The sequence below is a fragment of the Hymenobacter polaris genome (assembly GCF_012927305.1).
Taxonomy (GTDB): domain Bacteria; phylum Bacteroidota; class Bacteroidia; order Cytophagales; family Hymenobacteraceae; genus Hymenobacter; species Hymenobacter polaris.
In genome coordinates this window covers 459,057-1,381,802 of the sequence record NZ_JABBGH010000002.1, presented here as the reverse complement: position 1 = coordinate 1,381,802, position 922,746 = coordinate 459,057, and the positions used below count along the sequence as shown (strand labels likewise).

Sequence of the window (922,746 nt, the reverse complement as noted above, 5' to 3'; positions counted from 1 at the left end):
CAGCGTGGTGGGCACTTCGGGCAGGCCCGGCACCAGGGCCAGCAGCCCGGCCAGCTCGGCCTGCAGCTGGTGCAGGGTAGCGGCCACGGCGTCGGCGCCGCCCAGAGGCCGAATGGCCCGCTCGGGAAACAGCACGGCCAGCACCTGCTCGGCCAGCTCGCAGAAGGCTACGCCCGGCAGCGGGGTGGCCACGGCCGCGTGCGCCCGGGCCAGTTGCTCGGCAAATTTTTCGGCGACGGCAGTAGACACGGCAGAATCATAAACTGGAAAAGCAGGCCGGGCGCGGGTAGGCCGCAGCCGGTCTCGTGTAACTGCCCGGCGGCGCGAAAGGTTTTTGCGGCCACAACCACCACCGCGCCTGGCCCGTTAGGTTCTAGGGCGGTGGGGTGGCACCCCACCATCGCCTAGCGTTTCCCTTTTCATTGTTTGGGCGGCGTGCCACGTCGCCTGTTCACGGTTCCATTTTACCCCATTCATGTCTACTTCCAACGTTAACGCCGCGAACGCTTTGCAGGGCGACCAGGGCGAGAAAAAATTGGCCGCCGGTCACCACGTATCGCTACGCCTCTGGGAAAACGAGGAGCCCAGCGAGCCCAAGCCCGCCACCAACCGCCCCTACGAAACCGTGGGCTACGTGCTCAAAGGCCGGGCCGAACTGCACCTAGAGGGTAAGGTGACGCCCTTAGCCCCCGGCGACTCTTACCTGGTGCCGCAGGGCGCCAGCCACACCTACAAAATCCTCGAAACCTTCTCGGCCATCGAGGCTACTTCGCCCGCGCAGTAGCGGTAAATGAGTAGATAGACTTGTTCCTGAATTAGTTTTCTTAGAAAGGAACGTCATGCTGAGCTTGCCGAAGCATGACGTTCCTTTTTTGATTTTCCTTGCTTAGGAACGAGTCAAACGATTAAAGTATTTATACGCAGCTTTTTATAAGTTACGCTTCAATACTTAACTCATTTACTCACCTACTCATGTACTGCTACCCCGGCACCGCGCGGGTCAAGAAGTCGATGGCCCGCCGCTCGGAGTAGTACTCGCCATCGGGGCGGCCTTCGGCAAAGCCCACGTGGCCGCCCGCCGCGGGCGTTTCCAGGTACAGAAACTCGCTGGCCGCGGCTGCCTCGTGCGGAAAGCAGGAGGGCGGCAGCAGCGGGTCGTTGAGGGCGTTTACCAGTAGCGTGGGGCGGTTGATGCCTCCTAGGTAGCGGCCCGAGGCGGCGTGCGCGTAGTAGGCATCGGCCGAGGCAAAGCCGTGCATGGGGGCGGTGTAGCGGTCGTCGAACTCCGGAAAACCGTGCAAATCGTCTAAGCCAGTCAGGTCGAAATGCCCCGACAGTTGGGCAGCTTTATCACGCATTTTCTGCCGCAACGAAGCCATGAAGCGGCGCAGATACACCCGGTTTTGCCAGCGGCTAATGTTCTCGGAACCCGCCTTCAGGTCGGTAGGCACCGAGAAAACGGCCGCGCGCTTCACCTGCGGCGGCACCCGCTCGGGCGCCTCCCCTAGGTATTTCAGCGTCACATTGCCACCCGCCGAAAAGCCCGTCAGGAAAATTTCCTCGTAGCCTTGCTCGATGGCCTGGTCGATGACCACCGCCAAGTCGGCCGTGTCGCCTAGGTGGTAGGCGCGGGGCAGGCGGTTGGGCTCGCCGCCGCAGCCCCGGTAGTTCCAGGCCAGCGCGTCGATACCAGCTTGGTTGAAAGCCCGCGCCATACCACGCACGTAGGGTCGGTTGCTACTGCCTTCCAGCCCGTGTGAAATGATACCAAGCTGACGGACCGGCGCCGGGCCCGCCAGCGCCCAATCGAGGCTAATGAAGTCACCGTCGGGCAATTCTAGCTGCTGGCGCTGGTAGCGCACCTCGGGCACCCGGCGCAGAGTACTGGGCAGAATAGTTTGCAGGTGGCCGTTGCGCAGGTAAACGGCCGGTCGATAGGCAGAAGGCGTAATGACAGGCATAGCTTAGCTAAGATAGTAGGCGCGCCTACAACCCAACGCCACGAGCCTATTCCTTTGCCGCCCTAGGCCCGACAAAAAAGGTGCGCTACTGGTTGTATATCTCCCGCGCGCTTGCTACCTTTGCACTCCCAAACGCGAAAACCCGGCCTAACGGCCGCTATTATAGAATCTCTTTCTTGCCATGGCAAACCATAAGTCGGCTATCAAGCGCATCCGCAGCAACGAAGCGAAGCGCGTACTAAACCGCTACCAGCATAAATCGACCCGCACGGCCATTAAAAAGCTGCGCGGCACCACCGATAAAACGGCCGCTCAAGACCTGTTCAAGAAAGTGTCGTCGATGCTTGACCGCTTGGCCAAGAAGAACATCATCCACAAAAACAAAGCTGCTAACAATAAGAGCAAGCTGGCAAAACTCGTTAACGCGCTCTAGCGCGAGACGAGTTCTAGCGGGGCCGAACTCTGCCGCCCCACCGTTCGGTCCCGCGCTTATCAAAAGCCCCGCCCCAACCGGCGGGGCTTTCTCGTTTAATCGCAGATTTAACTGATTTCGCAGATACGCTTGCTAACGCAAGCTGACTACGCGGACGAGGGTAAGCCGGCTGCGCTGGCTTGCATTAGCCTAGGGCACTATTGCTGCATTCGGCTAGCCATAAAAAAAGGCCACTGTGCAGTGGCCTTTTTTATTCTTGATTACAGCAAAGTTCAAGCTACGCGAAGTACGGTTTCTAAATTCTCGCGTAGTCAGCTTGCGTTAGCAAGCGTATCCGCGAAATCAGTTAAATCCGTTAAATCTGCGGTCCTAAGCGATGCTTACTTTCATCATGTTGGCCGCGCCGTGGTCGGTGATGGGCATGGAACCCGCGCTCACGAAGGCGTCGCCCGGCTTGAGGTGACCAGTACTCGTGAGCGTTTGGCTGATGTCAGCAATGGCTTCATCAGTATTCTCGAAGCGGTCGAAGTAAAAACAGCGCACGCCCCACACCAGGCTCAGAGCCGTGAGCAGCGGGCGGTTATCGGTGAAGATGAAGATGTCTGATTTCGGGCGGTATTTCGACAGTTGAAAGGCTGTGTAGCCCTGGTGCGTCATGCCTACTAGTGCCTTCGAGGCGGTGTTCTTCGCCAAGTGGCACGATGCCGACAGAATGCTATCCACTATGAACGTGGAGGAGCTTGGATCGATGGGCCACCACTTGTTGTAGATTTTGGCGCTCTGGCTTTCCACGCTGCGCACCGTAGCCACCATCGAGCGGATAACCTCGGCGGGATAAGCACCCACGGCCGTTTCGGCCGATAGCATCACCGCGTCGGCCCCGTCGATGACGGCGTTGGCTACGTCGCTGGTTTCGGCGCGGGTGGGGCGCGGGGCCGTTATCATGCTCTCCATCATCTGGGTAGCCACAATAACGGGCTTACCCACGCGGTTGCACTTCTCGATAATCATCTTCTGGGCCATCGGCACTTCTTCCGAGCGCACTTCCACCCCTAGGTCGCCGCGGGCCACCATCACGGCATCGGTGAGGGCAATAATCTCGTCGATATTTTTCAGGCCGTCGGGGGTTTCGATTTTGGCCACTACGCGCGCGCTTTTGCCCGCCTGCGCCATCTGGTCTTTGATAAACTGAATATCAGCCGCTTTGCGCGCAAAGCTCAGGGCCACCCAATCCACGCCGTGCTCCAAGCCAAACTTCAGGTCCTCTATATCTTTCTCGGTCATGCTCGGGGCCGACACCTCCGAATTGGGCAGGTTGATGCCCTTGCGGGGCTTCACGGTGCCGCCGTACACCACCTCGGCCTGCACCGTCCGGTCGTTATCGGTCGAGAGCACCTTCAGCTCTAGCTTGCCATCATCGAGCAGGATGCTGTCGCCGGGCTTTACATCTTTGGCCAGGCCTAGGTAAATGGTAGCCAAGCGCTTGGCAGTGGTTATTTCCTTGTCGCCGGCTACCATCTCAATCTTGTCACCGGCCTTAATCTCGACCTGTCCGCCTTCCACGTCGCCCAGGCGAATCTTGGGGCCTTGCAGGTCTTGCAGCAAGCCCACGTTGGTGCCTAGGTCCTGGTTGAGCTGGCGCACGAGGTTGATAACCGAGAGGTGCTCCTCGTAGGCACCGTGCGAGAAGTTGAGGCGAAACACGTCCACGCCCTCGCGGATGAGCATGCCTAATTTCTCGTAGGTATTGGATGCCGGCCCGACGGTGGCGACAATCTTCGTCTTGTTGAAGGCGGGGGAAGTTGGTTGCATAAACGGAAGCAAAGCGCCGGCTAGGGTGGCGCAGCCAAATTAAAAAAAGAGATTCTCTTTGTATTTCAAATCGTTGGGGTCCAGCTCGCTGGCATACTGCACGGCCCCTAGGGCCGTGAGGCGGTCGAGCAGCTCGGTGCCCGCCAGCTCGCCTTCGCCCCCTTCTACGTGCAGCAGGTAGTCGTATTCGCGAATATCGGGGGCTAGGAAGGGCTTGGCCAGGGCCGTGGGCAGCAGCGCCCGGTTGCGCAGCAGGCGCAAGGTAAGCACTTCGGTGGCGTGCAAGTAGTAGCTGAAGGCAAGCGGACCCTGCTGCACCAGGTGCAGCAAAAAATCGGGCTGGCGCCGCAGCCGTAGCCGCAGGCTGCCGTTGAGTAGCCAGGCCAGGGTATAGTCGCGGGTACTGGATACTAGCCCGTACAGCGCAAAGTTGCAGGCGTAATCAGACTCCAGCGTGAAGGTTTTCATGCGGCGGCAGCGGCGGCGGGTAGGCAAGGCGTGGGCGCAAATCTACGGCGGGCGGCGGCGCGGCAAGGGCCCGCGCCGAGGTGAGGCCCAAAATCTTATACGCCCGGTTGAAGGGAGTTTCGCGGCACAGTTGCGAAAAGTAACGTTACTTTGCAATCAAGTTTCCCCTAAACCACGACTGCAATGTCTGAAATCGCCGAAAAAGTAAAAGCCATTATTATCGACAAGCTGGGTGTTGAAGCCTCGGAAGTAACCCCGGAAGCCAGCTTCACCAACGACTTGGGTGCCGATTCGCTCGACACCGTCGAGCTGATTATGGAATTCGAAAAAGAATTCAACGTCAGCATTCCCGACGACCAGGCCGAAAACATCCAAACTGTTGGCCAGGCGATTAGCTACCTCGAAGAGCACGCTAAGTAGTTTTTTACTACGCTGGGCTGCTGGCCCGCATCCTTTTGCCTAGACCGGCCGGCCCGCCGCCGGCCGGTTTTGTAGTTTAAAGTTTCGGCAGCTTTCTGTCAGGCTCGCTTGGCCTAGGCCCCTGCCCTAGCTCACCCATCCCGGCCAACCGGGCCAGGAACAATAGGCCAACGCTCACTTACCCAGCCTGGTCGCTTTAGCAAGCTGCCTTCCTTATCCACTCTCATCGTCCTTTTTTAACGCCGCCCACTCGGCGTCTAGTGTATGTCGTCATTTCGCCGCGTTGTCGTAACCGGTATCGGAGCCATTACCCCGCTGGGTAATACCGCGCCTGCTTATTGGGAAGGCCTTAAAAATGGCGTGAGCGGGGCTGCGCCCATCACGCGCTTCGACGCCACCAAGTTTAAAACCCGCTTTGCGGCCGAGGTAAAAGGCTATAATCCCGACGATTTTTTCGACCGTAAGGAGCATCGTAAGATGGACCTCTTCACGCAGTTTGGCGTGGTGGCGGCCGACGAAGCCATTGCCGACGCGGGCCTGCTCGAAGGCGTCAACAAAGACCGCGTGGGCGTGATTTGGGGCTCGGGCATCGGCGGGCTGAAGTCGCTGCAGGAAGAATGCTTCCAGTTTGGCCGCGGCGACGGCACGCCGCGCTATTCGCCCTTCTTCATTCCGCGCATGATTGCCGACTCTTCGTCGGGCAATATTTCCATCAAGAACGGCTTCCGCGGGCCCAACTTCGTCACGACCTCGGCCTGCGCCTCGTCGTCCGACTCCATCATTACGGCCTTCAACACCATTCGCCTTGGCTTGGCCGACGTGGTGGTGACGGGCGGCTCCGAGGCAGCTATTACCGAGTCGGGCATCGGCGGCTTCAACGCGCTGAAAGCCATGAGCGAGCGCAACGACTCGCCCGAAACCGCCTCGCGGCCCTACGACAAAAACCGCGACGGCTTCGTGCTGGGCGAGGGCTCGGGCGCCATTGTGCTCGAAGCTTACGAGCACGCCAAGGCCCGCGGTGCCAAAATCTACGCCGAGCTAATCGGGGGTGGCATGTCGTCGGACGCCTACCACATTACGGCCCCTGACCCCAGCGGCTCGGGCGTGGTGCTGGTGATGGAGAATGCCCTACGCGACGCGGGCATCAAGCCCGAGGACGTGGATTACATCAACACCCACGGCACCAGCACGCCCCTAGGGGATGGCGCCGAGATAAAGGCCATCGAAACGGTGTTTGGGCCAGCCGCTGAGAAGCTGAACATCTCCTCGACCAAGAGCATGACCGGGCACCTACTGGGCGGCGCCGGCGGCATTGAGGCCGTGGCGGCCATCCTAGCCATTCAAAACGGGGTAGTGCCGCCTACCATCAACCTGGAAACGCCCGACCCGGAAATCAACCAGAACCTCAACTTCACGCCTAACACCGCTCAGCAGCGCGAGGTGAACATTGCCATCAGCAACACCTTTGGGTTTGGCGGGCATAACACGAGCGTGGTTTTTCGCCGGTTTGAGGAATAACTCGCAAGCATAGTAGCTGAAAGCCCGTCATGCTGAGCTGGCCGAAGCATCTCTACCGCGCCATTCGGGCTACTGGGTAGAGGTGCTTCGGCCAGCTCAGCATGGCGTGCTTTTGGATGACCTTTTATAAAAAGCTACAGGCTGACAGCTGGTAGCTAACCGTTTACAGAATGTCCATTCCCCTTTTTGGTACGTTTCGCCGGTTAGTGGGCGCCGACCGGCAGTTTCGGCAGGCGGTGGCGACGGTGATTGGGCACGACCCGGTGAACGCGCGGCTATATCGGCTAGCCTTTACGCACTCGTCGGTGGTGCGGGCCGAGCCGGGCGCGGGCCGCCACCAAAGCAACGAGCGGCTGGAGTTTCTGGGCGATGCTATTTTGGGGGCGGTGGTGGCCGAATACCTCTTTCGCAAGTTTCCCTACGAGCAGGAAGGCTTCCTAACCGAAACCCGCTCGCGCATCGTTAACCGCGAGAGCCTGAACGCCATTGCCCTGAAAATGGGCCTTGATAAGCTGGTGCAGCTCGATGCCACTCAAACCCGCGTGGCCCGCTCGCGCTCGGTGAACGGCAATGCCCTGGAGGCGCTGGTGGGCGCCGTATACCTCGACCTAGGCTACAAGGCCGCCCGCCGCTTCGTGCTGAAAGGCCTATTAAAGCCGTTTGTGGACGTGAATAACTTGGTGACCACCACCGCCAACTACAAGAGCAAGCTCATTGAATGGGCCCAGCGCCAGGGCAAAAACCTGCGCTACGAGCTGAGTGGTAGCCCTAGGCCCGGCGGCGTCATGGAGTTTACGGCCACGGTGATGCTTGACGATGAGGCTGTAGCTACCGGCATGGGCCTCAACAAGAAGCAGGCCGAGCAGCTGGCCGCCGAGCGGGCCCTGGCGACCCTAGGGGTGTGATTTTCGCTGGTCCTTGCGAACGCAGAGAAGCAAGCGCACCAAGAGGATTACCTACAAATTTATTCTACCCCTGTCGTTTTGGTGCGCTTGCTTCGCAGGCTCGCAAGGACCAACGAAAAACTTTTCTTTAGCCATGCGCATTGCCGGAGCCGCCCTCAACCAAACCCCGATTGACTGGAAAAACAACCTCGCCAACATCAGCGCGGCCATTGAGCAGGCGAAGGAGGCGGGCGTGGAGCTGCTGTGCCTGCCCGAGCTGTGCCTGACGGGCTACGGCTGCGAGGACCTGTTTCTGAGTGACTGGCTGCCGCTGGAAGCGTTGCGGCAGCTGCAGAAAATCCGGCCGCTTACGGAGGGGATTTGCGTGGCGGTGGGGCTGCCGGTGCGGCTGGCACACCGCACCTATAACACGGCCGCGGTGCTGCGCGATGGGCAGGTGCTGGGCTTCGCGGCCAAGCAGTTTCTGGCCAACGACGGGGTGCACTATGAGCCGCGCTTCTTCGTGCCCTGGCCGGCGGGCGAAACCACTACGGTAGAATTTGAGGGTGAGAATTGGCCGCTGGGCGACCTCACCTTTGAGCACCTAGGGGTGCGGTTTGGCTTCGAGATATGCGAAGACGCCTGGCGACCCGACGACGTGCGGCCCGCCTGCCGGCTGCGCGGCAAGGTGGACCTCATCGTGAATCCGAGCGCCAGCCACTTCGCCATGAGTAAGACTGACTTGCGCTACCAGCTGGTGCTCAAGGGCTCGCGCACGTTTGCCTGCACCTACCTCTACGCCAACTTGCTGGGCAACGAGGCCGGCCGCATCATCTACGACGGCGAGATACTAGTGGCCCGCAACGGCCACTTGCTGCGCCGCAACCAACTGCTGAGCTTCAAAGCGGTGGACCTGGAATGGGTGGACGTGGGCTTTGCGGAGCCGGTGCCGCTGGCTGACTTCATCGTGCCGCTGCCCGCGCCCGACGAGTATAAGGAGCTAAACCAAGCCATGAGCCTCGGGCTGTTTGACTACCTGCGCAAGGCCCGCAGCCGGGGCTTCGTGCTGAGCCTGAGCGGCGGGGCCGACTCGTGCTTCTGCGCCGTGGGCGTGGCCGAGCTGGTGCGCCTAGGGGTGGCTGAGTTGGGCGAGGCGGAATTTAAGCGCCGCCTAGGGGCCTTTGAGCCGGCTAAGACCGAGGTGGTGCAGACCGGCGCAGGCGGCGCGGCCAAACAGGAAGCTCAGCCTAACCCCGAAGGGCCGCAGCTTACGGCCAACCAGCAGCTTGTGCGCCAGCTGCTGACCTGCGCCTACCAGGGCACGGTTAATTCGTCGGACGACACCTTTACCTCGGCTAAGGAGCTGGCCGATAGCCTAGGGGCGCGCTTCCTGCACTGGACGATTGACGACGAGGTGAGCGGCTACGTGCACAAGATTGAGCAGGGCCTGGGGCGCGAGCTGACCTGGCAAACCGACGACCTGGCGCTGCAGAATATCCAGGCGCGGGTGCGGGCCCCTGCCATCTGGTTGCTGGCCAACGTGCAAAACTGCCTGCTCATTACCACCAGCAACCGCTCGGAGGCCAGCGTGGGCTACTGCACTATGGACGGCGATACGGCTGGCAGCATCTCCCCCATCGCGGGCGTCGACAAGGACTTTGTGAAGAAGTGGCTGCGCTGGGCCGAAACCGAGCTAGGCTACGCCGCCCTGCACCGCGTAAATAACCTGCAGCCTACTGCCGAGCTGCGCCCGCTGGCCGACAAGCAGACCGACGAGCGCGACCTAATGCCCTACGCCCTGCTCAACCGCATCGAGCGCCTGGCCTTTTATGACCGGCTGGCGCCCCAGGCCGTGCTGGCCCAGCTGGTGGCCGAAAGCCCTGAGCACGATGCCGAGCAGCTACGCGCCTACGTGCGCCGCTTCTACCAACTCTGGAGCCGCAACCAGTGGAAGCGCGAGCGCTATGCCCCCAGCTTCCACCTGGACGACTACAACGTGGACCCGCGCTCGTGGCTGCGCTTCCCCATCCTGAGCGGTGGCTTCGGGCAAGAGCTGGCGGGGCTGTAGCGGCTGTTAAGCATTGAGCTGTTAATGGTCAACTGAACAGCAGCCAGAAGAACGTCATGCTGAGCTTGCCGAAGCATCTCTACCGAACACTAATTGCGTGGTAGAGATGCTTCGGCAAGCTCAGCATGACGTTCTTCTGGCTATTGTTAGTGCTTGCCAGTAAGCAAGATTACTATATCCGCTAAATATATAATCTTTTTAGCTAATAATCAATAGTTTATCTTTTCACTGGAGAATGCAGCGCAAGTTTTCTGAGGAAATGGCACCTAAGGCTCCAGAACATTGACTACCGGCCGCAACCAGCGCGGTACTCGCCTTTTTCCTGACCTGTTGCCTTGCTTTTTATGGCTCCCAGCCTGCCGCTACGCGCTGCTTCTGACTTGCCCGCACCGCCCGGCACCAGCACCTGGGCGGCCGATGCGACGCTGGTTGCGCAGCTGCGGCAAGGCAGCGAGGCCGCTTTTCGCACCCTGGTGGCGCGTTTCCAAGACCAGGTATACAGCACCGCCTTTTCGCTGCTGCGCTCGCCCGAAGAGGCAGAAGACGTGGCCCAGGAGGTTTTCGTGGAGGTGTACCAAACCATCAATCGATTTCGGGGTGAGGCGGCCCTCAGCACCTGGCTCTACCGGTTGGCTACGTCGCGGGCTTTGCAGCACCGCCGCCGCCTGACCACCCGGAAGCGGTTCGCCTTTTTTACCAGCTGGCTGGGCTTCGCCGACCATTCGCTGCCCGAGCCGCCCGACCATACGCACCCGCTGGCCCTGCTGGAGGAGGCGCAGCAACTGGAGCTATTGCGCCAGCACATCAGCCGCTTACCCCCGCAGCAGCAGGTAGCCTTCGTTTTGCGCCACGAGCAGGAGCTGAGCTACGAGGAAATAGCGGCCGTGCTCAATACGACCACCGCGGCGGTAGAATCGCTGCTTTTTCGGGCCCGCCGCACCCTGCGCCACCACCTTCAGTTCTCCCCGCGCCATGTCTGATTCTGATTTCCACGCCACCTCCGACGAGGAATGGGCTGGGCTTATGCAGCAGCTTCGCCGGCAGCCTAGGGCCCAGCCGCAGCCCTTCTTTTACGCTCGCGTGCGCGCCCGGCTGGCAACCCAGCAAGCAGCGGCCATTGCCTGGCTGCCGGCCTGGGTGCGCCGCCCAGCCTACGCGGCGCTGCTGGGGGCCCTCGTGCTGGCCGTGAGCGGCGACAATGCCGCCCTGCGCCCTGCCGCGTCGGCCAGCCAATCCGACGGCTACCAAGCAGGCCAGCCAACCCAGTTGGCCCCGCGCTGAATATCGGCAGCGCCAACCCCGCCCGAAGTACCTTTGACTCCCGTTGTTTTTCTGTTACTCATGATGCACCTGCTCGGCTTTATTACCTGGAACGCTGACCCCATTATTGCCCACCTGGGGCCGCTGCTGCTGCGCTGGTACGGCGTGCTGTTTGCCCTAGGCTTCGTTATCGGTTCGTTTGTGCTCACCCACATCTACCGCAGCGAGGGCGTGCGGCCGTATTGGGTCGATGTGATTACCTTTTACATGGTAGTGGGCACGGTGCTGGGCGCGCGCCTAGGGCACGTGTTTTTCTACGACTGGGATAAGTACAAGGACCACCCGCTCGATATTTTCAAGATTTGGGAAGGCGGCCTGGCCTCGCACGGCGCTACTATCGGCATCTTGCTGGCGGTGTTTATCTTCAGCTACCGCAATAAGTTCGACTACCTGTGGGTGCTCGACCGCATTGTGATTGTGGTGGCCATTGGGGGGGCCTGCATCCGCATCGGCAACCTGATGAACTCGGAGATTGTGGGCAAGCCGACCGATGTGCCGTGGGCCTTCGTGTTTCCGCGCGATACTGAGCATTTGGAGCCCGTGCAGCGCCCGCTGCCGACCGGTGCCGTGCAGGTAGCCGCCGAGCGCGTGCAGTATGCCGATGGCACCCAAGGATACCGGTTGCTGCCCGAGGGCACGACCGTAGCGCCTGACTCGCCGATGGCCGTGCCACGCCACCCCACCCAGATTTACGAGTCGCTGTTCTGCGTATTCTTGCTGGTGCTGCTCTATGGCCTCTGGAACAGGTACAAGGACCACACGCCGCGCGGGCTGCTGTTTGGGCTATTCGTGGTGCTGCTCTTCAGCTTCCGCATCGCGGTCGAGTACCTGAAGGAAAACCAAGTGGCCAAGGAAGGCGGCCTCATCGCCGAATATCACCTCAATATCGGGCAGTTGCTCAGCATTCCCTTCATCCTGATTGGTATATGGGTACTGTTGCGCGCCGGCAAAGACCCGAATAACCGCTACGGTTACGCCCCGCACGAGATAGATGAGCCGGCTGAGGTGAAGCAGTAGCCAGCTGGGGCTAGCGGATGAGGAAAAGCCCGTTCTACAACCCTAGCTCATACACTGCGCCCTGTTCAGTAGTGATTAGCAAGGTGTTGGCGTTCTTAAAGGCGGCGCCTTCAGTTTGGCCCGCGCCTTCCAGGCTAATGTGGCGCGGCGTGGCTTTCAGGATGGCCTCCCAGGTGGCACCTTCCAGCACGTACAATTCTTGCCGGGCCAACAGCACCAGGCGGCGGCCATCGGGCGAGAGGGTAGCGTCGGTCACCTCGCCGGGCAGGGCAATTTTCTGCACGAGCCGGGCGGTGTAAGTGCCGGGCGTTTCGGGCACAGTATACACTTTGCAGGTGCTCTCGGCGCCGCGGTCTTTGGTGAACAAGTACACCTGGCCGCCGTGCCAGAGGCTGGCTTCGCAGTCGAAGTTGCGCTCCTTTTTGGCAGGCGGAAACTCAGTTTGGTCGGGGTACTTGAAGGCGATGCGGCCCACTTGGCTGGGGTTGTCGGGCCGAAAGCGCAAGATGGCCAGGTTGCGGCGGTCGTTATTATTATTGCCGCAGTCGCCCATGTAGTAGTTGCCGCTGGGGTCGCGGCTCAGGCTTTCCCAGTCGTGGTTGGGTGCCCCCAGGGTGAAGTTGTCCAGCTCGTGCCCGGTGCCGTCGATGCGAAACACAGTGGGCGTGGTGCCGTCGTCGCCGAAGGTGAAGTAGCTGCCAGCCTGGGGCGCCGCGCATAGCCCCGAGCTTTCGCGCACGTTGTCGGGCAGCGTGCCCACTCGGCGCAGCCCGCTGGGTAGCGCTTGGTCGGTGTCTTTATCGCCTTTCTTCTTTTTGTGGCCGCCCTTCTTACCCTTTTTGCCCCCGTGGTCCTGGGCCAGCGTTTGGGCGGTGTCGGGGGCGTCGGAGGTGGCGGCGGGCGAGCAGGCGGCCGAAAGCCCGGTAGTAAGCAGCAGCAGCAACGGTAGCTTCATAAGCTGCCTTGTACGCGGAAGCTACCCTAGGCAGTTAAACTTCGCCCTACAAAACCCGCCTATTTACGGCACCGGGTCGTGGCCGTGGCCGCCCCAGGGGTGGCAGCGACCGATGCGCCGCAGCGCCAGCTGGCCCCCGCGCCAGGCGCCGTACTTACCGATGGCCTCCAGGGCATAGGCCGAGCAGGTGGGCGTGTAGCGGCAGCTCGGCGGCGTGAGCGGCGAGATAAACAGCTGGTAGAAGCGCACGAGCAGCAGCAGCAGGCGGCGGAGCATAGGCAGAAAAGGCCGGGCGGCGCAGTAAAGTTCGGGGGCCCTAGGCAGTAGCGACGAGCGCTAAGTAAACCCAACAGCTGCTACCAGGAAAAGCACGGGCGCTAAGTTGAGTAAAGCAAATTATTACTCACAGAACAGCAGTATCTTTCGCCAGATATTGCGCTAGTGTGCCTATGCCTAATTATTTACAAATAGCAGTTTATTTATTTCTACTTGCACCGCTGGCCGCCCAGGCTCAGGGCGGCGGGCCAGCCACCCACGGCGCGCGGGCCCAGGCCCTGGGCGGGGCCGCCACCACGCTCGCCGGCGAGGTATGGGCGGCGGCTAATAATGCTGCCGGCCTGGGCACTCTCACGCAGCCTGCGGCCGGGGCCTACCTCGAAAATCGCTACCTTATTCCGAGCCTGAACCTGGTAGCGGCGGCCGTGGCCGTGCCCCTAGGGGTAGTAGCGCCTGAAACTGCCGGGCAACCGGCCCGCGCCAGCCGGGGCGTGCTGGCCGCCGAGGGGCAGCGCTTCGGCGGGGCCCTCTACAACGAGGTGCGCCTGGGGGCCGCCTACGGCTACCGGCTGGGCATCATCAACATTGGCGGGCGGCTGGAGATGCTGCAAGTGAGTCTGCAAGACCTGGGCAGCCGCCGGGCGCTGGTGGGCTCGCTGGGCGGGCAGGCCGAGCTGCTGCCGGGTCGCCTCACCTTCGGCGCCTACCTCTACAACCTCACCCAGGCCCGGCTAGCCACCTACCAGGACGAGCGCGTGCCCACGGTGCTGCGCGCCGGGCTGGCCTACCGCCCCAGCAAGCAAGTACTGCTGCTGGCCGAAGCCGAAAAGGATGTGGAGCGCGCCGCCGGCCTGCGCGCGGGCCTCGAATACCTGCCCGCGCCGGCCGTGGCGGTGCGCCTGGGCTACGCCACGCTGAGCGAGCAGGCCACGGCCGGCGTGGGCGTGGCGGCCGGCAATTTCCACTTCGACTACGCGGCGAGCTGGCACACGGTGCTGGGGCTGAGCCAGTTTCTGAGCGCCAACTGGCAGTGGCAGCGGCCGGCCTCGCCTCCTGCCGAATGAGCGGGCTTACCCTCTTGCTAACTGTCGGCACCCCTAGGGGCACCGGCAGGACTCGGCCTAGCCAACTACCTAATCATCCGGGCTTTGGCTGGCGCCTGGCCCTAGGGCTGCTTACGCTGCTTGGGCTGCTCGGCAGCCGGGTGGGGCAGGCGCAAACCTACCCGCGCCGGGCGCCCGAGTTCGACCGGCTGGCGCAGGAGCTATTTGCTGAAATCCAGACCGACCAGATTCCCTACGAGGACCTCTACGGCACGCTGCTCAACCTCTACCAGTCGCCGCTAAACCTGAACACGGCCACGCCCGAGGAGCTGCGCGCCCTGCCGCTGCTAGCCGAAAAGCAGGTGCAAGCCCTGCTGCGCTACCGCCAGGCCAACGGCCCGCTGCTGAGCGTGTATGAGCTGCAAGCGGTGCCCGAGTGGGACGTGCGCACCATTGCGCGGGTGGCGCCCTTCGTGGCGGTAGAAGCCCCTAGGGCCAACGCGGCGCGCGGACCCTTATGGCAACGCATTAAGAGCGAAGAGAATAACGCCTTGCTCCTGCGCTACCGGCGCGTGCTGCAGCAGCAAAAAGGGTACACGCCGGTCGACACCTTTCAGGGCCGGCCTACACTGCGTTACTTGGGCTCGGCTGATGCCTGGGCGCTGCGCTACCGGGTGGCGCACGCCCACGATTTCAGCCTGGGCTTCACAGCTGAGAAAGACGCGGGCGAGCCCATAACCTGGCAGCCGGGGCGCGGCCAGTACGGGCCCGATTTTATATCAGCCCACGCGGTATTCTACGACCAAGGCCGACTGAAAACCCTGGCGCTGGGCGACTACCAATTGCAGTTTGGGCAGGGGCTCTTGCTGTCGTCGGGCCTGGCGCTGGGCAAGGGGGCCGAAACCATTACCAACCTGCGCCGGGCCTCGCTGGGCGTGCGGCCCTACACGGCGCTGCTCGAAAACACGTTTTTTCGGGGCGCGGCGGCCACCTACCAGCTGGCGCCCGGCTGGGAAGCCACGGTCTTTACTTCGCGCAAGAACCTGGACGCCAGCGCCCGGCAGGCCACCGACTCGCTGGCGCAACTGGCCGAGTTTAGCAGCAGCCTGCTGCTAACGGGCCTACACCGCACGGCCAGCGAGCTAGCCAACCGCCAGCGCCTGAGCGAAACCGTGGGCGGCGGCCACCTCGGCTACACTAGCCCCGATGGCAACCTGGCCCTCGGAGCCACGGCCGTGGCCACGCACTACGGCAGCGCGTTCCAGAAGCGGCCCGAGCCCTACAACCGCTACGAGTTCAGCGGCCAGAATAACCTGGCGCTGGGCGTGCACTACAGCTACGGCTACCGCAATTTGCTGCTCTTTGGCGAAAGCGGGCGCAGCAGCGGGGGCGGCCTGGGCACCCTCAACGGCTTGGTAGCCAGCCTGGGCCCTCGGGTAGATGCGGCCGTGCTGCTGCGGCACTACGGCCCCGATTTTCACACCTTCTACGGCAACGCGCTGAGCGAGAACACGCGCACCATCAACGAAAGCGGGATGTACGTGGGGCTGAAAGTGCGGCCCCTTAGCCGCTGGGAGCTAAGCGCGTATCTCGACCAATTCAGCTTTCCGTGGCTACGCTACCGCGTCAGCGCCCCCAGCCAGGGCCGCGACCTGCTGGCCCGCGTGTCCTTCACCCCTACCAAAACCAGCCTGCTCTACGTGCTCTACCGGGCGCGCCTCAAGCCGCTCGACCTGGCCGCCAGCCAGAGCGGCCGCGCCCTGCCGCTGCCCGGCCAGCAGCTGCGCCACTCGCTGCTGCTCTACTGCGACGCGCAGCCCACGGCCACCGTAGGCTTGCGCACGCGCCTGCAAGCCAGCTTCTTGCGCGATGACGACAACCTGCCCTGGCAGCGCGGCTACGTGCTCAGCCAGGATGTGCAGGTGCAGCCCCGGCGCGGGCTGCTGCTAGCGGCCCGCTACGCCCTGTTTGATACCGACGACTACGACACGCGCCAGTACATTTTTGAGCAGGATGTGCTGTACGCGTTTTCCATTCCGGCGCTCTACGGACAGGGCACGCGGGCCTACGCCCTAGCCCAACTCACGCTCAACAAGCACTTTACGCTGTGGCTGCGCTACGCCGACACGCGCTACCGCCACCAAAGCACCGTGGGCTCGGGGCTAGAGCAAATCCAGGGCCCGGCCCGCTCCGAGGTAACGGCCCAAGTGCGGTACCGGCTGTGAGTTGTTGGCTGTCTATTGTCTCCTTAAAGAAAAGGCAGCTGTCATTGCGAGCGCAGCGCAGCAATCGCACCAGAACAATCCGCCTAAGGTGTCGTTCTGATGCGATTGCTTCGCTCGCGCTCGCAATGATAGATAATGTGACAACAGCTACGCCTCGTGCTTTACCAGCACCAGCTGGGTGTGGTCGGCCTGGTTGACTTTGCGGCGGAAATCCTGGTACTCAGGGTATTTGGCGGCGGGCAGGGGCGTGCTGCCGTTGGGGCGGCGCAGCTCTAGCTGGCGCACGTACTGCAGGGTGCCGTCGGGCAGGGTGGCGCAGGTGCTGCGGTAGGTGCCGTAGGCGGTGCTCAGCTCGGTGGGGGCGGGCAGGTTATCGATTTTGAAGCCGGTGGGCAAGTGCAGGCGCACGGTATCCTGGTAGAGGGCGGCGGGCGGCAGGGCTAGCGGCGTTTCGCGGGCGCCCACCTGGGCGGGCAGCGCGGCCAGGCGGCCCAGCAGGTTGGGCTCGAGCAGCAGGCGCTGGCCGGCCGGCGTGGCCAGGCCCGACAGCTCCAGCCCTAGGGTCTCATTCACGCTGGGCAGCGCGTCGGTGGCGGGGCCAGCGGCCAGGCGCAGGCTGGTGATGGTGAAGTGACTCAGCGGCAAGCGGTTGGATACGTAGCGCTTTTGCTGCTCGGGGTCGCCTTCGTGCAGCAGCTGGGCGTAGGTATCCTGGGCCAAGCCTACGCGCTTGGTGCGCACCGTAGCCTTGGCGCCGCCGTCGGCCGTCAGCCAGAGGTCGGTGCGGCGCTGCTGGCGGTTGGCCTGGGCGGCGTAGCGCGGAGTGGCCACCAGGCGGCCGCCTTCGGGCGTGAGCAGCAGGGCGTGGCGGTTGCCCGTGAAGGAGCCCATGTAGCCAAAGGCATCGGTCTGGCTGGTGCATTCCAGCCACACCGTGTCGGCGGGCGCCGTGCCGTGGGCCGCCAGGGGCATGCACAAAATAACGTGGTTGAACTGGCTGCTGGGAAACTCCTGGCGCACGTCGGCCTGGTCGCGGCCGGCTTTCACCAGGGCCACGTAGGCGGGCAGGCCAGCGGCTTTCAGCAGCGCGCAGGTGTAGTTGCTCAAGGCCTTGCAGTCGCCGTAGCCGCCGCTGGCCACGCTGCTGGCGGGGGCCGTTTGCCAGCCACCCAGGCCTAGCTGCACCGAAATGTAGCGGGTTGTGCTTTGCACGTATTCGTACACCTTGCGGGCGCGGTCGCGCGGATTAGGGGCCTCTACCAATAGCTGGGCCATCTTGGCGGCCACGGCGGGCGGCAGCTGGTCGCGGCCCTGGCCCAGCTGATACACCCACTGCCCTAGGCTCTGCCACGACGCCAACGACCCCTTGTAGCCCTGCACCTCAAAGGCCGCGGGCGCCAGACGCACGGCCGGCAGCAGCGTGCTGAGCGGGGGCGCCAGGGGTTCCTCGTCCACGGCCGGGTGGGCGGGCAGCTGCCAGCGGTAGGTAGTTTGCGCGCCGGCCACCACGGGCGCGCTGGCCGCGCCGGGCGGCAGCAGCTGCTCGTGGTAGCGCAGGGGCAGGCTGGTGGGGGTAGTCACTTGCAGCGTCGCGCCCTCCAGCGCCACGTTTTCGGCGTGCTGGGGCTGCCAGCTGGGGTAAAAGAGCGTGTTGTCCGATACTATCTCGTAGTCGAATTCCACGGTGTAGGGGCCGCTGGGTTGGCGCAGGTCGGCGTAGCGCACGCGCACATCGGTCATGAAGCTGCCGTCGGCGCTGCCCACGCCCTGGTCGTGCACCTCGGCGGCGCGCAGCTGGTGCAGCAGCAGGCCATTGGCGTCGTACACGGCCCCGCGCAGGTAGCCGATGCGGTTGAGGGCGCTGTACTCGATTACCAGCTGGCCGTAGCTGTCGCTGCCCGCGCCATCGAGCACCGTCACCACTTTGTGCACGGTATTCACCAGCTGGCTGGCCGATTTCACGGTCACCACCTCGTCGTAAGCGCGCACCACCGCGTGGGCGTTCTCGCGCAGGGCAGGCGCAATGGTGGCTACCGGGTACTTGGGGGCGGGCGCGGCCAGCACGGCCAGGATAGTAAGGAGCATACAGGTAGTTTTTACTTACGAAGTGAATAAAGGCGCATGCCGCGTCCCACGAGGCATGACATGCTTTTAGCCCATGTTAAGGACGCTACCCCGCCTTTTTCACTACCAGCGCCTCAGCCTGCTTGGCCAACATCTGGCGGTACAGCTCGCGCAGGGCGTGGTACTCTTCGGGGGTATACACGGGCTTATCGAGGGTGAGGCGGCTCATGAGCTGCACGGTGCCGGGCGCGGGGCTGCTGGCCGAGTACACGTAGCGCCCGCCCTGGCCCGGCAGCACCAGCACCGCCGGCTTGGGCAGCTCGGCCACGTAGCCGGGTGGCAGCGTTAGCGTCAGGCTGATGATTTCCTGCTGGGTCATGCCAAAATCGACCGGGAAGTTGCGCGTAGCCAGCTTGAAGGGGTTGCTACCCTCGCCAAAAACCGCCAACGGACTCACGAACAGCTCCTGGGCGGTGCCGGGGGTGGCGGCCGTCTGGTGCAGGGTGTAGCGCAGCCCTAGGGCCTTGTTCAGGTCGGCCACCCCCTCGAAGGTATAGGCCGGAATTTCGCAGCTGGGGTGCTGGCTGGCCAGCTCGGTTATAAATTTTTTCTCGCCCAGCTCGCTCAGCTTGCCGCGGGTTTCGAGGCCCGCGTAGCCGCCAAACTGGTTCTGCACCTGGCTGGTGAGGTTGCCCTGGGCGTCGAGGGCCATCTTCACATCCTGAAAATGCACGTAGCTGGCGCCGGGCGCCAAGTCTACCCAGCGGCCCTCGCCCTGCCGGGGCACCGTGTGCCCTAGGCGGCTAAGGCAGCGGCGCGGCAGCACGCCGGCCGGCAGCAGCGGCTCGGTAGCGTCGAGCAGCAGCTCCTTGCCATCGGGCAGCGCCACCAAAGCCACCACGTAGTTGAACTGGTCGAGCTGCGGATACTCTTGCACCACCCGGCCATGGGTGCGGGTGCTCAGTATCAGGGGTTCGGCGCTCAGGCCGGCTTGGCGCAGCGCGGCTAGCAGCAGCAGGTTCACATCGGCCGAGGTGCCGCGGTGCTGCTCCCAGGTGCGTTTGAGGGGCGTTTCGGTGAAGAGGCGGTTGGCCCCGTCGTACTTCACGTTTTTGAGCACCAGCTCGCGCACGGCCAGGGCCCGCTCGCCAAAGTCGGGGTAGCGCAGGGTGAGGGGCTCCACGCTGGCTTGCAAGAAGTTGTCGTGCTCCAGCACCTGCCCGAACGACTGGTGGCGGCGCAGCAGCTCGTTCATCTTTCCCCAGGTTTCGGTCAGGTCGCGGTATTCTTGCTGGGGCCACTGCTCGCCGGCCAGCTCGCAGTCGATGCGCGTCACGTAGTCGGCCGGGGTGGTGATGAAAGGCTCGCTCCGCACTGCCGGGGCGTCGCGCACCACCCAGCGGTGGTCTTCGGTATTCACGCTTATGCCGGAGCTGCCACTGTCGAAGGCTCCGCTCATGCCCGTGTGGTGGGCCAGTATCAGCTGCACCGAGCCGGCGCCCTCCTCGTTCACAGCCAGGGGCTGGTAGCCGTGAAATAGAAACTTGTAGCGGTAAAAGCGCGGCAAAGTGGTGCGGTACTCGCTCCAGCGCGTGGGAATATCCCGCTGAAACTCCCAGTCGGGGCAGTCACTCAAAAAGGATGACGTGACCGTGTAGGCGTACTCCACCACGGCGCCTTCTTGCACGGCCGGCAAAGTGAATTTCTGAATAGTCACCCGGTCGGTGCGCTTCTCCACGAAGATGTTGGCTGCTTCTAGCTTGGTGCGTACCAGCTTGCCATCGGCGCCGCGCACGTAGGTGAAGCCGCGCAGATTGCTCAGCTTCTCGGCGTCGCCCTCGCGGTGGTACAGCGGCACTTCCACGGTGGCGTAGTCGTAGCCGGCTTTCTTGAGAATCTTGAGCCGCACCAGCCGCTCGTGGATGACGCGCATCTCACCCGTGGGGCTACCGAAGCGCGTGGTGCCGTAGTCGCACAGCACCACGGCGGCCGCGCCACTGTCGGCCACAAAGTTCTTGGCCTCAAAATCGGCCGGGTCGGGCTGCCCAAACTTGATGGGCGCGGGCTGCTTCGACTGGGCCAGCGCCGGGCCGGCCAGCAGCCCTAGGGCCATGGGCAGGGCCCACCGCCGCCAAAGCGCAAGTAGGGTTGTGTTCACCGCAGGCCGCTTTATTGTTTCTTAATGACCATGGCCTCGGCCTGCTTGGCCAGGGCCAGGCGGTAAAACTCGCGCAGGTTGCCGTACTCCTCGGCCCCGTACACGGGCTTGGCCAGCGTGAGGCGGCTGATGAGCTGCACGGTGCCTGGCGTGGGGCTGCTGGCCGAAAACACGTAGCTACCGCCCTGCTCGGGCAGACTTACGTTGGCGCTCTTGGGCAGCTCGGCCACGTAGCCGGGCGGCAGCGTCAGGTTAATTAGCACCACGTCCTGGGTGGGCGCCCCTAAATCGACCGGAAACCTGCGCTGCGCGTTATCGAACGGGTTGCGGCTTTCGCAAAACGAAGCCAAGGGCTTGAGGTACAGCTCCTGCGCGGTACCGGGGGTGGTGGCCGCCTGACGCACCTCGTAGTGCAGGCTCAAGGGCTGGCTCACGTCTGCCACGGCCGCAAACTTATAGCTGGGCACTTCCCAGTTGGTGTGCTGGTTGGTTAGCTCGGTCACGTATTTTTTCTCACCCAGCTCGGTGAGCTTGCTGCGGGCGCTAACTCCCGAGTAGCCGCCGTGCTGCTCCTGCACCTGGCTGGTGATGTTGCCCTGGGCATCAACCGTCATGGTTACCTGCTGGTAGTGGCTATGGCGCTGGGCGGGCACCAGTTCCACCCAGCGGCCCTCGCCCTCGGCCGCGGGCACCACCAGGCGGCCCACCTGGTTGAGGCAGCGCTGGGGCAGCACGCCGGCGGGCAGCAGCGGCTCGGTGGCGTCCAGTAGCAGCTCTTTTTTATCGGGCAGCGGCACCAGGGCCACCACGTAGTTGTATTGCTCCAGCAGGGGCGAGCTGACGCTGACGCGGCCGTGGGTGCGGGTGCTCAGCAGCACCGGCTGGGCGGGCAGGTCGGCCTGGCGCAGGGCCGCAATGAGCAGCAGGTTCACGTCGGCGGCGGTGCCGCGGTGCTGCTCCCAGGTGTGCTTGGCCGAGCCGCTGCCTACCGCGCGGTTGCTGCCGTCATACTTCACGTTGCGCAGCACCAGCTCGCGCACGGCGGCGGCGCGGGCGGCGGGGTCGGCGTACTGGGCTACCAGCTGCTGCACCAGCTCCTTGAGGAAGCCGCCCCGGTTGAGTACCCCGCCAAAGTCGTCGCTTTCCAGCAGGCTGGAGTTAATCTTGGTCCAGTCGCCCAGCACGTTGCGGTAGGTACCCCCTAGGCGCTCGCCGGCCAGCTCAAAGTCGATGCGGGCCACGTAGTCGTCGGGGGTGGTCATGTAGGGCTCTTCGCGCAGGGCCGGCACGTCGCGCATGGCCCAGTGATAGTTCGTGACGCGGGCATTAATGGTCTGCGCCTCGGTGGAGGTGTGCGACGTGCCCCCACCCTGCCACGCCGACCCGCCCGTCGTCGTTTGCACCCGCTCGGAGGCCATATACTGGGTCATGCCGTCCTCCTTCTGCGAAATGGCCAGGGGCTCGTAGCCCTGCATCAGCATCTTGTAGTCGAAGTATTCCGGAATGCTGGCCCGGTACTCGCTCCAGCGTGTGGGGATGTCGCGCTGAAACGCCCAGGGCTGTAAGTGGAAGAAGAAGTCCGACGTCACCGAGTAGGTGTATTCCACCACGGCGCCCTCGCGCACGCCGGGCAGCGTAAACTTGCGCACCCGCGTGTTCTTGGTGCGCTCCTCGGTAAACATGTTGGCGCTTTCCAGCTTCACCTTCTCCAGCTTGCCCCCCACCATGTTGTAGGTGAAGCCCTTGAGGCTGGTAATCTTCTCCTCGTCGCCGTCGCGGTGGTACAGCGGTATTTCGACGGTGGCGTAGTCGTAGCCCGCCTTCTTCAGAATTTTGATGCGCGTGGTGCGCTCGGTATCCATCTTAAAGCTGAGCCCATCGACGCGGAAGCGGGTGGTGCCCACGTCGGAAAGTACCACGGCCGCCGCGGCGCTGTCGGCCACAAAGTTTCTGGCCTCAAAATCGGCCGGGGCAGGCTGCCCAAACTTGATGACCACTGGCTGCACCGGCGCCTGCTGGGCCGCCGCGGGCCGGGCAGCTGCCAGGGCCAGGCAGCCCGTGGTGGCCAGCCCGTAACTACGTAGCAGTTTGTTCATAGAACAGAAAAAAGTAGGTTTAAAGAAGTGCGAGTAAGCTGGTGCTTAGCAGCGGATAAAAGTATAGCAAACTCCGCTAATTCTCACCAATTATCCACCAACTTTACACCACTTCTTCAGGAGCCGCCACGGCCAGGGCTTCGGCGGCCAGGGCGTCGCTTTCGGGCCTAGGGCGCGGCGGCGCTTGCACCCCCAGCAGCAGGTAGCCGATGGCCGCCAGCACGCTGGCCAAACTCAGGGCGTGCACGTAGGGCAGGCGGCCGGGTTGGTTGTCAAAAATCCAGCCCGCCAGCAGGGCCCCCAGCCCAATGCCCACCTCCAGGGCAATGTACATGGTGGCAATGCCGCGCCCGCGCCGGGTGGGGTCGCTTAGGTCCACCGTCCAGGCGTAGAGCGTGGGCGAGTTGAGGCCGGTGCCCAGGCCGAAGATGACAGCTCCCACCAGAAACACCGGCACCGACGGCGACCACACCAGCACGGCCAGCCCCAGGGCCAGCACCGCCGCCGACCAGCGCAGCACCGGCACCCGCCCGTGGGTGTCCGACACCTTGCCCGCCGCCAGCCGCACGCCCAGCGACGAGGCCGTGTAGCAGATGTAGAACAGGCCCTTGGTGGGCCCGGCCAGCCCCAGCAGCTGGCTCTGGTCGGGAATGACGGTGAGCACCGCGCCGTAGGGAAACAAGCACAGCAGCGTGGTGAGGGCCGGCGCCGCCACCCGCGGCTCCAGTATCTCGTTGGCCTTCAGGCGCAATAGCGACAGGCTAAAGCGGCGGCGCTGCCCTAGGGGCAGGGTTTCGGTGAGGGTCCCTTGCACCAGCACCGACAGCAGCGCTAGGCCCGCCGAGCAGTAAAACATGGTATTCAGGGAGAAGTGTTCGGCCACCCACGAGCCCGCCGCCGGGCCGGCCGCCATGCCCAGGCTACCCGTGACGCCCAGCAAGCCCATGGCCTCGCCCCGCTTGTCGGCCGGCACAATATCGGCCACGAAGGCGGCCGTGCCGGTGGGCTTGAAGCCAGTGCTGAAGCCGTGCAGCAGCCGCAGCAGCAAGAAGCTGCCCACCCCCAGGGCCCACGGGTAGGCCAGCCCGCACAGCACGCACACCAGCGAGCCCAGCACCATCACCGGAATGCGCCCCACGGTGTCGGAGAGCTTGCCCGAAAACGGCCGCGAAATGGCCGCCGTCAGCGTGAAGAGCGCGATGATGAAGCCTTTGTACTCGCCGCCGCCCAGGCGCGTGAGGTGCGCCGGCAGCTCGGGCAGCAGCAGGTTGAAGGACGCAAAAAACAGAAACGACGACAGGCACATCAGCCAAAAGCCGCGCGAGTAGGAACCGAGCATAAGTACCGGCAAAGGTCGGGGATGGTAAGGGAGTAAATGAGTAGGTGAGCAAAAAAGCACGTCATGCTGAGCTTGCCGAAGCGTCTCTACCACGCCGCCTAGGGTATCGTTCGGTAGAGATGCTTCGGCAAGCTCAGCATGACGTGCTTTTTTGCTCACCTACTCACTTACCCATTTACTCCTTTACTCACCTACCCATCTACCCATTTACTTAACTCACCGCACTCTGCCAAAATGGCCCCTCCCCCACTCCGGCCCCAAATGTGCCCTAGGGCTAGCCTATGCCGCTAAGTGACTTATTCCAAAAGATTTCCGCCAAAAACCCCAGCCACGGCCACGGCCCCGATAAGCCCGTTGTGAGCGTGCGCGAGCGGGCCGCCGCCCTGCGCCACCTACCCGCCTTTCTAAAGCTCATCTGGGAAACCTCGCCCGCCCTGACGCTGGGCAACATTGCGCTGCGCCTGCTGCGGGCCGCCGTGCCGCTGGCACTGCTCTACGTGGGCCGGCTCATCATCGACGACGTGGTGGCGCTGACCAAGCTGCCGGCCGCCAGCCGGGCCCTAGGGCCGGTGTTCGGGTTGGTGGCGCTCGAGTTTGGCCTGGTGCTGCTCACCGATGCGTTGGGGCGCGCCGTGGCCCTGCTCGATTCGCTGCTCGGCGACTTGTTTGCCAACGCCTCGTCGGTGCGGCTGATGCGCCACGCGGCCGAGCTGGACCTCGACCAGTTTGAGGACAGCAACTTCTACGACAAGCTGGAGCGCGCGCGCCGCCAAACGCTGTCGCGCTCGGTGCTCATGAGCCAGGTGCTGGCCCAGGGCCAGGATGTGGTGACGCTGGTGCTGCTGGCCGGTGGGCTGGTGGCGTTTCAACCGTGGCTGCTGGGCTTGCTGCTGCTGGCCGTGGTGCCCGCCTTTCTGGGCGAAAGCCACTTCAACGAGCGCAGCTACTCGCTCTCGCACTCCTGGACGCCCGAGCGCCGCGAGCTGGACTACCTGCGCCAAACCGGCGCCAGCGACGACACGGCCAAGGAGGTGAAAATCTTTGGCTTGTCGGACTTCCTCATTGCCCGCTTCGAAACGCTTTCTGACCAGTTTTACCGCCAAAACAAGGCGCTGGCCCTGCGCCGCGCCAGCTGGGGCACGGTGTTCGCGGCCGTGGGGGCGGCAGGCTACTACGGCGCCTACCTCTACATCATTCAGCAGGCGGCGGTGGGCGTCATTTCCATCGGTCAGCTCACGTTTCTGGCCGGCTCGTTTGCCCGCCTGCGCGGCTTGCTCGAAGGCATCCTGAGCCGTTTCAGCCAGGTGGCCGACGGGGCGCTGTACTTGCAGGACTTCTTCGACTTCTTTCAGATTCAGCCCCTTATCGTGCGCCCCACCCTAGGGCAGGCGGTGCGGCCGTTTCCGAGACCCATCCGCCAGGGCTTCACCTTTGAGGATGTGGGTTTTAAGTATAAGAGCGCCGAAAAGTGGGCCCTGCGCCACCTCAGCTTCGAGCTGCACGCGGGCGAGAAGCTGGCCCTGGTGGGCGAAAACGGCGCTGGCAAAACCACGCTCGTCAAGCTGCTGGCCCGCCTCTACGACCCCACCGAGGGCCGCATCCTGCTCGATGGCCACGACCTGCGCGAGTACGACCCCGCCGAGCTGCGCCAGGAAATCGGCGTCATCTTCCAGGATTTTGTGCGCTTCCAGCTACCCGCTGGCCAAAACCTGGCCGTGGGCCGCATCGAAGAGCGCCAAAACCAGCCTCGCATCGAGCAGGCCGCCCACCAAAGCCTCGCCGACTCGGTGATTGCCAAGCTACCCCTGGGCTACGACCAGATGATTGGCCGGCGCTTCAACGGCGGCGTGGATCTAAGCGGCGGCGAGTGGCAAAAAATAGCCCTAGGCCGCGCCTACATGCGCGAAGCCCAGCTGCTCATCCTCGACGAGCCCACCGCCGCCCTCGACGCCCGCGCCGAGTACGAGGTGTTCGAGCGCTTCAAGGAGCTGACCCAAGGCAAAACCGCCGTGCTCATCTCGCACCGCTTCAGCACCGTGCGCATGGCCGACCGCATCCTAGTGGTCGAAAACGGCCGCGTGCAGGAAATCGGCTCGCACGAGGAGCTTTTGGCGAAGGACGGGCGCTATGCCGAGCTATTTGCGCTGCAGGCGGCGGGCTATCGGTAAGGGCCTAGGCCCGAGCTGAGTACCTTGACGAAAACTGAATCTATTTTGCGCGCAACAGCCCCCAATATTCCAGCGGTTCCTACGCGTTAAGTAAGAACCGCTGGAGTACCGGGGGCTGTTGCGCGCAAGATGGATGACTCAGTAGGGCAGCCGTTATAGTTTACACTATTTAATCACTCTTTTCGTGAAACTTACAGCAGCGGTAGTCGCTACCTAGGGCATGGCGACGGCCCAGTCGCCCCCTTCCCCTTCAATTTTAGCGCGCACGCCGTTGTCGGCCACGAAGTAGTAGAGCGGGCTGCCCTTATAGGTAGTTTGCAGGCGGGTGCCGCCGTTCGGGCCATCAGTGCGCGTGATGGTGCCAAAGTCACTTGCTTTCAGGCAAGAAGGCACCTTCAGGTTAGCCTGGTAAAAAATGGGCCACGCATCCGTGCAGCCGCCCGTGCAGTTAGTGGCCTGGGTAGTTGGGTGGGCGGCGTCCGCACTAAACGTGTAGAGCGTGCGGCCTTGCGGGTCAATCAGATACGGCTTAAAGCTGGTCTTACTGGTCACCTTGTTTTCGACCGCGCCCATTGCTACCATCACCGTATAGTCGGGGCGCACCACGTACCATACGTCGCCGATACCGTTGCCCTGGGTTTGGCCGGGTTGCTCGCGCACGTTCTGGCTGCCGGTGGGGGCGGCGTAGTAGTACAAGGGCCAGCCCTTATACAGCGTCTGGTTTTGCCCCCCCGCCGTTTTGCCAGTCGTAAAGTCGGCCGCGTTCAGCCCGGCGCCCACTGTAATAGCAGGCGCGTAAAACACGGGCCACTGGGCCGCGCAGGCCGCGGCCCCGCAGTTGTTGGACCCACTCACGTCGAGCGTGAAATAGTAGAGCGTGTTGCCCTGCCCATCGGTGAGGAAGGAACCCAGCTTGGCATCGTTGGCTAGCTGCACGGCGGGCGGAGCAGGGGTGGGCGCTACGGCATCCTCCTTCTTTTGGCAGCTGCTCAGTGTCAAAACCACCAACAGAAAACCAGCCAGGGTGCGGGCCGAGCAGCGGGCCAGCCAGTGAAAGCGAATAGTAAAAAGGGCCATACTAGGGGAATATAAGATTTTGTAAGCTAAGCCTTTAAAAAGAGGTGTTTACTGCAAGAGAAAGAATTTACAAAGAGTTAACAAAGGCTACCAGGGCATTGCGGTCGGCCTGCGAGAGCTGCGCCACGTAGCGGCGCGAGAAGTCGCCTTCTCCACCGTGCCACATCACGGCTTCCAGCACGTTGCGGGCGCGGCCATCGTGCAAGTAGTTGGTGTGGTTGCTGGTGACTGCGCTCAGGCCTAGGCCCCACAGGGGAGGGGTGCGCCACTCGCTACCAGTAGCCAAAAAGTCGGGCCGATTATCAGCCAAGCCGGGGCCCATATCGTGCAGCAGCAAGTCCGTATAGGGGTGAATAGTCTGGCCACCTAGGCCATAGGGAGCCATTGGGGAGGTGCGTAGCGCGGGCGTATGGCAAACGGCACACTTGGCGGAAATAAAGAGGGCCTGCCCGGCCTGCACCTGCGGGTCGCTGGTATTCCGCGTGGCGGGCACCCCCAGCGTACCCGTGTAAAAAGCCGTGGAGAATAGCGCGTCGGTATCGATGTCCGTCGGCGTGGTCGAAGCGGCGCTGTTTTTGAGCATCAGCGCAGCGGCCGTTATACTCGACAAGCCGCCCGAAGGCAATTTGACACCCGGCCCTTTCTTGTTGCGACCGCCGCCCGGCACGTTAGACTCGAGCGGAAAGAACGGGCTAGTAATGCCCAGGTCGCCGTTAAAGGCCGCGGCGGCTTGCTGCAGTAGGTTGGGCTGGTTGGCTTTCCAGCCGAAGCGGCCCAGCACCGTTTGCTGCGCGGCAGCATCCCACACGCGGTTAGGCCGGCCCGTAATGCCGTCATGGTCCCTGTCGTCCGGGTCGGCCAGGGCCACGATATCCTGCTCCGCTACGGCTTCGAGCAGGCCTAGGCCCGCTATTTGCGGCCCAATGCGAGGAGAAAGCATGGTGCCGGCCGGCAAGGCTACGGACGGCGTATAGGTGGGCGTGCGCAAGCTGTAGGCCTGGCCATCCACAAAGGCCTGGAGCTGCTCCACGTAGGTGGTGCTCACGGTGCCTTCCGGCCCAATGCCCACCGCCCCGTTCACGATGGCAAAGGGTTGAATCTGCCCCCCAATGCCCGGCACCGGGTTCGGGCCCCCATCGTCGGCTACCCCCGGCGCGCTCACGCGGAAGAGGAGCTGCGGTACCTGTGGGTCGAGCCCGAGCGGGCTGCGCCCCCCGGCCACGTGGCAGCCGCTGCACTTGTTGTGGTTCCAGAGCGGCACGAGCTGCTGGAGCGAAAAGACCTGCTCGAAGTTCCCCTGCCCCGTGTTGTGGTAGGTGACGTCGGGGCCCATCAACGCGGGGGAAGGCTGGTTGAAGGCCTGCTCGTCGGACCGGTTAACGGTGTTGCTGCCCCCCGCGGGGCCAGCAAAGTCGGTCGATGAAGTACCTGGGCCGGCTTTGGCGTCCTGGCTCACGCTCGTGCCTAGGGGCCCGGTGTCGTCCTGCGCTTTCTCACAGGCACTCAGCACCGTGGCACTGAGTAACGCCAAGCACGCCTGGCGCCAAGAATAGTAGAATGGCTTCAAAGTCGAGGTGTTTTGATATGAAAAAAATAAGATTGTGCTGCAAATTACGGCAGCAGATGTCAATCTTATTTTCTTTAAATACCACCCTTATTGGAAGCGATATAACTAGTTTTTAAACAATGCTATTGGATACATAATTTGTTAAGATATTTTTAATATTAAACTACTGATTTTCAAGATATAAATAATAAAAATAATGTGATTTAATTTGCCTTAATGCTGAGCTTAATATGATTAATTTCAAAAGAATTAAAAAAAATACACGCACAATTATATAATATTTTTTCAGCTATTTTAATCGAACAAATAAAATATAATTTTTTAAATAAATAATGCCACGTTCATTTAACGCGGTGCTTACGATTAAATAACTAAGTAACCAGGATACCCTTCTATTCTGAATGCACCAATGCCCGGCGTGGCCGACGCTAAATTTCCCTGCCACGCATCTCGGCCGCCTGCTACTTTGGCGCGGCAACCCCACAGTATAGTTCGCCAGTCCCCGGCACGTCATGGCCTTTGTAGCGTCGCCGTCCTGGCCGTTGCCATTGGCAGCGCGGGGTACAACCACCTGAACAGGGGCACCGCGTAGCCACGCCGGCACGACGGCGCAGGTAGTGAAGCAAGAGATGAGGGTGGCTAAACAAACGGGATAAACCCTACTCGTAGTTGGCGTAGGTTCCTGGCTAGTGCGCCTTATTACCTAGGCCTATTAGGCGGCCTCAAAGCGGCCTACAGCTGCTGATAGGAATGCAAGCAAGCTAGAAAGGCTTCGCGGTAGCTGTCGCCAATGGGCAGCAGCTGGCCGGCTACCTGCACCTTGCCCCGCTCCACGTGCTCGATGTAGCGCAAGGCCACCACGAATGACTTGTGAATGCGCACGAACTGGCCCGCGGGCAGTGCCTCCAGCACCCGCTGGAACGATTGCAGCGTCAGCAGCTTGTCAGAGCCGGTGTGCAGCAGCAAGTACTCCTTGCGGCCCTCAATGTAGCGCAAGTCGGCGAAGGCCACGCGCTGGAGCCGCGCGCCGTGCTTCACGAACATGGCCTCGGCGGCGGCGGGCGGTGCCGGGGTGGACGCCGGCAGGCGCGGCGCGGCGGGCAGCAGGGCCAGGCGAGCGGCCGCCAGCTGCCGCACTTTCAGGGCCGCTTGCAGGAAACGGTCGAAGGCGATGGGCTTGAGCAGGTAATCGGCCGCTTGCAGGGTGTAGCTCTGCACGGCATATTGGTCGAAGGCGGTGGTGAATACCAGCAGGGGCGCGGGCGCGGGCAACAGCTGCGCCAGCTGCACCCCGCTGAGGCGCGGCATGTGGATGTCGAGAAATACGACGTCCACGGGGTTATCCTGCAGGAAGGCCAGGCCGGCCAGCGCCTCGTGAAACTGGCCGCGCACCGTCAGAAACGGTATTTGGGCGCAGAAGTCGGCCAGCAAGTCGAGGGCCAGCGGCTCGTCGTCGAGCAGCACGCAGGTGAGCGGGGGCAAAGCGCCGGGGGCAGCCATAGGACGGGTGGAAATAACTGGCGCCTAGGCCTAGGCCCAGCTCAGCTGTAGCGTTACGGTATACTCGGTGGCACTGGCCTGCACGGCGAGGGTGTGGCGGCCGGGGTAGAGCAGGGCCAGCCGGCGGCGCAGATTGGCCAGCCCTAGGCCCCCGGCTGGTAGCGGGCCGGCTGGGGCGGCCGCCACGAAGTTGTGCACCACGAAGCGCAGGCCAGCGGCGGTGGCCTCCAACTCCAGGCACACGGCGGCGGGACGGGCGGCCAAGTCGCCATGCTTGAAAGCGTTTTCGGCCAGCGGCAGCAGCAGCAGCGGAGCCACGGGAGCAGCCAGAGCGGCCGGGGCCACCTGGGCGTGCAGCACGATAGCGGCAGCAGCCTCCGCCTGCGGCAGGCGCAGGCGCTGCAAGTCCAGGAAGCCTTGCAGGTGGCGCAGCTCCTGGGCGAGGGGCACGGTGTCGGCGGCGCTTTCGTAGAGCAGGTAGCGCATGCTTTCGGCCAGGCGCAGCACAGCTTCGGGGGCGCGGTCGGACTTACGGCTGGCCAGCGAGTAGATGTTGTTGAGGGTGTTGAACAAAAAGTGCGGGTTGAGCTGAGTTTTGAGCATGGTCAGCTCGGAGAGCAGCTGCTGGTGCGCGTGCGCCTGGCGCTGGCGCTGGCCGCGCAGGTAGTCGAGGGCCACGTACAGCCCGGTGCTGAGCAGCAGGATGCTGGCGTTGAGCAGCGCCAGCAGGCCCAACACTTCGGGCAGGTGGCCGCGCAGGTGCGTGGTGGCCCCCAGCAGCCAGTAGGCCAGCGTAGACACGGCTAGGCGCAGCCCGCTGCTGGCTGCCAGCACCAGCAGCGCGGTGGCCACGAACCGCCCCACCCGGCCGCTGCCCAGCGTGCGCGGCACGAGCCACCACCAGGTGCCATAAAACAGCGCCGCCGTGCAGCCGTCGAGGGCCACGTTGCGCACCACCCACACGTGGTTGAAGGCCAGCGGGTGCGCCGGGGCCACTGTCTGCCCGTAGTACATCAGCCCGTCGAAGCTCAGCACGACGGCCAGCAGCAGGGCGTGCACCCAGCCGGGGATGGGCATGGGCACCGGCCCGGCCGGCGTGGCCCGCGCCCGGCGTAGCCAGGCCTGCGCCGGCGCAAGGAAGGAAAAAGGCAGCGCCCAGGAAATAGTCACGCGGAGCAGAAGGGCAACGGCGGGCAGCAGCACCGGCCGTAGTTGCCGCGCAAGATAGCCGGCTGCTGGCCCTAGGCCCCCGCTATTCAACCAACGCCGCCGCTGGCTGCCCCAACCCACCGGCCGGCTCTACCAACCTGGCCGGCCCGTCCGCGCCAACCTGGCCCGGCCCGGCAGCGGGCGTTGAACCGGATTCTTTGGGCGTTGCGGACGGCCCGGCGGGGGTTGGTTGAATAGCTGGGCGGCCGGGACAGCGCCCGGTTAGGTTTGCCACGGATTCACAGTTACCTCTCCTTTCTGCCATGAACACGCCCTTTTGGTTTCGCCGGGCGGCCACCCGGCTGGCTGCGGCCACCCTGCTGCTGGGGGCCGCGCACGCCTCGCCCGCCCAAACGCCTCCGTCCGCCCCGCCCACCACCGCGCAGCTGGCGGCCTACGTGCGGCAGTTTGCGCAGGCCGGGCGCTTCAGCGGCACGGTGCTGGTAGCCGACCAGGACCGGGTGTTGCTGGCGCAGGGCTACGGCCTGGCCGACCAGGGCCGGCGCGAGGCCAACACCTCCGCCACGCGCTTCCGCATCGGCTCGCTCAGCAAGCAGTTTACCGCTGTGCTGGTGCTGCAGCTAGTGGAGCAGGGCCAGCTGAAGCTCGACGGCACGGTGGCCGACTACCTACCCGACTATCCGCTGCCCGCCGGCCGCCAGATTACCCTGCACCAGCTGCTCTCGCACACGGCCGGGCTGCCCGACTTCACGCGCCTGCCAGTTTTTGCCGAGCTGGCCCGGCAACCCCGCACGCCCGCCCAACTGGTAGCCTCGTTTGCCCAGGAGCCGCTGGAATTTGCCCCCGGCACCCAGTTTGCGTACAGCAACTCGGGCTACGTGCTGCTGGGGGCTATTCTGGAGCGCGTGACGGGCCAGCCGTATGGCCAGCTGCTGCGCGAGCGCATTGCCCGCCCCCTGCGCCTGACGGCCACCAGCTACGACCTGGCGCTGCCCACCGGCCCTGGCCGGGCCACCGGCTACGGCAGCGGGGCCGACAGCCTGACGGCCGCTTTTGCCCTCAACCCTACCCTAGCCTACGCCGCCGGGGGCATTACCAGCACCGCCCCCGACCTCTACCGCTGGAGCCAGGCGCTGGATGGCAATAAGGTGCTTTCGGCCGCCAGCCGGCAGCGGCTGTTCGCGCCCGTTCGCAACCACTACGCCTACGGCTGGCTGGCCCTCACCACAGCCCTAGGGCCCGACAGCCTACGCACGCAGGAGCACAACGGGGCCATCAACGGGTTCACCTCGCTGCTGGTGCGCGTGCCGCAGCGCCAGCAGTGCCTGGTGCTGCTCGACAACCACGCCGACCCAACCCTGCCGGAGCTGCGCCGGGGGCTGCTGCGCCTGCTGCATCAACTGCCCGCCAGCCCTCCCCTCGTTGCTGCTCGCCCCGCGGCCAGCGGGCCGGGTGCCCCCACGGCCACTCAATTAGCTGCCTACGTGGGCGTGTACGAGCTAGCCCCTACCTTCCGCATCATCGTGCGCGAGCGGGGCGGGCAGCTCTACGTGCAAGCCACTGGGCAGCAAGAGTTTGCCACCGACGCAACCACGGCGGCGCTGTTCACGCTACGGGGCGTGCCAGCCAAGGTGGAATTTGTAGCGGATGCGCAGGGCCGCGTGGGGCAGCTGGTGCTGCACCAAGGCGGGCGCGACACCCCCGCCCCGCGGGTGGAGTAAACAGTAGCAAATGCTTGCTGCTTGATTGATGGCATGGCGAGGGTCGGTGACCAGCTAGCGGGCGGTCCTCCCCCACTCCTTCACAGGTAGCGCGTGACGGCCTCGCTCAGGGGCGACACGGCGGGGCCGAAGTAGGCGCGCAGGCGGCCCTGCTCATCCACGAGGTACTTGGCGAAGTTCCACACCGGGGGCTGCTGGTTCCAGCCGTTTTGGGCGGGGTCGGTGAGCCACTGGTAGACGGGGTTTTGGCCGGGCTGCCTGACAACCACGCTCTTTTTGAGCAGCGGAAACGACACGCCGAAGTTGAGTTGGCAGAACTGCTGAATGGTCACGTCGTCGGCCTTTTCCTGACCGGCGAAGTCGTTGGCCGGGAAGCCCAGTACCACCAGCTGCTCGGGGTAGCGCTCGGCCAGCTGCTGCAGCTCGGCGTACTGGCTGGTGTAGCCGCAGCCCGAGGCCGTGTTCACCAGCAGCACCTGCTTGCCGCGTAGGCTGGCAAAGTCCAGGGGCTGACCGCCGCTGAGCTGCCCGCCCAGCTGGTAGAACGAGTGCGGCGGGGCGGCCGGGGCCGGGCTGGCAAGCACCTGCCCGTTGGGACCGGCTTTGGAGAGCTTCATTATCAGCGGGTACAGGAAGCGGGTGAATTTTTGGCGAAAAGAAGACATGGTTTAGAGAACTTACAAGGTGGTTGTCAGGCTGCGCTTGCCGAAGCAGCTCTGCCGCGCTGCCTAGGGTCGGTTAGGCCGTCAAGCAACGAAGCGGTAGAGTTGCTTCGGCAAGCGCAGCCTGACCGGCTTTGTTTTAAAGCAGGCGCGGCAATTTCGCTACCTGCCGGCGGAGACGGTGAGGAACTGGTGCATGCTCAGGCACGGCCAGAACTTGGCGCGAGTATTCACGAGCTGGCTGGCGGCCTGCTGGGTCGCTGGCAGTCATGAGGATGACGCCCACGGTGGCGGTCGAGGCTAGGGAGATTAGTGAGGCAAATCAGGAAGGGGGGGCAACTACTTTTCGACATCAGCCAGAGCTGCCAGCCCGGTAGCCGGCCGGCCTGGCTACTGCTGGGACCGAAAGCCTGCTACTTGGCCAGCCTGCGCCTACTCGCCCCCAATCAAGTGCGGGCCGGCGACCTGGCGTACTCGCCATTAGTGGGTGGGCGCTGGTGCTACCTGGCGCGGTGCCTGCTTGCGCCGAGTAGTTAGCTGATGCTAGGCCGCGCAAATGCTCTCGGAGCTGCTGCCCCACAGTGGCACGTTTACCAGCTCGCACGAGGACTGGCTAGGGGTAGCCAGCCACTTCGATAGGTATTTCCGATGCTGCTGCGCCCTAGGCTACAGCTCCCCCGTCAGCTTGAAGCTGATTTGCGGCATTATTTACCCCAACTCGCTAGTCGTTTTTAGTAAACGGCCCGGCTCACTAAGCCGGGCTAGCCCGGCAGCTTAAGATTCTGCTTGGCTGCGCTCAATCAGCTTAGTTGCATGTAGCGAGGCGCCCACTTGCCGGTTGGTTTTTGTTTCAATACCTTCCTCGCTGGCGCGCCGCCAACCTTTTCTGCTACCTCGGCCTTATTCTTGCCGATTCTTTCCAGCTCCAATGCCCGAAACCACTAGCTACGACACCCTGCCCGCCCCACTGGGCCCGGTGCTGCCGCCCGAAGCCGCCGCGCCGCCGGTGCTGCGAGTCGTCATTATCCGCCACGGCGAGAAGCCCGCCGAGGGCGATAACCTCTCCTGCGCTGGTCTCAACCGGGCGCTGGCCCTGCCCGCCGTGCTCGACCAGCTGCTGCCCGCCCCGCCCACTTACACCTACGTGCCCATCATCGGCACCAACGACGACAGTACCAGCCAGGCCCGGATGTTCCAGACCGTGACGCCCTATGCCGTGCGCCACAACCTGTGCGTGAACAGCGACTACGCGGTGGAAGACGCCAAAGGCCTAGCTCATGAGCTGCGCCGCCAGCGCGGCACCGCCCTGCTCGTGTGGGAGCACAACAATATTCCGCGCATTGCCAAACGGCTAGGCATCAAGCACCCACCCAAGTGGCCCGACGCCGACTTCGACAGCATCTGGCTTATTGAGTTTCACGGCGGCGGCGCCAAAGGCAAGGCCAAGCGCCCCACCCTCACCATCACTCAGGAGCGCATTCAGCCGGCCACCACCTATCCGGCTACTTGGTAGGCTACCGCGCGCCGATGGCGTAATCCGCCAGCGTAGGTACTACTCTTGCTTCCTCATGCGCCTCGGCCAGCCTACTAGCGTGCTAGGGTAGAGGCAGTAGCGCAGCTTGTTTTTGCCTCCTACTTAGCGGCTGGGTGGGGCAGGGCCCTGCTACCTTGCCAGCCCCAGTCTACCCGCTATGCAGCCAGCTCCTACGCTTCCTACCAAGCCTCACTACCCTATTCTCGATGGCTTACGCGGCGTGGCAGCCCTCATGGTAGTGGCCTTTCACCTGTTTGAGGCGCACGCCACCAGTCACCAAGACCAGCTTATCAACCACGGCTACCTGGCGGTTGACTTCTTCTTTCTGCTCTCGGGCTTCGTCATCGGCTACGCCTACGACGACCGCTGGAACCGCATGAGCGTGGGCAGTTTCTTCCGGCGCCGGCTGGTGCGCCTGCAGCCGATGGTGGTGTTTGGCACGGTGGTGGGCGCGCTGCTGTACTACTTCCAGGTGTCGGCCCTGTGGCCGGCCATTGGCCAAACGCCGGTTTGGAAAGTTTTGCTGCTAACGGTCCTAGGGTCGCTGATGCTACCCGCACCGCTCGCGCTGGATATTCGGGGCTGGCAGGAAACTTACCCGCTCAACGGCCCCGGCTGGTCGCTGATGTACGAGTACGTCGCCAATATTTTGTACGCCGTGCTCGTGCGCAAATTTTCGAAGCTGGCCCTAGGGGTGCTGGTGGCGTTGGCGGCCGCTGCCCTGCTGCACCTACTGCTCACGCGCCCCGAGGGCGACATTGTGGGCGGCTGGTCGCCCGAGCTAGGGCAGGTGCGCATTGGCCTCATTAGGGTTATGTATCCCTTTTTCGCCGGCCTGCTGCTATTCCGCACCGTGAAGCCCGGCCGGGTCAACCACGCCTTTGGGTGGAGCAGCCTGCTGGTAGTGGCCGTGCTGGCCATGCCGCGCCTAGGGGGTCTAGGGCGCCCGTGGGTAAATGGGCTCTACGAGTCGCTTAGCATCATCCTGGTTTTCCCGCTCATCGTTCTGCTCGGCGCCAGCGGCGAGCTGATAGCGCCTTACACTAGGAAGCTATGTAAGTTTCTGGGGGCTATTTCGTATCCCCTCTACATCACGCATTATCCCTTAATTTATAGCTACACGGCTTGGGTATACGACCACAAGGTGACGCTACGAGATGGGCTGCCGGTGGCGGCGCTCACCTTTTTTAGTGCCCTTGCGCTCGCCTACGCCGCCCTGAAATTGTACGACGAGCCAGTGCGGGCCTGGCTTCAAAAAAAGCTCGTGGCGGCGTCCGCGGTGCCGGGCAGCCCCCAACCGGGCGTGGCGGGGCCCTAGCCGCGGCCGGGCACGGGCAACTGCCCCTAGGGGGCTAATGCAGGCAAATCTTATTAAGCTGAACAATAGAGCACTTATGCAGGAAGCTGTGTAACTTAGGGGGGTTGATTGTAATTTCTACGTTACTACCTATGAAACCCACCCTTACGCTGCTTTTTTGTTTTTTTAGTTTGGCACTGCTATCGGGCTGCCTCACCTCCCGCGAGGCGCGGGTCGAATCCAACTACAGCTACCGGGGCCGCTTCCGGCACTACCGCACCTACGGCTTTTTGGGTGGCGAGGGCCTCATGGCCGACAGCACCCGCCTCTCGCAGTCGCTGCGCGATGCTATCAAGCAACGGCTGCGGCTGCAGGGCTACCGCCTGGCCCGCCGCAACCCCGACCTGATGGTGAGCGTGCGCGTATTCGAGGGCGACATGCACTTCCCCGGCTTTGTGCAGGAAGACCTGCACTCGTGGGTGAAATACAACGACGCGGAGGACGAGGAAACCCCCGAGGAGTCCCGCCACGGCTACCAGCCCCGGCGCATGCTGCTGCTCGACGGCACCCTCATGGTCACGCTCATCGATGCTCACACCGACAACGCCATCTGGAACGGCTACGCTTCGGGCGTGACCGTGCCCGAGGGCCCGCGGGGCGAGTACGTGCTGGTGCGCTCGGTGCGCTCCATCTTCGACCGCTACCGCATCTTCACCGAGAACTACCTGCAGGGCAACCAGCAGCCAGATGGGGCTATGAACGAAACTCCCGGCCCCCCAGCTGCCCCCGCCGACCAGCGTTAGAGAACGGTCCTTTTAGCCCTGGTTTTTTCACCCAACCGGGCGCCGGTGTACCTTTGCCCGTCCCGCCTGCTGGGGCTTCCCACTAACTAGCTGACTCCTATGCTACTCGTTGCTAACGCCGCGTACCAGCCCAGTGACTACCTACCCATTCTCATTCAGTTTGGGTTGGCCATAGCTTTCGTAGCCTTTGCCATGATTGTATCGCACCTTGTGGGCCCACGCCGCAAAAGCCGCGTAAAGGACGAGGCATTCGAGTGCGGTATCGAAAGCGTGGGCAATGCCCGCACGCCCATCTCGGTGAAGTACTTTCTCACGGCCATTCTGTTCGTGCTTTTCGACGTGGAGGTGATTTTTATGTACCCCTGGGCGGTCAACTTCCGGCAGTTGGGTTTGGCTGGTATCGTCGAGATGTTCATTTTCATGGGGCTGCTGCTGGCAGGCTTCGGCTACGTCATCAAAAAAGGCATTCTGCGCTGGAATGAGGCCCCTTCGGCGCAAACTTTCGCGGCGCCAGCGGCGTTGCAGAAGCAGCCCGTTGAGACTGCCCAGGCAGCCTAGGCCAGCTGTCAGCCATCCATTATCAGTTATCGCTTGCAGCCTGCTTTGGCCTGCTACCCAAGCCCCGACTGATAGGAGCTGACGACTGATAACCGTTAATTGATAATTGAAAATGGATACCCGCGTTCCTGAAATCAAAACCGTTGCCGCTCCCGATGGCGTGGAAGGCGCCGGCTTCTTTGCCACCTCGCTCGAGAAGGTAGTGGGCATTGCCCGCGCCAACTCGCTCTGGCCCCTGCCCTTTGCTACCTCGTGCTGCGGCATTGAGTTTATGGCCACCATGGGCGCGCACTACGACATCTCGCGCTTCGGCTCGGAGCGGCCCAGCTTCTCGCCTCGGCAGGCCGACCTGCTGATGGTAATGGGCACCATTGCCAAGAAAATGGCCCCCATCGTGAAGCAAGTGTACGAACAGATGGCCGAGCCCCGCTGGGTGCTGGCGATGGGCGCCTGCGCATCGTCGGGCGGCATCTTCGACAGCTACTCGGTGCTGCAAGGCATCGACCGCATCATTCCGGTGGATGTGTACATTCCGGGCTGCCCACCCCGCCCCGAGCAGGTGCTCGACGGCCTGATGCGCATTCAGGATTTGGCCAAGAACGAGAGCATCCGCCGTCGCAACTCGCCCGAATACCAGGAGTTGCTGGCATCCTATAATATTAAGTAACAAGCAAAAAAGGCGGTCATGCTTCGGCAAGCGTACGCCAGATGAAGCCTGACCGCCTTTTTTGATAAGAATAATGGCTGACCCCACCAAAGAAGAATCGCCCGTAGCCCAGGCCGAGGCTGCCACCCAGGACCCTACCGCGCAGCAAAATGCGCAGGTACTGGCCCTGCTGCACAAGCTGTTTGGTGAAGCCACCTTTACGGAGGTAGCCGAGCCCTACGGTTTGCTAACGGTAACGACCAAGCGCGAGCATATTCACAACATCATAGCTGGCTTGCAGCAAGACCAGGAGTTGATGTTTCACTTCCTGACCACGATGTGCGGGATTCACTACCCCGAGAACCTGAACCAGGAGCTTGGGATGATATACCACCTGCACAGCCTGGTGCATAATATCCGGCTGCGCATCAAGATTTTCTTTCCCATCGCCGACCCGGTGGTGCCTACCATCACCGACCTGTACGCTACCGCTAACTGGATGGAGCGCGAGGCCTATGATTTTTACGGCGTTATCTTCCCCGGCCACCCCAATTTGATTCGAATTCTGAACGTAGAGGATATGGACTACCATCCCATGCGTAAAGAATACCCCCTAGAAGACGGCACCCGCGAGGACAAAACGGACTTGTTCTTCGGACGGTAGTTTTCAGAGCTTAGAAGGGCAAGCTTAGAACGTAGAATAGGTTCTGGCTTTCCATTTTTTTCATATCAAAATCTAAGCTCTAAGTTCTAGGTTCTAAGCTCTGAAACCATGGCAGTGAATGACGCCCTAGCTGGCACCCACAAGATTATCGAAGAAGCCCGCGAGCAGCAGGGCGGGCAGTTGGTGCCCACCCTCAACGACTTCTCGCAGGAGCTAACGACCCTCAACCTAGGGCCCACGCACCCGGCCACGCACGGTATCTTCCAAAACATCCTGCAAATGGATGGCGAACGGATTATTTCGGGTGTGTCCACGATTGGCTACATCCACCGGGCATTTGAGAAGATTGCCGAGCGGCGGCCATTCTACCAAATTACACCGCTGACGGACCGCATGAACTACTGCTCCAGCCCCATTAACAACATGGGCTGGCACATGACGGTGGAGAAGCTCCTAGGGGTACAGGTGCCCAAAAGAGCCCAGTACATGCGCGTGATTATGATGGAGCTGGCCCGCATTGCTGACCACCTCATCTGCAATTCCATTCTGGGAGTGGATACGGGCGCTTTCACCGGCTTCCTCTACGTGTTCCAAGAACGCGAGAAGATTTACGAGATTTACGAGGAGGTGTGCGGCTCGCGCCTGACTACCAACATGGGCCGCGTGGGCGGTATGGAGCGCGACTTCTCGCCCGTGGCGCTGCAAAAACTGCGCAAGTGGCTCAAGGAGTTTCCGGCCGTGATGCGCGAGTTTGAGTCTATGTTCACGCGCAACCGCATTTTCATGGACCGCATCAGCAACGTGGGGCCCATCTCGGCCGAGCGGGCGCTCAACTACGGCTTCACTGGCCCCAACCTGCGGGCGGCGGGCGTGGACTACGACGTGCGGGTGATGAACCCCTACTCCTCGTATGAGGATTTCGAGTTTGATATTCCGGTGGGCACCAACGGCGATACCTACGACCGATTTATCGTGCGCAACGAGGAAATCTGGCAGAGCCTGCGCATCATCAACCAGGCGCTAGACAACCTGCCCGAGGGCCCTTTCCACGCCGATGCGCCGCACTATTACCTGCCCCCCAAGCAGGCCGTGTATAAGAACATGGAGGCGCTTATCTACCACTTCAAAATCATCATGGGTGAGATTGAAGCCCCAGTGGGCGAGGTCTACCACTCGGTAGAGGGCGGCAACGGCGAGTTGGGCTTTTATCTGGTTTCAGACGGTGGGCGCACGCCCTACCGTCTGCACTTCCGCCGGCCGTGCTTCATCTACTACCAGGCTTACCCCGAAATGGTAGTGGGCACCAGCCTCTCAGATGCGATTGTTATTTTGAGTTCGATGAACGTGATTGCCGGCGAGTTGGACGCCTAGCCCCCGCCGCTTAAGAAACCTATGGAGCCGACTACCGCTGCCAAGCCGCAATTTTCGCCCGCCGCCCAAGCTGAAATTAAGCGCCTGCTCACGCATTATCCCGACGACCGCCGTAAGTCGGCCTTGCTGCCGGTGCTACACATTGCCCAGGCCGAGTTTGGCGGCTGGGTAAGCCCCGAGGTGCAGGACCTGGTGGCCGAAGTGCTGGACCTCAAGCCTATTGAGGTATATGAGGTGAGCACATTCTACACTATGTTCAACCTCAAGCCGGTGGGCAAGCACGTGATTGAAATCTGCCGCACCGGCCCCTGCATGCTGCGCGGCTCTGACGAGCTGACGGCCCAGTTGGAGCGCCTAACGGGTGCCAAAGTAGGCGGTAACTCGCCCGATGGCAACTTCACCCTTAAGGAAGTAGAGTGCCTGGCGGCTTGCGGCTTTGCGCCGGTGGTGCAGGTGCGCGAGCAGTACTACGAGTCGCTCGACACGCCCGAGGCAGTGGATGCCATGCTACGCGAGTTGCGCGGCATGGTGCACCGCCCCATCCTGCCGTGGGAGGAGAACGGGCTGCCGACTTCCTTGCAAAACAATTAGATAGCGAATACTATGGGACGCAAGCTATTAACTGAACACGTCAACGTTGAAGGCATCGAAACCTTCAAGGTGTATCGCCAGCACGGGGGCTACCGCGCCGTGGAGAAGGCGCTGAAAATGATGCCCGAAGAAGTGGTAGAGGAAGTAAAGAAGTCGGGCCTGCGTGGGCGCGGCGGCGCGGGCTTCCCCACTGGCATGAAGTGGAGCTTCCTGGCCAAGCCCGAGGGTGTGCCGCGCTACCTGGTGTGCAACGCCGACGAAAGCGAGCCGGGCACCTTCAAGGACCGCTACCTGATGTCGAAGCTGCCGCACCTGCTCATTGAGGGCATGATTGCCGGCAGCTATGCCCTAGGGGCGCGCACGAGCTACATTTACATCCGCGGCGAGTTGCTGTACGTGCTGCGCATTCTGGAAAAGGCAATTGCCGAGGCGTACGCCAACGGTTTCTTGGGCGAGAATATTCAAGGCTCGGGCTACTCGCTGGACTTACACGTGCATCCGGGTGGCGGCGCCTACATCTGCGGCGAAGAAACGGCCCTGCTGGAATCATTGGAAGGCAAGCGCGGCAACCCGCGCAACAAGCCGCCGTTTCCGGCTGTGCAGGGCCTGTACGCCCGCCCCACGGTGGTTAATAATGTAGAAAGCATCGCGGCCGTGGTGCCCATCCTCAACCTAGGGGGGGATGAGTACGCCAAGATTGGCGTAGGCAAAAGCACGGGCACCAAGCTGTTCTCGGCTTGCGGCCACCTCAATAAACCCGGCATCTACGAGTTGGAGTTGGGCGTGCCGGTAGAGGAGTTTATTTACTCCGACGAATACTGCGGCGGCATCTGGAAAGGCCGGGAGCTAAAGGCGGTAGTAGCCGGGGGCTCATCGGTGCCGATTTTACCGAAGGAGCTAATCCTCAAGACTGCCGCGGGCGAAAACCGCCTGATGACCTACGAGTCGCTTAGCGATGGGGGCTTCGTGACGGGTACTATGCTGGGCTCAGGGGGCTTTATTGCGATGGATGAAACGACGTGCATCGTGAAGAACACCTGGAATTTCTCGCGCTTCTACCACCACGAAAGCTGCGGGCAGTGCTCGCCTTGCCGCGAAGGCACCGGCTGGCTCGAAAAAGTATTGCACCGCCTGGAGCACGGCCACGGCTCGATGCACGACATCGACCTGATTGTGAGCGTGGCCAAGCAGATTGAGGGCAATACTATTTGCCCCCTAGGGGAGGCAGCTGCCTGGCCGGTAGCCGCCGCCGTGCGCCACTTCCGCGACGAGTTTGAGTGGCACGTGACGCACCCCAAGGAGGCTACCGCGCCGGGCGCCGCTTACCGTGGCAATCTGGTGCTAGCGTAGTTTTGAATTTAGAACGTCCTGCTGAGCTTACCGAAGCATCTTGGCAGAACGACACCCGAACGGCACGGTAGAGATGCTTTGGCAAGCTCAGCAGGACGTTCTTAGTTATCTAACTAATGGCTAAAATAACTTTCGACGGAATTGAGGTAGAAGTGCCCGATGGCACTACCATCCTGAATGCAGCCCGGCAGATTGGGGGTAGCGTGGTGCCGCCCGCCATGTGCTACTACACGCCCCTGAAAGGCAGCGGCGGCAAATGCCGGGCCTGCCTGGTGAAGGTGGCCGCCGGCTCAGCCAAAGACCCGCGTCCCATGCCCAAGCTGGTGGCTTCGTGCATCACGCCGGTGCAGGATGGGATGGTGGTGGAAAACACCACCAACCAGCAGGTGCTCGACGTGCGCAAAGGCATTGTGGAGATGCTGCTCATCAATCACCCGCTTGACTGCCCGGTGTGCGACCAGGCCGGCGAGTGCGACTTGCAGAACTTCGCCTTCGAGCACGGCGTGAGCACCACGCGCTATGAAGAGGAGCGCCGCACGTTCGAGAAAATCGACATTGGCCCCTACATCCAGCTGCACATGACGCGCTGCATCCTGTGCTACCGCTGCGTGTACACGGCCAACCAAGTGACCGACAACCGCGTGCACGGCGTGCTGGGCCGCGGCGACGCCGCCGAGATTGGTACTTACATCGAAAATTCGCTCGATAACGACTTTATCGGCAACGTAATTGACGTCTGCCCGGTGGGCGCACTTACTGACAAAACCTGGCGCTTTAAGTCGCGCGTGTGGTTTACTAAGCCCGTCAATGCCCACCGCGACTGCTCGCACGAGAAGTGCAGCGGCAAGGTAACGCTCTGGTATAAAGGCAAGGACGTGCTGCGCGTAACGGCCCGCAAAGACGAGTACGGCGAGGTGAAGGAGTGGATTTGCAATGAGTGCCGCTTCGAGAGAAAGGAAACGGCCGACTGGATACTGGAAGGCCCGGCCCACATCGACCGCTCGTCGGTTATCTCGGCCAACCACTATGAGCTGCCCGTGCTCAACGCCCAGATTATTGCCGACCTACCCGAAAGCACCGTGCGCGAGCTAGAGCAGAACCCGCCGCTGAAGTTGGGCGGCTTTAATGGATAACTACTAGAACGTCACGCTTCGGCAAGCGCAGCATGACATACGATTATAATAAATGGCTCTCGAAACCCTAGGCTGGCAAGGCCTCGTTATCCTGGTAGTATTCGGCCTCTCGCTGCTGATTGCTACGTATTGTACTTACGCCGAGCGTGTTATCGCGGCTTTCTTGCAAGACCGTGTGGGGCCCGACCGCGCAGGGCCCTACGGCTTAGCGCAGCCCCTGGCCGATGCCGTGAAGATGTTCACTAAGGAAGAATTCTTCCCCGGCGGTGCCAACAAAGCCCTGTTTATTTTCGGCCCTTGCCTGGCCATGGTCACGGCGTTAATGTCGTCGGCCGTTATTCCATTCGGCAACTTCCTCAAGTTTGGCACTACGGTGGTAATGCTGCAAGGCATTGAAATTAACGTAGGCATGCTGTATGTATTTGGCGTAGTGGCACTAGGGGTATACGGCATCATGATTGGCGGCTGGGCTTCTAACAACAAATTTTCGCTGCTGGGCGCCATCCGGGCCGCTTCCCAAAATATCAGCTACGAGCTAGCAATGGGCCTGGCCCTCATTGCAGTGCTGATGATGTCGGGCACGCTCTCGCTGCGCGAAATCACGCTGCAGCAATCAGTACCCGGCGAATGGCACTTCTGGAATATCGTGAAGCAACCCCTCGGCTTCATCATTTTCCTGGTGTGCGCCTTCGCCGAAACCAACCGCACGCCCTTCGACCTGCCCGAGTGCGAAACTGAGCTGGTAGGCGGCTACCACACCGAGTATAGTTCGATGAAGCTCGGCCTGTACCTGTTCGCCGAATATATTAACGTCTTCGTGGCCTCGGCCGTGATGAGCGTCTTGTACTTCGGGGGGTTCAATTTTCCGTTTCAGTACGAGTTGAGCGAGTGGCTGCATACCTCGCGCGGCATGTCGGTTGATGCGGCGCAGAACATTATTTCCATTCTGGGCGCAGTAGGCTTCTTCTTGAAGATTTTTGCCTTCATTTTCTTTTTCATGTGGGTGCGTTGGACGCTGCCGCGCTTCCGCTACGACCAGCTGATGCGCCTGGGCTGGACCATCCTCATTCCGCTGGCCATCTTCAATATCCTGCTCACGGGCGGCCTTATCTTCACTGGGGTTATTCCCGAGGTGAAGCAGTGGTGGCTGGCCTCGGGCATGGCCGTGCGCTAATTTGATTATTTCTTATGCAATCGCTGAGCAAACGCGCTAAAGTACTAGAAAAGAAGCCGATGACGCTCGCTGAGCGCGCCTATCTGCCGGCTATTTTCCAGGGCTTGAGCATTACGATGCGGCACTTCTTCATGAAGAAGGCCACCATTCGCTACCCCGAAGAAACGCGCCCCTTCTCGCCGGTTTTCCGTGGCTTGCACGTGCTGAAGCGCGACGAACAGGGCCGCGAGCGTTGCACGGCCTGCGGGCTGTGCGCCGTGGCCTGCCCCGCCGAAGCCATTACGATGGTAGCCGGCGAGCGCAAGAAAGGCGAGCAGAACCTTTACCGCGAAGAGAAGTACGCCGTTAGCTACGAGATTAATATGCTGCGCTGCATATTCTGCGGTCTCTGTGAGGAGGCTTGCCCGAAGGCGGCTATTTACCTGCAAGCCGACAAAATGGCGCCGCCGCGCTACGAGCGCGACGAGTTCATCTACGGCAAAGACCGCTTGGTAGAGCCCGCCGACCCCGACAAACGCAGCAAGCGTGGTATCCAGCTCACGCCCGAGCAAGCCAGCTCGCTGAAAGTGCAGCTGCAAACGGCGTAACTACTCTGTAGCGCGGGCTTTTAGTCCGCTACTTTACTTATTCTCTCTCGCGGGCTAAAAGTCCGCGCTACAGCATGTCCCTCTTTCTCTTTCTTTGCTTTGTTGCACTGCTGAGCGCCCTAGGGGTGGTGCTGGCTAAAAACCCGGTACACAGCGTGTTATTCCTCATCCTGACGTTCTTCACTCTATCGGCCCACTACCTGCTGCTTAACGCGCAGTTCTTGGCCGCCGTGAACATCATCGTGTACGCTGGAGCCATTATGGTGCTCTTCCTGTTCGTGATTATGTTCTTGAACCTCAATGAGGACACCGAGCCGCACAAGCCGGCGCTGGCTCAGATTTCAGCCGCCATTGCCGGAGGCTTGCTGCTACTCGTGATGGTAGCAGCGCTGCACAACGTGCAGCCCGCTGGCTACAACGCCGACACTTTCGACTCGCAGGTAGGCATGGTCAACCGCCTAGGGCTAGTGCTGTTCAAAGAGTACTCGCTGCCCTTCGAGTTAGCTTCCATCCTACTGCTCACGGCGCTAGTGGGCTCGGTCATGTTAGGCAAGCGCGAAACGGGCGAGCGGAATTTCTAACCCGATTTCTACAGAAACGAAAGCGGCGCCTGATGCATCAGGCGCCGCTTTCGTTTTTACGAGTGGTAGCTACGCTTACTTCGCTACTACATCCGTCTTAATACTTAGCTCTGTGAGTTGCTTGCCCGAAATCGGTGAGGGCGAATCAATCATCACGTCGCGGCCCGAGTTGTTTTTGGGGAAGGCGATGAAGTCACGGATGCTATCGGCACCGCCGAAGAGCGAGCACAGGCGGTCAAAGCCGAAGGCGATGCCACCGTGGGGCGGTGCGCCGTACTCGAAGGCATCGAGCAGGAAGCCAAACTGGGCCTGGGCTTCTTCGGGCGAGAACCCTAGGAGCGCGAACATGCGGGCCTGCACCGCCCGGTCATGAATGCGAATGGAGCCGCCACCTACCTCTACGCCATTGATTACCAAGTCGTAGGCATTGGCGCGGGCCTGGCCGATGGTGGCGGGGTCGTCGAGCAGATGCACGTCCTCGGGTTTGGGCGAGGTGAAGGGATGGTGCATGGCGAAGTAGCGCCCCTCTTCTTCGATGTACTCTAGCAGCGGGAAGTTAACTACCCACAGCGGGGCGAAGGTTTCCTTGTCGCGCAGGCCTAGGCGCTGGCCCATCTCGAGGCGTAACTCGCTGAGCGCCTTGCGGGTTTTATCGGCTGGACCGGCCAGGATGAGCAGCAAGTCGCCGGGCTGGGCGTTGAAGGCAGCCTTCCATTTCTGCAGCTCCTCGGGCGAGTAAAACTTATCGACCGACGATTTTACGCTGCCATCGGGCTCTACGCGGGCATACACGAGGCCGGTAGCGCCGAGCTGCGGCTTTTTCACAAAATTGGTCAGCTCATCTAGTTGCTTGCGGGTGTAAGTGGCGCAGTTGAAGGCGTTGATGCCTACTACCAGCTCGGCGTTATCAAACACCGTAAAGCCTTGGCCTTTAACTACTTCGTTCAGCTCCACAAACTTCATCTCGAAGCGCACGTCAGGCTTGTCGTTGCCATACCAGCGCATGGCGTCGGCGTACTCCATGCGCGGCACGGTGGGGAAGTCTAGGCCCTTAATTTCCTTGAAGAGGTAGCGCACCAGGCCTTCGAAAGTGTTGAGGATATCCTCCTGCTCCACGAAGGCCATTTCGCAGTCAATCTGGGTGAACTCGGGCTGGCGGTCGGCGCGCAGGTCTTCGTCGCGGAAGCACTTCACAATCTGGAAGTAGCGGTCGAAGCCCGACACCATCAGCAACTGCTTGAACGTCTGGGGCGATTGGGGCAGGGCGTAAAACTCGCCGGGGTTCATGCGAGAGGGCACCACGAAATCGCGGGCACCTTCGGGCGTGCTCTTGATGAGCACCGGGGTTTCCACTTCAATAAAGTTTTGGCCGTCGAGGTAACGGCGCACGGCCTGGGCCATGCGGTGGCGCAGCAGTAGGTTGTTGCGCACGGGCGTGCGGCGCAGGTCGAGGTAGCGGTAGCGCATGCGCAGGTCGTCACCACCATCCGTCTCATCCTCAATGAGAAAGGGCGGCAGCTTGGCCGGATTCAGGACCTCCAGCTTCTCAACGCGCACCTCAATGTCGCCGGTGGGCAGGTGCGGGTTTTTGGAGTAGCGCTCGGCTACCCGGCCCGTTACACTGACCACGTATTCGCGGCCTAGCTCGCGGGCCTGCTCGCGCACCGCGTCGCTTTCTACGCCTTCTTCGAGGGCTAGCTGCGTGATGCCGTACCGGTCGCGCAAGTCAACCCACAGGATGCCACCTTTGTCGCGGGTGCGCTGCACCCAGCCCACAAGCGTAACAGTCTGACCTACATTTTCTTGGCGAAGCTCGCCGTTGGTGTGCGTCCTTAACATCGCAGATTTAACGGATTTAACGGATTTCGCGGATACGCCTGTCGGAGGCAGGCTGACTACGCGGATGATTTAGGAGTGAGCGCGGGGCGCAAAATTGGGCGAAGGTACTTCGTTTTTTGGGCTCCAGAAGTTTGGTATGGAGTATGTAAGGAGAGAAAATACGTCCGCGTCCATTCTCAACACCACTCGCGTAGTCAGCTTGGCTTTAGCCAAGCGTATCCACGCAATCCGTTAAATCCGTTAAATCTGCGATTATGAAAGTCCTTCCTACCCTGGCCCTAGGGGCTGCCCTGCTGGCGGCCGGCGCCGCCCAGGCCCAAACCAAAGTCAAGACTAAAACCAAGAGTGACAGCGGCGTAGACGTAAAAACCAAGAGCGAAGCGCCCGCCGTCACGCTCGACGGCCCCATCAAGCGCGTCGAAACGCTCTCGGGCATTGATATTTATCCCAAACCCAATTCTAACAGCGTGCTGCTGAGCTTCACCCAGCAGTTTACCAAGCCCGGCACGCTAGTGATGACTGACTACAAGGACAGGGTGGTGTATCAGCAGGCGCTCGACCCGGCCAACAACACCGGCGCGCCCGTGGACCTAGGGCACATCCAGGCCGGCACCTATCTCATTGAAGCCAAGATAGCTAACTATGTATACTGGAAGAAAGTCCGCATTCGCTACCCTTCGCCGCGGCGCTAGGCCCTAGGCCTTTACCTTGGTTCAGCCCGGCCCGGCTACCCAGCCGGGCCGTACTTTTACCTGCTCTATGAAACTCCTGCTTTCGTTTTGCCTGCTGCTGGCGCTCACCAGCTTTGCCCCGCCCAAACCCAAGCTCACCACCGTAAAGCTGGCGCCGGGCTTGGCCGTGGGCGTGCCCCAAGGCTTCGCGCCGCTGCCCGACGAAGGCATTGCCGTGAAGTTTCCGGCGGCGCGCAAGCCCCTGGCGGTGTTCAGTGACCCCAGCGGGCGCATCGACTACAGCATTTCGGCGCGGCCTACTACGTTTGGGCCCGACTACCCTATTCTGCTGGCCATGTACAAGGCCAGCGTGCAGCGGCTCTATACCAAAGTTGATTTTTTGACCCAGGAAACGCGCAAGGTGAACGGCCGCGAGTTTGCGGTGCTGGAGTTCGTCTCGACCCTGAGCGACAACCGCCGCACGGTGCAGCAGGCCGCCATCCGCAAGTACGAGTACATCCAGTACGCCGTGCAAGGGCAGCAGCTGTACATTTTCTCGTTCTCGGCCCCGGCCGAGGAGCAGGCCAAGTGGCGGCCGATAGCCCAGGCCGCGATGGGCGCCGTGGAGTTGAAGTAGTCAATACTTTGTTTAAAAGAACGTCATGCTGAGCCCCGCGAAGCATCTCTACCGCGTCGTTGTTCGGTAGAGATGCTTCGCGGGGCTCAGCATGACGTTCTTTGTATATTCCGCCAATGCCTTTGCCACCCATGCTCACCGACGAGTATTTTATGCGCCAGGCCCTAGGGGAGGCGCAGCAGGCGCTGGCGGCGGGCGAAATTCCGATTGGGGCCGTGGTGGTGCTGGCGGGCGAAATAATTGGGCGAGGCCGCAACCAAACCGAGCAATTGCGCGACGTGACGGCCCACGCCGAGATGCTAGCCCTTACAGCCGCCGCCAACCGCTTGGGCAATAAGTATCTCACCCACTGCACCCTGTACGTGACTGTGGAGCCCTGCGTGATGTGCGCCGGGGCCAGCGCCTGGGCCCAGGTGGGCCGGCTGGTATTCGGGGCCGACGAGCCCCGCACCGGCTACCGCCGCCACGCCCTGGGGCTGCTGCACCCGCGCACCCAGGCCCTAGGGGGCGTGTGCGCCGAAGAGTGCGCGGTGCTGATGCAGGCGTTCTTCGCGCAGAAGCGCGGGCTGGGATAGTGCGCATCGAGTGCCGGATGGCGCTATTGCCCAACCAACTGATGGCCAGCAGGTAGACGCCGGCAACTAAGCTGCGCCGTAACCTCAACTGCTGGTTAGGGGTTATAGCAGGGTCACATTGATTTTACCTTAACTCACCCGCACCATGGCTTTCGAACTGCCCAAGCTGCCCTATTCCTACGACGCCCTCGAACCCACGTTTGACGCGCAAACCCAGGAGATTCACCACACCAAGCACCACCAGGCCTACGTCACTAACCTGAACGCCGCCATCGCGGGCACCGAGTTTGAGAACCAGAGCCTGGAGGAAATTCTGCACAACATTGCCAAGGCTACGCCGGCCATTCGCAACAACGGCGGCGGCCACTGGAACCACTCGCTGTGGTGGACCATTCTGAGCCCCAACGGCGGCGGGCAGCCTACCGGTGCCGTGGCCGACGCCATCAACCAGTCGTTCGGCAGCTACGACAAGTTCAAGGAGGAGTTCACCAAGGCCGCCACCACGCGCTTCGGCTCGGGCTGGGCTTGGCTGTGCAAGGTGGCCGACGGCTCGCTGAAAATCTGCTCGACGCCCAACCAAGACAACCCGCTGATGCCCGATGCCAATACCTGCGGCGGCACCCCCATCCTGGGCCTCGACGTGTGGGAGCACGCCTATTACCTCAAGTACCAGAACAAGCGCCCCGACTACATCGCCGCCTTCTTCAACCTCATCAACTGGGACGAGGTGAACAAGCGCTTCGACGCTGCCAAGTAGCCTTAGGCACTTTTCCTAGGCCCACTCAGCCTGCCAAACGCCCGCCTGCCCTGCGCAGACGGGCGTTTTTGCGTGGGGCGCCAGCCGCCGGGGCGTAACGCAGGCGTCATATTTCTGGCGGGAGTTTTTGTATCTTTAGCAGCAAAAGCGTCCTTTTTTCTTTTAAGCCGAGCCCCATGAGTATCAAGTTGCGCCTGACTGTGCTGAGCTTCTTGCAGTTTTTTATTTGGGGCGCGTGGCTGATTACGATTGGCGCGTACTGGTTTCAAACCAAGCAGTGGTCGGGGGCGCAGTTCGGGGCCATTTTCTCGACCATGGGCATCGCGTCCATCTTCATGCCCTCGCTCATGGGCATTGTGGCCGATAAGTGGGTGAATGCCGAAAAGCTCTACGGCGCGCTGCACCTGCTAGGCAGCCTCACGCTGTGCGCCATCCCGTTCGTCACCGACCCCGGCGTGTTCTTCTGGGTTATCCTGCTAAACATGATTTTTTACATGCCCACGCTGGCGCTATCCATTGCCGTGTCGTACTCGGCCCTCAAAAGCCAGGGCCTCGACGTGGTGAAGGACTACCCGCCCATCCGGGTGTGGGGCACGGTAGGCTTCATCGCGGCCATGTGGACGGTCACCTTCCTGGGGTTCGAAAAGTCGGCCAACCAGTTTTACGTGGCCGCCGGCGCGGCGCTGCTGCTGGGCTTCTACGCGTTCACGCTGCCCAAGTGCCCGCCGCCCTCGTCGGGCTCATCGGGCCGCTCGCTGGTAGATGCCCTAGGGCTCAAGTCGTTCGCCCTGTTGCGCGACCGCAAGCTGGCCACCTTTTTCCTTTTTGCCCTGCTGCTCGGGGCCGCTTTGCAGCTCACCAACGCCTACGGCGACACCTTCCTGCACGACTTCGACAAGATTCCGGCTTACCGCGACACGCTTTCGGTGCAGCACCCGGCTTTTATCATGTCAATTTCGCAGATTTCGGAAACGCTCTTTATTCTGGCTATTCCGTTCTTTTTGCGGCGCTTCGGCATCAAGCAGGTAATGCTATTTAGCATGATTGCCTGGGTGTTGCGCTTTGGCCTGCTAGCCTACAGCAACCCCGCCGATGGCCTATGGATGATTATTCTCTCGTGCATCGTCTACGGCATGGCCTTCGATTTTTTCAATATCTCGGGTTCGCTATTCGTCGAAACCCAGACCCAGCCCAGCATCCGGGCCAGCGCCCAGGGCTTGTTTATGATGATGACTAACGGCTTTGGCGCCGTGCTAGGCAGCTCCATCAGCGGCCTCGTTATCCAGCACTACTTCACCGACGCCAGCGGCAACAAGGACTGGCACGGCATCTGGCTGGCCTTCGCCGGCTACGCCCTCACCATTGCCGTGCTGTTCGTGTTCCTCTTCAAGCACAAGCACGAGGCGCAGCCCCAAGAAGCCGCCTACTCCGAGCCAGCGCTAGCAGCCTAAGCTCGGCAGTATAAAAAGAGCACAAGAGTTCCATCCCTTCCGCCTGCTAGGGCACAAAAATACCCGCCTGATTGTCAGACGGGTATTTGCTTTTTAAGCGAAAATCTGCTTAGCCAGCCCGCATCGCGAGCGCGCTTGTGAAATCCGTTGCGTCAATTAAATCTACGATTTAAAGAAAAACGCACCCTCAATTTGGGCGTTCTCGTCCGAGTCGGAGCCGTGCACGGCGTTGGCCTCGATGCTCTTCGCAAATTTTTTGCGGATGGTGCCTTCCTCGGCGTTGGCCGGGTTGGTGGCGCCGATGAGGGTGCGGAAGTCTGCCACGGCGTTATCTTTTTCGAGGATGGCGGCCACGATGGGGCCGCTCGACATGTACTTTACTAAGTCGCCGTAAAAAGGGCGCTCTTTGTGCACGGCGTAAAATTCGCCGGCGCGCTCGGGCGTCAGGGTTACTTTCTGAAGCTCCACGATACGGAAGCCGCCGTGCTCAATCATGGCCAAAATGTCGCCAATGTGCTGGTCGGCCACGGCGTCGGGCTTAATCATCGTGAAGGTGCGGTTGGTTGCCATGCTTTTTTTCGAGGGTGTAAAAGGGGAAATGATGGGCTTGGGGGCGCAAAGGTAGGCTAAGCAGCGGGCTGGCAACTTCGATGAAGGCGAACCTTACCCCTCGGGTTGCGTGTTGAAACCCAATTCGTGCCGAACTTTGTCGGCCCGTTTTTATGCCGGCCGGGCGCCGGTCGTTGTTTAGTTCGCATTCGTAGGTCAGTCACGCTGTCGATGTTTCCTTCCGTCTCCGAGTTGCAGAGCCTACTGGCCGAGCCCAAACAGATATTTATCACCACCCACCACAAGCCCGACGCCGACGCGCTGGGCTCGTCGCTGGCCTGGGCCACCTACCTTAAAAAGAAGGGCCACTCCGTGACGGTCGTCACGCCCTCCGACTACCCGGCCTTCCTCAACTGGATGGCGGGCAACGACGAGGTGGTGGTGTATGAGCCGCGCCACAACGACCGCCAGGTGCGCGACCTGGTGCACCGGGCCGACCTGCTCTTCTGCCTCGATTTTAACTGCCTAGGGCGCATCAATGAGCTAGGCGAGTACGTGCGCACGGCGCCGGGCTACAAGGTGCTCATCGACCATCACCAGCGCCCCGAGCACTTCGCCGACCTGGCCTACTCCGATGTGCAGGCGGCGGCCACGGCCGAGCTGATTTTCGAGATTATTCGGGCCCTCGGCGACCAGGACCTCATTGACCGCGGCATGGGCGAGGCGCTCTACGCAGGCATCATGACCGACACGGGCTCGTTTCGGCACCCCAGCACCTCGCGCAACGTGCACCTCATCATCGCCGAGCTGCTCAACGTGGGCATCGACTTGGCCGCCGTGCACCGCCGCATCTACGATTCGCACTCCGAAATTCGGCTGCGCTTCCTAGGGTACATCTTGAAAGATAAGCTGGTGGTGCGCCGTGAATTCAACACCGCCTACATTGCCGTGACGCAGCAGGAGTTGCGCGACTACGAAAGCAAGACCGGCGACACCGAAGGCCTGGTCAACTACGCGCTCAGCATCGAGGGCATCGTGTTGGCGGCCGTGTTCATCGACCGCGGCTCGGCGGTGAAGATTTCCTTCCGCTCGGTGGGTGACTTTTCGGTGGCTGATTTCTCGCGCGCCCACTTCGACGGCGGCGGGCACCACAACGCCTCGGGTGGCGTCAGCTACCAGCCGCTCGATGCCACGGTGGAGCGCTTCGTGGGGCTGCTTCCGCAGTACCAGGCCCAGCTGGTGAGCACCCCGGTGCCCGAGCCGGTGCCGGTGGTAGTTGCGCCGCCGCTGGCCTAACTTTGAATTTCGAATGTAGAAGATGTGTAAATGTGAGAGATGTGAAAATTACCAGCTCATTTTCACATCTCTCACATTTACACATCCTCCGCATTTCCCACATTTCATTTTCAATCTGTTTTCATGCAGTTTACTTTCCGGCCCGGCGTGGCCCGGCAGCTGGCCCTGGCGGCTGGCGCGCTTAGCATTGCTTCCCTCGTTTCGTCGTGCAACAGTGGCGGCGACTTTGCCAAAACCAAGTCGGGCATTGAGTACAAGCTTTTCAAAAAGGATGGCAGCAAGTACACAGCCCGCACGGTAGCCAACGGCGAAGACCCTACTTTTAAGGACCGCCAGGGCAAGTTTTTGCTGGCCCACGTCACCTACCTGACCGGCAAGGACTCGGTGCTGCAAAGCTCGCGGCAGCAGCTGCAAAATCATCCCGTACCCCTGCCCCTGATGGCGGCCACCCGCAAAGGCGGCCAGGAGGAGGCTCTAGCCCTGGTGCAGCCCGGCGACAGCGCCGTGTTCCGCTTCCGCGCCGACTCGCTCTTCAAAGGCCGCCCGGTGCCGGCCGAGCTGAAGCGCGGCGGCAACTACCTGGTAATGCAGGTAGTGGGCGTGAAAGTAATTGACCAGGCCGAGGCCATGAGCATGCAGCAGGAGCTGCAGCAAATAGCCATGGCTGAGCAGCAGCGCCAGATGCGCGCCTACGCCGCCGACCAGGACAAGAAAGACGAGGTGACGCTGCAGGACTACATCAAGAAAAACAACCTGACGGCCGCCAAGAAAAGCGCTACCGGCAGCGGCGTTTACATCCTGACTACCCAGCCTGGCACCGGCCCCGATGCCAAGCCCGGCCAGCTCGTGACGGTAAAATACCGCGGCACGCTGCTCGACGGCAAGGAGTTTGACTCGAGCGCCAAGCACCCCGGCCAGCCTGACTTCTCGTTTGCCGTGGGCCGCGGCCAGGTTATTCCCGGCTGGGACGATGCCCTGACGCAGCTCAGCAAAGGCGCTAAGGCAACTATTCTGGTGCCTTCGTCGCTGGCGTATGGCAAGGCTGGCTCGCCGCCCGCCATTCCGGCCAACTCGCCGCTGCGCTTCGATATCGAGGTAGTGGACATTAAGGACGCCCCCAAGATGCCGGCGGGCGCCATGAACCCGGCTGCCCAGGCTCCCACCTCGGCCCCGGCGGGCCAGTAGCCAGCTGCCCTAGCCCCTTTTGTTGCCGCCACGCCGTTTTGGCGTGGCGGTTTTTTTTACCCGTAATTCTCGCGCCATGAAGCGTTTTTTGTTAGCTTTTCTTTCCTTGGTGGCCCTAGGGGGCACCGCCCAGGCCCAGGCGCCGGCCACTGGCTTCGAGCGCCTGCCCAGCGGCACCGAGTACCAGCTGTTTCGGCGGGCGCCGGGTGGTGGCTACCAGCGCCGCCCGCTGGTGGTGCCCACCGACTCGGCCTATAGCACCCGCCAGGGCAAGTTCTTAATGGCCCACGTGGCCTACCTCACCGGACGCGACTCGGTGCTGCAAAGCTCGCGGCAGCAGCTGAAGAACCAGCCGGTGCCCGTGCCGCTGCAGCCCGTGCAGCGCAAAGGTGGCCCTGAGGAAGCCATGTCGCTGCTGCTACCCGGCGACAGCGCCGTGTTCCGGTTCGGGGCCGACTCGCTGTTTAAGGGCCGCCCGGTGCCGGCCGAGCTGAAGCGCGGCGGCAACGCGTTGGTAATGCACGTTACGGCCGTAGGGCTGGTGACGCAGGCCCAGGCGATGGCCGCCATGCAGCAGATTCAGCAGCAGGCGCGGGCCGAGCAGGAGCGCCAGGCCAAGGCCCATGCCGCCACCCAGCTACCCAAGGACAACGCTGCCATCCAGGCCTATTTGCAGGAATATAAGCTGGCGTCCGTGGCCAAGAAGACGCCCGGCGGCACTTGGTACGTCATTACCAAGCACGGCACCGGCCCGCTGCCCACGGCCGGCGAAACGGTGCGCGTGAAGTACCGCGGCACGGTGCTGGCCACGGGCAAGGAATTCGACTCGAGCGACAAGCACGGCGGCACGCCGTTCGACTTCAAGCTGGGTGCCGGCCAGGTTATTCCGGGTTGGGACCAGGGCATTGCCGCGCTGCCCAAGGGCAGCAAAGCCACCCTGCTCATTCCTTCGTCGCTGGCCTACGGCGAGCGTGGCGCGGGCGCCGACATTCCAGCCGATGCGCCACTGCGCTTCGACGTAGAGCTGCTCAATACCACCAGGCCAGCGGCCAGCAGCCCCGCCAGCAAGGGCAAGCCGGCCGTTAAAAAGGCGAGTCCCGCGGCCAAGAAAAAGTAAGCCGCCCGGTATTTCGGCGCGTCCTCCTAGGGCTTATTCCTAACGCCAGGCTGCAGTAGCCTGGCGTTTTGCGTTTTTGATTACCATTGGTTGCTACCGGCTTTTCAGGTCGTCGTTGCTGGCCTTTTTGTGGGGGCGCGCTGGGTCTTCCTGGCCGAAGCGGTAGTTGAAGCTGAGGCGCAAGGAGCGCTGGTAGGTGCGGTACTCGGTGCGCTCGTCGAGGAACGCGGTGGCAAGGCTGCTGCGGTTGGGAAACGAGTCGGTAAAGGGATTGGCCAGGTTTAGCACCAGGTCGGCCTGGTCGCCGAACACCGTTTTTTTGACCCCTAGGGTGTAATACAGGCTGGCCGAGCCCTGGCCCTGCAGGGTGGGCGCGGGCAGGGCGGCCGCCAGCGACGCCTGCGCGGTGAGCTTGCGGGTGAAGTGGTACGAGGTATCCACGTTCATGCCGGCCGAGAAGCCGCGGCGCAGCAGTTCGCGGTCGGGGCTCAGAAATACCACGTACTGCGCGTTGGGGCCGCCGCTGACTTCCCAGCGCTGCGTGAACTTGGCCGTGCCGTAGAGGGTGAGCTGGTAATAGGTGGTGGCCGCCACGTTGGCAAAGGTTTGGGCCGTGACGCCCGGCGTGCTGGTGGGCAGGCGCACCGCCTCAATAGCGCGGCCGGTGTGGCGCACCGCGCCCGTTAGCAGCAGCGTGGCGGTGCGCATGCCGGTAGCGTAGCTGGCCTCGTACGCATCGGTTAGCTCAGCCGCTAGCGTGGGGTTGCCGTAGGTGATATTCTGCGGATTGGAGCGGTCAACAAATGGGTTGAGAAAGTCGATGGATGGGCGGGTAATGCGGCGGCTGTACGCCAGGCGCAGGCTGCTGGTATCGCTAAAAGCGTAGCGCAGGCTGGCACTGGGTAGCGGCGAATAGTAGCTGCGGGGCGGCAGGCTGCCCCCACCAGCCCCAAAGTCAGCCTCGTCGGCGGTGCGCTCCAGGCGGGCCCCTAGGGTGGCCGTTAGCTGCTTACCCGGCGCCGTAGCATAGCTGGCGTAGGCGGCTTGCACTTGCTGCTGGTAGCTGAAACTAGTGCCCCGGCCCGGCAGCGGCGCCAGCCCCAGGGCTTGGCCCGGCGCGCTACCCGCTACCTCGGCCACCGAGCCCGTGCGCCGAAAAATAGCTTTGGTGCCCACCTCCAGGGTGCTTTTGGCGCCTAGGGGCTGGGTGAAGTCTGTTTGGGCGGTAAGCTCGCGGCTGGGGGTACGGCCCTGGCTACGCTCGCGGTAGTCGGCCTGGGCGGGATTCAGCGGCGCGCGCGAATTGGTATACTGGTCGAAGCCATACCCTGCGGTGCCGGCCGTGGCGGCGTACTGGCCCAGCACGCTCCACTCGCGCCGGGCCCGGGCGAAGGTGCGGGTATAGGTGCCCGTAAGCTCGGTGCCGAGGCTGCCCACGTAGTCAGTAGTAGCGCGGGTAAAAAGCTGATTAACTGCCGCATTTGCCGACGACAGCTGACTAAGCAGGGCGCGCTGCCCCTGGGCCTGGTAGCCGCTCAGCACCGCCAGCAGGGAGAAGCTGTGGTGCGCGGCTAGGTCGTAGTCGAGCCCTAGGGAGGCGTTGTACCAGGTGCCGGTATTCTGGCGCCGGCCGCTTTGGGTAAGCGTATCGGCCGGGCCAGTACTCGTAAAATCCAGGCGGCGGCGCGTTAGGAAGTCGGGCTCGCGCCAGCCGCCGGCCCCCACCGCCAAGGTGCTACCCACCTTACCGCGCTTCCAGCCGAGGGCGGCCGTGGTTTCGCTGCTTTGGTTGCCGCCGCTGGCGCCAAGGCGCCCGTTCAGCGCCGGGCCCGTTGCTTTTTTGAGCACGATGTTGACCAGGCCCGCCGTGCCTTCACCGTCGTTCTTCGCCGAAGGGGTAGTTACTACTTCCACACGCAGGATTTGGTCGGCGGGCAGGCTTTTCAGGGCTTGAGCCAGGTTTTGCGTGAGCGCCGGCGCGGGCTTGTTGTTAATCAGCACCTTGAAATTGCCCGAGCCACGCAGGGTTACGCTGCCGAGGTTATCCACGGCCAGCAGCGGGGTGTGGCGCAGCACATCCTGGCCGGTGCCACCAGCGTTGCCTACGTCCTGGCTGGCGTGGTACACTAGGCGGTCGGGCTGCACTTCTACCAGCGGCCGGGTGCCCACCACCACGGCTTCGCCTAGCTGCTGGGGCGCGGGCACCAGCCATATGAGAGCTAGCGCCACCGGCTCCGCCACCACTACTTGCTGCTGGTGAGTGGCATAGCCTACCAGGCTTACTTGTAGGCGAAAGGTGCCCGGCGCCACTGCCAGCGTAAAGCGGCCCTGGGCATCGGTGCTGGCACTGGCGGCTGGTGGGCCCGCCAGCGCCCCCTTGGGCCACAAAACCACCGTGGCAAACGCTACTGGCTGCTGGCTCGCCGAGTCGCGCACGCTACCAGTTACGGAACTGCTTAGGCCTTGGGCAGCCGCAACTTCGCTAAATAGCGCCAGCAGCAGTAGGCTAAGCAGGCGAATAAGGCAACTCCGGCTGCAATTCATTGTGCATGCTAGTGGGGTGAGGCCCTACAGAAGCGCCCGGCCGCCTAGGGGTTGCACTGCCACGCTGCCCTAGGGCGGCGGTACAAGCGCCTTTGCGCGCCCTAGCCCCCCAGCACCTCGCTGAGCACTTCCAACGATTTTATTTCGCCGAAGCCTTCCAGGTGCAGCTGGTAATAGCGCAGCAGCACGGCCAGCAGCTCGCGGCGCACGTGGCCGCTGGGGATGGTGCTGGTGGCGGGGGCGTGCAGCAGCTGGTCGAAGTACTGGTCGAACTCGCGCAGGCGCAGCTGCTGCGGGCCGCTGCTGTAGCCGCAGGGCTACCGTAGTAGCCTTAGCATATTAACTAAAACTGCAGCCGACCAGACTGGCTTTAGCGGCGCACCTGCTGAGTGCAAAACTAGTATCGCTACTTTCACTTCCTGAAATAGCAAATAGCAACGGTTAGCAACCAATTGGTTACAAGTCGGTTGACACTTAAATTAGTCTTCGGAAGGCAACTATATGAGTAAAGAACAGCGTCTGCCTCACTACTAAAATAGAGGTGTACCTTCTTCTACATACTAAATATTCTTACTTCAAGAGTTTATTAGCAGGTGTAGGTTTTTAAAAAAGCCCGTCGGCGACAAATACTCTTCCCAAACATTTCTTAATCGCTTCTGCAAAGCTATAAAATCTTCATCTGAAATAGAACGATGAAAGTTTGCCACTACTTCATCAATCCTATCCACATCTTTTTCAGCTACCCAGACGCACAGTTCTCGCCAATTAATTACGCTATCATACGGTAAAACACTGTCAGTATCTACAAATACAGGTATTCTACCGCAACAGATAGTCTCAAAGAATCTGATAGAATTATTCCCTATACCTCGCACGCACAGTGTATAATCACTATTTAATATATTTTCTACAAAAATTCTTCTAAAATCAGCATTTGATTCTGTTACCTTACCAGAATTAAGCCCACTAGGTCCGAATGCAAAATTACTTTTTAATACAAAATTAGGAGCGATTTTAGAAGACCTTTGCAATCCAATTATTGCCCTTGCCCGGTATGAGTGAGATATCTTATCTGGATACTTTTGAATTAATCCAAGGTAATTTGTAATTAATTTTATTCCACTAATTATTTTTTCTTTTCCAAAAGATACATTTAAAGGCGGAGCATAACCACAAAAACCTATTACGGGAGTAATACCCCTAGAACGAGGTATTATATTACCTTCAGTATATTTTTTTAAAAAATCTTCAAAAAAATGAGGCCATGATTGTTCATTATTTGCCTGCGATGACTTATCAATAGCACTAGTAAATACAATAGAATTTTTAATAGTAATGGCTACATTTGCAACATCATGACCAGCAAATATTAATAATTTTTTGTTAGCCTTGCCAACTTTATCTAAAAAATCTTGAATACTTTCTTCAAAAGAGCGTCTATTAGCTGATAAGTCATAATATATCGGCAACAAACAGGCATCACACTCCTCGATAGAGGTTAATTCTATAAAATTTCTACCAAATTTGATATAATCATCAAACCTACCGGCTTCAACTATTCTAGATTCTTGCTTAGCTATATCGTCAGACATAAATGGTATAAGCATCTGCACATAGCGGCCAATTTTTAGCAGACTCAAATCCGTATATAACTTAAATTTATTTTTCATGTTAACCAAAAAATACTTAAATTTATTTTCAATATAGGCAAAGGTAATTACACACAAACTCACAAAACAAGTTCTTCACTAAATCTCTTCGATAAATCAACAATCAGATACTTACCTAACTAATAAATTTATCATATTCTTTGAATCATCAAAACTTTGCTAGTTTATACCAAAGCGCTTCAACAGCCAAGGATTAGGATATATTTTACGGCAGGCACTGTAGTAGCGACGGTTGCTTTATAGCTTTAATCAGGATTTAGTTAATGTTGAGTTTGGAAGCCTAATAAAGCTCGCATCCGACAAGGTGCCTTCTGTTACCAAACACCGGGCTTGTTCTTATTGCCAAAGCACACTGCGCCACTTAACAAGCCTGAACTAGCAGCGAATAAGATTATTTCAACCGTTTAGTAGTAAGTAACTAGAAAAGGATGGTTTGTGTGCTAAATCTCTATTACCCTTTGTGTAAAGGGAGGCAAACAATGACTGTGACTGCTACCCTACTTTAGCCTATCTGATGCAGGATGGCCAACTTATTTTCTTATCGAAGTACAATAGCTATATTTGGGCTAATAAAACATGCAACAGTACTTCAGTAGCAAATGCAGTATTAAATAATATTTGCTTTGCACTGCACAGCGAAATAGGCTTGACACTGACAGATATTAATATATTGCTGCATAAACCAAAAAATTTTATTTATCAAGTGCTTTAAAAAGTCTTAATAATTTTATCCGCAACTTAAAAAAGTTATTTTAATAACAAATAACCAACCAGAATCTTATGAAACAAATAAACTATACAGGTCAAGTATGGATATGCTTTTTTGGCATGAACCGCTCATTGTCAAAAACCCAAGCATCAATACAACAGAATATACTCGACCCCTTAATAAAACTAGGTTGGCGCTACCATACTTTAGCGGCATTCATGCATATCAATGGCAACTTTTCAAACCGACATTCCGGAGAGGAAAATGTGAGTATTGAAGTAAATGGTCATGAAAAATTAGGCATAAACTTATACAAGCATATAAAACAGGATTTGTTCGACTACAGCTTTGATTGGGATTCAGTCAATACGCATGGTGACGCATGGGGTGACGACTTTCAAAGCACCAAAAATCTTTGTAGGGCACTCCATAGCCTAGAAAAAGTAACAGAATTTTGGCACGGGCAAGCAGGACCAAATGATTTATTTATTTACCTACGTCCAGATATGATTTATCATGACCCCTTTCCCTTTGAAGAGTTTGCGCGGAAACTGCAGCAGCACGGAGAAAAACTGTTGATTACTCCTGATTGGGCGCTTTACAATGGGCTTAATGACCGCTTTGCCATAATGGGGCGAGCAGCAGCTGAAACTTACGGCTTTCGCCTGCAACTTATTTCTGACTATTTTAAGCAGCTAAAGTCTCCACTGCACGCTGAAAGACTACTCAAATTTGTTGCAGAAAAAAACCATCTTCGTTTTCAAGGAAACTTTACAGAAATTAGAGCTTCACGAGTAAGGGCTAATGGGGCGGTAGTACATGAAAGCTTCGCTCCCCAATCGAGCTTGTTAGCTAGAATACTGACTAGGATTAAGGGAAAAGAGAATGTGGAGAAGGCCAGAGCCGTAAAATTGCCTTACGGCGGGTTATAGCTGTGCTTGCTAGGGAATGTAGCCAGGATAGGTTTAGGCAACAGAAATACTTGCTGGCGGCAGTTCTACTACCTGTGGCCAAGCTGTAGCTACTGCCGAAGCAGGACGCTGCTGCATAGAGCCCGCCCCCAGCGATGCCTGTGCAGCAACTCGCGCAGCCAAACCTTGCTTGCTTTATGCTTAGCAGTGGGGTTACCACAGACGCCTGACACCTAGGGGCGAGCGGGGCACTTGGCAGGCCTAGCCAGCGAGCACCTCACTGAGCACGTCCAGCGACTTGATGTCGCCGAAGCCCTCCAGGTGCAGCTGGTAGTAGCGCAGCAGCACGGCCAGCAGCTCGCGGCGCACCTGGCCGCTGGGGATGGTGCTGGTGGCGGGGGCGTGCAGCAGCTGGTCGAAGTACTGGTCGAACTCGCGCAGGCGCAGCTGCTGCGGACCGCTGCTGTAGCCGCTGCCGCCCGCGGGGCCGGCCATCATCAGCTGGTCGGTGAGCTCGGCGCCGCTCGTGATACCGAAGCCCAGGTAGCCCGCCAAGTGCAGCAGAAACAGCAGCGCAAAGTTTTCCATGCCCACCTCCTGCTCGTCAAAAGCCAGGATGGAATCGTGCAGGAAGCGGAATAGCGGCAGGTTTTCTTCTTCTTCGCGCACGGCCTTGCTCAGCACTTCGCTCAAGAAAAGCGCCACGCTGCTCTTGCGCACATCGTAGGGCAAGGAGCGGAATGGCTCGGCGCAGCGAAACTCGGACAAACGGGTGAGGTCGGAGCCCTGGCGCGGCACGTAGGCCACCAGTTCCAGCAGGGTAAGGGGCTGGAACAGGGCGATGCGGCCCGGCGGCTTGGCCTTGCGCACGCCGTTTACGAGGTAGCTCTGCACGCCGCGCCGCTCGGTGTATACGCGGGCAATAATGCTGGTTTCGCGGTACTTGAGGTAGTTAAAAACGATGCCGTGGGTTTTGATGAGCATGAGGCCTAGGGGAAATAATAATTGAAAATGAAGTGAAAGAACGTCATGCCGAGCGCAGCGAAGCATTTCGCTCGCGCCGTTGGGATGACCCTAGGCGGCGCGGTAGATTGGCCCTACCCTACTTGCTCAGCACCGCTACTTTGCTCACGCACGTGTTCTGGCCCTGGGCGTCGGAGCTGAGCACCAGGTACACACCCGAGCGCACACGCTGACCCTGGGCATCGGTGAGGTTCCAAGTGACGGTGCCGCCGGCGGCGGTGGTGCTGTACACGAGGTGGCCGGCGATGTCGGTAATTTTTACTTGCGCGTTGTTTACCACGCCGCGGATGCCGACGGTGCCTGCGAATTCGGGCCGCACGGGGTTGGGGAACACCTGGGCGCAGCTGGGCTTGCCCTCGGTGAGGCTGGCCGAGCCCTGGTAGCTGACCACGCCCGCGTCGGTGGCTACGAATACTTCGCCGGTTTTGTCGTTCACGGCCAAGTCGTTAATCGTGTTGCTGGGCAGCGGGCTGTTGGCGGTAGTGAAGTGGAGCAGTGCCTCGCTGGCGGTGGCATTGAAGAGCCACAGGCCGTTGGGCGTGCCAAACCATTTGCGGTTGGCTCCGTCGATGGCTATGCAGGTTACGCTCTCGTTGTAGAGCGTCGGAAACAGCCCGTTGCCGCTCTGGGCCACTGGCTTGGTGAACGTAGGCTGGGCTACGGCGCCCACCAGGGGGCTAGGGTCGCCCACGTAGGCTACCCCCTCGGCGGTGCCCACCCAGATGGCGCCGGCGCGGTCGCGCGCCACGCAGTAAAGTGAGTTGCTGGGCAGCCCATTGGCGGTGCCAAAGTTGAACGCCTGGCGGCTGGTGGTGTCGTAGGCCATCAGCCCGGTGCCCTCCTTGCGCGACTGCGTGGCCCAGGGATTGCCGAAGGCATCCACTACCACGCGGTCGAGGTTTTGCAGGCCGAATGCATAGTTGGCTGACTGCCAGCGGCCAGTGCCCGGCTCGAAGCGCAGCAGTCCCGACACGTTGGCCCGCTGGTGGCGGTTGACTACCCACAGGTAGCGGCCGCTGGGGTCGGCGGCCACGTCGGTTACGCGCACGTAGTCCAGGTTGGTAGCGTCGGGGTCGAGGCTGCTGCGCAGGGGCGAGCCTGCGGGCGTGCCAGCGGTGTAGCGCTGAAACTGGCCGGGGCCCTTCCAAGCCAGCAGGCCGTTGCCGTAGCTAGCCAGGTAGAGCGTGCCATCGGCCAGGCGGGTGCCGCGCGACAGGTCGAGCAGATTAGGAAAATCGGTGGCCGAGTAGTTGGCGCTCGTGTAGTTGGTCCACTGCCCGCCGTGGTACTCGTAAAAGCCCTCGCGCCGGCCCTGCTGCAAGCCGCTGCTGCCCGAGTAGCCGCCCGGCAGCACATCAACCGTATTGCTGGCCGCGTCGGCCACCAAGCCAAAAGCCAGGGCCGTGGCCGGGCCGTTAGGCTGAATAACCTCGGGGTTGGCCGTAGCGCCGGGCCCAAAGCGCAGTAGCCCTAGGGTGTAGCTGGCCACGAATAGGGTACCGTCGGCTTCGCGCAGAGCATCCGTTACCACCGGGCCCGTGCTGGCCGTGGGCAGCACATCTACCAGCCGGCCGGTGGGGGCATCGAATCGGCGCAGCGGGTTGTTTTCGAAGGCAACCAGCAGCTGGCCGCCGCTGGTGCGCAGGCGCCGCGCCACGCTGCCGTAGCTGTTGGCCACGAAGCGCCAGCTGCGCGCCGCGCCCGTGCCGGCCAGGTAGCTTACCCCGTAGTAGCGGGCTGCCGCCACCAGATGCCCCTGGTACACGGCTAGGTATTCATACGCCTGGCTGGTATTTTGCGGGTTAGGCACTTCCTGCACCCAGCTTCTGTAGTCGAGCAAGTTAACCGCCGAGCTAAGGCGCCCCCGCAAAATACCAGCCGAGGTAGCCGCAAAAATAGTGTCGTGCAGCACGGCCGTGGCGTAGGCCGTCACGGCCGTGCCGCTCGGCCCGATGGCCCCGTAGGTGTCGCGCACCTCGCGCTTGGCCAGGTCGAGCACTACTATCCCTAGGCTGGTGCTGATGTAGGCCAAGCCATTGAAAATCTGTACCTGATTGATGCTCTTGGCGGTTGCCTGCTTGCGCAGCAGGTCCGTCACGTTGCGCACCGTGCCGCCGGCGCCCAGCAGGTCGATGTTGCCGCTGGCATACACGACAACCAGCTGGGCTGAGGCTGAATCGTAGGCCAGCGCCTGCACGCCCACGTCGCTCAGCCCGTCGCGGCGCGAAAGCATACGCGTGGCATCCAGCGCCTTATCGTAGTAGTAGAACGACGACTCGTCGGCCACGTACAGTCGGTCGCCAGCTTCGGCCAGCAGCCGCGGGTGGCGGGCCGGCAGGTGCAGCTGCCAATCGCCGTAGGCCGCGCCCTGGGCCTGGCTACCAAAGGCGTGGCCGAGCAGCAACCAAAAAACAACCCAGGCGGAAAGCTGTCGCATAAGCAAGCGGCAAAGTATAAGGCAAGAAAAGTGGCGCTAAGCTAACGCGGCCGCTGGCTGCTTAGTGCGCGGCTGCTCCGGGCCGGCGCGGCACCCTAGGGCCCACTTGCCGCTACCGGCCCGCAGCGCCCTGCCGGGCTGGGTCGCGCAGGGGCTGGGCGGCCTCGCCGGCCAAAAAGCAGGGGCGGCAGCGAGCCTCGTAGGCTTCGGTTTCGCCCAGCAGCACCTGGCTGGCGCTGGGCACGGTACGGTACGAGTAGGCGGCCAGTTCGCCGCAGCACACGCACACGGCGTGCACCTTGGTCACGAACTCGGCCGTGGCCAGCAGCGCCGGCATGGGGCCAAAAGGGCGGCCGCGAAAATCCATATCCAGGCCCGCCACGATTACGCGGGTGCCGCCGTCGGCCAACTGGCGGCACACGTCCACCAGCGACTCGTCGAAGAACTGGGCCTCGTCGATGCCCACCACGTCGGTGCCGCCGCCGGCCAGCAGCAGAATTTCGCTGGGCAGCTGCACGGGCGTGCTGCGAATGCTGGTATGGTTGTGGCTCACCACATCCTGGGCATGGTAGCGGGTATCGAGGGCAGGCTTAAAAATCTCGACCCGCTGGCGCGCAATGCGGGCACGGGTGAGGCGGCGAATCAGCTCTTCGGTTTTGCCCGAAAACATGGAGCCGCAAATGACTTCGAGCCAGCCGCGGTGGCGGGGCGGGTCGAGCGGGAAGCGGCGAGGCTCAGTAAATAACGACATGGCAAACGCAAAGCAGTAGTAGCGGGCCACCTTTACTACGCCCAGCAACGCAGCCCCCTGCTTACGAAAGTACAGCCTACCCTGCGCAACCCAGCGAAAGCCACACGGCCGGCAGCCTGGTACAGACTGCCGGCCGCGGCTTATCTACCCTTAGCACCCAGGGTATCAATCAATAAATTTGAGCTGCAAAGCCTCGCTCACCTGGTCAGCCGGAATAGCGAAGCCAATACCTTCAATGCCCTGGCCCACCAGTTTCGCATTCACGATGCCGAGCAGCTGGCCCGAGCGCGCCACGAGGGCGCCCCCGCTATTACCCCCGTTAATGCTTACATCAGTTTGGAGCAGCGTGCGACCGTCGAGCTTGCGCCGGCCGCTGATAATACCTTTCGCGATGCTTTGGCCCAGCTCCTTATCGGCGGGCGTGCCGATGGCAAACACATCGGAGCCTACCTCCACTACCCCACCCGTAGGCAGCTGAAACGCCGTCAGGCCGTCGGTATCCACTTTGAGGAGGGCTAGGTCCATGTCGGGGTTTAGGCGCACCACGCGGCCCTTGGCTTGCAAGCCGTCGGCGAGCAGCACATCTACCGTAGCGTCGTTGCCTACTACGTGGGCATTGGTAACGAGGTAGCCGTCGGGCGAGATGAAGCAACCGCTGCCGTGCCCGTCGCTGGTCACGATGGTGGCTACGCACCGCGCCGCGGCACCGATGCCGTTATCGCCGGTGGGCTTGAGGGGCGCGGCGCGGCGCACGCTGATGGGCGCCATTTTTTCACTGGCGGCCAAATTTGGCTTCACCGCTGAAGTGGAGCCTAGGCCGGTGCTTGCGCTAGCATTCGCCGCTTCTAAGCCAGTCGAAGCCAGCGCCGGGGCATTGGGATTGGCCAGCGCGGCCGTGGTGGTGGGCTGGTCGAGGAAGGTGTACAGAGCATTCTCGAAGGCGTCTTCGAAGGCTGCGCTACCACCTTTCTCAAACTTGACGCTCGAGCCGCTGGTTTTCTGCTCCACCACTGTTTGGCGGGTTTGGTTCACCAGCTTCCAAGTCACTTCCACCGTGCAGCTGGTTTCGAAGCGGGCCAGGGCTTCGTAGGGACTGTTGGCGTTGATATCGTACTTGATATTCCGCATCTCCGCCTGCAGCGTGTAGCGCGCCGCCGAGGCCGCCGAAAATACGCTGCGCCCCGCCGCCGGCACGTTGTAGCCCAGCTCCTTAAGGGTATTGCTGACGGTGTTTTGCAGGGTTTCAGAGTTTATATCGAGCGTCTTACCGAAGTAGAGGATTTCCTTGGTTTCTTTCATAACCAAGAAGTTACCCATTTTATCTCCCCCTTTTACGCGCACGTTCACCGGGCCGGCGGCCACCGACTGGCCGTTAGCAACCGGTTTAGGCAGCCGCGGCATGAGGGCGTGCACTTCCGTTTCGGTAAAGCGGCGATTAGCGCCGGTGCCCGCGTCCACCCCCAGCGCCCCCAGTGGCGCAAGCAGTCCCAGCACCAGGGGGCCTAGGCTCGGGCCACTGTTGCTGCTCCCAGCGGCCGCGCCCACTACCCCGCCCACCAGGCCTACCGGAATAAGCAAGTAGTTGAGGTAGGTAACGCCGTTTACGCGGTTGGCCTTCAACACTTCATTGTAGTCCTTGTAGCCCTCGTGCTTAATTCTGATTTCCGAGGTACCCTTACGCCGCAGGCTCACCTTGGCGCCCCCATCGGCTAGGGGTTTGGCTTCTACCGGCTGGTCGTTGACGTAAATAGTGCTGCCGGCCGGCTGCCCCACTATGCGGATAGTTTGCCGGGAACCCGAGATAAGCGTAGCGCAGCTTTGCAGGAGCACGGAACCAAGCAGCAAGCCACTGATAATAGGAGTAAAAGGTTTGGGCATAGAAAAAAAGAAAGTGAATAACTAATCAATTGAAAAATAGCAAGAACGAATAGAATCGAATTAAATACGGCTTGCCAAAACCTCGGCAATATATAGGCAAAATTCATCTATCCGCTATCAGTGCGCACTGATAGCGCCGAGCTTTTTTTAAAGCTCGCCACCCGTGTTTCAGCTACGGCTTGGCGCCGGCCACATCGCCCCCTAGGGGCAGCAGGCGCGCCTGGCAGGCGAGGCGCTCGTCGGGGCGCAGGCGGCCAGCAGCTTGGTAGCGCTGCTCGGGCTCGGTAAGGGGCGTGAGCGCCTCGGCGCCGGCCAGCACTTGCAGGCGGCAGGTGGTGCAGCGGCCCTTGGCCCCGCAGGCGTGCCACCAGTCGTGGCCGCCGGCCTGAATGGCAGCTAGCAGCGTGGCGCCGGGCCGCAGGGGCAGTGGCGGGCCGCCTAGGCCCTCAATGGTCAGCAGGGGCATTTTATGGCTAACTTGGCGGCGAAACCAGCCCCGTCTGGGGCAATTATGAATTGAAAATTATGGGTTATGAAGGTATTTTTTACTAAAGCCAGGCTGAAAAGGCACGCGTAGCTTGCCTCAGTTTCGCTGGTTTGCCATTCATAATTTTTAACGCATAATCTTCTTCCGCCATGCCCGACAAATATAGCCTTGCCAAGTGCGAGCAGTACGGCCACCGGCTGGCCGCCCGGCTATGCCAGCAGCACTTTGGCTCGCAGCCCGCCGCCACGCTCGATGGCCCGGCGCTGCTAAAATTTACGCCGCTGCGCCAGCTCAACCTGCTGGTGCTGCACCAGCTGCTGGGCCGCTGGCAGCACGAAGCCACCCAGCTGCGCAGCCCCTACTTCGATTTTGAGGCCGCGCCCGTGCGCGAGGCCCTAGGGCAGTTCATGAACGTGCTCTCGCGCCACATCAGCGTGGGGCAGCGGGCGCTGGAGCCGCTGCTGGCCCAGGCCATTGCCTACACTCTGCTGCTGGCCACCGACCCCGCGGCCGCCTTCGAGCGCCTGCTGCTGCCGCCCGCCCAGGCCGCCGTGCCCGACGCCGCCGTGCCCCTACCCTACCTGCGCGAACGCCTGCGCTACCTCGACCTGGGCAAGGGCTTCTTTGAGGGCTTTATGGATAGCCTGCCCACTGGCAACGCGCCGCTTAGCCGCGAGTTTCTGGTGCAGCGCCTCGACCTCTACCGCGCCAACCACTACAAGGAATTGCCCCCCCTCGCCCCCCTGGTAGCCGAGCTAAGCGCGCTGCTGCCCCTCACCGAGGCCGACCTCTGGGACGATGGCCCCGGCAAAACAGCTCCGGCCAAGCCAGCCGCGGCCCCTGCTGCGCCACCCGTTGCGGCCCCAATTTCCCTGGCAGCCCCCAAGCCCGCAGTGCCGGTTGCCGCACCGGCCCCGGCTGCCGCGCCTGCCCCCGCCCCCGCCGTGGCGGCCGCACCGGCGGTGCCAGTGGCCGAGCCAGCTACTAGCGCGCCCGCGCGGCCGCTCGTTACCCAGCCGACAGCCCCCGCCGCGCCGGTTGCCCAGGCACCAGCCGTTTCCACCCCATCGGCCGAGCCCAAGCCAGCGGCGCCTAAAGCAGCCGTACCCTCGTTTGCGCCAGCCGCCGCCAGCGGCGTGCCGCTCTACGAAAAGCTGAAGGCCACCCAGCCGGCCAGCGCCCACCTGGCCGACACGCTGCGCGGGGCCGGGGCAGCCAGCGCGGCGCCCAGCCTGGCCGAGCGCGGCGCGCCCAAAGTTGGCAGCCTGCGCGAAGCCATTTCCATCAATCAGCGCTATAGCTTTATCAATGAGCTATTTAACGGCGAGAACATGGAATACCACGCCGCCATCGAGCACCTCGACCAGCTACCCACCCTCGAGGCGGCCCTGGCCTACGTGCAGCACGAGCTGGCGCCGCGCCACGACTGGGCCCGCCGCGAAGAACACGTGGCCAAGCTACGCAAGCTCATTGAGCGCAAATTTGGCCAAGGCAGTTGAGTACCACCCCGCGCCCGCTCCTCCTGCCCAGGCTGTGGCGCTGGCTGCTGCCTGGGGCCCTAGGGCTGGCAGTGCTGCTCAACCTGGCCTACCCCACCTACCGGCACTACGATTTCTCGTACTCGCCCGATACGCGCAGCTACTTGCGCCTGGCCGCCGGCCGCTTCGATAGCGTGAGTGTGACGCGCCGCTACCGGCTGCTGGTGCCCTTGGCGGCGGGGGCGCTGGCCCGGCCCCTGGCTATGCTAGGCAGCCTGCCCGCTCAGCCGGGCGCCCCCGCCGGCGAAGGCGCGCGCCGCCTGGCTTTCTACCTGATTAACTGCGCGCTGCTAGCCGCGGCGGCGGCGGCCTGGTACCGGGCGGCGCGGCTATCGGGGGCCGGGGCGGGCCTGGCCGCGGTGGCCATGCTGGCCGCACTCAGCAGCCGCTGGGCAGGCTACGCGGCGGGCTTGCCCCTCACCGACAGCCTGTACTGGCTGGTGCTGGCGCTGGCCTACTACGCCGGGCGGCGCGGGCCGGGGGCGGGCTGGGCGGTGGCGGTGGCCCTGCTGCTAGGGCCGCTGGCCAAAGAGTCGTTTGTCTTTGTGCTACCCTGGCTGGCCTGGTACGGCCGCCCGGCGCTGCCCTGGCGCGGCCAAGCCTTGGCGCTGGCTGGGGGCCTAGGGGCTTTGCTGCTAGCCCATCGCTGGGTAGACGAGGCGGCGGGCGCGTTGCCCACGGCGGCCGTGGGCAACGCGCTGGCGCACTTCGATAATATTCGCTACTCGCTGGGCAAGCTGGCGACGGCCAAGGGCCTGGCCGAAGCCGCGAGTAGCTTTGGGCTGCTGTGGGGGCCGGTGCTGGCGGCGCTGGCTTGGCCGGGCGGGCGGCGCGCCCTGGCCCCGGTACTGCGAGCCGCCGAGGGCTGGTGGCTGCTTATCGTCTTCGTACACATGCTCTTATCGGCCGACCTGGGCCGCATGGGCTACCTGGCGGCCCCAGTAGTTGCGGGCGCGCTAGCCTTGGCGCTGGGGTGGCTGCGCCGCGGGCCAGCCGCAGCGGGCAGCGCCAGCTTCGAGAGGTAGTAGGGCCCTAGGAAGGTGGGCAGCACCATTACGCGCCGGGCCCCAAAGCCGCCCAGCAGCGTAGCCGGGTTGCCCAATGTGAGGCGGGCCCGGTCGAGGGGCTGCGGGCCACCCAGCGCATCGGTGTATACTACCGCACCACCAGCCAGCTGGCGGCGCAGCCACGCCCGGAAGCTAGCCGAATCTTGCCCCGCTAGCCCCAGCACCCGCGCCGGGGCCACTGGCTGCCCGGTGTAGTAATGCAGCTGGTTGCGCAAGGGGTTGGGGTCGAGCAAGATAAACCAAGCGGCCGGCTGCTGCTGCGCTGCCGTCCGCAAGGCCGGCCCGGCCGCAGTAAAGGTCAGCAGGCGGGCGGGCACCAGCCCCACGGCCACGTTCCAGAGCAACAAGGCTGCCCCCAGCGCCGCCACGCGCCGGGCCGGCCAGGCCCGCAAGCCGCCGCCGGCCAGCCCCAGCGCCGCCAGCGCTGGCAACAGCACCATAAACTCCGCGTTGCCCGCCGACAGCACCACAAAACCCACTTGCAGGGCGCCAATCAGCCCGTGCGTGCGGCGCAGGCGGCGCGCCGCCGCCGGCCCCGGCGCAAATACCGCCTGGCTTGCTGATAGCACAGGTTTAAGCAGCTGACGATTACTAGCTTCCTGCTTGCTGTCCAGCTTCGGCCTACTTCCCATAATGGCCCACACGGCAAGCGCCAGGCAGCCGGCGGCCACCACGCCCAGCAGCAGCGGCCAGCGGCGCAGCAGCGGCCACAGGTTGCCGTGTACCTGCCCTAGGGTGCGCACCAGGTTGATGGGGGTGAGCAGCCAGCCGCGGCTTCCTAGCCCCACCCGCGCCGCGCCCGTGAGGTAGTCGTGCAGGGCGAAGCGCCCCGCGCCCAAGGCCCCACCACCAGGCGGCGCGGCCAGCCAGTAAGCCCACGGCACCAGCAGCGCGGGCGCGGCATAGGCCAGGGCGGCACCCAAGGCCCGCCGGCCGCGCCACGGATGCAGCCCTAGCAGCAAGCCCAGCCACCACCACACCAGCATTTGGTGCAGCAGGCAGGCCAGCGCGGCCAGCAGGCCCGCCAGCAGCAGCCAGCGCAAGCGTAAATCAGGCTGATTACCAGCGGCCTTATCAATTACCATTGCGCTGACAGTAGGTGTTTCGCTTCGCGTTGCATCGCCCGTAAAAGACGTGCTGCCTAGGGCCTGCGCCCACGCCAAGCTAGCCCCCAGCGCGGCCAGCAATGGCTGGATGTAGGCCTCATTTTCGACGGCGAAGCGCAGCATGCCGAAGGTGCTGCCCACCGCCAGCAGCCAGGCGGGCACCGCGGCCGGCCGCACCCCAGCCCGGCGCAGCAGCGGCCCCAGCAGCAGCAGGCAGCCTCCGTAGGCCAGCGAATTGAGAGCCTGCAACCAAGGCAGGGCGGCATTGCCGGCCGGGCCCGGGCCGGTGGCGCCCAGCAGACGCAGCCACAGCCAGCCCACCCCGTTGTAAATTAGGTGGTGGGGCTGCCACAGCTCGTGGCCCCAGCGCGAGCAGGCAGCGTAGTACCAGGCGTCGCCGGTGGGGTTGTGGGTGGGCAGGGCCAGGCACAGCGCCGTGAGCACAGCTGCCACGGCCAGCTCGGGTCCGCGCCAGAAGGCGCGGCGCGGAAGCGAATAGCGAACGAAACCAGCCATGCGGGCCGCAAGCTACGCGGCGCGCCGGCACCCAGGCGCCGGCCCCCGACGGCGCCCTAGGCCCCGTGTTTACTTCGAAGCCCCGGCACTCACTACCCCGACCAGTTGCTACTACAGGCTACGCGGCGCCAGCAGAGGTTCACCACTGCGTTGGCATAAAGCAAGCGGGAGCGGGAAGCTTAGCGTCAGTAGTGGCCCTAGGCGCGGGCGCCTGGCGGAGGTAGCCCCTAACCAGCGTAACTACAGCAAATTCGCAGTTACTGTATAGTAGGGGCGGGGCTTGTCCCCGCCCGTCGGCCGGGCGGCTTGCCGGCAATCGTTCAACGACGGGCGGGGGCGAGCCCCGCCCCTACTCTATACTGACCCTGAAGATGGCCGTAATCGAATTGCCCTCGTAAATCCGCACCACCACGATATCGGCGGGCGCCGTTTGTGCCCGCGCCGGAGCAGCGGCCAGCGCCCACCAAGCGCCCAGGAAGCGTAATTTTTTCATGCCGCCCAAGATAAGGGCACGGCAGAGCTAGCGCAGTAAATCCTGCTTGCGGTGGGCGTCGAGGGCCAGCAGAGCAAACAAGAGGATGGTGAACGACCACAGCGACGAGCCGCCGTAGCTGAAGAAGGGCAGCGGAATGCCCACCACCGGCATTAGGCCCATCGTCATGCCTAGGTTCACGGTAAAGTGCACGAACAGCACACTGGCCACGCAGTAGCCGTAGGTGCGGCCAAACACCGATTTCTGGCGCTCGGCCACCAGCAAAATGCGCCAGAGCAAGGCCATGTAGAGCCCAATAACCAGCGTGCTGCCCGCCCAGCCCCACTCCTCGCCCACGGTGCAAAAGATGAAGTCGGTGCTTTGCTCAGGCACGAAATCGAACTTGGTTTGGGTGCCGTTGAGAAAGCCTTTGCCCAGCCAGCCGCCCGACCCTAGGGCAATCTTGCTCTGGGTCACGTTCCAGCCCTTGCCCAGCGGGTCTTTGCCGGGGTCGATGAGCATTTCGATGCGCTGGCGCTGGTGGGGCTGCAGCACGTGGTTGAAGAAGAAATTGACCCCGAACACCATGCCGATTACCGCTGCCCAGGTGCTCAGACTCAGGATGAGGTGGTGGCGCCAGAGCTTGGCATTCAGCAGGAAAGCTACGGCTAGCACCACTGTGAAGCCGCCCACCAGCCACAGCTTGGGCACTAGCAGCGCCAGCAGCAGAATGACGCCACCCGCCGCCAGTAGCAGCAGGATGAGCGGCGACATGCCCTCGCGGAAATACGCCAGCAGCAGGGCCGCGAATACCAGTGCCTGCCCCGTTTCATTGCTGGCCAGAATGAGGGCCACCGGCACCAGCGTGAGGCCGGCCAGCACGGCCTGGTCGCGCCAATTTTGTTGCCGCAGGTTGATGCTGGCCATGAAGCGTGAGGCCGCCAGCGCCGTCGTAAACTTGGCAAACTCGGCCGGCTGCAAGCGCACCGGCCCAAACTCCAGCCACGAGCGCGAGCCGGCGATAGGCCGGGCAATGACCAGCGTCACGAGCAGCAGCCCGAGCATGGCAAAGTACAAGATATACGCCAGCGTATCGTAGGCCTTGTAATCGACCACCAGCAGCACCACGATGAGCACGGCGGCCGTGCCCATCCACAGCAGCTGCTTGAACCAGTTGAAGGCCATAAGCTGCGAAAAGCCCAGGCTGGCCAGCGGATTAGCGGGCGCCTCGGGCGAGTAGCTGGCCGCGTACACCGCCACCCACCCTAGGCCCACCAGCAGCAGGTAAAGCAGCACCAAGGGCCAGTCGATGCTACGCGAAGAGCGGGAAGGAGTCACGATAAATAATTAACAATCAGCAATTATCAATGAGCAATGGATAGGCCGGCCAACTTACTTAGCTCATCCCGGGGCTTCCTATTACCAACTGCTCATTGATAAGTGCTCAGTACCCTAATGGTGGCCGCGCCGGGTCAGGTCGCCATACATAATCCAGTTTTCCCAGCGCTTGCGGGAAGGTGCCACGTGGCCGCGCAGGTAGTGCTCCATGATGAGGCCGGCGCAGGGCGCGGCGGCCGTGCCTCCAAAGCCCGAGTTCTCGATGAATACCGCCACGGCAATCTTGGGATTGTTGGCGGGAGCAAAGGCGGCGAAGGTGGAGTGGTCGGGGCCGTGGGCATTTTGCACGGTACCGGTTTTACCGGCCACCGAAATGCCGTACTGCGCCAGGCTGGCAAACTCGCCGGTGCCGCCGCGCCCATCCACCACGGCCTGCATGCCGGGGATAACGTACTTAAACAGGCTGGTATCGATGGCCGTGTAGTGGCGCTCGCGAAACTGGGCCAGCGGCTGGCCTACCGCCCCAATGCCACGCACGAAGTGCGGCGCGTAGTAGTAGCCGTGGTTGGCGATGGTGGCCAGCACGTTGGCCATTTGCAGGCCCGTGATGCCAATCTCCCCCTGCCCGATGCTGAGCGAATATACCGTTTTGTAGTTCCAGCGGTGGTAGCCCAGGCGCTTGTCGTAGTAGTCGGGCGAGGGGATGAGGCCGCGCTTTTCCTGGCTCATATCCACGCCCAGCTTCTCGCCCAGCCCAAAGCTCTTCACCATCTTTTGCCACTGCCCCAGGCCTAGGCGCGCATCCTCGAAGCCGTTGCGCGACTGCCCGCGCAGCACCGCCGCCCGCATCACCTGGTAGAAGTAGGGGTTGCAGCTTTGCTTGATGGCGATGTTTACGTTGCTGGGGTACTCGTGGCGGTGGGTGCAGTGGATGAGGCTCTGGTTGCACGGAAAACCGGTGCCCGGCGTCACGACGCCCAACTGCAAAGCCACCAGCTCGTTTACCAGCTTAAACACCGAGCCCGGCGGGTAGGTAGCCATCAGCGGGCGGTCGAAGAGCGGGCGGTCGGGATTGCGCAGCAAGTCCATGTAGCGGTTGCCGCTGCCCTGGCCCGTGAGCACCTGCGGCTCGTAGTGGGGGGCCGACACAAAGCACAGGATTTCGCCCGTCTTGGGGTCGAGGGCCACGATGGAGCCGCGGCGGCCGGCCAGCAGCTTCTCGCCGTAGGCCTGCAGGCTGGCGTCGATGCTCAGGTGCAAGTCCTGCCCCGCCACCGACAGCGTATCGTACTGCCCGCCGTGGAAAGGGCCTTTGTCCACGCCGCGCACGTTTACCAGGCGGTACTGCACGCCGCGCTGGCCCATGAGCGTCGATTCATAGTACGACTCCAGGCCCGAGATACCCACGTTGTCGCCCGGCTGGTAGTGGGCAAACTTACTGGATTCAAGCAGCTTGGGCGTTATCGAGCCTACGTACCCTAGGGCGTGGGCCAGGTTCTCGGTTTTGTAGGTGCGGGCCATGCGCGCCTGAATGCGGAAGCCAGGAAAGTCGCCCAGCATGTCGTCGATGGTGGCCAGCTCGCGCGTGCTCAGGTTTTGGATGAGCGGCGAGGGCCGATTGCGCGAGTAGATTTTGGCCGCCCGCAGCCCTAGGCGCAGGTCCTCGATGGGCATTTGGGTGAGCTGGCAAAAGCGCAGCGAGTCGAGGCGCTTCACCTCGCGGGGCACCACTACCAGGTCAAAGACGGGGGTGTTGGTGACGAGCAGCGAGTCGTGGCGGTCGTAAATCTGGCCGCGGTACGGAATCTGCACCTGCCGCTGCAGGGTGTTGCGGTCGGCAGCCACCTTGTACGAGTCGTCGAGCACCTGCAAGTAAAACAACCGCCCGGCGAATAGCACCCCCACCAACAAAAAAATCGCCAGCACCACGTAGCGCCGGCCCTCCAGGTATTGCATATAGCAAAGTTACGATTGGCCGAACGCCTGGCCCATCAGAATCATTCAAGGGCGGGGCGGCGCACCGGGCCAGTAGCTGCCTAGCCTAGGCGAATGGTAGCTAATGGCCGTTAAACGCCAAAAGCCCACCGGCGCGGGCCAGTGGGCTTGGTAGCGGTGGTGGCGCCAGCGGGCGGCTTAGTTGAGCGAAGCCGAGTGGGCTTTCATAATCTGGCGGGCCTGGGCCAGGTTAGTATCTTTCGAGTTCACGGCCAGGTAGATGAACTTATCGCCCGAAGGCGAGAGCTTCAGCAGGTGCAGCTGGTCGGTGAGGGTGAGCAGGATGTCTTGCAGCGTCTGGTTGAGCTTCAGCGCCTGCACGGCCTTAAGCTTCGATTTTACCACCTCCGTGTTGTAGGCGGCGGCGGTTTCGATGTCGAAGTCGGCGATGTTGGAGTGCGAGGCCAGCGGCATGCCGGTTTCGGTTTCTACTACGGCTACGGCTACCAGGGTGGGCAGCTCGGCTTTGATGCCGTCAATGGTTTGCTTTGGGGTTGTCATAATAAAAGGGTAGGGTAAAAGGGTGTGGTTGGAAAGTTGTAAACGGAAGGGCCTGCGGGCAGGCTAATAAACTGATTGTTAGACATCTGGCTGGGCAGTAGCGCGGCGCAGCACCTCTTTCACCATGCCCATGTTGGCATCGGCGAGGCGCACGGCCGCGAAGCAGTACCACCCCAGCTCGGGCAGCGGGCGCAGGTAATGCATGTGCTCGTCGAGCATCACCGTGAGGTCGGTGCAGGGGCCACCCGGCCAGGCGCCGGTAGCCACTGCCTGCTGCACGGTTTGCAGCAGCCGGGCATTGCGCACCGTTAGCTGGTGCGGGTTAAACTCGCTGCTTACCGTGTATGAAGCTAGCAACGCATTACCTTGTAAATCAAATACGTAGCCTAGCAGCAGCTCGGGCAGGCCTGCCAGCACGGTAGCGAGCATTTGCTCGGCCCGGCGGGCAGCGGTGGTGCTGGCGGCCGGCACTATCTGTTTAGGCTGAAGGCGGTTGAAGAAAGGAAATCTCATCGCGGAAAAAAGTCCGGTCAGTGCCGGAGTAACCAGTGTGGTGCCGCCCCAGCGGCGAGGAAGCTACTTCGGGCGGCACCTGCCCGGCTTTGCTACGCGGCTCGCTAGGCTGCGACCCGCAAAAACGCCCTCCATCGGCTGCGGGCAGGGGTAGCCTAGCTAGCCGCGAAACGCGGCCAAGTACTTAAAACAGCTGCCACCAACGCTTCTTGGGCAGGTCGGTGCGGGGATGCAGGGCTACATCGCCCAGGCTTTGGCCCTTCGTCAGCAGGTCGGCGTCTTGGTAGCCGCCGTAGCCGAACTGCAGCTGCACGTGCTGGCTGCGGGGCACGGCAAACGAGTAGCGCCCTTGCGCATCGGTGCTTACCCCGCGGTGCGTGCGCTTGTCGAGCACGGTGGCGCCTACCAGCGGCTGGCCCTTCTCATTGAGAATGCGGCCGCTGATAGTGGTGAGCGCCGCAACGGACTCGGGCGCCAGCAGCTCGCCCGCTTCGGCTACCGTGGTGGCAGTTACCGGCGTGCTGGTAAACGAGTCTTTGGACGAAGCTACCGGCCCGCTGGCCGCAAATACGGCTCCGCTGATGAGGGCCCCTACCAGCACGAGCGAGCCAGCGCGGTGGCGAAAGCGCCGCGGCTCGGTACGCAGCAGATTCAGCTGCTTGTCGAGCCAGCCCACGGGGCGCACACTGTGCCCGGTGGTTTGCAGGGTGTGGAAGCGGTAGTAGGCTTCGCTGCCCTTCGAGGGGTTGGCCTTGAGGTAAGCATCAACCAGCTCGGTGTTTTTAGCTGACAGGTCGCCTCGCAAGTAGGCGTCCCGGTAGCTCGGCAACAACTCGCCGGTGGCAGGATGGAAGGGGTTGGCAGTTAAAGCCATTTTATAGAAGGTGAAGGTGAAAGAGGGCTAGGGTTGGTTTCATAGGATAACTGGGAATGCATAAAGTAACTTTATAAGTAGCTCGTCTTTTAATACTACAAATTAAAAAGCCTGCTCAACCACTTTTTTTACTGCCTCGACCAACGTAATCAAAAACAATGTCAATGCCTGATTTAAGCATGCGGATGCCATCAAAGCCTAAATAAAGCCCTTTTTCATGCGTATGAAGATTACAGCATCAGTTTGCACTGCCTAGCATAACGCCTTTTAGCTGAACAGTAAATAAACTATTTTAACTTTCTTTAATACTATTTTATAAGCAGCCATCTGTCTAGCTTTTCTTCTTTTGGGACGCGCATTCGACCCCTAGGGCTTCAGCTTTGGCCAACTGCAGCACCGACCAGCAGCTGGGTACAGCGGCCGTACCTTTGCAGCTATGTCTGCCATGCCGCCTCTCGCTGTTCCTACTGCCAACACGGCTTATTCGGGCCTCATCTCGGTAGTGGCCCCGCTCTACAACGAGGCCGATACGGTAGCCCAACTGGTGGCCCGCGTGGCGGCCGTGATGCAGCAGCACCACTACCGCTACGAGCTAATACTGGTGAACGACGGCAGCCGCGACGAGAGCTGGCGCATTATGCAGGAGCTGGCTAGCCGCGAGCCCAGCCTGGTGGTCATCGACCTGGCCGGCAACTACGGCCAGACTATTGGGCTGCGGGCCGGCTTTGCCCAGGCCCAGGGCGAAGTCATTATTGCGATGGACGGCGACTTGCAGCACGACCCGGCCTACATCCCTCAGTTTATCAGCCTCATCAACGCGGGCTACGACATGGTGGGCGGCGCCAAGGCCAAGCGGCCCGAGGGCGCCGTGGCCACGGCGCTCGCCACCACGGCGCACGGCATCATCCGGCGCCTGTCGGGGGTGCAGTTGCGCTACTTCGGAGCCACTTACAAGGCCTACCGCAGCTACTTGCTGAAAAACGTGGAGATGCTCGGCGATGCCCACCGCTTCCTAGGGGCGCTGGTGGCGCGCAAGGGCCTGCGCTACTGCGAGTTCCCGATTGAAATTCACGAGCGGCAGTTTGGCCAGAGCAACTACAAGCTCAGCAAGCTCTTCTACGTCATTCTCGACCTGTTCATCCTGCGCTTCTTTATTGTGCACGGGCGCAAGCCGTTTCGGCTGTTTGGGTTGGCGGGGCTGCTGTGCCTGCTGGTGGGTGGCGTCATTGCGGGGCAGTTTCTGGTGCGCTCGCTGTTCTTCGGGCTCAATATCGAGGCGCACTACCCCCTGGAATTCATTTTCAGCTTATTCCTGCTGATGGCGGGCCTCTTCCTGCTCTGCTTCGGGGTGCTGGCCGAAATCGGCATGTACAACTACTACTCGCGTCCCTCGCGCAAGCCCTACATTATCAGGCAGCTGGCGGCGTCGGCAGCGGCCTATGAGCCAGTAGCGTAGCTTGGGGCCGGGCGGGGTACGCCCCTGCTTGCAGTTGAACGGTTATTTGCCGGCTGGCGCGGACGACGGGCGGGGGCCAGCCCCACCCCTACTTCTGCTTTTGCCCCCGCAATTAGTTGCTACTTCCTACCTGCTCCTTGAAGAAGCTCATCATCAACTGCGACGATTTCGGCTGGGACGCGCCCGCCACCCAGGCCATTCTGGAGCTGGGCGCGGCCGGGCGGGTGAGTAGCACCACCGTGATGGCCAACTTCGCCACCGCTGCCGACCTGCGAGCGCTGGCCGGGCTGGTTTCACCAGCTTTTTCGGTGGGCCTGCACCTCACCCTCAATGCCGGCCCGCCGCTGAGTGCCGCTTCGGCCGTGCCCTCGCTGGTTGATGCCGACGGGCAGTTTTATTCCTCTAGCCAGTTGTGGCAGCGCTACTTGCGCGGCCAGGTGCGCCGCCAGGAGCTAAAAACCGAAGTAGTCGCCCAGCTGCGCCGCCTAGTGGCCGCGGGCCTGGCCCCCACCCACGCCGATAGCCACCAGCACCTGCACCAGTATCCGCTGCTGGGGCCCGCGCTGCTGGGCATCTTGCGCGAGTTGGGCGTGGGCCGGGTGCGCCGCCTCACGGCCGCCGGCCGGCTCGATGGGCGCGGGCTGGTGCTGCGCGCCTTTGCCGCCAGCAGCCGCCAGGCCCTAGGGCCATTTGCTACGCCGGGCGCACTGGTCAGCACGTTCTCGACCGAGCCGGCCAGCGCGGCGGGCTTCCGGCGGGGCGTGGCGGCCGCGTTTCGGCAGGCCGAGGTAGTGGAATTTATGAGCCACCCTGGCCTGAGCGAGCGGCCCGGCTCGCCGCTGATGCGCGTGCCGGAGTACGAGTTTTGGCGCGGCGGTCAGGCCCTAGGGCTGCTGCGCGAGCTAGGCGGCGAATTGGTGAGCTACGCGGCGCTATAAGCGGCGGCCGCTTACTTCGCGGCATGAGGCATCTGCTTTTCTTAGGTGGTTGGCTGGCAGCCAGCGTAGCGCGGGCGCAGGCGCCTACTTTCGACGACCATTTGGTGCCACCGCGCAGCGCACTAGCCCTAGGCGACGACCAGCTCCGCTACCGCGGCACCATCCGGCACCTGCTGCTGCCAGACAAAGCCGCGCAGGCACTGGTGCAGGTAGTGGTGCTGCCTTCCTTCGCGCCCGAATACTCGCTGACCATCGAGCGCACCGGTCCCACCTATTTATTGACTTATCGCCTGGCCAAGCGTAGTATTTGGCAGGCTTCGGCTCCCGGCGCGCCAGCCAACCTTGGCGTCCTCCATGGGCAGGGTGCGACAGTGAAGCCGCCATCCCCACGCGCTGCTCGCCTCGACAGCGCTGCCATTGCGACGCGCCAGCTACTGCTTCCGCCACAGCTGGCCCAGGCCTTGGTTGATGTGTGCAGCGTCGCCCTGGCCCAAATGCGCTACCCCGTGCAAGAACCGCTACGCGTCGATGGCACCAGGCTGCTAATTAGTACCGTACAACCAAACATTGGCTACCGGAGCGGCGAAGCCTTTGACCCGGCCGCCGCTGATAGTCGTCTGGCGGCACTCATCCAGTTGGTAGCTGGCCTGCGGGAGCTAGCTATTAGCTCCGACCAACTTGATTTTCAGCAGGACATCCTGCTGACCGCAGCGCAGCGCCTGCTTATTCAACTGGCGGCGCGCTAAGATTTCCCTACTCGCACCCACGCGCCGGGCAGCTCTAGCCACCCGCCACCCCTAGGGCCGTTGCGCGAGCTGGGCGGCGAGCTATGAGTTATGCAGCGCCGCAGTTTGGTAGCGGCCTACCTTGTGCCATGCTTCCCCACTATTTCCGGCCCCGCGCGGCTCACCTTTGGCTGGCGGCCGGGCTACTTGGCGCCTGTCAAGCGCCGCCGCACGAGTGGCTGCCAGGTAAGACGTTCAAGACGCGGGGCCACCGGCTTACCTACCGGGTCGAGCATTTTGGCGTGGTGGCCACCCGGCCTTTTCTAGTCGATACCATAGCCATTACTACCTACGGCACCCTGTCTCATTTTCCTTTTTTTGAGGCAGGTGACGATAGCCTTAGTCATTGGTTCCGTCAATGGAAAACTAGCTACAGCTATGGGGCCAATGCTGAGCCCGTTGCTTTTCCAGGGGTCATAGAAAATGACAGCACGTTGTGGCTACATCCGCCGCGCGATGGCAGGTACCGCATCCTGGAGCTAAGCCCATTCCCTTACATTAAGCTGCCAGCTCGGCAAGGCCAGCGCTGGCCCTGGCACCTGGCCGTGGGTAGCCAGTGGGCCGACCCCAAGTGGGCTGTTTGGCGAGGCGAAATCCATGTTACCTACGCTTACCAGACCCTAGGCCAGCAACTACTTGCTACCCCGCTTGGCCCCCTCACCTGCTGGCTGGTGCGGGCCCAAGCTAGTTGCCCAGTGGGTACTTCCAGCCTCGACAGCTACTACCACCCGCAGCTCGGCTTCGTGCGCCTAGCCTACCGCACCCTCGACGGCCGCCGGCTGACGCTGAGCTTGGTAGATACGGCGCGGGTTTTCCTACCGGCTGCCTCGCCCGCCACTTACCTGCCCAAAACCTGGCAGCTACCGGGCCAGTAAGCTACTTTTGCTCCACCCGCACCCAGGCGCCCACCAGGCTCACCAGGGCCGTGATGACGTAGAATAGTACGCTTATGCTCACGGCCACCGGGGCGCTGAGGGCGAAGAGCTTGGCGCCGTACAAAAAAGTCAGCTCGCGGGCGCCCAGGCCCCCGATGGTGAGCGGCAACACCGCCGCGATGCTGGACGCCAGGAACACCAGCAGGTAGGGCAGCACCGGGCCGCCCGCCGCCCCTAGGGCCGCCAGCAGCGCCCAGGCGCACAGCACCTGCGCCCCCTGCACCCCCAGCGCCTGCCACGAAGTGCGCCCAAACGCCCCCCGAAACTCGCTAAAAACCCAGCACCCCAGCCCGTAGCTGAGCGCCACCCCCAGCGGCAGCAGCCCTAGGGGCACTGCCCGCCACCAGGGCGGCAGCGCCAGCCCAAGGCCTCCGGCGCCCGCCAGCTGCAGTTCGGCGGCGGGCACGGCGGCCAGTAGGGCCAGCAGCACCAGCAGCGCTACCATGCCGCTGAGCCTGTCCAGCAGCAGGGCGCGAAAGATGAGCGCGCGCCGCCCCGGAAACTGCCGGCCCAGCAAATACACCTTGTAGCCATCGCCCCCGATGCCGCCCGGCAAAAACAGGTTGTAAAACATGCCCAGCCAATACAGCCGCAGGTTGTAACCCTCGCTCAGCGAAATGCCAACTACTCCAAAAAACCGGTTGAGCCGCACCGACGACAGCAGCTTGGACGCCGTAAACAACCCCGCCGCTAGCGCCAGCCAGCCCGGCCGGGCGCCGCGCAGGGTGCGGGCCAGGGCCGGCAGGTCGAGGTGCCGGGCCACCAGCCACAGCGCCCCGGCCATAAACGCCAGCTTGAGCAGCAGCGCCGCGGGGCGCCGCCAGGGGGCAGCGGGCGCGGCGGGTGGCGGGTCGTTTGTATCGGTAGCAACCATAAGTGCAGTGCCCTAGGCTTCGGCAGGCAGGATGAGGCGGCGGCCCTGGGCGGCCGCTGATACTGCCTTCCCAGGCAAGAGCTTGGGGTTACGGAAACTCCACCAACTGGAAAACCAGGCCCCGGTCGATGGTGAACTCGTCGAGCAGGCGGCAATGCTGGCCCGCGAGCTGCCCGGCTTCGGCCAGGTAAAGGGTGCCGGGGTGCGGCGGCAGCCGGCCGGTAGCCAGCGTTTGGCCCCGCTCGCGGGCAATGTAGTAGGCCTCTACATTGTCGAGCTGGGCGCCGGGCCACAGCACCAGCGGGCGCCCCCTGGTTTCGCGGCCCACGCGCACGGCGGCGGTGCGATACGCCACTTCGGGCGACGTAGCCAGGCGGGCCGGAAACACGTAAATATCAAAGCTCAGCCGCAGCACCAGCAAAAAATAGCTCAGCAGCAGCAGCCGGTAGTCGGGCAAGCGGTAGAACAGGTACGCTAGCCCGGCCAGCCCCGCGCTCAGCAGCAGCCCCGGCAGCCAGTAGGTGGGCACGCCCCGCAGCTGGCTGGCCATGCTGGCGCCCGTGGCCCCTAGGGCAGGGGCCACTGCTTTAAGCGCGGGCACCAGCGGCGCTAGCGCCGTGCAGGCCAGTAGCAGCAGCAGCGCCGCATCGAGCCAGCGCGCGGGCCAGGCGCCGGCCAGTTGCGCGGGCCGGTACAGCGGAATAACTACCGTCAAGCCCAGCGGCACCAGCATAAAGAGATAACGCGGGATGGTAGCCGGCGAGAGCCAATACACGGGCAGCACCGCCAGAAACAGCAGCGCATTGTAGCGCAAAAACGGCGCTTGCCACACCACCTGCCGCGCCCGGCGCGTGAGCAGCAGCACCGCCAGCAGCGTCCAGGGCAGGAAGTGGCGCACGAAATCGAAGGGAAACAGCAGCACGTAGCGCACCGAGTCAGCCAGGGGCTGGGCGGCCACCGTGCGCTGGCTCGACTGGTCCCAAAGGGTAGCCAGGGCGGTTTCGAGGGAGTTTTGGCGGCTATAGAGCAGAAAATAGGTGCCCAGCACCCCTAGCAGCACCCCCACCCCCAGCACGTGCGCCCCGCTAAAGAGGCGCCGCACCTGCCGCGTAGCCAGGCAATACACCCCTAGGGCCAGCGCCTGAAACACCAGCGAGGGCAGCCCCTTCAGCAGGAAGCCCACTGCCGTGAGCGCATACGTGAGCACGAATAGCCGCACCCACTGCCCGCGCTGCCCCAGGTACCACACGGCCATAAACACCAGCCAGGTCAGGCCCGCGTGCCAGAGGTCGATGAGGCCCAAAAACGAATCGTAGAACAGCACGCGGCCCGTGGTGGCGAAGGCCAGGGCCACCGTGAATGCCAGCCGGCTGCCTAGTTGCGGCCGCAGCACCCGCCAAATGGCGCCTGCATACAGCAGCAGCGCGGCCACGGTGGGCAGGCGCACTATCCACTCGTCGGCGCGGCCCGTGAGGCGGTAAAGCGCCACCAGCAGCCAGTTGAAGAGCGGGGGCTTATTGTAGTAAGGAAAACCCTGGAGCGTAGGTGCGAAAAACCGCCCCGAGTAGTGCATTTCCAGCGATACCAGCGCCCGGATGGGCTCATCGACCAGCAGCGGCTGCCAGCCCAGGTGCAGCAGCAGCGCCGGCAGGGCCACGGCCAGCGTGAGCAGCAGCACTAGCCCCGGCCGCTGGCCCAGCCATTCAAAAACCCGCCGCGCCAACGTTTCTGCCACAAGTAGTGTTAAGTAGTACCCACCTCAGCCGCCCGGCCTGGGGGCTGGCAAAGGTACGCTAGCGGGCCGCGCCCCACTAGCTACGTAGCTGCCGCTGCCTGGCCTACCTGCGTAGTACGCGGCGCCACCCTATTTTTGACTTATGTCCGCTACCACCACCACTCCCGACCGCCTGGCCCAAACCCTACTGCGCCACGGCCTGCGCCAAACCCCCGTGCGCCGCGCCGTGCTGGCCGCCGTGTCGGGCAAAGGCTTCGCCTTGACCGGCGCCGAGATTGAGCAGGAAATTGGGGCCGACGTTGACCGTATCACCCTCTACCGCACCCTCAAAAGTTTCGAGCAGCAGGGTCTCATCCACCGCGTCATCGACGATACCGACGTGCTGCGCTACGCGGCTTGCTCCATCGAGTGCTCGGCCGCGGCTCATTTCGACAACCACGTGCACTTCAAATGCACCGACTGCGGCCACACCTACTGCCTCAGCCAGGTGGCCATTCCGGCCGTGCAGCTGCCCGGCGGCTTCCAGGCCCAGCGCCGCGACTTCCTGCTCTCGGGTACCTGTCACTTGTGCCAGGCCTAAAGCCCTAGGAGCCATCGCAAACAGAAAAGGCCGCTAGCAGTGCTAGCGGCCTTTTTGCCTAAAGGGAGTGGAGAATATCGGAGTCGAACCGATGACCTCTTGCATGCCATGCAAGCGCTCTAGCCAGCTGAGCTAATCCCCCTTTTGTTGGCTATTACCAAGCCGCCGTTTGCGTTTTGGTTCGGCAAAAGTACGGCGCCTTTTGGCTTCTACAAGCCCTAGGCCACATTTTGTTGCTAAGTTCCCCGAAATCAGGCGCAAAAAAATGGGCGGGGACTACTCCCCGCCCATTTTTAGCATTTTGCTAGCCTAGGCAGCTTAGTTGAAGCTGTAACGCAAGCCAATCTGCATGTAGTAGGTCGAGGCCGTGGTGATAGTATTCACGAACGACTGCTGAATGGGTGCCCCGCCGTAGGTGCTCAGGCGGAAGGTTGGCTTCACGGTACCGCCTTCTACCAGGCTGCTCACGTTGGTGGGTGCCAGGATGGCACCGTTGCTCACAACGGGCTGCTGGAAGATACCCCAGTTGCGGTTGAGCAGGTTGCCGAAGTTGAACACGTCAAACGTGAATTGCAGGGCGTTGCGCGTTTTACCCGAAACGAAGATGTCCTGGGCGGCGCGGAAGTCCACCTGATGGCGCCAGGGCAGGGTAGCGCCGTTGCGCTCGGCATACTCGCCACGGTGCTGGCTCAGGTAGGGGTCCTGGTCAATAAACTTCTGGAACAGCACGTTCTGCTGCGCCGCCGTAATCACGTTCGGGTTCGCGGTGGTGCCGTAGTTGAAGTCCGAGAAAGTGATGTCGTTAGCGTCCTTCGGAATGTAAATCAAGTCGTTGGTCTGGCCATCGCGGTTGAAATCGGCACTGTAGATGTACGAGTAGCGGCCCTGAATTGACCCTGAATAGAAGAACGAAATCGTGGTACCCAGGTGGCGCAGGTATTCCTTGCGGTAGGTGAGCGAGGCCACGATGCGGTCGGGAGCTACGTAGTTGGCGTAGCTCAGGGCCGGGTTGTTGGCGTTGTTCACCGTGTAAGTGCCCGACCAGGTGTTGAGCAGCTGGTCACCGCTACCATCAAACAGCACGCGGGCATCGGAGCGGGTATAGGCCAGCGAGGCCTGCAGGCCGCTGCTGAAAGACTTTTGCAGCTGAGCCGTAGCCGACCAGTAGTAGCCTTTGTAGCCGTTCGAAAGCACAATGGGATTGAAAGCACCGGCAGCTACTGGCGTACCGTTGGGGTTGTTTTTGGGCGTGAAATCGTTGCCATAAAGCGGGCTGGTGAATTTCGACCCAACCGCGTTGGGATAAAAGTCGCGGTTGTCGGAGAAGCCCGGCTGGCCGGCGCTGGCACCAGCGAGCGAACGCGGATTTACCAGGTTGTAGTTCTGGCCGTAGGCCACGATGAGGTCTTTGTTATAGGTGCCTTCCAGCGTACCTACGATGCCGCCTGGCAGCTTCGCGTCGAGGGCCAAAGCACTCTTCCACGCTTGCGGATTACGGAAATTGGGGTCGGTGGCGCTGGCGGTGCTGGGCACCAGGGTGCCAGCCGTTGGTACCACATCGGGGCGGTGGGCGGCGGGGTCGGGGCTGAAGGGCAGCACGCCCGTCTGCTGGTTGAAGCCCGGAATAGAGCCGAAAACCGAACCGGGGCTTACCGCATTAGTGCCGCTACCAACGGTAGAGTACTGCTGCGTTACCTGAATCATGCCGGCGTCGCCCGACTGGGCCACAATCCACACGGTGGGCACTTTGCCGGTGAAGATGCCCGAGCCGCCGCGCAGTTGCAACGTGCGGTCGCCTTTCACGTCCCAGTTGAAGCCAATACGCGGCGAGAGCAGCACGCGGTTCTGGGGTAGTATCCCCGTGTCGATACGGCGGCCATCAGTCAACGACTGCGCGGCTATCAGCGGGTTGGTTTTGATTTCCTGAACGTTCAGGTATGAATTCAACTCGGCACGCAGGCCGTAGGTAAGGCGGAATTTCTCGCTAATAGCGTATTCGTCCTGTACATAAGCTGAGTACTGGGCCGTTTTGAAGCGGGGGAACGCCTGCTGGAAGCCCGGCAGCAGTGAGTAAGTGATGGCAAAGTCAACGGGATTGGCGCCATTTTGAAAATCCGACCAGCTATTGTAGGTATAGTAGCTGGTAGCGAAACGCTGGAAACCGTTCTTGGTGCTTTGCAGGTCAAACTGCACGCCCCCGGTGAGGGTGTGCTTGCCAAAAGTGCCCGAGAGAAAGTCCACGGCCGAGTAGGTTTCTACCTGGCGCAGGTTGCCGAAGGTGAAAGGCTCATAGCCGAATGAGGTATAGGGGGTGCTGTACGAAGCAAAACCACCGATAGCAGTGCCACTAGTAGTGCGGGGCACCGAGCCATCAAGGATATCTACGAATGGGAAGATGGAGCTGTTTGAGCTGCGCGGGTCGTTCTGGTTGGTGTAGGTCAGGCGCAGCGTGTTGAAGAGGCGCGTGCCTAGGGTCGAGTTCAGCTCTAGGGCACCCGAGTAGAAGTTGTAGTCCTGGAAGTAGTTGGAATTAGCAAAGGGCAGCGCGAAGATGCTCGTGCGGGTTTGCGGATAGTTGGCCAGCGGGCTGCGCGAGGTGCTTACCTGAATGGGGTTGTGGCTGTTTACCTGGTTGTAGCGGATGCTCAGGTGGTTTTTGTTGTTGATGTTCCAGTCGATGCGACCTAGGTAGCGGCTGTTCGTATTCTGGAAGTTGTAGCTCTGGTAAGGGCCGGTGGCGTAGCCGTAGGTGCTTTGCAGGTAGCTGCTGTAGCTATCGAGCAGGGCCGCCGTGGGGCGGGCAACGTTGCTGGCCGACCCATAAGGATTGGCGGTGGTAGAGGCAATATTTTGCGGGCCCGGTATGTCTTCTGTTGAGCGTTCGTAGCTCAGGAAGAAGAATAGCTTATCCTTAACAATGGGGCCGCCCACGCGCGCGCCGTAGGTGCGCACCGTGGTAGGATTGATGGTAAACTGGTCAGCTGCTACGTTCTTACCGATATAGTTCTGATTGCGGTAGAAGGTGTAGAGCGAGCCCTGCACTTGGTTCGAACCCGAGCGCGTCACCGCATTCACCGCGCTACCCACGAAGCCCGATTGGCGCACGTCGAAGGGCGCAATGTTTACCGTTAGTTCCTCCAAGGCATCGAGCGAAATGGGCGAGCCGTTGGCTGGCAGGTTACCACCGATACCGAAGTTGTTGTTGAAGTCCGAGCCGTCTACCGTGATGTTATTCTGGCGGTAGTTACCCCCCCCTATCGCGCCCTGTGAGGTGGGCGAAGCCTGGGGCGTGAGGCGCAAGAAGTCGTTCAGACTGCGCTGAATGGTAGGCAGGCGCTGCAACTGCTCGGTGCTGATGTTGGTTACCGGGCCCGTGCGCTCGGCGTTGAGCACCGAGCGAGGGTTATTACCCACTACCACGGCCTCAGCTAGTTGGGTCGAAGCATCACCCAGCTTCACGTCGATGCGCTGGGTTTGGCCTACCGTCAGCACCACGTTGCTGCGGTTGAAATCCTGGTAGCCTACAAAGGTTACCTTCAAGGTGTAGGGCCCACCCACGCGCATGTTCTGGATGTAGTAGCGACCGTCGGCGTTGGTGGGTGCTACGTACTGCGTGCCAGTAGGTGTGTGCACAGCAATGACCGTGGCGCCTGGCAGCTCGCCCCCTTTTTGGTCGGTAACTGTGCCCGCAATCGACGACGTAGTGATGCCCTGTGCCCAGCCGCTGTGGGCTAGACCCACCGCCAGCACTAAGAGCAACAAGTGTCGTAAAACTTTCTGAATCATACAGAAAATGGTTAGTGGAAGATGTAGGCTTAATTAAAACCAGTACAAAATTAAGGTGATTTCACAGGTCATTGGGTTGCTAGCAAGTCTGGGCTGGGTACTACCCTGCCAGCTTATACCTGCGCCAGGCTAACCCCGAGGCTTTAAATAGGCAGCATAATAATGCATTAGTCAAGCTATTATCTTATGAATGGCAGCGCTGTAGCACGCCGACCAGATTACTTCAGAAAGGTTCAAATAATTGTACAATTCCAAATTTTTCACTTCTTCATCCAACCGGTGTTGGTTAGATGCTCCTAGGCCTCCGTCATCAAAAAAGGGCAGGAATTGCTTCCTGCCCTTTCGGTACGCCTAGCCCCCTAGGAGCGCTGGAGTGACTAATTGAACAAGTAGCGCAAGCCAATCTGGGCCTGCCAGCGCGAGTTCAGCGTCGTTACATCGTTGCGGAATGGAGTAGTAAGCGTTGTGGCGGGCGTCACGGTTGAGGTGCTGCCCGATACGGTGCGCGTGGGGTTGGCCACGTAGGTGAACTGGTAGGTGGGCTGCCCGGCGGCATTGTAGCCCTGGAAGGCCAGCGGCGAAGCGGTATACTGGAATTGATAGAGACCCCAGTTGCGGTTAATCAGGTTGCCGATGTTGAAGATATCGATGCTGAATTGCAGCGAGTTTTTGTTGCTGCCAATGTTAGTGAAAATGTCCTGCAACAAGCGGAAGTCTACGCGGTGCTGCCAGGGCAGCGTGGCGCCGTTGCGGGCCGCATACTCACCGCGGTGCTTACTCAGGTAAGGGTCGGCGCTGATGTAGTTATCCAGGTCAGTGGCCTGCTGGGCGGCCGTATACACGCGCTGGTCGCTGGTGCCCGAGAAATACGTGCGGTCGGTTAATACAATGTCGCTGGCGTTGCGCGGGATGTACATGAGGTCGTTGCCCGAAACCCCGTCACCATTCATATCACCGCTGTAAGTGTACGAGTAGCGGCCGGCCGGGGCGCCTTCGTAAAACAGCGAGAAGGTGGTGCCTAGGTGGTCCAAGTAATTAATCCGGTACGAGAGCGAGCCGATGACGCGGTGCTGAATGAGGTAAGCCGAGTAGCCAAGGTCTTCCGAGTTGGGGTCGCCCGATACGGGGCGGCCGGCCCAGCTAGACTGGGCAATCGAACCTCCGTCATTCACCGAGCGCGAGTCGGAGTAGGTGTAGGCGGCCATGGCGTACAGCCCGTTGCTGAAGGTTTTCTGCAGTTGCGCCGTGATGCTGTACGAATAGCCTTGGTTGGTATTGTTCAGCAGGATGGCGTCGGTGATGGTCGGGTTAGTCAGCGATACGGTGCTGGGCGCGTTAGCCACACCGTTTGCGTTCTGGCCGTGGATGCGGTTGTAGGGGCTGGTATTTACCGTGGGACTGGCCGCGCTCACGCGGGTGTAGAAAATGGGGCGGCGGTCGCCAGCCGAAGCATCTCCCGGAATAGCCGCTACGGCGTTGTTGGTTGAGTAAGGCAGGTTGATGTTCTGGAAGTACACCGCGTTCAAGTCCTTGGTATAAAGGCCTTCAAGGGTGAAGACCACCCCACCGCCTAGCTGCTTATCGAGGGCTAGGTTACTGCGCCACACCTGCGGGAACTTGAAGTCGCGGGCCGTCACGGCAATGTTATACGAGGTATTAGCCCCACCGGCGGTAAGAGCCGTGCGGTACTGGTCCACGTTGGGGCTAAAGGGGTAGCCCACCGACGTAGTACCTTGGAAGTCAACCGTGCCAAACTGCACGCCGTTGTTGCTGGCTTGGTTGGAAATCCACACGTAGGGCACGCGGCCAGTGAACACGCCCGTGCCGCCGCGCAGCTGGATTTTGCGGTCGTCGTTCACATCCCAGTTAAAACCTACGCGGGGCGAGAATAGCACCCGGCGCCGAGGTAGCTGGCTGGTATTGATGTGCGTGCCACCCCGGAAGTCGTTGAAGGCAGCCAGGGCCGTATTCTGCTGAATGTCAGAATAGATGATGGGTAAATCACCGCGCACGCCGTAGGTAACCTTAAAGTTGCTAGTGGGCGAGTACTCGTCCTGAATGTAGAGGCCAATCTGAGCGGCGTTGGTGGTGGCATAGGGAAACGAGCCATCAGCGAGGGCCGAATAGCGCAACTGGTAGCGCTGGGCCGAGCGCAGGCCATCGGCCGAGGTGCGGGGCGTTAGCTGGCCATTGGCGTAGTTGTAGCCATAGGGCGCGGCAGTGGTGGCCGCTGAGGCGTAAAAGTCTTGCAGCGAGTTATATACGAAAGCACCATAGTACTGCGGCGCGAAGCCGTTGGTATATTTATACAGCTCGTTGTAGGTGCCAATCGTGACGTTGTGCTTGCCTAGGAAGGCGGTGAAGTTGTCGCCTAATTGGTAGGTGTCGGTATTCAGGATATTGAAGGCCGAAAATGGCTCGTAGCCAAACGTAGTCAGCGTTTGGGCGGCCGTTACGCGCGAGCCCACGGCGCTTAGGCCGGTGGTCGTGTTGCCGATATCTACCAGTGGGAAAAGCGGAATGTCGCCCCCGCCCGCGCCCTGGCGAAAGTCACGGTTGGCTAAGTAGCCGGCCGTTAGGTTGTTTGAGAACTTGCCACCCCCTAGGGTGCTGTTCAACTCGGCAATGAACGAGTTGATGTTGTTATTAATACGGTAGTAGGAACTCAGGTAGGGCAGGCCAAACAACGTTTGCGAACGGCTGGCGCTGGAGTTGACGGCGCCTGAGTTGCTCGGCGGCAAATCGCGGTACGACTTCAGGTAGTTGTACTTGATGTTGAAGCGGTGGTTGCTGCTGATATTCCAATCGATTTTGGCCGTAATCTTATCGCTATTCTGGGCCAGCTGGTAGCCCTGGTAGGGGCCGGGATTGTAGCCGTAGTTAGAAGTCAGGAAGCTAGAGAGGGTATTCAAATCTGAAGCCGCCACCTGCGAGATTGACTGGCCGTCGGTGGGGTTAGCAGTCGTGGCGGCCATGTAGTTGCCCGTGGGCGGGTCGCTGCGCAGCTCACGCTCGGCGTTTAGAAAAAAGAATACCTTATCCTTGATGATAGGACCACCCACGCGGAAGCCAAAGTTCTTCAAATTGAAGTTAGCAATATTGTTATTCACATCAGCGATGTGGCTGCCCGTATATTTCTGGTCGCGGTAAAAGCCATAGATAGAGGCCGATACCTGGTTGGAGCCCGAGCGCGTTACGGCGTTTACACCAGCGCCGGTAAACGAGCCCTGGCGCACGTCGTAGGGGGCAATGCTTACCTGAATCTGGTCGATGGCATCGAGCGAAATGGGCTGGGCGTTGGCCTGGCCGCCGATGGTGCCCGACAAACCAAACGAGTTGTTGAACAGCGCGCCGTCGATGGTGATGTTGTTGTACAGGTTGTTGCGGCCACCAAAACCGCCGCCCGCGCTGGCTTGCGGCGTGAGGCGGGTGTAGTCGGCAAACGAGCGGTTGATGGTGGGCAGGCGTTCAATCTGAGCACGCTGAATAGTAGTGGCCGCACCCGTGCGGTCGGCGTTGATGACCGGGTTTTGGGTGCCGGTTACGGTTACTTCGGCCAGCTGCGACGAGCTTTCGCTCAGCTTCACATCGAGGCGGAAGTTTTCGGCCAGCGTCAGGTTAATACCGGTGCGGGTAAAATCAGTGTAGCCCACGAAGGTCACCTTTACGGTGTAAGGGCCGCCCACCCGCATGTTCTGGATGTTGAAGCGGCCGTCGGCGTTGGTGGGCGACACGTACTGCGTGTTGGTGGGCGTGTGCACGGCAATGACCGTGGCGCCCGGCAGCGCGCCGCCCTTGGCGTCGGTGATGGTGCCGCTCATGGCGGCAGTAGTAGCTCCCTGGCCCCAGCCCAATTGGCCCGAGCCAACTATCAGTAGCATTATAAGGAGGTGACGTAGTATTTTCTGAACCATAATCAGAGCTGAATTGCTGAAAAATGATGCGTTCAACAACCCCGCAAAATTACGGCTAAGGCACACACCCAATGTTACGCTTGTATTACCAAGTCAAGAAGTAGCATTTATTAAAGGTCGAGCTTTACTAATTCTTCATCTAGCAGACCCTAGACCCTCAAAACCGCGGCCGCACTGCCCGAATGAAGCGGCTGAGGTAATAGTCCAGCTCGAAGCTATTTTCGACCACCCCCAGCGACGAGGAGGCATGAATAAACTCCACCCCGTCGGCATCTACTACCGTCACCAGGCCCACGTGCGTAATGGTGCGGGCGCCCGGCGAGGGCCCGAAGAACAGCAAATCGCCGGGGCGCAGCTCGGTGGGCTTAATGGGGTCGCCCCACACCGCCTGCTCGTTGGAGGAGCGCGGAATGGTGATGCCCGCCTCGGCAAAGGACAGCTGCAACAGCCCCGAGCAGTCGAGCCCCCCGCGGGTGGTGCCGCCGTACACGTAAGGGGTGCCTTGGTAGGAACGCGCCGCTTCGATAACCGTGGCCAGCGCGCCGCTGGCGCTGGTGGGCCGGGTGATGCGCTGCTTCACCACCGTTTTGCCAGCCGTGGTGCCGGGGCTGCTCGCCTTGGTTTTGGACTTGACGACCACCGGGGCGCGGTGGGCCCCTAGGCGGCCGCTGCTGCGCGAGGGGTAGCGGTAGCCGGTGCGCTGGTTGAGCTGGCGCTGGCAGCTGGTGCCCAGCAGCAACAGTAGTAATAAGAGGGGCCAGGCGGCTCGCCGCAGCCAGGCCCCTAGGGTAGCGGGCCGGGCCGGGCCGGGGTAGTTTTGCGCTAGCATCATCAGGCTTACCTTCGTTGATTCGCGCCCCATTAACTGCAAATATAACCCGGCAGTATGTGGCGAGGCATTTGAGCAGTGGCGGTGGTTTAGAAAGGCAGCCTTGCGGCAGCTGCACGGCCGGGCTTGCGCAGGAAAACCGGCCGTTGGTTTTCTACTTCTCTTCCTTGGCAGCTACCTACTCCCGAAGGCTTTACCTTTTTCAATTAAGTAACTCAAAACCTATATCTTATGACTTTCACTCCCCTTACCGCCGAGCTGGTGGTGGCCTTTGAGGGCATTGTAGGCCCGGCCCACGTGCTGACGGCCGCCCGCACCGAAGCGCTGGTGTACGAAGCCTACGGGCGCGACCATACCGAAGACTTCCTGTTTCCGCCCGACGTGGTGCTGCGCCCCGGCACGGTGGAGGAAGTGAGCGCCATCATGCGCCTCTGCCACGAGCACCATATTCCCATAACGGCCCGCGGCGCCGGCACCGGCCTGAGCGGCGCGGCGCTGCCCGTGCACCAGGGCGTGCTGCTGAGCATGGAGCGCTTCAACAAGATTTTGAACATCGACGAGCAGAGCCTGCAAGCCACCGTGGAGCCGGGCGTGGTGACGGAGGCGTTCCAGAACGCGGTGCAGGAAGTGGGGCTGTTTTACCCGCCCGACCCGGCCAGCAAGGGCTCGTGCTTCCTGGGGGGCAACCTGAGCCAGAGCAGCGGCGGGCCCAAGGCCGTGAAGTACGGCACCACCCGCGACTACGTGCTGAACCTGGAGGTAGTGCTACCCACCGGCGACGTTATCTGGACCGGCGCCAATACCCTCAAGTACGCCACCGGCTACAACCTGACCCAACTCATGGTGGGCTCGGAAGGCACCCTGGGCATCATTACCAAGGCCGTATTCCGGCTCCTCCCCTACCCCCAGCACAATATCTTGATGCTGGTACCCTTCCGACAGGAGGCGCAGGCGGCGGCGGCAGTATCGGCGGTATTTCGGGCGGGCATCATCCCCTCGGGCATGGAGTTTATGGAGCGCGAGGCCATCGCCTGGTCGTCGGACTACCTCAAAATTCCCCTCACGCTGCCCGACGACATCACCGCCCACCTGCTCATTGAGCTGGACGGCCAGGACCTCGACCAGCTCTATAAGGAAGCCGAGAAGGTGTACGAAGTGCTGGAAACCTACGACGTGGGCGAAATCCTGCTGGCCGACACCGCCGCCCAAAAGGACGACCTGTGGCGTATTCGGCGCAACATTGGTAACTCGGTGCGCTACAACTCGGTGTATAAGGAGGAAGACACCGTGGTGCCCCGCGCCGAGCTGCCTACGCTGCTGAAGGGCGTGAAGGAAATCGGCGCCCGCTACGGCTTCAAGAGCGTGTGCTACGGCCACGCGGGCGACGGTAACCTGCACGTCAACATCATCCGCGGCGACCTGAGCGAGGAGCAGTGGACGACCGGCCTGCGCGCGCCCATATCGGAGATTTTTGCGCTCTGCGTGCGCCTAGGGGGTACCATTTCGGGCGAGCACGGCATTGGGCTGGTGCAGAAGCCCTACCTGCACATTGCCCTCAAAGAGGCTAATCTGAACCTGATGCGCGGCATCAAGCAGGTATTCGACCCGCACGGCATCCTAAACCCCGGCAAGATTTTCTAGGGTAGTATCTGCTTAAAACAGGCGGTCATGCTGAGCGCAGCCGAAGCATCTCTACCGCGTAAGTAATTCCTTTCGTTAGGAGTTAGTGACGCGGTAGAGATGCTTCGGCTGCGCTCAGCATGACCGCCTGTTTTAAGCAGATACTACCCTAGGGATTCACCGCCAGCACTTCCCAATACACCGATGCCAGCTCCTCGGCCGAAAAGCGCCGGAACTGCGGATGCACCGGCGGCCTAGGGGCTTGCAGCAGCGCCAGGCTGGGCGCATCGGTGACGGCACGCTCCCAGGCGATGGGCAGGCCGGCGGCGGCAAACAGCGCCCGGTACTGGGGCAGGCGCAGGCGGTTTTGGTACATGAAGCGGTTGCCGGCCAGCAGGCGCCACGCCAGCGGGCCGTGGCGCAGAAAGTGCACCGCCGTGCGCCTAGGGTCATCGTGGCCAAAATGGTCGCTCAAATCGACTAGGTGCACCAGGTAACCGCCGGGGCGCAGCACGCGGCGGGCCTCGGCCAGTAGGCCGGCTAGGGTGGCGGCCGGCACGTGCTCGAGCACGTTGGTGGAATAATGATAGTCGACGCTGGCAGCGGGCAGCTCGAGGCGAGTAGCATCGGCGGGGGCGGCGTAGCGGATGGGCACGGCCGCCCACAGTTCGGCCAGCGAGTGGCAGCCGGCCAGCACCTGCGCCTTGCGCGCCAGTTCGGCCCTAGGCACCCACGGGAAGAGCGCCGGTAGCTCGGCGGCGTGCGCGCCCACGTAGGTTAGCAGCCCCAGCACTAACTCTTCCTTTAAGTAGGAGTGCAAATCAACGGTGATTACTTCGGCGGCGCCAGCTAGCCACAGCCCGAGGGGCGTGCCCAGCACCCAGCCCGTGCCCACCTCCAGAAAGCAACGCTCCAGGGGTAGGTTTTGCTGGCGCAGGATGCCGGCAATTTTGGCCGCTTTCTCCAGGTGCCGCCAGTAATCGACCTGGCGCAGGGCCCCAAAGCGGCGTTGCAGCTGGTAGTAGAGCGGCTGCCCCAGCGGCCGGGGCAGCCACGCCACGGCGTTTTGCACGGCGGCTTTCAGTAGGTAATGCACGGCAGGTCAGTTGGCAATTATCAGTCAACAATTATCAGTTATCAGAAAACGAACGTCATGCTGAGTCTGCGAAGCATCTCTCCCGCGTAACTAACTCCAAACGTTGGGTTTACTTACGCGGGAGAGATGCTTCGCAGGCTCAGCATGACGTTCGTTTACCACTTTTCTACGCTGCGTTAACTCAATATCCTACGGCGGCGGCGAAGGTCGGGGCTTGGCGGTGCTTGGTGGCTTGCTCGTAGGCGTAGCCCAGGGCCAGCAGCTCGGCCTCGCGGTAGGGCGCGCCCACGAAGGACAGGCCGATGGGCAGGCCGTGCACGTAGCCCATGGGCAGCGTGAGGTGCGGATAGCCGGCCATGGCCGCCGCGCCCGAGTAGCCGGGGCCGGTGTTGTACTCGCCATTCACGAGGTCGATGCAGGCGGCCGGGCCGGTGGTAATGGCCACGATGGCCCCTAGGCCCCCATCGGTTTGCAAGGCCGCGTCCAGCGCCTGGCGGCTAGTGTCCAGTACCTTGCGCAGGGCGGCTTTATATTTCTCGCTGCCCAGGCCGTCGGTTTTTTCGGCTTGCTCCAGGGTTTCCTGCTGGAAGTAGGGCATAGCCTGGGCGGCGTGGGCCTTATTAAAGGCGATGACCTCGGCCAGGTTCTTGACGGGGGCGTTGGTGCCGGCCAGGTATTTATTCACGCTGTCCTTAAACTCGTAGAGCAGCACGTCGAACTCGGCCTCGCCGATGGGCTGGGTGGCGGTGCGCACGTCAACCTCCGTGATGGTGGCGCCCTGGGCTTTCAGCACCTCCACGGCGCGGCGTAGCAGTTCGCCGCCAGGCGTCTGGCTGGCCAGGTGGCTTTTCTCCACGCCCAGCTTCTGGCCCTTCAGGGCGTCGGGGCGCAGCAGGCGGGTGTAGTCCTGGGGCGTTTTGGGGGCGCCGGGGGCTAGGGTGGCGGCGTCGGCCGGGTCGGGCCCCACCATGCCGCCCAGCAGCAGGGCAGCGTCGCGCACGGTGCGGGCCATGGGGCCGGCCGTGTCCTGGGTAGCTGAGATGGGGATGATGCCCGTGCGGCTCACCAACCCCACCGTGGGCTTGAGGCCTACCAGGCCGTTGTTGGAGCTGGGCGACACGATGCTGCCGTTGGTTTCGGTGCCCACAGCGGCGGCGCAGAGGCTGGCCGAGGCCGCCGCGCCCGAGCCGGCGCTGCTGCCGCTGGGCGTGCGGCTCAGCACGTAGGGGTTGTGGGTTTGGCCGCCGCGGCTGCTCCAGCCGCTCACCGAGTGGCTCGAGCGGAAGTTGGCCCACTCGCTGAGGTTGGTTTTACCCAGGATGATGGCGCCGGCCGCCCGCAGGCGCTGCGTCACCCAGGCATCTTTGGCGGCGCGGTGGGGCACCAGGGCCAGGGCGCCGGCGGTGGTTTGCATCTTGTCGCCGGTGTCGATGTTGTCCTTCAGCAAGATAGGGATGCCGTGCAGTGGGCCGCGCACCTTGCCGGCCTTGCGCTCTTTGTCCAGCGCGTCGGCCAGGGCTAGGGCATCGGGATTGGTTTCGAGCACCGCGCGCAGGCCGGGGCCAGCGTGGTCGATGGCCGCAATCTGGGCCAGGTACTGCTGGCAGAGGGCGCGGCTGGTGGTGCGCCCGCTTTGCAGCCGGGCTTGCAGTTCGCTCAGCGGCACCTCGCTCAGGGCGAAGGGCACAGGCGGCGCGGGCACGGCGGCGCCCGTGGCGGGGCTGGTAGTTTCGGGCGCCACTGGGGTTGCCGCCGCGGCGAGTGGCAACAAGGTGGCAGCTAGCGCGGCCTGGCTGCCGTGCTGCAAAAAGGAGCGTCGTTGCATGGAAGTAGTGGTGAGGCGGTAGAAATGCGGGTTAGTGAACGGCAGGAATCGCAAGGACTCCAAAGAAAGCTGATGGGCCGCCAGTCGCACCTTATTTTTTCCTGAAGAATTTGCTAGCTGCCCCCGCGCGGCCCTAGGGTGCAAGCGCGCCGCTCAGCGCGGTTGCCCGCCAACCCCCATCAACGCCGGGGCGTATAGCCCCTAGGGTTTCACTCGGCCCTTTGCTCACCTTCACCCAGTTCCGCTCCGCCATGTCCGATAGCCCCGAATACCCCGGCACCAACTCCATTGCCGGCAACTACAGCAGCCCGTCGGTGGCCAATACCAAAATGGGTGCCGACGTGCAGAACACGCTGACTAATAGCAACACGCAGTCGCCCGATGCCCAGGCGCAGCCCGAGGGCGACGCGGCCACCACCAGCCAGGAGCTAACCACTGACCCCAGCGCCGCCGTGCCCGGCGGCGCGCAGCCCAACTACGCTGAGGGCACGCCGGTGGCTCCCGCGCCGCCGAGCGCCTCGGGCCAGCCCGACGTGTACGGCGGCAACTTTGGCAACGACGTGCAGCCTACCTTCAACGACCCCAACCGCGTGGCCAACCAGGAATCGACCCCGAACCGGGGGGCTTTTGGCGAGCAAGGGCACCTAGGGGCCACCCACGGCGGCTACGGCAACCAATACCGCGAGTTTGACACGGCGGCCGAGCGCCCCGCGGCTGAAGCTACCGAAGAAAAATACTACGGCGACGGCGCCAGCCGACCTGGCCCCCAGCACAATGCCTACCGCGACTACGACGGCCAGGACACCAGCCCTGCCGAGCAGGGCCACGCCGTGCGCGATACGCCCACGCCCACCCAGGGCGGCCCGCTCGACCCGAATCCTAACGCCACTTACCGCCAGCAGGATACACGTAACCTGGTGAGCGAGGGTGGCCCCGCCGCCGCTTTTCAGAACGATAACGGTGCGCCCACTGTGGGCCCTGCCTACGCCGACGATTATGGCCACACGGCGGGCGTGGGCCTGCCCGCCAACACCCCCAGCAATCACCTGCCCTTGGCCCCCGATGGACACGGGATAGGCAGTAACCCCGCTTCGGCCCGCGGGGGCTACGATGGCCAGCAGCAGGAAGCCAAAACCGCACCCCAGGGCACGCCCGCGCCCGTCGATGCGCCCAGCGCGCCGCAGGGCGAAGGTTACGGCTACGGGTTTGAGCGCAGCGAGCAAGCCAAAGCCGGCAACCCCGACACCGGCGACTCGCGCAACGGCTTTGGGCCCGGCGGCTCAAAGGAAGGCAATACCAGCGAAGGCTACGGCTCGAAAGGCGGCTCGTATGACGACCAGAACCCCGGCGCCCAAACGCCCGCCTACGACGACTTCACCAAGCAAGACAAGGCCCAGAACTACGGCCAGGAAGCCCGCCAGGACAACCGCCCCGCCGATGGCGACCAGCCCAACGACGGCGACTACGGCCCCGCCCCTCGCCGCAACGACGGCCGGGATAAGTAGCCTTTTAATGTAAAAAATATAGGGAGATGTGAAGAATGTGAAAATTTCGGAAGGCACTATTAGCACTTTCCGAAATTTTCACATTCTTCACATCTCTCTATATTTTTTACATTAACCATTATCTATGAATGCGCATGTCAATGTCGTACTTATAGCGCGGCGGGCCCCCTAGGGGCACGGCGAAGAACGGCAAGGCTTTATCGTACTGGTCGGTAACGTAGAAGGTGGCGTCGTTGAAAATTTTGGAGGTGCTAGTCAGGCGCAGGTCGAGCGAGAGGCCGTGCTCCTGGGGCGTGATGGGCAGCACGCTGCTGGCCCACTGGCCATCGCCGCTCACGGCCGCGTCGTGGCCGTTCTTGGCTACGCTGAATACGGTAAGCTTAGCCGTGTTGTCGAGGTCGAAGTTGCTTTGCTTGATGCTGACCACGTTTTCGTCGGCAAACGGGTAGAGGTGCACCGTAACTGGTCGGCCCGAGGGCGGCCCCGCCGGAATGCGGAAGCAGTATTTGTAGGTGAAGGCGTTGCCGCCCGGCACTGGCACGTCGCTGCTCGGGCTGCTGCTGAGGAAAAAGCGGTACAGGTTGCCGTCGTTGCCGCTCAGCCCACGCACTACTACCTTGTATACGTAGCCCTTAAACTGCTCTACCAACTCGCCTTCTAGGGGGTTTAGAGGGCCTAGGTTCCAGTATTTGCCGTTAGTGGCGGGGTCCACGCCAAAGGCCTGCTGCTTCAGCAAGCGGCCACTGGGCACGGTGCCGGGCGCGGGGCGCGGGTTGGTGGCGCCGGGGGCCGAGTGGGTGCCCGGCCCGCCATACAGGCTGAACTCGGTGCGGGTATTGAACTCGCCGATTTTGGCGTCGAGCGTGCCGCCGCAGTCGGGGTCGAACACGCGGATGTAGAACGGCTCGCGCCGGGTGGCGGGCACCAGAAAGAAGAACGTTTGCGAGTGGTCGTCGTCGCCCCAGGCGGTGGGCGCCTGCGGCCCGAAGGTGACCAGGCTCTCCAGCTTCTCGACGGGATTGGGCACGGCCTGCGCGGCGGCTGGGCCGGCTAGCGGCAGCAGCAGCCCGGTTAAGGCGAGCCAGCCTAGGGGCGTATAAAACAATTTTGCCATCTGGCTTGACTATACTAGGAGTTAGCCAGCTAAGCAATTGCCCGGCGCCGACATACCAACCTCTGCCGTAATATTACAACCCAAACCCCTCCGCGTTAGCTATTTTTACCCCGCATGAGTGCTTCCGCGCGCGATACTACCGAGTTTTTCGACCAACTTACCAATCAGGTACTGGCCCTGCGCGTACTAGCGTACCGCCACCTACGGCCCCTCACGTCCGAGCAGCTCAACCGCCGGCCGGGCTACGATAACTGGAGCGCTGCTCAGTGCCTAGAGCACCTCAACCTGGTAGGCGGCTACTTTTTGCCCACCCTAAAGGCCCGCTTGCGCCTGGCCCACACCAAGGGTTCAGCGGCCGGCCAGCGGGTGCGCAGCGGCTGGCTGGGGCGCTACGTCACGCGCAGCGCTAGCCAGCGCAATGGCTTAGGCGACAGCCTCTTGCGCTTGCCTAAGCAGTATGCTCCCACCGGCACCCGCCTCACCGGCACCGTGGTCGAGGCCTTCAATCGCCAGCTCGACGAGCTGCTACGCCTGCTGCTGCTGGCCCGCCAGGTCGATGCCGGGGCCGTGCGCGTGCCCAACCCCCTTTACCCCTGGCTGCGCCTGCGCCTCACCGACGTGCTGGAGGCCCTGGTAGCCCACGCCCAGCGCTACGTCAAGCAGGCCGAGCAGATAGTGCAAGCCACGGCCAATCGGTAGCTACTAGCCCTAGGGCCTACTCCTGGTAAATAACCTGTACCAGTGTTTGGCCCACCGCTTTCATCGTTTTGCGGTCGATGATGCTCATATTATCGGCCGTGGTGTGGTGGTAAGGCTTAAAATACTCTTCCCCAAAGGCTGGGTGGTCGTAGATGTCCACGGTCGGGATGCCCGCTTGGTTGATGTACACGTGGTCATCGGTGATGGCGCCGGTGTCTCGGAAGAGGAAATAGTCGGAATAACCAATCTTAGCTGCGGTATTCCAAATCTTATCTACCACGTTGCGGGCCTTTTCCAGCGATATGCCCTCGCGGGTGAAATGCCCATCCTTGGCCCCTACCATGTCGAGCAGCACGCCGTATTCCGCTTTGTAGTTGGGCGGCACCATGTTCTTGGCCCAGTACTGCGAGCCTAGGCACCAGCCGTCGCCGCTACCAGCCAGCAGGTTCTTTTGGCCATCGATGCGGTCGGCATCGAAGCCCCAGTCCTCGGCATCAACCAGGATAACGTCTACGCCCACGTTGGGCGCCATTTTTTCGGGCTGCTGGCTCAAGGTGCGTACTATTTCCATCGCCACGGCCACGGCGCTGGCTCCGTCGCTGGCCCCGTCCATGGGCAGCTTGCGCTTGGCTTTATCCTTTTCGCCATCGGCGAAAGGGCGGGTATCCCAGTGCGCGAACAAGGCTACGCGCCGCGCCGCCGTGGGTTGGTACTGGGCCACAATGTTGCGGGCACTGATGTTGGTGCCGTCAAACGTCATCGCCTTGAACGGCTGCTCGTACACCGTCAGGCCAAAGCTTTTTAGCTTCGCTACCAAGTAGTTGCCGCAAGCTACGTGCGCTTTGCTGTTGGGCACCCTAGGGCCGAATGCTACCTGCTTGGCCGTGTAGGCATAAGCCGAGTCGGCGTTGAAGGCCGGCGCCTTACGCAGCTTTTCCTCGGCGGGCGCGCTGGTCTGCTCGGCGGGTTTCTTGTCGGGGCAGGCGGTGAGGACGAACGCGCCGCCTAGGGCCAGCAGCGGCAGCAACTTGGGGAAACGCATAGAATTAATTTCTTTTCAATCTGCAAGAACGTCATGCTGAGCTTGCCGAAGCATCTCTATCGCGTAAGTAATCCTAACGTTTAAGGTTACTTGCGCAGCAGAGATGCTTCGGCAAGCTCAGCATGACGTTCTATTAAGTAACAGTTGCGGCCTACTCTTCGCTGTAGGCCCATTCCACGCCAGTTTTCGTGTCTTTTATGACGATACCCTGCTCCTTGAGCGCGGCCCGAATCTGGTCTACCTTGTCGTAAGCTTTGCCAGCCTTGGCCTCTTGGTAGAACCCTAGGGCTAAGGCCAGTAGCTCCTCGGCGCTGGCGCGGGGCTCGTCGCGCAAACCCAGGATGTCCGTTACCACAGTGCGGTAGGTGGTTAGGGCCTCGTGCAGCGCGGCGGGGCTGATGTCGGCCAGAGCGGTGGGGTTGGCGGCCAGCGTGTTGAGGCGCTTGAGCAAGTCGAATAAGGCGGCCAGGGCGCGGGGCGTGTTCAGGTCGTCGCTCAAAAACTCCAGCGGCTTGGCGGCCAGGTTGCGCAGCTGCTGGCTGGCCGAGGGCGGCCCCGGCTGGGTGGGCGCCGGCTCGGGCGTCAAATCCTGGCCGGCCAGCCCCTCCCCTAGCTTATCGAGCAGGCGCAGGCCGTTCATGAGCTTGCGGTAGCCTTTGCGGGCGGCTTGCAGGGCGTCGTCGCTTAGGTCGATGGGCGAGCGGTACTGGGCTTGCAAGAAGAAGAAGCGCAGTGTCATGGGCGAGTAGGCCTGCGAGAGCGCGGCACTACTGCCCTGAAAGAACTCGCTGAGGGTGATGAAGTTGCCCAGCGACTTGCTCATCTTCTGGCCGTTCACGGTCAGCATATTGTTGTGCAGCCAGAAGCGGGCGCCGGTGCTGGGCGTGGCGCTGGCTTCGTTCTGGGCAATCTCGCACTCGTGGTGCGGAAACATCAAGTCGAGCCCCCCGCCGTGAATATCGAAGCTGGCGCCCAAGTACTTGCGGCTCATGGCCGAGCATTCGAGGTGCCAGCCGGGAAAGCCTTCACCCCAGGGCGAGGGCCAGCGCATGATGTGCGCGGGGCTCGCCTTTTTCCACAGCGCAAAGTCTACGGGCGAGCGTTTTTCGTCCTGCCCGGCCAGGTCCCGAGGGCCGGCGCCGGCCAGCAGTTCCTCCACCACGCGGCCCGAGAGGCGGCCGTACTGCCCGCCCTCGGCGTTGTAGCGGTTCACGTCGAAGTAGATGCTGCCGGCCGATTCGTAGGCCAGGCCCTTGTTCAGGATTTCCTGGGTCAGCCCGATTTGCTCGGTGATGTGGCCGCTGGCCTGGGGCTCAATATCGGGCGGCAGGCACCCTAGGGCGGCCAGCGCCTGGTGGTAGCGCACGGTGTAGTGCTGGGCTACCTGCATGGGCTCCAGTTGCTTGGCGCGGGCCGCTTTTTCGAGCTTGTCCTCGCCGGTGTCGGCGTCGCTTTCGAGGTGGCCCACGTCGGTGATGTTGCGCACGTAGCGCACCTGGTAGCCTAGGTGGCGCAAGTAGCGCGTCAGCACGTCGAACACGATTGGGCCGCGGGCGTTGCCCAAGTGGGCATCGTTGTAGACGGTAGGCCCGCACAAGTAGAGCCCCACCAGCGGCGGGTGCAGCGGCTCGAAGGCCTCTTTCTGGCGGGTTAAGGTATTATAAAGCGTTAACGGCATGATGGATAAGGGGCAATTAACGACAAGGCGTCGTCAATTGCGGCGAAGTCGGCACTACGGAACGCCGAAGCGGGCGCAAAGTTCGGCAGGAAGTTGGGAGTTAGCAGGTGCCATCCCTAGGCCCCTAGCGCAGGCGGTAGGCCGCCTCCACGGGGTAGTGGTCGGAGTAGGGAATTTCGGCGTGGATGCGGCAGGCCAGCACCTGCCACTGCGGGCCGGCAAACTGCTGGTCGATGCGCAGCAGCGGGGGCAGGTGGCCGTGATAGGTGTTGCCCACCCCGAAGCCCACGGTAGCCCAGGCATTTTGCAGGGGGCCGGCCAGGCGCTGGTAGGCGTAGGAATACGGCAGGTCGTTGAGGTCGCCGGCCAGCAGCACCGGGTAGGGCGAGCGCTGAAGGTGGGCCAGCAGCGTATCGGCCTGCCAGGCGCGGCGGGCGGCCCCGCGCACGAAGCGCCGCAACAAACCCCGGCCCTTGCTTTCGAGGCCGGCCCTGGACGAGCCCGCGGCCACCAGGTCGTTCTCATCCAGGCTCATGCTTTGCAGGTGGGCGTTGAAGATGCGCACCGTATCGCGCGGGCCGGGCCCCACCACGTCCACCCACATGGCGTGGTTTTGGGTGAGGCGGCCGAAGGAAATCTCGCCCCGCCCCACGATGGGCAGCCGCGAGAAAATAGCCAGCCCAAACTCGGCGCCCATGCTATTGGTGAGGCTCTTCGACACGAATACCTCGCGGCCCGCCGCCGGCCCTAGGTGCTCGCCCACCCGAAAGAGGCTGCCATCGGCCGACTTGACACCCGCCGGCTCCTGGTAGTACTCTTGCAGGCACAGCACGTCGGCGGGGCTGGCGGCCAGCCAGGCGATGAACTTGCCGGGCGCGGCCGGGTCGGGCCGGCGCAGCTGCGCGTACACGTTGAAAATCCGCACGTTGGCCGATAGCAGGCGCAGCTCGCGCGCGGCCCTAGGGGCCTGGGCGGCCAGGGGCGTGTGGGCGTACTGCGTGAGGCGCGCCCGCAGGCCGGCCCAGTGCAGCGGCAGCCCTCGCTGCACTTGCGGCCAGGCCAGCGCCAGCGCCGCCAGCAGCAGCAGCGCAATGGGCCGCCGCCGCAGTGCCCAGTAAAGCGCCAGCCAGGCCGTGAGCAGCAGCAGCGGCGGCACGGCCAGCGCCAGCAGCGGCGCCAGAGCCAGCTGCCCGCCCGGCACCCGCTCGGCCCCCACGGCCAGCAGCAGCGCCAGCAGCACCAGCCAGGTAAAACGGTAAGAAAACAGGCGGCGCATAACTAAAAAACGGGGGCAGCTACGGCCGGCAGGGCAGCTTACGTGGGGGCAGCGAACCAGGCTGGCCGGCCTTTGGCCGCCGCAGGGGCCTGGGGCTGGCCGATGCGGCGGCAGCCTTGGCCAGCCGCCGCCGCAAAAATACGCCGCCGCCCGCCGGGTATTGTGGTGGCTCGGCGTAGCTTTACTTACCGGGATTTTTCACTCGCTATGAAACAATTTCTTTACTGCTTCTACCTCTTTCTTGCGCTGGCTGCCACGGGCCACGCGCAGCCCCACCTGGCCACCCCACCGCCCGACGACCAGTCGCTGGAATTTATCCAGAACCAGGGGCAGTGGCCGGCCGGCGTGCGCTACGGGGCGGCCGTGCCGGGCGGGCACTTGTACTTGGAAGGCAGCGCCTTGCGCTACGTGCTGATGCAGCCCCTGCCCCACCCCCACGACCACGACGCCCCCGCCGGGGCGCGCGGCAGCGGCGAGGCGCTGCGCGGCCACCAGCTCTGGGTGCGCTTTGAGGGGGCTAGGGCCAGCGCGCCGCTGCAACCCGCGCAGGCCACCAGCGGCACCCACAACTACCTGAGCGGCAACGACCCCGCCCACTGGGCCCCGGCCGCTGCCGGCTACCGACAAGTAAGCTACCAGCAGCCCTGGCCGGGCATCGACGTGCGGCTGTACGAAAACGCCACCCAGCACCTAGAGTACGACCTGGAGCTGGCCGCCGGGGCCGACCCTGGGCAAGTGCGCCTGCGCTACGAGGGCGCCACCAGCCTGAGTGTGAGCGCCGACGGCCAGCTGCACGTGGGCACCACCGTGGGCGACCTCACCGAGCTGCACCCGCAAGCCTACCAGCTCGACCTCGCCAGCGGCGCGCGCCAGCCCGTGGCCTGCGCCTACCGGCTGGACCCCGAAGAAAGTATCGTGTCGTTTGAGCTGGGCGCCTACGACCACGCCCGGCCGCTGGTCATCGACCCCACGGTGATTTTCTCGACCTACTCGGGGGCGCTGGGCAGCAACTGGGGCTTCACGGCCACCTACGACAACGCGGGCAACATGTACTCGGGCGGCATCGTGCTGAACGACGGCTTTGCGCTGCCCAGCTTCCCGACTAGCGGCGGCGCGTTCCAAACCACGTTCGGCGGCGTCATCGACATCGCGCTCATCAAGTACAACCCGGCCGTGAACGGGGCGGCCTCGCGGGTGTGGGCCACCTACCTGGGCGGCGACCGGGCCGACTTTCCGAGTAGCCTGGTAGTAAACGCTAATAATGAGTTGATTGTGCTGGGCAGCACAGCCTCGACCAACTACCCTACTACGCGCGGGGCGGTGCAGCGCGGCTTCAAGGGCGGCACGTCGGTGCAGCCCTTTGGCGACCCTGGCTACCCCTACGAGGTCACCAACGGCACCGACATCGTGGTGAGCCGCCTGGCCGCCAACGGCGGCAGCTTGCTGGCCTCGACCTACCTAGGCGGCAGCGCCAACGACGGCATAGCGGCCTACGTGGCTACATCCGCCACCCGGCAGCTGCCCCAGAACTACGGCGACGCCCTGCGCGGCGACGTGCTCACCGACGCCCAGGGCAACGTGTACCTGGCCTCGGTGTCGGCTTCGGCCGACTTCCCCACCACCGCCGGCAGCTTTGGCCCCAGCTACCGCGGCGGCACCTCCGACGCGGTGCTCTGCAAGCTCAACCCCGACTTTACCAGCCTGGGCTGGAGCGGCTTGCTGGGTGGCAGCGCCGCCGACGCGGCCTACTCGCTGCAGCTCGATGGCAGCGGCAACGTGTACGCGGCGGGCGGCACGCTTAGCGCCAGCCTGCCGGGCACCACGGGCGGCTATCAGCCCACCAGCAAGGGCGGCGTCGATGGCTTCGTGGCGCGCATCGCGGCCGATGGCAGCGCCGTGCAGCGGGCCACTTTCCTAGGTACCAGCGCCTACGACCAAGCCTTTTTTGTGCAGCTCGGGGCCGATGGCGGGGTGTACCTGCTGGGCCAGACCCTAGGCACCTGGCCCGTAACGGCGGGTACGTACCGCAACGCCGGCAGCCGGCAGTTCATCAGTAAGCTCAGCGCCGACCTGGCCACGCTGCAAGTGAGCACGGTGTTTGGCAGCGGCCGCAGCACGATTGATATTTCGCCCACCGCCTTTCTGGTAGACCAGTGCGACCGGGTGTATGCCTGCGGCTGGGGTGGGCAAACCAACCAGGTGGCTTATACCTACGCCGGGTACCAGTCGCAAAACGGCTACACCGATGGCATGCCTACCACGCCCAACGCCGTGCGCACCACGCCCGACACGCCCGGCCAAGGCTCCGACTTTTACCTGGTGCAGTTCTCGGCCGGCCTCAGCAGCCTGGCCTACGGCACCTACTACGGCAACGCCACGCCCTACTCGACCGGCGACCACGTGGACGGCGGCACCTCGCGCTTTGACCCTAGGGGGGTGGTTTACGCGGCGGTGTGCTCGTGCTTCAGCACCACCGGCTTCCCAGTGCCGCCGGGCGCCTACACTTACTCCACCGTCAACGGCTCGAAAAGCACCAACGGCCAGGCACTGTGCAACAACGCGGCCTTCAAAATCAACTTCGAGCCCACCGTGGCTACCGTAGGCAGCGACCGCACGGTGTGCGCCAACTCGGGGGCAGTAACACTAAGCGGCACGCCGGCCGGCGGCACCTGGAGCGGGCCGGGCGTGTCGGGCTCGGTGGCGGCGGGCTACGTTTTCACGCCTGCGGTGGCACTGGTGGGCGTGCAAACGCTTACTTACACGCTGACGGGCGTGACGACCGCCTGCACCGTCACGGCCCGGCAAGTAATCACGGTGGCGCCCGTGCAGACGGCCGCCCTAGCCCCTTTACCGCAGGATACTTACTGCCTGCAGGCGGGCGTGGCGCCGCCCACCGTGGCGCTGCAAGGCAGCCCGGCGGGGGGCGTGTTTAGCGGGCCGGGCGTGGTGGGCAATACGTTTTCGCCGGCTGCGGCCGGGGCGGGCATCTTCACCATCACTTACACCGTGGGGGCCAACACGCCCTGCCCCAGTTCGGCCACCCGGCAGGTGGCGGTGCTGGGTGCCACGGCCGGCGCCGACTTCGCCCTGTGCTCGAACAGCGGCCCGGTGGCGCTGCCCAGCGGCCGGCCCGCGGGCGGCACCTGGAGCGGGCCCGGCGTAGCGGGCTCGGCCCGCACCGGCTACACCTTCACCCCCAACCCGGCCCTGGGCAGCGTGCGCCAAACCCTTACCTACTCGGTGCCTACCGCCAATGGCACCTGCGAAGCCACCGCCCAGGTGCTGGTAACGGTATCGGCCCCGCCCCAAGCCGTCGTGCAGCCCCTAGGGGCCGTGTGCGCCACCAACGCCCCGGTAGCCCTCACGGGCGGCAGTCCGGCGGGCGGCACCTGGAGTGGGCCGGGCGTGTCGGGCTCGGTGGCGGCGGGCTACGTCTTCACGCCCGCCGCGGGCCTAGTGGGCACCCATACGCTGACCTACACGGTGCTGGCCAACTCGGTGTGCGCCAACCTGGCCAGCCAAGCCACTACCACCATCCAGGTGATGCCCGCCTTCGTGGCCGTGGCGCCCCCCGATACGGTGCTGTGCCCCGGCGCCACGCGCCCGTTCAGCTTGCGTGGCTTGCCGGCGGGTGGCACCTGGAGCGGGCCCGGCGTGTCGGCGGGCGGCGTATTTATCCCGCCCACAGCGGCGGGCACCTACGTGCTCACCTACCTGGTGGGCGCCGCCACTACCTGCCCCTCGCAAACCACGCGCCGCATCACGCTGCTGGCCGCGCCCACTCTAGCCCCTAGCCTGGTGCCGGGCACCTGCACGCCCACCAGCGTGGCCCCGCTGCTGCTGCACTACCGCCAGGACCCCGCCACCCTGCCCACCGACGCAGTAGTAACCTGGTACTTCGGCGACGATAGCACCGCCGTAACGGGCTTCGACGTGACGCACACCTACCGCGCGGCCGGCACCTTCCGCCCCCGCGTGTCGGTGCGCTACAACCAGAACCGCTGTTCGCAGCAGTTGGGCCTGCCGCCCATAGTGGTGCAGGGTATGCTCATTCCCAACGTGTTCACACCCAACGGCGACGGCCAGAACGACCGCTTTGCCCCGCGCCTGGGGGGCTGCGCGCCGCGCCTGCAAGTGTTTTCGCGCTGGGGCCAGCAGGTGTACGAAGACGCCGCCTATCAAAACACCTGGGACGGCGCGGGCCTGGCCCCCGGCATCTACTACTACCTCATCACCCCCGCCGACAACTCGCCCGCCATCAAAGGCTGGGTGGAGATGATGAGATAATGACTGGTGACTAATTACTTCCTGCCCAACCAGTTTTCGGGATTGAGGTTGGCCGAATTGCGCCAAACCTGGAACTGTACCTGGGCAGTACCGTCGGCGTCGGTGGCGGCGGTGCCTAGGGGCTCGCGGGCGCTGAGCTGCTGGCCCTCGTGCACGCTCACGCCGCGCAGCTTGGCATATACCGTGAAGTATTCGCCGTGCTGCACCATCACGATGGTGCCCATGCCCGGCACCTGGGCCACCGTCAGCACCCGGCCGGGCGCCACGGCCCGCACCGCCTCGCCCTGGTTGGTTTGAATGTCCACGCCGCGGTTGTCCACCGTCACGTGCTTGAGCACCGGGTGCGGGTGCCGCCCAAAGTGCTGGGCCACGAAGCCGTGCGCCACCGGCCAGGGCAGCCGCCCGCGGTTGTCGGCAAAGTTGGCCGATACGGCCGCCGTTTCGGGCGTGAGGGCCACGCGGCGGGCGCTGCGGTCGGCGCTGGTTTCTTCGGGGTTGTCGCTGTCAGGGTTGGCGCTGGGGTCGCCGCCCTCCTCGTCGGCCGAGGCCGGGGCTTCGCTGCGGCGGGCGCGGCGGGCGGCGGCCGTGGCGCGGGCTTCAGCGCGGCGGCGGGCCGCCGCGGCGGCCAGGCGGGCGGCGCGGGCGGCGCGGGCAATTTCCTCGCGCACGCGCTGGGCAATCAGCTCATCAAGGCGGGCCACGGCCTGCTGGCGCTCGGCCAGCTCCTGGCGCAGGCCCTGCTCCTGCTGGCTCAACTGCTGCACCACCTCATCCTGCTGGCTCTTGAGGCCTAGCAGATTTTTGCTTTCTACCAGCTGAGTTTTTAGCAGGCGCTGCTGGCGCTGACGCTGGCGCGTGAGGCCGTCGAGCTGCTGCCCTAGCTGCTGCTGCGCCATCACGATGCGCAGGGCTTGCTGCTGGCGCTGCTGGGTGTACTGGTGCACGTAGCGCAGGCGCTGCACGAACTGATTGAACGACTCGGCCGCAAACAAAAACATAAGCTGGTTGAAGCCGCTGCTGGTTTTGGAGGCCGTGTAGAGCAGCCGCCCGTACTCTTGCTTGAGGCGGGCCAGCTGCTCGGTGGTGCTTAGCACCTGCTGGGTGGTGTGGTGCACGTTGCGCTCGATGCCCGTGAGCTGGGTCGAGATGTGCTGAATCTGGCCCTGCTTCACCGTCAGCTTCTCCTTGATGACGTTGAGCTGCCCGAGGGTCGCTTGCTTTTTCTGGGTGGTTTGGGTGAGCACTTGCCCCGCCTCGGCAATGCGACTGAGGTTGGCTTGGCGCTCCCGCTCCAGCTGGGCCTTGCTTTTGGCAGCGGCGGGCCGCTCGCGGCGGCTGGTGCGGCCGCGGCGCGGCGCGGGTTCCTCCTCAGCTGAGCGGCCCTTTTTGGTGCGCCGGGCCCTAGGGGCCTGGGCGCTGCTTTTTGCTTTGGCCGGCGCATTGCTCTTGGTTTTGGCCGCCGGCTTGCCCTTGGTGGCCGGGCGGCGGTGCTGCGCGGCCACGGGCCCCGCCAGTAGCAGCAGCAGCAGCAGCGGGCCTAGGCTTCGGTAAAGAGCAGAAAGTAGTGGTGCGAAAGTCACGGGCAAACGCGGCCAGCCGGCCGCTCTACAAAGTAACGCACGACTAACCGGCTGGCGGCCCCACCGCTGCCGCGCCGCGCCCAGCAGGCAGCCAGCGGCTTCCACCAAAGCCAGCACCATCCTGCGCTTAGCAGCGGCCTGGCATCTCCTCTTAGCTAGCACAAAGCCGGCCAACCACCCCTAGGGCAGTCAGCCGGCTTTGTGCTGCAGCCATCAATGAGGCGCTACTACTTCTTGCCTACTCGCGTCTCCTTCTTGTAGCCGCTGGGGATGCTGAAGGGAAAATCGAGGCGGCCGGCGCCTACCTCTACCTTCTGGTAGTTGAGGGTGGCCGAGGTGGCTTCGGCGCCCGCGCCCTGCTGGCCCAGCACGTTGGTGGTGAAGGCGAAGGGCAGCGGCGAGCCGGTAGGCGCCTGAAAATCGGTGTAGCCCACGGTGAGGCTGCGCTGAGCGTTACTCTCGCTTACCTTCAGCTGCTGCAGGCGGCCGGTGCTCTGGCTCACCAGCTGCTCCAGTATCAGGGGCGCCTGGGGATAAGTTACGCTCTGGTTGTCACCCTCTTGCTTCACTATCGGCAGGGCGCCTTTAGGGGCGGGCTGGTAGTCGCCCAGCAAGATGGCCTGCATCTGCTGGTAGCTCACGGGCACGTTCAGCAGCTGGCTCAGGTAGGCGTAGTCGCCGGCGAAGTAAGTCTTTTGCAGGCGGTTCACCACCCGCACCGAGTCGGGCGTGAGCAGGGCGCGCACCCCCTCAATACCCAGCAGCGAGCCCGACAGCCAGATGGCCGAGTCGCGGTTGATGCGTAAGGCGAAGTTAGCCGATTGGTCTGTGTCTTTGCGCTTAAAGTGCACCTTGCCGCGCCCATTCAGGTACTTGAAGTTGGTATTGGCGGTCTTCACGCCGGCGGGCGTGGTAACGGGCTGGGCAACGGGCGTAGAGGTACCGGCCGAAACCGAGCCGGACTTGACATTGGCGGCGCGGTGGCAGCTGGCGAGGGCCAACCCAGCCAGCAGCAGGGCTGCTTTATTCATAAAGTGAAAAGGTGAAAGAGGTAACGTGCGAACTGAAAGTGCGCCAGAGCAAATTCTGGGACTCATACGGCAAATCCTGACTTAGCGCTGTTGCTGTTCTAGGGCCCCTTCCTAAGTTAGGGTGTGCGGTGGCTGCAATGGGCAACCTAATTTTTCGCGGCAGCGTTGCTCCCCCAGTCGGTGGCGGCGCACGTCGGCGGCGCGGACACTCTTGTTTTTCGCCGCCTGCCCCACCCCCCTAGTCTTGCTGGGCGGCGCGGGCAGCTTCCCGTCACCTGCCGCTTAGGCAAGCGGGTTGTTAAGCGAGGGCTACCAGCACTTCACACAGTTTTGGGTATTTCTACGTTGTGCTGCTGGCTAACATCCGTTTTTTTACGCAGGCTGCTAACTAAAGCTAAACCAGCGCGTTTAACCCATGAATTTCAATAAAAGTGGAAATTTGCTATTATTGCCTTGCGCCTATTCAGGGCAAAAGCAGTAATTTAGAGGCGCAATTAAGCTGACTGCGTAGTATTTACCAGCATATTCAACTTCTTCTAGCAATAATACTATCCTCAGGTATAACAACGATTTTTACACTTTCTACTTATGAAGCTTACCTCCACAGTTATCGGTTCGTGCGGGCTCGCGCTGCTAACCCTGGCTACGGGCCTAGGCGGCTGCAAATCATCGAAGGGCATGTTCACCTCCACGCCCACGGCCGTTATCAGCAAGCGCCTGCCCCCGCTGGAAATCACTGCCGACCCCGGCCCGCTGGCCATGAACGATGGTGCCCTGCCCGAAGACCCGCTCCGCATGTTCAAGGCCGAGCTGCAGCGCAACATTCTGGAGCCTACCGACTCGGTCACCTACGGCTACGCCCGCCTGGTAGTAACCAAAGTGCACACCAACCGCACTGGCCGCAGCCTACAAGCCGCCCAGGTACTTACCATGCTGGCGCCCAGCGTAGTAGGTGCCCCGCTGGAGTGGTATAAAACCGACTTGCAAGCCGAGGTGCAAATGATGAACGCCAGCGGCGAGCTGCTGGGCACCTACGTGGGCAAAGGCACTTCCAACGTAAAAGTGGCCATGTACCACGGCTACTCGCAAACCGACGCGCCGCGTCTGGCCGACGTTATTGCCCTGCGCGAGGCCCTAGCCCAGATTCGGCCCCAGCTCGATACCGCCTCGACGCGCCTGCGCACGCTGATGCTGGCCGGCGGGCAAGTAAGCAACGCCGCTTCGGCCGGCGACGGCCGCTAAGCTGCCCCGCCCGACCTTTGCCACCCGGCCCGGGCAGTGCGCCGCCGCACACTGCCCGGGCCGGGTGTTCGTTTAGGTATCCGTATGCTTCGTAAACTTCTGCTGGCCCTGTTGGGCTCCCCCCTGCTAGTGCTGCTGGCTGGCTGCTGCGGCAACACTCCCTGCGACTGCCAGGACTTGCTGGCCGACTCGCTATATTTCTCGTTCAGAACGCAAGGCGCCAATGCCTTCAGCAATACTGAAATAGCTACCGTATACCTGGCGCGCTACGATAGTACCAGAGCCGGCCTCAGCCTTGACTCGCTACCGCTGGTGCGCAGTCAGCGTGTGAATAACACGCTAAAAAGACGCCTGGCAGCTAGTCCTATCAGCGTTGATACGACAGGCCTGCTTATTCTGAGCAATAATGCCCCGTTTGCGGCGGCCACGGCGGGCGGTAACATCAGCCGCTACCGCTACCGCCTCTACGTGCCGCAGGACAGCGCCGGCACGTTCAAGAAGCACACCTTCACCACTTTCTCGCTCGACCGCATCCGGGTGATTGGGCGCTACCAGGCCGATGGCTGCTGCACTTGTTACGAGAACTCGCTGAAGCGGGTGCGCATCCTGGGTGGCAACTTCACCGACCCTAATATCATTACCAATACCACCGAAGCCGGCTCGGGCAGCAACCGGGTGCCGGTCGTTATTCAGCTTACCAAATAGGTGCGGCGCCTAGCCCCTGGCGGGGGCGCCTGCGTATAGCTACTCGCGCCGCCTTTTTTGCCATGCCCGCCCCTAGCCTGCTTTCTGCCCCCCCTAGCCCCGCCGACCAGCCGCTGGCCCTAGCCCCGGCGGCCGGCGCCGCGCCCACCGGCTTCCCCTTCGCGGCAGTATTAAGCCTGGAGCCGCTGATAGCCTACTGGGCTCAGCACGAACACGATGACAATCCCGGCGTGGCCCGCCTGGCCCGCACGGTAGCCCGTCAGGTGGCCGAGCATCCGGCCTGCCACGGCGACCTGCCCAGTGTGGCCGTGCTCGATGCCAACCCTGAGCTGGTAGATACCCTGATGCTGGCCATGTTTCCGCCCGCGGCCACGGCCACGGCCATCACGGGGGCTATCGTGCCGTTTCATCGCCAGGCGTTTTACTATACCCCGCGCTTCGCGGAGGTGCTGCTGGGGCGCGACCGCACCATTAAGCAGCCACTCAACGTGGACCTAGCCATGCTGGAGGAGCTGATGACCCGGCTGGCTTACCTGCTCATTCTCAGCCGCGAATATGGGGCCGAGCTGCCGCTGCCGGGGGCGCTCATCTTCACCGTGCCCGACTACCGCATTGGGCTCTACCGGCACTACGGCGTCAGCATCGACTCAACCTTTGTGCGGGTGCGGGTGGTGGGCGAGAAGCCCGCGCTTAGCGCCGAGCAGGTGCAACACTTGCTGCGCCACCGCCACCACCTGCCCACTTGGTACGAGCTGCTGCCGCCCGCCCATTTCATGCTCGAAGGCTTCAACCTGCTGCAGCTAGTGGACGTGACGACCCAGGAAATTCTGAGCGAGCTGAAATACGACCTGCTGGAACGCGACGTGCTGCAGGCCTCCGACCGCATTGAGCAGATTCAGGAAAAGCTGCGGGTGCTGTTTGCGCTGCCGGCCCTGCAGCTGGGCATTGCCGCCTACGACGAGCGCAAAAAGGCTTTTGTGGACTTCGGGCGCAAGGTGAACCACAGCTTTTTGACCAAGCAATTGCAAGGCCAGGGGCTGGAAAACGACTTCCGGCAGGTGTATAACCGCCTGCTGACTGAGCGCCGCCCGCTGGTGCTCGACGATGTGGCCACCGCCCCCGAGCTGCCCGACAGCCTGCGCCAGCAAATGCTGCGCCTAGGGGTGCGCTCGGCTATCTTGGCGGCCCTGCCCTACGGCTCCGACACGGTAGGCCTGCTGGAGTTGGGCTCGCCCGGCGTGGGCGACCTCGACGAGTTTGCCCTGGAGCTAGTCAACCAGTTTGTGCCGCTGTTTGCGGTGGCCGTGAAGCGCAACGCTGAGGACCAGGAAACGCGCGTACAGTCCGTCGTAAAAGAGTACTTTACCGCTATTCACCCCACCATGGAGTGGCGCTTCAACGACGCGGCCCGCCGCTTGCTGGCCCGCCGCGAGGAAGCCGGCGGCCGCGTGGTCGAGATGGAGGCCATCGTGTTTGAGGACGTGTACCCGCTGCACGGCTCCAGCGACATCCGGGGCAGCAGCACGGCCCGCAACGAAGCCGTGCAGGGCGACCTCATCGAGCACCTGACCCTAGCCGGCCGGGTGCTGAAAAAAGCTTCCGAATACCAGCAGCTCCCTATCCTAGACGAGCTAAAGTTTTACGTGAACAAGCACTTGCGCCGCTTGCGGCAAGGCATCTTAAGCGGCGATGAGGTCAGCATCTACGATTCGCTGCGGACTGAAGTGGAGCCGTTGTTTGAGTACCTGGCTCAGAACGTGCCCGAGCTGCGCCCCACCATCGCCGGCTACTGGCAGCACATCGACGAGCACCTGGGCATCCTGTATAAGCGGCGGCGCGACTTTGAGTTGAGCGTAACGCGCCTCAATGATACCATCAGCGACTACCTCGATGAGCAGGAAGCGGAAGCGCAGGCCATGTTTCCGCACTACTACCAGCGCCTCAAAACCGACGGGGTGGAATATAATATTTACGTGGGCGGCAGCTTGGTGCAAGACAAGCCCTTCGACCTGGTTTTCCTAAAAAACCTGCGCCTGTGGCAGCTGCTGGTGATGGTGGAGATAACGCGCCGCACCCACGCCCTGCAGGCCGAGTTACCGGTTCCCCTCGCCACCACGCAGCTCATCCTCATTCATTCGCAGCCCTTGAGCATCCGCTTCCGGCAGGACGAGCGGCAGTTCGACGTGGATGGCACGTATAACATTCGCTATGAGATAATTAAGAAGCGCATCGACAAGGCCACCGTGCTCGGTACCGGCGAGCGCCTCACCCAGCCCGGCTACCTGGCCCTGGTGTACGCCCAAACCCGCGAGGCCACTGAGTACCACGAGTACATTGACTACTTGCAGGACCGCGGCCTGCTGGAGCCCGGCATAGAAAGCCTGGAGTTGGAAGAGTTACAGGGCGTGAAAGGCCTGCTGGCCCTGCGCGTGAAAGTGCGCGTTTAAAGCGCTTATGGGTTATTTAGCAGCGGCTGGCCTTCGTCAATCAACTCTTTTTTCTCTTTCCAAAAAAGTTGCAGGCCCGTGCGCAGCAGCACTAGCCAGGCCAGGCCGGCGGCGAAGCCGGCCACCACGTCGGTGGGATAGTGCACGTGCAGGTAAATGCGCGTGAGGCCGATGAGCAGGGTGAAGGCCCCTAGGGCCACCGCCCAGGCGCGGGGCCGGCCGTGCTGCACCGCAATCCAGGCCAGGCAGCCGTAGAAGGCCACACTCATCATAGCGTGGCCGCTGGGAAAGCTCAGGCCATACTGGTGGATGAGGGCCGAGGTAGGCCGGTCGCGGTGGAACCAGGCTTTCAGTAGCTCGTTGAGGACGATGCCGCCGGCCATCGAGAGCATGAACTCGATGGCGTAGCGGCGTCGGCCCGCCCGAAACAGCAGCACCGGCACCAGCACGCTGGCCGGCACGAAAAAATACACCGAGCCGAAGCGCGTGAGCACGTTCTCGATGGGCCACGTAAGCCAGGGCTGCGCCGCCCGCAGCCGGTCCATCTGGGCGAAGCCCCAGTTATCGAACACCTGTGAGTGCTCGCGAAACACCACCCGCGCCAGGTAGAAAAACAGCGCGAACGCCGCCACGAACAGCCCCAGCGCCAGCAGCACCTGCGCCGTGAATAGCCCCGTGAAGGCAGCCCAGCGTGAGGAGGGCGGCTCGGGTTGGTGGGGCGCGACGGGAGCAGGCATAGGGGCAGCGGGAAGCAAAAAGTCGGTTTAACGAATTTTTGCTAAAATAGGCTGCCGCGCCTTGCCGCCCCCCTAGGGCCCCTAGGGGGGCGGCAGCGCTAGTAGATAATGCGCAGGCCGGCGCCCCAGCCGTAGTCGCTGTCGTAGCTGCCCGAGAGGGCCACGTACTTGCCCAGGATGTAGTAGGGGTTGACGGTGTACTCCCGGTCGGTATTCACGCGCAGGTCGCAGCGCAGGCGGCTGGTGAGGGGCAGGCCCTCGCGCTCGAGCTGCAGGCGCAGCTTGCCGCCGCTGTCGAAGCGCAAATCCGACCACACCATCATCGGCAGGAAGTAGCGCACGCCCACGCACACCACCTGGCGGTAGTCGTGCGAGTTGGTGCGGTGGCCGTTCTCGTCGCGCTTCCGCACGTCGGGGGCCAGGTAGCGGGTGTTATCGCGGAAGTCGGCGCCGGCATACACGGCCAAGAACTGCTTGGGCCCTAGGTAGCGCTGCAGGTGGGTTTCGGCTTCGTAGTCGCCGTGCCAGTCGAAGCGGGCTTCCTGGCGCAGCAGCCAGTACGAGTTGCGGATGCCGCCCTCCAGCCAGGTGCCCTGGCTTTGCACCGTGGCGTCGATATAGGGAAAGAGCTTGCGGTCCTGCCCGATGAAGCGCGCGAGCAGCCTGGGGTTGTCGGTGCGCACCGAGTCACCCGCGTAGTGCACGATGCGGGCCATGCCCGAGTTGAGGTGGTAGAGCAGGTGGCAGTGGAAGAACCAGTCGCGGTACTCGTTGGCGTCGAACTCGATGGTCACCAAGTCCATGGGCGCCACGCTGAGCGTGTTCTTGAGCGGGGCGTGGTCGCCCTGCCCGTTCACCACCCGGAAGTAGTGCCCGTGCAGGTGCATGGGGTGGCTCATCATGGTGGTGTTGTGCAGCACGAAGCGCACGGTTTCGCCCCGCTTGATGGTAATCTTATCGGCCCGCGAGAGGGGCGTGTCGTTGATGCTCCACACGTAGCGAAACATGTTGCCCGTCAGGTAGAGGTGGATGGTGCGCACGGGCCGGTCGGCGGGCAGGGCGCTGGATTGGGGGGCGCGCAGCATGGTGTAGTCGAGCAGGGTTTCGTGCGGGAAAGCGGCCTGCAGCTGCTTGGCGCCGGTGTTGAAGGTGCCTAGGGGGGCCATGGGCATGCCGCCCATGCCGCTCATTTTCCTGCCGTTGCCATCGGCCATGGGCATAGCCATACCGGCCATGTTGGTTTCGGCCATGCTGCCGGGCGGGGCTTTGTCCAGGCTGTCCAGGTTGGGCTTGGCGGTGGCCCTAGGGCGGGCGCTGTCGGCGGGCGCGGCGCCCCCCATTTTCATGCCGGGCATCGGCTGGGCGTCGGCGCCGTTTGCTTCGCCTTTCATGCCAGGCATCTGCTGGGAGCCTTTGGCCGAGCTCATGGTCATGCTGGGCATTTTCGCATCGGCCCGGCCGCCCATCTTCATACCGTCCATCTTCATGCCGGGGCCGGGCGGGGGCAGGGCGGTGCCGGCAGCGGCCACGGCGGGGGCGGGCACGCCGGCCGGAGCGCGGCCCATGTGCATGCCGGGCATCTTGCTCATCATGCCGTTCATATTACGCACCAGCTCGAAATAGTTGATGCGGGGCAGCGTGGGGGCCTCGTGCCGCTCGCCGCCGCTGCCCAGCCACAAGCTGCTGTACCCGGCCATGTCCCAGGAAGTGGCGCGCAGCTCGTACTGCCCTATGGCGGGCGGCGTCACTTCCACATCGAAAGTTTCGGCGGTGGCTACCAGCAGCTTATCCACCTCCACGGGCTCCACGTCCACGCCGTCGGTGGCCACCACGCGCAGTTTGCCGCCCCCAAACTGCACCCAGTAGTAGCTGGCCGCCGAGCCGTTGATGACGCGCAGGCGCAGCGGCTGGCCGGGCCGGGCCTGGGGCAGCGCCTGGCTAGGCTGACCATTCACGAGGCTGGCCTGGTAATACACGTCGGCCAGGTCCATCTGGGGCATGCGGCGCCACTCCTGGCCCAGCTTGGTGCCCAGGTAGCCGCTCAGCAAGGCCTTGCCGTAGCTCTGCACCGAGCCCCGCTCGATGGCGTACCAATCGGTTTCGCGCTTGAGCGAGCGCAGAATCTCTCAGGGCCGCTCGCGCGTCCAGTCCGAGAGCAGCACCACCTGGTCGGGGGTGGGCAGCGGCGTGGGCGGGTACACTACGATGGGCCCGTACTGCCCCAGCTGCTCGTTGAGGCGCGTGTGCGAGTGGTACCAGAGCGTGCCGTGCTGCTTAATGGCGAATCTGTAGGTGTGCACCGTGCCCGGCGCAATGGGCTCGGTAGTGAGGATGGGCACCCCGTCGTAGCGGTTGGGCAGCAGCATGCCGTGCCAGTGAAACGAGATGGTACGCCCGGTGTTGTTGCGCACATAGATGAGCGCCGTATCGCCCTCGGTGGAGGTGAGCGTGGGGGCCGGCACCTGCCCGTTGGTGGCCAGGGCGTGGTTGCGCGCCCCACCCCGCACCAGCACGGTGTCGCGCACGGCCAAGTCGTAGCGCACGAGGCGGGGCGTGCGGGTTCGCGCGGCTTCGGGGCTGCTGTAGAGGCCGGCGTAGGCGGCGGGCCGGGCATACACCGGCCCGCGCTGGCCGCGTACCAGCGTAGGCAGTACCAGCAGCAGTAGCAAGAGTATCCTTCGGGGCATAATGTTGTAGGGTTTAACTGAAATTTTGTTGGTTGAAACCAGCGCCAAATGGTCCGAGAGTTTGCGTTAGTACCCTAGGGGGCCGCGCACGAGCTAGCTGTCAGACCGGCGCGCCGAGTGGTGTTAAAGCGCTGCCCTTACCCAAGACAAGCTTGCTGCGCTCAGTATATTAGTTGCTAATTGACCGGCGTACGCGGCTGCACCGAATACCTTGATTTTCAGGCTATTTTCAGCTTTCAATACGCCCTCTGACTGCCAATGTTCAGCCAGGACCAACAGCTGGAACGCGGCAGCTTGCAGGTGAAATGCCACCGGCTAAAACGCAAAAAGAGCCGGCCCTAATAGGACCGGCTCTTTTCGTATAAACCTCGTGCGCTCGGAGAGACTCGAACTCTCACACCTTGCGGAACTGCCGCCTGAAGACAGCGCGTCTACCAATTTCGCCACAAGCGCGGGCTAGGCACTACGGCTACCCCGCACGGAGCGGGGGCGTTTTGCTGGCACAAAGGTACGCTATTTTTCTGACTCCGCGCAAGCTATAGCTAGCACTGGGGCCTAGGGTAGCTGGTTGGCGAGGGCCGGAAAATTGTTTTTCAGCTACTTGCGTCGCGCATTTTTTTTAAAATTTTGCACCCTGGGCTATCAATACTCCTCGCCGCTGGTTGCTACCACACCCATGCCTACTCCCCCCGCCCCCCGCCACCCGGCCGACTACGGCGCGCTGGCCCGCTACTACGACCTGCTGGCGGTGGTGGCTTTTGGGGGCAGCTTGCGGCGCACCCAGCGGGCGGCGCTGGCGGCCGGCTTGGCAGAGCTGGGGCCCGCGCCGCGCGTGCTGGTGCTGGGCGGCGGCCCTGGCTGGGTGCTGCGCCCCCTGTGGCGGCAATGCCCGCAGGCCCAAGTGCTGTACCTGGAAGTGGCGGCTCCCATGCTGGCGCGCACGGCGGCCCGCCTGCGGCGCACCCCGCCCCCGCCCGGCGCCAGCATCGAGCTGCGCCTGGGCAGCGAAAGGGCCCTAAGGCCCGGCGAGCAGTTCGACGCTCTCGTCACGTTTTTTGTGCTCGACTCCTTTCTGCCCGAAACCCTGCCAGCTGCCCTATTGCGCCTCGATGCGGCGCGGCGGCCGGGCGCCCCCTGGCTAGTGGCCGATTTTTGGCCGGCGCGCGGGGGCTGGCGGCGCGCGCTGCTGGCCCTGATGTACTGGTTTTTTGGGTGGGCGGTGGGGCTGGAGGCGCGCCGCATGCCCCCGTGGCCGGCCGGGCTGGCGGCCCTAGGCCTGCGGCCGACTTGGGAGCAGCGCTTCTTCGGGGGGGCGGTGGCGGCCCAGGTGTGGCGCCCGGCCTAGGGGCCGGCTCGCCGAATAGTGCCACAAACTAGATGCGCTATTGAGTTTTGTCAGTACTTTGCAGCCACTATGCTAGGCAAGCAAGCATTATTAGTATTATCCTGTTACAATTTATGAAAAAACGTTCTCTTTACACTATTGGGTGGGTGCTAGGTGGAATAATACTACTACCCGATTGGGTTAGCGCGCAGGTTAAGCCTGGGGCAGTTGTACGGCCGGCTACCCCGGTAGCGCGGCCGGCTGCTGCGGCAGCGCGGCCCGCTACCGCAGCGGCGCGGCCCACTGCAGCGGCAGTACGGCCAGCTACCCCGGCGGCGCGCCCTGCCGCTGCAGTGGGGCGGCCGGCTGCTACGGCTCCGGCGGCGCGCCCAGCGGCGGTAGTTGTAGCTACCCCAGCGGCCCCGGCAGCCCCGGTGGCCCGGCCGGCGGCCGTGGTAGCGCCAGTGGCGCGCCCGGCAGCGGCCGTGGGCCCGCCGGTGCGCTACACCATCTCCTTCCCCAACGCCATTCACCACGAGGCCCGCGTCGGCGCTACGTTTGAGGGGCTGGCACCGGGCCAGAAGCTGACGGTGCGCATGGCGCGCTCGTCGCCGGGGCGCTACGCGGTGCACGATTTTATCAAGAACACGTACTACGTAATCGCCACCGATGGTGCGGGCAAGCTGCTGGCTGTCAACCGCGTCGACCCGTACGCGTGGGAGGTAGTGCCGGGCGCCGACGGCACGGTGCAGTTCAACTACACCCTGTATGGCGACCGCACCGACGGCACCTACGCAGGCATCGACCAGCAGCACGCCCACCTCAACCTGCCGGCTACGCTTTGCTACGCCGACGGCCTGGAGAACCGGGCGGCCGAGGTGAAGCTGGACATGCCCGCCACTTGGAAAGCCGCCACCCAGCTGCGGGCCAGCGGCGCCGATAAAACCACCTTCACGGCGCCCAATTTGCAGTATCTGATGGACAGCCCCATTGTAGCGGGCACCCCGCAGCTGCTGCACACCTGGCAGGACGGGGGCCGCCACTTCGAGATGGCAACCTACTACCAGGGTCCGGCTTCGGAGGTAGATAACTTCGTGAAAAAGACCCAGAAAGTGGTGCGCGAGGCGGCCGGCGTGTACGGCGGCGAGCTGCCCCAGTTCGATTTTGGCCGCTATACCTTCCTGGCCGACTACCTGCCCGAGGCCAGCGGTGATGGCATGGAGCACCGCAACTCCACCTCGCTTACCTCCAACCTGCCGCTGAAGGAGGAGGGTGAGCTGCGCAACCTGGGCACCGTGTCGCACGAGTTTTTTCACTCCTACAACACCGAGCGCATTCGCTCGAAGGGCCTAGAACCCTTTAATTTCCAGCGCGCTAACATGAGCGATGCGCTCTGGTTTGGCGAGGGCTTCACGCAGTATTACGGCGAGCTGATTCTGCGCCGGGCGGGCTACTACAACGACGAGCAGTTCTTCGAGCGCGTCAGCTCGTGGGTGAATGCGCGCGCCAACGCGCCCGGCGCCCGCTACGCCTCGCCGGTGGAGATGAGCCGGCAAGCCACCTTCGTGGACGCGGCCGTGAGCATCGACCCCAGCAACCGCAGCAACACTTACCTCTCCTACTACATACAGGGGGCGGGCCTGGCCTTGTGCCTCGACTTGCAGCTGCGCCAGCGCTACCACACTTCGCTCGACAAGTACATGCAGGCCATGTGGCAGGAATTTGGCAAAAACCAGACGGCCGCCCTAGCCCCCACCAAGGCCTTCACGGTGGCCGACTTGCAGCGCGTGCTGGGCACCGTGGCCAAGGACACGGCCTTCGCGGGCAGCTTCTTCCGGCGCTACATCTACGGGCACGAGGAGCCGCGCTTCAAGGAGAACCTGGCCACCGTGGGTTTGGCCGTGACGCCGGTGAAGGCCCTGGCCGCCGCGCTACCCCGGCAGGTGGAGTTTGACGAGGAGGGCCGCTGCCTGCTCTCGCGCAACACCACCATCGGCTCGGGCCTCTACAAGGCTGGCATCGACCGTGGCGACCAGATAGTTACGCTCGACGGCGAGAAAATTGACAACATGACCACCCTCGAAACCATTATGCGCCGCCACACGCCCGCCGACCTCGTGCCGGTGCGCGTGCGCAACCGCGCCGGCCAGGAGCGTTTGGTGCAAGTGGTGCTGACGGAGGACACCAACGTGCAGGTGCAGCCCATGGAGGAAGTGGAGAAAATGACAGCCACCGCCGCCCAAAAAGAGCAGCGGGCCGCCTGGCTGGCCAGCGCCGCCAAGTAAGGCCCGGGCCCTAGGGCCTACCTCAACAAAAAGCCCCGATTGCGTGAGCAGTCGGGGTTTTTCTGTGCTTCCGGATAATTTTAGCGACGCTGGCCGAAGAAGCGCAGCAGGAACAAGAAGAGGTTAATAAAATCGAGGTACAGAGTGAGGGCCCCTAAGATAGATGCTTTCGCGCTGGCGTCCTCGCTGCCCATCGCTTTTTCCAGCGCAATGGCTTTGAGCTTCTGCGTGTCGTAGGCAGCGAGGGCCGTGAACAGGATAACGCCCACGAAGGATATTATCAAGTTAAGGATGTTATTGGTCCAGAACAGGTTGACCACCACGGCGATGACCAGCCCAATCAGGGCCATGCCCAGCAGCTTGCCCCAGCCCGAGAGGTCGGACCGGGTGAAGTAGCCAAAGGCGCTCATCACCCCAAACATGATGGCGGCGGTGAAAAAGGTGGAGGCAATGGAGCCCGCCGTATACACCAAGAATATAACGCTCAGGGTGAGGCCGTTGAGCACGGCATAACTTAGGAAAGACGCCTGCACGGCCCCGCGGCTCCAGCTATCGGCCCGGGCCGTGAGGAAACCTACCAGCGCCAACTCGGCGATGATGAGGGCGAAGAATAGAATGCGGTTGCCGAAAATGAGCTGGATAAGCTCGGGCGAGGAAGCCACCAGCAGCGAGACGCCGCCGGTGAGGGCCAGGCCAGCGGCCATCCAGCCGTAAACCTGGGCGAAGAACTGGGCCTGGATGCGGGCGGCATCCTCTTCCGTGAGCTGGTGAGCCAGGGAGCGGCCGGACGAAAATTGGGAATCACTCATGAATTCAGCGGAGGAAAAAAGGCGGATTGGACGGAATGAAGCGGCGTGCTAGCCCACATACGAACTTTGGCGGCCGACGGTAGTACTACAACAACTTTGTGGCCAATTAGTGGCCCGCCGCTCCACTTATAGTTTATGCCCGCTGCCCACTACCGCCGCAACGACGCGCTGCGCACCATTCGCCCCGGCTACCCCGGCAACAAGCTCATCGGCGCCGAATTTTGCAACGGCGAAACGCTCTACGAGCCCAGCTTCGGCACAGTGCTGCGCTGGCAGCTGACGGCCAATCCCCAGAAGGCAGAAAAAAAGCGCGACACCTGGACGCCCGCCGTGGTGCCCTGCGCCGAGGCCTTTTTCTCGACCCAGGACATGCTGGTGTGGCTGGGGCACGCCGGCTTTTTACTGCGCGTGCAGGGCGTAAGCCTGGTGTTCGACCCAGTGCTGTTCAGCTCCCTAGGGCTGCGCCACCGCCACCCCCTGCCCTGCCGCCCCCAAGATGTGCGCAATGTGGACTACCTGCTGCTTTCGCACGCGCACCGCGACCACCTCGACGAGCGCACCATCCGCACGCTGGCCGCGCAAAACCCGCGCTTGCAGGTGCTGGGCCCCCTAGGGGTGGGCGGGCTGCTGCACGGCTGGCTGCCCCAGTTGCCAGTGCAGGAGGCCGGCTGGTGGCAGCAGTTCGACTTGGGGCCGGCCGCACCCTTCGAGCTATACTACCTGCCCGCCAGCCACTGGAGCCGCCGCGGCTTGTTCGACTTGAACGAGATATTGTGGGGCAGCTTTCTCATCAAGACCGCCGACCGGCTCATCTACTTCGGCGGCGACAGCAGCTACGGCGACCACTTCGAGCAGATTGAGCAGGCGTTTGGGCCGCTCGACATTGTGCTGCTGCCCATCGGGGCCTACAAGCCGCCCTTCATGATGCACCAGAGCCACATGAACCCCCACGAGGCTGCCAAAGCCGCCAACGTGCTGCGCGCCGGCCACCTGGTGCCCATGCACTACGGCACCTTCGACCTGAGCGACGAGCCCGCCTCGGAGCCCCTGCGCCTGCTAACCGAGGTGGCGGCCGGTGGCCTGCTGCGCGGCGAGCTGCACGCCCCCGCCGTGGGCGAAGTGCTGGACTGGACGCAGTGGATGTAATTTTTGAGTTGCTAGCTGGTTGGCCGTTGGCTGCGTGATAAGCAGCCCTAGGGGTGACGCAACGGCGCAAGCCTGTAGCTTTGCCGACTTGTTACGCTGCTCTAAAAAGCCAGTAGCTAGCAGCTAAGAGCTAACAGCTTCAAAAAATGTCGCCGACCCTTATTCTGAGCCTGGTTGCGGGCTACTTCATCGTTCTCGTCATCATTGCCCTGCTCACCTCGCGCGGGGCCACCAGCGAAAGCTTCTTCGTAGCTAACCGCAACGCGCCCTGGTACATGGTGGCCTTCGCCATGATTGGCACCTCGCTCTCGGGCGTCACGTTTATTTCGGTGCCGGGCAACGTGTATGGCAAAAGCTGGAGCTACCTGGCCGTGGCCCTGGGCTTCGTGGCGGGCTACCTGGTTATCGGCACCGTGCTGCTGCCGCTCTACTACCGGCTGCGGCTGGTGAGCATCTACTCGTATCTGGAGCAGCGCTTCGGCTACTGGAGCTACAAAACGGGCGCGCTGTTTTTCCTAATTTCGCGCTCCCTAGGGTCGGCCCTGCGGCTCTACCTGGTGGCGGGTGTGCTGCAGCTGGCCGTGTTCGACTCGATGGGCGTGCCGTTCTGGGTCACGGTAGTTGTCAGCATCCTGTTCATTTACCTCTACACGTTTCGGGGCGGCCTCAAAACCATTCTTTGGACCGATACCTTCCAGACGCTGGCTATGCTGAGCTGCGTGGCCCTGAGCATCTACTTCATGGCCGATGCGCTCAACTATTCGTTTAAGCAACTCATTGGCACGGTGCGCGACAGCCCCATGTCGCAGGTGTACTTCTCGAATTTTCGGGATGATAAGTTTTTCTGGAAGCAGTTTGCCAGCGGCATGTTCATCACCATCGTGATGACGGGCCTCGACCAGGACCTGATGCAGAAAAACCTGAGTTGCCGCAGCCTCGGCGAAGCCCAGAAAAACCTATTCTGGTTTACGCCCGTCATCGTGAGCGTCAACGTCCTGTTTCTGACCCTAGGGGTGCTGCTCTATAAATACGCCGCCGCCAAGGGCCTCGACCTAACCCACATGCCGCAGCTGCTCAACGCCAAGGGCGGGCTCGATACCGACAAGGTTTTCCCCTACCTGGCCACCACGCAGTTTTCGCTGGCGGCGGGCATCATCTTCATTCTGGGTATCATCGCCGTCACCTACGCCTCGGCCGACTCGGCCCTCACGGCGCTCACCACTTCGTTCTGCGTCGATTTTCTGAACATCCAGCAGTATTCCGAAAAGCGCCAAACCCGGCTGCGGCAGCTCACGCACCTGGGCTGGTCAGTGGTGCTGATTGTGATTATCCTCATCTTCCGCGCCCTCAACGAGCAGAGCCTGATTGATGCCGTGTACAAGGCGGCGGGCTTCACCTACGGGCCGCTGCTGGGGCTGTTTGCGTTCGGCATCTTCACCACGCGGCGCCTGCGCGAGCGCCTGGTGCTGCCCACCTGCGCAGCCGGCGTGGGCCTCACGCTGCTCATCGTCACGCACTCCGTGGAGTGGCTCAACGGCTATAAGTTCGGCTTCGAGATTCTGCTCCTTAATGGGCTGCTCATCTTTCTCGGATTACTGCTAATCTCGCGCCCCACCACCCGAACCGAAGCCGCACCGATTTTGTCGTAAATTTGAATTGGCTTTCCGTTGGTTATCCTTATCCGTTTTTCTTTTATGCGCGCCGTTATTCTAGCTTTTGTCCTAACTACCCCCCTAGGGGTGCTGGCCCAAACCAAGCCCGCGCCAGCGGCCAAGGCGCCCATCACGCTGGCGCCCGGCGCCATGCAGCTGCAAGCCGGCGGCGGGGCCGCCAACCGCCCCGACCACGCCCCCGAGTACCCCGGCGGCGAGGAAGCCATGGGCGAGTACTTCAGCCAGCACGTGCAGGTGCCCGCCAAGGCCAAGCAGGCCCGCGTGACGGGCGACGTGGTGGTGCAGGCCACCGTCGATACCAGCGGCAAGCTCATCAACCCCCAGGTAGCCAAGGGCCTCACGCCCGAGTGCAACGCCGAAGCGCTGCGCGTGGTGCAGGCCATGCCGGCCTGGCAGCCCGCTACCCGGCGCGGGGTACCGGTGGCCATTCTGGTGCAGGTGCCCGTGCCGTTCGACAACGCCGGGGTCACCAAATTTGAAACCGACCGCAAGGTGCCCCGCTCGGCTAAAGACGCGCCGGGCCTGAATTAGCACCGGGGCGCCGCCTTGCGGTATTTCCGCCCGCTTTACGTCTTTATAGCAAGTGCGCTGGCCTGCTGGCTGGCATCTATCCCGATATTATGGCCCGTAGTGGACTCAATACCAGTGGCAGCGACCTTACCGCCGACCTGCCTAAGCCCAAGATAAATAAAGCGTCATTGCAGCGCAGCCTGCGCATTTTCCGCTTCGTGCTGCCCTACCGGGGCAAGTTTACGGTGGGCATGGGACTGCTGGTGCTCAGCAGCCTCAGCACCATCTCGTTTCCCTGGATTGCGGGCAAGCTCGTGAACGTGGCCACTGGCGAGCCGCTGCGCCTGCCCGGTGGCCTGGAGCTGGACATCAACCGGGTGGCCCTAGGGCTGTTTTTGGTGACAGTGCTGCAAGGCATTTTCTCGTTTGGGCGCATCTGGTTTTTCACGCAGGTGAGCGAGTTCACGGTGCGCGACATCCGGGAGGCGCTCTACGCCAAGTTTGTGCAGCTACCCATCCCCTACTTCGAGCAGAACCGGGTGGGCGCTATCACCTCGCGCATTACCAGCGACGTAGCCCAGATTCAGGACTCGTTTTCGCTGACGCTGGCCGAGCTGTTCCGGCAGGTATTTACGCTGGTGGGCGGCATCGCCTTCATCGTGGCCGTGTCGTGGAAGCTGTCGCTGTTCATGCTGCTCACGTTTCCGCCCATCGTGCTGGCGGCGGGCCTGTTTGGGCGCAAAATTCGCACCCTGGCCCGCACCGTGCAGCAGGAACTGGCCCACACCAACACCATCGTGGAGGAAACGCTGCAGTCCATCAACTCGGTGAAGGCCTTTACCAACGAGCAGTTTGAGGTGCGGCGCTACAACGCGTCGCTCAACAAGGTGGTGCGCGCGGCGCTGCAAAGCAATTTGTTCCGCGGCGGCTTCGTGTCGTTCGTCATTATCGGGCTATTTGGGGGTATCATTTTGGTGCTGTGGCGCGGGGCCACGCTGGTGCACCTGCCCAAGGGCACGCCCGGCCACCTAGAGGTCGGCGACCTCACCTCGTTCATCATCTACACGGCCTTCATCGGGGCCTCAGTGGCGGGCCTAGGCGAGCTGTATGGCAAGGTGCAAAGCACCCTAGGGGCGTCCGAGCGCATCCTGGAAATCCTGGATGAGACGCCAGAGCCTACCCACCAGCAGCCGGCCCTCGGGCTGGTGCCGGCCCAGGTGCTGGGCGACATTCGTTACGAGCACGTGGCCTTCCGCTACCCCACGCGGCCCGACGTGGCGGTGCTGCAAGACATTGACTTCCACATTGCGGCGGGCGAGAAAATTGCCCTGGTAGGCCCCAGCGGCGCGGGCAAAAGCACTATCGCCGGCCTGCTCATGCAGTTTTACCCGCTCAGCGGCGGCCGCATCCTGGTGGATGGGCACGACGTGGCCGACTATGACCTCACGGCTCTGCGCGCTCATATTGGCATCGTGCCCCAGGAAACCTTGCTTTTTGGCGGTACCATCCGCGAGAATATTGCCTACGGCAAGCCCGGCGCCAGCGACGCCGAAATCGTGGAGGCAGCCCGGCGCGCCAACGCCTGGCAGTTTATCCAGAACTTCCCCGAGGGGCTCGATACGCTAGTGGGTGACCGCGGCATCAAGCTCTCGGGCGGGCAGCGCCAGCGCGTGGCTATTGCCCGCGCCATCCTCAAAAACCCTGCTATCCTCATCCTCGACGAGGCCACGTCGTCGCTCGACAGCGAGAGCGAGAAGCTGGTGCAGGGTGCCCTCGACGAGCTGATGCAGCACCGCACCAGTCTTATCATCGCCCACCGCCTCAGCACTATCCGCAAGGTCGATAAAATCCTGGTTATCGACGGCGGCCGCATTGTAGAAGCCGGCTCGCACGAGGAGCTGAGTGAGCGCGAGGGCGGGCTGTACGCTAATTTGTTGCGGTTGCAGTTCGAGCTGGCGTAAATTGTACTTTGTTGCCACTTCTAGCGGCCCACAAAAACTCGATAGTTAGTGAGCGCCGCCAGGATTTTTTAGCTGTAGGCCGCCCCACAGCCAAGATTAGGCGCCAGTGGCCATAAGAGCCTGGCAGTACTAATGAGCCACCTTTTTAGGCCGTTGAAGCGCCGACGCTGCGAGATTTTAAAACAAGTTTTTTATTGCCGTGTTTTATGATGTTAATCTATTAATTTTTAGAATATAATCTTTAAAATAACGTCAAGTTTAAACACGTGCAACAGCAAGTTAGCTGGGGACATTGCCATGAGCCATAGTTGGTAGGAAACCAATTTATTATGTAAACTCTGACGCAATTAGTACCTACTAACTACCGCTATTTTGGTAAAGCTCGACACGCTCTCCATCGTTATTCCGGTTTACAACGAAGCCCGCACTATCCACCAGATTTTGGATTTATTGCGGGAACTGGAACTAGTCAATGGCATTAAGAAAGAGATAATTCTGGTCAACGATTGCTCGACCGACGCCTCGGCAGCTACTATCCGGGCTTACGCAGCTCAGCACCCCACTATGGGGCTGCGGCTACTAGAGCACGCCGTGAACCAGGGCAAGGGCGCGGCGCTGCACACAGGCATTCGCGAGGCCACCGGTGATTACGTGATTGTGCAGGACGCTGACCTAGAATACGACCCCGAAGAATATAACCTGCTGCTGAAGCCTGTGCTCAAGGGCTTTGCCAACGTGGTATTCGGTTCGCGCTTCATGGGCGGCAACCCGCACCGCATCTTATTTTTCTGGCACAGCATCGGTAACGCTATGCTCACGTTTCTGTCCAACATGTTTACCGACTTAAACCTGACAGACATGGAAACCTGCTACAAGCTGTTTCGGCGCGACATTATTCAAGGCCTTTCGCTGCAGGAAAAGCGCTTTGGCTTCGAGCCCGAAGTGACGGCCAAGGTAGCGCGGGTACCCGACCTCAAACTCTACGAGGTAGGCATCAGCTATTACGGGCGCACCTACGCCGAGGGCAAGAAAATTGGCTGGCGCGACGGCTTCCGCGCCATTTATTGCATCATTAAGTATGGCCTGCTGAAGGCTTAGGGTACTTTCTAGCCATGAAGGACCAAAAATTCCCTCTTACTACTACGCGTTGGTCGGGCTGGTGGTGGCTGGCGCTAGGCGCTTTACTGGTGGGCGCGGCGCTGCGCGTGTGGCAGTGGCAGCTGGGCACCACGTTATTTATGGACGAGCTGGCGGTGGTGCACAACCTAGTAACGCGCTCAGCTGGCCAGCTGGTGGGCCAGCCGCTAGCCGAGGCGCAGGTGGCACCGCCGCTGTTTCTGCTGGCCGAGAAAGCCTGTTTAACTTGGCTAGGCCGCTCCGAGCAAGCGCTACGCCTGCCGGCGCTGCTGGCATCGCTGGCGGCGCTGGCCTTATTTTGGCTGGTAGCGCAGCGTGTGTTGGCCCCCCCACTGGTGCCGCTGGCGCTGCTCACGCTGGCCGTTGGCTTCACCTTCGTGTACTATGGAACCCAGGTCAAACAGTACGCTAGCGACACGGCTATTGGCTTGCTGGTGCTGTGGCAGGCTCTGCGCCTGCGCGACGAGCCCGCGCCACCGTCGCGGTTTTGGGTGTTGGCGGGCCTAGGAGGACTAGTGCTGCCGTTCTACTCGCAGTCATCGCTGATGGTTTTTGCCGGCTGCGGCGCGGCGCTGTTACTGCTAGCTGCCCTAGATGCCGGGCGGCCGCGGCTGCCCGCTACGGCGGCCGTGGTGGGGGCATGGACCGTGGGCTGCGGGGCTAGCCTGGCCCTGGCTCAGGCAGCGCTACAGCCCGTTGACCGGGCGTTTATGCACTACTTCTGGCGTGAGGGGTTGTTGCCAGTAAATGCTCATTTTTTGAGCAAATTATGGGGCGACGTGGCCGAGCGCTGGGCCAACGGGTTGGGCTGGCTCCACCCCACTTCTATTTGGGTGGTGTTGGTGCTAGTGGGCGTGGTAGTGCTGTGGCAGCGGCAGCGCCCAGCGGCGCTGCTACTGCTGGCCCCCTGGGCCATGAGCATTGCCGCGGCGGCAGCGCAACAATTTCCGCTGCGGATGCGGCTAATGGATTTTTTAGTGCCTAGCCTCATTCTGTTCGTCTTTGTAGCTTTTCAGGCGGGTGTGCAGTGGGCCTGGCAGCGCAACCGAACTCTAGGCTGGGGGGCGCTGGGTATATGCACGCTACCCGTGCTTTACAGCACCACGCGCCACAACTTGCCGCCCTACGCCACGGAGGATGCCAAAACGCTCTACGCCAAGCTGGCGCAAGTGCGCCGCCCTACTGACGCCGTGTATGCCTACTATGGCGCGGGCCAATATTTGCGCTGGTATGGGCCGCAATACGGCCTAAGCCCGGGTAGCTACCTACTGGGGCACTGCTACCGCCGCCAGCCGGGCGCCGAGCGCCAGTATTTAAAGGAAGTAGATGCGCTACGTGGCCGGCGGATGTGGCTGCTGATGACGCACGCAGCCCCCGCCGACGACCGGGCACTCACAAGCTACCTCGATGCCATTGGGCGGCGCGGGCAGCGCTTGGCGGTTCGCTGGCGCTACCCCGACGAAGGGGTGGGCTACCCCGTAGTATACGCCCAACTTTATGATTTGACGGATGCCAAGCAAGCCGCCCGCTACTCGGCGGCTACTTTCCCGCTGGCTCCTGGCCCGGCCCAAACGGCCGACGACATTTGCTGGAGTTGCTACGGCCCGCAAACGATTACTGCTACCAACTAGGTAGCAGCAGGGTCAGCCCTAGGGCCGGCGGCGGGCCAGCTTCACGGCCTGGCGCAGCCCCCACAGGGCCGCTACCGTGCCCAGGCCCAGCAAGGCCCCGGCCGCACCCCAGCCAATATCCTTGAGGTCGAAGGAGCGGTCGGCGCGAAATAGTTGGCCCACTTCGGCCGTGCTCACCAGGGCCACCAGCCCCGCCCAGGCCAGGAGCCACTGCCGCCAGGGGCTGTTTTTGAAAGCCAGCCAGCCGCCCAGCAGCCAGCCCAGCGCCACGAAGGGCACAGCCGTGCGTAGGGTGTCGTTTTGTTGCTTATCGGCCCAACTGGCTACCCAAGCAGGTATAAACCAGTCAGTTGCCATCTTGGGGTGCGACTGCCAGCTGAGGTATAGCACCAGACCCGCGCCCAGCAGCAGCAACGAGTAAAAGAGCAGCTTATTAACCATAAGCTCCCCCTTACGCAAGTTTGGGGCCCTAGGCTGCTGCGGGCAGCTTACGCTTGCCCAGCGGGCTACCTCGCTTCTTCAAAAATATCAACCCATTCCACGGCCAGCCCCGGCAGGCAGGCCGCGGGCATGGGCCCCGGCTCGGAGTAGGCGCCGGTTAGCTCGTACTGGCCGTGGGCATCCAGCACATAGGCCGTCACCACCTGCTCACCGGGGTAGGCTATCCAATATTCGCGCACGCCATTTTCGGCGTACAGGTCAAATTTGGTGCGCGTGTCGAGCACCAGTGAGCTAGGCGATACAATCTCAATAATCCAATCAGGCGCCCCCAGGCAGCCGCGCCGGTCAATCTTGCTGAGGTCGCATACTACGCTGATATCGGGCTGCACCACGGTTTTAATCTGGGCGTCGCCATTGCCCGTGCTGCGCAGCAAGCGCACGTCGAAGGGCGCGGTATAGATGCGGCACACTTTTCCTTTCAAAAAACGGCCTATCTCCACTGTAAAGTTGGTGGCTATCTGCTGGTGCTCCGAAGTCGGGGCCGATACCTTGCGCAGCAGCTTGCCTTTGATAAGCTCCACGTACTCGGTGAAGCGCCAGCTCAGGTAGTCGGCGTAGGTATAGGTCTGATTAGGGTCAAGCTGCGAGATGTCGGTGATGGGCGCCATAATCTAAAGGTACAAAAGCAGCACGGCCACTAGTGGGGGCAGCGGCCACCACGTTAAGCTTGCAGCAGCCCTTCCGCCACTGCCCTATCGTTCCCCAGCCTAGGCACCTTGTTCTGCCCGCCAAGCTTGCCGATGCTCTTCATGTAGCGCTGGAAGGCCCCTAGGGGCAGCGCCGTAAGTTGCAGCGGCGCCAGGATGTGGCCTTGGCGCAGGTCGTCGTAGTAGGCGTTGCGCTGGCGCAGGGCGGCGTCGAGGGTGGCGGCGAAGGCGGGCGCGTCGCGGGGCGGCTGGGCAAACTCCACCAGCCACTGGTGGCGCGAGGGCTCCCTAGGGTCGGCGCTTACCAAGGGGGCCACCGTGAACTCCGTTACCTCAGCTTCGGGGTACTGGCGCCCGGCCTCGCGCAGGGCGGCCTCTACCTCCTCGCCAATCACGTGCTCGCCGAAGGCCGAGAGGAAGTGCGTGAGGCGGCCCGTCACCACCACCCGGTGCGGGTGCAAATCCACGAAGCGCACCGTGTCGCCGAGCGAGTAGGCCCAGAGGCCGGCGTTGGAGGTGAGCACCACGGCGTACTGGCGGCCCAGCTCGACCTCGCCAATGGTAAGGCGGGGCGGCCGGGGCTCGAAAAACCGCTCGGCGGGCACGAATTCGAAGAAAATGCCGCTAGCCAGCCGCAGCAGCAGGCCGGGGTTGCCGGGCTGGTCCTGGAAGGCCAGGAAGCCCTCGGACGCCGGAAACAGCTCGATGCTGGCCACCGGCCGGCCAATGCTTTCACGCAGGCGGCCCAGGTAGGGCGCCATGGCCACGCCGCCCGACACGAAGAGGTCGAACTCGGGAAACAGCTCACCCACCGGCCGCCCGGTGCGGGCCATCAGGCGGTCGAAATACATCTGCACCCAGGGCGGAATGCCGGAAATGAGCGACAAGGGCTGCCCCAGGGTTTCGCGCACGATGGCATCGAGCTTGGCTTCCCAGTCTTCTATACAATTAGTGGCGTAGCTGGGCAGCTGGTTGCCGCGCAGGTAGCTGGGCACGTGGTGGTTGACGATGCCCGAGAGCCGGCCCGTGGGGATGCCGCCCACGCGCTCCAGCTCGGGCGAGCCCGACAGAAAAATCAGCTTGCCATCGAGAAAGCGGGCCCGGCCGGTGGCGGCCACGTAGTGCAGCAGCGCGTCGCGGGCACCCCCGATGTGGTTGCCGATGCTGGCGCGGGTAATGGGAATGTACTTGGCGCCGCTGGTGGTGCCGCTGGTTTTGGCCAAATACAGCGGGCGGCCGGGCCACAGCACGTCGGGCTGCCCGGCCTTTACCTGCTCAAACCACGGCCGCAGGCCCTCGTAGTCGCGCACGGGCACGCGGGCCGCCAGGTCGGCGGGCGTGCGCACGCCGCCCAGGTCGTGGGCGCGGCCAAACGCCGTGCCCGCCGCCGCGCGCGCCAGCTGGCGCAGCAGCCGCGCCTGGGTGGCGGCAGGCTGGCGCTGCCACTGGCGGTAGCGGTGCACGGTGTAGGCCGCCAGCGGGCGGCTCAGCAGGGCTTTCAGTCCCATGAGGGGGCTAGGGTCGGTGAGGAAGCAAAAGTCTGACCGGGAGCGCACATGCGCAGTACTGCGCCGGTAGCGCCAGCAGCTTGTTTAATTTTTTGCGCCATTTTCTTCAACAAAATCTTAGGCTACTAGTTGGACGTATGGAAGCTGCTAACCCACCCACGGGCTAGCAGTCTTCCTTTTTCTCTCTCTTTTCTTATCTTCTTTATGATTAACCAGTTCGGCAAAGCTCAGTGGACGGGCGACGCGAAAGGCCACGGCAGCATCAGCACCAAAAGCGGCGTGGTAGAGGCCCCTTACTCGGTAGGCTCGCGCTTTGAGGGCCAGAAAGGCACCAACCCTGAGGAGCTGATTGGCGCCGCCCACGCCGGTTGCTACACCATGTTTCTGGCCATCGTGCTCTCGCAGCACGGCCACACCGTGGAGGACCTGCACACCACCTCGACCGTGACGCTCGACCCCAGCCAGCAGCCGCCCGTCATCACCAAGATTGCGGTGAGCGTGGAAGGCAAAGTAACGGGCGGCAACATCACGCCCGAAGACTTTCAGAAGCACGCCGAGTTTGCCAAGGCCAACTGCCCAGTATCGAAGGCCCTAGGGGCCATCGGCGAAATGACGCTGGAAGCCAAACTGGCGTAGTATCTAGGGTATTAAAAAGCACGTCATGCCGAGCTAGCGGATGCTAGCTCGGCATGACGTGCTTTTTAACTTCTACCTACTTTTGCCCCATGCCCACTGGTACTACCCGCATTCGCCTGCGCCCCGCCAACTCCTCGCGCCTCTCGTTTGGCGTGCAGGTGTCGCTGGCGCTCTTTGCCATCGCCTACGCCCTACTGATGCTGCTGGGCAACCCGCAGCAGCATAATTACGTGCCGCTGCACTACATCTTCTTGCTGGCCTGCGCGGGCTACCTGGGGTTTATTCTGGTGCACAATGCGCCGGTGTTCGGCACCCAAAGCTACCTCGAGTTTGCGCCCGGCTACCTGGTGCGCAAGGCAGGCTTATTTCGGGCCAAGCAGGTGTTTCCGGTCGAAAACATCGAGCTGCTGGAGTTGCTGCCGCGCCAGCTGCGCCTGCGCCTGAAGGACGGTGATTTTCACGTGCTGAATCTGCGCGAAATCCGGGGCACGCGGCGGCGGGCGCTTTTCAACCAGCAGCTGCGCCAGTTTGCCCAGCGCTATGGCGTGGCACTGCACGAGGAGCTGCCGGCTGCCAGAAAATAGCGGATTGGCCGCTAGCGCCTTTTTATTATTCTCGTTCTTAGCCGTTTTTCTCCTTCACGCGCTGGCGCACCCCTAGGCGTATCTTGCGGGCGCTACCTACCGCGCCTCAGGGCGTCTGCGCCATGCTTTCTTTCTGGAAAAAACTACGCTGGCTGCTGCCGCTGCTGGCCCTGGGACCCGGCCTGGCCCTGGCCCAAAATTGCCCCGACCCGCAGGCCACCAACTACAACCCCGGCGCCACCACCAACGACGGCTCGTGCCAGTACGCGGCCACGGCCACGCCCCTGCCCCCTAGGGCTCAGCTAAATATGGAGCTTAGTGAAAGCTCAGGCCTGCAACTGCTGGGCGGCCAGCTCTGGAGCCACAACGACAGCGGCAACGACCCGGTGCTGTTTCGCCTCGACACCACCAGCGGGCAAACCCTGCAGCGCGTGCGCCTGAGCAACGCCGCCAATACCGACTGGGAAGACCTGGCGGCCGACGCCAACTACCTGTACGTGGGCGACTTTGGCAACAACTTCGGCAATCGGCGCGACTTGCGCGTGCTGCGGGTGGCGCGCGCCGACCTGGGCGCCACCGCCACCACGGCCACCGCCGAAGCCATCAATTTCAGCTACCCCGACCAGACGGACTTTACCAGCCGCCTCAACCAGCACAACTTCGACTGCGAGGCCTTTTTCTTCGCCCACGACTCGCTGCACCTGTTCACCAAGGATTGGGTTGATTTCAAGACCCGCTACTACACCGTGCCGGCCGCGCCGGGCACCTACGTGGCCCACCTCAAGGCCACCTTCGATGTGAACGGGCTCATCACGGCAGCCGACATCAACCCGGCCGGCACCGTGGCCAGCCTGCTGGGCTACGACACGCGTAGCGGCGCGGCGTTTGTGTGGCTGCTTTCGGGATTCGGCGGCACGCGCTACCTGGGGGCCAACAAGCGGCGCATCGAGTTGCCGAGCGTAATAGCGGTGGGGCAGGTAGAAGGCCTGGCGTTTGGACCGCGCAACCGGGTGTTTATCAGCAACGAGCGGGTGAGCAACGCGCTACTGACGGTGCCGGCTCAGCTATATGCCCTAGGGGTGGGCCGCTGGCTGCCGGGCGCCACCGCCCTAGCCACCATCCCCGCCGCCAGCGCCGACGTGGGCATTGTAGCTACGCCCAACCCGGCCCGGCAGCGCCTGCACCTGGCGCGCGCCAACGGCGCAACAGGGGCGGCCACTATCCGCGTGCTCAGCCTGCAGGGCCAGGAGGTGCTTACCGAAACCCTGGCCGCCGGCACCCAGCAGCAGGACGTGGATTTGGCCGGCCTGGAGCCCGGCGTGTACGTGCTGCGCCTGGAGCTGGGCGGCCGCGCGCACACCCAGAAGCTGGTGGTGCCCTAGGGCCGGCGCGAGCCACTGCGGCGCGGTGCGCCCCCTAGGGGCCAAGCGGCGCGTTAAGCTAGCCCAACCAACTCGCGGGTTGGCCGTTCTACCAAAAACACTAGGCAAGACCGTTATTTTTGCCCGCACCACCCCCTAACTATTCCCAGTCAATGGCCCTCTCCCCCGCCGTTCAGCAGCGCATCGACACCTGGCTCACGCCCGCCTACGATGCTGATACTCAGGCCGAAATTAAGCAGCTCGTCGATTCGCACCAGGACGACGCCCTCAACGACGCCTTCTACCGCAGCCTGGAGTTTGGCACTGGCGGCCTGCGCGGGCTGATGGGCGCGGGCTCGAACCGTATGAACCGCTATACGCTGGGCATGGCCGCCCAGGGCCTGAGCAACTACCTCAAGCAGAGCTTCCCGAATGAGCCCATCAGCGCCGCCATTGCCCACGACTCGCGCAACAACTCGCGCAAGTTTGCCGAGCTGGTAGCGAATATCTTCTCGGCCAACGGCATCACGGCCTATCTGTTTGACGACCTGCGGCCCACGCCCGAGCTGTCGTTTGCCATTCGGCACCTGGGCTGCCAGAGCGGCTGCGTCATCACGGCCTCGCACAACCCCAAGGAGTACAATGGCTTTAAGGTGTACTGGAACGACGGTGCGCAGGTGGTGTCGCCCCACGACACGAACATCATCACGGAGGTCAACAAGATTACCGACGTGTCGGAAGTGAAGTTTGAGGGCAACCCCAACCTCATTCATATCATTGGCAAAGAGGTAGATGACGCTTACTTAGCTGAGGTCAAGAAGCTTAGCATTGACCCGGCCGCCGTGCGGGCCCAGCACGACCTGGGCATCGTGTACACGCCGCTGCACGGCTCGGGCGTGAAGCTAGTGCCGCCAGCGCTGGCCGAGTTCGGCTTCACCAATGTGAGCTTGGTGCAGGCCCAGGCCACGCCCGACGGCAACTTCCCCACCGTGCAGTCGCCCAACCCCGAGGAGAAATCGGCCATGCAGCTGGCCCTCGACCAGGCCAAGGCCCAAAACGCCGACCTGGTGCTGGCCACCGACCCCGACGCCGACCGCGTGGGGGTAGGCGTGAAAAACGACCAGGGCGAATGGGTACTGCTCAACGGCAACCAAACCGCCGCCCTGCTCACGCACTACATCCTGTCGGCCCGCGCCCGCACCGGCAAGCACCAGCCCCACGACTTCATAGTGTACACGATAGTGACCAGCGAGATTCTGGGCGACATCGCGCACCACTACGGCGTGACCTATTACCGCACGCTTACGGGCTTCAAGTACATCGCGGGCCTTATCCGCGAGCTGATGGGCCAGCAGCAGTACATCTGCGGCGGCGAGGAAAGCTACGGCTTCCTGATTGGCGACTTCGTGCGCGACAAGGACGCCGTATCGGCCTGCGCGCTGGTAGCCGAGATGGCCGCCGTGGCCAAGGCTCAGGGTCGCACGCTCTACGAGGAGATGCAGCGGATGTACACCCAGTTTGGCCTCTACGTAGAAGACCTTATCTCGCTGACTAAGAAGGGCCAGCGCGGCGCCGAGGAAATCCAGGAGATGATGAAAAACCTGCGCCAGAACCCGCCCAAATCGCTGGCCGGCTCGCCAGTGGTGGAAATCCGCGACTACCAGACCGGGAAGCTGCATAATCTGCAAACCGGCACCGAAACACCCACCGGCGTCGAAAGCTCTAACGTGCTGCAGTTTCTCACGGCGGCTGGCGACAAGGTGTCGGCCCGCCCCAGCGGTACCGAGCCCAAAATCAAGTTCTACTTCAGCGTGAAGGAGCCCCTAGCTTCCATCGCCGATTACGAGCCCACGCACAAAAAGGCCGAAGCCAAAATCAAGCAGATTATCGAAGAGATGCAGCTGCAGTAGATGGCTTTCCACCTCAAAATGGCCGGTTCAGCTACCCACTATGATGGGGTATTGAGCCGGCCGTTTTTGGCGGAGCATTGGTATCGAGGTTTCGTGGCGGCGGCCACAAGCTTGTTTATTTTAACATTGCTGGTTTATACCCTAACCGAGCTATCACTTGAAATGGCAGCGCTTGTAGTTGCGCCATTCAGTGTATTGCTGCTCGTAGCTACCACTACTCAGCATTATCGCTTCGAGTTGGATAGTAGCCGCAAACGCTTCCGCAGTTGCTTGTGGGTGGTTGGATTACGCTTTGGCAAGTGGAACCCACTGCCAATTATCACATCCGTTGTTATCCGGCACCGCCCACACAAGCACTCACTACCGCTGGAGGATAATGGCTCTGTGCGTGTCGGCCTTGTAGCAGTTGAGGACAACTGGCAAGTATTGCTGCGCGTCCCTGGCTCGCCTGTTGGTATTGTAGCGGCCTACGTTGGGCAGCCGCAAGCCGTTCGTAGCGCAGCCATGTTAGGTGCTATCCTACAGGTCGAAGTTGAGACTACCGCAGATGACAATTTGTAGGCAGTGTACCTAGCACCCATTAAGAAAGGCCAGTCGTTTGCAAAACGACTGGCCTTCTTGGCAAATGACAACTGTTATATGATTTACACGCGCACCATTTGCAGCTTCTTCACCTGCTGCGTGAGGTCGAGCACCATGCTGGCCAGCTGCTCTAGTGATACGCCGCCGATGGGGAAAGTGCTGCTGATGTAGCTCTTAGCCTCCCAGATTTCGAGCACATCCTCGGCCTTGATGTCGTAGGGCGAGTACGTGGGATTGTCGGAATGTAGCGCAAACAAGTGGTTCTGCTTGAGCTTGTTGAAGATGCGCTTGAACACGATGCCCTCCTTTTGGCTTACCACGATGCAGGGCGTGCCATCCTTGATGGTGTTCCATTCGTCCACGTAGCGGCCCACGATAGTGGTGCCGCTTACCAGGGGCAGCATCGAGTCGCCCGCAATCTCAAAGGCGCGGTAGGTGCCGTTGCCGGGCAGCATGGGCAGGCGGAAGCGCGGCAGCTCCTCGATGAACTCACGGTCGGCGTAGCCGTTGAGGTAGCCGGCGGCGGCTTTCAGGGGCACCAGCTCGATGTTCTCCTTCTGGTCGGGGCCCACGGTGAAGGCCAGCACGCGCATGGGTTTTTCTTCGGGCTCTACCAGCGGGCCAGCTTCGCGCAGGGCGGCGGCGGTTTTGGCGTTCTTGCGCTTGGTAAAGTCAGTAGTGGCCAGCGAGTCCAGCGGGATGTTGAAGAGGCGGGCCATGTTGACCAGCGTAGCCAGGCGCGGCTCGGCGCGGCCTTCTTCGTAAGCGCCCACCAGCGAGCGTTTAATACTTAGCTTATCAGCCAGTTGAGCTTGCGTCAGGCCCAGCTCGCGGCGCCAGAACTTGAGGTTGGTATTAATCATGGGGATAGGGAGGCTAGGGGGAGGAACCGGCCCAACGCGACGGGCTGACGACGCAACTATTTCGGCAACACAGGGCGCAAGTTACTAATTCCATTAGACTTGCCAACGCGGTTGGGGAAATTTTGTTGGGTCCGTAAAAAATTAGTTACCTAATCTAGCGCCTTTAGCCGAAAAGCAATGTCTACTGCCCCCTAGGGCCGCGCCGGCCAAATAGCGCATTGACTCCGCTACGGCCGCTGCCGGGCGGGCTCACTCGAACGGGCCAGCACCCGGCTACGTAAAGCCCCGGAAAGTTGCTTACTCTTTTCAACCTTACCCGTTATGGCTAAAACCGGAGCCGACCTGTTGGTCGAACGATTACTGGATTGGGGCGTCGATACCATCTTCAGCCTGCCCGGCGATGGGATAAATGGCATTTACGAAGCCCTGCGCACCCACAAGGAGAAAATCAGACTGGTGCTGGTGCGCCACGAAGAGTCGGCCGCCTTTATGGCTTGCGGCTACGCCAAATTTACGGGCAAGCTGGGCGTGTGCCTAGCTACGGGCGGGCCGGGCGGCATCCATTTGCTCAACGGCCTCTACGACGCCAAGTACGACGGGCAGCCGGTGCTGGCCATTACGGGCAGCGCGGCGCACGACCTGAGCGGCACCTACTGGCAGCAGGACGTGGACCTGGTGAAGCTCTACGAAGACGTGGCCGCCTGCAACGAGCGCGTGATGGGCCCTGACCACGTCGAAACTATTGTGGACCAGGCCATTCGCACGGCCCTAGGGCAGCGCACGGTAGCCCACCTCTCCTTCCCCAAGGACTTTCAGGACTGGACCACTAGCGACGACGAGATTTCCTCGCAAAACATTGAGGGCCACACCAAGCCCGTGACCGTGAGCTACGAGGTGGCCCCCACCCAGAGCCAGCTGCAAAAGGCGGCCGACGTGCTCAACGCCGGCAAGAAAGTGGCCATCCTGGCCGGCCGGGGCGCCCTAGGGGCCCGCGCCGAGCTGGAGCAGCTGGCCGAGAAACTGGGCGCGCCCGTGGCCAAGGCCCTGCTGGGCAAGAGCGTGCTGCCCGACGACTCGCCCTACACCACCGGCGGCCTGGGGCTGCTGGGCACCGCCCCTTCGCAAGACGCCATGGAAGGCTGCGACACGCTGCTCATCATCGGCTCGTACTTTCCCTACCTACAGTTTTACCCCAAGCCCGGCCAGGCTCGCACCGTGCAGATTGACCTCGATGCCACCCATATCGGCCTGCGCACGCCGGTGGAAGTGGGCCTGCTGGGCGACTGCAAAACCGTGCTGCAAGGCCTGCTGCCGCTGCTGGAGCACAAAACCGACCGCGACTTCTTAGAAGAAGCCCAAAGCAACATGAAGGCCTGGCGCGAGGTGCTGGCCGAGCGCGGCACCCAGCAGGCTGTACCCATGAAGCCGCAGGTAATTCCCCATATTCTGAGCCCGCTACTCAATTCCGACGCCATTGTGACCTGCGACTGCGGCAATAACACCACCTGGGCCGCCCGCTACATCCAAACCCAGGCAAACACGCTGTTCTCGACCTCGGGCTTGCTGGCCACGATGGCGGCCGGCCTGCCCTACGCCATCGCGGCCTCGGTGGCGCACCCCGGCCGGCAGGTGGTGGCCCTGGTCGGCGACGGCGGCTTCACGATGCTAATGGGCGAGCTGGCTACCGCCGTGCGCTACAAGCTGCCCATTAAAGTGTTCATCTTCAACAACCAGGCCCTAGGGCAGATTAAGTGGGAGCAGATTGTGATGGAAGGCAACCCCGAATTTGGGGTAGACCTCGAAAACATCGACTTTGCTAAGTACGCCGAGGCGTGCGGGGCAGCCGGCTTCACTATTCGCGAGCCCAACGAGGCAGCCGCCACCATCCGGCAGGCGCTGGCCCACGATGGCCCGGTGGTAGTAGACTGCTACGTGGACAAGAACGAGCCCGCCATGCCCGGCAAGGTGAGCACCGCCCAGGCCGTGGAGTTTGTGAAAGCCCTGGCCCGCGGCGAGCGCGACACCAGCGAAATTATCAAGAACGTAGTAAAAGACCAGTTCCGCGAGGCCATTGCCACCAAGGGTAAGAGCTTGCTAAACGTAATTCCGGGACTGTAACCCCTAGGGGTACCGTAGTTACCAAAGCAGCCGCTCCGTTTGGGGCGGCTGTTTTTGTGGGTGCGGGGCTAGTAGCCGGGAGTAGTTAAGCTAAACGCGGACGGCAAAATATTTTCTTACTGCCGTTGGCACTGCTGGCGAAATTGAAGCTGGGCAGTTAGTCGATTTTTTTAGTGGCTTGCTTGGCTTTATGAGCGCGAGCGACCCCTAAGGCCGCAGGGGCTCCCAACGCCTCTTTAAGTATTCTAGGCGCCACTACAACATGAACACTTAATGAACTCATTACAACACCCTTACCTCCTGCGCCAAATCCGCGTTTAAGTACCTGCACTGGCAATGCGCCGGGCTTTTTATGCGAAAAACGTATACGCTACCTTCTACCACTTGCCGGGCGGTTTGCGCAGGGCTGGGCGTGTTGCTGGCCACCGGTGCCGCCTATGCCCAAGGCGCGGCGCCCGGCGCCACGCCGGCCACCCGGCCCCAGCCCGCCGCCAGCGGCAGCCAGGCGGGCATCGGCGGGCCGCCCGTGGGCCAGCCGCAGATGCAGCAGTTGCAGCAGCGCCGCCAGCAAATGCAGCAAGATGCCAGCCAGCAGCAGCTGCAACAGCAGCCGGGTGGCGGCCAGCCCGGCCGGGTAAGCCAGCCCCAGCCGCTGGTGGGCCCCGGCAGCCAGCCGGGCCAAGCCGGCGAGACGGCGGGCGGCAGCGCCCCGGCCCCCGGCGGCCAGGGCACCGTAGGCGAGCCCAGCGGCAGCAGCACCCCGCAGGCGCCGGTGGGCGGCCGCGTGCAGTACGGCGGCAATGTGCCCACGCCCACCGGCGCGGCCCGCACCGTGGCTCAGGCCCCGGCCACTCTCAGCCTACCCGAAGCCATTAAGCTCGGCATCGACAACAACCTGACCACGCTGCTGGCCGCCGAGCGCGCCAACCAGGCGCGGGCCCTGCGCCAGCAGGTACGCTCGTTCATCCTGCCCAACCTCTCAGGCATGGCCTACCAGCAAAACCGCACCCTCAACCTGGCCGCCTTAGGCCTCACGTCGGGCAGCGACCAGAGCAGCATGGGTAACGGCGGTACTGGCGGCATGGGTGGCGGCACCGGGGGCGGGGGGGCCGCCACGCCCGGCATTCCGTCGTTTGTGGGGCCATTTAATACGTTTGATGCCCGTCTGTACTTCTCGCAGGCGCTGCTCGACATTGCCAGCCTGCGCCAGCTCAAGAGCAGCACCGCGGCCGTGCAGGTGGCCGAATTGGGCACGCTGCTGGCCCGCGAGCAGGTAGCCACCTTCGTGGCCCTGGCCTACCTCAACGCCCAGCGCGGCAGCCTCGACGTGCGCGCCGCCCGCGCCGACCTGGCCCTGGCCGAGGCCCTGCGCCGCCTGGCCCAGCAGCAGCGCGACGCGGGCGTGGCCAACGGCATCGACGTGGTGCGGGCCGCCACCCGCGCCAGCCAGCAGCGCCTGCGCGTGGTGCAGGCCGAAGCCGCCTTCGCCCAAGACCGGCTCGACTTGGAGCGCGCCATTGGCCTGCCCCAAGGCAGCGCTACCCAGCTGGTAGATACCCTAGGGCTGCGCCCCGAGTTGGTGCCCACCGTGGCCGAGGCCCTGCCCGCCGCCCAAAGCGCCCGCGTGGAAGCCCGCCTGGCCGAGCAAACCATCGCCCAACGCGCCCTCGACCGCCGCTCGCGGGCGGCGGCGCGCATTCCGGTTATTGCGGCGGCGGCCGACTACGGGGCTTCGGCCAGCACGCCCTGGCAAAACGAGCACGCCACCCGTACCTACGGCGTCACGCTGAGCGTGCCCGTTTTCGACGGGGGCTACATCCGGGGGCGCGAAAACCAGGCTCGCAGCCAGGAGCGCCAGGCCGAGCTGGAGCTGGGCAACACCCGCGGCCAGGTAGAGCAGGATGTGCGCAACGCCCTGCTGGCCTGGAACCTGGCCCTGGAGCAAGTGCGCTCGGCCGACGAGCAGCTGGACCTGGCCGGCCGCGAGCTGGCCCTGGCCACCCAACGCTTCCGGGCCGGCGTAGCCGACAACCTGGAGGTGCTGCAAGCTCAGGCCGGCCTGGCCAATGCCCGCGCCCTGCGCGTGCAGGCGCTGGCGCAGTACGGCGGCGCCCGCCTCAACTACGCGGCGGCCACGGGCGCCGCCCAGCAGTTCACGCTGTGAGTTCGCCGGCTAGTCGTTTTCAAGAAGCCCGAAGCAACCTGCTATGCCCACTACCTCCTCCCCCGCCGCCACGCACGACCCCGCCCGGCGGCGCGTAGCCGACCCCTCCGACGCGCCCGACCAGCGGCCGGGCGCGGGCCGGCGCACCGTGCCGCAGGCCAAAGACGACCCGGCCGACACCACCCATAAGCCCTTCTACCGCCAAGGCTGGTTTTTCATCGTGGCTGGGCTGGTCCTGCTGCTGGTGGCGTGGTGGGGCATCAGCAAGCTCATCTACTCCAACCACCACGAAACCACCGACGACGCCTTCGTGGAGGGCCACGCGGTGCGCGTCAGCCCTAGGGCGGCGGGGCAAGTGCTAAAGGTGTACGTGCGCGATAACCAGCAGGTGAAAGCCGGCCAGCTGCTGCTGGAGCTGGACCCACGCGACTACCGGGCCCGGCTGGCCCAGGCCCAAGCCGCGGTGGTGAGCGCCGAGGCCCAGCGCAATACCTCGCGCAAGGCCGCCGAGGCCCGGCGCAGCGTCATTGCCCAGCAGCAGGCCCAGCTGGCCGCCGCCGAAGCTACGCTGGCTCAAACCCAGGCCGAGGCCACCGCCACCGATGCCCAGGCCGCCAACGCCGTGCGCGACGAGCAGCGCTACGCCGAATTGTATAAAACCGATGCCGTATCGCGCCAGCGCTACGACCAGGCCGCCACCACCGCCCGCAGCGCCACCGCCCAGGCCGACGCCGCCCACCGCCGCACCCAAACGGCGCTGGCCCAGGCCCGGCAGGCCGCCGCCGTGGTCACCCAGGCCCAGAACGACTACCGCCAGGCCACCGAGCAAATCAGCGTAACGGAGGCGCAGATTGGCGAGGCCCAAGCTGCCGCCGACCAGGCGGCGTTGCAGCTTTCCTACACCAAGGTCTACGCCTCCGAGCCCGGCCGCATCACCAGCAAGGCCGTGGACGAAGGCCAAACAGTGGCCGTGGGCCAGCAATTGCTGCTCATCGCCTACGGCCAACTGTGGGTAACGGCCAACTTCAAGGAAACCCAGCTGACCAACATGCGCGTGGGCCAGCCGGCGCTGCTCGCCGTGGATGCCTACCCCGGCAAGCAGTTTCGGGGCCGGGTCGAGAGCTTCCAGCGGGGCACCGGCGCCCGCTTCAGCCTGCTGCCCGCCGAAAATGCCACCGGCAATTACGTGAAGGTGGTGCAGCGCATTCCGGTGAAGATTGTGTTCGATGGCCAGCCCGATTTATCGCTGCTCGCGCCCGGCATGTCGGTGGTGCCCGAAGTGGATATTACCGTGGCACCTACTCAACAGGACATCGAGCGGGCCCACCGCGAAGCCCTGCCCCAGGTAACCGACCGCCCCGCCCGCCGCACGGTGGGCCCGGTGAAGTAGCAAGCAGAATCCGGATAAAAAAACGTCATGCTGAGCGAAGTCGAAGCATCTCTGCCGCGTCGTCCGACTGTCGTTCAACGACGCGGTAGAGATGCTTCAACTTCGCTCAGCATGACCACCTGAAATAACACAGTAGCCTCCCCCACATGGATAACGCCCCCACCCCGCCCCCCGGCAATTGGCAAGCCGAACTCGACAACGTATTTGGCACGATTGAAAAAGAAGACCAGGCCTTTACCGATAACCTGGGCCGCCAGACGGACTTCTACAAAAACACCGCCCTGCCGGCCCTGCAAGCGGCGGCCCAGGCCCTAGGCAAGCATGGCAGAACCGCCGAGGCAGGGCAGGAGCCCGAGCGCGTGTACTTGATTGTCAACAAGCTAACTAGCGAGGTGGAGTTTCAGTACGCCGTGGTGGCCGAGGTGCGCATTGAAGCTGTGACGCCCTACATCCACTGCTGGTTTGAGGAAAACAAGCTGGCCGAGGCCATACAAAAGGAGCAGGGCCAGCCCGAAAAATCCGCAGGGGATGAAGACGACAAAGGCGACGAGGCAAAAGATGACGACGGCGAAGGCGACGACAAGAAGGACGATAAAGAGCCGGCGCGCACCAAAACCATCGAGGTGCTCAGCACCTGGCGCGAGGGCCGGGCGCTCGACAGCATCACGCAGGAAGAGATTCTGCACGACTTCGTGCGGCACTACCAGGAGGCCCTAGGCCTGGCCCGCACCCAGCTGCATGTGGCTCCGCCCGCGCCGCGCCAGCAGCCCTAGGGCCCTTGGCGGCCATTTCTCCCAAACGTCATTCCGAGCCTGTGAGGAATCTCGCTCGCGCCGTTGAACGACTGGTGGGCGGCGTGAGCGAGATTCCTCGCAGGCTCGGAATGACGTTTTTATTATCTAGTTATTTTACTATTAGCTATTTATGTCTGCAACCAAAGCCCGCGCCAATCAAAGGTCAGCGTCAGCGAAGCCTGCGGCCGCCGACAAGGGGGCCGGCAGCCTGAAATGGCTGATTGCCGTGACCGTGGCCCTCGGCACGTTTATGGACGTGCTCGACAATTCCAGCGTGTCGGTGGCCTTGCAGCACATCGGGGGCAGCCTGGGGGCCTCGCAGGATGATGTGACGTGGGTGATTACCTCGCTGCTGCTGGCCGAGGCCGTGATGCTGCCGCTAGCGGGCTTCCTTGCCACGGCCATCGGGCGCACGCGGCTGTTTGCGGGGGCGCTGGTGCTGTATGGCATCTCGTCGCTGCTGTGCGGGCTCTCGTCGTCGCTCACCATGCTGCTGGTTTTCAGGGTGTGCCAGGGGCTATGCGGGGGCGTCATTCCGACGATGGCGCAGGCCATTTTGAAGGACTCCTTTCCCGATTCGCAGCGGGGGCAGGCGTTTGCGCTGTTTGGGGTGGCTACCGTGGTGGCGCCCACCATCGGGCCGCTGCTCTGCGGCTGGCTGGTCGATACCTACAGCTGGCACTGGGTGTTCTTCGTGAACGTGCCGGTGGCCTTCTTCGCCGCCTTCATGACCACGGTGCTTGTACGCGACCCGCCCGAGCTGGTAAAGGCCAAGGCCGCCGCCTGGGCCAAGGGCCTGCGCGTGGACGTGCTGGGCCTGGGCTTATTAGCCCTAGGGCTCAGCTCGCTGCAATTCGTGCTAAGCCGGGGCGAGCGCAACGACTGGTTCGGCTCGGGGCTGATAACGGGGCTGGCCGTGGCCTCGGGCGTGCTGCTGGTGGCGGGCCTCATCTGGGAAACGCGGGCCAAAAACCCAATTCTGGATTTGAGCTTGTTTCGCAGCCGCACCTTTGCCTCAGCCATCCTCATCATGTTCGTGGTGGGAGTGCTGCTCTACGGCAGCAGCACGCAGCTGCCGCAGTTTCTGCAAACACTGCTGGGCTACCGGCCCGTCGATGCCGGGCTGGTCATCACCCCGGGCGGCCTGATGCTGATTGCGCTGCTCCCTATCGTGGGCTGGCTCACGGGCAAAGTGCAGGCCCGCTGGCTTATCATGCTCGGCATGGGCATCAGCTCGCTGGCGTTTTTCAACTACGCCCACACGCTGAGCACGCTGGTCGATTTCCGCTCCGTGGCCGAGGCGCGGCTGTTTCAGGCCCTAGGGCTGGGCTTCCTGTTCGTGCCCATCAACGTGGCAGCCTACGTGGGGCTGCCCAAGGCCAAAACCAACCAGGCCGCCACCTTCATCAACCTGGCCCAAACCGTGGGGGGCGGCTTCGGCATCGCGGCCATCGAAACCATCGTGGCCCGGCGCAGCCAGTTCCACCAAAGCCGCCTCATCGACGGCCTGGTGGGCACCAACGCCGACTACACCAGCAGCCTCCAGCAAATCGGCAGCACCGTCTTCAACGGCGCTGGCAGCGCGGTCGATGCCATGCAGCACGCGCAGGCCGTGGTGCTGCGCAGCGTGCAGCAGCAAGCCACCACCATTGCCTACGACGACGCTTTCTGGGTGCTAAGCATCGTGTGCCTGTGCGTCATGCCCCTGGTTTTCCTAATGAAGCCTAACAAGCCCGGCGCGCAGGAATCGGGGGCTGGCGCGGCGTAGGGACGGTGGAGTACTATCAGCGTTTGGCAGCTACGGCCTCAACGTCGGCCATTTCTAGCTGCGGGTACATGCGCAGCAAGTCGGCTGCCATGGCGCCTTCCGACATCTTACGCAGTAGCAATTCCACCGTCAGGCGCGTACTGCGCACGACGGGTTTACCGAGCATAACTTCGTGGCTGCCAGTGATGCGGCTAGAAATCATAAAAAAAGTTATGGGTTACAAGATAGTATGCTTCGGGTGCCGCAAGGCCTTTAGCCTAGGAATGGACTTTGAGCGACAACACTCAACTAATTGCCCTGAGTGTGGTTTGCCAGCTACTGAATTGTGGCACCGGTTTCGGCCTCCTCGCCGCAATGCGATTAAACAATGGGATGTAGTTCGATTCTTAAGCCAAAATGGGTTTGATTATAACCACGTTTCAGTCGACGGAGTAGGTTTTGTCGCAATGCCAACCACTATGTACGAAGCCAAAGAATTTGTTAAGCTCTACGGTTCTCGTTGGCTTCGCAAGTGATGATGCTTACCGTCCCTGCCGCTGCGCCTTCACCCCGGCCAGGCGCAGCTGGAAGTAGTCGTATTTCTCGCGCAGGTGGTCGAAGAGGTCGCGCAGGCCGGGGGCGCCGCCGAGCTGGGCGCGGGCGGCGGCGATTTCGGCCAGGTCCGAGTCGCTCAGAAAGTCCTGGAGGCGCAGGTCGAGGCCCTTGGCGTAGCCGCGCTCGAGGTGGCTCTTGATGGTGCTCACGGTCAGGCCCCGCTGCTCGGCAATCTGCTCGGGGCTTAGGCCCTGGCGGTGCAGCTGAAAGGTCGTTTCCTCGGTGCCGTTCACGTCGCGCTCGCTAGCGGGGGCTTTGGGTGCGGTGGCGCGCGGAGCGGGTGGCCCTAGGGGCTCGTCGTCGGTGAAGGGCGGCACGGCGGGCGTATCGTCCAGGGCGGGCACGGGCCTAGGGGGGCCGTGCTGGATAATGGCCTTGATGAAGGCCTCGCCGTAGGTTTCAAACTTCTTCATGCCCACGCCCGACACGGCCAGCATGGCCACCCGGCTGGTGGGCTGCTCGCGGGCCATCTCCTGCAAGGTGGCGTCCGAGAATACCACGTAGGGCGGCATGCCCTGCTCGTCGGCAATGGTTTTGCGCAGCTGGCGCAGGCGCTCAAACAAGCGGGCCTCGGGCGAGCCGGTGGCGGCGGCCGCTTCGGCCGCGGCTTTTTTGGTGGCGCGGGTTTGCTTCTCGGCCTTCTCGGTGGGCTGGAACTTCTTGAGCATCACCGGCAGCTGGCCCTTGAGCACCTGCTGGCCGCGCTCGGTAATTTTCAGCGAATAGCCTTCTTCGTAGGCGATGTAAAACAGGCCGTCGTTGAGCATCTGGTGCACGTAGCTGTACCAGTCGAGGTAGGGCAGGTCCTGGCCGGCGCCGTAGGTTTTTATCTGGTCGTAGCCGTGGCTGAGCACCGCCTGGTTGCGCATCCCGCGCAGGATGTCGATGAGCAGGTTGATGCTCACGCGCTGCTGGGTGCGCACGCTGGCACTCAGCGCCTTCTGGGCCAGCAGGATGCCGTCGAAGGTGGTGGGCGGGTTGCGGCAGATGTCGCAGTTGCCGCAGTCGTGGCCCAGGTCCTCGGAGAAGTAGTGCAGCAGGATGCGGCGGCGGCAGCTGGCGGCCTCGGCAAACTGCTGCATGCGCTCGAGCTTGGCTTGGTTGAGCTGGGCCTGGCGCGGGGGCACGTCCTTGGTTACCATCTCGCGCATCTGCATCACGTCGGCGAAGCTGTAGAAGAGCAGCGCCGTGGCGGGCGCCCCGTCGCGGCCGGCGCGGCCAATTTCCTGGTAGTAGCCCTCGATGTTTTTGGGCAGGTTGTAGTGAATCACCCAGCGCACGTTGCTCTTATCGATGCCCATGCCGAAGGCGATGGTGGCCACGATGACCTGCAAGTCGTCCTGCAAAAACTTCTCCTGCACGCTGCCGCGCTGGTTGGGCGTCATGCCGGCGTGATAGTGCCCGGCCTTGATACCCTTCTGCTGGAGCTTTTGGGCCACGGTTTCGCAAGTTTTGCGCGAGAGGCAGTAGATGATGCCCGCCTCGGTAGGCCGCCGGCCGATAAAGTCCAGGATGCCGTTGAGGCGGTCCTGACCCGGCCGCACCAGCAGGTTGATGTTGGGCCGGTCGAAGCTCGACAAAAAGACCCTAGGGTCGTGCAGGTTGAGCTGGGTGCGGATGTCGCGCTGCGTCAGCCGGTCGGCCGTGGCCGTGAGGGCGATGATGGGCGTGCTGGGGAAGTGCTGGCGCAGCGTGCCCAGCTGCGTGTACTCGGGCCGGAAGTCGTGGCCCCAGCTCGAAATGCAGTGCGCCTCGTCGATGGCGAAGAGACTTATATTGACCCGCTTCAGGAACTGCAAAAAGCCCTCGCCCACCAGCTTTTCGGGGCTCACGTAGAGCAGCTTGAGGTGGCCGCTGAGGGCGGCGCGGCCCACATCCTGGCTTTCGGTCTGCGTCACGCTGCTGTTGAGGTAGGCGGCCGGAATACCGTTGGCTTTCAAGGCCTCTACCTGGTCTTTCATCAGGGCAATAAGCGGCGACACCACCACGCACACGCCCTGGCTCACCACGGCCGGAATCTGAAAGCACACGCTCTTACCGCCGCCGGTAGGCATGAGCACGATGGTATCGTGCCCACCCAGGATGCTCTGGATAATGTCGCCCTGCATGGGGCGGAAGTTATCGTAGCCGTAAAAGCGCTTCAGCGCCTGGCGGGCAGTGGTGAGCGAATCGGCAGGGGCAGTGGCAACGGAGGACATAGGGTAAAGATACGGCGCGGCACCAAGCGACTATAACCCTAGGCCCGCCGCAAAAGTGCGAACCGAACCCAAGCCGTGCCTAAATACCTAGCCCCTAGGCCCCTGCCTAAATTACCAGTAAAAATAGCAATTTGTAATTGACTAATTTAATTAGTCTTACTACTCATCCAAGTATGCCGACTAACCTAAACAGGCGGTCATGCTGAGCTTGCTGAAGCATGACCGCCTGTTTAGGTTATTAGCTACCCTAGGGTTCGGCCAGCGCACCAGTTCCACCCAGCCCTTAATGACGGTGAGGTAGTCGGGCACGCGCACCAAGTAGTAGTAAATGCCCGCGGGCAGCGTGCCGCCGTCTCAGTCGTGGGCGTAGCGCTCGGCGGCGTACATGCGGTTGCCTCAGCGGCTGTACACCTCCAGGCGGGCCGTTGGCAGGCACGCCCCACAGGCGGAAGGTGTCGTTGTAGCCGTCGCAGTTAGGCGTTAATACGCTGGTCATCAGTATATTGCCTACCTGCACCACCGCGGTAGCCCCTAGGGAGCAGTCGGCGGCGTTGCGGCCGCTCAGGCGCACGGTATAGGTGCCGGGCTGTGCGTAGCGGTGGCGCGGCTCGGTGCTGACCGGGCTGCCGTCGTCAAAGTCCCGGCTATATTTTCTTCATCCCCGAAAGCCACTGATTCTCAAGCAGCTCTTGGCAGCATTTCAGGGGTGGTAACCGCCAGCCTTCGCTCCAGCTTGGGCCCCTAGGGCCGCGGCGCCCGCCGGGTGCCGCCGTACAACTCATATTTCAGCAGGCGGCAGTCGATGGGGCCGTTGAAGAGCGGCAGGCGCCGCGTGGCCTTGAGGCCAATGCGCTTGGCCGCCTCCAGGTTGCCGGTAAACACGTAGGCTTCGTAGCCCTGGAAGTTGGTTTTGAGCGTGTCGCCCAGCGTTTTATAGAGCGCGTCCATTTGCGCCTCCTCCCCTATCCGCTCGCCGTAGGGCGGGTTGGTGAGCAGCACGCCGGGCGGCTGGTTTTGGGGCGGGCGGGCGTCGCGCACGTCGCGCACGGCCAGCCGAATGCACTCGTCGAGGCCGGCGGCCGCCACGTTGGCCTTGGCCTGCTCGATAACCCTAGGGTCGAGGTCGGAGCCGGCTAGGTAGGCCTGGGGCTCGTCGAGGCGCTGAGCGGCGGCCTCCTGCTGCACCTGCTGCCACAGGGCGGCGTCGAAGTCGGGCCAGTTCTCGAAGCCAAACTTGCCCTGGTGAAACAGCCCCGGCGCCATGCGCTGGGCCAGCAGCCCGGCTTCGGTGAGGATGGTGGCCGAGCCACAAAAGGGGTCGATGAGCGGGCTCTGCTGGTCCCAGCCGCTCAGCAGCACCAGCCCGGCGGCCAGCACCTCGTTGAGGGGCGCCTCGTTGGTGCCCTGGCGGTAGCCGCGGCGGTGCAGCGAGTCGCCGGCCGCGTCCAGGCTCAGGATTACCTCGTTTTCCAGCATCCGCAGATGGATGCGGATGTCGGGGTTTTTGGTGTCGATGCTGGGGCGGCGGCCGGTGCGCTCGCGCAGCTGGTCCACGATGGCGTCTTTGGTGAGCTGGGCCACGTAGAGCGAGTGCTCGAAGCTCGACTTGTTGACCACGGCCGTGATGGCAAACGTCTGGTCGGGCTGCAGGTAGCGCAGCCAGTCAATGGCGTATACCTCGTCGTAGAGGGCGCGCTCGTCGGGGGCATCAAAATCGGCGAAGGGGCGCAGCAGGCGCATAGCGGTGCGGCTCCAGAGCACGGCTTCGTAAAGCAGCCGCTGGCTGCCCTGAAACTCGACGGCGCGGCTGCCTACGTAGTCAATCGTGGCGCCGAGCTGGCGCAGCTCGTCGGCCAGCACGTCTTCGAGGCCAAACTGGGTGGTGGCGGTTAGGTACATGCCAGCAAAGGTCGGGCCTAGGCGGTGGGCTAGCGGCGTAACTTGCAGTTACTGCCCACGGCGCCCCTAGGGTCCACTGTTTCCTAATGCCAGATAAAAACCTCTACCTCATTGCTGGCTGCAACGGCGCGGGCAAAACCACAGCCTCGTTCACTATTTTGCCTGACATGCTGGACTGCCGCGAGTTTGTGAACGCCGACGAAATAGCGCGCGGCTCTCGCCCTTCCAGCCCAAGAAAGTAGCTGTGGAAGCCGGCCGCATTATGCAACGTCGCCTCGATGAGCTACCGGCGCGGGGCGAAACTTTCGCGCTCGAAACCACGCTAGCCACCAGAATTTACCAACAAAAAATCATCGCCGCCTAGCAGCAGGGCTATACCACCACGCTGCTGTATTTTTGGCTGAGCAGTCCCGAGCTAGCGCAAGAACGCGTAAAGACGCGGGTGCTAGAAGGCGGCCATTTAATTGCGCCCGACATAATTAAACGACGCTATTGGCAGGGCTTACGCTTGCTTTTTAACAATTACCTACCACTGATTGATGAAGCTTGGCTCTATGACAATTCGAGCGGCACGCCAACGCTGATAGCGCGTAAGCTAGTTGGTGGCCTAAGCGTGACTAATCATTACTTATATCAACAGCTATTGAATCAATATGAGTCTAGAGAAACAGATTGAACGCCAAGAGCGAATCGAGGCCGGCCTAGCAGTTGCCTATGAGCGGATGCTGGAATTTAAGCGCTAAAAGAATAGCGTAGTCGTAGTGGCGCGGGACGGGAAGATTGTGCGATTAAAACCTTGAAAGATGAACGAGGAAATTAAAAACTGGAAATTAAAGCTTCGTTATGGCAAGCTCACAACCATTTATCAACATTTTACTTCCATAACGGAAGGAGTTGTAGCTAAAGAATCAGACTATGCAGTAGGCAATGCTTTTATGGCGTTGAAAATGTGGGTGAAGGACGATAGTGAGGCGATAGACCTAGTATCATCAGTAGCAAAGCAGGTAGGGTTTGTGATTAAGGATAAAGTAGAGCTTTTCAATACTGACCCAATACAACCGCCGCAACAGGAGCCTTATGGCTACGATTTAAAATTTACTTATTTCAAAGCGGATTGATACCTTCCCGCCAGCCTCCCAAAGGCTGGCCTTTTTGTTCCTTCCGCCCATATGGCTACCTCCCGCTTCTACGCTAGGCTAATGGCGCTCATGGCGCTGCTGCTGTTTCAATGGCGCACCGGCCCTCCTTAGACCCTCCCCTACCCCACCCCCACCGGCGCTGGTAGCAGCGACGAGCCGCGGATGAATAGCTTGGGCTCGAGCACCACCTGGCGCTGCACGAAGGGCGCTTCGGGCGCGGCGGCCAGCTCCAGAAACAGGCGCACGGCGGCCTGGCCCATTTCCTCGCAGCGCTGGTCGACGCTGGTGAGCTGGGGCTCGGTGATGGCTGTGAACGACTCGTTGCTGAAGCCTACCAGGGCTACGTCGTCGGGCACGCGCAGGCCCTGGGCCTTTAGCTCCTGTAGGGCCCCTAGGATGGCCGAATCGCCGGCGGCAAACACGGCGTCGGGGCGCCCGGCGGGGCGGGCCAGCAGCTGGCGCATGGCCTGGGCGCCGTCGTCCACCGTCATGTCGGAGTAGATGATGAGGTCGTCGTCGGGCGGAATGCCATAGGTGGCCAGCGCGTCGAGATAGCCCTGGCGGCGCTGGCTGTAGATATTGAGCCGCGGCGGGCCTGCCAAGTGGGCAATGCGGCGGCGGCCCTGGGCCAGCAGGTGGCTGGTGGCCTGGAAGCCGCCCGCCTGGTCGTTGAGCACCACCGCATCGACTTGCCCGGCGCCCGGAATACGGTCGAAGAACACCAGCGGAATGCCCCGGCTCCGCACCTTGTCGAAGTGCTGGTACTCCTGGGTGTTGCGCGCCAGCGACACCAGGATGCCCGCCACCTGGGCGTGCAGTAGGGTTTCGACGTTGCGGCGCTCGAGCTGCACCTCCTCGTGCGACTGGCACACGATGACGCTAAAGCCCGCCTTGCTGGCCGCGTGCTCGATGCCCTGAATAACGGCCGGGAAAAACTTACCCTCAATGTAAGGCACCACCACGCCCAGCAGGCGGCTTTGGCCGCGCCGCAGGGCCGAGGCCAGGTGGTTGGGCTGGTAGTTGAGCTTCTTGGCCAGCTTGAGCACCCGCTGCTTGGTGGCGGGCCCGATGCTGTGGTGGTCGCTCAGGGCCCGCGAAACAGTCGTCATGGACACCCCCAGCTCGCGGGCCAGGTCGGCCATCGACAGGGGCCTAGGGGAAGATGATGCTTGCTTTTTGCGAGAACCCATGGATGCGATGCCAGCCGTCGTAATATACGACCTTGCGAAACTACGCAACTGCGGGGCAAGTTGGCGGGCACGGGGGGCTTTGTGCAAGGTATAGGTAAGGGCTTCTGGGCAAATCCGCGCCGCTTTTTTCCGGCTGCTTTGCTCTAGGCCGCGCCGGACCGCAGGCCGCGCTCACAATGCCCCGCGAGTAGTCCAAAGCATAAACGATTGTGCTTAATGCACTCCAATTAGCCCACATGATTGAATTCTAATTCTGCGCTGCACTCATATTAAGTAAGCAGATAATCAGAAAAGGAAATACTGTGCGTTAATTTACACAATCGATTATGTACTTTCGCCCGTCTTCAGCTCCCACCCTATGATGAAGTGCTTACTACTAGTGGCCCTGCTGGGCCTGCACCTGGCGGCGGCCGCCCAGGGGGTGCCGGCCATTCCCATCCACGACCCGGTGCTAACTAGGCAAAATGGGACGTACTACCTCTTTGGCACCGGCAACGGCATCACGGTGTGGTCGTCGAAAGACCGGCAGCACTGGACGCCCGAGAAGCCCGTGTTTGCCGCGCCCCCCGCCTGGGCCGTGCAGGCCGTGCCGGGCTTTAAAGGGCACATTTGGGCGCCCGACATCTCGTTTGCCGATGGGCAGTATAGCCTGTTCTATTCCATCTCCACGTTTGGCAAAAACCGCTCGGCCATTGGCCTGGCCACCAATAAGACCCTCGACCCCCAGTCGCCCGATTTTAAGTGGGTAGACCACGGGCAGGTGCTGGCCTCGGTGCCCGGCCGCGACCTGTGGAACGCCATCGACCCCAACCTGGCGCGCGACGAACACGGCACGCCCTGGCTCGCGTTTGGCTCGTTCTGGAACGGCATTAAGCTCGTGCAGCTGCGCCCCGACCTCACGGGCCCGGCCGAGCTGCAGCAGTGGCGCACCGTGGCCCAGCGCCCGCGCGCCGCCACCCTGGCCGACTCGCTGCCCGGCGGCGGCGCCATCGAGGGGCCATTCATTTTTCGGCACGCCGGGTACTACTACCTGTTCGTGTCGTTTGACTACTGCTGCCGGGGTCCCCAGAGCACCTATAAGATGATGGTAGGCCGCGCCCGCACCATTACCGGGCCCTATCTCGATGCGGCTGGCACCCCCCTCACCCAGGGCGGCGGCACGCTGGTGCTGCAAGGCGACAGCAACTGGTTTGGCGTGGGCCACAACGCCGTGGCCACTTTCGACAATACTGACTACCTGATATTTCACGGCTACGACGCCCACGACCAGGGCCGCCCCAAGCTGCGCATCGAGCCCCTGGCCTGGAGCGCCGACGGCTGGCCTACGGTAGTGGCGGCCAAGTAGCGCCGGGGCTGCGCGGCGCCGGTCCGGGCCTACTACCCCCTTCTTTTTGTAACAACCTACTCGTATGCGTAGCTCATTCCGCCTTTTGCTTCAAACCAGTACCCTAGGGCTGGCCGGCCTGCTGCTGGCGGCGGGCCCGGCCCTAGCCCAAGCCGCGGCCCCTAGCCCCGCGGCCAGCGGCAACCCCTTTATCAAGACCAAGTACACGGCCGACCCGGCCGCGCTAGTGCAGGGCAACCTAGTGTACCTCTACACGGGCCACGACGAGGCGCCCGCCCCGCAAGAGCGGTACGTGATGCACGAGTGGCTCTGCTTCTCGTCGCCCGACATGGTAACCTGGACCGAGCACCCGGTGCCGCTCAAAGTCAGCGATTTTGCCTGGGCCAAGGACGATGCCTGGGCTTCGCAGGTAATTGCGCGCAACGGCAAGTTTTATTGGTACGCGGCGGTGGAGCACGGCACCGTGCCGGGCAAGGCCATTGGGGTGGCGGTGGCCGACAATCCGGCCGGGCCCTTCAAAGATGCGCGGGGCTCGGCGCTGGTTACCAACGACATGACCAAGGCCGCCAGCATCAGTTGGGACGATATTGACCCTACCGTCATCATCGACAAGGGCGGCCAGGCGTACTTGTTCTGGGGCAATACGGCCTGCTACTACGCTAAGCTCAAGCCCAACATGACCGAGCTGGATGGGCCCATCCAGACCGTGAGCGGGCTGCCGCGCTACACCGAGGCGCCCTGGGTGCACGAGCACAACGGCTGGTACTACCTGAGCTACGCCACCGAGTTTCCGGAGAAGATAGCCTACGCCATGAGCCGTAGCCTGGCGGGCCCGTGGCAGTACAAGGGCATCCTGAACGAGCTGGCCGGCAACTCCAACACCAACCACCAGGCTATCATCGACTTCAAAGGGAAGTCGTATTTCATTTACCACAACGGCGGCCTGGACGTGCACGGCGGCAGCTTCCGCCGCTCGGTGTGCGCCGACTACCTGCAGTATAATGCCGACGGCACCCTCCAGCGCGTGCGAATGACCACTGAGGGCGTGCGGGCGGCCAAGTAGCCCTAGGCCCTACTTACCAGCTCAGGCGCAGCAGCGATACGCCCTGGCTGGGAAGCGTAAGGGGCAGCGCTACCCGGCCGCCGGGGGTGCTGACCCAGGCCGGGGAGGTGAGCAGCGCGAGCTGTCCGGCTTGCTCCAACGCCTGGCGCTGAGCGGGCGTAACGGCCTGGGGCGAGCCTAGGGCCTGCCAGGCAGCGTAGGCGTTGCTGTGCGCCTGGTCGATGCGGTAGTGCTGCACCAGCACCTTTTCGGCCGCTAGGCCCCCTAGGGCCAGGGTGGTTTCGGCGGGCGGCGCGGGCAGGTCATCGCTGTGGTAGTGCCAGAGCAGCACGGTGGCAGAGTGGGCATCGGCCGTGGCCAGGGCGCCCACGTCGGGGCGTTGGCTCTGGGCCTGGGCCCGGATGTCAGCCACGGTGAGGGCGGCGGGGTTGGCCACGGCCACTCGCGCGCCGCGCATGAGGCCCAGCATCCGAAACACGTTGAGCACGGGTTTATCGACGCCGTTGGTGGCCAGGTCGCGGTAGCCCGCAAACCAGGGCTGGTTCTCGAACTCAAACGACCAGCTAACGGCCCCGGCCAGGTTGACCTGGTACTGCGCGGCCAGGTCGGCGAGGCGGGCGTAGACGGCGGCCGTGTAGCTGGCGTAAAGGGTGCCGTTGCGGTAGGCGTTTTCGGGGTTGGTTTGCACGCCGCAGGCGGCGCAGCCCTCGGGGTCGTTTTCGCCGATAATGATGGGCAGCTGCCGCAGCGTGGGAAAGGAGCTCACAATTTTGAAACCCTCCTCGATGTCGCCAAACTGCGCGCCCATGTTCATGCGCACGTGGCCTTCAACTAGCCTAGGGGCGCCTTTGGCGTGAAAGGAAATGTAGTCGAGGCGGGTGCCAGTTTTGCCCGTTACGTAGTTTTTGCCGCTGGCGCAGTGCGCCAAAAAGCCGCGCAGGTAGGTGGCGGCCTTGTCCCAGCCGGGGCCGGTGGTTTCGGGGCCGCCGAGCGTGGCGGTGGGCAGGGCGCGGTGCACGGCCGCCTCGGTGTAGTCGTAGAGCTGGTTGTATTCTTCGGGCGTGCCCTGCCAATAGCCAATGTTGGGCTCGTTCCACAGCTCCCAACGCCAGGTGGCTACCTCGGCCGCGCCGTAGCGGGCCACGCTGTGGCGTACCCACTGGTACACCAGCTCGCCCCACTTTTTATAGTCGGTGGGTGGGTAGGCCCAGCCGGTGTAAATGGTGTTGTAGTCGGCGCCGGGCTGCCAGTGGTGGCGGTAGGGCACGGGGCGCGTGGACAAGGCCTCGGGCATGAAGCCAAGCTGGGCAATGGGCTTCATCCCCCGGCTCACGTAGGCGTCAAAAATCCGGTCCACGATGGTCCAGTCGTACACCGGGCGGCCCTTTTTATCCTGGGTGTAGGCGTTGGTCGAGCCCCACTTCAGGGCGGGGGTGCCGTCGCCGGTGGTCAGCAGGTTGTGGGCCCGCACGTACACGGGCACCGGGCTGAGCGCGGCCAGTTCAGTTAATAGCCGCTGGCCATCAGGCAGGTAAGTGTAGTTGGGCTCGTCGTAGCCGAAGTAAGCCCACACCGGCGGCAAGGGCCCTAGGGGCTTGCGCACATCCACGGTAATAGTGGTGGGAGCCGGCTGGGCGCAGGCCACCGAGCCGCCCCCTATCCCCAGCCCCACGAGCAACCACAACGCTCTGCTTACACCTACTAGCATACTACGAACCGACAAAGTATTGGCAAGCAAACGCCCGTTGGCCGGGCGTCGCAGAAGAATTGTTGGCTACCTCGCCCGCGCGCGGCCCTAGGTGGCCAGGCGTTGCACCGGCAGCAGCGGGGAGCACCTATTTTTTGGGGGGCTTGGCGGCTTTGCCGGGCGCGTTGGCCTTGCGGGCCGCGTGGCGCGGGGCGGGCAAGGCGCCGGGAGTGGGGGTGGTCATGCCGGGGGCCTGGGGCGCGTCGGCCCGGTCGGCACCCACGTTTTTGGTGCCCGACGCGGCGGGAGTGGGCGGGGCAGTTTGGGCGGCTTGCCCGGCCCGCCAGCCCAAGCACAACAACGACAACAGGAGCAAACGCATGGTAATAAGAGTTTTAAGAATGAATGAGTGAGCCACCGCCCGCGCCGTAACGGCCGGTTTTGGCCAGGGCAGCGAGCTTCAGCGGGCGCTACTTCTGGGCCGTGGTGGCGGCGGTAGTCGGCTGGCTCAGCAGGTCGAGGTCGGTGAGCTTCTCGGGAAACCAGACGGTCATCTCACCCCGGCCCCGGTTGGCCCAGGCGTAGTACGGAATGGCCACCAGCGTGCGCGGCGCGGTGCTCACGCTGGTGCCGTCGGCCCCTAGGCTCACCACGGGCACGGTAGCCGTGAGGGTTTCTACGCCGTTTAGCAGGGCGGGCTGGTAGCTGGCGGTGAAGGTAGCCGTGGCCGGCACCAACAGGTTGCTGGTTTTGCCGTTGTTGTCGACCCATTCGGCGCAGTACACTACCGGGCCGCGCTGCAAAGCCACCTTGCCCAGGTCGTCCTTCACCAGCGGGTTGGCGTGCACGCGGCGCACCTCCATGGGCAGGCTCACCTCCACCACATCGTGCCGGCGCCACTTACGGCCCAGCACGGCGTATCCGTTCTGCACTTGGTACTCCACGGCCTTGCCGTTGACCTTGATAACCACCGGCGTCGCCGTAGGCTGCGCAAACGTGTAGAGGTTGGAGGGCACCGCCTCGCCCCGCGCCCAGCCGGGAATGCGCACCAGCAGGTCGAAGTCGGCCGCGGCGGCTTTGGGCGTCACCGTGAACTTGAGGTCACCCTGCCAGGGGTAGTTGTTTTGCTGGGTTAGCTGCACCGGCTGCTTGTTTACCATCAGGGTGGTGGTACCGCTCACAAACAGGTTGGCGTAGACGCTCTTACCGCGCTGGGCGTACACGTAGCCGGGCAGCGCGGGCATGAGGCGCGCCAGGTTGGTGGGGCAGCACGAGCACTCGAACCACCCGGCACGGGCCGGCTCGGTTTGCGGAAAACCCAGGCTGTTTTTTATTTGCATGGCGTTGCTGTAGAAGAACGACTTACCGTCCAGCCCCACCCCCGAAATCAGCCCGTTGTAGAGTACCTTCTCCAGCACGTCCACGTACTTGCTGTCGCCGTGCAGCTGAAACATGCGCTGCTGCCAATACACGTCGGCCACCGAGGCGCAGGTTTCGTTGTAGGCCGTGGTATTGGGTAGCTCGTAGTTAGCCCCGAAGCGCTCGCCGCCGGGCACCGCGCCCGTGCCCCCCGTTACGTACAGCTTCTTGGCCACCATATTGTGCCAGATGGTATCCACGGCGGCCAGCAGTTGCTTGTCGCCGGTGAGGGCGGCCACGTCGGCCATAGCCGAGTACAGGTATTCGGCGCGCACGGCGTGGCCTTCGGCCTCGGATTGGGCCGCTACCGGCTTGTCGTCCTGCCAGTACGAGCCGTTTTTCCAGCTATCGGGGCTCTTGGGGTCGTAGCCGGGGTAGTGGCCGCGGGCATCTAAGAAGAACTTGGCCGTGGTCAGGTACTTCGCCTGGCCCGTCACGCGGTAGAGCTTCACCAGGCCCATCTCCACTATCTCGTGGCCGGGGGCTACGCTGCGCTTGCCCGGCCCGAACACCGCGCACACGAGGTCAGCATTTTTGAGGGCGATGTTGAGCAACGTTTTCTTGCCCGTGGCCTGGTAGTGGGCCACGGCGGCCTCGTAGAGGTGGCCCGCGTTATACAGCTCGTGGCTCAGTTCGCGCTCCTTGCTCCAGCGCTCGGGACCCGCCCAAGGGTGCGGGTGGGCGGGGTCGATGGTACGGGCCGTGTAGAGGTAGCCGTCGGGCTCCTGGGCCGCGCCTACTTTCTTAATCAGCTCATCTACGTAGGCCGCGAGCTTAGCATCGGGGTACACGCTGAGCGAATACGACGCCCCCTCGATGGTTTTGTAGATGTCGGTGTCGTCGAAAGGGAAGGTGGTGGCAAACTTACCCTGCCGGGCCGCCGCCATCTCGAAGTTCTTCACCCGGTTGGTGCTCTCGCAGCGCGCAAACGACGCCGGGATGGTGACGTCGGTATTGGTTTTGAGGCGCGGCAGCCAAAAGCTATCCGTCAGCTTCACCTGCGTAAACGGCACGGCCTGGATGGGGTAATCCAATTGCTGGCCCAGGGCCGGCGCGGCCCAACCCAGGCCAAGCAGCAAAAGCAGAGAGTTTTTCATGGAAAAGTGGCTTTTAACAGATGAGAGCACAAGCAGTTGCTTGGCAACACGCTTACACAATCGATAATTCAGTTTTAACTAAGATAGGGCGTAAGGCCCTACGGAAGCCGGCGCCTGACCAGCCGGTAGAAGCCCGCGCCGTGCCGCCGGACGTACGGCGCAAATTCGTCACTAACGGCCCCTAGGGTCTGCCCGCTCCACAAATCCTGCACGGTGGCGCCGCCCGCCAGCCCCAGCTCGGCCAGGGCCACCGGCACCCGCACCGAATCGGCGGGGGCGGGCAGCAGGGGGCTTTGGGTGAACACTAGGGCCTGGAACGTGCCACCGGTATTTTGCCCCGCCGCCGCTTGGTCGAGCCCCACGGTGGCCCGAAAGCGCGGGTAGCCCGCGGGCACGTCGTACTCGATAAGGGAGTTGGCGTGGGTGCCGATGCCGGCGGCGTAGGTTTGGCCCGCCACCCGCAGCGGGCCGCCGCTCACGCTTTTGCCCACCGTGGCCTGGCCCCAGCCGGCGCTGGCCGTGCGCCAGGGCAAGGTGGTGAGGTCAAGCGTTTTACCTACGCCATCGGTGAGCACGGGGTTCAGCCAGTCGGCGTGGTCCCAGGCCGTGCCGTCGGCGCCGCCCCGCACCACCAGGTACAGCTTCTGGGCGCCCGCAATGTCCACGTCGAGCGGGGCCTGCCATACCTCGCGGCTGATGGGGGGCCCCGCCAAGGCCGCCGCGCTGGCGGGCGCCTGCTCCTGGTCCTGGGCATTGAAGAGGGCCAAGAACTTGTCGCCCGTGCGCGGGTCGTCGGCAACCCAGCCCACCAGGTCGCCGCGCCGGAATAGCTGGCGGTTGTGGGTACTGGCCTTGTGCACGGCCAGCACCCTAGGGTTGGTGAGGAGCGCTAAGGTGGCCGCGTCGGTACTGGGCAGGTCGCCGCCAAACATCAGTGGCGAGCGGAAGATGCTCCACAGCGTCATCAAGGTGCGCTGCTCGTCCGGCGTGAATCGGCTCTGGCGGTCGTCGCCGCGCTCGGCCCTTATGCCGAGGCGGCCCAGCGGCAGCATGTCGGCATCGGGCCAGGCGCCGGCCATGATGTAAGGTGCCCAGCGCGCGCACACCGCAAAGTGCTCCTTGAGCTGCTCCCACGAGTCCCAGAAGTCGCCCACCGTGCGCCACATGTTGGCGTGCTGTTGCGCGTGCCGGGCATCGGCCAGCGGCGTTTCGCCGGGCGACATGCTGAACACTATTTTGCGCCCCGTGCGGTCGATGGCCCGGCGAATAAGCTCGATTTCGCCCGCGTGGTAAGGCTCCGACAGGTCGTCAATCTTCACAAAATCAACGCCCCAGCTCGCGTACAGCTCAAACAGCGAATTATAGTAGGCCTGCGCGCCGGGGCGGGTGGGCACTACCGTGTACATGTCGTGCAGCCACTGGCACTGCCCGTCTTTGGTGTAAATGTCGGCCGCCGTTAGCCGGGTACCCTTGATGGGCAGCCGGCGCTGCACGGCCACCACCGGCACGCCGCGCATAAGGTGAATCCCAAATTTCAGCCCCTTGGCGTGCAGGTAGTCGGCGAGCGGCTTAAAGCCTTTGCCCCCCGCGGCCGACGGAAAGCGGTTGGGCGCGGGCACAAAGCGGCCGTACTGGTCAAGGTTCCAGTCGGGGTTTTTCTCGTTGTAGCCGTGGGCCGTGTCGTTGCCCACGTACCAGCGAATATCCACCACCACGTACTCCCAGCCGCTGGCTTTGAGGTGCCGAGCCATGTAGTCAGCATTGGCCCTGGTTTCGGCCTCCGTCACGGTAGGGCCGTAGCAGTCCCAGCTGTTCCAGCCCATGGGGGGGCTAGGCGCCCACTGGTGAAAGTCGGCTCTGGGGGCGGCGGGCTGGGCTTGGGCAGCCACGGCCCCTACCCAGGCCAACGCGCTGCCGCATAGCAAGTTGCGTAAGTAGCTCATTAACCAGAAAGAATACTGGGCGGCTAGCCTAGGCCCCACCGCGGGGCCCTAGGGTCTATTTCTTCTTGCCCCACACGGCCGTGCCGTTGTTGTCGAGGCCAGTGAAAATGAGGGTGGTTTTCTTGTTTTCCCAGTCGCGGCCCTGCTGCACGTATACCTGCGCGGTGGTGCCGCCGCTGAAGCGCAGCGTCAGCCACGGTGCGGCGTAGCTCCAGGTGCCCGTGGTGGCCCCGCCGAAGGTGCCGTCGGCGGCCAGTGTGAGGGCGGTGCTATACTGGAAATTGGGCGTAATCTGCTCGTTGCCGTAGCCGGGAATGACGAGGTAGTTAAGCGTAATTTGCTCCCAGGTACCCGCCAGGTCGGCCTGGGCCACGAGGCTGTTGTCCTCGCCCGCGTAGCGCTCGGGCGATACCACTGGCCAGCCCGAGGGCGTCCAAAAAATCTTGCGCACGTGCAGGTCCATGTAGTACGAGTCGATACCCGGCCGGCCCTGGTGGGCCATGAAGTACTGCCCGTTGCCGTCGGAAAACACGCCGCAGTGGCCCGTGCCCTGCCAGCCGCTGTGCCCGCCAAACTGGTAGGGGGCCAGTATCATGGGGCCGTGGTCCTCGGCCAGGTTAATGTCGCGGCCCTTAAAGTCCAGGAAGGGGCCCTCGGGCGAGTCGGCGCGGCCCACGCGCACGTTGTACTTGGTTTGCAGCCAGTCGTAGGAAATGAATAGGTAGTACTTCTTTTGGTCAGGGTTGTAGATAATCTCGGGGCCTTCAATGTTGCCGTTAATCTGCGTGCCCGTGAAGCCGCGCTGCGCGATGCGCGGGCCGCGGTCGCCGGGGGTGGCGTTCAGCCCGGTGGCGGCATCGAGCTGCACGGTGTGGATGCCGTCGAAGGCCGAGCCGTAGTACATGCGGTGCCGGCCCTGCTGGTCTACGAGTACCGTGGGGTCGATGCCGTTGGTGATGTCGGCCGCCGAGTTGTCAGTCGTTACCACAAGGCCCTTTTCCGTCCAGGGTCCGGTGGGCGAGCTAGCCGTGGCCAACCCAATCGTGCTCAGCTTAAATACGTTGGAAGCTAGCGAGTAGTAGAGGCGGTACTCACTGCCCACCTTGAGCACGTAGGGCGCCCACAGCAGCCGGTTGGGGGTGCCCCCGTGCTGCGTGATGTAGGCCGTGCCTAGGGGCGGCGCGCTCTTAAAGGCCCAGCCCAAGAATTCCCACTGCACCAGGTCTTTGGAGCGGCGCATCTGCAGGCCGGGCGTCAGCACGGCGTCCGAGATGCCGTAGCCTACGTCGGTGCTGTACATGTAGTAGTAGCCATCGTCAGCCTTCAGCACGGACGGGTCGTGCACGTTGTAGGGCCCCCACTGCGCATAGGAGGCCAGCGGCGCCACGCTGGCGTAGGTGTCGGTGATGCTATTAATGTCGAACGCGGCCGGCGCCGGGGTCGGCACTGGGGTGGGGGTCGGTGTGGGGGTGGGCGTAGCGGACGTATCCTCTTTTTTACAAGAAGCTACGCTCAAGAGCAACGCCGCCAGCAGGCTACTCCAGCGCAGGGCCGGCAGAATGGGCTTCTTCATAAAGAAAAGTGGGTGGGAAAACTGTCCGCTACCAGCCGGCAGCAGTAGCTAGCCGGTTACTTTTTAGCCGGCACGCGCAGCACCGTGAAGGAATTGGGGGCGAGGGTGTAGCTCACGGTAGCGCCCTTCACGGCAAAGGTTGACGCCTGCGGGGCGAGCTTTTTGGGCTCTTGCAGGCTGTTCTGAGTTTGCAGGTCGGCGCTGGCCATCACTTGGGCGCGGCCGGTTTTACCTAGGCCCTTGGCCCCGGCCAGGCTGATGGCTACGGGGCGCGGGCTGCTGGAGTAGTTTACCAGCTTCAGCACCACCTCGCCGGTGGGCTCGTCGGCTACGGCACTGGCAAAGAGGTTGTCGGCGCCGTTTTTGGCCCCGGCGGGCATCGTGACGGGCAGCACGCGGGTGCCCTTGTTGAGGGCGTAGAGCTTTTGCACGTAGTAGCTCGGCGAGCCGTACGAGTTCAGGTTATCAAACCATATCATGTCGGGCGTCCACTGCCAGGCGTCCACGTTGGCAAAGAGCGGGGCGTAGGAGGCCATGCCCACCACGTCGGCGTTGCGCTCCAGCCCGGTCATGAAGGCCGCTTCCGAAATGGCGCAGTCCCAGGTGTTCTTGTTGTCGGGGCTGCCAATGGCCACGCTCTGGGCGGCGTACTCGCCGGCAAAGATTTTGGGGCCGCCGCGCGCGTACTTGTCGTAGCGGCCCACGTTTTCGCGAAACCACTCGGGCTTGGCGTAGTAGTGCTCATCCACGTACTCGGCCTTCAGCTCGCCGAGGCGCTTGCTGGCCTTGTCAAACAGCTCGCCGTCGGGGCTAGGGCCGGCGCTGCTCACGATTTGCATCTGCGGATACTTGGCCTTCACGGCCTTGGCAAACGGCTCGTAGCGCTCCAGGTACTGCGGGCCCCACTGCTCGTTGCCCACCCCCAGGTACTTGAGGTTGAAGGGCGCCGGGTGGCCCATGGCCACGCGCTTGGCGCCCCAGGGGCTGCTGGCCGGGCCGTTGGCAAACTCCACGAGGTCGAGCGCGTCCTGAATAAAAATGTCCAGCGATGGGTCGCCGGTAGCCGGGGTCGCCCCGCTGGCGTTGGGGCCTTTGGCGGTGCTGGCGGTGCCCATCGGGGCTAGCTCACCCGAGTTGAACTGGCAGGCCATGCCTACGTTCAGGATGGGCAGCGGCTCGGCCCCGATATCCTCGGCCAGCTGGAAGTACTCGAAGAACCCTAGGCCAAACGACTGGTAGTAGTCGGGCGTCGAGCGGTGCCGGAACTCCATGTTCCAGCGATTGATGAGCGGCGAGCGGCTGGCCACGTCGCCAATGGTTTCCTTCCACTGGTAGCGCTCTGATAGGGTGCGGCCCTCTACGATGCAACCGCCCGGAAAGCGCAGAAAGCCGGGCTGCATATCCTTGAGCAGCTGCACCAAATCGGTGCGCAGGCCATTGGGGCGGTGGTTCCAGGTATCCTGCGGAAACAGCGAAATCACGTCCACGTCTACCGTGCCCTGGCCCGTGAGCACCAGCTTCAGGTGGGCCTTGTTTTGAGTAGCTGTGGGCTTTAGCACGGCCTTGTATTGCTGCCAGCCCTCGCCAAAACCCGTAACCGGCGCCTGGGCCAGCACTTCGCCCTTGGCGCCCACCAGCACCGCCGTGAGGCCGCTGATGCTGCCCGCGCCGCGCCGGGCGTAGAGCGAGAGGTTGTACGCCTCGCCCGCTTTCACGCCCATGCCCCGAAAGCCTTCGTTCTCAATGCCCGCCTCGCCGGTGGCCCCGCTGCGGGTAGTCAGGCGCAGGTAGTGAGCATTGCTCGCGCTGATGCCCTGCTCGTTGCGCACGGCGTAGGCGTCGAGGTTGAAACCACCCCCTAGGGCCTTCCAGCCAATAAGGCCGGGGTCAATCTCAAACGACTTATTTTTGACCAGCTCGGGGTACAGCCCCCCGTCGGCGGCGAAGTTGATGTCCTCAAAAAACAAGCCGTACATGTTCTTATTGACGGCCGCACCGGGCTTGTTTACCTGCACGGTGAGGCTGGCCGGGGCGGCCATCTGAGCGCGCGCGGCCAGGGGGCCAAGCAGCGCCAGGGCCAGTAGTTGGGAGGTAGGTTTCATGGGGAAGGAAGAAAGGCGGGTGGGATGCGGCAAATTGGGCGGCGTAAGCAAGGTGCCCCCTGGCCCCTCGCCGCGACGGCGAGGGTGGGGTTAATTTTAGGAATGACTGGTCTAGCGTCAACAGTAATTCTCCTTCACTAGCCGGAGGGGGCCTAGGGGGCGCTAGGCAGGGCAAGCCCTACCCCCGAAACGCTACCTCGTTGAAGCGCAGCTCGTTCTTAAACGTGCGCAGCTTGGTATCGGCATCAATAAGGACGAACTCGATGCCGGCCATCTCGGCGAAGTCCTCCAGGTATTCGGCAGTCAGGTTCTGGCTGTAGCCGGTGTGGTGCGCACCCCCGGCTAGTATCCAGGCGGCGGCGCCGGTGGCCAGGTCGGGCTTCACTTTCCAGAGCACGCGGGCCACGGGCAGGTTGGGCAGGTTCTGCTCGGCTGCCACAGCTTCTACCTCGTTCACAATCAGGCGAAAGCGGTTGCCCATATCTACGATGGTGGCGTTGAGGGCCGGGCCGGCCGCGCAGTTAAATACCAGGCGCACCGGGTCTTCCTTGCCCCCGATGCCGAGCGGAAAAATCTCGGCGCGCGGCTTACCCGCGCCGATGCTAGGGCAGATTTCGAGCATGTGCGACCCTAGGACCTGCTCGTTGCCGGGCGCAAAGTGGTAGGTATAGTCCTCCATGAAGGAGTTGCCGCCGGGCAGGCCGGCGCCCATCACTTTCATGGCGCGCACCAGGGCCGCCGTCTTCCAGTCGCCCTCGCCCCCAAAGCCGTAGCCGTCGGCCATCAGGCGCTGGGTGGCAATGCCGGGCAACTGCTTCAAGCCGTGCAGGTCCTCGAAGGTATCGGTAAAGCCGATGGCCTTTTTAGCAGTCAAAAACTGGCGCATTCCCAGTTCGATGCGGGCCGCGTCGCGCAGGCTTTCGCGCTGGGCGCCCCCGGCCTTGAGGCTAGCGGCCAGTTCGTACGCCTGCTCGTAGGTGGCTACCAGCTCGTCCACCTGCTGGTCATTCACCTGGTTCACTACGGCCACCAGGTCGCCCACGCCGTAGGTGTTCACCTCGTAGCCAAACTTAATTTCGGCCTCTACTTTGTCGCCTTCCGTCACGGCCACGTAGCGCATGTTGTCGCCAAAGCGCACAATGCGGCCGCCCTGCCAGTCGGCCCAGGCGCTGGCTACGCGGCTCCAGATGCTGAGGCGCTCGTGCACGTCCTGGCTCTGCCAGTGGCCCACTACTACCTTGCGGTTCAGGCGCATGCGGGTGCCGATGAACCCAAACTCGCGGTCGCCGTGCGCCGACTGGTTGGTGTTCATAAAGTCCATGTCAATGGCTTCCCACGGAATGTCGCGGTTGTACTGCGTATGCAGGTGGGCCAGCGGCTTTTGCAGGATTTTCAGGCCGTTAATCCACATCTTGGCCGGCGAGAAGGTGTGCATCCAGGCAATCAGCCCCACGCAGTTGGGGGTGGTGTTGGCTTCCTGCATCAGCTGGTATATCTCCTGCGGGCCCGTGAGCACCGGCTTGTACACGATGCGGATGGGCAGTTTAGTACCCAGTTCTTTGGCAATTTCCTGCGAGTGCTGGGCTACCTGCTCCAGGGTTTCGGGGCCGTAGAGATGCTGGCTGCCGGTAATAAACCAGGCTTCGTACTGCGAAATATCAATCATGGTAGTGGGTAGTGTCGCGGGCTGCGTGAGTCCGCGTAGGGGTAGGAAAAGGCTGGGGCGAAACGCGGGCTAGCAGGCCCACGCAGCAGCGCTACTGCCCGTAGTAAGAATTGGCGCCGTGCTTGCGCTCGTAGTGTTTTTTGATGAGGGCGTCCTTCAGGCGCGCCACGCCGGGCTTCAGCGTGCAGCTGAGGTAAGCCAGGCGGGCCACTTCCTCCAGCACGGCACTGTGGTACACCGCTTTCTCCACCGTTTTGCCCCAGGTGAAGGGCGCGTGGTTGCCCACGAGTATCATCTCCACTTCGGCCGGCGAGAGGCCGCGCTGCGCAAACTCGTTGATGATTTGCCAGCCCGTCTGGTGCTCATAGTCGCCGGCAATCAGTTCGTCGCTCATGGGCGGGGCGCAGGGCACGTCGGCCGTGAGGTGGTCGGCGTGGGTGGTGCCCAAAATGGGTATATCGAGCTGGGCCTGGGCCCAGGCGGTGGCGTAGGTGCTATGTGTGTGCACGATACCCCCAATCATTGGCCACTCTTTAAAGAGCAGCGCGTGCGTTTTGGTGTCGCTGCTGGGCCGCTTGCTGCCCTCGACAATAGTATTATCGAAGTCTACAATGACAATGTCTTCGGGCTGCAGCGTGGCGTAGGGCACGCCGCTGGGCTTGATGGCAAACACGCCCCGCGCACGGTCAACCACGCTGGCGTTGCCGAAGGTGAAGAGCACCAGCCCGAGGGCCGGCAGTTGCATATTCGCTTCGTAGCAGGCTTGCTTTAGCGCTTGGTACTGGCTCATGCGGTGGTTATGGCTTGGGTTTCAGTTTCGGCCACGGGCACGGCCGCGCCCACCGTGGCGCTTTCCACAAACTGCCCGAGGGCCTGGTACTGCGCGTAGCGGTCGGCATAGTCGGCCACGCGGGCGGGGTTAGGGGTGTAAGTTTCGGCAAAACCACTCCCGAGGGCCTGCTGCGCTGCCAATACGTCGGGGTAAATCCCCGCCGCCACGGCCGCGTACATGGCCGCCCCTAGGGCCGGCGCCTGCTCCGACACCGCGATTTTGATGGGCCGGTCGAGCACGTCGGCCAGGGTCTGCATCACGAAGGCTGACTTCTTGGCCACGCCCCCAATGCCGATAACCTGCTTGATGGGAATACCCTCGCTTTCGAAGCGCTCCACAATCTGCTTCGAGCCGTAGCAAATGGCCTCGACCAGCGCGCGAAAAACCTGCGGGGCCGAAGTCCCCATCGTCAGGCCCGTGAGGGCGCCTTTGAGGGCCTGGTTGGCGTCGGGGGTGCGGCGGCCGTTTACCCAGTCGAGGGCCAGCACCTGACTTTCGGCGGGGTCTACCTCGGCGGCAGCCTGCGTGAGCTGGCGCAGCAGGTTGTCGCTTACCTCCTGCTGAAACAGGGCCAGCTGCTCGGCGCTCAGCACCTGCGAATGCGCCAGCGTAGCGGCCTGCAACGGCCACTCCAGCATCTGGCGGAACCAGGCCAGCAAGTCGCCAAAGGCTGACTGGCCGGCCTCCAGCCCCAGCATGCCCGGAATGACGGAGCCATCAACCTGCCCGCAGATACCGGCCACCAGGTGGTCGCCCACCTCGGCCGTCGGGGCCACCACAATGTCGCAGGTACTGGTGCCCATTACCTTCACCATCGAGTAGGACTCGATTTCGCCCGCCACGGCGCCCGCGTGGGCATCGAACGAGCCCACGGCAATTACTGTGCTGGTAGTCAACCCTAAGCGGCGAGCCCACTCTTCCGATAAATGCCCAGCTACTTCATCGGCCGTGTACGTTTCCGTGAATAATCGATTGCGCAAACCGGCCAGCTTAGGGTCGAGGTGCGTGAGAAACTCCTCGGGGGGCAGGCCGCCCCAGCTGGCGTGCCACAGGGCCTTGTGGCCGGCGGCGCAGCGGCTGCGCTTAAACTCGGCCAGCGGCTGGCCGGTGAGCGTGAGCGTGAGCCAGTCGCAGTGCTCCATCCAGGAGTAAGCGGCCTGGGCCACGGCCTCATCTTCGCGCACGATGTGCATGATTTTGGCCCAAAACCACTCCGAGGAATAAATGCCGCCCTCGTACTTCGTAAAATCCTCGCCGCCCCAGGTGCGGGCTTTCTGGTTGATTTCAGCGGCCTCGGCCAGGGCCGTATGGTCTTTCCAGAGGATGAATAAGGCGTTGGGGTTATCGGCAAACTCGGGCAGCAGCCCTAGGGCCACCCCGTCGGCGTTGACGGGGCCGGGCGTCGAGCCGGTGGTATCAATGGCGAGGCCCACAATCTGCTCGGCAGGCACTTGCTGGGTTACTTCGCGCACGGTGGCCTCAAGGCCTTCGAGGTGGTCGAGGGGGTGCTGGCGAAAACGGTTCTGAGCGGGGTGGCAGTACTGGCCCTGTTTCCAGCGCGGGTAGTAGTGCACGGCCTGCGCCACTTCGGCGCCGGTGCGCGCATCCACAAGCAGTGCCCGCACCGAATCGGTGCCGTAGTCGAGGCCAATAACGTAGGCCGCAGAGGCGGGTGAGGTTGGCACGGTAAGTAAGTGAGTTAAAAGTTAAACGTGAAGAGTTAAAAGCCAAAAGGACGAGGTTTTTAACTCTTCGCTTTTAACTTTTAACGTTCTTCTACTGGCGCACCCCAAAGGTGTAGCTGGTGGTGGTGTGGTAGGTTTCGCCCGGCTTGAGGATGGTGCTCGGGAATTTGGCTTGGTTGGGCGAGTCGGGGAAGTGCTGGGTTTCGAGGCAGAAGCCGGCGTGCTTGCCGTATACCACGCCGTTCTTGCCAGTGAGCGAGCCATCGAGGAAGTTACCGGTGTAGAACTGCACACCCGGCTGGTCGGTGGTCACCTCCATCGTGCGGCCGGTGCTGGGCTCGTACACGGTAGCGGCGCTGTGCTGGCCAGTGGTGGTGTTTAGCGCCCAGTTGTGGTCGTAGCCGCCGGGCACCTGCGCGATGCGCGCGCCAATGGCGTGCGGCGTGCGGAAATCGAAGGGCGTGCCAACTACCGGCTTCAGCTCGCCGGTCGGAATCAACTGTGCATCCACCACGGTGTAGCGGTCAGCCGGAATGGTTACCTCGTGGGCCAGCACGTCCTTGCTTTGCCCCAGGGCCAGGTTGAAGTAGGCGTGGTTGGTGAGGTTAATCGGCGTGGCCTTATCGGTGGTGGCCGAGTAGTCGATTTTAAGGGCATTGTCACTGGTGAGGGTGTACACCACCGTCACGCTCAGGCTGCCGGGGTAGCCTTCCTCCCCGTCCTTGCTCAGGTAAGTCAGCGTTAGGGTCTGGCCGTCGGCTGAGGTACCCGGCTTGGCCGTCCACACCTTCTGGTCGAAACCCAGCTTGCCGCCGTGCAGCGAGTTGCCGTTGTTATTAATGCCTACTTGGTAGCTCTTGCCGTCGATGGTGAATTTACCCTTGGCAATGCGGTTGCCGTAGCGCCCAATGAGGGCCCCAAAGTAGGGATTCGACTTGCGGAAGGCCGGGCTGAGATAGCCGCTTACATTGTCGAAACCCAAGATAACGTCGCCCAGTTTGCCCGTTTTGTCGGGCACCAGCAGGCTAGTAAGCGTGCCGCCATAGGTGCTGATGGTGGCCTTGACGCCGTGCTGATTAGTGAGGGTGAAGAGCTGAATTTCGGTGCCTTCGGCAGTTTTGCCGAACGAAGCGGAGGTGGGCATGGCGGAGGTGCTGGCGCCAGTAGCGGCCGAATCGGCCGGAGCCGTGGGGGCGGTCGTTTCCTGGCTGGTAGAAGTGGTGGGGGCAGACGAGCAGGCGGCCAACAGAAGGGTGCCGCTCAGGCTGGCAGCAAGTACGCTAAGGCGTGAGGAACTGGGCATAAAAAGGAAACGAAAGATTAGAATGCACTCACTTTTGCGTAAATATGCCCCCCGCGGCGCACTCAGCCGCGCTAGTAGTTCCGCCGCTAGCTCCACCGTCGTGCTTGCCGGAGCAACCCACCCCGAAGGCCGCTGACTGCCGGAGCGGCGGCCTGCGGGGTGGCACTTAATACCCAGGGTTTTGCTTGATTGAGGGGTCTAGGTCGATGTCCGTCTGCGGAATGGGTAGCAGCTTCGACTTGCCCAGCACGAAGTTGGTGAAGTCAGCATCGCGAGCAATCAGGTAGTTCAGGCCGGCCTGGTTGTCGAGCAGGCCCCACCGCACAATATCGTACCAGCGCTGGTTTTCGCCGGCCAGCTCGCGGCCCCGCTCGTCGCGCATGTAGAGGCGCAGGGTGCTCTGGCTGCTAGCGTTGGCGGCCGATACGCCGGCCAGGCCTACGCGGGCCCGCACCTGGTTTACCAGCGTCACGGCCTGGGCTGTTTGGCCCAGTTCATTGAGGGCTTCGGCTTGCAGCAGCAGCAAGTCGGCGTAGCGAATCAGGCGGTAATTAATGCCCGAGGTAAAGTTTTCGGGCGTGGTGCGGGTGCGGTCATTCAGGTACTTGCGCCAGTACTGCTGGCTGGCGTCGTAGCCAAGCTGGGTAAAGGTCTTTCCGTAAAATAACCCGGGATTGAGCGAGCTGATAATAGAAATATCGCGGCGCGGGTCAATCAGGTGCTTTTTGGTACTGCCAGGGGCTAGGGCTACCGTCGAGTCGGTGAACGAGGCCGTGAGCGACTGGCGGGGCTGCACGTCGGCAAACGAGTACACGGGGGGACCGAAGAAGTTGGGGCGGTCGTAGCCCTCCGACGACGATGCGTTGTCCTGGCCCTGGCCCACGTCGAGCGGAGTGCTGGTGTATTGCACTTCAAAAATCGACTCGCTATTGTTCTCGTTGCTTTCCGTGAAGTTATCGAGGTAATTGGCTGTCAACGAAAACTTACCCGAGCTAATAATGCCCGCCATTAGGGTCGACGCCTCCTGGTACTTGTGCTGCTGCATGTACATCTTAGCCAGTAGGGCTTGGGCGGCGTACTTGGTAGCGCGGCCCAGGTCGGCGGCGGCGTAGGCAGTGGGCAGGTCCGGAATGGCAGCTTGCAGGTCGGCAATTACCTGCGCTTCCACCTCAGCCGGGGTCACCTGCTTCACGCGGGTAGTGACGGTGGGGTCTTCCGTAATCAGCGGCACGTTGCCGAAGAACGAGTCCAGGTCATAGTACATCAGCGCCCGGATGAAGCGGGCCTCCGCAATGTACTGCGCCTTCAGCGTCGCATCCATCGTGATGCTCGGAATGTGGTTCAGCGCCTGGTTGGTGCGGTAGATGGTGCGGTAGTAGTCGTTCCAGGCGTAGGCCGAAATAAAGAACAGGTTATTCGCCTGAATAAAGCGGGTGAATACGGCCAGCTCTACGTAGGGGCTTTGGCTGTACGACTCGTCGGAGCGAGCCGCCATAAACTGCCAGCAGTGGTCGTACACGCCGTACTGCTGAATGCCCGAGTACGAGGCAATAATGCCCTTATTGGCGTCGTCGGCCGTCATCCAGAACTGGGCTACCGACAGCGTATTGGGATTAGTTTGGTCGAGCAGGTCTTTCTTACAGCTGGTTGCCACAGCCAGCGTGCTCGCCAAAGCCAGGGTGAAGAGTTTGTGGGATTTCATATAAAGAGAAGTAATAAATTGATGGAGAACGCCTTAGAAGAATATCTTGCAAATCCTGCCGCCGCAGCTCGCACGCCGTGCTCATTCAATCGATGCGAGTTAGCTGCCGCGGCGGGTGCCGCCCGACGTTCTTCTAAGCCCTAGGCCCTAGAAAGTGGCTTGCACACCGCCCGTGAAGGTGCGCACGTTGGGGTAGGCGCTGTTATCTACGCCGCGGCCGAAGTAGCCAGTACCCGTGATTTCGGGGTCGTAGCCGGTGTACTTGGTGAAGGTCACGATGTTGCGCCCCGTCACGTACACGCGCAGGCTGCCAATGGCCGGGGCCCAGCCCAGCAGGTTCTTTCCGAAAGTGTAACCTAGCTGCACGTTTTTCAGGCGTAGGTAGGAGCCGTCTTCCAGCCAGCGCGTGGTTTGGTAGAGGGCGTTTTGCGACGCGGCCAGGGCCAAGTTAGGGTTAGCACTACCGCCCTGCAGCGCGCGCGGCACCGAGTTTGACGGGTTATCGGCCGTCCAGGGCAGCACGTTCGCCTCAAAGTTGGTGGGGCCGTTGTAGCTCTCCAGCGCCACCTTGGCGTTGTTAAAAATACGGTTACCGCTCACGCCCTGCGCGAAAATTGATAGGTCGAAGCCCTTGTAGCCGAGGTTCACGTTGAAGCCGTACTGCAGCGTAGGGAAAGCCGAGCCCACGTGCACCCGGTCCTTCACGTCAATTACCCCGTCGCCGTTGGTGTCGGCATACTTCACGTCGCCGGCCGAAGCGTAGGGCTGAATCACCTTGCCATCGGCCGACTTGTAATTGTTCACCTCATCCTGGCTTTGGAAGATGCCGGCCATTGGAATCAGGAAGAACTGCCCTAAGCTGGTACCCACGCTGGTGCTGGTCAGGCCCTGGGCATCTACCAGCGTCTGGCCCGCGTTGGGCAGCGCCAGCACCCGGTTGCGCAGCGTGGTAATGTTGCCGTTGATGCTGTAGGTGAAGCCGCTGGCTGTGCTATTCTGGTACCCTAGGGCCAGTTCTACGCCCCGGTTTTCAATATTGCCCGCGTTCTGGAACACCGTTCCGAAGTTGCCCGTGTAGATGGGTACCACTACTGGGGCCAGCGCCTTGCGCGTTTCCGAAATGTAGTAGTCGGCCGTCAGGGTCAGGTGGTTGCTGAACAGCGCCAGGTCGAGGCCCGCATCCTTGGTGCGGCGCTCTTCCCACTGCAAGCCGGGGCTAGCCAGCACTACCTGGGTGCGGCCGTTGGTGATGACCTGGCCGTTGCCCAGCACGTAGTTGGTGTTCTGGTTGATGTTGGGCGTGGGCAGGTAGGCGCCGTAGTAGTCGCCCGTCAGCTGGTCGTTGCCGATAACGCCGTAACTGGCGCGCAGCTTCAGGTTGCTGACGGCAGGCAGGGCATTTTTAAAGAAGTCCTCTTCGCTGATGCGGTAGCCCAGCGAAGCGGCGCCGAAGTTGCCAAAGCGGTTCTGCTCGATAAAGCGCGACGAGCCGTCGCGGCGGTAGCTACCGCTCAGCAGGTAGCGGTTTTTGTAGTCGTAGGTAGCCTGCGAGAAGTACGAACGGTTGGTAATGACCCCCTCGGTGCCCTGCACCACCCCCACTGTCTGGCCGGCGCTTAGCTGGAAGTAGTACTGCGGCGTGGCCGTGAAGCCCTGGGTTTGCGCCGTGGTGTTGTGGTAGTCGTAGTAGCGCTCCGAGTAGCCGCCCAGCACGTTCACGTGGTGGTCGCCAAAGCTCTTATTGAAATTCAGCGTGTTTTCGGCCATCAAAAACACGTCGTAGCCCTGATATTCACTTAGCGACGAGGTATTAATCTGCGTGTTCTGGCGCAGAATGCCCAGCTTCTGGGCATCGGCGTTGCTGTAGGTATGGCCATCCATGGCCAGGTTGAGGCGGTAAGTCAGGAAGTCGAAAATCGAGTAATCGAACGTCATGTTGCCCGCCACCCGGTTGTCTGACTGCGTGCGGCGCAGTAGCTGCTGCGCCCCCACGGGGTTGGTAGCGAAGGTGTTGTTAATGGTTGAGCCCGTGCCGTAGCCGCCGAGGTTGTTCGGGTCGTACACCGGCACGCTGGGCAGTATCGTTAGCACATCAATAAACGGCGCCCCGTTCAGCAGCGTCGTGTTGATGTGCGTGAGCTGGGCATTTTCCTGAAACTTAAAGCGCCCTTTGGTCATGCCCGAGTTTAGGCGCAAGCTGTAGCGCTTAAAGTCGGGGCCTTTCACAATCCCTTCCTGGTGGAAGTACTCGCCCGAAATCAGGTAGTTGCTGCTCACGCCTTCCCCAGTGGTGCCACCCGAAAAGTTGACGTTATAGTCCTCTACCTTACCGGTTTGGAAAAACTCCTTCTGCCAGTCGGTATCAATATTGGGGTTAAAGGCGCCGCCCGGCCCTTTCACCGCGCCCGCCAAGCTATTCTGGCCGGCGTTGAGCGGGTTGATGCCCGCGTTAGCGTAGGCCTGCACGGCGCGGTCGGCCCACTGGCTGGCGTTGGTCAGCTGGTAGCGCTTATACACATTGTCGATGCCCGCGTAGGCATTCACGCCGATAGTAGGCACGCCCGCTTTGCCCTTCTTGGTGGTAATCTGAATAACGCCGTTCGCCCCGCGCGCGCCGTAAATGGCCGTCGAGGAAGCGTCCTTCAACACCGTGAGCGTGGCAATGTCGTTGGGGTTTAGGTCGCGGATGTTGTCGGTCCACAACCCGTCGATGACGTAGAGCGGGGCACTGTTGCTATTACCCGCGCTGCCCGCTCCCCGAATGATTACCACCGGCGCATCGCCGGGGCCACCCGAGCCAGTTACTTGCAGACCAGCTACTTGCCCTTGCAGCGCCTGCGTAATAGTGGGCACGGGCTGCTTGGTGGCTTCCTTTAAATTAGGCACGCTTACGGCGCTGCTCACGTTCTGGCGGTCCTGGGCCAGGTAGCCCACCACTACCACGTCGGCCAGCGACTTGCTATCGGGCACCAGGGCCAGGCTCACGGTGCTGCGGCCGTTCACGGCTACTTCCTGGGTTGCGTAGCCCACGAAGGAAAATACCAGGGTAGCGCCATCGGGCACCTCCAGGGTGTAGTTACCGTCGGCATTGGTTTGGGTGCCGAGGCTACTGCCCTTCACTACCACGTTCACACCCGGCATCCCGTTGCCTTTCTCATCTACAATGCGCCCGGTTACGGGGCCAGCCAGCACCGCCAGCCGATGGGCCCTAGGGGTGGCTGCGGGGGCCAGGAGCGGCTGGAACGCCAAGCAGCTAAGTGCAGCGGGCAATACGAGCCGCCGCATTTTTGGTATTGACTTTCTCATAAAAGAAAGGGGTTGGGTGGGAAAATAGTAAAAGCAACAGGAGGGAAGCACAAACAATTCACAAACGATTGTGCAAATCAGTAACAAGCGCCCACGCCAGCTTCCTCCCGCAGAAGGAGCTAATAAGTTGCCCCGTGGCCGTTTATTCAGCTAACCTAAAGGCAATAGTACTGAACAAAAGACGAATGGCAAAGCTAGAGCCAGCTACTTTCCCAGCGCTCAGACTTACCAAATGCCTAGCACATCAACTTTAATCTTTTATAACCCATTTTAAATCAACATCATAAAAATTTAATTAACGATTGTGTTATTGAAAAATTAAGTGCCCTGTGCTCTGGTCAGCTAGTGTATTCCTAGTCAAGCTTTACCTGACTACTAACCCAAACTTATCACCTCGGCACCCGAATCATCCGCTTCACGCGCTGTACTTCAAGTGTTTGCTACTGCAGAAGCTTTTGGCTCGCTAACTGGCCTCTAAGCGGGACAGCTAGCGGCGCATAGTTAACCCAAGTTGCGAGGTAGTGCCAGGCAGTGCACTCCCCTCCTTAGCTAAGGAGGGGATGTTGACGCGCCGCGCCAACGGGGGTGGTTGTAGGCGTTGAACGAGTTGGTGGGCGGGTCGTTCACCGACGTCAACCACCCCCGCTTCGGCTTCGCCAAAGCATCGCCTCCTTGGCCAAAGAGGGGAATTGATGACTTGCTTATGCTCCGCAACTTGGGTTAATTAGGCCCTTTGCCCTAGCCCTTTCACGCAGTGCTAGGTCGCCTGCTTCGTTCAGCACCTAGGGCCCTCGGCCTGGGCATCGCTACCGCGCCAGCTTATGCGGCCAATGTGCGGCGGTATACTCAGCAAGCCTATTCACCCACGCGGCGCTACTTATTTCCTGCGTTAGGTTCCGTACGTCAGGCCTTAGCCAATGGCTGCTTAGCGCCTAGGCCCGCGGCAGTGGGCAGCTTCACTGAATAGCTTTTGTCCGCTTCTGTTCTTCCGGCTTGCGGGGCGGAGCCAGGGGGCGCCGCGCCGCGGCGGGGCGCTGGGTAGGCTGCGGGGCGTTGAGTAAGGTCAGTAGCACGCCGTTGGTCCAGCCGAAGCCGTCTTGCAGGGGGTATTCGCCGCCCCCGCCGGCGGCGCTGCCGGTGGCCGTCACGTTATATTTTTCCAGCAGCTTACCCGTTTGGGCAAAGCCGCGCAGGTTCACGCGCATCCAGCGGTGAGCAATGGTATCAGCCAGGGCGTGCTGGCCGTAGCGGCGCAGCCCCGTAATGGCCAGGTACTCGAGCGGGGCCCAGGCATTAGGCGCGTCCCACTGCTGGCCGCTGGCCACGGGCGTCGTCAGCAAGCCGCCGGGCTGCAAAAACTCGCGCCGCAGGTGCCCCGCCACTAGCACCGCCTGGGCGGGCGTGGCCACGCCGTAGGTAAGCGGGAAGACGGCCGCCAGGGTGCGGGCCGCCGTGGGCTGGCGCGCATCCAAGTCATAATCCGTGTAGAAGCCGGCCTTGTCGTCCCAGCAGTAGCGGCGGATGGCGGCGGCCCGCGCCCGCGCCAGTTGGCGGTAGCGCGGGGCCTCTGTAGAGTCGCCGGCCTGGTGGGCGGCGCGGCCTAGGGTTTGCTCCAGGGTCAGCAGCAGGCAGTTGAGGTCAACGGGCACCAGGCGGGTGGTGCGGATGGTGCCTAGGCCCTGGCCGGGCGCAAACCAGCGCGAGCTGAAGTCCCAACCCGAGGCGGCAGCGGCGCGCACGTTGCGGTAAAACTCGGCGGGCGGCTGGGCGGTGGTTTTGGCGGCTTCCACGTCCTCGCGGTACGACTCCTCGCGGGGCTGGTCGCTGTCGTCCCAGTAGCGGCTTAGCAGCTCGCCGCCGGGCATGCGCACCGCCAGGCGGGTGGCGGTGCCGGGCTGGGGCTGGGCGCCGTCGGCGGTCCAGTAGGCATACTCGCGCTGCAGTTGGGGCCGAAACTGGATATACGCCTGGCTGCTAGGGCCCTCGGCGTGGGCCAGCAGCTGCACCATCAGGGCGAAGAACGGGGGCTGCGAGCGGGTAAGGTAGTAGGTGCGCGTGCCGTTGGGAATGTGGCCGTAGCGGTCGATGAGCGAGGCGAAATCGGCCACCATGTCGCGCACCTGGGCCGTGCGCCCGGCCTGCTGCAAGCCCAGCATCGTGAAGTACGAGTCCCAGTAGTACATCTCGCGGAAGCGCCCGCCCGGCACCACGTAGGGCCTGGGCAGCGGCAGCAGCGACGAGTAGGGCACCGCCTGCGGCTGGGCCGGCCGTTGCAATACCGTCCACAGCGTGTCGAGGTGCGCCCGAATGCCAGCCGCCACGTTGCTATGGTAGAAATCGGTGGCGGCCACGGGCGGCAGAAAATACTGACCCACAAACGCTTTCAGGTCGAAGCCCGGCTGGGTGCGCTGCTTTTCGTAGGCGGCTACTATCTCGGCGGGCGTGGCACTGCCCGAGGGCCGGGCATCCACGAAGGTTTTACCGTCGGCATACACGCGGCCGAGCTGCACGGCTTCAAACAGGCCGGGGTAGAGCTGGCGCGGGGTAGGCAGCGAAGCCGCCGAGCCGGGGCTGGCCGGCGTTTGGGCCCGGGTGGCGGCCGATAAAAGCAGCGCCCCGGCCGTGAGCCAAAGGTGTTTCATGGGGGTGGAAATCAGGCGGGCAAGGTACGCCACGGGCGAATTTTCCCAATTTAGGGATGCACCTACCATATCCGCCGCAATTAGTACTTATCCAATAGCAAACAGCATTGTAGTTCGCAGCAGCTAAGCGAGGCAGCGTCGATTAGCCTCGCCGTTCTATCACGGCGCAAACGGGCGTTCTGAGCACGTTAGACCAGCAATTCGACCAGCAAAAATAATAGTTCACCTAAAATCCGGGTGGTATTGGGCGTTCGTACTTTACCTTAGCTGAACCATTGCTATCTTCTTATTTTTATGAAAAAATCTAGTTTCCTCAAGCTCTTTATTGTCTTCGTGGCGTTACTGGCCCTAGGGGTTGGCTGCCAGAAAATCGCCAACCTGCTCAGCTTCCAGGTCAACGACTCCACCAGCTTCACCATCCCAGCTTCGGCCACGGTGGCGGGGGCGGTGCTTAGCCTGCCGGGCTCCACGGTGAAATCGACGGCGCAGAGTACGTACCAGAACAATAACACGAGCGCCCAGTACGTGCAAAACGTGACCCTCGACCAGCTGACACTCACCACTACCAACCCCAGCACGCAGAACTTCGACTTTCTGCAAAGCATCAGCATTTACATTTCCAGCGATGCGAGCGGCTCGGACAAGGTGCTGCTCGCCTCGTTGAGCCCCGTGCCTAAAAGCCAAACCAGCATCACCCTGAACCCGGCCGGCAACCAGCTCGACAAGTACTTAAAAGCCAGCTCGTACACCCTCACCACGCAGGCCCAAATTGCCCAGCCTCTGCGCCAGGACACCGACATCCGCGCCGACTCGCGCTTCACCGCGCACGCCAACATCCCGTAGCGGTAAATGAGTAGGTGAGTAAGTGAGGCGGTCATGCTGAGCCTGCCGAAGCGTCTCTCTCGAACAGTACCCTAGGGGCGTGGTAGAGATGCTTCGGCAGGCTTAGCATGACCGCCTCGCTTACTCATTTATTCGTCTACTCATTCACTTACTTACCAATAAACTCCGGCGGCACGGCGGCGACCAGCCACACGCCGTTGCCGCTTTGGTAAAAAACACCGCCGGCTTGGTGCAGCCCCGCCGCATTGATGCGCAGCAGCACGGCCGGGCCGCGGCGGTTGCCCACGCGGCGGGCCGTTTCCTCGTCGGGCGATAGGTGCACGTGGTGGCGGCCCATGGGGCGTAGGCCCTCGCGCCCGATGGCGGGCAGCGCCGCCGCCACGGTGCCGTGGTAGAGCACGGCGGGCGGCGTGGCCGGCACCAGCTGCAAATCGACCGCCACGCTGTGGCCCTGTTGCGCCCGCAGGCGCTGGCCGGTTTCATCGAACGCGAAGCGCTGCTTATCGCTGCCGGCTACGATTTCCGCTAGCTCGGCGCGGGTGAGCGGGTGGCCGTGGGCGGCGCAGGCGGCCAGCAAATCGGCTACTGGCACCCAGCCGCCGGGCGCCAGCGTTAGGCCAAGGGCCTCAGGCTGGTGGCGCAGGTGCTGGCTCAGAAACTTGCTGTGGCGGGTGGCTTCGGCGGGCGTCATGGGGTTAAAAATAAGGGAGACGCGGCCAGCGCCTGGCTTGCGGCTACCGCTTAGGCGCCGCGGCTGGGCCTAGGGGGCCACGCGCAGTTTGCGCGGCTTGCCGACCTTTGCGGCATGCCTTTGCTCGAAGAACACGTTTCGCTGCGCCCCTACAACACCTTTGGCTTGGAGGCCGAGGCCCGCTACTTCGCCCGCTTTGCCTCGGCCGATGAACTGCGCCAACTGCTGGCCCTGCCCGAGGTGCAGGCCGGCCCGCTGCTGGTGCTGGGCGGCGGCTCCAACCTGCTGCTGACCGAGAATTTTGCGGGCGTGGTGCTCAAAAACGAGATGAAGGGCCTGGAAATAGTGGAGGAAGACGCCGCCACCTACGCGGCCCTGCTGCGCGCCGGGGCCGGCGAAAGCTGGCACGGCCTGGTGGAATATGCCCTAGGGCAGGACCTGCACGGCCTCGAAAACCTGTCGCTGATACCCGGCACAGTGGGCGCGGCCCCGCTGCAAAACATCGGCGCCTACGGCGTGGAGTTGCAAGATGCCTTTGAGCGGCTGGAAGCGCTGGAAATCAGCACCGGGCAGCTGCGCGTATTCTCGAAGGAGGAGTGCGGCTTTGGCTACCGCGAGAGCGTATTTAAGCGCGAGCTGCGGGGACGCTACATCGTCACGGCCGTGGTGCTGCGCCTGCACCGCGCCGCCGCCCGGCGCCCCCTCAATGTGAGCTACGGCGCCATCCGCGACACGCTTACCGACCTGGGGGTGGAGGCCGAGCCCACCCCGCACGACGTGAGCCGGGCCGTGGTGCACATTCGCCGCTCGAAGCTGCCCGACCCCGCCGACATTGGCAATGCCGGGTCGTTTTTTAAAAACCCCGAAATTTCGCAGAGCAAGTTCGACGAGCTGCAGCGCCGCTACCCTACCCTGCCCGGCTACCCGGTGCCGGGCGGCGTGAAGGTGCCCGCCGGCTGGCTTATCGAGCAGGCCGGCTTCAAAGGCTTGCGGCGCGGCGAGGGCCTAGGCACCCACGGCGTGCACGCGCGCCAGGCCCTGGTGCTGGTCAACCACGGCGGGGCCACCGGCGCCGAGCTGCGCGCTCTGGCCGATGATATTATCCGCAGCGTACGCGAGCAGTTTGGCATCGAGCTGCACCCTGAAGTGAATATCTTGTAAGTAGGTAAGCGCCTGGGTAGTTGACGGGTTAAAAAGGCGGTCATGCTGAGCTTGTCGAAGCATCTCTACCGCGCAACTAACTTCTAACATTGGGATTACTTACGCGGTAGAGATGCCTCGACTCTGCTCAGCATAACCGCCTGTTTGCCAACCACCATAAACCAGGAACTTACCTACTCAACCACCCAACCACTTGAACCCCACCCCACCCATTTTGCAGCGGCTGCGCCGCGAAACCCACGCCCAGCACGAGGCCGTAGAAGCCAACCGCTTCAACCAGGCGCTGGCGGCCGGCACTGTGGAGGCGGCCGACGCGGCCTGGTTTCTGAGCAAGCTCTTTGGCTTCGTGCTGCCCCTCGAAGAAGGCATCAACCGCCTAGGGCCGGCCCTCGATCCAGCCTGGGAGTTGTTTAGCCGCCGGCGCGCCTACCTCATCCCGCTCGATTTACAGGACTTGCTGGGCCGCTCGGCCCTGCCGCTGCCGCTGTGCCCGGTGCTGCCGCCGCTGGCCACGCCCACCCAGGCCCTAGGGGTGCTCTACGTGCTGGAGGGCTCGACGCTGGGCGGCCAGGTGATAGCCCGGCAGCTCGAAAAAGTGGGCCTGGGCGCGGCCCGCCGCTATTTTACGGCCTACGGCGCCCTCACCGGACCGCGCTGGCAAGCTACTTGCCGCCTGCTGGCCGCGGCCGCCACCCCCGAAAACGAGGACGAGCTGGTAGCTTCGGCCGTGCGCACGTTTCACGACCTAGCGGTGTGGCTGGGTGAATAGCGCGAACTTTGCCGCGCCCAGCGCCCTTTCATAGCCTATGTCCCCTAGCCCCGCCGCGGCGGCCGACCACGCGGCCGTTACCATTACCAACTGCGACACCGAGCCGATTCACCTTCCGGGAGCCATCCAGCCCTACGGCTTTTTGCTGTGCCTCGACCCGGCCACGCACCTCATCGTGCAGGCCAGCGAAAACACGGCCACCCACGTGGGCCTGCCGGCGGCTGAGCTGCTGGGCCAGCCCCTAGGGCGCCTGCTGGGGCGCAGCCGCACGGCCGAGGTAACGGCGCTGCTGCCCACCCTCACCGAAACGGCGCGGCTGCTGGGCACCCGCCTAGAAGGCATTGCCGGGGCGCCCTTCTACAAGCTGGTGCTGCACCGCTTCGACAGGCTGCTGTGGCTGGAGTTTGAGCCGGTGGCCGAAACCGATACCAGCGCCAGCGCCCTCGACCTGTCCCGCCTCAACGAGGCCCTAGGGCAGCTGCTGACGGCCGACAGCGTGCTGGCCCTGTGCGAGTTGGCGGCCAAGCAGGTGCGCGCCATCACCGACTTCGACCGGGTGGCCATCTACCGCTTTGCCCCCGACGACAGCGGCGAGGTGGTAGCCGAGGCTACCGCGCCCGGCCTGGCGCCCTGGTTGGGGCTGCGCTACCCGGCCTCCGATATTCCGCAGCAGGCGCGGGCGCTGTACCTGAAAAACTGGCTGCGCTTCATCCCCGACGCCCGCTACCAGCCGGCGCGACTGGTGCCTACCTGCCCGCCCGGCCACGCCCGCCCGCCCGACATGACGTATTCGGTGCTGCGCAGCGTGTCGCCCATCCACCTCGAGTACCTGCACAACCTGGGCTCGGCGGCCACCATGACTATCTCGCTCATTGAAGATGGGCGCCTGTGGGGCATGATTACCTGCCACCACCTCACCCCTAGGCTGGTGAGCTACGAGCTACGCGACCTGTGCCAGTTTATCGGTAAAACGTTTTCTTCCCTGCTGAAAACCAAGCAGCTGCAAGATGGCTACGCCTACCGCCTAGGGGTGCAGGCGCGCCAAAGCCAGCTGCTGGAGCAGGCCGCCGCCCAGCCCGATTTACTGGCCGCCCTCACCCAGGGCAGCCCCACTTTGGCGGGCGTGTTCGACTGCGGCGGGGCGGCCGTGTGCTTCGAACAGCAGGTGGCCTGCGCCCAGGTGGGCACCACCCCACCCGCGCCCGAGCTGCACCGGCTGCTGGGCTGGCTGCGGCAGCACGCCCGCGGCGAAGTGTTTCACACCCATTCGCTGGCCGCCCACGATGCCGCCCTGGGCCAAGCCTTGCGCGCCACCGCCGCCGGTGTGCTGGCCGTGCGCCTCGCGCCGGGCTCCGACGACTTTTTGCTGTGGGTGCGGCCCGAGCAGGTGCACACCGTGACGTGGGCCGGGCAGAACGACAAGCCCCAGCAGCTGGCCAACGGGCAGCTTTTTCTCTCGCCCCGCCAGTCGTTTGAGGCCTGGAAGCAAACCGTGGAGCTGATGGCCGCCCCCTGGCTCGAGGTGGAGGTAGAGGCCGCCGTGGCCATTCGCCAGTTTGTGGCCGACCAACAGCTGCGCACCTTGCGCGAGGTGCAGGCCCGCGCCGAAGCTCTGCTACACCTCAACGCCGAGTTGGAGCGCAGCAACGACGAGCTGGACGCCTTCGCCTACGTGGCCTCGCACGACTTGAAGGAGCCGTTGCGCGGCATCCATAACTACTCCATTTTCTTGCTGGAAGACTACGCCGAGCAGCTCGACGACGAGGCCGTGCAGCGCCTGCGCACGCTGGTGCGCCTGAGCCAGCGCATGGAAGGCCTCATTGAGGGCCTGCTGCAGCTGGCCCGCGCCGGCCGCCAGGAGTTGAGCCCCGAGCGCGTGGACATGAACGAGCTGCTGGCCGAGGTGCTGGATTTGCTGCACCCGCGCCTGCTCGAAACCAACACCGTGGTAACGGTCGCCCCGCACCTACCGCCCGTGCAGGGCGACCGGGTGCGGGTGATGGAGATTTTTAATAATCTCATTGCTAACGCCACCAAATACAACGACCGCCCCACCAAGCACGTAAAAGTGGGACTAGCCCCGGCTGGCACCGTACCAGCTGGTGTTGAGCTAGATTTAACCGGCTTTCACCTCTTTTTTGTGCAGGACGACGGCATCGGTATCGACGCCCGGCACCACGACAGTATATTTAAGCTCTTTAAACGCCTGCACGGGCAAGACAAGTACGGCGGCGGCACCGGCGCCGGCCTAGCCATTGCCCGCCGCATGGTGGAGCGGCAGGGCGGCAGCATCTGGGTCGAGTCGGCCCGCGGCGAGGGCGCTACTTTCTACTTCTCACTGCCCCAAGCAGATTAGTTTATCACTCATCACTATTTAGGTACTCGCTATGCAACCGCTCAGACCCGTATTAGTCGTGGAGGATAACGCCGAGGATTTTAATGCTCTCGGGCGGGCTTTTCGTAAGAACGCGCTGCAAAACCCGGTGTTACGCTGCGAAAACGGCGACCAAGCTCTGGAATACCTACAGGGCTATGGCCGGGCCGTGGGCTGGCCCGCGACGCTGCCCGCCATTGTGATGCTGGACTTGAACCTGCCTGGCCTCGATGGCCGCGAGGTGCTGGATGTGGTGAAGCGCGACCCGCGCCTGCATGCCATTCCAGTCATTATTTTTAGCTCGTCGGCCAATACCCGCGACGTGGAGGATTGCTACTACCTAGGGGCCAATAGCTACCTTACTAAGCCAATTGAGTACGCGGCGCTGGAAGAAAAAATTCGCCTCATCATCAGCTATTGGCTGGACGCCACCGAGCTGCCCCGCCTGAACTAAGTTGCCTTTGCCGGGGAGTGAAAAAGATTTTATTGGTTGACGATAACGAGCCGGACCGGGTACTGTATAGGCGCTACCTGGGCCGGCAGCTGGGGCACGAGAGATTGGCATTGTGCGAGGCTACCTCGGGCGAGGAAGCCCTGGCGCTGTACGCCGCCGAGCGCCCCGACTGCGTGGTGCTGGACAACAACTTACCCGATTTTGACGGCATTGAGTTGTTAGCCGACTTGCAGCAGCTGGCGCGCCCCAGCAGCCCCTGCGTGGTGATGATAACGGGGGGCGGCAACGAGCAGCTGGCCGTGCAGGCCCTAAACGCGGGCGCCCTCGATTACCTGGTGAAGGGCCAGTTCGACCAAGAGCTGCTGTGCAAGACGGTGCTTCATGCCCTGGAAAAGCACGAGTGGCAGCAGTACGAAAACCGCTACCACGCCGAGCTGGGCGGCATCAACCAGCAGCTGCGCGACTCGCTGCACGCCCTCGACGCCTCGCGCCGCGAGCTAGCCGAGCAGGCCCGGCAGCTGCAAGCCGCCAACCAGCAGCTGGCCCGCACCAACCTCGACCTCGACAATTTCGTGTATGCCGCCTCGCACGACCTCAAGCAGCCGGTGAACAACCTGCGGGGCTTATTTGAGGAGTTGCGCCAAGCCAGCGTCAGCACCGACCCCGATACGGCCCTGATGTGGCGCCTTGTGGACGAGTCGCTGCACACGCTGAACGCCACTATCACCGACCTGGGCACCGTAGTGCAAGAGCAGCGCCAGCCCGGCACCACCCGCCCCCCCGAGCGGGTGGTGCTGGCCGAGGTACTGGCCGAGGTGCTCACTACCCTGCGCCCGCAGGTGGTGGCCGCCGGCGCCACCATCGAGGTAGATTTTGCGAGCTTGCCCGCTGTATGCTACGTGCCGGGCAGCCTGCGCACCATTTTACTCAACCTAGTAGCCAATGCGCTGAAGTACAGCCAGCCGGGCCGGCCGCCGGGCGTGGTGCTGCGCAGCCGCCACACGCCCGGCGGCCCTCTGCTGCAGGTGCAGGATAATGGCCTGGGCATCGACCTGGTACGCCACGGCCAGCAGCTGTTTCAGCTGTTTCAGCGGCTGCACCCCGAGGCAGCGTCCGGCACTGGCGTGGGGCTGTTTCTGGTCAACCGGCTGGTGCAGGCCCAGGGCGGCCGCATTGAGGTAGCCAGCCAACCCGGCCAGGGCACTCTATTCAGCGTGTACCTGGGCGATAGCAGCGCTTTAGGAGTGGCGAGGGCCTAGGGCAACCCTGGGCAGCATAGCTAGGCGCCGGGGAGCACGGAAGACGCCTAAACATAAGTGCCCGGTTCGGCTTATACTACCCGCCGCTCCCTAGCTCCTTATGCACTCCGAACCCACCTACCTGGCTGCCCGCATGGTAGCCCCCGAGCTGGAAGCCCACTTTGCCGACTACCGGGCGGCCGCCCTGGGCCGCGGGGCGCAGCAGCTGCCCCCCACCCCATCGGCGGCCCTCATCGAGGCCGTTATTGATATTGCCTTCTGGGCTAGCCTGCGCCGCGAGGAAGGCCGGCCGCCGCGCATCTCGTTGACCCTGCTCGGCCCGGCCGACACTGCCCAGCCCCTGCTATTTGGGCACCCGCTACGCCTCACGCCCGACAACCTCACCAAGCTGGCGCCGGCCGTGGAGCACCCCGGCATCCACCTGGGCGTAAGCTACGAGCCGGCCGACGGCAGCCTCTACGTGTGGGGCACCGTGAGCGAGGTGCCGCCGGTGGGCTTCGTGCTGGAAGTAGTAGAGCCTGGCCTACTGGTTGTTAAGCACCGCCGGGCCGATGGCTTTGGCAAATTTGTGAACGTGGCCGTGCTGCGCGGCGACCTGGTAAAGCTGGTGGACGAGCACAACGCCGGCCTGGCCGAGATGCCCGAGCTGCGCGACTCGCTGCCGCCCGACCCCGACCCCACCGCCCCAGTAGTGGTGCTGGTAGAGCTGGGCCGCGTCATGCGCACCCACGGCCGGGGGGCGCTGGTGCTGCTGGTGCCCCCCGGCTCCGACGCCTGGCAGGCTTCGCTGGTGCAGCCGCTTAGCTATCCCATCGAGCCCGCCTACCAGGGCGTGGCCGAGCTGCTGGCCGCCCCCGTGGCCCACGGCCCCGACTGGTCGGCCGAGCTGCTGCGCCACATTGAGATTATTGGCGGCTTCACGGCCGTGGATGGGGCCACCGTGCTCACCCGCGGCCGCCTGGCGCTGCTGGCCTTTGGGGCCAAGGTGGCCCGCCGCGACGGCAGCACCCCGGTAGAGGAAATGGTGCTGACCGAGCCCGTGCTGGGCAGCACGCCCCAGCGCATGCACCCGGCCAAGCTGGGCGGCACCCGCCACCTGGCCGCCGCGCAGTTTGTGCACGACCAGCACGACGGCGTGGCCCTGGTAGCCTCACAGGACGGCAACTTCACGGTTTTTCGCTGGTCGAAGGCTCTAGGGGTGGTGCACGCTCACCGCATCGACGTGCTACTGGTGTAGGGAAACGGCCAAATGGGAAAAGGGAGAAATAGGAGAATGTAAAAATGACTTTAGCGTTTGTTTTCCCATTTAGCCATTAGACTTGTTCCCAAATTAAACTGCCCGAAACAGGCGGTCATGCTGAGCTTGCCGAAGCAGCTCTACCGCGTAAGTAATCCTAACGTCAGAAGTTAGTTACGCAGTGGAGATGCTTCGACAAGCTCAGCATGACCGCCTGTTTCGGGCAGTTTAATTTAGGTCTATTCCCTTATGCCGGCTGACGCAACAGCCACGACACGGCGGTGGCCTCATCGTCGAAGGAGCGGTAGCGCAGCCCCGAGGCGGGCTGGGCGCTGGTAATGGCAGCGGTGGCCAGCCGGCTCAGCACGTGGCTCGATACCAGGATGGCCCCGTGGCGGTAGCCGCTGGTGCGCGCCTCGCCCGGCAGCCACTCCTGGCCTATCCAGTGCTGCTCCTCGGGCGAGAAAGGCACCAGGTTCGTTTGGTCGCCCAGCAGGCGGCTCCAGCCGCGCTGGCGCAGGTGCTGGCTCACGGCCCGCATCAAGGATTGGGTGTCAGTTAGTTGCCGCGCGTTTGCGCTCCACACCAGGCGTAAAAAGCCGGCAGAGTCGGCCAGCACCTGGCCGGCGGCATTTTCAAATAGCAGGGCGGGCGCTTGCTTGGCGGGAACCTTCATCGCCCTAAAAATAGGCTCAGTACCCGGCAAAATGATGAAGCCAGCCGGGTAGCCCACCGGGCCGGCACCCGGCTACGGGCGGCCGACCAACCAACCGAGCCCGGCTGGTCGTCACGAGAAAGGGCCGTAGCTGAGCAGTACGTAGCCATACCAGCCGGCAGCCCCGGCCAGCGCCAGCCAGCGGGCGCGGCGCGGCGGCCAGTGCGGCAGCAGGCCTGCCAGCAGGCACAGCACCAGGGGCAGCAGCGTGTAGGCCAGGCGCTCGGGGTAGTAGCCCAGCAGCGCAAAAAAACCTCCGAAGCACGCGAAGGTGAACGCCAGCGCCCGCCCTGGCAGGGCCGGCAGCAGCGCCTGGGCCGGGCGGACGCGGCGGGTACGCCACCAGGTGGCAGCCAGCAGCCCTAGGCCCAGCAGCAGCCACCCGGCTATCAGCTGCAGGCTACCCAGGTACTCGGCCAGCCGGCGGCCCACCAGGGCCAGGTAGCCGGCCAGGGGCAGGTGGCAGGCCTCCAGCAGCCACACCAGCTGGTGGTAGCGCACGGCCTCGTGGTTGTAGTAAGTGGTGCCGTGCAGGCGCAGCAGCCCTATCCACAGCAGCGTAGGGGCGGCAAACAGGGCCAGGCTCAGCAGCAACTGGCCGGCCAGCCGGGCCGAAAACCGCGCCGCGCGGGCCCTAGGGTGCACAAGCGAAGCAGCCCCCAGCCCGAACGCCAGCGCCGGCCAAGCCAGCCCAAAGCTGCCGTAGAGCAGCGGCAGCACCCCCAGAGCCGCGCTTAGGGCCGCTGCATAAAGCCAGCCGGGGGCTGGCCGACGGGCCACCCACAAGGCCAGCGCCAGGCAAAACAGGGGCACCAGAAATGCCAGCATCTGCTGGTGGGCAGTCCAGAAAAACGCCTTGGTAATGGGGTTAGCTACCAGCACCCAGGCTAAGGGCCAAAACACCCAGCGGCGCGCCGGACAGCCCGCCAGGGCCGCTACCAGCCAGCGCAATAGCCCCAGGCTGGCCAGCAGGGCCAGGGCATTCAGCAGCACGTAGCCGCCGTAGAAGCCCCAGTAGCAGGTCGTTTCGGGCCACCAAGGGGGCAGCAAGCCCAGCTGGCTACCTAGCCGCAACCCCGTCGCCAGCGGGTAGCCCACGGCCGTACCCAGCAAAATATAAAGGGGGCGCGACTGCCGTACTTCGCCCGGCCGCAGCAGCTGGCTGGGGTACCGGGCCGCGTCGATATAGCCCTGGCTATCGTGGTTCAGCACGAAGCCTAGGCCGGGCGCCACCCGCACGTACTCGCCCCAATACTCCACATCGGGCGCGCCCTGCGGGGCCGGCGATAGCCAGAGCGAGAATGCCGTGCCCAGCAGCAGGGCCAGCAGTAGCAGCCAGGTTTTCATACTGCCGCGGGCTGGCACGGTGGCTGAGGCAACTGGCCGGCCGGCGCCCAGGTAGCGGCACCCCCCACTTGCACTTGCCGCGCCAGCTCCGCCGAACTATTCATGCTCTAAAAGTAGCGCCTTCGCCCAGCAACTTGGGGCCGCGGCTGCCCTAGGCCCGGCGGCCGGCAGCCCACTCGGCCTACCGCCACGCCGTAGTGCCCCACTGCTTGTTCGGCTCGGGGCCCATGCGCAGCACCAGCGAGCCGCCCCGCAGCAGCTCGGCAGCCGGGAAGTTGAACGACCCTAGGGCCCGACCGTTGAGGGTGGCGCTTTGCACGTACTGGTTGCGACGCGAGGCGCTGTGGGCTTCTATCGTAAATTTCTGGCCGCGGCCGTAGCGCCCGCCCAGGTCGATTTCGACCTTGGGGTAGAGCGGGCTGCCGATTTCGTAGGTGGGCGCGGCGCTGGTGCCGCCGTCGGTTTGGAACAGCCCTAGGGCCGCCATCACCAGCCAGGCGCTCATCTGGCCCTGGTCCTCGTCGCCAAGGTAGGCGTTGCCCACGCCGTAGCCGTAGTAGCGGTCCAGTATCGAGCGGCTCCACTTTTGCGTCAGCCAGGGCTGGCCGGCCCAGTTGAAGAGGAAGGCGAAGTGCATGGACTGCTGGTTGCCCTGCACCACGGGGTAGTTCCAGTACTGGTCGTTCATGCCGTTGTAGCGCCAGGGCTCGCTGGCCCGGAAGCCCCAATCGAGGCGGTCCACGAAGGTTTTTTGACCCACTTTGCGCACCAGCGCGGGCACATCCTGCGGCACGAAGAAGGTAAGCTGCCATGCGTTGCCCTCCACATATTCCTCGTTGGCGCCGCTGCGGAAGGGGTCGAAGTTTTTGGTCCAGCGCCCATCGCTGTTCTTGAGGTGGCAGAAGCCGGCGCTGTCGATGGCGTGCTGCCACCACGCGCCGCGGGCGTTGAAGGTGGCGTACTCGGCCGGGTGCCCTAGGGCCCGCGCCAGCTGCCCCACCGTCCAGTCGTCAAACGAGTACTCCATGGAGTTCGAGAAGCGGCCCTGGTCGGCGGGCACGTAGCCGTGCTGCTGGTAGGCCACCAGGTCGCGGTTGCCGGCGAAACCGCTGTAGACTTTCTGGGCCGGCGTGGTTTGCATCTTCACGGCGGCGGCCAGCACCTTGGGCGCGTCGAAGTCGCGGATGCCCATCTGGTAGGCCGACACCAGCAGCGGTATTTCGTGCTCGGCCACCATCACGGGCACGTAGTTCAGGCCGGCGGGGCCCTTGGCCAGCCAACCATAGGCGTCGTACATCGCTAATTCCGAGTTCACCCAGCGGCTGCTCCACTCGGGCAGCACCAGGTTCCAGACCTGGTTGAGGTTCCAGAAGGTGTTCCAGAACGCGTCGCATCCTAGGGCCACATCGCCCGGCCGGGGCAGGCGGTGCACGGCGCCATCGGTGCCGCGCCACTCGCCGCTGAGGTCGCTCCAGGTGTTGCGGCTGCACACCGAGCGGTAGAGCGCGTTGTAGAAGCGCATTTTTTCGAGCCGGTTGGTCGTCGTGATGCGCACGCGGCCCAGCAGCTCGTTCCAGGTGCGGCGCTGGTTTTGGCGCACGGCCTCGAAGTTCCAGCCGAAGGGCTTGGTCAGCTCGGTTTCTAGGTTTTGGCGGGCGCCGGCCAGGCTCACCAGCGAGAGGCCGGTGCGCACCTGCACCACCGGCTGCCGCTGCGCGTCGAACTCGGCAAACAGGCCCGCGTCCTGGGCATCCAGCGCCACCAGCGAGTCGGCGCCGTAGCGCGCGCGGCCGTTCAGCCAGGTGCCCAGGCGGCGCATGGGCTGGTCGAATTCCACCACTACGTGCAGGGTGTAGTCCTGGTCGGCGTCGTGGCTCCACACGCCGGGCGAAAACTGGTGCACCACGCCCTCTAGCCGGTAGGGGCTGATTTTCTTGAACTTGACGTTTTTGAGCTGGTAGTCGTACTCGGCCGGAATGTGCAAGTCGAGCAGCACGCGGGCGCTGTCGCGGCCCTTCGGGAACGTGAACCGCTCCAGCCCGCCGCGGGTGGTGGCCGTCAACTCGGCCCGGATGTCGTAGTCGGCCAGCTGCACCTTGTAGTAGCCGATGGGCGCGGCTTCGGTCTTTTTGTCGATGCGCGAGCGGTAGCCCGAGCCGGGTTGCAGCTCGTCGCCGATGCTGGTTTTGAGCGGCCCGTTGGTGGCGAACACCCCGAGGCCCGCCATGGTCCACTCGTGGAGGTGGCTGAACGTGCCCACGCTCTCGTAGCTAGGCTGGTAGCCGGCCTGCCAGCCGCTATTTTGGTTGTCGGGGCTCAGCTTCACCATGCTGAAGGGCATCCAGGGGCCGGGCGCTATCATCCAGCGCGAGTGCGCCGTTCCGAGGCGCGTATCTACGTAGTCGGCGGGCGTTTGCAGGGGCTGCGCGGCGCGGCGCACGGTGCCGGCTTGCACCACGCGGCCGTCCAGCAGCACCTGGTAGCGGCTGGTGCGGGCGGCGGCCACGGCCGGCATCGGCGCCTCAAACTCGTAGTCGCCCTGCTCCACGGCCTCGCTGAAAATGGGGCGACCGTCGAGTTGCACTTGCAGCGTGGGACGGCCGCTGAGGTGGTGCACGGCCACCAGCAGCGGCTGCCAGCGCCGGCCCTGGGCGGCCAGCTCGTAGGCCGTGGGCTGCACGCGTTGCACCAGCGCCGGGCCGGGCGGCGCTACGGCCGCGCCCCTAGGCCCCACCAGTCGCACCTGGTCAAAGAGCACCCAGGAGCCTTCCAGCACCGTGATAACCACCTTATTGCCGCCCCGCCGCAACACGCCCTTCGCCACCGGAATATCCAGCACGTAGGGCGTGGCACTGGTCAGGTTGCCGACGAGGCTGGCCGTGTCCACGGGTATTTCTTGCAGGCTGGGCCGGGGCTGCCGGCGCCGGTCGTGGCCGGGCGCGGTCAGCTGCACCTTCACGTCCTGGTCATTGATGCTGACTTTGAGCAGCGGCAGAAACTTCTTGGCGTAGTCGGCCAGCCGCACCTGCAGGTGGTAGCCGCTAGCCGCCGGCTCGGTGCCCAGCGCGAACCCTAGGGCCACCTGGTTGGTGCGCCAGCCGGCCGTGCCCCAGGTGCCGCCCCAGGTATCGGCCGGGCCGGGCAGCACGTAGGGAAAGTCGCGTTTCGGCTGCGAGAAGCCCACCACGTACAGCTTGTCCTCGTAGCCGAAATCATGCCCCACGAACTGCCGGAACCCCGCCGGCGCCAGGGCAAACTCGGCGCCCGAGCGGTCGGCCGCGCCTACCTGCCAGATAATTGTATTCGGCGGGGCCTGGGCCCGAAGCCCTAGGGTACTCATACCAAATGCCAGCAGCAGCAACAGCCTGGATATCATGCGCGGAGTGGGAAAAGGAGGGGCCGCAAGCTACTAGCAAAACTGCGAGCGGAGTGCCTAGGGCCGCCTGTCCAAAAGCGCATTTGAGTGCTGCTAAGAATCTTTCCAGAACGTCATGCTGAGCTTGCCGAAGCATCTCTACCACGCCCCTAGGGTATCGTTCGGTAGAGATGCTTCGACAAGCGGACGCCAGATGAGCATAACCATCTTTTTTCTCTCAGGACCCCTACTCCACCAGCTTCTGCTCCCGGATTTTGCGGTCGAGCAGCGGCGAGGTGCCGGGGCCGGCCTTGCGGGCGCGCTGCCAGGCAGCTACCGCGCCGCTGTGCTCGCCCAGCTGCCAGAGCACGTCGCCGTAGTGCTCCAAAATGCTCGGGTCCTTGGTGGTTTTGAGGGCGTGCTCCAGGTTTTCCTTGGCGCCGGCGTAGTTTTTCTGCTTGTACAGAATCCAGGCGTAGGTATCGAGGTAGGTGTCGTTGTCGGGAAACTTAGCCACTGTGCGGCCCGACATTTCTTTGGCCTTGTCCAGCTTCTCGCCGCGCAGGCTCAGGTAGTAGCTATAGTTATTCAGCACGCCGTAGTTGGTGGGGTCGGCGGCCAGGGCGGCGTCGTAGGCCGCGTCCGACTTGGCGTAATCCTTCAGCTCGTTGTACACATCACCGAGCTGCGCGTCGAACTGGCTTTGCTGGTCGGTGCTGCCGGCGGCCAGGCGGCGGCCGTGCTCGAGGGCCTGCACCGCCCGCTGCGGTTGGTGCTTCAGCGAGTAGCCCACGCCGTTGAAAAACCACAGCGGCGCCTGATTGGGAAACACTTCTAGGGCCTGGTCGGTGTGGCGCACCAGCGAGTCGGGCTGGTTCAGCTCGGCGTCGAGCACGGCCAGCTGCTGCCAGAGCTGGTACTTACTTTTGTCGTAGCGCAGGGCGTGCAGGTAGCTGTCGCGGGCCTCGCGCCGCTTGCCGGCCGTGGCCTGAATGTCGCCCGCCATGCTGTAGGCCTTCGCCTCTTGGGGGTGGCTGCGCACGGTAACGGCGGCCAGGTCGAGGGCCAGCGGCGTCACCTTGGGGTCGGGCAGCTGCTTGAGGTAGCCCACCAGAATGCGCATGGCCTGGTCCACATCCAGCGAGGGGTTTTCGAGGGCCAGGCGCAGGTGCTTCTCCATTTCGGGCTGCTGCTTCTGCTGGCGGTAGATGTCGGCCAGCACCAGGTGGGCCTGGGGCGACTGCGGGTCGAGGCGCAGGGCCTGCTCGGCGGCGCGCTGAGCGTCGGGCAGGCGATTGTTGGCGGCGTACATCTCGGCCTGGGCCAGCACGTAGCGCGGCTCGGTGGGGTTCGAGGCAATCAAGTTTTCGCCCTCTTTTAGGGCTAGGGGCAGGTTGTTTTGGCGCAGGTATATCTGCTGCTTCTTAAACGAAATCTCGTCGAGCGCCCCAAACTGCGCCTGGGCCTTGTCGAGGGTAGTCAGCGCCTCGGGCAGCTTATTTTGGGCAATGTAGAGGTCGGCCAGCTGAAACAAGTAGCTGCCCGAGTTGGGCACTTGCTGCACTAGGCTAGCGTAGGTGGCGGTAGCGGCGTCGTACTGCTTCTGGCTGGCTTGGGCCTGGGCCAGCAGCAGGTAGTAGTAAGGGTTTCTGGCGTCGAGGTGCACAGCGGCCTCGGCGTAGTTGGTAGCGTCGCGCAGGTTGCCGCTCAGCAGGTTAGCCTCGGCCAGCTTGTAGTTCACGGCCGCGTTGTCGGGCATCAGGGTATAGGCGCGCAGCAGGCGCTCCAAGGCCTTGGTGTAGTCTTCCAAGATGACGTACTTCACCCCGTCCACGTACAGCGCCTCGGCCAGCTCGCGCTCCTTGGGCGAGAGCACGGCGGCGGCTGTTTTCTTGGCGTCGTAGGCCACTTTCTGGGCTAGCTCGCGCCGCTCCTTACGGCTCAGTTTCACGGGCTTGCGCTGCCCGCTGACCGAATCGGGCCGCCCGGCCGTTTGGGCCCAGCCGGCCGTGGCCGACAAAAGTATCCAGACCCCAAATAGTACCTTACGCATAGCAGCTTGCCGACTAGGGGGCCGGCACATGAATATAAAGACGTATAACCAATAAAGTCGTCGACTTATTTTTAAGCACCTTTTTTTGGGGAGTTTGGTTCACTACTCGCCTGTATGCGCGGCATCAGCCCGCTTCAGCTATGGCGCGGCGCAAAGCTAAGGCCGCACTTCTACCCAGCCTTGGTAGGCCGTGTTAGTGGTGGCCTGGCGCAGGTGGTAGTAATAGAGGCCGGGCGCGGCCTGCTCGCCCCATTCGTGGCGGTAATCAGCCGCCTGGTACACCTGCTGGCCCCACCGGTTATACACCAGTAGCTGCCAGCCCGTGCCAACGAGCCCCGCCACGCGGAAACGGTCGTTGAGTCCGTCGCCATTGGGCGTGATAATGTTTGGCAGCAGCAGGCACGACTTAGTGGCGATGCGCCGGGTGGCCGTTTGGCTGGTGCAAGCGCTGGCTACGGTCAGGCTGTAGCTCCCGGCTTGCTGCACGGCCAGCGTAGCGCCCGCCGACCCGTCGGACCAGCGGTACGTGACGCCGCGCAGCGTAGGGGCTCGCAGCAGCAGCTGCGCCCCTTCGCAGAGGGTAGTATCGGCCCCGAGCGAGAAGGCCGGCAGCACCGGCGAGGCCAGCACCCGTAGCCGGGCCTGGGCGGTGCAGCCGCTTGGGTAGGTGGCAACTACCGTATAGAGTCCGGGCTGGCTGACGGCGATGGTGGGGGTAGTAGTCCCCGTGCTCCACTGGTAGGCGCTCGCTCCGGTGGTGGTAGCGGCCAGCGTCAGCGGCGTTCCGGCGGCGCACAGCACCGAGTCGCCCGCAATGGTGAGGCTGGCGGCGAAGGCCGTTACCTGGTGCTGGGCCGTGCGGGTTTGCCCATCGGCAAAGGTGACTACCACGCTATAGGTACCGGGCTGCGTGACGCGTAAGGTGGGCGTAGTGGCGCCGGTGCTCCACTGGTAGGTAGCCGCCGCCGGGATGGGCACGGCCGTCAGCACTACCGCGCCGCCTGGGCACAGCACCTGCTCGCCCTGGATGGCTAGCTGCGCGCCACTCGTAATTTTTACCACCCAGTAGTCCGCATTTCCACGTGAGGCCTCGCTTTTGTCAGCGCCCGCCCCCGAGTAGGAAGCGCCGGCCAGCAGGTAATTGCCGTCGGCTAGCTGCTGCAAGCTCACCAATTCCTCGCTGCCCGTGCCGCCAAAAGCACCATCCCACTGCTGCTTACCACTGGCGTCGAGCTTCACCACCCAGTAGTCGTAGCCTCCGCGGCGGGCCTGGGTTTTATCGCCCCCAATACCACCCCTGGTTTTGCCTCCCAGTAGGTAGCCGCCGTCGCTGGTTTGGCACAGGCCCCCTAGGGTATCGCCCACGGTCGTGCCCACCCGCTGGTCCCACTGGCGCTGGCCCTGGGCATCAAGCTTCACCACCCAGTAGTCGATGCCCCCGCGGTTGGGCTGGGTTTTATCGCCCCCCACCTCCGAGTCGGTGTGCCCGCCCAGAATGTAACCCCCGTCGCGCGTTTGGTGGGCCGTCACGAAGTAGTCCAGCCCCGGTCCCCCTACTACCTGGTCCCACTGCACCTGGCCCTGGGCGTCGAGCTTCACCACCCAGTAGTCGAGGTAGCCGCCTTTGCTGGGCTTAGTTTTGTCGCCCGATACGGGCGAGGCAGTGGAGAAACCCGCCAGGTAGCCGCCGTCGGCGGTTTGCTCGATGCTCCGCAGCTCGTCGGCGTTGGTGCCCCCTAGGGTGCGGTCCCACTCCTTGCGGCCATTGGCGTCGAGCTTCACCACCCAGCCATCGGCTCCGCTAAAGCCATAAGGGTTAGCGCTTTTATCGCCCGATATTTTCGAAAAGGAAGAGCCCCCTAAAATGTAGCCCCCATCGGCAGTTTGTTGCAGGGCGTATAGTAAGTCGTGGTCGTTGCCGCCTATGCGCCGGTCCCACTGCTTGTTTCCGTTGGCGTCGAGTTTAACAATCCAGTAATCGGCCCCGCCCTTGCTAGCTTCCGACACGCTGCCCGACCGGGACGAATACGCGAAGCCCCCTAGGATATAGCCGCCATCTTTCGTCTGCTGCAAGCTGCGCAGCACGTCGTAATCGTTGCCGCCGTAGGTTTTGTCCCACTGCTTCTTCCCGCTGGCATCGAGCTTAACAACCCAATAGTCATTATTGCCATTAATATCCTGGGTTTTATCGCCCGAAGCCCCGGAATAAGAATACCCGCCCACAACCGACCCGCCGTCGGTAGTGGCGGCAATGGCATAGGGAAAATCGGCATTGCTGCCGCCCAGCGTACGGTCCCAGACCTTGGTAGGTGCTTGGGCCCAAGCACTTAGCGCCAGCAAATAGCTTAGTAAATAGAAGTAAAATGCTCGCATACGCTGCGTTGAAAAGTAGTAAGCGCACTACTAGGCAAAGCTACTGCCCTAGGCCATTAAAAAAGCGGCGCAGCTCCGTCAAGAGCTGCGCCGCTTTTATTATCACAAACCTCTAGCTGCTAGGCAGCTCACACCTTGAGCACGTTAAAATCACCCAGGCTCAAATCCTGCGGGTGGCCGTTCACGATGGCGCTGTTGCCCACCATCGAGTTGGCGATGTTGGCGCTGTTCACCGTGGCCGCGCCCTGCACGATGGAGTTACTAATGCGCGAGTCGGTGATGCGCGCGCCGGCGCTGATGCTCACGTGCGGGCCCACCACCGAGTTGGTGATGGTGACACCCTCGCCCACGTACACGGGCTCGATAATGACTGAATGCTCCATGCGTAGCGACGCCGATACCAGTTCTTCGCCGCGCTCCTGCAGGTATTCCAGGTAGCGCTGGTTGGTGTATACGGTAGCGTCCTTATTGCCGCAGTCGAGCCACTCCGTCACCTGGCCGGGCACGAAGATGGTGCCCTTGTTCTTCATGTTTTCCAAGGCGTTGGTGAGCTGGTACTCGCCCTTGTCCTTAATGTCGTTGTCGAGCAGGTACTGCAGCTCCTCACGCAGGTAGGCGCCGTCCTGGAAGTAGTAGATGCCGATAATGGCCAGGTCCGAGACAAAGGTTTCGGGCTTTTCTACGAAGTCGGTAATCTGACCGGCGTCGTCGAGTTTCACCACGCCAAAGGGCCTAGGGTCGTCTACGCGCTGCACCCAGATGGTGCCGGGCACCGAGCTATCCAGCTTAAAATCAGCCTTGAACAGCGTATCGGCAAAGGCTACTACCAGCGGGCCGGTCAGCGAGTCCTTGGCGGCCAAAATGGCGTGGGCCGTCCCTAGGGGCTCGTCCTGGTAATAAATCGAGCCCTTGGCTCCTACCGATTCGGCAATGGCGACCAGGCTTTTCTCCACTGCCGACCCAAAGCGTCCGATGATGAAGGCCACCTCATCCACCGGCTCGCCGCACACGCGGGCAATATCCTCCACGAGGCGCTGCACAATGGGCTTGCCGGCAATCGGAATCAGGGGCTTGGGAACGGTGAGCGTGTGGGGGCGCATGCGCTTGCCCATGCCCGCCATGGGAACGATAATTTTCATAGGTGCTTGGTTGGGGGAAATTGGGGGGAAGATGCTAGCAATACTGCTGCCGGGGTATTTGGTTGCCGGGGTGCGCCTAGGGCCAACCGGGCGAGTTGGCGCTGAAAAAGATGGCACAAAGATGAAGGCCCTGGCCCATACTCCAATGTCTAGCCTTCGCCGTGCAGCAGCTCTACCAGGGTGGCCGGGTCGGCGTTGCCCCCGGTGAGCACCAGCACGGTGTGCTGGCTGGGCGGCAGGCTGGCGCGGTGGCGCAGCAGGGCCGCCAGCGGCAGGGCGGCGGTGGGCTCGATTACCAGACGGGCTTCGAGCAGCAGGCGGCGGGCGGCGGCGCGCAGCTCGGCCTCGCTCACGGTCACGATGTCGTCGGCGTATTGGCGCAGGTGGGCCAGGGTCAGCTCGCTCACCGACAGCGTGCGTACCCCATCGGCCAAGGTGCGGCCGGTGTCGGCAGCGGCCCATTCCACCACCTGCCCGCTGCGGTAGGAGGCCTGGGCGTCGGCGGCCAGCTCGGGCTCCACGCCAATGACTTTTACGCTGGGCTTCAGCAGCTTGAGGGCGGCGGCCATGCCGCCCAGCAGGCCACCGCCGCCCACCGGGGCCAGCACCAGCTCTACCGTAGGCAGGGCCTCCACTATCTCCAGCCCCACGGTGCCCTGCCCGGCTATCACGTAGGCATCGTCGAAGGGCGGCACCAGCACCGGGGGGGCGGGCGCGGCGGCCAGCAGGCGGGCGGCCACGGCCTCGCGCTTTTCGTGAGCGGGGTCGTAGAGCACCACTTCGGCCCCTAGGGCGCGGGTGGCGGCTATCTTCACCTGGGGCGCGGTGGTGGGCATCACGATGGTGGCGCGCAGCCCCAGCTGCCGGGCGGCATAGGCCACGCCCTGCGCGTGGTTGCCGCTGCTGTAGGCCAGCACGCCGCGCTCGCGCTCGGCGGGCAGCAGCGCCACCAGGCGGTTGCCGGCGCCCCTAATCTTAAATGAGCCAATGGGCTGCAGGCTTTCGGGCTTCAGGTACACGTGCTCATCCGGCAGCTCGGATAGCTCAAAGGGTAGCAGCGGGGTGGTGCGGGCCAGCCCGCGCAGCCGCTCGCGGGCCTGCTCGATGTCGGCCAGGGTCACTAGGTTCATGGGGCGAAAGTAGCGGCAAGCGCCTAACTCCCTAGGGCCGCCCGGCGGTCACAACCGCGCAGGCGGCTTCCGCGTTAGCCAGCGCACCGCTTACTTTGTCCCTATGAACTACTTCAATCAAGCCGAACTCGATATTCAAACCCTGTTTACGGCCACCAACGAGGGTTTCCGCGGCGACAGCAGCGTAGCCGGCTCGCATCTGCAAGCCTGGCTCGACGCCCTGCATGGCCAAAACAGCAACGCCCTGCGCCCCATTACCGAGGAGCTGCAAGTCCTCGGCGAAGCCATCAACCGCAACGACGCGGCCGGGATGGGCAAGGCTTTCATAAATTTAGGCAACCTCACCAGCCAGGCGGCCCTAGGGTTGCACAGCTTCGCCGGCCTCGGCGATAAGCTGCGCGAATTGAGTCAGAAACTAGCCTCGGCCGGCGGCAACATGATGACCATTGCCCAGCACCAAGGGCACAGCCACTAAATCTGAATCGCAGATTAAACGGATTTAACGGATTGCGGGGATACGCCCGCTGCGCGGGCTGACGACGCAGACGGCGCGCATCGCCACATTATTCGCGCTGCTACCCTAGGGTCAGCAAAGCAAGTAAAGGCATCACGCCGTCCGCGTCGTCAGCCCGCGCAGCGGGCGTATCCCCGCAATCCGTTAAATCCGTTTAATCTGCGGTCCCGGTACTGCCGTAGCCGCCGGCGCCACGGGCGGTTTCGGTGAGAGTTTCGGCTAGCTCCCACTCCACAGTTTCGTGGCGGGCCACCACCAGTTGGGCCACGCGCTCGCCGTCGCGCACCTCAAACGGCTCGTTGGAGAGGTTGACCAGCAGCACTTTAATCTCGCCTCGGTAGTCGGCGTCGATGGTGCCAGGGCTGTTGACGATGCCGATGCCGTGCTTGAGGGCCAGGCCGCTGCGGGGGCGCACCTGCGCCTCGTAGCCCGCGGGCAGCGCCAGGCTCAGGCCCGTTGGGATGAGTGCCCGCTCCAACGGCCCTAGGGTGACGGCGCCGGCTGGCAGGTTAGCGCGCAAATCGAGGCCGGCCGACTGCGCCGTTTGGTAAGCTGGTAGCGGGTGCCGCGAAGAATTTAAAACAGGGATAGTGAGCATATAGCTGTTTTGCTGAGACAAAAGCACGTCCTGCTGCGCTCGGCGCAGCTTTTCTCCCGCACAACTGCCCTAGGGGCGACATGGGAGAGAGACTGCGGCAAGCGCAGCAGGACGTGCTATCACGACTACAATTAACTGCTTTACAGCGCCGCCAGCTCGCCGCGCACAAAATCGACTAGCTGCTGTAGGTACTCGGTGCTGAAGTCGAAGCGAATGCCGGCTGCCTCGTACACCTCGCCAATGGGCACGGTGTAGCCTAGGGCCAGCGCCCGCTGGTAGCCGGCCAGCGCGGCGGCAGGGTCTTGCCGGAAGTTGCGCCACACGGCAATAGCCCCGAGTTGCGCCATGGCATACTCGATGTAGTAGAAAGGCACTTCGTAGAGGTGCAGCTGCTTCTGCCACAAGTAAGGCAAGTATTTTTCCAATCCTTCCCAGCTTACGCTGCGCTGGTTGAATTCCCGGAAAATTTCCGTCCAGCGGGCGTGGCGCTCGGCCTCGGTATGGGTGGGATTTTCGTACACCCAGTGCTGAAACTTGTCGATAGTAGCCACCCAGGGAAAGGTTTCGAGCACGCTTTCGAGGTGGATTTTCTTAGCGCGGCGCAGGTCGGCGGGATTTTCAAAAAACACGTCCCAGTGGTCCATGCTCATCAGCTCCATGCTCATGGAAGCCAGCTCGGCCACCTCGCTCGGCGGGTGCTTATCGGCCCCTAGGGGCAGGCGACGCGTCAGGAAGGAATGCACGGCGTGGCCGCCCTCGTGCAGCATGGTCACTACGTCGCGCAAGCTGCTGGTGGCGTTCATGAAGATGAACGGTACGCCCGTTTCGTCGAGCGGATAGTTGTAGCCCCCGGGAGCCTTGCCCTTGCGGCTTTCCAGGTCGAGGTGGCCCATCTGGCGCATGGTGCGCAGGCAGTCGCCCAGAAAGGGGTCGAGGCGCTGAAAGATGGTTATCGTTTTCTCCAGTAGCTCGGCGCCGGTGCTGAACGGGTGCAGCGGCGGCTGGCCGCTGGGGTCCACGTCCAGGTCCCAGGGGCGCAGGTTTTCCAACCCTAAGCGCTGCCGCCGCTGCTGGTCAAACTCGCTCGTGAGCCCCACCACCGTGGCCCCGATGGCTGAGTGGAAGTCGAAGCAGTCCTCGGCCGTATAGTCGAAGCGACCCAGGGCGGCAAACATGTAGTCGCGGAAGTTGGGGAAGCCCGCGTTCAGCGCCACCTGGTGGCGTAGCTGCACCAGCTCTGTATACAGCGCGTCGAGCGCCTGGCTGTCTTGCAGGCGGCGCTCCTGCACGGCCCGCCAGGCCTGCTCGCGCACGGCCCGGTCGAGGCTCTTCAGCAAGTCGGCGGCGCGGGGCAGGGTCAGCTCTTCGCCGCCGAGCGTCACGGTCATGCCGCCCACGGTGGCGGCATACTGCTGCTGCTTGGTAGAGATGTCGGTTTTGAGGGCAATATTCTCCTCGCGGTAGATTTCCGACGCCCGGCGTACCGAGCGCAGAAATACCCCGTAGCGGCCGGGGTCGAGGCCTGCCAGAAAAGGCGAGCGTAGCAGCTTCTCGTTGAGGGCGTGGTCGTAGGGCGCCATCAGGGGTTCTATCTCCTGCACAAAGAACTGAAACCCTTCGGCGTGAGTAGCGTCCTGGGTGTCGCACGTCATGCGGATGTAACGCCAGGCCAAGTCCTCACTTAGGGCCGCCTCCAGCTCCGAGCGGTCGAGCAGCCAGCGCTCCAGGGCGGAGGCATCGGGCACGGAGCGGTGCTGCAGCTCTTGGCAAAAAGGCTCCAGCGCCGCCCAGTCAGTTACCCGAAAATCCTCCGGGAGGTAATGGCGGGGCGCACGGGCGGTATCGGTAGCCAGTGAGGTAGGTGGGACGTCAAGCTCGGAAAAAACCATAGCTGTAGTTTACGACACAAGTATGAGGACAGTTAACAAGCCCGCCCGGCCAAAAGCTTGGCACAATTACCAAATTTCGGGCAATATGCTGTGAGTTAGCCTATTTCAATTACTACATCGGCTGTCAGCGGATGGGCTACGCAGGTAAGTACGTAGCCCTTGGCCAGCTCGGCGTCCGAAAGGCCTTCGCGCTCGTCGAGGTGCACCTTGCCGCTTAGGCACTTGCCGCGGCAGGCGGTGCACAGGCCCGCCTGGCACGAGTAGGGCAGGTCGATGTCGAGGTCGAGGGCCGCGTCGAGAATAGTTTTGCTCGGGGGCACCTCAAAAACGTAGTCGCTGCCCTCGTATTGCACCTTTACCGAGCGGGTTTTCACGGTGCCATCGTCGGGGCCGGCCAGGGCGTCGCCGTGCTGGTCGCCGGCTTCGGCCGCGTCGGCAGCCGCCACGAAGCTCTCGCGCCGAATGCGCGTGGCGGGCACATTCAGCAGCTCCAGAGCGGCCTGGGCTTCGGTCATCAGCCCCTCGGGCCCGCAGATGTAGTACTCGGCCTGCGGGGCCGGAAACTGGTGGCGGTGCTCCAGGATGCGCAGCAGCGTGGTGCGGTTGAGGCGGCCGGTGTGCTGGTGGGCGCCCACGGCCCCTAGGGGCTGGCTATACACGTACTCAACCTGCAGGCGGCCACTGCTGCTGGCCTCCAGGGCGGCGAGCTGCTGCTTGAAAATGACCGTGTTTTCGTTGCGGTTACCGTAAATGAGCAGCACATGGCTGCGCGGCTCCTGGGCCAGCACCGCCTTGAGCATGCTCATGAGCGGCGTAATGCCCGAGCCGGCCCCAATGAGCACCAGCGAGCGCGCCGCGCCGGGGCTGGGCTTCACCACGAAGTTGCCGAGCGGCGGCAGCACTTCGTACGTCTGCCCAACTTTCACGTTATCAAGCAAATAATTACTAACCAGGCCGCCTAGCACGCGCTTCACGGTGACGGACAGGCGCGGGGCCTCGGCGGGCGTGCTGCTGAGCGAGTAGGCGCGGCGCTCGGGCCGGGCGCCCGCCGGGCCGCAGGGCACCAGCAGCGTCAGGAACTGCCCCGGCTGGCTGACCACGGGCTGCCCGTCGGGCCGCTCGAGGTGAATGGTAACGGTATCGGGCGTTTCTTGGGTAAGCGCAACAACTTGCAGCGTCAGGTACGACGACATAACTTAAAACTAACTGGTAGAAAGCAGGATAGAAAACGGATGAGCTAGCCCCCGGCACCACTGCGGCGGCCCGGCCCTGGGGGCGGCTGGGCTCGCCACGGGCCCCAGGGCCGGGCCGCCATTCAGCGGCCGCGCAAAGGTACGGTAACACTGGCGGCAGCTTTAGGGCCTAGGGGCTTTTAACTCCCTGGCCCTAGCTTCGTTCCCTAATGCCCGAATTTTCTACCCTGCTGGCCCGGCATCGCCACCGGCTAGCCCCGCTGTTTCCTTTTCCGCTGCGCGGCCCCGGCGTGGCGCGGCTCGACTTCACGGCTGCCAACCCCCGCCTGGCGCAGCCCGAGCAGCTGCGCGACACGGCTGCTTTTACCCGCGTGGTGCAGGCTATGCTGGCCGAGCAGCAAGCTACCGTGGGGGTAGGCGGCTACCTCGAAAACCGCGTTATCTACCGCCGCAGCCCCCATTTTGACGCCGCCACCGAAGCCCGCTCCCTGCACCTGGGCCTTGATGTGTGGGTGCCCGCCGGCACGCCCGTGGCCGCGCCGCTGCCCGCCATCGTGCACAGCCTGGCCGATAACAACCATTTCGGCGACTACGGCCCCACCGTTATTCTGGAACACCCGCTGGACGGGGAAACTTTTTACACCCTCTACGGCCACCTTACCCGCACTGACTTAGCAGCACTGCGCCCCGGCCAAGGCATTTTAAAGGGCCAAGCATTCGCTCACGTGGGCCCCTACCCCGAAAACGGCGACTGGCCGCCCCACTTGCACTTCCAGGTGATAACCGACTTGCAGGGCCGCTGGGGGGACTTTCCGGGCGTGGCGCCCCCTAGCGAGCAGGCGTATTGGGCCGCGCTGTGCCCTAGCCCGTGGCTGCTGGTGAACTAGATAAGCCAAAGGTTCTTCGGCCGGGTGTCGGCTTATTTCTCGCGCTCGACGGTGTAGTTTATCAAGGCTTCCAGCGAGTCGCGGGCGGCTGAGGCGGGAAACTCGTGCAGGATGGCCAGCGCCTCGTCGCGGAAGCGGTACATGGCCCGGATGGCGTAGTCGAGGCCGCCCGACTGCTTCACAAATTCGATGACTTGCTGCACCCGGTCGCGGTGGCCAGCGTTGTTTTTTACGTTGAAGATGACGCGGCGCTTTTCCAGCCAGCTGGCTTGCTGCAAGGAGTAGATGAGCGGCAGCGTCATCTTTTTCTCCTTGATGTCGATGCCTACCGGCTTACCAATTTCGGCGGTGCCGTAGTCGAACAGGTCGTCTTTTATTTGAAAGGCCATGCCTACCTTTTCGCCAAACAGGCGCGCGCGCTCCACGGTGGCGCGGCTGGCCCCGCTGGCGGCGGCCCCCACGGCGGTGCAGGAGGCAATGAGCGAGGCGGTTTTTTGGCGAATGATGTCGAAGTACACGTCCTCGGTGATGTCGAGGCGGCGGGCCTTCTCAATTTGCAGCAGCTCGCCTTCGCTTAGCTCGCGCACGGCGCGGTTCACGATTTTAAGCAGGTCGAAGTCGTCGTTTTCCAGCGCCAGCTGCAGGCCGCGGCTCAGTAGGTAGTCGCCCACCAGCACGGCTATCTTGTTCTTCCAGAGCGCGTTGATGGAGAAGAAGCCCCGGCGGTAATTGCTCTCATCCACTACATCGTCGTGCACCAGCGTGGCCGTGTGCAGCAGCTCGATGAGGGCGGCGCCCCGAAACACGGCCTCGGGCAGTGGGGCGGCGGGGTCTTGGGCGGTGGCGCGGGCCGTGAGAAACACGAACATGGGCCGCACCTGCTTGCCCTTGCGCCGCACGATGTAGCCCATAATCTTATCGAGCAGCAGCACCTTGGTTTGCATCGACTGCCGAAATTTCTCCTCAAACTCGGCCATTTCGGTGGCAATGGGGGCCTGAATGCGGTCGAGGGAAGAAGCCATGCGGGCAGGAAAAGCAGCGCAATGATACGGCTGCCAGTTGGTACGGCGTTAAACGGGCCCCTAGGGGGCGCGGGCTACCTAGCCCGCTGGCTACCCGCCACGCCTTATTTTGCCAGTATGATTACCCACGTAGAATTTACGCTTACCGGCCCCGCCCACGGCCGGCCCTTCGCCGCCGATGCTACCTACCAGGCCACCGGCCAGCCCCAGCCGGTGGTAGTTTTCCTGCACGGCTTCAAGGGGTTCAAAGACTGGGGGCATTTCGGGCTGCTGGCCGATTTCTTTGCCGAGCAGGGCTTCGTCTTCGTCAAGCTCAACCTCTCGCACAATGGCGTGGTGGTGGGCGGCACCGGCGACCTGGAAGATTTGGAAGCGTTTGGGCACAACAATTTTTGCCTGGAGCTGGACGACCTGGGCCAACTGCTGGACGCCCTGCACACGCCGGGCGCCACGCCCCTGCCCCCCACCCTGCTCGACCTAAAGCGCCTCTACCTCATTGGCCACAGCCGCGGCGGCGGCATTGTGCTGCTTAAGGCCGGCGAAGACCCTAGGGTGCGGGCCGTGGCCACCTGGGCCGCCGTGGCCGACCTGCACCCGCGCTGGCCCGCCGAGATACTGGCCGATTGGCAGCGCGCCGGGGTGCTGCACGTGCCCAACGTGCGCACCGGCCAGCAACTACCGCTGTACTACCAGCTGGCCGAAAACTACTTCGCCCACCTGCCCCGCCTCGACCTGCCCAGCCGGCTGCCCCGCCTGCGCCAACCGCTACTGCTGGTGCACGGCGAGCCCGACGAAACAGTACCCTTAACAGCTGCGTATCAACTTAAAAATCAAAAGCCTGACGCCGAGCTACTCATTCTCAGCGATGCGCCGCATAATTTCGGGGGGGCGCATCCCTGGCTAGCGGCGCAGCTACCTGGCCCGGCCCGCGCCGCGGCCGAGCGCACGGCGGCTTTTTTTGCCGGCCTGGCCTGAGTAGTTCCCGCTATCGCATTGGTTGACAAGCGCGTAACGTCGCAGTTGCCAGGCTTTGTTGCCCACAGGCACCCTAGGGCCTGGGTGGGCGCCGACGAGTAGGTTCCCGGCACCTGTTGAGCAGCGCCAGTTAAGTTGATTACCTCCTCACTCTTTTCCGCTTTTTGGCTATGGCTTCGACACTTGCTTACTTGTTGCTGGGCAGCAACCTCGGCGACCGCGCCGCTCACTTAGCGGCGGGCCGCCAGCAGCTGCTGGCGACCGCCGGCGACCTGGTGGCCGAGTCGGCCATTTATGAAACGGCCGCCTGGGGCGTCGAAAACCAGCCCGCTTTTCTCAACCAAGTGCTAGCATTTGACACCTATCTGCCGGCCCAGGCACTGCTGGCCGTGTGCCTGGCCGCCGAGCAGCAGGAAGGCCGCCTGCGCCTGGAACGCTGGGGTGCCCGCTCGCTTGATGTGGACGTGCTGCTTTTTGGCACTACCATCATGCAGACGCCCTTTTTGACGGTGCCCCACCCGGCCCTGCCCAGCCGGCGCTTTGCCCTGCTGCCGCTGGCCGAAATAGCCCCCCAGCTGCGCCATCCCCAGCTGGGCCAAACCATTGCTACGCTGCTGCAAGAGTGCCCCGACACGCTGCCCGCCTGGCGCTGGCTGGGCGGCGTGGCCGAGCCGCTGGCACCCGCCGGCTCCTAACGGCCGCTACCTGCCGGCAGCAGCCCCACTTGCTGACCTTGACGCGGCTGCAGTGCAAAACCAACCCCTAGGGAATACCCAAGGGGTGGCTAAGCCGCGCGGCCTGGCCACCCCTTGGCTTGGCACATGGCAGCCTAGGCTACTGAGCCCGCCGTAGCGGTCGGCTCAATCTTCTTGACCAAGCCTTGCAGCACCTTGCCGGGACCGCACTCTAGGAAAGTAGTGGCGCCGTCGCGGAACATGGTCTGCACGCTCTGCGTCCAGCGCACGGGGGCGGTGAGCTGGGCCAGCAGGTTGGCCTTAATCTCGGCCGGGTCGCGGTGCGGCGCGGCATCCACGTTTTGGTATACCGGGCACTGGGCGGGCCGGAAAGTCGTTTTTTCGATGGCTTCGGCCAGCGCAGCTTGGGCCGACTGCATGAGGGGCGAGTGGAAGGCGCCGCCCACCGGCAAAGGCAGCGCGCGCTTGGCACCGGCCGCTTTCAGCACCTCGCAAGCCTTGGCCACGCCGGTGGCCGAGCCCGAAATCACCAATTGGCCGGGGCAGTTGTAGTTGGCGGCCACCACCACGTCGCCCGCGGCGGCTACTTGCTGGCAACCCTGCTCCACGGCCTCGTCCGAAAGGCCTAGGATGGCGGCCATGGTGCCGGGCTGCTCCTGGCAGGCAGCCTGCATGGCCTGGGCGCGCCGGGCCACCAGGGGCAGCGCCTCGGCAAACGTGAGCACCCCCGCCGCCACCAGCGCCGAAAACTCGCCCAGCGAGTGGCCGGCCACCATGCTGGGTTGCAAGCCGGGCAGCGCCACAAACTGCGCCACCGAGTGCACAAACACCGCTGGCTGGGTCACGTCGGTGCGGCGCAAATCGTCTTCGCTGCCCTCAAACATGATTTTGGTGAGGTCGAACCCTAGGATATCGTTGGCTTGCAGCAGCAAGGCGCGCGCGGCTTCGCTTTGCGCGTACAGCTCGCGGGCCATGCCCGGAAACTGCGAGCCCTGCCCCGGAAAAACCAGGGCCGTCGTGGTGGTAGCGGAAGGGTGGGAAGGAGTCAAAACAACAGCTTAGCGCGGCCCGCAACCGTTGCGGGCCGGGCAAAATAACGGCAAAAAAGCCACCCCGGAACCGGGGTGGCTTTTGCAGCTGGCGCGGGCCTAGGCCTTAGCGGATGAGTTCGACCCAGCCTTTGTAGACGCGCTGGGTGTTATTGGAGTCGGCAAACTGCACCTCGGCCAGGTAGTAGTAGATGCCGTCGGCCAGTGGTCCGCTACCCGTGCTCTCGCCGTTGGTGCCGTCGCCCTGCCACTCGATGTAGGGGTGCTGGTCGCTCTCGTACACTTTGCGGCCCCAGCGGTTGAAAATCTGCACGTGGGTGCGGCGCACGGGCGAGCTGGTCTTGGGCCGGAACGTGGCGTTGAGGGCGTCGCCGTTAGGGGTGAAGATATTGGGCAGGAGGAAGAAGACGCACTCGCTCTGGCACGCCACGTTGCTCAGGGCGCTGCGCTCGCCGGTGGCCGTGACGGCCTGCACCTGGTAGCAGTAGGTCTGCTGGGGCAAGAGGCGGTTGAGGTAGCGGAGCTGGGTGGTCGAGTCGAGCAGGGCAAACGGCCCGCCCGCGCTGGTAGCCCGGAACACGCGGTAGTAGGCGGCGTTGGCCTGGCAGCCGGCGGGGGTCGAGCCCACCGTCCAGCTCAGGCTGTTCTGGTAGCTTTGGTTGGGGGCCGGGTACTGGGGCAGGGCCGCCAGGCTGTCGCAGTTGATGACGCGCAAGCTCAGCACCGGCGTGCAGGGGGTGGGGCGCAAGGTGGCGCACACCTCCTGGCTCTTGTTGAGCAGATTAGTATAAATGCTAGCGCCCGCGCTATTGACCGGCGTGGCGTACTGGCCCACCGTCTGCACGTAGTAGCAGTAGGTCTGGTTGCGCTGCAGGCTGGGGTCGGCGTCCACGTAGCTGCCCGTGGCCGCGCCCGGCGTGACGGTGGCAATCGGGGCGTAGGCGCCCGTGGTGCCCGTGCGGCGGAAGATGCGCGCCGGCTGCTGGCTGTTGTCCCAAGGCACCTGGTAGGCGAAGTTGACGCTGATGGTGTTGGCGTTGCCGTTGGCCACCAGGCTCGTGCGCACGCTGCTGGCGACCACCGCCGGGTCGGCCAGCTCGCTGGCCGTACCGTTGACGGTGAGGGTGCGGTAAAACACGAGCTGGTAGCGGTACTGGTTGGCCTCCGTGTTCAGGCCCGAGTCCACGAAGGTGGTGTCGGCCAGGCTGTTGCGTACGTCGGCAATCTGCGTAAAGGGTCCCGCGCCGGTGGCCCGGCTCAGGCGGTAGCCATAGGGCGTCGGGAACGTAGTCGAGCCATCGTCGTTGCGCGGACGGGTCCACTTCACCGTAATCTGGCCCGTCGTATTGGGCAGCGTAACGTCCACGTTGGTAAGAAGGGCCGAGCGGCCCGAGAGCTGCAGGCAAGCTTGGTTCGACACGAGGCTGCTACCACCCGCCGGCAGGGGGAAAACGGCGTAGATGCGGTAGGAGTACTGCGTGCCCCGGGTCAGCCCGGCCCCGTTATTGTTGTCGGCGTAGGTGGTGGCCGTGGCGGGCACGGCCCCAATCTGGGTGTAGCCCGCCGAGGCGGGCAAGCCTACGTCGCAGGGCCCCGGGGTGTAGTCGTAGCAGCCCTCGCGCCGAAAGATGAGCAGCTGGCTGGCATTCGAGCAGACGTATGGGTCCCAGGACAGGACGCCGGTCGTGCCGCTGACCACCGCCTTAAGGTTCTGGGGCGGCGGGCCCACGACGGTGATGCGCACGGGCTTCTCGTCGATGAGAATGGGGTTGCCGGTGCCGGGGCTGTCCTGGGCCTTGAAGACGACCAGGTAGGGCTCCTTGGCCACGTTGCTGCAGTCGGTGCGCCAAGTGTAGGTGCCGGCCACGGAGGTGCCGGTGCGGGTTTGGGTAAAGGTGGCGGGCGGGATGGTGCCGCTGTAGGCAAAGAGCGTGACGGGCGTGGGCGTCGTGTCCGTGCTCTGCCCGTCAATGGCCGTGACGTTGAGCGTGGCCGTCTGCCCGGCCTGCACGCAGATGTCGGCCGGCACCGTGAGCTGCGGCGGCAGGTTCTGGGTGGCTAGCACTTGAATTTGCATGTCGCGGATAACCGTGCCAATCAGACGCTTAAAGCCGCCCGGCGAGCGCCGCCACTCTTCTACCGTCATGGCCACGTTGTAGTAGCCCACCTTGGCTGGGGCGTTCCACATAATCTGCCCCGTGTACACATCTTGCGTGTAAGTGGCGGGCGTAGTAGTGGGCCTCGGAATGCCTGGATACGTAACCTGCGTTGCGCCCGGCACCAGGTTGGGGTCGGCCGGGAAAACGAAGCCCGTGCACCGGGCGGGGACGGGCGAGTTGTTGGGCGGCGCCGGGATGCCACCGGGCACCTGCTGGCTATACAATACCTTGTACGACAAGGAGTCGCCATCGGCGTCGTAGGCGGCCGGGTTGTGCAAAAACACCTTGTATAGGCCCGCCTTGTCGATGGCCGGCGCCCGTAGCACCGGCGAGTGATTGCGCCCTAGGGTAGGGTCGATGGTAATAACGGAGTTGATGTAGAAGGTCTGCCCAATCGAACCCGTCATATTAACGACATCGCCCACCCGGTTTTCTCCCACAAAGCTGACGGTGTAGCTACCGGGCCCCGGGAAAGTATGGTCGAAATAATAGGTGTAGATGTTGGTGTCCGTACTTACCGGCACGTTGGAGGCGCGGGGGCTTTCCTGACGGGTACCGTCGCCAAAAAACAGAATGGAGGTCGCCTGCAACTGCGGATTGGCCGGGTTGCAGTACAGCGTGAGCTTAAAGAAAATGCGGTTGGGGTTGCCCGCTACCGTATCCACCTTCGACTGGATGTCGCCGGCTCGGATGTGGGTGGCGTGGGCCAGCTGAGGCTGCAGGCCCAGCAGTAGCAGCAAGCCCAGCAGCCAGCCGGCCAGCTTACTGCACTTTGCGGGGAATAAAGAATGTTGCATGGAGAACGGAAGAACAAGAGCAAGCAAGAAAACAGGGCCTAGGGCCAAAACTTATTTCGGCCGGGCAACCAACCTTTTTTTCGGGGCGGTGGTTGAACCCATACCCACCTTTAGCTAGCCGCTAACGGCTTTTCGCAGGGATTGATTCACGGCGTAAAGGCCGCAAACGCGGTAGTTATTTTTGAACTATTCCAAATAAGCCGCCCGACTTGGGCTGGCAACGGAGGCGGCCCTACCTTTGGGCGCGGTAAATAGACTCTTTTTCGGTTGTAAGTTATATGAATTGGTTTACAAAAACCTTCACTAGTAGCATCGGGCGCAAGATTATCATGTCCCTCACGGGCTTGTTTCTGTGCACCTTCCTGGTTGTGCACCTGATTGGCAACTTCCAGCTCTTTAAGAACGACGATGGGGTCGCTTTTAATGTGTACTCGCACTTTATGGGGCATAACCCCATCATCCGCACCATCGAATGGGGCCTAGTGCTGGGCTTTGGTTTTCACATCTACGAGGCGCTGATGCTGACCACCCGCAACAAGAGCGCCCGCTCGCACAAGTACGACCAGTTTCACGCCGAGCAAAACTCGGAATGGACCTCGCGCAACATGGGCATCCTAGGGTCCATCATCCTGATTTTTCTGCTGGTGCATTTGTACAATTTCTTTTGGCGCGCCCGCTTCGGTACCCTCGACCCGGACATCAACAAGAATGATGACCTGTATAAGCTGGTAGTATCGTCGTTTCACCAGTGGTGGTATGTGTTGCTCTACGTGGCGGCGCAGGCCAGCCTGGGCTACCACCTGTGGCACGGCTTCCGCTCGGGCTTCCAAACCCTAGGGCTCAACCACCGCAAATACATGCCGCTCATCAAGAACTTTGGCTACGCTTTCGCGGTCATAGTATCGGCGGGCTTCGCTTCGATGCCGCTCTACTTTTTCTTCTTTACCAATGAGAAGGGCGCGCTGCTGAGCGATATGCCAGCCGTGCTGCACCAGCTCACCTTGGCGTTCAACTAACTGCCCAGTCAACTATGGAACTGCTCTCGAAAGCGCCCGAAGGCCCCCTGGCCGAAAAATGGGACAAGCACAAGTTCAACGTGAAGCTGGTGAACCCGGCTAACAAGCGTAAGTACGACGTGATTGTGGTGGGTACCGGCCTGGCCGGAGCCGCCGCGGCCGCGTCGCTGGCCGAGCTGGGCTACAACGTGAAGGCCTTTACCTACCACGATTCGCCCCGCCGGGCGCACTCCATCGCGGCCCAGGGCGGCATCAACGCGGCCAAAAACTACCAGAACGACGGCGACTCGGTGTTCCGCCTGTTCTACGACACTATTAAAGGCGGCGACTACCGGGCCCGCGAGGCCAACGTGTACCGCCTGGCCCAGGTATCGGTCAATATCATCGACCAGTGCGTGGCGCAAGGCGTACCCTTCGCCCGCGAGTACGGCGGGCTGCTGGCCAACCGCTCGTTTGGCGGCGCCCAGGTGAGCCGCACGTTCTATGCCCGCGGCCAAACCGGGCAGCAGCTATTGCTAGGGGCTTACTCGGCACTCAGCCGCCAGGTAGCCTACGGCAAGGTGAAGCTGTATACCCGCTCGGAACTGCTCGACGTGGTAGTGGTGGACGGCCAGGCCCGCGGCATCGTCACGCGCAACTTGGTGACGGGCGAGGTGCAGACCCACGCGAGCCACGCCGTGGTGCTGGCTACCGGCGGCTACGGCAACGTGTTCTACCTGAGCACGAACGCCATGTACTGCAACGCCACGGCTGCTTGGCGGGCCCACAAAAAAGGCGCCTACTTTGCCAACCCCTGCTTCACGCAGATTCACCCCACCTGCATTCCGGTGAGCGGCGACTACCAGTCGAAGCTGACGCTGATGTCGGAGTCGCTCCGCAACGACGGGCGCGTGTGGGTTCCCAAAACCGTGGAGCTGGCCGAGCGCGTGCGCAAAGGCGAAGTGAAGCCGCAAGACATTGGCGAAGATGACCGCGACTATTTCCTGGAGCGCAAGTACCCCGCCTTCGGCAACCTGGTGCCGCGCGACGTAGCCTCGCGCAATGCCAAGCAGATGTGCGACGAAAAGCGCGGCGTGGGGGCTTCGGGCCTGGCGGTGTACCTCGATTTTGCCGACGTTATCAAGCGCACTAGCGCCGAAGCGGTGAGCCAGAAGTACGGCAACCTCTTCGAGATGTACGAGAAGATTACCGACGAGGACCCCTACAAGCAGCCCATGCGCATTTACCCGGCGGTGCACTACACCATGGGCGGCCTCTGGGTTGACTACAACCTGCAAACCACCGTGCCTGGCCTCTACGCCACCGGCGAGTGCAACTTCTCGGACCACGGCGCCAACCGCCTAGGGGCCTCGGCCCTGATGCAGGGACTGGCCGATGGCTACTTCGTAATTCCTTCTACCATTGGCGATTACCTGGCTGCCACGCCGCCCAAGCCCGTCACCACCGACCACCCGGCTTTTGCTGAAGCCAAGGCTGGCGTGCAGGCCCGCACTGAGCAGCTGCTGAGCATCAACGGCAACAAGACGCCCGATGAGTTCCACAAGGCCCTAGGGCACATTATGTGGGAGTACTGCGGTATGGCCCGCAACGCCGAAGGCCTGAAGTATGCCAAAGCCGAGATTCAGAAAATCAAGAAGGAGTTTTGGACCAACGTGAAGGTGGTGGGCAGCAACGACGAGATGAACCAGGCCCTCGAAAAAGCCAGCCGTGTGGCCGACTTCATCGAGCTAGGCGAGCTAATGGTGGACGACGCCCTGAACCGCAACGAAAGCTGCGGCGGCCACTTCCGCGAGGAGTATCAAACCCCCGAGGGCGAGGCCTTGCGCGACGACGAGCACTACGCCTACGTAGCAGCCTGGGAGTATATGGGCGAAAACCAGCCTGAGCGTCTCAACAAGGAAGAGCTAACGTTTGAGAACGTGAAGCTCACGCAGCGCAGTTATAAATAATATTTCTGTCAGGCTAAGCTTGCCGAAGCAGCTCTACCGCGTAAGCATTTCTAACGCATAGGGTTAGCTGTACGGCCGAGCTACTTCAGCAAGCTTAGCCTGATGTTCTTTTTTGCAAAATGGCCGGCTCGAATCCCAACGCTAAACCGATGAACCTGACGCTGCGTGTGTGGCGCCAGCCCAACCGCCAAACCGAGGGGCGGATTGTGGACTATAAAGTAAAAGACATCTCGCCCGAAATGTCTTTTCTGGAAATGCTGGATGTGCTTAATGAGGACCTGCTGCACCAAGGCCAGGACCCGGTAGCCTTCGACCATGACTGCCGCGAGGGCATTTGCGGCTCGTGCGACCTGTTCATCAACGGCCGCTCGCACGGCCCCGAAAAGGGCACGACCACTTGCCAGCTGCACATGCGCAAGTTTAAGGATGGTGACACGATTACCATTGAACCCTGGCGCGCCAACTCCTTCCCAGTAAACAAGGACCTCAGCGTCGACCGCTCGGCCTTCGACCGCATTATTCAGGCGGGCGGCTACGTGAGCGTGAACACCGGCGGCGCACCCGACGGCAACGAGATTCCGATTCCGAAGGATATTGCCGACCGGGCGTTTGAAGCTGCTACCTGCATCGGCTGCGGCGCCTGCGTGGCGGCTTGCAAAAACGCCTCGGCCATGCTCTTCGTGAGCGCCAAGGTGAGCCAGTTGGCCCTGCTGCCGCAGGGCCAGGTAGAGCGCGCTACCCGCGTCGAAAACATGGTGGCGCAGATGGATATCGAGGGCTTTGGCGCCTGCACCAACATCGGCTCGTGCGCGGCCGAGTGCCCGGTGGGCATCTCGCTGGAGAACATCGCCATCCTGAACCGCGAGTTCTTGACGGCGAAAGCCGCTTCGAATAACCTGGCCTAAAAGACCCTAGGGTGAGATAATTACTAAAAGGGCGCTCCGGTTTGACCGGAGCGCCCTTTTGTGCTTACTGAGCAATAACCAAGCGGGGAGGCTCGCGTAGGAATTGCCCGTAAACTTCTTGCTTCCATCCCATGAAAGTCTTAGTCATTGGCGCGGCGGGCGAATCGGGCCAGCAGATAGTTGAAAAAGCGCTGGCGGCTGGCCACGCGGTAACGGCCTTGGTGCACCACCCCGACGAGTACCACGCGCCCGCGGGGGTGCAGGTGAAAACCGGCGACGCGACCGATGCCACCGCTGTTGGCCAAGCCGTGGCTGGTCAAGACGCGGTAATTGACGCCATCGGGGGAAAAACGCCCTACTTGAGCACCCACCTTGAGCAAGCTGCCGCGAAGGTTATCGTGGCGGCCATGCAGCAGCACGGCGTGCGTCGGCTCATTGCTATTTCGGTGCTGGGCGTGGGCGATAGTAAGGAGCAGGCCACCTTCTTCTACGAGCACCTGCTGCTGCCCACCTTTTTGCGCGGCGCTGCCCCCGACAAAGCGGCCATGGAAGCCGAAGTGCAGCAAAGCAACCTGGACTTCGTACTGGTGCGCCCGCCCTACCTAAGCAATGACCCGGCCACCGGCCAGGCACACGTGGTGACGGGTGAAACCAAAGCTCACAGCATTACCCGCACCGACTTGGCTCAGTTTATTGTCGAGCAGCTCACGAGTGATACCTACCTAGGCCAGGCCGTGACGGTAACCAACACCTAGGGCCTCTGACTGAGCGAAACGCCACCAGGAGCGGGCGCACCAATGCTTACCAGCTAGCGGGCAGCGGCTTTTCGCTTCAGTTCCGCCTCATACACCCGCCGCCCCAGGTCGCGCAGAAAGGGGAAGCCGATAGTATCGTACTCGTACTTGTTGTCGTTGAGCACGCCGTCGGCATTCACGTAGAGCGTGGCGGCCAGCAGAAACTCCACGCCGTGCGCGGCATCTACCACGTAGGCGTCGTCGGTGAGGAAGCCGTAGGACTGGCCGATTTTATTGTACACGCGCACGCCCGGCGGCAGCCGCGCCAGGCCCCCGCCACCCAGCAGGTACTTGGCGTAGGTGCTGGGGTAGCGCAGCGAGTCGTAGCGGGGCGAGCGGCTTTGGGGCGGCAGCTGCCCTAGGGCCAGCAGTAGCTGCCGGCGGTCGGCCGAGTCGAGGGCGGGGCGGCGCCGGGCGGGTACGGTTTCGGGCAGCGCAATGGCTTACAGCAAACGCTGCAAGTCGCGCAGAGCGAATAGGTTACCCTTGCTTAGGTCGAGTGGCTGGTGGAGGAGCGAATCGTGGCGGCCCAGGTAGGCGCGGCCCACGCGCATGCTGGCGGGGCGGAAGCGGGCGGCGGGGTAGGCAGCGGGCCAGTAGGCGGCCGGCTGCGCGTAAACTAGCTGCCGGCCGGCCGTATCGGCAAAGAAACGCACTGGGTTAGTGTGGCGCGAGCCGGGCGGCTTGTCGCCGATGGCCAGGCGCTGCACCAGCCGGGCGTGGCGCAAACCCAGGCGGCGCAGGCCCGCATTTAGCTCCCTAGGGCCCACAAACTCGTAGAGGCGGTTGTAGGCGTCGTTGTCGCTCACCAGCAGCATCTTGCGCAGGTAGTGGCCTAGGCTGGTTCGGCCGCTGGCGGCGCTGGTATCGCGCCAGGCGCGCGTTTGGCCCGCAAAGGCCGAGTCGGTGCGCATGAACGAGCCGAGGCCTAGGGCCGGCACGGTAGCGCGCAAGCGGCCCAGCTTTTCGAGGGCCAGCACGGCGGCAGCCAGCTTAATGGTGCTGGCGGGGTAGAAGTACTGGCGCGGGCGCAGGTGGTAGCGCACGGGCCGGGCGGTGTGGGGCCGGCCCTGCGCGTCGCGCCGAATGCGCACCAGGCTGATTTGCAGGCGGCAGTAGTCGGGCCGGGCCAGTACGCGCGCCAGCCCGGTGGTGTCGGGCGCGGGGCCGAGCAGGCGGCGCAGCTGGGCGCGGGCGGGCCCGGCTAGCAGCAGCAGCCACAGCAGGACCAGGCCAGGTTTGCCGCGAATCATACGGCAAGTTAAAGCCTGCGCCCGCCTGCGCCAACCCCCATAAGTAGCTGGTGCGCGCCTAGCCGGCGCATAACTGGCGAAAATATTTTAGCTTTTTAGAATTAATCTAAACAGTTGATAACCTAGGCACTTGCCCACCCGACAAAGCCGAAATGGTTAACCTAGGGCAACTAGTGGTTTTGCAGCAGGCGGGTCGCGGTGCTTGTTTTGCATGTTTTTAGAATATGTCTAAATAGATGCCATGAATTCTATCCGCCACTTTTTTTCGCTGGCGCTGCTCGTGTGGGCCAGTGCAGCATTTGCACAATCAACGGGCGGCATCCGGGGCCGCGTCACCAACCGCAACGGCGGCGCCGTGGAGGCGGTAAGCGTGGGCTTGCAAGGCTTGCCCCAGGGCGACATTACCGACGACCAGGGCCGCTTTATGATTCGGCCGGTGGCGCCGGGCACCTACACGCTGGTAGTGTCGGCGGTGGGGCTCAAAACCGAGCAGCAGAGCGTGACGGTGACGGCTGGCCAAACGGCCACGGTGAATTTCTCGCTGGCCGAGAGCGCCGCCGAGCTGAAGGAAGTGGTGGTGAGCGGCAACCGCACCAATAAGTTCAGCCGCACCAACAGCGACGACGTGGCCAAGATGCCGCTCAAAAACGTGGAAAACCCGCAGGTGTACAACACCGTGACTAAGGAGCTACTGACTGAGCAGCTGGTGTTTACGGCCGACGACGCCACGCGCAACGTGCCCGGCCTGCAGCGCATGTGGGAGGCCACGGGCCGCGCCGGCGACGGCGGCAGCTACTACGCCATGCGCGGCTTCATCGTGCAAACGCAGCTGCGCAACGGGCTGGTGGGCAACGTCACGAACACCATCGACGCGGTTAACTTAGAGAAGCTGGAAGTTATCAAGGGTCCGTCGGGCACGCTCTACGGCAGCTCGCTCACCTCCTACGGCGGCCTGCTCAACCGCGTCACCAAGCGCGCCTACGACCACTTTGGCGGCGAGCTGAGCTACGCCGGCGGCAGCTACAATTTCAACCGCGTGGCGCTCGACCTGAACACGCCGCTCAACTCGGCCAAGACCATCCTGTTTCGGGTGAATGGAGCCTGGAACTACGAAAAGAGCTTCCAGACGGCCGGCTTTTCGCGCACCTACGCCGTGGCTCCGAGCCTTACCATTCGGCCCAGCGAGAAGCTGAGCATTACGCTCGACGGGGAGCTGCAAACCGGCACCGGCACCACCAAGCAAACGTTCTTCCCGCAGGGCACTGCCACTACCCTAGGGGCTTCGCGGGCCGACGAGCTGCCGCTGGACTACCGCCAGGCGTACACCGGCGACGGACTGTGGGCCAAGAGCCGCTCGGTCAACTTGTTTGGCCAGGTCAACTACCAGCTGTCGCCGGCCTGGCGCTCGTCTACCAACTACACGTATAGCAGCAGCTACTCCGACGGCGGGGGCGTGTACTTCTACCTGCGGGGCAACCGCCGCGGCCTGGCCAGCCAAGACTCGCTGGAGCGCCGCAGCCAGAACACCAGCGACAGCCGCGCCAACCTGACGGAAGTGCAGCAGCTATTTAACGGCGATTTCTTGCTGGGCAACCTGCGCAACCGCGTGGTGGTAGGCCTGGACTTCCTGCACCTGCGCAATAGCCAATTGTTTCTGGACTATGGTTTCGACGTGGTGCCCATCCGGGCCGGCTACAACTACAGTAATTTCACCGGGGCCGCGCTGGAAGCTGCCAACGCTGGCACTTCCGCCTATCCTTACCTGGTTGACAACGAGCGCAATACCTACAGCGCCTTTGTGTCGGACGTGCTCAATATTACCGACCGGCTGAATATACTGGCCGCCGTGCGCATCGACCGCTTTGCCAATAAGGGCGGCACTTATTTCGGCCCCGAAGCCAGCTACAACCAAACGGCTTACTCGCCCAAGTTCGGGGCCGTGTACCAGCTGGTGCCCGAGCAGCTGTCGGTGTTTGCCAACTACCAAAACAGCTTCCGCAACCCCGGCTTCTACACCACCGCCACTGCGGCCAACCCCACTCAGCCTATTTCCGTCAATGCCAAGCTGGAGCAGGCCAACCAGGTAGAGGCCGGGGTGAAGTTTGACCGCCTAGGGGGCCGCTTCACGGCCACGCTGAGCTTGTACAACATCTACGTGAAGAACCTGCTGCGCTACGACCCCACTATCGGCTCGTTCTACGCGCAGACGCAGAACGGCGAGCAACTGAGCCGCGGCGTGGAGGTTGATATTATTGCCAACCCCGCCAAAGGGCTCAACGTCGTGGGCGGCTTCTCCTACAACTATTCGGAGCTGGCCGTATCGACTGCCGACGAGCAGGGCCGCCGCCCCAACACGGCCAGCTCGCCGGTGCTGGCCAACCTGTGGGTGAGCTACCGCCTCAGCGAAGGGCCGCTGCGGGGCCTAGGGCTGGGCGCGGGCGGCAACTACGCCAGCGACAACCGCATTCAGAACACTACCAGCAGCGTGTTCATTCTACCCGCCTACACGGTACTCAACGCCAGCGCCTTCTACGACCAGCCGCGCTACCGCCTCTCGGTGAAGGCCGACAACCTCACCAATACGCACTACTGGATAGGCTATACCACCATCAACCCGCAGAAGCTGCGCAGCATCATCGGGCAGGTGGCGCTCAAGTTCTAAGCTACTAGCAGGCAGGCTGCTTGCGTAAGCACTAGACTTGCTCCCAAATTAAACTTCTCGAAACAGAACGTCATGCTGAGCTTGTCGAAGCATCTCTACCGCGGCAGTAGTTCTAACGCCAGGAATTACTTACGCGGGAGAGATGCTTCGACAAGCTCAGCATGACGTTCTTTTCAATTTTTCTTATTTGGGAACAGATATACTAACTAAGGCCGTCCTGCTGAGCCCCGCGAAGCATCTCTACCACGCTGTATCGTTCAGTAGAGTGCTTCGCGGGGCTCAGCAGGACGGCCTTAGTTAGTGCTTACTCGTTTTCCCTAGGTGTCACGGGCTGCACAAAGACGTGCTTGATGTCGGCCTGGGCTTGCTTGATGGCGGCACGCAGCTTCTCTACCAGTTGCGTTAGCTCGGCAGCGGGCAGCTCGGGGGCAAACTCGACGGGCAGCACCAGCAGGATTTCGTGGGGGCTGAGGTAGGTGCTGAGCGGGGCGGCCACGCGCACCACTCCCGGCTCGGCCTGGGCCAAGGCGGTTACCTGGCGCAGCAGTGCCGCGTCGGCGGGCTCGCCCAGCAGCAGGCTTTTGGTTTCGCGCAGCAGCAGGCCGGCCACCACCAGCAGAAGCAAGCCAATGCCCACCGAGGCCGCCCCGTCGAGCCAGGGCTGCTGAAAGAAGTGGCTGAAAAACACCCCTAGGAACGCCAACAGCAGCCCGAGCAGGTCGGAGGCATCCTCAAAAAGCACCACGAACGTGGAGGGGTCTTTGCTGGTGCGGAAGGCGCGCCAAAAGGGCTGGCGGCCGCGCTGGGCATTGAAGGTGCGGCGGCCCACCAGAAAGGAGTAGCCATCGAAGCAAAAAGCCAGCCCCAGCACCACGTAGTTCCAGGCGGGGCTTTGCAGGGGCTCGGGGTGGCGCAGGTGCTCGATGCCCTCGTAGAGCGAGAGCCCACCCCCTAGGGCAAAAATGAAGATGGCCACCACGAACGCCCAGAAATACAGCTCCTTGCCGTAGCCAAAGGGCCGGTTTTCGTCGGCCGGCTGGCGGCTGCGGCGCAAGCCCAGCAGCAGCAGCCACTCGTTGGCCGTGTCCACCAGCGAGTGAATGCCCTCGGAGAGCATGGCCGACGAGCCCGTAAACCACGCCGCCACGAACTTGATGGCCGCAATGCCCAGGTTGGCCACCAGCGCGGCCACGATGGCGGTTTTCGATTCGGGCGGCTGGGGAGCGGTAGCCAAGGCAGTTTAGAAGTTAAGGGAAGGCAGCCGGTAGTACGGCAGCGGGCGCGCAAAAGCTGCTTTGGGCGCGGGCTTGGTACCTTTGCGGGGCCTAAGGGCTATTAGCCCCGCGCCGGCGGTGTTGCCGGCCCTGGCCAGAGCCGCGCCCCGCGGCCTGCTTCTCCTCCCCCACCCGCACGTCCTGGGCTGCCGCTTTTCCCGCTATCGGGCTGGGTGGCGCCGGCCTGCTTTTTCCTTTTCTACCCCCGCATGGTTTCGCTTCGCACTTATTTCACTCAATACACCGTCAACAGCCGCAACGAGGTGCTGGCCGGCCTCACTACGGCGCTGGCGCTCGTGCCTGAGGTGGTGGCCTTCGCGCTGCTGGCCCACATCAGCCCGCTGGTGGGCATCGGCTCGGCGTTTGTTATCTGCTTGCTCACCAGCATCCTAGGGGGCCGGCCGGGCATGATATCGGGGGCGGCCGGCTCGGTGGCCGTGGTTATCGTGAGCTTGGTGGCGCAGCACGGCGCCGAGTACCTGTTCGTGGCCGTGGTGCTGATGGGGCTGATTCAGGTGCTGGTGGGGCTGCTGCGCCTGGGCAAGTTTATTCGGCTGGTGCCGCAGCCGGTGGTGTACGGCTTCGTCAACGGCTTGGCCATCATCATCTTTATGGCCCAGCTCGAGCAGTTTAAGGTGGCTGGCACCGGGCAGTGGCTGGCCGGCCCGGCCCTCGGGCTGATGCTGGGCCTGGTGGCCCTCACCGTGGCGCTGGTGTACCTCACGCCCCGCGTGACGAAGGCGGTGCCGGGCTCGCTGGTGGCCATTGTGGTGGTGTCGGCGCTGGTGCTGGGGGGCGGGCTGCACACCAAGTCGGTGGGCGACATTGCCTCCATTGCGGGCGGGCTGCCGCGGCCGCACTGGCCGCAGGTGCCCTACACCTGGGCCACGCTGGGGCTGGTGCTGCCCTACGCCGTCATTATGGCCCTGGTGGGCCTCACCGAAAGCCTGCTGACCCTGACGGTGGTAGATGAGCTGACCGACACCCGCGGCCGCGGCAACCAGGAGTGCGTGGCCCTAGGGCTGGCCAACGCGGCCTCGGGCCTGACCGGCGGCATGGGCGGCTGCGCCATGATTGGCCAAACAATGGTGAACCTGGAATCGCGCGGGCGGGGCCGGCTCTCGGGCGTGGTGGCGGCCGGGGCGCTGGCGCTGTTCGTGGTGGCCGGCTCGGGGCTGATTGAGCGGCTGCCGCTGGCGGCGCTGGTGGGCGTCATGCTCACGGTGGTGGTGGCCACCTTCGAATGGGCCAGCTTGCGCATCTGGCGCCGCATGCCGCTGGCCGACGTGCTGGTGATGGCCCTGGTGACGCTGGTCACGGCCGTGTCGCAAAACCTAGCCCTGGCCGTGCTGCTGGGCGTGGTGGTGTCGGCCCTGGTGTTTGCCTGGGAAAACGCCAAGCGCATCCGCGCCCGCAAATACGTGGACGCACAGGGCACCAAGCACTACGAGATTTACGGGCCGCTCTTCTTCGGCTCGGTGCAGGCCTTCGCCGAGAAGTTCGACCCGCAGCACGACCCCGCCGAGGTAGTCGTGGACTTCCGCGAAAGTCGAGTGGCTGATATGTCGGGCATCGAGGCGCTGAGTAAACTCACCGAGCGCTACCAGCACCTGGGCAAAACTCTGCATCTGCGCGCCCTCAGCGCCGATTGCCGCCGCCTGCTGCACCAGGCCGGCCCGCTCATCGAGGTCAACATCCTGACCGACCCCGAGTACGTGGTGGCGGAGGTGGAGTAGAGCCTGTCAAAACTAAAAACAGCCCGTCATGCTGAGCTTGCCGAAGCATCTCTACCGAACAGTGATGCGCGGTAGAGATGCTTCGGCAGGCTCAGCATGACGGGCTGTTTTATTAAACGCCACCTAGCCCTGGGCCTCTGCAGCGGGCTCAGCCAGCAGCAGCTTCAGCTCCTGGAAGCTGCTGCTTACCCACAGGGCCGGGGCGGCTGCGGTGGTTTCGGTGGCCTCATACTGGCCTAGGGTGGCGGACTGACCATCGGCATCGGCTACCTCAATGGTGGCGGGCAGGCCGTGCAGCACCACGCGGTAGGTGGCGTAGCTGGGCTGGTAGTTGCCCTCGGTCGTTTGGCTGATGGTGAGGCCGTTGGCATCGGCCGCCACGCGGAAGCGGCGCACGGTTTTGTGGCCCTGCTCGTAGGCGTAGCCCTCGCCGCCATCGTCGTAGAGCACGCTCTCGAACGGCTCGGCCTGGCCGGGGTGGTACACGTGCAGGGTCAGCTCCTCTACCGCATTCTCGCCCACGTACTGCATAACGGGCTGCATGGGCACCACCGCCCCGGCCTTGATGAAGAGCGGAATGCGGGTGAGGTCGGCAGCGGCCCACACTTCCTGGCCGCCGCTCTTCAGCTCGTCGGTCCAGTAGTAATACCACTGACCTTTCGGCAAGTACATCCAGCGGCCATCGACGCCGGCCTGGGTGATGGGGCACACCAGCAGGTTGTCGCCGAGCGAGAACTCGGCCATGCGCAGGTAGGTTTCGGGGTCGTTCTGGTCGAGGAAGGTAAGCGGGCGCAGCATGGGCGTGCCCTGGCTCACGTATTGCCAGAAGGCGGTGTACACGTAGGGCAGCAGCCGGTAGCGCAGCTCGATGAAGTGCCGCGCCAGGCTGGTAGTGGGCTCGCCGAAGCTCCAGGGCTCCTGGTCGCCGTGGTCGCCGCTGCTGTGGGTGCGGAAGAAGGGGTGGAAGGCCCCTAGGGCTATCCAGCGGCTATAGAGCTCGCCACTAGGTGTGTCGATGAAACCACCAATGTCGGAGCCAATGAAGCTGAAGCCGCTGATGCTCAGGCGCTGGCACTGAATGTTGGCCAGCCAGAGGTGGTCCCAGCTGGCGATGTTGTCGCCGGTCCAGCCCGAGGAATAGCGCTGGCCGCCCGCGTAGGTGCTGCGCGTGATGGTGAAGGGCCGGTTGGGGTAGCTGAAGCGCTTGACGCCGGCGTTGGTGGCGCGGGCCATCTGCATGCCGTAGATGTTGTGGGCCTTGCGGTGCGAGCCGGGCTGCCCGTCGTAGCCGAAGCGCACGTCGTCGGGGAAGGTACCCTTCTCGAACACGGCCGGCTCGTTCATATCGTTCCACACGCCGCGCACGCCCACGTCTTTTATCAGGCCCTCAAACAAGCCGGCCCACCACTCGCGCACTTCGGGCCGGGTGTAGTCGGGAAAGGTGCACAGGCCCGGCCACACCGAGCCGCGCATCAGCGGCCCATCGGCGCGGCGGCAGAAATAGTCGTTAGCCAAGCCCTCGCGGTACACCGGGTACTGGGGGTCGATTTTGATGCCGGGGTCGATGATAACCACCGTTTTGAAGCCGTCGGCGGCCAAGTCGGCCACCATCTGCTTGGGCTCGGGGAAGTGCTGCGGGTGCCAGGTAAAGCAGCGGTAGCCGTCCATGTAGTCGATGTCGAGGTACATGGCATCGCACGGAATCTGGCGCTCGCGCAGGCCCTGGGCCACGGCGTGCACGTTGCTCTGCGGGAAATAGCTCCACTTGCACTGCTGGTAGCCTAGGGTCCAGAGCGGGGGCAGCTCGGGCGGGCAGGTCAGCAGGGTGTACTCCTGGGTCACTTCGAGCAGCGTGGGGCCGTAGATGAAGTAGTAGTTCATCTCGCCGCCTTCGGCCCAGAAGCTGGTCACGTCGGCCCGCTCGGCCGCGAAATCGAAGAACGCTTTGAAGGTGTTATCGAAGAAAATGCCGTGCGCGATGCGCTGGTGCAGCACCTGGAAGAACGGGATATTCTTATACAGCGGGTCGGTGCCCTTCTCGTAGCCGTAGGTATCGGAGCCCCAGTTGAGGAAGCGCTGGCCGCGCAGGTTCATGTTGGCGGGCTTGTCGCCCAGGCCGTAATAGCACACGCCGCTGGGCACCTGCTGGCTCATCTTCACGATGTCGTTGCCGCTCTCGTAGTCGTACTGCCAGTGAAAGCCCTTCTCGTCGGCGCTCAGGATGTTGCCCGAGCGGTCGAGCACCCGCGTGCGCAGCGAGTCCTTCCACACGATGCAGATGACCCGCCCCGTTGTAATACGGTAGTGGTCAGACTTTTCCTTGAACTCCAGAAACGTGGGTACCGCCGGCCGCGTGGGGTGGTGGTCGCCGGCGCCGGGCACGGCGTAGCTGAAATCGGGCTCGGCGGCGGCACCCGGCGTCAGGTAGCGGAAGCGCAGAATCTTGTCGCTGAGCACGTGCAGCAGCAGGCGCGTGCCGTTTTCGGTGTAGAAGGTGAAGAGGTGGTCGTGGGTTTGCTCGGCGTGGCGCACCGCGCCGGGTAGCTGCTCCTGGCGCCCTTGGGCGGCCAGGTCGTTTAGCATGTAGTTATTCTCCTGAACAGTAGTATTGGCCATATAATAGTTAAAATAGAACGAAAGCGGGGCGAAGGTAGCAGTTGGCGCCAGGGAGCCGCCGGGGCGCAACTAGCAGCCTGCAAGATAAGTTTTGAGCGGTATTTAACCTGCGCCGCAAGCAGCGGCGCCGCAAACCTTTGGGGAAGCTAACCAACTGACGCTCGCACTTTTTAGGATTTCTGAAATAGTGTTCTCACGCTGGAATTTGCTTTTAGCCGCCCCCTAGGGCAACCTTTTGGAGCAAAGCCGCTATAATTATTTTTAGACTACGCAACTAATCTGCCGGCTGTGGTACCGTTATTCGCAGCCAAACCGCCTCCCGCCATGCCCGATTCTGCTGCTGCCCTCTCCGTGCTGGTATTAGCCTGGGATGAGGCCGCGCCAACCGTACGGGCCGTGGTGGAGGCCGCCCCAACCATAGGCTCCTTGCTAGTGCTGCTGCCGCCTGCCCTGCCCGAGCCAGCGCCTGCGCCGCCTATCCCGGTGGCACCCGCCGCCAAGCCTACCCCCGCCGAGTTGGCCAACCCAGCGCCGGCCCTGCCCCCTACCCTGCCGCCCCCCACGCCCGCGCTTGCCACGGCAACCGCTACGGCACCGGCGCCACCAGTGCCGGCCCCGCAACCAGCGCTGCCCGAAGCTACCCTGCCTACGCCGGCCCTAGGCGAGCCTGCCAGGGCAGCCGCGCCCGGTGTTCGGGTGGTGCACGTGGTGGCCAGTCAGCCGCCAGCCACTGTGCGCAGCGGCTCTTTTCAGGTACCGGCCGCGCCTTATTTAGGGGCTACCGCGCCGCCCGCCATGCCAGTGCCAGTGGCCACCGCCGAATATCCTACGCAGACTTTAACCACCGTTTCGTCTTTGGAGCCGAGCCCTACGCCAGCGCCAGAACTGTTGCAAAACAGTAAGTTAGTCAGCAGTACTAGCGTGGTTGCTGAGGTAGAAACGGCAGATAGTGCGGCTACTACCAGCACAACTGCTCCCCCGCAGCTCACCGAAGCTGCCGCGCCAGCTACTGAAGCCCCACCCGCCGGAGCTACCGCACCCGCTGCGCCAGCCCCTACCGAAGCCCTAGGCCTCCCCTTAGCAGAAGCAGCCTTCGCCGCCGCCGAAATACTGGACCCGAACCCCGAAGAAGAACTGCAGTCCACTAGCCAGCAGTTGCCTGCGGCCGCCACGCCCGCCGACTCGCCCCGGCTCAGTGACCCGGCTCCCGTTGGTACCTCGCCTCTGCTGGGCCCATTTGGCAACCGCCTGCCCCAATTCGATACTTCGGCGGCGCCCGCGCCGCGTACTACCGTGCGCGCCGCGGTGGCCGACGACCCCGAGGATACCCCCGAGGAGCGGGCCCGCGTATTTGCGGCTTCGGTGGCGGCCGCCCAGCAGTACACCGCGCCCGACCTCAACAGCCAGGTGATTCGCTACGCGCGCCTGGCCGTGCCACTGGCCCTGGCCGAGGGCCCATACGAGGTCATTTACGCCCCGGCCTGGCCCACCTGGCTGGCCGCCCTCGAGCTACGCCAGCGCACCCTAGGCCCCCTGGTGCTGCACTTGCCCGCCCTGGCCGCCGGCCGCCAGCCCGCCGACACCGCCGCCGGCTGGCCCGCCGAGCTGCAGCGCCAGGTGCTGCGCCAAGCCGATTTGGTGCTGGTCGAAACCTACGCCCTGGCCCGCCGCTTGCGCCGCGAGTTGGGCCTGGGCCCCGCCACCGTGCGGGTGGTGCCCACCGCCGACGCGGCCGCCGTGGCCCGTGCCCTGCGCCGCGCCCGCCGCCGCCCCGGCCTGGCGTAGCCCCCTAGGGGTAGCCGCGCGGCAAAAGCGCCGCCAGGGCCAACTCAGCGGCCCGCGCCGCCAAGCTAGCCGCACCGGTACCTTTGCCGGGCACAACCAAGCTGGCTCCGTGGGGAGTTTTTTGTCGATGACGGATTTTGAACACGAATTTGAGGAGGCGCTGGAAGCCGACCCCCACACCGGCGAGTTGCTGGTGCTGGTGCCTTTTTCGGTGGCCGAGGTGTACGGCACCAAGGGCGAGCTGCCGGTACGCACCCGCATCGAGGGCTTCCCCTACCTGGGCGAGCTGACGCCCTACGGCGAGGGCTACCACGCCCTCATCGTGCCGCGCGCGGTGCGCCGGGCCGTGGGCAAAACCGTGGGCGACGTGCTGCGCGTGGCCCTCAGCCGCGACCCTGACGAGCGCGTGGTGCCCCTACCCGACGACCTGGCCGCCGCCCTGGCCAACGAGCCGGCCGCGCTCGCTTTCTACAAAAAACTGCCCCAGCCCGACCAGCGCGCCTACGTGCGCTACCTGGCCGGCGCCAAGCGGCCCGACGAGCGCGGCAAGCGCCTGCAAGAAACCGTGTATCGCCTAGGACAAGGCTTGAAGCGGAAGTAAGGTAAATGAGTAAATGTGCGGATGGGGAAATATGTGCAGATGAGAAAAAAGGCGGTCATGCTGAGCTTGCCGAAGCATCTCTACCACGCCGCTCGGGTGTCGTTCGGTAGAGATGCTTCGGCAGGCTCAGCATGACCGCCTTTTTTCTCACCATTCCACCGCCTCACCACTTTACTGTCGGGCCAGCACCAGGACCACGCGGTTGGGCAAATACAGGTTGAGGCGCGGGGCCTCGGCGGTGCCGCCGCCCCCTAGGGTATCGTACACCACCGACTCGTCGAGGCGGTTGAAGCCGCCGAACTCGCTGCGGTCCGACTGCAGCACCAGGCGGTAGCGGCCGGCGGCGGGCACCGGAATACCGTAGTCGGCAAAGCTTTCGCTCACATTGAAGCTGAACACGAACACCAGCCCGGCGCGGGCAAAGGCCAGCACCTTGTTGCCGTAGTCGATATTGAGCAGCTGGGCGGGACCTTTTACCAGCAGTTGGCGCTCGCGGGCCAGGGCCAGCATGGCCTTATCGAAGGCCAGCAGCTGGCTGTAGCGCAGGTCGGGGTTATCAGCTAGGCTCCACTGGCGGCGGGCGAAGTGGTAGCTCCAATCATTGCCCTCGCGCGGGAAATCGACCCATTCGGGGTGGCCAAACTCGTTGCCGATAAAGGCCAGGTAGGCCTCGCCACCCGCCGCGATGGTGACGAGCCTAATGAGCTTGTGCAGGGCCGTGGCGCGGGCCGCCTGCATGTCGCCGTCGAGCACGCCCATGTGGGTGTAGATGGCCGCGTCGTAGAGCCAGTGCGCTATCGTCTTATCGCCCACTAAGGCCTGGTCGTGGCTTTCGGCGTAGGCCACGGTTTTCTCGCCCGCGCGGCGGTTGGTCAGCTGGTGCCACAGCTCGCCTAGGTCCCAGTTTTCGTCGCGCTGGTGCTTGAGGGTTTTAATCCAGAAATCGGGCAGTCCCATCCCTAGGCGGTAGTCGAAGCCCACGCCCCCGTCGGCAATGGGGCGGCAGAGGCCGGGCAGCCCGCTCATGTCCTCGGCCACGAGCAGGGCCGATTTTTTCAATTCGCGCACCAGCGTGCTGGCCAGCATCAGGTATAAAATGGCGTCGTCGTCGGCCGCCGGCCCGAAGTAGTCCTCGTAGCCGCCAAAAGCGTGGCCCTCACCGTGGTGGTGGTAGAGCATGGACGTAATGCCATCGAAGCGGAAGCCATCGAAGTGAAACTCCTCGAGCCAGTAGCGCAGGTTCGAGAGCAGAAACTGCTGCACCTCGGGCCGGCCGTAGTCGAAGAGCTTGCTGTCCCAGCCGGGGTGGTTGCCGCGCTCGCCCTTGTGGAAGTAGAGGTTGCCCGAGCCGTCGAAGTCGGCCAGGCCCTCGGCCTCGTTCTTCACGGCGTGCGAGTGCACCAAGTCGAGCAGCACCACCAAGCCGCGCCGGTGGGCCTCGTTTACCAGATATTTCAGGTCCTCGGGCGTGCCGAAGCGCGAGCTGGGCGCGAAGAAATTAGCCACGTGGTAGCCAAACGAGCCGTAGTAGGGGTGCTCAAGCACGGCCATGAGCTGCACGGCGTTGTAGCCCTCGGCCTGGATGCGGGGCAAAATCAGGTCAGCAAACTCGCGGTAGGTGCCCACGCGGCCTTCCTCCTGGGCCATGCCCACGTGCGCCTCGTAGATGAGGGGCTGGCCCTTGGTGGCGTTGGCCACGCGGAAGGTCTGGTCGGTCCAGGTGAACGGCGCTTCGGGCACCCACAGCTGGGCCGCGAAGTCGTTAGTATGGGGGTCTTGCACGGCGCGGCGCAGGTAGGCCGGCAGGCGGTCCTTGCCCTGGCCGTGGGCCACCACGTGCAGCTTATAGCGCGAATTGGGGGCTAGGCGGCGGGTGCCGTCCGCATCGGGCAAAAACAGCTCCCACACGCCCGTCGCTTCGTTTTTAGTCAGCGGGTCGGCCTCGCGGTTCCAGAAGTTAAAGTCGCCCACCAGGCTCACGCGCTCGGCGCCGGGCGCCCACTCGCGCACCACGTAGCCGCGCCGCTTGGCGTCGTAGTGCAGCCCTAGGCGCTGGTGGGCGGTGGCAAACTTGCCCAGCGAGCCGTACTCCTTCGTGATAACGGCTAGGCGGTCGGCCAGGCGCTGCTGGCGGGCCAGCAGCACGGGCTCGTAGGGCTGTAGCCAGCCGTCTTCTTTGGTCAGGGCCAGGGTGGGCGCGGTAGGAGTCAGCGTGTCGGGAGCCATGCGGAGCGGGAATGGAGGGTTACGGGGTAAAAGTAGCGCGCCCGCCCACAATCACGGACGGGCGCGCTACTTTGCACTATGCAAAGACTTATACGCATCTTTTGGCAAGCCGGAGCCCTAGGGCTGGCCGTGGCGGCCCCCGCCCTGGCCCAGCCCGCCCGCGTGCCCGACCAGCTGCCACCCGCCGCCGCGCCGGTGGTGGCCCAGCACGCGATGGTGGTATCGGCGCACCCGGCCGCCTCGCGGGTGGGGCGCGACGTGCTGCAGCAGGGCGGCAATGCCTACGACGCGGCCGTGGCCGTGCAGTTTGCGCTGGCCGTGGTGCTGCCGGTGGCCGGCAACGTGGGCGGCGGCGGCTTCATCGTGTACCGCGACCACGCGGGCCCGGCCGGCACCCTCGACTTCCGCGAAACGGCGCCGGCCGCCGCCAGCCGCGATATGTACTTAGATGCCAGCGGCAACGTGGTGCCCGGCCGCAGCACCTACGGCGCGCTGGCCGTGGGCACGCCCGGCACCGTGGCCGGCATGGAAGCCCTGCATAAAAAACTCGGCAAGCTGCCCTGGGCTCGGCTCGTGGCCCCGGCCGTGCGCCTGGCCCGCCTAGGGGTGGCCCTCACCGAAAAGGAAGCCGCCGGCCTCAACCGCACCCGCGAGAGCTTCGTGAAGTACAACCCCGGCCAGACCCTGGCCTTCGTGCGCGCCGCGCCCTGGCAAAAGGGCGATACCCTGAAGCAACCCAAGCTGGCTGCCACGCTGCAACGCATTCAGGACCAGGGCCGCGCCGGCTTCTACCGGGGCCGCACCGCCGAGCTGCTGCTGGCCGACATGCAGCGCAACGGCGGCCTACTCACCCAGGCCGACCTCGACGGCTACCAGCCCAAGTGGCGCGACCCGCTGCGGGGCCAGTACCGCGGTTACGAAGTACTTACGATGCCGCCACCCAGCAGCGGCGGCGTGGCCCTGCTGCAAATCCTGCAGATGCTGGAGCCCTACAACCTGGGCCAGCTCGGCTACCACACGCCCGCCGCCGTGGCCCTCATCACCGAGGCCGAGCGCCGCGCCTACGCCGACCGCGCCACCTACCTCGGCGACCCCGACTTCGGTCGGGTGCCCGTGGCGCAGCTGCTGGCCAAGGCCTACAACAAGCAGCGCTTCGGCACGCTGCCCGCCGACGGCCGGGCCACGCCCAGCACCCAGGTAACGGCCGGCCCCGGCCTGCCCCGCTACGAAAGCGACCAAACCACCCACTACGACATCGTGGATGCGCAGGGCAACGCCGTGAGCTGCACCACCACCCTCAACGGCGCCTACGGCAGCAAGGTAGTGGTGGCGGGCGCGGGCTTTCTGCTTAACAATGAGATGGATGACTTCTCCTCGAAAGTCGGCGTACCCAATATGTACGGCCTGGTGGGCGGCGCGGCCAACGCCATTGCGCCCGGCAAGCGCATGCTCAGCAGTATGACGCCCACCATCCTCACCCGCGGCGGCAAGCTGGCGCTCGTCACGGGCTCGCCGGGCGGCAGCACCATCATCACCACCGTGCTGCAGTCCATCCTGGCCGTAGTTGACTACGGGGCCGATGCTGAGCAAACCGCCGCCGCCCCGCGCCTGCACCATCAGTGGCTGCCCGACCAGCTCGACGTGGAAGCCAGCGCCCTAGCCCCCACCGCCGAGCAAACGCTCAAAGACAAGGGCTTCAACCCCCAGCCCCGCGCTGCCTGGGGCCGCCTCGACCTCATCAAGGTGCTGCCGGGCGGCCAATTGCAAGGCGGCGCCGACCCCAGGGGCGACGACACGGCCGTGGGGTATTAAGGCGTGTAGTAGTGGCCTGACCAGCCCGTCATGCTGAGCCTGTCGAAGCATCTCTACCGCGCCGTTAGGATACTCCTAGGCGGCGCGGTAGAGATGCTTCGACAGGCTCAGCATGACGGGCTGCTTTGTTACCGACTTAATCCTAACCTAAAAATATTTTTTCTGACAATCAATACTTTACCAGAATACTTATCTTTTTATTAACTACCAACCAACCTTCCCTAGGGGCTGCGCCACATTAAACCAAAGCTGCTGCGCGTGACCCTTTCTACCCCCTTTCTTTCCCTGCCTGACGAGCAGCAGCTGCTAGCCGACTGCCTGGCCCAGAACCGGGCAGCGCAGCACCAGCTTTACCAGCGCTACAAAACGGCCATGTTCAGCTGCGCACTGCGCATCCTCAACGACCGGGCCCTGGCCCAGGATGCACTGCAGGACGCTTTCCTGGCCGTGTTTCAGCAGCTGGCGGCTTTTCGCCAGCACTCCACCCTAGGGGCCTGGATAAAGCGCATCGTGGTGCAAACGGCCCTGCACACGCTGCGCCGCGAGCAGCGCATGGAAGTGTATGACCAGGAGCGCCACCCCGAGCCGCTGGTGCCCTGGCGCGACAACCTCACCGGCGAGGCGCTGGCCCAGGCCATTGCCGAGCTGCCGGCCGGCTACCGCGCCGTGTTTTGCCTGGTGGAGGTAGAGGGTTACCTGCACCGCGAAGTGGCTGAATTGCTGGGCATTTCGGAAGGCACCAGCAAGTCGCAGCTGCACCAGGCCAAGCGCCTGCTACAACTAAAACTCGCCTCGCTCTACCATGCCTAGCCCAATTCCCCCCCTAGGGCCCGACGCCCAGCCCGACGCCGGCGCGCCCCACCTACGGCGGGCTGTGGGCGAGCTGCCCACCCACGAGCCCGACGCGTCCACCTGGGACGCCATTGCCGCCCGGCTAACCGGCGAGCAAGCCCTAGCCCGCGCCCTACCGCAGCTACCTACTTACGAACCCGCACCCGATACTTGGGAGCACCTGGCCGCCCGCCTAGACCAGCTAGCGGCCCCTAAGCCGCGGTGGCGCCTGCGTCCACGCCGCCGCTGGGCCGCCGTGAGCCTGGGTCTGGCAGCCTCCCTGCTGCTGTTGCTGACCGTGGGCCGGGGCTGGTGGCGGCAGGCGGCCGCGCCATTCTCCCCGGTGGTAGCTACGGTGCCCCCCGCCCTGCCTGCCCTGCCGCCCCCGCCGGCCGCCGACCCCCTAGAGGCGGAAGGCGAGCAGTTTATCGATGCGCATTGCTCGTCGCTGCCGCAGGTGTGCCAGTCAGGCGAGTTTCAGCAGCTACGCGCCCAGCTCACGGCCTTGCAGCAGCAGGAGCGGCGGCTGCGCACCCAAACGCAGCAGCGCGGCGCCAACCCCCACTTGGTGCAGCAGCAGGTGCAAGTCACCATTCGCAAAGCCACCGTCACGCGCGAGCTTATTCACCTCCTTATCTCATGAGCCACGCCCGATTCGTGTTATTGCTGAGCGGCTGGGGCCTGCTGACACTGCTGGGGCCTAGGCGGCCGGCGGCGGCTCAGGCGGCGGCTGCGCCGGCCGCACCCCGCAAGGTGCTGGTGCTCACGCGCACCACTGAGCAAACGCTGCCCTGCCCGCCCGGCACGGTAGTGCGCATTCGGGCCGACCGGGCCACGGTGCGCGTGCAGGGCTGGAGCCAGCCCACGGTACGCGTGGTGCTACGCCTGAGCACCCGCCACCCCGAGCGCGCCGTGGCCGAAAAAGACCTCGCCCTAACCCAGTACCAAATCAGCCACGAAAACGGGGCCATCGACTTGGTGAACTACGTGGCGCTGCCCGCCGGCGCCCCCACCCCGGCCAGCGACTTGCGCGCCGACTACACCGTGCTGATGCCCGCCGCCAACGCCCTGCGCGTAGCCAACACCTATGGCCTCACGCAGCTAACCGGCCTCAGCGGCACCCAAAAGCTGACCCAGGATTTTGGGCAAGTAGAGCTGCGCCAGCTGCGCGGCACCCTGGAGGCCACCGTGCGCTACGCCGACCTCACGGGCACCGACTTGCAGATGAGCTTCACCTGCCAGGCCGAGAAGTCGGCCCTGCAGCTCAAAGGCGTGGGCGGCGGCTACGCCATTCGTAACCGCTACGGCAGCATCCGCCTCGAGCCCACCGCCGAGTTAACGGGCCTCGTGATTGACGCCGAGCGCACCGAGGTAAGCCTACTGCCGCCCGCGCAGGCGCAGTTCAGCTACCAGCTCACGGCCACCCACGGCCGCCTCAGCCTGCCCGCTGACTACCCCGACCCCGGCGGGGGGCGCACCTCCTGGCAATCGGGCGGGCCCGCGCGGCAGCCCCTGGTTCGCATTATCACCACCTACGCGCCCATCACGCTGCAATCCACGGCCGGCGCCCAGCTCTCCCCGCCCCGATGACTCGTTTTTTTCGCGCTCGCCCGGCGCTGCTCGGGCTGCTACTCGGGGCCCTAGGGGCTGCCTATCGGCCCGCCGCTGCCCAAACCGCGCAGCCCGATTCAACCACTATTCACTACGAGGAAGTGACCGTGCCCGAACCCACCGCTGCGCCGGCCGCCTCGCGCTTGCAGGTGCAGGAGCGCACACTGTGGAAGCTGGGCCTCAACAACTTGCTGTATCTGCCCGCCGGCTGGTCGCACGAGTTCAGCGCCGTACCCTCGGTCTACCGCTACGCCCGCTACGGCCTGCACCTGGCCTTCGAGCGCAAGCTGGGGGCCCGGTGGACGGTGATGGGTGAATTAAGCCCTTACCTGCTCGATTACCAGCCCGTTGAGATGAATATTCCGGGCGTGGTGCTCTGCGGCCGCACGCAGTTGGCCGGGCGCTACTACTACAACCTGGGTCGGCGCCTGCGCCTGGGCAAGAGCGCGGGCAACTTCTCGGGCAATTACTTCTCGGTATCCCTAGGGGGTGGCTACGGCCAGCGGGCCCACGAAACGGCCTTTTTCTTCTTCCCCCAAGCGGGTCTCTTCGCCCGCTTCGATGCGGCCCTACTCTACGGCCTGCAGCGGCGGCTGGGCCGCTACGGCTTCGCCGATTTCAACGTGGGCATCCCCTTCGCCCTGAGTTCGGGCGCGGCTACCTCTACTTACTACCCCAACTTTTCCGGGCCCACGCTGGCCGTCAACCTGCGCCTAGGCCTGTGCCTGGGGCAGTAAGCACCCTAGGGTCCTTTCGGCCTGCCACCTGCTTTTCCACCCCCTATCCTTTCTGCCATATGCGCTTTCTACAAACTGTCCTTCTATTAGCCCTAGGGGCACTGGTGGCCGCCCCCGCCGCCCAGGCCCAGCGCGTGGAGGTTGCCGGCCTGTCGGCCAGCTTCAACGTCAGCCAGAGCTGGGTGCGCGAGTCCGACCTACAATTGGGCCGCTACTTGCTAGGCACTACACCGCGCAGCGTCCGCTTCGACGATACCGGCAACCGCTACAGCGCCTACGCCCGCATCCGGCTGGGCGAAGGCGCCTACTTCGCGCAACCAGAGCTAGCCTACACTAGCGTGCTCAGCAGCCGCTACGACCTCAGCTACCCCGGCGACCCCGGCCCGCCCAGCGCCCCCGATTACCAAAGCGCCAGCAGCGGACCTTTTGGCTACCGCATTCGGCGGGCCGAGGTGGCGGCGCTGGTGGGGCGGCACCTCGGGCCGCGCTTCTACGTGCTGGCGGGGCCCGTGCTGGCACGGCAATTCCGCAATTCGGCCGATGGCCAGTCGAGTACCGCGGCCGTGTACCGCAGCCTCTACGAGGCCGTCGAGCCGGTGCAGCTGCTGGCCCAGGCGGGCCTCGGGCTACAAGTGTGGCGCCTCGACTTCGGGCTGCGCTACGAGCAAAGCCTGACGCCCTACACCCGCCAGGTTACCTACCAGGGCCAAACCCAGGACTTCCACCAACGCACCAACCAGTTCATCCTCAGCCTGGGCGTGCTGCTCTACGACCGCAACCAGCGCTGGCGCCGCTGAGGGGGCCTAGGCAACTTTTTGTGCGCCAGCCACCATTCGTCGCCCTAGGGTGTCCGTTAGGCTGGAGATGTCGCTTGCAAAGCCCAATCGAAAGTCATACCTTTGCACCGAAATTTGTATTCAATCTGAAAAGAGGGGACGCGCAGTCCCCTCTTTTTTTGCCCTACCCCGCCCAGCTATGGCCAAATTTGACCGCCACCAGATTCAGCAGCTGCTCGCCGAGGCCATCGGCGACACCGAGCTGTTTGTGGTGGGCCTGACCGTGTCCGACTCGGTGCTGCCCAAGATTACCGTTACGCTCGACGGCCCCACCGGCCTCGGCATCGACGAGATTGCCACCATCACGCGCCGCCTCAACCGCGCCATGGAGGCCACCTACGGCGAAGAAGCCGCCTACTCGCTCGAAGTAACTTCGCCTGGCGCCGACCAGCCTCTCACCGACCCGCGCCAGTATGCGCGCCACGTGGGCCGCTCGCTGCACCTTAAGCTGCAGGACGGCACCGAGAAAACCGGCCCGCTCGTGAACGTGCTGCCCGAGGGCCTTGAAATCACCGAAGTGGTGAAGGTGAAAACCAAAAAGACTACCCTGCCCGCCGTCGTTATTCCCTTCGGGGACATAAAGGAGGCGAAAGTTGTTATCTCTTTTAAATAAGCTAGTAGCCTCTTAGCTGCTAAACCCTCAACTCTCATGGCTAAAAAAGTCACTCCCAGCCCGCAGGAGGTCGCTGCCGCTCAGGCCGACCTGAACGCCCGGATGCTTATCGAGAACTTCCAGGAGTTCGCCAAGAGCCGCAACATCGACCGGCCCACGATGATGTCAATTCTGGATGACGTGTTCCGCACGATGATTCGCAAGCGGTTTGAGGACGATTCCAACTTCGACGTCATCATTAACCCCGACAACGGCGACTTGGAAATTTGGCGCAACCGTGAAATCGTGGACGACGACTCGGAGGACATCTGGGATTTCGACAAGATTCCGCTGGCCGAGGCCCAGAAGATTGAGCCTGACTTCGAGGTGGGCGAATCGGTAGCCGAGCCCATTAAGATTGAAGATTTTGGCCGTCGCGCCGTGCTCTTAGCCCGCCAAACGCTCATTCAGCGCGTGAAGGACATGGAGCGCGACAACCTCTACCAGAAGTACAAAGACCTGGTGGGCGAGATTATCACCGGCGAGGTGTACCAGGTATGGAGCCGCGAGGCCCTCATCCTTGACAAGGACGAAAACGAGTTGGTACTGCCTAAAAGCGAGCAGATACCTAAGGACCGTTACCGTAAAGGCGATACCGTGCGGGCCGTAGTGCACCGCGTTGACGTAGTGAATGGTGCGCCTAAAGTGATTCTGAGCCGCGCCGCGCCCGCTTTCCTGGAGCGCCTGTTTGAGCAGGAAGTACCCGAGATTTACGACGGCCTTATCACTATCAAAAACGTGGTGCGCGAGCCCGGCGAGCGGGCTAAGGTAGCCGTAGAAAGCTACGACGAGCGCATCGACCCGGTGGGCGCCTGCGTAGGCATGAAGGGCAGCCGTATTCACCCCGTGGTGCGCGAGCTGATGAACGAGAACATCGACATTATCAACTTTACCGATAACCTGGAGTTGTTCATTGCCCGCGCCCTGAGCCCGGCCAAGGTAGGCTCCATGAAAATCAGCGAACTAACCGGCCGGGTTTCGGTGTTCATGAAACCCGACCAGGTGAGCTTAGCCATCGGCCGGGGCGGCGCCAACATCAAGCTGGCCTCGCGGCTGGTGGGCATGGAAATCGACGTGTTCCGCGAGGCTATCGACTACGAAGAAGACATCGCGCTGGAAGAATTCAGCGACGAGATTGAGGCTTGGATTATCGCTGAGTTGAAGAAGATTGGCCTCGATACCGGTCGTGCCGTACTAGCCGTGAAGAAAGACGACATCGTGCGCCGTACCGAGTTGGAGGAAGAAACCGTGGATGATGTATACCGCATTATCCGTCAAGAATTTGCCGACGACGAGGACTTGACCACGGACGAAGCCAGCACCCCGACCACCGACAATACCCCGGCCGCCGAATGAGCGCCGGGGCCAACCGCCAGCGAACGAGGTAGTAAATCGGGCCAATTGGCCGGTTTATAGCCCGCTGGCCCGATTTACCCGTTACCTTTGTATTCCAGAACGTTCGTTCGCACCTCTTAGTAAATGGCGGAAGCAACCCCCAAACGGCTTCTTCAGGCGGCCAAAGACCTGAATATCGCAATCGACCGGGCGGTCGAGACCCTAGCCCGCAAGGGTATTGCGGTCGAAAACAAGCCCACCACGAAGCTGACCGGCGAGCAGGTGGCTTTGTTGGAGAAAGAATTTGCCTCCTCGGCCCAGGAAAAGCAACAGGCCGAGCGCCACACCCAGGCCCGCCGCCAAAGCGAGTTGAATGCGCAGGCCCAGGCCGCCGCGGCCCGTCCGGCCCCAGTTACGGCTCCAGCCCCCGCGGCCAAGCCACAGCCAGCTCCCGTAGCCGTAGCGGCCCCGGCGCCAGTTGCCGCAGCCCCGGTTGCTGCTGCTGAGCCAGTTGCCGCTGTGCCGGCTGCTCCAGCGCCAGTTGCTGCCCCCGCGGCAGCTGCGCCCGCCGCCCCCACTGTTCCCGACACTACCCGCCCGGCTGCCCCCGGCCTGAAAGTACTTGGCAAGATTGAGCTTGACAGCAAGGGACGCGTAGTGCGCCCGGCTGCGCAGCCCCAGGCCCAGCCTAGGGCTACGGCAGCTCCCGAGCCGCGCCTGGCTGCACCGACCGCAGTTGCTGCTCAGCAGCCAGCCGCCAGCGCCCCGGCAGCGCCTGCGCCTACCGCTGCCCCCGCACCCGTGGCCCAGCCAGTTGCCGCCGCACCCGCAGCGGCAGCGCCGGCCTCAGTTGCTACGCCGGCCGCCGTTGCTCCGGCTGTGGCTGCGCCGGCCGAGCCGGCTGCTGCTCCATCCGCGCCGCAGCCCGAAGCTCCGGCTGCCGAAGATGGTACCATCGTGGCCAAAGCCGACCAGCTGAAGGGCTTGACCGTACTGGGCAAAATCCAGCTGCCGGTTGACAACAGCCGGCGCGGCCCAGGTGGCCGGGGTCCTCGCCCGGTAGCTTCGTCCGACGTGCGCAAGAGCGGCCTTGGCAATACCAACCAGAAAAAGCGCCAGCGCCTACCGGTGCCCGGCCAGCCCAGCGGCAATGCGGGTGGCAACACGGGCACTGGCCAGCAAGGTGGCGGCTACCAGGGCAACCGCCCCGGCGGCGCAGGCCAGCAGCCTGGCAATCGCCCAGGAGGTCCCGGTGGCAATAACCGGCCCGCTCCCGGTGGCAATAACCGGCCTGGCCAGGGCAACCGCGCGCCACAACCCGCGCTTACGCCCGAGCAAAACGACAAGCAGATTCAGGAGCAAATCAAGGCTACGCTAGCTAAGCTAAGCGGCGGCAAGAACAACGCCGCTGCTAACCGCGCCAAGTACCGCCGTGATAAGCGCGGCATGGCCGCCGAAGAGCGCGAAGCCCTGCGCGCTCAGAACGAGCTGGATGCCAAGACCTTGAAGCTGACCGAATTCATTTCGGCCAACGACTTGGCTTCGCTCATGGATGTGAACGTGAACGAGGTTATCCGGGTGTGCCTAGGCATGGGCATGTTCGTCTCCATCAACCAGCGCCTCGATGCCGAAGCCATCACGGTTATTGCCGACGAGTTTGGCTACGACGTGGAGTTTCTGTCGGCCGAGCAGGAAGACGATAACATCGAGATTAACGACGCGGAGGAGGACTTGCAGCCCCGCGCGCCCATCGTGACCATCATGGGCCACGTTGACCACGGCAAAACGTCGCTGCTTGACTACATCCGGAGCGCCAACGTGGCGAAGGGCGAGGCCGGCGGCATCACCCAGCACATTGGCGCCTACGAGGTGAAAACTCAGTCGGGCTCGCCTATCACCTTCCTCGATACGCCTGGCCACGAAGCCTTTACGGCCATGCGTGCCCGCGGTGCCAAGGTCACGGACATTGCCATTATTGTGGTGGCGGCCGACGACTCAGTAATGCCGCAAACCAAGGAGGCCATCAACCACGCGCAAGCGGCAGGGGTGCCCATTATTATCGCACTCAACAAGATTGATAAGCCCTCGGCCAACCCGGAGAAGATTCGCGAAGAGCTTTCGCAAATGAATATCTTGGTGGAGGAATGGGGCGGCAAGTACCAAAGCCAGGAGGTTTCGGCTAAGTCGGGCCTAGGGGTGGAGGAATTGCTAGAGAAAGTGCTACTCGAAGCTGAATTGTTGGACCTCAAAGCCAATCCCGACCGCAACGCCGTGGGTACAGTTATCGAAGCCGAGCTGGACAAAGGCCGTGGCTACGTAACCACCGTGCTGGTGCAAACTGGCACCCTGAACGTGGGCGACATTGTGCTGGCTGGCCCGCACTACGGTCGCGTAAAGGCCATGACCGACTACCGCGGCAAGCGCAAGAAGCTGGCTGGCCCCGCTACTCCCGTGCAGGTGCTAGGCTTGACGGGCGCCCCGCAAGCTGGCGACCGCATCCAGGTAATGGAAACGGAGCGCGAAGCCCGCGAGCTAGCCACCCAGCGCCAGCAGCTGGCCCGCGAGCAAAGCATCCGCACCAAGAAGCACATCACCCTCGACGAGATTGGCCGCCGCTTGGCTATCGGCTCGTTTAAGGAATTGAACATTCTGGTGAAAGGTGACGTGGATGGCTCGGTGGAAGCCTTGTCGGACTCGCTGCTAAAGCTCAGCACGCCCGAAGTGAAGGTGAATATCCTGAGCAAAGGGGTAGGCGCCATCTCCGAAAGCGACGTGCTGTTGGCCTCGGCTTCCGATGCCATCATCATCGGCTTCCAGGTGCGGCCTTCGCAAAGCGCGCGCCGCCTGGCCGAGCAAGAGCAAATTGATATCCGTCTCTACTCCATCATCTACAACGCCATCAACGAGGTGAAGGACGCGATGGAGGGCATGCTGGCCCCGACCTTACACGAGGTCATAACGGCTAACGCCGAGGTGCGCCAAGTGTTTAATATCACTAAAGTTGGTACCATTGCCGGCTGTATGATGACCGACGGCACCCTGACCCGCAAGACTAAAGTGCGCGTAGTGCGCGATGGCATTGTGCAATACACAGGTGATATTCAAGACCTCAAGCGCTTCAAAGACGACGTGTCGGAAGTGCGCCAGGGCTACGAATGTGGTATTTCTATCAAAGGCTTCAACGACCTGCAAGAAGGTGACAATATTGAGGGCTTCGAAGAACAGGAAATCAAGCGTAAACTCTAATCACTGATTAGCGCGGATTTCACGGATTTTGTGGACGTTAAGCAAAAAGAGGCTGCTATCACTAGCAGCCTCTTTTTGCTTTCTTTCCAAGTACTCGTACCTAAGTAAACAGGTAATTAAACAGTCGTCTACAAAATCCGTGAAATCCGTTAAAATTCGCGCTAATCAGTGATTAGAAGAAGAGAAACTTATGCTTCTTCTGCTTCAACGGCTTGCCGGTGGTATGGGCCCCTAGGAGCACGCGGCGCGTGTCGCCGCGCTTCTGTTCCTGGCCACGCAACTCTCTGAATTTAAGCACTCGAAAGGAGCCGGTATTCTTATCCTGTTGGCGCGAAGGGCCTGCCTTAGCCATGCCAAAGCTGGTATTGCCGGTGCGGGCCTCCATTATCTGCAGCTGCTGGTCGCGGGCGGCCTCCTCGGGGCTCATCTGCTGCTGGCGGCGCAAGCGAGCAGCATCGAGGGGCAGCTTAGCAGAAGGGCGAGTTGACGCCGAAGTACTAGTCGGAAAATCCGGCGCTGTGGTTTGCGCTTGGGCAGGGGCGGCTAGCAGCCCGGTACCAGCCAGCAAGGCAGAGGCAATTATTTTCTTCACGCGAAGGAGCACTGTAAAAACGTGGGAAAAGCGAAGTGGAAGTTAGCCTAAAAACACGGCCTGGCCTAGAACAATTTCCAAGCCAGGCCGTGCGCGCGCCTTTACTTACTGGCTAGCCCCTAGGGCCGCGCCCGCAAAGCATCGCGAATCTGGGTTAGCAGCACTTCTTCCTTAGAAGGCACGGGGTCAGCTACGACGGCCACCGGCTCGGGCTTCTTCTTTATACTGTTGGCTCCCTTCACTATCAAGAAGATAATGAACGCGATGATGATAAAATTGATGACGGCATTGAGGAATAGGCCAACTTTCATGGGCCCTGCCGTGATATCGGAAAAATCGACGTGGCCCAGGCCTAGGCCCACAATCGGCATAATAACGTCGTCGGTTAACGACGTCACAATCTTTCCGAAAGCGGCACCGATGATGACGCCGACTGCAAGGTCGAGTACGTTGCCCTTGGAAATGAATTCTTTGAATTCGGAAACAATGCTCATAAGGAAAACAGTAAGGGGTGAAAGTGAAAAGTGTTGACCGGTAGTATTCTACAAAATGCGGCCGCGTGAACTACTAGCGTATAGGCTGAGCACTATTTATTGTAACTTCCTCCTATTTAATGTTGCAAAACTGCTAACCCGTGTATAGCAAACATACATAATTTCGCTGAACACCCACTATTTATCCTATCAAGCTCCCGATTTACCAGTTTAGCACCAGTTTGAGCGCAGCCGTACCTTTGGGTCGCTTTTATTCGTCCCCCACATCTGCTCATGGCTGTGCCTTTCGAAAACCTTCTTTACGAACTGGATGCCGCCACTGGCATTCTGACGTTGACCATCAACCGCCCTACTAAGCTTAATGCGCTTAACGCCGCTACCATTCAGGAGCTAGACCAAGCTATCGAGCGGGCACTGACCGATAGCGCCGTGCGGGGCATCTTGCTAACGGGCAGTGGCGAAAAGGCGTTTGTGGCTGGCGCCGACATTGCCGAGCTGGCGGCTACCGCCGATGCCGCCGCCGCACAACGCCTGTCAGCCTACGGGCAAGGGGTTTTTCGGCGCTTCGAAACCAGCCCAAAGCCCGTGGTGGCGGCCGTCAATGGCTTTGCCCTAGGGGGGGGCTGCGAGTTGGCTATGGCTTGCCACCTGCGGGTAACCGCTGACAATGCGCGCTTTGGGCAGCCCGAAGTAAACCTGGGCCTACCGCCCGGCTACGGCGGTACGCAGCGCCTGGTGCAACTAATAGGCAAGGGCAAGGCGCTGGAGCTGCTGCTGACTGCCGACCAAGTGAAAGCCGACGAGGCTGTGCGCCTGGGCCTAGCCAACCACGTTGTACCGCAGGCCGAACTACTTGATTTTTGCAAAAATTTACTGCTCAAGATTTTGAGTAAGGGTCCGCTCGCTGTTGGCCTCACCATTGGGTGCGTTAATGCCTATTTCAATACAGGCGGCGAGGCCGGCTTTGCAGCCGAGGCGGCGGCCTTCGGTCAGGCGTTTGCCACGGCCGACTTTAAGGAGGGCACAACGGCTTTTTTAGAGAAGCGGCCGGCCGTATTTAAAGGTGTTTAGTTTTTAATGCGACCAGGTGGGCAATGCGAAAGATGTGAAAAGGAGTTTCACCCGTTGCGGCTACGCTTGCTGCTCATTGCCATCTTTTCGCATCTTCCACATTTCCATATCTTTATTTGATGAGTATCGCGAAGCGGCTGGCATCCCAGACGGCTATCTACGGGGTCAGCAGCATTGTGGGGCGGGTGCTCAGCTACCTGCTAGTGCCGATATACACGGCCCATTTTGCGGCGGCCGAGTACGGCATCGTGACGGGGCTGTACGCCTACGTTTCTTTTTTAAATGTGGTATTCACCTACGGGCTGGAAACCACCTTTTTTCGCTTCGCCAACCGGCCGGGCACCGACCGACGCGAGCTGTACAACCAGACGCTTAGCCTACTGCTACTCAGCAGCCTAGGCCTCACGGTGCTGCTAGCCTTGCTGGCCCGGCCGCTGCTCGGGCTGCTGCACGTGCCGCCCGGCCACCAGGAATATGCCGTGTGGATGGCCCTGATTTTGGGGCTGGATGCCGTGGCCGCCTTACCCTTCGCTCGCCTGCGGCTCGAAAACAAGGCCCGCAAGTTTGCGGCCGTGCGCCTGGCCAACATTCTGCTGTACATAGGGCTGAACCTGTTCTTTGTGGTGCTGTGCCCGGCGGCCGAGCGAGCTGCGCCCGGCACGGTACTGGCCGCGCTGCAGCCGTTCGTAAAAGCTGTGTATAACCCCACTTTGGGCGTGGGCTACGTGTTTTTGAGCAATCTGGTAGCGTCGGCTTTTACGCTGCTGCTGCTGGCGCGCGAGCTATTTGACTTCCGGTTTCGCTGGCCTGGCCGCCAGTTCCTAGGGCCAGTACTGGCCTACGCGCTGCCGCTCATGCTAATGGGACTGGCGGGCATGGTCAACGAAACGCTCGACCGGATTTTGCTGCCGGCCTGGCTGCCAGCGGGATTTTATCCAGGCCTGAGTGCGCTGGCAGCGGTAGGCATCTACGGCGCCTGCTATAAGCTCAGCATCTTTATGTCGCTGGTTATTCAGGCCTTTCGCTACGCAGCCGAGCCGTTCTTCTTCAGCCAGAGCACCGAAAAAAACTCTCCGGCCACGTTTGCGCTAGTGCTCAAGTGGTTTACGCTCTGCTGCAGCTTCATCTTTGTAGGCATTAGTTTGAACCTCAACTGGATAGGCCCCCTCTTTTTGCGGCGTCCCGAGTACCTCACCGGCTTGGCAGTAGTGCCTATCTTGCTGCTGGCCAACCTTTTTCTGGGGGTTTACTACAACCTGTCGGTGTGGTTTAAGCTCACCGACAAAACCTACTACGGCACTTACATCGGCGCCGCGGGGGCAGTGCTCACCATTATCCTCAATTTTGTACTTATTCCAGTGCTAGGCTACCTAGGCAGCGCCTGGGCTACGCTGGCCTGCTATTTCCTGATGGCCGGTATGTGCTGGTGGCTGGGCGAGCGGCACTTTCCGGTGCCCTACCCGGTGGGGCGCCTGCTGGCCTGGCTGGCCGCTGCGGCAGGGCTGGTGCTAGCGGCCCACTTTGCGCTGCCACCCTTAGCTGGCTGGCTGCGCTACGCGCCGGGCCTAGGGCTGACGCTAGCCTACGCAGGGGCAGTGCTCGCCCTAGAGGGCGGGCCGCGTTTGCTGCGGCGGGCGGCCTAGGTGACCAACAGCACAACCATTAAAATGCCCAAATTTTATAGGTGAGTCTTTTTAAAATCAAATCTTCATAATTGTGCTTTACAAATAATTATTGTGCTAAACCGTTTAATTCGCAGGATTAGCTATGCTTAGCTGCTACTATGGTTCTGCTTTCGGCATTGACTATTAACTGGACATTCCTAGGGTAGCTGAATGGTCTAAAGCTAAGCAAGCAGGTGGCTTTCAGTTTAAGGCATGGAGGCTTACTAAAGAAGTTAAGTAGCTCATTGATAACAATAAATAAAAAAAGCGTTGGGTAATACCCAACGCCTTTCTGAGCTATGAAAACAAACTTAGCCAACTTCCTCAGGCCTGACTACCGCTAAGCGGCAGGCCAGACCAAGGCTGCTAACCGTTGCAAAATTGCACTACAGAACTATAATTAAAAACCCTGTCCCGATAAAAAAGGCCATTTTCTCGGCGGAGGGGGTAAAAAACTATTCGGCGTGCCTACTTGATTTGTTTCACGCAGCCATTCTAGGTAACCACAAAAATTTTAGCGGGCATTAAACTGACTCGCTTGGCGTTAGTCAGCAAAAGGCCAGCACACCCGTTGTGCGTGCCTACCTTTGTGCGACCAAGCGACTTGCTTTCTCGTATCTACTTTTTTCTCACTCCCAATTGGCCATTTGGCTTTCGCCCCATGCTACTGTCCACGCTTTTTCTGTTTATCGAGCAGCCTAAAACTATCATCTTTATCATCCTGATTTTGGTATTATTTTTCGGCGCTAAGCGGATTCCGGAAATGATGCGCGGCATTGGTCAGGGCGTACGGGAGTTTAAGGATGCCAGCACCGATGCCAATAAAGCTCCGCAAACGCATCAGCCCTACAACCCCAACCAACAGCCGCAGCCGCCCTACAACCAGCAGCCGTACGCTAACCAGCCAACCCAGCCGTATGCCGGTCAGCCTGGCTATGCCGCGCAGCCGCCGGTAGCGCAGCCCCCCTACCCTACCCAGCCCTCCTATGGCCAGCCGCAGCCTAACCCAGCCGCGCCCGCTACTTATGATGCCAACGGCCAGCCTATCAGCTAAGTGCTAGCCCTAGGGCACTTCGCTCGTAGCTACGCTTACTCCGAGTAGCGCCTTGGTCATTACTACTTGCTTCCTATACTTTTCTGCGTTCGTTATGCATACCTCCTTGCTTTTCCTCGGTGACATCGGCGGTTCCGAGATGATACTGATAGTTGTGGTTATCCTTATTTTCTTTGGAGCCAATAAGATTCCGGAGCTAGCCCGCGGCTTGGGTAAAGGCATCCGTGAGTTCAAAGATGCTAGCAGCGAGATTCGCAATGAGTTTGAGCGTGCCGGGCAGCCAAGCCAGCCTAACTATCAGCAACCCAACGCTTACCAGCAGCCCGACCAGTACCAGCAGCCGCCCTATTCTCCGGCTAGCCAGCCCTACCAACCCTACCAGCCGCATGTTGAGGGGTACCAGGCCCCGCCCGTGGCACCTACCGACTACGCCACGGCCCCGCCCGTAGCCGACTACCACGCCCCCTACGCGCCGCCCACGGACTACACTGCGCCGGATGCCGTAAATTCGCCCCCGGCGCCGCACCACCACGATACGCCCATTCCGCCCGCTACGGGCGTGAGCGGGGTGCCTGGCACGCGGCCGCGCCTCGACCAGACACCAACCGACGTTTAAGAATTGAAACCTCAGTATTCTTCCCTAGCGGAAATTCAGCGCGAGCTGGCGGCGGGCACCACGTCCTGCCGCCAGCTCGTTGCTTATTACCTGGACAACATCGAGCGTCGTAACGACGAGCTAAATGTTTTTCTGGAAGTATGGGCCGACGAAGCCCGCCAGCAAGCGCAGGCCGTGGACGAAAAGCTGGCGGCTGGTACGGCCGGTAAATTGGCCGGTATGGTCATCGGCCTTAAGGATGTGCTGGCTTACCAAGGCCACTCGCTGCAAAGCAGTAGCCGCATTCTCGACGGGTTTAAGTCGCTCTTTACGGGCACGGCCGTGGGCCGCCTGCTGGCCGAGGACGCCATCTTTATCGGGCGCCAGAACTGCGACGAGTTTGCCATGGGTGGCTCGAACGAGAACTCGGCTTTTGGGCCCGTGCGCAACGCCCAGGACCCTAGCCGGGTGCCGGGCGGCAGCAGCGGCGGCTCGGCCGTGGCCGTGCAAGCAGATATGTGCCTGGCTTCCATCGGCTCTGATACGGGGGGCTCGGTGCGCCAGCCAGCGGCTTTTTGCGGCGTTATTGGGCTAAAACCTACGTACTCGCGCATTTCGCGCTACGGGCTGGTGGCCTTCGCGTCGTCGTTCGACCAGATTGGGCCCATTACGCACTCGGTGAGCGACGCGGCCCTGCTGCTGGAAGTAATGGCCGGCCCCGATGGGCTTGATAGCACCGCCAGCGAGGCCCCGGTGCCCGCCTACAGCGAGCTGCTGACGCCCGCGCCGCAGTATCGTATTGGCTACCTGGCTAATGCGGTGAACCGCGCTGGTTTGCAGCCCGAGGTGCACGAGGCGCTCGAAAACACATTGGAAACCCTGCGCGGCCACGGCCACGTGGTAGAAGCCGTCGATTTTCCGCTGCTCGACGAGATGATTCCGACGTATTACATTCTCACCACGGCCGAAGCCAGCTCGAACCTCTCGCGCTTTGATGGGGTGAAATATGGCTACCGTGCGCCCGATGCCACTGATTTGGAGTCGCTCTATAAGAAAACCCGGGCCCAGGGCTTTGGGCCCGAGGTGCAGCGGCGCATTATGCTGGGCACCTTCGTACTGAGCGCCAGCTACTACGACGCCTATTACACCAAGGCCCAGCGGGTGCGGCGCCTTATTAAGGAGAAAACCAACGAGCTGCTGCGCCAATACGATTTTCTGGTGCTGCCCACCACGCCCACTACCGCCTTCAAGCTGGGCGAAAAGCAGGACCCGGTGAGTATGTACTTGGCTGATATCTTCACGGTGCAAGCCTCGCTGGCGGGCGTGCCGGCCATTTCCATCCCGGCGGGTACCGACGCGGCGGGCATGCCCATTGGTTTGCAAATTTTGAGCGGTGACTTCCGGGAGGCCGATTTGCTGGCTTTCGCGGGTACGCTTACCGAGCCGGTGGCAGCTAACTAGGTTAGCGGAGGCGGCGACGGCCTAGGCTTCTTTGAAAGTAGCTGGGCGGGGCTCAACCACTTGGTTACGGTTGACTTTCGGGCGCTGAGGCGCGGGCCGGACGTTGGCCGATAGTTTTAGCAGCGCCTATGGCGCGCAACAGTTACGGCCGCCAGACCGTACTGTTGCGCGCCCTTCTGTTGTTAGGTGGTTCAAAACTTGTTACTTACCTTAGCCCAATGAAAGCTTCGCACCAAGTGCCTACCACCGCCAAGCCCGCGCGCCTGCCCCGGCGGCTGCTGGTGCTGGCCCTAGGCCTGGGCGCGGGCCCGGCGCTGGCCCAGCATCCGGTAGTGCCGCAGGCCCTACCCGCCGCCACCGACACGGTGCGCCGGGTAGTGGAGCTACCCACCGCCGAATTGGATTCGCTGGCCGCCGCGCCGCTGGTGCCGGCCGTGGACTCGGCCCGCCTGCTGTGGCTGCAAACCCCCGCTACGCTCTACGAACTAGTGGGCGACCGCATGGGCTGCCTGCAAAGCGATATGCCGCTGCACTACAACGAGGCGGTGCTGGCCTACGTGCGCCTGTTTACCGAGCGGCAGCGGGGCTATACCCAGCGGGTATTGGAGCGCGAGCAATTCTACTTCCCCACCTTTGAGAAGTACTTGGCGCAGTACAACTTACCTCTCGACCTGAAATATTTGTCGGTGGTCGAGTCAGCGCTGATACCCACGGCTAAATCGGCGGTAGGCGCGGTGGGGCTGTGGCAGTTCATGCCACCCACGGCTGGCGACCTGCGCCTGAAGCGCGACGAGTGGGTGGACGAGCGGATGCACCCCGAAAAGGCCACCGAAGCTGCCTGCAAGCACTTGCGCTACTTATACGGGCTGTTTCACGACTGGGAGCTGGTACTGGCTGCCTACAACTGGGGCGCCGGCAACGTGCACCGCGTAATGCGCCGCACTGGCAAGAAGACCTTTTGGGAGCTGTACTCGCACTTGCCGGCCGAAACTCGCAACTACGTGCCCACCTTCACGGCCGTACTCTACGCCATGAAGTACGCGCCCGAGTATCGCCTTAACGACGCGGCTTTGCGCTACCAGCGCTTTGAAACCCTGGACACCCTAGGGCTGCGCGGCCAGGCCTTCGACCTGCGCCGCCTGAGCCGCGCCCTGGGCTACGCCGACTCGTCGGCCATTGGCCGCTACAACCCTGAGGTGCGCCACGGCGAGCTGCCCGCCGGCTACCGGCCCTACGTGCTGCGCTTTCCGAGTGCTGCCCGCGAGCAATTGGCGGGCGTAGACCGGGCCACGCTGCTAGCCTACTGCCAGCCGGCCGCCGAGCTGCCGCGCCCGCTGCTGGCCCGCACGGTGTACTTGAGTGGCTACGGGCCCGCGCCCACCCTGGCCGCCAGCGCCAGCCACTCTGCTGCCCCGCGCTACCGCCGCGTATACTACACCGTGCGCCGGGGCCAAACGTTGGCGGCCGTGGCCGAGCGCTTTGACGTGAGCGCCGCCCAGCTGCGCCACTGGAACAATCTGCCCAAGAACGCCCAGCCCCGCCCTGGCCGCGAGCTGGTGGTGCTGCGCCCGTTACCAGCGGCCGAAACTGCGCCGGCGCTGCTGGTGGCCGCCACCCCGGCGCCGCTGCCCCATTCGTTGCACCTCGCTACCCCAGCTGATAGCGTAAGCCAAGCCTTGGCGGCGGCTAACGCTCGCTTTGCCCGCGAGGCCCTGGAGCGGGCCCAGCAAGAGGCGGCTATGGCGAAAGAGCTGGTAGCGCGCCAGCGCCAGCAGGCCCTGCGTGCCGTGGCCCAGCAACGCGCCCAGGCTGCCAAAGCCGCCGCGCTGGCTAAGGCCGCCAGCCAGGAAAAAGCCAACCCGCCAGTTTTAGCGGCCGCCGCGCCCGCTACCGAAACCCCCGTAGCTATGCTGGCGGCCGCCCCCGACCCGGTGGTGCCTACTGCCGACAGCGCGGCCACGCCGCCCAGGGGCAGCCGCCTGGCCCGGCCCGCTAGCCCTAGGGCGGCGCTGGAAGAAAAAGCGGCCTTGGCCGGCCACCAGGCTAGCCTGCCTGAGCCGGCCGCCAAACCCACCTTCTACGTGGTGCGGCCGGGGGACAACCTGACGAAAGTGGCTCAGGCCAATAACCTCAGCCTCAGCCAGCTGCGCGAGTGGAACCAGCTGCCGGCCGCCGGGGGCGTGCAGGCCGGCCAGCGCCTACGCTTAGCGGCGCCACCAGCCGCGCCCGACCACGTGGCGGTGCGCACTGCCCCCCACCCGGCGCTGCGCACGATTACGCACGTGGTGCAGCCCAAAGACACGCTCTACAGCATCTCGCGGCAGTTTAGCGTGAGCGTGGCCGAGCTAAAGCGGCTCAACCACCTGAAGTCGGACGCGGTGCAATCGGGCCAGAAGCTGGTGGTGCCGGCCAGCTAGCGCAGGCGGTTGCCCGTCCGTTTGAATGGCTAGAACGCCCTAGGGCCGCTTGCTTTTTGGCGGTGGCCCTAGGGCGTTTTGGTGCCTCAGAACCCGGCGCGTTGGGCGGGCTGGGCGTAGCTTCGCAGCTTGATTGCGGCCGGGCAGTAGCTCGACAGTTACCCTTTCCCTGGAATTCCCATGCTGAAGATAAATAAGGAGGATGCCCTCGCCTACCACGCCATGAGCCCCCAGGGCAAGATTGAGGTAGTGCCCACCAAGCCCGTGAGCACCCAGCTCGATTTGGCGCTGGCTTACTCGCCGGGCGTGGCTGAGCCGTGCATGGAAATCGCCCGCAACCCCGACGATGTGTACAAGTACACCGCCAAGGGCAACCTGGTGGCCGTTATCAGCAACGGGACAGCGGTACTGGGATTGGGCAACATTGGGCCGGCGGCCAGCAAGCCGGTGATGGAAGGCAAAGGCGTGCTGTTCAAGAAGTTCGCGGGCATTGACTGCTTCGATATTGAGATTGACGCCACCGACCCCGACGAGTTTATTCGCATCGTGAAGGCGCTGGAGCCCACCTTCGGCGGCATCAACCTGGAGGACATCAAGGCGCCGGAGTGCTTTCGCATCGAAACCGAGCTGCGCGAGAAGATGAACATTCCGCTGATGCACGACGACCAGCACGGCACGGCCATCATCACCTCGGCGGCGTTGCTGAACGCGCTGGAAATCGTGGGCAAGCGCATCGAGGACATTCAACTGGTGGTGAGCGGGGCGGGCGCGGCGGCCGTATCGTGCCTGCGGCTGTACCTGGCCCTAGGGGTGCGCCCGCAGAACGTGGTTGTCTTTGATAAAGATGGCATTATCACCCCGGCGCGCACCGACCTGGCGCCGCTACAGCTGCAGTTTGCCACCGAGCGGCCCATCCGCACGCTGGCCGAGGCTATGGCGGGCGCCGACGTGTTCCTGGGCCTTTCGGCGGCCAATGTGCTGCCCGCCGAGCTGCTGCTGCTGATGGCCGACAACCCCATCGTATTTGCGCTGGCTAACCCCAACCCCGAAATTGGCTACGACCTAGCGATGGGCACCCGGCCCGACCTCATTATGGCTACTGGGCGCTCGGACCATCCCAACCAAGTAAACAACGTGCTGGGCTTCCCCTATATCTTCCGGGGAGCGATGGACGTGCGGGCCACCGAAATAAACGAGGCCATGAAGCTGGCCGCCGTGCACGCCCTGGCCGAGCTGAGCAAGGAGCCGGTGCCCGATATTGTGAACAACGCCTACGGCGACACCACGCTGGCCTTCGGGCGCACCTACCTCATTCCCAAGCCCTTAGACCCTAGGCTAATTACGGCCGTGTCGCCGGCCGTGGCGCGCGCGGCTATGGAAAGCGGCGTGGCCCGCCGCCAGATTCTGGACTGGAACGTCTACGACGACGAGCTGCGCCAGCGCCTGGGCCTCGACCAGAAGCTGATGAACCGCATCACGTCGGCCGCCCGCCAGAACCCCAAGCGCGTGGTATTTGCCGAGGCCGACAACTACAAGGTCCTCAAGGCCGCGCAGCTGGTGCGCGACGAGGGCATTGCCCTGCCCATTCTGCTAGGGGCCCCCGATAAGGTACGGGCGCTGGCCCAGGCCAATCACATCGACCTGGCGGGCTGCGAAATCATTGATATTCTGCGCGAAGACGCTACCCGCGACGCCTATGCCGAGCGGCTTTACCAACGCCGCCAGCGCCGGGGCATCACCTTGTTTGAGGGCAAGCGGCTGATGCGCGAGCGCAATTACTACGCCGCTATGATGGTGGAAGCCGGCGCGGCCGACGCCTGCATCACGGGCCTGACCAAGGACTATGGCAAGAGCCTCATCCCGTCGCTGCAAGTGATTGGGCCGGCCGAGGGCGTGCGCCGGGTGTCGTCCATGTATATTATTCAGCACAAGAACGGGCCGTACTTCTTCGCCGATACCACCGTGAATATTGACCCCACGGCCGAGGAGATGGTAGAAATTATCGGCCTTACGGCGCGGGCGGTGCGCTTTTTTGATACCGAGCCGCGGGTGGCCGTTATTAGCTACTCTAACTTCGGCTCGCCTTCGGGCGGGGCGCTGCCCGAGAAAACGCGCCGCGCCACCGAACTGGCCAAAAAGCAGTTTCCCGAGCTGTTGCTCGACGGCGAGATGCAAGCCAACGTGGCCCTAAACCCCCACTTGCTGCAGGAAAACTACGACTTCTCGCCCCTGGCCGAGAAGGGCGCCAATACCCTTATTTTTCCCAACGTCGAGTCGGGCAACATTGCCTACAAGGTGCTGCAAGAAATTGGTGGTGCTGAGGTAATTGGCCCGGTGCTGATGGGCATGCGCAAGCCGGTGCACATTCTGCAGCTCGGCGCCAGCGTGCGCGACATCATCAACATGACGGCCATTGCGGTGGTAGACGCCCAGCGCGACGAAAAGGCGCTGTAAGGTTACTATTTATGCCGACGGCCCTAGGCTAGGCGCAGCTTGTTTACTTCTCAAAGCCTGGTTTTCAAACCAGGCTTTTTTATTGGTCTGGTAGCCGCTTGCTTAGGCATGGGCCACGTCACGCTGGCGGGCAACTGCCAGACGCGCTCAGCCTTGCGAGATGCTCAATAGTATGGCTTGACTACCAGCCAGTTTCCTATTTGGTATCAACAGGAAGAACAAAGTTTTCTTGCCGCTACCGCCGGACTATTCCAAAAAATACTGATTAAGTGACTAAGGGTGAAGCGAGCTGGTATGTGTACTACCTCAAACGTTTGCGGAAGAGCCAGCTAGTGGTTGGCTGTTGCCCGTCCTCCATTTAGAGCTAGTAGTAGCTTATTTCTTACACTTTCCCCACCCATGCGAAAAACCTATACGCTGCTCGTGCTGGCCACCTTGTCCCTAGGGGCAGTCCACGCCCAAACTGCACCCGCCGTGCGCTCCATGCTGCTCGACTTCGGACCGAACGACGGCACCAACGGCAACATTACTCCTAGTCCCGATGGCAATGGGAATTACTGGAACAATATTCTCAACAATACGGGCGTAGCTGATACCTTCCGGCTAGTGGACAAGCAAAACGCGGCCACCGGGATAAAGGTCAAGGTGGGGGCTAACTTCCTTACCAATGGCATTGCCACGGGTGGGCTGCTGGCCCCAAGCGCCGCACTGCTAGGCGAGTACGCGATTGCTACGGCTACCCAAGACTATTTTTTTGTGCAAGGCACGGGCAGCACGGCAACCGGCACGCTGCGCTTTAGCGGGCTGGACAAAACCAAGCGCTACGTGTTTCAGATGTTTGGCTCGCGCCAAACCACGGCCGAAACGCGGACGAGCCAGTACAAATTTACCGGAGCCAATGTCAGCACCATCACCCAAACCACCACGGGCGCCAACGTGGGGGCCAACGGCTACGCCGGCAACAACAACACCATCACCAAGTCGGATACACTGATGGCCGACGCGGCGGGCGGCATTACGCTGGAGTTGAGCAAGACTGCTGGCTCCTACGCCTACATCAACCTGCTGCGCCTCGACATCGTGCCGGGCCGGGCCAGCACCACCCCGCCCGTGTACACGAGCTTCCAGAATCCGGGCTTCGAGCTGGGTAACCTCACGTACTGGACCACCGTGGGCGGGGGTGCCACACCCGGGGCGAGCGTAGGACAAGCCCTTAGGCACACTGGTTCTTACGCGGCGAAGCTGACCGCCGCCAGCCTGAGCCTGACGCAGCAAATCAGCTACGCGGCCCAAACGGGGGTAAGCACCTACCGCCTCAATGGGTGGTTCTACAACGCCTCGGCCGATGCGCTGCGCGGGGCGCAGGCGGCTCACCTGGAGCTGCTTTACTACGATGCCAGCAGCGCCCTGCTAGGTCGCTTCCGCTCGGATTCGGTGACGGCCGCCACCACGCCCGACACCTGGGTGCGGCTGTCGGCGGTGGGGGCGGTGCCGACGGGCACGGCCTTCGTGAAAGCGGTTACCGTGTGGCGCAACGCGGCCGGCACTACCGCTGGCAGCGTGTACTTCGACGACCTGGTCCTAGAGCCCTACGTGGCTACCAACCCCAATAAGCTGACCTACATCGGCTCGTCAGTGCCCTACGGCACGGGGGCCACGGGCAACCACGGCTACACCTCCCTCTACGCCGATTTGCTGACGGCCCGCAACGCGGCCGGCCTAGGGGGACCGTGGGTAACGGCCAACGTGTGCGTGCCCGGCAACAACACAGTGGACGTGACGAACCGCTTCGACAGCGACGTATTTTCGCAAAATGGCAAGTATGTGTTTATTGCCCTCTCGCTGGGCAACGAGAACATTCTGGGTGCCGGGCAGGCGGCATTCAACCAGTTCCGCGACAACATGGTGGCGCTCATCAAACACGCCCGCGCCAACGGGCTGGTGCCGATTATCTCGAACAATTACGGGCGCAATGACTTTGGCGCCACCGAGTACAGCTACGTCAAGCAGATAAACGCCCTGATTGCCGGCTGGAACGTGCCCTCGGTGAACCTACTGGGTGCTGTAGACGACCTAGCCGGGCACTACACCACCGGCTACTGGTACGACGCGCTGCACCCCAACGACCTGGGCCACGCCGAGATGGCCCACGCCATCGTGCCCTCGCTGCTCGATGCCCTGGCCGCCGGCAAGGCCCTACCCCGCCGCCGGCCCGCCGCCAACAACCCCGGCATCGTGCTGCGCAATACGGCCACCGCGCCCGCGCCCACCGTGCGCCTCACCCCCGAAGATGTGGTGCACCCTTTCACGGCTGCCGTGCGCTTCCGCACCACGGGCACTGGCCGGCTACTGCTACTGGCCGACTCGGCCGGGCTAGCTAGCGGTACCATCGCGGTAGCTCCTAGCGGCAAGCTGCTTTATACGTCAGCCAAGGGCCGCAGCATCGCCGGCACTAAAACCGTGAACGACAACCGCTGGCACAAGCTGGTGCTCACGCACTATTATGCTCACGGTGTAACGCGCCTCTACGTAGACAGCACCTTTGAGGGCACGGCTGCCGAGCGCCTGCGCCCTACCCGCCTCGACCTGGGTGGCAACGCCGCGCCGGCCCGCACGCAGCTGCGCGAGTTTATGTTTTACCGCGCTGGCCTGAACGACCAGGAAGTGCAAATGATGGCCGCCGACTCGCTGCTGAAATCGAGCCTGGAAATCTACGCCCCGCTCGACGGCAGCCGCACCGTGGCCCCCGACTCGCTCGCCAACCTAGCCCAGAGCCTCAATACCCTAAGCCGCGTCAGCTCGCCGCTGGCCGCGCGCGAAAGCGCCCAGGCCGCTGCCATCAGCTTCTACCCGAATCCCGGCAGCGGCGCGGTGTACGTGCAAAGCCCCCGCAGCCTGGAGGGCACCGCCGTGCAGGTGCGCGACGCGCTAGGACGCCTGGTACTTACCACCCCCGTGCGCCAGGGCCGCCTGGACCTGGGCACGCTGCCCGCCGGGGTGTACCTACTCCAGTTTCAGGTAGGGGAGGAGCGCATAACCAAGCGCCTGGTGCGCCAGGCCAACTAGCTGCCTTAAGGCCCCGCTGCCCATCGGCAGCGGGGTTTTATTTCCTACTCCTAGCCGCCTGGCAAAAGCTTTTCTGCTTGGCAGCCGCTACAAACGGCTGGGCTGCCACCGCCTGATGCCCGTTATAGCCTTTTGCCTTCTGCCATGGCAGCGGCTCACCCCAAAAGCACGTACGTGCGCCGGATAAACGGCACCAGTTGGATGATGCGTTCAGGGCCGTAGCGTTACGCCTAGCCCGGAAAAGCCGCTCGACGCGGCCCTCTTTAGTGGCTGAACGATAAGGCTCCTCTTACGGTAGCGTTTCTAGTAAAAGCCTGGCCCGTCCTAACTGGCCGGTCTTTTTAGGGCATAGCCTGTTCGCTGCCGATTTTAGCAGCGTTGGCCGAACTACTTATTTCCCGCTCGTCGTGTCGGCCCTAGGGGCGGCATTTTCTTCGGGCGGCAGGTTGGCGGGCACCTTAGTCTTGGAGGAAGAAGAGGACTGGCAGGCCCCTAGGGCCAGGGCGGCAGCGAAGGCCAGCAAGAATGTGCGCATGGTGAAAAAAAGTTGGTGCCTGGCGTTTACGCAAAAGCAGGGCCTAGGGGCCGCCCAAGGCCGCGCGGCCGGGCGGTTGGGCTTTCGAGTTGGACTACGCGGAAGTAGATTTGGAGTGGCAAGCGCCTTATTCCACGCGCTTAGTGCGCTACCTATTCTGCTCTTATGATTGCTTACCTCGACGGTAAACTCGCTTATAAAGACCCCACCCAAGCCATTATCGACACCGGCGGCGTGGGCTACGAAGTCAAGATTTCATTGGCCACCTACGCCAAGCTGCCCGCCGAAGACCAAAAAGTGAAGGTGTACACCTACCAGCACATTAAGGAGGACGGCCAAACGCTCTACGGCTTCTTAGACCCTAACGAGAAAGCGCTGTTTCTGCACCTGATATCGGTGTCGGGTATTGGGCCAGGCACGGGCATCAATATGGTGAGCAGCATGGGGGTGGGCGAGATTCGCCAGGCCATTGTGAACGAGGACGTGCGCGCCATTCAGAGCATCAAGGGTGTGGGGCCTAAAACGGCCCAGCGCGTGATACTCGACCTCAAGGATAAGCTGCGCAAGGACGAGCTGCTGGCCAAGGCCGGCGTCGAAACCGTGCCGCTGGCCAAGCAGCACAATACGCACCGCCAGGAAGCGTTGCAAGCCTTGGTTATGCTCGGCTTCGCCAGGGCCGCCGCCGAGAAGACGCTGGACCAGATTCAGCACAAGCACGGCCCGGACCTGAGCGTAGAAGCGCTAATCAAGTTCGCCCTGAAATCCAATTAAGCTTTTAGCTGATGGCTGCTGGCTGTTAGCTACTTGCGCCCGGCCAACCGGGGCAGCTACTTGGCGCTGCCCGCGTCGCTATTCTCACCTCTGGAACGTGTGCTAACAGCTACCAGCTGAAAGCCAACAGCTACTACCTTCTGCTTGAAGTACTTATTCTCTGCTAAATTCACCTCTGCTACGCCGGCCGTGTTGCTCACGGCCGCAGTGGCCGCGTCGGTGCTGCTAGGCATCGAGGGAGCGGGTGCGGCAGGCCGCCACAGCGTAGGTGCCTGGCATACGTGGGCTACGCGCCTGGGGTTGCCCCTGCAAACTGCCCCGCTGCAAACTGCCCCTAGGCCCGGCGCCGGCCCTGGCGACACGGGCCGTTACAAGCCCAGCACCCGCCCGCGAGTGGGCACCGTGCGCGACCGAGCCGGTAGCCGCTTTGCGCCGGGCCGCCGCCGCTCGCCGCTGGTGCTACCGCTGCCCAAAAACGTGACGCTGCAAGTGACGCCCACCGGCGACAGCCTCAAGCAGTACGACGTACGCGAAACCGTGGGTGCGCCCGGCTCCAGCGTCAACTACCGCGACCCTAGCACCATTTCACAGCAGGAGCTGCTGCGCTATCAGGAGCGGCAGGCCATTACCGATTACTACCGCCAGAAGGCCCTAGGGGGCGTGGCGGCCACGGCGGCGGCTCCCGGCAGCCCGCAGGCCCAGCGCCTGATACCTAAGATTTACCTCGGGCCCGTGGCCGACCGCATTTTCGGGGGCTCCTACGTGGACATCCGGCCGGCGGGCTCGCTCACGCTGAAGGCCGGGGCGCGTTTCAACGTGAACCGCAACCCGGCCCTGACTTTGCGCCAGCAGAGCGTGGGCGACTTCATCTTCGACCAGAACATGAATTTGAGCTTGAGCGGGCAGGTGGGCACCAAGCTCAAGCTCACGTTCAACTACGACACCAAGGCGGCGTTCGACTTCGACAACCAAATGAAGTTCGACTACGCCGGGCAGCCCACCGACATTCTGCGAAAGCTGGACCTGGGCAACGTGAGCATGCCTCTGAACAACTCGCTGATAACGGGCGGCTCGAACCTATTTGGCGCCAAGGCCCAAATGCAGTTTGGGCGCCTGGGGGTGACGACGGTGGCGGCTACCCTGCGCGGCTCGCAGGACGAGGTGCGGGTGCAGAACGGCGCCCAGAGCCGCACGTTTGAGTTGAAAGCCAGCCAGTACGAGCGCGACCGGCACTTCTTTCTGTCGCAGTTTTTCCGCGACCGCTACGACCTGGCCTTGCGCGGGCTGCCCACGCTGTCGAGCGGCATCCAGATTCGGCGCCTGGAGGTGTGGATAACCAACGACAACCGCACCACCGATAACCTGCGCAACGTGGTGGCCCTGCAAGACCTGGGTGAGCCGCGCCGCGAACGCCTCTACCGGCCGCAGTTCTACAACAGCGCCAGCACCGCCACGGTGGCCTCGCCGGCTAAGAACTCGGCCAACTACTTGTACTCGACCCTGATTGGGGGCGGCAGCGCCTCGCGCGACAACTTGCAGGTAGAGGGCTTTCTGGCCAATTTGGCGCCGCCCGGCGGCGCCGTGTCGCTGGTAAAGAATCTGGACTACGAGCGCATCCGGGCCCGCAAGCTGACGCCTACCGAGTACACCTTCAACGCGCAGCTGGGATACGTGAACCTGAACACGACCCTGCTGCCCGACCAAGTGCTAGCCGTGAGCTACGAGTATCTGTTCAACGGCAAGTCGTACACGGTGGGCGAAACCCAGAGCGAGTACGCCAGCAACGCCGACCAGAACCAGGTGATTTACCTGAAGATGCTGAAGGCCACTAACCCCGGTGTAAACACGGCCGACCCCAGCGTGAACCCCGCCAACCCGAACCTGGCCACGCGCAACACGCCGACCTGGGACCTGATGATGAAGAACGTGTACCCGCTGAACACGTCGCAAATCAACCGGGACAACTTCCAGCTGCAACTCATTTACAAAGACGACATTACGGGCGTCGACCTGATTTCACTCAAGGAGGGCCTAGAGATTCAGAACGTGCCGCTGATTCAGGTGCTGGGGCTGGATAGGGTGAACGCCAACAACGACCGCAACCCCGACGGCAACTTCGACTACTTCTCGGGAATTACGATTGACCCCGACCTGGGGAAGATTATTTTTCCGAGCGTGCAGCCGTTTGGCAGCTACCTGCAGGCGCAGTTCGATACGGTGGCGCGGGTAGCTTCTACTGACCCGCCCCGGCAGGCCGTATCGGCCGCTCAGGCGGCTAATGAGCGGCTGCTGGCCCAGAAGTACGTGTATACGGCGCTCTACAACCAAACGCAGAGCGACGCCCAGCAGCAGCAAACCAAGGACAAGTTTTACTTGCGCGGGCGCTACCAGGGCGTGAGCACCGACGAGATTAACCTGCCCGGCATTGGGGTGGCGCAGGGCTCGGTGCGGGTGTACGCAGGCAGCACCCTGCTGACCGAGGGCGTAGACTACCAGGTGTTTTACGACCAGGCCAAAGTCAAGATTCTGAACGCGGCTTACCTGAACTCGGCCAACGAGCTGCGGGTGCAGTTCGAGAAAAACGCCCTGGTGCAGGTGCAGCCGCGCAAGCTCCTGGGGGCCCGCTTCGACTTTGCCCTGAGCAAAGATGTGCTGCTGGGCGCCACGGCCATGCACATTCTGGAAAACCAGGCGCCCGGCATCAACCGCGTGAACGTGGGCGACGAGCCAGCCAATAATACCATTCTGGGCGCCGACATCAGCCTGCGCAAGGAAAGCCGAGTGCTCACCAAGCTGGTGGACGCGCTGCCGGGCATCTCCACCAAGGAGATTTCGACGGTGGCCTTTACGGGCGAGGTGGCCAAACTGATTGCGGGCCGCTCGCAGCTGGGCCGGGGCGAAAACGGGGTGAGCTACCTCGACGACTTCGAGAATGCGCGCACGCCCTACGCCCTAGGGGGCCTGGCCTCAATACCGGCCTGGCGCCTGGCGGCCACGCCCGCCCCCATCGCGGGCAGCGGGCTGAGCACCTTGGCCAATGGCTACCAACGCGCCAAGCTGGCCTGGTACACCATCGACCAGAGCTACTACACCGGCGGCACGGTGGCGGGTGGCCTGGCGGCTACCACGCTGGCCAATAACTACACGCGCGGCATTCCGCGCAACGAGGTGTTTCCGAACCGCGACCTGGGTGCTACCGGCAACGGCTTCGAGTACACCTTCGACATGGCCTATTACCCCGAGGAGCGCGGGCCCTACAACTACACGCCCGACATTCAGGGCGACGGGGTGCACTTTGCCAACACGGCGCCCACCAACTACCTGGGCAAGTACGGCGGCATTTCGCGCGGCATCACCTTCGATACCGACTTCGACAACTCGAACGTGGAGTACCTGGAGTTCTGGCTGATGGACCCCTTCACGACGGGCCCCACCGGCCTGGCCGCCGCCCTGAATACCGACCCCAACAAAATCCGCACCTACGACGACAACAACATCCAGGGCGGGCGGCTAGTGATAAACCTGGGCAACGTGAGCGAGGACGTGTTGGCCGACCAAGACCAGCACGAGTTTGAGAACGGCCTGCCCACGCCCGCCGACGCCAACCCCGCGCAACTCGTAACGCCCACCGCGTGGGGCCAGGTTACTACCCAGCAGTTCCTCACCGATGCCTTTAACGCCACGCCGGGGGCTAGGGCAGTGCAGGACGTGGGCCTAGATGGCTACAATGACGCGGGCGAGCAAGCCTACTTCGGCAACTACCCCAGCCAGTTTGGCACGGTGGCCCCCATCTACGCCACGCTGGCCGACCCCTCGGCCGACAACTTCCGCCACTACCTCGACCCAAGCTACGACGCGGGCAACGTGCAGCTGCTGGGCCGCTACAAGAACTACGATAACTACGAAGGCAACTCGCCCGAGAACTCGCAGCTCAGCTCCACGGCCTACCCCGATAAGGAGGACCTGAACCGCGACAACGTGGTGCAAAACAGCGAGAACTACTACGAGTACACCATCGACTTGCAGCCGGGCCAGCTGGCCAGCCAGGGCTTCGTGACCGACCGCATCACGGCCAACATCCCCAGCGCCACGGGCGGCACTTCGCAGTCGGTGGATTGGTACCAGTTCCGGGTACCCGTTCGCACGCCCAACCGGCGCACGCAGGGCAACATCGTGGGCTTCAAGAATATCCGTTTCGTGCGCATGTACATGACCGGCTGGCGCCAGCCGGTGGTGCTGCGCATGGTGCAGCCCCAGTTCGTGGCCAACCAGTGGCGCCGCTACCTCAGCACCATCGTGGACCCGCAGAACACCGGCGGTAACCTGAACACCACCACCGACGCCGATGCCTTCGACGTGTCGACGGTGAGCGTGGAGGAAAACGGGCCGGCCGCCATCACGGGCACGCCGGTGATTCCGTACGTAGTGCCGCCCAATATTCAGCGCGACATTGAGTACGGCTCGACGGCCGTATCGCGCCAGCAGAACGAGCAAAGCCTGCGCCTGGTAGTAACGAACCTGCGCGACGGCTACGGTAAGGGCGCCTACAAAAACCTGTCTACCAACCTGCTGCGCTACAAGCGCCTGCGCATGTACTTGCACGGCGAAAGCAGCAGCCCCAACACCCACAGCGGCGACGTGCGGGCCTTCATCCGCATCGGCACCGACTACAGCCAGAACTACTACGAGTACTCGCTGCCGCTGCGGCTGACGCCCCAGGGCTCCACGGCGCAGAGCGACATCTGGTACGATGAAAACAGCATTGACGTGGCGCTGCAGGACTTCATCGACGCCAAGACCGAGCGCAACTCGCAGAATAACCCGCAGTACACCATACCCTACGTGAAGACGCTGCCCAGCGGCGCCACCATCACCATCGTGGGCCAGCCCGACTTTTCGCAGGTGCAGGGCTGCATGATTGGCGTGCTGAACCCAGTGAGCACCGACCCCAGCGATAAAACCGTGACGCTGTGGGCCGATGAGTTCCGGGTGTTTGACTTCGACAGCCAGGGCGGCTGGGCGGCCAACGCCCGCGCCAACGTGAAGCTGGCCGACCTGGCCAACATCACGGCCACCGGCTCGTTTATCGGCGTGGGCTTCGGCGGCTTGCAGGACAAGGCCCAGCAGCGCTCGACGGAAGACGTGCTGCGCGGCGACCTGAACGCCACCGTGGCGGCCGACAAGTTTTTGCCCACGGCCCTGCGCCTGCGGGTGCCGGTGCTGGTGCAGGTGGGCCGCGAAACCCGCGCCCCGCAGTACGACCCGCTCAACCCCGATACCAAGCTCGACCAAAGCCTGACCAAGTTTGGTGATAATAGCGCCGCTGCGGCGGCCTACCGCGACCTGGTGATTACGCGCACCAGCACCCGCAGCCTCTCGCTGCTGAACGTGCGCAAAGACCGCAGCCCCACCCAAACCGCAGTGCACCCCTGGGACATTGAGAACGTGGCCGTCAGCTACGCCATCACCGAGCGGATGTACTCAGACATCAACACCCAGCGCGACTACACGCGCTCGTTTACGGCGGCGCTGGCCTACGTGTACCAAACCCAACCCAAAAGCTTCACGCCCCTGGCCAAAGTGAAGGCGCTGGACAACCCGTACCTGAAAATATTCAAGGAAGTCAACTTCTCGCCCCTGCCTTCCCGCTTCGCCTTCCGCACCGACCTGGACCGGCGCTACAACGAGCGATTCTTACAGCGCGTGGTAGAGCCCGGCCAGCTGCCCACCGCTATAGACGCGGGCGTATTTTACAAGTCGTTCTACATCAACCGCATCTACGACCTGAAGTGGGACCTCACCAAAGCGCTCATCCTGGACTACACCGCCACCAACCGCGGGGTGATTGACGAGGGCCTAGGGCGCAGCGTGGGCGACAGCCCCGACGCCCAGCGCAACCAGATGATGCTGCGCGAAAACCTGCTGCGCGGCGGCCGCACCACCAACTTCAACCAAACCGCCGCCCTCACCTACCGCCTGCCGCTGGATAAGTTTCCGCTCACCGACTGGCTGAGCGCCGACACGCGCTACGCGGCCCACTTCACCTGGCAGGCGGCCAGCACGGCCCTGCGCGCGCCCAACCCCAAAAACATACTCAATCCCGACCCCACCGATACGGCCTCAGTGAAGATTAACCTGGGCAATACCATTCAAAACAACGCCGAGCTGAGCGCCAACGGCAAGATTGACTTGGTGAAGCTTTACAACAAGGTGAGGTTCCTGAACATCATCAACAACGCGCCGGCGCCGGTTATCAACCGTCCGCCGCCGCCCGACCCCAACAACCCCAGCCTGACGCCGGTAGCAACCCGCCCCCAGCCCGCGGCGCCCGACACGGCCCGCAAAGACCCGCTGCGCTTCGTGAAGGCGGTGCTGCGGGCCATTATGACGGCGCGCACCCTCAACTTTACCTACACCCGCAGCACGGGCACGCTGCTGCCGGGCTACCTGCCGGGCACGCAGTACCTGGGCTTCAGCCCCAAATTTGCCGCGCCGGGCCTAGGGTTCATTTTGGGCCAGCAGTACGACCCCAGCGCCCTCTACGCCCTGGCCAGCCGCAACGGCTGGTACACCCAGCGCAGCGAGTACCTAAATACGCCGCTCTCCAACATCCTGACCGAAAACCTGACGGCGCGCACGGCCCTGGAGCCCTTCCGCGGCTTCAACATTCAGCTCGATTTGCGCCGGCAGAAGATTCGCAACGCCGAGGCCTACTACCGCCACGCCATCGACACGACCTCGGCCGCCTATCGCACCCTAGGGCTGCTGACGCCCTACAACGACCTGCACAACGCGCCCTCGCAAGCCCTGGGCACCGGCTCGTACAGCGTCAGCACCATCACCATCAAGTCGCTCTTCGGCGACCTGAGCGCCAACGGCGAAATCAGCAAGGCCTTCGAGCGTTTTGTGCAAAACCGGGCGGTGGTGCAAGACCGTTTGCAGCAGGCCAACACGCCGGCTAGCGGCCCGGCCACCGGCTACTTCAGCTACAACTCGCAGGATGTGCTGCTGCCGGCCTTCCTGGATGCGTACTGGGGCCGCACTTCGAATGACTACCAGGCCAAGAAGTTCGACCCCTTCGCCCTGATTCCGCTGCCCAACTGGACAGTGGAATACCGCACGCTGGCCGACTTGCCGGGTTTGCGCGACGTGTTCCGCTCGTTCGTCATCAACCACGCCTACTCGTCGGTTTACAACCTAGGCAGCTACACTACCACCACCAACTACGACCAGTACCCCGAGTTTGCGAACGGCGTGGGCGGCATCCCCTACCTGCTGAACGCCACCGGCCAGTACGTACCCTACTACGTGATTGGGCAGGTGAGCTTCCTGGAGAGTCTGGCCCCGCTGGTAGGCGTCAACTTCCAGACGATGAACTCGGTAAGCGGCCGGGCCGAGTACCGCAGCAGCCGCGCCATTGCCCTCAACATCACCAACGCCCAGGTAACCGAACTGCACACCACCGAACTGATTATTGGCATCGGCTACGCGGCGCGGGGCGTCAAGCTGCCCTTTCGGGTGGGCGGCGAGCAGCGGGTACTCAAAAACAACCTCTCGGCCCGCCTCGATATGAGCATCCGCGACAACTATACGGTGCAGCGCAGCGTCATCAACGTGGTAGACCCGCAGGAAGCCACCACCTCGAACCCGGCTTCCGTTGGCATTTCGAGCAGCCAGGTCACCAACGGTGCCCTCACGGTGCAGCTGCGCCCTACCATCGACTACCTGCTCAACACGCGCCTCAACCTGCAGTTTTACTTCACCCAAACTATTACCCAGCCCCGCGTCAGCAACGCCTTCCGCAACGCTACCACCGAGGGCGGCCTGCAGCTGCGCTACAGCTTGCAGTAGGGGTAAATGAGGAGGTGAGTAAATGGGCAGAATGGCCGGCGGGGGCCGGGCCGGCCCTTACTTTTGCGACGCGCCAGCAATTAGTCCGGCCCCGCCGGCCACTTTACCCATTTACTCACCTCCTCATTTACCGCCTGCATGAATACCCCCGCTAACCTGCACTACACCAAGGACCACGAATGGATTAGCGTGGACGGCGACACGGCCACCATCGGCATCACCGACCACGCGCAGCGCGAGCTGGGCGATATTGTGTACGTGGATGTGGACACACTCGACAAGGACATCAGCCAGCACGACGTCTTTGGCACCGTGGAGGCCGTCAAGACGGTTTCCGACCTGTTCAGCCCCGTGAGCGGCACCGTGCTGGAAGTGAACGCCAAGCTGGCCGACGCTCCCGAAACTGTGAATAGCGACCCCTACGGCGACGGCTGGATTATCAAGCTCAAGCTCAGCAACCCCGCCGAGCTGGCCGACCTGCTCACGGCCGACGCCTACACCGAGCTGGTGGGCGCGTAGCCGCCCGCCACCCAGCTCTTTTTTCACCCATCCCACCCGCCACGCCGCGTGGGCCCGCCCCCGAGGCTGCGAAGCCGGTAGCCCTGCGCTGCTGGCCCGGCGGCCCTGGGGCAGGCCTAGGCGGCGTGGCGGCCTTTTAGCCCCCCTACCTGCTGGTTATGAAGCTACTCCAAAAGCTATTCAGTAGCCCCTACCCTACCCTCGTCTGGACGATAACCATTCTGGTGCTAACCTTGACGCCGGCCGCCGACATGCCCGAAACGCCCGCCTGGAAGCTACTTTCCTTCGACACGGCGGCCCACGCGGGCGTATTTGGGCTGCTGGCGCTGCTGGCTTATCCGTGGGTGCAAACCTGGGCCCTGCGCCCGCGCCTGCTGGTGCTGCTGGGCGGCGTGGCCCTAGGCGCCCTCATTGAGGTTTTGCAATACGCCATGCACCTGGGCCGCCAGGCCGAGTGGTCAGATTTGCTGAGCGACAGCATCGGCGTGGTGCTGGCGCTGCTAGTCATTGGTGTGGGGCGCCGCCGGCTGGCAGCTTCGGCGAGCTTGCTGCTACTAGCGGCCCTAGGGGCCACTGCCCAGCCGGCCACCCCCAGCGCCCCCGATGCGCCCGACCTCGCCCGCGCCCGCCGCACCATTGCGGAGCTGGCCGCACCTAGCCTGCACGGGCGCGGCTACGTGCAGGGCGGCGAGCACCTGGCCGCCGCCTACCTGCGCGGGCGCCTGCGGCAGCTGGGCTTGCAGCCCCTAGCGCCCGACTACACCCAGCCGTTTACGCTGGACGTGAACACGTTTCCAAACAAAGCAACCCTAAACGTATCGTCAATTACTGGTAACTCTCCAGCTCATAAGCTGCACCTGGGCACTGATTTTATTGCGGCGCCAGAATCGGCTGGTACGCTGGGTAAGCCGCTTACGGCTCTTGCCATACGGCTCGACAGTTCGATTTTCTCCCAACCGTCGTGGCAAGATGCGCTACTCAAAGAAGCTGCTGATGCCCTAGGGTCAACCCGACGGTCAGAGGGACGCCTAGCGAAGCCGTTTTTGGTACTAGCGGCTCACGATGAAGCGCGCCTTGCTAAGCTACCTCTGCCGCTACAGCACTATCTGGATTCGCTACCTAATCGTGTGCTACTAGTGCCTAAGCTAACGGCTTCGCTTGCTCCCACGGTTAGTCCAGCCATTCGCATTGAGAGCTTAGAGAAATTACCAGTGTGGCAATTTGGCGAACAACATCAACGCTTTGCGCTACTAAATCTGCAGCTCGACGCTCAATTGCTGCGCAACTACCAGACGCAGAACCTGGCGGCCGTGGTGCGCGGCAGCACGCAGCCCGATAGCTTTTTAGTAGTATCGGCCCACTACGACCACCTCGGCATGATGGGCAAGGATACTTACTTCCCCGGCGCCAACGACAACGCCAGCGGCGTGGCGCTGCTGCTGGAGTTGGCCGCCCACTACGCCCGCCCCGAAAACCGGCCGGCTTGCTCGGTCGCCTTTTTGCTATCTGGGGCCGAGGAAGCGGGATTGATTGGCTCGTCCTACTTCGTGCAGCACCCGCTGCTGCCGCTGCCCCGCATCAAGTTTTTGGTTAACCTCGACTTGCTGGGCACCGGCGAGGAGGGCGCCACCATCGTGAACGGCCGCGTATACGAAGCTGCCTACCAGCGCCTAGTGGCCCTCAACGATACACACCACTACCTACCCAAACTCACGGCCAGGGGGCGGGCCGCCAACTCCGACCACTTTCCCTTCTCGGAAGCCGGCGTGCCGGCTTTTTTTATGTACACCCGCGGCGGCAGCCAAACCTACCACGACGTGCGCGACCAACCGGCCGCGCTCTCGCTGGCGGGCTTTGCGGGCGCCTATGGTCTGGTGCGCGACTTTCTCGACCAGCAAGGGGCTAGGCCCGAAAAAAGCCCCGGCCGATAACCGGCCGGGGCTTTTTGGTATTCTTACTCGTAATGTAACTTATTTTAATTTAACCCTTTATAAACATTCAACGCTAACTCATAACACTTTAGCACCCTATAAAACACGTCCGGTACCCTAGGCTTTAGCCGTTGTTGGCTTTCAGCGAAGCCATGATTTTCTTGGCCAGCGGCTCCCACTCGGGCTTCTGGCGGTCGGCGCAGTTGAAGGTGCAGATGAGCAGCTTGCCCTGTACGTCGGTGAAGAATACCAGCGTGTACACCTCGTGGCCCATCTCGGGCTTCATGTACTCGATAAAGCCCACCTTGCGGCCGTTCACTTCCTTCACGCCTTCGCTGAAGAACGTGGCGGCCTTATACTGCTTGTGGTAGCCCTTGGCGAAGTTGGCCTCGTACACCTCCACCATGTCCTGGTCGGCCTCGTTGTCGGAATAGTTAAAAGACAGCGACACCAGGTTATTGTTGGTGAAGACCACGCTGGGGCGGCTGTTGGCGTGGGCATATTGAAAGTCCATCTGCTGCTCAGTCATTACCTCGAAACCCTTGGGAATGAGCAGCTCGACGCGCTCGCTGAGCACCCGCTTCTTAATCAGCTCTATCTCGGAAGCCGGGCGGGCTGCCATGAGCAAGCTGGTACTGGCGACCAGCAACAGGAGTAATAGTGCTTTCATAAGATGGGGAAAAGTAAGCGACTAGCTTTTGAATAATTACTTATACTGCTTCACTGGGACTAAGTTACAACTAAAATGCAACTGCTAATCAACTACTGAAATTGAAAATATTGGCGCTATGACACAGCTCAATGCAACAATTTTTATAATATTTGACTATTAGTCAAATTATTATGTCACATTATTTAAACTTTTAATGGCAGAGTTATTTCTTTTAAGCTCAACCAAATAAATTTTATTTTATATGAAAAATACAAAATCTAATCTCTACAGTACTACAGTTGCCTTACTGTAGTTAGCTATAAGATATTGTTGAGTTGTTCTTTAACTTTTTCAAGTTCTTCCTTCATGCCCACCACCAAGTGCTGCACCACGGCATCGTTGGCCTTCGAGCCAATGGTGTTGATTTCGCGGCCAATCTCCTGGGCCAGGAACGCCAGCTTTTTACCTACGGCCTCATCGGGCTGCTGGATTGCCAGCTCGAAATAGTCTAAGTGCGCGGCCAGGCGCACTTTCTCTTCGGCAATGTCGAGCTTTTCGATGTAGTAAAGGACTTCCTGCTCGAAGCGCGCAGCGTTGAACTGCTCGTGCTGCACCAGCTCGGCCAGGTGGGCCTGCAGGCGCTGGCGCACGTGCTCAATGCGCTGGGGGTCGTGCAGCTCCACGGCGGCCAATTGCTGCCGAATGGTGGCGATGTAGCCCAGGATTTCGCGCTGTAGGGTCTGGCCTTCGTCGTGCCGAAACTGCTGCATGGCGGCCAGGGCCTGCGTGAGTAGCGGCTGCAACTCAACCCAGGTGGGCTCGGCGGCCTGGTCGGTGGGCGGGACATCGGCGGTTGTCATTACCACGCCGGGTAGGCGCAGGGCGGCCAGCAGGGTTTCTTCGCCGGCGGGTACCCCTAGGGTCTCGGCTACGGCCTTAAGCTCGGCAAAGGCGGCGGTTAGGGCCTCGCGGTTGATGGGTGCGGCGGGACCGGCGGCGCTCGCAGCGCGGGTGTAGTCGAAACTGAAGTTGACCTTGCCGCGCAGCAGGGCCTTGGTGATTTGCTGGCGAATTTCTAGCTCGTGGGCTTGCAGGAAGCGCGGCAGGCGCAAGCTCAAATCCAGGGTTTTGGAGTTGAGCGAACGCAGCTCGACGGTGGCGGCGTAGTGGTCGGTTTCGCGGTGGGCCTGGCCGAAGCCAGTCATGGAAAGCAGCATGGGGAGGGGCCGGCTAAGCGGCGAATCGTGGTGTAAAGTTGAGCTTACTGGCGGGCGGAACGGGGTAGTTTTGGCTTAACGGGGGGATTTACCCGGTAAACTGCCCAGCTTACTGAACGAGCCCTAGGAGCCCCGGCAGGCCAATAACCGCAAAGCTAGCCTTATGGCGGTTGCGCGGTCGGCATGGGGGCGGGGCGAGTCCCCGCCCCGCCCCTACTGCCCCCTAGGGCCTGGGCGGGCTACTGAGGGCTAGACGCTTAGGCTGGCAGATTACTGCAATGTTACCTAGCTTCCTTATTACCAACAATTTGATAAACCTGAAGCCAGCCGGTGGGGCTCGGATGAAGGGGACCTTTGTGGTCGAATAGGACCAAACCCCTTTCTACATGCACACGCTTACGCAACCCCGAACTGCCTTGCGCTTGGCAGTTCTTTTTATGTTACTGCTGCTGAGCCGTTTGGCTTCGGCGCAGGTCACCACTTCGGCCATCAGCGGCAAGGTGGTGTCGGATAAAGGTGAGGAGCTGATTGGCGTGACGGTGGTGGCTACCAACGTGCCCACCGGCGTGAAGCGCGGCACCACCACCGAGCCCGACGGGCGCTTTACCATCCCGAACCTCGGCCCCGGCGGGCCTTATGAGGTACTGATAAGCTACGTGGGCTACAAGCCGCAGACTATTGGCAACATCACCCTGACGCTGGGCAACACGGCCAAGCTGAACGTGACGCTGGCCGCCGAGGCCCAGGCCCTGAACGAGGTAGTGGTAGTGGGCAGCACCCAGGCCACCAAAACCGGCGCCGGCACCAACGTGGGCCGCGCCGCCCTGCAGCAGCTGCCCACCATCTCGCGCAGCATCCAGGACTTTACGCGCCTCGACCCGCGCAACAGCAATGGCTCGTTTGCGGGCTCGTCGTTTCGCTACAACAACGTGACGCTTGATGGGGCCGTGAACAACGACGCCATCGGCTTCTCGCCTTCCCTAGGGGGCCAGAGCGGCACTAGCGGCCTGCCCGGCGGCTCGGCCCGCGCCAACCCTATCTCGCTCGATGCCATTCAAGAAATTCAGGCCCAGGTGGCGCCGTTCGACGTGAAGCTGGGCAACTTTACGGGCGGCTCGGTGAACGCCGTGACCCGCTCGGGCACCAACGACTTCCACGGCTCGGTGTACGCCTACGGCCGCAACCAGGCCATTACGGGCAAGAGCGTGGATGGCAACCTGAGCAAGATTGGGGCCTCGTACCGCGACAACCAGCAGGGCTTCCGCCTAGGGGGGCCAATACTCAAAAACAAGCTGTTCTTCTTCGTGAACGGCGAAACCTCGCGCCGCACCGAGCCGCAGTTCTTCGGCGCGGGCCAGCCCGGCTCGCCCGTGACGCTGGATTTGGCCCAGGTGATTTCGGCCAAGCTGCAAAACACCTACGGCTACAACGTCGGGGCTTACGGCGACTACAACATCTACGCCAACAGCGACAAGCTGTTTGGGCGCCTCGACTTCAACCTGAACGACAAGACCAGCATCACGCTGCGTCACAACTTCATCACGTCGGTGGCTTCGAACCTGGAGCGCTCGGGCAGCTTGTTTAAGTTCGGCTCGCAGGACTACAACCAGCACAACATCCAGAACTCGACGGTGCTGGAAGTGAAGTCGAACTTCACTAACTCGCTGGCCAACAACCTGATTCTGGGCTACACCAACATCCACGACTACCGCGACTTGCTGTACGGGCAGAGCAGCCTGTTTCCGGCGGTGCAGATTAACAACGTGGGCACCACGGTGGGCACCATGGGCACCAACACCTACTACGCCGGCTCGAACCAGATTCTGCTGGGCTCGGACCGCGAGGCGAGCATCTTCAACCAGCGCCAGAAGACGTTTGAGGTAACCGATAACTTCACCTTCTACACCGGCGCGCACGCCTTGACGGTGGGCACGCACAATGAGTTTTACCACATCGACTACGGCTTCATCAACTCCTGGAACGGGCGCATCGAGTACAACAACGTCAACCAGTTTTTGAACGACATGCCGAGCCGCATCCGCGGTACCTACAACAAGACGGATAACTCGTACGAGTACAACTTCAACAATCCCTCGGCCGCGTTCAACATCAGCTTCCTGAGCGCCTACGTGCAGGACGAGTGGACGGTGACCGACCGCCTGAAAATCACGCCCGGCCTGCGCTTCGATATTGCCACGCTGCCCACCAAGCCCAGCCTAAACACGGGCCTGGTGAACGACCCGCAGAACGACGCCCGCACCCTCAACCAAACCTACTCACACACGCCCTGGCAAGACCTCAACAACCAGTACCTGGGCCAGTTGCAGGTGTCGCCCCGCCTAGGGTTCAACTACGACGTGAACGGCGACGGCTCGTTCGTGGTGCGCGGCGGCTCAGGCTTCTTCACTGGCCGCGTGCCGTTTGCCTGGTTCGGCTACGCCTACTACAACAACGGCGTGAACTTCAACTCGGTGGACTTGAACAACATTCAGAACGGCACCGTTGGCGCGGCGGGCCAGCCGGCCGGCACGGGCGCGGGCACGGTGTATAAGCTGAGCCAGAACCCCAACCAGATTTACAGCCAGCTGCCGGCCTCGGCCCAGAACACGACGGAAGTAAACCTGGTGGACAACAACTTCAAGATGCCCAAGGTGTGGCGCTCGTCGCTGGCCTTCGACTTCAAGTTTGCCAGCGGCACGCGCTTCTCGCTCGAAGGCCTGTACACCAAGACTTTGCAGGACGTGCGCTTCGAGAACATCAACCTGGTGGACAACGTGACCTACTTCGCCAACGGCCCTACCCAGAGCCCCCGCTACGCGGGCTACACTTTCCCCGGCGCCACCAGCGCGTCTACTCGGGTAAATAATGGCTTCTCGAACGCTTTCTTTCTCACCAACACCCAGCAGGGCTACCGCTACCAGTTCACCGGCTCGGTAGGCCAGACGCTTAATAACCTGCTGGACGTGACGGCCGCCTACACCTACGGCGTGAGCAAGGACATCAGCAACGGCATCCGCAACTCGCCCCAATCGAACTGGGAGCTGAACCCGGCCCTGAACGTGAATAACCCGGCCCTGGCCTACTCGAACTTCGATTTGCGCCACCGCTTCGTGGCTACCGTGAACCTGCACAAGAGCACCAACAACGGCCGTTTCACGGGCTACTTCACGGCCGTAGCTACCTACGCCGCCGGCTCGCCCTATACCTGGGTGTATAACAACAACTTCCTGGGCAACGGCCAGCAGAACGTGCAGCTGGCCTACATCCCTAACTCGCCCACCGACATTGCCCTGGTGAGCCGCACCAGCAGCACGGCCGCCTACACCCTGGAAAACAACGGCGCCCAGTACGCCGCGCTGAACAGCTTTATCAGCAACGACCCCTACCTGAGCACCCGCCGCGGCCAGTATGCCGAGCGCAACGCCGCCCGCACGCCCTGGAACAACCAAACCGACGTGCGCCTGATGGTAGAAGCCAAAATCGGCAAGCTGCAGCCCAACGAGGCCGGCCAGGTGCCCCAGGGCCACGCCATCCAGGTGTCGTTCGACATCCAGAACGTGGGCAACTTCCTCAACAACAGCTGGGGCCGCCAGTACTACGTGCCCAACACGTTCAACTCGACCTTGGGCACCGGCCTCTCGCAGGTGGGCTTCGTGAACTCGGCCGGCGCATTCAGCACCACCTACGGCGCCAGCACCTACAACACGCCGGCCTTCACCTTCAGCCAGCCCGCCACCTACTCCATCGACCAGCTGGCCTCGCGCTGGCAGGGGCAGTTGGGCGTGCGCTACCTGTTCTAGGCCTTTCGGCCGGGCTGGGGCCCTAGGGCCCGCACCGCTGGTAAAGCCTGCTCCCGCCGGAGCAGGCTTTACTTTTGCCGGGTAGTTACCGCGCTTCGCTTTTTGCCTTGAGAATTCTGCACCTGCCCAAGTGGTACCCGCACCGCTACGACGACCAGGACGGCGACTTCGTGGCGCGGCACGTGGCGGCCATCGCCCGGCAGCCGGGCATCGAGTCGGCGGTGGTGTTCGCAGCCGTGGCGCGCGGGCCGGTGGCGGGCTGGCTGGCCGAGGACCACGACCTGGGCGGCCCGGTGCCCACCTGGCGCTACTACTACCGCGCCCGCCCGAGTGGCTGGGCGCCGCTGGATAAGCTGCTGAAGCTGGGGCTGTGGCTGCTGGCCATGGGGCGCGGGCGGCGGGCCGTACGGCGCCATTGGGGCGGGGCCGCGCCCGACGTGGTGCACGCGCACATCCTGTTTCGGACGGCGCTGCTGGCGCGCTGGCTGCGCGGGCGCCACGGCTGGCCCTATCTGATTACCGAAAACTGGACCATCTTTCAGCCTGCCAATGCCTGGCGCCTGGGCCTAGTGCGGCGCTGGCTGGCCGGCTGGCTGGTGCGCGGCGCCGCCGCCTACACGCCCGTGAGCCACGACCTACGCCGGGCGCTGGCGGCCCTAGGGGGCGTCAATGCCCACACCGTCGTCATCCCCAACGTAGTCGATACCGACCTCTTTTACCTGCCCGCCGACCCTAGGGCCCGCACCGGCCTGCTGAATGTAGCGGCATTTAATGAGCCAGCCAAAAACCTGAGCGGCCTACTGCGCACGGTGGCCCACTTGCGCGCCGTCCGCCCTACCCTGCCGGGCCTGCACCTGCGCATAGCCGGCTACGGCCCGGCCGAAGCCGCCATGCACCAGCTGGCCGCCGAGCTGGGCTTGCTGGCCGACGGCACTGTAGAGTTTCTAGGCAAGCTGACGCCCGCGCAAGTAGCCGACGAAATGCGCCGGGCGGCGGTGTTCGTGCTGTTCAGCAACTACGAAAACCTGCCCTGCGTGCTTATTGAGGCGCAGGCCAGCGGCCTGCCCGCCGTGGCTACCCGCGTGAGCGGCGTGCCCGAGCTGCTGCCCGACGACGGCACCCTAGGGCTGCTGGTGCCCGCGCGCGACGAAGCCGCTTTGGCCGCGGCCCTTACGCAGGCGCTGGCGGCACCGGCCCGCTTCAGCGCGGCCGCCATGCGCAGCCGCGCGGTGGCCAAGTTCAGCTACCCGGCGGTGGGCGCGGCCTTCCAGGCAGTTTACCTCCGTATGTTAACCTCATGAGAGTCCTTCGTTCGCTGCTGGAAGTAGCCGTAGCGCTGATACTGGCGCTAGCGGGGCTGCGCTGGGCCCTAGGCCTCTTTTCGCGCAAAACCACGCTCTACCGCCCCACCATCACGCAGCAGATTTCGCTGCTAGCTTGGCCGGTGCTGGCCATCGCGGCGGGGCTGGCCGCCGCCGGCCCCAACCTGCTGGGTGGCAGCGCCACCGAGCGCTGGCTGGCCTGGGGCTTGCTGGGGGCAGTGGTGGCCCTGGCGGCCCCGGCCCTGCTGCTGCACCTGCGCTACTACACCCGCAACGCGGCCACCGAGCTGCTCTTCGTGCCCACCCAGGGCCAGCTGCAAGTGGCGCTGCACGGCACCTTGGCCTACGACGCCGGCCGCCAGGGCTGGCCCGGCCCCGGCCCCGTAGAGTGGCACCGCTGCCGCTGGCCGGGCGTGTTCTGGCGCCGCTACGAGTACCTGCGCCTGCCCCTACCCCAGGGCGACCTCATCCTTACCTCGCTCATGCTGCCCAACATGCGGCCGCTGGTGAACTACCTGCGCGAGTTTGGGGTGCGGGTAGACGAGAAAAACCGCGCCTGGGCCTGGGTATAAGGCTGAACGCCTGGCCAAAAAGGCAGTCATGCTGAGCGCGAGCGAAGCATCTCTATCGCGCCCCTATGGTGTCCTTTGGGAGAGATGCTTCGGCAAGCGAACGCCAGATAAGCATGACCACCTTTTTACTTCTTCCCTAGTTGCTACCGATTTCCTGCTACCTCCGACCTTTGCCGCATGGCTGAATCCTCTGCTCCCCTCCTCCACTACCTCGACCAAGGCGACCCGGCCGCCACGCCGCTTGTGCTGCTGCACGGCCTCTTTGGCACCCTCGACAACTGGCAGACCCTAGCCCGCCGCTGGGTGGAGGAGGCCGGCCTGCGCGTGGTGAGCGTGGATTTGCGCAACCACGGCCGCTCGTTCCATTCGCCCGCCCACAGCTACGCCCTCATGGCCCAGGACGTGGCCGCCCTACTCGACCATTTGGCCCTCGACCCCGCCCGCCTCACGCTGCTGGGCCACAGCATGGGCGGCAAGGTGGCCATGACCCTGGCCCTCACCCAGCCCGCGCGCCTGGCCCAATTGCTGGTGGTGGACATCGCCCCGCGCTTCTCCAACATGGAGCACCAGGACGACATCGTGGCCGGCCTGCAAGCCGTGGATTTTACCGCCCTGCAAAGCCGCGCGCAAGCCGATGCCGCCCTGGCCCAGCACATCCGGCAGCCCGGCGTGCGGCAATTTCTGCTCAAAAACCTGTACCGACGCGAGGATAATTCGTTTGCCTGGCGCATCAACCTGCCGGTGCTGGCCGCCGAGCTAGCCGCCATTGGCGAAGAAATTACCAGCGCCCAGCCCTTCCTCAAGCCCACGCTCTTCATCCGCGGCGGCACCTCCGACTACATTACGGCCGAGGACAAGCTGACCGGCATCCCCGCGCTTTTCCCCAACTCGCAGATAGCCACCGTGCCCGACGCCGGCCACTGGGTGCACGCCGAGAAGCCCCAGGAGGTGTTTGAGCTGGTGCGCAACTTCGCCACTATGAGTAAGCCACAATGAGCACAATTAGCAAGCAGCACAATAAATAATGCGTCATGCTCATTGCTAATTCATAATTAAATAGAGATGCTTTACCTCCTGCCCACGCCGCTCGCCGACGGCACCGCGCCCCAGGTGCTGCCGCCGCAAGTGGTGGCGGCCGTGGCCGAGCTGCCCTATTTCCTGGTCGAAAACCTGCGCACGGCCCGCCGCTTCGTGAAGGAGGTAGCGCCGCACCGCGTCATCGAGCAAATCCGCTTCGAGCTGATTGACAAGGACAGCACGCCCGCGCAGGTAAAGGCCGCCCTAGCCCCCCTGCTGGCCGGCAACCTCGCGGCCGGCGTGCTTAGCGAGGCCGGCTGCCCCGGCATTGCCGACCCCGGCGCGGCGCTGGCCCAGGAGGCGCACCGGCTGGGGCTGGTGGTGCGGCCGCTGGTGGGGCCGTCGTCCATCTTGCTGGCCCTCATGGGCTCGGGGCTCAACGGGCAGCGCTTCGCCTTCCACGGCTACCTGCCCATCGAGAAAGCCGGCCGACTGGCAGCCCTCAAGGCGCTGGAAAAAGACGCCGCCCGCCTCGACCAAAGCCAGCTGTTCATCGAAACGCCCTACCGCAACGACCAGCTGCTGAGCGACTTGCTAACGCACTTGCAGCCCGCCACCCGCCTGTGCGTCGCCGCCGACCTCACGGCGCCTACCGAGTACTTGCGCACGCTGCCCGTGGCCGAGTGGCGGCGCCTGCCCGAGCTGCCGGCCTTGCACAAGCGCCCGGCCGTGTTTGCCCTAGGCCGCTAAAACCAGCCTAGGCCCAAAGTGCTTATTTCGCGTTGCTGAGGCTGCCACCGTTCAAATCGCGCGACACGGTGGGCGAGCCGTAGTAGCGCACCGTCGAGCCGCTATTGGCTTCCACGAGCAGCTCCTTGCTGGCGGCGATGCGGGCGGTACTCTTGTCGTTGGCTTCTATCTGGGCGCGCTCGCTCAGCAGCTGCTGGCCCTCGTAGGTCGAGCTGCCGCTCACGCGCACGTCGAGGCGCGGGGCGGTGCCGGCGAGCGTGACGGTAGCCGCACCGTTTTCGCGCACCACCAGCACCTGGGGCGCCAGGTCGGTGGCGGTGAGCGTGGCGCCGGCCGTCACGTCGAGCACGCAGTCGGGCGCGGCGAAGTTGCCGCTGGCCTGCACCTTGGCGCCGCTGGTAGCGGCCAGGGAGGTCAGAAAATCGGCCGTGATGGTGGCTTGCAGCTTGTGGTCGGCCTTCATCAGCTTGCGGTCGTCGCGCTCCAGCAAGTCATCGTAGGAGATTATCAGGATGCCGTCTTCGAGCTTGGTGCGAATGTTAGCTACAAACTCGGCCGTGGCGGCGCTCACTTCCACGCGCTGCGCGGGGCCGGCCGTGAGGGTGAGGCTGATGCTGCCCCCCACCCGCACGCCCCGAAAATGAGCTACCTGGCGCACTTGGGTGGTGGCGCCGGCAGGGGCAGCCTGCGCCTGGGCGGCCAGCGGCGCGCCGGCGCTCAGCAGGGCGGCGAGGGCTAGGTATTTTATCATGAGTAGGTTTTCGAAAGCAAGCTGCGCTTCAAACGGCGCTGCCGCAAAAGTATTGGGCCGGGCGCCGCGCGCCGCGGCCGGGCCCGGCAAACTGCTAGCTTTTTTCGGCCGGCGGCCCTAGGCCCGCACTGCCCCGGAAGGGCGGCATGGTAGCCTCGCCGGCCGCCGCCACGCCCTGGCGCCCCAGCACCCGCCCGGCCGTGCGCCACAAAATGCGCAGATCGAGCTGCAGGCTTTGCTGGTCAACGTATTGATTATCAAATTCAAATTTTTCTTCCCACGAAATCGCGTTGCGCCCGTTTACTTGGGCCCAGCCCGTGAGGCCGGGGCGCACCAGGTGGCGCCGCGCCTGCCGGGCCGAGTACAGGGGCAGGTATTCGGGCAGCAGGGGCCTAGGGCCCACCAAGCTCATCTCGCCGCGAATAATGTTCCAGAGCTGCGGCAACTCGTCGAGGCTGGTGCTGCGCAGCCAGCGCCCCAGCGGCGGCAGGCGCTCGGCGTCGGGGCGCGGGCGGCCGGTGGCGGGGTCCAGGGCGGGGCGCATGGTTTGCAGCTTATAGAGGGTGAACGCGCGTCCGCCTAGCCCCGGCCGCTGCTGCCGAAACAGCCAGGAGCCGCCGTTTTGCCAGGCGGCCAGGGCGGCCCCTAGGGCCAGCAGCGGCAGCGTAGCCACCGCCAGCGGCAGGGCCACCGCCAGGTCGAGCAGGCGCTTACCGGGGTACATTTTAGTGACTAACTACTAGTGACTAGTGACGAATAGAAGAGGAGGAACAAGGCTACCGCGCGCAATTTACGCAGCTGCCCCCTGGGCGGGTAGGTGCCGAACAGTAGGGCAACTGCTTGCGCCGTCCCGTTCTTTGCCACTCATTTTGTCACTAGTCACTAGTAATTAGTCACTATCCCCTTGCTAGTTTTCCCCAACGCCAAGCTCAACCTGGGGCTCTACGTGACGGCCCGGCGGCCCGACGGCTACCACGACCTCGAAACCGCCTTCGTGCCCCTGCCCTGGACCGACGCCCTGGAGGTGCTGCCCGCGCCCAAGGGCCAGGCCGCCAGCAGCCTCACCCTGAGCGGCCGCCCCGTGCCCGGCGACCCCGCTACTAACCTGTGCCTCAAGGCCTATCAGTTGCTGCAGGCCGACTACCCCGCGCTGCCCGCCGCCCAGCTACACCTGCACAAGCTGGTGCCCATTGGCGCGGGCCTGGGGGGCGGCTCGGCTGATGCGGCGTTTGCGCTGCGGGCGGTGAACGAGGTATTTAGCCTGGGGCTGACCACCATGCAGCTCGAAGGCTATGCCCGCCGCCTGGGGGCCGACTGCGCGTTTTTCTTGCACAATACCCCTATGCTGGCCCACGGCCGCGGCGACGAGTTCTCGCCCCTGGCCCTTGAGGTGCGCGGCACGGCCTGCCTGGTGGTGTATCCGGGCCTGCACATCAGCACGGCGGCGGCGTTTGCGGGCATCGTGCCGCGCCCCCCGGCCCACCCGCTGCGCGAGGCCCTAGGGCAGCCAATGGCCGAATGGCCCGGCACCGTGCGCAATGATTTTGAAGATGCGCTGGCCCCGCGTTACCCGGTGCTGGCCGACATCAAGGCGCGCCTCTACGCGGCCGGGGCCACCTACGCCAGCTTGTCGGGCTCGGGCTCGGCCGTGTACGGGCTGTTTCCGGACCTAGGGGAAGCGCCGGCGCTGGCCTGGGAGCCAGAGTTTCTGGTGTGGCGCGGAACGCTGTAGCTGCGTGGCTTATGCTTGCCATAATAATTGAACGTCATGCTGAGTTCCGCGAAGCATCTCTACCGCGCCGTATGGTTCGGTAGAGATGCTTCGCGGAACTCAGCATGACGTTCTTTTTGCCCTTTACTTACATGTCTATTCAACGCTCCCGAAGCATCTTAGGGCTGCCGCTCGGCCTGGCGCTGCTGGTAGCCTGCACGCGCCCGGCGGTAGTTGGCGCGGCCGGCCCCGAGGCCCCCGGCTGCTGCCAGAGCCGCTACCCGGTCGCGGCCCTAGGCCCGTACAGCACCGCGCAGCTCGGCCAGGAGTACCGGCGGCTGAAGCGGGCGAAGTGCGCCGCGTGCAGCCGCTACGGCAGCGACCTGCAAAAGGTACTAAACGAGCTGGGCACCCGGCTCAATGGCCAGCCGCGCCAGGCCGTGTGGCGCGCCATGGGCAAGCCCGACGAAGCCAATGACAGCCTGCTCATCTACCACTGGCGCTACCGGCACGACTACCTGCGCTTCCGCCTAGCGCCTAATGGCACGGTGGCTAGCTCCTGGTACTACGCTTGGGAGTAGCGGGGGGCCCTAGGCTACACCAGCACCTCGGCGGCTTCTTTCTTGCGCGCGCGGCGCTGGTTCCACTGGTCGAGCAGCGGGTGGATGAGCACGCTGGCCAGGATGATGACCGTGCCCAAGTAGAAGCCGCTGCTCATGCGCTCCTGCCCGAAGCCCGGCGCCCGCAGCACAAATAGCATCTGGGCCAGCACAATGCCGTAGACGGGCTCCAGGTTGATGGTGAGGTTGACGACGAAGGCCGACAGGCGCTTCATCAGCTCGACCGACGAGGCGAAGGCGTACACGGTGCAGGCCCCCGCCAGCAGGCCCAGCCACAGCCAGTCGTAGCCGTGCCAGGCTAGGTGCAGGCGGCCATCGGGCACCAGGTAGCGCGTGTAGAAGGGCATAAATAGGCTGATGCTCAGGCAGGCGCCCACCATCTCGTAGAAGGTGAGGCGCACCGGCGCGTGGCGCTGCACCAGCCGCGAGTTGAGCACGCTAAACAGCGCCGATAGCCCCGCCGACGCCACCGCCACCAGCAGCCCGGTCAGCTGCGTCAATTCGGCCTGCGAAATCAAATACAGCCCCACCATGGCGGCCAGCCCCAGGCCCACCTCGTAGGGCCGCACCCGGCGCCAGAGCACCAGCGGCTCGAGCACCGAGGTCCAGAGCGCTAGCGTGGCCAGGCCCGCCAGGCACACGCTCACCGAGGAGAGGCGCGCGGCCAGGAAAAACGTAATCCAGTGCGCCGCTACCAGCGCGCCCACGCCCAGCAGCTTCAGGGCCTCCAGGGGGGCTAGGCGCCAGCCCAGGCGCCGCGCCGCTAGCAGCCCCGCCAGCCCCGCGCTGGCCAGCAGCGTGCGCCAAAACACCAGCTCGACGGGCGGCATGGGCTGCAGCAGCTTACCCAGAATGGCCGTGAAGCCCCAGAGCAACACAATGAAATGCAGGCGCAGGTAGTCTTTGAGCATAGTTTTTAATGTAGAAATATAAGGGATGTGAAGAATGTAAAAATGTCTATTGAGTGCTTTTGGCGGAATGACAGCTTAATTTTCACATTTCCCACATCCCTTATATTTCCACATTTATAAAATTTACTTCGGCACCACTCTATACAGGAAAAATCCGACCACCGAGAAGATGGCGCCCGGTGTCCAGGCGGCCACGATGGGGGGCACGGTGCCCACCGAGGCCAGGTTGCGCGAGAGCATAACGAAGATGATGAACACGAACGCCAGCACGAACCCGAGAGCAATTTGCCCGCCCACGCCGGTGCGGCTTTTGCGAGCGCTGAGCACCACCCCGATGATGGTGAGAATGATGGCGTCGAAGGGGTACGCGTAGCGCTCGTACCTTACGCTCAGGTACTTGGCGGTGTCGGCCGCGCCGCGCTCTATCTTCTCGCGTATCAGCTGGTTGAGCTGGGGCGAGGTCAGGGTTTCGGCCAGGCGGTAGGTGCTCCCAAAGTCTTTGGGGTAAAGGTTGAGGGTGGTGTCGCGGGGCGGAATGGTGAGCAGCGCTTCGCGGGTGCCGCCGCCGAAGGTGTGCACCGTTTGGGCCGAGAGGTGCCAGACGTGCTTCACCGAGTCCCAGCTCAGCACATCGGCCTTGAGGCGGCGGCGCAGGATGGTGGTGCTGTCGATGGTTTCGAGCACGAAGTTGTAGCCCGTGTTGCGCACGTTATCGTAGCTCTCGAGCGAGGCGTAGGTGCGGGGCCCGATTTTCATGTGCACGTTGCGCCCGTCGAAGTGAAAGGGCTCCTCCACGTACTTCCCCTCAAAGAGCACTATTTGCTTAGTGCCGATGGGGATAATCCAGCTAATAAGCCCAAACGTGAGCGCCCCGATGACGGCGGCGCCCATCACGTAGGGCAGCAGCAGCCGCTCGAAGCTCATGCCGCTGGACAGCATGGCCACCAGCTCGGTGCGCGAGGCCAGCTTGGCCGTGACGAACACCACCGCGATGAATATGGTAATGGGCGAGAGCAGGTTGGCGTAGTACGGAAACAGGTAGATGTAGTAGTGCGTGAAGGTGTACCAGAACGACAGGTTGGCGTGCAGAAAGTCGTCGTTTTTCTCGGTGTAGTCAATCACGCAAATCACCGACACCAGCATCAGCACCGTGAAGAAGAACGCGGTGAGAAACTTGCCAATGATGTATTTATCTAATAGTTTCATAAGTAATAAACCCGTCTGTCATTGCGAGCCTGCGAAGCAATCGCACCAGAACATCTCGCTTGGCCAATTCTCAACGCCGATACCATCTTAGTAGTCTGCTAGTAAATCCTTCCAAATCGGATTGAGTTCGCTTACCAGCGCCAGCTTTTTCGCCCGCGAGCCAGCTTTAAGCTGTTTCTCCCGCGCAATGGCATCCTGCACACTGGGCGACGTTTCAAAATAGACCAGTTTCGTGAGCTTGTATTGCTTGGTAAAACCCGCTTGTGCGCCGGCCTTGTGCTCCATCACGCGTCGCTCCAGGTTGTTGGTCACGCCTACGTAAAGCACCGTGTTGTATTGGTTGGTGAGGATATAGACGTAGTAGGTATGCATGACGGTAACAACTAATTGACCAGTTAATTATAAATCGCCTGTCATTGCGAGCGCCGCGAAGCAATCGCAACCCGGACGACCTGTTCTAGTGCGATTGCTTCGCGGCGCTCGCAATGACAGGCGATTATTGTTGTGTACTGATTTCGTTCTGGTGCGATTGCTTCGCTGTGCTCGCAATGACAGACGATTATGCTTACAACCGCCTGGAGACCTGCTCCACCATGCCCGGCTTCCAGGCGGCGAAGGTGCCGGCCAGGATGTGCCGCCGCGCCTCGCCCACCAGCCAGAGGTAGAAGGTGAGGTTGTGCATGGAGGCTATTTGCGAGGCCAGCAGCTCCTGGGCCTGGAAGAGGTGGCGCAGGTAGGCCTTGCTGTAAAACGTGCTCGCATAGTCCCCTAGGGTTTCGTCGATGGGCGAGAAGTCTGTGGCCCACTTCTTATTGGTGATGTTGATGATGCCCTGCGCGGTGAAGAGCATCCCGTTGCGGGCGTTGCGGGTGGGCAGCACGCAGTCGAACATATCGACCCCTAGGGCAATGTTTTCCAAGATGTTAGCCGGCGTGCCCACGCCCATCAGGTAGCGCGGCTTGTCCGGGGGCAGGATGTCGCACACCAGCTCGGCCATCTCGTACATCTGCGCGGCGGGCTCGCCCACGCTCAAGCCCCCGATGGCGTTGCCGGCGCGGCCCTGCTCGGCCACAAACTCGGCCGACTGACGGCGCAAATCGGCAAAGGTGCTGCCCTGCACTATCGGAAAAAGCGTCTGCTCGTAGCCGTAGAGCGGCTCGGTGCTGTCGAGGCGGGCCATGCAGCGCTTCAGCCAGCGGTGCGTCATGTCCAGCGAGCGGCGGGCGTAGTCGTACTCGCAGGGCCAGGGCGTGCACTCGTCGAAGGCCATGATGATGTCGGCCCCGATGCGGCGCTGAATATCCATCACGCCCTCGGGCGAAAACAGGTGCTTCGAGCCGTCGATGTGCGAGCGAAACGTGACGCCCTCCTCCTTAATCTTGCGGGTGGCCCCTAGGGAAAATACCTGGTAGCCCCCGCTGTCAGTCAGGATGGGCTGGTCCCAGCCATTGAACTTGTGCAGGCCACCGGCGGCTTGCAGCACGTCGAGGCCGGGGCGCAGGTAGAGGTGGTAAGTGTTGCCCAAGATGATTTGGGCGTGCACGTCCTGCTTCAGCTCGCGCTGGCCCACGGCCTTCACGGTGCCGGCCGTGCCCACGGGCATGAAGATGGGCGTTTCGATGGGGCCGTGGGCGGTGGTGAGGCGCCCGGCGCGGGCTTTGGTGCCCGCGTCGCGGGCTTGTAGTTCAAACGTCATAGCAAAAAGAGCCGCGGGCGGCCGACTTACAAAAGTACCGCCCAGCCGGGTCAGCCCCATTGGTTAAACCTGGTCGGCGGGTTGTCTGGCCGGCGCAGCCTGGCATTGGGCCAATCGGGCCGGTAGGGGTTTTCGGCGGGGCGTACCTTTGCGGCCTAGTTCGCCGTGCCGCCTTTACCCCCGCTTTCCTCGCTTCCGCCCGCGTTGCTGTTGCTGCCGCTGCTGCTGGTGCAGCTGTGGTTTTGGCTGCGCTACTTCCGGCCTTTCGTGCGGCGACCGGCCGAGGCGCCCGCACCCCTAGGGCCCGCTGCCGAGCCGGTGTCCATCATTTTGTGCGCCCACAACGAGCTGGACAACCTGCGCGAGCTGGTGCCGCTGCTGCTGCGCCAGGAGTATGCTGCCGGCTTCGAGCTGGTGCTCATCGACGACCGCAGCCGCGACGACACCTACCTGTTTGCCCAGCAGCTGGCGCAGTACTACCCCGGCCGCTTCCGGCTCGTGACGGTGACGCACACGCCGGCCGGCTTCGCCCCCAAGAAGTACGCGCTCACCCTGGGCATCAAGGCGGCGCGCTACCCGCAGCTGCTCTTCACCGATGCCGACTGCCGGCCCCTAGGCCCCCACTGGCTGGCCCAAATGCAGCAGGGCTTCGCGCAGCGCGGCGGGGCCGATATGGTGCTGGGCTTCTCGGATTTTGAGGAGCAGCCGGGCTTGCTCAATAAGCTCATCCGCTACGAAACGCTGGTTACCGCCAACCAGTACCTGAGCCTAGCCTGGGCCGGGCACCCCTACATGGGCGTGGGCCGCAACCTGGCCTACACCCGCGCCACCTTCCACCGCACCAAGGGCTTTGCCAGCCACATCCGGCGCCTGAGCGGCGACGACGACCTGCTGGTGCAGGACGCGGTAGCCCTAGGGGCCCGCGCGGCCGTGGTGGCCGACCCGGCGGCCCACACCCGCAGCCAGCCCGCCAGCACCTGGCGGGCCTGGTGGCGCCAGAAGCGGCGGCACCTCTCGGCCGGCACCCGCTACCGCCCCGCCGACCGCCTGCGCTTAGGGTTATTTATGGGCACCAACGTGCTTTTTTACGTGTTTACACCCGCACTGCTGGCTGTCAGTTTGACGCCTCAGAATGTCGTATCTTTGGCTCTACTCTGGCTGGCGCGAACATTGTTAGGTTGGGCTGTTTATGTACCGCTGGCGCGGCGGCTGAACCAGCATCTGCCCGCCGCCGCCCTGCCGCTGCTCGATTTTTTTTACCTTGTACTTTATTGCGCCTGGGGCACGTCCGTGCTCCTGAAGCGCCCGCTCCAATGGAAGTAAATTCTTCAGATATCCAAAAGCAGTTCTCCTCCAAGGCCCGCCACGACTTCAAGCTCATTCGGGCGGCCGTGGACCACGGCGACGAGAAGGCCTACGCCGAGCTGATGCAGATTTACAAGAAGCCGGTGTTTCACGTCGTGCTCAAGATGGTGCGCAACCCCGACGACGCCGAGGACCTCACCATCGAGGCCTTCGCCAAGGCGTTCAAGAACCTGCACAAGTTCAACCCCGAATTTGCGTTCAGCACCTGGCTTTTCCGCATTGCCACCAACAACTGCATCGACTTTATTCGCAAGAATAAAATCAAGACCATGAGTATCGACTCGGCGGTGAAGATGGGCGACGGCGACGAGATTCAACTCGAGTTCCGGGACAATGACCTGAACCCGGCCGACACCACCATCAAAAACCAGAAAATCGAGATAATGCGCCACGTGGTGTCGCTGCTGCCCGATAAGTACCAGCGCCTGGTAAGCCTGCGCTACTTCGACGAGCTGAGCTACGAGGAAATCGCGACCGAGCTAAAAGCGCCCCTCGGCACCGTGAAGGCCCAGCTGCACCGCGCCCGCGAGCTGCTCTTCGACATGGTAAAGGACAAGAAAGAGTTTATTTAATCAGCTGAAAGCGTGACGAGCAGAACGTCATGCTGAGCTTGCCAAAGCATCTCTACCACGCCGCCTGGGCTCGTCCAACGAAGCGGTAGAGATGCTTCGGCAAGCTCAGCATGACGTTCTGCTTTTTACTTCTTTTCGCCTTGCCCGCTCACGTTCCCCATGTCCCTACTAACTAAGTACTTTCCCCAGCTTACCCCGCAGCAGCAGCAGCAGTTCGCGCAGCTCGAAACCGAGTTCAGGGCCTGGAACGCGCAGATAAACCTGGTGGCCCGCACCGACACCGATAACCTGCTGGAGCGCCACATCCTGCACTCGCTGGGCATTGCCAAGGTGGTGCAATTTCCGAAGGGCAGCGCGGTACTCGACGTGGGCACCGGCGGCGGCTTGCCGGGCCTGCCGCTGGCCATTCTGTTTCCCGACGTGAAGTTTCACCTCGTGGACAGCATCGGCAAAAAGATTAAGGCCGTGCAGTTTATGGCCGCCGCCCTAGGCCTCTCTAACGTGACGGCTGCGCAAACCCGCGCCGAGCAGGTGCCCGAGAAGTTCGACTTCGTGGTGAGCCGCGCCGTGGCCCGCCTGGCCACCTTCCACCCCTGGATAATGCACCGCTACAAGGCTCACCCCGCGGCCGGCGCGGGCCTCTACTACCTGAAAGGCGGCGACCTAGGGGAGGAAATTGCCGAAAGCGGCCTGGTGGCCAAGGTGGTGGCGCTGAAAGACTTTTTCGAGGAGGAATTCTTCGACACCAAAAAGGTGGTGGTAGTACCGGCTTAGGCAGCGGGCACGGCCGCCGTGCCGCGGCTGAACAGCTTTTGCAGCTGGTTCATCAGCCGGTTGTGCACCAAATCCTCGCTGCCCGACTGCGTGTACACGCGGAAGGCCACGGTCATGGTCGCGCCGGGCTTGAGGGCGGTTACTACCGCCATGGGGGCGGGGTCGGGCAGCGCGTCGGGGTCGCGGGCTAGCAGGGGTAGGGTCTGCTGGCGCAGGGCGTCGAGGTCGGTGTTGGCGTCGAACTCCAGGGCGATTTCCACCAGCGTGCGCTTGGGGTGGGCCTTATTCACGATGACGTTGTTGGAAGTGGCCCCGTTGGGTAGAATCACCATGTCGCCGCTGGCCGTGAGCAGGATGGTATTGAAAATCTGGATGGCCTGCACCGTGCCCGTATTGCCCTGGCTGGCAATGACATCACCCACCGTGTAGGGCTTGAAGAGCAGGATGAGCACCCCACCCGCGAAGTTGGCCAGGGTGCCCTGCAGGGCCAAACCCACCGCCAGGCCCGCCGCCCCCAGAATGGCCACGAACGAGGTAGTCTGAAAGCCCACCATGCCCGCCACGCTAATGAGCAGCAGCACCTTGAGGGCAATGCTGAACAGGCTGGTCAGGAAAGAGCGCAGCGAAACGTCTACCTTTTCGACGGCCACCGACACCAGCCGGCTCAGCCAGCCAATGACGTACCAGCCGATAACCAAGATAACCAGCGCCAGCGCTATACGCGGCAGATACAGGGCTACCAGCCCCTTGAGGCGTTCCGTGTACGTATCAAATTGGGTGAGCGAGATGGGAGTAATAGGCGCGGGCATCGAAGCGGAAATAAAGTAGCGGAAAATGAAAGTAGCGGCTTATACGGTGGGCGGCCAACCCGGCCGGGCAGGCTGCTGGCCGGGGCTAGTGGTAGTAGGGCCGCGGCCCCCACGTAATATTCCAATACTGCAGCATGGCGGCCTGGTCGGTTGAGTTGGCGGGATTGGTGATGGGGTCCCAAGACAGCACATTGCAATCCTGCGCCAGGTGCACGGCGGGCAGCTCGGCGGGGGCCTGCCCTAGCGCCAGCAGGGCGGCGCGCTCGCAGTCATTGCCGTCGGCTACGCGCAGCTTGCGGTCGGCGTTGGCGTAGATGCAGGCAATGACGACCAGCCCCACCGCGTAGCTGGCGCGGGCGCGCCCGGCCAAGTGCCGCAGCAAGTACAGGGCCGACAAGCCGTAGAAGAACAGCAGCCCTAGGGTGATGGGCAGAATAGTATCGAACCGCAGGCTGTAGGCCCGGTAGGTGCGGTAGCCACCTAGCGGCAGCAGCAGAATGTAGACCAGCGCAAACCAGCCCAGCACGCGCAACACCTGCCGGATGCGCTGGCTTTCGGCGGTGGCCGGCACCTGGCGGCGCAGCAGGTAGCCGTTGCCCAGGCAGGCCAGCACCAGCAGCGGCACCCCCAGCTTGCCGGTGAGCTGCCGAAACACCCCGTAGGGCAGGCGCAGGTAGCGCCCGAAAACGTTGTGCTTGGGCAGCAGGCTCTCGCTGTTGTTGCGCCCGATGTAGAGCGAGTAGGCGCACAGCAGCCCGAACAGCAGCAGCAGCACCAGCGGCACCCAGGGCAGCTGCCGCAGGCGGGAAGCCCAGCCGGCGGGCGGCCCCGCGCTCCGCGCCCAGTGCATACCCCCGCCGAGCAGCAGCACCGCCACCACGCCCGGCACCAGCGGCCCGTTGAAGGCTAGCCATACCATCAGCCCCAGGCAACCTACTACGCCTAGCGGCCCCAGGTGCCACTGCGCGCCCTGCGCCCAGCGGTAGAAGGGCCGTGCCACCACCAGTAGCAGCAGCAGGGGCAGCGGGTAGAAAAAGGCGTAGGTGACCGCCCGAGGCACAATGGCCATTTCGCTGCTGTAGCCCTGCGCCTGAAAAAACGGCGCCAGTAGCGCCATGGCCAGCCACAGCCGCCAGTTGCCCAGCCCCCCCGCGCCCACTATATACACTGCCAGCACATACAGCAGCAGGGCCTGCAGGAGCGTGCAAAACAAGGCCTGGGCTGCGTACACACTGTCGATGGGGGCTAGCCCGGCCCGTTGCAGCCAGCCCGGCACCGCGCGCCAGTAGCCCACCATGCTGAGGTGGGCAAAAAATCGGTTGGGCGCGGCATACACCGAATCTTTGGTGAGCACCGCCAGGCCAAACGGGTCGTGCAGCACGGGCGCGTAGCTGACCGACGGGTGCACGATGGCAACGAGGTCGCCGTCGAGCACCATGCGGTTGTATTGCACGAAGGTGGCCGCCAAATCGAGCAGCACGAACAGGGCGCAGAAAAGTCCTAGCAAGCGGTATTTCATACGAGTAAGTAGGCGGCGCCGGGTCTACAGCAGCTCTACGCGCAGCATCTGGTCGCCCACTTCGAGGCGCTGCACCACGTCCTGGCCCGCCACCACCTGGGCGAAGATGGTGTAGCGCCCGTCGAGGTGCGGGGTGGGCAGGTGGGTGAAGAAGAACTGGCAGCTCTCGGTGTCCTTGCCGGCCGAGGCCAGGCCCACCGCCCCGGTGCCGTAGGTGAGGTAGGAGAACTCGGAACGTAACGTAGTAGGCAAGCCGCCCGAGCCGTCGCCCCTAGGGTCGCCACCCTGGGCCACGAAATCGGGCACCACCCGGTGGAAGTAGAGCCCGTTGTAGAAGCCGCGCCGCACCAGCCCGGCAATGGTGGCTACCGAGCCGGGCGCTTCCTCCACTTTCAGCACCATCGTGATGGCGCCCTTGCTGGTGGTAAGGCGCACGCGCTGGCCCACCGGCACCGTCTGCACCGCCGCCCAGTCGATGGGCTGGCGGGGCGTGGCCGGCACGGGCGTGGGCGTGGCGGCGTGGGTGAGCTTGTCGAGCGCCTGCTGCAAGGCCTGGTAGGGCTCCACGTCGCGGGGTAGCGTCAGCTTGGCCTGAGCGGCGCGCAGGGCGGCCAGGTCGTCGAGGCCGGGCGTGGGCACCAGCTTAGCATCGGCCAGGGCCTCGGCGGCGGTGCTGAGCTGGGTAACGTCGCCGCCCGCCAGCGCCCGGCGCAGCGCCGCCGTGAAGTCGGCCTGCCGGGCGGCCGGGAAGCTCTTGCTGCCCCGCATGGCTACCAAGGCCCCTAGGGCCGCCCCCGACACTACCAGCGGCGGCGTCAGCTGCTGCGCCTGCTGGGCCAGAAAGTCAAGCTGCGCGGGGTCCTCGCTCAGGGCCGTGAGCAGCGCGGCCTTTTCATATTGGTTGCGGCTGCGCTGGAAGCGGGCGCGGATGGTATCGGTCAGGGCTGGACGGATGCCAGGCGCACTTGCCACATCAAATCGTAGTACTCCTTGTAACAAGATTGCTCGTGCTCGCCAATTAGAAATACGAGTAAAATTTGGAACAGCTACCATATCATAGTAACCCCTTGAAGATGAATTGAAAGGCAGCTTTAGTAGCCATTCAGCAGCTGTTACAGCCTCCTGTGATACTTGGCTCTCTAGTGACTTTTTTATTTGCCTTAAAGCCATTTGATAGGCATCACCCGAAATATCAACCGGCAGCGCTCGCAGCGCCGCCACGCGCACCCGAAAATCAGCATCCGTAGTGGCGCTGAGCAGGGCGCCGAGCGTGCCGGGCTGGCGCAGGCGGCCCAGGGTGCTCACGCAGTTGGTGCGCACGAAGTAGTCGGGGTCGGTACCGATGGCTTGCTGCAGGGTGGGCCGTAGGGCGCGGAGCTGGGTGGTGTCGAGCTTGTCCCAGCTGATGCGGGCCAGGGCGGCCGAGGCACCGCGCCGGGCGGCTGCGGGCTGGCGCCGGGCTAGCAGCGACAGGGCTTGGCGCACCAGCTCGGGCGTGGTAAGGCTACGCAGGGCGGCGCGGTACAGGCCCCAGGCCCGGGCGGCGCTGCGGGCGGTGTCGGCGGAGGCGGCGCCTTGCCAAAGAAGCGGCACGGTGCGGCGGGTGGCGCAGCGCCCTAGGGCCTCGCCTAGCGCCAGGCGCTCCTGGTAGTCAGTGGCTTGCGGCAGGCACTGGGCCAGGGGCAGGGCGGCCACGCTGTCGCCGGTCTGGCCCAGGGCGAAGGCGGCGGCGCGGCGCACGGCCACGGCTTTGTCGGCCAGCAGGGGCAGCAGGGCGGGCACGGCGGCTTTGTCTTGCACCGAGCCGAAAGCCAGGGCGGCGGCGGCGCGATAGCCCACGTTCTTATCCTGCAAGAAGGGCAGCAGGGCGGCAGTGTTGCGCTCATCCTGGGCCGTGGCGATGCGGCGGCGCGTGGCGTCGGCGTAGGGGTGCGGCGCGGGGGCGGCCGCGGCTAGCAAGGGCAGCCCCGCCCACAGGCAGCGTAAAATTGGAAGGCGCATACAGCGGAGTAGAACGCAGGTTTAGCGCGCAAGTAACGAGTGCCCGACCTTTGTGCCATGCAAGCCGCATCCTCGCCCTACCCTACCGACCCGCGCCAGCTGCGCATCCAGGATTTTCACTACGACCTGCCCGCCGACCGCATCGCCCCCGAGCCCCTGCCCGACCGCGCCGCCAGCCGCCTGCTGGTGTACCGCAGCGGCATCATCCAAGACAAAACCTTCCGCGACCTGCCCGCTGAGCTGCCCCTAGGGTCGCTGCTGATATTCAACGACACGCGCGTGGTGCGGGCCCGGCTGCTGGCCCAGCGCCCCAGCGGCGGCCAGGTCGAGTTGTTTTGCCTCGAGCCGGTGGCGCCGCACCGCGCCCTGGAGCCGGCCTTGCAGCAAACCGGCTACGCTACCTGGCGCTGCCTGGTGGGCAACGGCCGCCGCTGGAAAAGCGGGCCGGTGCAGCTCGATTTCCAGGCGTTTGGCCAGCCGGCTACCCTCTGGGCCGAGCGCCAGGCTGTGGAGGGCGGTGGCGAAAGCCTGATTGACTTCCGCTGGGAGCCCAGCTCGCTGCCGTTTGCCGAGGTGCTGCGGGCGGCCGGCCACCTGCCCCTGCCGCCCTACCTGCACCGCCCCGACACCGCCCAGGACGCCGTGCGCTACCAAACCGTGTACGCCGCCCACGAGGGCGCCGTGGCCGCCCCCACCGCCGGCTTGCACTTTACCCCAGAGGTGCTGGCGGCCCTAGGGGCCCGCGGCCTGGCCACCGGCTACGTGACGCTGCACGTGGGCGCCGGCACCTTCCAGCCCGTGAAGGCCGACACCATGGCCGACCACCCCATGCACGCCGAGCCCATCATCGTGCAAGCCAGCTTGTTGCGCCAGCTGCTCGGGCACCAGGCCGGGCCGGTTATCGCGGTGGGCACCACCAGCCTGCGCACCCTCGAAAGCCTGTATTGGCTGGGCGCCGCCTTGGTGCGCGACCCCGCCGCCCCGCTCGAAGTAACCCAGTGGCAGCCCTACGCCGAGGTAGCCGAGGCAGTAACCCCCGCGGCGGCCCTAGGGGCCCTGCTGGCCTACCTGGAGCGCACCGGCTCGGCGGCGGTGGAGGCCAGCACCCGGCTGCTCATCGCGCCCGGCTACCGCTTTCGGCTGGTGCAGGGGCTGATTACCAATTTCCACCAGCCCGAAAGCACCTTGCTGCTGCTGGTGGCGGCCCTGCTGGGGCCGGGCTGGCAGCAGGTGTATGCGCACGCGCTGGCTGGCGGCTACCGCTTCCTGAGCTACGGCGACAGTTCGCTACTGCTGCCCGATAAACCAGCTGCGCCGGTCGATTTTGGCACGGGCTTTGACTAAAATCTGACGGGTATCGCTGTGAACCCCGCGCTGCCGGCCCGCGTAAAAGGCTTTGTAAATACTTTAATACTCTCTTTCAATCATGAAAAAAGCACTTCTGTTGCTCGCCGCTTGCGCTTTCACTACCGCGGCCTTTGCCCAGACTCCCTCTACCGAAGTTAAGGTCCGTGACAACGGCTCGAAAAAAATTACTACCGAGCACGCGAATGGCTCAACGACGGTAACCAAAACCGGCAAAACCAACGTGGGCGCCGCCCTCGACAATACGGCCGACGCAGCTGGCAACGTGGCTGACAAAGCTGGCCACAAAATTTCGAATGCCTTCCATAAAGGCAAGAAGAAAACCAAAAGCGCCTCCTATAAGGCTAGCAGCAAGCTCCGTCAGGACACTCGCAAAATGGAAGCGAAGTCAGAGTAATTCGGCTGCTCACTACTTACAAAAAAGCCCCGGCCTCGGCTGGGGCTTTTTTATGCGCCTGCCTATCCATTAGGCCTTAGCGAAGCGTAAGGCGCGAGGCATTTTTAAAACTACAACTGACTGATGGTGTGATAAGTAGGCTCACTAGCCAGAGGCTTCTCGCGCAGCTCAAACAGGGTTTTCTCCACTACGCCGTGCCCAAACAGGCTTATCCCCGCGTTGAATACGCCCAGGGCGGCCGTACCCGCAAGCACCCACTGGCCTGTGCTAGCCCCCCGGTTTTTAAGGGTCGTAGCCCAGCCCACCAGGCAAGCTCCCGCCCCTATTATCACGAGGCCAGTGGGGGCAAATACTAACCATTTGGTTTTGTGCGTCATACAGCAGCTAGAAGAATAAGAAGAGGGAAGAGTTGGCTACTCAACGTGTCAGGTAGGCGAAAGTTAGGTGCGCAAGGCCAAACCTTGGGGATGCACAGCCACATCACTAGCTGTAGTTACTTGCTCGTTTCAGAGCAATACCCCCAATGATTACCCCTACTTTAGGTAAAAATCCTATTGTTTTATAAGCTACCCCCTATCTTCGCGGAGGCTATTTCTATAATTTTACTTAAATTTTATGTCGCGTAGGCAACGATTAGCTCGCCCGTCTTTGCTGCTACTAGTGGTGCTGGCCCTGCTTGGGGCCTTTGTGCCGCAAGTGCACCCAGCGGCCGCAGCGGGCGCCCTCAACCCGGCTGATGTGGGCTGGATGCTGATGGCCTCGGCCTTGGTACTGCTCATGACGCCCGGCCTGGCATTCTTCTACGGCGGCATGGTCAACCGGGGCAGCATCATCTCCACCATGCTCCAAAGCTTCATCTCGCTAGGCGTGGTGTCGCTGCTGTGGTACGTGGTGGGGTTTTCGCTGGCTTTTGGCGACGATATCGGGGGCGTAATTGGCGACCCGCGCACGTTTTTCATGTTCAACAACGTAGGCACGGCCCCGCACCCGCGCCTGGGGGCCGGGCTGCCGCTGGTGCTGTTTGCGGCGTTTCAGCTCAAGTTTGCCATTATTACGCCGGCCCTCATCAGCGGCGGCTTCGCCGAGCGCATCCGGTTCTGGGGCTACCTCATCTTCATTTGCCTGTTTAGCCTACTCATCTACTGCCCGCTGGCCCACTGGGCCTGGCACCCCGACGGCTTTTTGGCTAAGTGGGGCGTGCTCGACTTTGCGGGCGGCACGGTAGTGCACATTTCGGCGGGCTTTGCGGCGCTGGCCGGGGCGCTGGCCATCGGGCGCCGCCGCGCCCACCTCGATGGGCACTCGCACGAGCCGGTCAATATTCCATTCGTTATTCTGGGCACCGGGCTGCTGTGGTTCGGCTGGTTTGGGTTTAATGCTGGCTCGGCCTTCGGGGCCAATGCCCAGGCCGTGCAGGCTTTTGTGACGACGCACCTGGCTTCGGCCGCCGCCATGCTCACCTGGATGCTGCTGGAGGCCTCGCGCGGGCAGCGCCCCTCGGCCATGGGCACGGCCGTAGGCGCCGTGGTGGGGCTGGTGGCCATCACGCCGGCAGCGGGCTACGTGAGCTACGGGCCGGCCATTGCTATCGGCATTTTGGCGTCGGGCGTGAGCTTCGCGGCGGTCATCCTCAAAAACAAAACCACCCTCGACGATACCCTCGACGTGTTTCCGTGCCACGGCGTGGGCGGCATCGTGGGGATGCTGGCCACCGCGCTCTTTGCCGAAAAGGGCGGCTTGTTTACCGGGGGCGGGCCAGCGCTGCTGGGCTACCACCTACTCACGCTGTTGGTGGTGGGCGCGTTCACGTTTGGTGGCTCGTGGCTGCTTTACCGAGCTACCAACGTCATCGTACCCATTCGGGTGAACGCGGAAAACGAGAACCGTGGCCTCGACACCAGCCAGCACGGCGAGGCCCTGCTAGCCGCCTAGCCCCCCACGTCGCCCAAAAACCGGCCTAGGCCCGGCCGAGCGCCGTACCTTGCCAGCGCCCGGCCGGGCACTGCAGAAGCTGCCAGGCGCGGCACGTTTTTTCATGACCCAGCTTTTTTTCTCCGACTACGACGCTCCCGAAGCCGCGTCGCCACTAGTTATTTTTGGGGCTGGGGGCCTGGGCCGCGAAGTGCTGGTGCTACTGCGCCAGTTCAACGAAGCCCAGCCCACCTGGACGCTGCGCGGCTTTTACGACGACCAGCCCCCCGCCACGGCTACCCTAGGGGGCCTGCCCTACCTGGGCACCGCGGCCGACCTCAACGCCACTACCGAGCCGCTGGCCGTGGCCGTGGCCGTGGGCAGCCCCACCGCCCGCGCGGCGGTCGTGGCCCGGCTTACTTCGCCCCAGCTTAGCTTCCCTACCCTGGTGCACCCTAGCGTAGCGCTGCAGCCCTACCAAAACGTGGTGGTGGGTGCGGGCACCATCATTCAGCAGGGGGTCATCCTGACGACCGACCTGCGCATCGGCCAGTTTGTGGTGCTGAACCTGGGCACCACCGTGGGGCACGACGCCGTAGTGGAGGACTTCTGCTCGCTCATGTGCCACGTCGATGTCAGCGGCCACGCGCACATCGAAACCGGCTGTTACCTAGGCACTAAAGCCACCATAATTCAGGGCCGGCGCCTGGGGGCGCACAGCACGCTGGGGGCCGGCGCCGTGGCCGTGCACGACTTGCCAGCGGGCTGCGTGGCGGCCGGGGTGCCCGCCAAAATTTTGCCTACCAAAAGCGCGGCTTGATTGCCGCTCGCCTGCCGCCCACGGCTGGTGCTAGCTGATTTCGCCGCGCGATACCAGCAGCGGGCCTCGCCCAAGCGCCGCCAGCCGCATCTTTGTGGCTTCTCGGCGCCGGGGGCCCTAGGGGTCCGGGGGCCCTAGGGGTCGGCCTTCGAGGGCTTTTTTTGCGCGGCCAGCCGGCCATTGCTGGGTTCGGCTACCTTCTTAGTATCCTGCATTTTTTATCGTGGACCGCATTTATTTATCGCCGCCGCACCTGGGCCGCCACGAGCTAAATTACCTGCACAAAGCCGTGGAGGACAATTGGGTGGCGCCAGCGGGCCCCAACCTGGCGGGCTTCGAGGCCGAGTTGGCCGCCGCCGTGGGCGTGCCCTACTGCGTGGCCCTCAGCTCGGGCACGGCGGCGCTGCACCTGGGGCTGCTGCTACTGGGCGTGGGCCCCGGCGACGAGGTACTGTGCCCGTCGCTCACGTTCGTAGCCTCGGCCAACCCCATCCTGTACTGCGGCGCCACGCCGGTATTCGTGGATAGCGAGCCCGCCACCTGGAACATCTGCCCCGAGCGCCTGCGCGAGGCTATTACCGACCGCCTGCGCCTGGGTAAGAAACCCAAGGCGCTGGTACTGGTGCACTTATACGGCATGCCGGCGCGCCTACCCGAAATTCTGGCCCTGGCCGCCGAGTTCGACATTCCGGTGCTGGAAGACGCGGCCGAGGCCCTAGGTTCTACCTGGCGGCTGCAGCCCCTGGGCGGCTTTGGGCGGATAGGGGTGTTTTCGTTCAACGGCAATAAGATACTGACCACCGGCGGCGGCGGTGCCCTGGTGACCTACGACCGGACCTTGGCCGAGCGGGCGCTATTTCTGGCTACCCAGGCCAAAGACCCCGCGCCGCACTACCAGCACTCGGTGCTGGGCTACAACTACCGGCTCAGCAACTTGCTGGCTGGCATTGGGCGGGGCCAGCTTGAGTTGCTAGACGACCGGGTGAAGCGCCGCCGCGAGATTTTCAGCTGGTACCAGGAGCACCTGGCTGCCCTGCCCGGCCTAGGGGTGGCCCCGGCCGCCGAGCTGCCCGGCAGCCGCGCCAACCGCTGGCTCACCACCGCCTTGCTCGACCCCGAAGCCACCGCCGCCACCCCCGAAAGCCTGCGCCAACACCTCGAAACGCACAACATCGAGAGCCGCCCGCTGTGGAAGCCGCTGCACTTGCAGCCGCTGTTTGCCGATGCGCCCATGTATGGCGGGACCGTGAGCGAAGACCTGTTTGCCCGCGGCCTGTGCCTGCCCAGCGGCACTGTCCTCACCGACGACGATTTGCGCCGCGTGCTGCGCGCCCTGCGCGAGGCTCTGTAGGCCCGGCCGCTGGGCAAGGGGCCTAGGGCAACAACTCAGCAAAGCGTCTTAGCTTTGGGCTTTTATACAACAAGTAGTTGTTTTACAGTTATTTATGTATATTACGCCGCCTTTGGTGCGGTAATTGCCAAGGTTGGGAGGCTAGCCATCAGGCAGCTTTTTGCCGTTAAAGCCCCAATTATCTCCTTTGCCGTGAACCGCTTCACCCTTTTTCTTACCCTAGGCCTGGCGCTGCCCTTGGCAGCCGCTGCCCAAACCAAACCCACCCAGCAGGTAACGGAAGTGACCGAGGAACTCGACCCCAAAACGGGGAAGGTAATCCGCCGCACCACCCGCACCACCACGGTACCCGCCGGCACGGTAGCCGCACCCAGCAGCACCAGTACTACCAGCACCACTGCCGACGTGCCCGTGGCCCCGGCCAGCGACGCGGTAATATCGGACTACTTCCGCGAGAAAACGGTGGTGTCTAAGCTCAGCGCCAGCGAGTTGCTGAGCGCCTACAGCCGCTTTATCGAGAAGGTGCGCGCCGACCGCCAGGGCTGGCAAACGGCTGACTGGGCGAATGCCGCCAATGTGCTCAGCAGCCTCAACGGCCGCTACAGCCAGCTGCGCGACAGCTTCTCGCTCGACGATAAAGTAACCATTCGGTCGCAGCAAGCCGAGTTCCAGGCCCTGCGCACCGCCCGCCAAATTTCCAAAGACGTGTCGGATAAGCTGTAGGTTTGTCGGCACTTAATTTACAGAACCAGTAGCCCCTAGGGCTTGCGTATCAGCCGTACGCAGGCCCTAGGGGCTACTAGCTTACTGCAGCGCCTGCTGCAAGTCGGCCAGCAGCTCGGCCGGCTCCTCGATGCCCACGCTCAGGCGCAGTACGCCGGGCGTGATGCCCAGCGCCTGCCTTTGCGCGAGCGTGAGGCCCCGGTGCGAGGTGGCGGCCGGGTACGAGCACGACGACTGCACGCCCGCCAGCGAAGGCGCCAGCGGGAAAAGCCTGGTTTTCTGAATGAAAGTATCCACTGCCGCGGCCGTATCGTCGGCCAGGCGCACACTCAGCATCCCGCCATATAGGCCGTTGAGCAGCTGCGCGGCCGCCAGTTCGTGGCCGGGGTGGCTGGGCAGGCCGGGATAAAATACCTGCGCCACGGCCGGGCTGGCTACCAAAAACTGCGCCACCGCCAGCGCGTTTTCGGAGTGCTGGCGCATGCGCAGCCGCAGCGTGCGCAGGCCGCGCACCGCCAGCCAGCTGTCGAGCGGGGCCAGCATGAGGCCCAGGTTGGTAGCCACCTGGCGCAGGCGCTTACCCAGGGCCGGGTCGCGGGCTACCACCACGCCGGCCGTCACGTCGGAATGGCCGGCCAGGTACTTGGTGGCCGAGTGCCACACCAGGTCGGCGCCCCAGTCGAGCGGCCGCGTAAGCATGGGCGACGTGAACGAGCTATCAATGAGCAGCAAAATACCTTCTCGTTGGCAGGCCTGCGCCAGCCTAGGCCCATCCAGCACCACTAGCAGCGGGTTGCTCAGCACTTCGGCCAGCACCAGCTTCGTATTGGGTCGTCGGTGCCGGGCTACGTCATACAGTTCGGCCAGCGGCACGTAGCTGGTTTCAATGCCCAGGCGGGCCAGCTCCTGCGAGAGCAGCACCACCGAGCCGCCGTACAGCTCGGCGGGACACAGCACGTGGTCGCCGGCCTGGCAGGTGGCCAGCACGGCGGCCAGCAGTCCAGCCAGGCCCGCGCCCGTGGCGACGCCCCCGCCGGTGGCGCCCTCCAGCTTCGCCACCTCGGCCACCAGCTCGTCGGAGTTGGGGTGTTCGGAGCGCGAGTAGCCGTACATGCCGCCGTGGTCGGGCGTGGTGTAGTAGGTTTCTAGTTCGGCCAGCGAAGCGAACTTGAAAACTGAGGTTTGGTAGATGGGGGTAACTTTCGGATGAATCGGAGTCAGGTCCATGGTCGGGTGGCGTGCGCGGGCAGCCTAGGGATGCAGTTGCAAAGAAAGGCATCCCTAGGCTGCCCGCGCGCCGTAAGGCTTACCTTATTGCGAGCGCAGCACCTGCTCGGCTTGTTCGCGCACTTCCTCGGCCTTGTCAGCCTGCTCTTCGGCCTGGCCCATCGCGGACGTGGGCAGCAGGTGGCGCAGCGCCAGGTTTTCGCGGGCAAATACGCGCATCAACACGATGAAGTACGAGAGCAGCAGAGGCCCGATTACCAGCCCCACGATGCCGAACAGCTCCACTCCCAGCACAATGCCCACCAGCGTCACCCAGGGGTGAATATCGCCCATGTACTTGGCCAGCCAGATGCGCAGCAGGTTGTCGGAGTTGATAATAATAACCGAGCCTACCACCAGAATGCCAATTCCCTGCCCAGGGTGGCCCTGCGAAAACTGGTAAACGGCCGCCGGTATCCACACGATGGGCGTGCCTAGCACCGGTAGCCAAGCCAGGAAAAACGCTACCACCGTCCAGAAACCAGGGCTGGGCACCCCAAAAATCCAGAGCGTGGCGCCCGTCAGCAGGCCCTGCACCAGGGCCACCAGGGCCTGGCCCAGCACGTTGGCGTTCACATTATTGCGCAGCGATTCGCCCAGTTCCTCCATTGTTTTTTCGCGGAAGGGCAAAAAGCGGTGCAAGCCCGCCAGAAAATCCTCTTCCTGCGTGAAGAGGTAGTACATGGTGAAGAGCATCAACCCCACGATTACCAGCACGTTGAGCACGCTGTTGGCCACGGTGGGTATCCACTGGCTGACGCGCGCCACCCCCTGCTGCAGCAGCTGCTTCACCTGGGCCTGCTGCGTCACCTGCAGGCCTACCTTGCGCTCCACCGCCTGCACGGCCTGCAAAATCTCATCCGGGTGCTGCGTCAGCTCGCGCACCCGGTCGATGAGCAGCGAGGTGAGCGCGAAGAACGGGATGATGAGCACCACCGTGGAAAACAGCAGCAGCAGTGCCGTCACAAACGTGCGGTTCCACTGGCGCTTGTGCACCAGGGCCGTAAACCAGGGCCGCAGCACCACGTACAGAATGCCGGCCCCGAGGAAAGCCGTCAGGTAGGCGAGTAGCCCAAACAGGGCCAGCAACCCCAACACTATCAGGGTGATAATGAGCAGCACGTAGCGCTGCTTAGGGGTGTAGATATTGGTTTCGGTTGAAGTAGACATGGGACCCAGGGCCTGTAGGCAGAGTGAACGTATGCCGTGAACGAAAATCAGCCGCTTACGGCTGCGCCTACGCCAAAACGCCCCCGCCGGCCGAAGCCAGCGGGGGCGCGCTCAAGCTTTACCAACTAGGAAGCCCTAGGCCGAAGCCGACTCGGCCAGTACCACTACGTTGTTGCGCAGCACTTCCACAATGCCACCGCTGATGTGGAAGGTACCCGCGCCGCTTCCGTTCAGCACCACGTCGCCGGCCTGCAGGGCCGAAATCAGCGGGGCGTGGTTGTTAAGCACTTCAAACGAGCCATCGGCACCCGGAAACCGCGCCGACGACACGTCGCCCTCAAATACTTTCCGGTCGGGGGTGATGATTTCGAGATGCATGTTTTTAAATGTGGAAATGTGATGATGTGAAAATGTGAAAATGAAGTTGATGGATTAGCTACCTGAGGAGCAATTTTCACATCAACCACCTTTTCACATTTTCCACATTCAAAAAACTACTTCGCTTCGGCAATCAGGCGCTCGCCTTTAGCAGCGGCATCCTCGATGGTGCCTACCAGGTTGAAGGCCGCCTCGGGCAGGTGGTCGTACTTGCCGTCGATGATTTCGTTGAAGCCGCGGATAGTATCCTTGATGTCAACGAGCACGCCTTTGAGGCCCGTGAACTGCTCGGCCACGAAGAACGGCTGCGACAGGAAGCGCTGCACGCGGCGAGCGCGGTTCACGGTCTGCTTGTCTTCTTCCGAGAGTTCGTCCATGCCTAGGATGGCGATGATGTCCTGCAGTTCCTTGTAGCGCTGCAGAATCTCCTTCACGCGTTGGGCGGTGTTGTAGTGCTCGGCGCCGAGCACGGTAGCGTCCAGAATGCGCGAGGTCGAGTCCAGCGGGTCCACGGCCGGGTAGATGCCCAACTCGGCAATCTTGCGGCTTAGTACCGTGGTGGCGTCCAAGTGGGCAAAGGTGTTGGCCGGGGCCGGGTCGGTCAAGTCGTCGGCCGGCACATATACGGCCTGCACCGAAGTAATCGAGCCGCGCTTGGTCGAGGTAATGCGCTCCTGCATGGCGCCCATTTCGGTGGCCAGTGTGGGCTGGTACCCTACGGCCGACGGCATACGCCCTAGGAGAGCCGATACCTCCGAGCCCGCCTGGGTGAAGCGGAAGATGTTGTCGATAAAGAACAGGATGTCGCGGCCGGCGCCGGTGCCGTCGCCATCGCGGAAGCTCTCGGCGATGGTGAGGCCCGACAAAGCCACGCGGGCGCGGGCTCCGGGGGGCTCGTTCATCTGGCCAAACACGAGGGTCGCCTGCGACTTCTCCATCTCGGCCATGTCCACCTTGCTCAGGTCCCAGCCACCCTCTTCCATCGAGTGCTTGAAGGCCTCGCCGTAGCGGATGATGTTGGCTTCAATGAATTCGCGCAGCAAATCGTTGCCCTCGCGGGTACGCTCGCCCACGCCAGCAAACACCGACAGGCCCGAGTAGGCCTTGGCCACATTGTTGATAAGCTCTTGAATCAGTACGGTTTTGCCCACGCCAGCACCACCGAACAAGCCAATTTTGCCGCCCTTCACGTAGGGGGCCAGCAGGTCGATTACCTTGATGCCGGTGAAGAATACCTCCGACGAAGTAGCCAGTTCCTCGAACTCGGGGGCGTTGCGGTGAATGGGCAGGCCGCCCGTGCTGGCCGGCTGCGGAATGCCATCAATGGCTTGGCCGATGACGTTGAAGAGGCGGCCCTTCACCCCGTCGCCGGTGGGCATGGTGATGGCGTGGCCCAGGTTGCGCACGTCGGCGCCGCGGGTCAAGCCTTCGGTCGAGTCCATGGCGATGGTGCGCACCCGGTCTTCGCCCAGGTGCTGCTGGGTTTCCAGCATCACCACCTGGCCGTTGTCTTTGGTTACCTCCAGCGCGTCATAAATATTAGGCAGGTCGCCCTCGCCCGCAAAGCTTACGTCCACCACGGGGCCGATAACCTGGGTGATTTTGCCCGAATTCGCCATTTGGTTTTGTTTTAGAGAATTAAAGTCCATTTTTCAGGGTGCAAAAGTACGCCGAAAACCGCTTTTTTCAAAGTCTGCAGCCTATCTCTCAGCGCCCGGCCCGCCCCGGTCAAACCCCCTGGTTTTCACCAAATACTTACCTTACTCCTGCCCTAGGGCCAACCGGATGACGAAACGGCAGCGGCACTTTTTTCAAAAAAAAGTTGCCGCACCCTTGCCTCGTATCGTTCCGTTAGTACCTTTGCAGCCCCGAACGGCAACCCGCCCAACGGGAACCTGTCCGATGGTGTAACTGGCAACACGCTTGATTTTGATTCAAGAAAGTCCAGGTTCGAGCCCTGGTCGGACAACAACGACACCGCTCGACAATTTCAGCAAAGGCGCTGGCTTCTCCCCTTCGGGAGCAGGCCGGCGCCTTTCGCTTTTTATTCCGGCCCCAACACCCCAAGGGCAACGGGTCGCGCGTTACTTCCCCCAGGGCTTGCCCCGCTCCCCCTCTCCGTATGGAACCTATTGTTAAAATCTTCGCCGGCAGTGCCTCGCAGATGCTTGGCCACCATATTGCCGAGTGTTTCGGCCAGCCCCTAGGGGCACTTTCTCTCCAGCGCTTCGCCGATTCAGAGCTGGGCCCCAGCTTTGACGAAAGCGTGCGCGGCTGCGAGGTATTTCTCATCCAAAGCACCTTCCCGCCCAGCGAGCACCTCATGGAGCTGATGCTGATGGTGGACGCCTGCAAGCGCGCCTCGGCCCATAAGGTGAACATCGTGATGCCCTACATGGGCTACGCCCGCCAAGACCGCAAGGACAAGCCTAGGGTGAGCATCGGGGCCAAGGTAGTAGCCAACATTATTCAGAGCGTGGGCACCGACCGCCTGATGACCTGCGACCTGCACGCCGGCCAGATTCAGGGCTTCTTCGACATTCCGGTGGACCACCTCGACGGGGCTACTGTGACGGCGCCCTACATCAAGAGCCTGAACCTGAAGAACCTCATCTTTGCCTCGCCCGACGTGGGCGGCGTGGTGCGCACCCGCGCGTTTGCCAAGAAATTTGGGGCAGAGATAGTGGTGTGCGATAAGATGCGCCTGCGCGCCAACGAGATTGCCTCGATGCAGGTGATTGGCGACGTGAAGGGCATGGACGTGGTGTTTGTGGACGATATGGTGGACACGGCCGGCACCATCTGCAAAGCCGCCGACCTGGTGATGGAGCGCGGGGCCAACTCGGTGCGCGCCGTCATTACGCACCCGCTGCTTTCGGGCCCCGCCCACGCCCGCATCCGCGCCTCGGCCCTCACCGAACTGATTACCACCGATACTATTCCGCAGCGCGAGGAGAACGATAAAATCCGCGTGATTTCCATTGCGCCACTCTTTGCCGCGGCTATCCGCAACGTGGTCACGCACGAGAGCATCAGCTCGTTGTTTGGCTAGCGGTTGCGATTTACAACCCTAGGGCGTACCTTTGCGGCCCGTTTTGGCAAGCCTGCTAGGGCGGTAATTTATTCCAAACCAACTTCTTTTATGAAAAGCCTAGAGATTGTAGGGTTTAAAAGAGCGAATCTCGGCAAGACGGACGCCAAAGCGCTGCGCCTCGATGCGCAAGTGCCGTGCGTACTGTACGGTGGTGCCGAAACGGTGCACTTCTCGGTGCCCGCCATCCTGTTCCGCGAGCTGCTATATACCCCCGAGGCCCACATCGTGGACCTGAACGTGGAAGGCACTACCTACCGCGCCATTGTGCAGGATGCTCAGTTTCACCCCGTGAACGAGATGCTGCTGCACGTTGACTTTCTGGAGCTGCAGGAAGGCAAAGAAGTGAAAATGGATATTCCCGTGAAGTACATCGGCGTTTCGCCGGGCGTACTGGCTGGGGGCAAGCTGGCAAGCAAGCTGCGCAAGCTGAAGGTGAAGGCCACGGCCGAAAACCTGCCCGACTACGTGGAAGTTGATATCAGCAACCTAGAGCTGGGCAAATCGGTGAAAGTAGGCTCGGTTCAACCCAACAACTACACCATCCTGACCAACGCGCAGGCTCCCATTGCGACCGTAACCATCCCGCGCGCCCTGAAAGGCGAGCTGGCTGGCAACAAATAATCGCAGATTTAACGGATTGCGCCGATACGCTGCTTCGCAGCTGACTACGCACCCGGATTTACTCGTTTGTGTTGCACAAAAAGGCTGCCCGATGGGGCAGCCTTTTTATTTTACTTGTTAGTGTGAGACCTTCTTGCCGGCCCCGGCCCCGTAGCTTTCGTTCGCGTAGCCAGCTTGGCGCAGCCAAGCGTATCGGCGCAATCCGTTAAAACCGTTAAATCTGCGATGACTTTTTTGGTTCTGGCCCTGGGTAATATCGGCCCCGAGTATGCCGACACCCGGCATAACATCGGCTTTATGGTGGCCGATTATCTGGCGCAAAAATTCGACGCGCCGCGCTTCGAAATTGGCCGCCACGCCTTCACTACCGAGTTTCGCAGCAAAGGCCACACCTACATGCTGGTGAAGCCCACCACCTTCATGAATTTGAGCGGCAAAGCTGCCGCGCACTGGCTAAGTACGCTGAAGATTCCGGTGGATAATATGGTGGTGGTGACCGATGACCTGGCGCTGCCCTTTGGCAAGCTACGGCTGAAAGGCCAGGGCTCGGCGGGCGGCCACAACGGGCTGAAGGACATTCAGGCCACGCTGGGCACCGATAAATACGCTCGCCTGCGCTTCGGCGTAGATGCCAATTTTCCGAAAGGCCGGCAAGTAGATTACGTGCTGAACCCATTCTCGGCCGGTGAGCAGCTGGAACTGCCTGATCGCATTGCTGCCGCCGGCGAGGCCGTGCTGGCCTTTGGGGCCCTAGGGCTGGAGCGGGCCATGAACGTGGTGAACGTGAAGTAGCAGCAAAATAAAACGCTCGTGTCATGCTGAGCTTGTCGAAGCATCTCTACCACGCCGTATTGTGCGGTAGAGATGCTTCGGCAAGCTCAGCATGACACGAGCGTTTTATAAGCTATCGATATATCCTACAACACGCTGCTACCGTTGCGCACGGCGCTGCCGGGCTGCATGAGGGCTAGCGAGCCGTCGGCATTTTCGGCTAGCAGCAGCATCCCCTGGCTTTGAATGCCCTTGATTTCGCGCGGGGCCAGGTTGAGCAGCACCAGGCACTGCTGACCAAGGAGCGCCTCGGGAATAAAGGCCTCGGCAATGCCGCTGACGATGGTGCGCTGGTCGAGACCGGTGTCGATGGTGAGCTTAAGCAGCTTTTTGGTTTTGGCGACTTTCTCGGCGGCCACGATGGTGCCCACACGTAAGTCCATCTTGCCAAACTCATCGAAGCTCACGTTTTCCTTGGCGGCCGTTACGGGCGCGGCGGCCAGGGCGTTGGCCTTCTTGGTATCGAGCAGCTTCTGCACTTGCGTGTTCACTACGGCGTCGTCGATTTTGGCAAATAGCAGGGCCGGCTCGCGCAGCTGGTGGCCGGCAGGCAGCTGCTCGGCGCGGCCGGCGCTCTGCCAGTCGCCGGGCGCAAAATTGAGCATATCGGCCAGCTTCTGGGCCGACTCGGGCAGGAAGGGCGTGAGCAGCGGCACCAGGGCGGCGGCCACCTGCAGGGCCACGTGCAGCACCGTGCCGGTGCGGGCGGCGTCGGTTTTGATGAGGTGCCAGGGCTGGGTGTCGGCCAGGTATTTATTGCCCAGGCGCGCCAGGTTCATCACCTCCCCTAGGGCCTCGCGGAAGCGGTAGTTTTCAATCAGCTCCCCTACCCGACCAGGAAACTCAGCCACCTGCGCAAACACTTCTTCATCAATGGCTTGCAGCTCGCCGCGGGCGGGCACCTGGCTGTCGAAGAACTTTTGCGTGAGCACGGCGGCGCGGTTCACGAAGTTGCCCAGGGTGGCTACCAACTCGTTGTTGTTGCGGGCCTGGAAGTCCTTCCAGGTGAAGTCGTTGTCCTTGGTTTCGGGGGCGTTGGCGCACAGCACGTAGCGCAGCACGTCGGCCTGGCCCGGAAAATCCTGCAGGTATTCGTGCAGCCACACCGCCCAGTTGCGCGAAGTGCTGATTTTGTCGCCTTCCAGATTCAAAAACTCGTTGGCCGGCACGTTATCGGGCAAAATGTAGTCGCCGTGCGCCTTGAGCATTACCGGGAAGATGATGCAGTGAAAGACGATATTATCCTTGCCAATAAAATGCACCAACTTGGTGTCGGGGTCCTGCCAATATTTCTCCCACTGCTCGGGAAAGGCCTCCTTGGTGGCCGAGATGTAGCCGATGGGCGCGTCGAACCAGACGTACAGCACCTTGCCCTTGGCATCGGGCAGCGGCACGGGCACGCCCCAGTCCAGGTCGCGCGTCACGGCCCTAGGGTGCAGGCCCTGGTCAATCCACGATTTGCACTGGCCGTACACGTTGGTTTTCCAGTCGTTTTTGTGACCCTCGATTATCCACTCGCGCAGCCAGCTTTCGTACTCGTTCAGGGGCAAAAACCAGTGCTTGGTTTCGCGCAGCACGGGCGTGTTGCCGCTCAGCATCGAGCGCGGATTAATTAGCTCAGTGGGGCTGAGCGAGGTGCCGCAGCGCTCGCACTGGTCGCCGTAGGCATTTTCGTTGCCGCAGTTAGGGCAGGTGCCCACTACGTAGCGGTCGGCCAAAAATTGGTGCGCCTGCTCGTCGTAGAGCTGCTGCGTAGTTTGCTCAATGAACTTGCCGTCGTTGTAAAGCTTGAGGAAGAAGTTGCTCGATACCTCGGCGTGCGTGGGCGACGACGTGCGCGAGTACACGTCGAACGACACGTGAAAATCGCGGAAGGAATCGCCAATTATCTGGTGGTATTTATCGACGACCTGCTGCGGCGTAACCCCTTCTTTCTGAGCCCGGATGGTGATGGGTACCCCGTGCTCATCGGAGCCGCAAATAAATTTTACGTCGCGATTTTGGGCGCGCAAGTAGCGCACGTAAATATCGGCGGGCAGATATACGCCCGCCAGGTGGCCGATGTGCACCGGGCCGTTGGCGTAAGGCAGGGCGGCGGTAACAGTATAGCGCTTTGGTTGAGAAGACATTTTCCGGTGAAAAGACCCCTAGGCGGGGTAATAATTGAGGCAAAGACTATCCCAGCCGCCCTCCTGGCTTGAACTCAGCCGTAGGGGCAACTAAGGACGTGGTATGTTAAGTTTTTTAACAAAAAGATAAAATAGCGCGTTTGCCAACAGGCAAATTTTATATTTGTCCAGCATTATCGAACCCGCATTCCCCTTAACCATCTCACCCAATGGCCAAGAAATCCAGCACCGACTCTACCGCTTCGGCTCCGGCTGCCAAGCGCACGCCGGAAGAAAAAGCCCAGCGCAAAGCCAATAAGCAAGAGCGCAAAGCCACCAAGGCCCTCACCAGCGACCACGCCGACAAGAAATCGGACCAGAAGCGTAACCTAAAGTCGGCCGCTAAGCAACTGCAAAAAGAGCTTGACAACCGGATGATGGAGATGGTCACTCGCGTTCGCAAAGAAACGAAGGACAAGCTGAAAGAGGTGGTAAAAGAGGCTACCCGCCGCCTCGACGTGGACACGGAGAAACTGTTTGAGCAGGCCCTGCACACTATAGTGAAGCACTACGACACCCTGGCTCCCGGCCGCACCACCGACATCAACCTGCCCGCTCCGGCGGCCAAGGCCACTGCTGCAACCAAAGCCCCGGCCAAAAGTGTCGCTCGGCCTAAAGCAGCCACCCCAAAAGCAAGCGCTAAGCCCGTTGCTACCAGCAGCGAGGCCCCCCAGCGCAGCAGCACCACTCGCAAGGCGCCGGCGGCCGCCAGCCGCAGCCGCTCCAAGCGCTCAGGCGACGCGGCACCTGCCGGCCCCGAGCTGAGCACTCCCATGGGCACTACCAACGATAGCGTGGCCGTCGACAACGTGTAGCCCACGATGGGGCCTAGGGCCCGGCTGCGCGCTATATCCGGCAAGCAAGTAAAAGGGGCTCGGCTGTTTCAGCCGGGCCCCTTTTTTGTGGGCGCCACCCTAGGGGGCAATGCAAAACACCTGGGCCCTAGGGGCGGCGCAGGGTGTCGGGGATGGAGCGGTCGAGTTCCTGCATGCGCGTTTCGGTAGTAGTATTATTGGGAGCGTTATTATTTAGCGATTCGGGGCGCTTGTAGCGGTTGATGTCAGCCGCTTGCTCGCCCAGGCGCTGGGTATTGGGGGTGGCGTCGGGCACGGCGGCGGCGGGCACCGAAGTACCGCGCACCGGCGAGTTGGCGTTGTAGATGGCCCGGCGGGCGGCATCGGAATTTACCTCGGTGGGAATGGGCTCGGAGCCGGGCGCCGCCCGCTCGGAGGCGGTTTCGGAAGCTGAGCAGCCGGCCAGCGCGGTAGCAGCCCCTAGGGCCAGCAGACGGGCGAAAGGCGAGAAACGCATGAGTGTCAGCAAAAAGGCCGCCCCGGTGCGGGGCGGCCCTAGCAGTACGCAGGCGGCAAAACGGGGTTGAGCGCGCGGGCGCACTGAGTTATTTTTTCTCGAACAGCATCCCGTCCGAGTCCATGCAGTAGCGCTGGCCGGTGGGCTTGGGGCCGTCGTTGAAGATATGGCCGAGGTGGCCGCCGCACTTGGCGCACACCAGCTCATCGCGGCTCATGCCGAAGCTGTTGTCAGCCTTCACTTTCAGGCTGGCATTGCTAGCCGGGGCCCAGAAGCTGGGCCAGCCAGTGCCCGAGTCGTACTTAGTGGCCGAGGTAAAGAGCAGGTTGTGGTCGGCGGCGCAGTAGTAGGTGCCGGCCTCGTGGTTGTCAAAGTACTTGTTATGAAACGGCGGCTCGGTGCCCTCCTGGCGCAGGATGTAGTATTGGGCGGGCGTGAGCTGCTTTTTCCACTCGGCGTCGGTTTTCACTACCGGAAACTCGCCGGGCTTGCCCGTGGCGGGCTGCGGCTCGGGGTACTTGGCGCTGGCAACGCTGGCGCCTTTGGGGCCGGCGGGCACCACGCCGGCAATGGGCGCGGCGGGCTTCGATTGGTCGGCGTGGCTTTGCGAGCAGGCGGGCGTAAAGGCCACCGCGCTCAGCAGCAGGGGCAAAAGGGACAGGCGCATGAAAGGGAAGGCAAGAAGTTTAGTAGTGCTATAACGAACGCAATAGCCTAGGCGTTCGGATGTGGCTAATTTCCTTTAAGCAAGCTAACGAACTCACTTTCTGGCCGGACTGTTAGGCAGCAAACGACGCCGCATCGTTAAGTTAATCACTGCACAACTCGGTTTTCTGCCTGAGAATCCGTACCTTTGCGGCCGCAAAAACTGACTTATGACCCAGAATATTCGGAATATCGCCATCATCGCGCACGTTGACCACGGCAAGACGACGCTGGTGGATAAAATCATCCACGCTTCCAAGATTTTCGACGCGCACCAGCACTTCGACGACCTTATCCTCGACAACAACGACCTGGAGCGGGAGCGCGGCATCACCATCGTTTCTAAGAACGTATCGGTGCGCTACAACGGCACCAAAATCAACATCATCGACACTCCCGGTCACGCCGACTTTGGCGGCGAAGTGGAGCGGGTGCTGAAGATGGCCGACGGCGTGCTGCTGCTAGTGGATGCCTTTGAGGGCGCCATGCCGCAGACGCGCTTCGTGCTGGGCAAGGCCCTCGATTTGGGCCTCAAGCCCATCGTGGTGGTGAACAAGGTGGACAAGGAAAACTGCCGCCCCGACGAGGTGCACGAGCAGGTATTCGACCTCATGTTCAACCTCGGCGCCACCGAAGACCAGCTGGATTTCGTGACGCTCTACGGCTCGTCGAAGCAGGGCTGGATGAGCACCGACTGGAAGGTGAAGACCGACAGCATCACGCCGCTGCTCGACGCCGTGATTGAGTCGATTCCGGCCGCGCCGTCGCTGGAAGGCACCCCGCAGATGCAGGTTACTTCGCTCGACTACTCGTCGTTCGTGGGCCGCATCGCCATTGGGCGCGTGCACCGCGGCACCCTCAAGGAGGGCGCCAACATGAGCCTGATGAAGGCTGATGGCAGCGTGAAGAAAGTAAAAATCAAGGAGCTGCAAGTATTTGAGGGCCTAGGCCGCGTAAAAGTGGACCAGGTGAGCAGCGGCGATATTTGCGCCGTGACGGGCATTGAAGGCTTCGAGATTGGCGATACCCTGGCCGATGCCGACAACCCCGAGGCGCTGCCCCGCATTAGCATCGACGAGCCGACGATGAACATGCTGTTCACCATCAACAACTCGCCGTTTTTTGGCAAGGAAGGCAAGTTCGTGACTTCGCGCCACCTGCGCGAGCGCCTGTTTAAGGAAACCGAGAAAAACCTAGCCCTGCGCGTGAAGGAAACCGACCGCGAGGATACCTTCCTGGTGTACGGCCGCGGCATTCTGCACTTGTCGGTGCTCATCGAAACGATGCGCCGCGAGGGCTACGAGCTGCAAGTAGGTCAGCCCCAGGTACTTTACAAGGAGGACGAGGACGGCAACCGCCTCGAGCCCATTGAGCACATGGTGGTGGACGTGCCCGAGGAAACCGCCGGCAAGGTGATTGAGCTGGTGACGATGCGCAAAGGTGAGCTGACCATCATGGAGCCCAAGGGCGACTTGCAGCACCTGGAGTTTAACATTCCGAGCCGGGGCCTGATTGGCCTGCGCAACAACATCCTCACGGCCACGGCCGGCGAGGCTATCATGAACCACCGCTTCAGCGAGTACGAGCCCTATAAGGGCCCCATTCCGGGCCGCATTGCGGGCTCGCTGATTTCGCTGGAAAGCGGTCCCGGCACGGCCTACACCATCGACAAGATGCAGGACCGCGGCACCTTCTTCGTAGACCCCGGTGAGGAAGTATACAGCGGCCAAGTAATTGGCGAGCACACCCGCCCCAACGACTTGACCATCAACATTCAGAAGGGCAAGAAGCTAACCAACATGCGCGCCAGCGGCTCGGACGAAAACGCGAAGATTGTGCCCAAGCGCCAGTTCTCGCTGGAAGACGCGATGGAGTACATTCAGAAGGACGAGTACTTGGAAGTAACGCCCAAGAGCGTGCGGATGCGCAAGATTTTCCTCGACGAAAACGAGCGCCTGCGCTACGCCAAAACGGCCGACGCCCAATAATCGCAGATTTAACGGATTTAACTGATTTCGTGGATACGCCTGCTGCGCAGGCTGACTACGCGATAGGAAAGGCTGTCTTTAGGCAGCCTTTCTTTATTTTATTTAGGGTGTAAGCTTGTTTGTTTTTTAGCTAGTAGCCGCACTTTATGGATTCTTTGACTCAATTTCTTCAGCTTTTCACCCTAGGTGACCACGCGGCCGCCGCGCGTTTGGAGCCGCGCCTGGCCCTAGTGCTGGCTGACCCAGCGGCTTACCACGCGCAGTTTGGCGAGGAGCTGCTGGAACGCGGCATCGAGGGTGACTTGCCGGTGCAGGAGCTACGCGACGTGGCCATGATTGACGCGCTGCTGAGCGAGGAGCTGGTGTGGGAAGCCGACTGGCAGGACGCGGCCAACTACCTGGCCGGCGGACTAGATGAAATACTGACGCGGCAGCAGCGCGCTGGGCGGCTGGGCGAGCAGGCCCTAGGGGCGCGCCGCCTGGTAGGGCCCGACGCGCTTGATGCCCTGCAGGACGCTTTGGAGCCCCTAGGGTTGGCGCTGGTGCTATTCACGCTCGACAGTGACTCGTATGCGCTGAGTGTGGTGGCCGACGGGCAGGCGGAGGACACCCGCCAACTGGCGGCGGCGCTGGGCTTCACGCTGGCCGTGTATTAGGCAGCAGCGCGGCAGCGTGAACTCCCTGGTTCGTGCTATTGTCCTCGCTGGCGCACAGCCTCGAAAGCGAGCACGGCGGCGGCCACGCTCACATTGAGCGAGTCGAGCTGGCCGCGCATGGGGATGATGATGGTTTCGTCGCAGGCCTGGCGGGTGGCGGGCGTCAGGCCGTCGGCCTCGGTGCCGAGCACCAGGGCCGTGGGGCCGGCCAGGTGGGCGGCGGTGTAGCTGTTGACGCCCTCGGCCAGGGCGGCGGCAAAGGTGCGGATGCCCTTGGCTTGTAGAAAAGCCAGCACCTCGGGCATGGGCGCGGCTACGGTAGGCACCGTGAAAATACCCCCCAGGCTGGCCCGAATGACGTTGGGATTGTAGAGGTCGGTGCGCGGGTCGCCCACCAGCACAGCGTGGGCGGGCGCGGCGTCGGCGGTGCGCAGGATGGCCCCGAGGTTGCCGGGCTTTTCCACGGCCTCAAGCACCAGCACCAGCGGGTTGGCGGGCAGCTGCAAGTCGGCCAGCGTGCGCCTAGGGGTGTGCAGCACGGCCAGCACCCCGTCGGAGCGCTCGCGCACAGCCAGCTTGGCAAATACGGCCGCGCTCACCAGCAGCAGCTCGCCGGCGGGCGGGGCCGCTTGCAGCGCTTGGGTTAGGGTTTCGCCGGCCAGCTCGGGGCACAGCAGCAGCTGGGCCACGCGCCAGCCGGCCAGTTGCGCATGGCTCAGCTCGCGCGCACCCTCCACCACCGTGAGGCCCTGGCGGCGGCGCTCGGCCGATTTCTCCTGCAAGCGCAACACCTCCTTGATGCGCGGGTTTTGGGGGCTGGTAATGCGGTCGGGCGGCGTGGGGCGGGCGGCGTACATGGCTGCGAAGGTAGAAGGGCGGGCGGGGGCGGGCGCTTTAGCAGCTGGGTATCGAGCTCCTCATTTTGGGTTAACCAGCTGATTAATGGTCTTTTATTGCTTGGCAGGGACAAATGCGGCGGGCTGGCACTTTTTCGGCGGGAGGTGTCGTTACCCAACCCCCGGCCGAAGTGGCCGGCGGGGCTTTTATTTGCTTGCATGAAATCACTGCTCGTTGCGGCGCTGGGCCTAGGGCTAGGCGCCGGCTGCACCGCCGCCCAGGCGCAGGAGGCCCCCCGGCAGCTCGGCGGCGCTCCTTCGCTTCCCACCTACACCCCGCGCCCGGCCCCGGCCCCGCGCCAGCTCGACCCCGCGCCGGCACCGGCCGTCGCGGCCGATTCGGCCCGCGCCCAGCCAGCGGCCGCGCAGCCGGGCCTGGCCGCGCCAAACGGCGCCGCGCCGCAGCCCGCGCCCGGCTCCGTGGGCACCCAGCCCTACATTATGGGGGGCTCGACGCGGCCCGCCCGCTTCCAGGTGGGCTTGCGCAATGGGCAGCTCTACAACGTGTCGGACGTGGAAGTGAAGTCGCCGCTGTTTGGCCGCAGCTTTTTGCTGCTCGATGGGCAGCGCCGCGTCGACCTCAGCGAGGTGGGCTTTTATGAAAACGAAACCGGGCACTACGTGCGCACCACGCTGCCGGGCTCGGCGCGCGAGGCTACGCTGCGGCGCGAAAAAACCGGCCGCATCAGCCTCTACGCTACTTATAACACCAGCTACTCGCCGGGCTACGGTGGGCTGGGCTACGGGGGCTTTGGCTACGGCGGGCTGGGCTATGGTGGCCTAGGGGGCTACGGCATGGGTTACGGCGGCTATCCCTACGGCGGCTACCGCACCACCAAAACCGAGTATTTCTCCAAGGACAACGGCCCCATCCAAAACCTGAACACCCGCAACCTGCAGCTGGCTACCGCCGACAATGCCGGCGCCCAGGCGCTGCTGGCCAATGCCCGGCGCTACCAAACCTCCGTCACGGCGGCCTACATCGCGGGCGGCGGCCTGCTTATTTACGGGGCCCTGCAATCGTTCCGGCCCAACTCGACCGGCATCTCACCGTTTTTGTACGCGGCCATTCCGGTGCTCATCGTGCCGCTCATCTTCCAGGGCAAGCAGGCGTCGGCGCAGCGCCAGGCCATTGCGCTCTACAACAGCGGGGCGCGGTAGCCAAAGGCTCACCAAATCCTCATAATTGACTGATTCATAACGAGTCACTACTAGCGCCGGGTAGCCGCAGCTGCAACATTAGCCGCCCTCTGGCGGTATGTAGTAGGTATGCCCGCCGCCGCTGTTTCTACCGACTCGTTCACTGCCCGCCAGCAGCAAGCCCTGCTGGCGCACACTCGCCTGTGCGCCGAGTACGGGGCGCCTTTCTTATTCTTCAGCGACAAAGACCCGCTGAGCGAGTTGATGAGCGCCCTGCTGTCGCACCGCACCAAGAATGCCGACTCGCACCGGGCCTACGAGCGCCTGCGGGCTACTTTTTCGACCTGGGAAGCCGTGCGCGACGCCCCCACGCTGGACGTGCAGCGGGCCATCTCGGCCTGCACCTGGCCCGAGCAGAAGGCGCCGCGCCTGCAAAGCGTGCTGCGCGAAGTAAGCCGCCGCTGCGGCGACGACGAGCGCCCGCCCTGCTCGCTCGACTTTTTGGGTGAGCTGCCCATTGCCGAAGCGCGCGCCTGGCTGGAAAGCATCAGCGGCATCGGGCCTAAAACCAGCGCGGCGGTGCTGCTTTTCAGCTGCCTGCGCCGCCCGGCCATGCCCGTCGATAGCCACCACCACCGCGTGGCGCAGCGCCTAGGCCTCATTGGGCCCAAGGTGGGCGAAGGGCCGGCCCACGCCCTGCTGGCCGCCCTGCTGCCGCCCGACTGGACCGCCCAGCAGGTGTATGACCACCACGAGGCGCTCATGTTTCATGGCCAGAAGTGCTGCTTTTTTCACGCCCCCGCTTGCAGCCGCTGCATCATGCTCGACGTTTGCCCCTTTGGCCAAGCGCGGATAAGCAAGGCGATAGATGCGTAAGTGGGTAGATGAGCAAAAACAGCACGTCCTGCTTCGACAGGCTCAGCAGGACGTGCTGTTTTTGCTCATCTACCCACTTACGCATCTATCGTCCGCGCTTCCAACGGTAGTAGCGGCGGTACCAGGGCGCCGTTTTTTTGCGCAGGCTGGCCTCGGTTTCGTGAGGGAAGATGTTGACGCGGAAGATTTGGAAGCGGTCGTCCTCCAGGTGCTGGCCGCCAGTATCGGTAGCCACGGCGAAGCGGAAGCCGGCGGCGGCTACCAGGCGCTTGGTTTCGGCGCTGAGGTCGCCGTAGGGATAGGCAAACGACTGCACCGGCACGCCCAGGCGCTGCTCAAGGGCGGCCTTGCTGGCGCTTAGCTCGTGGGCGGCCGCCTCGGCGGGCAGCGCGGGCAGGTGCGGGTGCGTGAGGGTATGGGCGCCGATTTCCCAGTCAGCGGCTACAAAAGCGGCTTTTTGGGCTGCACTCATCAGCTCGGCCCGCGGCTCGGCGGGGTCAGCGGCCAAGTCCCAGGCGTTGTGGCGCAGGTCGAAGTTGCCCAGCAGATACAGCACGCCGCGGTAGCCCGCCTGCTGCATCAGGGGCAGCAAGTTGGTATAGTTGTCGAGGTAGCCGTCGTCGAAGGTGAGAATGAGCGGCTTGCGCGGAAACTCTTTCAGCGGCCGCCGCCCGCTGGCAAACTCTTGGTAGTCGAGGAAGGTAATGGGCGTGAAGCGCTGGCGATGGAAAAAAGCCAGGTGGCGGGCGAAGTGGTCTCTGGTGACGAACGTTTGGTGGCGGGTGGCGGGCGCGGCGTCGGGAATCTTGTGGTACATGAGCACCGGCAGCCAGTCGGGCACCGCTTTTTTCATGCGCGCCGACTCGTACACGCTCAGCACGCGCCCGGCAACGCGGCCGAGGTCGTAGTCGCGGCGCACCTGGGCTTGCAGGGCCGGCGCCACCGGGCCCGGCTGCCGCAGCACGGCGCGGGCATCGGCCAGCACCTGGGGCCAGCTCACGGCCGCCAGCCCCACCTGGGGCAAAATGTCGCCGAAGTTGGAAGCTGCCGCGGCGGCGTAGGTGGCTTCCGTGACGAGCCCGGCGTAACAGGCCTCGCCCAGCGCCAGGGCGGGCACGCCGGCCCCTAGGGCCTCAATGGCCACGCGCCCGGCCCCCACCACCAGGGTGGTTTTTTGCAGCCAGCCGGGCACGTCACTGCTGAAGCCTACTACTTCTATTCGCTCGTCAAATTCGGCTTGCAAGGCCCCTAGGGCCGCGTGGCCGTGGGCGGGCAAGTGCGTTAGCTCGCCCCCGATAAGGGCCACGCGCAAGCCGGCAAACTCGCGCAGCAGCGCCGGCAGCACATACTCGAATAAGGCCGCCGCCCGCTCGCCCTTGGGCCCGTTGAAGCGGCCGATGAAAGCCAGCCGCAAGTCGGGCGAAGTGGCCCTAGGGCCGGCTGCGACGGCCAGGTTCGGAAAGGCCACGCCGTTGGGAATGACCTCAATTTTAGCGGGCGCCATCTGCACTTCGTCGCGCAGGTGCTGGGCCAAGTTTCCGCAGATGGCGATGACTTTGTCGCCGTAGATATCGAAGAGCGAAGTGGAGGCGTGCAGGTGCTGGCGGCCGTGCACGGTGCTCACCAGCGGCAGCGGCAGGCCCCGCACGGCCCAGTAGCTTACCCAACTGGCCGCGCGCGAGTGGGCATGCACCACGTCGATACCCTCAGCCCGAATAAGCTGGCGCAGCGCCCGGATGTTGCGCCAGCGCTGCTTGTAGGTGCGCCGGCTGATGGGCAGCTGCACCAGGGTGGCGCCAGTGGGCAGCGTGGCCGCGTCAGAGGCCAGCCATACCTGGTGGCCGTCGCGGCGGTGGGCCTCGGCCAGGGCCACGGCGTAGGCCACTGAGCCGGCAAAAAAATCGGCCGAAAGAACGTGCAGGATGCGCAAGAATTAGTTGTTGATTGTTGGTTGCTGGCTTGCACTACGACTGCACAAAGAACGTCATCTGAGCTGGCCGAAGCATCTCTACCGAACACTAATTGCGCGGTAGAGATGCTTCGGCCAGCTCAGCATGACATTCTTTGTGCAGTCGTAGTGCAAGCCAGCAACCAGAAACCTCTACCCCCAGGCGCGGCCGACTACGTTGCTGAGGTACTTTTGGGCGCTGCCGGTGTTGAGCAGCAGCAGGCGCTCGTCGGCGCGCAGCCAGCCCTGGGCTTGCAACTGGCGGGCGGCCATCCACACGGCAGCACCCTCGGGAGCCACGAACAGACCCTCGTGCTGGCCTAGCTCGCGCATGCCTTCGAGCATGGCTTCCTCGCTGACGCTCACCACCGTGCCTTGGCTTTCGCGCAGCACGCGCAGCATTAGGGGCTCGCCCAAGGGGCGGGGCACGGCTAGGCCGTTGGCCAGCGTGGGGCGGCCCTGGTAGGCGTGGCAGTTGGACTGGTGGCCGAAGTAGGTGTCGTAGAGCGGGCGGCAGTTTTCGGCCTGCACGGCTACCATGCGGGGCAGCCGGGTTTCGGGCGCCAGCCACCCTAGGGCCTTCATTTCGGCAAAGGCCTTCCAGATGCCGATGAGGCCGGTGCCGCCGCCGGCGGGGTAGAGCAGCACGTCGGGCAGCTGCCAGTTTAGCTGCTCGGCTATTTCGTAGCCCATGGTTTTCTTACCTTCCAGGCGGTAGGGCTCCTTGAGGGTCGAGATGTCGAGCAGCTCGCCACCGGCGTTGAGCTGGCGCACGCGGGCCGCGCAGTCGTTGATGAGGCCATCGACCAGCTCCACCTGCGCGCCGTACCAGTAGCATTCCTCCTTAAAGGCCTCAGGGGTGTGGCGCGGCATGACGACGGTGGCGCGCAGGCCGGCGCGGGCACAGTAGGCGGCCATGGCCACGCCCGCGTTGCCGGCCGTGGGGATAATGCAGCCGCTGGCGCCTAGCTCCTTGGCTTTCGAGATGGCCATGCTCAGGCCCCGCGCCTTAAACGAGCCGGTGGGGTTCTGGCCCTCGTCCTTGAGGGTGAGCGCGCTAAAGCCGTAGTGGGCCCCTAGGCGCGGTAGGTCTAGCAGCGGCGTCAGGCCCTCGCCTAGGGTCACTTTGTTGGCCGGGTCGAGCAAAGGTAGCAGCGCCCCGTAGCGCCACATCGAGCTATCGGCCTGGTCGATAATGCCTTCGGGCCTAGGGGGCCAGCTTAGGTCGTAGCTCGCCAGCAGCGGCTGCTGGCAGCAGGCCGACACGGTTTGCAGCTCGAAGGCAGAGTGCACCTGCCCGCAGGCGGCGCAGTGAAGCTCGTGCAGCCGCGAGGCGGCGGTAGTGATAGCCGATTTCATGCCCCAAATTTCCGGCGGCGCCCAGCGGCTTACTATGCCTAGCAGATATGGAGTTTACGCATGGGCTATTCTGCCTGAGCATAGTAGCGCTGGGTGAAGCGCAGGAAGTCGCGGTAGGGCCCGTTGTTTTCGGTGCCCTTGCGCTGGATGAAATTGAACTTGCGCTCGAGGTACAAGCCTTTGATTTTCACAGCCGCCAGCTCGCCGCTGGCCAGCTCTTTGAGCACGGCCTGGCGGGGCAAGAAGGCCAGGCAGGTATTCTCCACCCGGATGAAGTTCTTGAGGGCCTCGGTGCCCCCTAGGCGCACGCGCACCGGCAGCTCGGCCAAGCCCAGGCCCTGGGCGGCTAGCGCCTCCTCCAGCACCGCCAGCGTGCCCGAGCCGGTTTCGCGCAGGGCCAGCGGCACGGTGCGCAAGTCGCTGACAGCCAGCTCGCGGCCGGCCAGCGGATTGGTGGCGGCGCATACCGGCACCACCACGTCGGTGAGCAGCGGGGTGTAGGTGACGTGGCTGACTTTGTGGATGCCCTCGACGATGCCCAGCTCGATTTCGTGCTCGAGCAGCGCGCGCAGTATGTTGTCGCTGTTGCGGTTTTTGAGGCTGAGCTGATGGCTGGGGTGCTGGCGCAGGTAGGCCGCCACCACCGGCGGCAGCACGTAGAGCGAGATGGTGGTGCTGGCCCCGATGAGCAGGTGCACGGCCGGCGCGAAGGCCGGGCTGAGGGCGCTCATTTCTTGGTGCAGCTCCTGCTGCAACTGCTTGGCTTGCAGCAGCTTTTCGTAGAGGCGCTGCCCGGCCGGCGTGAGGCGGATGCTACCCCCTAGGCGCTCGAAGAGGCCGGTTTTGTAGTGCTCCTCCAGCGCCCGCACCTGCTTGCTCACCGCCGACTGGCTGATGAACAGCGCCTGCCCGGCCTTGGTGAAGCTCAGGTGCTGGGCTACGGCCAAAAAAACCTCGTGCGGGTGCGAAAGCATAGAACGTACGGGCCTAGACTTTCACCCACCGGCCTTATTACTCATCAACCTCTTTCAGTGGAAAGTGTTGCCACTCCCAATAATTCAACAACTCACTTACTTGTGTGTCAGTCGTATCGTGGAAGTAGTGCACATGTGGAAAAGGCATAACCACTACTTCTTCCCGGTAGTGCAGCTTCCGTAGGCGATCGCTAAAGAGTTCGAGTGGCCCGTAAGCATAAATTAGGTTATGACGGTCATAAACAAGCGTAGCGCCATCGTCTGGGCTGCATATCCAGAGGTGATGCCGACCATCGGCTTCTAGCGGCTGCTTGAAATCCAGCAGAAAATTTACCAGCTCCTCACGTGTTTCCAGCCAAGGCGACTGGTATCGACCTGGCTGCTCGTTGCGCCGACCGATAACTAGCACATACAGGCAGTAAAACGGCGGAGTCAGTAGGTCGCATAGCTGTAGCAGTAGTCCTACGCCCTCAGTCGAAGCGCCAATAGTTAGACGCGTATAGTTGGGTGTTTCCTCGCGCATAAAGCGCAAACCGTAATCGTGGGCTGCTTCATGGTTTGACGCGTCGAGGTATAAAAATTTGGCGTACATAGACAGCTAAATATTCCAAGTTTAAAGGCGTGAAGGTATACGATTATGCTCGTTTTTGCCGCTACCTTTCATCCGTCTTTCACACCGGCTTATTTGCCTCTTTTCCATGCGCTCCCGCCGCTTTGTGCCGCTGCTTTTTGCCGCGCTGCTTGCAACGTTCTCCTGCTCGAAAACAACTCCCGCTGACCAAGCCAGCGCCGCCAACCCGGCCGCGGGCGAGGAAATTGACCCCAGCCAAAACCTGGTTTTCCGCTTCGACGAGCCGGTGGTGCGCGCCGACCAGGGCGGGCGCTGGGACACCACGCGCTACGTAAGTTTTGAGCCGGCTATGCCGGGCAAGTTCAAGTGGAGCGACGATGGGCGCGAGCTGATTTTCTCGCCCCTCGAGCCATTTCGGCCCAGCACCGTATTTACGGCGGCGCTGCGGCCGGCTACGCTGCCCAGCGGCAAGCAGCAAGTGGCGCTCAGCAAGCCGCGGTTTCACACGCCGTTTCTGGCCCTAGGGGGCGCACAGGTGTTTTACGGGCGCAGCAGCCGGGCCGCGGGCACCACCGAAATGCGCGCCAACCTGCTGTTCAACTACCCCGTGCGGCCGGCCGACCTGCGCCCGCGGCTGCGCGTGAGCCAGAACGGGCGGCCGGTGGCCTTCACCCTCACGGCCGCCGAGCCCGATAAAACCCTGGGGCTGACGCTAAACCAGGAAGTGCGGCCTGACGCGCCGCTGCACTTCGAGGTGGCGGCCGGGCTGAACGCGGTGGCCGGCCGCCAGCCCACCACCGAAGCGCTACAGGCCGAGGCCGAGGTGCCCGACCAGCAAACCCTGCAAGTACGCGAGCTAACCGGCCAGGTGCTCAACGGCCAGCCCTTCGTGACGCTGCTCACCAACCAGCCCGTGTCGGTGGCCGACGTGCAGCCGCTGCTGAAGGTGACGCCGGCCGTGCCCTTCGCGGTGGAGGCGCTGGAAAGCGGGCTGGCGCTGCGCGGCGGCTTCGAGGTGGGCAAGACCTACCAGGTGAGCCTCGACCCCGGTGCGCGCGGCGCCCTAGGGGGGCAACTGGTGGAAAAGTTCGAGCAGGCGGTGAGCTTCGGCGACAGCCAGCCCAGCATCGCTTTTGCCAGCCCCGACAAGGCCATGTACCTAGGGGCCAACGGCAACCGCAACCTGGGCTTGCGCCTCAACGCCGTGAGCAGCGTGAAGGTGACCGTGGCTAAGGTGTACGCCAGCAACATTCAGGAGCTGCTGCGCCAGGACAAGCAGTACGGCTACGACAGCGAGAGCGAGGACGGCGAAGATTATGGCGGCGGCGAAGACGACGAGTACGTGGACCGCAGCTACCGCTACTACGAACTGGCCAACCGGGGCGACGTGCTCTTTACCCGCACTTACGCCACCAGCGGGCTAACCAAGGAAAACGGCCTGCACCTGCTCAACCTCAGCCTCAAGGACTTGGAGTTTAGCGCGCCGCTCAAGGGCCTGTACGTGGTGCGGGTGCAGGACACCGAGCGCCAGTGGGTGCGCCAGGATAAGCTGGTGGCCCTCACCGACCTGGGGCTGATAGCGCGCCAGGACAACGGCGGCGGGGCGGTGGTATTTGTGAACAGCCTGCGCGGGGCGCGGCCGGTGAGCGGGGCCACCGTGCGCTTTATCAGCACCAACAACCAGCTGATGGGCACCGCCCTGAGCAACGGCCAGGGCGTGGCGCGCTTCGACTTCGACAGCCTGCGCGGCGGCCCGCTGCGCCTAGGGCTGGTAACGGCCACGCAGGGCGCCGACTTCTCGTTTCTGCCCCTGAGCAAGAGCCGCGTCGAAACCTCGCGCTTCGAGGTGGGCGGCCTGACGAGCAACGCGGCGCACTACCAGGCGTTTTTGTACGGCGACCGGGGCCTGTACCGGCCCGGCGACACCATCCACACCAACGTGGTGGTGCGCACCGACGACTGGCGCCTGCCCCCCCTAGGGCTGCCCCTGAAGGTGCGCCTGCTGCTGCCCACCGGCAAGGAATACGCCAGCCTGGGCGAAAAGCTGACGGCCACCGGCGCGGTGGAGTCGCGCTTCATTCTGCCCCCGTCGGTGATGACGGGCACCTACTCGCTGGAAGTGCTGACGGGCAACGATATCTTACTGGCTAGCAAGCCAGTGAGCGTGGAGGAGTTCATCCCCGACCGGCTGAAAGTGACCGTGACGGCCGCCCCGACCGTGGTGCGCTCGGGCGGCACCGTGACGGCCACTATCGCGGCCCAAAACCTGTTTGGCCCGCCGGCCGCCGGGCGCAAGTTCGAGGTGGAGTTTTCGCTGAAGGAGAAAGCCTTTACCGCCAAGCAGTACCCCGGCTACGACTTCACGATAAATACCGGCGAGCGGCCCCAGCGCAGCGAGTACGGCGAGGAAGTGGCGCCCACGGGCATCGCGGCGCGCTTCCAGAAGGAGGTGCGCGAGGGCGAAACCGACGCCGCCGGCCGCGGCACCGCCGCCTACCAGCTGCCCGACGTGCGCGACCTGGGCACCCTGGAGGGCGTGGCCTTCGCCACGGTGTTCGACGAAACCGGGCGGCCGGTGAACCGCCTGGCTTCCTTCGAGGTGCAAACTCAGGCCACGATGTTCGGCATCGAGCGGCTGCCCGAGCTGGTGAGCACCCGCCAGCCGCTGCCGGTGCGGCTGCTGGCCCTCACGCCGGCCGGGCGGCCCACCACGGCCCCGGCCCAGGTGCGGGTGGTGCGCCTGCTTTGGGAAACAGTGCTCGAGCGCCAGGGCGGCCGCTACGTGTACAACTCGCAGAAGCGCGAGCAAACCCTGAGCAGCCAGGTGCTGCAAGTGACGTCGGGCAACGGCTTCAACTTCACCCCCACCTACTCGGGCGAGTACGAGGTGCGGGTGAGCCGGCCGGGCGCCAGCAGCTACGTAGCCAGCCACTTCTACGCCTACGGCAGCGGCGACACGGCCGGCAACTCGTTTGAGGTGAACACCGAGGGCGAGGTGACCATCGAGGCCGACAAGCCCAAGTACGAGCCCGGCGAAACCGCCCAGCTGCTGCTCAAAACGCCCTTCGCGGGCCGGGTGCTGGTGACGGTGGAGCGCAACCACGTCTTCGACCACTTCTACGTGGATACCGACCAGAAATCGGCCCGCGTGCAGGTGCCCATCCGCGCCGGCCACGTGCCCAACGTGTACGTGACGGCCACTGCCATCCGGCCCATTACGGGCGATAACTCGCTGCCCCTGACCGTGGCTCGCGGCTTCGTGCCGCTGACGGTGGAGAAGCCTGGCACCCACCTGCCGCTAGTCGTGCAGGCCGCCGCGCTCAGCCGCTCGCAAACCTTCCAAACCATTGAGGTGCATACTGCTCCGAAAGCGCAGGTAACGCTGGCGGTGGTGGACGAGGGCATTTTGCAGCGCCAGAACTACCGCACGCCCGACCCCTACGGCTACTTCTACCAGAAGCGCGCCCTGGAGGTGAGCGCCTACGACCTCTACCCCGCGTTGCTGCCCGAGCTGGGCACCAGCAGCAGCGGGGGCGACGCCGCCGACCTGGCCCGCCGCACCACCCCCGTGCCCAGCCGCCGCGTGAAGTTGGTAGCCAAGTGGAGCGGCCTGCTCACGGCCGATGCCAGCGGCCTGGTGCGCTACCGGGTGCGGGTGCCCCAGTTCAGTGGCGCCCTGCGCGTAATGGCCGTGGCCTACAAAGACGACGCCTTCGCCTCGGCCGAGCACACTATGCGCGTGGCCGACCCGGTGGTTATCAGCACGGCGCTGCCGCGCTTTGCGAGTCCAGGCGATACGATTGACCTGCCGGTGACGCTGACGAATACGACGGGGAAAACCATACGTCCCACAGTGGACTTAGTGCTACCATTTGAAGCCAAAGACTCAAAGATTTTGGGCTTTTTAACTAGTAGTGCAGGGCATACAGAAAAGACTGACTACCTACCTATTCAAGAACCGCTTATATTAAAACCGAATAGCGAAGCCAAAGTGACTTTTCGAGTCTTTGGCCGCGGTGTCGGCAGTGCAACCATTGCTACGGCTGTTTACTACAAAGACGAGAAAGGTCAACAGGCCCATAGCGAGGAACGAATAGACCTCCCCATCCGCCCCGCCGCGCCCCTAGGCACGCGCACCGGCAGCGGCGAGGTAGCCGCCGGCAAGCCTGCCACGCTCGACTTGCGCAGCGATTTCCTGCCCAGCACCCTGCGCAGCCAACTGCTGCTGAGCCGCTCGCCGCTCGCGCAGTTTTCCAAAAACCTGAACTACCTGCTGCGCTACCCCTACGGCTGCCTCGAGCAAACCGTATCGACGGCGTTTCCGCAGCTGTACTTCGGCGACCTGGCGGCTACGTTGGCCCAGCAGGCGGGCACGGGGCCTAGGGTGCAGCGCTACAACCCCAACTACCACGTGCAGGAGGCCATTCGCAAAATCGAGAGCATGCAGCTCTACAACGGTAGCCTCAGCTACTGGCCGGGCGGCGACTACGACAACTGGTGGGCCACCGCCTACGCCGCCCACTTCCTGCTCGAAGCCAAGCAGGCGGGCTTCGCCGTCAACCAAAGCATTCTCGATAAAGTGCTGCGCTACTTGCAGTTCCGCCTCAAAAAGCGCGAAACCGAGAAGTACCAGTACGTCGACGCCAGCAATATTGCTCGCGAGCGCGTCATCGCCCCGCGCGAAATCAGCTACTCGCTCTACGTGCTGGCCCTGGCCGGCCGCCAGGATGCCGTGGCCCTCAACTACTACCGCGCCAACCGCCAGCTGCTCACGCCCGACGCGCGCTTCCTGCTGGCCTGCACCTACGGCCTAGGGGGCCAGCAACAGGCCTTCCGCCAAACGCTGCCCACCACCTTCACGCCCGACCTCAGCCGGCGTGAGCTTGGCGGCGCCTTCGCCTCGCCCATCCGCGATGAGGCGCTGGTGCTCAACGCCCTGCTCGAAGCCGACCCCACCAACCCGCAGGTGGCCGCGCTGGCCCGCCAGCTCAGCCGCCAGCTGCGCGACGCGCGCTACCTCAACACCCAGGAATCGGCCTGGGCCCTGCTGGCGCTGGGCAAGATTGCGCGCCGCGCCCAGGCCAGCACCGCCACGGCCACTATCTCAACCAGCGGTAAGACCCTAGGGCAGTTCACGGGCCAAGACCTGACGGTGAAGAACGTGGCCAACTATCAGCTGGTGCTGAAGGCGATGGGCAATGGCCCGCTCTATTACTACTGGCAGCTGGAGGGCGTGAGCGCCCGCGGCCAGGTGCTGGAGGAGGACAAATACCTGAAGGTGCGCCGCTACTTTGCCGACCGCAACGGTCGGCCGCTGGCCAGCGCCAACTTCAAGCAAAACGATTTGGTGCTGGTCGTCATCGCCCTGCAAAGCGCCGACGCGGCCGGCGAGGTCAAGAACGTGGCCATCACCGACTTGCTGCCCGCCGGCCTCGAAATCGAAAACCCGCGCCTAGGGGTGCAGCGCGACGTGGCCCTGCCTGGCCTGGCCACGCCCGACTACCTCGACGTACGCGACGACCGCCTCAATATCTTCACCACCGCCACGCCCCAGGTCAAGGTGTTTGCCTACCTGGCCCGCGCCGTCAGCAAGGGCACCTTTAAGCTCGGCCCCGTCAGCGCCGACGCCATGTACAACGCCGAGTACCACAGCTATAACGGCGCCGGCGTGGTGCGGGTGCGGTAGCGGGCAGCGGATAGAGTATAAAAGAACGTCATGCTGAGCTTGCCGAAGCATCTCTATCACGCCCCTAGGGTATCGTGCGGTAGAGATGCTTCGGCAAGCTCAGCATGACGTTCTTTTTGGTTGTAATTACTCGCTCCTACAGCCCCTCGGCCATCGTGCGCATCTGGATTTCGATGATGCGCGAGCCAGGCGATTGGGTGCAGGCCAGCAGCACGGCGCCGGCCACGTCTTCGGGCTCTAGCATGCCCGATTCGGCTACGCTGGTTTCGGTGCGGCCCCGGCCTAGGGCAAACTCGGTTTTGACGCCGCCGGGGCAGATGGCCCCCACCTTGATGCCGTGTGGGCGCAGCTCCTTATCGAGCGCCTGGGCAAAACCAACCTGCGCGAACTTGGTGGCGCAGTACACGGCCTCGCCCGCAAAGCCGTAGACGCCGGCCATGGAGGACAGCATAAGGATGGTGCCCGACCCTTGCTTGATGAGCACCGGCACGGCGTGGCGCGTGAAGAGAAACGTGGAGCGCATGTTGGTGTCCATCAGGTCGTCGTACTCGTCGGCGCTGGTGTCTACCAGGTTCTTGTAGTTGCCGGTGCCGGCGTTGTTAAGCAGGATATCGAGGCGGCCCGGCCCGTCGAGGGCGGCCTGCACGGCCTGCTGGGCGGTGGCCTCGTCGCGGGCATCGCCCACCACGATAAGGGGCCTAGGGGCGTGGGCGGCTAGCTCGTCGGCCAGCGAGTCGAGGCGCTCTTCACGGCGGGCGGTGAGGATAAGCTGGGCGCCTTCGGCAGCTAGGGCGCGGGCGCAGGCCGCGCCGATGCCAGCGCTGGCGCCGGTAATTAAAGCTACTTTGCCGGTGAGTTTACCTGCCATAATCTTGCGTGGGGGAAAAGGTGAGCCGAGAACTACCCAACTCGTGGAAGTGAGACAAGAACAAGTTGCGCGCGGGAGTGGCTGGGCCGCAGCGTTATTTTTTGGGTAGCCAGATGCGGTATTGGCCGCTGCAGTGCAGCAGGCTCATGAGGTGCAGCAAGCCATCGTAGTAGCGCTCGACCCAGATGTGCGGTACGGGGGCGCGCCACAGTTCCTCCACAAAATCGCGGGCCAGGGGCTGGTGGGTGGCAGCCAGGCTGGCCACGGCGTTGGTGGCCACTAGGCCGCCCGCGTGGCGCGGGTCGAGCAGCTGGCCGGCCAGGGTGTACTGGCAGCCGTAGCGGCCTAGGCCCTGCCCGGCAAAAAAGGCCTGGATGCGGTTGCTGAGCACCGGCTCCTGCGGCGCCCGGTGCCACCAGGCCCAGTCCACCGACCAGTTGCTGGCCGTGCGCCACGCGTCAAACGAGAACTTGGTGGCGTTCGGATTAAACGCGGCGGCGTGGGGCGTGCCGTCGAAGTTGGCGTAGTCGGGGGCCAGGCCAGTTTGCGGGTTGGCGGCCCGCTGGAAGAAGCGCCGGCTGCTATCGGCCGCCGCCGCCCAAAAGGCGCGGTCGGCCGCCGGGCCCCAGCGCGCCCACAGCTCGTAGAAGGCCGGCAGATGGTAGGAAGGGTCAGTAAACTGGCTGCCCTTCGCGTCGGGCACGAAGCGTATCTGGCGGGTCGGCTCGTCCACCATCGCCCCCACGCTGCGCACCCCGTAGCGAGTCGGCCCCGACTTGAGCGAGTGGTGGCGCATGGTGGTCAAGATGTTAGCGGCCCAGGCCTGGTAGTCGTAGATGCCCGCGCCGTTGCCCCAGCGGTGGGCCGCGAAGTAGAGCGCCATCGCGTAGTACTCCTCGCCATCGGGGGCGGGCGTCTCCGAATTGGGCGTGCCATCGGGCCGCAGCGACCAGCAGAAATACCCGGCCGAGGGGTGGGCGGGGTCGCGGACGTACATCTTGCTCACAGACCAGTTCCAGACGGCATCAAACTCGGCCTTTTTACCGAGTTGCACGGCAATCATCATCGCGTACGACATGCCCTCGCTGCGCACGTCGTGGTGCGGCAAATCGCTCACGTAGGCCAGCGGGCCGTTGGCATTGCGCCCGGCCCGGAAGTAGATGGCCTGCGTGCTATCGCCGTAGAAAAGTTGCTGAAAGGCGGCTTCTATCTTGGCGGCGCTGGCTTGCGGTGAGTGGCCGTTTTCCTGGAATAAGTCGCGGTACTGGCCGGTGGCGTAGGCCCCGGCCCCGTTGGAGGGCGCCCGCTGCGCCCGGCCGGGAGCGGCGAGCAGCAAGCAGGCACTAAGCAGCAACGGCAGCGGGAGGGCGGACAGCATAAGCGGGCGGGCGCATGAGGAAGCGGCGCGAAAGTAGGCAGCCCCCGGCACCGGAAACCTGCCGATAGCTGCGGGCCGCCGGCTGCCGGGCCATTGCCGCCGCCGGCCCGACCTTTGCCCCCACTCCTGCGCCCGATGCCCGACACCCTCATCTACCAAGCCTACGGCCCGCCCGGCATTCGCCACGAGGCCGCCTACAGCATCCTCTCGGCCTACGCGGCGGGCGGCGACACCCTGGGCGGCGCCCGCGTGGTGGTGTATACCGATGCGCCCGCCGAGTTTCGGGCGCTGCTGGGGGCGGTGCCCGAGGTAGCGTACCAGGAAGTTACGCCCGCCCAGTGGCAGCAGTGGCGCGGCAGCATCGACTTTGTGCACCGCGTCAAGATTGAGGTGCTGCGCCACGCCGCCGCGCACTACCCCGGCCGCCTGCTTTACCTCGACACCGACACCGTGTTTGAGCAAGCGCCAGCCGAGGTGTTTGGTTGGTTGGCCGCCGGCTCCCGCCTCATGCACGCCGCCGAGGGCACCCTAGGGCACGGCAGCTACCTCAACCGCAAAATCGGCCGCTACCTGCGCCGCCACCGCTTCGCGAGCCAGTGCGGCGGCCCGGCCCTCGGCCCCGCCACGCCCATGTACAACGCCGGCGTGCTAGGCCTGCACCCCGCTGATAGCCCCCTGCTCGACCAGGTGCTGTGCCTCACCGACGAGCTGCACCGCTTCTACCCCAAGCATGTGATGGAGCAGCTGGCTTTCAGCGCCGTGCTGAGCGCCGCCGGCCCCGTGCGCGAGGCCACGCCGGGCATCTTCCACTACTGGAACCTCAAGGAAGCTCGGCCGCTGCTGGCCGCCTTCTTCGCTCGCCACGCCGGGCAGCCGCTGCCCGCTCTGCTGCCCCACCTGGCCGAAGTACCCCTGCGCCAGCTGTCCGAAAGCAAGCTGCAATTTGAAAGCCGGCCGGGCTGGCAGCGGGCCGTGCTGCGCTGGCTGGGCCGCGAGTGGCGCGTGCCGGCCTAGGGCCTTTTTTACCGTAAATGGGCCTAGGACCAACGCAGGCAGCCACGCTACTTTTGGCTATGCGCACGCAGCGGCAAAAACGGCTTTTTCACTGGCTAGGCGGGCTGCTGGCGCTCACCGGCGCGCTGCTGCTGCTCGACTGGCTGCTGCCGCTGCCACCCGCGCCGCAGTACTCGCCCCTGGTGCTGGCCCAGGACGGCTCGGCCCTGCACGCTTACCTGAACCCGACGCAGAAGTGGCGCCTCAAAACCGAGTTGGCCGAGATTACGCCCGCGCTGCAAACGGCCATCATCGAGAAGGAGGACCGGTATTTTCGCTACCACCCGGGGGTGAACCCGCTGGCCGTGGTGCAGGCGGCCGGGCGCAACCTGCTGGGCCGGGGCCGCACTACCGGGGCCAGCACCATTACCATGCAGGTAGCGCGCCTACTGGAGCCCAAAAGCCGCACCTGGCCCCACAAGCTGTTCGAAATGGCCCGCGCCGTGCAGCTGGAGGCGCACTACAGCAAGGCCGAGATTTTGCAGCTCTACCTCAACCTGGTGCCCTACGGCTCCAACATTGAGGGCGTGAAGTCGGCGGCGCTGCTTTACTTCCAGCAGCCGCCCGACTACCTCTCGCTGGCTCAAACCGTGACGCTGGCCATCATTCCGAACCGGCCGGGCGGGCTGGTGCTGGGGCGCGACAACGCGGCCATCGTGCGCGAGCGCAACCGCTGGCTGCGCTACTTCGGGCAGCACTACCTGTTCCCGGCCCAGGACGTGGCCGACGCGCTGGCCGAGCCGCTCGACGCCCACCGCCACCCCGCCCCCACCCTGGCCCCGCACCTGGCCCGGCGACTGGTGCTGGCCCACCCTGGCCAGGCGCTCATTCGCAGCACCTTGCGGCCCGCCAGCCAGGCCCGCGCCGAAGACCTGGCCCGCAACTACGTGCGCCGGCTGGCTACCCTAGGCATCACGCAGGCGGCCGTGCTGGTGGTGCGCAACCGCACCCGCGCCGTGGAGGCCTACGTGGGCTCGGCCGACTTTGCCGACGCCGGGGCCCTAGGGCAGGTAGATGGCGTGCGGGCCGTGCGCTCGCCGGGCTCCACGCTCAAGCCGCTGCTCTACGGCCTGGCCTTCGACCGCGGCCTGGCCACGCCCAAAACCGTGCTGCCCGACGTGCCGGCCAATTTCCAGGGCTTCCGGCCCGAGAACTTCGACAAGCGCTGCCAGGGCCAGGTAACCGCCGAGCGCGCCCTCACCTACTCGCTCAATATCCCGGCCGTACGGCTGCTTTCGGAGGTAGGCGTGGACAATTTCACGGCTACCCTACGTCAGGCGCACTTTCGGCAAGTCGCCCACGATGCGCCCCGCCTGGGCCTCAGCACCATCCTAGGGGGCTGCGGCGCTACTCTGGAGGAGCTAACCGGCCTCTACGCCGCCCTGGCCGACGGGGGGCGGTATCGGGAGTTGAAAGTGGTTTCGCCCTCCGCGGGGGACCTCACCCCCGGCCCCTCCCCTCCGGGAGAGGGGAGCCACGGCAGCGCTGTCGTAAACAAACGTCCGGCTCCCCTCTCCCGGAGAGGAGGGGCCGGGGGTGGGGTTGCCCGCAGAGGGCGAGTCTTGCTTTCTGAAGGCGCGGCCTTTCTCATCACCGATATCCTGGCGCAGCGCACGCGGCCCGACTTGCCGCTCGACGCGGCGGCCACCCGCCACCTGCCGCGCATTGCCTGGAAAACCGGTACCAGCTACGGCCGCCGCGACGCCTGGAGCATCGGCTACAACCAGGAGTATACCATTGGGGTGTGGCTGGGCAACTTCGACGGGCGCGGCAGCCCCGCCCTCACCGGGGCCGACGTGGCCTCACCGCTGCTGTTTGCCTTGTTCAATACCTTGAGCTACAACACCCCCGCTACCTGGTACGCGCCGCCGGCCAGCGTCGATTTTCGGTTGGTCTGCGCTGCCACTGGCCAGGTGCCCGGCGCCCACTGCCCCGACCAGCTCCTCGATTACTACCTGCTGGGCGCCAGCGGGGGGCAGCGCTGCCAGCACCAACAGGAGGTGCTGGTGTCGGCCGACGGGGCCATGTGCTACTGCCGGGCCTGCGTGCCGGCCACCGGCTTTCGGCGCGCCCTCTACCCTAGGCTGCCGCCCGAGGTGCTGGCCTTCCGCGAAAGCCAGGGCTTGCCCACCCGCCGCCTGCCGCCCCACAACCCCGCCTGCCGCCTGGTGCAAGCCAGCGCCACTGAGGCTGGGGCCGGGGCCGCCCCGGCGCTGGCCATTACCTCGCCCGCGGCCCACGCCGAGTACGTGCTAAGCGCGGGCGAGCCCCAGCGCCTGCTGCTGAGCTGCGCCGCCCCGGCCGAGGTGCGCCAGGTGTATTGGTACGTCAACGACCGGTTTGTGCAGGCGGCGCCGGCCGCTGGACGGGTGTTTTTCCGGCCGCCGCTGGGCGAGGTCAAAATCTCGTGCGCCGATGACCACGGCCGCAACGTGGACGTGCGCGTGCTGGTGCGCCAGCAGTAGCCTGACGCGGGCCCTAGGGCGGGGCGGTTCGGCGAGGCCTTCGGCAAAAAGAATGAGCTAATTTGCTTGCAGTTAGCTTACTACTAAGGTAAATTGTCGCGCTCTTGGTCAAACCTCGCGCCGAGCAGCTTCGTACCTGGCACAGTGCTTGTAAACGCCATTACACCGGGGCTTCTCTTTCACCTTCCTTATCTTTTTTTCGTATGAAACGCATTAGCTGGCTGCTACTCATCCCGGCCTTCCTACTGACTCTTTTTGCTTCTTCGGAAGCGCAGGCTCAGGCCCGCAAAGGCTGGAGCCCCCAGGCCAAAGGTGCCGTTATTGGCGGCGCGGCCGGCATTTTGGGCGGCGCCCTCATCAACGGGCGCAACCGTAAAGTAGGCGCCCTGATTGGCGGGGCGGGCGGAGCCGCTGCCGGCTACGGCGTGGGGGCCATTATCAATAGCAAGAAGAAAAAAGCCGCCGCAGCCGCGGCCGAGCGCGCCGCCGCCAACGAGCGCATTGCCGAGGCCAACGCCCGCGCCGCTGCCGCCGAGCGCAACGCCGTAGCCGCCCGCCAGGCCGCCGAAACCCGCGCCGCTGAAGCGCGCCCCACCACTAGCTTTGGCGCCGCCAGCCCGGCCCGCACCGCTGCCGCCGTGGCCACTACGGCCGCCGCCACCACCGCCCTGGTAGCCGCCAATACTGAGCCCACCGTGGCCGATGGCTACCTGCCTAACCCCCAATACGGGGTAGCCGGCACCGCTTATCCCAACTCCAAAGTGCTCCGCAAAAGCTGGTAAGCGGTTAGTGACTAACTACTAGTGACTAGTGTTTGATAAACTGGTCATTAGTCACTAGTAGTTAGTCATTCATCACTAATAACTCTCCTCCTACACCAAAACCCTTCGTATGAAAGCTTACCTGCCTATTGTGTGCGTAGCCGCCCTGCTGGCTTCGTGCTCCGGCAAAAACAACGAGGCAGCTACTACTGCGCCTGCCACTGGCACGACTGCCCCTGCCGGCACGACGGCCGACGTAGCCAGCCTCGACCAGCAGTTTATCAGCGCCTGGAACAGCAAGGACGCTGCTAAAGTAGCCTCGATGCTGGGCGACGATGTGCAGTTTTTGCAGGGCGAAACCCACTTCAGCGGCAAAGGCGACGTGACCAATAAATGGGTGACGCCTACCATCAACACCATTTCCAACCTCAAAACCAACACCGTTAGCAGCAGCAACAGCGACGCGCTGGCTTACGAGGCGGGCACCTTCTCGGTCGATGTGCTGCCCAGCGGTACCGAGCGCACGACCGGCGAAGGCCAGGGCAACTACGTCTTCATTTGGAAGAAAGCCAGCGACGGCACCTGGAAGCTCAGCCTGGCCCAGCTCGAAGACCTGCCAGTGCAGACGAAGTAGTTTTTGCCGCGTTAAGAAAAAGCCGCCTTTTCGTAATCGAAAGGGCGGCTTTTTTGGCGGCTAGCACCACTTACTTCAACTTAACCACCAATACTTTAGTATACTTGCCTAGGCCAGCGCACGGTGCCTGGAACTAGTCCTTTTTCTTATGAAGCTGCTGCTCCTTTGTGGTATTCTGCTGGCCGCGCCAGCCATGGCCAGCGTACCGGCCCCCGCGCCAATCCACGCGCCAACGCCGAAGCAAGTGGTGGTTTATTTTAACCGCAAGACTACGTTTACGCAGCTAGCTACTATCAAGCAAGATGTATTAAAAGACGGCCTTATCTTGGAATACGACCGGCTGGAATTTGATAAAGAAGGATACCTGACCAAAATCAGCTTCCACGTGGATTGCGAAGGCTACACCTGGGGCAGCGCCACTGACGATGAGTTGACCAATGACTACTCCTTTGGTTTTGTGCGAGACTTCACCCCTGGCGCCAAAGCGACCTTTCGAATAGGCAATTTGAAGTAGTTAGTACCTGCTACCTGGAAAGCTAAAGGGCCGCTGCAAAGACTTGCAGCGGCCTTTTGCATATTGGTAGGGCCTAAGCTTCCTGCGGGTACTCGTCGCCGGCGAAGACGGGCGCTATGTCTTGTTCTTCTTCCTCGGTGAAAAGGCGCGAGCGAATGAGGAAGCGCACCCCTAGGGGTATTTCGAGCGAGAAGCTGGCGCCGCGGCCCTTCACCACATCCACCGTCAGCTGGGTGTGCTGCCAGTAGGCAAACTGCGCGGCCGTCATGAAGAAGTCGCAGCCGTGGATGCAACCTAGCCACACGTCGTTGGCGCCCACCCGAAACTCGCCCTTGGCGAAGCACATGGGCGAGGAGCCGTCGCAGCAGCCGCCGCTTTGGTGAAACATGAGCGGGCCGTGCTCGTCGCGCAGCAGGTCGATGGTAGCCTCGGCGGCTTGGGTAGCGAGAACGCGGGGGGTGGGCATGAGCAGAAGTTGTTATTTGCCGGGACTAAGCAGGCGCGGCGTGGCTGTGGGCGCGGGGCGCCGGCGGTAGGTGTAGGTGGCGCCGGTAGCCTGCTGGTACACTGTAACGAGGCTATCGGGCGCGGCGCTGTTGCTGCCGGGCCGGGCTTTCCACTCGTAGCCCAGCTTGCGCGCGGCATCCCAGTAGTGGTAGCTGCCGTTCATGCCGAGTAAGCTTTTCTTACCCAAGGCGTTGGGCATGGCCGCCCGGTTGCCGCGGTTGGGGTCGGCAATGGGCATGCGGTCGCGCCCGGCGGGCAGGGTATCGGGCCGGCTGGGGCGGAAGCCGAGCTTGGTATCAGTTTGCTCCCAGTCGGGGTTGCGGGTGTTGGGCACGGGCAGCAGTTGGGCGCGGGCGGCAGGAGTGGCCAGCAGCGCGAGGCCTAGGAGTAGCAGCTTCATGGCAACGGCGTAGTTGGTAAGTAATTAAAAGAGGCCTCGCCGGCTACTTGGGTTGCACTATGCCTAGGGGTACTCTAATTTAGAAAGACGGTCATGCTGAGCTTGCCGAAGCATCTCTACCACGCCGCCTCGCATCGTTCAACAACGCGGTAGAGATGCTTCGGCAAGCTCAGCATGACCGTCTTTCATCTTTTATGAGCCCTTGTGTTTACGGCCTAAAAGAACCCTAGGGGCTTCTCGCTGTAGGAAATCAGCATGTTCTTGTTCTGGCGGTAGTGGGCCAGCATCATCTTGTGGTTTTCGCGGCCGAAGCCCGACGACTTGTAGCCGCCGAAGGGCGCGCCGGCCGGGTAGTCGTGGTAGCAGTTCACCCACACGCGGCCGGCCTGAATAGCGCGCGGCACCTCGTAGAGCTCGTGCGCGTCGCGCGTCCACACGCCGGCGCCCAGGCCGTAGAGCGTGTCGTTGGCCAGCTCGATGGCCTCTGCGGTGGTGCGGAAGGTGGTGACCGACACCACCGGGCCGAAGATTTCCTCCTGGAAGATGCGCATCTTGTTGTGGCCCCGGAACACGGTGGGCTGGATGTAGTAGCCCTCGGCCAGCTCGCCGTCGGTTTGGGCGTAGGCCTCGCCGCCGGTGAGCACTTCGGCGCCCTCGGCCTTGCCGATTTCCAGGTAGCTCAGGATTTTCTCGAACTGGTCGTTGCTGGCCTGCGCGCCCATCATCGTGTTCATATCCAGCGGATTGCCGAGCTTAATGGCTTTCACGCGCTCGATGACGCGGGCCATAAACTCGTCGTAGATGTCCTCGTGCACCAGCATGCGCGAGGGGCAGGTGCAGATTTCGCCCTGGTTGAGGGCAAACATCACCGCGCCCTCAATGGCCTTGTCGAGGAAATCATCGTCGTGCGCCATCACGCTGGCAAAGAACACGTTGGGCGACTTGCCCCCCAGCTCCATCGTGACGGGGATGAGGTTTTCGGCGGCGTACTGCATGATGAGGCGCCCCGTGGTGGTTTCGCCCGTGAAGCTGGCCTTCTGGATGCGCGGCGACGAGGCCAGCGGCTTGCCCGCCTCCAGCCCGAAGCCGTTGACCACGTTCACCACGCCGGCCGGGATGAGGTCGCCAATTAGCTCCATCAGCACCATGATGCTGGCGGGCGTTTGCTCGGCGGGCTTCATTACCACGCAGCAGCCGGCGGCCAGGGCGGGCGCCAGCTTCCAGGTGGCCATCAGCAGTGGGAAGTTCCAGGGGATAATCTGGCCCACCACCCCTAGGGGCTCCTGAATGTTCAGCGACAAAGTGGTGCTGTTCAGCTCGGTGGCGCTGCCTTCCTCGGCCCGGATAACGCTGGCGAAGTAGCGGAAGTGGTCCACCACGAGCGGCATGTCGGCGTAGGTGGTTTCGCGGATGGGCTTGCCGTTTTCCACGCACTCGACGGCCGCCAGGTAGGGCAGGTTTTCCTCGATGCGGTTGGCAATTTTGTTCAGCATGTTGCTGCGCTCGGTGGCCGAGGTCTTGCCGTAGGTTTTGAAGGCCTCGTGCGCCGCGTCGAGCGCCAGCTCGATGTCTTCCTTGGTCGAGCGGGCCACTTTGGTGAAGTTCTTGCCGTCGATGGGCGACGGGTTGTCGAAGTACTGGCCTTTCACCGGGGCCACCCACTTGCCACCGATGTAGTTGTCGTAGTGCGTTTTAAATTGGGGGCGGGCCACCACGGAGGTAGGCGCTTCGAGGGTTTCAGCCATGGCGAAGTGGGAATTGAAAAAAGGGTTAGGGAACGCCGCAAAGGTTGGCCCAGGCCCTAGGGTACCGGTTGTGGTATTGTCGCAAAAAATACCGAAATTGCCTCAACTTCGTTAGTAAGTAGTCACTTACTTAGATTATCAATTCCAAACAGGCGGTCATGCTGAGCGAAGTCGAAGCATCTCTACCACACCGTTTGAATCGTTCAACGAAGCGTTAGAGATGCTTCGGCTTTGCTCAGCATGACCGCCTGTTTGCCCGTATTGTCCCCTTAGGCGCTCCGCTCACTTCCTCTCCCAACCCATGCTTCCCACCCGCGTTCACCTGCCCGCCGCCACGCCCACGCTCGCGCCCGAGCGGCTGCACTCGCTGGTGGAAAACCGCACGGTCTTCGCCCTGGAAGCCTTTGAATTAAACATCTTCGAGACGCACCAAGCGGCCCACCGTGTGCCGCTGCGCCTCGACGGCCTGGCCCTCACCACCATGCTGCGGGGCAAGAAGGTGATGCACCTGCCCGGCCGCCCGGCCTTCGACTACCTACCCGGCGAGTCGGTAGTGGTGGGTGAGGATGAGCTGATGGAAATCGACTTCCCAGAGGCGCACCTGGGGCAGCCCACGCAGTGCCTGGCCGTGGCCATCGCACCCGACAGCATCCGCCAAACGGTGGATTTATTGAATGAAAAGTACCCATTAGCCGAGCCCCACCAGCCCTGGCAGGTAGCCGGCCCCGAGTTTGCGCACCTCACCAACACCCCCGAGCTAACCGATACCCTAGGGCGCCTGGTGGCCACCGCCCGCGCCACCGACGCGGCCAAGGATGTGTTGGCCGGCTTTACGCTGCAAGAGCTGCTGGTGCGCCTCATGCAAACCCAGGCCCGCCAGCTCATCTTCCACGACTACGCCCGGCACCTTACCACGCACCGCTTCGCGGCCGTGGTGCAGCACATCAAGCAGCACCTCACCGCGCCGCTGCCCATCGAGAAGCTGAGCGCCCTGGCGTGCATGAGCAAAGCCACCTTCTTCCGCCTCTTCAAGCGCGAGCTGGGTTTGACGCCGGTTGAGTACATCGTGCACGAGCGCCTGGCCGAGGCCAAGCGCCTGCTGCGCCAGCCCGCCATCAGCGTGGCCGACGCCTGCCTGCGCGCCGGCTTCAACAACCTCTCCTACTTCCAGGCGCTCTTCAAAAAGCACGAGGGCCTGACGCCAGGCGCCTACAAAAAGCAGTGCCAGTAGCGGCGAAAGGCGAATAGAATCCATAAATAAGGCTGTCATGCTGAGCTTGCCGAAGCATCTCTACCGAACGATACGGCGCGCGAGAGATGCTTCGGCAAGCTCAGCATGACCGCCTGTTTAGTTCTGCTTACCCGTTTTATCCACCTTACCCGTCGTAGCTCACCCCCAGCACCTCCACTTCCTCCCGCTTGCCCCCTAGGGGCAGCGCCACCACCTGCCCCGACCGCGCGCCGATGAGCACCCGCGCCAGCGGCGCCACGAAGCCGATTTTACCCGCCGCTACGTCGGCTTCATCTACGCCCACGAGGGTGAACACCCGCTCGGCGCCGCCCTGGCCGCGCAAGCGCACGGTGGCCCCGAAGCGCACTTCGCCGGGTGGCTGGGTGGTGGGGTCGACGAGGCGGGCGCTGGCCAGGCGCTCGGCCAGCAGGGCCAGGCGGCCGTTAAGCAGCGAGAGGCGGAAGGTGCGGTCGGTGTCGTTGGCGCGGTCGGCCTCGGCGGCGGCGCGCTCGGCTTCGAGCAGCACCAGCTCCTGGCGCAGCTGCTCGAGGCCGGTGGGCGTCACGTAGTTGGGCGTGCCGGGCGGCAGGGCGGCGCGGGGCGGCACCAGGGGCGGCGTTTGGGCGTCGTCTTCTTTTACAAAACCGCGGCTCATTGGTACGTGCGTAAATGGGTAAATAAGCAGGTGTACGGAAATCGGCCGCGCACCGCGCCCTCTGCGCAAACACTGCTCCCTCTGCGGGCAACGGCGTCAGGGTGAAAACCACCCTAGGGGCAACCTTCGCGCCGAGCCAGCAGTTTGAGAAGGCACTATGCCGAATACGTTACTCGCTACCCCTGCCCCACCCACCACCCGCCTCTCCGGCGGCCTGGTGTGGCTGCTGGCCCTCGCCTGCGGGCTGGTGGTAGCCAATATCTACTATAACCAGCCGCTGCTGGCCGCCATCGGGCGCAGCTTCGGCGTGAGCGACAGCCGGGCCAGCCTCGTGGCCACGGCTACCCAAGTGGGCTACACGCTGGGGATGCTGCTGCTGGTACCCCTGGGGGATAAACTGGAGCGTAAGCGCTTCATTTTGTGGTTGCTGGGCGGGGCAGCGGCCTGCCTGGCGGGGGCGGCGCTGGCGCCTACTTTCTGGGTGCTGGCAGGGGCTAGCGTGCTTATTGGGCTGTGCTCGGCGGTGCCGCAGCTGCTGCTGCCCATGGCCGCCCACCTGGCCCCCGAGGCCGACCGGGGCCGCATCGTGGGCCGCATTATGAGCGGGCTGCTGCTGGGCATCTTGCTGTCGCGCACCGTCAGCGGCTTCGTGGCGGCGCATTTGGGCGGCTGGCGCACGGTGTTTGGCGGCGCGGCGGGCCTCATGCTGGCCCTAGGGGCGCTGCTGGCCTGGCAGCTGCCGCGCAGCTATCCCAGCTTCCGGGGCAGCTACCGCGAGCTGATGGGCTCGCTGCTGACCTTAGGGCGCGAGCTGCCCGACTTGCGGCGCTCGGCGCTGGTGGGCGCCAGCGTGTTTGCCAGCTTTAGCGTGTTCTGGACCACCCTGGTTTTTTACCTCGAAAGCCCCACCTACCACTACGGCGCCGATGTGGCCGGCCTCTTTGGCCTAGTGGGCGCCGCCGGGGCCCTGGCCGCCTCGCTGGCCGGCCGGGCCGCCGACGAGCGCGGCCCGCGCTTCGCCATCCTGATGGGCGTGGCCCTGGCCCTGGCTGGCTACCTGGTGCTGGGCCTAGGAGGCGGCTGGCTCGTGGGCCTCGTCATTGGCGTGCTGCTGCTCGACGTGGGCGTGCAGGCGGCCCATATCTCCAACCAGACGCTGGTGTTTTCGCTGCGCCCCGAGGCCCGCAGTCGCCTCAACACGGTGTACATGACGGGCTACTTCACGGGTGGCTCCCTAGGGTCGGTTGTCGGCGGCTGGGCCTGGATGCACTACGGCTGGCCGGGCGTGTGCGTAGCCGGCGGCAGCTTCGTGCTGCTGGCGCTGGCGGTGCATTTGGGGTATCGGCGCAGCGATACATAGCTATTGCTATTTCCTAATACATATGTACCGGTCACCAGGGGAGTGTCCCTCAAAATAGGCTACTTTACCAGGAATAAAGGAAACTATAGTTGTCGTAATACTTCCAATAATTTTATCGAGAGCCTCATCAATAGGCATGGTTTGCTCATTAAGTTTCTCGTCAGCAGACGACACATAGCATACGGTTAGTTTGTAAGGTGCAATCGCCTGACGCACAAAATCAATATTGTGCCGCTTATCTCCTTTAGGCAGTTGAATGCAGTAGCGGTCGTCAAGTTCGCGCCATAATGCATCCATGCCTTTGACAGAATTATGACCCAGCCTAATATGTTCTAAGTCATACAGCCATTGCTTTTTATATCGTTTGTCAATAAACGATTCTATAAATGCATGCAGATGCATTGTCATTAAATATTTCAACGCCTACATAGGTATCACCCCAGCGCCTTAATACACACCGCCAAACTTGCGCGCCAGTGCGGAATCGTGAGCCCTAGGGTCTGCTTTATCTTGGTCTTGTCCATGACCGAGTAGGCGGGGCGGGTGGCCTTAGTGGGGTACTCGGCGGTGCGGATGGGCACGGTGCGGGTGGGCAGGCCGGCTAGCTCGAAGATGGCGGTGGCGAAGTCGTACCACGAAGTGAGGCCCTCGTTGCTGTAGTGGTAGAGGCCGTAGGCGGTGCTCTGGCTTTCGATGATGGTGAGCAGGGCGCCGGCCAGGTCGATGGCGTAGCAGGGCGTGCCCACCTGGTCCCAGATGATACGCAGCTCCTCGCGCTCGGCGCCCAGCTTGAGCATGGTTTTCACGAAGTTGCCCGCGTATTGCGAGTACAGCCAGCTGGTGCGCAGCGTAAAATACTTATCGGTGGCGGCGGCTACGGCCTGCTCGCCCTCCAGCTTGGTGAGGCCGTACACCCCTAGGGGCTCGGCGGGGTCGGTTTCGGTCAGGGGCTGGTTGCCGGTGCCGGCAAACACGAAATCGGTCGAAATCTGGAGTAGCACCGCATCGAATTCGGCGCAGAGGCGGGCCAGATTTTCGGCGCCGTCGCGGTTCACCCGGCGGGCTATTTCCACCTCGTCCTCGGCCTTGTCCACGGCCGTGTAGGCGGCGCAGTTGATGGCGTAGGCGGGGTGGTGCTGCGCAAATAGCGCCCGCAGGCCCTCGGGGTTCAGGATATTCGCCTGGGCTTCGGGCGGAAATACCAGGCCCGACAGGTTGCGCTCCTTCGCCACGTGCGCCAGGCACTGCCCTAATTGGCCCGAGGCCCCAAATACCAGTATACTTTGCATCGACTGCTATTTTCTGTCTGTCATTGCGAGCCTGCGAAGCAATCGCACCAGAACGTTATGCTGTTAGACAATCCCTAGGCCGACTGTTCCGGTGCGATTGCTTCGCAGGCTCGCAATGACAGCTGACTTTACCGACGCGAAGTTAGCGGGCGCCTGCCAAGCCGGAACCCGGCGCTACTGCGCGGTGGGCCCTAGCGAGCCGTTCGGCCCGCGCTTGTTCTTTATCGGCTCGAAGCGGCGCTCGCGGGGCTGCTTCTCACTCAGGTACTTCCAGTAGCGGCGGGGCATGTGGCGCTGGTGCAGCTTAAGGTTGCGGCGCTCGGGGATGTTGGCGTGGTCGAAGTAGCTCTGCCAGAGCAGCTTAAACAGGGGCTCGCGCTCGTCGAGCACCGTGGCCGACACCTCGCCGGCCCTAGGGGCGGCGCCAGCCTCGGTCAGCTCAATCACGTCGGTGCGGTGCAGGTCGTAGTAGAGGCCGTAGCGGCGCTTCTTGTCAAATATCAGCCAGCGCTGGTCGGCGTAGCGCTTGGTGAAGTGGCTGGCAATGAGGGGCAGCACGTCGAAGTCGGGCTCGATGCTGGCGTGAAACAGGCCATCCTGCGCCTTCTCAAAGCGCACAAACGCTTCCATGCGGTGCTTCTCGCGAAACAGCTGCTGGGCCAGGCGCTGGCAGCGGCGCACGGTGGCGTCGGCGTAGTTTTCCGAGATGTCGCGCCCGGCGCGCAGGGCCATATCGGCAAAGCGAAAAATGAGCAGCTCGCGCTCCGGGTCCTCGCTCAAAAACACGTGGTAGAGCCGCGCCCGCGCCGCCTCGGGCATAAAGCGTAGCAGGCCCTCCCAGGTGCGGGTGGCCAGCGCCTCCTCGGTTTCGATAGCCACGGCCTGGGCAAACAAACCGCCCTGCACCGCCGCGGCGGGCTGAATGCTGTTGGGGGCCGAGCGCCGCTCATACACCCGAAACAGCACCGTGAGCAGCCCCTCAAACGAGTTGTCGTAGGTGTAGTCGGTGGGCGGCTGGTGCAGCTCGGGGGCGGGCGGGCGCGGCACCACCGGCCCTAGGGCCGTGCTGGCCGGCGCAGCGGGGCGAATAAGGGATTTCATGGGGGTGGGGCCAGCAAGCCAGCCTTTTTCACGTAAAAATCAACGGCTCGCGGCTGGTTGCGCGGCGCCAATCGGTGCTTACCTTCATGCCTCCCACCTAACCCCTTCACCCAATGGCGACTACCGATTTGCTAGCCCCCCTGAAAAACGCCGACCACCGCGAAATGGGCGGCGTGCTGATTGACACCGTGCGCACCGGCAACTCGCGGGTGAAGCGGGTGGTGTACCCAGCCGGCTTCCGCTGGTCGCAGCACCTGAAGCCACTCATTGGCACCGCGCTGTGCCAGCACGCGCACGTGGGCTTTCTGGCGGCGGGCCACCTGCGCATCGAGTACGCCGACGGCGGCGTGGAGGACTACGTGGCCCCGCAGGTGGTGGCCATCGCGCCCGGCCACGACGGCTGGGTGGTGGGCACCGAGCCGGCTGTGCTCATTCAGTTCGACTTTGAGGGCGAAACCGTGGCGCGCCTGGGGCTGACGCGGCCCGCGAAAAGCTAACCTACGCCGCCACGCCCGGCTGCTCTTCGCGGCCCCGGCGGGCATCGCGGGCGGCATCGTGCGCCTGGCGCACCAGCGGCAGCAGCTCCGAGAGGCGGCAGCACATGGCCAAGCGCGGGGCCTTATCGGTGCCCAGGGGGCCTAGGGCCGGGGTGGCAGTAGCAGCGGCAGGGGCCGACGCGTCGGCGGGGGCGCGGTGAGTAATTTTCATGGCGTGAGCGTTAGTAATCAACCTGAAAAGCTGGTTAGCGCACCGTTAGCGTATCCGTGAGGTACGCGTTGTTGGTTGTCAGAAACTGCACGTAGTAGGTGCCGGCCTTGGTAGGCGTAAACTGGTAAGTGGTTTGCGAGGAAGTCGTGGTGGCGTTGCACGAGCAGCCGGTGTAGCTGCCATTCACGCCTACCTGCTGCACGGTGGTGCCATCGGTATTGTTGATGGTATTGGTCACAATATTGCCGAATGTACCGCAGTCATTGCCAATGCTATACACCAGGTTGTAGGTCACGGCCTGGCCCACCGTAGCCGTGCGCGGGCCCGTCGCGGTGGTGATGGGCACCAGAATGGTGGACTGGCACACGGGCTCGCTCACGGCCAGGCAGCCGGGCAGCGCGAGGGTAGCCGTAAGCAAACCAGTCAGCAGCGAAAGTTTCATAGGTGCTACAAGTGAAAGCGTTGAACACAGGCAACGCGGCAGCAGGACTGGCTGGTATGCCCTAGGCCCGCTAGCCGGCCTGGGCAAACAAGTCGAGCTGCTGCGTGACGAGGGCCGAGCGCACGGCCTTGCCCCCAAACAGCACCTGCCGCCGAATCTGCTGCTCGTCCAGCTCGCCCAGGGCGGCCGGGGCCGCGCCGCGGTACGTCATGAAGTGGCGCGCCCGGCGCATGACCACGCCCAGCTGCTTCAGGGTTTCGGCCGTGAGGCTAGCGAAGCGGCGGGCCTGCACGATGCGCTCGACGGAGCGCGCGCCCACGCCCGGAATGCGCAGCAGCAGTGCTCGGTCGGCGGTGTTCACATCCACCGGAAACAGGTGGCGGTTGCGCAACGCCCAGGCCAGCTTGGGGTCAATCTCCAGGTCCAGGTACGGGTGCGCGGGGTCCAGAATCTCGTCGGCCTCGAAGCCGTAAAAGCGCATCAGCCAGTCGGTTTGGTAGAGCCGGTGCTCGCGAATGAGCGGCGGCTGGGTCACCTGCGGCAGGCGCGCATCGTCGGTCACGGGCACGTAGCCCGAGTAGTACACGCGCTTCAGCCCGTAGCCCTGGTAGAGCGAGTCGGAGAGCTTAATAATCTGCAGGTCATTCTCCTGCGAGGCGCCCACGATAAGCTGCGTGCTTTGGCCGGCAGTGGCAAACTGGGGCACTTTCTTAAAAAGCGCCTTTTCCTCCTTGTTTTGAATGATGCCGTCCCGAATCTGGGCCATCGGCGTCAGAATCTCCTGGTAGTTTTTCTCGGGCGCCAGCGTTTGCAAGGCCAGCTCCGAGGGCAGCTCGATGTTCACGCTCAGGCGGTCGGCGTACATCCCGGCCTCGGCAATTAGCTCCTCGCTGGCGCCGGGAATGGTCTTGACGTGGATGTAGCCGTTGAACTTGTGCACGGTGCGCAGCGTGCGCACGATGCGCACCAGCCGCTCCATGGTGTAGTCGGGGCTCGAAAAGATGCCGCTGCTCAAAAACAGACCCTCGATGTAGTTGCGGCGGTAGAAGTTGATGGTCAAGTCCACCACTTCTTCCACCGTAAAGGCGGCGCGCTTCACGTCGTTCGAGCGGCGCGACACGCAGTAGGCGCAGTCGAAGATGCAGTGGTTGGTGAGCAGAATCTTGAGCAAGCTCACGCAGCGTCCGTCCTCGGTGTAGCTGTGGCAGATGCCCATGCCCTCGGCGTTGCCCAGGCCTTTTTGCTCGTTTTTGCGCTTGCCGCCGCTGCTGCTGCACGACACGTCGTACTTGGCGGCGTCGGCTAAGATGCTTAGCTTCTCCTGGATGCGCTCGTTCATGCGGATGAGGACGTAAGTGGGCGTAAATGTAGAATACGCCAAGTGAAAGATAGCCCTTGGTAAGCTAATTTTTTTAGAAAAAGTTTCTTGCCCGCGCAGTTTTATACCTACTACTTGGCTTGACAGGCCGGCGCCGCAGTTGCACCAGCCATTAGCCGCTCGGGGGCCGCGCAGAACCGGCGGGCGGGGGGCACGCAGCTGGTTTTACGCGTCCGGCGCAAGCGCCGCGGCGGGCAGCCCTAGGGCCCGGTTGGTGCCCTAGGCCCGACCTTTGCCGCGGGGCCGCTGCCGGCCTGCCACCCATTTGCTATGCTGCCTTTTTTCAAGAAAGCCGTTTGGCCGCTGCTGCTTGCCCTGGGGCTGGGGGCGCCAGCCGTCGCCCAGGATGCGCCGCCCACGGTGGCGGGCGGCACCAGCTCGCGCGCCATTACCAACCTGCTGTTTGGCCCCGCGGCCAGCCGCCCGGCCGGCCGCGCCCAGGGCCCTAGGGTGGCGCCAGCTACCAGCGCCACGCTGCCCTTCCGGCGCGAGGCGGCCATTACGCGCCGGGCCGAGGCCCTGACGGTGCGGCAAGTGAAGCTGACCAACGAAGCGGCGGGCGAGCAGCTAGGGCAGCTTTTTGCCAGCAAAGACGTGCTGGCGGCCTGGGGCCAGGCCATGCAAGCCTACGGCCTCACCCTCAACAACGTGGCTGATGCCCTGACGGCCAACTGGCTGGTGCTCTACCTCTGCGCTAACGAGGTGACCGCGCCGCCCACCGCCGCCCAAGTGGCCGGCCTGCGCCGCCAGCTGCGCCGCGTGTGCACCCTGCCCAGCCTGGCCGGCCGCCTGCGCACCAGCGCCCAGCGCCAGCAGTTGGCCGACTACCTGCACCTGCAAAGCCTGCTGCTCAACCAGGCCCAGAGCGGCGCCGAAACCACGCAGGATGCGGCCGCCAGCGCCACCCTGGCCCAGCGCGCCCGCCAGGTGGCCCAGCAAAACATGGGCTTCGACCCCACCACCGTGCAGCTGACCGACAAGGGCCTGGTGCGGAAGCAGGCCCCCTAGGGCGCTTACTTTGTTGTTGTGCGCCCGTGTCTTACCTGGTTTAGCTGCTGCCTGGCCTGCCTGCTTTTGCTGGGCAGCCAATTGGCGCGGGCCCAGGAGTTTTCGCCCCGCCTGGCCGTGCCACCCGACTCGCTGCACGCGGCCGAGGCCGAGCTGGCGCTGCCCACCGACTCGCTGAGTCGGCGCTTCGATGAGGACCGGCTGCGCCTGACGCTGGAGCGCTACGCCCGGCGCAAAACCATTGCGGGGCGCGCCATTAGCGCTTTTTTTCGCCTTACCAAGCCCCAGCAGGAAGACCACGGCCTCGACGCGGTGCTGCTGAACCGGCAGTTCGACCAGCACAACTTCAAGATTGTGCGCCGCGTCACCATCCGGCCCTTCGACGCCTTTGGCTACAGCCTCAACGACTCGCTGCGCCAGCCGCGCACCCTAGTGGAGCGCGGGGGCAACGTGCTGCACATTCGCACGGCGCGCTCGCGCATTCGGCAGTTGCTGCTGTTTCGGATGGGGCAGCCGCTGCAGCCCCAGGCCCTGGCCGAAAGCGAGCGTCTGCTGCGCCAAACCGACGAGATACTCGACGCCCGCGTGCTGGTGAACGAGGCCACCGCCACCCGCGACAGCGTGGACATTCTGGTGCTCACTACCGACGTGTTCAGCATCACGGGCGGCTACGACCTGCGCCGCGCTACCGAGGCCGTGGTGACCCTAGGCGACCAGAACTTCCTGGGCCTCGGGCACCAGTTCGACAACCGCTACCAGTACGGCCGCGGCTTGCCCCAAACCTGGGGCTACGAGGGCACTTACCGCCTGCCGTTTCGCAACTTCGTGTACGGCAACGGCTACTACTTCAACGAGTGGGAGTCGCACTCGGGCGGGGCAGCCCTGCGACGCGACTTTTACTCGCCCAGCGCCCGCTGGGCTGGGGCGCTGGCCTTCGACGCCTTCAACCTGCGCCTGGTGCTGCCCCGCGACGCGCCGGTGCCCGAGGGCCAGATGCCTAATTTCCAGATTCGCTCCTACAACAGCCAGAGTTTGTGGGTGGGCCGGGCCCTGCGCCTGCGCTCCTACGACCTGGGCTACGAAAACCCCGGCCGCCTCATCATCGCCGCCAGCGTGCTGCACGAGAAGCACTTCAACAACCCCAGCAACACCCCCGACGACCGCACCAAAACCCAGTACCTGGGGGCGGTGGGCTACTCGGTGCGCCGCTACTACAAGGACAAGTACCTCTTCGGCTTTGGCCGCACCGAGGACGTGCCCACCGGCACGCTGCTCAGCTTCACGAGCGGCTACGAGGCCAACCCCGTGGGCCCGCGCCTCTACGCCAACGTGGGCATTTCGGCCGCCGGCTACTCCGAGCGCCAGGGCTACCTGTACGTGGGTACCAGCTTCGGCACCTACCGCCGCCTAAGCGACGGCGGCTGGGAGCAGGGGCTGCTAGGGGCGCAGGTGCTGTACTTCACGCGGCGCTACCGCCTGGGTAGCTACCAAAGCCGGCACCTGCTGAATGCCCGCGCGGTGGCGGGCTTCAACCGCTACCCGGCCGAGGTGCTGCTCAACGGTATTGGCGGGGCAAGCGGGCTGGTGCGCGGCTTCCGGCCCGAAGGCCAGCAGCTGGCTACCAGCCGCTTCACGGCCAGCTACGAAGGCACCGTGTACACGCCGCTGTCGCTGGCGGGCTTCCGCATGGCGGTGCTGGCCTTTGCCGACGTGGCCTTTCTCAACCAAACCATCGGGGGCGGCTCGCCCTTCGGCACCGGCGCGCCCTACTCGGGCTTTGGCATCGGCTTCCGGTTTCGCAACGAGCTGACGGCGCTGCGTACTTTCCAGGTGCTGCTGGGCTTCTACCCTAGGGGCCAAATCACTCCCAACGGCGTGCGCCTCTTCGAAACCGCCCGCGACTCGTACCAGTTTGCCGATTTCAGCTTTGGGCAGCCCAGCGTGGTGCAGTACTCCTACCAGTAGCCAGGGGGACCCTAGGGCCGGCCAAACCCGAAACCGGCCAACCCAAGCCAACGAGGCGGCTACCGCCTGGCTTACGCCCAGTCGCGGTGGCGCTGGCGGCGCTACCGGGTAGCTTCGGGGATTTCTGTGCTCATAGCGGCGTGCAAGCTCGCCAGCAGCTCCGGCAGGAATTGGCGCACTTCGTGGATGCGCACATCCACGTAATGCAGGTTTTTCTTCTTGTAGGTCGCCCAGTGCTCTACGGATTCTGCTTGCGTACCAGAAAGCGCGTCGCTGGAGCTGGCGTTGTACGCGTAAAATAGCTGGTTGATAGTGTACCTGTAGCTACCGTCCTTGGCCTGAATAGCAAGCACCATGGAGTAAGTGGTGCCGTAGGGCAAGTGCACGGCGCCCCGGCAGCTGTACGTACCCGCTGCGCCGTCAAACATCTGCGGCGCTCGTTCACTATCCATAAACGAGGAGGTGGCCCAGGCTTTCGCACGCAAGCAAAGCTGCTCTTTGGTGGCACCCGTTGCCCGCACCACGTCCGTGTAAGTTACTAAGTGCGTGGTAGCATCAATCGGCAAATCGGCATACTTAAAGCGCTCCGCCTCTTGGGCAAGCGCAGTAGATACAACAAGGGCCAGCAGCCCGGCGAGGAGGAGAGGAAGCTTCATGCCTGCCAAATTACAGCCGGGGCCCGCACGCCTACCAAGCGGTTATACCAAGCGGTGGCCGGCAGGCAAAAGCAGCGCGCCGAGCGGCTACTGAAACGTGATGGGCAGCGTGCAAGCCGTGCGCACGGCTTGGCCATTGTGGCGGCCGGGCTGCCAGGGGGGCATAAACCACACCAGGCGCTGGGCTTCCTCGTTGAGACCGTAGCCTAGGCCCTTGAGCACGGCCACGTCGGAGATGCGGCCTTCGGCACTCACCACGAAACGCACGTACACGCTGCCTTTGGCGTGCAGGTAGCGGGCCTGCTCGGGGTAGCGCAAGTTTTTGGCCAGAAACGCTTGCAGCGCGGGCAGTCCCCCCGTGAACTGCGGCAGTACGTCGGGGTTGACAAATACCGAGTCGGGGCTGAAGGTGGCCTTGGCCAAGCGGCCGGGCGCGGGCGCATCGGCCGTGAGGGTAGCCAGGGGAGGCGTGCGCTGGGCGAAAGCGGAGCCGGAAAGTAACAAGCCAGCTACCAGCAAAAAGTACAATTTTTTCATAGTAACAGCAAGTGATTGATAAAACGGATAATAATGCGTTAATTCCTTTTATCAAAGCTAAAATGATTACGGTTAGTTTCCTATCTGCGGATTGCCAAAAATCCAATATTCTTATAAAAGAACAATTCATCCTTTCTTTTATTATTTTAAGCTCCACTATTCGGGCACCACTCCAAGCGCCCCCCCTAGGCCGGCTGGCGCCTGGCTACTACCTTCATCCCCTCATCTGCTTTACCCCCGAATGCTTCAGCTTGGCGACTTCAACGATTTAGAGATTGCCCGCGAGGTCAGCATCGGCCTCTACCTCACCAGCGACGACGGCGACTTGCTGCTGCCCGAGAAGTACCGCCCGGTGGGCGCGCACGTGGGCGACGTGATTCGGGTGTTCGTATACCGCGACTCGGAGGACCGCCTCATTGCCACCACGTTGGAGCCGCTAGCGGTGGTCGATAGCTTTGCCGCCCTCACGGTGCGCGACCTGGGTTCGGCCGGCGCTTTCCTGGACTGGGGCCTGGAGAAGGACCTGCTGCTGCCCTACCGCAACCAGCCCCGCGAGGTGCGCCCCGGCGAGCGGGTGCTGGTGTACGTGTACCTCGACGAGGCCAGCGACCGGCTGGTGGCTTCGGGCAAGTGGCGCCAGTTTCTGAGCCCCGCGCCTTTCGTGGGTGAGCCCGGCGACGCTGTGCAGATAATGGTGGCCGAAGAAACACCCCTAGGGTACAATGTGGTGGTAAACGGCACGCACCTGGGCCTGCTCTACAGCAACGAGATTTTTCGGCCGCTGCGGCTGGGCGAGCTGCTGCCCGGCCACCTGCGCCAGGTGCGCCCCGACGGCAAGCTCGATGTGCGCCTGGGCCAGGCCGGCTACGACGAGGTAGAAACCGCCGCCAACCTAGTGCTGGCCGCCCTGCGCGAGCGCCCCAACGGCACGCTGCCCCTGGGCGACAAAAGCCTGGCCGACGACGTGTACCGCCGCCTGGGCATCAGCAAGAAGACGTTTAAAAAAGCCCTGGGCGCGCTCTACAAACGAGGCCTGGTAGCGCTGGGCCCAGTCGAAACCCGGCTCGTGGAGGGCGAGTAGCCCCTAGGGCCTCGTGGCTAGCGCGGGCGCACCCACGGCGTAAGCGTTCCGACGCTTCTATTTTCATTTCTTGATAATCAGATTTATACGTGCTTAAACTTGCAAGTACGTTATAAAACGTATTCTTACGTTTAAAGACTGATAGATACGTTATACTTTTACGACATGGAGGAACTCACCAAAACGGAAGAGCCCATCATGCAGGTGCTGTGGAAGCTGAAGCAGGCCTTCGTGAAGGACATTATCGAACACTTGCCCGACAACCCCAAGCCGCCCTACAACACGGTATCGTCGGTGGTGCGCATTCTGGAGCGGAAGGGCTACCTGGGCTTCCGGGCCTACGGCAAAACGTATGAGTATTTCCCGCTCATTAGCAAGGCGCAATATCGCGCCGGCACGCTTAAGCGGCTACTCACGCGCTACTTCGACAACTCGCCGGCGGCGCTGGTGTCGTACATGGTGGAGGAAACCCTGAGCCCTAAGGACATTGCGCAGCTGCGTAAGCTGCTGGACGACGAGCCCACCACGCCGGGCCATGACTAGCGCCTGGCTGCTGTACTTGGCGGCCGCCACGGGCTGCCAGCTGGCATTTGCGCTGCTGTACTGGCTGGCGCTGGCGCCCTTACGTACCTTCGGCTGGAACCGCGCCTACCTGCTGGGCGCGCTGGGACTGAGTACCTTACTGCCGCTGCTGGCCCCACCCGCTACCTGGCTGCCGGGGCTCGCGGCCCCCACGGCCGCGGGCCTGGCCACGCTGCCGGCCTGGTCGCTGGCGGTGGCGCACCCGGCCGCGGGTCTAGCCAGTACGGCAGCCCCACCACTGGCGCTGCCGTGGCTGCCGCTGGTGCTGGCCAGCTACTGGCTGGGGGTGGCCTGGCAGGCGGGGCGCACGGTGCGCGGCCTGGTGGCGCTGCGCCGCCTGGCCCGGCGCTACCCGCGCACCCGGCTGGGTCGGGGCTGGCTGGTGCAGTTGCCTGCGCCGGGCCAGCCGGCTTTTTCGTTTGGCAACTGCGTGTTTTTATCGCCTCAGCACGCCCAGCTCAGCGCCGCCGAGTACGCGCAGCTGCTGCGGCACGAGCAGGCGCACGGCGCGCAGTACCATTCGCTCGATTTGTTGCTGGCCGAGGCCCTAGGGTGGTTTTTTTGGTTCAACGGCGTGGTAGGTTACCTGCGGCGGCAGTTGCGCACGGTGCACGAGTACCTGGCTGATGCCGCCGCCGCGCCCCCTACCGGCCCGCGCGCCGCCTACGGCCACCTGCTGCTGAAGCTGGCCGCCGCCCCGCCGCTGGGCACGCTCGTGCATTCCTTTGCCAACCAGCAGGTAGCCCAACGCCTGCTTATGCTGACCTCACCCCCTACCCCTCGCCTGAAAAAGCTGCGTTTCTTGCTCGTGCTGCCCGTAGGCACCGCCGCCTGGCTAGGCGCCGCGGCCCTAGGCCCCCGGCCGGCGGTAGCAGCCCAGCCGAGGGCGGCCGCCGTCAGCACGCCTACGGTGGCAACGGCGGCCGGCCGCATCGGCACCATCACCTGGGTGGGCAATACCTTTCTGACCACGGCGCAGCTCAACGAGGCCCTAGGGCTGAAGCCGGGCGATGCGTACGACGCCCAAACGCTGGAACGCAGGCTGCAAGGTGCCGTTGATGGCAGCGGTCAGGGCACCGACGTTACCTCGCGCTACATGGACCACGGCTACCTGTTTTTTCAGCTTGACCCCGTGGCCACGCCCCAGCCCGATGGCACCACCAACCTGCTTTTCAAGATTACCGAGGGGCCCACGGCGCGCTTAAATATGATTTCGACCAAGGGTAATCACCGGGTGCCCACCGCCACCATTGTGCAGCTAACCGGGCTGCGCAGCGGTGAGCTATTTAGCCGCGCCAAGCTGATTGCGGCGCAGCGTAGCCTGGCCGCCAGCGGCCTGTTCGTGCCCACCGAAATCCGCATCAACCCGCAGCCCGTTTCCGATAAGGGCTTGGTAAATATGGAGTTCGCTGTGACGGAAAAATAGCCGAAACCAGCTTTTTGCCGCGTTGTGCCATTTTTTTTACGGTAGCCGCAGTGGCTTTTTGCTAAATGCGTCGTTCCTTTGCCCCGCAAACGCACCCAACCCATGTCAACCCGCGCCTTCGCTTCGCAACTCTGGTGGTGGCACTCTCCCTTACTTCAAGGCTGAGCAAAAAGGCATATCCGGTTGGTGCAAACCCCTCCTGAAATTTCCAAAGCCCGTTGCTCGCCGCAATGGGCTTTTTTATTGGTTCTCGTTTTCTGTTTTCCGCCATGTCGGCTGTTTCTTCCGAAGTTTCTACCGCCACCCTGGTGCACAGCCGCCACCGCCGCCTGCTGGCCGATACGCTGACGCCGGTGAGCCTCTACCTGCGCCTGCGCGACCAGTTTGTGGGCACGCTGCTGCTCGAAAGCTCCGACTACCACGGGCACGACAACAGCTTCTCGTACCTGTGCTTCAGCCCGGTAGCCCGCTTTGAGCTGGATGGCCGCCAGCTGACGGTGCAGCATCCCGGCCAGCCGGCGCAGGTGAGCACCCTGGCCGACCCGCGCCAGGCCCTAGGGCAGCTGCGCGCGTTTCGGGAGAGCTTCCGGCCGGTGGCGCCCTCGGGGCTGCCTTTCACCAGCAACGGGCTGTTTGGGCACATGGCCTACGAGGCGGTGCAGTACTTCGAGGATGTGACCCTGCGCGACAAGCCGGCCGAGAGCACGGTGCCGGCCATCGTGTACCAGGCGTTTCGCTACGTTATCGTTATCAACCACTTCAAGGACGAGCTGTACTTGTTTGAGCACCAGTACCTGGCCGAGGGCGAGGAGCCCGCGCCCGACACGCTCGACCAGGTGGAAACGCTCATCCAGAACCGCAACTTCGCCACCCACCCCTTCCGCCTGACGGGCGCGGAAACCACCAACGCCACCGACGCCGAGTATCTGGAGCTGGTGCGCCTAGGGCAGCACCACTGCCAGCGCGGCGACGTGTTTCAGATTGTACTGTCGCGCCGCTTCGCCCAGGAGTTTCAGGGCGACGAGTTCAACGTGTACCGGGCCCTGCGCTCGCTCAACCCCTCGCCCTACCTATTCTTCTTCGACTACGGCAGCTATAAGCTGTTTGGCTCGTCGCCCGAGTCGCAGATTGTCATTAAACAGGGGCAGGCGGTGCTCTACCCCATCGCGGGCACCTTCCGCCGCACCGGCGACGACGCGGCCGACGCCCACCTGGCCCAGCAGCTGCTCGACGACCCCAAGGAAACCGCCGAGCACGTGATGCTGGTGGACCTGGCCCGCAACGACCTCTCGCGCCGCTGCGACGTAGTGGCCGTGGAGCGCTTCAAGGAAATCCAGTACTACTCGCACGTTATCCACCTGGTTTCAAAGGTGGTAGGCAGCCTAGGGGCCAACACCGAGCCGCTCGACGTGGTGGGCGAAACCTTCCCGGCCGGCACGCTCTCGGGCGCCCCCAAGTACCGGGCGGTGCAGCTCATCGACGAGTACGAGAGCACGCAGCGCGGCTTCTACGGCGGCTGCCTGGGGGTGCTGGACTTCGGCGGCGATTTCAACCACGCCATCATGATTCGCACCTTCCTCAGCCAGGACAATACGCTGTACTTCCAGGCCGGCGCGGGCGTGGTGGCCAAGTCGGTGCCCGAAAGCGAGCTGCAGGAGGTGCACAACAAGCTGGGCGCGCTCCGGGCCGCCTTGCAGCAGGCGGAGAAGGTATGAGGCCCTAGGGTACGCTGAATATGAAAAGCGGTCATGCTGAGCTTGCCGAAGCATCTCTACCGCGCAACTAGCTCTCTATTATCTAACGATGCGGCAGAGATGCTTCGGCAAGCTCAGCATGACGTTCTAGAAAAATTTTAAATCAAATGGCCATCCTGGTTCTCGACAACTACGACTCCTTCACCTACAACCTCGTGTACTTGCTGCGCGAGCTGGGGCAAGAGGTGGACGTGTTTCGCAACGACAAAATCAGCCTCGACGAGGTGGAGAAGTACTCGCACATCCTGCTCTCGCCGGGGCCGGGCGTGCCCAGCGAGGCCGGCATCATGCCCGCGCTGCTGCAGCGCTACGCGCCCACCAAGCACATCCTAGGGGTGTGCCTGGGCCACCAGGCCATCGGCGAGGCCTTTGGCGGGCAGCTGGCCAACCTGGGCGAGGTGCACCACGGCGTGGCCCACACCCTGCACCAAACCGCCGAGGCTGGCCGCAGCCGCCTCTTCGACGACGTGCCCGACCACGTGCGAGTGGGCCGCTACCACTCCTGGACCATCGCGCCCGAGCAGGTGCCCACCGAGCTGCACGTGACGGCAGTGGACGAAACCGGCCAGGTGCTGGCCGTGGCCCACCGCGAGTACGACGTGCAGGGCGTGCAGTTCCACCCCGAGTCGGTGCTGACCGAACACGGCAAAACCATGCTGGCGAACTGGATAAAGGGCTAAGCCAACTGGTTTGCCTGGCAAAAAAAGGCGGTCATGCTGAGCTTGCCGAAGCATCTCTACCGCGTAACTATTTACTGACGTTGAGATTACTTGCGCGGCAGAGATGCTTCGCGTTGCTCAGCATGACGTTCTCTTACCCAACTACATGAAAGACACGCTCAACCACCTCTTCGCTTACCGCACGCTGCCCCAGGACGAGGCGCACCGCGTGGTACTGGGCATTGCCCGCGGCGAGTACAACCCGGCCCAGATGGCGGCCTTCCTCACGGTGTACCTCATGCGCAGCGTGACGGTGGACGAGCTGGCCGGCTTCCGCAACGCGCTACTGGAGCTGTGCCGGCCGGTGGACCTGGGGGGCTACGACGTGATGGACGTGTGCGGCACCGGCGGCGACGGGCGCAACACCTTCAATATTAGCACGCTGTCGGCCTTTGTGGTGGCCGGCGCGGGGCAGCCGGTGGCCAAGCACGGCAACCACGGCGTGTCGAGCATCAGCGGCAGCAGCACGGTGCTGGAGCACCTAGGGGTGCGTTTCACGGCCGAGAGCGACCAGCTGCGGCGGCAACTCGACGAGGCTAATATCTGCTTTCTGCACGCGCCGCTGTTCCATCCGGCCCTGAAGAACGTGGCACCGCTGCGCAAGGAGCTGGGCGTGAAGACCTTCTTCAACATGCTGGGCCCGCTGGTGAATCCGGCCCGCCCGCGCCTGCAGCTGGTGGGCGTGTTCAGCCTGGAGCTGGCCCGCCTCTACGCCTACCTGCACCAGCAGGAGGCCGGCCGCGAATTCCTGATTGTGCACAGCCTGGATGGCTACGACGAGGTGTCGCTCACGGGCCCGGTGAAGCTCATTGGCCGCCAGGGCGAGGAGCTGCTAACGCCGCGCGACTTTAATCTGCCCGCCACCACGCCCGAGTCGCTGTTTGGCGGCGACACGGTGGCCGAGGCGGCGCACATCTTTATGCGGGTGCTGCGCGGCGAGGCGCCCGCCGCCCACCGCGCCGCCGTGCTGGCCAACGCGGCCCTGGCACTGCGCACCGCCGGCCGGGCTTCCAACATCGAAGAGGGCCTAGGGCTAGCCGCCGAGTCCTTGGACAGCGGCCGGGCGCTGGCTGCCTTTGAGAAGCTGCGGGCGCTGAGTGAGTAAATGCCTTTAAAAAGGCGGTCATGCTGAGCTTGCCGAAGCATCTCTACCGCACAATTAATTTCAAACGTTAAGATTACTTACGCGATAGAGATGCTTCGACTTCGCTCAGTATGACGTTCTTAAGTAGATTATACCTATGACCATCCTTGATAAAATCATTGCCGAGAAGCGCCGGGAGGTAACTCGCCGCGAGGCGGCCACGCCGGTCGAGGCGCTGCGAGCGCAGCCCGGCTTCGGGCGGCCGGTGCTGTCGGCGCGGGCGGCACTCACGGCGGTGGGCTCGTCGGGCATTATTGCCGAGTTCAAGCGCCGCTCGCCGTCCAAGGGTGTCATCAACGGCGCGGCCGAGGTGGGCGCTACCACGGCCGGTTACGCGGCGGCGGGCGCGGCGGTGCTGTCGGTGCTCACCGATGAGCCCTTTTTTGGCGGCACACCGGCCGATTTACTGGCGGCGCGGGCGGCCTGCCCCGCCACGCCCATCTTGCGCAAAGACTTTATTATCAGCGAGTACCAGCTATTAGAGGCCCGCGCCTGGGGTGCCGACTTGGTGCTGCTCATTGCCGCCTGCCTCACGCCCCAGGAGGTGCGGCAGTTGAGCGCGGCCGCGCAGGCCCTAGGGCTGGAGGTGCTGCTGGAGGTGCACGACGCCGCCGAGCTGACCGGCCACCTCTGCGACACGGTAGACCTGGTGGGCGTGAACAACCGCAACCTGGCCACCTTTGCCACCGACATCGACACCTCGACCCGGCTGGCGGCGCTCATCCCGGGCCGGTTTGTGAAGGTGGCTGAGAGCGGCCTCGAGCACGCCCGCACCATCCGGCAGCTGCGCCAGGCCGGCTACCAGGGCTTTTTGATGGGCGAAACGTTTATGAAAACCACCGACCCGGCCGCCGCCCTCGGCCGGCTGGTGGGCGAACTATCCGCCCGGCCTGCACCGTTGGCGAGGTAACCCACTCCCTGCGAGCATGAAAATTAAAGTATGCGGCATGCGCCAAGCCGGCAACCTGGCGGCGATTGCCGGCCTCGACCCCGACTTCCTAGGCTTTATTTTCTCGCCTAAGTCGGCCCGCTACATGGGCGAGATGCTCGAACCCTGCCACGTCAAGAGCCTGCCTGCGCACATTGGCCGCATCGGCGTGTTCGTGGACGATACGCTGGCCAGCATCCAGGCGGCCAGCATCAGCTTCGGCCTCGACTACGCCCAGCTGCACGGCCACGAAACGCCCGCCTTTTGCCAGCAGGTGCGCGCCACCGGCCTGGGCGTCATCAAGGCGTTTGCGGTGGGGCCCGGCTTTGATTTTAGCTCGGTCGCGGCCTACGCGCCGGTGTGCGACTACTTCTTGTTTGACACCAAGGGCGAGCTGCCCGGCGGCAACGGCCAGGCCTTCGACTGGCAGCTGCTGCACGCCTACCAGGGCCCGCTGCCGTTTTTCCTGGGCGGGGGCCTAGGGCCGGCCAACCTTTCCGAGGTGCTAGCTTTTCGCCATCCTTACCTCTACGCCTTCGACTTCAACAGCCAGCTCGAAACTGCACCCGGCCTGAAGGACGTGGCCCGCACCCGCGACCTGCTGACGCGCCTGCACGAGCAGGCCGCTTAGGGGACAGCACAAAAATGAAAGAATAAAGGCGGTCATGCTGAGCTTGTCGAAGCATCTCTCCCGCGTAAATAATCCTGACGTTTGAAATTAGTTGCGCGGGAGAGATGCTTCGACAAGCTCAGCATGACCGCCTTCTTTGCTTTACCATCTACTTTTATGACAACCGAAACCGCTTCCCCCTACCGCGTCGATACCAGCGGCTACTACGGCCCGTTTGGCGGCGCCTACGTGCCCGAAATGCTCTACCCCAACGTGGCCGAGCTGCGCGACAACTACCTGCGCCTCATCGACGAGCCGGGCTTCCAGCGCGAGTTTCAGCAGCTGCTGGCCGACTACGTGGGGCGGCCCACGCCGCTGTTTCTGGCCAAGCGGCTGAGCGCCGAAATCGGTACCACGGTGTACCTCAAGCGCGAGGATTTGTGCCACACCGGCGCGCACAAGATTAACAACACCATCGGCCAGATACTGGTGGCCCAGCGCCTGGGCAAGCGCCGCATCGTGGCTGAAACCGGGGCCGGGCAGCACGGCGTGGCCACGGCCACCGTGTGCGCCCTCATGGGCCTGGAGTGCATCGTGTACATGGGGGCCATCGACATGGAGCGCCAGAAGCCCAACGTGGACCGCATGCGGATGCTGGGCGCCCAGGTGGTGCCCGCCCGCAGCGGCAGCCAAACCCTGAAGGACGCCACCAACGAGGCCATGCGCCACTGGATTTCGAACCCCACCGATACGCACTACATCATCGGCTCGGTGGTGGGCCCCCACCCCTACCCCGACATGGTGGCCCGCTTCCAATCGGTAATTTCGGCCGAGATTATCAGCCAGCTGCTGGCCCACACCGGCCGCGCTACCCCCGACTACGTGCTGGCCTGCGTGGGCGGCGGCTCCAACGCGGCGGGCGCCTTCTACCACTACCTCGACGAGCCCCAGGTGCGCCTGGTAGCCGCCGAGGCCGCCGGCCAGGGCGTGGACACGGGCCACTCGGCCGCCACCACGGCCCTAGGCAAGCCCGGCATCCTGCATGGCAGCAGCACGATTTTGATGCAGACGGAGGACGGGCAGGTGACGGAGCCCTACTCCATCTCGGCGGGCCTCGACTATCCCGGCATCGGGCCGCAGCACGCGCAGCTGTTTGCCACCGGCCGGGCCGAGTTCATCAGCATCACCGACCGGCAGGCGCTCGACGCGGCCTTCCAGCTCTCGCGCCTTGAAGGCATCATCCCGGCCCTCGAAACGGCGCACGCCCTAGCCTGCCTGCCACTCATCAAGGCCAAGCCCGATGAGGTGGTGGTCGTCTGCCTTTCGGGCCGCGGCGACAAGGACCTGGCCACCTATACCAAGCACCTGGAGGAATACGCCTAAGCTATTTCGCGCAGGGTTTCGCAGTGCGCTTTCACCCCTGCGAAACCCTGCGCTCAACCCTGCGAAACCCTGCGCGAACCCCTACTATGAACCGCCTTACTAACCTATTCCAGCACAAAACCGCCGACGTGCTGAACGTGTACTTCACGGCCGGCTTTCCGGCCCTGCACGACACGGTGCCCATCCTGCGCAGCCTGCAAGACGCCGGGGCCGACCTCGTGGAAATCGGGATGCCCTACTCGGACCCGGTGGCCGACGGCGAAACCATCCAGAAAAGTAACCAGCAGGCCCTCGACAATGGCATGACCGTGGGCAAGCTATTCGAGCAGCTGCAAGACATTCGGCAGCAAGGCATTACGGTGCCCATTCTGCTCATGGGCTACCTCAACCCGGTGGTGCAGTACGGGGTGGAGCGCTTTTGCCAGCAGTGCCAGGCCGTGGGCGTCGATGGCGTGATTCTGCCCGATATGCCGCTGGAAGTGTTTGAGCGCGAGTATAAAGCCCTGTTTGCCCGCCACGGCTTGCAAACCGTATTTCTGGTGACGCCCCAGACCGCGCCGGCCCGCGTGCAGCAGCTCGATGCCGCGGCCGATGGCTTTATCTACCTGGTGGCCGCTGCCGGCACCACCGGCTTACAAACCAACATGAACGCCGACGTGGATGCCTACTTGCAGCGCATCAAGGCCCTAGGGCTGCGTAACCCCACGCTCGTGGGCTTCGGCATCAGCGACGCGGCCAGCTTCCGGGCAGCCAGCCGGCATACCACGGGCGCCATCATCGGCAGCGCCTTTATCCGGCTGCTGCAAAGCACCTCCGCCGAGCAGCGCGACGCCGCCATCCGCGAGTTTGTGGCCGGCGTGCGCCCGCTGCAAGTGGCCTAGGGATGCGGTATACCGCGTAAAAAGGCAGTCATGTTGAGCTTGCCGAAGCATCTCTACCGAACAATACGGCGCGGTAGAGATGCTTCGGCAAGCTCAACATGACTGCCTTTTTTAGTCAATATTATTTATAATTCGTCTAAACAAAGTCGATTACCTTACCTTTGCCCAGCCAGCAAGGAAAGTATGGCTTGCTGGCCCTGCGCGTATGACTTTCCGCAAAGCCGTCGGCAAACTGCACTTGTGGCTCGGGCTGGCCTCGGGGCTGGTAGTGCTCATCGTGAGCTTATCGGGGGCGGTGTTCGTGTTTCAGGATGAAATCCGGGACCTGACGCAGCCTTGGCGGCACGTAGCCGTGGAGGCCCGGCCCGCGCTGCCGCCCTCGGTGCTGCAAGCCGCCGCCGTGCAAGCCAAGCCCGGCTTTACGCCCTCCTGGACCATCTACAACGGCCCCGACCGCTCCACAGCCGTGTACTTGAGCAAGGGCGAGGAAACGTACTACGCCTTTCTGAACCCCTACACCGGCCAGGTATTGAAAGTGCAGAACTTGCGGAACGACTTCTTCACCACCGTGCAGTACCTGCACATGTACCTGCTGCTGCCGTCGGCGGTGGGCAAGTGGGTGGTTGATGTGGCCGTGCTCATCTTCGTGGTCATGCTGGTGTCGGGCCTGGTGCTGTGGTGGCCACGCAACCAGGCCGCCCGCAAGCAGCGCTTCTCGGTGAAATGGGACGCCTCGCCCAAGCGCCGCACCTACGACCTGCACCAGGTGGGCGGCTTCTACGCCAGTGCCCTAGCCCTGGTGCTGGCCCTTACCGGCCTCTGCATCAGCTACGAATGGCTGATGAACGGCGTGAGCACCCTGGCCAACGGTGGCCGCAGCATCGCCGCCGAAAATGCCGAGCCCAAGGTCGACACGCTGCTCACCGCCCGTTCCGCCAGCCCGGTGGTGGACGTGGCCTACGCGCGCATGCGGCAGCAGTCGCCCAAGGCCGAAATGCTGTTGCTGGGCCCCGTGAGCAAGGGCGCGCCAGTGTGGTGCACCGCTTACGGCAAGTCGCTGCACTACTACCACCGCGACGAGTACCGCTTCCATCCCACCACTGGCCAGCTGCTGCTGGCGCAGCCCCACGCGGGCAAAAGCCCCGGCAAGAAGCTCGCCGATATGAATTACGACCTGCACACGGGGCTGATTCTGGGCCTCGGGGGCAAGGTTATCGCCTTCGTGGTCAGCCTGCTGTCGGCCAGTCTGCCGGTTACGGGCTTCCTGGTGTGGCGCGGGCGGCAGAAGAAACACCGCAAGCCCCACCGGCAACCTGCCCTGGCCACTGCCGTTTAGGCTAGCATGAAAACGCTGTTGCTGCTGGCATTGCTGGCCACGGCGGCCACAGCCGCGGCCGCCCCGCCCTCCCTGGCCGCCACCATCCGGGCCAGCAAGTGGAAGAAGCGGGTGCTGCTCGTAGTGGCTCCTAGGGCCGACGAAGCGGCTTACCGGCAGCAGAAGCAGCTGCTGGCCGCTACCCCCGACGGCCTGCACGAGCGCGATATGCTGGTGCTCGACGTGCGCGGCGACCAGCTCACCCCGGCCGACCGCCAGTACGCCGAGCAGGAGTTGAAGCTCAAGCTCACCCGGTTCGAGGTAGTGCTCATCGGCAAAGACGGCGGCGTGAAGCAGCGCAGCCCCCACCCACTGACGCCCCAGGCGCTGTTTGGCACCATTGACAAGATGCCCATGCGCCGCCAGGAGATGCGCCGCGGGCAGTAGCCGCTAGCCGAGAGCTAGTTGGCTTGAAAAGGGTACCGCCGGAACGTGACCTTGCTCATGGCGTCCTTCTCGTACTTTGCCAGGCAATATTGCTCGAAGCGGGCGTCGAAGCTGGTCTGGCCCGGCTGCACCGCGCTGGGCGCCGGCTGGCCCGCCCGGAAGAAATACACCGCCGTGCGGCCATACTTGGTGTAGGGCATCAGGTCGCCGTACTGTTGCATCTCGCGCCACAGCGTATCGGCCACCGTCACGGCGTACACGTGCACGATAGGGCCGGTGTTGTTCTCGTTGCGGTAGACGGCGACCTCTTGGAAGTTTCCTTTCAGGTCGCCCACTCCCGGCTGGCTGAGCGAGTTAAAAACGAACCACCCGAGCAGCAGTACAAGCGCCCCTAGGGCCAGGTATTTAGGTTTCATAGGGTATCGAGCGGCTACTCCCAGGCTAGTTGCAGCCCGATCGCCGCGTAGGCTCCAAACTTGCCGTCGCGGCTTACCAGCGTTAGGCGCTCGGCCAGGGCCTGGGCAATGAGCAGGCGGTCGAAGGGGTCGCGGTGATCTTTGACTTGGGATAGTTGGCTTAGCGTCAGTAGGTGCGCGTCCGTGATTTCGAGAATGTAAAAATCGTAGGTCCGCAGCATCTGCATCCACTGCGCATGGGGCTGCGATAGAATCAGCTTGCCGAGGCTCTCCTTGATGGTTATTTCCCAGAGCGAAGCCCGGCTAACCACCACGCGACTGGCAGGGTCGGCAATGAGCTGGCTGATGGCGGCAGGCAGCCGGGGGTCGGCTCCAGCATACCACAGCAACGTATGCGTATCGAGCAGGTAGTCAGCCATTACATATAATCGGCAAAATCCTCCAGCGGCTCATCAAAATCATCGGCCATCCACATACCCTCCCCGCGGGCAAAGCCCAGGGGTGCCCGTGGCTTAGCCGTGTCAGGGCTGGTGGCAGCCGTAGTCAGCAGATTCTTCATCTGCTGCCAAAGCGCCTCATCCTGCATCTGCCTGACGGCCGTGATTAATTCCTGCTTTTGTGTTTCCGTTACCATAGCACAGGTCTATCAATTAGATTCTCAACTTACAGCTTATCAGCCAGAAACCGCGCCGTGTGGTTCGTGTCCTTGAGCTTCACCAGCTGCTCCGGCGTACCTTCAAAGAGCAGGTGCCCGCCGTTGATGCCGCCTTCCGGCCCTAGGTCAATCAGCCAGTCGGCGGTTTTGATGATGTCCACGTTGTGCTCGATGATGAGCACGGTGTTGCCCTGCTCGACCAGCGCATTCAACGCCGAGAGGAGCTTGGCGATGTCGTGGAAGTGCAGGCCGGTGCTGGGCTCGTCGAAGATGAACAGGATTTTGTCTTGCTGCAGCGTGGCGCCCTTGGTGAGGAAGCTGGCCAGCTTCACGCGCTGGGCCTCGCCGCCCGACAGCGTGTTGGCCGACTGGCCCAGGCGGATGTACCCTAGGCCCACGTCGAGCAGGGGCTGCAGGCGCTCGGCCACCTTAGGCTGGCCTTTGAAGAACTCCACGGCGTCGGCCACGGTCAGCTCCAGCACCTCGTCGATGCTCTTGTCCTGAAACTTGACTTCCAGAATATCCTGCTTGAACTTGTGGCCGCCGCAGCTCTCGCAGGTCAGGTAGATGTCGGCCATGAACTGCATCTCGATTTTCACCTGGCCCTCGCCCTGGCACACCTCGCAGCGCCCGCCCTCCACGTTGAACGAGAAGTGCGAGGGCTTGTAGCCCCGCGCCTTGGCCAGCGGCTGCTCGGCAAACAGGCTGCGTATCTGGTCGTAGGCCTTCACGTAGGTCACGGGGTTCGAGCGCGACGACTTGCCGATGGGGTTCTGGTCCACGAACTCGACGTGGGTAATCTGTCCATTCACGCCCGTGAGCTTGTCGAACTTGCCGGTGCTTTCGCCCGCGCCGCCGCCCAGCTGCTTCATGAGCGCTGGGGCCAGGATGCGGCGGATGAGCGTGCTCTTGCCCGAGCCCGACACGCCCGTGACCACCGTCATCACCCCTAGGGGTATCTGCACGGTCACGTTCTTGAGGTTGTTCTCGCGGGCGCCGCTGAGGGTGAGCGCATTGCGCCAGGGGCGGCGCACGGCGGGCACCGGCACGTCGAGCTGCCCGCTCAGGTATTGGCCGGTGTAGGTGCTACGGTCGTGAGTCAGCTCCTCGAAGGTGCCCTGAAACATGAGGTTGCCGCCGCCACTGCCGGCCTCGGGGCCGATGTCGATAATCTGGTCGGCGGCTTCCATCATCTTCTCCTCGTGCTCCACCACCACCACCGTATTGCCCAACTCCTGCAGCGAGCGCAGCACGCCGATGAGCTGCTCGGCATCCTTGGGGTGCAGGCCGATGCTCGGCTCGTCGAGCACATACATCGAGCCCACCAGCGCCGACCCGAGCGAGGTAGCTAGTGAGATGCGCTGGCTTTCGCCACCGCTCAAGGTATTGCTGAGGCGGTTGAGCGTAAGGTATCCCAGGCCTACCCGGTTGAGGTAGCCCAGGCGGTTGGTGATTTCGGCCAGCAGGCGGTCGGCCACGGCGGCCTCGTGCTCGGTCAAACTCAGATTCTCGAAAAACCCTAGGGCCTCCGAGATGGGCAGCAGCACGAGGTCGGTGATGCTGCGGCCGTTGATGCGCACGTACTGCGCGTCTTTGCGCAGGCGGGTGCCGCGGCAGTCGGGGCAGGTGGTGCGGCCCCGGTAGCGGCTTTGCAGCACGCGGTACTGAATTTTGTGGGTCTGCTCGCTTACCCACTTAAAGTAGGCGTCGAGGCCCTCGAAATACTTGTTGCCGGTCCAGAGCAGGCGGCGCTCGGCCTCGCTCAGGTCGTTGTAGGGCCGGTGAATGGGGAAGTCAAACCGGATACCGTTCTTGAGCAGCGGCTTCAGCCACTCGCCCTGCTTCTCGGTACGCCACGGAGCTATCGCGCCCTCAAACACGGTCAGGCTCTTGTCTGGTATCACCAAGTCCTCGTCGATGCCCAGCACCGAGCCGAAGCCCTCGCAGGTGTGGCAGGCGCCGTAGGAGTTATTGAAGGAGAAGAAGTTGACGTTGGGCTCCTCAAACGTCAGCCCATCTAGCTCAAACTTATCCGAAAAAGTACGGCTCTCGTCATCCAGCTTCACGATGCAAGTGCCGTGGCCCTCAAAAAAGGCCGTCTGCACCGAATCCGACAGGCGGAATTGCAAGTCCTCGTCGTCGGGCTGCATCACGGCGCGGTCGATGAGGATGAACACCTCTCCTTCTACCTCGGGCTTGCCTTCGCCTATCAAATCCTCAATAAATGCCGTTTGCCCGTTGGCCAACACCACGCGGCCGTAGCCCTTCTGCAAGAGCAAATCCAGCTCCTTGCTCATGGGGCGGCCGGGCTCGGTGCTGGTGAGGGGGGCTAGGATGGTGGCACGGCTGCCGGCGGGCAGGGCCACCAAAAAATCTACCACGTCGGCCACCGTATCCTTGCGCACCTGCTCGCCGCTGACGGGCGAGTACGTGCGGCCCACCCGCGCAAACAGCAGCTTGAGGTAGTCGTAAATCTCGGTGCTGGTGCCCACCGTCGAGCGGTTGTTCTTGATGCTGACTTTCTGCTCGATGGCGATGGCCGGCGAAATGCCCCGGATATAATCCACGTCGGGCTTGTCCATGCGGCCCAGAAACTGCCGGGCGTAGCTGCTCAGGCTCTCCACGTACATGCGCTGGCCTTCAGCGTACAAGGTATCAAACGCCAGGCTGCTCTTGCCCGAACCGCTGAGGCCCGTGACCACGATGAACTTGTTGCGGGGCAGGGCCACGCTCAGGTTCTTGAGGTTGTGCACGCGGGCATTCTTGATAACGATAAACTGACGCGGGTCGAGCTGATCGATGGCATCGGTGGCGGGGGCAGCCACTTGCAGGGCGGAGTTGTCGGACATGAATGGGGTAACGCCGGCCGGGGGCCGGAAGGTTTCGGCCCTAGGGTAGCAAAGGGCAAAGGTCGGGGCTGGTAGCGCTAGCTAGGCTTCGCAGGCCGTCGCTTTAGTGCTCGCTACTTCGCCATTGACTAATACCAGCGGCTAAATTTTATGCGAATAGGTAATGTAAAATAATCTATTTTTAGTACTATTTTATAATTTTCGTCAACTACTATACTATAGCGCGCACAATTTAAATACGATTAATTAATATAATTATTACAATAAAATAATTAACTTTATCTATTATAAAATTTATCATACGTTCAAAAAAAACGAGTTTTTGTTTGTCGCAAAGCTTATCATTAATGCTTTAAAGCGATAATATTAAGCTTTTAAGCTATTTTTTTATAGAGTTTAACGAGGATTTTATCAGCTCAACGGGTAACGTCCTATTTTTGGACAAAATTTATACATTTGAGAAATTTTAAATAAGCATCAGCGACAACGTCGATTAGTTTATAATTGCATATTTCTTACTAGTACCCGTTTCCATCTTATGGGTTTCCCCCGTTGAACTACTCAGGCACTACCCAGATACTCTTGACCACTAACCAACCAAACACTGTTACTCTACCCTGTATCTTATGCAACAATTATTACGTTTTCTAGGGCTGTTGCTGGCGGGTGCGGCCCTACTACGCCCCGGCGAGGTGCTTGCTCAAGGCATGGCCTTTTCTTGCGACGGCACTTTCTACCAAATTCGGCAGGTAAACTCTACCTCCCAGATTTTTAAAGTAGACCGCAGCACCGCCTCTTACACAACCACGCCGCTTAATATTCAGGGTGGCAGTAACGACCTAGGAGTACTTGTAAATGGCCTGGCTTATAACTCGCAAGACGGGTACCTGTACGCGCTAAGTACGCAAGGCTCGGGGGGCAACAATGCTTACACGGATATCTCCCTTTACAAGATTGGGCAAAGTGGCCAAGTGAAAGTTGGTGGGCCCATCACCGTAAATAACGCAGCGCTGGGGCTAGTAGTAGCTTCGGGCACCTTCGATAAAGCAGGTAACTACTACTTCACGTCGCAAAACACGGGTACCGGCACGGCCGCAGCTAACTACAACGTGTACCGGCTGCAGCCTACCAGCAGCACGCCCACGGCCGCTACTCAGCTCACCACGCAGCTTGCCGGGGGCGGCGCCAACTCTTATACCTTTTACGACATAGCCTACAATCCCATCGACAACAATCTGTACGGCACGCTTGGCACCGGCTCGCTCTACAAGATAGTACTGAGCGGGGGCACCCCAACGGCCCCAACGGCCGCCACGGTAACACAAATCACCCCTAACAGCAACGGCGCTTCGCCCATTGGCTCGGCATTTTTTGACGTGGCCGGCAACATGTATGGCTACTCTAACGGCACTGTCAGCACAACCAACCCCGTTCCCGGCGGCTTTTATTCTATTGACCTTTCAACGGGGGCCTATACCCTTATCAGTTCCATCGACCCCGCTAGCGTGAGCGACGGGGCCAGTTGCATCAATCCCGGCAGCACCATCGATGTGACAAAGGAGCTAACCAACGTGAAAGCGGTCGACGCCTCCACCTTTGACATCAGCTACGCCATTCGGGTGCGTAACACCTATTCTACGGCGCTCGCTAATGTGCAGGTATCGGATATTTTGAAGGGCAACACTACCACGACTACAAACGTGCCGTTTCCAACCGCTACAGCCATCACCATACAGGGCCAGCCGGTAGTAACCAATTACGATGGCGCAACCCTGGTAGCCAATGCCAATTTCAATGGCCTGAGCACGGCTACTACCGGCTCCCTAGGTGGCGGCGCCCTGCTCAGCGGCGACCAATCGCTGACGGCGGGGCAGCGGGCGCTGATTACCTACACTGTGCGCGTGCAATTTGGGACCAGCGCAGCCAACGTACCTACCACGGCCCGCAACAATACGGCCTACGCCACCAGTACTGCGACTAGCCCTAATAAAGGCTACAGCCTGCTCTCGAATGACGTACTTCTAACGCCCAATGATTTGGTGGCCAACGATGCTTCCACCAATACTGCGGCCTTTCCGGCTTTGCGCAGCACGCTCACAAACGGCACCCCTAACCCAGTAGATGCCCCGGCGCCCACGCCGGTTACGTTCGCGCCGAGCATCAACGGCACCGTGTTTGAGGACGTGAACTACGGTGGCGGCCTAGGGCGCAGCCTGGGCACCAGCCAGGGCGTAGGCCGCTCGGGTGCCCGTGTGGAGCTTTACACGGGCCTTACCACGGCCGGCGTCACCACCTACACCTTCGATTCGTTTCAGCTAACGGCTGCCGACGGCAGCTACTCCTTCACGACCCTGGCCAACGGCAATAAGCTAACGAGCGGGGCTAACTACGTCGTGCGCGTGGTGAACAGCACCGTAAGCAGCAGTCGGGCTGGTTATGCGGCAGGCCTGCTGCCAGTGCAAACCTACCGCACCAGCGTAAATGCCACCAACGGCACCGTACCTGACCCCAACCGGGTAGGCGGCGAGTACCCCGGCCGCACCGATGCCGGCAACGGCGGCACCGGCACCACACTGGCTACCCTTTCTCCGGCAGCGGGCACTACGGCGGCCGAGAGCATCAGCTATATTACGGCGGGCACCAGCACCACCCCCTCGCCGGCGGTAGAAGTAGATTTCGGCTACAACTTCGACACGGTGGTGAATACCAACGACACGGGCCAGGGCTCGCTGCGGCAGTTCATTACCAATGCCAACGCTCTCGCCAACGACGGCCTGGCGCAGGCGGCGGCCAGCTCGGGCGGCCCCACGCCCGCCGCGGGCGTCGAAACCAGCATCTTTATGGTGCCCGATGGAAAGGCGCACCCCGGCCTGAATGCGTATGACAGCGCCACCGGCCCCAACGCCGGCCTGGCCTCGCAGCTTACCAACGGCGTGGCGGTAATCAAGCCTGCCACGGCGCTACCGGCCCTAGGCAACGCCAACAACACCTACGCGGCTAACACCAGCATCGACGGCACCACCCAGACCCAGAACGTGGGCGACACCAACAGCGCGAAACTGGGTGCGGGCGTCAACGTGGGCACCAGCGCCACTACCCTGGCGCAGGTGAACGGTCCCGAGGTGCAGCTAACGGGCAACACCAACCTGGCCCTAGGGCTCGATGTGGCCAGCACGGCCACCAATACTACCCTAAAGGGACTGGCTCTCTACGGTTTCGGCAACGCGGTGAACGACGATAACAACGCGCTGGTACGCTCGAATGCGGCGGGCTTCAGCATCACGCAAAGCGTACTAGGCTCCTCAGCCACGAGCTTTAGCGCGCCCACTACCACCAGCACCACCACCACGAATGCCAACGCCCTCAATATTGTGAACAACAACGGGGGTAGCGCAACCGTCAGCAACAACCTCATTGGCTTTGTCAATGGCAAGGGCATCGCCCTAGGGGCGGGGGTAGTCGGCGCTAGTATTACGGGCAACGAGGTGCGCGGCAACGACCAGGGCAATGCTTACCTGGCAGGCCTCGACATCCAGGGCAGTTCGACGGTGGTGAGCGGCAACCTCTTTACCGGCAACGCGGGCGAGGGCATCAACAGCAACAACTCCAACGGCAGTAACCTCATTAGCGGCAATACGGTAACGGGCAACGGCGTGGGCACCGCCAATACTGGCCCAGTAGCCACCTCGGGCATTTACGTATATGGACCTAGCAACACGCTGCGCCAGAACGTGGTAGCCAACAACTACGGGGCGGGCATTATGCTCAATAACGGGGCCAGCGCTACCACCATCAGCCAGAACTCCATCTACGGCAACGGCACGGTCAGCTCGCTCAACAACACGGCTGCCAGCGGCGACATTGGCATCGACCTGCAAACCAACGCCCAAACCAGCGCCGCGGGCACCGCGCCCTACGTGACGCTGAACAGCGCGACTACTGCCGGCGCCAACGGCCTAGTGAACTACCCCGTCATCACCTCGGCTTCGGTAGTAGGCACCAACCTGCTGGTGCAGGGCTACGCCAAGGCGGGCGCGGCCATCGAACTCTTTACGGCCCAGGCCAACCCGAGCGCGTTGAATGCCACCGGAGCCAACTTCGGCCAGGGCAAAACTTACTTGACTACCCTCACGGAAGGCAACACCAATACGGCCGCGGGCCCGGTAGATACCAACTCCGGCACGGGCCTGAGCTACTCGGGCAATATCAACGGCTTTGACCAGGGCTCGGACACCAACGCCAACGGCTTCTCGTTTAGCGTGCCCCTCTCGTCGCTGCCCGGCGGCACGCTGGCGCTGGGCACGCTGCTCACGGCCACGGCCACGGTGAGCAGCGCCACGTCCGAGTTCTCGGGCAACGTGACCACCACGCCCCCCGCCCTCACCGGCTACGTGTACGAGGATGTGAACTACGGCGGGGGCCTAGGCCGCCCGCGCAGCGCCAGCGGGACCGTGACCCGCCCCGGCGCCAAAGTAGAGCTGTATGACGCCAACGGCAACTACGTCTCTACCGCCATCACCGATGCCAACGGCCAGTATACGTTCAACGTGAGCGTGGGCAACTACACGGTGCGCGTGGTCAACAACTCGGTGCTTTCGAGCCGCACCGGCGCCACGGCCGCCAGCGGCACAGCCACCACGGGCTACGTGAGCAACCAGGTGCCGGTGCAGACCTACAACGGCACTACCAACCGCGTAGGGGGCGAAAACCCCGCCTACACCGACGCCCTGGCCAACTCAGGCAACCAGACGCTAGCCTCACTGAGCAGCGGCACCGTGCTACCCGAGTCGATTGCTGCGGTAAGCGTAAGCAGCGGCACCGCCAATGTAGGCCCCGACTTCGGCTTCAATTTCGACCTGGTAGTGAACAACAATGACGCCCCAACGGTAACAACGACGACCGCCAACGGCACGACGACTACCACCGTCACGGTGACCGGCAACAATGCCCAGGGCTCGCTGCGCCAGTTTATCATCAACAGCAATGCCCTAGGGGGCGAAGCCAGCCTAGCGCCGGTTTACACCGCCACCAATGGCAGCACCACGGCCCTGACCACCGGGCAGGAAACGAGCATCTTCATGATTCCCAACGGCTCGGCAGTAGCCGGCCAACGCGCGGGCCTCACTAATGCGGCCGGCACGGCCAACTTCACGATGCCTAACAATGGCTCGGGCACCGCAGCCACCATTACGCTGGCTGCGGCCCTGCCCGCTATCACGGGCGCGAACACTAGCCTTGATGGAGCAACGCAAACCCGCTCGACGGGCGACAGCAACGCGGCCACAGCTACGGCAAACGGGGAGTCGACGGGCCCCGAGGTACTGATAAATGCCAGTAGCATGACCACTGGCAACGGCGCCAGCGGCACGGCCCTGACCATCGCGGCCAACGATGACCAGCTGCTGGCCCTAGGCCTCTACGGCGCTACTAACGGTGGCGGCAGCGTGGGGGTGGGCATTAGCGGCGGCGCGCTGCGGACCATCATCCAAAACAGCACCATCAATAATAACGGCGCCAACGTCACGTTCTCGAACTCGGGTACCGCCAGCGCGGCCACCATCTCGAACAACATTATCCGCGACTCGCGGCGCGGCAATGCCGACGGTATTGAGTTGAATGGTGGCAACAGCAACATGACCATCAGCGGCAACCAGCTGCTGCGCAACAATGGTTTCGGCATTGATTTTATCGCTGGGGCTAACTCGGGCAATACCATTACCAACAACATTTTTTCAGGTAATGGCACGGGCCTGGGCAACTCTACTACGGGGCAGGGCTCGGGTATTGGCCTGCGGGGCGGCAACTCTAACAACAACGTTATCAGCAACAATAGCTTCACCAATAACAATGGGGCGGGTATCATTGCCAAGTCGGGTACTACCGGCAACATCTTCAGCCAGAATAGCTTTTCGGGCAATGGCACCGGCACTAGCTCGACCACTGCGGGCCTAGGCCTGGGCATCGACCTGATGGCCACCGGCGCCAGCGGCGACAACGGCGATGGGGTGACCAAGAACGACAACGGCGACGCGGATACCGGCGCCAATGGGCTCATCAACTACCCCATTCTGCAATCGGCGGTGATTAATGCTAACGGCACCGTGACGGTCACTGGCTTTGCCCGCTCCAATGCCCGCGTAGAGCTGTACCTGGCGGCCGACGACCCCACCCACTTTGGTGAGGGCGTGAACTACCTCACGACCTTTACCCAGGGCAGCGCCGCCGGCACCGCTGGGGGCCTAACCACCGGCGCCGCCACCACCTACTCGGGCGTCCTCAACGATGGCCTCGACCAGGGCACCGACAACACGCTCACCTTCACGTACACCTTCACGCCCACGGCCGCCCAGCTCACCCAGCTGCAAGCCAGCTCGGCCCTGCTGACCTCGACGGCTACGCTGACGGCGAACGACGGCAACGGCAACTTCGGCACCTCGGAGTTCTCGGGTAACGCCCGCATTTTCCAGGCGCCGGTGCCTAATGATGCCACCAACGCCAGCGTGCCAAACAACACTGCCAACCCGGTAGCGCTGAACCCTAACATGTCGGGCACGGCCCTAGGCCTAACGGCTAACGTCACGACTAGCACAGCTAACTCCATTGTGAGCTACACCGTGGGGCTGCCCAGCAGCGGCACGCTCTACTACAACAACACCCCCCTGACAGCGGCCACCGTCATTCCGGCCGGCAACCTCAATCAGCTTACCTTCAAGCCGGTGGCTGGCTCTACCAACACCGTGACGTTTGCCTACACGGCGCTGGATGCCAACGGTTTGGCTAGCAGCCAGCACAGCGCCAGTGGCACCCTCCGCAGCGGCTCGGCCGTCTACACCATCCCGGTTACCGCGCCGCTGCCGGTGGAGCTGGTGCAGTTCGAGGCCCAGGCCGTGCTGAACCGCGACGCCCAGCTCAGCTGGACCACCGCCTCGGAGCTCAACAACGCTCGCTTCGTGGTGGAGCGCAGCCTCGACGGGGTGCGCTTCACCCCGGTGGGCCAGCTGGCCGGCCAGGGCTCCACGGCCAGGGCCACCAGCTACGCCTTCACCGACGCCGGCATCGGGCCCAAAGTAGCCGGCGGCCAGCCCGTCTACTACCGCCTGCAGCAGGTCGACCAGGACGGCACGGTGCACTACTCGCCCGTGCGCTCGGTCAGCTTTACGAAGTCGGCGGCCCTGGCCCTGGCGCTCTACCCCAACCCGACCAGCGCGGCCACGGGCCTGGACTTGAGCGCCCTGCCGACCACCGGCACCTACCAGGTGCTGCTGCTCGACGCCACCGGCCGCCAGGTGCGCCAGCTGACCCTAGGCGGCGGGCTGGTGCAGCACCTGGAGCTGAGTGACCTGGCCACCGGCACCTACCAGGTGCTGGTCAGCGGCCAGCGGCCCGACGGCTCGGTGCTGCGCCAGGTGCTGCGCCTCATCAAGGAGTAAGCCCCTAGGGCCCTCCCAGCTAGTAAAAGCCCCCTGCTTCTCTGAAGCGGGGGCTTTTGACTTGTGGGCAGTAGCTGGGCGAGGCCCCCTTTTTTAGCGCCGAAACGCTGGCTGCTGCGCGGGCGCGTGTGCGGCGGCGCAAGCCGGAGCCTGGGCAACCCCACCGGCACCCGCGCGACTCTTGCCAGTGCGCGGGCTTCGCTGGCGCGCCAAGGCCGACGTTTTCGCGTACGCCTTCTGCCGGCTTTTACGTTTGTTCTACTTATCTATTCCCCCCTTATGAAACTTCCGCTTTTACTGGCCCTGGCGGCTTGCTTATTTCGCCCAGGTAGCGCGCCGGCCCAGGTGCTGCCCAGCCTCAGCGGCGATTGGCGGGGCTCGCTGGGGCCGCTCACCCTCACGGCCCACCTGCGCGACCCGGCCGGCGGCCCGCGCTCGGCCACGCTCGACGTGCCCGAGCAGCACGCCCAGGGCCTGCCGCTGGAATTTAGCACGCGCAACGACAGCGTGTTCCTTTACCTGGCCGTGGCGCACGCCCGCTTTGCCGGCAAGCGCGCGGCCGACGGGCACACGCTGGTCGGCGACTGGGAGCAGGCCGGGCGGCTGATTCCGCTCACCTTCACCCAATTGGTGGCGGGGCAGGCGTCCGCCGCGGCCCCTAGGCGCCCCCAAACGCCCAAAGGCCCCTTTCCGTACCGCAGCCGGCCGGTGACGTTTGCCAGCTCCGCGCCGGGCGTGATGCTGGCCGGCACCCTCACCGAGCCGGCGGGCACGGGGCCGTTTCCGGCCGTGGTGCTACTCACCGGCTCGGGGCCCGAAGACCGCGACGAGACGCTGTTCGACCACAAGCCCTTCGCCGTGCTGGCCGACTACCTGACCCGGCGCGGCGTGGCCGTGCTGCGCTTCGACGACCGGGGCGTGGGCCAAAGCACCGGCACGCTGGCCGGCACCACCAGCGCCGACTACGCCGCCGATGCCCGCGCGGCCCTAGGGTGGCTGCGCGCCCAGCCGGGCATTGCCCAGCAGCACGTGGGCCTGCTGGGCCACAGCGAGGGCGGCACGGCGGCGGTGCTAGCGGCTGGCCGGCCCCAGGGGCCTAGTTTTTTGGTGCTGCTGGCCGCGCCCGGCATTGCGGGCAACGAGCTGATAGTGCAGCAAACCGTGGCCCTGGCCCGCCTGCAAGTGAGCGACCCCGCCGCCCTGGCTGCCACCGAGCGGCAGGAGCGCGAGCTGCTGGCGGTGGTGCTGCAAAACCCCGATAACGCCCAGGCCCGCGCCAAGCTGCGGCCGCTGCTGGCGTCAGCCGGCCTCAGCGCCGACCGCACCGACCAGGTAATCGGCCAGCTGACGTCGCCCGGCTACCGCGCCCTGCTGGCCGACCGCCCCGCCCGCGACCTGGCCCAGGTGCACTGCCCGGTGCTGGCCCTCAATGGCAGCAAGGACCTGCAAGTTGCCGCCGGCCCCAACCTGGCTGGCATCCGGCAAGGCCTGCAGGCCGCGGGCAACCGGGACGTGACGGTGCGCGAGCTACCCGGCCTGAACCACCTGTTTCAAACCGCCGCCACTGGCAGCATTGCCGAATACAGCACCAGCGAAGAAACCTTCGCCCCAGTTACTTTGCAGGCAATTGGCGACTGGGTGCTGGCGCATGGCAAGTAGCCTAGGGGGCTGCGGGGGCTTTCATTCAAAACCGCCCTTCGGCCCCGCCGCCGCCGGTGCTGCCGCCGCCAAACTCGAAGCCGGGTGTGGGCGCGGCGGGCACGTGGGCCGTTTCGAGTTGCACGAAGCTTTCCAGGTTGACGGGCGGGCGCACGTCGTCGTCGGCCTCGGCGGTGAGGCCGTGGCGAGGGCGGCGCAGGTAGCGCAGGGCAGCCAGCGCGCCCAGCAGCAGCAAGGTGCCGGCCAGCGTGGCGGCCACGGCGGGCGGCAGCACCGCGTGGTAGGTGCGCAGGGTGAAGATGGAGAAAGCCAGCGCCAGCATCCCTAGCCACAGCAGCAGCCGGTCGTGGCGGCGCAGGGCCAGCCCCAGGTAGGCGAGCGGCCCGGCACAGGTGAGCGCCCAGAACAGCCCGGCGAAGGGAATTTCAGTTGACGGGCCGACCCCGCCCCGCAGCGCGGCGTTGCCCTCGCGCACCACTAGGTAGTTGCCGGCCAGGTAGAGCGTGGCCAGCCCTAGGGTACGCAGCACGTAGTAAGCCGGGCGGTAGTAAAAATAATCGGCGCGCGCGGGTAGCCGCCGCAGCCCCCAGAGCAGCGCGCCCGCCGCCAGCATTAGCCCAAACGGCAGCAGGGCGCGGCCCAGGCTGCTTTGCAGCAGGGCATTCGCCCCTAGGGCCAGCCCGGCCACCCAGGTGGCAGCGGCCACCAGCGGGTCGGCGTAGCGCACCAGGGCTAGCAGCAGCGCCAGCAGCACGGGCACCAGCCACAGCGCCAGCCGGGGGCTGGCCAGCGAGTCGAAGCCCGTATCACGCAGGGCGTAGCCAATTAACCAGGCCCAGGCCAGCAGCGCGCTGTAGAGCAAGGCGTTATCAGCCCCCGAGCGGTAGTGCTGACCATTGCGCACGAGCAGCTCCAGGAACAACAGCGAACCCAGTAATAGCAGGATACTATAAAATAGGGGGTGCCACTCGCCCACCAAGGCGGCGAAGGAGCCGCTGGTAGCGCTGATACAGAAGGCCGTGGCTATAAACAGCGCCATCCGCACCCACCACGCGGGCCGGTAGTACCCTAGGGGGTAGGCTGCCTCGATGGCCACTTGCTGGCTGGCCGTGAGCAGGCCGCGCCGCTGCCAGCGCTGGGCAGCTTCGCGCAGGGCCGCGTGAGTAGCCCAGGCTTCGGGGTAGGCTTTGAAGCTCATACGCGGCGCACGATTTTTTTCAGGTTGACGAGCATGAGTATCAAGCCGGCCAGCGACGAGGGGAAGTAGAATATCGCCAGCGGCCACAGCATGTCGCCGAGGCTCAGGAGCAGCAGTATCCCCAGCAGGGTAAAGGCCACGTAGCCGTAGGCCGCGCCCAGCAGCAGAAACAGGTAGGACTGCGAGCGACGGGCGTACCACACCAGCGCCAGTGCCAGCCCCAGGGCCAGCAGTAGCCAGGGCGCTGCTACCCAGGCGCTGCGGTTCCAGTCGTAGCGCGTCAGGGCCAGCCCTAGGGCACCTACCTCGGCCAAATTGCTTCCCGCCAGCAGGTAGGTGAAGGCGAAGTGCGGCTTGCGCCGGAAATACTCCGAGGCCAGCCCGGCGGCCAGCAGTACCACGCCCAGCCCGAGGGCCGGCCCAGCCAGGGCACTCTCAAATAGCTCGCCCCGCAGCACGGCCAGCGGGCTGGTGCTTACGCCCACCCACGTGCCCACTGCCGCAATGCCCAGCCCTAGCACGCCCCGGTGGTCGTAGCGGTAGGCCAGCGGGAAGAACACCAGCGCCGGCAGCAGCGTGGCCAGCCCGTAGCGCTGCCCAAACATGCCGTACTGCACCTGCACGTAGCCTTCGAGCCCCAAAAACAGCAGGCAGCCCAGCAGCAGCAGGTAGTCGGCCGCCACGCGGGTGCGCGGCGCCTCGCCCCAGCTAAAGGCCGGCCGGTGCCGCGCCGCGTAGGCAAAGCACGCCAGCATGGCCGCCGCCATCAGCGCCGTTATTACGCTGTGGCCCAGGCTATCGCGGTTTTCGTACAATAGCACCCCTAGGCCCCCGGCCAGCAGCGTGCTACCTAGGTAGAGCAGCGCCCGCAGCTCGTAGTGCAAGGAAAAGGGCCGGGCGCGCTCGGCTTCGGCAATGGCAGCCACCTGGGCGGGGGGCAGCAGGCCAGCGGCTTGGAGCTGGGCCAGCAGGCGGGCAGTGGGCGGCGTAGGCAGCATGAAGTAAGGCTGAAAAACCAGCTTAAACATACGCGCCGCCTACCCAGTTTGCGCCAGCCCCGGCCCAACCGCCCCGCGGCTGCTTGCGTAATGCCGAGCACAGCATTAGCTTACTGCATGGCGGAGCTTCATATCCAACCCAAAAAATCGGCCCCTAGCCCTTGGTTGCTGGTCGTGCTGGCCATCATTGTACTAGCCCTAGCCGCTTATTTCTTTCTGCGCCCCGACCCGGCCGATACGCCCCCGGTGCCGGCCGCGACGCCCGCCGCCTCGGTGCCGGCCACCGACACGCTGGCCCCCAACACCCCCGCCGCCGACGCCCGCGCTACCCCGCCGGCCGACAACGACTCGGTAACCCGGCAGGCGGCGGCCCAGCCGGCGGCGGCCTCGCCCACCCGCACGGCCCTGCTCGAGCTTAGCCCCACGCTCACCCAGCTCACCGACCGCCCCGACCTGCGCGACGACGCCAGCGTGCGCGAGCAGCGCGACAACTTCACCAGCGCCACCGCTCGCCTGGCCGACGGCGACCCGCAGGCTAGCCTGCGCCCCGGCCTGGTAGCCGCCGCCAGTCTGCTGCTGGCCATTCAGCAAAAGGCCTACCCCAACCTCGAAGCCGAAGCCAACGGCCTGCTGCGTCAAGCCAACTCCCTCTCGGGCCGCGACGCCACCCCCGCCGAGCAAACTCTGAACAAAGAGTATCTGGCGCAGCTCTCGGAGCTGGCCAACACCATGAGCTACCCCGCGCGCGATGTCTTATAGCCTGCTTCTGCTACCTGGCAGGCTGCTGCCCCTAGTAGTGGTGCACGCGGCCCTCGCCGGGCTCGTAGCGCCTAGGCCGGCCGCCAGTTGCCCGGCCCCCGCCTACCACCCTATGGCCCCCACCCAACAACCCGGTGCCGACCCGCGCACCGGCCTGCTGATGCTGGCGCCCTACATCAGCCGCCTCACTGCGGCCCCCAAGCTGCAGGGCGACGCCCACCTCAAGGAGCTGAACGACACCTTTGTGCACGAGGCCACCCAGCTGGAGCAGGCCGCCCCCACCGCCAATCTGCACCCCGTTATGCTAACCGGCGCCAGCCTGCTGCTGGCCATTCAGCAAAAGGCCTACCCCAGCCTGGCGGCCCCGGCCCAAGCGCTGCTGCGCCAAGCCCAGGCCCTGCCCGGCCGCAACGAAACCCCCGCCGAGCAAACCCGCAACAACCAATTCTTGCAGCAAGAGTCGGCGCTGTTCAAGCAGCTGCTGGCCCTCACGCCCGGCACCCACCCCTAGGCCCATTTTTATGTCCTCGCCCACCATTGTGCGCCGCATGCGCGACCTGCCCGATTTTGAGATGGCCCCCAATAGCCCCGACGTGCGCGGCTGGCCGGTGCGCGGCGGCGACGGCCAGCCCCTGGGCACCGTCGATGAGCTGCTCGTAGACCCCGCGGCCCGCGCAGTATTGTACCTCAACGTGGTGCTGGAGCCCGGCCTGCCCCAGGTGCCCCCGCCCCCACCCCACGCCGACCACCGCATCCTGCTGCCCGTGGCCGCCGTCAACATCGACACCGAGGGCCAGAGCATTTTCGTCACCCAGCTGCGCCGCGATACCGTAGCCACCTACCCGCCCTTCGTCGATTTTATGCTCCCGCCCGACTTCGAGGCCGCTATGCAGGAGGCCCTAGGGTAGCAGGCAAACCAGCACGTCATGCTGAGCGCAGCCGAAGCATCTCTACCGAACGTCACCCGGACGATGCGGCAGAGATGCTTCGGCTGCGCTCAGCATGACGTGCTGGTTTGCTCGTTTTGCTAGTTCGCCCGCACCATGTCGGCCACGGCCTCTACCCAGTAGGGCTCCGAGTTGAGGGAGGGCACCAGCTGCCAGTGCGCGCCGCCGGCTTCCTCAAACAGCTCCTTGAACTCCATGCCCACCTCGATGGTGGTTTCGAGGCAGTCGGCCACGAAGGCAGGCGAGAAGGCCAGCACGTTTTTGATGCCTTTGGCGGGAAACTCCTTAATTACCTCGTCGGTATAGGGCTGCAGCCAGGGGTCGCGCAGGCGGCTTTGCAGGCGGCTCTGGAAGGTGACGGTGTACTGGTCGTCGCGCAGCCCTAGCGCCGCCGCCAGCAGGCGCGAGGTGGCAAAGCACTGCGCCCGGTAGCAGTAGCGGTTGTTCTTATTGTAGGTGTTGCAGCACTTGCCCAGCTGGCAGTAGCCCTTGAAACTGCCCTTCAGCACGTGCCGCTCCGGGATACCGTGGTAGCTGAACACGATGTGGTCGTAGTCATGCTTGGCCAGCTCGGCCCGGCCGCGCTTGGCGAAGCTCTCGATAAAGCCTGGGTCGTCGGCGAAAGTGCTGATGAAGTTCACGCTCGGCACTATCCACCAGTCCTTTACGATGTCCATCACCTTCTCCTGCACCGAGCCGGTGCTGGCCGCCGCGTACTGCGGAAACAGCGGCAGCACGATGATGCGGTCCACGGCCGCGTCGCGCAGCTCCTCCAGCGCCTTCTCGATGCTGGGCTTCTGGTAGCGCATCCCGAAGACCACCACGTAGCCCTCGCCTAGGGTCTGTTGCAGGTGCTTTTGCAGGTCGAGGCCGTGGAAGAGCAGCGGCGAGCCGCGCTCGTCGTCCCAGAGCTGCTGGTAGATTTTGGCCGACTTGGGCGCCCGCAGCGGCACCACCAGCCCCTGAAACAGGGGGTAGCGCACGGCCGCCGGCATGTCAATCACGCGGGCATCGGTCAGAAATTCGTTGAGGTAGCGGCGCACGTCGCCGGTTTGGGGCGAGTCGGGCGTGCCCAGATTTACTAGCAAAACGCCAATGCGGCGGGCGGGGGTAGGCATAAATAATAGGGGATATCCACTACCATACAAAAGTACGGCCGCTTGGTTTCGGGCGGCGGCCGGTACTTTGCGGCCGCCCCACCCCGGCCCCCTTCCTTTAGCCTTTTCCCGTGCCTTCCGCCGACGCTACCCTTTCCGTCACCTCGGCCGCCTTGCTGCTGCACGCCGCCGCCCAGCGCGGGGCCGACGCGGCTGCCCTCAGCCAGGCCGCCGGCCTCGATGCCAGCCAGCTCCACAACCCCGACGGCCGCCTGCCCATCGCCACCATGCAGCGCCTGTGGCCGCTCGCCGCCGCGGCCACCGCCGACCCCTACCTCGACCTGCACCTGGCCGAGCACGCCAACCCCGCCCAGTTCGGGCTGTTGGCCTACGTGCTCATGCACAGCCCCACCCTAGGGGCGGCCGTGCAGCAGCTGTGCCGCTACCAGGATATTGCCTGCAACGGCACCCGCACCAGCCTGCGCCGCCTGGGCGCCAGCATCGAGCTGGTGGTCGAGCTGACTAGCCCCGCCATCGTGCACCCCCATTTCGTGCTCAACTCCGAGCTGCTGGTATACCTGCAAATGCTGCGGATGCTTAGCGGCCAGCCCCTGGCGCCCGAGGCCGTGCGCCTGGCCTACCCCGCCCCGGCCGATGCCCGCGAGCACCGGCGCGTGTTTGCCCCCGCCCCAGTGCAGTTCGGCACCCCCGACTCGGCCCTGCGCCTGCCCGCCGCTGTGCTCGAGCTGCCCGTGCTCAACGCCGACCCGCACCTGCTGGCCCTGATGGAGCCACGCGCCGCCGCCCTGCTGGCTCGCCTGCAGCAGCCCACCGCCGCCCTGCCCGACCGCGTGCGCCACGAAATCGTGCGCCTGCTTAAGGGCGCCGCCCCCACCCTGGCCGCCGTGGCCGATGCCCTGTGCCTAGGCTCCCGCACCCTGCAGCTGCACCTGCGCCAAGCCGGCCACACCTATCAGCAGCTGCTCGACGAGGTGCGCCGCGAGCTGGCCGAGCAACACCTGCACGACCAGCACCACAGTACCACCGACATCGCCTTCCTGCTGGGCTTCGCCGAGCCCAGCGTGTTCGTGCGCTCCTTCAAGCGCTGGACCGGCCAAACGCCGGGCGCCTTCCGGCGGGCAGCAGTCGCTGCGTGAGGAAATCTGCACGTCTGCCAAAAGGCCTGTCATTACGAGCGCAGCAATCGCAACCCGGACGACACTCGCCCGACGACGTTCTGGTGCGATTGCTGCGCTCGTGCTCGCAATGACGGGCAATTTTATACTACTACCGCCTCGCGCTTAGCATCGACCCAGTACCCTAGGGCCACGAACAGCCACAGCGCCTGCCCGCCCCAGGCCAGGGCCGGCACACTAGCCGGCGTGGGCCCCAGCTCGGCGCTGAGGTACGACAGCACCAGCAGTGCCGCCAGCACCCACAGGCCATAGCGGCCGGCGGGGGTGCGGGGCCGGGTGCGGCGCACGTACACCCACAGCCCGGCGGCCAGCGTGCTTAGCTCCAGCAGCAGCGTGGGCACCAAGTAGTGCCACAGGCCCAGGCCCAGCTTGGGCGAGGTACCCAGGGCCAGCGGCAGGTCGGGGCGGTGCATCAGCAAATCGAGCAGCCAGTGGCTGGGCACCAGCAGGCCCACCAGCAGCGCCCCGCGCCAGTTGCGGCGCAGCAGGCCATAGCCCACCCCTAGGGCCAGCCCCAGCAGCACCTGCGCCAACAGGCTGTGCGAGAAGGGGTAATATTCAAAGTTGAAGGGCGAGGCAGCCAGCAGGCCGGGCACTATCTGCACGCGCTCGACGCCCAGCAGCAGCAGCGTGGGCCACAGCAAATCGGCCAGCTGCGCGGCCAGAAACAGGGTGCCCAGCGATACGCGGGGCTGCAGGGGCTTGGCCGCCAGCGCGGCACCAAAATGACCTAGAAACATAGTAGAGGCCCTAGGGGCGTTTGTTCAGCACAAAGGTCCTGGCCGCCACCGCCGCCCTTGCTGACGCTTTCCGCAAATCGAATTGACTTTTCGCGCAAGGCCCGGCGGGTGAGCCATGACAAACCCGGCGAGCTATTCGCACGGCAATGGCGGCCGGAGGCTTAACATTTCGTACCTTTGCGGCCTCATTTTCAAAAACATCCCTAGCGTGAACCCCGAACCCAAGCCACATCGCGCCGGCTTTGTCAGCATCATCGGCAAGCCCAACGTGGGCAAGTCGACGCTGATGAACGCGCTCGTGGGCGAGCGCCTAAGCATCGTCACCAGCAAGGCCCAAACTACGCGCCACCGCATCCTGGGCATCCTCAACGGCGACGATTTCCAACTCATCTACTCCGATACGCCCGGCATCATCCAGCCCAAATACGAGCTGCACAACGCCATGATGGCTTTTGTGTACTCGTCGCTGGAAGACGCCGACGTGATTCTGTTCGTCACCGACATCTACGAGAAGCACGACGAGGAACCCGTGGTGGAGCGCCTGCGCAAAACCGAGGACGTGCCCATCATCGTGCTGGTGAACAAGATAGACCAGGCCGACCAGGCCGAGGTCGAGGCCAAACTGGCCTACTGGAAAGAGCACCTGCCCAATGCCACCGAAGTGCTGCCCATCTCGGCTCTCAACGCCTTCGGCACCGAGCGGGTGCTGCAACTGGTGCTAGAGCACCTGCCCCTGCACCCGCCTTACTACCCCAAAGACGAGCTGACCGACAAGCCCGAGCGCTTCTTTGCCGCCGAAATGGTGCGCGAGAAAATCTTCAAGCTCTACAAAAAGGAAGTTCCCTACAGCTGCGAGGTCGTCATCGAGGAGTTTAAGGAGGACGACGAAATCATCCGCATCCGCGGCGTCATCTACGTCGAGCGCAGCAGCCAGAAAGGCATCATCATCGGCGCCAAAGGCGAGGCCTTGAAAAAGGTCGGCACCTGGGCCCGCGAGGAGATGGAGAAGTTCTTCCAGAAAAAAGTGTTCCTGGAGTTGTTCGTCAAGGTGAATGAGAACTGGCGCACCGACGCCAAAGCCCTCAGCCGCTTCGGCTACAAAGAGTAAATCATTGTCATGCTGAGCTGGTCGAAGCATGACAGAACTCAAAAAACCGACCTTACATCACTTAATTACTCCGGGTACTGCCGCGCATTGGTCGGGCCGGCGGCTGGAGTCAAGCCAATGAATACCATTGCAATAGTGGGCCGCCCCAACGTGGGCAAGTCCACCCTGTTCAACCGCCTGGTGGGCAGCCGCCAGGCCATCATGGACAACCAGAGCGGCGTGACGCGCGACCGTCATTACGGCTACGGCGACTGGACCGGCCACAACTTCACCGTCATCGACACCGGGGGCTACGTCCACAATTCGGAGGATATTTTTGAGGGCGAAATCAACAAGCAGGTCAAGCTGGCCATCGACGAGGCCGACGTGGTGCTGTTTATGGTGGACGCCGACGCCGGCCTGCACGGGCTGGACGAGGAATTTGCCCAGGTGCTGCGCCGCTACATCGGCAAGAAGCCCATTTACATCGTGGCCAACAAGGCCGACACCAACCTGCGGGCGCACGGCTCGGGCGAGTTCTATGCCCTAGGGCTCGGCGACACCGAGGTGTTCGCCATTTCGTCGCAAAACGGCTCGGGCACCGGTGAGCTGCTCGATGCCGTGGTCAGCCACTTCCCCGAGGTGGGCGAAGAAGCCCCCAACTCAGAGCTGCCGCGCATTGCCATCATCGGCCGCCCCAACGTGGGCAAGTCGTCGTTTGTGAACCTGCTGCTGGGCGAGGACCGCAGCATCGTGACCGACGTGGCCGGCACCACCCGCGACGCCATCGAGGCCAAGTACAGCGCCTTCGGTCACGAGTTTATGCTGGTGGACACGGCCGGCCTGCGCCGTAAAGCGCGCGTGAACGAGGACATTGAGTTCTACTCCAACATGCGCTCGCTGCGGGCCATGGAGGCCGCCGACGTGTGCGTGGTACTGCTCGACGCCAGCCGCGGCATCGAGGCCCAGGACGTGGCCATCATCGCCCTGGCCGATAAAAACCGCAAGGGCATCGTGATTTTGGTGAATAAGTGGGATTTGATTGAGGGCAAGGAAACCAATACCGCCCGCGACTTTGAAGCCAAGATTAAGGAGAAAATTGCGCCTATTGCCTATCCGCCCGTCTTATTTATTTCGGTATTGAATAAGCAGCGCGTGCACAAGTCGTTGGAAGTCATCATGGAAGTGTACGCCAACAAGCGCCGCAAGATTCCAACTTCGCAGCTTAACGACGTGATGCTAAAGGAGATTGAGAAGTACCCGCCGCCCATTCAGAAGGGCAAGATGGTGCGCATCAAGTATGCCACCCAACTGCCCACCCACAACCCGGTGTTCGCCTTCTTCTGCAACCTGCCGCAGTACATCCCCGATTCCTACGCCCGGTATCTGGAGAACCGGATGCGCGAGCACTTCGACTTCACGGGCGTGCCAATTGGCCTGGCCTTCCGAAAAAAGTAGAATTTTCTCCTACGGTTGGGTTACCTGCCGGGTTAGCCGGTATAAACGCCCGGAAACTGTAAACTTCCCTAACCAACTTCGACCATGAAAAAAGTACTGTTCCTCGCCGTTGCCGCTGTATCGTTCTCGCTCGCTTCGTGCGACAGCAAAAAAGAGGATGCTGCCGAAAATAAGGCTGACGCCGTAGAGGCTAACGCCGACGCTAAAGCCGACATGATGGAGGCTAAAGCCGACTCGACCCGCAAGGCTGGCGACAACATGTCGGACGCTATCGAGAACAAAGCCGACACCACCAAGAAAATGTAATTACGCTGGCCAGCCTGTTCGGCTGACCGCTGTTTACTACAAAAGCCCCGCTCCTCGTGAGCGGGGCTTTTTATTTTGGCTACACAACCAATTAATTATCTGTGTGCTTAAGCAACATACTGCTGCTAGCTTATTCCTCTTGTCTAGCTCAGCAATACAGCTATAATATGCTGCTTAACTATTGAAATACAAGTGCTTGCTATATGCGCTGACGAGACTTTTGCAGTGCAGTCCGCTTCGGGCGCCTGGTTGGACAGTAGTACTAAACGATGACGCGCCTTTGGCTGGCTTAGTTCTTGATACAAAAACTTCTTAGCAGGTGAAACTTTTTAAGCATCAATCGCCTATTTTGGTACCTGCATTCACGCCATACTCTTCCCCAATCAACTCCCATGAAAAACGTTCTCGCCCTCGCCCTCCTCGCAGGCGCCCTGGCTTTTGAGGCCCTACCAGCCCTAGCTCAAACCACCCAGGAGCCCATGAGCAAAGCCACTAAAAAGGCCCAGCGCAAAGCCCGCCGCCAAAACGGCCCCGAAGTGTACAAAGGCACCGTAGCCGAGCAGCGTCGCATCGTGACCGACGCCCCCGGCGCCGAGAAAGACGACAACGCCGACGACACCAGCACCAAGAAAAGCAAGCGCAACAAGCAGTAAGCTTTTACACCAACGCCTCTTTTAGTAGCCCACGGCAGCCAGCCGTGGGCTTTTTTGTTGGCTAGGCCCCTAGGCCCCTAGGCGCCGCCGAATCAGTCCATCCACGTGCTCTACCAGGCGGCGCGGCTCGAAGGTGCGCCAAGGCAGGTCGTCGAGCTGCCCGCCAAAATTGATATAATTATCCAGCCCGTACTGCGCCATCTCGCGGCGCACGTGGTCCTGGAAATTCACGCCCGCAATCCAGCCATCCTCCACATCCTCAAACCATTCCTCGTAGTAGCTATCGTCGGAGCCGTGGAAGTTGAACACGTTCTCGCCCACCAGAATGAAGCGCTTGATGCCCTCGTGCATTAGCACGTCGAGGATGTTGCGCTTCAGGCTCATGATGTCATTCTCAATGGCGTCGTTCCACTCGCCAATAAACTCCAGCACGGCCGCGCCCTCGTCGTAGTCGGCCCACAGAATCTTGAAAAACAGCGTATCCGACTCCAAGCTATCCCACTGGGGATGAATGTAGTAGCCGTAAATAGTATTGCTAAACGTATCGAGGCTGTACTCGGTGCCGAAAAGCGGCGAACGCTCATCCTCGGCGGCCGAGTAGTGCTCAATCCAGTTGTAGTGCGGCTCAATGGTGTGCATAGCAAAGCGAGCCAGCTAGCGAAGGCCCCCTGCAAAAACGCCATTTCGCCCGAATCGTTCGGCTTTAGTGCACACTTTTACCCCTAGGTCTGCCGCGTCGCCAGCGCCGCCCGCACCGAGCCGTGCTGGCGCAGCAAGTCGGCTGCTTCGGGCTGCGCAATGCCTAGCTCATCCATCAGCATGCGCTGGCCGCGGTCTACCAGCTTGTCGTTGCTGAGCTTCATATCCACCATCTTATTGCCCTTCACGTGCCCTAGGCGGACAAAGGTGGCCGTGGTGAGCATGTTGAGTACCAACTTCTGGGCGGTGCCGGCTTTGAGGCGGGTGCTGCCCGTGATGAATTCGGGCCCGGTCACGATTTCCACCGGAAACTCGCAAGCTGCCGCCACGGCCGAGCCCGCGTTGCACACCACGCAGCCGGTGGCCAGCCCCGCCGCCCGCGCCGCCTGCAAGCCGCCAATCACGTAGGGCGTGCGGCCCGAGGCGGCGATGCCCACCAGCACATCTTGTGCGTTGGCCCCGAATGCCTGCATGTCCGCCCAGGCCTGCGTGGGATTATCCTCGGCGCCTTCCACGGCCGTGCGGATGGCCCCATCGCCCCCGGCCATAATGCCGATTACCAGCCCCGGCGCTACGCCGAAGGTGGGCGGGCACTCCGAGGCATCGACCACCCCTAGGCGCCCGCTGGTGCCCGCTCCGATGTAGAACAGCCGGCCGCCGGCGCGCAGCCGCGCCACGGTGGCTTCCACCAGGGCTTCTACCTGCGGCAGCACCTTTTGCACGGCCAGCGGCACGGTTTGGTCGAGTTGGTTCATACCGGCCAGCAGGGCGGCCGTGGGCAGGGTTTCGAGGTCGTTGTATTCGGAGGGGGTTTCGGTGGTCATGTTCGTTCGGGCTTCGTTTGGGAAGTTACCGCGGAGGTACGCGGTGGTAAAGCGCAGTAGTGCGCAGGGCGCGGGCGTCAGCTTTTGAGGCGGCCAATTACGGGGAATTTGTCGAATACCGTGGCCAGGTGCGGGGCGTCCTCGTCCAGCTCGCGGGTCAGGTCCTGGCCGGCCCAGTGCTCGTAGTGGTTGCCGCGCTGCCACAGGCGCGAGCGGCTCACGTCGTAGATGTCGCCCCGGTAAGCCACCCAGATTTCGGGGCGGTCCTGGCCGTTGCGCAGGGCTAGCTGGCTGCGGGTATAATCAACCATTGATTATCACTTATTTAGAACGTCATGCTGAGTTCCGCGAAGCATCTCTACCGAACAATGTCGTTTAACGACGCGGTAGAGATGCTTCGCGGAACTCAGCATGACGTTCTTTTGGTACCCATAATTTATCCCAGCAGCGCCTGCGTCCAAATCCAGCGCTTGGGCAGGATGCCCTGGGCGGCTTGCAGGTAGTCTTGGTGGGTGCAGGGCACGATGCGCTTGAGCGACTGGTCGGCCAGGCCTTCCACCTCCATCCACCACTTGGGCACGTCGTCCTGGCGGCGCGACTTGTAAAACACTAGCTCGGTGGGCTCGTTGGGCTGAGGGTTGGGCAGCACCAGCGTGTAGGTGAGGAAGCGGTAGGTGCCGAAGCCGGTTTCGGGCTTGCGGTGGTTGTAGCCTTCCACAAAATACCAGAGCATGGTGGCTAGCGTGGCGGCGGCCAGGCCGTGGGGGTCGTGCTCGGGCCGGTAGCCGTAGAGGCCTAGGGAGCTAAGCTGCGGGTTGTGGCCAGCGTACCAGCAGAGCTGGGCGGCGTCCTCGTTGCTAAGGCCGAAGGGGCTGGCCGGGTGGTAGCCGGGCGCATCTTGCCAGCGGATGGCCGCCACGTCGAAGCTCAGAAAATCGGCCTGGCGCAGCAGCGGCTCGGCCAGGCGGCGGTCGGTGCGCAGCTCGCCCACGCTCATGGTTTCGAAGTGCAGCTTCTCAAAAGCCGCTAGCACGTCGGGGGGCGTCAGGTACTGCTGGTGCCCTAGGTGGGCGCAACTGAAGATGATGTTGGGCTCGTGCGTGAGCAGGCGGCGCAAATGGGTGGCCTCGGCCGGGGCACTGGGCAGCGGCAGGCCCATGTCGGGCTTGGCATCTACCACGGCGAAGGTAATCGACTGGTTGAGCGCTTCGTAGGCCGTAAACTGCCCAATGTCGAGGTCGTGGCCGCCGCCCAGCAGCAGCGGCACGGTGCCGGCTTCGAGCAGGGCCGCCACTATCTCGCGCAGGCGCTGGTAAGTGTCCTCCAGGGTGGGGCCGGGCCGCAGGTTGCCCAGGTCGACGAGGCGCAGCGGGCCGGTGCTTTTTTGCAGCTGGTAGAAGCGCTCGCGCACGCGGTTGGCGCCGTGGTGGCCGGGCGGCGGCGGGCCGGCCGCAGAGCCGCGCCACTCGTCAAGGCCAATGAGGGCCAGGTCGGCGGCGCGCCAGTCGGGAAACGCCTCGCCAAACGGCGTGAGGTAGGCCGCCAGGGCGGTGGGCACGGCGGTAGGGGCTAGCAGCTCGTCGGGCAGTGAATCGAAAAAGAGGGCCAGGTTCATAAAGGAAGCGCGGCGGGCAGGGTCAAAATTACGCTTCTCCCGTCCCTATTGCGCCGCCCTAGCTTGCCAGCTGGCGGCTACTAGCGCAGTTTTCGCAAAAAATCGTGTTTCTTTAACACCTCATTTCCCCGCCCCTGCCCTTCTAGTCATCCTTATGGACGCGCGCCGCTCTTTCGATATCCTCGCTCACCAGCTGGAGAAATTCCCTAAACCCGACGCGCTGGCTGGCAAGCCCCACGGCGGCACCTACGCCCCCCTCAGCAGCCAGCAGGTGCAGGACCAGGCCAACCTGGTGAGCCTAGGGCTGCTGAAGCTGGGCCTGCAACGAGGTGATAAAGTGGCCATTATCAGCCTAAACCGGCCCGAGTGGTTGCTGGCCGACTTCGGCATTGCCCAGATTGGGGCCACCAGCGTGCCCATGTACCCCAGCATCACGGTCGAGGACTACAAGTACATTTTCACCGATGCCGGCGTGCGGGCCGTGTTTGTGAGCGACAAGCACTTGTTTGATAAGGTGAAGGAGGCGACCGCCGACCTCGACATTCCGGCCGAGAACATCTTCACCTTCGATAAGGTAGCCGGCGCCCGGCCCTTCTCGGAGCTGCTGGCCCTAGGGCAAGCCGGCAACCCCGCCGACCTGGAGCCCCTGAAGGCCGCCGTGCAGCCCGACGATTTGCTGACGCTCATCTACACCAGTGGCACCACCGGCCAGCCCAAGGGCGTGATGCTGAGCCACGACAACATCCTGAGCAACTGCCGCAACAGCAGCACGGCCGTGCCCGTGGGCAAAGATGACAAAGCCTTGAGCTTCTTGCCGTTGTGCCACATTTTCGAGCGCATGGTGACGTACTTATACATGCTGCACGGCGTAAGCATCTACTACGCCGAGAGTATGGAAACCATTGCCGATAACCTGCGCGAGGTGCAGCCCAGCATCTTCACTACCGTGCCGCGCCTGCTCGAAAAAGTATACGACCGCATCGTGGCCAGGGGCCACGAGCAAACCGGCATCAAGCACAAGCTTTTCTTCTGGGCCCTCGACCTAGGGCTGAAATACGACACGCAGAAAGACCAGGGCTTCTTCTATAACACCGAATTGGCACTGGCTAATAAGCTCATCTTCAACAAGTGGCGCGAGGCCCTAGGGGGCAAGCTACGCTGCATCGTAAGCGGCGGCGGGGCCTTGCAGCCGCGGCTGGCGCGGGTGTTTTGGGCGGCTGGCATCCGGGTGATGGAGGGCTACGGCCTTACTGAAACCTCGCCCGTAATCGCGGTGAACGGCTATGAGAAGCAGGATAATATGATTGGCGCCGTGGGGCCGCTAATTGAAAATATGGAGGTAAAAATTGCCCCGGACGGTGAGATTCTAACCCGCTCGTCGTCGGTGATGAAGGGCTATTACAATCGGCCCGACCTCACGGCCGAGGCCATTGACCAGGATGGCTGGTTCCACACCGGCGACATTGGCGAGTTTGTAAATGGTAAGTTCTTGAAAATCACTGACCGCAAGAAGGAGATGTTCAAAACCAGCGGCGGCAAGTACATCGCCCCGCAGGTGATTGAGAACAAGATGAAAGAAGACCCACTCATTGAGCAGTTGATGGTAGTGGGCGCCGACCGCAAGTTTCCAGCGGCCCTCATTGTGCCGGCTTTCGACGAACTAAAGAAATGGGCGAGCCAGAACGGCGTGGCCGCGAAGTCGAACGCCGAACTGGTAAAGGACGAGAAGGTAGTAAAGCTCTACCACGATTTGGTAAAGAAGTACAACCAGGGCTTTGCGCAGTGGGAGCAGGTGAAGAAAGAGGCGCTGCTACCCGAGCACTGGACGGTGGAAAGCGGCGAGATGACCCCCACCATGAAGGTGAAGCGCAAGGTGATAACCGAGAACAACCAGCAGCTAATTGACGAGCTGTACGAGCGGGCCGAGCGCGAGCCGCATGAGCGGCAGGCGCATTAAAGCTGTTGCTTCGCGCGCAAAAAAGAACGTCCGGCTGAGCCTGTCGCAGCCTCTCACCCGCGCTGCTAGCGTGTCGTCCGGGCGATGCGGTAGCGACGCTGCGACAGGCTCAGCCGGACGTTCTTGTAAATACAGGCAGCAAGTAGTATGCAAGCCTAACAAATTTCTTCGTATGTTTACCGCACTTTCCCGCCCCGCATGAAACCCGAAGAAACCGTTGATTACAATATCAAAGTGGCTTGGCACGCCATTTCGCGCATGTATAATGCGCAGGCGGCTAAGAGCGACATTACCACCAGCATCGGCTTTGTGCTGCTCAACATCGACCAGGCGCTGGGCACGCCGGCCACTAAGATTGCGCCGCTGCTGGGCCTAGAAACCCGCTCGCTCACGCGCATCCTGCGCAGCATGGAGGAGAAGGGGCTGATTTACAAGCAGGCCGACGCGCAGGATAAGCGCTCGGTGCGCATCTTCCTCACCGATTTGGGGCTGGAAAAGAAGGAGGTTTCGCGCCAGACGGTGCGCCACTTCAACCAGAAGATGCGCGAGAAGATACCCCAGGGCCAGCTGGAAACCTTCTTCAAGGTGGCCGGGCAGATTACAGCGCTCATCGAAAGTAAGACGCTGTTCGAGGACTTCGAGCCCAAGCCGCTGCGCAAGGAAACTATTTAATGCAACTTACCAGCACGTCATGCTGAGCGAAGTCGAAGCATCTCTACCACGCCGCCTGGCCCCGCTCAACGAAGCGGTAGAGATGCTTCACCACGTTCAGCATGACATTCTTTTTCAGCGCCGATTACGCTGCAAGCCTAATAAATTTACCTTTTTCCTACCCAACCCAACGTGCGGCGCAAGCCGCGCTACCGTATGAAACGAGTAATCAAGAAAGTCGCGGTGCTCGGCTCCGGCGTGATGGGCTCGCGCATTGCCTGCCACTTCGCCAACATCGGCGTGCAGGTGCTGCTGCTCGACATCGCCCCTAGGGAGCTGACGGCCGATGAGGAGAAGAAAGGGTTGAAACTGGACGCGCCGGCGGTGAAAAACCGCATTGTGAATGCGGCGCTGGCGGCGGCCGTGGCCAGCAACCCCGCCCCGCTCTACCGCAAGGCCGATGCCGCCCGCATCACGACGGGCAACTTCGACGACAACCTGAAGGATATTGCCAGCTGCGACTGGACGATTGAGGTGGTGGTGGAGCGCCTCGACATCAAAAAGAGTCTGTACGAGCGCGTGGAGCAGTTCCGCAAGAAGGGTACGCTCATCACCAGCAACACCAGCGGCATCCCCATTCAGCAGCTAGCCGAGGGGCGCTCGGAGGACTTTCGGCAGCACTTCTGCGGCACACACTTCTTCAACCCGCCGCGCTATTTGAAGCTGCTGGAAATTATTCCTGGCCCAGAAACGCAGCCCGAGGTGCTGGACTTTTTGCAGCACTACGGCGACTTATACCTGGGCAAGACGGTGGTGCTGGCCAAGGACACGCCCGGCTTCATCGCTAACCGCGTGGGCGTGTGGGCCTTGCTCGACGCCATGCACACGATGCAAAAGCTGGGCCTGACGGTGGAGGAAACCGACCGCCTGACGGGCCCGGTTATCGGCCACGCCAAGTCGGCTACCCTGCGCACGTCCGACGTGGTGGGCCTTGACACGACCATCAACGTAGCCAACGGGCTAGCCGCTGGGCTACCCAATGACGAGGCCAAGGACGTGTTTGCGCTGCCCGACTTCGTGAAGCAGATGGGCGAGCGCAAGTGGCTGGGCGACAAGACCGGCCAGGGCTTCTACCAGAAAGTGAAGGGCGCGGGCGGCAAATCGGAAATCCAGGCCCTGAACCTGGCTACGATGGAGTACCAGCCGAGCCAGAAGGTGAAATTTCCGACCCTGGAGCTGACCAAGACGATTGACAAGCTGGCCGACCGCTTCAAGGTGCTGGTGGGCGGCAAGGATAAGGCGGGCGAATTTTACCGCCTCAGCTTCGGCGGGCTGTTTGCCTACGTGAGCAACCGGGTGCCGGAAATCGCCGACGAGCTGTACAAGATTGACGACGCGCTGCGGGCCGGCTTCGGCTGGGAGCTGGGGCCGTTTGAGACCTGGGATGCCCTAGGGGTGCCGGCCGGCGTGGAGCTGGCCAAGGCCGCCGGGCGCACCGTGGCGCCGTGGGTGGAGGAGATGCTAGCCGCTGGCTACCAGACTTTTTACAAGGTGGAAGACGGCACCCGCAAGTTCTACGACCAGGCCAGCAAAAGCTACCAGCCCATCCCCGGCGTCGAGAACTTTATCATTCTCGACAACCTGCGGGCCAGCGGCAAGGTGCTGTGGAAGAATTCGGGCGCTTCGGTGCTCGACCTGGGCGACGGCATCCTCAACGTGGAGTTTCACGCTAAGATGAACGCCTTAGGGCAGGACGTGATTGAAGGCCTGCTGCGCGGCGTGGACATGGCCGAGAAGGGCTACCGGGGCCTGGTGGTGGGCAACGACGCGCCCAACTTCTCGGCCGGCGCCAACCTGGGCCTGGTGTACATGCAGGCGCTGGAGCAGGAGTTTGATGAGCTGAATTTGATGATTCAGCAGTTCCAACAGGCTATGATGCGGATGCGCTACAGCAGCATCCCGGTGGTGGGCACCCCGCACGGCCTGACCCTAGGGGGCGGTTGCGAGTTGAACCTGCACTGCGACAAGGTAGTAGCGGCCGCCGAGAGCTACATCGGCCTCGTCGAGTTCGGCGTGGGCCTGATACCGGGCGGCGGCGGCACCAAGGAAATGACCCTGCGCACCGCCGCCAAGTACGAGGACGGCGAGCCGGAGTATAATCTACTGCGCAACACGTACATGACCATCAGCACCGCCAAGGTTTCGACCAGCGCCGCCGAGGCCTTCGACCTGGGCTTCCTGCGCCGCGGCGACGAAGTAGTGGTGAACCCTAGCCGCGTGATAGCTCAAGCGAAAGCCGCCGCCCTAGAGCTGGCCGACGCGGGCTACTCACAGCCGGTGCAGAAAAGGAACATCAAGGTGCACGGCCGGGGCGCGCTGGGCATGTTCATGAGCGGCGTGTACGCCATGAAGATGGGCAACTACATCTCCGACCACGACGAGAAAATTGCAAATAAGCTGGCCTACGTGATGTGCGGCGGGGACTTGAGCGCGCCCACCGAGGTGAGCGAGCAGTACCTGCTGGACTTGGAGCGCGAGGCGTTTCTGAGTTTGACCGGTGAGCGCAAGACGCTGGAGCGGATTCAAAGCATCCTCACGACGGGCAAGCCGCTGCGTAATTAACGCGCAGAGTTCGCGAAGTTGGCAGAGTTTCGCAGAGTTCTCTAGCCTTTGCGAAACTCTGCCAACTTCGCGAAACTCTGCGCTCAAACAACCCCACCCTACCATGACTCCCCAACAAGCCTATATCGTCGCTGGCTACCGCACGGCCGTCGGCAAAGCCCCTAGGGGCGTATTCCGCTTCACCCGGCCCGACGACCTCGCGGCCGATGTCATCAAGCACCTCGTGGCCTCGGTGCCCGCCCTCGACCCTAGCCGGGTGGACGACGTGATTGTGGGCAACGCCGTGCCCGAGGCCGAGCAGGGCCTGCAAATGGGCCGTCTCATCTCGCTGCTGGCGCTGCCCATCAACGTGCCGGGCCTCATCGTGAACCGCTACTGCGGCTCGGGCGTCGAAACCATTGCCATGGCCGTGGGCAAAATCACGGCCGGCATGGCCGACTGCATCATCGCCGGCGGCACCGAGAGCATGAGCCTGGTGCCCACCGTGGGCTGGAAAACCGTGCCCAACTACAAGCTGGCCGTGCAGTACCCCGACTACAGCATCGGCATGGGCCTCACCGCCGAAGCCGTGGCCAAAGACTATAACATCTCGCGCCAGGACCAGGACGAGTTCGCCTTCAACTCGCACCAGAAGGCCATCAAGGCCATCGCGGCCGGCAAGTTCAAGAAAAGCATCGTGCCCATCACGGTAGAGGAAACCTACCTCGACCAGGCCAGCGGCAAGAAGAAAACCCGCTCCTACGTGGTGGATACCGACGAGGGCCCTAGGGCCGATACATCTCTGGAGGCCCTGGCCCGCCTGCGCCCCGTGTTCGCGCAGGGTGGCTCGGTCACGGCCGGCAACTCCTCGCAGACTTCCGACGGCGCGGCCTTCGTCATCGTAATGAGCGAGAAGATGGTGAAGGAGCTGAACCTGGAGCCGATTGCCCGCATGGTGAACTACGCCAGCGAGGGCGTGGAGCCGCGCATCATGGGCATGGGACCCATCAAGGCCGTGCCGAAAGTGCTCAAGCAAGCCGGCCTCAAACTGGAAGACATCGACCTGATTGAGCTGAACGAGGCCTTCGCCTGCCAGTCGCTGGCCGTAGTGCGCGAGCTGGGCATCGACCCCGACAAGCTCAACGTGAACGGCGGAGCTATCGCCCTGGGCCACCCCCTAGGGTGCTCCGGCGCGAAACTCAGCATCCAGCTCTTCGACGAGCTGCGCGAGCGCGGCAAGAAATACGGCATGGTAACCGCCTGCGTTGGCGGCGGCCAGGGCGTAGCCGGCATCTACGAACTGCTGAAGTAGGGGCGAGTCCCACCCCTGCTTTTTCTTAAATTAGTCGGCACGCCTAACAAATTTCCGTGTATCTTGCAGCACCAACGCGCCGGGCGTAGCGTTACCCAAATACTCGGCTAGCCTAACAGTTTTTAGTCCCATCCCTAATCCAAAATCGTCATGGAAGTATCGAACAAGCCCGTTGCCAAGGGCGGCGAATTCATTATTAAGCCCACTGAGGCCCAAGACGTTTTCACGCCCGCCGATTTTACGGAGGAGCAGAACTACATGTACCAGAGCTGCCTCGATTTCGTGGCTGCCGAGGTGATGCCGGTGCTCGACCGCCTCGACAACCACGAGGAAGGGCTGATGCGCAGCATTATGGAGAAGGCGGGGGCCCTAGGGCTGTTTGGGGTGAGCGTGCCCGAGGAGCTGGGCGGGCTGAACATGGACTTCCCCACCGCCCTGCGCGTGACGGAGGGCGTGGGCGGCGGCCACTCGTTTCCGGTGGCGTTTGCGGCCCACACGGGCATCGCCCTGCTGCCGATTCTGTACTTCGGCACCGACGCGCAGAAGCAGCAGTACATTCCGGGCCTCACGAGCGGCGAGCTGATGGGCGCCTACTGCCTCACCGAGCCCGGCTCGGGCTCGGATGCCCTAGGGGCCAAGACCAAGGCCGTGCTCAACGCCGAGGGCACGCACTACGTGCTCAACGGCCAAAAAATGTGGATTACCAACGCCGGCTTTGCCGACGTGTACATCGTGTTTGCCAAGATTGACGGCGACAAGTTCACCGGCTTCATCGTGGACCGCGACACGCCCGGCCTGAGCTTGGGGCCGGAGGAGCACAAGATGGGCATCAAGGGCAGCAGCACCCGGCAGGTATTTCTAAGCGACGCGCTGGTGCCCAAGGAGAACGTGCTGGGCGAGATTGGCAAAGGTCACCTCATCGCCTTCAACGTGCTCAACATCGGGCGCATCAAGCTGGCGGCGGCTTGCCTGGGCGGCGCTAAGATGGCGGCCAACCAGAGCGTGAAATACGCCAACGAGCGGGTGCAGTTTAAGCTGCCCATTGCCAAGTTCGGGGCCATCCGCTTCAAGCTGGCCCAGCAGGCCATCCGCATGTACGCCGTCGAATCGGCCATCTACCGCGCCGGGGAGGACATTTTCCGCAAGGAGCAGGAGTTGCTGGCCAGCGGCATGGGCACCAACGAGGCCCTGCTGGGCGCCGCCCGCGAGTTTGCCGTAGAGTGCGCCATCCTGAAGGTGGAAGGCTCGGAAGTGCTTGACTACGTGACCGATGAAGGCGTGCAGATTTACGGCGGCTACGGCTTCTCGGCCGACTACCCCATGGACCGCGCCTACCGCGACTCGCGCATCAACCGCATCTTCGAGGGCACCAACGAAATCAACCGGATGCTGGCCGTGGACATGATTTTGAAGAAGGGCCTCAAGGGCGAGCTAGACCTAATGGGCCCCGCCCAGGCCGTGCAGCAGGAACTGCTGGCCGTGCCCAGCTTCGGCAGCGACGACAATGATGCGCCCCTGGCCGCCGAGAAGAAGATTATCGCCAACCTCAAGAAGGCCATCCTGATGGTGGCCGGCACGGCCGTGCAGAAGTACATGAACTCGCTGGCCAAAGAGCAGGAGGTGCTGATGAACATCGCCGACATGGCCATCAAGACCTACGTGGCCGAGAGCACCCTGCTGCGCGTGGAGAAGGAGCTGGCCGCCAAGGGCGAGGAAGCCTTGAGCCGCCAGCTCGACATGGCCCGCGTCTACCTCTCCGACACCATCGACCAGGTAGCCCACGCCGGCAAGGAAGCCATCGCGAGCATGGTTGAAGGCGACGAGCAGCGCCTGCTGGCCCTAGGCCTCAAGCGCTTCACCAAGCCCGACATGTTCAACGTGAAAGAGGCCCGCCGCCGCGTAGCCGCCGGGCTGATTGAAGCGAATGAGTACTGCTACTAGACCGCAGATTTAACGGATTTAAACGGATAAGAACGGATTTTTTGGGGTTCTGCGCTTGCTGGTTAGCAACCGAGATGGAACCCCAAAAAATCCGTTCTTATCCGTTTAAATCCGTTAAATCTGCGGTCTTATTTGAATTTTATCTCATCCAGTTGCAGCGCCGCCGACTTCTTGTTGGGCCGGCTTACGGTGATGATGGTCTTGGGGTCGAGCCAGGTGGTGAAGTCCTTGACGTAGGCCGGCTGCTGCTCGGTAGTAGTCTGGGTGACGTTGAGCTTGAGGCGCTGCAGGGGGCTGGCTACGCCCGTGGCGGCCTGCAGGCGGCGTAGGTACAGGTCACTCTTGCCCTCTTGGGCTTCCCAGGTCAGCAGCTGCACCTCCTCGCCCCACACGGTCGCCCGCAGGCCAATGCCGGTGTAGCTATCGATAGCAGGCGCCACCTGGTCTTTGGGCAGTAGCTGGTGCCAGGTGGGCGTGAGGAAGGGGCTGTAGCCGAATACGTACAGCTCGCGGGCGTGCACCGGCAGCTCGGGGCCACCCTCCTCGAAGTGGCGCTCGGCCATTACCACCAGGTTCTTGCTGTCGGTGAGCAGCATATCGGTCAAGTACACGTCGTCGAGGCGCTTGTAGCTGGTGTTCAAGGTTTTATTGACCTCGGCCAGAAACGCCCCCCCTAGGGGCACAGGCTCAGCTAGCTTGATATTGTTGGCGCCGAAGTCGAAGCGCACGGTCTTCAGGCTGCTCAGCTCGCCGGTGTTGTCTTTGGCGCACAGGGCCGTGGCGTACAGCTGCCCGTCGGGCAGCAGGCTGAACTTGGCATCGCGGATGGTAATGGGCTGGCCCCCGAATACCCCGCCCACCGGCACGCCTAGCACTGGTACGGGCGTCGCCACGCCCAGGCGGTCGGGCGTGGCTGGGTAGCGGCGCACCGTCAGGCGGCGCATCCCGTCGCCAAGCAGGGTTACGTACTGGGTGCCGTCGTTGGCCAACAGGATATTGGGCGAGAAGAAGTCGCCCTGGTCGCGAAAATCGTAAGTGCGGTCCAGGATTTTCGTTAGGCGCTGGTCGTAGAGCGTGCCCACGAGGCTGCGCACCTGGTTGCCGTAGAGGGCGTAGCGGTAGGCCAGCAGGCGGGTGCCATCGGGCGAGAGGCGCACCACGGGGCGGCGGTCGGCGGCGGCGGCTTGCACCAGCACCACCGGCGCGGCCTTCTGGCCGCCGGCCAGGGCAATGGCGTAGGCCGTCAGGTTCTGGCCGCTGTCGTCGGCGTGGTGCAGCACCACCAGCACCTGCTCGGCGTTGCGGCCGAAGGCTTCCACCGTTTCGCCGGGGGCCACGGGCAGGGTGGTGCTCCACTGCTTCTTCAGGGCGGCGTCGTAGCGCTCCACGGCGTAGGCGCTGCCGCTCTGGTGGGCCAGTATCACAAAGCCGCTGCCATCGGGCAGGGCCAGGGTTTTCTGGGGCACCCGCATGTTGTAGCGGTCCTCGCCCTGCTCGGGCAGGTAGCTGAAGGGTACCGTCTTTACCTTCTGGGCCTGGGTAGCCAGCGGAATAGCCCCGGCTAGCCCAGCCAGCACCAGGCCTATCGCAGTAACACGCATATAGTTTAAGTTAATTAATTGGCAAGGCGGAGTGGCTAGGCGCGTTCTCGCGCAGGGCAGCCTAGCCCACTGCAGTGCCCAAAAGTACTTCGGCCCATACTTGGCGCGGCGCGGGGCAGCTACCGGGGCCTAGGCGCCGCCCGCCGGCTCGCCAAGGCAAGCAAAATAATGCGCTGGCTTAGAAGTAGTAACACAATTTTAACGTTGAACTATCAACCATAACTCAACCGTAGCGTTAAACGGGCGCCTACCAAATTTCCAGTTGCTATTTTTGCAGCTGCTATCCTATCCCACCCAGTCGATTCTATTTTCCCAATTCTTTTTCACCTTATTACCCGGCATAAAATTTGCGACTGGGTGCTGCCATTATTTCTATTTATGAAAACGCTTTCTAAGCTTGGCCTATTGCTGGCCCTCGTGGTTGCGGGCCGCTACCTGCGCCTCACCGAGTCGGCTGCTTTTGCAAAACAGGAACAGCCTGTTGCTCGGTTAGTTAAGGCCGATACGTTGCAGTTTGCCAGCTACGCTACTAGCAAGATGACCTTGCCCCTGGTTCCGGCCAATCAGTATAACGCAGTGGCCAATCCGCGCAGCGAGCCAGCCTACTTAGTTTGGTACTAATCTTTAAGTGACTGGTCTGGTCGCTTTTTTTATGCTTTTTTTCAGTAATTTTTAGCTTATCCGGCTCCAATTAACAGCGGTGGCGGGCAGGCTATCAATATGGCGGCGCAGGTTGCCGTTTTCTGGTAGCTCCAGGCCGGGGTCCTCGCTCAAAATAGTTTGGGCCGCCGCCCGGCTTTCACTCAGAATGCGGCCATCCTTGGCCAGGTCGGCAATCAGTAAATCGAGCACGCCGCTCTGCTGGGTACCCATCAGGTCGCCGGGGCCGCGCAGCTTCAAGTCGATGTCAGCAATCTCGAAACCATTGTTGGTGCGCACCATCGTTTCGAGGCGGGTGCGGCTGTCTTTGCTCAGCTTGTAGCCAGTCATCAGGATGCAGTAGCTCTGGTCGGCACCGCGGCCCACGCGGCCGCGCAGCTGGTGCAGCTGGCTTAGGCCAAAGCGCTCGGCGCTCTCAATCACCATCACCGAAGCGTTGGGCACGTTCACGCCCACTTCAATTACGGTGGTGGCTACCATTATCTGGGTTTCTTTCTTCACAAAGCGGGCCATTTCGAAGTCCTTTTCCTCGGCCCGCATTCGGCCGTGCACGATACTAATCTGCATTTCCGGAAAAGCACGGCTCACGCTTTCGTAGCCGTCGGTCAGGTCCTTGTAGTCGAGGGTTTCGCTTTCTTCAATCAGCGGGTACACGATGTACACTTGCCGCCCTAGGGCCACTTGGTCGCGGATAAACTGAAAGACCTTCAGGCGGTTGGCGTCGTAGCGGTGCACCGTCACAATGGGCTTGCGGCCGGCCGGCAGCTCGTCAATCACGCTTACGTCGAGGTCGCCGTAGAGCGTCATAGCCAGCGTGCGCGGAATGGGCGTGGCCGTCATTACCAGCACGTGGGGTATCACGTAGGGGTTTTTCTGCCACAATTTCGAGCGCTGCGCCACCCCAAAGCGGTGCTGCTCGTCCATAATCGTGAGCCCGAGGTTGCGAAATTGCACTACGTCTTCGAGCAGGGCGTGGGTGCCCACCAGCATTTGCATGGTGCCGTCGCGCAGCTGCTCGTGCAGCACGCGGCGCTCGCGGGTGGGCGTGCTGCCCGTGAGCTTGCCAATGTTGAGCCCCAGCAGGTCGGCGTAGCCCTTCAGGCCTTGGTAGTGCTGGTCGGCCAGGATTTCGGTGGGCGCCATCAGGCAGCTTTGGGCGCCGTTGTCGGCCGCCATCAGCATCGAGATGAAAGCCACGATGGTTTTGCCCGAGCCCACGTCGCCCTGCAGCAGCCGGTTCATCTGCCGGCCAGCCAGGAAATCTTTGTAAATCTCGTGGATAACCCGCTTCTGGGCGCCCGTTAGGTCGAAGGGCATGATGTTTTTGTAGAAGTGCACCAGGGTGGGCACTTCGTTAAACACCTGGCCCGCCAGGGTCACCTTGCGCTGGTCTTTCTGACGCAGCAGCTTGAGCTGCACATAAAACAACTCCTCAAACTTGAGGCGAAACCGCGCCGCCTGCAGCAAGTCATCGTTTTGCGGAAAGTGAATCTGCTGGAGGGCCTCGGCCTTGCTCATCAGCCCATAGTGCTGGATGAGGGCCGGCGATAAGGTTTCGGTGACGTGCGGCAGCGCAATTTTCAGTAGGTCGCTCACCATGCGCATGATGGCCTTGCTGTCAACGCGGTGGTAGTTCTTGAGCTTCTCGCTGGTGTTGTACACCGGCTGCAAAAAGCTCTGCCCCGTCTTTTGCTCGGTCACTTCCTCCAGCTCAGGGTGGGCCATCTGCGGCCGGCCGTTGAAGAGCGTCGGCTTGCCAAACACGATATACTCCTGGTGGTTTTTCATCACTTTCTCCAGGTAGTTTACCCCCTTAAACCACACTACTTCCAGCTCGCCGCTGGCATCGCCCACCTTGGCCACCAGACGCTTCTTAGGTCCCTCCCCTATCACTTCCTTGCCCCGCAGCACGCCCTTTACCTGCACGTAAGGCAGGTCGTCGTGCAGGTCCACGACGTTGTAGAACTGCGTGCGGTCGAGGTAGCGAAACGGGTAGCGCTGAATCAGGTCGCCGTAGGTAAACAGCCCCAACTCCTTGCCCAGCAGCTGCGCCCGCTGCAAGCCTACGCCGCGCAAAAACTCAATTCTTGTTTGAAAGAAATTACTCATCCTAATCAGCTAGCCGCTGTTAGCTACCAAAGGCCTAGGCCACTATTGCATAACTAGAACGTCATGCTGAGCCTGCGAAGCATCTCTACCGCTTTATTGTGTGGTAGAGATGCTTCGCAGGCTCAGCATGACGTTCTACCTGAGACAAATTATTTCGTGTACTTCAGCGAGTTCAGCATCCGCAACATGTCGTACTTCACGTACTCAATCACGGGCGCCAGCGAATCGTTCTGGGTGGCGGTGCGGAAGTAGAGCGCGGCCCGGAAAAAATGCTTGGTGCTGTCGGTGGTATAAAACTGAAACTGACTGGGCACCTCCCCTTCCAGCTCAAATACCGAGGCGCGCAACCCGTTGGGCGTCTTCAAAATACGCTCCTCAATCGACGTAGCCTTTATCTGGTGCTTGCCGGTGAGCTTGCGGGCATCCTCCATCATCTTATTGTAAAGCTGACGGTTGCGCTCGGCATTGGTGTAGGTTATCTGCACGTTGGCGTGCAGCTGTGGGTAGTATACATTTAGCCAGTCGGGCTGGGCCAGGTACGACGAATCGCGCAGCACCTTGGCGTAGCGCGATACCTCGAACGAGTAGGGGTGCCCCGGCCCTAGGGGCCGGTAGCGGTGCGGCGGCAGGTCGATGCGGTTGAAGCCCTTCGGCCGGGGCGTGTAGTCGTCGTCGCCCGACGAGCAGGCGGCCCCGGCCAGTAGCCCCAGCGCCACGCCCATTCGCCCAAACCAAACTAAGATTGTCATAAGTAGCAGTAAACTTCCCCAAAGATAGGCGGCTGCCAAACGTGGCCTTTGGCCCCGGCAGTGCCCCTAGGGGCGAGCCACTGAAATAAGCAAACGCGCCCGCCCCCTAGTGCAGCCGGCCGCGCAAACCAAAAGGGCTGCCTACTCAAAAGCAGGCAGCCCTTAGCAAGCCGCGTTGGCGGCGCAGCTACGAGTTAAAACGGTAACTGGTCGAGTTCCGGCTCTTGGCGCAGGCTGGGGGTTTCGCCGGCAGCTACGGCGGTGGGGCTACTGGTGCCGTTGCCGCCGCCACGCCCCCCTAGGAGGCTAATCTCATCGGCCACAATCTCCGTGATGTAGCGCGTCTGCTGGTCCTTATCCTGGTACTGGCGGGTGCGCAGCTTGCCTTCTACGTACACCAGGCCACCTTTTTTCAAGTACTTCTCGGCCAGCTCGGCCAGGCCGCGCCAGGCGGCAATGTTGTGCCACTCGGTGCGCTCTACCCGCGTGCCCTGCTTGTCCTTGTAGTAATCGTTGGTTGCCAGCGTGAAATTGGCTACGCTATTGCCACCCTCTAAGTGACGCACTTCGGGGTCTTTGCCGAGGTGGCCTACCAAAATTACTTTGTTTACTCCAGCCATAATACGTTCCTGTAATACCGTGAATGCGGCAGCCAACCACAGCTGCCAATGACGAGTTAAAAGTACAACGCAGACAGTTATTTTGCAAATAATATTGGCAGATTTTTACCAATAAAACTAGTAAACCCTGCGAACTATGCGCCGGCCGTTTTTTCACTGTGCTTATCCAGGTAGTTGCTAATGAGCACTGGCTTTGGCAGCGTTTCAATTTCCGCATCTGAGTACGTCCGCAGGCCGGTGTCGCGCAAGGCTACGGCGGGCAGCGCCGCCGCCAGCTCCACGGCATGGAAGCGGGCTTCCAATTTTTGGTGGCTCAGCACGTGGCGCAGCGCTGGCGCTGGCCGGGGCTCGGCCGCGTAGGTGCTGGGGGCGGGGCTACCCCCTAGGGCCGCCACGTGGCGCAGCAACTCAGTTGCGGGCAGTTCGGGGCTATCGGTTTCTACTAGTGCAAAGTCGTAGAGGCCCTGCCAGATGTCGCCGCTGGGGCGCGCCTTTAAGTACAGCTGACCGCCGTGGCGAAGCACCAGGTAGTGGAAGTAGCGCGTGCGCGCCGCCTTGGCCTTGCTCTTGACGGGCAGTAGCGCCACTTGGCCGTGCTGAAAAGCCCAGCACTCGCTTTGCAGCGGGCAAAACAGGCAGTCGGGCTTGGCGGGGGTGCATTGCAAAGCCCCAAACTCCATAATGGCTTGGTTGAACTCGGCGGCGTGGGCGGGCGGCAAGTGCTGGTCGGCCAGGGCCTGGAACTCCTTGCGTGAGCTAGGGGCGGCAATGTCGGCGTGCAGGCCGAAGATGCGCGCCAGCACCCGAAATACGTTGCCATCGAGCACGGCCACCGCCTCGTCGAAGGCAAACGAGGCGATAGCTGCCGCCGTGTAGGGCCCCACGCCTTTTAGTTGGCGCAGCCCGGCGTAGGTGCCCGGAAACTCACCCCCGAACTCGCGCACCACCTGCTGAGCGGTGTGGTGCATGTTGCGGGCCCTGGAGTAGTAGCCTAGGCCCTGCCAATGGCGCAGCACTTCCTGCTCGGGCGCGGCGGCCAGCTCGTGCACGGTGGGGTAAGAAGCCAGGAAGTCAAGGTAGTAGGGCAAGCCCTGCGCTACTCGGGTTTGCTGCAGAATAACTTCCGATAGCCAAATGGCGTAGGGGTCACGGGTGGTGCGCCAGGGCAAATCGCGGCGGTGCCGGGGGTACCAAGCTAGCAGCGCCCGGGCCAGAAAGCTTGGCTGGCCAGCGGCAGGCAAAACAGCAATAGATTTTAGCAAAATAATGAGGCAGAACAGGTTGACGGGAACAGAATCTTCTCGCCTTGCATTGTTGATAAGAATTTAGGTAGTACCTTTGCGCTCCGTTTCTATAAGCGAACGTCCTATTGGGCAAGGGATTACGCCGGAAACGGAAACAGTAGTCGCCCATTTTTTCCACTTTTAGTATCCCCCCTTACCAACGTGACCAAAGCTGAGGTAATTTCCGAAATTTCGCAGAAAACCGGCATCGAGAAAGCCGATGTGCTGACGACCGTCGAGGCCTTCTTCAAAGTAGTGAAGGACCAGATGACCGAGGGCAACAACATTTACGTGCGCGGCTTCGGCTCGTTCGTAAACAAGAAGCGCGCCCGCAAAGTAGCCCGCAACATTTCGAAAAACACGTCGCTCATCATCGACGAGCACTACATCCCGAGCTTCAAGCCGAGCAAGACCTTCGTAGCCAAGATTAAAGGCAGCAAGAAAATCCACGGCGACGCGGCTCCGAAAGCTAAAGCTACTAAAAAGTCGAAAGCGTAATGCTGGCTGGCATTCGCTAGCAAGCGGTGAGGTGATGAAGGCGGACGGGGCAGTCGCGCAGCGGCTCGCCAGTCTGGCTTTCATCACCTCCTTGTTACTAGCCCATTTGGTATGGCGCTCTCACAAACCAGTTTTCACCAAGCCTTAGTACTGGGCGGCGCCTTGGCGCTGGCCGGTGGGCTTTACGCGCTGCCCAAAGGCATCGTAAAGCCCAAGCAAAACCGGAGCGAGCTAAACCAGAGTGCAGCCCGCTCGGCCACCCGCGACGGGGCTGAGGCCGGCGAAGGCGAGAAAGCCGAAGCCTCGTCGGGCCCCCGCCCGGCGGCCACGGCCACGGTGGGCGCCCAATCTGCCGCCGCGCCCCACACTCAGGCTACCGCCGAGCAGCGCCGCGCCCTTGATGAGCAGTTGGCGCAGTACCGGGCAGCCCCGGCTGCCGGGCGCCCGGCAATGGCCATGAACCTGGCGGCGCGCTACGCCGCCGTGCAACGCTTTGACAGCGTGGGTTACTATCTGACTACCGTGGCCCAGGCCCAGCCCAGCGAGAAAGCCTGGCAACGGGCCGCCGATGCTTATTACCAGGCGTTTAGCTTTGCTACTACGCCCGAGCGGCGCGAGCTGCTCGGCAAGGAAGCCCGCGACTTATACGACAAGGTCTTGGCCGACAACCCTAACAACCTCGACGCCAAAACCAACCTGGGAATGGCGTACATGAGCAGCGAAAATCCTGTGAAAGGGATTACGCTGCTACGGGAAGTGTTGGAGCAGGACCCACGCAACCAGAAAGTCTTGTATAACCTGGGCATTCTGGCCATCCAGAGCAACCAGTACGACCGGGCCGCCGAGCGCCTAGGGCAGCTGGTGCAGATTAACCCAAACAGCGTGGAAGGCCAGTTTTACCTGGGTGTGTCGCTGGCTCGCCTGCGGCGGGTAGCGCCGGCCGAGGCGGCTTTTGATAAGGCTAAAAGCCTCAGCAACGACCCGGCGCTGGCGGCTTCCATTGAAGAAGAAATGGCGAAGTTGCGGCGCTAAGCCTAGGGGTGCGTATTTTTGCACCCCATTAGCGAAACCTAGCTTTGCTTACTACCTAACGATTTAAACCTTTAACCCCTTAGTACATGCCCTGCGGTAAGAAACGTAAGCGTCACAAAATCGCCACCCATAAGCGCAAGAAGCGCCTTCGCAAAAACCGCCACAAGAAGAAGTAAGCTTCTGACTTAGTGTGTGGTAGGTGGCGAGCGGCGAGCCTTTAATTGGCCCGCCACTCCTCAATATCTCTCACGTAGCCTCCGCCACGCGGACGACTAACGTGGTGCGCCAGGCTGCCCATAGGGGCAGTGGCCGAGGCCCCGAGAGGGAAGCTGGGACATTTGTGGTCCCGGCTTCCCTTTTGCCGGTTTCGGGGCACACGACTTGGCGGCTTGCCGGGCGCGGGCTATTTACTATTATCAATGGGGCCGCGGGTGAAAGCGGGATGCGTGTAAAAATTCGGATAATTACTTGAACTTGCGCGGGCCACCAGGGCCAGTATTGGCCGGCCAAGCCGCCTAGGGTATCCGCCATGCTTTTACACCCACCTTTAGCTCCGCTTCTGCCCCATTACTTTAACAACTACTACGTTGAGCAATGAACTGATTATCAATTCGACCCCGGAGGGTGAACGGATAGCCTTGCTCCAGGATAAGCGGCTGATTGAGTACCACTTCGACCGCAACGACACCAACTACGCAGTAGGTGATATTTTCCTGGGTACGGTGCGCAAAGTAATGCCCGGCCTTAACGCCGCCTTCGTGGATATTGGCTCCGAGAAGGATGCCTTTCTGCACTATGGCGACCTAGGCGAGCAGTACCCTTCGCTGCAGAAGTGGGTAAATGGGGTGATGAAGCACCAGCTGCAAACCCCTGGCCTGGAAAACTTTACCTTAGAAGGACCCCTAGACAAAGTTGGCAAGGCCGACAGCGTGTTTAAGAAGGGGCAGGCGCTGCTGGTGCAAATTGTGAAGGAGCCGATTTCGACCAAAGGCCCGCGCGTGAGCACCGATATTTCGATGGCTGGGCGCTACCTGGTATTGCTGCCGTTTACGAACAGCATCTCGGTTTCGAAGAAGATTGTGAGCAAGGCTGAGCGCGACCGGCTCAAGCGGCTCATTGCCAGCATCAAGCCCGAAGGTTTTGGCGTGATTATTCGCACCGTAGCTGAGGGCCGCGAGGTAGCTGAGCTGGACCGCGACATGCAAAGCATGGTCGACAACTGGAATACCCTCTACGAAAACCTGCGTAAGGGCCAGCCCCGCGATAAGATGCTGGGCGAGCTAGGCCGCACTTCCTCGATGCTGCGCGACATGCTCAACGAGTCGTTCGATTCGATTGTGGTGGATACGCCGGGCCGCTTCGAGGAGATGAAGGGCTACGTGCAGAAAATCGCGCCCGACAAGGTGGGGCTGGTGAAGCTCTACAATAACAAGGTCAAGGTATTCGAGAATCTAGGGATTGAGAAACAGCTTAAGACCCTGTTTGGCAAAACGGTGAGCGTGCCGGGCGGCGGCTACCTCGTGATTGAGCACACCGAGGCGCTGCACGTAGTGGACGTGAACTCGGGTAGCAAGAGCAACCAGGAAAACGACCAGGAAGCCACGGCCCTGATGATAAACCTGGGCGCCGCTAAAGAGGTAGCCCGCCAGCTGCGCCTGCGCGACATGGGCGGCATCATCGTGGTCGACTTCATCGACATGCGCTCGGCCGAGAGCCGCAAGAAGGTGGAGGACGCGGTGTACCACGTCATGAAGCAGGACAAGGCCAAGTTCACCATCCTGCCCATCACCAAGTTTGGGCTGATGCAGATAACCCGGCAGCGGGTGCGCCCGGCTGAAACCATTGTGACCGGCGAGGTGTGCCCCACCTGCGGCGGCACCGGCAAGATTTCGGCGAGCATCCAGGTAACCGACGAGATTGAGAACAGCATCGACGACCTGCTGGTAAACCAGAACCAGAATGGCCTGACGCTGTTTGTGCACCCCTTCCTGCACGCTTACTACACCAAAGGCCTGGTAAGCAAGCAGATGAAGTGGTACCTGAAATACTACAAGTGGGTGAAGGTGATGAAGGACAGCTCGCTGGGCCTCACCGACTTCCGCATCGAGGACGAGCAAGGCGAGCAGATTGAGCTGCACTCGGCCGCCGGCGCCATGGCCCGCGCCCAAGACCGTGAGTTAGTTATTGAATCTACTGAATAGCGCTGGGCGGGTGCGCACGCTGAGAAAAAGTAAAAAAGGCTGCTAACTGGCAGCCTTTTTTAGTGAGCGACACCCTAGGCCAGAATTCGTGCTTGCGCCACGCCTGGGGTGTACTTTTGACTTAAAAATAGCTTGACCTTGAAAGTAACTGCCCTATTTAGGCTGCTGGCGCTGGGTGCGGCGGGCCTGCTGGCCGGCTGCCACCAAGCCGCTGAGGAAGGCGGCTGCCGGCCCGACCCCGCTGCCGAGGCCCCGCCCCTACCGGTGCACTTGGAGCACCTGGAGCGGCCTTTTTTTCAGCTGAAAAGCCCGGCCGATGGCTTGCAGTTTATGCAGGCGCACCCGGTTTTTGCGCGCTACTACCTGCAGGCGGGGCAGGCGCCCTCGCCCGCCGCGCTGGCCAGCAGCCTGGCCCAGCTGGCTACCAACCCCGACCTGCAGAAGCTGGGCCAGCAAACGGCCACAGCCTTTGCCGACTCGGCGGCCCTAGGGCGCGACTTGGGGGCTATGCTGGGGCGGGTGAAGTATTACTTCCCGGATTTTCGGGCGCCGCGCGTGGCGGCTACTTACGTAAGCGGCCTGCTGGGCAAGGACATTTTTGTGAACGATAGTTTGCTGGTTATCAGCCTCGACTGGTTTGCGGGGCCGAAGGCCAGCTACCGGCCCGACCTGCCGCAGTACATGCTGCGCCGCTACCGGCCGGCCAACGTACTGCCCACGCTGGCGGTGGCCATATCAAGCAAGTACGACCGGCACCAGCTGACTTCGACTTCCATGCTCGACCAGATGGTAGACCAGGGCAAGCGCCTCTACTTTGCGGGCCAAGTGCTGCCTTGTACGCCCGATTCGGTGCTGCTGGGCTACACCAGCAAGGAACTGCAGGGCTTGCGCTTCAACGAAGCCAAGGTGTGGGGGCACTTCCTGGAGCACAACCTGCTGTATTCGACCACGCCATTCGAGATTCAGAAATACGTGGGCGAGCGACCCAACGTGCCCGAAATTGACCGTACGGCGCCCGGCCGGGTGGGCCAGTGGGTGGGCCTGCAAATCGTGCGCAAGTACATGGCCGAGCACTCGGCCGTGACCCTAGCCCAACTAATGGCTGAAACCAACGCCCAGCGCATTCTCAACGAGTCGCACTACCGACCGAAGAAGCAATGAGTGAAGGAGTGAGTTGGTGAAGGAGTGAATGTCGCTCAATCATTCACTCCTTCACCAACTCACTCCTTCACTCATTGGAAAAATGCACGTCGCGGTTTTCAGCCAGTACCACACCAGCCCCGACTGCCCGGCTACCAGCCGGCACTACACGTTGCTGGGCGAGTTGGCCAAGCACCACCGCGTAACGCTACTGACGACGCCCGCCTGGCGCAGCCAGCAGTTGACGCACGAGTTTGCCTGGGTGCCGCCGGGCGTGGAGCTGCGTGAAGCGGCCATCCCGTATGAGAATAAGATGGGGCCGGCGCGGCGGGCGCTGGCGTTTGCGCAGTACGCGGGCTGGGCCTGGGGCGCGGGCCGGCGCCTGGCCACCCGGCCCGACGTGGTGTGGGGCATCAGCACGCCGCTGACAGCGGCCTGGGCGGCGGCGCGGGTGGCGCGACACTGGGGCGTGCCGTGGGTGTTTGAAGTACAGGATTTGTGGCCTTCGTTTCCGGTGGCGATGGGCGCGGTGCCTACGGCGCTGGCCCGGCGGCAGCTATTTGCGCTGGAGAAGCAGCTGTACGCCAGCGCGGCGCACATTGTGCCGCTCTCGCCCGGCATGAGCGCCTACGTGGCGGGCCTGGGGGTGGCGCCCGGCAAGATTACCACCCTGCTCAACGGCACCGACCTCGACCTGGCGGCCCGCGCCACCCCCGCCGCCGTGGCCGCTTTGCGCCAGGCCGAGGGCCTAGGGGGCCAGCGGGTGGTGCTGTACGCGGGCACTTTTGGGCGGGCCAACGACCTGCCCACGGTGGTAGCGGCGGCCGAGGCGCTGGTAGCCGCCGAGCCCGACGTAACATTCCTTTTTCTGGGCCACGGCTACTACGCGCCGCTGGTGGCGGCGGCGGCGGCGCGCTGGCCGGGGCGCATCCGGCTGGTGGGCGGGCAGCCGCGGCACACCGTATTCGCGTGGTTTGCCCTGGCTGAGGTAGCGGTAGTATCGTTCTTGGGGCTAGCGGTACTCGATGCCAACTCGCCGGCCAAGCTCTACGACGCGCTGGCCGTGGGCACGCCGGTGGTCGTCACCAACCAAGGCTGGACCAAGGCACTGGTGGAGCAGCACGGCTGCGGCTGGTACGCCCCGGCCGGCAATGCCCCGGCGCTGGCCGCGCAGCTCCGCGCCGTGCTGGCCGACCCTAGGGCCGCCGCCGAGGCCGGAGCCCGCGGCCGAGCGCTGGCTGCCCGCGAGTTTGACCGACGGCAGCTGGCCGCACAGATGCAGGGCATCCTGGAGCGGGCGGCGGCGGGATAGCCCGGCGCAAGGGTACTGGCAATAACTGACGCATGGGCATACAAAAGCCCCGGCCGCAACGTAGGCAACCGGGGCTTCTGCACAAGTTATAAGCTAGTGCTTATTTTACTTTGATTTTCTTGCCGTTGCCTTTTACCTTGGCGCCATCGGCCGGTACGATTACCGTGCGGCCCTTCTTGGTTTTGGCGGGCACGCCCATCGTTTGGTCGTTGCTGGTCGTGGTCGACTCAGTGGTGGTAGTCGACGACGGATTTACGGTTTGGTCGGGGTTCATCGTGCCCGGCGTAGTGGTCGTCTGGCGCGTGGTGGTCGTGGTGGTGCCGGTTTGGGCGTTGGCCGAAAGGGCACCTACCGTCAGCAGCGAAGCGAGAACAAACAGCTTTTTCATAACGTGGAAAACATTCGATAAGGGTGAGCAACAGCAGCTTCGGCCGCCGTTGTGGAGCCTTTAACGCAGGAGCTGGCCCGGGGGTTTTCACGAATGCCTCACGCGGCTGTTAGCGTAGCCTCACTGCTCGCCCTACGAAATCGGCACTTTGCGCAGGATGCCCTCTATCAAATCCTGGGTTTTCACGCCGTCGGCCTCGGCCTCGTAGGTGAGCAGAATGCGGTGGTTGAGCACGTCCTGGGCCACGTCTTTGATGTCTTCGGGCAGCACGTAGTCGCGGTCGTCGAGGTAGGCCACGGCGCGGGCGGCGCGGTGCAGCGCGATGCTGGCCCTGGGGCTGGCCCCAAATTGCACGGCCTGCGCAAACTCGGGCAGGTCGTAATCGGCCGGGCGGCGGGTGGCGAACACCAGCTCAATGAGGTACTTCTCCAGCGTGTCCGAAATCTGCACCTGGTTTATCTGGTCGCGGATGCCAAAGATGTCTTCCTTAGTCAGCACCGACTGCACGTCGCCCTGAAAGCCCAGGTTGGCCATGCGACGCATCACTTCCAGCTCGTCGGCTTTCTTGAGGTAGTCAACGTGCACTTTCAGCATGAAGCGGTCGACCTGCGCCTCAGCCAGCGGGTAGGTGCCCTCCTGCTCCACCGGGTTTTGGGTGGCCAGCACGAGGAAGGGGCGGTCGAGACGGTAGGTGGTTTCGCCGATGGTGACCTGGCTTTCCTGCATGGCTTCGAGCAGGGCGCTCTGCACCTTGGCGGGGGCGCGGTTTATTTCGTCGGCCAGCACAAGGTTGGCGAAGATGGGGCCCTTCTTGACCTCAAATACCGACTGGTTCTGGTTGTAAATCATGGTGCCCACCAGGTCGGAGGGCAGCAGGTCGGGGGTGAACTGCACGCGCTGGAAGTGCAGGGCCAGCACCTGGGCCAGCGTGCTCACGGTGAGCGTTTTGGCTAGGCCCGGCACGCCTTCGAGCAGGATGTGGCCGCCGGTGAATACGCCAATGAGCAGGCGGCTGACCAGGGTGTGCTGGCCCACCACTACTTTCTCCATCTCGGCGAAGGCCTGGCGAATGAGCGGGCGGTAATCGGTGGAAATAGGCTGCATGGAGCAAAGTAACGACGCGAGTAGCCCTACGAAGGTCAGTCTAGGGCCTCGCGCAGCGCTTGCAGCACGCCGCGCCGGCTTCGCGGCTCGTTGCGTGGCTACCGCCAGCGGAGGCGTCGGGCAAAGCGCAGAACTGGCGCGGCGCGCGGCGGCCAAGCGAGGTAATTGCTGGTGAATTGGATTTTGGGCCGATAATTGTGGACTTGGGCGGCGACGTGGCTAACCCCGGCCCAGGGTTTTGCGTTGGAAAGAGCGATACGCTGTGTTTTCGCTGAAGAGGAGAGCGAGAAGAACCCTTTTTTCTGCTGCTTGTGAACGTCTACTTACGCCGGATTTTATACTTCATTCTTGGGCTGCTGGGCTTGGTGCTGCTGCTGGTAGTAGCCGTAGTGGTGTTCTTGCAATTCCCAGCGGGCCAAGACTTTGTGGCGCGGCGGGCCGAAAGCTACCTGCGCGGCAAGCTCAAAACCGAGGTGCGGCTGGGGAAATTTCGTACCGACTTTCGGCACGCCATCAACTTCGACGACGTGTACCTGGCCGACCAGCAGCGCGATACCCTGCTGAGCGTGGGGCACCTAGGGGTGAGCATCGACATTTTTGCCTTGCTGCACAGCCAGGTGAACGTGAAGGAAGTAGAGCTGAACGACGGGCGCGTGCGCCTGACCCGCACCGAGCCCGACAGCGTTAATAACTACGATTTTATTATCAACGCCTTCACGGACCCCAACGCGCCGGTTGATACCACGCAATCGACGCTGAAGTACGACATCGGGAAGCTGCACGTCAGCAACCTGCTGTTCACCCAGAACGACCAGGTAGCGGGCTCCGACCTACGGGCCAAGATTGGCGACCTGCTGGTGAACATGGACGAGGTGGACGTGAACAACTCCGTCTATAAGGTGGACAACGCCACGCTCAAACACTCGGCCGTGCGGATGGTGCAAACCAAGACCGCGCCCGAGCTAGACGATAACAAGCCCACCGAGCCCCTAGGGCTGACTTTCGGCCTGAACCGCGCCACGCTGGAGGACGTGGGATTTGTATATAAGAACGACCCGGCGGCGCAGTACATCAGCACTCAGATTGGGCTGCTCGACGCCACGGCCAAGAACATTGACTTGGCCAAGGAGCAGATTGACCTGGGCAAGCTGACGCTGAAGAATACCACCTTCGCCTACGCCCAGAACGAGAACGTGCCGGTAGCGCAGCGCGTGGTGAATCCGGCCGAGGCCGTGCGCAAGGTGAACGAGGCCGTGCAGAAGGCTACCCCCACCCCCGTGAGCTGGGCCGTGACCCTAGGGCAGTCCGACATCAGCGGGCTGGCGGTGAACTTCGACAACTTCAACGACCCCAAGCTGAAAAGCCGCTATCCGGCCCTGGACTACAGCCACCTGCACTTCACGGGCCTGGTGCTGAACACCTACGACCTACGCTACACCGACAGCCTGACTACGGTGCAGATTGACAACCTGGCCGGCAAGGACCAGAGCGGCTTCGAGATAACCCGCGCCAAAGCGAAGGCGCTCTACAGCAACACCACCATTCAGCTGGACAGCCTGGATTTGGTGACGCCCAACTCGCGCATCAAGAACAGCCTGGCTATCAAGTACAAGAGCCTAGGGGGCATTGCCGACGACCTGCCCAACCTGGGTTTGGCCGGCGACTTGCGCAACACGCGCCTGGGCTTCCGCGATATTTTGTACCTGGTGCCGAGCCTGGCCGACACGCCGCCCTTCACCACGGGGCCCAACCAGAGCATCTTGGTGAGCGGGCTGGTGACGGGGAGGCTGGGCGACCTGCTGGTGCGCAACCTCGACTTTGTGGGGCTGCGCAACACCACCATCCTGGCCAGCCGGGCGCACATCGTAGGCTTGCCCAACGTAGACCAGCGCCTGTTCGTGGACTTGAACATCCAGAAGTTCAGCACCACGCGGGCCGACTTGCTGAGCATCCTGCCCAAGGGCACGGTGCCCAGCAACATCAGCATTCCCCCTAGCCTCTCGGTGAGCGGCACGCTGAAGGGACGCCCCACCACGCTGGCCTTCGTTACGGACTTGAAGCTGCGCTCGAGCTACGGCAACGTGGCCTTTAGCGGGCGGCTGGGCGAGGCTGACCGCGGCGGCAAGCAGCCGCTGGTGGGCACCTTCGCGGTGCAAAACTTCGACGCGGGCAAGCTGCTGAAAGACCCCACCATTGGCACGATTACGGGCACGGGGCGCATCAACGCCACCGGCAACCTGAGCGACCCCAGCACCTTGGTGGGCAAGCTGACGGCCAACATCCAGAGCGCGCGCTACAACGGCTACACCTACCACGGCGTGAACGCAACGGTGGACATTGACCGCAACCTCTATACCATCGCGGCCAGCAGCAAGGACGACCCTAACCTAAACCTGGACCTGAACGCGGTGGTGAATTTACGCAACCCCAAGAACCCCACTTACCAGGTAACGTCGCTGAACTTACGGGGCGTGAACTTGACCAAGTTGGGCTTCTACACGGGCGGCGACCTGCGGATTCAGGGCGACATTACGGCCAGTATCACCGGCTCGAGCTTGAACACGATTAACGGCACGTTTGGCGGCGACCACTTGGTGATTATCAAGGACGGGCAGCCAATTGCCCTAAATGCCGTGAGCGGACGCATCGTGCAGAACGCCACGCGCACGGCCGTCACCTTCGACTCGGACGTGGCCGACGTGCGGCTGGATGGCAACGTGCGCCTAGGGGACCTGGCGACGGAAATTCAGCGCCACATCAGCCGCTACTTTAAGCTGCCGGGCGTGGAGCCGTTCCGCAACGCAGCGGGTAATCAGCAGTTTACGTACTCGCTGCAAGTGAAGAATACCTCGCTGCTAACGCGCTTCGTGCCCAGCCTCAAGCAGATTTCGCCCTTCACGCTGGCCGGCGACTACAGCCGCGCCGCCGCCCGCCTCACGGCCCAAACCAGCATTCCGGTTATCCGCTACGACGCCTATCGGCTCGACTCGCTGCGCCTCGACGTAGGCTCGAACCCCCAGCGCCTCAGCTACGACCTGCACCTGGCCGATGCCAAGCAGGATACCAGCCTAAACCTGCGGCGGCCCAGCTTAGTGGGCACCGTGGCCGATAATAAGGTGAACGTGCGCGCCGCGATACTGGGCGATAGCAGCAACCGCGAGCGCCTGGCGCTGGCCGGCGCCCTGCAAGTGGTGCCCCAGGGCCGGCGCGGCGACGGCTACCAGTTCGCCCTCAACAACGACCAGATAATCAACTACGACACCTGGACGGCGGGCCCCAGCAACTATGTGCGCTACAACGCCGACGGCACCATTGTGGCCAACAACCTGCGCCTGACCAACGGCAGCTCGGCGCTGGTGGTGCAGAGCCAGAACCCGGCCGTGAATACCTCGCCGCTAGCCGTGCGCTTCGAGCAGTTCGACCTGGGTATTATCAGCAAGGCCATCGGGCAGCCCGACTCGACCCTAGGGGGCACCCTGAACGGCGAGGCCGTAGCGCGGGGCCTGGGCACCAAGAAGCAAGCCTTCACGGCCAACCTCACCATCAAGGACTTGCTGTATAGCAAGACGGTGCTCGGCGACCTGGCCCTGCAAGCCAGCAACCCCGTGCCCGACCGCTACAACGTGAACGCCACCCTGACCGGCGGGGGCGGCAACGACGTGAACGTGCGCGGCGCCTACCGCACGGTGGGCACCACGCCGCTCGACTTTGTGGTGGACGTGCGGCGCCTGAACGTAAAAACCGCCGAGCCCTTCTCGGCCGGCCAAATCAGCCAGGCCACCGGCTTCTTGAGCGGGCAGCTGACGCTGGTGGGCACCACCAGCGCCCCGCAGCTGCGCGGCCAGCTCACCACCTCGCCCGACGCCAGCTTTGTGGTGCCGCAGCTGGGCTCGCCCTTCCGGCTCGTGAGCCAGCCCATCACCTTCGACGACCGGGGCATTGCCTTCCGCGACTTTACGGTGCTCGACTCGGCCGGCAACAAGGCGGTGGCCAACGGCTACCTGCTGACCAAGAACCTGACGGACTACGCCTTCGACCTGCGGGTGACGACTGACAACTTCTTGGCCGTGAAGAGCGTGCGCAGTAAGAACAACACGCTGTACTACGGCCGGCTGGTGGTGGATTCGGACACGCGCCTAACGGGGCCGCTCTCGCTTATCCACATCAACACCACCGCCACCGTGGCTAAGGGCTCGGACCTGACGGTGGAAAACCCCTCGGTAGACCCCTCGGTGGTGGCTCGCGAAGGCATTGTGCAGTTCGTGGACTTTAGCCTGCCTGACTCGCTGCGGGCGCACCGGGCGCCCGCCGACACGGCCAACACCGGGGCCATTGGCTACGACATCACGGCCCGCATCACCATTACCGACGACACGCCCTTCACCTTCATTGTGGACCCGGTGAGCGGCGACAACCTGCGCGTTCGGGCGGCGGGCACGCTCACTACCACCATCGACCCGGCGGGCACCATCGGCCTGAGCGGGCGCCTCGATGTGCGGCGCGGCAAGTACCGCCTCTCGCTCTACGGCCTGGCCACCCGTGAGTTCATCATTGCGCGGGGCTCGTCGATAGCCTGGACCGGCGACCCTTACAACGCCGACCTCAACATCACGGCCATTTACAAGGTGAAGGCGGCGCCGGCCGAGCTGCTGGCCGCCCAGGGCACCGGCGGGCAATACGCCACCAACGTGGCGCGCAACAACATGGACTTCAACGTGCTGCTGAAAGTGACCGGGCCGCTGAGCAAGCCCCTTATCGGCTTCGACATCACCTTGCCCGAGGGCCAGCGCAGCAGCGCGGTGGGCCAGGAGGTGGAAACCCAGCTGGCCCGCCTGCGCCAGCCCGACCAAACCTCGGAGCAAAGCAAGCAGGTGTTTTCGCTGCTGGTGCTGGGGCGCTTCATTCAGCAAAACCCGTTTGAAACCTCGGCCGGCGAGGGCGTGCTGGCCAGCCAGTTGCGCGGCTCGGTCAGCCAGGTGCTCACCGACCAATTGCAGAACCTGACCGGCAAGTACCTGGCGGGCCTAGGGCTAGACCTGGGCGTCACCAACCAGGCCGACTACACCAGCGGCTCGGCCCAGGGCCGCACCGACCTGAACGTGGCCGTGCGCCGCCAGCTGTTCAACAACCGCCTGACCGTGCGCCTGGGCACCGACGTGCCGCTGGCGGGCGGGGCGGCCGGCAACGCCGCTACCAGCGGCAGCAGCTCGGCCAGCAACTTCTCGGGCGACGTGAGTTTGGAATACACCATCTTGCGCGACGGGCGCCTGCGCCTGCGGGCTTTCCGCCAGAATGCCTACGAAGACATCGACGGGCCGATAGTGCGCACCGGGGCGGCGCTGGTGTTTCAGCGCGACTACGACAATTTCAAGGACCTGTTTTCGAAGATTGCGCCGGGCCTGAAGCGCGACATGAAAGAGGGCCGCGAGCGCACCAAGCAGGAAAACGACGAGCGCAAGCGCCGCGAGCAGCAGCTGGCCGACTCGACGGCCGCCGCGGCCGCGCTGCCCGCCCGCACCGCCACCCGCCCCGATACCACGCGCCGCCCGGCCACCAGTAAGTAAGCAGCACGAGTAAGTGAGTAAGCATGAAGGATTTTTCTTGGATAGCCTTGTTTAGTAACCGATTATCCCTAGGCCGGTGGGTACGGGCGCGCTACGCCCTAGGGCTGCTGCTGGGCCTGGGGGCGCTGGCCTCGTGCTCGGGGCTGAAGTACATTCCGGAGGGCTCGAAGCTGTACACGGGCAGCACCGTGAAGATTGAGGCGCCCGAGAAGCTGCGCAACCAGGATGCCCTGCAAACCGAGCTGGAAAGTGTGGTGCGGCCCAAGCCCAATTCCTCCATTTTGGGGCAGCGGCCCAAGCTGTACTTCTGGCACCTAGGCGTAGGCAAAACCAAGGGCCTAGGGCACCTGCTGGCCGATAAGTTTGGCGAGGCGCCGGTGCTGATAAGCGCTGCCCAGCCCGCCGCCACCCAGAAGCTGATGGTGAACCGCATGCAAAACCGCGGCTACTTCCACGGCGCGGCCAGCAGCGAAACGGTGACGCAGGAGAAAACCGCGCAGGTAAACTACACCGTGCGGCCCGGCCAGCAGTACACCATCAAGGAGATTATTTTTCCGCAGCGCGACACGCTCATCGACGCGGCCATCCGGGGCACCCAGGCCGAAACGCTGCTGAAAGTGGGCGACCCCTACGACCTCGACGTGCTCACCAACGAGCGTGTGCGCATCGACAAGGCCCTCAAGGACCAGGGCTACTATTACTTCAACGCCAGCTACCTCCTATTCCAGGTCGATAGCACCCTGGATGGGCGCGTGGCTGTGCACTACCGCGTCATCGCCGGAGCGCCGCCCAAGGCCACGCAGCCCTACTGGCTGAAAACCATTAGCTTGAATACCGACTACTCGCTGGCCGACACGGTTCAGGAAAACCCTATCCGCTACCAGAAATACCTGTACTACCCCGACGAGAAGATGTTTAAGGCCAAGGCCATTACGCGGGCCGTGTTCCTGTATCCGGATAGCTTGTTTCGGCAGTACCGGCGCGACCAGACCCTTTCGCGCCTGATGAGTCTAGGCACCTTCCGCTTCGTAGAAATCAAGTTCCGGCCCTCGGCGGCGGGCGACTCGGCCGGCCGCGCCCAGCTCGATTCAGACATCCTGATGACGCAGCTCAAGAAGAAAAGCCTGCGGGCCGAGCTGCAGCTCATCAGCAAAAGCAACGGCTTTACGGGGCCGGGCCTCACGGGACAGTTCCGCAACCGCTCGGCGTTGCGCGGCGCCGAGCAGCTGCTCGTCAACGCCGTGGCCTCCTACGAGGTATCGACGCGGGCGCCAGCCGGGGCCGAAGGCCGGGGCAACTCGGGCCTGCTCTCGACTGAGTTTGGGCTGGATGCGCAGCTGATTGTGCCGCGCCTGATTGCGCCCAATCTGCCGTTTCTGAACCCTAGGCTGGTTAATTCCAACTTCCAGCCGCGCACCAACTTCGGGGCGGGCATTCGCTACGTCAACCGCACGGGCTACTTCAGCACCACTAGCTACTCGGCCAACTACGGCTACGCCTGGAAAACCAAGATTACCAACGAGCAGGAGTTGAAGCTGATTGATGTGTCGTACAACGCCGTTTCGACTGATACGGCCTTTAACCGAGTGCTGCGTACCCGGCCTTTCCTCAAGCAGGCTTACACTTCGCAGTTCATCCTGGCCTCGTCGTACCACTACACCTACAACCAGCAGGTGCTGGAAAAGCGGCGCCAGCAGATTTTCTTCCAGGGCCAGGCCGAGGTGGCCGGCAACCTGGCCAACGCCCTCACTAAAGCCACCAACGCCCGCACCGATACCCTGGGGCGGCGCACCATTGCCGGCCAGCCGTTTGCGCAGTACGCCAAGTTCGATTTGGAGCTGCGCGAGTACTACCGCATTAGCCCCAAGGCTACGTCGGGCAACCGCATTGTGGGCCGGCTCCAGATTGGGGTGGGCCTGCCCTACGGCAACTCCAGCGGCGGCTCGCTGCCCTATATCCGGCAGTACGGCATTGGCGGCCCCAACTCCATCCGGGCGTTTGCGCCGCGCCAGATTGGGCCCGGCTCGTACCACCCCGTGGCCAATAGCTACGTGAGCAACTACTACGATCAGGTGGGCGACCTGCGCCTGGAAGGCAACCTGGAGTACCGCCAGGACTTGTTTCCCTACGTGAAGGGCGCCGTGTTCGTGGATGCGGGCAACATCTGGCTGGTCAACAACGACCCCGACCGGCCGGGCGGGCAGTTCCAGGCCAGCACCTTCTTGCAGCAGCTGGCCGTGGGCGCCGGCGCCGGCCTGCGCATCGACGTGCAGTTCTTCGTCATCCGCTTCGACTACGCCTTTCCGCTGCGCGCCAACTACGGCGTGCCCGACGACAAATCGGGCCGCCTGAACTTAGCCATCGGCTATCCCTTCTAAAGCTAGGTAGTGCAGAATTTGGCCCAGTAGCAACAGCATTTGGCGAAAAGCCGGCTTGGTGGGTACCAAGCCGGCTTTATTGCGTAGCCAGGCTTGCAACTCCTTCACTACCAATAAGCTATTCACCTATGCTTCGTACTGTCGCCATAGCCTCCCTGGTGGTTGCGCTGCTGTGCGTAGCCATCGTAGCCATCGACATTTTGCGCGGGCACCGCCAGCCAATGGGGGTGATGAACTTCGTGTGGGTGCTCACTCCGCTCTACTCGGGGCTGGTGGGGCTGTGGGCCTACTACCGGCTAGGCCGCCCGATGGCCAAGGCAGCCGGTAAGATGGATATGGATGATAAAAAAGGCGGCGCTAAGGACGGCCAGCAGTATAGCGACATGGACATGGGCCCGAAAAAGCCCTTCTGGCAAAGCGTGGCCCTAGGGGCCATGCACTGCGGCAGCGGCTGCAGCCTGGGCGATTTGCTGGTCGAAACCTTTGTGCTGTATGTACCGCTGGTGTTATTTGGCCACGCCATCTTCGGGGCCTGGGTGCTCGACTACCTCGTGGCCTTCCTTATTGGCATCATTTTCCAGTACTACGCCATTGCGCCCATGCGCCACCTAGGGGTAAAGGAAGGCCTGAAAGCGGCCGTCAAAGCCGATACGCTTTCGCTAACCTCTTGGCAGATTGGCATGTACGGCTGGATGGCCATTGCCACCTTCCTCATTTTTGGGCACGAGCTAAAGGCCAACGACCCGGTGTTCTGGTTTATGATGCAGCTGGCCATGGTGCTGGGCTTCCTCACGGCCTACCCCGTCAACTGGTGGCTGATAAAGAGCGGGGTAAAAGAGCGGATGTGAGCACGGCCTTGCCACCGGGCAAGCGCCCGTCGCGACGGCCGCAGCAAAGCAAACGTAGAATCACAGCAATAAAAGAATAGCTTCTTATTACTATCACAATCGATTAGGATTTGTATCGAAAACGATTCCGGTAAATTATCAGTTATTTCTTTGTTGTTCAAGAGGTTATTTTAACAAGATAGGGCAATAGTTTTAGGGTATGGGAAGCTTGCCGGTGGCACCGACTTTCCTTCCCTTTTCCCACCCAACCCCTTCCTGTTATGAAGAAACCTCGACGCATACTCTATGCGCTGGTAGCCGCGCTCGGCAGCCACTTCACCCTTTCGGCTCAGAACGCTCCCGTAGTGGTGGAAGCCGAAACCGGCACCTCTACCAACCCGGCCACGCCAGTTACGGGCGCTACCACCGGCGACTGGGCCGTGCGCACGGCGGCGGCCAGCGGCGGCGCCCCGGCCGTCACCTACATCACCTGCCTCACCGACGTAGCGGGCTACACTTCGCCTACCTCGCCGGGCGGCGGCGTGGGCGGCGCGGCCCCGGCCACGGCCGCGCGGGTGCTTTCCTTTACCGTCACGTTTCCGGGGCCCGGCACCTACGACCTGTATGCCAAGGTGCGGGTAGGCTCGGGCGGCGCCAACGACGACAGCTTTTTCTACGGCAACAGCCTGGGCGCCAAGGGCCCCACTACCACCACCGACTGGACCACGGCCAACGGCTTCTACAACGCGGGCTACGCCACGGGCAGCGGCAACGTGCTGGTAGACGGCGGTGGCGGGGCCGCCACGGGCGTGTGGAAGTGGATAGACATGTCGAAGTTTCTGACCTACGGCACGGCCGGCAACACCTTTACGGTGGCGGCCGGCGCCCTGACGCAGACCTTCCAGATTGGGGCGCGCGAGGACGGGCTGGACTTCGACAAGTTTGTATTTGGGCAAACGGGGCTGTACTTCACGGTAGCCAACCTCGACGCGGGCACCCAGGGCAGTACCACAGCACCCGTGCAGTTTGTGCCGCCGGGGCCGCCGCTGGCCACCGGCAAGCCCAAGTACCTGGGCTGCGTATACACCGACAACGAGGTGCCCAACTTCGCCAAGTACTGGAACTCGGTGACGCCCGGCAACTCGGGCAAGTGGGGCAGCGTGGAGGGCACCCGCGGCACCTTCAACTGGACCGACCTCGATGCGGCTTACAACATGGCTGTGACCGTGAACGGGCCTTTCCGGATGCACAACATGATTTGGGGTGCCCAGCAGCCAACCTGGATAAAGGGCCTGGCCGACACTACTCAGCTGCGCGAGATTAAGAAGTGGTACGCGGCCGTGGCCACCCATTTCGCCGGCAAGCGCCTCGACTACATCGACGTAGTGAACGAGCCCATCAACACGCCGCCCACTGGCTTCACTACCATTGGGGTGCCGGGCACGCCGGCTGGCACCGCCGTGGCCGACGGCGGCGGCTATATTAATGCCCTAGGGGGCACCGGCGCCACCGGCTACGACTGGATTATTACCAGCTACCAGCTGGCGCGGCAGTATTTCCCGGCCTCCAAGCTGGTGCTCAACGAGTATAGCCTAGTGAACTCGTCGGCCCGCACGGCCACCTTCGTGACCATCGTGAACCTCTTGAAATCTAGAGGGCTAATTGACGGCATCGGTATTCAGGGCCACGCCTTCTCGACGGGCGGCACCCCGGCCGCCACCATCAATGCTAACCTGGCCACGCTGGCCGCCACGGGCGTGCCGCTCTACGTGACGGAGTACGACTCGGACGCGCTCGACGCCAACGGCGTGAGCAACGATGCCGTGCAGCTGGCCGAATACCAGCGCGTGTTTCCGCTGTTTTGGGAAAACCCCAACGTGAAGGGCGTGACGCTGTGGGGCGCCCGCGTAGGCCACTGGCGCACGGCCCAGGGCGACAACATCATCAACGCCGACGGCACCGAGCGCCCGGCCCTGGTGTGGCTGCGCAACTACGTGCAGAGCACGGCCCTGGGCACCCAGGCTGCCAGCGCCGCCAGCGCGGGCGTGTTCCTCTACCCCAACCCCGCGCAGGATGGCAGCGTGTCGCTGAGTTTGCCGCCCAGCCTGGGCGCGCAAGCCGTGGAGGTGGCGCTGTTCAACAACTTGGGGCAGTTGGTGCTGCGCCAGACGCTGGCCGCCCAGCCCGACGCCGTACGCACCCTAGGCCTGCCCGGCGTAGCCAAGGGCATGTATACCGTGCGCCTGCAAACCGGCACTCAGGCCTATAGCCAGCGCCTGACGGTGAACTAGGACCAAGGCCTACCTAGTGCGGTGCCTTCACACAACAGCCCTCCGGCAGCAGTGCCGGGGGGCTGTTGCGCGTAGTGGCCATCGCCAGGGGCCGGGTAGTTAGGCTGTTTTCTACCGCACGGCTTAAGCACTGTTATCCTGGAAGTACATTCGTTTTTTCCTTGTTTCCTTATGCTGAAAAAACTACTGCTCTGCGGGGCTTCGTTGCTATTCGGCCCGGTGGCCGCGCGGGCCCAATCGGTTTACTCGGCCACCGACCCGCTGGCCCACACCTTCAGCATCGTGGCCCGCGACCCTAAAACCGGCGAGATGGCCGTGGCCGTGCAGAGCCATTGGTTTTCGGTGGGCACCTCGGTGAGCTGGGGCGAGGCCGGGGTGGGCGTGGTGGCTACCCAGTCGTTCACCAACAAGTCGTTCGGCCCTAGGGGGTTGTCGCTGCTCAAAAGCGGCAAAACCGCCCAGCAGGCGCTCGACGAGCTGCTGGCCGCCGACGAGGGCCGCGACGTGCGCCAGGTGGCCATCGTGGACGCGCAGGGCCGCGTAGCTACCCACACCGGCCGGAAGTGCATCGACATGGCCGGCCAGCAGCAGGGCCCGCAGTTCTCGGTGCAGGCCAATATGATGCTCACGGCCACCGTGCCCGCCGCCATGGCCAAGGCCTACGAAGCCGGCGCCGCCCTGCCCCTGGCCGAGCGCGTACTGGCTGCCCTCGACGCGGCCCAGGCCGCCGGGGGCGACATCCGGGGCCGACAGTCGGCTGCCCTGCTGGTGGTGCGCGGCCAGGCCACCGAGGGGCCCTGGGCAGACCGCCTGGTGGACTTGCGCGTGGACGACAGCGCCGCGCCCCTGACGGAGCTGCGCCGCCTGCTGCAGCTGCACCGCGCCTACGAGCACATGAACGCCGGCGACCTCGCGGTAGAGAAAAATAATATGCCCCAGGCCATTGCCGAGTACCAGGCCGCCGAGCGGATGTTTCCGCAGAACCTAGAGATGCAGTACTGGCACGCCATCACGCTGGCCAACAAGCAGCAGGTGCCGGCCGCCCTCAAGCTCCTAGGCCCCATTTTTCGCCAGGATGCCAACTGGCGCACCCTCACCGAGCGCCTGCCCAAGGTGGGCCTGCTCACGGTGTCGCCGCAAGAGCTGAAGCAGATTCTGGCGGCGAAGTAATTAATGGGCATTATGCTCAGAGAAGGCGGTCATGCTGAGCTTGCCGAAGTATCTCTCCCGCACTGCTTGGGGTCATTCTGGCGGCGCGGGAGAGATGCTTCGGCAAGCTCAGCATGACCGCCTTTTTTAAACCTCATCATACCTTATGCGCCTCCTCCCTACCCTACTCCTGCTGCTAATGGCCCTAGGGCTGCGGGCCCAGCCCAAGCCGGCCGCGGTGCCGCACCACTTTTTCACGCTCCCCAACTTCCGCACCGAGGGCGGCGTGGTGCTGCCGCAGGCGCGGGTGGGCTACGGCACCTACGGCCACCTGAATGCGAAGCGCGACAACGCTGTGCTGCTGCCCTCGCACTATATGGCCGGGCACCGGGGCTACGAGTGGCTCATCGGGCCCGGCAAGTGCCTGGATACCACCAAGCTGTTCCTGGTCACTACCGAACTGTTTGGCAACGGCAAGTCGTCGTCGCCCAGCAACACGCCCGAGCCGTTTCATGGGCCGCGCTTCCCAGTCATGACCATCCGCGACAACGTAGCGGCGGTGCACGAGCTGCTGACCAAAGAGCTGAAGATTACACACCTGCGGGCCATCATCGGCTTTTCGATGGGGGCGCAGCAGGCCTTTCAGTGGGCCGTGAGCTACCCCACCTTTGCCGACCGGCTGGTGGCTACCTCGGGCACGGCCAAGAACTACCCCCACGGCGTGGTGCGCCTCGAAGGCCAGATTGCCGCCCTCACCGCCGACGAGGCGTTTAAAAATGGCGACTACACCGCGCCGCCCACCAAGGGCCTGGAGGCCTTTGCGGTGGTCTGGACCGGCTGGCTGTATTCGCAGGAGTGGTGGCGCCGCGAGCTGTGGTGCACCACGGCCAAGCCCGGCACCACCTTCGCCCAGGTGCTCGACAATTACCGCACGCACTTCATTCCGGGCGCCGACGCCAACGACCTCATCGCCCAGATGCGCACCTGGGAGTACCACGACGTGGGTAGCACCCCCGGCTTCGGCGGCGACGTAGCCAAGGCCCTAGGGTCCATCCGGGTGCCGCTGCTCTACATGCCCTCCGAAACGGATATGTACTTCCCGGTGGGCGATGCGCGCTACGAGGCCGCCTTCATTCCGCAGGTGCGGTTATTGCCCATCCCCTCGCTGTGGGGCCACACCGCCGGCGCCGCCAGCAACCCCGCCGACGCTAAGTTCTTGAACGACAACATCGGAGAGTTCCTGGCGGGCAAGTAGCTGGCGGTTGGCGTCAGCAAGCAAATCAGACCGTCATGCTGAGCTTGCCGAAGCATCTCTACCGCGCCGTATTGTTCGGTAGAGATGCTTCGGCAAGCTCAGCATGACGGTCTGATTTGCTTGCTACTTACTTCTTATCCTTGCCGAAAATGCTTTTGGGCAGCAGCACGTGGGCGCCGCGGGTGCCGTCCACTACCTGCGTCACGTTGAGGTCGCCGGCCACGCTGCACAGCATGTAGGCGTCGTCGCGGGTCATGCCCTTCGTTTTTACCAGGAAGTCAATCATTTCGCGCACGGCCTGCTTGGCGGCCAGGGTCAGGTCCTCGTCCAGGCCCATGCTGATGTAGTGGGTGGGCGTTTCAGCGCGGGGCACGGTCAGGTGCTCGTCGTGGTGCACGATGAACTCCAGGTTGCCGATGAGCGAGGTTTCGAGGGCGGTGATGTCCACCTCGCCGTTGCCCTGGCCGGCGTGGCCGTCGCCCACGAAAAACAGGGCGCCCGGCACGTGTACCGGCAGGTAGAGCGTGGTGCCCACCACCAAATCCTTGTTGTCGAGGTTGCCGCCGTGGATGCCGGGCGGCGCGCTGTTCACGCGGCCCGACGCGGGCGGCGGGGCTACGCCCATACTGCCAAAAAACGGGTGCAGCGGCAGCTTGATGTTGGGCGCAAAGTTGGCCACCATCTTCTTGGCATCCAGCGGGATAATCCGCATCTTGGCGTAGCCGAAGTCTTCCGGAATAAACCCGCTCTTGGGCCCGAACGCGTTGTAGGCGTAGGGGATGGCCAGCTCGATGCCCTTGATGCGCACCTCCAGCACGTCGCCCGGCTGGGCGCCCTCCACGTAGATGGGGCCAGTGAGGATGTGCCCGCCCGGCCCCTTGTTGGTCACTTTCTCGGTGATGTCGCGCAGGCTCTGCTCAACCTGGGCCGGGGGCACGCCGGCGCCTTCGAGCCGCGCGGGGGTGCTGGTAATGAGCGTGTGCACCTGCACCGTTTCGCCCGATTTGATGCGCAGCACCGGCGCGGCATCGGCCCAATAGTAGCCCCAGGCTACGGTGCTGGGCGTGGCCAGCAGCTCGTGCTGGGCTTTGGGCAGGTGCTGGGCCTGGGCGGGCCCTAGGGTAAGCAGCGCGGCGGCCAGGGTTAGGAGGTAGCGTTGTTTCATATTGGAAGGTAAGATTACCTGATAAAAAAGGCGGTCATGCTGAGCTTGCCGAAGCATCTCTACCGAACAACGTCGTTCAACGATGTGGTAGAGATGCTTCGACTGCGCTCAGCATGACGTTCTTTTTCAGGCGAGCAGCCCCTAGGCCTCTTAGCCCTGCATCACCTTTTCCTGGCGCTGCACCGACTCCAAGTGTACGGCTTCCATGTAGCGCTCCACGAAGTCCTCGCTCAGGCCCACCTGGCTGCCCTGGCGCTTGGCGCGGTCCAGAATCTCGTTGAGGCGGGCGGTTTGCAGCACCGTGATGTCGTTCTCCTTCTTGTACTGGCCGATTTTCTCCGACACGCTCATGCGGCGACCCAGCAGCTGGATAATCTCGGCGTCAAGGTTGTTGATTTGCTGGCGCAGGCCGGCCAGGGCATTCAGGTACTCCTCCTTGTCGGTGGTTTCGTGGCGCCACACTAGGTCCTCGATTAGCTTGCCTAGCACCTCGGGCGTGATTTGCTGCTTGGCGTCGCTCCAGGCGTTGTCGGGGTCGATGTGGCTCTCAATCATGGTGCCGTCGAAGTCCAAATCCAGTGCCTGTTGGGCCACGCCGAACAGCGTATCGCGGCGGCCGCAGATGTGGCTGGGGTCGTTGAGGATGGGCATGTCGGGTAGGCGGCGCTTCATCTCGATGGGCAGGTGCCACATCGGGGCGTTGCGGTAGTCGGTGTTGCCGTAGCTCGAAAAGCCGCGGTGAATCATGCCCAGTTGCTTCACGCCGGCTTTTTGCAGGCGCTCCAGCGCGCCCACCCACAGCTCCAGCTCGGGGTGGATGGGGTTTTTTACCAGCACCGGCACGTCGGTGCCGCGCAGCGCATCGGCGATTTCCTGCACCGAGAAGGGGTTGCCGGTGGTGCGGGCGCCCACCCACACCAGGTCCACGCCGAAAGCCAGGCAGTCCTCCACGTGCTTGGCGGTGGCTACCTCCACGGCCACGGGCAGGCCGGTCAGCTCGCTGGCTTTCTTCAGCCAGGGCAGACCCTTCACGCCCACGCCCTCGAAGCCGCCGGGCTTGGTGCGGGGCTTCCAGATGCCGGCGCGCAGGGCCTGCACCTTGCCGGTGGCGGCTAGGCGCTGGCAGGTTTCGAGCACTTGGCTCTCAGTTTCGGCCGAGCAGGGGCCCGAGATGAGGAAGGGCTTGTCGGAAGGCTGGCGGTTGAAAAGACGGTCGAACATGGGGGTAGTGGCTAAGAGCTGGTTTGCTGCTGGCTGCATGGCTGAATGGTTGTTGATGGCTAAAAAAGGCGGTCATGCTGAGCTTGTCGAAGCATCTCTCCCGCGTAAGTAATCCTGACGTCTGAGATTAGTTCTGCGGTAGAGATGCTTCGACAAGCTCAGCATGACCGCCTTTTTGCATGGGTTAAGGAATGATTTTCTTTATGGCATTGGCTTTCTCAAAGGCCGCCGCCAGCCCGGCGTAGTCCTCCTGCCGCAACAGCTCGCGCAGCTGGTGCAGCTGGTGCAGGTGCTCGTCGAGCACGTCGAGCACGTTGTCGCGGTTTTGGCGGAAGATGGGCACCCAGGTGGCGGGGGCGCTCTTGGCCAGGCGCACGGTGCTGGCGAAGCCGCCACCCGCCAGGTCGAAGATGCGCTGCTCGCCGCGGCGCTCCTTTTCGAGCACTGTGAGGGCTAGGGCGAAGGAGGTGAGGTGCGAGATGTGCGACACGTAGGCCGTGTGCAGGTCGTGGTCGGCCGCGCCGAGGTGGGTCACGCGCATGGGCAGGGCCCGGAACAGCGCCTCCACGGTCGCGACGGCCGCCGGGTCGCTGGCCTCGGCATCGCAGATGACCAGCGTTTTGCCCTCGAAGAGGCCGCGCACGGCCGCGTCGGGGCCGCTGTACTCGGTGCCGGCCATGGGGTGCACGGCCACGAAGCGGCGGCGGCGCGGGTGCTGGGCCACGGCGGCCAGCAGGTTGCCCTTGGTCGAGCCCACGTCGATAACTATCTGCTGGTCAGTTATCAGGTCGAGCACCTGGGGCAGCAGGGTCACCATGGCATCCATGGGCACGGCCACCACTACCAGGTCGGCCGGGGCCACGGCGGCGGGTAGGTCGGCGGCCAGCTCGTCCACGAGGCCCAGTTCCAGGGCCCGGCGGGCGTAGGCGGGATTAGCCTCCAGGCCGATGAGCCGGCTGGCCAGCCCGTGCTGCCGCAGCCCCAGCCCCAGCGAGCCGCCGATTAAGCCTAGGCCGATGATAGTGATGGTCATTGCTTTACTGTCATAATAGACCGTCATGCTGAGCTTGCCGAAGCATCTCCACCACGCCGTTAGCGAGTCGTCTGGGTGTCGTTGTTCGGTAGAGATGCTTCGGCAAGCTCAGCATGACGGTCTTCTTTATAAAGCTTTTCGGAGGCCGCCCGCACCCGCGCCAGCGCCTCGCGCAGCACCGCCTCAGGCTGACAGAGGCTGGCGCGGATGTAGCCGTTGCCGTTGCTGCCGAAGATGCCGCCGGGCGTCAGAAACACGCGGGCCTCGGCCAGCACGGCGTCGCTCAGGGCGTAGCCGTCGGCGTGGGGCGCGGGCACCTTGGCCCACAGGAAGAGGCCGGTTTGGCCGGGGGCCGCCTCGCACCCAAGGGCGGCCAGCAGCTCGTGCACCAGGGCGCGGCGGGCGCGGTAGGTAGCGTTCAGCTCCTCGAACCACTCGGGCCCTAGGGCCAGCGCCGCCACCGCCGCCTGCTGAATACCCAGGAACATCCCCGAGTCCATGTTGCTCTTGAAGCGCAGCACCGTGGCCAGCCAGTCGGCGCGGCCCACTAGCATGCCCACGCGCCAGCCGGCCAGGTTGTGGCTCTTGCTCAGCGAGTTCAGCTCTAGGGCCACCTCCTTAGCCCCTGGTACACTCAGCAAGCTGGTGGGGGGCGTTTCGTTGAGCACGAAGCCGTAGGGGTTGTCGTGCACCAGCATGATGCCGTGCGCCTGCGCAAACTGCACCAGCCGGGCCAGGAACTCGGGCGAGGCGGGCGCGCCAGTGGGCATGTGCGGGTAGTTGACGAGCATCATTTTCACGCTGCGTAAGTCACCCTGGGCTAGCGCCTCCAGGTTGGGCAGCCAGTTGGTTTCGGCCGTGAGAGCGTACTCGCGCACCTCGGCCCCGCAGATTTCGGCCACGGCGCGGTAGGTGGGGTAGCCGGGGTTGGGGATGAGCACCGCGTCGCCTTCCTGCAAGAAGGCCATGCCGATGTGCATTAGGCCCTCCTTGGAGCCGGCCAGCGGCAGCACCTCGGTAGCGGGGTCGAGTTGCACGCCGTAGTGGTGCTGGTAGAAATCGGCCATGGCCTGGCGCAGCGCGGGGGTGCCCTGGTAGCTCTGGTAGCCGTGGGCACCGGGTTGGGCAGCGGTAGCCCCTAGGGCCGCCACTACGCTCGGGTGCGGCGGCAGGTCGGGGCTGCCAATGCCCAGGCTGATGATGCTGGCCCCGGCCGCGTTGAGGGCGGCCAGCTCGCGCAGCTTGCGCGAGAAATAGTATTCGCCGGTATTAGCGAGGCGGCGGGCGGCGTCGATTATCATTTAACAGTTATCAATTAACAGTTATCAGCGTCATATAGAACGTCATGCTGAGCCTGCGAAGCATCTCTACCGCGCCTCTAGGGTATCGTTCAACGAATGCGGTAGAGATGCTTCGGCAAGCTCAGCATGACGTTCTTTTTGGCTTTCGTCTGCCTCCCCTACCGGGCCGAAGTCCATGCTGCCGCGCTGGTAGGCGCCCAGCACCCGCAGCTCCTCCGTAACGGCGGGCAGTTCGGCCAGCAGGGCGTCGAGTTGGGTAGGCGTGGCGAACTCTACGTCGGCGTGGAAGCCGTAGTGCCAGGGCTGGCTGGGCCGGGGGCACGACTGCAACTTGCTCAAATTCAACCCTAGGCCCGCGATGAGCGTGAGCACCCGCGCCAGCATACCCGGCGCGTGCGAGGTGTAGAAGTACAGGCTGGCCTTATCGGGCTGGGCCACGGGGGCGGCCTCGGCGGCGCGCTTCAGCACCAGGAAGCGGGTGTAGTTGTGGGGGTCGTCGTTGATGGCCGGGGCCAGAATTTCCAGCCCGAAGGCCTCGGCGGCCTGGGCCCCGGCAATGACAGCCACGCCGGGCGTTTGGCGCTCGGCCAGCAGTTGGGCGCTCAGGCCGGTATCTTCGGTTTCGACCAACTGCCAACCGGGGTGCTGGCCGAGGTAGTCGCCGCACTGGCGCAGGGCCATGGGGTGCGAGTGCACGGCCCGGATATCGGCCAACTGGGTGCCGGGCAGCACTAACAGGTGCTGGTGAATGGGCAGGTAGATTTCGCCGGTGATGGTGAGCGGGTGGCGCTCGAGCAGCAGGTAGTTAGGCAAGATGCTGCCGGCCAGCGAGTTTTCCATGGCCATGAGGGCAGCGTCGGCGCGGCCGTCGGTGGCCTGGCCTACCACCTCGCCAAAGGTAGCGCAGTACCCTAGGCCCACCTGGTCGCCAAAATACTGGCGGGCGGCTACCTCGTGGAAACTACCCTGGAAACCCTGAATGGCGACTTGCATTTCAATTATCAATTAACAGTTATCAATGAACAGCTCAACGGGCGCTTGGGGCAATAAAAAAAGCGCCACTCGCGGAACGAGTGGCGCTGCTATTATCTGGTTATTAGCTACATGGCGACTCGTTCTACGCGGGCGGCGTAAAATAAAAGTAGCCAAAAAAGTAGCGGGCGCTGAACATGGCGAGTGCTGTTTGCGGCGGCAAGGTAGGAAGGAATTTTAATTTGGCAAGAAAAAAAGTAGCTTGGACGCTGCGAGGCCGAGCGCAAGCGCAGCGAACACCCTCGCGTGCGGACGCCCCCTAGGCGCTAGCTGCTCGCTAGGCTCGCGCGCACTTGCAGCGTCCAAGCTAACCCAAGTGGCGCGGTAGCAGCAGGCGGTCAATTCCCCTCCTTAGCCAAGGAGGGGACGCTTCGGCGTAGCCGAAGCTGGGGTGGTTGACATCGTTGAACGACCCGTTATGGAGTGGCCGCCGACTCGTTCAACGCCCACAACCACCCCCGTTGGCGCGTCGCGCCAACATCCCCTCCTTAGCTAAGGAGGGGAATTGACCGCCTGCTGCTACCGCGTAGCGCCCAAGCTACTGGCCTACTGCACCAGAAACGGGATGTTGCCCGTGGCTACGTTGCCGTGGCCGTCCTCGCCATACACGAACAGGCGGTAGGCGCCGGGCTGGGCGGGTGCGGTGAGCGTGGTTTGCCCGCCGGCGCCGGTGGGCAGGGCGCCGGCTACGGCCTGGGGCCGGCTTTCGCGGTCGCCGCCCTGCTTGAGGTCGGTGCTTTCGGGCAGCAGCTCGTAGCGGTAGGTCAGCTTATCCTTATCGGGGTCGGTGATGGCAGCTACGATGGGGGCGGTTTGGCCAGGCTTGAGGGTCACGGCCTCGGTGGCGGTTTGGCCCCCTAGGGTGAAGCTGGCGATGTGCGGGGCGCGGTTTTTGGGCCACTGGCCGGTCCACTCGTATTGCAGCACGTCCATCACCTCGGTTTCCTCGCCCCGCTCCGTAAAGAGGCCGTACCAGGTGGGCGTGCGCTCCTGCTTCTGGCCCCACAGGAATACGTAGGAGCCCAGGCACTGCGCCTTATCCTGCTTCACCGAGGCCTCGTAGCGGCTCCGGTACACGGCGGCTTTCTGGCTACTGGTTTCTTCTACCGAGGCTTTCCAGGGGGTTTGCGGGCCCTCCCAGTGGCCGGTGGGGCCCCACTCGGTTACGAGGTAGGGGCCGGTCCAGCTGGCGTCGCGCACTTGCTGGGGCAGGGTGGCCAGGCCGGCGTAGGTGTTGATGCTGAGGATGTCTACCGCCGGGCAGCGCGTTTTCACGTACTCGATTTCCTTTTTGCTGGCCCCGGCCAGCACCGTGCTGGTGGGGTGGTTGGGGTCCACCTCGTGAATCATCCGGGCGATGTCATTCACGGCGTCCCACACCTTGGGGTTGGTGTAGTCGAGGTTCAGCTCGTTGCCAATGCCCCACAGCAGCACGGCGGGGTTGTCCTTGTACTTCAGCACCTCGCCTTTAATGCGCTGCAGCTGCGCGGCCACGGCCGCCGCGTCGTTGTAGTCGAAGCCGTGACGCTCGCGGGCCACGTCGAGGCCCAGCATCACCGTCAGGCCATGCTGGTTGGCGTCGGCCAGTACCTTATCGGCGCCGCCCGTGCCCCAGGTGCGGATGGAATTGCCGCCGTAGGCCTCAATGCGTTCGGGGTACTGGCTGCCGCCGGCGCCTTTCACGAAGTAGGGCTGGCCGCCGCGCAGCAGCTCGTAGCCGGCCGCGGTATGGCGCACGGTTACCTTAACGGGGGCGGCGGCCCTAGGGGGGGCGGCGCTGGTAAGGGCCAGGCTTAGGGTAGCGGTCAGGAAGAGGTGCTTCATGGGGTGGGGAAAGAGGTTTGTGGAGAATGATAAACAAAGAACGTCATGCTGAGCGCAGCCGAAGCATCTCTACCAAACGACCCGAAAGGCGCGGTAGAGATGCTTCGGCTGCGCTCAGCATGACGTTCTTTTACTTACGCTTATTACTTATCCCCTAGGCCGCGTCGTCCTGCGGGGGGGTGCCGCGGAAGGCGTCGGTTTTGCCCACGCCGGCGGTCAGCTTCACGGGCTTGCCTTCGCGGGCCGACTTGTAGATGGCTTCCATAATGCGCTGGTCTTGCAGGCCTTCTTCGCCGGGGGTGTAGGGCTGCTGGTTGTGGCGCACGCACAGGGCCATGTGGTCCATTTCGAGCGCGAACTGCTGCTTGCCGGGGTTGCTGGGCTGCTCGATGACCTGCTTGCCCTCGGGGGCGTGCACAAACTCCTGCTTGAGGCCTTTGTAGGGGAAGGCCGGGTCCATCTTGATGGTGCCGGTTTCGGCGTGCACCATGTAGTTCTTGCTGTTGAACGAGCCGTAGCCGGCCAGGCACTGCGAGATGACCCCGCTCGGGAAGCGCAGCGTAAAGCTCACGTTTTCCTCGATTTCCTTGAAGCGGTCGTCGCCGGGCGTGCTGTAGGTGTAGGCAAACACCTCGTCGGGCTCCTCGCCCAGCAGGAAGCGGGTGGTATTGAGGCAGTACAGGCCAATGTCGGGCAGGGCGCCGCCGCCGGCCAGAGCCTTCTTGTGGCGCCACTGGTTGTCGTGGGCTTGGTTCTGGCAGTCCATCATCTGGATGAGCTTGGTTTGGCCGTACTGCTTGGCACGCACCCGCTTCATGGCCTCGCGGTTCAGCGGCTCGTACTGAATGCGGTAGGCAATCATCAGCTTCACGTTGGCCTTTTGGCAGGCGGCTATCATCTCCTCGCACTCCTTCACCGAGTTGGCCATGGGCTTCTCGCAGAGGATGTGCTTGCCGGCCCGGGCCCCGCGCAGCACGTACTCGTGGTGCATCGAGTTGGGCAGTACGATGTAAATCACCTGCACCTCGGGGTTGTCCTTGAGCTTGTCGTAGTCCTGGTAGCTGTAGCAGTTGCTGGGCTTGATGCCGTACTGTTTGGCGGCCTTGGCCATCTTGTCGGGGCTGCCGCTCACCAGGGCCACCGGCTTGGCGTGCTTGCACTGCCCGAAGCCGGGCAGAATCTCGGCCAGCGTGAGGTGCCCTAGGCCCACAATGGCGTAGCCCACGCGCTGGTCGGGCGCGTCGGGGTTGGGGAAGGGGCCGGCCTTGGGGTCGGTGGGCGCTTCTAGGGGCGGCAGCGTAATGTCGAGCGGACCGGTGGGCGGCAGGGCCGCGTCGCCGCTACCCAGGTCGGCGGCTTCGGCCGGGGTGGCGGCTATGGGCCCTAGGGTGCCGGCCACGCCCACGGCCAGCAGGCCCCGGCCCGCGTGGTTGATAAACTGGCGGCGCGAGGTGGCGCAGGCAATTGTGCGGGCGGTCTCGTCGAGCAGCGCCGTAGTGGAATTTTCTTGAAGCATCACGCTAGGTTTTTGTGAAAAAGCTGCCTGCCTTTACGCGCCAACCTATGGGCAGGGTTAGCTGTAGTAGCTCGGGCTGCAACGTCCGCGCTACTTTTCGCCTTTTCCTATGCATACCCTTTTCGAGCCGCTCGCTCTGCGCGGCCTCACCCTCAAGAACCGCCTGGCCGTGGCGCCCATGTGCCAGTACAGCGCCCAAGATGGCCTCGCCAACGACTGGCACCTCGTGAACCTGGGCAGCCGGGCCGTGGGCGGGGCCGGCCTGCTCATTCAGGAAGCCACCGCCGTGTCGCCCGAGGGCCGCATCACGCCCGAGGACCTAGGCATCTGGCAAGATGAGCAGATTGCCGTTCTGAAGCGCATCAACGAGTTTATCGAGGCGCAAAACTGCGTGCCGGGCATTCAGTTGGCCCACGCCGGGCGCAAGGCCAGCACGTATGCGCCGTGGCGCGGCAGCGGCGCCCTGGCCGAGGGCGGCTGGCCGGTGGTGGCTCCCAGCGCCATTGCGTTTGCCGACAACTACCCGCAGCCGACGGCGCTCGACGCGGCGGGCCTGCAGAAGGTGGTGGCCGATTTTTGCAGCGCCACCGTGCGCAGCCTGGCCGCGGGCTTCCGGGTGATAGAGATTCACGCCGCTCACGGCTACCTGCTGCACGAGTTCCTGTCGCCGCTCAGCAACCAGCGCACCGACGCCTACGGCGGCTCGTTCGAGAACCGCAGCCGGCTGCTGCTGGAGGTAGTGGCTGCCGTGCGTGAGGTGCTGCCCGCCGACTTGCCGCTGCTGGTGCGCATCTCGGCCACCGACTGGGCCGAGGGCGGCTGGACGCCCGACGAGTCGGTGCGGCTGGCCCGCGTGCTGCGCGAGCGCGGCGTAGACCTGGTGGATTGCAGCACCGGCGGCAACGTGCCCCACGCCACAATACCCCTAGGCCCTGGCTACCAGGTGGAGTTTGCCGCGCGCATCCGGCACGAGGCGGGCATCCCAACCGGCGCCGTGGGCCTCATCACCACACCTCAGCAGGCGGAAGAAATCGTAGCCAGCGGCCAGGCCGACCTGGTGCTACTGGCCCGCGAAGAGCTGCGCGACCCGTATTTCCCGCTGCACGCCGCCCACGCCCTAGGGGCCGACGTGGCCTGGCCCCCGCAGTACGAGCGCGCCAAGCCGCGGAAATAATGAGTAACGTTTAGTGGGTAGTGCTTAATGGCGCCTGTCATTGCGAGCATGTCGCGTATCAAGCACTACCCACTAAACGTTACTCATTAATCACTGCAACAAGTACTCGCACTTCAGCAACTGCCGCTGGTTCTGCGCGTTGCACACGGCGTAGCTGAAGCCTTTTTGCAGCGCGAAGGCGCCAATCTGGCCTTGGTTGTTCACGGCAATGAAGCCTACCTGGATGTCCTTGGCCGCGGCGCCTTTGATTTTGGCGATGCGCTCGACAGCGGCGCGGCAGGCGGCCTTGGGGGCGAGGCCCTGGCGCATCAGCTCCACTACCGTGTGCGAGCCGGCCATGCGGATTACGTCCTCGCCCTGGCCGGTGGCGGCGGCGGCACCCACCTCATTATCCACGAATAAGCCCGCGCCGATAATGGGCGAGTCGCCCAGGCGGCCGCGCATCTTAAAGCCCATGCCGCTGGTGGTGCAGCTGCCGCTGAGGTTGCCTAGGGCATCGAGGGCTAGCATGGCAATGGTGTCGTGGTTTTGAGGGCCGCCCACGGGGCCAACTCGCTTATTACCGGAGTTCTCAATGTTGATAACCGACTTGTACTCGCTGGTTTTCAACCACTCGCGGTAGTTTTTTTCGGCCTCGGGGCTGAGTACCTGCGGCTCGAGCGGGAAGCCCTGGGCCACGGCAAACTGCTGGGCGCCCTCGCCCACCAGCATCACGTGCGGCGTCTTCTCCATCACGCGCCGCGCCACGCTGATGGGGTGCTTGATGCGCTCGAGCGCCGCCACGCTGCCGCAGTTAAACTGGTGGTCCATGATGCAGGCGTCGAGCGTCACGATGCCGTCGCGGTCGGGGTTGGCCCCTAGGCCCACGCAGCAGTTCTGCGAGTCTTCGGTGATGCGCACGCCCGCCTCCACGGCGTCGAGGGCGGGGCCGCCTTTCTTCAGAATTTCCCAGGCATCCTGGTTGGCGGCCAGGCCCTCATCCCAGGTAGAGATGACCAGCGCCTTGCCGCGCACGTTGGGGCGGGGCGGCTGGGCGCGCGCGGCGCCGGCCGGCACGGCGAGCAGCGCTAGACCGGCGGCGGAAGACGAGAGGAAACGGCGACGGTTGGCCATGAGCAAAGCGGCAGTAAAGGAATGAGCCGCTAAATAACGCACTGGTACCCTCAAAGCAGTTCGCAGCGGCCACGATACATTGGCTTGGTACCGGCGCCAACCCGGCTACTTGGTGGCCGCGGGGTCAATGAGGTGCAGGTCGGTTTCGGGGTCGGCCTTTTTGTAGAGTGGCGTGGGGTACACGGTCAGAAACAGCTCGACCGTCGGGAACACGTGGGCTTCGATGAGGTGGCCGCCCTCGACGCGGCCATCGGGGTGGCCCACGGCCAAGTGGCTGTGCACGGCGGGCTTGCCATCTTGCAGGGCCACGTCGCCGAGCAGCGACACCAACTCCACGGGGCCCTGGATGGGGTTGAGGCGGTACTGCTTTTTCTGGGGGTCGAACCAGGCGGTGGTGACGTGCGAGAACGCGCCGATGGCCGAGAAGTGCGCCGCCTGCATGCCCTGGGCGGCCGCGAAGTCGGTGAGCCCGCTCAGCACCTCGTCGCCCTTGGCGAAGATGAGCACGTAGTTTTTAACGCCGCCCTGCTCGCTGAGCAGCTTGTAGGTGAGGCCGGGGGCTTTGCCGTGCTCAACGGCCTTGTCGGGCGACTGGTACTGGGGAGTTTGCATGGGCTTGCGCGGGGAAGAAGAGGATTGGGCGAGGGCGGCGGGGCCGGCTAGCAGCAGGGCCAGGCCGGCCGCCAGGGGAAGCAGCTGGTTCATGGGGGGGGCTAGGCGGCCGGGCCGCCACCCGCTGCTTACGCAAGCCAGCCGGTTTAGATGGCCCGCAGCGGCGGCAGCCGGGCGGGCAGCGCCGCGGCCTCGTCGCCTAGTATCAGGCTGTGCACGTGGCGCAGGTCGTCGTAGTCGGGCGTGACGACGCCGCGGCCGGGGTTGTCGAGGTCGCGGATGGTGGTGACGAGCACGGCCACCGTCACGATGTACACCAGCGGCACCAGCGGGCTCGGCTGCTCCGAGAAGCGGTTCATAAACCCAATCAGGAAGCCCATCACCCACGACAGTACCCCTAAGGCCAGCAGAATGGTGCGGGGCGTGCGCTCGCGGAAGGTGTAGAGCAGGGCCAGGTAGTTGGCGTTTTTGGTGGCGGCCAGGGCCAGCACCTGCTGGCCGGTAGCCTGCTGGGTGGGTTGGCGCGCCAGGTAGGCCAGCAGCTCGGCATCGAAACGGCGCCCTAGGGCCTCGGAGTAGCGCACCAGCCCCAGGCACTCGGCGGGGTCGGGGGTGGGGTGGCGCAGCTGCGCGGCCAGCGAGCGCAGCAGGTAGCCGTTTACCAGGGCGCGCAGCTCGGGCGGGTAGAGCTTGGCCTGGCGGTGCAAGTCGGCAATGCTGCTGGCTTCGGCATGCACGATGCCGTCGCGGGCCTTCACAGCGTTGCCCGAGGCCACCAGCGTAAACGAGAGCAGCAGCCCGAACATGCCGAAGATGCCACCTTCCACGCCAATCGACTTCCAGGTTTTGCCGTGCGCCAGGTAGCGCCGCCGCGCAAACTCGGCGCCTAGGTACACGGATAGCAGCAGGGTAATCGGATACGCGATAGTTATCCAGTAAGAGTCAACAACTGAGCGCCACACGGGAAATAATGAGCAATGAGCAATAAACAAAGAGCAAAGTTGCCCACTGTTCATTGCTCATTGCTCACCACTTACCACCCGGGCCGTTACGAGTACCTGGCCCACGTGGCGCATGGTATGCTCGGCGGCGTGGGTGAGCAGGCCCAGCACGGTGCTGGGCAGCTGGGCCCGGCCCACGCCGCGCCATTCGGGTAGGCTGGCCTCGGGCGTGGCGATGAGCTGGGCCAGCGCCGCCTCTACCTGCTGGCTAAAGGCTTGCAGCAGCTCCTGCACGGCGCCGGGGTGGGTGGGCGGCTGCTCCTCGGCGGCCAGGTAGGCGAGCTGGGCGGGGCCTAGGGCCTCGCCGCGGGCGTAGGTAAAGGTGCGGTCGAGCACGCCCGTGAGGTGGCGCAGGTGGAAGCCCACCGACGCCAACCCTAGGGGCCGCGCGGCCAGCTTGGCGGCCGGGAAAGTAGCCAGGTGCTCGGCCAACTCCTCGCGGGCTTGCAGCAGGGCGTGGGCTACGGGTTGCAGCAGCGGCGGCACCGCGGGCAGCGGACCGCGCAGCCACACTTCGGGAAGCGGGGATGGGTTGGGAGGCATGGGCTACTGCGCGATGATAGCGGGCTCGCTAAAGGTTTGCCGCTGAGTTGCGTACCGGCTGGCGCCTGTGCTGGCTTGTTGGCTTACGGTCAGGTAGTTGCCGCGCAGCCAGCGCATAGTCACGAATGTATTGTTGCCGCTGCCCGTGTTCAGGGCGTAGCCGTTTAGCTCTAGCTGCACTAGCTGCCCGTCCTCGTAGTATTCGTAGAGCCGTGGTTTGCTGCCGCCGTAGTACACCACCTTGCGCACGATGGCGCCGTGCCGCTTGTGCTTCACGGTTTCCTTCTTTATCCGCACTTCGCGCACCAGCGTTTCGCCGACGCTGGTCGGTATCACGCGCGGGACGCCCAGGCTCATAATAACCCGGCGCGTGCCCCCCAAGGCTAAAAAATTGGTTTTGACCTGCTGGGTGCGGGCGGCCGCCGAGGCGCGCACCCGCCGCGCGCGGGCTTGCAACGAGTCGTACTGCACCTGGTAGGGCGTAGGCGAGGCAGTGGTGGTGGCCACGGGCGCGTCTTGGGCGTGGGCGGCTAGGCTGAGGACCAGCAGCCCGGCAAGGGTAACCAGTTTTTTCATTCTCGGGAAAAGCAGGACGGTAAGATAGCACCGTAAATATATCGGCGGGCTTGGCGCGGCCAACTACCCCTAGGGCCGGCGTACCTTTGGGGGCGCGGCCTGGCCGCGGTTTTTCTGCTGTTTCGTAATGTCTGCTTCGCTTCCTACCACGGCCCTGCTGGCCGCCGCCGCTCAGTTTGGCACCCCGCTCTACGTGTATGAGGCCGCCACCATCCGGCGTCAGTACCACAAGCTCACGGCGGCTTTCAGCGGCCACCCCACGCGGTTCTTTTACGCCTGCAAGGCCCTTACCAACGTGGCCGTGCTGCGGGTGCTGCTGGCCGAGGGCGCGGGCCTCGACTGCGTGAGCATCAACGAAGTACGCCTGGGGCTACACGCGGGCTTTGCGCCCGAAAACATCCTGTTTACGCCCAACAGCGTGGCCTTCAGTGAGCTGGTGGAGGCCAAGGAACTGGGCGTGAACCTCAACATCGACAACCTCGCGCTGCTCGAGCAATTTGGGGCCACGTTTGGCGGCAGCTACCCGGTGTGCGTGCGCCTGAACCCGCACATCGAGGCGGGCGGCAACTACAAGATTTCGACCGGCCACATCGACAGCAAGTTCGGCGTCAGCATTCACCAAATGCGCCACCTCGAGCGCGTGGTGAAGGGCACCGGCCTGCACGTGCGCGGCCTGCACATGCACACGGGCTCCGAGATTAAGGACGTAGAGGTGTTTTTGCGGGCGTTAGATATTCTATTCGACGCCGCCCGGCGCTTCCCGCAGCTGGAGTTCCTGGACCTGGGCTCGGGCTTCAAGGTGCCCTACAAGCCCGGTGACCCCGAAACCGATGTGGCCGGCCTGGGCGAGCGCGTGGCGGCGGCCTTCCAGGACTTTGAGGTGGAATACGGCCGGCCGCTGGAAGCCTGGTTCGAGCCGGGCAAGTACCTGGTGAGCGAGTGCGGCTTCTTGCTGGTGGAGGTGAGCACCGTGAAGCACACCACGGCCACGGTGTTTGCGGGCGTCAACTCGGGCTTCAACCACCTCATCCGGCCGATGATGTACGACGCCTACCACCACATCAGCAACCTCTCGCACCCGGCCAGCCCCGAGCGCCTGTACACGGTGGTGGGCAACATCTGCGAAACCGACACCTTCGCCTGGGACCGCCTGCTGCCCGAGGTGCGCGAGGGCGACGTGCTGGCCTTCCACAACGCCGGCGCCTACGGCTTCGAGATGAGCAGCAGCTTCAACTCGCGCCTGCGCCCCGCCGAGGTACTGCTGGAAGAGGACGGCAGCCTGCGCCTCATCCGCAAGCGGCAGACGTTTGAGGACCTGTTGGCCGGGCAGGTGGCCTAGGGGAGTTAAGAGGTAAAAGGTAAGAGGTAAAAAAGGCGGTCATGCTGAGCTTGCCGAAGCATCTCTACCGCGCCGTTAGAATTAACCGCACGACATTATTCAGCAGAGATGCTTCGGCAAGTTCAGCATGACCGCCTTTTTTACCTCTTACCTTTTACCTTTTACCTCTTAACTTCTCATGAAACGCCGCCCCGCCCCTACCCTGCGCAAGCCCGACCGCTTCGAGCAGACGCTCATTGGGCTGGATGCGCGGCAGCTGCTGGAGCTGGGGCGCGAGTTTGAGCAGGTGCGGTTTCTGAGCTGCTCGCTGGGCGAGGCCAACCTGGGTGGGCTGCGCTTCGAGGACTGCCTGTTTGAGCGCTGCGACCTGGGCAATGCCCGCCTAGGGGGTGCGGCGCTGCAAAACGTGGCCTTTGCCGACTGTCGGCTGCTGGGCGTAGGCTTCGGGGCGTGCCAGGACATGCTGTTTGGCGTGCACTTCGACGACTGCCTGCTGCGCTACGCCACCTTCGGCGGCAAGAAGCTGGCGGGCACCCGCTTCGAGCGCTGCCAGCTACAAGAGGCCGACTTCACCAACGCCGACCTGAGCCAGGCGGTGCTGGCCGGCTGCGACCTTACGGGCACGGTCTTCCACAACACCCGGCTGGCGGGCGCCGACTTTACCACCGCCACCGGCTTCAGCCTCGACCCCGAAGCCAACGTGCTAACGGGCGCCCGCTTCGCGCTGGACGGCCTGCCGGGCCTGCTCGACAAGTACGGGCTGGTGGTAGTTTAAACTTCGGGCCCTAGGGCCGGGTTGCCCCTGTACGCCTACTGCTACTCTGCCATGATTACCCTCCTCGTCGGCACCAACCGGCCCCAGTCGCGCGCCCGCCAGCTGGCCGATTTCTACGCCACCCTGCTCGCTGAACTGGGCGCCACCTACCAGCTGCTGGATTTGACCGAGCTGCCTATTGATTTCCTCAACGTGGCGCTCTACCACAACGCCGGCCAGCACCCCGACTTCAACCGTTTCATCGCCCCGCTCGACCAGTCGGATAAGCTCGTCATCTTCGCGCCCGAGTACAACTGCTCCATCCCCGGCGCGCTCAAGGTATTCATCGACGCCCTGCCCTACCCCGGCGGCATCCGGGGCAAGCAGGCGGCGCTGGTGAGCCTAAGCAGTGGCAGCCAAGGCGGCGGCCTGGCCCTGAGCCACCTCACCGACATCCTGTTCTATCTCGGCACCAGCGTGCTGCCGCAGCGGGTGCGCCTACCGTTTATTGGAAAGCACCTCACGCCCGCCGGCGAGCTTACCAGCGAGTTATACCGCCAGTTACTACGCGAGCAAGCCGAGGCGTTACTGGCGGCTTAGCTTTTTAGATATGCTTGCTTAAATAGGCGGTCATGCTGAGCGCAGCCGCAGCAGCTCTACCGCGTAAGTAATCCTGACGCCAAGGTTTAGTTACGCGGTAGAGCTGCTGCGGCTGCGCTCAGCATGACCGCCTTTTGTTAGGAGCTAGCGCCAGGTTTTGAGCGCCAGCGCCATGCCGTAGAGCGTGACGACTAGCACACCCAGCGCCGAGAAGATGGCCACCGCGTCGCGCACGTTTTTGCCGGCCCAGTCCATCAAAAAGAACTTGTGCAGCACCGCAAACGAGAGGCCTTCGCGCCGGTCGCCGTCGCGCACCAGGGCGGCCGGGCGGCCAGTGGCGGGCTCCACATATAGGGCGGGGTGGCCCGCGCCGGCGTAAGTGAGCTTCACCACCGGCAGGCGCTTGTTCACGAAGCCGTACTCGCCAGCGAAGCGCGTTACCAGCTCGGGGCTGCCTAGGGCGGCCGGGCTGGCCGGGGCGGCGCCAAGGCTGGCAGCGGCCGTACCAATGGCGGTACGGGTTTCGGCTTCGGGGCTTGGCGTGGCGGGCAGCACGCAGCAGTCGGCCGGTAGTGCATCGTTGGCGCCGGCTAGGGCCGTGCCCGGTACCAGATGGCCATCCAGCGCCTGCGCAAACTGCTCGCTCAGCTCGCGGGCGTAGGCAAACTCGCCGTCGGGCAACACGCTACCGTCGCGGGTGCTGCGGTACGTCACCTGGGGCGGGCCGCCGGCCCCTAGGGCCACCAGGCGGTAGTAAGGCTGGCCGCCCACCCGCGCCAACGACACGCCCTGCACCGGCGCGGGACCAGTGAGCGCGGCGGTCAGCGGCCAGGTGAAATCGCTGGCCGTAAAGGCATTTACCCGCGCCACCTGCTCGCGGCGGTCGGGCGTGAGCTTCTGCCAGAGGTGGTAGGAGGCGCTCAGGGCGAAGGTGAACGTGACGAAGGCCACCCACAGCCCGAGGGTGCGGTGGCGGCGCCGCAGCCAGCCCACCTGGTCGTGGGGGGAGCGCGGCTGGCGCAGCTTGCGCCGCACGAAGCCGTAAATAACCAAGCCGCTCAGGGCCGACACCCAAAGCACGGTGGTGAAAATCAGCATAATGCCCAGGTGCAGCGGCCTAGGCAGCGCGTCGAGAAAATCCCAGTTGTGCAGCATCCCAAACAGCCACAGGAAGCGGGCCCGCGCGTAGTTGTTGAAGGTGCCCAGCCGGCTCTGCCCGGTTTCGACGAACACGGCCATGCCATCGGGCCGGTCGAAGGTGATTTTCCAGACCGGCAGCAGGCGGTTAATGAACTTGTAGTCAGCGGTATAGTGCGTCAGGCGCTCGGCGCGGGCCACGGCGCTGGTCGAGTCGGCCAGCAGGTAGCGGGCCACGTCTTCGGCGTAGGCGCGGTCGCCCTGGGGCAGCTCTTGGCCGGTGGCGGCGGCAAAGTAGCGCAGCTGCCCGCGGTAGTCGGCCAGCTGGTAGTAGGGCTGGCGCCGGTACTGCACCACGCGCAGGTTGCGCACGGTGCCCAGCTGGTAGCGGGCCAGTATCTGCGGCACTGGCACCCCTAGGGCACTGGCTCGCAGCGCTGGCGTGGGCACCGTTTCGTGGGCAATGGGCGGCCGCAACCAATTGGCCATCAAGGGGTGCGAGATGCCACTGAGCGTCCAGGCCAGCACGGGCAGCACCGTGAGCAGGCCCAGCACCCGGTGCCAGCGGTACAGGTGGCGCCCCACAAAGCGCCGCACGGGCGAAGCCGCCGCGCGGGGCGGCGAAGTAGTTGTTTGCATGGAAGATATTGATTTACAGAACGCAGCGCTCCGCTTAAGACGAGAGGAAAAGAGGCCATTGACGGCGCTACGGCGCATTCTTCACCTGGGCGGCGAAGGTGTAGCCTAGGCCCAGCGTGAGGGTGCGAGGCGCCGCGGCGGTGTAGGTGGTGCCGTACTGGTTGGCCGTTACCAGGGTGGCGTATAGCGCATTGCCTAGGTTGATGACGTTGGCCCACACCTCGAGCCCGCGCACGGCGGGCTGGGGCAGGCGGTAGCCCAGGCGCAGGTTGAGCACCGTGTAGCCGGCGTAGGTCTTGGTATTGGCAGTATTGGTATAGTACTGGCCAATGCGCTGGCACTCCAGCCCCAGGCGGGCGCCGGGCACGAAGCGCGGCTTGTAAAACACCTCCGCGTTGGCAATCCAGCTGGGGGCGCTCACCATGCGGTTGCCCGAGTAGTCGCGGTTCTGGCCCTGCACTACCTCGCTGTATTCCAAATACGTATGGCGGGCGTTGGTGCCGCTAAGGCGGAAATTCACCTCCGCAACCGGCGCGTAAGTCAGCGTGTACTCGATGCCCTGGTGGCGGGTAGCGCCCACGTTCTCGCTCTGGGTGGTGTTGTCGGCTTGCAGCAAGCTCACGATTTCGTTGCGCCCCTCCAGCTGGTACACGCTCACGTCCACGTACACCTTGTGGTCGAGCAGGGCCGCCCAGCCGCCAGCCTCGTAGTTGGTGAAGTTGGCCTGCTTCAGCTCAATAGTTTGGCGCGAGCTGTAGAGGCTGCCCGTTTCGGGCGGCTGAAAGCCGGTGCTGACGTTGGCGTACACGCCCTGGTTGGCCCCTAGAGCATAGGTCAGCCCTAGCTTGGGCGCCACGATGTTGTAGACGTTATTCTGGGCCGGCTTCTTAGTGGTTTGGCTGCCGCTCAGTAAGTTCACGAAATGGTATTGTACCCGGTCGTAGCGCAGGCCACCCACCACGCGCAGCGCCTCGGTAGCCTGCACCTCGTACTGGGCGTAGGCAGCCGCGTTGTAAAGGTCGGTGCGGTAGTTGTCGAGCAAGCGGCCGGTGTCGGTGTAGCCGGTGTAGAAATTACGGGCCACGTCCTTCTGCACGGTGAGGTAGCGGGCGAAGTAGGTGCTGGGGCTGTAGTCGAAGTACCCGCCCACGATAAGCCGCGAGTTTAAGAAACCGAAGTCGGCGCGGTGCTGCGCCAAAGCGCCGTAACTATTGAACGACTGATTGTTGACTTGCCCGTTCGAGCTTTGGTAAACGCCGTTCACCCGCATGTCGGCCAGGTAGTAGCTCGGCAGCTGGCCGGTCGAGTTGTAGCGCGTAAAGGCCGTGAGCGCCGTGCGCTGGCGCGGGTTCCAGTCGTGCTCCAGGCGCAGGCTGGCCCGCACGGCCGTCACCACCCGGTTGGTGAAGCGGTTGTTGCTGGCGTAGCTGCGGCCGTAGAACCGGGTGCTGTCGAGCGTGCCGGGCGTTTGGGTGTTGAGGTAGTTATACGTGCCCATGCCCACCAGCCGGGTTTTGGTACTAAAGGCATAGTCGGCCCGCGCCGTCCACGACTGCTTATCGAAGTCGGAGTAGTCTTGCCAGCCGTTGCGCTGCCGGGCCGCGTAGCCACCCACAAATACCCCTAAGCGCCCTACTGTGCCGCTGGCGCTGGCATCGACGCGCCGGTAGCCGTAGCCGTCGCCCTGCACCGAGAGGCCCGCCGTAGGTAGCGGCGTGGGCTGCTGGGTGAGGAAATTGATGGCCCCACCAATGGCGTTGGAGCCGTAGAGCGACGACGCGGGTCCCTTCACCACCTCGATGCTGCGCACGCCAGCCTGGTTTATTTCGTACAGCGCGTTGTGGTTGAAGATGCCGATGGGCCGGATGGGCAGGCCATCCTCCAGGTACAGGTACACGGCATTGGTGCTAATGGGCTGGCGAATAGCCATCATGTGCTGCTCGTTGCCCAGGTTCACCATGTACACGCCGGCCACTTTGTTGAGCAGCTGGTAGGGCGCGGTGGCCTTGGTATCGGCAATGAGCTGGGGCGCTACCTGGCCGATGGCCACCGGCGCCTGGGTGCGCCGCTCCTGCTCGCGGCTGGCCGATACCACCACGCCCTGCAGGTTGAGGGGCGCCGCTTCGAGTCGCACCGTGAGGGCCTGGCTACCGGCGGGCACCCGCACGTTTTGGGTGTTATACCCAATAAAAGAGGTAATTACCTCGCGGACGCCCGCCGCGGCCGGCAGCACGAAATGGCCGGCGGCATCGGTGGTAGTGCCCACCTGCGTGCCCGGCACCACCACCGTGACGCCCGGCAGCGGCTGCTGCGACTGCGCGTCGAGCACGGTGCCGCGCAGCGGGGCTTGCTGCGCACACGCGCAGCCCAGGCTGGCAGCCGCCAGCCCGGTACCCATTAAAAATGACTTCATCCCTTGTTACGAAAGCTAAAAACAAACCAAGGGGGCTAGGCGCGGGGCGCCCGGCTGCGCGCACCGCGGCAGCCAGGCCAACCGGCCGGCAACTCCCCATCCGCAAGTTGTTTTTAGCCTAACGGCGGGTGAAAAACCGCGCCCAGCGGCGCGGCGTAGCCTTGCGCCACCAGCCGGGCGTAGCGCCGGGCCAATGGCGCCACCGGGCGCGGGGCCCGCGGCTGCCAGCCCCCGAAGGCCGCCGGCAGCATCTCCAGCCGCTCCTTGAGCGGGCCGGCCGACTTGCTCTCGCGCTCCTCCTGCTTTTTCAGCTGCTTGGCAAAGTAGCACTTGCCGTCGCAGTGCAGGCTAGGGCGGGCCTTGTTCACGCAGTAGCGCGCCGTGATGGCCGCCCGGTTGAGCGTGAAGTTTGCCACCAGCAGCTCGCGGCTGAAGGTTTGCAGCAGCACCAGGGCCGCGAGCAAATAGGCAAGCGTAGGCTTCAAGCGTTGGAAAATGGCTAACCAGCGGCAAAAATAGCGTCGGCCGGCGGTTGTTCATCCCCTAGGCCTGCTGCGGGCACTTATCTTTGGTAAGCGCCCTTTCCTATTCTGCCGGCCAGCTAGCTACTCCTAGGGGCCGCATACCGCGCGGGACCGGCGAGCGTTACTGACAGCAACTTAGCTTTTTAAGCGATGAAAAACCGTTTTCTATTCACTGCCGGCCTAGGGGTGCTGGCCGCCGCGGCCGGGCTGCTGGGTGGCTGCAAAAAAGACGCCGATAGCAGCGAGCCCACCGTGGGCACCGTGGCGCTGGCGCTGGAGCACGTGGCGGGCCCCAAGGCCGTGGCGCTGAACGGCACCACCTACCAAACCGCAAGCGGCGAAACCTTCAGCATTAACACGTTGGAGTACTACATTTCCAACGTGGTGTTCACCAAGGCCGACGGCAGCACCTACGCCGCGCCGGGCGTATACCACCTGGTAGACGTGAGCAAGCCCAGCACCACCAGCCTCACCATCAGCAACGTGCCGGTGGGCGACTACGCGGGGGTGAAGTTTGTGGTGGGCGTGGACTCGACGGCTACTAAGGCCGACCCGCTCTCGCTGACCGGCGACCTGAACCCGGCCAATAATATGTATTGGGTCTGGAACACGGGCCACATTTTCATGAAGCTGGAGGGCACCGTCACCTCGGCCGGCAACAAGGCCCTGACGGCGCACATTGGCGGCTACCGGGCGCCTTACAGCGCCATCGTCACGGCCGCGCCGGCCTGGCCCAGCGGCACCACCCTGCAAGTGCGGGCCGGCCAGGCGCCGCAGGTGCACCTCGTGGCCAACGTGCTAAGCTTGTTTGACGGCGTAACGCACCTGCCCCTGAGCACCTTCCCCACGGCCATGCAGCCCAGCGCCACCTCGGTGCAGGTGGCCCGCAACTACGCGGCGGGTATGTTTTCGGTCAAGGGCGTGCAAGCCAACTAGCTCACGGTCATGCGGCTAGCCCAGCTTATACCGGCCCCGCACCGGCCGCTGGCCCGCCTGGGGCTGGTGGCCGGCCTCGGGCTGGCCGGGCTGCTGGCGGGCGCGGGCAGCCGCCCGGTAGCAGCGGTGCCCGGCACTGCGCAGCCCGCCAACTTTCCGCCCATGGTGTATGGGCTGGCCGGCAACCCGCCCGATGCGGCCACCTTCGCCCTGGGCCGGCAGCTCTTTTACGATGCGCGCCTTTCGGCCGACGGCACCGTGTCGTGCGGGTCGTGCCACCGGCCGGCGGCGGCGTTTGCGCACGCGGGCCACCGCCTTAGCCCCGGCGTGGGCAGGCAGCTGGCCGCCCGCAACGCCCCGGCTCTGCAAAACCTGCGCTGGCGCCGTGGCTTCATGGCCGATGGCGGCGCCCTGGGGCTGGAGCTGCAGGCCCTGGCGCCCCTCACCGACCCTAGGGAAATGCACCGGCCGCTAGCGGCAGCCCTCGCCCAGCTCAACGCCGACGCCGACTACCGGCGGCAGTTCGCGGCTATTTATGGGCCGGGGCCCATTGGCACCGCGCAGTTTTTGCGGGCGCTGGCGCAGTTCACGGCCGCGCTTACCTCGGCCAATTCGCGCTACGACCACTACGTGCGCCACGAAGCCGGCGGCCAGCTTACCAGCCAGGAAATAAGCGGCTTAGCGCTATTCCAAGCAAAGTGCGCCGGCTGCCACGCCACCGACTTGTTCACGGACGAGAGCTACCGCAACAACGGTCTCGACCGCACGTTTCCCCTCGACTCGGGCCGGGCGCGCATCAGCCTCAAGCCCGGCGACGTGGGCCGCTTCAAGGTGCCGAGCTTGCGCAACGTGGCCCGCACTGCCCCCTACATGCACGATGGGCGCTTCGGCACCCTAGGGCAGGTGCTGGCCCACTACGACCACGGTGTGCAACCCTCGCGCACCCTCGACCCGCGGCTGCGCCAGCCGAATGGGCGGCTCGGCATTCCGCTTTCGGCGCCGGAGCGAGCCAACTTGCTGGCGTTTCTGCGCACCCTGACCGACCGCGACTTCCTGACCGACCGCCGCCTGCTGGCTCCCGCGCCGACAGCCCCGGCACTGCCCGGTCGGCTTTTTTCAGTATTTACGCCCGCTTGGCTGGCCGCCCGAAACTAAGCCGGCCGGCTTCGTCGTTCTGGTGGCGCCCCGGCTTCGTTTGCCTTTCCTGGCCTTTTGCCTATGTCGCTACGCACTACCTGCCTGCTCGTTTCGACCCTGCTGAGCGCCCTAGGGCTGGTAGTAGCCAGCTGCCAAAAGGGCGGCGGCACCGAGCCCGACGCTCCCGCCCCGGCCCCCACGCCTTATACACTTACGGTGCCGCCAGGCTTCCCCGCCCCTATCATTCCGGCCGATAACCCGCTCACCAACGAGGGCGTGGCCCTCGGGCGCATGCTTTTTTACGAGAAGGCCCTGTCGAGCACTGGCACCATGGCGTGCGGCTCGTGCCACCAGCAAAGCAAGGCCTTTACCGACGGCCGGGCCCTGGCCGTGGGGGTTGATGGCGTAGCCAATCCGCGCGGGGCCATGTCGCTCACCAACGTGCTCTGGAGCAGCGCCTTCGACTGGGATGGCGCCTTTGCGACCCTAGAGGCCCAGGCCCAGCACCCCATCGAAAACCCGATTGAGCTGCACCAGTCGCTGGCGGCGGGCGTAGCCAAGCTGCAGGCTACCAGTACCTACCCGCCGCTGTACCGGGCCGCCTTCGGCACCAGCACCATCACCAACGACCTGACCCTGAAGGCCCTGGCGCAATTCGAGCGCACGCTCATCTCGGCCAATTCGCGCTACGACAAGTTCATCACCAGCCGCACCGGCTTCACGGCCGACGAGCAGGCGGGCTTGCAACTTTACACCACCCACATTGCGCCCGGCGTGGTGCGCGGAGCCGAGTGCTTCCACTGCCACACCCAGCCGCTGATGTCATCGCAGTACGCGGGTCAGTTCTTCAACAACGGCCTCGACCTCACCTTCGCCGATACCGGTCGCGGCGCCGTCACGGGCCTGGCCGTCGACCAGGGCAAGTTCATCGCGCCCACCCTGCGCAACCTCGTTTTCACGGCGCCCTACATGCACGACGGGCGCTTCAAAACCCTGGAGGAAGTGCTCGACCACTACTCCGACCACGTGCAAATGGCCAGCCCCAACCTGGATAACAACCTCATCCAGGGTCTCAACAACCCGCCCTTCGGCACCCACATGGACCTCACGGCCACCGAGAAACGGCAAGTCATTGCCTTTCTCAAAACCCTCACCGACTCGTCCTTCGTGGCCGACAAGCGCTTCGCGGACCCGCACTAGGCTGGCCGCCGCGCGTATTTTTGGGTACAATCGCCTTTATGCTGCCTCTGCCCAACCCGCCTACCGCCCTGCGTTACCAGCCCGAGCTAATGGGGTTTCGGGCCGTGGCCATCGGGCTGGTGGTGCTGGGGCACTGGCTTCTGCCGCCTTTTCCGCTCAGCGAGGTGGGGCGCTTGCCGCTGTTTGTGCTCAGCGGCTACCTCATTTCGGGCATTATCTGGAAAAATGATATCTATTGGGGCGGCAGCCCCGGCTGGACGCGCCGCCTGGGTATTTTTTACACGCGGCGCTTTTTGCGCATCATTCCGCCCTACTACCTCTCGCTGGCCCTAGGGGCCCTGCTGCCGCTGGCTACGCTGTACCAGTACCCCGGCTGGTTTTTGCTGCCCCTCACCAACGTCCTATGCTACCAGCTCCGCAGCTGGCCCGAAGGCGTGGGCCATTACTGGACCATGGCGCTTGAAGAGCAGTTTTACTTAATCTGGCCCTTGGCGCTGGGCCTACTGCGGCAGCGGGCGGCCGGGCTGTGGCTGCTGGTGGCGGCCGGGCTGGCCTACCGCTGCTACGCCGTGCTTTACCTGGTGCCCGCCACGCCCGTTTACGCCACGGTGCTGCTGCCGGCCTGCCTCGATTTATTTGCCCTAGGGGCGCTGCTGCGGCTTCATACTGCGGCGGCGCGCGCCCGGCCGGGGCAGCGGCGTCCCTACCCCGGCTGGCCCGCCGCCGCGGCCGGTGCCGCCTGGGGCCTGCTTTGGGCCGGCACGCGCGCCACGCTGCCGGCCGAGCAGCTGTGGTCGGTGCTGGCGCCGGGCCTGGGGGCCGTAGTCAGCTATTTCACCCTGCGCTGGCTGATGAGTTCGCCGCGCCAAGGCCGCTGGCTGGCGCACCCGCTGGCGCAGTGGCTAGGCAAGCGCAGCTACGGCATGTACCTCTTTCACTTAATGCTGCCCGTTTTTTACCAGCGGCTTATCTATTACTTCCTCCCGGCGGCTAGCGCGTGGCGGCCCTGGCTGCTCCAGCCACTCGTCATGGCCCTGGCGCTACTGCCGCTGCTTGTCAGCCTGAGCGCGCTGTCCTGGCACTGGCTCGAAGCCCCGCTGGAGCGCCTTAAAACCCGCTACGCTTACGAGCCGGCCGCCGTGCCCCAGCAAATCTAGCGCCTACTCTAGCGCCTACTGCCCTAGGGCCAACGCCATAAAGAAAGGCCGCTAGTTTAGCGGCCTTTCTTTATGAAAAATTAAATACTAAGCGAATCGTCTACAAAATCCGTGGAATCCGCTAAAATCCGTGCTAATCAGTGGTCTAGTCCACGTTGTCGTGCAGAAACCGGTTGTCACCCAGCAGCTCGTTATCGTCGCTGAGGTTAAAGCGCGAAATATTTTGGGCGCTGCTCGGCGTCACGGGGTCCAGCTTCTGGCCGCGGCGCAGGTAGGCGGGGGTATCGAGGTGGGCCGTGGTTTCGGGCGTCAGGCCCTGGTTGAGCTGCTGTAGGCGGCGGTGGCGCTCCTCCATTTGGGCGGGGGGCAGCACCGGGCGGGGGCGCGGGGTGGCGGGCTGCTGGCCGGCGGCTGGGCTAGGCAGCAGCACCGGCTCGCCGGGCGCCGTGATGGGCGCCCCGGTCAGGCCGGTTTGGGCGCTGGGCAGGGCGGGGCCGTTGAGGTCGATGACCACGCGGGCAGGCTCGGGGGCGGCCGATGCCGTGAAGCTCGGCACCAGCGGCGTGGGCAAACCCTGCCGCTCTTTGTCGAAGACGTTGATTTGCGGGTCAACTGCTACTGGCGCGGCCTCGGCTACCGGCTCGGGTCGCGGGGCGGCCGAGCCGGCCCCAATGTCGTGGGCCTCGCGGGCAAAGCCAGTCGCAATCACCGTCACGCGGATGCTCTGGCCGAGGGTTTCGTCGGTGCCGTGGCCAAAAATCATCTCGGCATCCTCGCCCGCTTTATGCTGGATGTACTCCGTGATTTCCGACAGCTCATCCATTTCCAGCTCGGCTTGGTCGCCGGACATGATGCTGAGCAGGATTTTCTGGGCGCCTTGAATGTCGGTGTTGTTGAGCAGCGGCGAATTAAGGGCTTCTTCGGCGGCGCGGCGGGCGCGGTTTTCCCCCTCCGTAATGGCGCTACCCATCACGGCGGCGCCCGAGTCCTTCATCACCGTCTTCACGTCCTCAAAGTCCACGTTGATGTCCGCCGTCACCGTGATAATCTCGGCAATCGACTTGGCCGCCGTGGTCAGCACTGAATCGGCCTTGGCGAAGGCCGCGCCCATGGGCAGGTTGCCGTAGAGCTGGCGCAGCTTGTCGTTGAGAATCACCAGCACCGTGTCGCAGTGCTCACTCAGCTCGCGGATACCCTGCTCGGCCTGCTCGCGCTTCTTCTTGCCCTCAAATAGGAATGGCGCCGTCACGATGCCCACCGTGAGAATACCCAGCTCCTGCGCCACCTGCGCAATCACCGGTGCCGCGCCGGTGCCGGTGCCGCCGCCCATGCCCGCCGTGATAAACAGCATCTTGGTGCCGTTGTTGAGCAGTTCCCGAATCTGCTCGCGGCTCTCGATGGCCGCCTGGCGGCCACGCTCGGGCTTGGCCCCCGCCCCTAGGCCCTCCGTCAGGTCCACCCCAATCTGGAGCTTGTTGGGCACGGTTGAGCTTTCCAGCGCCTGCCGGTCGGTATTGCAGATAATAAACTCCACGTCCTTGATGCCCTGCTTGTGCATGTGCTTCACGGCATTGGAGCCCCCGCCGCCCACCCCAACTACCTTAATAATTGAGCGGCTTTGGGAAGGAACTTCAAAAATAAAAGTCATCGTCTACTAGCTGTTAGCCATCAGCCATTAGCTGTCAGCTTATATGGTCAATAAAAAAACTGCAATCGAAAACGTGAAGCCAACAGCTAATAGCCAGCAGCTAACAGCTTGCTATTTAGTATTGCTTGTCGTCGAAATCGTCAATCAAAATTCCCTTTAGCTTGTCGGTCATGCCCTTGAGGTAGCTGCCAAACTTGCTGGGGCCTTTGGGTTCCTTGGGCTTTTCTGGCTCGGGCGCGGGAGCTGGCGCCGGGGCCGCCGTGAAGGAGGGCACCACCGGGGCCGCCACTGGCGCGGGGGCCGAGTAGGCATAAGCAGCAGGCTCTTCCTCGCCGTACACGGGGCGCACCAGGCGCTCGTCGGTTACGGCTTGGTAGCCGGCCAGCACCAGGCCCACGCCCGTCGCGTGCATGGGCGACTTCACGGCCTCAATCTTGCCCTTGCCCAGGTGTTGGTTGGGGTAACCGATGCGCGTATCGAGGCCGGTAAGGTACTCGGTCAGCTGCTCCAGGTTTTGGAGCTGCGACCCGCCGCCGGTCAGCACAATGCCGGCCGAGAGCTTGTCTTGCAGGCCCATGCGGTAAATCTCCGCGTACACCAACTCCACAATCTCCGACATGCGCGCCTCAATGATGTGCGCCAGGTTCTTGAGCGACACTTCTTTAGGCGGCCGGTTGGGCAAGCCCGGAATGCTCACGATTTCGTAATCGCTGGCTTCCTCGGCAATGGCCTTGCCGAATTTTACCTTTAGCTGCTCGGCCTGGCTAGGCGTCACGTTGCACCCCTGGCGAATGTCCTGGGTGATGATATTGCCGCCAAACGGCAGCACGGCCGCGTGCCGAATCACGCCGTCCTTGAATACGGCCAGGTCGGTGGTGCCGCCGCCAATGTCAATCAGCGCCACGCCGGCTTCCTTTTCCTCGTCGCTCAGCACCGATACGCTCGACGCCAGCGGCTCCAGAATGAGGTCGGCGATGGCCAGGCCCGCCTTGGTCACGCACTTGTTGATGTTGTTGATGGCCGCGCTCTGCGCCGTGATGATGTGGAAGTTACCCTCCAGGCGTACCCCGGCCATGCCGATGGGGTCAGTGACGCCGCCCTCAAAGTCCACCTTGTAGTCCTGCGGCATCACGTGAATGATTTGCGAGCCGGGCGGCGTTACCAGCCGGTACATATCGGCGGTGAGGCGGTTCACGTCGTCCTGCGAAATCTCGCTGTCGGCGTTGGGCCGCGTAATGGAGCCATTGTGCTGCAGGCTGCGGATGTGCTGCCCGGCAATGCCCACGTTCACCACGCCAATATCGATGCCCGACTGCTCCTCAGCCTGCCGGATGGCGCGCCGAATAGCATCCACGGTTTTGTCGATGTTGAGCACCACGCCGCGCTGCACGCCTTCCGACGTCGCCTTGCCCATGCCCAGAATTTCGAGTTTGCCATACTCGTTTTTGCGGCCCACCAAGGCACAAATTTTAGTGGTGCCAATGTCGAGGCCGACGACGATTTTATCTTGTTGCATGGGAGTCGAGGCGAGCAGTGAAAGAACGAAAGCTAAGTTTGTTAGCCGTTTATTTAAAAAAGAAAGAATTGATTTGCAAGTAATTTCTACTCACAAATTATTTGGTTTTGGTATTCCACATTTACCCGATGGTAGGTATCCCAGCCCAAAACTGACGGAATTTGTCGGTAAAATACTATCAATTTAGCGAATTTTCCAGCAATGTCACTGGGTGAGCCAAACTCTACGCGCTGGTCGCCGACCTGTTGCGTAAAGCTGAGCTTGCCGCCCGGCTCCACGAATACCTCGGCCACCTGCGCCCGCCAAAACGGATGCTCGTCTACGTAGCGCAGAAAATCAAGGTAGCCGCGCCCCACGCTGTCTTGAAAGAAGCTGGGGGGCAGCGCCCCACCGCCGGCGCGGCTCACCGTAGCCACCCGCGCCGTGTAGAGCGGCGAAAGCGGCAGACGCTTGCCGCTGGCATCAAGGTAGCTATCCAGGCGGTCGTCGGCGTGCACCAAGCGGGCAATGGGGCGGTTTTGGCGCACGTCGGCGTGCAGGTTGCCCGCCAGGTCGCGGTACACCTGGGCGTCGCGCACGAAAGGATGCGCCCGCAGGCGGCTCTCTAGCTGGCGCAGGCGCGGGCCCTCGGGCACGGTGCCCAGCACCGGGTCTTTGCCCCCGGCGGTAAGCAGCGCCGTGACGCCACGCTCGCTGATGAAAAACGTGTTTAAGTCGTTGGCAATAGTCACCACGATATTCTCGACCGGCTTGTGCGCCTGCCGCACCACCGCAAAGGTGGCCATGCCGCCTAGGCCCAGCAGGCAGGCGAACGCAACGAGCAGGTTACGAACATTTTTTTGCATGCATTTTTATTCCTGACCAGTAGTCGGCACCGGAATTAATTTAACTTGTTTTCTAAAATAATTAGCTGGCGTTTTTTGGATTAATCCAGTAAAACACCCGTGGTAAAAACCTCTATTTACCGCGATTATTCAGGCTGCCTGCACTATTTTTTTCAGCTTCGGAACCAACGTATCAATATCGCCCGCGCCAACCGTTGCTAATATGTCAAATGTAGGCGAATCTTGGGCGTTTTGCAATACTTCTTCTTTGGTTTGCAATGATTTAGCGGAAGAAATTTTGGCCAATAATATGTCCGAAGTAATTCCAGGAATTGGTAATTCGCGGGCCGGGTAAATATCCAGCAAAACCACTTCGTCGGCCAGGCTCAAGCTTTGTGAAAATCCCTCGGCAAAATCGCGGGTGCGGGTAAATAAATGGGGCTGAAAAATGACGCGCAGGCGCTTGCCCGGATACAGCGCCCGCAGCGAGCGCAGGAAAGTTTCTATCTCGCGCGGGTGGTGCGCGTAGTCATCCACGTACACCTTATTGGGCCCGGTCACAACGAATTCAAACCGCCTTTTCACGCCCTGATAAGCCGCCACGGCCGCGGGCAGCTGCGCGCTGGCCACGCCAAAAAGCTGCGCCGCTGCCGCCGCCGCCAGCATGTTCTCCACGTTGTGAAAGCCCGGCACGGCCAATTGCAGCCCCGGCACCATTCCTAGGGGGCCGTGCAAGTCGAAGGTAAACTCGTGGCCTGCGGCGGCAATGTGCTCGGCAAATAGATCGGGGCCCTGCGCGGCCGTGAGGCCGTAGCGCAGCACGCGGGTGCCGGGCGGCACAGCGGCGGCCACGCGCGCATCGGCGGTGTGGTTGAGCAGCAGGGTGCCGCCGGGCTTAATTTGGCTTACAAACTGGCAGAAGGAATCAATTAGCGCGCTTTGCTCGCCGTAAATATCGAGGTGGTCGGCATCGGTGCTGGTGACGATGGCCACGTCGGGATGCAGGGTCAGGAAGCTGCGGTCGTACTCGTCGGCCTCTACCACCACGGGCGCGGCGGGCGTCTGGGGTAGCAGCAGGTTGCTGCCCAGGTTCACCGAAATACCCCCTAGGAAGGCGCCCGCGTCGAGGCCGGCGTGGTGCAGCAAGTGGGCCACCATGCTGCTGGTAGTGGTTTTGCCGTGGGTGCCGGCCACCGCAATGGTAGGCCGGCCGGCCGTGAGCACGCCCAGCACCTGACTGCGCTTGCGAATATCGTAACCCTCGGCGCGTAGCCAGGCCCACTCGCGGCTATCGGCCGGGATGGCGGGCGTCAGCACGACTAGTACCTGGTTTTTATTTTCCCGAATTACCGCCGGAATATTCGCTACGTCGTCATGGTAGTGCACGGCAATTCCTTCGGCTTGCAAGGCTTGCGTCAGGGGCGTTTCAGTTTTATCGTAGCCGCTTACTTGGTGGCCGTTGGCTTTAAACCACCGCGCCAGCGCCGACATCCCGATGCCCCCAATACCCAGAAAAAATACGTAAGGAAATTGCTGCACCTTTTTTAATTTAAATTAGGAGTTATGAATTATGAGTTGCGGCCAAGCGGCAACACTTGCGCAAGGGCGTAATTCTTACTGCATATTCTTCAGTTTTTAATTAACCTGAATAATTCGTCCACTATCGCCGTGGTAGCGGCGGGCCGGGCCAGTTCGCGCACCCGTTCGCTAAGCGTTTGCTGGCGGGCGGGGTCGGCCAGCAGGCGCAGGGTTTCGTCGTAGAGGCGGACGGCCGCGTGCTCGTCGGTGACGAGTACGGCAGCGCCTTTGCTCACCAGGGCTAGGGCATTTTTAGTTTGGTGGTCTTCGGCCACGTTGGGCGAGGGCACCAGCACGCTCGCCTTGCCCGTAAGGCAAAGCTCTGATACGGAGAGGGCCCCGGCCCGGCTGATAACCACGTCGGCCGCGGCGTAGGCCAGGTCCATGCGTTGAATAAACTCCAGGGCGTGCAGGTGCTGGGCGGCGTAGGGGGCTACCTGCTGCCGGGCCTCGGGGTAATAAAGCTTGCCGGTTTGCCAGAGTAGTTGCACGCCGGCTTCGGCCAGGCGGGGCAGGGCGGCGGCGGTAGCTTGGTTGAGGGTGCGGGCCCCTAGGCTGCCGCCAATTACGAGCAGCGTTTTTTTGGCGGGGTCCAGGTTGAAAAACGCGAGGGCTTCGGCGCGGTCGCCGAGGGCAATTTCGGTGCGGATGGGGTTGCCGGTGAGCACCAGCTTGTCGGCCGGAAAGAACTTTTCCATGCCATCATACGCCACGCATATCTTACTTACGCGGCGCGCCAGCAGCTTATTCACGAGCCCGGCGTAGGAATTTTGCTCCTGAATGAGGCTAGGAATGCCGCGCGAGGTGGCCGCCAGCAGCACCGGCGCCGAGGCGTAGCCGCCCACGCCCACCACGGCATCGGGCCGGAACTGCTCAATTAATTTGCCCGCGGCCCGCACCGAGCGAAATACCCGCACCGGAAACAAAAGGTTTTGGGGCGTGAGGCGGCGCTGCAAGCCGGTAATGTCGAGGCCCACAATGCTGTAGCCGGCCTCGGGCACGCGCGTCATTTCCATGCGGCCGTTGGCGCCCACGAACAGAATTTCGGCGTCGGGCTGCCGCCGCCGAATCTCGTTGGCAATTGCCACCGCCGGGAAGATGTGCCCGCCCGTTCCGCCGCCGGAAATGATGAATTTCATTAGATTTTTTCTTGTAATTAAGCGATGGTCATGCTGAGCTTGCCGAAGCATCTCTACCGCGTAAGTAATCTCAGACGCTAGGGCTAGTGCTGCGATAGAGATGCTTCGGCAGGCGGACGCCAGATGAGCATGACCACCCTTTTTATTAGTACCCCGCCCTTTTGCTAGGAATGCGCGCCGTATCGGCGGGCTCGCCCTTCATGGGGCGGATTTCGCGGTCACCCCGGCTCACTGCCAGGATGATACCGATGCTCAAACCAGTGAAAATCAAGGAAGTGCCACCCATGCTGAGCAGCGGCAGCGGCAGACCCGTCACGGGTCCTAGGCCCACGGCCACGCCCATATTCACCATAGCTTGCAGCACCAGGCTGAAACTGAGGCCCGCCGACAGCAAGCCGCCAAATGCCCCCTGGCTGTTCATCACCGTTTTCAGCCCGCGGTACAAAAAAGCGAGGTACAGAAAGAGCACTACCAGGCCGCCCAGCATGCCGTATTCCTCGATAATGATGGCGTAGATAAAGTCGGAATACGGGTGGGGCATGATGTTGCGCTCGGTGCTTTTGCCGGGGCCCTTGCCCGTGACGCCGCCCGTGGCAATGGCGATAAACGAGTGTTCGAGCTGAAACTGGGGCTTCTTGGTTTTGTCGGTGAAGTTGGACACGCGCGACACCACCGTGCCCAGGCGCTGCCCGGCCGCGAGGCCCGCGCCCCCTAGGGTCACGCCAATGGCCACCATCAGCAGCATCTGCTTCATGGGCACGCGGCCGATGAACATGAGCAGCAGGCAGGTGATGAAGAGCAGCAGCGCCGTGGAGGCGTTCGACAAAATGATGAGCCCGCAGATGACGCCCACCCACAGCATCACCGGAAACAGGGTGTTCCAGAAGTCGTGCAGGTGCTGCTGGCGGCGGCTGAGCATGCTGGCCAGGTGCGTGATGAGCGCCAGCTTGGCCAGGTCGGAGGGCTGAAACGTTTGGTTGATAACTGGAATAACCAGCCAGCGCGAGGCCCCGTTGATGTCGCCGCCCATGAAATAGGTGAACAACAGTAGCGGCACCGAAATGAGCAGCGCGTAGAGCGACAGGCGTGAGTAGTGGCGATAGTCGATGCGGTGGGCGGCCCAGGCCAGCACGAGGCCGCCCAGTATCAAACTACTGTGCTTCAAGGCAATACCCTCGACTGAGCCCGAGCGGCCGTGCAGCTCGTTGCGGTAGGCCAGCGTGCCGGTGGCCGAGTACACCACCGCGATGCTAATGAGCGAAAACAGGATGACGATGGCCCACAGAATGGGGTCGCCCTTGAGGTTGCGCTGGAGCCAGGTGAGGCGAAAGGTGGGCTGCATAGGACCGCAGATTTAACGGATTTAACGGATTTCGCGGATACGCCCGCCAGCGGCGGGCTGACTGCGCTTTTTAGCAAAAAACTACTCTAGGGCCCGCACTGCCGCGATAAACTGGCGGCCGCGGTCTTCGTAGTTCTGAAATAAGTCGAAGCTGGCGCAGGCCGGCGACAGCAGCACCACGTCGCCGGGGGCAGCGTGGGCGGCGGCGCGGCGCACGGCGTCGGCCATATCCTGGGTTTCTTCGATAAGGGGCACGTAGTCGGCGAAGGCGGCCACGAGTTTGGCATTATCGACCCCTAGGCAGATGAGGGCCTTTACTTTTTGCTGGGCCAGGGGCTGCAGCGGGGCGTAGTCGTTGCCCTTGTCGGTGCCGCCGGCAATCCAGATGAGGTTGCTTTTCACGCCGTCGAGCGCATACCAGGCGGCCTCCACGTTGGTGGCCTTGCTGTCGTTGATGTACGTCACCCCCCCTAGGTCGGCCACGGGCTGCAGGCGGTGCTCGGCGTTATGGAAGGTGCCTAGGGCTTGCTCGATAGCCGGGCGGCTGACGCCGGCCACGCGGGCGGCCAGCACGGCGGCCAGCACGTTCTGGCGGTTGTGCTCGCCGATGAGGGGCGAGGCTGCGGTGTTGACGCGCTCCGTCTCGCTGTAGTAGCCGGGCAGCAAGTCGAGGCAGATTTCGTTTTCCTCCTTGTAGTAGCCGCCCAGGTGAAAGTCGGGACGGTGGTGCAGGCTAAAGGGCAGCTGCTGCATGGGCCGCAGCGCCGCCTTGAAGTAGCGCTGGATATTCTCGTCGTCGGCGTTGTAGATGAAGGAGCAGCTGCTGTCCTGGTTGCGCACGATGCGCAGCTTCGACTCGGCGTACTTAGCCAGCGAGTAGTCGTAGCGGTCGAGGTGGTCGGGGGTGATATTGAGCAGCAGCGCAATCCAGGGCTGGAAGTAGCTGATGTCGTCGAGCTGGAAGCTGCTCAGCTCCAGCACGTAGTAGTCAAAGTTGTTTTCGATAACCTGCTCGGCCAGCGAGTAGCCGATGTTGCCGGCCAGCCCCACGTTGTAGCCCGCTTCCTTCAGCAGGTGGTAAGTGAGCAGGGTAGTTGTGGTTTTGCCGTTGGTGCCCGTGATGGCGATGTAGCGCGCCTGGGTGTAGCGGCTGGCAAACTCAATCTCGGAAATAATCGGAATATTTTTCTCCCGCAGCGCCTTGATAACCGGCGCCTTCTCCGGGATGCCGGGGCTCTTTACTACTTCATCGGCCCCTAGGATTCTATCCAGCGAGTGCATATTCTCCTCGAACTCGATACCGGCCTGGGTTAGCTTCTGCTTGTAGTCGGGCTTGATTTCGCCGCGGTCCGACACGAACACGGCGTGGCCTTTGGCTTGGGCCAGCAGGGCCGCGCCCACGCCGCTTTCGGCAGCTCCGAGGATAACGATATTTTTCATATTCTTTTCGGGTGTTTTCACCGCAGAAGACGCAGAGGGCTTCGCAGAGGAAGCGTAGAAGAACGGCCTCCGCGGTCCTTCTGCGGTGAAAACAGCATTAACGTAACTTCAACGTAACCAAGGTGATAACCGCCAGCATAATCCCCACAATCCAGAACCGCGACACGATTTTAGATTCGTGGTAGCCCAGCTTCTGGTAGTGGTGGTGCAGCGGCGACATGCGCAGCAGGCGGCGGCCCTCGCCGTACTTGCGCTTGGTATACTTAAACCAGCTCACCTGCACGATAACCGACAAGTTTTCAATCAGAAATACGCCGCACAATACTGGAATCAGCAGCTCTTTGCGCACGATGAGGGCCAGCACCGCGATAATACCCCCTAGGGCCAGCGAGCCGGTGTCGCCCATGAATACCTGCGCTGGGTACGAGTTGTACCACAAAAACCCGATGCACGCCCCCACGAAGGCCGTGCAAAAGATAACCAGCTCGCTGGAATCCGGGATGAACATAATATCCAGGTAATCAGCCAGCAGCGCATTACCGCTCACGAAGGCGAAAATGGCCAGCGTAATGCCGATAATGGCCGAGGTGCCGGCCGCCAGCCCGTCGAGACCGTCGGTGATGTTGGCGCCGTTGCTCACGGCCGTGATGATGACGATTACCAGCGGGATGTAGAGCAGGCCGTAAAACTCCTTGAACACGAACTGCGCGTTGGCAAACAAGTCGCTGTAGTTCAGCTCGTTGTTTTTCAGAAAGGGCACCGTCGTGATAGTCAGGTGCACGTCGCGCCACACCTTGGTGGCGTCCACGGCCGAGAGCTGGCCGTTGGGCAGCAGGTACTCGCGCACCGTCACCTCGTTGCTGTAGTAGAGCACCCAGCCCACCGTCAGGCCTAGGCCAATTTGGCCCAGCACCTTAAAGCGCCCGCTCAAGCCTTCCTTGTTCTTGCGAAACACCTTGATGTAGTCGTCGAGAAAGCCAATCAGCCCCAGCCACACGGTGCTCAGCAGCATCAGGATGATGTAGATGTTGCGCAGGCGCGCAAACAGCAGCACTGGCACCAGAATAGCCAGCAGAATGATGAGGCCGCCCATAGTGGGAGTGCCCTTCTTCTCCATCTGCCCTTGCAGGCCTAGGTCGCGGATGCTTTCGCCCACTTGCTTGCGCTGCAGCGCCCCGATGAGCCGGCCCCCAAAAATCTGGGCAATGAGCAGCGAGGTCACGACGGCCAGCGCCGCCCGGAAGGTGGTGTACTGAAACACGCCCACCCCCGGCAGGTGGTAGTGTTCGTGCAGGTAGCGAAAGAGGTAGTAGAGCATAATGGTCAGCCATTGCCTGTCAGTGCGAGCGCAGCGAAGTAATCGCACCGGGCGGTAATCGTTCGGGTATCGTGCTGATGCGATTGCTTCGCTGCGCTCGCACTGACAAGTCGTTAGGTACTAAGTTCAGAAAGTGCTTTCCGCAGCTCCTCGCGGTCGTCGAAGTGGGCTTTGATGCCCTTTATTTCCTGGTAGGTTTCGTGGCCTTTGCCGGCCAGCAGCACCAGGTCGCCGGGGCGGGCCAGGGCCACGGCGGCCCGAATGGCCTGGCGGCGGTCGGCAATGGTTTGGGCATGGGCATCGGCGGGCGGGGTGAGGCCGGCCTGCATCTGGCGCAGGATGTCGAGCGGGTCTTCGTCGCGCGGGTTGTCGGCGGTGAGGATAACCTCGTCGGAGAGCTGGGCGGCCAGCCGGGCCATCACGGGGCGCTTGGCGGCGTCGCGGTTGCCGCCGCAGCCCACCACCGTGATGATGCGCTGCCCCGGCCGGCGCGTCTGCTGCAAGGTTTGGAGCACGTTTTCGAGCGCGTCGGGCGTGTGGGCGTAGTCCACGAGGCCGATGATGGCCCGGCCCGGCACGGTCACTGGCTCGAAGCGGCCGGGCGCCGTCGTCAGGCCCGAGAGAATGGTGAGCACTTCGGTGGCGTCTTCGCCCAGCAGCACGGCCGCGCCGTACACGGCCAGTAGGTTGTAGGCATTAAACACGCCGATAAGCCGGAAATGCACCTCCCGGTTTTCGATTTCGAGCAGCAAGCCGGCCAGGCTATTATCCACCAGCCGGGCGCGGAAGGTAGCGGCCGAGCGCAGGGAGTAGGTTTCGCGGCGGGCGGCGGTGTTTTGCAGCATCACCGCGCCGTTGCGGTCGTCGGCGTTGGTGAGGGCGAAGGCGGCGCGGGGCAGCGCATCAAAAAAGCCTTTTTTAGCGTCGCGGTAGTTGCCGAAGGTGCCGTGGTAGTCGAGGTGGTCGTGGGTGAGGTTGGTGAACACGCCGCCCGCGAAGCGCAGCCCGCCAATGCGGTGCTGGGCCACGGCGTGGCTGCTCACTTCCATGCAAGCGTGGGTGCAGCCGGCGGCCACCATGCGCGCCAGCAGCTCGTTCAGCCGAATGGCATCGGGGGTGGTGTGGGTGCTGGGCACCACGGTTTCGTCAATCTGGTTTTGCACCGTGCTTAGCAGGCCGCAGTGGTAGCCCAGCTCGCGCAGCAGCTTGTGCAGCAGCGTGGCGCAGGTGGTTTTGCCGTTGGTGCCCGTCACGCCCACCAGCTGCAGCTGGCGCGAGGGATGGCCGTAGAACGCGCTGGCCACCGGCCCTAGGGCCGCGGCCGCGTCGGGTACCTGCACGTAGGTGGTGGCCGGGTTCAGCTCGGCGGGCAGCTCCTCGCACAGCACCACGGCCGCCCCCAGGGCCACCGCCTGCCCAATAAACTTATGACCATCGGTGGCGGTGCCGCGCAGGGCGCAAAACAGCATGCCCGGCCCCGCCTGCCGCGAATCGAGCGTGAGGCCCACCACGGGCACGTCGGCCGAACCCTGCTGGGTCAGCACATGCACGTCGGTGAGCAGGGAGAAAAGGGGCAGGTTCATCGTTTTTTAGCTGGTCGCCGCGGGTGGTTAGCCGTTGGCTTTTTATTCGGGTGGCCTGCTTTGCTACCTGGTTACTTCCAGTGCTTAGCCTCGGCAGCTGGACTATGTTTCTGAAAGCACGGAATCTCGAATTTACACAACCCGGCACCTTTCGCCTCCCCTAGGGCCTCGCGTCGCCCCCAAGGGCCACCGGGCACTTATCCATTGCTGCCCCTAGGCCCCGGCCGGGCCGTGAGGCGGGTTTCGGGCTGGCGGGCTTTGGGCTTGTCCTTGTTTTTCTTGTCGCCTTTTGCCTTCGCGCCGCTGGCCTTTTCCTTCCCTTCGCCACCCCTAGGCTCGGCGGTTGGCTTAGCAGCTTTAGCCTTGCTGTCGGCCCTAGGGGCTGCTGGCTTGGCGGCCGCTTTTTCTGGGGCGGCTTTGGCTTTGGCATCCTTGGCCGGGCTAGCGGCGGTGGTTCTGGCAGCGGCTTTCTCTTGCTCCCTGCCCCTAGGGGCAGCCGGGCGGCTGGCCGCTTTGGTGGGCTTGGCCTTGGCGGCGCTGTTGGCCCTAGGCGCCTTGGTGGCGTGAGCGTCCATTTCGGCGGGCACCAGCAGGGTATTCTCCTCGATTTCGGTGTGCTCGGGCTCGGGCAAGGCCAGCGGCGTGGCGGCAATGGTGGCGGTGGGCGTCAGGGCCAGGCTGACGGTGGCGCCGCGCTTGGCCGGCTCGCCGGGGGCCAGCGACTGCGCCCGCACGCGGCCGGTGCCGGCGCTTACTACGTGCAGGCCGCGGTTTTCGAGCAGGAACAGCGCGTCGCGCAGCGTGAGGCCGCGCACGTCGGGCATCCGGCCTGGGTGCGTCACGCTGGGGTCGGGCCGCAGGCTTACAGTGCGGGCCACGAAGGCCGTGTCGCGGGCGGGGGCGGCGCGCACCCAGTCCTCGCCGCCGGTGGCGCGGGTTTGGCCGGGCAGGCCGATGCGCTCGCACACCAGCGCAATTTCATCCTGCAAGCCGGCGCGCACCAGCGGCACCGGCGAGCGCCGGGCGGGCACCCGCGCCAGCATGGGGCGCTGGCTGGCCTGGTCGCGGGCCATGCAGCGGTCGGCAATGTCGCGGAACACCGGCGCCGCCACGTCGCCGCCGTAAATGCGGCCCTTGCTCGGCGAGTCAATCACTACAATGCAGCTATACTTGGGCTTGTCGGCCGGGAAATAGCCGCAGAAGCTGGTCGAGTACGTCTTGGTGTACTGCCCATTCTTGAACTTCCAGGCCGTGCCCGTTTTGCCCGCGATGCTGTAGTCCTTGGGCCGGATGGCCTTGGCCGTGCCTTCCAGCACCACGCCCTCCAGCATGGCGCGCACCTTGCGCAGGGTGGCTTCCGAGCATATCTGCGGGTTCAGCACCCGCGTGTCGAAGCTTTCCACCACCTGGTCGGCTTCCTTTATTTCCTTCACAATCATGGGCGCCACCTTCACCCCACCGTTGGCCACGGCGTTGTAAAAGGCCAGCGTTTGCAGCGGCGCCAGCTTCAACTCGTAGCCGATGCTCATGGTGCTGAGCGAGGTGCGGCTCCAGCTGCGGTCCTTGGGGTCCTTCACGTAGGGCAGGGCCTCGCCATTCATCTGGAACCCTAGGGGCTTGTCCAGCCCAAAGCGCTTGAGGTAGTCAGTGTACTGCGTGGGGTTGCTGCCGAAGTGCTCCTGCGCCAGGCGCGCCACCCCAATGTTGCTCGATTTCTCGAACACCTGCTGCACCGTAATCACGCCGTTGGCGTGCGAGTCGGTTTTCACCGCCCCGCCAATAAACATGCGCCCCGGCCCGGTATTCACCTTGTCGTCGAGGCTCAGGTTCGGGTCGGCCTCCAGCACGGCCATCATCGAAGCCAGCTTGAAAGTCGAGCCCGGCTCGGTGCGGCCCTGGTCGGCAAAGGCGTAGTTGTAGTCCTCCTTGTAGGTGCCGTCGGTAGCCTTGCCCAAGTTGGCCACAGCCTTGATGGCGCCGGTTTTTACTTCCATCAAAATCACGCAGCCGTACTTGGCGTCGTTGGCCACCAGGGCCTTGTAGAGGGCATCCTCGGCGCCGTCCTGCAGGTTGATGTCGAGGGTCGTCTTCACGTCGTAGCCCGGCTGGGGCTTCACCTCGGTGCCGTCGTACACGGGCTTGAGCCCGCCCGGCACGCGCTCAAACAGCGCCTCGCCTGGCCGGCCGGCCAGCTTCTGCTGGAAGGTAAACTCCAGGCCCGCGCCGTTCTTGTCCTCGTTCACGAAGCCTACCGTGCGCTGGGCCAGCCCCCCAAACGGCCGGAAGCGCTTGTCCACCTTCTCGAAAATAACGCCGCCCCGCCGCTTGGCCCGGAAGATGGGCCAGCTGGCAAACTCCTTCTTCTCCTGGAAGTTAATCTGCCGCGAGTTCAGCCGGATGTAGCGCACATCGTGGTCGTTGTGGGCTTCCACCAGCTTGCGCTTGTATTCCTGCCAGCTGCGGTCCTGGAAGAAATTGGCCAGCCGGTGGGCCAGCGAGTCCACCTTCTGGCGAAACAGCGCGTCATCGACCACGCCGGGGTCCCAGGCCACCCGGTAGAAAGGCAGCGAGGTAGACATAATGCTCTCGTTGTCGGAGTAGATGTTGCCCCGCGTGGCCGGCACCGGCTGGTAGCTGATGCGGCGCTCCTGCTCCAGGGCGCGCCACTTGGCGCCTTCCTGGTACTGGATGTGCGAGATTTTCCAGGCAATGGCGCCCGAAAACAGCGTCACGCCCAGAAACGCGAGCCGCACCCGCGTGACGATGGATTTTTTTACGCTGCTTTTCATCGGGTTGCCGGGCCGTGCGAAGAAGAATGGGAAGCCGCCTTTTTAGCGCCGCGGGGGCTAGGAACCGCCTGAACTTCTTGCGCTGTTTTGTGCTTTTTTGTACTATTAGCTTTGCTACGGCGCTTGCTTTCGCCGGCTCGCCCGCTGCTCAGCGTATTGCCCGCCTGGCTGTTAGGTGCCGCCAGCGAATCGTCGGGCGAGAGGCCGGGCGGGGGCGCACCGGCTTCGGGCGTGTCGTCGGTGGGCAGGCCAAACTGCTGGCGGCGCACGCGGCCCTCTACCGAGTCGGCGCGGGCTGCGGCCACCGAGTCGCGGGCGGCGCGGGCGGCCAGGGTGTCGGACGTCAGCACGGGCATCGTTTCCAGCTCAGCCTCGTCGAGGCGGCCGGCCGGCACCGTGATGCGGAAGGGCGGCGAGGAGCTTTCCACCAGCCCGATGGCGGCCACCTTGCGCGCCACCTCGCTTTGCTTACTAGCTTCCATGTAGTCCGACTTCAGGGTGGTGTAGTCGGCGCGCAAGTCCTCGGTTTCCTGCTTGAGGCGCTGGATGTTACGGTTCATGCGGTTGCCGTAGTGCGTGTTGCCGATGTAAAGCAGCGTGAGCGCCATCACGAACAGCAGCTTGGGCAGGTAGCGCACCGGCAGGCCTTCACGGAATAGTCCATCGAGGCCCGTAAAGCGGTCGAGCAGCGAAAACAAACTCCAGCCGGTGGCCGTGGCGCCGGCGGGGGCTTGCTTCCACTCGCTGGCTTGGGCATCGGCTTCCTCAGCCGTGAGGGGCCTAGGGCCGGGGCGGGGCTGGCGGCGCGGCCCATCGCCGGGGCCCGGTGCCGGAGTTGGCTCTGGCGTGGGGGTAGGGGTGGGCACAGGGGCAGCTACCGCGGCCGGGGCGGCCACGGGCTCGGCGGCCACCTCCTCGGGCGGGGCAAGGCGGGGGCGCACCGTATTGGTGCGGGGCGGGCCGGCGGGCCCAGGGCGCAGAGTGTTGGTAGCCATAGCCTTATGCCGGGTTAGTAGTGCGAACGCCCACCCGCAGCTTGGCACTGCGGGCGCGGCTATTAAGGGCAATTTCTTCGGCCGAAGCCTCTACGGGTTTGCGCGTCAGGGCCTCGAAAGGCAGCTGCGTGCGGCCGTATAAGTCCTTTTCGGCCTGGCCGAAGAACTTGCCCTGGGCCAGGAAATTCTTCACCAGCCGGTCTTCCAGCGAGTGGTAGCTCATGACGACCAGCCGGCCGCCGGGGCGCAGTACCTGGGCCGTCTGGGTCAGCATCTCTTGCAGGGCCGCCAGCTCGTCGTTTACCTCAATGCGCAGGGCTTGAAATACTTGCGCCAGGTATTTATTCTCTTTGCCCCTAGGGGTAACCGGCGCAATGGCCTGCTTCAGCTCGGCAATGGTGCGCAGCGAGCGCTGGCGCCGGGCCTGCACCACGGTGGCGGCCAGCGTGCGGGCGTTGGTCACCTCGCCGTACATGCCAAAAATGCGGTGCAGCGCGGCTTCGTCGTAGTCGTTGAGCACGTCGGCAGCCGTGGGGGCGCTGGCATCCTCGGGGTTCATGCGCATATCCAGCGGCCCGTCGAAGCGAGTGCTAAAGCCGCGCTGGGCGGTGTCGAACTGGTGCGACGATACCCCTAGGTCGGCCAGCAGCCCATCCACGGGCAAGGCTTCGCGCGCGGCCAGCTCGCCGGCCAGGTGCCGAAAATTGGCCCGCACGAACGTAAACTGCGGCCGGGCCAGCGCAGCCGCTTCGCGCTCGGCCGCGTCGTCCTGGTCGAAACTATACAAGTGGCCGTCAAGCAGTTGCTCTACTATCCGGGCCGAGTGGCCGCCGCCACCGAAGGTCACGTCCACGTAGCGGCCACCGGGCACAAGGGCCAGGGCATCCAAGCACTCGGCCAGCAGCACCGGGCGGTGGTAGGCGGTATCGTTGGCGCGGGACTCCATCAGGCCAGGGGGGCCGGCGTGCCCGGCGTGTCGAGGGGAGTGGCTAAGAACTTCTGCGCCATGCTCGAAAGCTGGCTCATGTCCTTAATTAAGAAATCGTCGTAGCGGGCAGGGTCCCACAGCTCGCAGCGGTTGCCCAGGCCTACTATCACGGCGTCCTTCTCGATACCGGCGTAGCGGCGCATGGAACCCGGCAGCCCAAAGCGCCCGATGCTATCTAGCTCTACCTCCGTCATGCCCCGAAAGAAATTGCGCTGAAACTGCCGGTTTTCCTCGTTGAACTCGTCGAGGGCCGTCACCTTGGCGTGAATCAGCTCCCAGGCGGCCCGCGGGTAGAGCGTGAGGCAGGGCTCGAAGCCGCGCACCAGCACCAGCTGGTTGGCAAACGTGGCGGGCAGGGCCGCTTTCACCTTGGCCGGCAGCACCAGCCGCCCCTTGGGGTCGAGCTTGCAGTCGTATTCGCCGGACAGGGACTGGTGCATGGTTGGGTGAGAGAGCGGGGCCTAGGGCGGGCCGATAGGCTACAAAATTACAAGCCTTGCCAGAAAAGCCACCACCTTTTACCACTTTCTACCACACTCCCAAAACCGCTCAAACAGCTTAGAAACGCTTGTTTTAGCTCTTATGCAACAATGTTGCTTTATTTTAACAGGCCATAGAAGGTGCATTTGAGGCTGGCAGGACGCCAAAAAACTGGGCCAGTAAAAATAATTTTTATCAGCAACTATGTTGCAAAAATGTATTTACCCGGCGGGTAGTGCCGGGCGCCGCCTCCCGCCGAAGCTCCCGCAACTTCGCCTTGCCGCTTAGTGGCGGCTAGGCCAGCGGGCGTGACCAGTCTCCACAAAATTTGCGTTAAATTTCCGCAAAAGTTTTGCTGGCTTCTCCCCTCTCCCCCACCTTGCCAACCAAGCCTGCCTTTTCGGAGCCCGACTGCCTGCGCCGTCTGAAAGAAGACGACCAACGGGCTTTCGATGCCCTGTTTCGGCACTACAGCGCCTTGGTGTACCGCTTCGCGTTTGGCTACCTCAAGTCGCGGGCGGCGGCCGAGGAGATTGTGCAGGAATGCTTTATTAAGATTTGGGAAAAGCGCGGGCAGCTGCGCGAGGACGTGCCGCTGAAGGGCTACCTGTTTACGGTGGCGCACCATGCCATCCTCAACGAGCTGCGGCGCGACCAGCACCAGCTGCGCCTGGCCGGGCAGGTGGCGGCTACCAGCAGCCCCAGCGTGGCCAACGAAGCCGAGTACCAGGAAATGGAGGCGCTCTACCTGGCCGCCCTCGACAAGCTGCCGCCCAAGCAGCGCGAGGCTTTTTTGCTGAGCCGGCAGCAGGGTCTCTCCTACCCCGAGATTGCCGAGCGGCAGGGTGTGTCCGTCAAAACCGTGGAAACGCACATTATGCAGGCCCTAAAAACGCTGCGCTCGTATTTCCGGCTGCACGGGGGGGGCGTCATCGGCGTGCTGCTGATGCTGACGCTAGGGCGCTAGCTGGCTGGCCGTGCGCCGCCGCGTTTGCTAACCGGCCTAGGCAGCTGCCCCCCGGCAGGCCCCTAGGGCGGTCTGGGGCGGGTAGCAGCCGGGGCTGCCTCAATTTTTGCCGCCCACTTTTGCGGCGTTTCTTCTTTGCTTTCCTTGCGATGCTACACAAGCTCCCGCTTTACACGCTGCTGGCCGGGCTCGGCCTCACTGCCCTAGGGCTAGCCGGCCGGCCCACGGCCGCGGCCACTACCGCCCGGCCATTCGGCGCCGCGGCCGACTCGCTCGACGCGCTGAAAATCGTGTACCTGGGCTCGTCGGTGCCGTATGGGCAGGGCGCTACCAACAAGTATGGCTATACCAGCCGCTACACTGCCGAGCTGCAGCAGCGCCACGCGGCCGGCCTGGGCCGGGCCTGGACGAGCGCCAACGCCTCGGTGCCGGGCGACAACACCAGCAAGGTGGCGGCCCGCTGGCGGCGCGACTTGCTACCCCAGCGCGGGCGCTACGTGGTGCTGGCCCTGAGTTTGGGCAACGAGGGCATCCACGGGGGCGGGCAGCCGATATTCGAGCAGTTTGGGCGCAACCTGGCGGCGCTGGTGGCGCGGGCGCGGGCCGACGGCCGGGTGCCGGTAATCACGAACTGCTACACCCGCAACGACTTCACGCCCGAGGACTACGCGTTCACCAAGCAAATGAATTTGCTGCTGCACGCCTGGACGGTGCCCACCGTGAACCTGCTCGGGGCCGTGGACGACGGCCAGGGCCACTGGGCGCCCGGCTACTGGGACGACGCGCTGCACCCCAACGACCGCGGCCACGCCGAGCTGGCCCGCGCCATTGTGCCCTCGCTGTTTGACGCGCTGCGGGCGGGCAAGCCGGTGCCGCGCTGGCAGCCCAGCTCCGGCACGGCCCTAGCCCCTGGGGCTGCCCTGCGGGTGGTGCCCGAGGCGGGGCTGCACGCCTTTACGCAGGCGGTTAGCTTTTGGGGGGCGGGCCCGGCGGGGCGGCTGCTGACGCTGACCGACAGCCTGGGCACGGGCTTTGTGGACCTCGACGCGGTAGGTACCCTCACCTACGCCTCGGCCAGGGGCGGGCGCTTGGCAAGCACCGGGCGCGCCACCGGGGCCCGCTGGCACCACCTGGTGCTGACGCACTACTACGCGCGGGGCGAAACCGTGCTTTACCTCGATAGCACCCGCGTGGGCAGCCTGCCCGAAAAGCTGCTACTGCGCCAGCTTACGCTAGGCGGCCACCCGGCGCGGCCGGGCGGCAAGTACCGCAACTGGCTGCTTTACCGCGCCGGCATGAACGCCGAGGAGGTGCACGCCCTGGCCGCCGACTCGCTGCTAAAATCGAGCCTGGAAGTGTACGCCCCCCTGGCCGGCCCCAAAGCCGCCCTGAGCAACCTGGCTCAAAGCACCAACCGGCTCCAACCACTGCCGCCCGCGGCCCCTGCCCGGCGGCCGCGGGCGTCTTCTTCGCCAGCCCGGCGGCCGGCACGCCCGGCAGCGCGCTAGCCCGGCGCAAGAGCAAGCCGACTAACTGCTTTTTCTTTAGCCAAGACCCTAGGGCACTTATGGCAGCCTAGGGCTAGGGAGCCGGCGCGGCACGGCTCGGCTGGACCGCTGGGTCTTTTTCTAGCCTGTTGAGCCTTCTTAAAGACAGTGGCAAAAGATGCTACCAAAGGATTACAGTGAGCGGCTTAAAACAAAGGTAGTTACTTACTCACTTTTTTTTGTTTTTGATAGTCAATAAGATAAGTAGTACGCGGCAACTTTTCTAAGGTGGCTGCTAAGGGGGAGTGCGCGCGCGCAGTGTAGTACTGCAAACGATTGTTACCTGGCCTGCGGGCGGGGATTCTAATCAGTTTGCTGCTTCAACGCTACGCTATGACCCCTACCGTTACCCAAGCCCTGGTAGCAGCCTACGCGCGCGGCACGGCCAGCCCAGCCGAAGCCGAAGCCGTCCGCGCCTGGCTCAGCCAACCCGCCAACCAGCTGCTGGCCACGCACTGGCTGCAGCAGCATTGGGACGAGCTGGCGACCACGCTACCCCTGGCCGCGCTGCCCGGCGACCCCGACTACGATGCGCTGCTAACCAGCCTGCACCCCCGCCTAGCCCCCCCGGTTGCTCCATACCGGGCCCCGCCCGCCACGTGGCGGCGCTGGGCGGCCGCGGCGGCGCTGGCCGGCACCGTCGCCGCGGGCGGCTGGCTCTACCAAAGCCAGCGCGGCCCGGCGCCCGCCGCGCCCCTGGCCACCCGCACCGCCTACGGCCAAACCCGCACCCTGCGCCTGAGCGACGGCTCGCAGGTGACGCTGAATGGGCACTCGCAGTTGCGCTACGCCGCCGCCTGGGCGCCCGGCCAGCCCCGCGAGGTGTGGCTGCAAGGCGAGGGCTACTTTGCCATTAAGCACACCGCCGACAACCAGCGCTTTTTGGTGCACACCGACGCGGGCTTGCAGGTGGAGGTGCTAGGCACCCAGTTTGTGGTGGCCCGCCGCCGCACCCAAACCCGCGTGGTGCTGCTGCAAGGCAAGGTGCGCGTGGAGTTTGACGACCGCCGCCAGCCCGATGTGCTGTTGAAACCCGGCGAGCTGGTGGAAACCCAGGACGCCCCCACGCCCGGCGCCGCCCCGGTAGTGACAACCCACCAGCGGGTGCACACCGCCCCCTACGCCGCCTGGAAAGACGCCGAGCTGGTGCTGGACGAAACCACCATTGCCGAGCTGGCCACCCGCCTGCACGACACCTACGGCCTGGACGTGGAAGTAACTACCCCCGAGCTGAACAATCGCCGCGTGACGGGCACCGTGCCCGTGCGCGAGCTGGACGTGCTGCTGCAGGCCCTGGAAGAAACCTTCCACCTGCGCATCACCCGGCAGGGCAACCGCCTGGTATTATCCGAATAACCTTCCTCCTTTTTGCTTCTACACTTTCCCCCACCCTTTCATTTTCACTTATGAACGGACCCCTTACGAACCTGGGCCTAGGTCGCTACCGGCGGCCTGCGGCCTGCCTCGTGGGCAGCGTGCTGCTGTTGCAGCTACACAGTGCCCCGGCCGCCGCGCAGCTGCTAGCCGTCAATGCCTCGTACCAGAGCGCCGCCCCCGCCCCGGCCGCCGAGTCGGTGCAGCTCAAGGCGCTGCTCAAGCAGTGGGAGCGTGAGTACCACGCCACCATTTTTTACGAGAGCCGGCTGGTAGACAATAAGCGCGTGCGGGCCCAGCCCGCGGCCGGCTCGCTGGCCGAGAAGCTGGCCGCCGTGCTGCCCCAAGCCAACCTGCAGTACAAGGAGCTGCGCGAAAACTACTTTGTGGTAACGAGCCGGGCCGAGGCTGGCGCCGCGGGCCCTAGGGCCGCTGCCGCCCCGCAAGACATTCCGGTGGCGGGCCGCGTGCTTGATAATAAGGGCCAGCCCCTGCCCGGCGTGACGGTGCTGGTGAAAGGCACTACTAATGGCACCAGCACCGACGCCGACGGCCGCTTTACGCTGAGCGTGTCCAACGGCGCCACGCTGGTGTTTAGCTCGGTGGGCTACCGCACCCAGGAGCTGCCGCCGCTGAACGGGCCTACCAGCACCCTGGAAGTGCGCCTGAGCGACGACCAGCAGGCCCTGAACGAGGTAGTGGTAGTGGGCTACGGCACCCAGAGCCGCCAGGACCTGAGCACCTCGGTAGCCTCGGTGGGCGGGGCGGCCCTGGCCCGCCAGCCCGTGGCGGGCTTCGACCAGGCCTTGCAGGGCCAGGCGCCCGGCGTGCAGGTGACGACGCCCTCGGGCGCGCCCGGCGGCGGCATCAACCTGCGCATCCGCGGCTCGGCTACGCTCAACCTGAATGCCTCGCCGCTGTACGTGATTGACGGGGTGCCCATCGTGCCCGACTACCAGCAGGAAATCACGACCAACAACCAGCGCATCAACCCGCTCAACACGCTGAACCCCGACGACATCGAGAGCATCGACGTGCTGAAAGACGGGGCTGCTGCTGCCATCTACGGCGTGCGCGCCGCCAACGGCGTGGTGGTGATTACGACCAAGCGCGGCAAGGTGGGCGCAGCGCAGGTGGGCCTCACGGCGTACTTCGGGCGGCAGATGCTGCGCAAGAAGCTCGACGTGCTCAACGCCCAGCAGTTTGCTTCGGAGTTCAACCAGATTCAGACTAACGCGGGCCTGGCCCCGGCCTTCACCGACCCCACCAACCCCGTTAGCCCCGACCCCGCCGCCCCCGGCCCCTACAACACCGACTGGCAGGACGCCGTGTACCGCGGCGCCAACATCCAGAACTACCAGCTCAACGTGAGCGGCGGCACCGAGAAGACGCGCTACTACGTGAGCGGCGGCTACTTCAACCAGCAGGGCATCAGCCTCAACTCGGGCTTCGACCGCTACAACTTTAAGGTGAACCTGACCCAGGAGCTGAGCAAGCGCTTCCGGGTGGGCACCAACCTGAATTTGAGCCGCTCGCACACCAACAGCTCGGTGCGCTCGGAAGCAGCCCTGGCCAACGGCGGCACGGTGCTGGGGGTGCTGACCCAGATACCGACCATCCCGATTTACAAGCCCAGCGGCATCTACGGCACCAACCCCTTCAACCAGTCGGACAACCCGGTGGGTAACCTGCTGGAAACCACCAACCAGGCCGTGGTGTACCAGACGGTGGGCAACATTTACGGCGAGTTTGACATCCTGCCCAACCTGCGGGTGCGCTCGAACCTGGGCATCGACTTCCGCAACCAAAGCGAGAACTACTTCCAGACTACCAACTACCCCGGCACCAGCAACGCCGACCCCAGCACCCGCGGCCGGGCCCAGACGGCGGCCAACACCCAGGTTATCTGGCTGAACGAGAACACGATTACCTGGAACCCGACCTTTGGCGAGAAGCACCACCTGACCCTCCTAGGGGGCGAGTCGATGCAGGAGTCGTTCCGCAACACGGCGGGCGCCACGGTGCAGGGCTTCAACTCCAACGCCGTACCGTACCTGAGCGCCGGCACGGCAGTAGTAGGCATCCCGTACAGCTACGCCGACTCGTGGTCGCTGCTCAGCTACTTTGCCCGCGCCAACTACGACTACGATGGTAAGTACTTGCTGCAAATAAGTGCCCGCGCCGACGGCACCAGCCGCTTCGCCAATCAGTACCGCTTCGGCTACTTCCCGGCGGCGTCGGCGGCCTGGCGCATCTCGAAGGAAAGCTTCTTCCCGGAGAACAACACCGTGAGCGACGTGAAGCTGCGTGCCAGCTTCGGGGCCAACGGCAATCAGGAGGTGTACACCTACCAGCGCTTTGCGCAGTATGGCCCCGGCTCGAACTACCAGGGCACCGGCTCTAGCATTGCGGGCGGCACCACCCAAACCACCATCGGCAACAATGACCTACGCTGGGAAACCACCTACCAGTACAACGCCGGCATCGACATTGGGATGTTTAGCAACCGCCTGACGCTGAACGTAGACGTGTACAACAAGCAGACCCGCGACCTGCTGCTGAATGTGCCCATTCCGCTAAGCACCGGTGCCCAGGCAAACCTGGGTCAGGCACCCACTGTGCTACAAAATCTGGGCAGCATTCAAAATAAAGGTCTGGAGATTGGCTTGAGTACGACCAATATTGAGTCGAATGAAGGCAGCTTCGGCTGGACGACTAGCTTGAATGTGAGCGGCAACCGCAACATGATTCGTGACTTAGGCACTCGGGTGAATGCCGATGGGGTAGCCGCGCCGACCGTCATCATCAGCGGCGCGCAGATTTCGCAGGCAGGGCAGCCCCTAGGGGTATTTTACGGGCTGCGCACCAACGGCATCGTGCAGACCACTGCCGAGGCGACTGCTGAGCCTAAACACTACGGCGTTGCGGCCCAGCCGGGCGACGTCAAATACGTGGACGTGAACAACGACGGCGTTATCAACGATAGTGACCGAGTTATAATTGGCAACCCCAACCCCAAGGCCTTCGCAGGCGTGACCAATAACTTCTCGTACAAGGGCCTGGAGCTGAGCGTATTCTTTCAGGGCCAGTTTGGCAACGAGATTTACAACCAGACGCGCCAGATTTTGGAGTCGCAATCGGACCCCAACAACCAAACCACGCGGGTGCTCAACCACTGGTCGCCCACCAACACGAATACCGACATTCCGCGCCCGGTGCGCTACGACCCGGCCGGCAACAACCGCTTCTCGAACCGCTGGCTGGAAGACGGCTCCTACGTGCGCCTCAAGAACGTGACGCTGGCTTATACCATCCCCACGAGCATTAGCAAGCGGGCCGCTTTGAGCAACATTCGGGTGTACGTGACGGGCCAGAACCTGATAACCTGGACCCACTACCTGGGCTACGACCCCGAGGTAAGCGCCAATCCCTTCTCGACCACCAACCCCGGTGTGGACTACGGCGTGTACCCGCAGACGCGCACCTACACGGTGGGCCTCAACGCAACTTTTTAAGCTTCAGCCAGCCTAGAATTCCCCATGAAAAAGCTACTATCACCCGCGCTCGGCGCGCTTGCGCTGCTGGCGAGCTGCAACTTCCTTGACAAGCAGCCCCTAGGGACTATTTCGCCCAACAACTTCTTTAAGACTTCCAGCGACGCGGAGGCTAGCCTCACAGCCGTGTACGACGGCCTGCAGCAGACGGGCTCCTACGGCCAGGACCAGATTGAGATGGGCGAGATGCCCAGCGACAACTGCACCACCACTAACGGCGACGTGAACGCGTTGGAAAAAATTATTTGGAGCACCACCACTAGCCAGGTGAACAATGTGTACCAGAGCAATTTTTTGGGCGTGAACCGGGCCAACGTCGTGATTAAGTACGTGCCCACCGTGAGCATGGACACCGCCCGCCGCAGCCAGATTGTGGGCGAGGCCCAGTTTTTGCGGGCGCTCTACTACTTCAACCTGGCGCGGGCCTACGGCGGGGTGCCCCTGCGCCTGCAGCCCAGCGAAAGCGGCGCCCCCTCGGACGTAAACACCGCCCGCTCGACCCAGGACCAGGTGTATGACCAGGTGGTGAGCGACTTGCAGCAGGCTATTGTGCGGATGAGCAGCAGCCAGGCCAACCGCGCCACCAAGAACTCGGCCCGCGCCCTGCTGGCGCGCGTGCAGCTGACGCGCCGCAACTGGGCCGCCGCCCTGGCCGCCGCCAACGCCGTAACGGGCGTGACGCTGAACACAACGCCCAACAGCCTGTACCCGGCCGAGAACAAGGGCAGCGAGTCGCTCTTCGAGGTGCAGTTTGCGGGCAATAGCGACGGCGGCAACATCGTGCCCGACCTGTCGCTGCCCTCGCCGCTGGCTACCTACTCGTTTCCGAAGTTCAACATCCCCACCAGCGAGCTGATTGCCTACGCCGACACCACCCGCGCCAACGGCGACCGCCGCTGGACCAACAGCGGGGTGGTGAACGCCAGCAACGGCAGCCGCGTGGGCCGCAGCTACGTGAGCATGATTATTGGCACCGGCAGCAACAACAACGACCAGGGACCCTTCGTGTACAAGTGGCGCAGCATCGGCAACGGCTTCAACTCGGTGGATAACACCTACGTGCTGCGCTACGCCGAAACCCTGCTGACGGCCGCCGAAGCCAGCAACGAGCTGAACGGCCCCACCGCCGCGGCCCTCTCGCCCCTCAACCAGGTGCGGCAGCGCGCCGGCCTGGCCGCCCTCACGCTGGCCTCGACGCAGGCGCTGAGCAAGCAAGCTCTGCGCGCCGAAATTGACCGCCAGCGCCGCCTGGAGTTGGCCTTCGAGGGCGAGCGCTGGTGGGACCTTACCCGCTACGCCCGCCACACCATCGCCGACCCCTCGGCCACGCACCCCGTCACGGCCCTCACTATTATTCAGCAGTTCACGGGCGCGGCCAACCAGAATTACTTGGTGTTTCCCATTCCGCAAACCGAGCTGAACACCAACCCGCTCATCACGCAAAACCCAGGTTATTAAGTCAATTAGCAGTGCGCAATGCTTGGCTGCTAACTGATAATTGGTCACTGATAATTGAAAAAAGTTGGCTGCTGCTGCGGGGGCGGGGAAAGTGAAAAGAATCCTCTAGTCCCTGGGCAGTATGCCTAGGTAGGTCGCCGGCCGGTGGGGGCCGGTGGCTTACCTATTTTTTGGTGGTCGCCGGGCGGGCGGCTCGCTTGCTTCCCTCCCAGCATCTCAGCTACCACCTTATAGCATACAGTTTTACTTCTCCTTTTTCCCACGGCCGGCCCTAGGGCCGGCGTTGAATTCCCGCTCGTTATGAAGTACTTGCTGGCCCGGTATAGCTTGCTGGCGCTGGGGCTACTGCCCCTAGGCCCCGCCCGCGCCCAAAAGGCCCCGCGGGCAGCGCGCCCCGCCGGCGGCGTAAGCTGCTGGCTGACTACCCCCGACCAAACCCAGCTGCTGCAGCCTCAGGCGCCGCTGGCGTGGGTTAAGGCCGTACCCGCCGACGGGGGCGTTATTGCGGTGGACGATGCCCAGCGCTTCCAAACCATGGACGGCTTTGGCTACTGCCTGACCGGGGGCAGCGCCGAGCTGCTGCACGCCATGAGCGCCCCGGCCCGCGCCAAGCTGCTGCGCGAGCTGTTTGGGCAGGGGCCCGGCGGCATTGGCGTGAGCTACCTGCGCGTCAGCATCGGGGCCTCGGACCTGGACGCCAGCGTGTTTAGCTACGACGACCTGCCCGCCGGCCAAACCGACCCCACGCTGGCGCATTTCAGCCTGGCGCCTGACGAAAAGCACCTGATTCCGGTGCTGAAGGAGATTCTAGCCATTCAGCCCGGCATCAAGCTGCTGGGCTCGCCCTGGAGCCCGCCGGCCTGGATGAAAACCAACGAGGCCAGCAAGGGCGGCTCGCTAAAGCCGGAGTTTTACCCCGCCTACGCGCAGTACTTCGTGAAGTACCTGCGGGGCATGGCCGCCCAGGGCATCGTGCTCGATGCCGTGACGGTGCAAAACGAGCCCCTGCACCCCGGCAACAACCCCAGCCTGCTGATGACGGCTGAGCCCCAGGCCGAGTTTATCGGCCAGCACCTGGGGCCGGCCCTCAAGGCGGCAGGTCTCAAAACCAAGATTATCTGCTACGACCACAACTGTGACAAGCCCGAGTACCCGCTCACGGTGCTGGGCAATGCGCAGGCCAACCCCTACGTCGATGGCTCGGCCTTCCACCTCTACGCCGGCCCTATTTCGGCCCTGAGCAAGGTGCACGACGCCTACCCGCAGAAGAACGTGTACTTCACTGAGCAGTGGACGGGCTCGAAATCAACCTTTGCTGATAACCTGGGTTGGCACGTGAAGAACCTAGAGATTGGGGCCCCGCGCAACTGGGCCAAAGCCGTGCTGGAGTGGAACCTGGCCGCCGACCCGCAGCAAAACCCCCACACGCCCGGCGGCTGCACCGAGTGCCTAGGGGCCCTCACCCTGGCCCCCGGCGACCAGGTGACGCGCAACGTGGCCTACTACACGGTGGCCCATGCCAGCAAGTTTGTGCCCACCGGCTCGGTGCGCCTGGGCTCGACGGAGGTGGCGGGCCTGCCCAACGTGGCTTTTCGCACGCCCCAGGGCCAGCACGTGCTGCTGGTGCAAAACGACCAGAAGCAGGCCCAGACCTTCAGCATCCGGCCGGGTGGCGCGCGCGCGGCCACGGCCACGCTGCCGGCCGGCGCGGTGGCTACCTACGTGTGGTAGGCCCTAGGGCCAATTTTTGAATTACTACTAGTTTCCCTTTCACCCTTTTTTCCCACTCAGTTGTATGAAAAACACATTTACCCTCTCTGCCCTGGCTGCCCTGCTGGCTGCCGGCTTCAGCGCTCAGGCGCAGTTTACCGTCGATGGTACCCTAGGGTCGTCGGAGCTGGGCACCGGCACCGGCAAGTACCAGCTGGTGGGCACCTACACCGGCACCCACTCGGTGAGTGACCGCGGCCTGAAAGCCCTCTATATGGGCACCACCGCCACTACCCTCAACGTGCTGGTGGTGTGCACGCCCGAGCAAGCCAGCGGGGTGTATACCCACACGCTGCTGTATTTGGACGTGCCGGGCAAAACGGGCGTGGCCGCTGGCACGGCGCTGCCGGGCGTGTCGGGCAACACGCCGCTCACCCAGAAGCCGACCCTCGACCTGCCCAACACGGACTACGTGTTCCGCATCACTACCTCGCCGCTCGACGACCAGCCGGGCGCCATGTACCTGAGCCGGGCCGACTACACCGTGGCCACGCCCGTGGAAGTGAACATGGGCTCGGCCGGCAAGAATGGCACCGTCACCTCGGACGGCAACGACCCGTCGGGGGCCACTACGGCCTATAAAACGTCGAGCAGCGTGGCGGCCAATACCACCACCGGCTGGGAGTTTTCGATTCCGCTGAGTGCCCTAGGGGGGGCCGCCGCGGGCAGCAACATCAACGTGATGGTGGGCTACGTGCGCGACTCGGACAAGGGCTTCTACTCGGACGTGCTGCCCCAAATTGCGGGCCAAACCACCGACCTGGGCCTCAACCCCAACTTCACCACCATTGCCGGCAAGCAGTACTACACCTACCAGGTGGGCACCGGCGTGCTGGTCAGCCGCGCGGCTAGCAGCACCCTGGCCACCAGCGCCTACCCCAACCCCCTAGGGGCCGACAGCCGCCTGAGCTACACCGTGGCCGGCGCCAGCGCCCCCGTGAGCGTAGTGGCCTACAACACCCTGGGCCAGCCTGCCCTCACGCTGCTCGACGGCGCCCCCCAGCCCGCGGGCGAGCACACCCTGGCCTTGGCGCCGCTGCAGCGCCTGGCCGCCGGCGTGTACCTGCTGCACGTGCGGGCTGGCGACCAGCTCAGCACCCAGCGCGTGGTGGTGCGCTAGCCAAAAGTGCCCGCTGGCTACCCCGCCAGCGGGCACTTTTTTGCGCCGGCCCGCGCTATACCAAGCAGCCAGACACACCACATATAACTATAAATTATTTACAAACAGCTACTTACTCATTTACTACTTACCCACTTCCTTCCCCTAGCCTCCCATGCCTTTTCCCACCCTCACCCGCTGGCGCCGGCCGGCGCTTTTGCTGGCTTCGCTGGCCCTGCTGGCCGGGGCCTGCAAAAGCAGCGGCGGCGACCCCGTGACGCCCACGCCGACCCCTACGCCCACGCCCACCCCTACGCCCACCACCTCGTCGCAGGTGGCCGTGTGGCTGACCACCTCCGACCGGGGCGCCCTGTTCAATCGCCAGCAGGTGAGCCTGCAGTTTGCGGCCAACACCAACCAGAACCCCACCATTGCGGTCGATACCACCCAGACCTACCAGACGATGGATGGCTTTGGCTACTGCCTGACCGGGGGCAGCGCCCAGGTGATGAGCAAGATGAGCGCTTCGGCGCGGGCCGCGCTCATCAAGGAGTTGTTTGCTACCGATAGCACCTCCCTAGGGGTGAGCTACCTGCGCGTGAGCATCGGGGCCTCGGACCTCAACGACCAGGTGTATACCTACGACGACGCGGGCACGCCCGACCCCACGCTGGCCAGCTTCAGTTTGGCGCCCGACCAGGCGTACTTCATTCCGGTGCTGAAGGAGATTCTGGCCGTGAACCCGAACATCAAAATCCTGGGCTCGCCCTGGACGGCCCCCTCGTGGATGAAAAGCAACAACAACCCCGTGGGGGGCTCACTGCTGCCGCAGTACTACGACGCCTACGCCCGGTACTTCGTCAAGTACATTCAGGGGATGCGGGCGGCGGGCATCACCATCGACGCGGTGACGCTGCAGAACGAGCCCCTTTACGGGGGCAACAACCCGAGCATGCTGATGAGCGCGGCCGAGCAAACCACCTTCATCAAGAACAACGTGGGGCCGGCGTTCAAGGCGGCGGGCATCAATACCAAGATTATTGCCTACGACCACAACTGCGACCGGCCCGACTACCCCGAGGCGGTGCTGGCCGACGCCCAGGCCAACCCCTACGTCGATGGCTCGGCCTTTCACCTCTACGGCGGCACCATCGACGCCCTCACCCCGGTGCACAATGCCTTTCCCGATAAGAACGTGTACTTCACCGAGCAGTGGACGCAGGCGCCCGGCAATTTCGCCAGCGACCTCAGCTACCACGTGAACAACCTGGAGATTGGGGCCTCGCGCAACTGGGCCAAGGCCGTGCTGGAGTGGAACCTGGCCACCGACGCCACCTACGGCCCGCACACCAACGGCGGCTGCACCCAGTGCCTGGGGGCCGTCACCATCAGCGGCGACCAGGTAACGCGCAACCCGGCCTACTACACGGTGGCCCACAGCAGCAAGTTTGTGCGGCCCGGCTCGGTGCGCGTGGCGACCAACCTGCCCGCCAACCTGCCCAACGTAGCCTACAAAACCCCCAACGGCAAGCGCTGCCTGGTGGTGCTGAACACGGGTAACACCCAGCAGGCCTTCAATATTCAGTACAAAGGCAAGGTGGTGAGCACGTCGCTCTACGCCGGCGCGGTGGCTACGTATGTGTGGTAGCTGACCGTGCCCGGAAAAGAACGTCATGCTGAGCTTGTCGAAGCATCTCTACCGCGTAGGTAATCCTAACGTCAGGAGTCACTTACGCGCTAGAGATGCTTCGGCAAGCTCAGCATGACGTTCTTGTTACACCTAACCACTTTTCCCACCCCCCTCTTCTTTTCATGACCAAGCATTTTTTACCCGCCCTAGGGCTGCTAGCGGCCTTAGGGCTCGCCCAGCCGGCCGCGGCCCAAACCACCTACTCGGCCGCCGGCAAATCGGCCCAGGTGTACACCACCGCCCAGGGCACCGACCAGCGCCTGGCGGCCGGCGGCGCCCTCCCGTTCAAGGAAGTGGGCCAGCCGGTGGAAACCCAGGTGTGCGTATTCGTGAACCCCGAGCGCCAGTTTCAGACGCTGGTGGGCATCGGGGGGGCGCTGACGGATGCCTCGGCCGAGGTGTTTGCCAAGCTGCCCAAGGCCAAGCAGCAGGAGTTGCTGCAAGCCTACTACAGCCCTACGGCCGGCATCGGCTACACGCTGGCCCGCACCAACATCGGCAGCTGCGACTTTTCGAGCGACAGCTACACGTATGTGAAGGACAACGACAAGAGTCTTAAGTCGTTCAGCGTGAAGCACGACGAGAAGTACAAGCTGCCGCTCATCAAGCAGGCCACGGCGGCGGCGGGCGGCCAGCTCACGCTCTTTGCCAGCCCCTGGACGCCCCCGGCCTGGATGAAAACCAACCACGACCTGCTGCACGGCGGCCACCTGCTGCCCGAGTACCGCCAGGCCTGGGCCGAGCACTTCGTGAAGTTTGTGCAGGCCTACGAGAGGCTAGGCGTGCCGGTGTGGGGCCTCACAGTGCAAAACGAAGAGATGGCCACCCAGAAGTGGGAGTCGTGCGTGTACACGGCCGAGGAGGAGCGCGACTTCGTGAAGGGTTTCCTAGGGCCCACGCTGCAGAAAAACGGGCTGAGCGATAAGAAGCTCATGGCCTGGGACCACAACCGCGACCTGGTGCAGCAGCGGGCCAGCGCCGTGTTCGACGACCCCGAGAGCGCCAAGTACCTCTGGGGCCTGGGCTACCACTGGTACGAAACCTGGACCGGCAGCGGCATGCTGTTTGGCAACGTGGCGCGCGTGCACGAGATGTATCCCGATAAGCAGCTGTTCTTCACCGAGGGCTGCGTCGAGAACTTCAAGCTCGACCAAGTGAAGGAGTGGCGCCTGGGCGAGCGCTACGGCTACTCGATGATTAATGACTTCAACGCCGGCACGGCGGGCTGGACCGACTGGAACATCCTGCTCGACGAGCAGGGCGGCCCCAACCACGTGGGCAACTTCTGCTTTGCCCCGGTGCACGCCGACCTGCGCACCGGCGAGCTGATTTATACCAACGCCTACTACTACATCGGGCACTTCTCGAAGTTTATCCGCCCCGGCGCCAAGCGCGTGGCCGTGAGCACCAACCGCGACTGGCTGCAAGCCACCGCCTTCCAGAACACCGACGGCAAGCTGGCCGTGGTGGTGATGAACCGCGGCGACCAGCCCCAGGAGTTTCAGCTCTGGATAAAGGGCCAGGCCGTGGCCACCACCAGCCCCGCCCACTCCATGGCCACGTATGTGGTTAACTAGCAATGAGGGGCCTCACCCCCCGGCCCCCTCTCCTTCAGAGAGGGGGAGCCACAGCACAAGCCTAACGTTGGTAGGCGTCAGGCTCCCCCTCTCTGAAGGAGAGGGGGCCGGGGGGTGAGGCCTTTCGTCAGAACAAGACTTTTCCCATGAAACTCCTCCCGTTCCTTTTCCTCGCCGCCCTCCCCGCCCTGGCCCAAACCACCACCGCCCCGCTGCTGCGCGCCGAAGGCCCCAAAATCGTGGATGCCCAGCACCGCGACGTGCTGCTGCAGGGCATGAACGTGGGCGGCTGGCTGCTGCAAGAGGGCTACATGATGAAGCCCGGCTACGGTGGCACCCAGGGCTCGGTGAAGAAGGTGCTCTACGGCGCGGGCCTGAGCGAGGCGGCGGTGGAGAAGTTCTACCAGCAGTGGCGCGCCACTTTCATCACCAAGGCCGACATCGACTACATCGCGCAGCAGGGCTTCAACTGCGTGCGCCTGCCACTGCACTACGAGCTGTTTCTGACCGCCCAGCAGCGGGCGGTGCGCAACGGGGTCATCAAGGGCACGGTGCCCTACGCCGACTACGTGGCCAAGCTGCGCGAGTGGCAGCAGCAGGGCGAGCTGTTTCGGAAGCCCGAGCAGCTCGACGCCATCCGGCTCATCGACCAGACCCTAGGGTGGTGCGCGGCCAATAAGCTCTACGTAGTGCTGGATTTGCACGCCGCGCCCGGCGCCCAGGGCACCGATACCAACATTGCCGACGCGCTGCAGCCCAACGACTTCTGGAACGAGCCGGTGTACCAGACCATCACCAATGAGCTGTGGGCCACGCTGGCGAAGCGCTACAAAAACGACGGCCGCATTGCCATGTATGACCTCGTGAACGAGCCCAACAACGTGCCCGGCGGCAACGCGGCCATCCACACCATGCTGGAGCGGCTCATCAACACCGTGCGGGCCCAGGGCGACGAGCACCTGCTGCTGCTGGAAGGCAACGGCTTCGGCAACAACTACAACGAGCTGCTGCCCAGTAGCTTCACGCACCACCAGAACCTGGTGTACAACTCGCACCGCTACAGCATCCTGCCCAAGTACCCGCTCAGCAACGCGCCCGATGCCAGCAACCCCGACGCCAACCAGCTCGGCGCCATCGGCAACTTGGTGGCTTTCCGGCAGGCACAGCAGGTGCCGGTGTGGGTGGGCGAAACCGGCGAGAACTCGCCCGAGTGGATGGGCGAGGCCGCCCGCAACCTCAACGCCGCCGGCATCGGCTGGTGCAACTGGACTTACAAGCGCTTCTCCGACCAGCCCATTGCCTCGCTGCTGCGCATCAAGCCCCCCTACCTGGTGGACGTAAAAAGTGCCGCCGACCTACCGGTGATTCTGGAAGACATCAAGTTTAAGAACTGCGTGCCCAACGAAGGCGTGGTGAAGGCCCTAGGAGCGGAATTGAAGCGGTAATATAAAAATCAAGAAAGGCGGTCATGCTGAGCTTGCCGAAGCATCTCTACTGCGTAACTAACTCTTGACATTGGTTCTACTTGCGCGGTAGAGATGCTTCGGCAAGCTCAGCATGACCGCCTTTTTTTCAACTGCTAATCTGTGCGCCGTCTATTCTGCCTCCTGCTGCTCCTCGCCGCCCTAGGCCCCGCCCGCGCCCAAACGGCCCCGGCGGCCGGGCGGCTCGTCGTCACGCACCTCGACTCGAAGCTGCTGCGCGGCAACCCCGGCGGCGAGAACCCTAGGCGCCGGGTGAGCGTGTACCTGCCGGCCGGCTACGACGCCAGCCCCGGCAAGCGCTACCCGGTGGTGTACTTTCTGCACGGCTTTACGTGGAATGACAGCCTGATTTTCAACCAGGACGGCATGAAGGCGCTGCTCGACCAGGCCATCGCCGCCGGGCAAATCCGGCCCTTCATTATGGTGGTGCCCGACGAGCAGACGCGCTTTGGCGGTAGCTGGTACGTTAACTCGGCCACCAACGGACCCTGGGGCGACTTCACGGCCCGCGAGTTGGTGGCATTTATCGACAAGAACTTCCGCACGCTGGCCAAGCCCGGCAGCCGCGGCCTGGCCGGCCACTCGATGGGCGGCGGCGGCACCGTGCGCCTGGCCCTGGCCTACCCCGGCACCTGGGCGGCCGCCTACGCCCTGAGCCCGGCGCTGCTGGGCCCGCACCCCAGCTACACGCCGGGGCCGGGCCTAGGGGCGGCGCTCCGGGCCCGCAGCATGGCCGACGTACTGGGCAACCACGCCGTGCTGTCCGTCATTTCGGGCGCCCGCGCCTTCACGCCCGACCCCGCCGCTAAGCCCTTCGGCGCCGACCTGCCCGGCTCGCTCGGCGCCGACAGCCTGGCCCGGCGCGATGCCGTGCTGGCCCGCAGCGTGCCCCAGACGCCCCTCTACACCCTGCCCACCCACGCCGCTGCCCTGCGCCAGCTGCGCGGCTTCGCCTTCGACTGGGGCGCCCAGGACGAGGTGAAGCACATTCCGCCTACCTGCCACCAGTTCAGCAACTTGCTCACGGTATTCGGCCTGCCGCACACGGCCGAGGAGTACCAGGGCACCCACGGCAGCCGCATCATGGGGCCCACCGGGCGGGTGTATCAGCATGTGCTGCCGTTCTTTAATAAGCATCTGGATTTTGAGTAGCCAACTAAACAGGTAGATTTCCCGCAGAGGGCGCAGTGTTTGCGCAGAAGACGCAGAGCGCGGACGTTAGCCTCTGCGTCTTCTGCGCAAACACTGCGCCCTCTGCGGGAAATCCGTTGAACAACTCCTATGAACCTCCCCACTCTCCTGCTCGCCGCCCTGCCCCTAGGGGCCCTCGCCCACCCCGCCGCGCCGCCTACTAAGCCGACGGTTATCCTCTTCGTGGGCAACAGCTTCTTTCACGGCGCCTTCAAGCCGGTGCTGAACTACAACGCGGCGGCCATTACCGACGAGAACTTCCGGCCGGGCCGCAGCGGGCAGCGCCGCCGCCAGTATGAGCACGAGGAGGGCCCCTGGGGCGGCATCCCAGGCATCTTCAAGAAGCTCACCGACGAGGCGGGGCTGAACTACGAGGTGCACTTGGAGGCCATCAGCGGGCAGACGCTGCAGTTCCACTACGACAGCGCGCTGGCCGTAATTAAGCAGCCCAAGTGGAACACGGTGGTGATGCACGACTACAGCACTGGTCCGGTGCCCACCCGCCACGGCGGCCAGCCCGCGCGCTTCTTCACCTACGCTACCAAGCTGGAACAGGCCGTGCACAAGGCCAATCCTAGGGCCCAGGTGTACCTCTACGAAACCTGGACCCGCGCCGACCAAACCTATCCCGAGGGCAAGGGCTACTCGGGCCTGCCCCTCGACTCGATGCAGACCGACCTGCACCGCGCCTACTACCGCGAAGCCGCGCAGGATAAGCAGATTGCGGGCGTGGCGCCGGCCGGCGACGCCTGGCTGCGCGCCATCCGCCAGGGCGTGGCCGACCCCAACCCCTACGACGGCACCGACGCGGGCAAAGTAGACCTGTGGGGGCCCGACCACTACCATCCTAGCATCTACGGCGCCTACCTCAACGCCTGCGTACTACTGGCCGAGATTACAGGCTACGACCCGTGCAAGCTAGGCCGCCAGGAGCAGGCCGCCGCCGCGCTGGGCATCGCGCCCGAGGTAGCCGCCCGGCTGCAAAAAGTGGCGTGGGAGCAGGTGAAAGCCGGTCGCAAGGGCTAGGCGCTCGGTAGCAATAGCAGGCAGCTGCATAAGAATCGACAGCCGCCGCGGGTGCAAGGCAGCAATGGCGGCTTTTTTGCGCCAGCCGTATCTTATCCGGCCCACTCTTCCGCTACTTTCCCACCTATGCGCCTCCTTCCGCTTCTGCTGGCCGGCCTGTCCCTAGGGGCCCTCGCCCAGCCAGCCCAGCCCAACGTTATCCTGTTCATTGGCAACAGCTTTACGCACGGGGCCTTTGCGCCGGTGCTGGGCTACAACACGGCGCTGGTGACCGACGAGAACCTGAATACCACCGGGCCGCGCAGCCCGCGCCAACATGCGGATGGGCCTTGGGCCGGCATCCCGGGCATTTTCAAGAAGCTTACCGATGAGGCCGGCTTCAACTACGAAATACATCTGGAAGTCATTACCGGCGAAACCCTGAAGTACCACTACGACAACGCGCTCGACGTTATCAAGCAGCCGCGCTGGAACACGGTGGTGATGCACGACCACAGCCTGGGCCCGACGCCCGCCCGCCACACGGGCTCGCCCGAGCGCTTCTACACCTACGCCACCAAGCTGGAGCAGGCCGTGCACGAGGCCAACCCCCGCGCCAAAGTCTACCTCTACGAAACCTGGGCGCGAGCTGACCAGACCTACCCCGAGGGCAAGGGCTACTCAGGCCTGCCCCTCGACTCGATGCAAACCGACTTGCACCGCGCCTACTACCAGGAAGCTGCCCAAGACAAAGGCTTTAGCGGCGTGGCCCCGGCCGGTGATGCCTGGCTGCGCGCCATCCGCCAGGGCCTGGCCGACCCCAACCCCTACGATGGCACCGACGCGGGCAAGCTCGACCTCTGGGGCCGCGACCATTACCATCCCAGCCGCTACGGCTCGTACCTCAACGCCTGCGTGCTACTGGCTGAGGTAACCGGCTACGACCCGCGCAAGCTAGGCCGCCAGGAGCAGGCCGCCGCCGCGCTGGGCATCGCGCCCGAGATTGCCAAAAAGCTGCAGCAAATAGCCTGGGAGCAGGTAAAGGCCGGGAGGCCCTAGGGCCCTTGGCATAGCCTGAAACCAGCCGGGCAGGCTGAGCTGGCCGAAGCCTCTCTCCCGCGCAAGTAATCCCAACGTCAGAGGTTGCTTACGCAGTAGAGATGCTTCGGCCAGCTCAGCCTGACCGGCTGGTTTTTGGCTTTTCTTTTTTACCGGCCCTAGGCTCCTGTCCACTTCTGGACACCCTGCCCGCAACCGGACAGTATTCTGCCGCGCCACAAGCACTATTTAACAATTAATATTCTAACAATCAATTATTTATAAAAACGGCACGGGCCTTGGCTTAGGTAAAGGAAACCTCCCTCCTACCTGCCCGCTAATGGACAGAGCCATTTCAACTACTACGCTGCGCCACCGCCAGCTGCGCCGCTGGCTGCTGGGCCTGGGCATTCTGGCTTTGCTGGCGGCCGGGGCCCTAGGGCTGCGCCGCGCGCTGCAGCCCACCCTGCGCCGTGCCGACATCCTCACGGCCCCGGTAGAAGTGGGCGACGTGGACGCCACCCTCACGGCCGCCGGCACCGTCATTCCGGCCCGCGAGGCGGTGCTGACGAGCCCCCTGCAGAGCACCATCCGGCGGGTGCTGCTGGCGGTGGGCGCGCGGGTGCAGCCCGGCCAGCCCATCCTGGAGCTGGACAAGGAGCTAGCGGCCTCGGCCCTGGCCAAGCTCGACGACGAACAGCTGCGCAACCAAAACAAGAACGACCAGCTGCGCCTGACCCTGGCCCGCGCTCTCACCGACCTGGAAGCTCAGCAGCAAGCCCAGGACCTGAAGGTGAGCAGCTTGCAGTCGGCCCTGCGCGACGAGCAGCACCTGCTGGAGATAGGCGGCGGCACCGCCGAAGCCGTGCGCCAAGCCGAGCTGAACCTGCGCACCGCCCGCCTGGAAGCCCAGCGCCTCGGCCAGCAGCTCGCCAACCAGCGCCAGGCCAGCGCCGCCGACCGCCGCGAGCTGGGCTTTACGGTGTCGGTGCAGCAGCGCAGCATTCAGGAGCAGGCGGCCAAGCTGCGGCAGGCCGACATCAGCAGCCCGCTGCCGGGCGTGCTCACCTGGGTGAATGACAACCTGGGCACCACCGTGCAGGCCGGCGAGGCCCTGGCCCGCGTGGCCGACCTGAGCCGCTACCGGGTGCGCGCCACCATCGCCGACACCTACGCCGACCAGCTGCACCCCGGCGACGCGGTGCTGGTGCGCCTGGGCCCCGGCACCGACCTGCCCGGCACCATCGCCAGCATCAGCCCGGCCGTGGACAAGGGCACCGTCACCTTCTACGCCACCCTCACCAACGACCACCACCCCGCCCTGCGCGCCAACCTGCGGGCCGACGTGTTTGTGCTGACCCGCGCCCACCGCGGCGTGCTGCGCCTCAAAAACGGTCCTTACTACCAGGGCGGCCAGGAGCAGCCGGTGTTCGTGCTGGCTGGTGGCCGGGCCACGCGCCGCCTAGTGCGCCTGGGCGACAGCAATACCGACTACGTGCAAATAATCAGCGGCTTGCGCCAGGGCGAGCAGGTGATTGTGTCGGACACCAAGGAATTTGTGGACGTGCCCGAGCTACGGGTGGAGTAGCCCCACCCCCGGCCCCTCCCCTGCGGGGGAGGGGAGCCAAACGAAAAGCAATACCTATCGACTGACTTATAAACTAAGGCCGTGCTTTCCTTCTGCAAAAAATACCTGTCTGATAAGACACTGCCCCAAACGGCGTCAGGCTCCCCTCCCCCGCAGGGGAGGGGCCGGGGGTGGGGCTACACCCTAGGCCTACTTCTGCTAGTAACCTTCAACACCACCGCCCAAACGCTCACCCTGCCGGGCCTCATCGAGCAGACGCTGGCCACCTCGGCCGCCAGCGTGCAGGCCCGCGCCGCCCGCGAGGCCGGCTACTGGAGCTACCGCGCCTACCAGGCCAGCTACCGCCCACAGCTGGGGTTGAGCGGCACGGTGCCCAACTTCAATCGCGCCATCTTGCCGGTGGTACAGCCCGACGGCACTACCGCCTTCCAGACCGTGCGCTACAACAACTCGCTGCTGGCCGTGGGCCTCACCCAGAACATCGGCCTGACGGGCGGGCAAGTGGTGGTGGGCTCGCAGCTCCAGCGCTTCGACGACTTCATCCGCACCGAGAAGCGCTACAACAACCAGCCCTTTACCCTGGGCCTGACGCAGCCCATCGGGTACTTCAACCTCCTGAAGTGGGCCCGCCGCATCGAGCCGCTGCGCTACCAGGAAAGCCAGCGCCAGTACCTGGAGGACCGCGAAACCCTGGCCCAGCGCGTTACGGAGCTGTATTTCGACGTGTTGTTGCAGCAGGTGAATGCCGCCGTGGCCGGCCAAAACGCCCAAGCCGCCGCCGAGCTGCTGCGCGTGGGCCGCGAAAAATTTGCCCTCGGCCGCCTCTCGCAGAGCGACCAGGTGCAGCTGGAGCTGAACCTGCTGAACGCCCAGCAGGCCCAGGCCCAGGCCCAGCTGGACGCCGAAAGCGCCGCCGTGAGTTTGCGCACCTACTGCGCCCTGCCCGGCTCCGAAGCGCTACCGGCCCTGGCCGTGCCCGAAGCCGCCCCCGCCCCGGTTATCGTGCCCGCCGAGGCCCTAGGGCAGGCCCGCCAGCGCCGGGCCGCCGTGCTGGCCTTTGCCCGCCAGCGCCTGCAAACCGACCGCGACGTGGCCCAGGCCCGCGGCACCACCGGCCTGCTGGCCACCCTCACCGCCAACCTGGGCTACGTCAACCAGGCGCCCCACTTGGTAGACAGCTACCTGGCCCTGCAAAACCAACAGCAGGTGGCCCTGGCGTTCTCGCTGCCGCTCATGGACTGGGGCCGGCGCCGCGCCACCATCCGGGCTGCCGAGCTGCTGCGCGACCAAACCCAGGCCGCCGTAGCCCAGGACGAGCGCAACTTCGAGCAAACCGTGCTCACCCAGGCCTCCCAACTACCTACCCTGGTCGGGCAGGTGCGCCTGGCCGCCCGCGCCGACTCGCTGGCCCAGCGTCGCTACGCCATCAGCCGCGCCACCTACGAGGCCGGCCGCCTCTCCCTCACCGACCTCACCCTGGCCTCGGCCGCCAAAGACCTGGCCCGCCGCGGCTACATCCTGGTCCTGCGCGCCGGCTGGGTAGCCCACTACCGCCTGCGCAGCCTCACCTTATTCGATTTCGCCACCCAGCAGCCCCTAGGGGCCGAATGAATGCCAACGAGCGCCTCACCCCTAGCCCCTCTCCGAAAAGGAGAGGGGGACTAGTTTCTAGTACTAGAATTAAAAACTAGAGCTAGTTCCCCTCTCCTTTTCGGAGAGGGGCTAGGGGTGAGGCGCCCACCAGAACAATTACTTACAACCTCCTCTTCATGCAGCCCCAACCCACTACCGCCCCAGCCCCACCGGCCGCCACCGCCACGCCGCCTGTCATCCAGCTCACCGGCATCGAGAAGGTGTACCAAACGAGCACCATCGAAACCGTGGCCCTCAGCAACGTTAACCTCAGCATCAACCGCGGCGAGTTCGTGTCGGTGATGGGGCCCAGCGGCTGCGGCAAATCAACCCTGCTCAGCCTGATGGGTTTGCTCGACGAGCCCAGCGGCGGCACCATCGCCATCGACGGGCGCCCCGTGGGCTCGTACTCCGACAAGGAGCTGGCCGGGCTGCGCAACCACAAAATCGGCTTCGTTTTCCAGAGCTACCACCTCATCAACGACCTCTCGGTGCGCGACAACGTGGAGCTGCCCTTGCTCTACCGCCCCGGCATCGGGGGTAGCGAGCGGCGTCGCCGGGCCCTGGCCGCCCTCGACAAAGTGGGCCTCACGGCGCGCACGGGCCACTTTCCGGCCCAGCTCTCGGGCGGGCAGCGGCAGCGCGTGGCTATTGCGCGGGCGCTGGTGGGCGAGCCCGAAATTATCCTGGCCGACGAGCCCACCGGCAACCTCGACTCGGTGATGGGCGAGGAAATTATGGACCTGCTGCTGGGCCTCAACCGCGCCCAGGGCACCACCCTCGTGATGGTAACCCACGACGAGCAGCAGGCCCTGAAAACCGGCCGCCTAGTGCGCTTCTTCGACGGCCGCCAGGTGGCGTAAGTAATTATCAATGAGCAATGAACAATGAGCAATTGTGCTAACCCGCCGTTCGCTCATTTTCCTACTTGCTCATTGCTCACTGTTTATTGCTCATTACCAATCATGTTACTGAGTTACCTCAAACTGGCTTGGCGCGGCTGGCAGCGGCGCAAGTTCTTCACAGCCATCAGCCTGTTCGGCATCAGCTTCACGCTGATGATGTTGGTGGTGTTGTTTGCCCTCTTCGACCACGCCGTGGGGGCTAGGGCCCCCGAGCGCCACACCGACCGCCTGCTGTTCATCAGCCGCATGGTGTTGCGCGGACCCGAGTCGCAGAGTTCCTCCAGCCTAGGCTACAACTTTTTGCAGCGGCACGTGCTTACGTTGCGTACGCCCGAAGCCATCGCCGTGAGCGAGGCTTATCCGATTAATATTACACTGTACGTGGGCCAGCAGGCATTAAAAGCCGACCGTCGCTACACCGACAGTAACCTCTGGCGGGTACTGAACTTTGACTTCGTAGCCGGCCGGCCCTATACGGCTACCGAGGTGCGCGACGCCGCCCACGTGATGGTCCTTAACGAAACAGTAGCTCGCCGCTGCTTTGGCACAGCAGCGGCGGCCGTGGGCCGGGCTGTGCAGCTCGAAGGCCGGCCCTACCAGGTGGTGGGCGTGGTAGCCGATGTGCCCACCTCGCGCGAGTTGACCTATGCCGAGTGCTGGCTGCCCGTAACGACTACCACCGCCGACCTGCAAGACCCCAATAACCAACGCAACTACCTGGGCGATTTTCAGGCCGTTGTGCTAGCGCGACAGGCGGCCGACGTGCCGGCCATCCAGGCCGAGTATCAGCAGGTGCTGCGCCGCTTACCCATCCCCGACCCCGAGCAGTTTAAGGAAATCCGCTCCTATGCCCGCACTCCGCTGGCGCACTACATGGCCAACCACAGCAATGACGCCGGTCAGGACGGCGACGCCGCCGCCTTTTGGCGCCGGTGGGTGGGCCTGGGGCTACTATTTATGCTGCTGCCGGCCCTCAACCTAGTCAACATCAACGTGAGCCGCACGCTGGAGCGCGCCGCCGAGATTGGGGTGCGCAAGGCCTTCGGGGCCACGGCAGGGCGGCTGGCCGGGCAGTTCCTGGTCGAGAACGTGCTGCTGACGCTGGTGGGCGGCGTGCTGGGCCTAGGGCTGGCGGCCGGGGTAATGCACTTACTCAATAGCAGCCAATTTATTCCCTACGCCCACCTCAGCCTCAGCGCGCCGGTGTTTGGTGTGGGGCTAGGGTTGGCGCTTCTATTTGGGCTACTCTCGGGCGCCTACCCCGCCTACAAGATGTCGAAGCTACCTGCTAATCAAGCCTTAAAAGGACGCATTACCGCATGATACGCCACATATTTACCCTGATGTGGAACCGCCGCCGCGCCAACGGCCTGCTGGTTCTGGAAATCTTTCTGGCCTACGTCGTACTGTTTGCCGTGGGCACCATCGGCAGCAGCCTGTGGGAAAATTACCGCCAGCCACTGGGCTTTCGCTTCGATAACGTGTGGCAGGTCAACTTTTTACCCGGCACGCAGCCCAAGGCCGAGGCACTTGGCACGCTGCAACAAGTACTGGCGCGCCTGCGCGCCACACCCGGCGTGCTGGGCGTGGCCGTCACCGCTTCCAATACGCCCTTCTCGTTCAACGACAGCCGCACGGCTATCGACTTTGCCGACCGGCCGGGCGGCCCCAAGCGCCCTATCAATAACATCAACTCTTACGCCGTGGGACCGGAGCTGCGCGACGTAATGGGTCTGGAAGTAACAAAGGGCCGCTGGTTTGACCAGCGCGATGCCGTGGCTGGCTCGCACCCGCCGCTGGTTATCGACGAGCAGATGCAGCGCGCGATGTTTCCGACGGGAGAATCGGCGCTTGGCAAACTACTGACGCTGAATAAAGACAAACAGTGGCGCATCATTGGGGTGGTGCGCGCCTACCGCACCGATGGGGAGCTGAAGGAGCCACTACCCGCCATTTTCGGGCCCATCGCCCCGGCCGATACCCTCTTTCTACCGCAGTCGCTGCTGGTGCGGGTGGCGCCCGGCAGCGGGGCCGCCCTCGAAAAGCGCCTGGCCGACGATATTCGCCGCATCGGGCCGGGCTGGACGAGCACCATTCGCACCCTCGACGAGATGCACAGCAGCCAGCTCAAGCAGGTGATAACCCGGCCGCTGCTGCTGAGCGTGATGAGCATCTTCTTACTACTTAACGTGGCCCTAGGGCTGTTTGGGGTGCTGTGGCTGGCCATCAGCGCCCGCCGGGCCGAATTGGGGGTGCGCCGGGCCTTGGGGGCGCCGGCCGGCGCCATCGCGCGCCTGATAGTGGGCGAAACATTAGCCCTCACCACCTTTGGGCTGGTGCTGGGGCTACTGGTAGCGGTGCAGTTTCCGCTGCTGGGCGCTTTGGGCGAGCGCACCAGCGTGTACCTCACGGCCATTGCGCTGGCGGCCGGGGCGCTCTACCTGCTGGCCACCATTTGCGCGCTCTACCCGAGCCGGCTGGCGGCGGGCATCCGGCCAGCGGTGGCTTTGCGCGAAGAATAATTCATCCCACATTTGCCTCAAACCAACTTCTGTACTGAGATGAAAAGCGTTTATTGGGTGCTGTGGGTGCTGTGGGTGCAGGTCGTCCCGTTGGTTGCGCTCGGCCAGCCGCGGCCGGCCCTTACGGCAACCCAGTACCAGCAAGATTTTAGGTACTTCTGGGAAACGGTGCGCGACAACTACGCCTACTTCGACAAGAAGCAAACCGACTGGGAACAGGTGCGGCAAGCGGGCGAAGCCGCCCTGCCAGCCGTTAAGACCCGCGGCCAGTTTGTGCGGCTGCTGGAAAACGTTCTGGCTGAACTCTACGACAACCACGCTGCCCTCAATACCAACCTGCCCGACTCGCGCCGGCTGGTACCGTCGGGCACCGATGCGTGGGCGCAGTTTAGCGGTAGGCGCGCGGTGGTGCAGGCCGTGCGGCCGGGCTTCGGGGCCGCGCAGGCGGGGCTGCGGCCGGGCATGGAGCTACTGGCCGTCAACGACGTGCCCATCGAGGCGGCGACGCAGGCGCTGCTCGGCAAGCACCTGAAAACCGTGGACGCCGCCGCCCGCGAAGTAGCCCTCAACCACGCACTGGCCGGCGACCACCGCACCCCGCGCAAATGGACGGTGCGCACGCAGGGCCGCCGCCAAGACATCTTCCCCGACCAGAACGGCCTAGGCCTGGAAAGCGATGGCAACCCGAAGCTGCTGGAAGCGCGGCACTACGGCGCCATCGGCTACGTAAAAATCAACAACAGCCTCGGCAACAACCGCTTGATTTCGGTTTTCGACAGCGCGCTCACCACCCTAGGGCACCCCGCCGGCCTCGTGCTCGACCTGCGCGACACGCCCAACGGCGGCAACACGACGGTGGCCCGCGCCCTCATGGGGCGCTTCATCACGCAGGAGCAGCCCTACCAGCGCCACGAGCTACCGGCCGAGGAGGCCAGCTTTGGGGTGAAGCGCAGTTGGGTGGAGCTGGTGTCGCCCCGGCCAGCGCCCTACACTGGCCCGCTGGTGGTGCTGGTGGGCCGCTGGACGGCCAGCATGGGCGAGGGCATCACCATTGGCCTCGACGCCATGCGACGCGCCACCGTCATGGGCACCGAGATGGCGCAGCTCAACGGCAGCATCGCCTCCTACCAGCTACCGCAGTCCGGCATCGGGTTCTCCATCCCCACCGAGCGGCTGTACCGGGTCGATGGCCTCCCGCGCGAAGCCTACCTGCCCCCGGTTTACGTGCAACCGGCCACTGATACAACCGATGCGCCGCTGCAAGCTGCTCTAGCCCAATTACGTAAGGCCGCTCCTAAGCCCTGAGCGCGGCGCGCATCCAGCCGGCCGTGGCCTTGCGCGAGGAGTAAGGCCGCCCAGGCAACCCTAGGGCCCTAGGGGGCATCTGGCGCTAAAAGCGTTCCGGATTATTTTTCAACTGTCCGGTAACGAACACCCCCTCGGCCCGGTAACCCCGGCAACTTCCACTTCCCAAGCACCTCGCTACCATGAAAAACCTGCTGCTTACCGCCCTGCTCTCGCTGCTGGCCCTAGGGGCTGCCCTGGCCCAAAATGCCCAGGTGCGCACCGTGCCCGCCTTCCGCGCCATCAAGGTTAGCGGCGGCATCGCGCTCGACCTCGTGGCTGGCCCCGTGCAGCGCGTAGAAGTGAGCACCGAGCCCGCCGAGATGGCCCAGTACCTGACCACCACCGTGGAGGATGGCACGCTGGTGCTGCGCTTCCAGCACCCAAGCAGCAATGTGCGCACCCAGCGCCTGCACGTGGCCGTGACGGCCAACCAGGTTACGGCCCTCACGGCTAGCAGCGGCTCGGCCGTGAAAGCCACCGGCGCCTTTGCCGCCCCTAGCTTCGCCCTTGAGGCCTCATCGGGCACCGTGGTGCGCGCCGACCTGAGCACCCGCGACCTGACGGCCCGCCTGAGCGGCGGCAGCGTGGTGAACCTGGAGGGGCAAGCCGCCAAGCTAACGCTGACCGTGGATGGCGGCTCCATCTTCGGCGGCAACGGCCTGCAAACCAGCACCTGCCAGGTGCAGGTCAATGGTGGCAGCATCGTGAAGCTGACTACTAAGGACAGCCTGACGGCCACCGCCGACGGCGGCTCCAGCATCAAGTACCACGGCTCGCCGCAGGTAACCAAGCAAGTCAGCGGCAGCAGCACCATCAAGGGCAGCTAGCCCCCTAGGCCCTTTCTTACGTCCGCATTCGCTTTTCTCACCTTCTTCCCTGCATCCCATGAAAACCCTGCTGCTCACCGCCCTGCTGGCCGCCGGCACCCTAGCCCCCGCCCTGGCCCAAGACGCCCAAACGCGCAACGTACCCGCCTTCCACGCCATCAACGTGGGCACCGGCATCGAGCTGACTCTCACGGCCGGCCACAACCAGCGCGTAGAAGTGAGCGCCGACACGCCCGAGCTGCGCGACCACATCGAATCCACCGTGAAAGACGGCGTGCTGACCTTGCGCTACGACAACCGCGATGACCGCGACGGCCGCCAGCGCCGCAACAAGCACCTGCGCGCCGCCGTCACGGCCGACCAGCTCACGGCCCTCTCGGCCCACAGCGGCTCTTCGGTACGCGCCGCGGGCGACTTCGACGCCGACAACTTCCAACTCGACGTATCGTCGGGGGCTTCGGTGAAAGCCAGCCTGGCTACCTCAGCCCTCACCGTGCGCCAAAGCAGCGGCAGCACCGCCGACCTCAGCGGCCGCGCCACCAGCGTGGATGTGCGCAGCAGCAGCGGCGCCACCCTCGACGGCGACGAGCTGCAAACCGAGCGCGCCCGCGCCGAAGCCAGCAGCGGCAGCTCGGTGCGCCTGGCCGTGAAGAACGACTTGGTGGCCGAAGCCAGCAGCGGCGGCAGCATCAGCTACAAGGGCTCGCCCCAGCTCACCAAGCGCACCAGCAGCGGTGGCAGCGTGAGCGGGCGGTAGCCCTACTCTGTGCGCTGCCTGACCCTACCAGCACGTCATTCCGAGCCCCGCGAGGAATCTCGCTCGCGCCGCGTAGATAATCGTTGATACGACCCCTAGGCGGCGCGGGCGAAATTTCCCAGGATGCTCGGAATGACGTGCTCTTGGTTGGAATAGCGTTCTTTTTCCAAGCTCCTTTTCCCTTCCCATGCTTCTCATCGTCGATGACGACCTGGCCATCCGCACCTCGCTGAAGCTGCTGCTGAAGCAGGCCGGCTACACCGCCTCGGCCGTGGCCGGCCCGGCCGAGGCGCTGGCGGCGGTGCGGGCGTCGGCGCCCCAGCTGGTGCTGCTCGACATGAACTTCTCGGCCGCTACCAGCGGGGCCGACGGCCTAGGGCTGCTGGCCGAGCTAAAGGCCCTGGCCCCCCAGGTGCCGGTGGTGCTGCTCACGGGCTGGGGCAGCATCGCGCTGGCGGTGGCGGGCATGAAGGCCGGCGCGGCCGAGTTCCTGACCAAGCCCTGGGATAACGCGGCGCTGCTGCAAACCATTGCCACGGTGCTGGCCCTGCACGCGCCGGCCGCGCAGCCGGCCCCAGGGGCGCCCACCCGCCGCGAGCTGGACCGGCAGTTTGCCCTGGGGGCCATTGTGGGCGACGACCCGCGCCTGCTGGCCGTGCTGCACCAAGTGGGCCAGGTGGCGGCCACCGATGCCTCGGTGCTGATTGAGGGCGAGAGCGGCACTGGCAAGGAGCTGATTGCCGAAGCCCTGCACCAGAATAGCCGGCGGCGCGGCCAGCCCTTCGTGAAGGTAAATTTAGGCGGCATCTCGTCGTCGCTGTTTGAGAGCGAGCTGTTTGGGCACCGGCGCGGCGCCTTCACCGATGCGCGCGCCGACCGGGTAGGCCGCTTCGAGCTGGCCAACGGCGGCACCATTTTCCTCGACGAGATTGGCGAGCTGGAGCTGGCCAGCCAAGTGAAGCTGCTGCGCGTGCTGCAAGACCGCACCTACGAGGTGCTGGGCGACAGCAAACCGCGCCGCCTGGATATCCGGGTGGTAGCGGCTACCAACAAGAACCTGGCCGAGCTGGTAACCCAGGGCCGTTTCCGCGAAGACCTGTATTACCGCCTCAACCTCATCACGCTGCGCCTGCCGGCCCTGCGCGAGCGCGCCCAGGATGTGCCGGCGCTGGCCCGCCACTTCGTGCAGCAGCTGCAAGCCACCTACCACCGCCCCGCTCTGCGCCTGAGCCCCGCCGCCGCCCACTGGCTGCAAGAGCAGCCGCTGCCCGGCAACATCCGCGAGCTGAAGAACCTGGTGGAGCGCACCGCCCTCACCACCCCCCACGACGAGCTAACACCCGCCGACTTCCAGCCCACTGCCGCGCCCACCCCTAGGCCCCCCGCCGCCCCCGAAGCTACCCTACCCGCCCCCGGCACCATGACCCTGGAGCAGCTGGAAGAACAGATGATTCGCCAAAGCTTGGCGCACTACCAAGGCAACCTGAGCCGCGTGGCGCGGGCCCTAGGGCTGAGCCGCGGGGCGCTGTATAGAAGACTGGAGAAGTTTGGGATACCGACCGGGGAATGAGGCCGGCAGCAAACCCCAGCACCTACCTCTCCTGGCTACCAGACCACTAGCAGCCAGGGGAGGTAGGCGCTGGTTAGCGCCGCGTCAGCGACAGCCCGGCCGGCGCTAGCGTAAGCTGCGCCTGCTCGCTCATCCATACCCTGTACTTGGTGCGCGTGCTCCCCAGACGCAGGCGCACTAGGTACATACCGGCTGGTACTCCGGCAAAATCGAAGCGGTGACCGTAGGGAGCACGGTAAGTGGCCGTAAAAAGCGGCTGCCCCGTAGCCAGCCGCACCACGCTCACCTGGCCCGGCAGCGAGTCAGAGTTGGCCACGTGCAGCCGCAGGCTTGCCGGGCCACAGGCCGTCAGCACCCCGGCGGCCGGGGCTTGTTGCGCGGCCACCGGGCAAGTAGCCGAAGCCAGAAAGAACTGAAACGAAAGGCCCGCCGACCCCTTGAGAAAGCACCGCATAGTTAGCAAGAAAAAGGTGGATGCAAGGGCAGCGTGTCCATCGGCAGACAGCCGGCCGCTTGCTGCCTACTAGTTTCCCAAGCGATATGCCAATTTTATAAATTACTTATATTCTGAAAGTTGACACAGCAAGGCCGCTTGCGCGGGCAATGAAATTCGTCCGCATTTGAACAGGTGTCCGGTTATGCACATCCGCCGCTTCACCCGGCTGGCGATTGCCTACCTTGGGGGGCACCGCGTCAGCTGGCTCCTCGCTTTCTATCTTGCCCCCATGCCCCTGCGCTACCAACTCCTGCTATTCCTGGTGCTGCTCTACGGACTGCTGGCGGTGCTGCTGGTGGCCGTGCGCGCTACGCACCCGGCGCTGTTTGTAGCGGGCGAGGTGGGCCTGGCGCTGAGCCTAGGGCTGGCCTGGCACTTGTACCGGGGGCTGCTGCGGCCGGTGCGCCTCATCGAGGCGGGCACGGCGGCGCTGGCGGCCCAGGATTTCAGCCTGAAGTTTCAGCCCGTGGGCCAGCCCGAGCTGGACCGGCTGGCGGCCGTGTACAACCAGATGCTTGATGCCCTGCGCCAGGAGCGCATCAGCCAGCACGAGCAGAGCGTGCTGCTGGAGCGGCTGGTAGCGGCCTCGCCGGCGGGCATCCTGCTGCTGAATTTCGACGGGCAGATTAGCCAGGCCAACGCGGCGGCGGCGCGGGCCCTGGGGCAGCCCGCCGCCAGCCTACCAGGCCAGCCGGCAGCGGCGCTGCCCGCGCCCTGGGGGCCGGCGCTGGCGGCCCTAGGGGCCAGCCAGCCCCACACCCTGCGCCTGCCCGGCGGCCAAACCTACCGCGCCGTGGCCGCCCACTTCCTCGACCGGGGCTTCCAGCGGCGCTTCGTGGTGCTGGAGGAGTTGACCCAGGAAATCCGGGCTCAGGAGAAGCAGACCTATGAGCAGCTTATCCGGCTGGTGGCCCACGAGGTCAACAACTCCATCGGGGCCGTCAACTCGCTGCTGGGCAGCTTCCGCCACTACGCCCCGCAGCTGACTGCGGCCGACCGGGACGACTTCCACCAGGGCCTGGAAGTGAGCATTACGCGCAACACGCAGCTGGCTGACTTCGTGGCCGCCTACGCCCGGCTGGTGCGCCTGCCCCCGCCCGCCCCCCACCCCCTCGACCTGCACCAGTTGCTGCGGGGCCTGGGGCAGCTGCTGGCCCCGCAGAGCGCCGCCCTAGGGGTAGCCTGGCACTGGGAGCTGGCCGCCGGGGGCGCCCCGTTGTGGGTGCAAGCCGACTCGCAGCAGCTCACCCAAGCCCTGCTCAACGTGGCCAAGAATGCGCTGGAAGCCATCGGGCCCGCCGGGGGCAACGTATGGGTGCGCACCACGGCCGCGCCGCCCACGCTCAGCATCGAGAACGACGGCGCCCCGCTCACTCCCGAAGTCAGCCAGCGGCTGTTCACGCCCTTTTTCAGCACTAAGCCGGGCGGCCAGGGCATCGGGCTGGTGCTGGTGCGCGACATCCTGCTGGCCCACGGCTTTGCGTTTCGGCTAGAGGCGGGGCCGGGCGGGCGCACGGCGTTTAGCGTGGCGCTGGGGGGCTAGGACTGCCAGCCAACGCACCACTTGCCAAATAGCTGGCCTATACTTGCATAGCCAAGTATAAAACTCAATATTTCAGCTATTTGCAGTGATACATTTTCTATTTATTGTTCTGTTTATAGCTCGTTCACCCAGGGCGTGCGCTTTGTATCTGCTTGGGCTGCTTGGTACGCTGCCGCTGGCTGGCAAAGCACAAGCTCCCGCGCTGGGGCCGGCAGTGGTAGTAGGCAGCTATACCTTGCCGGCCCAGAGTTTGGTCACGAGCAACGCGCTCGACGCGCAGGGCAACGTGTACGTAACGGGCTGCTTTTACGGCACCGCGCAGTTCGGCAGCATTTCGCTGACGAGCTATTACGGGCACGGGTTTGTCGCCAAGTTCGACGGTGCGGGTACCTGCCAGTGGGCGCGGCAGGTGGAAAGCCCGGTCAACAGCTTCTGCGGCGATGTGGCCGTGGATGCGGCGGGCAACGCCACCATCAGCGGCGAGTTTGCCACGGCCGCTACGTTCGGCCCCATTACCTTGGTCAACCCCGACTCGCAGCACGGTACGGCCGATATTTTCGTGGCGCGTATCGACCCTAACGGCAACTGGCTGTGGGCTGCCCGCGCGGGCGGCACCGGGCAGGACGCCTCCAACGCGCTGGCCCTCGATGCGGCCGGCAACGTGTACGTGACCGGGGGCTTTATGAGTGCCACCGCTGCGTTTGGCACCACGGAGCTGGCCAACGTTACCCTAGGGCGCACCAGCTCCGCCGACCTGTTTGTGGCTAAGCTCTCGCCGCAGGGCGCTTGGCTGTGGGCGCGCGGCGGCGGGGGCGGCGCCAGTGATACCGGCCGCGCGCTGGCACTGGACGCCAGCGCCAACGTGTACCTAACGGGCCAGACCCAAGCGGCCGGCGCCACCTTCGGCCCGCTAACGGTAGCCGGCGCCGCCCGTACCAACGAAAACGTATTAGCAGCCAAACTCGACTCGGCCGGCACCTGGCAGTGGGCCGTGTTGGGTGGGGGGCAGGTTTACGACGATAACGGCTACGGCATCGCCGTCGATGCGGTGGGGAATGCCTACGTAACTGGCCGGTTTACCAGCCCCACGGCCACGTTTGGCACTACCACCCTCACCAACACCGACAGCGGCGGGGGCGGCTACGGCGACGTATTTGTAGCGCAGCTTACCAGCGCTGGCCAGTGGAAGTGGGCTACTCAAGCTGGCGGCCCAAACGATGACTATGGCAGCGACCTAGTGCTCGATGGTACCGGCCGGCTGGCCGTGGTAGGCAGCTACGCCAGCAGCACGGCGCAGTTTGGAGCCACCACGCTCACTAATACCGCGGGCGGGCGGGTGGTACCCTATCCCAACAGCCTTTTTCTGTCTTACCTCAGCCTAGGAGGCACCTGGCTAGGCACGACTAGCAGCCAAGCCGGGGAGGGGCAGCGCCTGGCCTGCCTGGCCGCCGATGCGCGGGGTAACCTCAGCCTGGCCGGCAGTTTTCAAGGGGCTAGCTTTACCCTAGGCGACACTACCCTGGCGGGCGGCACGGGCGGGCCGACTACTGGCTTCGTCACGCTAGCCCCAACGGTGCCTGTGCTGGCCGCGTTCGCCCCCGCCAGCGGGGCGCCGGGCCAGGTAGTCACCATCACCGGCACCGGCTTCGCGGGCGTTACCGATGTGCTGTTCAATGAGAAGCCGGCGGCGGCTTTCACGGTGCAGTCGGCCACGCGGCTGCTGGCTACCGTGCCGGCGGGCGTCGTGCCCGGCCCCATTAGCGTGCGCACCAGCCGTGGCAGCACCACTTCACCAGCGGTATTTCTGCCCCTGGCGCTGGCCGCCGTGCCCGCCGCGCCCGCCGACGAGGACGCCCTCTGGCCTAACCCCGCCGCCGCGGGCGAGCCCTGGCAAGTGCGCCGGCCGGCCGGCACCCCCACTGGCCTCGCGCAAGCCACTGTGCGCAACGTGCTGGGCCAGGTGGTGTTCACCACGCAGTTCAGTGGCTCGGCTGCCCGCCTGCTAGTGCCGCGCCTGGCGCCCGGCGTGTATCAGCTAATCCTGGCCACCGCCGGGCAGGCCCGTCAGCACCGGGTGGTAGTGGCCGAATAGTGCTGGCGCCCGGCGCAAATCCTGCACCTTCCGACCCTAATTGCGCACCCCGCTGCGTCGTACCTTTGCGCCCGTGATGCCGCGCCAACTGCCCGTCTGCTACCGCCTGCTCAGCGCCTTTCTGGCGCTGCTGGTGCTGGCTACGTCGGTAGGCCTCACGGCCGAGCGGCACCGCTGCCGCATCAGCGGGCGCAGTACGGTGGCCTTGGTGCTGCCGGGGGGCCTAGGGCACGATGCCGCCGCCGAGGCGCCCACCAAACCGGGCCAGCCCTGCGGCACCCGCAAGTTGGCCCTGGCCAAGCGCGCCGATGGCTGCTGCGACATCAGCCACGTGCTGCACAAGCTCGACGCCAAGCAACACGCCGGCGGCCCCACCAAGTTGCTGCCCGAGCCGCCGCACTGGCTGCCGGCCCTGCTGCCCGCGCTGGTGTGGGCGGGCCTGGGCGGCACCGCGCCGCTGGCGGCCGGCGTGGCCGTGGGCACGGCCGGTGGGCCGTCGCCGCCCGGTGCCCCCAGGGCGGGGCGCGTCCTGCTTGCCTTCCTCGGCACCCTCATCGTCTAGGGCTTTTTCTGAACGGTTACCAGCTTTGCTTTCGGGCGAAGCTGGGCTTTACTATTTCAGGAATAGCTAACTTACAGACGATATGACTTCTAGTAGCGGAAATATTTCGCGCCTTCTTTTAGTGGTGCTGCTAAGCGGCTCGTCGCTGCTGGCGCGGGCCCAGAGCGGCGCGGCCGTGCGCGGCGAGGTGCGCGACGCCCGCGGGCCGCTGCCCGGCGCCGTGGTGCGCTGGCTGCTGCCCGGCGGCGCCGACGGCCCCAGCACCGCCACCGACGGGGCCGGCCAATTTACGCTGCCCTTCCCGGCCCAGGCAAGCCACCGCGTGGTGGTGAGCGGCCTGGGGTATAAAGCCGATACGGTGGCCGTGCCCGTGGGCAGCATGTCGCCCTACCTGCGCGTGGCCCTCACCGGCGACGGCACGGCCTTGGGCGAAGTGACCGTGACCGGCCGCCAACAGGCGTACTCGGCCAAGGCGGTGGGCAGCCTGCAAACCATCAGCGCCCGCGACCTCACCAAGTCGGCCTGCTGCAACCTGGCCGAGAGCTTCGAAACCAACGCTGCCGTGGAGGTGAGCACCGCCGATGCCGTGAGCGGGGCCAAGCAGATTCAGCTGCTGGGCCTCGACGGCGCCTACTCGCTGCTGACCGTGGACAACCAGCCGGCGCTGCGGGGCCTCTCGGCGCCCTACCGCCTAGGGTACCTGGCGGGGCCCTGGATTGGCAACATCGACATCATCAAGGGCACGGGCTCGGTGGTGAACGGCTACGAGGGCATCTCGGGCCAGGTGAACGTGCAGCTCAAGGAGCCCGACAAAACCGACGCCCTGCTGCTGAACGCCTACGTCAACGACCTGGGCAAATTCGACCTGAACGCCGTGGCCTCGCAGCGCATCACTAAGAAGTGGAGCAACGAGCTGCTGCTGCACAACGACCACCTGGGCGATCGCGTGGACCGCAACGGCGATGGGTTTCTGGATTTGCCGCTGGCCACCCAGTTCAATGCCTACGACAAGGTGAAGTATATGAGCGGCACCGGGCTGGTGGCCGAGCTAGGCGCCGGCGCCATCGTCGAAAACCGCCTAGGGGGGCAGGTGGGCTTCGACAAAGACGCGCCTAATGCTTACGTAGCCAACTACGGCACCAGCCAAACCACCCACCGCTACACTGCCCAGTCGCGCACCAGCTACACCTGGCCCGGCCGGCCGTTCCAGAGCCTGGGGCTGCTGGCCAACGCCACCAGCCACGACTTCACCAGCGCCTACTCGTACCGCCAGGACAGCGGCCCGCGCACCTACGACGGCCACCAGAACACCGGTCAGGCCACGCTGCTCTTCCAAAGCATCATCGGCGATACGCGCCACACCTACCGCGCCGGCCTGAGCTTCTTGTACGACGACTACCGCGAGCGCCTGAGCGACCACCGCGTGTATTCCACTGACACTCAGGCCAGCATCGACGCCCGCGAGCTGCGCCTGCGCACCGAGCGCGTGCCTGGCGCCTTCGCGGAGTACACCTACACCAACACCCGCAACCTGACCGCCGTGCTGGGCTTGCGCACCGACTACCACAACCTCTACGGCTGGCAAGTCACGCCCCGCTTCAACCTGAAGTACGACCTGACGCCCACCAACTCGCTGCGCCTTTCGGCCGGCCGGGGCCTGCGCGTGCCCAACCCCATTGCCGACAACCAGGCCCAGCTGGCCAGCGCCCGCCAGTACTACATCGGCCCCAACCTGCGCCCCGAAATTGCCTGGAACGTGGGCGGCTCCTACACGCGCTACTTCGAAGTGCTGGGCCGCCCGGCCACCTTCGTAGCCGACTACTACAGCACCATGTTCCAGAACCAGCTGGTGGCCGATATGTACACGGCCCCGCAGTTCATCATCCTCGACAACCTGCAGTCGGGCGCCCGCTCCTTTGCCCACAGCGTTCAGGCCGAGGTGCAGGCCGAGCCCGTGAGGGGCCTGCAAGTGAAGGCCGCCTACAAGTTTCTGAACGTGCAAAGCACTTACGACGGCCAGCTGCTGCCCAAGCCTCTCACGCCCCAGCACCGCGCCTTCCTGAACCTGGGCTACGCCACGGCCTTCGACAAATGGCGCGCCGACCTCACGGTGCAGTGGTTTGGGCAGCGCCCGCTGGCCCACCTGCCGGCCGATGGCCTAGGGGGCGGCCACCAGCACGGCACCGGCACCAGCACCCTGGAGTACGCCCCGCGCTTCGCCACCCTTACCACCCAGGTTACCCGCGCCTTCAAGCGCTTCGAGGTGTACGTGGGCGTCGAGGACCTTACCAATTTCCGCCAGCCCAACCCCATCCAGAACGCCGCCCAGCCCTTCTCGCCCGGCTTCGACGCCTCCATGGTGTGGGGCCCGGTCTACGGCCGCCTCACCTACGCCGGGGTGCGCTACACGATTAATTAAGACCGCAGATTTAGCGGATTTAACGGATTACGCAGATATGCTCGCCGGCCTGCGGCGGCGAGCTGATTACGTTTCTGGCTTGATTTTAAGTCATAAAGCTTCTTCTCTTCACTAGCACTTATTTCACTTTTTCAATTGTTTTAACCTCATGAAAGCTCTCGCATTTTCTATGCTGCTGGCCCTAGGGGCTACCGCCGCCCAGGCCCAGACTGCTCCCGTTGCCGCCGCTAAAAAGGGCGCCCCCGAGCAGGTGCAGTTCAAAACTTCGGCCGTGTGCGACATGTGCAAGGCCCGCCTCGAAAAGAGCCTGGCCTACGAAAAAGGCGTGCAGGCCGCCCACCTCGACGTGCCCAGCAAGGTGCTGACCGTGACCTACAACCCCGCCAAAACCACCCCCGCCGCCCTGCAAACCGCCGTGCAGAAAACCGGCTACGACGCCGACCAGCTCCAGGCCGACGCCCGCGCCTACGACCGCCTGCCCGACTGCTGCAAGAAAACCGCCGCGGCCCACTAAATCGCAGATTTAGCGGATTAAACGGATTGCACAGATACGCTCGCCAGCCTCCGGCGGCGAGCTGACTACGCGAACGTGAAGCATAGACACAAAAAAGGCCACCCTGGGGTGGCCTTTTTGCTGAATAGTAGCTTGTATGCAAAGGGCTGTGAACAGTTGAGCAACGAAATTCGCGTAGTCAGCTCGCTGCCGGAGGCAGGCGAGCGTATCTGTGCAATCCGTTAAATCCGCTAAATCTGCGGTCAGGCTTTAGCCCGCCACAGGCGCCACCAGGGCAGGTAGGGCTGGTCGTGGTGCTCGTAGTGGTAGCCGAAGAAGTAGCAGCTTACGAAGGCCCAGACGTGGTGCCGCAGCTGGCTGCGCGACTTGTGCTGGTTGGTGGCCTCGTGCTCGCCGCGATGGGGCAGGTAGGTGCCGAAGAAGAACAGCTGCAAGGTGGCCAGCACCGCCGGCACCATCCAAAAGGCAATGACGTTGGCCTGCGGAAACCAGATTTTGAGCACGTTGTAGGTGATAGCCATCGCCAGCACCTGCCACCAGGTCACGTAGTTCCAGGCGAAGCGCAGCAGCCAGGGCAAGAAGCCGGAGTGGTTTTCGGGATGAAAATCGGGGTCGTCCTGGGTGCCGACGTGGTGGTGGTGGTCGTGGTGCTTGGGCAGCTGCCTGGGAAACCAGTTGTAGGCAAACAGCAGCGCGCACAGCGTCCCAATGGCGTTGTTCAACGTCTTATTCGGGCTTACCACGCCGTGCATGGCGTCGTGCGCCGTGATGTAAAGGCCCGTGTAAAGGTGCATCTGCAGCAGCACCAGCAAGTAGGGCGCCGCCGAGTGCCAGTCGGGCCGATAAAAGGCTAGCAGATACGCAAGCAGCCCCGCCCAAGCCGCCAGGATGACGCCCGCCGCCAGCACCCCGCGCCCCCCTAGGGGCCGCGGCGCCACCCGAACCGCAGGTTGAACGGATAGCGCAGATACGCTCTCCTGCGGCGGGCTGACTACGTGGGTGGTACTCGGGGAGTGGGAATAGATGACTGACACGGCAAATACTATAAAGCGCTGACGGCCATCCGGCCCTTCTGCTATCTGCTAACTTACTTATAACCTATTTACTGCCCCGAAAGTCGTTTCTACCCCAATTAATTTACCATATCAGTCCTCTATTCCACTCCCGTCCCAGCCGCGTAGCCAGCTTGCCGCCAGGCAAGCGTATCCGCGGAATCTGTTAAATCCGTTAAATCTGCGGTCTAGAAGCGGGCCAGTTCGTCGCGCACCTGCTCCATGAGCCACATGGGGGTGCTGGTGGCTCCGCAGATACCCACCGACTGCCCCGGCCCGAACCACTCGGGCGTCAATTCGCCGGGGTGCGACACGAAGTGCGTGCGCGGGTTGGTTTCCTTGCAGGCCTGGTAGAGCACGCGGCCGTTGGAGCTTTTGGTGCCGCTCACAAACACTACCTGGTCGAACTGTGCCGCGAAACGGCGCAAGTCCAGGTCGCGGTTGCTTACCTGGCGGCAGATGGTGTCGTTGGCGTTCACCTGGTAGCCCCTGGTTTCCAGCTCGTTCTTAATGTGGTAAAACGAATCGGTGCTCTTAGTGGTCTGGCTATAGAGCGTCACGTTGGGCGGCAGCTCGTGGCGCAGCAACTCGTCCAAGCTCTCAAATACCAGCGCCTCACCGCCGGTCTGGCCCAGCAGGCCGCGCACCTCGGCGTGGCCGTGCTTGCCGTAAATTAAGATTTTCTCCTTGCGGTCGAAGCTGGCCTTAATGCGGTTTTGTAGCTTGAGCACCACCGGGCAGCTGGCATCAATCAGGGTCAGGTTGTTTTCGAGGGCGCGCTGGTAGGTGCTGGGCGGCTCACCGTGGGCCCGGATGAGCACCGCCTCGTTGTGCAACACCGCCAGCTGCTCGTAGTCGATGATGCGTAAGCCCTTGTTTTCCAAGCGCTGCACCTCCTCGTCGTTGTGCACGATATCGCCCAGGCAGTAGAGGTAGCCTTGCTCGGCCAGCAGGTCTTCGGCCATCTGAATGGCATAAACCACCCCAAAGCAAAAGCCGGAGCCGGAATCGATGCGAATGCTAAGGTGCAAGCCGGACTGCATACCGCGAAGCTAACTGAAAATCTCGCCGCAAGGTTGTTGCGGAGCTTATCTTTTCACGCCAAAATTCAACTATTTCGCTTCTGAGTTATGCACTCTGTCAGCGCCTGGCTTCCAGTAAGCTGCTGGCCTTGCTGGCAGCTAGTCCCCCTAGGGTCGCGCTTAGGCTAGATGGCGGTACCGGCACTATTAGTCCTTCACCCGCGCCAGTTGCTCGGCCGCCTCGCCCGACACGTGCCCGCGCCCTACCAAAAAGCCCCGCACCGTGCGGAAAGCCTCGTCGTCGAGCCCCGAGTTTGGGTGCTGCAGCGCCGCATTCAGCAAGAAGCCTTTGTCCTCGTCCACGTGCTTGCTTAGCCCCAGAAAGGGCGGCAAATTGCTTTCAACCGAGAAGCGCAGAAAGCGAATTTCGGCGCTTTGGGGGGCTAGGCCCACGGCCTGCTCGAAGGTGCGTGCCGCCTGCTGCACGTAGCTCAGCTTGTTGAGCATCGACGCATCGCGGGCTTTAATAGCCTCGGAGGCAGCCTTATAGCCCAGCACCAGCGGCTCCTGGCCGTGGTAGGCTTGCAGGGTGTTGTAGAACGCTTCACCGGCTTCTTTGCCGGCGGCGGCCAGCTCGTATTGGCGGCGCAGGGCCGCGGGCGTGTAGGCAGACATAGAGTGGAAAAGGGGAAATGCCGGTTGCTCGGCCCGCACCGAAGCAGTGGCGGGTAGCAAGAACAAGCCTAGTAGCAGCGGCACTCTCATGCCGTAAAGATAAACACTAGCTATTAAATGAATTTTTAATGAATTAATGCTGAGCTTACTAGCCTACTCTGCCCGTAGCCGGAAGCGCAGCCACGAGCCCAGCAGCAGCAGCAGCTTGGTATTGTCGGGCAGGCGCACGCGCTCGGCCAGCACCTGGGTAGCGGGGGCCTGCCGCAGCTTCTGAAATAGCTTGAGGTAGTAGATGTAGGCCAGGTACACCCCTAGGCGCGAGGTGCGCGGCAGCTGCTGAATACCCACGTAGGCAGCGTCAAAATCGGCCCGGATGTCGGCTTCCACCGCCCGCTTGGCGGCATCGTCGAACTGCTCGTAGCGCAGGCCAGGGAAGTACACGCGGCCCCGGTCCTCGTAGTCAGAGCGGATATCGCGCAGGAAATTCACCTTCTGAAACGCCGCACCCAACCGCCGCGCCGGCTCGCGCAGGTGCGCAAACAGGGCCGGCTGGCCCTGGCAAAACACGCGCAGGCACATCAGCCCCACCACCTCGGCCGAGCCGTAAATGTATTTCTCGTACAGCTCCTGGCGATAGTTGCGGTCCTCCAAATCCATCTCCATACTGCGCAAAAACGCATCAATGAACTCGTGCTCAATTCCGTAGGTGTTCACCGCCCACTGAAAAGCGTGCAGCACCGGGTTTAGGCTGAAGCCCGCCGCAATGGCCGCGTAGGTGTCCTGCTCGAAGGCCGCCAGCAGCGCGGCCTTATCATACTCGTGGAAGGTGTCCACAATCTCATCGGCCCAGCGCACGAAGCCGTACACCGCGTAAATGGCCCGGTGCAGGGATTTATCCAGGGTGCGGATGCCCAACGAGAACGACGTGCTATAGCGCCGCGTGATGAGCTGCGCGCACGCTAGGCTAGTATCGGTAAAAAGCTGCTGGTGGTCCATCTGTAATCATTTTGTAAAAGACCGTCATGCTGAGCTTGCCGAAGCATCTCTACCGCATTATCCAGTTGCAGTGCAGTAGAGATGCTTCGGCAAGCTCAGCATGACGGTCTTCTTTCATTTTTGCATTTCCTTCAACACCTCGCCGGCCACTACCTGCCCCGAAATGAGCGAGGGCGGCACGCCCGGCCCTGGCACGGTCAGCTGCCCGGTGAAGTACAAATTATCAACTTTTTTGCTTTTCAGCGAGGGCTTTAAAATGGCCGTTTGCCCTAGGGTGTTAGCCAGGCCATAAGCGTTGCCCTTGAAGGAGTGGTAGTCGGCCACGAAGTCGCGGTGGGCGTAGCTGCGCTTGAACACTACGTGCGCGCGGATGGGGTGGCCGCAGTGCGCCTCCAGCCGGTCCATCAGCAGGTTGTAGTATTTCTCACGGGTGGCTTCGGGGTCGTCGAGGCTGTGGGCCACGGGTATCAGCAGAAACAGGTTTTCCTGGCCGGCGGGCGCCACCGTGGGGTCGGTGCGGCTGGGCACCGAGGCATAGAACAGCGGCCGGCTGGGCCACTGCGGCTGCTCATAAATTTCGCGGGCGTGCTGGCCAAAGTCCTCGTCAAAGAACAGGTTGTGGTGCAGCAGCTTGTCCAGTTTGCGGTTCACCCCCAAATAAAAGAGCAGCGACGAAGGCGCCATCACGCGCGAGTTCCAGTACTGCGGCGAGTAGTGGCGATACTCAGGCGCCAGCACCTGCTGCTCAATGTGCTGGTAATCGGCGCCGGCCACTACGGCATCGGCCGGATAAAAGCCCGCGGCGGTGCGCACGCCAGTGGTGTGGCCGTTTTCCACCACTATCTCCGTTACTTCCTGGTTGTACTCGATATGCACGCCCTGCTCCTGGGCCAGCGCCACCAGGCCGCGCACTATCTGGTGCATGCCGCCCCTCGGGTACCAGGTGCCCAAAGCCAGGTCGGCGTAGTTCATGAGCGAGTACAGGGCCGGCGTGTTCTCGGGCGTGGCCCCGAGGAATAGTACCGGAAACTCAATGATTTTGAGCAGCTTGGGATGGCTGAAAAACTTGCGCGCGTGCTTGCTCATGCTTTGCAGCAGGTCAAGCCGCAGGGCGCCTTTCACGATGTCCCAATCCAGAAACTCGGTGAGCGAGCGGCTGGGCAGGTGCACAAATTTGTTGATGCCCACCTCGTACTTGTAGGCCGCCTGCGCCAAAAAGGCATCGAGCCTGGGCCCGCTGCCCGGCTCCAGGCGCTCGAAGAGCTGGCGCAGCTCTGCTCTGTCGGCCGGAATATCCACTAGGTCGTCGGGCCCGAAGATGACGCGGTAGGCGGGGTCGAGGCGCACGAGGTCGTAGTAATCGGCTACGCGCTTGCCAAACTTGGCGAAGTACTGCTCAAATACGTCGGGCATCCAGTACCAGCTCGGGCCCATGTCGAAGGTGAAGCCCTGGGCTTCAAACACCCGGGCCCGGCCGCCGGGACCACTATTTTTCTCAAGTAGCGTAACCTGCCAGCCAGCCTGGGCCAGCGTGGTAGCCGCCGATAGCCCGGCAAAGCCTGCGCCAATGACGACGGCCGAAGGAGATGCGGAAAAAGCCAAAAGAAACTAGGAAAAGAAGAATATATCGCAAGCTACGCCCGCTGGCTGCCACTGGCTCCTTCTATACTGGCTAACCCAAACGCGAGGTTTCTGCGCCAAGCCGCGAAATCCAGCCAAGGCCATTTCTTGCTTATCAATTTATTGAATATTAGTCATTTACAACCCATATAAATTTAGTGTATCAGCTAAGCAGTGAGTCATAAGCCAACAGGTAATTGAAAAAGGCGGTCATGCTGAGCCTACCGAAGCATCTTGGCTGGCGGTCCCGCCCCGGACGAAGCGGTAGAGATGCTTCGACTTCGCTCAGCATGACCGCCTTTTTCAATTACCTGTTGGCTTATGACTCACTACCACTACTATGATTCACTACTCAGCTGATAAGTGCTTTTCCAGCCCAGCCTAGGGGCCACCTACGCAAAAAGGCCCGCCGCTAGCAGTAGCGGCGGGCCTTAGTAGCAAATGCAGTTGCTTAGTCTTCAGCTTCTTCGGTAGTACTGGCGCGGCTGGCGCCGGCGGGAGCATACACGTGCAGCGCGGCCTTGAGGTCTTTGCGGGCGATGTGGATGCGGTTCTTCACCGTGCCAATCGGAATTTGCAGCTTCTCGGCAATTTCCAAGTACTTATAGCCGATGTAGTACATCATGAACGGCGTGCGGTAGTCGCTGCCCAGGCTGGCAATAGCCTCGTTGATGTCGCGCACCACAAAATCGGTAGTAGCGCCGTTGTGAGTGATGTAGTTCTCGTCGGTGTTGAAGTACTGGAAATACTCGGTCGAATCAATGTTCGAGCTGCGCTTGGTAATCTTGTTGTAGTTGTTGATGAACGTGTTGCGCATGATGGTATACAACCATGCCTTCAAGTTCGTCCCAGCCTTAAACTTGTCTTTGTTAAGCAGCGCCTTCAGCAAAGTCTCCTGCACAAGGTCCTTGGCATCGTCGGCGTCGCGGGTGAGGTTCATCGCTACGGGGCGCAGCGAGGAAGATATTTTCTGCACTTGGGAAGTGAATTCCAGAGAAGTCATACTGTTGAAGGGTTCGTGGCAGAATCTTAAACAAAGATAGATGTGCCTACTCGAATCCGGCTCACCCACGCTTGTTTTTTTAGACCTCCGTGCTTCAACTATCGCAGGCCGAAGCCTTTACGTGCAAACCCTCCCCGGTGGTCAACTTCGCCCCGCTTATTCGGCCACACTCGTCTCAAGCTCCTGATTCACAAACGGAATTAAATCCCGAAATTCGTGCAGGCACGCCAGCGGCAGCACGCCTTCGGGCAGCCCGGTAGCCTGCACGGCCAGCGTACCAAACAGCACCAGCGAGCCCTCGCTATACTGCTGGCGCAGCTCGCGGGCAAACGCCGCCACCTGCCCGCGCGGCGGCACGGTGGTGAGCACCGTGGCCAGGGCTGTGGGCCGGAAGGCGCGGGCGGCGGCCACCACGTCGGCCAGCGGCAGGTTGGGGCCCAGGTACAGCACCTGCTGGCCGCGGGCGCGCAGGGCGTAGTTCATAAACAGCAGCGCTAGCTCGTGCCACTCGCCCTCGGGCAGAAACAGCAGCCAACGCGGGGCATCGGCCGGGGCGGCCCCTAGGGGCAGCGCGTCGGTAGCGGCCAGCAACTCCTGGCGCAGCAGCTGGGCCACCAGGCGCTCCTGAGCGCCGCTCAGCGAGCCCTCGCGCCACGATACGCTCAGGCGCTGCAGCAGCGGATAGCCCAGGCGCAGCAGCGCTTCCTCGGGTCCTAGCTCGTCGATGGCCGTGTCCAGAATACCGTGCAGCCGCACCTCGTTGAGGTCGAGGGCCGCGGTTTGCAGGGCGTTGAGGCGGGGGCCGTCGGCGGGCTTCACCTCGTTGCACAGGGCGAGGGCGGCCGTCTGGCACTCCTCGGGGCTAAGGCGTACTACTTGCGAGATGCGCTGGCCTCGCCCGCAGAGCGTAGCCACGTTCAGCAAGCGGCGCAGGTCGGCCTCACCGTAAGTACGGATGTTGGTAAGGGTGCGCGTGGGGTGCAGCAGGTTATACCGCTGCTCCCAGATGCGGATGGTGTGCGCCTTCACGCCGGAAAGCTGCTCCAAATCGCTGATAGAATAACGGGCCACGATAGTAATTGCAGAAGGGTAAGGCCAAGCGTTTCGCCCGAAAGCGAACCACTTCAGATTGAATAGTATAGCGAAGAAATAGCTAAGGTAAGGCTAGTAATACTAACCTACTAATTCAAAAAGGCGCCAAATAGTTTAGGCCTCCGCCGGGCCGGCGCGGCGCGCGGCCTGCTCGCGCGCCAGGCGTAAGTACTTGGGCGACACCCACAACAACCCGAACTCCTGCGAGTGGTCGCGCCCCTGCGTTTTATGGTGCATTTTGTGGGCCATATTGAGGGCCCGCAAGTACACGCTATCGGTTTTTTTCCAGAACGGCAGGCGGCCGTGGATGAGCCCGTCGTGCACGAAAAAATAAACGCAGCCGTAGGCCGCAATGCCCACCCCCACCCAAAACCACCACCGGCTCCCGCCCTCCCCCGTCACGAACAGCGCGGCCGAAATAGCCCCGTAAATCACAAAAAACCAGTCGTTGCGCTCGAAGGGCCTAGGGCTAGGCCGCACGTGGTGCGAGCGGTGCAGCACCCACAGCGGCCCGTGCTGCACGTACTTGTGCATGAACCACGCCCAGAATTCCATGAAGGCGAAGGTAGCGCAGGCGATGAGCAGATGGGTCATTACTAGGCTTTTAGCTATTAAATTTGTTCCCAAATTAAACTTTCCAAAAAAGAGCGTCATGCTGAGCTTGCCGAAGCATCTCTCCCGCGGTAGTATAATCCTAACGTCAGGAGTTAGTTACCTGGTAGAGATGCTTCGGCAAGCTCAGCATGACGCTCTTTTCAATTTTTCTTGTTTGGGGACAGGTCTATTGGCTGTTAGCTAATAGTCAGCAGCCAATAGCTAACAACTAAGTGAAACTACCATTCAATCGGCTCCTTGTTTAGGAAGGCTTCGATGCCGCGCCGGCTATCGGCCGAGGCGCGGGCGTCGGCGTTGCGCTGGGCGGCGTAGCGCAGGCCTTCCTCCAGGCCCATTTCGGGCAGGTGGGCCAGTAGCTCCTTGGTTAGCTCCATGCTGTGGCCCGAGTTTTCGCGGGCCAGGCGCAGGGCGTAGTCGCGCACGGTGTCGGCCAGCGCCTCGCGCTCAACCAGAAACGTCACCAGCCCGTACTCCAGCGCCTGCTGGGCCGTGATGGTATCGCCGCTCAGCAGCAGCTGCTTGGCGCGCGACTCGCCCAGGCGCCGCACCAAAAACACGCTCACGATGGCGGGCAAAAAGCCGATTTTCACCTCGGTGTAGCCAAACTTGGCTTCGGGCACGGCAAAGGTGAAGTCGCAGAGGGTAGCCAGGCCGCAGCCACCGGCTAGGGCGTGGCCCTGCACCTGCCCAATCACGATTTTCTTGAGGGTGTAAATCTGGTAAAACAGCTGCATGAGGTGCGTGCTGTCGGCCAGGTTTTCCTGATACGTGTTCTCCTGCAGCTCCTGCAGGTACTTCAGGTCGGCGCCGGCGCAGAAGACGTCGCCGGTAGCGCGCAGCACAATAACCTTTATGTGGTCGTCGGCTTCGGCCTGCTCAAATGCTTTCTTTAGCTCAGTCACCACATTGGCGCTCAGCGCGTTGCGCTTAGCCGGGCGGTTGAGGGTAATGTAGGCCAGCCGGTCGTGCGTTTCGTATTGCAGAAAGCGTAGCGTAGCCAGTTCCGGAGTGATAGAGTCGGTCATAACACAATAAGGTACGGCAAAAGGCGGCCGCCGGGTTGGAAACCCCGGCCTAGCCCGACAATACTAGTCCAAACAATCGGGATTCGCGTTAAGGCGGAGCTTACTACAGTTTGGCAGCTAGAATAAGTAGCCCGTTCGGCGTTTGGGTAGCGGCGCAAAAATGATGCCCCAGTGCCCTAGGGGCCCTACTGCCCGGCCGGCAGCGCCCGCACGTAGGCGCCGCGCCTGCTCACGTCCCAGGGGCGAAAGCCAGCCGCGCGCAGGGTGGAATCTTGCCGCGCCACGTACCAGCGCTGGCACGACGCGTCGAACACCACCTGGGCCCTAGGGCCGAAATGCGCGGCCAGCGCACCGGGGGGCAGGTAGGCGTTGCGGCGCAGCACCACCACATCGGCCGGGTAGGCGGCAGCACCGGCCAGGCGCCGCAGCGTGCCGCTAACCACCGCCACGCGCAGGCCGTGCCAGCGGGCCAGCACCAGCGGCGCGGGCGGGTAGCGGCGGGCGGCCTCGGCACTGTCGGGCGGGGCCACGGCCCTAGCGGGCACCTGGCTGCCGCGCCAGCCCACGCAGTAGCGGGCCCGCGGCGTGCGGCGCTGTATCAAGCTGGGCAGCAGGCGGTAGGTGCGCTCGGTTTCGGAGAGGGGCAGCGAGTCGAGGGTCACAAACTCGGGGGCCGCGCCTTGCCAGAAGCCTAGCACCGAGCGGTGCGGAATGCTGTACACGACCAGCTCGCGCCGGGGCGCTACGGCCCGCGCCTCGGCCACCCGGCTGCCGCTGTAGGCGGCCAGCACAGCCACCGCCGCGCCCGCCCACGCCAGGCGCCGGCTCGCTACAAACGCTACCATCGACCCGATGAGCAGGTAAATGAGCAGCGTTTGCCCCTGGCTGAGGTGCACGCCGCCTACTACCGCGCCCGGCAGCAGGCGGCCCACCCAAAAAATGTATTCGTTGAACAGCCAAATCAGCTTTTCAAATACCCAGCCCCCGGCGCGCGGTAGGTAGTCGAGCCAGGGGGCCAGCGCGGGCAGCCCTAGGGCCAGCAGCGCCACCAAGCCCTTGACGGCCAGTAGCGCCACGCCCACGTACACGGCCAGGCTGGAAATGGGCACCGCAAAAAGGTTGGACAGCAGAAAGCTGAGCGGAAACTGGTGGAAATAATACAGCCCCAGCGGAAACGTAACCACCTGCGCTGCCAGCGAAAGCACCGTGAGCTGCCAGGCGGCATCGGCCAGGGTGGCGGCGGCGCCCCAGCTTTTTTGCACCCAATGGGGCTGGTAGCTGCGGCGCCTTTCCAGGAAAAAAGAGCGGGCATCGAGCAGCCGGGCCAACCGGGGCTGCCCGTAAATGATGCTCAGCACCGCCCCAAAGGAGAGCTGAAAGCCCACATCGCACAGCAAATAGGGGTTGTAGAGCAGCAGCAGAAAGGCCGCCGCGCACAGCGTGTTTAAGCTGTTGCTTTGCCGCTCAAACGCCTGGCCAATAATAACTAGCGTGAACATGACCGTGGCCCGCAGCACCGAGGCCGACAGGCCCGTGAGCAGCGCGTAGCTCCATATCAGCCCCAGGCCCAGCCCCGCCGTGAGCAGGCGCCGCCGCGCCACCGAGCCCCCTAGGGGCACCCGCGCCAGCAGCCACTGCAAGGCCGCAAACAGCAGCCCCACCTGCAACCCACTCACGGCCATGATGTGCGTGGTGCCGGTGTCGGCATACGCCTGGCGCGTGCCCTTGTCAATGTCGTCCTTGAAGCCCAGCACCAGCGCCGTGCCAATGGCGTACTCGCGGCGGCCGGGCACGTAGCGCCGAAATACGCTGTCGAGCTGCCCGGCGGCGCGCTGGCTGGCGGCCACCAGCAGGCTGCGGGGCGCGTAGCCCAGCACCTGGTACTGGCCGGGGTGCACGAACTGCGAAAAGTAAATTTGGTGATACCGTAAATACTGGCGGTAGTCGAACTCACCGGGATTGGCGGGGCCGCGGCTGGCCTCGGGGGTGCCGCGCACCAGCCACTGCTCGCCGTAGTGCGGGGCGGGCACGGCGGCGCCCGGCTCGTAGCGCGGCACGCTGATGCGCACGCCGCCGGTGGCCTCTTGCCAGCGCCCGGCCACCCGCACGGCCGTTACGCGCAGGGTGGTGGCGAAGGTAGCGGGCCGCACCACGGGCGCCTCGTCCACCACGGCGCGGTAGTATTCGATGCGCGGCACCACGTGGCCGATATGGTCGGGGCGGCGGCTTTCGGTACTGGCCTGGGTGCGGGCAAACCCTAGGGCGGCCACGGCCACCAAGCCCAGCAGCCCCACGGCATCGGTGGCGGCGGGCCCGCGCTGGCGCTGGCTGTAGAACCAAGCCAGTACGTAGAGCCCCACCAGCCCTAGGGCCCAGGGCGCGGCGCTGCCCGCCCAGCCTTGCCCCAGGTAGAGGTAGCCCGCCACCCCCAGCATGAAGGCCGCGGCCAGGCGCAAAAAAGGGGCGATAGACCAAGGCAACATAAGCTGGCGGCAGGGTTTAAACCGCATAGGTACAACACCCCGCCCGCTCGGCCGCCGCCCGCCGGCCAAGCCCACCAACCGGACCACTTGGCGCGGGCGCCGCCGCGCGCTTCCGAAAGAAAAGCGGCCGCTTTATGCCCGCCCGCTTACCCTGGCCGTATACAGAATTACCCCTTGAAAATCAAGGGATTTTAGGCGCCTTAGCTGGTCGCCGCCGCCCTGCCCCGCCCGTTGCCCACCGGGCAACCTGCATTAGCCCCCTAGGGCAGCCAGCGGCACTTAGTCAATCCTATTTCCTTTTGCAAGGACTCCCGGCTGGGGAGCCTTGCCTCATTTTTTCGCTTTATTAGCTATGCTCACCGATGCGTATTTGCAAAGCCTAGGCTTCACCGCCTCCCGCCTCGACCGAAAAGCCAACCGTGCCGAATTTGGCCACGCCTGGCGCTACCAGTTCGACCACGAAGCTTGCGACGGCACCCCGCTCTATATTGAGCACCCGCTCGGCATCGACGGCTGCCGCCTGAGCGCGCTGCCGGCCGCCCTGGCTGCGCAAGACGTGTTTGCCACGGTAGCCCTCACCGACCGGCCCGGCCTGGAAGCCGCCATCGGCGCCTTTTTTGCGGCCCACGGCGGCATGGGCGCCGTAGTGAAAGCCGACGCGCCGCTGCTGTTTCGCCCGTTTCAGCGGGCTCGCTAGGCGCGCCCTAGGCCCCCAGCACCATCTTATAGTGCTGAATGTCACACTCCTCGAACAGCTCCCCCACCTTGCCAAAACCCGTGCGCTCGTAGAGCGGTATGGCGCGCAGCTGGGCGTGCAGGTACACCTGGGCGGCGTCGGGGGCTTCGGCGCGCACGTCGGCCAGCACCTGGTGCACCAGCGCCTCGCCCACCCCTAGGTTCCGAAACTCGGGCAGCACGGCGAAGCGCTCCAGCTTGACGCCGCCCGCGGTGGGGCGCCAGCGGGCGGCCCCGGCCGGGTGGCCCTGGTAGCGCGCCAGGTAGTGGCGGGTGGTGGCGGCGCGGTCGTGCTCGTCGTACTCAGCATCGGCCGGCACGCCTTGCTCCTCCACGAATACTTTTTCGCGAATGCTGAAAGCCGCGTCCAGGTCGCGCAGGTCGGTTATTTTTTCGGCGGTGGTCATAAGCACTAATTCTAGTGGCAAAGAAAAGCCCCGGCCAGAGTTGGCCGGGGCTTTTCACGTAAAAATGGACCCTAGAGCGCCTGCTCGTGGTTGACGGGCAGCTCGGCTTCGGGCAGGTCATAGGCGCGGTCGTCGGGGTGGCGGCGGTCGCGGTAGCTGTTGTTGCCGCGCTCGGGGCGCTCGTCGCGGCCGTAGGGGCGCTGCTCGTTGCCCTCGCGGCGGCGCTGCTGGCGCTCGGCGTCGCGGCGCTGCTCAGCCACGTCAAACTTGTCGTAGGCTTGCACAATCTCCTTCACCAGGCGGTGGCGCACTACGTCTTCAGCCGTCATCTCGACGTAGCCGATTCCGGGGATATTCTTCAGAATATCCAGCGCCTGCATTAGGCCCGACTTCTGACGGGTGGGCAAGTCAATCTGGCTGCGGTCGCCGTTCACCATCACCTTCGCGCTCGGGCCCATGCGGGTCAGAAACATCTTGATTTGCGAGGGCGTGGTGTTCTGGGCCTCATCCAGCAGCACGAAGGCGTTGTTGAGGGTGCGGCCGCGCATGTAGGCCAGGGGCGCGATTTCGATAATCTTGTTTTCCTGATAAAACTTCAGCTTCTCGGCCGGAATCATGTCCTCCAGGGCGTCGTAGATGGGGCGCAGGTAGGGGTCTACCTTCTCCTTCATGTCGCCGGGCAGGAAGCCGAGGCTTTCGCCGGCCTCCACCACGGGGCGTGAAATGATGATTTTTTTAACTTCCTTATTCTTAAGCGCCCGCACGGCCAGCGCCACCGAAATGTAGGTTTTGCCGGTGCCGGCGGGGCCTAGGGTAAAGGTGAGGTCGTGCTTGAGCACGGCATCCACCAGCTTCTGCTGGTTAGGGGTTTTGGCCTTAATAATGCCACCCTTGGCGCCGAACAAGATGACGTCGGGCGAGGCGGCCAGCACCCGCCCTTCGGCTTCCTCGGAGGTAGCCGAGAGGTGCAGGTTCACGTCGCGGTCCGTTACGAGGCCGTACTGGTGGTAGTGCTCGATGAGGGAGGAGAGGATGTCATTGACCCGCGAAATAACTTCGGTAGGGCCCTGAATCTTAATCTCATTACCCCTGGATATAATTTTAGAGCCCGGAAAAGCGGCGGCAATGCGACGGATATTCTGGTTATCGGCCCCGAGGAAATCAACCAGGGAGACGTTTTCGAGGGTGATGACTTTTTCGACCAAGCGGCGAGAAAAAAAGGATGGGAAATGGCAGTTGAAACCTACTGGGCCGGCCCTTACTGGCCGCGCCGGGTGGGGCGCGAGCCTGGGCCTGGCACTACTTTTGCGCCCGCGCCGGCCCTAGGGCCTTCGCCTAAAACAATACTACGAAGAAACTACTAACCGACTGGCATGGGGCTTCTGACGCTGCTTACGGACCTGGGCTACCGCGACCACTACGTGGCGGCGCTCAAAGCTCGTTTGCTGCAACTGGCCCCCGCCGTGCCGGTGCTGGACATCAGCCACGGCGTCGAGCCCTATAACATCGCCCACGCCGTCCACGTTCTCCAAGCTGTATTCCGGGAGTTTCCGCCGGGCACCACGCACCTGATTACGGTGCGCGAATACGGGATAAGCGCGGGCGAAAACGCGCCCGGCCCCGGCTGGCTGGCGGCCGAGCACGAGGGCCACTTCTTTGTGGCAGCCGACAATGGCCTGCTGGCGCTGCTGTGCGGCGGGCCGCCCGAGCGGCTGGTGCGCCTGGCGCTGCCCGCGGCCCTGCTGCTCACCGACCTGGCCGCCCTGCCCCGCACCCTCAACCCCACGTTTGAAGTGCTGCTGCCGGCGGCCGTGCGCCTGGCGCGCGGCGAGGCCCTGGCTAGCCTGGGCACGCTAGTGACAGATTTGTACGTGCTGAAATTTCCCGAAATTCGGATTCAGGACAACCGCATTACCGGGCACGTGGTGCACGTGGACCATTACGGCAACGTGATAACCGACATTACCCGCGAAGCAGTGGAGGTAGTGGGCCGGGGCCGGCCGCTGGCCGTGCACTTCGGGCGCGAAGTGGTGCGCGAGGTGCGCCCTCACTTCGGCGCCGCGCCGCCCGGCGAGGTAGTGTGCGCCTTCAACCCCCAGGGTTTCCTGTGCGTGGCCATTTGCGAGGGCAACGGCAGCGAGCTGCTGGGTCTCTACTTTAACTCGCAGGTAGACGTGCGCTTTGCCAGCGCATAGGCCCTAGGCCTGATTACAGCAGTTTCGCAGTCGGTGGCTGTAGGTGCGGGGCTGGCCCCCGCCCGTCGCCTGCACCACTTAGGCGATAGACTTGTTACTGAATTAGATTTCTTGGAAAAGACCGTCATGCTGAGCTTGCCGAAGCATCTCTACCACGCCGCCTAGGGGTCGTTCAGTAGAGATGCTTCGGCAAGCTCAGCATGACGCGCTTATTTGATTTTTGATTTTCCTTGCTTAGGAACGAGTCTGATTTCGTTCACCCGCAGGGCGGCGGTGCTAACGGCGGGCGGGGGCCAGCCCCGCCCCTACAGCCACCGACCGCGAAACTGCGCTAGGTGGCTGGCAGCAACTACCTTATTTCTTTACAGAATCAGCCGGCACGGCGGTGCTGTCGGAAGCGGCCATGCTGGACGCCGGTACTACGGTAGCCGTTTTTTCGGGGTCGGTAGCCTTGGGCTTGTCTGAGCACGAAGCGGCTAACAGGGGCAGCGCAGCCAGGGCTGCGAGCAACAGGGGACGAGTGGTACTACGCATAAACTACTTATGTTGAAGGGAAAAGGAGCTTGGCTGTACGCTCGAAACGGCGCGGGGTTGAGCCACTAGGCGCTTATCCACCCCGGAACGCCTTGCCTCAACCAGCCTGGCCTAGGGGCAGCACCGGGGCGGCAAGGCAGTGGCGAGCGGGTGCCGGGCGGCCAGCAGGGCCCGTTGCGCGCGGGCCAGCCCTAACCGTAGCGGCTGGTTGGCGGTACTATAGCTGCGCCGGCTGGGCTCCTCACCTTCCCAGCGCGCTTCTCATGCCTACTACCCCCAGCTATTTTGCCTTTTACGACTTGCCCGAGGGCTTTTTGCTCGACGAGGCCGCCCTCAAGCGCAAGTACTACCAGCTCAGCCGCGAGCTGCACCCCGATTTCCACGCCCAGGACACGCCCGCGGCCCAGGCCGAGGCGCTGCGCCTCTCCACCCTCAACACCGACGCCTACCGCACCCTGGCCGACCCCGACCGGCGCATGGCCTACCTGCTAAGCCAGCACGGCCTGCTGGAAGAAGGCAGCGCGCAAAACCAGCTTCCCCCCGACTTTTTGATGGAAGTAATGGAGCTGAACGAGCAGCTGATGGAGCTGGAGCTGGAACCCGACCAGGCCGCCGCCGAGCAACTAACCCAGGAGGTAACGGCCCTGACCGATACGCTCGACGCGGGCATTCAGCCGGTGCTGGCCGGCTACCCCCAGCTGCCGCCCGACCACCGCCCCGCCGCCCTAGCCCAGGTGCGCACCTACTACCTGAAGAAACGCTATCTGTTGCGGCTTCGGCAGCAATTAACTACCTTTGCGGCCCGCTCGTGATTACCGGCCGAGCGGAATAGCTTGCCTGGATGGCGGAACCGGTAGACGCGATGGTCTCAAACACCATTACCGCAAGGTGTGCCGGTTCGACTCCGGCTCCAGGTACTCGGAGAAGCTAAAAAGCCTCCAGAGCTACTAAAACCCCCTTTTCAGTCCCGCTGAGAAGGGGGTTTTGCCATTTTAGGCTTACTCCCTACTGACCAACCCACATGGAGTACTCAGCCGAAGTGGTACTGTGCTGGCTGGCGTGCAAAGGCGGGACTTGTTAGGTGCGCCTGTTGGTGGTGCTCTAGCGCATACCTTGAGTCGTCTGCGTTAGTCCGCATGCTAGTAGCTGATGAAGCCCGGCGCCTGGGTATCTCCTAGGGGTGACTGGGGTATATAGAACGAGAAAGCCCGGCCGGTTGGTCGGGCTTTTTTTTAAACAAAAAAGTCTTAGATTAATCAGAGGCAATTCGTGAATCTTTAATTTTAGCGTTTATTCTATCCATCATTTCTTTAATAACTATATCAGAAATATTATTCAATTCGACTTCTGACAATGATTTAGGATAACCACCTTTGAATATTTTACCATTTGAAAACTGAGTATGAACAGTAAAATAAGTTAAATAAAAATTAACTGCAATATAATCATTCAATGATTCTATAGGAAAATTTGGTTTAAATTCTTCGAATATAAAATTAATTTTTAGATGAATAAAATTTTTAGGAAATATATTAGTATTTTTTTTGAAATAATCTAAAATGTATGTATGCAAATTCGGAGCAAAATCTGAATAAAATTTAACAATTGGAACCGATTCGTATGAAATACCATTAGTCGTTCCACTATTGCCATTAATAGCAGTTGTTATAGTAATATATGCGTTTGACTTAAAAAATAATCGGCTGATTTTAAGCAACCTTACTTCCAATAAATACAATAGTGGTTTAAATAAAAAACTATTAGTCTGCTTAATAATATCAACGCTAAGAGGCTCTTTAGTCAGTTCTTCGTCATCAAAGCTAGCGATAAACAAATCAAGTTCTTTATCTAAATCATCAACTTCTGAAATATCCTCACCTCGCATCCCTTTCAAATAAATTTCTAATGAATGAATGAGCAATTCTGCAAAGTACTCTATCAAAGGCTCATCTAAACCTGCATCTGCTTGGTTCAATATACTATAATATATACTTTTGTTCTCTTTTCGCACTACTATTGGTGGAAAATTAGCTTGCATCAGAATTAAATTAGATAGTAAGCGGGACATACGTCCATTACCATCATCAAAGGGATGAATGGCCACAAACCGATGATGAAATAGAGCGGAAAGCACTAATGGGTGCATCTTCTTTCGATTTGCACGATACCATTCCATCAACTCATGCATCTTCGCAGGCGTTTCTTCTGGTGTAGCATAATAATGTATCTGCCCAGTGCGAGTTTCTACATGATTCGGAGAGCTTTTATACACTCCTAATTGGATAGTTTTGGATGTTACTTGTCCATCTGCTGTTTGCGCCCTCGATTGGTATGGTTCAACCAATATCATTTGGTGTAGTCCTCGAATATCACGCTCTGTTAACTCACTTCCTTGCTGTTGCATATCCACTAAAAAATCAATGGCCTCGTTGTGGCCCTTGATGTCGAGGTGGTCTTTCAGCGGCTTGCCCTTAGCCGTTAGCCCCTCCATGATAAAGGCTACCGTTTCGCCGTAGTTCAAGCTGTTGCCCTCAATCGAGTTGGAATTGTAATTCCAATCCAGCCGGTACTTCTGAAAAATCTTGTCAACCAGTTCTGGCTTAACGGGGCGTAGCACCTCAATCTGCGCTTGCAGGTTATCAATGCGGTCGAGCAGCGTTTGAACGGCGGGCGAGTATTGAGCCATGAATTAGGCAGGTAGGAGATGAAAAGACAATTATACCTTAGCTCGCAGTTTTCAGTAGCGTGACGTTACAAGCTAACTTGGAATTAAAGCACAAAAAAGCCCCGGCCTTGCGGTTGGGGCTTTTCACTTATAAACCCTACCCTTTACACTACCACCAAGCGGCGGTTGCCATACTTCACCTTGCGGCGTTGCGGCTTTTTCGTAAAGCGCGTGTCCGGTGCCGCGTAGGCCTCCTTGATTCCACGCATAACCTCCCGGCATTTACAGCTGGGGGCACCTAGAATAATTGCGCTCGTGTTGGTCAGCTTGCTCGGCCGGGGTGGCTACACCTCTTCGGGTTGGTTAGCCGTGGGCCTAGGGGTAGCGGCGCAGCTCCGGCAGCTGGTTCTCGGTGCGCTAGCCTTTGTCCTTGGTCGAGACCCGCGCGTAGAGGGCGACTTTCATGCTCACGCGCCGAAATCATCATTCAGGAATTTGAGCGTAGTAACCGGCACTTCCACCAGTTTCCCTTGCGTATTCACCTCCCAGACGCGCAGCAGGTTGCGCAGGTATTTTTCGCCCAGCGCGTCCTTTTGGCAGAGCACAAAATACCGCCTATCCGTAGCCTTACCGGCCGTAGTAGCGCGCATCGCCGTGGTGAGGTAGTTTTTGGCAGCATCCAGTTGCAGCTGCACCGTGTCGGCAATTTGATAGCGTGGGGACTCCTTGGCCGGGCTACTGCGCTTTTCATACGCCAGCACGACTTTTCCGCTCTGGCAATTGCCCGGCTGCAACGTGTAGCAGGAAAGAATGGATTTCTCCGGCACGAGCGAGGCTTGCTGGCAGGCCGAGTACCCGGGTAGCGTAATAACCGGCGCTTTGGCCGAGGGAGAGGCAATGCCGAGTAGGTAAGTGAGCGGCAGGAAAAGCAGGTTCATGGGCTAGGCTGGAAAAGGATGAAGAAGAGGTGATGACGCACCAAATATACTCCAGTGAAGAGACCTTTCGCGGAGTAACTGCTAGGATGCGATTCCAACACGTAAAGGTTGTTTTTTGACGTTTTTTGATACCCTTATTGGAGCACTGAAAAAATGGTTACGGCGCTAAATAGTAAGAGCTAGCAGGATATTACCGCTTTGGCCGAGGTGCCGAGACTGCTAGCCGCCTGGTCGCCTACTAGGCAAAGCGCATCTGGTCAGGCAGTTGGGTATAAATTTGCGCATGCTGGATTCCGCAAGCCTCCTGGCCCTGCTTCAAGACACTTTCACCCGCGAAGAATTTCCCGCCAAAAGCCTGCTGGTTAAAGAAGGGGCTTTGGCCAAGAAGCTGTTCTACATCGAGGCCGGCGGCTGCCGCGCCTGGTTCAGGACCGACGCGGGCAAAGAGGTCACCATGAATTTTGGGTTTGAAGGCAGCTTCGTGTCGTCGATGGAAACGCTGCTGGCGGCGCAGCCCAGCTGGTACAGCGTAGAGACCCTGGAGCCGACGGTGGCCTACAGCATTCCCCTAGGGGAGTTTCAGGCCCTGAAAGCCACCGCGGGCGAGTGGCAGACCGCCTACGTAGCCTACGTCGAAAGCCGGCTGCTGCACTACCAGCAGCTCTTTATTGCCCGCCTCAGAGACAACCCAGCCGCCCGGTACCGCGCCCTGCTGGCCCACCACCCCGAAATTATTCAGCGGGTGCCCCAGCACTACATCGCGTCCTTTCTCGGCATCACCCCCGTCTCGCTGAGCCGCATCCGCAACCGCAAGTAGGAACTTAACAATTGTTATCGCTGGCCGGGGGCCGGCCGCCTTGTTTTGCGGCTCTAAACCCCCTAGGCGATGAACCACACCACCGTACTGATTAGTGGGGCCGGCCCCACGGGCCTCACCCTGGCCTGCGAGCTGGCCCGCCGCCAAGTGCCGCACCGGCTGGTGGAGCGCCTGGCCGCGCCGCCCCGCGGCTCGCGGGCCAAGGGGCTGCAGCCGCGCAGCCTGGAAATCCTAGGCCACCTGGGCCTGGCCGAAGCCTTGCTGGCCGCCGGCCATACCGACCTGCCCTACCGCAAGTTCGCGGGCGACCAGCTGCTGGGCGAAACGCCCCGCCGCCCTTCTTTGCGCCCCGACACCCGGTATCCCGACGTGCTGCTGCTGCCCCAAACCACCGTGGAAGCCGCCCTACGGGCGAAGCTGAGCGAGCTGGGCGGCGCGGTGGAGTGGGCCACGGAGCTAGTCGATTGCTCGCCAACTGCCACCGGCCTCACCTGCCGCCTGGAGCACCCCAATTGGACGGAGGAGCTGACGTGCACCTACCTGGTGGCCTGCGACGGGGGCAAAAGCCCCACCCGCAAGCAGCTGGGCATCGAGTTCGTGGGCGAAACGCACCAGCAGGAGCAGCTTTGGGTGGGCGACGTGGAAGTGGCTGGGCTCACCCCCGATGCCTGGTACAACTGGCTGAGTCCGGAGTTCGGGCTGGCCTTCGCCTTATTTCCCTTTAAGCACAGCCCCAGCTGGCAGCTGCAAGCGGTGGTGCCGCCCGCGGCCGATGGCACCACGCCCGCGCCCACCCTAGCCGGCTTCAACCAGTTGTTTCAGGCGCGGACCCACTTGGCGGGCGTGACGTTTACGAGCAGCAGCTGGCAATCCATTTACCGCGTTAACGTGCGCCGGGCCGCGCGCTACCGCGTCGGCAATGCCTTTCTGGCCGGCGATGCCGCCCACGTGCACTCCATCGCGGGCGGCCTGGGCATGAACACGGGCATCCAGGACGCCTTTAACTTGGGCTGGAAGCTGGCCGCCGTTGCCAGGGGCGAGGCAGCCGACGCGTTGCTGGACACCTACGCGGAAGAGCGTATACCCATTGCCGAGTGGCTGCTGCAAACCAGCTCCGACCGCCAGCGGGCAATGCTGCAAGCAGCTACTACCGGCCAGGGAGCCTTCGAAGCCATTGCCACCCCCGATACCACGCAGCTCAACCTGCACTACCGGGCCAGCTCCCTAGCTGTGCCCGGCGAGCCGACGCCTAGGGGCTTGCAAGCCGGCGACCGGGCGCCCGACGTGCAGCTGGCCACGGGCAACTGGCTTTCCGACCAGCTGCGGGGCCCCGACTGGAAGCTCTTGCTCTTCGGCCCGGCCGACGTGGCCGCCCCGCCCTACCTGACGCTCCTCGCCGCTGATGATGCCGCGCTACGCCAGGCGTACGGCTTGTCCGACGGGCTGGTGCTAATTCGCCCGGACGGCTACATCGCCCTTATCACCACGCAGGCGAGCGAAGTGTCCACCTATTTTGCGCGCCTGCAGCCAGCCGCCGGGCAGCCTGCCGCGCCCCTCCCGAAGCAGACCTGACCGGATAACTAAGTACTCGTGCCTAGGTAAACAGGCAGTCAAAAAAGGCGGTCACCCCTAGGGCAGCGGCGCTAACAGCGGGCGGGGGCCAGCCCCGCCCCTACTGCATAATGACTGCGAAATTGCTTTAGAACCGAACCTATCCGGAAAATAACATTCCTTGTAAAAGCACGTCATGCTGAGCTTGTCGAAGCATCTCTACCGAACGTCACCCGAACGGCGCGTTAGAGATGCTTCGACAAGCTTAGCATGACGACCAAGTATTTTCCGGGTAGGCTCTTATTAACGCCATTTGTCAGCTTCGGCCGTTTCAGAACTTTGCGGATTATGCGCTGGTTTACGCTACTTTCACCGCCATATGCGTTGGCTCTAAGCCCATCGCTACGCCTGCTAACTCGCCCATTACGTGCAAAAACTCTTCTGCCTCCTGCTTTGCCTAGGCTTGGGCCGGCCGGCCTTTAGCCAACAGGGGCGGGCTTGGGCGCTCGATGCCCAAACCCAGCGCATCACGTTTGAAGGCACCTGCCTGGTGGCCGGCGCCAGCCAGAGCGAGCTAGCGGCCCGCACGCGCAGCTGGGCGGGTGCCCGGCGCCCGGCTACTAAGCCGCTGGTTGTTGCGGCGGCGCCCGAAACCGGCGTGGCCGTCCTCACCGGCACCGAGGAAATGCTCTACCCCACTCCCACTCAGCTCGTGCGCGTGCCCCTGCACTACACGCTCACGCTCACGCTGGAGGCGGGCAGCTACCACTACCGCGCCACGGATTTTGTGGTGGAAACGGCCGGCAGCCCGGCCCCCGTCTACGTACCGGCCGAAACCTTTTTGGCGCAAGTACCCGCGGCTGCCGGCCCAAACTACCCGTATTTGGTGCGCACCGCTTTTGAGGAAGCTACTGCCCAGCTCCTCGGGTCGCTGCAAGCGCAGCTGACACCCGCCCCTACCCAGCCGCTCCAGGCTGACTAGGCTCGTAGGCCCAGCCTTTGCGCGCCTACACCACCCTAGGCCTGCCTGGCGCTACCAGCCGGGCAGCTCGTCGCGCGTCAGCACGCGCGGGTCCGCGTACAGGCGCTTGATGGCTTCGGTGGTGTTCTTTTCCGCTACCAGCTCGGCCCAGCCCATGAAAAACACCCAGCGCGGCTGCCGGGCCAGTAGCGCGGGCGTGGGCAGCACGGCGCACTCGCCGATGGCCATTGGCTTGGCGCCCACGATGGGCAGCAGGTAGTCGTACCACGACTGGTCGTAGCCCTGGCCATACACGTCGAAGGCGAATACGTCCCAGTACTGCGGGCCGGGGTCGTACTGGGCCAGGTCGCGGCTCATATCCTGCACGTCCCACACCCAGATGAGGTTGGTAAGGCCCTTGGTTTGGGTGAGGTAGTCGTGGGTGAGTTGGTAGAGGCGCGCGGTGCCCCGCGGCCCCGGCCGCCCGCCCCACCAAAACTTGCCTTGGTTCATCTCGTGCAGGGGTCGAAACAGCACCTCTACCCGCTGGTCCTTCAGGTACTGCAGGTACTTGGCAATGTCGTCCATGCGCGCCTGCCAGGCCTTATTTAGCGGCGTGCCGGCGGTCAGTAGCTCCTGCCACTGCGCGTCCGTCAGCAGCTGGTTGAGCAGGCCGGGGTCCCAGCTGCAGGGCTCGCCGGTAGTAGGCGGGCAGGCGTGCCACATGATATTGACCACCGCACCGCGCCGGTACTGGCGCACGGCCTCCCGTATCATCGTCCAGCGCTGGTCGATGTTTTCCTGCTGATACAGGAAGTCGCCGCTCCACAGCGCGGGGTACTTGCCCGTGGTGTGGTGGATGTATTTGGTCCACTTGGTGGGCTCGGCGTTGGGCTCGCGGTTGTGCTGCCCGGCCAGGGTGCGGGTGCCCGCCACGCGCCGCAAGTACGGCAGCACCTTGGTTGACTGGGCAACGGCCCTAGGGGCTGCCAGCAGCGCTACCCCTAGGGTTGCTAGCAGAAAGAAGAATTGTAGCATAAGGCACTGTCGTAAAAAATGAAAAGAACGTCATGCTGAGCGCAGCCGAAGCATCTCTCCCGAACGATACGGCGTGGTAGAGATGCTTCGACAAGCTCAGCATGACGTTCTTTTTTCGATTACTACCCCCTAGGGCCCACTACTTGCTCGATACCTCCAGGCCCCAGTTGCGGCCCTTCTCTACGGCGGGCACGCCCTTGTCGAGCCACACCGGGGCGGGGGCGCCCTTGAGGTAGTGGTCGAAGAACTGTAGCTCGCGGATGGAGATGTCTTTGCGGTTTTCGCGCTTCACCAGGTTGTGGGCCTCGCCGTTGTATTGCAGCAGCCACACGGGCTTGCCCAGGCGGCGCAGGTCGGTAAACATCTCGATGCCCTGGTACCAGGGCACGGCGCCGTCGGCGTCGTTGGCCATTATCACCACCGGCGTTTGCACCTTGGGCAGCGAAAACAGGGGCGAGTTGCGGATGTAGAGGTCCGGCTTTTCCCAGAGCGTGCCGCCGATGCGGCTCTGGGTGTGCTCGTACTGAAACTGCCGGCTCATGCCCGACTCCCAGCGGATGCCGCCGTAGGCCGAGGTCATGTTCACGACGGGCGCGCCGGCCCAGGCGGCGGCGTACATCGGAGTTTGGGTGATGAGGTAGGCCACCTGGTAGCCGCCCCAGCTCTGGCCCTGGAGGCCGATGTGGGCGCCATCCACCCAGGCGTTTTTCTTCAGGCTCTCCACCCCCGAGTTAATAAAATCAACCGCCGAAGGGCCGGGCTCGCCGATGGTGTAGCTGATGTCGGGCGTGAACACCAGGTAGCCGTTGCTGGCAAACAGGGCCAGGTCGAGGCGCGAGGGCGTGGGCGCCGGGGCGTTGTAGTGGTAGAGGTTTTCCGACAGCTTCTCGTAGAAATACACCACCATCGGGTACTTCTTGGCGGGGTCGAAGTTCTCGGGCTTGTAGAGGATGCCGGTGGCGGCGTGGCCCCTAGGGGTGGTCCAGTGCACCAGTTCGGCCGTAAACCAGTTGTAGTCCTTCTGCTGCGGATTAATGCTGCTCAGGCGCGTTTCGTGCACCAGGTCGCGGCTCACGTAGAGGTCGGGCGGGGCCTGTACGCTCTGCTTGGTATAGGCGAAAACGGGGGCGTGCTTGGCTTGCAGCAAGGGCGAGTAGCTGACGGGCCCTAGGGCCACCCGCTGCGGCGCCTGCGCGCTAGCTAGGCTCTTCTTGTAGTAGCCCCACTGCTTGGTGCTGTCGGCCTGGGTCAGCAGCCACAGCTCGGCTTTGGGCTCGATGAACTTTTGCTTCGGGATGGGCAGCTCGTAGCGGAAGCGCAGCCGCTGGCGGCGGCCCAGCCCGGCCGTGAAGTTGGTGGCCGCGCCGGTGCGTGGGTTCAGCTTCCAGATGTCGTAGCGGTCGTACACCAGCAGCGCCTCGTCGTTCTTCGTCCAGGCGGCCACGCCGTAGGGCTGCGGGTCGTCGGGCGAGTCGTTTTCCTCGTCGGCCATCGCCACGCCGGTTTTGGCGGTCAGGTTGGTGGTTTTGCGGGTGGCTACGTCAAACGAAAACCAGTTCTTCTGCTCGTAGTCGTACCACACCACGTAGCGGCCCTGGGGTGAAAGTTGAAACCGGCTCTTGGCGGCCTTGGGGTTGATGGCGATGCGCTCGCCGGTGCGCGTCGATACCAAGTAGGCTTGCTTCAAGGTGTTGCCCTGCCACTGCATCGCCACGCGCTTGGCCGTGTCGGTCACGGCCAGCACGTACTCGGCGTCGCGCTGCTCGGCCACAAACGAGTCGCGCAGGTACTCGTCCTCCAGCTGCACGAACTTGCCCCCGGCCCTGGGGTAGATGACGGCCAGGTAGTTACGTTGCAAGTCCTTCTTCAGTGTTTTCAGCTGCATGGGCTGCAGGTAGTCGTCCTTGTAGTTCCAGATGTCGAGCTTGGCGTGCTCAAAGTCCACCAGCGTCGTGTCCTGCGGCACGGGGTCGGGCGCGGTGCCAAAAAAGAGCTTCTCGCCGTTGTCGCTGAACGCCACTTTGCCAAACCCGCTCGGCGACCAGCCCCGCTTAAGCACGCTGGCCCCCGGCGCCAGCAGCAGCCGGGCGCTGTCGGCGCCGGCCACGGCGGCGTAGTAGAGGCTAAAGGGCTTGACGAGCGCCTTTTCGGGAAACTTCTCGGCCGTGAACGCCAGCTGCTGGCCCGCGTCGTCGAAGGCCAGGTTCTTGTACACGCCCTTGCCCGCGCTCACCCGGCGCAGGCGTCCGCTGGCCAGCTCCAGCACAAACAGGCCCGACTTGGTAGCTTTATCACCCCTAGGGGCCGCCACGGCAAAAGCCACCGCGTTGCCCGGCTTACTGAGCTGGTAGTCCGTCACGGCCTCGAAGGTGCGGGCCGGGCCGCCCGTCAGGCGCAGCACCGTCAGCAGGGCGCCTTCCTTCTTGACTTCCAACAGCTTATCGGTTATTTTCTTCACCGTATCCACGGGCGCCGCTTTCTTCAGTGAGTCCTTCACGGCCGGCTTGGGGCCTAGGAAAGCCAGCACCGGCGCCTCCTCGGCCAGCTGAAACGACTTGACGTTGGCGTACTTGGTGAGCTGCCCGGTAGCCAGCGCCAGCACGCCCAGCGAGTCTTTGGGCATCTGGTCGGGCTTCTTCTTTTTGATGCGCGCCTGGCGCACGTCCTGGTAGCGGGGCTTGATGCTGAACACGGCGTAGCGCGAGTCGGCCGAAAACTGGGCCGAGTCGCCGCGCGGCACCTGGCGCACCAGCCGGCCGCCGGTGGTTTTGATGTACAGCACGCCGTCGCCCTGTTGGGGCTTCACCTGGTAGAGCACGTACTGGCCATTAGCGCTAAGGTGCTGGTTGGCCACGCTTTGCCACTGGTCGTACACGGTGTGGTCGAGGGGCTTTTTGGGGGCCTGCTGCCCTAGGGCGGGCAGGCTCGCGGGCAGGCTGGCCAAGCCAGCGAGCAGCAATAGGTATTTCAGCATGCGGGAAGTTAAGCTATGAAATAGAGCGCAAAGCCGGGCGGTGGCCGGGCAGCCGCGGCGCCCGGCAAGCTAAAGGCGCGGGTAGGACGGGCCGGGCTGCTTGCGCGGGCGGCCGCCCAGGGGCGGCGGGGCCGCTAAGCACCTGGCAGCCAGCGGGGCCACCGGTGGGCAATTTAAGTTTTTTGCGCTTCATTTGGCGGGTAGCTAGCGGCCCGGCTGCTGGCGTTTCACTTGTTGCTTCCTTACCTATGCTGCTTTTTCGCATGGCCCTGCTGCTGGGCTGGCTGGCGCTGCCCGCCGCCGGCCAGGCCCCCACCCAGCCCTACCCCAGCCCCCAAACGGGCGATTACGAGCTGCCCAACTTCCGCTTTGCCAGCGGCGAAACCCTGCCCGAGCTGCGGCTGCACTACACCACCCTAGGGCAGCCCCGGCGCGATAAAAGCGGCCGGGTAACCAACGCCGTGCTCATCATGCACGGCACCACGGGTGCGGGCGGCGCCTTCCTCAACGCGCAGTTTGCCGGGCACCTATTTGGGCCAGGCCAGCTGCTGGATGCCACCCGGTACTACCTCATCCTGCCCGACGCCATCGGCCACGGCCAGTCGAGCAAGCCCAGCAACGGGCTGCGCATGCAGTTTCCGAAGTACACCTACGACGACATGGTGCAAGCCGACTACCAGCTGCTAACCCAAAAGCTGGGCGTGAACCACCTGCGCCTGGTGATGGGCACTTCAATGGGCGGCATGGAAACCTGGGTGTGGGGCTACCAGCACCCCGATTTTATGGATGCGCTGCTGCCTCTGGCCAGCCTGCCCGTCGAGATAGCCGGCCGCAACCGCATGCTGCGCAAAATGGCCATCGACATGATAGAAATGGACCCGGCCTGGCAAAACGGCCAGTACGCCACCGAGCCCCGCGTGGGGCTGGCCGGGGCCGCCTCGTCGCTCATCATGATGACCAGCAGCCCCAAGCAGATGCAGCGCCAGGCACCCACCCGCACCCTGGCCGAAGCAGCGCTGGCCAAAACCGAAGCTAACTTTTACAAAAGCCTCGACGCCAATGATTTCATCTACCAGTTCGACGCCTCGCGCGACTACAACCCGGCCCCGCACCTGGGGGCTATTCGGGCGCCGCTGTTCGCCATCAACTCGGCCGACGACCAGGTGAACCCGCCCGAGCTGGGTATTCTGGAAGTAGAGATAAAGAAGGTGCCCAGGGGCCGCTACATCCTGCTGCCCATCAGCGACCTGACTACCGGCCACGGCACCCACTCCAACCCTGCCATTTGGGGCCCCTACCTGCAAGAGCTGCTGCGCCTGACGGAGCCAGCCCCGCACCCGGCCGCTAACTAGCCGGCTTCTAAGCAACTATGGAAGCTCCGCCCCTGCCGCGCCGCGCGTGGGGGCGGGGCTTTTTATGTAACCCGGGCTGGGCGAGCGTAGCGGCGGCAGCCGGCGTAGGCGGGGCCGCCGGCCAGCCCACTAGCCGCGCCTAGGCCACCTTGCATATAGCAGGGCAGCTATAGCTAAGCATTCGATAATGGTGTAAAATTAGGGCTTTATAGCTCTATTTTTTTCTGATTTAAATGCTATTTCGGCCGCTATCAATTGGTAGGCCAACTACTTGGGCACGGTGGGCGGGCGGGCAGCGACAAGTTCAACTAATCTTCATTTAAAACGAGCTAAACCGATTTAGCGAAACCTAAAATAAAATTTTATGACTCTCAATCACTTGAAAAGCCCTTTGCTTACTTCATCAAACCTACACGTAAGGCTTTTTGCCGGCTTAAAAATTCCGCTTAGCTTGCGCCAACGGGAGTAGAAATTCTACTTTTTTTCTTCTTTTCTCTTTTCCTAAACCACCCTTTATGACGAATAAGTACTACGCAGCTGCTTTACTCGCCAGCGCAGCTCTGCTGCCCCAACTGGCGCGCGCCCAGGACGGCGCCAAGGTGCAGCAGAAAGCAGTGGGGGCCGATGGCCAGCCTACGCTGGTGGCCTTTTCGGCCGCCGCCCGCGCCACGCTCAGCGCCACCAATGCCGCCCAGGTGCTGCGCCAGCAGCTGCCGGTGGGCCGCTACGACGAACTGCGCGCCGCCCGCTTCGAGGCCGACCCGCAGGGCTTCACGCACCAGCGCTTCGAGCAGTACTACCGGGGCGTAAAGGTGGAGCACGCCAGCTACACCGTGCACGCCCGCCAAAACCAGGTGCAAAGCATCAGCGGCGACTTTGAGGCCGTGGACGAGCAGCTGAGCGTGCAGCCCACCCTAGGGGCCGACGCGGCCCTGAGCCGCGCCCTGGCCAGCATCGGGGCCCGGCGCTATATGTGGCAGGAGCCCGGCATGGAGGCCTTCTTGCAAAAGCAAACCGGCCGCGCCGACGCCAGCTACCGCCCCAGCGGCGAGCTGGTGCTGGTGCGCGACAACCGCCAAAGCGCCGACAACACCGGCCCGCTGGTGCTGGCCTGGAAGTTCAACATCTACGCCGCCGCGCCCCTAAGCCGCGCCTACTACTACGTGCACGCCCAAACCGGCGAAGTGGTGCTGCGCGACGATATTATTAAGCACGCGGGCGCCACGGCCAGCTTTGCCACGGCCTACAGCGGCACCCGCTCGCTGGCCACCGAAACCACCACTGGCGGCTACCGCCTGCGCGAGTACACCCGCGGCAACGGCATCGAAACCTATAACCTGAAGACCGGCACTAACTACAGCGCGGCCGTGGACTTTGTGGATGCCGACAACAACTGGACCGCGGCCGAGTACAACAACGCCGCATACGACAACGTGGCCGGCGATGCCCACTTCGGCGCCCAAAGCACCTACGACTACTGGAAAGAGGTGCACGCCCGCAACAGCTACGACAACGCGGGCGCCAAAATCAAGAGCTACGTGCACTACAGCAAGAGCTACGAAAACGCCTACTGGGACGGCACCGAGATGACCTACGGCGACGGCGCCACCACCTTCAAGCCCCTGACGGCGCTGGACGTGTGCGGCCACGAAATCGGCCACGCCGTGTGCGAACACACCGCCAACCTGACCTACAGCAACGAGAGCGGCGCCATGAATGAGGGCTTTTCGGACTGCTGGGGGGCCAGCGTGGAGAAGTACACCGTGGACAAGCTGGGCCTGACCGGTAAGAGCACCTGGGACATTGGCGAGGAGATTATGAAAGCCGGCGGGGCGCTGCGCTCGATGAGCAACCCCAACCTGTATGGCCAGCCGGCCTACTACAAGGGCAAAAACTGGTACAGCGGCACCAGCGACAACGGCGGCGTGCACACCAACTCGGGCGTGCTCAACTACTGGTACTACCTGGTGGCCGTGGGCAAGAGCGGCACCAACGAAGCCGGCAACAGCTTCAGCGTGACGGGCCTCGGGCTGGGCGACGCGGCCAAGATTCTGTTCCGCACCGAGAGCGTGTACCTCACGGCCAGCTCGACCTACGCCAATGCCCGCATCTACTCCATTCAGGCGGCTACCGACTTGTTTGGGGCCACCTCGACCCAAACCCAGGCCGTCACCAACGCCTGGTACGCGGTAGGCATTGGGGCCGCCTACGGCAGCACCACCCCGCCGCCCACCACCACCGCCTACTGCACCAGCAAGGGCGGCAGCCAGGCCTACGAGTACATCGACTACGTGAAGCTGGGCAGCCTGGCGCGCACCAGCGGCGCCGATGGCGGCTACTACGACGGCACGGCCAGCAGCACCAGCGTGGCGGCCGGCAGCAGCCAAACCATCAGCTTCTCGGCGGGCTTCAAGAGCACGGCCTACACCGAATACTGGAAAATCTACATCGACTACAACCAGGACGGCGACTTCGGTGACGCTGGCGAAACCGTGGTGAGCGGCAGCAGCAAGAGCACCGGCACCCTGACCAGCACCTTTACGGTGCCTGCCAGCGCCAAAACCGGCAAAACTCGCCTGCGCGTGGTGATGAGCGACGCCAGCACCACCACCAGCTGCGGCAGCTACAGCTACGGCGAAACCGAGGACTACTCGCTCAGCATTACGGGCGGGGCCGCCGTGGCGGCAGCCAGCCAGGGTATTGCGGCGGCCAGCGCCGTGGGCGGCGACGCCGTGCTAAGCCTCTACCCCAACCCCGCCGCCAGCGTCGTGACGCTGGAACTAAGCTCGGGCGCCGAGCTGCGCAGCGTGGAGGTGTTTGATGCCCTCGGCAAGCTGGCCCCGGCGGCCCGCTACCAGGGCGGCAGCCAGCTCGACGTGTCGGGCCTGGCGGGCGGCCTCTACCTGCTACGCGCCACCGACGGCGCCCGCACCTACGTGCAGCGCTTCACCAAGCAATAGGGCCCTAGGGGTACCTGGCACTAGAAAGCCCGGCCGTCAGGTCGGGCTTTTTTGGGTACGGCGCCAACCGAGCAGCTTTTTGCGGCAGGCCAGCATTAAGTAGTAAGTCATACGTAAACAGCTAGTCAAAAAGGCGGTCATGCTGAGCCCCGCGAAGCATCTTGGCTGGCGGTTCCGCCTCGAACGAAGCGGTAGAGATGCATCGACAAGCGGACGCCAGATGAGCATGACCGCCTTTTTGACTAGCTGTTTACGTATGACTTACTACTTAAGCGCAACGCGGCAGGCAGCCCACGCTTGCCCAAGCCTGGCGCAAGGCACTGCTTATTCAGCTGGGCACTTCGCACCGTAGCTGGCTGACCGGCTCGGCTCGCCGGGTTAAAAAATACGTGTTTTCCACACCGCTCTTTGTTGATACTCATTCGTATAGCCCTACCGAACCAACCTTATTTCGTGATGCGGAAAACAACCTGGTACCTGGCTCCGGCTCTGCTTTTTGTGAGCGCTGCCTTGCTTAGCTCGTGCAGCAATTCGGCTACTACCGACACCACTACCACCACGCCCACCAGTACCCTCGGCACCGACTCGGCCGCCGACAAGGTAGGGGGCACCATGATGGCTGACTCGGCCAGCAAGATGTCGGCGCCCGGCAACACCCTGGCGGCCGATTCTACCAAGAAGATGTAGGCCTGTGCCCCGCGCAGACTACGGCGGCCGGCCTGGGGGAGCACCCTGGGCCGGCCGTTTTTTTATGATGCGGCAGCTGTCGTCCCGGCCCCCTAGCCCTCCCTCGGCGTGCCCGGCGGTTTTGGCTAGCAACGCAAAAAGCTTTGCAATAAGGACGACTGTTAAGAAACGCTGTAAGCTGAAAATCATTTTATTATAACTTCATATTAAATTCATACAAATTTAGAGGCTTTTTTTTGCACTATTCTACTAACCAACTACTGAGCAAGGCGTAGAAAAAGTAGTTTCCCCTTAACCCTTTTTCTATGAACTTCAACGGCGACTTTGTTCCTACCGCGGCTGAGGTTGGCATTCTCCCCATGCTAACCTACTACACCATGACGGTAGCGACGTATTGCTTTCTGGGCAGCGTAGTGTTCAGCTTCCTCACCAACCAGAGCGTGGCGCCCGAGCACCGGGTATCGCGGGCTTACGGGGCCATTATTTCGGTGGTAGCGGGCGTGTCGTACCTGCTCATCACGCGCTTCTACCACGGCATGCTGCACGACCTCGGCCAGCTTAGCTCGCCCGAGGCCCGCACGGCGCTCATCCGCCACAGCTACAACGCCATTGGGCAATACCGCTATATGGACTGGGCCGTGACCACGCCGCTGCTGCTGCTAAAGGCAGCTTCCATGTTCCGCATCAAGCTCAGCGAGGCCACCGGGGCCATCCTGCTGATGATGATTGCCGACTTTCTGATGGTGGTGACGGGCTACATCGGGGAGCAGCAGCTCGACGCCAGCGGCGAGATAATCGTGGGCCAGAAGCTGCTGTGGGGAGCCATTTCGACGGTGTTTTACGTGGTGGCGCTGGTAGCGCTGTTTGGGTTGTATAAGCGCTTCCGGGAGCGGGGCAGCGCCGTGGAGAATTGGGGCTTCCGCTTCATTGGTATCACGGCCGTTACCACTTGGGGCGTGTACCCGCTGGGCTACATGCTGACCATGACCAGCATTGATTTGAATTACATCCACCTCACCTTCAGCGTATTTGATGTGTTCAATAAAGTAGGCATCTCGGTAGTGGCCTACCTGGTGGGCAAGCAGATGCTGGATGAGCGCCTGAACGAGAAGAAGGTGCTTGACGGCTACACCACGGCCTAGCCCCTACTTGCTGGCCGCGGAGCCTGCCCCTAGCCCCTTGCCGCCCCGCCAAGGGTTAGGGGCAGCCTTTCGTTTACTGCCCGCGCCTCTACGCGCCCGCTGCTTTTTCTGCCTGCCATGCTGCCATCCTTTTCTTACGCGGCTACTGCCTGGGCGCCGGCCCGGCTGGGCCCGCTGCGCTACTCCTACGCGGCCGTGCTGGCGGCCGTGGCCCTGGGGCTGCTGGTGCCGGCCTGGGCGGGCTGGGTGCTGGGGCCGGTGCTGCTGCTGGGGCTGGTGGGGCTGGGCGTAGCCCACGGCGCCTGCGACCAGTTTGTGGTGCCGGCCACGCACCCCCGGCTGGCCCGCCACCGGGGGCGCTACTGGGTGGTGTTTTTGGGCGGCTACCTGGGGCTGGCGGCGGCCGTGGGGGCACTGTGGTGGTGGCAGCCGGGGCTGGCAGTGGCCTTTTTCTTCGGCCTATCGGCTTGGCACTGGGGCTCGGGCGATGCCCCCGCAGCGGCGCGCTACCGCGGGCAGTGGCTGGCGCACAGCCTGCTGCGCGGAGGCCTTCTTTTTGCCGTGCCGCTGCTAGTCTGGCCCCAGCAAACCCAGGCGCTAACCAATGGCTTGCTGGCCCTGGCCGGAGCCGCGCCCGTGAGTGCGGCAGCCTTGGCAGCTGCGGCGCGGGTGCTGGGGCCAGTGGTGCTGGCCGGGCACCTGGCGCTGTGGGGCAGCTACGCGGCCACCGGTCAGGCCGAGCTAGCCCGCACCGACCTGCTCGAAACCGGGCTGCTGCTGGCCCTGCTGGGGGTGCTGCCGCCGGTGCTGGCGGGCAGCGTGTACTTCGTGTTTTGGCACAGCCTGCAGCACGTCTTGCGCATGAATGCAGTGATGGGGCACCCCGGTAGCACCCGGCCGCTCTGGGCCGAGATTGGCTTTTTCCTAAGGCGCTCGGCCCCGCTACTGGCCATAAGCGTGGCGGCGCTGGCGGGGCTCTACGCCTGGGAATGGACGCGGGCGGCGGGCGGCCCGGTACTCATTAGCTTGGCGCTGTTGGTGGCCTCGGTCGTGACGCTCCCCCACGCCCTGCTGGTGACCCTGGGGCTGGACGCGGCCCGCTGGCGGCGCTAAGCAGCCGGCGGCTTAGTACCTTGTCGGCATGGCTAACTTACTTACGCTCAAAGCAACGCTACGCTACACCAAGCCAGCCGTCTGGCGGCGCCTCGTGCTACCCGACACCTTCACGTTCTGGGAGTTGCACTTTGCGCTGCAACTGGCGTTTGGCTGGGGAAACGCGCACCTTTTCGAGTTTAGCACCGGCTGGGGCAGCCCCAGCGACTTCCTCACCGGCACACCGCCCGCGCAGCCCGGCAACGAGCAGGATATGCCCGAGTGGTGGCGCGACCCACGCCAGGTGGCGCTGACCGAGGTGCTGCGGGCTCCCAAAGACAAAGTCAGCTACGTGTACGATATGGGCGACCACTGGGAGCACGAGCTGGTGGTGGAGAAAACGGCCCCCTTGGCCGCCAGCGCGCCCCTGCCGCCCGTTCGCTGCCCCGATGGCCGCCGCGCCGGCCCGCCCGAAGACATAGGCGGCATTCCCGGCTACGAGATGCTGCTCGACGCGCTGGCCGAAAAAGCCGCCGGCACCCGCAAGCGCATGCCCAGCCACTTCGCCGGCCTCGGCAAGTACGACCCCGACCTGCCCGAACTGGACCTCGTGAACGAGCACCTGGCCGCGCTGCCCGACCTCATAGCCGAAGAAAATGCTTTTCTGGAAGAATACCGCCGGCAGCTGGCCGCCCAGCCCCGGCCCACCCGCCAGCAGCCCACGGCCGACCAGCTATTGCAACTGCTAGCGGCCCCAAAAAAGCCCAAGAAGTCCTAGGCGCAATTTTCAAGGTAACACGGTAAACGGGCCGCGCTGCCGCCCCCAGCCAGCCGGGACTAAGGCAGGCCTGCGGCAGCCCCTAGGCCCCTACCCCACCGCCACGCCCGCCGGCTCCGCCACCGCTTCCGGGTACAGCCCGCCGAGCACGCGCTCGGGCGTCATGGGCGCTACCAGGGGCAGCGCGGCGCCGGGGCGGAAGGCGCGGATGGCGTTGCGCAGGGCGAAGTAGGCGCCGATGCCGTACATGAGCGGCGGCTCGCCCACGGCCTTGCTGCGCAATACCGCCCTAGGGTGGCCGGGCGTGTCGAGGAAGTGCACGTCGAGCACGGCGGGCACCGAGTAGAGGTCCGGTATCTTGTAGCTGTTGAGCGAGTTGCTGAGCAGGCGGCCCTCCTGGTTGTAGCTGACTTCCTCCAGCGTCATCCAGCCGATGCCCTGCACCACGCCGCCTTCAATCTGGCCTTGGTCGATGGCGGGGCTGAAGCTCTGGCCGAAATCGTGGGCGATGCGCACGGCATCAATCGTGTAGGTGCCGCGCAGGCAATCGACGGTGGCGGTGGTGAGGGCCGTGCCGTAGACGTGGTAGGCGAAGGGGTGGCCGCTCTCGGTACTGGCGTCGAAATGCACGCCGGGGGTGGCGTAGTGGGCGTTCTCGCTCAAGCTCACGCGCCGCACGTAGGCCAGCAACACCAGCTTCTCCCAGGTGGTTTCGGCCGGAATGCCGGCGGCCAGCACCTGCTCGTCTTTTATTTCAATGCCTTCGTAGTCAACAGTGTACTCGGCGCCGGCCAGGCGCAGCAGGCGCTCGCGCAGGCGCTGGCAGGCCAGCAGCGTGGCCTGGCCGTTGAGGTCGGCGGTGGCGCTGGCGGCACTCGGCGAGGTGTTGGCCACGCGGGTGGTATTGGTGCTCTCAATTTTGACGCGGTGGATGCTGATGCCCAGCGTGCGGGCCGCCACCTGGGCGATTTTCGTGTTCACGCCCTGCCCCATTTCCACCGCCGCCGTGCTGATGCCCACCGAGCCATCGGTGTAGATGTGCACCAGCGCGTGCGCCTGGTTCATAAACGTCTTGGTAAACGAGATACCGAAGCAGATAGGCATCACAGACAAGCCTTTCTTAAACAACTTATTAGCGGCGTTAAAGGCCTCCACCTCAGCCCGCAGGCCGGGCAGGTCGAAGCGCTCGGCGGCCACGTCCCAGGCCTGCTCGGCGTGGCACAGCTCCGCTGGTTGTCTATACGGAAACAGGTCGCCCTCGCGCAGCAGGTTGCGGCGCTGAATCTCGGCCGGCGCCACCCCTAGGGCCTCCGCCGCCCGCACGATGGCCGATTCCATCACGAACATGCCCTGCGGCCCGCCGAAGCCCCGGAAGGCCGTATTGGGCGGCAGGTTGGTGCGGCACGAGTGCGCCGTGGCCGTGACGTTGGGGATGTGGTAGGCGTTGGTGGTATGGAAGAGGGTGCGCTCGAGTACGGCCGGCGAGAGGTCGGCCGCCGCGCCGGCGTTCTGGTAGTACTGCACCTCGTAGGCCACGATTTTCAGGTCCGCGTCGAGGCCGATTTTGAAGTCGGAGCTATAGGGGTGGCGCTTGCCGGTCATGCGCATGTCGGCCATGCGGTCGAGCACCAGCTTCACCGGCTTGCGGGTCAGGTAGGCCCCTAGGGCCGCCAGGCAGCCCCAGGGCGTGGCCTGGTCCTCCTTGCCGCCGAAGCCGCCCCCGAGGCGCGTCACGTCCACCTCTACCTGGTGCATGCCCAGGCCCAGCACCACGGCGCAGTGCCGCTGCACGGCCGTCGGCCCCTGCGTAGACGAGATGATGCGCACCCCGCCCAACTCGGTCGGGAAGGCGTAGGCGCCCTGCGTTTCGATGTACAAGTGCTCCTGCCCGCCGCTCTCGGCCACGCCCTCAAACACGTGCGCGCAGCCGGCAAACGCCCCGGTCGAGTCGCCGATGCGAAACGTGCGCGGCGGCACGATAAACTCGCCTAGCGCCGCCGCCTTCCTAGGGTCGGTGATGACAGGTAGTAACTCAATATCAGCCTGTATCAGCCGCAGCGCCGCGTGAGCCTGCCGCTCGGTGCGGGCCAGCACCAGCGCCACCGGCTGCCCCCGAAAATGCACGTGCCCCTCGGCCAGCAGCGGCTCGTCGGGCACGATGCCGCCAATCTGGTTGCGCCCCGGCACGTCTTGCGCCGTGAGAATGCGCGCCACGCCGGGCGCCCGGCGGGCGGCGCTCAGGTCGAGGCCTTTGAGCACGCCATGCGCTACTGGCGACTCGTACACGGCCGCAAATAAGGTGCCCTGCTGCTCGGGCACGTCGTCGAGATACTGCGATTCGCCGCGCACGTGGCGGTGGGGGTCGAGGTGGTTCATGGCAATCCTATCCTGGAAAAGAACGTCCTGCTCATCTAGCGTCCGCTTGCCGAAGCATCTCTACTACGCCGCTCGGGTATCGTTCAACGAGTTCTGCCAAGATGCTTCGGCAAGCGGACGCTAGATGAGCAGGACGTTCTTATATCTTATATACTTATAATACCATTTCCGCCGCCGCTCCAAACTGCGCGAAATGCGCCCACAGCAGCTGCCGCAGCAGCAGGCGCTTGTAGGCGGCGGTACCGCGCACGTCGGAGATGGGGCTGATTTCCGCCTGCATTACTTCGTTGGCCCCGGCTAGGGTATCGGCGCTCAGCTCGCGGCCCAGCAGGTAGGCGCTGGTGCGGCGCAGCAGCAGCGGCACCGGCCCCACCCCACCGGCTGATAGGCGAGCGGCGCCGATGGTGCCGTTTTCGAAGCGCAGCCAGCAGGCGGTATTCACGCTGGCGATGTCGAGGTGGGTACGCTTGCTTACTTTCTCGAAATGGAACAGGTCGCCGGGCAGCGGGGCGGGGAAGCTGATTTCGGTGAGCTGCTCGTGCGGCTCCTTATCCAGCTTCTTATAGCCCAGATACAGCTCCGAGAGCGGCAGTACGCGGGTAGCGCCGGTGGGGTCGGCGAGGGTGATGTCGGCCCCTAGGGCCAGGAAGAGGATGGTAAGGTCGCCGATGGGCGAGGCGTTGATGAAATTGCCGGCTACGGTGCCCATGTTGCGGATGGGCGTGCTACTTACCAGCTTCAGGTACTGCGGCAGGGCCGGCAGCAGCTCGCGCAGCAGGCTGCTTTCCAGCAGCTGCGTGGCGGTGGTGCCGGCCCCTAGCACCACGCGGCCACCCGCACCCTGGCGCACCCCGCGCCGGCCGCTTTCATCAAAGAGCAGGCGCACGGGCTGCTCGCGCAGGGCATCAAGCTGCTGCACCAGCAAATCGGTGCCACCGCCGAGCAAGGCGTGGCTGAATGGCTGATTGGCTGAACGGGTGCCGTTCTGATTTTGAGCGTGGCCGCTGGGCGGAGTTGTAACGGTGGCGCTGTCGGTGGGGGTGGGGGCGTGGCCGGTGCTATCTGCTGCCGTGGCTTTGGTAGCGGCGGTTTCGGTGCGCAACGCGGCTAGGTAGGTGGGCATCTGCGCAAAGTAGGCGGGCACGTAGTGCCGCTCAGTCAGCCACCCTAGGGCCCCAGTGGCGGGGCGGGCGGCCAGCGCGGCGGTGAGCTTCTCGGCGGCGCGCTCCAGCGACTTGTAGCCGGTGCAGCGGCAGATATTGCCGTCGATGGCGGCGCAGGTGCTGGCCGCGGTGGCGGGCTTATCGCCGAGGCTGTGGCCGGTCAGCGACATCACGAAGCCCACCGTGCAGAAGCCGCACTGCGCGCCGTGGCTGTCCACGATGGCCTGCTGCACGGGCGTGAGCTGTCCGCCCGCCCGGTTGATACCCTCTACCGTGACCACGTGCTTGCCGTGGCAATTGCCTAGGGGGGTTAGGCAGCTCGTCATGCTTTGGTACTGCACGCGCTCGCCGTCGGGCGTCAGCTCGCCCACCAGCACGGTGCAGGCGCCGCAGTCGCCCTCGCGGCAGCCGATTTTGGTGCCGGTCAGGTGTTCGTGGTAGCGCACGAAGTCGAGTAGCGGGCTCGGGGCGGGCTCGGTGGTGTGCACCGGCTGGTCGTTGAGGTAAAAACTAATCATAACCGCCTGCGTTTATCCTTTGGCCGATAAACGAATGGGTAAGATACTGCCGGGGGCGCTTCTGGCAAGCTAAGTGGCGTGGCCGACGGGCCGGGTTGGCTGCGGGGGCGCGCGTAGTGGACTGGCAGCGCTTACTTCTCTTCTACTATCAGCACGCCCCAGGGGGCTAGGGTGAGCTGCTGCCCCTGGCTAACGGCGGTGCCCGCCAGCAGCTCACGGCCGGCGGCGTGGGGGTAGCGCACGCTACCGGGCGTAGCGGCGTAGTTGAAGTAGTAGTGCACGGCTTTACCCCGCTGGTTGAGGCCCGCCCGGGTGATGAGCGGGAAGCTCAGCTGCTGGTCGGCACCCCAGAGGCCCGCTTTCTTCACGGCATCAGTTACCAGCTTGTCTACTAGGTCGCTGCTGGTATGGCAGCCCACGTAAGTGGCCAGGCCTTTGCCGTAGTGGTTTTCGGTGATGGCCGCATAGTTTCCCCACACGGGGTGGTCGTAGCGGGCTAGCACCTGGGCCGTGGTGGGGCGTAGCAGCTCCATCCAGGTGGTTACCTTGTTCGCGTCGGGGGCAGCTTGGTACGCCTCCCCTGTCAGGCCCACTTTTTCGGGCGTCGTAAACTCGCTGTACGTCACACCGCACGCTTTGCTAAGCAGGCCCGGCTGCGTGGTATGGCGCACCTGCACATTCTCGTCCGAAAAGCCGCTGCGGTAGGTAACGAGCAAGTGCCCGCCTTGCTGCACGTACTGGTCGAGGCGCTCGAGCAGACTGGCGGGCGCGGCATACAGCATGGGCACGATGAGCAGCGCATACTGGTTCAGGTCGGGGCTGCTGGGGTCTACCAGGTCGCAGCCTACGTTTTGCTTGTAGAGCGGGTCGTAGAACGAGCGCAGCACCTGGTTGTAGTCCAGGCCATTGCTGAACCAGCCCTCGGCCGTCAGCGCCTCGTTGCTGAAGAGGAGGGCTACTTTATTGGTTTTCTTTAGGTTAACCAGCTGCGGACTCAGACGCTGGAAGTCGCGCCCGATAGTTTTGGTTTCCTCATACACGTAGTTGGGCTGCAAATCGTGGCTGAGCACACCTTTCCAGTAGGTTTCGGCCGAGTTGTGGATGCTGCTCCAGTGCCAGTACTCCACCAGGTTGGCCCCCGAAGCCAGGTGGCTGAACGCTTGCAAGCGCAATTGGCTGGGGTAGGGCAGCCACTGCGGAAAGCCCTGGGCTTCAGTTTCGAGCACTAGGTAGTTCTGGCCGTTTTTCATCGAGCGGGTCAGGTCGCCCCCGAAGGCAATTTCAGCGCCGGTTAGCTGGTCCTGGCTGGGATGATAAATGTCCACGCCGGCCACGTCGAGGGCCTTGGCCGCCGCAAAGTGGTTCACCTCGGGCTGAATACCGAACGAGTAGCCGCGCCAGCCCAGGTCAAAGTTTTGGGTGATGAACTGGCCGGGCTGCTTGTACTCGCGCACCAGGCCCGCCTGCCAGGCCAGGTAGTCGGTCACGAGCTGGCGCTGAAAGGCCGCGAACTCGCTACCCAGGCTGGCATTGATGGTGCCTACGGTCGACGGAAAGTCCGCCCACGAATTGATGCGATTGCTCCAGTAATCGAGCCCGTAGGCCTTATTGAGCGCGTCGAGCGAAGGAAACTTGCGCTGCATGTGCTGCACAAACAGCGCCTGCACCGCCGGGCCCGCCGTATTATAGGCTTTGGTTTCGTTATCGACCTGGTAGCCGATGATGGCCGGGTGGTTTTTGACGTGGCCCAGCAAGGCCCGAATCACCGCCTCGGCGTGGCGGCGGAAATCGGGATTGGTGATGTCCATGTTCTGGCGCGGCCCATACTGGTTTTGGCCCCTAGGGGTGGTAGCCAGCACGGCCGGGTATTTGCGCGCCAGCCAAGTGGGCACGGCGTAAGTGGGCGTACCAATAATGACGCTGATGCCCGCTTTGTGCATGGCGTTCAGTACCCTATCGACGTGCGTAAAGTCGAACACGCCCTCCTGCGGCTCCAGGGTGCTCCAGGTCGATTCAGCGATGCGCACCACGTTGATGCCCGCTGCCTTCATCAGGGCCACGTCCTGGTCGAGCCGGTCGTAGGGCATGTACTCGTCGTAATAAGCCACGCCGTAGAGCAGGTGGTCGAGCCTAGGGGCCTGCGCCAGTAGCTGGGTGGGCAAGGCGATGAGCAGCAGGAGGCGAAGGAGCTTATTCAACGTATTTTCTTGTATTATAGCTTTTTATTAACGCGTACGCAACACCCATCTGCCAGCTTGGCAGTTGGGTGCACTGCGCCAACGAAGCTTTTGCACAATCGATTGTGCAAAGTAAAGCGGCAGGCCGCGAACAGCAAGACTCCAGCAATTGCTACCAGGCTTCCTTAGGTTTAGCACGCCCCCTCGGCGCATCTTATCCAACTAGCGTTCGCCAGCCAAATCCTCCTTACCACGCGCACCCAGGGCCTGATTTGGTAGAAGAGGTTGCGGCTGACGAACGCTAATTGAGCAAAACGTATTTCTTTCTTGCGCTGCCTACTGCTCCCCCTACAGCGTCAGGCTGCCGCGCTGGCGAATATCATCGGAGGCGCTGCCTACCAGCACCTCAAACTGGCCAGGCTCCAGCACCCACTGCTTCTTGGCCTCGTCGTAATACTTGAATGCATCGGCGGGCAGCTGCATCGTTACGGTCTTGCTTTCGCCGGGCTTCAAGAACACTTTTTCGAAGCCTTTTAGCTCCTTCTCGGGGCGCTTCACGCTGCTTTTCACGTCGTGCATGTAGAGCTGCACTACCTCGGCGCCGGCGGTTTTGCCGGTGTTGCGCACGGCCAGGCGTACCGTGGCGCTCTGCGGGCCAGGCGTCACCGTGAGCTTGCCGTAGTCGAAGCTGGTGTAGCTCAGGCCGTGGCCAAAGGCGAACTGCGGCGCCACGTGGTAGGTGTCGTAGTAGCGGTAGCCTACCCAGATGTCGTCCTTGTAGGTTTCTTTCAGCGGGTTGCCGGGGGTGCTGGGGTACTCGCCCAGCTTCATGGCGGGCGCGTCGGCCAGCTGCTTGGGGAAGGTGAAGGGCAGCTTGCCCGAGGGGTTCACGTCACCAAACAGGATGTGGGCCAGCGCGTTGCCGCCTTCCATGCCGGGATACCAGGCTTCCACTACGGCCTTGGCCTGGCCGACCCAGGCGCTGGTTTCGATGGGGCCACCCCCTAGGAGCACCACCACCGTGCGCGGGTTGGCGGTCAGCACGGCCTGCACCAGCGCATCCTGGCCGAAGGGTAGCTTGAGGTCGGGCTTGTCCACGGCTTCGGCGTCGTAGGCGTTGTCGCTCCACTTGGTGTAGTCGTAGCCGTGGAACGAGCCGCCCACATACACTACGGCATCGGCGGCTTTGGCGGCGGCCACCGCTTGCGCAATCTGCTGAGCGTCGGCCTGCTGGTCGCGGGCAATGGTATAGCCGGGCACGTAGTTGATGGTCACGCCGCTGCCCAACTCGTTCTTCAGCCCTTGCAGCGGCGTCACCTCGTACTTGGCCTTGAGCTGCCCGCTGCCGCCGCCCATCGCGTTCAGCCGGTCGGCGTTGGCCCCGATGACGGCCACGGTTTTCACCTGTTTGCTGAGGGGCAGCAGGTGGCCCTCGTTTTTGAGCAGCACGATGCCTTCCTCGGCCACCTTGAGGGCCGTGGCCTGGTGCGCCTTGGTGTTGAAGGCGCCGGCGGGGCGCTTGGTGCCGCCCAGCATGTCGGTGGCGTACATCACCCGCAAGATGCGCCGCACCTTGTCGTCGATGAGTGGCAGCAGCTTGGGGTCTTTTTTGACGGCCGCCAGGGCGGGGTCGGCCAAAAAGAAGCGGTCGTAGTAGCTGCGCACGGGTGCGTTGGCGGTGCTGGCGGTGGCCGTGCTTTGGTCGGTGCCGCCGTACATCAGGGCCAGGTCGGTACCCATCTCCAAGTCGGTGCCGTTGCGCAGGGCCTCGTCGGTATTGTGCACCGAGCCCCAGTCGCTCATCACCAGGCCTTTGAAGCCCCACTCCCCTTTCAGGATGGTGTTCATCAGGTAGGCATTTTCGGTGGCGTAGGTGCCGCGCACCTTGTTGTACGAGCCCATGAGCGAGTACACGCCGCCCTGCTGCACGGCCGCCTTGAAGCCGGGCAAGTATATCTCGCGCAGGGCCCGCTCGCTCACGTCCACGTCCACGTCGTCGCGGTGGGTTTCCTGGTTGTTCAGGGCGTAGTGCTTCACGCAGGCCGACACGCCCTGGCTCTGCACCCCGCGGATGTAGCCCGTCGCCATTTGCGCCACCAGGTAGGGGTCCTCGCTCAGGTATTCGAAGTTGCGCCCGTTGAGCGGGGCGCGCACGATGTTGATGCCGGGCCCCAGGATGATGTCCTTGCCGCGGGCATTGGCCTCGCTGCCCAGCACCGTGCCGTAGGCCAGCCCTAGGGCCCGGTTCCAGGTCGAAGCCAGGGTGTTGTTGGTGGGCAGGTAGGTGCTGGCGTCGTTGGCATCGACGGGCGGCTTCCAGTTGCGGCCCTGCTCGGGGCGCACGCCGTGGGGCCCGTCCGAGGTCATGATTTCGGGGATGCCCAGGCGCTCGACGCCACCGGCGGCAAAGGCCGAGTTGGCGTGCAGAATGTGCACCTTCTCCTCCAGGGTCAGCTTGGCCAGCAGGGCCGTTATGTCAGCCTCGTGGTTTAGCAGCAGGGTTTGGCGGTTGGTGCTGGCCAGGGCTTTGGCGGGGACCGGCGCGCGCTGGGCCAGGGTGGGCAGGGCCAGCAGGGCAGCCCCTAGGGCCGTGGCAAAGCGAAGGGAGAGGTGAGGCATACGGGTGGGTTAGATATGAGAATAGGTAGGGCTGCAGTTACTTAGTTCGTAAGCAAAGAACGTCATGCTGAGCCTGTCGAAGCATCTCTACCGTGTCGTTGAACGACGTTGTTCGGTAGAGATGCTTCGGCAAGCTCAGCATGACGTTCAATTAAAATTACCGGCTAGCGGCCGACCGGTGCCATCTGGCCGGCTTTCAGGTCGGCGAGCGGCTGCTGGGGCACTAGCAGCGGGCGGCTTTTCTCCACCACCAGGGCCCTAGGCACCGTGAAGGTGGCGCGCTGCTTGATGGCCAGCGACGAGGCCCCCGCCTGCACGGTGTAGGTGCCGGCATCGGCCACCCAGGCCGAGGCGGCCGTATCGAACGAAGCCAGGTCGGCCGCGCTCAGGCTGAAGGTCAGGGCCTGGGACTGGCCGGGGGCGAGCAAGCCGGTTTTGGCGAAGGCGCGCAGCTCGCTCGCAGGCTTGTCGAGCTTGCCTTTGGGGGCGCTCAGGTACAGCTGTACCACTTCCTTGCCGGGCACTTTGCCGGTGTTGGTGACGGTGAGCGTGGCCGTGAGCTTGCCGCCAAATGTGGCGCTGCTCAGCTTGAGCGGGCCATAGCCGAAAGTGGTGTAGCTGAGGCCGTAGCCGAACTCGTAGGCCGGCGCCACTTTAAAGGTATTGAAGTAGCGGTAGCCCACGTAGATGCCCTCCTCGTAGGTATTTTCGGCGGGCGCGCCCATCAGGCCGCCACCCTTGGCGCTGGCATCCAGCAGCTTGCCGGGGAAGTTCTGGCCGTAGGGCACGTCGTCGTAGACTATGGGGAAGGTGGTAGCCAGCTTGCCCGAGGGATTTACCTGGCCGCTGAGCACGTCGGCCACGGCGTTGCCGCCTTCCTGGCCGGGCTGCCAGGCCAGCAAGATGGCGTCGGCCTGGTCGCGCCAGCTGGCTACTTCCATCACGCCGCCCACGTTGAGCACCACTACCACTTTCTTGCCCTGGCCGTGGAAGGCGCCGGACACCTGCCGCAGCAGCACCCGCTCGGGCGCCGTCAGGGTAAAGTCGCCGGCCACCTGGCGGTCGCCGCCCTCGCCGGCGCTGCGCCCCAGGGCCACCACGGCCACGTCGCTGTTCTGCGCGTAGTCGGGCAGCTGGCCGGCCGGCAGCGGCATTTCCGGAATGACAGGGACCGGGTCGAGGATGCCCCGCTGCTTGGGCAGCTTGGCTTTTTCGGCTTGCAGGTACTGGGCGTAGGCCTGCCCTAGGGTGCTGCTCACGTTATAGCCCGTGTTGGTGAGGCCCTGGGCCACCGAGATGGTGTAGGCCTTGTTTACGTCGCCGCTGCCCGTGCCGCCCGCAATGAGCTGGTAGCCGGCGTTGCCGAACACGGCTAGCCGCTGGCCGGCTTGCAGAGGCAGGGCCTGGCCCTGGTTGCGCAGCAGCACCATGCTTTCGGCGGCGGCCTGGCGGGCCACGGCGGCATTGGCCTTGAGGGCGGGCGCGCTGGTGGGCTGGTAGCCTTTGAAAGCAGGTGATTTTAGGACCAGCTCCAGCACGCGGGTTACGTTCTGGTCGAGCTGGGCGGTGCTCAGCTGGCCGCTTTGCAGGGCCGCCGTCACGACCTCGTACTGCACCAGGGTGCCGGGCTCCAGCAGGTCGTTGCCGGCCTTGAGCTGGGCCACCGCGTCGTGGCCGCCGTACCAGTCGGTCATTACCAGGCCCTTAAAGCCCCACTCGCCGCGCAGCAGCGTGGTCAGCAAATCGCGGCTCTCGGAGGTGTAAGTGCCGTTTATCTTGTTGTACGACGACATCACCGTCCAGGGCTGGGCCTGCTGCACAGCTATCCGGAAGCCCCGCAGGTACACCTCGCGCAGGGCCCGCTCGCTAACTTTCGAGTTGAGCTGCATCCGGTTGAACTCCTGCTCGTTGGCCGCGAAGTGCTTGATGCTAGTGCCCACGCCGTTGCTTTGCACCCCCCGCACTAGGGCGGCCGCCACATGGCCGGCCACCACGGGGTCTTCGGAGTAATACTCGAAGTTGCGGCCCCCTAGGGGGTTGCGGTGAATGTTCATGCCGGGCGCCAGCAGCACGTCGATGCCGTAGGCGCGCACCTCGCTGCCAAAGGCCACGCCCACCCGGCGCACCAGGGCCGTATCCCAGCTGCTGGCCAGCAGCGTAGCCACCGGAAAGGCCGTGGCGTAGTAGGTCTTGGTGCTGTCCTTGCCCCGGATAGGGTCGATGCGCACGCCCGCCGGGCCGTCGGAGAGCGTGAGGGACGGAATGCCCAGCCGCGGCACGGCGTGGGTGCGCCCGGCGGCGCCGGGCACTTTCTCGGGTAGTTTATCGCCGCCGGGAGGGCCAGGGGGCAGCAGGCCCGGCGGGAAGCCGGCGGGATAAAAGCCCACGCCCACTACCAGCCGCACTTTTTCTTCGGGCGTGAGGGCAGCCAGCACCTCTTTCAGGCTGGCCTTGCCTAGCTGCGGGGCGGCCGGGCTGGCGCTAGCGGGCACCTGGGCCAGGGCAGGGCGGGCCAGCAGCAACGCCAGGCCTAGGGTAGCGGGGTAGTAAAAGCGCATAGGTGCGGAGAAAGAAGGCGCGAAAAGGGTAACCCGCCAGCCCCGTACGCGGGGCCAGGGGGCCTGGGTAAATGTACAGCGCGCCCGTAGGATATTACTATTTTAGGACGGCCACCCCAGTTTAACCGCGCCCGCCGCCCGCCTACGGCCTTAGCCCTTGGTAAAGTCGAGGTTGTAGCTGATATTCAGCCGGAAGCCATTATTTAGCTCTACCACCGGCTGATTGGTAGCGGGGTCGGGCGTGGCGTGCGAGCGCACCTGGTAGAGGTAGTTTAGCTCCAGCTTGGCAGCCTTGGTGAACTGATACCCTAGGCCCCCCGACAAGCGGTTTTGGTTGAACACGTTCAGGCCCACGTTTTGCCCGAAGCCGATAAATAGCTCGTCGAAGCCCGTGAGGTAAAACTCCTCATCGTCGATGCTGGCGCCTTGCAGCGGGTATTCCAGCTGCAGCTGGTAGCGGATGCGGTTCTGGTACTCGTACTCCTGCACCGGACCAGTGCCGCTGGCATCGCGCGCGCCTAGCCAGCGCTGCTCCAGCCGGATGCGCTGCGCCAAGCCCAGGCGGCCCAATTGGTCGCTCAGCGTCACGTCTTCGTACAGGCGGTGCTCCGGCTCCACGCGGCCCGGCACCTCGGCGTACTGGCCGTAGCGGTGGCTTTGAAAGAAGGTGTAGCCGCCCGACACCTTTACCCGCTGGCCGAGCGTGCGCACCAGCCCCAGGCGGTACAGCTCCTGCTGCGGGGCGCGCACCAAGTCCACGCGCCGCAGCTGGGCCTCGGTGTGCAGGGCCCATTTCGGCGCAAGCTGGTGGTCGCCCACGTACACCAGCCAGGCCAGGCTGTGGAAGTCGTTGAGGCGCGACGACTGCCCTAGGGCCACGGCGGGCAGCAAAAGCAGGAGGAGAAGTTTAGTCATAAGCGATAAAAAAGCACGTCATGCTGAGCTTGCCGAAGCATCTCTACCACGCCGTATTGTTCGGTAGAGATGCTTCGCGGGGCTCAGCATGACGTTCATTTTTCATAAAAACAGCCCTAGGCCGTAAACTGGGCGCTGTCGCCGGCATCCACGTCGAAGCTGGCGCCGCTGATGCGCCGGGCCTCGTCGGAGCCCAGAAATACCACGATGGGCGCCATATCGTCGGGGCTGAGCCAGGGCAGGCGCATGGCGGTGTGCTGCTCGCGCACCAGGGCGGCCTGCTCGGGCGTGATGCCGGCGGGCGGGTCGGTTTTGTAGTCGAGGTAGGCTTCCTTCAGGCGCGTTTCGTTCAGGGTCATGTCGGTAGCGATGAGGCCCGGCACGAGCGCATTCACCGTGATGCCGTACTGGCCCAGGTCGAGGGCCGCCGACTTCATAAACCCAAGAATGCCCCACTTGCTGGCCGCGTAGCTGCTACCGTGCCGGAAGCCCTTCTTGCCCTGCCCCGAAGCCGTGACGATAATGGCCCCGCGCTTGCGCTTAGCCATGGCGGGCGCAAAGGCGCGCACCGTGTTGGCGGTGCCCGTCATGTTGGTGTCGATAACGTCGTGCCAGTGGGCGTCGTCCATTTCGAGCAGCGGCGCAAACACTTGGATGCCGGCGTTGGCCACCAGCACATCGACTGGCCCTAGCTCGCGGGCCGCCAGCTCGGCCGCCTCGCGCAGGGCCCCTAGGTCGCGGATGTCGAGGGTGTGGGCCAGAAACCGGCCGCCCTCGGCCTCTACCAAGCGCTGGGTTTCGGCCAGGTCGGCGGAGGTAGCGGCCGGATAGGCGGTGGCAGCGCTGGGCTGCGCGGCAATATCAATGCCCATCACGGCAGCCCCCTCGCGGGCGTAGGCCACGGCAATGGACCGGCCAATGCCGCGCGCCGCGCCAGTGATGACGGCAACTTTTCCTTGTAAGCGGTTCATGTGAAAAATGAGATTTAAACTCAGATTTGTGTTAGCGACATAGGTCGTCATGCTTCGCGGGGCTCAGCCTGACGACCTACTTTATTAAGATTGGGCTTTCACCACTACGGGCTTCACTTTTTGCAGGTGAGCGATAAACTCGTCGCTCACGTTGAGGTGGGCTTTTACCAGGGCGGGCGGCGTCAGGGCCAGCCACTGCGTCAGCGACACATCGGCAAAGCGGTCGCTCTTAAATACTTCGAGAAAGCGCAGGGTCGTATTCCCTGTATTTTCGATGTAGTGGCCCATCGCAAAAGGTACGGCGCCCACATCGCCCGCCCGGTAGTCGAAGGTGCGCGCCTTGCCACCCGAGGCAAATACCGTCATGCGGGCCTGGCCCTCAATGTAGTACTGCCACTCGTCGGCGTTGGGGTGCCAGTGCAGCTCGCGCAGGCCGCCGGGCGCCACCTCCACCAAGGCCGCCGCAATGGTAGTAGAAGCCAGAAAGTTGCGGCTATCGGCAATGCGCACCTGGCCCCCGGTCGCTTCTTGGGGTGCCTGGGCCGAGAGCTTATAGGAAAACGGCTGGGGCACCGCCCCCTGTGGCCCCGGCTGATTTACTTCGGCCAACGGCGCCGGGAGCGGGGCCGGAAAGATATATTTCTCTTTGGTTGGCAGGTCTTTTAGCAGCTCCTCGGGCACGCCAAAGTTTTTGGCGATGACGCTCCTAGGGGTGTGGGCCAGCCAGTCGGTCAGCAAAAAGGTATCGTTCTCGGAGAAGCTGCCGTCGTCGAATACCAGCAGAAACTCGCAGCCCTCGGCGTGGGCCTGGATGCCGTGCGGCAGCCCGGCCGGGAAGTACCACAAGTCACCCTGCGCTACGTCGTCGGCAAAGGTGCGGCCCTCTTGGTCGATGGCCGTGAGGCGGGCGCGGCCACTAATCATGTAGGCCCACTCGGCCTGCTTGTGCCAGTGCAGTTCGCGCACGCCGCTCTCGGTTTGGCCGGGGTTCAGGCGCATGTTCACGCCGGCCAGCGTGGGCGAGCTAGGTAGCTCCAGCGCAGTTACTTCGCGGGCCCAGCCGGCGCTTTCGAGGCGGTTGTGCGCCGCCGAAAACGGGAACCAGAGGTTGGGCAGCGTGCCGTGGTCGGTCGCGGGCGGCGCTAGCAGGTCGGGGTTCTGGCGGTCGAGGGCCACGTTGCGCGGGCCGGTGTCGGTGCCGCCATCGGCGCCGCGCTGGGGCTGGGGCATGGGCTGGCTAAGCGGTTCTGCCATCGGAAACAGGAATTGGAAAAGGCTAGGGAGCCAGGTAGTAACGCAGGGTACGCGGCGCGGTTGCCCCCTGCCCGCACTCACCTATGCAAGCGCCTTAGCGTCTGCCAACTGGCTGGTGAGGGCCCGGCTATCTTCGGCGCGCCGCCAGCCAAACTTTGCTCCTTAAGCCCACGATTAGCTTTAGTAGCTGTGCGTACTTATTTTGCTCATACTATGAGTTTCGCCGATAACCCCTACAAGCAGATGCTAACCGATGGCCGCAAGTCTCTGCGCCCAGAAGATATCAAAACCTATGGCGTGCGGCGCTTTCTAGACGAGCAGGCGCCGCGCCGCGGACCGCTACAGCTGCCCAAGCTGCATTTCACGGAGGAAGAGAACCGGATTATGGATGAGATTTTGGCGGAGGAACGCTTGCCTACCCATGAAAGCGAAGTGTCTGAGGACTAATTGGTTTCTTCTGTTCTTGCTGTTTCTGCTAGCGAAAGCTGCTCCAGCTTCAGCCCAAAAATTTGCTGGTCGCACTGTGCTAGGTGAGAAAGTTGCCCGGCAACAGGTGCAGCAAGCCACGAAGGGCTTGCCTAGCGTAGCTATCCGCGATACGCCTGCATTGCCAACGCCAGAAGCAGCAATTACCGCAGCTGAACCGCTTCTGTTCCAGAAATATGGCCGCAAGCAAATTCTTAGCGAACGGCCCTACGAAGTATATCCACTAAATGGGTACTGGTACATCACCGGCACGCTACCCACTGGGTATGAAGGTGGCACTTTCGAAATAATTCTAGCGGCCAACGATGGCCGCGTGATACGCCTAACTCATTATCAATAGGCCCCCTTAAAACAGCACGGCCACCTGCATGCGGCCGGTGTGCACGATGTTGGTGCCGCTGGCTTTGCGGCCGTCGTAGGCCACGTTGATGTTGAGGCCGTTGGTGAGGCGCTGCTCCAGGTTGAGGCTCCAGGTGTAGTTGGTGCCGGGGCGCAGGGCCTGCAGCACCTCCAGGCCCACGGTGCTGGCCACGCCGTTGGTGGCGTCGGTGCTGCCGCTCTGGAAATCGACGCGGGTGATGTGCGTATTGGCCGTGACGGTGCGCTTGCTCACCTGGCTCACGCGCACCTCCAGGCCGGCGTCGTCGAAGCGGCCGCTGGTGTTGAAGGTGCGGGCGGCCAGGATGTTTTCCTTGGTGGTGTGCAGCAGCGAGCCGGTGAGGCGCAGCGCTGGGCTAGGCTGGTAACTTACCTCGGGCTGCACGGTGTAGATGAGCAGCTCGAAGTTGCGGTAGCTCAGGCTGCTGGGGTCGGTCGAGTAGGTGCTGTTGGCCTGCCGAATGTCGCGGCTGAAGAGCAGGCGGCCCGTGAACGACTGGGCCAGCGTGCGGCGCAGCAGTAAACTCTGGGTGCTGAGCTTGCGCAGGTCGAAGCCCTGGGTGAGCAGCGTTTTCTGCTGAGTTTGCTGCACCGTCAGCTCGGCGCCGAAGATGGGGCTAGCGCGGTTGAAATACACCGTGTTGCGCAGCAGCTGGTTGAAGGCCAGCAGCTTCTCGTCCTCGTTGCTGAGCAGGCTGAAGGGGCTGAGGCGCGTGCCCAGGTTGTCGGAGGTCGTGCGCCGGTCGGCCGTGAAGCTGCTGATGCTACTCAGGCGCGAGGCAAACTGCTGCCAGCCTCCGGCCTGAAACCAGGCCCTAGGGGCGTTGGCGGTGAGGCGGTAGCTCAGGCGGTTTTGGTAGGCGGTGATGTAGTCGGCGGTGGGCAGGTACACCTTGATGTAGGTGCGGTATTGCGCGTCGGGCGTTTGGGCTTCTAAGAACTCGTCCTTGTCCTGCACGCCATTCTTGTTGAGGTCGCCGGCGTAGTAGTGGGTGCCCTGCCCGGCCGGCACGGCCAGAAACGAGTAGTCGCGGCGCAGCTCGCGGCCGGTTTGCACGCTGTAGCTCAGCTCCGAGCGAATCTGGTTTTGCAGCAGCGTGGCGGTGTGGTCCACCTTGGCCAGCACGTTGCGCACGCGGGCGCTGTCGGGGTAGCTCACCCGGTTGATGTCGCGGTAGGTGGCCAGCACGCGCAGCTCCTGGGTGCGCCCTAGGCGGGTGCTGGCGCTGGCCTGCACGGTCTGGGCAATGTTGTGCAGCGCCAAATTGGCCTGCTCGGCGGTGGGGGTGCGGTCGCGGCGGTAGCTGTAGTCGAGGCGGTAGCGGGTGCGGCCGGTGTCGGGGCTAGTGAGGTAAAAAGTATGCTCGTCGAAGTAGTTGGCCGAGCGCACGGTGTCGCCCAAGGGCGAGATAACCCGGTTTTTATCAAACTTATAGGTGTAGCCCGGAATGATGCGCCCACCGCCGTAGCGCACGCTAGCTTCGCCGCGGGCCCAGTCGGAGCGGTAGCGCCCGGCCTGCGAGTTGAGCAGAAAAAACGAGCCGCGCAGCTCCAGCCGGCCCACCTGCTGGGCCACATCCAGCCAGTGCTGCAAGCCGCTGACTTCGCCCGGCCGGTAGCGGCGGCTCACGCGGTAGTTAAAGGCGTGGGTGGCGTCGCGCGTCAGCCCTAGGGCAAAGTTGAAGATGTTGTCCTCGCGCGGCACGGTAGTGGTGGCGTTGGCGGTGCTGGCCGTGCTCCAGTTGCGGTCAAATTCCACGTCGCGGTAGCGGTCGATGGGCGTGAATTTGGGGGCCGTGTACTCGTAGTCGAGGGCCGAGCGCAGGCGGTATTGCTGCAAGCCGGCCGGCAGCCAGGTAGGCAGGGTCCTATCCTGCACGGTGTAGCCCAGGCGCATGGCGCCACCCGCATCTTGGGTGCCTACCGCAAAGCGGTTGCGCTGCAGCTGCGAGTGGGCCAAGTCCACGAACACGGCCGCCGTGGGGTCGAGCTGGAAGGTGGCGCCGGCCGTGGCCATCTGCTTGAGCAGCGGCGTGGGCAGCACCCGCACCGGCTGGTAGCGCCCCAGCCCAGTTCCCACGTACTCGTACACCCGCCCGTTGGCCGAGTTGTTGGTGGTGCTCAGGTTATAGGTGCCTAGGCCCTCGCCCACATCGGTAAAGCGCACCGTGTACACCGTGCTCAGCGAGTCGGTGGCGTACACGTACTTGGTGAGTTGCTGCCCGGTGCTAGGGTCGGTGAAGGACACTTGGTGGTACTGCACCAGCGTGCGATTGAAGGCCGCCACGGTGCCGCCCGGCGTTTGCACCTGGCTCACGTTGCCAGCCTGGCGCAGCGTGGCCAGGTCGCTGCCGCTCAAGCTCAGGTTGGCGAGGTTGTTGGGGTCGTCGGCTTCCTGGTAAAAGTTGGCGCGCAGCTGCAGGCGCCCCACCTGCTGGTAATGGCTCAGGGTGTAGAGCGAGCGCGAATAGTTGAGGTCGGAATACTCAAAATCGACCTTCAGGCGCGAGTTTTTGGTAATCAGGTGCCTAGGCGAAAACGTGATTTCGGCCAGGTTGTAGTCAATAGTGTAGTCGTAGTCGAAGCCCCGCGTTTGCAGGCGCCCATCCAGGTACACGCGCTCGGAGCCGGCCAGCACGATGATAAACTGCTCGCCGTTGGGCCCCGTGAGGCGGTAGGGCCCTTGCACGTTGTCGAGCGGCGTCAGGTCGAGGCTGGCAAACTTGCCCTTGGCCACGCCGCCCGCTACCAGCGTCGAGGAGCGCACCTGCCCCAGGCGGTCGCGCACCGTCACGCCCGCCGCGCCCCTAGGGCCATCGGCCGGTAAGTTGCCCGGCACCGCCGTGAGTTGCGGCCCCGAGGGCACCGGCGCGTTCGGGATGGCCAGCGGGGCACTGCCGCTGCCAGTGGGCGCGGCGCTGTTGGTGGTCACGCCGTTGGTGTAGGGCGCAAAAGAGGAGGGCGGCGCGTTGCTCACGCTGTTGGTGACGCCCGCCTGCAACGGCTGCGGCCCCGGCGCCCCCAGGTTGGCCTCGATGGCCGCGCCCTGAATGTTTTTGTAGTAGCGCAGGAAATAGTCGGGCTTGTTGCGCAGCACCACGTCGCCGGCCGTCAGGTTCCACTGCGGCCCGGTCAGAGTAATATAAATCTTGTCGAACTGCTGCAGCGTCTGGGTGTTGCCCTCGGGCTGAAACGGCACGTTCTGGTCCGAGATGGCCGCCGTCAGGTGAATCTTGTCGGTAAGCTGCCCCTCCAGCTGCAGGTTCAGGGCCGAGTTCACAAACACGTTTTGGGTGTTGCCAAACGAGATGCCCCGGCTCAGATTACCCGTCTTGCTGATGCCCGGCGTGCTCAGTATCTGCTCTTTCTGCGAAAAATCGGCCGCGCTCAGCATCGGCCTATCGCGAAACTCCAGGCTATCCATCAGCCGCCTGGGCCGGTGAAACCGCGCCCGACTCAGCGACAGCGGCAGCACCCGGTAGCAGAGCAGCACCGAGTCGGCCAGCGGCGCGCCCGCCGTATCGCGCCGCACCGGCTGCACCCAGCGGTAGCGGCCCAGCCGCGCCTCGTAGGGCACCGACTGCCCGTTCACCGTCACGGTGCCCGGCACCACGGTCAGCGTATCGGCAATAGCGAAGCTGGTAGTGTCACTCCCCAGCGCCAAGCGCAGGTATCGGCAGCGCCGGCTGCTGAGCGGCCCTAGGCCCGGCCGGCTCAGGCCCGGCACGGGGGCCGCCACGGGCGCAGCTGGCGCAGCTGGCGCGGACGCTCCCGCTGGGCTAGCTGCTGCCGGCTGGCTGGGCACCGCTGGCTGATTCGTACCCGGCGCTTGCGCCCGCGCCGCCCCGCCCGCCAGCAGCCACAAGGCTCCCAGCAGCGCCACCAGTAGCAGCGGAACCCGGCGTAAGGGTCGAATCATACCTTAAATTTCGGGGTACGCGGCCGTAACGTCGGGCTTGGGTGGTTTCGTGCCAGCGGGGGCCCGGGGAATTAGCAGCCCCATAGTGGCGGCCGGCTTTGCGTTTTAGCTAGCCCTAGGCCTCCCCTACCCCGCCAAGGGCAGCTCGATGAAGAAGCTGGTACCCTCGCCTGGCTGGGTTTCAAACCAGATGCGGCCGCCGGCACTCTCGATGCCGCGCTTGGCCACGGCCAGGCCAATACCCGAGCCGGTGGCCTTGGTGGTGAAATTGGGCTTGAATACCTGCCCGCGCACATCTTCGGCAATGCCGGTGCCGTTGTCGCGGATGGTAATGAGCACGCGGCTGCTGGCTTCGGGAACCAGGGCCACGCTGAGCTGCGGGTGGCGGCCCTCGGGCACAGCTTGGCGGGCATTGAGCAGCAGGTTGTTGAAGGTGCGTACCAGCAGGCTTTCGTCGGCAAAAACAAGCAGGGCCGGGCCGTTAGCCGGGGGCAGGTCGAGGCGCAGGCCGCCCCCGTCGGTGCCAACGGTTTGCACGAAAAGGTCGGTGCACTGGCGCAACACCTGCGCCACGTCGAGGCGCTCGGGGCGCATAACCGGCAGGTTGGTGAAGGTGCTGAACGAGGTAGCAATGTCGCTCAGCACGTCAATCTGCGTGATAAGCGTTTGCGAGATGCGGCCAATCAGCTCCTCGGCATTGGGGCGTCGCTCGGCAATGGCTTTTTGCAGGTATTGCAGGCTCAGCTTCATGGGCGTGAGCGGGTTCTTGATTTCGTGGGCCACTTGGCGGGCCATTTCGCGCCAGGCCGCTTCTTTTTCCTGGGTGGCCAGTTCGCGCTTGCTTTCCTCCAGCTTGCCGAGCATGGTGTTGTACTCACGCACGAGCAGGCCAATCTCGTCATCGCTACTGCGGTAGTCGAGCACCTCGTTCTGGCCCGTGAGGGTGGTGCGGTTGAGGCGCTGCGTCAGCAGCTTGAGCGGGGCCGTGAGCTGGCGCGTGGCCACCAGGGCCAGGGTCAGGAAAAACAAAAACATCAGGGTGAAGATGTTCAGCGTCGTCGTCAGCAAATCGCTCAGCTTGCCGTCCAGCTCCTTCTGCGAGTCGAAAAACGGAATGCCCACGTAGCCGATAACCGGCTCGGCCAGCCCGTCGGCGGCATCAGCCCGCACCGGCAGGTAGAGGGCCGTGAAGCTGAGCGAGCCGGCGCGCTCGGTAAGCAGGGTGCGGCTCAGGCCCCGGTCGCGCAAGTCGCTTACGGCCTGCGGATTGAGCAGGGGCCCTAGCAAGCCCGCCTCAAAGATGAGCGGCTGCGAGCTAACCAGCAGCTGCCCGCGCACATCGTAGAGATTGAGGTCAGTTTCGGTGAGGGTAGCCACGTTGCGCACCAGCGCCACCAGCGAGGCGCGGGCGGTAGTGTCGGCCAGTTGCTCGCGGCGGCGCAGCAGGCTTTCGAGGGCCAAGTGGCCGCGCCGCTCGTAAAAGCGGTGCAGGTCGCGCCGGTAGCTGGCCGTGAGCTGGCTGGCCGTGGCAATGCTCACCACCAGCAGCGGCAGCAGCACGCCCACATTGAGCAGCAACTGAATGCGGGTGCTGAAATTGAGGCCCGCCGTGCGCCAGTCGCGGCGCACCAGCATGGCCCCGCCCAGTACCAGCAGCCAAGCCAACACATTGAACAGCAGCAGCACCGAAAAATTAGAAAGCCCGTCGGCGAAGGAGTACGTAGCCGTGGTCACCACCACGGTGCGGCCCTGCGAGTCGCGCACGGCCAGATGATGAAAGCCCCCGATGATGAGTCCCTTACTGTAAATGGCCGGGTCGCTGAGCAGCCCCACGGGCAGGAGGTTGGCGTAGTCGAACTCGCCCTGGCTGTACACCAGCTGTCCCCCTAGGTAGCCAGCGTAGCTCAGGTCGGTGGCCAGGCCGGGCTGAAAGAACTTTTGGTCCACCAGTAGCTCGGGCAATACGCTGTAGCTGGATAATTGCTTGAGGCTCAGCGTAAGCAAGATAGTACCCACCGGCGCGGGCGGCCCAATGCCCCCCGCGGGCGCCGCCTGAATGGGCACCACCGCCACGTAGCGCCGCGAGCTAAAGGAGTTGTCCGACTTCAGCAGGTACACCCCTGGCTGGTCGGTGGGCGAAGCCAGGCGGCCCAGGCGCTCGCGCAGCTGCCCAAAGCTGAGCGTATCGCCTTCCTCGTTGCCCACGGGCCGCCCCTCGGGGTTGAATAGCTCGATGTTTTCCTCGTACTTATCGAAGTAGGAGCTGAGGTACTGCCGACTGATGCGGCGCCGTAGCGCCTCGGCCCGCTCGGGGCTGGCGGCCAGCAGCCGCGCCACGAGCGGGTCGTTGGCTAGCAGCCGCAGGCGCTGGCCCAGCAAAAACTCCCCTTGCAAGTCGTTGTCGATGAGCAGGTTGTTGGCCAGGCGTTGCTTGTCTTGCACCAGCTGGCGCTCAAACTGCCCATACTCGGCCAGCGAGCCCGAGGCGGCGGCCAGCCCTAGGCCCAGCAGCACGGCCAGGTAGCGGCTGCCGGGCGGCGCCAGCGGCTCGTCGAGGCCGCTGGTGCGCACCAGCACCAGGTAGAGCATGGTGAGGGCCGGCAGCACCAGCGCCGGCTGCCGCAGCAAAGTGCCCAGCAGCAGCAGCAGCCCCCCCAGCACGGGCCCCAGCCAGCGTAGCGGTGCCTGCCGCAGGCGCCGCAAATCGGGCGCCAGCAGCTGAGTCAGCAGCAAAAAAATGAGCACGAACGCCGCCGTGTGCAGCAGCACAGCCAGCAGCAGCACTAGCCGGAAGCCGCTGACTTGAATGCTCTGCGTGACGTCGAGGTTGAGCTGGTTGTTGCTGAAGGTGCTGGTGCAGTAGATGTACTGGCGCAGCAGCATGGCCAGCAGCAGCAGCCACGCCACCGGCCCCCAGCGAAACGGAGGAGCCCGGCGCGCCCGGCCCGGCAGGTCGTAGTGCTGGCTAAGCATTACCGCGCCAAGGGCTATCAGCAGCGCCAGCACGCTGTTAAGCAGCAAGTCGCCCAGCGAGGGCGCCACCGCCGACACGGCGTACACCCGCGGGTCGAATAGGGGCAGTTCGAGCCAGGCGAAGGGTAGCTCCAGGTACAGCAGCGCACCCCTCAGCAGCAGCAGCGGCCCTAGGGCCACCGCCACCGCCGACGCCACCCGGCCCCGCCGCCGCAGCCTGGCCGCCAGCCCCAGCCCCGCCGCTACCCAGGCTACGATGCCCAGCAGCAGCAGCGCCAGCGGTAGCGTGCGCTCGGCTACCACGCCGCCCGGCTCCTGCACCACCGTAAATAGGTAGTGCCCCGCGCTGTCGAGCAGGGCCGCCATGCGGCCGCCAACCTGGTCAGGGGCAGGCGGAGCGGCCAGCACGCGCACGTCCAGCCCCTGTAGCAAAGCGGGCTCGGCGCCGTCGCGCAGATAGCGGTTATTGATGCCGTAGTGCCGCGCCAAGGGCACGAACACCAGCACTCGCACGGGCCCTAGGGCCTGCCGCACCACCAAAAACTCGCCCAGCGCAGTGCTAGCCAGTCGCTCAGGACGCGGGTCGGCCCAGTCGCGGGGCGTGGGCTCGGGCCCCGAGGCCGACCACGCCACCAGGGTGCTATCGACGTTGACGAAGGTGGGGTACGAGCACTGCCCCCGCAGCCGGGCAAAATCGGGCGCGGCTGGCGGCTGGTAGTCGTGCACCACCAGGGCAGCCTCGCGCGTGGCGGTGGCGGTAGCCTGGCTTACCAGCCGCTGCAGGCTGGCTGCATCGGGGTGCAGCGGCTCGGGGCCGCCCGGCAGCTCGCGGTAGCGGTCGGCTAGCCAGCTGGCCCCAAAGCTCAGCACCGCCAGCAGCAGCGCAAATGGCCACCAGCGCAGGCGTAAGTTGGGGAGAATAGACATCAAAAAGGGCGAGGGCGGGGTAGCGAGGCAAGTGCCCTAAGCACGCCGACCCGGCTTGCAAAGAAAAAAGCCAGCCTAGCGCATTCGCGTCAGACTGGCCCCAAACCATTAAAAATAACCGCTATTTCTTGCTCGGCTTCGGATGGGTACGGCGGTACCAGAAGAAGCCTACCGCGCCCATCAGCAGATAGGGCACGGTCATCATATACACAATGCCTTTGTTGAGGCCATCTACGTTGTAGTCGTCTTTTTCGGCGCGGGCCGCCTCTACCTGGCTCTTGCACATCACGCACTGGGCTAGGGCCGGGCGCAGGCCGCCAAGGGTGAGCAGCGTGAGGGCAAGCAGCAAAACAAGCTTTTTCATATTATGGGGGCTTAATACATGAAAGATACAACGGCTAAGCAGCCGGGTAATAGGGCGCAATCATGAAATAAACGATAACGCCCGTTACCGACACGTAGAGCCAGATAGGAAACGTCCAGCGGGCAATGCGCTGGTGCTTGGTATACTGCCCCGTGAGGGCGAAGTAGAGCGTAAATAGCACCAGTCCTACCGTAACGGCGGCCAGACTGATATGGGTCAATAACAGCACAAAATAGACGTAGCGCAAGGCGCCAGTGCCTAAGTAGTGCGTGCTCTCGACCTGCGAGTGATAGGCCACGTAGGACAGCAAGAATAGCCCGCCTAAACCAAAGGCAGTGAGCATGGCGGCGCGGTGGGCTACCACGTTCTTTTGGCGAATGAAGTAAAAGCCCACCAGCAGCGCCAAGGCCGTGAGGGAGTTAAGCAGCGCATTGACGGCGGGCAACATGCGCAGGTAGTGCCCCGCGCCCTCAATCCGAAAGATGTTCTTGTAGTAGAACAGTACGGCTACCAGTACCGGCACTACCACCCCTAGCGTACCCAGAATAATTTTGTATTTGGTGTAATCGCCAGGCTCCAGGGTAGGCGGGTGCAGCTGCTCAGTGGCAGTGGTCATAGATGTAAAGCAAAACGTTGAGTTCCGTAATTAGCCGCTCCAGCTCGTGGCGGTCGGTGGCGTCGTAGTAGCCCCGCACGTGGCGGTTGCGGTCTAGCAATAACAACCTACCGGCTGGCAGGTTCCCCGGCTCGGTACTGGGGTTGAAGGGCAGGTGCTCGGGCCGCAGCGCGGTGAGGCCCAGTTCGTAGCGGGCCACGCGGGCCAGCGTATCGGCTGGCGCCGCCAGAAAAGCCCACTTGCCCGCAATAGTGCCGTATTGCTCGCTTAACTGCTGCAAGCGGGTGGCGGCCTGTGCCGTGGTTTCGCCGGCGGCGAGGGGCACTAACGTAGCCAGCCGCACATCTGAGCGCGTCCGAAAAGTTTCCTGCAGGCGAGCCAAGTCTCGGGTGCCGGGCTCGTCATCGCCCGCTACCCTAGGGGCCGTTAGCACCTGCACTAGGTAAATGGCCTTGGATTCGCCGGGCAACCCGGCACTCAAGTGACCAGCCGCATCCAGTAGCTGCGGCAAACGAGCCTGGTGATAAACAGTATCGCGCTGCCAACCCCCAGCCGCGCTGCGGACCGAGTCCGCCCGCACGGGCAAGTAGGTTGGCAGCGCGTAATGGTTGCGGCCGAAGCTATACAGAAAAAGGAATGCCAGCACCGGCACCAGCAAAAGCAGGCCCAGTAAAATCGTCTGGCGCGGCCGCATCAGGCCTAGCTAAACATGTGCGAGAGTACCTCGCCCACATAAGAGCCTTCGGTTACGAGCGCCACTACCAGCCACACCAGCAGCGCGGTTGGGATGAGGATAGTCCAGATAAGACTCTTGACTTCATGCTTGAGGTGCATGAACTCACCCACAATGAAAAACGCCTTCAGAATCGTCATTACAATGAAGATGCTGTTGCGGAAAGTACGCAGACCGGGCGAAGTCATGGTAAAGGCAATCAAGAACTCGAAAGCCGTAATAATAACCAGTACCCAGAACGTCTTCCAAATCCAGCCGGTGTTCGGCTTGGCAATTTCGCCGGGATGCAGCGAGAGTTCTTCAGCGTGGTTAGCAGACATAGTTTTTATACAAAATAGTGATTTAGGAAGAAGTTACCCTAGGGTTTACCTCTCACTCGCAAGCCACCGGGTCAATTAAACGAGGTAAAAGAAGGTGAATACGAACACCCACACCAAATCTACAAAGTGCCAGTAGAGGCCGATTTTCTCAATCATCTCGTAGTGGCCGCGCTTCTCAAACGTACCGTTGGTAGTGGCGATAAAGCACCATATGAGCAGAATAACGCCCGAGAATACGTGAGTGCCGTGGAAGCCAGTGATGAAGAAGAATAGGTCACCAAACAAGGGCGGCCCGTACTGGTTCATGGCCAGGTTGGCGCCAAAAAAGCGGGTACCATCTGCCATAATGGTAGGCTCCTCATGGCCGCCAATAAAGTGGCTCCACTCCCAGGCTTGGCTGCTCAGAAACATCGAGCCGAATAAAATAGTCCACAACAGCCATTTCTGCACGTCGGCTTTATCCAGGCGGTGGCCAGCTTCTACGGCCAGCACCATCGTTACCGAGCTGAAGATGAGAATCATCGTCATCAAGGCCACGAAGGCCAGGGGCAAATCGACACCGTGGAAGCCGGGAAATGCGTTAAACACTTTTTCCGGCACCGGCCAGTGGGCGGTGCTGAAGAAGAAATCCTTAGCCGGCCCGGTATATACCCCGTGCTTGTGGCGGATGAGGCCGTAAGCCGTCAGAAACGCGCCAAAGGTGAACGTGTCCGACAACAGGAAAAACCACATCATCAGCTTGCCGTAGCTCGCTCTGAAAGGTTCGTTGCCGCCATCCCAGGTGCCGGAGCGCGGGGCGTCGGCAAAGTCGGTGGTAGCAGCCGTGGGCTGCAGGGTGGTAGATTGGGCCATAGCAGATAACAGGAATACCGGCTGGCTTTACGCCAGAAAGCCTATTAGTGGTTCAAAAGTAGGAACAAATACAAGTACCACCAAAGCAGGCCCAAGAAGTGCCAGTAGATAGCGCCATTGCCAATCGAGAGCATAGCCCGCGAATGCACCTGATAGTTAAGGCTTCGCTTCAAAACCACGCCGACGAATATCAGCCCCGAAATGATGTGAAAAGCGTGCCAGCCCGTAAGCACGTACAGAAACGAACCCGATGGATTGGCATCGGCGCCGCCGAAGTATGTGTTGGTTTGATGCACCAGGTAGGTCCAGGCGGCCCACTGGCTGGCCAAGAACCCTAGGCCCAGCAGCAGCGTCAAGACCAACCCAACCTGCACGCGCCGCAGCTCGTCCTTCTTAGCCGAGTAATAAGCCCACTGAATGGTAGCGCTGCTCAGAGTGACGAGGACAGTACTCAAGATAAAAATATTGGGCAGGTCGAACTCGCGCCAGTTGCCTTCATCGCGGCGCACGATGTAGCCGCTAGTCCAGCCGGCAAAGACCATGAAGAAACTAAAAATCATCAGTATCAGCAGCACCCGGTAGGGGTGCCAGCCGAGGCCCACTTCTTTTTCGGGGAGTTCTTGGGTTGCGTCCATCATAGTAGCACTTAGCCAGCCACTACCAGCAGCCAGCCTTTGGGGTTAGAAAACGAACAGTACGTTGCTAGTTTAACAACTTGCGGGTAGGTTTAACTCCGTTAAATCAGTCTTTTTGCAGAATAATGCCCTAGGGATAATTGCTTCAAAATCAGACTTTATCCAGCACTAGCGCAATTTGCACAATGGGCAGGTACAGGAACGAAGCAAACATGATACTGAGCGCAGCCTTACGGTCTTGGGTGCGCATGAGCTGCACGGTGAGCAGCGTAAACAACACCCCGCACACCAGCGCAATGCCCGCCGACACGCGCCCCGAGATGCCCAGCACCAGCGGCAGCAGCGATACCGGCACCAACAGCACCGTGTAGGTCATTATCTGGAAGGCCGTGCGCAAATCGCGGTTACCAGGCGAGGGCAGCATTTTGAAACCAGCGCGCCGGTAGTCTTCATCGGCCACCCAGGCAATGGCCCAGAAGTGCGGAAACTGCCACATAAACTGAATACCAAACAGCACCCAAGCCGCCACACCCAAGTGCCCCGTGGCCGCCACCCAGCCAATAAGCGGCGGCAGTCCACCCGGGATAGCCCCTACCGCCACGCACACCGGCGACACGGTTTTAAGTGGTGTATAAATAAACCCGTAGAGGATAAGCGAGAGCAGCGAGAGGGCTGCCGTGAGCGGATTGAAATAATACGCCAGCAGCCCTAGGCCCGCTACCGCCAGCAAGGCACAAAACCCCCACGCCTCGCTTACCGATAGGCGGCCGGTGGGCAGCGGCCGGTTTTCGGTGCGGTGCATCAACTTATCTAGGTCTTTCTCAAAAACCTGATTGATGATGTTGGCGGCGCCAGTTACCAGCAGCCCCCCTAGTAGCACAAGCAAGGCCCGTGGCCACGTTGGCGCCGTTGCTCCCAGCCAGTACCCCATCGCGCTTGAAAAGGCCACCGTGAAGGAAAGCCGAAATTTCAGCAGCTGAAAGTAGGCGCGCGCCTTGTTCATTAAACCCATTTAATTTGCGGCTGCAAAGGTACGGCCCATTGCCCCTAGGGCGGGCACCTAGCTAACTGGCGCCGCCAGCTGCGTAGCAGCAATAGCCCGACCGCTGGCCGCAGCTAGGCGCCGCAAGGCCAGTAGCAACAAAAACTGGGTTCCAAATAGCAGCGTAGCAATAGTTAGATGCACGGGCTGCAGCCAGGCCGGCAGCCCGAAGTAAGCCAGCGAAATACCCGCGGCCATCTCCACTGCCAGCAGTAGCCCCATCAGCCCTACTAGCCGTTGGATAGCGGGCTCAGCTAATTGCCACAGCCAGTAGCCCACTACTACGTTAGCCAGCACTACCAAAGCCGCCAGCGTCCGGTGCGATTCAAATACGTTGCCCAGTTGCGCCACCCATGTTGAGCGCTGGGCGTAGCTGTGAGCCGCCGCTATCAAATCGATTTGCTCGCGTACCTGCGTGCCAATGATAATCTGCCCAAAGCTTAGCAGCAGCAGCCCACCCACCAGCCAGCGCAAGCCAACTGTAATGGCAGGAGTTTCATCGTCGAGTTGCTGACCAGTTGTTTCTAGCTCGGCGGGGGCGTCTAGGGCCAGTACTTCACCGCGGCCATACCGCGCTCGATGAGCGGCACACAGCAATAGCCCCACTATCAGCAGGGCTAGGCCCATGTGCACGGTTACCATCACGGGCAGCAGGTTGGTAGATACTACCAGCGACCCTAGCCAGCCCTGTACCCCCGTAAGCAGCCAGCTAGCCACTGCCAGCCAAAATACCGGCCGGTCGTGCCGCCAATAAGGCAACGCCACCACCGCTGTTACAAAAACAAAAATGCCGATTAGAGCCCCCAACAGGCGATTGAGGTACTCAATCCAGGTTTTGGTGGCATTAAAATCGGTATCGATATACTGCGTAGGATGGGCGAAGATGTTACCTGCTACTTGTCGAAATCCCAAATGCTCTAAAGTGCGCGCTAGTTTTTGATTTTTAGCTACCCGTTGCGCCGTATACACTTGCTTGTAATTGGCCGGTAATTGGCTGGCTTGGGTGGGGGGCACCCATTGCCCAAAGCACTTAGGCCAATCGGGGCATCCCATACCCGAACCAGTTGCTCGTACCACACCGCCAACCAGAATAAGTAGGTACACGCTTGCTACCGTTAAGCCGCTCCAAAAGCGAAAGCGGCGCACGAAACCTAGGTTCTTTAACATAACTGGGTAAACAAGATTGCCGCGCAAATCGCTTCGAGCAAGGAAGGTTTTTACTATAAAAAAACGGGCCGCCGACGTGCGGCGGCCCGTTTTAGGGCATTCGTTTTAGCGAAAGCTATTCAGATAATTCCTGCTCATAAGGCAGGTTCGACTCCGGTGTAGCCGAATACGGTACGGTCTGCGGAATGAAGTCCTTATCAGAGCCAGGCTTGCTATAGTCATAGGGCCAGCGGTACACAGCCGGAATCTCACCCGGCCAGTTGCCGTGGCCAGGAATAATCGGGGTAGTCCACTCCAGAGTTGTTGAGTTCCAGGGATTTTGGGTAGCACGACGGCCCCGGAAGATGCTGTAGAAGAAGTTGAAGATGAACACGAATTGCGCGAAGAAGGCCAGAATGGCCGCCGTCGAGATGAACTTGTTCAAATCAGCAAATTGCGAGAAAGCATCAAAACCAGTCCAAGCATAGTAGCGGCGCGGGAAACCAGCGATGCCAACGTAGTGCATAGGCATGAACACCAGATATACCCCAGCAAACGTGAGCCAGAAGTGGATATAGCCCAGCTTCTCATCCATCATACGGCCAAACATTTTTGGGAACCAGTGATACACCCCAGCAAACAAGCCGAAGAAGGCCGACGAACCCATTACCAAGTGAAAGTGCGCTACCACGAAGTACGTGTTGTGCATCTGAATATCAAGGGTAGCATTGCCAAGGATGATACCCGTCAAGCCACCCGAAATAAACAGAGATACAAACCCAATGGCGAACAGCATAGCTGACGTGAAGCGAATATTACCGCGCCAAAGCGTAGCCAGCCAGTTGAATACCTTTACCCCCGACGGTACGGCAATAATAAGCGTCAGGAACATGAATACTGACCCTAGGAAAGGATTCATACCTGTTACAAACATATGGTGAGCCCACACTACGAATGACAGCAGCGAGATACCAATCAGCGAGCCAATCATCGCGCGGTAGCCAAAAATGGGCTTACGAGCATTAGTAGCTAGCACCTCCGACACCATACCCATGGCGGGCATAATTACGATATATACTTCGGGGTGGCCTAGGAACCAGAACAAGTGCTGGAACAACACTGGCGAGCCACCTTGATTGGGTAGCGCCTGCCCAGCAATATAGATGTCAGAAAGGAAGAATGAAGTACCAAACGAGCGGTCGAACACCAGCAGCAAAGCTGCCGAGAACAGCACTGGGAACGATAGGATACCAAGGATTGCCGTAAGGAAGAAAGCCCAGATAGTGAGCGGCAGCTTGCTCATGCTCATGCCGCGGGTGCGCAGGTTGATAACTGTCGTTACGTAGTTAACTCCGCCCAGCAGCTGCGATACGATGAAGAACACCATGCTCACCAGCCACATGGTCATACCCATACCTGAGCCGGGAATGGCTTGCGGCAACGCCGATAGTGGTGGGTATATAGTCCAACCAGAAGCTGCCGGGCCCGTTTCCAAGAACAATGAGCTGAACATGATGATGCTCGACAGGAAAAAGAACCAGTACGAAAGCATGTTCATGAAGCCCGAGGCCATGTCGCGGGCACCAACCTGCAGCGGAATCAGGAAGTTGGAAAATGTACCTGACAAACCAGCCGTTAGCACGAAGAACACCATGATAGTGCCGTGCATCGTCACTAGGGCCAAGTAAAACTCGGGAGCGATTTTGCCGCCAACTACCCACTTACCTAAAATGGGCTCTAGCCAGCCTAGGGTAGCCTGCGGCCAACCTAATTGCAAACGGAACAAGCTAGATAGCGCGCCACCTACGATAGCCCAGAACATCCCCGTAATAAGGAACTGACGGGCAATCATTTTATGGTCTTGGCTGAACACATACTTCCACAGCCAGTGCTGGTCGTGGTGGTCATGCTCGTGCAGGTGGTCATCGTGCGTGGTGGCTGGCGCCGCAGCGGTGCCAATACCTCCTTGCGCCTGCGATGAGCCAGTCATGTTAGTAGCCATATGAATGTTTATTGATTACTTAAATGTAAGGCCAAAATCCTAAAGCGAGGATTGAGCGGATAGCGGCATAGTAGCCGGTGACTCCCCCGTTTCATTGATAGAACTCTTTCTAGCTTCCTGGCTTCCGCCTTGGCCTAGGCCGGTTTGCTTGCTCATCTGCTTGAAAGAAGCCATGAGGTCTGCGTTCTGGGAATTTGGCTTTTGCGCGGCAAACCAAGCTTGATAGTCATCGGGCTCGTCTACTACGATGATAAATTTCATGGCATTGTGACCTAGGCCACAAATCTGGTTGCAAGCCAACTCATAATTAAAGGCAGGATTGCCTAATTTGGCCCGCATCTCATCGGTTGTCGTAGTAGGTGTGAACCAGAAGCGCGTCGGCATACCTGGCACTGCATACATCTGCACTCGGAATTGAGGCATGTAAACAGCGTGCAACACATCGCGCGAGCGAATCTTAATAAGTACCGGATGGCCCTTGGGCACGTGAATCTCAGAAGCAGTGAAGTCATCCATCGATGCCTTATCGCTTAGGTCAAACCCAAAGTCGTTTGAAGCATCAATGAGGCGATAATTCACTACACCTAGCTTTAGGTCGCGGCCGGGATAGCGCACCAGCCAGTTAAACTGCTTGCCCATCACTTCCAGCACTACTGCATCTTTAGGAGCTGGGCCGGTAATGCGGGTCCAAGCTTTCCAACCGGCAAAAATCAACGTAGCCATTACAATGGCTGGGATAATTGTCCAGATGACCTCAATCTTATTGTTGTGCGAAAAGAAATAAGCCCGGCGGTTATCGCGGTGCTGATACTTATAGGCGTATACAAAAAGTAAGATGTGGGTAATCACAAAGGCAATGCCGATGACAACCATCGTCGTCCAAAACATCTTTTCCATAGCGTGGCCATGAATAGATGCGATGGGCGGATTCATCTTAGGGTAAGCCTGCACAAAGGAGTAGAAGAACAGGGCGCCACCTACTACCATAAATACCAGCATGAGCAAGGCATTCACGCGGTTGCTGGTGCCAATTTCCCGGTTAGTTGAGCCCGAGAAAATGGCTGTCAGTATTTGGATGCGGAACAGCAGGCCAAATACCACCAGTAGGAGTACCAGTACCAGCGAAATAGTTAAAGCAGTCATCTTGGAAGTGAGTAGGGCTTAGACTTTAGAACAGAAAGCTTAGACCCTAGAGCTAGCACAGCGGCGCAACTCTCTAAGCTCTAAGCTTTCGGCTCTTATTTCTAAAAAGTTATTACGTAGTGTGGTGGACGCTCTCTTCTACAAAGGGGTGATTAACTGGCACTAACGAGGCTTCAGCCAAGCGGCGGGTCATTAGTACAAGGAAGGAGCCTAAGAAAATCATGGCGATGCCAATCTCAATTAGAAACCCATTATTGCCCTGTAAGGTGCCCGGCATAAACATTAAATAAAAGTCCGACCAGTGCCCTACTAAAATGGCAATGCACACGATTTTCATAATAATCATCTGGCGCTTGGCATCGCGGGTCATTAGTGCCAAGAAAGGGAAGCCAAAGTTGATTACTAGGTTGAAGTAGAAAATCCAAGTATAGCTGCCATTGAATCCTCCTAGGCGCTGGTTGAAGTACACGGCTTCCTCAGGCAGGTTGGCGTACCAAATAAGCATGAACTGTGAGAACCACACGTAAGTCCAGAAGATGCTGAAACCAAACATCAACTTGCCTAAATCGTGAAAATGATTGGCGTTCAGAAAGCGCAGGTAACCAGCTTGCTTCAGGAAAATGGCCGTTAGCGTGGTAGCGGCAATGCCTGATACCCACCAAGAGGCAAATACATACCAGCCGAACATAGTGCTGAACCAGTGAACATCAACTGACATCACCCAGTCCCAGGCCGACATCGAAGAGGTTACGGCAAACAGCACCAAGAACATGGCTGCTGCCACAATACTTTTATGGAAATAGTATGTACCACCCATCCGGTCTTCTTCCAACGACAACTGGCGAAGTTTGCGCGAGAACACAATCCAGATGATTAGGTACGAAACCATCCGTACCAAGTAGAATCCAGTGGTCAGGAAGCCTTTCTTACCAGCAATAATGTGGTCGTAGTTGGCCGATTTAGGATCCATAATGCCTGGCGTCGTCCAGTGAAAAATCTGGTGAGCCACTAATGCATCGTATAGAAAGAGTACTGCTAGCAGTACGGCCCCTGGAATCAGCCAAGCGCTTAGCGCTTCATTGATGCGCTTTACTATTACCGACCAACCCGCATAGGCTACGTACTGGATAGCCATAAAGACGGTACCTACGACTGAAACACCAATAAAGAATACATTGCTGTGCCAGAGGCTTACCAAAATTCGACGGCCTAGGACGGAGCCATGGTCGTGCGCATCGGCATCATGGGTAGCGTCTACCATAGGGCTTACGCCCGCCGGGTTATGCCCGCTCTTGCTAAAGAGAGCCACGACAATACCAATAATAAGAACCAGAATACCAGCACCAATAATGGTGTAAAAGGTACGTTGGGCTTTTCCGCTCAAGTGTAGCTGCTCAGCAACTGGGGCTTCGTGATGATGTACTGTTGCCATAGTTCAGTTACATGCGGCCATTACGGCCTTTAGTGTTGCCTTGCCCAGGCGTGGCAGACTCTTTATTAGTGCCAGCTTGTCCCTCAGCTTTCTGGTTGAGACCATCGGTCATCACTGAAGCATTGCCCTCAGTAGCGCTCGTTACGGGAACTGGTGCATTTACTTTAACGAGCTTCGGCAAGTCGGCTGGGTCGTTGTTGAGTTGCAATACGTGTACGTACATAGCAATTTTCCAACGCTCTTCCGGATTTACCTGCGAACCATGGGGCATCATACGGTTGCGGCCCCACTCAATCACGTGGTAGATGTGACCGTCGTTCATTGTTTTGTAGGCTCCCGTCGCGTAGTTGGGTACCCCTTTGAATTTCTGGCCTACCGGGCCATCACCTTTGCCACCTTCGCCGTGGCAGTGCTGGCAGTAACGCGTGAACAATACTTGGCCTTCTTCAATATTGGCCTTAGTATAGGGATACGGGTTTTGCAGTACTCGCTCCGCGATACGAACGCTGTCCTTCGGAATATGGTCGAAGTAAGCTAGTTTACCACGCGGTATCGTCCCAATGGCTGGGTCGCGCTCATTAATGCCAAAAGGGTTGACAGTATTGAAGCTGATTTGGCGAAGCGGCTCGTACGGAATTGATTCGTACATCTCCGGCGCATATTCTACGCCAGGGTCACCGGCATCAGGCGTGCAAGACACCACACCAAGGCTTAGTGCCAAAGAAGCCGAGGCCAGCCCGTATTTTAGAAAAGGCGACATCATTAGAAGTTGGTCATTTCCTTGTGATTGACTTCGCTAGCCCCATTATCACGGAAAAGCGTAGTCAATTTCGACAACTGCGAGCTGGATTCATCTAACTCAACAGCCACCACAAACTTATCGTCCGTGGCGCGGGCGTCAAGCACATTCACCGTTGGCTTTGGGTACAGTCCGCTGATGGTAAAGAAGGTAATCATCATGCCAAAGGCCGTGAACAGTACCGTTAATTCGAAGCTTACCGGGATGAATGAAGGTAAAGCAATGTTGGGTTTGCCACCAATAATCATCGGCCAGTCGAAACCCAACATGTAAATCTGCATCCAAAGGGCAAACGATAAGCCACAGCAGCCAAAGAAGAAGGCCGCAATTGGCAAACGTGAGCGCTCTATCCCTAGGGCATCATCGATGCCGTGTACAGGGTAGGGGGAGAATACGTCATAGATTCTAACACCCGCCGCCCGCATGTTATCAATGGCATGAAGCAGCACGTCCTCATCCTCGAAAATGCCTACAGCGAAGCGTTTAGTACGGCTGGCAGAAGTGTGGTGCGTGTCCTGCACTACCGGGCCGGCAGAGGTAACGGCGGGGCTATTCATGCTTATCGTAGTTTACGGGTGCCGAAGCCGGAACACCGGGGGTAGAATAAGGAGCGGGAGCAGCCGTACGCGTGATGGGTTGACCACCGTTGTTAGGGCCGCCGTAAGTCGGACCGTTGTTGACAGTATACTTCAAGATAGTCTTCACTTCAGCCATGTTAATCACGGGGAAGAACTTAGCGAAAAGTAAGAATAGCGTGAAGAATAGGCCGATTGAACCAACGTACATCCCCACATCGATAATGGTAGGCGAAAACATAGCCCACGACGAAGGCAGGTAATCGCGGTGCAACGATGACACAATGATTACGAAGCGTTCGAACCACATACCGATGTTCACGATTATCGACAAGATAAAAGTCATCGTAATGCTATAGCGGATGCGTCGGAACCATACCATCTGCGGCGAGAGCACGTTGCACGACATCATGCTTAAGTAAGCCCACCAGTATGGTCCAGTAGCACGGTTTAAGAAGCAATACTGCTCGTACTCTACCTGCGAATACCAAGCAATGAAGAACTCTGTGATGTACGCCACACCTACGATAGAGCCCGTAACCATCATGATTTTATTCATGAGTGCAATGTGCTCTAGGGTAATATAATCCTCTAGCTTAAACACCACGCGGGTGATGAGCATCAGCGTCAGTACCATGGCGAAGCCCGAGAAGATAGCACCCGCTACGAAGTAAGGAGGGAAGATGGTTGTGTGCCAGCCCGGTACTACTGAGGTAGCAAAGTCCATTGATACAATGGTGTGCACTGACAGCACCAACGGCGTTGAGATGCCAGCCAAAATCAGCGATACCGTCTCGTAACGTGACCAGTGTTTGGCCGAACCACGCCAGTTGAAGCTCAGCATCGAATAGCTAAACTTGGCAATCTTACCCTTAGCCCGGTCACGGATGGTAGCGAAGTCAGGAATCAGACCAGTGTACCAGAATACCAGCGAAACCGAGAAATACGTGGAGATGGCAAACACGTCCCACAACAGTGGCGAGTTAAAATTCGCCCATAGTGAGCCAAACGTATTTTGCAAGGGCAACACCCACCAGCCGAGCCATGGACGCCCCATGTGCAAAATCGGGAACTGGCCAGCGCAGATTACGGCAAAAATTGTCATAGCCTCCGCAGCACGGTTGATGCTGCTCCGCCATCTCTGCCGGAAAAGTAGTAGTACTGCTGAAATGAGCGTACCGGCGTGGCCGATACCTACCCACCACACAAAGTTGGTGATGTCCCAGGCCCAGCCAACCGTTTTGTTTAGGCCCCACTCACCGATGCCGAACCATACGGTACGATACACGGAGTAGAAGAATACACCTAGAAAAAACAGCGCTACGGAGAATGCAGCCATCCAACGAATGTTGGGAGCGGCTTCTACCTGCCGGCACACGTCTTGTGTAACGTCGTGGTACGTTTTACCCCCGGTAACGAGCGGCTCGCGTACAGCTGAGATGTGCTGCATAAGGATGTGGGGATTAGAGAGTTAGTAAACTAAACAGGGCGGTTGGAAGCAGGCTGCTTTTCTTCTGTTTCTTCACCTTCTTCTTTGCCAAACATAGTGGAGTCCGAGTTGCGAATCTTGGTTAGATACGTCACGTTAGGCTGCACGTTAATCGAATCAAGCGAGTGGAAAGCCCGCTCTCCGTCCTCGCGACGTAGCAGTTGGCTGATGCGGCTGCTAGGGTCGCGCATGTCACCAAATAGAATAGCTTCGGTGGGGCACGACTGTGCACAGGCAGTTACAATCTCACCATCCTTCGGGCGGCGCTTCTGCTTCTTAGCTTCCAACTTTCCTAGCTGGATGCGCTGGATGCAGAACGAGCACTTTTCCATTACCCCACGAGCCCGTACCGTTACGTCAGGATTCAGTACCATACGGCCGAGGTCAGTGAACATATGACCGTTCACGTCCTCAAACTTCTCGTTTGAATAATACGAGAACCAGTTGAAACGACGCACTTTGTATGGGCAGTTGTTAGCGCAGTAGCGCGTACCGATGCAACGGTTATAGGTCATCTGGTTGAGACCTTCCGAGCTGTGCGTAGTAGCTAGCACCGGGCATACCGTTTCGCAGGGCGCATGATTGCACTGCTGGCACATCATCGGCTGAAACACCACTTGCGGGTTAGCTGCTGGGTCTTCCATCTTGCGGTAAGTGGTAATCTTACCCTCTTTATCAAACTCGTCTTTATGCGTATCCGAGCTGTAGTAGCGGTCGATGCGAATCCAGTGCATCTCGCGGCGATTAATCACCTGCTGCTTGCCAACTACGGCCACGTTATTCTCGGCTTGGCAGCCAATCACGCACGAGCCACAGCCAATGCACGAGTTTAGGTCGATGGCCATGCCCCAGTGGTGGTCGTTGTATTGGTAATCCTGCCACAACGACACCTTATTGGGCTTTTCCATGCCCTCTGGGGTATATACCTTCTCGTATTCAGTTACTTCCTTAGGATTCTCGCGATACTTCTCTAGCGTATTTACTTGCACCACCTCACGGCGGTCCATCAGCGTCTGATGCGTTTGCGTTTGGGCGATAGGGTTGGTAGCGCCGGTTTTTTCAAGCGTTACAGTATTCATATACTGCACTGCGCCGTTGGCGAACATAGCCAGCGGGAAAGCATTCGCCCCTAAGTTGTCGCCTACCTTACCCGTTTTAGTGCGGCCATACCCTAGGGCAATGCTTACCGTACCATCGGCCTGCCCAGGCTGCACCAGCACCGGCACTTCGATAAACTGCCCACCAACTGTAACTTTAATTACATCACCTTGCTCCCACTTGTTATCTACCGCCATCTTGCGTGGGATAGCGAGGTAGTTGCCCCAAGTAGCCTTGGTAATGGGGTCAGGTAGCTCGTGCAAGAAGGGATTGTTGCCCTCTACCCCACCATCACCAATACCTACTTTCTCATATAAAGCTACTTCAATACCTTGCTTAGCAGCATTGCTGAGAGTGCCGGCGGCTTCAGTAGCACTTACGGTGCGCCCTGCGAAGGTTGGCTTTGGCAAGGCGGACCCGGTAGCTACCCCATCGTGCACCGCTTTATCCCAGGCGGCCTGGAAACCAGCACCACCCCCTAGCACCTGCTGCCAGCCAGCCCGCAAGAAGTTATAGTACGTCTCATTTGAGCCAGCCCAACGCAGGAGACTCTCCTGGGCTTGCCGTGTCTTAAATAGCGGCATAATAGCCGGCTGTGCCAAGCTTAGGCTACCCCGCTTAGGCTCGTAATCATTCCAAGATTCTAGCCAGTGGTTATCAGGAGCCTGATACTGGCAAAGCGAGCCGGTTTCGTCAAGGCGGTCGTTGAAAGATACCGTCAGGCCTACTTTAGGCAATGCTGCTTCAATCTCCTTGCCCCGAGGGTGATTATACACCGGGTTGGCATGGTAAAAAATAACTGCGCCTACTCCCCCGCTCTTCAGGTCGTCTACAAACTGATTCATCTGAGCGTCGTCGCCTTGGCGCACGTAAGCCGGATTAGTCAGGTCAATAGTTGAGCCTACGTTGCCAAGTGCCTGGTTGATACCAGCAACTACTGCTTGCACGGAGGGGTCATTCGAGCCGGTTACTACTAGCGAAGCCCCGCGGTTAGCTTGTAAGTCTTTCGCTACCTGCGCTACTTGCTTTTGCACGTTAGCTGGCAAGTTGCCTCCCGCACCGCCACCAGCAACGGCATTGTACAGAGCCAGGGCTACCGAGCCAATCTGCGAAGGCCGCACAGGCACCCGCACGTCAGCATTAGCTCCCGTCATCGACAAGTTAGCTTCAAACTGATAGTGCTTCGACATGGTACGCTTACCCGTATTAATCTTACGGGTAGTAGCGTATTGCCGCGCGTATTCAACAGGCGAAATCCAGGTACCGAGGAAATCAGCCCCTAGGCTCACAATGACGTTGGCCCGGCTGAAGTCGTAGGCCGGCAGTACACCACCGTTGGCCTGCAATAGGCCTGAGGCGGAGTTAACATCGTACATCACATGCTCAACACGTGGGTAGCGACCGGCTAGCGCGGCAATGGCGCGCTTGGTACTAGGGCTGATAATGGTGGGCGACAGCACCACAAGGCGGCCTTGAGCATTAGCTAGACCACTGCGCACGGCGCGGTCTACGTCGTCCGTCTTAGCCTCTTTGCCCTTAATAGCAAAGTGTTGCAAACGGGCACCATCGTAAAGATTAAGCACGGCCGCTTGGGCACGAGCCGACAAGCCACCACGCGTAATGGGCGACTCCGGGTTGCCTTCCAGCTTAATCGGGCGGCCATCACGGGTCTTTACTAGTACCGCATTATAGTCCGAACCGTTAAAATAAGTGGAAGCGTAGAAGTTAGAGATAGTTGGGTCAACCTCCTGTGGCTTATTCAAGTAAGGAATAGCCTTATGCACGGGGGTTTCGCAGGCAGCTAGGGTAGCAGCAGCTACCCCAAAACCCATTAACTTCAGAAAATCACGGCGGGGAGCGGCCGATTCATCAACTGAACCAGCGCGTGCTTCTTTAACCGGCAAAAAGTCGGGAAACTCGGCGAAAGCATTCTTAACGAATTCCGGCGAATTCTCTAGCTCTTCAATTCCCTTCCAGTACTTCATTTTATCGAAAATGCGACTTACGGCGCGGGGCCAGAATAGCGCTAAGCGCTTTTTCTGGCATGGCTCGGGTCTTGCTTAGAAATGCGTTATTGAAAAATCTTGTGCTTAGCTGATAGCCTAGTAGTGGCACTTGGCGCACTCAGTACCCCCGTTCGACGACACGGTGAACGGCACGGCACTGTTCGACTTATCGTGCAGCTTCACTAAGGCATCGTAGTAGGCGTTGCCTTTCGTGTTGAGTGGCGTTTCGCGGTGACAGTTGATACACCAACCCATCGTGAGGGCCGAGTACTGATATACCACTTCCATGTTCTGAATGGGACCGTGGCAGGTCTGGCACTGGATATTACCTACCACCGTGTGTTGCGAGTGGTTGAAGTAGGCTAGGTCGGGTAAGTTGTGTACCCGTACCCACTGAATGGGTTGCTTGCGCTCAATAGCCCGGTAAATCTTCTTAATCTCTGGCGATTCCGTCTTAATCTGCGAGTGGCAGTTCATACAGATGTTGGCCGAAGGAATGTTGGCCGACTTGCCTTTATACACCGAAGTGTGGCAGTAGGCGCAGTTGATATTGTTTTCGCCGGCGTGAATCTTGTGCGAGAAGGCAATTGGCTGCGTGGGTTGATAACCCTGGGTCAGGCCTACTGCCATTACGCTTTGCACGCCTTCGTACAGTAGCACCAAGGCGAAAACCACGCCTACGATGCCACGCAGCACCGGCGAGCGGTACAGACCCGACCAGTCGAAGCGCTGATTCAACGTTTCTACGTCGCGGCCGTCCAAGTCCTTGCGGCCTTGTAGCACATCCTTCATCAAGTTGGCGATGATGGCCAGGGTTACTACCAGCACAATCAGCACTACCACCAATACAATGAGCAGGATGTCGGTATACCCACCGGCTGCCGCGCCAGCATCGCCACTAGCAGCTTGGCCATCAGCAGCACCAGCATTTTGCACGGTAGCTCCGGCGGTAGCAGCCGTAGCACCGCCCTCCTGCGAGCCAATCCAAGCTACAATATTTTTGATGTCCGTATCCGACAGTTGCGGGAAAGCAGGCATCTGCTGCTTGCCGTTGTCATTATAAAGCTTCACGGCGTAGTCGTCGCCGCTAGCGATAACTTTCGCCGAATTGTGAATCCATGGAATAATCCAGGAGATAGAGCGGCGCTTGGAGATACCACCTAGCGCTGGGCCTACTACCTTTTCATTCACGGCGTGGCACTGGGTACAGTTGGCTTTAAACAAGGCATCGCCAGCGGCAATACCTGCTTGGTCGCCGCCACCACCGGCAGCTGCAGGAGCAGTGCCAGGGGCAGTTGCTGTGCTCTGCTTAGGAGGAGCCGTAGCGTCTGATTGGGCCAATGCTGGGCCGGCCAAAGCCAAAAACAGGCCGAGCACCCAGGTGGTAGTGCGGAATATAAAGCTATTCATCGTTCAAACGAACAGGTAAAACGGAGTTCGGGAATACCCTTTCCGGGGTGCAAATGTAGGCTAGGAATCGTGGGTGGCAAAAGCAGGAAGGGCCTTTACAGCACCCGCAAGCTTATTTAGAAATATACCAAATAGCCAAATCCTATCGGTTCTTAAAACCATCTTGAGGGCTAGTATCTACTAAGGTATTGGCTGTGGGCTTAATCCGAGCCTGGCAGTTTCGTTTTTTAGGCGTCTGCTTTTCAGCTTGGTTACTAGGGTATGCAGTAGCTGCCTTCCTAAAAAGTTAATAGAAATAATTCAAGTTTCCCCTCCAGCAACAGGTGCCAAGTAAGGGAGACCTAGGGTAGTAGCCGCAGCTAGGCGGCACTACTGGCAAAAGTGGGCTTCTACGCGAGGCTAGGGCCGGCTGTCTAATAGGGGGCTAGGCCTAAGAAGTAGCACCAACCGTTGGCAATGTGCCCGAAAGTCAGTACCTTTGCACCCCAATTAATTTTTCACTCATAAATTCAACCTCCGTCATGGACGTAAGAAATTACGAGACGGTCTTCATCCTCACCCCCGTATTGAACGAGGGCCAGGTGCAAGAGACGGTCGAGAAGTTCTCGCAGGTGCTTAAGGAAAATAGCGCCGACATTATTGCCACTGAAGCCTGGGGCCTGCGCAAGCTTGCCTACCCGATTCAGAAGAAGAGCACGGGCTACTACTTCACGCTGACGTACTCGCACAGCGGCGAAGCCAACGTAGTAGACGCCCTCGAGCTGGCTTTCCGCCGCGACGAGCGCGTTATCCGCTTTCTCACCACGGTGCTCGACAAGCACGCGGTGACGTACAACGAGCGCCGCCGCAACGGCGAGATGAACCAGCAGCGCGCTGCCAAGGAAACCGAAGCCGTAGCCCAGTAATTTTTAAGTAAGCAACGACGATGGCAACTCCTAACAACCGCAACAACCAGAACGACCGCAACAACGGCGGCAAGCCCGTTGACACGCGCAACAAGTACTGCCGCTTCAAGAAGAACGGCATTAAGTACGTGGACTATAAGGACCCGAACTTCCTGCTAAAGTTTGTGAATGAGCAGGGCCGCCTCCTACCCCGCCGCATCACGGGCACCAGCCTCAAATTCCAGCGCAAAGTGGCCCAGGCAGTGGCGAAAGCCCGCCACCTGGCCCTAATGCCCTACGTAGCCGACGCCCTTAAATAAATTATGAATGTTGGCTTATAAAGGGTAAGCTGCTGAGCTGACCTTCGGTCAGTTTAGCACTTACACATTTAGAAGTCACAATTTCCAACAACCATGGAAGTAATTCTGAAAGACGACGTTAAGGGGCTGGGCTACAAGAACGACCTCGTAACGGTACGGCCAGGCTACGGCCGCAACTACCTGCTGCCGCAGGGCCTAGCCATCGTAGCCGACAAGTCGGCCAAGAAAATCGTGGCCGAGAACGTGCGCCAGGCCTCGCACAAAGCCGAGAAGGTGAAAGCTGATGCCCAAGCCGTGGCCGACCAAATTGGCGACCAGGTATTTGAGTTGCCCGCCAAAGTGGGCGAAACCGGCAAAATCTTCGGCCGCGTGACGACTCTGCAACTCGCTGAAGCACTGAAAAACAAGGGTATCGACGTAGACCGCAAGCGCTTGAGCTTCGACCAGGAGCCCACGGCTGCTGGCGACTACACGGCTACCGCTAGCCTGCACAAAGAGGTGAAGCACACGGTAAACTTCCGCGTAGTAGCTGCCTAGCTGTTACGCAGCGGCTGTTAGCCTGCATTGCCGCTATCAAAGCCCCAATGGGTGGCCTTATCAACCGATAAGCCGTCTATTGGGGCTTTACGCCTTTTATCGACGTGGCCAGCTACTGGCGGGCCGCTTTCGGCCAACAGCTATATCAAGGGTTACCTTTGCCAGGAATGTTTCGGACTGAATTGACGATTGCGCCGCAGGAGCGGCAATTGCCCCGCTCGGCGCGGGTGCTAACGGTGGGCTCGTGCTTTGCCGATAGCATGGGCGAGCGGCTACGGCTAAATAAGGTAACTGCGCTGGTGAACCCGTTCGGCACGGTGTTTCAACCGCTGGCACTGGCGAAATTGCTGCGCGCCGCCGCTGGCGAAGCGCAGGACTGGCAGCAGCACGTAGTAGAGGCGCGGGGCCGCTGGCAGAGCTTTGACTTTCATGGTACCCTAGGGGCCGATTCGCCGGTGGAGCTGCTACAAACTATTCAGCAGCAGGTGCAGCGCGTGAGCGACTTTTTGCGCCAAACTGATTTGGTGGTGCTAACGCTGGGCACAGCCTGGGCCTACCGCCTGCGCGAAACCGACGAGCTGGTGAGCAACCTGCACAAGCTGCCGGCCCAACTATTTGAGAAGGAGCTGCTAACGGCCGACGAGATTGTAAATGGCCTGGCCGAAGTGCACGCCCTGTTGCGCCGCATCAAGCCTGATATTCGCATTGCCTTGACGGTGAGTCCCGTGCGCCATCTGAAGGATACGCTGCCGCTGAACGCGGTGAGCAAATCGGTGTTGCGCGTGGCTTGCCACTACCTGAGCGAGCTATTGCCGGGCGTGAGCTACTTCCCGGCGTATGAGCTGCTGAACGACGACTTGCGCGACTACCGCTTCTACGCCAGCGACATGCTGCACCCGTCGGAGGCGGCGGAAGAGTATATCTGGGACCGGTTTGCCCGCGTGTATTTCGACGCCGATTTTGGGCGCTTCCGCAAGGAATGGGCCGCCGTGCGGCAGTCGCTGACGCACCGGCCGCTGCACCTAGGGGCTCCCGAGCACCGCACCTTCCTCGACCAAACGGCCGAGCGCCTGGAGCGCCTGCTGAGCCAAGGCGTGGAGGTGCGCCAGGAGCTGCGCGATGTGCAGCGCCAGCTGGCTGCCTTACCGCCGCCGCGCCCCGCCCGCCAGCCTGAGCCACTAATCGAAGACGACGGTGAGGAGCGCATTGATATTGGTGGCGAAGAAACTACGCACCTAGCTGCTCCTAGCCTTACTGCTCCGCTGGAAGACCAGCGCCCGGGCCGGGGCCGCAACCGCCGGGGCCGGGGGCGCGACCGTGACCGCCGCCCAGAGCAGCCGGCAGCAGCGCCCGCTGAAGCAGCGGCGGCAGACTACGCGGTGGAGATGCCTGACGAGCTACCGGAAGAAGTACTTATCGGCGATGAGCTGCTGGAAGAGACTCCGGTCGAGAGTGCGGCGGCGCTGGAACCTGCCGGTCTAACCGAACCAGACAGCGCTGGCCCTTATCCGGCCAAGAAAAAGAAGCGCCGCTCGCGAGGCGGGGCCAAACGCACGGCCCGCAAGAACGCTGCCCGCCTGGTAGCCGAGCAGCTGCTCGATAATGCGGAAAATTTACCAATTGACGAGGCTACAGGCGCAGTTGATGCCGGCCCCGCCGAGGAGTTGTCGCTGCTGGCTGCTGAGGTAGCCGACAACCTGCTGGCCGCCGAAACTACCGACGAGCTACCGCCGACGGCTCCGCCCGATGAGCAAGCCCCGTTGGTATCGGAGCCGCTGCACGAGCCGGTAATTGAAGCAACTCCAGCCGACGAAACTGAAGCCGACGAAATTGTAGAGGCTACGCCGGTGGCTGCGCCGGTGCGCAAGCGCGGCACTGGGCCCACGCCCAAAAAGTCGAAGGTCATCACCAAATCGAGCCAGGTGAAGCGGCCCAAGCGCGCGAGCCTGTTTCGCAGCGCGGGGCCCGGCCGCCCGGCGAGTGGCGAAGTTCCAGCGGTCGCCACGGCGGCCGACGCTGAGGTATCAGAGGCTACCAACCCGGCTCCTATTATTTCGACGCCCATTTTGCCAGAGGTCTTGCTAGAACGGCCCGCCGTGGCGGAGCTAGTAGAAAATCCGGCCGTACTGGCTACCGATGGGCAACTACCCGCCGCAGCCACACCAGCCAAGCCCCGGCGCGGCCGGCCCAAGGCCACGCCAGCGACTGCGGAAGCGTCGCCACCCGCTGCTGCCACTCCTTCGGCTGCCGATGCTGCTCAAACGTCCCCTAGGCCCAGGCGCGCCGCCAAGCCCAAGGCAGATGGCAGCACCACCCCCCGCCGCGGCCGGCCGCCGGGCAAAAAGACTCCACCCGCCGCGGAAAATTCTGCTGGCTAGCCCAAACAGAAAACCCGGCTTCGTTGGCCGGGTTTTCTGTTTAAGTACCCCTAGGGCTGCCGGCCCACTTCTTTCCTCACGCAACAGTTTCGCATGTCAGCTTCTGCCCACCCCGACCGCCCCACCAACCGCCTGGCCGACGAAACCAGCCCCTACCTGCTGCAACACGCCTACAATCCGGTGGACTGGTACCCTTGGGGCCCGGCGGCGTTGGCGCGGGCCCAGGCCGAGCAGAAGCCCATCCTCGTGAGCATCGGCTACGCGGCCTGCCACTGGTGCCACGTGATGGAGCGCGAGTCGTTTGAGAATGAGCAGGTGGCGCGCGTGATGAACGAGCACTTTGTGTGCATTAAGGTGGACCGTGAGGAGCGACCCGACGTGGATCAGCTCTATATGGATGCGGTGCAGGCGATGGGCATTCAAGGTGGCTGGCCGCTCAACGTGCTGCTGACGCCCGCCGCCAAACCCTTCTACGGCGGCACCTACTTCCCGCCCGGCAACTGGGTGAAGCTACTCGAGAGCGTGGCCCAGGCCTACGCCGGCGAACACCGCGCCGAGCTGGAGGGGTCGGCCGAGCGCTTTGCCCAGGTGCTGCAAACCAGCGAGTTGGCCAAGTACGGCGCCAGCGGCACCCTAGGGGGCGCGGTGAACGATGAGGACTTCAAGCTGCTGGTGTATAACCTAAGCCAGCGCTTCGACCGCGAGCGGGGCGGCACCAACCGAGCCCCCAAGTTTCCGATGCCTAGCATTTGGCGGTTTTTGCTGCGCACCTACCACATTACGGGCAGCGCGCAGGTGCTGCGGCAAGCTAACCTCACGCTGCGCGAGATGGCCTGGGGCGGCCTCTACGACCAGGTGGGCGGCGGCTGGGCCCGCTACTCGGTCGATGGCGAGTGGCTGGTGCCGCACTTCGAGAAAATGCTCTACGATAACGGCCAGCTGCTGAGCCTCTACAGCGAGGCCTACCAGGTGACGCAGGAGCCGCTGTACCGCGAGGTGGTGTACCAAACGGTGGCCTGGGTGCGGCGCGAGTTGACTAACCCCGAAGGTGGCTTCCATTCGTCGCTCGACGCCGACAGCGAGGGTGAGGAAGGCAAATTCTACGTGTGGACCCGCGAGGAGCTGCAGCAGGCCCTAGGCGACGAGGAGCCCCTGGCGGCCGCCTACTACAATTGCACCGGCGTAGGCAACTGGGAGCACGGTCGCAATATTTTGCACCGCACGCTGCCCGATTTCGACTTTGCCCAGCAGCACGACCTCACGCCCGAAGTGCTGGCCGAGCTGGTGCGCGGCTGGCACAAGAAGCTGCTGGCCGTGCGCGCCCACCGCGTGCGTCCCGGCCTCGACGACAAGGTGCTGACCGGCTGGAACGCTTTGATGCTGAGCGGCCTAGTGGCAGCCTACCGCGCCTTCGGCGACGCGGAGTTTCTGCAGCTAGCGCTGCGCAATGCCGAATTTCTGCAGCAGAACTTACGGAATGGCACGCGCCTGTACCGCACCTGGAAGAATGGCCGCGCCACGATAAGCGGCTTTTTGGAGGATTATGCCCTGGTGATTGAGGCCTACCTGGCGCTGTACGAAGCCACCTTCGACGAAACCTGGCTGCGCGAGGCCGAAGCGCTGACGGGCTACGTGCTAGACAATTTCTTCGACTCCACCGAACAGCAGTTCTTTTACACCGATGCCAGCGCCGAGCCGCTCATTGCGCGCAAGAAGGAGCTGTTTGACAATGTGATACCCGCCTCCAATTCGGTGATGGCCCACAACCTACTGCGCCTGGGCCGGCTGCTCGACAACGATGAATACCAGCAGTTGGCCGCCACCATGCTGCAGCAGGTGCAAGCCCTAGTGATACAAGAGCCCCAACACCTCACTAATTGGGCCAGCCTATATGCGGCGCTGCTGCGGCCGGGTGCCGAGGTAGCTATTGTAGGCAAAGACTTTGAGACGTTGCGCCGGCAATTGAGCCAGCATTTTCTGCCTACCGATGTACTGGCCGGCGGCCCTAGGGCCAGCGAGCTGCCGCTGCTGCAGCACCGCGGCGAGGCTGGCCGCACTACCATTTACGTGTGCCGCCACCGCGCCTGCCAGTTGCCGGTGCACTCGGTGCCCGAGGCCCTGCAACAGCTGGCGCTACCCGAGGCGCCAGGGTAACCACAAATTAAAAAGGCGGTCATGCTGAGCTTGTCGAAGCATCTCTCCCGCGTTGCTAATTCCAACGTCAGGAATTACTTGTGCGGGAGAGATGCTTCGACAAGCTCAGCATGACCGCCTTTTTGTATTTATAGCTCCTACCCTAGGGCACTTTCGCTAAGCCCTGGGGTTATCTTTACTATTCGCCGCTGCCCGAGTATCCCGTGTCGCTTACGTTTGAATTTGCCTCGCCTGCCCCCGTGCCCACGCCCGCGCCCGACCGCGTGACGTTGTTCGTGGACGTGATTTTGCCCCTGCCCCTGCCCAAGCTCTACACCTACCGGGTGCCCTACGAGCTGAACGACAGCGTGGTAGTGGGCGGGCGGGTAATCGTGCAGTTCGGGCCCAAGCGCACGCTCAGCTGCATTGTGGCCGCCGTGCACGAAACGCCGCCCAAGGAGTACCAGGCCAAGTATATTCTGGAGTTTATCGACGACGCGCCGGTAGTGACGCAGCCGCAGCTCAAGCTCTTCCGCTGGATGGCCGAGTACTACCTCTGCACGCTGGGCGAGGTCATCAACGCGGCGCTGCCCGCGGCGCTCAAGCTCTCGTCGGAGTCGCGCATTCAGCTGCACCCCGCGTTTGCGGCCGAGGGCTCGCCCTACCCGCTCGACGACAAGGAGCAGCGCATTGTGGACGCGCTAAGCGGCGAGGATGGCAAGGCGCTGACCTTTACCGAGGTGGGCGACCTCCTAGGGGTGGCTTCGTTCCACAAGGTCATCAAGTCGCTGATGCAGAAGGATGTTATCTTTCTGTTTGAGCAGCTGGCCGACAAATACACGCCCAAGGTGGTGAAGAAGGTGCGCCTGGCCCACCGCTACGTGAGCGAGGCGGCCGTGGAGCAGCTCTTCACCGAGTTTGCCAGCAAGGCTAAGCAGATTGACGTGCTGCTGAAGTACTTGCAGCGCGTGCCGGTGCACCGCGACGAGCACCTCAACCAAGCCGGGCTGGAAAAAGCGGCTCTCACCAGCTCGCCCCATCTCTCGCCCTCGGCCGTGAACACGCTGATTAAGAACGGCGTGCTCGAGCAGTTCGACCAGATTGTGTCGCGTTTCCCGCTCGATGAGAATCCGGTGGCGCAACTGCAGTTTCAGCTCAACGAGGCCCAGACTACCGCGCGCAACGAGGTGCTGGACTTGCTTACGCGCAAGGAAATCGTGCTGCTGCACGGCGTCACGGGCTCGGGCAAAACTGAGATTTACATCGACCTGATTCGCAATGCGCTCGATGGCGGCGGGCAGGTGCTGTATCTGCTGCCCGAAATTGCCCTCACGGCCCAGATTGTGACGCGGCTGCTGCGCGTGTTCGGCACGCGCCTAGGGGTATACCACTCCAAGTTCTCGGACAACGAGCGGGCTGAAATCTGGAACGGCGTGCTCTCGGGGCGCTTCCAGGTGGTGGTGGGCGTGCGCTCGGCGGTGTTTCTACCGTTTGATAACCTCTCGCTTATCATTGTGGACGAGGAGCACGAGAGCAGCTACAAGCAGTACGACCCCGCCCCGCGCTACAACGCCCGCGAGGTAGCCCTGATGATTGGTAACTTCCAAGGCGCCAAGGTGCTGCTAGGCTCGGCCACGCCGGCCGTGGAGACTTACTACATGGCTCGGCAGGGGCGCTACGGCCTCGTGACGCTGAGCAAGCGCTTTGGCGAGGCCGGCATGCCCGATATTGAGCTGGTGGACACCCGCAAGCTGCGCGAGGCCAAGAAGATGCACAACCACTTCTCGGCCGACTTGCTGGCCGCGATGGAAAGCAAGATTGGGCAGCAGGAGCAGGTGATTCTGTTTCAGAACCGGCGGGGCTACGCGCCGGTGGTGGCCTGCCAAGACTGCGGCTACATTCCGAAGTGCCAGAGCTGCGCCGTGAGCCTCAGCTACCACAAGCACGCCCACGAGCTGCGCTGCCACTACTGCGGCTACCACGAGGGCATGCCCACGCAGTGCCCGGCCTGCGGCTCGCGGGCGCTGCGTACCCAAGGCTTCGGCACCGAAAAGCTGGAGGACGACCTCAAAATCATGCTACCCCAGGCCAACGTACAGCGCATGGACCTGGACACGACCCGCGCCAAAAATGCCTACCAGCAGATAATCGGCGACTTCGAGCAGCAGAAAACCAACGTGCTGGTAGGCACCCAGATGGTAACAAAAGGCCTAGATTTTGAGAATGTTAGCTTGGTGGGCATCGTCAACGCCGACGCCATCATTCACTACCCCGACTACCGGGCGCATGAGCGCGCCTACCAGATGTTTGTGCAGGTGAGCGGCCGGGCCGGGCGCAAGGGCAAGAAGGGCAAGGTGCTGATTCAGACCGCCGACACCACGCAGGTGATTTTCGACAAGGTGATTCGCAACGATTATCAGGAGTTTTACGAGTACGAGATAGCCCAGCGGCGCGAGCACGAGTACCCGCCCTTCACGCGCATGATACGCCTGACGGTGAAGCACATGGACCAGGAGCTAGCCCAGAAGGCCGCCATTCGGCTAACCCAGGAGCTGACGGAACGCCTAGGGCGCGGGCCGGTGCTGGGGCCCGAGGCACCGTACATCTTCCGCATCCGCAATTTCTTCCTGCAGGAAATCCTCATCAAGCTCCCGCGCGAGCACATGGTGCTCAAGCAAGCCAAGCTCGACATTCTGGCCGCGATGGATGTGGTGCGCGACCAGAAGGAGTTTAAACAGGCGCGCCTGGTGGCCGATGTGGACCCCATGTAGGCCCTAGGGCCCGGCCCACGAAAAAGCCCCGACTGCGCTAGGCAGCCGGGGTTTTTGCTTTTTTGCTTAGCTGGGGCCTAGGCCTCGTCGAGCACCCACAGCAGCAGGAACACCAGGCCGATAACGATAAAGATGACACCCAGCACGTAGAAGATGCCGGCAATGCCCCCCAGCAGCGTAAGGATGAGGCCAACCACGCCGAAGATGATGGCCGAGCGCAGGTTGCCACCTACGCGCGACGTGCTGGCCGCCGCGTCGCGCTGCTTGAGCTGGGGCGACTGAGCTGCCAGCTTGTTAAGCTGCTTGCTGATTTTTTTCAGGGCCAGGCGCTGCACCAGGTTCAGCTTAGCAGGTGCGGCCGAAGCGGCTGCTACTGCTGGTTCGGGGGCTAGGGGCGCGACCGTCGGCGCTACCGGAGCGGCGGCCACCGGGGCCGGGGCGGCTACCACCGCAGCCGGAGCTGCTGCTACGGCTGCCGGGGCTTTCGCCGCTGCTTTGGGGGCAGTAAGTACTACCTCGGGGGCGAGCGCGGTAGCGGCCGACTCAGCTGGGCTGGCAGCCGGTGCGGCTGCTTGCGGATGGGCGGCCACCGGGGCCGAGGGGCGCGCAGCAGAAGCGACGGGCGCTGTGCCCAGATACGAGGCTGAGCGCGGCAACATAGCGTATTCGGCGCGGTTACAGGCACCTAGGGCCAGCGAGCCGGCCAAGGCGAGGGCTGCTCGACGGAATAAAGAGAAAGAAGTAGGCATAAGGTGAAAAAGTAAAGGGTGATTCAAAGGTGTGAAAGAAAAACGGCCTCTCTACGTTAGCTAGCGTGAAAGCAGTTGAAAAAACCAGATTATTTTGCCAGTGAAAGATAGCTGCCTGGGCAATATTATTGAATAAGAGCCCACAAGCTGACCGAACGCGGTGGCGGGCTTTTGTGTTTGCTTCGTGCTGCGGCCCAGCTTGCGGGGCCGTTTCTCCTTGTTGTTTCCTTTATGAAGTATACCGTTGCAGTATGGGCCGGCCTAGGGGCCCTGGCGGCAGTGGGGGCTTGCACCCAGCTACCCCTCGAATCGAGCGCCGCCGCCTCTACCACCGCCTTCCGGGCTAGCCCTCGCACGCCGCCCCCGCCCGATTCGGCGGGTTACGAGCGCCGCGCGCCCCGCGACCCCAACGGCATTGGTCTTTACTACCAGGGCCGCCAGATTGCCCACGTGATGGGCCACGAGGGCGCCGACTGGCTGGAGCGCGACGACCGCCCCCAGGACGAAGGCACCGACCTGCTGCTAAAGGAACTGGCCCTAAAGCCCACCGACGACGTGGCCGACATTGGGGCGGGCACCGGCTACTTCTCGTTTCGGATGGCGCGGCTGGTACCGCGCGGCGAAGTGCTAGCCGTGGATATTCAGCCCGAAATGATAATCGAGCTAAAGCAGCGCCAGCTCAAAAACGGCCTGGCCAACGTGCAGCCCACCCTCGGCACCACTACCAACCCGCACCTGCCCGCCAACAGCCTCGACCTGGTGCTGATAGTAGATGCCTACCACGAGTTTGACCACCCGCGCGAGATGGGCCGCGCCATTGCCCACTCCCTGCGCCCCGGCACCGGCCGCCTGGCGCTGGTAGAGTACCGCGCCGAAGACCCCAACGTGCCCATCAAGGCCATTCATAAGATGACCGTGGCGCAGGCCAAAAAGGAGATGCAGGCCGTGGGTCTCAAGCTGGTGCAGCTCGATGAGCAATTGCCCCAGCAGCACCTCATGTTCTTCCAGCGGCAGTAAGCGTTACTGGTCGGTCAGCCCTACAAAGGCGGTCAGGCTGAGCTTGTCGAAGCATCTCTGCCGCGCAGTATCGTCCGGTAGAGATGCTTCGACAAGCTCAGCCTGACCGCCTTTTTTATGCCCTAGCCCTACCGGCGGCCCTAGGGCGCCACTGGCCGGGTAGCCACGGCAATTTTCGAGTCGGCGGTGCCGTAGTACAGAAACCACTTGTTGTTGTAGCGGGCCAGGCCTTCCAAAAAAACTACCTGGTTTACCTGGCCGGTAATTTCGTAGGGCTGGTCGGGGCGCATGAAATAGGTATCCATGCGCTGCAGCAATTTAGTGGGGTCGTCTTTGTCAAACAGCGCCTGGGCGGCCGTATAGGTACCTTCAGGCAGGGTTTTATCGCCATAGGCGGGCACGTTGCGGCTGTTGTAAATCAATCGGATACCCTGGTCGGTGAGCATGGCCGGAGGGCCCGACTCCACCAAGTTGCTGTCGAACTTGCCTTCGCGGGTGGGCAGCACCACTTTCAGGTCGGGCACGGTCAGGGCCTGGTCGCGCAGGGTCACGGGCGGCTTCTCGCCGGGGGCCATTTCTATCGGCGTCCAGTTGATGAGGTCATCGGATGTGGCCAGCCAAATCTGCGCGTCGCCCCAGTACATCCAATACTTGCCGTTGATTTTGGTGGCCACGATGCGGCCGTCATCCAGGTAGCGCGACACGATGGAACCCGATTTACTCCACTTGTTCACATACTTTTCGTTGTAAGCTTTCGCGAATACGCTGCCGTATTTGGTCCAGTGCACCAGGTCGGGTGACGAGGCTACCAGCAGCCGAGCTAACTTGCCGTCGTAGCCGGTGTAGGTCATGTAGTAGACGTGGTTTTCGTCTTCTACCACCCTAGGGTCCTCGGTACCGCCGGGCCACTCGTACTGCCTCTGCGCGTCGTTAGCGGGATAAAAAACGGGCGCTACCTGCCGGTCGAAATGCAACCCATCGGTGCTGGTGGCCAGGCCGATGCGCGACGTTTTGCCCACGTTGCCCGACACCAGGTTTTCGGCCCGGTACAGCATGTAGATTTTGCCGTCTTTTACTACCACGGCGGGGTTAAACACGTCCTTCTCCTCCCAGTGAATAGCCTGGTTCAGAATGGGGTCTTGAAACACGCCCACTGGGCTAGGGCCCATGATGGGGTTCGCGGCGTCTTGCTTGGTAAAATCGACCAGCTGCCAACTAGTGGCGGGCACGGCGCCGCTGCCCGCCGCCTGTGAATCGGTCTTTTTGGCGCAGCCCAGCAGTGCGGCCAGCGCCAGGGTGGCGCCGGCCGCCAAGGCCTGGTAGCGAGGGAGATAAGTCATGGGGCGAAAGAATTGAGTCAGAAAAAAAGGACCCGCCGCCTGGTGTGCTGGGCGGCGGGCCCCTTGGGGCGCTAGCCAGCCCTAGGGCCTACTGCGTGCTTTCGATGGTGTAGATGGAAGTCACCTCGGCATCCGACAGGGCTTTGTTGTAGATGCGGATGTCGTCGAGGCGACCCTTGTAGTAGGCGGCACTGTAGTATTGGAAGTAGTCGGCCGCCTGCCCGCCGGTGGGCTTGCTGTTGTACACGTCTTTGGGTAGCTGCTGGCCAATGGCGAGGTTCACGTTTTGCGGGGCGGCCGTCAGGTTGCCGGTCACGTCGGTGTAGGTTTTGATGAGCTTGCCGTTGATGTAGAATTTCATGGTGCCGTCCACGTACGACGAGGCCACGTGCGTCCACGTATTCACGGCCACGATGCCCGAGTCGTCGTCGCGGTCCGAGATACCCTTGGTGGTCGTCACAGTCAGGAAAGGCTTACCAAAATCCTGCAGCTGAAACTTGTAGCTGTTCCAGCGGTTCAGCGACACGATGTAGTTATCGGCATTGTTATCAAAGCGGTACACCCAGGCGCTGATGGTAATCGCCTGCGGGTTGAGGGACGCTTTATAGGGAATTTCGATGTAAGCTCCTTTATTGAACTCATACGCCTGGTTGGCATTGCCAAAGCGGTCGGCGGCCAGCACGGGCAGCTGCCCACCGTCGCCGGGGGCCGTGGCCGGGCCAGTGGGGCCGGTTTTAAGGGTGCCATTGTTACCGTTGGTGGTAGCGTCGTTGGCGTTGCCATTGAACTTGTACTGAGCCATGAGGTTGGCTACCGACACTTCCTGAATGAGGCTATTTTGGAAGGTAGCCGCGGCGCGGCGCAGGTTGGCCAAAGCCGTGTTCACCGAGGCCTGGGTGGCAGCAGCGTCGTTTTTGGTGGTGGTGGCCAGGTCAATTGAGGTTTTCAGGGTAGCTTTCGAGCCCGAGGCGTAGGTGCCGGGTTTGGTGCCTTCCACTGCGGCGCTGTAAATTGTATTCACCGAGTCGATAACGCTCGACAGCTTGGTTTTGTCGGCCGTTACCGTCGGGGTGGTGGAGTCGTCTTTCTTGCACGCCGAGAACATGGCCGTCAGGCCCACGAGCAGCGCCGAAAGCAACAGCAGGTAAAAATTATTAGTCCTTTTCATAAGGAAGGGGGAAAGTGGTGGGAAAAAAGAGAAGGCACAAAAACTACTGCGCTAGCATCAGATACCCAGCTTCTTATTGGTATCGCGCTCGCTCTGCGGAATGGGGAAGTACTTGTTGCGGGCGTAGTTGAAGTTGGGCTTGTCGCGCAGGGCCTGGGTGGCGTAGGCCTGCCCGTAGCGAATGAGGTCGAAGAAGCGCTGAAACTCGGTGGCTAGCTCCGAGCGCCGCTCGCGCCGAATGGCGTCGCGCAGCGTGCTTTGGTCGGTGGTAGTGATGTCGGGCAGCAGGCCCGTGGGCACGGTGCCGGCCTTGGGCAGCGAGGTGTCGTAGAGGTAGCTTTCGCGGGCCCGCTTGCGCACCTGGTTGAGGGGCACCAGCGCCGCCGTGCCCTGCCCATTCTCGTTCAGCGCCTCGGCCTGAATGAGCAGCACCTCGGCGTAGCGAATGGCTTGGAAGTTGAGGTTGCCGTCGCCCTTAATCGAGGCGGGCACCTCGCTCAGGGGCTGCACGTGCTTCTTAGAGAGGTAGCCCGTGCTCGACCAAGTGGTGTCGTAGGCTACCCCAAAATAGTCGTGCCCCTTGCGGGCAATGGTATAGTCGAGGCGCGGGTCAACGACCCCAGCCGACGACACTTCGTAGTTGGCTACCAGGCTTTTGGTGGGGTAGTAAAAGCCGTAGCCATTCTGCTGGCGCGGAGCAAACCACTGGTTGAGGCTGTTGCCCTGGCTGGGGCTGAGCAAGCTGGTGTGCAGCACCGAGAAAATGGCTTCGGAGTTGATTTTGGTGGCCGCCCGGAAGTTGTCAGCAAACACCGGTAGCAGCTTATAGCCTTGGGCCGTTACTAGCTGGGCGGTGCTGGCGGCCAGGGCCCATTTCTTCTCGTAGAGGTAGGTTTTGGCCAGCAGCGCCAGCGCCGCGCCCTTGGTGGCGCGGCCCACGTCGGTGCCCGTCCAGCTATCGGGCAGCAGCTTGGCGGCGTCCTGGCAGTCGGCTTCTACCTGCGCAAAAATCTGGGCCTGGGGCACCACCGGGCTTTGCAGCTCCTCGGGCGTGCTCACGGCCAGGTGCAGCGGAACATCACCGTAAATGGTCGTTAGCTGGAAGTAGTACCAGGCCCGCAGAAACTTGGCCTGCCCTACCGATTGGCTTAGCACGGCAGCGCTCACGGCCGTATTGCTGGCGGGCAGCCCGTCGAGCACCACGTTGCAGCGAAACACGCCGTCGTAGTCGCGCTTCCACTGGGCCTCCACGGCCGCGTTGATGGGCGTAATGTTGAAGCTTTGGATGTTGTCGAAGTCGGCCTGGTCGCCGGGGTTGCTGCCCTTCAGGGCATCATCCGAGGCCACGTCGCCCAGCACCCACAGCACGTTGCTGGACGCATCGCGGAACGAGAGGGGCACGTAGGCGGCGTTCACGGCCAGCTTGGCGTTCACGTCGGAGGTAAAGAACTGCCCGGCCGTGTACTGCCCCAGCACGGGCTGCTCCAGGTAGTCTTTGCAGCCGGCGGCCAGCAATAGCAGCCCTAAGCCGAGAAAATAAGTGCGCGGTTTCATACGTAATTTATTGTTTATAAATTGATTAGAAACCAGCATTGATGCCCACCGTGAAGGTGCGCGCCGAGGGGTAGTTGCCAAAGTCGATGCCCACGGCCCGCACCCCGTCGCCGAGCGAATTGTTGTTCACGCCCTGCTCGGGGTCTAGACCCGTGTAGCGGGTGAAAGTCAGCAGGTTCTGCACGCTGGCGTAGAGCCGCACCGACGATACGCGCAAGGGCGCCAGCAGCTTGTCGCCGAAGGTGTAGCCTACTTGCAGGTTCTTGAGGCGCAGGTACGAGCCATCTTCCAGGAAGCGGGTGGAGGGCTGCTTATTGTTGGTGGCGCCCGTCCACGACAGGCGCGGAAACTCGTTAGTGCTGCCCTCGCCGGTCCAGTAGTGGGTGGCGGCGCGCTCGGTCAGGTTAAAGGCGCGGTAAAAGCCCTCGATGTCGGTATTGACCTGATTGTAGAGCTTGTTGCCGTGCACGCCCTGGAAGAACACGCTCAAGTCCAGGTTCTTAAAGCGCAGGCTGCCCGTCACGCCGTAGGTAATCTTCGGAATGGGGCTGCCCACAAACGTGCGGTCGTAGCCGTTAATCACGCCATCGGGCACGCCGTCGGGCCCGCTGATATCCTTGAACTTCACGTCGCCCGGCTGGATGCCCGGCCCCTGGTAGGCGCTGGTGAATACCTGCTGCGCGTTCTGGAAAATACCGTCGGTTTGCAGCAGGTAGAACGAGCCGATGGGCTGGCCCACCTGCGTGAGGGTGGCGTAGTAGTTGTTGTCGATGCGCCCGCCCACGATGGGGGGCGCCCCGGCCAGCGAGGTCACCTCATTGTGCAGCGTGGCTAGGTTGCCGCCTATGCTGTAGCTCCAGTTGCTGCCAATGGTGTTGCGGTAGTTCAGCTCCACCTCCAGGCCTTGGTTGCGCACGCTGCCGGCGTTGGCGGCCGGGCTGCCCACTTGCCCGCCGCTGGGCGGCTGCGGCAAGAATTGCAGCATGTTGGAGGTGTTCTTAATAAAGTAGTCTACGTTCAGCTGCAAGGCGCCTTTTAGCAGTCCCACGTCCAGGCCCACGTCGGTTTGAGTGCTGGTTTCCCAGCGAATGTTGGGGTTACCGGTAGTGGTGATGGTGAGGCTTTGGGTCGAGACGCCCCCTAGGGGATAGTAGCCGCCATTGTTGATGAGCGAGGCGTAGGGGTAGTTGCCAATGGCCGAATTACCCAGTTGGCCCACGCTAGCGCGCAGCTTCAACTGGTTGAGCAGGTTCACGTTGCGCATAAATTCCTCCTGCGCAATGTTCCAGCCCACCGAGCCCGAGTAGAAGCTTTGGGCCCGCTGCCCCGGTGAAAGCTGCGACGAGGCATCGCGCCGGAAGTTGGCGCTGGCCAGGTAGCGCCCCCCGTCGAAGTCGTAGCTCACGCGCCCAAAGCCCGACAGCAGCGCCGAGTGCGACTCGCCCCCGCCGTTGAGCTGCACGCCGGTGCCGCTGTCTAAGTACTGAAACGTGGTGGACTGGTCGGCGTAGCCCGTGCGCGAGGCCGAAATAGCCTGCTGGTCGAAGTGCAGCGCCTCTGAGCCTACCAGAAAGTTGACGGTGTGCTTGCCCAGCACCAGGTCGTAGGTAGCCGTGTTGGTCCAGTTGTAGTTGAACTGCTTGGCGTTGGACTGCGCCAGCTGGGGCGGCGAGTTGAACGAGCGGTCGATGCCGAAGGTCTTGAAAAACTGCTTGTAGTCGGTGATGTTGAACGTAATACCGTAGTCGGAGCGGATGCGAAAGTGGTTGAAGGGCGTCACTTCCAGGTAGGCGTCGCCGATGATGCCGTAGGTGTAGAAGTTGCGGTCGGCCGCGTCGGCCAGCGCCACCGGGTTGATGCCGTCGCCGAAGAAGGCCGCGGCGTTGGCACCATTAATTTTAGGTAAGTCTACAAACTGGCCCTGGTCGTTGTAGACGGGCGTGGCGGGCGTGCGAAATAAGGCGTAGCGCACAATGCTGGCGCCCGGGTTGCCGGCCCCGTAGCCATCACCCGATGAGCCTACCTGCCGGGTTTTGGCATACGAGAGGTTGGCGTTGGTGCCAATCTTGACGTATTTTGAGAGGTTGCTACTGATGGCCGTGCGCAGGTTGTAGCGCTCATACGACGAGTTCTGAATCAGCCCTTTCTGGTTAAGGTAGCTGCCGCTCACGATGTACTGCGAGTTTTCGTTGCCGCCGCTCACGTCGAGCTGCAGGCTGTTTTGGGCGGCCGGTTTCAGCACTTCCTTCAGCCAGTTCACGTCGGGCAGCGTCGGGATAACGGCGGCCGGAATCGGGTCGCGCCCATCGTTGGCAGCCGCTAGATTGTAAGCATTCACATACTGGGCGGTATTGGCCATCTTGATGAGGTTGGCCGCCGTTTGCACGCCCGTGTAGGCGTTCAGCGAGAGGCGCGCCTTGCCCGATTTGCCGCGCTTAGTGGTCACCACTACCACCCCGTTGGAGGCCCTAGCCCCGTAAATAGCCGCCGAAGCCGCGTCCTTCAAGATGTTAACGCTCTCAATATCAGCCGGCGCAATCTGGTTGATGCCATCCTTGGTGGGCACCCCGTCGATGATGTAGAGCGGGTCGTTGTCGTTGATGGTGCCCACGCCCCGAATGCGCACCGCGATGGGGTCGCCGGGCGCGCCCGTGGCGGCCGTAATCGCCACGCCGGCCGCCTTGCCCTGCAGTATCTGGGCCACGTTGGTCACGGGTAGGGCGTTGATGTCGCTGGCCTTTACCTGCGCCACGGCGCCGGTCAAGTCCGACTTGCGCTGCACGGTATAGCCCGTTACCAGCACCTCATCCAGGCTTTTGGTATCGCCCCGCAGGGTCACGTTCAGCTGGGTGCGGCCCCCTAGGGCTATCTCCTGCGTCACGTAGCTGATGGAGGAGAACACGAGCGTGGCCGTGGCATCGGGCAAGCTCAGGGTGTAGTTGCCGCCCACGTCGGTGGTGGTGCCGTTGGTAGTGCCCTTCACCACCACCGTCACCCCCGGAATGGGCTCGCCCTTTTGGTCGATTACCTGGCCCTTCACCGTCACGGCGGCCGGGGCAGTGGCGGCGTCAGGGGTCTTTTCGGGGCTGGCCGGGCCTAGGGATGCCGTAGCCGTAGCCGCTCCTGCAGGCATGGGCAGGGCCGAGCGGGCATTTTTCGGCACCGAAATCAGGTACACGTTATGCTGGGTTTTCTCGACCTGCAGGCCGCACATGGCCACCACGTAAGTCAGTTCCTGCTCCCAGGTGCTAAACTTGCGGGCCTCCAGGTTCACATATTTATCCTTCACCACCTCGCTGCGGTAAAGGAAAAACGCGTGGTGCTCGGCCTTCATGTGCTGCAGAATGCTTTCGAGCGAAGTGCCGCGCGCAGTAGGTGGGGCCGTGGGCACCGGGCCGGCTTGCTGCTCGGCCCGGGCCATAGCCAGCACGGGGGCCTGCGCCTGGGCCGGCCGGGCTGCCGCGAGCAGAGCGGGCAGCAGCGCAAACCATCGGGTAGAGATGACCATGGGGTGGGAAATGGAAAGCGTGAGAAAGCAAGGCAACCGCGCGCCGGCTGGAAAACCGCCGCGCTTATTTCAGCCACACGTGGCTACCTTGACGGCGCACCGGCACATCCAGGATTTTACCGAAAGCGGCCAGCAGGCCGTCGAGGTCGTGGGTGGGCAGCGCGCCCGTCAGCTTCTGGCGCAGCAGCTGCGGGTCATCTACCGTAATGGTCAGGCCGTAAGCATCTTGCAGCATTACTACCAAGTCGGCCACCGGCAGGTCGGTGAATTCGAGCTGCCCGCTCACCCAAGCCGAGTAGAGGCGGGCGGCCACGGGGCGCTTGCGCAGCGGGGCGGCCGGCGTGGCGGCATCGTACTCGGCCAGCTCGCCAGGCTTGAGCAGCAGCCGCGCCGCCGTGCTCTGCGGTCGGCTCAGCTCCACTTGGCCCGTGCTCAGCACCACTTCGGTGCGGCTGCCCCGGCTGAGCACCGTGAACTGGGTGCCCAGCACGGCCACGTCGAGCGGCCCGGCGTGCACGGTAAACTTCACGCTGTCGGGCGCTTGCGGCACGGCTTTCACTTCGGCCGGCGCCAAGTGCCGCACGTCGAAGTAGGCGCTGCCGCGCAGCCACACCTCGCGGGCCTGGCCGGCAGGCCAAGTGGCCGCCAGCGTCAGGGCCGAGCCGCTGTTGAGCACCACCTGCGAGCCGTCGGGCAGCTGCACTTGGCGCTGTTCGCCGGGCAGGGCGGCGTAGCGGGCGTAGGTGGGGGCCGGGGCCAACCGCCCCCACCAGCGCAGCCCCACCAGCCCTAGGGCCACTACGACTGCCAAAGCCCCTACCCAGCGCCAGGCGCGCCGGCTACTGCGTAGGTGCGGCGCGGCAGCTGGGCGGGCAGTGGGTAGCAGGCTGCGCCGCAGCTTCTGGGTTTCGTGCTGCCGCAGGGCGGCGGGCGCACCGGGGCGGCGGGCAGTGCGCAGCAGCTCCAGCACGGCCATGGCCTCGCGGGCGGCAGCTTCCTGCGGCGGGTGCTGCGCCAGCCATTGCTGCCAGTGCTCCCCGGCCGCGGGGTCGTGGCCCAGCACGAACGCCTGGAAGGATTCGTCGGCCAAGAAGTCTTCCGTCGAGTAGTACTGGTACTGCATAGGCCGGCGCGGCAGGGTAGTTGGGGTCGGTTATCGTCCCCCTTCCCTACCACTACAGGGCTAGTCGGCGTTTATACTCTACTCAATTGCAAATTTTCTTCACTTTTTTCAAGCCTGCTTTCCTTGCTTTTCTATAAGCAGCCCCTAGGCCCCCAGCAGGCACAATAGGGCCAGCGAGGCCAGCATCACTTGGCGCAGCACTTGCAGGGCCCGGAAAATGAGGTTGCGCACCGACTGGGTGTTGAGCGACATCACCTCGGCGATGCGCTCATAGGGAAAACCGTCGAAAAAGCGTAGGTAAAGCGCCTCGCGCTGCCGCTTCGAGAGCTGGTTGAGGGCGGCCAGCAGGCGGTGCTGCTGCTCGGCGTCGGCCTGCTGGCTTATCAAAAACTCCTCGTGCGAGTACGTTACCTCGAACGAGTCGGAATAGGCGGGCAGCAAGTGGCGGTGGCGGCTCCACCGCTTGGTTTCGTCGCCCAGGTGGCGGCGCAAGGCTTTGAACAAGTACGTCTTCACCACCGGGGCCGCCCCAATGCTGGCGCGTCGCCGCCACAACTGCTGAAACAGATTCTGAATGCAGTCCTTCACCAGCTCCTCGTCGCTGGTCAGCTTCCGGCCGTAGCTATACAGCGCGTCGTAGTTCGCGTCGAATAGTGTTGCCAGCGCCTCCGCATCGCCCCGGCGGAAGGCGTCCCAGAGTTGCGCGCTGTGCTCGTCGGTCATGGCTTGCCGGGCGGGGCTAGGGAGTACGTTTGGGCTAAGGTAGCACCCGCCCCGCCGCCCCGCCAACGGCAGCCGGGCCGGCGGCGCCCGCTAGCAACCGGCCCGGTCTAAACGCCGGTCTACTTGCGCATCAGGCGCTCAATATCAGCCAGCTCCAGCGGAATATCGGCCATCAAATCCTCATTGCCGCCGGCCGTGAGTAGGAAGTCGTTTTCGAGGCGGATGCCTAGCTTCTCCTCCCGAATGTAGATGCCGGGCTCGATAGTATACACCATGCCCGGCTCAAACACGCGGTACTTGTAGCCCACATCGTGCACGTCGAGGCCCAGGTAGTGGCTGGTGCCGTGCGGAAAATACTTCTTGTAGAGCGGCGCGTCGGGGTTCTGGTTGCGCACGTCGCTGGCGTTCAGCAGGTCCAGCTTAATTAGCTCCTGCTCCATCATTTCGCCCACCTCCTTATGGTAGGCCTCAATATGGTGTCCGGGCACCAGGCGGCTCTGGCAGAAGCGGAATACCCGCAGCACGGCCTCGTACACTTGGCGCTGCCTAGGGCTAAACGTACCATTAACTGGAATGCTGCGCGTGAGGTCGGCCGCGTAGTTGGCGTACTCGGCGCCGAAGTCCATGAGCAGCACGTCGCCATCCTGGCACTGCCGGTCGTTGCTGATGTAGTGCAGAATGGTGGCGCTGTCGCCGCTGCCAATGATGCTGGTGTAGGCCGGCCCACGCGAGCCCGCGCGCACGAACTCGTGCAGGATTTCGGCCTCTACCTCGTACTCCCACACGCCCGGCCGCACGAAGCCCAGCACTCGCCGGAAGGCGTTGCCGGTGATTTCGGCGGCGCGGCGCATCAGCCGGATTTCCTCGGGGCTCTTGATGGCGCGCAGCTGGTGCGTGAGGCGCGCGGCGCGGCGGTACTGGTGCAGCGGGTAGCGGGCCTGCAAGTCCTTGATAAAGCGGGCGTCGCGGGTTTCCACTTCCACCACCGAGCGGATGTGCTCGTTGGCGTTCAGGTACACGTACTCGGCCTCGTTCATGAGCGCCGCCAGCACCGCTGGGAAGGCGTCGAGCCACATCACCGTCTGGATGCCCGATACCTCGCGGCCCTGCTCCTTGGTCAGCTTATAGCCTTCCCACACCAGAATATGGTCCGAGGTTTCGCGCAGGAACAGGATTTCGCGGTGTTTTTCCAGCGCCGCGTCGGGGCAAATGAGCAGGATGGTTTCCTCCTGGTCCACGCCGCTCAGGTAAAACAAGTCGGTGTTTTGCTTGAGCGCCAGCGTGCCGTCGGCGTTGGTGGGCAAAATGTCGTTAGCGTTGAAAATGGCCAGCGACTGCGGCGGCAGCAATTCGCGGAAGCGGCGGCGGTTTTCAACAAACAGGGTGGGGTCGATGGGGCCGTAGCGCATGGGCAGAACGAGGTTTTCGGGTTGCGGGCGCAAGTTACACCTTGGCCGTAGCGCTACTTAAAACGGACGTAGCCAACTTTGCGGCTTATTCGCTCCGCCATGCTCCGGCACGTCCGCCCCTTTTTGCTGCTCTATTTTGCGCTGCTGGCCCTGGTAGGCGGCGGGCTGCTCGCCACGCCCCGGCACACCCTTTTCTTCTGGGTCAACGGCCACCACGCGCCGCTGCTCGACCAGTTTTTCCGGCCCTTCACCAACGTGGGCGACGGGGCTTTTTACGTGCTGGTGTGCCTAGGGCTGCTGTTCGTGCGCTTTCGGTGGGCGCTGTTGGGCTTCGTATGCTTCGCCGTTACGTCGCTGGCGGCGCAGGTAGGCAAGCACCTTATCTTCACGGGGCACCCTAGGCCGGCGCGCTACTTCCAGGAGCACCCCGGCTACCCGGCCCTGCACACCATAGAGGGCGTGGTGCTGGGCACGCTCAAGAGCTTCCCGTCGGGGCACTCTACCTCGGCGTTCTCCGTGTTTTTGCTGCTCGCTTACCTGGTGCGGCGCAAAGCCTGGGGCTACGCATTCGTGCTGCTGGCGGCCCTCACGGCCTATTCGCGGGTATACCTGGCCCAGCACTTCGTGGAGGACGTATTCGCGGGTTCCGTGCTGGGCACCGGCCTCACGCTGGCGCTGCTGGCGTGGCTGCCGGGCTGGCTCAACCGGTACCCTATGGCTTGGTATGACTACCGCCTGCAGCTACGGGTAAAGCGGGGGTAGCTTTTGATAACTCAAAAGGCGTTGTATACTTTATCGCCAAACTTCTCTAAATCTGCTTGGTCGGTATTGGTTAAGATGATGACAACCTTTGTAAAGTCTTTATCAGTGAGCAATACAGAGTTAAAGCCATCAATACTCCCGCGGCGTTCTAAAATGGGATGGGCTACCATTTTGTCGTTGTAAAAGAAGCCGATGGTCGGGTAACCGCGGGCGTAGTCCAGGAAGTTGGCTTGCTGTGGCTTAAGTAAGTACTCTGCACTGGTCTTGGCCGATAGCAGCGTATGTGCTTTCAAGCCTTGCACGAGCTTGTATAGGTCGGCGGTAGTGGAGTAGAGTGCGCCAGCGCCGGCGTAGTTAGCTAAATACCGGCGGTCGTTGCGAAGCGTATCCTTCGCGCTGCCGTTCCCAAACGTGTAATTATGGTAGCCATACGCTAAACGCGGAATAATACGCGCTTCGGCAATCACCCCCGAATCGTGCATCTGCAACGGCGTAAGAATAGCAGCTTGCACTACTGCGGCAAAAGGCTTCTTCGTGACCATTTCCAGCACGCGAGTAAGCACGATATAGTCCACGTTATTGTAATTGAATGCCGCCACCTGCTTGGTGCTATCCTTCGCCACAAAATTTCGCACGAATTCTGCCGTAGAGTAGGCGGCCTGGTAGGCTTTGACCGGCTCGTTCTTCAGGCCAGAAGTATGCGTGAGAAGCTCCCGAATGGTGATAGCCCGGCAAGCCACTGGTAAATCGGGCAGGTAGCTGGCCGCCCTGTCATCGAGCTTGAGCTGGCCTTTTTCTACGAGTTGCAATACTAGAATGGCAGTAAACAGCTTGGTCATTGACGCGATAGGAAACCGCGTATCAGCGTCGATAGGAACTCCGAATTGAAAGTTGGCGCTACCCCGATTGACTTGCGAAACTACCCGGCCATTTCTCACGGCGAGCAGCGTTCCGTTAAAGTGACCTGCCTCGTATTCCGCCGTGGTGAGAGCGGCGATTTTATTTTGCGCAAATGCCTGGGTGGCAAGCGCAAGTAAACACACAAAAAGAAACCGCCTCATGGAAAAACGCGCTACTGGCTGCCCTAAAAGTAGCTGACAGCAGTTCCAGAAGCGGATGTCAGTCAGTCTTTGCTACGCCATCGCCGGCACCACTTCCTCCTGCCGGATGCGGCGGGTGCGCGAGCGCAGCAGCGCGACCACTTCGCTTTCGGTGCGGCTGGGCCCGTCTAGCTCCACGTAGTGGCGGGCCAGCAGGTCGTAGCGCTTGCCCATGAGGAAGAAGAATATGTGCAGGAAGTGGATGCCATCAAATACAATGGCATTGTTATCGACGTACTCCTGCACGTTCTTGCGAAAGTGCGCAGGGTGCTCGGTCCAGTGCATGGCCGGCTTGAGGTGGTGGCTAATGTGGTAGCCGTCGTTCCAGCACTTGTGGTTGTAGTTGGTGTTGATGCACGTCACGCTGTTGGTGTAGCAGTTGTCGGGGCTTTCGGGGGCGACGAACGCGTGCTGTGCCCAGTTGCCCAGCATCATAATTAGGCGCGAGAGCACAAACGGCACCACAAACACCCCAATGGCCGCCGGCAGGTTGACGAAGCACAGCCCCACGCCCAGCAGCACGTACACCACCTCGCCCCGCAACGCGCGCCACGCCAGCGCGGGCCGGTTGCGCTTCCGGAAGTAGCCGCACAGCCGCACCACGCCTAGGGCAAAAAAATCGCCGAAGTAGCGCAGAAAGCCCCACACCGAGTCGCGCTGGTAGTAGATGGTTGAGCTTTCATCGTCGGGCATGTTGTTTTCGGGGTGGTGCATGCCCAGGTGGTGCACGAAGTACGTTTCGGGCGTTTGGCCAAACAGCGGCCCGATTACCCACGGAATGTAGTGGTTGAGGTAGGCGTACTTCTTCTTAAACAGCAGGCGGTGGCTGGTGCAGTGCAGCATTAGCCCAAACGAGCCCTTGTAGCGCGCCAGGCTCAGGTACAGAAACAGCCCTAGGGCCACCCACCACGCCCAACCCGTGAGGGCGGGCACGAACAAAGCTACTGCCAGCGGCAGCACCGTGAGCGAGAGCTTTAGCAGCAAGTGGGCAAACGGCAGGTCGCGCTTGTCTTGCAGGTAGTTCAGCAAGAAAGCATCGAGCCGCGAGGGGTTGGTGACTTCCGTGTAAACGGGGTCGGTAGAAGCAGTCAGTAGCTTCATAGGGCAAAGTAGTAGAGGGAAGTGCTGACTACCAGTCGAATACCGCCCCCTGCCCCCTAGGAGGACCCAAAGCACCAGCCGAAGAAAAAGGCAGCTTAAAAAATGTAGTGGTTTATACGTACGTGAAAACTACGTGGCAAGCTAACTCTAAGTAGCGTGATTGGGTTCGCAGCGGCGCGCCGCACTAGACTATCAAGCCCACCTTCCCGGCGAACCCAACCTTTTAGCCGGTTGTTTTTTTTCTGGCCTGACCCCTAGGGCCCTGCCCGCGCCCAGCTTGCCCAGCCCCCGGCCACCGGGTAACTTTAGATTCATTTAACAATCAGCCATTACCAATAAAGAGGTGCTTGTGGCTCTGTTCGCGTTGTCTGCTGCTTGTGCGATTGGCTGCCTATCGAATTGTTAAATGCTCATTGTAAACTGTTAATTGACCCACCGTGCCTACTTTCTCGCACCTGCATTCGCACACCCAGTACTCTTTGCTTGATGGCCAGGCCAGTATTGGGGCGCTCATGAAAAAAGCGCAGGCTGACGGGATGCCCGCCGTGGCCCTCACCGACCACGGCAACATGTTCGGGGCGTTCAACTTCGTGGCCGAGGCCAACAAGTACAACGTGAAGCCCATCATCGGCTCGGAGTTCTACATGGTGGCCGACCGCCACAAGAAGACGTTTTTGCGCGAGAAGGGTGAGAAGGACAACCGCTACCACCAGCTGCTGCTGGCCAAGGACCAGGCCGGCTACCACAACTTGGCCAAGCTCAGCTCATTGAGCTACATTGAGGGCGTGTATTCAAAGTTTCCGCGCATCGATAAGGAGCTGATTCTGAAGTACCACGAGGGCCTGATTGCCACCAGTTGCTGCATCGGCGCCGAGATTCCACAGGCCATCTTGTTTGAGGGCGAGGCTAAAGCCGAGGAGCTGCTGAAGTGGTGGCTCGACGTGTTTGGCGACGATTATTACATCGAGATTCAGCGCCACGGGCTGCAAAACTTCGACGGCACCGGCAAAAGCCAGGAGGACGTGAACCAGGTGCTGCTGGGCTTCGCTAAGAAGTACGGCGTGAAGGTGATTTGCACTAACGACTCGCACTACGTGAACCAGGACGACTACGCGCCGCACGACCTGCTGCTGTGCGTGAATACGGCCGAGGAGCGCAGCATCCCGGTGGGCGACTTCGAGACGAACTACTACACCATTCTCACCGCCGACCAGCGCGTGCACTACGACACGCTGGACAACCTGCGGGCCAACCACCTGCACGACGAGCACGCCCGGCGCATGCTCTCGCGCATCGACGAGGAGCTGCAAAAGCCGCCCAAGCAGCGCCGCCGCCGCTTCGGCTTCGCCAACGACCAGTTCTACTTCAAGTCGCAGGCCGAGATGAACGAGTTGTTCGCGGATGTGCCGGAGAGTGTGGACAACACCAACGAGATTGTGGATAAGATAACGCCGCCCAAGCTGGCGCGCGACATCCTGCTCCCCAATTTCCCGCTGCCCGCCGGCTTTGCCACCGCCGACGACTTTTTGCGCGAGCTGACCTACGTGGGCGCCTTCGGGCCGGAAGCCGGCAACGGCACCGTGACGATGAACAAGCCCCCTAGGTACTCCGACCGCACGCCCGAGGTGGAGGAGCGCCTGGAATACGAGCTGCGCATCATCAAGACGATGGGGTTTGCCGGCTACTTCCTGATTACCCAGGATTTCATCAACAAGGGCCGTAGCATGGGCGTGGCCGTGGGGCCGGGCCGCGGCTCGGCGGCGGGCTCGGCGGTGGCCTACTGCGTGGGCATCACCAACATCGACCCCATCAAGTACTCGCTGCTATTCGAGCGCTTTTTGAACCCCGAGCGCGTGTCGATGCCCGATATCGACATCGACTTTGACGACGTGAACCGCCAGAAAGTCATTGACTACGTGGTGGGTAAGTACGGCAAGACGCAGGTAGCCCAGATTATCACCTTCGGCACGATGGCGGCCAAAAGCTCCATCAAGGACGTGGCCCGCGCCGTGGAGCTACCCCTGCCCGCCGCCAACGAGCTGGCCAAGCTGGTGCCCGAAAAGCCCGGCACCACGCTGGCCGGCGCCTTCCGCGACGTGCCCGAACTGCAAGCCATCCGCGCCGACCACACCGACCTCAAGGGTCAGATTCTGGCCCTGGCCGAGCGCCTCGAAGGCTCGGTGCGCAACACCGGCATTCACGCGGCGGGCGTCATCATTGCGCCCGACGACATCACGAAGTACATTCCGGTTTCGACCTCCAAGGACTCGGACCTGCTCGTGACGCAGTTCGACGGCAAGGTAATTGAGAGCGCTGGCATGCTCAAGATGGACTTCCTAGGGCTCAAAACCCTGACCATCATCGAGGATGCCATGCGCCTGATTGAGCGCAACCACGGACTCAAAATCGACATTGATAACATCCCGCTCGACGACCCCAAAACCTACGCCCTCTACCAGCGCGGCGATACGGTGGGCACCTTCCAGTTCGAGTCCGAAGGTATGCGCATGTACCTCAAGGACTTGAAGCCCACTAATATTGAGGACCTAATTGCCATGAACGCCCTGTACCGGCCGGGCCCTATGCAGTTCATCCCTGACTTCATCAACCGTAAGCACGGCCGCGAGCCAGTAGAGTACCCGCACGAGCTGCTGAAACCCATCCTGGAGTACAGCCAGGGCATCATGGTGTACCAGGAGCAGATTATGCAAACGGCCCAGATTCTGGCCGGCTACTCCCTAGGGGGGGCCGACCTACTGCGCCGCGCCATGGGTAAGAAGGACATGAAAAAGATGGCCCTGGAGCGTGAGAAATTCGTGGAGGGCGCCGGCAAAATCCACAAGATTCCGGCTAAGAAGGCGTCGGAGGTGTTCGACGTGATGGAGAAATTTGCTGAGTACGGCTTCAACCGCTCGCACTCGGCTGCCTACTCGGTGGTAGCGTACCAGACTGGTTACCTAAAGGCGAACTACCCGGCCGAGTACATGGCCGCCGTGCTCACCAACAACATGGGCGACATCAAGAAGGTGACCTTCTTCATTGAGGAAGCCCGCAAGCAGGGCGTGGCGGTGCTAGGGCCCGACGTGAACGAAAGCGAGCAGAAGTTCAACGTGCCGCGCGCCAACCAAATCCGCTTCGGCCTGGCCGCCGTGAAGGGCGCCGGCGAAGCAGCCGTGCTGGAACTGGTGGAGGAGCGCCAGAAGAGCGGCCCCTTTACCGACGTATTCGACTTTGCTAAGCGCGTGAATCTGCGGGCGGTGAACAAGAAAACCTGGGAAAGCCTGGCCCAGGCCGGCGCCTTCGACGGGTTTGAAAAGTACCACCGGCGCCAGTTCATGGATGCCCCGGCTGGCGACCAGAACCTGATTGAGAAGGCCATGCGCATGGGCCAGCAGCACCAGGCGGCCAAAGAATCGGCCCAGCACAGTCTGTTTGGCGCCGGGGCCTTCGGGGCCGTGGCCGCGCCGCTGCCCAAGGTGAACGACCTGGAGCCGTGGAGCGCCACCGAAAAGCTGCGCCGCGAAAAAGAGGTGGTGGGCTTTTACCTGAGTGGCCACCCCCTAGACGCCTACCGCATGGAAATCGACGCCTACTGCACCTGCCCGCTCGACAAGCTGGAGGAGCAAAAGGGTAAGGACGTGAACATTGCGGGCCTGATTTCGGGCGTCACCTTCCGCACCACCAAGAGCGGGCAGCCCATGGTGTCGTTCAACGTAGAGGACTACGACAGCAGCATCAACCTAGCGCTGTTTCGCGACGACTACACCAAGTTTGGGCCGCTCATCAACCCCAAAAACCACCCGCAGGACCAGGTGCCGCCCATGTACATCAGGGGCAAGATGGAGCTGCGCTACGGCACGCAGGACCAGTGGGAATTGAAAATCAAGCACCTGGAGCCACTGAGCGGCGTGGCCGACAAGATGAGCAAAGGGGTGCGCGTGAAGCTGGACCTGCGCACCGTGACCGGCCCCATGATTGACCGCCTGCAGGAAGCCATTGAGCACGCCAAGGGCTCGAAGCGCCTCGAAATCCAGTTCGTGGAGCCCCACGAGCGCTTAGCGGTGGACATGTTCTCGCGCCGCTTCCAGATTGAGCCTAAGGCGTTTATTGAGAAGATGCGCGAGTTTGAGCTGGACGTTTGTGCGTTAATTTGAGGCGGGCTGGGCACTTTTCCTGGCTTATCGCTTATGCGCCCGTCTTTCACCCTCATGGCCGGCCTGCTGGCTCTGGCCGCCCGCCCGGCGCAGGCCCAGTTTATCAGAGCCTACCTTCCCCCCGACGAGCAGGCCCAGCAAAACCAACTCAACGTGGCCCGGCCGCACCGGCTGCTGGTCAATATCAAGGCAGGCTTCAGCCTGACGACCTACACGGGCGGGGGCTACATTGGCTGGCGCACCGGCCTGACGACGGGCTATTCGGCGGGGCTGGCGGGGGCGGTGCGGCTAGCCCGGCGCTGGGCCGCGCAGGCCGAGGTGCTGTACGCGGGCAAGGGGGTGCAGTACGACACCTACTGGTACCGGGGCGGCAGCAACTGGCCAACCAGCCAGCCCTTCGACAACGTGTACGAGGCCGCCTTGCACTACGTGGACCTGCCGCTGCTGCTGAGCTACGGCCCCGGCAGCGGCAGCCGCCCCGGCTGGTTCGTGGTGGCCGGCCCCCAGCTGAGCCTAGCCTTCGACAAGCAGGAAACCGTGCGGCCCGGCAGCGTAAGCAACGCCGACGACTACCGCGAAACCCTCAACGGCGATGCTAAGTCGCTCACACGCTGGGGCCGGGGCTACGTAGTGGGCCTAGGCATCCAGGCCCAGCCCAGCGGCGTGGTGGGCGTAGAGCTGCGCTACAGCGGCGACTTTAGCAACGTGTACCGCGACGGCTACGGGTCAGGGGCACTGTTTGCGGGCAGCAGCAACCGCTTCCACAACGGAGCCCTTATGCTACAAGTAAACATTGGGCTGCGCGGGGGCAAAGTGCAGCGGGGCGGCCTGCCCATCGAGTCGGGGCCGGGAGAGTTTCCGCCGCCGCCTAGCCAGCAGGTCGCACCCGGCCGCTCGCTTGCGCCGGTACCGCGCCCGCAGCCGGCCAAGCCAGTAGGCAATTAGCGGCCGGGGGTACCGGTCTCTCAACTTTTCCCCGCTTACCTTTGTTATACATCAACTCCGCTACCTTGCAGCCCCGCCGGCTGTACACGCCGGACGTTTTATCAACCAAAAATCATCTAGCGTCATGGCGCACAAAGCAATTGAGATAACTGACGCCAATTTTGAGCAGATTATCAATTCTGATAAACCGGTGCTCGTAGACTTCTGGGCTGAGTGGTGCGGCCCCTGCCGCATGGTAGGCCCAGTGGTAGAAGAATTGGCTGGCGAGTACGAAGGCAAAGTGATAGTAGGCAAAATGGATGTGGACGCCAACTCGCAAGTCCCCAGCAAGTTCGGCATCCGTAGCATTCCTACCCTATTGGTGTTTAAAAACGGCCAGATTGTAGACAAGCAGGTGGGCGCCGTGCCCAAGCACGTGCTGGCCCAGAAACTCGAAGCCCAGGTAACCGCCTAGGTTGCTACCATTACCTAAGAAGCCCCGCACCAACCAGTGCGGGGCTTTTTGCGTCTGCGCCCAGGGGCCAGGGCCGGCTGCGCTGCTGGCGGCCTTATACCCGCGGCAACTGCCAGGGCTTCACGCGTTTTCAACAGGAATTGCGTTATATTTCCGGCGTTGTCGCGCATGCAGCGGCGGCATCCCACTCACCTCCTTTTTTTCTCCTTATGAAAAGCTTTCTCGGTTTTCTGCTCGCCCTGCTTGTAACAGGCAGCCTGGCTACCCAAGCTCAAACGCCAGCCACCACGATGAGTAGCTCCAGCTCAACCAAAATGAGCAGCACTAAGGTGACGACTCCCGCGTCGACCACCACTACTACTAGTAAGATGAAAGCTGACGGGACGCCCGACATGCGCTACAAAGAAAACAAAATGACCAAGACCACTACCGGCAAAATGAAGGCCGATGGGACGCCCGACATGCGCTATAAAGCCAACAAGACGACCGTCAAGACCACTAAAACGACGATGTAACAGCGTAGTGCCCCAGTACTAAAGCGCCTCTCAGTATTGCTGGGGGCGCTTTTAGTTTTGGCCCGTGCGGCACGCGCTGCGGTGGCCAGCTGCGCCGCGCAACCCAGCTTAGTAGCCCAAGGCCCGGGCAGCCCCTAGGCAGCTGCGCTTGGTGGTAGGGCAAGTGTCGGCCGCCATAAACTTGGCAGCACTTGGCGCGTACATAGTAGCGCAGTTTTCACCCTATTTTTCCTCTTCCAGACATGAAGCTTTTCCTCAGCTTAGCGTGCGGTGCCTGTTTGCTGGGCGCTACCGCGCACGCCCAATCTACCATGCCCGCCATGGGTGCCAACACGCCGAAGGGCGAGGTAGCCAAAACGGATGCCAGCATCAACCCCCGGCGCGCGACGACCAACACCAGCAAGAAGACGTCGAAAGCCTCCGGCAAAAAAGCCGGCAAAATGAAGATGAAAGACCAGGCAGCCAGCTCCATGTAGCCACGGGCTCGACCCTAGGGTCACTACGCCGGCCGGGCCAGTAGCGAGTAGCTACTGGCCCGGCCGGCGTTTTCGGGCGCAGCGAAGCCCTAGGCGCTAGCTGGCTACCGGGGCAGTCTCATCGAGGCGCACGCTGCGATTGAACACCTCTTCCAACGAAATGAGGGTTTCGGTGCGCTCCACGCCTTCTATCTGCTGTACTAGGTCGTGCAGCACATTGCGCAGGTGTTGGGTATCGCGGCAGGCTAGGCGGGCAAATAGGTTGTAGCTGCCGGTGGTAAAGTGCAGGCTAATTACTTCCGGAATGTCACGCAGCTGGGCAATCACGGCGTCGCAGTAGGAGCTTTTTAGCAAATAGATACCCAGAAAGGCCTGGATGGTGAACCCTACTTTGGTCAGGTCCAGGTCGAGGGTAGCGCCGCGCACCACTCCCAGGTCTTCGAGGCGGCTCATACGGCTGTGCACGGTGCCCCCCGATACGTGCAGCTGCCGGGCAATTTCGGAGTAGGCCATCGTAGCATTCTGCACCAGCAGCGCCAGGATGCGGCGGTCAATATCATCGAGTTCGTGCGGACGCGTCATCAAAAGACAAATTTAACGTATTTATCAGAAAATGCGCCTTCAAAAAGCATATTTGATAATTTTTCGAAAATTTTTCGATAAAGTTTGCATCGTCAAAAAATAATGCTTTATCTTTGACGCAGCAAAACGGCAAACGGCCCGCCTGCTACCAACCTTGTAGTGTGGTGAAACTGGCAGACACGCCCTCCTATCTCGGGGGTGAAGGCGATGGGATAAACGCTGGCTCTTTGGAGGCGCGCTAACTACTTCGTGGAGGTTCAAGTCCTTCCGCTACAGCATTTTGAAAGGTGGCTTTCCGGCAACGGGAGCCACCTTTTTTATTGAGCCCCCCGGCACCGCTTCGCCAACCTGCTGAGCCAAAGCGCGTACTTTCGTGCTACTAAGGCCTGCCCGACCGCGTGTGTCAGGGCCGGGGCCACTTACATGAGCACATCGCTACAACTAATAATCACTTTCCTGCTGGTTTTCATCAACGGTGTATTTGTAGCCGCTGAGTTTTCTCTACTTCGCGTCCGAATTTCGCAGCTTGAAGTCAAGGCAAAAGACGGTAATCGGCTGGCAGGGCAGGTTGTTAGCGTTATCCGCAGGCTCTACGACTACCTGTCAGCCACCCAATTAGGGGTTACCATTGCTTCGCTGGTGATTGGTGCACTGGGTGAGAAGGTGTTTACCAAGCTTATCCTTGACTTGCTGCCCAGCCTGCACCTAGGTGCGCTGCATATCGAGATGACGGAAGCCCGTGCCGAGAGCATCGCTTTCGTTTCGGGCTTGGTCATTCTTACCTTTTTGCACGTGCTGTTTGGAGAGTTGTTCCCAAAGGCGCTAGCCATTCAGCAGCCCGAACCGGTAAGCCTGGCGCTGGTCCTACCACTACGAGCGTTCTACGTTATTACCAAGCCTCTAAGCTGGATTTTGCGCAAGTCGTCTAACGTGCTGCTAGGAGCGGTGGGACTTCAAACAAAAGATGGACACGGCACCGAGGCTCATACCTCCGACGAGCTGCGCATTCTCATCGACCAGAGCAAGGAAAGCGGCGAGCTGCAAGACTCGGAGCACGAGCTGTTTGAGAACGTGTTTCAGTTCAACGACCGCTCGGTGCGGCAGATTATGGTGCCGCGCACCAAGATTGCCGCCCTCGATGTGGCGGCCACGGAGGACCGGATTCTGGAAACGGTGTTCAGCGAAGGCTACTCGCGCATGCCGGTGTTTGAGGGCAACATCGACAATATTGTGGGCGTGCTGGTGGTGAAGGACTTGCTGCCCCTGATTCGGGCGCGGCAGCCGCTGGAACTGGCGCGCATTATGCGCCCGGCCTACTTCGTGCCCGAAACCAAGAAGATAAACCGCCTGCTGCGCCAGTTTCAGCGCAAGCACCTAGTAATGGCGATAGTAAGCGACGAGTTTGGCGGCGTATCGGGCATCGTGACCATCGAAGATATTATGGAGGAGCTAGTGGGCGAAATCCAGGACGAGTACGACAACGAGGTACCGGTGGTAGAGAAGGTATCGGAAACCGAATACCGCGTTAATACCTCCACTTCCATCCCCGATGCCAACGAGTATCTCCCCTACCCGCTGCCCGAGGGCGACGACTACGAAACCGTGGGTGGCCTGCTCAACGTGCTCTACGGCAACATTCCGGAAGTAGGCGACGTGGCCGTGCTGGAGCCTTACGAGTTTCGGGTGCTGAGCCGCACGCGCCGCGTAGTGGAAGTGGTGCAGTTGCGGGTGCTCACGCCCTCGGCGGCCGATGCGGCCGAAACCGACCCGCTAGCAGCCTAGGGGCTGCCAACAAAAAAGCCTGGGCAGCTAGAGCTACCCAGGCTTTTTTGTTGGCAGCCCCTAGGCTAATCACCGCTCACTAAGTGCACGATTAGTAAAATAAGCCCTACCAAGAAGGCAATAGCCCCGATAGTTGCTAGAATGCCCACCCCGGTGAGGCCTCCTATCAGCAACACTACCAAGCCGGCTAAGGCGATAAGGCCAGCGCGACCAGCTTTTGAGGCAGCAGCCTGCTCAACCCGAACGGTATTCTGCTGCTTGCTTTGCACCTTCGCCAAATGCTTAGCCACTTGCTTTAGTAATATCCGCTGGCTCAGCGAAGGCTTAGCTACTACGGAAACTTTAGCTTCGGTGCGCTTAGGCGCTGTACCGGCCAGCGCCAGCGCACGCACAGCCAGCGGTGCAGCCGGAGCACTAGTAGCAATGGCCACCGTGGGCGCGGTGGCTTGTGCCGGCTGTGCTGTACCTAAATAAGGCGCGGCGGTAGGGTTAAAAACATAATTAGCTCGGCTGCACGAAGACAGTGACGTAGCAGCCATACCTAATGCTAGTAGGAAAGAGTATTTATTTCGCATGAAATAGAAAGGAGAGAAAATGTTTGCCCGGCAAATGTATCAGCGGCTCACAATTCGCTCCTAACTAAAAAAGCTGTTTGTAGTGGTTTAAAGAGGCATTCTACCTCAACTATTTTCCATGCCGCACAGCCTTAGCTTCTTACGCTTATTCGGCTACCCAACAAAGCTACCAGTGCGCAAGCTAGCCGAGCCGCTAGCGACGCCGAAACCAACCCGCTGGCCGCCTAGTGGCTGGGCGGCGCGGCGTCAGCCGCTGGGCGAGTCTGAAAAAAACGGGGGTAATACTCGCCGTTCTGGGGCTTCAGGTCGCCTAGTATGATGCGCACGGCATCTACCAGCTGCTGGATAATCAGGGCGTAGAAAATAACCGCGCCGATAACGAACAGCGTAAAGAGGCCGCCGCTAGTGCCACCAAACAGCAACCCAAAAGAGCCAACAAACCCGATTGTTACCAGCACAAAGGCCAGTAGCCCGAGGCCTAGCGAACCGAGGCCCCGCCCGGTGTAGCCCAGGTAAAAATGGTAGAGCCCTAGGGGTAACCCAAACAACAGGGGCACTACGGCCAGCAGCAGTGCAATGCCGCGGCTACGGTTGCGCACGGGCTCACCGGCGGGTAGAGGCTGCTGGCGAGCGGGAGCCGAGGTAGCGCCCCCCGCCGCCAGCACCCGCAGTAGCTTGCGGGGGGCACGAGTTGCCGTAGCTAAGCCCGCCGCAGCCCTAGGCCGGCGCCCTGTAGGCAACTGGTGGAGGTGGGCCGCGGTGGACGGCCTGAGCAAGGTGGCGGCGGGCAGCGTATCGGCAGATACCAAGGGAAGCATCGGCCACGCGGTGGCTGGGGCCGGCTGAAAGGAATAGCTCGCCCGCTGGCAGGCGCCCACTACTAACAGGCAGAACAATACCCAGAAATAGCGGGCTAGGGATGGCAGCATGGCGATGAAACACTTGGTAAGAAGGTGCTTCAAAGCAACCACCAAGCCTAGGGCTTCACAACTGCATAGATAGCTCGCCCTGACTTTTGCGGAGGCAACAAGATGGTCATTAAACGGCCCTAGGAGACTGGTAAAGGGGATTTAAGGCGTTGCCAAACTGACTTTATGCCTGGGGCCTAACTACGTAAAAAAGCCTCGGGCACCGGGCCCGAGGCTTTTTTACACTACTGACTAAGGTGCGGAGTTATTTACAGCGCGCCGAGCAGCAGCAGCACTAGACCTACTACCAGCACGATGGCGCCAAGGGTGATAACCAAACCCGAGCTAGCGATGATACCAACCAGCAGCGCAATCAGGCCGATGATGGCTACCGTGATGCCGGGAGCTTTGGCGGTGGTGTGGGTTACCCCAGCGGTATTTTGGTCGCGCACACCGGCTTTTGCCAGCTGCTTGTTAAGCTTTTTTAGTACCAGGCGCTGGGCGAAGCTGGGCTTAGCTGCCTTGGCGGGCTCGGTAGCCATTGCCACGGGCGCGGCAGCAGCCTGCGAGGAAGGAGCAGCCTTTTCCTGGGTTGAACGAATTGGTGTTACTACAGCTACCGAAGCTTTAGCGGGGGCAGCTACGGCGGCTGCCGGAGTGGCAACTGGCTCGGCTACTACGGCCGGAGTGGCAACTGCCACGGGCGTAGCAGCTGGGGTGGCCTCTACTGCGGGCGCAGCAGCTACGGTGCGGGCGGGCTGGCTACCGAGGTAAGCGGGGGTGCTGGGGTTGAAGGCGTAGTTGGCGCGGCTGCAAGAGGACAGGGACGCTGCGGTAGCGAAGAGAGCTAGCGCGAGACGGTAGGCTTTGTTCATGGCGAAAAAAATTGGGGGTGAAAAGAAAAAGGGTACGTAGGTAGAGTAAGCGCCTTGATTATCAAAGCATTCATTTAGGCTACACCTAAGCCAAGCAATTCTGCCCCTGTTACGGTTAATACGCAGGCCAAGTTGAATAAATGCGTGATAAAACGTTAAAAAACCTTTCTCCACTACCACGACAGTATCCAGCAAAGTCTTTGTGTTCCTTGCACTTTAATTAGCCGTAGTTTTTTTACGCAAACCGCGTCTCCATTGCCCTAATGAGAATTGTTTTGCCCCATCTACCCCCTAGCAACCACCCCCAACGCAACGGCCCGGCGCTGGCAGCCACGCGGCTTAGGGCCTCCCATAGTCCTTAAAAAAACCCTTAGCAGCCCGGCTTGGCTCCCACTCCTACTGCCCGGCCGCTACTCCCTAGGGCCAGGTCCGCCGGGCAAGGGCTCGGCCGCCGCGCCGCCAAACCAGCTGGCGTAGCGCTGGTAGTTGGCCGCCGTGCGCTCGATGCTGGCGCGCTGCGCTGGGCTAATCGGCTTGATTTTTTGGGCGGGCACACCCGCATAGAGGTAGCCGGGCTCGCAGATGGTGCGCTCCAGCACCACGGCGCCGGCCGCAATCAGGCAGCCGGCACCCACTACGGCGTGGTCCATTACAATAGCGCCCATGCCAATCAGCACGTCGTCTTCGATGGTGCAGCCGTGCACGATGGCCCGGTGCCCAATGCTGACCCGCGCGCCGATGGTGAGGGCGGCCCGCTCGAAGGTGCAGTGCAGCACGGCCCCGTCTTGCACGTTGGTTTCGTCGCTGATGCGAATGCTGTTCACATCGCCTCGGATGACGACCGAAAACCAGACCGTGCAGCCGCGCCCCAGCACTACATCGCCCACAATGGTCGCGTTGTCGGCCACGAAGCAGTCGGAGCCTAGGGTCGGCAAAATGCCGTGAACGGGTAAAATAAGGGCGGGCATAGGCGAACGGCGCAAACTTTGCCCCGTAATACTACGGCCGCCGCCTGGTTTAGCCTGTTTCGGGCAACTTACCACCTCTATCCGCCCCCTCCGATGGCCCGCCCCACTGCCCCCAGCTACAGCGAAACGCAATGGTTTGGCCGGCGCTGGTGGTGGCTGCTGCTATTACTGCTGGCCGCTGGCGTCTGGATTGGCTACTCCTCGCCCCAGTACAACCTAAAGTCGCGGGTGGTGCTGGCGCTGCCGGCCTTGCTGGTGCTGGCGCTGGTAGTGGGCCTAGGGCTGCTGCGGCTGCAGGTGCGCCTCGATGCCGAGGGCGTGCACTACCGTTATTTTCCGCTGTTATGGCGCTGGCGCCACTGGCCCTGGAGCGAGTTTCGGCAGGTGTTTCCTCGCCGCTACTCGCCGCTGGGCGAGTATGGCGGCTGGGGCCTGCGCGGCCTCCAGGGCAATAAGGCCTACAATGTGTGGGGCCCCGAGGGTTTGCAGCTGGTGTTTAAGAGCGGCCACCGCCTGCTGCTGGGCAGTCAGCGCCCTGAGGAGCTGCGCACCGCCCTGCGCGGCCTTAAAGCCGCCATACCTAGCCTACCGATAAAGGCGCCGGCCGCTTCCTGAGCAGCTGCTTCCAAGTGCCCTTTTCCCAGTTGTACTTAAGGGTGCTGGGCAGCGCCTGCCAAAAGTACTTGCTGGTTTCGACCGCGAAGCTGGGCTGCATGTAGCAGTTGATGGTGCAGCCCTCGCACTGCGGCAGGCGACCTTCGAGCGCGGCCAGGCGCTGCACCTCGGCCGAATTATAAAGCGCAAACAGCTGGCTATCAATAGGGAATTTCTGCTGGCCCAGGTGGTAGCAGGGCAACACCAGCTCGTTGTAGGGCGAGATGACGAGCGTGGTGCTGGCGGCCCGGCACACGGGCGCGGCCACGTGGTTGCCGCCGTCGCGGCGCAGGGCAATAAACCCTTCGTTGAGGTACACGCCCTTGCGCCGACCAAAAGCCGATAGGTAATCGAGCTGCGCATCGGTCAGCTGCTCGCCGGTTTCCACCTCGCCGTACTCGAAGGCCGGGTTCAGAATGAGCAGCAGGCCATTGGGCTGCGTTATTTCCTGGTACACGCGCTCCAAATCGGCCAGGTTGTGGCCGAATACGGTGAACAGCACATCGGGCCGCTCGCCCAGCGCGCGGGCCACTCGAATGCTTTCGAGTACGAAGTCGTAGCAAGCTACCCCCCGGCCCTGGTCGTGGGTGGCGCGGTCGATGCTGTCGAGCGAAAAGTGCAGCATATCAATCAGCCCGCGCAGCTTCTCGGCGTTTTTGGGGTACAGCAGCCCGTTGCTTGTAACGGTAGTGAGAAACCCTAGGTTCTTGGCCAGCGCCAGCAGCTCGGGTAGCTGCCGGTGCAGCAGCGGCTCGCCCCCCGTAAAATCTATCACCTTCACCCCTAGGCGCTTGAGGTCGCGCAGGTTGGCCTCGGCCTCGGCCAGCGTCACGTAGGGCGAGGGCTTCTCCCAGATGTCGCAAAACGCGCACTTCGCATTGCAGCGGTACGTGACGTAGTAATTGCAGAGAACCGGGTGGCGAACGAGGCGCATGTTTTATAGTGACTAGCTACTAGTGACGAGTGACTAATAAATGTCCAATGGCCACTTGTTTTGAAAAACGCTCTGCCGCGATTAGCGCGAAGCTAAGCCCAGAACGTGTATTGACAGTAGTCACTCGTCACTAGTAGCTAGTCACTATCAATGCGGCAGCTTGCCCCAGGCGGCCGCGTCCCAGTGCGCCGGGGTGGCGGCCAGCGCCTCGGGCGTGGCGGGGCCAAAGTGCTCGGTGTAGTAGTTGCAGAAGCCCTTGAGCGGGCAGCGGGGACAGTTGGGGCGCTGGAAAAAGCAGATTTGTTGTCCGTGCCAGTAGTTGTGCTTGTGGAAGTTGAACAAGCCTTCGGGGTCCAGTTCGGGCTTGAGCATGGTTAAGAGCACCTCGTGGGCCTTCTCGACCGATACTTTGGGGCCCAGCACCCCTAGGCGCTGCATCACGCGGTGCACGTGGGCATCGACGGGCAGCACGGGCTTGCGAAAATTGAAGAGCAGCACCAGCGAGGCCGTTTTCAGGCCGATGCCGGGCATATCGGTTAGCCACTGCATGGCGCGCTCGGTGGGCCAGTCGGCCAGGAAGTCCAGCGTAAACTCGCCGCCCGTCTCGGCCTGAATGCGCCGCAGAATATCCTGGATGCGCGGCGCCTGGGTAGCCGGCCAGCGCGTGGTCCGAATGGCGTGAATCAGCTCGTCGAGTGGCGCGGCCAGCACGCCCGGCCAGTCGCCAAAGGCCTCCAGCATCCGGTCGTAGGCCAGCTCCTCGTCGGCGTGGGTGGTGCGGTGCGAGAGCAGCGTCGAAATCAGCTCGCGCATGGGCGTGCGGCGCGGCGCCTTGGGTACCGGCCCGTAAAACTCGTTCAGGATTTGGTGGTCGGCCAGGGCCTTATCGAGGGCGGAGGAAGTTGTCTGAGCCACGGATTAAAGCGGATTTTTTCGGATTACGCGGATAGTGGGGCGGCGCGGCTAGCGCTGCCAGGCGGCTTTACTCCGGCCAATGCCCCCTAGGGGCTTGACCACGAAAAAGGCCACCCCCAGGGGGTGGCCTTTCCTGTACGCAGCAAGTAGCTGCCGGGTGCTTCATCCTCCACAAAATTCGCGTAATCCGAAAAGTCCGCGTTAATCCGTGGTTCGGACGCCTACAGCAGGCCGCGCTTGGCGGCTTTCTGCATTTTGTCGTTGGCGAAGATGGCTACTTCCACGCGGCGGTTAGCGGCTTTGCCAGCCACGGTGCTGTTGTCGCCCACGGGCTGGCTGCTGCCGTAGCCGGTGGCCGTAATGCGGCTGGTATCCACGCCTTCCTTGGTTAGCTCGTTGGCCACGGCTTGGGCGCGGCGCTGGCTCAAGGGCTGGTTGATGGCATCCGAGCCGCTGCTGTCGGTGTGACCTTCCACCACCACGTTGGTATCGGCGTACTTCTGGAGCGTGGTGGCCAGCTCGTCGATGTTGCCAGCGGCGGCGGCCGTCAGGGTCGAGGAGTTGCTGCCAAACAGGATGCCCGAGTTGAAGGTCACTTTAATGCCTTCGCCCACGCGCTCCACGGTGGCGCCTTCCAAGTCGCGGCGCAGCTCGGCCGCCTGCTTATCCATGCGCCGGCCAATGAGCGCGCCGCCCGCGCCGCCCACGGCCGCTCCCAAAATGGCGCCCTTGGCCGTACCCGACTTGCCCCCGATAACGCGGCCCAGAATGGCGCCGCCTGCCGCCCCGCCCAGGCCCCCGATGATGCCGCCCTTCAGCGTCTTGCTCATGCCCTTGGGCTTGTCCGTGGTTACGGTAGTAGTTTGGGCTTGCGCCAGCTGAGCTAGTGACACCAATAGCACCAGTAAAGAAGTAAGCGAAATTTTCAACTTTTTCATGAGATAGGTAAATAAAATGGCCGCAGTAGGCTTTAAAGCGGCAAGTTCGGCATTTGCAAGCACCTTGCCAAAATATACCCTAGGGCTGGCCACTATAAAAAACAAGCCCGGCAATGCTGCCGGGCTCGCTGTGTATTCTATACTACTGCCGCGCTTAGTGCACGGGCACCTGCTTGGCCTTGTTATTCACGTAGCGGTTGTAGCGGGCGGGGTCTTTTTTCTTATCCTGGCTTTTACCGATGGCACCGCCGCCTACCAGCCCGGCGCCGGCCCCAATGAGGGCGCCCTTGCCGCCGCCCAGCAGGCCGCCCACTACGGCACCACCCGCGCCGCCAATGGCTGCGCCTTTGGCTTTGCGGCTCCAGCCCTTGGGTTTATCCTGAGCCTGGGCTAGGGTACCGGCCAAGGTGAAAAACAGCAGTAGCAGGGCGAATAATTTGGGGAAAGCTTTCATAAGAAGGAAGAGTAAGGTGGGAAGAGCGCGCCCGGTAGGCGCGCCGGTTTTAACGCGCCCAGCTGGGCTAGGGTTGAGGTTTAAACTTAAAAAAAAGCCCTGAGGCGGCTACCTCGGGGCTTCGTTAAATAAGGAGCTGCGCGAGCCGGCAAAGGCTACAGCGTGCCGTTTTCGGCGGCTTTCTTCATCTTCTCGTTGGCGAAAATGGCTACCTCCACGCGGCGGTTAGCCTGGCGGCCTTCGGCGGTGCTGTTGTCGGCAATGGGGTCGGCCGAGCCGTAGCCCTTGGTGCTGATGCGGTCGCTGGTAACCCCTAGGCTGGTAAGCTGCGTGGCCACCGACTGGGCGCGGTTTTCGCTCAGCGGGTTGTTGATGGCATCGGTGCCGGTGTTGTCGGTGTGGCCTTCCACGATGACGTTGGTATCGGGGTATTTCTTGAGCGTAGTGGCCAGGCTGCTAATGTCGCTCACCGAGGCCGGGCGCAGCGAGCTGCTATTGGTGTCGAAGAGGATGCCCGAGTCGAAGGTAATTTTGATGCCTTCGCCCACGCGCTCCACTTTGGCGTTGGCCATGTCGCGCTGCAACTCGGCGGCCTGCTTGTCCATTTTGCGGCCGATGAGGGCGCCCGCGCCGCCACCCACGGCCGCGCCCAAAATGGCGCCCGCGGCCGTGCCCCGGCCCCCGCCAATAATGCTCCCTAGCACGCCGCCTACCACGGCCCCGCCGCCCGCGCCCAGAATGCCACCTTTGGCCGTTTTGCTCAGCTTGCCAGTTTTGCGCACGCCCGTGCCGTTAGCGTCCGATAGCGAGCCGTCATTAGTTTGGCGCGAGGTGGCGCACGAGCCTAGCAGCAAGATAAAAGCCATTAAAATGGCTAGGAGTGACTTGGAATTTGTTGTCGTCATGGTTTAACTTTTTAAGTAAAGCGGCGCTAGTGCAACCGAGCCTTATACGAAATAGCCCGTCCTAGTTGCCTAGGACAGGCTTTTCAATAGTCATGCCAGGTGGTAAATGAGCAGATGAGCAAGATGCTTATCAGACTTATTCCCAAATTAAACTTCCCAAAAAAGCCCGTCATGCTGAGCGCAGTCGAAGCATCTCTACCGCGTAAGTATAATTCTAACGTCAGGAGTTAGTTACCCGGTAGAGATGCTTCGACTGCGCTCAGCATGACGGGCTTTTTACTTTTTCTTGTCAGGGAACAAGTCTATTTGCTACCGCACCAGCGAAAACAAATCGGCCAGGCGCTGCTTCAGCTCGCGGCGGTCTACGATGAAGTCTAGGAAGCCGTGCTCCAGCACAAATTCGGCGCTTTGAAAGCCTTTAGGCAGGTCTTTACCAATGGTTTCCTTGATGACCCTAGGGCCGGCAAAGCCAATAAGGGCGCCCGGCTCGGCAATGTTAAAATCGCCTAGCATGGCAAACGAGGCCGTGACGCCGCCCGTGGTGGGGTCAGTCAGCAGGCTCACGTAGGGTACGCCGGCATCGGCCAGCAGCGCCAGCTTGGCCGAGGTTTTGGCCATCTGCATCAAGGAGTAGCCGGCTTCCATCATGCGGGCGCCGCCCGACTTGGAAATCATGAGGAAGGGTACCTTGTGCTGGCGGGCGTAGTCGATGGCGCGGGCAATCTTCTCGCCCACCACCGAGCCCATCGAGCCGCCGATGAAGCGAAAGTCCATGGCGGCTACTACCAGCGGCTGGCCGGCGCTCTGGCCGTGGGCGGTGCGCACGGCGTCGCGCAGGCCGGTGTTGCGCTCGGTGGCGGCCACGCGCTGCGGGTAGGGCTTGGTATCCACGAAGTGCAGCGGGTCAGCCGAGGTCAGGTCGGCGTCCAGCTCCTCAAACTTGCCCTCGTCAAACAGCAGCTCAAAATACGCCCCCGCATCAATGCGGTCGTGGTAGCCGCAGTTGCCGCACACGTAGTTCAGGCGCTTGTGCTCGGCCATCGTCACCACGGTTTTGCACTCGGGGCACTTGTACCACAGGCCGTCGGGCGTTTCCTTTTTCTGTTCGGTGGGAGTGATGATGCCCTTCTCCTGTCGTTTAAACCAAGCCATAGCGGGAGTAGAAAAATCTAACTTATTCTAAATCAAACAAACGTACCGGCAAAGTAACCCAAAGCTGGCCCACTAGCCCGCCGGGGCGGCCAGGCAGTCTGCAAAATTACGCGCTACCGGCGGCCCGCGCCCTGTGCCCGCCCCCACCCCTAGGCCCGGCTGGCACCCCCAGGCCTACCCAAGCCCTCAGCCGGCCCCGCGCAGGCCCGGGCCTGCTACTGCTAGCAATGCTCCGGCAACTCCTTTTTACGCGCCACGGGCCCACGATAGAACCAACGTAACCCAGTGCTTGACGGCTAGGCAGTCAGTTACTTATCTTTAAATGCACTTTCCTTTATCCTGTTATGCGCGCACTTTTCCACGTTCGCTGGCTGCTGGCTTTGGCCCTAGGGCTACGGCTGCATGCTGCCCATGCCACCCACAACCAAGGTGCCGAAATCGCCTATAAGTCAATTGCGCCCACTACGCCGGGCATACCCCGCTACCACGTGCTCGTCCGGCTGTTTTTGGACCCTACCAATCAAACGCTTTCATCAGCAATTACCCTGGTAGCTACCCGGGGTGGCTGCGACGCCACCGCGCCAAATAAGGTAGTGGTGCCCGACATTCCCCGCAATCAGCCTACCCCTGGCTACGCCATTAACTGCGGCAATTTGGGCGTCAACTTAATTTATTACACCGCCATTTACGAAACCGACCTCGACCTGCCAACGGGCGCCTGGACGCTGGGCATCACCCAAGGCAACCGCGCCGACAATATTCAGAACATCGTTAACGCCGTTTCTCATAACTCCTTTGTCAATGCCTACTTAAACAGCTCCTTGGCTGCGCAGGATTCCTCGCCGCAGTTTCAGGCCACGCTGCTGCCTCACGTGGGCGGCAACGCCGCGCAGCGCTACAGCTTCAGCGCCTATGATGCCGATGGCGACTCGCTGAGCTACAGCTTCATTCTGCCGCGCGAAGTACTCGGGGGCACCGATGCTATTTCCACTTGTGGCAGCAACTTAAGTAGTTCCTACGCCCCCCAATACCAGCTCGATGTCCGCACGGGCGTGCTTACCTCGGCGGGCGGCGGCAACACGCAGCAGGGCCGGTTCAATATGTCGGGCCAGGTAAGCGAGTACCGGCGCATTGGTGGCCAATGGCAGCTTATCGGCTTCGTCACGCGCGACCTTACCTACCTGGCGTACGCCACTACCAACCGCCCACCCGATTTTACCAGCCTCACCGTTGACGGGGGCGCAGCGCAACCCATCGACCAGACCATTGCAGCCCGCCCCGGCCAGCTGCTTGCCCTCACCCTCACTGCCGCCGACCCTGATGCCGGCCAACAACTCAGTTTTGCCTGCGCTTCTACCACCATTATACCCGGCCTTAGCTTAGCCACGCTGAGCGGCACGCAGGTCCGGCTGACGTGGCAAGTGCCGGCCACGCTGCCGCCAGGGCGTTACACCTTGCCCGTAGCAGTACTCGACGATGGCTGCCCGCAGCGCACCACCCAGGAGCGCACCCTGCTTATCGTAGTCGCCAACCAGGCCCTGGCCACCCGGCCCGCCACCAACGCCGAAAGCCAGGCCTACCCGGTGCCCTTCCGCGAGCAGGTGCAGTTTCAGGCCGCGCCCGGCCAGGCCGTGACGCTGGTTGATGCCCTAGGGCGCGTGGTGGCCCGCCTCAGCGCCGATGGCAGCGGGCGCGTGCTATGGCAGCCAGCGGCGGGCTTGCCGGCCGGCCTCTACCTGGCCCGCGCTGCCAATGGCCAGGCGCTGGCCCGCCTGCTGCGCGAGTAGCCTTGCCCGCTGGGGTTGCCCTAGGGCAGTTTTAGGGTCAGCCTATGGTAGGGACGAGCCCCGCCCCTACTATTAATTATGGATAGCACGTGCCAAAAAAGCCCGCCCCATTGTTGGGGGCGGGCCTTTTGCGTAGCCAGCGGGCCTAGGCAATTGCCTACAGCAAAATGGACAGGCGCGTGAAATAGAACGCGCCGTTGAAGCCAAACTGGTTGGGGTTGTAGAGGAAACGGCCGCGGTTGGAGTTGTCCAGGGTCGAATTATAGCTCAGGTTGGGGTCTACCGAAGTGTTGGTGGCGTTGTTGCGGGGGTTGACGTAAATCTTGTCCGGGTACACGTTGAAGATGTTGTTGACGCCCACCGTCAGGCCCACTTGCTTGGTAAACTGCGCGCTCAGCGTGAAATCGGTAATCCACTTAGCCGAGTACGTTTGGTCCAGGAACGAGCGGGTGGGGTCGGCGTCGGCCGTTTGCACCTCGCCGAAGCGCACCGAGCGCGCCTCCAGCCCAAAGATGCCGTAGTTGAGCAGCGCCGACAGGTTAATCTTGCTGCGCGGGTTGCCGTTTTCGAGGCGCGTGCGCTGCTGGCGGTCGAAGAGCGTGTTTTGCAGGTTGGTGGTGCCGGCGGTCTGGTCGTTGTTTATGGTCGAGGACGTGCTGTTGAAGTTCGTTACCTCGGTTTTGTTGAAGTTGGCGGCGGCCGTCAGCGTGATGCGCGCCTTGTCGCTCAGCGGCAGGCGCTCGTTGGCCACCACGTCGATGCCCTGGGTGCGGGTGTTCACGGCGTTGGCGAAGAACTGCACCCGGCTTACGGCCAGCGACCCTAGGATGGTGTTTACCAGCGGGTTGGTGCGCGTAAACTGCGACGAGAGCACGATGCGGTCGCGGATATCAATCTGGTAGGCATCGGCCGTGAAGGTGAACTGCCGCCCGATGCTGGCCGTGATGCCAGCGCTGTAGTTAGTGGATTTCTCCTGCTTGAGCGCCTCCACCCCAAAGCCTGGCTGGGCGCTCGTGAAGCTGTTGCGCACAATCGGGTTGTCGTTGTTCACGGTGAGCACCTGGTTGGCCACGCCGCTCACAAACTGGGTGCTGGTGTTGGTGAAGTAGCGCTGCTGCAAGGAAGGCGCCCGGAAGCCGTTGCCAATGGAGCCGCGTAGGGCCAGGCCCTCCACGATGCTGAAGCGCGCGCCGGCCTGCCCGCTCACGTTGCCGCCAAAGTCGCTGTAGCGTTCGGCGCGGCCCGCCACGTGCACCAGCAGGCGGTCGGTCACGTCGCTTTCCAAATCCACGTAACCCGCCAGGTTGGTGCGGCTCTTATTCACCTCATCCTGCGGCTGGTAGCCCGGAAACACCTGCGAGCCCGACGCCGTGGGCGCGTTGTTGTAGAGGCGCCCGCCGTTGATGTAGGAAGCGTATTCGCCGCGCCCAATCTGGAAGTTATCCACTCGGAACTCGCCCCCAAACGCCACGTTCAGCGTAGCCAGGGGCCCTAGGTCGCGAAACTTGCGCACGAAGCCCAGGTTAGTGGTATTCTGCAGGAAGGCCAGCTTGCCGGCGTAGAAGCTGGTCGGGTTCACGTTCACCAGGCTCGGGGCCTGGGGCAGCGAGGCGTTGATGGAGCCGTCCACTTGGTAGTCCAGCTCGTTGCGCCCGAAGGTGTTGCTCAAATCCACATCGAAGCCGCCAAAGCTCTTGCGGATGCCCGTGATGGCCGACTGGTCGTAGATGGTGGTGTTGATGAACGGCAAGAAGCCGTTGGGATAGATGTTGAGGTCACTCTGCGTGGGCTGGTTGGGCAGGCGGTTGAAGCCCGGCCCGCGGCCCGTGCGGTACGAGGCGCCGCCGCCCACGTACAGCTCGTAGCCACCGTTGAGCCGGTAGCCGCCGTTGAGATAGCCGCCGTAGTTGCGCGACGACGACTGCCCCACCCGAATATCCACGCGGTCGAAGCCGTTGGCGGCCACCAGGGCGTTATCCTGGTTTTTAAGGTCGATGCGGGCTTGCTCGGTGGTGGCCGAGCTGGGGTATTGACCGCCGTTGGCCCCTAGGTAGATGAGGGGCGCCGTGTCGGCAAAGGCGCGGTTAGTGTAGCCGCGGTTCAAAAACTGCCCGCTGATGTCCAGGAAGCCGCGCCCGCCTAGCCCCAGGCCGATGTTGACGTCGGCCTGCTCAGTTTTACCATCGTTCTCAATAGTTTGACCGTAGTAGCCGCTGGTTTGCACGCCCACGCTATCGTCCTTGAGCTGGATATTGATAACGCCCGCAATGGCGTCGGAGCCGTAGAGGGCCGCCGCACCGTCGCGCAGCACCTCAATGCGCTTGATGCTAGCCGTAGGAATCACGTTCAAGTCGGTGCCCACCGAGCCGCGGCCCACCGTGCCGTTGATGTTCACCAGGGCCGAGTTGTGGCGGCGCTTGCCGTTTACCAGCACCAGCACCTGGTCGGGCCCTAGGCCCCGCAGGCTGGCCGGGTCCACGAAGTCGGTGCCGTCAGAAATACTTTGGCGCGACGACTGAAACGAGGGCGCCACGTAGGTGAGCACCTGGGCCACGTCGGTTTGGGCAAAGGCTTTGATTTCGCGGGCCGAAATAACGTCCACGGGCGCGGTAGTCAGGATATTAGAGCGGCCTTCGGTGGCGCGCGAGCCGGTTACTACCACGTCGCTCAGGTCGGTGGCCGAGGCTACCAGGCGCACGTCGATGCGCGGGCGGCCCTGCACGGCAATGGTTTGGGTGGCGAAGCCGATGGCCGAAATAGTGAGCGTAGCGGTGGGCGCCACGCTGAGGCTAAACTCGCCATTGGCGCCGGTAGCGGTGCCGTTGGTGGTGCCGCGCTCCAGCACGGTGGCGCCCGGCTGGGCCTCGCCGGCGGTGCTCAGCACCCGGCCGGTAACGGTAATTTTCTGGGCCTGCGCGGCCAGGGCGGTGGCAACGAATAGAGGTACGAGTAGCGGGTGCTTCATGCAAATAGGAGGCTAACGGCGTGAATTGTTGAACTTATGAAGCTCGCAAGTTACACGCGAAACCTACCCAGGCAACATTTACTCTTCCTATAAGCCAAATGCTACCTTGGCCCCGTCGACGGCCGCTGCTTTTCAGGCAAGCACCTGGCTTGCCGCTGCCGGCTCCCACCAGTGGCTATTGAGCGGCCCGGCAGCCACGTCTACGCGCTGGCCGGGGGCGGGCAGCAGCAGCGACACCGCCGGCCCGGCGGCCGCCAGTAGGCGCTGCACCGGCTGGCGCCAAGCGTGCAGCGCCAGGTTGAAGGTGCCCCAGTGCAGGGGCAGCAGCGGCCCGCCGCCCAGCAGCTGGTGCGCCGCCAGGGCATTATCGGGGCCCAAATGAATACCGGCCCACTCGGCATCGGCCGCCCCTATTTCCAGCATCGCCAAGTCGAACGGCCCAAATTGCGCCCCAATCTGTTGAAAGGCCTCGTCAAACGGCCCTGAGTCGCCGCCAAAAAACACCCGGTGCCTAGGCCCCCGAAGCACCCAGGACGCCCACAGCGTGCGGTCGCGGTCGAGCAGGCCCCGGCCCGAGAAGTGCCGCGCCGGGGTGGCCGTTAGCTCGAAGTCGGGCCCTAGGGCCACGCTTTCCCACCAGCCCCGCTCGGTGATTTGGGCGGCCGGTACGCCCCAGCGGCGCAGGTGGCGGCCCACCCCCAGGGGGCAAAAAAACGGCGTGCCCCGCCCGGCCAGGTAGCGCACGGCGGCGGGGTCGAGGTGGTCGTAGTGGTCGTGCGAGAGGATAACGCCATCGAGCGGCGGCACGGCGGCCAGGGCGAGCGGCGGCGCAAAAAACCGGCGCGGCCCCAGCCACTGCACCGGCGCGGCGCGCTGGGCCCACACCGGGTCGGTGAGGAAGCGGCGGCCGTCTAGCTCCAGCAGCACCGTGCTGTGGCCCAGCCAGGTAGCGCGCAAGGCGTCGGCCGGCACGGGCTGCGCCAGCGCCGCCGCATCGGCCCGAAACGGCCCTAGGGTCTGGCGGGGCTGCCGGTCGTTTTTCTCAAATAAAAATCGGCGCAGCAGTTGGGCGTAGCCCGAAGGCGGCTGCGTGGTAGTAGGCAGTACGTTGAGGTAGCGGCGGCCGGCCCGGCCGGGTTGCAAAAGCGTCATCGGCAAAAACCACCCTAGGGAGGCGGCTTGGCCAACAGACGCAAAACCCGCCGGCTTGCTTTAACGCGGGCGCCGGCCGCGCCTACAAACCGTCCGTCACACTAAAGCAAAACGTCATGCTTTGGCAAGCTCAGCATGACGTTTTGCTTTGGCACTGCCAAGCCTACTTAAACCGGTAAGCCAGGCCCACGCGAATCAGCTTGATTTCGGCGTCGGGGTAGCGCACGCTGGCGGTGCCGGGCTGATAGTTGGTGAAGCCGTAGGAGTAGCTGCCCACCAGCCCCAGCTGCTTCACCCACACCGTCACGTCGCCGCGCAGCCGGAAGTCGAGGCGGTTGGCGGGGGTGCGCGCGAGGCTGGTGCTCCAGTCGCTGCCGTTGCTGTCGGTGCCGCTGCCCGACTCTTGCTGGGCCACGGCATAGGCCAGCTCGGGGCCCACCAGCAGGTCAATGGCCAGCTTCTGGCCCTCGCCGCCCCCTAGGCGGTAGCCCACTCCGCCAAAGGCCGTAATGGCGTGCGTAAACAAATGCACCGTGCCCGAGCCCGAGCGGGTGAAGGGCATCACGGTGCTGTTGTAGGCCAGGGTATTTACGTCGGCCTTGCTGTTAATAAAATCGTAGCCTAAGTCGAACGCGGCCAGCGCTTTAAATTTGGCCACGTACTGCGCCCGCACGGCCAGGCCGCCGCCCACGCCCAGGCTATTACCGTAGGGGTTCACGGCGCGGCTACTTTCCGAGTTGGGCACGTTGTTGGACAAATTTACCGCGGTAATCGCCGTTGAGTTATCGCCCCGAAAACCTCCAAAGCCGACCGTGGCGCGCCCCGAGTATTCTATTTTTTGCCCGAGGGCGGGTAGCGCCAGCACCCCTAGGGGCAGCGCAAGCAGCATATACTTCATACACACAAAGAGCGGGGAGGATACTGAAAATTGGCTGAAAAGGCCAGCCAACCCCGGCCCTACTACGCCGCAAACTTCGGAAGTATTGCCCGGCGGCCGAGCTTTCTAAGCGCCGCAATCGACTAGCGCCGCCTAATCCTCGCCTAGCGCATCTGTTTCACGGCCCCCAGGGCGCGCTGGGCCCAGGGCGTCATGCTGATGCCCGTGTAGTGCAGGCCGTCGTCCACAAACTGGGTGGGGTCGGCGCCCGCGCTGCGCGTGAAGGGGGTGATGTTGACGAACACGATGCCCACCCGCTGGCACTCCTCCAAGGCCACGGCGTTGAACTGGTCAATCTGCTGCGCGATGAGCGGGCGGTTCATGCCGCTGGCGAAGGGCGACTGCCCCCAATCGGGAATGCTGAGCACCAGCACCCGCTCAGCCCGGCCGCCGGCAAACACGGTAGCCCGCCCCAGCAAGCGCTTAAACTCGCTGCGGAATACATCAATGCTCTGGCCCTCGTACTGGTCGTTTACCCCAATCAGCAGCGATACCAGGCCGTAATCGGTGCGCGTGTTGCCGCTGGTGGCCAGGGCATCGAGCAGGTTGGTAGTGGTCCAGCCGGTTTTAGCGATGATGTCGGGCGGGCGCACGTCAAGGCCTTGGGCGCGGGCCAGGGTCGCCATCTGGTTGGGCCAGCGGTCGGCGGCACTGGCCACGCCCTGGCCAATGGTATAAGAGTCACCGAGGGCCAAATAAGGCACGGGGCCGCTCAGGAGGGTAGCCGTGGGAGCAGTAGTGGGCGACATGGGCACGGGGTCGGCGGCCGAGGTGCAGGCCGCAACAAAAAGCAACAAACCGGCAAGCAAACGCATGGCGCACGAAGTAGCAAGGGTAGGATATGCTAAATGTACGCACGCCAGGCACAGGCAGGATTTTTTTACAGTGAGCAATTAACAAGGAGCAAGGAGCAATTACCACTTGGCAAATGCTCCTTGCTCCTTGTTAATTGCTCATTCCCCAAGGGCCTGGGCCAGGTCATCAATCAAATCCTCGGCGTCCTCCACGCCCACGCTCAGGCGAATGAGCGAGTCACTGAGGCCGGCCTTGCGGCGCTGCGCGGGCGGAATGCTGGCGTGGGTCATGGTGGCGGGGTGGCCGCTCAGGCTTTCCACGCCGCCTAGGCTCTCGGCCAGGGTAAAGAGCTGGAATTTCTCCAGCACCGCAATGGCATCGGCCTGCTGGTCGCCCTTGAGCACAAACGAAATCATGCCCCCAAAGTCGCGCATCTGGCGGGCCGCCACGGCGTGGTTAGGGTGGCTCTCGAAGCCGGGCCAGTACACCTTTTCCACCCGCGGGTGCTGGCGCAGGTACTCGGCCACGGCGCGGCCGTTCTCGCAGTGGCGCTGCATGCGCAGGTGCAGGGTCTTGAGGCCGCGCAGCACCAAAAAGCAATCCTGCGGCCCCGGCGTACCGCCGCAGGCATTCTGGTAAAAGCTCAGGTCTTTCAGCAGTTCTTCGCCGTTAAACACCAGCGCGCCCATCACCACATCGGAGTGCCCGCCCATGTACTTGGTTAGCGAGTACACCACGATGTCGGCCCCTAGGGCCAGCGGCTCCTGCAGGTAGGGCGTCGAGAAGGTATTATCGACGGCCAGCAGCGCGCCGGCTTCCTTGGCAATGGCCGCCACGCCCGCAATATCGATGATGTTGAGCAGCGGGTTAGTGGGCGTTTCCACCCATATGAGCTTGGTTTTGGCGCTCACTTTCTCGCGCACCGAAGCTAAATCGCGCATCGGCACAAAGTGAAAAACGATGCCCAGCGGCTCGTACACCTTGGTCATGATGCGGTAGCTGCCGCCGTAGAGGTCGTCGGTTGAAATCACCTCGTCGCCGGGCTTCAACAGGCGCAGCACGCAGTCGATGGCCGCCATGCCCGAGGCAAACGCCAACCCGTGCTCGCCGCCGTCGAGGGCAGCCAGCGCATTCTGCAGTTGGGTGCGGGTGGGGTTGTGGGTGCGCGAGTACTCGTAGCCTTTGTTATCGCCCGGCGAGCGCTGAGCATAGGTCGAGGTTTGGTAAATGGGGGTCATAATGGCCCCGGTCGTGGGGTCAGGATGCACCCCGGCGTGGATGGCTTTGGTGGCAAACTTCATAGACTAGCAAAGGTACCGGCTACCGCCCGCGGCTAAGCCAGCGAGGCAACTCAATTACTATTTAAAATTGACTAATAACAAGATTTATCTTAATTCTAAAAATCATTTTACGGTGGAGGCTATCTGGATAACTTCCCGCTGAACATTTTCGCGCTTATTTAGCCTAACCTCAATAAAGCAACTATTTAGCACCGAGTAGTAGCAATAATTCGCAAGCTTAGTATCTTAGTCACGTAGCCGACCCTAGCCCGCTTTTTTATGAAAAAATCAGTATTCGCTATTCTCATTCTACTAGCCAGCACTGCCAGCCGGACTACCGAGGCGGCGCCCGCGCCCCAGCTCAAAAAAAATTTACCGACGGCCGCCGCAATTTCTCCCGCCCGGGCCGATTCCATCAATGCCACTTTCCGCTACCAGACGGGCCGCATTGCGCTGCCCGGCGGCATTGGTGAGCTAACCGTGCCCGCAGGCTTCCACTACCTCGACTCGACCCAGAGCGCCTACGTGCTGCACGAGCTGTGGCACAACCCGCGCCGGGCCAACCTGGGCATGCTTTTCCCCACCGACGCCGCGCCGCTGGCCGACAAAAGTTGGGGCTACATCGTGGAGTTTGACCCCATTGGCCACGTGAAGGATGCTGACGCGGCCAGCCTCGACGACCACCGCCTGCTGGCCGACATGCAGCGCCAAACCGAGGGCAACAATGCCGCGCGCGTGGCCGCCGGCTACGCCCCCATTCACCTAGCGGGCTGGGGCGCCAAGCCGGCCTACGACGCGCAGCACCACGCCCTATATTGGGGCAAGCTGCTGCGCTTCGGCACCGACCCCACCCAAACCCTCAACTACCAGGTGCGGGTGCTGGGCCGCCAGGGCGTGCTGGTGCTCAACGCCATTGCCGAGCCCAAGTACCTGCCCGAAATCAAGTCTAGCATGCCAGCCCTGCTGGCGGGCGTGCAGTTTGCGCGTGGCGAGCAGTACGCCGATTTCCAGCCCGAGCACGACGAGCTGGCCGCCTACTCACTCGGCGGCTTGGTGGCGGGCAAGGCCCTAGGGGGCGCGGGCACTGCAGCCGTGCTAGGCCAATTCTGGAAGGCCGGCCTGCTGGCCGTGGGCGCCGTCTGGACGGCCGTCAAGCGCCTGAAGGGCTACGCCGATAAGTCGGCCTAGGCAGCCTTTGGTGGCCTAGGGCCGTAAGCTAGCGGGTGGGCCCGCCGGGTGGCCGCCCGGCGGGCCCACTTTTTTTACGACTCCTCATGCCAGCATGATAGCCTTTCTGCGCGCCCTGTTCCAGAAGAATTTTTCCACCTTCCTCACCCTGCTGCTGCTGGTGGCGGTGCCGCTGCTGGGCTCTAGCAGCCTGCTGGTGCTGCTCTACGAGCGCCAGGCGCTACTGCAACACCTCACCCTGGGGCAGAGCCTGCTTTACTTCATGGCGGTGAGCCTGACGATGGCGCTGGCCCTCACGCCTACCACGTTCGTAGCCATCGTATCAGGTTACTTTTTGGGTTGGCCGGGGTTGCCAGGCATGGTGGCGGCCTACGCGCTGGCGGCAGCCCTAGGCTACGAGCTGGCCCTGCGCCTCGACCAAGGCAAGCTGCGCCATTTCATGCTGGGCTTTCCTAAAGCCGGCGCGGTACTCAGCGAGCTGCACCAGCAAAGCTGGCAGCTCATTGTGCTCACGCGCCTCTCGCCGGTACTGCCCTTCGCCCTCATGACGTTTGTGCTAGCGCTGGTGGGCGTGCCCCGCGGGCGCTTCCTAGGGGCCTCCGTGCTGGGGATGCTGCCGCGCAGCCTGTTCTTCTACTGGCTCGGCACCGAGGCCAGCGACGTGCTGGCCCTACTACGCAACCCCGACCAAGGCACGGCGTCCAAATTGCTGCTCATTGGCTTGGTCATCGCCTCGCTCCTAGGGCTGTACCTGCTCTTCAACCGCGCCCTGAAGCGGGCTCTGGCCAAGCAGGTAGCCGCTGCTGAGTAATTTTTCTACCTATTAAGTGCTTTCAAAACCAGTCCATTACCAGGTAAAACCGCTTTTCAAGGAAAATACTTGCGCCAACGGCTTGCGGATTTCCCGCTCCTTTTCCTACCTTTGCACTCCCAACGCGGGAAATCGGTTGCATAGCTCAATTGGATAGAGCATCTGACTACGAATCAGAAGGTTTGGGGTTCGACTCCCTATGCGACCACAAAAAGGCCCTCACAGCACTGTGAGGGCCTTTTTTATTTGGCCTTTCGGGTAGCGCACTCTCGCGGCTGCTCGAGGCCTAGGCACCAGAAAACGACTAGGTCGAATTTCTTCCGGTAGGCCTCGAGCAGTAGGCATTCAAATTCGCTGCGCTCCGACTTGCCGCCCGACTCCTAGTCGGTGTACGCCTAATGGACGGGGCCGTGCTGCTCGGCTAAGGCCCGCAGCCGGTGCAGTTGGTTCTCGGTATCTTGCCTTTATCCTTTGTTGATACACGGGCGTAGATGGCTACTCTTATTTTATGCATCTAAGCCCATATTTCCAGCTCTGTGCTCCGCTGCTGTCCTAGCTATTCTACCTACGAATGAGCGCCAGTATGCAGGGCTAAATAGGCCCACCTCAGGACACTGCGCACGAATATTAAAACCACTTGCACTAGGACTAACTTGACCATCTAAAAATACCTGCATCATAAACTCATTAGCCAATATTAAAGCTCTGCCATTCTCTAAATTAAATGTGGCTATCATATTCCCTGTTTCGTCAGTTTTAGCAGCAGATGCAAGCATTACATACGGAAACGTAGGCTCACTATTAGAGTAAGTATCGCACACAGCAAGAGTCCCTGGCTCCGTATCAGTGAGGACACTATCAAGCTCAGTTCTTAATATTTCTTCTACTTCTGGGCCTAAGGTGAAATGCTTATACATTTCTAACGAACAAACCGAGGCCCTCCATAATATAGAATAAACTAGCAAACGCATCATGCCCCTGCTAACATTAACTAATCTCATGATATCGGCATTATTCGAATCATAATAGCTTCTGTTATCAACTGGGAACTCGGTTCTAAATGCTGGATTTCGGAATCGACTAAAAAACTTACGTGCGGTATAAGTTTCGACTTTTTCAAACCTTGCTTCACAGCGAGTGCAAAAAAGATAATCCTGCTTCGGAGTATCCTGGACTACAGCAAATCGCCTTTTGCCATAAGTGCCCATTATAAAGCCTTGGTTACCTCCACCTGGCCGAGACGGCTTCAGCATACCTTTCGTCATAAACTTTGGTATAATATGAGATGCTCTTTTATCTGCCAAGTTTTGCTTACATAGCAAGCAAACATCAGTCGGCAGACGGTCGGGCATTTGTAGAGATTTTAGTAGCTATGTAAAGCTACATCCAACCATCCAAAAAGGGTGTAAACAAACAGCTTGGAAACAGTGTGTTTCCGGGCCGTTTAGGCGAGGTCGTCAGCCCTCCAAAATATGAGCATATTTTAGCCGAACTCCACCTAAGTGACCTAACCCAGAAGCAGCTTTTGGCGCTATTGCTACGCGAAGCCCGGCAACGGCTCGGCCAGGATGGAGCTTAGCTCATTCAGGCGCCGGATGACGACGAGCAGCAAGGCCGGCGGGGTAGGTAGCTGGGAGCCGGCTTGCTCCTTTAAGCTGCGCACGCTGGTAGCCAGTCGGCGTAGTTCGGCGGCAATGTAGTCTTGCACCAGCTGCCAGTGCTCGGGCACTAGCCAGTTGCATACCAGGCACGAGTGGCGCACCACCATAACGCGCTCGGCCAGGTGGCCCAGGTACTCCAGCACCTGCAGTTCCTGGGCACTCAGCACGCGCGGCTCGCGGCCAATTACGCAGAGCGTCCCAATCACGCATTGGTCAGGCATGCGCAGGGGTACGCCGGCGTAGAAGCGCAGCCCCTTGGCCTGCGCGGCCGCATCGGCTGCGGCCGTGAGGCGGTGGCGCTGCGGCTCCTGCGTCAAATCGGTTAATAGTACCGTGTGTCTATCCCGCACGGCCAGCGAGCAAATAGCCTCGTTGCGCGCCTGGTGCGTGAGGTTGGGTAGCCCGTAGCGGGCCTTGTACACCACCTCGTCGGTGCCTACCAAAGCCAGCAGCGACATGGGCAAGCCAAAAATATGCGCTGCTAAACTCACCAGTTCGTCGAACACTGGCTCCTGCATCGAGTCCAGCACATCATAATGGTCTAGGGTCAGCAAACGCTCTGCCTCCTTCGGGGGCAACAAATTGGCGGGGAGTAGAAACATACTAACGCGAGAAAAGGACAATTGGAAGATTACATTGCATATAACTTATAACAACTTGTAATACTGCATTATACCTACTTTTCCATCTCAATTATACACCTTTTCTGTTGAACGGGTTAGCGCGACAGTTTACGCACTGCAATCCAGCTGTTTTCTGGACGCGCAGGGTTGCTTTTCGCCCTGCGTGGCCTAGGGTGCCAGGCTACCCGCCAGGGCGTTAGCAGCCAGCGCCCTAGTGCTCCACACCAAGTTGCGAGGCTTGGGCTTTAGCAGTATTTTATTACCTAGGCAATTAATCTTAAATTGCGGAGCTTATTCTTATTGTTGCCAGCTCGTTGCGGCTGTAGTGGCTGGCCCTACCATCGCTTCTTTTTTTACGCCGCCCAGCTATACTTCCCCGTCCTTTTTCTACCCGCTGCCCTCGCTATTCTTTATCAGTAGCCTTTTATGGACCCTAGCAAAGCCCTCGATTTTTTTGCTACCCGCCGCGATTTGCTCAGCGGCTTCTTATTTGAATACACGCTCCTCCTAGATGAGCGCCCCGAAATAACCGACCTCTTCTCTTTCGAGGCCTACGTGCAGTTCTACTTTTCCTTCTTCGTAACCCACGAGCAGCGCCTGAACAATGAGCGCCTACAGCGGGAGATTAGTCGGCTGCGCGACCACCTGCCCTCGGCGCTTCCCAACACGCTACGTGTTGATTAGCAGCTTAGTCCCATACCATTGCTTTAGGCGCTGGCCGCCGCCATTTACCACAGATTTGAATTAGCTCACGCTGCTTCGCGCGTCAGCTCCCGATACAACCAAGTCAACAACAGGTCTTTAGCAGGTTAGTAGCGCCACCTCTCAACTGCCGCGCTGCCGGCCTAAGGTCCCGCTTTCGAGGCCATACCTCCCAGCGTACTCATCAGTCAGGCGCCGGCAACTGGCACTAGCTGCCCAGAGCCGCCCGGGCCGGCGCAACAAGCCTTTTCCCATCTCGCGCTAACCGGCCCCGAACAAGGGCTTGCGTGAGCGGGCCTTCTGCCAGGATGTGAGATGTGACCCGTAACCTCTCGCCTCGAAAACCCAGTCTGCCGTTGACAACTACCACTGCCCTAGGGCTCTGCGCACTAGCAAAAGGTGCTTAACCCTGTCAGCTTAACAAACTTAGCCAACCAGGCGGCTTACGCGTGGGGCAGTGCCGGCAGCATGGCCTGGGGCAAGGCCTGCACGAGAGCACCGGGGGACTCGGGCTCTGGCTGGGCGCGGGTGCAACTAACACCGCAGGCATAGCCGGTGCCCCCCGCCAGCACTAAAACCAGGTAGATAAGCCAGCGCCCCAGGCGGTGCAGGGGCCGCTCGGGCCGGTTAGTAGTAGGTGGTAACGTATAGTTGGGCATAGTTTTCGAAAATTAAAAGCGAGGAATAGTAAGCCAAGCTCTAGTACTCCATTTTAACACGATAATCAATAATTTACCTGGTTGGATACTATTCTACCTGGTGCGAAGCTACCAGCAGGCTACTAGTGGGTCCAGCTACGCAGGTTTGCCCGTGCTTGTGCAAAATCCTTACTACTTTTTGGTGGCCGGGCCGTGGCGAGCCCATTCGCCCGAAGGCCGGGGTTGCGTAGCCAACGGCTAGCCGGCCGTCTATGCGCCACCCTTCAAGCAAGGGTAGCGGGAAGTACGGCCGCCAATGCCCCTAGGGGCACCAGCTGCTGATGAGCAGCTTCGCGGGCGCTTTCCGGTAGTACAGCTTGCGGGGGCAGCACTTGATGCTTGGAGCGACGGAAGTAAGGCTTGCCTGGGCTTGCAGGCTACCCTAATACCCTAGGGCATACTGCTGCTTATCAAGCCAGTAGCTAGCCTTTTCCCGGCGAAGATTTTGGGAAGATGACCTGCGCCAGCCGGCTAGCCAGCAACCAGTAATATGTTTGCCGACAGAATTTTACCCTTTGCCAGGTTGTTATCCAGTTGCCCGCTTAGCATGCGGGGCCTAGCCGGTACCCGCGCGTACATTCGCGCCCGCAGCCGGCGAGCCGTATCTTTGTAATCATTCTAAAGACTTTCGTTTTCGCTGCATGTCCGCTGTAATTGCCACTGATATCTGCATTGTGGGGGCCGGCCCGGTGGGGCTGTTCGCCGTTTTTGAAGCCGGTTTGCTGAAGCTCCGCTGCCACGTGGTGGATGCCCTGCCCCAGCCCGGCGGCCAGCTCACCGAGATTTATCCCAAGAAGCCCATCTACGACATTCCCGGTTTTCCGGAAGTGCTAGCGGGCGATTTGGTTGATAATCTGATGAAGCAGATTGCGCCCTTCCACCCTACCTTCACCCTGGGCGAGCGGGTAGAGCGCTTTAGTAAGCTCGACGATGGCTCGTTTCAGCTTTATACCACCGACGGCACCGAGATTCAGTGCAAGGCCGTGGCTATTGCTGGGGGCCTAGGGTCATTTGAGCCGCGCAAGCCGGCCGTCGAAAACCTGGAGCGCTTTGAAGGTGGCAAAGGGGTGCACTACATGGTGCGCGACCCCGAGCACTTCCGCGATAAGAAGATTGTGATTGCCGGCGGCGGCGACTCGGCCCTCGACTGGACTAACTTCCTGGCTAATGTAGCGTCGGACGTGACGCTGGTGCACCGCGGCACCACCTTCCGCGGTGCCGCCGACTCGGCCGAGAAGGTAGCCGAGCTGGCCAAGGCGGGCAAAATCAAGCTGGTGCTGAGTAGCAACGTGACGCACCTGCACGGCAACGGCCACTTGCAGGAAGTCACTATCACGGGCAATAACGGCGAGGCCGAGCGGGTGCCGCTCGATGCCTTCGTACCGCTTTTTGGCCTCACGCCCAAGCTGGGGCCCATCGGCGAGTGGGGCCTGGAGCTGGAAAACGACGCCGTGAAGGTGAACACCGAGGACTATAGCACCTCACTGCCCGGCGTATATGCCATCGGCGACATCAACACGTATCCGGGTAAGCTGAAGCTCATTCTGTGCGGCTTCCACGAGGCGGCGCTCATGTGCCAGGGCGCGTTCAAGTACATTTACCCCGACAAAAAATACACCCTCAAGTACACCACCGTCAACGGCGTACCCACTTTGTAAGAGTTATGAGTTGTGAGTTATGAGTTATGAGCTGGCCACTGGGCACTGCTTATAAAAACTCATAACTCATAACTCATAACTCGTAACTCACCTTATGAGTGACGATATCCGCATTTACGTGGAAGAAGGGCCTGGCCAGCGCCGCGAGCTGGAAGCGCCTACCGACATGGGTCTGAGCTTAATGGAGCTGCTGAAGGCCAACGACTACCCCATTCAGGCTACCTGCGGCGGTATGGCCCTCTGCGCTACCTGCCACGTGGAAGTGCTGGCCGGCCCGCCCCTGCCCGAGCCCAGCGACGACGAGTGGGCCATGCTGGATACGCTGCCCGTGCTGCACGAAACCAGCCGCCTAAGCTGCCAGATTCGCCTGGCGCCCGGCCTCGATGGCTTGGTGGTGCGCGTGGCCGACCCGGCCTAGCCCTATGGTCCCTCCTACCCCGCAAGCTGGGTAGCCTAAAAATAAAATGTATAAAAAAGGCCCGGCGGATGCCGGGCCTTTTTGCTGCTAGCGCCGCTTGTGTTTGGCGGGCTTGGTTTTGGTTTTTGTTTTGGCAGCGGCAGTGTGGTGCTTGCTTTTGGTGGCCGTAGCCTTGTGCGCCGACTTGTGGGCAGTTGCTTTCTTAGTGGTGGCTTTGCGGCTGCTATGGTGCTCTTCGCTGCGGTGGCGGGTTTTCGACTTCGCGGCTTTGCTGGCGTGGGTTTTTGCCTTGCTGGCTTTGCTAGTGTGCTTGGTTTTGACGCTGCTTTTGCGGCTGCTGCGGTGGGCGGCGCGGCGCTCGGCGGCGCGGGCTTCGGCAAGGCGCTCGCGGCGGGCGGCTAGCCAGGCGGCGTGGCGCGCGGCCCGCGAGCGGGTGGCGTGCGCTTCGTGCGCTACGGCGGCCTCTTCGGGGCGCGGGTCAGGGGCGGCTTCGTTGTAGGTGCTGAGGGCGTCGTTTTCGGGAGCGGCGGTAGCCAGCTGCTCGGTAAAGGCGGTGGGCTGCTTGGCTAACTCGGCGGCTCGCTTGCGGCGCACCGGCATCAGAAAATCGCGCTCGGCCCGCTCGCGCATACTCAGCTTTTCTTCGCCGGGCAGCTTAGTTACGGCGTTAGCGGCAGGGGCCTGGGCCCAGGCGGTAGAAGCGCCTAGCGAGAGAGCAACTAAAACGATTAGCTTACGCATCAATAAGTTAGATATAATTTAGAAAAGCAAAAATAGGCCGGGGCGGCTGCCCACACAAGTAAAAAATAGGGGCCTAGGAGCCAGCCCATCCTGCTAACCTGAATTACTGTCGCCCGCAAGCCTAACTACCATAGGCAGTTAGGTGCTACCAGCCGGCAGCTTGCGCTAGTAGCCAAGCGCCGCGCCAGCTAACCCGCCTTTGAGTGCCATCCCCACGAAGGCCATCTTGCCAAAAACCGGGTGCCGGGCGCGCCGCAACAGGATATTTTAATGAATTAATAACCTGGGCTGTTGCCCCTATAGCCAGCAGCCCAGCCAGTATACTATTCCGTATTCCGGGCTTAGCTGGTGAGCCACCCAGGCCCGGGCAGCAGCTACTGAGCCAGCTAAAACCGTGAAGTTTATTTTGGTAATCCGCAAGGGATTACCTCATTGAAGCTGCTTAGAAAGTTAAGAAAACTCATCCGCATGACCATTAGCAGGTTTCCCAAATAGTTTTCGGTAACTTCTCTTGATTTAGTGTGACGCTTAAGTCCAAATAATAGAGCGGGCCTAGACGAGCGGCCTGACCTGCCAAAAAAGAAGTTTCGGCAGGTGCTGCGCCAGGCCACTGCGGTGAGGATTTTAGCAGCGGCAAGCCGAGTACCAGTCGGCGACGGCGAGTCCAATAGTTGGAAAGAAGGGCGGAGTTGCGTTCTTTTGGGTCATCTTACCTGATGAGCACTCCTTTTGCCTTCCCGCTGGCTTGCGTTATCGCCGATGATAATGAAATGAACCGGCTTACGCTGGAGCATTACATCGGCATGACCGATGGGCTCACCCTAGCGGGCAGCTTTCCGGATGGCATCACTTGTCTTAATTATTTCCGCGCGGGCCACCTGGCCGACTTGCTGCTGCTCGACATTACGATGCCCGAGCTAACGGGCCTCGAATTGGTGCGCATTCTGCCTGAGCCCCAGCCCGAGGTGGTGCTCGTAACCACGCACCGCGACTACGCCCTGGACGCTTTCGAGCTGCAAGTAGCTGACTACCTGGTGAAGCCGCTCGACTACGCCCGCTTCAGCCGCACCGTTGACCGCATTCGGGCGCGGCGCGGTCCCCAGACGCCGGCCGCGCCCAGCCTGCCCGCCGGGGGCTCCGAGCCTACCTTCGGCCCCGAGGGCAACACGCTGTTTCTGAAGATAAACAACCGGCTGACCCGCGTCAACTTCGACGAGGTGCTGTACATCGAGGCCATGTCGGTGTACTCGGTGCTGGTGACGGCCAAGCACAAGCACATTGTGTACTCCACCCTCAAGGTGTTTGAGGAGCGGCTGCCGTTCAGCCACTTCGCGCGGGTGCACCGCTCTTACATCGTCAACTCGCGCCAGGTAGAGGCGGTGGAAGACAACCAGCTGGTGCTGCCCGGCGGCTACCGCATTCCCGTAGCCAAGGCGTACCAGGAAAGCTTTTTTCGCCGGCTACGGGGCCTTTAGCGCCTGGCTGCCAGGCTGCTACGCGGTATCTGCATCCGGTGCGGCCGCCGTTTCGGCCGCCAGCTCGCGCATGGCTGCTTCCACGGCCTGCATCAGTTGGGTTACCAAGCTTTGGCCCAGGGCTTCGTCTACCGGCGCGGTTAGCTCGTCGAGGGCCTGCACGGGGCCTAGGGCCGCGCGCACGGCCAGCAGCTGCAGGTTGGGCTTCAGAAAGTGCGCCACCTCGGCCACGCGGGGCCAGTCGCGGGCGGCGGCGGCGGCTTGCAGCTCGCGCAGCTTGGGCGGGGTGCTGTTCAAAAATGCCCGCACCATGCGCGCCACAAAAACCTCCTGGCCCTTCGCTTCCTGCCGCACGCGGCCTAGGTCGTAGGTGCTGCTGGCGGCAGCGGGGGTGGCTGCCGGGGCTGGGGCGGGCGGCAGCAACTCGCCCGCTGGCAGCGGGGGCGCGGGTTGGCGCAGCAGCCCTACCAGCTTGGCATACAGGTCTTGCTCGGCGAAGGGCTTGGCCAGGTAGTCGTTGAGGCCAGCGGCCAGGTACTTCTCGTTGTCGCTGCGAAAGGCGTTGGCGGTGAGGGCCAGCACGGGCGTGGTAGCGCGCTGCGGGTCGGGTAGGCGGCGCAGCTGGCGCGTCACCTCCAGGCCGTTGAGGCCGGGCATCTGAATGTCCATCAGTACCACGTCGTAGTGGCTTTGCTCGAGGCAGTGCAGGGCGGCCAGGCCATCCACGGCCTCCGCCACTTCCACGCCCCAGTGGCGCAGGTGCAGGCTGGCCACCAAGCGGTTTACGTCGTTGTCTTCGGCTATCAGCATGCGGGTGCCGCGCAGCAGGCCGTCGGCCAGGGTGCTGGGGTGCTGGCCGGGCGCCGGGGCGGCGGCCACCGGCAGCGGCAGCGTAAAGCTGAAGGTGCTGCCCCGGCCATAGTCGCTGGCCACGGCCAGCTCGCCGCCCAGCTGCGTCACCAGCGCCTGGCTGATGGTGAGGCCCAGCCCGGTGCCCCCAAAGCGGCGGGTGGTATCGGCGTAGGCCTGGGCAAAGCTGTCGAAAATGCGCCCTAGGGCCTCGGGCTTGATGCCAATGCCCGTGTCGTGCACCTCGAAGCGCACGATGCGCAGGGCCGGCAGCTCGGCCACCAGGCTCACTTGCAGGGCCACGCTGCCGCGCTCCGTAAACTTAATGGCGTTGGCCAGCAGGTTGATGAGCACCTGGTTGAGGCGAAACGGGTCGCTCAGCACCCAGGCCGCCGCCTGCGGGGGGCGCTCGTAGCGGAAAGCCAGGCCCTTTTCCTCGGCTTGCAGGGCCAGGGGCGCCACGGCTTGCCCCACCGAGTCGAGCAACTCGAAGGGAATGCGTTCTAGCTCGAGCTTACCCGAGTTGATTTTGGCCACGTCAAGCACGTCGTTCAGCAAGTTGAGCAGGTGGCTGCCCGAGCTGCGGATGGTGCGCACGTAGTCCTGCTGCTGCGGCGTGAGGCTGGTTTTGGCCAGCAGGCCCGCAATGCCCAGCACCCCGTTCATGGGCGTGCGAATCTCGTGGCTCATATTGGCCAGAAAGTTTTCGCGGGCTTGGGCGGCGGCCTCGGCCGCTAGCTGGGCGGCCTTCAGGTCGGTGATGTCGGTGCTGACCCCCAGCACCTGGCGGCTGCCATCGGGGCGCTCGAGCAGGCGGCGCACGGTATGGTACCAGCGCCGCTCGCCGCTGGCCAGCGCCAGGGTATCTTCCGTCACCAGCTCCTGGCCGGTAGCCAGCACGGCAGCGTCGGTGGCCGAGTGCCAGGGGTGCCCGGCTGCGGGCATTGTGCCGGGCCGGCCGAGCTGGGCGGCCAGCTCAGCCATCATAAAGTTGCTAAACAGCAGGCGGCCCGCCGTATCGCGCACAAAAATGGCGCTGGGCGTGGTGTCGAATACCTGCTCCATAAAAGCCTGCTGCTCGCGCACGGCGGCCTCGCTGCGCTGGCTGCGCTCCTCGGCCCGCACCCGGGCCGTCACGTCGAGGCCGGCGCCCAGCATGTAAGGGCGGCCGGGCTGGCCGGCCCCGCTCAGCAGCTTAAACTGGCGCTGGTGCACCAGGTCGCCGTCGGGCCTAGGGGTATGGTCGTCCCAAAACACGGGCTGGCTGCTGGTTTCGGCCTCGGCAAACATGCGGCGCCGGTGCTCGGCCAAGCTCAAGGGGTAGCCGTAGCGCTCGCAAAACTCCAGCACCGTGTGGCCATCCAGCAGCCAGGCCCGCTTTTCGGGGTCGGGCTCGGCCTGGTGGTTGGCATACACGTAGCGAAAGTGCTCGTCGAGCACGGCTACTTCCACGGGTAGCTCATCGAGCACGGTTTCGTAAAACTGGCGCTGCCGGTCGCGCTCCTGCTCGGCGGCGAGGCGCGCCGTAATGTCGCGGTAGGTCAGCAGCCAGCCGGGCCCGCTTTCCAGGCGCACGCTCAGCGTATCGCGCTCCAGCACGCGGCCGTCGCGCAGGGGCAGCTGGTTGTGGGTGTGGAAGTCGTCTTGCGGCTGCGTAAGCAGGTGGGCAACGCTGGCATCGTAGGCGGCCACGTCGGCCATTTGCTTGCGCACTCGCTCAATCAGCTCGGTCAGCGGTCGCCCTACCCAGTAGCTGGGGGGCTCGGGCACCCCAAATAATACGCACAGCTGCTCGTTTACCAGCACCACGTGCTGCGTGCCGTCAATCAGCAGCAAGCCTTCGCGCAGGTGGTTGATGAGGGCGCCGAGCTGCTGGCGGGCGGCGCTGGCCTCGGCGCGGGCCAGCTGCAACTCGTGTGCCAGCTGGGCGAAGGCAGCGGGCGAGCCGGGCGTACTTTCCGCCGCGGAAGAAGCGGGGGCTGCGGGCACGTTCATGGGTGAGCGAAATAAGCTGGCGAAGAATTAGCCGGCAAAATAACCAAGAAAATAAAAAGGCAACTTTAGCAAAATCAAGTGTTTAGCAACAAAAAACGCGCACTCAGCAAGTGGGGCCCGGCGGGCCGCACCAGCGTGGGCAGGGCCAGGCGTTTTGGCCCGATTGGGGGCCTAGGGCGCGGGCTGGGCCTGGCCGTGGCCCTAGGGCACCCGGCCGCGGCCCAAGTGCTCAACGATAACATCGAAAACCGCCGCCAGGTGCAAGCCGAGGAGGTGATTACCTCGAGCACGGCCGGCTGCACCGTGCAGTGGAGCTGCGTAGATGAGCGCCTCACCGGCAAGTGCATCGAGTATCACAACGACCAGTGGTTTGAGTTTCGGCCGCCCGCCGACGGCACCTACTACGTGAATATCGGCCAGCAGCGGTGCCGCGACGTACGCGGCGTGCAGCTGGTGGCCCTCACCGGCACGCCCTGCCAGCCCGCCACGTACCGCATCTTGGCCTGCGCCTCGCTCGGCACCCAGGACGATTTGTACGTGCCGCTGCCCAATCTGCGCGCCAGCCAGCCCTACCTGCTTGATGTGGACGGCTACCTGAATGATTTTTGCGGCTTCACGCTGCAAGTAAGCGGCCGGGCGCGGGGCCTGCCGGTGGTGCCGGTTCCGGCGGTGCCCCAGGGCCCACCCACCAGCAGCCGCGTTGTCACGCTAGCCTGGCAGCTGCCCGACTCGCTGGCCGGCGTGCAGCAGTGCCGGGTGCTGCGGCGCGAGCAGCGCGCGTTTCGCACCCGCGAGGTGGGGCGCCTGCTAGTAGGGCGCAACACCCTAGGGCAGCACCGCACCGACTATGCCCTCACCGACACGCTGCCCGCGCCCGGCAATTACCTCTACCAGATAGTGGCCGAAAGCGACGACCCCGCCGCCCCGCCGGTGCTGCTGCGCCAGCAGTGGGTGAGCTACTCGCGGCTGCGGCCCATTATGCCCGGCGCGGTGCCCGACGGCGTCACGTTTCTGGACTTGCCGCTGGCCCGCTACCCTAGGGGCGCCTACCTCACTATTCGCATCAGCACGCCCGGCACCGGGAACCTGTTGCGCCGCTTCGCGCTTACCAACGAGCCGGCCCAAGCCAGCCGGGGCCGCCTCTACGCCCAGGCCTGGCTCGATGCCGGCCTGCGCCAAGTGGAGGTGGACATTGAGTGCCGCCCGCCCCGCGGCGTGCCCACCCGCGACCACCTGCTGCTGCCGCTCAGCATCCCTACTTATTAGGCGGTACCTTTGCCAAAAAACCAGTAGCTCGTGAATCTATTTATCGGAAACTTAGGCCAGGCCGGCGTGATTGTGGCCTTTGTGGCGGCGGCCGTGGCGGCCTACGCCTACTTTCAGGCGGCGCGGGGCCGCGCCTTGGGCGAGGCCGACGCCAGCTGGCTGCGGCTGGGCCGGGGCGCGTTTTTCGTGCACGGCGCGGCGGTGCTCACGGTGGTGGGCGCGCTGTTCAACATCATCCACGCCCACCGCTACGAGTACTACTACGCCTGGAGCCACAGCAGCAACCACCTACCGGTGCAGTACATGATTTCCTGCTTCTGGGAAGGCCAGGAAGGCTCATTCCTGCTCTGGATTTTCTGGCAAGTGGTGCTCGGCCTGGGCATTATGGTGTTCAACCGCAAGTGGGAGGCGCCGGTGCTGGCCGTGTTTGCCGCCGTGCAGGCCTTCCTGGTCAGCATGATTTTGGGCGTCGTCATTGGCGGCACCAAGGTAGGCTCGTCGCCCTTCATGCTGCTGCGCGAGTTTATGAGCGACCTGCCCGTGTGGCAAACCCAGCCCAACTTCGTGCCCAAGGACGGCAACGGCCTCAACGCCCTGCTGCAGAACTACTGGATGGTGATTCACCCGCCCACGCTGTTTCTGGGCTTTGCGCTCACGCTAGTGCCATTTGCCTTCGCCATCGCGGGCCTCTGGAAAAAGGAGCTAACCACTTGGGTGAAGCCCGCCCTGCCCTGGACGGCCCTAGGGGGTGCGGTGCTGGGCGTGGGCATCATGATGGGCGCCTACTGGGCCTACGAAACCCTGAACTTCGGTGGCTACTGGAACTGGGACCCGGTGGAAAACGCGGTCTACATTCCGTGGCTGGTGCTGATAGCGGCGCTGCACGGCATGGTGCTGTGGCAGCGGCGCCGCACGGGCCTGCGCACGGCCTTCGTGCTGGTAGTGAGCACGTTCGTGCTGGTCCTGTACGCCACTTTCCTCACCCGGAGCGGCGTGCTGGGCAACGCCTCGGTGCACTCGTTCACCGACCTGGGCCTGAGCGGCCAGCTGCTCATTTACCTGGGCTTTTTTACCCTAGGGGCCGTTGGCCTGCTAGTGGCCCGCTGGAAGACCATCCCGGTTTCGCAGAAGGAACTGGATGGCTACAGCCCCGAGCTGTGGGTGTTTGTGGGCGCCACGGTGCTGTGCCTGGCCGCCTTCCAGGTGGTGGTCACCACCAGCATTCCGGTATACAATGCCTTCCTGGGTTTCCTGCACATCAAGTCAAACCTGGCCTTGCCGGCCGACCAGATTCAGCACTACACGCGCATTCAGCTGTGGTTTGGGGTACTCATCGGGTTGATTTCGGGCGTGGCGCAGGTGCTGTGGTGGCAGCGCAACGACCGCGAAACGGTGATTAACGCGCTGGCTTTCCCCACTATGCTGGCTTTGCTGGGCACGGCGCTGGTGGTGCTGCTCACGCGCTACTTCGGCCACACCATGACGGCGCCCTACGTGGTGCTGACGCTGGCCGGCTTGTTTGGCGTGCTGGCCAACGCCAGTACGCTCTTTGGGCTGTGGCGGCGGCGGGTGCAGCTGTCGGGCGGCGCGGTGGCCCACCTGGGCGTGGCCCTAATGCTGCTCGGCATGCTGGCCTCGGCGGGCTACAGCAGCGTGATTTCGCGCAACAGCACCGGCAAGCTCATTTCGCGCGAGATGAACGACCAGGAGAACGCCGACAACGTGCTGCTGTGGCGCAACGAGCAGGGCACCATGAACGGCTACAACGTGACTTACAGCGGCCAGTATCTGGACGTGCCGGGCGTGCCCGAGTACGTGAATACCAACCTCATCTACCGCACCGACGACGAGTACAAGGCCGTGGCGCGGGGCGACATCAGCGCGGCGGGCAAGGTCTACTTTCACACTGGCGACACGCTCGGCATCCGGCCCGAGAATACCTACTACCGCGTCGATTACCAGGACCAGAAGTCCAGGCAGCAGTTTACGCTCTACCCGAGGGCCCAGGTCAACGAGGAGATGGGCGGCATCCTGGCCTCGCCGGCGCTGCAGCGCTTCTGGGACCACGATATCTACTCGCACATCTCGTCGGTGCCCGACCCGCGCAAGGCTACGCCCTGGGGCCCGGCCCTGGCCCACTCGCTGGCCGTGGGCGACACGCTATTTTTAAACGATTACTTCGCCGTGTTCCGGGCCATCGAGCAGGCCCACGAGGTACCCGGCATCAAACTGGAGCCCGGCGACATTGCCCTGCAGGCCGACATGATTATCACCGGCGAGAAGGGCCGGCAGTACCACGCCCACCCGGTTTTCCTGGTGCGCAACCGCGAAATCGGCCGCGTGCCCGAGGAGATTGACGACCTTGGTTTGCGCATCACCCTCGACCAGATTGACCCCACCAAGGGCAAGTTTACCTTCGGCGTGAGCACGGCGCCCAAGGACTACATCATCCTCAAAGCCACCGAGAAGCCCTTCATCAACCTGCTGTGGGGCGGCACGCTGCTCATGGGCTTTGGCCTGCTGCTGAGCATGCGCCAGCGCCGCTCGGCCACCCGCGCCACCACCGAAGAGCCCGCTGGCAGCGCCAGCGCCGGCCGGGTGGCGGTGGCCTAGGCAGCCTGCACTGCCAGTAAAAAGCACAAAGGCCGCGCTGGGTAGCGCGGCCCTTTTTGCGGCGGCGGGGCCTAGGGGCTAGCCCTCCGGCACGGCCTGAATTTGCTCCAGCAGCACGTCTACTACCCGCTTGATTTCTTCCTGGGCGGCTTGCTGATTGGCGCGGGCGTATTCGCTATCGGGCTCAGCTTCCCAGCGGGCCAGGGCGGCCAGCGTTTCAAGGCGCGTCACGGAGCTTTCAATGCGCGCGTAGATGGCCGCCCATAGCCGCTGGTTCCAGGTGGGCTGCAGCAGCAGGCGCAGGCGCAGGTCGAGCAGACGCATCACAACGGCCGCCAAGCGCTCCAGCAGGTCGCTCTGCATATCGCTGAACGAGCGTGCCTGGTGGTCGATAACGCACAGCACCCCAATAGGATAACCCGCAGCAGTGCGCAGCGTGCAGCCCGCGTAAAAGCCCAGGTCGAGGCGACGCACTAGGACGTTGTTTATCAGGTCGCAGGGGTTGGCCTTTAGGTCTTCAAATACACTTACCGACTCGTGCAGCAGCGCCACCGAGCACAGGGTTTCCCAGCGGTTCACGCGGTCCAGGGAGGGGTCCAGGCCGTGGTTGAGCCCAAAGCGCACCTCTTCCTCTTCTACGAAGGCGATAATTGCAATAGGAACTTCAAACAGCTTGGCCGCCAAGCGCACAAGCTCGGTGAAGGTTTCGTCCTGCATCGTGTTGTACAGCTGGTACGGACGCAGCGCCTGCAGGCGCAGCTCTTCTAAGGAGGCTAGCGGAACGCTGGAATATGGCTCCATACGGAATAAAATAAGCGCGAGCTGGGGAAAACATCAAAAGTATTACCGCTTACGCTGGGTACAAGTTAAACATTGTTTAATCTACTTTGCTCGCTAGCTGAATCATTCGATTTGGGCTGCTAACGGCCGGGGCGCGGCAATAAAAAAGCCCCCGGCAACCAGCGCTGTCGGGGCCTGTCGGCGTGGTGAAGCACCCTAGGGGCTACTTGGCAATGGCAAGCTGACGGGTTGTGAAGTCGTCGCCGGTGCGCACCAGCCAGTGAAAGATACTGGGGGCCAGGGTGCTCAGGTCGAAGCGGTTGAGGGCAGTGGCTTTCAACGCGTCCCCCACAAGGCAATTCAGCGTTTGGGCCTAGGGCCGCGCCGCCCGCCAAGGCCAGGGCCAGCTGCCGCAGCGCAGCAGCTGCGACGTAATTTTTCACCCTGAACAAGAGCGGAAAGGCTAACGGGAGTAGGACCGGTAAAGGCCGCCGCCTAAACTTGCCGCGGGTAAGCTCCCGCCGCAGGGGCTAGGCGCAGAACTGCTACCGCTCCCGGCCAGGGGCTTACCTGCTCCTTTAGGGCCTCTTTGGGCGGGCCATACGCACCCTTTTTTTCGCGTCTTTTTTCAGTTTTTTGCCGTGGCGGACCATTCGCTTTCTTCTTCGCTGCGCCTGGGGCTATTGGGGGCGGGGCGCGTAGCCGCCGCCCTAGGGCCGGCGCTAGTGGCGGCCGGCCACCAGGTGGTGTTTGTGAGCAGCCGCGCGCCGGGCCCGGCGGTGGCGCTGGCCGCGCGCCTGCCTGGCTGCCGCGCCTTGCCCGCCGCCGAGGCCCTAGGCGCCCTGCCCCCGGCCGATGCCTACCTGCTGGCCGTGCCCGATGCCGCCGTGCCCGCGCTGCTAGCCACGCTGCCCTGGCCGCCCGGCGCCGTGGTGGCCCACCTGGCCGGGGCCCTGCCGCTGGCTGTGTTCGAGGCCGCGCCTCTGGTGCAGGGTGGCGTACTTTACCCGCTCCAAACTTTTAGTGCCGGCCGCGCCATTGCCTGGCCCACGGTGCCGCTGTTTGTGGAGGCCGCCACGCCCGCCGCCGAGGCCCTGCTACTCACCCTGGCGCGCAGCCTGAGCGAGCACGTTGCGCACCTGGGCTCGGCGCAGCGGCTGCGGCTGCACCTGGGGGCCGTGTTTGCCAGCAACTTCACCAACCACCTGCTGGGCCTAGCCCAAACTCTACTGGCCGAGGCCGCCCTGCCCTTCGAGCTGCTGCACCCGCTAGTGCACGAAACCGTGGCTAAGGCCCTGGCGGCCGAGCCCAATGCCTTTGCGGTGCAAACCGGGCCCGCCGTGCGCCACGATGCGCCCACCCTGGCTTCCCACGCCGCCGCTCTGGCCGCCCACCCCGCCTGGCAGCACCTCTACGCCGAGCTGTCGGCCAGCATTCAGGCGGCGGCCGGGGGCTAAGGCGGGCGGCGACGGGCAGCAGCGTACCTTTGGGGCTTTAACAGCGCCTAGCCGGCACCTTACGTTTTGTCTCCCTCTACCATCGTTTTTCAGTTTCAGGATGGCCAGCCGGCCCAAACCCACGTGGGAGCCAGCGGCGAGTCGGTACTCGACGTGGCCCTCAACAACGGCATTAAGCTCCAGCATAACTGCGGCGGCGTATGCGGCTGCAGCACCTGCCACATCTACGTCGAGCAAGGCCTCGACGAGCTGCCCGACATTTCCGAGAAGGAAGAAGACTTTATTGACCGCGCCATCAACCCGCGCATCAACTCGCGCCTAGCCTGCCAGTGCGTGCTACCCAATCAGGGCCTGGAAGTGGTAGTGCTGCTGCCACCCCAAAACTTCCTGGGGCACTAATATTTAATTATGAATGGGGAATTATGAATTAGCGGCAAGCGCTAATGATGATAGCTCATTCATGATTTATAATTTGTAATTCACAATTCTAAAAAGATGAACCACTACGAGCCGCCCATGCACTGGGCTGACCACGAAGACATTGCCATGGCGCTCTACGAGAAGTTTGGCGATGACTTTTCGGAAGCCAAGATTTACCGCATCCGCTTTACCGAGTTGCTCGACTGGGTGGTGGAGCTGCCCAACTTTGCCGGCACCCGCGAGCAAGCCAACGAGGGCCACCTAGAGCAGATTCAAGCCAAGTGGGTGTACGAGTGGCGCGACCACCAGTAAGCCCCGCCTATTCGCTATGAAGCAAGGCACCGTTAAGTTTTTCAACGAGGAAAAGGGCTACGGCTTCATCACCGACGATGAAACCCGGCAGGATTTTTTTGTACACGCGTCCGGTCTCAACGGCACCCAGGTGCAGGAGCACGACCGCGTAGCGTTTGACACGCAGCAGGGCCGCAAGGGCCTCAACGCCGTGAACGTGCGCAAGCTGTAGCGCCCTGGGCCGGACCAAGCCAGGCTGGTAGGCACCCGAGCTCACCGTAGTTATGCACTCCCTTACCGCCCCTGTCTTGCCGCCCTCCCCTACCTCTGCCGCCCCCGCCGACGATGACCTGCTGCCGGGCCCCGAGCGGGCCGCGCGGCTGCGGTGGGCCCTGCCGGGGCTGGTGCGCTGGCCTAACCTGGCCATTATGCTGCTGTGCCTGCTGCTGGTGCGCGGGCCGCTGCTGCTGCCGGGGCAGCCCCTAGGGGTGGTGCTCACCCAGCGCTTTGGGCTGCTGGTGCTGGGCGCGCTGCTGGTGGCGGCGGCCGGCTACGTCATCAACGACTACTACGATGTGAAGATTGACGCCATCAACCGGCCCGACCGGCTGGTGGTGGGCCGGCTGCTCACGCGCCGCCGCGCCATGCTCACCCATCTGGTGCTCAGTGGCTTGGGCATTGCGCTGGCGGTGCTGGCGGGCAGCGGCAAGCGCCAAATGCTGGTGCTGGGCCTGGTGACGGCCAGCGCGGCGCTGCTGCTGTGGGGCTACTCGGCGCGCTTCAAGCGGGTGGCGCTGGTGGGCAATGCCAGCATTGCGGCCCTCACGGCGGCGCTGGTGGTGCTGCCCGAGCTGCAGCTGCTTACGGGCCGCGAGGCGGTGTGGCTCTACGCGCTGGCGGCTTTCTTGCTGACGATGGTGCGCGAGATTGTGAAGGACGTGGAGGACATGCGCGGCGATGCCCAGCACGGCTGCCGCACCCTGCCGCTGGTGTGGGGCGTGGCGCGCAGCAAGTGGGTGGCGGGGTTTTTCTTGCTGGGCCTGGGAGCGCTGGTGCTGGGCGCCGGCGGGCAGCTGCTGGCCTGGCACCACTACCGGCTGGGCGCCTGGCTGCTGGCCTTGGTGGCGCTGCCACTGCTAGCCCTAGCGCGCCAGCTGGCGCGGGCCGACCGGCGGCGCCATTTTCGGCAGTTGAGCGCCTGGTGCAAGGGCATTATGCTGGCGGGGGTTTTGAGCATGCTGCTGGCCTAGGGTTTCGCCTGGGCAGCCAGCGGGCGCCGCCGTACACAAGCTCCGTGCCAACCGTAGCGGGGCTATTTGCGTTAGCGGCGCATCTACGCTTCACCTGAACTTTTGTATGCGCCTTTTTTCGCTACTAGCACTTGGCTTATTAGTGGGCACCGCGGGGGCTAGCTATGGGCAAACTACCCCAGCCGACACTACCCGCCAGGCCGTTAATACGGCCAAGGCCCCCAACGCCGCTAAGCCCAACAAGATTACGATTCTGCCGGTGCCGGTGCTGTTTTATCAGCAGGAAACCGGGGCGGGCTACGGCCTGGGCGGCTTGCTGAGCGGCCGACTGGGGCAGGACACGACCACCCGCGCTTCCAACGCCCGCGTGCAGTTCTGGACTACCCAAAAGAGCCAGTCGCTGGTGCAGTTCGTGCACACTGTTTACTCGCCCGGCGAGAAATTTTACCTTAATGGTGAAATCAGCTCTTACAAAAACCGGCTTTATTACTTCGGCATCGGCAATGAGGCGCCAGCGGTCACCAATGCCCACCGCTCATTCCTTGATTTTCAGCTGTTTATTATCAATCAGCGCGTACAGAAAAGCATTGCTAAAAACCAGTTCCTAGGCTTGCAGTACCGCCTCTCGCGGGTCTACAACCTTTCGCAGGAGCAGGGACGGGTGAACGACGACGGCGACCAGATTAACCCAGCTGGTGACCCGGCTACGCAAAACTATTTCAACCTGGACCCGCGCCTCGACCAGCGCCAGCGCCTCAATTTTAGCCTCTCGGGCATCGGCCCAGTCTATACCCTCGATAGCCGCGACGTAGCCCTGGCTGCTTCCAAAGGTAATTTGCTGGACTTGCAGGTGATGTTCAACGGCAAGTTTGTGGGCTCCGACTACAACTTCGTGCGCTACCAGATTGACGCCCGCCACTACCAGCGCATCTTCAGCGACAAGACCATCCTGGCGCTGCAGTTTCTGGGGCAGTTTCACTCGGGCAATGTGCCGTGGTACGGGCTGGCCGGCATTGGGGCCAACCTAGGGGGTACGCTCTACGACAACGCCAACCTGATGCGCGGCATCTACGAGCAGCGCTTCCGCGACCGCCAGCTGATGACGGCCCAGGCCGAGCTGCGCCAGCACTTGTTTTGGCGCCTCGACGGGGCCGCGTTCCTGGGCGTAGGGCAGGTGGGCTACAACATCAGCGACTACACGTTTGGGGGCATCCATACGGCGGGGGGCATCGGGGCACGCTTCAACTTCATTCGCCGCGACCGGGTGAACCTTCGCTTCGACTACGCCTTCGGCACCGACCCTGGCTTCTACTTTGCCATCGGCGAGGCTTTTTAAGCGCGGATGGCCCTAGGCCCGTCCGCGCCACCAAGCCGCGCTGCCCTCGCTGGGCGGCGCGGCTTTTTTGGTGGTCGCTCGCTAGTGAATGGCTCCTTGGCTAAAATTGTTAGGTCGGCTATAAAGGGCTTTTCATACTGACAAGCAAATAATTACAAATGTCTAGTGAATGAACAGTGGATGAGCGAATTAAAATAGCGCTAATTTCTTGGGCCTAGCCTCAATCCTTCTGCTTAGGGCGGCGTACATAACCGCCTCTATGGACCATTTCGCCACGCCGGCCCGCTTCCACGCTACGCGGGAGGCTACGGCCGCTGCTCCGCCGGCCCCCTCCCTGCTGCCCCCTGCGCCGGCCACCGAGCTGCAGCAGTTGGAGCACACGCTCCGCCGCCAACTGCCGCCGCCCGACGGTGCCCTGCAGGCCTGCGTCATTATTCCGGCCAAGGACGAAGCGGCGGCGCTACCCGCCACCCTGGCCGCGCTAGCTGCCCAAACCACCCTCGACGGCCAGCGGCTACCCGTCGGCATGATTGAGGTGATTGTGCTGGCCAACAACTGCCGCGACCGCACGGCGGCGGCTGTGCGCCAAGCGGCCCGCCGCCACCCTAGCCTAGTGGTGCACGTGGCCGAGCTAGCCCTACCGCCCGCGCATGCCCACGTAGGCCGCGCCCGCCGCCTGCTGCTCGATGAGGCCGCCCGCCGCCTCGAAACCACCATTGGCGCCACTGGCGTACTGCTCAGCACCGATGCCGACACGCTGGCCGCCTCCACGTGGGTGGCCGCCAACCTGCGCGAGATAGAGCGCGGGGCCGAAGCCGTGGGGGGACGCATCCTCACCCAAACCTCGGCGGCGGTGGAGCCCTGCCCGGTGCGCCGCATCCAGGTGTACGACGCCGCCTACCGCGTGCTGCTACGCCAGCTCGAAGACCGCCTCGACCCCTGCACGGCCGACCGCTGGCCCTGCCACCACCAGCACTACGGCGCCAGCCTGGCCCTCACGGTGCGGGCCTACCGCCGCGTGGGCGGCATGCCAGCAGTACCTTATCTAGAAGATGAGGCCTTGTGGCAACTGCTGTGCGCTCAAGACTTGCCGGTGCGCCACAGCCTTCACGCCCAGGTATATACCTCGGCCCGGCGCTGTGGCCGCGTCGAGGTGGGCCTGTCATGGCAGCTGCGCGAGTGGGAGCACCTGAGCGCCCAACAGGGCGAGCTGCACGTTCCCTGCCCCCACGAGCTGGCGCGGGTGTGGCGCGCACGCCGCCGCCTGCGCGCCTGGCACCAGCAAGGCGCCCGCGCCGTGGGGCCCGAGCTGGCCCGCCTGGCTCAGGCACTGGAAGTAACTCCAGCTCAGCTTTTACAGCAAGCCCGCGCCACCGCAGCATTTGGGACACTGTGGCAATGGGTGGAAGCCACCCGCGGGGCTGTGCTGCCCGTGCCCCTTTCGGGCGCGCTGCGTGACCTCCGGCGCTACTTGCGCGAGGGCGTGAAGGGAGCCGTGTAGCAGCGGCAGCCGCTTTCTGCCACAGCAGTGCCCTAGGGATTCAGGCCGAGCTAATGATCTTAAGCGCAGCGTAGTTTCTCGCGTGCTGGTATTGGCAGGAAATATCCACAGCAGCAAAGGAGCGCCTTGCCAGGCTTGCCGAAGCAAGACGCTCTTTTGCAACCGACCCTTATATGGTGAGTAACTTCCGCTTCAGGCGCAGTACGTATTAACCCTAGTTGGCCTTTTCCAGCAGGTCGAGCCGGTAGTTATCGGCGCGGTGGCCGTGCAAGTGCCGCAGGGGGCCACCGGGCCGGGTTTTCTCCAGAAAAAACGCGTGCACTTCGTCGCCGGTCTGGGGGTAGTCGGGTACGAAGGGGGTCCAGTGCACCAGTAGCAGCTGGCCGCCGGGCCCTAGGGCCGCCAGTAGTTGGTCGGCGGCGCGCGTCAGGTCGGGCCGTGACCAGTAGTAGCCCACTTCTGACAGCAAAATCAGGTCGAACTGACCGGCCGGAAACTCGTTGGGTACTTGCAGGCGCCTTATCTCTACCTGGGGCAGGCTGGCGCAGCGCTGCCGGGCCTGGGTTAGGGCCGCCTCGCTCACGTCTACGCTCAGCAGGTGGCCGCAACGCGGCGCTAGCTGCGCCGTGAGCACCCCAATAGAGCAGCCAATCTCGAAGGCCCTAGGGTAGTGCGGGCGCGGCAGGGCCGCCAGCGTATCGGCGTATTTGGCGCGCTCGTAGGGGCTGCTAGTGAAGGCCCAGGGGTCGTTGCTGGCCCGGTACACATCGTCGAAATAATTGGGGGGCAGGGAGTCGGGGTGTTGGTCGTTCATAGCCAGAAGGTAGCGAGCGTTTTATTCAATGTACACCTCAAACGGCTGGGCAAAGTGGCTGAGCATGTGCGCCGACAGCAGAAAGCCGCTAGGGTCGTCGGCGATGGTGCCAGGGGCCAGCTGCGAGCGGTGCGCGGCAATGGCCCGCTGCTTCTGGGGCAGCACGGCGGCCACGTCCAGTCGGAAGCCGGTGCCTTCGCCCGGCTGGGGTAGGTCGGCGGGGGCGGCGCGCTCCCAGGCCCACACCATATACTCGAGGCGGCGCGGGGGCTGGGGCAGGCGGGCCAACGCGGCGGCCACCAGGGCGGCCGTGGCGCGGTGGTCGGGGTGCGGGTCGCGGCGCCAGGGCACCAGCACGGTGTCGGCCTGCTTATCGGCCAGGAAAGCAGCCAGGCGGTCGGCCGCCGCCTCAAACGCGGGACCCTGGCTAGGCACCTGGCTGTCGGGCAGGCCCAGGTACAGCACCTCGCGGTTTTCATCCACGCCCAGCACGGCCAGGGCGTGGCGCAGCTCGGCGTAGCGCAGCTCGCGCCGGGCGGGCGCCGGAAAGTCCTGCGAGTGCGGGTGCGACATGGTACCGTCGCTAACCAGGGCGGCGGCCACGGGCAGGCCTGCCTGCCGCAGCAGGGCTAGCAGGCCGCCGCAGCCTAGGGCCTCATCGTCGGGGTGGGGCACCACAATCACGGTGCGGCCCAGTGTGGCGGCGTAGCTGGCCGGGCGCAGCGGGTACTCAGTAAACGGAATGGCCATGCTGATAAGTGGCGACGAGCTACCCAACTGGGCGCTCCTAGGGCCCGCCAGCGCATTGCAGCAGCCAGGGCCCAGGGTTTTGCCTACGGCCCAATCAGCATTCAGTTAGCCCTAGGGCCTAAAAAAGCTGGTAGGCCGGCTTGTCGGAGGCGAGCGCGAAGCGGCCGGCATCGGCCAAGGCGGCGTCGGGAGCGGGCTGGCGCAGGTAGTGGGTGAGGTCGCGGTGCAAGCGCTCGAAGGGCTCGGGCTGCAGCAGACCGCGGGCGCCCACGCAGCGCTCGGCCAGGCGCAGGGTGGTGAGGCAGATTTCCTCGGTGGCCGTGCGCATCAGGTTGGCGTAGGCGGCGATGGTAGCCAGGCGGGCCGGGTCGGGGACAGTGGCACCGGCGGGCAGCGCGGCGTGCTCGGCGGCGCCCTGCAGCCAGCGCTGGCCGGCTTCGTGCAGCACCAGCAGCTCGCCCAGGCGCTGGCGCTGGTAGGGGTCGTCGGTGCGGTGCTGGCGGCGCAGAAAGCGCCGGGTTTCGTCGAGCACGGCGGCCGCGCCGCCCAACTGCACGGCCGCGAAGCGCACCGCTCCACCCCCAAACCAAGGCTGCTGGTAATAGTCGTTGGGCTGGCCGATGAGGTCCGACGGCGCGATTTCCAGGCCCTCTACCTGGGCCCGGAAGCTGGCGGTGGCCCGCATGCCGAGGGGCCGCCAGAAGCTGCGGTCGAGGGTGGGGGCTTGCTGGTCGGCGGGCAGCAGCAGCAGCTGCCAGCCCTGCTTGTCGGGCAGCGCTCCCGTAAGCAAGGCCCGGCTCACCTGGCCGGCGCCCGAGGCGAAAGTTTTGGCGCCGTGCAGCCGGTAGCCCTGCGCATTGGGCAAAGGCTCCAGGCGCACGCCCTCGGCGGGGTTCTCGGTGTTCCAGACCCCGAATAAGTGGCCGGCGCGGGCATCGGCCGCCGCCCGCGCCTGCTGGGCGGGGGTGCCAAAGCGGCGCACCAGCAGCAGGGCGTTGCAGTGGCCTTCCCAGAGGCGGCCTACTGCCAGGTTGCCCCGGCCTAGGTGGTAAAGGGTTTGCAGCAAAGCCAGGGTGTGGGCGGGCTCGCCCAGGCCGGCACCGCCCTGGCTCATGGGCAGCGGGGCGGCCAGCAAGCCGGCCTCGCGCAACCACTGCATTTCGAGCGTGGGGAAGCCCCCGGCCACATCGGTAACCGCCGCCTGGCCGAGCAGCCGGGCAGCTAGCTGGGCGGCGGCCGCCGCGGCGGCCGCGGGGGTGGCTGGCAGCGCCGTGGCTTCGCCCGCCGGCGCGGCTGGGGCAAGTGTAAAATCGGCAGCATGGAAGTCAGTCATCAGCGCGCGGCGGAAAAGGAATGGGTAGTAGAAGCTTACTTAACCCCGAAGTGCCGCCGATAGTTGCCTGGCCCTACTTCTACGCCCGCTACCCTAGGCCCCCAGGCTTTGCACCAGTGCCAGCAGCTCCTGCTGGGTGGTTTGGGTTTTGTCGTGGGCGTACCAAGAGTGTATCTGCGTGATGTACTCGTCGTGCGGCATGCCCTCGCCTTTGAGGCGCAGCAGCAGCGCCTGGGCCGGCGCGGGCCTAGGGCCCCAGGCGGCCACTTCCGTCAGGGTGTCGGCCTCGAACACGACGAGGCGCGGAATGGCGCGGCTGGTGCCGGTGAGGTAGCGGTCCATGAGGTCCAGGTTTTCGTCGCGCAGCAGGTAGCGGGTTTCGATGTTGCCCTCGCTGGCCTGGGCCACGGCCTCCATCACGGGCACCAGCTGGGCCGCGTCGCCGCACCAGCCTTCCGTTAGTATCAGCCACACGTAAGGGCGCGGCAGCTGGCGGGCGGCGGCTACCAGCTCGGGCAGCAGGTGCACGGTTTTGTCGAGGCGCTGCATACGCTGCACGTTGAGCTGGGTGTAGTGCGTCAGCTCGGGGGTTTGCTGGGGGCCGGTGGTTTTGCCTTCGGCCAGCAGCTGGTCGATGTGCTGGCGGTAGCTGGCGTAGGTGTAGGCCGCAGCCAGGCGGGCGGAACTCAGGGCGGGCGCGTTGGGCGGGGTGGTGGCGGGCATGTAGCGAGGTAGTGGTGGCGTGATGGGGTAGTAGTGCTTTAACCACCACCGCGGCTGGAAGTCAGTCTCCCTAGGCCTTTTTTCCGAAAAAAAGCCCTAGGGCCGCCCGCCCCGCCTACCTTTGCCAGGCCAACCCGCGCCGGTGCTTGGCCGGACCAGGGAAGCGACGCGCCACGCGCCGCCGGGCATTGTACCCCCACTTATTTCCCGTTTTTCATGTCCGCTCGCCCCATTCGCGCCGCGCTCCTATCCGTTTACCACAAAGACCGGCTGGCCCCGCTGGTAGCCACTCTGCGCCGCCTCGGCGTCACGCTCTACTCCACGGGCGGCACCCAACAGTTTCTGGAAGAGCAAGGTGCTGAAGTAGTTGCCGTAGAAGACCTGACGGGCTTCCCCGAAGTATTTGGCGGGCGCGTAAAAACGCTGCACCCCAAGGTATTTGGGGGCATCCTGCACCGCCGCCACGAGGCCGCCGACCTGGCCCAGGCCCAGGAGCACGGCATCCCGCCCATCGACCTGGTGGTGGTGGACCTGTATCCCTTCGAGGAAACAGTGGCCAGCGGCGCCGACGAGCAGGCTGTGATTGAGAAAATTGACATCGGCGGCATCGCGCTGCTGCGCGCCGCCGCCAAAAACTACCGCGACGTGCTGGTAGTCAGCTCGCGCGACCAGTACGAGGCCGTGACGAAGCTACTGGACGAAACCAACGGCAGCCCCAGCTACGACGACCACCGCCACTACGCCGCCGCCGCCTTCGCCACTACCAGCCACTACGACACCGAGATTTTCAAGTACGTGAGCCAGGGCACTACCCTAGGGGCTACCGGCGGGCAAACCACCCCCCTGCGCTACGGCGAAAACCCGCATCAGGCCGGCGCCTTCCTCGGCGACCTGGGGGCGCTGTTCGACCAGCTGCACGGCAAGCAGCTGAGCTACAACAACCTGGTGGACGTGGATGCCGCCGTGCAGCTCATGCGCGAGTTTGCCCTAGGGCCGCCCGCCGTGGCCATTCTCAAGCACACCAACGCCTGCGGCGTGGCCCAGGCCGCCAGCCTGCACGAGGCCTACCTGAACGCCCTGGCCTGCGACCCAGTGTCTGCTTTCGGCGGCGTGATTATCGTGAACAAGCAAGTGGATGAGGCCACGGCCCAGGAGCTGAACAAGCTGTTCTTCGAGGTGCTCATTGCGCCGGAGTTCGCGGCCGACGCCTTGCCCATCCTGCAAAGCAAGAAAAACCGCATCCTGCTGCGCCAGAAGCCGGTGGAGCTGCCTAAGAAGCTCATCAAGACGCTGCTCAACGGCGTAATTGAGCAGGACGCCGACCTGGCCATCGAAACCGCCCAGGACTTCCGCACCGTTACCGAGTCGGCCCCCAGCCCCGACGAGACAGCGGCCCTAGAGTTTGCCCTCAAGATTTGCAAGCACACCAAGAGCAACACCATCGTGCTGGCCCGCGCCGGCCAGCTGCTGGCCAGCGGGGTAGGCCAGACCTCTAGAGTCGATGCGCTGCGCCAGGCCATCGAGAAAGCCGGTAGCTTCGGCTTCGACCTGCACGGCGCCGTCATGGCCTCCGACGCCTTCTTCCCCTTCCCCGACTGCGTGGAAATTGCCGGGGCGGCCGGCATCCGGGCGGTGGTGCAGCCCGGCGGCTCCATTAAGGACCAGGATAGCATCGCCGCCTGCAACCGCCTGGGCATGGCCATGGTGCTGACGGGAGTGCGCCACTTCAAGCACTAACCTATTCCGTTTGAAATGAGTTAAAAGCGAACGTCATGCTCATCTGGCGTCCGCTTGCCGAAGCATCTCTACCGCGCCGTATTGTTTGGTAGAGATGCTTCGACAGGCGGACGCCAGATGAGCATGACGTGCTTTTTTATCCCAGACCTTCCCGAACCCTATGCACGAAATTGAACTCCTGGTAATTCTACTGGCCGTGACGACGGCGCTGGCCGAGGTGGCTAATCGGCTGAGCATTCCGTACCCGGTGCTGCTGGTGCTGGCGGGCCTGGGGCTGAGTTTGCTGCCGGGGCTGCCGCCGGTAGTGCTGGCGCCCGAGCTGGTGTTTTTCGTGTTTCTGCCGCCGCTGCTCTACGCCTCGGCCTGGGAGCTGTCGTGGTCGGCGTTTCGGAGCGAGGCGCGGCCCATCAGCTTGCTGGCGGTGGGGTGCGTGCTGTTTTCGCTGGCCGTGGTGGCGGCCGTGGCCCATTACGTGCTGCCCGGCTTCGGCTGGGGGCCGGCCTTCGTGCTGGCGGCCATTGTGGCGCCCACCGATGCCGTGTCGGCCTCGGTGGCCACCAAGGGGCTGCCGGTGCCGCGCCGCCTCACCACCATCCTGGAGGGCGAAAGCCTGGTGAACGACGCCACCGGCCTGATTGCCTACCGCTACGCGGTGGCGGCGGTGCTTACGGGGCAGTTTGCCCTAGGGAAGGCGGCGGGGCAGCTGGTGCTGGTGGCCGGGGTGGGCATTGGGGTGGGGCTGGCCGTGGGGGCCGCGTTCTACGGCGTTCACCGCCTCTCGCGCACCAGCGTGGCCATCGATACTAGCCTGAGTTTGCTCACGCCCTATGCCGCCTACCTGCTAGCCGAAACCTTTCACGGCTCGGGGGTGCTGGCGGTGGTGGCGGCGGCCCTGTTTGGCAGCCACTACTCGGGCCGCATCTTCGCCCACGACCGGCGCCTGCAGGCCGCGGCCGTGTGGGACACGCTGGAGTTTCTTATGAACGGGCTGGTATTCATCCTTATCGGCCTGCAGCTGCCTGCCGTTATCGAGGGGGTGGCGCCCGGCCTGCGCTGGCCGCTGGTGGGCTACGGCGTGCTCATCAGCTTGGCCGTGCTCGGCGCCCGCATGTTGTGGGTGTACCCCAGTTCCTACCTGCCGCGCTGGCTCAGCCGCCGGGCCGAAGTCGATGCGCCCACGTTTGGCGAGCTGACGCTGCTGGGCTGGGGCGGGATGCGCGGGGTGCTGAGTTTGGCTGCCGCGCTGGCCGTGCCGTTGGCGCTGCCGTCGGGAGCTGAGTTTCCGCAGCGCAATCCCATTCTGCTGCTCACCTTCATCGTTATTCTGGTGTCGCTGCTGGTGCAGGGCCTCACCCTGCGGCCGCTCATCAGCCTGCTAGGCATCGAAACCGACGACCGGGCCGAGCGCGAGGAGTTGGCGCTGCGCGTGCGCTTGGCCTCGCAGTCGCTGGCCTACCTGCGCAGCCCCGAAGCCGCCAGCCAGGCCCCGGCCGAAATCCTGGGCCGTATGCAGTCGCGCTACCAGATTCGCCTCGACCGCCTGCAAAAACGGGCCACCGAGGGCCACGACGCCGTGCCCGAAGCCACGCTCTCGCCCTTCCAAAAGCTGCAGGAAGTGCTCATTCACTACGAGCGCGGCGTGCTGGAAGAGCTGCGCCGCGCGCACGACAGCAGCGAGGAAACCCTGCGCAAGCTAGAGCTGGAGCTTGACCTGGAGGAAGGCCGCCTGGCCCTCGACAAGGCGCAGTAGGCCCTAGGGGCACCAGCCAAGCCGGAGGTGGCCGGCCGGCGATGGGGACGGGGCTTGCCCCCGCCCGGCGGCAGGCGGAACTCCACCGCGCCAGCTTGCAAACCCGCCCGAGCATCGTGCAACGACGGGCGGGGGCCAGCCCCGCCCCTACGCCCTGGCGACCAAGTGCGTTTAGTCTGTGCCAGGGGTAACCGCCCTTTCAACCCCGGCGAGTTATATCGTACCTTTGCTCCTTACTACGACCGACTAATTCGCTCCGCGTTTTTTAAATGGGTTTCTTCAACTTCCTGACCAGCGACATTGCCATGGACCTGGGCACGGCCAATACCCTTATCATTCACAATGACAAGGTAGTAGTGGACGAGCCGAGCATCATTGCCAAAGACCGGACCACCAACAAGGTGATTGCCGTGGGCAGCCGGGCCCAGCAGATGCACGAGAAAACCCACGATAATATTAAGACCATCCGGCCCCTGAAAGACGGCGTGATTGCCGACTTCCACGCCGCCGAAGAAATGATTAAGGGCCTTATTCGGCTCATCGACACCCGCAACCGCTTGTTCCAGCAGTCGCACCGCATGGTTATCTGCATTCCCTCGGGCATCACGGAAGTGGAGAAGCGCGCCGTGCGCGACTCGGCCGAGCACGCCGGCGCTAAGGAAGTGTGGATGATTCAGGAGCCCATGGCCGCCGCCATCGGCATCGGCATCGACGTGGAGCAGCCCATGGGCTCGATGATTATCGACATCGGGGGCGGCACCACCGAGGTGGCCGTTATCGCGCTGTCGGGCATCGTCTGCGACCAAAGCATTAAAACGGCCGGCGACGTCTTCAACCAGGACATTCTCGACTACATGCGCCGCCAGCACAACCTGCTGATTGGCGAGCGCTCGGCCGAGCGTATCAAGATTGAGGTGGGTGCAGCCCTGACCGAGCTAGACGTGACGCCGCCCGACTACGAGGTGCGTGGCCGCGACCTGATGACGGGCATCCCGAAGGTGATAAAGGTCACGTCGTCGGAAATCGCCATCGCCCTCGACAAGTCGGTGGCCAAAATCGAAGAAGCCGTGCTCAAGGCCTTGGAAATCAGCCCACCCGAGCTGTCAGCCGACATCTACGAGAACGGCATCCACCTGACCGGCGGCGGCGCCCTGCTGCGCGGCCTCGACAAGCGCCTGGCCGCCAAAACCAAGCTGCCCATCCACATTGCCGAAGACCCGCTGCGCGCCGTGGTGCGCGGCACCGGCAAGGCCATCAAGGACATTCAGGGTTTCCGGGGCGTACTCTTGACGTAGTCAAAGAGCAATCTAAGGCGGTCATGCTGAGCTGGCCGAAGCATCTCTGCTGCGTAACTAACTCCTGACGTTAGGATTACGCACGCAGTAGAGATGCTTCGGCCAGCTCAGCATGACCGCCTTTAGTACCTTTTAACTTTTAAATCATAACTCAACGAAGTGCGTAACCTCATCGCGTTTGTGCTGCGCTACCAGGGCGTGATGCTCTTCGTGCTGCTGGAAGTGGTGAGTTTATTTTTGTTTATTACCAACAGCTCGTACCAGCGGGCGGCGTTCTTCAACTCGGCCAATGCCTACGCGGGGGCCGTGCTGACGCGCCGCACCGAAGTGGCCGACTATTTCCGCCTGGGCGAGCTGAACCAGCAGCTGCTGGCCGAGAACGCGCGCCTGCACCAGCAGCTATTTCCGCCCGACTTTGCCCACCGCGAGGCCGACTCGCTGCCCGTGGGCCGCGACACGCTGGGCCGCCTCGTGTACCGGCACTTGCGGCCCCGGCTGGCCGCCCCGGCCCTAGGGGCTGCGGGGCCCGCCAAGGCTAGCGGTAGCCCCCCGCCCCTCGCCCCCCGCTACCCCGACACGCTGCTGCTGGGCGATACCCGCCTGCCCACCCGCAGCGCGGCTTACCCGCTAGTGCCGGCCCGGGTGGTGAACAACTCGCTGCGCAGTGTGGATAACTACTTGACGCTGAACGTGGGCGCGGCCGATGGCGTGCAGACGGGCCAGGGCGTGCTGGCCCCAGGTGGCGTGGTGGGCCGCATCAAATCGGTGAGCGCGCACTACGCCACCGTCACGTCGCTGCTAAACTCGAAGACGGCGGTGGCGGCCCGCCTCAAGCGCGACGGCACGTTTGGCAGCCTGCGCTGGCCCGGCGATGACTACCGCTACGCGCTGCTCGACTACATCCCGCGCCAAAACAAGCTGATGCGCGGCGACACGGTGCTGACGTCGGGCTACAACGCGGTGTTTCCGGAGGGGGTATTTATCGGCACGGTAGCAGACTTCGTGAAAGAGCCCGACAAGAACTTCTGGACGGTGCAGGTGCGCCTAGGGGTCGATTTCAGCCGGCTCGTGTACGTGTACGTGGTGCACAACCGCGCCAGCACCGAGCGCGACTCGCTGGAAACTGCCCTGACCCAGGAACTGAACCCGCCCAAAGGCACCGCGGCTAAGCCGGCCGCTAAGGGCACCAAGCCGGCCCCTAGCTCTGGCCCCGTGCGCTACGTGCCGCAAACGGGCCTGGTTAATAAGATTGAGGCCGCCCGGCAGGAGGGCTTGGCGCAGGCCCGCGCTGAGTACGCCGCCAAAGCCGCCGCCGAAGCCAAAGCCCGTGCTGCCGCCGAAAAGCTGGCCAAAGCCAAAGCCGCCGCCGAAGCCAAGGCCAAAGCCGCCAAAGCCGCGCAGGCATCCGACGCCACCCCTAGCCCCCCGCCCCAGCCATGAGTGCCGTTTGGATGGTGCTGCGGCAGCTGGTGCGCTTTGCCCTATATGCGGGCGCCTACGTCTTGATTATCAGCCAGCTCAAGCTGTTTGAGGTGGGCTGGTGCTTCTTTTACTTGGGCTTTTTGCTGTTTTTGCCGCTGCGGCTGCCCGTGGCGGCGCAGCTGCTGCTGGGCTTCGGCACGGGCCTGGCCATGGACATCTGCTTCGATACCGGCGGGCTGCACGCGGCCACGGCCGTGCTGCTGATGTACGCGCGCCCTAGGGTCATTGGCCTGCTCACCCCGCGCGACGGCTACGACGCCCAGGACGAGGTGAACGTGCACCAGATGGGCTGGCAGTGGTTTATGGTGTATTTGCTGCTGCTGGTGAGTTTGCACCACGCCGCCTATTTCTTCCTGGAGCTGGGCTCGTTTCGGCGCCCGCTGCTAACGCTGGCGCGGGTGGGGGCCAGCATCCTGTTTACCAGCGTGGCGCTGCTGATTGTGCAGCTGCTGTTCTTCCCGGTGCGCCGGGGCCGGCGGGGGTAGGTTGGTGAAGGGGTGAAGGAATAAACAGGCGGTCATGCTGAGCCTGCCGAAGCATCTCTACCGAACGATACCCTAGGGGCGCGGTAGAGATGCTTCGGCAGGCTCAGCATGACCGCCTGTTTATTCCTTCACCCCTTCATTCATTGCTTCCTGTGCAATTGGCCCAATTCTGGCATCTTTAGGCGAAGCATATTCCTTTTCCGATGCGCCACCTGCTGCTATTTTGCTGCCTGCTGATGACCACCCTCCTCGCCGACTCGGCCGCGCCGGGCCCTAATCCACCCTACGCGGCGCAGTGGAAGCGGATTGACGCGCTGCTGCGTAAGGACCAGACGGCCAGCGCCGCGCCGCTGGTGGAAAAGCTGTACCAGCAGGCCCGGCGCGAGGGCAACACCCCGGCCTACGTGCGGGCGCTGCTGTATAAGATTCGGCTGCTCGAAAACAAGGAGAACGATGCCACCGAAAAGGCCATTGCGCTGCTGGAGCGCGATGCGCAGGCGGCCACCTTCCCGGCGCGGCCCATCCTGCACTCGCTGCTGGCGGGGCTCTACGCCGAGTACTTCAACCAGCACCGCTACCAGCTGTACCAGCGCACGCCGGGGGCCGCCCCCACCACCGACCAGGCCGCGCCCGGCCAGGCCGACGGGGGCACTGACCTCGCCACCTGGGACGCCCGCCGCCTGGGGGCTGCCATTGCCCGCCACTACCAGCAGTCGGTGCAAGATGAGCCCCAGCGCCAGCTGCAAACCACCCTGGCCGAGCTGGGCGACCTGGCCACCGGCGGCGACGCCGAGGGCCGCGCCCGGCGTCCCACCCTCTACGACCTGCTGGCCCAGCGCGCCATCGCGGGCCTGCAAAACCAGGAGCTGACTGCCACGCAGCCCGCGCCGCCCTTCGAGCTGAGCGCTTACCCCACCGCCGCGCTTTTTGGCTCTGCCGCCGAGTTTGCCACCCTAGGGCTGCGCGCGCCGGCCGCCGACTCGCTCAGCCACGAGCTGCTGACTTTGCGCCTGCTGCAAGCGCTGACGGCCCAGCGCCTGCGCCAGCCCCAAAACCAGCTGGCGCTGGCCGACGTGGACTTGCAGCGGCTCGACTACCTGCACAGCCTCGCGCAAGGCACCGACCAAGCTGCCGCCTATGAGCCGGCCCTAATCCGCGCGGCATTAGAATACAAGGACCTACCCATCGGGTCAGAGTTCGTTTTCCGCCAGGCTGTAGCCCGCCATGAGGCCGGCGACGAAATAGCTGCTGTGCATTGGGCCCACACCGCCAATGGACGCTTTCCAAAGTCGCGCGGGGCGGCGCAGGCGCGGCAGTTGCGGGCCGAGATTGAGCAGCCTGAAGTTGCCTTCACGGCGGCCGAAATAGTGGTGCCCGGCCAGCCCTGGCGCCTCGACCTGACGGCGCGCAACGTGCGTGAGTTGCACGCCTGGGCCTACCGCATTTCGCTGCGCGAGTGGCAGCGGGGCACTGGCTTTGATGGGCAGGACTGGACCATAGCCAAGCGCTTTGCGCGCGTTCTCAAGGCTGCGCCGGCCGCTACTTGGCAGGTGCCGGTGCCCGCGCACCCGGCTGACTACAAGGAGCAGCAGTTTGCCGCGGCGGGGCCCGCATTACCGGTGGGCTACTACCTGGTGCTGCTCAGTAACCAGGCCGCGCTGGTTACCGACCCGACCGCTAAGTCGGCGCCGGCGGGCAGCGTGACAGCCTGGGGCGTGCTAGGGGCCAGCGAATTGAGCGCGCTCAGCCAAACCGACGCCACCACCCGCCAAACCCAGGTGCTGGTGCTGCACCGCCAAACCGGGCAACCGCTGGCCGGCGTGCAGGCCCAGCCCACCTACGCCGCCTACCGCAACGGCATGGATACCAAGCGCCTAGGCCCGCCCCAGCCCACCGAAGCCAGCGGCCGCGTCACCCTGCCGGCCCCCACCCAAACCAACGACTACCACGAGCAGCTGGCGGCCGTGCGCCTGTGGCGCGGGCGCGACACGCTGGTGCTCAATAGCCCGGCCGGCTACTACGGCGGCCAGCCGCAGCATCAATTGCAGCAACGCACCTTTCTGTTTAGCGACCGGGCCATTTACCGACCGGGGCAGACGGTGTACTTCAAGGGCATTCTGACCCAGACGTATGGCAATGACACCAAGCTGCTGACGGGCCACCCGGCCAGCGTGCGGCTGCTCGATGCCAACGGCCAAACGGTGCAGACGCTCACCTTCACCAGCTCCGACTTTGGCTCGTTTCACGGCTCCTTCGTGCTGCCTACCGGGCGGCTCAACGGCGAGTACCAGCTGAGCACCGACAACGGCAGCCTGGCTTTTTCGGTGGAGGACTACAAGCGGCCCACGTTTCTGGTGCAGCTGGACTCGGTGCCGGGCCGGCCGCAGCTGGGGCAGCCGCTCACGGCCACGGGCCGGGCCCGCGCCTACGCCGGGCAAGCCACCGACGGGGCCAGGGTGCAGTACCGCGTGACGCGCCGCGAGCTGTGGCCGCTGTTTGGCCGCGCGGCGCAGGCTATTTACGGTTCGCGAGGGCGGGCCCCCAGCCAGGAAGTAGCCCACGGCACCACCACCACCGACGCCGAGGGGCGCTTTAGCTTCACCTTTACGCCGCCGCTGGCCCCTAGGCCCACTGGGCGCCGCTGGGAACCGGGCTACCTCTACGAGCTAACGGCCGACGTGACCGACGCGGCCGGCGAAACCCGCAGCGCTAGCCGCAGCTTCTCCATCGGCCGCAACCCGCTCAGCCTCAGCCTAACCGGGCCCGAGCTGGCCGACCGGCGCCACCTGCCGGCCTTCGCGCTGCTGAGCACCAACGCCACCGGCGAGGCGCTGCCCGCCACCGGCACGCTGCGCCTGCTGGCCCGCCGCTTCCGCCCCAACCCGCCCGGCGTGCCCGGCCCCGCGCCCGAAACGGAGGCCGACGAGCTGCCCGCCGAATTGGTGAAAACCCAGCCCTTCGACACCCGCCAAAACCCTAGGCTCGACCTGGCCGCGCTGCTAGCGCAGGTGCCCACCGGCCGCTACCGCTTGGAGGCGCGGGGCACGGGCGCCGACTCGGCCCGCGCTCAACTCGACTTCACGCTCTTCGACTCGGAGGCGGCCACCGTGCCCTTTGCCACGCCCGACTGGTTTGCGGTGCTGGCCGATACCGTGGCGCCCGGCCAGCCGGCCCGCCTCTTGCTGGGCAGCAGCGAAGCCGACGCCCACGTGCTGCTGGAGGTGGAGCGCGGCGGCCAGCTGCTGCGCCAGGAATGGCTGACGCTAACCGCCGGCCAGCAGCGCCGCCTGAGCCTAGACAGCGGCCCGGCCACGGCCCTAGGGCCGCTTTACATCCACACCACCCAGGTGCGCGACGGCCGCCTCTACCGCCACGATGCCAGCGTGCAGGTGGCCGAGCGCCCGCAGCCGCTGCAGCTCAGCCTCAGCACCTTCCGCGACCGGCTGCAGCCGGGCCAGCGCGAAACCTGGCGCCTCACCATCCGCCAGGCCAACGGCCAACCGGCCGATGCCGAGCTGCTGGCCACGCTCTACGACCAAAGCCTGGACGTTTTTCGGCTACACCGCTTTCAGGGGTTAGAGTTTGGGAATAACTACTACCCGGCGCGGTTTGAGTGGGAAGGCGAGTTTGGGGAGGTGAGTTCTGAATCTTACGGCACTACAGACAGTGGTCCGGGACCAAAAGAGGTTAACTACCCTGAGTTGAATGGCTGGTATCAGCACTTTATTGTTGAAGTACCGGACCAAGATGAGCTAAAAGAGAGAGTAGTATCGACTGTTACCGTAAAAGGCAATTCAGATGCGGTGGACGCTGATGGTTACGATGCTGGACCTAGCCTACGTACTCGAGCTGCCGCGCCAATGATGGTTGCAGCAGATAAATTATCATCATTCAAAAGAAAAAGCGCCAGCGGCATCGTCCATGCTGAAGCTGATAATGCAGAGCAACCATCTGCTGCTCCCGACCTCAGCACCGTGCCCACCCGCACCGATTTCCGCGAAACGGCGCTGTGGGAGCCGGCTTTGCGCACCGATAAGCAGGGCGACGTGGTGCTGGAGTTTCAGATGCCCGAGGCCGTGACGCGCTGGCAGCTGCTGGCCCTGGCCCACGACCGGCAGCTGCACAGCGGCCAGCTGGCTCGCCAACTCGTGACACAGAAGGAAATCCAGCTGACGCCCAACGCGCCGCGCTTTTTGCGGCCCGGCGACGCGTTCACCTTCCCCGCCAAGCTCTCCAACCTCACCGACCACGCCGTGAGCGGCACGGCGCAGCTTTTCTTGCTCGATGCCGCTACCGGGCAGGATATTACCAGCCAGCTGCTGCCGGGCCCGGCCCAGCAACCCGTGGCCGCCGCCGCCCACCAGAGCCAGGCCCTAGGGTGGCCGCTGGCCATTCCCACTGATTTTGCGCCGGTGGCCGTCACGTACCGCGTGGTGGCGCAGGCCGGCGGCGAGGGGGCTCCGGGCCCGGCCGGCCGCCGGGCGAAGCGGCAAAGCCTGAAGCCGGCAACCGGGCCGGCGGTGACTTACTCCGATGGCGAGGAAAACACGCTGCCGGTGCTGCCCAACCGCGTGCTCGTGACCGAGCGCCTGCCGCTGACGATACTAGGGCCAGGCACCCGCGAGTTTGAGTTGACCAAGTTGACCAGTACCAGCTCGCCCACCCGGCGCAACCAGAGCCTGACGCTGGAGCTGACCGCCAACCCCGCCTGGTACGCCGTGCAGAGCCTGCCCTACCTGATGGAGTATCCCTACGAGTGCTCGGAGCAGGTATTCGACCGGCTGTACGCCAACCTGCTGGCCGCCCAGGTGCTCAAGGCCAACCCGCGCTTCAAAACCGTGCTGGCCGAGTGGACACGCCAGGCCCAGAGCGGCCCCACCGCCCAGCCAAACGCGCTGGCCAGCAAGCTCGCTCAAAACCAGGACCTCAAGAACCTGCTGCTGCAAGAAACGCCCTGGGTGCGCGACGCCCAGAGCGAAACTGAGCGCCTGGCCCGCCTCAGCACCCTGTTTGACGAAGCCCGGCTGGCCGCCGAAACCACCCGCGCCCTGGCTAAGCTGCAAGCCATGCAGCTGCCCGACGGCTCGTGGCCCTGGTTTGAGCGCATGCCCACCGACCGCTACCTCACCCAACTCATCGTGGCGGGCTTCGGCAAGCTGCGGGCCCTAGGGGCCTTCGATGCCAGCCAGGACGCTGCAGCCCGCCCCTTGCTGCAAGCCGCCCTGGGCTACCTCGACCGCCAGCTGGCCCGCGACTACGCCGAACTGCGCCAAACCAAGGGCGTCAAGTTACCCGAAAACCACCTCGGTGACTTGCAGGTGCAGGCGCTGTATGCGCGCAGCTACTGGCCGCAGCTGGCCGTGCCCACCGCCAGCCGGCCGGCCCTGGCCTATTATCAGGGCCAGGCCGCGCAGCACTGGCTGGGCCGCACGCGTTACCTGCAAGGCCAGCTGGCCCTGGCCCTGCACCGCGCCGACGCGAAGTCAACCGCCGCCGCGCAAATTATGCGCGCCCTGCGCGAAAACGCCCTGCACTCGCCCGAGCTGGGCATGTACTGGCAGGATGTGCAGCCCGGCTACTACTGGCGCGAGGCGCCCACCGAAACCCAGGCCACCCTCATCGAGGCGTTCGACGAGATTGCCGGCGACCAAGAGTCGGTGAATGAGCTGAAGCTGTGGCTGCTGCGCCAAAAGCAAACCCACCACTGGCCCAGCACCCGCGCCACCGCCGATGCCTGCTACGCCCTGCTGCTACGCGGCACCAACTGGCTGGCCACCCCCGCCCAGCCCCTGCAAGTAACGGTGGGCGGCCAGCGCCTCGAGCCTGGCCCCGGCCAGGCCGGCACCGGCTACGTGCGCGCCACCTGGCCGGCCGCCGCGGTGAGGCCCGCCCTAGGCCGCGTCAGCCTCACCAAGCCCGACGCCGGGGTGGCCTGGGGAGCTCTCTACTGGCAGTATTTCGAGGACCTGGACAAGGTGACGCCCGCCGCGGCCGCCCTCAGCCTCGAGCGGCAGCTGTACCGCGAGGTGCGCACTGCCGCCGGCCCCACCCTCGAGAAGCTGACCGCCGCCAGCCCCCTGCGCGTGGGCGACGTGCTGGTGGTGCGCCTGGTGCTGCGCACCGACCGCGCCCTCGAATACGTGCACCTCAAGGACCAGCGCGCCGCCGGCCTGGAGCTGGTGAACCCGCTCAGCGGCTACCAGTACCAGGGTGGCCTAGGGTACTACGAGAGCCCGCGCGATGCCGCCACCCACTTCTTCTTGAGCGAGTTGCCCCGCGGCACCCACGTCTTTGAGTATCGCCTGCGGGCCGCCCAGGCGGGCGACTTCTCGGGCGGCCTCAGCGAGGTGCAGTGCCTGTACGCGCCCGAGTTTGGCGCCACCTCGGCCGGCCAGCGGCTAACTATCGGGCAGCAGTAACGGGGGCCTCACCCCCCGGCCCCCTCTCCTTCAGAGAGGGGGAGCCAGACGATTGTAGGCGTAAGCATACGACTCGACTGCGCCACCTAGGCTCCCCCTCTCTGAAGGAGAGGGGGCCGGGGGGTGAGGCGCAACGCCTGGGCTGGCCCCGCCAGCTACTAAAAGTGCCCGGCCCTCTTCCCCTTACGGAGCGAGAGCCGGGCACTTTTAGTAGCTGGCGGGGCCTAGGGGCTAGCGGCGGCCGCTGGTGGTCATGGCTGTGGCGGGCGGGCCGGTTTTGCCCAGGTCCTTCTCCACGTATTTGCTGGGGCACTTGGTCAGAATCTGGTCGGCTTCGAACACGCCGTTTTTCATGGCGCCCACGATAACTACCTGCTCCGACTTGTCCATGTCCTGGGGCTTGGGGTTGCGGTACACCACGCGCTGGGCCACCTGCAGGGTATCTACCAGGATGAAGGCGAAGTAGTTGGGGTTCACCATCGGGTCGTACTCCAGGCCGGTGGGGCGGTTGGTGGCGTCGCGCGGTAGGGTACCTACCACGTGCACCTTAGCCGGGTTGCCGGCCGCCGCTTGCGCGCGGGCAATGCTGAAGGTGGAATACGTGCTGGCATCGGACATGGTGCTGATGATGATGCCCACCGCCGCCGCAATAACGACCAGCAGAAAGATGTGTGACTTTTTCATAAGATTCCTAGGGCCCTGATAACGCCGTAAAGGTACAAAAGGTGGCCGGGAAGGCTAGGAAAAAGAACGTCATGCTCATCTGGCGTCCGCCTTTTTCATTGGGTTACTACTCCCCTACTTCCTTCTCCAGGCGGCTCACTTTGCGGTCGAGGCGCACGAGGTAGAATAGCAGGCCGCTCACGATGATGACGACCACCAGCACCACCACGTAGATTTTACCGCTCTGGCGCAGGGCATCGGCCATCTCGGGTCGGTCGGGGCTAGGGGTAGTGGTTTGGGCCAGGGACCCAAAAGCCGCTAGTAGCAGCGGCAGCAGCAAGGCCAGCGCGCGGCTAGGCAGTTTGCTTATCCAGTTGTTTTTCATATACTTTCTCTTTAACAAAAGCCAGGCGGCAGCTTACTTCCGTTATCCACACGGCCAACAGCGTCCAGCCAATCACGGCCGGGTAAAACACAAGGCGCATGTGGCTGTCGAGGTCGTACTTCGAGAAGCCGGGGTTGCCACCCATGCCGGGGTGCAGCGAGGCCGAGGCCACCCGCGGCACGATGAATAGCAGCGGGATAGCCACCGCGAAGGCGAAGATGTTGTAGATGGCCGAAAGGCGGGCGCGCTGCTGCTCGTCTTGCACCGAGCCGCGCAGCACCAGGTAGGCCAGGTAGATGAGCATGGTAATGGCCGCGCAGTTGAGCTTCACGTCAGTCGTCCACCAGGTGCCCCAGGTGTAGCGCGCCCACAGGCTACCCGTGAGCAGCCCCAGCACGCCCAGCAGCACGCCCGTCTTGGCCGACTCATGGGCCAGGATGTCGAGCCGGGAGCTAGGATTGCGCAGGTAGCGCAGCGAGTTCACGACCGAGGCGGCCAGCACGATGGTCATGCCAAACCACATGGGCACGTGGAAGTAGAGGTTGCGCTCGGTTTCGTTGAGGATGGCCAGGCGCGGCACCTGCCCCAAAAAGCCCATCACGGCCGTGTAGAGCAGCAGCGCAATAGCCAGGTATTTCCACCACTTCATAGCAAATTGTGGGTTATGAGTCAGGGATTATGAATTAGGAGTTGGGGCGGACGGCGTGGCGGCTACAATGCCGTAGAGCGGGTCACCATACTTGGGGCGGTGGGCAAACACCTCGGCGGGCTCGAAGCCAGCCTCGGCAAAGTAGTGCTGCACCAGGCGCACGTGGCCGCCGTCGTCGAGGGTTTGCCAGGCGTAGATGGCCTTGTCGGGAAAGCAGCGGTTGGAGAACGTGACCACCAGCGGCGCGCCCGGCCGGAGCACCCGCGCCAGCTCCCGGAACACCGCCACGGGTTGGGTGAGGTATTGCACCGACACGCAGATACCGGCCCCGTCAAACTCGTGGTCGCCGTAGGGCAGCGCGGGCTGCTGGTTGAGGTCCTGCACCCGGCGCTCGGTGAGGCGCGGGTTGTGGGCTAGCTCGTTCATGTTCATCCCTAGGCCCGCCACGCGGCCGTAGGCTACCTCGGGCGGCAGGTGGCTTACCCAGCTACTCATCAGGTCGAGCACGGCCCCGCCGGCCGGCAAAAACTGCCGGTAGAGCTGGGTAACGGCCGCCACGGCCGTCGGGTCGATGTGCGTGACGAGACGCTCGAAGCGGTAGAACTCCGCGTCGGGGGCGCTGTCGCGGCGCAAGAAAGCTTGCGGTGGCAGCGAAAGCGGAGAGGCAGAATTGGGAGCGTTACTCATTGGGTTAATGTGGAAATGTGAAGATATGCTAATATGAAAATGAAGAGCAAAACAGGCGGACGCTAGATGAGCATGACCGCCTGTTTTGCTCTTCATTTTCATATTAGCATATCTTCACATTTATAAAAATCTTAGCTGCGCCACAGAAAGGGGAATAGTAGGTAAGACACCGCCACCACAATTAAGTTCAGGGCCAGCAGCGCCACGATGGGGCCCTGGCTGGCGTCGCGGGCTAGCCCGTCGAGGGCGTTTTTGCTGACCTTGATGAGCAGCAGCAGCACCGGCACCAGCACCGGCAGCCCCAGCACCGCCAGCAGCGTGCCGCCCCCCGCTTGCCCGGCCCGCGCCGCAATGCCCGCCACCAGCGTGAGCGAGGTAGCCAGGCTAAGCGCCCCTAGGGCAATGCTGGCCACGTAAAGCGGCTCGTCCTGCACGGGGTTGCCCAGCAGCAGGCTATACAGCAGCAGCGCCGGCAGCGCCAAAGCCAGCAGCAGCAGAAAGTTGTAGGCGATTTTGGCCAGGATAACGGCCTCGGGGCGCGCCACGGTGTAGTAGTAGAGCCGCAGCCCGGCCGACTCCTGGGCCAACCCGCGCCCCGCCGCCCCCAGGGCCGCAAATAGCAGAATAACCCAGAAAAGCGCGTTCCAGGCCGGGGCGGGCGGCGCGCCCCCGCGAAAGCTGAAGCTGAGGTAACTCACGTAGACCGTGCCGCCCACGTAGAGCAGCAGGCCCCCCAGGGCCGTGCGCTGCCGCCATTCCAGGCGCAGGTCCTTCAGCAGCAGCAACCAGATTTCAGCGAGTAGCGACACGCCCGCAAAGATACGGCCGGGGCCCTAGGGGCGGGTGGCTGCGTAACGTAAGCTGCGGAGCGGGCGGCCAGGGCCCTAGGGTACCGGGCGGGTGGTTTTAGGCTGGCAAAGGCCCGTGGGTGGCGCCGGTCTAAAGTCAGGTAGCCGCGCATTTCGGTTTGCGGTGGCGGGAGCTGGGCCGGAGGTTTGTGGACTTTCCTTTTTCAGTTATGAAACGACTTATCCTACTGGGCCTGGCCGCTGGATTGCTAACGCAGTGCCGGAAGAATAACCCTGACCCAGTGAGTGCCTTACCACCCGAAACGCAGACCGGCGCCAACACCTTTGGTTGCTTGGTTAATGGGTAAGCTTGGACACCACGGGGCTCTAATGGCACCTCAAACTACAGCGTAGTTTATGACTCTGGAGTACAGAATGGGCAACTTGATATCCAAACGTATCGCTATCCAGATGCTTCCAATAATATTCAGAGCATTGCATTGGCTTCTAATGATGTACGCAAAACGGGAAGCTATTCTTTAAGTAATTCGCAAAGAAGTCTTGCTAGCTATACAGATTATAAAAGGTGTCGATGGACTACCGGCGATAGTGCCACTACTTACCGTCGAGGCACACTAACAATCACTCGTTTGGATTTAAAAGCTGGTATTGTTTCGGGCACATTCAATTTCACCCTTTACAAACCGGGCTGCGACACCATTTGTGTCACGCAAGGGCGTTTCGACAAGCGTCTCTAGCCCCCTTCAAAAGTAAAGCGCCAGTTCGGGGAAGCCCGGGCTTCCCCGAACTGGCGATGGCTTGCTGTTAGCTTAGCTTTTCCTAGAAATCGTGGCCTAGGGTGAAGTAGGATTTGGGACCGGTGGTAACGTAGTTTTCCTGGGCCCAGGCGATGTCGTACTTCACGTAGAAGCCCAGCACGGTAGTGCGCACGCCCGCCCCGTAGCCGTAGAGGATGGCGTTGCTGAAGTTGGTGACCGTGCCCGAGAAGGGGTTGCCATTGCCGCCAAACTTCACCGTGTTATTGGAGTTGTCTTCGCCGAAGGGGTTGGTGCCCGAGTAGGCGGTGCCCGCGTCGAAGAAGCCGATGAACTGCAGGTTGCGGAAGAAGCCCGAGTAGATGGGCCGGTGCGCGAAGTACTGCACGATGGGGAAGCGCAACTCACTGTTGAGCAGTACGTAGCGCGGGCCCACGCGCTTGCTCAGGTCGAAGCCGCGCAGGTTGGTCACGAACTGCTGGTAGAAGATGTTGGTGGGGTCGGGCAGGGCCTGGCCGGTGGGCGTCAGCAGCTGCGAGTCGCTGTACTTCTGGCCAATCCAGTTGTCCATGCCCCCCAGGCGGAAGGTTTGCGGGGCGGTGGTGCCCTGGTTGGGCCCGAAAAACTGGCCGTAGCTGACGCGGTTGGCCCACACCAGCGAGCGGTGCAGCTTCTGGTAATGGCGCAGGTCAATGTAGAGCTTGCCGAAGCTGTTGGCCTGGGTTTTTACGTCGCGCATCTGCTCCACGCCCACCTTCATGCGGGTGCCCAGCAGCATGTTCTCGCCGGTGGAGAGCGAGTTGTCAAACACCAGCTCGGCGTTGTAGCCTAAGTAGTTGCGGTTCAGGTCGAAGTCCGTGATGGCGCTGCCCGTGAGCGTGCGCGAGATGTTGTCGTAGCGCGGCCCGGCCCGCAAGCTCAGGTTGTGGGTGAGGGGGTAGGTGGCGGTGGGCGAGAAGCTGTGGCGGCCGTAGCGCACCTGCTCGCCCCCTAGGGCCCCGTTCACGGTGCTGGCATCGAAGAAGTAGGCTTGCTTGCGGTAAGCCAGCGACCAGTCGAGGCGGTGCGTCACGTTGGTGTAAATGAGGCTGATGTTGCTGGTGCGCAAGTCGAGCTGCCCGAAAATGCTGGCCTGGATGCGCTGGTTTTCGAGCGCGTCCGACAGGTTGGCTTGCAGCGACAGCCCAAAGCCCAGCAGCGGGTCCACGGCCACGCCGGTGGTCAGGTTGTCGGCCAGGAAGCGCGTGTCGTAGCGGTAGGGCCCGGTGACGGCGGTGGGGCCGGTGCGGGCCGGGGTGCGACTGGTGCTGGCAATAGGGCTGCGGCGGGGCCGGGTGGGCGCCACCTCGTCCTCGTCTTCCTCAAACTGGTAGTTGCCGGTGTTCACGGTGCCCGCGCGGCGTTTGAGGGCAGCGGCGGCCGGCGTGGCGGTGCGCGCCGTGTCGGCCCCGGCGCCAGTGCTGCTGCCGCCGCTGGCGGCCGTGGGGGCGGCGCCAGCGGCCGCCGGCGCGGCCGGCTTGATGGGCGCCGGCGCCGAGCGCGACTCCAGGATGCGCTGGCGCGAGGTTTTGCCCACTGGCAGGCCCGTGGGCAGCTCGTACTGCGGGTAGAGGTAGAGCAGGTCGCGGGCTTGCACCTGCGCCACAAACCCTAGGCCCTTGGTGGCAGCGTTATAGTCAAAGTCTTGAATGTTAGAGGCGAAGTTGCTGGCCGGCTGGCGCTCGCCGGTTTTGCGCGAGTAGCGGTACAGGCTCCGGATGCCGCTTTCCTCGCTGAGGTACAGCACCTCGTCGTCGGAAATAAAGCGCGGGCGCGTCTCGTTCGAGATGGTGCTCACCAGCGGCGTTATCGGCAATTCGCGCCCGTCGAGGTGGTACACGAACAGGTCGTAGTTGTTCACCACGTTGTTGAAGGTGGCCGGCCGGGCGCGTCCCGCCGAGTCGAGGTAGCGGTTCGAGCTGAACACGATTTCCTGGCCGTTGGGTGAGAACACCGCCTGTTGGTCGTCAAACAAATCGTTAGTGAGGCGCTCGGGCTGCCGGCTGCCGGCGCGCAGCAGGTACAGGTCGTTTTGGCCGTTGGCAATGGCCGAGAACACCAGCGCCTTGCCATCGGGCGAGTAGCTCATGTCGAGCACCTGGTCGAAAGCGGCGAAGATGGTGACGGGCGCGTGCAGCTGAAAGGTGCGGCGCAGGCGGCCGCTGAGGTCGAGCCCTAGGGCCTCGCGCACGCGCAGCGCCATGCGGCCGTGCACCAACTCGCCTACGGCCAGCTGGGCGTTGTTGCGCCAGGTCAGCACCGGCAGGCGGGTTTCCAGGGTTTGGTCGGGAGTGCGGTAGCCGCCGTGCAGGATGGTGCGCGGGTGGCGGCCGGCGCGGTCGGTTACCACCACGCGGTAGCGGCCCTGGTCGTTGACGGCGTAGGCCAGGTGCTGGCCGTCGGGGCTAAACACGGGCTGCGAAAATAGGTCGAGCCCGCGGCGGTTGCGGCTGCTGAGGCGGTTCTTGTCGTTGGGCGCCGTGAGCGTGGCCATCGTGCCGCCGGTGTTGATGTTGCGGTAGTAGTTGACCCAATCGCGCAAAAACACCTTGTAGGGCACATTCAGCGACGAGGCGATGCCCACTTCCACGTCGCGGGTAATACGCGTGAGGTTCAGCACGTTCTGCACCGTGCCGTAGCCGTAGCGCTCGGCGATGTAGTTCCAGATGCTGTGGCCCGCCAGCCGGGGGCTGCGCAAAAAGAAGGGCGCCGTGCGGTTGCCGGTGGGGTACTGGCGCACCATGTCGCGCATGTAGGCGTCCATGTCCACGCTCCAGCCCTCGGAGGCGTAGGCCGCCGCGCCGCTCACAAACCACTCGGGCAGTTGCAGCAGGTAGTTGCTTTGCAGCACCTCGCGCAGCGAGCCGCCGTACAGCATATCATTGAGCAGCACCTGGGTTAGCTGGTAGCTCAGCTCGCGCTTGAAGTCGGTTTCGCGGCCCGTGAAGGCGATTTCCACCCGCGTTTGGCGGGCCAGCTGGGCGTTGGCCGCGTTTTGCGAGTTGGGCGAGGGCAGGCCGATGTTGCTCTGGCGCAAGTCACCCACCGAGTTGTAAATCATGAGCGTGGTTTTGCTGTAGGGGAAGTACCCCACCAGCGCCGTGATGCGCTGCAACTCCTGCTCGGCGTACTCGGCCACGCGGCGGGCGCTGGCCTGGCCCCCGGCGTAGAAGTACACGTTAAAATTCTGGGTCGAGTACTCGGCCCAGTCGAAATCCTTGTACTGAATGCGGACCCGGCCAAAGGGCTCCTGGGCGGTTTGGGCGCGGGCGGGGGCGGCCAGCCCGAGCAGCAGGCTCAGCAGCCCGCCTAACAGGGCCAGCGCCTGGCCCCGGCCAGGGTGCCCGGCAGGCCGGCAGCCCCGGTTTCTTGCAGAGAATATATGTACTGCCACTCGCGGTAGGGGTAAAGAAGTGCGGAAGTAAAGATGAGCAAACAAGGTGAAAATAAGTTGAAAACGCCAGCCCACCGGGCTCTAAGCTACGCCGTAGCCCTAGGGCCGCGCTCAGCGCAAAGGCTTTGCCGCCGGGCCGGGCGGGCCAGCCAGTGGCCGGGGCGCCCGGCCAGCGCTCGGGGGGCCTACTACTAACTCATTGCGGGGCAGTTTCAGTATTCGGAGTTGCGGGATAAAGATGGGCATAGCGCGCCACATCGGCCTCGGGCCAGAGGGCGCCGGCGCCGGCCAGGTGGTCGGCCAGCAGGGCGGCCAGGCGCGGGGCCAGGCTCACGCCCTTCGAGCCAAAGCCGCCGAACAAACTCAGCCAGGGCAGCCGCGGGTGGCAACCCAGTAGTGGGCGGCGGTCGCGCACGGCGGGCCGCACCCCGCGCCGCTCGCCCAGTACCGCGAAGGGCAGCGCCGTGAGGCCCGCTAGCCGCCCAGTTAGCTCGCGCTCGTCGTCGTTGCCGGGCCCTAGGGTAGCCTCGGGCGCGAAGGGTGGCCAGCGGTAGGTGGCGCCTACCCGAAACTGCCCCTCGGCCGCGCCTGGCACCACGTAGGCGCCCCGGTTGAGCACCTGCGCGCCGCTGAGGCCCGGCACCGCCACGTCGAGCACCGCGCCCCGATTGGGCGTGAGGGGCAGCCAGCCAAAGTGCGGGCAGGTGAGCGCCGCCGCGCCCTGGCAGCACACCACCCGCGCGGCCCGCACCCCGCCCGGCGCGTAGGCCACGCCGCCTGCGGGCTCGGCAACGAGCGCCTGCCAGTTAAAAGTTTCTTCGCGCAGCCAGCCCGCCGCCTGCCCCTGCCGGGCCAGGGCGGCCAGCAGCGGCTCGGTGCGCACGTGGCCGCCGCCGCGCAGCCAGGCGCCGCCGTGGGGTGCCAGCAAACCGGGCAGCTCCAGGGGCCTAGGGTCGATTTCGGCCACGAAGCCCTGCCAGGGGTCGGCGCCGCTGGCCGCACGGGTTAGCAGCTGCTGCTGCTCTTCCAGCGAGCCGAACACCTTGAGAATGGGCGCTTCCTGCAAATAGGTTTCGCCCAGCTCGGCCCCTAGGGCGCGGTAAAAAGCCAGGGCGGTGGGCAGCGTGTCGTGGGCGCGCCAGGTGAGGGCAAAGCGCTTGCCAGCCACCGGGTTCATGAGGCCGGCGGCCACCCGCGAGGCGGCGTCGGGCCGGGGCTCGTCGTAGATGAGCACGCGGTGGCCGCGGCGGCGCAGCTCGCAGCCCAGCACCGCCCCGGCAATGCCGTGGCCCACCAGTAGGTAATCGTAAGAGGTCATGGGTGGTTGCGTATGGCTTGCGTACGAAGGAACGTCACGCCGGGCTTGTCGAGGAATCTCGCTCGCGCCGCCAGCGAATCGGTTGGGCTTTATGTAACGAAGCGAGTGAGATTCCTCGACAAGCGCAGCATGCCGTTCTTTGTTAGCGAAATACTAGAATTGGCCCCCATGCTCCGCGTCGTCCCGTTTACCTTCAACGCCTTTGGCGAGAATACCTACCTGCTCATCGACGAGGCCACCCGCGCCACGGCCCTCGTGGACCCCGGCATGTACGCCCGCGACGAGCAGGAAACGCTACGCCGCTACGTCGAGGATAACAACCTGGCGGTGAAGTATATCCTGCTCACCCACGCCCATATCGACCACGTGCTGGGCAATGCCTTTGCGTTGCGCACCTACCCCGGCACGCCGCTGCTGCTGCACGCCCAAGACTGGCCCGTGCTGCGCGCCGTGGGCAGCTACGCCGGGCCCTACGGCTTTGCCCAGTACGAGCCCACCGAGCCCACCGGCGAGCTGACGCCCGGCCAGACTATCGAGCTGGGCGAGAGCCGCTTGGAGGTGCGCTTTGCCCCCGGCCACGCGCCGGGCCACGTGGTGCTCTACGACCAGGCCGGCGGGCAGGTAATTGGGGGCGACGTGCTGTTTAAGGGCAGCATCGGGCGCACCGACCTGCCGGGCGGCAACCACCAGCAGCTCATCCAAAGCATTGAGCGCGAGCTACTGACGCTGCCCGACGCCACGGTGGTATACCCCGGCCACGGCCCCGCCACCACCGTGGGGGCCGAGCGGCGCTCGAATCCGTTTTTGCAGTGAGTAGCTTGCGGGCAAAAAACGTAATGAAACACGCCGTCCTTCTGGTACTGCTGGCCCTAGGGCCGCTGGCCGCCCGCGCCCAGGCGCAGCTCAGCGGCCGGGTGCTCGACGGCAGCACCCGCCAGCCGGTGCCCTACGCCAGCGTGGTAGTGCCCGGCACCTCCCTGGGCACCACCGCCAACGCCGAGGGCGAGTTTGTGCTGCGCGTGCCCCAGCTGCCGGCTAAGGTGTTGGCCTTCAGCCTCGGCTACGGGCGCGACTCGGCCACGGTGGCGCAGCCCGGCGCGGCGCTAGTGCTGGGCTTGGCACCCGCGCCCATCGCGCTGCCCGCCGCCGAGCCGGCCGGCTACGCGGCTGAGCTGGTGCAGCGGGCTTTTCGGGAAATGCAGCGCACGCAAGGGCGGCAGCTCTACGGCCAAGCGTTTTACCGCCAGCTCACCAGCCTCGACCAGCAGCCATCGCAGCTGCTGGAAATGCTGTGGCAGGTGCGCGCCAGCAGCGCCGGCCCCGAGGGTACGGCGCTTAGCCAAGGTCGCTTTGCCGAGAAAAAGGGGGTGCTAATTAGCTTCCCCGATTTTTCGTCGTTCAGCAAAAGCCTGCATCTGTACTCGCCCACTCAGGACAGCACCAGCCAGGCCCGCGTGCTCAGCCCCCAGCCCACGGCGCAGTACACGCTGCGCCTGCTGGGCATCAGCCAAAGCAACGGGCACAGCCTGGCTGAGGTGGAGTTTGTGGGCAAGCCAGCGTTTAATCCGCAGCACGTACAAGGCATCCTGACTATCGACACCGACACCTACCAGCTGCTGCGATTCCGGGCGGGCATCGACGCGGTTCTCAAATCTAATAACCCAACTTTTAAGATGAAAGGTGGGCGGATGAGCTACGACCTAGTGTTTAGCCCTGGGGCCGGCGGGACCATTCCCGACCACCTTACTACTACCCTGACCCACACCATCGGCCGGCTGCTCAAGCCCGACCTGCGCGTGCAAGTGGTCGGCTACACGTACTTCTACGATTGGCAGCCCACTACCCCCGCCGCCGTAGCCTACGAGCCAGCCAACGGCAAACTCAAAGACCTCGATGCCATCAAGCAAAAGCCCTACGATGCCGCCTACTGGCGCGATAATCCGGTGGTGAAGCGCACGCCGCTAGAAGAAGAAACCATCAAGTCGTTCGAGCAGCAAAAGGCTTTCGGCACGATGCTCAACAAATAACCCCCTAGGCCCTTGAAACGACATCTTCCCAACGCCCTCACCTGCCTCAACCTGCTCTGCGGCTGCCTGGCGCTCACCTTTATTTTTCAAGGCAGCCTGGTAACAGCCGCTTACTTCGTGGGCCTAGGGGCAGTGGCCGACTTCTTCGACGGGCTGGTAGCGCGGGCCCTGCGCGTGTCATCGCCCATCGGCAAGGACCTGGATTCGCTGGCTGACATGGTATCGTTTGGAGTAGTGCCGGGGGCTATTATGTTTAAGCTGCTGCAAAAAACATTGCCGCCGCCGACATTTGGCTATTTAGAGATGTTCAGCGCAAAGTCGTTTTTCATTCCGTTTTGCGGCTTCCTCATCACCATCTTCTCGGCCCTGCGCCTGGCTAAGTTCAACAACGACACGCGGCAGACGACTTCCTTCATTGGGCTGCCCACGCCGGCCTGCACGCTGGTGGTGGCCTCGCTGCCGCTCATTCTGGCCGGCGACGAGTTTGGGCTGGCCGGCTTCATTCTGAATCCCTGGGTGCTGCTGGGGCTGACGGTGGTGCTGAGCGGGCTGCTGGTGGCCGAGCTGCCGCTGTTCGCGCTCAAGTTCAAGAACTTGCGCTGGCTGGGCAACCGGCGGCGCTTCCTGTTTGTGGTGCTGGCCCTAGGGCTGGTGGGCTGGCTGCGGGCGGCGGGCGTGCCGCTGGCGGTGCTGCTCTACGTGCTGCTAAGCGTGCCGGGCCGGGTGCGCAGCCGCGACCTGGCCGAGGCGGGCGCTGGCGGGCCGCAATAACTTCCGGGGCTGCTTAGTTAAGGAACTACTAGTGGCGGGCGCTGGTCTGGTCAGGTTCAGGTTATTGGTTTATCTATGCGACACTTTTTCTCGAAAGGGGGCCTAGGATTGGTGCTGCTGCTGAGCTGGCTGGCCCTGCCTGCGCGCGCCCAAACCAGCGGCACGCCGGTGGTGCCCGTTAGCCTGAGCTGGGGCGTTTACGCCAGCCTGCCGGGCCGCACGGCCGACGACGCGCCGCGCCGGGTACCCAGCTTTCGAGGAGCCTACCACGGCCCCGCCGAGGTGGTGGGCACCTACACCCTGCGCCTGCCCGGCGCGGTAGCCAGCGGCCAGCTGCAAGATGCCGTGTACGAGCCCTTTAGCGCGGCCGATGCCCAGCTGCTGGGCAGCGCCACCCTGCCCGCCGCGCCCGCCGTGCGCCTGCGCGCCGGCACCGAGGCCCGCCAGCCCGCCACCTACGTGCTGGTGCAGCCCGCCCGCCGCAACCCCCAAACCGGCCAGCCCGAGCGGCTGGTCTCGTTCAGCTACGCTTACCAGCCCGCGGCTACCCTAGGGGCCACGGCCCGCACCACGGCCGTGCACGTCTTCGCCAAAGCGTCGGTGCTGAGCAGCGGCGACTGGTACAAGCTGGGCGTGCCCCGCAGCGGGGTGTATAAGCTGGACCGCGCCGCGCTGCAAAGCCTGGGGCTGCCCGTGGCCAACCTCGACCCGCGCAAGGTGCAGCTGTTTGGCAACGCGGTGGGGCTGCTGCCCCAGGCCAACGCTGCCCCGCGCCCCGACGACCTAGTGGAAAACAACATCCTGTTTGTGGGCAACGCCGATGCCACCTTCGACGCGGGCGAGTACTTTCTCTTTTACGCCAAGGGGCCGCACACTTGGCGCGCCAGCCAGCCGGGCCGGGCCGCCCAAACCTACGCGCCGGGCCTGTACGGGCTGCTGGGCGAGGGCGGGCGCTTTAAGCACCTCAACAACATTTACTGCGACACGGCCTATTACTTCGTGCGGGTGGGCACGGCCGATGGGCGGCGCGTGGCGGCGGCCCCGGCCCCGGCGGCCCCGGCCAGCGGCAGCGCCATAACCACGTTTCTGGACCGGCGCTTCTACGAGCACGACCTGGTGAACGTGCTGCACTCGGGCCGCCGCTGGCTGGGCGAGCAGTTCAGCAATACGTCGGTGCTCACGCGCGAGGTTAGTTTTGGCGGCGAGGGCTACCCGGCGCTGGCCGACCTGGTGGCCGGCGACACGCTGCGCCTGACGGTGGCCGTGGCGGCGGTGGGCTCCCAAAACAGCACTTTTGGCGTGGCGCTCAACGGGACGGCCCTGGGCAGCCAGGGTGTGGCGGCCCTGCCCACGGCGGCGTTCTCGGCGGTGGCCAACAACAGCTTCCGCACCTACACCACCCTGCTGCCGGCCAGCCCCAGCGCCGACCCTAGGGTGACGCTCACCTTCAGTTCGTTTGACGCGGCGGCCACCGGCTACCTCGACTACCTGGAGCTGGTGGTGAAGCGCCAGCTGCGCCTGAGCGGTGACTACCTGGAGTTTAACTCGCTCAATTACCTGCGCGGGCCGCGCACGGCGGGCACCTTCACGGTGGCCAACGCCAGCGGGGCGCAGGTCTGGGAAGTTACCAACCCGCGCCGCCCGCTGCTGCGCACCCTCGACGGCAGCGGCAATTTTGTGGCACCCACCGACTCGCTGCGCGAGTACGTGGCCTTGCAGCCCAGCGGGGCATTTAGCACCCCTAGGCTTTTTGGCAAGGTGGCCAACCAGAACCTGCACGCCCTGAACAACGACGGCACCCTGGACTTGGTGATTGTGACGCACCCGCTGTTTGTGGCGGCGGCCAACCAGCTGGCCCAGCACCGGCGCGACTACAACGGCCTGAACGTGGCCGTGGTCACGACCCAGCAGGTGTACAACGAGTACAGCTCGGGCGGGCAGGACGTAACGGCCATCCGCGACCTGATGAAGCAGGTGTACGACCGCAACCCGAGCCCCACCACCCGCCGCCAGGCCCTGCTGCTGCTCGGCGACGCCTCGTTCGACTACAAGTCGTCGCCCCAGAACGATAAGAGCCAGGAGCCTACCTGGTGGGTGAACCGGGTGCCCTTCCACTCGACGGTCGACTTCGACCGGGCCAACCAGAACTACGTGCCCACCTACGAAAGCCGCGAGTCGTTTTTACCCGTGAGCGGCGCGCGCGACAACTACGAGGGCGAGAACAGCTACTCGTCGGAGGACTACTACGGGCTGCTCGACGACACGGAGGGCGAGTGGCTGGAAGCTTCCGGCCTGGCCACCTTCGAGAGCACCGACATCAGCGTGGGGCGCGTGCCGGTGCGCACGCCCCTCGGCAGCTTCACCGATGCCAGTCAGGCCAACGCGGTGGTGGCCAAGCTGATTGCCTACGACGGTACGGCCAGCTTTGGCAAGTGGCGTAACTATCTGGCCCTAAGCGCCGACGACGGCGACGGCAGCGCCTACGCCAGCGAGTCGGAAGCCATATTCGCGCCCACCCTGCAGGCGGCCGAGCCAGCCTACAACCTGCGCAAGGACTACCTCGATTTATTTCCGCAAGTCAGCGTGGCGGCGGGGCAGCGCTCGCCGGCGGCGGTGGCGGCCATCGATGAGTCGCTGGAGCAAGGCTCGCTGCTCTTTGGCTACACCGGGCACGGCGGCACCGGCGGCCTGGCCGACGAGCAGATTATCACCAAAGCCTCGCTGCTGGCTTTGCAAAACCAAAACCGCCTCACCTTCCTGGTCACCGGCACCTGCGACCTGAGCACCTACGACAACCCCGACCTGACCTCAGCCGGCGAGGCCGTGCTCACTGACAACCTCAGCGCTGGGGCGGTGGGCTTGTTCACCACCACGCGAGTGGTACTGTCAACGTTTAACACCGAGGTAGTCAACAACTTCTACGCGCAGCTGTTGCGGCGCAGCGCGGCCGGCAACCTGCCCACGCTGGGCTTTGCGGCCAGCACGGCCAAGAACTCGTCGCCCAGCGGCGACCTCAACAACCGCAACTACACCCTGCTGGCCGACCCCACCGGGCGCCTGGCCTACCCCGCCCAGCGCGTGGTGCTCGACTCGGTGAATGGCCGCCTGGTGCGCTCGCTCACGCTCAGCCTCGACACGCTGCAGGCCCTCGGCAAGGCGCGGCTGAGCGGCCACATCGAAAACCGGGGCGCACTGAACGGCAGCTTCAACGGCACGGCCAACATCACCATTTTCGACAAAGTCCAGAACGTGCTCACCCTGGGCGACCAGGGCGCGCCCCCCATCTCGGTAGCCACCCAAAACACGGTTATTTACGACGGGCAGGCCACGGTGCGTGCCGGGCGCTGGACCACCCAGCTGGTGGTGCCCAAAGACATTGCCTACAGCGTGGGGCCCGGCAAAATCAGCCTCTACGCCCAGGACCTGACCCAGAAAGTAGACGCCCAGGGCTACCAGCTGCTGCCCGTGGGCGGCGCCGCGCGCAAGGCCCCGGCCGACACCCGCCCCCCTAGGGTGCGCTTGTTCATTGCCACGTCCAGCACCCCCACCGATACCTCGTTCGTGTCGGGCGGCTCAGCTACGTCCAGCCCCCTGCTCATCGCGCGGCTCAAGGACGAGTCGGGCATCAACACCAGCAGCGCGGGCGTGGGCCACGACCTGACGGCCACCATCGACAACGACGCTAGCAAGGTGGTGGTAGTGAACGACAGCTACACGGCCGACGTGGACAACTTCCGGGCCGGCACCGTGCGCTACCTCTACAAGGACCTGGCCGCCGGCCCCCACACCCTGCGCCTCAAGGCCTGGGACACCTACAACAACTCGGCTGAGGGCAGCGTCGATTTCATCGTGGCCAGCAACGAGCAGCTAGCTTTGAGCCACGTGCTCAACTACCCCAACCCGTTCAGCAACATCACCACGTTCCACTTCGACCAGAACCGGCCCGGCCAGGCCATGGACGTGCAGGTGCAGATATTCACGGTGGCCGGGCGGCTGGTGAAAACCCTGCAAGCCAGCTTCCCCAGCAGCCCGGCCCACGTGCCGGCCAGCCTGCAGGATGCGCAGCTGAGCTGGGACGGCCGCGACGACTACCACGACCAGCTGGCGCGGGGCGTTTACATCTACCGCGTGAGCGTGCGCAGCGAAGGGCAGCTGGCTTCGAAATTCGAAAAGCTGGTGCTACTGAACTAAGTACCTGATTATCGGTTCAGTCTTTTTTTTACGGGCGGATACGCTTGACGTTACTTGCAACGTTTTGCGGGCGTCCATCCCTCTTAGCATTGCCCATACTTACACTTCTATGACCTTTTTTCGCTCGCTAGGCTTCGTGCCGGGTTTGATGCTGCTGGCAGCGCCGGCGGCCCTGGCGCAGTTAGCCACGCCCGAACTGCATACCATTACCACGGCCGTGCCCATCCTCACGCTCAGCCCCGATGCCCGTGGCGCGGCCCTAGGGGATGCCGGCGTGGCTACTTCGCCTGATGCCAACGCGGCGTTCTACAACCCCGGCAAGCTCGGGTTCGTGGACTATAAGTACGCCTTCTCGCCCTCCTACTCGCCCTGGCTGCGCCAGATTACCGACGACATGAGCTTGAGCCACCTAGCGGGCTACGGCAAGGTGGGCGAGCGCGGGGCGCTGGCGGGCTCGCTCACGTACTTCAGCCTGGGCCAGATTGACTACCGCACCGGCAATAACCTGCCCAACGGCTCCTTCAACCCCAAGGAGTACGCCGTGTCCGTGTCGTATGGCCAGAAGCTGGGCGAAAGCTTCGGGGTGGGCATCACGGCTCGCTACATCCGCTCGAACCTGGTGGGTAACTACTCGGGCAACGACGCGCAAGCCGGCAACTCCTTCGCCGCCGACCTAGGGGCCTACTACACCAAGGATGCCAGCATCGGCGCGGGCCTCTACAATCTGGCGTTTGGCCTGGCCATCAGCAACCTGGGCAACAAGATGGTGTACAACGACCCCAATAACCCCAGCTTCCTGCCCACGCAGCTGCGCCTGGGCACGGCCATCACCCGCGAAATCGACCAGTACAACAAGATTACGTTTGCCTTCGACGCCACCAAGCTGTTGGTGCCCTCGCCCTACTACGAGGACCCCTACAACCCCGCTAACACTACGCAGGCCCAGCGGGTGCAGCAAATCAACATCGAGCGCCAGCAGTCGGGCATCGTCACGGCCATCTTCGACTCGTTTCATGACGCGCCGGGCGGCTTCCACGGCGAGCTGCAGGAGATTAACCTGCACGGCGGCCTGGAGTACTGGTATAACAACATCATTGCCGGCCGGGTGGGCTACTTCTACGAGAATCCCCACACTGGTGCCCGCCAGTACCTGAGCTTCGGCCTGGGCGCGCGCCTCTCGGCGTTCGGCGTCGATGGCACCTACCTGGTGCCCAACTCGCAAGCCAACCCCCTGGCCCAAACCATCCGGGTATCACTGCATTTCAACCTCAACAAGCTGTCCGATGCCTTCGACGAGAAGGGCGCCGGCGGCACCCAGGGCACGCTGCCCAATTAGCCCCGCTTGCGCTAGTCAGCACCCGCCAGCCTTCATCAATCAGCTAAGCATCAAAATAATTTAGTAACTGTCCGTCAATTACTTACTTAGGTACTTGCGCTAAGTATAAAAAAGTACGCGGAGCTCGTTTCTTATAGGGAAGCGGGCTCCGCGTACTTTTATGCGGCATACCTACTTTATTTCCCGCCCTAGCCCCTGGTGCGTGCCCTAGGCTGCCCCGCCGGCCGGAACCTGCTCTGCCCTGCTACCGCTTTCTATCCTGCTATTAGAACAACTGCCTTCCCATGATACCCACTGCCCTCAACCGCCAACTTGCCCCACCCACCCAGCCGCTAGCCACCATCAGCCTGCCCCGCTCCGAGGTGAGCTACCTGCCCAACGGCGCCCGCCTGCACCTGCTACCCAATGCTGCCCAGCCCGTGCTGCGCCTGCAAGTGGTGGTGCCCGCTGGCAAGCACCACGAGTCGGCGCCGGGCCTGGCCCAGCTCACGGCCCGTATGCTCGGCGAGGGCACCGCCACCCGCACCGCCCGCCAGCTAGCTGATGAAGTAGCCTTCTTCGGGGCATCGCTGGAGTGCGAGGCGGGCCCCGACCGCGCCACGCTAACCCTCTACTGCCTGGCCCGCCACCTGCCCGCGCTGCTGCCGCTAGTGCAAGAGGTGCTGGCCGCCCCCACCTTTCCTGAGGCCGAGCTGAGCCAGATGCAAACCCGCATTGCGCAAAATATGCAGGTCGAGCGCCGCAAAACCAGTTTCCGCGCCACCGAGGAGTTCAACCGCCACCTGTTTGGCGAGGCCGACCCCTACGGCCGGCCCTTCGACGAAGCTGCCTTTGCGCGCCTCACGGTGGCCGACGTGCGCGCCTTCCACGCCGCGGCTTACCAGCCGGCCGGGGCCGAGATTTTCTTGAGTGGCGACGTGCAGGCTGGCGCTGCGGCCGTGGCCGAAGTGCTGGGCCGCCAGTGGCCCGCCGCCGCGGCCGTGGCCCTGCTGCCCACCGTGCCGGCGCCCGCTGCCGCCTACCCCACTGGGCTGGTAACGGTGCCGGTGGCGGGCAGCCTGCAAGCCAGCCTGCGCGTAGGCCGCCGCTGGCCCGCCCTCACCGATGCGCAAACGCCCGAACTGCTGCTGCTGGTGAAGGTGCTGGGCGGCTACTTCGGCTCGCGCCTGATGCGTAACATTCGGGAGAATAAGGGCTTTACCTACGGTATTCACGCCAGCGTGGTAGCCCGCGAGCAGGGGGCCGCCCTGGTCATCGGCACCGACGTGAATGGGGCGCAAGCCACCGCTACCCGCCACGAAATCAACTTAGAGCTACGCCGCCTGCAAGACGAGCTGCTGGGCGACGATGAGCTGGAAACCGTGAAAAACTACACCCTAGGCAAGCTGCTGGGCGAAACGGCCACCGTATTTGAGCAAGCCGACAAGTACCGCCACTTGGTGCTGCAAAACCTGCGCCCCGACCACTACGAGCGGCTAACCCAGCGCACCTTGGCCACTACCGCCGCCGAGCTGCAAGCCCTGGCTCGCACCTACCTCAACCCCGCCGACATGCTGACTGTGGTGGCCGGCGGCGCGGCCGAGTAGCCCGGCGCCACCGGAGCCCGGGGTGTCGCGCCTTTGCCTGGCTGGTGGCCCTATGGCTGACTGGTCGAGCCAAGACCGGCTTTTGGGCGATTGAAAAGCTTGATTATTGCGACCGCAGCGCACCTTGTGGCCGCTTATGAGAAAGCTGCGTCTCGTACTTACGCGCCTGCTGGGCTTGCTACTGATAGCCTTGCTGCTACTAGCCAGCCGCCCGGCTTCGGCCCACCCCATGCCTACTTCGCGAGTGCTGCTAGACTTGCAGGCGCAGGGCGTGGCGGCCGAGGTGCAGCTGCCCTTGAGCGAGTTGCAATTGGCCTTAGGTGATAAGCTGGACGTGCTAACGACCCCCGCCTACCTGGTGGAGCGCGCGGGGCCAGCGCTGCGCGCCTACCTGCTAGCCCATGTGCGCGCCACTACCCCCACCGGCCGGCCCTGGACGGTGGCCGTACGGGCGCTGGCCGTGGGCAGTGCCGAGCAAACCGCGACGGGCCCCTACCAGGAGCTAACCGCCCGGCTGTGGCTGCAGCCCCCGCCCAGCGCCAGCGCTCGCGAGTTTACGTTAGCCTACGATGCCATTATTCACCAGGTAGTTACTCACGCAGCGCTGGTAGCTATTCGGCAGGATTGGGACACTGGGGTGCTGGCCGAGCACCCGGTGGAAGTGGGTGCCATTAGGCTTAATGCGCGCGACAATTCCATCAATACCCTGACCATCGCGCCCGCGGCGGGCAGCCGCTGGCAGGGTTTCCGCACGCTGGTGGCCCTAGGGATGCAGCACATCGGCGAAGGCACCGACCATCTGCTGTTTTTGCTGGCCTTGCTGCTGCCAGCGCCACTGCTGGCGCGGAGTGGGCGCTGGGTGGGCTTTGGGGGCGTGCGCTACAGCCTGGGGCGGCTGCTGCGCATCGTCACGGCCTTCACCCTCGGGCACTCGTTCACGCTGCTGCTGGGAGCGCTGGGCTGGGTGCGCCTGCCGGGGCAGCCGGTTGAGGTGCTCATTGCAGTATCCATTCTAGTGTCGGCGGTGCACGCTTGGCGGCCGGTATTTGCGGGGCGCGAGGGATGGGTGGCGGGCGGCTTCGGGCTGGTGCACGGGCTGGCGTTTGCCAGCACCCTGGCCGGCCTGCACCTCGATGCCAGCCGCCTGGCACTTAGCATCCTAGGCTTCAATGTCGGCATCGAGCTGATGCAGCTGCTAGTAGTGGCCCTCACGGTGCCCTGGCTGCTGCTGCTCAGTCAAACGCCCGCCTACCCGGCTGTGCGTCGGGGCGGGGCCGTGCTAGCGGGCGCGGCCGCCCTGGCCTGGCTAGCCGAGCGCCTGACGAGCCAGCCCAACGCCGTGGCTACGCTGCTGAGCCAGGCTGTGCCCTACGCGCCCTGGCTGCTGGCACTGCTGGCCACGGCGGCCTTGCTGGTGCACTGGCGCGCCCGCCCGCGGCCAGCCTAGGGCCTTGCTTTTACGGCTGCGGTTAAGTTCGCCGAACGTCGATTACTTCTGCCAATCAGGCTATTATAGGCCTGGTGGCGCATTCCTTTTTTCTTACTTGGCGTAGCAAAAGCAAATCCTTTCTCGGGCATCTCTATCCCTCACTTTCACCCATTCAGGCATGAAAATCTTTACCAGCGTGGCGTCGGCCACGACGCTGCTGGCCATCACGGCCTTCACGCAGCCAGCAGCGGAGCAGTACCGGCCGGCGCTCCGGCCCGCCACCACCAAGGGCACGCGCGCCATTACGGGCACGCAGGACGCGGCGGCTGTAGTGGCGGCGGCTAACACCTTTCTTGCCACGCTTAGCTCTACGCAGGTAAGCACCCTGGAGCAGACCTTCAACTCCACCAACGTGGCGAAGTGGTCGAATTTGCCTTGCGGCTCGCAGTGCCGCATTGGCTTGCAGCTCAGCAACCTAACTACCGCCCAGCAAACGGCCGCGTTGGCCGTGGTGCAGGCGGCCACTGGCACCGTGGCGGGCGACGGCTACGACGAGATTCAGCAGATTCGGGCGGCCGACGATTACCTCAATGCCAATGGCGGGGGCTCGGGCTACGGCAGCGGCCTTTATTTCATTGCCTTCCTGGGCACGCCTTCCACTACTGGCACCTGGATGCTCCAATTTGGCGGGCACCACCTGGCTACTAATATTACCTATACCAACGGGGCGGTAGCCGGGGCCACGCCCAAGTTTGAGGGCGTCGAGCCGTTGAGCTTCACCTCCACGGGCGGCATCTACGCCAGCGGCACCACCGTGGCGCCGCTCACCAACGAGGCCGCCACCATGCTGGCGATGCTCAACGGCCTGACTTCGACGCAGAAAACTACGGCCAAGCTGAGTCAGTCGTTTAGCGACGTGCTGCTGGGCCCCAATACGGTAGAGGGTGGCGCTACCTCTTACCCGGCTACCAAGGTGGGCATCCAGTGCAGCCAGCTCAGCACCGACCAGCAGGCGCTGGTGATGGCTGCCATGCGTCCCTGGGTGCAAGACTCGGACGACGCCACAGCCGCCACCCTGCTCAACTACTACCAAACGCAGCTGGCTAATACCTACGTCTCCTACGCGGGCACGGGCAACCTCACCACCAACGGCGATTACGTGCGTATCGATGGGCCCAACGTCTGGATTGAGTTTGTGTGTCAGACGGGCGTGGTTTTCCGCAACAACATCCACTACCACAGCATCTGGCGCGACCGGGCCCGCGACTACGGCGGCAACTTCTACAACACTGTAACGGCCACCAAAGCCGCCGAGGCCGCCGCTGTCTTCAGCCTTTTCCCAAGCCCCATCCTCACTGGCAACGACCTGCAGCTGCGCCTAGCCACGGCTGGCACCGGCACCTACACCGTGCGCAATCTGCTGGGCCAAGCGCTGGCCACGGGCAGCATTAGCGGCAGCGCGGGCACGGTGCCCACCACCAATATGGTGCCCGGCGTGTACCTGCTCACGATTGAAACCCCCAGCAAAACCGCTGTTACCAGCCGCTTTGTGGTGCAGTAGCACCCCTAGGGCTAGCGCTCACGAAAAAAGAACGTCATGCTGAGCTTGTCGAAGCATCTCTACCGCACAACCTAGGCGGCCCAGTAGAGATGCTTCGACAAGCTCAGCATGACGTTCTTTTTTTATTTTTAACTACTTAATTCCTACCGACTCAGGTTCGGAATGCGGAACTGCAGGCCCAGCGAGGGCACGAAGGTGGCGCCGCTAAGCGAAGTGGTGCTGCCATCGACCAGCGTGTAGTCGCCGTAGTTCTGGTAATACACGCTGAGGGCGGGCACCACGTACACGTATTTATAGCCCAGCTTGACGTTCAGGAACAGGCCGTAGCTGGAGAAATTACGGCTCTGGCGCGGTAGGTCGGGCAGCACGCTGGTGCCGGCGCGGTTGTATAAGTTGCTGGGGTTGAAACCGTAGCTCACCCACGAGTGCCCATAGACCGCGCCGTAGCTGATGGCCCCTAGGGTTTCCTCCGGCCCAAACGACTGGCTGACGGTGAGCGGGATAAGGATGTCGCGGCGGCTAGCGTCGAGGCCCACCAGGTTATTCAGATTATTGAGAAACGGCAGGCTGGGCAGCCGGGCCCGCTGCAGGGCAAATTGCAGCCCCACGCTGGCGTAGGTGGTGCCGCCGGCCGCCCCGAGCTCGGGGTTCTCTACCGAGCCAGTAGGGCCCAGCAACTGATAGGCCGCGTCGAAGACGTGCGAGCCGAAGGCGTATTTGTAGCCCACGTCGAGGCGCGGCACCACGCCGTAGCGGATGCTGAGGTCGGCGGTGCTTTGCACGGGGTCGAGCAGGTAGGCCAGGGCCGCGCCCTGCACGTTGCTCACCAAGCCCGAGTAGCGCACAGTGTCGCCGCTGGCGGCGCGGGTGCCTAGGCTGCTGGCCGCCTCGCGCACGGCACTAGTAGCCTTGGACAGCGGCGCGGTGCCCACGTTAAAGCCTTGGTTGTAAGCCACCCGGAACTCGCCCTGCGGCGTAACCTTGCCCGAGGTAGTGATGCCCCTGGGGGCGGTGCAGGCCCCGGCCAATCCGAGCAGCCCTAGGGCCCCTAGGCGGACCGAAAAGGAGAAAGTGTAGCGCATATGCAGAAGAAAGGAGGTTGGCGCCGCCAATACGAAAACCGGGCCAGGAGTTGGGCGCCCGGCCAGTGCCGCCGCCCGATAGACCAACCAACCGCAAAACTCGGCCAGTCCCCGGCTTGGTATAGACAATCCTTCAAAGTTGGGGTAAAAATTCAGCTGGCCCCCATAGTGAGCAACCTAGCCGTCGGCCACCAGTCCTCCACCGGCCACAGCCAGCGCGGCCAGCGTCTCGGCAGGCGGCTGGCCGGCCTCGCTCGCCTGAAAGCTAGATGCCTTAGGCGCTCCAGCAGGCCGCTGGCGCAGTAGCTACTAGCCGCGTACTTTCGCCGCATGTTCTGGCAAAGCCTGCGGCTGAAGCTGCGTTATATTGGTTGGCCCTACCTGCGCGTGTGGGTCGTGTTCGTTGCCGTGGCGGCAGGGCTGCACGCCGCTCTGGCGTGGCTGCTGCCCACTACCGAGCCGCCCGAGTGGCTCTGGATTTGGGCTGGGCCGGGGGTGGGCTGCCTGCTACTGGTGCTGCTGCTATTGTGGCCGGGCTTCCGGCTGGTGCGCGACGGCCGCAACGGCTCTAACCTGGGCCAGCTGCTAGTGGTGGTGGCCGCCGCCACTCTGGCATTTGCCTGGGGTAGCCTAGCGTTTGGCCTACGGGCAGCGCTCAGCCCACTGCGGCCCGTGGCTACGCTTACCGAAGCCGCCGCGCTACCGGCCCGCTACTACCAGGTACGGCAGGTGAATCTCGACACCGCCCGTATTGGCGTGGAGCAGCGGGCCGAGGTAACGGGCCGCAACAACGAAACGCTAAGCCTAAGTGTGTACGTAGCCTGCCCAGCCGCGGCGGCAGGGCGGCCGGCTACCATACCTGCCTGGCTGGGCTGGCACTATTCGCGGGCCATTCAAAACCGGCTGCCCGACCAGCAAAAGGAGGCAGCCTACCGGGAGTTTTTGCAGTATTGCGCACGCCAGTTCGTTCGCGACCAGCAACGCCCCTTCACCTACCTTGAGCGCTGCCCCAACGATGGCAACCGGCGCGGGCTGCTGGCGGCCGCCAGCCGCAGCCCGCGCTACGCGGCCGGCACCCCGCCGCTACTGCTGCTGCCACGCTACGAACCCTTCGGCCAGGACACTCGCGAACCCAAGCAGTTTTTTAAGTGGTCGCAGCTCCTTGGCAATGGCGTGTTTCTGCTGCTACTGCTGGTGCTGCCCCTGCACCCCGAACGCCGGGCCCAGGTGCTGGCCGGGCAGCTCGACCGCTCGCACGGCTGGCTAACCGATTACGCCAAAGCCCTGTGGCCCCGGCCCGGCTATGTGCTCACGCCCTTGCTGCTCGATGCCAACCTGGTAGTGTTTCTGCTGATGGTAGCGAACACGGGCACCGGGCTGGGCAGCTTCGATGGCCCCACGCTGCTGGCCTGGGGCGGCGACTATGGGCCGGCCGTGGCGGCGGGCCAATGGTGGCGCCTACTCAGCAGCGTGTTTGTGCACGCCAACTTACTGCACCTCGGCAACAACCTCGTGCTGCTGGGGCTCTTGGGCTGGCAACTCGAACTGGCCCTAGGCTGGCTGCGCCCGCTGGTGGTGTACGCAGTGGCGGGCCTAGGCGCTAGTCTGCTCAGCATCTGGTGGCACCCCGCCACCATCGGCATTGGGGCCTCGGGGGCGTTGTTTGGCTGGATGGGGCTGGCCCTCACGCTATACTGGCGCCCGCAGGCTACGCCGCTGCTCAAAACTATGCTGCGCACGGTGGTGCTGGCCACGGGCGTGGTGAGCCTGCTGCTGGGCTTCGCCATTCCGGGCGTCGACAATGCCGCGCACTTGGGCGGCTTGGCCGTGGGCGCACTGGCTGGCCTGGTGCTGTGGCCCTGGCTGCGGCCGGCCCTGGTGCAGCACGCAGCCGCCCTGGCCGCCGCCAACGAGGCTGCTTCCGCCACCTTAGCGCTCAACGAGCACGAGCATCATTCACCTATCGCTTAATTTTTTATGCAAATTCTCTACGGCGTGCCGGGCGAGGGCCTAGGGCACGCCACGCGCAGCAAAGTGGTCATTGCCTGGCTGCTCGAGCAGGGCCACGACGTGCGCGTGGTCAGCAGCTCGCGCGCCTTTACGCTGCTCGACCAGACGTTTCCCGGCCGGGTGCTCGAAATTAAGGGCTTCCACCTAGCTTACAAGAAGCTCACCGTGTCGAAGTCGCGCACCATCGGCCTGACGCTGCGCACGGCGCCCGAGGCGCTGCAAACCAACTTCCGGCAGTACCGGCAGCTGCTGCGCGGCTTCCGGCCCCAGGTGGTGATTTCCGATTTCGAGTCGTTCAGCTACTTCTACGCCAAGCTGTTGCGGGTGCCCGTCATCAGCCTCGACAACATGCAGATTATCGTGCGCGCCCAGCTCGACGTGGCCGTGCCGCCGGCCGAGCGCGAGCACTACGACCTGGCCCGCAGCATTGTGCGCCTCAAGCTCCCTAGGGCCCAGCACTACCTGGTAACCACCTTTTTCGAGCTGCCACTCAAGGCTCGCTACGCCACGCGCACCACGCTGGTGCCCAGCATCATCCGGCCCGAGATTCAGGCTGCCCGGCCCACCAAGGGCGACTACGTGCTGGTGTACCAAACGGCCACCACCCAAACCGACCTAGTAGATATCCTGCGGCAGCTGCCCGACACCGAGTTTCGGGTGTACGGCTTCAATAAAGACGAACACCACGGCAACGTGCTGCTGCGCCCCTTCTCCGAGGCTGGCTTCATTGCCGAGCTGGCGGGGGCCAGGGCGGTGCTCACCAACGGCGGCTTCTCGCTGATTTCGGAGGCCGTGTATTTGCACAAGCCGGTGTGCGCGGTGCCCATTCCGGCGCAGTTTGAGCAGTGGCTGAACGCGGCCGAAATTGAAAAGCGCGGCTACGGCCGCCGCCTGGCCGCCATGGAAACCGCTGGCATCGGTGCCTTTCTGACCAAACTGCCGCAGTACGAGGCCGCCCTGGCCAGCTACCAGCAGCGCGGCAACGAGGTACTGTTTGCGCGGTTAGCCGAGCTGCTAGCCGAGGTGTGAATAGAGTAGATTACAGATTGTCAAGAAAAACGTCATGCTGAGCTTGCCGAAGCATCTCTACCGAGCGATACCCTAGGGGCGTGGGAGAGATGCTTCGGCAAGCTCAGCATGACGTTCTTTCATTACGCCCACGCCCTACATTTGCACCACTCATCTTTCCTGAGAACTACCATGAGCTACATCGCAGCCATTCATGCCCGCCAGATTTTTGATTCGCGCGGCAATCCGACCGTTGAAGTTGACGTGACCACCGACTCGGGCACCGTGGGCCGCGCCGCCGTGCCGAGCGGCGCCAGCACCGGCGTGCACGAGGCCGTAGAGCTGCGCGACGGCGACAAGAGCATGTACCAGGGCAAGGGCGTGCTCAAGGCCGTGGAGAACGTGAACACCAAGATTGCCGAAGAGCTGGTGGGCTTCTCGGTGTACGAGCAGACGCTGATTGACAAAATTATGCGTGAGCTGGACGGCACCCCCAACAAGGGTAACCTAGGGGCCAACGCCATCCTAGGCGTGAGCCTGGCCGCCGCCCGCGCCGCCGCCCAGGAGCTGGGCCAGCCGCTGTACCGCTACGTGGGCGGCGTAGGGGCCAACACCCTGCCCGTGCCCATGATGAATATCTTGAACGGCGGCTCGCACGCCGACAACAAGATTGACTTTCAAGAATTTATGGTAATGCCCGTGGGCGCCAGCTCGTTTAGCGAGGCGCTGCGCTGGGGCACCGACATCTTCCACACCCTCAAAAACGTGTTGAAGAAGAAGGGCCTGAGCACCAACGTGGGCGACGAAGGCGGCTTTGCCCCCGACATCCAAAGCAACGAGGAGGCCATTCAGCTGGTGCTGCAAGCCATCGAGCAGGCCGGCTACAAGCCCGGCGAGCAGGTGATGATTGCCCTCGACCCGGCCGCGTCGGAGTTCTACGAGGATGGCATGTACCACTTCAAGAAAAGCACCGGCGATAAGCTCACTAGCGAGCAAATGGTGAGCTACTGGCTGGACTGGGCCAATAAGTACCCCATCGTGAGCATCGAAGACGGCCTGGCCGAAGACGACTGGGCGGGCTGGAAGAGCATCACCGACCAGGGCGGCAAGAAGCTGCAGCTGGTGGGCGACGACCTGTTCGTGACCAACGTAGACCGCCTGCAAAAGGGCATTGACGAGCACGTGGCCAACGCCATCCTCATCAAGGTAAACCAGATTGGCACCCTTACCGAAACCATCGCCGCCGTGAACCTGGGCCGCCGCAACGGCTACAAGTCCATTATGAGCCACCGCTCGGGCGAAACCGAGGATTCGACCATCGCCGACCTGGCCGTGGCCCTGAACACCGGCCAGATTAAGACTGGCTCGGCTTCGCGCTCCGACCGCATGGCCAAGTACAACCAGCTGCTCCGCATCGAGGAAGAGCTGGGCGAAACCGCCTACTTCCCCGGCAAGAAATTCTAATTCTGCTGGTTGAAAGCTAAAAAAGGCGGTCGTGCTCAGTTGAGTATGACCGCCTTTTTTATGCTTACTTTTGAAGCAGTTCACTAGGCAGTCCCGATGCAATTTCTCAGCCCCATCTTCCGCGTCGCGCGCAATTTTTACTTCCTCACGGGCCTAGGGTTCGTGGTGTGGATGACCGTGTTCGACGCCAACGACGTGAGCAAGCAGTACGACATGTACCGCAAGTGGCGCGAGCTGCAGGGCGAGAAAGCCTATTACGAAGCCAACATTGAGAGCGTGAAGAAGGACCGCGCCGAGCTGCTCAGCTCGCCAGCGCTGCTCGAGAAATTTGCCCGCGAAAAGTACCTTATGAAGCGTCCCGGCGAGGACGTCTTCGTGCTGGTGCCGAAAGAAGAGGACTAATCTATTCCTTTTCGCAACTTCCTCAGGAAAGGCCGTTCTGCTGGGCAGAGCGGCCTTTTTAGGTATAGCATCTCTTCTCCTTCCGCCTTATGGCTATTATCCATCTTGCTAATCGTCTGGTCGCTTTAGGGTTGCCTGGCGCCATTCCTCTGCTAGCTATGCTGGCCTTGGGTGCCCAGGCGCCCGCGCCTACCCAGCCCCAAATGGCCCGGCGCTTTCTGCTCGACGTGTTGCGGGCCGACTACCCGGCTGCCTACCAGCGCCTGGCCCCCGACGTGAAAAGCAAACTACCGCTAGCAGCTTTCATCCGAGCCGCCCGGCCGCTGACGCAGCTAGGCAGGCGGCGCGGCCAGGCCATCGAACTCTACAAGCTGGGCACCTGGCTGGGCGCACCCAGCACGCACGAGCCGTGGTTTTATTGCTTCTCTTTCGCGCAGGACTCGCTGCTAAAATCGCCGAAAGTATTGCTGGAAGTCACCTTCCGCGACACCGCGACACGGCAGGTATTGGGCTTTCGGCTGCGCGGGCAACCCTAGGCAGCGGGACCGGCGGGCGGCGCCAGCTTAGGGTTGTCGCGGTGGCGGGTGGCATCGCGCTGAGTCTTTTTGGCCAGGTTGCGGGCCAGGGCCTCGGTGAGGTCGGTGCCGGTTTGGTTGGCCAGGCAAATGAGCACGAATAGCACGTCGGCCAGCTCGTCGCCCAGTTCGCGGCCCTCGTCCGATTTCTTAAACGACTGCTCGCCGTACTGCCGGGCAATGAGGCGGGCCACCTCCCCCACCTCTTCGGTGAGAATGGCCATGTTGGTGAGCTCGCTGAAATAGCGCACGCCAGTAGTTTTAATCCACTCATCGACGGTGGCTTGGGCTTGGGCTAGGGTCACGATAAAAGCATTTAACGGGACTATAAGTATAGGATACTGGCAGCCTATTATCTATATGCCTTGGTATTCTATAACGAAACACAGATGACTATTACGCTTGACAAACTGACGTAATGACTTGGATGAGACAGTACTTATTATTGCGCTTCTACATCCTCATGAATCAACATAATAATTGTGAATCAAAACATTGCTTATTTACTAGGTGCCTACTGGCACGACAACAATCCCCGGGACCAGACCGCCCGCTTCGTGCAAAACGGCATTTGGGAAAACGGTTATGAAGTAGAATACCTGGATTTGGTGAAATCAATTGCCGTCGGCAACCCGGTTTTTATTAAATCACTGTTCTATCATAATGGTCTCAAAACCTCAGTTTTGCGCCTCAAGGCAAAAGGCGTGGTAACGGCAAACCAAGGTGACGGACGGCACCTAGCGGTTGATTGGGATACGAAATTTGAGGAAACGGATTTGGCAGAGAATAAAACGCCGGGCGTGGGTCGTTACTGGGATACGGTGGAGCGCGTAACCGAACCTTCGCATTTAGCTGCGCTTCTTGGCTTTGCCTCGGAAGAAGCCCCATGAGCAAATTTTCCCCTCAATCAAATTCTCTACGGCCCGCCCGGCACGGGCAAAACCTTCACAACTCCGGCCCTCACGCTGGCTATCCTGACGGGCAAAAGCTTAGCTGATACTAACGGCCATTACGGCACCAATCAGAAAGCTTTGCAGCAGGCACTAGCCGGTTACCGGGAGCAAGGCCAGACGGAGTTTGTTACTTTCCACCAAGCCTTTGGCTACGAAGATTTTGTCGAAGGCATCAAGCCTTATGAGAAAGAGAATGACCAGCTGGGCTACCGCATCGAAGATGGAGTATTCAAACGCATGTGCCGGCAAGCTAGGCAGGCGTGGCTGGCGGCAGTGAGCGGCCAGCCGGCCCCGGTAGCCCTACAACTAGTGGCGGCCGACTTTGACGAGCTGTACGAGCGCTTTGCAGAAGACCTGCGGATGCGGCTTCAACAAGGCAGCCCTCCGCAGCTGACTACCCGGCAAGGAATGCCGGTGGAAGTAACGGCCGTTGATACTGATGGCACCCTGACGTTGATTCATCTCAACAGCGCGCAGTTTAAGCACCGGGTTGCGCCTAAGTGGATTCGGCAGATTTACGACACCTATGCTTCAATCGATGAGATTAAAAAAGTATATGAGGAGCTACGCCGGCTAGGTGGCCCTAATGCCTCGCTGCAATGGGCGATATTCAACGCGCTCAAACTGTTTGAGCAGCAGGCCGCCGCACTAGTTGCCGAAACTTTCAATACGATTCCGCAGGCCATTGACATTCCGCGTTTTGTCTTGGTGATTGACGAAATCAACCGCGGTAACGTCGCCAACATCTTTGGCGAACTGATAACGCTGCTAGAAACTGATAAGCGGGCGGGTGAGGACAATGAGCTGACCGTTACGCTGCCTTATTCCAAGCAGTCTTTTTCCATCCCGCCCAACCTCTACCTGCTCGGCACCATGAACACCGCCGACCGCTCGATAGAAGCCCTCGACACGGCCCTGCGCCGCCGCTTCAGCTTCACCGAGATGCTACCCGATGCGCAGGTGCTGCGCGACCACGTAGGCGACCACGGCGTAATTGGCGAGGGCGACGACGCGGTGGATGTGGCCCGCCTCCTGGAAGCGCTCAACAGCCGGCTGGAGCAGCTGCTCGACCGCGACCACTGCCTGGGCCACGCCCTATTGCTGCGGGTGCAGACCCTGGACGAGCTGCGCGAAGCCTTCCGGCGCAATATTTTGCCGCTGCTGCAAGAGTATTTCTTCGGCGACTGGGGCAAAATCGGGTTGGTGCTGGGCGAGGCGTTTGTACAGGTGAGCGGGCTGGGCTCGGCGGGGCGCTACCCGCTGGCCAAGTTCAAGGGCTACGACGCGGCCGGCCTGCGCGAGCGCCCGGTGTACCGCCTGGCCGACGTGGCTAGCCTGCCGGCCGCGGCTTTCCAGGCCATTTACGCAGGGTAGCGATGGCGGGCCTCATCCGGGTGCTGGAGCACAGCCTTCTACCCATTGGCTACTGGCAAAACGGGGCCGAGTTCACCGAGGCGCACTGGCAGCAGCTGCTGCGCTACCACGACACCGGTGCGGGCCGGCGCTACTACGACATCCGGCACCGCGGCATCCGCTTCAAACACTACGTGGGCGTGCTGCAAGCCGGCGACCTCACCATCGAGGTGCTGCCCAAGGCCGACGCGGTGCCCGGCGCCACCCCTACCCCCCACGAGCCGTTCGACCGCTGGCGCACCCTGCTGCTGCAGATGCTGGCCGAAGCCGGCCTGTTACCCGTTGACTCGTTCAACACGGCCCAGTTGCACGAGCGCGAAAACAGCCTGCTCGACCTCTACCTAGCCTTGTTTCTGACGGAGGTAGAGGCCCTGCTGCACCGGGGCCTGGTGAAGCGCTACCGGCAGCGCGAGGGCCAGGTGAAAGCCTTGAAAGGCAGCCTACTTTTCGGCCCGCACCTGGTCCGCAACGTGGTGCACCAGGAGCGCTTCTACACCCGCCACCAGACCTACGACCGCGACCACCTGCTCCACCGCCTGCTGCGGCAGGCCCTAGGGCTGCTGCCTACCCTCACGGCTACGCCCAGCCTGCGTGGCCGGGCCGCCCGCGCCCTGCTGGCCTGGCCCGACACCGAGCCGCTGCGCCCCACGGCGGCCCATTTTGCCCGCCTGCGCTACGACCGCAAAACGGTCCCCTACCGCCCAGCCCTGCGCATCGCCCGCCTGCTGCTGCTGCGCCTCAGCCCCGACGTGCGTAGCGGCCCGCAGGAGCTGATTGCGCTATTTTTCAACATGAACCGCGTGTGGGAAGCCTATCTGCTGCGCACCTTGCAGCGCCTAGCCCCGCCCGGCTGGACGGTGAGCAAGCCGCCCAAAGTAGTATTTTGGCAGGCCGAAAACGGCCAGCAAAGCCGAATGCAGCCCGATATAGTGCTTGAGCACCCTACCCACGGCTGCCTCGTACTCGATGCCAAGTGGAAGCGCCCCACCAGCCGCCACGCCGAAACCGACCTGCGCCAGCTTTTTGCCTACGCCCACCATTTCGGAGCCACACAGGTGCGACTGCTGTACCCGCAGGCCGGGCAGGGCGCGGCCGTGGAGGGCGAGTTTACCCGGCCGCTATTCACGGACGCAGGCGGGCAGGTAATTCGGGGCGAAGTTTCCTATATTCGAGTGGGGCAAGGAGAACTGCTGAGCGCGGACGGAGTGGCAATTGACACGGACCCGGTTACCGGCTATCTAAGGTGCTCGGTTGAAGACGACTTGCTGAACTGGACACAAACCTGATACGCTTGATTAAATAGCAGTATTTGCTACTCCGTTGGCATTGAGCAAGGCTATAAACTCGCTGCTTTCTTCTTCTATCCACTCATTTTTTGCTATCAAATTAGCAATCAATTGCTGCTGTTCCGGCGAGAAAACGTCTTTTGCCAAAGCATCCGGCTCCAAGTCATCGTCCCATAGCCGGGGACTCCACTGGCTGAAATGGTCGGCTGAATGCACGGCCTTGCGCTCAGCGCCTGCTACTGGCGTGAGAAGTTGAATCTGCCGTCCCTGGCGCCGATACCCGGCCGCGATAGTCCGAAAAATAGTGAGGCCGGCATAGTCCCAATCGCAGGCATAATAGAGGGAGATATCTGCTGCTGGCACGAAATATTTTTCGAGTTTACCCACGTTGCGGCCGCCGGCGTTCAGTAGCTCCACGCCGGCCCGCTGCGCTTTGGCGGGCTGCTTTAGGTACGACTCGTTCTCGCACAGCACTATCACCTGGGCCCGAAACGCCCCCGTCTTGTAAACCGCCGTCTGGGAAATATGGTCTGATACCGGCATCGCCTGTAGTCCCAAGAGCTTGAGCGCATCACGATACAACATTGGATTCTTTTTGAGCACTTTGCTACCGCCCATGTATTGGCTGCTGATATCTTGCCGACTGAGCTCGGAGCGCGAAATGAGCAGGGCGTTATTGAATAGCCCGGCCAGCCCTTGCAGCTGGGCCAGCGTGTGGTTCAGATAGCTGGTATTTAGCTGGTGCTTCACCAAAAACTGCTCTGCCTGCGCATAGTCGACAGCGATGTCGTTGTCGAATTCATCATCGAATCCTGAACCCGCTACCTTGAGCAGAATCTGCTGATTACGCGGCTTACGCACGATTAGGTGACGGGCCAGCAAGTCTTGCACGTACGCGTTGCCGCGTAATACTTGCAGTTTCGTTTGGCCCTGATTGCGCAACTCGTGTAATGCCCGCATGGTGCGCCAGGTGAATTCCTTGTTGAGAAGCAATGCATTCTTAATCACCATTGGCAAAGAGATTATCGGAGGGTAGCATAGGCAGAGCCGCCGGCACCAACTTTTGCTGAAGATTAAGCATCATGGGGTGCAAGTTTAGCAAGGTATTAGGGTCGGGGTCGAAAGCCAGAAAATACAGCCGGTGTTCAGCGCTGGCGGTTTCAATCATGGGACCGACCGACAGCGAAATCACCTGGTATTTTTCTTCGTGGGCCAGGGCTAGCAGCGCCTTGTAATTGCTGCCCAGCCCGTGCGCCTCGTCCACGGGAATCAGCCGGATGCCGGGGCGCTTGCTGCCGCCGCCAATCACCGAGAGACGCGCAATATTGAGCAGCGCGGCGGCCATAAACGTCTGCCCGGTGCTACCGTGATTAATCCGCCCGCTCGCCGATTTCATGTCGAAGCTCAGGTCCAGGTAAGACTTGGGGTTGAGCAGGTCGGTGTCCCTGGCATTCTGCACCTTGCCGCCGCTACTCAGGTAGGCCTTGCGCATGAGTTCCTGCATGCTTTCCAGGCTGCTCAGCTGCGCGAAGAGGCTGGAGTTGCCAGCGGCCCGCTCGCTGAGCAGCTGGCCAAAAACACCAATCCAGCCAATGGGATACTCGTCCGACAGCACCAGGTCCAGCTTAGGGCTGAAACCGCCAGTAATCTGCGCGTTTTTGGCCAGGAAATACCGTTTGATTTTTTTCGCTTCTTCAATATATTCGTCGAAAGCCTCCCGCACCCGCTCGAATACGCCCCGCAACAGCTGGATTTTCAAACCGGCAATCTGATTGTTCGCCTCGTTGATGTTTTGCAGGCGTGCCTCAATCAAACCCAGCGCCTCTTCCGACTCCACAAAGCCGTGAACTACATCGGGCAGCACTTCCTGGATGAGCAATGACAGCGCATCGTCGTAGCTCAGCCGCTCTCGGTCAGCATCCGTCAGGTAGCGCCCCATTATTGTATCAAACTCCTTGCGGTACGCCGCTACTGCATCTTTATACTCTTTTTCGTCGGGTTCCTCGCTTGCTGCTGGCGCGCTGGCTGGGGGCGCTGGCGCGGCCTGCCCGGTTGCTTTTTCATAAGTAGCAGTAGCGGCTTGGCTTGCAGATAGTTGCGTATCGCGTAGCAGCCGGGCGGCATCTTCGTCCTTCCGCAGCCCCTCGACCAGCGTACGCTGGGTGCCTACTGCGGCACTCAACTCAGCAATATCCGCACGCAGCGATGCCAATTTTAATTCACCGAGTGGCAGCTGCTCGGCCCCGATAGTATGCTCGCGCATCCAGCCAGCTAATTTCTGTTCGGTACTTGCGTTAGCTTGCTGCGCCGCCGTGTCTTTTTCGGTCAACGCTCGCTCATCTTTGCCGCTAAGCCTGACCGCTATGTCGTTCAATTTGCTACTAATGATACCCTGCTGAATTTGCGCTTCCATGCAGGCTTCGTTCGCCTTTTGCGCTGCCGCTTCGGCTTCCTCATGGGTGGCGCGCACGTCGGCATCGGCCGCATACAGCTCCAACTGCCCATCAAAAACACTGCTATCGGGCAACAGCCCGGCCCCTACTGCTTGGCTCAGCGCGACACGCTGACTTACCAGTTCAACGGCCTGCTGCCAGCCCGCCACTTTTTGCAGAGCGGCGTACACAGCTTCCTCCTGTTGCAGGCGGGCTTGTAATGCCTTCAGGTTGTGCTGAGCGGCTTCCTGCCGCTTAGCAAAAAGCCGAGTAATACGGTAAGCATCGGCATCGGTGAAGGCACAGTTGACTAGGGCTAGGCGGGGCACCCATACACGCACGCCCTGCAAATGCAGCCAAAACCCGGACTTCTCTCCTTCAATCAACTGCAAGGGATGCGCAAACAGCTCATCGGGGCCGTGCAGGTAGTGCGCCGCTTCAGACTCTACCCGGCGCAATTCAGCAAAGCGGCCGAAATGTGTCAGAATGCTTTCCTCTTCCAGCGTCAAGGCTCGCTTGCGCTCGAAGGCCCAGCGCGCCAGCGAATCGGGATTGGTTAAGTCAGTAAAGACGTGGCCGCGCAGGCCTTCGGCCACCTGCTCGCGCAAGGTGGCTATGGCGTGCTCTGCGGCGCGAGCCGTGGTCCAGTTGGTGTTTTCAAAAGTCGTCGTCAGCTTATCCGCCGCCAGCTGCTCATCCAGCCGCCTTACCAGCTCGTAGTCCCACCGGGTTTGCTGGTGTCGTCGTTGCGCCACCCGCAGCTCGGCGAGGTTGCCGTGCGTGCGCAGCCAGCTCGTTACTTGTGCTACTGCTTCTCGGTATTGCCGGGCTTTGTCGGCTGCCGGGCGCAATTCCTGCTGCTTTTGCTGAGCGGCTGATTCGGTTTGCTTCCATTTCTGCTGCTTGTCCGACAGTTTTTTCTGCTCTTCAACTAACCTCAGATAATCAGTCAGCTCTTTTCGTACGGATTCAAGTTGCTGCTGACTAGCGGCTCGTTCCAGCTGCAATAGCTTGGTCTGCCCAGTCACCGTAGCCCTCGCTGCCGTTGCAAGCGCGGCGGCGGCCCGCAGCTCCTCGCCCTGCTGGTAAATAACCCGAGCCAACAACAAGGCTTCTTCGGCCTTGCGGGCCGCCTGACGGCGCTCGTGCAGCCCCCGAAACCGCGTCAGCTTATCGGTTATGTCCGCGATGAGGCTCGTGTTGCGCTGATGGTCGGCCAGCTGCTGGCTGATTTCGCCGATACGCTTCTGGTAGTTGTCCCAGATAGCCTTTTTGGCTTCCTCGCCAAAAAGAAAATTCTTTAAATCGTCTTTCGTTTTGTGCTGGTCCAAATCGCCGCTACGCGAAAACGACCGGATTATTTTCGCGTAGTTCCGCAGCACTCCCGGCTGATTCACGTCCAGCGGTAAAATCTCGTTATCGTACAGAATGCGGTGATAATCGCTCAGCCGGTCAAAAAATCGGAGCGTTACCCGTTCGTTCGACCGCATGTGTGCTTCGGCATCGGCCCGCGGCAACACCAGGCCCCCCGCTGACAAAAAATCCTGGTAGCCGAGGGGCCGTTTCAACGGCTCCAATTGGCCGGCGAAGCTGATACCCTGCTGCACGATGAAGGGCGTAACCACCCGAGCGGCCGCCGCCAAGTAGCAGCCTATCACCACAAAACGGCTTTCCTGCACTTCTACTGTTAGGAAAGCATAGCCTAGGCCTTTGCCGCCGGCCACGGCATCATCCAGCACCAGGCCTTCGGGTGGGCGGTTGCCCTTGGCGTGCGTAGCCGATTTATACTCGCCCGCTCCCACAAAAATCAATTGCAGCAAATCGGCTATCATGCTTTTGCCTACACCGCTTTCGCCGGCAAAGCTGGTGCACCAGGGATTGAGCTGGTAGTCGAAGCTGCCGTGGTAGATGAGGTTCAGCGTGGAAAGCCGATATAAGCGGGGATAGTAGGGGGTCGGCATGTTAGGAAGCAGCTTTAAAACGGTCGGGCATGGCCCTTATTTCATTCTGGTACAGGTCGCGGATGCGGTCTAGGGCCGGTAGCACCCGCCAGCCACCCGCCGCCGTGCGGCACAGCCACCCCAGGTCTTTGAATAGCGACAGGCATTGACCCACCAGCTTCTGCACGCTTTCGCTATCCAGCTGGGTTTCGCGCTTGTCCATCACCTGGGCAAGCTTCCGAAATAGCCCATCGCGGTAATCCTCGTATTCGCGCTCCAGCAAGTGCATCAGCGCCGGCACCGACTCAAATTCCGGCTTTTGTAAATCGATGAGAAATACTTTGCACAGCAGCATTGCCACGATAATATGCTTGGCTTCCAACTCGCGCTGAAAAGCAGCGCCGGCTTGCGCCCAGCTACTGGCCGGCGGCTCCAAGAAGTAGTAGCGGTGGGGCTCTTCGTGGCGATGCTGGAGCTGCGCCCCCATGTGCCAGTCGCGGTAAAAAGCAATAAGCGCCGCCTCATTTTTTCGCAGATATGGCATGAGGTGTTGCTGCTCGGGGTGCGCTGCTTGTACATGCACCCCACTCCGCAGCAGCGTGTCCAACTCATGAAAAAGTCCTTGGCCAGCAGTAGTATCGGGTAAGGCAGGAATGCCTAGGGGTTGGTCAGCGTCAGTTTCCATAAATTGATAATGCCAAACTCGTTTTCAATTTTCTCCTCTTGCGCAATTATATGCAGCTGCCAGTTCCGATTTAGTTCGTCTTCGCGCCGCACTGTGGCCAGCACCTGGGCTACTATTTCGTAGGCCGCCGGGCCTTCGCTATCGGCGAGGCGCTGCCCAAACTCCCGAAAATCGACTGTAGCACCAGCCTGAAGCAGCTCGGCGCGCAGTTGGGTCAGCCAATGTTGCACGCGGCCCCGCACGCGTAACATCTCCTCCGTTCTGGCTTTAAAATCTTGTTGAGCCCGCTGATTAGTGGGCCGCACGGCTGCGGGCACTGGCACGGCAGGCAGCACCTGCCCCGCGTGGGGTACCCGCTCGTAGCGTAACGGCCGGTAAACGAGGCGTGCCAGGGCTACTCCCGCCGGCAACTGGGGCTTGGTTGTTGGCTCAGCGTTCAGCAGCCGCTCTAAAAACTGTTCGGTTTTGCGGTCAAAACGCAGCTTTTTCAAGTTGCCGAACACGGCCCGCACGCGGGGCCGCACCCAATCGAGTCGTAGGCTTAGCTCGTTGAGGCGCTGGCGAGCGCGGCGAATAAATCGCAGAGCTTCCCTTGCCTCCCGGTCCACAGCTTCACTTTCGTACTGCTTACCCGTGTAAATATGGGTTAGCTCCTGCTCCAAGTCCGCCGCGTGGTCGAAGGCGCGGTTAAGCTCATCGGCTTTTTGCAACAGGTTATCCAGCGTTGCGCTCACGTAGTCTAATACCGCTAAGAAGGACTCCTCGCTTTGGCTGGTTTGCTGCCGCAATTGGCGGATTGTCTCCTCAATGTCGTTGTCCAACGCTACCAATTGTTGTTCCACCTCCAGGCCCAACGGCAGCAACTCCCGCGCCCAATTCAAAAAATCTTCTTCGCTTTCCCCAAGCCCCTGCTGCAGACGCCGAAAAGCCGCTTCGACCTGGCTAACCACCAGCTTACTAAATAAGGTGGTGTGCAAGCGCTTGCAAATAGCCCTGGCATGGGGTTTAAACCGATAGGTAACTGTGGTGCCTGATTCTACGCCCCGCAGCAGCCAGTATACCTGCAACTCCCGCACCAGCAAAGTGTGCCGCTGCCACGGCGTATAAAGCGAATTATGCTCTGTATCGGGAGAATCTGCCTCACCAGCTTTTAAGGCATCCCGCAATTGGTCTTCCGTGAAAAAGTCGGCCCCCGAGGTGGCAAGCCAGGTATAGAGCTTTAGCAGAGCTAGCAGCACCGGCCGGTCAGGCATCAGTAGCTTGCCTTGGCGGCGGAACTCTTCATAAAAAAGGCTATTTACATTCATAACCTATGTGCTTGGCTACCACTTATCTTACTAACTAAAACTCACTCTGCAATGCCTTTGCCCCAGTGCGCAGTATAATTGCCTCAGCAATAATAGCAGAAAGTAGCTACTAATTACTTTAGCCAGCTCGGCAATTTCTAATTACATGGGCATAGTAGATAGTTTTGGACTGCTACACCGGCCTATATAGCTTGCAAAACTTTTAATAATCAAGTATAAATCGCACACTAATAGTATTCATTACACACTTACAATCAAGTTATTGCATGCTCTATCCCCGCTACCGCGCCCTGTTTAGCCCCGACCGGCCGGCCGTGTTCGTGCGGCTGTTGCGCAGCCGGAATGCGGCGCTGGTGCTGTGCTTTTTGCAGGAAAGCTTTAAAGCGGGCAGCTACTTGCCGGTAATCAGCGGTGAAAAGCTGACGGGGCTGCTGGCCGATTTTCTGGATGCCAACCAGGCTGGCGATGAGGAGGGCGACTTGAGCACCCTAGGTCTGCCTTATGAGGACCAGGCTGCGCAGCTGCTCAAGAAATGGGTGCGCGACGGCTACCTTACGCTCTACACTGACGAGCACGGGGCCGACCAGCACACCCTCACGCCAGAGCTGGAAAGCGTGCTCGACTGGGTGCAGGCGCTGCTCGACAAGCCGGCGCACGTGGGCACCGAGTCGCGGTTTTTAGACATTCTGCACAAGCTGCGCGAGCTGGTGCAAAACTCCGACACCGACTGGCGGGCCAAGCTGGCCGACCTGGAAAAACAGCGCAGCGACCTCGACAAGCAGATTCGGGAGCTGAAAATAGCCAAAGCGGTGGTGACCTACGACGACGTGCAGATAACCGAGCGCTACCAAAACGTGAACGGGCTGGCGCGGGGGCTGCTGCGCGACTTTCGGGAGGTGGAAAGCAATTTTCGGGCGATTACGCAGCAGATTTATCAGCAGCAGTCGGCCGCCGGGCACACCAAGGGCAGCCTGCTGGGCCTGGCCCTCGACGCGCTCGATGCCCTGCGCGACACGCCGCAAGGCCGCAGCTTCGAGGCCTTCTACCAGCACCTCACCGACCCGCGCCAAAAGGCCGAGCTGGACGCACTGGTGCAGCAGCTGTTCGGGCTGCTGCACGCACGGGGGCTGGCGGCGGGCGACGGCTTTTTGCGCAAAATCAGGTTTTACCTGCACGGCGAGGGGCAGAAGGTGAATGATTCATTTCATGCCCTGGCCCGCAAGCTGGAAAAGATAGTATCGGAGAAAAACCTGCGCGAGCGCCGACGCTCGCTAGCGCTCATCCAGGATATTCGCTGCCTAGCTTTTGAGGTGATGGACGCGCCGCCCGAGGACGCGGTGTTTCTGGAAATCGACGGCCGGGCCGAATACCAGGCCAGCGAAACCAAGGAAATTCTGGACCTGGGGGAGCGCGAAAGCAGCATCGTGCCCCGGCAGCTGGCCGTGGCGCAGCAGGAAGAAACCGACTTCGTGCCGCTGATGGGGCCGCGCGTGGTAGATAAGGCGGTGCTGCTGGCCAACATCGACCAGCTGCTACGCGGCCGCCCGCAGGTGAGCTTGCGCCAAGTGGTGGATGCCTACGCCTTGCAGCACGGCCTGGCCGAGCTGATGACCTACGGCAGCATCGCGGCGGCGTCTGATAAGCACCTGCTCAATGATGCCCGCACGGAGGTGTTCGTGCTGGGACCGGGGCGGGCGTGCGAGTTTCCGGAGATAATTTTCTGCCGGTGAAAAAACCGTCCGTCATGCTGAGCGGAGCGCAGCGGAGTCGAAGCATCTCTACCTCAATACTAACCTCTATCGCTAGCAACGGTGCGGCAGAGATGCTTCGACTTCGCTGCGCTCCGCTCAGCATGACGGTTAAATTCTACCAATTCCTACCCGAACTCAAAAACAAACCGATGCCCAAACCTTACGCTTCCCTTATCATCAAAATCCTGCAAACGCATGCGCTGTACGCCGACGATGAACCGCAGTATTGGCAGCAGCTGCAAGACCACGAAGTGGCTGTACGGGCGTATTTTGAGCAAATCGGGGTACAATTAGATGTAAACCGCACCGATGGCTACGCCCGCCTCACGCAGCCCGCGCCGGCCGAGGACGACCCCGCGCCGCCCCTGCGGCTACTGCGCCGCGTGGGCCTCAGCTACGAGCAAAGCCTGCTGGCCGTGGTGCTGCGCGAGTGGCTGGAAGAGCACGAAGCCAGCGCCCAAACCACCACCCGCCGCCTGTTTGCCACGCGGGTGGAAATCCGGGAGCGGGTCGAGCTGTTTTTTCAGCAGCCCACGAATCGCAAGGCGTGGCTTAATAAGCTAGATGAGGTGATAGAGAAGCTGGTAGCACACGGCCTGCTGAAGGTGAACCGCCGCGACGACGCCCAGCCCGACCAGACGCAGTACGAGGTAAAGGCACTGCTCAAGGCCAAAATTTCGCTCGAAAAACTCGAAGAATTCAAGGAAAAGTTGTAACGCCATGCTGAATCTGTTTGAGGAGCTGACCGGGCCGGCGGGCTACCGCTTGCAGCGGCTGCAAGTGTTCAACTGGGGTACTTTCCACGAGGGCAGCGCGCAAAACGACATTTGGGAGCTGACGCCGGGCGGCCAGAATACCCTATTAACGGGCGCGAACGGCTCGGGCAAAACTACGCTCGTGGATGGGCTACTGGCCTTGCTGGTGAACCCGGCGAAGCGGTTTTTCAACCAGTCGTCGGGGGCGCAGAAGCGCACCGACCGCAGCGAAGAATCTTACGTGGAGGGGCACTACGGGCGCACGCAGGGCGAGGAGCAGCAGAAGTCGCGGGTGGAGCAGCTGCGCAAGCGAGAGGGCACGTTTTCCATCATCCTAGGGGCGTTTACCAATGCCCAGAGCCTGCCCGTGACGCTGGTGCAGGTGCGCTGGTTTAACGCGAGCGGCTTGCAGCGGCGCTACTTGGTGGCCAAGGCCGAATTGAATATTGCCGAGCACATTCAGTTTGGCGCGGGCGGGCAGTGGGTGAGCCAGTTGAAGAAGAAATTTGCCGACCGCGTGGTGGAGGACTTCGATGCGTTTCCGAAGTACGCGGCGGCGTTTCAGCGCCTGTTTGGGATGCGCAGCGATAAGGCCCTGACCTTGTTCAACCAGACCGTGGGCATGAAAGTGCTGGGCGACCTCGACGAGTTTATCCGCGTCAACATGCTGGAGGAGAGCACCGCCGAAGCGGAGTTTGCGAAGCTGCTCAGCAATTACCAGACGCTGCTCACGGCCTACCGCGCCCTCGAAAAGGCCCGCACCCAGCTGCACCTGCTGCAACCCGTGCACGAGCTGAGCGCCGACTACGAGCAGCAGCGGCAGACGCTGCGCCAGCTGCGGGCGCAGCAGCAACTGTTGGAGTCGTGGTTTGCCGAGCGGCAGGTGGCCCTTTGGGGGGAAGAAATAGCGCGGCAAAACCGGGAGCTGGACCAGCTCATCGACCTGCTCGGGCAGCAGGAGCAAGCGCACGAAGCCACTGATACGCAGCGGGTAGCGCTGGAAGTGCAGGTGGCCAACAACCAGGTGGCGCAGCAAATTCGCGACCTGAACCGCGACATCAACGACCTGACCAAAAGTAAAGCTGAGAAGGAGAAAAGCTTGCGCGGCTACAACACGCTGGCCCGCCACCTAGGGCTGGTGGAAAACCCCGACGCGGGCGCCTTCGCCGCCAACATCGAGCAGGCGCTGGCCTTGCAGCTGGTGCTGCGCCAGACTAGGCAGGAGCTAGACGACCAGAAATTTGCGGCGCGCTCGGGCATTGAAGGCCAGAAAAAGGAATTTACCGAATTGGAGGCGGAGCTGAAGCAGCTCGAAAGCAGCAGCGGTAAAATCATCCGCCGGCCGGCTGAAATCAGGCAGGAAATATTGGCGGCCGTGGCGGCCAGCGAGGCTGAAATTCCCTTCGTGGCCGAGGTGATGCAGGTGAAGCCCGGCGAGCGCGCCGTGTGGAACGACGCCCTCGAAAAGCTGCTGCAAAGCACCGGCCTGAGTTTGCTGGTGCCCGAGCGGCTGTACTCAGCGGTGCGGGCCTACGTGCACGAGCAGCGCGACTTGCGCGGCAAAATCGTGTTTCACCGCGTGGAGCGGCGGGCACCGGCCTCGCTGTTTCCGGACGAACGCACGGTGTGGGGCAAGCTCGAATTCAACCCCGACAGCGACTACGCGGCCTGGGCCGAGCACCACATTGCCAGCCGCTTCGACCACCTGTGCACAGAGGATGAAGCCACTTTTGAGCGGGCCGACAAGGCGTTGCTGCCCTCGGGCCTGGTGCGCCACAAAAACCGCCACGAGCGCGACGACAGCCGCCGCCAGGAGCACATTCTGGGCTGGGACAACCGCGAGCTGCGCCGCGAGCGCACCCGCCAGGCCCGCACCCTGAGCGAGGCCATTGCCAAAGCCGAAGCTGGCCTGCGTCGCCTAACCAAAGAAATCGAGCAAGCCGAAGAGCAGGAAATCAGGTTCGGTAATTTTCTGCTGGCGCAGCAGTTTTCTAAAATCGACCATCACGCTGATACTTTACAAATCCAAGACCTGACGACCCGGCGCGACGCGCTGGAAAACGACAGCACCGCCCTGAAAACCATGCAGGAGCAGCTGCGGGCGCTGAAGGAAGAGCTGAAGCACTTGGCTAACGCCCGCGACCAGACCAAGCAGCGCATCACCCGCACCGAAGACTTGCTGAAGACGCTTCGGCAGCAACGGCAAACGGCGCAGCGGCAGCTTGAAGCTTTCGAATCGGAGCGCCAGGCGGCCGACCTAGGTGGCCTGCGGGAGCTGACGCAGGAGCTGGCTCGCCAGCTTAGCTACGCGCAGTTTGCGGCGCAGAAGCAGCAGTTTGAGCAGGAGATGCAGCGCCGCATTGGCCGGCAGCACGAGCAGGTGCAGGCGCTGGCTCGGCAGATTTGCCACGCGATGGACGGCTACCTGCGGCCCGGCGCGGCCGTCACTACCAAGTTCACCGATTGGGAAAGCGATACTCGCGAGCTGAACGCCGACATCGAGCGGCTGCCCGAATACCTGGACCGCTACCAGAGCATCCGGCACGAAAACCTGACCGAGCTGGAAAGCCGCTTTCATGACGAATTCAAGCGCGGCGTGACCAAGGCGCTGAGCGACTTCGTGACTTCGCTGGAAGAGCAGCACGAGCTTATCCGCGACACCATCGACCAAATAAATGAGTCGCTGCGCGGCATTGCGTTTAACCTCAACCCCGACACCTACATTCAGCTAGAGCGCACCGACTCGCCTAGGCCGCTCATCCACAAGTTTCGTTTCGAGCAACTCCGCAACTGGCAGCCCGACCTCACGCTGCACGGGCTGGCCAAAGACCAGCGCGCGCTGGAAATTGAGCATTTCACGTCGGTTATTCAGCCCTTCATCCTGGCCCTGCGCGACCAGGAAAAATGGCGCCTCGAAGTAACCGACGTGCGCAACTGGTCGAGCTTCAAGGCCCGCGAATACTACCGGGCCGACCACAGCTCGAAGCAGGTGTACGAAAGCTCGGGCAGCCTTTCGGGCGGCGAGGGTGCGCAGCTGGCCTACACGGTGCTGGGGGCGGCCATTGCCTACCAGTTCGGCATCAACCGCGAGGCGGGCGGGCACCGCTCGTTCCGGTTTATCGTAATTGACGAGGCCTTTAGCAAGCTCGATGAAGACAAGTCGGCCTACCTGCTCAAACTCTGCGCCAGCCTGGGCTTGCAGTTGATGGTAGTGACGCCGCTTACCTCGCTGCACCTGCTGGAAAAGGACGTGCGCGTGATTCACTGGGTCACGAAAGCCAAGCACGACAAGCGCCGCTCGGTGGTGCGCGACATTCCCATCCGGGTGTACCAGGCTGAAAAAGAGGCGTTGCTAGCCGCCGAAATCAGCCATGATTAGCCTGCCCGAGCTGCGCGCCAAAGCCCTGCGCAAATACCCCGACGTGCTGCGGGCGCACCTGGCTGGCGAGGAGATTTTTCCGCTTTCCCTGCGGGCCAGCAAAACGCTAGACCGGGCGCAGGGCACCGCGCACATTCACGCCCAGCAGCGCGAGCTGCTGGCGCACTCCAAAAACCGGCTGGGCCACGGCTACACGTTGACTATCAAGCCCAACAAGAAAACCGGCCAGAGCGAAATCAGCGGCATCGCCTTCGACACGCGCGCCGATTTCCTAGGGTATCTTGACAAGCAAGCGGAGTACGAAGCCTTTGCGGCCAACGCTGCCCGCACGGCCGCCGCCGTGCCCGCGCTGCTGCCGCTGCTGCAAGCCACCCCGAAGCTGCTACTAGACCACGCCGCCGACTGGCCGGCGCTGCTGACGGTTTGCGGGTATTTCCAGGCAAATCCGCAGCCCAACCAGTACGTGCGCAACTTACCCCTAGGGCTGCCCACTAAGTTTATGGAGCAGCACCAAGCCGCCTTGCGCCCGCTCCTCGACTACTTGATTCCCGACCACGTGCGAGCCGAAGAAACCGACTTCTTCCGGCGCTTTCACTTGTTGCTGGAAGAGCCGAGCATTAAGCTCCGCTTTCTGGACGCAGCCGCCCGGCTGCACCCAGCCGTGTCGCAGTTGAGCTTATGGGTGAGCGAGTTTCAGCACCTGAACCTGCCGGTGCGCCTGGTCTTCATCATCGAAAACCTGACCACGTTCCTCTCCTTTCCGGCCGTGCCGGACGCGGTAGCCATCTGGGGCGGCGGCTTCGCCGTGGCTTTGCTGGCCGGGGCCGACTGGCTAGCCGCCAAACAGCTGTTTTATTGGGGCGACCTCGATGTGCACGGCTTCCAGATACTAGCGCGGCTGCGGGCGCACTACCCCGCCGCGCAGTCGCTGCTGATGGACGCGGGCACCTTCGGCCGTTACTACCAGGGCGGGCTAGGCGGCAATTTCGTGGGTCAGCAGCTGCCGGGCCTCACTGATGCCGAGCAGGAGTTATACCAACAGCTGCTGGCCACCAATGCCCGGCTGGAGCAGGAGCAGCTGCCGGCGCATTACGTGGCGACCAGTATAGGGCAAGTAATACACAACGAGCAATGCGGCGATTAGTGTCCTTGGCTGGCGAGGTCGCCGCAGCGCAGCCACTTTTCCCAGCGCTTGCGCTTGGGGGCGATGTGGCCCTTTAGGTATTTTTCCATGAGGAGGGCAGCGCAGGGCGCGGCCGAGAGCCCGCCGAAGCCGGCGTTCTCGATGTACACGGCCACCACGATTTTGGGTTTGCTAGCGGGCGCGAAGCCGGCGAAGGTGGCGTGGTCGTCGCCCTCGTCGTTTTGCACGGTGCCGGTTTTGCCCGCCACCGTAATGCCCACGTCGGCGAGGCTGGCCAGCTCGGCGGTGCCGCCGCGCTGCATGGCGGCCACCATGCCCGGCACCAGCGCGGCCAGGTTGGCGCTATCTACCAAGGTGCGGTGCACGTCGAGGAAGCGCGCCAGCGGCCGGCCGGTGCTGCCAATGGCGCGCACGAAGTGGGGCGTGAGGTACCAGCCGCGGTTGGCAATGATGGCTAGCACGTTGGCCGTTTGCAGGCCGGTGAGGTTGATTTCGCCCTGCCCGATGCTGAGCGAGTGGATACTCGAAAACTTCCAGTTGGTGGTGCCGCGGGCGTGGTCGTAGTAGGCGGGCGTGGGCAGGAAGCCGGGCCGCTCGCGGGGCACGTCCACCCCTAGCACCGTATCGAGGCCAAACGACTTGACGGTGCGGCGCCAGGCGGCCAGGTTGGCGTGGCGCAGGGCGCTGGTGTCGGCGCCGGCGGGGGGGCGACCGTTTACCACCGCCCGCAACACCTGGTAGAAGTAGGGGTTGCAGCTGTATTTGAGGGCCATTGTCAAGTTGCGGGCCCTAGGGTGCGCGTGCACGCAGTTTATCAGTGACTGGTCGCAGGCAAACGAGGTATCGGCCGGGATGGCACCGAGCTGCAACGCCACGGCCGCGTTCACGAGCTTAAACACCGAGCCGGGCGGGTTGGCCACCAGCGCCGGGCGGTTGAGCAGCGGCATGTCCTCATCGCGCAGCAGGGCGCGGCGCTCGGCGTTGCGGCCGGTCGCGGTGAGGGCGGCCGGGTCGTAAGTGGGGCCCGACACGCAGGCCAGAATCTCGCCGGTGCTGGGCTCCAGGGCCACGATGTAGCCGCGCCGCTCGCCCAGCAGCCGCTCGGCGTAGGCTTGCAGCTTCAGGTCGAGGCTCAGGTGCAGGTCCTGCCCCGGCTGAAAAATAGTGTCGGCGGCCCAGCGGCCGTGCACGTGGCCGTGGCCGTCGGTGAGGGGGTGGTAGGCACCTCGCCGGCCGGTGAGCAGGGCGTTGTAGTAGCCCTCGACGCCGCCGCTGCGCAGGCGGTAGAAGCGGCCCCGCTCGAGGTGCTGGGCCAGCCACAGGTACTGCTGGGCGGCGGCCGGGGTGTAGCCCAGCACCGGGGCGGCCACGGTGGTGGCGTAGGTCAGCTCGCGCTGGCGGCGCACCCCTAGGCCCGGAAATTCGCCGGCGTGGCGGCGAAAAGCCTTGGCCTCTAGCGCCGTGAGGGGCAGCTGCACCGGCCAGCGCTGGGGCCGGGGGGCCACGGGCAGCTTGCCCAGGGCGGCCAGCGAGTCGGCCAGGGCGGGGGGCAGCTGGGGTGCCGGCCCGGCGGGCGGGCGGGCCGCGGCTGCGCGGGCTTGCAGGGCGCCGGCCGGCCAGCCCATCAGCTGGTTGAAGGCCACCGTGTCGAAGGGCCGGCCTTTGGGCAAGGTCAGCGTGTAGTGCAACTCGTTGGCGGCCAGCAGCTGGTGGTGCCGGTCGTAGAGGCGGCCGCGGTGGGGCTGGTACACCTCGCGGCACTCGTAGAGCTCCTCGGCCGGGCCCGCCACCGGGCTCGGCGCCGAGCACGCCCCTAGGGCCGCCAAGCTGAGCGCAGCGCGGATAATTCGGGCGAGGGTGGGCATTAGGTAAAGTTACGGCCGGCGGGATGGCTTTGGGCAGCTTACTCGCTCAAGGGACCTTGGGGCAAGGCGGGGGCCTAGGGCCCCGCGCCGGACCGCCGCCCACCCACCCGCCAGCGCCGTACTTTTGCGCCCGTGTACGACTTCCTGACGACCTCGCCCTGGCCCGACTACGCGCTGCTCGACAGCGGCAACTTTCAGAAGCTGGAGCGCTTTGGCCAGTACGTGCTGGCCCGGCCCGAGCCTCAGGCCATCTGGGATGCGGCCCTGCCCGCCAGCGAGTGGCAGCGGGCCGATGCCACCTTCGCCCGCGCCCCCGGCAGCACCGAGAAGGGCCAGTGGCAGCTCAAAAAAGGCATGCCCGAGCAGTGGGTTATCGGCTACGAGCGGCCCGATGGGCTGCGCCTGCGCTTCCGGCTGGGCCTCTCGTCGTTCAAGCACGTGGGCTTGTTTCCCGAGCAGGACCCCAACTGGCAATTCATTTACAACCAGACCCGTAAGCGGCGCGCGGCTACCCCTAGGGTGCTCAACCTGTTTGCCTACACCGGCGCCGCCACGCTGGCCGCCCGCGCCGCCGGGGCCGACGTCACGCACCTTGACTCGGTGAAGCAAGTCAACTTCTGGGCCCGCGACAATATGGAAGCCAGCCAGCTCGATGGCGTGCGCTGGCTGGTGGAAGACGCCATGAAGTACGTGCGCCGCGAGGTGAAGCGCGGCAGCAAGTACCAGGGCCTCATCCTGGACCCGCCCGCCTACGGCCGCGGCCCCAACGGCGAGAAGTGGCAGCTCGAAGACGAACTGAACGAACTACTCAAGCTCAGCCAGCAGCTGCTCGACCCCGAGGACCACTTTTTCGTGGTTAACCTCTACTCGCTGGGCTTCTCGGCGCTGATTCTCGACAACCTCACCCAGGCCATTTTTCCGGGTAAGAAAGCGGTGCGCGAGCTGGGCGAGATTTACCTGCACGACGCCAACCGGCGCAAGCTGCCGCTGGGCACCTTCTGCCGCTTCGCCACTTGATTTTGGCTGTTAGCTATTGACTGCTGGCTATTAGCTTTTCTGTCAAGTCCGTTTTCACTCATTATAAAGCCAACAGCTAGCAGCCAATAGCTAATAGCTAATAGCTAACCATAGTATGCACGCACCAGTACTACACCGCCGCCTGGCCCTTATCGACATGGGTACCAACACTTTCCACTTGCTGATAGTAGAAGACCGGCCCGGCCAACCGCCGCACGTGCTGGTGCGCACCAAGGTGGGCGTGCGCCTGGGCGAAGGCGGCATCAGCCGGGGCGAAATAGCGCCCGCGCCCTACGCCCGCGCCCTGCAAACGATGCGCGGCTTCAAGGAGGAAATAGAGTTGCACCAGGCCACGGAGGTGCGCGCCACGGCCACCAGCGCCATGCGCGTGTCGCGCAACGGCCCCGACTTGGTGCGCGACATTCTGGAGGGGACCGGCATTCAGGTGGAGGTGATTCCCGGCGAGCGCGAGGCCGAGCTCATTGCCAAGGGCATTCGGCAGGCGGTGGCCCTAGGGCCCGACAAGAGCCTACTCATGGACATCGGTGGCGGCTCGGTCGAGTTCATTATTGCCAACGAAAGCACCATTTTCTGGAAGCAGAGCTTCGAGATTGGAGCCCAGCGCCTGCTCGACAAGTTCTTCCCCGACCCCGCCGGGGTGCTGCCGCGCGCAAGCCTGCACGCCGAGCTGGAGTACCTGGCCGAAACCCTAGCCCCCCTCACGGCGGCCGTGGCGGCGCACAGCCCGCTGGCCGGCCTGGTGGGCAGCAGCGGCAGCTTCGACACCCTGGCCGACCTGACGGTGGGCCGCGTGCGCCGCGAGGCCGAGCTGCCGCCCAGCACCTGGCTCTCGGTCAGCGACTTTGAGCACCACTTTGCTCAGTTGCTCACCCTCAACCACGACGAGCGGGTGGCCCTGCCCGGCATGTTCCCCATGCGGGCCGACATGCTGGTGGTGGCCAGCATCATCGTGGAGTACGTGCTCAAAACCTACGGCCTGACGCGCATCACCACGTCGGCCTACGCCCTCAAGGAAGGGCTGCTGGCGGAGCTGCTGGGGCAGTAAGCATCTTTGTAAAAGGTGGTCATGCTCATCTGGCGTCCGCCTGCCGAAGCATCTCTACCACGCCGCTCGGGTGTCGTTCGGTAGAGATGCTTCGGCAGGCGGACGCCAGATGAGCATGACCACCTTTTAGAATTGCGGCCGCTACTGCCGAGCCCCTAGGCCGCCCCGCCCGCCGGCCACCCGGTGGATAAAGGCCAGCTTGCCCTGCACTTCGGGGCTGATAACGAATGGGTACGGGTCGGGCTGGCCCATGCTGCGGTTGAGGCTGTTGAGGGCGAAGGTGAGCGGCAGCCACATGTCCATAATCTTGCTAAAGTCAGCTACTTGGAAGGGGTCTTGCAGGTTGGCCTGCCAGCCGGCTTGGCGGCCCGCATCGAGCGGGTCGAGGCGCAGGCCGAAGGCGGCTCCGGTTTGCAGCGTGTCCAGAATGTGCAGGTAGTGGGCCCAGGTTTCGGCCCAGTCCTCCCAGGGATGGCTGGCGGCGTAGGCGCTGATGTAGTGCTGGCGCCAGTCGGGCGGCGGCCCGTCGGCGTAGTGCTTTTTCAGGGCCGCGGCGTAGTCCTGCCGCTCGTCGCCAAACAGCTGGCGGTACTCGTCCAGGTAGGGCGAGTCTTTGATGAGCCGGTCCCAGTAGTAGTGGCCCACTTCGTGGCGAAAATGGCCCAGCAGCGTGCGGTAGAGCTCGTGCATGGCTTGCCGAGCCTGCTCACGCTCGATGGCATCGGCCTCGGCGATATTGATGGTAATCAAGCCATTGGCGTGGCCGGTCATCACCTTGTGCTGGGGGTCCTCATCGGCCTTGAAGTCAAATTGCAGCCCCTCGTCGGGGTACACGCGCTTGCTGGCCACGGGCAGGTGCAGGCACAGCAGCGTGTACACCAGGCGGTGCTTGGCATCCTCCAGGTGCTGCCAGCGGCCTAGGTAGCCCGGCTGGCGCAGGTCGGGAATGGTGCGGTTGAGGTCGCAGGCCAAGCAGAAGGAGGTGTCGCTACCCTCAGGCACCAGCCAGTTGCAGGCCTGGTGCTGATGGTTTTGGCAGTAGGCGTAGGCGGGGCCGCTGGCAGGTTCGCCGTAAAGGCGGTAGCGCTGGCCGCCGGGCTCGGCCACCAGGGGCAGCAGCGCCCGCTGGGTGCTCTCGAAGCCTAGCGCGTAGCCGCACTTTTCGCAGGTGTTGTTCTCAAAGTACAGCACCTGGCCGCAGTGCGTGCAAGTAAATAAATCCACGGGCGTAAGTAGAAGTCGAGGCTCACTAAACGGCCCGACGCAGGCCTAGGTTGGCCCTAGGGGACTTGATAGTTATTAGAGTATATACCCTCTTTTTTAGGGTGTACTGCCTGCCACTCATCACTACTTTGGGATTTTAGGTTGTTTATTTAGCCCCAGTTGCCTTTTGGCTTGCTTCTTTTGGGAATTAGGCCTAGGCAATTACACCTATCTCATTTACCATGCAAGCCCTGGCTTGCGGCGCGTGCCATGTCGAATCCGCTCCTCTCTGCCTATCCGCACCAGGCCCGCGTGTGGGACGAAATGTTTCAGGATGGTCGCGTCCGGCCCGAGTACCAGCCCTTCGTGTCGGCCATCGCCGGGCTGGCCGGCCCCGAGATGACCCGCAAGGACGAGCTAGCCAAGAAACTCTTTATGAGCCAAGGCATTACGTTCACGGTGTACAGCAGCGGCGAGGGCATCGAGAAGATTTTTCCCTTCGACATCATCCCGCGCATTATCTCTAACAGCGAGTGGCTGCGCATCGAGGCGGGCATCAAGCAGCGGCTCAAGGCGCTCAATATCTTCCTCAAAGACATTTACCACCAGCAGTTTATCATTAAGGATGGCGTGGTGCCGGCGGCGCTGGTGTACTCGTGCCCGCAGTTTTTGCGCGAGATGGTGAACGTGGACGTGCCGCACGACGTGTACACCCACATTGCGGGCGTGGACCTGATACGCGACCACGACGGCGAGTTTTACGTGCTCGAAGACAACCTGCGCACGCCCTCGGGGGTGTCGTACATGCTGGAGAATCGCAGCATCACCTACCGCATCTTCCCCGACCTGCTGCCGCAGAGCAACGTGCTGCCGGTCAAGGACTACCCCGATATCTTGTACCGCAACCTGGTGGCGCTGGCCGACCGCCAAACCGCCGACCCCACGGTGGTGCTGCTCTCGCCGGGCATCTACAACTCGGCCTATTTTGAGCACAGCACCCTGGCCCGCCTCATGGGCATTCAGCTGGTGGAGGGGCGCGACTTGATTGTGCACAACCACTTCGTGTACATGAAAACCACCCGCGGCCTGGAGAAAGTGGACGTCATCTACCGCCGCGTGGACGATGAGTTTCTGGACCCGCTGGTGTTTCGGCCCGACAGTGCCCTAGGGGTGCCGGGCCTGTACTGGGCCGCGCGCAAGGGCAACGTAGCCATCGTGAACGCGATGGGCAACGGCGTGGCCGACGACAAGGCCGTGTACTGCTACGTGCCCGAGATGATTCGCTACTACCTCAATGAGGAACCGATACTCAAGAACGTGCCCACCTACCAGCTCGAAAACGCCGAGTACCGCGAGCTGGTGTTCAAAGACATGGACCAGATGGTGGTGAAGCGCACCAATGAGAGCGGTGGCTACGGCATGCTCATTGGCAGCGCTGCCACCGACGCCGAGATGGCCGATTTCCGCCAGGCCATCCTCTCCGACCCGCGCAGCTTCATCGCCCAGCCCATCATCAGCCTCTCCTCCACCCCGTGCTACCTCGACGGCAAATTGCAGCCTCGGCGCATCGACCTGCGGCCGTTTGCGCTGTGCGGGCCGGGCGGCATCGACATCGTGCCGGGCGGCCTCACGCGAGTGGCCCTGCGCGAAGGCTCGCTAATTGTGAACTCGTCGCAGGGCGGCGGCAGCAAAGACACCTGGGTGCTGGGTGGTTAATTTTTCACATTTGCTCTTGCGAGCCCCGCGAAGCAATCGCACCAGAACAATGCCCTAGGGGTCGTTTGCACGACCAACGTTCTGGTGCGATTGCTTCATGAGGCTCGCAAGGGCAAACGACATTTAATATACATGCTTTCCCGCGTTGCCGATACGATATACTGGCTGGGGCGCTACATGGAGCGCACCCAGGCCTTGCTCCAAACCCTACGCATTCAGTACATTGCCTCGCAGGACGAGCCGCAGTACTGGGGCTGGCAGCCGCTGCTGCTGGCCTTCGGCGACCTGAGCGAGGCGGAGCTGGCTCGGCGCGCGCCGCACACGCCGCAGGTGCTCTACCACCTGGTATTTGACCGCGAGAACGGCGCTTCGGCGTACCACAACATCGTGCGGGGGCGCGAGAATGCGCGGGCCGTGCAGGACCACATCACCAAGGAGGTGTGGCAGAGCCTCAACGACTACTACCACCTGATTCGGCGCGACGAGGTGGCGCACCTCACCCTGGGCGAAGACCCCGTGTCGGGGCTCGATGCGCTGCTGCAGCAGGGGGTGCTGTACGTGGGCACGGTGCAAAATACCATGCCCCGCGACGAGGGCTATATCTACCTCAAGCTGGGCAAGTTTCTGGAGCGCGCACTGCAAACCCTGGAGCTGCTGCGCCTCAGCCAGCACTTGTTCGAGCAACCCGGCGAGGTGCACTCGCCCGAGCTGCGCTACCTGCTCTTTGGCCTGCTGGGCTACGAGTTGTACGTGAAAACTTACCAGGGTCAGCTCGACGCGGGCAGCGTGCTGGAGCTGGTGCTCTACAACCCCGACTTTCCGCACTCGCTGCGCTACAGCCTAGGCCAGCTGCTGCGCTACTGCGAGCGCCTCAAGGATAAGAGCCGCCCCGAGAGCTTCGAGCAACTGCGCTTCCTCATTGGCAAGGCGCGCAATACGGTGGCCTATAGCACCTTGCGGGCGCAACCGGGCGTTGCCCTAGGGCCGTTTTTAAGCCAGGTGAAAGGCGAGCTGCTGGACGTATCGAGCGCGCTCAGCAGCTTATATTTTGGCGGGTAAACCACTAAAAAAGAACGTCATGCTGAGCGCAATCGAAGCATCTCTACTGTGTCGTTCGGGTGTCGTTCGATAGAGATGCTTCGACTGCGCTCAGCATGACGTTCTACTACTTATTCAACTACTTATGCCCAGCTATAAAATCTTGCACCGCACGCGCTACGCCTACGCGGCGCCCGTTATCGACTGCACCAACCAGCTGATGATATACCCGCTGGCCGACGAGCTGCTGACGGTGAAACACCACCAGGTTAGCATTACGCAGCAGCCCGAGGTGGCCCTGTTCACCGATTATTTTGGCAACCAGGTGGGCGTGTTCTCGCTCATCGAGCCGCACGCGGAGCTGGTTATCGAGTCGGTAGCGGAGGTGGAAACGCACGCCATCCAGTTTCCAATGGACGAGGAAACGGCCGCGGCGCAGTGGGCCCACCTGGCCGAGTTGCGCGCCGACCCCGCCTACATGGACTTTCTGAAAGTAGCCCCCCTAGGGCTGGAAGCCGAGGTGCGAGCGGCCCTGGGGGGCATCGTGAGCTACGGGGCCAAGCCGCTGAAGCAAGCGCTGGAACTCTCGGAGTATGTGTACGATAACTTTCAGTACCAGCAAGGGGTGACGAGCATCGAAACGCCGCTGGAAGCCATTTGGCGGGGCCGCGCCGGGGTGTGCCAGGACTTCACCCACCTGCTCATCTATTTGCTGCGCCTCATCCAGCTGCCCGCCCGCTACGTGAGCGGCTACGTGTGCCCTCGGCAGGAGGGCGTGCGCGGGGCGGGCGCCACCCACGCCTGGGTGGAGGTGTATGTGCCCTTCTACGGCTGGCTGGGCCTCGACCCCACCAACAACTGCATCGTGAGCGACGGGCACGTGCGCATGGCCGTCGGTCGCGCCTTTGCCGACTGCACCCCCGTGAAGGGCACCTACAAAGGCACCGGCGCCCACACCCTGGAGGTGACCGTGCACATCGAAAACGGCCGGCCCATCGCCGCTCATGAGGCGCCCGAAACGCCGGTGTATGTGCAGCAGTCGCCGGCCGCGACGGTGCCCGTAAACTCCTACCGCCAGTATTTGCAGTGGGAGCAGCAACAGCAGCAGCAGTAGCCTAACTCTAGGGGGTGGCCGCCGCGCGGGTAGCCACTAGCTTGCCCTGCTCGTAGGTTTCGACTTGCTGCAGGGTGCCGTCGGGGTTGAAAATCTGCCAGTCGCCGGTCCAGTAGTAGCGGTTGGCGCGGGCGGTTTCGAGCAGCTGCACCGTGCCCCGCTTCCAGACGTGGCCGTCGGGGTAATAGTAGGTGAGTTGGCTGGCGCCGTTGCGCTTAAATTTCTCGCGCCGCTCTAGCTCGCCGGTGATGGTGTAGTAGCGCCAGCGGCCCGCGAAGTGGTTGTGGCGGTAGCGGCCGGTGGTTTGCAGCTGGGTTTTGGCCGGGTCGTGGTAGGTGCGCCAGCGCCCCTGGCGGTTGCCGGCGTGGTCGAGGCGGTTGGTGGCGCAGCCAGCCAGGCCGGTTAGCGCTAAGCTCATCCACAGTATGTTACGCATAGTTCAGAGAAGGAAAAGGGCCTAGGGTTTGCTTTTAAAATCTATCGGCACGGTAAAGCTTACGGCTACGGCCCGGCCATTTTGCTTGCCTGGCACGAACTGCGGCAGCTGCTTGATGGCGGCCAGCACCGCTTGGTCACAGGCGGCACTTAAGCCTTTGACAATTTCCGTATGCTGCACCACTCCCTTACTATCCACTATAAACCGCGCAAATACCTGGCCTGCTTTGACTTTACCCACGGGGTACTTCAGCCCGCGCTGAATGGCTTGCACAATGGCCTGCTGCCCACCGCCGCCGGGCAGCTGCGGCATCTGCTCGACGTAGGTGTATACCTTCTCCTTACCAGGGGTTTCGGCAGCCTCGAAGCTGGTGCCGCCGGGGGGCCAGGGGCGAACCTCCAGGGTGCCGTTGGGTCGCATCCACTCGCCTTTTCGCACCCGCACCACCCGCACCTTGTACGTAGAGTTGGGCTTATTGGGCTCGGGGTACGATACCATCACTTCCCGCATTGAGTCGGCGGAGAGGGGACCGCGCAGCGAATCGCGGCGCGTGGCTTCGCGGGTTAGGCGGCGGACGTAAGCAACCTGGTCATCTGACCCAACCGAACTGGGTGCAGCGGGCGGCTGGGTGGTTTGGGCAAGGGCTACGTGGCCGGGCACGAAAGCCACTATGCCTAGCAACGGCAATACCAGCCACTGTTTCCAACGGCGGACGGGCAGCGCTTGGTGGAGCATGGCGATGCGGGTTAGGGTGGAAGAAAAAAGGAAAGGCTGTAGCAAAGGCCAGGCGGGTGGGCTGGCAACGTGTCGGGTGGCTAGGCGGGCCAGCAGCGCGGCGTAAGGCACGGGGCTGCTAGCCGCCGTAGCGGCCTGGTCGGCCAATAGCTCGTGGGTGAGGCGCAGGGCGGGCAGCAGCAAGTGGGCGAAGGGATTGGGCCACAGCACCACCCGCCAGATTTCGAGCCACAATACATCGGCGGTGTGGTGCTGGCGGGCGTGAGTAAGCTCGTGGGTGAGCACGGCATCGGCTTCGGCGGAACTCAGGCCCGTGATTTCATTCCAAAAAACCACTTGGCCAAATGAGCTGGTGGGCAGTTGCCCGCCCGTGTACACCAGCAGGTAGTCGGGATGCACCTCGCGGGGCCAGCGCCCGGCTAGCCGCCACAAGCGCGCTACTTGCCAAACTAACCGGCTTATGCCTAGGGCTATTCCTAACGCGTAAAGCCCCAGCAGCCACTGCCATCCCGGTGCGGGTGCGGCAACAGCTTGCCCTAGCTGCGCTACGGGTAGCAGTGCGGCAGCGGCCACTCCCGGCGTCGCTCCAGTCGCCACCGTGCTACTAGGCCAAGCAGGTAGCGCTAGCCCAGGTAGCAGCGGCAAGGCAGCGGCCACTACCGGGGCCAGCAGCAGCAAGGCGCGGTTGTAGTGGTAGCAGCGCTCGGGGCGCAGCACCAGGCGCCACAGCAGCCACAGCAGGCCTAGGGGCGGCAGCGTGCCACCCAACCACAAAAGCCAATCGGGGTAGTTCATGGGGCAGAAGAGATTAGCGTAAAGGGGTAGCTGGGCAGGAAGCCAGCGAGCGAGTGGGAACCGCGCTTCTGCTCAAGTAGCTGCTATTGGGTACCAGTCGCAAAGCGGCTGCGGCGAAGCGTCTGGTAGCTCAGCAGCAAGTCCTGCTAAATTTGGCCGTGGTAGCTGCGCCAGCACCCCTGGCGGCGGCCGGCGTGGTCGAGGCGGTTGGTGGCGCAGGCGGCCTAGCCTAGCAGCGGTACCCGTAGCAAGTTGCGCGCAGCTCAGCAGGCACCAAGAATGGGGGCGGCGGCGGAGCCCTAGGGCTGCACGGCAAATTGTACGGGCACGGTCAAGTCGAAAGGCACGGGCTGGCCGGCCTTTTGGGCGGGGGCAAAGCGCGGTAGCTGCTGGATGGCCGCCACCAAGGCGGCATCGTAGGCTGGCCCCACGCTTTTGATGACCTTGATTTGCTGCGCCTTGCCATCAGCCCCCACCACGAAGCGCACGAAGGAGCGGTTGCCGGGCGCGGGCGGGGCACTGCCTTTTGGGTAAGCAATGTTGTGCTGAATAGCGGCCACGATAGCCTCGGCGCCTCCCCCGCCGGGCAGCTCGGGTATCAACACCGCGGTGCTGGGCGCCCGATGGGTAATTGTCACGTTACCATCCTTGTCAATGTTAAGCTGCAAATTCGGGTCCCGCCAGCCCTGGTTGCCGTTGCGCAGCGAGTCCTGACGGATGGCTTCCATTACGTTCGCTTTTAGCGAGGTGAAGCGGGCTTCTTTGCTGAGCGGCGCAACTGGCTCGTTGGTTTTCTGGCAGGCCACGAGGGCTACGGCAGCCACTACGGGCAGCACCAGCCACTGCTTCCAGCGGCGCACGGGAAATTGGTTTTGCAGCATAGCAATGCGGGTAAGGGTGGAAGAAAAGGCAAAGGGCTGGAGCAGCGAATAGGCCGGGCCCGCGAGCTGCCGGGCGGCCAGCCGGGCCAGCAGCGTGGCGTATGAGTCGGCGGAGTTGGCAGGTGCTGCGGGTAACGGGAACGGGCCCGTGGGCACGGTCGCGGCGGCCTGGTCGGCCAGCAGCTCGTGGGTGAGGCGCAGGGCAGGCAGCAGCAGGTGCACAAAGGGATTGGGCCAAAGCACGGCTCGCCAGAGCTGCAGCCAGAGCACATCTAGGGTGTGGCGCTGGTGCACGTGGGCCAGCTCGTGGGCTAGCACGGCGGTAGCTTCGGCGGGCGCCAGGGCCGTGGTTTCATCCCAAAACACTACCCGGCCGAAGGTGCTGGTGGGCAGGCGCCCGCCCGTTTGCACTAGCGCGTAGTCGCCCAGTTCGAAGCGGGGCAGGCGCCGGGCCAGGCGCCACAGCCGGCCGGTTTGCCAGGCCAGCCGGCCTAGCCCTAGGGCCAAACCCGCCGCGTAAAGCCCCAGCAGCCACCACCCGCTAGCCACCACCGCCGCGTGCGGGGCCGTGGCACCGACGGGCAGCACCGGCAAGGTAACGGCCGCGACTGGGCTGCTCGTGGCTACCGCGCCCGCTAGCCAGGCGGGCAGCGCTGGGCGCGGCAGCAGCGGCAGGGCAGCGGCCAGCACCGGGGCCAGCAGCAGCAGCGCGCGGTTGTAGCCGTAGCAGCGCTCGGGGCGCAGGGCCAGGCGCCACAGGGCCCACAGCAAGCCTAGGGGCAGCAGCGTGCCCCCCAGCCACAAAAGCCAGTTGGTGTAGTTCATCGCTCAGAAAGGGGTGGGTTAGGAGAGTCGTCGGGGGTATCGTCGGCGGGCGAGTCGGGCGCGGCGCCCTCCTGGGCGGCGCGCAGCAGGGCGTCGAGCTGGGCGGCGTCGAGGTTTTCGTCCTGGGCGAAGAAGGACACGAGCTGGCTGAATGAGCCGCCGAAGTAGCCCCGCAGCAGCTTGCGCAGCGAGAAGCGGCGGTAGTCATCCTGAGCCACCAGCGGGTAGTAGCGGTAGCCGCGCCCCACCGGCTCGTAGCCCACAAAGCCCTTCTGCTCGAGAATGCGCACGATGGTACTCACGGTGGTAAGCGCCGGCTGGGGGGCGGGCAGCGCGGCCAGCACGTCTTTCACGGCGCTGGGGCCCAGGCGCCACAGGATTTGCATCACCTGCTCTTCGGCGCGGGTGAGTTCGGGGAAGGGGGGCTGCATAAACTGATTGATGAGCTAGTAAACAGAAAATGCGCGCTGCCAGCAGCGGCGGCCAGCAGCATCACGCAGCTCGGCTACGTAGGCGCCGGGCACCAGGCTTAGGCTAACGCTGGTTTCGCCGGGGCGCAGGCAGTGCACGGCCACGGGCTCGGCGCCGGGTTGGGCTTGCTTTTCGCGCTGCCAATGCACCAGCAGCACCTGGGGCGGCCGCAGGCTATCGGCCGGCAGGGCAAGGCGCGTAGGCTGGGTAGGCTGGCCAAAGCTGTTGCCTAGGGGCAGCGGCAGGCGGTTGAGCACGTAGAGGTCGCAGGTGAGCCCGCGCGCCGGGATGCTAGCCGCTGGCACGAGGTAGGCGCCCGCCGGCAGGTGCTGCCACTGGCCTAGGCCAGCCTGCGCGGCCTGCGTTTGCTCGATGGTAAGTGGGTCGATGCCGGTGAGTTGGTGCACCCAGGCGGCCAGGGCCTGCGCCGAGCTAGCTTCGTTGATGTGGCCGTGGCCGGCCAGCACCAGCACCCGCGCCTGGGGGTGAGGCCCTAGGGTAGCCGCCACGAGATTGCGCGCCTCGTCCCGCTCGCGGTCGGCCGTCATGGCATCGTAGGCCACTAGCTGGAAGCCGAGCTGCCGCGCCTGCCGAATGAGGTTGCCGAAGTGCGGCTCGTTGGTGTAAAAGCCCGAGGCCACCACCGGGTAGCCGCGCTGGCGCAGGTTTGCCGAATCAGTTGCCTCCAAGGCTTCCAGGGCTAGGTAGCGAAACCCCTGCTGGTAGAGCGCCGGCAGCAGGCTGCCTACCAGCCAGCGGCCCCGCGGCTGGGTGTGTTCCTCGTTGAACATCACCACCTGCCGCTGCCGGGTCTGGGCCAGGATGGCCGCCGCGGCTGGCACGGGCGCCCCCACCGGTGCAGCCAGCGGAGCCGGGGCGCTGTAGCCGGGCTGCTGCCGCCAGTAGTGGGCCGCGCTATCAGGCTCGCCGCCCATGGCGGCGTAGGTGGCCAGGGCCTGCCAGTAGTAGCCCGCCTGCAAACCGCTTTGGTAGGCGGAGCGCTGCCGGCGCAGCTCCAGCAGTGGCAGCAGGTAGTTGAATGAGCCAGCTGGCCCTACCTGCGCGGCGGTTCTAGCCAGATTGAACGGGTTTTCGGGCTCGCCGCGCCTCACCGCGCTGGCTAGCACACCAATACCAAGCAGGCAGCCAACGAGTTGTGGAAGTAAGGGGCGCATGCGGCGGGGTAATTTCAGTAAGCTGCCACTAAGTACGCCGTTTTTAACTAAATATTTAGTTGATATAAGTCAAAGCAGGGTGATTCACTGCTAACTCATTGCTTGCCAAGCACTAATTTTTTACAAAAAACTCTTATCGCCCGCCTAAAAGCACCGGGTAGTAGGTTTGTGCTTATCAGGCGGCGGGCTTTTTTGGTCACGCTGGCTATTTGCTTATGCCAACTTTTCCCTACCAGCAGCTCTTCAGCTTCACCGAGCGCGTGTTTTTGGCTCTGGGCTGCCCGCCCGACGACGCCACGCTGGCCACCGAAACCCTGCTCTCGGCCGACTTGCGCGGAGTAGACTCGCACGGCGTGGCGCGGCTGAGCGGCTACGTGCGGCTCTGGGAGGCAGGGCGCATCAACGCGCGGCCTAGGGTGGGCATAGCTCACGAAACGCCCAGCACCGCCACCGTGGACGGCGACGGGGGCCTAGGGCTGGTGGTGGGACCCAAGGCCATGCGCATTGCCCTGGCCAAAGCCGAGCAGGTGGGCAGCGGCTGGGTGGCGGTAAAGAACTCCAACCACTTCGGCATTGCCGGCTACCACGCCATGCTGGCCCTGGCCCAGGACATGATTGGGCTGGCCATGACCAATGCCTCGCCCCTGGTGGCGCCCACTTACTCGCTTGAGCGTCTGCTGGGTACCAACCCCATTGCCGTGGCCGTGCCCGCCGGCGAGCAACCCGACTTCGTGCTCGACATGGCCACCACCACCGCCGCCAACGGCAAGCTCGAAATAGCCCAGCGCAAGCACCTGCCCATCCCTGAGGGCTGGGCCCAGGATGCGCAAGGGCAACCCAGCACCGACGCCAACGCCGTGAAGAACGGCGGCGCCCTCCAGCCCCTGGGGGGCGCCACCGGCTCGCACAAGGGCTACGGCCTAGGGGCGGTGGTGGACATCTTCTCGGCTGTGCTCTCGGGAGCCAACTACGGACCCTGGGTGCCGCCCTTCGTGGCGTTTTTGCAGCCCTCGGCCAACCCCGTGGGCGCGGGCCTAGGGCATTTTTTCGGCGCCATGCGGGTGGATGCCTTCCGGCCCACCGCCGAGTTTAAAGCCCACATGGACAATTGGATAACCACCTTCCGCCAGGCCCAGGCCGTGCCCGGCAAGCAGGTACTCATCCCCGGCGACCCCGAGCGTGCCACGGCCGCCCACCGCCTGCTGGAAGGCATCCCGCTGCTAGAGGCCGTGGTAACGGATTTGGAAAGCGTCGGCGCCAAGCTAGGCGTGCAGCTATAGCATCAAGTGCTGGCTTGGTGAGTTGGCAGGATAATTTGCTCAACGGCTCGCCAGGCCGGCGCCGGGTGCTACCCTGGTCGCCAACAGCTGCACCAGCAGCACCCAGCCGGCGCCGGCGCTCCAGCCGGCCAGCACGTCGGAGGGGAAATGCACGCCCAGGTACATGCGCGCCCAGCCCACCCCTAGGGCAAAGGCTGGGGCCAGCGGCCACCACCGGCGCCAGCGGCGCGGCAAGGCAAAGAGCAGCGCCGCCGCCAGCGCCGCCGTGTCCATGGCGTGGCCGCTGGGGAAGCTGTAGGTGTGCTCGGGCCGCAGGCTGACCCACAGCGTGGGCCGGGGCCGGGTAGCCAGGCGCTTGATTACCTGCGTGAGCAGCATCGAGCCGCCCAGGCCCAGGGCAAACAGCCCGGCCGTCCGCCGCTGGCTGGCCCAGGCTAGGGCACCCGCTACCAATACACCGGCGCCAATGACCGGCCCAGTATTGCCCACAATGGTGAAGAAAATGGCCGCCCCGTCGAGGGCCGGGTGGGTGTGCTGGTGCAGCCACTGCAGCACGGGCGCATCGAAGGGGGCGTGGCCGTAGCGGTGCACCAGCGCGGCCATGCTGCCAAAGGTGCCCCAGGCCAGGGCGGCCGGCCAAGCCAGCTGCCGAAAGGTGAATGCCGACATGCGCCCGCATACGCGAAAAAGCCCGGCCGGGTAGCGGCGCGTAGCTTTGCCCGCCATGCTGCCGCCCCTAGCACCCTTCGCCACCGCCCGCCTGCTGCTGCGCCCCCTGCAGCCCGCCGATGCACCGGGTATGTATGCCCTGGACAGCGACTCGGCCGTGCACCGCTACCTGGGCGGCGTGGGCGGCCGCATGGTAACTACGCTGGCCGAGAGCGAAGCTACCATTCGCTACATCGAAGCGCAGTACGCCGCCGTGGGCATTGGGCGCTGGGCGGTGGTACTGGCCGCTACCGGCGAGTTTGTGGGCTGGGCCGGCTTGAAGCTGGTGGCCGGCCCCGTCAATGGCCAGCGCGATTTCTACGACCTTGGCTACCGCCTGCTGCCCCGCCATTGGGGCCAGGGCTACGGCTACGAGGCGGCGCGGGCCTGGCTGGCGGCGGGCTTCGGGCCCTTGGGCCTGCCGCGCATCTGCGCCTACGCCGATGTGCGCAACGCCGCTTCCTGCTGCATCCTGGCCAAAATTGGCTTGCATTCCGGCAACGAGTTTGCGGAAGGGGGCACCCGCTGCCGCTGGTACGAGGCCACCGCCCCGGCCGCGCCGCCAACCTAAACGGCCCGCTTCCGGGGGGAGGCGGGCCGTTTAGGTTGGCGGCTGCGGGCAGCCCCTAGGGCTATACCTGTTCGGCAGCCGAGCTGAGGGCATCGCCCAGCTGCTGGAGCTTGGCCTGGGTGTCGGCCGAGGCCGATACGGCGGCGCTGCTGGTCAGCTCGCCCAGGTTGCTGAGGCTATCGGCGATGGCGTCGGCATCGGGCGTGCCGCTGCTGAGGGCCTGCTGCAGGTTTTGCAGCTCGTCGGTAATGTCCTCCAGGCCTTGCTGGCCTTGGAGGGCACTAATCCAGCTGGCGATGGTAGACGTGCCGCCGGTGCTGCTGGTGATGTCGCCTTGCAAGGCGGCCAGGGTCTGGTCGAGCAAGGCGCTGGTGGAGGTGGTGGTGGCCATAAGTGGAAAAGGGAAAAAGGGTGAGTAGCTAGCCGCTTAACGCCTCGATTGGCGCGGAGTTGGGCTGGCGGCGTACAACATTCGGGCTATTGCCAAAATAGATTTTCCCAACCTGAACCGTTGTTTATCAACAATTTATCCACAACGTGCACGCCCCCACCCGCGCCCACCCAGCCACGGTTGAGCTGGCTGGTATCGAGTGGGTGCGGCCCGGCCCCCCACCCTAGGGCCCGCCCACCAGAGCCGGGGCGGGCGCAGCCTGCGAATAGGCTGTCCCAGGACAGCCGGCTGCTAGGGGCGCGGCAGTGGCAGCGGCGGGCGGACTTTACAGCCTGCGGCCCGTACAACCCATTTCTTCGTCGCGGAAACTACCAGCTTTGCGCACCGCTTATGACCGACCAACACCCCCTAGCCAACCGCTTCACCGTGCGCCACCCCGAGTGGGCCGCTAACGCCACCATCTACGAGGTCAACATCCGCAACTACACGCCCGAGGGCACCTTCGCCGCCTTCGAGCAGCACCTGCCGCGCCTGGCCAAGCTGGGCGTGGTCATCGTGTGGCTTATGCCGATTCACCCCATTGGGCACACCGGGCGCAAGGGTAGCCTAGGGTCGCCCTACGCCGTGCAGGACTACTACGGCGTGAACCCCGAGTTTGGCACGCTCGACGACCTCAAGCACCTCGTGCAAACTGCCCATAGCCTGGGCCTCAAGGTGATACTCGACTGGGTGGCTAACCACACCAGCCGCGACAATGACCTCATCGAGCAGCACCCCACTTGGTACCAGCACGACGCCAACGGCGACTTAGTGCCGCCCGTGGTCGACTGGACCGACGTGGTGGCCCTCGACTATACCAACCCCGAGCTGCGCCAGTATATGCTTGACGCCCTCTGCTACTGGGTGCGCGAGGCCGACCTCGACGGCTACCGCTGCGACGTGGCGGGCCTAGTGCCCACCGACTTCTGGGACGAGGCCCGGCCGGCGCTGGAAGCCATCAAGCCCGTGTTTATGCTGGCCGAGTGGGACGAGCTGTACCCCTCGGGCGGCCTCACGTGGGAGGAGTTTAACTCCGATACCAAGCTGCTGGAGAAGGCTTTTGATATGAGCTTCGGCCTGCGCCTGCACTACCTGCTCGACCGCATTGCCGAGGGCCACGCCGCCCTGGGCGACATCGACGAGTACCTGGCCGCCGAGCGGGCCAAGTATCCGCCCACGGTGTACCTGATGCACTTTACCAGCAACCACGACGTGAACAGCTGGGACGGCACCGAGTACGAGCGCCTAGGCCCCCTGGCGCTACCCTTCGCCGTGCTCACGGCCCTGCTGCCGGGCATGCCCATGCTGTATTCTGGCCAGGAAGCCGCGCTGCAGAAGCGCCTGGAATTCTTCGAGCGCGATACCATCGACTGGCAAGACTACCCGCTGCAAAGCTTCTACACCAAGCTGCTAAACCTGAAGAAGCGCCACCCCGCCCTGCGCAACGGCGACCCCGCCAGCACCTTTCAGCGCCTGCAAGGCCCGGCTGGCCTCTACGGCTTCGTGCGCGAGAAGGGCAATTCGGCCGTCATCGTACTCATCAACGCCACTACCGAAGAATTGGAGCTGCCCGGCCAGCGCACGCTGGTGCCGCCCCAAAAGGGCTTGTTCGACGTGTTCAGCGGCGAGCAACTGACGCTGGCCCAGCGCCGGGCCCGCCTGGTGCCCGCCCACGGCTACCGCGTGCTGCGCACCCGCGACTGAAGGCCAGCACGACTAAAACTAAAAAAGCCCGTCATGCTGAGCTTGCCGAAGCATCTCTACCGCATCGCTCGGGTGATGTTCGGTAGAGATGCTTCAGCAAGCTCAGCATGACCGCCTTTTTAACAACTTTTCCTATGCCTTACGTTTTCCTCCTCCTCGCCATCGTCAGCGAAGTTATTGGCACCACTGCCCTCAACGCTTCGCAGCAGTTCAGCCGCTTGGGGCCCAGTCTGCTTACCGTGGTGGGCTACGGCCTGGGGTTCTATTTTTTCAGCTTCGCGCTCAAAAGCATTCCCATTGGCGTAGCCTACGCCATCTGGGGCGGCGTGGGCATCGTGCTGGTCACGCTCATCGGCCTGTTCTACTTCCGGCAGCGCCTCGATTTCCCGGCCCTAGCTGGCATTGCGCTCATTGTCATCGGCGTGCTAGTGATGCAGCTGTTTTCCAAGACCGTGACGCACTAGCCGTAACGCCAAGCTCCGGCCCGGTGCCTCCTTACACGACATCCGCGTGGGTATCGATTCAGGGAGCACCGGGCCGGAGATTGGTGTTAGGAATGATGGCCTAGGTGTCTTATTCTGCCACGCGGGTGGGGCGCCAGGTATTGTTCTGGCGGTTCACGTCGGGCAGAATGTTGGTGGGGTTGAGCACCACCTGCGTCACGGGCGTGGTAGTAGCGGCCCGGAAGGTCCAGGTGCCGCCGCGCTGCCAGATTTCGACGGGTAGGTGCACGGTGGTTTTCTTACCGCCGGTTTCGGTGATTTCGGCCGTCACGGGCATGGCAGCCTGGGCCTTGTTTTCGACGGTGATGAGGGAGCCCTTGGCGGGGTCCTGGCTCACGTAGGCCACGCCGGTCACCGCCTGGTCGAGCAGCCAGTTCTCAAAGAACCACTCGTGGTAAAACCAGCTCAAATCCTCGCCGGCGGCCTCGTTCATGGTGTAGAAGAAGTCGCGCGGCTGCGGGTGCTTAAAGGCCCAGCGCTTGATGTAGGTGCGGAAGGCAAAGTCGAAGCGCTCGGGCCCCAGAATTTCCTGGCGCAGCAGATACAGGCCGTAGCCGGTTTTGGAGTAGGCCGCGAAGCCTAGGTTGCGGGCCTGCGTCACGTCGGGCACGGTGTAGGGCACGTCCATGGTGGGCAGCTGCATTTGCAGCGCCGTACTAGCGGCCAGGCCGCGAGGGGCAGTCACGTCGCCCTGCTCCTTGTACTCGCCGTTGTTGAAGTTCTGGCTGCTTAGGATGTTAATGAACGTGTTGAAGCCCTCGTCCATCCACGGGTACTTGCGCTCGTTGGAGCCCACAATCATCGGAAACCAGTTGTGGCCGAACTCGTGGTCGGTCACGTTCCAGAGGCCGCCCTTCTTGGCGCGGATGCCGCAGAACACGATGCCCGGATACTCCATGCCGCCCACGATGCCGGCCACGTTGGTGGCCGCCGGGTAGGTGTACTCGTACCACTGCTTGGAATTGTACTCGATGCTTTTCTTCACGTACTCGGTGCTGCGGCCCCAGGCGCTATCGGCGGCCACCTCGGCCGGGTAGAGCGACATGGCCAGCGACTTGCGGCCGCTGGGCAGGTTCATTTTAGCCGCGTCCCACACGAAGGCGGCCGACGCCGCCCACGACACATCGCGCGCCCGCTGGCACCGGAAGTGCCAGGTGAGGCGGCCACCCTTGCCGGCGGGGCGCGAGGCGGCCTGCGTCACCTCGTCGGCTCCGCGCACGATAACCGTCTTGTCCGACGTGGCGGCCTGGGCCAGGCGGCGCTGCTGGGCGCCGGTGAGCACTTCGGTGCCGTTCACCAGCTCGCCCGAGCCGCCCACCAGGTAGTTGGCCGGCACGTTGAGGGTGTAGTCGAAGTTGCCGTAGTCGAGGTAAAACTCGGCCGACATGTAGGGCAGCGTGTTCCAGCCCGAAATGTCGTCGTACACTTCCATGCGCGGGTACCACTGCGCCACCTCGAATATCTCGCCGTTCTTGGTTTTGAGGCGTCCTAGGCGGTCGGCGCCGTCCTCGGGAATGTTGAAGCCGTAGGCCACCTCAATCTTGAGCTTGTCGCCGTGGGGCTTCATCGGCTCGGGCAGCATCAGCTGCATCCGCGTGTCGCTGACGCGGTAGTTAGCCGCCATTTTCTTGCCGTGCAGCTCGATGCGCACCGTTTGCAGCGAGTCGCCCCCGCGCAGGCCGCGCGCCGTATTGCCGAAGCGGCCGCCCGCCACCGGGGTAGTAGCCGCCCCGCGCGAGTCGGCCCGAAACAGGTTTTGGTCGAGCTGCAGCCACACGAAGGGCAGCTCGTCGGGGCTGTTGTTGGTGTAAGTAATGGTAGCGGTGGCCGTCACGCGGGCCGCCTGCTCGTCGAGGCGCGCGGCAATTTGGTAGTCGGCCGCGTTTTGCCAGTAGGTGGCGCCGGGCTTGCCGCCGCCGGTGCGCGTCGCCACGGGCGGTATCTTGAAGTAGTCGGGCTGAAACAGGGCGCGCGCATCGTAGGGCGCGGGGTTGGCCGAGGGCAGCACGATGGGTAGGCCTTGCTGGGCCTGCGCCGAAGCCGCGCCGAGTAGCAGCGCCGCGCCAGCCAGCAGCCGGGTAACAGAAAAGTTTTTCATGCAAAAAGGCAATGGGTTCGCCTCAAAAATAGGGAGCCAGGTAAAGTCTGCGTGAGGAAAGCGCGTCTGCTTGGTTAAGCAGGCAGCAAAGACCCTAGGGCCGCCCCAGCGTTGCAAGGCGGCAGCGCCAGGACCACCCGTTCTGCTTCATCTGGCGTCCGCTTGCCGAAGCAGGACCGCCTTCTCATCCCCGAATTTTCCCATGTCCCTTCCCTCTCCCGACCAGGTAAACGAGCTTATCCGCACCCGGCGCAGCGTGTTTGTGCCGCAGTTTGAAGCTGGCAAAGTCATTCCCGACGACATCATCTGGCAGCTGCTCGAAAACGCCAGCTACGCCCCCACCCACAAGCGCACCGAGCCCTGGCGCTTCACCGTGTTCACAGGTGCGGGCCTGCAGCAGCTGGCCGATTTCCAGGCCGATTTATACCAGCGCACGGCCGGCCCCAAATTCAACGAAGGCAAGCACGAGAAGCTGCGCGAGCTACCCCTGCGCTGCTCGCACGTTATTGCCCTAGGCCTGCACCGCGACCCTAGCCTGCCCGAAATCGAGGAGGTAGAAGCCGTGGCCTGCGCGGTGCAAAACCTGGCCCTCTCGGCCCACGCCTATGGCCTAGGGGGCTTCTGGAGCAGCGGTGGCATCACGTACACCGAGGAGGCCAAAGCGTTTTTCGGCCTCGGCCCCGCCGATAAGCTGCTGGGTTTCTTCAACCTGGGCTACGTGCGGGTGCCCGCGCCAGCCGGCAAGCGCAGCCCGGTGCAGGATAAAGTGCGCTGGGTAGCGTAGCGGTGTACCGTGAGCTTTGCGAGTCCGCGCGGGTTGGCCCCTGCCGTTCAAATGCGCAGACTCGCAGAGTCCACGGTACACCGCTACTTTCGCGCCATGGCCCTCTCCCTGCTAGGCGTGCACCACATCGCCGTTATCTGCACCGACTACGCCGCGTCCAAGGCCTTTTATACCCAGGTACTGGGGCTGGCAATCATCCGCGAGGTGCACCGGGCCGAGCGCGCCTCCTACAAGCTCGATTTGGCCCTAGGGGAGCAGTACGTCATCGAGCTATTTTCCTTCCCGAGCCCCCCGCCGCGCCCCAGCCGGCCCGAGGCCGCGGGCCTGCGCCACCTGGCCTTCGCCGTGGCCGACCTCGCGGCCGCCGTGCGCCACCTGGCGGCGCACGGGGTGGCGTGCGAGCCCGTGCGGGTGGATGAGTGGACGGGCCGCCAATTCACGTTTTTCAGCGACCCCGACGGGCTGCCGCTGGAGCTGTACGAGGCGGCGTAGGGGTGGGGCCTACCCCCGCCCGCCGCTGCTCGATTACCGCCAGGCGGCGCCCGCGACGGGCAAGGGCAAGCCCCACCCCTACGCACCAGGCAAGCCGTGTAGCGTGCCGTTCTTGCGAGCCCAATCTTTGCCTATGCGCCACCGCTACCTGTTGCCGCTGCTCTTGGCCCTAGGGGGCTGCGCCACCGCCACGCGCTTGCAAGTGCCGGTGGGCTACTGCGACCCGCCCCTGCCCAGCCACTACAACCCGGCCTTTGCCCCTAGGGCCGATTTCGACGCCGCGCTCACGCCCGCGCTGCTGGCCCGCTACCCGCGCCGCAACCTACTTACGGCCAACGCGGTAGGTATCTTGCCCCTGCTGCAAGAGCTGCTGGCGCTGGAGCAAACCGCCAGCTGGCCGCAGCCCCGCCGCCAGCAGCCCGCCGCCGAGCTGGCCGTGCTGCGCCAGCGCCAGCGCATCCAGGCCCAAATTAGCCTGGTGAGCAGCACCGTGAGCAGCCTGGCGGCCGAGCTGGACTGCGAGGGCGAGCGCGCCGACCAGGTGGCCGGCTACCTGCAGCACCTCGACGACCGCCGCACCCAGCGCCTCAACGTGCTGGGCATCAGCGTGGGGGCGGCCAGCGGCATTGGCACCACGGTTATCGACAGCAAGCCGGGGCAGTACGCTTTTGGCATTGGGGGCGGGCTGCTGGCGGCGGGGCTGGGGCTGCTCACGCTGCGCCAGCAGGGGCACACGGTCGAGTTTCGGCACCCGCGCAACCTGCTGACCGACGTGTGGGCCGAGGCGCCAACCTCGGCTACCTGGCCGCCCAGCGTGTGGTACATGCTCAGCACGCCCGCTTTCAGCAACGCCGGCCAAACCAGCCTGGCCCACAACGCGCGCCAGCGCTGGCAGCACTACGGCCAGCTGGCCCACCTCGATTCGAAGCAGGGCCAGGAGCTGACGGCCCTGCTCTTCGGCGAGGGCGGCACCTACTCGGCCGATGAACTGACGCTGCGGGCCAACCTGCTCAACGAGCTGCAATCGGCCGTGCGCCTGCTCAACCAGGAGCTGCAAGCCCTGCAGCTGGTGGTAAACTCTTGAAAATTTGAGAAATGTGCAGATGTGGAGAATATGGAAATGTAGGAAAATGCGAACACAGTAGTCCGGCAACCATGCCCCCTGCCGCTTGTTGTACACAACCGTAGGCTCACTGGCTTATCGAAACGGCATTTTCACATCTCTCACATTTCCACATTAAAAAACATGGCTCCTCATCGTGAACTAGGCCGCTCGGGCCTGCACCTCGCCCCCTTCGTGCTGGGCGGCAACGTATTTGGCTGGACGGCCGACGAGCAAACTTCCTTCGCCGTGCTCGACGCCTTTGTGGCGGGCGGCGGCAACGTCATCGACACGGCCGACGTGTACTCGGCCTGGGTGCCCGGCCACGCGGGCGGCGGGCAGTCGGAAACCGTGCTGGGCAAGTGGCTGCAACAGCGCGGCCGGCGCGACGACGTGCTTATCTTCACCAAGGTGGGCATGGACCTAGGCGAGGGCAAGAAAGGGCTCTCGAAAGCCTACATCAAGCAAGCCGTGGAAGCCTCGCTGCGCCGCCTGCAAACCGACTACATCGACCTCTACCAGAGCCACAAAGACGACGAGAGCCTGCCCGTGACCGAGCCGCTCGAAGCCTACGCCGAGCTGCTAAAGGAGGGGAAAATCCGCGCCATCGGGGCCAGCAACTTCAAGCCCGAGCGCCTGCAAGCGGCCCTCGACGCGGGCGGCCAAGACGGCCTGCCCCGCTACGAAAGCCTGCAGCCCGAGTACAACCTCTACGACCGCGAAACCTTTGAGCGCGAGGACTTACCTATCGTGCAGGCCAGCGGCATTGGTGTCATTCCGTACTTCGGGCTGGCTTCGGGCTTTCTCACCGGCAAGTACCGCAGCGAGGCCGACCTGCAGAAAAGCCAGCGCGGCGGCGGCATTGGCAAGAAATACTTGAACGACAAGGGATTCCAAATCTTAAAAGCCCTCGATGCCGTAGCCGAGCGCCACGGCATCAGCCAGGCGCAGGTGGCTTTGGCCTGGCTGATGCAGGCCCCCGGCATCACGGCGCCCATTGCCAGCGCCACCAAGGTCGAGCAGGTGCAGGAGCTGGTGCAGGCCATGGACGTGCAGCTCTCGGCCGACGACGTGCAGGCGCTGCAAGCCAGCTAGCCGGTGGCCAGCGTAGCTCCAGCCTACTACTAAAACGTCATGCTCATCTGGCGTCCGCTTGCCGAAGCATCTCTACCGCGCCGCCTAGGGCCGTTGTTCGGTAGAGATGCTTCAGCAAGCGGACGCCAGATGAGCATGACGTTCTTTTTGATTATTAATTGATTACCATAAAATTTCACTTCTGCGCCATGCGTATTGGGTTACTGGCGGCGGCCTGCTCGTCCACGGGCGTGTTTTGGCAGAACGTGATGAGCCAGCGGCCCTGGCGCTTCACGAGCAGGGTCGAAAATAGTGAACGAGCGCTGCCGCCGGCCGGCGCGGGCACGTCGGAGCGGTTGGGGGGCGTCACGCGCGACGTAATCAGCACTACCCCAGGGGCTACTACGCGCATAACGGTGGCGCTGGGGTCGGCGGGCGTGAACACCGCGTGCTGGTAAATGCGGTCGAAAACGGCCTGGTGGGCCCGCTGCACGTCGGCGGCGCCCTGCCAGTACATGCCCACCACGTTCACGAAGCTGATGTCGGGGGTAACATAGCCCGGCATATCGGCAAAGTGGTGGTCATTCAGATTTTTCCCAAACTGCCGGAGGGCAGCCGCCACGCCGGCTTGGTCGGCGGCCGAAAGGGTGAGCAGGCTTTGCGCGGCGGCCGAGTGCCCTAGGGCCAGCAGCGCGGCCAAGGCGCTGATAACAAGCGTTTTCATACGGTTCGAAGAAGTTGGTACGGCGGCAAAATTCCGCCCGCGGCCCGCTTGCCAAGTAGTAAAAAACCGACATTTTCTGCAGTGGCTACAGAATTTTAAGCCTTGCCGACCAGGTAGTTGTGCGCCGCCTCGGCGGCCAGCAGCTGGGGCGGCGTGGCCCCGGCAAACTCGCGGAAGTCGCGCACCAGGTGGCGGTAGTCATAGTAGCCGCAGTGCAGGGCCACGGCCAGCCAGTCCAGCGCCGGGCAAGCTTCCTTCAGGCGAAACGCCTGGTCGAAGCGGGCTACGCGGGCGTAGAGCTTCGGCCCCATGCCCACCCGCTCCACAAACTGGCGCTCGAACTGCCGCGGGCTGAGGCAGACTTCGTGGGCCAGCTGCTCGACGGGCCGGGCCACCCAGCCGCTGAGTAGCTGCGGCAGCAGCTGGTCGAGGGGACGCGTGGGGGCGGCCAGCCGCCGCGCGGCGTGCAGCAGGTAGGCTTCTACTACGGTTACCATCTGCTGGTAGTCGGTGGTTTCGGCCAGGCGGTCGGCCACCTCGTCGAGGGCCGGGCCGAGCACGGCGCGGCTGTCGAGGGCGAAGTCGTATAGCTCGCGCACCGGCACGCCCAGCAGGCGGTGCAGGCCCCCGGGCTGGCAGGCCACGCGCACCACCAGATGGTCGGGCGCAAAGTGCAAGTCGACTCGCGACACCTGCGGCCCCACCAGAATGCTGCGCCCCACCCCGATGTCGCGCCCCTGCCCATAGTGGGTGGTGCGCATCGCATCGCGCGGGTAGAAGTAGAGGCTCTGCACCGGGCCCGGCGGCTGGGGCTTGGGCGCGGGCAGCGGCTGCCCGCCGGTGGCGCGGATGTGCACCACCATGTAGTGCCGCACGTAGGGCCGCAGCGGCGGGGCCGGCGAGTAGTAGCGCACGAACATGGGGCAGCTTCGGCGGTTGGTTTCAACCGCAAGGTAGCCAGCACCTTGCGCACACCCTAATGGCCTGCTACCAGCGCCGCGGCCCGCTGCTGCGTGGTGGCTATCAGCGCCTTCAAATCCAGCGTGCTCATTTCTTGGGAGCTGATGAAAGGCGTGAGCTGCCCGGTCGCGTCGGCGCTGAAGGCGACGGGCAGCGCCTGGCCCGCCAGGGCGGGGTAGGCGGCCCGAAACTCGTCGCGGTGCAGAAACTCGGTGGGTAGCGGCAGGTTGGCCACGGCCTGCTTCCACTCGGGGCGCATGCCGCTGAACTGATAGGTGTTGGCGCACAGCGCGCAGGCGTAGGTGCTGGGCGCGAAGGTCTTGTGCAGCAAATCCTGGAAGCCGTTGAGCGGACCCGAGTCGGCGTTGTACACAAACACCAGCCGGGTGGCCTTGCCCTGCGCCGCCGGCCCTAGGGCCCCGGTGCGCTTGTCGGCATCGGCAAAGGTGTAGGTGTGCGCCACTTCCAGGGGCTGGCCGTCGGCCTCGGCATACGGATACACGAAGTAGTTGAGCGGCGCGCCGGCCTGGCGGGGCACTAGCGTCAGGTCGCGCCCGCGGGTGAACTCGACGCGGTTTTCGTCGTGCGCCCCGAAGAAGTAGCCGCGCTTGCTCGGGTCCTTGGCGGCCTCCGAGGCATCGACGGGCACCCAGCCGGTTTGGGGTGTGTAGAACTCGGCCCAGCAGTGGTAGCCCTTTATCTCGCCCTGGCCGCGCCCAGCCGGCAGCGGCAGCCCGATGCTGAAGCGCGCCGGAATGCCCTGCGCCCGGCAGTAGCCGATGAACACGGCGTGGAAGTCGGTGCAGTTGCCGCGCCGCGCGTCGCAGGCGTAGTAGATGTCGCCGCGGCCCCAGCCCTGGCCGGTTTTGTCGTAGGTCATGGTGCTCACCACGTGCTCGTAAATGGCGCGGGCCTTGGCCAGCGGCGTGGTGGCGTGGGCCTTATCCACCACCTCCTGGGCGAGGGCCTTGATTTTGAAGTCGAGCGGCACTAGGCGGTCGGGCGCCAGCCAGCGGGCCTGGTTGGGGTCCTGGGCCTCGGTCTCGGCGGGGGCGTGGTCGTCGGTGGCGCGCAGGTTCAGGTGCTCGCGCCGCGTCACCAGGGCCGTCAGGGTGATGCTTACCGGCCCTAGGGGCGCGGCGGGCACCTTGGCCAACTGCTGCGAAAGGTGGTCGAGGTTGAAGGTCTGACCTTCCTTAAACGCCTTGCCGGCCGTGGCGCGCAGGTGCAGCATGCGGTTGCCGTACTGGTCGGATTCGATTTGGTAGGGTCCGCTGGCTTCAATCTTCAGCTCGCGCACGTCCTGGCTTTTGTCGTCGTGCGGCACGGGCAGCCAGCAGTCCAGCACCTTGGTGCCGGCCGGCGGCGCGGGCACCGTGGCCTGGCACGTAAGCCGAAAGGTGCGGCTGCGCGGCGCGGTGCGGGGGGCAGGAGCGGCCGCCAGGAGCGCGGCCGCGGCGGCCAGGAGCAGGAGTTTCATAAGCAGGTAGCGGATAGCTGGTTGTAAAATTACGGCCTGCTACCCGCCTAGGCCGGGTCGCCGCCTCGCTTTGCGCCCAGCCTCTCACACTTTCCTGCCTGCGGCTGGCCGCCGCGCTGGCTTCCTGCAAGCGGCACTGCACCCCCTGGGCGCCCCACCTACCTGGGCAAAATCGCGTGCCGTTGCGTCGCCACATACTTGATTATCAAACAGCCTGCGCGCAACGCGCCGGCGGGAGGTGGGGCCGCTGCCTATTTTTCGAGCTAAGTTGCTTGCTGGCCCTAGTGTCGGCGGCGGGCGATACGCTGTTTTACGGCACCAGCTCGCTGCGCTGCGCCGCCGTGGTGCTCGCAGGCGGCTGGGTTCGCCTCGGTAGCTTTCGCCGGCTGCAACTCGCTCCAAAGGCGTTGTTTGGTGAGCGATGCAGTAGGTCGAGCACCTGGGCTGGGGGTGCTTTGCCTACCTGAGTCCCCCGCTGGTCGTTCAACGACGGGCGGGGGCCCGCCTTGTCCCTGCGGCACCGGACCCTGAAGCTGCGCTAAGCTTCTCCAAACCAAGCCGACGTGGGCTTGCTACTGTCTTTAGCCCACCGCATAGGCCTAGGGACGCAAGCGAGCCGCGGCGCGGGGAAGGGGCCCGCCCGCTACATTCGCTGCGTATATGAGGACCTTGCTTATCGGCGGGCTATGGGTGGCCACTAGCGGGTGGGGCGCCCTGGGCCAGTCCCGCCCGGCCACCCCGCCGGCCCTGGCCCAGCTGGTGGCCGCCATCAACCAGCCGGGGGTGGCGCCGCTGGCGCCCTACCTCACGGCCGCCACGCGCGTGGGCCCGCTGCCGCCCGCCTACACCAGCCGGGTGCTGGCCCGGCTGCTGCCGCAGCTCGGCCCCCTCGATAGCCTGCAAGTGGTGCGGCAAGTGCCCGAGGGCGCCAACACCCGCTACGAGTGCGCCCTCTGGCACCAGGGCACGGCGCAGGCCGGCTCGGTAGTGCTGGCGCCCGCCGGCACGTTTGTGGCGCTCAACCTGCTGCCCCCGGGCGCGCGGCCGCCGGGCTCTACGCCGCCCCCCAGCCGCACCACGCCCCCTAGGGTCGAGATACCCGCGCAGGTGGTCAATGGCTTGCTGGTAGTCGAAGCCGAGGTAGACGGCCGCCGGGGCGCGTTTTTCCTGGACTCGGGCGCACCGGCCCTGCTGCTGAACCAACGCGAGTTTGCGCCTGCGGCCACCGACACTGCCGCCTTGGCCCAGGGCGGACGCGGCGGGCGCGGCGTGAACGGTGGCCTGGCGGGCGTGGCGCACTACGCGTTGCTGCAGTTTGCCTGCCAGGGCCTGGTGGTGCAAAACGAGGAAGTAGCCACCTTCGACATGGCCAGCCTGGAACGGCGCCTGGGGGTGGGCAAGCTGCTGGGCATCATCGGCTACGACCTGCTGCGCGACTACGCCCTGACGCTGGACTACCGCGCCGGGCGGGTGCTGCTGCAAAAGCCGGGGGCCGCCGGCACCGCGCCGGGCGCCGGGGTGCGGGTGCCGTTTCGGCTGCGCGGGCACCTGCCAGTGGTCACGGCCACCATCGAGGGGCGGCCCTACCAGCTGGGCATCGACTGCGGCGCCCAAACCAACCTGCTCGACCCGGCCGCGGCGGCCGCGCTCGCCCGCCGGCTGCGGCACCGCGAGCAAGTGACGCTGCGCGGGGCCGACGCCACGGGCAGCGTGGCCGGCGCGGCCATTGTGCCCCGCCTCACGCTGGCCGGGGGCCAGCTCACGTTCCGGCACCAGGCCACCACGTTTGCCGACGTCAGTAACCTGAGCCGCGTGCCGGGCAGCCTAGCGCTCGAAGGGCTGCTGGGCTACCCGCTGCTCAGCCAGTACCGCACCACCATCGACTACGTGAATCAGCAGCTGCTGTTTGAGCGCTGGTGAGGCCCTAGGGCTGGTGGCTCCGTGCGTAGCTGGCCCCTAGGGCTGGTGGCCGCCACGGCTGCCTTCGGAGGCAGGGCACGTCATCCCGGCGCGCCCTGCCCACCCCAAAAACGAGGTAGTGGCTTAACCATCGGCCTGGTTTTATCGCTAAAAGGCGCCGCTGCTGCCGCCCGAAGTAGCGGCGCCTTTTGGCAGGGCGGGGGCCTAGGGAACACCCAACTAAGCGCCACCTTGCCTACATTGCCGTACTGCTGCCCACGCGGGCGGCTTTTTCCTCTGCCTTGGCCTTATGAAGATTATTGACCTGCGCGTGATGCGCGGCCCAAGCTACTGGTCGGTGAAGCACTACCGGCTCATCGTGTGCAAAGTTGACTTGGAGGAGTACGCCGGCGAGTGGAGCAACACCGTGCCGGGCTTTGCCGAGCGGCTGGGGGCCCTGCTGCCCAGCATGGGCGAGATGCCCCATGTGCCGGGCGTATCGGCCAAGCAGCTGGCCAAGCACCCGCCCCTCAGCGCCGAGCAGCTGGCTGACGGCGAGCCCCTAGGGCACGTGGTGCAGCACGTGGCGCTGGAGCTGCAGCGCCTAGCCGGCATGCCCGTGTACTGGGGCAAGAGCTACCCGGCCCGCGAAACCGGCGTAGAATACGTGGTATTCAGCTACCAGGAGGAGCGCGGCGGGCGCTACGCCGCCCAGGCCGCCGTGGAGCTGGTCGAGGCCGTGCTGCGCGACGAGCCCTTCGACCTAAAGCCGGTGGTGGACGAGCTGCACGACATCCGGGAAGAGGAGTTTTTTGGGCCCAGCACCTGGAGCATCGTGGCGGAGGCCGCCTCGCGCAACATTCCCTACATCAAGCTCAAGAACAGCAACATCATTCAGCTCGGCTACGGGCACAACCAGCGCCGCATCTGGGCCACTACCACCAGCCTCACCTCGCACGCGGGCGTGGAGGTGGCCGGCAATAAGAACCGCACCAAGGCCATGCTGGAAGACGGCGGCGTGCCGGTGCCCAGGGGCACTACCGTGTACTCGGAGGAGGGGCTGCGCGACGCGATTGACGAGCTGGGGTTTCCCATCGTAACCAAGCCGCTCGACGGCAACCACGGCAAGGGCGCCACCATCCGCATCACCAATTGGGAAGATGCGGTGGCGGGCCTGCGGGCGGCCAAAGAGTACGGGCGGGCCGTGATTGTGGAGCAGTACGTGACCGGCGACGACTACCGCCTGCTGGTGGTGAACGGCAAGCTGATTGCGGCCGCCAAGCGCACCCCGGCCGCCGTAGTAGGCGACGGCGAGCGCACTGTGCAGCAGCTCATTGACCAGGTGAACGCGGACCCGCGCCGGGGCGTGGGCCACGAGAAGGTACTCACCAGCATCAAGGCCGACCAGCATACGCTGGACTTGCTGAAGGCCCGCGACCTAGGGCTAGACTCGGTGCTGGACGCCGGCGAAACGGTGTACCTGAAAAGCACCGCCAATATCAGCACCGGCGGCACCGCCACCGACGTGACCGACCTGGTAGACCCCTACAACGTGCTGCTGGCCGAGCGCGTGGCCGGCATCGTGGGCCTCGATATCTGCGGCATTGATATGTTGACCAGCGACATCGCCATTCCGCTGAACCAGACGCGCGGGGCGGTGATTGAGGTGAACGCGGCCCCCGGCTTCCGCATGCACATCTCGCCCACCGAGGGCCTGCCGCGCAACGTAGCCGCCCCGGTCATCGACATGCTGTTTCCGTCGGAGAGCACGGCCCGCATCCCCATCATGGCCATTACGGGCACCAACGGCAAGACGACCACCACGCGCCTGCTGGCGCATCTGGTGGCCAGCATCGGCTACAAGGTGGGCTACACCACCACCGACGGCATCTACATTCAGGGCGTGCAGCTGCAAAAGGGCGACTGCACGGGCGGCCAGAGCGCCGAGTTTGTGCTGCGCGACCCCACCGTGAACTACGCGGTGCTCGAAACGGCGCGCGGCGGCATGCTGCGCTCGGGCCTGGGCTTCCACACCTGCGACACGGCCGTGGTGACCAACGTGGCGGCCGACCACCTAGGGCTGCGCGACATTTACACGGTGGAGGAAATGGCCGAGGTGAAGGCCGTGGTGCCGCGCACGGTGCGCAAAACCGGCTGGGCCATCCTCAACGCCGACGACGACCTGGTGTACGACATGATGCGCACGCTCGACTGCCGGGTGGCGCTGTTTTCGATGCGGGAAAATAATCCCCGCATTGAGGAGCACGTGGAGGCCGGCGGCGTGGCGGCGGTGTACGAGCAGGGCTACGTCACGATTTACAAGAACAGCTACAAGCTGCGCATCGACCGGGCCGCCGAGTTTCCAATTACCCTAGGGGGCCGCGCCACCTTCAACATCGAGAACGTGCTGGCCGCCGCGCTGGCGGGCTACGTCAACGGCTTCGATAAGGACATGCTGAAGCGGGCGTTCCGCACCTTCGTGCCCTCGCCCACCACCACGCCGGGCCGCGTCAACGTGTATAAATTCCCGCGCTTTGAAGTCATCGTGGACTACGCTCACAACACGGCGGGCATCACCAAGTTTGCCGAGTTTATGCGCGCCACGCCGGCCACCCGCAAAATCGGCGTGGTGTCGGGCCTGGGCGACCGGCGCAACGAGGACACCCTAGGGTTCGCACGCATTGCGGGCCAGATTTTCGACGAGGCCATCGTGCGCCAGGACCGCGACCTGCGCGGCAAGTCGGCCGAGTTTCTACGCGACATCATGACCCGCGGCCTGCGCCTCGACAAGCCCGAGCTGCCCGTTCACTACATCGAGGATGAGATGGCCGCCATCGACCACGTGCTGGCCACCGCGCCCGACGGCGCCGTGGTGGTGCTGCTGACCGAGAACATTGCCGGCACCCTCAAGAAGCTGGACGAGTTTGAGGCCGCCCAGCGGGCCTAGGGCCTTCATTGGTTGAAAAGGACGTCATGCTGCGCCTGTCGAAGCCTTTCTATCGCGCCGCTTGGGTGTCGTTCGGTAGAGATGCTTCGGCAGGCGCAGCATGACGTTCTTTTGCATTCGCTTTTTGCTGCAAAACGCTTTCTTTCTCTTTCATTCATGAAGCACCTCCTTCCCCTGGCCGCGCTGGCGGCTGCGCTGCTGGCCGGCTGCCAGCCGGGCGCCAAAACCGATGCCGCCGCGGGCCCCAACAAAGACCTGAACGGCTTATTTGGCCAGTACTGGGAGCGGCAGTCGAAGTTCTTTCCGCTGGATGCCACGGCCCAGGGCGACAACCGCTACAACGACCAGCTGCCCAACGACCAGACCCGCGCCTACCGCGACTCGCTGGGGGCCTTCTACCAGCAGTACCTGACGCGGCTGGAGAAGTTTGACCGCAACGCGCTGGACGAAAACGACAAGATTAGCTACGACATCTTCCAGTACGAGATGCAGCAGCGGCTGGCGGGCCTCAAGCAGCCTACCTGGATGATGCCGTTTCAGCAGTTTTGGGGCCTGCCGCTGACCCTAGGGCAGTACGGCTCGGGGCAGGGCAACCAGCCCTTCAAAACGGTGCAGGACTACGACGCCTGGCTGGGCCGGGTGCACGGCTTCCCGGTGTGGGCCGATTCGGCCATGGCCAATTTCCGGGCCGGCATGCGCACCGGCGTGGTGCTGCCCAAAGCCTTGGTGAAGAAGATGATACCCCAGATGCGCGGCAAGGACATCGACGTGACCGACCCCACCAAGTCGCTCTACTACGGGCCCATCCTGCGGCTGCCGGCCAGCTTCTCGGCGGCCGACAAGGCGCGGCTGACGGCGGCCTACAAAAAAGCCATCCTGACCGAGCTGGCACCCACCTACCGCAAGCTGGGCAACTTCCTGGCCGGTGACTACTTGCAGAGCGCGCGCACCAGCAGCGGCATCGCGGCCATTCCGGGCGGGCCGGGGCTGTATACCTACGACGTGGCCTACTGGACGACAACCACCAAAACGCCCCAGGAAATCTACGAAACCGGGCTGCGCGAGGTGGCTCGCATTCGGGGCGAGATGGAGAAGGTGAAAAACCAGGTGGGCTTTAAAGGCGACCTCCAGGCGTTCTTCGCCGAGCTGCGCACCAACCCTAAGTTCAAGCCCTACAAGAAGCCCGAAGAAGTGCTGGCGGCCTTCGAGAAAATTCACCAGACCATTGAGCCCAACCTAGGCAAGCTATTCAGCCGCACCCCCAAAACGCCGTTCGAGATTCGGGAAACCGAGAAATTCCGCGAGGCGTCGGCGTCGGCCGAATACAACCAGGGCTCGCCCGACGGCTCGCGGCCGGGCGTGTTCTACGTGCCCATCGCCGACGCCACCCAATTCAACACCACCTCGGGCATGGAGTCACTGTTTCTGCACGAGGCCATTCCGGGCCACCACTACCAAGTGTCGTTGCAGCAGGAAAACCAGGACTTACCAAAGTTCCGGCAGTTTGCCTGGTACGGCGCCATGGGCGAGGGCTGGGCGCTCTACAGCGAAAGCCTGGGCAAGGACCTGGGCCTCTACACCGACCCTTATCAGTACATGGGGGCCCTAGGCGACGAGATGCACCGCGCCGTGCGCCTGGTGGTGGACACTGGCCTGCACAGCCGGGGCATGAGCCGCGAAGACGCCATTAAGTACATGATGGACAACGAGCCACTCGATGAGGCCGGCACCACGGCCGAGATTGAGCGCTACATGGCCATCCCCGGCCAGGCGCTGAGCTACAAAACCGGCGCCCTCAAAATCAAGGAGCTGCGCGAAAAATACCAGCAGGAGCTGGGTAGCAAGTTCGACCTGCGCGCCTTCCACGACGAGCTGCTGAAGGACGGCGTGATGCCCCTGACGGTGCTGGAGCGCAAGATGGACGCCTGGGCCAAGTCGGTGAAGTAAGGCAGAGGGGTAAAGGGGTAAAGAGAACGTCATGCTGAGCTCCGCGAAGCATCTCTACCGCGTAACTAACTCTTGACGTTGGAATTACTTGCGCGTTAGAGATGCTTCGCGGAGCTCAGCATGACGTTCTTGCGTGCCTAAATCCTTTCCAAGCTATGCTCAAACAAACCCTCCTCCTTGCCGGCCTCACTCTGTCGGCCCACGCCCAAACCGCCCCGCCACCTACCGCGCCGCTCGATGTAGCCGCCGTGGATGCCGTAGTGGCCCGCACCCTCAAAGCCTTTGATGTGCCGGGCATCTCGGTGGCGGTAGTAAAGGATGGGTAGGTGGTGCTGGCCAAGGGCTACGGGGTGCGCTCGCTGGCCACCCAGGCGCCGATGGATGCCAACACACTCGTGGGCATTGCGTCTAATACCAAGGCGTTTACGACGGCGGCCCTAGGGCTGCTGGTGGACGAGGGCAAGCTGCGCTGGGACGACAAGGTGACCGACTACATCCCGGAATTTCGGATGTATGACCCCTACGTGACGGCCGAGTTTACGGTGCGCGACCTGCTGACGCACCGTAGCGGCCTGGGCCTGGGCGCGGGCGACCTGATGCAATTTCCCGACTCGGCCGACTTTACGCCGAAGGACGTCATTCATAACCTGCGGTATTTCAAGCCGGTATCGTCGTTTCGCAGCAAGTTCGACTACGACAACAGCCTCTACATCGTGGCCGGCGAGGTGGTGGCGCGGGTGAGCGGGCAGTCGTGGGACGACTTCGTGACCACGCGGCTGCTGCGGCCCCTGGGCATGAGCAGCAGCGCCACCAACTTCGGCCGCCTACCCGATGCCACCGACGTGATAGACGCCCACGCCCCGGTGGACGGCAAAATTCAGGTGGTGCGGCGCGATATGAACACGCTGCTGGGGCCGGCCGGCGGCATCTACAGCAGCGTGAGCGACCTGAGCAAGTGGGCCCTGATGCTACTGGGCGGCCCCGGTGCGCCCGCGCCGCTGCTCAAGCCCGCCACCCAGCGCGAGGTGTGGACGCCGCAGACGATTCTGCCCGTTGGCCCCACCCTGCCGCCCTACAACACGCACTTCGCGGCCTACGGGCTGGGGTGGTTTCTGCGCGACGTGCGCGGCTACAAGGAAGTGAGCCACACGGGCGGCGAAATCGGGATGGTAACCAAGGTGCTGCTGCTGCCCGAGCTGCGCCTGGGCATCATCGTGCTCACCAATCAGGAAAGTGGCGCGGCCTTCACGGCCGTGAGCAGCACCATTGAGGACCATTACCTGGGCGTAACCGGCCTGGACCGGGTGCAGGAAATGCTGGACCGCATGAAGCAGGGCGATGCCGAAAACAGTAAAATAACCGCCACCGCCTGGCAGCAGGTGGCGCTGGCCCAGAAAGCCGCCCCCAAAAAGCCCGACTACGCGCCTTTCGTGGGCCGCTACCACGATGCCTGGCTGGGCGACGTGCTGGTGTATCGGCAGGGGCCGCAGCTGTGGCTGCGCGCGGTGCGGGCCCCGCGCCTGGTGGGCCAGCTGCTGCCCTACCGCGGCAGCACCTACGCCGTGCGCTGGAAAGCCCGCAGCATGAACGCCGACGCTTTCGCCGCCTTCCACTCGACGAGCAGGGCCGCGCCGCCAGCATCAAAATGAAGCCGATTTCGCCGGCCACCGATTTCAGCTATGACTTCCAGGACCTGGATTTGCGGCGCGTGGCGGACGGCCCCGCCCCCGGCCAGCCCTAGGGCCCTAAGCCGCTACTTCACCGTCACCTTCAGCACTTGGCTGAACTGCTCGCCTTGCACGCGCACCAGGTAGGCGCCGGCGCCGAGGCCCCCTAGGGGTAGCGGGGCCAGGGCGCCGCCGGCCACGCGCTGGGGCGGCAGCACCGGGCGGCCCAACGCGTCGAGCACCGTGGCCTGGTAAGCGCCCGTGGGCAAGCCGGTTAGGTCGAGGGTGGCGGGGCCGCTGCCGGCGGGGTTGGGGTAGAAGTGAATGGTGGCGGCGCTACTGCTCGCCCGTGCCCCTAGGGCCGCAGCGGGCGCTGTAAGCTTGTAGATGGTGCCGCTTTGGTCGTCGGAAATGAGCAGGGCGCCCTGCGCATCCACGGCCACGTCGACGGGCCGGCCCCAGGCCCCGCCGCCATCCACGAAGCCCGTTACGAGGTCGGCCTGGGCGCCGGGGGTTTGGGTGGCGGCGTTCCAGGGGAAGTAAATGACCTTGTAGCCAGCGGGCGCGGTGCGGTTCCAGGAGCCGTGCAGGGCCACGGCGGCGCCGCTGGCGTAGGCGGCCGGAAAGCGGGTGCCTTGCAAAAACGTGAACCCTAGGGCCGCCGAGTGCGCCTGAATGCCCTTGCTAATGGTGGTGAACGTGCTGAGCGGCACCGCCCCGTCGCGGTTCATGTCGTAGTCCAGCTCGAAGGGCATGTTGTCCAGGCCGGTGCTCGAATCGGGGTTGGGATTGGCGAAGGGCCAGCCGTAGTTGCCGCCGTCCACGACTTTGGTAAATAAGTCGGGCGGGTGGTTATCGACGTAACTGCTAAGCACTTGGCCGTACTGCCCGGTGGCGTCCTGCTTGGGGTAGGGCGTATTGTCGCGGCCGTTCACCGTCACCCACAGCGTGTTGGTGCCCGGAATGAAGGCCAGGCCCTCGGCGTTGCGCAGGCCCTGGGCGAAGAGGCGACGGCCCGTGCCATCGGCCTCGTACTGGTAGATGGCGGCGCGCTTGGGGTCGCTCTGCGTGTCGGACAGGCACACGTTGCAGGTCGAGGCAATGCTGACGTAGAGCTTGTGGTTGCCGTCGAGGGCCAGGTTTTTGAGGGCGTGGGCGTAGGCGCCGTTCAGCTCGGGCGTGCTATCGTCGGGCAGGCCCGTGATGATAACCTGGCGGCCCTGGGCCGTGGCGTCGCCGGCCTGGTAAGTGAAGCGGTTAATTTGGTTGCTCTCGGCCACGTACAGGTAGGTGGTGCTGCCGATGGTGTGAAACACCATATCGTGGGGCCGGCGCAAACCCGTGGCAAAGTCCGTGACGGTGGGCGAGGCGTCCGCGCTGCCGGGCCGCACCAGCGAAATTTTGCCCGCCCCCGGCTGCGACACCAGCAAGGCCCCGTCGGGCGTGAGGGCCATGAACCGGGCGCCCGGCACCCGCGCGTACACGGCCAGCGCCCAGCCCGTCGGCACCTGCACCGTGCGCGGCGCATCGAAGGGCGCGCTGGCCAGGGCGGCGGGCACGCTTAGGGCTACGCTGCTGGTGGCGGCCAGCGTTTGGGCCCTGGCGGCGGGGCCAGTAAGCCCGGCAGCCAGGGCCAGGCTAAGTGCTTGATAAGTAAGGCGGCGCATACGCAACGGATATAGGTGGACTACTATAGTATACATACGGGCCGGGCGGGTAGTTCGGTCGGCGGGCTTTTGGCGGCGCCCACCCCCTAGGCCCTACCCCTACCGCACGCCGCGCACCCGCATGGGCACCGTATAAACGGCCTCGGAGGCGGTGATGAACAGCGTTTTCATATCGGGGCCGCCGAAGCAGAGGTTGGCCGTCCAGGCGGCGGGCACGGCCAGGTGGGCTAGCTGCTGGCCGGCGGGGCTGTATACCGTCACGCCCTGCCCGGTGAGGTACACGTTGCCTTGCGCGTCGAGCGTCATCCCGTCCGAGCCCTGGCTCACGAACAGCTGCTTGTCAAGCAGCTGGCCCTGGGGTCCTAGGCGGTAGCGGTAGGTTTTGCTGGCCCCGATGTCGGCCACGTACAGCGTGCGCCCGTCGGGGCTGCCAATCAGGCCGTTGGGCTGCTTCAAGGTGGTTTCGACGGCCACTGGTTGCCGGGCGCCGGGGGCCAGGTAATACACGTTTTGGGGCGCGGGGCCGGGGTGGCCGGCGGGCCAGTAGTCGCGCTTGTAGTAGGGGTCGGTGAAGTAGAGGCCGCCCCTAGGGCTCACCCACACGTCGTTGGGGCCGTTGGGCAGGCGCCCGTCTACGCGGTCGGCCAGCACCGTTACCTTGCCCTGGGGGCTGATGCGCCAGAGCTGGTTTTGGGCGTCGGCGCAGGCAATGAGGTTGCCCTGCTTATCGAAGTAGAGCCCATTAGCGCGCCCGGCCGGCGTCAGAAAAACCGTGAGCTGGCCGTGGGTGTCGTACTTGTAAATCTTGTCGTTGGGCTGGTCGGTAAAGAAAATATTGCCCGCTTTATCCACGGCCGGCCCCTCGGTGAAAGCAAACTGCTTGGCCACCAGGTGCGGCACCAGCGAGCCGGCAAACAGCGCCTGCCCGGCTGGCGTGGCGCTGGCGGCGGGCGGCGGGGCCGGCGCCTGGGCGGGGGCAGCCAGCGGCCAGGCGGCCAGCGAAACCCAGAAATAACTAAAAGCGCGCATAGCGACGACAAGGAAAAGGTGCAGCACAGAAACGCAGCCGGCGCGCTGCCGTTGCACAGCGCTTCAACTCCGGGCCCTAGGGCCCCGTAAGCAGCGGGCATTCCCTACTCTATGAAACTCAATAACTTCGAGCTGGCCTTCGTGCTGGGCCGCCTCTTGCTGGGCCTCAACTACCTGCTGCACGGCCTCGTGCGCATCCCTAAGCTGCCTGCCTTCAAAGAGCACGTGCTCAAGCAGTTTGCCGCCGCGCCGCTGCCGCCGGCCTTGGTAGAAGCCTTTGCCACGGCCCTCCCTTTTGTGGAAGGTGCCCTCGGACTACTGCTGGTGCTGGGGCTGTTTACGCGGGCGGCGCTGGTGGGCGCCATGCTCGTTATCATGAGCCTGGTTTTTGGCAGTTGCCTGCTCGAAAACTGGACCCTGGTGGGCGACCAGATGCTCTACGGCCTCTTCATCATCACGCTGGTGCTGCACTTGCAGCGCAACCGCCTGTGCCTGGACGCCGTGGCGCCGGCCTAGGGCCCCTAGGGTGCCAGAAGGTCCTTTCGCTTTGCCTGATTTATTCTAGGCTGTGTGGACAGCAAACCAACAGAACGTTATGCTGAGCTTGTCGAAGCAGCTCTACCGCTTCGGTCGCATGAAATTGTTTGGTAGAGATGCTTCGACAAGCGGACGCTAGATGAGCATGACGGCCAAAAGGCATCAGAACTCATTTTTTGGTTGCTGTCCACACACCCTAGAACTTACACCTACCCTCCTTCTTCCGATGACTGCGCGCCCCTACCTCTTGGCCGAAACTACCTGGCAAGCCGTGCGTGCCGCCGCTTTCGAGGTGGTGGTGCTGCCCTGGGGCGCCACCGAGGCCCACAACTACCACCTGCCCTACGGCACCGACAACTACCAGTGCGACTACGTGGCGGCCGAGGCGGCGCGCCTGGCCTGGGAGCAGGGTGCCAAGGTGGTGGTGCTGCCCACCATTCCGTTCGGCGTGAACACGGGCCAGCTCGACATCACGCTGGATATGAACCTGAACCCCAGCACCCAGCTTGCTATTCTGCGCGATGTAGTGCGGGTGCTGGCCCGGCAGGGCATTCCGAAGCTGCTGGTGCTGAACGGGCACGGCGGCAATGACTTTCGGCAGCATCTGCGCGAGCTGCAGGCCGAGTTTCCGGGCGTATTCCTGTGCACCGCCTCGCTGTTTCACATCGCCAACCGGAGCGAGTTTTTTAGCGCGCCCGGCGACCACGCCGACGAGATGGAAACGAGCATGATGCTGCACATTGCGCCCGAGCTGGTGCGGCCCCTGGCCGAAGCCGGCCCCGGCGCCAGCCGCCGGTTTCGCCTCCGCGCGCTGCGCGAGTGGGCCTGGGCCCAGCGTGAGTGGAGCCAGGTAACCGCCGACACGGGCGTGGGCGACCCTGCCGCCGCTACGGCCGCCAAAGGAGCAGCCTTTTTGCAAGCCATTACCAAGGAGCTGGGGCAGTTTTTAGTGGAGCTGGCCGCGGCCGACCCGCACGACCTGTACGAATAATCCGTAAGCCTGCGCAGCCCCGCGCACCAACCCCGCGAAATCCATTAAATCCGTTAAATCTGCGATTCGATTATATGCGCCACATCACCGCCGCCGACATTGCCGGCTTCGAGAAAATCTACCGCCTCAACCTCGTCAATGCCTTGCCGGGCTTCAAGCCGGCCAACCTGGTGGGCACCGCCGCGCCGGGCGGGCTCACCAACCTGGCCATTTTCAGTTCGGCCATCCACCTGGGGTCCGACCCGCCCACGCTGGGCATCGTGACGCGCCCCACCACCGTACCGCGCCATACCTACCAGAACATCAAGGACAACGACGGCTGCTTCACCCTCAACCACGTGCTGCTGGCGCAGGCCGCCGCCGCCCACTACACCTCGGCCAACTTCCCCGATGGCGAGTCGGAGTTTGCCGCCTGCGGCTTTACCGAGGTGTGGCGCGACGGCTTTCCGGCGCCCTACGTGGCCGAATGCGCGGTGGGCCTAGGGCTACGCCTGCGCGAGGAGCACCCCATCTTCAACGGCACGGTGCTGCTGGTAGCGGCCGTCGAGCACGTGTATTTGCCCGAAGCCGCCCTGCGCCCCGACGGCACCCTCGACCTGGCCAAGCTGGGCACCTGCGCCATTTCGGGCCTCGATGGCTACCACGCGGTAGCCGAGCCGGTGCGCTTCGGCTACGCCCGGCCGGGGCAGTGGCCCGCGCCGCTGGCAGAAAAAAGCTAAAAAGTAGAAGTGAAGCGTTAAAATCCGAAATACTCAGATTTAACGCTTCACTTCTACTTTTTAACTACTACCCTAGGGCTACTGCTTGGGGGCGTTGCCATTGGCCGCGGGGGCGGTGCTGGCGGCGTTGTTGGGGTCCGAGTTATCGATGGAAGCCTTCGTGCCGTTGGCGTTTTGCCCCGAGGTGGCGCTTTTGCCGGCCGGGGCCGAGTTGAGCTGGTCGGTGGTGGTGCCGTTCTTGACGGCCACGGCCGAGCCCTCGCCGATGGGCGTGTGCACGTTTTGCTTGTAGTTGATGCTGTCGCGGTTGGTTTCGGCGTTGGTGTAGCCGGGCGGGTTGGTGAAGCCCTCTCTGAACTGCGGATTGGTGCCGGGGCTGTACTTGGCGTAGTCACAGGCCGTGAGCAAGGTAGCCGAAGCGGCCAGCAGCAGGGTGGCCAAAACGGGGCGAACGGGGAAGCTCATGCTGAAGTCGAAGAAATTACGGCTGCAAAGATGCGGCCTAGCCAGCAATAACGCGGCAGCCCGCCGATAGTTGAGCTGGCTGAAGCGCAGGGTAGCGCACCGGCCGCCGCCCCGCACCGTATTTATGCGTAAGCCCCTCGCCCCTATGCTTCGCCGTACCCTTACCTCGCTGGCCCGCGCCGCCCTGCTGCCCGTGCGCAACGCCGAGCACTGGCTGCTCAGCGGGCGGGCGCACCAGCACTACTGGCAGCCGGTGCTCAACGGGGCTTTTGGCGACCAGCTAGCCGCCCAAGGCGATGCGCGCGCCATTGCGCTCAGCTTCCGGCGCGGGGGCCAGGATGTGCCGGTGGCCGAGCTAGGCCTAAGCGAGGAGCGCCAAAAAACGGTGGTTTTCGTGCACGGCCTGATGGGCGACGAGCTTATCTGGCAGGCCGGGCCCGCCGACGCCCCCGGCGGGCCCCTGCGCTACGGCCCCCGCCTGGCGGCCGAGGCCGGCGTGCGCCCCCTCTACGTGCGCTACAACAGCGGCCGGCACATCTCCGAAAATGGCCGCGCCCTGAGCGCCCTGCTCACCGAACTGGTCGAAACCTACCCCCAGGCCGTGGGCGAGCTGGTGCTGGTGGGCCACAGCATGGGCGGGTTGGTTATCCGCTCGGCCGGCTATTATGGGGCACTGGGCAATGAGCAGTCAGCAATGAGCAAAGAGCAATTGACTAACGCAGAAGAGAATGCTCCAAAAGAGTTGTCTATTGCTGATTACTCTTTGCCTCTTGCAGGCGCGCCCTGGCTGGCGCACCTTCGCACGGTGTTTCTGCTGGGCGTGCCGCACGAGGGCTCGTACCTAGAGCAAAACAGCGCCGCCGTGGAGCGCCTGCTGCGCCGCCTCGACGTGCTGCCCACGCGCCTCCTGGCCAGCGAGGTGTTTGCGCGCCGCTCCAACGGTATCAAGGACCTGGGCGCGGCCCGGCTGGTGGATGAGGACTGGCTGCCCTTAGGCCCCGCGGCCGACGCTCACGACGCGGCCGATTCTGCTGACGCCGCGGGCCCGCCCCGGCCGCGCACCCCAGTGCCGCTGCTGCCCAGCGTGGCCTACCACGTGCTGGTGGGCACCTGGCTGCGCGCCGGCCGCGCCCAGGCCCTGCGCGACTACTTCGGCGATGGGCTGGTGGGCACGGCCAGCGGCCAGGGCCCCAGCCTGGCCCCCGACGACACCCCGCTGCCGCCCGGTACCCGCCTGCGCACGGCCCGCTTTGCAGCCCAGCACCACACCGGCCTGCTGCGCCACGAGGCTGCCTACCAATACCTCCGGCGCTGGCTTTAACTGCATTTTCACCCCAAGCGTTTTTCTTGCGTCTACATTTAAAACTGGTAAGCCTCACTGGCCGCTGCTAACAGCTCCTAGTTCCTTTTCCCTCACGTACCCGTTATGAAAAAAATCTTCTACGCGTTAACTGCCTTAGCTCTCGTAGCTAGCTACTCTGCTCAAGCTCAAGTCATTTCAAACAATGGCTTCGAAACCTGGGCGACCCGCAACGGAGCCGAGTCGCCCACCGGCTGGCTCACCGATGCGGATGTTTATGGTTATTACTATAATTTGTCGGCCAGCAACTTGCAGATTGGTGCGGTAACTAAATCGGCGGATGCGCACGGCGGCAGCTTCGCGGCTAAGCTGACCTCGACCAATGACAAGGATAATGCGGGCAACACGATAGTGGTGCCCGGCGAGCTGGTTTTGGGTACGAAAGCGGGGGCCTACGTTTACCAAGGCCTGCCGCTGGGGGGCCTCAACTACCCGGCGCGCCCCACCCAAATGCAGTTTTACTACAAGTTCAGCGGCACGGCCACCGATTCGGCGCTGGTGCTGGTGTACTTCACCAAAACCACCAACGGCGTACCGGCCATCCTGGGCATTGGCGGGGGCTTTCTGAACCCCACGGCTACTTATTCCGGCGTTAGCGCGCCCATCGGCTATGTGGATAATACCGTGCCCGATTCCATCCACGTTGTGGTGGCATCAGGCTTTTCCCGCTTGCTATATAACCCCCGAACGGGTGTGACGCGCTTTCCGAGCAACATTAAGGCGGGCTCTACTTTGCTACTTGACGACCTCACTTTTAGCGGGGCGCCGCTGGCTGTGCGGGCCGATGCCAGTACGCAGGCCCAGCTCACGGTAGCGCCCAACCCCAGCCCCGGCGGGCGCTTCGTCCTCAACTCGCCCGACAAGCCGGAGCTGGCCGCCGCGCCCTTACAGGTGCTCGATGGCCTAGGGCGCATAGTAGTGCAGCAAGCAGCCCAGGTAGCGCCCAACGGCCAGCGCGAACTGGATTTGAGCAGCCTCAGCACCGGCATCTACTTACTGCGGCTCGACTCGAAGCAAGGGACCATCGTGCGGCAGCTCACGGTGAAGTAAGGCCCTAGGGCCCTCGCCAGTAGTGGGTGGCACGCAGCTGCCCAGGCCTGACTATCTGCAGGATACCAAGCCCTAGGGGCAACTGACACGAAAACGCCCCGGCAGCCACACTGGCTACTGGGGCGTTTTGCTAGCTAACCCAAGTTGCGAGGCAGCGTCAGGCGGTCAATTCCCCTCCTTGGCCAAGGAAGGGATGTTGGCGCACAGCGCCAACGGGGGTGGTTGCGGGCGTTGAACGAGTCGGTGGCCACTCCAGTAGCCGGTCGTTCCACGACGTCAACCACCCCAGCTTCGGCTTCGCCGAAGCGTCCCCTCCTTGGCTAAGGAGGGGAATTGACCGCCTGACGCTGCCTCGCAGGCGCGGGCTACCACGAGCCGCTGTTGTCGTTGTTGGTATCGTCGAAGCCGCCGCCGCCCGACGAGTCATCGTAGGAGCTATCGTTGCCCGAGAAGAAGTCGCCGCCCGACGAGTCGTCGCCGCTGTTGCTGAAGTAGTCGGGGCTGGCGTTGCTTTCCTCGGCGCCCCCGCGCGAACTGAAGTAGTCGTCAGCCGCGGCGGTGCCCCCGGCCGTCCCGGCGGCAGTACCCGCATTGTTGCTCAGGTTGTCGCTGCTGAAGTTGCGGCCGCCCTCATTTGAGTCGTGGCTGCCCCCTAGGCGGTTGCCTAGATAAGCACCAGCTGCCGCGGCCGCGCCCGTAGCCAGGATGCTGCCCATGCCGCTGCCGCCGCTTTGCTGCGGGGCGCCGTAGCCGGGGCCCTGGTTGGGGTAGAAATTGGGCGTGCCGCCCTGGGTAGGCTGGTTGGGATAGAAGTTGGGCGTGCCGCCGGGGCCGTTGTTACCCGCCGCATTTGCATTGCGCCGAAACAGCCGGCTCAGCAGCCAAATGCCGCCGCCAACAACGACCACGCCAATCAGGATAGTGCTCAGGCCGATGCCACCGCCCGAGGTAGGCGCGGCTTCGCTTTGGGTGGCGCCGGCCGGGTCGCCCATGGCCTGCGCCGCGCTGGGCGAGGTAGTGGTGCCTAGGCTGCTGCTATTGGCTACCGCGCCGCTGGTGGCGGGGGCGGTGGTAGCGCTAGCCGTATTTTTCGGGGCCGAGCCGGGGTTGGCCGCCGCCAGCAGCACGTTGAGGCCGTTGCGCAAGCCCTGGCCGTAGTCGTTCTGCTTGAACTGGGGCGTCATCTGGCCGATGGCCCGCTGAATCACGCTTGGCGTCACCCGGTCGCGCAGCCCCGCGCCGGGCTCGATGCTGAGCTTGTGCTCCTGCTTGGCCACCAGCACCACCAGGCCGTTGTTTTTGTCTTTTTGCCCGATGCCCCAGTCGGTGCCAAGCTGGCGGGCAAAGGCGTTCACCTCCTGGCCGCCCAGCGAGGGCACCGTCACGACCACCACCTGGGTGCCGTTGTTGTCGGCGTATTGGCGCAGGCCGTAGTCGAGGCGCTTCACCTCAGCGGGCTGCAGCAGGCCAGCCTGGTCGGTTACGAACGTGAAGGGTTTGGGCCGTGGCGGAATGCCATCGGCGGCGTAGGCCGGGCCGGCCCAGGCGGCGGTCAGCAACCCAACTAAAAAGAGGAGGCGTTTCATGGCGCGCGAAAAAGAGGTAAGAATGTGCCTTGTACGGCGCATACGGCCGAGTGGCTACCCCGGCCGCCGCGCCGCCGCCGCCCACCCCTTTTCCCCTAGGCTGCGTACAGCGAAAAACCCTCACTACCTACCCCTTACTTATGGCAGTTTCCGCCGTGCGCCCCCAGGCCCTCGTCTTCGACCTCAACGAAACTCTGCTCGACCTGGCCCCGCTCCGCCAAGCGGTCAACAAGGCCTTCGACAACCCCGGCGGCTTTCGGCAGTGGTTTGGCCTGCTGCTGCAACACGCGCAAACGGCCACGCTCACGGGCAACTATTTCAACTTCAGCACCATCGCCGACGCGGCCTTGGAGATGGCCGCCACCATGCTGGAGGCCCGCCCCCCCAGCGCCGAGCAGCGGCACGAGCTGCTGCATCAGTTTGCCCACCTGCCCGCCCACCCCGACGTGGCTGCGGGCCTGGGGCAACTGCAAACCGCGGGCTTCCGCCTGTTTACGCTCACCAACTCGGCGCCCACCATGATGCGCCAGCAGCTTGCCACAGCCGGCATTGCCGAGTATTTCGAGCAGGCGCTGAGCGTGGATGCCGGGCGCCTCTACAAGCCCCACCCCGACGCCTACCACTACGCTGCCAAGCTGGCCGGCGTCGAGCCCGCTCAAACGCTTATGGTGGCCGCCCACGGCTGGGACGTGGCCGGGGCCCTGGCTGCCGGGCTGCAGGCAGCCTTTATTGCCCGCCCCGGCCAGCCGCTGTACCCCCTGGCCCCGCTGCCCGCCTACCAGGCGCCCACCATCACCGACCTAGCTCGCCAGCTGCTGGGCTAGACGGGGCGCCTAACTGGGAAAGACCTGCCATGCCGGGTGATGCCGAGGTGTGAAGCTATATCCTTGATACTTAGAGCGTATTGGGGAATTTAAAAGAACGTCATGCTGAGCTTGTCGAAGCATCTCTACCGAACAATACGGCGTGGTAGAGATGCTTCGACAAGCTCAGCATGACGTTCTTTTAAATTCCCCAATATGCCAGTTAGCCCTAGGGCTGCTTGAGCGGCCGCAGCATACCAGCCAGCGCGGCGGCCGAGTACACCCGGCCCCGCTGCACCACGGCCGCGATGCGGCGCGTGTTGTGAATATCGGCCAGCGGGTTGGCGGTTAGCAGCAGCAGGTCGGCGTCTTTGCCCACCGCGATGCTGCCCGTGCGATTTTCCACGCCCAGCCAGCGGGCGCCGTTGAGGGTGGCGGCCCCTAGGGCCTGGGCAGGCGTGAGGCCGGCCTGCACTAGCTCGGCCAGTTCGTCGTGCAAGGACGCGCCGGGGTACACGTAGGAGTTAAAGGCCCCGCTGTCGGACCCCGCCAGGATGGGCACGCCGGCCGCCTGCAGCAGCGGCACCAGCTGCTGGAACTTGACTTCCAGCTGCTTGGTAAAGGCCCGCGCAGCGGCCGACTGCTGGCGCGCCCCGGCCAGCCGCCGCGCATACGTACGCCGAATGGCGGGGTCGATGTAAGCCAGCAGGGTGTCGCGGCTATGGTCGGTGTCGGGCAGCTCGGCCAGCGTGCGGCCAATGCTGAGCGTGGGGGTAGTGGACGTGCGGTGGGCGGCCATCAGGGCCATGATGCGCGCGGCCGCGGCGGGGCTGTAAGTGGCGTACACGGCCGGCAGCATGGCAAATAGCCCTAGGGGGTGCGCCGTATTCTGGCTGGCGCGCACCAGCGCCGTGAGGCTGTCCTCCTTGCTCGAGCAGGCCTTAAAGAGGTAGTACAAGTGCTCGGTACCGTCGAGGCCGCGCCCGATAGCCTCGCCCAGCGTGACCGAATAGGGCATGTGGCCGGTAGTTTTGAGGCCCCGCGCCTCGGCCTGGCGAATGGTTTCGAGGTAGGCCGCGCCCGATATCTTACTGTCGTAAATCTTTACGTAGTCCACCCGCAGCTTTTGCAGCGAGTCAAGCGCGCGGCTGACTTGGGCGGGCGTTTCTACTTCGAGCGAGCCGGGCCAGGTGGCGCCGGGCCCGTCAATCTTGGGTCCCGAGGTGAAGATGGTGGGTCCGGCCAGGGTGCCGGCCGCCACGGCGCGCCGCCATTCAAATAGGTAAGGTGTGAGGTCGCCGCCCGCGTCGCGCACTGTCGTAATGCCGTGGGCCAGGTACAGCGCCAGGTGCTTTTTGTTGGCTGCCGCCAGGCTGTCGCCGCCCCGAAAGTGCACGTGCATGTCCCAGAGGCCGGGCAGCAGGTAGCGCCCGCGCCCATCGAGGTACTGGCGGGCCCTAGGGCGCCGGGCGCCGGCCGGGCCCAGCTGCACAATTTTACCCCCGGCCACGGCCACCGTCTGGTTGGGGCGCAAGCGGGCGGCGGCCACGTCCACCACCGCCACGTGGTCGATGACTAAGTCGTAGAAAGCGGCTGGGGGCGGGGCGGGCGCGCTGCCCAGCAGGGCAGCGGCGGCCAGCCCCAGTAGCAAGCAAGTGCGGATAGCAGTAGGCATGGCAGCAAGGTAGCGCGCCGCCTCTCTACCAGGCGCCGGCACCCTAGGGCGTGGGCCGCCGCACACCCTTGCGGCGGGTTTCCGCGTACACGCTGGCATACCTTCACCCATTGCCCTAGCTCCCATGAAAACCCCCAGCCATACCGACCCGGAAACCAAGAAAAAAGAGAAGAAGAACGAGGTGGACGAGCGCAGCAAGCCCGACGGCAAAAAAACGACCACCCAGAAGAAATAGCCACGGCTAGCTTTCTGGTTCTTAACAAAAAAAGCACGTCATGCTGAGCCCGTCGAAGCATCCCTACCGAACTATGCAGCGCGGTAGGGGTGCTTCGGCGGGCTCAGCATGACGTGCTTTTTTTGTTTAATTGTTACCCCAGTAGCACGGGTGCTGGCTCCACGGCCCGCTCGAAGCGCAGCTGGCCGTTCACGTCGGTGCCCGACGACTCGAAGCCATTGGCCAGCAATACCTTCTGCGAGATGAGGTTTTCGGGCTGCGTGTGGGCCACCAGGCGGTGTACCAGGCCCGTGGCCGCCGCCTGCTGCACCAGGCCCGCCACCAGCTCGGTGGCCAGGCCCTGCCCGCGCCAGTCGGCGGCAATGGAGTAGCCTAGCTCTACCAACCCGGTGGCATCGGGCGGGCCCGTGAAGCCACCCGAGCCCACCAGCGTGCGGGGTACGTCGCCGGCGGCATTCAGCAGGGCGTACCAGTTGTACCAGCCGGCGGCGGTGCGGCCGCCTTCGCTTAGCTTTTCCAAAAAATACTCCATGGCATCGCGGTTGTAGTCGCCGGGTGGCCAGTTGGCGGGCATGGCGGCGCCCAGCAGCACCGGAAAATACTGGGGCTTGTGCAGCTCGGCCGTGAGCAGAGCCCGGCTGGCGGCAATGAGCGTGAGGCGGGGGGTGTGGGTAATGAGCGGAATCATAAGGGCCTTATACGGCGGCGGGCCCACCGCCGGGGCAAACCCGCGCCCTGCTATCTGGTAGTTGCCTTATCCTCAACCCCTAGGCACTTTCGACACGGCGGCCGTTACTAGCCCGCCCAGCTGGTGGCGGCCCCAGCAAGGAGCTTGGGGGGCTGGGCGCCGCCCTATCTTTGACGGATATGGGTACGGAGGGGTCTACTCTTTTTTCTAATTCCGCGGGCCACTTGCAAGCCGACCCAGCTGGCCTCTTGCGCATTGCCTGGGGAAGCCAGCCGCGCAGCCTAGCCGCTACCCAGGCGCTGTTCGAGCAGTTGCTGCGCCAGCTGCAAACTACTCGTTGGAGTCGGGTGCTGGTCAACCAGGTGCAGATGCCGCCCTTTTCGCCCGCCGAGCAGCAGTGGGTGGCCACCAACTGGCTGCCCCGCGCCGTGGCCGAGGGCGGCTACCGCCACGGCGCCGTGCTGGTGTCGCCCACGGTGCTGGTGCGGCTGGCTACGGCCTACATCACCACCTACGTACAGGGCCTGCCGCTGGTGTACCGCTCGTTTGACAGCGAGGCCGACGCCGTGCGCTGGCTGCTGCGCCAGCCCGCCACGGCCGCCTAGCCCCCCCCAACGCATGAGCAGGTCTCCTAGGGTAGTGGTGCTTCCCACGCCTGCCACTGCATGGCCGAACGTACCCGCGTGCGGCCGCTGGGATGGTCGAAAAACAAGATTTCCTCCCAGGGTGCGGGGTCTATCTTGCGGTATTCCGACAGCTTCAGGGCCACGCGGGCGAAGCCGGCGGGCTGCCGCGCCGCGTTCAGGCCAAACATGTCGGCCTCCTGCTCCTGGGTGCGAATGATGGTATTGGTGAGGGGCGTGGCCAGCAGGGTGGCCACCGCCAGCAGGGCCGCCAGCAGCGGCAGCCCCGCCACGTCGGCCAGCCCGCCCCCAATGCCCCAGCGCCGCCCGTAGCGGGCCACCAGCGCGTGAAACGCCCAATCCATCAGCCAGAACCCGAGGGCGATGAGCGCCGCGAAGGCCAGCAGCATTTTGGGAATATGGTGCAGCACGTAGTGGCCCAGCTCGTGGCCCATCACGGCCTGAATCTCGGCCGGCGAGCAGCGGCGCAGCAGGTTATCGTTCAGCGACACGCGGATGGTGCTCCCCAGTCCGCTCACGTTGGCGCTGATGCGCGTGCTCTGGCGCGAGGCATCCACCAAGTACACGTTGGTGGCGGGCACGCCGTTGGCGCGGGCCAGCTGTAAGATGCCGTCGCGCACGGGCCCGGCGGGCAGGGGCCGGGCCGAGTTGAAGAGCGGGCTGATGAGCACCGGCCCCAGGGCCACCGCCCCCACCAGCCCCGCCACCACGATGCCCGTGGCCCACAGCCAGCCGGCGCGCCCCGTGCGCCGCAGGGCCGCGTACACACCCAGCAGCAGCAGGCTGCCCCCCAGCACGCTCAGGCCCAGCTCAATAAGTACCTCGCGCAGCCACTCCCCCAAGCCCTGGGTAGCCAGCCCATACTGGTGCTCACGCACAAAGCCCTGGTAAATGGTGAGCGGCAAACTCAGCGCCCAGGCCAGCACGATATACAGCGCCAGGTAGGCCAGCGTGCGCAGCCAGCGCCGGGGCAGCCCCGCCACCAGCCACTGCACCCGCCGCCCCAGCCCCGCCTCCAGAAACACGGCCGCCACGCCTACCGCGTACACGGCTTGCCACAGGGCCAGCCAGTACCCTCCCTCAAAGTAGGCGTCGGAGCGCGCCTTTTGGGCGGGCGTAAGGGTGTCGAGGTAGCGCTGGGTGGCCGCCGCCACGTCGAAGGCGGGCTGAGTGCGGGCCGTATCGGGCAGGGGTGCCGCCTGGGTCGAGGCCAGTCCTAGGGCCAGTAGTAGCAGCAGAAGCAGGGTTTTCATGGGCTGAACATACAACCCGGCCGCTTCCATACCTAGGCGCTTACCCACCCGGTTCCGGCTGGCACTTTTACTTCAGGTCGCCGTAGCCGCCGCCGTTCACCACGTGGTGGAAGCCTTTTTGGGCCATCTGCTCGGCCGCTTTGGCGCTGCGTACGCCCGAGCCGCAGTACACCACGTAAGTTTTGCTGGTATCGAGCTGGGCTACCTGCTGGGCAAAGTCATCGCTATTGACGTTCAGGTTCTTTGCCTGGGGTAGATGGCCCAGCATGTATTCGGGCGAAGTGCGCACGTCAAGGACCTGGGTGCCGGGCTGCTTCAGCAGCTCTTTGGCCTTGGCCACGTCGATGGTGGCTGGCGCGGCCGTTTGGGCTGGCGCATCGGCCGTAGCGGCCGGAGTATCGGCCGTAGCGGCGGGGGCCGACGATACGGCGGCCGGCGTTTGCGGGGCCGATTGATTGCAGGCCGTGGCCAGCCCGGCTAGTAGCAGCAATGCATAATTTTTCATAGGTGCAAAAGTACCCACCCGGCGCTACCGACGGCGCCAAGCCACTACTGCGCAGTTGTTTTGCGAGCCATTTGGCTTCGTAAGAATTGAATACTGTTAGCCAAAAATCGGTTGGCCTTGCGAGCTGCGCGAAGCAATTGCAATCCGGACGACACCCTAGGGCACTGTTCTGGTGCGATTGCTTCGCAGGCTCGCAATGATAGACTACCGGCTTGCCATGACAACCGATTTTTGGCGGCTGCAAATGAGTCCAAGCCAAGCCAGCTGCCCGGCAAACCGCCCTTATTTACCTACCTTCCAACCTCTACTTCCGTGAACCGCATCGACCGCCTGTTTGGCATGACAACCCTGCTGCAAGCCCGCCGCTACACTACAGCCGAGCAGTTGGCCGAGCAGTTTGGCATCAGCGTGCGCACGGTGTACCGCGACATCCGGGCGCTGGGCGAGCAGGGCATTCCGGTCAGCTTCGAGGTGGGGCGGGGCTACTTTCTGGTGCAGGGCTACTTCCTGCCGCCCGTTAGCTTCACCCCCGACGAGGCCAACGCCCTGCTGCTGCTCGAAACCCTAGGCGCTACCCTGGCCGATGGCTCTATTCAGCTGCACGTGGCTGCCGCCTTGCAGAAGGTGCGCGCCGTGCTGCGCCCCACCGACCAGGACCGGCTGGCGGAACTGGCTAGCCGCATCCTGCTGCACGTGCCCGAGTATGCCGAAAGTCACACGGCCTACCTGGCCCCTATTCAGGCGGCCATTGCCAACGGGCGGGTGCTGGAGGTGGACTACCAGGACAAGAACGGTGGCAGCACCCGGCGCCGGGTCGAGCCCATCGGGCTGGTGTTCTACAATTTCACCTGGCACTTCATCGGCTGGTGCCAGTTGCGGCAGGCGTACCGCGACTTCCGGGTGTCGCGGGTGCAGCACCTGGCGGCTACTAGCCTGCCCTTCGCCCACCAGCCGCAGCTTACGCTGGCCGATTACCTCGCCAGCCTGGGCTTGCCGCGCCCGACGTAATTTTTTTTGAAGGGCCGGGTAGGACTGCCATAGGGCTGTCAGTGGGGGTGCCGCTCTTTGTGGCATCATCATTTAGTTCTCAAGCCCCATGCAGTTCGCCTCCATCCGCCTCCTCACCGCCGACCTCGAGCGCCTCGTTGAGTTCTACGAGCAAGCCACCGGCCTGCCCGCCACGCGCTACACCCCCGATTTTGCCGAGCTGCGCACGCCGGGCGCCACGCTGGCTATCGGCAGCCTACGCACCCCCGAGCTGGCCGGCAACCCGCACGTAGCGGCCGCCGCCAACCGCTCGGCCATTATCGAGTTTCACGTCGAAGATGTGGATGCTACCTATCAGCGCATCGCCGAGCTGCTAGGTCCCGATGTAGTGCAGACGCCCACCACCATGCCCTGGGGCAACCGCTCGCTGCTCTTCCGCGACCCCGACGGCAACCTGGTCAACTTCTTCACGCCCGTGACGTCGGCCGCGCAGCAGCGGTTTGCCCGGCAGGCGGTTAGCTAAAATTCCCTAAACCAGAACGTCATGCTGAGCTTGCCGAAGCATCTCTACCGCTTCATCCAAACCGTTCGACGGTGCGATAAAGATGCTTCGGCAAGCTCAGCATGACGTGCTTATGTAAGGGATATGCCCCCTGGGGCACCTACCCCAGATACGCCATATCCTCGGCGCTCAGCTCGATGTTGGCGGCGGCCAGGTTTTCGCGCAGGTGGGCTACCGATGAGGTGCCGGGGATGGGCAGCAGTAGCGGCGAGCGGTGCAGCAGCCAGGCAATGTTGAGCTGGGCTTCGGTCACGCCCTTTTGCTGGGCTAGCTCGGCGAGCTTGTTGCCGGCGTTGGGCAGGCCGTGCACCAGCGAGAAGAAGGGCACGAAGGCAATGCCGTGCTGCTCGCACAGGGGCAGCACCTCGCCGCCGCGGGTTTCGCCGTGGCCGTCGTTCATGGTGGTGCGCTGGGCGTAGCTGTACATGTTCTCCACGCTGGCTACTTCGCCCATCCCTAGGGCGGCGGCCAGCTCCTCGGGCGTCACGTTGCTCACACCCACGTGCTGGATTTTGCCCTCGCGCTGCATCTCGTACATGGCGCCCATCGACTCCTCAAACGGCACCTCGGCGCCCGGCATTACCCGGAAGTGCACCAGCTGCACGGCCTCCTGCCGGAGGGTGCGCAGGTTGCGCTCGATGCTCTGGCGCAGCTGCTCGGGCCGGTTGAAGGGCGGCCAGCTTTTGTCGGCGGGGTTGCGGGTGGCGCCTACTTTGGTGCAGATTACCAGTTCTTTATGGTAAGGATACAGCGCCTCCACGATGAGGCGGTTGGTGATGTCGTCGCCGTAGTAGTCGGCGGTATCGATGAAAGTAACGCCGTTGGCCACGGCGGTTTTCAGCACTTCCAGGGCTTGGGGCCGGTCGGCGGGCTCGCCCCAGATGCCGGGGCCGGTAAGGCGCATGGTGCCGTAGCCCAGGCGGTTGACGGTGAGCGGCTGAGTTGACTGGGGGGCGATGGTGAGGGTTGACATGAAGAAGGAAAGAATTAGGAAAAAAACAGATAGTTACCAGGGCGTCGGTCCGTCTTCGCTGAAGAACTGGCCCGTGGGGCCATCGGGCGGCAGCGTGGCGTATTTCACCAGCACCTGGGCGGCGTGGGGCGGCGAGTGGCCCTGGTGCCCGGTAAAGTCGGTGGCCGTATAGCCGGGGTTTACCGAATTGACCTTGATGGCCGTGTCGCGCAGCTCGTAGGCCAGGCAGATGGTCCAGGCATTGACCATGGCCTTGGAGGTAGTGTAGGCCACGGGCTTCACCTGGTAGTACTCCCAGGTGGGGTCGGCTTGCAGCGCCAGCGAGCCGATGCTGGACGACACATTGACGATGCAGGCCCGCGGCGCCGCCCGCAGCAGCGGCAGAAACGCCTGCGTGGTGCGCACAACCCCATAGTAGTTGGTGGCCAACAGCGCCTCGATGGCGCCGAGCGGAATGGTGGAGGGCTGGTGGGCGAGGTTGCTGGGAATGCCAGCGTTGTTGAGCAGCGCGTCGAGCTGCGGGGTGCGCTGGCGCACTACTGCCACCGCCCGCTGCACCGACTCGTCGTTGGTTACGTCCAGCTCCACAGCCTGCACCTGGTCTAGGCCCGCCGCCTGTAGCTGCTGCTGCGCCTGCTGGCCCTTGGCCGCGTCGCGGCTACCTAGGAACACGAAGTAGCCAGCTTGCAGCAGTTGCTGGGCCGCTTCGTAGCCGATGCCCTTGTTGGCACCGGTGATGAGCGCGTATTTCATAGAAAAGTCAGGAGCATAAGCTTGTGTCGCCGGGGCCGCGCAAAGGTGCGAGCTGCCGCCGTCGTAAGCATGGTGAATACTTCACTTTCTACGCAAGTCGTGCCGCGCCCGCCGCCCTGGCCGACTAGCGCCCTATCCCACCGGGCGGGCCTAGGGCACTTGTTCTTACCAGGGGCTGACGTCGGTGCCGGGCAGGTTGTCGTCGCTGAAAAACTGGCTGGTGGGGCCGTCGGGCCCTAGGGTGGCGGCCTTCACGAGGCGGGCGGCGGCGTCTGGCACGGTGCCGGGGCCGCTGTGGTGGTTGAAGTCGGTGGCGGTGTAGCCGGGGTCTACGGCGTTGACCTTGAAGGGCGTATCGCGCAGCTCGTAGGCCAGCATGATGGTGTAGCCGTTCAGGGCGGCTTTGGAGGGGGCGTAGGCGGCACCCTTCACGTGGTAGTACTTCCAGCTGGGGTCGTTGTGCAGCGTGAGCGACCCCAGGCCCGAGGTGACGTTGACGATGCGCGGCGCCGGCGACTGGCGCAGCAGGTCGAGAAACGCCTGCGTGACTTCAATCACCCCGAACACGTTGGTATCGAACACCTCCTTAATGGTGCCAATGGGTGTGCTCACGGCCGGCTGCGACATGCCCCCGCTGATGCCGGCGTTGTTGATGAGCACGTCGAGCACCGGCGTTTTCTGCCCTAGGGTGGCGCGGGCGGCGGCGATGGAGGCGCTGTCGGTAACGTCGATGGTAAGCAACTCGACCTGGGTGAGGCCTTCGGCGCGGAGCTGGGCTACGGCCTGCTGGCCGCGCTGGGCGTCGCGGCTGCCCAGGTACACGTAGTAGCCTTGCTGCAGCAGCTGGCGGGCGGCTTCAAAGCCAATGCTTTTGTTGGCGCCGGTGATGAGAACGGTTTTCATGGGGAAGTTTTGTGCTTCAATTGAACAGCACAAAGGTCCCGCCCGCCGCAAGCGCCGCCGTTACCCATTTCGCGGCATCACTGGTACATTTTGCGGACGCTGGCCCGGTAGTCGGCCGGCGTGGTACCCGCCTCGCGCTTGAAGAAGCGGGTGAAATACGAAGCGTTCTGAAAGCCCAGGCCGTAGGCTATTTCCTTGAGCGGCTGCTGGGTGTGCAGCAGCAGGCGCCGCGCCTCCAGCACCAGCCGCTCGTGCAGGTGCTTGATAGCGGGCCGCCCAGTCTGGGCTTTTATCACCTCGCTCAGGTGCCCCGCCGAAATGTGCAGCTGCGTGGCGTAGGCGCTCACCTCGTGCACCTCCCGGAAGCATTCCTCCACCTTGGCCTGGTAGGCGCGCAGCAGCCGCTGGTCGGGCGTGGGCTCGGCCTCGGGGTGCTGCTCGGTGTAGAGGCGGCTCAGATAGGTGAGCAGCACCGTGAGGTAGGAGCCCAGCAGGCGCTGCTGCCACTCGCCGGGGCGCTGATACTCGGCCTCTAGCTGGGCCAGCAGAGCCTCTATGGTGTCGGCTTCGGCGGCGGTCAGGCGCAGCTCGTGGGCGCAGCGCGGGTTCTGCACGATGGGCAGCTCAGCCAGCCCCGCGTGCCGGGCCACAAACTCGGGCGTAAACTCCAGGTGCGTGCCCCAGAAGGGCGTGGGTTCCTCCTTCACCAGTATCTGGCCCGGCTCGGAGAAGTACACGGTGTTGGGGCGGTGCTCGTAGGGCGTGAGGTCGGCCCAGTGCCGCCCCTGGTTCTGGCGCACAAATACCAGCAGGTAATACGCCTTGCGGTGCGGCAGCAGCATGTCGGCCTCAATCACGGTGCCGCCCTCCGACCGCGCCATCGTGAAGGCCTCCGGGCTGTTGCCCTTAAACGGGTGTACCGGCACCGGCGGCCGGCTAGTGAGCGTCTGCATATTCCCGAAACTACTGCCCGCGCCAGAAGTTGCGGCCGGGCGCCGGGCGGCGCCCTACAGCGTGTAATACACCAAGGCTTGCAGCGCGCTCTGCAAGCCACGACTACGCTCCAGCCGAGCTTTCGACGCCGGGTTGCGCTCCAGCGAATCCAGGCACTGCCTGAGCGGGCTCTCCCTCAAGAAGCGTTGTGCGAAAGCTTCTTTCTGCTCTACGGACAACGTGCTGACCCAGCTTCGCAAGCTGGGTTGGAGCTGTTCGGCTTTTGCTTTCAGGCGAGCTGTTGCCCGGCTGTTCAGCAGGGCAATAGCCTTGGCATCGTCTGGCTCGGCCAGTGCCCGGCGCAAGAGCCGCGCCACGTCATTCCCTATGCTCAGCCAGCTACCATAAGCGTCTGCGGGCGCGGCCTCAACTGTGTTCTGCCGTGGTGCTGGCTGCTGGGCTGCTCCCGGCAGGGCAGCCGCCAGGCCGCAGCTTAAAAGTACTAGTTTCATCAGCAGCAAAGTATAGGCACAGCACCAAAATAAGAAGCAAGTAGCAGTGTACCACGTGGGCAACTCCTAACTTATCCTAGGCGCGGCAACCGACGCAGCCGGAGGCGCAGGTACTGCTGTAGCCAAATGGGGTACAGATTGTACCCCACGTTGAGCAGCGTGAGCACGCCGACCCAGCTCCAGTACCCTAGGGCTACCGCGTAGCCAGTGGTCAGCAAAAAATACACGAGCATCACCCAGTGAAACTGCTCTAGGTGGTAGGTAGTGCGCACAACCTTGGCTAGGTTGGCCCGCAGGGGCAGATATTGATACTGCGGGTAGCGGCGCCGCAGCAGGCGGTTGACAAACGTACCGTGCTGGGTGAAGTGATTGAGGACGGGCACCCGCAGCTTGCGGTACACGGCGGGCCGGGTACTCAGTTGCAGATGCCGCAGCCAAGCCGTCGGCCACGCGTAGGCCAGCAGGCTGAGCGCAACAAACCCATAAAGCCACGGCCGCGCCACGTGCTGGTAGCAAAACACCACCATAGGCACCAAACTCAGCACCGACCACAGCACATTGGGCACGGCATTGTAGAAGGCCAGCACAGCCGGGGAAGGAGTAGCGCGGTGGGGCTCGGCAGTTGGCATACAAAGCTGGACTAAACGACCGTAAAGTAGTAACTGGTGCGCACTGGCACGCCGCCACTTGTGCCTTCTGGTAGCTCTGCCCTTTCCACCTGATGGCCCCGATGGCGCGGGACACAGCCCCGCGCCATCATAAGTTGCTAGCGCACGGCCGTGGCTTCCACCTCCACTTTCAGGCCCTCGAAGGCCAAAAACTTCACTTCGACCATGGTGGCGGCGGCCTGGATGCCGTGCTGGGCTACCCAGTCGGTAAACACGTCGAAGCAGCCGCCCCCGCCGAAGAGCGCGGCCCTGTCGGTGGTGTACAGGCGCAGGTGCACGATGTCGCGGCACTGGTAGCCGGCCGTGGTTACGACCTGCTCCACGTTGCCGAGCACTTGCTGGAGCTGGGTGCGCATGTTGGCGGTGCTGGGGTGGCCATCGGCGTCGATGGCGGCCTGGCCGGCGCAGTAGAGCGTGGCAGCGGGCTGGGTTACTTCTAAGGCTTGCTGGTAGGCACTGGGCGCTTGCCACTGCCAGGGGTTGATGGCGCGTTTTTGCATGATTGGTAGGCTAGGTTATCGCGCCGGCCCTAGGGCGGCGCGGGGTGAGGTTGCGGGGGCAAAGGTCCCGGCCGGCCCCGCCCGCTACCTGTGACCTAGCGCACTATTTTGGGCGCCGCTCCTGGTCGGCGAGCCGGCTCAGGGTCTCGCGCGATACTCCTAGGTAGGCTGCCAGCAGCGTTTTGGATACCCGCTGCGGCAGCGTGGGGTACTGGCGCAGCAGCCGCTCGTAGCGCTCGCGGGCGGGCAGGGCCAGCAGCGACACAATGCGCTGCTGCGCGGCGATGCCGCCCCGCGCAAACTTGGCTAGGAAGAAGCGCGCCATCTGGGGCAGCTGCTGGCAGAGATACTCGTAGCCGGCCAGCGGCAGGCACCACACGGCCGTGTCTTCCAGGCATTGCAGCGATAGCGTGGCCGGCGCCTGGGCCAGGTAGGCCGCGAAGTCGCCTTCCCACCAGTCTTCCATGGCCAGCGACACAATGTGGGCCTTGCCGGCCGCATCGGTATGCACCAGCTTTAGCAGGCCCTGCACCACGAAGTACAGCTCGCGCACCCGCTCCCCTTCCCGAATCAAATACGCGTGCTTGCGCACCTGCCGGCTCGTGAACTGCGCCAGCACCAGCGCAAACTCCTCGTCGGTCAGCGACACGACACGCTCTAGATGCTCTCGTAACTGCTGCTGCATAGCCCCTACCTACGCAGCCGCCCTAGGTGGGGTAGTAGTCGCCCCGCCCGCCCCCAAAAACATGGCAGCCGCTACCGGGGGTAGCAGCGATAGTTTGTTTGGATTAGAAGTTAATCTATTCCACGCAATGCATTAGTGTCAAAAATAAAATCAAAAGTATTTTCATCATATAATACACCTTCTATCTCTTGTGAATTTTCATAATTCATAGGCTCACTCCAATAAACATAAGCATTATTTATTTTCAATAACCGCTGGATTTGATACATACCGATACCGTCACCTGACTTACCAGCCTTCTTTGCATTGGTACCTGAATACCCTTCTTCAAATATTTTCCCCTTCTCTTCTAAACCTATTCTAGTACTCATCATTTTAAATGACAAGATAAATAGGTCGCCTAGCCTTTTAAAGGATATATACAAGGTGCTATCGGGCAGAATATATTTAGTTGTATTGTCAAAGAAATGATACAAGGCCACATGTAAAGAATCATAATCAACTTCTATTTGCTCAGTACTTGGCTGCACTTGCACATCGACATTCGCAGCCAATAATTCTTGACCAAACAAGTGCATTACATTCATCACGACTTTATGAATCCTATGCCTTTTAAAAGACAGAGAAGGACTTTCCTCATATATTTTGTTAAAGACAATTATTTCAGTTTTAAGAGCTGCGTTGTGCTTTGCTAATTTTAGCAAAGTTAGCGCCACCTCGCTCTCATTGTCCCTAATGTATGAACTTACAGTAGAAATTTGCTTTCTTATATTCTTAGTTACAGCTTCCTGTGGCACCAATGAGTATAACTCTTGAATGCTATGCGCATTATTTGAGGTTATGTTATGTATTAACCGCTTAAGCTCTCTTGCGGCCTCAGTCCGTATCGCAATACGCATTTGGCGCATTTCTAGTAGCAGTTCACCATATAATTTTAAGCGCACTTTAAAGACATTAGCGCTTTTCAGCATATCAATGTCGTCCGTACACATATATGCAAACCCAACCCCATCTATAACAATTTTACCCTGCCTTCTACTTGTTCCGTCTGCTTCGCATTTAACTATTGAACTCTTACCAGAACAATTTTGAACACATGATGCACAGCTGAGAGGAACAGTATTATATCTAACCTCTCCCCTTTCATTTACAAACTGCAAATAATGGCTCATATATGGGCAGCGTAAATTTCTCGACTTAACTCCTCTACTAATTCTTGAAATTCATATGGCTCAGCATTTTTCGCTAATTGGCCATCACACTTGTGAAATGCCTGATGAAATCTTTCTCCAGAAGTTTCCGCTGAATATATAATCACCTTCTTATGAGGATACCTCACTTTTAGTCTTAGAGCTAATCCTAAACCTTGGTCCTTGAAATCAAGCGCAACACCAACTCCCTTTATGTCCACAAATAATATATTTGCTTCCATTACCTCAGGCGAATCTAAGGATTCCACATCTTTGACTGCTTTTGTGTGAACCCAATTAGCCTTCTTTAGAATTGTGACAACTCTAAATTTAACATCATCATCAATAAAGAGAATATGTGTTTTGTTTTTCAAATCATCTAATGTAGGCTCCGCAAATAATTCAGGACTTTTTGCTGTAATTGCATTACCAGGAGTGCCTCCTAAATTATTTTGATTATTTATATTTATCACATTACTATTAACAGGACTTGACTCCTTCTTTTCATCTGCACCTTGCTTTTTTGAAAAAAAGATATTCTTCACAGCGGCAGCAACGGCACCAAGTATTGTTATAATAGACACGATTGCTGTTTTATTTTCAGTAAAGAAGGTCAAATCCATTTTTCAGAAATAAAAGGGGGTTAGCTTTAAAGCTAACCCCCTAGATTAATACGTTTACGAACCGCAGGCCTCGCAGGCGTCCGGGTTATCGAGCGAGCAGGCCATGTCGGCTTGGTTCTGGGCGTACATGGGCTCCAGGGTTTCGGCGGCTTGCTTTTCCACCGTGAACTTGATGGCGTCGGCGGCGGCTTTGGTGCGCAGGTAGTACATGCCGGTTTTGAGGCCGCGCTTCCAGCTGTGGAAGTGCATGCTGGTGAGCTTGCCGAAGTTGGGGTTCTGCACGTGCAGGTTCAGGCTCTGGCTCTGGCAGATGTAGGCGCCCCGGTCGGCGGCCATGTCGATGATGGTGCGCTGCGAAATCTCCCACACCGTCTTATACAGGTCCTTGATGTGCTGCGGCACGCGGGCAATGTTCTGCACCGAGCCGTTGGCCGCGATGATGTCTTGCTTCATCTGCTCGTTCCAGAGGCCCAGCTTCACCAGGTCCTTCAGCAGGTGCTTGTTCACCACCATAAACTCGCCGCTGAGCACGCGCCGCACATAGATGTTGCTGGTGTAGGGCTCAAACGACTCGTTGTTGCCCAGAATCTGGGCGGTGCTGGCGGTGGGCATGGGGGCTACCAGCAGCGAGTTGCGCACGCCGTGCTCCACTACTTGGCCGCGCAGCGTGTCCCAGTCCCAGCGGCCCGACTTGGGCGTCACGCCCCAGAGGTCAAACTGGAACTTGCCCTCGCTCAGGGGCGAGCCGGGGAAGGTTTCGTAGGCCCCGTCCTTCATGGCGAGGTCCTTCGAAGCCGTCATGGCCGCGAAGTAAATCGTCTCGAAGATGTCCTCGTTCAGGCCCTTGGCTTCGTCGCTCTCGAAGGGCATGCGCAGCGCGATAAACGTATCGGCCAGGCCCTGCACGCCCAGCCCGATGGGGCGGTGGCGGAAGTTGGAGCGCTCAGTTTCGGGCACCGGGTAGTAGTTCACGTCGATTACCTTGTTGAGGTTCAAGGTAGTCTGGTACGTGATTTCGTACAGCTTGTCGTGGTCGAAGCGCACGTTGCCCTGGGCGTCTTCCACGAGGTAGCGGGGCAGCGCCAGCGAGGCGAGGTTGCACACCGCAATCTCGTCCTTGTCGGTGTACTCCATAATCTCGGTGCAGAGGTTGCTCGACTTAATCGTGCCCAGGTTCTGCTGGTTGCTCTTGCCGTTGGCGGCGTCCTTGAAGAGCATGTAGGGCGTGCCCGTCTCGGTCTGGCTTTCCAGGACGGCAAACCACAGTTCCTGCGCCTTGATGGTTTTGCGGCCGCGGCCTTCGCGCTCGTACTTGGTGTAGAGCTTCTCAAACTCGGGGCCCCAGGTGGTGTCGAGGCCGGGGCACTCGTGGGGGCACATCAGCGTCCAGTCGCCGTTAGCCTCCACGCGCTTCATGAACAGGTCGGGCGTCCAGAGGGCGTAAAACAAGTCGCGGGCGCGCATTTCCTCCTTGCCGTGGTTCTTCTTCAAGTCCAGGAACTCGAACACGTCGGCGTGCCAGGGCTCCAGGTAAATGGCGAATGCGCCCTTGCGCTTGCCGCCGCCCTGGTCTACGTAGCGGGCCGTGTCGTTGAACACCTTCAGCATCGGCACCAGGCCGTTGGAGTTGCCATTGGTGCCCTTGATGTAAGAGCCCGTGGCACGCACGTTGTGCACGGCCAGCCCGATGCCGCCCGCGCTCTGCGAAATCAGCGCGCAGTCCTTCAGCGTCTCGTAGATGCCCTCAATCGAGTCGTCCTTCACCGTGAGCAGGAAGCACGACGACATCTGCGGCTTGGGCGTGCCGGCGTTGAACAAGGTCGGCGTGGCGTGGGTCATCCAGCGCTCCGACATCATATTATACGTCTTGATGGCCGCGTCAATATCGTCCTTGTGGATGCCCACCGACACGCGCATCAGCATGTGCTGGGGCCGCTCCACCACCTTGCCATCGAGGCGCAGCAAGTACGAGCGCTCTAGGGTCTTAAAGCCGAAGAAGTCGTAGTTGTAGTCGCGGTCGTAGATAATGGCCGAGTCTAGGGTGTGCGCGTGTTTGTGAATCACCTCCCACACGTCCTTGGCGATGAGCGAAGCATTGTCGCCGTTCTTGGGGTCCTCGTAGGTGTAGAGTCGCTTCATGGTGCTCGAAAACGACTTCGAAGTCACCTTATGCAGGTTGCTCACCGCGATGCGCGCCGCCAGGATGGCGTAGTCCGGGTGCCGGGTGGTCAGTGAGGCGGCCGTTTCGGCCGCCAGGTTGTCGAGTTCGACGGTCGTCACGCCATCGTAGATGCCGTCGATGACCTTCTTGGCCACCTCGATGGGCGACACGTAGTTTTGATTAAGCCCGTAGCAAAGTTTCTCAATGCGGGCGGTGACTTTGTCGAACTTGACCGACTCGCGGCGGCCATCGCGTTTGATTACGAGCATATTATGAGGGGAGCTGGGGTGAGCGAGGCTACTAATCTGACTAGCTTCGGGGGAGAAGCCACGGTGCTTTAAAGTCGGAAATTAGTTCCCTTGTTTGGGAGTGCCAAAGGAAAAATTTAGAATTTATCCACACAGCCTGAAAATGAGGCCGCCCGGCCGTTTTTCCCCCAGTTAGCCGGGCTACTTAGGTCAGCGTTATGCTTTTTTTGGTTATATACAGCTACTCGAATCAGACCCGCATGGGGTGCCGATGTCCACTAGCTGAGCAGTTACTCAGGCACTGACTGACCGCAGGTAGGCTGCGGATTTTATTGTATGCCAAGCTGCTGAGGCAGACTACCGTTGGTACGCGGCGCTACCTGACCCCGGCGGTGCAGTCGTTACCAAACCAGCAACCTGTAAGCAGCACACTGGGTAAATTAATATTTTTGCGAGCTAATTCGCGACTTTTTACGAACTTAGTGGTTTGTTAATCAAACCATTCTATCTACTATCTTCCTACCTTCTAATAATACCATTATAGTGTCCGAGCTTACTATTTCACTTCCCCCCTTCAGCCCATTTGCGCAAAACCACCCTGCCGCCGACAACTTTCTCCAGAACATCCTGCTCGATGGCCTCTGGTACTGGAATCTGCTGGCGCCCACCGAAGGCTGGGTGAATGCCAAATACTGGCAAACGCTGGGCTACGGCTCCCACGAGCTGCCCACGGCCCCCGAGGCGTGGCGCGCCCCCCTGCACCCCGACGACCTAGCCGAGGCCCAGCAGGCGGCCGAGGCGTGCCTGCGGGCGCCCGACCAGCCTTTCAACCAACTGCTGCGCGCCACGCACCGCAACGGGGCCACCGTGTGGCTGCACTGCCGGGGCATCGTGCTGCGCAATGAGGCGGGTACGGCCGCCTGGCTGCTGGGCGCGCTCTTCGACGTGAGCCACGAGAAGCAGGCGCAGGCACAGGCCGAGGAGCTGGCCGAGCACTACCGCCAGATTTTGAGCAACCAGTCGGTGTACATCGTCAAGACGGATACCGAGGGCAACTACACCTTCGCCAACGAGTACTTCTACGAGCGCTACGGCTACGCCGAGGATATTATCAATACCTCGTCGCTGCTCAGTATTGTGGAGGAAGACCGTGCCAAGTGCATCGAAGTGGTGCTGCAATGCTTTGCCCAACCCGAAGTGCGCCACCAGGTCATCCTGCGCAAGCTAGCCTCCGACAACACGGTGAAATCCAACCACTGGGAGCTAAAAGGCCTGTTGGATGAGGACGGCCGGCTAGTCGAGATTCTGTGCGTGGGCTACGACGTGACGCTGCTGGTCGAAAACCTGCAAAAGCAGCAGCACCTGCTCGACGTGACCAGCCAGCAAAACATGCGGCTGCAAAACTTTGCTTACATCATCTCGCACAACATCCGCTCGCATTCAGCCAACCTTACCTCGCTGGTGCAGCTGCTGGCCGAGGCCAAGAGCAAGGCGCAGAAAAGCATGTTCCTGCAGATGCTGACGACCAGCACCGAGCAGCTGGCCGATACCATCGTGAACCTCAACGACATTGTGACCATTCACAGCAATGTCAACAAGCCCAAAACGGTGCGGGCACTGCGCACCGAGATTGACAAAACGCTAGAGGTGCTCAGCGTACTAATTCGGCAGCATCGCATTGCCGTCGAGGTCGACGTACCCCCGACCTTGGAGGTCACCGTAGTGCCAGCTTACCTCGACAGCATCCTGCTCAACCTTATCAGCAACGCCGTGAAGTACCGCTCGCCCAATCGGCCGGCCTTCATCCGGCTGCGGGCCCGCTCCGAGCCGGGCAGCGTAGTGCTGACCGTGCAGGACAACGGCCGCGGCATTGACCTGGTGAAAAACCAAGCCAAGCTCTTCGGCATGTACAAGACGTTTCACGACAACGAGGATGCCCGCGGCGTCGGCTTATTTATCACCAAAAATCAGGTGGAAGCCATGCTGGGCACCATCAGCGTCGAAAGCCAAGTTGAAGTAGGCACCACTTTTACTATTCACTTCAATGAAAACGCCTAAACTAGCTTACGTAGTAGAGGACGACCGCATTACGGCCGCTATTACCGAGTTAATTGCTAAGAAAAACCTGCGGTGCCGCACCGTCAAAACCTTTGATAATGGCCAGTTAGCCTTCGACCAGCTAACGGCAACCCTGCAAGCCGGCGGTGACGTGCCCGACCTGATTTTACTCGACCTGAACATGCCGCTTATGGACGGCTGGGAATTTCTGGATGCCCTGGGTAGCTTGCCGTTGACGCGCCCGGTATGCGTGTTCGTGCTCACCTCGTCCATCCACCCCGACGACATGGCCAAGGCTACGCATTACGACCAAGTGAAGGGCTACTTCTCGAAGCCCCTGGACAAGCCCAACGTGGCGCGTATGCAAGGGCTGCTGCAGGAGGTAGGCGGCTACCAATACCAAGCTCACTAGCCCTGCTTATTCGTACCCACTGGCCAGGCAGCCAGCTAGCTCGGCTAGCTGGCTGCTTTTCGCAGTAGGGCCCACCACGCGCCCAAAGCCAGCAGCGCCGCGGCCCCCACTCCCAGCGCCGCAACAGTCACGGGTGGCCCGAAAGCTTTGCACGAGCAAGAAGTGAAAACCGGCTTGCCATTCACCAGCAAGCGGCGGCGGCAAAAGGCGCAGGGCGTCAGCCTAGGGTCTACTTGGCCGGGCAAGGGCCACTTATCAGCAGGAGCAAGCATGGGGCAGAAAAGATGAGCGGCAAACCAACGCCGGCTGCCACTGGTAGATACTGCCTTTCGCAAAAGGTCACCTCTGCCACATTTTACTTCGTGGGCTTATAGCTAATCCCATAGCGCTTGGCGTAGGTAGCCAACGGCTCCAGGCCAATAGCAGCCCGGCGCTCATCCACGCGCGCTTCGTCTTCAATGGGATACAGCTCGTATTTCTTCGTTTCCTTATTTAATCTGACTTGGCTGCCGTACACCTGCGGCTTGCCCAGGCCGCTCAGCACCCGGTCTTCCGTAAGCGCAACGGATGACCACTCCAGTTCTCCTCGCTTGGCACTTGCTTGCAGCATGGGTAAGTATTTCCGCTGCACGCTAGGGGGTGCGTGTTGAATCACTAAGTATATAGTGTGCAACCCTTCGCGCCCAACCAACTGGGTACTTGGCCAGCCCTGGCGGTCGAGAATAGCCAATACTTGCGCCAGACACTGCTCATCCACCTTATCCATTTGCGCCTCAAGCGCCTCAACTGCCGGGGAAACCGGACCCGACTTTTTCTCTTCTTCCCTGATTTTGATGCGGATATTCTGGTCGGCGCGGTGTATCTCGGCCAGCTCTTTCTTCAGCGGCTGGTCGAGGGCCGCATCCATTTTGGCCACCGTTGCCAGCAGGCGCGGCCAGCGGCGGTCAGGGTGCAAAGGCCGCAGCAGCGAATCGCTCTGAAGTTGAGTTAGGTCGTCGAAGCCTGCCCGCACCGTGGCATTCAAGTAGCGAAAAGCGTTATCTACCCGGCCGGCCTGCGCCCAGGTCTGCGCGGCCCAATAAAGCTTGGGCACCGTGGCTAGCTTTTTTTGCTTCAGCGCCTGGTCTACTAGCTCCCCTGCCTTGTTAAAATCTTTGCTCTTGTAGGCTTCTTTGGCTTGGCTATAAGCCATCGCCGCGGGCACCTGAGCCCACACCAATTGAGAGTTACAAACCAAGAAACTACAAAAAAGAAGTGTTTTCATGAGGTAGAATAAATTAAGCTAGGCGAATAACGTGCAAGCTACTATTTCCTTATCTATCTAATTGACTTTAAAACAGAAAAGCCTACCCCTTTCGGGATAAGCTTTTCTATTTTAACCAGCTAGTTGTTAGCTTAACCGTTGTTTAAAAATCCTCGTCGAGCGAGAACATATTGTCGGCGCGCTCGGTCATGACGCCCGCTTTCTGGTACTCGGCCACGCGCTTCTCGAAGAAGTTGGTCTTGCCCTGCACCGAAATCATTTCCATGAAGTCGAAGGGGTTGGTTGAGTTGTAAATCTTGCCGCACCCTAGGGCCACCAGCAGGCGGTCGGCCACAAACTCGATGTACTGGCTCATGGTGCGGGCGTTCATGCCAATGAGGCTCACCGGCAGCGCGTCGGTCACGAACTCCTGCTCGATGGTCACCGCGTCGCGGATGATTTCTTGCACGCGGGCCTCGGGCAGCTTGTTTTCGAGGTAGCTGTAGAGCAGGCAGGCGAAGTCGCAGTGCAGCCCCTCGTCGCGCGAAATCAGCTCGTTCGAGAACGTGAGGCCGGGCATCAGGCCGCGCTTCTTAAGCCAGAAGATAGAGCAGAACGAGCCCGAGAAGAAGATGCCCTCCACGGCGGCGAAGGCGATGAGGCGCTCGGCGAAGTTCTCGGAGTTAATCCACGTGAGGGCCCACTGGCCCTTGCGCTGCACGGCGGGCACCGTGTCGAGGGCATTGAAGAGGTAGTCCTTCTCCTTGGGGTCCTTGATGTAGGTGTCAATCAGCAGCGAATACGTCTCGCTGTGAATGTTTTCCATCATAATCTGGAAGCCGTAGAAGCAGCGCGCCTCGGGCATCTGCACTTCCTGCATGAAGTTGATGGCCAGGTTCTCGTTCACGATGCCGTCGCTAGCGGCGAAGAAGGCCAGCACGTGCTTGATGAAGTGGCGCTCATTGTCGTTCAGGCCGTTCCAGTCCTTCTGGTCCTGGCTGAGGTCGATTTCCTCGGCCGTCCAGAACGAGGCTTCCGCCTTTTTATAGAACTCCCACACCTGAGGGTTTTGGATGGGAAAAAGGACGAAGCGATTAGGATTTTCGGCGAGTAAAGGCTCCATGTAGGCTAGGGTTTCAAAATGAAACGAATAAACAAGTTGCGGGCATCAGTTGGCGTGGCGAGCTTGAACTCGACGCTGCCAGCCGGTTTTTCAAAGATAGGCCGGCCAACTCCTTAGCCAAATTGCTCGTTCGTCCGGGGCCTTGTGGCGCGTGGCAGGCCCAGGCTGTGAGTAGCGCATGAAGCAAGCGCGCTGAATAAGCCGATTTATAACCACTTATCCACATTTTAACTGTGGATAACGGCGGTTGTCCACAAAAATCACTATTCTTAATCTCCGACTTACTATCAATTACTTAGCCTATGGCTGTCAGGGTGACAAAATTTTTAGGTCTTTTACCAGCATTGACGTCGGCCGGCCGGGGCCGAGCGAATGATGATTAACCACTTAGGTTTGGATTTGCCGAGAAAAAGCCGTACTTTTGCCTTCCCTTTTGAGAACCCTACCGCGAACTATCATGTACGCCATCGTAACTATCGCCGGCCAACAGACTAAGGTTGAGGCTAATAAATTTGTGTATGCCCACCGTCTGGCCGGTAATATCGGCGATTCGGTTGATTTTGGGAACGCCCTGCTCACCGACGACAACGGCACTATCAGCGTAGGTGCGCCTACCCTGGACGTGGCCGTGAAGGGCACTATCGTGGCCCACGTACAGGGCGACAAAGTGCTGGTGTTCAAGAAGAAGCGCCGCAAGGGCTACAAGAAAATGAACGGCCATCGCCAGCAGTTCACCAAGGTTCTGATTAACAGCATCGGCTAGTTTGGTTAAGCTGTTGGCTACTAGCGGGGGCTTTAATGCAGCCCTTAGCTGTTGGCTTCTGCTTAATCAGCCTGTTTTTATCTAACAAAAGCTAACAGCTACTGGCTATTAGCTAATAGCTCAAACTAAAATGGCACACAAAAAAGGCGTCGGCTCGTCCAACAACGGCCGTGAATCGCATAGCAAGCGCCTCGGCGTGAAAATCTTCGGCGGGCAGTCGCTCATCGCCGGTAACATCATCGTGCGGCAGCGCGGCACCAAGCACCACCCCGGCTCGGGCGTGGGCATTGGCAAAGACCACACGCTGTTTGCGTTGGTTGATGGCACCGTGGTATTCCGCAAAGGCCGCGACGAACGCTCGTTCGTATCGGTAGTGCCGGCCACCGTATCGGCCGAAGCTGCTGCCTAAGTTATTCTTCTAGTTATATAGCTGCAGAAAGGGCTGCTCCTAGCGGGGCAGCCCTTTCCGTGTGCCCTAGGGGCTTATTTACCGGGTTAGGTAGAAGCGGATATTTACCTGAGCGCCCACGTCCCAGCCGTGGCGAGGTAGGTAATATTCGGCGTTAGTGCGGGTGGGCGCCAGCACGCCCAGGCCCGCGCTCAAGTCGTAGAGCAGGTGCGGGCGCAGCCGGTTTTGCACCCCCCACAGCGCGTAGAGCGCCGGCACGAGCAGCGTATTATGGTTGCCTACAGCGCCGCGGGTTGTGCTTGTGGCGCTGGTACCGGCTTGGCTCAGCGTGGCGCTGGCTTCAAGCGCCAGGTACTTACCCAGCTCGGGCACGCCGGGCTGCTGGCGGGTGGCGCCGGCGGGGCGGCCGTAGTAGCAGCGGGCGCCGAGGCCCAGGGCCACCGCAGGCAGGGTAGTGTTGGACCCTACGACCGCCCGGCGGCGGCGCAGACTGGTACTGGCCAGCTGCATATCGGCATCGAACTGGGCATACCAACTCAGGCGCGAACCTACGCGGCGTTCGGCAGCCAGCGACAACGGCATTAGCAGGCGCCAGCTGGTAGCGGTGCGGCTGTAGCTAAGGTGCGTGAGGCGCAGCCCGCCCTTCAGCAGCCAGGGTGATGAAGGAGCCGAAGTAGCCGCGGCGGGCACCGCCGCCGCTTGAGCCATACCAGCCCTAGGGGCACTCCAGAGCACCAGCCCAAGTAGGCCGCCTCGCAATGCGTAAATAAGCGACATAGGCAAAAAGCAACTACTAGCGAATAGGAAAGCAACTTCTAAGGTAGCGACGCGGCAGCTAGCTCGTGCAGAATAGTGCTAAGCTGCCGGGCGTGGCTGACGATGAGGAAGTGGCCGGCGCCGGGCAGCAGGTAGTTGATGGAGGCCCGGCCAGCGGGCAGCAGCCGGTCGCGGGTGCCGTGGATGCGCACGGCGCCCGGCAGCCCCGGCCCACGCCACTCCAGCAACTGCGCCGTGGCCCAGCGAGCAAACGCGGGGTTGGTAGCGCGCAAAATCTCGCTGAGCAAGCGGTACTCGGCACCGCCGCGCGCGCCAAAAAACCACTGCGCCGCCCGCGGCAGCCGCGCCAGCAGGCCAAACGGCACCAGCCGGTGCAGGCCCGTAGCGCCCGCCAGTTGTAGCAGCCAGGGCAGCTGGGCGGGGCTGCTGATACTGGAAACGAGCACCACCCGCGCCAGGGGCCGCAGCCGACCAACCTCCTGCGCCAGCAGCCCCCCAAACGACACGCCCACCAGCCAACAGGGCTGGCCCAGGGGCACGGCTGCGGCCAAGCGCGCGGCATAGTTGGCTAAGGGTTCGGCGGGGCCTAGGGGGGGTAGCCATGGCAGCACCACCGCGGGGCCCGGCAGGTGTAGGCGGCGAAAAACGCGCTCATCGGCCCCTAGGCCCGGAATCAGGTAATACACGGCGCCAAATTAACTGGCTCAGCTAGTTGGTCAGTGCCCCCCCCCACCTGCTTGACTGCGGAAAGGCAACCCGCGGGGCGCTTGCTAGGCAACTGCCGTAGGCAGCCCGGCGGCGAGGCGCCCACGCAGCGGCGGGGCTACGCCACCCAAATAATACCGCTAAAAATCGCTGGTTTGGCTGTCGTAAAGTGAAGTGAACGGGCAAAATGCGGCGCCAGTATATCTTGCACATTGTGAAGACTAGATGCAATTTTCGCACTTGTATAAGCTCGCTCCCCAGTTGCTATGAAAACTACTTTACGTCGTGGCTTTCGCCTGATGCGCTGGTGGCAGCCGGCGCTACTTGGGGGGCTGCTGAGCGCCTACCTGCAACCCGCCGCCGCCCAGGTGCTGGCCGCGGCCGACTCGGCCACGGTGGCCGCCAGCGTGGCGGCCGCCACCCGCACCTATACCAGTGCCCTAGGCCTCGAAACGGTGCTCTACGATGGCGCCGAGTACGTGGACTACAAGGTGCCGGGCACGCGGGGCCACCAGTTCTTTGGGGGGCCGGAGGCGCAAACTGGCAGTGTGGTGTACCGAGGCGGCACGTTCGCTAACCTACCCCTGCGCTACGACCTGGTGCGCGACCAGCCCGTTTTGCTGTATCCAGGGCAGGCCGTGGCCATTATGCTGGTGCCCGAAAAAGTGGCGTCGTTTACGCTCGGCGGCCACCGCTTCGTGCGCGTGGTGGGCGACTCGCTTGCGGCAGGCTCGCTGCCCACGGGCTTCTACGAGCTGCTGGCCGACGGCCCGGTGCGCCTGCTGGTCCGGCATAGCAAGCGCGTGTTCCAGGCCATTATCAGCCAGGCGCTTACCCTGGAGTACCGCCAAACCGATGCGCTGTACCTGCGCACGGCCACGGCCACGGCCGAGGTAGCGAACCTGAAACAGCTGCTGGCCCTGCTGCCCGATCACCAGGCCGAGGTGCAGCGCTACGCCCGGCAGCAGCAGCTCAGCTTTGCGCCCGCTGGCCGGGTTGAGTCGGCCGAGCGGCTGCTGCGCTATTATTACACGCTGCGGCCCTAGGGCCCGGTAGTACTTCCATTCTTTTCCATGAGCAAACTTTACCCCTGGCTATTTGGCGGGGCGTTGCTGCTGGCCGGGCCCGGGGCCTGGGCGCAGCAGCCGGCCGCTACCACCATCAGCGGCGACTTTCGGGGCCTACGCTTCGAGCAGTTCGTGCAGCGCCTGGAAGCCCAGACGCCCTACCGCTTTTACTTCGACCCAGCCGCTACCGACACCGTGACGGTGCGCGTGCAGGCCGATGCCCTGCCGCTGGTGGCGCTGCTCACGCGGGTGCAGCAAACCACGCGCCTCCAATTCGCCATCGACGAGGCCACGCGGCGCGTGTTCGTGACCAAAGACTACCCGCTGCAAACCCAGCTACCCGACAGCTACTTCCAGCCGGGCGCCGCGCCGGCCCTAGGGCCCGCCGGCCCGCCCAGCCCCCCCAGTGCCGCCACCAGCGCGGCGGCCACGGCGGCGGGCAGCTCCGAGTTTAAGCTCTACGAGGTGGGGCCGCGGCAAGCCACCACGCCCGGCAGCAAGGCCACCCTCTCGGGCGTGGTGCGGCTGGCCGATAGCGGGCGGCCCGCCATTGGGGTGGCCGTGTACGTGGAGAACCCGAGCGTGGGCGCCTCCACCGACCGCGAGGGGCGCTACGCGCTGACCTTGCCGCCGGGTCGCTACAACGTCAACATCCGGGGCATGGGGGTGCGCGCGGCGCGGCGGCAGGTGTGGCTGCACGGCAGCGGGCAGCTCGACCTGGAAGTGGCGCCCGACGTGGCCGTACTGAACGAGGTGGTGGTGGAAGGCCAAAAGGAGCGCAACGTGCGCGGCCTGCAAATGGGCGTGCAAACGCTGGACATCAAGACGATTAAGCAGGTGCCCACCGTGTTTGGCGAGGCCGACATCCTGCGGGTGGTGATGGCGCTGCCGGGCGTGAAAACCGTGGGCGAGGGCAGCACCGGCATGAGCGTGCGCGGCGGCGGCACCGACCAGAACCTGGTGCTCTTCAACGACGCCGTGATTTATAATCCGGCGCACTTATTCGGCTTCTTTTCGGCTTTTAATCCCGACGTAATCAAGTCGGTCGATTTGTACAAAAGCGCGATACCGGTGCGCTACGGCGGGCGCCTCTCATCGGTGCTCGACATTCAGGGGCGCGAGGGCGGGCGCAAGAAGTTTGGCGGCTCGGGCGGCATTGGGCCCCTTACCAGCCGCCTGGCGCTGGAAGGGCCCCTAGGCAGCCGCGGCGATGGCACCGCCAAGGGCTCGTACTTGGTGAGCGGCCGCGCCTCGTATTCGGACTGGCTGCTGCACCTGGTGCCCAACAGTGCGCTGAAGAACAGCGCGGCCTCGTTCTACGACCTCAACGCCTACGTTACCTACGATTTCGACGCGCACAACTCACTGTACGCGAGTGGCTACTACAGCCGAGACCGCTTCCGGCTGGCCAGCGACACCGTGTACAATTACCACAACACGGCGGCTAGCCTGAAGTGGCGGCACGACTTCACCGACAAGCTCCAGGCCTATTTCATCGGCGCGTACAGCAGCTACGATTTCGGGCTCTCAACCACGCGCAACGCGGCCGCCGCGTCCACCTTCGATTACTCCATCAAACAGGTGTCGGGGCAGGCCAACTTCAACTACCTGGCCAGCGCCAAGCACACGCTGGACTTTGGGGCCAGCTCTATTTTGTATAATACCCAGCCGGGCAACCTGCAGCCGCTGGGCGAGCAGTCGCTGCTGCTGCCCGTCACCATCCAGCACGAGCGGGCGGTGGAAAGCGCGGTATATGCCTCGGAACGGTTCGACATCAGCCCCAAGTTTTCGGTGCAGGCGGGGTTGCGGTACTCGTTCTTTCAGGCCCTAGGGCCCCGCACGGTCACCAACTACCAGGAGGGCATTTCGCGCAGCGAGAGCACCGCCACCGGCACCAGCACCTACGGCGCCGGCCAGGTGCTGGCCCACTACAGCGGGCCCGAGTGGCGCTTCTCGACCCGGCTGGAGCTGACGGCCCACTCGTCGGTGAAGGCCAGTCTGACGCGGATGCGCCAGTACATCCACCAGCTCACGAATACCACCGTGGTGTCGCCCACCGATAGCTGGAAGCTGAGCGACAACTACATCCGGCCGCAGGTGGGCGACCAGGTGAGCCTAGGGTACTACCACAACTTCAAGCGCAACACGGTGGAGTTTTCGCTGGAAGGCTACTACAAGCGCACCCACGATTTTCTGGACTACAAGAGCGGCGCCATCCTGCTGCTGAACCCCCACCTCGAAACCGACCTGGTGAACGCCGAGGGCCGGGCCTACGGCGTGGAAGCCCTGCTGCGCAAAACCGAGGGCAAGATAAACGGCTGGCTGAGCTACACTTACGCCCGCTCGCTGGTGCAGGTGAACACCGCCACCGACCAGGTGAACGGCGGCGCCTGGTACCCCAGCAACTACGACAAGCCGCACGACGTGACGCTAGTGGGCAACTACCGCTTCTCGCGGCGCTTCAACGCCTCGCTCAACTTCAACTACAGCACCGGGCGGCCCATCACGCTGCCGCTGGCCAAGTACTACGTGGACCAGGCCCTGCGCGTGTATTTTTCTGACCGCAACGCCTACCGGGTGCCCGACTACTACCGCGTGGACTTGGCCGTGAACTTCGAGGGCAACCACAAAATCGAGAAGCTGGCCCACAGCTCCTGGACGGTGGCCGTATACAACCTGCTGGGCCGGCGCAACCCCTACTCGGTTTATTTCCAAACGGTTAATGGCCAAATAAAGGGCTACAAGCTCTCCATCTTTGGCGAACCTATCCCGACGGTCACCTACAATTTTCGTTTCTGATGCGTCGGCTACTTCATCATAAGTTGCCTGTGCGCTGGGGCGCACGGCTGACGCTACTTGCCCTAGGGGGCTGCGTAGATCCCTATATGCCAGACATAGCCGACACCAATGCCAGCCTGCTGGTGGTAGACGGCTTCATCAACGGCAATGGGGTGACGCGCATTCGCCTCTCGCGCACGGAGAACGTGGCCGCCACCGGCTCGCCACCCGCCGAGAAGGGCGCCCGGCTTTTTATTTTCGACGAACAAGGCGCGCGCTACCCGCTAACGGAACGGAGCGCGGGGCTGTACCAGTCCGACAGCCTGGTGCTACCAGCCAACCGGCGCTACCAGCTGCGCATCACCACGGCGGGCACCCGCGCCGCCAACTACGAGTCGGACTTGGTGCCGCTCAAAGTCACGCCGCCGCTCGATAGAGTAGGCTGGCGCCTGGCCGATGAGCAGGTGCAGCTACTGGTAACTACCCACGATGCCACTGGGCAGTCGCGCTATTACCGCTGGGGCTACACCGAAACCTGGCAGTTCAACGCCGCCTTCGAGTCAGCGCTGGAATACAGTTCCGTATATGATGACATCAGAAGTCGCACCACGCCCATTTATACCTGCTGGCAAACGGTACGCTCGTCCCGCGTGCAGCAAAGCACGACCACCCAGTTCAGCCAAGATGCGGTTACGGACTGGCAGCTACTAGCCTTTTCGGCGCGCGCCGAGCGGCTGAAAATTCGCTACAGCGTGCTGGTAAGCCAGGTAGTTGAAACGGCCGACGAGTACGCCTACTACGAATTGCTGCGCAAGAATACCGAAGCCGTGGGCACGGTCAACGACCCGCTGCCGGTGCAGCTCACGGGCAACGTGCACCGGGTAGGCAATGCCGAGCCCGTGCTGGGCTACGTGGGTGCTCACACCGTGCAGTACCAGCGCCTATTCATCAACCGCGCCGACCTACCCCTGCCAGGCGATTGGGTGTTTGATAGTCCCTACCGCGCTTGCGCCATTGACTCGATGGGGGAAGAAGTTTTTAAAACGCCCGCGTTTGTTCCGATTGGCCACGACTCGAAAACTGGTACTTACTACGGCTCTAGCAGCGAGTGCGTAGATTGTCGGACGCGGGGCAGCAACGTGAAACCTAGCTTCTGGTAGTTGCGGCAGTCCTTTCTCTTCCTTTTCCCACGCTTGCGCTATGTCGCTTTATCCGCGTTTTTTTCTGCGTCTTTCCCTAGGAGCCATTCTGCTGGGGCTGGGCGGCTGCGTCGAGTCGTACGTGCCGGACGTGGCGACGCCCACGACCAGCTACCTGGTGGTGGACGGCTTCATCAATGGCAACGGGGCCACGCGCATCCACCTCGCGCGCACCATTGCGCTGGCCACCACCAGCTCGCCACCCGCCGAGAAAGGCGCCCGGCTTTTTATTTTCGATGACCAAGGCACGCGCTACGCGCTTACGGAACGGAGCGCCGGCTTCTACCAGTCCGACAGCCTGCTGCTGAACCCGGCCCGCCAGTACCAGCTGCGCATCACCACGGCGGGCAGCGGCGCGGCCAACTACGAGTCGGACTTGGTGCCACTCAAAGTCACGCCCGCCATCGACAAGCTTGACTATTACGTGGCCGGCGACCAGGTGCAGCTGCGCGTGAGCACCCACGACGCCACGGCCCAGAGCCGCTACTACCGCTGGAGCTTCGTGGAAACCTGGGAGTTCAACGCCGCCTTCCACTCCAACATCGAGTACTACGCAAAGCCAGGGCCGGGCCAGGCAATTATCAGCGCCCGCAGCACGCCCATTTACACGTGCTGGCGCACCGAGCGGCCCACCGACATCGTGCAAACCACTTCCGCCCAACTTAGCCAGGATGCCCTCACCGACTACGTGGTGCGCACCATTCCCGCCCGGGCCGAGCGCTTCAAGGTGCGCTACAGCGTGCTGGTGAGCGAGTATGTGGAAACGGCCCCCGAGTTTGCCTACAACGAGTTACTGCGCAAGAATACGGAGGCGGTAGGCACCATCAACGACCCGCTGCCGGTGCAGCTGACGGGCAACGTGCACCGGGTAGGCAATGCCGAGCCGGTGCTCGGCTACGTGGGTGCCCACACCCTGCGGCAGCAGCGCTTGTTTATCAGCCGGGCCGATTTGCCTGCCCGCGCGTTGGAGGACTACGACACCCCTTACAACACCTGCCAGGCGAATATCTCCTATTACTGCGACCCGCAGGGCACTTGCGATAAGCTCGGCGTTTACGACCTGTTTCGGCTGCCCGCCTACATCCCCCTGGATTTTGCGTCGGACGCCGGGGGCGATGGTATTCTGGGGGCCAGCGCCGAGTGCGCCGACTGCCGCCTGCGGGGCAGCAATGTAAAACCCAGCTTCTGGTGAGGCTTCGCTTGCCATTGGCTTCTTGCTACTTAGTGCGTCCTATGCGTTTTTGCGTTTTCCTTTCCGCCGTGGCCCTAGGCTCGCTCGCCTACCCCGCCCAGGCCCAGAGCCCGGCCGACTCGCTGGCGCGGCAGCTGCGCCGTTACCAGCAGCAGGCGCTCACCGAGCAGCTCTACGTGCACCACGACCGGCCCGCCTACGCCGCCGGCGAAACCATGTGGCTGAAGGTGTACGTCGTGGATGGCACCCAGCACCGGCCGCTGGCGATGAGCAAAGTGGCCTACGTAGAGCTGCTGGATGCCGCCCGCCGCCCCGTGCTGCAAGCCAAGCTGGCCCTGCGCCAGGCCCTAGGGCAGGGCACGCTGGCGCTGCCTGCCGAGCTGCCCAGCGGCCGCTACGTGCTGCGCGCCTACACCAACTGGATGAAAAACGCCGGCCCCGACTACTACTTCCAGGCGCCCATCAGCATCGTCAATACCTGGCAGCCCGTGGCCGCACCCACCGCCAGCGCCGCCCCGGCCCTCGACCTGCGGTTTTTCCCCGAGGGCGGGCAATTGGTGGCGGGCGTACCCGGCCGCCTGGGCTTTAAGGCTACCAATGCCCTCGGGCGCGGCGCAGCCGTGGCCGGCACCGTGGCCGACGAGCGCGGCACGGTGGTAGCGTCGTTCCAAACGCTGCGGGCGGGCATGGGCAGCTTTGTTTTCACGCCGGCCCTAGGGCAGCGCTACACCGCCAGCGTGGCGCTGCCCGGCGGCCAGAAGCTAACGCAGCCCTTGCCTGCGGCTGCCGCCCAAGGCTACGCGCTGCAGCTGCGCGAGGCCGGCCCTAGCCTCAGCGTGCAGGTGCAGGCCCGGCCCGCCACCGCCGAAACCCTGTACCTGGTGGCCCACACCGGGCAGCGCGTCACGGCCACCGAAACGACGGCTGTCGCGGGCGGCCAGGCCGTTTTTCAGCTCGATGCGCGGCGGCTGCCGCCCGGCATCTCGCACCTCACCGTGTTTGCGGGCCGGCGGCCGGTAGCTGAACGCTTGTACTTTAAGCGACCCACAGCGGGGCAATTGCTGGCCATGCAAGGCCAAGCCGGGGCCGCCGCCTACGCCCCGCGCAGCCGCGCCACCGTGCAGCTGCAAGCCCCGCAGCCGGCCGCCGCGTCGCTGGCCGTGTACCGGCTCGACTCGCTGGCGGCCAGCGCCGCCCCGGCCGACATCGCCGCCGCGCTGCTGCTGGCGGCCGACCTGCCCGGCTACGTGGAAGACGCCGGCTACTACCTGCGCGACTCCAGCGCCACCGCCCGCCAGGCCACCGACAACCTGCTGCTCACCCAGGGCTGGCGGCGCTTTAAGTGGGAAGACGTGCTGGCCGGCGCCCCCCCGGCCGCTACCTATCCCCCCGAGCTGAACGGCTTTCAGCTGCAAGGGCGCCTCAGCCAGGCTGGCGGGGCGTCGGCGCCGGGCAAGGTGGCCTACCTGTCGCTGCCCGCCCGCACCTTCTGGTTTGGCAACGCCGTGAGCGAGGCCGACGGCCGGGTGCGCTTCGAGGTGCCCCACCTGTACGGGGTGCGCAAGCTGGTGCTGCAGCCCAACTACGCCACCGCCGACAGCCTGCTGCGCGTGGAACTGCTGAGTTCCTTCACCACTGGCGGGGGCCTAGGGGAATTGGGCCTGGCGCCGGCGCCGGCCCGCTGGGCCACCTCGCTCAGCGAGCGCCACCTGGGGGTGCAAACCCAGCGCGCCTACCCCGCGCCGGCCGCGCAGTTTCAGGCCGTGCCGGGCGACACGGTGGCCTTTTATGGCAAGCCCGATGAGCACTTTTTTCTGGATGAGTACACCCGCTTCCCCACGGTGGAGGACGTGATGCGCGAATACGTGCCCGCTGTGCTGGTGCGCAAGCGCCGCGATGGCTTCCACTTCGTGGTAATTGACCGGCCTAGGCACATCAACCTGAAGGAGAACCCTTTGACGCTGCTCGATGGCCTGCCGGTGTTCAACATCAACCAGATTATGGCGTTCGACCCGCTGAAAATCAAGCGCCTCGACGTGATGGCTAACCGCTATTTTCTGGGTTCCCAGACCTACGATGGCGTAGTCAGCTACGTCACCTACAAGGGCGACCTGGGCGGCTTCCCGCTCAACCCCAGGGCCCTCATCGAAGAATATGAGGGCCTGCAGGTGCCGCGCGAATTTTATGCCCCGCGCTACGACACCGACCCGCAGCGCCAAAGCCGCCTGCCCGACCTGCGTAACCTGCTGTACTGGAACCCCGACCTGCGCCTAGCCGCCAACCAGCCCCAAACCCTGGATTTCTTTACCGGCGACCAGGCCGGCCGCTACTTAGTGGTGGTGCAGGGCCTAGGGGCCGATGGGAAGCCCGGCAGCACCAGCTTCTCGTTTGAGGTGAAGCCGGCCCTTTAGAAAATGTGCGAATGAAGAGAATGCGGAGATGTAAAAATGCTCGAATGTAATGGTTAGCATTTTTACATCTCTGCATTCTCTTCATTCGCACATTTAATTACGCCGCCACTAATACCTCGGGGTCGTTGTGGGCGGGCGAGTTGACGCGGGTGGTGATAGCGTATTCCTTCATCAGCGCGGCGTCGTAGGGTAGCAGCAGCTTTTGGTGGGCGCTGGGGCCTAGGTCGTCGGCCAGCCAGGCGCGCTCGGCTTCGGGGCCGGGCAGGATGACAGGCATCCGATTGTGGATACTGGCCATCAGCTCGTTAGGCTCGGTAGTAATGATGGTGAAAGTAGGGTGCACTTCGCCCGAAGCCTTATCTACCCACTCGTCCCAGAGGCCAGCGAAGGCAAAGGGCTCCTCGCTTTGCAGCAGAATACGGTGCGGTACCTTGCCCCGCTCGGTAGCCTGCCATTCGTAGAACGAATCGGCCAGCACCAGGCAGCGCTTGCGCGCGAGCAGCTGCCGGAAGCTAGGCTTCTCTTGCAGCGTTTCGGCGCGGGCGTTGATGGGCTTGGGGCCGCTGGCCGGGTCGCGGCTCCACCCAGGCACCAGGCCCCACGGCACTAGCTGAATTTGCTGGGGCGCGGCATTGGTGATGATAGGCAGCGCCTGCGAGGGCGCCGCGTTGTAGTTGGGCGCGGGACTGGCGGGCTCAGCAGCCCCAAAACGCTTGGCCAAGGCCGGCGCAGGCGAAATGACGGTATAACGGCCACACATAACTTATCGCTGATTTAACGGATTTAACGGATTTCGCAGATACGCCGCTACGCGGCTGGCTACGCGAGGTGGCGGCGGGCGGCTTTGCTGCCGCGCTACTAGGCTACCTAGCCCCTAGGGGCAGGTTTACGCAAAAAGGCCGCCCTAGGGCGGCCTTTAAAGTCACTATCGCGTAGTCAGCCGCGCAGCGGCGTATCTGCGAAATCCGTTAAATCAGCGGTACAGCTTCTCGTAGTATTCCTTGGCCATGCGGGCGCTCTCAAACTCGGGCTCCACGTCCTTCATGGCCGCCTTGCGGATTTTGAGGAACTGCTTGGGCTGGTCGTAGTAGAGGGCCACTACCTGGTCGAGCACGTTGTGCAGGTTCTCCGACTCCATATCGTCCTTCTGGTCGGTGGGCAGCTCCACGTCGGCGTGGCCGATGATAAAGCAGTTCTCGCCATCCTTGGCGAACTCCGGAATCCAGCCGTCGGCGATGCTCACGCTCACGCTGGCATTCATGGCGGCGGTCATGCCGCTGGTGCCGCTGGCCTCGCGCGGGTAGCGCGGGGTGTTCAGCCACAAGTCCGAGCCCTTCTTTAGCTCGGCGCTCAGCTCCAGCTCGTAGCCCGTGAGCACGGCGCAGCGCGTGAAGTCGCGCGTCATCTTGATGATGCCGTTGAAGGTGTCAATGGCGCCCTGGTCCTTGGGGTAGGGCTTGCCCGCCCAGATTACTTGCACCGGACGCTCGTTGTTGGTAACCAGCTTTTTGAAGCGCTCAAAATCGCGCAGAATCAGGTCGGCGCGCTTGTAGCCGGCGAAGCGGCGGGCCCACACGATGGTCAGCGCCGCGGGGTCGAAGAGGTGGCCGGTTTGGTTGGCTACCACCTTAAACAGCTCTTTTTTCAGCTCCTGCTTGCGGGCGTCCAGGGCGGCGTCATTCTTATCCTTGAGGGCGGCAGCCAGCTGCGGGTCGCGCCAATATTTGCCGTTCTGGCTGTTGGTGATGGCGATAATGGGGCAGATGCCCGCGTAGTGGCCCCACATTTCGTTGGCCACCTCGCCGTGCACCTTGCTCACGCCGTTGGCCTTGCGGGCAAAGCGCAGGGCCGTGAGCGTGTAGTTGAGCGAGTCGCCCTCGATGCGGGCCACGCGGCGCACCTCGTCTTCGGGCACCCCCGAGAAGAATGACATGTCGCTGAGCAGCTTCATGGGGTGCTCCTCGTTGCCGGCCAGCTCGGGCGTGTGGGTAGTGAATACCAAGCGCTTCTGCACCTCGGCCAGGTCGCGGCCGTGCTTCTCGTAGAGGTAGAAGGTTAGGGGCACGCCGTGGCCCTCGTTGAGGTGGTAGATGTCGGTTTGGCGGCCTAGCTCATCCAGCAGCTTGCCGCCACCAATGCCCAGCACCATGCTCTGGGCCACGCGGGCGGCCGTGTCGGGGTCGTAGAGCTTGTGGGTGATGGTGCGCGAGAGGTAGTCGTTCTGCTCGATGTCGGTGCTGAGGAAGAACATGGGTGCGGTGCCAAACGTGTCGGGCGCCAGGTAGTAGGCCTTCACAAACACCTCAGCGTCGTGAATGACGACGGGAAACACGATGCCCGTGTCTTCGAGGAAAGAGTAGTACTTGTGGCGGAAGGCGGGCGTCATCAGCTGCTCGGCGTCGCGGTCCTGGTCGTAGTAGCCGTAGGTCCAGAGCATCCCAATGCCGATAAGGTTCTGCTTCAGCTCGTAGGCCGAGCGCATGTGCGAGCCGGCCAGGAAGCCCAGGCCACCCGAATATATTTTCAGGCTCTGGTCGAGGGCGAATTCCATGGAGAAATACGCTGCCGGGGCCTTGTATTTAGCGGCTGGGGTGTAGGGTTTAAATTGAAATGCCATAGGGGAAAATGTAGTAGCAGCCTGCTACTAAGAGGGTTCGGAGATGCAAAGGAACGGTGCGCATACGGTTCGCGCCGCGGCCCGGTGTATTTTGCTGATGCTTTACCGGGGTGGTTTCCGCAATGGTTTGCGGGCCAATTAGGCCGCTTTTGGACCGCTCCGGTGGCTTTTCGCCCTGCTTTTTCGCCCACTCTTTTCCCCTTCGTATGTCCGCCCTTCGCTCGCTGCTGCCCGCCCTGGCCGTAGCCCTCTGGCTAGGCCCCACCCCTAGCCCGGCCGCCGCGCCCACCTTGGCCCTAGGCCCGCCAACTGCCCCTAAGGCTGCTGCCCCCGCCAACCATCGGTCAGCGCTAGCTAAGGCCACCGCCCCGCGCATTGACCCCACCTATTGGTTTGTGGGCATGAAAAACCCTAAGCTACAGCTACTGGTGCACGCGCCCGGCATTGCGGGCAGCACCGCTACCCTAGGGGCCTATCCGGGCGTCACGCTCGACGGCTTTGAGAAGCTGGAGAGCGCTAATTATTTAATTGTTAATCTCACCATCAGCCCCGAGGCCAAGCCGGGCCAGCTCAAGCTGACATTTAAGGGGGCCAAGAGCCTGACGACCACCTACGAGCTGCGCCCGCGCAACCAAGACCCGGCGCGCACGCAAGGCCTCACGCAGGCCGACTTCATTTACATGCTGATGCCGGACCGCTTTGCGAACGGCGACCCCAAGAATGACGTCGTGAAGGGTACCCGCGAGCCGAGCATCGACCGCGGCGCCATGTTTGCGCGCCACGGCGGCGACCTCAAGGGCATCGAGCAGCACTTCGACTACCTGAAGGCCCTAGGGGCCACCGCCATCTGGCCCACGCCCATCGTGGAAAACGACATGCCCAAGGCCAGCTACCACGGCTACGCCGTTACGGACTGCTACCAGATTGACCCGCGCTACGGCACCAACGCTGAGTACGTGCAATTTGTGCAGCACGCGCACGCCCAAGGCTTTAAGGTGGTGCAGGACATCGTGCTCAACCACTGGGGCAGCTACAACTACTTGTTTCTGGACAAGCCAGCGGCCAACTGGTTTCACGAGTGGCCCAGCTTCACGCGCAGCAACTACAACGCCTACGCCCTCAACGACCCCCACGGCTCGCAGTACGACAAGAAGCGCTACAACGACGGCTGGTTTGACACCACCATGCCCGATGTGAACCAGAGCAACCCCTACGTGGCTACCTACCTCACCCAGAACTTCTTGTGGTGGGTGGAGAGCACCGGCCTCGACGGCTACCGCATCGACACCTACCCGTATTCGGAGCCGCACTTCCTGATGAGCTGGGGCAAGGCCATCATGGACGAGTACCCCAAGCTGACGCTCTACGGCGAGGCCTGGGAAGGCAGCACCGCCGAGCAGGCTTTCTACGCCCAAAACATCATGCAGCCGGTAGATGGGTTTAAGTCGAACCTGCCGGGCGTGCTCGACTTCATCACCACCTTCGCCATTGCCGATGCCCTCAAGGATGGCAACCTGGAGCACCTTTACCAGAGCCTGCAGAGCGACTGGCTATACGTGGATGCGACGCGCAACGTGACCTTCCTCGACAACCACGACATGAGCCGGTTCTACTCGGTGATTGGCGAGGATTTCAGCAAGTACAAGATGGGCCTGGCCTGGCTGCTGACGCTGCGTGGCATCCCGCAGCTGTACTACGGCACCGAGGTACTGATGAAGAACTTCTCGAACCCCGACGGCAAGGTGCGCGAGGACTTCCCCGGCGGCTGGGCGGGCGACTCGAAGAACTACTTTGTGAACCGGCCGGGGCAGGCGGGCGAGGCCTTCGACTACGTGAGCAAGCTGGCTTTATATCGGAAGTCGCACCCGGTATTGTCTTCCGGCAAGCTCATGCAGTTCATTCCGCAGGATGGGGTGTACACTTACTTCCGCTACACCGACGCGGGCTGCGTGATGGTGATGGCCAACGTGGGCAAGGAGGCGAAGACGGTAGATGGCGCGCGCTTTGCCGAGCGGACTTCGGGGTACTCGTCGGGCATGAACGTGGTGACGGGCGAGGCCGTGGGTGACTTGAAGAGCTTTAAGATACCGGCTCAGACGGCTTGGGTGGTGGAGTTGCGGAAGTAGGTTTGTTCTGACGTTTTTAGCCCGCAGAGGGCGCAGAGGATTTCGCAGAAGACGCAGAGCGCGACATGCACGAGAATGATATCTCTTATTTGATTCGAAAGGCCACCTTTACCATTCATAGTACCCTAGGGCCAGGGCTGCTCGAATCGGTGTATGAGACGCTAATGCGGCACGAGCTGCAAAAGGCAGGGCTGGCGGTAGAGTGCCAGGTAGGCCTACCCGTTCTGTACGATGGCCTGCGCCTTGAAAACGGCTTTCGCATGGATTTGGTGGTTGAGAAAGCAGTGGTAGTAGAATTAAAATCTGTGGAAAACCTGCTGGAAGTTCACCACAAGCAGCTCCTAACCTACCTCAAGCTCTCAGGCCACAAACTAGGCTTACTCATCAATTTCAACGTGCCTACCATAAAGGAAGGCATCTTCCGAAAAGTGAACGGGCTATAAGAACTCTGCGCCTTCTGCGAAATCCTCTGCGTCCTCTGCGGGCTAAAAACGTTCGCACCTCCCACCCACATGAAACTCCTCCTAGCCCTGCTACTCCCACTCGTGACCTACGCCCAAGACCCCAACACCACCGCCGAAACCCCGCAGGACCACAAGCTGCTCATCTACCAGCTGCTGCCGCGCCTGTTCGGCAACAAGGTGGCCCTGAACAAAACCTACGGCACCATCCAGGAAAACGGCTGCGGCAAATTCAACGACATCAACGACCTGGCCCTGACCCAAATCAAGGACATGGGCTTTTCGCACGTGTGGTACACCGGGGTGCTGGAGCACGCCACCATGACCGCCTACCCCGGCATACCGGCCGATGATGCTGACGTGGTGAAGGGCCGCGCCGGCTCGCCCTACGCCGTGAAGGACTACTACGACGTGGCCCCCGACCTAGCCGTGAACGTGCACGCCCGCATGGCCGAGTACGAAGCCCTCATCAAGCGCACCCACGCCCACGGCCTGCAGGTGCTCATGGACTTCATCCCCAATCACGTGGCCCGCTCCTACCACTCGGATGCCCACCCGGCCGGCGTGCAGGACCTAGGGGCGCAGGACGACAAAACCCAGGCCTTCGCGCCCAATAACAACTTCTACTACCTGCCCAACCAGCACTTTGTGGTGCCCGCCGGCTACAACCCCCTAGGGCCGCTGCAAGGGCCGCGCGAGGACGGCAAGTACGAGGAGTTTCCGGCTAAGGCCACCGGCAACGACGTATTCTCGGCCGCGCCCACTATCAACGACTGGTTCGAGACCATCAAACTCAACTACGGCGTGGACTACCTGCACGGCCACGCCACGCACTTCGACCCCATCCCGAATACCTGGCGCCAGATGCGCGACATCTTGGTGTTCTGGGCCCAGAAGGACGTGGACGGCTTCCGCTGCGACATGGCCGAGATGGTGCCCGTCGAGTTCTGGGCCTGGGTCATTCCCGAGCTGAAAAAGGTGAAGCCCAGCCTCGTGTTCATCGGCGAGGCCTACAACCCGCGCGAGTACGGCACCTACTTCACCAAGGGCCACTTCGACTACCTCTACGACAAAGTGGGCCTCTACGACGGCCTGCGCCGGCTGATGCGCCAGGAAGGCCGCACCGAGGACATCACCCACGTGTGGAGCCAGGAAAGCGCCGGCTTCGGCAGTAAGATGCTGCGCTTCCTGGAAAACCACGACGAGCAGCGCATCGCCAGCCCCGACTTCGCCACCGACCCGCGCCGCGCCATCCCGGCCATGACCGTGTCGGCCACCCTAGGCAGCGGGCCCGTCATGGTGTACTTCGGCCAGGAGGTGGGCGAGCCCGCGCGCGGCAATGAGGGCTTTTCGAGCGCCGACGGCCGCACCAGCATCTTCGACTACTGGGGCGTGCCCGAACACCAGAAATGGATGAACCAGGGCAAGTTTGACGGGGCCCGCCTGAGCGCCGAGCAGCAGCGCCTGCGCGATTTCTACGTGCGCCTGCTGCGTCTCGCGGGCAGCAGCGAGGCCATCCGGGCCGGCCAGTTCTACGAGCTGCAAGCGGCTAACAAGGCCGGCCAGGGCTACGACGCCAGCAAGCTCTACGCCTACCTGCGCTACACCCAGGGCCAGCAAGTGCTGGTGGTCGTCAACTTCAGCGACTCGCAAACCTACTCGCCCACCCTGGCCATTCCGCCCGCCGCCTGGCAGGCCATGGGCCTCGATGCCCAGCGCGCCTATACCCTGCGCGACCTGCTGGGCAATGGCCCGGCCCAGCCCGGCAACCACCCGGTGGCGCTGCCCCCCCTAGGGGCCCTGGTGCTGGAAATCAAGCCGCAATAGAGCGCAAATAACTTAGACTGAGGTATGTGGATGGTAGGCAAAAAGAACGTCATGCGGAGCCTGTCGAAGCATCTCTACCGAACAACCCCTAGGTGGCGCAGTAGAGATGCTTCGATAGGCTCCGCATGACGTTCTTTTCCAATTTTGAAACATGCTCTGAGTTATAAGTTCTTTGTTCCCAGTTCTACGCGCCACCAGCCGTAACTTTCAACTCCGCTTTTCCCACCCTTATTCGCCTTCCTCATGGCCGGCTCCTCCGTTACTCTCAATTCCTCCGGCTCGCGCGTGAAGCCGCGGCTCACGTTCTGGCAAATATGGAACATGAGCTTTGGCTTCATGGGCATCCAGTTTGGCTTTGCGCTGCAAAACGCCAACACCAGCCGCATCTTCTCCAACCTCGGGGCCAACGCCGACGACATCCCGATTCTGTGGGTGGCGGCGCCGCTCACGGGCCTCGTGGTGCAGCCCATCATCGGCTACTTGTCGGACCGCACCTGGAGCCCGCGCTGGGGCCGGCGGCGGCCCTTCTTCCTGGTGGGCGCCATTCTGGCGTCGCTGGCCATGCTCATCATGCCCAACTCGCCAGCCCTGTGGATAGCGGGCGGCATGTTGTGGATAATGGACGCCAGCATCAACATTTCGATGGAGCCGTTTCGGGCCTTTGTGGGCGATATGCTACCCAGCGAGCAGCACACCAGCGGCTTCGCCATGCAGTCGTTCTTCATTGGCATCGGGGCGGTGGTGGCCTCGCTGCTGCCCAGCATCCTCACCAGCCTGGGCGTGGCCAACGAAGCCCCCGACGGCATCGTGCCCAACTCCGTTAAGTTTTCCTACTACATCGGCGCGGCGGCCTTCTTCCTGTGCGTGGTGTACACAGTAGTAACCAGCCGCGAGTACCCGCCCGAAGACCTGGACGCCTTTGCGCGGGAAAAGAACAGCACCACCTTCTGGCAGGGCGTTCGGGAAACATTCTCGGGCGTGGCCCACATGCCCAAGGTGATGAAGCAACTCGCGCCGGTGCAGTTTTTCACCTGGTTCGGCCTGTTTTGCATGTGGATTTTTGCCACCCTGGCCGTTACCAAGCACCTCTACCACACCACCGATACCAAGTCGGCGGCCTTTAACGAGGGCGCTAACTTCGTGGGCCAGGCCTTCGCCATGTACAGCGGCGTGTCGGCCGCCTTTAGCCTGCTGCTGCCGATGGTGGCTCGCAAGCTCAACCGCAAGGTGACGCACCTGGTGTGCCTGGTGGCGGGCGGCCTGGGGCTGTTTTCCTTCGCCTTCATCACCGAGCCCTGGATGCTGCTGGTGGCCATGGTGGGCGTCGGCATCGCCTGGACGAGCATCCTGTCCATCCCCTACGCCATGCTGGCCGGCGCCATCCCAGCCAAGCAGATGGGGCACTTCATGGGCGTGTTCAACGGCTTTATCGTGCTGCCCCAGGTGTGCGCCTCCCTAGGCCTGCCGGCCCTGATGAAGCAGTTTCCCGCCCTCGACCCGCTCAACGTGGTGGTGCTGGGCGGCGTGCTGCTCATCATCGCGGGCCTGCTCACGCTGCGCGTAGACGACAACGAGGCCGCGCCCTTCCCCTTCGAGGACGAGCACGTGCGCGTAGGCTACGATGCGCTGGCCCGCGACAGCTCGCACCTGTAGGTCCTAGCCGGCCACGTAGCCTGCGCATTTCGCCCGCCCTGCCCGGATGCTAGCTGCACCGCGCAAGGCGGGCGAAATGCGTTTACCGCACCGCCTGCAGGTTTTTACCCAGCATATCCTCCCAGCGGTAGTAGTGGAAGGTTTTATTGTCGGACATAGCCACGAACAGGCCGTGCGGAAACTGCGCGTTCAGGGGCACGTTGGTGACGTCGGAGCCGTCGCTGAAATGGGCGGCCACGGGCACGGCGCGCAGCTCGGGGTGGGCGTTGGGGTCGGTGGCGGTGCCCTGGCGCGGGAAGAAGCGGAAAGTGCTGGCGCCCTGGTCGCTCACCAGGAGGTAGCCGGTGCGGGGGCCAGTTTTGTAGATGCTGATGCCCTCATGGTCTTCGGCAAAGCCGGTGCGGGCAAACAAGGCCAGCTCGGCGTTGCCCTTGGCTGGGTCGGCGTAGTACTTGCGCACGCCCACGCCCTCGTCGGAGTAGTAGATGAAGCCCAGCTCGTTATCGACGGCGATGGACTCGATTTCCTTCTTGCCGCTCCAGGTGCCGAAGGTGCGCACCAGCGTCATGGTGAGTTGGCCCTGGCCGTCGTCGGCGAGGCGGTACTGGGTCAGGTAGCCCTCCCTAGGGCCGGTTTTGCGCCCCACCACGGCAAACATGGCCCCATCGCTGGGCCGGGTGTAGATGGCGATGCCCATGGGCATCCGCTCCTCGGCCGGCGCGCCCGCAAATACGGCCAGGTTGCCGTAGTCGAGCGGGTGCATATCGGGCAGGCGGTAGGCGCGCAACAGGCCGGTTTCGCGCTCAGTGACGAGAGCAAAATCGGTAGGCTGGCCCCCTAGGGGCAGGCCGTAGGCCAGGTCCACGTTGTTGGGGCGCTTGAGGCCGTGCACGGTTTTGCCGGGCACTTCCTTGCCTTGCAGGTCGAATACGTACAGGCCGCCGTCCGAATCCTTATCGGTGCCGATGACCAGACTCCGGGCCGGGTCTTGGGCATTGACCCAGATGGCGGGGTCGTCGGTGTCGTAGCGCACGGGCTGGGTCACGACCACTGGGCGCACCACGCCGGGCCCGGTGTTGGTGCCGTCGGCGGCGAGGGCGGCCGGCGTACTGCTGGTGGCCTGGGCGGCGTGCTGGCAGCCGGTGGGCAGCAGCACCAGGGGGCCTAGGGCCAGGGCCAGCGCGGCGGGCAGGCGGAGGGTGGCGAAGAGCATAAGGTAATTAGGCAGAATGAAAATATAACGAGTCGCCCGGAGGAGACCTCACCCCCGGCCCCTCTCCTTCGGGAGAGGGGAGCCACGGCGGCCCCAAGCGGTAATCGTCAGGCTCCCCTCTCCCGAAGGAGAGGGGCCGGGGGTGAGGTTAAGCGCAAAGGGCAATATGTAACGACCGGGGCCCTAGGGTTACTGCTGGTTGCCCACGTTGCCCGATTGGTAGGCGCCCGCGTCGGGGCCGGGCAGGCTGGGGGTGGGCGTGAACAGGCCGCGCACCGAGAGGCCGCCCACCGCATTGAGGGGCACGCAGGCGGTGCTGCCCTTGCTGAGGGCCGGCGAGCTGCCTTGCAGGCGCAGGTTGCTGGTAGGGTTCAAGAAGTTGGCCTGCTGCATGGCGGCGCTGGGAGCGGCGGTGGTGCCGGCGGCGGTGCTCAGGTCGGCCAGCACAAATTTGGGGTCGTTGGCGCCGGCCGTGCCGCGCGTGTCGTGGGGCTGGTTGGCCGTGACCGAGCCGGCCGTGGCGGCGTTGAACTCGGCTACCTGGTAGCTGCTGTTGCCGTAGTAGTACTGGTTGTCGTATTTGATGTTGGTCAGGTCGGGCGGCGAGTCGGAGCGCAGGCGCAGGCCGAAGCGGCAGTTGACAATCAGGTTATTGTAAATCTGGCCGGCGGCCTGCACCTCGTAGTTGATGGAGCCGCCGCGGCCCGACTTGGTTTGGCGGTAGCCGCAGTTGAGGTAGGTGTTGTTGTAGGTGGCCACGTTGGCCTGCACCGGCGCGGCGGCCACCGAGGCCACCTTGCTGCCGTTGGTGGCCACGCCCACGAAGGTATTGTAGGCCACGTCGCCCACGCAGCCGGCCTTGAGGTTGATGCCCTCGCCGCCGGTTTTGCCACACTTCTCGAAGCGGCTGCGCATGATGCTGAACTTGCAGCTTTGCAGGCGCATCATGTCATCGACGCTGCCGTAGAAGTAGCTGTCTTCGATAACGCACATAGCGGTGGTTTTCTTGGCCAGCATCGACACGCCGTACTTGGGGTCGCCGGCCGCGTAGCCGGTGGGGGCGTTGGCGCCGTAGGGGCCGCCCACGTAGCCCAGCTGCGTCCAGCGCAGCACCAGCAGCGAGGCGCCGTCGGCGTTGATGCCGCCCCAGTAGCCCTTAAAGGCGGGGTCGGTGGCCACGGCCTGGGCCTGGGTGGGGTCGCCCTTAAGGTTGTCGGCGATAGTCATCACCACCGGCGCGGCCTTGGTGCCCAGACTCAGCAGCGTGCCATTCACCACAAAGCCGGGGTTGTTGCTGGCCTGCCCGAAGGTGCCGGGCGACTTGGGCTTGCCAATCACCAGAATCTTTACACCCGGCTGCAGCAGCAGCGTGTCGCCGTCGTTTACGGTCACGTCGCCCACCATGTAGTAGGGTGCCGTGCGCCCGGCAATGGTGCCCTTGAGGGGGCTGCGTAGCGTGTCGCCGCTGAATGCCTGCCCCACCGTTTGCACGGGCGCGGCAATGTCGATGATATCCTCGCAGGAGCTGGTGAGCAGCGCGGTGCCGAGCAGCAGCGCGGCGGCCGGCCCTAGGGTAGTAAAGCGCATAGTAGACAGGTTGTTCTGGTGGGCGCCTCACCCCCCGGCCCCCTCTCCTTCAGAGAGGGGGAGCCACGGTGGCGCGGGCATTTATTTTATTAGGTAGTCGACTGGCTCCCCCTCTCTGAAGGAGAGGGGGCCGGGGGGTGAGGCGCCCCGCGAAGGACGACCCATCCTGCAGAGGCTACCTTAAAACCGGAAGCGCAGGCCGGCCAGGTAGTAGGCGCGGTAAGTTTGGTTGATGACGGCCACGCGGTCGGCGCGGTCCTGGTAGGGGAAGGCCGTGGTGGCGGGGCTGCCGGCCGAGGCGGGCGCGCCGGGCGCCAGAATATCCACCTGGTAGGGCGTGTTGAGCAGGTTCTGCACCTTCACGTAGGCCGTCAGGCTATGGGCTTTGTCGGCCCGGCTCAGGCGCTTCTCGGCCGAAAAGTCGAGCTGCGATTGTGCCCGCTGCCAGTAGTCGAGGCCCAGGTACTGGCCCACCTGCACGATGCGGGCGCCAGTGTACACGTAGGCCAGCTGCACGTCGAGCCCTAGGGCCGGGTTCTTATACAAGAGCGAAGCGTTGGCCACGTGCTTGGCCTGGCCTTGCAGGGGGCGCTTCTGAGGCACACTCAGGCTGGCATCGTCGGCGGTGGCGTTGCGGGCCTTTAGGGTCGTGATTTCGGAGTGCGTGAAGGTGTAGTTGGTGGACAGCCCCAGGGGCCCGAAGAACTTGACGCCCACCCACTCGAAGCCGTAGTTGGTGGCCGTGCCGAAGTTGCTGGGCTGGTACACCGTCACGGTGGTGTTGGGCAGCGCCACCAGGGCGTACTCAATCGGGTTTTGCAGGTTCTTGTAGAACGCGCCCACCATCACCTGGTCGTTGCCGGCCCCAAACAGCTCGTAGCGCAAGTCCAGGTTCTGGGCCTTGGTGTGCAGCAGGTAGGGGTTGCCGGCCTCGGGGTAGATGTTGCTCTCACTCACGCTGCCCGCGTTGTTGTGGGGCGTCAGCTCGAAGAAGCTGGGGCGGCTGAGGCTGGCGAAGTACGAGGCGCGCAGGTTTTGGCGGGCGCTCAGGGCGTAGCGCAGGTGCAGGCTGGGTAGCCAGTCGGTGTAGAGCTGGCGGCCCTTGTAGGCGGCCTCCGTGATGGGCAGGCTGGTGAGGTAGGCTTGGTTGGTGTGCTCGGCGCGCAGGCCGCCCAGCACTTCCCAGGCGCCGCGCGCCAGCCGCAGCTGCCCGTAGCCGGCCGCGATTTTCTCGGTGGCCGAGTAGTTGTTGTTGCCCACGTAAATGCCCTGCGGGTTGAACACCGAGTAAGGCTCCGAGCTGATGTCCTGCTCGTTGCTGGCCAGCTGGCCCGAGGCGCGCAGCTGGTAGCTCAGGTAGTGGTTCACGCGGTCCTTGTCGCGGTAGAGGCCCCCTAGGCCCAGCTCCAGGCCCTCAGCCAGCTGGTACTTCAGGTTGAGGTAGGCGGCCTTGTCCTGGTCGGTGTTGTCGAGCCAGATGCGGCTCACGTCCTGCCAGCGATTGCCGGCGGTGGTCAGCTTCAGGTCCTGCTCAGCTACATCGGGCACGTTGTTGGCCGCCCGCGAATACACCGCCGACCAGTTCACGCTCAGGCGGTCGGTCAGCTGGTGGTCGCCCTGCAGGGTGCCGTTGGCGATGCTCTGGCGCTGCAGGCGCGAGCGCAGGCGGCGGTCCACGTCGGGGCGGGCCATGCCCTTGTAGGTGGTATCGGTTTCGAAGCGGGCCTGGGCCTCGTCGAGCTGCAGGTAGGCGCCGTAGAAGCGCAGCGTGTTGCGGCTGTCGAGGCGGTAGTCGAGCTTGGCGTTCAGCCCTAGGCGCTCCTGCCGGGTCGAGTACTGCTGCACGTGCAGGGTGCGCAGCACGGGGTAGTTGTCCTGGGTGATGCCCGTTTCGTAGAAGTAGCCGTCCGAGCCGCGGGTCTGGGCCTGGTACGAGCCGGCCAGCAGCACCCCCAGGCGCTGGTTTTGGCCGTAGCGGCTGCCAAAGGTGAGGTTGCCGAGCAGGTTGGGTAGGGCGGTTTTGTTGGAAAACTTCGCCCACGGAAAGTCGCCTAGGGTGGCCTGGTAGTCCGAGCCGTTACGGGCGGCCGGCGACTGCCGGTTGATGGCGCCGCGGTCGAAGCTCAGGAGCGAGCGGTCGAAAAACAGCTGCCCGTAGCCCGTGCCCAGCTGCCCCGACCAGGTGCGCTCGGCGGGCGCGTCCTTCATCACCAGGTTCACCACCCCGCCGATGGCGTCGCCTTCCATGCTGGGCGTTAGGGCCTTGGTTACTTCCAGGCGCTGCAGCAGGTCGGCCGGGAAGATGTCGAGCGGCACGTAGCGGTTGTAGGGGTCGGGGCTGGGAATCTTGATGCCGTTGACCAGCGTGTAGTTGTAGCGCTTGTCCATGCCGCGCAGGATGGCGTAGCGCCCGTCGCCGTTGGTGCTGCGCTCCAGCGTCACGCCCGATACGCGCTGTAACACGTTGGCCACCTGGATATCGGGCGACACCTGAATGGCCTGGGCCGATACCACGTTCACGATGCTCGGCGCCAGCTGCTCGGCGCGGCGGGCGGTGGTTTCGCCCTCGGGGTCGCGCCGGCCCTGTACGGTCACCTCCTCCAGGGCGTTGTCTTTATCGCGCAGGCGCAGGCTCAGCACCTGGTCGGGCTGCGCGGTGGTCAGCGACACGTGCTGGCTGTGCACCTGGTAGCCCACAAACTGGCTGGCCAGCTCGTACTCGCCGGCCGGCACGTTGCGCAGCACGAAGGTGCCATCGAGCTGCACCTGGGCGTTGTGCGGGGTGCCCTGCAGGTGCACGATGGCGCCCACCAGCGGCTCGCCGGTGCGGGCGTCCATCACCCGCCCCCGAATGGTACCCGCCAGCACCGAAAGCGGCAAAAAAAGCAGCCCACAGAAAGCCGAGTAGAGTGGTCTCATTATTAGCACATTAGAAATTAGACCTAATCGAATGCAAAGGTCTTCTCTATGCCGGGTGGCCGCCAAGCGGCGCGAGCAGCCGGGCGGCGCGCGGCCGGGCCAGCAATGGGACGATACCTAGCCACCACGCTTTACAGCGCGCTTATTCATTGCATTAAATCATGTTTTTATCATTGCATTAAGAACTACCGAGCCTTCTTAACACTAACGTAGCCTAGGGGCCACAAACGAACATTACCGCGCCATTACAGGCATATTATCAGCTTATTACCTCCTCTACCAACGGGTGCGCCAGTCAAGCGGCGCGGCACTTCTGCCAAGGTTATCAAATTGTATCCTAACTAGAAGGCGCCGGCGCCGGGCTCTACTTTCGCCGCCAGGTAGCCCCTAGGGGCTTTTCAGATTCGGCGATGCGTAGCGTACAAGAAGGAATGAGGCGGCAACTGCGGCGCGTGGGCGCGCTGCTGGCACTGCTGGGCGCGCAGCAGGTGGCGGTGGGCCAGGCCGCGCACCCCAGCCCTTGGGCTACGGCCGCGCCAACTGCGCTGCCGCCCCCGGCCAGCCTCAGCAAAGGCGTGTGGCTGAAGGGCGACCTGCACGTGCACTCGCGCCACAGCAAGGAGTCTTCCAACAACCCGGTGGGCAAGATTGTGGCCTTTGCGCAGTCGGTGGGCATGGACTACCTGGCCATTACCGACCACGACAACCACGTGGATGGCGACGTGGCCCACCACACCTGGGCCGACCCCGAGTTTCAGGCCAGCCCCCTGCTGATGCTCTACGCCGCCGAGTGGACCACCGTGCGCGGCCACGGCAACGCCCTCTCGGCCCGGCCCTACGACCACCAGCGCCTCTACGATGTGCGCGACCAGCGCGACGTAGTGGTGGGCGCCGTCAAGAAGCAGCTGGACATCCACCTCTCGGGCAACCACCCCAGCGGCAAAGACCACTTTGGCTACTCCTACGACATGCTGGAGTCGCTGGAAGTGTGGAACTCCGTCATTTGGGCCAACAACGCCAACGCCCAGATGATATGGGACGACATGCTCTCGTCGGGCCGCCGGCTGACGGGGCGGGGTGGCAGCGACGCTCACCACGGCCGCCCCGCCACCCCCGCCGAGGCCACGCCCAACAGCCCCCAGGCCGAGGCCAACTACGTGGGCACGCCCACCACCTGGGTGTTTGCCACCGCCCGCACCACCCAGGCCGTGGTGGACGCCCTCACCGCCGGCCGCGTGTCGGTGAGCATGAACCCCTTTGCCCCTAGGGTCGAGTTCACGGCCGACCTCAACCAGGACGGCCAGCCCGACCTGATGATGGGCGACAACGCCCTGGCTACCGGCCAGCCGGTGCGGTTTCGGGTGCAGCTGGCGGGCCCGGTGCCAGCCGGCGCCACCTACACCGTGCGCGTGGTGAAGAACGGCAACCCCCTGGATACCTTGCAGCTAGCCGGCAAGCGCCCCGCTGTAGAATTCACCGACACCCCGGCCGCCACCGGCCGCACCTACTACCGCGTGCTGGTGGAAGGCCCGCCCACCCCCTACCCCCAGGTACCCAAGTCGATGGCCCTAAGCGCCCCCATGGTGGGCTTCTCCAACCCCATTTACTTCAATCTCGACCCCAATTTTTAGCGGCAAGCCGGCGGCGATGCAGCGCGCCTACTCCTCGTGGCCCGGCAGGGCCCTAGGGACGGTGGCGGCTTGCTGCTTGTCCTCCAGGGCCAGCCGGGCTTGCTCGGCGGCCGAGGGGTGCAGCTGAAACTTGCTCAGGTCGGGCTGCCCGGCATCGACCCAGGCCGTGTACCAGCAGGCCCCGATGAGGCGCGCGGCGTAGCGCAGCTGGCGCTCTACCTGGCCCCCCAGGCGGCGGTGGTAGGCCTGGCTGAACTCGCGCGAGTACACCCGCACGGTGCGGTTACCGCGCAGCTCGTAGGCGTACTTGCGGTCCTCGCTCAGCTCCTGGCTGACCAGGTGCTCCATAGCAAAAACCGAATCGACGGCGGCGTGGGCGCGGGCCACGGCCGCCCAGGCGGCCTCGGTGGGGCGCTCCAGGTACGGCGCCTGGCCCGTCAGCAAATCGTAGCTCTCGGCATTCAGCTCGGGCAGCCGCGACTCCCAGAGGCCGTGGATACCGGTTTGGCCCGTGAGCTGGCCGTTGTAGTTGCGGGTGGTGTGCAGGGGCACGCAGGCATCGGCCACGTAGTGCCCCAGGTCGGCCGCCAAGCGCAAAATCTGGTCGGCGTCGCGGGCTGCAAAGGCGGCTTGCAGCTGGCGCTCCATGCGGGCTATTTGCCAGGGCACGATGCCGTGGCGCAGCAGCGAGTCCTCGCCGCCCACGCGGGCTACGGCGTCGGCGTAGGCCCTAGGCAAGCCGCGGCCGTGGGTAGTCAGGGCGCTGTCGCCGTAGGCATCCACGTCCAGAAAGTGGCGCGGGGCCTCGCCGGGCACCAGCGTGCGGCGCGCGTCGGGCCGGGTGGCGTTGGCGGTGAGGTACTCAATGTTGGCCTTGAAGAAGGGCAGCATCTCGGGCGGCAGCGTGTACACGGCCAGCCGGTTCAGCAGCCGGTGGCCGTAGAAGCCCCAGGCCTGGGCGCGGTAGGTGAGCAGGCACAACCACGCCAGGCCCAGCCAGCTACCCAGGCGTAGGGAGAATTTCATCCCCCCAAGATAGCTACAGACGCTCGAGCTTAGTAAACAGGCCGCGGCGCGGGGGCCGGGTAGCGAGCACCAGCATCCGGTCGAAGTTGCGCTGCACGTAGCGCGGCTGGGCGCTGTGCTGCTCGAAGCGCTCGATTACTTCCCGCTCGTGCCGCTGGCTGTAGCGCGACCAGCGTACCATATTGCCCACGAAGTAGACGGCTATCATCGTGGCAGATACCACTTGCGCCCCGGCCACAAAACGGCCTGCCGATGGGTTGGGGTTGGCAGCGCCTATGATGGCCGAGGGCAGCAAAGCGCCCTCGAGCAGCCCCACGAAGCGCCCGCCCCGGCGGTTGTAGCGAAATACCCGGTGCAGCACGGCTACGCTGTCTTCATGCGTCAGGATGGGGCGGGCACTGGGCGCGGCGGGCGCTTGCTGGGCGTGACCGGGCAGCAGGTTGCCCATTCCGAGCAGCGCTGCAACTAGTAAGAGTAATTTCATAGCCAGCAGAGGTTTAGGTAACACTGTCCGTTCGCCGCTGCTAAGCTACACTCTATTAGCAGCCTTACCAAACTCGCCGCCGCACCAAAAAGGGCAGCACCTTCCGGCACTGCCCTTTTCAAGCTACTACTACCCCTAGGGCCTAGCGCCGCCCCGCGCCCACCGGAAACTTCATGCGGTACTCGTGGTGCACGTCGCCCTTGCTGATGCGGGCCAGCTTGCCTTTCAGCAACTGCTTTTTGAAGGCCGAGAGCTTGTCGGTAAACAGCACACCCTCCAAGTGGTCGTACTCGTGCTGAATGATGCGGGCCGTCATGCCCGAGAAGCCTTCCTCGTGCACCTGGCGGTTTTCGTCCTCGTAGCGCAGCACAATGTCAGGGCAGCGGTGCACTAGCTCCCGGATGCCGGGAATGCTCAGGCAGCCTTCCTCGAAGCCCCATTCCTCGCCGGTTTCGCTCACCATGCGCGGGTTGATAAAGGCGCGCTTCACGGCGGGCTCGGGGGCTTCGTCGCTGGGCTCGTCGTCCTCGTCGGGCGTCACCATCGGGCCCGAGTCGATAACGAACAGCCGCACGGCCTTGCCAACTTGGGGCGCGGCCAGGCCCACGCCGTGGGCCGAATACATGGTTTCGAACATATCCTGCACCAACTGGTGCAGCTCGGCGGGCGAGAAATCGGCGGGTAAGTCCTTGGCGCGGGTTTTTAGCACCGGGTCGCCCACCGCCACTATCGGATAAATCATTGTCGAAGAGGGGATTCTAAATAAGATTGCAGAATAAGCGCCGCACTCACCTTGTCAACGGTAGCCTTGTTTTGGCGGGCTTTGCGCCCTAGGCCCCCGGCCAGCATGGCCTGCTTGGCCAGGCGCGAAGTAAAGCGCTCGTCGATTTCGTGCACCGTTACGGTAGGCGGCAGCTCGCGGCGCAGGCGGCGCAGCAGCCCCACCACGGCGCTGGTCGAGTCGGTGGCTTCGCCCAGCAGCGTGCGCGGCATGCCCACCACCACGGCCGCCAGCGGCTCGCGCTGCTGGTAGTCGAGTACAAACTTCATTACATCTTGGCTATGAATGGTATCCAGGGGCGAGGCGATGAGCTGCAGCGGGTCGGTAATGGCCAGCCCCACGCGCTTGTGGCCGTAGTCGAGGGCAAGAATGCGGCCGGGCGTGGGCATGGGTAAAGGGGGCAAGTGAGGGGCGCAACGTGAACCGGAAGCGGTAGCTAACACCAACCTAGCCTGAGCGTTTGCGCCCCGCAAAGATACGACCGGGGCTTGCGGGGCCGCCGGGGCCTAGGAAACGCGCCGCCTAGGGTGCTTAGGCTTTTCAAATAAAAAATAAGGACTTAACCAGAAAACGCTGCTTTCCTGCGCAGCAACAGCGGCGCTATAGTGGAAGTGCAATAAATTTGGGTGCTACCGCCAGAAATTCCTGCTTGAGTTAAATTTTACGACGCGCCTTTTGTCCATGTCCGCCCCTTTGCTGCCCCCTGGTGCCCCCACTGCTGTGCCCGCCCGCCCCCGGCGGCGCTGGCTGCGCGTGGCGGTGCTGCCAGCGCTCACGCTGGGCATTGGCATCATCTTGGGCACCAATCCGTTCCGGCCCCACTCCGACAACCCTGACGCGGTGGCCCGCGGCTACCTGCGCTACAAGGAAATCCTGACGGCCATCGACCGCGACTACGTGGACACGGTGGACGCCGACGCGCTGAGCGACTACGCCGTGGCGCAGCTGCTGGGCCACCTCGACCCGCACTCGACCTACATTCCAGCCCGCGAGCGCGACCAAACCGATGCCTTTTTGCAAAGCTCGTTCGACGGCGTGGGGCTGGATTTCTTTATGTTTCGCGATACGGCCACGGTGTCGGTGGTGCTGCCCGGTGGGCCGGCGGCGGCGGCCGGCGTGCAGCCCGGCGACCAGCTTTTGCGCGTGGGCCCGGCCGCCGTGGCGGGCCAGCAGTTGGCAGCCGGGCCGCTGGGCCAGCTGCTGCGAGGCCCTCGGGCCAGCACGGTGGCCCTAGGCCTGCTGCGCCACCACGAGCCCCTGACCCTGCACCTCACCCGCAGCCGCTTGCCCAATGCTTCCGTGGAGCCGGGCGTGCTGCTGGAAGACGGCCAAACGGGCTACCTCAAGGTAACGCGCTTTGCGGCTACCACTTACGAGGAGTTTAAAGCCCAGCTGGCCGACTTGCAGCGCCAGGGCGTGAAGCGCCTAGTACTGGACTTGCGCGGCAACCCCGGCGGCTACCTCGACCGGGCCACCCGCCTGGCCGACGAGTTTATCGGCGGCTCGCGCAAACTGGTGTACACCCTGGGCAAGGAAGAGCAGTACGCCAGCCAAACCTACGCCCGCGTGGCCGGCGACTGGGAGCAGCAGCCGCTGGTGGTGCTGGTGGATGAGCACAGCGCCTCGGCGGCCGAGGTGCTGGCCGGCGCCTTGCAAGACCACGACCGCGCCCTGCTGGTGGGCCGCCGCACCTTCGGTAAGGGCCTGGTGCAGCAGCCCGTGCAGCTGCAGGATGGCGGCGAGCTGCGCCTCACGGTGGCGCGCTACTACACGCCCGCCGGCCGCTGCATCCAGAAGCCCTACGGCCCCGACCGTGCCGCCTACCAGCGTGAATTAGCTGAGCGCCAGCGCCGCCCCGAGCTAACCCTAGCCGACAGCGCCCACCTCGACCCCGCTCTGCGCTTCCGCACCGACCACGGCCGGGTGGTGTACGGCGGCGGCGGCATTATGCCCGATGTGCTGGTGCCGCACGATACCCTAGGGCACTCGGCCTACTACCAGCGGCTACTGGCCAGCGGCGCGGCGGGCGCCTACGCCGTGCGCTTCTACCAGCAGCACAAGGTGGAGCTGGCGGGCCTGCGCTTTGCGCAGTACCAAGCCGTTTTCCGCATCAGCGATGCCGAGCTGGACGGCCTGATGCGCCTGGCGGCCCGCGCCGGGGTGCCGGCCAGTTTGCCGGCGCTGCGCACGTGCGCGCCGGCGCTGCGCAGCTACCTCAAAGCCAGCATTGCCCGCACCGCCTACGGCCCCGAGGCCGCCCGCACCGTGCTGCGCGACACTGACCCCGAGCTGCAGCAGGCCCTGCACGTGGTGCAAGACAGTACCGCCCAGCTGGCACTACTGGGCGGGCGCTAGGGCGGCGCCGGCCGCCTAAGCGCGCCGAGCAGGCCTAGGCCCCCCCCGGATGCCCAAGGCCCTCACTCCGCGCCCCGGCGCAGGTCGGCCGGGTCGGGCTGGTGCTCCAGCAGGTCGGCCGGCTGGCAGTCTAGTGCCTGGCAGATGGCAGCCAGCGTGCTGAAGCGCACGGCCTTGGCCTTGCCGCTTTTCAGGACGGACAGGTTGGCCAGGGTAATGCCCACTGCTTCGGCCAGGGCACTCAGCGACATCTTACGCCGGGCCAGCATCACGTCGAGGTTTACAACGATGGGCATCAGATAACGAGTTCAGCTTCCTGGCTTAGCACTACCCCGCGCCGGTACACGGCCGCGATGACGGACAGCATAAATCCCACCTGAAAGCCCGGCAGCTCTTCGGTACTCAGCTGCACGTAGTGATTGAGCGAGCTGGCCACGCCCACCGCCCGAAAAGCCGGCACCAAAGCCAGCACGCACGCCTGGGCCGCGTAGTCCCAGAGGCTCAGGCCCAGCACGAGCAGCGCTAGCCGGGCCAGGCGGCGCGCGTTGGCCTCGGTAAAGGGTGTTTCGGGAGTTACGTCCTGCACCAGCTTCAGCAGCAGCCAACTCCCGTATATCCAGAACAGTAGCCCCGGCACCGATACAGCGCCCGGCAGCGCCCCTAGGGCCAGCAGCGCCAGCCGCTTTGGGGCGCTGGGCTCGGGGTAGCGCAGCAGCGGGGTAATGGGGTTGGCTACCAAGTCGAACGCCCGGCCGGGCGCCAGCTGCAGCGCGGGCAGCTTATCCCAGGCCGAGTGGCGCGGCTGGTGCTTGGCGCCATCTTCGTATCCCGCCTGCATCGCATACCAGAACTCGAACTGCGCGGGCCGGTCGGTGCGCAGGCTCAGGCGCACTACTGAGTCGGTAGCGGCATCAGCCATTCCTCCTAGTAGTACCAACGTGAGCCCACACCCAACAAACAGAAAAATACCCGCCAGGATGCGCGCAAACCGCAACGCCCAGGTGAAAGAGGAAATAGCCATACAGATGGTAGAAGTAGGGAGCAATGCGACAAAGAAAGTGCATATTTATTGATAAACAATAAATATGCACTATTTATCAATAAAAATTTATTGATAAACCTTCTACTGCTGAACTACAAAAAAGCCCCTAGGCCGGGTAGTGGGCCTAGGGGCTTTGCGGTGGCAAGCAGCGGGGCAGCAACTATTCTACGGCCACGGCTAGGCGGTTGTAGTAATCAAGCATTTGCGCTACTTCCTGGGGCACGCCGCAGTGCAGGTTGTTGGTGCGGGCAAACGTCTGCACTTTTTGGGCGCGCTCGTTTAGCAGGTGCAGTACGTCGGGGCCGTTCAGACTGAGTTGCTGCAAGGGCTGGTCGGCATTGTGGCCAGAGCCGGCTAGCAGCAGTTGGCCCGGCGAGGCGGTGCCAGGCAGCAGCAGCGGCAGCCACGCCAGCACCAGCGGGCCGGCATCGGTAGCCGTAAGCACCTGCACGGCCTCGCGCCGGTCGAGCTGGTGGCTTTCGTGCACCAGGCGCGGGCGGTAGCGGCGCCGGGTGGCCGGGTCGTTCTCGGTGCCGAGGTCGAAGCCCCGCAGCGCGGCCAGCGGCCAGTAGCTGGTGCTATCGGCCTGCAGCGAGTCCTGCACCTCTACCACGCGCTGCCCCACGTGGTAGCGCAAACCCGGCACCAGCACGCGCCGGCCCGAGAGCAAGTACAGGTAGCCTGCCTCGTAGCGGCCCTCATTTAGAAAAGCGCCCGGCTGCTGGTTGATGGCCGCCTGCGTCAATTGCCGCGCGGCCGGCGCGTTTGCTTGCCGCACCAGCGCCCGGCTGGGGTCGGCGGCGCGCGGCCGGTCCTTGGCTAGGCAAGTCAGCAAGCTCAGTGGCAGCAGCAGCAGAAAGACAAGGCTTTTCAAGGGACAAGCGCTTTAGGTAAGGAGTAGCATTCCAAAACTAAACGCTGCCATAAGCATTTCCTATAGCACTACAAATGAAGCAACAATGCACCTGCAAAACAATTTTTTGCCTTGTTTACTGTTCAGATTAGATTTTTCCAACCTTGGTGTCGCCTAGCAGCCTAGGGCAGCCCGCGCCGTTGCACACTTCACCCCACCGGCTTGGGCTAGCGAGCAGCTTGCCTGCCCCTAGCTGGTCTAGAAAATACTTTAAAAAATCCAACGGTCAGCTACCCTAGGCCCTGCCGAAGCCCGTAAGCTAGCGGTTGCGCCCGTACTGCTCGTGGCTGCTCACCCAGTCGCTGCTGCTGATGGCGGCCCCTAGGCTCAGCTCGCCGGCCAGCACCACGCCGGCCACTATCTCGGCCAGCTTGTTCACGGTGCCTTCGCCCACGCAGCCCAGCATCCGCAGGTACTCGTTTTGGGTGGCCAGGCCCGTGCCGCCGCCGTGCGTGGCCACTATCAGGCTCGGAATGGTGATGTTGAGGTACAGGTCACCCTCGGGGGTTAGTTCGGTGTACAGCACGGCGGCGCTCGACTCGCTGACGTTGGCCACGTCCTGCCCGGTGGCGATGAAGAGGGCCGTAATGCCATTGGCCGAGTGCAGCCCGTTGTTGTTGGCCCCGCTCAAAAACGCGCCCACGTTGCTCACCTGCCCGTGGTAGGCTAGCTGCTCGGGCGTCACGCGCAGGCGCTGCAGCAGCACATCGCGCCGCACCGTAGCCTCGGCCACTACGCGCTTGCCGCGGGTGCGCAGCACGTTAATCTGCGAGGCCTTTTTGTCGGTAGCGACGTTCGATTCGAGGTAAAAATGCCGGATGGGCGCGCCGGGATAGTTTTCCAGCATCCACGAGCAAGCCGCGAACGTGGCGCGGCTCACCATGTTCTGCCCGGCCGCGTCGCCAGTCGAGAAATTGAAGCGCAGGTAGGCAAACTTGCCGGCCAGGTACGCATCTATATATTGCAGCCTGGCTACGCGCGAGGTGCTTTCCGCCTGGGGCCGAATCAGTCCCAGGTTTTCAGTTACCCAGCGGCTGAAATCGCGTGCGCCCCGCGCATCATCAAACACGAACACCGGCGCCCGCTGCATGGCGTCGCCCACCACGGTGCACTTCACGCCGCCGCACAGGTTAAGCACCTGCATACCCCGGTTGTAGCTGGCTACCAGCGTGCCCTCGGTAGTAGCCAGCGGAATGAGAAACTCCCCCTGGGCGTGCTCGCCGCGCACGGCAAGCGGCCCGGCCAGCCCCACCGGCACCTGCGCCACCCCCACGAAGTGCTCGCAGTTGCCGCGCAGGGCGTGGGGGTCAAACGAGTACTGCTTGAGGTGCTCGAACGCCTGCCCCGTAAAGCGCTCGGCAAACTCCTGGCGCGCCCGAATGGGTGCCTCGGCGTAGTCATCGTCCGCGGCCCTAGGGATGCGCCCGTGGCTGTCTATCGTTCCGATGGCATCCTCCACCTCCACGCTCAGCGCCCCAAAGGCATCGGTGCTGAAGCGTACCTGCAGCTGGTGCAGGCCCGCGGGCAGCGGCGGCGTAGCCAGCACAAACGTGAGTTCCTGGCCCACGGGCAGCTCTAGGGCCTGGCCGGCGGCGGGGCCTAGGCTGGTGGCCGGGCGCCGCTCGCCATCCAGGTCCAGCTCAATGGCGCTGGCCGGCACCACCTGGCTGCCAATTCTTACTTCTTCCACGCCCGTCAGGCACACCGTATCCAGGCGGTTTTTGATGCGAAAAGCCACGCCCTGCTGGTCGGGCAGGTTGTGCAGGCTGCCGCGGTTGTAAAGCAGCTTGAGCAGCAAGGGGCTGGGCGTAAAGACCATAGCGAAAGGGCGCGCAGCGCCGTAAAGTGGGCGGGGCAGCAAGCTAGCCATCCCACCGCGCAAAGCTACCCGCTAGCCCCGCCGCGCGCCAACCAGGCAGGTGTATACTTTATGAAGTTGAAAATTCTATCAACTAATCCCTAAACCCCCACCTGGCTTTGGTAGTTATAGCCCGCACGGTCTTGCTGCTAGAATAACTCTTTCACGGTAGCCAACCTTAGTAGCTGCTATCTTTACAGCTTCTTTGCAGCAACAGGGCCTCGGAAAGCTATTTTCCGCGATTTCTTCCCTCTATGAATTCTTTATACGATTATCCCCGCTTTACGCTTGGCCAGGAGTTAACAGGCGAGCAGCGGGCCTTCTTCGCCAAAAACGGTTTTTTGCACTTTCGCCCCTTCGCTTCGCCCGAGCAGGTGCAGGCTTATTTGAAAGCCACGCAGGATGTGCAAGCCAAGTGGCTAGCCGACAACGTAGAAAAGGTGAACGGAGTGCCCATTAAATACGGCAAGGATGTGGATGGCTCGCCCATCGTGCAGCGCTTCGCCTTTGCCTCGCAGCACAGCCCCGTACTGCACGAGCTGCTGCAAGACCCCCGCTTCGAAGCCTTATTTCCGCTGCTGGAGATTGGAGAAGGCCGCGTGGGCGTAAATGAGCGCGATGGTCTGGTAGTTAATCACTACGTCAACGTGGAAGGCTCAGAGTTCAGCCAGATGGGCTGGCATACCGACTCGCTGCGCGACGTTTTTTATGGCAAGCGCATCCGGCCCATGCTCAATGTGGGCTTGCACCTCGACGGCACCAAGGCCACCAACGGCGGCCTGCGCGTGATACCCGGCACCCACCGCCAAAGCATTGGCAAGATGCTGTTTCGCAAGAAGTACTACAAAGACGTGCACTACGACCCCAACGAGATTGCCATCGAAACCGAGCCCGGCGACCTTACCGTGCACGATGGCCGCATGTGGCACCGGGTGGCGCAGTCGCCGCTGGTGGGGGCCGCCTCGCGCCGCCGCGTGATGTACGTACCCATTATTGGGGGCAAGTACCAACCCAAGCGCGACGACAGCCCCACGCCCTTTTACCTGCGCTTTCTGCACTTGGTGAAGTAGCCTAGCCATTCCACATCTTTTGAACCGAGATGGTACCGAGTCCCTACGCTCGGCACCGTCTCGGTTTTTTGTTGTGCTCTACGGCGGCCGGGCGGCGCGCTGCACTAGCCTTGCCATTTACCCTAGGCCTTTCACCTTCTTGCAAGGCGCTAGCCAGCACGCTTCTCAGAACTGAGGGCGAGAATAAGTTAATCAGCTAGCTGCTTTATATACTTACTGAAAAAATCCTCTCTTTTTTGCGTAAAATTTTTCTCCTCATAATCAATATTTTAAGTATATTACTCCAATGGTGAGTGCGCACTCACTGCGAAATGGTGAGCTAACACTTACCGCAGTTTCAAATTATGTCGTAATATTGTCACACTAACGGCTAGCGAGTCCCACCCGGCTAGCAGTTAGCTTACTCTCCTTACCACTCTTTAGTATCTGGCTGTCGTCCCACCCCAGCTAGCAGCGCCTACCACCCACTCTTTAGTACCCAGTTGTCGTCCCACCCCGACTGGTAGCACCTCTGCCCCGCCCCGGCCTGGCAGAATATATTGTCCTCCAACCGGCTGATTCGCTCCCCGCGAATTGGCCGGTTTTTTTTTGAAAGTATTTTCCGCTGTTCAGGAATTTAGCCATCTTATGAAGCTGGCTGCCATTTTCGGCCGACCTTTGCCCTTCAATAGTCGGCAAGCAGCTTATTTTCGAGAGCTGCCCGGCCGTTTCCCGCTACCTTCTTTATCCGCCTTTGACTCCTGCCATGATTACCCGTCGCCAACACATTGCCAACGTGGCATTGCAGCTTTTTGGGGAGCGTGGGTACGACGGCACTTCCACCCAGCAAATTGCCAAGGCCGCAAACGTGTCGGAAGCGCTTATTTTCAAGCACTTCGGTTCGAAGGAGCACTTGCTCGACTTCGTGATTAAGAGTGGCTATCAGCGCATTATCGAGCACAACCGCGGGGGGCTGCTGGAGGAAGACCCGCTCGTTTTCATTCACAGCGTAATTGAGCTGCCATACAAGCTGGTGCAGGAAGAACCCTTTTTTTGGAAGCTGCAGTACCGGCTGGCCGACCACGAAACCAGCCGCCAGCAGCACGAGCGCTTTATGCGGCCGGTACCCGCGCGCCTGCAAGAGGCTTTTACGCAGCTTGGCTACCCCGAGCCAGCTCAGGAAACCAGTCTGCTGCTGCTGCTCATTGAGGCGCTGTGGAAGATTGAGGCCAACAAAACCGACGAGCACGTGCGCGATATGCTCGACTTTATCAAGCGCAAGTACCAGGTGCAGTAGCGCGCGGAGGCCGCACCTTTGCGGCTGCGCGGGCCCTAGGGCCCCTGGCCCGTCGCCCCGCCTATGCACCTGCTCCTCATTACCTGCCCCGACGAGCCGGGGCTGATTCATACCATTACGGGCGTGCTGCTGAGGCAGCAGCTCAATATTCTGCGCAACGACGAGTTCGTGGAGCGGGCGGCGGGCGCCTTTTTTATGCGCACCGAGTTTGCGCCGCCAGCCGCCGGCTTCGATGCGGCCGCGCTGCTCGCCGGGTTGCGGGCGGCGCTGCCCCCTAGGGCCACGGTGCGCCTCAGCAATCAAGCGCCCAAAAAGGTGGTGCTGCTGGCCACCAAGGAGTACCACTGCCTGGGCGAGCTGCTGCTGCGCCACGCCTTTGGCGACCTGAACGCCACTATCGTAGCCGTAGTCAGCAACCACGAGGTGCTGGGGCCGCTGGTGCGGCAGTTTGGGCTGCCGTTTCACTACCTGCCCCACGAGGGGCGCGACCGCCCCACGCACGAGGCGGAGGTGCTGGCGACTATCGAACCGTATGCGCCCGACTTTGTGGTGCTGGCCAAGTATATGCGCATTCTGTCGGCCGAGTTTGTGGCGCAGTACGCGGGCCGGCTTATCAATATTCACCACTCGTTTTTGCCGGCGTTTGTGGGGGCCAGCCCCTACGCCCAGGCCTACGCGCGCGGCGTGAAGCTGATTGGGGCCACCGCGCACTTCGTGACCAACGAGCTGGACAAAGGGCCCATTATTGCGCAGGGCGTGTTGCCCGCCGACCACACCCAGAGCGCCCGCGAGCTGGCCCAGGCCGGGCGCGACGTGGAAAAAACCACCCTGGCCCGCGCCCTCAAGCTGGTGTTTGACGAGCAGGTGTTTGTGCACGGCAACCGCACCGTCATTTTCGGTTGAAAGCGCTACGGTAGGCGGGCAGCACATGGCTTTCTGGTGAAAATCTGCGTATCTAATAAAATTAACCAGTAGTTAAAAGCTTGTGTCGCGTACCATCATTGTCTCCAATCGCCTACCTACCAAAGTTATCCGCACCGAGGACGACCTCACTTTTCAGCCCAGCGAGGGCGGCCTGGCCACGGGCCTAGGGTCGGTATACCGCACGGGCGGCAACCTGTGGATTGGCTGGCCGGGGCTGTTTGTGGGCGATGCCGTGGAGGAAGCCTACATTGATACGGCGCTGGCCGCCGACCACATGGCGCCGGTGTTTCTGACGGAAGGTGAAATTCGGGATTTTTATGAGGGCTTCAGCAACTCCACGCTGTGGCCTACCTTCCACTACTTCAGCGAGTTTGCCACCTACGAGCAAGCCCACTGGGACGCCTACGTGGCGGTGAACGAGAAATTTTGCGCCGCCGTGCTCGAACACGCCGGGCCCGACGACACCATTTGGGTGCACGACTACCAGTTGCTGCTGCTGCCTGAGCTGCTGCGCCGGGCCCGTCCCGAGGCCACTATTGGCTTTTTCCTGCACATCCCGTTTCCGTCGCAAGAGCTGATTCGGGTGCTGCCCTGGCGGGCCGAGCTGCTGCGCGGCATGCTGGGGGCTGACCTCATTGGCTTCCACACCTACGGCTACATGCGCCACTTTTTGAGCGCCGTGACGCACGTGCTGGGCTTGCCGGCCCAAAATGGGCAAATTGAAACCCCCACCCGTTCGGTGCGCGTCGATGCCTTCCCGATGGGCATTGACTACGAGCGCTTTGCGCAGGCTGCCACGGCCGAAGCTACCCTGGCCCACGTGGCCGAGTACCGCGAGGCGCTGCGCGATACGCGGGTCATTTTGTCGATTGACCGCCTCGACTACACCAAGGGCATTGCCCAGCGGCTGCGGGCATTTAACCTGCTGCTGGAGCGCTACCCCGAGTGGCGCGGGCAGGTGAGCCTAATTATGCTGGTGGTGCCCTCGCGCGACCAGGTAGCCCAATACGCCGCCCTGAAGGAAGAGATTGACGAGCTGGTGGGCCGCATCAATGCGCAGTACCGCACCATGAGTTGGAATCCGATTCTGTACTTCTACCGCTCGCTGCCCCTGGAAGAGCTGGCGGCGCTGTATCACCTGGCCGAGGTGGCGCTGGTGACGCCCATGCGCGACGGCATGAACCTGGTAGCCAAGGAGTACGTGGCCAGCCGCACCGACCAGCGCGGGGTGCTCATCCTGAGCGAGCGGGCCGGGGCCGCCCGCGAGCTGTCCGACGCGTTGCTGGTGAACCCCACCGACCTGCACCAGCTAACCGAAACCATGCACGACGCCCTGGTGATGCCCGAGGCCGAGCAGCTGGCTCGCATCAGTGCCATGCAGGAGCTGGTGCGGCGCTACAACGTATTTGCCTGGACCCGGCTATTTATGAACCAACTGACCTACACTAAGATGAAGCAACAGACCCTAGCCCCCGAAATGCTGACCGAGCCGGCCACAGCCAAGCTGGCCGAAGCCTTCCGGGCAGCCGAGGGCACGCGCCTGCTGCTGCTCGACTACGACGGCACCTTGATGCCCTTCTTTGCCGACCCCAAGCAGGCCAAGCCCGACCAGGAGCTGCGTCTATTGCTGCGGGCCCTCACCGAGCTGCCCCGCACCCAGGTGGTTATCATCAGCGGGCGCGACCGGAACACGCTGCAGGAGTGGCTGGGGCACTTGCCCCTAGGCTTCGTGGCCGAGCATGGGGTGTGGCTGCGCGACACCGAGGGCGACTGGGAGCTGATGCAGCCGCTGCGCAGCGACTGGAAGCGCGAACTGCGCCCGGTGCTGGAACTGTACGTGGCGCGCACGGCCGGCTCGTTTATTGAGGAGAAAGACTACTCGCTGGTGTGGCACTACCGCCGCGCCGACGCCGACCTGGGCGAGGTGCGCGCCCGCGAGCTGCTCAGCCACCTGGCCTTTATGACGGCCAACACCGACCTGCAGGTAATGGAGGGACATAAGGTGCTCGAAATCAAGAATGCGGGCATTAATAAAGGCGCGGGGGCAGCGCGCTGGCTGGCCCGCACCGAGCCCGGCTTTGTGCTAACCCTGGGCGATGACCGCACCGACGAGGACACCTTCCGGGCTATGCCGCCCGAAGCCTACACTGTGCGCGTGGGCCTGGCCCGCTCGCTGGCCCGCTACAACCTGGCCACCGTGGCCGAGGTGCGCCAGCTGCTGCGCCATCTGCTAGTGTAGCGGCCTCGTGCCAGCCGCGCCCTAGGGGCTGGGCACTATTAAAAGAGCTGGAGCCTGCTCCGGTCCGGCGGCCTAAATGCTCGTGCCAGGCTATAGGAGCGGGGCTAGCCCCCGCTCGTCATTGCACAATAACCAGATGATTTTGCCGGCTAGTGCGGCTGATTTTTGCCTGCCTCCAAGTAAGAGCTAGCCTCTTCTTTACAGCCTGGCATAGGTATTTAAGCTATCCTAGCTACCCTAGGGCTTGGCGCGGACGCCTAGCTTTGTGGTGCGCACCACCGCGCCGGGTTAGTTGGAAGCCGACTGATGCAACGCCTACCTTAGCCCAGGCGTTGGCCCTAGGGCCAATTTAGGCTGGTGGGCCAGGCGGGGCATTGCCGGCCAGTGGCCCGCTCTACCAGCCCAACTGTTCCCTACCGCACCATGAAGAAGCTTTGGCTGACAGGTCCGCGCCAGCACTCGCCCCACCGCTGGGCGCGGTGGCTCGCGGCTTGCCTGGGCGTGCTGCTGGCGCCGGCCGCCAGCGCGCAGCTGTACTCGCCCCAGAACTACGTTCGGATTGCGCCGCAGAGTACCCCGTCGGCGCTTATCCGGCAGGCGGCCGCGGTGGCGCCCTCGCCGCAGCAGCTGCGCTGGCAGCAGTTGGAGCTAACGGGCTTTTTGCACTTTGGCATCAACACCTTCACTGGCCGCGAGTGGGGCGATGGCACCGAGAGCCCGGCCTTGTTCAACCCCAGCGCCCTCGATGCCGGGCAGTGGGTGCGGGCCTGCAAGGCAGGCGGCATCAAGCAAGTCATCCTCACGGCCAAGCACCACGACGGCTTCTGCTTGTGGCCATCCAAGTACACCAAGCACTCGGTGCAAAGCAGCCCGTGGAAAAACGGCCACGGCGACGTGGTGAAGGAGGTAGCCGAGGCCTGCCGCGCCGAGCACCTGGGGTTTGGCGTGTACCTGTCGCCCTGGGACCGCAACTCGCCCTACTTCGGCGACTCGGCCCGCTACAACGACTACTTCGTTAACCAGCTGACGGAGCTGCTCACCAACTACGGCCGCGTGGACGAGGTATGGTTTGACGGGGCCAACGGCGAAGGGCCGACGGGCCGTAAGCAAGTGTACGACTTCAACCGCTGGTACGCCCTCATTCGGCGCCTGCAGCCCACGGCCGTCATTGCCGTGATGGGCCCCGACGTGCGCTGGGTGGGCACCGAGTCGGGCTACGGGCGCCCTACCGAGTGGAGCGTGGTGCCCCTAGGGGCCCAGAACCAGGAAAAGGTAGCCGCCAACTCGCAGCAAGTTGTGGCCTTCGCGCCCCACAATATGATGGACGACGACCTGGGCAGCCGCGCCAAAATCGCGCACGCGCCGGCCCTGGTATGGTACCCGGCCGAGGTGGACGTATCCATTCGGCCGGGCTGGTTTTACCACCCGGCCGAGGACGCGCAGGTGAAAACCCCGGCGCAGCTGCTGGACATCTACAACAGCTCGGTGGGGCGCAACGGGGTGCTGCTCCTGAATATTCCGCCCGACAAGCGCGGCTTGCTGGCCGAGCCCGATATGGCTAGCTTAAAGGGTTTTAGCAAGGCGCTGCACGACACCTACGCCACCAATCTGCTGGCTGGCGCGCGGGTTAGCGGCCCCCAGGCGGCGCGGGCCCCCGCCCTACTCGATGCCAAGTACGCCACGTACTGGACCACCGCCGGCCCCGCCGACACCACGGCGGTGCTCACCTTCGAGCTGCCTGCTCCCCTAACGTTCGACGTGCTGCAATTACAAGAAAATATTGCCCTAGGGCAGCGCATCGAGCGCTTTGTCCTGGAGCGCCAGCGCGGCGCCGAGTGGCTACCGGTGGCGGCCGGCACCACCGTCGGCTACAAGCGCATCCTCACCTTTGCGCCGGTGCGCGCCCAGCGCCTGCGCCTACGCATCACCTCTTCGCGCCTAAACCCGACGCTCTCGGCCATCGGGCTCTACCGGCAAGCCTTGGCAACTCCCCTGCGCTAACAGTTTTTACCTCGCCCCTATTTCTACTCATGAGCTTACCCAAAGTCGCGCTTGCCCTCGGCCTGCTGGGGGCGCTGGGCACCGCCCCGGCCCGCGCCCAGCAGCAGGGCATCCACCAGCAGTCTACCGAGTACGAGGCGCCCACCGACCCGCTGGTGGTGCAGAAGCTGGACAAGTGGCGCGACCAAAAATTCGGGCTCATTCTGCACTGGGGGTTGTACGCTGTGCCGGGCATCATCGAGTCGTGGAGCATCTGCTCGGAAGACTGGATTGAGCGCGACAGCACCATCGCCTACGAGGACTATAAAAAGCGGTACTGGGGCTACAGCCAGGTGTTTAACCCCGTGAAGTTCAACCCCGAGCAGTGGGCTAGCGTGGCCAAGCAGGCCGGTATGCGCTACCTGGTGTTCACGACCAAGCACCACGACGGCTTTAACATGTTCGACACCAAGCAGTCGGATTTCAAGATTACCAACGGTCCGTTCAAAAACGACCCTAGGGCTAATGTGGCCAAGTACGTGTTCGACGCGTTCCGTAAGCAAAACTTCATGATTGGGGCTTACTTCTCGAAGCCCGACTGGCACTCGCAGGACTTTTGGTGGTCGAAGTACGCTACGCCCAACCGCAACGTCAACTACGACATCAAGAAGTACCCGTGGCGCTGGAAGCACTACCAGGACTTCACTTACAACCAGCTAAGCGAGCTGATGCACGACTACGGGACCATGGATATACTGTGGCTCGACGGCGGCTGGGTGCGCCCGCGCGAAACCGTGAACGCCGAGGTGCGCGCCTGGGGGGCGCCCATTCCCGAGTTTAGCCAGGATGTGAACATGCCGCGCATTGCCGCCATGGCCCGGCAGGCCCAGCCCGGCCTACTGATGGTAGACCGCACCGTGCACGGCCCCTACGAAAACTACCAGACGCCCGAGCAGAAAGTGCCCGACCAGCCCCTGGCCAACCCCTGGGAGAGCTGCCTAACGCTGGCCAACAACTGGGGCTACGTGCCAAACGACGTTTACAAGTCGCCCACCAAAATCATCCACTCGCTGGTAGAGGTGGTGGCCAAGGGCGGCAGCCTGCTGCTGGGGGTCGGCCCCCGGCCCGACGGCACCCTGGACCAGGAAGCCGTGACGCGGCTTTTGGCCATCGGCAAGTGGCTGGATATGAACGGCGCGGCCATTTACAACACCCGCGCCACGCCCCGGTTCCGGGATGGCGCCACCTACTTCACGCAGGGCAAGCAGGGCACCCGCTACGCCATTGCCTGCTTGCCCGAAAACCAGCCTACCCCCACCACCCTCACCTGGACCGGCAACCTACCCCGCAAAGGCAGCAAGCTCACTTTGCTGCAAACCGGCAAAGCCGTGCCGTGGACCCGCCAGGGTGACCAGGTGCGTCTGACGCTGCCCGCCACGCTGGCCAAGCAAGCGGGCGCCTATCCGGCCCTGGCCTTTGCCTTCGTGGCCGAGTAGGGCCCTAGGGCTTCTGCGCCGCAAAAGTGCCGCAGTGAAAGCGCGCTTTGGGCCAACTAATTTTCACTAGGAAATAATCATGCGAAATAAATGGCGGCATAAATTGTCGCACCATTTATTTTTTGTATTATTATAAATTCACATTAACTTCATTTTATAAGTTTTTATAAATAATTACTGAGTTGAGTTTGGCTTAGCAATTATCTATATCTACGGGTATTTAATGTCGAAATAAGCCCGGTACCTGAGCCCCTAATTGCCAAGCTGCGTTGAGCCAGCTGGCTTAAGTAGCTAGGTGCGTAATACATGCGCTTACAAACGCGTGAATAGCCTATAACTCATTTGTTTTATCATTAACAGATGTTTACTTTTGGCTCCTCGCATTGGCATCGGCACGCAAAAAATAGTTATGTAACTGAGCAACAACTGCGTGGCACTGCTACCCAGCTACGTACAGGTTACGGCATCAAATCGGTCCTATTACTGACTCGCCCCAGGTAGCTTAGCTAGTGAAATTTTGGGTTGCTAAAACGATTTAAAGGGACTTTTTGCAGCGTTTCTGAGGGGCAGCCCTATTTTTAGTAAGCTCTCCATTCGCTACTAAATACTCCATTTACCGCACCCTTTTTTACTGAGATTCTAGTCTCCTTTTTAACCGGCAGTTGGCTTGCGAAATGATTCAATTAGCCGCGTCAGCTTACAGTTTATCAGCAAGCTACGTGCAGTAACAGAGCAGCTATACCAAGCTAATTTGCCGACGTGCCTACCCGGAATTTTTCAAGTAACCAGTTCATTTTCTTCACCTTAAACTTCCCCACATGAAAAGAATCCTACAATTTCTGGCGCTACTCCTGCTGCTCGGCCAGAGCTACCTCGGCCACGCGCAATCGAGTAAGGTTTCGGGGAAAGTAACGGCCGCCGACAACCAGGTGCTCATTGGCGTGAGCGTGGTAGTGAGCGGCGGCGCCCAGGGCACTGTTACGGATGTGGATGGCAACTACGTCATTACCGTGCCCAACGATGCTTCCCTAGTGTTTTCCTACGTGGGCTACCTCAGCCAAACGGTGTCCGTGCGGGGCCGCTCCTCCATCAACGTGGTGATGGCCGTGGACAATAAGGAGCTGGGCGAAGTAGTGGTGACGGCCCTAGGCATTAAAAAGGATGAGCGCGCCCTAGGCTACTCCGTCTCGAAAGTGGAGGGACAGGCCCTGTCGGTGGCGCGCGAAACCAACGTCGCCACTTCGCTGCAGGGCCGGGTAGCCGGCCTGAACGTGGGCAGCACCAGCGGCGGCCCCGGCTCGGCGGCCCGCCTCAATATCCGGGGCGTAACGTCGTTTTCGGGCACTTCGCAGCCGCTCATCGTTATCAACGGCGTGCCGATGGACAACACCGTGCGCGGCAGCTCGGGCGAGTGGGGCGGCGCCGACCTAGGCGACGGTATCAGCAACATCAACCCCGATGACATCGAGTCGATGACCGTGCTGAAGGGCTCGACGGCCTCGGCCCTGTACGGGGCGCGGGCGGCCAACGGCGTTATTCAGATAACGACCAAGAGCGGCTTGCGCAACAAAACTACCATCACCTACAACACCAACTACCAGTTTGACCACGCGGTGGACAACCGCGACTTCCAGACGCAGTATGGGCAGGGCAGCCAGGGGCTGAAGCCGACCGACCAGGCCTCGGCCATCATTTCGGGCAATACGGCCTGGGGCCAGCGCCTAGATGGCTCGCAGACGTACGGCATTGACGGGCAGCAGCACCCCTACTCGCTGGCGGGCGACAACTTTCACAATTTTTACCGCACCGGCACCTCCTGGACTAACACCGTATCGGTGTCGGGCGGCGGCGAAAAGGGCGTGTACCGCCTCTCGCTGTCCAACCTCGACAACAAGTCCATTCTGCGCAGCAGCGGGCTGGCGCGCCGCACGGCCACCTTCACCACCTCCTACGATCTAACCAAGAAGCTGAGCTTCAACCTGTCGGCCAACTACATCGACCAGGAGGACACCAACCGCCCTCAGCTGAGCGATGCGCCGCTGAACGCCAACAACATCCTGTTCTTGTCGCCTAACATCGACCAGTCGCTGCTGGCGCCCGGCTTTGACGTTAACCGCAACGGCTTAGAAACCGCCTGGAACGTGGACAGCTACACCACCAACCCCTGGTTTGTCGTTAATCAGTACATCAACAACCTGTCGCGCAAACGTTTGATTGGGGTGGTATCGGGCAAGTATGCGTTCACCGACTACCTCTCGCTGATGGCCCGCACGGGCTACGACTATTCCAGCGACCGGCGCTTCAACGTGGAGCCCTACGGCACCCTCTACACGACCAATGGCGAGGGCAGCTTGCAAAACCTGACGCTAGGCACGCGCCTGGAAATGAACAGCGACGCCTTGCTCTCGTTCAACAAGCAGTTCAACCAGGACTTTACGGTGAGCGCCAGCCTAGGGGGTAACTACCGCTACAACCGCTTCGAGAGCAGCCGTTTATACGGCGGGCAGTTTATCGTGCCTTACCTGTACACGCCCACCAACTTGCGCACCCGCAACCTGGAGTATCAGTTCACGGAGCTGGTAACGCCTTCGGTGTACTACACGGCCGACTTCACCTACAAGTTCTTGACCCTGAGCACGACCGGCCGCTACGACCGCTTCTCGACGCTGCCTAACGGCAACCGCAGCATCTTCACGCCTTCGGTGTCGGGTAGCTTCATCTTCTCCGACCTGCTGCAGTCGCCCGCGCTGAGCTATGGCAAGCTGCGCGCCTCGTATGCCAAAACCAGCGGCGAGCCGGCCCAGCCCTACCAGACCAGCTTCTACTACAACATCGGCAACCCCATCAACGGCACGCCGCGCGCCAACTTCGACTCGCGCCTACCCAATGCCAACCTGCGGCCCTTTAGCCTGCGCGAGTACGAGCTGGGCACCGAGCTGAAATTCTTCAACGGGCGCATTGGCGTAGACGTGGCCTACTTCGACCGCCAAACCAACGGCGAGATTGTGGGTGCCGGCCTCTCCATCGCGTCGGGCTTCGATAGCCGCTCGGTGAACCTGGGCGCCACCCGCAACCGCGGCGTGGAAGCGTTGCTGACCGTGGTGCCCGTGCGCCGCGGCGCCTTCAACTGGACGTCCTCGCTCAACTTCACCAAGCTGAAGAACGAGGTGCTGGACATCGACCAGTCGGCCAACCCCTCGCCGCTGCAAACCGGCACCTACCGCCCGATGAACGCCAATATTTCCATTGTGAAAGGGCTGCCCATTGCGCAGATTATGGCCTACGACTACAAGCGCGACGCCAGCGGCAACGTGGTGGTGGGCGCCAACGGCGTGCCCCTGCGCGGCAACCTGACGCCCATGGGCTCGGGCATTGCTAACCTCTACGGCGGCTGGAACAACGATTTCAACTACAAGAATTTCAACCTGTCGTTCCTGATTGACTACCGCTTCAACAACAAAATCCTGTCGGCCACCGAGTACTACTCCTACGTGCGGGGCCTGAACCAGGCTACCCTGGCGGGCCGCGACAATGGCGTAGTAGCCACCGGCGTAACCGAGGGCGGGGCCGTGAATACCATTTCGGTACCGGCCTACATCTACTACCCGCAGCTGGCGGCCAACGTGTCGTCGCTGGAGGTGCTCGATGGCAGCTTCATCAAGTTCCGCCAGCTGGTGTTCGGCTACACTTTCACGCAGAGCCTGCTGTCGCACACGCCGTTCCAAGATATTACGCTGTCGCTGGTGGGCCGCAACCTGTTCACCATCCTCAAGCACACCGACAACATCGACCCCGAGAACACCATTTCGCCGCTCGTGGCCTACGCCGGTGTAGAAGGTGGCTCGCTGCCCTTCGCCCGCACCTACGGCGTGACCCTCAACGTAAAATTTAAGTAAGCGACGCCATGAAAAAGCTAATTCCTTTCGTTGCGCTGGCGGCCCTTTTAGGGAGTTCATCCTGCTCCGAGAAATACCTCGACCAGATAAATACCAACCCCAACGCCGCCTCGGCCAGCAACCTCGACCCCAACTACCTGCTCACCGACGGCGAGCTGACTTTTGCCAACACCGGCTACGGGCAGCTGCTCTATGAAGCGCCCGCCATCCAAGGCCTGGCCAGCACCTTCAACTACTACGGCAACGGCGATAAGTACGTGAACGCGGGCGGCTTTACGGGCTACCAGGCGCTCATTTTCAGCCAGGGCTACACGGCCATCAGCCGCCTGCAGCAGGCCATCAGCGTGGCCAACACGCAGAGCGCCACCCGCTACGCCAACGTCATCGCCATCAGCAACATCATGGAGGTGATGATATTTCAGCGCATCACCGACACCTACGGCGACGTGCCTTACACGCAAGCAGTACAGGCCGCGGCGGGCATTGTGACGCCGCAGTACGACAAGCAGCAGGACATTTACCCGGCCCTGCTGACGCAACTCGACGCGGCCATCGCCAGCCTGAGCACCAGCGGCCCCACGGCCTCGGGCGACTTGCTGTACGGCGGCGACGTGGCGAAGTGGAAAAAGCTGGGCTACTCGCTGATGGTGCGCGTGGCCATGCGCATGACTAAGGTGAACCCCACGCTGGCCAAGACCTACACCGAAAAGGCGGCCGCCGCGGGCACTATGGCCGGCACTTCGGACAATGCTTACGTGAAAACCGACATCAGCTACGGCGACACGCAGAACGCGAGCACCAACGCGCTGCTGACGACCGACGACTTCCGGGAAGTGAAGTGGAGCAAAACGCTGATTGACTACCTGCGCAACTCCAACGACCCGCGCCTAGGGGCCATTGCCGAGATACCAGCGGCCGGCGCCATCAACAACGCCAACCAGAGCCTGGCCGGCGACAACACGCCCAGCCTGCAGCGCGGCCTGCCCAACGGCTACGACCTGACGGGCGGCGCCAACGACATCCGCAAGCGCACGGACTACCCCGGCCCCACGGGCAGCGGCACCGACCTCGCCCCGCTGGGCAACTACTCGCGCCCGCGCCTGAACGTGTACTTGCAGCGCAACGCCCCCATCTTCCTGCTGACTTACGCCGAAACCGAGTACCTGCTGGCCGAAGCCGCCAACCGCGGCTGGAGCGTGGGCGCCAATGCCGCCACGCACTACGCCAACGGCCTGCGCAGCGCCCTGGAGTCGCTGGGCCAGTTCAGCACCAACGCCACCATCAGCACGAGCACCATCACGACCTTCGTAGCGGCCAACCCGCTCAGTTCGAACACTGCGCAGCAGCTGCAGCAGATAAACGAGCAGTACTGGGTGGAAACCTGCACCACGTTCAACTTCCTCGAAGCTTGGTTTAACTGGCGCCGCTCGGGCTACCCCGTGCTAACGCCCGTCAACTACCCCGGCAACGTGACCAACGCCACCATTCCACGCCGCATGATTTACCCGGCCACCGAAATTGGCAACAATCCCACTGGCTACGCGGCCGGCGTGGCCAGCCTGAGTGGCGGCGACCTGCTGACCTCGCGCGTGTGGTGGGACAAGTAAGCACTGGTTAATACGTTATTATAAGCAAAGGCCTTACGCCGGGCAAGCCTGGGGTAAGGCCTTTGCTTTTCGCATTGCTGGGGCCCTAGGCGGCGGCGGCCGGCCCTGGGCGGTATCGTATCTTAGCTATTGGCTGGCGCCTGTCATCACCAACGGGCTGGGCCAGTGCCGCGCGGAGTTGTTCCTAGCTTATCGCCCGCGCCTTTATCCCTTAATCCCCTATGCGTAATCGTCGTTTTGCTGGTGTGCAGTGGCTGCTGCTCGCGGTGCTTTTTACTGGCGTGGCGCGGCGCGGCGCGGCGCAGCAACCCTTGTTTACGCTGCTCGATGCCAAGGAAACGGGCATCGCGTTCAACAATGCCATTAGCGAAAGCGAGGCGCTTAATATCCTATCCTACGAGTATTTTTATAACGGCGGCGGCGTGGCCATTGGCGACGTTACCAACGACGGATTGCCGGATATTTTCTTCACCGGCAACATGCGCCCCAACCGCTTGTACGCCAATTTGGGCAACCTCAAGTTTAAGGATATAACCAGCCAGGCGTCGCCGCTTTTGGAGGGGCGCAAGGACGGCTGGAAAACCGGCGCCACGATGGCCGACGTCAACGGCGACGGCCTGCTGGATATTTACGTGTGCTACTCGGGCAAGAAGGACGAGGCCACGCGCCGCAATCAATTATTCATCAACCAGGGCAACGCCAAATTTGAGGAAATGGCCAAAAGCTACGGCCTCGACGACCCCGGCTACAGCACGCAGGCCGCGTTTCTGGATTATGATAATGACGGCGACCTGGACATGTTCCTGCTCAACCACAACGTCAAAAAAATTGACAACCTGGAATTCGCTAGCCACAAGAGCGAAGTAGACGCGCTGGCGGGCAACAAGCTGTTTAAGAACGAGAACGGCCACTTCGTGGACGTATCCAAGGCGGCGGGCATCGTGCAAAGTCCGCTCACGTTTGGGCTGGGCATTGCCGTGGCCGACGTGAACAAGGACGGCTGGGCCGACGTGTACGTGACCAACGATTACAACGAGCCGGACTATTTATATATCAATAACCATAACGGCACCTTCACCAACCAGGCGCAGGTGATGCTGCGGCACCATTCGCACTTTTCGATGGGCGTCGATATTGCCGATTTTAACAACGACGCGCTGCCCGATATTTTCACCCTGGACATGCTGCCGGCGGACAACCACCGCCAAAAATCGCTGCAGCTCCAGGAGAATTACGAAACCTTCGGGCTGATGCTGCAGCAGGATTTATATCCGCAGTACATGCGCAATATGCTGCACCTGAACAATGGCGACGGCACGTTTAGCGAAATTGCGCAACTGGCCGGCGTCGCCAAAACCGACTGGAGCTGGTGCCCCCTAATTGCCGATTTCGACAACGACGGGTTCAAGGATATTTACATCAGCAACGGCTACTTGCGCGATTATACCAACAAGGATTTTCTGCGCTACTGGGGCGATTATAAGATTAAGAAGGCCATGGCCCGCGAGCCATTCTTGCTGATGGACTTGGTGACGGCCATGCCCTCGACGGCGGTGCCGGACTACATCTTCCGCAACGAGCACAACCTGACGTTCTCGAACAAGCAGCAGGAATGGGGCCTGGGCCAAACCAACATGTCGAACGGCGCCGCCTACGCCGACCTCGACAACGATGGCGACCTGGACCTGGTGGTGAACACCATCAACCAGGCGGCCAGCATCTACCGCAACCGCAGCGCCGACGAGCACCGCGCCAACTACCTGGCGCTGAAGCTAAAGAGCCCCGGCCCGAACACCCAGGCCCTAGGGGCCAAGGTGTACGTGTACACGCCCGGCCAGGTGCAGTACCAGGAGGTGAGCCCCACGCGTGGCTACCTCTCGTGCCTGCCCACCGCCCTGCACTTTGGGCTGGGCACCGCGCCGCGGGCCGACTCGGTGCGCATTGTGTGGCCGGGCCAGGCAGGGCAGCTGCTCACCGCTGTGAAAGCCAACCAAACGCTGCAGCTGAGCGGCCCGCCCGCCGCCCGGCCGGCCCCTAGGGTAGCCGCGGCCCCCAACGGCCTGTTTAAGCCCGCCGCGCCGCTCTTCAACTTCACGCCCGAGGAGGTGGCGCTCAACGACTTTAAGCGGCAGCTGCTCATGCTGTTTATGTACTCGAAAACCGCGCCGGTGCTGGCCAAGGCCGACGTGAACAAGGACGGGCTGGACGACCTATTTGTGAGCGGCACCAAGGACGAAGTGGGCAAGCTGTACGTGCAGCAGCCGGGCGGTAAGTTTGTAGAAGCTCCCCTAGGGCACCCCGCCGGCGCGCCGGCCGGTACGGTGGCCGCCGCCGCCTTCTTCGATGCCACCGGCGACGGCTATCCCGACCTGTACCTGGCCAAAGGCGGCTACGCGCTCTACGAGGCCGGGCAGGCTGAGCTGCAAGACGAGCTATACCTAAACGACGGCCACGGCCACCTGACCCTGGCGCCGGCCGCGCTGCCCGTGCTCACGGCTGGCAGCAAGAGCTGCGTGCGGCCGGCCGATGCCGACAACGACGGCGACCTCGACCTGTTTGTGGGTGGGCGCGTGGTGCCGGGCCGCTACCCTATGGCGCCCCCCAGCTACCTGCTGCTCAACAACGGCCACGGGCAGTTTGCAGCGGCCACCGTGCCATTTGCCACCGCCGGCATGGTAACCGACGCGCAGTGGGTGGACCTGAACAAGGACGGCCGCAAAGACCTGGTGCTGTGCGGCGAGATGATGCCGCTGACCGTGTGGGCCAATACCGCGCAGGGCTTCCAGGACCAAACGGCCGCCTACTTTGCCACGCCCCAGGCGGGCTTTTGGGCGAGCCTGCACGTGGCCGACGTGAACCAGGATGGGCTGCCCGACCTGGTGGCCGGCAACCTGGGGCTGAACAGCCCGCTGCGCGCCACCACCCAAGAGCCCGCCGAGCTGTATTACGCTGACTTTGACGGCAATGGCTCCATCGACCCGTTCCTGAACTTCTACATGGATGGCAAGAGTTACCCCTTCGTGAGCCGCGACGAGCTAAACGAAGTGATATACCCCATGCGTCGCCGCTTTACCTCCTACAAATCCTATGCTGACGCGACGATGGCGGACATCTTTCCGAACGGCGAGCTGGCCAAGGCCAGCAAGTTGCAAGCCACCGAGCTGCGCACCATGCTCTACCTCAACACCAAGGGTAAGTTCGTGCCTACCGAGTTGCCCATGCAGGCCCAGTTTTCGATGGTGAGCCAGATTACCAGCGGCGACTACAACCACGACGGCCACCCCGACTTGCTGCTGCTGGGCAACCATACCGATAACCGCCTGAAAATAGGCAGCCTGGACGCCAACTACGGCTGCCTGCTGCAGGGCGACGGCAAGGGGCATTTCAGCTACGTGCGCCAGCCGGCGGCCGGCATCTGCGTGCTGGGCGACGTGAAATCGGTGAGTGAGCTGCTGGTGAACCGGCAGCCCTACCTGGTGGTGGGCGTGAGCAACGGCCCGGTGCAGTTTTACAAAGAATAAGCCTGTTCCTGAATTAGCTAAATCAAAAAAACGTCCATCATGCTGAGCTTGTCGAAGCATCTCTACCTCAGTAGTACGCCATACCGTTGCAATGAAGCGATAGAGCTGCTTCGACAAGCTCAGCAGGACGACCAAGTTTTGTTGTTTCCAAATTCAGGAATAAGTCTACTAGCTTTTTTAGTAACTCAAAAGTGAACCAGCGTCTTAGCAGCTTGGTGCTAGTAGTAGTTGCGCTGCTGAGCACCTTCGCGGGCCTGGCCCGCGCTCCGCACCGGCCTAGCCCCCCCGACCCCGGCAAAGCCCTCGACATCATCAACCTGACGATGGTGCACGACGTGATAAGCCCGCCCGCCGCCGCGCGCTACTACGCCTACACCCTGATGGGCCCCTACTGCCTGGCGGCAGCGCACAACCCGCACCTGCCCCCGCTGGCGCGCCTCGTGCAGGGATTTCCGGCCAGCATCGGGCTCGACACGGTGGCGGCGGACTACGACTACCAGCTAGCCGCCTACTACTGCATGCTGGAAAGCGCCCGGCGGCTGCTGCCCTCGGGCGAGAGCCTGGCCGAAGAAGAAGCCGCCTTTGAGCAAGAAATGACCCGCCAGGGCGTGAGCGCCAGCACGCTGGCGCGCTCGGTGCGGGCGGCCCGCGCGGCAGCGGCGGCGGTCGTGCGCTTTTCCCAGGGCGACCACTACGGCCAGCTCAGCGCCCTGAAGCGCTACACGCCGCTGGTGGGCGAGGGCTACTGGCGCCCTACGCCGCCGGCCTACTTCGAGCCCGTAGAGCCCAACTGGAAAACCATTCGCCCGCTGGTCATCGACTCGGCCAGCGAGTTTCGGCCCGCCGCGTGCGCGCCCTTCAGCAAGGATACCGCCTCGGCTTTTTACCGGGGGGCGCGCATCGTATACAACGTGCGCCAGCACCTGACGCCCGCGCAAAACGAGATAGCGCAGTTCTGGGATTGCAACCCGTTTGCGATAAGCACGGCGGGCCACATGGCCATCGGCTTCAAAAAAATCAGCCCCGGCGGGCACTGGATGAACATTGCGGCCCTGGTGGCGCGGCAGCGCAAGGTGGGCTTCGACAACACGATAGCCGTGCTGTGCCTGGAGGGCATCACCCTGATGGATGCCTTCATCTGCTGCTGGGATGCCAAGTACCTCACCAACCGCATTCGCCCCGAAACCTACATCAACCGCTACATGGACGTGAAGTGGCAGCCGCTGCTGCAAACGCCGCCCTTCCCCGAGTACACGAGCGGGCACGCCGTGGTGTCGCAGGCCTCGGCCGAGCTGCTGACCTACCTGCTGGGCGACAAAATTGCCTACGTCGATAATACCGAAATACCCTTCGGCAGCGGCGAGCGCAAATTCACCTCGTTCCAGCAAGCATCGCAGGAGGCTGCCATCTCGCGCCTGTACGGCGGCATTCACTACCTCGAAAGCTGCACCAACGGCACTGCGCAGGGCCAGCGCATCGGGCGCTTTTTGGTAGCTAAGGTGCGCAGCACAGGCTACAAGCCCTAGGGTAGGTCGCCCACCGCGCGCAACCCCACCCCCGGCCCCTCCCCTCCGGGAGAGGGGCCGGGGGTGGGGTTGCGCGCGGTGGGCGACCTTAAACGCTAACTACGAATTTGCTTTAATAGCCTACGAACTGGGGGCGGTCGCGCTTTTTGGCGATGCGGTAGGCGGCGTTTACTAAGCCCACGTGGCTGTAGGCCTGCGGGAAGTTGCCCCACTGCGAGCCGGTTTTGGCATCCACGTCCTCGCTCAGCAGGCCTAGGTGGTTGGTGTAGGTGAGCAGCTGCTCGAACTCGGCGATGGCCTCGTCGAGGCGGCCCACGCAGGCCAGGGCTTCTACGTACCAGAAGGAACAGATAAGAAAGGTAGTTTCAGGCGTACCGAAGTCGTCGGGGTGGCGGTAGCGGTAGAAGAGGCCTTCGGGGGTTTTTAGCTCTTTTTCTAGCTCTACCAGGTGGTGCCGGGCCTTTTCCGAGCTGGGGTCGAGGTAGCCCATGGTGATGAGCTGAATGGTGCTGGCATCGAGGTGCTCCGAGTTGATGGCGTTGGTGTACACACCGCGCTCAATATCAAAGCACTGCTCGATGTGCGCTTCCGACGCCTCGATGAGGCGCTGGGCCTTAGCGGCCAGTTCCTGGTGCCCTAGGGACCGGGCTACGCGCAAGGCGGCGTGGCTGCCGGCCCAGTGAAAGAGGTAAGTGTAGCAGTGCTTCTGGGCAATGTGGCGGAACTCCCAGAGGCCGGCGTCGGGCTGGTCCATAGTCAATTCTATCAGGCGCAGGCTTTCCTCTACCAGCGAGAGCGGCACGGCGCGGCTGGGCTCCTGAAAGCGGCAGTCGACGTAGAGCGGCAGCAGCGCCACCAGCACCTGCCCGTACACGTCGTTCTGAATGTGGGTGTAGGCGTCGTTGCCGATGCGCACGGGCTGGTTGCCGAGGTAGCCGGCCAGGGGCAGCTCTTTTTCCACCAGTTTGCTCTGGCCGCCGATGCCGTAGAGCGGCTGATACTTGTCGGCGGCGCGGGTCGAGAGGTTGGCGATGAAGTGGAAGTAGCGCTCCATCTCCTCCGAGTGGCCGATGTTGTTGAAGGCCGTGAGGATGTAGTAGGTGTCGCGCATCCAGCAGAAGCGGTAGTCCCAGTTGCGGGTGCTGCCGGGCGCCTCGGGCAGGCTGGTGGTGCTGGCCGCGATAATGGCGCCCGTGTCCTCGTACTGGTGAATCTTGAGGGCCAGGGCCGAGCGAATGACCTGGCTCTGGTGAAACTGCCCAATGCTGGTGCTCTTCACCCAGCCGCGCCAGTAAGCCAGCGTGCTGGTCAGGAAGCGCTCGGCAGTGCTTTCGAGGGCGGCCTCCAGGGGCGCGCCGTAGGTGAGCACCAGGTACTTGACCTCGTTAAGGGTGAAGTCCTCCTCATCGAGCACGTAGGTGAGCGGGATGTTGGTGGTGAGGCGCACCTCTTCTTCCAGCCCCAAAAACGCGATGTGGTTGGAGCTGCGGCGGCGCGTCAGCTCCTGCTCACCGTAGCTGCCCACCGGCCGGCACGCCACCCGCACCCTAGGGGTACCTTCCAGCGGCTCTACCTTGCGAATGAGCATAAGCGGCTTGTAGTAGCGCTCGTACTGCATAAAGCGCGGCGCGAAGTCGGTGACGCGGTAACGGCCATCCTCCGTAGTAATTTCGGTGCACAGCACGTTGGTATTCTGCACGTAGTGCTGGCTGGACGTGAACTCGGCTGCCGCCGGCCGGATGCTGTACTCGCCGCCCTTCTGCTCGTCGAGCAGGGGCCCGAACACGAAGCTGCTATCAAAGCGGGGCCAGCAGAGCCAGCGCACGGCCGTATCGGTGCCAATGAGGGCCAGGAAGGCGCAGTTGCCCACCACCCCCATGTCATAGGTATGTTTCGTCATAAGGAAGATGCCGGCCGCAGCCGGGCAGTTACCCTAGGGTGTACCCCATTCGGCCGGCTGGGGTTATCCTGGCGCTGACTCGGCGGCGGTTACCGCCGGCGTAGCGCAGTGCCAAGCGCTGAGCTGCTCCAGAATGGGGAGCAGCGCCTGCCCGTGCGGCGTGAGCGAGTATTCGACGCGGGGCGGCAGCTCGGCAAAGGCCTCGCGCCGCACAATGCCATCTTCCTCTAGCTCCTTCAGCTGCTCGGTGAGCACCTTGCGCGAAATAAGCGGGATGCGCTGCGCCAGCTGCCCGAAGCGACGCTGCTGCGTGAGGTGCACGATAATGATGAGCTTCCACTTGCTGCCCAGCACGCCCATAGCGCGGGTCATAGAGCAGGCAGAGGTGCAAAAGGCGGCGTCGCGCATAGCAGTAGAAAAAAAGTAGCGTTAGTTACGAACAGGTAACCAGTTTGTACGGCAACTTGGCTGGCTTTGGTAACTATAGGTAACTATTGATAGTTCCTTGCCGAAACCAATCCAAATTAAGTACTTTTTAACATGGAAACCTCTCAAAAACTTGCCGGCAAGGTAGCCCTCATCACGGGCGGCAACTCGGGCATCGGCCTGGCTACGGCCCAGCGCTTCGTGGCCGAAGGCGCGTTTGTATTTATCACCGGGCGGCGGCAGGCCGAGCTGGATGCGGCAGTGCAGGCGCTGGGCAGCTCAGCCATAGGCCTGCAGGGCGACGTTAGCAACCTGGCCGACCTAGACCGGGCCATCGCCACCATCAAGGCCCAAAAAGGCCGCCTCGACGTAGTGTTTGCCAACGCGGGCATTGCTGAGTTTGCGCCCCTGGAGGCCGTGACGGAGGCGCACTACGACCGGCAGTTCGACATCAACGTGAAGGGCCTATTCTTCACGGTGCAGAAGGCGCTGCCCTTGCTGCCCGACGGCGCGGCCATCATCCTTATGTCGTCCATTGTGGGCATCAAGGGCTTCGAAGCCAACAGCGTGTACAGCGCCACCAAGGCCGCCATTCGCTCGCTGGCCCGCACCCTCACGGCCGACCTCAAGGCGCGCCGCATTCGGGTAAACGCCATCAGCCCCGGCCCCATTGAAACGCCCGGCCTCAACGGCATCCTCGACACGCCCGAGCAAGTGGCACAATTTAAGGCCCAGCTGATGAGCGCAATACCCCTAGGCCGCGTGGGCGACGCCGATGAGATTGCCAAGGCCGTCGTGTTCCTGGCGTCCGACGACAGCAGCTTCGTCACCGGCGCCGAGCTATTTGTGGACGGTGGCCTAGCCCAGGTATAGGTCCGCCTCTTGCTTCACCGCCAAGCGAGTTGGCCGACGGCCGAGGGCGGAGTAAGCGCGGGTTTTAACGCCTCAAAAGCCCGTCTCGCTGCGCTAACCGAAGCATCTTCACCGCACCCCTAAGGGTGGTCAGTAGAGTTGCTTCGGCTAGCACAGCAGGACGGGCTTTTGCTTTTTTGCGGCAGGGGGCCCTAGGACCCTGGCTGGCCCTAAGCCTGCACTTTGGCTTGCTCGTCGGGGGTGGGCTGGTGCTTCTCGCCGGTGGTCACGGCCTTGGCGTAGGCAAAGGCGCGCACGAAGATGTTACCGGGCGAGTCCCAGTATTCGCCGCTTTCAATCGTCACTTTCAGCAGGGCAATCGTGGGATCGTCGGTGCCCTTGGGGAAGAAGCCGCGAAAATCCTCGCGCCACAGCTCCTTGATTTTTGCTTTGTCCTCCGTCACTTCGGCCCGGCCGGCAATGGTCACGTAGGTGGCGTTGTCGATGTCGTTGTAACCGAGGCCTACCTGCGGGTTGGCTTTAATTTCGCTCACTTTCTGGGCATCGTTTTCCGTGAAAAACCACAGCGCCCCGTCGTTGCCTGGCTCGCAGGTATACATGGGCCGGCCGTGCAGGTGGCCCTGCGCGTCGAGGGTAGTGAGGGTGGTATATTTTACTTCCTTAATTTTATCCAGGAGCTTTTGAACGTCGTGGATAACTGCAACTTGCTCGGCCATGGGGAAAAAGGGAAAAGGAACGTGAGAAGGATGAACCCCCAGCTATACGCGCTGCTAAAGCCCCCGCGTTACACGCTTACGCCTTGAAAGCCAAAATTTTATTAGCTCCCAGCCGGCAAGCTAAGCTGTAGTGCGCCACGCAAATCTAGGTTTTCTGGCAGTTAACCCACGGGGGCCAATTCACAAAAAAACGGCCGTCTGGTGAGCGCCGGGGGCCGAGGGCCCGTGGGCGCGCGCGCGGGCCGGCAGCCCCGGCCGGGCGCGGTCCGTACTACCAGCCTATGCACCCGTCCGCTACCGCCGCCCGCGCCCGCCCCAACCTCACGCAGGGCCCCATTCTGCAAACGCTGCTGGCGCTGGCCTGGCCCATTGTGCTGGGCAACGTGCTGCAAACCGGCTACCAGCTCATCGACGCCTTTTGGGTGGGGCAGCTGGGCTCGCGGGCGGTGGCGGCGGTGGCCGTCAGCTTCCCGGTCAACTTCCTGCTCATTGCCCTGGGGTCGGGGTTTTCGGTGGCCGGCTCGGTGCTGGTGGCTCAAAATTTTGGCGCCCGCCATACCAAGATGGTCAACCACGTGGCGGCGCAGGCCCTGGCCCTCGAAACCGGCCTGGCGCTACTGCTCACGGTGGGCGCGCACTTCGCCTCGCCCACCATTCTGCACCTGATGGGGGCCGGCCCCGACATCTTCGAGCCGGCCAACCAGTTTCAGCAGGTGCTGTTCTGGGGGCTCACGTTCAACTTTGGCTTCCTCATGTTTCAGGCCCTCATGCGGGGCGTGGGCGAGGTCAAGATTCCGCTCTACATCAACCTGGTGACCCTAGGGCTAAACTTCGCCCTCGACCCGCTCTTTATTTATGGCTACGGGCCGGTGTCGGCACTGGGCGTGGCGGGCTCGGCGGCGGCCACCCTCGTGACGCAGGTGCTAAGCGTGGTGGCCGGGCTGGTGGTGCTGCTGCGCGGGCGCTCGGGCATTCAGCTCAGCTTCCGGGGCTTCCGGCCCGACTGGGCGCTGATGGCGCGCATCTTCCGGCTGGGCGCTCCCTCGTCGGTCGATTTGTCGGCGCGGGCCCTGGGGCTGTCGGTGCTCACGACGCTGGCGGCGGGCTTCGGCACGGCGGTGCTGGCCACGTATGGCATCGGCTCGCGCATTATCGCGCTGGCTATTATTCCGGCGTTGGGCATCTCGCTGGCCTGCTCTACGCTGGTGGCCCAAAACGTGGGCGCCCGCAACCTGCCCAGGGCCCTGCAAACGGCCAACTACGCGCTGGGCGTCAGCTTTGCCACGCTGCTGGCCCTAGGGGGCCTCATCTGGCTGGGGGCCCGGCCGCTGGTGGCGTTTTTTCTGCGGGGCGACCCGCTGGTGAGCGAGCAGGCGGTGGAGTTTGTGCGCATTGCGGCGCTCAGCCTGTGCTTCACGGGGGTGCAGCAAACGGTATCGGGCGCGTTTCGGGGAGTGGGCAACACGCTCTCGGCCATGGTGCTCACTATCACCGGCATCTGGGTGTTTCAGTTTCCGGCGGCCTGGTACCTCTCGCACCATACGGCCCTGGGCTTCCGCGGCATCTGGTGGTCGTTTGTGGTGGCCAACGTGCTGATTTCGACCGTGGCGGGCCTCTGGTACTGGAAGGGCAACTGGCACGGCCGCGACCTGGCCGACCCACTGGCCCCGCAGGTGGCCGCCGCCACGCCGCAGGAGGAAAAACTGGTTTAGCATTGGCCAACGGGCAGCAAAAAAGGCGGTCATGCCTCGCTACACGCTGCACAACCGCCTTTTAAATAACGTCTCCTTTCTACTCGACCCTTACTCCACGGTGAGGCGCAGAGGCTGGGCGCCGGCGCGCACCACGTACACGCCAGCGGGCAGGCCGGCGGGCAGCGTAGCCGTGCCGTTGGCATCGGCGGTGGCGGTGGCTACCACCCGGCCCAGGGCATCGAGCACCTGCACCAAGGCACCGGCCGCCGCGCCGCTCAGCGTGGCGGCGCCCGGCGTGGGGTTGGGGTAGAGGCTCAGGCCGGCCGCGCCCCCTAGGGCCACGGTACGCACGGGCGTATAGTGGGCCGCGCCATCCTGATCTACCTGGCGCAGGCGGTAGTGCAGCCTGCTAGCCCCGGCGGGTAGTGCGGCATCGAGCAGGGAGTAGGTGCGGGTGGTGGCGCTAGTACCGGCGGCGGCTACCTGGCCTACTTTGGCAAACGTTACGCCGTCCGCGCTGCGCTCTACCTCAAACGCGCGGCTGTGCAGTTCCGAAGCCGTGGTCCAGGTGAGGCGCACGGCGGCCGGGCCCTGCGCCGCAGCCGCAAAGCTCACCAGCTCTACCGGCAGGGGGGTGGCCGAGTTGGCCAGCGTCCAGATGCTGAAGCTGGTAATGCCCGTCTTGGTCACGGTTTTGTCGCTGGTGTTCAGGGTAGCCGGATTCTGGCTCAGCCACGAGTTGCTGGCCCCGGTTTCCGATTTAAAGAGGGCTAGGTTGGCTTCGGGGGTAGCTGGGCTGGTAGCTAGCTCGTGGGCAAAGTAGCTGAACACTAGACTCACGTTGAGGCCGGTTTTGTTGGCGGGCGTGATGGTGAAGTAGCGCAAAATGCTCTGGCTGGTGCCTACGCCCGCCAGGGCCGTACCGGTGGTGCGCACCACCGGCGTGCTGCCCGGCGCCGTCGAGCCCAGGGCGGGCGTCAGGCTCAGGCCCAGGCCGCCAAAGCTTTCGGTGCTGCCGGGGGCCAGGGTGCGGGTGGCGGCCACGCTGCCCAGCACGTAGCTGGCGTCGGTCTCGCTGATGGTGGCGCCCGGCGCCAGCGTCAGCTGGTAGGCTTTGGTGTCGAGCAGGCCGCTGGTCAGGGTCAGGCTGTTGGTTACGGTAGCGCTCTGGCCGAGCTGCACGGTGCCGCTGGCTTTGCGCACGGCCAGGTCCCCGAAGCTAGTGGCGCTGCTGCCCCCTAGGGCCTGGGTAGCGGCCGCCCCCACAAAGGTGACGGGCCCGCTCAAGCTTATGGTGCCGCTGTTGTTCAAGTCGCCATTCACTTGCAGCTCGGCGCCGCTGGCCGAGGCCAGGCTGGCCCCACCGGCAATGGTGATGCTGCTAACGGGGTAGGTGCCAGTGGTTAGGCTAGGGTAGCGGGCTTGGCCGCCGGGCAGCGTCACGCTGACGCTGGCCGAGGGCACCAGGCCATAGCTCCAGTTATGGCAATTCATCCAGTCGGTGCTGGCGGCGCCGTTCCAGGCTACGGCAGTGGTGCCCACCGGCACCACCACGGTTACTACCAGCGGGGCGGTGCTGGTGTTGCCCTGGTTGTCGGTCACGGTCAGGGCCACGGGCTGGCCGTAGGCTACGGGCGCGCCGGGCACGGTCCAGGTGGGGCTGCCCACCAGCGTGCCGGCGTTGGCGGCCGTGCCGGTGGCGTCGGCCACGGTGGTGCCGCCGTTCTCATTTAGGCGGTAGTAGGCCACCAGGCCGGTGGTGCTGCCAGGGATGCTCATGCTGCGGGTGGCGGCAATTTGAGCGGCCGTGCGGGTCACGCTCCACACCCGCACCTCGTCGATGCTGCCGGGGAAAAACTCGCCGAAGTTGGTGGAGCCGATGCGCAGGTTGTCGGCGTTGGGCACGGCGTGCGGGGTAGCGGTGCTGGGCTGGTCGGTGCTCACCAGCGCCCCGTCGAGGTAGAGGCAGCGCGTGTTGGTGGCCGGGTCGTAGCTGGCGGCCACGTGGTGCCAGGCGCCGCTCAGGTCGGCGGTGGTGGCATCCAAGTCGTTGCTCCACCAATAGTTGCGCAGGCCGGTGGGCGAGAGGCGCAGGGCGTTCACCTGGTTGTTGTTGCCGTAGTTGCCCCAGCCAATAATGCCGTACTGGCCCATCTGGGTGGGCTTCACCCAGGCCTCAATGGTATAGGCGCTGTTGCCCACGGGCATGGTGGCGCTGCTGCCCAGGTCCACGTACTGGTTGGACTGGTTAGGATTACTGAAGGTAAGGGCCGCGTTGGTGGCGGTGGGCGTCAGGTCGGCGCAGCTAAAGGTGGTGCGGCTTACGCTTAGGGCGCTGGCCGGGGCCAGGCCGCAGTTGGCGGTGCTGCCGTTGTTGGCGGCGCTGGGCCCTAGAGTAGCATTCCCGTTGGCATCGAGCGTCAGCGTCACGTTTTGGGCCACGGCCAGCGGCGCGGCGCAGGTAGGCGCCACCATGGTGGCCGAGTAGGCGCCCTGGCCGGTTACGCTGGCTTTGTCGGCGCGCACGCGGTAGTAGTAGGTGGTGCCGGGAGCCAGGCCCGTAATGGCCAGGCTGGTGGCCGGGGCCGCCACGCTACGCGTTATCAGGCCGGCGCTGAAGGTAGCGTTGGTGGCCACATCTACGTAGTAGCTGGCTACCGACCCTAGGGCCGGGGCCGTCCAGTTGGCCGTGAAGCCGCTGCTGCCCGCGCCCGTCGCCGCCGCCGCGGTGGGCACCACCAGGGCGTAGCTCTCCACCCAGTTGCTGGTGGTGTTGCCGCTAGCCAGGCTGAAGTTGGTGAGGGTACCGTTGCCGCCGTTGCCGATGTTGTAGAGGGTCGTGAGGGCGGTGTTGGCGCCGGTGCTGGCCGTGGCGGGCGTGCCCTCGTCGAAGCTGTAGTAGGCCGCCAGGCTGCCAGGTGCGGCGCTGGCGGTGCTGGCCATATCGGCCTGCACCTGGGCTTGTGTCAGGGCTGCATTATAAATGCGCACTTCGTCGAGCGAGCCCTTTAGGTACGGGTCCTGGCCGTATTGCGAGCGGCCCAGCCAGCTGTTGGTTAGGGTGCCCAGGCTGGCTGGGCTCACGCCCAGGTTGGAGTTGGTGCCCACCACCTGGCCATTGAGGTAGAGCGTGCCCGAGGTGATGCCCGCCGTGGTAGCCAGCGTAACGGCTACGTGCTGCCACCGCCCTGGCACCAGGGGAGTAGTAGACAAAATGTTTACTTCGGGGCCAGCGTTGCGGTTGGCCGTAATCCCGAAGCCCAGGTAGCCGCTGTTGTTCCCATAAGCCGTCTTGGCCGTCAGCATCATCCAGGAAGTGGTGCCGGTACCAAAGTCGAAGATGCGCGTCCAGCCCCCATTGTCCTGGTAGTTTATCCACGCCTCAAAAGTGAAATTGGCGGTATTGAGGCCGCTAGGCAAACTCACGTAGTCATCGGCACCGTCGAAAGCCAGGGCGTTGCCAGGGGCCGGCAGGTAAGTAAAGGCCGTACTGGTAGCCGTGTTATTGGGGGTAGTTACGCTGCTGGTACCCGTGGCGCTGGCGCCGGCGGGCACCCGGAATGTGATGGCCGTGCCCATATTGGTAAGGATAGTAGCTGGCGCACCATTGATAACTAGGCTAGTAGCTCCCGCCAGCCCCACGCCAGTGAGGGTAGCGGGCACTCCCGCACCGGCCGAGCCAGGGCTAATGCTGGTAATGATGGCCGTGGGGGCTACCGACACGCCCATTACGTTGAGCACGCCGCCATTCTGCGTGGTCGTCACGCTCTGGATAGACTTGGTAGTATTAGCCGGGCTCAGCGCAAACGAAAATTCGTAGAGCCGTGGGTTAGAGGCATCGTTGCCGATAAGCGCATTGCTGGCCCGGCTGACGCGCCCTAGCCCCTGGATGGCGTAGTTACTCCCATTGTACCAGTCGGGCACCGAAACAGCGCTAAATACCTGCGTAGTATTATCGGTGAAGGTGACGGTGACGCCCATATTGCTGCTGCCCGAACCGGTAGCTGCCAGCAGGTACAGGGTAGTGGCAGCCTGCGGGGTACTCAGCGTGAGGGTACCCCCACCGCGCAACGAGTTGTTGGCACTGTAGCTAGCTAGTTGGTACGTGGCCCCGCTACCGGTAGCGCTGGTGATAAGTCCCCCGGTAGGCAAGCCCCCCGAAGCCGTGCCAATGTTCTGAATTAGCGGTGAGTAGCCTTTTTCCATCAGCACGTAGGAGGCGTTGTCAAAGTCATTGCTGGTGCTGGTAAGTGGTAGGCTATTGCCATTGGCTACCACATCATCCGTGTAGCCCGTCACGGCCACTGGCACTATCGCTGTTTGGGCAAAGGCCGGGGTGCCAGCCAGCAGCCAGCCAGCACCAAATGCCCATAGCGCGCAGGCAACACGTTTTTGCACAGCACCGGGATTAATTGAAAAAATCTGACGGGCACTTTTAGCTGAAATAGCTGTTGGATAGAAGAGATATTTCATACGCATCAATCAGGTATTATTACAATATCAATAGAACAAATGAGGAATTTATTTGATATAAACTTTAGCTATAAACAGCTATTATACAAGTTATCTAGGAGTGCTATAATGTTCTCTTTTAGCAAATATATAAACCCTAATCAATCATATACAGCAAGGATAAGACAATTTTATAATTAATTTTCTCTTATTGTATAATTTTAATAATTTATAAAATTAATAAACACTATATTATATAACTTAAACTATAATTTTTATTCACTACACCAATAATCCTATATTTTTTTAATTTCCTCAACTTTGCCAGGTGATTAGCTGGTTCGAGAAACCAACGGGATACTAAACGGTGTGCACCGCCCGGTAGGGTTATAGGCTGCTTCCACCGCGTACGCGGGTTAAGGCATCTGGCTGGCCAGCACATATAGCTAAACCAACTGGCAGCGGCCATATAGTAGCGGGCCACGCTAGCGCCAACCCAATAGCCTAGGGTATAGTAAGTTGCCTAAAGTGACACCGGATTAGAAGCAATAGCTGGCCCCTGGCTGTGAGCGGCCCTCACATACCAATCGCGCAATTCCCACCGGCCGGCGACGAGCCTACCCGCCCTTGGCAGCCACTGGCTACTTTACCCACAAGCTGCGGTTGCTCTGGTCAGACTACCACGTAGCCAGTCCTAAATCCGGCCTTGTGGGGGCCGAACTGCTAGGTATGCCCTAGGGCCAAAAGGTCGTATTATTAGGCTTGGTAGGCGCTAGGCCAGGCGCGCTGCACCAAGCGGCTGCCCAGCCAGTAGGCAAACCACGAGAAGCAGGGCGCGGCCAGCACGTCGTAGGTGTAGTGTACGCGCTGCACTAGCACCAGCACGCCCACGGCCACGGCCATGGCGGCCAGCAGCCCGCGCCACCAGCGCCCGCGCACGGCCAGCGCCAGCAAGACCACGGTAGACGTGTGGCCCGAGAAGAATAAGTCTTTGGTAATGGCCTCGCTGGAAGTGGTATGGAACAGGGTGTCGGTGAGCGGGTCAACCATGGGCACCATGGCCAGGGGCGGCACTAGCGGCACCAGCCAGATGGTGGCCATGCGCAGCACCAGCAGCAGCAGCAGGGCCCACATGCCACGTAAAAACAAGCGCGGATGGCGCGTGAGCCAGCCCACGCCCAGCACCACCGCCCCCCACACCAGCAGGAAGATGGGCACCGTCACATCGTGGCGCGGCAGCAAGTCCAGCACCGGGTCGGGCAGCAGCCAACCGGGGCGCTGCTGAATGGTGTGAAAGAAAAACGGCGTAAACGGCACCACCAGCCCAAACATGAGGGCCAGCTGCAGTTGCCAGCTGCGCCGAAACGCGGGCTGGGCCCAGCCCTGCTGCCAGGCCGCGCGGGGGGTGCTGGCTTCTGCTGGTACGGGTGGCAAAGTAGCTAGCGTAGGCGTAATCATAGAGAAAATAAATAACGCGTAACAATGAAGTAATGTGCAAAATTAAGCGCGGCGGTCTCGCCTGCCTAGCGCGGCTGGCCCCACCCTAGGCCCCTGCCCCTACAAAAAGCACTAGCGGCGCAGCTATAACTGCCTGCGGGCCTAGCCTAGGGCGCCGCGCGTGGTGCCTCCCGAGCCCCGCGGGGGCTGGCCCTGCACCAAACAAGCCGAGGAATCTGCCAGCTATCATTAGGTGCGACGCGAGCTACGCTGGCCTGTGGGGGAGCTTAAGCCGGGCGCCACGCCCCTTAGCCTTCAGAACGGCGGCAAAAATTTGTCCGATTTACCGCTTTATTGGGGCCTAGGGCTGCCACTGGGCTTTTGCCAGCCTTGAACCCAGTGGCGGCCCGGCAGTACCTTGGCCCGCATGACTACTTCTACCCGCCTGGTTCTTACCACCCTTGGGCTGGCCCTGGCCGCCGCCCCTAGGCCCGCCCGCGCCCAAAATGCCGCCCTCGACGCCCGCATTGCCCAGCTGGCCGCCGCTGAAAACGCCAAGGTAGTGGCCTGGCGGCGCGACCTGCACGAGCATCCCGAGCTGGGCAACGAGGAAACCCGCACCGCCGCCCTGGTGGCCGGTCTGCTCAAGAGCTGGGGCCTGGAAGTGCAAACTGGCGTGGCCCGCACCGGCGTGGTGGGCATTCTGCGGGGCGGCAAGCCCGGCCCCGTAGTGGCCCTGCGCGCCGACATGGACGGCCTGCCCCTCACCGAAACCACCGGCCTGGCCTTCGCCAGCACCGTGAAGAGCACCTACCTGGGCCAACCCGTGGGGGTGATGCACGCCTGCGGCCACGATACCCACGTGGCTATGCTGCTGGGCGCGGCCGAGGTGCTAAGCCAGGTGAAGAAAGACCTGTCGGGCACCGTCAAGTTTATCTTCCAGCCCGCCGAGGAGGGCTCGCTGCCCGGCGTGGTGGGCGGGGCCAAGCTCATGGTGCAGGAGGGCGTGCTCGACAAGCCCAAGGTGGACGCCCTCTTCGGGCTACACATCTGGGCGTCGGCGCCGGTGGGGCAGCTGCAGTACCGCCCCAGGGGCGAAATGGCCAGCTCCGACCGCTTCACGGTGAAGGTAATTGGCAAGGGCAGCCACGGCGCCAAGCCCTGGAGCAGCGTAGACCCGGTGGTGACGGCCGCCGAAATCATTACGGCGCTGCAAACCATCGTGAGCCGCCAGATAGACCTGACGCAGGACGCAGCCGTGGTGACGGTGGGCACCGTGCAGGCCGGCGTGCGCTACAACATCATTCCGCCCGATGCGACGCTCTCGGGCACCATTCGCGCTTTTAGCCCCACCGTGCAAAAGCAAATCTGGGTTGCCATCAAGCGCACGGCCGAGGGCATTGCGGCGGCCAACGGCGCCACCGCCGAGGTGGGCATCGAGCCTTACGTGCCCGTCACCTACAACGACCCCGCCCTCACGGCCCGCATGCTGCCCACCCTGCAGCGCGCAGCTGGCGCGCCCAACGTGGTGGAAATCAAGGCCGTGACTGGGGCCGAGGATTTTGCCTGCTACCAGGAGAAAGTACCGGGCCTGTTTGTCTTTTTGGGCGGCATGGCGCCCGGCACCGACCCCGCCACCGTGGCCGACCACCACACGTCCGGCTTCAAAGTAGACGAGGGTGCTTTTCCCCTAGGGGTGAAAACGCTAGCTACCCTGGCCGCCGACTACCTAGCGAGTAAGAAGTAGGCCTAGGGCATAATGGCGGCCTAAAAGCGGAAAAGGCGGTCATGCTGAGTCTGTCGAAGCATCTCTACCGCACCGCCTAGGCGGTGCGGTAGAGATGCTTCGACAGACTCAGCATGACCGCCTTTTTGATTCCGCGGCTCGCGCCGGCCCTAGGGCCGGCCTAGTCGTAGTGCGTGAGCGGTACGCGGCGCTTCTTACCGAAGGCGTACTCCACCTTGAGGGTGAGCGTGGCGAAATTGTCGGGTTGCCTAGGATTGGCGCGCTGGCTGATGTCGTCGAGCAGGTCAGTAGTGGTGAAGTAATACAGCGCGTCGAGGGTGAAGTAGAGGTGGGGCGAGGCCTTGAGCGTGCCGCCGATGCCCACTGGGAAGGCGCCGGCCAGCAGCGGGTAGCTGTTGCGGCCCTCGGCGGGCAGCTGGATGGCGCCCCCCGCCCCGTCGTTTTGGTAGGCGGTGGGGCTGGTGAGCAGCAGCCCGGCGCCGGCCTCCACGAAGAGCTGGGCGGGCGAGGACTGCTGCATTAGGCCCGAATACATACTCTTGTCCTCAAATATGTTGTAGCGCAGCGTGGCTTGCAGCAGCCCGTTGGTGCTCTCGAAGCTGTAGCCGCGGCCGGGGTAAAAGTCCTTGGCTTTTAAGTACAGCACGCTTAGCTCGCTGCTGAAAGTGAAGCGCGGGCTCAGGGCCTGCGTCACGCCCACGCCGTAGCCCACCCGCAGGGTATTGTCGGACAGCCGGTTGGTGAGGTCCCCGTTGTAGTAAGCCACGTTGAGGCTGCCGTGGATGCGCGCGGCCGGCCGGATGTAGGCCTGGTTGCGAGCATTATAGCGGCGGCGGGGCGCGTGGTAGCCGGGCGGGCCAGCGTGGGCGGCTCCCAGCGTGGCGAGCCAAAGAATAGCAAAGAGCGGAGAGGTGCGCATAAACGGGCAGTACGCAATAATGGTACGGGAGGGTAAAAGTACGGCAACGCTGCCGCACAACAGGGCATTGCCAGCCGCCGTATCTTGCACGCTATTTCCGCCCGATTCTTCCTCCATGACGATAAGTTTCTCCCTGCCCTACCGCACTACTTATGGCCAGCAGTTAGTGCTGTGCGGCTCGTGGGATGCCCTAGGCCGCTGGGACCTAACCCAGGCCCTGCCGCTGCACTACGACGAAGCCACCACCCGCTGGCGCGGCGAGCTGACCATTGGCTCCGATGCTCCAGCTATCGAGTTGACTTACAAGTACGTATTGCTAATAGAAGGCGGCGGCGTAGTGTGGGAGTGGGGCGACAACCGCACGCTGGCCCTGCCCGGCGCCCCCACCCCGCACCTGGAGGTGCGCGACTTTTGGCGGGCGCCGGCCCAGGACGGGAATGAGCTGTTTACAGCCGCCTTCACGGAGGCGCTGTTCCGCCGGCCGGTGCCAGCCAAAACGGTGAAAGCCAAGGTGAAGAAAGCGGCCGCTGCCATCCCCGGCCCGGCCAACCTGCGCCTGCGCCTGGCCGCCCCGCGCGTGGCGCCGCAGCACCAGGTATGCGTGCTGGGCTCGGACCCCGCCCTGGGCAGCTGGGACAATACCCGGCCGCTGCTGCTGAGCGACGCCGCCTACCCCACCTGGCAGGTCGAGCTGACCCTGGCCCACCCCGACCAGCTGCTCAGCTACAAGTACGGCCTCTGGGATGCCACGCAGCAGCGCGTGATGATGCTCGAAACCGGCGACAACCGGATGCTGCCGCCCGCTAAGGACGCGCACGCCCTACGCGTGCTCGATGACGAAGGCTTTCGCTACGCGGCCGGCAACTGGCGCGGGGCGGGCGTGGCCATGCCCGTGTTCTCGCTGCGCAGCGAAAGTGGCCTAGGGGTGGGCGAGTTCACCGACCTGCAGCTGCTGGTTGACTGGGCCGTGCAAACGGGCCTGAACGTGGTGCAGATTCTGCCCATCAACGACACCACGGCCACGCATACCTGGGTGGACTCGTACCCCTACGCGGCCATCTCGGTGTTTGCCCTGCACCCGCAGTACCTGAACCTGGAGGCCGTGGCTAAGCTCAAGGACAAGAAGGCGGCGGCTGAACTGGTGCAAACCCGCCAGGAGCTGAATGCCAAGGACTTCGTGGATTACGAACCGGTGATGAACGCCAAGTGGAAGTTTATCAAGCTGCTGTATCAGCAGGAGAAAAAGAAGTTTCTAGCCGACCCCGAGTTTCAGCACTTCAAGGCCACCCAGCACAATTGGCTGGTGCCCTACGCCGCCTTTTCGGCCCTGCGCGACCGCTTTGGTACCGCCGACTTTCACCAGTGGCCGGTGGAGTTTCAGGTGCCGCACCAGCCGGATAAGCTGACCGACGAAAGCGCGCCCGACTTCGACGAGTTTGGCGTGCATTTCTTCACCCAGTTTCACTTGGATAAGCAGCTGCGCGCCGCCGTGCAGTACGGCCGCGAGCGCCAGGTGGTGCTGAAGGGCGACTTGCCCATCGGCATCTACCGCCACTCGGTGGACGCCTGGACGCAACCCGAGCTCTACCACATGGACCAACAGGCCGGCGCCCCGCCCGACGACTTCTCGACCACCGGCCAGAACTGGCGCTTCCCCACCTACAACTGGGCGCGCATGGCCGAGGACAACTATCTGTGGTGGAAGCAGCGCATGGGCCACCTGGCGCGCTACTTCGACATGCTGCGCATCGACCACATCCTGGGGTTCTTCCGCATTTGGGAGATGCCCGAAAGCTCGGTGGAAGGCCTGCTGGGTCACTTTGCGCCCGATTTGCCGCTGCACCGCGACGAGATTCAGCGCCGCCTCGGGTGGTTTGACTACGGCCGGCTGTGCGAGCCCTACATCCGCTGGCACATGCTGACGGACATCTTCGGGGCCGACGCGCAGGCGGTGTTCGAGGAGTTTTTGAACGCGGGCGACTACGGCACCTACCAGTTTAAGGAGTCGGTAAATACCCAGCGCAAAATAGAGGACTACCTGGCCGCGCAAACCACCGCCCAGCCCGACAAGGCGGCTTTTTACGAGCGCGTGCGCCTAGGGCTCTACCAGCTGCAAAACGAGGTGCTCTTCATCCCGGCCGGCAACGACTACTACCACCCGCGCATCACGCTCAATAAGACCTACTCGTTTCGGGAGCTGGATGGCGACGAGGCGCGCCGCCGCCTCTACGACGACATCTACGTGGACTTCTTCTACCGTCGCCACGAGGAGTTTTGGCGCGAGCAGGGCCTGGTGAAGCTGCCGGCCGTGCGCTACGCCACCAACATGCTCATCGCGGGCGAGGACCTGGGCATGGTGCCCGCCTCGGTGCCCGGCGTGATGAAGCAGCTCGGCATCCTAGGGCTCAACATTCAGCGGATGCCCTCGAACCCGGAAACCGAGTTTGGCCACCCCGCCGACGCGCCCTACCTGAGCGTGGTGACTACCGGCAGCCACGACATGAGCACGCTGCGCGGCTGGTGGGAGGAGGACCGGGTGCGCACCCAGCGCTTCTACGAAACCACCCTGGGGCACGCCCGCCAACTGGCGCCCTACTACGCCGAGCCGTGGGTGGTGCGCGAAGTACTGCTGCAGCACCTTTACTCGCCAGCCATGTGGGCCATCTTCCCGCTGCAAGACCTGCTGGCCATCGACGGCCACCTGCGCCGCGCCAACCCGCACGACGAGCAAATCAACGTGCCCAGCAACCCGCAGCACTTTTGGAAGTACCGCCTGCACCTGACCCTGGAAGAACTCAACGACGCCGTGGGCCTCAACGAGCCCCTGCACGCGATGGTGAGGGAAAGCGGCCGCGGTGTGCCGTATTAGCCCCTAGGGGTATGCTGCACCAGAAGGACTAGCCGACTAAAAAAAGCGGTCATGCTAATTAAAAGCCCGTCATGCTGAGCTTGCCGAAGCATCTCTACCGAATAACCCCTAGGCGGCGCGGCAGAGATGCTTCGACAGGCGGACGTCAGATAAGCATGACGTGCTTTTTGCGCTTTCCATCCCTCTCATCACCGTGCTTAACACAAAACAAAAGAGGCCTATAGCTCACGCTATAGGCCTCTTTTAGTATATCGTTAGCTTACTTCACCAGGTCCATCTGGCGCAGGTATTCCTGCATCTTGGGGGTAGCCTCCAGCTCGCGGAAGCGGCGCAGCTGGGTGGGCGACACTAGGCGGCCGACTACGGCATTCAGCTGGTCGCGCTCGGCGGGCAGCAGCTCGGCTACTTCGGCGGCGGTGTGGTTGGCGCGCTGCACGGCCAGGTAGTTGATTTCCTGCTCCAGGTATTCGCGCAGGCCGCTGCTTTGCGCCTCGGTGAGGGCCAGGCGGCTGGCGCACACCTGCACAAACTGCTCGGCGCTGGCGGGCGCACTCAGGGGCTTATCGGCGCGGGGGGTGGCTAGGGCGGGGGCTGCCAGCAGCAGAAACGCCCCTAGACGGGCAGTAATGGCAAGGTTCATAGCACGAGTGATTGGGAGGAGAAAGGCAAGATTTACTTTGCTTTAACTAAGATAACGGAAAAAAGATGTCAATTAGCTTTTCTTGTTAAAAAAATATCTTTACCTAAGATACCCACTGAAATATATAGATAAGCAACTACTAACCAGCATCATATGCAGCAATATAGCTAACTTATATCTAATAGACTGCTGCCTAGCCTCTTAGCTCATGAGACAGGCGGGCCACACCCTGGCCTGGCCTAACCCTCGCCCCCTAGGCGCGTACACCCCTGTCATTCTATGTCTTCAGCTTCTTCTTCCAAACTTGCCCTCTACGGCGGCATGGCGGCCAACGTGGCCATTGCCATCAGCAAATTCGTGGCGGCCTACTTCACGGGCTCCTCGGCCATGCTCTCCGAGGGCATCCACTCGCTGGTTGATACCGGCAATGGCGGGCTGCTGCTTTACGGCATGCACCGCAGCCAGCGCCCGGCCGACGACCAGCACCCCTTCGGGCACGGCAAGGAGCTGTATTTCTGGGCCCTTATCGTGGCGGTGCTGGTGTTTGCCATCGGTGGCGGCATGTCGTTTTACGAAGGCATCAAGCACTTGCAGCAGCCCGAGCCGCTCACCGACCCGCTCTGGAACTACGTGGTGCTGGGCCTTTCCATCGTGTTTGAGGGGGCTTCGGCCTGGGTGGCCATCAAGGCGCTGCTTGAGCAGCAGGTGCCGGGGCGCAGCTTCTGGCGCACGCTGCGCACCAGCCGCGACCCGGCCATTTTCGCCTCCGTGTTTGAGAACGGGGCGGCGGTGGCAGGCCTGCTCATTGCGCTGGTGGGCGTGTTTTTGGGGCACGTGCTCGACAATCCTTACCTCGACGGCTCCGCTTCCATCCTCATCGGCCTGCTGCTAATGGCAGTGGCCATCCTGCTGGTGATGCGCACCAAGCAGCTGATAGTGGGCGAGGGCGTGAGCGCCACCACCCTGAAGGAGCTGCAGCAGCTGGCCCGCCACACGCCCGGCGTGGTGCAGGTGCGCCAGCCCCTCACCATGTACCTAGGCCCCGACGAGGTGATTCTGGCTCTCGACGTAGACTTCGAGGACCAACTCACGGCTACCGAGGTAGAGCACGCGGTGGTAGCCGTGCAGGACGCCGTGCGGGCCAGCCACCCCGAGTTTACCCGCATTTTTATTGAAGCTAAATCGCTGACTGGCCGCCCGTAAGCCAGCGCCGTTCTGCTCACTTTTCCACTAGCTTGCTATGACGCAATTACTGACTGATTCTCCCTTCCGCTCCTTTTGGTGGGGGGGCTACGAGTGCACCGACCAGCTCAATGCTTTCGGCCACCGCGTTGATTTTCTGAACATCACCGGCCACCTGCAACTCATCGACCAGGACTACGCCGACCTAGGGCCGTTTAACATCCGCACCGTGCGCGAGGGCATTCGCTGGGCCCAGATTGAGAAAACGCCCTACCAGTACGATTGGAGCACCGTGCAGGTGATGCTGGATGCGGGCCAGCGCGCCGGCATCCAACAGGTGTGGGACCTGTGCCACTTCGGCTACCCCGACGACCTGACGCCGCTGCACCCCATGTTTGCGCGGCGCTTTGCGGCGCTGTGCCGGGCCTTCGTGCACTTCTACCGCGCCCAGCGGCCCGACGAAACCCTGATTGTGACGCCCATCAACGAGGTGAGCTTTATGAGCTGGCTGGGGGGCGACGTGCGCGGCACTTCGCCCTACTGCGTGGGCCAGGGCTGGGAGGTGAAGCTGGGGCTGATGCGCGCCTACATCGAGGGCAGCTGGGCCATGCGCGAAATCGACCCCGGCATCCGCTTCCTCAGCACCGAGCCGCTCATCAACATCCTAGCGCCGCCCAACCCCTGGGAAAGCCACCGCCGCGAGGCCAAGCGCGCGCACATCAACCAGTTTCAGTCGGTGGATATTCTGGCGGGCCGGCTGTGCCCCGAGCTGGGCGGTCACGAAAGCCTGCTCGACATCATGGGCTTCAACTTTTACTACGACAACCAGTGGCACCTGCACCCGCACCGCCACATCGGCTGGAACGACCCCGTGCCCGACCCGCGCTGGACGCCCTTGAGCGAACTGCTAGCCCAGGCCCATAAGCGCTACAAACGGCCCTTCGTGGTGACCGAAACCAGCCACCCCGGCGTGGACCGCCCCATTTGGTGGCGCATGATTGGCCGCGAGTGCGCCCAGGCCATTAGCGCCGGCCTGCCGCTGTGGGGCGCCTGCCTCTACCCCATTATCGACCGGCCCGACTGGGACCACCTCGACCAGTGGCACCGCTCGGGCCTCTGGGATGCCGGCCTTCGCCCCGACGGCCCGCCCTACCGCCACCTGCACGAGCCCGCCGCCGAAGGCCTGCGCGAAGCCCAGGCCCTGGTGGCCGCCGCCAAGCCGCAGCCAAAACCGCAGCGCCAGCCGCGCCTAGTGCTGCAATAGCACCGGCCAGAGGCCCTAGGGGTCGGCTGGCTGCCACCACACTTAAACAGGCGGTCATGCTGAGCCTGCCGAAGCATCTCTCCCGCACAATACGGCGCGGGAGAGATGCTTCGGCAGGCTCAGCATGACCGCCTTATTGCATATGTTAGGACTTACGCACTAGCGGTTACCTTTACTGTATGTCGGCCCTAACTACGTTGTACTCACCTGTGGGAATGCTCACGCTGCACGGCTCCGACGCGGGCTTGCACGAAGTAGACTTCCGGGCTACCGGCGCGGCGCCCACGCCGGCCGCAGAGGTACCCGACTGCCTGCGCGAGGCGCACCGGCAGCTGGCTGCCTACTTCGGGCGCGAGCTGCGCAACTTCGATTTGCCGCTGGCGCCTCTAGTGGGCACCGAGTTCCAACGGCGGGTGTGGGCGGCGCTGGCGGGCATCGGGCACGGGCGCACGGCCTCGTACTTGGAACTGGCCCAGCGGCTGGGCGACCCTAGGGCCGTGCGGGCCGTGGGCGCGGCCAATGGGCGCAACCCGCTGCTCATCGTATGGCCCTGCCACCGGGTGGTGGGCGCAGCGGGCGCCCTCACCGGCTACGCGGGCGGGCTGGTGCGCAAGCAGTGGCTACTGGAGTTTGAGCAGCCCGCCCGCCAGGGCAGCTTGTTTGGGTAAGGCGTGGTGGGTAGCTATTCGCAAAAAAGAACGTCATGTTCATCTGGCGTCCGCTTGTCGAAGCATCTCTACCGAACGATACGGCGTGGTAGAGATGCCTCGACAGGCTCAGCATGACGTTGACGGCCTTTTTGTGCTTACTTGCACACGCTCTCTTTTGTGCATTCCATTCCCAGTATTCTCCCATGAAAAACTCCTTACTGCTCGCGGCGGCGCTGCTGGCGGCGGGCCCGGCCCTAGGGCAGGTGGCGGCCATCAAGCCCCTGCCCTATCCGCAAACGCGCAAGGTGGACACCACCACCACCTACTTCGGCACCAAGGTGGCCGACCCCTACCGCTGGCTCGAAAACGACCAGGCCACCGACACCAAGGCCTGGGTGCAGGAAGAAAATAAGGTCACGCAGGACTACCTGAGCAAGATTCCGTACCGCGAGGCCATCCGCCAGCACCTCACCAAGCTCTGGAACTACGAGAAGTACTCGGCCCCGCGCAAGGAAGGCAAGTACACCTACTTCTCGAAAAACAGCGGCCTGCAAAACCAGTCGGTGCTGTACCGGCAGCTGCCGGGCGGCCAGCCCGAGGTGTTCCTCGACCCCAATACCTTCTCCAAGGACGGCACGACTTCGCTGGCGGGCCTAGGGTTCACCCACGACGGCAGCCTGGCCGCCTACCAAATTTCGGAGGGCGGCTCGGACTGGCACAAGGCCATTGTGCTGCAAGCCAGCGACAAGCGCATTGTGGGCGACACGCTCAAGGACGTGAAGTTCTCGGGCCTGGCCTGGCGCGGCAACGACGGCTTCTACTACAGCAGCTACGACAAGCCCAAGCAGGGCAGCCAACTGGCCGGCAAAACGCAGGTGCACAAGCTCTATTACCACAAGCTGAACACCCCGCAGAGCGCCGACAAGCTCATCTTCGGCGGCGAGCAGGACCCCAACCGCTACATCGGCGCCTACCTCACCGAGGACGAGCGCTTCCTGGTGATTTCGGCGGCCAATACCACCACCGGCAACAAGCTCTACCTCCAGGACCTCAGTAAGCCGGGCAGCGCCATCGTGCCGGTGGTGACGGATGAGAAGAGCATCGTGAGCGTGGCCGACAACGTGGGCAGCAAGCTCTACCTCTACACCAACTACCAGGCGCCCAACTTCCGGCTGGTGACCACCGAGGCCGCCACCCCGAAGCCCGCCAACTGGAAAAACCTGATTGCCGAAACGCCCAACGTACTGGAAGTAAACACCGTGGGCGGCAAGATTTTCGCCACCTACCTCAAAGACGCCACCTCGCTGGTGGAGCAGTACAGCTACGCTGGGCAGAAGGAGCACAGCATTGCGCTGCCGGGTCTAGGGTCGGCTAGCGGTTTCGGGGGCAAGCGCAACGAGAAGGAGACCTACTACACCTTCACGTCCTACGTGTACCCGCCCACCATCTTCAAGTACGACATTGCCAGCGGCAAATCGACGGTGTTTAAGAAGGCCGGCGTGCAGTTCGACCCCAGCAAGTACGAGTCGAAGCAGGTGTTTTACACTTCCAAGGACGGCACGCGCGTGCCCATGCTCATCACCTACAAGAAGGGCCTGGCCCTAAATGGCAAGAATCCCACGCTGCTCTACGCCTACGGCGGCTTCGGTGTGAACATCACCCCCGCCTTCAGCACCTCCAACATCATCTTGCTGGAGCAGGGCGGCGTGTACGCGGTGCCCAACCTGCGCGGCGGCGGCGAGTATGGCGAGAAGTGGCACCTGGCCGGCACCAAGCTGCAGAAGCAGAACGTGTTCGACGACTACATCGCGGCGGCCGAGTACCTGATTAAGAACAACTACACCAGCAAGGACTACTTGGCCATTTCGGGCGGCTCGAACGGCGGCTTGCTGGTGGGCGCCACCATGAGCCAGCGCCCCGAGCTGTTCAAGGTAGCCTTCCCGGCCGTGGGCGTGATGGACATGCTGCGCTACAACCAGTTTACGGCCGGCGCCGGCTGGGCCTACGACTACGGCACGGCCCAGGACTCGCCCGAGATGTTCAACTACCTCTACAAGTACTCGCCCTACCACGCCCTGAAGCCGGCCGCCTATCCCGCCACGCTCATCACCACCGCCGACCACGACGACCGCGTGGTGCCGGCGCACTCGTTCAAGTTTGCCTCGCGCCTGCAGGAAGACCAGCAGGGCCCGGCCCCGGTGCTCATCCGCATCGAAACTAAAGCCGGCCACGGCGCGGGCCGCAGCACCGCCCAGGTCATCGCCGAGCAGACCGACAAGTGGGCGTTTATGTTCGAGAATATGGGCCTAGGGTATAAACAGGCGCTGTAGCACTGGTAAAGGAATCTTCTGTAAAGCTGGGGGTAAGCTGCAGAAGTAGCTAGCCCCCAGCTTTATTTTTGGGCATGAAGTACTTGATAAGTAGCCTCTTTTGCGCTGGCCTGGGCCTAGGCGAAGCCGCCGCGCAGCAAACTATTCCCCCGTTAAAGAAGGAGTTTCTGGATTCAACCTGGCACGTGTTGCCTTCGGCAGCCGGGGCCCACTACCGGCGCGAAACCGAGTGGCGCGATAGCACGGCCGGGGAAGTGCGCGACTACTACTTAAGTGGCCAGTTACAAAGCCGCGAAGAATTTGCCAACATCCGAACGCGCAGCTACCACGGCACGAGCGAATATTTTGACAAAGCCGGCCTATTGACTACGCACGCTGAGTTTGACCACGGCAAGCGGGCGGGCGAACTCCGGCTCTACTACCCCGGTGGGCAGCTAAAGCGCCGCGAGCGCTACGCGGCCGACCAGCGCGGCACCGGCGAGTGCTTTGCGCCCGACGGTACCCCGGTGCCCTTCTTCGAGTTTGAAATCATGCCGCGCTATTCGGAAGGCGACGGGGGCTTTCAGGCTATTGTCAGCGCCATATCCCGCAATTTTCGCTATCCCAAAGATGCCCGCCGCCGAGGCATCGAGGGCCGGGTACTCGTGCGGTTCACCGTCAACGCAACGGGGCAGGTGGAGAACGTAGTAGTTACCCAGGCCCTGTTTCCCTCCATCGACGCCGAAGCCATCAAGTCTGTGTACGCGCTCAAACGCTTTACGCCTGGCCAGCAAGACGGCAAAGCCGTCAGCGTAAGCTTCACTACGCCCATCACGCTGCGGCTGCAATAGCGCAGCTTTGGGCGCGGCTTCATGCGCCAGCAGCTACCCTAGGGCCGAAGGCCGAGGTAATAAACCAGAAAAAGCGCGCGGCCCTGTAACGAATGGTGCGGCGGCCGGTACTCGGGTTGTTGCCGCCGTTCGGGGCCTTTTTTCACCTTGTTAGCTACTTGCACATGAAAGCGTTATTCCTAGGCCTACTGGTGGCCAGCGGCTTAGCCGCCACCGCCCAAACCGTTCCGGCACCCACTTTCACCGCTACCTGCCAAGACCAGGGCTTCAACCACCAGAAAACGTTTTGCGAAACCCGCGACCTCACCATGCCGGCCCCGGCTGGGCAGCCCCTGACGGTGGAGGGAAGCACCAACGGCAGCGTCAGCGTGAAGGGCTGGGACGGGCCCGACGTGCGCATTCGGGCCGTGGTGAAGGCCTGGGCCGACACCGAGGCGCAGGCCCAGGAGCACGTGGCAGGCATTAAAATCAGCACCGCGGGCAATGTGCTGCGCGCCTCCGTACCCGCCGATGGGCAGAACGCGGCCGTCAGCTACGAGGTATTTGTGCCCCGCCGCACGGCCCTCGCCCTCACTACCCACAACGGCAGCATTCGGCTGGCGGGCGTGCAAGCGGCCATCACGTTCAGCGCCCAGAATGGCAGCGTATCGCTCACCGACCTCGGTGGGCAGGTGACGGGCCATACCACCAACGGCAGCCTGACCATCAACCTCAGCGGCCGCCAGTGGCAGGGCCAGGGCCTCGACGTGGAAACCACCAACGGCAGCATTCGCTGGCACCTCCCCACCGACTACTCGGCCCAGCTCTACACCGGCACCACCAATGGCGGCCTGCGCACCGCGCTGCCCCAAACCGACCCCAAAGGCCACCACCACGAAGTGAATACTACCCTCGGCAAAGGCGGCCCCGCAGTGAAGGCCATCACCACCAATGGCAGCGTAGTTATTCAGCAAGGCTAGTTTTGGCTTGCGCAGGGCCTAGGGTATAGGCCGGCCCAGTAACGCCAAGCTCCGGCTTGGTGCCTCGTTGAACGACACCTGCCTGGTTAGTTCAGCAAGGCGCCAAGCCGGAACTTGGCGTTACTGGGCCAGCCGGTGCAGCTCTTTATACAGCTCATTACCAGGCCACAGCAGCTGCAGCACCATAGGCACGTGCTTCTTGCCGGGCTGCACCACGTACTTCGGCGGCTGCCCTAGGGCCGCAAGGCGCTCCCGAAACTTCACTGCGCTCTTCATAATGCCAGGATACGTGTTGCCGCCGATATAGAGGCTGTAGGGTGGCGCCCCCGCCCGCATATGGTACAGCGCCGACGCCTGCCGCCACACCGCCGGGTCGCGGCTAAACGGCACCAGGTACTGCTCGTCGTTGGGGTACTCCATGCGCGTGAGGTAGTCGAGCATGTCGAGGCCGGCGGGGTCGTCGAGCAGCACGGCGTGGGCGGCGCGGGGCCCTAGGCCATACTTCGACACTAGCGTGTCGGAGCCCGTGGCCAGCAGCGCCGCCAGCCCGCCCCCCGCCGAGTGGCCCATCAGGATGATGCGCTGGGGGTTGCCACCGTACTCGGCGGCGTGCTGCACGGTCCAGGCCAGGGCGGCGGCGCAGTCGTCGGCTTGCGCGGGTACCAGCACCCCAGGGGCCAGCCGGTAGCTGATGACAACCCCCACGAAGCCCTGGCGGGCCAGCCGCCGGCCAATGGCCTTGTAGAGGAAGTCGTCTTTGCTGCCGCTGCTCCAGCTGCCCCCGTGGATGAACAGCACCACCGGGCGCGGCGCGGCCGGCTTCTTGGGCTGGTACACGTCGAGTTGGTTGCTTACCGCATCGAAGCCGGGAGCGGTGGTGGGCTTGTAGGCAATATCGGCCACGCGGCGGCTGGCCTGGGCCACGGCCCACTCGTGGGTGCCCAGCACCGCGCCGGCCGCCAGCAGCAAGCCCAGCGGCGGCAGCGCCAGCCAGCGGAATAGCTTTTTCATGCCCTCAATACGGCTGGCCCGCGCCAACGGCTCAGGTTATGGTTTTGTTAGCCCCAAATGCGTTGCTAACCTACAGATTGATTGCACGTTTGACACACAAGATACTGGCGGTGAATCTAAAAAGTTGGCTTGCTATAAGTCGGTTTTCAACCCGCCGGTAACCTGTTTGGTCGAAGGCATTGCCAGTACTTTGGCCAAAATTTTGTAACTTAACCATTATCCCCGTTGCGCCACCCGGCGCAGCCCCCGGCCGCCAAGCCTTTTTTCCGAAGCCCACTGGAAAAACGAACTGGCCCTAGGGGCGCCACCCAGGCGGGGGTGCGGGCCGGGCGCGGGCCGCTTTTTTCTTTTTTCCATCTTTGCTTTTTACCCTATGTCTCGCTATAGTTCATCGCCCGTTTCTACCGTCACCACCGCCAGCCACCGCACCCACGAGCTGCAGCTCTGGCCGCAGTGCTTTGCCGCCGTGGCAGCCGGCACCAAGCCCTTCGACGTGCGCGAAAACGACTACGACTTCCAAGTAGGCGACGCGCTACTGCTGCGCGAATACGACCCCGACCGCCACGAATACAGCGGCCAAACCCTGCTGCGCTACGTCAGCCACGTGCTATGCGGCGGCGAGTTTGGCGTGCAGGAGGGCTGGTGCGTGCTGGGGCTGGGCAACGTAGCCCCGCTGCCAGCCGGCATCACCGACACCCGCCTGTGGTAGGAAGTAGTATTTAATGGTTAATCACTACTCATTAGCCATTAAACACTATCAATCGCGGCTTATTTTTGTAGTCCGGCCCTAGGGTCGTTCCACTATCTTATTGCTTGCCGACGTGTTTTCCTGGTTGAACTCTCCCACCCGCCGTGGCCGGGCTGCCCTGCTGCTGCTGGCCCTCGGCGCCGCCGCCCAGCCCGCCCTAGCCCAGAAGAAAGGTAAAAACGAGCCGGCACCCACCGCCACTGGTCCCCAGCGTTTGCAGCCGCTGTTTGGCGGCGTTTCGCCCGCCCAGGCCCAGCAGGTAATTGGCGCGGCTGTGCTGGCCGACATCGACCGTAGCTTTGCCTCGCGACCCGAAGCCAGCCGGTTCTTCAGCCAGAAAGGCTACGAGTATCTGCAAGAAAACCAGCCCGATACGGCGGCCGTACGCTTCAACCTGGCCTACGCCCTCGACCCCAAGAATGCCGATGCCTACCGCGGCCTGGCTGTGCTGGTAAGCCAGCGCCCCAACCCCTCGCCCGAGGCTATTCAGGCGCTGCTGGCCCAGGGCCTGGCCGTGGCGCCCGCCGATAGCCGCCTGCTCAACGACGCGGCCACCAACACGCTGACCCGCTACGAGCAAACCAAGAAGAAAAAGGACCTGACCCTGGCCGCCGACTACGCCCAGCGCGCCCTGGCCGCCGACTCAACCAACGCCAACGCCTGGCAAACCTCGGCCCGCGTTAAGTACTTCCAGGAAGACTACGCGGGCGCCTGGCAGGCGGTGCACAAGGGCCAGAGCTACAGCCTCGGCAGCCTCGACTTTGGCTTCCTAACCCAGCTCATGGCCAAGGCGCCCGACCCGGATGGCAAGTTTAAGTAAGAAATGTGGCGAGGTAGGGAATGTATAAAATGTAAAAACTAGGCTGTTTACTAATTTTTACATTTTATACATTCCCTACCTCGCCACATTTTTTAAAACAGCCCGGCGGCTATGCGGCGAATGGCTTCGGCCTTGCCCATGCTGTAGTAGTGCAGGCAGGGCACGCCGTGGGCCATTAGCTCGCGGCTTTGGTGCAGGCACCACTCAATGCCGACTTCGCGGGCGGCGGCGTTGTCCTTGGCTTGGTGGATGGCTTCGGCCAGCGCCTCGGGAATGCTGAGAAAGAAGGCCCTAGGTAGCGCTGTGAGCTGCGCCTTGGTGGTGAGCGGCTTAAGGCCGGGGATGATGGGCACCGTAATGCCCGCCTCGCGGCAGCGGCGCTCAAACTTGAAGAACTCCTCGTTGTCGAAGAACATCTGGGTCACGATGTAGTCGGCCCCGCGGTCGATTTTATCCTTTAGAAAGCGAATATCGGAGCCCAGGTTGGGGGCCTCGAAGTGCTTTTCGGGGTAGCCGGCGGTGCCGATGCAGAAGTCGGTGCACAGCACGGGCTCGGCGCCCTGAGGCTGGTACTGCTCGTCGTGGTCGTGGTAGCGGCCGTGGTTCAGCTCGCTAATCTGGCCAATGAGGTCGCAGGCGTAGCGGTGGCCATCGGGGTGGGGCTGGAAGTGGCCCTCGCTCTTGATGGGGTCGCCGCGCAGGGCCAGCACGTTGTCGATACCCAGGAAGTGCAAGTCAATCAGCGCGTTCTCGGTTTCTTCCTTGGCAAAGCCGCCGCAGATGAGGTGCGGCACGGTGTCTACGTCGAAGCGGTTTTTGATGGCCGCGCAGATGCCCACCGTGCCCGGCCGCTTGCGCACAGCCTTGCGCTGCAAGAGGCCGCCCGGCCGCTCGCGCAGCACAAACTCCTCGCGGTGGTAAGTCACGTCGATAAACGGCGGCTTGAACTCCATCAGGGGCTCGATGTTGGCGTAGAGCGAGTGGATATTTTCGCCTTTGCGCGGCGGCAGCACCTCGAAGGAAAATAGGGTTTTTCCGTGGGCGCGGGCTAGGTGTTCAGTTACTTTCATGGTTGTACCGTGGACTCTGTGAGTCCGCGAGTAAGTACTTTTTAGGGATAATAAGCGCGGACTCACAGAGTCCACGGTACAGCTACTGCGGGTCGTAGTTCAAATTCGGCATCAGCCACCTTTCCAATTCTTCCAGCGACATCCCCTTGCGGGCGGCCATGTCCACCACTTGGTCGCGGCCGATTTTGCCGAGGCCGAAGTAGCTGGCCGCCGGGTGGGCGTAGTAGAGGCCGCTAACGGCGGCGGTGGGGTACATGGCCAGGTTTTCGGTAAGGATGATGCCCGTTTGGCGCTCGGCATCCAGCAGCTTAAACAGCGTAATTTTCTCGGTGTGGTCGGGGCAGCCGGGGTAGCCGGGGGCGGGCCGGATGCCGCGGTAGGTTTCCTTAATCAGCTCCTCGCCGCTGAGGTGCTCGTCGGGCGCGTAGCCCCAAAATTCCTGGCGCACGCGCTCGTGCAAGCGCTCGGCGAAGGCCTCGGCCAGGCGGTCGGCCAGCGCCTTAATCATAATGCTGGAGTAGTCGTCGTGGTCAGCCTCATAGTGCTCGATGAGCTTTTCGATGCCGAGGCCCGCCGTCACGGCAAAGCCACCGAGGTAGTCGGCGCGGCCCGAGTCCCTAGGGGCTAGGTAGTCGGAAAAAGCTACATTGGGCACGCCGGGGGCCTTTTCGCCCTGCTGGCGCAAGGTGAAGAACTCGTCGCGCACCGTCTGGCGCGAGTCGTCCGCGTACACCTCGATGGTATCGTAGTCCTTGGTATTGGCCGGCCAGAACCCTAGGACGGCGCGCGCCGTGAGGCTCTTGTTTTCGATTACTTCGGCTAGCATCTTTTGCGCGTCCTCGAAGAGCTTGCGGGCAGCCTCGCCCAGGTTCTCATCTTCCAAAATGCGCGGGTAGCGGCCCTTCAGCTCCCAGGTGTGGAAGAAGGGCGTCCAGTCGATGTAGCGCGCCAGCTCGTCTAGCGGGTAGTTGTCCAGCACCTGGGTGCCCAGGAAGCTGGGCTTGGTGATGGGCGCGGTTTCCCAGTCGGCGTGGTAGCCGTTGGCGCGCGCCGCCTCAATGGCGAGGTAGTTCTTGTCGCGCTGGCGGCCGGCGTGGTCTTCGCGCAGCACCTGGTATTCGTCCTTAATCGTTTGCTGGTAAGCCACTTTACCCGAGCCGAGCAGGCTGGCGGCCACGCCCACCGAGCGCGAGGCGTCATTGACGTACACGGCCGAGCCCGAGTAGGCGGGCGCGATTTTGACGGCCGTGTGCAGGCGCGAAGTGGTGGCCCCGCCGATGAGCAGCGGCACTTGCAGCTTGCGCTTTTCCATTTCGCGGGCCACGTACACCATCTCATCCAGCGAGGGCGTGATGAGTCCGCTCAGGCCGATGATGTCGGCGCCCTGCAGCTGCGCCTCGTCCAGGATGCGCTCCAGCGGCACCATCACCCCTAGGTCCACAATCTCGAAGTTGTTGCAGGCCAGCACCACGCCCACGATATTCTTGCCGATGTCGTGCACGTCGCCTTTCACCGTGGCCAGCAGGATTTTACCGGCCGTTTGGCGGGCCGTGCCTTGCTTCTCAGCTTCCAGGAACGGCTGCAAGTAAGCCACCGCCTTCTTCATAACGCGGGCCGACTTCACCACCTGGGGCAGAAACATCTTGCCGGCGCCAAAGAGGTCGCCCACCACGTTCATGCCGGCCATCAGCGGGCCCTCAATCACGTCGAGCGGGCGGCCCAGCAGCTGGCGCACCTCCTCAGTATCCTGGTCGATGAAGTCGGTAAGGCCGCGCACCAGCGCGTGCTGCAAGCGCTCTTGCACCGGCAGGGCGCGCCAGGCCAGGGCATCCACGGCGCTCTGGGGGCCGGCGGTTTTCTGACCCTTCAGGCTCTCGGCAAAGTCCACGAGGCGCTCGGTGGCGTCGGGGCGGCGGTCGAGCAGCACGTCCTCCACCATGTCGAGCAGTTCCTTGGGCACGTCGTCGTACACGGCCAGTTGGCCGGCGTTCACGATGCCCATATCGAGCCCCGCCCGGATGGCGTGGTAGAGGAAGGCCGCGTGCATGGCCTCGCGCACCACGTCGTTGCCCCGGAAAGCAAACGAGATGTTGCTGACGCCGCCGCTAGTGCGGGCACCGGGCAGGTTCTCCTTTATCCACTTCACGGCCGCGATGAAGTCGAGCGCGTAGCGCCGGTGCTCCTCAATGCCGGTGCCCACCGTCAGGATGTTGGGGTCGAAGATGATGTCCTCGGCTGGGAAGCCAACTTCCTTGGTCAGAATATCATACGAGCGCTGGCATATCTCAATGCGCCGCTCGTAGTTGTCGGCCTGGCCGTTTTCGTCGAAAGCCATTACCACCACGGCCGCGCCGTACTGGCGCACCAGGCGGGCGTAGTGCCGGAATTTCTCTTCGCCTTCCTTCAGGGAAATTGAGTTGACGATGCTCTTGCCCTGCACGCACTTCAGGCCGGCCTCAATCACGGTCCACTTCGACGAGTCAATCATCAAGGGCAGGCGGGCGATGTCAGGCTCCGAGGCGATGAGGTGTAGGAAGGTGGTCATGGCCGCCTCCGAGTCGAGCATGCCCTCGTCCATGTTCACGTCGAGCACCTGGGCGCCGCCCTCCACTTGGGCCCGCGCCACGGCCAGCGCCGCGTCGTAGTCGCCGGCCCGGATGAGGCGCGCAAAGGCCCGCGAGCCCGTCACGTTGCAGCGCTCGCCGATGTTGACGAACAGGCTGCCCGGCGTGATGTTGAACGGCTCTAGGCCCGCCAAGCCCAGCGAAGCGTGCGCGGTCGGCACGACCGTGCTGTCGATGGCGCCGTCCACGGCCAGCTCGGCCGGGGGCCCTAGGGGGGCCGGAGCGCGCGTGGGGTACTTATCGGCCAGGCGGCGCAGTTCGGCAATGTGCTGGGGCGTAGTGCCGCAGCAGCCACCCACCACATTTAGCAAGCCTTCCTTAAGGTAGTCCTCGACCAAGGCGGCAAACTCCTGGGCGCTCTCGTCGTAGCCGCCGAAGGCGTTGGGTAGGCCCGCGTTGGGGTAGGCCGATACCGATACGTCGGCCAGGCGGGCCAGCTCGCGCACGTAGGTTTTGAGCTGGTCGGCCCCTAGGGCGCAGTTGAGGCCCACGCTCAGCAGCGGCAGGTGGCGGATGCTATTCCAGAACGCCTCCACGGTTTGCCCGCTCAGCGTGCGGCCCGAGGCGTCGGTGATGGTGCCCGAAATCATGACGGGCACCTGCCGCCCGCCCTCGTCGAAGAACTGCTGCACGGCAAACAGCGCCGCTTTGGCATTCAGCGTGTCAAAGATGGTCTCAATCAGCAGCGCGTCCACGCCGCCGTCCACTAGGCCCTTGGTTTGCTCGAGGTAGGCGGTGGCCAGCTCGTCGAACGTCACGGCGCGGAAGCCGGGGCGGTTCACGTCGGGCGAGAGCGAGGCGGTGCGGTTGGTGGGCCCGATAGCGCCGGCCACGAAGCGCGGCTGCGCGGGGTTCTGGGCCGTAAACTCGTCGGCCACCTCGCGAGCCAGGCGGGCACTCTCGTAGTTCAGCTCGTACACCACGTGCTCCAGCGCGTAGTCGGCCTGGGCAATGGTAGTGCCGCTGAACGTGTTGGTTTCCACCATGTCGGCGCCGGCGGCGAAGTACTCGGCGTGAATGGCGCGGATGATATCGGGCCGCGTGAGGCTGAGCAAGTCGTTGTTGCCGCGCAGCGGGCGCGGGTGGTCTTTAAAGCGCTCACCCCGGAAGTCTTCTTCCTCCAGCGGGTAGCGCTGAATCATGGTGCCCATGGCGCCGTCGAGCACCAGCAGGCGCTGGCGCAGCAGGCCGGGCAGCGGTGAGGCAGCGGGAGTACAGGCGGGGTCGGGGGCAACCGGGGCAGCAGTAACGGCGGGCATATTCTTTCTTGAAAGCAGGGTCCTAAGCACCTATCCAGAAAGAAAGCCGCGCCGGGCGGCGCAGGTTCCGGCTGATATCTTCTTCAACCCCTAGGGGGGCCGAACAGGAGTTGGCACCAGCCCCTGGGGCGGTTGCCAAGACGTCATCGGGCCTGGTCCCTCGGTCTTTCTGGATAGCAGCGGCTACGAAGATACAACCCCAAGCCAGCAAACTACTATTTTGGGGTCCGGGTACCGTAGGGGCGGGGGTTTGTCACTGCCCGTCGTTGAACGACCATCGTCAAACTAGCGCGGCCGACGGGCGGGGACAAGCCCTGCCCCCACTGTCCGCTGACTCAGAATCTGCTGCAAAGCTCCTGACGCAAAAAAGCGCCTTCCCCAGCGGAGAAGACGCCTTATTTTAGCTAATAAGCACTGCGGGGCCCTAGGGGAAGAGCACGCCGCGGTAGTCGTTGGGGTTCACCTGCGGGACGGTAGCGCCGTAGCGGGCGTTGATGGCCATAATTATCTGGTTGGCCACCAGGGCGTAGCCGCGGGGCGTGGGGTGCACGCCATCGAGCGAGAACAGGTTGCCCGTGATATAGCTGGCTGAGTTGGCCACGCCGTTGCTGGCCGCGCCGGTGGTGGCGATGCCGCGGAAGTACTGGTTGGCATCGAAAAAGGCCAGGCCTTTGTTGAGGGCCGCCGTTTGCAGCGCGTTGTTGAAGGAGGTAGTGGCGTTGGCTACGGTCGTCTGCTCGGTGCCATCCAGCACCAGCGTGCTGGGGAAGGGGTTGCCGGTGCTGGCGCCGAATGCCTTGGTGGTATCTACGCCCAGAGCCAGCAGAAACACTGATAGGTTGGGCACGGTAGCGGGCAGCGAAGGCCGCAGCTGCTGATAGAAGTCGCGGTAGTACTTGCCGGTGGGCTGGCCATAGAGGCCGATATAGGGAGCGGCCGTGAGCGTGAGCAACAGCGTGCCGCCGCTAGCATTGCGAATGTCGCCCAGCGTAGCGGTTACCTTAGTGCTGGCCACGCCCGGAATCAGCGCGCCGGTGGTGTAGATGAAGGGAGCAGCCGAAGGAACGTTGGCCGCCGCAAACGAAGCGCGGGCCGAGGGGCCGACGGTGGTGAAGAATGGAATGCCCGCCACGTCGGGAATGTTGCTCACCACACCCTTGGGGGCACCAGTGGCCGCTGAATTGCTAGCCGTCAGCACGTTAATCATGCGGTTGGCTTTGCGGCTAAACGTATCGACGTTGGTAATAGCGTAGGAGCTGGAGATAGCCGCCAAGGCGCCGCCGCTGGTGGCGTAGCTCAGCACGTCGTTGTTGCCGAGCCACATTGAGAAGAATGTAGCCGTAGCCGCCTCGGCCTTGATGCGCTGGAAGTAGGTTTGGCCGGCGCTGGCGTCGGGGGTGATGCGCTCGAAGTACGGGTTGCCCTGGGTGCTGCCGTATCCTACCGTTTGCACATCAGCCAGCTTGATGCCGGGGACGCCGAAGTTCTCGATGCCATCGGTGTACTTGGTGTACAACACCTGGGGCGAGGTGGCGCGCACGGCCAGGTTGCTCGTCACGGCCTGGGTGATGGGCGAGCCGGTAGCTGTGAAGCCCGCCAGGCGCAGGTAGCCCGAGCCATTGGCCTGGGCGGTGCTGAACAGCGGCTGGCGAAACTGCCCGCCCCCGGCCTTGGCAAACTGCTGAGCCAGGATGTTGGGGTATGAGTTCTGCTGGCCTTCGAGGTAGAGGCCGTTGTCTTCGTAGCCGGCCGTGAGCGAATTGCCCACCGCGATGTAGCGCGCGAAGCTGGCATTGCCAGCACTAGCGCCGGCGGGCGCGTCGATGTCGGTTTGGCAGCCGGCCAGGCCTAGCAGCCCTAGGCCCAAGAGGGCCAGCGGCTTCCGCCCCAGGTGAGAAAAAGTCGTCATAATAGAGTTGGGTAGGAAAAGACGGGCGAATTAGAAATTGAAGTGCAGCCCCACGCCGGGCACCACGATGGTAGTTTTGTAGGTGCCGGCCACGCGGTCGGTAGTGCCGTTGGCAACTAGCGCCGCTTGGTCTTGGCTGCGCTGCATGAAGTCCTCAAACAGGAACGAGGCATCGAGGCCGAAGCGGTTGGCAAACTCGTAGGTGAGGCCCGCCGAGAGGCCAATGCGGTCGGCATCGGGCGTCTCGGGGGTCACGAAGCCGTCCTTCACGCAGTGGAAGTCGTAGAACGCGCCGCCGCGCAGCCACAGGCCGTCGCTCACCTTATACTGCAAGCCGGCGCGCAGGGCCACGGCATCCAGGTACTGGCGCTGCGACACGGTGCTGGTGCTGCCGCCCAGCACGCCGCCGGTGTAGTTGAAGGTGAGCTGCTGGTAGCGGCTCCAGCGCACGTAGTTGGCATCTAGGGCGATGGTGAGCTTGTCGGTGGGCCGGATGCCCAGGCCGATGCTGTACACGTCGGGCAGGGCCAGGGTGGTGCTGAAGCCGGTGGCCGTGAAGTTGCTGGCCACCGAGGCCGGCACGCCGCTCAAGGCCACGTTGCCGTCGCTCACGGTTTGGTCGATGGCCGAGCGGTAGCTCAGGCCGATGCTGAACTTGTCGCTGGGCTTAATCATGATGCCCAGGTTGTAGCCGAACTTCTTGTCGGCGTTGCCGGTGAGCGTGGCGTGGGCCGGGCCGCTGCCGCTGGCGCTTTGAATGGGAAGGTCGCGCTGCAGGTTTACCTGGCCGAACGCGCTCCACACCAGCCCGCCCCCGATGCTGAGGAAGGGCGTGATGGCGTAAGCCGCCGTGGCTTGCACGAATACCGACTGCAACGTAATGTCGGTGAGCGAGTAGCGGCCTTCCCAGCCCTGCTGGTAGTGCAGCTCCGAGCCGAAGGGCGTGTAGGCCCCTAGGCCCAGGCGCCACTTGCCTTCCTTGGGCCCGAAGCCCACGAAGCCGCTAAATGGAAACACGTTGGTATTCTGCAGGGTACGCTGGCCCTGGTCGCCGATATTGGGCCGAAACGAGATGCGCGGAATGGCCAGGTTGCCGCCCAGCTGCAGGCCGGTGGGCGCAAAGGCAAACGCGCCGGGGTTGTAGTACTGCGAGGCCGCGTCGAGGTAGAGGCCGGTGCCGGTGCTGCCCATGCCGACGTTTTTGGTGCCCGTCAGGTTGACCTGGAAGCCGCTGGCCAGCGCCCCGGTGGTAGCTGCCAGCAAGCCGCCGCCAGTGAGGAGTAACAATTTTACCCGCATAAAGGGAGGAGTAACGAGTGGTGGGATAGGTGAATTGCGGGCTAAAGATAGGGTGAATTGACTTGCCTAAAAGTAGGCAAGCCGAGTAGTTGGGCCCGGCTGGCGGCAGCGGCCTGGCCCGGTGGCTGCAACCGCCAGCCGGGCCCTAGGGTCTATGCGGGTAGCAAAACCATTATTTGGTATTAAGTCTAGGTTAACCTGCACTTTATCCCGGACTACTGCCGTAATTTTGGCTAGCTGAATCCCTACTCCTTTTCGCTTCCCTACCGCCCGGCGGCGGTTTCTCTTCCCCCCTTTTACTTATGATAAAACCACTCCTCACGCTCCTAGGGGTCACCGCCAGCCTGAGCTTTGGCAGCCTGCGGGCGCAGGCGCAGGCTACCCTAGGCACCAGCCCCTACCTCGAAACCTTCGACGGCCTGGCGACGGGCCTGCCCACGGGCTTCGGCATTTATACCGGCGCCACGGCCAGCAGCCTGGGCACCGCGGCTACGCTCACCACCGCCGCCACGGCCTGGAACAACACCGCGGGCGCGTTTAAGAACTTCGCCTCGGCCGACATTGGCAGCACCGCCACCACGGCCGCCCAGGCGGCGGCCACCGACCGCGCCCTAGGGGTGCGCCAAACCGGCAGCCTGGGCGACCCCGGCGCCTCGTTCGTCTTTCAGGTGGCCAACACCAGCGGGCGCACCGACTTTGCGCTCACCTTTAGCCTGCAGTCGCTGGATGCCGCTTCGCCCCGCACCACCGTCTGGACGGTAGACTACGGCTTGGGCGCGGCGCCCACCAGCTTCACGGCCCTGGCGACGGGCACCACCGGCGGCAGCGCGTTTAGCAACACGCCCATCAAGGTAAGCTTCGGCACCGCGCTCGACGACAACAGCGGTCCCGTCACCATTCGGGTATCGACGCTGGCGGCCTCAACGGGCAGCGGCAACCGCCCTAGCTCGGCCATCGACGACTTTCAGCTGAGCTGGAACACGCCCTCGGCCACTACGCCGGTACTGACGGTGACGCCCAACGCACTGGCTTTTGGCAGCCAGAACATCAACACCGCCTCGGCCCCGCAGAGCTACTCGCTGAGCGGCGTGAACCTGAGCGGCGCTACCACCGTGACGGCCACCGGGCCCTTCACCGTGTCGAAAACGGCCACCGGCACTTACGGCAGCTCGCTGAGCTACGCGCCCGCCGAGCTAACCACCGCCACCTCGGTGTACGTGCGGTTTGCGCCCACCGCCACCGGGCCCGCCACGGGCAGCATCAGCAACGCCAGCGCCGGGGCCACCAGCCGCCCGGTAGCCCTGACGGGCACCGGCGCCGACCCCAACCAGACGGTATTCAGCTTCGATAACTGCACCACTACCCTTTCGGACGGCTGGAGCCAGTACAGCGTAACGGGCCCGCAGGTGTGGGCCTGCACCGCGTTCGGCCACAGCGCCGCCGACCCCACCGCCAGCGCCCCCAACGGCGTGCAAATGAACGGCTACGCTTCGGGCAACATCGCCAACGAGGACTGGTTTATCTCGCCGGCCTTCAATTTGAGCGCCTACAACTTCCCGCTGCTCTCGTTCTGGAGCCGCACGGCCTTCAACGGGCCGAGCCTGAAGCTGCGCGTCTCGACCAACTACAGCGGCACCGGCGACCCCAACGCCGCCACCTGGACTGACGTGAACGCGCAGTTTCCGGCTTCGGGCTCGGACGTGTGGACGCAGACGGCGGGCGTAAACCTGGCCGCTTTCAAAAGCGCTAAGGTGTACGTGGCCTTCGTGTACACCTCCACCAGCTCGGCAGCCGCCCGCTGGACCCTGGACGACATCGCCCTGACTAACTCGGCCACGCCGCCCGCCCCCACCCTGCTGACGGACGTGAAAAGCCTGGCCTTCGGCTACGTGGCCGCTGGCAGCAGCGCCGACCGCACCCTGAACGTATCGGGCGCCGACCTGACCGGCCCCGTCACCATCACCTCGACCGACCCGCTGTTTACGCTCTCAAAAGACGGCACCACCTTCGCTACCAGCCTAACGCTGACGGCCGCCGAGGTAAGCGCCACCACCAAAGCCGTGACGGTGCGCTTCCGGCCCACTACGGCATTTGCCACCTTCACCGGCACCCTCAACGTGAGCACGCCCGGCGCGGGCACGGCCCTGAGCGTGGCGCTGAGCGGCGACACCTACAACACCGACAAGACCCTGGAGGTGGTGAACTGGAACATCGAGTGGTTTGGCTCGACCCAAGCGGGCCTAGGGCCCAACAACAAGGACTTGCAGCAAGCCAACGTCACGACCGTGGCCAGCTACCTCAACGCCGACGTGTACGCGCTGGAAGAGGTAGTAGACATTGCGCGCCTGCAAAGCGTGGTGACGCAGCTTTCGGCCAACACTGGTCATCCGTACGCCTACATGGTGTCGGACTACGGCTCGTATGGCGACAATCCCCAAGACCCCGACTACGCTGCCGACCAGAAGCTGGCCTTCGTGTACCGCACCGACGTGGTGAGCAACCCCACCTTCATGGGTTTGCTGCGCTGCTCCGAGGCCGACGCCTGCCCCGCTTACAACGCCTGGGCCGGCGGCCGCTTCCCCTACCTGATGCACGCCGACGTGACGCTCGACGGCGTGACCAAGCCCGTTAACTTCATCGTGATTCACGCCAAGGCCAACGCCACGGCTACCTCGGCCAACGACTACGCCCGCCGCCAGCTGGGCGCCACGCTGCTCAAAAACTTGCTCGACACCCAGTACAAGGGCCAGAACAACTTGATTGTGGGCGACTACAACGACGTGCTGAACGGCACCATTGCCACGGGCGTGACGCCGGCCGTATCGTCGTACAACGTTATCGTGCAGGACTCGGCCACCTACCGCTCCATCACCCTGCCGCTGGCCCGCGCCGGCGCCCAGTCCACGGTGAGCTTCGCCACGGTTATCGACAACGTGATTGCGAGCGGCCCGCTGGCTAGCTACTACATCAACGGCACGGCCGCCGTGCGCACCGATGCCGCCGCCCTGGTAGCTAACTACGGCACCACTACCACCGACCACTACCCGGTGTTCACGCGCTACTCGTTCTCGACCCCCGACCTGGTGGTGAGCAGCGCCAACCAAACCATTGCCGGCGGCACCTACAACAGCATCACTGTGACGGGCGCCGGCGCGGGCACCCTGCAAGGCCCCGTGACGGTAATCGGCGCGGTAACCGTGCAGAGCGGCGGCCGCCTCGATACCAACTGCCAGCCCCTGACCGGCGCGGGTAGCTTCACGGTGGCCGACGGCGCCACCCTAGGCATCTGCGACGCGGCGGGCCTCAGCGCTACCGGTAGCACCGGCGCCGTGCAAGTAACGGGCACCCGCTCGTTCTCGGCCGATGCCACCTACGTGTACAGTGGTACCAGCGCCCAGGCCACGGGCCTCGGCTTGCCCAGCCAGGTGCGCGCCCTTACGGCTGCCAGCGCCAGCGCCCTTACCCTGAGCCAGCCCCTGGCCGTGGCCCAAACCCTGACCCTGGCCAGCAGCGGCAACCTGGTGCTGGGCAGCCAGCCCCTGACCCTGCTGTCGAGCGCCAGCGGCACCGCCCTGGTGGTGAACAGCGGCACCGGCACCGTGCAGGGCACGGCCACCGTGCAGCGCTACATCGACGGCAGCCTGAACGCCGGCCTCGGCTACCGCCACCTCTCGGCCCCGGTGAGCAACACGACGGTGGCCGACCTAAGCACCACCAGCTTTGCGCCCGTGCTGAACCCGGCCTACAACACCAGCGCTACGCCCGGCGCGGTGCAGCCCTTCCCCACGGTATTTGGCTACGACGAAAGCCGCCTGACCACGACCACCAACGACCTGCCGGCATTTGACAAAGGCTTCTACTCGCCGGCCAATACTAGCGCTCCGCTGGTGGTAGCCCAGGGCTACACCGTGAATATGGCCGCCAACCAGGTGGTCGATTTCATGGGGATGCTCAACAACGGCGACTACACCAGGAGCCTGACCCGCACCGACCAAACCGCTAACGGCGGCTGGCAGCTGCTGGGCAACCCCTACCCCAGCCCCCTCGACTGGAGCCTAGTGACCGACGCCGACCGCCCCGGCCTGAACGCTGCCGTGTACGTGTTCAACAGCACCGGGCCCTACGCTGGCCGCTACCGCAGCTATACCAACGGCATGGGCGGCGGCAGCCCGCTACTGGCCCTAGGGCAGGGTTTCTTCGTGCAGGTGGCTCAGAACAAAACCAGCGCGAGCCTCGCCCTGCACAACAGCCAGCGCGTTACCAGCTACGCCACTCAGGCTAGCCTGCTGCGCACCACCGCCGACCCCCGCCCCCGCCTGGCCCTGAGCCTGGCCGGCCCCAGCGGCGCCGCCGACGACCTCTACGTGTATGCCGAAGCGGGCGCCACCACGGGCTTCGACGGCCGCCAGGACGCCGCCAAGCTGCCCAACACCACCGGCTTCAACCTGGCGGCCCTCACCCCCGACGGCCAGCCGCTCAGCATTCAGGCCCTGCCCAGCCTGAGCGGCCGCGTGGCCCTGCGCGTGCTGGTGCCGGCCGATGGCACCTACTCGCTCACCGCCACCGACCTGCAAAACCTGCCCGCCGGCGCCCAGCCCGTGCTGGAAGACACCAAAACCGGCCAGCGCACCCCGCTGGCGGCCGCGGGCGCCAGCTACACCTTCACGGTAGCCACCGCCGACAACGCCGACGGCCGCTTCTGGCTGAACCTGAACGCGGCGGCCCTGGCCACTGCCCCCAGCGCCCTGCAAGCCGCCCTGGCCCTCTACCCCAACCCGACCCACGAGCGCCAGGCCACGCTGCTGCTACCCGCTGGCACCGCCGCCGGCCAAGTGCAGGTGCTCGATGCCCTGGGCCGCCTGGTGCGCCAGCAGGCCTTAGGGGCCGGCAACCCAGTGGTGACGCTGCAACTGGCTGGCCTCCCGGCTGGCGTATACCTGGTGCGCGTGCAGGCTGGCAACGAGCAAGCCACCCGCCGCCTCACCCTGGAGTAATCAGCTGCCCCTAGGGGGTACTGCCCATAAAAAGCGCCCGTTGGCTTCGGCCGGCGGGCGCTTTTGCGTGAGTAGGTAGCTACTTGTATTGAGTAAACAGGCAGTGTAAGCAGGCGGTCATGCTGAGCCTGTCGAAGCATCTCTACCGCTTCGTCCGGGGCGGGACTGCCAGCCAAGATGCTTCGGCAAGCTCAGCATGACCGCCTGTTTACACTGCCTGTTTACTTGTGCATGAGTACTTATAGACGAGTGGGCTAGGTGGGTAAATAATTCTTGGTAGCCCGTTAGCCAGGCACCTTTAACTACTTGCTCGATACCCTAGGGCCTACTTTGCCTCCAGCAGCGGCAGCACCTCGGCTACTTCAAATAGCGGGTTGTAACGTAGGATGCTTTTGAGAAAGGCTGTGTGCCCCTGACCAATAATCAACACAACCGCTTTGTCGTGTTGTACATCGATGGCACGGAGCAAGTTGGTATAAATGCGCACGTTTGTTTTAAAGAAGTCACCGGCCAAGTCGGCACCCGGATAAGCAGCACCATTACCTACGCGCGTAAATCCTAACAGGTAGCTATCCATATTCTCTTGGTCGATGGCTGGCGAGTTCAACAGTTGAAATACCGATAGCAAGCCTCTACCCGCATAAGTAGTCGCCGGAGCCTGCGTCTGTTTAATCGCGGCCAGGCGGCTCTCTATCAACAAACCGGTGCTATCGCCCACTGGTGGCTTATCATGCACACCTTTCAGAATGGCCAACTGGTTGTGTTGCTGCGCATATGCTCGTGCGGCCTCGTAGTCGAAGGTGCCTTCAGCTGCCACGCAGTGTACGCGAGCGAGGTTTAATTTTTTGGCCAGGCGATAACCTAGCTGGTATCGCTCGCTATTACCTAGCATGAAGTGACCTTTGCGATACAGAGCATACGTGCTATCAGCAAATCGCTGCTGGGCTTGCTTCCACTCAATGAACACTTTGTCGGCGTGCGTCTGCCGCAATATATCCGTGAGTTCTTCTAGTTGACGCTGTTTTTCGGGCGTACTCATGTCCACCCGGCTGGTTTTGCGCACGTCGCTGGTCGAGGGGTCGAAATGAAAGGTACCTACCAGATACACCTTGATTTTGGTGGGCAGCGGGGCGGCAGTTTGGGCAGCGGTGGCCTGGGCGAAACCCAGCAGCCCTAGGGCTAGCAAGGCGCAGAAACGTGTAGTAAGCGACATGGGAAAAGGGTAATAGATGAGGCGGCAAAGGTGCCGAGTGCTGCCGGGGGCCGAAAAATTTATTATCCCAACCGGGCTCGGCTTTACACCAAGCCCACCCCCTAGGGTCGTCCGCGCCCGGCGGGGGTTGGGGGCGGCTGCCGCCAGGTTGGGATAATAAACTTTCGGGCGGCAGTAGCGGCGAGCACTTTTGCTCTGCTAGGCGCTTAGCCTCCATCTTTTCCATGAAAATTACCCTTACCTGGCGCTCGCTGCTGGCATTCGGGGCGCTGCTGTTCGTGGCTTCCGAGGCCCACGAGCTGGTGCACACCGGTCTGGGCCGGCTGCTGTGCGGCTGCTGGGGCACCCGCGACTTCAACGTCTGGAGTTTATGCGCCAGCTGCGACCACCGCCCGCTGGTGCAGCTGGCCGCCACCTGGTCCGGCCCGCTGTTCAGCTTCGCGCTCATGTGGCTGGGGTTCTGGCTGCTGGGCCCGCGCCAGTCGGCGCGGCGCTGGTCGCTGGGCTTCGCGCTGGTGTTTGCGGCCATCCCGTTTGCCCGCATCCTAGGGGCGGTGTTTATGGGTGGCAACGACGAGGTGTACGCCCTGAGCAAGTTTATGCCTTACCACCGGGCCTGGGCCCTAGGGGCGGCGCTGGTGCTGCTGGCCACGGTGCCGCCGCTGGTGCGGGCCTACGCCACGCTGGCGCCGCGGGGACGGGCGTGGGTATTTCTAGGCTTCTTTCTGCTGCCGACGGCCGTGCTCTTCGTAGTTATTTTGGGCGCTATGAACTCGCTGCTGGCCAGCGGCTTCCTGGCTACTTACGGGGTGCTGGGCTCGCCCATCCTGGTTACGGGCTGGACGGTGCTGGTGGCGCTGGGCCTGGGCTTGACTTACCGCGCCCTTTTTACGTTGGGCCTAGCAGTGCCGCGCCCTAGCCTTACGTAGCTAGGCAGCAGTTACTATTGCTGTTATGAACCGCCGCCGCATCGTTCTGTACCAAGTGCTGGGCTGGGTGCTAATTATCAGCTACCGTTTGTTTTCTATGGCTATTGGCGTCGGTGCCAAGCAGCGCGTATTACCGCCCAAGCTGCTCCTGCACCAGTTCGTTTTTGAGCTAAGCATCGTGGCGTTATTTTATTACTGCTACCTACTATTTCCAATCGGCCTGCGGCGGGGGCGCTGGCCGGTACTGGTGCTAGGGCTGCTAGGCACGCCCCTAATATTCGCGGGCACCCGCTACCTGCTGGACGAAGTATTACTGCGGCTGCTACTAGGTTCTGGCAACTACTACCCCGACCCTACGCTGCTTTATTACTTACAGGACAACCTATACTTCCTGTTGCCAACCATTGTGCTGGCAGGCGCGGCCGTGCTGGTGCGCGATGCTTTTGTGCGCGAGCAGGTGCAGCAAAACCAGCTGCAGCTGCAAGCCATGGAACAAGCTAAAACGCAGGCCGAACTGGCTTTCCTGCGCACCCAAATCAATCCGCACTTTCTCTACAATACCCTTAACTACCTCTACGCTACGGCTTACCCCCTGTCGGAGGCGCTGGCCGAAGCCGTGCTGCGCCTCTCGGAGCTGATGCGCTACCTGCTGCACGAGAGCCCCGACGGCCAAGTAGACCTGGCCCGCGAGGTAGAATACCTCAACAACTACCTGGCCCTGTACCGCCTGCGCTTCGAGGATAAGTGCTTCGTGCAGTTCGAGCACCCGGCTGCCCTAGGGGCCTGGCGAGTGGCGGCGCTGCTGCTCATCCCCCTCGTCGAGAATGCTCTCAAGCACGGGGTCATCAACCGGCCCGACTGCCCCGTGACCATCGTGCTGGCCCTGCCCGCGCCCACCCAGCTGCGCTTCACCGTTTGCAACCGCATCGGCCAGCAGCAGAAGGATGCCACCACCGGCGTGGGCCTGCCTAACATCCGGCGGCGGCTGGCGCTGCTTTACCCCGGCCGCCACGCCCTGCGCGTGCACGACGACGGCCAGACGTACCGCACCGAGTTGGAGTTGAGCTTGTGAGGAGGGACCCCACCCCCGGCCCCTAGGCAGCACTTGGGCCAGCGCCGCCTACCGTACTTCAAGCATTCATTCAACTCTCACCCCATGCTCCGCTGCATTGCCATCGATGATGAGGCCTACGCTATTCGGCTGCTGGCCAGCTACATCCAGAAGCTGCCGACGCTGCTGGCGCTAGCCGGCACCACCACCGACCCACTCGAAGCCCTGCGCTGGGTGCAGGAAGGCCGCGCCGACCTGGTGTTTCTGGATATCCAGATGCCGGAGCTAACGGGCCTACAGTTCCTCAAAATTTGCGGCAACCGCTGCAAGGTGGTGCTCACCACCGCCTACCCCGAGTACGCCCTCGACGGCTACGAGCACGACGTAGTAGACTACCTGCTCAAGCCCATTTCCTTCGACCGCTTTTTGCGCGCCGTGCAGAAGGCCCAGGCCTTAGTAGCCCCGCCGGTGGCCCTATGGCCGCCCGCGCTCCCGGCGCTGCCAGCTTCGGCAGGCCTCGACTACTTGTTTGTGAAAGGCGAGAGCAAGAACAAGTACCTCAAGCTCAACTACGCCGATATTCTCTACGTGCAGGGGCTAAAGAACTACGTGTCCATTATGCTGCCGGGGCAGCGCGTAGTCACCTACCTCACCTTGCGCGAGCTGGAAGCCCAACTGCCGCAGCCCCCTTTCGTGCGGGTGCACAAATCGTTCATTATCTCGCTCCACCACCTGCGCCTCGTGGATGGCAACACCCTGCACGTGGGCCCCGAACGCATTGCGCTGGGCGAAACCTACCGCGACGACTTCTTCCGCCTGATTCGGGAGCCGGGCTAGGCGGCGGGGCCCTAGGGCTACTGCATGTCGATAACCACCTTGGCGCCGGCCGGCAGCTTGGGCACCCGCAGCTGGCTCACTACGGGGAAGGCGGCGGCGCACACACCCTGTTCTATTTCCACCTTGTAGGTGTAGGTGTTGGCGGCGCAGTCGTAGCGCAAGCTTTGGCTCTTGACGTGGCCACAACAGCAATAGTTTTTCCAGCCCACCAGCAGGGTACTGTCGCTAAACACGGCCGGACGCGGCCGGTACGACGAGCATATAAAAGCATCACCAAACTCCTGCTGCGAGTTGATAACGAACAGCTTAGCCTCCTGCCCGCTGCGGTCAGGAATGCAGGGATAAAACTGCACGCTGACGCCCGCAATTTCCTGGTCGGGGCAGGGCGCCTCGCCGGCCGACCGGCATTGAAAATTGGCTGCGAGCAGGCTGCTAGTAGCCAGGGCAAGTAAGCGAGTTGCTCGCATGAGAGAGGGGGCTAGGGGAGTACTGGGGGCATGACCGCGCCGCGCGCCCAGGGGTTGCGTTAGGCCCGTTATCAATTTTTCACCATATTGCTCCATTAAATCGTGCTAGTTGCAAAGAAGTTAGCTGCCGCAACCCTTGGCTACCCGCTTTGTCCTTGCTTCTACAACTCCCCTGCCTGCTTTGAACCGACGCGACTTTAGTACCCTTACCGGCCTAGGCGCCGGCGCCCTACTGCTGCCGAGCCTGCCCGGCCTGGGTGGCAGCCTGCCCGTAGACCCCGCCCGCCTGCTAGAGCCCGGCCTGGACGTGGCCCAAAAAAAGCGCCTGGCCGACGCCGCCCTGAACGCGGCCAAAAGTGCCGGCGCCACCTACGCCGACGTGCGCATCGGCCGCTACCTCAACCAAAGCGTGTTTACCCGCGAGAAGCAGGTGCAGAACATTGCCAGCGGCGAGAGCTTCGGGGCCGGCATCCGGGTCATTGCCCAGGGCACTTGGGGCTTCGCGGCCACCAACGACGTGACCGACGCCAGCCTAGCCCGCACCGCCCAGCGCGCCGTGGCCATGGCCAAAGCCAACGCCCGCATCCAGAAAGAGCCCGTGCAGCTGGCTCCGCAAAAGGGCTACGGTGAGGTGAGCTGGAAAACGCCCATCGTACGCAACGCCTTTGAGGTGCCAGTGAAGGAAAAAGTGGACTTGCTGCTGGCCACCAACGCCGCGGCCGCCGCCAACGGCGCCAGCTTCATGAGCAGCAGCCTGTTCCAAATCAACGAGCAGAAGTACTTCGCCAGCACCGACGGCTCGTACATCGACCAGGATATTCACCGCATCTGGCCCACATTTACGGCCACGGTGGTGGACCGGGCGGCGGGCAAGTTCAAGACCCGCGACGCGCTAAGCGCCCCCATGGGCCTGGGCTACGAGTACCTGACCCCTAGGGCCGCCGACAAGATTGCGGGCCCCGCCGGCACCGGCCTGGTGGGCTATAAAATGAGCTACGACATCTTGGAAGACGCCGCTCTGGCCGCCCAGCAGGCCAAGCAAAAGATGGGCGCCAAGAGCGTAACCGCCGGCAAGTACGACCTGGTGCTGGAGCCTAACCACCTGGGCCTGACCATTCACGAAAGCGTGGGCCACCCCCTGGAGCTGGACCGCGTGCTGGGCTACGAGGCCAACTACGCCGGCACCAGCTTCGCCACGCAGGAGTGGAAGGCCAAGAACATCCCCTACGGCTCGAAGCAGGTGACGATAGTGGCCGACAAGCTGCAGCCCGGCAGCCTGGGCGCGGTGGGCTACGACGACGAGGGCGTGAAAACCAAGGAGTGGACGCTCATTGACCAGGGCAAGCTGGTGGATTACGAGAAGATTCGCGACCAGGCGCACATCGTGGGCCAGCAAGCCAGCGACGGCTGCTGCTACGCCGACTCCTGGGACGCGGTGCAGTTTCAGCGCATGCCCAACGTGAGCCTGCAGCCGGGCTCCCAGCCCCTAGGGGTGGATGAGCTGATTAAGGGCGTGAGCAAGGGCATCTACATTGCCGGGCGCGGCTCGTATTCTATTGACCCGCAGCGCTATAACTTCCAGTTTGGCGGGCAGGTATTCTACGCCATCGAGAACGGCAAGATTACCGAAATGCTGGACGACGTGGCCTACCAGGCCAACACCCAGGAGTTCTGGAACTCGTGCGCCGCCGTGTGCGATGCGCGCGATTACCGCCTGTTCGGCTCGTTTTTCGACGGCAAGGGCCAGCCTTCGCAGGTGTCGGCCGTGAGCCACGGCAGCAGCACCGCCCGCTTCAATGCGGTAAACGTGATTAACACGGCCCGCAAGATTGGGTAGGCACCCATGCCAAAAGGCGGTCATGCTGAGCTTGTCGAAGCATCTCTACCGCTTCTTTTGAGCCGTTGCAACGAAGCAGTAAAGATGCTTCGAAAAACTCAGCATGACGTTCATTTTCAATAAGTAACCTTTTCTAATCAAACCCTTCAACCTGTGAAAAGACGTGACTTTGCCGCCCTTGCGGGCCTAGGGGCCGGGGCGCTGTGGCTGCCTAGCTTCCCAGCCCTGGCCGGCGACCTCGTAGACCCCGCCCAGCTGCTGGAGCCGGGCCTGGACGTGGCCCAGAAAAAGCGCCTGGCCGACGTGGCCCTGAACGCGGCCAAGGCGGCCGGCGCCACCTACGCCGACATCCGCATTCAGCGCACGCTCAACCAGGGCATCTTCACCCGCGAGAAGCAGGTGCAGAACATTGCCAGCGCCGAAACCCAGGGCATCGGCATCCGGGTGATTGCGGGCGGCACCTGGGGCTTCGCGGCTACCAACAACCTGACCGACGCCAGCGTGGCCAAAACCGCCCAGCAGGCGGTAGCCATTGCCAAGGCCAACTCGAAGGTGCAGAAGGAGCCCGTGCAGCTGGCCCCGCAAAAAGGCTACGGCGAGGTGAGCTGGAAAACGCCCATTCAGCAAAACGCCTTCGAGGTGCCCATCAAGGAAAAGGTGGACTTGCTGCTGAATGCCAACGGCGTAGCGCTGGCGGGCGGCGCATCGTTCGTCAATTCGGCGCTGTTCCAAATCAACGAGCAGAAGTACTTCGCCAGCACCGATGGCTCGTACATCGACCAGGACATCCACCGCATCTACCCCACGTTTGGCGTGACGGTGGTGGACCGCGCCAGCGGTAAGTTTCGCTCGCGGCAGGCCATGAGCTCGCCCATGGGCCTGGGCTACGAGTACCTGACGCCCAAGGCCGCCGATAAGGTGATGGGCCCGGCCGGCTCCGACGTGATTGGCTACAAGCAGAGCTACGACATTTTGGAAGATGCCGCCCTGGCCGCCAAGCAAACCAAGCAGAAGATTACCTGCAAGAGCGTGACGCCCGGCAAGTACGACCTGGTGCTCGACCCCCACCACCTGGGCCTGACCATCCACGAAAGCGTGGGCCACCCGTTGGAGCTGGACCGCGTGCTAGGCTACGAGGCCAACTACGCCGGCACCAGCTTCGCCACCCTGGCCTGGAAAGCCAAGAACATTCCCTACGGCTCGCAGCAGGTTAACATCGTGGCCGACAAGCTGCAGACGGGCTCCCTAGGGGCCGTGGGCTACGACGACGAGGGCGTAAAAACTAAGGAGTGGGACCTGATAAAGGCCGGCAAGCTGGTGAACTACGAGAAGATTCGCGACCAGGCCCACATCGTGGGCCAGCAGTATTCGGATGGCTGCTGCTACTCGCAGTCGTGGCAGGACGTGCAGTTTCAGCGCATGCCCAACGTGAGCTTGCGCCCCGGCACCACCAATAAGAGCGTGGATGAGCTGGTGGCTGGCGTGGACAAGGGCATCTACATCGCGGGCAACGGCTCGTTCAGCATCGACCAGCAGCGCTACAACTTCCAGTTTGGCGGGCAGGTGTTCTACGCCATCGAGAAGGGCAAGATTACCGAGCCCCTCGAAGACGTGGCCTACCAGGCCAACACGCTGGAGTTCTGGGGCTCGTGCGCCGACCGCTGCGATGAGCGCGACTACCGTCTGTTTGGCGCCTTCAACGACGGCAAGGGCCAGCCCTCGCAAAGCTCGGCCGTGAGCCACGGCTCGGCCACCACCCGCTTCAACGCGGTGAATGTGATTAATACGGCCCGCAAAATCGGGTAACCCCAAGCTCCCGCTTGGGGCATCGTTGAGCGATAACTAACCCATTTTACTGCCTTACGGCGCGGGCGGCTCACCAAGCAGGAGCTTGGTGCTACATCTTAATTTCACCTACCAATGGCAATACTTTCCCAAACCGAAGCCCAGGACATTCTCAAGAAGGTCATTGGCTACAGCACCGCCGATGAGTGCGAGGCTACCCTGAGCGGCACGCTGGAAGGCAACGTGCGCTCGGCGCGCAACTCCATCAGCACCTCGGGCGCCACCGACAACGTGTCGCTGGCCGTTACCTCGTACTTCGGCAAGAAGCAGGGCACCGCCACCTGCAACCAGTTCGACGACGCTACCCTGAAGCGCTGCGTGCAGCGGGCCGAAGAAATTGCGCGCCTGGCCCCCGATAGCCCCGAGCACATGCCGCTGCTCGGGCCGCAGCAGTACCTCAGCTCGCCGCAGTCGTTTGCCCAGAGCACGGCCGCCATTACGCCCGACTACCGCGCCCGCCAAATGGGGGCCAGCATGGACTACTGCACCAGCAAGAAGCTCACCTCGGCGGGCTTTCTTAACGACCGGGCGGGCTTCGTAGCCAAGCGCAACAGCAAGGGCCTGGAAGCCTACCAGCGCCTGACCAACGCCGACTTCAGCGTTACGGTGCGCACGCCCGACGGCACGGGCTCGGGTTACGCGGCCACCGACTACACCGACGTGAAGAACTTCGACGCGGCGCGCCTCACGGCCGTGGCCGCGGGCAAGGCGTCATCGTCGGTGGGCGCCAAGGCCATCGAGCCGGGCAAGTACACCGTTATTCTGGAGCCCAACGCTCTGGTTTCCAATTCCGACGCCTCGCTCCTAGGGGCCCTCATGCGCTCGTTCGACGCCCGCTCGGCCGACGAGGGGCGCAGCTTCCTGAGCAAGAAGGGCGGCGGCAACCGCAAAGGCGAAAAGCTGTTCGACGAGCGCATCACCGTTTACTCGGACCCTACCAACGCCGAGGTGCCCGACCTGACCTTTGCCGGCGACGGCCGCCCGCAGCAGCGCACCACCTGGATTGAGAAGGGCGTGGTGAAGAATATGTACACCAGCCGCTACTGGGCCCAGAAGAGCGGCATTCCGGACCTGCCCCCGCCCGGCGGCTTCATCATGGAAGGCGGCACCCAAAGCACGGCCGACCTCATCAAAGGCACCCAGAAAGGAATTTTGGTCACGCGCCTCTGGTACATCCGTCCCGTTGACCCGCAGACGCTGCTCTACACCGGCCTCACCCGCGACGGTACGTTCTACATCGAGAACGGCGCTATCAAGTTCCCCATCAAGAACTTCCGCTTCAACGAGAGCCCCGTTATCATGCTCAACAACGTGGAAGCCATCGGCCGCCCGGTGCGCCTGGCCGGCAATCTGGTTCCCCCGCTAAAGATTCGCGACTTCACGTTCACGAGCCTATCGGACGCAGTGTAGAATTTCAATTAGCAAAAGCGCACGTCATGCTGAGCTTGTCGAAGCATCTCTACTGAACAATGTTGCGCGGTAGAGATGCTTCGACAAGCTCAGCATGACGTGCGCCTTTGCTAATTGAAATTCTACTTCCCGAACTGCAGAGCCGCGTAGAGTTGAAACACGCGGTTTTGCAGGCGCGGGTCGTTGAGGCCGGTGATGTACTGGGCGTCGTTGATGTCGTTGAGGCCGGCCACGTAGCGGGCGCCCAGCGAGAGGCCGCTGAACTTGAGGCCGGCACCAGCAGCCAGGCTAAAGTCGGCGCCCTTATACTGGCTGGTAGCCGTTTGGCTGACTTGGCCGTAGCTGGCCGAGCCGTTGGTGTTGCTTATCTGCACCTTGCCGTCCTGGGTGGCGTGCACTAAGTAGCCGAACTGCGGGCCGGCTTCCACGAAAATGGGGCCTAGGGTCACTTTGGCCAGCACGGGCACCGTGAAGTAGTGCAGCTTGGTGGTGTAGTCGGTAAAGGCACCTTTTAGGTCGCCGCCCTGCACCGAGTATTGTAGCTCGGGCTGGATGGCCAGCGGGCCCAGCACGTTCCACTGGTAGAGGATGCCGACGTGATAGAATGTCTTGTAGGACGACGACTCGCCGTCGCGGCCCTGTAGCTCAGCGAAGTTGACGCCGCCTTTCACGCCGAACTGAGCGTGGGCCTGGGGGGCAGCGAGTAGCCAGGCTGCGCCGGCTACCAGCAGGAACAGAAACCGTTTCATAAGCGAAAGAAATGAAGGAAGTGGAGGTAGAAAGGGCCGCAGCCCGCGTAGGTTTAAGCGCCTAACGGCAAAATCGCCGTTTCCGATGTGTGCCCGCGCAACCTCAGCAGGCCCTTTTCATCTTTTGAGCCCTAGGGCCTCTTTTGCGTTCATGCCAACCCCTTTCACCTTCGTGCGCCTCAGCTACCACTCCGGCGACTGGGATGCCGTGGACGAGCGCATGCCGGCCAACCTGCTGCACTCGCTGGTGCAGTACACCACCGTGCCGGTGGTGGCCAAGGAAAAGGTGGTAGCGCTGGATAGTCCCGAGCTGTTTGGCTACCCCTTCTGCTACCTGAGCGGGCACCGGCTGGTACAGTTTTCGGCGGCCGAGAAGAAGAACTTCATCCAGTACGTGCGCAACGGCGGCTTCGTGTTTGTGGACGACTGCAACCACGACATCGACGGCCTGTTTGCCCGCTCGTTTGAGGCGCAGATGGCCGCCTGCTTCGGCCCAGCCGCGCTGCAAAAGCTACCCAAAACCCACCCGATTTACCACCAGTTTTTCACCTTCAAAGACGGTCCGCCCAACACGGGCTTCGAGCTGAACGGCTGGGGCGACGACCTGGTGCACGACTACCTCAAGGGCATTACCGTGAACGGCCGCCTAGGGGTGCTTTACTCCAACAAGGACTACGGCTGCGAGTGGGACTACGACTTCCGGAATAAACGGTTTTTAGCGGAAGACAACACCAAGTTTGGGGTCAATATTCTGCTGTATGCACTTTCTTGATTTATACAGAACGTCATGCTGAGCCTGTCGAAGCATCTCTACTGCGGCACTAATCCTAACGTTTGAAGTTACTTACGCGGTAGAGATGCTTCGGCAAGCTCAGCATGACCGCCTTTTTCACCGAGTAAATGACTGAACAAGACGTACAAACCCTGCTGGCTAAGCTGCCGCGGCTGAAGGCTGAAATTGGCAAGGTGATAGTGGGCCAGGAGCAGGTGCTCGACGAGGTGCTGGTGGCGCTGCTGGCCGGCGGCCACGCTCTGCTGGAGGGCGTGCCGGGCCTGGCCAAAACCCTGCTGGTGCGCACGCTGGCCCAGGCTACTGATTTGCCATTTCGCCGCATCCAGTTCACGCCCGACCTGATGCCCACCGACATTCTGGGCACCGAGGTGCTGGAGGAAGACCACGGCACCGGGCGGCGCTCGTTCAAGTTCAACCCTGGCCCCATCTTCGCCAGCCTGGTGCTGGCCGACGAGATAAACCGCACACCGCCCAAAACCCAGGCGGCCCTGCTGGAAGCTATGCAGGAAGGCCACGTCACCTACGCCGGCCAGGAGCACGCGCTGCCCAAGCCGTTCTTTTTGCTGGCCACCCAAAACCCCATCGAGCAGAGCGGCACCTACCCGCTGCCCGAGGCCCAGCTCGACCGCTTCTTGCTGTACGTGCGCATTGGCTACCCCACCGAGCAGGAGGAAATGGCCGTACTGAGCGGCACCACCGGCACCGCCCGCGCCGAAGTGGCCCCGCAGCTGGCCGGCGACGATATTCGGCAGCTGCAGCAGCTGGTGCGCCAGGTCAGCCTCAGCCCCGAGCTGCTGGCGTTCGTCAACCGGCTGGTGCGCGCCACCCGCCCGGCCACGTCGGAGGTGAAATTCATTAAGGAATACGGCCGCTGGGGCGCGGGCCCTAGGGCTGGCCAGGCGCTGATACTGTGCGCCAAGGCGCGGGCGCTGCTGCAAGGCCGCTTTGCCGCTACGCTGGATGATATTAAAACGCTGGCCCCGCCGGTGCTGCGCCACCGCGTGCTGCTCAACTTCAACGCGGAGGCCGAAAACCTAACGCCCGACGATGCCGTGGCCGAGCTGCTGAAGGTGGTGGCGATGTAGTAGCGCCAAAAAACAGATAAGACGGTCATGCTCATCTGGCGTCCGCTTGCCGAAGCATCTCTCCCGCATCATTGAACAAAGGCCCTAGGCGGCGTGGCAGAGATGCTTCGACTGCGCTCAGCATGACGTTCTTTTGGTCTTCTAGTAACCCCTAAATGCTCACCCCCGAACTCCTGTTTGCCTTGCGCAACCTGCCGCTGGCGGCCCGCCGGGCGGCCGAGGGCTTCCTGGCTGGTGCGCACGCCAGCCGGCGGCAGGGCGCGGGCATGGAGTTCAGCCAGTACCGCCCCTACCAGCCGGGCGACGACCTGCGCCGGCTGGACTGGCGCCTGGCCGCGCGCTCGGACAAGTATTTTTTGCGCGAATCGGAGGTAGATACCAGCCTGACGGTGAACCTGGTGCTGGACGCCAGCGCCAGCCTAGGGCACCTGGACGATAACAACCTGAGCAAGCTCGACTACGCCCGGCTGCTGCTGGCGGCGCTGGCCTACCTGGCCCAAAAGCAGGGCGACGCTGTGGGCCTAACCCTGTTGCTGCCCACCGGCCTGCGCCAGCTGCCCGCCCGCGCCGACACCCGCCAGTTACCGCGCCTCTACCACGCCCTCGAAACGGTGGCCGCCACCGGCACCTTCCCCGACGCCGCCACCTTGGCCCCCCTCACCGCCCGCCGGCAGCGCGCCCTTACGGTGTGCGTCAGCGACTTGTATGAGGAGCAGGGCGAGATAAGCCGGCTGCTTGCCCGCCTGCGCGCTACCAGCGGCGAGGTGCTGCTACTGCACCTGATGGCCGGCAACGAGCTGAATTTTAGCTACAAAGGCTCGGTTACGTTCCGCGACCTCGAAACTGGGCAAACCCTGCAGCTCGACGCCGACCAGCAGCGCGCCGCCTACCAGCGCCAGCTGCAAGCCTGGCTGCGCGATACCGCCCAGGCCGCCCGCCGCCAGGGGCTGGATTATTATTTACTGGATACGTCGCAGCCGCTGGACGGGGCGCTGCGGGAGTTTTTGAAACGCCGGCAACTGATGAGCTAACGAATTTTCCCGCAGAAGGCGCAGTGTTTTCGCAGAAGTCGCAGAGAACAACCTCCGCGGCCTCTGCGAAAACACTGCGCCCTCTGCGGGAAAAACTACTATGCTAACCTTCACCAACCCGTCGCTGCTGCCGCTGCTGGCCCTGCTGGTGCCGCTGGCCATCCACCTCTGGAACCGCCGGCCGGGCCGCGAGGTGGCCGTGGGCAGCCTGCGCTGGCTACAAGCCGGGGCCAACCGCCGCCTGCGCAACCTGCGCCTCGAGCAGTGGCCACTGCTACTACTGCGCCTGCTGCTGCTGGCTGGGCTGGTGGGCGCGCTAGCCGGCCCCGCCTGGCGGCCCCGGCGCACCCTAGGGCGCGGGCAGATTTTGGTGGCGCCCGCCCTGGCCGGTAGCCCCGCCCTAGCCGCCGAGCGCCCGCGCCTCGACTCGCTGCGGCGGCGCGGCTACGAGCGGCGCTGGCTGGCGCCGGGCCTGCCGCGCATCAGCCAGACGGCTAGCCGGGCCGATTCCCTAGGGATGCCGGCCGATAGCATTCTGGCCCTCGACCACTTGGCGAACACCCCGGATTTTTACGCCGAGCGCATCCGGCTGGCGGCCGACTCGCTGGCTGGGCAGCCGCTGCTGGCGCTTACGCCCGCCACTATGCGCGGCAACGGCGGCACCCGGCGCCCGTTGCCGGCGGGCGTGACGTGGCGCCTGCTGCCGCTGGCCGCCCAGGCCACCTGGCTGCAAGCCGCCACCAGCACCGCCGATAGCCTGCACCTGCTGCTGGGCCAGGGCACCGAGCGCCAGCTAACCTACCGCCTCGCCCGCGTGGCGCGGCCGCAGCCGGGCGCCCGGCTGGCGGTGGCCGGGCTGCCGCCGCTACGCTACCAGGCCGCCACTGCCACCCAGGCAGCCCGGCTGGCGGCCCTAGGGCCAGTCCCGGAGCCAGCAGTGCCGGTGCGCCCCGCCCCGCTGCGCGTGTGGGTGTATGCCCCCGCCGCTCAGGCCGCCGAAGCCCGCCCCCTGCGCGCCGCGCTGCGGGCGGCGGCCCTAGGGCTACCCGGCCCCCTGGCCCTCACCGTAGCCCCTACCCTACCCGACACCGCCCAGGCGCCCGACTGGCTGTTTTGGCTGGCCGACGCGCCGGTGCCGGCCCGGTGGCGCGGCGCCGTGCGGCGGGGGCTGCGCCTGTGGCAGTTTCCGGCGGGGGCCGGCCGCGCCGATACCAGCCACCTTACCCAGCCCCAGCTGGCCGCGCCCGTGGCCGTGTGGCGCCGGGCGGCCAGCCCCGCGCCCGGCGCCCAGCCGTTGTGGCGCGACGGCCTCGGGCGGCCCGTGCTCACGGCTACCCCCCTAGGGCAGGGCACTTATTATCAGCTAGCTACCCGTCTGCTGCCTGCCTGGAGCGAGTTGGCTGCCAGTCCCGACCTGCCCGCCTTGCTGCTAGAGGTGCTGCACCCGGCCTTCGACGCGGCCGGGCAGCAGCGCCTGGCCGCGCACGACCCGCGCCGCCTCGACCCCGGCCAGGTGCTGCCCGCGGCCGGTGCTACGGCCCGCCGCCCGGCCCCGGCTTTCGGCCCGCCGCTCGACCTGCGGCCCTGGCTGGTGCTGGCGGGGCTGCTGCTATTTGGGCTAGAGCGCGGGCTGGCGGCGCGCACGGCCGCTACGCCGTCTATGGTGGCATCTTAGCTTCTCTTTATCTTGATTTTCTAAAGCGCCTATGCCTACTACTGCCACGCACCCAGCGGCCCTCGCCGATGCCCGCGCCGGCTTGCACGCCGCCTCGCGTAGCTATGCGCGCCGCTACGCAGTGGCCCGGCTACTCCCGCTGCTGGCCGCTGGCGGGCTGCTGGTTGTGCTGGCGCTGCGCTGGCCGGCCGGCTGGCCGCTACTACTAGGGTTGGCGCTGGCCAGCCTGGCGGTAGTAGGCTGGCAGCTGCAGCCGCTGCGGCATTGGCACGCGGGCGCCGCCGCAGCGGCCCTCGACCGCCGCTACCCCATCCTGCAAGACAGTACCGGCCTGCTGCTGGCCGACGAAACGGCGCTGCCCCTGCTGCCGGGCCTGCAGCAGCAGCGCGTCACCCGGCACTTTACGGAGCTGGCCGCCACCGAGCCGCAGCTGCTTCCCGTTGCCTTCAAGAATAGCTATTTGCTCAGCGCTTTGCTGGGGCTGGGGGCCCTAGGGGTAGGGCTGTGGCCCAGCGGCCACCGGGCCGCCCCAGCGGCCGCGCCCGTGGCCGTGCGCCTGCACCCCGACCCAGCGCGGCCGGCCGGGGCGCCGGTGGGCCCGGCCCGCATCGAGCAGGTGCAGCTGCTGGTGACGCCCCCGGCCTACACCCGGCGGGTGGCGTTTGGGCCGGCGGGGGCCTCATTTAGCTGCCCGGCGGGCTCGCGGGTACGCTGGCTGGTGCGCGTGAGCGGGGCCGGCGCCGCACCGGTGCTGGAGCTGGGCCGCCGCCGCCTGGCCCTAGGGGCAGCAGGCCAAGCGCGCATCTACGCAGCCGAGCAGGTACTGAGCACCAGTACCTTGTATCGGCTGCACCTGGCTGGGCAGGTGTCCGACGACTACGCCATTGAGGTGCAGCCCGACCAGGCGCCCACCATCCGCATCCAAAGTCCGAAGCCCTACACCCTGATTGCGGCGCGCGGCACCCGGCCCGAGGTGACGCTGCAAGCCACCGCTCGCGACGATTACGGCCTCAGCCAGGCCGAGCTGGTGCTGACGGTGGCCACCGGGCAGGGCGAGGCGGTGAAGTTTCGGGAGCTGCGGCGCGAGTTGAGCGCCGGCCTGGGCCGCCAGCCCACCCAGGCGCCGCTGGGCAGCTTGCTGCGCCTGCCGGCCCTAGGGCTGCACCCCGGCGACGAGCTGTACCTCTACCTGCAAGCCCGCGACAACCACGGCCAGCGCGCCCGCTCGGATACCTACCTGGTGCAGTGGCAGGACACGGCCGCCGCGGCCAGCGCCCTCGACCTGGGCATGGGCGTGAACACCGCGCCGGCTTACTTCCGCAGTGAGCGCCAGATTATTATCGACACCGAAAAGCTGCTGGCCGAGCAAAAGAAGCTGACCGCCGCCGAGTTCGCCAACCGCTCCAACGCCCTGGGCTTCGACCAGCAAGCGCTGCGGCTGCGCTACGGCAAGTTTTTGGGCGAGGAAGCCGAGAAGGGCATGGGCGCCACCGCCGGCCCACCCACCGCCGACGAGCCCGCCCTGCCCACCGCCGAGGACGCCACCAGCCCCGCCCCGCCCGCGGCCGCCCCCGCCGAGCCCGACGACCACGACCATGACCACGCGGCCGTGGGCACCCGCCCCAACGACTCGCCCACCGCCGCCACCGACGCCCTGATGGAGCCCTACATCCACAAGCACGACGACGCCGAAACCGCCGACTTCCTGGAGCCCGCCGTGAAGGCCAAGCTGCACGCCGTGCTGGATGAGATGTGGGCCGCCGAGCTGCGCCTGCGCACCAACCAGCCCGCCGCCGCCCGCCCCTACGAGTACCGCGCCCTGCGCCTGCTGAAGGAAGTGCAGCAGCAAACCCGCGCCTACGTGCGCAAGGCTGGCTTCACCCCAACGCCCCTGCCCGAGGCTACCCTGCGCCTCACCGGCGAGCTAAAGGGGGCCGCCGCGCTCCACGAGCAAGCCACCTTGCCGGCCCCCGCCGCCCAGCCCGCCGTGCGCGTCGCCCTGCGCTGGCTGGCGGCCGTGCGCGCCGGCCAGCCCCCGCGCCCCGCCGATGCCCGCCTGCTGGAGCCTGCCGGCGCGGCCCTGGCCGCCGTGGCCGTGCAGCAGCCGGCCCTCTACCTACCGGCGCTCAAGGCGCTGCGCACCCTAGGGGCGGCCGTGCGGGCCGGCCAGCCCGCGCCCCCCGCGCAGCTGGTGGCCGCCGAGCAGGGCCTGAGCGCGCTACTGCCCGCGCCGGTGCCCGCCGCCGCGCCCACCCCGGCCCCCAACCGCTTGGCCCGCCGCTATTTCCAGGAGCTAAGCGAGTAGGCCGCTCGGCGCTTGGTGCCTCCTACTCACATAAAAACAATTATTTACTACCAACTTACCGCTTTTGCTGACGCCTGATTTTATTCGCTACGGCCTGCTGGCGGCAGCTGGGCTACTGGGCCTAGGGCTACTGCTAGCGGCTTGGCGGCGGCCCAACCGGCGCTGGCGGGTGGCGCGGCTGCTGGCTAGCGTGGTGGCCGTGGCGGCCCTGTGGCTGCTGGCCTACCCGCCCACCCGCCTGGTGCCCGCCCGCCGCAACGAGGCCATTTTGCTCACGGCCGGCTACTCGCCCGATACGCTGTGGGCGCTGCGCCGCCAGCTGGGGCCCGCCGCGCCGGTGTGGAGCTACGGCCTGCCCACCCCGCCGGCCGGCAGCCGCCCCCTGGGTAGCCTGCTGGCCCTGGCCGAGCGGCAGCCCGCGCTGCGGCAGCTGCACGTGCTGGGCCAGGGCCTGCCCGCGCCCGACCTACCGGCCCTAGGGGCGGTGCCGGTGCGCTGGCACAGCGCGGCCTACCCGGGCATTGCGGCGGCGTACTGGCCGCGCCAGCTGGTGCTGGGGCAGGTTTTTGAGGTAGAAGGCACGGTGGGACCCGTCGGCGCGGGCGCCTGGCTGCGCCTGCGCGGGGCCGGGGCCGGGCGCGACTCGGTGCGCGTGCCGGCCGCGGGCGGGGCCTTTCGGCTGCGCTACCGGCCTAGGGCGGCGGGGCTGCTGCTCCCCACCCTGGTGCTGCGCCCGGCCACCCGGCCGCCGGTAGCCGAGCCCCTGCCGGTAGAAGTGACCGACGAGCAAAAGCCGCCGGTGCTGCTGCTGGCGGCCGCGCCGGGCTTCGAGTTTAAGTTCTTGAAAAACAGCCTGGCCGCCGCGGGACGGGCGGTGGCCTTGCGCACGCCCGTCAGCCGGGGCCTGGTGCAAACCGAAGTGGTCAACCAGCCCGCTCAGGCCCTCGACCACCTCACGCCGGCGCTGCTGGCGCGCTACCCCCTGGCCGTGGCCGATGCCGCCGCCCTGGCTGCCCTGCCGCCCGCCGAAAGCCAAACCCTGCGCGCGGCCGTGCAGGGCGGGCGCCTGGGGCTGGTGGTGCTGGCCGGCCCCGGCGCCCTGCCGGCCGCCGTGCCGGGCCGCGCGGCTTTTAGCGTGCAGCCGGGCCCGGCCGATGCCGCGCCCACGGCCCTCGCCTGGCCCGATGCGCCGGCCAAGCTGCGCGCTGCCCTCCCCGCCAGCCTGCGGCCGGGGGCGGGCTTGCGGCCGCTGGTGCTGGCCGGGCCCAGCCAGCGGCCGGTGGTGGCGGCCCACCGCGTGGGGCTGGGCGCGGTAGTAGTGTCGGTGGTGCCCGAAACCTTTCGGTGGATGCTGCAGGGCGACTCAACGGGCTACCGCGCCTACTGGAGCCGCCTGCTGGCCGCCGCCCTGCCGCCGCCCGCCCCCGCCGCCGCCTGGCAGCTAGCCGAGGCCTGGCCGCGCCGGGGCTACCCGCTTACGCTGCGCCTAGCGGCCGGCCGCCTGCCCGGCCCCGCCGAGGCGCTGCGCGTGCGCCCGCTGGCCGGCGGCCCCGTTGCCCACCTGGCCCTGGCCCAAGACCCGCGCCTGCCCGAGTGGAGCACCGCCCCCTACTGGCCCGGCCAGGCCGGCTGGCACGAGGTGCGCGGACCGGGCGCGGCTATTTACCATTTTTTTGTGTTCGACTCGGCCGCCTGGCGCGGCCCCGAGCTAGCGGCGCGGGCCCGCAGCCAGGCCGCGCGCACTGGCGAAGCTCCGGCCAGCCGCTACTTGGTGCGCGAGCCGTGGCCGGCGGGCTGGTTGCTGGCGCTGTTTGTGCTGGCGGCCGGCTTTTTGTGGCTCGAAGAGAAGCTATAGCCGCGTGCGCCATTTGCCACCCCTAGGCCCCAGCGCTGCTGGCAAGCGCTGAACAGGCAGGCAGAACTCGGGGATTTTTCAAGGCGCCTTGCTAGCCGGCTGCTATACTGCACGCCCTGACTAGTGACAACTAGCTGGTTGCTAGAGTAAAAGCGGCGAGCCACGGCGTATAATCTGGCGGCGGCAACTATTTTCGGGCGGCCACGCAACGGTTGCGGGCCTAGGCCGGTCATGCCCCCGAACGCCCACGACGCGGGTGGGCGGCTCACTTTTCCTTTTCCATGTCTGGTACTGCTTCGGTCGTTTCGGAGAGCCTGCTGGCGGCGTGCCGTCGGGGCGAGGAAGCGGCGCAGCACCGGCTGTACAAGCTACTCGCCTACCAGCTCATGGGCGTGTGCCTGCGCTACTGTCCCAACCGGGCCGAGGCGGAGGATGCGCTGCAAAATGCCTTCGTCCGCATCTTCACCCGCCTGGGGCAATACCGCGGCGAGGGCCCTTTTGAGGCCTGGGCCCGGCGCGTAACCGTGCACACGGCCCTGCACGCGGTGGCCCAAAACCGCCGCCACACCGCTAGCGCCCCCCTCGACCCCAACGACGACTTCGACCCCCTAGCCCAGCTGCCCAGCGCCGACCCCTCGGCCCTGGAAACGCTGGCGGCCGATGACCTGCTACGGCAGCTGGCGGCCCTGCCCCCCGGCTACCGCACCGTGCTCAACCTCTACGCCATTGAAGGCTACTCGCACCCCGAAATCGCCGAGTTGCTAGGCATTTCGGAAGGCACCAGCAAGTCGCAGCTGTCGCGCGCGCGGCAGCTCCTCGCCCAGCGCCTGCGCCTGGGTGCTTCCCAGTTTACTCAACCATGAACGAAGGTCCTGATTTTCAACCCCGCCCCGACGACGATGACGCCCGCGACCCGCTGCTGGGCGCGCTGCGGCAGCGCCTGGGCGAGCGCTTCGGCCAGGAGCCGCCGCCCGAGCTGTGGGCCAGCATTCGGCAGCAGCTGCCAGCGGCCACGCCGCGCCCCTGGTGGCTGCGCAGCCGCCAGCTGCTAGCGCTACTGGTGCTGCTGGGTGGCGTGCTGCTAGGCGGCACAGCCGTGTGGTTAACCCAGCTGGCCCGGCCCACCCCCCGCCTGGCTCACCGGCCAGCTACCCAGCCGATAGCCCCTGGCACAGCCGCGCGCTTGTCCCGCTCGGCCGCCGGCCGCACTGCGGCTAACCTACCAGCTCCCGCCCCAGATGCGCTCAGCTTATCAGTCGCTAAATCAACTGCTGCTCATGCTTCGGTCAGCGTCCCTGCGGCGGCTATGCCGGGCTCTAGGGCCACTACGCCCAGTCTTGCGGCGCGCAACCAAACCCGGCCGGCGCTTGGCCCCGTCGGCAACGCCACCGCTACTAAGTCTGCTAGTCACTTGCTTGCTACGGCAACTGGCCACCGCCCGAAGTCAGGTATGCTGCTTGAAAAATCAGTGGTGCCAAGCGCACGCAGCGCACGCTCCGGCCTCAGGCTGGCCAGGGCTACCCCGGCCTCGAATCGGCAACCCACCGCGGCGGCACAGTTGGCCCAGCCTACTGGTGGGGAGCCACCCCGCGCTTCAGCAGCTACTACTGCCATTGCCGCGGATGGGCAGCCAGCGGCAAGTGCCCCGGCAACTGACCGGCAACTAACTGCTACTGCTTCTGCGGACCTACCAGCCCCTAGGGGCGCGGTTGCGGGGCACCGTCGGCGCCGGCCGGCTGGCCAGGCGGTCGCCGCAACTATGGCGCCTGCTACTACCCGGCAGTCGCGGCGAGCGGCTCGCCAGCCTACTGGCCTTGGAGAAATCACCACCCAACCAGCTGCTTCGGAAGCGGGTTTGCGCACGGCGGCAACGGCTACGTCGGTCCCACCCGCTGCTCTCGACTCATTGGCCGTGCGGCGGGTGCGCTTGCCCCTAGCGACGCTGGCCCTGCCGGCTCCGCTAGCCGCGCGGCCCGATTCGGCGGGGCCGTGGCTGCCGCCAGTGCGGCGCTGGTCGGTGCTGGCGCTGGCAGGCCCTACCATCAGCTACCGCGCGCTAGGGCAGCCCTTTAGCAATGTCCCAGTTTATACCACCAATCCCACTAATACGAGCACCTTTAGCGGGCGCAGCAGCTCATCTGCCAGTTTAGTTGACCTGGAGCGGCCGGCTGCGGGTCTAGGGGCGCAGGTGCAGGTTCGGCGGGTACTCACAGGCCGCTGGGCCCTGGCGCTGGGCGCGGGCTATCAGGAGTATGCCACGCAATTGAATTTACGGGTGCAAACCTACCAACTCACTGCGGGCACCCTGGTGCTCGACACGGTGCCTACGCTAGTACGCCAACGCGATACCTACCGCTTCCTGACGCTGCCCGTGCAGCTCAGCTACGCCCTCGGGCCGCCGCGCGGCCGCTGGTCGTTGGGCCTGCTGGCGGGCCTAGAGCCAAGCTTGTATATGGGCGGGCGCACCACCGAAAATAGCACGTGCAGCTGCCAGCAGCAGGTCTTCACGTCGGCCAGCGGCAGCCCCTACTCGGCGCTTACCCTCGGGCTTAGCCTGGGGCTGGATGCGCGCTACCGCCTGGGGGGACCGGCCGCCCGCTGGCAGTGGGTGTTGCAGCCCACGGGGCGCTACGTGGCCACGCGCTTCGTGCGGGCCGCAAGCCTGGCCTATACCCCGCGCCAGCCGTTCAGCTTCGGACTACTTACGGGGCTGGCCTGGGAGTTTTAGAAAATCACGCTCAACTTATCACTCAAGTAACCTATGCATAAGCTGCTTGCCTTACTTATGGCTGGCCTGCTACTGGCTAGTTGCCGCAAGCCCGACCTTTTGCTGTGCGGCCCTACCCAGACTACTACTGCCCCGCCCACTACCACTTCGCCAACTCCCACAACGCCTACTTCGAGCATCTCGCTGAATGCTTTTTTCTCGAAGTACGGGGCGGCAATGCAGCGCCGGGGCTTCGTGATTGGGCAGGGCCAACCCATCCGCACGGCGGGCGGGGCGGCGCTGTCGGTGGCGGGCGTAAATTTTGTTTCCAGCACTAACGCAGTGGCTCAGGACTCGGCCTATCTGTACTTGCGCGAGGTATATACCGTGCCGCAAATGGTGCTTAGCGACCTGCCTACCATGAGCCAGGCGGGGCAGCTGCTGGTATCGGGGGGCGAGTTTTACATGCAGGTGCGCGCCGCCAGTGGGCAGCGCTTGCGCGCGTTGCCCACGGCAAGTAGCCCAGCGCAGCCGGTGTGGCAGTCGCCGGTGCCGCCCGAGCAGGATACCACGCCCCAGCAGTACTGGCAAAAGCCCGCCGCAGAAGCCGATTGGACGCTGCTACCTAATGTGTTTGTGCAGACCGTGGCGCAGCCTACGTTGGTGGCGGGCCCTGCCTACCAAACCACTATGCTGCTCGATACCCTACTGTATCGCAATATCGACCAGGTATGGCGCTTTTACCAGGGTAGCGCTACCCTAGGCACCGTGGCAGTAACCACCCCTACTACGGCCGCCAATGAAACGCGCGTGCTGCTGCGGCCGGTGGGGTTTAATGGGCTATTTCGGATGCGGGCGAATAGCGCCAGTGGCACCAACTTACTTTGGACGGCCGCCCTTCCGCTGGGCGCTACGCTCAAGGCCGTTGTGCTGCAGTCGGTAAATGGCCAGCTTTATGTTGGTAGTCAATTATTTACTATGCAAAGCGCGGTAGCACTCACCCCACCCCTCACTGCTGTGAGCGAGGCCGAGGCTCTGGCATTCATTCAGGCTTTGTAACTGTCGATTTTTGGTAAATCCTTAGCTGTTACCGGTACTATATGAAAGGCTTCCCTTACTGCTTTGCGCTGGCTGCCAGTTTGCTACTGGGAGTTTTGTCCCAGCTGTCAGCCCAGGTGCTTGACCCCGCTTTTCATATTCCGGCCGTGTACCAGGCGGCACAAATAAGCGATGCTGCCCAGCAGCCCGACGGGCACTATGTGGTAGCCGGCACCTTTACCCAGGCCAACGGACAAGCTAGCGGCGGCCTAGCCCGCTTCGACGCGACCGGCACGCTAGATGCCACGTTTCAGCAAAACCTACGCGGCGTCACCGTAGCGGCCCGCAAGGTGTACCCGATGGCCAACGGCCAGCTACTGGTACTAGGCAGCTACCAAGCCGGCACTACGCAGCGCAAGTACGCCTTTCGGCTCAACGCTGACGGTACCCTCGACCCAACGTTTGAGTTGACCTTTCCGGGACTTTACCCTTACCCGGTGGTAGCGCAGGCCATTGTGCAGCCCGATGGGCGCATCCTGCTACTAGGCTACTTCACCAGCAGCAACGTCGAGCTGTGCCGCTTGCTGGCCGACGGCTCGCGCGACCCTAGCTTCAGCGTAACGCTGCTCAGCGGCTCGCAGGATACGCAAATGCTGCTGCAGCCCGACGGCAAGGTTATCCTCGGCGGCGACTTTACGTGGCTTAACGGGGAGCGCGGCTTTTTCATCGCCCGGCTCACTACCGATGGCAGCACCGATACCAACTTTCACTCGGCAGCCTACACCAACGCCCGCCTCTACATCACTGGCCTGGCACTCGACGCCAGCGGGCGGCTGCTAGTGGCGGGCTACGCGCAAAACGTGGTGGGCGGGCAAAACCGGGCGGTGTTTCGGCTGCAGCCCGACGGGGCGCTCGATACCAGCTTCACGCTCGATGCTAGCCTGGGTACTCGCAACTGCCAGCGCCTGGCCGTGCTGCCTAGTGGGCAAATCATGGCCCTTTTCGATGCCTACGATAGCAACAATCTCTCGGTGGCCTATCCCTTTGCGGCGCAGCTGGTGCGGTTGCTGCCCACCGGTGCGCTCGACAGTAGCTTTCAGCCAGGCAGTGGTCCCGATGGCCTGCTAACGGAAGTACGTACTCTGCCCAGCGGCGACGTGCTAACCTGGGGCGGCATCCACAATTTTGCGGGGCAGCGCCGCACGGTGGTGCTGCTGCAGGCGGGCACCGGGGCCCTAGCAACTAGCTTCGCTCCCCTGCTGCAACAACCCGGCGAAATTAGCCGCTTGAGTAGCCTGCCCGATGGCCGGCTGCAGGTGCTGGGCAAGTTTAATAGCGTAGATGGGCACCTAACCGACGAGGTGGCCCGCCTGCTGCCTACCGGCCAGCCCGACCCCACGTTTGCGGCCCGGCAACCCGCTAGCGCCAATACCAGCGCCACCACTTGGGCAGTGCAGCGCAACGGCCAAGTGGTGCTAGCAGGCCGGGGACTTACGGGCAGCTCGGGCGCCACGCAATTCTCCTACCTGACTCGCCTGACGCCCACTGGGGCGCTGGATGCCAGCTTCACGCCAGCCATTAGCTTATCGGGCCAAAACTTCATTTCGCTGCTGGCCGAGCAGGCAAGCGGCCAGCTTGTAGTAGGTGGCTTGTTTACGGATGCTGCCGGCCGCCCTAATCTCACCCGCCTCACCAGCAGCGGTAGTGCCGACCCCAGCTTTACGCCCCCGGCTGGGCAAAGCCCGGTGTACAGCGGCTTCGCCCAGCCCGATGGCAGCTTGGTGTGCGTAACGCCCCTAGCCAGCAGCAGTTATCCGGGCCGTCAGGCCGTGCAGCGCCTATCGGCCAATGGCCAGCCCGACCCGACGTTCAGCTATGCCCCTTTGCCCGCCACTTTCGATGTGTATTTAGAGCGTGTGTACCCGCTGCCAGGTGCGGCCGGCTACGCCACCAGCGGCGTTTTCGCTACGGGCGAGGTGCTGGGCTCACTTACTTCGACGGGGGCCGCGGTGCCAGGCTTCGCCACTCCGTTCCGGGCCATTCCGGGGCCAGCCGAGTCTTCATCGGGCGTGCGCGCAGTGCTGGCGCAGCCCAACGGGCAGCTGCTAGTAGGCGGCGCCATGCGCCAAGGCAGCTCATATAGCTCGCCCGGAGTAGCGCTAGCCCGGCTGCAAGCCAATGGGCAGCTAGATGCCACCTTCTCCACCTCGTTTATTCCCGTCGCTTCGGCCGCAAGCTACCGGGTCAATGACTTACTCGCCTTGCCCGACGGTTCTACGCTGGTGGGTGGCTACTTCCTGGAGGCGGGCGGGCAGCCGGCTACCGGGCTGGTGCGGCTGCAGGCGCCCGCCGCACTGGCTACTATTGGCAGCCAAAGCAGCCGCGCCGCCGTGCAAATTTGGCCAGTGCCCGCTCGCGAAAGCCTGCACGTACTGCTTGCCGCCGAGGCCCGGCCCCGGCTATTAACCCTGCTCAATGCCCTAGGCCAAGTAGTGCTGACGCAGCCCGTAACCCAACCCGATTTTACGCTAGCCACCGCGGCGCTGCCCCGTGGCTTTTACTTATTGCAAGTGGAATATGCCGATGGGGTAGCCATCCGGCGGATAGCACTGGAGTAGCAACCAGACGGCTGCAAAAAAGGCCTCCGCGTTGCGACGCGGAGGCCTTTTTTTAGTTGGCAGCACCCTAGGGCTAGTAGGCGCGGGCAAACCAGGCACGGCGCTGGCTGGGCCGGCCGGTCACGATGCACACGCCCTCCTCGTCGGGCTCGTTGAGGGGCAGGTTGCGCACGGTGGCCTTGGTTTCGTCCTTGATGCGCTCCTCGGTTTCGGCAGTGCCGTCGTAGTGCGCCACCACGAAGCCACCTTTGCCGTCGAGCACCGCCTTGAACTCGTCGTAGGTTTCGACGCGGGTGGTGTGGCTGGCGCGGTAGGCCAGGGCCTTGTTGTAGATGGTCAGCTGAATGTCGTTCAGCAGGTCGGCCACCAGCTCTACCACGTTGGCCAGGGGCAGGTGCAGCTTCTGCTTGGTGTCGCGGCGGGCGGCCTCGATGGTGCCAGCGTCAAGGTCGCGCGCGCCGATGGCTAGGCGCACGGGCACGCCCTTCAGCTCCCACTCAGCAAACTTGAAGCCGGGGCGCTCGGTGTCGCGGCTATCCACCTTCACCGAGATGCCGCGCTGGGCCAGCCCCTGCTGAATGGGCCGGATGCGCTCCATGAGCGCGTCCAGCTCGCCGGTTTTGTAGATGGGCACAATGACCACCTGGATGGGCGCCAGCTTGGGCGGCAGCACTAGCCCGTCGTCGTCGGAGTGGGCCATGATGAGGGCGCCCATTAGGCGGGTGCTCACGCCCCAGCTGGTGCCCCATACGTACTCCAAGGCGCCTTCCTTGCTGGTGAACTGCACGTCGAAGGCTTTAGCGAAATTCTGCCCTAGGAAGTGGCTGGTGCCAGCTTGCAGCGCCTTGCCGTCTTGCATCAAGGCCTCAATGCTGTAGGTATCGTCGGCGCCGGCAAAGCGCTCGCTGGCCGTTTTCACGCCCTTCACCACCGGCAGGGCCATATGCTCCTCGGCAAACTCGGCGTACACGTCGAGCATCTGGTGGGTTTCGTTCAGGGCCTCGTCGGCGGTGGCGTGGGCGGTGTGCCCTTCCTGCCACAAAAACTCGGCGGTGCGCAAAAACAGGCGCGTGCGCATTTCCCAGCGCACCACGTTGGCCCACTGGTTGATGAGCAGCGGCAAGTCGCGGTAGCTCTGAATCCAGGTTTTGTAGGTATTCCAGATAATGGCCTCCGAGGTGGGGCGCACAATCAGCTCCTCTTCCAGCTTGGCATTGGGGTCGACGCGCAGCTTGCCGGGGCGGTCGGGGTCGGTTTGCAGGCGGTAGTGGGTCACCACGGCGCACTCCTTAGCGAAGCCCTCGGCGTTGGTTTCTTCGGCTTCGAAGAGGCTCTTGGGCACGAACAGCGGGAAGTAGGCATTCTCGTGCCCGGTGCGCTTAAACATGTCGTCGAGTTGACGCTGCATCTTTTCCCAAATGGCGTAGCCGTAGGGCTTGATAACCATGCAGCCGCGCACGGCCGAATTTTCGGCGAGGCCGGCGCGCTTCACCAATTCGTTGTACCAGGCCGAATAATCTTCCTGGCGAGTAGGCAACTTTTTGCTCATAATAGCATCTAAGTACCGCTAGGTCGAGCTTAGGCCCGCGCCTGGCGATTTCGGTACGGCTTTTGCCCTAATAACTTTATTAGAACAGGCACCGTTTTGGGGCAAAATTACGTTAAGAGTAGTAGCTTAGCGAAGGTTTGTTTTTGAATGGCGCTTGACTGCCTGGCCGGCTGGCCCGGTGCTTCACTTAGCTTCCATGCCTAGGGTCCTTTATTTACTTTAACGTGCGGCTTCTCAGCCGCTTAACCACATTTTCACTCATGAAAAACCTGCTCACAGCCACGCTGCCGGCTTTGGCGCTGCTCGCCTTGGGCGGGTGCGCTACCTCCGGGGCGCTGACTTCTACCACGGAGAGCGACGGGGTGTATTACTCCTCGGCCGACAAGACTACCTCGAATAGTAACCTGAACTCGGTGTATGCCAACCGCGGCTACAACCAGAGCACGGCCGGCTCGGCTAACCCCGACGGCTTTGCTTACAACCGCCCCACCGACGTAACGGGCACGGCCGCCCCGGCCGCGGCCACCACCGACGATGCCAACCCCGACTACCAAGGCGGCACCGTAGCGCCTTCGGCCAACAGCTCGACCCTAGGCACTTCCTCGGATTACTACGTGGACAATACCTCCACTAGTCCCAGCGGCTTTGGCGTGCCCTACACCGGGCCCGGCGTCAGCACCTACAACTACTCGCCCAGTTGGTCGGTGTCGCCGTCGTTCTTCGGCTCGCCTTTCGGCTATGGAGCGGGCCTAGGCATTGGCTATGGCTACGGTGGGTTTGGCGGCTTTGGCTCGCCCTACTACGGCGGGCTCTACAGCCCCTACGCCTACTCTAGCTTTTACGACCCCTTCTACTCGCCGTTTTATTCCCCGTTCTACTCGCCCTTTGGCTATGGTTATGGGTCGGGCTTAAGCCTGGGCTTCGGCTACGGTGGGTTTGGTGGCTTTGGCTACCCGCTTGGTGGCTACTACGGCGGCTACTCGCCCTACTACTATGGCAGCGGCTACCGCAGCTACGGCTCGGCCGCACCCGGCGTGTATGGCGAAGGCCGCAACGGCGTGTTGGTTGGCCCGCGCGGCAGCCGTGGCGGCATGGTTATGAATGCCCAGCCTAACGGCGCCGTGGGCGCCAGCGGCGCTAACGCGCCGGTGAACATCGGTGGCGGCCGCCGGGGCGGCGGCATGGTAATGGGTGCCAACGGCATAGCCGCTCCTGCTCCTACCGCAAACAGCATCAGCCAGCCGAATGGGGGCCGCGGTGCCTTCTCCAATGGGGCGGCACTAGGCCAGCCCTCGGTAGCGGCGCCGGGTGGCATGCCCGTCGGCGCCGGCGCTAATCCCGGCAACCCCGGTGGCCGCCGCGGGGGCTTCTTCAGCGGCTTCTTTGGCAACGGCGCCAACAGCAACGCCAACAACGGCGGTATGCAGCGCGGCCAGATGAGCCAGCCGCAAGCCAACGGCGGCTTTGCCCAGCCGCAGCGCCGCAGCTACAGCCAGCCTAGCTTCAACCAGCCCCAGCAGCGTAGCTTCAATCAGCCTACGTTTAGCCAGCCCAGCCGCAGCTTTAGCCCGCCCAGTGGCGGCGGAGGCTTCGGTGGCGGTGGGGGCGGTGGCTTCGGAGGCGGTGGTGGCGGCGGGGGCCGCCGCGGCGGTCGCTAAACCTTACGCCATTTTCCACGTCTGAGCTTCTGTCACCCGAGCCGGTCCCTCGGACCGGCTCTTTTTTTGCCTAACTTTTCCACATATGAAACACGTATTTATAGGCCTGGCTACGCTGCTATGCGGTTTTTTGGGCCTCAGCCAGGCAGCGCGGGCGCAAGGAAGCTACGTGGATGATGCGCTGCTTTACTCGCGCCAGAACCCGGCCGGTACGGCCCGCACCCTGGGCCTGGGCGGCGCCAGCGCCTCGCTCGGCGGCGACTACGGTAGCATGACTACCAACCCCGCTGGCCTGGGCCTCTACACCAAGTCGGAGTTCACTTTCACGCCGGGCGTGGGCATCGGCAACGCCACCACCAGCATGGTGGCCAACGCGGCCTCGCTCAACTCGGGCGGCGGGCAGCAGTCGGCCAATAGCTTCAACATTGCCAGCATAGGGCTGGTATTTACCAACCGGCGGGCCGACAACGACGCCAGCAGCGCCTGGCGCGGCGGCTCGTTCGCCATCGGCTTCACCCGGCTGGCCGACTTCAACTACGGCTACCGCTACCGCAATTACACCGACGACAACCACTCGTTCTACCAGTTTTTGCGCGAGCCGGGCGGCTACCCCCAAAGCTCGGTGCTCTCGTCGGGCTACCAAAACACGCTCATTGATATTGACAATCAATACACAAGCGGCACCTATACCAACCTGGATGGCTTGGCTTACGGCAGCTTCGTGACTGGCCAGCTGCCTTATACCAAGGACGCGAATGGGAATCCTACTTCCTACCAAGTTAGCATCAACTACCCGCGTAGCGGGCAGATACAGCAGGATGGCGTGGTGCAGTCGAAGGGCGCGCTTTCGCAGTTCGACTTGGGTTACGGCGGCAACTACCGCGACCGGCTCTACATCGGCGGCGGCGTGGGCATCGTGTCCGTGAACCGCACGCTGACCAGCACGTTTGGCGAGAGCCAGAACGGTACGGAGAACTTCCACTACGACGATTACCTCAAAACTACCGGCACCGGCATCAATGCCCGCCTAGGCATCATCGTGCGGCCGGCCGATGCCATTCGCATTGGCGTTTCGGCCCAGACGCCCACCTATATCAGTCTCACTGACAGCTACCAAACTACTTTCACATCTAATCCCAGCTACGTGGTGGGCCAGGGCAGCAACGTGCTCAGCACTACACCCGGCACCTACGACTACAGTGTGACGCTACCTTTCCGCGCCAACGGCGGCTTGACCTTCCTCTTCAGCAAGTACGGCTTCATCACCGGCGACGTGGAGTATGTAAACACCGCCGCTACGCGCTTCAATCCGAACAGCAACGACAACACCAGCTCGTTTAGCGACGTGAACCAGACCATCAGTTCCGGCTACCAAAACACCGTGAACCTTAAGGTAGGCGCCGAGGGCCGCTTCGACATCTTCCGGGTGCGCCTAGGGTATGCGCGCTACGGCAACCCCTACGCCGGCGGCACCCTCGACCGCGGCCAGAACTACTTCACCGGCGGCCTGGGCTTCCGCACCAAGTCGTTCTTCCTCGATGCGGCCGAGGTGTACCTAGGCAGCAGCAAAGACCAGTACGCGCCCTACTCGCTGTACTCGGCCGCCTCGCCCATTGCCAGCATCAACGCCAACCGCGCCACCACCACCGTTACGGCCGGTTTCTTGTTCTAACCCTTGCCCCGTTTACCAAAAAAAGCGACCCTAAGGTCGCTTTTTTAGTTTAGGGATATCATCCCTGCGGCTACCCCACCCCCGGCCCCTCCCCTCCGGGAGAGGGGAACCACGGCAGCACTGCCATATGCAATCGTCCGGCTCCCCTCTCCCAGAGGGGAGGGGCCGGGGGTGGGGTAGCCACTAGCACCAAAAAGCCCCCTAAGGTAGCTATTCCAGGAAAGCTACCGACTGAGCTTGCTTGGCTACGCGCACCTCTAGCTGCAGGCCGGCCGATGAGCCCCCCGGCACGCCCACCACGCGCAGCAGCCCGAAAGAGGGCGGGGCGGCGCCGAAAGGCTTCGTGCGGAACGCATATACCTGGTTGACGGTCAGGCCAGTCAGCGACTGGCGCACCCGCGAAGCAGCCTGGCCGTACTGCTGCCGAATAGCAGTGGTATCCTGCGTGCCGTCGAAGCCCGTTTTATCGAGCGTGGTAAGGCGGAAGCGCGTAGCGCGGCGTTTGCCCGTGGGCCAGCGGTCAGAGGGCAGGCGCACCACGCTGCCCAGCGTATCGGGCGAGAACAGCCGCAGCCCGTCGATGGACTGCACCAAATCGGTGAGGCCCTGCTGGTCGGGCGTGGGGTTGGCCGAGGTACCCAGCACAGTGTAGGCCGGCAGGGCCAGGCCCGACTTGAGCTGAATGAAGCGCCGCGTGCCCACACCCCGCGCCGGCACGTTTAGCCGCAGAAAATAATCGTTGTAGAGCTGCGCAGAGTCGGCGCTAGTACGGCGGGCGGTGGCCGTGAAGGCCCGCGTCGAAGTGTTGCCGGCCGCGTCGGTGGCCGTGTACTCCCAGCGCTCGGCCCCGGCCGTGGTGCGCACGCCGAACACGCTGGTCAGCAAGAAGTTCTTGCGGTAAGGAGCCGCAAATACGGTATCGAGGTACACAATCTGCTCGTCCGTGGGCAGGTTATTGAACACGAAAGCCGTGAGGGGCACTGGGTAGGCAAACGGCTGGCGGCTAGGCCGGTACGTTACCGTCACACGCACTTCCTTCAGGCCAATACCCCCTAGGCTGTCGGCCGCCACAAAGACGCGCGTGGCCAGCGTGTCGCCCGCCCCCAGGCCCGTGCGGTTGCCCGAGGTGAAGCGGCTGGAGCCGATGAAGTACAGCTGCAGCGGCCCGCTCACCTTGGTGCAGGCCGCCAGCAGCAGCAAAAGAAACCCAGTAGCAAACAGAATCCGAGGCGTCATAAGAAGGCAAAGGTCGGGCCGGGCGGCGGCTTGGCGGCTAACGCGCACGGGGCCGAGTTATTTCTATCCGCGCCGCCGTGGGCCCGCCCGCCAGGGGCTGACCACCCAAAAAAAGCCCCGGCTGCGGATGCAACCAGGGCTTTCATTACCTAATTCAACGCGCCTACTGCCCTAGGGCCGGGTAGTCGGTGTAGCCCTTGGGGCCACCGGCGTAGAAGGTATCCTTGTCGCCGGGAGCCAGGGGCGCGTGCTGGGCAAAGCGCGCCACCAAGTCGGGGTTGGAGATGTAGGGTACCCCGAAAGCTACCAGGTCGGCCAGGCCGTCGGCAATTACTTTATTACCCTTTTCCTGGTCGAAGCCGCCGTTGATGATGAGCGTGCCTTGGTAGAGTGGGCGGTAGTGCTGCGCGATGTGGGGCTCGGCAAACTTGTTCTGGCTCACGTCGGTAAACGGCTCGCTCAGGTGCAGGTACGCCAGGTGGTAGTCGTTGAGGCGCTTCACGATGTAGTCGAACGTGGGAATGGTTTCCGCGTCCAGCGTCATGCCAAACAGGCCGTCGAGCGAGGGGTTGAGGCGCGCGCCTACCTTGCCCAAATCCACGCCGGCCGCTTTCATAGCGTCGAGCACATCGAACAGCAGGCGGGCGCGGTTCTCGATGCTGCCGCCGTACTCGTCGGTGCGAGTGTTGCTGGTGCCGTTGAAAAACTGGTGAAACAGGTAACCGTTCGACGAGTGGATTTCCATGCCGTCGAAGCCGGCCTCCAGGGCGTTTTTAGCCGCCTGCACGAAGTCGGCAATGGTTTGCTTGATTTGCGCGGTCGTCATGGCCTGCGGGGTCACCGTGTCCTTCATGCCGTCGGGCGTGTACACCTGGGCGTGGGGATTGATGGCCGAGGGCGCCAGCGGCAGGTTGCCGGCCAGCAAATCGGGGTGCGACATGCGGCCCACGTGCCAGAGCTGCACGAATATTTTGCCGCCTTGGGCATGCACGCCCTCGGTTACCTTGCGCCAGCCCGCCACTTGCGCGGGGGTATAGATGCCAGGCACGTTGATGTAGCCCGCCGCCTCGCGGTTCACGTAGGTGCCTTCGGTGATGAGCAAGCCCGCCGTGTCGCGCTGCTCGTAGTACTTCACCATCAGGTCGTTGGGGGCGTGCTCGGGGTTTTCGGCCCGGCTGCGGGTCATGGGGGCCATCACCACGCGGTTGCGCAGGTCCAGTTTATCGGAGTGGAAAGGGGTCAGAAGCGGTTGCTCAGCCATTATTTTAGTAGCAAAAGGAAATAGAAAAGCCTCGCGGGGAGGCATTCTATAAGCTCGCCGCCCACCCTTTTGTTTCATGTTGCTACATTAATTTAGCTTGGGGGGCCTAGGGCGCGCGGCTAGCGCGGGTAGTTGCCCTCTGCGTTCAACCCCACCCCCGGCCCCTCCCCTCCGGGAGAGGGGAGCCGGACAAACTGTGGCACCGCGCCGCGATGACGGTGGCCTTGCGGCCGTAGCCCTTCACCACGGAGCCTGACGATTTATGGTAGCGCCGCCATGGCTCCCCTCTCTCGGAGGGGAGGGGCCGGGGGTGGGGTTGAACGCACAGGGCAACTACCCGCGCCGGCCGCGCACTCTAGGGCATTAGTTCAGCGCCGCTGGGCCCGCACGAAGCGCGGGCGCCCAAAGAAGTCGGGCAGCACGGCCACGTCGGCAAACTGCGCGGGGGCTAGTAGGGCGGCCGTTTCGGGCCCTAGGACTTCGTTTATTTCCAGCCACAGCTGGCCGCCGGGGCGCAGCAGCTCGGCCGCGAGCTGGGCCAGCCGGCGGTAAAAGAGTAGCGGGTCGTCGTCGGGCACGAACAGGGCGGTGGCGGGCTCCCAGGCCAGCACGTTGGTGCGCATCAGGGGCTGCTCGCTGGCGCGCACGTAGGGCGGGTTGCTGGCCAGCACATCGAGGGTGCGGGGTGGTAGGCCCGCAGGTGCGGCGCGCAGAATATCCACTTCCTGCAGCTCCACGGCCGGGGCGTAGCGGGCGGCATTGCGGGCGGCCACGGCCAGCGCCGCCGCCGAAATATCGACGGCCAGCACCCGCGCCGGGCGGGTGAGGGCGCGGGCCAGCCCCAGGGCCAGGCAGCCACTGCCCGTGCCTACGTCGAGCACCGCCAGGGCCGGCCGGCCCGCGTTGGCCTGGGCAATAAGCTGCACCAGCTCCTCGGTTTCGGGGCGCGGGATGAGGGTGGCGGGCGTCACTTCCAGCACCATATCGGCAAAGTGCGCCTCGCCCAGCACGTACTGCACCGGCTCGTGGGCCAGCAGGCGCGCCTCGATGGCGGGCAGGCGGGCGGCCACGGCGGGCGGCACCGGCACGCTGGCTTGCAGCCGGCGCTGCAGGGGCGTCAGGGCCAGCAGGGTTTCCAGCACCAGCGCGGCAATGGCCTGGGCTTCGGCCTCGGGGTAAGTGGCCTGCAGGGCGCGGGCCAGGGCGGCGGTGTGGGCGTGCAGGGTGAGGGAAGGGGGCAAGCTCATGGCCGCGCAAAGATGCGGCCGCAAGCGGCCTAGGCCCGGCATTGCTTGAAAAACCGCCTGCGCCAATAGCTTTACGCTGCTAACTCCCACGCTTGCCCTATGCCCTCGCCTACCCCGCCGCCCCCCGACGATGCGCTCTTTATGCGCCGCGCCCTCGACCTGGCTTTGCTCGGCCAGGGCCACACCCGACCCAACCCGCTGGTGGGCTGCGTGGTGGTGGGCCCCGGCGGCACCATTATTGGCGAAGGCTACCACCAGCGCCACGGTGGCCCCCACGCCGAAGTGAACGCCCTAGCCAGCGTACTCCAGCCCGAGCTACTGCGCCAAAGCCGCGTGTTCGTGACGCTGGAGCCCTGCGCCCACCACGGCAAAACGCCGCCCTGCGCCGACCTGCTCATTGCCCAGGGCGTGCCCGAGGTTATCGTGTGCAACGACGACCCTAACCCCTTAGTAGCCGGCAAGGGCCTAGGCAAGCTGCGCGCCGCTGGCATCCGGGTTAGCACCGGGCTGCTAGCCAGCGAGGGCCGCTGGCTAAACCGCCGCTTCTTCACGTTTATGGAGCAGCAGCGGCCCTACCTGGTGCTCAAGTGGGCCGAGTCGGCCGATGGGTTTATGGCGGGGCCCCACTTCCAGCAGGTGCAGATAAGCGGGCCGCAGGCGCAGCTACTCACCCACCAGTGGCGCAGCGAGGAAGCGGGCATCCTGGTGGGCACCCGCACGGCCCTGCACGACAACCCCCGCCTGAACGTGCGCGAGTGGACCGGCGAGCAGCCCACGCGCCTGCTCATCGACAAAAACCTGAGTTTGCCCCCCAGCCACCACGTGCTCGACCGCTCGCAGCCCACCATCGTGTATACGCACCGCGAGCGGCCCAGCCAGCCCAACCTCACCTACGTCACGCTGCCCTTCGCGGCGCCCGGCCAGCCCCCGGCGCCCGATTTGCTGCCCGCCATCCTGGCCGACCTGCACCAGCGCCAGGTGCAGTCGGTGCTGGTGGAGGGCGGCCCCACGGTGCTGGGCGCCCTGCTGCACCTCAACTTGTGGGATGAAATCCGTGTTTTCCGGTCTCCTAAGCGTTTGGAGCGCGGCATTGCGGCCCCGCGCCTAGGCCTGCGCGGCTGGCAAAGCCACGAGAAAGTAGGACCCGACGACCTGTTTCGCTACCTCAACCACTAAGCAAAAAGCCCGTTGCTCCTCACCGGAACAACGGGCTTTTTGTAGCCAGCAACCGCGCGGCCTAGCGGCCAAAAAGGCCACCGAGCAAGCCGCCCAGGCTACCCGACAGGCCCCCGCCCCCCGCGCTGCGGGGCTGCGAGTTGGGCTGCCCCCCTAGGCCCCCCAGCACCGACATAATCGAGCCTAGGCCGCTGCCGCCCATGCTGCCCTGCTGCGGTAGCTGGCCGGCCTGTTGGTTGTTATTGTTACCTCCTAGCAGGCCTCCCAGCATACCGCCGCCGAGCAAGCCGCCCAGCATACCGCCCAGCGAGCCACCGCCGCCCAGGTTGCCCATGGCGCCGCCCAGCATACCCCCTAGGGTACCGCTGCGTTCCTGAGGCTGGCCATAGCTACTGGTATTGCTGCCGCCGCCCAGCACTTTCGAGATAACCATGGGGGCTACTACGCCCAGCAGCCCGGCCATCAGCGCGCCCTTCGGAATGCCTACGTTGCTGAGCTTATCGCCCAGCCCCCCTAGAAAGCCCTGCTTACCGGGGTCCTGGGGGTCGTGCTGCACGTTGGCAGCCTGGTCCACCACGGTTTCCAGGGTCTGCTTCTGCTCGGGGTTCACGCCCAGGTACTGGGCCATCTTGCCAATCATCGCCTCCTCGTCGTTGGAGTACGCGCCATCGGCGCGGGCAAAGCTGATGAGGTCAGTAATAAGCGAGTATCGCAAGTCACTGCCTTTCAGAGCATCAAGGTCGCGCTGCACCGTTTGGTTATCCGCGCTATCGGCGGCGGCCAGCACCTGGCGGGTAGCATCATCCGAGAGGCCCGCCTGCTGCGCCAAGCGCTGCAAGAATTCGGCTTCGGGCGCCGTGGCCTGGCGGTCGGCGGTGGCCAGGGCGGCCAGGGCCCCGAGGTAAGCAGTTTTTTCGGCTTCGGAATAGTTTTGCAACAGCTGCGTTTCCATCTT

Annotated in this window: 715 protein-coding genes, 5 tRNA genes, 2 pseudogenes and 1 riboswitch (1 of these 723 cut by a window edge); of the genes and pseudogenes, 379 read left to right on the top strand and 343 right to left on the bottom strand. The window is 63.2% G+C overall.

Features of this window, described 5'->3' with window-relative positions; genetic code table 11:
• Positions 1-249, bottom strand: partial view of a serine O-acetyltransferase gene (locus HHL22_RS24105; protein ID WP_317172675.1) — the beginning only. Its footprint begins 594 nt before the window's first position; only the first 249 of its 843 coding nucleotides appear in the window; its start codon is at positions 247-249; the stop codon falls past the left edge of the window.
• Positions 250-475: 226 nt separating this feature from the next.
• On the opposite strand from HHL22_RS24105, the gene HHL22_RS15965 reads away from it, so the two are divergent.
• Positions 476-784: a cupin domain-containing protein gene (locus HHL22_RS15965; RefSeq protein ID WP_169532333.1), complete on the top strand. Its 309-nt coding sequence runs from the start codon at positions 476-478 to the stop codon at positions 782-784.
• 196 nt (positions 785-980) lie between these two features.
• On the opposite strand, the gene HHL22_RS15960 is transcribed toward HHL22_RS15965, so the two are convergent.
• The gene (locus HHL22_RS15960) at positions 981-1,961 is read right to left on the bottom strand and encodes a YheT family hydrolase (protein ID WP_169532332.1); all 981 of its coding nucleotides are present in this window, start codon (positions 1,959-1,961) and stop codon (positions 981-983) included.
• Between the two features lie 181 nt (positions 1,962-2,142).
• On the opposite strand from HHL22_RS15960, the gene rpsT reads away from it, so the two are divergent.
• Positions 2,143-2,394: a 30S ribosomal protein S20 gene (rpsT, locus tag HHL22_RS15955; protein WP_169532331.1), complete on the top strand. Its 252-nt coding sequence runs from the start codon at positions 2,143-2,145 to the stop codon at positions 2,392-2,394.
• Between the two features lie 369 nt (positions 2,395-2,763).
• Here the strand turns inward: rpsT and pyk are convergent, their stop codons facing one another.
• Together pyk and HHL22_RS15945 are read right to left on the bottom strand one after the other, a co-directional pair.
• On the bottom strand, positions 2,764-4,206 hold the full coding sequence (gene pyk / locus HHL22_RS15950; protein WP_169532330.1) for a pyruvate kinase: 1,443 nt from the start codon (positions 4,204-4,206) through the stop codon (positions 2,764-2,766).
• 39 nt (positions 4,207-4,245) lie between these two features.
• Positions 4,246-4,674 (bottom strand): IPExxxVDY family protein, encoded by a 429-nt coding sequence (locus tag HHL22_RS15945; protein ID WP_169532329.1) that lies wholly within the window; start codon positions 4,672-4,674, stop codon positions 4,246-4,248.
• Between the two features lie 183 nt (positions 4,675-4,857).
• On the opposite strand from HHL22_RS15945, the gene HHL22_RS15940 reads away from it, so the two are divergent.
• From HHL22_RS15940 to lgt, 7 genes are all read left to right on the top strand, one after another.
• On the top strand, positions 4,858-5,094 hold the full coding sequence (locus HHL22_RS15940) for an acyl carrier protein (protein WP_169532328.1): 237 nt from the start codon (positions 4,858-4,860) through the stop codon (positions 5,092-5,094).
• Between the two features lie 264 nt (positions 5,095-5,358).
• Positions 5,359-6,612 carry a beta-ketoacyl-ACP synthase II gene (gene fabF / locus HHL22_RS15935; RefSeq protein WP_169532327.1) on the top strand — a complete coding sequence of 418 codons (1,254 nt, stop codon included), beginning with the start codon at positions 5,359-5,361 and terminating at the stop codon, positions 6,610-6,612.
• Positions 6,613-6,782: 170 nt separating this feature from the next.
• Positions 6,783-7,517: a ribonuclease III gene (gene rnc / locus HHL22_RS15930; RefSeq protein WP_169532326.1), complete on the top strand. Its 735-nt coding sequence runs from the start codon at positions 6,783-6,785 to the stop codon at positions 7,515-7,517.
• A 133-nt stretch (positions 7,518-7,650) separates the two neighbouring features.
• Positions 7,651-9,564, top strand: coding sequence for an NAD(+) synthase (nadE, locus tag HHL22_RS15925; RefSeq protein WP_169532325.1), 1,914 nt, complete (start codon positions 7,651-7,653; stop codon positions 9,562-9,564).
• Between the two features lie 344 nt (positions 9,565-9,908).
• Positions 9,909-10,544: an RNA polymerase sigma factor gene (locus HHL22_RS15920; protein WP_169532324.1), complete on the top strand. Its 636-nt coding sequence runs from the start codon at positions 9,909-9,911 to the stop codon at positions 10,542-10,544.
• A complete protein-coding gene (locus HHL22_RS15915; protein ID WP_169532323.1) occupies positions 10,537-10,845 on the top strand; it encodes a hypothetical protein in 309 nt (102 codons plus the stop codon). Before HHL22_RS15920 ends, HHL22_RS15915 begins: the two co-directional genes overlap by 8 nt.
• Before the next feature lie 60 nt (positions 10,846-10,905).
• Positions 10,906-11,901, top strand: coding sequence for a prolipoprotein diacylglyceryl transferase (gene lgt / locus HHL22_RS15910; protein ID WP_317172674.1), 996 nt, complete (start codon positions 10,906-10,908; stop codon positions 11,899-11,901).
• A gap of 34 nt (positions 11,902-11,935) precedes the next feature.
• Here lgt and HHL22_RS15905 read toward each other — a convergent pair whose 3' ends face one another.
• Both HHL22_RS15905 and yidD read right to left on the bottom strand, forming a co-directional pair.
• Positions 11,936-12,856 carry a hypothetical protein gene (locus HHL22_RS15905; RefSeq protein WP_169532322.1) on the bottom strand — a complete coding sequence of 307 codons (921 nt, stop codon included), beginning with the start codon at positions 12,854-12,856 and terminating at the stop codon, positions 11,936-11,938.
• A gap of 63 nt (positions 12,857-12,919) precedes the next feature.
• The gene (gene yidD / locus HHL22_RS15900; RefSeq protein ID WP_169532321.1) at positions 12,920-13,132 is read right to left on the bottom strand and encodes a membrane protein insertion efficiency factor YidD; all 213 of its coding nucleotides are present in this window, start codon (positions 13,130-13,132) and stop codon (positions 12,920-12,922) included.
• Between the two features lie 173 nt (positions 13,133-13,305).
• Here yidD and HHL22_RS15895 point away from each other — a divergent pair, with 173 nt between their 5' ends.
• Both HHL22_RS15895 and HHL22_RS15890 read left to right on the top strand, forming a co-directional pair.
• Entirely contained in the window at positions 13,306-14,196 is an 891-nt protein-coding gene (locus tag HHL22_RS15895; protein ID WP_169532320.1) for a hypothetical protein, read from the top strand.
• Complete coding sequence (locus tag HHL22_RS15890; RefSeq protein WP_169532319.1) at positions 14,193-16,400, top strand: helix-hairpin-helix domain-containing protein; 2,208 nt, start codon at positions 14,193-14,195, stop codon at positions 16,398-16,400. The genes HHL22_RS15895 and HHL22_RS15890 overlap by 4 nt, the downstream gene beginning before the upstream one ends.
• Before the next feature lie 147 nt (positions 16,401-16,547).
• Here HHL22_RS15890 and HHL22_RS15885 read toward each other — a convergent pair whose 3' ends face one another.
• From HHL22_RS15885 to HHL22_RS15870, 4 genes are all read right to left on the bottom strand, one after another.
• Positions 16,548-18,485, bottom strand: a complete 1,938-nt coding sequence (locus tag HHL22_RS15885; protein ID WP_169532318.1) for a DUF3857 domain-containing transglutaminase family protein — start codon at positions 18,483-18,485, stop codon at positions 16,548-16,550.
• An 85-nt stretch (positions 18,486-18,570) separates the two neighbouring features.
• Positions 18,571-20,622, bottom strand: coding sequence for a DUF3857 domain-containing protein (locus HHL22_RS15880; RefSeq protein WP_169532317.1), 2,052 nt, complete (start codon positions 20,620-20,622; stop codon positions 18,571-18,573).
• A gap of 11 nt (positions 20,623-20,633) precedes the next feature.
• Positions 20,634-22,718: a DUF3857 domain-containing protein gene (locus HHL22_RS15875; RefSeq protein ID WP_169532316.1), complete on the bottom strand. Its 2,085-nt coding sequence runs from the start codon at positions 22,716-22,718 to the stop codon at positions 20,634-20,636.
• A gap of 103 nt (positions 22,719-22,821) precedes the next feature.
• Positions 22,822-24,057, bottom strand: a complete 1,236-nt coding sequence (locus tag HHL22_RS15870; protein WP_169532315.1) for an MFS transporter — start codon at positions 24,055-24,057, stop codon at positions 22,822-22,824.
• 281 nt (positions 24,058-24,338) lie between these two features.
• On the opposite strand from HHL22_RS15870, the gene HHL22_RS15865 reads away from it, so the two are divergent.
• Positions 24,339-26,225 carry an ABC transporter ATP-binding protein gene (locus tag HHL22_RS15865; protein WP_169532314.1) on the top strand — a complete coding sequence of 629 codons (1,887 nt, stop codon included), beginning with the start codon at positions 24,339-24,341 and terminating at the stop codon, positions 26,223-26,225.
• A gap of 213 nt (positions 26,226-26,438) precedes the next feature.
• Here the strand turns inward: HHL22_RS15865 and HHL22_RS15860 are convergent, their stop codons facing one another.
• From HHL22_RS15860 to HHL22_RS24400, 4 genes are all read right to left on the bottom strand, one after another.
• Positions 26,439-27,302 (bottom strand): COG4315 family predicted lipoprotein, encoded by an 864-nt coding sequence (locus HHL22_RS15860; RefSeq protein WP_169532313.1) that lies wholly within the window; start codon positions 27,300-27,302, stop codon positions 26,439-26,441.
• A gap of 67 nt (positions 27,303-27,369) precedes the next feature.
• Positions 27,370-28,833 (bottom strand): di-heme oxidoreductase family protein, encoded by a 1,464-nt coding sequence (locus tag HHL22_RS15855; protein ID WP_169532312.1) that lies wholly within the window; start codon positions 28,831-28,833, stop codon positions 27,370-27,372.
• Between the two features lie 768 nt (positions 28,834-29,601).
• Complete coding sequence (locus tag HHL22_RS15850) at positions 29,602-30,369, bottom strand: LytR/AlgR family response regulator transcription factor (RefSeq protein WP_169532311.1); 768 nt, start codon at positions 30,367-30,369, stop codon at positions 29,602-29,604.
• Positions 30,370-30,399: 30 nt separating this feature from the next.
• Complete coding sequence (locus HHL22_RS24400; protein WP_169532310.1) at positions 30,400-31,539, bottom strand: sensor histidine kinase; 1,140 nt, start codon at positions 31,537-31,539, stop codon at positions 30,400-30,402.
• Positions 31,540-31,841: 302 nt separating this feature from the next.
• Here HHL22_RS24400 and HHL22_RS15840 point away from each other — a divergent pair, with 302 nt between their 5' ends.
• The gene (locus tag HHL22_RS15840; RefSeq protein WP_169532309.1) at positions 31,842-33,260 is read left to right on the top strand and encodes a serine hydrolase; all 1,419 of its coding nucleotides are present in this window, start codon (positions 31,842-31,844) and stop codon (positions 33,258-33,260) included.
• 80 nt (positions 33,261-33,340) lie between these two features.
• On the opposite strand, the gene HHL22_RS15835 is transcribed toward HHL22_RS15840, so the two are convergent.
• Positions 33,341-33,925, bottom strand: coding sequence for a glutathione peroxidase (locus HHL22_RS15835; RefSeq protein ID WP_169532308.1), 585 nt, complete (start codon positions 33,923-33,925; stop codon positions 33,341-33,343).
• A 925-nt stretch (positions 33,926-34,850) separates the two neighbouring features.
• Between HHL22_RS15835 and HHL22_RS15830 the strand changes: the two genes are divergently transcribed.
• From HHL22_RS15830 to HHL22_RS15770, 13 genes and pseudogenes are all read left to right on the top strand, one after another.
• Positions 34,851-35,435, top strand: coding sequence for a histidine phosphatase family protein (locus tag HHL22_RS15830; protein ID WP_169532307.1), 585 nt, complete (start codon positions 34,851-34,853; stop codon positions 35,433-35,435).
• A gap of 178 nt (positions 35,436-35,613) precedes the next feature.
• Entirely contained in the window at positions 35,614-36,774 is a 1,161-nt protein-coding gene (locus HHL22_RS15825; protein ID WP_169532306.1) for an acyltransferase family protein, read from the top strand.
• Between the two features lie 170 nt (positions 36,775-36,944).
• On the top strand, positions 36,945-37,556 hold the full coding sequence (locus HHL22_RS15820) for a DUF4136 domain-containing protein (protein ID WP_169532305.1): 612 nt from the start codon (positions 36,945-36,947) through the stop codon (positions 37,554-37,556).
• A gap of 99 nt (positions 37,557-37,655) precedes the next feature.
• Positions 37,656-38,033 (top strand): annotated as a pseudogene (locus HHL22_RS15815) (NADH-quinone oxidoreductase subunit A); the annotation flags it as partial.
• 193 nt (positions 38,034-38,226) lie between these two features.
• On the top strand, positions 38,227-38,781 hold the full coding sequence (locus HHL22_RS15810; RefSeq protein ID WP_195809295.1) for an NADH-quinone oxidoreductase subunit B: 555 nt from the start codon (positions 38,227-38,229) through the stop codon (positions 38,779-38,781).
• Positions 38,782-38,854: 73 nt separating this feature from the next.
• A complete protein-coding gene (locus tag HHL22_RS15805; RefSeq protein WP_169532303.1) occupies positions 38,855-39,424 on the top strand; it encodes an NADH-quinone oxidoreductase subunit C in 570 nt (189 codons plus the stop codon).
• A 108-nt stretch (positions 39,425-39,532) separates the two neighbouring features.
• A complete protein-coding gene (locus HHL22_RS15800; protein WP_169532302.1) occupies positions 39,533-40,795 on the top strand; it encodes an NADH-quinone oxidoreductase subunit D in 1,263 nt (420 codons plus the stop codon).
• A gap of 21 nt (positions 40,796-40,816) precedes the next feature.
• The gene (locus tag HHL22_RS15795; protein WP_169532301.1) at positions 40,817-41,386 is read left to right on the top strand and encodes an NADH-quinone oxidoreductase subunit NuoE family protein; all 570 of its coding nucleotides are present in this window, start codon (positions 40,817-40,819) and stop codon (positions 41,384-41,386) included.
• Positions 41,387-41,398: 12 nt separating this feature from the next.
• Complete coding sequence (gene nuoF / locus HHL22_RS15790) at positions 41,399-42,736, top strand: NADH-quinone oxidoreductase subunit NuoF (RefSeq protein ID WP_169532300.1); 1,338 nt, start codon at positions 41,399-41,401, stop codon at positions 42,734-42,736.
• 116 nt (positions 42,737-42,852) lie between these two features.
• On the top strand, positions 42,853-43,869 hold the full coding sequence (locus HHL22_RS15785; RefSeq protein ID WP_169532299.1) for a 2Fe-2S iron-sulfur cluster-binding protein: 1,017 nt from the start codon (positions 42,853-42,855) through the stop codon (positions 43,867-43,869).
• Positions 43,870-43,921: 52 nt separating this feature from the next.
• Positions 43,922-45,043 carry an NADH-quinone oxidoreductase subunit NuoH gene (gene nuoH / locus HHL22_RS15780; RefSeq protein ID WP_169532298.1) on the top strand — a complete coding sequence of 374 codons (1,122 nt, stop codon included), beginning with the start codon at positions 43,922-43,924 and terminating at the stop codon, positions 45,041-45,043.
• 59 nt (positions 45,044-45,102) lie between these two features.
• Positions 45,103-45,630: a NuoI/complex I 23 kDa subunit family protein gene (locus HHL22_RS15775; protein WP_206680728.1), complete on the top strand. Its 528-nt coding sequence runs from the start codon at positions 45,103-45,105 to the stop codon at positions 45,628-45,630.
• A gap of 74 nt (positions 45,631-45,704) precedes the next feature.
• Positions 45,705-46,211 carry an NADH-quinone oxidoreductase subunit J family protein gene (locus tag HHL22_RS15770; protein ID WP_169532296.1) on the top strand — a complete coding sequence of 169 codons (507 nt, stop codon included), beginning with the start codon at positions 45,705-45,707 and terminating at the stop codon, positions 46,209-46,211.
• Positions 46,212-46,286: 75 nt separating this feature from the next.
• Here the strand turns inward: HHL22_RS15770 and aspS are convergent, their stop codons facing one another.
• Positions 46,287-48,050: an aspartate--tRNA ligase gene (gene aspS, locus HHL22_RS15765; RefSeq protein WP_169532295.1), complete on the bottom strand. Its 1,764-nt coding sequence runs from the start codon at positions 48,048-48,050 to the stop codon at positions 46,287-46,289.
• 254 nt (positions 48,051-48,304) lie between these two features.
• On the opposite strand from aspS, the gene HHL22_RS15760 reads away from it, so the two are divergent.
• The 5 genes from HHL22_RS15760 (at position 48,305) to HHL22_RS15740 (ending at position 52,141) form a co-directional block, all read left to right on the top strand.
• Positions 48,305-48,742 (top strand): T9SS type A sorting domain-containing protein, encoded by a 438-nt coding sequence (locus HHL22_RS15760; RefSeq protein ID WP_169532294.1) that lies wholly within the window; start codon positions 48,305-48,307, stop codon positions 48,740-48,742.
• 67 nt (positions 48,743-48,809) lie between these two features.
• Positions 48,810-49,358, top strand: a complete 549-nt coding sequence (locus HHL22_RS15755; RefSeq protein WP_169532293.1) for a hypothetical protein — start codon at positions 48,810-48,812, stop codon at positions 49,356-49,358.
• Positions 49,359-49,474: 116 nt separating this feature from the next.
• Positions 49,475-49,933, top strand: a complete 459-nt coding sequence (locus HHL22_RS15750) for a nucleoside deaminase (RefSeq protein WP_241738113.1) — start codon at positions 49,475-49,477, stop codon at positions 49,931-49,933.
• Between the two features lie 145 nt (positions 49,934-50,078).
• Complete coding sequence (locus HHL22_RS15745) at positions 50,079-50,690, top strand: superoxide dismutase (RefSeq protein ID WP_169532292.1); 612 nt, start codon at positions 50,079-50,081, stop codon at positions 50,688-50,690.
• Between the two features lie 176 nt (positions 50,691-50,866).
• Positions 50,867-52,141, top strand: a complete 1,275-nt coding sequence (locus HHL22_RS15740; protein WP_169532291.1) for a nucleoside permease — start codon at positions 50,867-50,869, stop codon at positions 52,139-52,141.
• Positions 52,142-52,303: 162 nt separating this feature from the next.
• Here the strand turns inward: HHL22_RS15740 and HHL22_RS15735 are convergent, their stop codons facing one another.
• Positions 52,304-52,711: a nucleoside-diphosphate kinase gene (locus HHL22_RS15735; protein WP_169532290.1), complete on the bottom strand. Its 408-nt coding sequence runs from the start codon at positions 52,709-52,711 to the stop codon at positions 52,304-52,306.
• A gap of 210 nt (positions 52,712-52,921) precedes the next feature.
• On the opposite strand from HHL22_RS15735, the gene HHL22_RS15730 reads away from it, so the two are divergent.
• The 3 genes from HHL22_RS15730 to HHL22_RS15720 all read left to right on the top strand — a co-directional run bounded on the left by HHL22_RS15730 (position 52,922) and on the right by HHL22_RS15720 (position 56,288).
• Positions 52,922-53,986 carry a DHH family phosphoesterase gene (locus HHL22_RS15730; RefSeq protein WP_169532289.1) on the top strand — a complete coding sequence of 355 codons (1,065 nt, stop codon included), beginning with the start codon at positions 52,922-52,924 and terminating at the stop codon, positions 53,984-53,986.
• 123 nt (positions 53,987-54,109) lie between these two features.
• The gene (locus tag HHL22_RS15725; protein ID WP_169532288.1) at positions 54,110-55,171 is read left to right on the top strand and encodes an FKBP-type peptidyl-prolyl cis-trans isomerase; all 1,062 of its coding nucleotides are present in this window, start codon (positions 54,110-54,112) and stop codon (positions 55,169-55,171) included.
• Between the two features lie 76 nt (positions 55,172-55,247).
• Positions 55,248-56,288 (top strand): FKBP-type peptidyl-prolyl cis-trans isomerase, encoded by a 1,041-nt coding sequence (locus tag HHL22_RS15720; RefSeq protein WP_169532287.1) that lies wholly within the window; start codon positions 55,248-55,250, stop codon positions 56,286-56,288.
• A 93-nt stretch (positions 56,289-56,381) separates the two neighbouring features.
• Here HHL22_RS15720 and HHL22_RS15715 read toward each other — a convergent pair whose 3' ends face one another.
• Positions 56,382-58,832 (bottom strand): TonB-dependent receptor domain-containing protein, encoded by a 2,451-nt coding sequence (locus HHL22_RS15715; protein WP_241738112.1) that lies wholly within the window; start codon positions 58,830-58,832, stop codon positions 56,382-56,384.
• Positions 58,833-59,407: 575 nt separating this feature from the next.
• Positions 59,408-60,502, bottom strand: a complete 1,095-nt coding sequence (locus HHL22_RS15710; RefSeq protein ID WP_169532285.1) for an exostosin domain-containing protein — start codon at positions 60,500-60,502, stop codon at positions 59,408-59,410.
• A gap of 780 nt (positions 60,503-61,282) precedes the next feature.
• Here HHL22_RS15710 and HHL22_RS15705 point away from each other — a divergent pair.
• Positions 61,283-62,143: a hypothetical protein gene (locus tag HHL22_RS15705; protein ID WP_169532284.1), complete on the top strand. Its 861-nt coding sequence runs from the start codon at positions 61,283-61,285 to the stop codon at positions 62,141-62,143.
• A 240-nt stretch (positions 62,144-62,383) separates the two neighbouring features.
• Here HHL22_RS15705 and recO read toward each other — a convergent pair whose 3' ends face one another.
• From recO to HHL22_RS15680, 5 genes are all read right to left on the bottom strand, one after another.
• On the bottom strand, positions 62,384-63,106 hold the full coding sequence (recO, locus tag HHL22_RS15700) for a DNA repair protein RecO (protein WP_169532283.1): 723 nt from the start codon (positions 63,104-63,106) through the stop codon (positions 62,384-62,386).
• 118 nt (positions 63,107-63,224) lie between these two features.
• Positions 63,225-65,582, bottom strand: coding sequence for a type IX secretion system anionic LPS delivery protein PorZ (porZ, locus tag HHL22_RS15695; protein WP_169532282.1), 2,358 nt, complete (start codon positions 65,580-65,582; stop codon positions 63,225-63,227).
• A gap of 112 nt (positions 65,583-65,694) precedes the next feature.
• Complete coding sequence (locus HHL22_RS15690) at positions 65,695-66,333, bottom strand: thymidine kinase (RefSeq protein WP_169532281.1); 639 nt, start codon at positions 66,331-66,333, stop codon at positions 65,695-65,697.
• Between the two features lie 165 nt (positions 66,334-66,498).
• Entirely contained in the window at positions 66,499-68,211 is a 1,713-nt protein-coding gene (locus HHL22_RS15685; RefSeq protein ID WP_169532280.1) for a S1C family serine protease, read from the bottom strand.
• A gap of 172 nt (positions 68,212-68,383) precedes the next feature.
• The gene (locus tag HHL22_RS15680; RefSeq protein ID WP_169532279.1) at positions 68,384-68,677 is read right to left on the bottom strand and encodes a 2Fe-2S iron-sulfur cluster-binding protein; all 294 of its coding nucleotides are present in this window, start codon (positions 68,675-68,677) and stop codon (positions 68,384-68,386) included.
• A 170-nt stretch (positions 68,678-68,847) separates the two neighbouring features.
• On the opposite strand from HHL22_RS15680, the gene HHL22_RS15675 reads away from it, so the two are divergent.
• Together HHL22_RS15675 and HHL22_RS15670 are read left to right on the top strand one after the other, a co-directional pair.
• Complete coding sequence (locus HHL22_RS15675) at positions 68,848-70,197, top strand: hypothetical protein (protein WP_169532278.1); 1,350 nt, start codon at positions 68,848-68,850, stop codon at positions 70,195-70,197.
• Complete coding sequence (locus tag HHL22_RS15670) at positions 70,194-71,261, top strand: hypothetical protein (protein ID WP_169532277.1); 1,068 nt, start codon at positions 70,194-70,196, stop codon at positions 71,259-71,261. The genes HHL22_RS15675 and HHL22_RS15670 overlap by 4 nt, the downstream gene beginning before the upstream one ends.
• Here HHL22_RS15670 and HHL22_RS15665 read toward each other — a convergent pair.
• The 7 genes from HHL22_RS15665 to HHL22_RS15635 all read right to left on the bottom strand — a co-directional run bounded on the left by HHL22_RS15665 (position 71,162) and on the right by HHL22_RS15635 (position 78,618).
• Positions 71,162-72,925 carry a hypothetical protein gene (locus HHL22_RS15665; protein ID WP_169532276.1) on the bottom strand — a complete coding sequence of 588 codons (1,764 nt, stop codon included), beginning with the start codon at positions 72,923-72,925 and terminating at the stop codon, positions 71,162-71,164. The genes HHL22_RS15670 and HHL22_RS15665 overlap by 100 nt on opposite strands.
• Before the next feature lie 349 nt (positions 72,926-73,274).
• Entirely contained in the window at positions 73,275-73,418 is a 144-nt protein-coding gene (locus tag HHL22_RS15660) for a hypothetical protein (protein WP_169532275.1), read from the bottom strand.
• A 27-nt stretch (positions 73,419-73,445) separates the two neighbouring features.
• Entirely contained in the window at positions 73,446-74,735 is a 1,290-nt protein-coding gene (rodA, locus tag HHL22_RS15655; protein WP_317172673.1) for a rod shape-determining protein RodA, read from the bottom strand.
• 114 nt (positions 74,736-74,849) lie between these two features.
• Positions 74,850-76,691, bottom strand: coding sequence for a penicillin-binding protein 2 (mrdA, locus tag HHL22_RS15650; protein WP_169532274.1), 1,842 nt, complete (start codon positions 76,689-76,691; stop codon positions 74,850-74,852).
• A gap of 177 nt (positions 76,692-76,868) precedes the next feature.
• Complete coding sequence (locus HHL22_RS15645; protein ID WP_169532273.1) at positions 76,869-77,231, bottom strand: hypothetical protein; 363 nt, start codon at positions 77,229-77,231, stop codon at positions 76,869-76,871.
• 78 nt (positions 77,232-77,309) lie between these two features.
• Positions 77,310-77,744 carry a hypothetical protein gene (locus HHL22_RS15640; RefSeq protein ID WP_169532272.1) on the bottom strand — a complete coding sequence of 145 codons (435 nt, stop codon included), beginning with the start codon at positions 77,742-77,744 and terminating at the stop codon, positions 77,310-77,312.
• A gap of 184 nt (positions 77,745-77,928) precedes the next feature.
• Positions 77,929-78,618, bottom strand: a complete 690-nt coding sequence (locus tag HHL22_RS15635) for a carboxypeptidase-like regulatory domain-containing protein (RefSeq protein ID WP_169532271.1) — start codon at positions 78,616-78,618, stop codon at positions 77,929-77,931.
• Between the two features lie 445 nt (positions 78,619-79,063).
• Between HHL22_RS15635 and HHL22_RS15630 the strand changes: the two genes are divergently transcribed.
• The 4 genes from HHL22_RS15630 (at position 79,064) to HHL22_RS15615 (ending at position 82,672) form a co-directional block, all read left to right on the top strand.
• On the top strand, positions 79,064-80,074 hold the full coding sequence (locus tag HHL22_RS15630; RefSeq protein WP_169532270.1) for a glycosyltransferase family 2 protein: 1,011 nt from the start codon (positions 79,064-79,066) through the stop codon (positions 80,072-80,074).
• A gap of 137 nt (positions 80,075-80,211) precedes the next feature.
• Positions 80,212-81,012: a carbohydrate deacetylase gene (locus tag HHL22_RS15625; RefSeq protein ID WP_169532269.1), complete on the top strand. Its 801-nt coding sequence runs from the start codon at positions 80,212-80,214 to the stop codon at positions 81,010-81,012.
• Positions 81,013-81,035: 23 nt separating this feature from the next.
• A complete protein-coding gene (locus tag HHL22_RS15620; protein WP_169532268.1) occupies positions 81,036-81,758 on the top strand; it encodes a hypothetical protein in 723 nt (240 codons plus the stop codon).
• Positions 81,759-81,886: 128 nt separating this feature from the next.
• Complete coding sequence (locus tag HHL22_RS15615) at positions 81,887-82,672, top strand: hypothetical protein (protein ID WP_169532267.1); 786 nt, start codon at positions 81,887-81,889, stop codon at positions 82,670-82,672.
• Position 82,673: 1 nt separating this feature from the next.
• Here the strand turns inward: HHL22_RS15615 and HHL22_RS15610 are convergent, their stop codons facing one another.
• Positions 82,674-83,606 carry a lysylphosphatidylglycerol synthase transmembrane domain-containing protein gene (locus HHL22_RS15610; protein ID WP_169532266.1) on the bottom strand — a complete coding sequence of 311 codons (933 nt, stop codon included), beginning with the start codon at positions 83,604-83,606 and terminating at the stop codon, positions 82,674-82,676.
• An 88-nt stretch (positions 83,607-83,694) separates the two neighbouring features.
• Positions 83,695-85,341: an ArnT family glycosyltransferase gene (locus HHL22_RS15605; protein WP_169532265.1), complete on the bottom strand. Its 1,647-nt coding sequence runs from the start codon at positions 85,339-85,341 to the stop codon at positions 83,695-83,697.
• Positions 85,342-85,483: 142 nt separating this feature from the next.
• On the opposite strand from HHL22_RS15605, the gene HHL22_RS15600 reads away from it, so the two are divergent.
• Entirely contained in the window at positions 85,484-85,921 is a 438-nt protein-coding gene (locus HHL22_RS15600) for a Fur family transcriptional regulator (protein WP_169532264.1), read from the top strand.
• A 68-nt stretch (positions 85,922-85,989) separates the two neighbouring features.
• On the opposite strand, the gene HHL22_RS15595 is transcribed toward HHL22_RS15600, so the two are convergent.
• From HHL22_RS15595 to HHL22_RS15580, 4 genes are all read right to left on the bottom strand, one after another.
• Positions 85,990-86,063: transfer RNA gene (locus HHL22_RS15595), tRNA-Ala, on the bottom strand.
• Between the two features lie 176 nt (positions 86,064-86,239).
• A complete protein-coding gene (locus tag HHL22_RS15590; RefSeq protein WP_169532263.1) occupies positions 86,240-89,707 on the bottom strand; it encodes a TonB-dependent receptor in 3,468 nt (1,155 codons plus the stop codon).
• A 377-nt stretch (positions 89,708-90,084) separates the two neighbouring features.
• On the bottom strand, positions 90,085-93,588 hold the full coding sequence (locus tag HHL22_RS15585; protein WP_169532262.1) for a TonB-dependent receptor: 3,504 nt from the start codon (positions 93,586-93,588) through the stop codon (positions 90,085-90,087).
• A 190-nt stretch (positions 93,589-93,778) separates the two neighbouring features.
• Positions 93,779-94,453, bottom strand: a complete 675-nt coding sequence (locus HHL22_RS15580) for a C40 family peptidase (RefSeq protein ID WP_169532261.1) — start codon at positions 94,451-94,453, stop codon at positions 93,779-93,781.
• Positions 94,454-94,681: 228 nt separating this feature from the next.
• Here HHL22_RS15580 and HHL22_RS15575 point away from each other — a divergent pair, with 228 nt between their 5' ends.
• Complete coding sequence (locus HHL22_RS15575) at positions 94,682-96,091, top strand: FAD-binding oxidoreductase (protein ID WP_169532260.1); 1,410 nt, start codon at positions 94,682-94,684, stop codon at positions 96,089-96,091.
• 148 nt (positions 96,092-96,239) lie between these two features.
• Here HHL22_RS15575 and HHL22_RS15570 read toward each other — a convergent pair whose 3' ends face one another.
• Together HHL22_RS15570 and HHL22_RS15565 are read right to left on the bottom strand one after the other, a co-directional pair.
• Positions 96,240-97,166 (bottom strand): methyltransferase domain-containing protein, encoded by a 927-nt coding sequence (locus HHL22_RS15570; protein ID WP_169532259.1) that lies wholly within the window; start codon positions 97,164-97,166, stop codon positions 96,240-96,242.
• Between the two features lie 181 nt (positions 97,167-97,347).
• Positions 97,348-98,991 (bottom strand): amidase, encoded by a 1,644-nt coding sequence (locus HHL22_RS15565; protein ID WP_169532258.1) that lies wholly within the window; start codon positions 98,989-98,991, stop codon positions 97,348-97,350.
• 251 nt (positions 98,992-99,242) lie between these two features.
• Between HHL22_RS15565 and HHL22_RS15560 the strand changes: the two genes are divergently transcribed.
• The gene (locus HHL22_RS15560) at positions 99,243-100,496 is read left to right on the top strand and encodes a hypothetical protein (RefSeq protein WP_169532257.1); all 1,254 of its coding nucleotides are present in this window, start codon (positions 99,243-99,245) and stop codon (positions 100,494-100,496) included.
• Between the two features lie 118 nt (positions 100,497-100,614).
• Here HHL22_RS15560 and HHL22_RS15555 read toward each other — a convergent pair whose 3' ends face one another.
• Entirely contained in the window at positions 100,615-101,610 is a 996-nt protein-coding gene (locus HHL22_RS15555) for a hypothetical protein (RefSeq protein ID WP_169532256.1), read from the bottom strand.
• Between the two features lie 114 nt (positions 101,611-101,724).
• Between HHL22_RS15555 and HHL22_RS15550 the strand changes: the two genes are divergently transcribed.
• On the top strand, positions 101,725-102,309 hold the full coding sequence (locus HHL22_RS15550) for a DinB family protein (RefSeq protein ID WP_169532255.1): 585 nt from the start codon (positions 101,725-101,727) through the stop codon (positions 102,307-102,309).
• A gap of 16 nt (positions 102,310-102,325) precedes the next feature.
• Here HHL22_RS15550 and HHL22_RS15545 read toward each other — a convergent pair whose 3' ends face one another.
• The 3 genes from HHL22_RS15545 to HHL22_RS15535 all read right to left on the bottom strand — a co-directional run bounded on the left by HHL22_RS15545 (position 102,326) and on the right by HHL22_RS15535 (position 106,305).
• Entirely contained in the window at positions 102,326-103,351 is a 1,026-nt protein-coding gene (locus HHL22_RS15545; protein ID WP_169532254.1) for a M28 family peptidase, read from the bottom strand.
• Positions 103,352-103,502: 151 nt separating this feature from the next.
• Positions 103,503-105,029: a cysteine--tRNA ligase gene (gene cysS, locus HHL22_RS15540; protein ID WP_169532253.1), complete on the bottom strand. Its 1,527-nt coding sequence runs from the start codon at positions 105,027-105,029 to the stop codon at positions 103,503-103,505.
• Between the two features lie 124 nt (positions 105,030-105,153).
• Positions 105,154-106,305: an endonuclease/exonuclease/phosphatase family protein gene (locus HHL22_RS15535; RefSeq protein ID WP_169532252.1), complete on the bottom strand. Its 1,152-nt coding sequence runs from the start codon at positions 106,303-106,305 to the stop codon at positions 105,154-105,156.
• 207 nt (positions 106,306-106,512) lie between these two features.
• Between HHL22_RS15535 and HHL22_RS15530 the strand changes: the two genes are divergently transcribed.
• Positions 106,513-110,592, top strand: a complete 4,080-nt coding sequence (locus HHL22_RS15530; protein ID WP_169532251.1) for a DUF7948 domain-containing protein — start codon at positions 106,513-106,515, stop codon at positions 110,590-110,592.
• A 14-nt stretch (positions 110,593-110,606) separates the two neighbouring features.
• Here the strand turns inward: HHL22_RS15530 and HHL22_RS15525 are convergent, their stop codons facing one another.
• Positions 110,607-112,172: a murein hydrolase activator EnvC family protein gene (locus HHL22_RS15525; RefSeq protein ID WP_317172672.1), complete on the bottom strand. Its 1,566-nt coding sequence runs from the start codon at positions 112,170-112,172 to the stop codon at positions 110,607-110,609.
• Positions 112,173-112,399: 227 nt separating this feature from the next.
• Positions 112,400-113,203: a DUF4292 domain-containing protein gene (locus HHL22_RS15520; protein ID WP_169532249.1), complete on the bottom strand. Its 804-nt coding sequence runs from the start codon at positions 113,201-113,203 to the stop codon at positions 112,400-112,402.
• A 588-nt stretch (positions 113,204-113,791) separates the two neighbouring features.
• Here HHL22_RS15520 and HHL22_RS15515 point away from each other — a divergent pair.
• From HHL22_RS15515 to HHL22_RS15505, 3 genes are all read left to right on the top strand, one after another.
• A complete protein-coding gene (locus tag HHL22_RS15515; RefSeq protein WP_169532248.1) occupies positions 113,792-114,445 on the top strand; it encodes a hypothetical protein in 654 nt (217 codons plus the stop codon).
• An 84-nt stretch (positions 114,446-114,529) separates the two neighbouring features.
• Entirely contained in the window at positions 114,530-115,150 is a 621-nt protein-coding gene (locus tag HHL22_RS15510) for a hypothetical protein (RefSeq protein WP_169532247.1), read from the top strand.
• 62 nt (positions 115,151-115,212) lie between these two features.
• Positions 115,213-117,597 carry a GAF domain-containing protein gene (locus HHL22_RS15505; protein WP_169532246.1) on the top strand — a complete coding sequence of 795 codons (2,385 nt, stop codon included), beginning with the start codon at positions 115,213-115,215 and terminating at the stop codon, positions 117,595-117,597.
• Positions 117,598-117,602: 5 nt separating this feature from the next.
• On the opposite strand, the gene HHL22_RS15500 is transcribed toward HHL22_RS15505, so the two are convergent.
• The 4 genes from HHL22_RS15500 to HHL22_RS15485 form a co-directional block, all read right to left on the bottom strand.
• On the bottom strand, positions 117,603-118,334 hold the full coding sequence (locus tag HHL22_RS15500) for a phosphatase PAP2 family protein (RefSeq protein WP_169532245.1): 732 nt from the start codon (positions 118,332-118,334) through the stop codon (positions 117,603-117,605).
• Positions 118,335-118,432: 98 nt separating this feature from the next.
• Positions 118,433-120,403 carry a multicopper oxidase domain-containing protein gene (locus HHL22_RS15495; RefSeq protein WP_169532244.1) on the bottom strand — a complete coding sequence of 657 codons (1,971 nt, stop codon included), beginning with the start codon at positions 120,401-120,403 and terminating at the stop codon, positions 118,433-118,435.
• 57 nt (positions 120,404-120,460) lie between these two features.
• The gene (locus HHL22_RS15490; RefSeq protein ID WP_169532243.1) at positions 120,461-121,021 is read right to left on the bottom strand and encodes a multicopper oxidase domain-containing protein; all 561 of its coding nucleotides are present in this window, start codon (positions 121,019-121,021) and stop codon (positions 120,461-120,463) included.
• A gap of 371 nt (positions 121,022-121,392) precedes the next feature.
• A tRNA-Leu gene (locus tag HHL22_RS15485) sits at positions 121,393-121,474 on the bottom strand.
• A gap of 223 nt (positions 121,475-121,697) precedes the next feature.
• On the opposite strand from HHL22_RS15485, the gene HHL22_RS15480 reads away from it, so the two are divergent.
• Together HHL22_RS15480 and HHL22_RS15475 are read left to right on the top strand one after the other, a co-directional pair.
• Entirely contained in the window at positions 121,698-122,366 is a 669-nt protein-coding gene (locus HHL22_RS15480; protein ID WP_169532242.1) for a class I SAM-dependent methyltransferase, read from the top strand.
• 332 nt (positions 122,367-122,698) lie between these two features.
• Positions 122,699-124,630, top strand: coding sequence for a M61 family metallopeptidase (locus HHL22_RS15475; RefSeq protein WP_169532241.1), 1,932 nt, complete (start codon positions 122,699-122,701; stop codon positions 124,628-124,630).
• 80 nt (positions 124,631-124,710) lie between these two features.
• Here the strand turns inward: HHL22_RS15475 and HHL22_RS15470 are convergent, their stop codons facing one another.
• Positions 124,711-125,439, bottom strand: a complete 729-nt coding sequence (locus tag HHL22_RS15470) for a Bax inhibitor-1/YccA family protein (RefSeq protein WP_169532240.1) — start codon at positions 125,437-125,439, stop codon at positions 124,711-124,713.
• A gap of 135 nt (positions 125,440-125,574) precedes the next feature.
• On the opposite strand from HHL22_RS15470, the gene HHL22_RS15465 reads away from it, so the two are divergent.
• From HHL22_RS15465 to HHL22_RS15440, 6 genes are all read left to right on the top strand, one after another.
• The gene (locus tag HHL22_RS15465; protein WP_169532239.1) at positions 125,575-126,585 is read left to right on the top strand and encodes an MBL fold metallo-hydrolase; all 1,011 of its coding nucleotides are present in this window, start codon (positions 125,575-125,577) and stop codon (positions 126,583-126,585) included.
• 146 nt (positions 126,586-126,731) lie between these two features.
• A complete protein-coding gene (locus HHL22_RS15460; RefSeq protein ID WP_169532238.1) occupies positions 126,732-128,234 on the top strand; it encodes a sodium:solute symporter in 1,503 nt (500 codons plus the stop codon).
• A 45-nt stretch (positions 128,235-128,279) separates the two neighbouring features.
• Positions 128,280-128,789, top strand: a complete 510-nt coding sequence (locus tag HHL22_RS15455) for an energy transducer TonB (RefSeq protein WP_169532237.1) — start codon at positions 128,280-128,282, stop codon at positions 128,787-128,789.
• An 89-nt stretch (positions 128,790-128,878) separates the two neighbouring features.
• Positions 128,879-130,729: an ABC transporter ATP-binding protein gene (locus HHL22_RS15450; RefSeq protein WP_169532236.1), complete on the top strand. Its 1,851-nt coding sequence runs from the start codon at positions 128,879-128,881 to the stop codon at positions 130,727-130,729.
• A 372-nt stretch (positions 130,730-131,101) separates the two neighbouring features.
• The gene (locus tag HHL22_RS15445) at positions 131,102-131,827 is read left to right on the top strand and encodes a glycosyltransferase family 2 protein (RefSeq protein ID WP_169532235.1); all 726 of its coding nucleotides are present in this window, start codon (positions 131,102-131,104) and stop codon (positions 131,825-131,827) included.
• A gap of 14 nt (positions 131,828-131,841) precedes the next feature.
• Positions 131,842-133,497 carry a glycosyltransferase family 39 protein gene (locus tag HHL22_RS15440; RefSeq protein ID WP_169532234.1) on the top strand — a complete coding sequence of 552 codons (1,656 nt, stop codon included), beginning with the start codon at positions 131,842-131,844 and terminating at the stop codon, positions 133,495-133,497.
• Between the two features lie 18 nt (positions 133,498-133,515).
• Here HHL22_RS15440 and HHL22_RS15435 read toward each other — a convergent pair whose 3' ends face one another.
• From HHL22_RS15435 to HHL22_RS15425, 3 genes are all read right to left on the bottom strand, one after another.
• The gene (locus tag HHL22_RS15435) at positions 133,516-133,938 is read right to left on the bottom strand and encodes a VanZ family protein (RefSeq protein WP_169532233.1); all 423 of its coding nucleotides are present in this window, start codon (positions 133,936-133,938) and stop codon (positions 133,516-133,518) included.
• 65 nt (positions 133,939-134,003) lie between these two features.
• Positions 134,004-134,606, bottom strand: coding sequence for a Uma2 family endonuclease (locus tag HHL22_RS15430; RefSeq protein WP_169532232.1), 603 nt, complete (start codon positions 134,604-134,606; stop codon positions 134,004-134,006).
• Positions 134,607-134,659: 53 nt separating this feature from the next.
• The gene (locus tag HHL22_RS15425) at positions 134,660-136,153 is read right to left on the bottom strand and encodes a GH3 auxin-responsive promoter family protein (RefSeq protein WP_169532231.1); all 1,494 of its coding nucleotides are present in this window, start codon (positions 136,151-136,153) and stop codon (positions 134,660-134,662) included.
• A gap of 204 nt (positions 136,154-136,357) precedes the next feature.
• On the opposite strand from HHL22_RS15425, the gene HHL22_RS15420 reads away from it, so the two are divergent.
• The 5 genes from HHL22_RS15420 to HHL22_RS15400 all read left to right on the top strand — a co-directional run bounded on the left by HHL22_RS15420 (position 136,358) and on the right by HHL22_RS15400 (position 141,205).
• Positions 136,358-136,789 (top strand): OsmC family peroxiredoxin, encoded by a 432-nt coding sequence (locus HHL22_RS15420; protein ID WP_169532230.1) that lies wholly within the window; start codon positions 136,358-136,360, stop codon positions 136,787-136,789.
• An 89-nt stretch (positions 136,790-136,878) separates the two neighbouring features.
• Complete coding sequence (locus tag HHL22_RS15415; RefSeq protein WP_169532229.1) at positions 136,879-137,373, top strand: hypothetical protein; 495 nt, start codon at positions 136,879-136,881, stop codon at positions 137,371-137,373.
• Positions 137,374-137,495: 122 nt separating this feature from the next.
• Entirely contained in the window at positions 137,496-138,755 is a 1,260-nt protein-coding gene (locus HHL22_RS15410) for a T9SS type A sorting domain-containing protein (protein WP_169532228.1), read from the top strand.
• 152 nt (positions 138,756-138,907) lie between these two features.
• Positions 138,908-140,644 (top strand): phospho-sugar mutase, encoded by a 1,737-nt coding sequence (locus HHL22_RS15405; protein ID WP_169532227.1) that lies wholly within the window; start codon positions 138,908-138,910, stop codon positions 140,642-140,644.
• Positions 140,645-141,205: a hypothetical protein gene (locus HHL22_RS15400; protein WP_169532226.1), complete on the top strand. Its 561-nt coding sequence runs from the start codon at positions 140,645-140,647 to the stop codon at positions 141,203-141,205.
• 83 nt (positions 141,206-141,288) lie between these two features.
• Here HHL22_RS15400 and HHL22_RS15395 read toward each other — a convergent pair whose 3' ends face one another.
• Positions 141,289-142,089, bottom strand: a complete 801-nt coding sequence (locus HHL22_RS15395) for an XRE family transcriptional regulator (protein ID WP_195809294.1) — start codon at positions 142,087-142,089, stop codon at positions 141,289-141,291.
• Positions 142,090-142,410: 321 nt separating this feature from the next.
• On the opposite strand from HHL22_RS15395, the gene HHL22_RS15390 reads away from it, so the two are divergent.
• The 5 genes from HHL22_RS15390 (at position 142,411) to HHL22_RS15370 (ending at position 150,323) form a co-directional block, all read left to right on the top strand.
• Positions 142,411-144,207, top strand: coding sequence for a thiamine pyrophosphate-dependent enzyme (locus tag HHL22_RS15390; RefSeq protein ID WP_169532225.1), 1,797 nt, complete (start codon positions 142,411-142,413; stop codon positions 144,205-144,207).
• Positions 144,208-144,619: 412 nt separating this feature from the next.
• A complete protein-coding gene (locus HHL22_RS15385) occupies positions 144,620-146,371 on the top strand; it encodes a TolC family protein (RefSeq protein WP_169532224.1) in 1,752 nt (583 codons plus the stop codon).
• 43 nt (positions 146,372-146,414) lie between these two features.
• Positions 146,415-147,761 (top strand): HlyD family secretion protein, encoded by a 1,347-nt coding sequence (locus tag HHL22_RS15380; protein WP_169532223.1) that lies wholly within the window; start codon positions 146,415-146,417, stop codon positions 147,759-147,761.
• A gap of 146 nt (positions 147,762-147,907) precedes the next feature.
• Positions 147,908-148,534, top strand: a complete 627-nt coding sequence (locus HHL22_RS15375) for a hypothetical protein (RefSeq protein WP_169532222.1) — start codon at positions 147,908-147,910, stop codon at positions 148,532-148,534.
• A 151-nt stretch (positions 148,535-148,685) separates the two neighbouring features.
• Positions 148,686-150,323: a DHA2 family efflux MFS transporter permease subunit gene (locus HHL22_RS15370; RefSeq protein WP_169532221.1), complete on the top strand. Its 1,638-nt coding sequence runs from the start codon at positions 148,686-148,688 to the stop codon at positions 150,321-150,323.
• A gap of 16 nt (positions 150,324-150,339) precedes the next feature.
• Here the strand turns inward: HHL22_RS15370 and HHL22_RS15365 are convergent, their stop codons facing one another.
• The 4 genes and pseudogenes from HHL22_RS15365 to HHL22_RS15355 all read right to left on the bottom strand — a co-directional run bounded on the left by HHL22_RS15365 (position 150,340) and on the right by HHL22_RS15355 (position 155,014).
• On the bottom strand, positions 150,340-150,525 hold the full coding sequence (locus tag HHL22_RS15365) for a DUF433 domain-containing protein (RefSeq protein ID WP_169532220.1): 186 nt from the start codon (positions 150,523-150,525) through the stop codon (positions 150,340-150,342).
• A gap of 319 nt (positions 150,526-150,844) precedes the next feature.
• On the bottom strand, positions 150,845-153,115 hold the full coding sequence (recQ, locus tag HHL22_RS15360) for a DNA helicase RecQ (protein WP_169532219.1): 2,271 nt from the start codon (positions 153,113-153,115) through the stop codon (positions 150,845-150,847).
• 283 nt (positions 153,116-153,398) lie between these two features.
• A pseudogene (locus tag HHL22_RS24495) lies at positions 153,399-153,755 on the bottom strand (PKD domain-containing protein); the annotation flags it as partial.
• Between the two features lie 101 nt (positions 153,756-153,856).
• Complete coding sequence (locus HHL22_RS15355; RefSeq protein WP_169532218.1) at positions 153,857-155,014, bottom strand: THUMP domain-containing class I SAM-dependent RNA methyltransferase; 1,158 nt, start codon at positions 155,012-155,014, stop codon at positions 153,857-153,859.
• Between the two features lie 86 nt (positions 155,015-155,100).
• Between HHL22_RS15355 and HHL22_RS24095 the strand changes: the two genes are divergently transcribed.
• The gene (locus HHL22_RS24095) at positions 155,101-155,256 is read left to right on the top strand and encodes a hypothetical protein (protein WP_241738110.1); all 156 of its coding nucleotides are present in this window, start codon (positions 155,101-155,103) and stop codon (positions 155,254-155,256) included.
• Between the two features lie 561 nt (positions 155,257-155,817).
• Positions 155,818-156,132, top strand: a complete 315-nt coding sequence (locus HHL22_RS15345; protein WP_169532217.1) for a hypothetical protein — start codon at positions 155,818-155,820, stop codon at positions 156,130-156,132.
• Positions 156,133-156,272: 140 nt separating this feature from the next.
• Here HHL22_RS15345 and HHL22_RS15340 read toward each other — a convergent pair whose 3' ends face one another.
• On the bottom strand, positions 156,273-157,343 hold the full coding sequence (locus HHL22_RS15340; protein ID WP_169532216.1) for a LacI family DNA-binding transcriptional regulator: 1,071 nt from the start codon (positions 157,341-157,343) through the stop codon (positions 156,273-156,275).
• 358 nt (positions 157,344-157,701) lie between these two features.
• Here HHL22_RS15340 and HHL22_RS15335 point away from each other — a divergent pair, with 358 nt between their 5' ends.
• Positions 157,702-158,688, top strand: coding sequence for an arabinan endo-1,5-alpha-L-arabinosidase (locus HHL22_RS15335; protein WP_169532215.1), 987 nt, complete (start codon positions 157,702-157,704; stop codon positions 158,686-158,688).
• Positions 158,689-158,773: 85 nt separating this feature from the next.
• A complete protein-coding gene (locus HHL22_RS15330) occupies positions 158,774-159,751 on the top strand; it encodes a glycoside hydrolase family 43 protein (protein ID WP_241738109.1) in 978 nt (325 codons plus the stop codon).
• Between the two features lie 13 nt (positions 159,752-159,764).
• Here HHL22_RS15330 and HHL22_RS15325 read toward each other — a convergent pair whose 3' ends face one another.
• The 13 genes from HHL22_RS15325 to treA all read right to left on the bottom strand — a co-directional run bounded on the left by HHL22_RS15325 (position 159,765) and on the right by treA (position 182,708).
• Complete coding sequence (locus HHL22_RS15325; RefSeq protein ID WP_317172671.1) at positions 159,765-161,423, bottom strand: GH39 family glycosyl hydrolase; 1,659 nt, start codon at positions 161,421-161,423, stop codon at positions 159,765-159,767.
• Positions 161,424-161,586: 163 nt separating this feature from the next.
• Complete coding sequence (locus HHL22_RS15320; RefSeq protein WP_169532212.1) at positions 161,587-161,820, bottom strand: hypothetical protein; 234 nt, start codon at positions 161,818-161,820, stop codon at positions 161,587-161,589.
• An 88-nt stretch (positions 161,821-161,908) separates the two neighbouring features.
• Positions 161,909-163,954, bottom strand: a complete 2,046-nt coding sequence (locus HHL22_RS15315) for a glycoside hydrolase family 127 protein (protein WP_169532211.1) — start codon at positions 163,952-163,954, stop codon at positions 161,909-161,911.
• A 98-nt stretch (positions 163,955-164,052) separates the two neighbouring features.
• Positions 164,053-165,897, bottom strand: coding sequence for an NPCBM/NEW2 domain-containing protein (locus HHL22_RS15310; RefSeq protein WP_169532210.1), 1,845 nt, complete (start codon positions 165,895-165,897; stop codon positions 164,053-164,055).
• Between the two features lie 55 nt (positions 165,898-165,952).
• Entirely contained in the window at positions 165,953-167,470 is a 1,518-nt protein-coding gene (locus HHL22_RS15305; RefSeq protein ID WP_169532209.1) for an arabinan endo-1,5-alpha-L-arabinosidase, read from the bottom strand.
• Positions 167,471-167,526: 56 nt separating this feature from the next.
• Entirely contained in the window at positions 167,527-169,572 is a 2,046-nt protein-coding gene (locus HHL22_RS15300) for an alpha-L-arabinofuranosidase C-terminal domain-containing protein (protein ID WP_169532208.1), read from the bottom strand.
• 178 nt (positions 169,573-169,750) lie between these two features.
• A complete protein-coding gene (gene araA, locus HHL22_RS15295) occupies positions 169,751-171,238 on the bottom strand; it encodes an L-arabinose isomerase (protein WP_169532207.1) in 1,488 nt (495 codons plus the stop codon).
• Positions 171,239-171,329: 91 nt separating this feature from the next.
• The gene (locus tag HHL22_RS15290) at positions 171,330-172,028 is read right to left on the bottom strand and encodes an L-ribulose-5-phosphate 4-epimerase (protein ID WP_169532206.1); all 699 of its coding nucleotides are present in this window, start codon (positions 172,026-172,028) and stop codon (positions 171,330-171,332) included.
• Positions 172,025-173,755, bottom strand: coding sequence for a ribulokinase (locus HHL22_RS15285; protein WP_169532205.1), 1,731 nt, complete (start codon positions 173,753-173,755; stop codon positions 172,025-172,027). The genes HHL22_RS15290 and HHL22_RS15285 overlap by 4 nt, the downstream gene beginning before the upstream one ends.
• 91 nt (positions 173,756-173,846) lie before the next feature.
• Complete coding sequence (locus HHL22_RS15280; protein ID WP_169532204.1) at positions 173,847-175,058, bottom strand: aldose epimerase family protein; 1,212 nt, start codon at positions 175,056-175,058, stop codon at positions 173,847-173,849.
• A 166-nt stretch (positions 175,059-175,224) separates the two neighbouring features.
• Positions 175,225-176,760 carry a RagB/SusD family nutrient uptake outer membrane protein gene (locus HHL22_RS15275; RefSeq protein ID WP_169532203.1) on the bottom strand — a complete coding sequence of 512 codons (1,536 nt, stop codon included), beginning with the start codon at positions 176,758-176,760 and terminating at the stop codon, positions 175,225-175,227.
• A gap of 147 nt (positions 176,761-176,907) precedes the next feature.
• Positions 176,908-180,009 (bottom strand): SusC/RagA family TonB-linked outer membrane protein, encoded by a 3,102-nt coding sequence (locus HHL22_RS15270; RefSeq protein ID WP_169532202.1) that lies wholly within the window; start codon positions 180,007-180,009, stop codon positions 176,908-176,910.
• A 1,013-nt stretch (positions 180,010-181,022) separates the two neighbouring features.
• Positions 181,023-182,708 (bottom strand): alpha,alpha-trehalase TreA, encoded by a 1,686-nt coding sequence (gene treA, locus HHL22_RS15265; RefSeq protein ID WP_169532201.1) that lies wholly within the window; start codon positions 182,706-182,708, stop codon positions 181,023-181,025.
• Between the two features lie 294 nt (positions 182,709-183,002).
• Between treA and HHL22_RS15260 the strand changes: the two genes are divergently transcribed.
• On the top strand, positions 183,003-183,551 hold the full coding sequence (locus tag HHL22_RS15260) for a hypothetical protein (RefSeq protein ID WP_169532200.1): 549 nt from the start codon (positions 183,003-183,005) through the stop codon (positions 183,549-183,551).
• Between the two features lie 148 nt (positions 183,552-183,699).
• On the opposite strand, the gene HHL22_RS15255 is transcribed toward HHL22_RS15260, so the two are convergent.
• On the bottom strand, positions 183,700-184,242 hold the full coding sequence (locus tag HHL22_RS15255) for an RNA 2'-phosphotransferase (protein ID WP_169532199.1): 543 nt from the start codon (positions 184,240-184,242) through the stop codon (positions 183,700-183,702).
• Between the two features lie 114 nt (positions 184,243-184,356).
• Between HHL22_RS15255 and murB the strand changes: the two genes are divergently transcribed.
• The 6 genes from murB to HHL22_RS15225 all read left to right on the top strand — a co-directional run bounded on the left by murB (position 184,357) and on the right by HHL22_RS15225 (position 191,496).
• Positions 184,357-185,403 carry a UDP-N-acetylmuramate dehydrogenase gene (gene murB / locus HHL22_RS15250; RefSeq protein WP_169532198.1) on the top strand — a complete coding sequence of 349 codons (1,047 nt, stop codon included), beginning with the start codon at positions 184,357-184,359 and terminating at the stop codon, positions 185,401-185,403.
• Between the two features lie 193 nt (positions 185,404-185,596).
• Positions 185,597-186,172, top strand: a complete 576-nt coding sequence (locus HHL22_RS15245) for a biliverdin-producing heme oxygenase (RefSeq protein ID WP_169532197.1) — start codon at positions 185,597-185,599, stop codon at positions 186,170-186,172.
• 37 nt (positions 186,173-186,209) lie between these two features.
• Positions 186,210-188,528, top strand: coding sequence for an ATP-binding protein (locus HHL22_RS15240; protein WP_169532196.1), 2,319 nt, complete (start codon positions 186,210-186,212; stop codon positions 188,526-188,528).
• Between the two features lie 31 nt (positions 188,529-188,559).
• Entirely contained in the window at positions 188,560-189,000 is a 441-nt protein-coding gene (locus tag HHL22_RS15235; protein WP_169532195.1) for a response regulator, read from the top strand.
• A 17-nt stretch (positions 189,001-189,017) separates the two neighbouring features.
• The gene (locus tag HHL22_RS15230; RefSeq protein ID WP_169532194.1) at positions 189,018-190,259 is read left to right on the top strand and encodes a sensor histidine kinase; all 1,242 of its coding nucleotides are present in this window, start codon (positions 189,018-189,020) and stop codon (positions 190,257-190,259) included.
• Positions 190,260-190,359: 100 nt separating this feature from the next.
• Positions 190,360-191,496 carry a putative sensor domain DACNV-containing protein gene (locus tag HHL22_RS15225; RefSeq protein ID WP_169532193.1) on the top strand — a complete coding sequence of 379 codons (1,137 nt, stop codon included), beginning with the start codon at positions 190,360-190,362 and terminating at the stop codon, positions 191,494-191,496.
• Between the two features lie 247 nt (positions 191,497-191,743).
• Here the strand turns inward: HHL22_RS15225 and HHL22_RS15220 are convergent, their stop codons facing one another.
• The 7 genes from HHL22_RS15220 to HHL22_RS15190 form a co-directional block, all read right to left on the bottom strand.
• Positions 191,744-192,172: a hypothetical protein gene (locus HHL22_RS15220; protein WP_169532192.1), complete on the bottom strand. Its 429-nt coding sequence runs from the start codon at positions 192,170-192,172 to the stop codon at positions 191,744-191,746.
• Positions 192,173-192,283: 111 nt separating this feature from the next.
• The gene (locus tag HHL22_RS15215) at positions 192,284-193,558 is read right to left on the bottom strand and encodes a hypothetical protein (RefSeq protein WP_169532191.1); all 1,275 of its coding nucleotides are present in this window, start codon (positions 193,556-193,558) and stop codon (positions 192,284-192,286) included.
• 181 nt (positions 193,559-193,739) lie between these two features.
• Positions 193,740-196,934, bottom strand: a complete 3,195-nt coding sequence (locus HHL22_RS15210; RefSeq protein ID WP_169532190.1) for a GH92 family glycosyl hydrolase — start codon at positions 196,932-196,934, stop codon at positions 193,740-193,742.
• Positions 196,935-197,160: 226 nt separating this feature from the next.
• A complete protein-coding gene (locus HHL22_RS15205; RefSeq protein WP_241738108.1) occupies positions 197,161-198,966 on the bottom strand; it encodes a tetratricopeptide repeat protein in 1,806 nt (601 codons plus the stop codon).
• Positions 198,967-199,122: 156 nt separating this feature from the next.
• Complete coding sequence (locus HHL22_RS15200) at positions 199,123-201,306, bottom strand: gliding motility-associated C-terminal domain-containing protein (protein WP_169532188.1); 2,184 nt, start codon at positions 201,304-201,306, stop codon at positions 199,123-199,125.
• Between the two features lie 161 nt (positions 201,307-201,467).
• The gene (locus HHL22_RS15195; protein ID WP_169532187.1) at positions 201,468-202,478 is read right to left on the bottom strand and encodes a sugar nucleotidyltransferase; all 1,011 of its coding nucleotides are present in this window, start codon (positions 202,476-202,478) and stop codon (positions 201,468-201,470) included.
• A 149-nt stretch (positions 202,479-202,627) separates the two neighbouring features.
• Positions 202,628-203,608 carry a threonine ammonia-lyase gene (locus HHL22_RS15190; RefSeq protein ID WP_169532186.1) on the bottom strand — a complete coding sequence of 327 codons (981 nt, stop codon included), beginning with the start codon at positions 203,606-203,608 and terminating at the stop codon, positions 202,628-202,630.
• A gap of 103 nt (positions 203,609-203,711) precedes the next feature.
• On the opposite strand from HHL22_RS15190, the gene HHL22_RS15185 reads away from it, so the two are divergent.
• Positions 203,712-204,083: a hypothetical protein gene (locus HHL22_RS15185; RefSeq protein WP_169532185.1), complete on the top strand. Its 372-nt coding sequence runs from the start codon at positions 203,712-203,714 to the stop codon at positions 204,081-204,083.
• A gap of 193 nt (positions 204,084-204,276) precedes the next feature.
• Here HHL22_RS15185 and dut read toward each other — a convergent pair whose 3' ends face one another.
• The 3 genes from dut to HHL22_RS15170 form a co-directional block, all read right to left on the bottom strand.
• Entirely contained in the window at positions 204,277-204,720 is a 444-nt protein-coding gene (dut, locus tag HHL22_RS15180) for a dUTP diphosphatase (RefSeq protein WP_169532184.1), read from the bottom strand.
• Positions 204,721-204,860: 140 nt separating this feature from the next.
• Positions 204,861-206,609 (bottom strand): M3 family oligoendopeptidase, encoded by a 1,749-nt coding sequence (locus tag HHL22_RS15175; RefSeq protein WP_169532183.1) that lies wholly within the window; start codon positions 206,607-206,609, stop codon positions 204,861-204,863.
• 95 nt (positions 206,610-206,704) lie between these two features.
• The gene (locus HHL22_RS15170) at positions 206,705-207,802 is read right to left on the bottom strand and encodes a ferredoxin--NADP reductase (protein WP_169532182.1); all 1,098 of its coding nucleotides are present in this window, start codon (positions 207,800-207,802) and stop codon (positions 206,705-206,707) included.
• 209 nt (positions 207,803-208,011) lie between these two features.
• On the opposite strand from HHL22_RS15170, the gene HHL22_RS15165 reads away from it, so the two are divergent.
• Positions 208,012-208,689, top strand: a complete 678-nt coding sequence (locus HHL22_RS15165; protein WP_169532181.1) for a peptidoglycan DD-metalloendopeptidase family protein — start codon at positions 208,012-208,014, stop codon at positions 208,687-208,689.
• 32 nt (positions 208,690-208,721) lie between these two features.
• Here the strand turns inward: HHL22_RS15165 and HHL22_RS15160 are convergent, their stop codons facing one another.
• Positions 208,722-209,711, bottom strand: coding sequence for a polyprenyl synthetase family protein (locus HHL22_RS15160; protein WP_169532180.1), 990 nt, complete (start codon positions 209,709-209,711; stop codon positions 208,722-208,724).
• A gap of 117 nt (positions 209,712-209,828) precedes the next feature.
• On the opposite strand from HHL22_RS15160, the gene HHL22_RS15155 reads away from it, so the two are divergent.
• Positions 209,829-210,686: an alpha/beta hydrolase family protein gene (locus HHL22_RS15155; RefSeq protein ID WP_169532179.1), complete on the top strand. Its 858-nt coding sequence runs from the start codon at positions 209,829-209,831 to the stop codon at positions 210,684-210,686.
• A 170-nt stretch (positions 210,687-210,856) separates the two neighbouring features.
• Positions 210,857-211,381, top strand: coding sequence for a 2-amino-4-hydroxy-6-hydroxymethyldihydropteridine diphosphokinase (gene folK, locus HHL22_RS15150; RefSeq protein WP_169532178.1), 525 nt, complete (start codon positions 210,857-210,859; stop codon positions 211,379-211,381).
• 134 nt (positions 211,382-211,515) lie between these two features.
• Here the strand turns inward: folK and fabD are convergent, their stop codons facing one another.
• The gene (gene fabD, locus HHL22_RS15145) at positions 211,516-212,430 is read right to left on the bottom strand and encodes an ACP S-malonyltransferase (RefSeq protein WP_262888385.1); all 915 of its coding nucleotides are present in this window, start codon (positions 212,428-212,430) and stop codon (positions 211,516-211,518) included.
• Between the two features lie 106 nt (positions 212,431-212,536).
• Positions 212,537-215,386 (bottom strand): T9SS type B sorting domain-containing protein, encoded by a 2,850-nt coding sequence (locus HHL22_RS15140; RefSeq protein ID WP_169532177.1) that lies wholly within the window; start codon positions 215,384-215,386, stop codon positions 212,537-212,539.
• Positions 215,387-215,664: 278 nt separating this feature from the next.
• On the opposite strand from HHL22_RS15140, the gene HHL22_RS15135 reads away from it, so the two are divergent.
• From HHL22_RS15135 to HHL22_RS15120, 4 genes are all read left to right on the top strand, one after another.
• Entirely contained in the window at positions 215,665-216,402 is a 738-nt protein-coding gene (locus HHL22_RS15135) for a succinate dehydrogenase cytochrome b subunit (protein WP_169532176.1), read from the top strand.
• A gap of 14 nt (positions 216,403-216,416) precedes the next feature.
• Positions 216,417-218,351 carry a fumarate reductase/succinate dehydrogenase flavoprotein subunit gene (locus tag HHL22_RS15130; RefSeq protein ID WP_169532175.1) on the top strand — a complete coding sequence of 645 codons (1,935 nt, stop codon included), beginning with the start codon at positions 216,417-216,419 and terminating at the stop codon, positions 218,349-218,351.
• 149 nt (positions 218,352-218,500) lie between these two features.
• Positions 218,501-219,256, top strand: coding sequence for a succinate dehydrogenase/fumarate reductase iron-sulfur subunit (locus HHL22_RS15125; protein ID WP_169532479.1), 756 nt, complete (start codon positions 218,501-218,503; stop codon positions 219,254-219,256).
• A 131-nt stretch (positions 219,257-219,387) separates the two neighbouring features.
• A complete protein-coding gene (locus HHL22_RS15120) occupies positions 219,388-220,011 on the top strand; it encodes an NAD(P)-dependent oxidoreductase (RefSeq protein ID WP_169532174.1) in 624 nt (207 codons plus the stop codon).
• Positions 220,012-220,064: 53 nt separating this feature from the next.
• On the opposite strand, the gene HHL22_RS15115 is transcribed toward HHL22_RS15120, so the two are convergent.
• Both HHL22_RS15115 and HHL22_RS15110 read right to left on the bottom strand, forming a co-directional pair.
• Positions 220,065-220,292: a hypothetical protein gene (locus HHL22_RS15115; protein ID WP_169532173.1), complete on the bottom strand. Its 228-nt coding sequence runs from the start codon at positions 220,290-220,292 to the stop codon at positions 220,065-220,067.
• A 201-nt stretch (positions 220,293-220,493) separates the two neighbouring features.
• Entirely contained in the window at positions 220,494-221,303 is an 810-nt protein-coding gene (locus HHL22_RS15110) for a serine hydrolase (RefSeq protein WP_169532172.1), read from the bottom strand.
• Between the two features lie 241 nt (positions 221,304-221,544).
• Here HHL22_RS15110 and HHL22_RS15105 point away from each other — a divergent pair, with 241 nt between their 5' ends.
• On the top strand, positions 221,545-223,965 hold the full coding sequence (locus tag HHL22_RS15105; protein WP_169532171.1) for a TonB-dependent receptor: 2,421 nt from the start codon (positions 221,545-221,547) through the stop codon (positions 223,963-223,965).
• 304 nt (positions 223,966-224,269) lie between these two features.
• On the opposite strand, the gene HHL22_RS15100 is transcribed toward HHL22_RS15105, so the two are convergent.
• Positions 224,270-225,199 (bottom strand): cation diffusion facilitator family transporter, encoded by a 930-nt coding sequence (locus tag HHL22_RS15100; RefSeq protein WP_169532170.1) that lies wholly within the window; start codon positions 225,197-225,199, stop codon positions 224,270-224,272.
• Positions 225,200-225,448: 249 nt separating this feature from the next.
• Between HHL22_RS15100 and HHL22_RS15095 the strand changes: the two genes are divergently transcribed.
• Positions 225,449-226,975: a SulP family inorganic anion transporter gene (locus HHL22_RS15095; protein WP_169532169.1), complete on the top strand. Its 1,527-nt coding sequence runs from the start codon at positions 225,449-225,451 to the stop codon at positions 226,973-226,975.
• A 123-nt stretch (positions 226,976-227,098) separates the two neighbouring features.
• Here HHL22_RS15095 and HHL22_RS15090 read toward each other — a convergent pair whose 3' ends face one another.
• On the bottom strand, positions 227,099-229,591 hold the full coding sequence (locus HHL22_RS15090; RefSeq protein WP_169532168.1) for a glycoside hydrolase family 31 protein: 2,493 nt from the start codon (positions 229,589-229,591) through the stop codon (positions 227,099-227,101).
• A gap of 324 nt (positions 229,592-229,915) precedes the next feature.
• Here HHL22_RS15090 and HHL22_RS15085 point away from each other — a divergent pair, with 324 nt between their 5' ends.
• Positions 229,916-231,376: a glycosyltransferase family 4 protein gene (locus HHL22_RS15085; RefSeq protein ID WP_169532167.1), complete on the top strand. Its 1,461-nt coding sequence runs from the start codon at positions 229,916-229,918 to the stop codon at positions 231,374-231,376.
• The gene (locus HHL22_RS15080; protein WP_169532166.1) at positions 231,336-231,977 is read left to right on the top strand and encodes a YdeI/OmpD-associated family protein; all 642 of its coding nucleotides are present in this window, start codon (positions 231,336-231,338) and stop codon (positions 231,975-231,977) included. The genes HHL22_RS15085 and HHL22_RS15080 overlap by 41 nt, the downstream gene beginning before the upstream one ends.
• Positions 231,978-232,148: 171 nt before the next feature.
• On the opposite strand, the gene HHL22_RS15075 is transcribed toward HHL22_RS15080, so the two are convergent.
• A complete protein-coding gene (locus tag HHL22_RS15075) occupies positions 232,149-234,203 on the bottom strand; it encodes an alpha amylase C-terminal domain-containing protein (RefSeq protein ID WP_169532165.1) in 2,055 nt (684 codons plus the stop codon).
• 78 nt (positions 234,204-234,281) lie between these two features.
• Here HHL22_RS15075 and ggt point away from each other — a divergent pair, with 78 nt between their 5' ends.
• The 9 genes from ggt to infB all read left to right on the top strand — a co-directional run bounded on the left by ggt (position 234,282) and on the right by infB (position 245,263).
• Positions 234,282-236,015 (top strand): gamma-glutamyltransferase, encoded by a 1,734-nt coding sequence (gene ggt, locus HHL22_RS15070; protein WP_241738107.1) that lies wholly within the window; start codon positions 234,282-234,284, stop codon positions 236,013-236,015.
• Positions 236,016-236,273: 258 nt separating this feature from the next.
• Positions 236,274-236,825 carry an RNA polymerase sigma factor gene (locus HHL22_RS15065; protein ID WP_169532164.1) on the top strand — a complete coding sequence of 184 codons (552 nt, stop codon included), beginning with the start codon at positions 236,274-236,276 and terminating at the stop codon, positions 236,823-236,825.
• Entirely contained in the window at positions 236,818-237,489 is a 672-nt protein-coding gene (locus tag HHL22_RS15060; RefSeq protein ID WP_169532163.1) for a hypothetical protein, read from the top strand. The genes HHL22_RS15065 and HHL22_RS15060 overlap by 8 nt, the downstream gene beginning before the upstream one ends.
• The gene (locus tag HHL22_RS15055; RefSeq protein WP_169532162.1) at positions 237,486-238,436 is read left to right on the top strand and encodes a hypothetical protein; all 951 of its coding nucleotides are present in this window, start codon (positions 237,486-237,488) and stop codon (positions 238,434-238,436) included. The genes HHL22_RS15060 and HHL22_RS15055 overlap by 4 nt, the downstream gene beginning before the upstream one ends.
• Positions 238,433-239,194 carry a hypothetical protein gene (locus HHL22_RS15050; RefSeq protein WP_169532161.1) on the top strand — a complete coding sequence of 254 codons (762 nt, stop codon included), beginning with the start codon at positions 238,433-238,435 and terminating at the stop codon, positions 239,192-239,194. Before HHL22_RS15055 ends, HHL22_RS15050 begins: the two co-directional genes overlap by 4 nt.
• Positions 239,195-239,253: 59 nt before the next feature.
• Positions 239,254-239,991, top strand: coding sequence for a hypothetical protein (locus HHL22_RS15045; protein WP_169532160.1), 738 nt, complete (start codon positions 239,254-239,256; stop codon positions 239,989-239,991).
• 178 nt (positions 239,992-240,169) lie between these two features.
• Positions 240,170-240,643 (top strand): ribosome maturation factor RimP, encoded by a 474-nt coding sequence (locus HHL22_RS15040; RefSeq protein WP_169532159.1) that lies wholly within the window; start codon positions 240,170-240,172, stop codon positions 240,641-240,643.
• Positions 240,644-240,733: 90 nt separating this feature from the next.
• Entirely contained in the window at positions 240,734-242,038 is a 1,305-nt protein-coding gene (gene nusA, locus HHL22_RS15035; RefSeq protein WP_169532475.1) for a transcription termination factor NusA, read from the top strand.
• 123 nt (positions 242,039-242,161) lie between these two features.
• The gene (gene infB / locus HHL22_RS15030) at positions 242,162-245,263 is read left to right on the top strand and encodes a translation initiation factor IF-2 (protein WP_169532158.1); all 3,102 of its coding nucleotides are present in this window, start codon (positions 242,162-242,164) and stop codon (positions 245,261-245,263) included.
• Between the two features lie 172 nt (positions 245,264-245,435).
• Here infB and HHL22_RS15025 read toward each other — a convergent pair whose 3' ends face one another.
• Positions 245,436-245,867 (bottom strand): hypothetical protein, encoded by a 432-nt coding sequence (locus tag HHL22_RS15025; protein ID WP_169532157.1) that lies wholly within the window; start codon positions 245,865-245,867, stop codon positions 245,436-245,438.
• Positions 245,868-245,974: 107 nt separating this feature from the next.
• A complete protein-coding gene (mscL, locus tag HHL22_RS15020) occupies positions 245,975-246,349 on the bottom strand; it encodes a large conductance mechanosensitive channel protein MscL (RefSeq protein ID WP_169532156.1) in 375 nt (124 codons plus the stop codon).
• Between the two features lie 273 nt (positions 246,350-246,622).
• Here mscL and HHL22_RS15015 point away from each other — a divergent pair, with 273 nt between their 5' ends.
• The 8 genes from HHL22_RS15015 to HHL22_RS14980 all read left to right on the top strand — a co-directional run bounded on the left by HHL22_RS15015 (position 246,623) and on the right by HHL22_RS14980 (position 260,131).
• Entirely contained in the window at positions 246,623-247,420 is a 798-nt protein-coding gene (locus tag HHL22_RS15015) for an enoyl-CoA hydratase/isomerase family protein (protein WP_169532155.1), read from the top strand.
• 119 nt (positions 247,421-247,539) lie between these two features.
• Positions 247,540-249,063 (top strand): lipopolysaccharide biosynthesis protein, encoded by a 1,524-nt coding sequence (locus tag HHL22_RS15010; protein WP_169532154.1) that lies wholly within the window; start codon positions 247,540-247,542, stop codon positions 249,061-249,063.
• A 682-nt stretch (positions 249,064-249,745) separates the two neighbouring features.
• Positions 249,746-250,138 (top strand): Sec-independent protein translocase subunit TatA/TatB, encoded by a 393-nt coding sequence (locus HHL22_RS24395; RefSeq protein ID WP_195809293.1) that lies wholly within the window; start codon positions 249,746-249,748, stop codon positions 250,136-250,138.
• Positions 250,139-250,232: 94 nt separating this feature from the next.
• The gene (tatA, locus tag HHL22_RS24390) at positions 250,233-250,754 is read left to right on the top strand and encodes a Sec-independent protein translocase subunit TatA/TatB (protein ID WP_169532153.1); all 522 of its coding nucleotides are present in this window, start codon (positions 250,233-250,235) and stop codon (positions 250,752-250,754) included.
• Between the two features lie 3 nt (positions 250,755-250,757).
• The gene (gene gatA / locus HHL22_RS14995; protein ID WP_169532152.1) at positions 250,758-252,194 is read left to right on the top strand and encodes an Asp-tRNA(Asn)/Glu-tRNA(Gln) amidotransferase subunit GatA; all 1,437 of its coding nucleotides are present in this window, start codon (positions 250,758-250,760) and stop codon (positions 252,192-252,194) included.
• Positions 252,195-252,412: 218 nt separating this feature from the next.
• A complete protein-coding gene (locus HHL22_RS14990) occupies positions 252,413-254,611 on the top strand; it encodes a LysM peptidoglycan-binding domain-containing protein (protein WP_169532151.1) in 2,199 nt (732 codons plus the stop codon).
• Between the two features lie 180 nt (positions 254,612-254,791).
• A complete protein-coding gene (locus tag HHL22_RS14985) occupies positions 254,792-257,065 on the top strand; it encodes an NADP-dependent malic enzyme (protein ID WP_195809292.1) in 2,274 nt (757 codons plus the stop codon).
• 399 nt (positions 257,066-257,464) lie between these two features.
• Entirely contained in the window at positions 257,465-260,131 is a 2,667-nt protein-coding gene (locus HHL22_RS14980; protein WP_169532150.1) for a GDSL-type esterase/lipase family protein, read from the top strand.
• A gap of 391 nt (positions 260,132-260,522) precedes the next feature.
• Here the strand turns inward: HHL22_RS14980 and HHL22_RS14975 are convergent, their stop codons facing one another.
• Positions 260,523-260,666, bottom strand: a complete 144-nt coding sequence (locus tag HHL22_RS14975) for a hypothetical protein (protein WP_169532149.1) — start codon at positions 260,664-260,666, stop codon at positions 260,523-260,525.
• Between the two features lie 165 nt (positions 260,667-260,831).
• On the opposite strand from HHL22_RS14975, the gene ruvA reads away from it, so the two are divergent.
• The 4 genes from ruvA to HHL22_RS14955 all read left to right on the top strand — a co-directional run bounded on the left by ruvA (position 260,832) and on the right by HHL22_RS14955 (position 271,738).
• A complete protein-coding gene (gene ruvA / locus HHL22_RS14970; RefSeq protein ID WP_169532148.1) occupies positions 260,832-261,437 on the top strand; it encodes a Holliday junction branch migration protein RuvA in 606 nt (201 codons plus the stop codon).
• Between the two features lie 144 nt (positions 261,438-261,581).
• On the top strand, positions 261,582-269,288 hold the full coding sequence (gene sov, locus HHL22_RS14965; protein WP_241738106.1) for a T9SS outer membrane translocon Sov/SprA: 7,707 nt from the start codon (positions 261,582-261,584) through the stop codon (positions 269,286-269,288).
• A gap of 138 nt (positions 269,289-269,426) precedes the next feature.
• Complete coding sequence (gene gcvH / locus HHL22_RS14960; RefSeq protein ID WP_169532147.1) at positions 269,427-269,807, top strand: glycine cleavage system protein GcvH; 381 nt, start codon at positions 269,427-269,429, stop codon at positions 269,805-269,807.
• A 158-nt stretch (positions 269,808-269,965) separates the two neighbouring features.
• Complete coding sequence (locus tag HHL22_RS14955) at positions 269,966-271,738, top strand: VanZ family protein (protein ID WP_169532146.1); 1,773 nt, start codon at positions 269,966-269,968, stop codon at positions 271,736-271,738.
• Positions 271,739-271,862: 124 nt separating this feature from the next.
• Here HHL22_RS14955 and HHL22_RS14950 read toward each other — a convergent pair whose 3' ends face one another.
• Positions 271,863-272,408 (bottom strand): hypothetical protein, encoded by a 546-nt coding sequence (locus HHL22_RS14950; protein WP_169532145.1) that lies wholly within the window; start codon positions 272,406-272,408, stop codon positions 271,863-271,865.
• 299 nt (positions 272,409-272,707) lie between these two features.
• Complete coding sequence (locus HHL22_RS14945) at positions 272,708-273,607, bottom strand: YicC/YloC family endoribonuclease (protein WP_169532144.1); 900 nt, start codon at positions 273,605-273,607, stop codon at positions 272,708-272,710.
• A 437-nt stretch (positions 273,608-274,044) separates the two neighbouring features.
• On the opposite strand from HHL22_RS14945, the gene HHL22_RS14940 reads away from it, so the two are divergent.
• The 5 genes from HHL22_RS14940 (at position 274,045) to HHL22_RS14920 (ending at position 281,068) form a co-directional block, all read left to right on the top strand.
• Positions 274,045-277,407 carry a TonB-dependent receptor gene (locus tag HHL22_RS14940; RefSeq protein ID WP_206680727.1) on the top strand — a complete coding sequence of 1,121 codons (3,363 nt, stop codon included), beginning with the start codon at positions 274,045-274,047 and terminating at the stop codon, positions 277,405-277,407.
• A gap of 107 nt (positions 277,408-277,514) precedes the next feature.
• The gene (locus HHL22_RS14935; RefSeq protein WP_169532142.1) at positions 277,515-278,708 is read left to right on the top strand and encodes a glycosyltransferase; all 1,194 of its coding nucleotides are present in this window, start codon (positions 277,515-277,517) and stop codon (positions 278,706-278,708) included.
• On the top strand, positions 278,705-279,301 hold the full coding sequence (locus HHL22_RS14930; protein WP_169532141.1) for a hypothetical protein: 597 nt from the start codon (positions 278,705-278,707) through the stop codon (positions 279,299-279,301). Before HHL22_RS14935 ends, HHL22_RS14930 begins: the two co-directional genes overlap by 4 nt.
• 177 nt (positions 279,302-279,478) lie before the next feature.
• Positions 279,479-280,297: an alpha/beta fold hydrolase gene (locus HHL22_RS14925; RefSeq protein WP_169532140.1), complete on the top strand. Its 819-nt coding sequence runs from the start codon at positions 279,479-279,481 to the stop codon at positions 280,295-280,297.
• 66 nt (positions 280,298-280,363) lie between these two features.
• Positions 280,364-281,068 carry an SAM-dependent methyltransferase gene (locus HHL22_RS14920; RefSeq protein ID WP_169532139.1) on the top strand — a complete coding sequence of 235 codons (705 nt, stop codon included), beginning with the start codon at positions 280,364-280,366 and terminating at the stop codon, positions 281,066-281,068.
• 22 nt (positions 281,069-281,090) lie between these two features.
• On the opposite strand, the gene HHL22_RS14915 is transcribed toward HHL22_RS14920, so the two are convergent.
• On the bottom strand, positions 281,091-281,819 hold the full coding sequence (locus HHL22_RS14915; protein WP_169532138.1) for a head GIN domain-containing protein: 729 nt from the start codon (positions 281,817-281,819) through the stop codon (positions 281,091-281,093).
• Between the two features lie 94 nt (positions 281,820-281,913).
• Positions 281,914-282,543, bottom strand: a complete 630-nt coding sequence (locus HHL22_RS14910; protein ID WP_169532137.1) for a sugar transferase — start codon at positions 282,541-282,543, stop codon at positions 281,914-281,916.
• Positions 282,544-282,723: 180 nt separating this feature from the next.
• Between HHL22_RS14910 and ispE the strand changes: the two genes are divergently transcribed.
• Positions 282,724-283,551 carry a 4-(cytidine 5'-diphospho)-2-C-methyl-D-erythritol kinase gene (ispE, locus tag HHL22_RS14905; RefSeq protein ID WP_169532136.1) on the top strand — a complete coding sequence of 276 codons (828 nt, stop codon included), beginning with the start codon at positions 282,724-282,726 and terminating at the stop codon, positions 283,549-283,551.
• Positions 283,552-283,682: 131 nt separating this feature from the next.
• The gene (locus tag HHL22_RS14900; protein ID WP_169532135.1) at positions 283,683-284,111 is read left to right on the top strand and encodes a hypothetical protein; all 429 of its coding nucleotides are present in this window, start codon (positions 283,683-283,685) and stop codon (positions 284,109-284,111) included.
• Positions 284,112-284,125: 14 nt separating this feature from the next.
• On the opposite strand, the gene HHL22_RS14895 is transcribed toward HHL22_RS14900, so the two are convergent.
• The 4 genes from HHL22_RS14895 to tgt all read right to left on the bottom strand — a co-directional run bounded on the left by HHL22_RS14895 (position 284,126) and on the right by tgt (position 287,963).
• Positions 284,126-285,061 (bottom strand): DMT family transporter, encoded by a 936-nt coding sequence (locus HHL22_RS14895; protein ID WP_169532134.1) that lies wholly within the window; start codon positions 285,059-285,061, stop codon positions 284,126-284,128.
• 123 nt (positions 285,062-285,184) lie between these two features.
• Positions 285,185-286,267 carry an LptF/LptG family permease gene (locus HHL22_RS14890; protein WP_169532133.1) on the bottom strand — a complete coding sequence of 361 codons (1,083 nt, stop codon included), beginning with the start codon at positions 286,265-286,267 and terminating at the stop codon, positions 285,185-285,187.
• 87 nt (positions 286,268-286,354) lie between these two features.
• Positions 286,355-286,639, bottom strand: a complete 285-nt coding sequence (locus HHL22_RS14885) for a GIY-YIG nuclease family protein (protein WP_169532132.1) — start codon at positions 286,637-286,639, stop codon at positions 286,355-286,357.
• Positions 286,640-286,832: 193 nt separating this feature from the next.
• Positions 286,833-287,963, bottom strand: coding sequence for a tRNA guanosine(34) transglycosylase Tgt (gene tgt, locus HHL22_RS14880; protein WP_169532131.1), 1,131 nt, complete (start codon positions 287,961-287,963; stop codon positions 286,833-286,835).
• Between the two features lie 165 nt (positions 287,964-288,128).
• Here tgt and HHL22_RS14875 point away from each other — a divergent pair, with 165 nt between their 5' ends.
• The 3 genes from HHL22_RS14875 to rsmG all read left to right on the top strand — a co-directional run bounded on the left by HHL22_RS14875 (position 288,129) and on the right by rsmG (position 290,674).
• Positions 288,129-289,286 (top strand): glycosyltransferase, encoded by a 1,158-nt coding sequence (locus tag HHL22_RS14875; protein ID WP_169532130.1) that lies wholly within the window; start codon positions 288,129-288,131, stop codon positions 289,284-289,286.
• Complete coding sequence (locus HHL22_RS14870) at positions 289,277-289,900, top strand: RNA polymerase sigma factor (protein ID WP_169532129.1); 624 nt, start codon at positions 289,277-289,279, stop codon at positions 289,898-289,900. The genes HHL22_RS14875 and HHL22_RS14870 overlap by 10 nt, the downstream gene beginning before the upstream one ends.
• Positions 289,901-290,059: 159 nt before the next feature.
• Positions 290,060-290,674 carry a 16S rRNA (guanine(527)-N(7))-methyltransferase RsmG gene (rsmG, locus tag HHL22_RS14865; RefSeq protein WP_169532128.1) on the top strand — a complete coding sequence of 205 codons (615 nt, stop codon included), beginning with the start codon at positions 290,060-290,062 and terminating at the stop codon, positions 290,672-290,674.
• On the opposite strand, the gene HHL22_RS14860 is transcribed toward rsmG, so the two are convergent.
• The 3 genes from HHL22_RS14860 to HHL22_RS14850 all read right to left on the bottom strand — a co-directional run bounded on the left by HHL22_RS14860 (position 290,671) and on the right by HHL22_RS14850 (position 295,003).
• Positions 290,671-291,483, bottom strand: coding sequence for a mechanosensitive ion channel family protein (locus tag HHL22_RS14860; RefSeq protein WP_169532127.1), 813 nt, complete (start codon positions 291,481-291,483; stop codon positions 290,671-290,673). The two genes, rsmG and HHL22_RS14860, sit on opposite strands and share 4 nt — an antisense overlap.
• 85 nt (positions 291,484-291,568) lie before the next feature.
• Positions 291,569-293,002 carry a hypothetical protein gene (locus HHL22_RS14855; RefSeq protein WP_169532126.1) on the bottom strand — a complete coding sequence of 478 codons (1,434 nt, stop codon included), beginning with the start codon at positions 293,000-293,002 and terminating at the stop codon, positions 291,569-291,571.
• Positions 293,003-293,026: 24 nt separating this feature from the next.
• On the bottom strand, positions 293,027-295,003 hold the full coding sequence (locus HHL22_RS14850) for a peptidylprolyl isomerase (RefSeq protein ID WP_169532125.1): 1,977 nt from the start codon (positions 295,001-295,003) through the stop codon (positions 293,027-293,029).
• 57 nt (positions 295,004-295,060) lie between these two features.
• Here HHL22_RS14850 and HHL22_RS14845 point away from each other — a divergent pair, with 57 nt between their 5' ends.
• Both HHL22_RS14845 and HHL22_RS14840 read left to right on the top strand, forming a co-directional pair.
• Positions 295,061-296,347 carry an S-adenosylmethionine:tRNA ribosyltransferase-isomerase gene (locus tag HHL22_RS14845; protein WP_169532124.1) on the top strand — a complete coding sequence of 429 codons (1,287 nt, stop codon included), beginning with the start codon at positions 295,061-295,063 and terminating at the stop codon, positions 296,345-296,347.
• Between the two features lie 82 nt (positions 296,348-296,429).
• The gene (locus HHL22_RS14840; RefSeq protein ID WP_169532123.1) at positions 296,430-296,765 is read left to right on the top strand and encodes a hypothetical protein; all 336 of its coding nucleotides are present in this window, start codon (positions 296,430-296,432) and stop codon (positions 296,763-296,765) included.
• A gap of 110 nt (positions 296,766-296,875) precedes the next feature.
• On the opposite strand, the gene HHL22_RS14835 is transcribed toward HHL22_RS14840, so the two are convergent.
• Entirely contained in the window at positions 296,876-297,142 is a 267-nt protein-coding gene (locus tag HHL22_RS14835; RefSeq protein WP_195809291.1) for a hypothetical protein, read from the bottom strand.
• Positions 297,143-297,380: 238 nt separating this feature from the next.
• Here HHL22_RS14835 and HHL22_RS14830 point away from each other — a divergent pair, with 238 nt between their 5' ends.
• The 4 genes from HHL22_RS14830 to HHL22_RS14815 all read left to right on the top strand — a co-directional run bounded on the left by HHL22_RS14830 (position 297,381) and on the right by HHL22_RS14815 (position 301,570).
• Entirely contained in the window at positions 297,381-298,697 is a 1,317-nt protein-coding gene (locus HHL22_RS14830) for an ammonium transporter (RefSeq protein ID WP_169532122.1), read from the top strand.
• Positions 298,698-298,800: 103 nt separating this feature from the next.
• A complete protein-coding gene (locus HHL22_RS14825) occupies positions 298,801-299,496 on the top strand; it encodes an acetyltransferase (RefSeq protein WP_169532121.1) in 696 nt (231 codons plus the stop codon).
• Positions 299,497-299,719: 223 nt separating this feature from the next.
• Positions 299,720-300,847, top strand: a complete 1,128-nt coding sequence (locus HHL22_RS14820; RefSeq protein ID WP_317172670.1) for a DegT/DnrJ/EryC1/StrS family aminotransferase — start codon at positions 299,720-299,722, stop codon at positions 300,845-300,847.
• A 192-nt stretch (positions 300,848-301,039) separates the two neighbouring features.
• Positions 301,040-301,570: a hypothetical protein gene (locus HHL22_RS14815; RefSeq protein ID WP_169532120.1), complete on the top strand. Its 531-nt coding sequence runs from the start codon at positions 301,040-301,042 to the stop codon at positions 301,568-301,570.
• A gap of 81 nt (positions 301,571-301,651) precedes the next feature.
• Here HHL22_RS14815 and HHL22_RS14810 read toward each other — a convergent pair whose 3' ends face one another.
• From HHL22_RS14810 to atpD, 4 genes are all read right to left on the bottom strand, one after another.
• Positions 301,652-302,797, bottom strand: a complete 1,146-nt coding sequence (locus tag HHL22_RS14810) for a trans-sulfuration enzyme family protein (protein ID WP_169532119.1) — start codon at positions 302,795-302,797, stop codon at positions 301,652-301,654.
• An 84-nt stretch (positions 302,798-302,881) separates the two neighbouring features.
• Positions 302,882-304,006, bottom strand: coding sequence for an AI-2E family transporter (locus HHL22_RS14805; RefSeq protein ID WP_169532118.1), 1,125 nt, complete (start codon positions 304,004-304,006; stop codon positions 302,882-302,884).
• Positions 304,007-304,141: 135 nt separating this feature from the next.
• The gene (atpC, locus tag HHL22_RS14800; protein ID WP_169532117.1) at positions 304,142-304,384 is read right to left on the bottom strand and encodes an ATP synthase F1 subunit epsilon; all 243 of its coding nucleotides are present in this window, start codon (positions 304,382-304,384) and stop codon (positions 304,142-304,144) included.
• 116 nt (positions 304,385-304,500) lie between these two features.
• Positions 304,501-306,003 (bottom strand): F0F1 ATP synthase subunit beta, encoded by a 1,503-nt coding sequence (atpD, locus tag HHL22_RS14795; RefSeq protein ID WP_169532116.1) that lies wholly within the window; start codon positions 306,001-306,003, stop codon positions 304,501-304,503.
• 277 nt (positions 306,004-306,280) lie between these two features.
• Between atpD and HHL22_RS14790 the strand changes: the two genes are divergently transcribed.
• The 4 genes from HHL22_RS14790 (at position 306,281) to pth (ending at position 308,891) form a co-directional block, all read left to right on the top strand.
• Positions 306,281-306,353, top strand: a tRNA-Gln gene (locus HHL22_RS14790).
• Positions 306,354-306,506: 153 nt separating this feature from the next.
• Complete coding sequence (locus HHL22_RS14785; protein WP_169532115.1) at positions 306,507-307,436, top strand: ribose-phosphate pyrophosphokinase; 930 nt, start codon at positions 306,507-306,509, stop codon at positions 307,434-307,436.
• Positions 307,437-307,526: 90 nt separating this feature from the next.
• Positions 307,527-308,099: a 50S ribosomal protein L25/general stress protein Ctc gene (locus HHL22_RS14780; RefSeq protein ID WP_169532114.1), complete on the top strand. Its 573-nt coding sequence runs from the start codon at positions 307,527-307,529 to the stop codon at positions 308,097-308,099.
• 225 nt (positions 308,100-308,324) lie between these two features.
• Positions 308,325-308,891, top strand: coding sequence for an aminoacyl-tRNA hydrolase (gene pth, locus HHL22_RS14775; protein WP_169532113.1), 567 nt, complete (start codon positions 308,325-308,327; stop codon positions 308,889-308,891).
• 125 nt (positions 308,892-309,016) lie between these two features.
• Here pth and metG read toward each other — a convergent pair whose 3' ends face one another.
• Entirely contained in the window at positions 309,017-311,059 is a 2,043-nt protein-coding gene (gene metG / locus HHL22_RS14770) for a methionine--tRNA ligase (protein WP_169532112.1), read from the bottom strand.
• Positions 311,060-311,268: 209 nt separating this feature from the next.
• Between metG and HHL22_RS14765 the strand changes: the two genes are divergently transcribed.
• On the top strand, positions 311,269-311,913 hold the full coding sequence (locus tag HHL22_RS14765; protein ID WP_169532111.1) for a hypothetical protein: 645 nt from the start codon (positions 311,269-311,271) through the stop codon (positions 311,911-311,913).
• A gap of 127 nt (positions 311,914-312,040) precedes the next feature.
• Here the strand turns inward: HHL22_RS14765 and HHL22_RS14760 are convergent, their stop codons facing one another.
• Complete coding sequence (locus HHL22_RS14760) at positions 312,041-312,409, bottom strand: hypothetical protein (RefSeq protein WP_169532110.1); 369 nt, start codon at positions 312,407-312,409, stop codon at positions 312,041-312,043.
• 88 nt (positions 312,410-312,497) lie between these two features.
• The gene (gene msrB, locus HHL22_RS14755) at positions 312,498-313,076 is read right to left on the bottom strand and encodes a peptide-methionine (R)-S-oxide reductase MsrB (RefSeq protein WP_169532109.1); all 579 of its coding nucleotides are present in this window, start codon (positions 313,074-313,076) and stop codon (positions 312,498-312,500) included.
• Positions 313,077-313,284: 208 nt separating this feature from the next.
• Between msrB and typA the strand changes: the two genes are divergently transcribed.
• Both typA and HHL22_RS14745 read left to right on the top strand, forming a co-directional pair.
• Positions 313,285-315,102, top strand: a complete 1,818-nt coding sequence (gene typA, locus HHL22_RS14750) for a translational GTPase TypA (protein ID WP_169532108.1) — start codon at positions 313,285-313,287, stop codon at positions 315,100-315,102.
• 146 nt (positions 315,103-315,248) lie between these two features.
• Entirely contained in the window at positions 315,249-315,758 is a 510-nt protein-coding gene (locus HHL22_RS14745) for a DUF6630 family protein (RefSeq protein WP_169532107.1), read from the top strand.
• Between the two features lie 35 nt (positions 315,759-315,793).
• Here the strand turns inward: HHL22_RS14745 and HHL22_RS14740 are convergent, their stop codons facing one another.
• Positions 315,794-316,615 (bottom strand): TrmH family RNA methyltransferase, encoded by an 822-nt coding sequence (locus HHL22_RS14740; protein WP_169532106.1) that lies wholly within the window; start codon positions 316,613-316,615, stop codon positions 315,794-315,796.
• A 198-nt stretch (positions 316,616-316,813) separates the two neighbouring features.
• On the opposite strand from HHL22_RS14740, the gene HHL22_RS23640 reads away from it, so the two are divergent.
• Both HHL22_RS23640 and HHL22_RS14730 read left to right on the top strand, forming a co-directional pair.
• Positions 316,814-317,815: a hypothetical protein gene (locus tag HHL22_RS23640; protein WP_195809290.1), complete on the top strand. Its 1,002-nt coding sequence runs from the start codon at positions 316,814-316,816 to the stop codon at positions 317,813-317,815.
• 108 nt (positions 317,816-317,923) lie between these two features.
• Positions 317,924-318,670 carry an endonuclease III domain-containing protein gene (locus HHL22_RS14730; RefSeq protein WP_169532105.1) on the top strand — a complete coding sequence of 249 codons (747 nt, stop codon included), beginning with the start codon at positions 317,924-317,926 and terminating at the stop codon, positions 318,668-318,670.
• Between the two features lie 85 nt (positions 318,671-318,755).
• Here the strand turns inward: HHL22_RS14730 and HHL22_RS14725 are convergent, their stop codons facing one another.
• From HHL22_RS14725 to HHL22_RS14710, 4 genes are all read right to left on the bottom strand, one after another.
• Positions 318,756-320,600 carry a glycosyltransferase gene (locus tag HHL22_RS14725; protein WP_169532104.1) on the bottom strand — a complete coding sequence of 615 codons (1,845 nt, stop codon included), beginning with the start codon at positions 320,598-320,600 and terminating at the stop codon, positions 318,756-318,758.
• Positions 320,601-320,771: 171 nt separating this feature from the next.
• A complete protein-coding gene (locus HHL22_RS14720) occupies positions 320,772-321,977 on the bottom strand; it encodes a threonine synthase (protein ID WP_169532103.1) in 1,206 nt (401 codons plus the stop codon).
• Between the two features lie 65 nt (positions 321,978-322,042).
• A complete protein-coding gene (locus HHL22_RS14715) occupies positions 322,043-322,951 on the bottom strand; it encodes a LysR family transcriptional regulator (protein ID WP_169532102.1) in 909 nt (302 codons plus the stop codon).
• A gap of 37 nt (positions 322,952-322,988) precedes the next feature.
• Entirely contained in the window at positions 322,989-323,543 is a 555-nt protein-coding gene (locus tag HHL22_RS14710; protein ID WP_169532101.1) for a hypothetical protein, read from the bottom strand.
• Positions 323,544-323,649: 106 nt separating this feature from the next.
• Here HHL22_RS14710 and HHL22_RS14705 point away from each other — a divergent pair, with 106 nt between their 5' ends.
• Entirely contained in the window at positions 323,650-329,208 is a 5,559-nt protein-coding gene (locus HHL22_RS14705; RefSeq protein WP_169532100.1) for an alpha-2-macroglobulin family protein, read from the top strand.
• Positions 329,209-329,344: 136 nt separating this feature from the next.
• On the opposite strand, the gene HHL22_RS14700 is transcribed toward HHL22_RS14705, so the two are convergent.
• Positions 329,345-330,076 (bottom strand): SDR family oxidoreductase, encoded by a 732-nt coding sequence (locus HHL22_RS14700; protein ID WP_169532099.1) that lies wholly within the window; start codon positions 330,074-330,076, stop codon positions 329,345-329,347.
• A 94-nt stretch (positions 330,077-330,170) separates the two neighbouring features.
• On the bottom strand, positions 330,171-331,454 hold the full coding sequence (locus tag HHL22_RS14695; RefSeq protein ID WP_169532098.1) for a glycosyl hydrolase family 8: 1,284 nt from the start codon (positions 331,452-331,454) through the stop codon (positions 330,171-330,173).
• Positions 331,455-331,589: 135 nt separating this feature from the next.
• Here HHL22_RS14695 and HHL22_RS14690 point away from each other — a divergent pair, with 135 nt between their 5' ends.
• The 5 genes from HHL22_RS14690 (at position 331,590) to HHL22_RS14670 (ending at position 336,881) form a co-directional block, all read left to right on the top strand.
• Positions 331,590-332,468: a hypothetical protein gene (locus HHL22_RS14690; protein ID WP_169532097.1), complete on the top strand. Its 879-nt coding sequence runs from the start codon at positions 331,590-331,592 to the stop codon at positions 332,466-332,468.
• 59 nt (positions 332,469-332,527) lie between these two features.
• Entirely contained in the window at positions 332,528-334,972 is a 2,445-nt protein-coding gene (gene pbpC, locus HHL22_RS14685; RefSeq protein WP_169532096.1) for a penicillin-binding protein 1C, read from the top strand.
• A 203-nt stretch (positions 334,973-335,175) separates the two neighbouring features.
• Entirely contained in the window at positions 335,176-335,754 is a 579-nt protein-coding gene (locus HHL22_RS23745; RefSeq protein WP_206680726.1) for a hypothetical protein, read from the top strand.
• 109 nt (positions 335,755-335,863) lie between these two features.
• Positions 335,864-336,367, top strand: coding sequence for a YybH family protein (locus HHL22_RS14675; RefSeq protein ID WP_169532095.1), 504 nt, complete (start codon positions 335,864-335,866; stop codon positions 336,365-336,367).
• 148 nt (positions 336,368-336,515) lie between these two features.
• A complete protein-coding gene (locus HHL22_RS14670) occupies positions 336,516-336,881 on the top strand; it encodes a hypothetical protein (protein WP_169532094.1) in 366 nt (121 codons plus the stop codon).
• A 73-nt stretch (positions 336,882-336,954) separates the two neighbouring features.
• Here the strand turns inward: HHL22_RS14670 and HHL22_RS14665 are convergent, their stop codons facing one another.
• From HHL22_RS14665 to HHL22_RS14655, 3 genes are all read right to left on the bottom strand, one after another.
• Complete coding sequence (locus HHL22_RS14665) at positions 336,955-337,347, bottom strand: DUF779 domain-containing protein (protein WP_169532093.1); 393 nt, start codon at positions 337,345-337,347, stop codon at positions 336,955-336,957.
• Between the two features lie 12 nt (positions 337,348-337,359).
• The gene (locus HHL22_RS14660; protein ID WP_169532092.1) at positions 337,360-337,788 is read right to left on the bottom strand and encodes a hypothetical protein; all 429 of its coding nucleotides are present in this window, start codon (positions 337,786-337,788) and stop codon (positions 337,360-337,362) included.
• A gap of 215 nt (positions 337,789-338,003) precedes the next feature.
• Positions 338,004-339,533, bottom strand: a complete 1,530-nt coding sequence (locus tag HHL22_RS14655) for an aldehyde dehydrogenase family protein (RefSeq protein WP_169532091.1) — start codon at positions 339,531-339,533, stop codon at positions 338,004-338,006.
• Between the two features lie 301 nt (positions 339,534-339,834).
• Between HHL22_RS14655 and HHL22_RS14650 the strand changes: the two genes are divergently transcribed.
• On the top strand, positions 339,835-340,764 hold the full coding sequence (locus HHL22_RS14650) for an AraC family transcriptional regulator (protein ID WP_169532090.1): 930 nt from the start codon (positions 339,835-339,837) through the stop codon (positions 340,762-340,764).
• Between the two features lie 145 nt (positions 340,765-340,909).
• Here HHL22_RS14650 and HHL22_RS14645 read toward each other — a convergent pair whose 3' ends face one another.
• Complete coding sequence (locus tag HHL22_RS14645; RefSeq protein WP_169532089.1) at positions 340,910-341,419, bottom strand: GreA/GreB family elongation factor; 510 nt, start codon at positions 341,417-341,419, stop codon at positions 340,910-340,912.
• Positions 341,420-341,576: 157 nt separating this feature from the next.
• Between HHL22_RS14645 and HHL22_RS14640 the strand changes: the two genes are divergently transcribed.
• Positions 341,577-342,779 (top strand): MFS transporter, encoded by a 1,203-nt coding sequence (locus HHL22_RS14640; protein WP_169532088.1) that lies wholly within the window; start codon positions 341,577-341,579, stop codon positions 342,777-342,779.
• Positions 342,780-342,785: 6 nt separating this feature from the next.
• Here the strand turns inward: HHL22_RS14640 and HHL22_RS14635 are convergent, their stop codons facing one another.
• The 3 genes from HHL22_RS14635 to HHL22_RS14625 form a co-directional block, all read right to left on the bottom strand.
• Positions 342,786-343,187, bottom strand: coding sequence for a hypothetical protein (locus tag HHL22_RS14635; RefSeq protein WP_169532087.1), 402 nt, complete (start codon positions 343,185-343,187; stop codon positions 342,786-342,788).
• Between the two features lie 26 nt (positions 343,188-343,213).
• Positions 343,214-344,068, bottom strand: a complete 855-nt coding sequence (rfbD, locus tag HHL22_RS14630) for a dTDP-4-dehydrorhamnose reductase (RefSeq protein WP_169532086.1) — start codon at positions 344,066-344,068, stop codon at positions 343,214-343,216.
• A 174-nt stretch (positions 344,069-344,242) separates the two neighbouring features.
• Complete coding sequence (locus HHL22_RS14625; protein WP_169532085.1) at positions 344,243-345,169, bottom strand: TIGR03915 family putative DNA repair protein; 927 nt, start codon at positions 345,167-345,169, stop codon at positions 344,243-344,245.
• A gap of 113 nt (positions 345,170-345,282) precedes the next feature.
• Here HHL22_RS14625 and HHL22_RS14620 point away from each other — a divergent pair, with 113 nt between their 5' ends.
• Entirely contained in the window at positions 345,283-345,666 is a 384-nt protein-coding gene (locus HHL22_RS14620) for a cupin domain-containing protein (RefSeq protein ID WP_169532084.1), read from the top strand.
• A gap of 1 nt (position 345,667) precedes the next feature.
• Here the strand turns inward: HHL22_RS14620 and HHL22_RS14615 are convergent, their stop codons facing one another.
• From HHL22_RS14615 to HHL22_RS14605, 3 genes are all read right to left on the bottom strand, one after another.
• Positions 345,668-345,877 carry a hypothetical protein gene (locus tag HHL22_RS14615; RefSeq protein ID WP_169532083.1) on the bottom strand — a complete coding sequence of 70 codons (210 nt, stop codon included), beginning with the start codon at positions 345,875-345,877 and terminating at the stop codon, positions 345,668-345,670.
• A gap of 34 nt (positions 345,878-345,911) precedes the next feature.
• Complete coding sequence (locus tag HHL22_RS14610; protein ID WP_169532082.1) at positions 345,912-346,319, bottom strand: hypothetical protein; 408 nt, start codon at positions 346,317-346,319, stop codon at positions 345,912-345,914.
• A 70-nt stretch (positions 346,320-346,389) separates the two neighbouring features.
• On the bottom strand, positions 346,390-347,658 hold the full coding sequence (locus HHL22_RS14605; RefSeq protein WP_169532468.1) for a putative DNA modification/repair radical SAM protein: 1,269 nt from the start codon (positions 347,656-347,658) through the stop codon (positions 346,390-346,392).
• Between the two features lie 309 nt (positions 347,659-347,967).
• Here HHL22_RS14605 and HHL22_RS14600 point away from each other — a divergent pair, with 309 nt between their 5' ends.
• The gene (locus HHL22_RS14600; protein WP_169532081.1) at positions 347,968-348,705 is read left to right on the top strand and encodes a hypothetical protein; all 738 of its coding nucleotides are present in this window, start codon (positions 347,968-347,970) and stop codon (positions 348,703-348,705) included.
• 18 nt (positions 348,706-348,723) lie between these two features.
• On the top strand, positions 348,724-350,670 hold the full coding sequence (locus tag HHL22_RS14595; RefSeq protein ID WP_169532080.1) for a BamA/TamA family outer membrane protein: 1,947 nt from the start codon (positions 348,724-348,726) through the stop codon (positions 350,668-350,670).
• Positions 350,671-350,771: 101 nt separating this feature from the next.
• Here the strand turns inward: HHL22_RS14595 and HHL22_RS14590 are convergent, their stop codons facing one another.
• A complete protein-coding gene (locus HHL22_RS14590) occupies positions 350,772-351,326 on the bottom strand; it encodes a DUF4468 domain-containing protein (protein ID WP_169532079.1) in 555 nt (184 codons plus the stop codon).
• 87 nt (positions 351,327-351,413) lie between these two features.
• Positions 351,414-351,863 carry an energy transducer TonB gene (locus tag HHL22_RS14585; RefSeq protein WP_169532078.1) on the bottom strand — a complete coding sequence of 150 codons (450 nt, stop codon included), beginning with the start codon at positions 351,861-351,863 and terminating at the stop codon, positions 351,414-351,416.
• A gap of 241 nt (positions 351,864-352,104) precedes the next feature.
• Between HHL22_RS14585 and HHL22_RS14580 the strand changes: the two genes are divergently transcribed.
• The 12 genes from HHL22_RS14580 (at position 352,105) to HHL22_RS14525 (ending at position 364,133) form a co-directional block, all read left to right on the top strand.
• Positions 352,105-352,944 carry a CvfB family protein gene (locus HHL22_RS14580; protein ID WP_169532077.1) on the top strand — a complete coding sequence of 280 codons (840 nt, stop codon included), beginning with the start codon at positions 352,105-352,107 and terminating at the stop codon, positions 352,942-352,944.
• A 165-nt stretch (positions 352,945-353,109) separates the two neighbouring features.
• On the top strand, positions 353,110-353,487 hold the full coding sequence (locus tag HHL22_RS14575; RefSeq protein ID WP_169532076.1) for a BlaI/MecI/CopY family transcriptional regulator: 378 nt from the start codon (positions 353,110-353,112) through the stop codon (positions 353,485-353,487).
• Positions 353,480-354,952, top strand: coding sequence for a M56 family metallopeptidase (locus tag HHL22_RS14570; protein WP_169532075.1), 1,473 nt, complete (start codon positions 353,480-353,482; stop codon positions 354,950-354,952). The genes HHL22_RS14575 and HHL22_RS14570 overlap by 8 nt, the downstream gene beginning before the upstream one ends.
• A 269-nt stretch (positions 354,953-355,221) precedes the next feature.
• Positions 355,222-356,667, top strand: coding sequence for an anthranilate synthase component I family protein (locus HHL22_RS14565; RefSeq protein ID WP_169532074.1), 1,446 nt, complete (start codon positions 355,222-355,224; stop codon positions 356,665-356,667).
• Between the two features lie 146 nt (positions 356,668-356,813).
• Positions 356,814-357,386: an anthranilate synthase component II gene (locus tag HHL22_RS14560; protein ID WP_169532073.1), complete on the top strand. Its 573-nt coding sequence runs from the start codon at positions 356,814-356,816 to the stop codon at positions 357,384-357,386.
• A 145-nt stretch (positions 357,387-357,531) separates the two neighbouring features.
• Entirely contained in the window at positions 357,532-358,530 is a 999-nt protein-coding gene (trpD, locus tag HHL22_RS14555; RefSeq protein ID WP_169532072.1) for an anthranilate phosphoribosyltransferase, read from the top strand.
• Between the two features lie 136 nt (positions 358,531-358,666).
• Positions 358,667-359,479: an indole-3-glycerol phosphate synthase TrpC gene (trpC, locus tag HHL22_RS14550; protein ID WP_169532071.1), complete on the top strand. Its 813-nt coding sequence runs from the start codon at positions 358,667-358,669 to the stop codon at positions 359,477-359,479.
• Between the two features lie 16 nt (positions 359,480-359,495).
• The gene (locus tag HHL22_RS14545; protein ID WP_169532070.1) at positions 359,496-360,128 is read left to right on the top strand and encodes a phosphoribosylanthranilate isomerase; all 633 of its coding nucleotides are present in this window, start codon (positions 359,496-359,498) and stop codon (positions 360,126-360,128) included.
• Positions 360,129-360,284: 156 nt separating this feature from the next.
• Positions 360,285-361,490 carry a tryptophan synthase subunit beta gene (gene trpB / locus HHL22_RS14540; RefSeq protein ID WP_169532069.1) on the top strand — a complete coding sequence of 402 codons (1,206 nt, stop codon included), beginning with the start codon at positions 360,285-360,287 and terminating at the stop codon, positions 361,488-361,490.
• Between the two features lie 86 nt (positions 361,491-361,576).
• The gene (gene trpA / locus HHL22_RS14535; RefSeq protein ID WP_169532068.1) at positions 361,577-362,371 is read left to right on the top strand and encodes a tryptophan synthase subunit alpha; all 795 of its coding nucleotides are present in this window, start codon (positions 361,577-361,579) and stop codon (positions 362,369-362,371) included.
• A gap of 205 nt (positions 362,372-362,576) precedes the next feature.
• A complete protein-coding gene (locus HHL22_RS14530) occupies positions 362,577-363,707 on the top strand; it encodes a PepSY-associated TM helix domain-containing protein (RefSeq protein WP_169532067.1) in 1,131 nt (376 codons plus the stop codon).
• Between the two features lie 6 nt (positions 363,708-363,713).
• On the top strand, positions 363,714-364,133 hold the full coding sequence (locus HHL22_RS14525; protein WP_169532066.1) for a DUF4174 domain-containing protein: 420 nt from the start codon (positions 363,714-363,716) through the stop codon (positions 364,131-364,133).
• Between the two features lie 14 nt (positions 364,134-364,147).
• Here the strand turns inward: HHL22_RS14525 and HHL22_RS14520 are convergent, their stop codons facing one another.
• Genes HHL22_RS14520 through uvrA form a run of 4 tightly spaced genes read right to left on the bottom strand, consistent with a single transcriptional unit; the run spans position 364,148 to position 368,053 of the window.
• Positions 364,148-364,549: a hypothetical protein gene (locus HHL22_RS14520; RefSeq protein WP_169532065.1), complete on the bottom strand. Its 402-nt coding sequence runs from the start codon at positions 364,547-364,549 to the stop codon at positions 364,148-364,150.
• A 14-nt stretch (positions 364,550-364,563) separates the two neighbouring features.
• The gene (locus tag HHL22_RS14515) at positions 364,564-364,968 is read right to left on the bottom strand and encodes a type II toxin-antitoxin system VapC family toxin (RefSeq protein WP_169532064.1); all 405 of its coding nucleotides are present in this window, start codon (positions 364,966-364,968) and stop codon (positions 364,564-364,566) included.
• Positions 364,968-365,183 carry a DUF2281 domain-containing protein gene (locus HHL22_RS14510; RefSeq protein WP_169532063.1) on the bottom strand — a complete coding sequence of 72 codons (216 nt, stop codon included), beginning with the start codon at positions 365,181-365,183 and terminating at the stop codon, positions 364,968-364,970. The genes HHL22_RS14515 and HHL22_RS14510 overlap by 1 nt, the downstream gene beginning before the upstream one ends.
• Positions 365,184-365,212: 29 nt before the next feature.
• A complete protein-coding gene (uvrA, locus tag HHL22_RS14505; protein ID WP_169532062.1) occupies positions 365,213-368,053 on the bottom strand; it encodes an excinuclease ABC subunit UvrA in 2,841 nt (946 codons plus the stop codon).
• Between the two features lie 626 nt (positions 368,054-368,679).
• Here uvrA and HHL22_RS14500 point away from each other — a divergent pair.
• On the top strand, positions 368,680-375,483 hold the full coding sequence (locus HHL22_RS14500) for a beta strand repeat-containing protein (RefSeq protein WP_169532061.1): 6,804 nt from the start codon (positions 368,680-368,682) through the stop codon (positions 375,481-375,483).
• Between the two features lie 279 nt (positions 375,484-375,762).
• Positions 375,763-377,142, top strand: coding sequence for an alpha/beta hydrolase family protein (locus tag HHL22_RS14495; RefSeq protein ID WP_169532060.1), 1,380 nt, complete (start codon positions 375,763-375,765; stop codon positions 377,140-377,142).
• A 25-nt stretch (positions 377,143-377,167) separates the two neighbouring features.
• On the opposite strand, the gene HHL22_RS14490 is transcribed toward HHL22_RS14495, so the two are convergent.
• On the bottom strand, positions 377,168-378,340 hold the full coding sequence (locus HHL22_RS14490) for a hypothetical protein (protein ID WP_169532059.1): 1,173 nt from the start codon (positions 378,338-378,340) through the stop codon (positions 377,168-377,170).
• Complete coding sequence (locus tag HHL22_RS14485) at positions 378,337-379,338, bottom strand: DUF2157 domain-containing protein (RefSeq protein ID WP_169532058.1); 1,002 nt, start codon at positions 379,336-379,338, stop codon at positions 378,337-378,339. The genes HHL22_RS14490 and HHL22_RS14485 overlap by 4 nt, the downstream gene beginning before the upstream one ends.
• A 117-nt stretch (positions 379,339-379,455) precedes the next feature.
• On the opposite strand from HHL22_RS14485, the gene HHL22_RS14480 reads away from it, so the two are divergent.
• The 3 genes from HHL22_RS14480 (at position 379,456) to HHL22_RS14470 (ending at position 381,005) form a co-directional block, all read left to right on the top strand.
• Positions 379,456-380,097 carry a hypothetical protein gene (locus HHL22_RS14480; RefSeq protein ID WP_169532057.1) on the top strand — a complete coding sequence of 214 codons (642 nt, stop codon included), beginning with the start codon at positions 379,456-379,458 and terminating at the stop codon, positions 380,095-380,097.
• Between the two features lie 112 nt (positions 380,098-380,209).
• Positions 380,210-380,608 (top strand): hypothetical protein, encoded by a 399-nt coding sequence (locus HHL22_RS14475; RefSeq protein WP_169532056.1) that lies wholly within the window; start codon positions 380,210-380,212, stop codon positions 380,606-380,608.
• A gap of 10 nt (positions 380,609-380,618) precedes the next feature.
• Positions 380,619-381,005, top strand: a complete 387-nt coding sequence (locus HHL22_RS14470; RefSeq protein ID WP_169532055.1) for a PRC-barrel domain-containing protein — start codon at positions 380,619-380,621, stop codon at positions 381,003-381,005.
• A gap of 119 nt (positions 381,006-381,124) precedes the next feature.
• Here the strand turns inward: HHL22_RS14470 and hemH are convergent, their stop codons facing one another.
• Positions 381,125-382,162 carry a ferrochelatase gene (gene hemH / locus HHL22_RS14465; protein ID WP_169532054.1) on the bottom strand — a complete coding sequence of 346 codons (1,038 nt, stop codon included), beginning with the start codon at positions 382,160-382,162 and terminating at the stop codon, positions 381,125-381,127.
• A 110-nt stretch (positions 382,163-382,272) separates the two neighbouring features.
• On the opposite strand from hemH, the gene HHL22_RS14460 reads away from it, so the two are divergent.
• Positions 382,273-383,298 carry an AraC family transcriptional regulator gene (locus HHL22_RS14460; RefSeq protein ID WP_169532053.1) on the top strand — a complete coding sequence of 342 codons (1,026 nt, stop codon included), beginning with the start codon at positions 382,273-382,275 and terminating at the stop codon, positions 383,296-383,298.
• A 122-nt stretch (positions 383,299-383,420) separates the two neighbouring features.
• Here the strand turns inward: HHL22_RS14460 and HHL22_RS14455 are convergent, their stop codons facing one another.
• Positions 383,421-384,077, bottom strand: a complete 657-nt coding sequence (locus HHL22_RS14455) for a hypothetical protein (RefSeq protein ID WP_169532052.1) — start codon at positions 384,075-384,077, stop codon at positions 383,421-383,423.
• A gap of 208 nt (positions 384,078-384,285) precedes the next feature.
• Here HHL22_RS14455 and era point away from each other — a divergent pair, with 208 nt between their 5' ends.
• The 4 genes from era (at position 384,286) to HHL22_RS14435 (ending at position 387,581) form a co-directional block, all read left to right on the top strand.
• Positions 384,286-385,185, top strand: a complete 900-nt coding sequence (gene era / locus HHL22_RS14450; protein ID WP_317172669.1) for a GTPase Era — start codon at positions 384,286-384,288, stop codon at positions 385,183-385,185.
• Between the two features lie 117 nt (positions 385,186-385,302).
• Positions 385,303-386,622 carry a ribosome biogenesis GTPase Der gene (der, locus tag HHL22_RS14445; protein ID WP_169532050.1) on the top strand — a complete coding sequence of 440 codons (1,320 nt, stop codon included), beginning with the start codon at positions 385,303-385,305 and terminating at the stop codon, positions 386,620-386,622.
• 84 nt (positions 386,623-386,706) lie between these two features.
• Entirely contained in the window at positions 386,707-386,928 is a 222-nt protein-coding gene (locus tag HHL22_RS14440; RefSeq protein ID WP_169532049.1) for a hypothetical protein, read from the top strand.
• A gap of 392 nt (positions 386,929-387,320) precedes the next feature.
• Positions 387,321-387,581, top strand: a complete 261-nt coding sequence (locus HHL22_RS14435) for a hypothetical protein (protein WP_169532048.1) — start codon at positions 387,321-387,323, stop codon at positions 387,579-387,581.
• 69 nt (positions 387,582-387,650) lie between these two features.
• Here the strand turns inward: HHL22_RS14435 and HHL22_RS14430 are convergent, their stop codons facing one another.
• The 4 genes from HHL22_RS14430 to HHL22_RS14415 all read right to left on the bottom strand — a co-directional run bounded on the left by HHL22_RS14430 (position 387,651) and on the right by HHL22_RS14415 (position 390,719).
• A complete protein-coding gene (locus tag HHL22_RS14430; protein WP_169532047.1) occupies positions 387,651-388,220 on the bottom strand; it encodes a hypothetical protein in 570 nt (189 codons plus the stop codon).
• 83 nt (positions 388,221-388,303) lie between these two features.
• Entirely contained in the window at positions 388,304-389,104 is an 801-nt protein-coding gene (murQ, locus tag HHL22_RS14425; protein WP_169532046.1) for an N-acetylmuramic acid 6-phosphate etherase, read from the bottom strand.
• A 77-nt stretch (positions 389,105-389,181) separates the two neighbouring features.
• Positions 389,182-389,415, bottom strand: a complete 234-nt coding sequence (locus HHL22_RS14420) for a cytochrome b5 domain-containing protein (protein WP_169532045.1) — start codon at positions 389,413-389,415, stop codon at positions 389,182-389,184.
• A gap of 125 nt (positions 389,416-389,540) precedes the next feature.
• Positions 389,541-390,719, bottom strand: coding sequence for a formimidoylglutamase (locus HHL22_RS14415; protein WP_169532044.1), 1,179 nt, complete (start codon positions 390,717-390,719; stop codon positions 389,541-389,543).
• 154 nt (positions 390,720-390,873) lie between these two features.
• Between HHL22_RS14415 and HHL22_RS14410 the strand changes: the two genes are divergently transcribed.
• The 5 genes from HHL22_RS14410 to HHL22_RS14390 all read left to right on the top strand — a co-directional run bounded on the left by HHL22_RS14410 (position 390,874) and on the right by HHL22_RS14390 (position 399,181).
• Positions 390,874-392,676 carry an AMP-dependent synthetase/ligase gene (locus HHL22_RS14410; RefSeq protein ID WP_169532043.1) on the top strand — a complete coding sequence of 601 codons (1,803 nt, stop codon included), beginning with the start codon at positions 390,874-390,876 and terminating at the stop codon, positions 392,674-392,676.
• 198 nt (positions 392,677-392,874) lie between these two features.
• Positions 392,875-393,348: a MarR family winged helix-turn-helix transcriptional regulator gene (locus HHL22_RS14405; RefSeq protein WP_169532042.1), complete on the top strand. Its 474-nt coding sequence runs from the start codon at positions 392,875-392,877 to the stop codon at positions 393,346-393,348.
• 195 nt (positions 393,349-393,543) lie between these two features.
• Entirely contained in the window at positions 393,544-395,949 is a 2,406-nt protein-coding gene (locus HHL22_RS14400; protein WP_169532041.1) for a 3-hydroxyacyl-CoA dehydrogenase/enoyl-CoA hydratase family protein, read from the top strand.
• Positions 395,950-396,052: 103 nt separating this feature from the next.
• On the top strand, positions 396,053-397,240 hold the full coding sequence (locus tag HHL22_RS14395) for an acetyl-CoA C-acyltransferase (protein WP_169532040.1): 1,188 nt from the start codon (positions 396,053-396,055) through the stop codon (positions 397,238-397,240).
• Between the two features lie 150 nt (positions 397,241-397,390).
• Positions 397,391-399,181, top strand: coding sequence for an acyl-CoA dehydrogenase family protein (locus tag HHL22_RS14390; protein WP_169532039.1), 1,791 nt, complete (start codon positions 397,391-397,393; stop codon positions 399,179-399,181).
• 128 nt (positions 399,182-399,309) lie between these two features.
• Here the strand turns inward: HHL22_RS14390 and HHL22_RS14385 are convergent, their stop codons facing one another.
• Complete coding sequence (locus HHL22_RS14385) at positions 399,310-400,782, bottom strand: hypothetical protein (RefSeq protein ID WP_169532038.1); 1,473 nt, start codon at positions 400,780-400,782, stop codon at positions 399,310-399,312.
• A 378-nt stretch (positions 400,783-401,160) separates the two neighbouring features.
• Here HHL22_RS14385 and HHL22_RS14380 point away from each other — a divergent pair, with 378 nt between their 5' ends.
• On the top strand, positions 401,161-401,403 hold the full coding sequence (locus HHL22_RS14380) for a hypothetical protein (protein ID WP_169532037.1): 243 nt from the start codon (positions 401,161-401,163) through the stop codon (positions 401,401-401,403).
• 51 nt (positions 401,404-401,454) lie between these two features.
• On the opposite strand, the gene recG is transcribed toward HHL22_RS14380, so the two are convergent.
• The 4 genes from recG to mutY form a co-directional block, all read right to left on the bottom strand.
• Positions 401,455-403,551: an ATP-dependent DNA helicase RecG gene (gene recG, locus HHL22_RS14375; RefSeq protein WP_195809289.1), complete on the bottom strand. Its 2,097-nt coding sequence runs from the start codon at positions 403,549-403,551 to the stop codon at positions 401,455-401,457.
• A gap of 149 nt (positions 403,552-403,700) precedes the next feature.
• A complete protein-coding gene (gene gldD, locus HHL22_RS14370) occupies positions 403,701-404,300 on the bottom strand; it encodes a gliding motility lipoprotein GldD (protein ID WP_241738105.1) in 600 nt (199 codons plus the stop codon).
• A 194-nt stretch (positions 404,301-404,494) separates the two neighbouring features.
• Positions 404,495-404,920: a single-stranded DNA-binding protein gene (locus HHL22_RS14365; RefSeq protein ID WP_169532036.1), complete on the bottom strand. Its 426-nt coding sequence runs from the start codon at positions 404,918-404,920 to the stop codon at positions 404,495-404,497.
• Between the two features lie 134 nt (positions 404,921-405,054).
• Positions 405,055-406,161, bottom strand: a complete 1,107-nt coding sequence (gene mutY, locus HHL22_RS14360) for an A/G-specific adenine glycosylase (protein ID WP_195809288.1) — start codon at positions 406,159-406,161, stop codon at positions 405,055-405,057.
• A gap of 204 nt (positions 406,162-406,365) precedes the next feature.
• On the opposite strand from mutY, the gene HHL22_RS14355 reads away from it, so the two are divergent.
• From HHL22_RS14355 to HHL22_RS14335, 5 genes are all read left to right on the top strand, one after another.
• Positions 406,366-406,701, top strand: a complete 336-nt coding sequence (locus HHL22_RS14355; protein ID WP_169532035.1) for an HU family DNA-binding protein — start codon at positions 406,366-406,368, stop codon at positions 406,699-406,701.
• A gap of 111 nt (positions 406,702-406,812) precedes the next feature.
• Positions 406,813-407,733, top strand: coding sequence for a tetratricopeptide repeat protein (locus HHL22_RS14350; protein ID WP_169532034.1), 921 nt, complete (start codon positions 406,813-406,815; stop codon positions 407,731-407,733).
• A gap of 587 nt (positions 407,734-408,320) precedes the next feature.
• Positions 408,321-409,934 (top strand): Rne/Rng family ribonuclease, encoded by a 1,614-nt coding sequence (locus HHL22_RS14345; RefSeq protein ID WP_169532033.1) that lies wholly within the window; start codon positions 408,321-408,323, stop codon positions 409,932-409,934.
• A gap of 162 nt (positions 409,935-410,096) precedes the next feature.
• Complete coding sequence (locus tag HHL22_RS14340; RefSeq protein ID WP_449404403.1) at positions 410,097-411,095, top strand: gliding motility protein GldB-related protein; 999 nt, start codon at positions 410,097-410,099, stop codon at positions 411,093-411,095.
• An 82-nt stretch (positions 411,096-411,177) separates the two neighbouring features.
• Positions 411,178-412,386 (top strand): glycosyltransferase family 4 protein, encoded by a 1,209-nt coding sequence (locus HHL22_RS14335; RefSeq protein ID WP_169532031.1) that lies wholly within the window; start codon positions 411,178-411,180, stop codon positions 412,384-412,386.
• A 100-nt stretch (positions 412,387-412,486) separates the two neighbouring features.
• Here HHL22_RS14335 and HHL22_RS14330 read toward each other — a convergent pair whose 3' ends face one another.
• Together HHL22_RS14330 and HHL22_RS14325 are read right to left on the bottom strand one after the other, a co-directional pair.
• Positions 412,487-412,774, bottom strand: coding sequence for a hypothetical protein (locus HHL22_RS14330; RefSeq protein ID WP_169532030.1), 288 nt, complete (start codon positions 412,772-412,774; stop codon positions 412,487-412,489).
• A 132-nt stretch (positions 412,775-412,906) separates the two neighbouring features.
• Positions 412,907-413,878, bottom strand: a complete 972-nt coding sequence (locus tag HHL22_RS14325) for an AAA family ATPase (protein ID WP_169532029.1) — start codon at positions 413,876-413,878, stop codon at positions 412,907-412,909.
• A gap of 311 nt (positions 413,879-414,189) precedes the next feature.
• Here HHL22_RS14325 and HHL22_RS14320 point away from each other — a divergent pair, with 311 nt between their 5' ends.
• From HHL22_RS14320 to HHL22_RS14295, 6 genes are all read left to right on the top strand, one after another.
• Complete coding sequence (locus tag HHL22_RS14320) at positions 414,190-419,442, top strand: translocation/assembly module TamB domain-containing protein (protein WP_169532028.1); 5,253 nt, start codon at positions 414,190-414,192, stop codon at positions 419,440-419,442.
• A 23-nt stretch (positions 419,443-419,465) separates the two neighbouring features.
• Positions 419,466-421,820 carry a translocation and assembly module lipoprotein TamL gene (tamL, locus tag HHL22_RS14315; RefSeq protein ID WP_169532027.1) on the top strand — a complete coding sequence of 785 codons (2,355 nt, stop codon included), beginning with the start codon at positions 419,466-419,468 and terminating at the stop codon, positions 421,818-421,820.
• A 128-nt stretch (positions 421,821-421,948) separates the two neighbouring features.
• Complete coding sequence (locus tag HHL22_RS14310; protein WP_169532026.1) at positions 421,949-422,668, top strand: DUF4396 domain-containing protein; 720 nt, start codon at positions 421,949-421,951, stop codon at positions 422,666-422,668.
• Between the two features lie 260 nt (positions 422,669-422,928).
• Complete coding sequence (locus tag HHL22_RS14305; protein ID WP_169532025.1) at positions 422,929-424,938, top strand: endo-1,4-beta-xylanase; 2,010 nt, start codon at positions 422,929-422,931, stop codon at positions 424,936-424,938.
• A gap of 171 nt (positions 424,939-425,109) precedes the next feature.
• Entirely contained in the window at positions 425,110-426,108 is a 999-nt protein-coding gene (locus HHL22_RS14300; protein WP_169532024.1) for a DUF1028 domain-containing protein, read from the top strand.
• A gap of 145 nt (positions 426,109-426,253) precedes the next feature.
• Positions 426,254-427,342, top strand: coding sequence for an alpha/beta fold hydrolase (locus tag HHL22_RS14295; RefSeq protein ID WP_169532023.1), 1,089 nt, complete (start codon positions 426,254-426,256; stop codon positions 427,340-427,342).
• Positions 427,343-427,469: 127 nt separating this feature from the next.
• Here HHL22_RS14295 and HHL22_RS14290 read toward each other — a convergent pair whose 3' ends face one another.
• From HHL22_RS14290 to HHL22_RS14260, 7 genes are all read right to left on the bottom strand, one after another.
• Positions 427,470-428,507 carry an acetamidase/formamidase family protein gene (locus HHL22_RS14290; protein ID WP_169532022.1) on the bottom strand — a complete coding sequence of 346 codons (1,038 nt, stop codon included), beginning with the start codon at positions 428,505-428,507 and terminating at the stop codon, positions 427,470-427,472.
• Positions 428,508-428,657: 150 nt separating this feature from the next.
• Positions 428,658-429,728 carry a chorismate mutase gene (locus HHL22_RS14285; RefSeq protein WP_206680725.1) on the bottom strand — a complete coding sequence of 357 codons (1,071 nt, stop codon included), beginning with the start codon at positions 429,726-429,728 and terminating at the stop codon, positions 428,658-428,660.
• Between the two features lie 184 nt (positions 429,729-429,912).
• Positions 429,913-430,761 (bottom strand): prephenate dehydrogenase, encoded by an 849-nt coding sequence (locus HHL22_RS14280; RefSeq protein ID WP_169532020.1) that lies wholly within the window; start codon positions 430,759-430,761, stop codon positions 429,913-429,915.
• Positions 430,762-430,820: 59 nt separating this feature from the next.
• Positions 430,821-432,062 (bottom strand): pyridoxal phosphate-dependent aminotransferase, encoded by a 1,242-nt coding sequence (locus tag HHL22_RS14275; RefSeq protein ID WP_169532019.1) that lies wholly within the window; start codon positions 432,060-432,062, stop codon positions 430,821-430,823.
• Positions 432,063-432,128: 66 nt separating this feature from the next.
• Positions 432,129-433,055 (bottom strand): prephenate dehydratase, encoded by a 927-nt coding sequence (locus tag HHL22_RS14270; protein ID WP_169532018.1) that lies wholly within the window; start codon positions 433,053-433,055, stop codon positions 432,129-432,131.
• A gap of 585 nt (positions 433,056-433,640) precedes the next feature.
• A complete protein-coding gene (locus tag HHL22_RS14265) occupies positions 433,641-434,918 on the bottom strand; it encodes a glycoside hydrolase family 2 TIM barrel-domain containing protein (RefSeq protein ID WP_169532017.1) in 1,278 nt (425 codons plus the stop codon).
• A gap of 154 nt (positions 434,919-435,072) precedes the next feature.
• Positions 435,073-436,434, bottom strand: a complete 1,362-nt coding sequence (locus tag HHL22_RS14260; protein WP_169532461.1) for a Gfo/Idh/MocA family protein — start codon at positions 436,432-436,434, stop codon at positions 435,073-435,075.
• Positions 436,435-436,543: 109 nt separating this feature from the next.
• On the opposite strand from HHL22_RS14260, the gene HHL22_RS14255 reads away from it, so the two are divergent.
• A complete protein-coding gene (locus tag HHL22_RS14255; RefSeq protein WP_169532016.1) occupies positions 436,544-437,608 on the top strand; it encodes an NADH:flavin oxidoreductase/NADH oxidase in 1,065 nt (354 codons plus the stop codon).
• A 90-nt stretch (positions 437,609-437,698) separates the two neighbouring features.
• On the opposite strand, the gene HHL22_RS14250 is transcribed toward HHL22_RS14255, so the two are convergent.
• The 5 genes from HHL22_RS14250 to HHL22_RS14230 form a co-directional block, all read right to left on the bottom strand.
• Entirely contained in the window at positions 437,699-438,721 is a 1,023-nt protein-coding gene (locus HHL22_RS14250; RefSeq protein ID WP_169532015.1) for a N(4)-(beta-N-acetylglucosaminyl)-L-asparaginase, read from the bottom strand.
• A gap of 105 nt (positions 438,722-438,826) precedes the next feature.
• Positions 438,827-439,426: a PPC domain-containing DNA-binding protein gene (locus HHL22_RS14245; RefSeq protein WP_206680724.1), complete on the bottom strand. Its 600-nt coding sequence runs from the start codon at positions 439,424-439,426 to the stop codon at positions 438,827-438,829.
• Positions 439,427-439,479: 53 nt separating this feature from the next.
• Positions 439,480-440,295, bottom strand: a complete 816-nt coding sequence (locus HHL22_RS14240) for a bestrophin-like domain (RefSeq protein WP_169532014.1) — start codon at positions 440,293-440,295, stop codon at positions 439,480-439,482.
• Positions 440,296-440,352: 57 nt separating this feature from the next.
• Positions 440,353-440,877, bottom strand: coding sequence for a DinB family protein (locus tag HHL22_RS14235; protein WP_169532013.1), 525 nt, complete (start codon positions 440,875-440,877; stop codon positions 440,353-440,355).
• A gap of 3 nt (positions 440,878-440,880) precedes the next feature.
• On the bottom strand, positions 440,881-441,453 hold the full coding sequence (locus HHL22_RS14230) for a hypothetical protein (protein ID WP_169532012.1): 573 nt from the start codon (positions 441,451-441,453) through the stop codon (positions 440,881-440,883).
• A gap of 127 nt (positions 441,454-441,580) precedes the next feature.
• On the opposite strand from HHL22_RS14230, the gene lysA reads away from it, so the two are divergent.
• The 3 genes from lysA to HHL22_RS14215 all read left to right on the top strand — a co-directional run bounded on the left by lysA (position 441,581) and on the right by HHL22_RS14215 (position 444,146).
• The gene (lysA, locus tag HHL22_RS14225) at positions 441,581-442,792 is read left to right on the top strand and encodes a diaminopimelate decarboxylase (protein ID WP_169532011.1); all 1,212 of its coding nucleotides are present in this window, start codon (positions 441,581-441,583) and stop codon (positions 442,790-442,792) included.
• A 178-nt stretch (positions 442,793-442,970) separates the two neighbouring features.
• On the top strand, positions 442,971-443,567 hold the full coding sequence (locus HHL22_RS14220) for a pentapeptide repeat-containing protein (protein ID WP_169532010.1): 597 nt from the start codon (positions 442,971-442,973) through the stop codon (positions 443,565-443,567).
• A gap of 51 nt (positions 443,568-443,618) precedes the next feature.
• Positions 443,619-444,146: an NADPH-dependent FMN reductase gene (locus HHL22_RS14215; protein ID WP_169532009.1), complete on the top strand. Its 528-nt coding sequence runs from the start codon at positions 443,619-443,621 to the stop codon at positions 444,144-444,146.
• 144 nt (positions 444,147-444,290) lie between these two features.
• On the opposite strand, the gene HHL22_RS14210 is transcribed toward HHL22_RS14215, so the two are convergent.
• The 3 genes from HHL22_RS14210 to HHL22_RS14200 form a co-directional block, all read right to left on the bottom strand.
• The gene (locus HHL22_RS14210; protein ID WP_169532008.1) at positions 444,291-445,922 is read right to left on the bottom strand and encodes a PepSY-associated TM helix domain-containing protein; all 1,632 of its coding nucleotides are present in this window, start codon (positions 445,920-445,922) and stop codon (positions 444,291-444,293) included.
• A 67-nt stretch (positions 445,923-445,989) separates the two neighbouring features.
• Complete coding sequence (locus tag HHL22_RS14205) at positions 445,990-448,335, bottom strand: TonB-dependent receptor (protein ID WP_169532007.1); 2,346 nt, start codon at positions 448,333-448,335, stop codon at positions 445,990-445,992.
• A gap of 113 nt (positions 448,336-448,448) precedes the next feature.
• Positions 448,449-448,820 (bottom strand): hypothetical protein, encoded by a 372-nt coding sequence (locus HHL22_RS14200; RefSeq protein WP_169532006.1) that lies wholly within the window; start codon positions 448,818-448,820, stop codon positions 448,449-448,451.
• Positions 448,821-449,009: 189 nt separating this feature from the next.
• Between HHL22_RS14200 and HHL22_RS14195 the strand changes: the two genes are divergently transcribed.
• From HHL22_RS14195 to HHL22_RS14180, 4 genes are all read left to right on the top strand, one after another.
• Positions 449,010-449,795 carry an MbnP family protein gene (locus HHL22_RS14195; protein WP_169532005.1) on the top strand — a complete coding sequence of 262 codons (786 nt, stop codon included), beginning with the start codon at positions 449,010-449,012 and terminating at the stop codon, positions 449,793-449,795.
• A gap of 9 nt (positions 449,796-449,804) precedes the next feature.
• A complete protein-coding gene (locus HHL22_RS14190; protein WP_169532004.1) occupies positions 449,805-450,950 on the top strand; it encodes a cytochrome-c peroxidase in 1,146 nt (381 codons plus the stop codon).
• 63 nt (positions 450,951-451,013) lie between these two features.
• Positions 451,014-452,132 (top strand): cytochrome-c peroxidase, encoded by a 1,119-nt coding sequence (locus HHL22_RS14185; protein ID WP_169532003.1) that lies wholly within the window; start codon positions 451,014-451,016, stop codon positions 452,130-452,132.
• A 38-nt stretch (positions 452,133-452,170) separates the two neighbouring features.
• Complete coding sequence (locus HHL22_RS14180) at positions 452,171-453,289, top strand: acyltransferase family protein (protein WP_169532002.1); 1,119 nt, start codon at positions 452,171-452,173, stop codon at positions 453,287-453,289.
• Between the two features lie 145 nt (positions 453,290-453,434).
• Here the strand turns inward: HHL22_RS14180 and ftsZ are convergent, their stop codons facing one another.
• The 13 genes from ftsZ to mraZ all read right to left on the bottom strand — a co-directional run bounded on the left by ftsZ (position 453,435) and on the right by mraZ (position 470,889).
• Positions 453,435-454,937 carry a cell division protein FtsZ gene (gene ftsZ / locus HHL22_RS14175; RefSeq protein ID WP_169532001.1) on the bottom strand — a complete coding sequence of 501 codons (1,503 nt, stop codon included), beginning with the start codon at positions 454,935-454,937 and terminating at the stop codon, positions 453,435-453,437.
• A 115-nt stretch (positions 454,938-455,052) separates the two neighbouring features.
• Complete coding sequence (gene ftsA, locus HHL22_RS14170; RefSeq protein ID WP_169532000.1) at positions 455,053-456,453, bottom strand: cell division protein FtsA; 1,401 nt, start codon at positions 456,451-456,453, stop codon at positions 455,053-455,055.
• A gap of 86 nt (positions 456,454-456,539) precedes the next feature.
• Entirely contained in the window at positions 456,540-457,298 is a 759-nt protein-coding gene (locus tag HHL22_RS14165; RefSeq protein WP_169531999.1) for a cell division protein FtsQ/DivIB, read from the bottom strand.
• A gap of 129 nt (positions 457,299-457,427) precedes the next feature.
• Positions 457,428-458,816 carry a UDP-N-acetylmuramate--L-alanine ligase gene (gene murC, locus HHL22_RS14160; protein ID WP_169531998.1) on the bottom strand — a complete coding sequence of 463 codons (1,389 nt, stop codon included), beginning with the start codon at positions 458,814-458,816 and terminating at the stop codon, positions 457,428-457,430.
• 89 nt (positions 458,817-458,905) lie between these two features.
• Positions 458,906-459,994 (bottom strand): undecaprenyldiphospho-muramoylpentapeptide beta-N-acetylglucosaminyltransferase, encoded by a 1,089-nt coding sequence (gene murG / locus HHL22_RS14155; RefSeq protein ID WP_169531997.1) that lies wholly within the window; start codon positions 459,992-459,994, stop codon positions 458,906-458,908.
• 145 nt (positions 459,995-460,139) lie between these two features.
• Positions 460,140-461,336, bottom strand: coding sequence for an FtsW/RodA/SpoVE family cell cycle protein (locus HHL22_RS14150; RefSeq protein ID WP_169531996.1), 1,197 nt, complete (start codon positions 461,334-461,336; stop codon positions 460,140-460,142).
• A gap of 81 nt (positions 461,337-461,417) precedes the next feature.
• The gene (murD, locus tag HHL22_RS14145) at positions 461,418-462,797 is read right to left on the bottom strand and encodes a UDP-N-acetylmuramoyl-L-alanine--D-glutamate ligase (RefSeq protein ID WP_317172667.1); all 1,380 of its coding nucleotides are present in this window, start codon (positions 462,795-462,797) and stop codon (positions 461,418-461,420) included.
• A 76-nt stretch (positions 462,798-462,873) separates the two neighbouring features.
• The gene (gene mraY, locus HHL22_RS14140) at positions 462,874-464,094 is read right to left on the bottom strand and encodes a phospho-N-acetylmuramoyl-pentapeptide-transferase (protein ID WP_169531995.1); all 1,221 of its coding nucleotides are present in this window, start codon (positions 464,092-464,094) and stop codon (positions 462,874-462,876) included.
• 113 nt (positions 464,095-464,207) lie between these two features.
• Entirely contained in the window at positions 464,208-465,671 is a 1,464-nt protein-coding gene (locus HHL22_RS14135; protein WP_394354462.1) for a UDP-N-acetylmuramoyl-L-alanyl-D-glutamate--2,6-diaminopimelate ligase, read from the bottom strand.
• A gap of 203 nt (positions 465,672-465,874) precedes the next feature.
• On the bottom strand, positions 465,875-468,466 hold the full coding sequence (locus HHL22_RS14130) for a penicillin-binding protein (RefSeq protein ID WP_195809287.1): 2,592 nt from the start codon (positions 468,464-468,466) through the stop codon (positions 465,875-465,877).
• Positions 468,463-469,461 carry an FtsL-like putative cell division protein gene (locus HHL22_RS23635; protein WP_195809286.1) on the bottom strand — a complete coding sequence of 333 codons (999 nt, stop codon included), beginning with the start codon at positions 469,459-469,461 and terminating at the stop codon, positions 468,463-468,465. Before HHL22_RS23635 ends, HHL22_RS14130 begins: the two co-directional genes overlap by 4 nt.
• Before the next feature lie 4 nt (positions 469,462-469,465).
• The gene (gene rsmH / locus HHL22_RS14120) at positions 469,466-470,407 is read right to left on the bottom strand and encodes a 16S rRNA (cytosine(1402)-N(4))-methyltransferase RsmH (protein WP_169531993.1); all 942 of its coding nucleotides are present in this window, start codon (positions 470,405-470,407) and stop codon (positions 469,466-469,468) included.
• Positions 470,407-470,889 carry a division/cell wall cluster transcriptional repressor MraZ gene (mraZ, locus tag HHL22_RS14115; RefSeq protein WP_169531992.1) on the bottom strand — a complete coding sequence of 161 codons (483 nt, stop codon included), beginning with the start codon at positions 470,887-470,889 and terminating at the stop codon, positions 470,407-470,409. Before mraZ ends, rsmH begins: the two co-directional genes overlap by 1 nt.
• A 419-nt stretch (positions 470,890-471,308) precedes the next feature.
• Here mraZ and HHL22_RS14110 point away from each other — a divergent pair, with 419 nt between their 5' ends.
• From HHL22_RS14110 to HHL22_RS14005, 22 genes are all read left to right on the top strand, one after another.
• Positions 471,309-471,896, top strand: a complete 588-nt coding sequence (locus tag HHL22_RS14110; protein WP_169531991.1) for an RNA polymerase sigma-70 factor — start codon at positions 471,309-471,311, stop codon at positions 471,894-471,896.
• 149 nt (positions 471,897-472,045) lie between these two features.
• Entirely contained in the window at positions 472,046-473,404 is a 1,359-nt protein-coding gene (locus tag HHL22_RS14105) for an SGNH/GDSL hydrolase family protein (RefSeq protein ID WP_169531990.1), read from the top strand.
• A gap of 372 nt (positions 473,405-473,776) precedes the next feature.
• Positions 473,777-474,799, top strand: coding sequence for a FecR family protein (locus tag HHL22_RS14100; RefSeq protein ID WP_169531989.1), 1,023 nt, complete (start codon positions 473,777-473,779; stop codon positions 474,797-474,799).
• Positions 474,800-474,849: 50 nt separating this feature from the next.
• Positions 474,850-478,332 (top strand): SusC/RagA family TonB-linked outer membrane protein, encoded by a 3,483-nt coding sequence (locus HHL22_RS14095; protein WP_169531988.1) that lies wholly within the window; start codon positions 474,850-474,852, stop codon positions 478,330-478,332.
• A gap of 24 nt (positions 478,333-478,356) precedes the next feature.
• The gene (locus tag HHL22_RS14090; protein ID WP_169531987.1) at positions 478,357-479,829 is read left to right on the top strand and encodes a RagB/SusD family nutrient uptake outer membrane protein; all 1,473 of its coding nucleotides are present in this window, start codon (positions 478,357-478,359) and stop codon (positions 479,827-479,829) included.
• Positions 479,830-480,129: 300 nt separating this feature from the next.
• On the top strand, positions 480,130-481,560 hold the full coding sequence (locus tag HHL22_RS14085) for a glycoside hydrolase family 30 protein (RefSeq protein WP_169531986.1): 1,431 nt from the start codon (positions 480,130-480,132) through the stop codon (positions 481,558-481,560).
• A 64-nt stretch (positions 481,561-481,624) separates the two neighbouring features.
• Entirely contained in the window at positions 481,625-482,719 is a 1,095-nt protein-coding gene (locus HHL22_RS14080) for a T9SS type A sorting domain-containing protein (protein ID WP_169531985.1), read from the top strand.
• A gap of 154 nt (positions 482,720-482,873) precedes the next feature.
• Complete coding sequence (locus HHL22_RS14075; protein ID WP_169531984.1) at positions 482,874-484,346, top strand: glycoside hydrolase family 30 protein; 1,473 nt, start codon at positions 482,874-482,876, stop codon at positions 484,344-484,346.
• A gap of 164 nt (positions 484,347-484,510) precedes the next feature.
• Positions 484,511-485,965 (top strand): glycoside hydrolase family 30 protein, encoded by a 1,455-nt coding sequence (locus HHL22_RS14070; protein WP_169531983.1) that lies wholly within the window; start codon positions 484,511-484,513, stop codon positions 485,963-485,965.
• A gap of 146 nt (positions 485,966-486,111) precedes the next feature.
• Positions 486,112-487,410 (top strand): glycoside hydrolase family 5 protein, encoded by a 1,299-nt coding sequence (locus tag HHL22_RS14065; protein WP_169531982.1) that lies wholly within the window; start codon positions 486,112-486,114, stop codon positions 487,408-487,410.
• 141 nt (positions 487,411-487,551) lie between these two features.
• A complete protein-coding gene (locus tag HHL22_RS14060; RefSeq protein WP_169531981.1) occupies positions 487,552-488,601 on the top strand; it encodes an alpha/beta hydrolase in 1,050 nt (349 codons plus the stop codon).
• Positions 488,602-488,730: 129 nt separating this feature from the next.
• Complete coding sequence (locus tag HHL22_RS14055) at positions 488,731-489,666, top strand: PEP-CTERM sorting domain-containing protein (RefSeq protein WP_169531980.1); 936 nt, start codon at positions 488,731-488,733, stop codon at positions 489,664-489,666.
• Between the two features lie 126 nt (positions 489,667-489,792).
• Complete coding sequence (locus HHL22_RS14050) at positions 489,793-490,704, top strand: DUF4886 domain-containing protein (RefSeq protein ID WP_169531979.1); 912 nt, start codon at positions 489,793-489,795, stop codon at positions 490,702-490,704.
• 319 nt (positions 490,705-491,023) lie between these two features.
• Positions 491,024-492,271 carry an efflux RND transporter periplasmic adaptor subunit gene (locus HHL22_RS14045; RefSeq protein WP_169531978.1) on the top strand — a complete coding sequence of 416 codons (1,248 nt, stop codon included), beginning with the start codon at positions 491,024-491,026 and terminating at the stop codon, positions 492,269-492,271.
• An 81-nt stretch (positions 492,272-492,352) separates the two neighbouring features.
• On the top strand, positions 492,353-493,882 hold the full coding sequence (locus tag HHL22_RS14040; RefSeq protein ID WP_169531977.1) for a TolC family protein: 1,530 nt from the start codon (positions 492,353-492,355) through the stop codon (positions 493,880-493,882).
• Positions 493,883-494,040: 158 nt separating this feature from the next.
• Positions 494,041-494,766 carry an ABC transporter ATP-binding protein gene (locus tag HHL22_RS14035; protein WP_169531976.1) on the top strand — a complete coding sequence of 242 codons (726 nt, stop codon included), beginning with the start codon at positions 494,041-494,043 and terminating at the stop codon, positions 494,764-494,766.
• A gap of 102 nt (positions 494,767-494,868) precedes the next feature.
• Positions 494,869-496,131, top strand: a complete 1,263-nt coding sequence (locus tag HHL22_RS14030) for an ABC transporter permease (RefSeq protein ID WP_169531975.1) — start codon at positions 494,869-494,871, stop codon at positions 496,129-496,131.
• A complete protein-coding gene (locus HHL22_RS14025) occupies positions 496,128-497,330 on the top strand; it encodes an ABC transporter permease (RefSeq protein ID WP_169531974.1) in 1,203 nt (400 codons plus the stop codon). The genes HHL22_RS14030 and HHL22_RS14025 overlap by 4 nt, the downstream gene beginning before the upstream one ends.
• Before the next feature lie 39 nt (positions 497,331-497,369).
• Positions 497,370-498,635, top strand: a complete 1,266-nt coding sequence (locus HHL22_RS14020) for a S41 family peptidase (protein ID WP_169531973.1) — start codon at positions 497,370-497,372, stop codon at positions 498,633-498,635.
• Positions 498,636-498,817: 182 nt separating this feature from the next.
• Entirely contained in the window at positions 498,818-499,504 is a 687-nt protein-coding gene (locus tag HHL22_RS14015) for a head GIN domain-containing protein (protein WP_169531972.1), read from the top strand.
• Positions 499,505-499,562: 58 nt separating this feature from the next.
• Positions 499,563-500,261 (top strand): head GIN domain-containing protein, encoded by a 699-nt coding sequence (locus HHL22_RS14010; protein WP_169531971.1) that lies wholly within the window; start codon positions 499,563-499,565, stop codon positions 500,259-500,261.
• A gap of 187 nt (positions 500,262-500,448) precedes the next feature.
• A complete protein-coding gene (locus tag HHL22_RS14005; protein ID WP_169531970.1) occupies positions 500,449-501,831 on the top strand; it encodes a sigma-54-dependent transcriptional regulator in 1,383 nt (460 codons plus the stop codon).
• A 73-nt stretch (positions 501,832-501,904) separates the two neighbouring features.
• Here HHL22_RS14005 and HHL22_RS14000 read toward each other — a convergent pair whose 3' ends face one another.
• Entirely contained in the window at positions 501,905-502,285 is a 381-nt protein-coding gene (locus HHL22_RS14000; protein ID WP_169531969.1) for a hypothetical protein, read from the bottom strand.
• A gap of 271 nt (positions 502,286-502,556) precedes the next feature.
• On the opposite strand from HHL22_RS14000, the gene HHL22_RS13995 reads away from it, so the two are divergent.
• From HHL22_RS13995 to HHL22_RS13975, 5 genes are all read left to right on the top strand, one after another.
• Positions 502,557-503,870, top strand: a complete 1,314-nt coding sequence (locus tag HHL22_RS13995) for a sensor histidine kinase (RefSeq protein WP_169531968.1) — start codon at positions 502,557-502,559, stop codon at positions 503,868-503,870.
• Between the two features lie 142 nt (positions 503,871-504,012).
• Positions 504,013-505,962: an SBBP repeat-containing protein gene (locus HHL22_RS13990; RefSeq protein WP_169531967.1), complete on the top strand. Its 1,950-nt coding sequence runs from the start codon at positions 504,013-504,015 to the stop codon at positions 505,960-505,962.
• 73 nt (positions 505,963-506,035) lie between these two features.
• Positions 506,036-506,524, top strand: coding sequence for a hypothetical protein (locus tag HHL22_RS13985; protein WP_169531966.1), 489 nt, complete (start codon positions 506,036-506,038; stop codon positions 506,522-506,524).
• A gap of 82 nt (positions 506,525-506,606) precedes the next feature.
• A complete protein-coding gene (locus tag HHL22_RS13980; protein ID WP_169531965.1) occupies positions 506,607-508,943 on the top strand; it encodes a TonB-dependent receptor in 2,337 nt (778 codons plus the stop codon).
• Between the two features lie 148 nt (positions 508,944-509,091).
• On the top strand, positions 509,092-509,457 hold the full coding sequence (locus HHL22_RS13975; protein ID WP_169531964.1) for a heavy-metal-associated domain-containing protein: 366 nt from the start codon (positions 509,092-509,094) through the stop codon (positions 509,455-509,457).
• 242 nt (positions 509,458-509,699) lie between these two features.
• Here HHL22_RS13975 and HHL22_RS13970 read toward each other — a convergent pair whose 3' ends face one another.
• The 10 genes from HHL22_RS13970 to HHL22_RS13925 all read right to left on the bottom strand — a co-directional run bounded on the left by HHL22_RS13970 (position 509,700) and on the right by HHL22_RS13925 (position 521,040).
• Positions 509,700-510,395, bottom strand: coding sequence for a fatty acid desaturase (locus HHL22_RS13970; RefSeq protein ID WP_169532456.1), 696 nt, complete (start codon positions 510,393-510,395; stop codon positions 509,700-509,702).
• A 302-nt stretch (positions 510,396-510,697) separates the two neighbouring features.
• Entirely contained in the window at positions 510,698-511,552 is an 855-nt protein-coding gene (locus HHL22_RS13965) for a 4-hydroxy-3-methylbut-2-enyl diphosphate reductase (RefSeq protein WP_195809285.1), read from the bottom strand.
• Positions 511,553-511,738: 186 nt separating this feature from the next.
• Positions 511,739-512,206: a hypothetical protein gene (locus tag HHL22_RS13960; RefSeq protein WP_169531963.1), complete on the bottom strand. Its 468-nt coding sequence runs from the start codon at positions 512,204-512,206 to the stop codon at positions 511,739-511,741.
• A 153-nt stretch (positions 512,207-512,359) separates the two neighbouring features.
• Positions 512,360-513,202, bottom strand: coding sequence for a phytoene/squalene synthase family protein (locus HHL22_RS13955; protein WP_169531962.1), 843 nt, complete (start codon positions 513,200-513,202; stop codon positions 512,360-512,362).
• 114 nt (positions 513,203-513,316) lie between these two features.
• Positions 513,317-514,804 carry a phytoene desaturase family protein gene (locus tag HHL22_RS13950; protein ID WP_169531961.1) on the bottom strand — a complete coding sequence of 496 codons (1,488 nt, stop codon included), beginning with the start codon at positions 514,802-514,804 and terminating at the stop codon, positions 513,317-513,319.
• Between the two features lie 469 nt (positions 514,805-515,273).
• Entirely contained in the window at positions 515,274-515,825 is a 552-nt protein-coding gene (locus HHL22_RS13945) for an RNA polymerase sigma factor (protein ID WP_169531960.1), read from the bottom strand.
• Positions 515,826-515,981: 156 nt separating this feature from the next.
• Positions 515,982-516,896, bottom strand: coding sequence for a MerR family transcriptional regulator (locus HHL22_RS13940; RefSeq protein WP_169531959.1), 915 nt, complete (start codon positions 516,894-516,896; stop codon positions 515,982-515,984).
• Between the two features lie 135 nt (positions 516,897-517,031).
• On the bottom strand, positions 517,032-517,511 hold the full coding sequence (locus tag HHL22_RS13935) for a sterol desaturase family protein (protein ID WP_169531958.1): 480 nt from the start codon (positions 517,509-517,511) through the stop codon (positions 517,032-517,034).
• A gap of 239 nt (positions 517,512-517,750) precedes the next feature.
• On the bottom strand, positions 517,751-518,557 hold the full coding sequence (locus tag HHL22_RS13930) for an enoyl-CoA hydratase/isomerase family protein (RefSeq protein WP_169531957.1): 807 nt from the start codon (positions 518,555-518,557) through the stop codon (positions 517,751-517,753).
• 185 nt (positions 518,558-518,742) lie between these two features.
• Positions 518,743-521,040: a ComEC/Rec2 family competence protein gene (locus HHL22_RS13925; protein WP_169531956.1), complete on the bottom strand. Its 2,298-nt coding sequence runs from the start codon at positions 521,038-521,040 to the stop codon at positions 518,743-518,745.
• Between the two features lie 352 nt (positions 521,041-521,392).
• Here HHL22_RS13925 and HHL22_RS13920 point away from each other — a divergent pair, with 352 nt between their 5' ends.
• Positions 521,393-521,737 (top strand): hypothetical protein, encoded by a 345-nt coding sequence (locus tag HHL22_RS13920; protein ID WP_169531955.1) that lies wholly within the window; start codon positions 521,393-521,395, stop codon positions 521,735-521,737.
• A gap of 7 nt (positions 521,738-521,744) precedes the next feature.
• Here HHL22_RS13920 and HHL22_RS13915 read toward each other — a convergent pair whose 3' ends face one another.
• Together HHL22_RS13915 and HHL22_RS13910 are read right to left on the bottom strand one after the other, a co-directional pair.
• The gene (locus HHL22_RS13915) at positions 521,745-522,182 is read right to left on the bottom strand and encodes a GNAT family N-acetyltransferase (protein ID WP_169531954.1); all 438 of its coding nucleotides are present in this window, start codon (positions 522,180-522,182) and stop codon (positions 521,745-521,747) included.
• Between the two features lie 71 nt (positions 522,183-522,253).
• Complete coding sequence (locus HHL22_RS13910; protein WP_169531953.1) at positions 522,254-523,387, bottom strand: PhoH family protein; 1,134 nt, start codon at positions 523,385-523,387, stop codon at positions 522,254-522,256.
• A 168-nt stretch (positions 523,388-523,555) separates the two neighbouring features.
• On the opposite strand from HHL22_RS13910, the gene HHL22_RS13905 reads away from it, so the two are divergent.
• The gene (locus HHL22_RS13905; RefSeq protein WP_169531952.1) at positions 523,556-524,377 is read left to right on the top strand and encodes an SAM hydrolase/SAM-dependent halogenase family protein; all 822 of its coding nucleotides are present in this window, start codon (positions 523,556-523,558) and stop codon (positions 524,375-524,377) included.
• 354 nt (positions 524,378-524,731) lie between these two features.
• Here the strand turns inward: HHL22_RS13905 and HHL22_RS13900 are convergent, their stop codons facing one another.
• Positions 524,732-524,911: a hypothetical protein gene (locus HHL22_RS13900; RefSeq protein WP_169531951.1), complete on the bottom strand. Its 180-nt coding sequence runs from the start codon at positions 524,909-524,911 to the stop codon at positions 524,732-524,734.
• A gap of 263 nt (positions 524,912-525,174) precedes the next feature.
• On the opposite strand from HHL22_RS13900, the gene hscB reads away from it, so the two are divergent.
• Both hscB and HHL22_RS13890 read left to right on the top strand, forming a co-directional pair.
• Entirely contained in the window at positions 525,175-525,723 is a 549-nt protein-coding gene (hscB, locus tag HHL22_RS13895) for a Fe-S protein assembly co-chaperone HscB (protein WP_169531950.1), read from the top strand.
• 23 nt (positions 525,724-525,746) lie between these two features.
• A tRNA-Leu gene (locus HHL22_RS13890) sits at positions 525,747-525,828 on the top strand.
• A 335-nt stretch (positions 525,829-526,163) separates the two neighbouring features.
• Here the strand turns inward: HHL22_RS13890 and HHL22_RS13885 are convergent.
• Both HHL22_RS13885 and HHL22_RS13880 read right to left on the bottom strand, forming a co-directional pair.
• Positions 526,164-527,597: a Fic family protein gene (locus tag HHL22_RS13885; RefSeq protein WP_169531949.1), complete on the bottom strand. Its 1,434-nt coding sequence runs from the start codon at positions 527,595-527,597 to the stop codon at positions 526,164-526,166.
• A 446-nt stretch (positions 527,598-528,043) separates the two neighbouring features.
• Positions 528,044-528,514 carry a hypothetical protein gene (locus tag HHL22_RS13880; protein WP_169531948.1) on the bottom strand — a complete coding sequence of 157 codons (471 nt, stop codon included), beginning with the start codon at positions 528,512-528,514 and terminating at the stop codon, positions 528,044-528,046.
• 283 nt (positions 528,515-528,797) lie between these two features.
• On the opposite strand from HHL22_RS13880, the gene HHL22_RS13875 reads away from it, so the two are divergent.
• From HHL22_RS13875 to HHL22_RS13865, 3 genes are all read left to right on the top strand, one after another.
• Positions 528,798-529,331 carry a Crp/Fnr family transcriptional regulator gene (locus tag HHL22_RS13875; RefSeq protein WP_169531947.1) on the top strand — a complete coding sequence of 178 codons (534 nt, stop codon included), beginning with the start codon at positions 528,798-528,800 and terminating at the stop codon, positions 529,329-529,331.
• A gap of 69 nt (positions 529,332-529,400) precedes the next feature.
• Positions 529,401-530,903 (top strand): FAD-dependent monooxygenase, encoded by a 1,503-nt coding sequence (locus tag HHL22_RS13870; protein ID WP_169531946.1) that lies wholly within the window; start codon positions 529,401-529,403, stop codon positions 530,901-530,903.
• Between the two features lie 406 nt (positions 530,904-531,309).
• A complete protein-coding gene (locus HHL22_RS13865) occupies positions 531,310-531,864 on the top strand; it encodes a DUF4468 domain-containing protein (protein WP_169531945.1) in 555 nt (184 codons plus the stop codon).
• A 51-nt stretch (positions 531,865-531,915) separates the two neighbouring features.
• Here HHL22_RS13865 and HHL22_RS13860 read toward each other — a convergent pair whose 3' ends face one another.
• Positions 531,916-532,881, bottom strand: a complete 966-nt coding sequence (locus HHL22_RS13860) for a glycosyl hydrolase (RefSeq protein ID WP_169531944.1) — start codon at positions 532,879-532,881, stop codon at positions 531,916-531,918.
• Between the two features lie 139 nt (positions 532,882-533,020).
• Positions 533,021-535,855, bottom strand: a complete 2,835-nt coding sequence (locus HHL22_RS13855) for a S9 family peptidase (RefSeq protein ID WP_169531943.1) — start codon at positions 535,853-535,855, stop codon at positions 533,021-533,023.
• 248 nt (positions 535,856-536,103) lie between these two features.
• Here HHL22_RS13855 and HHL22_RS13850 point away from each other — a divergent pair, with 248 nt between their 5' ends.
• The 6 genes from HHL22_RS13850 (at position 536,104) to HHL22_RS13825 (ending at position 543,866) form a co-directional block, all read left to right on the top strand.
• On the top strand, positions 536,104-537,207 hold the full coding sequence (locus HHL22_RS13850; RefSeq protein ID WP_169531942.1) for an alpha/beta fold hydrolase: 1,104 nt from the start codon (positions 536,104-536,106) through the stop codon (positions 537,205-537,207).
• 515 nt (positions 537,208-537,722) lie between these two features.
• The gene (locus tag HHL22_RS13845; protein WP_169531941.1) at positions 537,723-540,167 is read left to right on the top strand and encodes a M4 family metallopeptidase; all 2,445 of its coding nucleotides are present in this window, start codon (positions 537,723-537,725) and stop codon (positions 540,165-540,167) included.
• Positions 540,168-540,623: 456 nt separating this feature from the next.
• On the top strand, positions 540,624-540,854 hold the full coding sequence (locus tag HHL22_RS13840) for a hypothetical protein (RefSeq protein ID WP_169531940.1): 231 nt from the start codon (positions 540,624-540,626) through the stop codon (positions 540,852-540,854).
• Between the two features lie 305 nt (positions 540,855-541,159).
• Positions 541,160-541,996, top strand: coding sequence for a bacteriorhodopsin (locus tag HHL22_RS13835; protein WP_169531939.1), 837 nt, complete (start codon positions 541,160-541,162; stop codon positions 541,994-541,996).
• 117 nt (positions 541,997-542,113) lie between these two features.
• Positions 542,114-543,109 carry a Brp/Blh family beta-carotene 15,15'-dioxygenase gene (locus HHL22_RS13830; RefSeq protein WP_169531938.1) on the top strand — a complete coding sequence of 332 codons (996 nt, stop codon included), beginning with the start codon at positions 542,114-542,116 and terminating at the stop codon, positions 543,107-543,109.
• A gap of 28 nt (positions 543,110-543,137) precedes the next feature.
• A complete protein-coding gene (locus HHL22_RS13825) occupies positions 543,138-543,866 on the top strand; it encodes a plasmid pRiA4b ORF-3 family protein (protein ID WP_169531937.1) in 729 nt (242 codons plus the stop codon).
• A gap of 90 nt (positions 543,867-543,956) precedes the next feature.
• Here HHL22_RS13825 and HHL22_RS13820 read toward each other — a convergent pair whose 3' ends face one another.
• The 8 genes from HHL22_RS13820 to HHL22_RS13785 all read right to left on the bottom strand — a co-directional run bounded on the left by HHL22_RS13820 (position 543,957) and on the right by HHL22_RS13785 (position 558,417).
• The gene (locus tag HHL22_RS13820) at positions 543,957-546,242 is read right to left on the bottom strand and encodes a xanthine dehydrogenase molybdopterin binding subunit (protein WP_169531936.1); all 2,286 of its coding nucleotides are present in this window, start codon (positions 546,240-546,242) and stop codon (positions 543,957-543,959) included.
• Between the two features lie 154 nt (positions 546,243-546,396).
• The gene (locus HHL22_RS13815) at positions 546,397-547,923 is read right to left on the bottom strand and encodes an FAD binding domain-containing protein (protein WP_169531935.1); all 1,527 of its coding nucleotides are present in this window, start codon (positions 547,921-547,923) and stop codon (positions 546,397-546,399) included.
• 131 nt (positions 547,924-548,054) lie between these two features.
• Complete coding sequence (locus HHL22_RS13810) at positions 548,055-550,121, bottom strand: beta-galactosidase (protein ID WP_241738104.1); 2,067 nt, start codon at positions 550,119-550,121, stop codon at positions 548,055-548,057.
• A 327-nt stretch (positions 550,122-550,448) separates the two neighbouring features.
• Complete coding sequence (locus HHL22_RS13805; protein ID WP_169531934.1) at positions 550,449-552,719, bottom strand: glycoside hydrolase family 3 C-terminal domain-containing protein; 2,271 nt, start codon at positions 552,717-552,719, stop codon at positions 550,449-550,451.
• A gap of 164 nt (positions 552,720-552,883) precedes the next feature.
• Entirely contained in the window at positions 552,884-555,277 is a 2,394-nt protein-coding gene (locus HHL22_RS13800; RefSeq protein WP_169531933.1) for a glycoside hydrolase family 3 C-terminal domain-containing protein, read from the bottom strand.
• A 150-nt stretch (positions 555,278-555,427) separates the two neighbouring features.
• Positions 555,428-556,192, bottom strand: coding sequence for a DUF2490 domain-containing protein (locus tag HHL22_RS13795; protein ID WP_169531932.1), 765 nt, complete (start codon positions 556,190-556,192; stop codon positions 555,428-555,430).
• A gap of 116 nt (positions 556,193-556,308) precedes the next feature.
• Positions 556,309-557,163: an SDR family NAD(P)-dependent oxidoreductase gene (locus tag HHL22_RS13790; RefSeq protein ID WP_169531931.1), complete on the bottom strand. Its 855-nt coding sequence runs from the start codon at positions 557,161-557,163 to the stop codon at positions 556,309-556,311.
• An 84-nt stretch (positions 557,164-557,247) separates the two neighbouring features.
• Positions 557,248-558,417, bottom strand: a complete 1,170-nt coding sequence (locus tag HHL22_RS13785; RefSeq protein ID WP_241738103.1) for an oxalate decarboxylase family bicupin — start codon at positions 558,415-558,417, stop codon at positions 557,248-557,250.
• Positions 558,418-558,630: 213 nt separating this feature from the next.
• Here HHL22_RS13785 and HHL22_RS13780 point away from each other — a divergent pair, with 213 nt between their 5' ends.
• Both HHL22_RS13780 and HHL22_RS13775 read left to right on the top strand, forming a co-directional pair.
• Positions 558,631-558,864 (top strand): hypothetical protein, encoded by a 234-nt coding sequence (locus HHL22_RS13780; RefSeq protein WP_169531930.1) that lies wholly within the window; start codon positions 558,631-558,633, stop codon positions 558,862-558,864.
• Between the two features lie 16 nt (positions 558,865-558,880).
• On the top strand, positions 558,881-559,243 hold the full coding sequence (locus tag HHL22_RS13775) for a YbbC/YhhH family protein (RefSeq protein WP_169531929.1): 363 nt from the start codon (positions 558,881-558,883) through the stop codon (positions 559,241-559,243).
• Positions 559,244-559,249: 6 nt separating this feature from the next.
• On the opposite strand, the gene HHL22_RS13770 is transcribed toward HHL22_RS13775, so the two are convergent.
• The 18 genes from HHL22_RS13770 to HHL22_RS13685 all read right to left on the bottom strand — a co-directional run bounded on the left by HHL22_RS13770 (position 559,250) and on the right by HHL22_RS13685 (position 584,762).
• A complete protein-coding gene (locus HHL22_RS13770; protein ID WP_169531073.1) occupies positions 559,250-563,200 on the bottom strand; it encodes a hypothetical protein in 3,951 nt (1,316 codons plus the stop codon).
• Between the two features lie 126 nt (positions 563,201-563,326).
• Complete coding sequence (locus tag HHL22_RS13765; protein ID WP_169531928.1) at positions 563,327-567,100, bottom strand: sensor histidine kinase; 3,774 nt, start codon at positions 567,098-567,100, stop codon at positions 563,327-563,329.
• A gap of 121 nt (positions 567,101-567,221) precedes the next feature.
• The gene (locus HHL22_RS13760; RefSeq protein ID WP_169531927.1) at positions 567,222-567,464 is read right to left on the bottom strand and encodes a hypothetical protein; all 243 of its coding nucleotides are present in this window, start codon (positions 567,462-567,464) and stop codon (positions 567,222-567,224) included.
• Between the two features lie 34 nt (positions 567,465-567,498).
• Positions 567,499-568,080, bottom strand: coding sequence for a DUF420 domain-containing protein (locus HHL22_RS13755; protein WP_169531926.1), 582 nt, complete (start codon positions 568,078-568,080; stop codon positions 567,499-567,501).
• Complete coding sequence (locus tag HHL22_RS13750; protein ID WP_169531925.1) at positions 568,064-568,774, bottom strand: hypothetical protein; 711 nt, start codon at positions 568,772-568,774, stop codon at positions 568,064-568,066. The genes HHL22_RS13755 and HHL22_RS13750 overlap by 17 nt, the downstream gene beginning before the upstream one ends.
• 5 nt (positions 568,775-568,779) lie before the next feature.
• A complete protein-coding gene (locus HHL22_RS13745) occupies positions 568,780-569,133 on the bottom strand; it encodes a cytochrome C oxidase subunit IV family protein (RefSeq protein WP_169531924.1) in 354 nt (117 codons plus the stop codon).
• 75 nt (positions 569,134-569,208) lie between these two features.
• On the bottom strand, positions 569,209-569,985 hold the full coding sequence (locus HHL22_RS13740) for a cytochrome c oxidase subunit 3 (RefSeq protein WP_169531923.1): 777 nt from the start codon (positions 569,983-569,985) through the stop codon (positions 569,209-569,211).
• Positions 569,986-570,029: 44 nt separating this feature from the next.
• Complete coding sequence (locus HHL22_RS13735; protein WP_241738102.1) at positions 570,030-570,623, bottom strand: cytochrome c oxidase subunit 3; 594 nt, start codon at positions 570,621-570,623, stop codon at positions 570,030-570,032.
• 148 nt (positions 570,624-570,771) lie between these two features.
• Positions 570,772-571,623 (bottom strand): heme o synthase, encoded by an 852-nt coding sequence (cyoE, locus tag HHL22_RS13730; RefSeq protein WP_169532448.1) that lies wholly within the window; start codon positions 571,621-571,623, stop codon positions 570,772-570,774.
• Between the two features lie 57 nt (positions 571,624-571,680).
• Positions 571,681-572,829: a COX15/CtaA family protein gene (locus HHL22_RS13725; protein ID WP_169531922.1), complete on the bottom strand. Its 1,149-nt coding sequence runs from the start codon at positions 572,827-572,829 to the stop codon at positions 571,681-571,683.
• Between the two features lie 115 nt (positions 572,830-572,944).
• On the bottom strand, positions 572,945-574,810 hold the full coding sequence (locus HHL22_RS13720) for a cytochrome c oxidase subunit I (RefSeq protein WP_394354456.1): 1,866 nt from the start codon (positions 574,808-574,810) through the stop codon (positions 572,945-572,947).
• Between the two features lie 39 nt (positions 574,811-574,849).
• Positions 574,850-575,953: a cytochrome c oxidase subunit II gene (locus HHL22_RS13715; protein WP_169531921.1), complete on the bottom strand. Its 1,104-nt coding sequence runs from the start codon at positions 575,951-575,953 to the stop codon at positions 574,850-574,852.
• A 112-nt stretch (positions 575,954-576,065) separates the two neighbouring features.
• Positions 576,066-577,385 carry a quinol:cytochrome C oxidoreductase gene (locus tag HHL22_RS13710; protein ID WP_169531920.1) on the bottom strand — a complete coding sequence of 440 codons (1,320 nt, stop codon included), beginning with the start codon at positions 577,383-577,385 and terminating at the stop codon, positions 576,066-576,068.
• 7 nt (positions 577,386-577,392) lie between these two features.
• Positions 577,393-578,148, bottom strand: coding sequence for a c-type cytochrome (locus tag HHL22_RS13705; RefSeq protein WP_241738101.1), 756 nt, complete (start codon positions 578,146-578,148; stop codon positions 577,393-577,395).
• On the bottom strand, positions 578,148-578,741 hold the full coding sequence (locus HHL22_RS13700) for a DUF3341 domain-containing protein (protein WP_169531919.1): 594 nt from the start codon (positions 578,739-578,741) through the stop codon (positions 578,148-578,150). Before HHL22_RS13700 ends, HHL22_RS13705 begins: the two co-directional genes overlap by 1 nt.
• A complete protein-coding gene (gene nrfD, locus HHL22_RS13695; RefSeq protein ID WP_169531918.1) occupies positions 578,734-580,209 on the bottom strand; it encodes an NrfD/PsrC family molybdoenzyme membrane anchor subunit in 1,476 nt (491 codons plus the stop codon). The genes HHL22_RS13700 and nrfD overlap by 8 nt, the downstream gene beginning before the upstream one ends.
• A gap of 29 nt (positions 580,210-580,238) precedes the next feature.
• Positions 580,239-583,331, bottom strand: coding sequence for a TAT-variant-translocated molybdopterin oxidoreductase (locus HHL22_RS13690; RefSeq protein WP_195809284.1), 3,093 nt, complete (start codon positions 583,329-583,331; stop codon positions 580,239-580,241).
• 117 nt (positions 583,332-583,448) lie between these two features.
• On the bottom strand, positions 583,449-584,762 hold the full coding sequence (locus HHL22_RS13685) for a cytochrome c3 family protein (protein ID WP_169531917.1): 1,314 nt from the start codon (positions 584,760-584,762) through the stop codon (positions 583,449-583,451).
• A gap of 521 nt (positions 584,763-585,283) precedes the next feature.
• On the opposite strand from HHL22_RS13685, the gene rpsF reads away from it, so the two are divergent.
• The 6 genes from rpsF to priA all read left to right on the top strand — a co-directional run bounded on the left by rpsF (position 585,284) and on the right by priA (position 593,785).
• Positions 585,284-585,667, top strand: coding sequence for a 30S ribosomal protein S6 (gene rpsF / locus HHL22_RS13680; protein WP_169531916.1), 384 nt, complete (start codon positions 585,284-585,286; stop codon positions 585,665-585,667).
• A 20-nt stretch (positions 585,668-585,687) separates the two neighbouring features.
• A complete protein-coding gene (gene rpsR / locus HHL22_RS13675) occupies positions 585,688-585,966 on the top strand; it encodes a 30S ribosomal protein S18 (RefSeq protein WP_169531915.1) in 279 nt (92 codons plus the stop codon).
• A 93-nt stretch (positions 585,967-586,059) separates the two neighbouring features.
• Positions 586,060-586,503: a 50S ribosomal protein L9 gene (rplI, locus tag HHL22_RS13670; protein ID WP_169531914.1), complete on the top strand. Its 444-nt coding sequence runs from the start codon at positions 586,060-586,062 to the stop codon at positions 586,501-586,503.
• A 167-nt stretch (positions 586,504-586,670) separates the two neighbouring features.
• The gene (locus HHL22_RS13665; RefSeq protein WP_169531913.1) at positions 586,671-588,881 is read left to right on the top strand and encodes a GSCFA domain-containing protein; all 2,211 of its coding nucleotides are present in this window, start codon (positions 586,671-586,673) and stop codon (positions 588,879-588,881) included.
• Positions 588,882-588,974: 93 nt separating this feature from the next.
• On the top strand, positions 588,975-591,035 hold the full coding sequence (locus HHL22_RS13660) for a thioredoxin domain-containing protein (protein ID WP_169531912.1): 2,061 nt from the start codon (positions 588,975-588,977) through the stop codon (positions 591,033-591,035).
• 203 nt (positions 591,036-591,238) lie between these two features.
• On the top strand, positions 591,239-593,785 hold the full coding sequence (gene priA, locus HHL22_RS13655; protein ID WP_169531911.1) for a replication restart helicase PriA: 2,547 nt from the start codon (positions 591,239-591,241) through the stop codon (positions 593,783-593,785).
• 77 nt (positions 593,786-593,862) lie between these two features.
• Here the strand turns inward: priA and HHL22_RS13650 are convergent, their stop codons facing one another.
• Entirely contained in the window at positions 593,863-594,534 is a 672-nt protein-coding gene (locus HHL22_RS13650) for a hypothetical protein (protein WP_169531910.1), read from the bottom strand.
• 231 nt (positions 594,535-594,765) lie between these two features.
• Between HHL22_RS13650 and HHL22_RS13645 the strand changes: the two genes are divergently transcribed.
• Positions 594,766-595,551 (top strand): class I SAM-dependent methyltransferase, encoded by a 786-nt coding sequence (locus HHL22_RS13645; protein ID WP_169531909.1) that lies wholly within the window; start codon positions 594,766-594,768, stop codon positions 595,549-595,551.
• A 140-nt stretch (positions 595,552-595,691) separates the two neighbouring features.
• Here HHL22_RS13645 and HHL22_RS13640 read toward each other — a convergent pair whose 3' ends face one another.
• The 7 genes from HHL22_RS13640 to HHL22_RS13610 form a co-directional block, all read right to left on the bottom strand.
• Entirely contained in the window at positions 595,692-596,891 is a 1,200-nt protein-coding gene (locus tag HHL22_RS13640; protein ID WP_169531908.1) for a glycoside hydrolase family 130 protein, read from the bottom strand.
• A gap of 88 nt (positions 596,892-596,979) precedes the next feature.
• Entirely contained in the window at positions 596,980-598,059 is a 1,080-nt protein-coding gene (locus HHL22_RS13635; protein ID WP_169531907.1) for a LamG domain-containing protein, read from the bottom strand.
• A gap of 57 nt (positions 598,060-598,116) precedes the next feature.
• Positions 598,117-599,613 carry a RagB/SusD family nutrient uptake outer membrane protein gene (locus tag HHL22_RS13630; protein ID WP_169531906.1) on the bottom strand — a complete coding sequence of 499 codons (1,497 nt, stop codon included), beginning with the start codon at positions 599,611-599,613 and terminating at the stop codon, positions 598,117-598,119.
• 25 nt (positions 599,614-599,638) lie between these two features.
• On the bottom strand, positions 599,639-603,121 hold the full coding sequence (locus HHL22_RS13625; protein ID WP_169531905.1) for a SusC/RagA family TonB-linked outer membrane protein: 3,483 nt from the start codon (positions 603,119-603,121) through the stop codon (positions 599,639-599,641).
• Positions 603,122-603,185: 64 nt separating this feature from the next.
• Positions 603,186-604,244: a FecR family protein gene (locus HHL22_RS13620; protein ID WP_169531904.1), complete on the bottom strand. Its 1,059-nt coding sequence runs from the start codon at positions 604,242-604,244 to the stop codon at positions 603,186-603,188.
• Between the two features lie 144 nt (positions 604,245-604,388).
• Positions 604,389-604,967, bottom strand: a complete 579-nt coding sequence (locus tag HHL22_RS13615; protein WP_169531903.1) for an RNA polymerase sigma factor — start codon at positions 604,965-604,967, stop codon at positions 604,389-604,391.
• Between the two features lie 119 nt (positions 604,968-605,086).
• Complete coding sequence (locus tag HHL22_RS13610) at positions 605,087-606,376, bottom strand: aminopeptidase P N-terminal domain-containing protein (protein WP_169531902.1); 1,290 nt, start codon at positions 606,374-606,376, stop codon at positions 605,087-605,089.
• A gap of 99 nt (positions 606,377-606,475) precedes the next feature.
• Between HHL22_RS13610 and HHL22_RS13605 the strand changes: the two genes are divergently transcribed.
• A complete protein-coding gene (locus tag HHL22_RS13605) occupies positions 606,476-607,138 on the top strand; it encodes a phosphatase PAP2 family protein (protein ID WP_169531901.1) in 663 nt (220 codons plus the stop codon).
• A gap of 11 nt (positions 607,139-607,149) precedes the next feature.
• Here the strand turns inward: HHL22_RS13605 and HHL22_RS13600 are convergent, their stop codons facing one another.
• Together HHL22_RS13600 and HHL22_RS13595 are read right to left on the bottom strand one after the other, a co-directional pair.
• The gene (locus tag HHL22_RS13600; RefSeq protein WP_169531900.1) at positions 607,150-608,199 is read right to left on the bottom strand and encodes a serine hydrolase domain-containing protein; all 1,050 of its coding nucleotides are present in this window, start codon (positions 608,197-608,199) and stop codon (positions 607,150-607,152) included.
• A gap of 72 nt (positions 608,200-608,271) precedes the next feature.
• Positions 608,272-609,339 carry a fatty acid desaturase family protein gene (locus tag HHL22_RS13595; RefSeq protein WP_169531899.1) on the bottom strand — a complete coding sequence of 356 codons (1,068 nt, stop codon included), beginning with the start codon at positions 609,337-609,339 and terminating at the stop codon, positions 608,272-608,274.
• Positions 609,340-609,776: 437 nt separating this feature from the next.
• On the opposite strand from HHL22_RS13595, the gene dnaE reads away from it, so the two are divergent.
• The 5 genes from dnaE to HHL22_RS13570 all read left to right on the top strand — a co-directional run bounded on the left by dnaE (position 609,777) and on the right by HHL22_RS13570 (position 615,883).
• Positions 609,777-613,493, top strand: a complete 3,717-nt coding sequence (dnaE, locus tag HHL22_RS13590) for a DNA polymerase III subunit alpha (protein ID WP_169531898.1) — start codon at positions 609,777-609,779, stop codon at positions 613,491-613,493.
• A gap of 33 nt (positions 613,494-613,526) precedes the next feature.
• Positions 613,527-614,438, top strand: coding sequence for a porin family protein (locus HHL22_RS13585; RefSeq protein WP_169531897.1), 912 nt, complete (start codon positions 613,527-613,529; stop codon positions 614,436-614,438).
• Positions 614,439-614,562: 124 nt separating this feature from the next.
• A complete protein-coding gene (gene trxA / locus HHL22_RS13580; protein WP_169531896.1) occupies positions 614,563-614,892 on the top strand; it encodes a thioredoxin in 330 nt (109 codons plus the stop codon).
• Between the two features lie 209 nt (positions 614,893-615,101).
• The gene (locus HHL22_RS13575; protein ID WP_169531895.1) at positions 615,102-615,407 is read left to right on the top strand and encodes a hypothetical protein; all 306 of its coding nucleotides are present in this window, start codon (positions 615,102-615,104) and stop codon (positions 615,405-615,407) included.
• A gap of 242 nt (positions 615,408-615,649) precedes the next feature.
• Positions 615,650-615,883 (top strand): hypothetical protein, encoded by a 234-nt coding sequence (locus HHL22_RS13570; RefSeq protein WP_169531894.1) that lies wholly within the window; start codon positions 615,650-615,652, stop codon positions 615,881-615,883.
• A gap of 96 nt (positions 615,884-615,979) precedes the next feature.
• On the opposite strand, the gene HHL22_RS13565 is transcribed toward HHL22_RS13570, so the two are convergent.
• Positions 615,980-616,465, bottom strand: a complete 486-nt coding sequence (locus HHL22_RS13565; RefSeq protein ID WP_169531893.1) for an Lrp/AsnC family transcriptional regulator — start codon at positions 616,463-616,465, stop codon at positions 615,980-615,982.
• 423 nt (positions 616,466-616,888) lie between these two features.
• Here HHL22_RS13565 and HHL22_RS13560 point away from each other — a divergent pair, with 423 nt between their 5' ends.
• Complete coding sequence (locus HHL22_RS13560) at positions 616,889-618,247, top strand: hemolysin family protein (protein WP_195809283.1); 1,359 nt, start codon at positions 616,889-616,891, stop codon at positions 618,245-618,247.
• A gap of 65 nt (positions 618,248-618,312) precedes the next feature.
• Here the strand turns inward: HHL22_RS13560 and HHL22_RS13555 are convergent, their stop codons facing one another.
• The 4 genes from HHL22_RS13555 to HHL22_RS13540 all read right to left on the bottom strand — a co-directional run bounded on the left by HHL22_RS13555 (position 618,313) and on the right by HHL22_RS13540 (position 621,573).
• Positions 618,313-618,822: a hypothetical protein gene (locus tag HHL22_RS13555; RefSeq protein WP_169531071.1), complete on the bottom strand. Its 510-nt coding sequence runs from the start codon at positions 618,820-618,822 to the stop codon at positions 618,313-618,315.
• Positions 618,823-619,046: 224 nt separating this feature from the next.
• Entirely contained in the window at positions 619,047-619,640 is a 594-nt protein-coding gene (locus HHL22_RS13550; RefSeq protein WP_169531892.1) for a hypothetical protein, read from the bottom strand.
• Positions 619,641-619,999: 359 nt separating this feature from the next.
• Entirely contained in the window at positions 620,000-620,605 is a 606-nt protein-coding gene (locus tag HHL22_RS23630) for a hypothetical protein (RefSeq protein ID WP_195809328.1), read from the bottom strand.
• Between the two features lie 410 nt (positions 620,606-621,015).
• Entirely contained in the window at positions 621,016-621,573 is a 558-nt protein-coding gene (locus HHL22_RS13540; RefSeq protein ID WP_169531891.1) for a gamma carbonic anhydrase family protein, read from the bottom strand.
• A 93-nt stretch (positions 621,574-621,666) separates the two neighbouring features.
• Here HHL22_RS13540 and HHL22_RS13535 point away from each other — a divergent pair, with 93 nt between their 5' ends.
• On the top strand, positions 621,667-622,188 hold the full coding sequence (locus tag HHL22_RS13535; protein WP_169531890.1) for a hypothetical protein: 522 nt from the start codon (positions 621,667-621,669) through the stop codon (positions 622,186-622,188).
• On the opposite strand, the gene HHL22_RS13530 is transcribed toward HHL22_RS13535, so the two are convergent.
• The 6 genes from HHL22_RS13530 to accD form a co-directional block, all read right to left on the bottom strand.
• The gene (locus tag HHL22_RS13530; protein WP_169531889.1) at positions 622,154-623,161 is read right to left on the bottom strand and encodes a radical SAM protein; all 1,008 of its coding nucleotides are present in this window, start codon (positions 623,159-623,161) and stop codon (positions 622,154-622,156) included. The two genes, HHL22_RS13535 and HHL22_RS13530, sit on opposite strands and share 35 nt — an antisense overlap.
• Before the next feature lie 147 nt (positions 623,162-623,308).
• The gene (locus HHL22_RS13525; protein WP_317172665.1) at positions 623,309-624,076 is read right to left on the bottom strand and encodes an endonuclease III domain-containing protein; all 768 of its coding nucleotides are present in this window, start codon (positions 624,074-624,076) and stop codon (positions 623,309-623,311) included.
• 221 nt (positions 624,077-624,297) lie between these two features.
• Positions 624,298-625,014 carry an OmpA family protein gene (locus tag HHL22_RS13520; protein WP_169531888.1) on the bottom strand — a complete coding sequence of 239 codons (717 nt, stop codon included), beginning with the start codon at positions 625,012-625,014 and terminating at the stop codon, positions 624,298-624,300.
• A 154-nt stretch (positions 625,015-625,168) separates the two neighbouring features.
• Positions 625,169-625,468: a YMGG-like glycine zipper-containing protein gene (locus HHL22_RS13515; RefSeq protein ID WP_169531887.1), complete on the bottom strand. Its 300-nt coding sequence runs from the start codon at positions 625,466-625,468 to the stop codon at positions 625,169-625,171.
• Between the two features lie 155 nt (positions 625,469-625,623).
• Positions 625,624-626,334, bottom strand: a complete 711-nt coding sequence (locus HHL22_RS13510) for an OmpA family protein (protein WP_241738100.1) — start codon at positions 626,332-626,334, stop codon at positions 625,624-625,626.
• Between the two features lie 348 nt (positions 626,335-626,682).
• Positions 626,683-627,525 (bottom strand): acetyl-CoA carboxylase, carboxyltransferase subunit beta, encoded by an 843-nt coding sequence (gene accD, locus HHL22_RS13505; RefSeq protein ID WP_169531885.1) that lies wholly within the window; start codon positions 627,523-627,525, stop codon positions 626,683-626,685.
• Positions 627,526-627,869: 344 nt separating this feature from the next.
• Between accD and HHL22_RS13500 the strand changes: the two genes are divergently transcribed.
• Positions 627,870-629,312, top strand: coding sequence for a hypothetical protein (locus HHL22_RS13500; RefSeq protein ID WP_169531884.1), 1,443 nt, complete (start codon positions 627,870-627,872; stop codon positions 629,310-629,312).
• Positions 629,313-629,469: 157 nt separating this feature from the next.
• Here HHL22_RS13500 and HHL22_RS13495 read toward each other — a convergent pair whose 3' ends face one another.
• From HHL22_RS13495 to HHL22_RS13475, 5 genes are all read right to left on the bottom strand, one after another.
• Positions 629,470-632,277 carry a TonB-dependent receptor gene (locus HHL22_RS13495; RefSeq protein WP_169531883.1) on the bottom strand — a complete coding sequence of 936 codons (2,808 nt, stop codon included), beginning with the start codon at positions 632,275-632,277 and terminating at the stop codon, positions 629,470-629,472.
• Positions 632,278-632,409: 132 nt separating this feature from the next.
• Complete coding sequence (locus tag HHL22_RS13490; protein ID WP_169531882.1) at positions 632,410-633,429, bottom strand: MBL fold metallo-hydrolase; 1,020 nt, start codon at positions 633,427-633,429, stop codon at positions 632,410-632,412.
• Between the two features lie 163 nt (positions 633,430-633,592).
• The gene (locus HHL22_RS13485) at positions 633,593-634,327 is read right to left on the bottom strand and encodes a hypothetical protein (protein WP_169531881.1); all 735 of its coding nucleotides are present in this window, start codon (positions 634,325-634,327) and stop codon (positions 633,593-633,595) included.
• Between the two features lie 143 nt (positions 634,328-634,470).
• Positions 634,471-635,163 carry an SGNH/GDSL hydrolase family protein gene (locus tag HHL22_RS13480; protein WP_241738099.1) on the bottom strand — a complete coding sequence of 231 codons (693 nt, stop codon included), beginning with the start codon at positions 635,161-635,163 and terminating at the stop codon, positions 634,471-634,473.
• 156 nt (positions 635,164-635,319) lie between these two features.
• Positions 635,320-636,462, bottom strand: coding sequence for a cystathionine gamma-synthase (locus tag HHL22_RS13475; RefSeq protein ID WP_169531879.1), 1,143 nt, complete (start codon positions 636,460-636,462; stop codon positions 635,320-635,322).
• A gap of 258 nt (positions 636,463-636,720) precedes the next feature.
• On the opposite strand from HHL22_RS13475, the gene HHL22_RS13470 reads away from it, so the two are divergent.
• The 3 genes from HHL22_RS13470 to HHL22_RS13460 all read left to right on the top strand — a co-directional run bounded on the left by HHL22_RS13470 (position 636,721) and on the right by HHL22_RS13460 (position 638,648).
• A complete protein-coding gene (locus HHL22_RS13470; protein WP_169531878.1) occupies positions 636,721-637,629 on the top strand; it encodes a DUF2167 domain-containing protein in 909 nt (302 codons plus the stop codon).
• 94 nt (positions 637,630-637,723) lie between these two features.
• Positions 637,724-638,440 (top strand): TVP38/TMEM64 family protein, encoded by a 717-nt coding sequence (locus tag HHL22_RS13465; protein WP_169531877.1) that lies wholly within the window; start codon positions 637,724-637,726, stop codon positions 638,438-638,440.
• A gap of 134 nt (positions 638,441-638,574) precedes the next feature.
• Positions 638,575-638,648 (top strand) — tRNA-Arg (locus tag HHL22_RS13460).
• A gap of 298 nt (positions 638,649-638,946) precedes the next feature.
• Here the strand turns inward: HHL22_RS13460 and HHL22_RS13455 are convergent.
• Positions 638,947-639,792 carry a hypothetical protein gene (locus HHL22_RS13455; protein ID WP_169531876.1) on the bottom strand — a complete coding sequence of 282 codons (846 nt, stop codon included), beginning with the start codon at positions 639,790-639,792 and terminating at the stop codon, positions 638,947-638,949.
• 185 nt (positions 639,793-639,977) lie between these two features.
• Complete coding sequence (locus HHL22_RS13450; RefSeq protein WP_169531875.1) at positions 639,978-640,703, bottom strand: GAF domain-containing protein; 726 nt, start codon at positions 640,701-640,703, stop codon at positions 639,978-639,980.
• A 447-nt stretch (positions 640,704-641,150) separates the two neighbouring features.
• Here HHL22_RS13450 and HHL22_RS13445 point away from each other — a divergent pair, with 447 nt between their 5' ends.
• Complete coding sequence (locus HHL22_RS13445; RefSeq protein ID WP_169531874.1) at positions 641,151-641,408, top strand: hypothetical protein; 258 nt, start codon at positions 641,151-641,153, stop codon at positions 641,406-641,408.
• 461 nt (positions 641,409-641,869) lie between these two features.
• Here HHL22_RS13445 and HHL22_RS13440 read toward each other — a convergent pair whose 3' ends face one another.
• Complete coding sequence (locus HHL22_RS13440; RefSeq protein WP_169531873.1) at positions 641,870-642,085, bottom strand: hypothetical protein; 216 nt, start codon at positions 642,083-642,085, stop codon at positions 641,870-641,872.
• A gap of 680 nt (positions 642,086-642,765) precedes the next feature.
• On the opposite strand from HHL22_RS13440, the gene HHL22_RS13435 reads away from it, so the two are divergent.
• Positions 642,766-643,782, top strand: coding sequence for an NAD(P)/FAD-dependent oxidoreductase (locus HHL22_RS13435; protein WP_169531872.1), 1,017 nt, complete (start codon positions 642,766-642,768; stop codon positions 643,780-643,782).
• A 94-nt stretch (positions 643,783-643,876) separates the two neighbouring features.
• A complete protein-coding gene (locus tag HHL22_RS13430) occupies positions 643,877-644,200 on the top strand; it encodes a 2Fe-2S iron-sulfur cluster-binding protein (RefSeq protein WP_169531871.1) in 324 nt (107 codons plus the stop codon).
• A gap of 87 nt (positions 644,201-644,287) precedes the next feature.
• Here HHL22_RS13430 and HHL22_RS13425 read toward each other — a convergent pair whose 3' ends face one another.
• Positions 644,288-644,941, bottom strand: a complete 654-nt coding sequence (locus HHL22_RS13425) for a hypothetical protein (protein ID WP_169531870.1) — start codon at positions 644,939-644,941, stop codon at positions 644,288-644,290.
• A 716-nt stretch (positions 644,942-645,657) separates the two neighbouring features.
• On the opposite strand from HHL22_RS13425, the gene HHL22_RS13420 reads away from it, so the two are divergent.
• On the top strand, positions 645,658-646,416 hold the full coding sequence (locus tag HHL22_RS13420; RefSeq protein WP_169531869.1) for a LytR/AlgR family response regulator transcription factor: 759 nt from the start codon (positions 645,658-645,660) through the stop codon (positions 646,414-646,416).
• Positions 646,417-646,434: 18 nt separating this feature from the next.
• On the opposite strand, the gene HHL22_RS13415 is transcribed toward HHL22_RS13420, so the two are convergent.
• A complete protein-coding gene (locus HHL22_RS13415; protein WP_169531868.1) occupies positions 646,435-649,260 on the bottom strand; it encodes an ATP-binding protein in 2,826 nt (941 codons plus the stop codon).
• Between the two features lie 78 nt (positions 649,261-649,338).
• Between HHL22_RS13415 and HHL22_RS13410 the strand changes: the two genes are divergently transcribed.
• Together HHL22_RS13410 and ccsA (HHL22_RS13405) are read left to right on the top strand one after the other, a co-directional pair.
• Positions 649,339-650,526: a hypothetical protein gene (locus HHL22_RS13410; protein ID WP_169531867.1), complete on the top strand. Its 1,188-nt coding sequence runs from the start codon at positions 649,339-649,341 to the stop codon at positions 650,524-650,526.
• A gap of 30 nt (positions 650,527-650,556) precedes the next feature.
• Positions 650,557-653,139, top strand: coding sequence for a cytochrome c biogenesis protein CcsA (ccsA, locus tag HHL22_RS13405; protein WP_169531866.1), 2,583 nt, complete (start codon positions 650,557-650,559; stop codon positions 653,137-653,139).
• Positions 653,140-653,217: 78 nt separating this feature from the next.
• Here ccsA (HHL22_RS13405) and HHL22_RS13400 read toward each other — a convergent pair whose 3' ends face one another.
• Positions 653,218-653,940 (bottom strand): GAF domain-containing protein, encoded by a 723-nt coding sequence (locus HHL22_RS13400; protein WP_169531865.1) that lies wholly within the window; start codon positions 653,938-653,940, stop codon positions 653,218-653,220.
• A 202-nt stretch (positions 653,941-654,142) separates the two neighbouring features.
• Positions 654,143-654,271, bottom strand: coding sequence for a hypothetical protein (locus tag HHL22_RS24255; RefSeq protein ID WP_262888383.1), 129 nt, complete (start codon positions 654,269-654,271; stop codon positions 654,143-654,145).
• Between the two features lie 289 nt (positions 654,272-654,560).
• Here HHL22_RS24255 and HHL22_RS13395 point away from each other — a divergent pair, with 289 nt between their 5' ends.
• The 7 genes from HHL22_RS13395 to HHL22_RS13365 all read left to right on the top strand — a co-directional run bounded on the left by HHL22_RS13395 (position 654,561) and on the right by HHL22_RS13365 (position 660,174).
• Positions 654,561-655,376, top strand: coding sequence for a DUF2520 domain-containing protein (locus tag HHL22_RS13395; RefSeq protein WP_169531864.1), 816 nt, complete (start codon positions 654,561-654,563; stop codon positions 655,374-655,376).
• A gap of 66 nt (positions 655,377-655,442) precedes the next feature.
• Complete coding sequence (locus HHL22_RS13390; protein ID WP_169531863.1) at positions 655,443-655,775, top strand: 2Fe-2S iron-sulfur cluster-binding protein; 333 nt, start codon at positions 655,443-655,445, stop codon at positions 655,773-655,775.
• Positions 655,776-655,871: 96 nt separating this feature from the next.
• Positions 655,872-656,108 (top strand): Fe-S cluster assembly protein IscX, encoded by a 237-nt coding sequence (gene iscX / locus HHL22_RS13385; protein WP_169531862.1) that lies wholly within the window; start codon positions 655,872-655,874, stop codon positions 656,106-656,108.
• Between the two features lie 16 nt (positions 656,109-656,124).
• Complete coding sequence (locus HHL22_RS13380; protein WP_169531861.1) at positions 656,125-656,319, top strand: cold-shock protein; 195 nt, start codon at positions 656,125-656,127, stop codon at positions 656,317-656,319.
• 52 nt (positions 656,320-656,371) lie between these two features.
• Positions 656,372-657,337 carry a geranylgeranylglycerol-phosphate geranylgeranyltransferase gene (locus tag HHL22_RS13375; protein ID WP_169531860.1) on the top strand — a complete coding sequence of 322 codons (966 nt, stop codon included), beginning with the start codon at positions 656,372-656,374 and terminating at the stop codon, positions 657,335-657,337.
• A gap of 106 nt (positions 657,338-657,443) precedes the next feature.
• Positions 657,444-658,673 carry a BamA/TamA family outer membrane protein gene (locus tag HHL22_RS13370; protein WP_169531859.1) on the top strand — a complete coding sequence of 410 codons (1,230 nt, stop codon included), beginning with the start codon at positions 657,444-657,446 and terminating at the stop codon, positions 658,671-658,673.
• Between the two features lie 259 nt (positions 658,674-658,932).
• Positions 658,933-660,174: a glycosyltransferase gene (locus HHL22_RS13365; protein WP_169531858.1), complete on the top strand. Its 1,242-nt coding sequence runs from the start codon at positions 658,933-658,935 to the stop codon at positions 660,172-660,174.
• 214 nt (positions 660,175-660,388) lie between these two features.
• Here HHL22_RS13365 and HHL22_RS13360 read toward each other — a convergent pair whose 3' ends face one another.
• The 4 genes from HHL22_RS13360 to HHL22_RS13345 form a co-directional block, all read right to left on the bottom strand.
• Positions 660,389-660,988: a class I SAM-dependent DNA methyltransferase gene (locus tag HHL22_RS13360; RefSeq protein WP_169531857.1), complete on the bottom strand. Its 600-nt coding sequence runs from the start codon at positions 660,986-660,988 to the stop codon at positions 660,389-660,391.
• A 21-nt stretch (positions 660,989-661,009) separates the two neighbouring features.
• A complete protein-coding gene (locus tag HHL22_RS13355) occupies positions 661,010-661,738 on the bottom strand; it encodes a PIG-L deacetylase family protein (protein ID WP_169531856.1) in 729 nt (242 codons plus the stop codon).
• Positions 661,739-661,856: 118 nt separating this feature from the next.
• Positions 661,857-663,071 (bottom strand): acyl-CoA dehydrogenase family protein, encoded by a 1,215-nt coding sequence (locus HHL22_RS13350; protein ID WP_169531855.1) that lies wholly within the window; start codon positions 663,069-663,071, stop codon positions 661,857-661,859.
• Between the two features lie 93 nt (positions 663,072-663,164).
• Entirely contained in the window at positions 663,165-663,794 is a 630-nt protein-coding gene (locus tag HHL22_RS13345) for a thioredoxin family protein (protein WP_169531854.1), read from the bottom strand.
• Positions 663,795-664,010: 216 nt separating this feature from the next.
• Between HHL22_RS13345 and purH the strand changes: the two genes are divergently transcribed.
• The 6 genes from purH (at position 664,011) to HHL22_RS13315 (ending at position 676,962) form a co-directional block, all read left to right on the top strand.
• Positions 664,011-665,531 carry a bifunctional phosphoribosylaminoimidazolecarboxamide formyltransferase/IMP cyclohydrolase gene (purH, locus tag HHL22_RS13340; RefSeq protein ID WP_169531853.1) on the top strand — a complete coding sequence of 507 codons (1,521 nt, stop codon included), beginning with the start codon at positions 664,011-664,013 and terminating at the stop codon, positions 665,529-665,531.
• Positions 665,532-665,691: 160 nt separating this feature from the next.
• On the top strand, positions 665,692-667,281 hold the full coding sequence (locus HHL22_RS13335) for a Na+/H+ antiporter (protein ID WP_169531852.1): 1,590 nt from the start codon (positions 665,692-665,694) through the stop codon (positions 667,279-667,281).
• Positions 667,282-667,550: 269 nt separating this feature from the next.
• On the top strand, positions 667,551-668,576 hold the full coding sequence (locus HHL22_RS13330) for a rod shape-determining protein (RefSeq protein WP_169531851.1): 1,026 nt from the start codon (positions 667,551-667,553) through the stop codon (positions 668,574-668,576).
• Positions 668,577-668,735: 159 nt separating this feature from the next.
• The gene (gene mreC / locus HHL22_RS13325) at positions 668,736-670,016 is read left to right on the top strand and encodes a rod shape-determining protein MreC (RefSeq protein ID WP_169531850.1); all 1,281 of its coding nucleotides are present in this window, start codon (positions 668,736-668,738) and stop codon (positions 670,014-670,016) included.
• Positions 670,013-670,543, top strand: coding sequence for a hypothetical protein (locus HHL22_RS13320; RefSeq protein WP_241738098.1), 531 nt, complete (start codon positions 670,013-670,015; stop codon positions 670,541-670,543). The genes mreC and HHL22_RS13320 overlap by 4 nt, the downstream gene beginning before the upstream one ends.
• Positions 670,544-670,779: 236 nt before the next feature.
• Complete coding sequence (locus tag HHL22_RS13315) at positions 670,780-676,962, top strand: alpha-2-macroglobulin family protein (RefSeq protein ID WP_169531849.1); 6,183 nt, start codon at positions 670,780-670,782, stop codon at positions 676,960-676,962.
• Between the two features lie 231 nt (positions 676,963-677,193).
• Here the strand turns inward: HHL22_RS13315 and HHL22_RS13310 are convergent, their stop codons facing one another.
• The 5 genes from HHL22_RS13310 to HHL22_RS13290 all read right to left on the bottom strand — a co-directional run bounded on the left by HHL22_RS13310 (position 677,194) and on the right by HHL22_RS13290 (position 680,155).
• Positions 677,194-677,646, bottom strand: a complete 453-nt coding sequence (locus tag HHL22_RS13310) for a cytochrome c maturation protein CcmE domain-containing protein (protein ID WP_169531848.1) — start codon at positions 677,644-677,646, stop codon at positions 677,194-677,196.
• A 106-nt stretch (positions 677,647-677,752) separates the two neighbouring features.
• Positions 677,753-678,010 (bottom strand): CcmD family protein, encoded by a 258-nt coding sequence (locus HHL22_RS13305; protein WP_169531847.1) that lies wholly within the window; start codon positions 678,008-678,010, stop codon positions 677,753-677,755.
• Positions 677,979-678,659: a cytochrome c biogenesis protein CcsA gene (gene ccsA, locus HHL22_RS13300; protein ID WP_169531846.1), complete on the bottom strand. Its 681-nt coding sequence runs from the start codon at positions 678,657-678,659 to the stop codon at positions 677,979-677,981. Before ccsA (HHL22_RS13300) ends, HHL22_RS13305 begins: the two co-directional genes overlap by 32 nt.
• 27 nt (positions 678,660-678,686) lie before the next feature.
• Entirely contained in the window at positions 678,687-679,346 is a 660-nt protein-coding gene (locus HHL22_RS13295) for a methyltransferase domain-containing protein (protein ID WP_169531845.1), read from the bottom strand.
• A 131-nt stretch (positions 679,347-679,477) separates the two neighbouring features.
• Entirely contained in the window at positions 679,478-680,155 is a 678-nt protein-coding gene (locus tag HHL22_RS13290; RefSeq protein WP_317172662.1) for a heme exporter protein CcmB, read from the bottom strand.
• Between the two features lie 428 nt (positions 680,156-680,583).
• On the opposite strand from HHL22_RS13290, the gene HHL22_RS24490 reads away from it, so the two are divergent.
• Positions 680,584-680,892, top strand: a complete 309-nt coding sequence (locus HHL22_RS24490; RefSeq protein ID WP_394354461.1) for a DUF6252 family protein — start codon at positions 680,584-680,586, stop codon at positions 680,890-680,892.
• 82 nt (positions 680,893-680,974) lie between these two features.
• Here HHL22_RS24490 and HHL22_RS13285 read toward each other — a convergent pair whose 3' ends face one another.
• Positions 680,975-684,343, bottom strand: a complete 3,369-nt coding sequence (locus HHL22_RS13285) for a TolB-like translocation protein (RefSeq protein WP_169531844.1) — start codon at positions 684,341-684,343, stop codon at positions 680,975-680,977.
• A gap of 196 nt (positions 684,344-684,539) precedes the next feature.
• Positions 684,540-685,661, bottom strand: coding sequence for an NAD(P)/FAD-dependent oxidoreductase (locus HHL22_RS13280; protein ID WP_169531843.1), 1,122 nt, complete (start codon positions 685,659-685,661; stop codon positions 684,540-684,542).
• Between the two features lie 168 nt (positions 685,662-685,829).
• Here HHL22_RS13280 and HHL22_RS13275 point away from each other — a divergent pair, with 168 nt between their 5' ends.
• From HHL22_RS13275 to HHL22_RS13240, 8 genes are all read left to right on the top strand, one after another.
• Positions 685,830-686,474, top strand: coding sequence for an MBL fold metallo-hydrolase (locus HHL22_RS13275; RefSeq protein WP_169531842.1), 645 nt, complete (start codon positions 685,830-685,832; stop codon positions 686,472-686,474).
• Between the two features lie 23 nt (positions 686,475-686,497).
• On the top strand, positions 686,498-687,688 hold the full coding sequence (locus HHL22_RS13270; RefSeq protein WP_169531841.1) for a carboxypeptidase-like regulatory domain-containing protein: 1,191 nt from the start codon (positions 686,498-686,500) through the stop codon (positions 687,686-687,688).
• A gap of 12 nt (positions 687,689-687,700) precedes the next feature.
• Positions 687,701-688,459, top strand: a complete 759-nt coding sequence (locus HHL22_RS13265) for a CDP-alcohol phosphatidyltransferase family protein (protein ID WP_169531840.1) — start codon at positions 687,701-687,703, stop codon at positions 688,457-688,459.
• 75 nt (positions 688,460-688,534) lie between these two features.
• Positions 688,535-692,650 (top strand): type IX secretion system sortase PorU, encoded by a 4,116-nt coding sequence (porU, locus tag HHL22_RS13260; protein WP_169531839.1) that lies wholly within the window; start codon positions 688,535-688,537, stop codon positions 692,648-692,650.
• A 109-nt stretch (positions 692,651-692,759) separates the two neighbouring features.
• Entirely contained in the window at positions 692,760-693,986 is a 1,227-nt protein-coding gene (porV, locus tag HHL22_RS13255) for a type IX secretion system outer membrane channel protein PorV (protein WP_169531838.1), read from the top strand.
• A gap of 284 nt (positions 693,987-694,270) precedes the next feature.
• The gene (locus HHL22_RS13250) at positions 694,271-695,572 is read left to right on the top strand and encodes a M16 family metallopeptidase (protein WP_169531837.1); all 1,302 of its coding nucleotides are present in this window, start codon (positions 694,271-694,273) and stop codon (positions 695,570-695,572) included.
• A gap of 136 nt (positions 695,573-695,708) precedes the next feature.
• Positions 695,709-697,019, top strand: coding sequence for a HupE/UreJ family protein (locus HHL22_RS13245; RefSeq protein WP_169531836.1), 1,311 nt, complete (start codon positions 695,709-695,711; stop codon positions 697,017-697,019).
• A 160-nt stretch (positions 697,020-697,179) separates the two neighbouring features.
• On the top strand, positions 697,180-698,562 hold the full coding sequence (locus HHL22_RS13240; protein ID WP_169531835.1) for a DUF3500 domain-containing protein: 1,383 nt from the start codon (positions 697,180-697,182) through the stop codon (positions 698,560-698,562).
• A gap of 143 nt (positions 698,563-698,705) precedes the next feature.
• Here HHL22_RS13240 and HHL22_RS13235 read toward each other — a convergent pair whose 3' ends face one another.
• The gene (locus HHL22_RS13235; RefSeq protein WP_169531834.1) at positions 698,706-699,644 is read right to left on the bottom strand and encodes a hypothetical protein; all 939 of its coding nucleotides are present in this window, start codon (positions 699,642-699,644) and stop codon (positions 698,706-698,708) included.
• A 330-nt stretch (positions 699,645-699,974) separates the two neighbouring features.
• On the opposite strand from HHL22_RS13235, the gene HHL22_RS13230 reads away from it, so the two are divergent.
• The 5 genes from HHL22_RS13230 to HHL22_RS13210 all read left to right on the top strand — a co-directional run bounded on the left by HHL22_RS13230 (position 699,975) and on the right by HHL22_RS13210 (position 705,064).
• Positions 699,975-701,615, top strand: a complete 1,641-nt coding sequence (locus HHL22_RS13230; RefSeq protein WP_169531833.1) for a rhomboid family intramembrane serine protease — start codon at positions 699,975-699,977, stop codon at positions 701,613-701,615.
• 6 nt (positions 701,616-701,621) lie between these two features.
• Positions 701,622-702,683 carry a glycosyltransferase family protein gene (locus HHL22_RS13225; protein ID WP_169531832.1) on the top strand — a complete coding sequence of 354 codons (1,062 nt, stop codon included), beginning with the start codon at positions 701,622-701,624 and terminating at the stop codon, positions 702,681-702,683.
• 171 nt (positions 702,684-702,854) lie between these two features.
• On the top strand, positions 702,855-704,126 hold the full coding sequence (gene eno / locus HHL22_RS13220) for a phosphopyruvate hydratase (RefSeq protein ID WP_169531831.1): 1,272 nt from the start codon (positions 702,855-702,857) through the stop codon (positions 704,124-704,126).
• Positions 704,127-704,222: 96 nt separating this feature from the next.
• Positions 704,223-704,528, top strand: a complete 306-nt coding sequence (locus tag HHL22_RS13215; RefSeq protein ID WP_169531830.1) for an FtsB family cell division protein — start codon at positions 704,223-704,225, stop codon at positions 704,526-704,528.
• A 158-nt stretch (positions 704,529-704,686) separates the two neighbouring features.
• Positions 704,687-705,064, top strand: coding sequence for a hypothetical protein (locus tag HHL22_RS13210; protein WP_169531829.1), 378 nt, complete (start codon positions 704,687-704,689; stop codon positions 705,062-705,064).
• Here the strand turns inward: HHL22_RS13210 and HHL22_RS13205 are convergent.
• Entirely contained in the window at positions 705,061-705,408 is a 348-nt protein-coding gene (locus tag HHL22_RS13205) for a nucleotide pyrophosphohydrolase (protein WP_169531828.1), read from the bottom strand. The two genes, HHL22_RS13210 and HHL22_RS13205, sit on opposite strands and share 4 nt — an antisense overlap.
• Before the next feature lie 177 nt (positions 705,409-705,585).
• Between HHL22_RS13205 and HHL22_RS13200 the strand changes: the two genes are divergently transcribed.
• From HHL22_RS13200 to HHL22_RS13190, 3 genes are all read left to right on the top strand, one after another.
• On the top strand, positions 705,586-705,993 hold the full coding sequence (locus HHL22_RS13200; protein ID WP_169531827.1) for a hypothetical protein: 408 nt from the start codon (positions 705,586-705,588) through the stop codon (positions 705,991-705,993).
• Positions 705,994-706,134: 141 nt separating this feature from the next.
• Positions 706,135-707,430, top strand: a complete 1,296-nt coding sequence (locus tag HHL22_RS13195) for an AAA family ATPase (protein WP_169531826.1) — start codon at positions 706,135-706,137, stop codon at positions 707,428-707,430.
• 2 nt (positions 707,431-707,432) lie between these two features.
• Complete coding sequence (locus tag HHL22_RS13190) at positions 707,433-708,755, top strand: McrC family protein (RefSeq protein ID WP_169531825.1); 1,323 nt, start codon at positions 707,433-707,435, stop codon at positions 708,753-708,755.
• A 9-nt stretch (positions 708,756-708,764) separates the two neighbouring features.
• Here HHL22_RS13190 and HHL22_RS13185 read toward each other — a convergent pair whose 3' ends face one another.
• The 4 genes from HHL22_RS13185 to HHL22_RS13170 are packed head-to-tail and all read right to left on the bottom strand — an operon-like array spanning position 708,765 to position 715,119.
• Positions 708,765-709,766 (bottom strand): hypothetical protein, encoded by a 1,002-nt coding sequence (locus tag HHL22_RS13185; RefSeq protein ID WP_169531824.1) that lies wholly within the window; start codon positions 709,764-709,766, stop codon positions 708,765-708,767.
• Entirely contained in the window at positions 709,756-713,148 is a 3,393-nt protein-coding gene (locus HHL22_RS13180; protein ID WP_169531823.1) for a coiled-coil domain-containing protein, read from the bottom strand. The genes HHL22_RS13185 and HHL22_RS13180 overlap by 11 nt, the downstream gene beginning before the upstream one ends.
• Before the next feature lies 1 nt (position 713,149).
• On the bottom strand, positions 713,150-713,812 hold the full coding sequence (locus HHL22_RS13175; protein ID WP_169531822.1) for a condensin complex protein MksE: 663 nt from the start codon (positions 713,810-713,812) through the stop codon (positions 713,150-713,152).
• Positions 713,785-715,119, bottom strand: coding sequence for an AAA family ATPase (locus tag HHL22_RS13170; protein WP_169531821.1), 1,335 nt, complete (start codon positions 715,117-715,119; stop codon positions 713,785-713,787). Before HHL22_RS13170 ends, HHL22_RS13175 begins: the two co-directional genes overlap by 28 nt.
• A gap of 266 nt (positions 715,120-715,385) precedes the next feature.
• Between HHL22_RS13170 and HHL22_RS13165 the strand changes: the two genes are divergently transcribed.
• The 4 genes from HHL22_RS13165 (at position 715,386) to HHL22_RS13150 (ending at position 722,148) form a co-directional block, all read left to right on the top strand.
• Complete coding sequence (locus HHL22_RS13165; protein WP_169531820.1) at positions 715,386-716,849, top strand: DUF3375 family protein; 1,464 nt, start codon at positions 715,386-715,388, stop codon at positions 716,847-716,849.
• A gap of 170 nt (positions 716,850-717,019) precedes the next feature.
• Positions 717,020-717,586 carry a DUF4194 domain-containing protein gene (locus HHL22_RS13160; RefSeq protein ID WP_169531819.1) on the top strand — a complete coding sequence of 189 codons (567 nt, stop codon included), beginning with the start codon at positions 717,020-717,022 and terminating at the stop codon, positions 717,584-717,586.
• Between the two features lie 4 nt (positions 717,587-717,590).
• Positions 717,591-721,004: an ATP-binding protein gene (locus tag HHL22_RS13155; protein WP_169531818.1), complete on the top strand. Its 3,414-nt coding sequence runs from the start codon at positions 717,591-717,593 to the stop codon at positions 721,002-721,004.
• Positions 720,997-722,148 carry a Wadjet anti-phage system protein JetD domain-containing protein gene (locus tag HHL22_RS13150; RefSeq protein ID WP_169531817.1) on the top strand — a complete coding sequence of 384 codons (1,152 nt, stop codon included), beginning with the start codon at positions 720,997-720,999 and terminating at the stop codon, positions 722,146-722,148. Before HHL22_RS13155 ends, HHL22_RS13150 begins: the two co-directional genes overlap by 8 nt.
• Here HHL22_RS13150 and HHL22_RS13145 read toward each other — a convergent pair.
• Positions 722,145-724,013: a peptidoglycan D,D-transpeptidase FtsI family protein gene (locus tag HHL22_RS13145; RefSeq protein WP_169531816.1), complete on the bottom strand. Its 1,869-nt coding sequence runs from the start codon at positions 724,011-724,013 to the stop codon at positions 722,145-722,147. The genes HHL22_RS13150 and HHL22_RS13145 overlap by 4 nt on opposite strands.
• 132 nt (positions 724,014-724,145) lie before the next feature.
• Here HHL22_RS13145 and HHL22_RS13140 point away from each other — a divergent pair, with 132 nt between their 5' ends.
• Both HHL22_RS13140 and HHL22_RS13135 read left to right on the top strand, forming a co-directional pair.
• The gene (locus HHL22_RS13140) at positions 724,146-725,030 is read left to right on the top strand and encodes a class I SAM-dependent methyltransferase (protein ID WP_169531815.1); all 885 of its coding nucleotides are present in this window, start codon (positions 724,146-724,148) and stop codon (positions 725,028-725,030) included.
• 115 nt (positions 725,031-725,145) lie between these two features.
• Positions 725,146-726,096, top strand: coding sequence for a Ppx/GppA phosphatase family protein (locus HHL22_RS13135; RefSeq protein WP_169531814.1), 951 nt, complete (start codon positions 725,146-725,148; stop codon positions 726,094-726,096).
• Between the two features lie 141 nt (positions 726,097-726,237).
• On the opposite strand, the gene HHL22_RS13130 is transcribed toward HHL22_RS13135, so the two are convergent.
• The gene (locus HHL22_RS13130; RefSeq protein ID WP_169531813.1) at positions 726,238-727,320 is read right to left on the bottom strand and encodes a zinc-binding metallopeptidase family protein; all 1,083 of its coding nucleotides are present in this window, start codon (positions 727,318-727,320) and stop codon (positions 726,238-726,240) included.
• A 249-nt stretch (positions 727,321-727,569) separates the two neighbouring features.
• On the opposite strand from HHL22_RS13130, the gene HHL22_RS13125 reads away from it, so the two are divergent.
• The 3 genes from HHL22_RS13125 to HHL22_RS13115 all read left to right on the top strand — a co-directional run bounded on the left by HHL22_RS13125 (position 727,570) and on the right by HHL22_RS13115 (position 731,167).
• The gene (locus HHL22_RS13125; RefSeq protein ID WP_169531812.1) at positions 727,570-729,015 is read left to right on the top strand and encodes a circularly permuted type 2 ATP-grasp protein; all 1,446 of its coding nucleotides are present in this window, start codon (positions 727,570-727,572) and stop codon (positions 729,013-729,015) included.
• A gap of 132 nt (positions 729,016-729,147) precedes the next feature.
• Positions 729,148-730,074 (top strand): alpha-E domain-containing protein, encoded by a 927-nt coding sequence (locus HHL22_RS13120; protein WP_169531811.1) that lies wholly within the window; start codon positions 729,148-729,150, stop codon positions 730,072-730,074.
• A 124-nt stretch (positions 730,075-730,198) separates the two neighbouring features.
• Entirely contained in the window at positions 730,199-731,167 is a 969-nt protein-coding gene (locus HHL22_RS13115; protein ID WP_169531810.1) for a transglutaminase family protein, read from the top strand.
• Positions 731,168-731,174: 7 nt separating this feature from the next.
• On the opposite strand, the gene HHL22_RS13110 is transcribed toward HHL22_RS13115, so the two are convergent.
• The 5 genes from HHL22_RS13110 to HHL22_RS13090 all read right to left on the bottom strand — a co-directional run bounded on the left by HHL22_RS13110 (position 731,175) and on the right by HHL22_RS13090 (position 736,485).
• Positions 731,175-731,603, bottom strand: a complete 429-nt coding sequence (locus tag HHL22_RS13110) for a toxin-antitoxin system YwqK family antitoxin (protein ID WP_169531809.1) — start codon at positions 731,601-731,603, stop codon at positions 731,175-731,177.
• A 21-nt stretch (positions 731,604-731,624) separates the two neighbouring features.
• A complete protein-coding gene (locus tag HHL22_RS13105; RefSeq protein WP_169531808.1) occupies positions 731,625-733,133 on the bottom strand; it encodes a TonB family protein in 1,509 nt (502 codons plus the stop codon).
• A 299-nt stretch (positions 733,134-733,432) separates the two neighbouring features.
• Positions 733,433-734,839 (bottom strand): TonB family protein, encoded by a 1,407-nt coding sequence (locus tag HHL22_RS13100; protein ID WP_169531807.1) that lies wholly within the window; start codon positions 734,837-734,839, stop codon positions 733,433-733,435.
• Complete coding sequence (locus HHL22_RS13095) at positions 734,836-735,270, bottom strand: BlaI/MecI/CopY family transcriptional regulator (RefSeq protein ID WP_169531806.1); 435 nt, start codon at positions 735,268-735,270, stop codon at positions 734,836-734,838. The genes HHL22_RS13100 and HHL22_RS13095 overlap by 4 nt, the downstream gene beginning before the upstream one ends.
• 15 nt (positions 735,271-735,285) lie before the next feature.
• A complete protein-coding gene (locus tag HHL22_RS13090) occupies positions 735,286-736,485 on the bottom strand; it encodes a hypothetical protein (RefSeq protein ID WP_169531805.1) in 1,200 nt (399 codons plus the stop codon).
• Positions 736,486-736,700: 215 nt separating this feature from the next.
• Here HHL22_RS13090 and HHL22_RS13085 point away from each other — a divergent pair, with 215 nt between their 5' ends.
• Positions 736,701-737,765 (top strand): Ldh family oxidoreductase, encoded by a 1,065-nt coding sequence (locus HHL22_RS13085; protein ID WP_169531804.1) that lies wholly within the window; start codon positions 736,701-736,703, stop codon positions 737,763-737,765.
• Between the two features lie 39 nt (positions 737,766-737,804).
• On the opposite strand, the gene HHL22_RS13080 is transcribed toward HHL22_RS13085, so the two are convergent.
• The gene (locus HHL22_RS13080) at positions 737,805-738,434 is read right to left on the bottom strand and encodes a phosphatase PAP2 family protein (protein WP_206680723.1); all 630 of its coding nucleotides are present in this window, start codon (positions 738,432-738,434) and stop codon (positions 737,805-737,807) included.
• Positions 738,435-738,489: 55 nt separating this feature from the next.
• Between HHL22_RS13080 and HHL22_RS13075 the strand changes: the two genes are divergently transcribed.
• The gene (locus HHL22_RS13075) at positions 738,490-739,044 is read left to right on the top strand and encodes a GNAT family N-acetyltransferase (RefSeq protein ID WP_169531802.1); all 555 of its coding nucleotides are present in this window, start codon (positions 738,490-738,492) and stop codon (positions 739,042-739,044) included.
• 61 nt (positions 739,045-739,105) lie between these two features.
• Here HHL22_RS13075 and HHL22_RS13070 read toward each other — a convergent pair whose 3' ends face one another.
• A complete protein-coding gene (locus tag HHL22_RS13070; RefSeq protein WP_169531801.1) occupies positions 739,106-739,435 on the bottom strand; it encodes a hypothetical protein in 330 nt (109 codons plus the stop codon).
• Between the two features lie 390 nt (positions 739,436-739,825).
• Between HHL22_RS13070 and HHL22_RS13065 the strand changes: the two genes are divergently transcribed.
• Both HHL22_RS13065 and HHL22_RS13060 read left to right on the top strand, forming a co-directional pair.
• The gene (locus tag HHL22_RS13065) at positions 739,826-741,178 is read left to right on the top strand and encodes an alpha-amylase family glycosyl hydrolase (RefSeq protein WP_169531800.1); all 1,353 of its coding nucleotides are present in this window, start codon (positions 739,826-739,828) and stop codon (positions 741,176-741,178) included.
• A 134-nt stretch (positions 741,179-741,312) separates the two neighbouring features.
• Positions 741,313-741,642 carry a DMT family transporter gene (locus tag HHL22_RS13060; protein WP_169531799.1) on the top strand — a complete coding sequence of 110 codons (330 nt, stop codon included), beginning with the start codon at positions 741,313-741,315 and terminating at the stop codon, positions 741,640-741,642.
• Between the two features lie 109 nt (positions 741,643-741,751).
• On the opposite strand, the gene HHL22_RS13055 is transcribed toward HHL22_RS13060, so the two are convergent.
• Complete coding sequence (locus tag HHL22_RS13055) at positions 741,752-743,779, bottom strand: M1 family metallopeptidase (RefSeq protein WP_169531798.1); 2,028 nt, start codon at positions 743,777-743,779, stop codon at positions 741,752-741,754.
• Between the two features lie 202 nt (positions 743,780-743,981).
• On the opposite strand from HHL22_RS13055, the gene HHL22_RS13050 reads away from it, so the two are divergent.
• From HHL22_RS13050 to HHL22_RS13035, 4 genes are all read left to right on the top strand, one after another.
• Positions 743,982-744,563, top strand: a complete 582-nt coding sequence (locus HHL22_RS13050) for a nitroreductase family protein (protein ID WP_169531797.1) — start codon at positions 743,982-743,984, stop codon at positions 744,561-744,563.
• A gap of 96 nt (positions 744,564-744,659) precedes the next feature.
• Positions 744,660-745,055: an SMU1112c/YaeR family gloxylase I-like metalloprotein gene (gloA2, locus tag HHL22_RS13045; protein WP_169531796.1), complete on the top strand. Its 396-nt coding sequence runs from the start codon at positions 744,660-744,662 to the stop codon at positions 745,053-745,055.
• Between the two features lie 133 nt (positions 745,056-745,188).
• Positions 745,189-746,139: a hypothetical protein gene (locus tag HHL22_RS13040; protein ID WP_169531795.1), complete on the top strand. Its 951-nt coding sequence runs from the start codon at positions 745,189-745,191 to the stop codon at positions 746,137-746,139.
• Positions 746,140-746,301: 162 nt separating this feature from the next.
• Positions 746,302-747,252 (top strand): aldo/keto reductase, encoded by a 951-nt coding sequence (locus HHL22_RS13035; RefSeq protein ID WP_169531794.1) that lies wholly within the window; start codon positions 746,302-746,304, stop codon positions 747,250-747,252.
• 175 nt (positions 747,253-747,427) lie between these two features.
• Here HHL22_RS13035 and HHL22_RS13030 read toward each other — a convergent pair whose 3' ends face one another.
• The 3 genes from HHL22_RS13030 to HHL22_RS13015 form a co-directional block, all read right to left on the bottom strand.
• The gene (locus HHL22_RS13030) at positions 747,428-747,955 is read right to left on the bottom strand and encodes an SgcJ/EcaC family oxidoreductase (protein WP_169531793.1); all 528 of its coding nucleotides are present in this window, start codon (positions 747,953-747,955) and stop codon (positions 747,428-747,430) included.
• Positions 747,956-748,050: 95 nt separating this feature from the next.
• Positions 748,051-748,875: a helix-turn-helix domain-containing protein gene (locus HHL22_RS13025; RefSeq protein ID WP_169531792.1), complete on the bottom strand. Its 825-nt coding sequence runs from the start codon at positions 748,873-748,875 to the stop codon at positions 748,051-748,053.
• Between the two features lie 56 nt (positions 748,876-748,931).
• On the bottom strand, positions 748,932-750,395 hold the full coding sequence (locus tag HHL22_RS13015; protein ID WP_195809282.1) for a transglutaminase-like domain-containing protein: 1,464 nt from the start codon (positions 750,393-750,395) through the stop codon (positions 748,932-748,934).
• A 660-nt stretch (positions 750,396-751,055) separates the two neighbouring features.
• Here HHL22_RS13015 and HHL22_RS13010 point away from each other — a divergent pair.
• The 5 genes from HHL22_RS13010 (at position 751,056) to HHL22_RS12995 (ending at position 758,837) form a co-directional block, all read left to right on the top strand.
• Entirely contained in the window at positions 751,056-752,315 is a 1,260-nt protein-coding gene (locus tag HHL22_RS13010) for an aspartyl protease family protein (protein WP_169531791.1), read from the top strand.
• A gap of 289 nt (positions 752,316-752,604) precedes the next feature.
• Positions 752,605-755,241, top strand: coding sequence for a cyanophycin synthetase (gene cphA, locus HHL22_RS13005; RefSeq protein ID WP_169531790.1), 2,637 nt, complete (start codon positions 752,605-752,607; stop codon positions 755,239-755,241).
• Positions 755,242-755,397: 156 nt separating this feature from the next.
• Positions 755,398-757,188: a DUF885 domain-containing protein gene (locus HHL22_RS13000; RefSeq protein ID WP_169531789.1), complete on the top strand. Its 1,791-nt coding sequence runs from the start codon at positions 755,398-755,400 to the stop codon at positions 757,186-757,188.
• Positions 757,189-757,343: 155 nt separating this feature from the next.
• Positions 757,344-757,514, top strand: coding sequence for a hypothetical protein (locus HHL22_RS24070; RefSeq protein ID WP_241738097.1), 171 nt, complete (start codon positions 757,344-757,346; stop codon positions 757,512-757,514).
• Positions 757,515-758,837: a serine hydrolase gene (locus HHL22_RS12995; RefSeq protein WP_317172658.1), complete on the top strand. Its 1,323-nt coding sequence runs from the start codon at positions 757,515-757,517 to the stop codon at positions 758,835-758,837. It begins immediately after the preceding gene.
• A gap of 104 nt (positions 758,838-758,941) precedes the next feature.
• Here HHL22_RS12995 and HHL22_RS12990 read toward each other — a convergent pair whose 3' ends face one another.
• A complete protein-coding gene (locus HHL22_RS12990) occupies positions 758,942-760,522 on the bottom strand; it encodes a T9SS type A sorting domain-containing protein (RefSeq protein WP_206680722.1) in 1,581 nt (526 codons plus the stop codon).
• A gap of 99 nt (positions 760,523-760,621) precedes the next feature.
• Positions 760,622-761,551, bottom strand: coding sequence for an SMP-30/gluconolactonase/LRE family protein (locus HHL22_RS12985; protein ID WP_169531787.1), 930 nt, complete (start codon positions 761,549-761,551; stop codon positions 760,622-760,624).
• Between the two features lie 111 nt (positions 761,552-761,662).
• On the opposite strand from HHL22_RS12985, the gene HHL22_RS12980 reads away from it, so the two are divergent.
• The 3 genes from HHL22_RS12980 (at position 761,663) to HHL22_RS12970 (ending at position 763,798) form a co-directional block, all read left to right on the top strand.
• Positions 761,663-762,067, top strand: a complete 405-nt coding sequence (locus tag HHL22_RS12980) for a DoxX family membrane protein (protein WP_169531786.1) — start codon at positions 761,663-761,665, stop codon at positions 762,065-762,067.
• A 247-nt stretch (positions 762,068-762,314) separates the two neighbouring features.
• Positions 762,315-763,079 carry a creatininase family protein gene (locus tag HHL22_RS12975; protein WP_169531785.1) on the top strand — a complete coding sequence of 255 codons (765 nt, stop codon included), beginning with the start codon at positions 762,315-762,317 and terminating at the stop codon, positions 763,077-763,079.
• 74 nt (positions 763,080-763,153) lie between these two features.
• Positions 763,154-763,798, top strand: coding sequence for a flavin reductase family protein (locus HHL22_RS12970; RefSeq protein ID WP_169531784.1), 645 nt, complete (start codon positions 763,154-763,156; stop codon positions 763,796-763,798).
• 78 nt (positions 763,799-763,876) lie between these two features.
• Here the strand turns inward: HHL22_RS12970 and HHL22_RS12965 are convergent, their stop codons facing one another.
• The gene (locus tag HHL22_RS12965) at positions 763,877-764,263 is read right to left on the bottom strand and encodes a hypothetical protein (protein ID WP_169531783.1); all 387 of its coding nucleotides are present in this window, start codon (positions 764,261-764,263) and stop codon (positions 763,877-763,879) included.
• A gap of 145 nt (positions 764,264-764,408) precedes the next feature.
• On the opposite strand from HHL22_RS12965, the gene HHL22_RS12960 reads away from it, so the two are divergent.
• Positions 764,409-765,584, top strand: a complete 1,176-nt coding sequence (locus HHL22_RS12960) for an esterase/lipase family protein (protein WP_169531782.1) — start codon at positions 764,409-764,411, stop codon at positions 765,582-765,584.
• A gap of 105 nt (positions 765,585-765,689) precedes the next feature.
• A complete protein-coding gene (locus tag HHL22_RS12955; protein WP_169531781.1) occupies positions 765,690-766,673 on the top strand; it encodes a T9SS type A sorting domain-containing protein in 984 nt (327 codons plus the stop codon).
• Positions 766,674-767,038: 365 nt separating this feature from the next.
• Here the strand turns inward: HHL22_RS12955 and HHL22_RS12950 are convergent, their stop codons facing one another.
• Positions 767,039-768,259 carry a TPM domain-containing protein gene (locus HHL22_RS12950; RefSeq protein WP_169531780.1) on the bottom strand — a complete coding sequence of 407 codons (1,221 nt, stop codon included), beginning with the start codon at positions 768,257-768,259 and terminating at the stop codon, positions 767,039-767,041.
• Between the two features lie 140 nt (positions 768,260-768,399).
• Between HHL22_RS12950 and HHL22_RS12945 the strand changes: the two genes are divergently transcribed.
• Complete coding sequence (locus HHL22_RS12945; RefSeq protein ID WP_169531779.1) at positions 768,400-769,083, top strand: haloacid dehalogenase type II; 684 nt, start codon at positions 768,400-768,402, stop codon at positions 769,081-769,083.
• Between the two features lie 208 nt (positions 769,084-769,291).
• Here HHL22_RS12945 and HHL22_RS12940 read toward each other — a convergent pair whose 3' ends face one another.
• Positions 769,292-770,737 carry an amidohydrolase family protein gene (locus HHL22_RS12940; RefSeq protein ID WP_169531778.1) on the bottom strand — a complete coding sequence of 482 codons (1,446 nt, stop codon included), beginning with the start codon at positions 770,735-770,737 and terminating at the stop codon, positions 769,292-769,294.
• 368 nt (positions 770,738-771,105) lie between these two features.
• Complete coding sequence (locus HHL22_RS12935; RefSeq protein ID WP_169531777.1) at positions 771,106-771,660, bottom strand: GNAT family N-acetyltransferase; 555 nt, start codon at positions 771,658-771,660, stop codon at positions 771,106-771,108.
• A 224-nt stretch (positions 771,661-771,884) separates the two neighbouring features.
• On the opposite strand from HHL22_RS12935, the gene HHL22_RS12930 reads away from it, so the two are divergent.
• On the top strand, positions 771,885-772,265 hold the full coding sequence (locus HHL22_RS12930; protein ID WP_169531776.1) for a hypothetical protein: 381 nt from the start codon (positions 771,885-771,887) through the stop codon (positions 772,263-772,265).
• A gap of 26 nt (positions 772,266-772,291) precedes the next feature.
• On the opposite strand, the gene HHL22_RS12925 is transcribed toward HHL22_RS12930, so the two are convergent.
• Together HHL22_RS12925 and HHL22_RS12920 are read right to left on the bottom strand one after the other, a co-directional pair.
• Complete coding sequence (locus tag HHL22_RS12925; protein WP_169531775.1) at positions 772,292-773,557, bottom strand: M48 family metalloprotease; 1,266 nt, start codon at positions 773,555-773,557, stop codon at positions 772,292-772,294.
• Positions 773,558-773,624: 67 nt separating this feature from the next.
• A complete protein-coding gene (locus HHL22_RS12920) occupies positions 773,625-774,062 on the bottom strand; it encodes a rhodanese-like domain-containing protein (protein ID WP_169531774.1) in 438 nt (145 codons plus the stop codon).
• Positions 774,063-774,374: 312 nt separating this feature from the next.
• Between HHL22_RS12920 and HHL22_RS12915 the strand changes: the two genes are divergently transcribed.
• Positions 774,375-775,070 carry a helix-turn-helix transcriptional regulator gene (locus HHL22_RS12915; RefSeq protein WP_169531773.1) on the top strand — a complete coding sequence of 232 codons (696 nt, stop codon included), beginning with the start codon at positions 774,375-774,377 and terminating at the stop codon, positions 775,068-775,070.
• 88 nt (positions 775,071-775,158) lie between these two features.
• Positions 775,159-775,572, top strand: coding sequence for a VOC family protein (locus tag HHL22_RS12910; protein WP_169531772.1), 414 nt, complete (start codon positions 775,159-775,161; stop codon positions 775,570-775,572).
• Between the two features lie 139 nt (positions 775,573-775,711).
• On the opposite strand, the gene HHL22_RS12905 is transcribed toward HHL22_RS12910, so the two are convergent.
• From HHL22_RS12905 to HHL22_RS12855, 11 genes are all read right to left on the bottom strand, one after another.
• Positions 775,712-776,584 (bottom strand): aldo/keto reductase, encoded by an 873-nt coding sequence (locus HHL22_RS12905; RefSeq protein ID WP_169531771.1) that lies wholly within the window; start codon positions 776,582-776,584, stop codon positions 775,712-775,714.
• Positions 776,585-776,617: 33 nt separating this feature from the next.
• Positions 776,618-777,337 (bottom strand): SDR family NAD(P)-dependent oxidoreductase, encoded by a 720-nt coding sequence (locus HHL22_RS12900; protein ID WP_169531770.1) that lies wholly within the window; start codon positions 777,335-777,337, stop codon positions 776,618-776,620.
• A 165-nt stretch (positions 777,338-777,502) separates the two neighbouring features.
• Complete coding sequence (locus HHL22_RS12895) at positions 777,503-778,240, bottom strand: SDR family oxidoreductase (RefSeq protein WP_169531769.1); 738 nt, start codon at positions 778,238-778,240, stop codon at positions 777,503-777,505.
• A gap of 77 nt (positions 778,241-778,317) precedes the next feature.
• On the bottom strand, positions 778,318-779,193 hold the full coding sequence (locus HHL22_RS12890) for a helix-turn-helix domain-containing protein (protein ID WP_169531768.1): 876 nt from the start codon (positions 779,191-779,193) through the stop codon (positions 778,318-778,320).
• Positions 779,194-779,247: 54 nt separating this feature from the next.
• Positions 779,248-779,685 carry a hypothetical protein gene (locus tag HHL22_RS12885; protein WP_169531767.1) on the bottom strand — a complete coding sequence of 146 codons (438 nt, stop codon included), beginning with the start codon at positions 779,683-779,685 and terminating at the stop codon, positions 779,248-779,250.
• 71 nt (positions 779,686-779,756) lie between these two features.
• The gene (locus tag HHL22_RS12880; RefSeq protein WP_169531766.1) at positions 779,757-780,314 is read right to left on the bottom strand and encodes a glycosyl-4,4'-diaponeurosporenoate acyltransferase CrtO family protein; all 558 of its coding nucleotides are present in this window, start codon (positions 780,312-780,314) and stop codon (positions 779,757-779,759) included.
• A gap of 137 nt (positions 780,315-780,451) precedes the next feature.
• The gene (locus tag HHL22_RS12875; protein WP_169531765.1) at positions 780,452-780,853 is read right to left on the bottom strand and encodes a RidA family protein; all 402 of its coding nucleotides are present in this window, start codon (positions 780,851-780,853) and stop codon (positions 780,452-780,454) included.
• 103 nt (positions 780,854-780,956) lie between these two features.
• Positions 780,957-781,538: a Crp/Fnr family transcriptional regulator gene (locus HHL22_RS12870; RefSeq protein WP_169531764.1), complete on the bottom strand. Its 582-nt coding sequence runs from the start codon at positions 781,536-781,538 to the stop codon at positions 780,957-780,959.
• Positions 781,539-781,648: 110 nt separating this feature from the next.
• Entirely contained in the window at positions 781,649-782,710 is a 1,062-nt protein-coding gene (locus HHL22_RS12865) for a HAMP domain-containing histidine kinase (RefSeq protein WP_169531763.1), read from the bottom strand.
• The gene (locus HHL22_RS12860) at positions 782,707-783,351 is read right to left on the bottom strand and encodes a transcriptional regulator (RefSeq protein ID WP_169531762.1); all 645 of its coding nucleotides are present in this window, start codon (positions 783,349-783,351) and stop codon (positions 782,707-782,709) included. Before HHL22_RS12860 ends, HHL22_RS12865 begins: the two co-directional genes overlap by 4 nt.
• Positions 783,352-783,405: 54 nt before the next feature.
• Entirely contained in the window at positions 783,406-785,781 is a 2,376-nt protein-coding gene (locus HHL22_RS12855) for a ribonucleoside-diphosphate reductase subunit alpha (protein WP_169531761.1), read from the bottom strand.
• Between the two features lie 522 nt (positions 785,782-786,303).
• On the opposite strand from HHL22_RS12855, the gene HHL22_RS12850 reads away from it, so the two are divergent.
• Positions 786,304-787,818, top strand: coding sequence for a PAS domain-containing sensor histidine kinase (locus HHL22_RS12850; RefSeq protein ID WP_169531760.1), 1,515 nt, complete (start codon positions 786,304-786,306; stop codon positions 787,816-787,818).
• Positions 787,805-788,230, top strand: a complete 426-nt coding sequence (locus HHL22_RS12845; protein ID WP_169531759.1) for a response regulator — start codon at positions 787,805-787,807, stop codon at positions 788,228-788,230. The genes HHL22_RS12850 and HHL22_RS12845 overlap by 14 nt, the downstream gene beginning before the upstream one ends.
• A gap of 44 nt (positions 788,231-788,274) precedes the next feature.
• Here HHL22_RS12845 and HHL22_RS12840 read toward each other — a convergent pair whose 3' ends face one another.
• From HHL22_RS12840 to HHL22_RS12830, 3 genes are all read right to left on the bottom strand, one after another.
• Positions 788,275-788,502: a hypothetical protein gene (locus HHL22_RS12840; protein WP_169531758.1), complete on the bottom strand. Its 228-nt coding sequence runs from the start codon at positions 788,500-788,502 to the stop codon at positions 788,275-788,277.
• A gap of 83 nt (positions 788,503-788,585) precedes the next feature.
• On the bottom strand, positions 788,586-789,494 hold the full coding sequence (locus HHL22_RS12835; RefSeq protein ID WP_169531757.1) for a DUF6624 domain-containing protein: 909 nt from the start codon (positions 789,492-789,494) through the stop codon (positions 788,586-788,588).
• 142 nt (positions 789,495-789,636) lie between these two features.
• Positions 789,637-790,596 carry a ribonucleoside-diphosphate reductase small subunit gene (locus HHL22_RS12830; RefSeq protein WP_169531756.1) on the bottom strand — a complete coding sequence of 320 codons (960 nt, stop codon included), beginning with the start codon at positions 790,594-790,596 and terminating at the stop codon, positions 789,637-789,639.
• Between the two features lie 457 nt (positions 790,597-791,053).
• Here HHL22_RS12830 and rplU point away from each other — a divergent pair, with 457 nt between their 5' ends.
• Positions 791,054-791,359 carry a 50S ribosomal protein L21 gene (rplU, locus tag HHL22_RS12825; RefSeq protein ID WP_169531755.1) on the top strand — a complete coding sequence of 102 codons (306 nt, stop codon included), beginning with the start codon at positions 791,054-791,056 and terminating at the stop codon, positions 791,357-791,359.
• Positions 791,360-791,489: 130 nt separating this feature from the next.
• Positions 791,490-791,768, top strand: a complete 279-nt coding sequence (gene rpmA, locus HHL22_RS12820; protein ID WP_169531754.1) for a 50S ribosomal protein L27 — start codon at positions 791,490-791,492, stop codon at positions 791,766-791,768.
• A 78-nt stretch (positions 791,769-791,846) separates the two neighbouring features.
• On the opposite strand, the gene HHL22_RS12815 is transcribed toward rpmA, so the two are convergent.
• Positions 791,847-792,545: a hypothetical protein gene (locus tag HHL22_RS12815; RefSeq protein WP_169531753.1), complete on the bottom strand. Its 699-nt coding sequence runs from the start codon at positions 792,543-792,545 to the stop codon at positions 791,847-791,849.
• 38 nt (positions 792,546-792,583) lie between these two features.
• Positions 792,584-793,231, bottom strand: coding sequence for an alpha/beta hydrolase (locus HHL22_RS12810; protein ID WP_169531752.1), 648 nt, complete (start codon positions 793,229-793,231; stop codon positions 792,584-792,586).
• A gap of 285 nt (positions 793,232-793,516) precedes the next feature.
• On the opposite strand from HHL22_RS12810, the gene HHL22_RS12805 reads away from it, so the two are divergent.
• From HHL22_RS12805 to HHL22_RS12785, 5 genes are all read left to right on the top strand, one after another.
• Positions 793,517-794,296, top strand: coding sequence for a hypothetical protein (locus HHL22_RS12805; RefSeq protein ID WP_169531751.1), 780 nt, complete (start codon positions 793,517-793,519; stop codon positions 794,294-794,296).
• A gap of 27 nt (positions 794,297-794,323) precedes the next feature.
• Positions 794,324-797,116, top strand: a complete 2,793-nt coding sequence (locus tag HHL22_RS12800) for a TonB-dependent receptor (RefSeq protein WP_169531750.1) — start codon at positions 794,324-794,326, stop codon at positions 797,114-797,116.
• Between the two features lie 86 nt (positions 797,117-797,202).
• A complete protein-coding gene (locus HHL22_RS12795) occupies positions 797,203-798,255 on the top strand; it encodes a DUF4249 domain-containing protein (protein WP_169531749.1) in 1,053 nt (350 codons plus the stop codon).
• A gap of 40 nt (positions 798,256-798,295) precedes the next feature.
• Complete coding sequence (locus HHL22_RS12790; RefSeq protein ID WP_169531748.1) at positions 798,296-799,486, top strand: DUF4249 domain-containing protein; 1,191 nt, start codon at positions 798,296-798,298, stop codon at positions 799,484-799,486.
• A gap of 41 nt (positions 799,487-799,527) precedes the next feature.
• Entirely contained in the window at positions 799,528-801,897 is a 2,370-nt protein-coding gene (locus HHL22_RS12785; protein WP_169531747.1) for a hypothetical protein, read from the top strand.
• 97 nt (positions 801,898-801,994) lie between these two features.
• On the opposite strand, the gene HHL22_RS12780 is transcribed toward HHL22_RS12785, so the two are convergent.
• Positions 801,995-802,657: an SOS response-associated peptidase gene (locus HHL22_RS12780; protein WP_169531746.1), complete on the bottom strand. Its 663-nt coding sequence runs from the start codon at positions 802,655-802,657 to the stop codon at positions 801,995-801,997.
• A gap of 213 nt (positions 802,658-802,870) precedes the next feature.
• Positions 802,871-804,514: an alpha-glucan family phosphorylase gene (gene glgP, locus HHL22_RS12775; RefSeq protein WP_169531745.1), complete on the bottom strand. Its 1,644-nt coding sequence runs from the start codon at positions 804,512-804,514 to the stop codon at positions 802,871-802,873.
• Between the two features lie 206 nt (positions 804,515-804,720).
• On the opposite strand from glgP, the gene HHL22_RS12770 reads away from it, so the two are divergent.
• From HHL22_RS12770 to HHL22_RS12755, 4 genes are all read left to right on the top strand, one after another.
• On the top strand, positions 804,721-806,640 hold the full coding sequence (locus HHL22_RS12770; RefSeq protein WP_169531744.1) for a glycoside hydrolase family 13 protein: 1,920 nt from the start codon (positions 804,721-804,723) through the stop codon (positions 806,638-806,640).
• Positions 806,641-806,729: 89 nt separating this feature from the next.
• Positions 806,730-807,083 carry a GxxExxY protein gene (locus HHL22_RS12765; RefSeq protein WP_394354455.1) on the top strand — a complete coding sequence of 118 codons (354 nt, stop codon included), beginning with the start codon at positions 806,730-806,732 and terminating at the stop codon, positions 807,081-807,083.
• Between the two features lie 69 nt (positions 807,084-807,152).
• The gene (locus tag HHL22_RS12760) at positions 807,153-808,928 is read left to right on the top strand and encodes an alpha-amylase family glycosyl hydrolase (protein ID WP_169531742.1); all 1,776 of its coding nucleotides are present in this window, start codon (positions 807,153-807,155) and stop codon (positions 808,926-808,928) included.
• Positions 808,929-809,171: 243 nt separating this feature from the next.
• The gene (locus HHL22_RS12755) at positions 809,172-810,581 is read left to right on the top strand and encodes an MFS transporter (protein WP_206680721.1); all 1,410 of its coding nucleotides are present in this window, start codon (positions 809,172-809,174) and stop codon (positions 810,579-810,581) included.
• Between the two features lie 82 nt (positions 810,582-810,663).
• On the opposite strand, the gene HHL22_RS12750 is transcribed toward HHL22_RS12755, so the two are convergent.
• From HHL22_RS12750 to HHL22_RS12740, 3 genes are all read right to left on the bottom strand, one after another.
• Complete coding sequence (locus HHL22_RS12750) at positions 810,664-811,794, bottom strand: phytase (RefSeq protein WP_169531741.1); 1,131 nt, start codon at positions 811,792-811,794, stop codon at positions 810,664-810,666.
• A 189-nt stretch (positions 811,795-811,983) separates the two neighbouring features.
• Positions 811,984-813,381, bottom strand: a complete 1,398-nt coding sequence (locus HHL22_RS12745) for a hypothetical protein (RefSeq protein ID WP_169531740.1) — start codon at positions 813,379-813,381, stop codon at positions 811,984-811,986.
• Between the two features lie 180 nt (positions 813,382-813,561).
• The gene (locus HHL22_RS12740) at positions 813,562-816,300 is read right to left on the bottom strand and encodes a TonB-dependent receptor (protein WP_169531739.1); all 2,739 of its coding nucleotides are present in this window, start codon (positions 816,298-816,300) and stop codon (positions 813,562-813,564) included.
• Positions 816,301-816,731: 431 nt separating this feature from the next.
• Here HHL22_RS12740 and HHL22_RS12735 point away from each other — a divergent pair, with 431 nt between their 5' ends.
• Entirely contained in the window at positions 816,732-817,931 is a 1,200-nt protein-coding gene (locus tag HHL22_RS12735) for a CehA/McbA family metallohydrolase (protein ID WP_169531738.1), read from the top strand.
• Positions 817,932-817,958: 27 nt separating this feature from the next.
• On the opposite strand, the gene HHL22_RS12730 is transcribed toward HHL22_RS12735, so the two are convergent.
• The 4 genes from HHL22_RS12730 to ruvX all read right to left on the bottom strand — a co-directional run bounded on the left by HHL22_RS12730 (position 817,959) and on the right by ruvX (position 820,611).
• Positions 817,959-818,957, bottom strand: a complete 999-nt coding sequence (locus HHL22_RS12730; protein ID WP_169531737.1) for a zinc dependent phospholipase C family protein — start codon at positions 818,955-818,957, stop codon at positions 817,959-817,961.
• Between the two features lie 13 nt (positions 818,958-818,970).
• Positions 818,971-819,441: a hypothetical protein gene (locus HHL22_RS12725; RefSeq protein ID WP_169531736.1), complete on the bottom strand. Its 471-nt coding sequence runs from the start codon at positions 819,439-819,441 to the stop codon at positions 818,971-818,973.
• A 142-nt stretch (positions 819,442-819,583) separates the two neighbouring features.
• Complete coding sequence (def, locus tag HHL22_RS12720) at positions 819,584-820,183, bottom strand: peptide deformylase (RefSeq protein ID WP_169531735.1); 600 nt, start codon at positions 820,181-820,183, stop codon at positions 819,584-819,586.
• Entirely contained in the window at positions 820,180-820,611 is a 432-nt protein-coding gene (gene ruvX, locus HHL22_RS12715) for a Holliday junction resolvase RuvX (RefSeq protein ID WP_169531734.1), read from the bottom strand. Before ruvX ends, def begins: the two co-directional genes overlap by 4 nt.
• A gap of 292 nt (positions 820,612-820,903) precedes the next feature.
• Between ruvX and HHL22_RS12710 the strand changes: the two genes are divergently transcribed.
• Positions 820,904-822,577, top strand: coding sequence for a S41 family peptidase (locus HHL22_RS12710; RefSeq protein WP_169531733.1), 1,674 nt, complete (start codon positions 820,904-820,906; stop codon positions 822,575-822,577).
• Positions 822,578-822,639: 62 nt separating this feature from the next.
• On the opposite strand, the gene HHL22_RS12705 is transcribed toward HHL22_RS12710, so the two are convergent.
• The 4 genes from HHL22_RS12705 to HHL22_RS12690 form a co-directional block, all read right to left on the bottom strand.
• Positions 822,640-822,873: a helix-turn-helix domain-containing protein gene (locus tag HHL22_RS12705; RefSeq protein WP_169531732.1), complete on the bottom strand. Its 234-nt coding sequence runs from the start codon at positions 822,871-822,873 to the stop codon at positions 822,640-822,642.
• Positions 822,873-823,598 (bottom strand): DUF2975 domain-containing protein, encoded by a 726-nt coding sequence (locus tag HHL22_RS12700; protein WP_169531731.1) that lies wholly within the window; start codon positions 823,596-823,598, stop codon positions 822,873-822,875. Before HHL22_RS12700 ends, HHL22_RS12705 begins: the two co-directional genes overlap by 1 nt.
• A 181-nt stretch (positions 823,599-823,779) precedes the next feature.
• The gene (locus HHL22_RS12695; protein WP_169531730.1) at positions 823,780-824,493 is read right to left on the bottom strand and encodes a hypothetical protein; all 714 of its coding nucleotides are present in this window, start codon (positions 824,491-824,493) and stop codon (positions 823,780-823,782) included.
• 298 nt (positions 824,494-824,791) lie between these two features.
• Entirely contained in the window at positions 824,792-826,351 is a 1,560-nt protein-coding gene (locus HHL22_RS12690) for a hydroxymethylglutaryl-CoA reductase (RefSeq protein WP_169531729.1), read from the bottom strand.
• A 293-nt stretch (positions 826,352-826,644) separates the two neighbouring features.
• On the opposite strand from HHL22_RS12690, the gene HHL22_RS12685 reads away from it, so the two are divergent.
• The 10 genes from HHL22_RS12685 (at position 826,645) to HHL22_RS12640 (ending at position 845,925) form a co-directional block, all read left to right on the top strand.
• Complete coding sequence (locus HHL22_RS12685) at positions 826,645-827,460, top strand: phytanoyl-CoA dioxygenase family protein (protein ID WP_169531728.1); 816 nt, start codon at positions 826,645-826,647, stop codon at positions 827,458-827,460.
• 745 nt (positions 827,461-828,205) lie between these two features.
• The gene (locus HHL22_RS12680; RefSeq protein ID WP_169531727.1) at positions 828,206-828,736 is read left to right on the top strand and encodes a TetR/AcrR family transcriptional regulator; all 531 of its coding nucleotides are present in this window, start codon (positions 828,206-828,208) and stop codon (positions 828,734-828,736) included.
• Positions 828,737-828,799: 63 nt separating this feature from the next.
• Positions 828,800-829,639 (top strand): formyltetrahydrofolate deformylase, encoded by an 840-nt coding sequence (purU, locus tag HHL22_RS12675; RefSeq protein WP_169531726.1) that lies wholly within the window; start codon positions 828,800-828,802, stop codon positions 829,637-829,639.
• Positions 829,640-829,721: 82 nt separating this feature from the next.
• Positions 829,722-831,899, top strand: a complete 2,178-nt coding sequence (locus tag HHL22_RS12670) for a bifunctional alpha,alpha-trehalose-phosphate synthase (UDP-forming)/trehalose-phosphatase (RefSeq protein ID WP_169531725.1) — start codon at positions 829,722-829,724, stop codon at positions 831,897-831,899.
• Positions 831,900-832,322: 423 nt separating this feature from the next.
• Complete coding sequence (locus HHL22_RS12665) at positions 832,323-833,900, top strand: alpha-L-fucosidase (protein WP_169531724.1); 1,578 nt, start codon at positions 832,323-832,325, stop codon at positions 833,898-833,900.
• 29 nt (positions 833,901-833,929) lie between these two features.
• A complete protein-coding gene (locus tag HHL22_RS12660) occupies positions 833,930-835,375 on the top strand; it encodes an alpha-L-fucosidase (protein ID WP_169531723.1) in 1,446 nt (481 codons plus the stop codon).
• A gap of 818 nt (positions 835,376-836,193) precedes the next feature.
• Positions 836,194-839,271: a SusC/RagA family TonB-linked outer membrane protein gene (locus tag HHL22_RS12655; protein WP_169531722.1), complete on the top strand. Its 3,078-nt coding sequence runs from the start codon at positions 836,194-836,196 to the stop codon at positions 839,269-839,271.
• A gap of 8 nt (positions 839,272-839,279) precedes the next feature.
• Complete coding sequence (locus tag HHL22_RS12650; RefSeq protein WP_169531721.1) at positions 839,280-840,878, top strand: SusD/RagB family nutrient-binding outer membrane lipoprotein; 1,599 nt, start codon at positions 839,280-839,282, stop codon at positions 840,876-840,878.
• 221 nt (positions 840,879-841,099) lie between these two features.
• Positions 841,100-844,399, top strand: coding sequence for a VCBS repeat-containing protein (locus HHL22_RS12645; protein WP_169531720.1), 3,300 nt, complete (start codon positions 841,100-841,102; stop codon positions 844,397-844,399).
• A gap of 191 nt (positions 844,400-844,590) precedes the next feature.
• Positions 844,591-845,925, top strand: coding sequence for a vanadium-dependent haloperoxidase (locus HHL22_RS12640; RefSeq protein WP_169531719.1), 1,335 nt, complete (start codon positions 844,591-844,593; stop codon positions 845,923-845,925).
• Positions 845,926-846,037: 112 nt separating this feature from the next.
• On the opposite strand, the gene HHL22_RS12635 is transcribed toward HHL22_RS12640, so the two are convergent.
• Both HHL22_RS12635 and HHL22_RS12630 read right to left on the bottom strand, forming a co-directional pair.
• Positions 846,038-847,825, bottom strand: coding sequence for a glycoside hydrolase family 15 protein (locus HHL22_RS12635; protein ID WP_169531718.1), 1,788 nt, complete (start codon positions 847,823-847,825; stop codon positions 846,038-846,040).
• A 63-nt stretch (positions 847,826-847,888) separates the two neighbouring features.
• Complete coding sequence (locus HHL22_RS12630) at positions 847,889-848,233, bottom strand: winged helix-turn-helix transcriptional regulator (RefSeq protein ID WP_169531717.1); 345 nt, start codon at positions 848,231-848,233, stop codon at positions 847,889-847,891.
• 132 nt (positions 848,234-848,365) lie between these two features.
• Between HHL22_RS12630 and HHL22_RS12625 the strand changes: the two genes are divergently transcribed.
• The gene (locus tag HHL22_RS12625) at positions 848,366-849,124 is read left to right on the top strand and encodes an SDR family oxidoreductase (protein WP_169531716.1); all 759 of its coding nucleotides are present in this window, start codon (positions 848,366-848,368) and stop codon (positions 849,122-849,124) included.
• A gap of 209 nt (positions 849,125-849,333) precedes the next feature.
• Here HHL22_RS12625 and HHL22_RS12620 read toward each other — a convergent pair whose 3' ends face one another.
• A complete protein-coding gene (locus HHL22_RS12620) occupies positions 849,334-849,840 on the bottom strand; it encodes a pyridoxamine 5'-phosphate oxidase family protein (protein ID WP_169531715.1) in 507 nt (168 codons plus the stop codon).
• Between the two features lie 281 nt (positions 849,841-850,121).
• On the opposite strand from HHL22_RS12620, the gene HHL22_RS12615 reads away from it, so the two are divergent.
• Entirely contained in the window at positions 850,122-851,552 is a 1,431-nt protein-coding gene (locus tag HHL22_RS12615) for an MATE family efflux transporter (protein ID WP_169531714.1), read from the top strand.
• A gap of 90 nt (positions 851,553-851,642) precedes the next feature.
• Here HHL22_RS12615 and HHL22_RS12610 read toward each other — a convergent pair whose 3' ends face one another.
• A complete protein-coding gene (locus HHL22_RS12610) occupies positions 851,643-855,932 on the bottom strand; it encodes a LamG-like jellyroll fold domain-containing protein (protein WP_169531713.1) in 4,290 nt (1,429 codons plus the stop codon).
• 810 nt (positions 855,933-856,742) lie between these two features.
• The gene (locus HHL22_RS12605; protein ID WP_169531712.1) at positions 856,743-857,444 is read right to left on the bottom strand and encodes a phosphatase PAP2-related protein; all 702 of its coding nucleotides are present in this window, start codon (positions 857,442-857,444) and stop codon (positions 856,743-856,745) included.
• Positions 857,445-857,850: 406 nt separating this feature from the next.
• On the opposite strand from HHL22_RS12605, the gene HHL22_RS12600 reads away from it, so the two are divergent.
• The gene (locus tag HHL22_RS12600) at positions 857,851-859,170 is read left to right on the top strand and encodes an amidohydrolase (protein WP_169531711.1); all 1,320 of its coding nucleotides are present in this window, start codon (positions 857,851-857,853) and stop codon (positions 859,168-859,170) included.
• Positions 859,171-859,330: 160 nt separating this feature from the next.
• Here HHL22_RS12600 and HHL22_RS12595 read toward each other — a convergent pair whose 3' ends face one another.
• Positions 859,331-860,089: a hypothetical protein gene (locus tag HHL22_RS12595; RefSeq protein WP_169531710.1), complete on the bottom strand. Its 759-nt coding sequence runs from the start codon at positions 860,087-860,089 to the stop codon at positions 859,331-859,333.
• 115 nt (positions 860,090-860,204) lie between these two features.
• On the opposite strand from HHL22_RS12595, the gene HHL22_RS12590 reads away from it, so the two are divergent.
• Positions 860,205-862,958 (top strand): 4-alpha-glucanotransferase, encoded by a 2,754-nt coding sequence (locus HHL22_RS12590; RefSeq protein WP_169531709.1) that lies wholly within the window; start codon positions 860,205-860,207, stop codon positions 862,956-862,958.
• Between the two features lie 259 nt (positions 862,959-863,217).
• Here the strand turns inward: HHL22_RS12590 and HHL22_RS12585 are convergent, their stop codons facing one another.
• A complete protein-coding gene (locus tag HHL22_RS12585) occupies positions 863,218-863,598 on the bottom strand; it encodes a hypothetical protein (protein WP_169531708.1) in 381 nt (126 codons plus the stop codon).
• Positions 863,599-863,877: 279 nt separating this feature from the next.
• On the opposite strand from HHL22_RS12585, the gene HHL22_RS12580 reads away from it, so the two are divergent.
• The 6 genes from HHL22_RS12580 to HHL22_RS12555 all read left to right on the top strand — a co-directional run bounded on the left by HHL22_RS12580 (position 863,878) and on the right by HHL22_RS12555 (position 870,813).
• Complete coding sequence (locus HHL22_RS12580; protein WP_169531707.1) at positions 863,878-864,801, top strand: cation diffusion facilitator family transporter; 924 nt, start codon at positions 863,878-863,880, stop codon at positions 864,799-864,801.
• A gap of 37 nt (positions 864,802-864,838) precedes the next feature.
• Positions 864,839-866,044, top strand: a complete 1,206-nt coding sequence (locus HHL22_RS12575) for an amine oxidase (RefSeq protein ID WP_169531706.1) — start codon at positions 864,839-864,841, stop codon at positions 866,042-866,044.
• A gap of 179 nt (positions 866,045-866,223) precedes the next feature.
• Positions 866,224-866,712, top strand: coding sequence for a methylated-DNA--[protein]-cysteine S-methyltransferase (locus tag HHL22_RS12570; protein WP_169531705.1), 489 nt, complete (start codon positions 866,224-866,226; stop codon positions 866,710-866,712).
• 185 nt (positions 866,713-866,897) lie between these two features.
• On the top strand, positions 866,898-869,024 hold the full coding sequence (locus HHL22_RS12565) for a prolyl oligopeptidase family serine peptidase (RefSeq protein ID WP_169531704.1): 2,127 nt from the start codon (positions 866,898-866,900) through the stop codon (positions 869,022-869,024).
• A gap of 74 nt (positions 869,025-869,098) precedes the next feature.
• Positions 869,099-869,854 (top strand): energy transducer TonB, encoded by a 756-nt coding sequence (locus HHL22_RS12560; RefSeq protein WP_169531702.1) that lies wholly within the window; start codon positions 869,099-869,101, stop codon positions 869,852-869,854.
• A gap of 164 nt (positions 869,855-870,018) precedes the next feature.
• Entirely contained in the window at positions 870,019-870,813 is a 795-nt protein-coding gene (locus HHL22_RS12555) for a DUF4097 family beta strand repeat-containing protein (RefSeq protein WP_169531701.1), read from the top strand.
• A 120-nt stretch (positions 870,814-870,933) separates the two neighbouring features.
• Here HHL22_RS12555 and HHL22_RS12550 read toward each other — a convergent pair whose 3' ends face one another.
• Positions 870,934-871,824 carry an alpha/beta hydrolase gene (locus HHL22_RS12550; RefSeq protein ID WP_169531700.1) on the bottom strand — a complete coding sequence of 297 codons (891 nt, stop codon included), beginning with the start codon at positions 871,822-871,824 and terminating at the stop codon, positions 870,934-870,936.
• Positions 871,825-872,197: 373 nt separating this feature from the next.
• On the opposite strand from HHL22_RS12550, the gene HHL22_RS12545 reads away from it, so the two are divergent.
• Positions 872,198-872,533: an ASCH/PUA domain-containing protein gene (locus tag HHL22_RS12545; RefSeq protein WP_169531698.1), complete on the top strand. Its 336-nt coding sequence runs from the start codon at positions 872,198-872,200 to the stop codon at positions 872,531-872,533.
• A gap of 124 nt (positions 872,534-872,657) precedes the next feature.
• Positions 872,658-873,392: a hypothetical protein gene (locus tag HHL22_RS12540; protein WP_169531697.1), complete on the top strand. Its 735-nt coding sequence runs from the start codon at positions 872,658-872,660 to the stop codon at positions 873,390-873,392.
• A gap of 92 nt (positions 873,393-873,484) precedes the next feature.
• On the opposite strand, the gene metF is transcribed toward HHL22_RS12540, so the two are convergent.
• The 4 genes from metF to HHL22_RS12520 all read right to left on the bottom strand — a co-directional run bounded on the left by metF (position 873,485) and on the right by HHL22_RS12520 (position 881,553).
• On the bottom strand, positions 873,485-874,462 hold the full coding sequence (gene metF / locus HHL22_RS12535; RefSeq protein ID WP_169531696.1) for a methylenetetrahydrofolate reductase [NAD(P)H]: 978 nt from the start codon (positions 874,460-874,462) through the stop codon (positions 873,485-873,487).
• Between the two features lie 82 nt (positions 874,463-874,544).
• Positions 874,545-878,345, bottom strand: a complete 3,801-nt coding sequence (metH, locus tag HHL22_RS12530) for a methionine synthase (protein ID WP_169531694.1) — start codon at positions 878,343-878,345, stop codon at positions 874,545-874,547.
• Positions 878,346-878,416: 71 nt separating this feature from the next.
• Positions 878,417-878,525: riboswitch (SAM riboswitch) on the bottom strand.
• Positions 878,526-878,769: 244 nt separating this feature from the next.
• Entirely contained in the window at positions 878,770-880,254 is a 1,485-nt protein-coding gene (locus HHL22_RS12525; protein WP_169531693.1) for an SGNH/GDSL hydrolase family protein, read from the bottom strand.
• Between the two features lie 30 nt (positions 880,255-880,284).
• Positions 880,285-881,553, bottom strand: a complete 1,269-nt coding sequence (locus HHL22_RS12520; RefSeq protein ID WP_169531692.1) for an OmpP1/FadL family transporter — start codon at positions 881,551-881,553, stop codon at positions 880,285-880,287.
• 302 nt (positions 881,554-881,855) lie between these two features.
• Here HHL22_RS12520 and HHL22_RS12515 point away from each other — a divergent pair, with 302 nt between their 5' ends.
• Positions 881,856-886,547 carry a T9SS-dependent choice-of-anchor J family protein gene (locus HHL22_RS12515; protein ID WP_169531691.1) on the top strand — a complete coding sequence of 1,564 codons (4,692 nt, stop codon included), beginning with the start codon at positions 881,856-881,858 and terminating at the stop codon, positions 886,545-886,547.
• Positions 886,548-886,872: 325 nt separating this feature from the next.
• Here HHL22_RS12515 and HHL22_RS12510 read toward each other — a convergent pair whose 3' ends face one another.
• Entirely contained in the window at positions 886,873-887,760 is an 888-nt protein-coding gene (locus tag HHL22_RS12510; protein ID WP_169531690.1) for a DUF5694 domain-containing protein, read from the bottom strand.
• A gap of 224 nt (positions 887,761-887,984) precedes the next feature.
• On the opposite strand from HHL22_RS12510, the gene HHL22_RS12505 reads away from it, so the two are divergent.
• The 3 genes from HHL22_RS12505 (at position 887,985) to HHL22_RS12495 (ending at position 890,577) form a co-directional block, all read left to right on the top strand.
• Positions 887,985-888,689, top strand: coding sequence for a hypothetical protein (locus HHL22_RS12505; protein ID WP_169531689.1), 705 nt, complete (start codon positions 887,985-887,987; stop codon positions 888,687-888,689).
• 25 nt (positions 888,690-888,714) lie between these two features.
• Complete coding sequence (locus tag HHL22_RS12500) at positions 888,715-889,761, top strand: sensor histidine kinase (RefSeq protein WP_169531688.1); 1,047 nt, start codon at positions 888,715-888,717, stop codon at positions 889,759-889,761.
• An 84-nt stretch (positions 889,762-889,845) separates the two neighbouring features.
• Positions 889,846-890,577 (top strand): LytR/AlgR family response regulator transcription factor, encoded by a 732-nt coding sequence (locus tag HHL22_RS12495; protein ID WP_169531687.1) that lies wholly within the window; start codon positions 889,846-889,848, stop codon positions 890,575-890,577.
• A gap of 17 nt (positions 890,578-890,594) precedes the next feature.
• Here HHL22_RS12495 and HHL22_RS12490 read toward each other — a convergent pair whose 3' ends face one another.
• Positions 890,595-891,044 (bottom strand): hypothetical protein, encoded by a 450-nt coding sequence (locus HHL22_RS12490; protein ID WP_169531686.1) that lies wholly within the window; start codon positions 891,042-891,044, stop codon positions 890,595-890,597.
• A gap of 181 nt (positions 891,045-891,225) precedes the next feature.
• Here HHL22_RS12490 and HHL22_RS12485 point away from each other — a divergent pair, with 181 nt between their 5' ends.
• From HHL22_RS12485 to HHL22_RS12475, 3 genes are all read left to right on the top strand, one after another.
• A complete protein-coding gene (locus HHL22_RS12485; protein WP_169531685.1) occupies positions 891,226-892,881 on the top strand; it encodes a TldD/PmbA family protein in 1,656 nt (551 codons plus the stop codon).
• A 153-nt stretch (positions 892,882-893,034) separates the two neighbouring features.
• Positions 893,035-894,687, top strand: a complete 1,653-nt coding sequence (locus tag HHL22_RS12480) for a TldD/PmbA family protein (protein WP_169531683.1) — start codon at positions 893,035-893,037, stop codon at positions 894,685-894,687.
• Positions 894,688-894,801: 114 nt separating this feature from the next.
• Positions 894,802-896,136, top strand: a complete 1,335-nt coding sequence (locus HHL22_RS12475) for a TldD/PmbA family protein (RefSeq protein WP_169531682.1) — start codon at positions 894,802-894,804, stop codon at positions 896,134-896,136.
• Positions 896,137-896,258: 122 nt separating this feature from the next.
• On the opposite strand, the gene HHL22_RS12470 is transcribed toward HHL22_RS12475, so the two are convergent.
• Positions 896,259-896,885, bottom strand: a complete 627-nt coding sequence (locus HHL22_RS12470; RefSeq protein WP_169531681.1) for a porin family protein — start codon at positions 896,883-896,885, stop codon at positions 896,259-896,261.
• 151 nt (positions 896,886-897,036) lie between these two features.
• Between HHL22_RS12470 and HHL22_RS12465 the strand changes: the two genes are divergently transcribed.
• The 10 genes from HHL22_RS12465 to HHL22_RS12420 all read left to right on the top strand — a co-directional run bounded on the left by HHL22_RS12465 (position 897,037) and on the right by HHL22_RS12420 (position 911,992).
• On the top strand, positions 897,037-897,657 hold the full coding sequence (locus HHL22_RS12465) for a DUF4159 domain-containing protein (RefSeq protein WP_169531679.1): 621 nt from the start codon (positions 897,037-897,039) through the stop codon (positions 897,655-897,657).
• 128 nt (positions 897,658-897,785) lie between these two features.
• The gene (locus tag HHL22_RS12460; RefSeq protein ID WP_169531678.1) at positions 897,786-898,763 is read left to right on the top strand and encodes an AAA family ATPase; all 978 of its coding nucleotides are present in this window, start codon (positions 897,786-897,788) and stop codon (positions 898,761-898,763) included.
• Positions 898,764-898,918: 155 nt separating this feature from the next.
• A complete protein-coding gene (locus HHL22_RS12455; RefSeq protein ID WP_169531677.1) occupies positions 898,919-899,794 on the top strand; it encodes a DUF58 domain-containing protein in 876 nt (291 codons plus the stop codon).
• Positions 899,795-899,894: 100 nt separating this feature from the next.
• Entirely contained in the window at positions 899,895-901,469 is a 1,575-nt protein-coding gene (locus tag HHL22_RS12450; protein ID WP_169531676.1) for a BatA domain-containing protein, read from the top strand.
• A 31-nt stretch (positions 901,470-901,500) separates the two neighbouring features.
• Positions 901,501-903,774: a DUF4175 family protein gene (locus tag HHL22_RS12445; protein WP_169531675.1), complete on the top strand. Its 2,274-nt coding sequence runs from the start codon at positions 901,501-901,503 to the stop codon at positions 903,772-903,774.
• Between the two features lie 64 nt (positions 903,775-903,838).
• Positions 903,839-905,629 carry a hypothetical protein gene (locus HHL22_RS12440; RefSeq protein ID WP_169531674.1) on the top strand — a complete coding sequence of 597 codons (1,791 nt, stop codon included), beginning with the start codon at positions 903,839-903,841 and terminating at the stop codon, positions 905,627-905,629.
• Positions 905,630-905,910: 281 nt separating this feature from the next.
• Positions 905,911-906,492, top strand: coding sequence for an RNA polymerase sigma factor (locus tag HHL22_RS12435; RefSeq protein WP_169531672.1), 582 nt, complete (start codon positions 905,911-905,913; stop codon positions 906,490-906,492).
• On the top strand, positions 906,489-908,357 hold the full coding sequence (locus HHL22_RS12430; RefSeq protein WP_169531671.1) for an outer membrane beta-barrel protein: 1,869 nt from the start codon (positions 906,489-906,491) through the stop codon (positions 908,355-908,357). The genes HHL22_RS12435 and HHL22_RS12430 overlap by 4 nt, the downstream gene beginning before the upstream one ends.
• A 57-nt stretch (positions 908,358-908,414) precedes the next feature.
• Complete coding sequence (locus HHL22_RS12425) at positions 908,415-909,395, top strand: hypothetical protein (RefSeq protein WP_169531670.1); 981 nt, start codon at positions 908,415-908,417, stop codon at positions 909,393-909,395.
• A gap of 95 nt (positions 909,396-909,490) precedes the next feature.
• Positions 909,491-911,992 carry a T9SS type A sorting domain-containing protein gene (locus tag HHL22_RS12420; RefSeq protein WP_169531669.1) on the top strand — a complete coding sequence of 834 codons (2,502 nt, stop codon included), beginning with the start codon at positions 909,491-909,493 and terminating at the stop codon, positions 911,990-911,992.
• A gap of 73 nt (positions 911,993-912,065) precedes the next feature.
• On the opposite strand, the gene proS is transcribed toward HHL22_RS12420, so the two are convergent.
• Positions 912,066-913,541 carry a proline--tRNA ligase gene (gene proS / locus HHL22_RS12415; protein ID WP_169531668.1) on the bottom strand — a complete coding sequence of 492 codons (1,476 nt, stop codon included), beginning with the start codon at positions 913,539-913,541 and terminating at the stop codon, positions 912,066-912,068.
• 260 nt (positions 913,542-913,801) lie between these two features.
• Between proS and HHL22_RS12410 the strand changes: the two genes are divergently transcribed.
• Together HHL22_RS12410 and HHL22_RS12405 are read left to right on the top strand one after the other, a co-directional pair.
• A complete protein-coding gene (locus HHL22_RS12410) occupies positions 913,802-915,199 on the top strand; it encodes a hypothetical protein (RefSeq protein ID WP_169531667.1) in 1,398 nt (465 codons plus the stop codon).
• An 85-nt stretch (positions 915,200-915,284) separates the two neighbouring features.
• Positions 915,285-916,871, top strand: a complete 1,587-nt coding sequence (locus HHL22_RS12405) for a hypothetical protein (RefSeq protein WP_169531666.1) — start codon at positions 915,285-915,287, stop codon at positions 916,869-916,871.
• Positions 916,872-917,081: 210 nt separating this feature from the next.
• Here HHL22_RS12405 and HHL22_RS12400 read toward each other — a convergent pair whose 3' ends face one another.
• The 3 genes from HHL22_RS12400 to prmC all read right to left on the bottom strand — a co-directional run bounded on the left by HHL22_RS12400 (position 917,082) and on the right by prmC (position 920,615).
• Positions 917,082-918,107, bottom strand: a complete 1,026-nt coding sequence (locus tag HHL22_RS12400; protein ID WP_169531665.1) for a hypothetical protein — start codon at positions 918,105-918,107, stop codon at positions 917,082-917,084.
• A gap of 163 nt (positions 918,108-918,270) precedes the next feature.
• Positions 918,271-919,368 (bottom strand): alkene reductase, encoded by a 1,098-nt coding sequence (locus tag HHL22_RS12395; protein WP_169531664.1) that lies wholly within the window; start codon positions 919,366-919,368, stop codon positions 918,271-918,273.
• A 368-nt stretch (positions 919,369-919,736) separates the two neighbouring features.
• Complete coding sequence (gene prmC, locus HHL22_RS12390; protein ID WP_169531663.1) at positions 919,737-920,615, bottom strand: peptide chain release factor N(5)-glutamine methyltransferase; 879 nt, start codon at positions 920,613-920,615, stop codon at positions 919,737-919,739.
• Between the two features lie 99 nt (positions 920,616-920,714).
• Here prmC and ribD point away from each other — a divergent pair, with 99 nt between their 5' ends.
• On the top strand, positions 920,715-921,791 hold the full coding sequence (gene ribD / locus HHL22_RS12385) for a bifunctional diaminohydroxyphosphoribosylaminopyrimidine deaminase/5-amino-6-(5-phosphoribosylamino)uracil reductase RibD (protein ID WP_169531662.1): 1,077 nt from the start codon (positions 920,715-920,717) through the stop codon (positions 921,789-921,791).
• A gap of 61 nt (positions 921,792-921,852) precedes the next feature.
• On the opposite strand, the gene HHL22_RS12380 is transcribed toward ribD, so the two are convergent.
• Positions 921,853-922,743, bottom strand: coding sequence for a TerB family tellurite resistance protein (locus HHL22_RS12380; protein WP_169531661.1), 891 nt, complete (start codon positions 922,741-922,743; stop codon positions 921,853-921,855).
• Positions 922,744-922,746 lie beyond the last annotated feature (3 nt).

Bases quoted from the DNA above. Each gene is read 5' to 3' on its own strand.
- HHL22_RS12755 (WP_206680721.1), top strand. From the start codon at position 809,172: ATGGCCGGCTCCTCCGTTACTCTCAATTCCTCCGGCTCGCGCGTGAAG.
- HHL22_RS15800 (WP_169532302.1), top strand. From the start codon at position 39,533: ATGGCAGTGAATGACGCCCTAGCTGGCACCCACAAGATTATCGAAGAA.
- HHL22_RS15335 (WP_169532215.1), top strand. From the start codon at position 157,702: ATGATGAAGTGCTTACTACTAGTGGCCCTGCTGGGCCTGCACCTGGCG.
- HHL22_RS14255 (WP_169532016.1), top strand. From the start codon at position 436,544: ATGCATACCCTTTTCGAGCCGCTCGCTCTGCGCGGCCTCACCCTCAAG.
- trpB (WP_169532069.1), top strand. From the start codon at position 360,285: ATGACAACCGAAACCGCTTCCCCCTACCGCGTCGATACCAGCGGCTAC.
- HHL22_RS15450 (WP_169532236.1), top strand. From the start codon at position 128,879: ATGGCCCGTAGTGGACTCAATACCAGTGGCAGCGACCTTACCGCCGAC.
- HHL22_RS14575 (WP_169532076.1), top strand. From the start codon at position 353,110: ATGGAGGAACTCACCAAAACGGAAGAGCCCATCATGCAGGTGCTGTGG.
- HHL22_RS13725 (WP_169531922.1), bottom strand. From the start codon at position 572,829: ATGTTAAAGAACCTAGGTTTCGTGCGCCGCTTTCGCTTTTGGAGCGGC.
- HHL22_RS13850 (WP_169531942.1), top strand. From the start codon at position 536,104: ATGCTGCTTTTTCGCATGGCCCTGCTGCTGGGCTGGCTGGCGCTGCCC.
- HHL22_RS14690 (WP_169532097.1), top strand. From the start codon at position 331,590: ATGCCCGACACCCTCATCTACCAAGCCTACGGCCCGCCCGGCATTCGC.
- HHL22_RS15260 (WP_169532200.1), top strand. From the start codon at position 183,003: ATGAAAAAATCTAGTTTCCTCAAGCTCTTTATTGTCTTCGTGGCGTTA.
- HHL22_RS15175 (WP_169532183.1), bottom strand. From the start codon at position 206,609: ATGGTTTTTTCCGAGCTTGACGTCCCACCTACCTCACTGGCTACCGAT.
- HHL22_RS14480 (WP_169532057.1), top strand. From the start codon at position 379,456: ATGGCGGAGCTTCATATCCAACCCAAAAAATCGGCCCCTAGCCCTTGG.
- HHL22_RS12920 (WP_169531774.1), bottom strand. From the start codon at position 774,062: ATGAAAAATTATGCATTGCTGCTACTAGCCGGGCTGGCCACGGCCTGC.
- HHL22_RS14300 (WP_169532024.1), top strand. From the start codon at position 425,110: ATGCTGAAAAAACTACTGCTCTGCGGGGCTTCGTTGCTATTCGGCCCG.
- HHL22_RS15860 (WP_169532313.1), bottom strand. From the start codon at position 27,302: ATGGCCCTTTTTACTATTCGCTTTCACTGGCTGGCCCGCTGCTCGGCC.
- HHL22_RS12460 (WP_169531678.1), top strand. From the start codon at position 897,786: ATGACTGAACAAGACGTACAAACCCTGCTGGCTAAGCTGCCGCGGCTG.
- metG (WP_169532112.1), bottom strand. From the start codon at position 311,059: ATGTCTTCTCAACCAAAGCGCTATACTGTTACCGCCGCCCTGCCTTAC.
- HHL22_RS13000 (WP_169531789.1), top strand. From the start codon at position 755,398: ATGAAGCACCTCCTTCCCCTGGCCGCGCTGGCGGCTGCGCTGCTGGCC.
- HHL22_RS13665 (WP_169531913.1), top strand. From the start codon at position 586,671: ATGTTTCGGACTGAATTGACGATTGCGCCGCAGGAGCGGCAATTGCCC.
- HHL22_RS14250 (WP_169532015.1), bottom strand. From the start codon at position 438,721: ATGGCCAACCGTCGCCGTTTCCTCTCGTCTTCCGCCGCCGGTCTAGCG.
- rnc (WP_169532326.1), top strand. From the start codon at position 6,783: ATGTCCATTCCCCTTTTTGGTACGTTTCGCCGGTTAGTGGGCGCCGAC.
- HHL22_RS13075 (WP_169531802.1), top strand. From the start codon at position 738,490: ATGCTGCCGCCCCTAGCACCCTTCGCCACCGCCCGCCTGCTGCTGCGC.
- HHL22_RS15760 (WP_169532294.1), top strand. From the start codon at position 48,305: ATGAAAGTCCTTCCTACCCTGGCCCTAGGGGCTGCCCTGCTGGCGGCC.
- HHL22_RS13650 (WP_169531910.1), bottom strand. From the start codon at position 594,534: ATGCCTACTTCTTTCTCTTTATTCCGTCGAGCAGCCCTCGCCTTGGCC.
- HHL22_RS12625 (WP_169531716.1), top strand. From the start codon at position 848,366: ATGGAAACCTCTCAAAAACTTGCCGGCAAGGTAGCCCTCATCACGGGC.
- HHL22_RS15960 (WP_169532332.1), bottom strand. From the start codon at position 1,961: ATGCCTGTCATTACGCCTTCTGCCTATCGACCGGCCGTTTACCTGCGC.
- HHL22_RS13450 (WP_169531875.1), bottom strand. From the start codon at position 640,703: ATGTTTCTACTCCCCGCCAATTTGTTGCCCCCGAAGGAGGCAGAGCGT.
- HHL22_RS15490 (WP_169532243.1), bottom strand. From the start codon at position 121,021: ATGCCCCGAAGGATACTCTTGCTACTGCTGCTGGTACTGCCTACGCTG.
- HHL22_RS12465 (WP_169531679.1), top strand. From the start codon at position 897,037: ATGCCAACCCCTTTCACCTTCGTGCGCCTCAGCTACCACTCCGGCGAC.
- HHL22_RS13360 (WP_169531857.1), bottom strand. From the start codon at position 660,988: ATGAACGACCAACACCCCGACTCCCTGCCCCCCAATTATTTCGACGAT.
- HHL22_RS14080 (WP_169531985.1), top strand. From the start codon at position 481,625: ATGAAAAACACATTTACCCTCTCTGCCCTGGCTGCCCTGCTGGCTGCC.
- HHL22_RS15240 (WP_169532196.1), top strand. From the start codon at position 186,210: ATGTCCCCTAGCCCCGCCGCGGCGGCCGACCACGCGGCCGTTACCATT.
- HHL22_RS15770 (WP_169532296.1), top strand. From the start codon at position 45,705: ATGTCCCTCTTTCTCTTTCTTTGCTTTGTTGCACTGCTGAGCGCCCTA.
- HHL22_RS15300 (WP_169532208.1), bottom strand. From the start codon at position 169,572: ATGAAACCTACCTCCCAACTACTGGCCCTGGCGCTGCTTGGCCCCCTG.
- HHL22_RS12550 (WP_169531700.1), bottom strand. From the start codon at position 871,824: ATGAAAAAGCTATTCCGCTGGCTGGCGCTGCCGCCGCTGGGCTTGCTG.
- HHL22_RS14930 (WP_169532141.1), top strand. From the start codon at position 278,705: ATGAGAGTCCTTCGTTCGCTGCTGGAAGTAGCCGTAGCGCTGATACTG.
- pbpC (WP_169532096.1), top strand. From the start codon at position 332,528: ATGCGCACGCAGCGGCAAAAACGGCTTTTTCACTGGCTAGGCGGGCTG.
- HHL22_RS15590 (WP_169532263.1), bottom strand. From the start codon at position 89,707: ATGATTCAGAAAGTTTTACGACACTTGTTGCTCTTAGTGCTGGCGGTG.
- HHL22_RS13315 (WP_169531849.1), top strand. From the start codon at position 670,780: ATGACCACCCTCCTCGCCGACTCGGCCGCGCCGGGCCCTAATCCACCC.
- HHL22_RS13520 (WP_169531888.1), bottom strand. From the start codon at position 625,014: ATGAAAAAGTTGAAAATTTCGCTTACTTCTTTACTGGTGCTATTGGTG.
- HHL22_RS13935 (WP_169531958.1), bottom strand. From the start codon at position 517,511: ATGACCCATCTGCTCATCGCCTGCGCTACCTTCGCCTTCATGGAATTC.
- HHL22_RS12525 (WP_169531693.1), bottom strand. From the start codon at position 880,254: ATGACGACTTTTTCTCACCTGGGGCGGAAGCCGCTGGCCCTCTTGGGC.
- HHL22_RS14415 (WP_169532044.1), bottom strand. From the start codon at position 390,719: ATGAACCTGGCCCTCTTTTTCGATTCACTGCCCGACGAGCTGCTAGCC.
- HHL22_RS15515 (WP_169532248.1), top strand. From the start codon at position 113,792: ATGAAGCTTACCTCCACAGTTATCGGTTCGTGCGGGCTCGCGCTGCTA.
- HHL22_RS15160 (WP_169532180.1), bottom strand. From the start codon at position 209,711: ATGGCTTCTTCCCTCGACCGCATTCAGGCCCCCATTGCCACCGAAATG.
- HHL22_RS15380 (WP_169532223.1), top strand. From the start codon at position 146,415: ATGCCCACTACCTCCTCCCCCGCCGCCACGCACGACCCCGCCCGGCGG.
- HHL22_RS15415 (WP_169532229.1), top strand. From the start codon at position 136,879: ATGCCCACTGGTACTACCCGCATTCGCCTGCGCCCCGCCAACTCCTCG.
- HHL22_RS14205 (WP_169532007.1), bottom strand. From the start codon at position 448,335: ATGAAGTCATTTTTAATGGGTACCGGGCTGGCGGCTGCCAGCCTGGGC.
- HHL22_RS13965 (WP_195809285.1), bottom strand. From the start codon at position 511,552: ATGCAGTCCGGCTTGCACCTTAGCATTCGCATCGATTCCGGCTCCGGC.
- HHL22_RS14705 (WP_169532100.1), top strand. From the start codon at position 323,650: ATGCGCTCCCGCCGCTTTGTGCCGCTGCTTTTTGCCGCGCTGCTTGCA.
- HHL22_RS13215 (WP_169531830.1), top strand. From the start codon at position 704,223: ATGCAATTTCTCAGCCCCATCTTCCGCGTCGCGCGCAATTTTTACTTC.
- HHL22_RS13620 (WP_169531904.1), bottom strand. From the start codon at position 604,244: ATGCAGTACCAGTACTACTCGACGGAAGACTTCTTGGCCGACGAATCC.
- HHL22_RS14665 (WP_169532093.1), bottom strand. From the start codon at position 337,347: ATGCCCACCCCCCGCGTTCTCGCTACCCAAGCCGCCGAGGCTACCATC.
- msrB (WP_169532109.1), bottom strand. From the start codon at position 313,076: ATGCGCCTGTCCCTTTTGCCCCTGCTGCTGAGCGCGGTGGCCTTTACG.
- HHL22_RS13445 (WP_169531874.1), top strand. From the start codon at position 641,151: ATGGACCCTAGCAAAGCCCTCGATTTTTTTGCTACCCGCCGCGATTTG.
- HHL22_RS15425 (WP_169532231.1), bottom strand. From the start codon at position 136,153: ATGGGACTGAAAGCCCTGCTGAGCCGCCCGCTGGCGGCCTACACCGTG.
- HHL22_RS14010 (WP_169531971.1), top strand. From the start codon at position 499,563: ATGAAAACCCTGCTGCTCACCGCCCTGCTGGCCGCCGGCACCCTAGCC.
- HHL22_RS15945 (WP_169532329.1), bottom strand. From the start codon at position 4,674: ATGAAAACCTTCACGCTGGAGTCTGATTACGCCTGCAACTTTGCGCTG.
- HHL22_RS14020 (WP_169531973.1), top strand. From the start codon at position 497,370: ATGAAAAGCGTTTATTGGGTGCTGTGGGTGCTGTGGGTGCAGGTCGTC.
- HHL22_RS14265 (WP_169532017.1), bottom strand. From the start codon at position 434,918: ATGAAGCACCTCTTCCTGACCGCTACCCTAAGCCTGGCCCTTACCAGC.
- HHL22_RS14975 (WP_169532149.1), bottom strand. From the start codon at position 260,666: ATGCGCACATTCTTGCTGGCCTTCGCTGCCGCCCTGGCCCTAGGGGCC.
- HHL22_RS14090 (WP_169531987.1), top strand. From the start codon at position 478,357: ATGAAAAAGCTACTATCACCCGCGCTCGGCGCGCTTGCGCTGCTGGCG.
- HHL22_RS15620 (WP_169532268.1), top strand. From the start codon at position 81,036: ATGAGGCATCTGCTTTTCTTAGGTGGTTGGCTGGCAGCCAGCGTAGCG.
- HHL22_RS13270 (WP_169531841.1), top strand. From the start codon at position 686,498: ATGAAACACGCCGTCCTTCTGGTACTGCTGGCCCTAGGGCCGCTGGCC.
- HHL22_RS15460 (WP_169532238.1), top strand. From the start codon at position 126,732: ATGTCGCCGACCCTTATTCTGAGCCTGGTTGCGGGCTACTTCATCGTT.
- HHL22_RS14715 (WP_169532102.1), bottom strand. From the start codon at position 322,951: ATGCTTTCGCACCCGCACGAGGTTTTTTTGGCCGTAGCCCAGCACCTG.
- HHL22_RS13765 (WP_169531928.1), bottom strand. From the start codon at position 567,100: ATGTCTATTCTCCCCAACTTACGCCTGCGCTGGTGGCCATTTGCGCTG.
- HHL22_RS12435 (WP_169531672.1), top strand. From the start codon at position 905,911: ATGTCTGGTACTGCTTCGGTCGTTTCGGAGAGCCTGCTGGCGGCGTGC.
- HHL22_RS12565 (WP_169531704.1), top strand. From the start codon at position 866,898: ATGAAAAACTCCTTACTGCTCGCGGCGGCGCTGCTGGCGGCGGGCCCG.
- HHL22_RS13400 (WP_169531865.1), bottom strand. From the start codon at position 653,940: ATGGAGCCATATTCCAGCGTTCCGCTAGCCTCCTTAGAAGAGCTGCGC.
- HHL22_RS15520 (WP_169532249.1), bottom strand. From the start codon at position 113,203: ATGAATAAAGCAGCCCTGCTGCTGGCTGGGTTGGCCCTCGCCAGCTGC.
- HHL22_RS14830 (WP_169532122.1), top strand. From the start codon at position 297,381: ATGTCGCGTAGGCAACGATTAGCTCGCCCGTCTTTGCTGCTACTAGTG.
- HHL22_RS15600 (WP_169532264.1), top strand. From the start codon at position 85,484: ATGTCCGCTACCACCACCACTCCCGACCGCCTGGCCCAAACCCTACTG.
- HHL22_RS15155 (WP_169532179.1), top strand. From the start codon at position 209,829: ATGATTACCCACGTAGAATTTACGCTTACCGGCCCCGCCCACGGCCGG.
- HHL22_RS15235 (WP_169532195.1), top strand. From the start codon at position 188,560: ATGCAACCGCTCAGACCCGTATTAGTCGTGGAGGATAACGCCGAGGAT.
- rfbD (WP_169532086.1), bottom strand. From the start codon at position 344,068: ATGCAAAGTATACTGGTATTTGGGGCCTCGGGCCAATTAGGGCAGTGC.
- HHL22_RS13600 (WP_169531900.1), bottom strand. From the start codon at position 608,199: ATGAGGCGGTTTCTTTTTGTGTGTTTACTTGCGCTTGCCACCCAGGCA.
- HHL22_RS15685 (WP_169532280.1), bottom strand. From the start codon at position 68,211: ATGCCCAAACCTTTTACTCCTATTATCAGTGGCTTGCTGCTTGGTTCC.
- HHL22_RS12750 (WP_169531741.1), bottom strand. From the start codon at position 811,794: ATGCTCTTCGCCACCCTCCGCCTGCCCGCCGCGCTGGCCCTGGCCCTA.
- HHL22_RS15165 (WP_169532181.1), top strand. From the start codon at position 208,012: ATGCCCGAATTTTCTACCCTGCTGGCCCGGCATCGCCACCGGCTAGCC.
- HHL22_RS13605 (WP_169531901.1), top strand. From the start codon at position 606,476: ATGCTCCGGCACGTCCGCCCCTTTTTGCTGCTCTATTTTGCGCTGCTG.
- HHL22_RS12830 (WP_169531756.1), bottom strand. From the start codon at position 790,596: ATGGAGCCTTTACTCGCCGAAAATCCTAATCGCTTCGTCCTTTTTCCC.
- HHL22_RS13570 (WP_169531894.1), top strand. From the start codon at position 615,650: ATGAAGCTTTTCCTCAGCTTAGCGTGCGGTGCCTGTTTGCTGGGCGCT.
- HHL22_RS14210 (WP_169532008.1), bottom strand. From the start codon at position 445,922: ATGCAAACAACTACTTCGCCGCCCCGCGCGGCGGCTTCGCCCGTGCGG.
- HHL22_RS14920 (WP_169532139.1), top strand. From the start codon at position 280,364: ATGCTTTACCTCCTGCCCACGCCGCTCGCCGACGGCACCGCGCCCCAG.
- HHL22_RS13915 (WP_169531954.1), bottom strand. From the start codon at position 522,182: ATGACCACCGCCGAAAAAATAACCGACCTGCGCGACCTGGACGCGGCT.
- HHL22_RS15915 (WP_169532323.1), top strand. From the start codon at position 10,537: ATGTCTGATTCTGATTTCCACGCCACCTCCGACGAGGAATGGGCTGGG.
- HHL22_RS15665 (WP_169532276.1), bottom strand. From the start codon at position 72,925: ATGGCTGGTTTCGTTCGCTATTCGCTTCCGCGCCGCGCCTTCTGGCGC.
- HHL22_RS13090 (WP_169531805.1), bottom strand. From the start codon at position 736,485: ATGCGCCCCTTACTTCCACAACTCGTTGGCTGCCTGCTTGGTATTGGT.
- treA (WP_169532201.1), bottom strand. From the start codon at position 182,708: ATGAAACACCTTTGGCTCACGGCCGGGGCGCTGCTTTTATCGGCCGCC.
- HHL22_RS13485 (WP_169531881.1), bottom strand. From the start codon at position 634,327: ATGAAGTATATGCTGCTTGCGCTGCCCCTAGGGGTGCTGGCGCTACCC.
- HHL22_RS14270 (WP_169532018.1), bottom strand. From the start codon at position 433,055: ATGCAAGTCGCCATTCAGGGTTTCCAGGGTAGTTTCCACGAGGTAGCC.
- HHL22_RS15895 (WP_169532320.1), top strand. From the start codon at position 13,306: ATGCCTAATTATTTACAAATAGCAGTTTATTTATTTCTACTTGCACCG.
- nrfD (WP_169531918.1), bottom strand. From the start codon at position 580,209: ATGCAGCACATCTCAGCTGTACGCGAGCCGCTCGTTACCGGGGGTAAA.
- HHL22_RS12710 (WP_169531733.1), top strand. From the start codon at position 820,904: ATGTCCGCCCCTTTGCTGCCCCCTGGTGCCCCCACTGCTGTGCCCGCC.
- HHL22_RS15725 (WP_169532288.1), top strand. From the start codon at position 54,110: ATGCAGTTTACTTTCCGGCCCGGCGTGGCCCGGCAGCTGGCCCTGGCG.
- HHL22_RS13625 (WP_169531905.1), bottom strand. From the start codon at position 603,121: ATGGTCATCTCTACCCGATGGTTTGCGCTGCTGCCCGCTCTGCTCGCG.
- HHL22_RS13880 (WP_169531948.1), bottom strand. From the start codon at position 528,514: ATGAACCTGCTTTTCCTGCCGCTCACTTACCTACTCGGCATTGCCTCT.
- HHL22_RS15440 (WP_169532234.1), top strand. From the start codon at position 131,842: ATGAAGGACCAAAAATTCCCTCTTACTACTACGCGTTGGTCGGGCTGG.
- HHL22_RS12595 (WP_169531710.1), bottom strand. From the start codon at position 860,089: ATGCGCACCTCTCCGCTCTTTGCTATTCTTTGGCTCGCCACGCTGGGA.
- HHL22_RS14740 (WP_169532106.1), bottom strand. From the start codon at position 316,615: ATGTACGCCGCCCGCCCCACGCCGCCCGACCGCATTACCAGCCCCCAA.
- HHL22_RS14050 (WP_169531979.1), top strand. From the start codon at position 489,793: ATGCGCCTCCTTCCGCTTCTGCTGGCCGGCCTGTCCCTAGGGGCCCTC.
- HHL22_RS15560 (WP_169532257.1), top strand. From the start codon at position 99,243: ATGTCCGATAGCCCCGAATACCCCGGCACCAACTCCATTGCCGGCAAC.
- trpD (WP_169532072.1), top strand. From the start codon at position 357,532: ATGAAAGACACGCTCAACCACCTCTTCGCTTACCGCACGCTGCCCCAG.
- HHL22_RS14530 (WP_169532067.1), top strand. From the start codon at position 362,577: ATGACTTTCCGCAAAGCCGTCGGCAAACTGCACTTGTGGCTCGGGCTG.
- HHL22_RS14650 (WP_169532090.1), top strand. From the start codon at position 339,835: ATGCTTCCCACCCGCGTTCACCTGCCCGCCGCCACGCCCACGCTCGCG.
- HHL22_RS12410 (WP_169531667.1), top strand. From the start codon at position 913,802: ATGAAAAACCTGCTCACAGCCACGCTGCCGGCTTTGGCGCTGCTCGCC.
- HHL22_RS14590 (WP_169532079.1), bottom strand. From the start codon at position 351,326: ATGAAGCTTCCTCTCCTCCTCGCCGGGCTGCTGGCCCTTGTTGTATCT.
- HHL22_RS13705 (WP_241738101.1), bottom strand. From the start codon at position 578,148: ATGATGTCGCCTTTTCTAAAATACGGGCTGGCCTCGGCTTCTTTGGCA.
- HHL22_RS23635 (WP_195809286.1), bottom strand. From the start codon at position 469,461: ATGGCTACCAACACTCTGCGCCCTGGGCCCGCCGGCCCGCCCCGCACC.
- HHL22_RS14780 (WP_169532114.1), top strand. From the start codon at position 307,527: ATGAAAAGCCTAGAGATTGTAGGGTTTAAAAGAGCGAATCTCGGCAAG.
- HHL22_RS12650 (WP_169531721.1), top strand. From the start codon at position 839,280: ATGAAAAAGCTAATTCCTTTCGTTGCGCTGGCGGCCCTTTTAGGGAGT.
- HHL22_RS12735 (WP_169531738.1), top strand. From the start codon at position 816,732: ATGAGGCGGCAACTGCGGCGCGTGGGCGCGCTGCTGGCACTGCTGGGC.
- HHL22_RS15390 (WP_169532225.1), top strand. From the start codon at position 142,411: ATGGCTAAAACCGGAGCCGACCTGTTGGTCGAACGATTACTGGATTGG.
- atpC (WP_169532117.1), bottom strand. From the start codon at position 304,384: ATGCATCTCGAAATCATCACCCCCGACCGGAAAGTATTTGAGGGCGAC.
- HHL22_RS13475 (WP_169531879.1), bottom strand. From the start codon at position 636,462: ATGAAGTTTGCCACCAAAGCCATCCACGCCGGGGTGCATCCTGACCCC.
- rpsR (WP_169531915.1), top strand. From the start codon at position 585,688: ATGGCAACTCCTAACAACCGCAACAACCAGAACGACCGCAACAACGGC.
- HHL22_RS13465 (WP_169531877.1), top strand. From the start codon at position 637,724: ATGATAGCCTTTCTGCGCGCCCTGTTCCAGAAGAATTTTTCCACCTTC.
- lysA (WP_169532011.1), top strand. From the start codon at position 441,581: ATGTCTGCTTCGCTTCCTACCACGGCCCTGCTGGCCGCCGCCGCTCAG.
- HHL22_RS14855 (WP_169532126.1), bottom strand. From the start codon at position 293,002: ATGAAATACCGCTTGCTAGGACTTTTCTGCGCCCTGTTCGTGCTGCTC.
- HHL22_RS13420 (WP_169531869.1), top strand. From the start codon at position 645,658: ATGAGCACTCCTTTTGCCTTCCCGCTGGCTTGCGTTATCGCCGATGAT.
- araA (WP_169532207.1), bottom strand. From the start codon at position 171,238: ATGATTGATATTTCGCAGTACGAAGCCTGGTTTATTACCGGCAGCCAG.
- HHL22_RS15615 (WP_169532267.1), top strand. From the start codon at position 81,887: ATGCTTCCCCACTATTTCCGGCCCCGCGCGGCTCACCTTTGGCTGGCG.
- HHL22_RS12500 (WP_169531688.1), top strand. From the start codon at position 888,715: ATGAACCGCCGCCGCATCGTTCTGTACCAAGTGCTGGGCTGGGTGCTA.
- HHL22_RS12815 (WP_169531753.1), bottom strand. From the start codon at position 792,545: ATGTCGCTTATTTACGCATTGCGAGGCGGCCTACTTGGGCTGGTGCTC.
- HHL22_RS15835 (WP_169532308.1), bottom strand. From the start codon at position 33,925: ATGTCTTCTTTTCGCCAAAAATTCACCCGCTTCCTGTACCCGCTGATA.
- HHL22_RS14490 (WP_169532059.1), bottom strand. From the start codon at position 378,340: ATGAGCTTCAAAGCCTACCCCGAAGCCTGGGCTACTCACGCGGCCCTG.
- HHL22_RS13115 (WP_169531810.1), top strand. From the start codon at position 730,199: ATGCCCAGCTATAAAATCTTGCACCGCACGCGCTACGCCTACGCGGCG.
- HHL22_RS13035 (WP_169531794.1), top strand. From the start codon at position 746,302: ATGGCTCCTCATCGTGAACTAGGCCGCTCGGGCCTGCACCTCGCCCCC.
- HHL22_RS12555 (WP_169531701.1), top strand. From the start codon at position 870,019: ATGAAAGCGTTATTCCTAGGCCTACTGGTGGCCAGCGGCTTAGCCGCC.
- HHL22_RS14380 (WP_169532037.1), top strand. From the start codon at position 401,161: ATGAAAACGCTTTCTAAGCTTGGCCTATTGCTGGCCCTCGTGGTTGCG.
- HHL22_RS15405 (WP_169532227.1), top strand. From the start codon at position 138,908: ATGGCCCTCTCCCCCGCCGTTCAGCAGCGCATCGACACCTGGCTCACG.
- HHL22_RS13345 (WP_169531854.1), bottom strand. From the start codon at position 663,794: ATGCCCGCCACCACCCCGCCCAACGCGCCCGCCCTGAGTTCCGCCCGC.
- HHL22_RS13875 (WP_169531947.1), top strand. From the start codon at position 528,798: ATGCTGGATTCCGCAAGCCTCCTGGCCCTGCTTCAAGACACTTTCACC.
- HHL22_RS13025 (WP_169531792.1), bottom strand. From the start codon at position 748,875: ATGTTCGTGCGCTACTACTCGCCGGCCCCGCCGCTGCGGCCCTACGTG.
- HHL22_RS15375 (WP_169532222.1), top strand. From the start codon at position 147,908: ATGGATAACGCCCCCACCCCGCCCCCCGGCAATTGGCAAGCCGAACTC.
- HHL22_RS14185 (WP_169532003.1), top strand. From the start codon at position 451,014: ATGTCGCTACGCACTACCTGCCTGCTCGTTTCGACCCTGCTGAGCGCC.
- porV (WP_169531838.1), top strand. From the start codon at position 692,760: ATGACCTTTTTTCGCTCGCTAGGCTTCGTGCCGGGTTTGATGCTGCTG.
- HHL22_RS12860 (WP_169531762.1), bottom strand. From the start codon at position 783,351: ATGGATTTGACCTTCTTTACTGAAAATAAAACAGCAATCGTGTCTATT.
- HHL22_RS12570 (WP_169531705.1), top strand. From the start codon at position 866,224: ATGTCGGCCCTAACTACGTTGTACTCACCTGTGGGAATGCTCACGCTG.
- HHL22_RS15720 (WP_169532287.1), top strand. From the start codon at position 55,248: ATGAAGCGTTTTTTGTTAGCTTTTCTTTCCTTGGTGGCCCTAGGGGGC.
- HHL22_RS15280 (WP_169532204.1), bottom strand. From the start codon at position 175,058: ATGCCCAGTTCCTCACGCCTTAGCGTACTTGCTGCCAGCCTGAGCGGC.
- HHL22_RS14085 (WP_169531986.1), top strand. From the start codon at position 480,130: ATGAAGTACTTGCTGGCCCGGTATAGCTTGCTGGCGCTGGGGCTACTG.
- metH (WP_169531694.1), bottom strand. From the start codon at position 878,345: ATGCCCGCCGTTACTGCTGCCCCGGTTGCCCCCGACCCCGCCTGTACT.
- ribD (WP_169531662.1), top strand. From the start codon at position 920,715: ATGCCCTCGCCTACCCCGCCGCCCCCCGACGATGCGCTCTTTATGCGC.
- HHL22_RS14840 (WP_169532123.1), top strand. From the start codon at position 296,430: ATGAAAAAAGCACTTCTGTTGCTCGCCGCTTGCGCTTTCACTACCGCG.
- HHL22_RS13350 (WP_169531855.1), bottom strand. From the start codon at position 663,071: ATGACTGACTTCCATGCTGCCGATTTTACACTTGCCCCAGCCGCGCCG.
- HHL22_RS13280 (WP_169531843.1), bottom strand. From the start codon at position 685,661: ATGACCTCTTACGATTACCTACTGGTGGGCCACGGCATTGCCGGGGCG.
- HHL22_RS15505 (WP_169532246.1), top strand. From the start codon at position 115,213: ATGCCCGCCCCTAGCCTGCTTTCTGCCCCCCCTAGCCCCGCCGACCAG.
- HHL22_RS15305 (WP_169532209.1), bottom strand. From the start codon at position 167,470: ATGAAGAAGCCCATTCTGCCGGCCCTGCGCTGGAGTAGCCTGCTGGCG.
- HHL22_RS15550 (WP_169532255.1), top strand. From the start codon at position 101,725: ATGAGTGCTTCCGCGCGCGATACTACCGAGTTTTTCGACCAACTTACC.
- HHL22_RS15565 (WP_169532258.1), bottom strand. From the start codon at position 98,991: ATGCAACGACGCTCCTTTTTGCAGCACGGCAGCCAGGCCGCGCTAGCT.
- HHL22_RS14335 (WP_169532031.1), top strand. From the start codon at position 411,178: ATGCACGTCGCGGTTTTCAGCCAGTACCACACCAGCCCCGACTGCCCG.
- HHL22_RS14515 (WP_169532064.1), bottom strand. From the start codon at position 364,968: ATGGCTGACTACCTGCTCGATACGCATACGTTGCTGTGGTATGCTGGA.
- HHL22_RS14410 (WP_169532043.1), top strand. From the start codon at position 390,874: ATGGACGCGCGCCGCTCTTTCGATATCCTCGCTCACCAGCTGGAGAAA.
- HHL22_RS14100 (WP_169531989.1), top strand. From the start codon at position 473,777: ATGACCCCTACCGTTACCCAAGCCCTGGTAGCAGCCTACGCGCGCGGC.
- HHL22_RS15745 (WP_169532292.1), top strand. From the start codon at position 50,079: ATGGCTTTCGAACTGCCCAAGCTGCCCTATTCCTACGACGCCCTCGAA.
- HHL22_RS14565 (WP_169532074.1), top strand. From the start codon at position 355,222: ATGTCGGCTGTTTCTTCCGAAGTTTCTACCGCCACCCTGGTGCACAGC.
- HHL22_RS14305 (WP_169532025.1), top strand. From the start codon at position 422,929: ATGAAGAAACCTCGACGCATACTCTATGCGCTGGTAGCCGCGCTCGGC.
- HHL22_RS13835 (WP_169531939.1), top strand. From the start codon at position 541,160: ATGAACTTCAACGGCGACTTTGTTCCTACCGCGGCTGAGGTTGGCATT.
- HHL22_RS12450 (WP_169531676.1), top strand. From the start codon at position 899,895: ATGCTAACCTTCACCAACCCGTCGCTGCTGCCGCTGCTGGCCCTGCTG.
- HHL22_RS12655 (WP_169531722.1), top strand. From the start codon at position 836,194: ATGAAAAGAATCCTACAATTTCTGGCGCTACTCCTGCTGCTCGGCCAG.
- atpD (WP_169532116.1), bottom strand. From the start codon at position 306,003: ATGGCGAATTCGGGCAAAATCACCCAGGTTATCGGCCCCGTGGTGGAC.
- HHL22_RS12875 (WP_169531765.1), bottom strand. From the start codon at position 780,853: ATGCAAAAACGCGCCATCAACCCCTGGCAGTGGCAAGCGCCCAGTGCC.
- HHL22_RS15755 (WP_169532293.1), top strand. From the start codon at position 48,810: ATGAAACTCCTGCTTTCGTTTTGCCTGCTGCTGGCGCTCACCAGCTTT.
- HHL22_RS15510 (WP_169532247.1), top strand. From the start codon at position 114,530: ATGCTTCGTAAACTTCTGCTGGCCCTGTTGGGCTCCCCCCTGCTAGTG.
- HHL22_RS13015 (WP_195809282.1), bottom strand. From the start codon at position 750,395: ATGAAACTCCTGCTCCTGGCCGCCGCGGCCGCGCTCCTGGCGGCCGCT.
- HHL22_RS13425 (WP_169531870.1), bottom strand. From the start codon at position 644,941: ATGCGTAAGCTAATCGTTTTAGTTGCTCTCTCGCTAGGCGCTTCTACC.
- HHL22_RS14395 (WP_169532040.1), top strand. From the start codon at position 396,053: ATGACTCCCCAACAAGCCTATATCGTCGCTGGCTACCGCACGGCCGTC.
- pth (WP_169532113.1), top strand. From the start codon at position 308,325: ATGACTTTTTTGGTTCTGGCCCTGGGTAATATCGGCCCCGAGTATGCC.
- HHL22_RS12470 (WP_169531681.1), bottom strand. From the start codon at position 896,885: ATGAAACGGTTTCTGTTCCTGCTGGTAGCCGGCGCAGCCTGGCTACTC.
- HHL22_RS15785 (WP_169532299.1), top strand. From the start codon at position 42,853: ATGGCTAAAATAACTTTCGACGGAATTGAGGTAGAAGTGCCCGATGGC.
- HHL22_RS14260 (WP_169532461.1), bottom strand. From the start codon at position 436,434: ATGCTTCAAGAAAATTCCACTACGGCGCTGCTCGACGAGACCGCCCGC.
- HHL22_RS12960 (WP_169531782.1), top strand. From the start codon at position 764,409: ATGCTTCGCCGTACCCTTACCTCGCTGGCCCGCGCCGCCCTGCTGCCC.
- uvrA (WP_169532062.1), bottom strand. From the start codon at position 368,053: ATGTCCGACAACTCCGCCCTGCAAGTGGCTGCCCCCGCCACCGATGCC.
- murQ (WP_169532046.1), bottom strand. From the start codon at position 389,104: ATGACCACCGAAACCCCCTCCGAATACAACGACCTCGAAACCCTGCCC.
- HHL22_RS15365 (WP_169532220.1), bottom strand. From the start codon at position 150,525: ATGATTTCTAGCCGCATCACTGGCAGCCACGAAGTTATGCTCGGTAAA.
- HHL22_RS15320 (WP_169532212.1), bottom strand. From the start codon at position 161,820: ATGCGTTTGCTCCTGTTGTCGTTGTTGTGCTTGGGCTGGCGGGCCGGG.
- HHL22_RS13685 (WP_169531917.1), bottom strand. From the start codon at position 584,762: ATGAATAGCTTTATATTCCGCACTACCACCTGGGTGCTCGGCCTGTTT.
- HHL22_RS12510 (WP_169531690.1), bottom strand. From the start codon at position 887,760: ATGTCGCTTACTACACGTTTCTGCGCCTTGCTAGCCCTAGGGCTGCTG.
- HHL22_RS15660 (WP_169532275.1), bottom strand. From the start codon at position 73,418: ATGAAAAAATTACGCTTCCTGGGCGCTTGGTGGGCGCTGGCCGCTGCT.
- HHL22_RS13435 (WP_169531872.1), top strand. From the start codon at position 642,766: ATGTCCGCTGTAATTGCCACTGATATCTGCATTGTGGGGGCCGGCCCG.
- HHL22_RS15275 (WP_169532203.1), bottom strand. From the start codon at position 176,760: ATGAAATCCCACAAACTCTTCACCCTGGCTTTGGCGAGCACGCTGGCT.
- HHL22_RS13440 (WP_169531873.1), bottom strand. From the start codon at position 642,085: ATGCCCAACTATACGTTACCACCTACTACTAACCGGCCCGAGCGGCCC.
- HHL22_RS14695 (WP_169532098.1), bottom strand. From the start codon at position 331,454: ATGCTGTCCGCCCTCCCGCTGCCGTTGCTGCTTAGTGCCTGCTTGCTG.
- HHL22_RS14870 (WP_169532129.1), top strand. From the start codon at position 289,277: ATGGAAGTAAATTCTTCAGATATCCAAAAGCAGTTCTCCTCCAAGGCC.
- HHL22_RS13175 (WP_169531822.1), bottom strand. From the start codon at position 713,812: ATGGAAACTGACGCTGACCAACCCCTAGGCATTCCTGCCTTACCCGAT.
- HHL22_RS12400 (WP_169531665.1), bottom strand. From the start codon at position 918,107: ATGACGCCTCGGATTCTGTTTGCTACTGGGTTTCTTTTGCTGCTGCTG.
- HHL22_RS13495 (WP_169531883.1), bottom strand. From the start codon at position 632,277: ATGAAGCACCCGCTACTCGTACCTCTATTCGTTGCCACCGCCCTGGCC.
- HHL22_RS15060 (WP_169532163.1), top strand. From the start codon at position 236,818: ATGCCTAGCCCAATTCCCCCCCTAGGGCCCGACGCCCAGCCCGACGCC.
- HHL22_RS14900 (WP_169532135.1), top strand. From the start codon at position 283,683: ATGTCTATTCAACGCTCCCGAAGCATCTTAGGGCTGCCGCTCGGCCTG.
- HHL22_RS14475 (WP_169532056.1), top strand. From the start codon at position 380,210: ATGGCCCCCACCCAACAACCCGGTGCCGACCCGCGCACCGGCCTGCTG.
- HHL22_RS12605 (WP_169531712.1), bottom strand. From the start codon at position 857,444: ATGATTACGCCTACGCTAGCTACTTTGCCACCCGTACCAGCAGAAGCC.
- HHL22_RS12700 (WP_169531731.1), bottom strand. From the start codon at position 823,598: ATGGCTATTTCCTCTTTCACCTGGGCGTTGCGGTTTGCGCGCATCCTG.
- HHL22_RS13925 (WP_169531956.1), bottom strand. From the start codon at position 521,040: ATGTTGCCTTGGTCTATCGCCCCTTTTTTGCGCCTGGCCGCGGCCTTC.
- HHL22_RS13330 (WP_169531851.1), top strand. From the start codon at position 667,551: ATGGGTTTCTTCAACTTCCTGACCAGCGACATTGCCATGGACCTGGGC.
- HHL22_RS15170 (WP_169532182.1), bottom strand. From the start codon at position 207,802: ATGTCGTCGTACCTGACGCTGCAAGTTGTTGCGCTTACCCAAGAAACG.
- HHL22_RS13010 (WP_169531791.1), top strand. From the start codon at position 751,056: ATGAGGACCTTGCTTATCGGCGGGCTATGGGTGGCCACTAGCGGGTGG.
- HHL22_RS13305 (WP_169531847.1), bottom strand. From the start codon at position 678,010: ATGAAAAACAACTGGATAAGCAAACTGCCTAGCCGCGCGCTGGCCTTG.
- HHL22_RS13085 (WP_169531804.1), top strand. From the start codon at position 736,701: ATGCCAACTTTTCCCTACCAGCAGCTCTTCAGCTTCACCGAGCGCGTG.
- HHL22_RS15640 (WP_169532272.1), bottom strand. From the start codon at position 77,744: ATGAGATTTCCTTTCTTCAACCGCCTTCAGCCTAAACAGATAGTGCCG.
- HHL22_RS13365 (WP_169531858.1), top strand. From the start codon at position 658,933: ATGGACCATTTCGCCACGCCGGCCCGCTTCCACGCTACGCGGGAGGCT.
- HHL22_RS13635 (WP_169531907.1), bottom strand. From the start codon at position 598,059: ATGAAAAGGACTAATAATTTTTACCTGCTGTTGCTTTCGGCGCTGCTC.
- HHL22_RS14850 (WP_169532125.1), bottom strand. From the start codon at position 295,003: ATGCGCCTTCCAATTTTACGCTGCCTGTGGGCGGGGCTGCCCTTGCTA.
- HHL22_RS13510 (WP_241738100.1), bottom strand. From the start codon at position 626,334: ATGGCTTTTATCTTGCTGCTAGGCTCGTGCGCCACCTCGCGCCAAACT.
- HHL22_RS14615 (WP_169532083.1), bottom strand. From the start codon at position 345,877: ATGAAAATTACTCACCGCGCCCCCGCCGACGCGTCGGCCCCTGCCGCT.
- HHL22_RS14280 (WP_169532020.1), bottom strand. From the start codon at position 430,761: ATGACCATCACTATCATCGGCCTAGGCTTAATCGGCGGCTCGCTGGGG.
- HHL22_RS14470 (WP_169532055.1), top strand. From the start codon at position 380,619: ATGTCCTCGCCCACCATTGTGCGCCGCATGCGCGACCTGCCCGATTTT.
- HHL22_RS13180 (WP_169531823.1), bottom strand. From the start codon at position 713,148: ATGCCGACCCCCTACTATCCCCGCTTATATCGGCTTTCCACGCTGAAC.
- HHL22_RS15215 (WP_169532191.1), bottom strand. From the start codon at position 193,558: ATGAAAACCTGGCTGCTACTGCTGGCCCTGCTGCTGGGCACGGCATTC.
- HHL22_RS13735 (WP_241738102.1), bottom strand. From the start codon at position 570,623: ATGATGGACGCAACCCAAGAACTCCCCGAAAAAGAAGTGGGCCTCGGC.
- HHL22_RS15185 (WP_169532185.1), top strand. From the start codon at position 203,712: ATGAACTACTTCAATCAAGCCGAACTCGATATTCAAACCCTGTTTACG.
- HHL22_RS14510 (WP_169532063.1), bottom strand. From the start codon at position 365,183: ATGGTAACGGAAACACAAAAGCAGGAATTAATCACGGCCGTCAGGCAG.
- HHL22_RS14070 (WP_169531983.1), top strand. From the start codon at position 484,511: ATGACCAAGCATTTTTTACCCGCCCTAGGGCTGCTAGCGGCCTTAGGG.
- HHL22_RS14435 (WP_169532048.1), top strand. From the start codon at position 387,321: ATGAAAAACGTTCTCGCCCTCGCCCTCCTCGCAGGCGCCCTGGCTTTT.
- HHL22_RS13165 (WP_169531820.1), top strand. From the start codon at position 715,386: ATGCTCTATCCCCGCTACCGCGCCCTGTTTAGCCCCGACCGGCCGGCC.
- HHL22_RS13250 (WP_169531837.1), top strand. From the start codon at position 694,271: ATGATACCCACTGCCCTCAACCGCCAACTTGCCCCACCCACCCAGCCG.
- HHL22_RS15690 (WP_169532281.1), bottom strand. From the start codon at position 66,333: ATGTCGTTATTTACTGAGCCTCGCCGCTTCCCGCTCGACCCGCCCCGC.
- HHL22_RS13795 (WP_169531932.1), bottom strand. From the start codon at position 556,192: ATGACTAAACTTCTCCTCCTGCTTTTGCTGCCCGCCGTGGCCCTAGGG.
- nuoF (WP_169532300.1), top strand. From the start codon at position 41,399: ATGGGACGCAAGCTATTAACTGAACACGTCAACGTTGAAGGCATCGAA.
- HHL22_RS15095 (WP_169532169.1), top strand. From the start codon at position 225,449: ATGGTTTCGCTTCGCACTTATTTCACTCAATACACCGTCAACAGCCGC.
- mraZ (WP_169531992.1), bottom strand. From the start codon at position 470,889: ATGCACCAGTCCCTGTCCGGCGAATACGACTGCAAGCTCGACCCCAAG.
- HHL22_RS12680 (WP_169531727.1), top strand. From the start codon at position 828,206: ATGATTACCCGTCGCCAACACATTGCCAACGTGGCATTGCAGCTTTTT.
- HHL22_RS13100 (WP_169531807.1), bottom strand. From the start codon at position 734,839: ATGAACTACACCAACTGGCTTTTGTGGCTGGGGGGCACGCTGCTGCCC.
- HHL22_RS12975 (WP_169531785.1), top strand. From the start codon at position 762,315: ATGACTGCGCGCCCCTACCTCTTGGCCGAAACTACCTGGCAAGCCGTG.
- HHL22_RS14245 (WP_206680724.1), bottom strand. From the start codon at position 439,426: ATGAACCAGCTGCTTCCCCTGGCGGCCGGCCTGGCCCTGCTGCTAGCC.
- purH (WP_169531853.1), top strand. From the start codon at position 664,011: ATGTCCGCTCGCCCCATTCGCGCCGCGCTCCTATCCGTTTACCACAAA.
- HHL22_RS13230 (WP_169531833.1), top strand. From the start codon at position 699,975: ATGTTCTGGCAAAGCCTGCGGCTGAAGCTGCGTTATATTGGTTGGCCC.
- HHL22_RS14385 (WP_169532038.1), bottom strand. From the start codon at position 400,782: ATGCGTGTTACTGCGATAGGCCTGGTGCTGGCTGGGCTAGCCGGGGCT.
- rplU (WP_169531755.1), top strand. From the start codon at position 791,054: ATGTACGCCATCGTAACTATCGCCGGCCAACAGACTAAGGTTGAGGCT.
- HHL22_RS14945 (WP_169532144.1), bottom strand. From the start codon at position 273,607: ATGCTGCTTTCCATGACTGGCTTCGGCCAGGCCCACCGCGAAACCGAC.
- HHL22_RS15345 (WP_169532217.1), top strand. From the start codon at position 155,818: ATGAACGAGGAAATTAAAAACTGGAAATTAAAGCTTCGTTATGGCAAG.
- HHL22_RS15340 (WP_169532216.1), bottom strand. From the start codon at position 157,343: ATGGGTTCTCGCAAAAAGCAAGCATCATCTTCCCCTAGGCCCCTGTCG.
- HHL22_RS14620 (WP_169532084.1), top strand. From the start codon at position 345,283: ATGGCGACTACCGATTTGCTAGCCCCCCTGAAAAACGCCGACCACCGC.
- HHL22_RS12855 (WP_169531761.1), bottom strand. From the start codon at position 785,781: ATGCTCGTAATCAAACGCGATGGCCGCCGCGAGTCGGTCAAGTTCGAC.
- HHL22_RS13310 (WP_169531848.1), bottom strand. From the start codon at position 677,646: ATGAAAAAGTCACACATCTTTCTGCTGGTCGTTATTGCGGCGGCGGTG.
- HHL22_RS15470 (WP_169532240.1), bottom strand. From the start codon at position 125,439: ATGAGTGATTCCCAATTTTCGTCCGGCCGCTCCCTGGCTCACCAGCTC.
- HHL22_RS12455 (WP_169531677.1), top strand. From the start codon at position 898,919: ATGCTCACCCCCGAACTCCTGTTTGCCTTGCGCAACCTGCCGCTGGCG.
- HHL22_RS15255 (WP_169532199.1), bottom strand. From the start codon at position 184,242: ATGACGCCCGCCGAAGCCACCCGCCACAGCAAGTTTCTGAGCCAGCAC.
- HHL22_RS15825 (WP_169532306.1), top strand. From the start codon at position 35,614: ATGCAGCCAGCTCCTACGCTTCCTACCAAGCCTCACTACCCTATTCTC.
- HHL22_RS12760 (WP_169531742.1), top strand. From the start codon at position 807,153: ATGAAACTCCTCCTAGCCCTGCTACTCCCACTCGTGACCTACGCCCAA.
- HHL22_RS13185 (WP_169531824.1), bottom strand. From the start codon at position 709,766: ATGGTGATTAAGAATGCATTGCTTCTCAACAAGGAATTCACCTGGCGC.
- HHL22_RS12685 (WP_169531728.1), top strand. From the start codon at position 826,645: ATGAATTCTTTATACGATTATCCCCGCTTTACGCTTGGCCAGGAGTTA.
- HHL22_RS15370 (WP_169532221.1), top strand. From the start codon at position 148,686: ATGTCTGCAACCAAAGCCCGCGCCAATCAAAGGTCAGCGTCAGCGAAG.
- HHL22_RS12730 (WP_169531737.1), bottom strand. From the start codon at position 818,957: ATGAAATTCTCCCTACGCCTGGGTAGCTGGCTGGGCCTGGCGTGGTTG.
- HHL22_RS12800 (WP_169531750.1), top strand. From the start codon at position 794,324: ATGAGCAAACTTTACCCCTGGCTATTTGGCGGGGCGTTGCTGCTGGCC.
- HHL22_RS14835 (WP_195809291.1), bottom strand. From the start codon at position 297,142: ATGACGCACAAAACCAAATGGTTAGTATTTGCCCCCACTGGCCTCGTG.
- HHL22_RS12745 (WP_169531740.1), bottom strand. From the start codon at position 813,381: ATGCGCTTTACTACCCTAGGGCCGGCCGCCGCGCTGCTGCTCGGCACC.
- HHL22_RS13160 (WP_169531819.1), top strand. From the start codon at position 717,020: ATGCCCAAACCTTACGCTTCCCTTATCATCAAAATCCTGCAAACGCAT.
- HHL22_RS15435 (WP_169532233.1), bottom strand. From the start codon at position 133,938: ATGGTTAATAAGCTGCTCTTTTACTCGTTGCTGCTGCTGGGCGCGGGT.
- HHL22_RS15545 (WP_169532254.1), bottom strand. From the start codon at position 103,351: ATGCGTTTCCCCAAGTTGCTGCCGCTGCTGGCCCTAGGCGGCGCGTTC.
- HHL22_RS13030 (WP_169531793.1), bottom strand. From the start codon at position 747,955: ATGAAAACGCTTGTTATCAGCGCCTTGGCCGCGCTGCTGGCCCTAGGG.
- HHL22_RS13845 (WP_169531941.1), top strand. From the start codon at position 537,723: ATGACGAATAAGTACTACGCAGCTGCTTTACTCGCCAGCGCAGCTCTG.
- HHL22_RS14605 (WP_169532468.1), bottom strand. From the start codon at position 347,658: ATGAACGAGCGCATCCAGGAGAAGCTAAGCATCTTAGCCGACGCCGCC.
- HHL22_RS13500 (WP_169531884.1), top strand. From the start codon at position 627,870: ATGCGCGCACTTTTCCACGTTCGCTGGCTGCTGGCTTTGGCCCTAGGG.
- mrdA (WP_169532274.1), bottom strand. From the start codon at position 76,691: ATGCAATACCTGGAGGGCCGGCGCTACGTGGTGCTGGCGATTTTTTTG.
- HHL22_RS14625 (WP_169532085.1), bottom strand. From the start codon at position 345,169: ATGAAATCCCTTATTCGCCCCGCTGCGCCGGCCAGCACGGCCCTAGGG.
- HHL22_RS24395 (WP_195809293.1), top strand. From the start codon at position 249,746: ATGCTACTGTCCACGCTTTTTCTGTTTATCGAGCAGCCTAAAACTATC.
- HHL22_RS14275 (WP_169532019.1), bottom strand. From the start codon at position 432,062: ATGATAATCGACGCCGCCCGCCGCCTCGCTAATACCGGCGAATACTAT.
- HHL22_RS14525 (WP_169532066.1), top strand. From the start codon at position 363,714: ATGAAAACGCTGTTGCTGCTGGCATTGCTGGCCACGGCGGCCACAGCC.
- trxA (WP_169531896.1), top strand. From the start codon at position 614,563: ATGGCGCACAAAGCAATTGAGATAACTGACGCCAATTTTGAGCAGATT.
- HHL22_RS12620 (WP_169531715.1), bottom strand. From the start codon at position 849,840: ATGGCCGAGCAAGTTGCAGTTATCCACGACGTTCAAAAGCTCCTGGAT.
- HHL22_RS14195 (WP_169532005.1), top strand. From the start codon at position 449,010: ATGAAAAACCGTTTTCTATTCACTGCCGGCCTAGGGGTGCTGGCCGCC.
- HHL22_RS14925 (WP_169532140.1), top strand. From the start codon at position 279,479: ATGGCTGAATCCTCTGCTCCCCTCCTCCACTACCTCGACCAAGGCGAC.
- HHL22_RS13105 (WP_169531808.1), bottom strand. From the start codon at position 733,133: ATGAACTACCCCGATTGGCTTTTGTGGTTGGGTGGCACGCTGCCGCCC.
- HHL22_RS15455 (WP_169532237.1), top strand. From the start codon at position 128,280: ATGCGCGCCGTTATTCTAGCTTTTGTCCTAACTACCCCCCTAGGGGTG.
- HHL22_RS13840 (WP_169531940.1), top strand. From the start codon at position 540,624: ATGCGGAAAACAACCTGGTACCTGGCTCCGGCTCTGCTTTTTGTGAGC.
- HHL22_RS14645 (WP_169532089.1), bottom strand. From the start codon at position 341,419: ATGAGCCGCGGTTTTGTAAAAGAAGACGACGCCCAAACGCCGCCCCTG.
- HHL22_RS12545 (WP_169531698.1), top strand. From the start codon at position 872,198: ATGTCTCGCTATAGTTCATCGCCCGTTTCTACCGTCACCACCGCCAGC.
- HHL22_RS13690 (WP_195809284.1), bottom strand. From the start codon at position 583,331: ATGAAGTACTGGAAGGGAATTGAAGAGCTAGAGAATTCGCCGGAATTC.
- HHL22_RS13550 (WP_169531892.1), bottom strand. From the start codon at position 619,640: ATGCTTCCCTTGGTATCTGCCGATACGCTGCCCGCCGCCACCTTGCTC.
- HHL22_RS13575 (WP_169531895.1), top strand. From the start codon at position 615,102: ATGAAAAGCTTTCTCGGTTTTCTGCTCGCCCTGCTTGTAACAGGCAGC.
- HHL22_RS13885 (WP_169531949.1), bottom strand. From the start codon at position 527,597: ATGGCTCAATACTCGCCCGCCGTTCAAACGCTGCTCGACCGCATTGAT.
- HHL22_RS13110 (WP_169531809.1), bottom strand. From the start codon at position 731,603: ATGCGTAACATACTGTGGATGAGCTTAGCGCTAACCGGCCTGGCTGGC.
- HHL22_RS13455 (WP_169531876.1), bottom strand. From the start codon at position 639,792: ATGCCCGACCGTCTGCCGACTGATGTTTGCTTGCTATGTAAGCAAAAC.
- HHL22_RS15920 (WP_169532324.1), top strand. From the start codon at position 9,909: ATGGCTCCCAGCCTGCCGCTACGCGCTGCTTCTGACTTGCCCGCACCG.
- HHL22_RS13555 (WP_169531071.1), bottom strand. From the start codon at position 618,822: ATGCGAAATAAATACTCTTTCCTACTAGCATTAGGTATGGCTGCTACG.
- HHL22_RS14000 (WP_169531969.1), bottom strand. From the start codon at position 502,285: ATGCGGTGCTTTCTCAAGGGGTCGGCGGGCCTTTCGTTTCAGTTCTTT.
- HHL22_RS15010 (WP_169532154.1), top strand. From the start codon at position 247,540: ATGAGTATCGCGAAGCGGCTGGCATCCCAGACGGCTATCTACGGGGTC.
- HHL22_RS12880 (WP_169531766.1), bottom strand. From the start codon at position 780,314: ATGCCAACTGCCGAGCCCCACCGCGCTACTCCTTCCCCGGCTGTGCTG.
- HHL22_RS15735 (WP_169532290.1), bottom strand. From the start codon at position 52,711: ATGGCAACCAACCGCACCTTCACGATGATTAAGCCCGACGCCGTGGCC.
- HHL22_RS13560 (WP_195809283.1), top strand. From the start codon at position 616,889: ATGAGCACATCGCTACAACTAATAATCACTTTCCTGCTGGTTTTCATC.
- HHL22_RS15050 (WP_169532161.1), top strand. From the start codon at position 238,433: ATGACTCGTTTTTTTCGCGCTCGCCCGGCGCTGCTCGGGCTGCTACTC.
- HHL22_RS13830 (WP_169531938.1), top strand. From the start codon at position 542,114: ATGCTGCCATCCTTTTCTTACGCGGCTACTGCCTGGGCGCCGGCCCGG.
- HHL22_RS14670 (WP_169532094.1), top strand. From the start codon at position 336,516: ATGAAGCTGCTGCTCCTTTGTGGTATTCTGCTGGCCGCGCCAGCCATG.
- HHL22_RS15610 (WP_169532266.1), bottom strand. From the start codon at position 83,606: ATGGTTGCTACCGATACAAACGACCCGCCACCCGCCGCGCCCGCTGCC.
- HHL22_RS14215 (WP_169532009.1), top strand. From the start codon at position 443,619: ATGATTACCCTCCTCGTCGGCACCAACCGGCCCCAGTCGCGCGCCCGC.
- HHL22_RS14520 (WP_169532065.1), bottom strand. From the start codon at position 364,549: ATGAAACCTAAATACCTGGCCCTAGGGGCGCTTGTACTGCTGCTCGGG.
- HHL22_RS23745 (WP_206680726.1), top strand. From the start codon at position 335,176: ATGAAACGCATTAGCTGGCTGCTACTCATCCCGGCCTTCCTACTGACT.
- HHL22_RS15290 (WP_169532206.1), bottom strand. From the start codon at position 172,028: ATGAGCCAGTACCAAGCGCTAAAGCAAGCCTGCTACGAAGCGAATATG.
- trpA (WP_169532068.1), top strand. From the start codon at position 361,577: ATGAACCGCCTTACTAACCTATTCCAGCACAAAACCGCCGACGTGCTG.
- typA (WP_169532108.1), top strand. From the start codon at position 313,285: ATGACCCAGAATATTCGGAATATCGCCATCATCGCGCACGTTGACCAC.
- HHL22_RS15870 (WP_169532315.1), bottom strand. From the start codon at position 24,057: ATGCTCGGTTCCTACTCGCGCGGCTTTTGGCTGATGTGCCTGTCGTCG.
- gloA2 (WP_169531796.1), top strand. From the start codon at position 744,660: ATGGCCCTCTCCCTGCTAGGCGTGCACCACATCGCCGTTATCTGCACC.
- HHL22_RS15740 (WP_169532291.1), top strand. From the start codon at position 50,867: ATGAGTATCAAGTTGCGCCTGACTGTGCTGAGCTTCTTGCAGTTTTTT.
- HHL22_RS14710 (WP_169532101.1), bottom strand. From the start codon at position 323,543: ATGTACGCCAAATTTTTATACCTCGACGCGTCAAACCATGAAGCAGCC.
- prmC (WP_169531663.1), bottom strand. From the start codon at position 920,615: ATGAGCTTGCCCCCTTCCCTCACCCTGCACGCCCACACCGCCGCCCTG.
- HHL22_RS13740 (WP_169531923.1), bottom strand. From the start codon at position 569,985: ATGGCCCAATCTACCACCCTGCAGCCCACGGCTGCTACCACCGACTTT.
- HHL22_RS14560 (WP_169532073.1), top strand. From the start codon at position 356,814: ATGGCCATCCTGGTTCTCGACAACTACGACTCCTTCACCTACAACCTC.
- HHL22_RS13660 (WP_169531912.1), top strand. From the start codon at position 588,975: ATGTCAGCTTCTGCCCACCCCGACCGCCCCACCAACCGCCTGGCCGAC.
- der (WP_169532050.1), top strand. From the start codon at position 385,303: ATGAATACCATTGCAATAGTGGGCCGCCCCAACGTGGGCAAGTCCACC.
- HHL22_RS14220 (WP_169532010.1), top strand. From the start codon at position 442,971: ATGAAACGCCGCCCCGCCCCTACCCTGCGCAAGCCCGACCGCTTCGAG.
- HHL22_RS14730 (WP_169532105.1), top strand. From the start codon at position 317,924: ATGCCCGCCGCCGCTGTTTCTACCGACTCGTTCACTGCCCGCCAGCAG.
- HHL22_RS14810 (WP_169532119.1), bottom strand. From the start codon at position 302,797: ATGGACCTGACTCCGATTCATCCGAAAGTTACCCCCATCTACCAAACC.
- HHL22_RS13355 (WP_169531856.1), bottom strand. From the start codon at position 661,738: ATGGCCATTCCGTTTACTGAGTACCCGCTGCGCCCGGCCAGCTACGCC.
- HHL22_RS14440 (WP_169532049.1), top strand. From the start codon at position 386,707: ATGAAAAAAGTACTGTTCCTCGCCGTTGCCGCTGTATCGTTCTCGCTC.
- HHL22_RS14785 (WP_169532115.1), top strand. From the start codon at position 306,507: ATGGAACCTATTGTTAAAATCTTCGCCGGCAGTGCCTCGCAGATGCTT.
- murB (WP_169532198.1), top strand. From the start codon at position 184,357: ATGCCTTTGCTCGAAGAACACGTTTCGCTGCGCCCCTACAACACCTTT.
- HHL22_RS13320 (WP_241738098.1), top strand. From the start codon at position 670,013: ATGAGTGCCGTTTGGATGGTGCTGCGGCAGCTGGTGCGCTTTGCCCTA.
- HHL22_RS15045 (WP_169532160.1), top strand. From the start codon at position 239,254: ATGCGCTTTCTACAAACTGTCCTTCTATTAGCCCTAGGGGCACTGGTG.
- HHL22_RS12780 (WP_169531746.1), bottom strand. From the start codon at position 802,657: ATGTGTGGCCGTTATACCGTCATTTCGCCTGCGCCGGCCTTGGCCAAG.
- murG (WP_169531997.1), bottom strand. From the start codon at position 459,994: ATGAAATTCATCATTTCCGGCGGCGGAACGGGCGGGCACATCTTCCCG.
- HHL22_RS13770 (WP_169531073.1), bottom strand. From the start codon at position 563,200: ATGATTCGACCCTTACGCCGGGTTCCGCTGCTACTGGTGGCGCTGCTG.
- HHL22_RS14495 (WP_169532060.1), top strand. From the start codon at position 375,763: ATGAAACTTCCGCTTTTACTGGCCCTGGCGGCTTGCTTATTTCGCCCA.
- HHL22_RS13565 (WP_169531893.1), bottom strand. From the start codon at position 616,465: ATGACGCGTCCGCACGAACTCGATGATATTGACCGCCGCATCCTGGCG.
- HHL22_RS13210 (WP_169531829.1), top strand. From the start codon at position 704,687: ATGCTGGCCTTGGGTGCCCAGGCGCCCGCGCCTACCCAGCCCCAAATG.
- HHL22_RS15430 (WP_169532232.1), bottom strand. From the start codon at position 134,606: ATGGCGCCCATCACCGACATCTCGCAGCTTGACCCTAATCAGACCTAT.
- HHL22_RS14910 (WP_169532137.1), bottom strand. From the start codon at position 282,543: ATGTACCCCGGTAAGCGCCTGCTCGACCTGGCGGTGGCCCTGCCGCTG.
- rsmH (WP_169531993.1), bottom strand. From the start codon at position 470,407: ATGGAGTCCCGCGCCAACGATACCGCCTACCACCGCCCGGTGCTGCTG.
- HHL22_RS13610 (WP_169531902.1), bottom strand. From the start codon at position 606,376: ATGCGCTACGGCCCCATCGACCCCACCCTGTTTGTTGAAAACCGCCGC.
- HHL22_RS15830 (WP_169532307.1), top strand. From the start codon at position 34,851: ATGCCCGAAACCACTAGCTACGACACCCTGCCCGCCCCACTGGGCCCG.
- HHL22_RS12945 (WP_169531779.1), top strand. From the start codon at position 768,400: ATGGCAGTTTCCGCCGTGCGCCCCCAGGCCCTCGTCTTCGACCTCAAC.
- HHL22_RS13820 (WP_169531936.1), bottom strand. From the start codon at position 546,242: ATGAACCACCTCGACCCCCACCGCCACGTGCGCGGCGAATCGCAGTAT.
- HHL22_RS15480 (WP_169532242.1), top strand. From the start codon at position 121,698: ATGCCTACTCCCCCCGCCCCCCGCCACCCGGCCGACTACGGCGCGCTG.
- HHL22_RS14190 (WP_169532004.1), top strand. From the start codon at position 449,805: ATGCGGCTAGCCCAGCTTATACCGGCCCCGCACCGGCCGCTGGCCCGC.
- porU (WP_169531839.1), top strand. From the start codon at position 688,535: ATGCGACACTTTTTCTCGAAAGGGGGCCTAGGATTGGTGCTGCTGCTG.
- HHL22_RS14065 (WP_169531982.1), top strand. From the start codon at position 486,112: ATGAAACTCCTCCCGTTCCTTTTCCTCGCCGCCCTCCCCGCCCTGGCC.
- HHL22_RS12560 (WP_169531702.1), top strand. From the start codon at position 869,099: ATGAAGTACTTGATAAGTAGCCTCTTTTGCGCTGGCCTGGGCCTAGGC.
- HHL22_RS14805 (WP_169532118.1), bottom strand. From the start codon at position 304,006: ATGTCTACTTCAACCGAAACCAATATCTACACCCCTAAGCAGCGCTAC.
- proS (WP_169531668.1), bottom strand. From the start codon at position 913,541: ATGAGCAAAAAGTTGCCTACTCGCCAGGAAGATTATTCGGCCTGGTAC.
- HHL22_RS15075 (WP_169532165.1), bottom strand. From the start codon at position 234,203: ATGGCTCCCGACACGCTGACTCCTACCGCGCCCACCCTGGCCCTGACC.
- HHL22_RS12520 (WP_169531692.1), bottom strand. From the start codon at position 881,553: ATGCGGGTAAAATTGTTACTCCTCACTGGCGGCGGCTTGCTGGCAGCT.
- HHL22_RS15120 (WP_169532174.1), top strand. From the start codon at position 219,388: ATGAAAGTCTTAGTCATTGGCGCGGCGGGCGAATCGGGCCAGCAGATA.
- HHL22_RS13720 (WP_394354456.1), bottom strand. From the start codon at position 574,810: ATGGCTACTAACATGACTGGCTCATCGCAGGCGCAAGGAGGTATTGGC.
- HHL22_RS15710 (WP_169532285.1), bottom strand. From the start codon at position 60,502: ATGAAAAATAAATTTAAGTTATATACGGATTTGAGTCTGCTAAAAATT.
- HHL22_RS15645 (WP_169532273.1), bottom strand. From the start codon at position 77,231: ATGACAACCCCAAAGCAAACCATTGACGGCATCAAAGCCGAGCTGCCC.
- HHL22_RS13080 (WP_206680723.1), bottom strand. From the start codon at position 738,434: ATGTCGGCATTCACCTTTCGGCAGCTGGCTTGGCCGGCCGCCCTGGCC.
- HHL22_RS14890 (WP_169532133.1), bottom strand. From the start codon at position 286,267: ATGAAACTATTAGATAAATACATCATTGGCAAGTTTCTCACCGCGTTC.
- HHL22_RS13490 (WP_169531882.1), bottom strand. From the start codon at position 633,429: ATGACGCTTTTGCAACCCGGCCGGGCCGGCCGCCGCTACCTCAACGTA.
- HHL22_RS13040 (WP_169531795.1), top strand. From the start codon at position 745,189: ATGCGCCACCGCTACCTGTTGCCGCTGCTCTTGGCCCTAGGGGGCTGC.
- HHL22_RS13245 (WP_169531836.1), top strand. From the start codon at position 695,709: ATGAGAAAGCTGCGTCTCGTACTTACGCGCCTGCTGGGCTTGCTACTG.
- HHL22_RS23630 (WP_195809328.1), bottom strand. From the start codon at position 620,605: ATGAACAAAGCCTACCGTCTCGCGCTAGCTCTCTTCGCTACCGCAGCG.
- ftsA (WP_169532000.1), bottom strand. From the start codon at position 456,453: ATGCAACAAGATAAAATCGTCGTCGGCCTCGACATTGGCACCACTAAA.
- HHL22_RS12845 (WP_169531759.1), top strand. From the start codon at position 787,805: ATGAAAACGCCTAAACTAGCTTACGTAGTAGAGGACGACCGCATTACG.
- HHL22_RS13760 (WP_169531927.1), bottom strand. From the start codon at position 567,464: ATGAAAAAGCTTGTTTTGCTGCTTGCCCTCACGCTGCTCACCCTTGGC.
- HHL22_RS12665 (WP_169531724.1), top strand. From the start codon at position 832,323: ATGAAGAAGCTTTGGCTGACAGGTCCGCGCCAGCACTCGCCCCACCGC.
- HHL22_RS13125 (WP_169531812.1), top strand. From the start codon at position 727,570: ATGTCGAATCCGCTCCTCTCTGCCTATCCGCACCAGGCCCGCGTGTGG.
- gldD (WP_241738105.1), bottom strand. From the start codon at position 404,300: ATGACAATCTTAGTTTGGTTTGGGCGAATGGGCGTGGCGCTGGGGCTA.
- HHL22_RS12580 (WP_169531707.1), top strand. From the start codon at position 863,878: ATGTCTTCAGCTTCTTCTTCCAAACTTGCCCTCTACGGCGGCATGGCG.
- HHL22_RS15750 (WP_241738113.1), top strand. From the start codon at position 49,475: ATGCCTTTGCCACCCATGCTCACCGACGAGTATTTTATGCGCCAGGCC.
- cyoE (WP_169532448.1), bottom strand. From the start codon at position 571,623: ATGAACAAGGCGCGCGCCTACTTTCAGCTGCTGAAATTTCGGCTTTCC.
- HHL22_RS14035 (WP_169531976.1), top strand. From the start codon at position 494,041: ATGCAGCCCCAACCCACTACCGCCCCAGCCCCACCGGCCGCCACCGCC.
- HHL22_RS15840 (WP_169532309.1), top strand. From the start codon at position 31,842: ATGAACACGCCCTTTTGGTTTCGCCGGGCGGCCACCCGGCTGGCTGCG.
- HHL22_RS13240 (WP_169531835.1), top strand. From the start codon at position 697,180: ATGAAAATCTTTACCAGCGTGGCGTCGGCCACGACGCTGCTGGCCATC.
- HHL22_RS14180 (WP_169532002.1), top strand. From the start codon at position 452,171: ATGCTGCCTCTGCCCAACCCGCCTACCGCCCTGCGTTACCAGCCCGAG.
- HHL22_RS15865 (WP_169532314.1), top strand. From the start codon at position 24,339: ATGCCGCTAAGTGACTTATTCCAAAAGATTTCCGCCAAAAACCCCAGC.
- HHL22_RS14325 (WP_169532029.1), bottom strand. From the start codon at position 413,878: ATGCAGCCTATTTCCACCGATTACCGCCCGCTCATTCGCCAGGCCTTC.
- HHL22_RS14950 (WP_169532145.1), bottom strand. From the start codon at position 272,408: ATGAAAGCACTATTACTCCTGTTGCTGGTCGCCAGTACCAGCTTGCTC.
- HHL22_RS12890 (WP_169531768.1), bottom strand. From the start codon at position 779,193: ATGCAGACGCTCACTAGCCGGCCGCCGGTGCCGGTACACCCGTTTAAG.
- HHL22_RS14635 (WP_169532087.1), bottom strand. From the start codon at position 343,187: ATGACAATGCATCTGCATGCATTTATAGAATCGTTTATTGACAAACGA.
- HHL22_RS15135 (WP_169532176.1), top strand. From the start codon at position 215,665: ATGAATTGGTTTACAAAAACCTTCACTAGTAGCATCGGGCGCAAGATT.
- HHL22_RS13930 (WP_169531957.1), bottom strand. From the start codon at position 518,557: ATGACCGACTCTATCACTCCGGAACTGGCTACGCTACGCTTTCTGCAA.
- metF (WP_169531696.1), bottom strand. From the start codon at position 874,462: ATGAAAGTAACTGAACACCTAGCCCGCGCCCACGGAAAAACCCTATTT.
- HHL22_RS14295 (WP_169532023.1), top strand. From the start codon at position 426,254: ATGCGCCTCCTCCCTACCCTACTCCTGCTGCTAATGGCCCTAGGGCTG.
- HHL22_RS14230 (WP_169532012.1), bottom strand. From the start codon at position 441,453: ATGAAAAAACTGGTTACCCTTGCCGGGCTGCTGGTCCTCAGCCTAGCC.
- HHL22_RS14655 (WP_169532091.1), bottom strand. From the start codon at position 339,533: ATGGCTGAAACCCTCGAAGCGCCTACCTCCGTGGTGGCCCGCCCCCAA.
- HHL22_RS14720 (WP_169532103.1), bottom strand. From the start codon at position 321,977: ATGAAATCGGCTATCACTACCGCCGCCTCGCGGCTGCACGAGCTTCAC.
- HHL22_RS12790 (WP_169531748.1), top strand. From the start codon at position 798,296: ATGTCGCTTTATCCGCGTTTTTTTCTGCGTCTTTCCCTAGGAGCCATT.
- HHL22_RS13615 (WP_169531903.1), bottom strand. From the start codon at position 604,967: ATGACCGACGAGCACAGCGCGCAACTCTGGGACGCCTTCCGCCGGGGC.
- HHL22_RS12970 (WP_169531784.1), top strand. From the start codon at position 763,154: ATGCGCCACATCACCGCCGCCGACATTGCCGGCTTCGAGAAAATCTAC.
- HHL22_RS13295 (WP_169531845.1), bottom strand. From the start codon at position 679,346: ATGAGTAACGCTCCCAATTCTGCCTCTCCGCTTTCGCTGCCACCGCAA.
- HHL22_RS14045 (WP_169531978.1), top strand. From the start codon at position 491,024: ATGGACAGAGCCATTTCAACTACTACGCTGCGCCACCGCCAGCTGCGC.
- HHL22_RS15630 (WP_169532270.1), top strand. From the start codon at position 79,064: ATGCCGCCTCTCGCTGTTCCTACTGCCAACACGGCTTATTCGGGCCTC.
- HHL22_RS15715 (WP_241738112.1), bottom strand. From the start codon at position 58,832: ATGAATTGCAGCCGGAGTTGCCTTATTCGCCTGCTTAGCCTACTGCTG.
- HHL22_RS13715 (WP_169531921.1), bottom strand. From the start codon at position 575,953: ATGACTGCTTTAACTATTTCGCTGGTACTGGTACTCCTACTGGTGGTA.
- HHL22_RS12705 (WP_169531732.1), bottom strand. From the start codon at position 822,873: ATGCCCATCGTTGTAAACCTCGACGTGATGCTGGCCCGGCGTAAGATG.
- HHL22_RS12495 (WP_169531687.1), top strand. From the start codon at position 889,846: ATGCTCCGCTGCATTGCCATCGATGATGAGGCCTACGCTATTCGGCTG.
- HHL22_RS14955 (WP_169532146.1), top strand. From the start codon at position 269,966: ATGAAGCTACTCCAAAAGCTATTCAGTAGCCCCTACCCTACCCTCGTC.
- HHL22_RS13275 (WP_169531842.1), top strand. From the start codon at position 685,830: ATGCTCCGCGTCGTCCCGTTTACCTTCAACGCCTTTGGCGAGAATACC.
- HHL22_RS14365 (WP_169532036.1), bottom strand. From the start codon at position 404,920: ATGGCTGGAGTAAACAAAGTAATTTTGGTAGGCCACCTCGGCAAAGAC.
- accD (WP_169531885.1), bottom strand. From the start codon at position 627,525: ATGGCTTGGTTTAAACGACAGGAGAAGGGCATCATCACTCCCACCGAA.
- HHL22_RS13790 (WP_169531931.1), bottom strand. From the start codon at position 557,163: ATGAACCGCTTACAAGGAAAAGTTGCCGTCATCACTGGCGCGGCGCGC.
- HHL22_RS13335 (WP_169531852.1), top strand. From the start codon at position 665,692: ATGCACGAAATTGAACTCCTGGTAATTCTACTGGCCGTGACGACGGCG.
- HHL22_RS13135 (WP_169531814.1), top strand. From the start codon at position 725,146: ATGCACGCACCAGTACTACACCGCCGCCTGGCCCTTATCGACATGGGT.
- pyk (WP_169532330.1), bottom strand. From the start codon at position 4,206: ATGCAACCAACTTCCCCCGCCTTCAACAAGACGAAGATTGTCGCCACC.
- ggt (WP_241738107.1), top strand. From the start codon at position 234,282: ATGCAAAGACTTATACGCATCTTTTGGCAAGCCGGAGCCCTAGGGCTG.
- HHL22_RS13540 (WP_169531891.1), bottom strand. From the start codon at position 621,573: ATGCCCGCCCTTATTTTACCCGTTCACGGCATTTTGCCGACCCTAGGC.
- HHL22_RS12770 (WP_169531744.1), top strand. From the start codon at position 804,721: ATGTCCGCCCTTCGCTCGCTGCTGCCCGCCCTGGCCGTAGCCCTCTGG.
- HHL22_RS15795 (WP_169532301.1), top strand. From the start codon at position 40,817: ATGGAGCCGACTACCGCTGCCAAGCCGCAATTTTCGCCCGCCGCCCAA.
- ftsZ (WP_169532001.1), bottom strand. From the start codon at position 454,937: ATGACTTTTATTTTTGAAGTTCCTTCCCAAAGCCGCTCAATTATTAAG.
- HHL22_RS13150 (WP_169531817.1), top strand. From the start codon at position 720,997: ATGATTAGCCTGCCCGAGCTGCGCGCCAAAGCCCTGCGCAAATACCCC.
- HHL22_RS14285 (WP_206680725.1), bottom strand. From the start codon at position 429,728: ATGTTCGACCGTCTTTTCAACCGCCAGCCTTCCGACAAGCCCTTCCTC.
- HHL22_RS13700 (WP_169531919.1), bottom strand. From the start codon at position 578,741: ATGAATAGCCCCGCCGTTACCTCTGCCGGCCCGGTAGTGCAGGACACG.
- HHL22_RS12660 (WP_169531723.1), top strand. From the start codon at position 833,930: ATGAGCTTACCCAAAGTCGCGCTTGCCCTCGGCCTGCTGGGGGCGCTG.
- HHL22_RS13755 (WP_169531926.1), bottom strand. From the start codon at position 568,080: ATGACCACTGCCACTGAGCAGCTGCACCCGCCTACCCTGGAGCCTGGC.
- HHL22_RS13980 (WP_169531965.1), top strand. From the start codon at position 506,607: ATGACTTCTAGTAGCGGAAATATTTCGCGCCTTCTTTTAGTGGTGCTG.
- dut (WP_169532184.1), bottom strand. From the start codon at position 204,720: ATGCTCACTATCCCTGTTTTAAATTCTTCGCGGCACCCGCTACCAGCT.
- HHL22_RS15965 (WP_169532333.1), top strand. From the start codon at position 476: ATGTCTACTTCCAACGTTAACGCCGCGAACGCTTTGCAGGGCGACCAG.
- HHL22_RS12430 (WP_169531671.1), top strand. From the start codon at position 906,489: ATGAACGAAGGTCCTGATTTTCAACCCCGCCCCGACGACGATGACGCC.
- HHL22_RS12575 (WP_169531706.1), top strand. From the start codon at position 864,839: ATGACGCAATTACTGACTGATTCTCCCTTCCGCTCCTTTTGGTGGGGG.
- rpsF (WP_169531916.1), top strand. From the start codon at position 585,284: ATGGACGTAAGAAATTACGAGACGGTCTTCATCCTCACCCCCGTATTG.
- HHL22_RS15585 (WP_169532262.1), bottom strand. From the start codon at position 93,588: ATGCTACTGATAGTTGGCTCGGGCCAATTGGGCTGGGGCCAGGGAGCT.
- HHL22_RS15205 (WP_241738108.1), bottom strand. From the start codon at position 198,966: ATGCGTAAGGTACTATTTGGGGTCTGGATACTTTTGTCGGCCACGGCC.
- HHL22_RS14895 (WP_169532134.1), bottom strand. From the start codon at position 285,061: ATGCTCAAAGACTACCTGCGCCTGCATTTCATTGTGTTGCTCTGGGGC.
- HHL22_RS14105 (WP_169531990.1), top strand. From the start codon at position 472,046: ATGCTACACAAGCTCCCGCTTTACACGCTGCTGGCCGGGCTCGGCCTC.
- HHL22_RS13155 (WP_169531818.1), top strand. From the start codon at position 717,591: ATGCTGAATCTGTTTGAGGAGCTGACCGGGCCGGCGGGCTACCGCTTG.
- HHL22_RS13870 (WP_169531946.1), top strand. From the start codon at position 529,401: ATGAACCACACCACCGTACTGATTAGTGGGGCCGGCCCCACGGGCCTC.
- HHL22_RS13070 (WP_169531801.1), bottom strand. From the start codon at position 739,435: ATGGCCACCACCACCTCCACCAGCGCCTTGCTCGACCAGACCCTGGCC.
- HHL22_RS15675 (WP_169532278.1), top strand. From the start codon at position 68,848: ATGCCCGACAAATATAGCCTTGCCAAGTGCGAGCAGTACGGCCACCGG.
- HHL22_RS15580 (WP_169532261.1), bottom strand. From the start codon at position 94,453: ATGATGCTAGCGCAAAACTACCCCGGCCCGGCCCGGCCCGCTACCCTA.
- yidD (WP_169532321.1), bottom strand. From the start codon at position 13,132: ATGCTCCGCCGCCTGCTGCTGCTGCTCGTGCGCTTCTACCAGCTGTTT.
- HHL22_RS12515 (WP_169531691.1), top strand. From the start codon at position 881,856: ATGATAAAACCACTCCTCACGCTCCTAGGGGTCACCGCCAGCCTGAGC.
- HHL22_RS13800 (WP_169531933.1), bottom strand. From the start codon at position 555,277: ATGCGCTTTTACTACCCCGCTACCCTAGGCCTGGCGTTGCTGCTGGCC.
- HHL22_RS14580 (WP_169532077.1), top strand. From the start codon at position 352,105: ATGCTTCAGCTTGGCGACTTCAACGATTTAGAGATTGCCCGCGAGGTC.
- HHL22_RS15810 (WP_195809295.1), top strand. From the start codon at position 38,227: ATGGATACCCGCGTTCCTGAAATCAAAACCGTTGCCGCTCCCGATGGC.
- HHL22_RS14640 (WP_169532088.1), top strand. From the start codon at position 341,577: ATGCCGAATACGTTACTCGCTACCCCTGCCCCACCCACCACCCGCCTC.
- HHL22_RS13645 (WP_169531909.1), top strand. From the start codon at position 594,766: ATGAAGTATACCGTTGCAGTATGGGCCGGCCTAGGGGCCCTGGCGGCA.
- recO (WP_169532283.1), bottom strand. From the start codon at position 63,106: ATGCTCATCAAAACCCACGGCATCGTTTTTAACTACCTCAAGTACCGC.
- HHL22_RS12585 (WP_169531708.1), bottom strand. From the start codon at position 863,598: ATGAACCTTGCCATTACTGCCCGTCTAGGGGCGTTTCTGCTGCTGGCA.
- mraY (WP_169531995.1), bottom strand. From the start codon at position 464,094: ATGCTCTACTACCTCTTTCGCTACCTGCACGAACACTACCACCTGCCG.
- HHL22_RS13920 (WP_169531955.1), top strand. From the start codon at position 521,393: ATGCTCACCGATGCGTATTTGCAAAGCCTAGGCTTCACCGCCTCCCGC.
- HHL22_RS15315 (WP_169532211.1), bottom strand. From the start codon at position 163,954: ATGAAAAACTCTCTGCTTTTGCTGCTTGGCCTGGGTTGGGCCGCGCCG.
- HHL22_RS12935 (WP_169531777.1), bottom strand. From the start codon at position 771,660: ATGATTCCGCTCATTACCCACACCCCCCGCCTCACGCTCATTGCCGCC.
- HHL22_RS13430 (WP_169531871.1), top strand. From the start codon at position 643,877: ATGAGTGACGATATCCGCATTTACGTGGAAGAAGGGCCTGGCCAGCGC.
- HHL22_RS13060 (WP_169531799.1), top strand. From the start codon at position 741,313: ATGCCTTACGTTTTCCTCCTCCTCGCCATCGTCAGCGAAGTTATTGGC.
- HHL22_RS14885 (WP_169532132.1), bottom strand. From the start codon at position 286,639: ATGCATACCTACTACGTCTATATCCTCACCAACCAATACAACACGGTG.
- HHL22_RS15055 (WP_169532162.1), top strand. From the start codon at position 237,486: ATGAGCCACGCCCGATTCGTGTTATTGCTGAGCGGCTGGGGCCTGCTG.
- HHL22_RS12925 (WP_169531775.1), bottom strand. From the start codon at position 773,557: ATGAAAACCCTGCTTCTGCTGCTACTACTGGCCCTAGGACTGGCCTCG.
- HHL22_RS14130 (WP_195809287.1), bottom strand. From the start codon at position 468,466: ATGAAAAGCAGCGTAAAAAAATCCATCGTCACGCGGGTGCGGCTCGCG.
- eno (WP_169531831.1), top strand. From the start codon at position 702,855: ATGAGCTACATCGCAGCCATTCATGCCCGCCAGATTTTTGATTCGCGC.
- HHL22_RS12905 (WP_169531771.1), bottom strand. From the start codon at position 776,584: ATGTCAACCCTCACCATCGCCCCCCAGTCAACTCAGCCGCTCACCGTC.
- HHL22_RS14600 (WP_169532081.1), top strand. From the start codon at position 347,968: ATGCTGCCTTTTTTCAAGAAAGCCGTTTGGCCGCTGCTGCTTGCCCTG.
- HHL22_RS15775 (WP_206680728.1), top strand. From the start codon at position 45,103: ATGACGCTCGCTGAGCGCGCCTATCTGCCGGCTATTTTCCAGGGCTTG.
- HHL22_RS23640 (WP_195809290.1), top strand. From the start codon at position 316,814: ATGAAATCACTGCTCGTTGCGGCGCTGGGCCTAGGGCTAGGCGCCGGC.
- HHL22_RS13630 (WP_169531906.1), bottom strand. From the start codon at position 599,613: ATGAAACCGCGCACTTATTTTCTCGGCTTAGGGCTGCTATTGCTGGCC.
- purU (WP_169531726.1), top strand. From the start codon at position 828,800: ATGCACCTGCTCCTCATTACCTGCCCCGACGAGCCGGGGCTGATTCAT.
- mscL (WP_169532156.1), bottom strand. From the start codon at position 246,349: ATGAGCATTGTTTCCGAATTCAAAGAATTCATTTCCAAGGGCAACGTA.
- HHL22_RS14150 (WP_169531996.1), bottom strand. From the start codon at position 461,336: ATGCAGCCCACCTTTCGCCTCACCTGGCTCCAGCGCAACCTCAAGGGC.
- recG (WP_195809289.1), bottom strand. From the start codon at position 403,551: ATGAGTAATTTCTTTCAAACAAGAATTGAGTTTTTGCGCGGCGTAGGC.
- HHL22_RS24070 (WP_241738097.1), top strand. From the start codon at position 757,344: ATGCTCAAACAAACCCTCCTCCTTGCCGGCCTCACTCTGTCGGCCCAC.
- HHL22_RS14390 (WP_169532039.1), top strand. From the start codon at position 397,391: ATGGAAGTATCGAACAAGCCCGTTGCCAAGGGCGGCGAATTCATTATT.
- HHL22_RS12795 (WP_169531749.1), top strand. From the start codon at position 797,203: ATGCCAGACATAGCCGACACCAATGCCAGCCTGCTGGTGGTAGACGGC.
- hscB (WP_169531950.1), top strand. From the start codon at position 525,175: ATGCCTACTACCCCCAGCTATTTTGCCTTTTACGACTTGCCCGAGGGC.
- HHL22_RS14075 (WP_169531984.1), top strand. From the start codon at position 482,874: ATGCCTTTTCCCACCCTCACCCGCTGGCGCCGGCCGGCGCTTTTGCTG.
- iscX (WP_169531862.1), top strand. From the start codon at position 655,872: ATGAACCACTACGAGCCGCCCATGCACTGGGCTGACCACGAAGACATT.
- HHL22_RS14430 (WP_169532047.1), bottom strand. From the start codon at position 388,220: ATGCACACCATTGAGCCGCACTACAACTGGATTGAGCACTACTCGGCC.
- HHL22_RS12990 (WP_206680722.1), bottom strand. From the start codon at position 760,522: ATGCGCCGCCTTACTTATCAAGCACTTAGCCTGGCCCTGGCTGCCGGG.
- HHL22_RS15555 (WP_169532256.1), bottom strand. From the start codon at position 101,610: ATGGCAAAATTGTTTTATACGCCCCTAGGCTGGCTCGCCTTAACCGGG.
- rplI (WP_169531914.1), top strand. From the start codon at position 586,060: ATGGAAGTAATTCTGAAAGACGACGTTAAGGGGCTGGGCTACAAGAAC.
- HHL22_RS12740 (WP_169531739.1), bottom strand. From the start codon at position 816,300: ATGAGACCACTCTACTCGGCTTTCTGTGGGCTGCTTTTTTTGCCGCTT.
- HHL22_RS13825 (WP_169531937.1), top strand. From the start codon at position 543,138: ATGGCTAACTTACTTACGCTCAAAGCAACGCTACGCTACACCAAGCCA.
- folK (WP_169532178.1), top strand. From the start codon at position 210,857: ATGGCTTCGACACTTGCTTACTTGTTGCTGGGCAGCAACCTCGGCGAC.
- HHL22_RS15355 (WP_169532218.1), bottom strand. From the start codon at position 155,014: ATGTACCTAACCGCCACCACCCAGTTTGGCCTCGAAGACGTGCTGGCC.
- infB (WP_169532158.1), top strand. From the start codon at position 242,162: ATGGCGGAAGCAACCCCCAAACGGCTTCTTCAGGCGGCCAAAGACCTG.
- HHL22_RS12445 (WP_169531675.1), top strand. From the start codon at position 901,501: ATGCCTACTACTGCCACGCACCCAGCGGCCCTCGCCGATGCCCGCGCC.
- HHL22_RS13785 (WP_241738103.1), bottom strand. From the start codon at position 558,417: ATGGCAGAACCGCTTAGCCAGCCCATGCCCCAGCCCCAGCGCGGCGCC.
- HHL22_RS12965 (WP_169531783.1), bottom strand. From the start codon at position 764,263: ATGAGCTTCCCCGTTCGCCCCGTTTTGGCCACCCTGCTGCTGGCCGCT.
- HHL22_RS13750 (WP_169531925.1), bottom strand. From the start codon at position 568,774: ATGCGGCCGCGCCAGACGATTTTACTGGGCCTGCTTTTGCTGGTGCCG.
- HHL22_RS14485 (WP_169532058.1), bottom strand. From the start codon at position 379,338: ATGCTGCCTACGCCGCCCACTGCCCGCCTGCTGGCCCAGCTCCAAGCC.
- HHL22_RS14025 (WP_169531974.1), top strand. From the start codon at position 496,128: ATGATACGCCACATATTTACCCTGATGTGGAACCGCCGCCGCGCCAAC.
- HHL22_RS13190 (WP_169531825.1), top strand. From the start codon at position 707,433: ATGGCGGGCCTCATCCGGGTGCTGGAGCACAGCCTTCTACCCATTGGC.
- aspS (WP_169532295.1), bottom strand. From the start codon at position 48,050: ATGTTAAGGACGCACACCAACGGCGAGCTTCGCCAAGAAAATGTAGGT.
- HHL22_RS15465 (WP_169532239.1), top strand. From the start codon at position 125,575: ATGCCCGCTGCCCACTACCGCCGCAACGACGCGCTGCGCACCATTCGC.
- cphA (WP_169531790.1), top strand. From the start codon at position 752,605: ATGAAGATTATTGACCTGCGCGTGATGCGCGGCCCAAGCTACTGGTCG.
- HHL22_RS13905 (WP_169531952.1), top strand. From the start codon at position 523,556: ATGGGGCTTCTGACGCTGCTTACGGACCTGGGCTACCGCGACCACTAC.
- HHL22_RS15110 (WP_169532172.1), bottom strand. From the start codon at position 221,303: ATGATTCGCGGCAAACCTGGCCTGGTCCTGCTGTGGCTGCTGCTGCTA.
- HHL22_RS15635 (WP_169532271.1), bottom strand. From the start codon at position 78,618: ATGGCTTTAACTGCCAACCCCTTCCATCCTGCCACCGGCGAGTTGTTG.
- HHL22_RS13780 (WP_169531930.1), top strand. From the start codon at position 558,631: ATGAGTTTCGCCGATAACCCCTACAAGCAGATGCTAACCGATGGCCGC.
- HHL22_RS12950 (WP_169531780.1), bottom strand. From the start codon at position 768,259: ATGAAACGCCTCCTCTTTTTAGTTGGGTTGCTGACCGCCGCCTGGGCC.
- HHL22_RS12615 (WP_169531714.1), top strand. From the start codon at position 850,122: ATGCACCCGTCCGCTACCGCCGCCCGCGCCCGCCCCAACCTCACGCAG.
- HHL22_RS13380 (WP_169531861.1), top strand. From the start codon at position 656,125: ATGAAGCAAGGCACCGTTAAGTTTTTCAACGAGGAAAAGGGCTACGGC.
- HHL22_RS15195 (WP_169532187.1), bottom strand. From the start codon at position 202,478: ATGAAAATTATCGTTCCCATGGCGGGCATGGGCAAGCGCATGCGCCCC.
- rpmA (WP_169531754.1), top strand. From the start codon at position 791,490: ATGGCACACAAAAAAGGCGTCGGCTCGTCCAACAACGGCCGTGAATCG.
- HHL22_RS15085 (WP_169532167.1), top strand. From the start codon at position 229,916: ATGCCCGATTCTGCTGCTGCCCTCTCCGTGCTGGTATTAGCCTGGGAT.
- gcvH (WP_169532147.1), top strand. From the start codon at position 269,427: ATGAATACCCCCGCTAACCTGCACTACACCAAGGACCACGAATGGATT.
- HHL22_RS14330 (WP_169532030.1), bottom strand. From the start codon at position 412,774: ATGAAAAAGCTGTTTGTTCTCGCTTCGCTGCTGACGGTAGGTGCCCTT.
- HHL22_RS13530 (WP_169531889.1), bottom strand. From the start codon at position 623,161: ATGCGCCTCGTTCGCCACCCGGTTCTCTGCAATTACTACGTCACGTAC.
- glgP (WP_169531745.1), bottom strand. From the start codon at position 804,514: ATGGCATTTCAATTTAAACCCTACACCCCAGCCGCTAAATACAAGGCC.
- HHL22_RS13370 (WP_169531859.1), top strand. From the start codon at position 657,444: ATGCGCCTTTTTTCGCTACTAGCACTTGGCTTATTAGTGGGCACCGCG.
- HHL22_RS13415 (WP_169531868.1), bottom strand. From the start codon at position 649,260: ATGAACGTGCCCGCAGCCCCCGCTTCTTCCGCGGCGGAAAGTACGCCC.
- HHL22_RS13595 (WP_169531899.1), bottom strand. From the start codon at position 609,339: ATGAAGCTACTGACTGCTTCTACCGACCCCGTTTACACGGAAGTCACC.
- lgt (WP_317172674.1), top strand. From the start codon at position 10,906: ATGATGCACCTGCTCGGCTTTATTACCTGGAACGCTGACCCCATTATT.
- HHL22_RS13955 (WP_169531962.1), bottom strand. From the start codon at position 513,202: ATGGACCACCAGCAGCTTTTTACCGATACTAGCCTAGCGTGCGCGCAG.
- nadE (WP_169532325.1), top strand. From the start codon at position 7,651: ATGCGCATTGCCGGAGCCGCCCTCAACCAAACCCCGATTGACTGGAAA.
- HHL22_RS13515 (WP_169531887.1), bottom strand. From the start codon at position 625,468: ATGAAAGCTTTCCCCAAATTATTCGCCCTGCTACTGCTGTTTTTCACC.
- HHL22_RS15210 (WP_169532190.1), bottom strand. From the start codon at position 196,934: ATGATATCCAGGCTGTTGCTGCTGCTGGCATTTGGTATGAGTACCCTA.
- HHL22_RS15940 (WP_169532328.1), top strand. From the start codon at position 4,858: ATGTCTGAAATCGCCGAAAAAGTAAAAGCCATTATTATCGACAAGCTG.
- ruvA (WP_169532148.1), top strand. From the start codon at position 260,832: ATGATTGCTTACCTCGACGGTAAACTCGCTTATAAAGACCCCACCCAA.
- HHL22_RS14350 (WP_169532034.1), top strand. From the start codon at position 406,813: ATGGCGCTCTCACAAACCAGTTTTCACCAAGCCTTAGTACTGGGCGGC.
- HHL22_RS13120 (WP_169531811.1), top strand. From the start codon at position 729,148: ATGCTTTCCCGCGTTGCCGATACGATATACTGGCTGGGGCGCTACATG.
- rsmG (WP_169532128.1), top strand. From the start codon at position 290,060: ATGTCCCTACTAACTAAGTACTTTCCCCAGCTTACCCCGCAGCAGCAG.
- HHL22_RS14980 (WP_169532150.1), top strand. From the start codon at position 257,465: ATGCGAAAAACCTATACGCTGCTCGTGCTGGCCACCTTGTCCCTAGGG.
- HHL22_RS14235 (WP_169532013.1), bottom strand. From the start codon at position 440,877: ATGCCTCCCAACCCATCCCCGCTTCCCGAAGTGTGGCTGCGCGGTCCG.
- HHL22_RS15530 (WP_169532251.1), top strand. From the start codon at position 106,513: ATGAAACAATTTCTTTACTGCTTCTACCTCTTTCTTGCGCTGGCTGCC.
- HHL22_RS15575 (WP_169532260.1), top strand. From the start codon at position 94,682: ATGACTTTCACTCCCCTTACCGCCGAGCTGGTGGTGGCCTTTGAGGGC.
- HHL22_RS12940 (WP_169531778.1), bottom strand. From the start codon at position 770,737: ATGCCTACTGCTATCCGCACTTGCTTGCTACTGGGGCTGGCCGCCGCT.
- recQ (WP_169532219.1), bottom strand. From the start codon at position 153,115: ATGTCCTCCGTTGCCACTGCCCCTGCCGATTCGCTCACCACTGCCCGC.
- HHL22_RS14095 (WP_169531988.1), top strand. From the start codon at position 474,850: ATGAACGGACCCCTTACGAACCTGGGCCTAGGTCGCTACCGGCGGCCT.
- HHL22_RS15500 (WP_169532245.1), bottom strand. From the start codon at position 118,334: ATGCCTGCTCCCGTCGCGCCCCACCAACCCGAGCCGCCCTCCTCACGC.
- HHL22_RS13860 (WP_169531944.1), bottom strand. From the start codon at position 532,881: ATGCTACAATTCTTCTTTCTGCTAGCAACCCTAGGGGTAGCGCTGCTG.
- HHL22_RS15090 (WP_169532168.1), bottom strand. From the start codon at position 229,591: ATGGCCAATACTACTGTTCAGGAGAATAACTACATGCTAAACGACCTG.
- HHL22_RS13815 (WP_169531935.1), bottom strand. From the start codon at position 547,923: ATGATTAGTTTTTACCTCAACGACCAGCCGGTGCACACCACCGAGCCC.
- HHL22_RS12725 (WP_169531736.1), bottom strand. From the start codon at position 819,441: ATGAAATTACTCTTACTAGTTGCAGCGCTGCTCGGAATGGGCAACCTG.
- HHL22_RS14845 (WP_169532124.1), top strand. From the start codon at position 295,061: ATGCAAGCCGCATCCTCGCCCTACCCTACCGACCCGCGCCAGCTGCGC.
- HHL22_RS15535 (WP_169532252.1), bottom strand. From the start codon at position 106,305: ATGCGCCGCCTGTTTTCTTACCGTTTTACCTGGCTGGTGCTGCTGGCG.
- HHL22_RS13710 (WP_169531920.1), bottom strand. From the start codon at position 577,385: ATGGCAACAGTACATCATCACGAAGCCCCAGTTGCTGAGCAGCTACAC.
- HHL22_RS12425 (WP_169531670.1), top strand. From the start codon at position 908,415: ATGGCTGGCCTGCTACTGGCTAGTTGCCGCAAGCCCGACCTTTTGCTG.
- HHL22_RS14500 (WP_169532061.1), top strand. From the start codon at position 368,680: ATGCAACAATTATTACGTTTTCTAGGGCTGTTGCTGGCGGGTGCGGCC.
- HHL22_RS14165 (WP_169531999.1), bottom strand. From the start codon at position 457,298: ATGCAAAAAAATGTTCGTAACCTGCTCGTTGCGTTCGCCTGCCTGCTG.
- HHL22_RS14400 (WP_169532041.1), top strand. From the start codon at position 393,544: ATGAAACGAGTAATCAAGAAAGTCGCGGTGCTCGGCTCCGGCGTGATG.
- HHL22_RS13050 (WP_169531797.1), top strand. From the start codon at position 743,982: ATGTCCCTTCCCTCTCCCGACCAGGTAAACGAGCTTATCCGCACCCGG.
- HHL22_RS13585 (WP_169531897.1), top strand. From the start codon at position 613,527: ATGCGCCCGTCTTTCACCCTCATGGCCGGCCTGCTGGCTCTGGCCGCC.
- HHL22_RS12835 (WP_169531757.1), bottom strand. From the start codon at position 789,494: ATGAAAACACTTCTTTTTTGTAGTTTCTTGGTTTGTAACTCTCAATTG.
- HHL22_RS12980 (WP_169531786.1), top strand. From the start codon at position 761,663: ATGAAACTCAATAACTTCGAGCTGGCCTTCGTGCTGGGCCGCCTCTTG.
- HHL22_RS13170 (WP_169531821.1), bottom strand. From the start codon at position 715,119: ATGAATGTAAATAGCCTTTTTTATGAAGAGTTCCGCCGCCAAGGCAAG.
- HHL22_RS14675 (WP_169532095.1), top strand. From the start codon at position 335,864: ATGAAAGCTTACCTGCCTATTGTGTGCGTAGCCGCCCTGCTGGCTTCG.
- HHL22_RS15875 (WP_169532316.1), bottom strand. From the start codon at position 22,718: ATGAACAAACTGCTACGTAGTTACGGGCTGGCCACCACGGGCTGCCTG.
- HHL22_RS15730 (WP_169532289.1), top strand. From the start codon at position 52,922: ATGTTTCCTTCCGTCTCCGAGTTGCAGAGCCTACTGGCCGAGCCCAAA.
- HHL22_RS15105 (WP_169532171.1), top strand. From the start codon at position 221,545: ATGAATTCTATCCGCCACTTTTTTTCGCTGGCGCTGCTCGTGTGGGCC.
- HHL22_RS12600 (WP_169531711.1), top strand. From the start codon at position 857,851: ATGACTACTTCTACCCGCCTGGTTCTTACCACCCTTGGGCTGGCCCTG.
- tgt (WP_169532131.1), bottom strand. From the start codon at position 287,963: ATGACGTTTGAACTACAAGCCCGCGACGCGGGCACCAAAGCCCGCGCC.
- HHL22_RS13805 (WP_169531934.1), bottom strand. From the start codon at position 552,719: ATGCCTCACCTCTCCCTTCGCTTTGCCACGGCCCTAGGGGCTGCCCTG.
- HHL22_RS15130 (WP_169532175.1), top strand. From the start codon at position 216,417: ATGGAACTGCTCTCGAAAGCGCCCGAAGGCCCCCTGGCCGAAAAATGG.
- HHL22_RS14825 (WP_169532121.1), top strand. From the start codon at position 298,801: ATGACCCAGCTTTTTTTCTCCGACTACGACGCTCCCGAAGCCGCGTCG.
- HHL22_RS12630 (WP_169531717.1), bottom strand. From the start codon at position 848,233: ATGCGCGACGCCGCCTTTTGCACCTCTGCCTGCTCTATGACCCGCGCT.
- cysS (WP_169532253.1), bottom strand. From the start codon at position 105,029: ATGCCGTTAACGCTTTATAATACCTTAACCCGCCAGAAAGAGGCCTTC.
- HHL22_RS12645 (WP_169531720.1), top strand. From the start codon at position 841,100: ATGCGTAATCGTCGTTTTGCTGGTGTGCAGTGGCTGCTGCTCGCGGTG.
- HHL22_RS13145 (WP_169531816.1), bottom strand. From the start codon at position 724,013: ATGCCCACCCTCGCCCGAATTATCCGCGCTGCGCTCAGCTTGGCGGCC.
- HHL22_RS12635 (WP_169531718.1), bottom strand. From the start codon at position 847,825: ATGACGAAACATACCTATGACATGGGGGTGGTGGGCAACTGCGCCTTC.
- HHL22_RS14585 (WP_169532078.1), bottom strand. From the start codon at position 351,863: ATGAAAAAATTGTACTTTTTGCTGGTAGCTGGCTTGTTACTTTCCGGC.
- HHL22_RS12985 (WP_169531787.1), bottom strand. From the start codon at position 761,551: ATGCGCGCTTTTAGTTATTTCTGGGTTTCGCTGGCCGCCTGGCCGCTG.
- HHL22_RS13535 (WP_169531890.1), top strand. From the start codon at position 621,667: ATGGCCCGCCCCACTGCCCCCAGCTACAGCGAAACGCAATGGTTTGGC.
- HHL22_RS12840 (WP_169531758.1), bottom strand. From the start codon at position 788,502: ATGCTTGCTCCTGCTGATAAGTGGCCCTTGCCCGGCCAAGTAGACCCT.
- HHL22_RS13055 (WP_169531798.1), bottom strand. From the start codon at position 743,779: ATGAAAAACTTTTCTGTTACCCGGCTGCTGGCTGGCGCGGCGCTGCTA.
- HHL22_RS13470 (WP_169531878.1), top strand. From the start codon at position 636,721: ATGAAAAAATCAGTATTCGCTATTCTCATTCTACTAGCCAGCACTGCC.
- HHL22_RS14570 (WP_169532075.1), top strand. From the start codon at position 353,480: ATGACTAGCGCCTGGCTGCTGTACTTGGCGGCCGCCACGGGCTGCCAG.
- HHL22_RS12405 (WP_169531666.1), top strand. From the start codon at position 915,285: ATGAAACACGTATTTATAGGCCTGGCTACGCTGCTATGCGGTTTTTTG.
- HHL22_RS14860 (WP_169532127.1), bottom strand. From the start codon at position 291,483: ATGCCCGCGCCTATTACTCCCATCTCGCTCACCCAATTTGATACGTAC.
- HHL22_RS13235 (WP_169531834.1), bottom strand. From the start codon at position 699,644: ATGCGCTACACTTTCTCCTTTTCGGTCCGCCTAGGGGCCCTAGGGCTG.
- HHL22_RS13995 (WP_169531968.1), top strand. From the start codon at position 502,557: ATGCCCCTGCGCTACCAACTCCTGCTATTCCTGGTGCTGCTCTACGGA.
- trpC (WP_169532071.1), top strand. From the start codon at position 358,667: ATGACCATCCTTGATAAAATCATTGCCGAGAAGCGCCGGGAGGTAACT.
- HHL22_RS14985 (WP_195809292.1), top strand. From the start codon at position 254,792: ATGCTGAAGATAAATAAGGAGGATGCCCTCGCCTACCACGCCATGAGC.
- nuoH (WP_169532298.1), top strand. From the start codon at position 43,922: ATGGCTCTCGAAACCCTAGGCTGGCAAGGCCTCGTTATCCTGGTAGTA.
- HHL22_RS14420 (WP_169532045.1), bottom strand. From the start codon at position 389,415: ATGGTTGATTATACCCGCAGCCAGCTAGCCCTGCGCAACGGCCAGGAC.
- HHL22_RS15680 (WP_169532279.1), bottom strand. From the start codon at position 68,677: ATGCCCCTGCTGACCATTGAGGGCCTAGGCGGCCCGCCACTGCCCCTG.
- HHL22_RS15220 (WP_169532192.1), bottom strand. From the start codon at position 192,172: ATGAAGGTTCCCGCCAAGCAAGCGCCCGCCCTGCTATTTGAAAATGCC.
- HHL22_RS15190 (WP_169532186.1), bottom strand. From the start codon at position 203,608: ATGAACCTAGTGACCCTGGCCGACATCGAGCAGGCCCGCGAGCGGCTG.
- rpsT (WP_169532331.1), top strand. From the start codon at position 2,143: ATGGCAAACCATAAGTCGGCTATCAAGCGCATCCGCAGCAACGAAGCG.
- HHL22_RS15395 (WP_195809294.1), bottom strand. From the start codon at position 142,089: ATGATTAATACCAACCTCAAGTTCTGGCGCCGCGAGCTGGGCCTGACG.
- HHL22_RS13065 (WP_169531800.1), top strand. From the start codon at position 739,826: ATGACCGACCAACACCCCCTAGCCAACCGCTTCACCGTGCGCCACCCC.
- HHL22_RS12505 (WP_169531689.1), top strand. From the start codon at position 887,985: ATGAAAATTACCCTTACCTGGCGCTCGCTGCTGGCATTCGGGGCGCTG.
- HHL22_RS15850 (WP_169532311.1), bottom strand. From the start codon at position 30,369: ATGGCTGCCCCCGGCGCTTTGCCCCCGCTCACCTGCGTGCTGCTCGAC.
- HHL22_RS14990 (WP_169532151.1), top strand. From the start codon at position 252,413: ATGAAAGCTTCGCACCAAGTGCCTACCACCGCCAAGCCCGCGCGCCTG.
- HHL22_RS15015 (WP_169532155.1), top strand. From the start codon at position 246,623: ATGGCTGTGCCTTTCGAAAACCTTCTTTACGAACTGGATGCCGCCACT.
- tamL (WP_169532027.1), top strand. From the start codon at position 419,466: ATGAAGGATTTTTCTTGGATAGCCTTGTTTAGTAACCGATTATCCCTA.
- HHL22_RS14405 (WP_169532042.1), top strand. From the start codon at position 392,875: ATGAAACCCGAAGAAACCGTTGATTACAATATCAAAGTGGCTTGGCAC.
- HHL22_RS13225 (WP_169531832.1), top strand. From the start codon at position 701,622: ATGCAAATTCTCTACGGCGTGCCGGGCGAGGGCCTAGGGCACGCCACG.
- HHL22_RS15225 (WP_169532193.1), top strand. From the start codon at position 190,360: ATGCACTCCGAACCCACCTACCTGGCTGCCCGCATGGTAGCCCCCGAG.
- HHL22_RS15040 (WP_169532159.1), top strand. From the start codon at position 240,170: ATGGCCAAATTTGACCGCCACCAGATTCAGCAGCTGCTCGCCGAGGCC.
- HHL22_RS12395 (WP_169531664.1), bottom strand. From the start codon at position 919,368: ATGGCTGAGCAACCGCTTCTGACCCCTTTCCACTCCGATAAACTGGAC.
- HHL22_RS14915 (WP_169532138.1), bottom strand. From the start codon at position 281,819: ATGATAAAATACCTAGCCCTCGCCGCCCTGCTGAGCGCCGGCGCGCCG.
- HHL22_RS15310 (WP_169532210.1), bottom strand. From the start codon at position 165,897: ATGAGCTACTTACGCAACTTGCTATGCGGCAGCGCGTTGGCCTGGGTA.
- HHL22_RS14455 (WP_169532052.1), bottom strand. From the start codon at position 384,077: ATGTTTCTAGGTCATTTTGGTGCCGCGCTGGCGGCCAAGCCCCTGCAG.
- HHL22_RS13855 (WP_169531943.1), bottom strand. From the start codon at position 535,855: ATGCTGAAATACCTATTGCTGCTCGCTGGCTTGGCCAGCCTGCCCGCG.
- HHL22_RS14055 (WP_169531980.1), top strand. From the start codon at position 488,731: ATGAACCTCCCCACTCTCCTGCTCGCCGCCCTGCCCCTAGGGGCCCTC.
- HHL22_RS15805 (WP_169532303.1), top strand. From the start codon at position 38,855: ATGGCTGACCCCACCAAAGAAGAATCGCCCGTAGCCCAGGCCGAGGCT.
- HHL22_RS12885 (WP_169531767.1), bottom strand. From the start codon at position 779,685: ATGAAACTAGTACTTTTAAGCTGCGGCCTGGCGGCTGCCCTGCCGGGA.
- HHL22_RS14030 (WP_169531975.1), top strand. From the start codon at position 494,869: ATGTTACTGAGTTACCTCAAACTGGCTTGGCGCGGCTGGCAGCGGCGC.
- HHL22_RS15905 (WP_169532322.1), bottom strand. From the start codon at position 12,856: ATGAAGCTACCGTTGCTGCTGCTGCTTACTACCGGGCTTTCGGCCGCC.
- HHL22_RS12805 (WP_169531751.1), top strand. From the start codon at position 793,517: ATGAAAACTACTTTACGTCGTGGCTTTCGCCTGATGCGCTGGTGGCAG.
- HHL22_RS12785 (WP_169531747.1), top strand. From the start codon at position 799,528: ATGCGTTTTTGCGTTTTCCTTTCCGCCGTGGCCCTAGGCTCGCTCGCC.
- HHL22_RS14545 (WP_169532070.1), top strand. From the start codon at position 359,496: ATGAAAATTAAAGTATGCGGCATGCGCCAAGCCGGCAACCTGGCGGCG.
- HHL22_RS15410 (WP_169532228.1), top strand. From the start codon at position 137,496: ATGCTTTCTTTCTGGAAAAAACTACGCTGGCTGCTGCCGCTGCTGGCC.
- HHL22_RS14610 (WP_169532082.1), bottom strand. From the start codon at position 346,319: ATGAAACTTTCGCTGCTGACTGGTTTGCTTACGGCTACCCTCGCGCTG.
- HHL22_RS13960 (WP_169531963.1), bottom strand. From the start codon at position 512,206: ATGTCTGCCTACACGCCCGCGGCCCTGCGCCGCCAATACGAGCTGGCC.
- fabF (WP_169532327.1), top strand. From the start codon at position 5,359: ATGTCGTCATTTCGCCGCGTTGTCGTAACCGGTATCGGAGCCATTACC.
- HHL22_RS13900 (WP_169531951.1), bottom strand. From the start codon at position 524,911: ATGCGTAGTACCACTCGTCCCCTGTTGCTCGCAGCCCTGGCTGCGCTG.
- HHL22_RS12590 (WP_169531709.1), top strand. From the start codon at position 860,205: ATGACGATAAGTTTCTCCCTGCCCTACCGCACTACTTATGGCCAGCAG.
- HHL22_RS15705 (WP_169532284.1), top strand. From the start codon at position 61,283: ATGAAACAAATAAACTATACAGGTCAAGTATGGATATGCTTTTTTGGC.
- HHL22_RS14745 (WP_169532107.1), top strand. From the start codon at position 315,249: ATGGATTCTTTGACTCAATTTCTTCAGCTTTTCACCCTAGGTGACCAC.
- HHL22_RS12690 (WP_169531729.1), bottom strand. From the start codon at position 826,351: ATGGTCTTTACGCCCAGCCCCTTGCTGCTCAAGCTGCTTTACAACCGC.
- HHL22_RS12955 (WP_169531781.1), top strand. From the start codon at position 765,690: ATGAAAAAAATCTTCTACGCGTTAACTGCCTTAGCTCTCGTAGCTAGC.
- HHL22_RS14700 (WP_169532099.1), bottom strand. From the start codon at position 330,076: ATGGCAGGTAAACTCACCGGCAAAGTAGCTTTAATTACCGGCGCCAGC.
- HHL22_RS15420 (WP_169532230.1), top strand. From the start codon at position 136,358: ATGATTAACCAGTTCGGCAAAGCTCAGTGGACGGGCGACGCGAAAGGC.
- HHL22_RS14940 (WP_206680727.1), top strand. From the start codon at position 274,045: ATGTTACTGCTGCTGAGCCGTTTGGCTTCGGCGCAGGTCACCACTTCG.
- HHL22_RS14310 (WP_169532026.1), top strand. From the start codon at position 421,949: ATGCTTCGTACTGTCGCCATAGCCTCCCTGGTGGTTGCGCTGCTGTGC.
- HHL22_RS15885 (WP_169532318.1), bottom strand. From the start codon at position 18,485: ATGCTCCTTACTATCCTGGCCGTGCTGGCCGCGCCCGCCCCCAAGTAC.
- HHL22_RS12900 (WP_169531770.1), bottom strand. From the start codon at position 777,337: ATGAAATACGCGCTCATCACCGGTGCCAACAAGGGCATCGGCTACGAA.
- HHL22_RS14005 (WP_169531970.1), top strand. From the start codon at position 500,449: ATGCTTCTCATCGTCGATGACGACCTGGCCATCCGCACCTCGCTGAAG.
- tatA (WP_169532153.1), top strand. From the start codon at position 250,233: ATGCATACCTCCTTGCTTTTCCTCGGTGACATCGGCGGTTCCGAGATG.
- HHL22_RS24095 (WP_241738110.1), top strand. From the start codon at position 155,101: ATGCCAGATAAAAACCTCTACCTCATTGCTGGCTGCAACGGCGCGGGC.
- HHL22_RS12380 (WP_169531661.1), bottom strand. From the start codon at position 922,743: ATGGAAACGCAGCTGTTGCAAAACTATTCCGAAGCCGAAAAAACTGCT.
- HHL22_RS13640 (WP_169531908.1), bottom strand. From the start codon at position 596,891: ATGACTTATCTCCCTCGCTACCAGGCCTTGGCGGCCGGCGCCACCCTG.
- HHL22_RS15125 (WP_169532479.1), top strand. From the start codon at position 218,501: ATGAACCTGACGCTGCGTGTGTGGCGCCAGCCCAACCGCCAAACCGAG.
- HHL22_RS13745 (WP_169531924.1), bottom strand. From the start codon at position 569,133: ATGTCTGCTAACCACGCTGAAGAACTCTCGCTGCATCCCGGCGAAATT.
- HHL22_RS14660 (WP_169532092.1), bottom strand. From the start codon at position 337,788: ATGAAGCTGCTACTCCTAGGCCTCGCGCTGCTGGCCACTCCTGCCGCC.
- def (WP_169531735.1), bottom strand. From the start codon at position 820,183: ATGATTTATCCGATAGTGGCGGTGGGCGACCCGGTGCTAAAAACCCGC.
- HHL22_RS15890 (WP_169532319.1), top strand. From the start codon at position 14,193: ATGAGCGGGCTTACCCTCTTGCTAACTGTCGGCACCCCTAGGGGCACC.
- HHL22_RS12895 (WP_169531769.1), bottom strand. From the start codon at position 778,240: ATGAAAACCGTTCTCATCACCGGCGCCAACAAAAGCATTGGCTTTGAA.
- ccsA (WP_169531846.1), bottom strand. From the start codon at position 678,659: ATGAAGTGGTGGAAATACCTGGCTATTGCGCTGCTGCTCTACACGGCC.
- ruvX (WP_169531734.1), bottom strand. From the start codon at position 820,611: ATGCCCACGCCCGGCCGCATTCTTGCCCTCGACTACGGCCACAAGCGC.
- hemH (WP_169532054.1), bottom strand. From the start codon at position 382,162: ATGCCTACCCCCGCCCGCCGCATTGGCGTTTTGCTAGTAAATCTGGGC.
- HHL22_RS13375 (WP_169531860.1), top strand. From the start codon at position 656,372: ATGCACTCCCTTACCGCCCCTGTCTTGCCGCCCTCCCCTACCTCTGCC.
- HHL22_RS12910 (WP_169531772.1), top strand. From the start codon at position 775,159: ATGCAGTTCGCCTCCATCCGCCTCCTCACCGCCGACCTCGAGCGCCTC.
- HHL22_RS14015 (WP_169531972.1), top strand. From the start codon at position 498,818: ATGAAAAACCTGCTGCTTACCGCCCTGCTCTCGCTGCTGGCCCTAGGG.
- HHL22_RS12870 (WP_169531764.1), bottom strand. From the start codon at position 781,538: ATGCAGCAGCAGTTACGAGAGCATCTAGAGCGTGTCGTGTCGCTGACC.
- HHL22_RS14290 (WP_169532022.1), bottom strand. From the start codon at position 428,507: ATGAAACAACGCTACCTCCTAACCCTGGCCGCCGCGCTGCTTACCCTA.
- HHL22_RS13975 (WP_169531964.1), top strand. From the start codon at position 509,092: ATGAAAGCTCTCGCATTTTCTATGCTGCTGGCCCTAGGGGCTACCGCC.
- HHL22_RS15140 (WP_169532177.1), bottom strand. From the start codon at position 215,386: ATGCAACATTCTTTATTCCCCGCAAAGTGCAGTAAGCTGGCCGGCTGG.
- HHL22_RS12490 (WP_169531686.1), bottom strand. From the start codon at position 891,044: ATGCGAGCAACTCGCTTACTTGCCCTGGCTACTAGCAGCCTGCTCGCA.
- HHL22_RS13095 (WP_169531806.1), bottom strand. From the start codon at position 735,270: ATGCAGCCCCCCTTCCCCGAACTCACCCGCGCCGAAGAGCAGGTGATG.
- HHL22_RS14760 (WP_169532110.1), bottom strand. From the start codon at position 312,409: ATGCGTTTCTCGCCTTTCGCCCGTCTGCTGGCCCTAGGGGCTGCTACC.
- HHL22_RS13945 (WP_169531960.1), bottom strand. From the start codon at position 515,825: ATGACTTCTCTGGAATTCACTTCCCAAGTGCAGAAAATATCTTCCTCG.
- porZ (WP_169532282.1), bottom strand. From the start codon at position 65,582: ATGCGACAGCTTTCCGCCTGGGTTGTTTTTTGGTTGCTGCTCGGCCAC.
- HHL22_RS12475 (WP_169531682.1), top strand. From the start codon at position 894,802: ATGGCAATACTTTCCCAAACCGAAGCCCAGGACATTCTCAAGAAGGTC.
- HHL22_RS14765 (WP_169532111.1), top strand. From the start codon at position 311,269: ATGGCCAAGAAATCCAGCACCGACTCTACCGCTTCGGCTCCGGCTGCC.
- HHL22_RS15400 (WP_169532226.1), top strand. From the start codon at position 140,645: ATGGCTTTCCACCTCAAAATGGCCGGTTCAGCTACCCACTATGATGGG.
- HHL22_RS12865 (WP_169531763.1), bottom strand. From the start codon at position 782,710: ATGAGCCATTATTTGCAGTTTGTAAATGAAAGGGGAGAGGTTAGATAT.